This window comes from Bacteroides cutis (genome assembly GCF_900241005.1).
Taxonomy (GTDB): Bacteria; Bacteroidota; Bacteroidia; order Bacteroidales; family Bacteroidaceae; genus Bacteroides; species Bacteroides cutis.
Genome location: NZ_OEST01000001.1, coordinates 346,030 through 1,015,251, shown reverse-complemented (window position 1 = coordinate 1,015,251; position 669,222 = coordinate 346,030). Strand labels below are relative to the sequence as shown.

The 669,222-nt window shown below is 41.8% G+C and carries 502 protein-coding genes, 8 tRNA genes and 9 pseudogenes (1 of these 519 only partly in view); 266 read left to right on the top strand and 253 right to left on the bottom strand.

Annotation, left to right across the window (positions count from 1 at the left end; all coding sequences use genetic code 11):
- Window positions 1–252 precede the first annotated feature (252 nt).
- Together C1A09_RS03935 and C1A09_RS03930 are read right to left on the bottom strand one after the other, a co-directional pair.
- Window positions 253–591, bottom strand: coding sequence for a hypothetical protein (locus C1A09_RS03935; RefSeq protein ID WP_101542390.1), 339 nt, complete (start codon window positions 589–591; stop codon window positions 253–255).
- Window positions 588–896: an FtsB family cell division protein gene (locus C1A09_RS03930; protein ID WP_101542389.1), complete on the bottom strand. Its 309-nt coding sequence runs from the start codon at window positions 894–896 to the stop codon at window positions 588–590. Before C1A09_RS03930 ends, C1A09_RS03935 begins: the two co-directional genes overlap by 4 nt.
- A gap of 98 nt (window positions 897–994) precedes the next feature.
- Between C1A09_RS03930 and C1A09_RS03925 the strand changes: the two genes are divergently transcribed.
- On the top strand, window positions 995–2,833 hold the full coding sequence (locus C1A09_RS03925) for a DNA polymerase III subunit gamma/tau (protein ID WP_101542388.1): 1,839 nt from the start codon (window positions 995–997) through the stop codon (window positions 2,831–2,833).
- Between the two features lie 322 nt (window positions 2,834–3,155).
- Window positions 3,156–3,326, top strand: coding sequence for a 4Fe-4S ferredoxin (gene fdxA, locus C1A09_RS03920; protein WP_101542387.1), 171 nt, complete (start codon window positions 3,156–3,158; stop codon window positions 3,324–3,326).
- Between the two features lie 77 nt (window positions 3,327–3,403).
- On the opposite strand, the gene C1A09_RS03915 is transcribed toward fdxA, so the two are convergent.
- The 4 genes from C1A09_RS03915 to C1A09_RS03900 form a co-directional block, all read right to left on the bottom strand.
- Window positions 3,404–4,597 carry a pyridoxal phosphate-dependent aminotransferase gene (locus C1A09_RS03915; protein WP_101542386.1) on the bottom strand — a complete coding sequence of 398 codons (1,194 nt, stop codon included), beginning with the start codon at window positions 4,595–4,597 and terminating at the stop codon, window positions 3,404–3,406.
- A gap of 81 nt (window positions 4,598–4,678) precedes the next feature.
- Window positions 4,679–5,893, bottom strand: a complete 1,215-nt coding sequence (locus C1A09_RS03910) for a bifunctional 3,4-dihydroxy-2-butanone-4-phosphate synthase/GTP cyclohydrolase II (protein ID WP_101542385.1) — start codon at window positions 5,891–5,893, stop codon at window positions 4,679–4,681.
- A gap of 20 nt (window positions 5,894–5,913) precedes the next feature.
- Entirely contained in the window at window positions 5,914–7,812 is a 1,899-nt protein-coding gene (locus C1A09_RS03905; protein WP_101542384.1) for an LptF/LptG family permease, read from the bottom strand.
- A gap of 76 nt (window positions 7,813–7,888) precedes the next feature.
- Entirely contained in the window at window positions 7,889–8,275 is a 387-nt protein-coding gene (locus tag C1A09_RS03900) for an START-like domain-containing protein (RefSeq protein WP_101542383.1), read from the bottom strand.
- Between the two features lie 258 nt (window positions 8,276–8,533).
- Between C1A09_RS03900 and C1A09_RS03895 the strand changes: the two genes are divergently transcribed.
- Both C1A09_RS03895 and C1A09_RS03890 read left to right on the top strand, forming a co-directional pair.
- A tRNA-Met gene (locus C1A09_RS03895) sits at window positions 8,534–8,607 on the top strand.
- Between the two features lie 140 nt (window positions 8,608–8,747).
- Complete coding sequence (locus tag C1A09_RS03890) at window positions 8,748–9,923, top strand: DUF418 domain-containing protein (RefSeq protein WP_101542382.1); 1,176 nt, start codon at window positions 8,748–8,750, stop codon at window positions 9,921–9,923.
- Between the two features lie 154 nt (window positions 9,924–10,077).
- On the opposite strand, the gene C1A09_RS03885 is transcribed toward C1A09_RS03890, so the two are convergent.
- Window positions 10,078–12,633 (bottom strand): GH116 family glycosyl-hydrolase, encoded by a 2,556-nt coding sequence (locus C1A09_RS03885; RefSeq protein ID WP_101542381.1) that lies wholly within the window; start codon window positions 12,631–12,633, stop codon window positions 10,078–10,080.
- A 460-nt stretch (window positions 12,634–13,093) separates the two neighbouring features.
- Between C1A09_RS03885 and C1A09_RS03880 the strand changes: the two genes are divergently transcribed.
- From C1A09_RS03880 to C1A09_RS03865, 4 genes are read left to right on the top strand one after another with little or no spacing between them, the layout of a single operon-like run.
- Window positions 13,094–14,425 carry a TolC family protein gene (locus C1A09_RS03880; RefSeq protein WP_101542380.1) on the top strand — a complete coding sequence of 444 codons (1,332 nt, stop codon included), beginning with the start codon at window positions 13,094–13,096 and terminating at the stop codon, window positions 14,423–14,425.
- A 35-nt stretch (window positions 14,426–14,460) separates the two neighbouring features.
- Window positions 14,461–15,552, top strand: coding sequence for an HlyD family secretion protein (locus C1A09_RS03875; protein WP_101542379.1), 1,092 nt, complete (start codon window positions 14,461–14,463; stop codon window positions 15,550–15,552).
- Between the two features lie 14 nt (window positions 15,553–15,566).
- Window positions 15,567–17,207 carry an efflux MFS transporter permease gene (locus C1A09_RS03870; RefSeq protein ID WP_101542378.1) on the top strand — a complete coding sequence of 547 codons (1,641 nt, stop codon included), beginning with the start codon at window positions 15,567–15,569 and terminating at the stop codon, window positions 17,205–17,207.
- 36 nt (window positions 17,208–17,243) lie between these two features.
- Window positions 17,244–18,110: a helix-turn-helix domain-containing protein gene (locus tag C1A09_RS03865; RefSeq protein ID WP_101542377.1), complete on the top strand. Its 867-nt coding sequence runs from the start codon at window positions 17,244–17,246 to the stop codon at window positions 18,108–18,110.
- Window positions 18,111–18,133: 23 nt separating this feature from the next.
- Here C1A09_RS03865 and C1A09_RS03860 read toward each other — a convergent pair whose 3' ends face one another.
- From C1A09_RS03860 to C1A09_RS03820, 8 genes are all read right to left on the bottom strand, one after another.
- Window positions 18,134–19,573 (bottom strand): ATP-binding protein, encoded by a 1,440-nt coding sequence (locus tag C1A09_RS03860; RefSeq protein ID WP_101542376.1) that lies wholly within the window; start codon window positions 19,571–19,573, stop codon window positions 18,134–18,136.
- Window positions 19,574–19,593: 20 nt separating this feature from the next.
- Window positions 19,594–20,715, bottom strand: a complete 1,122-nt coding sequence (locus C1A09_RS03855; protein ID WP_101542375.1) for a sensor protein KdpD — start codon at window positions 20,713–20,715, stop codon at window positions 19,594–19,596.
- A complete protein-coding gene (locus C1A09_RS03850; protein WP_101542461.1) occupies window positions 20,712–21,467 on the bottom strand; it encodes a hypothetical protein in 756 nt (251 codons plus the stop codon). Before C1A09_RS03850 ends, C1A09_RS03855 begins: the two co-directional genes overlap by 4 nt.
- 4 nt (window positions 21,468–21,471) lie before the next feature.
- On the bottom strand, window positions 21,472–22,062 hold the full coding sequence (locus C1A09_RS03845; protein WP_101542374.1) for a K(+)-transporting ATPase subunit C: 591 nt from the start codon (window positions 22,060–22,062) through the stop codon (window positions 21,472–21,474).
- Between the two features lie 31 nt (window positions 22,063–22,093).
- The gene (kdpB, locus tag C1A09_RS03840; RefSeq protein WP_101542460.1) at window positions 22,094–24,142 is read right to left on the bottom strand and encodes a potassium-transporting ATPase subunit KdpB; all 2,049 of its coding nucleotides are present in this window, start codon (window positions 24,140–24,142) and stop codon (window positions 22,094–22,096) included.
- Between the two features lie 301 nt (window positions 24,143–24,443).
- Entirely contained in the window at window positions 24,444–26,150 is a 1,707-nt protein-coding gene (gene kdpA / locus C1A09_RS03830) for a potassium-transporting ATPase subunit KdpA (RefSeq protein ID WP_101542459.1), read from the bottom strand.
- 30 nt (window positions 26,151–26,180) lie between these two features.
- On the bottom strand, window positions 26,181–26,261 hold the full coding sequence (gene kdpF, locus C1A09_RS16700) for a K(+)-transporting ATPase subunit F (RefSeq protein WP_101542373.1): 81 nt from the start codon (window positions 26,259–26,261) through the stop codon (window positions 26,181–26,183).
- A gap of 341 nt (window positions 26,262–26,602) precedes the next feature.
- Window positions 26,603–27,946 carry a sigma-54-dependent transcriptional regulator gene (locus C1A09_RS03820; protein WP_101542372.1) on the bottom strand — a complete coding sequence of 448 codons (1,344 nt, stop codon included), beginning with the start codon at window positions 27,944–27,946 and terminating at the stop codon, window positions 26,603–26,605.
- Between the two features lie 289 nt (window positions 27,947–28,235).
- Here C1A09_RS03820 and C1A09_RS03815 point away from each other — a divergent pair, with 289 nt between their 5' ends.
- A complete protein-coding gene (locus tag C1A09_RS03815; RefSeq protein WP_101542371.1) occupies window positions 28,236–29,561 on the top strand; it encodes an aspartate kinase in 1,326 nt (441 codons plus the stop codon).
- Window positions 29,562–29,579: 18 nt separating this feature from the next.
- Here C1A09_RS03815 and C1A09_RS03810 read toward each other — a convergent pair whose 3' ends face one another.
- From C1A09_RS03810 to C1A09_RS03740, 15 genes are all read right to left on the bottom strand, one after another.
- The gene (locus C1A09_RS03810) at window positions 29,580–30,767 is read right to left on the bottom strand and encodes an AGE family epimerase/isomerase (RefSeq protein ID WP_101542370.1); all 1,188 of its coding nucleotides are present in this window, start codon (window positions 30,765–30,767) and stop codon (window positions 29,580–29,582) included.
- Window positions 30,768–30,792: 25 nt separating this feature from the next.
- Window positions 30,793–32,184: an MFS transporter gene (locus C1A09_RS03805; protein WP_101542369.1), complete on the bottom strand. Its 1,392-nt coding sequence runs from the start codon at window positions 32,182–32,184 to the stop codon at window positions 30,793–30,795.
- A complete protein-coding gene (locus C1A09_RS03800) occupies window positions 32,172–33,353 on the bottom strand; it encodes a glycoside hydrolase family 130 protein (RefSeq protein ID WP_101542368.1) in 1,182 nt (393 codons plus the stop codon). Before C1A09_RS03800 ends, C1A09_RS03805 begins: the two co-directional genes overlap by 13 nt.
- A 14-nt stretch (window positions 33,354–33,367) precedes the next feature.
- Window positions 33,368–34,495, bottom strand: coding sequence for a glycoside hydrolase family 26 protein (locus C1A09_RS03795; RefSeq protein WP_101542367.1), 1,128 nt, complete (start codon window positions 34,493–34,495; stop codon window positions 33,368–33,370).
- 231 nt (window positions 34,496–34,726) lie between these two features.
- Complete coding sequence (locus C1A09_RS03790; protein WP_101542366.1) at window positions 34,727–36,283, bottom strand: cellulase family glycosylhydrolase; 1,557 nt, start codon at window positions 36,281–36,283, stop codon at window positions 34,727–34,729.
- 21 nt (window positions 36,284–36,304) lie between these two features.
- Window positions 36,305–38,152, bottom strand: a complete 1,848-nt coding sequence (locus C1A09_RS03785) for an IPT/TIG domain-containing protein (protein ID WP_145998967.1) — start codon at window positions 38,150–38,152, stop codon at window positions 36,305–36,307.
- Between the two features lie 32 nt (window positions 38,153–38,184).
- Window positions 38,185–39,546, bottom strand: a complete 1,362-nt coding sequence (locus tag C1A09_RS03780; protein WP_101542364.1) for a glycan-binding surface protein — start codon at window positions 39,544–39,546, stop codon at window positions 38,185–38,187.
- An 18-nt stretch (window positions 39,547–39,564) separates the two neighbouring features.
- Window positions 39,565–41,322 carry a RagB/SusD family nutrient uptake outer membrane protein gene (locus C1A09_RS03775; RefSeq protein ID WP_101542363.1) on the bottom strand — a complete coding sequence of 586 codons (1,758 nt, stop codon included), beginning with the start codon at window positions 41,320–41,322 and terminating at the stop codon, window positions 39,565–39,567.
- A 19-nt stretch (window positions 41,323–41,341) separates the two neighbouring features.
- On the bottom strand, window positions 41,342–44,626 hold the full coding sequence (locus tag C1A09_RS03770; protein ID WP_101542362.1) for a SusC/RagA family TonB-linked outer membrane protein: 3,285 nt from the start codon (window positions 44,624–44,626) through the stop codon (window positions 41,342–41,344).
- A gap of 344 nt (window positions 44,627–44,970) precedes the next feature.
- On the bottom strand, window positions 44,971–45,957 hold the full coding sequence (locus tag C1A09_RS03765) for a glycoside hydrolase family 5 protein (RefSeq protein WP_101542361.1): 987 nt from the start codon (window positions 45,955–45,957) through the stop codon (window positions 44,971–44,973).
- 53 nt (window positions 45,958–46,010) lie between these two features.
- Window positions 46,011–47,300 carry a glycoside hydrolase 5 family protein gene (locus C1A09_RS03760; protein ID WP_101542360.1) on the bottom strand — a complete coding sequence of 430 codons (1,290 nt, stop codon included), beginning with the start codon at window positions 47,298–47,300 and terminating at the stop codon, window positions 46,011–46,013.
- Window positions 47,297–48,583 (bottom strand): acetylxylan esterase, encoded by a 1,287-nt coding sequence (locus tag C1A09_RS03755; protein WP_101542458.1) that lies wholly within the window; start codon window positions 48,581–48,583, stop codon window positions 47,297–47,299. The genes C1A09_RS03760 and C1A09_RS03755 overlap by 4 nt, the downstream gene beginning before the upstream one ends.
- 97 nt (window positions 48,584–48,680) lie before the next feature.
- A complete protein-coding gene (locus C1A09_RS03750; protein ID WP_101542359.1) occupies window positions 48,681–49,568 on the bottom strand; it encodes a helix-turn-helix domain-containing protein in 888 nt (295 codons plus the stop codon).
- Window positions 49,569–49,775: 207 nt separating this feature from the next.
- Window positions 49,776–52,250: a beta-galactosidase GalA gene (galA, locus tag C1A09_RS03745; RefSeq protein ID WP_101542358.1), complete on the bottom strand. Its 2,475-nt coding sequence runs from the start codon at window positions 52,248–52,250 to the stop codon at window positions 49,776–49,778.
- Between the two features lie 180 nt (window positions 52,251–52,430).
- Window positions 52,431–54,734 (bottom strand): glycoside hydrolase family 3 N-terminal domain-containing protein, encoded by a 2,304-nt coding sequence (locus C1A09_RS03740; protein ID WP_101542357.1) that lies wholly within the window; start codon window positions 54,732–54,734, stop codon window positions 52,431–52,433.
- A 227-nt stretch (window positions 54,735–54,961) separates the two neighbouring features.
- On the opposite strand from C1A09_RS03740, the gene C1A09_RS03735 reads away from it, so the two are divergent.
- The 4 genes from C1A09_RS03735 to C1A09_RS03720 all read left to right on the top strand — a co-directional run bounded on the left by C1A09_RS03735 (window position 54,962) and on the right by C1A09_RS03720 (window position 59,528).
- Window positions 54,962–55,963, top strand: coding sequence for an aldo/keto reductase (locus tag C1A09_RS03735; protein ID WP_101542356.1), 1,002 nt, complete (start codon window positions 54,962–54,964; stop codon window positions 55,961–55,963).
- Window positions 55,964–55,972: 9 nt separating this feature from the next.
- Entirely contained in the window at window positions 55,973–58,027 is a 2,055-nt protein-coding gene (locus C1A09_RS03730; protein WP_101542355.1) for a retaining alpha-galactosidase, read from the top strand.
- Window positions 58,028–58,181: 154 nt separating this feature from the next.
- Window positions 58,182–58,835, top strand: a complete 654-nt coding sequence (locus C1A09_RS03725; protein ID WP_101542354.1) for a DUF4136 domain-containing protein — start codon at window positions 58,182–58,184, stop codon at window positions 58,833–58,835.
- A 63-nt stretch (window positions 58,836–58,898) separates the two neighbouring features.
- A complete protein-coding gene (locus C1A09_RS03720; RefSeq protein WP_101542353.1) occupies window positions 58,899–59,528 on the top strand; it encodes an outer membrane beta-barrel protein in 630 nt (209 codons plus the stop codon).
- 124 nt (window positions 59,529–59,652) lie between these two features.
- Here the strand turns inward: C1A09_RS03720 and C1A09_RS03715 are convergent, their stop codons facing one another.
- The 3 genes from C1A09_RS03715 to C1A09_RS03705 are packed head-to-tail and all read right to left on the bottom strand — an operon-like array spanning window position 59,653 to window position 64,372.
- Complete coding sequence (locus C1A09_RS03715) at window positions 59,653–62,724, bottom strand: serine hydrolase domain-containing protein (protein WP_101542352.1); 3,072 nt, start codon at window positions 62,722–62,724, stop codon at window positions 59,653–59,655.
- Window positions 62,725–63,573 (bottom strand): bifunctional metallophosphatase/5'-nucleotidase, encoded by an 849-nt coding sequence (locus C1A09_RS03710; RefSeq protein ID WP_101542351.1) that lies wholly within the window; start codon window positions 63,571–63,573, stop codon window positions 62,725–62,727. It abuts the gene before it with no gap.
- A 28-nt stretch (window positions 63,574–63,601) separates the two neighbouring features.
- Window positions 63,602–64,372: a 5'-nucleotidase C-terminal domain-containing protein gene (locus tag C1A09_RS03705; protein ID WP_101542350.1), complete on the bottom strand. Its 771-nt coding sequence runs from the start codon at window positions 64,370–64,372 to the stop codon at window positions 63,602–63,604.
- 239 nt (window positions 64,373–64,611) lie between these two features.
- On the opposite strand from C1A09_RS03705, the gene rplS reads away from it, so the two are divergent.
- Both rplS and C1A09_RS03695 read left to right on the top strand, forming a co-directional pair.
- On the top strand, window positions 64,612–64,965 hold the full coding sequence (gene rplS / locus C1A09_RS03700; protein ID WP_022011470.1) for a 50S ribosomal protein L19: 354 nt from the start codon (window positions 64,612–64,614) through the stop codon (window positions 64,963–64,965).
- 122 nt (window positions 64,966–65,087) lie between these two features.
- On the top strand, window positions 65,088–69,131 hold the full coding sequence (locus tag C1A09_RS03695) for a glycoside hydrolase family 2 TIM barrel-domain containing protein (protein ID WP_101542349.1): 4,044 nt from the start codon (window positions 65,088–65,090) through the stop codon (window positions 69,129–69,131).
- Between the two features lie 241 nt (window positions 69,132–69,372).
- Here C1A09_RS03695 and C1A09_RS03690 read toward each other — a convergent pair whose 3' ends face one another.
- On the bottom strand, window positions 69,373–70,353 hold the full coding sequence (locus C1A09_RS03690) for an ROK family protein (RefSeq protein WP_101542457.1): 981 nt from the start codon (window positions 70,351–70,353) through the stop codon (window positions 69,373–69,375).
- A gap of 176 nt (window positions 70,354–70,529) precedes the next feature.
- On the opposite strand from C1A09_RS03690, the gene C1A09_RS03685 reads away from it, so the two are divergent.
- The 6 genes and pseudogenes from C1A09_RS03685 to C1A09_RS03660 all read left to right on the top strand — a co-directional run.
- Window positions 70,530–71,246 carry an ABC transporter ATP-binding protein gene (locus C1A09_RS03685; RefSeq protein ID WP_101542348.1) on the top strand — a complete coding sequence of 239 codons (717 nt, stop codon included), beginning with the start codon at window positions 70,530–70,532 and terminating at the stop codon, window positions 71,244–71,246.
- A gap of 23 nt (window positions 71,247–71,269) precedes the next feature.
- Window positions 71,270–72,529 (top strand): ABC transporter permease, encoded by a 1,260-nt coding sequence (locus C1A09_RS03680; RefSeq protein ID WP_101542347.1) that lies wholly within the window; start codon window positions 71,270–71,272, stop codon window positions 72,527–72,529.
- Between the two features lie 5 nt (window positions 72,530–72,534).
- A complete protein-coding gene (locus C1A09_RS03675; RefSeq protein WP_101542346.1) occupies window positions 72,535–73,776 on the top strand; it encodes an ABC transporter permease in 1,242 nt (413 codons plus the stop codon).
- Between the two features lie 69 nt (window positions 73,777–73,845).
- Window positions 73,846–74,952 (top strand): efflux RND transporter periplasmic adaptor subunit, encoded by a 1,107-nt coding sequence (locus C1A09_RS03670; protein ID WP_101542345.1) that lies wholly within the window; start codon window positions 73,846–73,848, stop codon window positions 74,950–74,952.
- 26 nt (window positions 74,953–74,978) lie between these two features.
- Window positions 74,979–76,307, top strand: coding sequence for a TolC family protein (locus tag C1A09_RS03665; protein ID WP_101542344.1), 1,329 nt, complete (start codon window positions 74,979–74,981; stop codon window positions 76,305–76,307).
- Between the two features lie 162 nt (window positions 76,308–76,469).
- Window positions 76,470–77,044: pseudogene (locus tag C1A09_RS03660) on the top strand (biosynthetic peptidoglycan transglycosylase); the annotation flags it as partial.
- Between the two features lie 35 nt (window positions 77,045–77,079).
- Here the strand turns inward: C1A09_RS03660 and C1A09_RS03655 are convergent.
- On the bottom strand, window positions 77,080–77,919 hold the full coding sequence (locus C1A09_RS03655; protein ID WP_101542456.1) for a hypothetical protein: 840 nt from the start codon (window positions 77,917–77,919) through the stop codon (window positions 77,080–77,082).
- A 106-nt stretch (window positions 77,920–78,025) separates the two neighbouring features.
- Window positions 78,026–78,862 (bottom strand): CvfB family protein, encoded by an 837-nt coding sequence (locus C1A09_RS03650; protein WP_101542343.1) that lies wholly within the window; start codon window positions 78,860–78,862, stop codon window positions 78,026–78,028.
- 153 nt (window positions 78,863–79,015) lie between these two features.
- Between C1A09_RS03650 and C1A09_RS03645 the strand changes: the two genes are divergently transcribed.
- The 14 genes from C1A09_RS03645 to C1A09_RS03580 all read left to right on the top strand — a co-directional run bounded on the left by C1A09_RS03645 (window position 79,016) and on the right by C1A09_RS03580 (window position 90,995).
- On the top strand, window positions 79,016–80,017 hold the full coding sequence (locus C1A09_RS03645) for a malate dehydrogenase (RefSeq protein ID WP_101542342.1): 1,002 nt from the start codon (window positions 79,016–79,018) through the stop codon (window positions 80,015–80,017).
- Window positions 80,018–80,160: 143 nt separating this feature from the next.
- Window positions 80,161–80,233 (top strand) — tRNA-Phe (locus C1A09_RS03640).
- Between the two features lie 15 nt (window positions 80,234–80,248).
- Window positions 80,249–80,321 (top strand) — tRNA-Pro (locus C1A09_RS03635).
- A gap of 198 nt (window positions 80,322–80,519) precedes the next feature.
- Complete coding sequence (locus C1A09_RS03630) at window positions 80,520–81,203, top strand: YMGG-like glycine zipper-containing protein (RefSeq protein WP_101542341.1); 684 nt, start codon at window positions 80,520–80,522, stop codon at window positions 81,201–81,203.
- A 327-nt stretch (window positions 81,204–81,530) separates the two neighbouring features.
- Window positions 81,531–82,004 (top strand): arginine repressor, encoded by a 474-nt coding sequence (locus C1A09_RS03625; protein ID WP_101542340.1) that lies wholly within the window; start codon window positions 81,531–81,533, stop codon window positions 82,002–82,004.
- A gap of 24 nt (window positions 82,005–82,028) precedes the next feature.
- On the top strand, window positions 82,029–82,586 hold the full coding sequence (locus tag C1A09_RS03620) for a GNAT family N-acetyltransferase (protein WP_101542339.1): 558 nt from the start codon (window positions 82,029–82,031) through the stop codon (window positions 82,584–82,586).
- Between the two features lie 12 nt (window positions 82,587–82,598).
- Window positions 82,599–83,804, top strand: coding sequence for an argininosuccinate synthase (locus C1A09_RS03615; protein ID WP_101542338.1), 1,206 nt, complete (start codon window positions 82,599–82,601; stop codon window positions 83,802–83,804).
- Window positions 83,801–84,769, top strand: coding sequence for an N-acetyl-gamma-glutamyl-phosphate reductase (argC, locus tag C1A09_RS03610; RefSeq protein ID WP_101542337.1), 969 nt, complete (start codon window positions 83,801–83,803; stop codon window positions 84,767–84,769). Before C1A09_RS03615 ends, argC begins: the two co-directional genes overlap by 4 nt.
- Window positions 84,770–84,876: 107 nt before the next feature.
- Window positions 84,877–85,998, top strand: coding sequence for an aspartate aminotransferase family protein (locus C1A09_RS03605; protein WP_101542336.1), 1,122 nt, complete (start codon window positions 84,877–84,879; stop codon window positions 85,996–85,998).
- Between the two features lie 123 nt (window positions 85,999–86,121).
- A complete protein-coding gene (gene proC, locus C1A09_RS03600) occupies window positions 86,122–86,895 on the top strand; it encodes a pyrroline-5-carboxylate reductase (RefSeq protein ID WP_101542335.1) in 774 nt (257 codons plus the stop codon).
- Between the two features lie 60 nt (window positions 86,896–86,955).
- Window positions 86,956–87,507 carry a helix-turn-helix domain-containing protein gene (locus C1A09_RS03595; RefSeq protein WP_101542334.1) on the top strand — a complete coding sequence of 184 codons (552 nt, stop codon included), beginning with the start codon at window positions 86,956–86,958 and terminating at the stop codon, window positions 87,505–87,507.
- 18 nt (window positions 87,508–87,525) lie between these two features.
- Entirely contained in the window at window positions 87,526–89,181 is a 1,656-nt protein-coding gene (locus C1A09_RS03590) for an AMP-binding protein (RefSeq protein WP_101542333.1), read from the top strand.
- 204 nt (window positions 89,182–89,385) lie between these two features.
- Entirely contained in the window at window positions 89,386–89,583 is a 198-nt protein-coding gene (locus tag C1A09_RS03585; protein WP_101542332.1) for a DUF2007-related protein, read from the top strand.
- 200 nt (window positions 89,584–89,783) lie between these two features.
- Window positions 89,784–90,995: an acyloxyacyl hydrolase gene (locus tag C1A09_RS03580; RefSeq protein WP_101542331.1), complete on the top strand. Its 1,212-nt coding sequence runs from the start codon at window positions 89,784–89,786 to the stop codon at window positions 90,993–90,995.
- Window positions 90,996–91,126: 131 nt separating this feature from the next.
- On the opposite strand, the pseudogene C1A09_RS03575 reads toward C1A09_RS03580, so the two are convergent.
- The 9 genes and pseudogenes from C1A09_RS03575 to prmC all read right to left on the bottom strand — a co-directional run.
- Window positions 91,127–91,312 (bottom strand): annotated as a pseudogene (locus C1A09_RS03575) (thioredoxin domain-containing protein); the annotation flags it as partial.
- A gap of 138 nt (window positions 91,313–91,450) precedes the next feature.
- The gene (locus C1A09_RS16625) at window positions 91,451–91,660 is read right to left on the bottom strand and encodes an Arm DNA-binding domain-containing protein (protein ID WP_255419771.1); all 210 of its coding nucleotides are present in this window, start codon (window positions 91,658–91,660) and stop codon (window positions 91,451–91,453) included.
- Between the two features lie 136 nt (window positions 91,661–91,796).
- A tRNA-Leu gene (locus C1A09_RS03565) sits at window positions 91,797–91,880 on the bottom strand.
- A 13-nt stretch (window positions 91,881–91,893) separates the two neighbouring features.
- A tRNA-Gly gene (locus tag C1A09_RS03560) sits at window positions 91,894–91,966 on the bottom strand.
- 70 nt (window positions 91,967–92,036) lie between these two features.
- A complete protein-coding gene (gene argH / locus C1A09_RS03555; RefSeq protein WP_101542329.1) occupies window positions 92,037–93,374 on the bottom strand; it encodes an argininosuccinate lyase in 1,338 nt (445 codons plus the stop codon).
- 52 nt (window positions 93,375–93,426) lie between these two features.
- Complete coding sequence (locus tag C1A09_RS03550) at window positions 93,427–93,837, bottom strand: SRPBCC family protein (protein ID WP_101542328.1); 411 nt, start codon at window positions 93,835–93,837, stop codon at window positions 93,427–93,429.
- Between the two features lie 93 nt (window positions 93,838–93,930).
- On the bottom strand, window positions 93,931–94,569 hold the full coding sequence (pyrE, locus tag C1A09_RS03545) for an orotate phosphoribosyltransferase (RefSeq protein ID WP_101542455.1): 639 nt from the start codon (window positions 94,567–94,569) through the stop codon (window positions 93,931–93,933).
- A 79-nt stretch (window positions 94,570–94,648) separates the two neighbouring features.
- Window positions 94,649–95,128 (bottom strand): regulatory protein RecX, encoded by a 480-nt coding sequence (locus C1A09_RS03540; protein ID WP_101542327.1) that lies wholly within the window; start codon window positions 95,126–95,128, stop codon window positions 94,649–94,651.
- On the bottom strand, window positions 95,125–95,961 hold the full coding sequence (prmC, locus tag C1A09_RS03535; RefSeq protein ID WP_101542454.1) for a peptide chain release factor N(5)-glutamine methyltransferase: 837 nt from the start codon (window positions 95,959–95,961) through the stop codon (window positions 95,125–95,127). The genes C1A09_RS03540 and prmC overlap by 4 nt, the downstream gene beginning before the upstream one ends.
- Before the next feature lie 115 nt (window positions 95,962–96,076).
- On the opposite strand from prmC, the gene ribD reads away from it, so the two are divergent.
- The 12 genes from ribD to C1A09_RS03475 all read left to right on the top strand — a co-directional run bounded on the left by ribD (window position 96,077) and on the right by C1A09_RS03475 (window position 109,006).
- Window positions 96,077–97,126 carry a bifunctional diaminohydroxyphosphoribosylaminopyrimidine deaminase/5-amino-6-(5-phosphoribosylamino)uracil reductase RibD gene (gene ribD, locus C1A09_RS03530; protein WP_101542326.1) on the top strand — a complete coding sequence of 350 codons (1,050 nt, stop codon included), beginning with the start codon at window positions 96,077–96,079 and terminating at the stop codon, window positions 97,124–97,126.
- Window positions 97,127–97,262: 136 nt separating this feature from the next.
- Window positions 97,263–98,618, top strand: a complete 1,356-nt coding sequence (locus C1A09_RS03525; RefSeq protein ID WP_101542325.1) for a DUF6242 domain-containing protein — start codon at window positions 97,263–97,265, stop codon at window positions 98,616–98,618.
- A gap of 76 nt (window positions 98,619–98,694) precedes the next feature.
- Entirely contained in the window at window positions 98,695–99,429 is a 735-nt protein-coding gene (locus C1A09_RS03520; RefSeq protein WP_101542324.1) for an isoprenyl transferase, read from the top strand.
- Window positions 99,430–99,457: 28 nt separating this feature from the next.
- A complete protein-coding gene (gene bamA / locus C1A09_RS03515; protein ID WP_101542323.1) occupies window positions 99,458–102,097 on the top strand; it encodes an outer membrane protein assembly factor BamA in 2,640 nt (879 codons plus the stop codon).
- Between the two features lie 24 nt (window positions 102,098–102,121).
- Window positions 102,122–102,637 carry an OmpH/Skp family outer membrane protein gene (locus C1A09_RS03510; protein ID WP_101542322.1) on the top strand — a complete coding sequence of 172 codons (516 nt, stop codon included), beginning with the start codon at window positions 102,122–102,124 and terminating at the stop codon, window positions 102,635–102,637.
- Window positions 102,638–102,690: 53 nt separating this feature from the next.
- Window positions 102,691–103,197, top strand: a complete 507-nt coding sequence (locus tag C1A09_RS03505; protein WP_101542321.1) for an OmpH/Skp family outer membrane protein — start codon at window positions 102,691–102,693, stop codon at window positions 103,195–103,197.
- A 114-nt stretch (window positions 103,198–103,311) separates the two neighbouring features.
- Window positions 103,312–104,157, top strand: coding sequence for a glutamate racemase (murI, locus tag C1A09_RS03500; RefSeq protein ID WP_101542320.1), 846 nt, complete (start codon window positions 103,312–103,314; stop codon window positions 104,155–104,157).
- A gap of 281 nt (window positions 104,158–104,438) precedes the next feature.
- Window positions 104,439–104,678, top strand: coding sequence for a DUF2007-related protein (locus C1A09_RS03495; RefSeq protein ID WP_101542319.1), 240 nt, complete (start codon window positions 104,439–104,441; stop codon window positions 104,676–104,678).
- A gap of 28 nt (window positions 104,679–104,706) precedes the next feature.
- On the top strand, window positions 104,707–105,807 hold the full coding sequence (proB, locus tag C1A09_RS03490; RefSeq protein WP_101542318.1) for a glutamate 5-kinase: 1,101 nt from the start codon (window positions 104,707–104,709) through the stop codon (window positions 105,805–105,807).
- Window positions 105,808–105,912: 105 nt separating this feature from the next.
- The gene (locus C1A09_RS03485) at window positions 105,913–107,166 is read left to right on the top strand and encodes a glutamate-5-semialdehyde dehydrogenase (protein WP_101542317.1); all 1,254 of its coding nucleotides are present in this window, start codon (window positions 105,913–105,915) and stop codon (window positions 107,164–107,166) included.
- Between the two features lie 84 nt (window positions 107,167–107,250).
- A complete protein-coding gene (locus C1A09_RS03480; protein ID WP_101542316.1) occupies window positions 107,251–108,204 on the top strand; it encodes a Rossmann-fold NAD(P)-binding domain-containing protein in 954 nt (317 codons plus the stop codon).
- A gap of 109 nt (window positions 108,205–108,313) precedes the next feature.
- Window positions 108,314–109,006, top strand: coding sequence for a DUF5041 domain-containing protein (locus C1A09_RS03475; protein ID WP_101542315.1), 693 nt, complete (start codon window positions 108,314–108,316; stop codon window positions 109,004–109,006).
- Window positions 109,007–109,147: 141 nt separating this feature from the next.
- Here the strand turns inward: C1A09_RS03475 and C1A09_RS03470 are convergent, their stop codons facing one another.
- Window positions 109,148–110,425, bottom strand: a complete 1,278-nt coding sequence (locus tag C1A09_RS03470; protein ID WP_101542453.1) for a glycoside hydrolase family 88 protein — start codon at window positions 110,423–110,425, stop codon at window positions 109,148–109,150.
- Between the two features lie 288 nt (window positions 110,426–110,713).
- On the opposite strand from C1A09_RS03470, the gene C1A09_RS03465 reads away from it, so the two are divergent.
- Window positions 110,714–114,793: a hybrid sensor histidine kinase/response regulator transcription factor gene (locus C1A09_RS03465; RefSeq protein WP_101542314.1), complete on the top strand. Its 4,080-nt coding sequence runs from the start codon at window positions 110,714–110,716 to the stop codon at window positions 114,791–114,793.
- Between the two features lies 1 nt (window position 114,794).
- Here C1A09_RS03465 and C1A09_RS03460 read toward each other — a convergent pair whose 3' ends face one another.
- The 7 genes from C1A09_RS03460 to rpmH form a co-directional block, all read right to left on the bottom strand.
- Complete coding sequence (locus C1A09_RS03460) at window positions 114,795–115,181, bottom strand: rhodanese-like domain-containing protein (protein ID WP_101542313.1); 387 nt, start codon at window positions 115,179–115,181, stop codon at window positions 114,795–114,797.
- A gap of 12 nt (window positions 115,182–115,193) precedes the next feature.
- Window positions 115,194–115,871 carry a NigD1/NigD2 family lipoprotein gene (locus tag C1A09_RS03455; protein ID WP_101542312.1) on the bottom strand — a complete coding sequence of 226 codons (678 nt, stop codon included), beginning with the start codon at window positions 115,869–115,871 and terminating at the stop codon, window positions 115,194–115,196.
- Window positions 115,872–115,898: 27 nt separating this feature from the next.
- Window positions 115,899–117,053 (bottom strand): 1-acyl-sn-glycerol-3-phosphate acyltransferase, encoded by a 1,155-nt coding sequence (locus tag C1A09_RS03450; protein WP_101542311.1) that lies wholly within the window; start codon window positions 117,051–117,053, stop codon window positions 115,899–115,901.
- A gap of 31 nt (window positions 117,054–117,084) precedes the next feature.
- Window positions 117,085–118,071 carry a D-alanine--D-alanine ligase gene (locus C1A09_RS03445; protein WP_101542310.1) on the bottom strand — a complete coding sequence of 329 codons (987 nt, stop codon included), beginning with the start codon at window positions 118,069–118,071 and terminating at the stop codon, window positions 117,085–117,087.
- Window positions 118,068–119,138, bottom strand: a complete 1,071-nt coding sequence (locus C1A09_RS03440; protein ID WP_101542309.1) for an RluA family pseudouridine synthase — start codon at window positions 119,136–119,138, stop codon at window positions 118,068–118,070. Before C1A09_RS03440 ends, C1A09_RS03445 begins: the two co-directional genes overlap by 4 nt.
- A 143-nt stretch (window positions 119,139–119,281) precedes the next feature.
- A complete protein-coding gene (locus C1A09_RS03435; protein WP_101542308.1) occupies window positions 119,282–119,935 on the bottom strand; it encodes a PASTA domain-containing protein in 654 nt (217 codons plus the stop codon).
- Between the two features lie 108 nt (window positions 119,936–120,043).
- The gene (gene rpmH, locus C1A09_RS03430; protein WP_004292199.1) at window positions 120,044–120,205 is read right to left on the bottom strand and encodes a 50S ribosomal protein L34; all 162 of its coding nucleotides are present in this window, start codon (window positions 120,203–120,205) and stop codon (window positions 120,044–120,046) included.
- Between the two features lie 192 nt (window positions 120,206–120,397).
- On the opposite strand from rpmH, the gene efp reads away from it, so the two are divergent.
- The 5 genes from efp (at window position 120,398) to C1A09_RS03405 (ending at window position 124,319) form a co-directional block, all read left to right on the top strand.
- Window positions 120,398–120,964, top strand: a complete 567-nt coding sequence (efp, locus tag C1A09_RS03425) for an elongation factor P (RefSeq protein ID WP_101542307.1) — start codon at window positions 120,398–120,400, stop codon at window positions 120,962–120,964.
- 478 nt (window positions 120,965–121,442) lie between these two features.
- Entirely contained in the window at window positions 121,443–122,432 is a 990-nt protein-coding gene (locus C1A09_RS03420) for a glycosyltransferase family 2 protein (protein WP_101542306.1), read from the top strand.
- Between the two features lie 30 nt (window positions 122,433–122,462).
- Window positions 122,463–123,155 carry a RadC family protein gene (gene radC / locus C1A09_RS03415; protein ID WP_101542305.1) on the top strand — a complete coding sequence of 231 codons (693 nt, stop codon included), beginning with the start codon at window positions 122,463–122,465 and terminating at the stop codon, window positions 123,153–123,155.
- 62 nt (window positions 123,156–123,217) lie between these two features.
- Window positions 123,218–123,529, top strand: coding sequence for a metal-sulfur cluster assembly factor (locus C1A09_RS03410; protein ID WP_101542304.1), 312 nt, complete (start codon window positions 123,218–123,220; stop codon window positions 123,527–123,529).
- Between the two features lie 25 nt (window positions 123,530–123,554).
- A complete protein-coding gene (locus tag C1A09_RS03405) occupies window positions 123,555–124,319 on the top strand; it encodes a UDP-2,3-diacylglucosamine diphosphatase (RefSeq protein ID WP_101542303.1) in 765 nt (254 codons plus the stop codon).
- Window positions 124,320–124,446: 127 nt separating this feature from the next.
- On the opposite strand, the gene C1A09_RS03400 is transcribed toward C1A09_RS03405, so the two are convergent.
- The 7 genes from C1A09_RS03400 to C1A09_RS03370 are packed head-to-tail and all read right to left on the bottom strand — an operon-like array spanning window position 124,447 to window position 140,278.
- A complete protein-coding gene (locus C1A09_RS03400; RefSeq protein ID WP_145998966.1) occupies window positions 124,447–126,186 on the bottom strand; it encodes a DUF6562 domain-containing protein in 1,740 nt (579 codons plus the stop codon).
- A 23-nt stretch (window positions 126,187–126,209) separates the two neighbouring features.
- Window positions 126,210–127,916, bottom strand: a complete 1,707-nt coding sequence (locus C1A09_RS03395) for a DUF6562 domain-containing protein (RefSeq protein ID WP_101542301.1) — start codon at window positions 127,914–127,916, stop codon at window positions 126,210–126,212.
- Between the two features lie 53 nt (window positions 127,917–127,969).
- On the bottom strand, window positions 127,970–130,522 hold the full coding sequence (locus C1A09_RS03390) for a DUF4962 domain-containing protein (RefSeq protein WP_101542452.1): 2,553 nt from the start codon (window positions 130,520–130,522) through the stop codon (window positions 127,970–127,972).
- Window positions 130,523–130,538: 16 nt separating this feature from the next.
- The gene (locus C1A09_RS03385; RefSeq protein WP_101542300.1) at window positions 130,539–132,221 is read right to left on the bottom strand and encodes a RagB/SusD family nutrient uptake outer membrane protein; all 1,683 of its coding nucleotides are present in this window, start codon (window positions 132,219–132,221) and stop codon (window positions 130,539–130,541) included.
- A 12-nt stretch (window positions 132,222–132,233) separates the two neighbouring features.
- Complete coding sequence (locus C1A09_RS03380) at window positions 132,234–135,212, bottom strand: SusC/RagA family TonB-linked outer membrane protein (RefSeq protein ID WP_101542299.1); 2,979 nt, start codon at window positions 135,210–135,212, stop codon at window positions 132,234–132,236.
- Window positions 135,213–135,236: 24 nt separating this feature from the next.
- Entirely contained in the window at window positions 135,237–137,003 is a 1,767-nt protein-coding gene (locus C1A09_RS03375; RefSeq protein WP_101542298.1) for a RagB/SusD family nutrient uptake outer membrane protein, read from the bottom strand.
- 17 nt (window positions 137,004–137,020) lie between these two features.
- On the bottom strand, window positions 137,021–140,278 hold the full coding sequence (locus C1A09_RS03370) for a SusC/RagA family TonB-linked outer membrane protein (protein WP_233519858.1): 3,258 nt from the start codon (window positions 140,276–140,278) through the stop codon (window positions 137,021–137,023).
- Between the two features lie 338 nt (window positions 140,279–140,616).
- Between C1A09_RS03370 and C1A09_RS03365 the strand changes: the two genes are divergently transcribed.
- Complete coding sequence (locus C1A09_RS03365; RefSeq protein WP_101542297.1) at window positions 140,617–140,826, top strand: hypothetical protein; 210 nt, start codon at window positions 140,617–140,619, stop codon at window positions 140,824–140,826.
- Window positions 140,827–140,897: 71 nt separating this feature from the next.
- Here C1A09_RS03365 and C1A09_RS03360 read toward each other — a convergent pair whose 3' ends face one another.
- The 3 genes from C1A09_RS03360 to pta all read right to left on the bottom strand — a co-directional run bounded on the left by C1A09_RS03360 (window position 140,898) and on the right by pta (window position 144,656).
- Window positions 140,898–142,298: an alkaline phosphatase gene (locus C1A09_RS03360; protein ID WP_101542296.1), complete on the bottom strand. Its 1,401-nt coding sequence runs from the start codon at window positions 142,296–142,298 to the stop codon at window positions 140,898–140,900.
- Window positions 142,299–142,425: 127 nt separating this feature from the next.
- The gene (locus C1A09_RS03355) at window positions 142,426–143,622 is read right to left on the bottom strand and encodes an acetate kinase (RefSeq protein WP_101542295.1); all 1,197 of its coding nucleotides are present in this window, start codon (window positions 143,620–143,622) and stop codon (window positions 142,426–142,428) included.
- A 17-nt stretch (window positions 143,623–143,639) separates the two neighbouring features.
- Window positions 143,640–144,656 (bottom strand): phosphate acetyltransferase, encoded by a 1,017-nt coding sequence (gene pta / locus C1A09_RS03350; protein ID WP_101542294.1) that lies wholly within the window; start codon window positions 144,654–144,656, stop codon window positions 143,640–143,642.
- 473 nt (window positions 144,657–145,129) lie between these two features.
- Between pta and C1A09_RS03345 the strand changes: the two genes are divergently transcribed.
- Genes C1A09_RS03345 through C1A09_RS03330 form a run of 4 tightly spaced genes read left to right on the top strand, consistent with a single transcriptional unit; the run spans window position 145,130 to window position 148,168 of the window.
- On the top strand, window positions 145,130–145,468 hold the full coding sequence (locus C1A09_RS03345) for a CidA/LrgA family protein (protein WP_101542293.1): 339 nt from the start codon (window positions 145,130–145,132) through the stop codon (window positions 145,466–145,468).
- On the top strand, window positions 145,465–146,160 hold the full coding sequence (locus C1A09_RS03340; RefSeq protein WP_101542292.1) for an LrgB family protein: 696 nt from the start codon (window positions 145,465–145,467) through the stop codon (window positions 146,158–146,160). Before C1A09_RS03345 ends, C1A09_RS03340 begins: the two co-directional genes overlap by 4 nt.
- 53 nt (window positions 146,161–146,213) lie before the next feature.
- A complete protein-coding gene (locus tag C1A09_RS03335) occupies window positions 146,214–147,128 on the top strand; it encodes a DUF2156 domain-containing protein (RefSeq protein WP_101542291.1) in 915 nt (304 codons plus the stop codon).
- Window positions 147,129–147,148: 20 nt separating this feature from the next.
- Window positions 147,149–148,168, top strand: coding sequence for a GNAT family N-acetyltransferase (locus C1A09_RS03330; protein ID WP_101542290.1), 1,020 nt, complete (start codon window positions 147,149–147,151; stop codon window positions 148,166–148,168).
- 5 nt (window positions 148,169–148,173) lie between these two features.
- Here the strand turns inward: C1A09_RS03330 and C1A09_RS03325 are convergent, their stop codons facing one another.
- The 4 genes from C1A09_RS03325 to folP form a co-directional block, all read right to left on the bottom strand.
- The gene (locus C1A09_RS03325) at window positions 148,174–149,493 is read right to left on the bottom strand and encodes a TldD/PmbA family protein (protein WP_101542289.1); all 1,320 of its coding nucleotides are present in this window, start codon (window positions 149,491–149,493) and stop codon (window positions 148,174–148,176) included.
- A gap of 75 nt (window positions 149,494–149,568) precedes the next feature.
- Window positions 149,569–151,107 (bottom strand): TldD/PmbA family protein, encoded by a 1,539-nt coding sequence (locus C1A09_RS03320; protein ID WP_101542288.1) that lies wholly within the window; start codon window positions 151,105–151,107, stop codon window positions 149,569–149,571.
- Between the two features lie 78 nt (window positions 151,108–151,185).
- The gene (gene cdaA, locus C1A09_RS03315; protein ID WP_101542287.1) at window positions 151,186–151,950 is read right to left on the bottom strand and encodes a diadenylate cyclase CdaA; all 765 of its coding nucleotides are present in this window, start codon (window positions 151,948–151,950) and stop codon (window positions 151,186–151,188) included.
- Between the two features lie 50 nt (window positions 151,951–152,000).
- Complete coding sequence (gene folP, locus C1A09_RS03310) at window positions 152,001–152,867, bottom strand: dihydropteroate synthase (RefSeq protein WP_101542286.1); 867 nt, start codon at window positions 152,865–152,867, stop codon at window positions 152,001–152,003.
- Between the two features lie 182 nt (window positions 152,868–153,049).
- On the opposite strand from folP, the gene C1A09_RS03305 reads away from it, so the two are divergent.
- Both C1A09_RS03305 and C1A09_RS03300 read left to right on the top strand, forming a co-directional pair.
- A complete protein-coding gene (locus tag C1A09_RS03305; RefSeq protein ID WP_233519857.1) occupies window positions 153,050–154,999 on the top strand; it encodes a tetratricopeptide repeat-containing sensor histidine kinase in 1,950 nt (649 codons plus the stop codon).
- Between the two features lie 117 nt (window positions 155,000–155,116).
- Window positions 155,117–156,415, top strand: a complete 1,299-nt coding sequence (locus C1A09_RS03300) for a UDP-N-acetylmuramoyl-tripeptide--D-alanyl-D-alanine ligase (protein WP_101542284.1) — start codon at window positions 155,117–155,119, stop codon at window positions 156,413–156,415.
- A gap of 20 nt (window positions 156,416–156,435) precedes the next feature.
- Here C1A09_RS03300 and C1A09_RS03295 read toward each other — a convergent pair whose 3' ends face one another.
- From C1A09_RS03295 to C1A09_RS03275, 4 genes are all read right to left on the bottom strand, one after another.
- A complete protein-coding gene (locus C1A09_RS03295; RefSeq protein ID WP_101542283.1) occupies window positions 156,436–156,885 on the bottom strand; it encodes a hypothetical protein in 450 nt (149 codons plus the stop codon).
- Between the two features lie 186 nt (window positions 156,886–157,071).
- Window positions 157,072–157,359: a hypothetical protein gene (locus tag C1A09_RS03285; protein ID WP_101542281.1), complete on the bottom strand. Its 288-nt coding sequence runs from the start codon at window positions 157,357–157,359 to the stop codon at window positions 157,072–157,074.
- Between the two features lie 143 nt (window positions 157,360–157,502).
- Entirely contained in the window at window positions 157,503–157,895 is a 393-nt protein-coding gene (locus C1A09_RS03280) for a winged helix-turn-helix domain-containing protein (RefSeq protein ID WP_101542280.1), read from the bottom strand.
- Window positions 157,896–158,010: 115 nt separating this feature from the next.
- Window positions 158,011–158,403 (bottom strand): VanZ family protein, encoded by a 393-nt coding sequence (locus C1A09_RS03275; RefSeq protein ID WP_101542279.1) that lies wholly within the window; start codon window positions 158,401–158,403, stop codon window positions 158,011–158,013.
- Window positions 158,404–158,506: 103 nt separating this feature from the next.
- Between C1A09_RS03275 and C1A09_RS03270 the strand changes: the two genes are divergently transcribed.
- Both C1A09_RS03270 and C1A09_RS03265 read left to right on the top strand, forming a co-directional pair.
- Window positions 158,507–159,874 (top strand): sodium-dependent transporter, encoded by a 1,368-nt coding sequence (locus C1A09_RS03270; protein WP_101542278.1) that lies wholly within the window; start codon window positions 158,507–158,509, stop codon window positions 159,872–159,874.
- A gap of 7 nt (window positions 159,875–159,881) precedes the next feature.
- Complete coding sequence (locus C1A09_RS03265) at window positions 159,882–160,832, top strand: ComEA family DNA-binding protein (RefSeq protein WP_101542277.1); 951 nt, start codon at window positions 159,882–159,884, stop codon at window positions 160,830–160,832.
- Here C1A09_RS03265 and C1A09_RS03260 read toward each other — a convergent pair.
- The 3 genes from C1A09_RS03260 to C1A09_RS03250 all read right to left on the bottom strand — a co-directional run bounded on the left by C1A09_RS03260 (window position 160,807) and on the right by C1A09_RS03250 (window position 164,396).
- On the bottom strand, window positions 160,807–161,493 hold the full coding sequence (locus C1A09_RS03260) for an ABC transporter ATP-binding protein (RefSeq protein ID WP_101542276.1): 687 nt from the start codon (window positions 161,491–161,493) through the stop codon (window positions 160,807–160,809). The two genes, C1A09_RS03265 and C1A09_RS03260, sit on opposite strands and share 26 nt — an antisense overlap.
- 63 nt (window positions 161,494–161,556) lie before the next feature.
- Window positions 161,557–162,267, bottom strand: coding sequence for a tRNA threonylcarbamoyladenosine dehydratase (locus tag C1A09_RS03255; RefSeq protein ID WP_101542275.1), 711 nt, complete (start codon window positions 162,265–162,267; stop codon window positions 161,557–161,559).
- Window positions 162,267–164,396 (bottom strand): cation:proton antiporter, encoded by a 2,130-nt coding sequence (locus C1A09_RS03250; RefSeq protein WP_101542274.1) that lies wholly within the window; start codon window positions 164,394–164,396, stop codon window positions 162,267–162,269. Before C1A09_RS03250 ends, C1A09_RS03255 begins: the two co-directional genes overlap by 1 nt.
- Window positions 164,397–164,544: 148 nt before the next feature.
- Between C1A09_RS03250 and C1A09_RS03245 the strand changes: the two genes are divergently transcribed.
- Window positions 164,545–165,555: an aspartate-semialdehyde dehydrogenase gene (locus C1A09_RS03245; protein WP_101542273.1), complete on the top strand. Its 1,011-nt coding sequence runs from the start codon at window positions 164,545–164,547 to the stop codon at window positions 165,553–165,555.
- 110 nt (window positions 165,556–165,665) lie between these two features.
- On the opposite strand, the pseudogene C1A09_RS03240 reads toward C1A09_RS03245, so the two are convergent.
- Window positions 165,666–166,530 (bottom strand): annotated as a pseudogene (locus tag C1A09_RS03240) (hypothetical protein).
- Between the two features lie 248 nt (window positions 166,531–166,778).
- Between C1A09_RS03240 and C1A09_RS03235 the strand changes: the two are divergent.
- From C1A09_RS03235 to murQ, 9 genes are read left to right on the top strand one after another with little or no spacing between them, the layout of a single operon-like run.
- Window positions 166,779–167,945: an exo-beta-N-acetylmuramidase NamZ family protein gene (locus C1A09_RS03235; protein WP_101542271.1), complete on the top strand. Its 1,167-nt coding sequence runs from the start codon at window positions 166,779–166,781 to the stop codon at window positions 167,943–167,945.
- A gap of 42 nt (window positions 167,946–167,987) precedes the next feature.
- Window positions 167,988–169,442, top strand: a complete 1,455-nt coding sequence (locus C1A09_RS03230) for a sodium:solute symporter (RefSeq protein WP_101542270.1) — start codon at window positions 167,988–167,990, stop codon at window positions 169,440–169,442.
- A 20-nt stretch (window positions 169,443–169,462) separates the two neighbouring features.
- Window positions 169,463–170,920 carry a glycosyltransferase family 2 protein gene (locus tag C1A09_RS03225; RefSeq protein ID WP_101542269.1) on the top strand — a complete coding sequence of 486 codons (1,458 nt, stop codon included), beginning with the start codon at window positions 169,463–169,465 and terminating at the stop codon, window positions 170,918–170,920.
- A gap of 45 nt (window positions 170,921–170,965) precedes the next feature.
- Entirely contained in the window at window positions 170,966–171,925 is a 960-nt protein-coding gene (locus C1A09_RS03220; protein WP_101542268.1) for a DUF4922 domain-containing protein, read from the top strand.
- 41 nt (window positions 171,926–171,966) lie between these two features.
- The gene (locus C1A09_RS03215; protein WP_101542267.1) at window positions 171,967–173,355 is read left to right on the top strand and encodes a SpoIID/LytB domain-containing protein; all 1,389 of its coding nucleotides are present in this window, start codon (window positions 171,967–171,969) and stop codon (window positions 173,353–173,355) included.
- Between the two features lie 24 nt (window positions 173,356–173,379).
- Window positions 173,380–174,765, top strand: a complete 1,386-nt coding sequence (locus tag C1A09_RS03210) for an MFS transporter (protein ID WP_101542266.1) — start codon at window positions 173,380–173,382, stop codon at window positions 174,763–174,765.
- Between the two features lie 12 nt (window positions 174,766–174,777).
- The gene (locus tag C1A09_RS03205) at window positions 174,778–175,965 is read left to right on the top strand and encodes an acyltransferase family protein (RefSeq protein WP_101542265.1); all 1,188 of its coding nucleotides are present in this window, start codon (window positions 174,778–174,780) and stop codon (window positions 175,963–175,965) included.
- An 18-nt stretch (window positions 175,966–175,983) separates the two neighbouring features.
- Window positions 175,984–176,853 carry a BadF/BadG/BcrA/BcrD ATPase family protein gene (locus C1A09_RS03200; protein ID WP_101542264.1) on the top strand — a complete coding sequence of 290 codons (870 nt, stop codon included), beginning with the start codon at window positions 175,984–175,986 and terminating at the stop codon, window positions 176,851–176,853.
- 14 nt (window positions 176,854–176,867) lie between these two features.
- Complete coding sequence (gene murQ, locus C1A09_RS03195) at window positions 176,868–177,683, top strand: N-acetylmuramic acid 6-phosphate etherase (protein ID WP_101542263.1); 816 nt, start codon at window positions 176,868–176,870, stop codon at window positions 177,681–177,683.
- Window positions 177,684–177,757: 74 nt separating this feature from the next.
- Here the strand turns inward: murQ and C1A09_RS03190 are convergent, their stop codons facing one another.
- From C1A09_RS03190 to C1A09_RS03180, 3 genes are all read right to left on the bottom strand, one after another.
- Window positions 177,758–179,716: a beta-N-acetylhexosaminidase gene (locus C1A09_RS03190; protein ID WP_101542262.1), complete on the bottom strand. Its 1,959-nt coding sequence runs from the start codon at window positions 179,714–179,716 to the stop codon at window positions 177,758–177,760.
- 116 nt (window positions 179,717–179,832) lie between these two features.
- Window positions 179,833–180,498, bottom strand: coding sequence for a BamJ family beta-barrel-assembly machinery protein (gene bamJ / locus C1A09_RS03185; protein WP_101542450.1), 666 nt, complete (start codon window positions 180,496–180,498; stop codon window positions 179,833–179,835).
- A gap of 115 nt (window positions 180,499–180,613) precedes the next feature.
- Window positions 180,614–182,155: a glycine--tRNA ligase gene (locus C1A09_RS03180; protein WP_101542261.1), complete on the bottom strand. Its 1,542-nt coding sequence runs from the start codon at window positions 182,153–182,155 to the stop codon at window positions 180,614–180,616.
- Between the two features lie 505 nt (window positions 182,156–182,660).
- Here C1A09_RS03180 and C1A09_RS03175 point away from each other — a divergent pair.
- The 8 genes from C1A09_RS03175 (at window position 182,661) to C1A09_RS03140 (ending at window position 196,117) form a co-directional block, all read left to right on the top strand.
- Window positions 182,661–185,369 carry a DNA gyrase/topoisomerase IV subunit A gene (locus C1A09_RS03175; RefSeq protein ID WP_101542260.1) on the top strand — a complete coding sequence of 903 codons (2,709 nt, stop codon included), beginning with the start codon at window positions 182,661–182,663 and terminating at the stop codon, window positions 185,367–185,369.
- Window positions 185,356–186,195, top strand: a complete 840-nt coding sequence (locus tag C1A09_RS03170) for a DUF3316 domain-containing protein (protein ID WP_101542259.1) — start codon at window positions 185,356–185,358, stop codon at window positions 186,193–186,195. The genes C1A09_RS03175 and C1A09_RS03170 overlap by 14 nt, the downstream gene beginning before the upstream one ends.
- An 11-nt stretch (window positions 186,196–186,206) precedes the next feature.
- Entirely contained in the window at window positions 186,207–187,262 is a 1,056-nt protein-coding gene (locus C1A09_RS03165) for a S41 family peptidase (protein ID WP_101542258.1), read from the top strand.
- Between the two features lie 72 nt (window positions 187,263–187,334).
- A tRNA-Leu gene (locus C1A09_RS03160) sits at window positions 187,335–187,416 on the top strand.
- A 181-nt stretch (window positions 187,417–187,597) separates the two neighbouring features.
- Window positions 187,598–190,636 (top strand): SusC/RagA family TonB-linked outer membrane protein, encoded by a 3,039-nt coding sequence (locus tag C1A09_RS03155; RefSeq protein WP_101542449.1) that lies wholly within the window; start codon window positions 187,598–187,600, stop codon window positions 190,634–190,636.
- A gap of 70 nt (window positions 190,637–190,706) precedes the next feature.
- Window positions 190,707–192,230 carry a RagB/SusD family nutrient uptake outer membrane protein gene (locus tag C1A09_RS03150; protein WP_101542257.1) on the top strand — a complete coding sequence of 508 codons (1,524 nt, stop codon included), beginning with the start codon at window positions 190,707–190,709 and terminating at the stop codon, window positions 192,228–192,230.
- A gap of 49 nt (window positions 192,231–192,279) precedes the next feature.
- Complete coding sequence (gene bglX, locus C1A09_RS03145) at window positions 192,280–194,613, top strand: beta-glucosidase BglX (protein ID WP_101542256.1); 2,334 nt, start codon at window positions 192,280–192,282, stop codon at window positions 194,611–194,613.
- 151 nt (window positions 194,614–194,764) lie between these two features.
- Window positions 194,765–196,117 carry a glucoamylase family protein gene (locus C1A09_RS03140; RefSeq protein ID WP_101542255.1) on the top strand — a complete coding sequence of 451 codons (1,353 nt, stop codon included), beginning with the start codon at window positions 194,765–194,767 and terminating at the stop codon, window positions 196,115–196,117.
- Window positions 196,118–196,195: 78 nt separating this feature from the next.
- Here the strand turns inward: C1A09_RS03140 and C1A09_RS03135 are convergent, their stop codons facing one another.
- On the bottom strand, window positions 196,196–198,724 hold the full coding sequence (locus C1A09_RS03135; RefSeq protein ID WP_101542254.1) for a TonB-dependent receptor: 2,529 nt from the start codon (window positions 198,722–198,724) through the stop codon (window positions 196,196–196,198).
- 149 nt (window positions 198,725–198,873) lie between these two features.
- Window positions 198,874–200,169: an MgtC/SapB family protein gene (locus tag C1A09_RS03130; RefSeq protein ID WP_101542253.1), complete on the bottom strand. Its 1,296-nt coding sequence runs from the start codon at window positions 200,167–200,169 to the stop codon at window positions 198,874–198,876.
- A 147-nt stretch (window positions 200,170–200,316) separates the two neighbouring features.
- On the opposite strand from C1A09_RS03130, the gene C1A09_RS03125 reads away from it, so the two are divergent.
- Entirely contained in the window at window positions 200,317–201,480 is a 1,164-nt protein-coding gene (locus C1A09_RS03125; RefSeq protein WP_101542252.1) for an OmpA family protein, read from the top strand.
- A gap of 75 nt (window positions 201,481–201,555) precedes the next feature.
- Here the strand turns inward: C1A09_RS03125 and C1A09_RS03120 are convergent, their stop codons facing one another.
- From C1A09_RS03120 to C1A09_RS03070, 13 genes and pseudogenes are all read right to left on the bottom strand, one after another.
- A complete protein-coding gene (locus C1A09_RS03120; protein ID WP_101542251.1) occupies window positions 201,556–202,026 on the bottom strand; it encodes a CYTH domain-containing protein in 471 nt (156 codons plus the stop codon).
- 9 nt (window positions 202,027–202,035) lie between these two features.
- A complete protein-coding gene (locus tag C1A09_RS16285) occupies window positions 202,036–202,173 on the bottom strand; it encodes a hypothetical protein (RefSeq protein WP_180949167.1) in 138 nt (45 codons plus the stop codon).
- A gap of 134 nt (window positions 202,174–202,307) precedes the next feature.
- Window positions 202,308–203,423: a peptide chain release factor 2 gene (prfB, locus tag C1A09_RS03115; RefSeq protein ID WP_101542250.1), complete on the bottom strand. Its 1,116-nt coding sequence runs from the start codon at window positions 203,421–203,423 to the stop codon at window positions 202,308–202,310.
- 108 nt (window positions 203,424–203,531) lie between these two features.
- On the bottom strand, window positions 203,532–204,128 hold the full coding sequence (locus C1A09_RS16280) for a carbohydrate-binding family 9-like protein (RefSeq protein WP_180949176.1): 597 nt from the start codon (window positions 204,126–204,128) through the stop codon (window positions 203,532–203,534).
- Window positions 204,129–204,191: 63 nt separating this feature from the next.
- A pseudogene (locus C1A09_RS03110) lies at window positions 204,192–205,568 on the bottom strand (family 10 glycosylhydrolase); the annotation flags it as partial.
- A gap of 264 nt (window positions 205,569–205,832) precedes the next feature.
- Window positions 205,833–207,974: a glycoside hydrolase family 97 protein gene (locus C1A09_RS03105; RefSeq protein WP_101542248.1), complete on the bottom strand. Its 2,142-nt coding sequence runs from the start codon at window positions 207,972–207,974 to the stop codon at window positions 205,833–205,835.
- A gap of 13 nt (window positions 207,975–207,987) precedes the next feature.
- Window positions 207,988–209,322, bottom strand: a complete 1,335-nt coding sequence (locus tag C1A09_RS03100) for an alpha-amylase family glycosyl hydrolase (RefSeq protein WP_233519856.1) — start codon at window positions 209,320–209,322, stop codon at window positions 207,988–207,990.
- Window positions 209,323–209,327: 5 nt separating this feature from the next.
- Window positions 209,328–210,683, bottom strand: coding sequence for an alpha-amylase family glycosyl hydrolase (locus C1A09_RS03095; RefSeq protein ID WP_233519855.1), 1,356 nt, complete (start codon window positions 210,681–210,683; stop codon window positions 209,328–209,330).
- Between the two features lie 4 nt (window positions 210,684–210,687).
- Window positions 210,688–212,124: a starch-binding protein gene (locus C1A09_RS03090; RefSeq protein ID WP_101542247.1), complete on the bottom strand. Its 1,437-nt coding sequence runs from the start codon at window positions 212,122–212,124 to the stop codon at window positions 210,688–210,690.
- An 18-nt stretch (window positions 212,125–212,142) separates the two neighbouring features.
- Complete coding sequence (locus tag C1A09_RS03085; protein ID WP_101542246.1) at window positions 212,143–213,936, bottom strand: RagB/SusD family nutrient uptake outer membrane protein; 1,794 nt, start codon at window positions 213,934–213,936, stop codon at window positions 212,143–212,145.
- A 29-nt stretch (window positions 213,937–213,965) separates the two neighbouring features.
- Window positions 213,966–216,920 carry a SusC/RagA family TonB-linked outer membrane protein gene (locus tag C1A09_RS03080; protein ID WP_101542245.1) on the bottom strand — a complete coding sequence of 985 codons (2,955 nt, stop codon included), beginning with the start codon at window positions 216,918–216,920 and terminating at the stop codon, window positions 213,966–213,968.
- A gap of 196 nt (window positions 216,921–217,116) precedes the next feature.
- The gene (susR, locus tag C1A09_RS03075) at window positions 217,117–218,895 is read right to left on the bottom strand and encodes a SusR family glycan utilization regulator (protein WP_503092581.1); all 1,779 of its coding nucleotides are present in this window, start codon (window positions 218,893–218,895) and stop codon (window positions 217,117–217,119) included.
- 35 nt (window positions 218,896–218,930) lie between these two features.
- Complete coding sequence (locus C1A09_RS03070; RefSeq protein ID WP_101542244.1) at window positions 218,931–220,736, bottom strand: AMP-dependent synthetase/ligase; 1,806 nt, start codon at window positions 220,734–220,736, stop codon at window positions 218,931–218,933.
- A 116-nt stretch (window positions 220,737–220,852) separates the two neighbouring features.
- Here C1A09_RS03070 and C1A09_RS03065 point away from each other — a divergent pair, with 116 nt between their 5' ends.
- Window positions 220,853–221,923, top strand: coding sequence for a M20 family metallo-hydrolase (locus C1A09_RS03065; protein ID WP_101542243.1), 1,071 nt, complete (start codon window positions 220,853–220,855; stop codon window positions 221,921–221,923).
- Window positions 221,924–222,381: 458 nt separating this feature from the next.
- Here C1A09_RS03065 and C1A09_RS03060 read toward each other — a convergent pair whose 3' ends face one another.
- From C1A09_RS03060 to dut, 10 genes are all read right to left on the bottom strand, one after another.
- Entirely contained in the window at window positions 222,382–222,594 is a 213-nt protein-coding gene (locus C1A09_RS03060; RefSeq protein WP_101542242.1) for a hypothetical protein, read from the bottom strand.
- Complete coding sequence (locus tag C1A09_RS03055) at window positions 222,591–222,842, bottom strand: hypothetical protein (RefSeq protein WP_101542241.1); 252 nt, start codon at window positions 222,840–222,842, stop codon at window positions 222,591–222,593. Before C1A09_RS03055 ends, C1A09_RS03060 begins: the two co-directional genes overlap by 4 nt.
- A 2-nt stretch (window positions 222,843–222,844) precedes the next feature.
- Window positions 222,845–224,014 (bottom strand): DUF4934 domain-containing protein, encoded by a 1,170-nt coding sequence (locus C1A09_RS03050; RefSeq protein ID WP_101542240.1) that lies wholly within the window; start codon window positions 224,012–224,014, stop codon window positions 222,845–222,847.
- A gap of 37 nt (window positions 224,015–224,051) precedes the next feature.
- Complete coding sequence (locus C1A09_RS03045; protein ID WP_145998965.1) at window positions 224,052–224,366, bottom strand: hypothetical protein; 315 nt, start codon at window positions 224,364–224,366, stop codon at window positions 224,052–224,054.
- Window positions 224,367–224,387: 21 nt separating this feature from the next.
- Window positions 224,388–225,527, bottom strand: coding sequence for a DUF4934 domain-containing protein (locus tag C1A09_RS03040; RefSeq protein ID WP_233519854.1), 1,140 nt, complete (start codon window positions 225,525–225,527; stop codon window positions 224,388–224,390).
- Between the two features lie 11 nt (window positions 225,528–225,538).
- Window positions 225,539–225,847, bottom strand: coding sequence for a hypothetical protein (locus C1A09_RS03035; RefSeq protein WP_101542238.1), 309 nt, complete (start codon window positions 225,845–225,847; stop codon window positions 225,539–225,541).
- Between the two features lie 184 nt (window positions 225,848–226,031).
- The gene (locus tag C1A09_RS03030) at window positions 226,032–227,333 is read right to left on the bottom strand and encodes a murein hydrolase activator EnvC family protein (protein WP_101542237.1); all 1,302 of its coding nucleotides are present in this window, start codon (window positions 227,331–227,333) and stop codon (window positions 226,032–226,034) included.
- Window positions 227,330–227,899 carry a DUF4292 domain-containing protein gene (locus C1A09_RS03025; RefSeq protein WP_101542444.1) on the bottom strand — a complete coding sequence of 190 codons (570 nt, stop codon included), beginning with the start codon at window positions 227,897–227,899 and terminating at the stop codon, window positions 227,330–227,332. The genes C1A09_RS03030 and C1A09_RS03025 overlap by 4 nt, the downstream gene beginning before the upstream one ends.
- A gap of 37 nt (window positions 227,900–227,936) precedes the next feature.
- Window positions 227,937–229,691 carry a tetratricopeptide repeat protein gene (locus tag C1A09_RS03020; protein WP_101542236.1) on the bottom strand — a complete coding sequence of 585 codons (1,755 nt, stop codon included), beginning with the start codon at window positions 229,689–229,691 and terminating at the stop codon, window positions 227,937–227,939.
- 11 nt (window positions 229,692–229,702) lie between these two features.
- Entirely contained in the window at window positions 229,703–230,134 is a 432-nt protein-coding gene (dut, locus tag C1A09_RS03015) for a dUTP diphosphatase (protein ID WP_101542235.1), read from the bottom strand.
- 196 nt (window positions 230,135–230,330) lie between these two features.
- Between dut and C1A09_RS03010 the strand changes: the two genes are divergently transcribed.
- On the top strand, window positions 230,331–231,656 hold the full coding sequence (locus C1A09_RS03010; protein ID WP_101542234.1) for a deoxyguanosinetriphosphate triphosphohydrolase: 1,326 nt from the start codon (window positions 230,331–230,333) through the stop codon (window positions 231,654–231,656).
- Window positions 231,657–231,673: 17 nt separating this feature from the next.
- Here the strand turns inward: C1A09_RS03010 and glsB are convergent, their stop codons facing one another.
- Together glsB and glsA are read right to left on the bottom strand one after the other, a co-directional pair.
- Window positions 231,674–232,660: a glycine N(alpha)-acyltransferase GlsB gene (gene glsB / locus C1A09_RS03005; protein WP_101542233.1), complete on the bottom strand. Its 987-nt coding sequence runs from the start codon at window positions 232,658–232,660 to the stop codon at window positions 231,674–231,676.
- A gap of 86 nt (window positions 232,661–232,746) precedes the next feature.
- A complete protein-coding gene (gene glsA, locus C1A09_RS03000; RefSeq protein ID WP_101542232.1) occupies window positions 232,747–233,565 on the bottom strand; it encodes a lyso-glycine lipid O-acyltransferase GlsA in 819 nt (272 codons plus the stop codon).
- A 228-nt stretch (window positions 233,566–233,793) separates the two neighbouring features.
- On the opposite strand from glsA, the gene C1A09_RS02995 reads away from it, so the two are divergent.
- Window positions 233,794–234,297 (top strand): RNA polymerase sigma factor, encoded by a 504-nt coding sequence (locus C1A09_RS02995; protein ID WP_101542231.1) that lies wholly within the window; start codon window positions 233,794–233,796, stop codon window positions 234,295–234,297.
- Between the two features lie 113 nt (window positions 234,298–234,410).
- Here C1A09_RS02995 and C1A09_RS02990 read toward each other — a convergent pair whose 3' ends face one another.
- From C1A09_RS02990 to C1A09_RS02980, 3 genes are read right to left on the bottom strand one after another with little or no spacing between them, the layout of a single operon-like run.
- Window positions 234,411–236,285 (bottom strand): alpha-L-fucosidase, encoded by a 1,875-nt coding sequence (locus C1A09_RS02990; protein WP_101542230.1) that lies wholly within the window; start codon window positions 236,283–236,285, stop codon window positions 234,411–234,413.
- A 14-nt stretch (window positions 236,286–236,299) separates the two neighbouring features.
- Complete coding sequence (locus C1A09_RS02985) at window positions 236,300–237,862, bottom strand: sulfatase family protein (RefSeq protein WP_180949175.1); 1,563 nt, start codon at window positions 237,860–237,862, stop codon at window positions 236,300–236,302.
- 17 nt (window positions 237,863–237,879) lie between these two features.
- Window positions 237,880–239,412, bottom strand: coding sequence for an arylsulfatase (locus C1A09_RS02980; protein ID WP_101542228.1), 1,533 nt, complete (start codon window positions 239,410–239,412; stop codon window positions 237,880–237,882).
- Between the two features lie 314 nt (window positions 239,413–239,726).
- On the opposite strand from C1A09_RS02980, the gene mraZ reads away from it, so the two are divergent.
- From mraZ to C1A09_RS02910, 14 genes are all read left to right on the top strand, one after another.
- A complete protein-coding gene (gene mraZ, locus C1A09_RS02975) occupies window positions 239,727–240,221 on the top strand; it encodes a division/cell wall cluster transcriptional repressor MraZ (RefSeq protein WP_101542227.1) in 495 nt (164 codons plus the stop codon).
- A gap of 24 nt (window positions 240,222–240,245) precedes the next feature.
- The gene (rsmH, locus tag C1A09_RS02970; protein ID WP_101542226.1) at window positions 240,246–241,163 is read left to right on the top strand and encodes a 16S rRNA (cytosine(1402)-N(4))-methyltransferase RsmH; all 918 of its coding nucleotides are present in this window, start codon (window positions 240,246–240,248) and stop codon (window positions 241,161–241,163) included.
- Window positions 241,164–241,200: 37 nt separating this feature from the next.
- Window positions 241,201–241,560, top strand: a complete 360-nt coding sequence (locus C1A09_RS02965; protein WP_101542225.1) for an FtsL-like putative cell division protein — start codon at window positions 241,201–241,203, stop codon at window positions 241,558–241,560.
- 96 nt (window positions 241,561–241,656) lie between these two features.
- The gene (locus tag C1A09_RS02960; protein ID WP_101542443.1) at window positions 241,657–243,759 is read left to right on the top strand and encodes a PASTA domain-containing penicillin-binding protein; all 2,103 of its coding nucleotides are present in this window, start codon (window positions 241,657–241,659) and stop codon (window positions 243,757–243,759) included.
- 97 nt (window positions 243,760–243,856) lie between these two features.
- Complete coding sequence (locus C1A09_RS02955) at window positions 243,857–245,305, top strand: UDP-N-acetylmuramoyl-L-alanyl-D-glutamate--2,6-diaminopimelate ligase (protein WP_101542224.1); 1,449 nt, start codon at window positions 243,857–243,859, stop codon at window positions 245,303–245,305.
- 52 nt (window positions 245,306–245,357) lie between these two features.
- Entirely contained in the window at window positions 245,358–246,626 is a 1,269-nt protein-coding gene (gene mraY / locus C1A09_RS02950) for a phospho-N-acetylmuramoyl-pentapeptide-transferase (RefSeq protein ID WP_101542223.1), read from the top strand.
- 86 nt (window positions 246,627–246,712) lie between these two features.
- Window positions 246,713–248,047 carry a UDP-N-acetylmuramoyl-L-alanine--D-glutamate ligase gene (murD, locus tag C1A09_RS02945; protein ID WP_101542222.1) on the top strand — a complete coding sequence of 445 codons (1,335 nt, stop codon included), beginning with the start codon at window positions 246,713–246,715 and terminating at the stop codon, window positions 248,045–248,047.
- A gap of 59 nt (window positions 248,048–248,106) precedes the next feature.
- On the top strand, window positions 248,107–249,390 hold the full coding sequence (locus C1A09_RS02940) for an FtsW/RodA/SpoVE family cell cycle protein (RefSeq protein ID WP_101542221.1): 1,284 nt from the start codon (window positions 248,107–248,109) through the stop codon (window positions 249,388–249,390).
- A gap of 99 nt (window positions 249,391–249,489) precedes the next feature.
- The gene (gene murG, locus C1A09_RS02935) at window positions 249,490–250,638 is read left to right on the top strand and encodes an undecaprenyldiphospho-muramoylpentapeptide beta-N-acetylglucosaminyltransferase (protein WP_101542220.1); all 1,149 of its coding nucleotides are present in this window, start codon (window positions 249,490–249,492) and stop codon (window positions 250,636–250,638) included.
- Between the two features lie 31 nt (window positions 250,639–250,669).
- Window positions 250,670–252,058 (top strand): UDP-N-acetylmuramate--L-alanine ligase, encoded by a 1,389-nt coding sequence (gene murC / locus C1A09_RS02930; protein ID WP_101542219.1) that lies wholly within the window; start codon window positions 250,670–250,672, stop codon window positions 252,056–252,058.
- Complete coding sequence (locus C1A09_RS02925) at window positions 252,055–252,792, top strand: cell division protein FtsQ/DivIB (protein ID WP_101542218.1); 738 nt, start codon at window positions 252,055–252,057, stop codon at window positions 252,790–252,792. The genes murC and C1A09_RS02925 overlap by 4 nt, the downstream gene beginning before the upstream one ends.
- 113 nt (window positions 252,793–252,905) lie before the next feature.
- On the top strand, window positions 252,906–254,318 hold the full coding sequence (ftsA, locus tag C1A09_RS02920; RefSeq protein ID WP_101542217.1) for a cell division protein FtsA: 1,413 nt from the start codon (window positions 252,906–252,908) through the stop codon (window positions 254,316–254,318).
- 27 nt (window positions 254,319–254,345) lie between these two features.
- A complete protein-coding gene (gene ftsZ / locus C1A09_RS02915; protein ID WP_101542216.1) occupies window positions 254,346–255,665 on the top strand; it encodes a cell division protein FtsZ in 1,320 nt (439 codons plus the stop codon).
- Between the two features lie 37 nt (window positions 255,666–255,702).
- Window positions 255,703–256,152 carry a GatB/YqeY domain-containing protein gene (locus C1A09_RS02910; RefSeq protein ID WP_101542215.1) on the top strand — a complete coding sequence of 150 codons (450 nt, stop codon included), beginning with the start codon at window positions 255,703–255,705 and terminating at the stop codon, window positions 256,150–256,152.
- 411 nt (window positions 256,153–256,563) lie between these two features.
- Here C1A09_RS02910 and recO read toward each other — a convergent pair whose 3' ends face one another.
- Entirely contained in the window at window positions 256,564–257,292 is a 729-nt protein-coding gene (gene recO, locus C1A09_RS02905; RefSeq protein ID WP_101542214.1) for a DNA repair protein RecO, read from the bottom strand.
- A 285-nt stretch (window positions 257,293–257,577) separates the two neighbouring features.
- Here recO and C1A09_RS02900 point away from each other — a divergent pair.
- The 3 genes from C1A09_RS02900 (at window position 257,578) to gyrB (ending at window position 260,123) form a co-directional block, all read left to right on the top strand.
- Window positions 257,578–257,649 (top strand) — tRNA-Glu (locus C1A09_RS02900).
- A gap of 39 nt (window positions 257,650–257,688) precedes the next feature.
- Window positions 257,689–257,943, top strand: coding sequence for a 30S ribosomal protein S20 (rpsT, locus tag C1A09_RS02895; protein WP_101542213.1), 255 nt, complete (start codon window positions 257,689–257,691; stop codon window positions 257,941–257,943).
- A 206-nt stretch (window positions 257,944–258,149) separates the two neighbouring features.
- Complete coding sequence (gyrB, locus tag C1A09_RS02890; RefSeq protein ID WP_101542212.1) at window positions 258,150–260,123, top strand: DNA topoisomerase (ATP-hydrolyzing) subunit B; 1,974 nt, start codon at window positions 258,150–258,152, stop codon at window positions 260,121–260,123.
- A gap of 165 nt (window positions 260,124–260,288) precedes the next feature.
- Here gyrB and C1A09_RS02885 read toward each other — a convergent pair whose 3' ends face one another.
- Window positions 260,289–260,870, bottom strand: coding sequence for a DUF3109 family protein (locus C1A09_RS02885; RefSeq protein WP_101542211.1), 582 nt, complete (start codon window positions 260,868–260,870; stop codon window positions 260,289–260,291).
- 193 nt (window positions 260,871–261,063) lie between these two features.
- Here C1A09_RS02885 and C1A09_RS02880 point away from each other — a divergent pair, with 193 nt between their 5' ends.
- On the top strand, window positions 261,064–261,735 hold the full coding sequence (locus C1A09_RS02880) for a hypothetical protein (protein WP_101542210.1): 672 nt from the start codon (window positions 261,064–261,066) through the stop codon (window positions 261,733–261,735).
- Window positions 261,620–262,294 (top strand): hypothetical protein, encoded by a 675-nt coding sequence (locus C1A09_RS16215; protein WP_158557809.1) that lies wholly within the window; start codon window positions 261,620–261,622, stop codon window positions 262,292–262,294. The genes C1A09_RS02880 and C1A09_RS16215 overlap by 116 nt, the downstream gene beginning before the upstream one ends.
- A gap of 65 nt (window positions 262,295–262,359) precedes the next feature.
- Here C1A09_RS16215 and gpmI read toward each other — a convergent pair whose 3' ends face one another.
- A complete protein-coding gene (gpmI, locus tag C1A09_RS02870; RefSeq protein WP_101542208.1) occupies window positions 262,360–263,874 on the bottom strand; it encodes a 2,3-bisphosphoglycerate-independent phosphoglycerate mutase in 1,515 nt (504 codons plus the stop codon).
- 201 nt (window positions 263,875–264,075) lie between these two features.
- Here gpmI and C1A09_RS02865 point away from each other — a divergent pair, with 201 nt between their 5' ends.
- The 3 genes from C1A09_RS02865 to C1A09_RS02855 all read left to right on the top strand — a co-directional run bounded on the left by C1A09_RS02865 (window position 264,076) and on the right by C1A09_RS02855 (window position 268,322).
- Entirely contained in the window at window positions 264,076–264,855 is a 780-nt protein-coding gene (locus C1A09_RS02865) for a glycoside hydrolase family 16 protein (protein WP_101542207.1), read from the top strand.
- Between the two features lie 81 nt (window positions 264,856–264,936).
- A complete protein-coding gene (locus tag C1A09_RS02860) occupies window positions 264,937–267,156 on the top strand; it encodes a thioredoxin-like domain-containing protein (protein ID WP_101542206.1) in 2,220 nt (739 codons plus the stop codon).
- Between the two features lie 239 nt (window positions 267,157–267,395).
- Complete coding sequence (locus C1A09_RS02855) at window positions 267,396–268,322, top strand: magnesium transporter CorA family protein (protein WP_101542205.1); 927 nt, start codon at window positions 267,396–267,398, stop codon at window positions 268,320–268,322.
- A gap of 55 nt (window positions 268,323–268,377) precedes the next feature.
- Here C1A09_RS02855 and C1A09_RS02850 read toward each other — a convergent pair whose 3' ends face one another.
- The 8 genes from C1A09_RS02850 to C1A09_RS02815 form a co-directional block, all read right to left on the bottom strand.
- Window positions 268,378–270,042, bottom strand: coding sequence for a hypothetical protein (locus tag C1A09_RS02850; protein ID WP_101542204.1), 1,665 nt, complete (start codon window positions 270,040–270,042; stop codon window positions 268,378–268,380).
- Between the two features lie 83 nt (window positions 270,043–270,125).
- Entirely contained in the window at window positions 270,126–270,758 is a 633-nt protein-coding gene (locus C1A09_RS02845) for a hypothetical protein (protein ID WP_101542442.1), read from the bottom strand.
- A gap of 36 nt (window positions 270,759–270,794) precedes the next feature.
- Window positions 270,795–272,108: a plethodontid receptivity factor PRF gene (locus tag C1A09_RS02840; protein WP_101542441.1), complete on the bottom strand. Its 1,314-nt coding sequence runs from the start codon at window positions 272,106–272,108 to the stop codon at window positions 270,795–270,797.
- 11 nt (window positions 272,109–272,119) lie between these two features.
- A complete protein-coding gene (locus C1A09_RS02835; RefSeq protein WP_101542203.1) occupies window positions 272,120–273,274 on the bottom strand; it encodes a hypothetical protein in 1,155 nt (384 codons plus the stop codon).
- Between the two features lie 77 nt (window positions 273,275–273,351).
- A complete protein-coding gene (locus tag C1A09_RS02830; protein WP_233519852.1) occupies window positions 273,352–274,269 on the bottom strand; it encodes a DUF6175 family protein in 918 nt (305 codons plus the stop codon).
- A 20-nt stretch (window positions 274,270–274,289) separates the two neighbouring features.
- Window positions 274,290–274,769 carry a hypothetical protein gene (locus C1A09_RS02825; RefSeq protein WP_101542202.1) on the bottom strand — a complete coding sequence of 160 codons (480 nt, stop codon included), beginning with the start codon at window positions 274,767–274,769 and terminating at the stop codon, window positions 274,290–274,292.
- A gap of 12 nt (window positions 274,770–274,781) precedes the next feature.
- Window positions 274,782–275,669 (bottom strand): hypothetical protein, encoded by an 888-nt coding sequence (locus C1A09_RS02820; protein WP_101542439.1) that lies wholly within the window; start codon window positions 275,667–275,669, stop codon window positions 274,782–274,784.
- A gap of 27 nt (window positions 275,670–275,696) precedes the next feature.
- Complete coding sequence (locus C1A09_RS02815) at window positions 275,697–276,395, bottom strand: hypothetical protein (protein WP_101542201.1); 699 nt, start codon at window positions 276,393–276,395, stop codon at window positions 275,697–275,699.
- 245 nt (window positions 276,396–276,640) lie between these two features.
- Here C1A09_RS02815 and C1A09_RS02810 point away from each other — a divergent pair, with 245 nt between their 5' ends.
- A complete protein-coding gene (locus tag C1A09_RS02810) occupies window positions 276,641–276,985 on the top strand; it encodes a helix-turn-helix domain-containing protein (protein ID WP_101542200.1) in 345 nt (114 codons plus the stop codon).
- 177 nt (window positions 276,986–277,162) lie between these two features.
- Here the strand turns inward: C1A09_RS02810 and rnhB are convergent, their stop codons facing one another.
- Window positions 277,163–277,765, bottom strand: coding sequence for a ribonuclease HII (gene rnhB / locus C1A09_RS02805; protein ID WP_101542199.1), 603 nt, complete (start codon window positions 277,763–277,765; stop codon window positions 277,163–277,165).
- A 72-nt stretch (window positions 277,766–277,837) separates the two neighbouring features.
- Between rnhB and C1A09_RS02800 the strand changes: the two genes are divergently transcribed.
- Window positions 277,838–278,119, top strand: a complete 282-nt coding sequence (locus tag C1A09_RS02800) for a LysO family transporter (protein WP_101542438.1) — start codon at window positions 277,838–277,840, stop codon at window positions 278,117–278,119.
- A complete protein-coding gene (locus tag C1A09_RS02795; protein WP_101542437.1) occupies window positions 278,116–278,718 on the top strand; it encodes a LysO family transporter in 603 nt (200 codons plus the stop codon). The genes C1A09_RS02800 and C1A09_RS02795 overlap by 4 nt, the downstream gene beginning before the upstream one ends.
- A gap of 95 nt (window positions 278,719–278,813) precedes the next feature.
- On the opposite strand, the gene C1A09_RS02790 is transcribed toward C1A09_RS02795, so the two are convergent.
- Window positions 278,814–281,015, bottom strand: a complete 2,202-nt coding sequence (locus C1A09_RS02790) for a sodium-translocating pyrophosphatase (protein ID WP_101542198.1) — start codon at window positions 281,013–281,015, stop codon at window positions 278,814–278,816.
- Between the two features lie 194 nt (window positions 281,016–281,209).
- Here C1A09_RS02790 and C1A09_RS02785 point away from each other — a divergent pair, with 194 nt between their 5' ends.
- Window positions 281,210–283,615, top strand: coding sequence for a TonB-dependent receptor plug domain-containing protein (locus C1A09_RS02785; RefSeq protein WP_101542197.1), 2,406 nt, complete (start codon window positions 281,210–281,212; stop codon window positions 283,613–283,615).
- A gap of 68 nt (window positions 283,616–283,683) precedes the next feature.
- Here C1A09_RS02785 and C1A09_RS02780 read toward each other — a convergent pair whose 3' ends face one another.
- The 9 genes from C1A09_RS02780 to rimP form a co-directional block, all read right to left on the bottom strand.
- Window positions 283,684–284,004 carry a heavy metal-binding domain-containing protein gene (locus tag C1A09_RS02780; protein WP_101542196.1) on the bottom strand — a complete coding sequence of 107 codons (321 nt, stop codon included), beginning with the start codon at window positions 284,002–284,004 and terminating at the stop codon, window positions 283,684–283,686.
- A 68-nt stretch (window positions 284,005–284,072) separates the two neighbouring features.
- Window positions 284,073–285,287 carry a cysteine desulfurase gene (locus C1A09_RS02775; protein ID WP_101542195.1) on the bottom strand — a complete coding sequence of 405 codons (1,215 nt, stop codon included), beginning with the start codon at window positions 285,285–285,287 and terminating at the stop codon, window positions 284,073–284,075.
- A 32-nt stretch (window positions 285,288–285,319) separates the two neighbouring features.
- Window positions 285,320–286,663, bottom strand: coding sequence for a Fe-S cluster assembly protein SufD (gene sufD, locus C1A09_RS02770; protein ID WP_101542194.1), 1,344 nt, complete (start codon window positions 286,661–286,663; stop codon window positions 285,320–285,322).
- A 74-nt stretch (window positions 286,664–286,737) separates the two neighbouring features.
- Entirely contained in the window at window positions 286,738–287,490 is a 753-nt protein-coding gene (gene sufC, locus C1A09_RS02765; RefSeq protein ID WP_101542193.1) for a Fe-S cluster assembly ATPase SufC, read from the bottom strand.
- 140 nt (window positions 287,491–287,630) lie between these two features.
- Window positions 287,631–289,085 carry a Fe-S cluster assembly protein SufB gene (sufB, locus tag C1A09_RS02760; RefSeq protein ID WP_101542192.1) on the bottom strand — a complete coding sequence of 485 codons (1,455 nt, stop codon included), beginning with the start codon at window positions 289,083–289,085 and terminating at the stop codon, window positions 287,631–287,633.
- Between the two features lie 35 nt (window positions 289,086–289,120).
- Window positions 289,121–289,633, bottom strand: coding sequence for a CvpA family protein (locus C1A09_RS02755; protein ID WP_101542191.1), 513 nt, complete (start codon window positions 289,631–289,633; stop codon window positions 289,121–289,123).
- Between the two features lie 106 nt (window positions 289,634–289,739).
- A complete protein-coding gene (gene infB, locus C1A09_RS02750; protein WP_101542190.1) occupies window positions 289,740–292,787 on the bottom strand; it encodes a translation initiation factor IF-2 in 3,048 nt (1,015 codons plus the stop codon).
- Between the two features lie 65 nt (window positions 292,788–292,852).
- The gene (gene nusA, locus C1A09_RS02745) at window positions 292,853–294,127 is read right to left on the bottom strand and encodes a transcription termination factor NusA (RefSeq protein ID WP_101542189.1); all 1,275 of its coding nucleotides are present in this window, start codon (window positions 294,125–294,127) and stop codon (window positions 292,853–292,855) included.
- 4 nt (window positions 294,128–294,131) lie between these two features.
- Complete coding sequence (rimP, locus tag C1A09_RS02740; RefSeq protein ID WP_101542436.1) at window positions 294,132–294,599, bottom strand: ribosome assembly cofactor RimP; 468 nt, start codon at window positions 294,597–294,599, stop codon at window positions 294,132–294,134.
- A gap of 795 nt (window positions 294,600–295,394) precedes the next feature.
- Between rimP and C1A09_RS02735 the strand changes: the two genes are divergently transcribed.
- Window positions 295,395–295,754 (top strand): hypothetical protein, encoded by a 360-nt coding sequence (locus tag C1A09_RS02735; protein WP_245874952.1) that lies wholly within the window; start codon window positions 295,395–295,397, stop codon window positions 295,752–295,754.
- 41 nt (window positions 295,755–295,795) lie between these two features.
- Here the strand turns inward: C1A09_RS02735 and C1A09_RS02730 are convergent, their stop codons facing one another.
- Both C1A09_RS02730 and C1A09_RS02725 read right to left on the bottom strand, forming a co-directional pair.
- Window positions 295,796–298,135, bottom strand: coding sequence for a glycoside hydrolase family 3 N-terminal domain-containing protein (locus C1A09_RS02730; protein WP_101542188.1), 2,340 nt, complete (start codon window positions 298,133–298,135; stop codon window positions 295,796–295,798).
- Between the two features lie 15 nt (window positions 298,136–298,150).
- Window positions 298,151–299,344, bottom strand: coding sequence for an esterase (locus C1A09_RS02725; RefSeq protein WP_101542187.1), 1,194 nt, complete (start codon window positions 299,342–299,344; stop codon window positions 298,151–298,153).
- Between the two features lie 146 nt (window positions 299,345–299,490).
- On the opposite strand from C1A09_RS02725, the gene C1A09_RS02720 reads away from it, so the two are divergent.
- On the top strand, window positions 299,491–299,886 hold the full coding sequence (locus tag C1A09_RS02720; protein WP_101542186.1) for a hypothetical protein: 396 nt from the start codon (window positions 299,491–299,493) through the stop codon (window positions 299,884–299,886).
- A 31-nt stretch (window positions 299,887–299,917) separates the two neighbouring features.
- Here the strand turns inward: C1A09_RS02720 and C1A09_RS02715 are convergent, their stop codons facing one another.
- Complete coding sequence (locus C1A09_RS02715) at window positions 299,918–300,622, bottom strand: YgjP family zinc-dependent metalloprotease (protein ID WP_101542185.1); 705 nt, start codon at window positions 300,620–300,622, stop codon at window positions 299,918–299,920.
- Between the two features lie 142 nt (window positions 300,623–300,764).
- Between C1A09_RS02715 and C1A09_RS02710 the strand changes: the two genes are divergently transcribed.
- Window positions 300,765–301,631, top strand: coding sequence for a head GIN domain-containing protein (locus C1A09_RS02710; RefSeq protein ID WP_101542435.1), 867 nt, complete (start codon window positions 300,765–300,767; stop codon window positions 301,629–301,631).
- A gap of 349 nt (window positions 301,632–301,980) precedes the next feature.
- Here C1A09_RS02710 and C1A09_RS02705 read toward each other — a convergent pair whose 3' ends face one another.
- From C1A09_RS02705 to C1A09_RS02680, 6 genes are all read right to left on the bottom strand, one after another.
- A complete protein-coding gene (locus C1A09_RS02705; RefSeq protein WP_101542184.1) occupies window positions 301,981–302,463 on the bottom strand; it encodes a PG0215 family putative anti-sigma factor in 483 nt (160 codons plus the stop codon).
- A complete protein-coding gene (locus C1A09_RS02700) occupies window positions 302,453–302,962 on the bottom strand; it encodes a GFO_1088 family ECF-type sigma factor (RefSeq protein WP_101542183.1) in 510 nt (169 codons plus the stop codon). The genes C1A09_RS02705 and C1A09_RS02700 overlap by 11 nt, the downstream gene beginning before the upstream one ends.
- A gap of 188 nt (window positions 302,963–303,150) precedes the next feature.
- Window positions 303,151–303,921, bottom strand: a complete 771-nt coding sequence (gene argB, locus C1A09_RS02695) for an acetylglutamate kinase (RefSeq protein WP_101542182.1) — start codon at window positions 303,919–303,921, stop codon at window positions 303,151–303,153.
- Window positions 303,922–303,943: 22 nt separating this feature from the next.
- Entirely contained in the window at window positions 303,944–305,836 is a 1,893-nt protein-coding gene (gene speA / locus C1A09_RS02690) for a biosynthetic arginine decarboxylase (RefSeq protein ID WP_101542181.1), read from the bottom strand.
- A 108-nt stretch (window positions 305,837–305,944) separates the two neighbouring features.
- Complete coding sequence (locus C1A09_RS02685) at window positions 305,945–306,472, bottom strand: shikimate kinase (RefSeq protein ID WP_101542180.1); 528 nt, start codon at window positions 306,470–306,472, stop codon at window positions 305,945–305,947.
- Between the two features lie 74 nt (window positions 306,473–306,546).
- A complete protein-coding gene (locus tag C1A09_RS02680) occupies window positions 306,547–307,149 on the bottom strand; it encodes a nitroreductase family protein (protein WP_101542179.1) in 603 nt (200 codons plus the stop codon).
- A gap of 919 nt (window positions 307,150–308,068) precedes the next feature.
- Here C1A09_RS02680 and C1A09_RS02670 point away from each other — a divergent pair.
- Window positions 308,069–308,707 carry a ribonuclease H1 domain-containing protein gene (locus tag C1A09_RS02670; protein WP_101542177.1) on the top strand — a complete coding sequence of 213 codons (639 nt, stop codon included), beginning with the start codon at window positions 308,069–308,071 and terminating at the stop codon, window positions 308,705–308,707.
- A gap of 38 nt (window positions 308,708–308,745) precedes the next feature.
- On the opposite strand, the gene C1A09_RS02665 is transcribed toward C1A09_RS02670, so the two are convergent.
- Complete coding sequence (locus C1A09_RS02665; protein ID WP_101542176.1) at window positions 308,746–310,581, bottom strand: ABC transporter ATP-binding protein; 1,836 nt, start codon at window positions 310,579–310,581, stop codon at window positions 308,746–308,748.
- 216 nt (window positions 310,582–310,797) lie between these two features.
- Complete coding sequence (locus C1A09_RS02660) at window positions 310,798–311,790, bottom strand: glycosyltransferase family 2 protein (protein ID WP_101542175.1); 993 nt, start codon at window positions 311,788–311,790, stop codon at window positions 310,798–310,800.
- Between the two features lie 148 nt (window positions 311,791–311,938).
- Between C1A09_RS02660 and C1A09_RS02655 the strand changes: the two genes are divergently transcribed.
- Window positions 311,939–312,709: a family 6 glucosyltransferase gene (locus C1A09_RS02655; RefSeq protein WP_101542174.1), complete on the top strand. Its 771-nt coding sequence runs from the start codon at window positions 311,939–311,941 to the stop codon at window positions 312,707–312,709.
- Here C1A09_RS02655 and C1A09_RS02650 read toward each other — a convergent pair.
- Genes C1A09_RS02650 through C1A09_RS02630 form a run of 5 tightly spaced genes read right to left on the bottom strand, consistent with a single transcriptional unit; the run spans window position 312,704 to window position 317,487 of the window.
- The gene (locus C1A09_RS02650; protein ID WP_101542173.1) at window positions 312,704–313,615 is read right to left on the bottom strand and encodes an alpha-1,2-fucosyltransferase; all 912 of its coding nucleotides are present in this window, start codon (window positions 313,613–313,615) and stop codon (window positions 312,704–312,706) included. The genes C1A09_RS02655 and C1A09_RS02650 overlap by 6 nt on opposite strands.
- A 3-nt stretch (window positions 313,616–313,618) precedes the next feature.
- A complete protein-coding gene (locus C1A09_RS02645; protein WP_101542172.1) occupies window positions 313,619–314,587 on the bottom strand; it encodes a glycosyltransferase family 2 protein in 969 nt (322 codons plus the stop codon).
- Between the two features lie 4 nt (window positions 314,588–314,591).
- Window positions 314,592–315,419, bottom strand: coding sequence for a glycosyltransferase family A protein (locus C1A09_RS02640; protein WP_101542171.1), 828 nt, complete (start codon window positions 315,417–315,419; stop codon window positions 314,592–314,594).
- Window positions 315,416–316,345 carry a glycosyltransferase family 8 protein gene (locus C1A09_RS02635; RefSeq protein WP_101542170.1) on the bottom strand — a complete coding sequence of 310 codons (930 nt, stop codon included), beginning with the start codon at window positions 316,343–316,345 and terminating at the stop codon, window positions 315,416–315,418. The genes C1A09_RS02640 and C1A09_RS02635 overlap by 4 nt, the downstream gene beginning before the upstream one ends.
- A gap of 26 nt (window positions 316,346–316,371) precedes the next feature.
- On the bottom strand, window positions 316,372–317,487 hold the full coding sequence (locus C1A09_RS02630) for a glycosyltransferase (protein ID WP_101542169.1): 1,116 nt from the start codon (window positions 317,485–317,487) through the stop codon (window positions 316,372–316,374).
- 145 nt (window positions 317,488–317,632) lie between these two features.
- On the opposite strand from C1A09_RS02630, the gene C1A09_RS02625 reads away from it, so the two are divergent.
- Complete coding sequence (locus tag C1A09_RS02625) at window positions 317,633–318,511, top strand: beta-1,6-N-acetylglucosaminyltransferase (RefSeq protein ID WP_101542434.1); 879 nt, start codon at window positions 317,633–317,635, stop codon at window positions 318,509–318,511.
- Between the two features lie 8 nt (window positions 318,512–318,519).
- The gene (glf, locus tag C1A09_RS02620) at window positions 318,520–319,632 is read left to right on the top strand and encodes a UDP-galactopyranose mutase (RefSeq protein WP_101542168.1); all 1,113 of its coding nucleotides are present in this window, start codon (window positions 318,520–318,522) and stop codon (window positions 319,630–319,632) included.
- A 22-nt stretch (window positions 319,633–319,654) separates the two neighbouring features.
- Here glf and C1A09_RS02615 read toward each other — a convergent pair whose 3' ends face one another.
- On the bottom strand, window positions 319,655–320,641 hold the full coding sequence (locus C1A09_RS02615; RefSeq protein ID WP_101542167.1) for a hypothetical protein: 987 nt from the start codon (window positions 320,639–320,641) through the stop codon (window positions 319,655–319,657).
- A gap of 232 nt (window positions 320,642–320,873) precedes the next feature.
- On the opposite strand from C1A09_RS02615, the gene C1A09_RS02610 reads away from it, so the two are divergent.
- The 3 genes from C1A09_RS02610 to C1A09_RS16690 are packed head-to-tail and all read left to right on the top strand — an operon-like array spanning window position 320,874 to window position 324,064.
- Complete coding sequence (locus C1A09_RS02610) at window positions 320,874–321,740, top strand: hypothetical protein (protein WP_145998963.1); 867 nt, start codon at window positions 320,874–320,876, stop codon at window positions 321,738–321,740.
- A 1-nt stretch (window position 321,741) separates the two neighbouring features.
- A complete protein-coding gene (locus C1A09_RS02605) occupies window positions 321,742–322,977 on the top strand; it encodes a protoporphyrinogen/coproporphyrinogen oxidase (protein ID WP_101542165.1) in 1,236 nt (411 codons plus the stop codon).
- Between the two features lie 28 nt (window positions 322,978–323,005).
- Window positions 323,006–324,064 carry an acyltransferase family protein gene (locus tag C1A09_RS16690; RefSeq protein ID WP_101542164.1) on the top strand — a complete coding sequence of 353 codons (1,059 nt, stop codon included), beginning with the start codon at window positions 323,006–323,008 and terminating at the stop codon, window positions 324,062–324,064.
- Here the strand turns inward: C1A09_RS16690 and C1A09_RS02595 are convergent.
- Genes C1A09_RS02595 through C1A09_RS02575 form a run of 5 tightly spaced genes read right to left on the bottom strand, consistent with a single transcriptional unit; the run spans window position 324,061 to window position 328,242 of the window.
- Window positions 324,061–324,963 carry a glycosyltransferase family 2 protein gene (locus C1A09_RS02595; RefSeq protein WP_370738711.1) on the bottom strand — a complete coding sequence of 301 codons (903 nt, stop codon included), beginning with the start codon at window positions 324,961–324,963 and terminating at the stop codon, window positions 324,061–324,063. The genes C1A09_RS16690 and C1A09_RS02595 overlap by 4 nt on opposite strands.
- A 13-nt stretch (window positions 324,964–324,976) precedes the next feature.
- The gene (locus tag C1A09_RS02590) at window positions 324,977–325,822 is read right to left on the bottom strand and encodes an alpha-1,2-fucosyltransferase (RefSeq protein ID WP_101542163.1); all 846 of its coding nucleotides are present in this window, start codon (window positions 325,820–325,822) and stop codon (window positions 324,977–324,979) included.
- 28 nt (window positions 325,823–325,850) lie between these two features.
- Entirely contained in the window at window positions 325,851–326,750 is a 900-nt protein-coding gene (locus C1A09_RS02585) for a glycosyltransferase family 2 protein (RefSeq protein WP_101542162.1), read from the bottom strand.
- Between the two features lie 7 nt (window positions 326,751–326,757).
- Window positions 326,758–327,519 carry a lipopolysaccharide kinase InaA family protein gene (locus C1A09_RS02580; protein ID WP_101542161.1) on the bottom strand — a complete coding sequence of 254 codons (762 nt, stop codon included), beginning with the start codon at window positions 327,517–327,519 and terminating at the stop codon, window positions 326,758–326,760.
- A 6-nt stretch (window positions 327,520–327,525) separates the two neighbouring features.
- Window positions 327,526–328,242, bottom strand: a complete 717-nt coding sequence (locus C1A09_RS02575; RefSeq protein WP_101542160.1) for a family 2 glycosyl transferase — start codon at window positions 328,240–328,242, stop codon at window positions 327,526–327,528.
- Between the two features lie 274 nt (window positions 328,243–328,516).
- Here C1A09_RS02575 and C1A09_RS02570 point away from each other — a divergent pair, with 274 nt between their 5' ends.
- Both C1A09_RS02570 and C1A09_RS02565 read left to right on the top strand, forming a co-directional pair.
- A complete protein-coding gene (locus tag C1A09_RS02570; RefSeq protein ID WP_101542159.1) occupies window positions 328,517–328,993 on the top strand; it encodes a hypothetical protein in 477 nt (158 codons plus the stop codon).
- Window positions 328,965–330,056: an MORN repeat-containing protein gene (locus C1A09_RS02565; RefSeq protein WP_101542158.1), complete on the top strand. Its 1,092-nt coding sequence runs from the start codon at window positions 328,965–328,967 to the stop codon at window positions 330,054–330,056. Before C1A09_RS02570 ends, C1A09_RS02565 begins: the two co-directional genes overlap by 29 nt.
- 69 nt (window positions 330,057–330,125) lie before the next feature.
- Here the strand turns inward: C1A09_RS02565 and C1A09_RS02560 are convergent.
- Window positions 330,126–330,676, bottom strand: a pseudogene (locus C1A09_RS02560) (ORF6N domain-containing protein).
- 110 nt (window positions 330,677–330,786) lie between these two features.
- Here C1A09_RS02560 and pdxB point away from each other — a divergent pair.
- A complete protein-coding gene (gene pdxB, locus C1A09_RS02555; RefSeq protein WP_101542157.1) occupies window positions 330,787–331,830 on the top strand; it encodes a 4-phosphoerythronate dehydrogenase PdxB in 1,044 nt (347 codons plus the stop codon).
- Between the two features lie 14 nt (window positions 331,831–331,844).
- On the opposite strand, the gene purN is transcribed toward pdxB, so the two are convergent.
- On the bottom strand, window positions 331,845–332,459 hold the full coding sequence (purN, locus tag C1A09_RS02550) for a phosphoribosylglycinamide formyltransferase (protein WP_101542156.1): 615 nt from the start codon (window positions 332,457–332,459) through the stop codon (window positions 331,845–331,847).
- 98 nt (window positions 332,460–332,557) lie between these two features.
- Here purN and C1A09_RS02545 point away from each other — a divergent pair, with 98 nt between their 5' ends.
- Genes C1A09_RS02545 through rnc form a run of 3 tightly spaced genes read left to right on the top strand, consistent with a single transcriptional unit; the run spans window position 332,558 to window position 334,990 of the window.
- The gene (locus C1A09_RS02545; protein ID WP_101542155.1) at window positions 332,558–332,794 is read left to right on the top strand and encodes an acyl carrier protein; all 237 of its coding nucleotides are present in this window, start codon (window positions 332,558–332,560) and stop codon (window positions 332,792–332,794) included.
- Window positions 332,795–332,817: 23 nt separating this feature from the next.
- Window positions 332,818–334,080, top strand: coding sequence for a beta-ketoacyl-ACP synthase II (fabF, locus tag C1A09_RS02540; protein ID WP_101542154.1), 1,263 nt, complete (start codon window positions 332,818–332,820; stop codon window positions 334,078–334,080).
- Between the two features lie 7 nt (window positions 334,081–334,087).
- Window positions 334,088–334,990 (top strand): ribonuclease III, encoded by a 903-nt coding sequence (gene rnc / locus C1A09_RS02535; RefSeq protein ID WP_101542432.1) that lies wholly within the window; start codon window positions 334,088–334,090, stop codon window positions 334,988–334,990.
- Here the strand turns inward: rnc and C1A09_RS02530 are convergent.
- Window positions 334,949–335,959 carry an ATP-dependent 6-phosphofructokinase gene (locus tag C1A09_RS02530; RefSeq protein WP_101542153.1) on the bottom strand — a complete coding sequence of 337 codons (1,011 nt, stop codon included), beginning with the start codon at window positions 335,957–335,959 and terminating at the stop codon, window positions 334,949–334,951. The genes rnc and C1A09_RS02530 overlap by 42 nt on opposite strands.
- A 199-nt stretch (window positions 335,960–336,158) precedes the next feature.
- Between C1A09_RS02530 and C1A09_RS02520 the strand changes: the two genes are divergently transcribed.
- Window positions 336,159–337,676, top strand: a complete 1,518-nt coding sequence (locus C1A09_RS02520) for a GH3 auxin-responsive promoter family protein (protein ID WP_101542152.1) — start codon at window positions 336,159–336,161, stop codon at window positions 337,674–337,676.
- A gap of 123 nt (window positions 337,677–337,799) precedes the next feature.
- Here the strand turns inward: C1A09_RS02520 and C1A09_RS02515 are convergent, their stop codons facing one another.
- Window positions 337,800–338,405 carry a DUF4840 domain-containing protein gene (locus tag C1A09_RS02515; RefSeq protein ID WP_101542151.1) on the bottom strand — a complete coding sequence of 202 codons (606 nt, stop codon included), beginning with the start codon at window positions 338,403–338,405 and terminating at the stop codon, window positions 337,800–337,802.
- A gap of 111 nt (window positions 338,406–338,516) precedes the next feature.
- Window positions 338,517–339,566, bottom strand: coding sequence for a tRNA 2-thiouridine(34) synthase MnmA (gene mnmA / locus C1A09_RS02510; protein WP_101542150.1), 1,050 nt, complete (start codon window positions 339,564–339,566; stop codon window positions 338,517–338,519).
- Between the two features lie 336 nt (window positions 339,567–339,902).
- Between mnmA and C1A09_RS02505 the strand changes: the two genes are divergently transcribed.
- The 5 genes from C1A09_RS02505 to C1A09_RS02485 all read left to right on the top strand — a co-directional run bounded on the left by C1A09_RS02505 (window position 339,903) and on the right by C1A09_RS02485 (window position 347,693).
- Entirely contained in the window at window positions 339,903–343,076 is a 3,174-nt protein-coding gene (locus C1A09_RS02505; RefSeq protein ID WP_101542149.1) for a SusC/RagA family TonB-linked outer membrane protein, read from the top strand.
- A gap of 16 nt (window positions 343,077–343,092) precedes the next feature.
- Window positions 343,093–345,036, top strand: coding sequence for a RagB/SusD family nutrient uptake outer membrane protein (locus C1A09_RS02500; RefSeq protein WP_101542148.1), 1,944 nt, complete (start codon window positions 343,093–343,095; stop codon window positions 345,034–345,036).
- A 35-nt stretch (window positions 345,037–345,071) separates the two neighbouring features.
- Window positions 345,072–346,313 (top strand): DUF5000 domain-containing lipoprotein, encoded by a 1,242-nt coding sequence (locus C1A09_RS02495; RefSeq protein WP_158557807.1) that lies wholly within the window; start codon window positions 345,072–345,074, stop codon window positions 346,311–346,313.
- Window positions 346,314–346,324: 11 nt separating this feature from the next.
- Window positions 346,325–347,023, top strand: coding sequence for a DUF4998 domain-containing protein (locus tag C1A09_RS02490; RefSeq protein WP_101542146.1), 699 nt, complete (start codon window positions 346,325–346,327; stop codon window positions 347,021–347,023).
- A 217-nt stretch (window positions 347,024–347,240) separates the two neighbouring features.
- Window positions 347,241–347,693, top strand: a complete 453-nt coding sequence (locus C1A09_RS02485; protein WP_101542145.1) for a DUF6078 family protein — start codon at window positions 347,241–347,243, stop codon at window positions 347,691–347,693.
- A gap of 235 nt (window positions 347,694–347,928) precedes the next feature.
- On the opposite strand, the gene C1A09_RS02480 is transcribed toward C1A09_RS02485, so the two are convergent.
- Window positions 347,929–349,056, bottom strand: a complete 1,128-nt coding sequence (locus tag C1A09_RS02480) for a DUF4934 domain-containing protein (protein WP_101542431.1) — start codon at window positions 349,054–349,056, stop codon at window positions 347,929–347,931.
- Between the two features lie 2 nt (window positions 349,057–349,058).
- Window positions 349,059–349,283, bottom strand: a complete 225-nt coding sequence (locus C1A09_RS02475) for a hypothetical protein (RefSeq protein WP_101542144.1) — start codon at window positions 349,281–349,283, stop codon at window positions 349,059–349,061.
- Window positions 349,284–349,530: 247 nt separating this feature from the next.
- On the opposite strand from C1A09_RS02475, the gene cysS reads away from it, so the two are divergent.
- Window positions 349,531–351,006, top strand: coding sequence for a cysteine--tRNA ligase (gene cysS / locus C1A09_RS02470; protein ID WP_101542143.1), 1,476 nt, complete (start codon window positions 349,531–349,533; stop codon window positions 351,004–351,006).
- Between the two features lie 192 nt (window positions 351,007–351,198).
- Here cysS and C1A09_RS02465 read toward each other — a convergent pair whose 3' ends face one another.
- The 3 genes from C1A09_RS02465 to C1A09_RS02455 form a co-directional block, all read right to left on the bottom strand.
- Window positions 351,199–353,229 carry a patatin-like phospholipase family protein gene (locus C1A09_RS02465; protein ID WP_101542142.1) on the bottom strand — a complete coding sequence of 677 codons (2,031 nt, stop codon included), beginning with the start codon at window positions 353,227–353,229 and terminating at the stop codon, window positions 351,199–351,201.
- Between the two features lie 176 nt (window positions 353,230–353,405).
- Window positions 353,406–354,956, bottom strand: a complete 1,551-nt coding sequence (locus tag C1A09_RS02460; protein WP_101542141.1) for a sulfatase family protein — start codon at window positions 354,954–354,956, stop codon at window positions 353,406–353,408.
- Entirely contained in the window at window positions 354,953–356,155 is a 1,203-nt protein-coding gene (locus tag C1A09_RS02455; RefSeq protein ID WP_101542140.1) for a glycoside hydrolase family 88 protein, read from the bottom strand. Before C1A09_RS02455 ends, C1A09_RS02460 begins: the two co-directional genes overlap by 4 nt.
- Window positions 356,156–356,330: 175 nt before the next feature.
- On the opposite strand from C1A09_RS02455, the gene C1A09_RS02450 reads away from it, so the two are divergent.
- Entirely contained in the window at window positions 356,331–356,735 is a 405-nt protein-coding gene (locus C1A09_RS02450; protein WP_101542139.1) for a hotdog fold thioesterase, read from the top strand.
- Here the strand turns inward: C1A09_RS02450 and C1A09_RS02445 are convergent.
- On the bottom strand, window positions 356,725–357,633 hold the full coding sequence (locus C1A09_RS02445; protein ID WP_101542138.1) for a DUF3108 domain-containing protein: 909 nt from the start codon (window positions 357,631–357,633) through the stop codon (window positions 356,725–356,727). The genes C1A09_RS02450 and C1A09_RS02445 overlap by 11 nt on opposite strands.
- Window positions 357,548–359,521 carry an Ig-like domain-containing domain gene (locus C1A09_RS02440; protein ID WP_101542137.1) on the bottom strand — a complete coding sequence of 658 codons (1,974 nt, stop codon included), beginning with the start codon at window positions 359,519–359,521 and terminating at the stop codon, window positions 357,548–357,550. The genes C1A09_RS02445 and C1A09_RS02440 overlap by 86 nt, the downstream gene beginning before the upstream one ends.
- A gap of 264 nt (window positions 359,522–359,785) precedes the next feature.
- Here C1A09_RS02440 and C1A09_RS02435 point away from each other — a divergent pair, with 264 nt between their 5' ends.
- The 4 genes from C1A09_RS02435 to lpxA all read left to right on the top strand — a co-directional run bounded on the left by C1A09_RS02435 (window position 359,786) and on the right by lpxA (window position 366,702).
- On the top strand, window positions 359,786–360,961 hold the full coding sequence (locus C1A09_RS02435) for an efflux RND transporter periplasmic adaptor subunit (protein ID WP_101542136.1): 1,176 nt from the start codon (window positions 359,786–359,788) through the stop codon (window positions 360,959–360,961).
- Between the two features lie 103 nt (window positions 360,962–361,064).
- Complete coding sequence (locus tag C1A09_RS02430) at window positions 361,065–364,484, top strand: efflux RND transporter permease subunit (protein ID WP_101542135.1); 3,420 nt, start codon at window positions 361,065–361,067, stop codon at window positions 364,482–364,484.
- A 42-nt stretch (window positions 364,485–364,526) separates the two neighbouring features.
- Complete coding sequence (locus tag C1A09_RS02425) at window positions 364,527–365,915, top strand: TolC family protein (protein WP_180949174.1); 1,389 nt, start codon at window positions 364,527–364,529, stop codon at window positions 365,913–365,915.
- 19 nt (window positions 365,916–365,934) lie between these two features.
- Window positions 365,935–366,702: an acyl-ACP--UDP-N-acetylglucosamine O-acyltransferase gene (gene lpxA, locus C1A09_RS02420; protein WP_101542133.1), complete on the top strand. Its 768-nt coding sequence runs from the start codon at window positions 365,935–365,937 to the stop codon at window positions 366,700–366,702.
- Between the two features lie 180 nt (window positions 366,703–366,882).
- Here the strand turns inward: lpxA and C1A09_RS02415 are convergent, their stop codons facing one another.
- From C1A09_RS02415 to C1A09_RS02405, 3 genes are read right to left on the bottom strand one after another with little or no spacing between them, the layout of a single operon-like run.
- Entirely contained in the window at window positions 366,883–368,385 is a 1,503-nt protein-coding gene (locus C1A09_RS02415) for a glutamine synthetase family protein (protein ID WP_101542132.1), read from the bottom strand.
- Window positions 368,386–368,445: 60 nt separating this feature from the next.
- Window positions 368,446–369,096 carry a carbohydrate-binding family 9-like protein gene (locus C1A09_RS02410; protein ID WP_101542131.1) on the bottom strand — a complete coding sequence of 217 codons (651 nt, stop codon included), beginning with the start codon at window positions 369,094–369,096 and terminating at the stop codon, window positions 368,446–368,448.
- A gap of 15 nt (window positions 369,097–369,111) precedes the next feature.
- The gene (locus C1A09_RS02405) at window positions 369,112–370,194 is read right to left on the bottom strand and encodes a phosphotransferase enzyme family protein (protein WP_101542130.1); all 1,083 of its coding nucleotides are present in this window, start codon (window positions 370,192–370,194) and stop codon (window positions 369,112–369,114) included.
- A gap of 103 nt (window positions 370,195–370,297) precedes the next feature.
- Between C1A09_RS02405 and C1A09_RS02400 the strand changes: the two genes are divergently transcribed.
- The 5 genes from C1A09_RS02400 (at window position 370,298) to C1A09_RS02380 (ending at window position 382,192) form a co-directional block, all read left to right on the top strand.
- Window positions 370,298–374,353, top strand: coding sequence for a hybrid sensor histidine kinase/response regulator transcription factor (locus C1A09_RS02400; RefSeq protein ID WP_101542430.1), 4,056 nt, complete (start codon window positions 370,298–370,300; stop codon window positions 374,351–374,353).
- Between the two features lie 113 nt (window positions 374,354–374,466).
- Window positions 374,467–376,014: a sulfatase family protein gene (locus tag C1A09_RS02395; protein ID WP_101542129.1), complete on the top strand. Its 1,548-nt coding sequence runs from the start codon at window positions 374,467–374,469 to the stop codon at window positions 376,012–376,014.
- Window positions 376,015–376,197: 183 nt separating this feature from the next.
- Entirely contained in the window at window positions 376,198–379,350 is a 3,153-nt protein-coding gene (locus C1A09_RS02390) for a SusC/RagA family TonB-linked outer membrane protein (RefSeq protein ID WP_370448198.1), read from the top strand.
- 21 nt (window positions 379,351–379,371) lie between these two features.
- Window positions 379,372–381,120: a RagB/SusD family nutrient uptake outer membrane protein gene (locus tag C1A09_RS02385; protein ID WP_101542127.1), complete on the top strand. Its 1,749-nt coding sequence runs from the start codon at window positions 379,372–379,374 to the stop codon at window positions 381,118–381,120.
- A gap of 31 nt (window positions 381,121–381,151) precedes the next feature.
- Complete coding sequence (locus C1A09_RS02380) at window positions 381,152–382,192, top strand: DUF5017 domain-containing protein (protein WP_101542126.1); 1,041 nt, start codon at window positions 381,152–381,154, stop codon at window positions 382,190–382,192.
- 105 nt (window positions 382,193–382,297) lie between these two features.
- Here the strand turns inward: C1A09_RS02380 and C1A09_RS02375 are convergent, their stop codons facing one another.
- Window positions 382,298–384,943: a glycoside hydrolase family 2 protein gene (locus tag C1A09_RS02375; RefSeq protein ID WP_101542429.1), complete on the bottom strand. Its 2,646-nt coding sequence runs from the start codon at window positions 384,941–384,943 to the stop codon at window positions 382,298–382,300.
- A 263-nt stretch (window positions 384,944–385,206) separates the two neighbouring features.
- Here C1A09_RS02375 and C1A09_RS02370 point away from each other — a divergent pair, with 263 nt between their 5' ends.
- The 4 genes from C1A09_RS02370 (at window position 385,207) to C1A09_RS02355 (ending at window position 394,214) form a co-directional block, all read left to right on the top strand.
- Window positions 385,207–388,092 carry a chondroitinase family polysaccharide lyase gene (locus tag C1A09_RS02370; RefSeq protein ID WP_101542428.1) on the top strand — a complete coding sequence of 962 codons (2,886 nt, stop codon included), beginning with the start codon at window positions 385,207–385,209 and terminating at the stop codon, window positions 388,090–388,092.
- A 115-nt stretch (window positions 388,093–388,207) separates the two neighbouring features.
- Window positions 388,208–390,685 (top strand): glycoside hydrolase family 95 protein, encoded by a 2,478-nt coding sequence (locus C1A09_RS02365; protein ID WP_101542125.1) that lies wholly within the window; start codon window positions 388,208–388,210, stop codon window positions 390,683–390,685.
- A gap of 29 nt (window positions 390,686–390,714) precedes the next feature.
- The gene (locus C1A09_RS02360) at window positions 390,715–392,961 is read left to right on the top strand and encodes a glycosyl hydrolase family 95 catalytic domain-containing protein (protein WP_101542124.1); all 2,247 of its coding nucleotides are present in this window, start codon (window positions 390,715–390,717) and stop codon (window positions 392,959–392,961) included.
- 302 nt (window positions 392,962–393,263) lie between these two features.
- A complete protein-coding gene (locus C1A09_RS02355) occupies window positions 393,264–394,214 on the top strand; it encodes a tRNA-dihydrouridine synthase family protein (protein WP_101542123.1) in 951 nt (316 codons plus the stop codon).
- A gap of 486 nt (window positions 394,215–394,700) precedes the next feature.
- Here the strand turns inward: C1A09_RS02355 and C1A09_RS02345 are convergent, their stop codons facing one another.
- From C1A09_RS02345 to C1A09_RS02330, 4 genes are all read right to left on the bottom strand, one after another.
- Window positions 394,701–397,172: a polysaccharide lyase family 8 super-sandwich domain-containing protein gene (locus tag C1A09_RS02345; RefSeq protein WP_245874951.1), complete on the bottom strand. Its 2,472-nt coding sequence runs from the start codon at window positions 397,170–397,172 to the stop codon at window positions 394,701–394,703.
- A gap of 197 nt (window positions 397,173–397,369) precedes the next feature.
- A complete protein-coding gene (locus tag C1A09_RS02340) occupies window positions 397,370–400,102 on the bottom strand; it encodes a glycoside hydrolase family 38 N-terminal domain-containing protein (RefSeq protein ID WP_180949165.1) in 2,733 nt (910 codons plus the stop codon).
- Between the two features lie 46 nt (window positions 400,103–400,148).
- Window positions 400,149–402,536 (bottom strand): polysaccharide lyase family 8 super-sandwich domain-containing protein, encoded by a 2,388-nt coding sequence (locus tag C1A09_RS02335; RefSeq protein ID WP_101542120.1) that lies wholly within the window; start codon window positions 402,534–402,536, stop codon window positions 400,149–400,151.
- Between the two features lie 29 nt (window positions 402,537–402,565).
- A complete protein-coding gene (locus tag C1A09_RS02330) occupies window positions 402,566–403,018 on the bottom strand; it encodes a glycoside hydrolase domain-containing protein (RefSeq protein ID WP_101542119.1) in 453 nt (150 codons plus the stop codon).
- Between the two features lie 143 nt (window positions 403,019–403,161).
- Between C1A09_RS02330 and C1A09_RS02325 the strand changes: the two genes are divergently transcribed.
- Complete coding sequence (locus C1A09_RS02325; RefSeq protein ID WP_101542118.1) at window positions 403,162–407,166, top strand: ATP-binding protein; 4,005 nt, start codon at window positions 403,162–403,164, stop codon at window positions 407,164–407,166.
- Window positions 407,167–407,286: 120 nt separating this feature from the next.
- Here C1A09_RS02325 and C1A09_RS02320 read toward each other — a convergent pair whose 3' ends face one another.
- From C1A09_RS02320 to C1A09_RS02280, 9 genes are all read right to left on the bottom strand, one after another.
- A complete protein-coding gene (locus tag C1A09_RS02320; protein WP_101542117.1) occupies window positions 407,287–409,692 on the bottom strand; it encodes a polysaccharide lyase family 8 super-sandwich domain-containing protein in 2,406 nt (801 codons plus the stop codon).
- A gap of 156 nt (window positions 409,693–409,848) precedes the next feature.
- Window positions 409,849–411,528: a RagB/SusD family nutrient uptake outer membrane protein gene (locus tag C1A09_RS02315; protein WP_101542116.1), complete on the bottom strand. Its 1,680-nt coding sequence runs from the start codon at window positions 411,526–411,528 to the stop codon at window positions 409,849–409,851.
- A 16-nt stretch (window positions 411,529–411,544) separates the two neighbouring features.
- Window positions 411,545–414,541: a SusC/RagA family TonB-linked outer membrane protein gene (locus C1A09_RS02310; RefSeq protein WP_180949164.1), complete on the bottom strand. Its 2,997-nt coding sequence runs from the start codon at window positions 414,539–414,541 to the stop codon at window positions 411,545–411,547.
- A 31-nt stretch (window positions 414,542–414,572) separates the two neighbouring features.
- Window positions 414,573–416,375, bottom strand: a complete 1,803-nt coding sequence (locus tag C1A09_RS02305) for a RagB/SusD family nutrient uptake outer membrane protein (protein WP_245874950.1) — start codon at window positions 416,373–416,375, stop codon at window positions 414,573–414,575.
- Between the two features lie 13 nt (window positions 416,376–416,388).
- Window positions 416,389–419,511 (bottom strand): SusC/RagA family TonB-linked outer membrane protein, encoded by a 3,123-nt coding sequence (locus C1A09_RS02300; protein WP_101542114.1) that lies wholly within the window; start codon window positions 419,509–419,511, stop codon window positions 416,389–416,391.
- A 471-nt stretch (window positions 419,512–419,982) separates the two neighbouring features.
- Window positions 419,983–423,033 carry a chondroitinase family polysaccharide lyase gene (locus tag C1A09_RS02295; RefSeq protein WP_370738715.1) on the bottom strand — a complete coding sequence of 1,017 codons (3,051 nt, stop codon included), beginning with the start codon at window positions 423,031–423,033 and terminating at the stop codon, window positions 419,983–419,985.
- A gap of 42 nt (window positions 423,034–423,075) precedes the next feature.
- The gene (locus C1A09_RS02290) at window positions 423,076–423,765 is read right to left on the bottom strand and encodes a DUF6250 domain-containing protein (RefSeq protein ID WP_101542112.1); all 690 of its coding nucleotides are present in this window, start codon (window positions 423,763–423,765) and stop codon (window positions 423,076–423,078) included.
- Between the two features lie 172 nt (window positions 423,766–423,937).
- The gene (locus tag C1A09_RS02285) at window positions 423,938–424,444 is read right to left on the bottom strand and encodes a DUF4348 domain-containing protein (RefSeq protein ID WP_101542111.1); all 507 of its coding nucleotides are present in this window, start codon (window positions 424,442–424,444) and stop codon (window positions 423,938–423,940) included.
- A 57-nt stretch (window positions 424,445–424,501) separates the two neighbouring features.
- Complete coding sequence (locus C1A09_RS02280; RefSeq protein WP_101542110.1) at window positions 424,502–425,779, bottom strand: DUF2851 family protein; 1,278 nt, start codon at window positions 425,777–425,779, stop codon at window positions 424,502–424,504.
- Between the two features lie 96 nt (window positions 425,780–425,875).
- On the opposite strand from C1A09_RS02280, the gene dapB reads away from it, so the two are divergent.
- The 4 genes from dapB (at window position 425,876) to C1A09_RS02260 (ending at window position 430,144) form a co-directional block, all read left to right on the top strand.
- Window positions 425,876–426,637: a 4-hydroxy-tetrahydrodipicolinate reductase gene (dapB, locus tag C1A09_RS02275; RefSeq protein WP_101542109.1), complete on the top strand. Its 762-nt coding sequence runs from the start codon at window positions 425,876–425,878 to the stop codon at window positions 426,635–426,637.
- A gap of 20 nt (window positions 426,638–426,657) precedes the next feature.
- Window positions 426,658–428,151 carry a signal peptidase I gene (gene lepB, locus C1A09_RS02270; protein WP_101542108.1) on the top strand — a complete coding sequence of 498 codons (1,494 nt, stop codon included), beginning with the start codon at window positions 426,658–426,660 and terminating at the stop codon, window positions 428,149–428,151.
- Between the two features lie 39 nt (window positions 428,152–428,190).
- The gene (lepB, locus tag C1A09_RS02265; RefSeq protein ID WP_101542107.1) at window positions 428,191–429,123 is read left to right on the top strand and encodes a signal peptidase I; all 933 of its coding nucleotides are present in this window, start codon (window positions 428,191–428,193) and stop codon (window positions 429,121–429,123) included.
- Window positions 429,124–429,517: 394 nt separating this feature from the next.
- Complete coding sequence (locus C1A09_RS02260) at window positions 429,518–430,144, top strand: WbqC family protein (protein WP_101542106.1); 627 nt, start codon at window positions 429,518–429,520, stop codon at window positions 430,142–430,144.
- A 60-nt stretch (window positions 430,145–430,204) separates the two neighbouring features.
- Here C1A09_RS02260 and C1A09_RS02255 read toward each other — a convergent pair whose 3' ends face one another.
- The gene (locus C1A09_RS02255) at window positions 430,205–433,063 is read right to left on the bottom strand and encodes a ligand-binding sensor domain-containing protein (RefSeq protein ID WP_101542105.1); all 2,859 of its coding nucleotides are present in this window, start codon (window positions 433,061–433,063) and stop codon (window positions 430,205–430,207) included.
- Window positions 433,064–433,393: 330 nt separating this feature from the next.
- Here C1A09_RS02255 and C1A09_RS02250 point away from each other — a divergent pair, with 330 nt between their 5' ends.
- The 9 genes and pseudogenes from C1A09_RS02250 to C1A09_RS02210 all read left to right on the top strand — a co-directional run.
- Window positions 433,394–436,531, top strand: a complete 3,138-nt coding sequence (locus C1A09_RS02250; protein WP_101542104.1) for a SusC/RagA family TonB-linked outer membrane protein — start codon at window positions 433,394–433,396, stop codon at window positions 436,529–436,531.
- A gap of 15 nt (window positions 436,532–436,546) precedes the next feature.
- On the top strand, window positions 436,547–438,253 hold the full coding sequence (locus tag C1A09_RS02245) for a RagB/SusD family nutrient uptake outer membrane protein (protein ID WP_101542103.1): 1,707 nt from the start codon (window positions 436,547–436,549) through the stop codon (window positions 438,251–438,253).
- 45 nt (window positions 438,254–438,298) lie between these two features.
- On the top strand, window positions 438,299–438,820 hold the full coding sequence (locus C1A09_RS02240; protein ID WP_233519847.1) for a hypothetical protein: 522 nt from the start codon (window positions 438,299–438,301) through the stop codon (window positions 438,818–438,820).
- A 201-nt stretch (window positions 438,821–439,021) separates the two neighbouring features.
- Window positions 439,022–441,619, top strand: coding sequence for a glycoside hydrolase family 2 TIM barrel-domain containing protein (locus tag C1A09_RS02235; RefSeq protein WP_233519864.1), 2,598 nt, complete (start codon window positions 439,022–439,024; stop codon window positions 441,617–441,619).
- Window positions 441,620–441,637: 18 nt separating this feature from the next.
- Window positions 441,638–444,004 carry an alginate lyase family protein gene (locus C1A09_RS02230; protein ID WP_101542100.1) on the top strand — a complete coding sequence of 789 codons (2,367 nt, stop codon included), beginning with the start codon at window positions 441,638–441,640 and terminating at the stop codon, window positions 444,002–444,004.
- Window positions 444,005–444,108: 104 nt separating this feature from the next.
- Window positions 444,109–444,918 (top strand): SDR family oxidoreductase, encoded by an 810-nt coding sequence (locus tag C1A09_RS02225; RefSeq protein ID WP_101542099.1) that lies wholly within the window; start codon window positions 444,109–444,111, stop codon window positions 444,916–444,918.
- 81 nt (window positions 444,919–444,999) lie between these two features.
- Window positions 445,000–446,172 carry a mannonate dehydratase gene (gene uxuA, locus C1A09_RS02220; protein WP_101542098.1) on the top strand — a complete coding sequence of 391 codons (1,173 nt, stop codon included), beginning with the start codon at window positions 445,000–445,002 and terminating at the stop codon, window positions 446,170–446,172.
- Between the two features lie 140 nt (window positions 446,173–446,312).
- A complete protein-coding gene (locus C1A09_RS16275) occupies window positions 446,313–446,465 on the top strand; it encodes a hypothetical protein (RefSeq protein ID WP_180949163.1) in 153 nt (50 codons plus the stop codon).
- Between the two features lie 254 nt (window positions 446,466–446,719).
- Window positions 446,720–446,929 (top strand): annotated as a pseudogene (locus C1A09_RS02210) (hypothetical protein); the annotation flags it as partial.
- Window positions 446,930–446,960: 31 nt separating this feature from the next.
- On the opposite strand, the gene C1A09_RS02205 reads toward C1A09_RS02210, so the two are convergent.
- From C1A09_RS02205 to susR (C1A09_RS02190), 4 genes are all read right to left on the bottom strand, one after another.
- Window positions 446,961–449,183, bottom strand: coding sequence for a glycoside hydrolase family 3 C-terminal domain-containing protein (locus tag C1A09_RS02205; RefSeq protein ID WP_101542096.1), 2,223 nt, complete (start codon window positions 449,181–449,183; stop codon window positions 446,961–446,963).
- Between the two features lie 21 nt (window positions 449,184–449,204).
- On the bottom strand, window positions 449,205–450,455 hold the full coding sequence (locus C1A09_RS02200; protein ID WP_101542095.1) for a glycoside hydrolase family 5 protein: 1,251 nt from the start codon (window positions 450,453–450,455) through the stop codon (window positions 449,205–449,207).
- A 31-nt stretch (window positions 450,456–450,486) separates the two neighbouring features.
- Window positions 450,487–451,971 carry an endo-1,6-beta-glucanase gene (locus C1A09_RS02195; RefSeq protein WP_101542094.1) on the bottom strand — a complete coding sequence of 495 codons (1,485 nt, stop codon included), beginning with the start codon at window positions 451,969–451,971 and terminating at the stop codon, window positions 450,487–450,489.
- A gap of 186 nt (window positions 451,972–452,157) precedes the next feature.
- The gene (susR, locus tag C1A09_RS02190) at window positions 452,158–453,750 is read right to left on the bottom strand and encodes a SusR family glycan utilization regulator (RefSeq protein ID WP_101542093.1); all 1,593 of its coding nucleotides are present in this window, start codon (window positions 453,748–453,750) and stop codon (window positions 452,158–452,160) included.
- 93 nt (window positions 453,751–453,843) lie between these two features.
- On the opposite strand from susR (C1A09_RS02190), the gene C1A09_RS02185 reads away from it, so the two are divergent.
- Together C1A09_RS02185 and C1A09_RS02180 are read left to right on the top strand one after the other, a co-directional pair.
- Complete coding sequence (locus C1A09_RS02185) at window positions 453,844–455,028, top strand: DUF5009 domain-containing protein (protein ID WP_101542092.1); 1,185 nt, start codon at window positions 453,844–453,846, stop codon at window positions 455,026–455,028.
- A gap of 36 nt (window positions 455,029–455,064) precedes the next feature.
- A complete protein-coding gene (locus C1A09_RS02180; RefSeq protein WP_101542091.1) occupies window positions 455,065–455,649 on the top strand; it encodes an epoxyqueuosine reductase QueH in 585 nt (194 codons plus the stop codon).
- Window position 455,650: 1 nt separating this feature from the next.
- On the opposite strand, the gene C1A09_RS02175 is transcribed toward C1A09_RS02180, so the two are convergent.
- Window positions 455,651–457,192 (bottom strand): arylsulfatase, encoded by a 1,542-nt coding sequence (locus C1A09_RS02175; RefSeq protein ID WP_101542090.1) that lies wholly within the window; start codon window positions 457,190–457,192, stop codon window positions 455,651–455,653.
- A 130-nt stretch (window positions 457,193–457,322) separates the two neighbouring features.
- On the opposite strand from C1A09_RS02175, the gene C1A09_RS02170 reads away from it, so the two are divergent.
- Entirely contained in the window at window positions 457,323–461,348 is a 4,026-nt protein-coding gene (locus tag C1A09_RS02170) for a hybrid sensor histidine kinase/response regulator transcription factor (RefSeq protein ID WP_101542089.1), read from the top strand.
- A gap of 337 nt (window positions 461,349–461,685) precedes the next feature.
- Here the strand turns inward: C1A09_RS02170 and C1A09_RS02165 are convergent, their stop codons facing one another.
- The 3 genes from C1A09_RS02165 to C1A09_RS02155 form a co-directional block, all read right to left on the bottom strand.
- Window positions 461,686–463,563: a RagB/SusD family nutrient uptake outer membrane protein gene (locus tag C1A09_RS02165; RefSeq protein WP_101542088.1), complete on the bottom strand. Its 1,878-nt coding sequence runs from the start codon at window positions 463,561–463,563 to the stop codon at window positions 461,686–461,688.
- 11 nt (window positions 463,564–463,574) lie between these two features.
- Complete coding sequence (locus tag C1A09_RS02160) at window positions 463,575–466,787, bottom strand: SusC/RagA family TonB-linked outer membrane protein (RefSeq protein ID WP_101542087.1); 3,213 nt, start codon at window positions 466,785–466,787, stop codon at window positions 463,575–463,577.
- Window positions 466,788–466,937: 150 nt separating this feature from the next.
- Window positions 466,938–469,889, bottom strand: a complete 2,952-nt coding sequence (locus tag C1A09_RS02155) for a glycoside hydrolase family 88/105 protein (protein WP_101542086.1) — start codon at window positions 469,887–469,889, stop codon at window positions 466,938–466,940.
- A 293-nt stretch (window positions 469,890–470,182) separates the two neighbouring features.
- Between C1A09_RS02155 and C1A09_RS02145 the strand changes: the two genes are divergently transcribed.
- Complete coding sequence (locus tag C1A09_RS02145) at window positions 470,183–470,722, top strand: NanQ anomerase/TabA/YiaL family protein (RefSeq protein ID WP_370738714.1); 540 nt, start codon at window positions 470,183–470,185, stop codon at window positions 470,720–470,722.
- 43 nt (window positions 470,723–470,765) lie between these two features.
- The gene (locus C1A09_RS02140) at window positions 470,766–471,671 is read left to right on the top strand and encodes an alkaline phosphatase family protein (RefSeq protein ID WP_101542083.1); all 906 of its coding nucleotides are present in this window, start codon (window positions 470,766–470,768) and stop codon (window positions 471,669–471,671) included.
- A gap of 5 nt (window positions 471,672–471,676) precedes the next feature.
- On the opposite strand, the gene C1A09_RS02135 is transcribed toward C1A09_RS02140, so the two are convergent.
- Entirely contained in the window at window positions 471,677–472,924 is a 1,248-nt protein-coding gene (locus C1A09_RS02135; protein WP_101542082.1) for a M16 family metallopeptidase, read from the bottom strand.
- Window positions 472,925–473,117: 193 nt separating this feature from the next.
- Here C1A09_RS02135 and C1A09_RS02130 point away from each other — a divergent pair, with 193 nt between their 5' ends.
- The 4 genes from C1A09_RS02130 to C1A09_RS02115 all read left to right on the top strand — a co-directional run bounded on the left by C1A09_RS02130 (window position 473,118) and on the right by C1A09_RS02115 (window position 477,940).
- Window positions 473,118–473,723: an SIS domain-containing protein gene (locus C1A09_RS02130; RefSeq protein ID WP_101542081.1), complete on the top strand. Its 606-nt coding sequence runs from the start codon at window positions 473,118–473,120 to the stop codon at window positions 473,721–473,723.
- Window positions 473,711–474,634, top strand: a complete 924-nt coding sequence (locus C1A09_RS02125) for a carbohydrate kinase family protein (protein WP_101542080.1) — start codon at window positions 473,711–473,713, stop codon at window positions 474,632–474,634. The genes C1A09_RS02130 and C1A09_RS02125 overlap by 13 nt, the downstream gene beginning before the upstream one ends.
- Window positions 474,635–474,829: 195 nt before the next feature.
- On the top strand, window positions 474,830–475,897 hold the full coding sequence (locus tag C1A09_RS02120; protein ID WP_101542079.1) for a tyrosine-protein phosphatase: 1,068 nt from the start codon (window positions 474,830–474,832) through the stop codon (window positions 475,895–475,897).
- 129 nt (window positions 475,898–476,026) lie between these two features.
- Complete coding sequence (locus tag C1A09_RS02115; RefSeq protein ID WP_101542078.1) at window positions 476,027–477,940, top strand: DEAD/DEAH box helicase; 1,914 nt, start codon at window positions 476,027–476,029, stop codon at window positions 477,938–477,940.
- A gap of 87 nt (window positions 477,941–478,027) precedes the next feature.
- On the opposite strand, the gene C1A09_RS02110 is transcribed toward C1A09_RS02115, so the two are convergent.
- Window positions 478,028–478,516, bottom strand: a complete 489-nt coding sequence (locus tag C1A09_RS02110; protein WP_101542077.1) for a Dps family protein — start codon at window positions 478,514–478,516, stop codon at window positions 478,028–478,030.
- A gap of 140 nt (window positions 478,517–478,656) precedes the next feature.
- On the opposite strand from C1A09_RS02110, the gene C1A09_RS02105 reads away from it, so the two are divergent.
- The 3 genes from C1A09_RS02105 (at window position 478,657) to ahpF (ending at window position 482,169) form a co-directional block, all read left to right on the top strand.
- Window positions 478,657–479,583, top strand: coding sequence for a hydrogen peroxide-inducible genes activator (locus C1A09_RS02105; protein ID WP_101542076.1), 927 nt, complete (start codon window positions 478,657–478,659; stop codon window positions 479,581–479,583).
- 114 nt (window positions 479,584–479,697) lie between these two features.
- Window positions 479,698–480,264, top strand: coding sequence for an alkyl hydroperoxide reductase subunit C (gene ahpC / locus C1A09_RS02100; protein WP_101542075.1), 567 nt, complete (start codon window positions 479,698–479,700; stop codon window positions 480,262–480,264).
- A gap of 303 nt (window positions 480,265–480,567) precedes the next feature.
- Window positions 480,568–482,169 carry an alkyl hydroperoxide reductase subunit F gene (gene ahpF, locus C1A09_RS02095; protein WP_101542074.1) on the top strand — a complete coding sequence of 534 codons (1,602 nt, stop codon included), beginning with the start codon at window positions 480,568–480,570 and terminating at the stop codon, window positions 482,167–482,169.
- On the opposite strand, the gene C1A09_RS02090 is transcribed toward ahpF, so the two are convergent.
- The 6 genes from C1A09_RS02090 to C1A09_RS02065 form a co-directional block, all read right to left on the bottom strand.
- Window positions 482,159–484,294, bottom strand: a complete 2,136-nt coding sequence (locus C1A09_RS02090) for a S46 family peptidase (protein ID WP_101542073.1) — start codon at window positions 484,292–484,294, stop codon at window positions 482,159–482,161. The two genes, ahpF and C1A09_RS02090, sit on opposite strands and share 11 nt — an antisense overlap.
- A gap of 65 nt (window positions 484,295–484,359) precedes the next feature.
- A complete protein-coding gene (locus C1A09_RS02085; RefSeq protein ID WP_101542072.1) occupies window positions 484,360–485,727 on the bottom strand; it encodes a TIGR00341 family protein in 1,368 nt (455 codons plus the stop codon).
- Between the two features lie 58 nt (window positions 485,728–485,785).
- Window positions 485,786–487,231: a lipopolysaccharide biosynthesis protein gene (locus C1A09_RS02080; RefSeq protein ID WP_101542071.1), complete on the bottom strand. Its 1,446-nt coding sequence runs from the start codon at window positions 487,229–487,231 to the stop codon at window positions 485,786–485,788.
- A 64-nt stretch (window positions 487,232–487,295) separates the two neighbouring features.
- A complete protein-coding gene (locus C1A09_RS02075) occupies window positions 487,296–488,486 on the bottom strand; it encodes a hypothetical protein (protein ID WP_101542070.1) in 1,191 nt (396 codons plus the stop codon).
- A gap of 60 nt (window positions 488,487–488,546) precedes the next feature.
- Window positions 488,547–489,581: a Holliday junction branch migration DNA helicase RuvB gene (gene ruvB / locus C1A09_RS02070; protein ID WP_101542069.1), complete on the bottom strand. Its 1,035-nt coding sequence runs from the start codon at window positions 489,579–489,581 to the stop codon at window positions 488,547–488,549.
- A 30-nt stretch (window positions 489,582–489,611) separates the two neighbouring features.
- Window positions 489,612–490,379, bottom strand: a complete 768-nt coding sequence (locus tag C1A09_RS02065) for a DNA alkylation repair protein (RefSeq protein WP_101542068.1) — start codon at window positions 490,377–490,379, stop codon at window positions 489,612–489,614.
- A gap of 129 nt (window positions 490,380–490,508) precedes the next feature.
- Between C1A09_RS02065 and C1A09_RS02060 the strand changes: the two genes are divergently transcribed.
- The 10 genes from C1A09_RS02060 (at window position 490,509) to C1A09_RS02015 (ending at window position 500,814) form a co-directional block, all read left to right on the top strand.
- The gene (locus C1A09_RS02060) at window positions 490,509–491,513 is read left to right on the top strand and encodes a M28 family metallopeptidase (protein WP_101542067.1); all 1,005 of its coding nucleotides are present in this window, start codon (window positions 490,509–490,511) and stop codon (window positions 491,511–491,513) included.
- A gap of 24 nt (window positions 491,514–491,537) precedes the next feature.
- Window positions 491,538–492,770 (top strand): spore maturation protein, encoded by a 1,233-nt coding sequence (locus C1A09_RS02055; RefSeq protein WP_101542066.1) that lies wholly within the window; start codon window positions 491,538–491,540, stop codon window positions 492,768–492,770.
- Between the two features lie 37 nt (window positions 492,771–492,807).
- Window positions 492,808–493,257 (top strand): rRNA maturation RNase YbeY, encoded by a 450-nt coding sequence (gene ybeY, locus C1A09_RS02050; RefSeq protein ID WP_101542065.1) that lies wholly within the window; start codon window positions 492,808–492,810, stop codon window positions 493,255–493,257.
- A 344-nt stretch (window positions 493,258–493,601) separates the two neighbouring features.
- Complete coding sequence (gene mnmG / locus C1A09_RS02045) at window positions 493,602–495,476, top strand: tRNA uridine-5-carboxymethylaminomethyl(34) synthesis enzyme MnmG (protein WP_101542064.1); 1,875 nt, start codon at window positions 493,602–493,604, stop codon at window positions 495,474–495,476.
- A gap of 55 nt (window positions 495,477–495,531) precedes the next feature.
- Window positions 495,532–496,056: an adenine phosphoribosyltransferase gene (locus C1A09_RS02040; protein WP_180949162.1), complete on the top strand. Its 525-nt coding sequence runs from the start codon at window positions 495,532–495,534 to the stop codon at window positions 496,054–496,056.
- Window positions 496,057–496,211: 155 nt separating this feature from the next.
- Window positions 496,212–498,032, top strand: a complete 1,821-nt coding sequence (gene uvrC / locus C1A09_RS02035) for an excinuclease ABC subunit UvrC (protein WP_101542063.1) — start codon at window positions 496,212–496,214, stop codon at window positions 498,030–498,032.
- A gap of 64 nt (window positions 498,033–498,096) precedes the next feature.
- Window positions 498,097–498,549: a D-aminoacyl-tRNA deacylase gene (gene dtd / locus C1A09_RS02030; protein WP_101542062.1), complete on the top strand. Its 453-nt coding sequence runs from the start codon at window positions 498,097–498,099 to the stop codon at window positions 498,547–498,549.
- Window positions 498,549–498,887, top strand: coding sequence for a nucleotide pyrophosphohydrolase (locus C1A09_RS02025; RefSeq protein WP_101542061.1), 339 nt, complete (start codon window positions 498,549–498,551; stop codon window positions 498,885–498,887). Before dtd ends, C1A09_RS02025 begins: the two co-directional genes overlap by 1 nt.
- A complete protein-coding gene (gene deoC / locus C1A09_RS02020; RefSeq protein WP_101542060.1) occupies window positions 498,874–499,776 on the top strand; it encodes a deoxyribose-phosphate aldolase in 903 nt (300 codons plus the stop codon). Before C1A09_RS02025 ends, deoC begins: the two co-directional genes overlap by 14 nt.
- A gap of 336 nt (window positions 499,777–500,112) precedes the next feature.
- Window positions 500,113–500,814 carry a DUF1266 domain-containing protein gene (locus C1A09_RS02015; RefSeq protein ID WP_245874949.1) on the top strand — a complete coding sequence of 234 codons (702 nt, stop codon included), beginning with the start codon at window positions 500,113–500,115 and terminating at the stop codon, window positions 500,812–500,814.
- 10 nt (window positions 500,815–500,824) lie between these two features.
- Here C1A09_RS02015 and C1A09_RS02010 read toward each other — a convergent pair whose 3' ends face one another.
- The gene (locus C1A09_RS02010; protein ID WP_101542059.1) at window positions 500,825–501,799 is read right to left on the bottom strand and encodes a polyprenyl synthetase family protein; all 975 of its coding nucleotides are present in this window, start codon (window positions 501,797–501,799) and stop codon (window positions 500,825–500,827) included.
- A gap of 88 nt (window positions 501,800–501,887) precedes the next feature.
- Between C1A09_RS02010 and polA the strand changes: the two genes are divergently transcribed.
- The 4 genes and pseudogenes from polA (at window position 501,888) to C1A09_RS01990 (ending at window position 507,362) form a co-directional block, all read left to right on the top strand.
- Window positions 501,888–504,740, top strand: coding sequence for a DNA polymerase I (gene polA, locus C1A09_RS02005; protein ID WP_101542058.1), 2,853 nt, complete (start codon window positions 501,888–501,890; stop codon window positions 504,738–504,740).
- Window positions 504,741–505,016: 276 nt separating this feature from the next.
- Window positions 505,017–505,400, top strand: coding sequence for a DUF3836 domain-containing protein (locus C1A09_RS02000; protein WP_101542057.1), 384 nt, complete (start codon window positions 505,017–505,019; stop codon window positions 505,398–505,400).
- 324 nt (window positions 505,401–505,724) lie between these two features.
- Window positions 505,725–506,957: a site-specific integrase gene (locus C1A09_RS01995; protein ID WP_101542056.1), complete on the top strand. Its 1,233-nt coding sequence runs from the start codon at window positions 505,725–505,727 to the stop codon at window positions 506,955–506,957.
- Between the two features lie 17 nt (window positions 506,958–506,974).
- Window positions 506,975–507,362 (top strand): annotated as a pseudogene (locus C1A09_RS01990) (hypothetical protein).
- 158 nt (window positions 507,363–507,520) lie between these two features.
- Here the strand turns inward: C1A09_RS01990 and C1A09_RS16270 are convergent.
- Window positions 507,521–507,913 carry a hypothetical protein gene (locus C1A09_RS16270; RefSeq protein WP_180949161.1) on the bottom strand — a complete coding sequence of 131 codons (393 nt, stop codon included), beginning with the start codon at window positions 507,911–507,913 and terminating at the stop codon, window positions 507,521–507,523.
- Window positions 507,914–507,946: 33 nt separating this feature from the next.
- On the opposite strand from C1A09_RS16270, the gene mobV reads away from it, so the two are divergent.
- From mobV to C1A09_RS01970, 3 genes are all read left to right on the top strand, one after another.
- A complete protein-coding gene (gene mobV / locus C1A09_RS01980) occupies window positions 507,947–509,314 on the top strand; it encodes a MobV family relaxase (protein WP_101542055.1) in 1,368 nt (455 codons plus the stop codon).
- 77 nt (window positions 509,315–509,391) lie between these two features.
- Window positions 509,392–509,925 (top strand): Crp/Fnr family transcriptional regulator, encoded by a 534-nt coding sequence (locus tag C1A09_RS01975; protein WP_101542054.1) that lies wholly within the window; start codon window positions 509,392–509,394, stop codon window positions 509,923–509,925.
- 80 nt (window positions 509,926–510,005) lie between these two features.
- Window positions 510,006–510,425: a DUF4405 domain-containing protein gene (locus tag C1A09_RS01970; RefSeq protein WP_101542053.1), complete on the top strand. Its 420-nt coding sequence runs from the start codon at window positions 510,006–510,008 to the stop codon at window positions 510,423–510,425.
- Between the two features lie 253 nt (window positions 510,426–510,678).
- On the opposite strand, the gene C1A09_RS01965 is transcribed toward C1A09_RS01970, so the two are convergent.
- Window positions 510,679–512,409, bottom strand: coding sequence for a hypothetical protein (locus tag C1A09_RS01965; RefSeq protein WP_101542052.1), 1,731 nt, complete (start codon window positions 512,407–512,409; stop codon window positions 510,679–510,681).
- A gap of 13 nt (window positions 512,410–512,422) precedes the next feature.
- Window positions 512,423–514,693: a GH92 family glycosyl hydrolase gene (locus tag C1A09_RS01960; RefSeq protein WP_101542051.1), complete on the bottom strand. Its 2,271-nt coding sequence runs from the start codon at window positions 514,691–514,693 to the stop codon at window positions 512,423–512,425.
- 161 nt (window positions 514,694–514,854) lie between these two features.
- On the opposite strand from C1A09_RS01960, the gene C1A09_RS01955 reads away from it, so the two are divergent.
- Window positions 514,855–515,481, top strand: coding sequence for an HD domain-containing protein (locus C1A09_RS01955; protein ID WP_101542050.1), 627 nt, complete (start codon window positions 514,855–514,857; stop codon window positions 515,479–515,481).
- Window positions 515,482–515,626: 145 nt separating this feature from the next.
- Here the strand turns inward: C1A09_RS01955 and C1A09_RS01950 are convergent, their stop codons facing one another.
- The gene (locus tag C1A09_RS01950) at window positions 515,627–516,070 is read right to left on the bottom strand and encodes a GNAT family N-acetyltransferase (RefSeq protein ID WP_101542425.1); all 444 of its coding nucleotides are present in this window, start codon (window positions 516,068–516,070) and stop codon (window positions 515,627–515,629) included.
- A gap of 183 nt (window positions 516,071–516,253) precedes the next feature.
- On the opposite strand from C1A09_RS01950, the gene ychF reads away from it, so the two are divergent.
- The 6 genes and pseudogenes from ychF (at window position 516,254) to C1A09_RS01925 (ending at window position 521,342) form a co-directional block, all read left to right on the top strand.
- Complete coding sequence (gene ychF, locus C1A09_RS01945; RefSeq protein WP_101542049.1) at window positions 516,254–517,357, top strand: redox-regulated ATPase YchF; 1,104 nt, start codon at window positions 516,254–516,256, stop codon at window positions 517,355–517,357.
- A gap of 34 nt (window positions 517,358–517,391) precedes the next feature.
- Window positions 517,392–517,490 (top strand): annotated as a pseudogene (locus tag C1A09_RS16210) (carboxypeptidase regulatory-like domain-containing protein); the annotation flags it as partial.
- A gap of 22 nt (window positions 517,491–517,512) precedes the next feature.
- Entirely contained in the window at window positions 517,513–518,457 is a 945-nt protein-coding gene (locus C1A09_RS01940; RefSeq protein WP_101542048.1) for a ketopantoate reductase family protein, read from the top strand.
- A gap of 95 nt (window positions 518,458–518,552) precedes the next feature.
- Window positions 518,553–519,395, top strand: a complete 843-nt coding sequence (gene lgt / locus C1A09_RS01935; protein WP_101542047.1) for a prolipoprotein diacylglyceryl transferase — start codon at window positions 518,553–518,555, stop codon at window positions 519,393–519,395.
- 385 nt (window positions 519,396–519,780) lie between these two features.
- A complete protein-coding gene (locus tag C1A09_RS01930) occupies window positions 519,781–520,602 on the top strand; it encodes a hypothetical protein (RefSeq protein ID WP_101542046.1) in 822 nt (273 codons plus the stop codon).
- Window positions 520,603–520,613: 11 nt separating this feature from the next.
- Window positions 520,614–521,342: a hypothetical protein gene (locus C1A09_RS01925; protein WP_145998962.1), complete on the top strand. Its 729-nt coding sequence runs from the start codon at window positions 520,614–520,616 to the stop codon at window positions 521,340–521,342.
- Here the strand turns inward: C1A09_RS01925 and mutS are convergent, their stop codons facing one another.
- On the bottom strand, window positions 521,343–523,961 hold the full coding sequence (gene mutS, locus C1A09_RS01920) for a DNA mismatch repair protein MutS (protein ID WP_101542044.1): 2,619 nt from the start codon (window positions 523,959–523,961) through the stop codon (window positions 521,343–521,345).
- 525 nt (window positions 523,962–524,486) lie between these two features.
- Here mutS and C1A09_RS01915 point away from each other — a divergent pair.
- Both C1A09_RS01915 and C1A09_RS01910 read left to right on the top strand, forming a co-directional pair.
- The gene (locus C1A09_RS01915; RefSeq protein ID WP_101542043.1) at window positions 524,487–525,350 is read left to right on the top strand and encodes a hypothetical protein; all 864 of its coding nucleotides are present in this window, start codon (window positions 524,487–524,489) and stop codon (window positions 525,348–525,350) included.
- Between the two features lie 99 nt (window positions 525,351–525,449).
- Window positions 525,450–526,835: a TlpA family protein disulfide reductase gene (locus tag C1A09_RS01910; protein ID WP_233519843.1), complete on the top strand. Its 1,386-nt coding sequence runs from the start codon at window positions 525,450–525,452 to the stop codon at window positions 526,833–526,835.
- Window positions 526,836–526,997: 162 nt separating this feature from the next.
- Here the strand turns inward: C1A09_RS01910 and C1A09_RS01905 are convergent, their stop codons facing one another.
- The 8 genes from C1A09_RS01905 to C1A09_RS01870 all read right to left on the bottom strand — a co-directional run bounded on the left by C1A09_RS01905 (window position 526,998) and on the right by C1A09_RS01870 (window position 545,067).
- Window positions 526,998–527,810, bottom strand: a complete 813-nt coding sequence (locus C1A09_RS01905) for an SPFH domain-containing protein (RefSeq protein WP_101542041.1) — start codon at window positions 527,808–527,810, stop codon at window positions 526,998–527,000.
- A 336-nt stretch (window positions 527,811–528,146) separates the two neighbouring features.
- A complete protein-coding gene (locus C1A09_RS01900) occupies window positions 528,147–529,823 on the bottom strand; it encodes a RagB/SusD family nutrient uptake outer membrane protein (protein ID WP_101542040.1) in 1,677 nt (558 codons plus the stop codon).
- A 15-nt stretch (window positions 529,824–529,838) separates the two neighbouring features.
- Complete coding sequence (locus tag C1A09_RS01895; RefSeq protein WP_101542039.1) at window positions 529,839–532,595, bottom strand: SusC/RagA family TonB-linked outer membrane protein; 2,757 nt, start codon at window positions 532,593–532,595, stop codon at window positions 529,839–529,841.
- Window positions 532,596–532,629: 34 nt separating this feature from the next.
- On the bottom strand, window positions 532,630–534,486 hold the full coding sequence (locus C1A09_RS01890; protein WP_180949160.1) for a RagB/SusD family nutrient uptake outer membrane protein: 1,857 nt from the start codon (window positions 534,484–534,486) through the stop codon (window positions 532,630–532,632).
- Window positions 534,487–534,506: 20 nt separating this feature from the next.
- Window positions 534,507–537,671, bottom strand: a complete 3,165-nt coding sequence (locus tag C1A09_RS01885; protein ID WP_233519842.1) for a SusC/RagA family TonB-linked outer membrane protein — start codon at window positions 537,669–537,671, stop codon at window positions 534,507–534,509.
- Window positions 537,672–537,687: 16 nt separating this feature from the next.
- Window positions 537,688–538,932 carry a glycoside hydrolase family 88 protein gene (locus tag C1A09_RS01880; protein WP_101542037.1) on the bottom strand — a complete coding sequence of 415 codons (1,245 nt, stop codon included), beginning with the start codon at window positions 538,930–538,932 and terminating at the stop codon, window positions 537,688–537,690.
- 264 nt (window positions 538,933–539,196) lie between these two features.
- Entirely contained in the window at window positions 539,197–540,963 is a 1,767-nt protein-coding gene (locus C1A09_RS01875) for a DUF4091 domain-containing protein (protein WP_101542423.1), read from the bottom strand.
- A gap of 45 nt (window positions 540,964–541,008) precedes the next feature.
- The gene (locus tag C1A09_RS01870; protein ID WP_101542036.1) at window positions 541,009–545,067 is read right to left on the bottom strand and encodes a hybrid sensor histidine kinase/response regulator transcription factor; all 4,059 of its coding nucleotides are present in this window, start codon (window positions 545,065–545,067) and stop codon (window positions 541,009–541,011) included.
- A 326-nt stretch (window positions 545,068–545,393) separates the two neighbouring features.
- Between C1A09_RS01870 and C1A09_RS01865 the strand changes: the two genes are divergently transcribed.
- A complete protein-coding gene (locus C1A09_RS01865) occupies window positions 545,394–545,819 on the top strand; it encodes a DUF3836 domain-containing protein (protein ID WP_101542035.1) in 426 nt (141 codons plus the stop codon).
- A 244-nt stretch (window positions 545,820–546,063) separates the two neighbouring features.
- Here C1A09_RS01865 and C1A09_RS01860 read toward each other — a convergent pair whose 3' ends face one another.
- Window positions 546,064–546,942: a DMT family transporter gene (locus C1A09_RS01860; RefSeq protein WP_101542034.1), complete on the bottom strand. Its 879-nt coding sequence runs from the start codon at window positions 546,940–546,942 to the stop codon at window positions 546,064–546,066.
- 616 nt (window positions 546,943–547,558) lie between these two features.
- On the opposite strand from C1A09_RS01860, the gene leuS reads away from it, so the two are divergent.
- Genes leuS through C1A09_RS01845 form a run of 3 tightly spaced genes read left to right on the top strand, consistent with a single transcriptional unit; the run spans window position 547,559 to window position 551,882 of the window.
- A complete protein-coding gene (leuS, locus tag C1A09_RS01855; protein WP_101542033.1) occupies window positions 547,559–550,396 on the top strand; it encodes a leucine--tRNA ligase in 2,838 nt (945 codons plus the stop codon).
- A 5-nt stretch (window positions 550,397–550,401) separates the two neighbouring features.
- Window positions 550,402–551,304 carry a YitT family protein gene (locus tag C1A09_RS01850; RefSeq protein ID WP_101542032.1) on the top strand — a complete coding sequence of 301 codons (903 nt, stop codon included), beginning with the start codon at window positions 550,402–550,404 and terminating at the stop codon, window positions 551,302–551,304.
- 2 nt (window positions 551,305–551,306) lie between these two features.
- Window positions 551,307–551,882 (top strand): non-canonical purine NTP diphosphatase, encoded by a 576-nt coding sequence (locus C1A09_RS01845; RefSeq protein WP_101542031.1) that lies wholly within the window; start codon window positions 551,307–551,309, stop codon window positions 551,880–551,882.
- Between the two features lie 100 nt (window positions 551,883–551,982).
- Here the strand turns inward: C1A09_RS01845 and nadA are convergent, their stop codons facing one another.
- Window positions 551,983–552,921, bottom strand: a complete 939-nt coding sequence (nadA, locus tag C1A09_RS01840; RefSeq protein WP_101542422.1) for a quinolinate synthase NadA — start codon at window positions 552,919–552,921, stop codon at window positions 551,983–551,985.
- Window positions 552,922–553,409: 488 nt separating this feature from the next.
- Between nadA and C1A09_RS01835 the strand changes: the two genes are divergently transcribed.
- Window positions 553,410–553,943, top strand: a complete 534-nt coding sequence (locus tag C1A09_RS01835) for an RNA methyltransferase (RefSeq protein ID WP_101542030.1) — start codon at window positions 553,410–553,412, stop codon at window positions 553,941–553,943.
- Window positions 553,944–554,038: 95 nt separating this feature from the next.
- Here the strand turns inward: C1A09_RS01835 and C1A09_RS01830 are convergent, their stop codons facing one another.
- On the bottom strand, window positions 554,039–554,674 hold the full coding sequence (locus tag C1A09_RS01830) for a DUF4294 domain-containing protein (RefSeq protein WP_101542029.1): 636 nt from the start codon (window positions 554,672–554,674) through the stop codon (window positions 554,039–554,041).
- A gap of 98 nt (window positions 554,675–554,772) precedes the next feature.
- Here C1A09_RS01830 and C1A09_RS01825 point away from each other — a divergent pair, with 98 nt between their 5' ends.
- Complete coding sequence (locus C1A09_RS01825; protein WP_101542028.1) at window positions 554,773–556,782, top strand: helix-hairpin-helix domain-containing protein; 2,010 nt, start codon at window positions 554,773–554,775, stop codon at window positions 556,780–556,782.
- 92 nt (window positions 556,783–556,874) lie between these two features.
- Window positions 556,875–557,648, top strand: a complete 774-nt coding sequence (locus tag C1A09_RS01820) for a radical SAM protein (RefSeq protein WP_101542027.1) — start codon at window positions 556,875–556,877, stop codon at window positions 557,646–557,648.
- Here the strand turns inward: C1A09_RS01820 and C1A09_RS01815 are convergent, their stop codons facing one another.
- A complete protein-coding gene (locus tag C1A09_RS01815) occupies window positions 557,649–558,560 on the bottom strand; it encodes a DNA/RNA non-specific endonuclease (RefSeq protein WP_101542026.1) in 912 nt (303 codons plus the stop codon).
- A gap of 39 nt (window positions 558,561–558,599) precedes the next feature.
- Window positions 558,600–560,276: a SulP family inorganic anion transporter gene (locus C1A09_RS01810; protein ID WP_101542025.1), complete on the bottom strand. Its 1,677-nt coding sequence runs from the start codon at window positions 560,274–560,276 to the stop codon at window positions 558,600–558,602.
- 276 nt (window positions 560,277–560,552) lie between these two features.
- Here C1A09_RS01810 and rbr point away from each other — a divergent pair, with 276 nt between their 5' ends.
- The 5 genes from rbr (at window position 560,553) to C1A09_RS01785 (ending at window position 563,483) form a co-directional block, all read left to right on the top strand.
- On the top strand, window positions 560,553–561,131 hold the full coding sequence (gene rbr, locus C1A09_RS01805) for a rubrerythrin (protein ID WP_101542024.1): 579 nt from the start codon (window positions 560,553–560,555) through the stop codon (window positions 561,129–561,131).
- Window positions 561,132–561,523: 392 nt separating this feature from the next.
- Complete coding sequence (locus C1A09_RS01800; protein WP_101542023.1) at window positions 561,524–561,859, top strand: TM2 domain-containing protein; 336 nt, start codon at window positions 561,524–561,526, stop codon at window positions 561,857–561,859.
- 18 nt (window positions 561,860–561,877) lie between these two features.
- On the top strand, window positions 561,878–562,282 hold the full coding sequence (locus C1A09_RS01795; protein ID WP_101542022.1) for a DUF2752 domain-containing protein: 405 nt from the start codon (window positions 561,878–561,880) through the stop codon (window positions 562,280–562,282).
- The gene (locus C1A09_RS01790; protein ID WP_101542021.1) at window positions 562,279–562,698 is read left to right on the top strand and encodes a hypothetical protein; all 420 of its coding nucleotides are present in this window, start codon (window positions 562,279–562,281) and stop codon (window positions 562,696–562,698) included. Before C1A09_RS01795 ends, C1A09_RS01790 begins: the two co-directional genes overlap by 4 nt.
- Window positions 562,695–563,483 carry a M48 family metallopeptidase gene (locus C1A09_RS01785; RefSeq protein WP_101542020.1) on the top strand — a complete coding sequence of 263 codons (789 nt, stop codon included), beginning with the start codon at window positions 562,695–562,697 and terminating at the stop codon, window positions 563,481–563,483. The genes C1A09_RS01790 and C1A09_RS01785 overlap by 4 nt, the downstream gene beginning before the upstream one ends.
- Window positions 563,484–563,567: 84 nt before the next feature.
- Here the strand turns inward: C1A09_RS01785 and nadB are convergent, their stop codons facing one another.
- Window positions 563,568–565,139 (bottom strand): L-aspartate oxidase, encoded by a 1,572-nt coding sequence (nadB, locus tag C1A09_RS01780; protein ID WP_101542019.1) that lies wholly within the window; start codon window positions 565,137–565,139, stop codon window positions 563,568–563,570.
- Window positions 565,140–565,247: 108 nt separating this feature from the next.
- Between nadB and C1A09_RS01775 the strand changes: the two genes are divergently transcribed.
- Entirely contained in the window at window positions 565,248–565,640 is a 393-nt protein-coding gene (locus C1A09_RS01775) for a PH domain-containing protein (protein ID WP_101542018.1), read from the top strand.
- Window positions 565,641–565,647: 7 nt separating this feature from the next.
- On the opposite strand, the gene C1A09_RS01770 is transcribed toward C1A09_RS01775, so the two are convergent.
- Both C1A09_RS01770 and C1A09_RS01765 read right to left on the bottom strand, forming a co-directional pair.
- On the bottom strand, window positions 565,648–566,250 hold the full coding sequence (locus C1A09_RS01770) for a hypothetical protein (protein ID WP_101542017.1): 603 nt from the start codon (window positions 566,248–566,250) through the stop codon (window positions 565,648–565,650).
- A gap of 103 nt (window positions 566,251–566,353) precedes the next feature.
- Window positions 566,354–567,292, bottom strand: coding sequence for a hypothetical protein (locus C1A09_RS01765; protein ID WP_101542016.1), 939 nt, complete (start codon window positions 567,290–567,292; stop codon window positions 566,354–566,356).
- Between the two features lie 156 nt (window positions 567,293–567,448).
- On the opposite strand from C1A09_RS01765, the gene lpdA reads away from it, so the two are divergent.
- Genes lpdA through dacB form a run of 3 tightly spaced genes read left to right on the top strand, consistent with a single transcriptional unit; the run spans window position 567,449 to window position 570,737 of the window.
- Window positions 567,449–568,816 (top strand): dihydrolipoyl dehydrogenase, encoded by a 1,368-nt coding sequence (gene lpdA / locus C1A09_RS01760; RefSeq protein WP_101542015.1) that lies wholly within the window; start codon window positions 567,449–567,451, stop codon window positions 568,814–568,816.
- Between the two features lie 42 nt (window positions 568,817–568,858).
- Window positions 568,859–569,278, top strand: a complete 420-nt coding sequence (locus C1A09_RS01755) for a putative signal transducing protein (RefSeq protein WP_101542014.1) — start codon at window positions 568,859–568,861, stop codon at window positions 569,276–569,278.
- A gap of 10 nt (window positions 569,279–569,288) precedes the next feature.
- Entirely contained in the window at window positions 569,289–570,737 is a 1,449-nt protein-coding gene (dacB, locus tag C1A09_RS01750; protein ID WP_101542013.1) for a D-alanyl-D-alanine carboxypeptidase/D-alanyl-D-alanine endopeptidase, read from the top strand.
- 65 nt (window positions 570,738–570,802) lie between these two features.
- Here the strand turns inward: dacB and C1A09_RS01745 are convergent, their stop codons facing one another.
- Window positions 570,803–572,299 (bottom strand): butyryl-CoA:acetate CoA transferase, encoded by a 1,497-nt coding sequence (locus C1A09_RS01745; RefSeq protein ID WP_101542012.1) that lies wholly within the window; start codon window positions 572,297–572,299, stop codon window positions 570,803–570,805.
- Between the two features lie 81 nt (window positions 572,300–572,380).
- Window positions 572,381–572,758, bottom strand: coding sequence for a hypothetical protein (locus C1A09_RS01740; protein ID WP_101542421.1), 378 nt, complete (start codon window positions 572,756–572,758; stop codon window positions 572,381–572,383).
- Between the two features lie 327 nt (window positions 572,759–573,085).
- Between C1A09_RS01740 and miaB the strand changes: the two genes are divergently transcribed.
- Entirely contained in the window at window positions 573,086–574,462 is a 1,377-nt protein-coding gene (miaB, locus tag C1A09_RS01735) for a tRNA (N6-isopentenyl adenosine(37)-C2)-methylthiotransferase MiaB (protein WP_101542011.1), read from the top strand.
- Between the two features lie 166 nt (window positions 574,463–574,628).
- On the opposite strand, the gene C1A09_RS01730 is transcribed toward miaB, so the two are convergent.
- Window positions 574,629–575,138, bottom strand: a complete 510-nt coding sequence (locus tag C1A09_RS01730) for a DUF3836 domain-containing protein (protein WP_101542010.1) — start codon at window positions 575,136–575,138, stop codon at window positions 574,629–574,631.
- 387 nt (window positions 575,139–575,525) lie between these two features.
- Here C1A09_RS01730 and C1A09_RS01725 point away from each other — a divergent pair, with 387 nt between their 5' ends.
- The 9 genes from C1A09_RS01725 to folK all read left to right on the top strand — a co-directional run bounded on the left by C1A09_RS01725 (window position 575,526) and on the right by folK (window position 583,931).
- The gene (locus C1A09_RS01725; RefSeq protein WP_180949172.1) at window positions 575,526–577,766 is read left to right on the top strand and encodes an alpha-N-acetylglucosaminidase; all 2,241 of its coding nucleotides are present in this window, start codon (window positions 575,526–575,528) and stop codon (window positions 577,764–577,766) included.
- A gap of 59 nt (window positions 577,767–577,825) precedes the next feature.
- Complete coding sequence (locus C1A09_RS01720; protein ID WP_101542008.1) at window positions 577,826–578,434, top strand: hypothetical protein; 609 nt, start codon at window positions 577,826–577,828, stop codon at window positions 578,432–578,434.
- 103 nt (window positions 578,435–578,537) lie between these two features.
- Window positions 578,538–579,443, top strand: a complete 906-nt coding sequence (locus C1A09_RS01715) for a class I SAM-dependent methyltransferase (protein ID WP_101542420.1) — start codon at window positions 578,538–578,540, stop codon at window positions 579,441–579,443.
- A gap of 75 nt (window positions 579,444–579,518) precedes the next feature.
- Complete coding sequence (locus C1A09_RS01710) at window positions 579,519–580,394, top strand: cell division protein FtsX (RefSeq protein ID WP_101542007.1); 876 nt, start codon at window positions 579,519–579,521, stop codon at window positions 580,392–580,394.
- 52 nt (window positions 580,395–580,446) lie between these two features.
- On the top strand, window positions 580,447–580,689 hold the full coding sequence (locus C1A09_RS01705) for a DUF3098 domain-containing protein (RefSeq protein ID WP_101542006.1): 243 nt from the start codon (window positions 580,447–580,449) through the stop codon (window positions 580,687–580,689).
- Window positions 580,690–580,733: 44 nt separating this feature from the next.
- Window positions 580,734–581,537 carry an undecaprenyl-diphosphate phosphatase gene (locus tag C1A09_RS01700; protein ID WP_101542005.1) on the top strand — a complete coding sequence of 268 codons (804 nt, stop codon included), beginning with the start codon at window positions 580,734–580,736 and terminating at the stop codon, window positions 581,535–581,537.
- 64 nt (window positions 581,538–581,601) lie between these two features.
- Window positions 581,602–582,312 carry a tRNA pseudouridine(55) synthase TruB gene (truB, locus tag C1A09_RS01695; protein ID WP_101542004.1) on the top strand — a complete coding sequence of 237 codons (711 nt, stop codon included), beginning with the start codon at window positions 581,602–581,604 and terminating at the stop codon, window positions 582,310–582,312.
- 74 nt (window positions 582,313–582,386) lie between these two features.
- On the top strand, window positions 582,387–583,445 hold the full coding sequence (queA, locus tag C1A09_RS01690; RefSeq protein WP_101542003.1) for a tRNA preQ1(34) S-adenosylmethionine ribosyltransferase-isomerase QueA: 1,059 nt from the start codon (window positions 582,387–582,389) through the stop codon (window positions 583,443–583,445).
- 12 nt (window positions 583,446–583,457) lie between these two features.
- Complete coding sequence (folK, locus tag C1A09_RS01685) at window positions 583,458–583,931, top strand: 2-amino-4-hydroxy-6-hydroxymethyldihydropteridine diphosphokinase (RefSeq protein ID WP_101542002.1); 474 nt, start codon at window positions 583,458–583,460, stop codon at window positions 583,929–583,931.
- Between the two features lie 43 nt (window positions 583,932–583,974).
- Here the strand turns inward: folK and C1A09_RS01680 are convergent, their stop codons facing one another.
- Window positions 583,975–585,012 (bottom strand): endonuclease/exonuclease/phosphatase family protein, encoded by a 1,038-nt coding sequence (locus C1A09_RS01680; protein ID WP_101542419.1) that lies wholly within the window; start codon window positions 585,010–585,012, stop codon window positions 583,975–583,977.
- A gap of 268 nt (window positions 585,013–585,280) precedes the next feature.
- Between C1A09_RS01680 and metK the strand changes: the two genes are divergently transcribed.
- From metK to C1A09_RS16260, 11 genes are all read left to right on the top strand, one after another.
- Window positions 585,281–586,573 (top strand): methionine adenosyltransferase, encoded by a 1,293-nt coding sequence (metK, locus tag C1A09_RS01675; protein WP_101542001.1) that lies wholly within the window; start codon window positions 585,281–585,283, stop codon window positions 586,571–586,573.
- 468 nt (window positions 586,574–587,041) lie between these two features.
- Complete coding sequence (locus tag C1A09_RS01670) at window positions 587,042–587,356, top strand: hypothetical protein (RefSeq protein WP_101542000.1); 315 nt, start codon at window positions 587,042–587,044, stop codon at window positions 587,354–587,356.
- 20 nt (window positions 587,357–587,376) lie between these two features.
- Window positions 587,377–588,354 (top strand): DUF4373 domain-containing protein, encoded by a 978-nt coding sequence (locus C1A09_RS01665; protein WP_101541999.1) that lies wholly within the window; start codon window positions 587,377–587,379, stop codon window positions 588,352–588,354.
- Window positions 588,355–588,503: 149 nt separating this feature from the next.
- Complete coding sequence (locus tag C1A09_RS01660; protein ID WP_101541998.1) at window positions 588,504–588,995, top strand: HU family DNA-binding protein; 492 nt, start codon at window positions 588,504–588,506, stop codon at window positions 588,993–588,995.
- 272 nt (window positions 588,996–589,267) lie between these two features.
- Window positions 589,268–589,366 (top strand): smalltalk protein, encoded by a 99-nt coding sequence (locus C1A09_RS16265; RefSeq protein ID WP_158557801.1) that lies wholly within the window; start codon window positions 589,268–589,270, stop codon window positions 589,364–589,366.
- A 116-nt stretch (window positions 589,367–589,482) separates the two neighbouring features.
- Complete coding sequence (locus C1A09_RS01655; protein WP_101541997.1) at window positions 589,483–592,332, top strand: RHS repeat protein; 2,850 nt, start codon at window positions 589,483–589,485, stop codon at window positions 592,330–592,332.
- A 14-nt stretch (window positions 592,333–592,346) separates the two neighbouring features.
- Entirely contained in the window at window positions 592,347–595,358 is a 3,012-nt protein-coding gene (locus C1A09_RS01650) for an RHS repeat domain-containing protein (protein ID WP_101541996.1), read from the top strand.
- Entirely contained in the window at window positions 595,337–595,873 is a 537-nt protein-coding gene (locus C1A09_RS01645; RefSeq protein ID WP_101541995.1) for a hypothetical protein, read from the top strand. Before C1A09_RS01650 ends, C1A09_RS01645 begins: the two co-directional genes overlap by 22 nt.
- A 195-nt stretch (window positions 595,874–596,068) precedes the next feature.
- Window positions 596,069–596,617, top strand: a complete 549-nt coding sequence (locus C1A09_RS01640; protein WP_101541994.1) for a hypothetical protein — start codon at window positions 596,069–596,071, stop codon at window positions 596,615–596,617.
- A gap of 104 nt (window positions 596,618–596,721) precedes the next feature.
- The gene (locus C1A09_RS01635; protein WP_101541993.1) at window positions 596,722–597,297 is read left to right on the top strand and encodes a hypothetical protein; all 576 of its coding nucleotides are present in this window, start codon (window positions 596,722–596,724) and stop codon (window positions 597,295–597,297) included.
- Between the two features lie 465 nt (window positions 597,298–597,762).
- Window positions 597,763–598,140, top strand: coding sequence for a hypothetical protein (locus C1A09_RS16260; RefSeq protein WP_101541992.1), 378 nt, complete (start codon window positions 597,763–597,765; stop codon window positions 598,138–598,140).
- An 85-nt stretch (window positions 598,141–598,225) separates the two neighbouring features.
- On the opposite strand, the gene C1A09_RS16205 is transcribed toward C1A09_RS16260, so the two are convergent.
- Together C1A09_RS16205 and C1A09_RS01620 are read right to left on the bottom strand one after the other, a co-directional pair.
- Window positions 598,226–598,639, bottom strand: a complete 414-nt coding sequence (locus C1A09_RS16205; protein ID WP_145998961.1) for a hypothetical protein — start codon at window positions 598,637–598,639, stop codon at window positions 598,226–598,228.
- A 113-nt stretch (window positions 598,640–598,752) separates the two neighbouring features.
- Window positions 598,753–599,160, bottom strand: a complete 408-nt coding sequence (locus C1A09_RS01620) for a ribosomal maturation YjgA family protein (protein ID WP_101541990.1) — start codon at window positions 599,158–599,160, stop codon at window positions 598,753–598,755.
- Between the two features lie 152 nt (window positions 599,161–599,312).
- On the opposite strand from C1A09_RS01620, the gene C1A09_RS01615 reads away from it, so the two are divergent.
- The 8 genes from C1A09_RS01615 to C1A09_RS01580 all read left to right on the top strand — a co-directional run bounded on the left by C1A09_RS01615 (window position 599,313) and on the right by C1A09_RS01580 (window position 604,449).
- Window positions 599,313–599,900 carry an LOG family protein gene (locus C1A09_RS01615; RefSeq protein WP_101541989.1) on the top strand — a complete coding sequence of 196 codons (588 nt, stop codon included), beginning with the start codon at window positions 599,313–599,315 and terminating at the stop codon, window positions 599,898–599,900.
- Window positions 599,897–600,628, top strand: coding sequence for a DUF4271 domain-containing protein (locus C1A09_RS01610; RefSeq protein WP_101541988.1), 732 nt, complete (start codon window positions 599,897–599,899; stop codon window positions 600,626–600,628). Before C1A09_RS01615 ends, C1A09_RS01610 begins: the two co-directional genes overlap by 4 nt.
- Window positions 600,629–600,632: 4 nt before the next feature.
- Window positions 600,633–601,385 carry a uroporphyrinogen-III synthase gene (locus tag C1A09_RS01605; protein WP_101541987.1) on the top strand — a complete coding sequence of 251 codons (753 nt, stop codon included), beginning with the start codon at window positions 600,633–600,635 and terminating at the stop codon, window positions 601,383–601,385.
- A gap of 116 nt (window positions 601,386–601,501) precedes the next feature.
- Window positions 601,502–601,972 carry a ribonuclease P protein component gene (gene rnpA / locus C1A09_RS01600; RefSeq protein ID WP_101541986.1) on the top strand — a complete coding sequence of 157 codons (471 nt, stop codon included), beginning with the start codon at window positions 601,502–601,504 and terminating at the stop codon, window positions 601,970–601,972.
- Window positions 601,969–602,190 carry a membrane protein insertion efficiency factor YidD gene (gene yidD, locus C1A09_RS01595; protein WP_101541985.1) on the top strand — a complete coding sequence of 74 codons (222 nt, stop codon included), beginning with the start codon at window positions 601,969–601,971 and terminating at the stop codon, window positions 602,188–602,190. The genes rnpA and yidD overlap by 4 nt, the downstream gene beginning before the upstream one ends.
- Before the next feature lie 48 nt (window positions 602,191–602,238).
- Complete coding sequence (locus C1A09_RS01590; protein WP_101541984.1) at window positions 602,239–602,916, top strand: TatD family hydrolase; 678 nt, start codon at window positions 602,239–602,241, stop codon at window positions 602,914–602,916.
- Window positions 602,917–602,993: 77 nt separating this feature from the next.
- Window positions 602,994–604,286 (top strand): tyrosine--tRNA ligase, encoded by a 1,293-nt coding sequence (gene tyrS, locus C1A09_RS01585; RefSeq protein WP_101541983.1) that lies wholly within the window; start codon window positions 602,994–602,996, stop codon window positions 604,284–604,286.
- Window positions 604,287–604,378: 92 nt separating this feature from the next.
- Window positions 604,379–604,449: transfer RNA gene (locus tag C1A09_RS01580), tRNA-Gln, on the top strand.
- Window positions 604,450–604,626: 177 nt separating this feature from the next.
- On the opposite strand, the gene C1A09_RS01575 is transcribed toward C1A09_RS01580, so the two are convergent.
- Window positions 604,627–606,135, bottom strand: a complete 1,509-nt coding sequence (locus tag C1A09_RS01575) for a MutS-related protein (RefSeq protein ID WP_101541982.1) — start codon at window positions 606,133–606,135, stop codon at window positions 604,627–604,629.
- Between the two features lie 177 nt (window positions 606,136–606,312).
- Between C1A09_RS01575 and kduI the strand changes: the two genes are divergently transcribed.
- From kduI to C1A09_RS01525, 10 genes are all read left to right on the top strand, one after another.
- Complete coding sequence (kduI, locus tag C1A09_RS01570) at window positions 606,313–607,155, top strand: 5-dehydro-4-deoxy-D-glucuronate isomerase (protein WP_101541981.1); 843 nt, start codon at window positions 606,313–606,315, stop codon at window positions 607,153–607,155.
- 84 nt (window positions 607,156–607,239) lie between these two features.
- A complete protein-coding gene (locus C1A09_RS01565) occupies window positions 607,240–608,043 on the top strand; it encodes a gluconate 5-dehydrogenase (protein WP_101541980.1) in 804 nt (267 codons plus the stop codon).
- Window positions 608,044–608,150: 107 nt separating this feature from the next.
- The gene (locus tag C1A09_RS01560) at window positions 608,151–609,386 is read left to right on the top strand and encodes a BT3233 family polysaccharide utilization protein (protein WP_101541979.1); all 1,236 of its coding nucleotides are present in this window, start codon (window positions 608,151–608,153) and stop codon (window positions 609,384–609,386) included.
- A gap of 39 nt (window positions 609,387–609,425) precedes the next feature.
- Window positions 609,426–610,298 carry a hypothetical protein gene (locus C1A09_RS01555; protein WP_233519840.1) on the top strand — a complete coding sequence of 291 codons (873 nt, stop codon included), beginning with the start codon at window positions 609,426–609,428 and terminating at the stop codon, window positions 610,296–610,298.
- 826 nt (window positions 610,299–611,124) lie between these two features.
- Window positions 611,125–611,709, top strand: a complete 585-nt coding sequence (locus C1A09_RS01550; protein ID WP_101541978.1) for an RNA polymerase sigma factor — start codon at window positions 611,125–611,127, stop codon at window positions 611,707–611,709.
- A gap of 156 nt (window positions 611,710–611,865) precedes the next feature.
- On the top strand, window positions 611,866–612,927 hold the full coding sequence (locus C1A09_RS01545; RefSeq protein WP_180949159.1) for a FecR family protein: 1,062 nt from the start codon (window positions 611,866–611,868) through the stop codon (window positions 612,925–612,927).
- 144 nt (window positions 612,928–613,071) lie between these two features.
- On the top strand, window positions 613,072–616,485 hold the full coding sequence (locus C1A09_RS01540) for a TonB-dependent receptor (RefSeq protein ID WP_101541976.1): 3,414 nt from the start codon (window positions 613,072–613,074) through the stop codon (window positions 616,483–616,485).
- A 12-nt stretch (window positions 616,486–616,497) separates the two neighbouring features.
- Complete coding sequence (locus C1A09_RS01535) at window positions 616,498–618,327, top strand: RagB/SusD family nutrient uptake outer membrane protein (protein ID WP_101541975.1); 1,830 nt, start codon at window positions 616,498–616,500, stop codon at window positions 618,325–618,327.
- Window positions 618,328–618,500: 173 nt separating this feature from the next.
- A complete protein-coding gene (locus C1A09_RS01530) occupies window positions 618,501–620,903 on the top strand; it encodes a glycoside hydrolase family 88 protein (protein ID WP_233519839.1) in 2,403 nt (800 codons plus the stop codon).
- Window positions 620,904–620,929: 26 nt separating this feature from the next.
- On the top strand, window positions 620,930–622,156 hold the full coding sequence (locus C1A09_RS01525) for a glycoside hydrolase family 88 protein (protein ID WP_101541974.1): 1,227 nt from the start codon (window positions 620,930–620,932) through the stop codon (window positions 622,154–622,156).
- Between the two features lie 84 nt (window positions 622,157–622,240).
- Here the strand turns inward: C1A09_RS01525 and C1A09_RS16685 are convergent.
- A pseudogene (locus C1A09_RS16685) lies at window positions 622,241–622,363 on the bottom strand (IS5-like element ISRso1 family transposase); the annotation flags it as partial.
- A gap of 189 nt (window positions 622,364–622,552) precedes the next feature.
- On the opposite strand from C1A09_RS16685, the gene C1A09_RS01515 reads away from it, so the two are divergent.
- Both C1A09_RS01515 and C1A09_RS01510 read left to right on the top strand, forming a co-directional pair.
- Window positions 622,553–624,037 (top strand): sulfatase family protein, encoded by a 1,485-nt coding sequence (locus tag C1A09_RS01515; protein ID WP_245874953.1) that lies wholly within the window; start codon window positions 622,553–622,555, stop codon window positions 624,035–624,037.
- A gap of 39 nt (window positions 624,038–624,076) precedes the next feature.
- On the top strand, window positions 624,077–626,716 hold the full coding sequence (locus tag C1A09_RS01510) for a glycoside hydrolase family 2 TIM barrel-domain containing protein (protein ID WP_101541972.1): 2,640 nt from the start codon (window positions 624,077–624,079) through the stop codon (window positions 626,714–626,716).
- A 232-nt stretch (window positions 626,717–626,948) separates the two neighbouring features.
- On the opposite strand, the gene C1A09_RS01505 is transcribed toward C1A09_RS01510, so the two are convergent.
- From C1A09_RS01505 to C1A09_RS01490, 4 genes are all read right to left on the bottom strand, one after another.
- A complete protein-coding gene (locus C1A09_RS01505) occupies window positions 626,949–627,605 on the bottom strand; it encodes a polysaccharide deacetylase family protein (RefSeq protein WP_101541971.1) in 657 nt (218 codons plus the stop codon).
- 105 nt (window positions 627,606–627,710) lie between these two features.
- The gene (locus C1A09_RS01500; RefSeq protein WP_101541970.1) at window positions 627,711–631,070 is read right to left on the bottom strand and encodes a glycosyltransferase family 117 protein; all 3,360 of its coding nucleotides are present in this window, start codon (window positions 631,068–631,070) and stop codon (window positions 627,711–627,713) included.
- A 287-nt stretch (window positions 631,071–631,357) separates the two neighbouring features.
- On the bottom strand, window positions 631,358–632,497 hold the full coding sequence (locus C1A09_RS01495; protein WP_101541969.1) for a DUF4934 domain-containing protein: 1,140 nt from the start codon (window positions 632,495–632,497) through the stop codon (window positions 631,358–631,360).
- Window positions 632,494–632,838, bottom strand: coding sequence for an NVEALA domain-containing protein (locus C1A09_RS01490; RefSeq protein ID WP_101541968.1), 345 nt, complete (start codon window positions 632,836–632,838; stop codon window positions 632,494–632,496). Before C1A09_RS01490 ends, C1A09_RS01495 begins: the two co-directional genes overlap by 4 nt.
- Window positions 632,839–633,230: 392 nt before the next feature.
- Between C1A09_RS01490 and C1A09_RS01485 the strand changes: the two genes are divergently transcribed.
- Window positions 633,231–634,763: a sialate O-acetylesterase gene (locus tag C1A09_RS01485; RefSeq protein WP_101541967.1), complete on the top strand. Its 1,533-nt coding sequence runs from the start codon at window positions 633,231–633,233 to the stop codon at window positions 634,761–634,763.
- A gap of 19 nt (window positions 634,764–634,782) precedes the next feature.
- Here the strand turns inward: C1A09_RS01485 and C1A09_RS01480 are convergent, their stop codons facing one another.
- The 9 genes from C1A09_RS01480 to C1A09_RS01440 all read right to left on the bottom strand — a co-directional run bounded on the left by C1A09_RS01480 (window position 634,783) and on the right by C1A09_RS01440 (window position 644,938).
- Window positions 634,783–635,556: a metal ABC transporter ATP-binding protein gene (locus C1A09_RS01480; protein ID WP_101541966.1), complete on the bottom strand. Its 774-nt coding sequence runs from the start codon at window positions 635,554–635,556 to the stop codon at window positions 634,783–634,785.
- An 11-nt stretch (window positions 635,557–635,567) separates the two neighbouring features.
- On the bottom strand, window positions 635,568–636,473 hold the full coding sequence (locus C1A09_RS01475) for a metal ABC transporter solute-binding protein, Zn/Mn family (RefSeq protein WP_101542416.1): 906 nt from the start codon (window positions 636,471–636,473) through the stop codon (window positions 635,568–635,570).
- 23 nt (window positions 636,474–636,496) lie between these two features.
- On the bottom strand, window positions 636,497–637,225 hold the full coding sequence (gene mnmC2, locus C1A09_RS01470; protein WP_101541965.1) for a tRNA (5-methylaminomethyl-2-thiouridine)(34)-methyltransferase MnmC2: 729 nt from the start codon (window positions 637,223–637,225) through the stop codon (window positions 636,497–636,499).
- 69 nt (window positions 637,226–637,294) lie between these two features.
- Window positions 637,295–637,771: a YqaA family protein gene (locus tag C1A09_RS01465; protein ID WP_101541964.1), complete on the bottom strand. Its 477-nt coding sequence runs from the start codon at window positions 637,769–637,771 to the stop codon at window positions 637,295–637,297.
- Window positions 637,756–638,754 (bottom strand): hypothetical protein, encoded by a 999-nt coding sequence (locus C1A09_RS01460; protein WP_101541963.1) that lies wholly within the window; start codon window positions 638,752–638,754, stop codon window positions 637,756–637,758. Before C1A09_RS01460 ends, C1A09_RS01465 begins: the two co-directional genes overlap by 16 nt.
- A gap of 26 nt (window positions 638,755–638,780) precedes the next feature.
- Entirely contained in the window at window positions 638,781–640,055 is a 1,275-nt protein-coding gene (gene purD, locus C1A09_RS01455) for a phosphoribosylamine--glycine ligase (protein ID WP_101541962.1), read from the bottom strand.
- A gap of 54 nt (window positions 640,056–640,109) precedes the next feature.
- Window positions 640,110–642,260: a S9 family peptidase gene (locus C1A09_RS01450; RefSeq protein WP_101541961.1), complete on the bottom strand. Its 2,151-nt coding sequence runs from the start codon at window positions 642,258–642,260 to the stop codon at window positions 640,110–640,112.
- A gap of 260 nt (window positions 642,261–642,520) precedes the next feature.
- A complete protein-coding gene (locus C1A09_RS01445) occupies window positions 642,521–644,011 on the bottom strand; it encodes a THUMP domain-containing class I SAM-dependent RNA methyltransferase (RefSeq protein ID WP_101541960.1) in 1,491 nt (496 codons plus the stop codon).
- 27 nt (window positions 644,012–644,038) lie between these two features.
- Window positions 644,039–644,938 carry a serine O-acetyltransferase gene (locus C1A09_RS01440; RefSeq protein ID WP_101541959.1) on the bottom strand — a complete coding sequence of 300 codons (900 nt, stop codon included), beginning with the start codon at window positions 644,936–644,938 and terminating at the stop codon, window positions 644,039–644,041.
- Between the two features lie 151 nt (window positions 644,939–645,089).
- On the opposite strand from C1A09_RS01440, the gene cysK reads away from it, so the two are divergent.
- Window positions 645,090–646,037, top strand: coding sequence for a cysteine synthase A (gene cysK, locus C1A09_RS01435; protein WP_101541958.1), 948 nt, complete (start codon window positions 645,090–645,092; stop codon window positions 646,035–646,037).
- An 82-nt stretch (window positions 646,038–646,119) separates the two neighbouring features.
- On the opposite strand, the gene C1A09_RS01430 is transcribed toward cysK, so the two are convergent.
- Both C1A09_RS01430 and rnr read right to left on the bottom strand, forming a co-directional pair.
- Window positions 646,120–646,596: a pyridoxamine 5'-phosphate oxidase family protein gene (locus tag C1A09_RS01430; RefSeq protein ID WP_101541957.1), complete on the bottom strand. Its 477-nt coding sequence runs from the start codon at window positions 646,594–646,596 to the stop codon at window positions 646,120–646,122.
- Window positions 646,597–646,606: 10 nt separating this feature from the next.
- Window positions 646,607–648,763 carry a ribonuclease R gene (gene rnr, locus C1A09_RS01425; RefSeq protein ID WP_101541956.1) on the bottom strand — a complete coding sequence of 719 codons (2,157 nt, stop codon included), beginning with the start codon at window positions 648,761–648,763 and terminating at the stop codon, window positions 646,607–646,609.
- Window positions 648,764–649,066: 303 nt separating this feature from the next.
- Here rnr and C1A09_RS01420 point away from each other — a divergent pair, with 303 nt between their 5' ends.
- The 3 genes from C1A09_RS01420 to C1A09_RS01410 all read left to right on the top strand — a co-directional run bounded on the left by C1A09_RS01420 (window position 649,067) and on the right by C1A09_RS01410 (window position 652,063).
- Window positions 649,067–650,017 (top strand): cation diffusion facilitator family transporter, encoded by a 951-nt coding sequence (locus C1A09_RS01420; RefSeq protein WP_101541955.1) that lies wholly within the window; start codon window positions 649,067–649,069, stop codon window positions 650,015–650,017.
- A gap of 82 nt (window positions 650,018–650,099) precedes the next feature.
- On the top strand, window positions 650,100–651,107 hold the full coding sequence (locus C1A09_RS01415) for an NAD-dependent epimerase/dehydratase family protein (RefSeq protein ID WP_101541954.1): 1,008 nt from the start codon (window positions 650,100–650,102) through the stop codon (window positions 651,105–651,107).
- A complete protein-coding gene (locus C1A09_RS01410; protein ID WP_101541953.1) occupies window positions 651,098–652,063 on the top strand; it encodes a phosphatase PAP2 family protein in 966 nt (321 codons plus the stop codon). Before C1A09_RS01415 ends, C1A09_RS01410 begins: the two co-directional genes overlap by 10 nt.
- A gap of 140 nt (window positions 652,064–652,203) precedes the next feature.
- Here the strand turns inward: C1A09_RS01410 and dusB are convergent, their stop codons facing one another.
- A complete protein-coding gene (gene dusB, locus C1A09_RS01405; protein ID WP_101541952.1) occupies window positions 652,204–653,181 on the bottom strand; it encodes a tRNA dihydrouridine synthase DusB in 978 nt (325 codons plus the stop codon).
- A 71-nt stretch (window positions 653,182–653,252) separates the two neighbouring features.
- Between dusB and C1A09_RS01400 the strand changes: the two genes are divergently transcribed.
- The 3 genes from C1A09_RS01400 to dprA are packed head-to-tail and all read left to right on the top strand — an operon-like array spanning window position 653,253 to window position 656,129.
- Window positions 653,253–654,542, top strand: coding sequence for a peptidase U32 family protein (locus C1A09_RS01400; RefSeq protein WP_180949170.1), 1,290 nt, complete (start codon window positions 653,253–653,255; stop codon window positions 654,540–654,542).
- Between the two features lie 48 nt (window positions 654,543–654,590).
- The gene (locus C1A09_RS01395) at window positions 654,591–654,998 is read left to right on the top strand and encodes an acyl-CoA thioesterase (protein ID WP_101541950.1); all 408 of its coding nucleotides are present in this window, start codon (window positions 654,591–654,593) and stop codon (window positions 654,996–654,998) included.
- 12 nt (window positions 654,999–655,010) lie between these two features.
- Window positions 655,011–656,129: a DNA-processing protein DprA gene (gene dprA, locus C1A09_RS01390; RefSeq protein ID WP_101541949.1), complete on the top strand. Its 1,119-nt coding sequence runs from the start codon at window positions 655,011–655,013 to the stop codon at window positions 656,127–656,129.
- 529 nt (window positions 656,130–656,658) lie between these two features.
- On the opposite strand, the gene C1A09_RS01385 is transcribed toward dprA, so the two are convergent.
- The 4 genes from C1A09_RS01385 to C1A09_RS01370 form a co-directional block, all read right to left on the bottom strand.
- On the bottom strand, window positions 656,659–657,414 hold the full coding sequence (locus C1A09_RS01385; RefSeq protein WP_101541948.1) for a succinate dehydrogenase/fumarate reductase iron-sulfur subunit: 756 nt from the start codon (window positions 657,412–657,414) through the stop codon (window positions 656,659–656,661).
- Between the two features lie 33 nt (window positions 657,415–657,447).
- Window positions 657,448–659,394: a fumarate reductase/succinate dehydrogenase flavoprotein subunit gene (locus tag C1A09_RS01380; RefSeq protein WP_101541947.1), complete on the bottom strand. Its 1,947-nt coding sequence runs from the start codon at window positions 659,392–659,394 to the stop codon at window positions 657,448–657,450.
- A 36-nt stretch (window positions 659,395–659,430) separates the two neighbouring features.
- Window positions 659,431–660,135: a succinate dehydrogenase/fumarate reductase cytochrome b subunit gene (locus C1A09_RS01375; RefSeq protein ID WP_101541946.1), complete on the bottom strand. Its 705-nt coding sequence runs from the start codon at window positions 660,133–660,135 to the stop codon at window positions 659,431–659,433.
- 302 nt (window positions 660,136–660,437) lie between these two features.
- Window positions 660,438–661,346 carry a helix-turn-helix domain-containing protein gene (locus C1A09_RS01370; RefSeq protein ID WP_101541945.1) on the bottom strand — a complete coding sequence of 303 codons (909 nt, stop codon included), beginning with the start codon at window positions 661,344–661,346 and terminating at the stop codon, window positions 660,438–660,440.
- Window positions 661,347–661,459: 113 nt separating this feature from the next.
- On the opposite strand from C1A09_RS01370, the gene C1A09_RS01365 reads away from it, so the two are divergent.
- Window positions 661,460–662,062, top strand: coding sequence for a phosphatase PAP2 family protein (locus tag C1A09_RS01365; RefSeq protein ID WP_101541944.1), 603 nt, complete (start codon window positions 661,460–661,462; stop codon window positions 662,060–662,062).
- 8 nt (window positions 662,063–662,070) lie between these two features.
- Here the strand turns inward: C1A09_RS01365 and C1A09_RS01360 are convergent, their stop codons facing one another.
- The 5 genes from C1A09_RS01360 to C1A09_RS01340 form a co-directional block, all read right to left on the bottom strand.
- Window positions 662,071–663,690, bottom strand: coding sequence for a S41 family peptidase (locus C1A09_RS01360; protein ID WP_101541943.1), 1,620 nt, complete (start codon window positions 663,688–663,690; stop codon window positions 662,071–662,073).
- Between the two features lie 16 nt (window positions 663,691–663,706).
- Window positions 663,707–664,159, bottom strand: coding sequence for a pantetheine-phosphate adenylyltransferase (gene coaD, locus C1A09_RS01355; RefSeq protein ID WP_101541942.1), 453 nt, complete (start codon window positions 664,157–664,159; stop codon window positions 663,707–663,709).
- The gene (locus C1A09_RS01350) at window positions 664,156–666,030 is read right to left on the bottom strand and encodes a DNA topoisomerase IV subunit B (RefSeq protein ID WP_101541941.1); all 1,875 of its coding nucleotides are present in this window, start codon (window positions 666,028–666,030) and stop codon (window positions 664,156–664,158) included. The genes coaD and C1A09_RS01350 overlap by 4 nt, the downstream gene beginning before the upstream one ends.
- A 145-nt stretch (window positions 666,031–666,175) precedes the next feature.
- Window positions 666,176–667,312, bottom strand: coding sequence for an N-acetyltransferase (locus tag C1A09_RS01345; protein WP_101541940.1), 1,137 nt, complete (start codon window positions 667,310–667,312; stop codon window positions 666,176–666,178).
- A gap of 137 nt (window positions 667,313–667,449) precedes the next feature.
- On the bottom strand, window positions 667,450–668,412 hold the full coding sequence (locus C1A09_RS01340; protein WP_101541939.1) for a calcium/sodium antiporter: 963 nt from the start codon (window positions 668,410–668,412) through the stop codon (window positions 667,450–667,452).
- A gap of 123 nt (window positions 668,413–668,535) precedes the next feature.
- Between C1A09_RS01340 and C1A09_RS01335 the strand changes: the two genes are divergently transcribed.
- A protein-coding gene (locus tag C1A09_RS01335) for a mechanosensitive ion channel family protein (protein ID WP_101541938.1) crosses the window boundary here: on the top strand, window positions 668,536–669,222 show its beginning. 1,119 nt of this gene lie beyond the right edge of the window; only the first 687 of its 1,806 coding nucleotides appear in the window; its start codon is at window positions 668,536–668,538; its stop codon lies beyond the right edge, outside the window.

Here is a 669,222-nt window from a genome sequence, read left to right as displayed (position 1 = left end):
TCTCGTTCCCGAAAGCGGATGCAAAAGTAGGGCATTTGATAATAACACGCAAATATATATGACTCTTTTTTTAAAAAAAAATGAAACTTTTTGCTAATACGCTGACTGATAAGGATGTTATAAAACATATTTCCAAAGGGAAGAGGAAAAAACACGGAAAGAAAACACATTATTATATATACGCACGAGCGGAGAAAGAGAAAAAGAAAAAACAGGAACGGAAAGAAAAAGAAAAAATATCCTCAAAGACTATTATTCTCCTTTTACTTCCTCCTGAGGAATACGTATCGAAGTATAAAGTTCAAGGATAGCAGCAATTGTAAGTGAGATAATCCACTCATTACCATGAGTAAAAAGCATAAACGCCCCCGTTAAGACCAACAACAAAGCACCGAATATTTGCTGACGACGGAGACGTTTCACATTCGTTTTTTTAGATTTCGAAGGGGAATTGATCTGTGCCAAAGCAACAAAGGTAGCACCAATAGTATATACATAAGGCGCGAGCATCCAACCAGTAATATAAACAGCGGCCCCTATGAGAACCATAACAGCACCTACAGTAAAAAGAGCGGGTATCAATTGTTTCATTTTTCTATATCTTCTTCAAATACGTAAATATCTTCATTGGGCTTTTTCATCAGATACTTTTCGCGCGCAATGCGTTCAATAGTACCGGAATCAACGGCAAGTTCATTGAGACGACGAGTATTCTCTTCATATTCCGTCCGGAACTTATCTATTTCTTCACGCAAGCGACTTTCCTCACGCGCATAACCCATACGGCGAACAATACTGTTCTCATCTAAAAATCCGATAAGCACCGCAAACAGTACAAGTGTAATCAAATACTTGTTCTTACAGACAAATAACCAAAAGGAAACAAGTTTATCCACGTTGATTCAATGATTAAATATTATGGTACAAAGATAAAAGGAATAACTGAAAAATTTCTTTTTTTTGCGTACATTTGCATAATAAGAAAACCCTAAATATGGAAAATTATATAGTATCGGCACGTAAATACCGTCCATCTACCTTTGAGTCGGTAGTAGGTCAATGCGCATTGACTACCACACTGAAAAATGCAATCGCTACAGGTAAACTGGCGCACGCCTATCTCTTTTGTGGACCACGGGGAGTAGGAAAGACAACTTGCGCCCGTATTTTTGCCAAAACCATCAATTGCATGAGCCCCACGACAGATGGAGAAGCATGTAACCAATGCGAATCATGTATAGCTTTCAACGAACAACGCTCTTATAATATTCACGAACTGGATGCCGCTTCCAATAACTCCGTAGACGATATCCGCCAACTGGTAGAACAGGTACGTATTCCGCCACAGATAGGTAAATACAAGGTTTATATCATTGATGAGGTACACATGTTGTCCGCTTCTGCCTTCAATGCTTTTCTGAAAACATTGGAAGAACCACCCAAACATGCCATTTTCATTCTTGCTACTACTGAAAAGCATAAGATATTACCGACTATCCTATCACGTTGCCAGATATATGACTTCAACCGCATCAGCGTAGAAGATACCGTAGCTCATCTTGCATATGTAGCTTCTAAAGAAGATATCATAGCAGAACCGGAAGCTCTGAATGTCATAGCCCTAAAAGCAGACGGTGGCATGCGTGATGCCTTATCTATTTTCGACCAAGTAGTGAGTTTTACAGGTGGACATATCACATATCAAAGTGTGATTGAAAACCTCAATGTATTGGATTATGAATATTACTTCCGATTGACGGATTTCTTTCTTGAAAATAAAATCAGCGATGCCCTGCTCTTGTTAAATGATGTATTGAACAAAGGATTTGATGGCAGCCATTTCATCACGGGACTTTCTTCACACTTGCGCGACCTTTTGGTAAGTAAGGATTCTGCTACCCTGCCATTGCTCGAGGTAGGTGCAAGTATCCGGAAACGATATCAAGCACAGGCACAAAAATGCCCATTGTCTTTTTTATACCGCGCCATGAAACTCTGCAACGACTGTGATCTAAGTTATCGTGCCAGCAAAAACAAAAGATTACTGGTAGAACTCACTTTGATACAAGTCACACAACTTATTGCCGAAGAGGATGATTCCGTCGGTGGGCGTAGCCCTAAACAAATTATCAAACCCATATTTACGCAATCTACGGTTATACAGCAGCCACAGGTTGCTCAAGCTACGACTCGGTCACAAGTAAATAATGTGACCCGTCCTCAAGTAGTTTCTGTAACTCCATCTACCACACCTACTACATCTATAACCGCCTCCAAACCGACAACCACTGCACCAACACATATCACGCCAACTTCAGTGTTGTTGTTACAAGGTAAAGAAGAGAAGAAAATACCCGTCATAAAAATGTCGGGACTTGGCGTCTCCATTAAACGCCCCAAAGCAGAAGATGATCCAAAACCTACCAATACAATTCATACAGTACAACAAAGCGTACCAATAGAAGAAGATTTTATCTTCAATGAAAGAGATGTCAATTATTATTGGCAAGAATATGCCGGACGAATGCCCAAAGAACAGGTTGCTATTGCTAAACGTATGCAGAATATGCACGTCAATCTTCTGAATGCCACAACATTTGAGGCCGTAGTGGACAATGAAATTATAGCTAAGGAATTTACCTCATTGATACCAGCTTTACAAGATTATTTACGTACTCGCCTAAAAAACCGTAAAGTCACTATGACTGTACGTATCAGTGCTCCTACCGAAAAAGTTCGGGTATATGGTCGTGTAGAAAAATTTCAGATGATGGCACAAAAGAACGATGCCCTCTTACAATTAAAAGATGAGTTTGGTTTGGAACTATACTAAGTATTCCAATAGAGGAACTTGTATACAGATATCCTATGAGCATAGATATCTTCAAACACAGTCATAACATGAAGTGAGTATGTAATAATAGCAATGAAAGTAACGAATACATAACTATCCCGGTACTGATTTCCATTACCACACCCACTTAAATAACTGAATATCAATCTATCAGTATAGATATTATTTGAGACTAGCTCGAGAATAGCTATTTAGACAGTATACAAATTAGTTCTTTTTAATCAAGATTGATAGTTAGTAATGAAGAAAACACTTATTTTTGTCGAACCAATTAATACTAATAATTAAAAAATTAAAGAAAATGGCTTACGTAATTAGTGAAGATTGTATTGCTTGCGGTACTTGTATCGACGAGTGTCCGGTAGGCGCTATCTCTGAAGGTGATATCTATCATATTGATCCAGAAGCTTGCACAGAGTGTGGTACGTGTGCAGATGTTTGTCCTTCTGAAGCAATTCATCCGGGAGAATAATACGATCCTTAGAAAACAAAGAAAGGCTCGGTTTCAATGAAACCGAGCCTTTCTGTTTGTTCAACGATATTACAAAGTTAAGCAAGTTTTGCCAACGCTTCCTTAATCCGGCGAATAGCTTCTACAATATTTTCATCGCTAGTAGCATAACTCATACGAATACATTCAGGAGCACCAAATGATGTACCACCTACACAAGCCACATGAGCAACTTCCAACAAATACATTGCCAAATCATCTGAATTATCAATTTTGCGCTCAGCTACAGACTTACCGAAAAATGAACTACATTTCGGAAACAAATAGAAAGCACCCTCCGGTACATTCACTTCAAATCCCGGAACTTCCTTGGCCAATTTTACAATGAGGTCACGACGACGTTCAAAAGCTTTACGCATTTCTTCAACCGGAGCCTGCGTACCCGTATAGGCAGCTTCAGCAGCCTTCTGAGATACAGAACAAGGGCCTGAGGTATATTGACCTTGCAGCTTGTTACATGCCTTTACAATATATTCTGGTCCAGCAATAAAACCAATACGCCAACCAGTCATGGCATACGCCTTGGAGACACCATTTACAATCACTGTACGTTCCTTCATTTCAGGAAACTGTGCAATGCTCTGATGTTTACCGATATAATTGATATGTTCATAAATTTCATCTGCAATCACAATTACTTGCGGATACTTAACCAATACAGCGACTAGCCCGGCAAGTTCCTCCTTACTGTATACAGAACCAGTAGGATTAGATGGAGAACAGAGAATTAAAGCCTTTGTCTTTGGAGTAATGGCAGCTTCCAATTGAGCAGGTGTAACTTTGAAATCCTGTTCGATACCTGCGGTTACAATCACCGGCTTACCTTCAGCAAGTTTCACCATTTCCGGATAACTCACCCAATAAGGCGCAGGAACGATAACCTCATCACCCGGATTTACCAACACCATTATAGTGTTGCAAACCGATTGTTTGGCACCATTGGCACAAGAGATTTGTGCCGCCGTATATTCCAGACCATTTTCTTTTTTCAGTTTCTCCACGATAGCATTGCGCAAAGCCGGATAACCCGGTACAGGGGAATAACGAGAAAAATTGTCGTCTATCGCCTTTTTCGCAGCTTCTTTTATGTGATCAGGGGTGTTAAAATCAGGTTCACCGACACTCAAATTAATCACGTCTACACCTTGAGTTTTCAGCTCTGCACTCTTTTGAGACATAGCCAGTGTCGCAGAAGGCGACAAGCTGTTCAAGCGGTCTGATAATTGGTTCATTTTGTTTCTTATTAATGGTTGTTATGCAAATTTGATTGCAAAATAAGCGATTTTATTTGAAATGCGAAAACAAAAAGACAGTTACTTATTAAAATGAAGCGTATGTCCCATACGTTCTTTCTTTGTGCGTAGGTAACGTTCATTATATGGATTGGGGGAAGTTTCAATTGGTACATTCTCCACAATCTCCAATCCATATGCTTCCAAGCCTACACGTTTTACAGGATTATTGGTTAGCAGGCGCATCTTGTGTACACCCAATTCGCGAAGGATCTGAGCTCCTACCCCATAATCACGCTCATCTACCAGATGCCCCAAGCAAATATTAGCATCTACTGTATCCAATCCATCCTCCTGGAGTTTATATGCTTTCATCTTTTCCATCAGACCAATACCACGACCTTCCTGATTTAAATAAACAATCACCCCCTTACCAGCTTTTTCAATCATCTCCATTGCTTTATGCAGCTGATCACCACAATCGCAACGCATAGATCCGAAGATATCTCCCGTTGCACAAGAAGAGTGTACACGTACCAACACTGGTTCATCCCCACTCCAAGCACCTTTAAACAAAGCTACATGTTCCAATCCATTGGATTTCTGACGGAAAGGTATCAGACGAAAATGTCCGTGTTCAGTAGGCATATCTACCTCCACACCTTTTTCAACAATAGATTCTTGCTTCAAGCGGTATGCAATCATGTCACGGATAGAAATCAGTTTCAGATTAAATTCATCAGCCATTCTACGCAACTCGGGCAAACGTGCCATCGTACCATCCTCGTTCATAATTTCCATCAATGCTCCAGCCGGATAAAATCCTGATAGACGACACATGTCGATGGTAGCTTCGGTATGCCCAGCACGACGTAATACACCTTTTTCCTGTGCGTACAACGGATTGATATGCCCGGGGCGCCCGAATGTAGCCGGAGTAGAAGCAGGATCTGCCAATGCCTGGATAGTTGCAGCACGATCGGCAGCCGATACACCGGTAGTACAACCTTCCAATTTATCAATAGTTACGGTAAAAGGAGTCCCCAGCACAGAAGTATTGTCCGTAACCTGATGTGGCAAATCCAACTCCTTACAACGAGATACAGTGACCGGAGCACACAATACTCCACGGGCATGTTTCAGCATAAAGTTCACCTTCTCCGGTGTAATTTTCTCAGCAGCAATAATCAAGTCTCCTTCATTTTCACGATCTTCGTCATCAACTACTATTACAAAGTTACCCGCCTTGAAATCCTCAATAGCTTCTTCTATTGTATTCAATTGTACTTTTTCCATCTTATTATTGTTTATTTATTCTATTTCGTTTCTATAATTCGCAATATTTCTTCATTGGTTTTAATGATACGTTCCATATCTTTACTCAAACGAATACGGAATGCCCAAATACGAAAATAAAAGAACAGCCCCAACGGCAATACTATACCACAAAGCATATTAAGCCAATAATTACGGAAAGGACGCACATGAGCATGAACCGGAATAACCGGATAATTATTCAATGCCGTTAACAAAGCAACAGATCTCGTATTTGACATCTCATCTATATAACTTTCCAGGCGGTCATTGATTTCTACCATTTCCTCATCACGTGGTGCATCATTCATCCACAATTTTACATAATTAGGCGCACGTTTCAATCTCTTTTTATCAGCATACACGCGGCAATCGACAGATAATTTCCGCAAATCATCCGGCAGGCGTACATAATCCGGATCATGGATAATCACTTCTTTCCGGAATAAATGACGTACACTACGGATACCTACAATTTTCTTAAACCAGTTAATATAAGCATCTGCATTCAACACTACAGAATCATTGTTCGACTTATAAGTAAGGAAAGCCCCCAATGGCGCCAATACCGCTGTACTGGTCCACATGCCCATCCACACAATCCATTTACCGTCACGAGCCATCTTAAAGCCCGTATTATTTATAATATAATAGATAATGAATATAAGTACGGACACAACCACTGGCATACCCAAACCACCCTTCCGGATAATACCTCCCAACGGTGCACCGATAAAGAAGAAAATAAGACACGCCAAAGAAAGCGTTAGTTTATCATGCCACGAAGTCATGTGTCGTCTCAGGCTCGATTCAGTTTGTAAAAGACTGAAACTCTTGAAACTCCAATCGCTGGCAGCGCTCTCCGCACGGCTAACGGCAGTAGAAAGTATTTTCTGCTTCTGCGCCAATGTTGCCACATTATACAAGCTGTCTACATTATAAAAACGCAGATTAGCTGTTTCAATCTTCACGGTATCCTGTTTACTCAACACAGTGGAAGTAGGTTTATAAGTTCCTCCCATGGCCTCCTGATAATAAACCCTTCCCACACTATCATTCAGTACTTTCATAGAATCAATACCTGCTTGTAGCATCTTCATATCCTTACTTCTGGACTGATTACTCATAAAGCCCGCATCTACCATGTTGAAGTCAGAATTAAATTCTATGATCGCATGTTTCTCCCGAAAAGTCTCCCTACGGTAAGGAACATTTTTCTGGCTCATATTCTGTGATTTCAGATTTTCAAACTGTTCGCCACTATACAGATGTAGATATAAATGTTGCTTATCAGCCGTCATTTCCAATCTTCCAGAATCCGCCTTGATAATCTGCGCATTTTCAAACCCCTTTTCGAAATTATAAATCAACACGTCGTAAAGCATACCCGTCTTACGATTTTTATGCTTTACATAAAGATTATAACCATCTATTTCATCATAAAAAACACCCTCAGGTATATCCACTTCAGGAGATTTCTGTTTCATCGAAAACAACAATGTCCATAACTTTGTCTCTGCTATCGGTCCGATAACATTCTGAAAATAAAAAGAAACACAACAGATAAAAGTAATAAAAATAATCAACGGGCGCATAATCTTCAACAAAGGAACACCCGCTGCTTTCATGGCAAGCAATTCAAACCGTTCTCCAAAATTTCCAAAAGTGATAAGAGCCGCCAACAAAATGGCTAATGGCAACGAAAGCGGTACTAATGTAAGCGCCGAATAGAAGAAAAATTGAGCCAATACACTCACTTCCAATCCTTTTCCCACCATCTCATCCACATATTTCCATAGGAACTGCATCATGAAGATGAAAAGACAGATGAAGAACGTACCAATAAAGAGCATGCAAAAACTCTTTAGTATAAATATATCTAACTTTTTTATGCGCAGCATTTTACTTGTTTCATGCAATGAAGACACAAAAATAGCACAAAAAAGGGAGTATGGGAAATTTTTAATTGAAAGTTAACTAAAAACCACACGTTCTACGCAAAGTGTCTACTTGTGAGTCCCATAATTCTCGTAAATCATCCACGTCATCCTCATCTGTAAAATCTGTAATTTCAAGGACGAAATCATTTGTCAACTCACTATTTGTCATTTTTAATTCAAAATACTCACGTACGTTCTCATCGTCCAACCAGCGAAAACGAATAAAGGAATATGCCCGCACGGCTATAATCTCAGCATCACGTTTTTCGTTTTTCCCCCAAAAGAAGGAAACGGTTTTATCATCCGACTGCACCCTGTCTGCAAACCAGCCCTCCAAACCGGTAGGTGTGCTTATCGCTGTCCAAAGGATACTTTTAGAAGTCGCATTTAAAAGATATTGCAAATGAACTTTCTTTCTTTCCATAGTTTATTCTGCTTTCTTATTTGCGTCAGCCAAGATAAATACTTTTTTCTAATTACAGAAAATAATTCATTAAATTTATTTAGACGTATCTGTCAACAAAGTTCTAAACATCTGATAATGTGGCACAAATCTGTTAACATAAAAGGATAAAAAGCCCAAATTTCTTTCCGACCATCAAAGAAATAACAGAAAATCCTCATAAAAGTTTTGGCATTTTAAATAAAAGCTATATCTTTGCACCCGCAATCAAGAAATGATGGCGGGATAGCTCAGCTGGTTAGAGCGCATGATTCATAATCATGAGGTCCCCGGTTCAATCCCGGGTCCCGCTACTAATGAAGATTTAGACTGTTGAGAGGCTTCCACTCTTGGCGGTCTTTTTTTATTTTAAATCCTTTTGTGCAACACGAAAACGTAACCGATCAATGAAGGATCAATGTAACCATTGAAATATCATAATACAAAATAATTCATGGAACAACACATCGATAAAAATCCTCGTATCGAGGTAGTAGATGCCTTGCGAGGCTTCGCCGTAATGGCTATCCTTTTAGTTCATAACTTGGAACATTTCATTTTCCCGATCTACCCCACCGACTCTCCAAGCTGGCTGGATATATTAGACCAAGGAGTCTTCAACAGTGTTTTCACCCTATTTGCCGGAAAAGCCTATGCTATCTTTGCACTCCTTTTCGGATTTACATTCTACATCCAGAGCAATAACCAGAAGAAACAGGGTAAAGATTTCGGCTATCGCTTTCTTTGGCGTCTAGCGCTATTGGCTGTATTTGCAACTTTAAATGCAGCCTTTTTTCCTGCCGGAGATGTATTGCTACTGTTTGTTGTTGTGGGAGTTGTTTTGTTCCTCACCCGGAATTGGAATAATAAAGCTATATTCATAACCGCTGTCATCTTCCTATTACAACCTGTTGAATGGTATCATTATATAGCCAATCTGATAAATCCCGCACACCAGTTGCCAGATTTGAAAGTTGGTGAAATGTATACAGAAGTGGCAGAATATACAAAATCAGGCAACTTTTGGAATTTCATCTGGGGTAATATTACCTTAGGTCAAAAAGCCAGTTTATTATGGGCAGTAAATGCCGGACGTTTCTTCCAGACAGCCGGATTATTCCTTTTAGGTTTCTATATCGGCAGAAAACAACTGTTTGTCGCAACAGAAAAAAATCTCCGCTTTTGGACAAAGACATTGATAATATCCGCTATTTCTTTCGCTCCTTTATATACTTTGAAAGAACTGATTATGACAAACGATACAATCGTACAGCAATCAGCCGGAACGGCATTTGACATGTGGCAAAAATTAGCTTTCACTTTAGTATTGATAGCTTCATTTATCCTGCTTTATCAAAGTAAGAAATTTAATAAATCGGTTATGGACTTAAGATTTTACGGAAAAATGAGTCTTACGAACTATATATCCCAGTCTATAATAGGAGCGATTATCTATTTTCCATTCGGCTTATACCTCGCCCCTTATTGCGGATATACACTAAGCCTATTAATCGGCTTTTGCGTATTTCTTTTACAAGTAAAATTCTGTAAATGGTGGTTGACAGGACACAAACAAGGGCCGTTAGAATACATTTGGCACAAATGGACATGGATAGGGACAAACAAATGATTCTCGTAAAGAGAATTTTTATCGGATAAATTCCTCTTTCAATAGTACCTATTCATATCATAAATAATCTTGGCTAGAGATCAACCGATTAATATAAAGCGATGTAAGCTATGATGTTGAACACATTGGCTTATCTGTAAAACAGATATAAGCATCACTCTTTTATTCGTCGTCTGATTACTCGTCCATCTCCTTCTTTCAAAACAAAATTATCCAATTCCATCGTCTCCTCATTCCCGACAGTAAGAGATTTTAAATTAAGAGAACCACTCATTACTTCAATTGTAACCCCTGTGACACTGACATCGACAGTCCCCCATGAATATCCGTTACTCCAAAAATAATTTCCAGGACAATCTGTCACAGTCATACTCTTGTCCACACCGGAATATTGAAAACCACTTAAAGCAACAATGATAGACCAACTTGCCATCGAACGGGCATAATGATGCCCACACTCTGGTTCACTGAACGGATTTCGTTTAGCTCCATCATGACGATCACGAATAGACTGTATACAGGTCAATGCTTCCTTTTTCATACCTTCATAAATCATACCTACGGCCGCACAATACTCAAATCCAGTCATTACCTCGGCAAAATACGGGAATGGTACCTCCAAACGCCCCTTAGGCCAGGATGCCATAACTAAACCAGCTTCAGTTCCCAACACATAAGAACGCATATTATTGAAATGACGGCTAAAATCGGAAACATAATTATACTTCATGATACTATTCATTGTTGCTTGAATATATTCTTTTTTTCCTAAATAGCCTAACCCACACAGATGTGCCATATATTGTCCCACCAACTGATCTACCAGACAACCAGATCCTAATTGGAATGGTGGTATCTGAGCATTTGGATCATTCATGTCAATATATTCAAATGTTTTCGGGTCGGTAATTTTATGTTCATAATATTCACCATTGAATAAGTTCTGATCCATCCATTTACTACCATTTTCAAACAAAACGTTACACTTTTTTGCAAAATCTTTGTCTTGCATGGCAAGTGCCATTTTTTCTGCCGCTTTCAGTGCTCCCATATACCAAAATCCCATTTGCGGATTAGGGCCGTAATAGTCCACATCCATTGTATTATGTTGAGAACCTTCCATAATCCCATCCTGATTACCATCCCATCCTTTTTCTATCCAAGCATAAGAGAGAACTTTTTTTACTTGCATCCAATTATTTCTCAAAAAATCATTATCTCCCGAAAGTTGCCATTCACGATATATTTTCATAATACACCCCATTTGCCCATCAGCAGCAGCCGATTTTGGAGGATTAGCTTTGGAAAGGGGAAGAGACGCACGAAAATTCATTAACCCATTTTCCTTAGTAGCATAATTAAACTCCACATCCCTCATTGTTTTTGCCAAGTCACCAAAAAGATAAGGAGTAGCTGTCTCATAATTCCAAACATGTGTACATGAACCCGCGCATGAGCCAAAACGATCCATAACCCCTTCCCATCCCATCATGTGCCCGCTAGGAAGACGAAACACGGTTTGTGACCGTAAAGTAGCAAGATTAAACAAAGCAGCCTCCTTTACGACATCCGGATAAGATGTATTAAGCAAGGTATTTACAAATAATAAAGTTTTCTTCTCCAATTCAGGTATTTGCGGAATAATAGTCTCTGCCGCTTTCCAAGCATCCTGATATTTTTGACTATAATAATTACCAACTACAGTAGAAGACCATGCTTGGCGGTTCGGAAAATTCCAAGTGATATAAAAAGTAAATGTTTCTGTGCTTTGTGGTTTTATTGTCTTCTTTACAGATAAAGAAGCCATTGGATCTTCATCTTTCGATACCCCCCTTTCTGTCAATACACCGTCAGCACTGAAATCGTCCCAAAAATTTAATATTCCATTATTCCAGTCATTCGCTTTTGAAGAAGTACGAAAAGTTACACCATCGGTTGCTTGAGTTGTGAGAGCAATAGTTCCCCATGCCGGATCTTTTTTATCCACGCCGTCAGAATATAGATAAATCCCTCTCATTATATCACTTTCAATATATTTATTTTTATTATTTTTTACACCGACAGGAATGTAGTCACCTTTCCAGTCGGTCTGAAATTTACTTCCATCTTTACCGATAAAGTTACGCATAGACCCACATATAGCCACTTCAATCTGCCGTGTAGTACTATTAGTCACTTCATAAGAAAGTACGGCAATCGGTAATCCGCTTGCTTCCGCATTTCCAGGTATGAAGGGATTGAAGCCTTTTATTCTTACTTTTACCGGCAATTCTTCATCGGACAAATATACTTGTCCAAAAGGATAAGCTGCGCCAAATGAAGCCTTCGCAAAGCGTGGCATTCCATGATGATTAACCGGACGACCTTCATAATGGAGATATTCCTGAGTATACAAAGGACCTGCCAACAAAGTAGTAGTTGCTTTCTGTTGCCATGGTTTGACATAAATGGCGAAAAACGGAGCATCATTTCCAGTTGTAACCGTACTATACTTTTTTGCCGGTATATTCATAATTTCCCAATCCCGAAGTTCTCCACGACCACCAAGCGCTACAGTTCCAGTTCCAATACCTCCTAATGGCAAGGCTATCTGATAAAGATGTTCTTGATCATACTGTTTCAAAACCGGCCATTCTTGCGGTTTCCATTCTTGAGCAGTCATAATACTGGAAAACAACACTCCAGCTACCACTAGTTTGAGTTTATTCATGTATATAATCATTAAGTTTGTAAATAGCAGAATAGGTCTACTTATAACAACATTACATCAAGATGAAGAGTAAAAACACAATTAACGAGATTTACCAGATATATTTTTTACTCATTATATTGTATTGGCAAATGTAATGATTTAGTTCAACAGCTATTGAGATATTCACTTGCTTTCAGTTCTTTTTTCTTGTTTTCACTAATCTCAGATATCGCCTATCTTGTTCATTTCAATTTATCCTTTTACCGATAGAATACTCCACAAATTATTTATATGACAGAAATACGGACAAAAAAACAAAAGTACAACAGCCTTTTAACAAATACTTGTTTGCTTTTGAGGGATAAACCAAGTTCAAAAAATGCAGAAAAAGGAAAATGTGAACACAAACAGTTGATATATGGATAGACTTGTTCAACGATAAGCCGCTAACTTTGTGGGAAATTATCAGTTGTATATCATGAAAAGACTACTATTCACTTTTACTTTTTTCTGTTTACTTGTCGTAGGAGGACACGCACAAAAGGTTCTAACCCTGAAAGAGTGCCTTGAGATAGGGATTAAGAACAATTTATCCTTAGAAAGTAAACGTAATGAAATACAGAAAGGTAAGTACGGCATTTCTGAAAATCGTGCAAGGTTATTACCGCAAATCAATGGCTTCGCTAATTATAATGATAACTTTGATCCACCGGTATCCGTTACCGATGGTTCAGCATATGGTAATCCTTACAACGTTACTTATACCTTGCAGCACAATGCCAACTTCGGGCTGCAACTACAAATGCCGCTTTACAACCAGACACTCTACACCACTATGTCCATTGCCAAAACAATGGACGAACTGAACCAACTTTCTTACGAGAAAGCACGGGAAGACCTCATTCTGGAAATTTGTAAATTGTATTATCTGGGACAAACCACAGTCGAACAAATCACTCTGACAAAAGCGAATATCATCCGGCTGGAAGAATTGAAAAATATCACCATGGCTTTTTTCGATAATGGAATGGCAATGGAGGTCGACGTAAAGAGGGTAAACATCAATTTGGAAAACCTGAAAGTACAATATGATAATGCAAAGGCAATGCTGGAACAACAGATAAACCTGCTCAAATATATCATTGATTACCCAACAAACGAACAGGTAACCCTGACCCCGGTAAATCCCGAAAATATTACCCCAGTCGCATTGACCGGCCTATCGGAAGGTTTGTATGAGTTACAACTCATACAATCACAAAGGATGATGGCTGAACAACAAAAAAAGATGATTGGACACGGTTATATTCCCTCTTTAAACTTGACAGGCAACTGGATGTTTTCCGCTTATACAGATAAGGGGTATCATTGGTTTCATAGTGGTCCTTCCAATCATTGGTTCCGTTCTTATGGGATAGGATTATCCTTGCGTGTACCGATATTCGACGGTCTGGATAAACGGTATAAAACCCGAAAAGCAACAATTGATATAGAAAACATAAAACTGGCACAGGAGAACACTCGCAAGAACTTGCAAACACAATATCTGAATGCCACTAACGACCTGATGAACAATCAACGTAATTTCAAAAAGCAGAAAGACAATTATCTGTTAGCGGAAGATGTGTATACAGTCACTATGGACCGCTATCGGGAAGGTATCACTTCGATGACCGAAGTCCTTCAGGATGAAATGCGGATGAGTGAGGCACAGAACAATTATATCAGTGCACATTACAATTACCGGGTAACCACTTTGTTGTTGCTGAAACTCACGGGACAAATAGAAACATTGATTAATCATCAGTAATTTTTCAAATAATCATATTAAATAGTATAACGGATATGGGAACAAAAGAAATTGACAGCGCAACAAATACACATCAGGAAAAAGCAAAAAAACTACGGAAGTTACGCCGTTGGCAAATCGTGGTCAGCCTGATAGGCATAGCAATTATCATTTGGGGAGTAATTCAGGTTGTCTGTCTCTTCCTAGACTATAAACAGACTGAAACGAGTAACGATGCCCAAATAGAACAATATATTTCGCCCGTCAATCTGCGTGCATCGGGTTATATCAAGAAGATATACTTCACCGAACATCAGGAGGTACGCAAGGGAGACACATTGCTTGTACTAGATGACCGTGAATACAAAATCCGCGTAATGGAAGCCGAAGCCGCCTTGAAAGACGCACAAGCAGGAGCTACCGTCATCGGAGCCACCTTACAGACCACACAAACCACGGCTTCAGTCTATGATGCTTCCATTTCAGAAATAGAAATTCGACTGGCAAAATTGGAGAAAGACCGCCAACGTTATCAAAATCTGGTAAAAAGGAATGCAGCCACTCCCATACAGTTAGAACAGATAGAAACAGAATACGAAGCTACCCGCAAAAGACTCGAGGCAACAAAGCGCCAGCAAAAGGCCGCTTTCTCCGGCGTAAATGAAGTATCTCACCGACGGGAAAATACCGAAGCTGCCATTCAGCGGGCAACAGCTGCTTTAGAGATGGCACGGCTGAATCTCTCTTATACGGTAGTGGTGGCTCCCTGCGATGGTAAACTGGGACGCCGTGCGCTGGAAGAAGGTCAGTTTATCACTGCCGGACAGACCATCACTTACATTCTGCCCGATACACAGAAATGGATTATTGCCAACTACAAAGAGACTCAGATAGAGAACCTGCATCCGGGACAGGAAGTCGTCATCACAGTGGATGCCATCAGCAACAAGAAATTCACGGGAAAGATAACGGCCATATCCGGCGCTACCGGCTCCAAATACTCTCTGGTTCCTACTGATAATTCCGCCGGAAACTTTGTAAAGATACAACAACGCATACCAGTACGCATTGATTTCACCAATTTGTCTAAAGAGGAGAATGAAAAACTGGCGGCAGGTATGATGGCGGTAGTGAAAGTAAAACTTTAATCATCAATTATCCTATGCCTTCATATCCAAGAAATTACCCATTCTACAACTGGGTACCAAAACCGGTTGGCATTATTATACTGGTATTATTCTTCCTACCGATACTCACGGTGGGAGGAACCTACTCGGTGAATAGTACTGAGATGATGAGCGGACTGGGTATTATTTCCGAGCACATCCAATTCACTAACTTTGCCACATCAATAGGTATGGCGGCTTTCTGCCCTTTTTTGTACCGGTTGGTACTCATCCGCAGGGAGAAAATGATGTGTATCGCCGGTTTCTCGCTAATGTATATATTCAGTTACATCTGCGCCAAGACCGACAGTATATTCCTGCTGGCGCTTTGCAGCCTACTCACAGGATTTCTCCGGATGGTACTGATGATGGTCAATCTGTTTACCCTCATCAAGTATGCCGGACATATAGAGGCCTATGAGAAAATAACGCCCGGCAACGAACCCGCAACCGGAGAAGGTTGGGACAAACTGGATATCGAGCGGAGTGCCGCCCAACCCGCCATTTATCTGTTTTTCATGATATTAGGACAGATAGGAACTTCACTCACTGCCTGGCTTGCCTTTGAATACGAATGGCAATATGTATACTATTTTATGATGGGTCTGCTGTTGCTCTGCATCCTCATCACATTCATTACGATGCCCTATCATAAATATACCACACGCCGTTTCCCCATCAATTTCAAACAATTTGGCAATGCCTCCATTTTCAGTATTACACTGGTTTGCATCACTTATGTATTGACTTACGGAAAAGTGCTCGACTGGTATGATGACCCCACCATACAATGGGCCACTATCTGCGCCATTATTGCGGGTGGACTGTTTATCTATATAGAAGCCACCCAACGTAATCCCTACTACCAATTGGATGTATTCAAGCTACGCACCATCCGTATGGGATTTCTGTTGTACTTCTTGTTGATGGTACTTAATTCCAGCGCCATGTTTGTCAATGTGTTTACAGGGATAGGGATGAAACTGGATAACTTTCAAAATGCCACACTGGGTAACTGGAGCATGCTGGGATATTTCATCGGCGGCATTGCCACTATCTGGCTGAGTGTGAAAGGGGTACATTTCAAATATCTTTTTTCCACCGGTTTCCTGCTGTTGGGACTGTCTGCTATGTTCATGTACTTTGAAGTGCAAGATGCCGGATTGTATGAACGCATGAAGTATCCGGTCATCATCCGTTCCACAGGCATGATGTTACTCTATTCACTGATACCCACATTCGCCACCCAGCGCATGCCCTACAAGTACCTGTCTTCCTGGATTTGCACCATGCTCACCGTACGCATGGTATTGGCTCCCGCTATCGGTACCGCCCTTTATACCAACGTACTGCAAGAAAGGCAACAATATTACGTCACCCGGTATGCACACGATGTAGACATGTTACACCCCGAAGCATCCGCATCATTTACCCAAACCGTACAAGGGATGCAATACCAGGGAAAAAGCAAGCAAGAAGCAGTCAATATGGCCGCCATGTCCACCAAAGGCCGCATACAAATACAAGCCACACTTTCTGCCGTGAAGGAAATGGCAGGATGGACATTATATGCCTGCTTCATTTGTATGATATTTGTAGTTGTAATACCCTATCCTAAACGAAAATTACTAACTTAGCACTGTTTTAAGTATAGAATAGTGATTTCCCGTAATATGAATCTTCAACAGGAACAGTTAAACCGCCTCGACCGTGCATTGGCGGACGGACAAGATATTTGCAGTTCAGAAGGTATACTCTATGCCTTTCCCGAATCTTTAATGAAGCCTTTTCCGGTAAACGGAGTGGGTATTATCATTTGTCAGCAAGGAAGTTTTACATTTTCACTTAACGACAAGGTTTTCTCCGCCCAAGCGGGTGAAACAGTTTTTATTCCTGAAGATTGTTTCTTTCAGGTACAACAAGCCTCACAGAACATCGAAGTCTTTATACTCGTCTATCAGATAGAACCGATACGGGACTTTATCGGTAATACGGTAGCTTCAATGTATCTGTACTCGCAACTCGCAACGGAGCCGTGTTATGTATGGAATACCGGCGAAGAGGAAGAAGTTATGAAATATATGTCTCTGCTGGACAACACGCTACAAATGGGCGAAAATACTTATAACCATTATGAACAGAAATTATTGTTGCTGGCATTGACATACAGGATATGTTCCATCTACAACCGCAAGCTTATTACCAACCGGGAAAACGTAGGGCACAAGCATGACGTTTTTATCCGGCTCATCCAGTTGATTGAGCAGAATTATACGAAAGAGCGCGGCGTGGAGTTTTATGCCGATAAACTTTGTTTGTCTCCCAAGTACCTGTCGGCCCTGTCCAAATCAATCTGCGGATATACTGTACAAGAGTTGATATTCAAATCCATTATCCGTAAAAGTATATCACTCCTTAAGAATACACAAAAGAATATTCAGGAGATTTCCGATTTCTTCAACTTCCCCAATGCTTCCTATTTCGGCACTTTTTTCAAGAAGCAGACAGGCATGTCACCCCAACTGTACCGTAGAAAGTAAAGCAAGGAGAACGCTGCAAAGTGTTATGCTTTTAGCCGCATAATGAAACGGCTGCCTTTTCCCAACTCGCTTTGAACGGTCAAAGTGCCACCATGAGCCTCTATAAAATCTTTCGAGATGGAAAGTCCCAACCCACTACCCTGTACTTTAGTTCCGGGTACGCGGAAATAGCGGTCAAAGATACTCTGGTGGTAACGCGGGTCGATACCTTTACCAAAATCCTGCACATACATTTCCACAAAGTCATTATCATGCCGGGCACCGATAATCACACGTCCGTTCTCTTTAGAGTAACGGATGGCATTGCTCAAAAGATTGGTCAGTACCCAAGCTATCTTCTCACTGTCAACAAACAATTTCGGCATCTTTTCTTCCGGATACTCCACTTCTATCTGAATACCGAACTTATCGGCCTGTACCCGATTGGCTTTGATGGCATATTCTATCAGTTCGATAGGTTTGGTTATCTTCGGCATCATTTGCAGTTTGCCAGCCTCCACTTGTGTCAGGTTCAGCAGCTCTCCGGTAATGTCCAGCAAACGGCCGGCATTGTCTTTAATACTTTTTGAAAGTTGTTCCTGTTCACCGTTCAAAGCCCCTATTCTCTTATCCTCGAGCAATTGCAGACTCATCAGGATAGCCGATATTGGCGTTTTCAGTTCGTGGGAAATGGTAGAGATAAACGTAGTTTTTGCTGTATCCAGTTCTTTGAATTCCGTGATATTCTTCAGTAGGATAACATCACCCAGATTACGGGGTTCGTCTTCGTCGGCTTCCGAATTAAGAATGGTGATATAAGAAGCTTTGAAATAACTCTCCTTATTATCCGCATAGATTTTCAACGGTTCTTTCTTTTCGCCGGGAGTTACCAACTCACGTACCAGTCGACGGAGTAAATCATTCTTCAACGACAGTTCTTCGGCAGAATGGCGAATTACCTCTTCCCGCTTAAGATTGAGAACGGTCAGCGCTTCGTGGTTGATAAAGAGAATTTCCCGTTCCCGGTTCAGGCCAATAATCGGTTCGTCAATACTATTGACGATCGCTTCCAGAAACTTCTTGGCAGCCAGGATATCATTCAGCGTACTGGCACGATATTCCGCCAAGCGTTCCGCCATACGGTTAAAACCATTGGCTACCGCACGAAACTCCTCATGACCACTCATATTAAGCCGTTTCTCATAATTGTGATTAGCTATCTCAAGAATACCTTGCGTCAGTTCCCGGATAGGTTTATTAATAGAACGGGGTAACCAAATCAGCAATACGATACTGGTAAGGATACAGATACCACCGACAATCGATATCCATAACAATGCACGTTGCAGACCGGGCATTGCCGCCGGACTGTCCGGTTCGGTTGCCGTCAGAATTTGCAGGTTCACAACAGACAAGGCAACTAATAGAATTATCATTCCCGCCAATATACCTACGCTTAGTATTAATTTTGTTCGAATATTCATAACTCTTCTCTAATTAAAATTTATGCAAGTATAATCAAATCTATATTCCCTTGTGCCAGTTTACTCACAAATTTTCTGTATTTCAATATCATAAACAATGATTGCGGCAGACGAAAGGAAGGACTTCCCATACATACGGTCGTTATCTGCTTCTCTTTACAAGTTTCCACAATACTTCCCAACACATCTTTGGACTGCACCTGTACTACCTCTCCACCCAACTCGGCAACCAATTTAAAATGGTTCAACAGGTATCGCTGGCTCGCCAATTCTATGCGATCGGTACTTTCACGGGGAGTCTGCACATAGAGAGCCACAAAAGAAGTATTGTAGCGGGTGGCCAAACGTGCTGCTTTGCGAATGATACGCCGTGGCGTCTTTTCGTGACTACTGATACAGGCAAGAAACTTCTCATGGCGAACCCCGACATTCGCCACCACTTCATTCTCTACCTGTTTTTCTACCCGGAGCGCTACTTCCTTCAATGCCAGTTCGCGCAACTGAAGGATATTCTCTATCCGGAAGAAATTAGTCAACGCTGTCTGTATTTTCTCCGGACGGTAAATCTTTCCGGCTTTCAGACGGGTAATCAGTTCATCGGCAGTCAGGTCAATATTTACCACCTCGTCGGCTTCCTCCAGCACACTGTCGGGAATACGTTCTTTCACTTCTATACCGGAAATACCCTGTACCTCCTCATTCAAGCTTTCTATATGCTGGATATTGACGGCAGAAATGACATTGATACCCTCACTCAGCAAATCCATTACATCCTGCCATCGCTTCTCATTCCTACTTCCCTCTACATTGGTATGCGCCAGTTCATCTACAATCACAATTTCAGGATGGCTTCGGACGATTGCCTCCAAATCCATCTCCTCCAGCTCCTTCCCTTTATAGAAAATCTTGCGGCGGGGAATGAGAGGAAGTCCTTCAAGCAACGCTTCCGTCCCGGTACGTCCATGAGTCTCGATATAGCCAATCTGTACATCTACCCCATTATCCAACAGTTCATGTGCTTCCTGGAGCATACGGTATGACTTGCCCACCCCGGCAATCATACCGATGTAAAGTTTGAACTTGCCATAGCGGGATTTCCTTATCAAGTCCAGGAAATGCTGTACGCTTTCTTCTCTGTTCATGGTTTCAAAGTGATGCCAAATACCAGATGTGCATCCTCCATACGTGGATTCCAGATGGCATGAGCAAACACCGGTATAGCAAACTTATCTGTTATCTTTATATCCGTCGTAGCCTTCAAAGCCAAATTGGTCACGGCAAAACCATTATTGGATATTCCATAAACGCCTATACCGGCTTCATAAGGCAAAAAGCCGCAAGTAGCGTTCAAGTCGACGGACTTGATACTGAACGGATAATTCAATTCGACATAAGAAGAATAATTCTGTTTTCCTTCTTCATTTTTGTCGGCACCGGCAAACATGGTATACCAGCTTATTGATAATGGGAATTTCTTCATAGGTAATGTATATGCCAGCCCCGCTTCAAAATGATGAGCTGTTTCATGGCTCTTAAAATTAAAATACTTACCGGCTCCCTGCCCTGCCCACCAGAGACTGGCCAAAGAAAGTATAAAACCTGATTGACCTAAAGTATAAGCGGCCGTCAAGTCTATCTCTTTCGCAGCCACACCTTCCGAAGCAACGGTTCCATCAAAATCGGTAGAGCCCCATGCCGTCAACGAAAAATTACCGATACCAAAACCCAATGTCGGCTGAAAGCTGGCACCGGTCTGATAAAAGCCACGCCACACGTATGAGCTTACCAAGTCACCTTGTATTTTAAACTCTTGAGCCTGCACTTGAGTGATCCCTGTAAAACATGCTGCAACGGCAACAACCATACTAATGAAAAGTATTTTTAAAGTATTCATATTCTTATTCGTTATTTCTTTTGTTAACTCCATTTTCCTCTAAAGCGATGTTCAGTTTCAGTACATTCACCTTTTCCGTACCGAACAAACCGAATAACGGTTTCTCCACAGTTTTGTCAACTATCGCCTTTACATCCGCCTCATTCATGCCACGTGCCTGTGCCACCCGCTTCACCTGTATATAGGCACAGGCAGGAGTGATATCGGGATCCAGCCCGGAACCACTGGCGGTAACCATTTCGGCAGGAACATCCTTGCGACTCAAATAAGGATGATGCAACAGGAAAGTATCTATACGGGCTGCCACTTCAGCAAGATATTCCTCATTGGTAGGCCCCTTGTTACTGCCGGCAGAACCGGAGGCATCGTAACCGGCACCGGCGCAGGAAGGACGTCCCCAAAAGTAGATATCTTCCGTAAACTGCTGTCCCACATTGGCAGCGCCTACTACTTTCCCATTCAGGGTGGCCACTTCCGCATTCCCCTTGTTGGGACCGGCAAATTGTGCAAATATCCACAAAACAAGAATATAAAAGACGGAGAAGAACACGCAGAATGCGAGTGTTATTTTAAGTGATTTCCAAAGAGTTTTCATTTTTCCTTTTTATTATTAGTTAATTGATAATTTAGAAGAATAAACCGACTAACATATCTATCAGTTTAATACCTATGAACGGTGCAATAACCCCGCCTACCCCATATATCAGCAGATTACGGCGAAGCAGCGCACTGGCACCTATCGGCTTATATTGTACTCCCTTCAAAGCCAACGGTATCAAAATCGGAATAATGACAGCGTTGAAGATGACAGCCGAAAGAATAGCCGTTTCAGGAGTATGCAATTCCATGACGTTCAGCGGTGCCAGTTGCGGTATGGCAACCATGAACAAGGCAGGAATAATGGCAAAATACTTGGCAACATCGTTTGCTATGGAGAAAGTGGTCAGCGTGCCGCGTGTCATCAACAACTGCTTGCCTATTTCCACGATTTCAATCAGTTTCGTCGGATCATTGTCAAGATCCACCATATTACCGGCTTCCTTGGCAGCCTGCGTACCACTGTTCATGGCAACACCTACATTGGCCTGTGCCAATGCGGGAGCATCATTCGTACCGTCACCCATCATAGCTACCAGCTTACCTGCCTGCTGTTCCTTCTTGATATATTCCATCTTATCCTCCGGCTTAGCCTCAGCAATGAAATCATCCACACCTGCCTTTTCCGCAATATATCTGGCAGTCAACGGGTTGTCACCGGTCACCATCACCGTTTTCACTCCCATCTTGCGAAGACGTTCAAAACGTTCCCGGATACCCGGTTTGATAATGTCCTGCAACTCGATGACACCTGTTACCTGCCGGTTGACACATACCACCAACGGAGTTCCACCATTACCGGAGATTGCCGAAATGACTTCTTCCACTTCTCCGGGAAACTTATTTCCGGCACTCTCCACAATCTTACGGATGGCATCAAAGGCGCCTTTTCGGATTTGGGTTCCGTCCGGCAAGTCCACGCCAGAACATTTGGTTTCGGCGGTAAACAAAATCATGCGGGCGCCGGTCGTGTTCAAATCGCGCATCCGATAGCCGTTTTCACGCCCCAAATCGATGATGGATTTTCCTTCCGGAGTTTCATCGGAAAGTGAAGAAAGCAGACAGGTTTCTATAAAAAGCTTCTCGTCAACGCCTGGAGCAGGATGAAACTTCGTAGCTTTACGGTTACCGATAGTGATGGTACCGGTCTTATCCAATAACAAAGTATCAATATCACCGGCAGTTTCTACTGCCTTGCCCGATTTGGTGATGACGTTGGCACGCAACGCACGATCCATGCCCGCAATACCGATGGCAGAGAGCAAACCGCCGATAGTAGTCGGTATCAGACAGACAAACAGGGAGAGAATGGCGGCAATAGAAATATATGTACCCGGATGGTCGATATTGGTATAGTCCGCCATCGGTATCAGAGTGACGCACACAATGACAAACACCAATGTAAAACCAGCCAAGAGGATAGTCAACGCTATTTCGTTCGGTGTTTTCTGCCGGGTGGCTCCTTCGACCAGCGCAATCATCTTGTCGAGGAAACTTTCACCCGGCTGCTGGGTTACCAATACTTTTATCTTGTCGGAAAGCACTTTTGTACCTCCTGTCACGGAACTCTTGTCACCACCCGCTTCACGAATAACCGGAGCAGACTCACCGGTAATGGCGCTCTCGTCAATAGATGCCAATCCTTCTACTATTTCACCATCGGCAGGGATTGTATCACCGGCTTCACAAATAAAATAATCCCCCTTCTTCAGACGTGAGCTACTGATACTGCGAATTTTACCATCGACCAGGATTTTGGCGGGAGTCTCTTCACGGGTTTTGCGTAAGCTGTCTGCCTGTGCCTTACCACGTGCTTCGGCGATGGCCTCGGCAAAATTGGCAAACAACAGGGTGGCAAACAGAACTATAAATACCAGGAAATTATATCCAAACGTCCCATATTCCGGAGTTGTCAACGAGAGCAAACAGACAACCAACATAATAGCTGTCACTACTTCTACCGTAAACATGATCGGGTTCTTTATCATCACCCGTGGATTTAGTTTCACAAATGACTGTCTCAAACTTTCCATGATTTGCTCCTTTTGAAATAAAGAAGCTGATTTTTTATCTTTCATATCTTTAGTTATATAAAATAATACTGTACGGACCAGAGTTCTATACCTGTTACCTTTCCTATAGGGACTTAATTCCTCTCATCCTTATATCGAAGGTCTGAATATCCGGAACTCTTCATTCAAAACATCCCCATGTTTTACCGTAAAACATCCGGGTCTTTTGGGCAAAAACATCCCCATGTTTTGGGGCAATACATCCGGATGTTTTGACCTCTCAGTCCCAATATCAAAGGAGATAAGTATACAAGTCTTTCCGGTTAAGTGCAGATGCCTTGTACGTTGCATATAGTTTCACCGTCGGTTACATTGAGAAATGTTCGGCAATCGTACTCAGGGCATGTGCCGGGAAGAAAGACAGGGCAGCCACAATGAAGATTACAACGAAAGTCATAATGCCGAACGTCAGCGTGTCTGTCTTCAGAGTACCGGCACTCTCCGGAATAAATTTCTTCTCTGCCAATAAACCTGCGATGGCTACCTGCCCCACAATCGGAATGAACCGGCTCAGAATAAGTACCCAACCGCATGCATAATTCCAGAACGGAGTATTATCACCCAGCCCCTCAAAGCCCGAACCATTGTTTGCGGCACAGGAAGTGAACTCGTACAACTGTTCGCTCAGGCCGTGAAAACCGGGATTGTTCAACCATCCGCCCTCGCCCGCAACGAAATCGGGATGGTAGGTATAGAGGTAACTGGACAATGCAGTACCGACCAAGATCACAAACGGATGGAGTAAAGCTACAATAGTGGCAATTTTCATTTCGCGTGCCTCTACCTTCTTGCCCAGAAATTCCGGTGTACGCCCCACCATCAGTCCGCTAATGAATACTGCGATAATAATGAACGTATAATAATTCATCCAACCCACTCCGACGCCACCGAACCAGGTATTAATCTGCATGTTCAGCATTTCCATCAATCCACTAAGAGGCATCGTCGAATCGTGCATGCCATTGACCGATCCGTTGGAAGTGACCGTTGTCGTGATACTCCACAAGGCAGTGGCTCCAGCCCCTAAACGAACTTCTTTGCCTTCCATTGCCCCACCGTCTTGCGCAATGCCCAGTTCATCAATACGCGGATTACCATTCATTTCCTGATAAACATTGATGCCGACACCTACCAGATAGGCAAAAAGCATCACTCCATAAATACTATACGCCAATTTCTTTCGTCTCGTATAGAAGCCCAGCGCAAAGACCATCGCCATCGGGATAATCAAGATAGCCCAACATTCCGCTATATCAGACAGATAAGTAGGGTTTTCCAAAGGATGCGAGGAGTTTACCCCGAAATATCCACCGCCGTTGGTACCCAACTGCTTGATGGGAACGATAGCTGCCGCAGGACCTTGTGACACAAGTTGTTCCTGACCTTCCAATGTGGTGACTTTCATCTTACCCTCAAATCCCATCGGTGTTCCTTGCGTGATAAGCAGAAAACCGACAACCAGTGAAAGTGGCAACAAGATACGTGTACAGCTCAGAACCAAGAAGTTCCAGAAGTTACCTATCGTTTTCGTGGTTTTGGAAGCGATGGATTTCATGATACCCGCCATAGCCGCCATGCCGGTAGCGGCAGTAATGAACTGGAAGAGCATGATGACAAACAATTGGGTGAAATAGGTCAGACCGCTTTCACCGGAATAGTGTTGTAAGTTGCAATTTACCATAAAGCTGATGCAGGTATTAAATGCCTGACTGGGAGTTTGCGGACCATTTCCATCCGGATTTAACGGTAACCAATGCTGTGTAACCAACAATATCATACCCCAGATAAACCAAAAGGCGTTCAATATCAAGAGAGCTTTCAGGAATTGTTTCCAGTTCATCTCTTCCCGAGGATTAATGCCTCCTACTTTAAAAATCAGTCTCTCAACCGGCTTCATGAAGTCCGATCCTGTTTTTTCTCCTTTATATACCTTTGCAATGTATTTCCCCAGCGGGTAGGATAATCCCACCATCAGAAAGATCTGCAAGGCTATACCTAAAATTTCCGTATTCATTTCATTCATTGATTATCATTTACAAACCTCTCAAAACTTCTCGGGCTTCAAAAGCACATACATCAAGTACCCGAACACCGCTATACCTAATACAAATAATATTGTGTACATAATCCCTCTCCTTTAAATCTTTTCAAACCAATCTACACACTTCCAGAAAAGCCAGAAAGCGAACAAGCCGCTCAACAGGCAGAGAATAAATGAAATAGTTGTTCCCATGTTTTTACCTTTTAAAATGTTACTATATGTTTTTACCGGGAAAGTAAGATGCCAAAGATGTGCCAAAGAATGAAGTTACACTATAAGTAACTAATAAACAGAGAGGTGTATATTATATAGAGAAAGAAATAAACAACAAGCACCCTTCCAAAATGGAAGGGTGCTTGTCAAAATAGAAGGAGTAATAGTAGTAAAATAAAAAATGCACTTTAACAAAAAGATTGAAAATCCAACTATATCTTATATTCCTCAATCTTACGGTACAAGGTGGTCAATCCAATCTTCAGGAGCCGTGCAGCTTCCGTCTTATTCCCTTTGGTGTATTCCAATACACGGGCTATGTGGCGGCGTTCCATAGCCGAAAGTTCAAAACTGCCGGAAGCATTATCGTCCGATTGTTCATAATGGACATTCTGAATTTCGAGTGGCAAGTCTTCCACTTCCAGCCGTTCGCCCTCACAGACAATCAGGCTACGTTCTATCACATTGCGCAATTCGCGGATATTCCCTTTCCAGGGCTGTTGTTCCAGGGCGGCAAGAAATTCGGGAGAAATCTCACCTATCGCACGCGACAGTTGTACGGAGAAGTTCTTCACAAAGGCCTTTGCCAGCAAGCGGATATCGCCCATACGTTCACGTAAAGGCGGCAGATGTACCTGGAAAACACTGAGACGATAGAATAAATCCTCACGAAAACGGTCTTTGGAGATCTCTTCCGGCAAATTACGGTTGGTTGCAGCGATAATGCGCACATTGACACGAGTGGGTTTCGTGTCCCCTATCTTGATATATTCTCCCGTTTCAAGGATACGCAACAGTTTGGCTTGGAGTTCGAAAGCCATCTCACCTATTTCATCCAAAAAGATAGTGCCGTTGTTGGCCTCTTCGAACAATCCTTTCTTATCTTTCAATGCCCCAGTAAACGAACCCGCCTTATGCCCGAACATTTCACTTTCCAATAGTTCCTTACTGAACGAAGAACAATTCACCGCTACAAAACTCTGCTTGGCACGTTTACTATTATAATGAATAGCTTGGGCAAAGACTTCCTTACCGGTTCCCGTCTCTCCGGTCAACAGCACGGGTACGTCTGTCCCTGCCACCTTGCGAGCTAATGAAACAGCATCCTTCAGGACTTTGGATTCTCCTAAGATAGAATCGAAAGAATAAGCCTGCCCCATTTTCTTCTCCAATTTCTCTAACCGCACGTTCATACGTGCCTTCTCGACGGCACGACTTATCAGAGGAATAATCTTATTATTGTCGTCTCCTTTGGTGATATAGTCGAAAGCACCGTTTTTAATAGCCTGCACTCCATCGGGGATATTGCCGTGCGCCGTCAAGAGAATAACCTCTACATTAGGAGCGGCTTTCTTGATGGCCAGCACTAAATCGACACCATTCCCATCAGGAAGAAAGACGTCGCACAACGCCACATCCGGACCTTGAAGTTCCAATTGTTTCAAAGCAGCCCTGCAATCACCGGCCTGACAGACTTCATAACCTTCCAGTTCCATCATGCGTGCCAATAAGGTACGAATTTGTACCTCATCATCAATGATCAATATCTTACTCATATCAAAAAATAGATTTTAAATGACAAATGGTAAAAACAGGGACGTGCAAATATAGAATTTTTCCATAAAAGCAACGGCACATCTTTTGAACTTTTATAGACGAGAGTCTGAATGCAAAAAGGTATGAAAAGTAGTAGATCCTCATCAGGACAACCGTAGAAAAGCATAAAGACAGATATCAGGTCTGCTATCACGCCTTTTCATTTTGATAAAAACATGCTAAAATGAAAAGGTAATAATGCCTTCTCTCAAATTAATAATAAATGAATAATCAAAAAAAGAACAAAAAATGAAAGTTTGCAAATTTGGCGGAACTTCCGTCGGTACAGTAGAAAGGATGAAACATGTAGCTGAACTTGTCGCAGATGCTACCCCCAAAATAGTAGTATTGTCTGCCACGGCAGGCACTACGAATTATTTGGAAGAGATTGCGGCAAGCCTTTTCAGCCGTGATATTGAATTGGCACATGATAAGATAACTCGTCTGGAATTTCAGTTCATAGACTTTGCCAACGAACTATTAACGGACAAACTCATCAAACAGGAAGCAATTGATTATATTCTCGAACGCTTTCAGCAAATATGGAAGTTTACTAAAGACTCTTTTACCGCCATCGAAGAAAAGGAGGTACTTGCACAAGGTGAATTGATCAGCACCGCTTTGATGAATTTCTATCTGCACGAACAGAAAGTCAACAGTACACTACTTTGCGCTTTCAACTTTATGCGTACCGGTCTGGATGGCGAACCTGATTTAGATTATATAGAAAAGCGGCTTCAGAACGAAATAAACCAATATCCGAATACGCAACTTTTCATCACACAAGGTTTTATTTGCAAAAATGCTTACGGTGAAACAGATAATCTGAAACGAGGAGGCAGTGACTATACAGCCTCTCTCATCGGGACGGCCATCCAAGCCGAGGAAATACAAATATGGACAGATATTGACGGCATACACAATAATGACCCGCGTGAAGTAAGCGGTACACATACCGTGAAACATCTCAGTTTTAATGAAGCCGAACAACTGGCATTCTATGGAGCTAAAATCTTACATCCATTTTGTATTGCACCGGCAAGGAAACGTAATATTCCGGTACGACTACTCAACTCTATGGAACCTACAGCAACAGGTACACTGATATCCGACCGGCAAGATGCCAATGTTATCAAAGCCATAGCAGCCAAAGATAACATCATTTATGTCAAATTCAGGTCTAATCATGCCCTGTGTCCCTATTTATTCATCAGCAAAATATTTGAAACATTCGCTAAATACCGTACCCCCCTCTGTCTGTTGGTATCTTCCAATCTGGATATATCTGTTGCCATAGACAATTGCGAGCGTTTATCCGGTATACTATCCGAACTAAATCGTTATGCAAAAATACTGGTAGAAAACCGCATGAGTATAGTTTCCGTGGTAGGGAATATGCAATGGCAACATACCGGATTTGAGGCAGAAATTATCGAAGTGTTGAATGACATCCCCTTACGAATGATTTCCTATGGGAGCAGTAATAACGATGTAGCGTTCGTCATCAAGACCAGTGACAAAAAAAAGGCTCTACAAGCCCTTAATGATAAACTCTTCCAACCGGAAGAAGTATAAAAACTATTATCCAAACACTTATGAAAAACGTTCTATTATTTCCATACACATGCGTCCGTTATGATACGGGCATTTCCAAAATCCGGCTTTATCATCGGAGGTATCCACCGTACCGTCAGCGCGTACACTCCAATGCCATTCACCGTATTTATAATCTATCAGATACTTCTTGATAAACTCCCAACAACGAAAAGCTTTCTGCAACGCTACTTCGTCATCGAAATGCTGATAGAGATTGACATGCCCCACCACGTTCTCCGCTTGTACCCACCAGTGGCGGTCGGTATCGGTTTTATTCTTATCAAGAAAAGTTTCATAAATCATTCCGCCCTCCGGGGTCAACCCTTCATCGGCAGCGGCTGCGATATACTCCACCAATGGCTCGACTTTTGCCAACACCGTCTTATCTCCTAAAACAAGGGCCGCTTCATGTATCAGCCACGAAGCTTCAATATCGTGCCCGTAGGAAACGATACGATATTTACTTACCCAATCGTCATTGAAGAACAACTCCAAATGCCCGGTGTGCTGGTTCAGGATTTTGTCTGTAAAGAGAGAAATCAGATTACGGAGTTGCCGTTCCAGACGTTCATCTTTCCATACCCGGTACAGATTGGTATAAGGTTCAAGAATGTGCAAGTGGGTATTCATCGTTTTACGTTCGTTCTCGTCCTTATCACTCAAACGCATATCGGCTATTTCACCCCATTCGCGAGTCAACGCTTCGCAATAACCATTCTTTATTGCATCGAAACTATGCTGCTCGATACTTTCAAAAAGGCGGATGGCATAGTCCAGAGCTTCCTCATCACCCGTAGCCCGATGATACTCGCTCAAACCGTAAATGGCAAAACCTAAAGCATAAATCTGTTTTTTAGTATCCAACGGCTGCCCCTTACAGTCGAGCGACCAATAAACTCCTCCAAAATCCTTGTCATAGAACTTGTCAATGATAGTTCGTTTTGCCCGTGTAGCAGTTTTCAGATAATCAGAATTCTTTAAAAGACGATAAGCGGCCGAGAAAGTCCACAAAATACGTGCATTCAAGATAGCTCCCTTCTCCGCTTCAGGCATCAATACCTCTGTTCCGGCAATACGGCCATAGAAACCGCCGTTTACCAGATCTGTCATTCTATTCATCCAGAAAGGGAGGATATTGGATACCAATTCTTCCTCCATTTCCTTCTTCATCTTATTTATATTCATAATTCCAACAATCCTCATCATATTATCATTCCATTAAACGATCACTTCCTCTTCGTTCTTTCAATTCCGCATTGATAGCCATCATCCGAGCTTTGTTCAATGGATAAATCAACAGAACCAGAATGGAGACTGCCGCAATCGCAGCGGGAATAAAGCTCATCAGATACCTAAGACCATTCAATGCTTCGGGTGTCTGTATGGCATTCTCGGCTGTATTGTAACCAAAGCATGCCAGCAATGCCATCACAGCCCAACCGGCAAAAGCACCGCCAAACTTTTGAGCCATAGAACCTGAAGAGAAAATCAATCCCGTCGATGATGTACCATCCTTTTGTTCGGCATAGTCTGCCACGTCGGCATACATACTCCAGATAAGCGGAGAAACAATCCCTGTACAAATAGAAATCAGTACTTGGAATATCATCATCAGCCACCAACCCAATCCGTTATTGGGCACAAAGAAAAAGAGTACGCTAAAAACAGCCAAGCAAACCAATGAAAGGACATAGGTGGACTTCTTACCGAATTTCAATGATAAAGGTACGGCCAACGCTACTCCCAACATATTGCAGACTTCACCTACCATAAGGAACAGCCCCGCATAGAGCACAATATTGAAGATGCCGAAATCAAGATAAGCATTCGCACTGATATAGTCTTTAAAGAAGTAAGCGGCAGTAGCCCCACGCACCGTATTAAAGAAATTGGAGAGCAAAGCCGCACCGTTCAATATCCACCAGGGAGAATTGCGGACGAGTGACTTCACATCTTTACCTATTGATTGGGCAGCAGCACTCTTGACGTGTTCTCTCGTCATACTGAAACAGAGCAAGAAACCGAGAAAACAAAAAGAGGCAATGACGATCATAGCGTATTGCCAGCTTCCGGCAGTGCTGCAATCCATCGACTTGAACCAATTGCACAACGGCTCCCACGCTCCCAAAGCAATGAAACTGCCACCGTATGCAAAGAACATACGGTAAGAAGAGAAAATCGTTTTCGTATTCGAGTCATCGGTCATCACGCCCAACATAGCCCCGTATGGAACATTGATGGCCGTATATACGGTCATCATCAGGATATAGGTAGCATATGCCCAGATGAGTTTACCCGTTGCCCCCATGTCGGGAGTAGTAAAAAGTAATATTCCCGCAATGGCAAAAGGCGCTGCCACCCATAACAGGTACGGACGATATTTGCCCCAACGGGTATGAGTGCGGTCGGCAATCACTCCCATCATGGGATCGGATAACGCGTCCCAAATACGGGTTACCAACATCAGCACGCCTGCATCGGCCAGACTCAGACCAAAGATATTCGAATAAAAGAACGGCAGGTAATAGGAGAATATCTTCCAAAACATAGAGGAAGACATATCTCCGAAACCATAACCTATTTTTTCTTTCAGTGTTGCCATGACAGTATTTCAAAGTTTTTATCTATCAACCTCTTCAAGGTTTCTACCGATGCGGAAGTACCCAAACCGTCGGCAGGTGTATTCATACAGTAATCTACCAGTTTGTCCACAGTGGAAGTCGCCACATGCATACGCGTATCCGAGGAAGCATAGTAGATGAAAACCGTTCCGTCTTCATCGGCAATCCATCCATTGGAGAAGAGCACATTGCTGACATCACCGATGCGTTCTTCACCTTCCGGAGCCATGAAATACCCCCCGGGAGCGGCAATCAGTTTCGTCGGATCATCAAGAGCCGTCATATACATATAAAGTACATAACGCAGTCCGGCCGCGCAAGCACGTACTCCATGAGCCAGATGCAACCAGCCTTTCGGGGTCTTGATAGGATGCGGTCCTTCACCGTTCTTCACCTCTTTAATCGTATGATAATAGCGGTGATCTATAATCTTCTCTTCTTTCACCTCCGCACATGTCATGTCATCTACCAATGCCCAGCCGATGCCACCGCCACTACCGGTGTCGATAAAGCCATCTTGCGGACGGGTATAGAGGGCGTATTTCCCATCTACAAACTCCGGATGAAGAACGACATTGCGCTGTTGGCTCTTCGTCTTCAAATCCGGCAGGCGTTCCCAATTTTTCAAATCTTTGGTACGCGCGATAGCTGCCGTCGCCGTAGCTGCCGACAAGTCTCCCGCCGGTGCATTGTCATCATGGCGCTCCGCACAAAAGATACCATAAATCCAACCGTCTTCATGAGCAGTAAGACGCATATCATAAATATTTGTTGCGGGAATCAAATCCTCCGGCATCGTAACGGGATAGTCCCAGAAACGGAAATTATCAATACCATTCGGACTCTCGGCTACAGCAAAGAACGATTTACGGTCTGCCCCTTCCACACGCACCACCATCAGGTACTTCCCATTCCATTTGATAGCACCTGAGTTCATCGCGGCATTCATGCCGATACGTTCCATCAAATAAGGATTCGACTTCTCATCTAAATCGTATCGCCAGAACACAGGCGTATGGGCCGCTGTCACCACCGGGTACTTATAACGGGTGAATATGCCATTTCCTCCTTCCAAAGGTAGGTTTTTTCTTGTAATTAACTCTTCATATTCCTGAAAGAGTTTTGAGACTTTGTCTTTAAAGGTTACCATATCTATTGTTTATCTTATTTATACAAAGAATTTACATCTGCCGCAAAGAGTGTTTTCGGATTTTTGTAGAACTCCACAAAATCTCCAGCAGAGGTTTGTCCGGGATAGGGAGCATAGAAATGAGTTATTCGTTCACGGGCATTACGCCATACCAATACGTAAGCTACCGGATATTTTTCCAGCGCAGGAAATAATGTCCCGGTCCACCATTTCGGATCAGGAATACCTTCATAACCGACTTCGGTAACGGCTATCACTTTGTCATGTGACTTGCCGATACTATCCACAATGGCAAGTGAGCGTTCGAGTCCGGCAAGAAATGCATCACGGTCAAACTGATAAGTATCAAAACCGATAACATCAATCAAATCATCACCCGGATAACGTTCCAAATACTGTGTTGTATCCTGCGGTTCTGTTCCGGGTGAATAGGCGTAAAGCGCATTATCCACTCCTTTGGACTGTAGACTGTCTACCGTCATACGCCACAAAGCCTTATAGTCTTCCGGTGTACAAAGTTTTTCTCCCCACCAGAACCAGCTACCTGAATTTTCATGCCACGGGCGAAACAACACCGGTACTTTCACCCCCTCTGCCGTTTGCAGGGAATTGATGAAGCCGGCTACTTTATCCAACCATCCGGCAAATTTCTCATGGTTAACTCCACCCGGTAAGATGGACTGAACGACGGTCGTATCTTTCACATCCCAAGCATCTCCTCCCGTCAGCGGATTACGTACGTGCCAACTTAGCGAAATCATTCCACCACGCCGGTATTGATTGATTATTTCCTTTCTGAGCTTATCGAAAGGTACTTTATCCAGATTGGCTTCGCCACCCAGTTCCAGTTCTCCCAAATCAAAACTGATAACTGCGGGATAATCGCCACAAACACTTTTTACATCGGAACGGCCTTCGTCGCCTTCCCAACCGATGCCATATACCGTATCGTCATGATGGCCGAACATAATACCACGGGATGATACTTTTTTAAGATTGGTAAGTAATGCCCCGGTCTCGGGAGTACGTACAAATTCCGAATTCTCATCCATTGTCGATTGTTTTTTAGCGGATGTGCTACAGGAAGTAATCAGTAAGCATCCCATAGCGAATGCCACTGTCACAAATACAAGTTTTTTCATTTTAGCAGTTTCTTATAGTACAAATTCGGGTTACTGTTCACAACGCAAAGATAGCCGATTGTGAAGTACAGTTATGATACTATTTTATCCTTTTACTATATGAAAGAGAATACCTATCAGAAAGAAAAAGTACATGTTATCAAACGAAAGTACAAAAGATAGTGCACTAGTCGCCGATAACATGCACAATACTATATTAACTTCTTCATTAACTGAAGATATTTAAAGTCATCAGAACGGATAAACGCCCGTCTGCACTCCCTTCATAATACCTTGTACCGCAACTTCTGAATAAGGTTCCATGTTATTGTCACGATCGAAAAGCCCGAAGTTTTCTCCTGTAGTATCAATACAGTTGTTATCCCAGAAGAATGCCGCGAAACCATGATTTTTGGCTTGTCTAACCACAAATTCCAAATAGTAAGCACGAGATTCCTCCGATTTGGTATAGTTAATACCCAGTGCCTGGTTGGCTGAAGTTTTCTGATGCTTGACTGCACCGTATTCTCCCATTATAACAGGCAAACCTTTATCAACAAAATTGTATTTCAAATTACCGAACAACTTGATTACATCATTTTCTGTATTGGTAGAGTAAGATAGGCTTTCGTAAGGAGTTCCCCAATAATATTTATTTTCACCCTTAGCGTCGTCCCCACTCTGCTGACAGAAGTTCCAGGGTTGATAATAGTGGAATTCAAGCATCAAACGGTTTTCAACCGCATCAGTAGGTCGTTTGAAATGTTTAAGCGCAAATTCAGGACTAGCAGCCCAAGGCTGTACAACAAGTGTACGCCAAGCGTTGTTTCCGCCAGTTGCACGAACGGCATCAATGAATGTTTGATTGAGATCGTTCATATAGACAAACAAGTCTTCGTTGGTAGGTTCCCCCCATTCTTCTTTACCCTGAGAGATGTAGATAACCTCGTTAGTACCGGCAAACAAAAGGTGTTCATCGTAGTCCTTGAAAGTTGTAGCTACCTGAGTCCATAAATGATTAAACCTATTCAGGATGTCAGTCTTGGTTTCACCAAGAGCTCCCGGAACGATACGGTCATACCAATTATCATGATGAGAATTGAGAATGACGTACATACCTTGATTGTATGCATAGTCCACCACTTCCTTCACACGAGCCATCCATGCGGCATTGATATCCATCTCCTCATTGGCACGCGCATACCAACGGACAGGGATACGGATAGCGTTGAAGCCTTGTGCTTTCAATCCGTCAATCATTGCTTTCGTCGTCATAGGATTTCCCCAGGCCGTTTCGTCAGCGCCATCACTCTCCATTGTATTACCTAAATTCCAACCGGCACTGATTTCCTTCATAAGCTTTATCGCATTACTCTGCATACCTGCAGGCGCCGCACTATTAGTATCAGTATACTGGAAAGGTTTATGCCCCGGTTGAACAACCTTGACAGTGATTACCTGCGACAAGTCTGCCAAGTTCGTAAAAGTAATGACCGCTGTACGCTCTTCCTCATTCGTATTTTCTTCGGCATAAAGGAATATATTGGTAGCATTGCCAGGCGTCCCGTAAGCTGTTTCACCGGAAGGAAGTTTCAACCACTCTGCTGATACTTCCACCTTCCAGTCGGAAGGAGAAGTAACGGCAACAATAGTAGTATCAGCCTCGTTGTTACTGAATGTGATTTCGGTTTGATCTACCGAAAATGCGCCGTAGGCCAGACCGTTGTCGTCATCGGAACATGAAGCCACAAAGCCAACGACTCCAAGCATTAGTATAGACAAGCACAAATTGAATATTATTTTTTTCATAATTTCGTCACTTTAAATACGTTACTTAATAGACACTTTCTTCAAAATAAACCCATCACCGGTAATAACAAGACCATCATCATTCTGAAGATGAGCGATATCATCCGCTGTAGGAATAAATTCTATAGATTGTTCTTCAGCACTTGGAGTAAAATTTATCTGAGAAACTGATAGATTTGCCCAACTATTACCACCCATACGAGGGCTGATACAACCCCAACCAGTGGTAGGATCTGCCGAATCAAACGTGAAGACAATTTTTTGTCCTTCTTGGAATGTTGACCAATCATAAGCTCCATAAGCAAGATCTTGGTTTCCAGCCCACGTTCCACCCGAACAATTCCAAGAACCTCTCCAAATTACCGTTTCAAGTAAGGAAAGCGTAACCGAAGTCACGGTAAAGTATGCTCCACACAGAACCAATCCACCGTTATTTACAAGTTCATTAATCATTGCTTCAGTAAGAGTAATGCGAATTACATTATCTCCCGGCACAAGGTCATTCAGATCACTTGTCCCCGGAAGTGCAACCCAGCTTCCATTACCTACACGAATTTTTGCGTCATTCACCCCCTCATTCACTGTAACATAAATCGACATAACCTGTCCCGGCTGTACAGTAGGCCAAAGTTCTGCGCCACCGCTCCAAGAAAGGGCATCCATAGTAACGTCCCAATTACCAATCACTTTCTTTCCACTCCATATCGTCAGTTCCGCACCCTCGTGATGCATTGCAATCTTCTCAGTGACGAGACTGTAATTCTCATGCTGTACAACTTTCACCTCACCATCGGCCATACCTTCGGGTACGGTAAATGTGATTTGCGTAGCAGAACCGCTAAATTCATCAGATGCCAATGCAAGATCACCGGGCAACAGAATATACTGAACCTTATCAAGACGGGTACCGGTAATTGTTACCCGGTCGCCTGCTTTAAGGTCTTCTTTCGGCGTCACTCCCGATACTTCTATCATAAGAGGAGTATAGGGCACGGAAATTTTCTTTCCTGAATACTGAGCCAGATTGATATCACCCGGGGTCGTCTTCGAAGGTACTATACACTTTAATTCCGTACCGGCTTCGTTCACTACCACTTTCACAGAATCCACAAAAGGGAAATTGGCGCATCCCACCAAGTCGAGGTCTTTACCAAAAATGGTAATTTCCTCACCCAACTCAGGACTTTCGTTGGAAAGCCGTTCTACTGTGGCCTGGCGAATTTGCAAATCTTCAATAAGAGGCTGTTGAATTTCATTGGCATTGCCATCATAGTAGGTAACTTCACCACTTACCGCAGCAGCAGGTACGGCAATCTGAATTTCATTACGCGTATTTTTCAGGAAGTCTTCGGCATATACCACTACATTATCGGCAAATGTGGCATAAATCATGTTCCAGACATATTCACCCTTAACAGTGATTATATCCCCTGCCCGCACATCAGTGGATGAAAGTTCCACATTTTTAATGACACCCTCTTCTTTAAAGCTGACAAAGCTGTTGGAAACGATAGTATCCGAACCCACCACAAGGCGAAGTTTACCGGGAACTACTTCATCGGGAACTGTGACCGATAGCTTCCCGTCCGTATTCAGCGAAAATTGCGCCTCCTCATAAGTTTTCGTGTCATAAAGTCGCTGATTACCTTTAGGGAACAGTACTTTACTCACTTTCCCAAGGTTTACGCCTATCACCTCCATACTCTCACCACGTGTAAGAGGACATGGACCAAACGATTTCAGAGTAACTCCATTAACGGAGGTCTGCATGTTGTCAAGGTCGTCGTCACCGCAAGCAGCCACAAACAGACCGCTTGCAAGCAAAAGAGACGACATCAGTATGGTAGAAAATCTGTATTTCAAATTCATTGTCATTCTTGTTTTTTAAATTAATGACTTAATTATTTATAAGGTACTACACGCATATTATCAATCTTGAGAATCGGTTTACACAGAGTACCGGAAACACCGCCGCTATAAAGCATCATGGTGAACCCTGTAAAATGTTTCTCATCAAGTAATGTCTTTGCAGAAGAACCGTCAAGATAATAAGTAAATGCCGTTTCGAGAGGAATTGCCACAGTCATCCATTCATCACCTGTATCAAATGTCTTACCCTCAGCAGTGGTCCACGGGCGATACAACGCACGGGCATAAGCCTCTGGATATCCCTTACCTGCGGCATCATCCGCCTGATCTCTCCACCAAAGGTTATTTTGCGTACCGACAGTTATCTGATCATCACCAGAGAATATCAACTGCAAAGCACCCGAACTCCAAGGATTGCTTGAAGGAACATATAACTCAAACTTAAGAGCCATGTTTTTCCAATCTTCAACATTGAAGAGAGTACTTAAACGTATAGATGCACCTTCACCTTCAAATTTCTCAGGAGTATCCCATGAACCGGGACAATAATCGAACTCAAAGAGATTCTGCGGCCACTGATTAGTAGCAGACTCATCAATTTCAGTAGTACCGTCACCCATCTGATAATAAGAACCTGCAATGGAGTACTCATCGTTCATCACATGGGGAGTGGCCCAACCATTGTTAGCCAACCCTGTACCGGGTTCATCAACAGCTCCCCAGTTATCGAACAACATATTACGGCTTTCCTTATAATGGAATTTGGAGATGGTTGTTCCATAACGGGTAGTTACCGTAATCTGTCCTTCTTCCAACCCTTCGGGCATCGTAAAGTTGATGTTATACTGGTCAAATCCTTCAATTTCGACAGGTTGCCCCGAAATTGAAAGTTGCAAAGGTACCTCATCATTATCAGCGAAATAGTCTCCTATAATCTTTCCAGGCTTGCCACCTTCCAGATACTCATTGTTCATCGTAACAATACTTGGAGCTGGAACAAGGGTCTTAAAAGGATATTTCACGGTATCGTTCCCGGCAGTTATAAGATACATTTTATCAGTCACTTCAACAGGGATTGTTCCTGGAACATCTACCAGCAAGGAGTTGCCGGTGATATAACTTGTATTCAGCACAGCCTTCTTGTCATTGAAGTAAATCTCCTTAATACTCGTAAGGTTTTCGCCCACAAGGCATACTGTCGAGGAGAGATAAGCTCCCGTAATGATAGAATCGGAGCTTGCGGCATCCGGTACACGTACAAATTCTATGGTAGGAACCCCACCGGTCAGTTCAAACTTATCGGGCTGATCTTCGCAAGATGCCATAAAGGAAGCCATCATTGTAACAGCCGGAAGTACTAACCATTTTGATATGTTATGATTTAATATTTTCATTTTTTCCAAATAGTAAGATTAATAACTGTATGTAGCACGAACATCCACATGAATAGCATCCTCGCTAAGATGAGAATTGAATACAAGGTCTTCCTGCGGGAATGGAATGGTGAAACTGGATGCGGTAACATTGGGTCTGGCAGTCTCGTTGTCGTAAATACATTCATCCTCATTTACCGACCAAGAACTATTTTTCGCATAAGTTTCATAAGTTTTATCAAGATTCCACCAAGCATTGCGTTTCTGCATCTTGATTTCATCGATAGCTGCTTTGGTATCATAGTACGACAAGCGGACAAAATCATACCAACGATCTCCTTCACAGGCCAATTCCAATCTGCGTTCTTTCCATACATCGGCAAATGTAACCGATGTATTCTCTTTTGCCCAATAAGAAGGAACAGAGCGTCCACGTACCTGACCATACACCTTGAGCGCTTTAGTATCAGTTGTAGTACCTCCGTCAAGCAACACTTTCGCTTCTACAAATACAAGATAAACATCTGCCAAACGAAGAATGGGAGTACAAAGCGAACTTGCCATATTCATGGCAGATACACCGGTAGCAGCCAAATGGTCAGCAGCATTACCATAAAGATGTTTCACTTCATTGGCTCCCGTAGGAGATTGCAACTTGCCCGGCCCCCCTTTCCCATAGGGATCTTTACCGGTATATCCATCCGGGTTTACGTTATATATAAATTTCAGATAGTCGAAACCACCTTTATCTTGCCAAAAATATTCATAAACATCACCTGCCATCATCATAGTAGCTTTACGACGGGCATCCCCATCGCTACGTGAAGCCGGATTTTCGGTAGGTTTCACTCCAAAAGCTTCCTGAAGATCTATAGAAGGACCTCCATATCCTCCCCAACAATCACCAAACTCATCAAATCCCACCATGGCAAGGTCGCTCTGCAAAGAATTCTGACGCGTCCAGTTTTCTCCATCGGCAGTCCAACGCCATGCAATCATATTCTCATCACATGTGTTATTCTTCAAACGAAAAATATCCGCATAGTTCTCCATCAACCCACGACCTGAGTTATCTATCACATCTTTTGCATAATCCGCAGCTTTCTGGAGGTCATCATTATTGAGCTTACCACTTACACCGGCTTTTGTGAGATATACTTTCGCAAGAAGTCCTTTAGCACAATACTTATCCAAACGTCCTTTTGAACATTGTTTGGGTAGTAGTTCAATGGCCTTCTCCAGTGTCATGATGATATATTCATAGACATCAGCTTTCTGAACTTTATACTGTTCGTTGTAAGAACCCTCTTCTATAACCGAATTTAGGTCATGAATAATAGGCACATCTCCGAAAGTACGGACAAGGTAGAAATAAGCCATAGCTTTCCAAAGGAGACATTCACCCATAGTCTGATTTTTGACACTCTCACTCGGACCGACAGAAGCTTGGATATTATTATAAACGGAAGAAGCATGTCCGTTTACCGCCCACAGCGAATAAGACATATTACGAAGGTCTTCATCGGTAGAGTTCACTGTAAATGTAAGATAAGGAGACGATCCCCAATAGTAGTTTCCCGATAATACCTCGCCAACTTTAAAAAAACCGCGCTGGAAATCATACCAAGGAGAGTTATAAAGATAGTTTACCCCCGATATACATTGGTCATCGGTTTCATAGTAGGTTTTCACAGTAGGGCTATCTTCTGTGGGACGATCCAGAAAATCTTCACACGATACAGTGCTTGCACCCACCAGGAGAGCAGCCATTAAATATTTTATATTTCTTAATTTCATGATAGTCTAATATTTGGCGTTAGAATGAAACATTTAATCCAAAAGAATAAGTCGTAGGGGAAGGGTAACGTCCGTTATCCATACCAAATACATATCCATTCATATCCGACGTACTTGCGCCGATTTCAGGATCATAGCCATCGTAACCTGTGATAGTAAGCAAATTCTGTATGTTGGCCGAAACACGAAGATTCGACAGTCCGATTTTGCTGATCCACTTCTTGGGGAATGTATAACCTAAAGAGATATTTTTCAAGCGGATATAAGATCCATCTTCAATGTACCGGCTACTGATACGGTCATTGTCATTAGGATCATTGATGGCAGCACGCGGAATGGATGTTCCGGCGTTGATAACCTTGATATTTGAGATATCATTATACCAATACGTTCCTGCCGCATAATTTTTCGAGCCATCTATCATGCTAAGTTGCGCACGACTGCCAATGGTATTGAGTTGGTTAGACCATGCGGTTTTCATAGCCGTCAAACTAATGGAGGTATAGTTCATAACCTTATTGCCATAGCTTCCGTTGATAAAGATGGATGCATCGAAATTCTTATAATGGAAAGTATTAGTCCATCCAAAAGTGAATTTAGGCAGAGGTGAACCGATATTCGTTTTATCAGCTTCTGTTATTTTACCGTCACCATTGACATCTTTAAATTTAAGGTCACCTACCCAAACAGTATTCTGTTTGTTGTATTTGGAAGGATCGGTACAAATGGTTCCATCTGCATTCAGCGGAGCCTTATCACTGATAGGTGAATTGATAATATCATTGAAATCTTTATAAACACCTTCTACCACATATCCGTAAAAGTTATAAAGGCTCTCGCCCACCGTTGACATTGAAACAACATCCGACCACTGTCCATAACCTACGATTGCAGCACTTGCCGTTCCCTGAAGCCCCACAAGTTTATTGCGGTTTACAGAGAATTGAATATCACTATCCCAATCAAAATTCTTGGTTACAACGGGGCGCACATTAAGAGTTATTTCGAAACCATAGTTACGCAGCTTACCATAATTTCCTTTAGGAGCAGTAAGGGCAGAAGAAGCATTTCCCTGAGTACCCATGTATGAAGGTAACTGCATAGTCATCAACATGTCTTTTGACTCTTTACGATACCAGTCTACCGTCAAGTTAATGCGGTCTTGCAGGAAACCGAGGTCAAGTCCGATATTCCATTGTTCTTGACTTTCCCATTTCACTGATTCGTTGGCTATATTGGCAGGACGATAACTCAAGCCAAGTCCGGTCGGCATACGACTCATAGTAGTAAGCCAGGTTGAGCCACCGATATTAGCATTACCGGTTTGTCCCCAACCGATACGGATCTTGCCATTGCTTATCCATGCCACGTTCTTCATGAACTTCTCATTGGTGAAACGCCAGCTACCCGCTAAAGAATGAAATCCCGCCCAACGGTTGTTAGGCCCAAAATTGGAACTACCATCATAACGGTAAGTATATGTAGCATAATAACGGTCATCATAGTTATAAGTTTCACGAGTGAAGAAAGAAGCCATCGCACTACTACCAAATCCAGCATTGATAGATGGCGTACCCTGTCCAAGCGCCGGGTTGTGAATGGTATTGGAAGGTAAATTCGTATTTGTCACACTATTGAAATCGTATGAAGATTCCCAGCATTCCTGACCTACCATGGCAGTGAAGTGATGCTTACCGACCTCTCCATTATAAGTTACATAGTTTTTTAATTGCCAGAATTTACTTGAGTTCTTTTGGATAGAACTCGTGTTACTGTCACGCGTCCAACCGCCAAGATCTACCGTAGGTAAGAAACGCGAACCTTTTGAAGCGGAAATATCATAACCCAGTTCGGCATGCCATGTCAAATTCTTTATAGGTGTGATGTCGGCAAAGACATTACCGGTCAATTTCTGACGCTTCAAGTTAATTTCATTAAGCATAGCCATCGCTACGGGATTTGGAGAAGTCCACCCCTCCCGTACTTCCGAAGCATAATTACCATAAACATCATAAATAGGTATATCAGGCAATGTTGTGAGTGAATAGTTTATGATACCTTCACTTGAATCAGCCAGTTTCAAATCTTCGTCCGTGCTGCTATATGTAGCAGAAAGACCGAGTTTCAACCATTTCTTTAACTGTGCATCAAGATTAGTACGTACACTGAAACGTTCAAACTGGGAACCGATGATAGTACCTTCCTGATTCATATAGCTACCGGATACATAATATTTCACTTTCTCCGTACCACCTTCTGCCGAGACTTGATGTTGATGCTGTAAAGCGGTCTGGAATACAGCGTCCTGCCAGTTGGTTCCCTTACCAAGAATACTGGGATCACTATAATGGACGTCCGCATTCTGAGAACTGATATGACCGTCTGTTACAAAGTCTTGATAATATCCCGCATATTCACGAAGGTTCATCAAGTCCAGACGTTTCTCCTGACGATTTACCGCAATCATTCCGTCGTACGTAAATTTGGCTTCACCCGCTTTACCCCGTTTGGTAGTAATGAGAACCACACCATTAGCACCTTGAGCACCATAAATAGCGGTAGCAGAAGCATCCTTAAGGATTTCCATACTTACAATATCCGAAGGATTTATGGTTGATAATGGAGAGATAGTAGATACGGAACCATTACCCAGTGCATCACCCAAACCAAAACTGGAACCGGATGTTCCTTGTCCTTGTACAATCACACCGTCAATCACATACAGTGGTTCGGCATTTGCATTGATAGTGGCTTGCCCGCGTACACGAATAGAGGAAGAAGAACCCGGAGCACCGGAAGTCTGTACTGCCGTCACACCAGCTGCACGACCTTGCAATGACTGGTCAAGATTGGTTATAATAGAACCTTTGATTTTATCTTCACCCATAGAAACCGACGCACCGGAAAGGTCACTCTTTTTCATCGTACCATATCCCACAACCACTACTTCATCCAACATTTCACTGTCTTCTTTCAATGTAACCTTCAAGTTGGTCTGATTAGTGATTTTAATTTCCTGAGTCACATAACCGATAAAAGAGACAACGAGTGTAGCACCCGGTTCCACATTCAAAGTAAAATTACCGTTTATATCAGTAATCATACCGTTTGTCGTACCTTTCTCCAACACATTGGCACCTATTATCGGTCCCATTGCATCGCTAACAGTACCTGTAATTTTCTTTGTTTGCTGTACTACCTCCATTGCATCGACTGATGCGGCAAAAGCATGAGGTGTATAGCCCAAACTACAAAACGAGCATACTCCCAAAAGCAATGCTGTTTTTCTGAAATTTAAATTCATACTTGTATTTTTCTTAGATTAATGATATGGCATTCAAGCATTTCCGGCAAGTAATGCCCTTTAAAAGTATAAGGCTAACTTTTTTAAAATAGAGTAGACCTTGAATAAAACGATAGATACATCATTGTTTCTTTTCCCATAGGCTGAATTCCTTCATTTTATTAGATGGTTAATATATAAATTTACTATTCTTCTATTTCCCGAATGCAAATTTAAACCTTACAAGAGAATAAAACAGACACCATTTTATCCGAAAATGATACTCATTTAACAAGCCACGTTTATTATTACAAAACTGTGACAATAAACATGGCTCATATAAACAACAACTATTATATAGAACTCTAACTTAACCTTTTCAACTCGTTACGAACAATACGTCCCCACTCTTTCAAATCTTCATCTTTCCAATTACCTCCTGAAGAAGCCGATGGAAGAAGCATGGAACAGGTTTCGTCTTTATCGGAAACAGACCATGCCGCCCAACTGATAGCATGTTTCTGCATCCAGTCGAGCCAATTTTGCCATTCCTCAGGATTGACGGATCCGTCACCGCTGGCTTCCATTCCGGCACATTCGGACACAAAAACAGGAAGCCCCTTACTTAAAGCATAGTTTGCACGGTCGCGTAACCATTGTCCATGAGTATTGGCATAAAAATGAAGGGTATACATTATATTATCATATCCGCTAATAGGATTGTCTGCTGCCAGATGGATGTCCTGATCCCAATGCGGACAACCCACAAGAATAACGGCATCCGGTTCTATGGCACGTATCGCTTTGATTACTTCAGTAGAATAACTCTTTAATTGTTCCCAACTATCTTCTACCGGTTCGTTGTAGATTTCGTAAATCACATTGGGAACGCCCTTATACCGAGTAGCCATCTGAGTAAAAAACTCAATCGCTTCTTTTTGGCGAAGATTGTGACTATGCCAGTCAATAATGGCATAAACATCATTCTTTATGGCCGCATCCACCACTTTGGTGACACACTCAATACCGAATTCAGGCTGATACACATAGCAGGCACTATCCAAATCTACTCCCATAGAAGCCCGGAGAACTTGCGCTCCCCAATCTTTGGCAAAATAAGCCACTGTAGAATCATTATAAAAACGAGGCCAGAATTGATGCCAGCCATAACTGACACCGCGCAACACAACCGTATCACCATTCTCATTCATCAGTTGCGTACCGACAACGGACAGGCGGGGTAATTGTTTCACTGTCTCTTCCGAAGCGGTCTTCTTAGAAGAGTTTGCACCACATCCAAACATTGCAGCCAAAAGGCAGACTGCCCCAAAAATGTTGATAATGCTTCTCATTTTATTTCTGTTTTTTATTTTCCGTTCAAGTTTCCCATTAAATCTTTTATTCTTTATTTCAGTTTTTCGTTTTCGCTTTTGATAATTCCAACGGTACTATCCGTAGCAAAAACAGAATTCAAACCTTGTTCCTCCTGTGCAGGGTCACCTGTATAATCATCTCCCTTTTCCCAATAGATATGTCCAGGAGCCTGCTCCGCAAAACCTCCCCATGCCCAGAAATTACATCCGGCAAACAGTCCGCCGTTTTCACATTCCTGACGAATAAGGTCGAATACATAACTATAATATTCATCACGAGCCGTTGTCGATGTTTCTTTTGAGAACAGGAAACCGTCACGCGGAAAGCCGAATTCTTCCAGAACCAACGGTTTTTTATACTTGCCGGCAATAGCCAGATGCTCGTCAATATATTCTTTGGTATTTATCTTTGCCTGTGGCAAAAGTTCCTGCAAGCTGTCGGCTTTCACCCAACTCCAGTTATAGGGCCAGATGTGAATATTCAGATAATCGATATTCGGGTCTGAATGAATTTTCTCATAAAGAGTGATATCCCCCTCACATCCCCACGCTCCCTCACTCCCCGATGAAACCAGATGATTTGGATCGAGTGACTTGATTTGTGCCGCTACATCGGTCATCCAGCGTGCAAAAGCCTCTTTGTTCTCATCAGAAAAAGCGCGAGGTTCGTTACCAATCTGCCAAGACATGAGAGTGGGATCGTCTACATACTTTATCTTGTTATACCTATTAGTTCTTGTTACGATATCCTTGACATAATTGGCAAACAATACCTTCGCGCTATCCGATTGATGAAACTGCTTCACATAATTATTATAGGCAGGCCAACCATCTACAGCGGGTATCACCGCTTTACCATGTCCCGACCATTGCAAATACATAGAATATCCGCCACTCCACTCCCATGAATTATTCAAGTAAAGGACGGCAGTCATATCACGTCTACGCAGTTCATTCATAAAATAATCCAATCCGTCTAAGATGGTATCATTATAAACGCCGGGAGCCGTCTGCAAAGAGGGTTCCACGCGGGTTTTCACCCCATTTTCACCATCTGCTCCCACCAACACACGCAGATTGTCCACTCCAATGCTTTTTAAGAAATCCAATTCCTTGTGCAGGCGTTTACGATTACCGCCTTCACCTTCTGATCCGAGGATGGCACCGTACCAAAAGTTAGCGCCCACATAATAATATGGTTTTCCGTAACGCATGAATTGGCCGTCGGGACTGACCGTTATAAATGATGTCCCGACAGGTTCGGGTGTACAGGCCCCCAAAAGAAGGGACACAAAAGCTACTAAAAAGAAATATATCTTCATCGTTCTACTCCCAATTGCTTACGTAACCATTCCAACCACTCGTCCCATTGTTCCTGATACCAATAATGACCGGTTTCCAGATACGGATGCAGTTCCTTGGGAGCTGTAATCGCATTATAGGCCGCATACATGGAAGTAGGAGGGCAAACCTCGTCATTATATCCCCAACTGAACCAACCAGGAACTTTCAGTTGACGGGCAAAATTTGCCGTATCATAGTAACGTATTGTCTTGAGCTCATTTTCACCGGGAGTACCATAATAATAAAAATAATGAGGCCAACCGCAGGCACGCTTCTTGAAATATGCTTCGTGGTCGCACAAAGCAGGATGAACGGCAGCCAAGAAAGTGACACGCGCGTCAAAGGCAGCGGTTATCACGGAAAGGGCTCCTCCCTGACTGGAACCTGTTACACCTAATGCCTTACCGTTATATTGCGGTAACGAGCAAATAAAATCCACAGCACGCAACACACCTACTACCACCCGGTTGTAATAACTTCTATCCCGATTATCACGCCCGAATGTCCAATAATTGGCCAAAGCTCCGTTCGCCAGATTATCATAAACGCCCTGTTCCATCGTTACGGGAATGCCATGAATACCGACTTCCAATGTGATAATCTTTCCCGGAGCAGTATAGGTATCGCCTGTATAGGGGCGTACACCCGCACCCGGCACGCGCAATAGAGCCGGATATTTTCCTTCTTTTTTAGGAATACTGAGAATACCATAAAAACGGCCGCCCCACGGTTTAGTCTGGAAACTGACTTGATAAACATTGTCTGTCTCCGTACAACGTTCGGGTAATAAAGTCATCAACGGATTTAAAGGAGTTTCTCGTGCAGACTTCAACGTGTTTGCCCAATAATCGCTGAAATCGGCAGGCAATTCTGTTATCGGTTGTAATTGTTCCGGAGCGTATGCGGCTGTTGCCAGCCCTTCGTATGTCCGGTCTCCTACATGTGCCGTGACTTTACAGCGGAAAAAACCGGGAATTTTCATTGTACCCCGCAACTTCAGCTCTCCGTTTTTGAGCCATACAGACTTCTTGGTTTCCACAGGATACATTTCCGGACCGAGCTCATAATCAATCTTCACATCCGACAACAAATTCTGCGCTTTCAACACTCGTACGGTAAACGTACATTTTTCATTCAGGCGATACATCCAATCCGTATGATCGGGCGAAACCAATACACGGATTTCGTTACCGCGCACTTGTGCTATTGAGGTCCATGCACACAACAGACAGAAAAAGGAAAAAAAGAAAACTCTTTTCATCATATTAGATTTAATTTTAATCAGACAAATGAGAACTTATCATTTCCCAACTCTGCAAAGATAGCCACTCATTCTAAAAGCAAATGATACTATCTTATCATATCACAATCTTCTTCTTTCTATAATTCTCTCTGAACTCTTTCGGCGAGCATCCTTTTTTCCTCTTGAACATCCTGTTGAAGTTGGAAAGGTTATTAAAACCGCAATCATAACAAATTTCCGCAATGGTACGCGTAGAGTCTACCAACAACCGGGTAGCAAATCCCAAACGGATATCAATGATATAATCCGAGAGCGTTTTTCCGGTTCGCAGACGGAAGAAGCGGCTGAAAGAAACCGGAGTCATCCCGACCATATCGGCTAAAACGCTCAGGCGGATATCCTCCTGATAATGATCAGCTATATATTTCTGTACTTTCTGTACACGCCGGCTGTCGGAGAAAGTCTCTATTTTCGCAAATGAAGAGCTTGACAGCACGCGGGCATCGTCATAAAGAGACAATTCATAAAGTATCCGCAGAAAGTTCATCACAGCATAAAAGCCTTGTTCTTCAGAAGCAAGATGATCCAGCCAGTTATAAACCTTCATAATGGCCTGCATCGGAAAACACAGTCCACACTGTGCTCGCTCCAACATCCGGCGAATGCTATCGAATTGATTTTTATTAATAAAATCCTTAAAAAAAAGATCGGGAGAAAACTGAATTGTTATTTCTCGGATTTCCCTGGCTTTACATTCATGTTGTTCCCAAACATGTTCCAGTTCTTTACCGGTAATCAATACCAGATCATAGTCTCCTATCACTTCGGCGGAATCACCTACCACGCGCCGTACCCCGGCAGCATGCTCCGTAAAATTCAACTCATACTCCGCATGGCAATGAATGGGATAAGTGAACTCGTTTTTACGTCTGTCGGCTATATAAAAACAGTCCCGATCTGACAAAGGGGTTATTTCCCTCATAATGTAGTTTTGGTTTTCCATGGCGATTGGTTAAAAAAGTATCATGCAACAAAGATACTCATTCTTTTTCTTCCGGATATGGTACTATTTGTTTCTTTTAAGGGGATAAATTGTTCAATCACCCTACTTTTCTTCTCCAAAAAGGTAGTATCCCCTTACCATAAAATGCTAAGAAAAAAATTACGAGTTGTACTACCAATAAAAAAGAAAGGTTACATTGTTTTCTTTTCAATGTTTCAACACTAAAAAAGTATCATTGATATTTTCCGAACTTACAGTCATCGTAACTTCTCCCTCTTCACCGGTACTTTGCAACAGTATTTGGGCCAGTCCATTGAAAGTTTTCACCTGATAAGTCCGTGCATTTACATCCGACGGCCGCTCGGTAGACTGATAAGCAGGACTTCCGTTGCCAACTCCTAAAATACGAACCGGACCGGTAACAGTGAACTCCAACTCGTTACAAGCTGTCGGTACAAAACGCCCTTTCTTATCCTGAAGCTCTACACAAACCACAACTACATCTTTCTTTATATCACTCCGAAAGACAGAATGATCAGGAGTCAGAACAATACGGGCAGGTTCACCTGTAGTTTCTATTTCTTGAGTCATCACCTTTTTACCATTTTTATAGCCTATAGCTTTTACCATACCCGGCTCATAAACAGCAGTCCAAAATAAATGTCCGTTTTTAGGCATTGACTTACGGCCTATTTTTTTACCGTTTACAATCAGCTCCACTTCATCACAGTTACTATATGCCCAGATATCAACCTTTTCCCCTTCATGACCTTGGAGATTCCAATGAGGAAATATATGCAAAACCGGTTCTTCCCTCCACCAGGATTTCAAGTAAAAAGCCTCATCCTTTGGGAAACCGCAGTAGTCTAAAATACCGAACTGGGAACCCGTGGCGGGAAATTTCATCGGATTGGGTTCACCCCGATAATCAAATCCTGTCCAATAGAAAAGCCCATCTAACCAAGGGCGTTCATCGTAGAACTTCCAACCTCGCTCTATACAATTCAGAAGACTGTCACGACCATTCGGTTTACGGTTATGGGCAACCATAAGTCCTTTATCCGTCTCATCGAAGTAAATGCCGCGTGTACCGCAACCGGAAGTTTCCTCCGAGCCAATGGCGCAACGTTCGGGATATTCACTACGATATTTATCTACGGGATTTTGAAGAATATAGTTGTAACCTGCCACATCGGCCGGAGCCAAAACGGTGGGACCACCACTGGAAGCCACAGTCATCAGTCGCGTGGGATCGATACGATGGCAATACTCACGCATGGTAGCCACAATACGGTTACCCGTTTCCTCCCATTCGATGCCCCATTCTTCATTACCCACACTCCAAAGAATGACGCATGGATGATTACGGTCGCGAACTATCATACGTTCCAACAGATCGATGTGTTCCTTATTTACTCCGGTCAGACGGTTTTCCTCAATCACTAAAATGCCCAGACTGTCACAAGCATCCAACATTTCAGGAGTCATCGGGTTATGAGAGGAACGATAGGCATTACAACCAATAGCTTTCAACTGTTTCAACCGATAGATTTGCAGGGCATCGGGGATACCGGTACCTACACCGGGATGATCCTGATGCATATTTACTCCTTTCAGTTTCAGAGGCCGGCCATTCAATAAAAAGCCACGATTTGCATCAAAACCGATTTGACGGATGCCAAACGGAGTGTGATAGCAATCCACAAGGTTGTCACCTGAATAGACTTCGGTTTTCATGGTATATAAATAAGGTGTATTGGGAGTCCATAAGTGATAGTCTTCATTAATGTCTCCGCTCTCCACATTCGAAGCCGCAAGGTATAAGGAAACAGTTGTCCGATGTCTTTCTTTAGCAAGAAGTTCTTTCCCTTTCACTTCCTTCTGTCCGAGTTCCTTTCCTTCGGCAGTGAGTAAAGTGTGGCGCAAAGAATAAGTAGCGGACTGCAAACCGGAGTTGACCACTGTCGTTTCCACGTTGATGAAAGCTTCTTCAGGGATATAAGTAGAATTAGTATACACAAAAGTACCGAAAGGCGCCACATGTAGCGAAGCCGTTTTATTCAGCCAAACATGACGATAGATACCGGCACCTTCATAGAACCACCCTTCTTCAAGGGTAGCATCTGTACGGACGGTTATTAAATTCTCACTGCCATAGTTCAGATATTCGGTAATATCGTATGTTTGAACTACATAACCGCTCGGTTCATGTCCCAGATAAAAGCCATTTACCCAAATGCGGGCATCACGAAAAATACCGTCGAACTGGAGATAAAGATGTTTGCCTTTGTCTTCCTGCGGGACAATGAAGGTTTTCCGGTACCAACCGACACTGGTTTCCGGATATTTGTAACCGACAGTCTTATAACCGTGGCTATGACTTGCCAATGAATCGTATGGTAAATCGACTACCCAATCATGGGGAAGATCCACATTCTTCCATTCCACATTCCACTTGGCGGCATCGAATTTCGGAGAATAAGGACCTTCATTATGAATGGAAGCTGCTTTTGTCAGATAATTAAAATATTCTGTTCCACAACCAAAATCCTTTGCCGGATCGGAAGCATTACCGAAGGCGAATTGCCAATTCTCATCCAGAAGTATCCGTTCGCGGACAGATTGAGCGGAAAGAGAAAGGGTAAGAAGCAAAAGGGTAATAATAGAATAAATTGTTTTCATTGACATTAAACTTACAAATGGGAATTTAGCGGTGTAGCGTTGTGATATTATTTTAGGCGCGGATTTCGCGGATTACACGATTTTTTTCTCTTATGTAATCATTGCCTATTAATCCGCGAAATCCGCGCCTAAAATGTTATCATCCGAACGGAAACCTTGCCGGGGCGCTACGCCCCTAAATTAGTATTTAACCACAAACGTCTCTTTCAGCAAATCCTTGTCATCCGAAGAAGCACCAACCATAACAATGAACTCACCCGGCTCTACAATCTTATTCATCTTGATATCATAAAATGCGAGTTTATCGGGAGTTATCTTAAAGTTTACCGTTTTACTTTCACCGGCTTTCAAAGCCACACGAGCAAAGTCTTTCAGCTCTTTTACAGGACGGGTGACGCAACTGAACTTATCACGAATATACAGTTGTACAATCTCCACGCCATCACGATCGCCTGTATTCGTAACCTTTACGCTGACATCCACACTGCCGTCCTTACTGATTTCTTGCTGCGACAACTTCAAATCTTCATATTTATAGGTGGTATAGGACAGTCCATGACCAAACGGATAAAGCGGCGTACTCGGTTTACCGGCAACATATGGATGGAAATACTGGGAAGGTTTATGATTATAAATCATCTGAAGCTGTCCGACACTATGTGGTATTGTTATAGCCAGCTTGGCAGAAGGATTTACTTTACCATATAGGATTTCTGCCACAGCCTGCCCTCCTTGCATACCCGGAGCCCACGCTTCCACAATGGCGGGCAAGTGCTCGGCTGCCCACTGTACTCCCAGCGGACGCCCATTTACCAATACGAGGATAGTCGGCTTACCGGAAGCGGCAACCTTTTCTATCAATTCGTTCTGCAAACCAACAAGGTCGATATCAGAACGATCCGTATCCTCACCGTCCGTACGGTCGTTCCAGCGGAAACGCATCATATATTCACCGGCAACAACAATATTCAGATCCGCATTCCTGGCATGAGCAGCAGCTTCGGCTACCTTTTCGGGGTTCATATTGCGCGGGTCCCACCCTTGGTCTACAAAATCAAATTGCGTATCGGGAGCTATCATCTTCAAGCCTTCAAGGATAGTCGTTACATTCTCCGGTTTCTCCGGTGCACTCCAGTCACCAAGAATATTCTGGTCATCGGCATTGATACCGGTCACCATCACCTTTTTATATTTAGAAGCATCCAGCGGCAGTACACCGTCATTTTTCAAAAGGACAATTCCATTACGGGCCGCTTCGAGAGCCGTTTGGCGATGTTCATCGCAAAGGCGGATTTTTAGGCTCTCAGTTTCATCGGCGTATGGTTTCTCAAACAGTCCCAAACGAAACTTGATATCAAGAATACGGCGTACGGATTCATCAATCCGAGCTTCCGGAATACGGCCTTCTTTCACCAGTTCTACCACCATCTCATTCCAGTGGATACCATGCATGTGCATATCCATGCCCGACATGATAGATTGATAGAAAGCCTCCTTGATATTCTCGGCTGTGGCATGCAGGTCGTGAATATGCTCGATATCCATCCAGTCGCTTACTACAAAACCGGGAAATTTCCATTCACCGCGAAGCACATCGGTCATCAGCCATTCGTTACTATGGCAAGGTACACCGTTTAATTCATTATGAGCCGTCATCAAAGATAAAGCACCTGCCTTCACTCCCGCTTCAAAAGGCGGAAAGAAGACTTCACGTAAGGTTCGCTCGGACAAATCTGCCGGAGAACCGTTTGTGCCATTAATAGGCTCGCTGCCGCCGACAAAGTGCTTGATACATGCCAATACGTCCTCGTCGCTATCTAAGTTTCCCTGATATCCCCTGACAGACTGTACACCCATTAATGTTACCAGATAAGGATCTTCACCATACGTTTCACCCACGCGTCCCCAACGGGTATCGCGTGCTACTTCCACATTAGGATTGAACGTCCAATGCATATTCATGGCACGCATTTCCTTGGCGGTCTGGCGGGCTATCTTGTAAGCCATCAGCGTATCGAAAGAACAAGCAAGGTTTATATTCGTGGGATATACTGTGTTATCCGGCGCATTGGCATTACCATGAATGGCATCGATACCGAAAATGATGGGAATTTGTAAACGGCTCTTCATGGCAAGAGATTGCAGATAGTTGGCTTCTTCGATAGTAAGCACATGTAAGAAAGAACCTATCAGCCCCTGTTCTGTCCACGCTGCCACGTCTTCTTCCGTAATACCGGGATAAAAAGCATTTGCCGTGTTATTTTTCAGTTCTTCCTCAGTCATCACGGCACTGTTTGCCTTAATATGTTCCAAACCGACAAACTGGTTCATCTGACCGACTTTCTCTTCCAGCGTCATTCTTCCGAGGAGGTCTTCTATTCTATCTTTCACAGGAGCTGCGGAATTTTTGTATACTTCTGTCTTGTTACCGCCGCAAGATGCCAAGCAAGTTACCATCGCTATAATGATTAATTTGTTTTTCATTGATATTAAACTTTTGTTTTGCAAAGATAACCGCTTTGAAAGATATCGGATAGCATTATTTTATCCAATTTTAGTATCATTTGTTTCAATCCACCGTATTAGTTGTTATCTATCACATTTGGATAAATAAAAAGAAGTGGATTTCGAGGAAATTCCCTATTTTTGTCACATCGTCATTCTTTACGGATGACTGAGTATTCAAATTGTTCAATTTAAAAAATATCAATATGATAAATCCTATTTATTCTCCTGCTCCCCAGAGATATGATTGCGGAATGAAGTATCGCCGTTGCGGGAAAAGTGGTATCCTCTTACCTGAAATTTCATTAGGCCTATGGCACAATTTCGGCGATGTGAATACATTTGCCAATTCACAAGCTATGGCCCACTATGCATTCGACCGTGGTATCACGCATTTCGACCTCGCCAATAATTACGGCCCTTCCTTCGGTTCGGCTGAGGAGACATTCGGAATGATTATGAAAAAATCATTTATGCCTTATCGGGACGAACTGTTTATCTCCTCCAAAGCAGGACATGAAATGTGGCCCGGCCCTTACGGTGACTGGGGATCACGTAAATCGCTGATGAGTAGCCTCAACCAAAGTTTGAAACGCATGAACCTGGAATATGTGGATATTTTCTATACTCACCGCTATGACCCGAATACACCGCTTGAAGAAACCCTCCAGACTTTGGTAGACATTGTGCGGCAAGGGAAAGCACTATACATAGGCATTTCCAAATATCCCAAAGATAAAGCCGAATTTGCCTATCGCTATCTGAAGAAGCGGGATGTACACTGCCTGCTCTATCAAGGTAAATACAATATGTTTAACCGTGAACCGGAGACAGAAGGTATCTTGCAACAAGCCAAAGGAAACGGTACAGGCTTCATCGCTTTTTCACCACTGGCACAAGGACTGCTGACAAACCGTTATCTGAATGGCATTCCTGAAGACTCCCGTATGGCAAAGGGTGCTTTTCTGAAAAAAGAAGCATTGACCGATGAGGTCCTGAAAAAGATAAAAGCCCTGAATGAAGTAGCGTACCAACGCGGGCAAACACTCGCGGAAATGGCGCTTGCATGGATTTTGAAAGACGAAATGGTGACATCTGTCATTATCGGAGCAAGTTCGGTAGGGCAATTGGCAGATAATTTGAAAGCCATTGAAAATACAACGTTCTCAACAGAAGAACTGGAAACGATTAATCGAATTCTAAAATAAGAAAGCAACATGAGAAATACCGGCATTACAGTTCTTTATTTACTTTTCGCCTGTTTAAGTATAGTCGGAGCCCAAGAATATAATGTAAAATCTCCCAACGGCAAGTTGGTTGTCACCGTGAATGTAGGCGAGACACTGAATTGGAAGATAGACCATGACGGTACCGGCGTCTTGCAACCATCGGTAATTGCCATGCAAGGTCAGGAGATGAGAGCTACGGGAAAAGAAATGACTTTTGGCAAAAGCATGAAAGTGTCACGGGCAGAGCGCAAATCCATCAAGAGTACTTTCACCACTCCTTTCTATAAAAAGGCAAGTGTGGAAGATATATATAATGAGCTGACCCTTAAATGCAAAGGAGGATATAGCGTTCAGTTCCGGGTTTATGACGATGGTGCTGCCTACCGGTTTATCTCTAACCGTGCGGAACCGTTCCTCGTGAAAAGTGAAACGGCTGAGTTCAACTTCAATAAAGATTACAAAGCATTTATCCCTTACATTAATGATAACCGAAACGGAGAGCGCTATTGCTATTCTTTCGAGTCTTACTACGATGAAAGCAAGTTGTCAGAAATGGTTGCCGATTCGCTTGCCACTACTCCGCTAATGGTCGATTTGGGAAAAGGGAAGAAAGCCATTATTATGGAAGCCGGAGTAGAAGTTTATCCGGGTATGTTTCTTATCCGGAACAACCGAACACCAACCGGATTACAGGCAACCTTCGCCCCCTACCCGCTACAGGAAACCATCGGCGGGCATAACCGATTAAACCGTATACCGACCAAACGCGCAGATTATATAGCGCGCATCCCCGGTACGGCACGGGAAGCATCTTCTTCCAACAATGCACGCCGTACTTTCCCCTGGCGGGTTGTACTCGTCACCGAAAAGGACACACAACTAGCTGATAATGACATGGCACAACGACTTGCTCCCACCTGCCGCTTAGCCGATACCTCGTGGATAAAACCCGGGAAAGTAGCTTGGGACTGGTGGAATACCTGCAACCTGACCGGAGTAGATTTCAAAGCAGGCATGAATACTCCAACCTATAAGGCTTTCATTGACTTTGCCGCTGCCAATAAGTTGGAATATATCATCATCGATGAAGGTTGGAGTGGAAAAGAATCACTTCTGGAGGATTTAAATCCGGATATCAATTTGGAAGAGCTCGTTAACTATGGAAAACAGAAAGGAATCGGTATTATTCTCTGGTCAAGCTGGCGAAATGCCATTACCAATATGGAACAATCATTTGCTTACTACGCCAATATGGGTATCAAAGGTTTCAAAATCGACTTCTTCGACCGTGATGACCAACCTGTCATAGAATCCGTAGAGCAAATAGCCGTTTGTGCAGCCAACAATAAACTACTTCTAGACCTGCATGGGCTAAAACCTTACGGTATCCAACGTGCTTATCCCAATATACTTAATTTTGAAGGTGTGAAAGGATTGGAAAACGCCAAATGGGAACCCATCGTAAACAATGTTCCTCTCCATGATTTTCCCCGTTATGACGTTACCGCCCCTTATTTGCGGCAACTTGCAGGACCGATGGATTACACTCCGGGAGCTATGACAAACGCTACCCGCAGTACTTTCCGCGCCATCAACGACCATCCTATGAGCCAAGGTACACGGGTGCATCAAATGGCTATGTACACTGTGTTTGAGGCACCGTTACAAATGCTGGCAGACAGTCCCAGTAAATATATGAAAGAGCAGGAATGTACCGATTTTATAGCTAAAGTACCGACTGTTTTTGACGAGACAATAGCGTTAGCCGGAGAGGTTGGTGAACATATTGCTCTGGCACGAAGAAGCGGAGATACATGGTATATAGGCGCAATGACTAACTGGACACCCCGCAAATATACCATCGACCTTTCTTTCCTTAGAGAAGGTAACTATGAAGCAGAAATTTTTTCCGATGGAATAAATGCCGACCGTGAAGCTACCGATTACCGTAAAGAAAAACGTACGGTGAAAGCAAGTGATAAATTAAGTATATATATGGCTCCAGGTGGCGGATGGACAGCAATCATACAAAAAAGACAATAAAGTGGCAAAGTGGTAAGATGACAAAGGTGATCTTGCCACTTTTTACTTTTAACATATCCTCTCGTGAACTTTTCACATTCTATCTTGTTTTTTCTCAAAAGCCTAAGGTACCATAGGGCAGGAATTAATATTTAACCTAAACAATTATAGAAGTATGAAGAAATTTATTCCCTTATTATTAGCGGTCTTCGCAGTCGCATTCGTATCTTGCGAGAAAGACCCTGACATGGATAAGCTAGACAATAAGTATCTGGTTTATACCAATTATGACAAGAAGGCAGATTTCAAAACCTTTGAAACTTACTACTTGCCGGACAGTATTCTCGTGATCGGCAGCAGAAAAGAAGCCGAATATTGGAAAGACGAAAGTGCACAAGAAATTCTCAGCGCCTACGTTACAAATATGAATAACCGCGGCTATATTCGTGTAGAAGACCGTGAGGAAGCCGACCTCGGATTACAAGTTAGCTATGTGAAGAGCACTTACTACTTCACTGACTACGGACGTCCTGAATGGTGGTGGAATTATCCGGGTTACTGGGATACTCCTTATTGGGGCAACTGGGGTGGCTGGTATTATCCGTATGCCGTTAACTATTCTTATAGCACCGGTTCCTTCATCACCGAATTGTTAAACCTTAACGCTCCTCAAGGTCAAAGCGAGAAACTTCCTGTTCTGTGGACCAGTTACATGAGCGGACTATTGAGTGGTTCTACCTCTGTAAATACAAAGATGGCTGTAGAAGGTGTAAACCAAGCTTTCACCCAGTCTACCTATCTCAACAATATGAATGCACAACCCAGATAAGATTGTTGACATTTTCTGTCATATAAGAATAGCTGTCGTTGAATTTTTTAAATAAGAACAAGTATGAAAACATTAAAATATATATCTTTGAGGGTAATGGCGGTTGCCGCCCTCGTGTTAGTCTTCACCATGCCGGTAAAGGCACAGATGACCGATAACGGTTATGCCAACATCGATTGGCAATTCAACTTTCCCTTAAACAACAACTTTGCAGATAAAGGCAGTGGATGGGGAATGAGCTTTGAAGGTGGTTACTTTCTGACTCCCAATATAGCGTTAGGAGGTTTCCTCGCTTATCATAGTAATCACGAATATGTAGGTCGTCAGACTCTTCCCATAGGTGAAGGAGGTAGTTTGAATACCGACCAACAACATACTGTATTCCAATTACCCTTCGGTCTTGCTTCCCGTTATCAATGGAATCGCGGTGGTGCTTTCCAACCATATCTAGGTGTAAAACTGGGCGCACAATATGCACAGTTGAAGTCAGCTTTCAACGTATTTGAAGCCCATACCAATACATGGGGTTTCTATGTATCTCCAGAAATCGGCTTTAACGTTTATCCATGGGCTTACGGACCGGGGTTACACTTCGCTGCCTACTATAGCTACGCAACAAACAAAGGTGACCTCTTCACTTACAGTGTAGACGGTATGAACAACTTAGGCTTACGTATCGGTATTGCATTCTAACAGAAATACACCTAAAGTTTAACCGAGAATAAATTAATTGTTTCAAAGTATGAAAAGAGGGAGTTAATTCCGTGTGGACGGGATTGACTCCCTTTGATTGTATCAATAGGATTTATTTCACAAATTATTCTGTTCCTTTAGGGGAACGAGAAGTCAACAGAGCCTGATACATTGCCTCCTGTATTCTCTCACGTATTTCCAATTCCTGCAACTTCGTATTCCACGTATTCGGATAGACACGATTACTGAGAAAAACGTAAATCAAACCATTATCAGGATCAACCCATGCACAGGTTCCCGTAAAACCGGTATGACCGTAAACAGATATAGGGGCGGAAGGAGCACAAGGGCTACTTTTAGGGTTCTGCATATCCGGTTTATCGAAACCTAAGCCACGACGACTTGTTTTTGAAACTGTTGTAGTAAAAAGACGACAAGTTTCTTTACTTAAATAGCGCTTACCGTCCAACTCGCCATCATTTAAAAGCATCTGATAAATCTTTGCTACTTCTTCCGCAGTAGAGAACAGACCTGCATTGCCGGAAATTCCTCCTTGAAAAGCAGCCGATTCATCATGTACAAATCCCTGTAAAGTTGTTTTCCGTAAGAACGGGTCTACAGAAGAAGGTACTATTTCATCTTTCTGTAAAAATTTTAAAGGCAAATAGCCTGTTCGTTTCAGTCCCATCGGCATATAGAATTCTTTGGCAAGAAACTCATCCAGTGGCATTCCCGAACGCACTTCCACCAATTGTTGCAGCAAAATAAAGCCTACGCAACTATAGCGATAACGTTTATCTCTCAAGGGAACATCGGCAATTTTTTGAAGATATTCTTTCTTGAAAGCACGGTTCAACCATAAGCTATCACAAATTTGTAAGGCACAATCGGTTGTGGGTACTTTTGAAGTCAACCCTTCACGGAACCGGAATTTCGGATTAGCCCAAGTCTGACGCCCGATACGGGTAGGATGCAGTTTATCCGGTTTCACTTTAAACAACGTACCATTATAACTATCTTCATCAATAGCATCCTGATAGAACAACAACGTAGAAGGTAAGCCGGACTGATGGAACAACAGTTCCCTTACCGTAATATCCCGTTTATCAGTATCTTTCAGAAATGGTAGGTAGTCAGACACACGGTCAGTCAAGTTAAGACGCCCTTTATCATAGAGTTTCATCACGGCAAGCAAAGTAGCAGTTGTTTTAGTCAACGAAGCAAGATCATAAACATCCGTGGTCTGTACAGGACGTGAAACACCTACCTGATTATCTACCAGCGTATTCCATGTATGAGTACCGAAAGTTTTACTGTACATCTCTTTACCGTCTTTTAAAATTACCACCTGACATCCCGGATAAGCCCCTTCTCGAATACCTTGTTCGGCAATGGTATCAATCCGAGCCAACATGCGGGAATTCAGCCCATATTCTTCGGGTACAAAACGAGGTTCTTCTCCAGTTCCGAGTACTACTCCTTCACCGGCAGCAAACAAGTTACCGATACTTGCCGAAAGTTTTCCATCCGCAGCAGCATCTGCATACAATATCTTGGCAACCTGGGTTTGTACTTCGTCATCAGAAGAATGGGCAAGTATCATCGTTCCAGCCGCCGAAACACCCCGATGTATCTGTAACACTTGTTTTCCGGGAATAAAGAATAAATATACCGCTGGAACATCAGGAGCAAATTCCGCAAAGAAAGATTGATAAGGTGTCAGTCTGTGTTCGGTTACACATACCAAAATACGTTTGAACTGCGACAGTTTATTTTTCAGATTGGTACGTGCAGAATCGGAAAGTTCTTTTCCTAATTGGAATTCCACCGGATGAGTATATTCTGATATCTGCCTGATGAACGGCTGTATTTCTTTCGTATCACCTACATTGAGCACTGCAACCTCTTTTATAACAGGATCCAGTGGCAATATTCCTGTTTTATTTCCCAGAACAGTAATGGCAGCCAACTTTAAACGCCGTATCAAGTCACGGGTATACGCAGTATTAATACGGGCTCCCAAACCGGAAAGACGGACGAAAGGTTTCTTCGATAGTCCAAACGCATATTTATAGGTCAGTACCTTACGACATTTTTCTTCTATATCTCCTTCACTCAGTTCGCCACGTTTTACAGCAGCAAGTACAGTTTCAACCTCTTCCTTTATACGCCGGGGAACAAGCAGCAAATCATTTCCTGCTTTCAAAGCTTGCAAACAAAGCGTCGCATTATTCGATACCCCTTTCATAGCAAGGGCATCTGTAAAAATAAGACCTTGGAATTTCAATTCACGAGTCAACAAGTCATAAACTATATTACGCGAAAGGGAAGAAGGTACGCCATTGTTCGTTTCAAAAACCGGAACAGCCAAATGCCCTACCATAATACCACTTAAGCCGGAATGAATCGCTTTTTTAAAAGGATAAAGTTCTACACTATCCAAACGTTCACGCGTAAACGGCAAAGTAGGTAAGGCATAATGCGAGTCTACATCCGTATCACCATGTCCAGGAAAATGTTTAGAAACAGAAAGCACTCCTCCATCTTCCAATCCTGTGGCATATGCAATCACTTTATTGGCAACATTTACCGGGCTCTCACCAAAAGAACGGGTATTAATAACCGGATTTTGAGGATTGATGTTTACGTCCGCTACCGGAGCAAAATTAACCTGTACCCCCATTTCACGACATTGCCGTGCCATTTCACACCCATATTCATAAAGAAGAGAATCATTCCTTACACAACCCAACACCATATTCTTCGGGAATACGGGTGTACCTCGCAAACGCATAGATAGTCCCCATTCACCATCAAAAGTTATCATTAAAGGAACATCTGCCATACGTTGTGCCTCATTGGTAAGCGCTACCTGATTTTGCATCAATCCACCAGAAAAAAGCAAACCACCCACTTTATAATCCTCCACCACCTTACGTAGCAATTCTTTATTACGTTTATCTTGTTGCGGAGCGATGGTATAAATAAACAGCTGTCCTATTCGTTCTTTCAAACTCAACCTGTTTAAAACAGAGTCTACCCATTGCTGGCATCGCACTCCATCTTGTATGGAACGGAGTAGTAACGGTTCCACGGAAGTTACGGGAACAGACGGAACAGGCCGGTATTTAGCTTCGGAAGCAAAGCGTCCATAACATCCTAAAATCAACAGCACAAATAGTAACAGCTTCTTCATTTATTTCTTCTCAGTCAATATCAACTTCATTTCTCCGACGTATATACCACTCTTACCGGTATGCAATACCGGTATACTCTTACCATCAGCATTCATATAGAAAGCAGGTTTTTGCATAAAGGTATGAGAATGCCCTCCCAGAATAGCATCAATACCATAGGTTTCCGTAACCAGTTTCTCATCAGAATCTCCATTGTTACTACGTATACCCAAATGGGACAGACAGATAACAACATCGCATTGTTCCTTATTCCGCAGAACATCTACTACCTCTTGAGCCACCGCAACGGGTTCTTTATAAACGACTCCTTCACATTTATCAGCCTGTACCAATCCTTCCATTTTGGGAGCAAGGCCAAAAACACCGATTTTAAGTCCGTTACGTTTTAATATAGTGTATGGTTTCACTAAACCTTCAAGTACCGTTCCACTTACATCATAGTTGGCGCACACCACCGGGAAATCAGCCATACGAAACAAACGCGCCATATTCTCCAAACCGAAATCAAACTCATGGTTACCTATAGTCATAGCATCATATCCCATCAAGTTCATCATCTTTACCTCTACTTCACCCCGGAAAAGATTATAATATGGAGTACCCTGCGAAATATCACCACAATCAAAAAGCAAGACATCAGGATGTTCGGCACGATATTCTTTCAAAAAAGTAGCGCGGCGTACTGTTCCTCCCATACCTGCATACCTATCGGCGGCATGTGGATTAATAGGTTCGATACGGCTGTGCGTATCGCTCGTCTGTAAAATAAACAACTCTTTGGTCTGTTGTGCCGATGCCGTAAATATCAGGCAAACGACCAGTAAACAATATATGGATATACGTTTCATCTAACCTATAGTTTTTAATTAGTATTCTTTAATTTTCAACCGTAATACGCCCTTCCATGCGTGAAGCGATTTTCTTACCTTCAGCAGTCTGTTTCTCTACATATTGCATAAATAAGCCACGCAATGTAGCATTAGCCGGGCACTCCCTCTTTTCAGCCTGAGGCAAAGCGGCCATACCATCATTGCCATCAGCCAGATAGTCGATAGTAGCAACCGTATATAGTTTATCATCTTCCACTGGCTTACCCGCTACTGCAGCCTTCACCAACTTACCATCTTTAGAGATTGTCAGCTTCACGCCACTGACGCCTTCGCCATAACGCGCAGCGATATTCTCAAAAAGTTTTTTTAAATAGACACCTTTCAAAGTCAGTACACAAAGAGAATTCTCAAAAGGTAATATCTCATAGACATTCTCACAAGTAATAGGACCTTCGGTTAATATATTGCGTAAACCACCCATATTGACAAGTCCCATATCCGCAGGTTTACCTAGTACTCGTACAGCAGCTTCACGTAGCACATCTGCCACCAGATTAGAAAGCAGGCTCTCAGGCGCACCCTTGTCCATAGACATTTCTGCCGTGCCTACCACACGATACATCATACTGTCTATCTTTACCTTATAAGGCGCAAGCAATGCCACTGCTTCCGCATCGGGTTCAGCATCCAACGTGGAATCTATAGATTGCATACTTCCTTCCGCTTTCGTCACTTCATAAGTAGAATGACAAGATGTCAACAAAAGGAATACACCTAATGCCACTCCAGATACGAACTTTAATATTTTCTTTTTCATATTCGTTTGTTTTAAACTGCTACAAATATACTTTTTCTTTACCTTGAAGCAAAGAAAGGAGGAATTCTTTTTCGTAACTTTCCCTTTCAGCCCAAGTCCAAATAAAATACATAAAACATTTGTGTATCTGCCAAATAATTCGTTCCTTTGCACCGCTTTCGCGCAATCGCTGTCAGGACACCAAGAGAGAAGCCTGGTATGTTGCGTTGTAACGATCAAACAATTTAATAATAACAACAATGGATTTAATTAAAATTGCAGAAGAAGCATTTGCTACCGGAAAACAGCACCCGAGCTTCAAAGCTGGTGACACAGTAACAGTAGCATATCGTATTATCGAAGGTAACAAGGAACGTGTACAGTTGTACCGTGGTGTTGTTATCAAGATTGCCGGACATGGAGACAAAAAACGTTTTACTGTACGTAAAATGTCAGGAACTGTAGGCGTAGAACGTATTTTCCCGATCGAATCACCGGCTATTGACAGCATCGAAGTGAACAAAGTGGGTAAAGTTCGTCGCGCTAAATTGTACTACTTGCGCGCTCTTACCGGTAAGAAAGCAAGAATTAAAGAAAAAAGAGTTAACGGATAATTTCTTTATCTCTTATTTCAAAATAAAAAGAGACTGGGTTCTTTGGAATTCAGTCTCTTTTTATTTTTCCATTAACCAAAAAATCACTATCATTGTATTTCTTTTAACACATTTAAAAATCTATGAAATTCAAAAAGAAATTGATTTGTTGCCTGGCATATACCTGCTTCGCAAGTAATCTCCTTGCCGATGGGCTGAAAGGATTTGATTACGCCAATGTCTCTGCTCCTTCAGGAAAAGAATGGGAATCTCCCGAGTTATTGGCCCTGAACAAAGAACAACCACACACCTGGTTCTTCACCTTTAACGATACAGAGAGTGCCCGGAAAGTATTGCCAGAACACAGCAGTTACTACTATTCACTCAACGGAACATGGAAATTTCACTGGGTGGGAAATCCCGATGAACGCCCTAGCGACTTTTATCAGCCGGGATACGACGTTTCCGCATGGGATGACGTCAGCGTACCGATGCAATGGAACGTAGCAGGTATCCAGAAAGACGGCAGCCTGAAATATGGGACACCCGTCTATGCCAACCAACCGGTCATTTTTCAGCACAAAGTTGCTGTGGACGACTGGAAAGGCGGAGTAATGCGTACTCCTCCGCACGACTGGACAACTTACAAAAACCGTAATGAGGTAGGTTCCTACCGTCGTACTTTCTCCGTTCCTGCCGACTGGACAGAACGCGAAGTATATATCAACTTCGATGGGGTATCCTCTTTCTTCTACCTCTGGATAAACGGGAAATACATTGGTTTCTCCAAAAATTCACGAAACACCGCTTCCTTTAATATTACCCCTTATCTGAATAAGGAAGGCGAGAATATAGTGGCAGTCGAGGTCTATCGCAATTCAGACGGTTCGTTTCTCGAAGCACAGGATATGTTCCGCTTACCAGGCATTTTCCGTTCGGTATCACTGACTTCCACCGCCAAGGTACAAGTACGTGATTTACGTGTATTCCCCACACTGGATGCCAACTACAAGGACGGTATCATCCGTGTGGAAGCTGACGTACGTAATCTTAGCGATAAGAAAGTGAAAGATTACACCCTTGCCTATTCGGTTTACGCCAATAAACTGTATTCCGATAAAAACACTCTGGTGAATGATGTAAGTGCAACCGGTAACCTTACCGAATTGGATAAAGCCGGAAAGACTTCTATCGTCACGACTCTAAATATTGCCGTTCCCAAGCAATGGTCGGCAGAAACACCTTACCGTTATGTACTGGTGGGTCAGCTAAAAGACAAGAAGGGCAGAGTGATAGAAACTTTCTCCACCGCATTCGGTTTCTGCAAGGTAGAAATCAAAGATACTTCGGCAAGTAACGACGAATTCAATTTGGCAGGACGCTATTATTATATCAACGGAAAAACCGTGAAATTAAAAGGAGTTAACCGTCAAGAAATAAACCCAGCTGTAGGTAATGCCATCAGCCATGAACAGATGAAAGAAGAAATCATGCTGATGAAACGGGGAAATATCAACCATGTGCGCAACTCACATTATTCCTGTGAACCTTACTGGTACTACCTGTGTGACAAATACGGAATCTACCTGGAAGATGAAGCGAACATTGAAAGTCATGAATACTATTATGGCAATGCGTCCCTGTCCCATGTACCAGAGTTTGAGGCGGCACACGTGGCACGCGTCATGGAGTTGGCCCACTCCCACGTAAACCATCCTTCTATAGTGATATGGTCACTGGGTAATGAAGCCGGCCCGGGAAAGAATTTCATCAGTGCCTATAATGCCTTGCATACCTTCGATTCCTCCCGCCCCGTCCAATATGAACGTAACAATAGTATTGTAGACATGGGATCCAACCAATATCCATCCATTGCATGGATGCGTGGTGCTGTCACGGGTAAGTACAACATCAAATATCCGTTCCATGTATCAGAATATGCCCATTCCATGGGAAATGCGGTAGGTAATCTGGTAGACTACTGGAACGCGATAGAGTCTACCAACTTCTTTTGTGGAGCTGCCATCTGGGACTGGGTAGATCAGGCGTTGTACAATTATGACCCTAAAACCGGAGACCGTTACTGGGCATATGGTGGTGATTTCAATGACAAGCCGAATAGCGGAATGTTCTGTATGAACGGTATCCTGTTGCCCGACCATTCTCCCAAACCGGCTTACTATGAAGTAAAGAAAGTGTATCAGAATGTAAGTGTAAAAGCTATCGACCTGCAAAATGGAAAAATTGAAATCTTCAACAAGAATTATTTTACCGCACTGGACAACTATAAATTAGTGTGGTCTTTGTATGAAGATGGAAAGAAGATAGACGAGAATGAAGCTTCCCTCGAAGTATGCAAGTCAATTGGTCCCCGTGCTAAAGCCATCTGCCATCTTCCCTACAACTACGGAAATCTGAAAACCGAAAGCGAATATTTCGTAAAGGTACAATTTGTATTGCTTCGCGATATGCCTTGGGCAAAAGCAGGTTTCGTACAGATGGAAGAACAATTGGCAGTGAAAACTGCCGGTGAAAAGCCGTCTATAAAAAAACTGACCGCCACTGCCGAGAAACCGGAAATAAACGAAACCGGAAACTTCACCACTATCACCGGAAAAGGTTTCTGTGTGAAGTTTGACAACAAAGAAGGAACCATCTACAGTCTGGAATACAATGGCAAGAAGATGATTTGCGACGGACAAGGTCCTAAGATAGATGCCCTTCGCGCTCCCACAGACAACGACAACTGGGCCTATCGCCAATGGTTTGAAAAAGGACTTCACAACCTGAGGCACCAAGCCATCAAACGTACTTTGGTACAGCCTTCCCCAAAAGATGGAAATATTCTGCAGCTCATCTATACGATAGTTTCACAAGCCCCCAATGCCGCAGTTATCGAAGGAGGTAACTCCGGCAGATACTCTATTAAAGAGCTCACTGACCACCCGTTCGGTCCCGATGATTTCAAATTCATTACCAGCCAAATATGGACTGTTTATCCCGATGGCTCTATCGAACTGCAATCCAGTATCACCTCTAACGATGCCTCCCTTGTACTCGCCCGCCTAGGATATTCCATGCAAGTTCCTTCCGCATTGCAACAATACACTTATTATGGCCGTGGCCCTTGGAACAACTACAACGACCGCCATACCGGTGCTTTCATCGAAATGTATCAAAGTAGCGTGAAGGAGCAATTTATCAACTTCCCGAAACCGCAAAGTATGGGCAATCGTGAAGAAGTACGCTGGTGTGCCCTGACCGACCAGACAGGCAATGGCGTAGAATTTCTTTCAGGCAACCGGATGTCTGTCTCGGCATTACCTTGGTCGGCTGTAGAAATGACTCTTGCCCCTCATCCCTATCAGTTACCTAAATCCACTGCCACCCATTTACATCTGGATTTGGCGGTGACAGGACTTGGCGGTAACAGTTGCGGACAAGGTGGGCCTTTAAATTTTGACCGTGTGAAAGCGGGTAATCATACCATGAGTTTCCTAATCCGTCCCGTACGGCAAGCCGCATTCACCCAGACCGCCAACGTCTCTTTAGCAGGTGAAGTTCCTTTGTCCATTTCACGCAGCCGCAGCGGAATGGTCAATATCCATTCTTCAAAATCTGACGCCCAAATAGTCTATACTCTGAACGGGAACAAGAAAAAACAACGTTATACCAAACCTTTCAATCTACGCGAAGGTGGCGTGGTGACGGCTGCCTACGAGGATAATACCAACATTGCTACTTCGATGATGTTCAGCAAGATAGAGAGCATTCCATTAGAAGTGATTTATGCATCAAGCCAAGAAACCGGTGAGGGGGATGCCACCCATTTGGTAGACGGCAATGCCAATACCAAATGGCACACCATGTATTCCGTCACTGTAGCCAAATATCCACATTGGGTAGACTTTGATGCCGGAGAAACCAAAGTGATGAAAGGTTTCATCTATCTTCCCCGTCAAGATGGTGGTACCAATGGAGACATTAAGGATTATAGTTTGCAAGTGAGTAATGATGGTAAAAATTGGAAAGAAGTCCTTAAAGGTACTTTCCCCTATAACAAGAAACAACAACGTGTCTTATTGGAAAAGCCGGTACAAGCCCGATATCTCCGTTTCACCGGACTTAGCTCGCAAAATGGAGCTGACTTTGCCGGTGGCGCCGAGTTCTCTGTGATCGCCGACTGATGTCATAAAGAACAGAAGTTGTGCCACTATATTGGCACAGCCGTGCCATCGAAGTGGCAAAGCTGTGCCATTAAAGAGGCAAGACAGTGCCAATTTGGTGGCACAATCTTATGATGCAAACAGAAGATATCGTTGTAAATAAGAATTTATACAAAAAATGCATCCAAACATCAACCGATTTGCCATATCACCGATCGATGTTTGGATGCACGCTTTTATATCCAGCCTAAATCTGCGGAACTTACTTGATATCTCTTAATTCCCAACCCAATGCACTGGCACCCAACACAGCAGCATCAGAATCTTTCAATTCGGACATCATCAATTTAGCTTTACCTTTATAAATAGTCAAAACATTCTCATCAATAGCCTTTTGGATAGGTTTGAAGATATAATCGCCTGATTTAGCCAATCCACCGAACAAGATTATCGCTTCCGGACTTGAGAAAGCGATAAAGTCAGCAATAGCCTCACCCAAAATGGTTCCTGTAAATTCAAAAATATCCTGAGCTAACTTGTCACCTTGAACAGCAGCATCATATACATCTTTTGAGGTAATGTTTTCTGCCGGAATAGAACGCAACAAACTGGGTTCTGTGCGAGCCGTCAGGAATTCACGCGCTGTACGCGCCACACCGGTAGCCGAACAATAAGTTTCCAGACAACCATGACGTCCGCAACCGCAAACACGACCATTTTCACGACGTATAATAGTATGTCCCAATTCACCGGCAAAACCATCGTGACCATACACCATCTGACCGTTAATAACAATACCACTACCCACACCGGTACCTAAAGTAATCATGATGAAATCTTTCATACCACGTGCGGCTCCGTATGTCATTTCACCGATTGCAGCGGCATTAGCGTCATTTGTCAGTGCAGTAGGAATGCCAAGACGTTCTTCAAACATGGCAGCCAAAGGGATGACTCCCTTCCAAGGAAGATTAGGAGCAAATTCGATGGTACCACTATAATAATTACCGTTAGGAGCACCAATACCGATACCTTTTATCTTGTCTACACCACCATTCGCAATAATCAACGGAAGAAGATTTTTACATACTGTATCGACGTAATCATCGGCCTGTACATAAGCCCCCGTCTTAATGGAACCATTAGCAATAATTGTTCCGCGTGCGTCCACAATACCAAAGACGGTATTCGTACCGCCTATGTCAATACCCACTACATAGGGCTTTTCCATGTTTGAATTCATGATATAACTTTTGTTTAAAGGGTTAGTTGATAACATTTATGGTTACAAATTACACAAAGAAAAACGACATTGCAAAATCTTTTTTTAAAAAACTTCGTCCTACTTGCAACTTTTTGTAACCTATGTGCGTCTAATTATGAAAAACAATAAGAGCTAAGTATAAAACAGGAAAAATCGTGATACAGCTAAAAGACATTAATAAAACCTACAATAACGGAGCACCTTTACACGTTCTCAAGGGTATTAACCTTGATATTCAAAAAGGAGAATTCGTATCTATCATGGGAGCATCCGGTTCCGGAAAATCCACCTTACTTAATATATTGGGTATTCTGGACAATTATGATACCGGAGAATATTATCTAAACGGCACCCTTATCAAGAACCTGAGTGAAACCAAAGCTGCCGAGTACCGCAACCGGATGATTGGTTTCATCTTCCAGTCCTTCAACCTGATAACTTTTAAGAACGCGGTAGAGAATGTAGCCCTTCCCCTCTTTTACCAGGGAGTGAGCCGCAAGAAACGGAATGCGATGGCGCTGGAATATCTGGATCGCTTGGGATTAAAAGAATGGGCAAACCACATGCCGAATGAAATGTCCGGCGGACAAAAACAGCGTGTTGCCATTGCCCGCGCCCTGATTACCAATCCTCAGATTATCCTTGCCGACGAGCCTACCGGCGCCCTTGACAGCAAGACATCCGTGGAGGTGATGCAGATCCTGAAAGACCTGCACCAAACGGGTATGACCATCGTAGTAGTAACCCACGAAAGTGGAGTCGCCAACCAGACGGACAAGATTATCCACATCAAGGATGGAATTATCGGCAGTATAGAGGAAAATCTGAACCATGACGCGTCGCCATTCGGAAAAGACGGATATATGAAGTAAAGAAACATCATCACATTATATATATGATAGACCTTTGGATAGAAATATACGCCACCATCAAACGCAACAAACTACGCACATTCCTTACCGGTTTTGCGGTAGCATGGGGTATCTTTATGCTCATCGTACTGTTGGGAGCCGGAAACGGCATTATACATGCCTTTGAGCAGAACTCCTCTGAACGAGCGTTGAACTCCATCCGCATTTATCCGGGTTGGACAACCAAGTCCTATGACGGATTAAAAGAAGGGCGACGTGTCCGCTTGGACAATAAGGACCTTAGCTCAACCGAGAGAAGTTTCCCCGAAAATGTTATCAGTGCCGGAGCCACCTTGCGGCAGAGCAATATAAACATCAGTTTCGGGCAAGAATATATCAACGTTTCACTAATGGGCGTATATCCTAATTACACCGAAGTGGAAACCGTAAAAACGGCTGATGGACGGTTCATTAACCATAATGACCTGAAAGAACGGCGGAAAGTGATTATCCTTCATAAAAAATCCGCAGAAATTCTTTTTAATAAAACGCATACCAATCCGCTCGGTCAGTTTGTCAACGCCAACGGGGTAGCCTATCAGGTAGTCGGAATCTACAACGACCAAGGCGACCAAGGTTCCAGCGATGCTTATATACCTTTCTCAACCCTGCAAACCATCTACAATAAAGGAGATAAACTGAATAATATTATTTTTACTACCAAAAACCTGAACAGCATAGAAGGTAACGACGCTTTTGAAGCCGAATATCGCAAAGTTCTCGCCGCCAACCACCGGTTTGACCCCACCGACAACAGCGCCATCTGGATATGGAACCGTATGACAAGTTTTATGAAGACGCAAAATGCCATGGGGATTCTGCGCACGGCTATCTGGGTAATCGGTATCTTCACCTTGCTAAGCGGTATTGTAGGCGTATCGAACATCATGTTGATTACCGTCAAGGAACGTACCCGCGAATTTGGTATCCGCAAAGCGTTGGGCGCCAAGCCCATCTCTATCCTTTGGCTGATTATTGTAGAAAGTGTAGCTATCACCACCTTCTTCGGCTATATAGGTATGGTGGCAGGCATTGGGGTAACGGAATGGATGAACAGTGCCTTCGGTAGCCAGACGGTAGACGCCGGTATGTTTCAGGCACGGATGTTCTCCGACCCTACAGTCGACCTACAAATAGCCATTCAAGCTACGCTTACCCTGATTATCGCAGGTACATTGGCAGGGTTCTTCCCCGCCAAAAAGGCAGTGAGCATTCGTCCTATTGAAGCACTTAGAGCAGATTAAAGATTATGAGAATAGATTTGGATACATGCGAGGAAATCCTCCTCACCATCACAAGAAACAAGACCAGAAGTCTGCTGACGGCATTTGGCGTATTCTGGGGTATCTTTATGCTGGTGGCACTCATTGGTGGCGGACAGGGCATGCAGGAGCAGATGAAGCAACAGTTTGAGGGATTTGCCACTAACTCCGGTTTCGTTGCGGCGCAAAAGACAAGCGAAGCCTACAAAGGATTTCGCAAAGGGCGTTGGTGGGACGTAGAAACAGATGACGTAGACAGAGTGCGCAGTGTAGAAGGAATAGAATTGGCAACTCCTTCGTTTGCCATGTGGGGACAAACAGCCGTTTACGGTGAAAACAAATATGAATGTAGCGTAAAAGGATTATATCCTGAATATGAATATATAGAACATCAGGAAATGACCTACGGGCGCTTCATCAACGATGTAGACATACGAGAATCGCGAAAGGTATGCGTCTTAGGTAAACGTGTATACGAGAGCCTTTTTAAATCGGGAGAAGATCCGACCGGAAAGTTCATACGGGTTAATGGCATTTACTATCGGGTTATCGGCATGTGTTCGTCCGAAGGGAATATCAACATACAAGGTCAAGCATCAGAGGCTATTACCCTACCTTTCACTACCATGCAGCAAACCTATAATCTGGGGAAAAGGATAGATGTGGTTTGCTTCACCATGAAGCCGGGAGTTAAGGTGACAGATGTTCAACCCAAAATAGAAGCGCTTATCAAGGAAGCTCATTATATCTCCCCGAATGACAAGCAAGCTGTGATGTTCTTGAACGCCGAAGCGATGTTCTCCATGATGGACAACTTGATGATGGGGACGCGTATATTGATATGGATGGTAGGTCTGGGAACTCTGTTTGCCGGTGCTATCGGTGTATCGAATATTATGATGGTGACCGTCAAGGAACGCACTACGGAAATTGGTATCCGCCGTGCCATCGGTGCACGCCCCAAGGATATTCTGCAACAAATTCTCTCGGAAAGTATGGTACTGACTACTATTGCCGGAATGGCAGGAATATCTTTCGCAGTTCTCATATTGCAAATATTGGAAAGCGCTACCAACGAAACGGGTGTTATCAAAACCCACTATCAGGTATCTTTCGGATTGGCCATCGGGACATGTATTCTTCTGATTGCCCTTGGAGTACTTGCCGGACTGGCTCCTGCTTATCGTGCCATGGCCATCAAGCCGATTGAGGCGATAAGGGATGAGTGATAACGAGTGGTAAAGCCATGAAGTGCCAGGGTGATAAGTAAAGGAATAAAATAATAATACAATAATAAGATGAAAACAAAGAAGTATCTGAAAATCGCATTACTGGTGGTAGTAGCCGCCTTGTTTATCTGGACATTCGTGTTCTTGTATCAAAAGTCGCAACCGGAAGTGACTGTCTATGAAACGATAGTGCCGGAAATTACCGATTTGGAGAAAACTACTGTCGCTACCGGTAAAGTGGAACCTAGAGACGAGGTACTCATCAAGCCGCAGATTTCGGGTATCATTTCCGAAGTATACAAGGAAGCGGGACAAACCATCAAACAAGGTGAGGTCATAGCCAAGGTGAAAGTCATTCCAGAGTTGGGACAATTGAATTCCGCCGAGAGCCGGGTACGCCTGGCAGAAATCAGCGCTTCACAAGCTGAAACTGACTTTGCCCGCATTGAGAAACTGTTCAAGGACAAACTCATCAGTAGCGAAGAATACGAGAAAGGCGAAGTAACCGTAAAACAGGCGCGCGAAGAGCTGCAAACGGCAAAAGATGCTTTAGAGATTGTAAAAGAAGGCATCACTAAAAGCAGCGCATCATTCAGTAGTACATTAATCCGGTCTACCATTACCGGACTGATTTTGGATGTACCGATCAAGGTGGGTAACTCGGTAATCATGAGCAACACGTTCAACGACGGAACCACGATTGCCACCGTAGCCAATATGAATGACCTTATTTTCAAGGGAAACATCGACGAAACCGAGGTAGGACGCATCCACGAAGGAATGCCCGTGAAGCTAACTATCGGGGCGTTGCAAAACTTCTCGTTCAATGCTGTGCTAGAGTATATTTCCCCGAAAGGCGTAGAGGAAAACGGTGCGAACCAATTTGAAATTAAAGCCGCTATCCAAGTACCGGATACGGTAGCGATACGCTCGGGATACTCGGCCACTGCTGAAATCGTCCTGGAACGGGCGCAACAGACGCTCGCCGTACCGGAAGGAAGCGTTGAGTTCAACGGTGACAGTACTTTCGTATACATATTGACAGATAGTGTACCTATACAAAAATTTAAGCGCCAACAGATAGAAGTGGGCATGAGCGACGGTATCAAGATTGCAGTCAAAAGCGGACTGAACGCCAAAGACAAGGTGCGGGGAGCAGAAAAGAAAGGAAATTAATCAATATTGGACAAAAGAGAATCATCATGAAGAAAAGTATACTTATCTGCTTGTCTGTCCTGGGCTGTACTCAATTACTGGCACAAGAATACTGGTCATTGCGCCAATGCATCGATTATGCCATAGAACACAATATCAACATACGCCAAACGGCGAATGCAGCTGAGCAAAGTGCAATAGAAGTGAATACCGCCAAATGGGCAAGACTGCCGAACCTGAACGCAAGCGCCGGGCAGAGTTGGAATTGGGGGCGCACGCAAACCGCCATCAAAGATGAAAATACTGGAGATTATTCTACCGTATATGTGAACACCGCCAGCAATGGAACTAATATGTCCGTATCGACCAATATCCCCTTATTCACGGGTTTGGAACTACCTCATCAGTATGCCCTGGCAAAGCTGAACTTAAAAGCAGCCATCGCCGATTTGGAGAAAGCCAAAGAAGATATTTCCATCAATATCGCTTCGGCCTACTTGCAGGTATTGTTTAATGAGGAACTGCATCGGGTGGCTTTGGGGCAAGTAGATTTGAGCAAAGAGCAGTATAACCGTATCGTCAAACTGGCAGAAACAGGTAAGGCTTCTCCGGCAGAAGTGGCGGAAGCCAAAGCGCGCCTGGCACAGGACGAGATGAACGCCGTGCAAGCCAACAACAACTATCGACTGGCTTTGCTCGACCTCAGCCAACTCATCGAACTGGAAACCCCGGAAGGTTTTGTTTTAGAAAGCCCTGCCGTGCAACTGGAGCTTATTCCACTCACTCCTCCCGATGAGATTTTTCAGATTGCTTTAGTCAACAAAGCTTCCATCCAAGCCGCCCAATATCGGCTGGAAGCGAGCAAACACAATATCCGTATCGCCCAAAGTAGCTATTATCCGCAATTAAGCTTAAACGGTAGTCTCGGAACGAATTATTATTCAACAATCAACCGTACTTTCGGCCAACAAATGAATGATAACTTCAGCAAATATGTCGGCTTCAATCTCAGTGTACCCATTTTCAACCGGCTGTCTACCCGTAACAGAGTGCGTACAGCACGTCTGCAACGCGAAAACTATTCCTTGCAGCTGGACAATACCAAGAAAGAATTGTATAAGGAAATTCAGCAGGCATGGTACAACGCAGTAGCATCCGAAAGCAAATACACCAGTAGCAGCATTGCCTCACAGGCAAGTCAGGCATCTTTCGAACTGATGAGCGAAAAGTATGTAAATGGGAGAGCAAATGCCGTGGAGTACAATGAAGCAAAGCAAAATCTGATGAAAGCACAAAGCGACGAATTACAAGCCAAATATGAATATTTATTCAGAACCAAGATACTGGATTTCTATAAGGGAGAACCTATTGAATAACAGATATCCACCCAAATGAGCCATAAAAATAAGAACACGGATAGGACGATTTAAAAAATATACACAGCACCATCCGTGTTCTTTATCTTTTATGCTTCGATCCAACACTTTATCCGTTGCCATTACCTTTCCGATCCCTCCGTTTTCGGGGAGCAAACCAAAATGCAAATGTCGGTGATGCAAAGTGAAGACGACGCATTTTTCTATCACCACGGTTTCCTGCTTGATGCCATGCGTGAGGCACTTATCCATGACCTGAAAGTCCATCGTTTTGCCCGTGGAGGAAGTACTATTTCCATGCAAATAGTCAAGAACATATTCCTGAATCGTAAAAAGAATATAGCCCATAAGTTGGAAGAAGCTCTTATCGTATGGTTGATAGAGACCGAACATTTGACCTCAAAATCCCGTATGTACGAAGTTTATTTAAACATCGCAGAATGAGGACCTATGGTTTATGGCATTCAGGAAACCGCCGAATTCTATTTCGACAAACGCCCCTCACAATTAACCATTGAGGAATGTATTTTCCTAGCTTCTATATCATCCCTAAACTGAAATATTTCCGCAGTTCTTTCAACGATGATGGCAAGCTGAAAGAAAACCAGAAAGAATATTTCAAACTAATCACTGAACGACTCGTAAAGAAAGGGATCATCAGTGAAAAACAAGCAATACAGGTAAGGATAGAGAATGTAATATTGAAAGTTGAAAGGGGCAGCAAAAGAGTATTTTAACAATAATGTAGTTTCCTCCCAATAGACAAGCTTCATCATTTCCTTCTACTGCTTTCTGAAGAGCGAGAAGAAGAGCGGGTTGTTGTAGAAGAGCTGTTACTTCTACGTGTACTACCGTTATTTATCTGTCCGTTTCTTGTACCGCCCTGTCTCACATTCTCTCTTTGACTCCGGTTTTCACGCCTGGGAACAGTCACCTCATTTTTTTTATCAGAACGATGAGCCGGTTGATTCGTATTAGAACGATGGTTGGAGCGATTGGTTTCCGGACGTCTGCCAGAATCTGGACGAATATTCACTGATCCGAAATCCGAACGACGGCTGGTATGATAGGATTTATCATTCCGTATCCGAAATGTACCATTATAGGTAGGGTGGTTATGACGCCCACGATAGTAACTTGTATTACGGAAGTCAGTACGATAATGTCCCCCACAATACGTACGATAGTGATAGGGACGTGGAAAGTAGAAATAATTCGGATTTGTGTAATTGATATAAATCCGGAAAGACCAACGGCCACCACTTACATAGATAGGACGAAAGAAATAAGTTGCCCGCATGAAACGAGTATACTGTTTGTTGCTCAAGACCCACCGGAGATCGTCATTACGGATATCCAGATAATCATAATAACGATTCAGCGCCCATTCTTCACCCCGTAGCACATCATCCATCAAATAACGAATACCGACAATGAAATCATAATTAATTTCGTACACATCATTATATTGCTCGGTATTCAGACCTAACTCATAGGCCATTTTATCCGTAAGAAAACGGGTATCTTTACGTACTCTACTGTTACTCATTGCTGCACTGCAAACAGCTGTACTCATCATAGCGGCAAGAAATATAAATAATATTCGTTTCATGATAACATTTTTTATGTTCAACTCTGTTTATCTTCTGTGAATACAAAAATAGGGGAATGATTTCCCCCATTTATCTGTTTCTCTCTATTCTTGGATAGGGATTTCCCTATTCTGCCAGAATAATACCATCTTCCGGCAGAAGTATCAAATGTTTTTTATACAAATCCCCAATAGCTTTTTTAAAAGTCTTTTTACTGACTCCAAACGTTGTATATATCGTCTCAGCAGGACTCTTATCGTTGAGTGATATCTTTCCACCACTCTTACGAATATATGTCAGTAGAGTATCCGAAAAATCTTTTACCTTATCCTGTCCCAGCTTCTGAAGCACCAGATCTATTTTCCCATCATCACGTACCTGTTTGATATATGCTTTCATCGTCATACCCGCATGTAATGGCTGAAAAATTTCACTTTCGTATAGCAAACCGCTATATTGATTTTCTATAATAGCTTTAAAGCCCAAATCGGTCTTCTGCCAAATCAGAATATCGACTTCACATCCCGGTTCATAGGAAGCTTTCTCTTTCGACAGATAACGGTCTACTTTTGCAGAAGCAACAATCCGATAACTTTCGTTATCTAAATGGACATGAACAACATATTTTTTACCAACCTGCATCTTCATCTTCTGTTCGTTGAAAGGAACAAAAAGATCCTTCATCAATCCCCAATTAAGGAAAGCACCATACTGATTTACCCAGGCAACTTCTAAACAAGCGAATTCCCCCACTTGTGCCAAAGGAGTCAAAGTAGTGGCAACCAGACGTTCCTCATTATCCAGATAGATAAACACGTTCAGTTTATCGCCCGGATTGCAGTCTTCGGGTACATAACGTTGAGGAAGTAATATTTCCCCTTCCTCTCCTCCATCCAAATACATACCAAAATCAACTTCCTTTACGACCTCCAGGGTATTGAATTTTCCTAATTCGATGCTCATATATTTTAGTTTTGGAGCAAAGATAAAGATAAGGAATAACTTTTCAATCTAAAAGATAACTTTTTTCTATGAACAACTCCTCCCAAAAATGGTTATCTTTGTAGCGTAGTAATCAATAAAAGTATTTGATATTCACCTCTAAATATTATAATTATGGAATTTTTGACAAATGAAAAATTAACTATCGTAGGCGCAGCCGGTATGATTGGTTCCAATATGGCACAGACTGCAATCATGATGCATCTGACTCCTAACATCTGCTTGTACGATCCTTATGCTCCCGGATTAGAAGGTGTGGCGGAAGAAATGTTCCATTGCGGTTTCGAAGGTTTGAACCTTACTTTTACTTCTGACATCAAAGAAGCGCTGATCGGTGCCAAATATGTAGTATCTTCCGGTGGCGCTGCCCGCAAAGCCGGCATGACTCGCGAAGACTTGTTAAAAGGCAATGCTGCCATCGCCGAAGAATTCGGTAAAAATGTAAAAGCCTATTGTCCGGACGTAAAACACATAGTTGTCATTTTCAACCCCGCTGACATCACCGGTTTAATTACCTTACTCTATTCAGGTCTAAAACCTTCTCAGGTCACTACACTGGCCGCTCTCGACAGTACGCGTCTACGTAGTGAATTGGCAAAGCATTTCCATATTTCTCCTGACAAAATAGAGAACTGCCGTACGTATGGCGGACATGGAGAACAAATGGCTGTATATGCTTCTACCGCAAAGGTAGATGGCAAACCATTGCTTGACATCATCGGTACCCCTGCTCTTACCAAAGAACAATGGACTGAGATCCAAACAAAAGTAACTAAAGGTGGTGCCAATATCATTACCCTCAGAGGTCGTTCTTCATTCCAAAGCCCTGCATACGTTTCCATCGAAATGATTGCTGCCGCCATGGGTGGAAAGCCATTCCGTTGGCCTGCCGGTACGTATGTACATAGCCATAGCTTCGATCACATTATGATGGCAATGGAAACAGAAATCACTAAAGACGGTGTACATTATAAAGAATTGAAAGGTACTCCTGAAGAGGAAGCCAAACTGAAAGAAAGCTATGCTCATCTCTGTAAGCTGCGTGACGAGGTTATTGGAATGGGGATATTACCTGCAATCAAAGATTGGCACAGTATCAATCCTAATATTGACTAATTATAATTTAACAAACTATATCTATCAATAATATCCCCTTTGTCTTTGTTACAAAAGCCACTAAGGGGATTTTATTTTATTTTTCCACAAAAAGCCTTGTGGTATAAAAAAAACTCTTTATCTTTGCACCCGCAAACGAAAAAGGTGTCATAGCTCAGTTGGTAGAGCAAAGGACTGAAAATCCTTGTGTCCCCGGTTCGATTCCTGGTGACACCACTTGTTAAGAGGTATCGGAATGTAGCGCAGTTGGTAGCGCACTACGTTCGGGACGTAGGGGTCGGGCGTTCGAGTCGCCTCATTCCGACGATGCCAATAAAAAAGAAACTATCTAACAATAAGAGTTAGTTAGTTTCTTTTTTTATATCGTTAACCGTTCTCTGCTCCCCTTCAAAGATCAATATAAAATTCATATAATTTCTTCATTCTCATTAATTTTCGCAACAAGGATTATACTTTTCCAATAGTTTCTCTACCTTTGCAACAATCATATCACACAGAGATTATGAAAATATATTTCATTGCAATACTATCAATAACCTTTCTATTCAGTAGTTGTGGTACAAGTCGCATGACATCGGGTGACCCTGGAGCAGTATTTGCTGGAGCCGCTATAGGTAGTAATGCAGGAGGTGCAATCGGAGGACTCATAGGAGAAGGTAATAGTGGGTGGAGAGGTGGTTATCGCGGTTCTGCTATCGGAACAATTGTTGGAGCCATCGCAGGGGCAGCTATTGGAAATGCGGTCACTACTCCTAAACAACAAGAGGAACATGGTTACCGGATAGAAAGAAGCCAATCTTATCCTCCGCAGGGAAATACGCAACCACTTCGTTCGGCCATAGATCACTTGAAGATACGTAACATCCGATTTATAGATGATAATCGCGACCATATAATCAATTCTGGAGAGAACAGTAAAGTAATTTTCGAAATCATAAATGAGGGGGATCGGACAGCATACAATGTAGTACCAGTAGTAACTGAAACTACAAAAATGAAACGTATCTACATTTCTCCATCCGTTATGATAGAGCAGATTACTCCACAGGATGGCATGAAATATACCGCAAGCATCAATGCCGGAGAACGAATAAAAACAGGAAAAGTTACCATACGTATAGCCATAGCTGACGAATACGGACAAGAGTATGACTGGCAGGAATTTTCACTACATACACAACGGTAAATACTTATATAATTTACCTATAACCACAAATAGAGTCTAAACAACTAATAACCATATCCCCCACTAATCTGTTCAAAAAACGTTACCGTATCACTTATTGGAAATCCCGATGAAACAGATTTCCGGCGTCCAACTTAAATTAGATTTTGAGATTGGGGGTTAGACAATGGAAGAAATTCTCCTATAAATTAGAAGAAGGGGTATAGCAAAAGTTCCTTTTGTCACAACCTTATTCTTTTAAAAAGAATAAAAATTCTACATTTTATGCATATTCTTTCAAAAATAATCGATATTTTTGCACCGTCATAAGAATAATTATACAGAAACATGAAAAAGAAAGCCAATCGATTAGATGCTATCAAAATGATTATTTCGAGCAAAGATGTTAGCTCACAGGAAGAATTGCTACAGGCTTTGGGAAATGAAGGCTTTAATTTGACGCAAGCCACTTTGTCACGTGACCTGAAACAACTAAAAGTTGCCAAAGCCGCCAATATGAACGGAAAATATGTGTATGTATTGCCAAATAACATTATGTACAAGCGTTCTAACGACCAAAGTGCAAGCGAAATGTTGATGACTAGCGGATTTGTTTCGCTTCAGTTTTCCAAAAATATCGCACTCATCCGTACCAGGCCAGGTTACGCCAGCAGTATGGCTTATGACATCGACAATCGCGAGTGTCCCGCTGTATTGGGAACTATTGCTGGAGACGATACCATTATGATGGTATTACACGAAGCAGCTTCACATGAAGAAGTTAAGGATTTTTTAGCACAAATTATCCCGAATATTAAATAAATATATTCTAATTAAAATAAAGAAATGGATTCGAAGCAAATTGATGTGATGGTAGCCGACGCCTCACATGAAGTTTATGTAGATAAAATTTTGGATACCATCCGAGAAGCTGCAAAAGTACGCGGAACGGGCATTGCGGAACGTACACACGAATATGTGGCAACAAAGATGAAAGAAGGAAAGGCTATCATAGCCTTGTGTGGAGATGAGTTTGCTGGTTTCAGCTATATTGAAAGCTGGGGAAACAAACAATATGTAGCTACCTCAGGGCTGATTGTACACCCCGATTTCCGTGGTCTGGGACTGGCGAAACGTATCAAGCAGGCATCCTTCCGTCTGGCACGCCTACGATGGCCCAAAGCTAAAATATTCAGTCTGACTAGTGGTGCAGCAGTAATGAAAATGAATACCGAACTGGGGTATGTTCCGGTAACTTTCAACGAACTGACCGACGATGATTCTTTCTGGAAAGGGTGCGAAGGTTGCATCAATCACGATATACTGGTAGCCAAAAACCGAAAGTTCTGCATCTGCACGGCAATGCTCTACGACCCTAAATTACATGAAGAAGATAAAATTTAAAAACATAAGGATATGGAAAAGAAGAAAAAAGTTGTAGTCGCTTTCAGCGGTGGTCTGGATACTTCATTTACAGTAATGTATCTGGCAAAAGAAAAGGGATATGAGGTTTATGCTGCTTGTGCCAATACAGGTGGTTTCAGTCCCGAACAACTAAGAACAAACGAAGAAAACGCCTATAAGTTAGGGGCGACCCAATACATTACCATCGACGTGACACAGGAATATTACGAAAAAAGCTTGAAATATATGGTATTCGGTAACGTACTGCGTAATGGTACATATCCTATTTCTGTAAGTTCCGAACGAATTTTTCAGGCACTCGCCATCGCCCGCTATGCCAACGAAATTGGTGCGGATGCCATTGCGCATGGTTCAACAGGTGCTGGTAACGATCAAATTCGTTTCGACATGACCTTTCTTGTGATGGCTCCGGGAGTAGAAATCATCACGCTGACACGTGACATGGCATTGAGTCGCCAGGAAGAAATCGACTATCTGAACAAACACGGCTTTGCAGCCGACTTCACCAAACTGAAATATTCTTATAATGTAGGTCTTTGGGGCACTTCCATCTGTGGAGGTGAAATTCTGGACTCTGCACAGGGATTGCCGGAAAGTGCTTATCTGAAACACTGTACCAAAGAAGGTAGCGAACAGTTGCGCCTAACTTTTGAGAGAGGTGAGCTGAAAGCTGTGAATGACGAGAAATTTGAAGATCCTATCAAAGCTATTCAGAAGGTAGAGGAAATTGGTGCCGCATATGGTATCGGCCGCGATATGCATGTAGGTGATACGATTATCGGAATCAAAGGTCGTGTAGGTTTTGAGGCTGCTGCCCCAATGTTGATTATAGGTGCACACAAATTCCTGGAAAAATACACACTAAGTAAGTGGCAGCAATATTGGAAGGATCAAGTAGCCAATTGGTACGGCATGTTCTTGCACGAAAGTCAATATCTGGAACCGGTGATGCGCGACATCGAGGCTATGTTGGAATCTTCTCAACGTAACGTAAACGGTACGGCTATCCTTGAACTCCATCCGCTTTGTTTTTCTACCGTAGGTGTAGAAAGTGCAGATGATCTTGTGAAAAACAAGTTCGGCGAATATGGTGAAATGCAGAAAGGATGGACGGCAGAAGATGCCAAAGGATTTATTAAAGTAACTTCTACAGCACTGCGTGCTTATTACTCAAATCATAAGGACGAGAAAATATGATTAAAGTAGGAATCATCGGTGGAGCTGGATACACGGCAGGCGAATTGATACGCTTACTGATCAACCACCCGGAAGCAGAAATTGCTTTCATCAACAGCTCAAGTAATGCCGGTAATAAAGTCACTGACGTACACGAAGGATTGTACGGCGAAACAGATTTAGTATTCACCAACCAGCTCCCGCTGGATGAAGTCGACGTGCTTTTCTTCTGTACAGCTCATGGTGACACCAAGAAATTCATGGAAAGTCACAATATACCGGAAGAACTGAAAATTATCGACCTTTCTATGGACTATCGCATAGCTTCTCCAGAACATGATTTTATTTACGGTTTACCGGAATTGAACCGTCGGGCTACCTGTAAAGCAAATCATGTTGCCAATCCGGGCTGTTTTGCCACTTGTATCCAGTTGGGGTTATTACCGCTTGCCAAACATCTGATGTTAAATGATGATATCATGGTAAATGCCATCACCGGCAGTACCGGAGCAGGTGTAAAACCGGGATCCACGAGTCATTTCAGTTGGCGTAATAATAATATAAGTGTCTACAAGGCTTTTGAACATCAACATGTACCCGAAATCAAGCAGTCACTCAAACAACTTCAAAACAGCTTCGACTCCGAAATTGATTTTATTCCCTATCGCGGTGACTTCCCCCGCGGCATTTTTGCAACTATTGTAGTAAGAACAAAGGTGGCTCTAGAGGAAATCGTCCGCATGTATGAAGAGTATTACGCAAAAGATTCCTTTACGTTTATTGTAGACAAGAATATCGACTTGAAGCAAGTGGTAAATACCAATAAATGTCTCATCCATTTGGAAAAACACGGTGACAAGTTGCTGATTATTTCTTGTATCGACAATTTGCTGAAAGGAGCCAGCGGACAGGCTGTTCATAACATGAATTTGATGTTTAATTTGGAGGAAACGGTAGGATTACGATTGAAACCATCGGCTTTCTAAAAAACAGACAAATACGAATAAGTTTAACAAAAACATTTTTGTTAAAGCAACATTGACAGGTGCTTTTATCGGAGCAACTGTTTATATAATATGTAAATTCTTTTAGTATGAAATTATTCGACGTATATCCCCTCTTCGACATAAACATTGTCAAAGGAAAGGGTTGCCATGTATGGGACGAAAAGGGTACAGAGTACCTCGACCTTTATGGCGGACATGCGGTTATCTCTATCGGACATGCACATCCGCATTACATAGAGATGATAAGCAAACAAGTAGCAACGTTAGGGTTTTATTCCAACTCTGTCATCAACAAATTGCAACAACAAGTGGCAGAGCGATTGGGAAAAGTCTGCGGTTACGATGACCATTCTTTATTCCTTATTAATAGCGGTGCCGAAGCTAACGAAAACGCTTTGAAACTTTCATCTTTCTATAATGGACGCACACGGGTAGTTTCTTTCTCGAAAGCTTTCCACGGACGTACCTCACTAGCAGTGGAGGTTACCAACAATCCTAAAATCATCGCTCCCATCAACGACTGCGGTCACGTAACGTATCTTCCGTTGAACGATATCGACACCATGAAGGCGGAATTGGCTAAGGGCGATGTGTGTGCAGTGATTATCGAAGGTATTCAGGGTGTAGGCGGTATCCAGCTACCAACAGATGAGTTTATGCAGGCACTGCGTCAGGCTTGTACGGATAACAACACCGTACTGATACTTGACGAAATACAAAGTGGATACGGACGTAGCGGTAAATTCTTCGCTCACCAATACAACGGTATCAAAGCAGATATTATAACTGTTGCCAAAGGTATCGGTAATGGTTTTCCGATGGCAGGGGTACTTATCAGTCCGATGTTCACTCCGGTTTACGGACAGTTGGGAACTACTTTCGGTGGTAATCATCTTGCATGTAGTGCAGCGCTTGCCGTATTGGATGTTATTGAGCAGGAAAATCTTATCGCTAATGCGGCCAAAGTAGGTGAACATCTGATGACAGAGTTGAAAAGGTTCCCGCAAATAAAAGAAGTCCGGGGACGCGGATTGATGATTGGCTTGGAATTTGAAGAGCCCATTAAAGAACTGCGTCTGAGATTATTGAAGGAACAACATGTGTTTACCGGTGTCAGCGGTACAAATGTGCTTCGTTTATTACCGCCGCTCTGTCTCAGTGTGGAAGAAGCAGATACATTCCTTGAACGTTTTCAAAAAGCACTTTAATATTTGACATGTAATCAGCCAGCAAAAGGAACGACCGAAAAAAGAATAATTTTCCATTTCGGTCGTTTTTTATAGAAAATATCTACCTTTGTCTGAAGACAACTTTTTAAATAACAAGATGATATGAAAACAGCAATTATCGGAGCAGGAAATATGGGTGGCTCTATAGCTCGCGGTCTGGCAAAAGGAACAATTATCCCCGCCGGGGATATCATTATCTCTAACCCTTCGCAAGGTAAATTGGATGCACTGAAAGTCGAGTTCCCAGCCATGCAAACCACCAATGACAACCAGGAAGCCGTAACCGGTGCTGAACTTATTATATTGGCAGTCAAACCGTGGCTCATCAAAAATACTCTGCGTGAGTTGAAACTCAAAAGTAAGCAAATTATTATATCTGTGGCTGCAGGTATCAATTTTGAAGAATTGGCACATTATGTAGCCGAACCAGAAATGACGATGTTCCGTATCATTCCCAATACTGCCATCAGCGAAATGGAAAGTATGACTCTCATTGCCAGTCGAAATGCGACTAAAGAGCAAGAACAACTACTGCTTGACATCTTCAACCAGATGGGGTTAGCCATGCTCATCCCCGAAGAAAAGTTTGCAGCTTGTACTTCCATGACTTCCTGTGGTATTGCATATGTACTGAAATACATTCAGGCAGCCATGCAAGCGGGTATTGAACTGGGAATTTATCCCAAAGACGGTATGCGCATGGTGGCACAATCAGTAAAGGGTGCAGCTGAATTGATTCTGAATAATGATACTCATCCCAGCATTGAAATCGATAAGGTATGTACTCCCGGCGGTATCACTATCAAAGGTATTAATGAACTGGAGCATGAAGGATTTGATTCAGCAATTATCAAGGCGATTAAGAAAAGTGTCTGATAATAAAACTCATAAAACATGACATTAAAAATTAAACATTAATCATTAAAAATTATCTTCATGGACGAACAAATCAAACAAATAGCAGAACGTCTGCGTGGATTGCGTGACGTTTTGGAACTGACTGCCGAAGATATCGCCCGCGATTGCGATATTTCCGCTGAAGAGTACCGCCTTGCAGAGACAGGAGATTACGATATCTCCGTCAGCATGTTGCAAAAGATAGCACGTCACTATGGCATTGCTCTTGACGCGCTGATGTTCGGCGAAGAACCGAAAATGAGCTCCTACTTCCTGACACGTGCCGGAAAGGGGACGAGCATTGAACGTACCAAAGCGTACAAGTATCAGTCTCTTGCCGCCGGTTTCATGAACCGTACCGCCGATCCGTTCATTGTTACCGTAGAACCGAAACCGGACGTGCCTATACATTACAATAGCCACAACGGACAGGAATTCAATCTTGTCTTGGAAGGACGAATGTTAATCAGCATCGATGGTAAAGACTTGATTTTAAACGAGGGAGATAGTTTGTACTTCAACTCTAAACTGCCGCATGGCATGAAAGCGCTCGATGGAAAAACAGTTCGTTTCCTTGCCATCATAATGTAAATATAACCTAACAAAGTTATGGTAGAAAGATTTTTATCACAAACGTCCTTCACTTCTCAGAAGGACTTCATCAAGAACTTAAAGATCAACGTACCGGACAATTTCAACTTCGGTTACGATGTAGTAGATGCCTGGGCTGCCGAACAACCCAACAAACCAGCTCTACTCTGGACAAATGATAAAGGTGAACATAAGCAATTTACCTTTGGTGATATGAAACGCTATACGGATATGACGGCTTCGTATTTCCAAAGTCTCGGTATCGGACATGGCGATATGGTGATGCTTATTTTGAAACGCCGTTTCGAGTTCTGGTTCAGCATTATTGCACTGCACAAACTTGGCGCAGTAGTAATTCCTGCAACGCACTTACTGACAAAAAAAGATATTGTGTATCGTTGTAACGCCGCAGACATCAAAATGATTGTCTGTGCCGGTGAGAATGTCATCACTGACCATATCATTGCTGCAATGCCCAATTCTCCTTCTGTGAAAAAACTTATTAGTGTAGGTCCTGAAGTCCCCGAAGGATTTGATGATTTCCATAAAGGTATAGAAGATGCCGCACCTTTCTTAAAACCGGAACATGTCAACAATAACGATGATATTTCTCTGATGTACTTCACCAGTGGAACTACAGGAGAACCGAAAATGGTTGCTCATGATTTTACTTATCCGCTGGGACATATCGTAACCGGAAGTTTCTGGCATAATCTGCACGAAAACAGCCTCCACCTCACTATCGCCGATACTGGTTGGGGAAAAGCCGTATGGGGAAAACTATACGGACAGTGGATTGCCGGTGCCAATGTTTTTGTATATGACCATGAGAAGTTTACTCCAGGTGATATCCTGGAAAAGATACAAAACTATCATGTCACTTCCTTATGTGCCCCCCCTACCATTTTCCGTTTCCTCATCCATGAAGACTTGACAAAGTACGATCTCTCGTCTTTACAGTATTGTACCATCGCAGGAGAAGCTCTGAATCCCGCCGTATTCGAAACATTCAAGAAATTAACAGGTATTAAACTGATGGAAGGTTTCGGGCAGACGGAAACGACTCTTACTGTAGCCACTATGCCATGGATGGAACCCAAACCGGGTAGTATGGGATTACCGAATCCCCAATATGAAGTAGACCTGATAGATCATGATGGTCGATCGGTAGAAGCCGGCGAACAGGGACAGATTGTAATCCGTACAGATAAAGGTAAGCCTCTTGGTCTGTTCAAAGAATATTATCGGGATGCCAACCGTACGCAAGAGGCTTGGCATGATGGTGTTTACTATACCGGTGACGTAGCTTGGAAAGATGAAGACGGTTATCTCTGGTTTGTAGGACGCGCCGACGATGTAATTAAAAGTAGTGGCTACCGTATCGGTCCGTTTGAAGTAGAAAGTGCGCTGATGACACATCCCGCCGTTGTGGAGTGTGCCATTACTGGTGTTCCCGATGAAATTCGTGGTCAAGTAGTAAAAGCAACTATCGTACTTGCCAAAGGCTACAAAACCCACACCGGAGAAGAGTTAATTAAGGAACTTCAAAATCATGTTAAGAAAGTTACCGCACCATATAAATATCCACGTGTCATTGAGTTCGTAGACGAACTTCCCAAAACAATCAGTGGAAAAATCCGTCGTGTGGAAATTCGTAAAAACGATGAGAAATAAATTCCTTTTTCCTTATTTGCAATATTGTTTCATCTCTTTACACAGATGGAACAATATTGTTATCCTTTGAGATTTTTCTATAACGTTTGCACAAAACACATACTTTTTTGAATAATTAGTATACCTCATATAGAGAGCAAGTCCCTATATTTGCGAATGAAATAAAACAGCAAAATAAACGTATACAATTAAAATTCAAAGCAAATGATTACAAGTAGAAAAATTTCTCAGATTAACGTCTTTGCCGGTAGCCCATGGGAGGCAGAAAGCGTAAAACAATTACTTAAATCTGCATATATCACCGTCTCAGCAGTGGATAAGGGGAGTGACATTCAGCTCTCTGTACCTTGTGAATACTACACCGTTGCCATGCGGATTATCAGTAGCAGAAGAACTCTCTAACAACACCAATACTCCCTGTCATTTTTCATTCTTGAATGGTGGGGAGTATCGGTTTACAACTATAAAGTTCTTTTATAGTATGAGCGATGATTTATTAACATAGCAAATCTATACTTTTTATGTGGATGAAAAGATAAAAAGATTATATTTGTAACATCATTTAAGCTATGTATTAATTCAATGAAGAACAGTACAGCATCATGAGTATTAAAACACGGACATGTAAAGTTACATATCTCTTACTAATTATACTTCTCTTGTCCGACACCATATCTGCACAAAACAAATATATCCACAGAATCGGTATAGAAGGCCGCCCGGGTTATATTTTCCCAACCAGTTCTTTTCTGCGAGGCGATAATAACTTGTGCAAATACTTGCAATCCACTTACTCGGCACACCTGAAGTACTCTTTCCAATTAAAACCGGGTACTGCCGCTGATAAAACTTATGGTGGCGCTTATCAAGGAATAGGTTTAGGTTATTTCGATTTCGGTAATCGTACGGAAATAGGAAACCCTATAGCCCTTTACTTATTTCAGGGAGCACGTATCGCAAAAATCACATCTCACCTTTCACTAAATTACGAATGGGGATTCGGTATGGCTTTCGGTTGGAAATCGTACAATTACTACGAAAATCCCAACAATACCGTTATTGGTTCAAAAATCAATGCTTATCTGAATGCAGGTCTTTATCTAAACTGGATACTTTCTCCACAATTTGATTTAAATGTAGGAGGATCAATGATTCATTTTTCAAATGGTAACACAAAATATCCCAATACCGGTCTGAATACAATAGACTTCAAGATTGGAGTAGTATATAACTTCAACCGTAAGATGGACGAACTGAAGTATCCATCACAACCAATATTAATTCCCGTCTTTCCGCGTCACGTCAGTTATGACCTAACCCTTTTCGGTTCCTGGCGGCGAAAAGCAGTCAATGTTGCAGGAGGACAAATTCCCGCCCCAAGTAAATATACAGTGGCTGGATTCAATTTTGCACCGATGTATAACTTTGGATATAAATTCCGAGCAGGAGTCTCATTAGATGGAGTTTATGATTCTAGTGCTAATCTATACGTAAAAGACTATATCAGTAGTGGAGGTGACAACGAGCAAGAAAAATTCGGCACACCATCTCTCGGCAAACAACTTTCTTTAGGTCTCTCCGCACGTGGAGAGTTTGTCATGCCCTACTTCAGTGTCGGTATCGGTTTCGGCGCTAATATACTCCATGGTGGTGGTGATCTCAAATCGTTCTACCAGATACTGATGCTTAAAATAGACATGAGTCGCAATACCTATCTACATATCGGATATAATCTGAAAGATTTTCATGAACCGAATTACCTGATGTTGGGTATCGGATATCGTTTTAATAATAACCGACCACGACTATTCTGATCATTATTTAAAGGTACTATAAGCAAATAACATAGTATTTGTTCTTAAAGTCTGATAAGTATAGGAATTCCTTAAAGGGATATAAACTCTTTAACAGCTCTTTCCAATCTTTCTAATGTCAATTTTCCTGACTACCTCCAAAGTTGTTCAGCTTTTCTAAAAAGAATAAAAGTAGGAGTACCATCAATCTTATAGAACTCAGCAAGTATACTTTCCTGATCTACATCTACTTGTAAAGCATCAAGCACCCCTTCCATCTCTTTCTTAAACTTCCCTTCCACAGATCGCATACGTTGTCAATGAGGATACCAAATTGCTATATCTCATAAGCTTCTCCTTCATATTATATCTGTACTAGTGCTGTAAAGATAAATAGTAGCCTCAATTAGTGTAGCAAGCAAATACTCTCTCTGCTCTGTAGTAAATTCAAGTATCTGTTCTGAATACTTCTGTTCCTACTCATTAATAACCTTTGATATCCGCTCACAATTAGGACTATTACGCTTAGATTTGTTCTTCTCAAAGTCCCAATACTGAGATTTTACAGAGATACCAAGACTTACATACTTCTTCTTACCACTCATACAAACACGAATCATGAGAGGATACTCACCATTACTAAGACCTTTAATTCTGTAAAACAACACATTAGCTGTAACTTTCATTACAATTTCGGTTTAACCCTTGGTTCAACTCAATAGTATAATTCCTGTTTAAATCCGTACTAATGCAAACATAAATCAGAATAATTCCTATAAAGAAAAAGCTCTGTAAATCAATGATTTACAGAGCTTAACCGAGTACTCGAAGCGGGACTTGAACCCGCACAGCCGCAATGGCCAAAGGATTTTAAGTCCTTCGTGTCTACCATTCCACCATTCGAGCATCCATAAAAGAGAGCGGAAAACGAGACTCGAACTCGCGACCCTAACCTTGGCAAGGTTATGCTCTACCAACTGAGCTATTTCCGCAGGTTTTTGGATAACGGGTGCAAAGATAAATAGTTTCCCTGTTACAGCCAAACTTTTTATCAGAAAAAAGTTAACCAAGCAGCGTCTTTTCCGCTACCTCCATTGTTTCAAAGTTAAATCCGTCTACTACTTTCTGCATCAATGCGGATATTTCGTCGTTACAGAGATTACCGATACTACCCTCATGTGTATGATGCACTTCTTTGCTATGGGAGAAATTTCCTGCCTCAATATCCAATCCGACTTTTTTGTAAGCATCTCGGAAAGGCATTCCCTCACGCGCCAAGCGATTGACTTCTTCCACACTGAAAATAAGCAGATATTTATCGTCATCAAGAATATGCTCATTCACCTTAATTTCATTCATTATATAAGTAGTCATTTGCAAGCAATCCTTCAATTCCTGAAAAGCTGGTAAAAAAACTTCTTTAATAATCTGCAAATCACGAAAATAACCAGAAGGCAAATTATTCGCAATCATCATAATCTGTTGCGGCAAAGATTGAAGTTTGTTACATTTAGCACGGGTCAGTTCAAAAACATCCGGATTTTTCTTGTGCGGCATAATACTGGAACCTGTAGTACAATCATCAGGCAGTTTCACAAAACCAAAATTTTGGCTATTGAACATACAAGCATCAAAAGCTAATTTAGAAATAGTACCGGCAATCGTTGCCAATGCAAAAGCTACATTACGTTCCATCTTACCACGCCCCATCTGAGCATATACAACATTGTAGTTCATAGAATCGAAACCTAACAGCTTAGTGGTCATTGTACGATTCAACGGGAAAGAAGAACCATATCCAGCAGCAGAACCCAACGGATTACGATTACACATCTTAAAAGCAGCTTGCAAAAAAAGCATATCGTCTACCAGACTCTCAGCATATGCACCAAACCAAAGACCGAAAGAAGACGGCATAGCTATCTGCAAATGAGTATATCCCGGCATCAATACATTCTTATAGCGTTCACTCTGTATCACCAGTACATGAAAAAGGTGTTCCACAGCTTCAGCTATTTCTTTTATCTGCGTACGGGTAAAAAGCTTCAAATCCAATAGAACCTGATCATTACGCGAACGCCCACTATGAATTTTCTTACCTACATTACCTAACTTACGTGTCAACATCAGCTCCACTTGCGAATGGACATCTTCTATTCCATCCTCTATAACAAACTCGCCCTTTTCAGCAGTAACATATATATTTTTAAGTTCGGCAAGCAACAGAGCCAATTCCTCACTTGTCAACAGACCGATACTTTCCAGCATCGTGATATGTGCCATGGAACCCAACACATCATGTTTTGCCAAATAAAGATCCATTTCACGGTCACGTCCTACCGTAAAGCGATCTATATCTTCATTTACCTGAACGGATTTTTCCCAAAGTTTCATAATCAATGTTTAATGATGAATGTTTTTACGATGAATGACAATGATAAACGACTCTATATTAATAATTAATCATCGACAACGTTTCCGCCATCTTCTCAAGCCCCTCTTGCAAAGGCTTTTGTACCATTGTCTTCATAAACGGATTTAGTTCCATACCAATAGTGAGCTTCATTTTACATTCACTCTCTGTAACCGGCACTATCTGTATCCACAGATTGAAGGGCAACGGTGAAGTAGTAGTTGCAAACTTGATACATTTACAGGGTTCTTTCTCTATAATCTGTAATACAATCTTTCCCACCGGAGGTACTTCTATCGACAGACTTTCTGCATCGAAACTTAAATTCTTCACCTTATCTTGCGGTAAATGATCTTTCACCTTCTCCAGATTATTTAGGTCAGAAAGTTTCCCATAAACAGCTGTTTGAGAAGCAGGTATCATCTTCACAGCACTTTCAAATTTCGTCATAATTCAATGGTCTTTAAAAGACAAAAAGAACTATCCGGACAGTAACTATCCGAATGGCTCTTTTGTCATATTATATCATTTATAAAGTAAATCTTATTTTCCGGCATCCCAATGTGCAGGGTCTTTACGCCATTCGTTCAGCGTCGCCACATCTTCCTCTTCTATATACCCTGTACGAAGTGCAACTTCCATCACAGCCTCATAATTAGTCAGAGTTACCAAAGGAACTTTTGCATCCTTAAACGCTTTTTCCGCAACAGGAAATCCGTATGTGTAAGCAGCAACCATACCAATAACCTCACAACCATCCCGCCGAATAGCTTCAACAGCTTTCAAACTACTTCCACCCGTAGAAATCAAATCTTCCACCACGACCACCTTCATACCTGGACGAAGCTCACCTTCAATCAGATTTTCTAATCCATGATCCTTTGGAGTAGAACGAACGTATACAAAAGGCAAATTCAACGCATCAGCGACCAACGCCCCCTGAGGAATAGCTCCCGTAGCCACACCAGCAATAGCATCCACCTGCCCAAAACGTTCCAAAACCAAACGCGTAATTTCAAGTTTCACAAAATTACGAAGGGAAGGATATGAAAGGGTTTTACGGTTATCACAATAAAACGGAGATTTCCATCCGGAAGCCCAAGTAAAAGGATTAGCCGGCTGTAGTTTAATCGCTTTTATCTTCAACAACTTTTCTGCAAACAATCTTTCTAAAGTTTTCATAGCAAAACTAACTATTATGATAAATATGGCACAAAAATACAGAAACGGAATGAGAATAAAAAAAGAAAGCGAATAATTTTTATTCAGGGTAATCATTTTCGTCAGAAAGCTCAAGACAATGACGAATATCTTTCATTTCAAATCCTCTGCTGAGCGCAAAGCGTATTAATTTTCCATTCAATTCATATTCATTTTCCGCATGGACACTTTTCCGTTTGGTCATCAACAAACCACGCAAAATAGAAAGGTATTCCTCACCTTCTATCTCATTAAGAAACTGCATATAAGTGCTCTGGGGTATTTTTTTCAATTGAAGAGCCTGACCAATTTTCACCTTCCCCCACTTGGCAAAACGGTATTTATCACTGATAAAAGCACGGCAAAAACGTTCTTCATCAATATATTTTTCTTGTTCCAAATGATTAAGGATACGATTGATAGCATCATATGGAATTCCCCAACGCTGTAATTTCTCTGTCACTTCCGCCCGGCAATGTTCCGCAGTGGAACAATATGCCGCCACACGACTTAAAGCATCTGATTCGGTAATTTCTGTCATCGTTCTGCAATTACAATCCGGTCGTTCCCGGAAATATCTTTTAATATCCGGAGATTACTGTATCCCTGCTCACGCAACATCGAGGCGGTTTCTTCTCCGAAAGCACGGTTAATTTCAAAATAAAGTTTACCACCGGGAACAAGCAACGTCCTACCCAATTCCGCAATACGGCGATAAAAAAGAAGAGGGTCATTATCAGGAACAAATAATGCCAAAGAAGGTTCCCAATCTAACACATTTCGTTCCATTTCACATTTCTCCCGCTCCAACACATAAGGAGGGTTACTGACTATCACATCATAACATTCCTCCGGCAAAGGCTGACAACCAAGTACATCATGCAAAACAAACCGTACATTACTCTTTAAAGCGACATTATTTTCACGCGCCACATCGAGCGCCTTTTCCGATATGTCCCAGGCTGTGACTTTAGCCTTGGGCAATTCCTTCGACAAAGAAACCGCGATACAGCCGCTTCCTGTCCCGATATCCAAGATACGAACATCCGCTTGAATTTCTTTCAGCATTAATTCCACCAACTCTTCCGTTTCCGGACGAGGTATCAACACTCCAGGAGCCACCTTGAACTCACGTCCCAAAAAATGTGCAATGCCTTGTACATATTGTATCGGCTCAAAATTACGCAATCTTTGCATAATGCCCTCTAGTTCATCAGCTTGTTTTGAAGATAAAATAATATCTTTGCCCAGATAATAATCCACCGTGCTCTGCCCCAGCAACTCACAACAGACAATGCGTGCAAGACAAGCAGCCTCTGTTGTAGAGTAGTACTGCTCCAAGTCATAGCGGATATCACAGATAGCTGTATTCATCGGAATATTTTTTTCGAACTGCAAAATTAACAAAAAGTATCGGAATACGCTACAAGTCAAATAAGGATATAAACGAACCTTATTAAAAAAGAAACAACTAAAAGAACAAAATATTATGAAGAGTGAAGAAGAAAAATACATGCAACGCTGCATCCAATTAGCACAAAACGGACTATGTAACGCGGCTCCTAACCCTATGGTAGGTGCAGTTATTGTATGTGACGGAAAAATTATCGGCGAGGGATATCACATACGTTGCGGTGAAGCACATGCAGAAGTAAATGCCATCCGTTCCGTAAAAGATGCGTCTTTATTAAAACGTTCTACAATTTATGTCAGTCTGGAACCTTGTTCCCATCATGGCAAAACACCCCCCTGCGCCGATCTTATCATAGCAAAGCAGATACCACGTATCGTCATCGGTTGCCAGGATCCTTTTTCCAAAGTTGCAGGACGAGGTATTCAAAAATTAAGAAATGCAGGCCGCGAGGTTATAATTGGTGTACTGGAACCAGAATGCCAGAACCTCATCCGCCGGTTCATTACCTTTCATACCCTACACCGCCCCTATATCACTTTAAAATGGGCTGAATCGGTAGATGGATATATAGATATTTACAGAAAAGACGGCAATCCTGTCGTACTGTCCAGCCCTCTGACATCCATGCTGGTACACAAAAGAAGGGCAGAACACAGTGCCATCATGATAGGTACAAATACCGCACAGCTGGATAATCCCACCCTGACTGTACGCCAATGGTACGGACACAATCCAGTACGTATTGTTTTAGACAGGAACCAATCGCTATCTCCTGAACTTCATTTATTCGATGGTAACGTACCTACGCTTGTATTCACAGAAAAAGCACATGCATCGTACCCCAATCTGGATTTTATCCCGATAAACTACCGGCAAGACATACTGCCCCAAATTATGGTAGTCCTTTATGAACGTGGTCTGCAATCCCTTCTCGTGGAAGGTGGCAGCACATTGTTACAATCATTTATCGATGCCGACTTATGGGATGAGATTTTCATTGAGAAATGTCCTCAAACATTACATTCCGGTGTTAAATCACCTGAAATGAACAATAAAATACCTTATGACACCGAGTTATCTTTCGACCGGGCTTTTCGACATTACACAACTGCAAAATTAGGCTAACAGCCTAATTTCACAGCCTTTTAATCGAGAAAAACGGGCATATTATCTATAATTTTATATAAAACTTCCTCTTAAAGCTGTTTATAGAAAAAAATGTTCCTATTTTTGCAACTTGTAAATAAACACTAACTTTCAAATGAGAATAAAGTTTTTATCTGTAATCGTAAGTTTCCTGTTTGTATCGCTTGCAATAAGCTCATGCCTTGACTCTGACGATTCTTCATACGAATTAAGCTCTGATGCAACCGTACATGCTTTTGGTCTTGACACCATATATGGCAAACATTACACATTCACGATAGATCAGCTTAGAAGAGTGATTTATAACCGCGATTCTTTACCCATAGGAGCTGACACTATCATCAATCACATACTGATTGATACGTTTACCGTCAGCGGATGGGTCACAGCCGGTATCAACGATACTATCTTTGATTATACAAAAGACTCTGTAGACTTCGCTCCTATCGTAAACAAACAAGAAGGAATGAAGTTCAAGGTACATGCACCGGACGGTACATACCGTGAATATACAGTTCAAATCAACCGACATAATCAAGACCCTGATTCATTGGTATGGAAAGAAATGGAGGTATATTCTGAAAACAAGATTACGGGTAAACAAAGAGCCGTTATCCTGAATAATGACTTATGGGTATATACTAACACTAACCAAGCATATAAAACCTCCACCGAAGCAGGCAGATACGGATGGCAACCCGTAAACCTTATCGATTATCCATCGGATGCCGATCCGGAGTCTGTGGTTAATTTCAAGAAAAAGGTAAACAGCCTGACAAATGAGGTCAGTCAAATTCTTTATATAGTTACTGAAGGCAAGAAAGTATATCAGTCTATCGACGGAGAAACATGGGCAGAAGTAACAGCTTTAGGAAATAATATCGAAGCATTAATCGCCAGTCTTACGGGCACACTCACCGGTATAACGTCGGAGGGATATTTCTGTACCAGCAACGACGGTGAGACCTGGAACAGAAATGATAAAGACGAGATTATATTGACTGAGGTACCTCAAGATTTCCCAAGAAAGAATATATACGCCGCACAATTTAGTACATCCAATAGCATGCCGCAAGTCATGGTAGTAGGAACCCCAAGCGCAAGTGCCAAGTTAACGATTCCATGGTTCCATATGGAAGGGGATGGTTGGGCAGACATGTCATCAACATCTTACGATGCCTATTGTCCGGTAATGCCTAATCCTGCAGGTATGTATTATGGCGGTAAGTTCTATATTTTTGGTAGTAAAGAAGTTAATAAGCTTGATGCTATTTATTCTTCTATTACCGGTATCGCCTGGTATAAGACAGAAAAGAAATTTTTATTACCGGAAGATTTCGAAAAGATAACGTCCCCCTATTCTATAACTATAGACAACCAAAATTATATTTGGGTAATATTTGGCGGTGATTTAAAGGCGAATGCTGTTTGGCGTGGCCGTCTCAATAGATTAGGCTTCGATATACAATAAATTATTTTATTACTTCATATATATAATAATGTGGAAGTAACAAATAACACTCATACAGAAGTGTAAGTATAAAAAGATGTTAGATACAGAACAAATCGATTTAAGCCGGATTCCCCAACATGTGGCGATTATCATGGATGGCAACGGACGATGGGCAAAGCAACGTGGACACGAACGCAGCTATGGACATCAAGCCGGTGCTGAAACTGTGCATATCATTGCTGAAGAAGCAGCCAAATTGGGAATTAAATATCTGACTTTATATACGTTCTCTACCGAGAATTGGAATCGCCCATCCGAAGAAGTAGCAGCATTGATGGCGCTTCTTTTCGATTCCATTGAAGAAGAAACGTTTATGAAGAACAATATCAGTTTCCGGATAATCGGCGACATAGACAAATTGCCGGCCAATGTACAAAAAAGGTTACAAACTTGCATAGAGCATACATCCGTAAACACGGGGATGTGTCTGATACTGGCACTTAGTTACTCCTCTCGTTGGGAAATAACAGAAGCAGTACGGCAAATTGCAACATTGGTGCAGAAAGGAGAGCTGAAACCGGAACAGATTGACAGCAAACTGGTTTCACAACATCTTACTACAAATTTCATGCCCGACCCGGACTTATTGATCCGTACCGGCGGGGAAATTCGCCTAAGTAATTATCTGCTTTGGCAATGTGCCTATTCAGAGCTATATTTCTGCGACACCTATTGGCCGGACTTCCACGAAGAAGAACTCCGGAAAGCCATTTGTGATTATCAGAAACGTGAGCGTAGATTCGGCAAAACCAGTGAACAAATCAGTTAAATTCTAAACATATTAATCATAAACATAAATGCATTATCGTATTTTCTCCATACTCGTAACATTTATCTGCCTCTTCTGCTGTGCACTGCCCAGCATGGCACAAAACACAAGCAATACTGATGAATCCGAAAAACCGGTTATTCTCTATTCAGGAACGCCTAAGAAGTATGAAATCGCAGATATAAAGGTCGACGGAGCCAAGAACTATGAAGATTATGTGATTATCGGACTATCCGGACTGTCCAAAGGACAGACTATCACAGTACCGGGTGATGAAATTACTCAGGCTTGTAAACGTTATTGGCGTCATGGTTTGTTCTCTGACGTTCAAATCACGGCTGACAAGATTGAAGGAGATAAAATCTGGTTGACTATTCATCTGACTATGCGTCCTCGCGTTTCCGACATCCGTTATCACGGTGTGAAAAAGTCCGAACGTGAAGATTTGGAAGCCAGAGTAGGTTTGATAAAAGGTAACCAAATCACCCCTAACTTGATTGACCGTGCCAAAACCTTAATCAAACGTTATTTCGACGATAAAGGTTTCAAGAACGCAGACATTATCATTACCCAGAAAGATGATCCCAACAACGATAATCAGGTTCTTGTAGACATTGATATCGACAAAAAGGAGAAAGTAAAAGTACATAAAATTACGATTGAAGGTAACGAAGCCATCACTACCAAGAAGCTGAAACGTGTAATGAAGAAGACGAACGAAAAGGGTAAGTTACTCAATTTATTCCGTACCAAGAAATTCGTAGAGGAAAACTATGATGCCGACAAGCAACTGATTATTGACAAATATAACGAATTGGGTTATCGTGATGCTTTGATTGTGGAAGACAGTATCAAGTCTTACGATGACCGCACGATAGATATCTACATGAAAATTGATGAAGGACAGAAATATTACCTCCGTAACGTAACGTGGGTAGGTAACACTCTCTATCCTTCCGAACAGTTGAACTTCCTGCTACGCATGAAGAAAGGGGACGTTTACAACCAGAAATTATTGGAAGAACGTACTTCTACAGATGAAGATGCTATCGGTAACCTTTATTACAACAACGGTTATCTGTTCTACTCACTCGAACCGGTAGAAGTAAATATCGTGGGTGACTCCATCGACTTGGAAATGCGTATCTACGAAGGTCGCCAGGCCACCATCAACAAAATCAGCATCAATGGTAACGACCGTTTATATGAAAATGTGGTTCGTCGTGAACTCCGTACTCGTCCTGGACAGCTGTTCAGCCGTGAAGACTTGATGCGTTCTATGCGTGAAATACAGCAAATGGGACACTTCGACCCTGAACAAATCAAACCGGACATCCAGCCGAAACCGGAAGATGGTACAGTTGATATAGGCTACGATCTTGTATCCAAGGCCAATGACCAGGTGGAATTCTCTGCCGGTTGGGGACAGACAGGTATTATTGGTAAATTGAGTTTGAAGTTTACCAACTTCTCTGTAGCCAACCTATTGCACCCCGGTGAGAACTACCGTGGTATCCTACCGCAAGGCGATGGTCAGACATTGACTATTAGCGGGCAGACCAACGCCAAATACTATCAGTCGTACAGCGTTTCATTCTATGATCCGTGGTTTGGCGGCAAGCGTCCGAATGCCTTCTCCGTATCGGCGTTCTATTCACGCCAGACAGATATCAGTAGTCGTTATTACAATTCCGCCTATATGAACAACTACTATAATAGTTATTATAGCGGCATGTATGGTTACGGAATGTACAATTATGGCAACTACAACAGCTATGAAAACTATTACGACCCCGATAAGTCTATCCAGATGTGGGGATTGGCTGTAATGTTCGGTAAGCGTTTGAAGTGGCCGGATGATTACTTCCAATTCACTGCCGAATTGTCTTATCAACGTTACATCCTAAGCGATTGGCAATACTTCCCTGTAACCAACGGTAAATGCAATAACCTGAGTCTGAATTTAACCTTATCCCGTAGCTCTATCGGTAACCCGATCTACCCGACTTCCGGTTCCGAATTCTCACTTTCTGTACAGTTGACACCTCCTTACTCATTGTTTGACGGTACAGACTACAGCAAGTACAGTACCAGTAACCAGGACGATATGAACAAGATGCACAAATGGATTGAATATCACAAGTGGAAATTCAAATCCAAAGTATATATCCCGTTGATGGATCCGGTGTCTACCAAACGTACTCCAGTAATAATGGGACGTGTAGAATTCGGTTTGCTGGGACACTACAACAAATATAAGAAGTCTCCGTTCGAGACCTTCGACGTAGGTGGTGACGGTATGACCGGTTATTCCAGCTACGCAACAGAAAGTGTTGCTCTTCGTGGTTATGAAAACAGCTCTTTGACCCCGTACGGATATGAAGGCTATGCTTATACCCGTCTCGGATTAGAATTAAGATATCCGCTTATGCTGGAAACAAGTACCAGTATTTATGCGTTAGGTTTTGTTGAAGCCGGTAACGCTTGGCAAGATGTAAACAAGTTCAACCCATTCGACTTGAAACGTTCTGCCGGTGTCGGTGTCCGTATCTTCCTCCCTATGATCGGTATGATGGGTATTGACTGGGCTTACGGTTTCGACAAAGTATTTGGTTCTAAGCAATATGGTGGAAGCCAGTTCCACTTCATCTTAGGACAAGAATTCTAATTTGTTTAACTAAAACCAGACGTTATGAGAAAGAGTATTTTATTTATGTTTCTGTTGTTTGCCGTAGGTATGACAGCTAATGCGCAGAAGTTTGCCCTGATTGACATGGAATATATCTTGAAAAACATTCCTGCCTACCAAACTGCCAACAACCAATTGAGCCAAGCTACCAAACAATGGCAAGCTGAAGTAGAAAAGTCTGTGCAAGAAGCAAAGACAATGTATGAAAATTATCAGTCGACTGCCAAAACTCTTTCCGAAGCACAAAAGTCAAAGAAAGAGGAAGAAATCATTGCCAAAGAGAAATCTACCGCCGAATTGAAGCGTAAATACTTCGGCCCGGAAGGTGAATTATACAAGAAACGTGAAGCTTTGATGCAACCCATTCAAGATGACATATACGAAACAGTAAAAGAAATTGCCACCCAAAAAGGATATGCTGCGGTCATAGATCGTGCATCTGCCACAAGCATTATTTTTGCTTCTCCAAGTATCGACATCAGCAATGAAGTGCTTTCTAAATTAGGATATTCAAATTAATTTCATACATTTGCCACGTAACTAATAACTCATTCAAATAAATAATAAACATTATGCTAAAAAAAATCGCACTATTCGTAGTTTTGTTCGTACTCCCGTTGGGAGTAATGGCGCAAAATAAATTTGGCCACATGAATTCTCAGGAAGTTATCGTTACTATGCCTGAATATACCAAAGCTCAAGCTGACTTGGAAGCTATGTCTCAAAAGTATCAGCAGGAGATGCAACGCACTCAAGAAGAATTCAATAAGAAGTACCAGGAATTTCTGGCAGAAGCAGACTCTCTGCCCAAAAACATAGCAGAAAGACGCCAGAAAGAATTGCAAGATATGGCACAACGCCAGGAACAATTCCAGCAAGAAGCTTACCAAAGCATGCAAAAAGCGCAGCAAGATGCAATGGCTCCTATTTATAAGAAATTAGATGAAGCCATTCAAGCTGTAGGTAAGGCTGAAGGTGTTATTTATATTTTCGATCTGGCACGTACTCCGATACCTTTCGTAGGTACACAAAGTGTAGACGTGACAGCTAAAGTAAAGACACAGTTGGGTATCAAGTAATCAGTCCCCGATAGATAAAAAAATAGAAAGGCGCAGGCAGATTTGCCTGCGCCTTTCTATTTTTATTATTCCAAATTACACTATCTTTGCAAGGATACTTAATGGTTGAAAAGTATGAAACAAGAATTACCCTCTATCCCCGGCCCCATCGGCGTATTCGACTCCGGATACGGCGGGCTTACCATCCTGAGTAAGATACGGGAGGCATTGCCCGAATATGACTATATGTATTTGGGAGACAACGCCCGTACCCCTTACGGAACACGTTCGTTCGAGATTGTCTACGAGTTTACGTTGGAAGCGGTCACCAAACTGTTTGAGATGGGTTGCCATCTCGTCATTCTTGCCTGCAACACGGCATCCGCCAAAGCCCTGCGTAGTATACAAATAAACGACCTGCCGCATCTGGATCCTGCTCGTCGTGTACTGGGTGTTATACGCCCCACGGTAGAGAGTATTGACGGCATCACCCGCAGCCGCCACGTAGGTGTGCTTGCCACGGCAGGTACCATCAAATCAGAGTCCTATCCTTTGGAAGTACACAAACTCTTTCCCGATATCCGTGTAACCGGGGAAGCCTGTCCGCTATGGGTACCACTCGTAGAGAACAACGAAGCGCAAGGAGACGGAACGGACTACTTTATCCGTAAATACATCGATGAGCTTCTCGCCAAAGATAAAGAGATAGACACCGTCATCCTCGGTTGTACACACTACCCCCTTCTATTGCCCAAAATAAAGAAGTATATGCCAGTTCACATCACTACCGTAACTCAGGGTGAATTAGTAGCAGAAAGTCTGAAAGACTATTTCCACCGTCATCCCGAAATAGACACCCAATGTACTAAAGGTGGGACTTGCATCTACTATACCACAGAAGCAGAAGAAAAATTCATAGAATCTGCCTCTACATTCCTCAACGAAGAAGTGACGGTACAACGGATTTCATTGGAAGCGTAATTCTTGCGTTCCATAATCAATAAATAGTACAAGTCCGATAAAGAAATTGTATTTAATACTCTTTTGAGACTATGTCCGTTCCCGCCAAGAGAAACGCGCGTTCCCAGTAAGTGGAAACAATTCTCTTCCAACATCCATCATGTGAACATATAGGAGATATGGACGTTTACTATAAGGATAAGGGCCAGTCATCAAACTATCCAAATTCTGTAAGAATAAAATAGCGAATTCAAAACAAAGTGTTATATTTGTGATACAAAAACCTCTAAATTCATACTATCATGAAAGAAGAAGATAAAAGCAGGCTCGTTGAAGTATTCAAAGGTTCACCGTGGAAAGCCGAACTCGTAAAGACAATGCTCGGAAGTAACAACATTGATGCCATGATGAAAGATAGCATGGTAGTAAATGTTGTATTGCCAGAAACTGCCATAGACATAGCTGTCCTTGTCAGGGAAGAAGATTACGAAGCTGCCATGGAGGTGGTTCGTGAATACGAAAAGAACGAAAACGGAGATTAAAACCGCCCGATAAGGGCATTACACAAATATGGAACAACAACTGACGAGAATTGCTGTCAAGGTAGGCAGCAATGTATTGACACGCCGTGATGGTACATTGGACGTTACACGCATGTCCGCACTTGTAGACCAAATAGCCGAACTACACAAAACAGGCGTGGAAATTATACTCGTTTCCTCCGGAGCTGTCGCCTCGGGACGCAGTGAAGTGCATCCCGCCAAAAAGCTGGACAGTGTGGACCAACGACAGCTTTTTTCTGCCGTGGGACAAGCCAAACTTATCAACCGCTATTACGAACTATTCCGTGAACATGGCATAGCCGTGGGGCAAGTACTCACCATGAAAGAGAGCTTCGGTACCCGCAGGCACTATCTCAACCAAAAGAATTGCATGACCGTGATGCTGGAAAACGGCGTCATCCCCATCGTGAATGAAAACGACACTATTTCAGTCAGCGAACTGATGTTTACCGACAATGATGAGCTTTCCGGTTTGATAGCTTCCATGATGGATGCCCAGATATTGATTATTCTTAGCAACATCGACGGTATATACAATGGCTCGCCTGCCGACCCGTCTTCAGAGGTGATCCGGGAGATAGGACAAGGTAAAGACCTTTCCTCGTATATCCAGACCAGCAAATCCAGTTTCGGTCGCGGTGGCATGTTGACAAAAACGAATATCGCCCGCAAAGTGGCTGATGAGGGTATCACTGTCATCATTGCTAACGGAAAGCGTGATAATATCCTTATAGATGTCCTCGAGAACGAGAAATTAAAAATAAAGAATGAAGCATTGAATTACACACGTTTCATCCCCTCACCCGAACCTGTATCCAGCGTGAAAAAGTGGATTGCACACAGCAGCGGATTTGCCAAGGGGGAGCTACACATCAACGAGTGCGCTTCACAAGTTCTCGCATCCGACAAAGCGGTCAGTATTCTTCCTATAGGCATTGTTGAAGTGAAAGGGGAATTTGAGAAAGACGATATCGTACGTATCATCGACTTTAAAGGTAACCCGATAGGTGTGGGAAAAGCCAACTGTGACTCTTTCCAAGCACGCGAAGCAATGGGTAAGCATGGCAAGAAACCGGTAGTGCACTACGATTATCTTTATATAGAATAAGTTCAATACCCTCATTTCAGTATCAGACATTTCAAAGAAATGAAGTGATTATTATCGATTTAATCATTACATTTGCGAAATAATCTATTTATAAACCACAAAGAGATGGACTTAAACAGTACATTTGTCGCCGCACAAGAAGCAAGCCGTAAACTACTGGCACTGAGCGACAAAGAAATAAACCGGATATTATTGGCTGTTGCAGATGCCGCCGAGAAAAAGGTGGACTTTATCCTTGCCGAAAACCGGAAAGATCTGGAACGAATGGATCCGGCCAATCCGAAATATGACCGTCTGAAGTTGACCGGAGCACGCTTACAAGGTATTGCAGCAGATACACGCAATGTAGCCACTCTACCCTCGCCGCTGGGACGTATCCTGAAAGAGAACCGACTTCCCAACGGACTAAAGATAAAAAGGATAAGCGTACCTTTCGGTGTTATCGGTATCATTTATGAGGCACGTCCCAACGTCAGTTTCGATGTATTCTCCCTCTGTTTGAAAAGCGGCAATGCCTGCATCTTGAAAGGTGGAAGTGATGCCGACTGTTCTAATCGCGCCATCGTCAGCGTGATACACGAAGTACTCGAAAGTTTCGATATAGACCCACACATCGTCGAGCTGCTTCCAACCGACCGTGAAGCGACTGCGGAACTGCTACATGCCAATGGATATGTAGACCTGATCATTCCGCGTGGCAGCAGTAACCTTATTAATTTTGTACGTCAGAATGCCACCATTCCCGTTATAGAAACCGGAGCAGGCGTTTGCCATACTTATTTCGACCGTTATGGAGATGCCGCAAAAGGGGCAGCTATCATTAACAACGCAAAGACACGCCGTGTCAGTGTATGCAATGCGCTGGACTGCCTGCTGGTTGATGCAGAACGGATTGAAGAACTTCCGGAACTTTGCAAATTGCTGATCGGCCACAACGTTATACTGTATGCCGATGCTTCTGCATATAAAACATTAAAGGAGGGGAAATATCCTGAACATTTACTGAGACCGGCTGATGGAGAAGACTTCGGCCGTGAATTTCTGGACTATAAGATGGCTATAAAAGTAGTAAACGACATTCAAGAAGCCATAATACATATACAGAAATACGGTTCCAAACACAGCGAATGTATTGTGACCGAGAATAAAGAACATTCTACCCTATTCTGCCGGGAAGTGGATGCGGCATGTGTATATGTCAATGCCCCAACTTCCTTTACGGACGGCGCTCAATTTGGATTGGGCGCTGAGATTGGCATCAGCACACAAAAGCTGCATGCGCGCGGCCCGATGGCGCTGGAAGAAATTACGACGTATAAGTGGATTATTGAAGGCGAAGGACAGATAAGAGAAAATTAAAATAAGAAAGAATTGAGAATGGATTATTGATAATTTAATGAAGTAATCCCAATCGTAAATCGTTAAATCGTAAATATAAAAGGTATGAAGAAATTTACATGTGTGCAGGATATAGGTAACCTGAAAGCTGCACTGGATGAAGCATTCGAAATAAAGAAAAACCGTTTCAAATATGTGGAACTGGGACGTAACAAAACGTTGATGATGATATTCTTTAACTCCAGTCTGCGTACCCGCCTCAGCACACAGAAAGCCGCCCTCAATTTGGGCATGAATGTAATAGTACTCGACATCAACCAGGGTGCCTGGAAACTGGAAACAGAACGTGGTGTCATCATGGACGGTGACAAACCGGAACATTTGCTGGAAGCTATTCCGGTGATGGGGTGCTATTGCGACGTAATAGGTGTCCGTTCATTTGCACGCTTCGAAAATAAAGAATATGATTATAATGAAGTAATTCTAAATCAGTTCATCCAATATTCCGGCCGTCCGGTATTCTCTATGGAGGCTGCTACACGCCATCCGTTGCAAAGTTTTGCAGACCTCATTACCATTGAGGAATACAAGAAGACTGCCCGCCCGAAAGTCGTTATGAGTTGGGCCCCGCATCCGCGTCCATTGCCACAGGCTGTTCCGAATTCGTTTGCCGAGTGGATGAATGCTGCAGATTATGATTTCGTGATTACACATCCTGAGGGTTATGAACTCGATCCGAAGTTCGTAGGGAATGCCCGTGTAGAATACAACCAGATGAAGGCATTTGAGGGTGCCGACTTTATTTACGCCAAGAACTGGGCGGCTTATACGGGAGACAACTATGGTCAGATTTTGAGCAAAGACCGTGAGTGGACAGTAGGCGAACGCCAGATGGCCGTGACCAACAATGCCTACTTTATGCATTGCCTGCCGGTACGCCGCAATATGATTGTGACGGACGATGTGATAGAAAGTCCTCAATCAATCGTCATACCGGAAGCAGCGAATAGGGAGATCTCGGCAACGGTGGTACTGAAACGTCTGATTGAAGGAATATAGAAAACCAATTCAAAAAACATTCTCAAATTAAGATAGATTTATTTATCATATCTCAGAAATCAAAACGAAACGGTAGATCTATCTTAATTTGAGTATCCTACTTATATATATGAAAAACATTCTACTAACAGCAGCAATCTGTCTGCTATCCATTTACAGAGTACAAGCACAACCCAATCCCCAAGTAATACGTACAGAGCCTCAGACTTCGGACTTATTTAATGTATTGGAGGCAATGGATGTCTATATATATCACTTTGACCTGAAAGAATTCTTAAATGAAAAATATAAATTTACCGCCTATATCGATGAATACAGTCCAAACAAAGAACCCAAACGTATTTACAACAACAATCTAGGAAACAATATAAAATCGCTTTCTGAAATTCCTGAAGAACATCAAAAAGAATTCAGAAAAATCAAACAAATCCCTGAAGGAAAAAACGAATGGGAAAATATAAAAGAAATATCCATCTATCTTAGAAAACAGAACGATTCGGTAGCAGCTTTCACAATAAATATTCCGGAAGTACTGATTGCCAATAAAAGAGTTCCACTCCAACAGCTTAAGACAGAAAATTTCAGCACTTACTTTTATCGTCCTCGCCCCTTCAAATTCAATGCGACAGAAATAAAAGAAAGCTTAGAAATACCCCTTGTACTATATGCCTCGGCTTGGGTAGATGAAAAATACAAAATCATCCGTTTCTGCGGAGAGAAAGAAATTGATCCGGAAATGAATGCAAAAATTCTGAAACATGTTCCGCATTACTATATAATAGGGATAAAAGCAGAGAAATAAGGACGTAAACAATTTCTCGCTTTCTTTACCGACTTCTCCGTAACCCGATACAGGTCCGGGCACTGTATGCCCCGGACACTGCGAATAGGGAAATCTCGGCAACGATAGTACTGAAACAATTTATAAAACAAGTGAGTGCCGCTATAAAAGCCGACCCACTTGTTTTTTTATATCCAGATACCTTTTCATTGCTTCCAGATAATAATAATCGGCATAGTTAATAGGGGTGTCAACTTCCGAATTGTGGGGTAAGGAACCTGTAGAATGCATCAGAATAAATCCCCAGTTCTCCCCCTTCTTCGCCAGATAACCGGGAGCGGACAAGTTTCTCAGAAGGGTTTCGGCATAGTTGAAGTATTTCTGTCCGTCAGGAACGAATGTGCTGAGTTCCATAAAGGCAGAAGCCGTAATACAAGCCGCAGAGGCATCACGGGGTGTATCAACTTTTGCGGGCGCATCATAGTCCCAGTAAGGAATGCTGTCATTGGTTTGTACACGCGCCATTATCATGTCCGCCACACGGATAGCTTGGTTCAAAAATACAGTATCTTTTGTTTCACGATAACAAGAAGCATAACCATAAACAGCCCATCCCTGTCCACGTGACCAGGCCGAGTTATCATTCTTTCCCTGATGGGTTTCCCGTTTTTCTACTGTTCCGTCATCATTATAGCTAACCACATGATAACAAGTATAATCAGGACGGAAATGGTGCTGCATGGTAGTCTTGGCATGTGCCACCGCAACATCATAATATTTGTTATTACCTGTCATCTTACTGGCATTGAACAGTATCTCCAGGTTCATCATATTATCAATAATAACAGGATAGTTCCAAGTTCCAAAATCCCAAGAGCGAATACAACCGATATTCGGATCAAAACGTTTGCATAAAGCATCGGCAGTTTCAACAATAACAGAAGAAATCGTATCATTATGAGCCAGCCGCAAAGCATTGCCATAACTGCAATTAATCATAAATCCCAAATCGTGCGTACCTTCCAGCACACGAATAGGATAGAGCATATTGGTGTATCGGACAGCCTGTTTTTTTAATTCTTCGTTACCGGTCAATTCATACGCATACCAAAGGCTACCGGGGAAAAAGCCCGAAGTCCAATCGCTTATCGGACATTCACGTCTCTGTCCCTGCAAATCTCTTACAGAATAAACTTCCAAAGGATCATCCGACTTCACCACCATATGGCCTAACTGTTCAACCAGAAACCCGTCATCATGGTATGTCCATGAAGAACGCGGCAGCAGATTTGTGTCTGTCAATTCCTGAGCAACACTCTCCAACTGGTATGCCGAAACATCCAGTGCATGAGTAATCCAATCTGTTTTCTTTGCTTCCTGACAAGCCGCCAAGCTTAACACAGCCGTAGTTGCCAGCAATACTCTTTTAATCTTTTTCATTATCACTTCACATTAAATTAATACCTTTTTCGGATAGAACAAAAATAGTGAAATAGAGAAAATAAGGGTTTCAGAAGCTCTTACCAAAGCGTCATGTTCATTTATTGCAATGTTACTTTTATACAATTTTATTGTGAATTCGTTCATATACCTTTCTCACATTGTCATAGAGGGCATTACAAAGTATTCATTCATTATTTTCCATTAAACAACTTTAGTTATTACAGAATAAGTTATTAATTTTGTTTCCTATTATTGAGTATTCCTCACAACAAACCTTTATACTATATGCGACACGAAAAGCACATTTTATGTTCCCCGATCATCTGGTTTCTCATAACTATATTTATATATAGTTTAAAACTGTCTGCGGACAACAAACCAACTCTTTTTAAAACTTTATCTGTAGATGAAGGGTTATCACAAAATACGATTTGGTGTATCATGCAAGATAAAAGCGGTAAAATGTGGATAGGTACCGGAGACGGATTAAACCGATATGATGGTTACTCATTCACAACCTACTATCATACCCCGGATGATAGTTTATCCATCGCAAACAATCATATCCGCTCTTTATGCACAGACGCCGAGGGAAACATATGGATAGGAACTTTGGTAGGTCTGTCGCGTTATAATGTCAGAACCAACAATTTCACCAACTATTCACTACGCGACACTCCCATACAGGTATTTGCTATTATAGACATGCCTCAAAAAGATATCTTGTTTTTAGCAACCGATAACGGGCTCATCACTTTTGATAAAAGCAATAAAAAGATAGTCATAAATCCTTCGCTTGGTCATTTAGCAATCAGCTCCATGTGCAAAGTGGACAATGAATTATATTTAGGAACTTCACAAGGAGTATTTGTCTATTCCATAGATAATCAAAACGTACGGCAAATACTCCCCGAATTAAAAGATATAGCAATAGCCAGTATTATCTATGACAGCCAGTCACGGCATCTCTGGATCGGTTCTCTTAAGAAAGGAATTTATCATGTTGACAACCAGTTACAGATTATCAGGAATTACCGGTTGGATGAACAATTTTTATGCACCCCCGCAAATACGATACGAGTACTCAAACAGTATACAGATGGAAAGATATGGATTGGCAGTACGGAAGCTCTATTTATTTTTGACCCTACCTTAGAAACGTTCGAAAGATATCAGGCCGTTTATGGCAAAAAATATTCTCTCAGCAATAACTCTGTGCGTTCTCTTTTCATAGATAATCAAAAAGGAGTATGGGTAGGTACATTCTATGGTGGACTCAACTATTATCATCCCCTTGCTCCGGCATTTAATACCCTCAAGCGTTCCACGGTATCAAAGTCTTTGAATGACCACATTATCAGTTGTATCGTAGAGGAGCCCAGCACAGGAAATTTATGGATCGGCACCAACGATGGCGGAATTAATTATTATAATCGTAAAGACAAGACATTTAAATCTTATCAATCCTCAGAAAAAGGATTAAGATCAAACAATATCAAAGCCATACTTCCCGAAGAAACAGGGAATATATATGTAGGAACACATTCCGGGGGACTAAGCTACATCCATGTAAAGACCGGACAAGTAGAAAACTTTAAAATTCCACACATGGAAGCGGAGGATAACAGTTGCTACGTCTTATTGGACAATCAGGATCATATCTGGGTAGGTGCAATGACCGGATTAATACTTTTTGACAAAAGTACCAAACAGTTCCGGCAGCACCCTTTGACCAAGGAAAACCCGGGACTATCCGGTGTATTGATAAACAACCTGTTCCGCGATTCGCGTAACAGAGTATGGATAGCTACAGAAAAAGGGCTATTCCTCTACAGCGACAAACAAAAAGTAACACCGATAACCGACCAATTATCCAATGACCTTTCATCTTATATCATCGCCTATTGTGTAGAGGAAGACATCCATAAAAATATATGGGTAGCTTCTACCAACGGGTTATACCAGTATTCCTCCGAAGGTATATTCCAACGGCGATACACCATTGAAGACGGACTTCCTAACAATTGTATATACGGGCTTCTGGAAGATAACATGAATCGCTTGTGGCTCAGTACCAATAAAGGGCTCTCTTGCTTTGACATACAAACCGGCAAATTTCATAACTATAAACAGGAAGATGGTTTGAGCCATAACGAATTTAATCAATACGGTTATTGCAAAGGGAGTAATAACATTCTCTACTTCGGTGGTTTAGATGGTATTACCTATTTCGAACCTTTCCGTTTTACAGAAAATCCTTTTGCTCCCCAACCTGAGATTACAGGTATTTCTATTCTCAACCAACCGGTCACCTATACATCGGATAAGACTTCCCAAGTAAGCAGAGATGCGAAAGGTAATCTCAAAAGCATCAGTTTTCCATTTAGCCTGCGCCAATTCAATATTCAATATACGGTTTCAAACTACCTCAGTGGTAAACGGAATGAATTTGCTTACCAGTTGGAAGGTTTCGACAAGGGATGGAATTATACCTCCGATCGAAACGTGAGTTATTCTAATCTTTCCCCCGGAAAATACATCTTTAAGGTAAAGGCTTGTAATAATAACGGGAAATGGTGTGATACCCCAACAGAATTCTTGGTACACATCACACCCATGTGGTATCAAACCTGGATAGCCAAGACTGTTTTCACATTATGTTTCTTAGGGTTAGCAGCCTTTATTGTTTACTTTTTCATAGCTCGTGCCAAGATGAGGATGAGAATGCAGATGGAACATTACGAATACTGCAAGAATGAAGAAATAAACCAAGAGAAAGTGAAATTCTATATGAATATGTCTCATGAGCTACGTACCCCATTAAGCCTGATTATCACTCCACTGGAAGAGCTGATTGAACAGGATTGTTTTTTAAGTTCAAAGACACAATCGAAATTAAAATTCATTTATCAGAACAGCCACCGGTTACTCCATATTATCAATCAGTTATTAGACTTCCGTAAAGCGGAAGCCGGCGCATTGCCTCTTCAAGTGGAACTTTGTGACATAGAAGATTGGTGTATGAAGATATTCTCCATGTTTAAAGGTAAAGCACTGAAAAGAAAAATAGATTACCAATTCAGTTCGACTCTTAATCATAAGCTTCTGCCCGCCGATAAAGGTTATATTGAAACCATTCTGATCAATCTGTTGTCCAATGCTTTTAAATTCACTCCCGATAATGGGCAAATAACAGTTGCCCTCCGTGAAGAAAAAAATAATTATGTAATAAGTGTCAGAGATAACGGTAAAGGAATATCTCAAGAGAAACTTGGAAAAATCTTTGAGCGCTTCTATCAGACAGATGAGCACCATCAAGGAACAGGTATCGGATTATCTCTTGTGAAATGCCTTGTAGACAAACATCGCGGTAAAATTGAAGTAGAAAGCAAAGTAAACCAGTTCACTGAATTCAACCTCTCTCTACCTAATGATATCCATTCGTTCTCTAAACCCGAATTGATAAGCCAAACGACATACGATGAGAACAGGTTACTGCAACAGATGAAAGAACTTGAACCGGAATTTGATGCGGAGACACCGGAAGAAGAAAAGAATGAGAATAGTAAAGCAGAAACGGATATAAATGATAAAGAAGAGAAACCGGTTATCCTATTGGTAGACGATAATCAAGAAATGCTGAAATATCTCAAGAATGCCCTTATCAACCAGTATCAAGTAATCATTGCCAATAACGGTAAGATAGCAATAGAGATTATGAAAAACCAAGAAGTCGATATTGTGCTTTCCGATGTAATGATGCCGGAAATTAATGGTTTGAAATTATGCGAAATGATTAAGCGTAACTTGCAGACCTGCCATATCCCGGTCATTCTCTTATCTGCCAAGAGCAGCCTCGACGATCAGACATCCGGTATCGAACTTGGTGCAGACGACTATATAGGAAAGCCTTTCTCAATGACATTGCTGAAAGGGAAAATCAACAATATCCTAAAATCAAAAGAACGGATTATCCACTTCTATCAAAACAATGTCAATGTAGATACAGCCGAAGTCACTTCCAATTCCGCCGACAATGAGTTCGTCAGGAGAACTATACAAATCATCGAAGAGAATATCAGCAACGACAACTTCTCTACCGATGATTTAGCTAATCAGCTATGCATGAGCCGCTCTAATCTTTATATCAAGATGAACTCCATTGCAGGAGAGCCACCGGCAAACTTTATCCGCCGTATCCGCTTCAACAAGGTATGCAAACTGCTTCTTGAGGAGAAATATTCTATTGCTGAGATTAGTTACATGACTGGCTTTAGTTCGCCCTCCTATCTCAGCAATAGCTTTAAAAAGTTCATGGGGATGCTACCCTCAGAGTACATAAAAGAGCATCGGAATAATGGATAGATCATTTCTCGGTTTCTTTTTCAGCCGCTTTCCATCCATTAAATCCGGAACCAAGGTCATAGACTGTATAACCTCTCTTGCTCAGGATATCAGCCGCCTTCTTGCTACGCTTACCACTCCGGCAGTAAAGAGCGACAGGCTTATCCTTCTGAAGCGTTGAGTCGGCTACGGCTGCAAACTGCTCATCCAGCACATTAATGTTGATGCTGCCGGGAATGTGCTCTTCAGAATATTCGGCAACGGTACGCACATCCAGACGCTGCACTTCAGGATTGGCTATCAATCCTGCAAACTCATCAACCGTAACAGTCTTGAAGTCGCCTCCTCTTTGCTGACAAGAGAAAAAGGTTGAGAAGAAAAGGCAAATGCCTGCAAGAATTATTTTCATCAGATTACACTTTTAGTTTTTAGGTATATAATCGAATTGATACGTTTTTGTTTCACCCGAATAGATCTTTATATCCATAGTAACCGTTACCTTCCTTACCCACTCTTCGGCATATTGCCACAATGGGACGGAAACATAAGCACGTTTGGTATAGGCAAGAACATCATCTGTGGCATCATGATAAAGTGTCAGATGTACGGTAACCAGACCGGTCGACTCCTCTTTTACCACTTCATCTTCTACAAAATGAAGCAGATGCTTACCATCTTGCGCCTTGATACCCAATAAAAGATTCAGATAATCAATCCCCATCCAAATACTCTGTAACTCTACCGGGTCGGTCTTTATGCCATTCTCAAACTTCTCAGCAGGAAGCGGAAAAGGAGAAATCGTTCCCAGAACAGCATATAGCTTTACTCCGGCAACTCCCTCTACAGTTTTTACCGGTTCATAGTTACTAACTATGCGCACAAAAGAGTTGGGATCGATAGTTAACTTCGACGCATTCTCCAACACCGGATATTGTTCTCCTTCATCAGTCAGGACAGATTTCAAACTACCATCTTCACCGGAGAAGGCAGTCATGAACTCCAATTTCACAGAAGGATAGTGGTAATCGTCATCTCCACAAGACGTCAGCAAGGAAACCAGCAAAGTAAAAAGTAACCAATAATACTTACCTCTTATCATATTCTCTTTTTAAATTGTCATTCAATTTTATTCCATCACAGATTTGTTCGTTACCATCAGATAGTTCTTCAGAGGATTGGCATACATCGACAGTAACTTTTCGCGCAAGAAAGGGACATCCTTACCGGGGATATCAATACGCTCCAGCTGTTGGTTGAGATAAGCGATAAACCGTTGCTTGTCTTCTTCCGTGTAGTGTCCCGAGCAAGCATTGTCTTCCGAAAGAAGATCATAAGCCACATAGTTATTAGGATACATACGATAATTGGCATGGATACGCTTGTCTATCAAGGCAGACAGGCTGGCAAACAGTTCTTGTTTCGGAAGAGAACGATCTGTCTGTAACAGTTCATCGTTGATACAGGGCGCGGTCTGAAAATGGACGCGCCCCTTGTAACCGAACAATCCGATCTGCATATTTCTCAAATCATCAGCAGTAGTCTTCTTATATGCGGGATTATCTCTCTTCAACTGAAATTCCTGAGCCTTCAGGAAGTCGCAAGGATCATATTCATAAGAAATGGCAAGCGGGGCGATATTAAGCTCCATCAGGCGGTCCACGACATCTCCTTCTCCACCCATAGCCAACATTTTGAGTACGCTGTCCTGCGTACGGTCATTGGAGTCCTTGGCACGCCCTTCGCGTTGCGCGATCCAGATAGATTGTTTTTTCTCACCGATGGTGTAGTGCATATAACGAGACATGCGAGCCGAAGACTCAAGCATCTGTCTCATAGTCAGTGCACGCTGAACGATGAAAGACTTGTTGACACGCACGAATTTCTTAATCCACGGATAGACAAGCAGATTATCTCCGATAGCTATCTCCACCGTATCCATTCCCTGATCTACCAGCAAAATAGACAGAAAACCGGAGTCAAGAATAATATCGCGATGATTGGAAATATAAGTATAAGCCGCTTTCTTATCCGGCAAGGCCGAATGATCTAATGTCAATCCATCCGTAGCCTCCTTTGCCAGTTTCCACAGAAGATCGTAACAGAAAGCTTTTTGAAACTCCAACTTCGTTTTACAAGTACGCATTTTCTGCGCCAACATCTCGAAGGGCACACCGGGAACGACGGTAGCAACTACTTGCCGGAATGCCGGGTCAGCAATCAGTTCCTCAAAGATTTGAGGAAGCTCCTCATCATGATAAGGACGGATTTCATCAAATTCCATGTTACTTTAAATATTAAGTATGAGGTATAACCTATACCTTATCTCTCATTTTGTTTTCTATAATATCTGTCATTACATCTTTAATGTCCATTCCTGCAGCACGCACCTGCTGAGGAATGAAGCTGGTAGCAGTCATGCCGGGAGTAGTATTCACTTCGAGCAGATTGATTTTCTCGCCTTCGGTGACAATATAATCTACGCGGATGATACCGGAAGCTCCAAGAATATCATAAATGGCGGAAGTCAGTTTCTGAACACGGTCGGTCAACGCATCAGAAATACGTGCCGGAGTGATTTCATCCGATTCACCATTGTACTTTGCCTTATAATCAAAATATTCGTTGTGCGTCACCACTTCCGTTATAGGAAACACGACAGACTTTTCTTTTGTTTTATAACAACCGCAAGTAATCTCGGTTCCATCCATAAAAGCCTCAACAAGTACCTCTTGGGCTTCTTTGAAAGCTTTGTCAATGGCAGGTTGTATCTGTTCTTTAGTCTTCACCTTTGTCACCCCGAAACTGGAACCACCCAGACTGGGCTTGATGAAACAAGGTAAACCTATTTTCTCGATTACATCTTCGTCGGAGACATTCTGCCCGGCGCGAAGCAGCAAAGAGTCGGCAATACGTACACCAAACGTTTTGAGATACTGGTTGCAGGCAAACTTATCATAAGTAAGCGCAGCAGCAAGCACACCGCAACAGGAATACGGAATATGGAGCATATCGAAATACCCTTGCAAACGTCCGTCCTCACCCGGAGTACCGTGAATGGTGATATAGGCAAAATCGAAAGTCACCTTCTTTCCATCCTGGCAGAAGCTGAAATCGTTACGGTCAACGATGGCCTTTGTTCCGTCAGGAAGTTGGATATGCCAGTCAAGTCCGTGCATCTCGACAATATACAATGTGTATTTCTCCTTGTCGATGAAGGAGTAGATGCCCTGTGCACTGCGCAGGGAAACTTCAAATTCGGAGGTATCCCCTCCACATACAATAGCGATTGTGCGTTTCATTCTAATTCTCTGTTACTGATATAACTTCTCCACTTATCGATCAGCCGGGTCATATCATCAGGCAATTCCGAGGTGAAGTACATCTCTTCGCCGGTAACGGGATGCACAAACCCCAGCGTCATGGCATGCAACGCCTGCCGTGGACAAGTGTCAAAGCAATTATTTACAAATTGTTTGTATTTAGCAAAGTGGGTTCCCTTCAGGATTTCATGTCCACCGTAGCGTTCATCATTGAAAAGGATATGACCGATGTGCTTCATATGCACACGGATTTGGTGGGTACGTCCCGTTTCAAGAATACATTCCACAAGAGTAACATATCCCAAACGCTCCAGCACCCGATAGTGTGTCACGGCATGCTTGCCCTGATCGTCAGGCAGGACGGTCATCTGCATACGGTCTTTAGGATTGCGGCCGATGTTGCCCACAACAGTTCCCTCGTCTTGCTCCACATTACCCCAGACAAGGGCATTATATCTGCGCTTCGTTGTCTTATTGAAGAATTGAAGGCCGAGATGTGTCTTGGCATCAGGTGTTTTGGCAACCACCAACAAGCCGGATGTATCTTTATCGATACGATGTACCAGTCCGACATGCGGATCATTCGCATCGTAATCAGGATTGTCTTTCAGGTGCCAGGCAATGGCATTGACAAGCGTACCGTGATAATTGCCGTGTCCCGGATGCACTACCAGCCCGGCAGGTTTGTTGACAACCATCAGATACTTGTCTTCATAGACAATGTCAAGGGGAATATCTTCGGGAATTACTTCGTTTTCATAACGCGGACGATCCATCATCACCGTAATGACATCCAGCGGCTTCACCTTATAACTACTCTTCACCGGCTTGCCATTTGCCATCACAAAACCTGCATCGGCAGCCTTTTGTATACGGTTACGCGAAGCATTCGTCAGGCGGTCGAACAGATATTTGTCCACACGCATCATCTCCTGCCCTTTGTCTACCACTACACGAAAATGCTCGTAGAGCTGCGCCTCATCACCAATGGGTTCTATATCATCCAATTCATCATTCGCTATATCATCGGGCAATTCCTCTATCATCTGGTTATCTACGATTTATTCCCTATGGTCATGACACATTCTTTATCTTTAACACATAGGTACGTTAACAATTTACGATCGAAATTACTTCAATTCTCAATTATCCACTATCAACTATCGGTCCTCAACTAACTATCCACTGATCAAAACCAGGATTCGTCAGCGGCAGAGCCTTCAGATGAAGTTACAGTTTCGGCACTTCCAGACCCCTCCACACCCAAAGAGTCGGCCTCCTGCGGAAGTTCACCACCATCGCCTACCATCAACGTCAAAGTAGCGCCCATAGGAACTTTATCACCGATAACAAGCTGCCTGCCATTGTACTTCACTCCATATACCCAGTCCTTCTCTCCTGCCACATACTGAATTTCATCCAGTTTGAAACCCGATGCAAGGATGCGGGCTTCCGCCTGACGCAACGAACTGTTGTCCGCCACATCGGGAACCACCTGCAAAGGGATGTCAAGCGTATTTATAGTTAGATAGATAGTGCGCCCTTCTTTCACTTTCTGTCCGGCACCCGGATTGTATTCCAGAATACAACCGGCAGGTTGATTTTTGACATAAGACGAATCGGAAACCACACAACTCAATCCCCGGTTACGGAATATTTTCTCAGCTTCACCTATCCCCATGCCTTTTACATCAGGTACCACTACCGCCTCACCATGACGGGTATATATGTCTATTCCCTTCAGCGCACCCCACAATAATGCACCGATAACAATGACCATCGCTATGATGTTTACCCAGAAGAATTTGTTCTGTCGAAAAGAAAAAAACTCTTTTATAGTCATATCTACATGTATTTGGGAGCAAAGATACAATTTTCAGCTATAAGAAAAGCCGTAAAAGACAAATTTTGTCTTTTACGGCTCTCTTATTCTGTATTACACGAAAGAGGCTTATGCCTTCACTCCGTTGTATTCATCAGAAACAGTCAGTTTCTTTCTGCCTTTAGCACGACGCGCTGCTAATACTCTGCGACCATTAGCTGTTGCCATTCTCTCACGGAATCCGTGTTTGTTTTTTCTCTTTCTGTTAGAGGGTTGAAATGTTCTTTTCATTACTGTATCTTGTTTTATGTTATTATTCCACGTAATCGGGCTGCAAAAATAGATACTTTTTCTAAAATAACCAAGAGATAACTCATTTTATCTCAAAAGTTTTTGTGTTTTTTACCGATTTCCATTACTTTTGCACTCGCTAAGAAGTGACAGGAAACTAATAAATTACAATAATATAAAGACTATAAAGTTATGATTAATGCCCAAGACATTAAAATCGGAACTTGCATCCGCATGGATGGCAAGCTGTATTTCTGCATTGACTTCCTGCATGTAAAACCGGGAAAAGGTAATACTTTCATGCGTACCAAACTGAAAGATGTTGTAAACGGTTACGTACTCGAGCGTCGTTTCAACATCGGTGAAAAGCTGGAAGATGTACGCGTGGAACGCCGTCCTCATCAATACCTCTACCATGACGGTGACTACTACCAATTCATGAACCAAGAAACTTTCGATCAAATTCCTATCGCTCACGATCTGATCAACGGTGTTGATTTCCTGCTCGAAGGTATGGTCGTAGATGTGGTTTCTGACGCCACTACCGAAACTGTACTTTACGCTGACGTACCTGTAAAGGTGGTACAGAAGATTACTTATACCGAGCCCGGCTTGAAGGGTGATACCGCAACCAACACATTGAAACCCGCCACTGTAGAATCCGGTGCAACCGTACGTGTTCCATTGTTCATCAGCGAAGGCGAATCTATCGAAATCGATACTCGTGACGGATCTTATGTTGGCCGCGTAAAGGCATAAGAAGTTTATTCCTTCATTTTACATACACAGACAGCCTGTTCATACTTTGGACAGGCTGTCTTTTTGTATTCCCTCCCCCTTATGTAGCGGAAAGATATCTGTTCACTTCCACTCTGCTCTAAGCTTTCTTTTGTTCAGCCTTGAGCTTTCTTTGGCTTAACCCTATAATTTATTGTCGGCTCACAGCAGTGAATAGATCAATTCACGGTAATGAACAGATCTGTTCACTATAGTGAGTCGATCTATTCACTGCTGTGAACCGACAACGAGCTACAAGATTGAATAGAAAAAAACATAGGATTGAACAGAAAAGAACAAAGGGCCGGACAGGAACAATAAACGTTACCACTCTAAACAACAGGTTTGTTTAAGCAAAGCAAATGTATGCAGTTGAAAAGAATAACTCACCCGAATTAAAGACGGATTGCATAAATAGATGTATCTTTGTCATTGAAAAAGAATAATTGAGACAGACGTTATGAGATATTCCGTCATTATCCCCGTATATAACCGTCCTGATGAAGTGAACGAACTGCTGGAAAGCTTGACAGTACAACGCTTCAAGGACTTTGAGGTAGTTGTTGTAGAAGACGGTTCTTCCATTCCCTGCAAGGAAGTCGTAGCACAATATCAGCGAGAGCTGGATATACATTATTATAACAAGTCTAATTCCGGTCCCGGACAGACACGGAACTATGGGGCGGAACGGAGTAAAGGGGATTATCTGATTATATTGGACTCCGACTGCATCTTGCCCGAAGGATATTTTGCGGCGGTAGAAGAGGAACTGCAAAGAGAGCCCGCCGACGCTTTTGGCGGACCGGACCGTGCGCATTCTTCCTTTACGGATATACAGAAAGCCATCAACTACTCCATGACTTCTTTCTTTACAACGGGAGGTATTCGCGGAGGGAAAAAGAAAATGGACAAGTTCTATCCGCGAAGTTTCAATATGGGAGTACGCCGCCAAGTGTATGACGTACTGGGTGGTTTCTCCAAAATGCGTTTCGGAGAAGATATCGACTTCAGCATCCGCATCTTCCAAGGAGGATATAAATGCCGGTTGTTTCCCGGCGCATGGGTATACCATAAGCGCCGGACGGATTTGAAAAAGTTTTTCAAACAGGTGCATAACTCGGGAATAGCCCGTATCAACCTGTACAAGAAATATCCCGAATCACTGAAAATCGTTCATCTGCTGCCTGCCGTATTTACACTGGGAGTAGTGTTGTTATTGCTGGGAACACCCCTCTGCCTGTATAGCCTGACACCAATCGTCTTATACGCTCTGCTGGTTTGCCTGGACTCCACCCTGCAAAACCATAGTTTTCGTATCGGAGTTTATTCGATTGCAGCTTCCTTCATACAGCTTATCGGATACGGGACAGGGTTCTGGAGAGCTTGGTGGAAGCGCTGTGTGCTTGGGAAAGACGAATTTGAAGCATTTAAGAAGAACTTTTATAAGTAAGGGGAACGAGGGGAGAAGAAATACGAACCAATGAACAAATTGAATATCAACCAGTGGGCAGCAGAAGACCGTCCCCGGGAAAAGATGATGCAAAAAGGTGCCGAGGCACTTAGTGATGCGGAGCTGCTCGCCATACTTATCGGTTCAGGTAATACGGAGGAAAGCGCAGTAAGCCTGATGCAACGGACTTTGGCCAGTTGCAACAACGATTTAAACCGACTGGGAAAGTGGGAAGTACGAGATTTCTCGCGTTTCAAGGGACTGGGACCGGCAAAAAGCGTCACTATCATGGCAGCCCTGGAACTGGGTAAACGAAGAAAGTTGCAGGAACATTCCGAACGGCCAGTTATCCGTTCGTCACAAGACATCTACGAACTCTTTCATCCGCTGATGTGTGATCTCGCACAGGAAGAATTCTGGATATTACTGCTGAACCAAGCAGCACGGGTGATTGATAAAATCCGTATCAGCCGGGGTGGTATAGACCAGACCACAGCCGATGTGCGAAGCATACTGCGTGAAGCTTTGCTGCAACGTGCCACACAGCTGTCGCTTATACACAATCATCCCTCGGGTAATCCGCAACCCAGCCAAGAGGATAAGCGGTTGACACAACTCGTACAAAAAGGGGCTCAAACCATGAACATACGGCTCATTGACCATGTTATCATTACAGACGGCAGATATTACAGTTTCAACGATGAAGGGATATTATCACTTTAAGTTATTGCCGTTTCAATTAAAATCTTTAGATTTGCTACGCTAAACCAAGAAACCGTACGAATATGACCAAATTTGAAATAGAAGAAAAAATCGTATCCATGCTCAAGACCGTATACGATCCTGAAATACCGGTAAACGTCTACGACTTGGGACTCATCTATAAAATTGATGTTTCCGACAACGGAGACGCTAATATAGATATGACGCTGACCGCCCCCAATTGTCCGGCAGCAGATTTTATCATGGAGGATGTCCGCCAAAAAGTCGAATCGATTGATGGAGTAACCTCAGCTACCATCAATCTGGTATTCGAGCCCGAATGGGACAAAGATATGATGAGCGAGGAAGCTAAATTGGAGCTCGGGTTTCTTTAAATAATTGATAACGGATAGTTGATAAATGAAGAACGTATATTTCCTTTCAGACGCCCATCTGGGCTCACGTGCCATTGAACACGGACGGACACAAGAACGCCGGTTAGTCAACTTTCTGGATAGTATCAAGCACAAGGCTTCTGCCGTATATCTGTTGGGAGATATGTTTGATTTCTGGTATGAATTCCGCACAGTAGTGCCCAAAGGGTATACCCGGTTCCTCGGAAAGCTGTCCGAACTGACGGATATGGGGGTGGAAGTACACTTTTTCACAGGCAATCACGACATCTGGTGCGGCGATTACTTGACTAAAGAGTGTGGTGTCATCATCCATCGGGAAGCACTTACCACAGAGATATACGGAAAGGAGTTCTATCTGGCGCACGGAGACGGTTTGGGCGACCCGGACAAAAAATTCAAGCTTTTGCGTGCCATGTTCCACAGCCATTCGCTTCAAACCTTGTTTTCAGCCCTACACCCCCGCTGGAGTGTGGAATTGGGATTGACATGGGCAAAGCACAGCCGCCTGAAACGCGTGAATGGCAAAGAACCGGAGTACATGGGCGAGAATAATGAACATCTGGTACTCTACACAAAGGAATATCTGAAAAGCCACCCGAATATCAATTTCTTCATTTATGGGCACCGACATATAGAACTGGACTTGATGCTGAGTGCTACAGCCCGTGTCATTATTTTAGGCGATTGGATTAATTATTTCTCATATGCCGTGTTTGATGGCGAGAACCTTTTCCTGGAAGAATTCATTGAAGGAGAGACGAAGTTGTAAAACGGCTTCATGATATGGGTACACACAGTTTTAATCAAAATCATAAAGAGCCCCGGAAGAACTTTAACATTCTCCGGGGCTCTCTCTTAAACCTAAATTATCCTAAAAACAGCCTTTTATCTTAGTCTCACTTAATGATTGTCAAGACAGGACGGACGTAACCGGCAACATTCTCTCTATTGTACTTAACCGTATTCAATCCACCTTTCGTCGCCTTATCTGCTTCTTTGTTCACTTGTATAGTCACAGGTTCGGGCAAACTATTCTGGTTGAGGGAGGAGTTGAACATATTGTATCCATTACCACCGATAGAACTTCCTATCCCGAGTTCAATGGCTTTAGCCAATGAAGCGGCCAACTCTGTCTTCTCCATCGCTTCCAGTTTAACATCACTTCTTGCAGCAAATCCATAACTACCACCTATAATGTCCAATATCTGACGTGCAGAAGGAATATACCACTCACTGGCATTACTTGTCGGTTTAACAACCTCATTCCCGTTCAACCAAGCATAGAAGCACTGCAATGCCGGATAAGTCTCGTCATCGAGGTGGGCCTTGAACAAATCAAACGACAAAAGTTTTTGAGTCATAGCATAACCATTGTGGTTTACAATGTCATTTTTCGTTTCAGGCGCAGGCAAGGCTATCTTGTTCTTCAAATCATATAAGTACAGACGACCGGAAAGTTTATGTTCACTCTGTATAAATTCCTCAGTGGGCTCCAACGGTTTCAATGATACCACATATCCCTCAATGTTCTTCCCTTCGCTATTCGGATAATTTGTAATATCATCTCCTGGTTGCGGGCCAACGGCATAGACAATTCCAACACAGTCTCCCTTGTTTTCATCCGTCAATTTATTTCCATACGTACCATCTTTAAAGAAGAAATCTCCTACTTTTACCTGTATAGGTTTCAATTCCACATCTACTGTCGCCGAAGACCACTCTTCTACATCAATATCGAAAGTAATATCGAAATCTGTATTATCGGGTGGAGTCTCCGCCATCATGTTACCGCTAACCTTGACATGCTGTCCACGCAACAACGGTACCAGTCCTGCCGGAACAGCCACGTCTTTCGTACCTTCTTTGGTAGTAAAGGTCAATTGAATAGCATCCATATTGCGGCTCTCTGTATTGGAAAAGATATAGGCGGAGAATAAAGTACCGTCAGGGGTATCAGCCGGATTGAAAGTCGGCATACCGATACTCAGCACGGTTTCTTCAGTGGCAGCTATACCTGTTGCGGCATTAAATGCCAACGGAGCTTTGAAAGAAGCCTCTAGACCCAGCAATTTTTTGAACTCGCGCAAATTCTTTTCCAATACACTCACCTTTGTAAAAGGGCGAACTAAATTCAACTCCAGTACAAGGTTCTCATCACCTTTGCTGAGCTCACCACTATAATAAAAAGCATCCGATGCATCATTGTTGATCAGACTGTTCGCATCTTTCACCCGAACATTTTCCAAATTGGAAGTATCATAATACTTATCGGTAAAAAGTTTGTCATCGCCTGCGACAGTGGCAGCGTCAACGTAATCAGCCCAGATTACACAATCGTATGTACCTGCATCCAACGTAATGTCAAACAAACCATTCTTAACCTCGGCAGTAGGTTCTACTGCCAATTCTTTACGGAGGACTTTAGAAGCTCCTCCCCGGGTACGTATTTCCAGAATGTAACGTAACTTATGTCCGTCGATATTTCCAGGCTGTTCCGTGGAAATACCTTCCGGCAGTAAAGCGGAAATACGCACCTGATTACCTTTGACACCGGATGAATCCTCGTCATCGCTGCAGGCTACCGACAAGAGTCCCATGCAGCAGAAAAGTATCATATATAGAATATTCTTTTTCATATTATTCTTTCTTTTAGTCAGTGTTATTTAATGATTGTCAAGACAGGACGGACATAACCGGCAACATTCTCTCTACCGTACTTAACCGTATTCAGCCCACCTTTCGTTGCCTTGTCTGCTTCTTTGTTCACTTGTATAGTCACAGGTTCAGGTATATCATTCTGATTCAGAGAAGAGTTGAACATATTGTATCCATTACCACCGATAGAACTTCCTATCCCTAAATCAATGGTCCTAGTCAATGAAGTTGCCAATGCATTCTTTTCCATTGCTTCCAGTTTAACATCACTTCTTGCAGCAAATCCATAACTGCCGCCTATAATGTCCAATATCTGACGTGCAGAAGGAATATACCACTCACTGGCATAGCGTGCCGGTTTAACGACTTCACTCCCGTTCAGCCAAGTATAAAAGCACTGCAATGCCGGATAAGTCTCGTCATCGAGGTGTGCCTTGAACAAATCAAACGACAAAAGCTTTTGAGTCATTGCATAACCATTGTGGTTCACAATGTCATTTTTCTTTTCAGGAGTAGGTAGAGCTATCTTATTGTCTTTATTATACAAATATAAACGGCTGGAAAGTTTATGTATGTTTTGTATAAATTCTTCAGTGGGTTCCAACGGTTTCAATGCTACCACATATCCCTTGATACTCTTGCCATCGCTATCCGGATAATTGGAAATATCATCACCGGTCTGCGGACCAACGGCATAAACAAGCCCGATGCAATCATCCTTATTTTCATCCGTCAGTTCGTCACCCCATGTACCATTCTTAAAGAAATAATCTCCTACTAACGGATCACGAGAAGGCTCAGGTTCAGGATCAGGATCCACCCCCTCACCGGAAATCAGATTACCACTCGCCGTCATACGCTGGTTTCTTACTAAATTAATACTTCCCGACGGAATTTCATTGGTAGTCTTACTTGTCGTAGTCAATGAAAGTGTAGTTGCCCCCAATGCCAATCCGGTAGAAGGAGTGAATAGATAACTTGTGAAAAGGACACGTGAGTCATCTCCGGTTTGGAAACTTTTGGCATATACAGCCGTCATCATGCCGGCAACAGGTTCTCCAGTCGCTACATTAAAGCCTTTGGACATTTCATAGTTCACTTGCATGCTTTTTAAAGCGGCAAACTTACCGGCATTCTTTTCCTTCACAATCAACTGAGCAAAGGGACGAACCAGTTTCACTACCCGAGAAATGGGATTCATACTCTTTTCCAGTTCAAGATTGGCAAAAAAACCATCGCAAAGGTCAGTATCAAACAACGTAGTTCCCTTTTCGTCTTTAATGAAAACATTATGTAAATCGGACGTGTCGTAACAGAAATCCTCAAAATGCTTATAAGTAATATCATTATCTGTAGTGACATCTGCAACAACAGCATCTTTCTTTATGAAATCAGTCCAAACCAAACAAGTGTAATCTCCCGGTGACAAAGCAAAGTCAAAATTAGGAGTCGTTCCGCCATCTACCACTACTTCATTACGATATTTCAGTTCAGGACGATCTTCCTTGCTCCAGACTTCAATAATACTACGTAATTGATGAGTAGAAGGTACTGTAATTTGTGCACGGGTATCCGCTACACCACCCGGTATCTCGGCAGAGATACTGACACGATCATCCTTTTCATTCCCGGTGTTCGCCAATTCGTTGTTGGCACACGAAACCAACAGTACGGCAAACATCAAGGTAATTATATAATATACTTTTTTCATATCTTCTTTTTTTATATCCTACACTGAGAACAGAGTTGTTCTCCTGACTATATTTATCTAACACTTCTTGTAGTCTGTACAGGTTTAGTGATGCACTCTTGTACTTGCAGCATTCCAAATACATCATCATACAATACAGATGAGTTTTCTTGCTGACGCTGATAAGGAACCCCATCTAATTGTAACTCTACAGAACCATAATCGAAGACAGTACCGGTGGTCTTATTGGATATCTTAATAGTTGCCGGTTTATCCGCTGCCATTTCGGCCTCCACAATCCAATCACCCAATGTGAAACGATTATTTACCTGCCACACATCCTCTACCTGACCATTATCACTCAATTGTATGATCGTGAGAATTTTATTGTTCATGCTTGCTTCAAAGTCAGCAGTCAGATGCCACTGTTTCGCAACATCGGCTGGAGAGGTAGGTTCTCCACCCGGGAACCAATCTTTCGTGGTAGTAATAGTAGGTATCTGTTCGCAATAAATTTGTGCCACAGCTGTAAAATTACCTTTATCCGTGGTTGTATAGTTCGTTGTTACCTTATTGCCAGCTACATGAAATTCCACCGGGCTATGTAGTAACCATTGCCAGGTAGCCGGTTCGTCAGCTCCCAAATCATCGTAAATCACGACTTTATTGGGACGAAGCATGAAAATGTGCCGTTTGTAATTATTCAATGGGGTTTCTCTAAATCCATATTCCGGCGTTTGCGAGATACCTGCTTTGCTAAAAGCATCCTGCCACATCGAATATTCCGATACACCACAATAAGCTTGAGAAGCATCACCCAAGAAGTATGCCAGATTAGTTCCATTCAGACCACGTTCCAGATTACCGTATGCTCTAGTAGTAAAAGGCTGACCGATATTATTAATCATAATGGTATTATGTCCGCGAGTATTACGATATTGCAACAGACTGTGCGCATCATTGAAGCTTTGATAATAACCGGCATTTACATATACAGGACGCCCTTTATAAAAAAGCTTGAAGCTATTCTGGTCGGCCAGCGTATGACTGCCCGAGCCGAACGGACTGGAACGGAAAGCCAACGACAGATTGCTACTCCTTTCAACCATATCAGAGAAAGCAACTCCTTCTCCGGTATCCTTATTCCACAAATAATTCTCAAAATCATTTGCCGTAAGTTCCTTTCCACCATAAGAGATATGCTCACGCGCAATACGATAAAGACGCATGGAATAGTCGTCATGGACGGTATTTCCGCATTCCTTTACATACCAAGCGGCATAAGAATCTCCGGTTTCACGGGCAATAAAGTCTGCGAAAGCCAATCTACCCCTGTCAGGCGCTCCTCTCTTTTCTACCCCATCACCGAAGCTGGTCATTTCCGTTCCTGGGAGGTTACTATATATCATTGCCTTTCCGGCAGCCTTATACCACGGATGCTCCAGAAAATTAGTCCCTGTAAGATGGGTAAACAGCATAGGCATATAGTAAAGTGTATATTGATTGGTTTTGAAATAACTTGCACCGTTGTGCCATGTTCCATCACGGTTGAAACCGGATGCCGGGGCACGAGCCGTCCATAATTCATAACTATACTCCAGGAACTTCATGGCTTCGGGATATTCATTGCAAATGGTCAATGCACCTTGTACCATAGCACGCAACACAATCTGCCAGGTATGATTTTCGAATATATGATTTTCAATTCTACCCAAGAAACTTTCATAATAATGTTCCAGAATACGTATCATCAGTTCTTCTGTTTTCGTCTTCTCATCTTCCGTCAGCACATCTTGCCCTAACTCATAGAAAACGCTCAAAGCACTGATTACACCTGCTGAAAAGAAATTCTCGGAGAACAAGACATTATCCTTCACATCGTAATTAATCATCTGTTTTCCAAGTTGAATAATCTTATCGAAGTATTTCTGTTCCTTGGTTAACTGATATGCCGTATTCAATATATAATTCACATCATTACCCAGATCTTCCATATTATAGTTATACGGGTTATCGGCCGGAAGAACAATATCTTTCAATTTTCCGTTAGCCCTGCTAATCATACTACGATATTCAATGTGTGAAGCATCAATCGGACTCACCTTATCAATATCAGCCTGGATAAAGCAGTTGATAAACGGAAAGGTTGTCGGAATGTTCTGTTTACACACAGCCCATTCCGGTGTTACGAAGACAGGTTCTTCACCTGTCACCGTAAACTTATTCACTACACTCCAAGGACCGGTTTTATCGTTAGCGTCCACTATGCGGAAACGCCAATACCAGACACCAGTTTCCATCTGCTTATGAATATTATACATATACCAGGATACTTTGCCCGAACGATAGGTTCCTTCTTCGGGGAAATTCTCATTCCGGGAAAGCTCGAATTCCATAAACTCGGTTTCTTTCTTCGCATTCGCAGGTACAATAAGCGGTGTAGGATTCAGGTAAAGAGTATGTTCCTCTCTCGGATAAGGTTTATCACGATCGTTAGGATGTACCCTATCCACGGTTTCTTCACCAATTACATCATTAAAGAATATCTCTTTGTCATCACTACAGGCTGCCAAGATTGACAATCCGAATAAAGTGATGATTAGATTATATAGTAATTTTGTATTCATAATCATTCAATTATTATTATTCATTCCAACCGGGGTTTTGTTTCAAATTCGGATTCATATACACTTCATTCTGCGGGAAGGGGAACAAATACATCTTATCATTCCAATATGCTTTTTGTATCAGTACCTTCTTGTAGTTAAAAGTATCTCCGGCTTTAGTGATTTCCACTCCATATATATTTCTTACATCATCCTGACCGGCAATCTTCCAACGACGGATATCATAGAAACGATGTCCTTCAAAAGCCAGCTCAACACGACGTTCGTTACGAACTTTGGCAGTAAAGGCTTCTCCTGTTTCATCCACCGCTTTCATTCCGGCAGATTCGCGTACCATATTCAAAGCCTGACGTGCTGTCAACGTACACTTTTCGGTAGTGGCATCCGGCCCTTTACATGCATTCAACGCTTCAGCATAATTCAACAGGATTTCCGCATAGCGGAACAAGATATAATGATGTTCCAGTTTGTTGGGTTTATCCGGATCAAGCGATACAGACGGATTCATATATTTACGAAGATAATAACCGGTTTTAGTAGAGCCATCCAAAATATTATGTTTACCTCCCTTAAAAGTTTCTACCTTTTCTTTCAGCCAGGTAGTACCGTTAGTCAATACATTCAAGTACAGACGCGGGTCACGTGTCTGTTTTCCAGCGGCATCATAATACATATTAGCTACGTGCACAGGATTATTCCAGTCAAAAGTAGTACCATCTTTCATTTCGTAGGTATCCACCAGGTTCTGTGTCGGAGTATTTCCACCTTTCGCACCTTCATATCCCATTGGTTCATTACGGGCTTCAAAGGAGTTCTCTTTAGCAGCGTTGCGACGTTCAAGAATCAGCTGTTTTGACTTCAGTACACCATTACCTCCCGTATTCGAGTATAATGGATCGTTTCCTATTTTGGGCAGCGAATATGCATTCAGACCTATCACTTCAGCGGCAGCCTCAGCAGCTTTTTCCCATTTGGTTAAATCATTATTCGAATTATGTAACGGACTGGCAGCATAAAGTAGTGCCCTTGACTTTAATGCCAATGCAGCTCCACGAGTAGCACGTCCGGTGTCACCCCAGAAATCAGCCTGGTTTATCGGAAGCTCCGGAGCTATTTCCGAACACTCTTGTGCTATGAAATCAATGACCTCGGAAAAAGGAGTCTTTTCTACGGAATTTATTTCATCTTCATTGTAAGTGCGGGTTATCAACGGAATATCCCCATAACGCTTAGCTAATTCAAATAAATAAAAAGCTCTCAAGAAACGTATCTCATAGGGAAACTTTTCAGCCTTTCCAATAATTTCATCATAATTGTCATTATACTCGAAACGCTTCAACGCTTCAATATCAAAATTCTCAAGGAAAGAGTTGGCACTACGGATAGCAGTCCAGAAATTCCATCCGTCATCCACTCTTTTCAAGGGACTCCAAACGCCATTAGTAAAATAATAGATATCATTATTCTCCCAGGTATATACTGAATTATCCGTACCCGACTCTATCATGGCATCATCAATCTGTCCCAAGTCCATCGGTAAAAAAGTATATACGTAAGAAACCATCTGGTTCATATTATCATAATAGCTATAAGCTTCTTCTTTTGTCTTACCTGTGGTTTCATCAAATCCCAGGTAATCACACCCGCTGACAGAAAGCAAGGTACAAGCCACTATCATATATTTCTTTATATTCCACATAATTTTTCCTTTTTAGAAATTAATATTCAAACCGACATATACCGTAAACAGATCGGGATATCCCAAAGCGATATCCTCACAATTGAAATAGTCAATCTTGTCAATAGAGAATACATTTTCGGCTCTTGCATAAACTTGGAATTTATCCATCTTCATCTTTTGCGACCACTTCTGAGGCAATGTGTAGTGTACATTCAGCGTACGGAGCTTAAAGAACGAACCGTCGGCTATCCATTGAGTACTTGCCTGATAGTTGTTTTCATTGGATAATGTGGAGAGGCGTGGAAGATTGGCAATATCCTTAGTCTGTTCTGTCCAGCGTACTTTATCCTTCAGATACCAGGTAGCAATGTTCGTATTACCATTACGAAGCGGCCGGTGTACATTGGCAACATTCAACTGTTTGGTAAGTCCACTGATACCATTGAATACCATATCAATTCCGATACCTCTGTACTCGAAACCCAAGTTCAAACCGTAAACCATTTCGGGAACAGCTGTTGATTTACCAATGGCTACCCGGTCTTCACTATCGATTCTATTGTCACCGTTTTGATCTTTATATTTGATATCACCCGGACGTACTGTAGAGAAAGTCTGCTCCGGACTATCGGTAATATCTTTCTCATCACGGAAATACCCGATAGCTTCCAAACCGAACAATTGTCCTACTTTATGTCCTTTGGTATACAAATAATCGTATGGTTGGTAAGCTTGTCCATTTTCAATGACTTCACTACCATTCCAAGCCCAATTGGCATTTGCGTAATATTTAAAGTCTTTAATCTGATCGTTCCACCCCAGACTCAATTCAATACCCTGACTCTTTACCTCACCTATATTCTGTTGAGGAGCCGTGATACCCAGTATGGAAGAAACCTTATTATTAGAACATAAGATATCCGTACGATGGTCGTAATAATATTCTGCGGTGGCAGTCAAATTGTTCCAGAGACGTACATCTACACCTATATTGTATTTGGTAGCTGTTTCCAGATTTAATTGGCGTATCGGTAACTTCTGTTCTCTTAAACCATTAACATCAGTCATACCATCCCCAAAAGGATACTTTCCACTTCCGGTCCAGAAATGATTACCAAGTCCGTAACTTAAATTATCAATAGCCGATTTACCCCACGAAGCACGCAACTTCAACAAATCTAAATAAGATACATCCTGTAAGAATGCTTCATTAGCCAGGTTCCATCCCGCAGACACAGCCGGATAAAAACGGAACTTATCGCCTTTCAACAGAATACTCGTCCCATAATAATTACCTACAAAATCCACCATGTAACGATTGTTATAATTATAACCTAAAACACCCATTACATTCTGGCGATAATAAGAAGCGTTCCTTTCCAGGCCATCTTCTCCATCCTGACGATATACGACAGCCGCAGCTACCTGATGACTACCAAATGCACGATCATAGTTCAATTTAGCCTCCACGCTATGACGAAGTATCTGGCTACTCAGTTTGGAAGAAGATATTTGCATGGTAGTATTCGTTCCATACGTTTGACTCACCGGTAACCCGTTGTCTGCTAAGTAACTTACCTCATACATATAACTCTTACTACCTATCTCCTCAAATACAGCCGAATTATCATAACCCACAGCCAGTTCTGCACTCAAGCCTTTAAGGAACATGGAAAAATCCTGTGTCAACCGCATATCACCATACAGCAAACGACGGTTTTGTTGAACGTAGCCAACATCGGCAATAGCTGCAATCGGATTCATCTTAAAGATGGTATTACTTCCCCAATTATTATTGATGGTCTTTATTGGGAAAGCAGTGGCCGGGACCTTATATAGATTTTGGAAAATAGCATCTATTCCCGTATTGGGGCGCTTATCTTCAGTAATCACACCGAATAAATCGAACTTTACTTTTGTACTTTCTGTAATGTCCACATCTAAATTCATACGTAAAGACAAATCATATTCACGGATCTGTGAGTTATAACGTTCAGAATAATGCGTATAATTTTCATTCAGCAATCCGAACTCGTTTTTGTAATCAAGCATAGCCAGATAACGCGCACGTTTTCCTCCACCACGTACCACCAGATTAAACTGATTATTTTCGCTCATGTCACGCATACCTTCTTTCACCCAATCCACATTGGGATAGTAAAGAGGATTAGACCCATTTTTGAACATCTCCAGTTGTGTAGATGTGTATTGTAAAGGAAGTCCGTCATAATATAACGCTTCATTCTGCGCCATAGCATACGTATAGGCATCTGCCATCTCCGGTTGATTAATCGGTAAGTTGAAACCGTGACGATAATTCACATCTATATCGAATGAATTATAGGCACCTCGTTTCGTGTTTACCAAAATCACACCATTGGCAGCCCTAGCTCCGTAAAGTGCAGTAGCTGCACCATCTTTCAAAACCTGTACCGATTCTATTTCTTCAAGAATAGAATGATCGAGTGCACGGCGGAAACCATCCACTAAAATAAGTGGAGCAGCACCGTTCAGTCCTCCTTGTCCACGAACACGCATATCAGCATTGGCATGCCATCCTACATTCTGTGACAAATGCAATCCGGAAAGCAAACCGAACAATGAGTTATTCACTTTATACATGGAAGTTGAAGACTTTTCCAGCTGATCAGCATAAATGGTAGATACCGATTGGGTTTGTGTCTCTTCAGTACGTCTCACAAATCCTAAATCTACTACAGCATCTTTCTTTGAGTCCAGAACTATGGTGAGTGACTCTCCGTCTACCCTTACCCGTTTCATTACTACATCGGCATAGTTCAGTTCTATATAGTCTCCCTTTTCCAGATCCAGTGCAAACACACCGTTATTATCAGTCACGCTATTGTTCCTCATTTCACCTACCCGAGATACTTTTACTCCGGGAAGCGGTTTCCCATGGATATCTTTCACTACTCCATTCACCGTTTGTGCCATCATACCCAATGAACAAGTAAGTGCTAATCCTATTGTATATAGAAATTTCTTCATAATCTTTCGTTTATTCATTAATTTTTATTCCCAACCGGGATTCTGAATTAGACCATATTTCTTATTGATTTCTGTTACTGGAAATGGTAACAAATACCAATGATCATACCAGAGATATTTGATATCATTACGGATGCTGATGGCATATTCAAAATTATTTCCAACCTTTCTCGTTTCCAGTATCTCCAAAGGACGTGTTGCCCACTCGGCTCCTTTCCGATAACGTCTCATATCATGATGACGTATATCCTCCTGACCAAATTCACGGGCACGTTCATCCAACAAATAGTTTAACAAAGGCTCTCCCATCGGAACCTCACTCGCCAAGACCTCAGGCAATCCGGCACGTGTATGTACCAAATTCAGATAATCATACGCATCCATACCGAATTCATCATCTGTAGAAGCTTGTCCTAACTGATTCATAACTTCGGCCATACTTAAATAAATTTCAGGCATGCGTACAAGAGGACAAGAATAGGGTTTCTTATCCATTTCATTTTTTTTATCACGAATGAATTTTCGAAATCCATAACCAAACTGGGTCTTACTTCCCACATTGGATCCGGTTCCATATCCTTCACGCCCTCCGATATAGACCTCCGCTTTTCTTCCCTGCCATTTATCTTCATTTACAATCAGGGTCTCATACAAACGAATATCACGAGTCGGTTTACCCGCTTCATCAAAAAATGGATGTGCTCGATGTTCCGGATTATTCCAGTCAAATTTAGAACCATCTTTCCATAAAAACATATCGGCATGACTACTGCGAGGCATCCCATATCCTTGATCATACATACGATAAGCCTTATTACTGGCAGTATAAAATCCCCAACGGAAAGAAGCCATCACTACTTCCCGGTTTCCTTTTGTGAAATAACCGTTCACATAATCTTCGCGCGGATCACCGGTATTCTCTATCCGATAATAATCTCCATTTTGTTTATTCAGCCGTAAAAATTCCCTACCGGCTTCCAATGCAGCCATCCAGCGACTCTCCTGGTAATCTCCATACCAAGCCAAATGATCTGTAGAAGCCTGTCCTTCATAATAAGCTTCTGTATTATTAAACAACGGACTGGCAACAAAAGTCAGTAAACGGAACTTCAACGCTTTAGCAACAGCAGCTGTCATGTGTCCATACTCCGCATCCGTTGTATACCACGGCAAGTCTTTAGCCGCTTCGTCTAACAGTTCCACTGTTCTTGAGACCGTTTCTTCCAGTGTCAAACGAGGGAATAAAAATGTTTCATCAGCTTTATAGGCATGATCAATCCACGGCATACCTCCATAATAACGAATCATATCTGTATAATGATAGGCTATTACTACTTTAGCCTCTGCTTTACGTACCCTCTTTTCTTCATCAGACATATCCGGAACTTTATCTACATTCTCAAGATAGATATAAGCCTTTCTTATTCCAAATGTCGGATCACCTGTCACATTACCGTTAGACAATTGATAGGGGAATTTACTTCCTTTATCCGCAGCTGTAATAGAACCATGATTCCAAGACAAACGTGATGTATATCCTATATCAGAAAAGACATCCAGTATAAGAGCCTCGTAATGATAACCTTGTGAAGCAGGCAGATAATCGGGCAAAGTCTTATAGAATTGGTTCAAAGCCTGATCTGCATATTTTTTAGACGAAAAAACGGTGTCAAGTGATACCTCGTCACTTACTGGTTTCTCCAGAAAATTATTTCCGAATTTCAGGTCCTCACAGCCGACGATCATAGCGGCCAATACTCCCAAAGAGATTATTTTACCTATAGTTTTCATATCTTCAATTTAAATGGTTAAAAGGTTGCATTCACGCCCAAACTGAAAATCTTCATAACGGGATAAGTATTGTTATCACGCGTCAGTTCACCTTCCGGATCGAACACCTTCAGTTTGTCAAAAGTCAAAAGATTATATCCTGTAAACTGTACGGTAAGTTTGGAAGCACCGATAGCTTTCAGAACCTTTTTATTGGCAATATTATACCCAACTGTCAAGTTCTTCAATTTAACATAAGAGGCGTCTTTGATCCATACACGCGATGTGGCTTGGTTATGAGAATTCGTATTATATGTAAAACGTGGATATTCAGCCGTTGCAGCAGTTTCCTCCGTCCAACGTCCATCCACCAGATATTGATAGAACACACCACCTAATGTCTTATTAAACATTGGGTTTCTATAGGTATTAGCCATCATAATGTCACATTCTGCCACTCCCGTCCAGTTCATAGAAAAGAAAACACCTTTATATTCAGCACCAAAATTCAAACCAAATGTATAAGCCGGACGCTTGGGATTTCCGATCTTCTTTTGATCATCATTATCTATCACGTTATCATTGTTCAAATCGGCATATTTCACATCACCGGGATAGACTGTAGCCAACGGTCGTGGCAACCCCTCCTTCAAAGAACCATCTTCATTGAAATCATCTTTATTATAAAAGCCTAATGCTACATATCCGTAACGAGCTCCCACTTCATTTCCCGTACGCCATTGATAAGGTTCATTCGGTTCTACCTCGTCTTGATATACAATCTTATTTTTAGAATAAGAAAGATTAGCATTTATGTAATAAGAGAAATCACGGATCTTATCATTCCATTTCAAATCGATCTCATATCCTTTATTATCCACCTTACCCATATTGACTACCGGCAACAAGCCGCCTCCCATTGCAATCAGGTAAGGAACTGTTTGGCGTTGTATAAGAATATCCTTACGTTTTTCCATGAAATAATCGACAGATAAACGTAAACGGTCTTTGAAGAAGTAAGCATCTATACCATAATTATGTTTTAACGCCGTCTCCCAAGTAACATTTGAATTTCCCAAGCGAATTTCTCTAGCAGCGAGTTCATAGGCTGTATTAGTCAAACCGAATACATAGCCATTTCTATCATAATAATTTGTTTGGCTTTCTACATAAGCGTTATCATTAATAGAATACGCATCCGGTAGATACAAAAAACGGTTACTGGACATATTATCATTTCCAACCAATCCGATAGAAGCACGAATCTTAAGATAAGTCAGATAATCATTTTTAGGGAAGAACTTCTCTTCCGTCAAAATATAACCGATAGAACCTGCCGGAAAAGTTCCGAAACGTTTATCCGGCGCAAAATTCTCGGAACCATTGTGCCCGATATTGAACTCGGCCATATACTTTGACTTATAATCATACGTCAAACGACCAACAAAACCTACATAAGCAGTCGGAACGTCCGAATAGTTCTTCGGATAATATTTCTTACTCTGGTTATACAGGAACAAAGCACCTATACTATGATTGCCAAACTTACGGTTATAGCGGATACTTCCTTCCAGATACCAATCACGCCCACGACTACGGCTACCATCACCGTATGTTTTCATCGAATTCTGCCCGCTTACACGATAAACTACCGTCTTGTCAAAAGCAGGATCATCTTTACTAAGTCCAGAACCGTCAATTTCCGATTTATAGAAAGGAGTATAGGTTTCTACATGGCCATTCACTTGCCTTATATAGGAATAATCAGTATTATAAGATCCCTTGATATCCACAGATAAACCTTTGGTTATAAAATCAAGCTTTTGTACCAAATTCAAGTCAAATGTCATGTTATTGGACAAACGGCGTTGATAACCAGAACCATAATATTTATCAAACACTTGATTAGACATAGCTAAATTAGGATAGCGGGTATCCTGATGTACCACTTTCTTTCCATCTACCAATCCCGGAGAAGAAAAAGGCCATGTAGAAGCAAAATTCTGCCATATATCAGCAACAGGCTGACGGCGGTTCCCCAAAATACCACCCATATTGAATTTCAATGTAGTAGTAGGGGTTAAATTGACATCCAGATTGGCACGATAATTATAACGCGAATAATTATAGTTATTATTATAGTCCAAACCTTTTAGCTGTTTGAACAAACCATTCTGATATAGAAATCCTAAGGATATGAAATAACGGATATCCTTCGTACCTCCCGAAATATTCAAATTATGTTGCGTCTGAACCGCAACTTTGTTAGTCAGCTCCTTATACCAATTAATATTAGGATACATAATCGGATCATCCCCTAAACGAAATCTTTCCAAATCGTATGTATTAAATGCCATTTGGTCTTCCGGCATTCCATCATTACGTTGCCCCTCATTATAACATAAAGCGGTCGTATAGCTGTCTGCAATATCCAGTACACGAGTAGGCACCTGTAAACCTACGGTTGAGTTTATAGATACCTTAGCTTTTCCTTCTTGTCCGCGACGTGTTGTCACCAATACAACACCATTAGCTCCACGCACACCGAATACAGCTGTAGCAGAGGCATCTTTCAGAACATTGATAGACTCTATCTCATTGGGATCCATCTGTGAAAAGCTACGTTCCACCCCATCCACCAAGATAAGTGGAGCTGCGCCTCCTTCTGTCAAAGAGCCCACACCACGCACGAATATCTTCGCATCATCAGCACCCGGTTGTCCACTGACTTGCATGGAAGATACACCCGGTAACTGACCTGCCAATGAGTTGGCAACACTGGCACTCGGTGATTTCAACAAAGCATCCGTACCTACACTTGAAATAGCTCCGGTAAGAGTAGCTTTCTTCTGTACGCCATACGCTACCACCGTCACTTCTTCTAAAGCTTGTACATTTTCCTGCAAACTGACATTAATACTCTTTCGTCCATTGACTTTTATTTCCTGGGTCTGATATCCGATAAATGAAAACTCAAGAACGACGTTTCCATCCGGAATCGCTATCTGATAATGTCCATCTATATCCGTGATGACACCTGTAGTAGTACCTTTTACACGTACCGTAGCTCCAATGACCGATTCTCCATTGGCATCGGTAACCGTTCCTACAACCTGAATACCCTTATTCTGCTGATATTCATAATTGACTAACTCTTTTTCCGACCCGATTCTTGAATTTCCCGGTCGGGCATCTGCATCCAAAGCATAACACATTCCTCCACTCCACAAGAAAGGCTGAATGCACATAGCTGTCAATGCGGCTCTCTGCATGTTCCAATTAAAAAGTTTCTTCATACTAAATCGATTTTGATTAACATCATTTCGTTTCTGAGATCAGCTTCAAGTCTTCATCTTGAAGTTCAACAAAGGTCAGATATTTAAGGCATTTATACATTCTATAACGTCCAGAAATATTTTATTTATATCCAAAAACCCTTGTAATTATGTAGAAAAGGATATCAAATTTGTATTTAGAGGAGTTTTTACCTACTGATTATCAATGAAAAACAAAAAGTATAACATAACGAAAAAACTGAGCGAAGGAATATGAATGATTGTAAAAAAGAACAAATACCCGGAACCTTTTTGACAGAAATTTGTAGTATTATCATAACCACTTAAACGACATTGTTATGGATGATATGATTTATAGACATGATTCTATTGCCGAAGAAAATATAGACCCCAACGGACGTCCGGCAAAGAATGAATTTGAGGAATGGAGTGAAGATGTTTCCGAACGTACTGACCTTGGGTATAAAGAGAAAAAAGTGAAATCCGTTAAAGAACGGAAGAAACTTATCAAGGAAATGGATGAGATAATCAAGAAAGATTTGGAATAACAAAAATGGAGCGTATCGGAAAATAATCCGGTACGCTCCGTTCTTTTATAGAAAAATATCCTTGGAAAATTTTATTTGTAACCAGCCGCTTTCGCAATACGTTTAGGTATTTCCGTATTATCCATCTTACCGACAAATAAGTCAGAACCAGCTCCTACTGCAAATACAGGGACATACCCTGCTGTATGGTTCGGGCTCGTCCAACCCACCATAGCAATCTGGCTCATCACTTTCCTTGCAACGGCAGCCAATGGCTCGGTTTTGGCATAAAGGCTCTCCTCAAATACAACCTTATTCTTTACAAATGAACTTTCGTATTCATCACGAAGCATTTTTTCCTGTTCCCAAGACAATGGCAGAGTTCTCCAGAAACCCATCTTGTCGCCAAGCAATTCTTTCACTTCCTCCCAAGACACTTTATTACCTTTTGCCTTGCGCAAATCTGAAATAGCTTTGGACAACATATCCTGAGACTGTTTCTGATTAGACAAAGCTTTCAAGAACAATTCATATTTGGTAGTACCCAACCCCAAACCACCTGTTTCGTGGTCGGCTGTTACAACAATCAAAGTTTCCTTTGGATGTTTCTTATAGAATTCATAGGCTACCTTCACAGCATTATCCAGATCAATCACTTCTTCAAAAGTCGTGGCAGGATCATTTCCATGACAAGCCCAGTCAATCTTTCCACCTTCTACCATCAAGAAGAAACCTTTCTTGTTTTCTTTCGTCAAGAAAGAAATAGCACTTTCCGTAATCTGAGCCAATGTCAGGTCACCTTCCTTACGGTCGATAGCATATGGCAAACAAGATGGATTGGCACCTTTCTTCTGAATAAGAACCATCTTTTTTGCATCTGCCGCTTTGGCATTGTACTCATCCAGTCCTCTGGCAATAGTATAACCGGCTTCTTCAATAATAGGGAAAATACTCGGAGCCTTCTTTTTATCAGCAGTTGTGGTCGGTTTCAGAAAACCACCGCCTGCATAGAAGTCTAGATTAGCCTTCGGCAAGTCAAGAGCAATCTCATAATACATATTACGACTAGGCTGATGAGCATAGAATGCGGCAGGAGTAGCATGATCTATACTAACACTAGTAGTTACACCTACTTTTTTCCCTGCTTTCTTTGCTTTTTCGGCAACCGTCTGCAAAACATTCTTGTTATCGTCCATACCAATAGCACCATTATACGTCTTCTCACCGGTAGCAAGAGCAGTACCTGCTGCAGAAGAGTCCGTCACTGAATTAGTAGCAGAAAAAGTGGTAGCCATGGTACCTACCGGAAATGCAGTAAACAAGAGTGATTTCACTCCGATACGTCCCTCCTGTTCCGCCAGATACATTTCCGTACCGTTTACCTGATTTACTCCCATTCCATCACCGATGAAATAAAACACGTACTTTGCCTGTTGGGCATAACCCATACCTACAAATAGTACAAAAAACAATGCATAGATTAATCGTCTCATAAGTCTTCTCATTTATTTTAAGTGTAGCAAAGATACATATTTTAGATTACAGAAGTATGAAGATGAACATAAAAAAGGGAATCGCATCACTGCAATTCCCTCTCCTTTCACTAAAATCATTTAAAGATTATTTGTTCAATATAGCCATTGTATCCGATGCAATCATTAACTCTTCATCCGTCGGAATAACGACCACTTTCACTTTAGACTCATCTGCTGAGATAACTGCTTCCTCACCACGAACTTCATTTTTCTTGGCATCAACTTTGACACCCATAAATTCCAACCCTCCACATACTTCAGTACGGCAATTACATTGGTTCTCACCGACACCACCTGTAAATACTATGATATCTACACCACCTAAAGCAGCGGCGTAAGCACCTACATATTTCTTAATACGATAGAAATACATCTTTTCTGCCAAGATAGCCTTTGGATTACCGGCAGCTACAGCTGCCTCCAGTTCGCGCATATCGCTAGATACTCCCGAAACACCGAGTACACCACTCTTCTTGTTCAGAAGATTAGATACACCATTTGCATCCAGGTTTTCCTTTTCCATAATGAACGTCACGGCTCCTGCATCAATATCACCGCTACGAGTACCCATCATCAATCCTTCGAGCGGGGTCAAACCCATACTGGTATCCATACATTTGCCATCCTTGATAGCAGAAACGGAACCACCGTTACCGATGTGGCAAGTAATGATTTTCTTTCCTTCGGGCTGAACACCCAAAAATTCGCATACGCGCTTGGATACATAACGGTGAGAGGTTCCGTGGAAACCGTAACGACGCACTCCATATTTCTCATACAGTTCGTAAGGAACAGCGTACATATATGCATAATCGGGCATAGTCTGATGGAAAGCTGTATCAAAGACACCCACCTGCGGAACATTTGGCAAAATAGCCGCAACAGCATTTACACCCTTTAAATTAGCAGGGTTATGAAGCGGAGCCAAGTCGTTGCAAGCAGTAAATGCATCCAATACTTCTTGAGTCAGTAATACGGATTCGCTGAACTTCTCCCCTCCGTGCACCATACGGTGACCGACGGCGTTGATCTCATCCAAAGACTTGATAGCACCATATTCAGGACTAATCAATGTATTCAGGATAAACTCTACACCTACAGTATGTTCAGGTATATCTTTTTCCAGAATTTTCTTCTCACCGTTAGGTAAAGTCAATTTCAGAAAAGAGCCTTTCAAACCAATTTTTTCAATACCACCCTGAGCGATAACCTCCTTGTGATCCATATCAAACAATTTATACTTGATGGATGAGCTACCGCAGTTCAATACTAAAACTTTCATATTATTCGGATTTAAAGTTATTTGGAGTTTTTAGCTGCAATAGCCTGATTGGCAGTAATTGCAATCATGCGATATACATCTTCGATGGAACAACCGCGAGACAGGTCGTTTACCGGACGGGCAATACCCTGCAAAATCGGACCTACCGCATCTGCATGTCCCAAACGTTGTACCAACTTATAAGAAATATTTCCTACTTCAAGGCTCGGAACAATCAGCACATTGGCATTACCTGCAATGGAGGAACCCGGAGCTTTACTGGCACCTACCTCAGGAACCAAAGCGGCATCAGCCTGCAATTCGCCGTCAATAGCGATATCAGGAGCCATTTCTTTAGCAATCTTCAAAGCTTCTACCACTTTATCAACCACTTCGTGTTTTGCCGAACCTTTGGTAGAGAAGCTGAGCATTGCAACCTTAGGATCCATACCTACAACCGCTTTGGCTGTACGTGCCGTACAAATGGCAATCTGTGCCAACTGACCCGCATCAGGTACCGGAGTTACAGCAACGTCACCCATCACAAGGATACCATTTTTACCATATTCAGGAGCATGAGTCAGCAACAGCATCGCACCCGAAACGCAAGTAATGCCCGGAGCAGTCTTGATAATCTGCAAAGCCGGACGAAGCACGTCACCGGTAGTATTACGTGCGCCTGCCAACTGACCGTCAGCATCACCATTCTTGATAATCAAACAACCCAAATAAAGCGGATTAGTCGTTAATTTACGAGCCTCCTCAATAGTCATACCTTTTTTCTTACGCAGTTCGAACAGTAACTGTGCATATTCTTCCTGTTTCGGGTTGTTTTCCGGATCGATAATGGTTGCCTTGGAGATATTACCAAGCCCCCATTCCGTTGCACAAGCGTTGATTTCAGCAGGATTACCTATAAGAATAAGGTCTGCAATACCGTCAGTCAAAATTTGATTGGCTGCTTTCAAAGTACGTTCTTCCGTACCTTCGGGAAGAACAATGCGTTGGCGATTCGCTTTCGCACGCTCAAGAATTTCATTAATTAATCTTTGCATGATATTTTAATTGTGTATAAAAATCGGTAGATCGTGTTATTCACGCGACAAAAGTACACAATTTTGCAATATGTACATTGCAAATTCGATGATATTTATTGGCAAGAACATAGATTATTATAATATTTAACACTGCCGGATAGGGTCAACCAGGATATCCATGAAAGACAAGTATCCTACCCGTAAAGGGCATCTCAATTGCCCCTATTACCGAAATAGCATTAAAAGCCTTCTAATACATCATTAAAAGCCTTTTAATACACCATTGAAAGCCTTTTAATCACATCCCACCATACAGAAGCGCCAACCAGACATTACCCATGAAAGTATCCGGCCATAGTACAGAGTACGTCTGAATATCAGCCTCCGTTACAAAAAGCTATAAGAAATATCCCCATCAACGTAACAAGCAATCTTGAGAATGCCTACCTTTGCGGCGTTTTCAATACATAACATAATTAGGTATTAGTAATATGATTCGCCAATGTGCCATCCTCTTCGGCTGTTTAGCCTTGGGGGAACTGATTGTTTTTCTTACGGGTATCAAGTTCCCTTCGAGTATCATCGGGATGCTGTTACTCACACTTTTTTTGAAATTAGGTTGGATAAAACTGCACTGGGTACAAGGAATGTCCGACTTTCTGGTTGCCAATCTGGGTTTCTTCTTTATCCCACCCGGAGTAGCACTGATGCTTTATTTTGACATTATCGCCGCAGAATTCTGGCCGATCGTCATCGCATCATTAGTCAGTACTGTATTAGTCCTTGTCGTCACCGGCTGGGTTCACCAATTAACACGTAAAATCAAATGAACTTCTTAGAAAACGAATTTTTCCTGCTGGCCATTACATTCGGGATATTCTTTCTGGCAAAGTTATTGCAGAAGAAGACAGGAATTATGTTACTTAATCCCATACTACTCACCATTGCCATACTTATCATTTTCCTGAAAATGGCAAATATCAGTTATGATACTTACAATAAAGGAGGATATCTGATAGAATTTTGGCTGAGACCTGCCGTAGTGGCTCTAGGTGTTCCTCTGTACCTACAATTGGAAACCATCAAAAAACAATTGTTACCCATCTTGTTATCACAATTGGCAGGTTGTATTGTGGGGGTGGTTTCTGTGGTTTTGATAGCCAAGCTGATGGGAGCTTCCGATGAAATTATATATTCACTGGCACCTAAATCCGTAACTACCCCGATAGCCATGGAGGTTACTAAATCTCTGGGAGGTATCCCCTCGTTGACGGCAGCAGTAGTAGTATGTGTCGGACTGCTGGGCGCCATACTCGGAGTAAAAACCTTGAAAATGACCCATATCGGCAGTCCGATGGCACAAGGTCTCTCACTGGGAGCGGCAGCCCATGCGGTAGGTACTTCAACAGCAATGGACATCAGCCGCAAATACGGGGCATTCGCCAGTCTCGGATTGACTCTGAACGGAATTCTTACAGCATTATTAACTCCAACCATTTTAAGATTGTTGGGATTACTCTAACAAAATCGCTCTATTTTTGTTATTTATAAATGTAACAACATAAAAAAGAACCTATGATTCAATTTAAAGATATCGAACTACAAGACAAGGAACTTATTACATCCTATACTTTAAACAGCCCTCGACAAAATTGTGACCTGTCATTCTCCAACTTATGTAGCTGGCGTTTTCTATACAACACGAAGTTTGCCATTCTTGACGGATTTCTGTTACTGAAGTTCTGGGCAAACGAAGAACCGGTGTACATGATGCCTATCGGCAACGGTAATTTAAATAAAGTACTGGAGACATTAATAGAAGATGCACACCGAGAAGAAGAACCTTTCTGCCTGCTTGGAATTTGTGCAGGAATGTGTTCTGAACTGGAGGCCTTCATGCCGGGAAGATTTCAGTTTACAGAAGATCGTGATTATGCGGATTACCTTTATCTGCGCACCGATCTTGCCACGTTGGCCGGCAAGAAGTTTCAGGCTAAACGAAACCACGTCAACAAGTTCAAACGGACTTATAATTATGAGTATACTCCCATTACTCCCGACCGTATTCAGGAGTGTCTGGACCTGGAAGCTGAATGGTGCAAGGCGAATAACTGCGACCAGCACGAGGGTACAGGCAATGAACGTCGTGCACTGATTTATGCCCTCCATCATTTCAATGAACTGGGTCTGACGGGTGGCATTCTCCACGTAGATGGTAAGATTGCAGCATTCACTTTCGGCATGCCTATCAACCAAGACACTTTCGGAGTACATGTGGAAAAAGCGGATACCAATATTGAAGGCGCATATGCAATGATTAACTATGAGTTTGCCAACCATATTCCCGAACAATACGTTTACATTAACCGGGAAGAAGATTTGGGTATCGAGGGATTGCGCAAGGCCAAATTGTCTTACCAGCCTACTATTATTCTTCAAAAATACATGGCCTGTCTGAAAGATGAACCGGTGGAGGCTATTAAATGGTAAAAAAGTCATAGAATAACAAAATGATACGGGAAAAAGTAAAAAATTTGTGGAAGCTATGCTTTAACGATAGTGAGGAATTCATTGACATGTATTTCCGCCTACGTTACAACAATAATGTTAACATCACTATTGAAAGTGGTGATAATGTAATTGCCGCCCTACAAATGTTACCTTATCCCATGACTTTTGGCGGAACGGAAATCCATACGGCTTATGTTTCCGGAGCATGTACACATCCCGATTACCGCAACCGGGGAGTAATGCAGGAATTATTGTCGCAAGCTTTTATCAGAATGTTGCATAATAATGTAGCTATCTCTACATTAATTCCGGCTGAGTCTTGGTTATTCGATTATTATGCCCATAATGGTTATGCAACGGTATTCAATTATAATAAATTCCTTTTCAAAGTACCCCAAATCACTTCTCCTCAAAATACTCCGGTGCTAAAAATAACCGACAAATATAAAAATGAAGTATATGACTATTTTAACCGGAAATTGAGAGAACGTGATTATTGCATCCAGCACACTGAAACAGATTTTCGGGTTATCCTTTCGGATTTACAATTAAGCGGTGGACATGTTTTTACGTTAAACCATGAAGGTTCTATCGTTGCTTTAGCAATCGCCTATCCGGACAATCAAGGAAGGTGGCATATTGGAGAATTACTTTCGGATACTCCTGAAATAAGTTCATGGCTACTACAACGTATCTGTAAGGAAATAAAAATTTCAACACTTGAAGTGCTGACTCCTCCTGTTGCAGAAAAGGAAAATCACCCTTTGGGAATGGCACGTATCATTAATGCCAAAGCTATATTACAACTGTATGCCAGTATACATCCTGAATTAGAGCTCAACATTTTGTTAACAGATGAACAGATAAGCGCCAACAACGGGCATTATTATCTGAGCAATGGCAAATGTATGAATAGTACCAAGCGTCTGCACAGCAGCCACCTGGCACTCACTATCGGTGAACTCACCGAAAAAATATTCATAGCATCACGCCCATATATGAGCCTGATGCTTAACTAATTCTGTTAAAGTCCACTGAAATCGACTCCCTCGAATACCAAAGAAGGTATACGCCATGATGAAGACATACGCGGATCATTACCTACCGCCACTAAAGAAGCCCAAAGGGTAAGCATATTACCGGTAACATTCATTTCATTAACCGGCTGAGTCAATTTTCCGTTTTCAATCAGGAAGCCTTCGATACCGTATGAAAAATCACCGGAGCTACTGTTACAGTTGCCTCCATTGAAACCGGTAACCAAAATACCTTTTTGAACATCCGCCACCAAAGCTTCCAAAGTTTTGCTACCCGGTTTCAATACCAGCAAAGAAGGTGAATTGACAGTAGGTGCTACCCCCATCTTCCTGGAATTATAGGTATCAATGAAATAGGTCTTCAACACACCACTCTCAAATATAGAACGGCGTTCGGTTGCCACACCTTCACTATCAAAATAGCGTGCTCCATTGGCACCAATGGTATGCGGTTCATCCATCAAATTCAAAATATCGGCACCAACTTTTGTGTTCAGTTTATCAAGCAAAAAAGAATTTTTCTGCTGAAGGCTACTCCCATAAAGAGCACTCAACAACGGGCTAAGCATATTTCCCGAATTCATAGGATCAACAACCATGGTATATTTACCGGAAGCAACCTTCTTTTGTCCCAGTTTCTTCAATACACGCTCCAATGCTTTTGTTCCGACACCGGACTTTATCAGTTTATCATAGAACAAAGCCGAATCATACCAATAAGAAGAAGGGCGGGCTTCACCTTCACCTTTCACCGCAATGTCGGCAGAAACCGAAAACCAAGTCGATTTGGACTCACCTTCAAAACCATTACTTGTCAAACGGTAAGCGGCATTCTCACCATCGCTATATGAACTAGCTACCGATATGATACGTTCATCCTTTCCCAAGACTTCCTCGGCAGCCGCACGTGCAATAGCTACTTTATCATCAGGATTTACGGTATAGAATTTATTATCAAACAATTGCAAATCGGGTTTACCTCCTTTATAATATCGGGAGGGATCGGGTAATACTCTGGCATTATCTTCTGCCAGATAACGTGTAGACTCGATACCATTCGCAATGAAAACTTCAAGCTCCTTCTTATCCAGACGATTGGTAGAGTAAGAGCCAAATCTGCCATCTACAAACAGACTTATACTCAATCCGCTTTCGGAGGCTTGCTGTAATTTATCCATCTTAGCGTCGCGCAATTCAAACGAAGCATTTGAATTGGAATACAACACCAACTTTGCAGCCTGGCAACCGTTCTTCAAGGCATAATCCATTGCCCATTGTGCCAGTTTTTTATTATTATCTGTAATCATGTCTTTAATTGAAAATTGATAATTGATAATAAAAAAAGTATTCTCAAGTGTTCATTACCAATTATTCATTAATATTTAACTTTCTCCTCCTACAGTCAACTTGCTGACTAATGCCGACGGCATACCGCAAGTTACCGGACAAGCCTGCCCGTCTTTACCGCAAGTCCATGTACCATTATCAATCTTATCATTGTTCGCCACCATAGTAATATCTGCCAAAGCCTTCGGACCGTTACCAATGATATTGATATCTTTAATAGGCTGTGTCAACTTACCATTTTCAATCAAGTAACCGGATTTTACAAAGAATGTAAAGTCACCGGCTCCAATCTGAACCTGCCCATTGGTGAACTGGTCCACATAAATACCATTCTTCACAGTAGAAATAATATCTTCTTCCTTCATATTTCCAGCTTCCATATAGGTTGCACGCATACGCGGAATAGGCATGTTACGGAATGTATCGCGGCGCCCGTTCCCGGTAGGAGCTACTCCATAGTGTTTTGCACTGATACGATCGTGCAAGTAACTAGTGAGAATACCTTCTTTCACAATATACGTTTTTTGTCCTTCTATCCCTTCATCGTCGAAATTCACTGAACCACGATTGAAAGGAATAGTACCGTCATCCACTACATTGATATGTTCGTTACAGACTTTCTTACCAAGGAGATTACAGAAAATAGAGGTCTTTTTACGGTTGAAGTCAGCCTCAAAAGCGTGACCGATAGCTTCATGCAACAAGATACCCGAACCACCTGCCCCCATTACAACCGGCATTTCACCACCTTTGGGTTTCACGGCCTTAAAAAGGATAGCAGTGTTGTCTACTGCTTCACGGGCTATTACTTCTATAATATCATCCGTCAGGAACTCAAATCCTTTACGATAAGAACGGGAAGCCATACTATTCTCCATCTTGCCATCTTCTTCCATGATACATACCGCTATCAAAGACACCATTGGACGATAGTCATAATAAGTGACACCCTCTGAATTACAAAAAAGAACATGTGAAGTGCTATCCATCAGATAGGCCTGCACTTTTCTTACCCGCTTATCCAAAGCGAATATCTTTTCGTTCATTTTCTCCAGATAAGGGATTTTAGCTTTCACGTTTACGTCCTCCCAAGGTTCAGCAATGGCATAGCGATTTTTCGTGATTTTTTTCTCAGTCAACCCGACAGGTTTGCCTGCCTTGCCGGAGGAAGCGATACGGGCAGCAGTACGCGCCGCGCGCAACATCTCATCCAAGGTAACCCCTTCTACATAAGCATAGCCGCTCTGGTCTCCCGCCAGCACACGTACCCCCATACCAAAATCAATGTTGGCACCGCAATTATTCACTTTGCCATCCATCAGGCTCACATCATTGTTAAAGGTATGTTCAAAATAAAGATCTACATAATCACCCCCTTTTTCCAAAGCAGTAGTCATGACTTTCTTTAAATCAGCTTCCGTAACACCAAAATGATGCATAGCTGCAATGGAAGCAGACTTATTGTCGCTCCCTCCCAAAGTTCCCCGAACTGACGCAGGCATAGCAAACGATGGCATGGCAAGCGTTCCCAATACTGCCAGACCTCCTGCCCGCAAAAAATTCCGTCTATCCATTTTCCTCAAGTATTATAATTTAAATATTCTCAGTTTATACACAGGATAACCTTCGTTTCATCCCCAAAAACAAAGTGTTTAAACTTCTTTCGTTAACAAACTTTCCAGTTCCTCCGCATTCAGCCTCAGATAGAATTGTCCTTTATATGCCACGGAAATAGAGCCTGTTTCTTCAGACACAATAATAGCGTGCGCATCCGACACTTGTGATATCCCCATAGCAGCCCGGTGGCGTAATCCCAGTTCTTTCGGGATATCGAGATTATGAGATACCGGCAAAATACATCCGGCTGCTTTAATCCGTTTCTTGCTGATGACCATTGCTCCATCGTGCAACGGGCTGTTCTTAAAGAAGATATTCTCTATCAACCGTTGGTTTATATCCGCATTAATAACCTCACCCGTACGTACTACATCATCCAAAGGCATATTATGCTCGATAACAATCAATGCGCCTACCTTCTGTTTCCCCATACTGATACATGCCATCACCACTGGCATTATCTCTTCGTGCTCCATTTTCTCTTTCTTGTTTCCCGTAAAGAAACGTACCAAGGCGCTAGCGTGCTGGTGTGAACCCAACGTAAGCAGAAAACGTCGTATCTCGTCCTGAAACAAAATAATCAACGCCAATACTCCCACACTGACTAATTTGTCGAAAATAGATCCCAACAGTTTCATTTCCAAAACCTGGGAAACGACCAGCCAAATCAAAATAAACACAAGGATACCCGTAAATACATTGATGGAACCGGATGCTTTCATCAGCTTATATGTATAATAAAGCAGAAAAGCTACCAACAGAATATCTATAAAGTCTTTTATTCCAAATTCAAAAAACATATATATTAATTTACGATTTGACGATCTATAATTGAGTTCACCTCAGTTTATCACTCTATCACCTTTTCTCTTTCTTTCCTCATCGCCTCTACTATTTTCACTGTTTCCACGGCCTCCTTTACATCATGCACACGGAGAATATCGGCACCTTTCATCAGACAGATAGTATCCAGTACGGTAGTACCGTTCAATGCTTCTTGAGGAGTGGTACCCAACAAACGATAAATCATGGATTTACGGGAGACGCCAACTAATAAAGGCAATTCAAACACACGAAATTCTTCAAGATGGGACAACAATTCATAATTATGCTCTACTGTCTTACCAAAGCCAAAACCGGGATCCAATATGATATCTTTCACTCCTAAATCACGTAATTGCTGCACCTTACGGGCAAAATAAAGAAATACTTCTTTCAACAGATTACCATAATGTGGGTTCTTCTGCATATTTTGTGGCGTACCTTGCATGTGCATCATTATATAAGGCACATGTAACTCTGCAACCGTCCGGAACATGTCTGTATCCATTTCTCCGGCAGCAATATCATTGATGATTGCCACCCCAAACTCTTCGACACACATTCTGGCGACATCAGCTCTGAAAGTATCTACCGAAACAACTGCATCGGGACAAACTCTACGAAGCACAGACAGCCCCATACGTAGCCGCTCCATCTCTTCTTGAGGAGACACATTTTCAGCATTGGGGCGCGAAGAATAAGCACCAACGTCAATAATACCGGCACCTTCTGCAAGTATCTGTTCCGTCCGTCGGGATATTTCGACTTCTGTCTGCATACGACTACTGGCATAAAAAGAATCAGGAGTTATATTAAGAATGCCCATTACACAGGGAACAGACAAGTCCAGTAACAAGCCATTGACATTTATATATTTGGGGTTTAATGTTTCCATGAATAATTCTGGTTTTTCTCATTTGCAAATGTAAACAAAAAAGCTGTCACAGAGATATAAAGTTCCAAAATTAAACTATCTTTGCACGGAATGTACAAAGATAGTTTATGAAAATAAGCAAAAAACATACTCCTACTATTATCCTATATTATATTTTGTGCATTTTATTCACATTATGTAGTATGCAGATCAAAGGACAACAAAAAGATGCAAGTCTAGTCTATAATGTTGACAGTGTACTATATACCTATTATCTTAGCTGTAAAGCTGAAACGACCTCTCCCATTGTACTACAAATGACCGATACCTTGTTTCATATGTCCGGCGAGAAGAAAGACTTACGAATGCAAGCGGTAGCTTTATGTACCAAGTTGGATTACTACTATTTTCAAGGAACTAATAAAGATTCTATATTCCATTACGTAAATATTGTAAAAAAGTTTGCCAGAAAAACAAATCAGCCCAAATATTATTACTTTGCCTGGAGTAAGAGACTTATCAATTATTATATCAAAAACCAACAATATAACATAGCCCTCTATGAAGCCGACCGAATGATGAAAGAGGCAGAACAGGAAAAGTATCCTGCAGGAATAGCTAATGGTTATAACATATTAAGCTCTATCTATCAAGCCAAAGGGTTGTCCAGACTTGCTGCTGAAAATAGAGAAAAAGAAATAGAAATTATCCTGAAATATAATATTGACACCTATAATCTGGGAAACATTTATACAATCTTAGCTTCATATTATTGTGACTTGAGACAATTGGATAAAGCAGAAAACATCTTAAAAAAGGCAGAGAACCATTTATTCAGTAACACACAAGAATTCTCTTTTTATCTGAGATATTTCGATTATTACTTGACGACCCATAATATACCCCAGGCCAAAGAATATCTACAAAAAGCCAAACAGTTAATGAATACTCAAAAAGAAATCTCTAAAATCGGGTATACCTACTATCAAAAAGAGCGGGATTTCTATTTGGAGACACAACAATATACCAAAGCATTGGTTACTCAGGAATATATCATGAAGAAATATCCCACATTAGCAACCAACCCGAAAGAAATTCAAACAATGGCATTCATTCATAACAAAACAGGTAATCTATCACAAGCCATACAATACTATCAAAGGTATATTCAATATATCGATTCACTGAATATAGTCAATGCTGATATCGCAACAGGCGAATTTGCAGCCATGCTAGGAGTAGAGCGCTTGAACGTAGAGAAGAGTGAACTACAACAAGAAATTCAACGACGCGATTTACAGAACAAACAACGTATCATCATTTTCCTGATTATCCTACTTATTCTCAGTAGCATCATTTTCTATCGTGAGCATCTGCTTAATAGTAAATTACGACTCTCGCAAAAGCAACTATCTGCTAAAAACAAAGAATTGCTTGATTCCGAACTTGAATTAATTCATGCTAAAGAACAGGCTGAAAAGGCCAGTATGATGAAAACCGAGTTTATCCAAAATATGAGCCACGAAATACGTACTCCTCTGAATTCTATCGTAGGATTTTCACAAGTACTTAGTGCTATACATAAAACAGATGAAGAAACCCAAGAATATGCCAGTATCATCGAACAGGGAAGTAATAATCTGCTTCAACTGATAGACGATGTACTAGATATCTCAAGCCTTGACAGTGGTACAGAGATTTCCACCACTGAAGTGGTAAACATAGCGGCATTATGCAGGGAATGTATCACTAAAACAACCTCACATATTATTCCGGAAGTCAGTCTATGTTTACAGAATAAACAGGAGGAATTTTATATGCACACCAACACCAAACGCCTGTCTCAAATTCTACTCCACCTGCTGAAAAATGCTGCCAAATTTACTCACAAAGGTAGTATTACTCTTGCTTGGCACACGGATAGTGAACACAAATACATTACTTTTAGTGTTACTGATACAGGCATCGGTATACCTGCTGACAAACAACAGTTTGTGTTTGAGCGTTTCAGTAAAATAGATACCTTTGTACAAGGTACCGGTTTAGGGCTTCCCATCGGTCGAATCTGCGCCGAGAAAATGGGTGGAAGTCTGGTTCTTGATCCGGACTACACCGAAGGTTGCCGTTTCTTGCTTCGTCTACCATTGAAATAATCAATCTTTTTAATTGGAATTAAAAAGATAAATTATCACCGAGAGATACTACCTTATTAATGAATTAAAAACTATATCTTTGTCAAACTTTAAACGAATTGAAAACAATAAAAGATCATGGATATAGCATCTATTTATCAGATATTCCTGAAATGTACCTGTGTCACAACCGATAGCCGTAATTGTCCCGAAGGCTCACTATTTATCGCCCTGAAGGGTGAAACATTCAATGGAAATGTTTTTGCCGCGAAAGCGCTGGAGGCAGGAAGTGTTTATGTTATTGTGGACGAAGCTGAATATGTGCCGACAGGACATACACATTATATATTAGTGGACAATTGCCTACACACCTTGCAACAACTGGCCAATTATCATCGTCGGCAACTTGGGACCCGTATTATAGGTATCACCGGCACCAACGGAAAAACGACTACTAAAGAGTTGATATCCACCGTTCTTTCGCAGACCTACAACGTGCTGTTCACACAAGGGAACCTGAACAATCCAATCGGTGTACCTCTTACTTTACTTCGCCTGAAAGCTGAACATGACCTTGGTGTAGTAGAAATGGGTGCAAGCCATCCCGGAGACATCAAAGAGTTGGTAGAAATAGCCGAACCCGATTATGGTATCATCACCAATGTAGGAAAAGCCCACTTGGAAGGTTTCGGCTCATTCGAAGGTGTCATCAAGACCAAAGGGGAGCTATACGACTTCCTGCGTCAACGGAAGAACTCGATTATATTCATCCACCACGACAATCACTATCTGAGGGAAATGGCACGGGGATTAGACCAGTTACCCTATGGAAACGAAGACGGGCTATACATCAATGGGCACGTCACAGGAAATTCTCCTTATCTGACTTTTGAATGGAAAGCCGGAAAAGAAGGTGAACTTCACGAAATACAGACGCAACTTATCGGTGAATATAACTTTCCCAATGCGCTTGCCGCAGTTACCATCGGACATTTCTTTGAGGTGGAATCTACTAAGATTGATAAGGCGCTACGTGAATACACACCGCAAAACAATCGCTCACAATTGAAAAAGACAGCAGACAATACTTTGATCATCGATGCCTACAACGCCAATCCAACCAGCATGATGGCATCCATCATCAACTTCCACAATATGCAGGCCGAACACAAGATGCTGATCTTGGGAGATATGCGCGAACTGGGGAAAGACAGCGCAGAAGAACATCAGAAAATAGTAGATTTCTTGACTGAATGTAACTTTGAAGAAGTTATTCTGGTTGGTGAGTTATTTGGAGCTACTCATCATGCTTTTAAAACATACCCCGATGCCCCCGCATTGATAGCAAAGATACAAAGGGAAAAGCCCAACGGGAAGACTATTCTTATCAAAGGATCGAACGGAATAAAGCTCAGTACCGTAGTAGAATATCTATAAGATATCCCGACATATAACTTTTAAGGAAATATCTGTTTGCCATGTTCATAATAAAAAGCTCTTTCTTCCTTGCCCCGGGTATGATTTCTCAACCATAACAAAGCATTATCCGGTACGTTCTCATACATCAGCGAGGAAGAGACAGCTTTTTGTCCGCCAAGTGTCCTCCATCCCCTTTGCCCATCATGATAAAGTAATTCATAAGTATCACCCATACGTACGTAATTATCATCATTTCTCGGAATATATACCAAGCTTGAAATGGTTACCGACTTTCCATAATCAAGTACTACCTCACTACCTTTCCTTATATTCTTATAGAAACTGACCCAATCATCATCATTCACCGCCTTTAGTTTTTCTAACTCTTCACGTAATAATATCGTATCCGTCTCAATCTTTACAGGTTGCCATTTATTTTGTACCAAGGTATCTTTATAGGTTCTATTTTTTACCTCCATTATCTTCATACAATCCAAACTTACTTAGATTTGCCTCTTATTCTTATCATAATAGGAGATAGTACTGTATTACAATACACTGTTATTGTTTTTTCAAAATATCCACTTCTTTCCGATTGGTATGAAATGTTTAAAACCAATACTATGAAAACAACAAATTTTATATAAATATTTTTTTGCATTTTATGACATTTTTCAACCTACTTCATCTCCACCTGCAGTACGAACACATTCTAAACATTTTTCTCCTGAAAAAGGATATTTGGGTTTACGTCCTATTACTGCGCCACACTCTAACATACCACCTACGACTGTTGGAGAACCCGAACAAGTTGCATAATAGACATTTGGATCATTTTCATTACTAAACTCTTTATAACATGTTTTAGTAGCCCACTCGACGCAGAGATCCTCATATTCAAGACCAGCCAATGCATCTAAATTCATCAATGACAACTCTGGTAATCTACTAGTTTCACTCATCTTACTATAAGTACTGAACACGATAACTATTACAAAAAACATAATAGTTTTCTCATTTGTAGTATAATTTAATGTTTATATATTTTACAAATATAAAAAATACAATGAAAAATATTTGTATATAAAACGTGAGAAAATCATGATTATCTTTTTTCATCTTCTATAATAACCAATTGATATCCACCTCTGTTCCTTACAGATATTATTTCCACCGAACAATCCACAAATAATTTCCTCAACTGCGATATGGCTGTCCTGCGACGTTCATTAAGCCCACAAGCCTCCAAAGGCCATGAACAAACCTCCGCTATATCTTTATGGGAAAGAAATCTATCCACAGATTTCATAAAAGCAATTAATAATAAACCATCTTGATGAGTACAGTGTATCTCTTTTCCTTTTAATCCTTCTAATGTTAAGACATGTTTTCGTACTGAGAAATAATAACTTCCGATAGAAAAGCCCTCATCAGGCACACCTGCCAACGATGAGAAAATCTTTAAATATACATTTGATAAATTTTCCAATACACCCATAATACAGATTCTTAGGTTTTCAATATCCCAAAGGTAGCTGTATTGTTCCCGACAAGGTTGTATTTATATCTCAAGATCTATTGGTTTTATATCAAAGCAGATCCTATGTTTTATTTTATGCGTTTTTCAGCATCCTTGGCCGCAGGATGCAATAGCCAATCAATGATGCCAGTATAGCCCCCGTACTATTGGCTGCAAAGTCCAGCCAATCACCGCCACGATAGGTGGTACAATATTCTTGCAAAAGTTCAACGATTCCACTGAATATCACCGGACAAAAAAACGCACCGATCCATGCATGCCACAGAGGTACATGATCCCTTTTATGTGCCCGCAAGAATTCCAGCCAAAGCATACCGGAAAGCCCGAAGTACATGCAGATATGCGCCACTTTGTCAAGATTGGGGATCGTATTCAAATCTGTTGTAGGAGGTTTGAAAAATGACAAATAGATCACGGTTAGGATGATGACAAGCGATATAGGATATTTCTTAATATAATATAGCATAACTCAAATTATAAACAAATCGTATACAAATATATAGAGTATTTTCTATATTTGCACGTTTAAGTAAGTATTAATAACGAATTGAAAGAAAAAGCTACGTTTTATGACAAAAAATGACAGAGCCAACTTTGGAAGCAAACTAGGAGTAATTCTTGCATCAGCAGGTTCCGCGGTTGGTTTGGGTAACATCTGGAGATTTCCATTTGAAACAGGTAACCACGGTGGCGCTGCTTTTATCCTGATATACCTTCTCTGCGTACTTATTCTCGGCACTCCCATTATGATAGCCGAGTTTCTCATCGGACGCCGTTCTCGTGCGAACACAGCCGGTGCTTATCAGAAACTTGCCCCCGGTACCCATTGGAAATGGATAGGACGCATGGGTGTACTGGCAGGATTTCTCATATTAGGTTATTACTCCGTAGTGGCAGGTTGGACGCTTGAATTCATAGGAGAAGCTGCCACCAACAGCTTTGCCGGAAAATCGGCAACGGAATTTATCAGTTCCTTCGACAGTTTCGTCAGTAATCCTTGGCGTCCGGTAATCTGGTTGGTTTTATTCTTGCTGGCCACTCATTTTATTATTGTGAAAGGAGTGGAAAAAGGTATTGAGAAATCAGCAAAGATCATGATGCCGGTATTGTTTATCTTGTTGATTGTTCTTGCTATCTGTTCTGTTTCCCTACCAGGGGCAAGTGCAGGTATCGAATTTCTTTTGAAACCGGATTTCAGTAAGGTAGACGGTAATGTATTGTTGGGAGCTATGGGGCAGGCTTTTTTCTCTCTTAGCCTGGGGATGGGGTGTCTTTGCACATACGCGTCTTATTTCAGGACCGATACCAATTTATCCAGAACGGCATTCAATGTAGCCGGTATTGACACAATGGTAGCTATTTTGGCAGGATTTATCATTTTCCCCGCCGCATTCTCCGTAGGTATCAAGCCCGATGCAGGTCCCAGCCTACTGTTTATTACCTTGCCCAATGTATTTCAACAAGCCTTCGGTGGTTTGCCTTGGCTCGCAATCACTCTTTCACTGATGTTCTATATTCTATTAGCACTGGCAGCGCTTACCTCAACCATTTCATTACACGAGGTAGTAACAGCTTATCTGCATGAAGAATTCAACTTTACACGAGGAAAGGCAGCTAAATTAGTTACTGCCGGTTGCATATTTTTAGGAGTCTTCTGTTCACTGTCGCTAGGAATAGGAAAAGATTATACGGTTCTCGGAATGAATCTATTCGACCTGTTCGACTTTGTCACGGCCAAAATAATGTTACCGATGGGAGGTTTCTTTATCTGCATTTTCACAGGATGGTATGTGGATAAAAAAATTATCTGGGAAGAGGTGAGCAATAACGGAACACTGAGGGTACCCTTCTATAAACTCCTGATTGTTATATTGAAGTTTGTAGCACCTGTATGTATCGCAATCATCTTTATTAATGAGCTAGGCTTGCTGAAATAAAAAGATAATGAAAAACCCTCTAAAAGATTTCTCATACTTCTCCCGAAGAGAAAAACAAGGTATTTTAGTACTTATAACAGGTATCATCCTAGTCTTTCTCACCGGATATATTTATACTTTCTTGCGGGAACATACGGCACTTTCCGATGAAGAAACACAGTTACAACTCTCTGCGGTAGAAGAATATGAAAGCTTTATTGCCTCTGTAAAAGAAAAAGATAATAAGCGGGAATATCATCCGTCCCGATATCCTATCAATCCATCCTCAGAAATTGTTTTGAAACCCTTCAACCCCAATACGGCAGACTCTGCCACTTTCCGGAAACTGGGTTTACCCGGATGGATGGTCAGGAACATTTTACGATACCGGAGCAAAGGAGGTAAATTCCGTAAAGCGGAAGATTTCAAAAAGATATATGGTTTAACCAAAGAACAATATGGATATCTCCTACCCTATCTCTATATAGCACCGGAAGATACAACGAGAAAGACGGTACAGTTATATAATGTTTCAATAACAAAAGACAGTACCAAAGTTTTACGCGAAACACCCTACAAATATCCTGCCGGTACTGTTATCAACCTAAATCTCGCTGACACTACCGAGCTGAAAAAGATACCGGGAATAGGTAGTGGTATCGCCCGGTTAATTACTGGTTATCGCCGAAGTTTAGGTGGTTTCTACTGCATTGAACAATTACAAGATATAAATCTAAACTACCATCAATTGGAGAATTGGTTCTATATCCAAGATAAAGACATTCGTCTGATAAATATAAACCATAGTGGGGTGGAACGCTTACGTAATCATCCTTATATCAACTTTTATCAGGCAAAAGCTTTTGTAGAATATCGTAAGAAAAAAGGCACACTCCACAATCTGAAACCGTTTACACTTTACGAGGAGTTTACAAAGGACGATTTAGAAAAAATCAGCCATTACGTCTGCTTTGAGTAGTAGATGACTCATCACACACTGCACCATCCTTCAGATGTATCGTACGATCTGTAATTTGGGCCAAACCTTCATCGTGGGTTACAATAACGAATGTCTGTCCGAAACGGCTGCGTAAATCAAAAAAAAGTTGATGAAGTTCTTCTTTATTATGCGAATCCAAACTACCTGAAGGTTCATCAGCCAACACTACCGCAGGATGATTGATAAGTGCACGAGCAACAGCCACACGTTGTTTCTCTCCCCCCGAAAGTTCATTCGGCTTATGTGATGCACGCTCGGCAAGTCCCATAAATTCAAGAATTTCCGTAGCGGCATTTTTTGCCTCTTGTTGACCTTTCCCGGCAATGAAAGCAGGTATCATGATATTCTCCAAAGCTGTAAATTCTGGCAGTAACTGATGGAACTGAAAAACAAAACCGATATGCTGATTACGAAATGCGGAGAGCTCTCTTTCCTTCATCTGGTTAACTGGAGTGCCGTCAATCGTAACCAAACCACTATCCGGCATATCCAAAGTACCCATTATCTGTAATAAAGTAGTCTTACCCGCCCCACTAGGGCCTACAATACTGACAATCTCTCCTTTTTTTACTTCCATATCGATACCTCGCAGTACTTGCAAATTACCGAAACTCTTGGTTATATTCTCTAAGTGTATCACTGGATTATTTACTATTTGATGATTTACAATCTACTATTTAACAGTTTTCCCGAGGTACTATTACTACAATCTTTTAATCACATATTCAGCTAAATAACAACCAAAAACAGCCGGCATATAGCTTACTGTTCCACAAGTGGACTTCTTGTTCAACTCGTCTTCCGTCAGCAAAACTGCATTCGGATCAGCCTGTTCGGTACTGAAAACGACTGGAAGTTTCCGCTTCATCCCCATCTTCTGCAAACGCTTACGGACGGCTTTACTTAGTCCACAATGATAAGTATCCCATATATCAGCAAAACGTACCTGAGTAATATCACTTTTAGCTCCTGCACCCATGCTCGATACTATTTTTAGATGTCGCTTCATAGCTTCAGTTATCAGATAACATTTCGGAGAAAGCGTATCAATCGCATCTACAATAAAATCATACTTCTCGGCATCAAGTAGTTCAGGTATATTTTCATCTTTTAAAAAGATAGATAATACAGTCAGTTCCAATTCCGGATTAATGTCCTTGAAACGCGCTTCCAATATTTCTACTTTCTTCTTACCCACTGTAGAGTGTAGAGCCGGTAACTGACGATTTATATTGGTAGGTTGCACTGTATCGACGTCTACAATAGTCATTCTTCCGACACCTGCACGGCATATCATTTCGGCAGCATAAGCTCCTACTCCTCCCAAACCTACGACCAATACGTGTGCCCGACACAGACGTTCCATCTTTTCACGTCCTAATAGGATCTGTGTCCTTTGTTTCCAATCATCCATTAATTTTTCTTAAACCATTTATAAAACCAATTCCCTACTTTCTCGTAGTGCTGCGATTCGTTACTTCCTCGGGGATTAGAGAAAGAAAGAGTCTCCTGAGGCTCTCCCAATTGGTCGGGATAAAGTACAATCAGACTATTGTTAGAAAAATACTTACTTAACTGAGCCGGCAGTTTTTCAAAAGAACTATCATAAGAAATTGCCCCTCTACGTGCACTGATTACCACTAGCAAATGATCGTAGTTTACCTGACCGGTCAGAATCAGTAAATCACCCCAATCGTCCAGACGAGAAAAGTCAGTCAGAGTCTGTCCATATTTCTTCTTTACTAACGCTTGCAGATAAAAAGTAGTCTCCTCATTCGCAAAGAAATGTACCCGGCAACCCAATATTCCTCCCATCCGGCAGAAATGTTCCACCCATTTCTGGAAACCGGCTTCGTATTCAGCTTTAGGGGGCACAGCAATAATAATACGCCTTAAAGTATTAATTGGGATAAGGAACTTGGCAATCATCACTTCACGGTGTAACCCCTTCAACAGATTTTCGGCGAGCATACCAAAGAATGAATCCACAATATTCACCTTGCGGTGCAAACCGATAATGACATCTGTCACTTCATTTTCTTTTGCGGTATGGATAATACCTGATGCAATATTCAAATCATATCGCGTAATCTGCCGTAAAGAAACATCTGCCGAAGCCGTAATCATGGCAGCTTTTTCCAAATATCTCTTTCCACGTAACTCGGATCCTTCAGAGGTGTTATTATCATTGATTACATTCAGAGCGAGTAAGTTATCTTTCTGTTTAGGATCACGTATCAACAGAGACAAGTTTACCAAATATTCAATAGTCTCCGGATTGGCTACAGGAATTAATATTCTTTCCGCTTCTACCGTACGTTCTTCTTCCAGATGTGCCTCACACATGGCAATTTTACGAGCAGCACGTTCTGTTGTGAACGAACTCACAATACAAGTTACGAGAATAAGTAAGACTGTCCCATTCAATACATCTTCATTCAGCAAGCGTTCTCCATCCGGTAGAATAATATTATAACCCACCAACACAGCCGCCAATGTAGCGGCTGCCTGCGCATTACTCAGACCAAACATCAACTCCCGTTCAATAGCCGCCATCTTATAAATTTTCTGTGTCAACCAAGATGCAATCCATTTTCCAATCAATGCTACCGTTATCATGACAGCCGCCACTTTCAACGCATCACCATGCCCGAATATAACATGAACATCAATCAACATCCCTACGCCAATCAGAAAATAAGGGATAAAAAGCGCATTACCCACAAACTCCAGATGGTTCATCAACGGAGAAACATGAGGAATAAGGCGATTCAATACCAGTCCGGCAAGGAAAGCCCCCAGAATACCTTCCATTCCCACAAACTCCATCAATCCTGCTCCGAGAAAAACCATGGCAAGTACAAAAATGAACTGCATCACATTGTCGTCATATCTTCTGAAAAACCATCGTCCAATACGTGGAAAAGAGTACATGATAAGTGTTCCTAGAAATACCACCTTGATTACCAGCCAAAGCCAGAACAAGCCACCGGATTCGCCCTTGAACAAACCACCAACCACTGCCAATACCAACAAAGTAAGAGTATCAGTAACAGCCGTACCACCCACCGCAATACTTACACTACGATGACGGGACACACCGTAACGGATAACGATTGGATAGGCCACCAATGTATGAGATGCATACATACTTGCTAACAAGATCGACGTAACCAGACTATATTTCAAAATCATCATGTTGGTGACCATCCCTATACCTATCGGAATTATAAAAGCCAGTAAACCTAACATAACAGCTTTTCCCCGATTTTTCTTAAAGTCTCCCATATTCATTTCCAATCCAGCCAGAAACATGATATAATAGAGTCCTACTTTGCCAAACAACTGGAAACTACTATCCCGCACCAATATATTGAAACCATGTTCGCCAATAACTAAACCGGCTAAAATCATTCCGATAATATGCGGAATACGAAGTTTATTCAACAATATGGGAGCAAATAATATGATGAGGAGTACAAGGAGAAATATCCATGTAGGGTCGGTAATAGGAAGTTTTAAACTAAGGTCGAACCAATCCATAATACTGCAAGTTTTAGGTTTTAACTGCAAAATAACGAAAAAGTTTTCACTTTATGCGGTGTCATACAGCTATTTGTTATAAATTTGCAACCAAATCTATCTTTTTAGAGATTAATCTTTTTATAAACTTATTAAAAGCAAAAGAAAAATGAAAGTAGCTATTGTTGGAGCAAGCGGAGCCGTGGGGCAAGAATTCCTGCGAGTGCTCGATGAAAGGAATTTCCCGTTGGATGAATTAGTATTGTTTGGTTCTAAACGCAGTGCCGGAACTAAATATACTTTCCGCGGTAAACAGATCGAGGTAAAACTCTTGCAACACAACGATGACTTTAAAGGGGTTGATATCGCTTTCACTTCCGCAGGCGCAGGTACCTCTAAAGAGTTTGCCGAAACCATTACCAAATACGGAGCTGTAATGATTGACAATTCCAGCGCTTTCCGTATGGATACCGATGTGCCTTTGGTTGTCCCCGAAATGAATGCCGCTGACGCCAAAGATCGTCCGCGTGGCATCGTTGCCAATCCTAACTGTACTACCATCCAAATGGTGGTAGCGCTGAAAGCCATCGAACAGCTTTCGCATATAAAGACTGTACATGTCTCCACCTATCAGGCTGCCAGTGGTGCTGGTGCAGCTGCAATGGACGAATTATACGAACAATATCGTCAAGTATTGGCAGGAGAATCGGTCAAAGTTGAAAAATTTGCTTATCAATTAGCATTCAATCTAATTCCTCAGATTGACGTTTTCACAGAGAATGGATATACCAAAGAAGAAATGAAGATGTTTAACGAAACACGTAAAATTATGCACTCCGACATCAAAGTCAGCGCTACTTGTGTCCGTGTTCCTGCTCTCCGTTCTCACTCCGAAAGTATCTGGGTAGAGACCGAACGTCCTATTTCTTTGGAGGAAGCTCGTGAAGCTTTTGCAAATGGTGAAGGGCTGGTATTAATGGACAATCCTGCTGAAAAAGAATATCCGATGCCTCTATTCCTTGCTGGAAAAGATCCTGTTTATGTAGGCCGTATCCGTAAAGATCTTACCAATGAAAACGGATTGACCTTCTGGATTGTGGGTGACCAAATCAAAAAGGGGGCCGCACTGAACGCCGTACAGATTGCAGAATACCTGATTAAGGAAAATGCACTTGGATAAGTTATGTTAACTAAATAAAAATATGTCCAGACAGAGAATGATAACAAAAATCTGTTTGGACACTTTTTTATTATTTTTTGATCTTCCAACCGCCCAACCCTAATTCCACATTAATTATAAAACATTTGAGGTTCCTCAATATTTCAAAGAGTGAAATTCAATAAGTCCAGGCATCGGAGTTTCTTCTATAATAGTCAATTCTATCCCAAACTCACCGGCAACCTGCCGGAGAATGTTGGCATAACCATATGCCAGCGACCCTACAAACCGGATAGGGTAATTTTTGTAATCATACTGGCAAACATTTCTCGTAAAGAAACTGCGTAAATTACTTGTTATCAAACCATAGACATAATCGTCATCCATATAATCAGCTAAAAAATAGGAGATAGTAGAAAGGAAACGATTAGGGAAGGGTCTATTATAAACAGATTCCATCACTTCACTAGGGCTGATACGGAATTTCTCAAAGAAATCTGTCATCACATTTTTAGGAGCAAGACCTTTTAAAACATCAGACAAAAATATTTTTCCTAAAACAGAACCACTTCCTTCGTCACCCAAAATATAACCACCGGCTTCAATATTCTTAACAATAAATTCACCATCATAAAAACATGAGCTAGAGCCAGTACCTAAAATACAGGCAATACCAGCCTCGCATTTAAATAAACTACGAGCAGCAGCAAGGAGATCGCTTTCCACCTGGATAGGTGTTTTGAATTGTGCTACTAATGATGCTTCCAATACATTCTTTTTTTCATCAGATGTGCATCCGGTACCATAATAGTAAACTTGTTCTATTTTTTTTCGAAAAAAAATCTCCGGTAAACCTAAACGTACATTTCGACTAATCTCCCTTCGTGTTTGATAAAAAGGATTTATACCTTCAGTGAAAGCGCGCTGAATTAAATGATTGTCTTCAACCAAAGCCCATTCAGTTCTTGTAGAACCACTCTCCGCAATCAATTTCATAGGTGTAGCTAGTTTTAGAATTAGATACAAATATATTGTTTTTTTTTTTCCAATCGATCATTCTTTCGAAAGTTTCTCCATTAATAAATATACTTCACCATAATCTCAATATTTTTAAGAATAGGATGAATTTTCAGTTTGCCGTAAATTAAAATTGATAATCTCCAAAATGCCTCAATAAGTGTTTCTCTGATATTAAAATAAAATCTATCTTTGTTGCATAGAAATTTCCCTTACATAATACTATCATGAAAAAACTGCTACTATTAATCATCCTGCTATATAGTTCATTACTGTGTCAAGCACAAAAATACCGGGTGATTTTAGGTAATGAACAGACATCTGACTACTTTCCTATCTTGAGAAATAAGAGAATTGCAATCTTCTCCAACCACACAGGAATGATTGGCAATAAGCATCTATTGGACATTCTACTGGAAAATAAATTCAATGTAGTAGCTATTTTTTCACCGGAACACGGATTTCGAGGAAGTGCCGACGCTGGTGAACATGTTTCCAGCTCGGTAGATAAAAGAACTGGAGTACCCATCCTGTCACTCTATGATGGAAAGTTAGGAAAACCAAGTAAAGTCTCTATGCACAAATTTGATATTCTGGTTGTGGATATTCAAGATGTCGGTTTGAGGTTTTATACCTACTATGCATCTATGTGTCGACTGATGGACGCTTGTGCAGAGTACAATCGTAAAATGTTGATACTGGATCGCCCTAACCCAAACGGACATTATGTGGATGGTCCCATATTGGATATGAAGTACAAATCAGGTGTAGGTTGGTTACCTATTCCCATTGTACACGGCATGACATTGGGAGAATTAGCATTGATGGTAAACGGGGAACACTGGTTACCGGGATCACGCGTATGTGACGTAACTGTTATTCCATGTAAAAACTATACGCACCAGACCATGTATAAATTACCCGTCCCACCGTCCCCAAACCTGCCAAACATGAAATCAATCTATTTATATCCGTCAACTTGCTATTTTGAAGCGACTCCAGTAAGTCTGGGTAGAGGTACCCCGCTTCCTTTCCAAATTTACGGACATCCTAATATGACAGGATATAGTTACAGTTTTATCCCTAAAAGTATGCCCGGAGCAAAAAATCCGCCTCTACTCAATAAACTCTGCCACGGTGTAAATCTTAGTAATATGAGTGATGAAGAAATATGGAAACGCGGTGTAGACTTAAGTTACATAATTGATGCTTACCATAATTTGAATATGGGTAACCATTTCTTTAGTTCATTCTTTGAACGACTGATAGGGACTGATTATGTACGTAAGATGATAGAAAATGGGAAAAGCGCCGACGAAATAAAAGCGATGTGGAAAAATGATGTTGAAAAGTTCAAGGTACAACGTAAGCCCTATCTGCTTTACGAAGAATAACCGGAGATACGATTTGAGTATTTACGACTAAAAGATGAATATATGAACCCGTTATCCGTTATCATTACCCTTGTCGCCTACTTCGCAATACTTTTCACTGTATCTTATATTACAGGTCGAAAAGCAGATAATGCAGGTTTCTTTGTTGGTAATCGTAAGTCCTCCTGGTATGTAGTGGCCTTTGCCATGATTGGAGCCAGTATTTCCGGAGTAACCTACGTTTCCGTACCGGGTATGGTGGCGGCAAGTAGTTTCGGTTACCTCCAAATGGTACTTGGATTTGTTGCCGGACAATTGATTATCGCATTTATACTGACACCTTTATTCTACCGGATGAAACTGATATCCATCTACGAATTTCTGGAAAACCGTTTTGGAATGTCTTCATATCGTACGGGAGCTTGGTTCTTTTTTATCTCTAAAATGCTGGGAGCTGCCGTACGCCTGTTTCTTGTCTGCCTGACTTTACAACTATTGGTGTTCCAACCCTTCGGGCTTCCATTCATATTAAACGTAGCTATCACCGTAGTATTGGTATGGCTCTACACTTTCCGTGGTGGAGTTAAATCGCTGATTTGGACAGATTCTTTGAAAACCCTCTGTCTAATAGTGTCCGTAGTACTTTGTATTTATTATATCGCTTCCGGTTTAAATCTTACATTCACTGGCATGGTCAATATAGTTACCGACAGTAAACTATCACGTATCTTTTTCTTCGACGACATCAACAGTAAACAATACTTCTTCAAACAATTCCTGGCAGGTACATTTACCATGATTGCCATGACCGGGCTGGATCAGGATATGATGCAACGTAACTTGAGCTGCAAGAACTTCAGAGATTCACAAAAGAATATGATTACCAGTATCATTTCACAGTTCTTCATAATTCTGTTGTTCTTGATCCTGGGGGCATTACTTTATACATTTGCCAATAGTGAAGGTATTCAGATAGAGAAGAGTGATGAACTTTTTCCCAAAATAGCAACAGGTAACTATTTCCCCACCATCGTAGGAATTCTATTTATCATAGGATTTATATCTTCCGCTTATTCGGCTGCCGGTTCCGCACTGACAGCACTCACTACTTCATTCACAGTAGATATTCTCGGTACAAAAGGAAAAACAGAAGAAATAATCGTAAAGATACGTAAACGGGTACATATAGGTATGGCGATAATAATGGGGATCACTATTTTCATATTCAACTTGTTGAATAATACCAGCGTAATCGATGCCGTATATATTTTGGCAAGTTACACTTATGGCCCTATTCTCGGTTTGTTTGCTTTCGGTATCTTTATGAAGCAACAAGTACGGGATAAGTACATACCATTAGTAGCCATTATCTCCCCCATTCTCTGTTTCATTTTACAAATGAATTCGGAAGTATGGTTCAACGGCTATCAATTTAGTTACGAACTGTTAATATTCAATGCATCGTTTACTTTTATCGGGCTTTGCATATTGATTAAGAAAAATAAAACGAACAATTAGCTTAAAGATATTAATTAGATATGAAAAAAATCAGTTGCTTCATTCCTTATTCAGGAAAAGAACAAGTAGAAAAAACAATAGAAAACTTACAAGTTACGGGACTTGTAAAGGAGATTTATTTAGTAACCACCAACGATAAGCTGGAAACATTACCCGGCTGCCAACGTATCTGGATAGAATATCCTTTTAGCAGTCTTGCAATGGAAGTGATGGCACATGAAACAGAAAGTGAATATACGTTGCTCTATACCAAAGAGACAACACTTGAGATGGGCATGTTTTCCCTAGAACGGATGTTGCATATTGCAGAAGATACAGGCGCAGGAATGATTTATGCTGATCATTACCAAATAACAAACGGTAAACAGGTTCATGCTCCAGTCATTGATTATCAGTTCGGTTCATTGAGAGACGATTTCGACTTTGGCTCCGTACTATTGTTCAACACCGCAAAGCTGAAAGAAGCTGCTGGTCGCATGAAATCAGAGTATGACTTCGCCGGACTCTATGATTTACGGTTAAAACTAAGCCAAAAAGCAGATTTAGTACACATCAACGAATTTCTGTACAGCGAAGTGGAAAACGATACCCGCAAAAGTGGTGAGAAGATATTCGATTACGTCGATCCTAAAAACCGGGATCGTCAAATTGAAATGGAACAGGCCTGCACCGAACACTTAAAAGAGATTAACGGTTACCTGAAACCGGAATTCAAGAAGATAGAGTTCTCTGCTTGTAACTTTGAATACGAGGCATCAGTCATCATCCCTGTCCGTAACCGTATCCGTACTATTCGCGATGCCATCAAATCCGTATTGAGACAAAAAACAGATTTCAAGTTCAATCTGATTATCATAGACAATCACTCAACAGACGGTACCACCGAAGCTATTGACGAATTCGGACATGATGAAAGAGTGATACATATTATTCCCAACCGTAATGATCTCGGTATCGGTGGTTGTTGGAATATGGGAATTACTCATCCCAAATGCGGGAAATTTGCTATTCAACTGGATAGTGATGATGTTTATGCCAACGAAAATACTTTGTCTATAATGATACGTGCTTTCTATGAACAGAATTGTGCTATGGTGATAGGTAGCTATATGATGACCAACTTCCAAATGCAGGAAATTGCTCCAGGTATCATCGATCACAAAGAATGGACTCCTGATAATGGACGCAATAATGCCCTACGTATCAACGGACTGGGTGCACCGCGTGCTTTCTATACCCCAATTCTACGCGAATTGAAAGTACCCAATACCAGTTATGGTGAAGATTATGCCTTGGGACTAAACTTCTCCCGTCAATATCAAATAGGCCGGGTATATGATGTAGTTTATCTTTGCCGCCGTTGGGATGACAATTCGGATGCTTCATTGGATATCACGAAAATGAACGAACACAACTTATACAAAGACCGTATCCGTACCTGGGAACTACAAGCCCGTATTACATTGAACAGGAAGTAGTGACCTCAATTTTATATCGTAAACCGTCAAATTCCAGATAAACACATGAATCAAACGATAGATACTCTCCTGACCAATCAACTCACCGCTTGGGAACTGGCACGTAACAACTACGCTGCCCTTTCGGATATACGGGTGAAAGAATTGAATGTGCACGGTATCCTTTATAAAGTACAGTTCAACCCTGCTCGCATCGTATCTTCAGGAGCTAAAGTAGATACAAAGTCCATCCAAGAACGTAAATGTTTCCTCTGTCCTGCCAACTTGCCACCGATGCAGAAAGGTATTCCGTTCGAGGGACATTATAATATATTGGTAAATCCCTTCCCTATATTCCCCCGTCACCTGACGATACCGGAAATAACACATTTAGATCAGCGCATTGCACCTCGCTTTAGTGATATGCTAGAACTGGCAAAGCAATTGACAGATTATACCATCTTCTACAATGGTCCCCGATGTGGTGCCTCCGCTCCCGACCACGCCCATTTCCAGGCAGGCAATAAAGGATTTATGCCTATTGAACAGGATTGGCGGAAGCAAGTGGCAAGGAAAGTCGTAGATTATGGCAAAGCAACACTTTGGTATTTGAACGATTTCCCCCGCACAACGCTTGTCATTGAATCTCTTGATAAAGAAGACACAATGAAATTATTCAACCTCATCTACCGTTCATTAGATTTAAAAGCCGAAGAAGAACCCATGATGAACATACTTGCCATGTATGAAGTTTTCCGGCAGTCTACGATTCCCGGACAGGAAGGGAAATGGATTGTATTCGTCTTTCCACGTGCTAAACATCGTCCTTCCTGCTATACAGCCAAAGGAGAAGCAAATTTGTTGAGTAGTCCCGCATCTGTAGATCTGGGGGGGGTATTCATCACCCCTATAGAGAAAGATTTTCTAAAAATAACAGCAGAAGATATAGCACAGATATTAAGTGAAGTATGTCTTTCGGCAACAGATTTTCAAAAGGTGAGACAATACATTAAAGAACAAATATAAGTATCTGGCAGCAGATTAGCAACAAACATATATAAAAGATTATGGAAGAGCCTAAAGTACAGGTTGGAATATTATTCGCCTCCCAGATAGAATTCGTTCTACTATCTACATATCACATCAACGGTATAGAAGTCAGTGGCAAACATGTTGTAAAATATGATAAAGGAAGAATTCTTTGGAACGGACACCGATATGATGAACTGTTGTTCGAACCGCAGCACGAATTTACCGATGCTTTCGAATTATGGAATGTCACCATCGGTATCAACTTCCACTGGGAACGTAAAGAGAACCAACGTTTCCAAGGGGCTTTAAAAATTATTGTTGACGATGGCAAACTGACGGGTATCAACATAATTAACATAGAAGACTACTTGATCAGTGTCATTTCCAGTGAAATGAGTGCAACGGCATCATTGGAGTTACTGAAGGCTCATGCCGTGATTTCCCGTAGTTGGTTATTGGCCAATCTGAAGGAACTCACAATGCGTTATCCGCAATTAGCGCCTCACTTCAAAGCCTTCCCACACCATACAATGAAACACAGTGCGACCAACCATCAACTATTAACCGCCAATTGTCAATTAAAATGGTACGACCGTGAGGAGCATACCCGATTTGATGTTTGTGCAGACGACCATTGCCAACGTTATCAAGGTATAACCCGCGCTTCCACCGGAATTGTGAAACAAGCTATTGCCGCCACTCGCGGACAGGTACTGACTTACGAAGGTAAGATTTGTGATGCCCGTTTCTCCAAATGTTGTGGTGGTATTTTTGAGGAATTCCAGTATTGCTGGGAAGACCTGAAATATCCCTATCTTGTGAAGCAAAGAGATTACAGAGTGAAAAATGAAGAATGGAGAATAGGAAATGAAGATTTGAGGATTGACCTGACTCAAGAAACTGAAGCCGAACACTGGATACGTACCTCACCGGAAGCTTTCTGTAACACAACAGACAAAAAAATCTTATCCCAAGTCCTCAATAACTACGACCAAGAAACTACAGATTTCTACCGTTGGAAGGTAGAATATACACAAGATGAACTTTCAACTCTTATTCTGAAACGTTCCGGCATCGATTATGGGCAAATCATTGATCTTATTCCCATAGCTCGTGGTACCTCGGGACGTCTCTGGAAATTGAAGATAGTAGGTACCAAGAAAATTCTTACCATTGGAAAAGAATTGGAAATCCGGCGGACACTCTCCTCATCGCATCTATATAGCTCTGCCTTCGTGATAGACAAAGAAGAAATATCTTCCGAAGGTATCCCCGGACGATTTATCCTTACCGGAGCGGGATGGGGACATGGTGTCGGACTTTGCCAGATAGGTGCAGCAGTAATGGGAGAAAAAGGATTTAAGTACGATACTATTCTTCTACATTATTATACTGGAGCAAGTATTGACAAACTATATGAATAACATAATAGATAGACAACTAATATCATGAACAGTATAAAAGGAAAAAATTACGATATCAAAGGAAAAAGCCCTTGGTGGTGGGTACCTACACTGTACTTTGCAGAAGGAATTCCGTACTTTGTGGTTAACACTATTTCAGTGATGATGTTCACCAGGATGGGAGTAGCCAATGGTGATATGTCATTTTTTACTACATTACTTTACTTTCCATGGTTCTTGAAAGGAATATGGAGTCCCATTGTAGATATAATAAAGACCAAACGTTGGTGGATTCTCACTATGCAAGCTGTAATGACACTCCTCATGATACTACTGACCATCAGCCTGCCCCATCCCACACAAGAGACGATAACCTCAGGTCACACGCCGATAAGTATGTTCACCTTTACACTGATATTATTTATTATCACAGCATTCGCTTCTGCCACACACGACATAGCAGCCGACGGTTTTTACATGTTGGTTCACAGTCCCAGTAGTCAAGCTGCTTTCATAGGCATACGAAGTACATTCTATCGAGTAGCCTCCGTATTCGGGCAAGGTATACTGGTATTCATTGCAGGCATATTGGAAAAAAGTACCGGTGACATTCCTTTCTCCTGGCAAGTGACGTTAGGTTGTGCAGCTGTTGTATTCTGTCTTGTAACCCTCTACCATACTTTTGCCCTGCCACGTTCAAAGGAAGACAAAACACGTACAGCCGATAATGTGCCGGTTGATAATGCCCGTCCAACTCAAGAGTCAAAGATAACAGAACTAGCCAATTCGTTCATTACTTTCGTCAAAAAGCCTGATGTATTGCTTGCCATAACTTTCATGTTGCTATATCGCCTACCCGAAGGTTTCCTTATCAAAATGTGTCAGCCTTTTCTGGTACATTCCATTGAAAGTGGTGGTTTGGGACTGGACACAGATGTAGTTGGTATCGTATATGGTACCATTGGTACCATCGCCTTACTTGCCGGAGGTATTGCAGGAGGAGTTTATGCTTCACGCCGAGGGTTAAAACACTCATTATGGCTCATGGCTACCTGTATGACATTACCCTGTCTCACATTCGTTTATTTAGCCATCGTTCAACCTGAAAATATCACGTTGATAAGTATTGCTGTTTCTATCGAGCAGTTTGGTTATGGTTTCGGGTTTACAGCCTATATGCTTTATATGATGTACTTCTCAGAAGGAGAATTCAAGACCTCGCACTATGCTATCTGTACCGCTTTCATGGCACTGAGCATGATGTTGCCCGGATTTATAGCCGGATATATAGAGGAGGCCATCGGCTATGTCAACTTCTTCTGGATGGTGATGGCTTGCTGCCTGGCAACATTGGCAGTCACTTATCTTATTGATAAAAAGATTGATCCGGAATACGGAAAAGCAACATCTTCACTATCAAAAAACTCATAACCTATAACTCCAATGAATAATTCCAAGATAAACAAACGTATTCTTGCCCTCGACATCCTTCGTGGTATCACCATTGCTGGTATGATCCTGGTGAATAATCCGGGAACATGGTCACACATCTACGCTCCCTTACGCCATGCCGAATGGAACGGTCTGACTCCCACCGACCTGGTTTTTCCTTTTTTTATGTTTATCATGGGAATTTCGACCTATATATCTTTAAAGAAGTATAACTTTGAAATCAGCTACTCCACTATATGGAAAATTCTGAAACGGACTATCCTCATCTTTCTTATAGGTATGGCTATAGGTTGGTTTTCGCAGTTCTGTTATTATTGGGGTTCTGCCCCCGATAATCTCGGTTCCAGTGAAAAACTTTGGAATGCAATCTGGACATTCGACCACATTCGTATTCTTGGTGTCATGCAACGTCTTGGTATCTGCTACGGTGTTACTGCCATCATTGTACTTATCATAAACCATCGATATATCCCTTACCTCATCGCAATCCTGTTGGCAGGTTATTTTATCCTGTTGTTTTGTGGCAACGGCTTCGCCTATAATGAGACTAACATTCTTTTCATAGCGGACCGCGCCATCCTTACTCCCGCACACATGTATAACCCCAATGTTCTTGATCCGGAAGGTGTACTAAGTACAATACCCGCCATTGCCCATGTTCTTTTAGGTTTCTGTATAGGACGTTTGATGTTGGAAAGCAAGAAAATCAACAAAGATCGTACCGATATGCTCAATTCACATCTGATTAAATTATTCCTGATTGGTACTACCCTTACATTCGCAGGTCTCCTGCTGAGCTATGGTTGCCCAATCAACAAAAAGATATGGTCTCCCACATTTGTACTTACTACTTATGGACTGGCTTCGAGTTTCCTTGTACTACTTATCTGGATTATCGATGTGAAAGGTTATAAGAAATGGAGTATATTCTTTGAAGCATTCGGCATAAATCCGTTGTTTATGTACGTTTTAGGAAGTATACTCGCCATACTCTTCGGTAGTATCAGTTTCCCGTGGGAAGGTGGTAATATCAGTATACACGGATTTCTATATAAACTAATCCTGATGCCTATATTCGGTGGAACTAGTGGTTCACTGGTATACGCATTACTATTTGTCGGAATTAATTGGTGTATCGGTTACCAACTTTACAAACGGAAGATATATATCAAGTTATAATCATTAAACATTAAATATATGATACTCATAGCAGACAGTGGCTCTACAAAAACCGACTGGTGTGTTGTGGAAGATGGACAGCTCCTCCAGCAAATTTTCACGAAAGGTACAAATCCCTTTTTCCAGTCAGAAGAAGAAATCAGCAATGAAATTACAACGGCACTGTTGCCACAGTTACAAAACAATGAACTAGATGCTGTATACTTTTATGGCGCGGGATGCGGTTTCCCAGATAAAATAGACATGATGTACCGCGCCATTACCCGCCACCTCAATGTAAAAGAGGAAGTAGAAGTCAGTACCGACATGTTGGCAGCCGCACGAGGACTCTGCGGACATTCGGCAGGTATTGCCTGCATCATGGGTACAGGATCCAATTCTTGTTACTATAACGGAAAAGAGATTGTAGCCAATGTATCTCCATTAGGATTTATTCTTGGTGACGAAGGTAGTGGTGCCGTATTGGGTAAACTACTGGTAGGCGATATTCTAAAAAACCAGACAAGCCCTGAGATTAAAGAGAAGTTCCTTCAACAGTTCAACTTGACTCCCGCTGATATCATTGATCGCGTGTATCGCAAACCATTTCCTAATCGTTTTCTTGCCAGTCTCTCCCCATTTCTGGCACAAAATCTGCATGAACCATGTATTCACTCATTGGTGCTGAACAGTTTTAAAGCATTTCTTCAACGTAACGTCATGCAATATGAGAATTACCGGGAATATAAAATACACTTCATCGGTTCCATAGCTTTCTATTATCAAGAGATTTTGGTAGAAGCTACACAGGAAATGAGCATTCGGGTGGGCACTATCCTCAAGAGTCCAATGGAAGGGTTAATTCAGTACCACAGTCATATTTCGCCAGCCATAAACTATTCATCATAAATCTCATCATATCCATGACATTCCTAAAAATCTCAGAGCAACCTTCACTTTACAATGACCTGGAGAAGAAATCAGTCCGTGAAATTCTGGAAGATATCAATACGGAAGATCAGAAAGTAGCACTTGCTGTACAGAAAGCAATTCCTCAAATAGAGAAATTAGTACTTCAAATCATCCCACGCATGAAGCAGGGCGGACGTATCTTCTATATGGGTGCAGGTACCAGTGGACGCCTCGGTGTACTTGACGCTTCTGAAATACCTCCCACGTTCGGAATGCCTTCCACATTAGTTATCGGTCTGATTGCCGGTGGAGACACAGCCCTACGCAACCCGGTAGAAAACGCAGAAGATGACATTCATCGTGGTTGGGAAGAATTAGTGGAACGAAATATCACCAACAAAGATATAGTCATCGGTATTGCTGCTTCCGGTACTACTCCGTATGTTATCGGTGCCATGCGTGAGGCACGTGCACATGGCATCTTGACGGGGTGTATCACCAGTAATCCCGGCTCACCGATGGCTGCAGCGGCTGATATACCTATCGAAATGATTGTAGGTCCGGAATACGTGACTGGAAGCTCCCGCATGAAATCCGGAACTGGTCAGAAGATGATTTTGAATATGATTACAACCTCTGTAATGATACAGCTGGGACGTGTAAAAGGCAACAAAATGGTAAACATGCAACTCAGCAACAAAAAACTGATAGACCGTGGTACCCGTATACTTGTAGAAGAATTAGGTCTTGATTATGAAAAGGCCAAAACGCTACTGACGATGCATGGCTCCGTCAAAAAAGCGGTGGATGCCTACCGGACAAAATAAGGGAAGAAATGCGATTACATTTCTTCCCACAAATTATTTATAACATCAAATATGCAATTATATACCAGCATTCCTTATTGTGCAGGTATTGGAATAACTTTTAAATTCGTTATCCTACTTTTAAATTTCCCGGTCTTCTCCAATGGAAACACCAAAGTGCGGACATACCTCATCGAATCCTTTCCTCCATTAAAAAAAAGTTTCTGAACATTGAGTTCTTCTACTACCTTTCCATTTACCAACAACCGTGTCACACGATTATCTCCACTGATACCAATATTCACCTTCTCGCCCGGTAAGACACGGTAATTAAACGTATTCAGATAACCATCCCTGACAAATCCCAATAATCCTTTCACCGGATCCGAAAGATAAAATACGGCATCAGGCGAACGAAACAATTCAGTTCCTTTAGCTTCATCCGCTCCTTCCACATCAAAAGATACCAGATAATTATAACCAACTTCACGCAAAGGTAATTTGCTATCCGGCAATACAATGCCTTGTTCATAAGTTTGTTTTATACGGCCAGACAGATTGATGCCCGGTGCTTCGCTCAACACATTCCTTTCCTGATTAAATACAGTAAAAGGCAATGTGGTTTTCTTTCCGTCCCACATTTTTACAGCCAATGTCTGTATAGCCGGAAATGCACGATGATGAATATCCTTAACTGATATCCCGTTACCCACATGATCGTTCCATAAAGCAAACATTCCACCAAGGATAGACGGATGGTTCTCCTCAAAAACGACCTTTCCTATATGTGCAGGAGTCCACTCATTATAAAGTTTCTCTATATTCAAATAATCATAATAATAACCTGCTGCAGGTACAATATAAAGCATGCCATCAGGAATACTGATAAGTCTATATCCTTGCTTAATCATTTCTTCCGGATCGGCATAACCGTTATACCATGCATTCATTATCACATTTTCCGACTTTACGGGAGTATCGCCTTTAGCATGTGTCAAAGCTCCCCATACACAAACTTGCTTGCCAAAACTCTCTACATAACGTATATAACGGTCGGTAAAAGCACGAAATTTCTCTACCACATCCTTCTTTGCATTAGAGTACTCATCTGTACCAATGTGTACACGTTTTCCACGGAATACGGGAGAATTACCTTCCAGATATTCACGAAACAGCCCATCCATAAAGGTATAAGTCTCAGGATTCGATAGGTCCAGATGATCCATACCATACTCTTTGCTACCTATCTCCGGACGATAATGGGTAAATGCCAAAGTATGCGCGGGAGCATCTATTTCCGGAATAATCTCCACGAAATTATCTTCGGCCAATATTTGAAGATTGATAAATTCCTTTTTGGTATAATATCCGTCACGAGCAACCAATCCGGGATAAGTATCCGATTCCAATCGAAAAGCGGCATAAGTTTTTGACCAGTCATGTTCAAAGAACTGCTTGAAACCGTTATCATTAAGATGAATTTGGAAAGTATTCATTTTGTAATAAGCCATAATCTTTACATAATCCCGCAAGAAAGCCATAGGGATAAATTTACGCCCGCAATCGAGCATAAAACCACGGACTGCATATTCCGGAAAATCACGGACAGTCCCTTTTGGCAAACAATGTTGGACAGACTGCTCACTTATTTGCAACAAAGTACGGGTAGCCCAGTATACCCCAACGGTTTCGGGAGCAGAGACAGATACACGGTCGGTAACTTTCACCATATAGCCTTCTTTACCTAACTTTTTATCCGCACGAAGGGTAAGTATGAAATCACCGGTTTTTCCTTTTCCGGCAACCACTTCCGGTTTTACTCCAAACATTTCATTATAATCTTCGGCAAAGGCATCAGCTATCCGCTTTAAATCGGGATTTTTAGGTGAATATACAATACGGCTATGAGACGAAGGAGTAAATACCCCCTCCTCTCCTTTCCATTCTTGAAGTTCAGGGATCACAAAAGGTTTCGGATTTACCGCAGCATATGCCTTGGAAATGATACCCAAGAATAGGCATACAATTAATAACAGTCGGTTAATAGATTTCATTGTTAAAAAGGTTTTTTATTTATCAAACGAAGATAATCTTTTTCTAAATATAAAAAGGGCAGCAAATTAAAGAATATTTTCTTTGCCACCCTTTTCTATAAGTACTAAATGACTATTTATTCAACAATACTGTTCAATATAATATCAAATGTCAACGTTGAGTAACCGGGAATTGTTCCGGATGAATTTCCACTGGAGCCATAAGCACTTTGCCATGGAATGTATAACATCCAACGTTCTCCTGTACGCATATACTGCAAAGCCCATGTCCAACCTATAATAACACCGGTTACTGTAAAAGTAGAAGGAGAGTCAAAAACTGTCGGCCATTTCCCCTCTTTCGGCCATTCACCATTTTCCGGCAATGAAAGCACAGGGATATTTCGATCAAAGGAACCATAACCATCAAAATTACCATCAAATTCATCACCCGTTATCAATGTTCCGTAATAATAAGCACTCACAGTAGAGTGATATCCTGAAAAATTAGGACGTTCCCCGTCTTTGTTCTCAACAAGTTTTTTACAATATATGTATTGGGAAGGATAACTACTGCTACTAACCGGAATAGCATACAGCTTACCAATCTTCATGTCATTAGCCGCATCTACCGTAGGCGCTAAAATATTATCACCCGTTTCTGCTTTTATAGAGTCTATAAAAGCCTCGTTACGTGGTTGCCAGTTATCATACTTTCCTGTTTCTTCCACTTCTTCACAGGCAACAAATGCACCTGCAACAAACAGCAGGAACGGCAAAAATAAAAGGAATGGTCTCTTCATCTTCATTAATTACAAATTACAAATTATGAATTACGGAACTACAATTTACGAATTACAAACACTAAGCGGCATTCTTTACACAGCCCCGTAATTTGTAATTCGCAATTCATAATTCTTATTGCAGCGTTTTCAACAAGGAGGTAATGTTGACACGATCTGCAATGATATTATTCAATTCGGAGATAGCCACACGTTCTTGCTTCATGGTATCACGATTGCGCAACGTCACGCAGTTATCTTCCAAAGTTTGATGATCCACAGTCACGCAGTACGGAGTACCGATAGCATCCTGACGACGATAGCGTTTACCAATACTATCTTTCTCATCATACTGACAGTGAAAATGGAATTTCAGATCATCAATGATTTCACGTGCCTTTTCAGGCAGACCGTCTTTCTTTACCAATGGCATAACAGCCAGTTTCACTGGAGCCAAGGCTGCAGGTAATCTCAAGACAACACGCGTTTCACCATTTTCCAGCTGTTCTTCGCAATAAGAAGCAGACATGATACTAAGGAACATACGGTCTACACCGATAGAAGTCTCGATGACATACGGAGTATAACTTTCGTTAGTTTCCGGATCAAAGTACTTAATGTTCTTACCGGAGAACTTCTCATGTTGAGACAAGTCGAAATTCGTACGACTATGGATACCTTCCACTTCCTTAAATCCGAAAGGCATCAGAAACTCAATATCAGTAGCGGCATTTGCATAATGAGCCAACTTGTCATGATCGTGATAACGATAATGATCATCACCGAATCCCAAAGCTTTATGCCACTTCAAGCGGATTTCTTTCCACTTCTTGAACCAATCAAGTTCTGTTCCCGGTTTTACGAAAAACTGCATTTCCATCTGTTCAAACTCACGCATACGGAAAATGAACTGACGAGCCACAATTTCATTACGGAAAGCCTTACCAATTTGCGCAATACCGAAAGGGATTTTCATACGCCCTGTCTTCTGCACATTCAGATAATTCACAAATATGCCCTGGGCTGTCTCCGGACGAAGATAAACCTTCATAGAGCCATCTGATGTAGAACCCATTTCAGTAGAAAACATCAGGTTGAACTGACGAACTTCCGTCCAGTTCTTTGTACCACTGATAGGACAAACAATCTCTTCATCCAGAATAATCTGGCGAAGTTCGTCAAGATCATTATCATTCAACGCTTTTGCAAAACGTTCGTGCAGTGCATCACGCTTGGCCTGATGTTCTAATACACGACCATTCGTGCTACGGAACTGCGCTTCATCGAAAGCATCTCCAAAACGCTTGGCAGCTTTAGCAACTTCCTTGTTTATTTTATCATCATACTTAGCGAGCTGGTCTTCAATCAACACATCGGCACGATAACGTTTTTTGGAATCACGATTATCAATCAATGGATCATTGAACGCATCCACGTGTCCGCTTGCTTTCCATATTGTGGGATGCATAAAGATAGCTGAATCAATGCCTACTATATTTTCGTGTAGCAGCACCATACTTTGCCACCAGTATTGTTTGATATTGTTTTTCAGTTCCACACCCATCTGGCCGTAATCATATACGGCTCCCAAACCATCATAGATATCGCTGGAAGGGAACACAAATCCATATTCCTTACAGTGTGAAACGAGTTTCTTAAAAACGTCTTCTTGTGCCATTTCTTGTTATATCTAAATTAATTTTATTTCAATTCGCATGTAAAAAGCGCCACAAAGATAGGGATTTATCTTATATATAAGGCAATGGGGGTATTAATTTATCTTATTTGCATAATTAACATGCAATGGCCGGCAATTGTACCCAACGTATTAAACAAGTGGTTATTAACAATGCAAATCAACAGCCAACCTGTTAATCCGCATGATTATAAAGAACAGTTTTGTTGCCACTCCATTGGCACGATCTTGCCACTCAATTGGCAAAGCCGTGCCAATGAAATGGCAAAGTTGTGCCAATTAAGTGGCACTAATGTAAAAGTTATAACGGGGTACTTATCTCATTCAATATTTTGCCAATCATCACATCTTTTGAGAAGAAAACAGCTTAACTCGCTATATACCTTGTTTTTTAAAGCGATTTGCTGATTTTCCCGATAAATTTTGTATTTTTGCCTGCAACTGTAAAACCAACAGTTATCATTGAATAGACAATTCCCAAAGAAATATGAGCGAAGATTTTGAAGCACCGAAAGAAGACTTGGACAAAGAACTCCCGGAAGGGAATGAAGGACATTCGGATTATAAACCTGCGGATACGAACGACGTGAGTATAAAGCATCAATTGAGCGGAATGTACCAGAATTGGTTTCTGGATTACGCTTCTTACGTTATTCTGGAACGTGCTGTACCTCACATCATGGATGGGCTGAAGCCTGTGCAAAGGCGTATTTTACACTCCATGAGGCGTTTGGAAGACGGGCGTTACAACAAGGTGGCCAACATCGTAGGACATACGATGCAGTTTCACCCGCACGGAGACGCTTCTATCGGTGATGCTTTGGTTCAGCTCGGTCAAAAAGATTTGCTCATCGACTGTCAGGGAAACTGGGGAAATATCCTGACAGGAGACAGCGCAGCCGCCCCCCGTTACATAGAAGCACGGCTTTCCAAGTTTGCACTCGATGTGGTGTTCAATCCAAAGACCACAGAATGGAAACTCTCATACGACGGACGAAATAAAGAACCGGTGACACTCCCCGTAAAGTTTCCGCTATTGCTGGTACAAGGAGTAGAAGGTATCGCCGTAGGTCTTTCATCCAAGATATTGCCACATAATTTCAATGAACTTTGTGATGCCTCCATCAAATATCTACACAAAGAAGGGTTCACGCTTTATCCCGACTTTCAGACAGGAGGCAACATCGACGTTTCGAAATACAATGATGGTGAACGTGGTGGTGCCGTACGCGTGCGTGCCAAGATAGAGAAGGTAGACAATAAGACCATCGCCATCAAGGAAATTCCCTACGGCAAAACGGTGGCCAATGTCTGCGACTCTATTGTAAAGGCAAGCGAAAAAGGGAAAATCAAAATTAAAAAGGTAGAAGACCTGACATCAGGCAACGTAGAGATCCTGGTACACCTTGCCCCAGGCGTTTCTTCGGATAAAACGATTGATGCCCTATATGCTTTTACCGATTGCGAAGTGAGTATCTCACCCAACTGTTGTGTTATTGATGACCAGAAGCCTCACTTCCTCACCATCAGTGACGTATTGAAGAAATCAGTAGATAATACGTTGGTATTGTTGCGACAGGAACTGGAAATCCATAAGAATGAAATTCTGGAGAACCTGCACTTCGCTTCATTGGAAAAAATATTCATCGAAGAGCGTATCTACAAAGATAAGGAATTTGAACAAGCTAAAAACATGGATGCTGCTTGTGAACATATTGATGAACGCCTGACCCCTTATTATCCGACATTGATCCGCGAAGTAACCAAGGAAGATATCCTTAAACTGATGGAAATCAAGATGGCCCGTATCCTCCGGTTCAACTCCGACAAAGCGGAAGAACTGATAGCCCGCATGAAAGCAGACATTGAGGAGATAGACCGTCATCTGGCAAACATCGTGGAATATACCGTAGACTGGTTCAGGATGCTGAAAGACAAATATGGCAAAAATTTCCCGCGCCGCACGGAATTGCGTAACTTCGATACCATTGACACCGCAAAGGTGGTGGAAGCCAACGAAAAACTATACATCAACCGTGAAGAAGGCTTCATCGGAACAGGTTTAAAGAAAGACGAGTTTTTGGCAAACTGCTCCGACCTGGATGATATCATCATTTTCTTCCGTGACGGACGATACATCATTACTCCGGTGGCAGATAAAAAGTTTGTCGGTAAGAATATACTGTATGCCGCCGTATTCAAGAAAAATGACAAGCGTACTATCTATAATGTGGTTTATCGCGACGGTAAAGAAGGTACGCACTATATCAAGCGTTTTGCCGTGACTTCCGTGGTACGTGACCGTGAATACGACGTGACTCAAGGTACACCCGATTCACGTATCATGTATTTCACAGCCAATCCGAATGGAGAAGCGGAAATCATTAAAGTCACTCTAAAACCGAACCCACGTGTACGCCGCATTATCTTTGAAGAAGACTTCAGCAATATCGGTATCAAGGGTCGCCAAGCTATGGGTAACATCCTGACCAAATTACCGGTACACAAAATAGCATTGAAACAACGCGGCGGCTCAACCCTGGGTGGACGTAAGGTTTGGTTCGACCGCGATGTCCTGCGGCTCAATTATGATGGACGCGGTGAATACCTTGGTGAATTCCAGAGTGAAGACAGTATCCTCGTAGTGCTGAACAGTGGTGAATTCTACACAACGAATTTCGATCTCAACAATCACTACGAAGACAGTATCCGTGTTTTGGAAAAGTATGATGTCAACAAGATATGGACAGCCGTACTTTATGATGCCGACCAACAAAATTACCCGTACATCAAGCGTTTCTGCTTTGAAGCAAGCAATCGTAAACAAAATTACTTGGGCGAAAATAAAGACAACCGGCTTATTTTACTGACGGACGAATACTATCCACGTTTGGAAGTTATTTTTGGCGGTCATGATAATTTCCGTGAACCGATGGTGATAGAAGCCGATGAATTTATCGCCGTGAAAGGGTTCAAAGCAAAAGGGAAACGACTGACTACCTTTACCATTGAAACCATCAATGAACTGGAACCTTTACGTCAACCCGAAACCTTACAAAATGAAGAGCAAGAAGAGGAAGATGAACCAGAAATACTCGACCCCGACCACGGAAAAAGTGAAGGTGACATTCTGGATGAATTGACAGGACAAATGAAGTTGTTCTCAAATGATGACAGCAAGCATGAAACTACTTAAATCAGTAATACTAACAAGTTGCCTGTTCCTATGTTTCGGGAGAGTGCAGGCACAACTCCCGGTAGAAACGGAAGGTTTGGAACAAAGCCGTCTCGTAACTCGTGCCACCATGTACGGTGTAGGTTTTACGAATGTATTCGACACCTATCTGTCTCCACAGGAGTACAAGGGTATCGACTTCCGTTTCTCTCGCGAGAGCATGCGGATGACAAAATGGGCAAACGGCAAATTATCTTTGCAAAGTTTTTTCCAGGCTGATTTAGGTTATACGCATAATAAAGTGGACAATAACAATACTTTCTCCGCATTGGCAAACTGGAATTATGGCTTACACTACAATTTTCCCATAACAAGTAATTTCAAGTTGCTCGCCGGAGGGCTGGCTGACTTGAACGGAGGCTTCGTGTACAATCTACGTAACACCAATAATCCTGCATCGGCAAGGGCATATATCAATCTCGATGCATCGGGTATGGCTATTTGGGAGTTAAAGATAAAGAATTATCCGCTGACACTCCGTTATCAGATAAACCTGCCTTTGATGGGCGTAATGTTCTCACCTCACTACGGACAGTCTTACTATGAAATATTCTCATTGGGTAACAGCAGTGGTGTGGTAAAGTTTACTTCACTGCACAACCAGCCTTCACTGCGACAGATGCTGACAGCGGACTTTCCCGTGGGACGTGCCAAGATACGACTGGGTTATATCTGGGATACACAACAATCTAAGGTAAATGATATAAAGACGCATACATATTCACATGTATTTATGGTGGGATTTGTGAAGGATTTGTATTTGCTGCGAAATAAGAGAAAGAAATGATAAGGTGATAAATGCAGAATGATAAGGTGATGGGATCTTTAAAAAAAATAATATTTCTAATTGTCGCACTTCCTCTATGGAGCGGCTGTATCCGCGAGGATGATGTCATTAATACGCCGCAAGGAAATTTTGAAGCCTTGTGGAAAATTATCGATGAGCAGTATTGCTTTCTGGAATACAAACAGATTGACTGGAATGCCATACACACTAAATACAATAAACTCATCACTAACAATATGACGAGTGAAGGGTTATTTGAAGTCTTGGGACAAATGCTGAACGAACTACAAGACGGGCATGTAAACCTCGCCTCATCACACAACGTTTCCTATTATGACGCATGGTATCAAGATTATCCCCGTAATTTTCGAGAAGACATCGTAGAAGATTATTATCTGGGAAAAGCCAGCACTGATTATCGTACTGCCGCCGGTATTAAGTACAAGATATTCGAAGATAATATCGGTTATATGCGTTATGAAAGTTTCTCATCACCTATCGGCAATGGAAATCTGGACGAGATACTTTCTTATCTTGCCGTATGCAACGGACTTATCATTGACGTGCGCAGTAATGGAGGTGGAAACGTCACTAACTCTACCCGCATCGCCGCCCGTTTCACCAACGAAAAAGTGTTGACCGGATACATTAGTCATAAGACAGGAAAAGGGCACAATGACTTCTCCGAACCTTATCCTATCTATTTAGAGCCTAATGACGGAGTACGCTGGCAAAAGAAAGTTGTAGTATTGACAAACCGCCGTTCTTACAGCGCAACGAATGATTTTGTAAACCAAATGCGTTATCTACCCAACGTCACTATTATGGGAGATAAAACAGGCGGTGGTTCCGGCATGCCTTTCACATCGGAGCTGCCCAACGGATGGACCGTTCGTTTTTCTGCCAGTCCGCACTTCAGTGTAGACATGGAACAGATAGAATGGGGAATAGAACCGGATATCAAAGTCGATATGCTGGAAACAGATGAAGCTAACAATATAGATACTATTTTGGAAAAAGCCCGTGCTTTTCTTAGCGGAAAATGGACACCTAAAGGGAATAAATAACTTTCTTCCCTCTTTTGCTTGTTAAATCGGGAAAACTTCTTATCTTTGCATCGCTTAATGAGAATTACTTCTGCGGATGTGGCGTAATTGGCAGCCGCGCCAGACTTAGGATCTGGTGCCGTGAGGCGTGTAGGTTCGAGTCCTATCATCCGCACAGATTTTATAGAACAATTATTTAGACAAACAACTGAAAAGGCCTCGGGAATGTGATATTTCCGAGGCTTTTATTTTGTATGTGTTAAAAACGGAAGATATGGAAACGAATGAAATCTTTTTTGCATTTAAATTGTTTCAGTGAAAATAATAAAGTTAGTTATCCACTAAAAATTTATGCAATGAAGAAAAAACCTAGACTTCCTATGAAGAGAGCCTCATGGCTGAAAAATCTATTTCTGATAGCATGTATGCTCCTCGTCACAATGCCTGCATTTTCACAGAACAAAACGGTAACCGGTACGGTGACCGACGCAACAGGCGAACCACTAATCGGTGCATCTGTTCTACAGCAGGGAACTAATAACGGTGTGATCACCGATATTGATGGTAAATACTCCATCCAAGTACCACCGGAAACTACGTTGGAATTCTCATACGTGGGTATGGTGAAGCAGACCATCAAAGTAGGCAACCAAAACATCATCAATGTAAAAATGCAAGATGATTCACAAATGCTTGCCGAAACGGTAGTCATCGGTTATGGTAGCGCCAAAAAGCGTGACCTTACCGGTTCTATCACGAATATAAAAGGGGATGAAATTGCCAATAAACCGGTAGTCAATCCCGTATCAGCGCTACAAGGGAAAATTGCCGGTGTACAAGTAATTAATTCCGGTAAGGCAGGTGCCGATCCGGAAATACGTGTACGTGGTACCAACTCCATCAACGGATATAAACCGCTGTATGTGGTAGATGGACTGTTCAATGACAACATCAATTTCCTAAATCCACAGGATATAGAGTCCATGGAAATCCTGAAAGATCCTTCATCTCTCGCTATCTTCGGTGTGCGCGGCGCCAACGGGGTCATCATCATTACCACTAAAAAAGCGAAGGAAGGACAGACACGTGTCAACATCAACGGTTCGTTCGGTTTTAAAGCCGTGACAAACAAAATTGCATTAACAGATGCTACCGGTTTCAAGGAACTATATAACGAACAGTTGAGAAATGAAGGTAGTCCAGAGTTCGATTTTACAGACTGGACGGGCAACACCAACTGGCAAGACGAAATCTTTCAAACGGGATTTATCACCAATAACAATATCAGCGTCACAGGGGCCTCTGCCAAGCACAGTTTCTATCTTGGTGCCGGATATGCCTACGAACAAGGGAATATCAAACACGAGAAATACAGTAAAGTTACGTTAAACGTCAGTAATGATTATAAGTTGACAGATAACTTCAAGGTAGGTTTTCAGTTCAACGGTGCACGCATGTTGCCCGCCGACACCAAAAGTGTGGCAACAGCTTTGCGCGCCGCTCCTGTAGCTCCTGTTTTCAACCAAGAATATGGTCTATATACTACACTGCCTAATTTCCAGAAGGCACAAATGAACAATCCGATGGTGGATGTTGATAAGAAAGCCAACACTACCCGTGCGGAAAACTACCGGGCATCCGGAAATGTATATGCCCAATGGGACTTTCTAAAGCACTTTCAAGCTAAAGTGATGTATTCCATGGACTATGCTTCCAACAGTAAACGTACTTACACTCCTATTATCCAGGTATTCGATAGTAGTGTAGAAGGCAATATCGTGACTTTGGGTGACGGAAAGACCGGAGTAACTCAAGCTAAAGAGACAGAGACAAAAGTGCAAAGTGACTACCTGCTGACCTACCAGAATACATGGGGCGACCATAGCCTGACCGCTACGGCAGGTTTCACTACCTATTATAATAAACTTGAAAATCTGAACGCTGCCCGTACACAAGGAGTCGGACTGGTTATTCCCAATAATCCCGACAAATGGTATGTAAGTATCGGTGATGCAGCAACATCCACTAACGGGAGTACCCAATGGGAACGCAGTACTGTATCTATCTTAGGACGTGTACTCTATAATTATAAAGGTAGATACCTATTGAATGCATCGTATCGTCGTGACGGTTCTTCGGCTTTCTCTTATACCGGAAATCAATGGCAGAATTTCTATTCCGTCGGTGCCGGTTGGCTGATGACAGAAGAAGAATTTATGAAGGATATTACCTGGCTGGATATGTTGAAGCTGAAAGGTTCCTGGGGTACACTCGGTAACCAGAACCTGGACAAAGCTTACCCTGCCGAACCCTTGTTGACTAATGCTTACTCTGCCGTATTTGGCAAACCTTCGGCTATTTATCCGGGTTATCAACTTTCTTATCTACCCAACCCACATCTGAGATGGGAAAAAGTGGAAGCATGGGAAGTAGGAGCAGAAGCAAACTTTCTGCGTAACCGCTTACACTTTGAAGGAGTTTACTACAAGAAAACCACCAAAGACCTATTGGCTGAAGTACCAGGTATCTCAGGTACAGTACCAGGTATCGGTAATCTTGGTTCTATTGAAAACAAGGGCGTGGAACTCGCTGTAAGTTGGCGTGACCAAATAGGTGATTGGGGATACAATGTAGGAGCCAACCTTACCACCATCAAAAATAAGGTCTTGAGCCTTGTTCAGGAAGGTTATTCCATCATTGCCGGAGACAAGAGTCAAAGTTATACGATGGCGGGATATCCTATCGGCTATTTCTATGGTTACAAAGTAGAGGGTGTCTATCAGACACAGGAAGAAATCAACAATTCTCCCAAGAATACATTGGCCACCGTTACACCAGGCGACTTGAAGTTCAAGGATGTAGATGGAAACGGCGAGATTACTCCTGCTGACCGTACCCTGATTGGTGACCCGACACCGGACGTGACATACGGTATCACTCTGGGAGTCACATACAAAAACTGGGAACTGGGTCTCGACATGATGGGACAAGCCGGCAACCAGATATTCCGTACTTGGGACAACTATAACTGGAGCCAGTTCAATTTTATGAAACAACGTCTGGAGCGTTGGCACGGACCGGGTACAAGCAATACCCAACCGTTGCTGAATACCAAACATACCATCAATAATTTGAACTCCGAATATTACATCGAAGATGGCAGTTTCTTCCGGATCCGTAATGTACAGTTGGCCTATAATTTCGATAAAACTTTGATTTCCAAAATCGGTATGCAGGCACTGAAACTCTACGTGAACATCCAGAACTTAAAAACCTGGAAACATAATACCGGATATACTCCTGAATTGGGGGGTACGGCTATTGCATTCGGCGTAGATGACGGTAGCTATCCGATGCCGGCAATTTATACATTCGGTTTCAATCTGACATTCTAACCGATGTAATACCGGAACAAGACTTCCTTATGGAATAATAGCACTTTATTGAACTTATAACAAGAAGATTATGAAATTAAGAAATAAAATTTTAACTCTGACAGCAGGTATACTGACAACCTTTGCCATGACATCCTGTAATGACTTCCTGGACCGTGACCCATTGGGACAGTTCACCGAAGATGATGCTCCCAACGCTCTTGTAGGCGGAAAGATGTACAATGTGTACTACTTGATGCGCAGTTACAACATTACCGCCGGCATTCCCGCATTTATGATACACATGGTACGTAGTGAAGATTCCGAAAAAGGAAGTGACGCCGGTGACGGTGCCGACCAGGCAGCAATGTGGGATGACTTTGAATACACCGCATCCAATGGCACACTGACCGCCTACTGGGGACAGAATTATAAGATCATTTACCAATGTAATGACATATTAAACGATCTGGAGAATAGCGCCAACAAAGATGACCTAGAAAATATACGTACTAAAGGAGAAGCTCTGTTCTTCCGCGCATATTGCTATTTCAATCTCGTACGTGCATGGGGTGAAGTACCCTTAGTGACTTTTAAGATAAACGAGGCCTCCGAAGCCAACATTGCCAAAACAACGGCAGATAAAATTTACAAACAGATCGACAAAGACTTGACAGAAGCGGAAAAATGCTTACCACTGGAATGGTCTACAGAGTATACAGGACGCATCACATACGGAGCAGCACGTGCTTTGCATGCCCGCACTTACATGATGCGGAATGATTGGGATAATATGTACAATGCCTCTACCGATGTCATAAAAACGGGTAAATACAACCTGAATACACCAATAGATAAGGTATTTACCGTTGAAGGGGAAAATTGCGGAGAAAGTATTTTTGAACTACAATGCGAGTCGACCGAAGCACTCAAGAACAGTGATGTTATCGGTAGCCAGTTCTGCCAGGTACAAGGAGTACGTGGTGCCGGAGAATGGAACTTAGGTTGGGGTTGGCACATGGGTACAGCACTTTTAGGAAAAGCCTTTGAACCGGGTGATCCCCGTAAAGATGCCACTTTACTCTATTTTCGTAAGAATATCAGTGACCCCATCACACCGGAGAACACGAACAAGCCTTACGGCGAATCTCCTGTTTCCACTGCTATGGGTGCTTACTTCAATAAAAAAGCATATACAGAACCCGAACTACGCCAGAAGTACACCAAAGAAGGTTTCTGGGTAAATATCCGTATCATCCGCTATCCCGATGTATTACTGATGGCCGCTGAAGCCGCCAATGAAAAGGGTATCTCCGGTGAAGCTATCGACTATCTGGAACAAGTACGTGCACATGCCCGCGGATCAAATAATGACATATTACCGAAGGTTACTTCTACCGATCAGAATGTATTACGCGAAGCCATCCGTCATGAACGCCGGGTAGAGCTTGCTCTGGAACCTGACCGTTTCTATGATCTGGTGCGCTGGGGTATTGCTAAAGAAGTACTCCAGGCGGCCGGAAAGAACTATCAGGATAAGAATGCATTGTTACCGTTACCTCAGGAAGAAATCGATAAGTCCAATGGAGTATTGGTACAAAACCCGAATTACTAAATGGGAACTATATTAAAACGTAAATTATTATTTGATAAAAATACATAATATGAAGAAGATTTTCAAAAGGACAAGCCTTCTCATGGCAGCAACCTTTATGGGTATCGCCACCATGCAAGCACAGAAATCTCCGCAAGACATGGATCGTTTCATCGATGCACTGATGAAGAAGATGACTGTAGAGGAAAAAATAGGTCAGCTAAATCTACCCGTAACAGGAGAAATCACCACCGGACAAGCTAAAAGCAGTGATGTTGCCAAGAAGATTGAGCAGGGACTTGTCGGAGGACTTTTCAACTTGAAAGGAGTATCAAAGATACGTGACGTACAGAAACTGGCAGTAGAAAATTCCCGCCTGGGCATTCCACTACTCTTTGGTATGGACGTGATACATGGTTACGAGACCATTTTCCCCATTCCTCTCGGCCTGTCTTGTACATGGGATATGGCCGCCATCGAAAAATCGGCACGTATCGCTGCCATTGAAGCAAGCGCCGACGGCATTTCATGGACATTCAGTCCGATGGTAGACATCAGCCGCGATCCTCGTTGGGGACGTGTCAGTGAAGGTAGTGGTGAGGATCCATTCCTTGGAGGAGCCATAGCCAAAGCAATGGTATACGGATATCAGGGCACCAACCTGTCCGATCAGATGAAGCGCAACGATGAAATCATGGCATGTGTAAAACATTTTGCACTCTATGGAGCCGGTGAAGCAGGTCGCGATTATAACACTGTGGACATGAGCCGTAACCGTATGTTCAATGAATATATGTATCCCTACGAAGCTGCTATTGAAGCAGGTGTGGGCAGTGTGATGGCTTCTTTCAATGAGATAGACGGCGTACCTGCTACCGCCAACAAATGGTTGATGACAGATGTATTGCGCAAGCAATGGGGATTTAAAGGCTTTGTCGTAACAGATTTTACCGGTATTTCCGAAATGATTGAACATGGTATCGGAGACCTCCAAACCGTTTCCGCCCGTGCCCTCAACGCCGGGATCGATATGGATATGGTAAGCGAAGGTTTCGCCGGTACCCTGAAAAAATCCATCACTCAAGGTAAAGTCAGCATGAAGACATTAGATGCCGCTTGCCGCCGTATTCTGGAAGCAAAATACAAATTGGGGCTGTTCGACAATCCATATAAATATTGTGACCAGAACCGTCCGGCACGCGATATCTTCACAAAAGAACATCGCGATGCAGCGCGTAAAATTGCCTCGGAAAGTTTCGTTTTATTGAAGAACAGCAGCCTACCGAAACAGCCGGGTTCTCCTGCCACTCCAGTACTTCCTTTGGAAAAGAAAGGAACAGTCGCCGTTATCGGCCCGCTCGGTAATACCCGCAGCAATATGCCGGGCACATGGAGTGTGGCTGCACGTCTCAATGATTATCCTTCCCTATACGAGGGGTTAAAAGAGATGATGGCAGGTAAAGTGAACATTACATACGCCAAAGGCAGTAATCTGATTAGTGATGCTGCCTATGAGGAACGCGCCACCCTATTCGGCCGTTCGCTAAATCGTGACAACCGTACAGATAAGGAAATGCTGGAGGAAGCGTTGAAAGTAGCAGCCGGAGCGGACGTCATTATAGCCGCATTGGGAGAGTCTTCCGAAATGAGCGGTGAAAGTTCCAGCCGTACCGAACTGGCTATTCCCGATGTACAGCGTACTCTGTTGGAAACGTTACTGAAGACCGGCAAACCGGTAGTGTTGACACTCTTCACAGGTCGCCCACTGACTCTGACTTGGGAGCAGAAGAATGTACCTGCCATTCTGAATGTGTGGTTCGGAGGAAGCGAAGCTGCTTACGCAATCGGCGATGTACTGTTCGGTGACGTAAATCCGAGCGGTAAGTTGACGATGACCTTTCCGAAAAATGTAGGGCAGATACCTTTGTTTTATAATCACAAAAATACAGGACGCCCGTTGAAAGAAGGGAAGTGGTTTGAGAAATTCCGCAGTAATTATCTGGATGTGGACAACGCCCCATTGTATCCTTTCGGATATGGTTTGTCGTATACAACTTTCCAATACAGTGACATCGCACTAAGTACCCCGACAATGGATCAGAACGGTTCCATCACTGCCGTAGTCACTGTTACCAACACAGGGAAACGTGACGGAGCGGAAGTAGTACAGCTTTATATCCATGACCTTGTGGGAAGTATTACCCGCCCGGTACGCGAACTGAAAGGTTTCGAAAAAATATTTCTCCGTGCCGGTGAAAGCAAGACAGTTTCCTTCAAAATTACTCCAGAGCTGTTACGTTTCTATGACTACGATTTAAATCATGTAGCCGAATCGGGAGAATTTGACATTTTTATCGGTGGCAGTAGTCAGGCCAAGAAGACAGCGCGGTTGACACTGAAGTAAATACTCTGTGTTGTATACCCTATGAGAATGATTTGTAAGGCAAATCATACTCATGGTATAAGTAAGCCAATCTTCTTGAGCAACATCCATCTCTACGGTACGTAGCCATTCAACGTATCGTGATGTTTCATTTAACTTATACCCACATTATATGAAAGAATTAAAATTATATATTCCGTTCCTCTTTTTGCTACTCCTTGCCGGGGCTTGCAAGCAAAAGAAAACCGGTATAGAGAGCTCAAAGTATACACTAGACGATGATGCCTTGATGGACACCGTTCAACGCCGTACCTTCAATTACTTTTGGGAAGGCGCCGAGCCTAATAGTGGATTGGCACGGGAACGTATCCATATGGATGGCGATTATCCTGAGAACGATCAAAATGTTATAACCTCCGGCGGTAGCGGTTTCGGCATTATGGCAATACTTGCCGGTATAGACCGCGGTTATGTAACTCGTGAAGAAGGGTTGGAACGTATGGAACGTATTATCTCCTTCCTTGAAACAGCCGACCGTTTTCATGGAGCTTATCCCCATTGGTGGTATGGTGATACCGGCAAAGTGAAACCTTTCGGAAAGATGGATAATGGTGGCGACCTGGTAGAAACAGCTTTCATTATGCAGGCGTTACTTGCCGTCCATCAATATTACGCCAACGGCAGTGAACGAGAGAAGGCTCTTAGCACACGTATTGACAAGTTGTGGCGTGAAGTAGTTTGGAACTTCTATCGTCAAGGAAACCAGAATGTACTCTATTGGCATTGGAGTCCTGAGTATGGATGGGAAATGAATTTCCCCGTACATGGTTACAACGAATGTCTCATTATGTACATACTTGCTGCCGCATCACCTACTCATAGCGTTCCTGCCTCCGTCTATCATGACGGATGGGCTCAAAATGGTGCCATCGTAGATCCTCATAAGGTGGAAGACATTGAATTACATCTGCGCTATCAAGGCACAAAGGCAGGTCCGCTGTTTTGGGCACAGTATTCTTTTCTCGGTCTTAACCCCACCGGATTGAAGGATGAGTACTGCCCCAGTTACTTCGAAGAGATGCGTAACTTGACACTTGTAAACCGTGCATACTGCATACGAAATCCCAAACACTACAAAGGTTTCGGTGCTGACTGTTGGGGGCTAACCGCCAGCTATTCAGTAAACGGATATGCCGCGCATGCTCCCAACGAGCGTGACGATCAAGGTGTCATTTCACCTACCGCCGCTTTATCATCCATTGTCTACACACCGGAATATTCACTACAAGTGATGCGCCATCTCTATGAAATGGGAGATAAAGTGTTCGGTCCATACGGTTTTTACGATGCTTTCAGTGAAACGGATAATTGGTATCCACAACGTTACCTCGCCATTGATCAGGGACCGATTGCTGTAATGATTGAAAATTATCGTACCGGACTTCTCTGGAATCTTTTTATGAGCCATCCGGATGTACAAAAAGGACTGGAAAAGCTGGGATTTACAAAAAAGGATAAAACTTAAGGTTTTATTTAGAACTAAAGGTTCTATGCACCATGGAGGGCATAGAACCTTTAGTTCTAAATAAAGTATTAACCGGAGTTATTGCGGGGTACTTCCGCCTCCTTCTCCACTGCCGCCTTTTACATCATCATTATTGATGGAACGCGCCGCTTTTTTCACACTTGCTTTCAACTCACCAATGCGATAACTGATACTCATTCCGAAAGAACGGTTAGGATAACGGCTCTTACTGGTAGAATAAAAGTTCTGACCGAAAGTCGTATTATCGAAGTTGATATACTTAGAGAACAGGTTCGAAGCATAAGCACTCACTGTTAAACGGTCTTTGAGGAAAGAACGATTTACACTCAGGCTATAATAATAGTAACCACTACCCTTTCCTTGCAGAGAAATATAAGGTGTACTTCCACCGGCATTCAAGCTAGCCCGCAGTTTCCACGGGAAAGTATGCTGAACACCGCCATACATAGAGCCCTGCCAGCCATAGTTGTGCAAATTCTGTGATGGACTTTTAATATCCGAATAACTACCACGGCCATTAACATAAATACGTGTCTTGGGTGATGCATTCCAGTTGAGATATAAGCTCAAGTTAGTATTACGGCTCTTACCTATATTTTCATATGTACTGTAAAGAGCGCCTTCGGGAGCAAAATGCATATTGTCGGCACCGAAATACTCACCATTTTCACCTATCAGGTGGCTCACACGCTCTATTCCATTATTATTGAAGGAATGACGCAATGCTACATTAACGTTAAACTTAGCTGTAAAACTACTATAACTCAAATTGAATGCATGACTCTTCTCACTCTCCAGTTCCGAGTTACCTTGAGTGATGAACATCGGATTTCTGTCATCAAAATAAGGATTCAGATACCAGATACCCGGCCGATAAATACGCATATCGTATCCTCCACGTAATGTTTGCGTTTTGCCCAATTTAATCCCCATGGATACGGAAGGTACCACATCGTTATAATCTACTTTGAAGTCTTCTCCCGCACCAACGATATAACGTACATCTTGTGCCGTGTGTTCAAAACGTACTCCTGGCTTGAAAGTGAAATCCTTGTAGCGTAACGTATAGCCCAGATAAGCAGCCAGAATATCATTCAGATGCTTGTAATTACTACTACGGTCTTTATTGTATTCATAATTACCATTTCCATCACTACTCTTGTCTTCCTCAAAATTATTCTCACTAATATTATTACGAATAATATACTTCATACCAGTCTCTATAGTATGCAATTTGCCTATAGGCGTCGTGTAATCAACCTGGAAAGTATGCTCCGTAGTATTGGTCTTACCGAAAGTATGCGAGTTATAGAGTAAGAAAGCTTCAGGTACCTGATAGCGGTCTAAATACCGATTGAAGTTATCGCTCTCCTGAGGTTGAGTATTGATCTTGTAGGACAAGGTAAGCATACGATCCTTATTTTTCTTTGATACACGCTGGTAATCAATATTTCCACGGATAGAATACCACGAACCATCGCCCGTAGTCGAGGTACGATAGCTATATGCCTTTTTATCTCGTGCCTCATTCCACATTTCAGTGTTTCCTTCCGAATCATTGTCGTTTCCACCACCATACATACCTATGGACATGGTGATAAGTCGCAGGGTGTCTATCTCGTAACTGGCTTCCACATTACCGTGCTGAAATTGTCCGCTATAATCCGATGAACTAGTAGATTCCAGATATTTTTGGTCGGTAGAGGTATAATCCTCACGATAACTGTCCGAATAACTGGTAGGTTGATTATTGTAACTATAATTGTAGTTTCCCGTCAACGTAAGTTTACCTTGTTTGATGGTAGCATAGGCACCGCCTCCCAATCCCATATTACTGGCACGGGCACTGAATGTAGCGGTATATCCTTCAAATCCGCTACCAACAGTCACAATATTAAGAATACCTCCCACACCCTCGGCATCATACTTCGCTCCCGGTGAAGTGATAACCTCTATATATTTAATGGTATTAGCAGGCATACTCTTAAGTACTTCCTTCGGATTGTTACTCATCATATTGTTAGGTTTCCCATTGACATGTATCTTAAAACTACTACTACCGTTCACCTGAATATTGTCTTCACCATCCACCGTTACCAACGGAACTTTACGAAGCATCTCTATGACGGTGTTTGTTTTGGAGTCGGGATCATCTTCTATATTATATTCAATCTTATCCACATCTACTTTTACCAAGGGTTTTTGGGCTACTACTTCAACTTGTCCCAGTTCGTTGGATGCATCCGTAATATACAAAGTACCGAAATCCACCAACTGACCTCCTGTTTTTACAGAAAAATTCTTCACGATATTATTCCGCCCTACAGAAGATATTGTCATCACAAAATCACCAGTTCCCGGTACCTTTTCCTGAAATTTACCTTTCATATCCGTTACCAACATCTTGACAGCCCGCGCCGGAGCATGTTTTTTAGCAATCTTGATAGTGGCGTAAGGCTCGCTTTCCTGAGTGAGCGAATCAAGCAAAACACCTTTCACTTGAAAGGTGGAGTTTGCCGTGTTTTGTGCTACTGCCAGGCCAGATAAAATTAACATGCCCAGCAACAAAATCCATTTAATTCTCATTGTGTTTTCTCATTTTAATGACTATTCCTGTTTATTGTTCTTGTATTAGACGATTGATATGTCTATTTTGTTACAATAATTCGACAAAAGTATCGTATTTTATAAGGATTACGAGAATTTCGGAGTTAAAAAAGCAAAAGAGTACCTTTTTATAAGAAATAAAAGAAAAGTAACAGAAAAATATTCATCGCTATCACACAACCAAATCCACGTAATATCCATCTACGCAAAGGACTCTGGCTACCTGAAAAAAAGAATGCATAGCACATGTTTACAACAATATTACTAACGATTGCCTGCATGCTGCAAGCGGTTATTACGGAAACAGCCACATTATTTGTACCTTGCAGTAAGTTCAAAATAAAGGGCGTGATATCACTGATACCGGAAACGAAAGACAACAACGTCAATCCTCCCCTACCGGCATATATTAATGTATAATGTGTGGCAATCGTAAATACAACAAATAAAACGGCAAAAATCAGGGCTACTTTAAATTCCAACGGATTACTACCGTCTTCATCCTCTTCCGCTGCTCCTGCCGTAGTAGGTCGTCTCCACTTAGAATGCAGAAACCAAGCTATTCCGGCAGTTACCGCAGACATAATAAGTAAATAGGGATAAATAGAAAGCAAAGTATCTACACTAAAAATACCTATCAAAATCAAAAAGCGAAGAAACATCATACTGACTGCCATCAACATGGCAGCAACATATTCAGGAGCCTCCTGAGCAGATACTTTTCGACTTTTGCGTGCCAACACGGATATAGTAGCTGTACTACTATATAGACCACCAACAATGCCCGAAACCAAAATACCGGATTCACGAAACACATATCTTTTTAATAAATAAGACAAATAAGAAATGCCTGAAACAACAACAGTCGCCAACCAAATACTATAAGGAGTTAAGTGAATACCCGGTATCAAATCCTTATTGGGCAACATCGGAAGTATGATACCACTAATAGCAAGAAACTTGGCAAGCGTAATCATTTCATCATTCTTCATTCGCTGCGCCAACTCGGTAAACGTATGTTTCAGTTCTGTAAAAAGCAAAACAGTGACAATTACCATAACATAAAACCAAGATGGCTGTGTTGCCACGATGGGAGCAATACAATATGTAATGAGAGCGATAACGATTGTTGTAACCCCGAATACATGAAATTGAGACTGCTTGACATAATAATTCAGTGCCAACAATAAACCTAGAATGGCTCCTCCTCCCATAAAAAGACGATAGTCCACGGGATCAAGAATATAGAGAAGATATCCTAAAATACCAATAAAAGTAAATGTACGATCCGTTCCGAAAAGAGTGGTTTCCCCTTCACGTTTCAGACTGATTCGCCGCAATGAGAGGCCAATCAGTAAAGAAAATATAGTCACCAAAATAAATGTGACGAGTTCTTCCGGTAAGTATTCGTATATCTTTTCCATATCTTCTGATTCATGAAGACAAATATAACAAATATTGTTCATTATGTAGGAATATTTAATCTTTTTATCAGATTTTATCGATACAAGTGACCATTATACGATTATTTATATATTTTTGCACCCCAAATTTTTAAAACAAACAAAAAAATGAAAAAGATTATTGTAAGTTTATTAATGTGCATGGTTGTTGTAGCCGCTAATGCACAAAATGCCGTAGAAGGAAACAAATTTACAGACAACTGGTCTATAGGATTTAATGTTGGTGGAACTACTCCACTCGCTCACAGAACATTCTTTAAAAACATGTGTGCAGGTATGGGTATCGGCCTGAACAAACAACTTACTCCGATAGTAGGTTTAGGTTTGGAAATGACAGGGTATATCAATACGAACGATGTTATAGGTACTAATAAAAGCGCCTACTCTAAAACTGCATTCGATGCTTTGAATTTTAGTTTGTTAAACACATTGAATATCAGCAATATGTTCTGTGGTTATAACGGTGAGCCGAGACTATTTGAAGTTGAAACGGTAGCAGGTATCGGCTGGATGCACTACTGTGCAGGTTATGGTAATTCAATGTCCAGTAAATTCGGTCTTAACTTCAATTTCAATTTGGGTGAATCAAAGGCATGGACTATTGCGTTCAAACCGGCTTTGGTTTACGACATGAATGAAAAAGGTACCAAGAACGTTATGTTCAATGCCAACAATGGCGCATGGGAATTTATGGCAGGTTTGAAATACCACTTCAAGAGCAGTAATGGTAAACATTATTTCACAACTGTAAAACCATATAATCAGTCTGAAATCGACGCTCTGAACAATCAAATCAATAACTTGCGTCAAGAAGCTGATAAGAATGAAGCAGCATTGAAGAATGCATTGAATGATGTCAATCAAAAAGCTGCCAGCTTGGAACAAGCTTTAAATGACTGTAAAAACCAAGCTCCGAAAGTAATTACTGAAACAAATACCATCAACAAGAAAACATTGGAATCAGTAGTTACTTTCCGTCAAGGTGGTACTGCAGTAGAATCTTCTCAGACTCCTAACGTTGAACGTATCGCTACTTACCTGAAGCACCATAACAAAGCTACCGTATCTATCAAGGGTTATGCTTCTCCAGAAGGTAACGCTGATGTAAATGCTCGTATTGCAAAACAACGTGCAGAATCTGTCAAAAACATGCTTATCAACAGATATAAAATCGCTGCCAACCGTATCACTGCAGAAGGTCAAGGTGTAGGTAACATGTTTGAAGAACCAGATTGGAACCGCGTCAGCATCTGTACAATCAACGAAGATTAATAACTAAAATAGAAATATTCACAATTAACAAAAAGGCCGGAACATATTTTATGTTCCGGCCTTTTTGTTAACCTCTTACAGCCAACTTTTATAAGGGTGTAACATTAGTTGCGAATTGTAGTAACGAATATCCCCCGTTACTTCCTGCCCTATGAAACCGGGCTTTTCAAAAGCCTCATCTTCTGAAGCGAGCTCTACCTCAGCGACAACAAGTCCCTCGTTCTCTCCATAGAACTCATCTATCTCAAAAACATGTTTACCACTACGCACCAGATAACGTGTTTTATCAATCACTCCCGGCTCACATATCTTCATCAATTCTTCCGCCTCATTGAGAGGAATTTCCCTTTCCCATTCATAGCGGCTGGTACCCGAAGCATTGGATGCTCCCTTAATAGTCAGATATCCCTTTCCGTCACGGATACGTATCCGTACAGTCCTCCCCCGTGCACTACAGATATAACCCTGCACAATACGACTTTGGGAATAAACTTGTGATTTATATTCTCCTTTTATTAGAAACTTCCTCTCTATTTCCTGAGACATAAAATGTTTTTATTTGCCTAAGAAGGAATATCCTATTAACATAGCAAATACTAATATCAAAGCAGCAATTCCAATAATCAATAAAACTTTCTTTGCTTGTTGCTCCTCTTTACGGCTGTGCATTACTTTCTTTTTACTCTTTCCCATGGTATTTTTATAGTTTAAAGTTCAACGACAAACAAAGTAAAAGGAAATTCAGGAAGTTTCCAAGTATTTCGAAAAGAAAAAATCCCCGGAAGAAAAACAGGTATCTCCCGAGGATATATTTATAAGATGATTATTTATTCGCCATTTCCGGCAAACTCCATCAGATAAGCTTTGACAAAGCCATCAATCTTCCCGTCCATTACTCCATTCACATCCGAAGTCTGGAAATTGGTACGATGATCTTTCACACGACGGTCATCAAATACGTAGCTACGTATCTGTGAACCCCATTCGATTTTCTTTTTACCAGCTTCTATCTTCGCCTGCTCTGCCATACGGTGCTGGAGTTCTTTATCATATAAGATAGAACGCAACTGGCGCATTGCATTTTCTCGATTTTTAGGCTGGTCACGCGTCTCGGTATTTTCAATCAGAATTTCCTCCTCTTCACCGGTATAAGGGTCTTTGAACTGATAGCGCAAACGAACACCGGACTCAACCTTATTAACGTTCTGTCCACCGGCTCCACTGGAACGAAAAGTATCCCATGAGATATTGGCTACGTTGATGTTTACTTCAATCGTATCATCCACCAGCGGAGTCACGAAAACAGAAGCAAAAGAAGTCATGCGTTTACCCTGTGCATTATAAGGAGACACACGTACCAAACGATGCACACCGTTTTCACCTTTCAAATAACCATAAGCATAATCTCCGGCAATCTCAATGGTACAAGTCTTTATACCGGCTTCATCACCTTCTTGCAAGTTGGAAATGGTTGCTTTGTATCCGTGAGTTTCGGCATAGCGCACATACATCCGCATCAACATGCTTGCCCAGTCCTGGCTTTCTGTACCACCGGCACCGGAATTGATCTTCAACACACAATCCATCTGATCAGCTTCTTCACGAAGCATATTCTTAAGTTCTAGAGCCTCTACAGCAGTAGATGCTTTTGCATAAGCCTCGTCCACCTCTTCTTCCGTCACCAATTCATCCTTATAGAAATCAAACGCAAGTTGCAGTTCATCCGCCATGGTCTTGACTTCATTGTAACCGGAAATCCATTGCTGCAAACCTTTCACCTTCTTCATTTGGGCTTCAGCACTCTTCTGGTCATCCCAAAAGCCGGGTGCCTGAGTACGCAACTGCTCTTCTTCGACTTGAATTTTCTTTCCTTCGATGTCCAGATAGCGATTCAACGCTTCGGTACGCTCCTTGATATCTTTCAGTTGTTCAATGGTAATCATATACTTTCTTCAAATTCTATCTTTTGGAGCGCAAAGGTATGAAAAAAACACATAATTCCGCTGCAATCAGCTGAATAAGTCATACCACGAAAAACTATTCTCTCTGAATTATTCAAAAAAAAGCGTCCCAAAATAATCCGGACAATGAAACATGGGACGTTCCAAACCAATGGAACTCCACGAAAGATAATGAGGGGTTTGCAATTTATCGCCACACTTATAAAAGTTTCCTCTCATCGTTTTTCCATCCAGTGTATCCAATGAATGCAAAAAGAAAGTCGAAATAGGTATTACCAGCGCCAGTTCCCAATCACATTCCCCGGCGCGTTCTTCAAAAGATCTATTCCCCAACGAACTCCAGCGTTTCACCGCATTCAATATCTGCTTACTTGCCAACGGACGGTTATTTAAAGGACCACCCTGAATTAACAACTTGCCGATACAGTTACATTCTAAATTATAATAACAACTATCCGACATTGGCGATACAAAGAATTCCACGCAAGCATCTTCCCATACCTGACCGTTATCTCCGGTAGCCATAGCCCGTACACTCTCTTCTTTCACTTTATAATGAAGTAATATACATTTACCGGTATGGGCAATACGGAAACTGACTTCCGGTTTATATGGAAAATCTTTCCAATTGACCACATCAATAGGATGAAATTCTATATTGTTTTTATCCAGTAAGGAAGGAACCATATCGGCTTCGGGAGTAGCGGAACACCTTATCTTTTTTATACATAATTGCTTTGACTCCTGCCTTGCCTTCGTAACATCCCATCCAGACAATACGTCCCCATAGAAATAGAAAGTAACATCAAAGGCAGTTCCACTATTATTATCCACTACCTGATAATGCCTGGTCGCATCGTAATAATCATTCAATCTATATTCACCCAACGCCAACGGGACAAGCCCTTCTTCTCCTGCCGTCCCAGCTATAATCTGCTGCATACGTCGTTCCACCCGTTTCATGACACCCTCATGTTTAAAAGGATCAGCATCGGCTACAGCCGGATGAGAGACCTTTATCAATCTGCCATTGGTAGTACGTACAGCTTTCACACTATCCGTATAAGTCTTGAACTGTTTCCTTATTTCAGGGGAACGTAAACCGTTTATTGTAAAAACGGAAATACCCTGCGCTCCATTGTCCAAAGCAGCATCCATACACTCAAACATTTCCGGTCCATCGGTTGCCATCATCCCGCAGTACAAGATCGTACGTTTATTCTTATCTCGTACATTCTCAACCGTACAGTCTGAAATGAAACTGACATCTTCGGTATAGAATGTATGATAAACCATCGGGAATACAATATCCAGATCCCATTTACCCCAATCCTGGCGTACCATACGCGAAGCCATTTTCGGAGTCGGAAACGGCGAGGCAGCCATCATTTTTCCATAAGAATGTACTACTCCAGCAATCATATTGGCAACTTCAGTAATCTGATCACAACGGAACTGACGCCAATTCATATCGAGTGAAGGATCTTTTTGTTCGCGAGGGTCATAGCCATATTGCTCCTTGAATTTTTCAAGCATGGCAGGATGATAACCATAGTCCCATGCTGCATATTCACGATTCTGAACAATATCATAATGAGGCCACAAAGTAGTAGGAAGTACCACATCGACAAAGCGATGATAGTCTATAGCAATCCCATTCAATCCTTCCACCTCACAATAGGATTTTATTTTATCTTTGATAAACTCCCGTACTTCAGGCAATGCAGGGCAAAGAAATTTATAATAATCTACGTAAGCTGTAGTGTCGGCCAAACTTTTTCCATTCCGGTTCACACTAAACCATTCAGGATGTTCTTTCAATATCCGGTCACGGTCGTGTTCCAAATTCATAGTCCACAACCATGCATACACTTCAATGTCATGTTTATGAGCAATAGGTATCGCTACTCGGTAATCATCGGGCGTAGGTGCATTCAGCAAAACACCTTCCATGCCCAGTTCATTCATCACTCCGCAAATAGAATCGAAATTCATGCCGGGACGATAGTCCAGCCATGTCCAGAACATTGGATATACCTTTATAGTTTCATTCGCTTGCTGCCGGCACGAACATACACCTACTGATAAAAACAACAGTAAAAACAGTGGTAAAAGAAATTTCTTCATCGCATTTATATTTTAAGTTTGAAGTGTCAGGTTAAATAACAGTGTTTCCTTTATATAAAACAGGTTATAAGTCTCAATCCCTAAAGAAGAAGATAATTTTTTTTGTTAATAAATTCAAATTCCACTTGACAGATTCTTTCATTCTTTCTATTCCTCAATAGCTGAAAAAAAGAAAAGACAATAATCGGGTATAAAAAAGCACGAACCTCCCGGCCCGTGCTTCCCCTATTGTTAACTTTAATATTAAATGCAGGAAAATTTCCTTCACTTAATTTCTTTCAAACCCTTGAGTTCCTCTTTCGTGGTTTCTTTCAGGCTAATAGCTACCCCGCCACTACGGGCCAGCTTTTGTTTCAAAATACTCTTATTGGTTACTATCACCTTACGGATACGATAACTTTGTGGGTTAGTATCCCAGTCGGCATCTTTACCATCCTCATAGATAGTGGCGATGTATCTCTTTCCAGCAGGGAGATAATCGAAAGGAATAACCGCTGTACGGGCATTTTCATCGGTGATTGCTCCTATAAACCATTCATCACGGTCTTTGGCCTTGCGGGCAACTGTAATATAGTCTCCCGGTTCAGCTTCAAGATAACGGCTATCCGCCCAATCTACCGGAACTTCTTTGATAAATTGGAAAGCGTCCATAAAACGACGATAGTTGGAAGGTAGGTCTGCAGCCATTTGCAACGGGCTTGGCATGGTCAGATACAAAGCCAGCTGTTTTGCCAATGTAGTATGCACGCGTTCATTTTTCTTTCCGTCACCATAATAGCTTAAACGAGTTTCAAAGATACCCGGCGTATAATCCATCGGTCCACCTTTCAAGCGGGTAAAGGGAAGAATGGTAGTATGGTCGGGATCATTCCCTCCCATTGATTCAAACTCCCCGCCACGGGCAGACTCTTGAGCAAGCCAATTGGGATAAGTGCGGCACAAACCGGTAGGACGTACCGCTTCATGGCTATCTATCATAATCTTATATTCCGCCGCACGCTTTGCCACATGGATATAATGATTATTCATCCATTGTGAAGAATGATATTCACTTCGTGGAATGATATAGCCCACATACCCGGTCTTCACCGAATTATAGCCGTTGTCCACCATGTATTGGAAGGCACCTTCCAACTGCCGTTCATAGTCGGCCGCATTGGCAGAAGTTTCATGGTGCATCATGATACGTACACCTTTAGCAGAAGCATAACGCTGTAATTCTTTAATGTCAAAATCGGGATAAGGTTTAGTAAACAAGAACTGGCGATCTTTACGATACGAAGCCCAGTCTTCCCAACCCTCATTCCAGCCTTCCACAAGAACGGCATCAATGTCATTTTCCGCAGCAAAATCGATATATTCCTTTACATGGGCGGTATTGGCTGCATGGCGGCCGTTGGGAGTCAACGCAGTATAATCTGTAACACCGGGTTTGGCTTTATAATAATCACTATATGCCCATGTTCTGCCCTGACCGGTAAACATTTCCCACCACACACCGACAAATTTCTGGGGTTTGATCCAGGAAGTATCTTCAAACCGGCACGGCTCGTTCAGGTTCAAAATCAATTGGGAAGCGAGAATATCCCTGGCATCATCGCTGACAATAACCGTTCTCCAAGGAGTGTGACACGGTAATTGCAGATATCCCTTCCGACCCAATTTATCGGGAGTAAGATGGGCGCTGAGACGGAAAGCCTTATCATCTACGTTCAGCAACATACCAGAATAATCCACCAAAGCAGCCTCATGTATATTGATATAAAGTCCGTCAACCGTTTTCATCATAAGTGGAGTCTGCACCGTAAACGAAGTTGCCCGTGACTCATATCCTTTTTTCCGAAGATTTTTTTCCATTCCTTCCCTTATCTCCGACAATGGAGCTGTGGTATAGGCAAACTCATTCGTATCATAATCTCCCGGAATACAGAAAGTTTTATGGTTACCCGTCAGGTTAAACTCTGTACATTCTTCCTTCACCGTCAGATAGTTCATACTTTCCTGTTCGGGAAGTTCATAACGAAAACCCAATCCGTCGTTGAACAAGCGGAATCGAAGCAGTACGGTGTGATTTTTATTTTCTCTCTGTACCAGAGTAACAGCCATCTCGTTGTACTGATTGCGTATACGGCTGTATTCTCCCCAAACCGGTACCCAGGTTTCGTCAAAAGAAATATTCTTTGTATCCACTTGTGAAAAACCATCCGCCAAGGAAGCTTCCTCCATTTCCAGTCCCAAACGGCTTGAAGCAATGACTTTCTTACCTTTATACTCAAGCTGATAGACAGGTACACCTTTATCCAGCTGGAAGTGTAACTGCAAATTTCCATCCGGTGAAGTCAATGGTTGGGCAAACATTTGCGGTACGAGCCATAGCAACAGGCCTAAAATCGTTATTCTTATCATGGTTTGTTCAATTTTAATGATTTATTTCGAGAATCTTATATTCATAAGGCACCAAAGTCAGTGTATCTGTCAGTTCTACCGATTCATTCGTATATATATTTCTGGCAGAACTTCCCTTGTATGCTTCCGGCAATGAAACAGTCTGATTACTATTCCGTACATTTACCAATACGAGAAAACACTCTTCATCCAATTCTTTCTCAAATACCAATACGTTACAATCCGGATAAGTCTTCAGGTTACCTTTACGAATAGCAGGATATTCATTATAAAGCCGAACCAATGTTTTGAACTCTTCCCTCAAAGCAGGTTCCGCTTTCCAGTCTACTGGACAATAATGAAAAAAATCTATCCGTTCAGGATAACCCACTTCCTGTGAACCATAAATCAAAGCACCGCCATGCAAATACGTAGACAGAACAAATGCAGCCATCGCACCACGTTCATTGCCAAACTCTTTTATGGGAGACCTCTTAGCCATCTCATCATGATTGGTAGTAAAACGGAGCTTTATCTTTCCGGCAGAAAGCGAGTCGTATTCCGCACGGTCTATATCAAACAATGTAGAAGCACAAGTATCTTTTCGGAATACATCACGAGTTCCTTCTAAAAAATCCCACGCGTAGTTCATATCAAAACCGGCAGTAAAATGGTCTTTCCTCTTTCCTTCGGCCAACATCAGTAAAGAATGCCCCGGAATGGCACGAAGCGAGTCTAGGGCCTGTTTCCAGAAATCATACGGAACAAAATCGGCCGCATCGCAACGAAAGCCATCTATTCCTACACTATCTACCCAAAACTTCATGGCATCAATCATGGCAAGACGCATCTCTTGATTGTCGAAATTCAGATCGGCAACATCTTTCCAACCCGTATTGGCAGGAGAAACCACTTTTCCTTCATCATCCTGTGTATACCAGTCTTTATGTTCCATCCAGGCGTTATCCCAAGAAGTATGGTTAGCTACCCAGTCAATGATAACGCTCATCCCCTTATCATGACATTGACCGATCAGATGCCTGAAATCCTCCATTGTGCCAAATTCCGGATTTACAGATTTGTAATCCTTCACGCAATAAGGTGAATTGACAGATTTTTCTTTTCCTACTTCATTAATAGGCATAAACCATACCACATTCACTCCCAACCTACGAATGGAATCTAAATACTCCCCTATTACCTTGAAAGATGCGGCGGGTGCAAAGACGCGAGGATTCACCTGATACATCACTACATCTTCAGGAGCAGGTACTCCATCTACTATATTCCTGAATGGTTGTTTAGTACCACCACATGCATAGAACAATAGTAACAACCCTATTGAAAACAGTATATCCTTTATTCTCATAGCGTTTATTCTTTTTCCCAAATATAATATTGATAAGCTTCCAAAGTCAAAGTTGCGGGAAGCGTTATTTCTTCATTATTCAGCAAATTCTTCATACGTTCACCTGCGCGCTCTATCGGCGTCTTTATTGTCAAAAGCTCATCAGCGGTATTTACGACCACAAACAATCCCTTTTCTCCATTCGCCCGGTAAAAAGAAGCTACCTTCCCTGTTCCGTACGTTTTCAAATTTCCTTCCCGCAAAGAAGCGGAAGATTGATAGATTTTCATCAGTTGCTTATATTCACTCAGATAAGCGGGATTGGAGTCCCAATCCATCAGCCTGTAGTCGAAAAAGGAAAGCGATTGAGGATAGGCTATTTCTTGTGAACTATAGATAAGCGGTGTTCCTCCCATCATGCTCGCAATGACAAAAGCAGCCATTGCACCGCGTTCACTTTTATACACCTGTAACGGTGACTTCTCGGACGCCAAATCGTGATTAGTAGAATAACGTAGCCGTTGTTTTCCTTCGGGTACTCCCTGATATTCCTGCTCATGCACTTCATACAATGTTGTCAGGGTGGCTTTTCCGGCAAATACATCCTGTAATTTCGAAATGAAGTTCCATCCGTAAACCAAGTCAAATCCATCAGTAAACAACGTTGCCGTACCTCCTTCTGCAAGCATCAGCAAGTCATCGCCTTTTATCACCTTCAATTCATCAATAGCCTGTTTCCAAAAATCATCAGGCACTCCCTCGGCATAGTCACAACGATACCCATCGGCATCTACAGTTTCTATCCAATACTTCATGGCTTCCAGCATAGCTTCACGCATCTCCTGATTATTATAATTCAAATCAGCCACATCTGCCCAACCCATACCTTCAGGGGAGATTATGTTGCCTCCTGCATCTTGTGTGTACCATGATTTATTCTGTATCCAGGCATTATCCCAGGAGGTGTGATTGGCTACCCAGTCCAGAATGACACGCATACCTTTTTCATGCGCTTGCGTAACCAAAGATTTCAAATCGTCTACCGTTCCATAGTCGGCATTCAGCTTTTTATAATCTTTCACGCAGTAGGGTGAACCGACGGCATCTTTTACTCCTTGTTCATAGACAGGCATCAGCCATAACACATTTACTCCCAACGACTTAATTTCATCCAATCGCGCAGAAATGGCATTCAAAGCATTAGTCCGTGCAAAAATTTTCGGATTGGCCTCATAAACCACCACCTCATTACCGATTTTGCCGGGCGACGGCACCGGCTCTCCATTTCCTCCCCCTGAGTCATCGCTGCACCCCGCAAAGAGGTGCAGTAACAACATCGGAAGTATCAATAATAAATAATACCTAAATTTCATTTTCTTCATTCTTTTAATTGCCAGAAGGAGTTTCTACCTCAGTACATGCATCAGCAGTAATTTCCAAGTAATAATCACGATCCAGTGTAACCGGAAAATCCGGAAGTTGCCTTCCTCCTCCATTATTATTGAAAATCAGAGTGAGAGAGGTATTTGTAAGTTCAGCAGCCATCTCAAAACAGGTATATATAACACCTCCTATTTCTTTAGTACCCGTCACCTGCATACCCGGCCAGGCTGAAGTTACAGGAGTGTCATTAGCGTATCCGTAAAGAGATAATGCATCCCAGCCGGTATTATTTATTACATAAAGAGTATGCGTTTCCTTTAATTCCGGTTCTTCACCTCCGGGATTTTCCGGATCAATCTCCGTCCCTTTACTGTCTGTTATACTGAAATAGTAGTGACGGTCTAAAGTTACTGCTGCCAAATCAAACTGCTTACCACCATTATTATTGTTACAAATCAGATTATAAGTTAATCCTTCATTAGCTTTTCCGGTATCGAAATACTGATAAGTAATTCCTTTGATAGTAACCGTTCCTGTTGCGACAATTCCCGGCCAAGCGCCAAACAGTTCGGGTAAATCATTTCCCCAGGCATAAAGCGTAAGTGCATCCCAACCGGAGTTATCTTCAATGAAGATGGCGTATCCGTCATGAGTGATGGTCTGACTCGGATCTATCTCCTCATAACCAGTATTTGTAATTCTCAGATAATAATCACGATCTAACGTTACAACTGCTGCATCAAACTGTTCACCACCATTGTTATTATTGAAAATAAGATTATAGGTCAGTCCTTTATTGGCATCTCCCGTATCGAAATATTTATAAGTAACACCATCCTTTACTTCTGTTCCGGTAGGTTGTATTCCCGGCCAAGCGCCAAACAGTTCGGGCAGGTCATTTCCCCAGGCATAAAGTGCCACAGCATCCCAACCTGAGTTATCTTCAACATAAATGACATAACCATCATGTGTCACTTCATCCGGTTCTTCTTCAAAATAAGCCGCCCAGCGTGAAACCGTTACATTGGTACGCGTCCCCACACCTACATTCAAGGTATGAGATACATCCTCATTCTTCACTGTACGTTCCATCCCTTGCTTTTCGGAGACAAAATAAAATCCGTCAGCCAATGTCTTGCCATTCTTAAATGTAGAAGGTGCCAGATAAATTCCCCACTTCACATCACTATTTGCAGCTTTTTCCAGACACCATTCCAATTGACCAATGGCCTCTTCTCCTCCATTGAAGTCACCCACAATATAAATTTTATCATCTGTAGCCGTTCCTTGCGGCATAATCACCTCCAGCAAGATAGCGTTATCCTTCAACTCAAATTGGGGTAATTCATGATCAAACACAATCTCGTCTTTATCATCGCAACTGCCCAAGAACGCCAGTAACGGCATTAACAGCAGTAAGTAGAATATATTCTTCTTCATGGATATTCTGATTTAATGTTATTGATAATTAGGATTTTGTATCAGTCCCGGATTCACCAACAAGGCTGATGACGGAAGCGGATACCATTCATATTTACGGTCACGTTGGGCAGGAAGTACCTTGCCGTCTTCTGTAGCTCTGCCAAAGAACCACCATTGACCTTGAGTGAATTTATCGAAACGACGTAAATCCGTACGACGGCGACGTCCTTCAGACAGGAATTCCAGCCCCCACTGATTCAGCATCCAGTCCATGTCGAAAGCTGTAAAACCACGTCCCGGTTCATCCTTTACTTTAGCCCAATCCGACGCAGAAAAATAACGTTGACGTACACTGTTCACCAGTTCCTTAGCTGCATTGGCATCACCAGCACGCATCTTACACTCAGCCAACATGTATACCACCTCGGACAAACGGAACTCAACTTCGTCTATATCCTGAAAATCAATACCTACCGACTCGGGATAAACCGGATATTTCATCAATCGTACACCCGAAGTCGTTTCGCCCCACCGTGGTGACATTACAGTTTCCAAATTACGTCCTTTATTCATAAATGTACCTACCTGGTCTACATAGACTATAGGCTGCCCGTCACGGTCGGCATCCGCTTTGATAGACTCTCCCTTGCCAAAATTAGCCTTAAGAGCTCCTTTCAAGAACATACCTCTATAATTACCGGCAGCCTCATCATATACGTAGTTCTGCTTACGGATATCTCTATCATCATAGCGCTCATAAACAGCACCCAACTTATCATTATAAGGGGCATCCAGGAAACATACCGGATTATCTGTCCCACCGTATGAATTGACATTTCCGGAGTTATCAAACGAAGGAGTCAAGCAAACACAGTTCCATGGACTCTGTGTATAGGTACCATTAAAGTATTCCCATATATTGTAAGGCAAGAAAGGCATATCACGCATCCAACCTCCATTCAACTGTCCCACCTCAAACGCAAAAGCCATTACAACCTCCGGACAGTTGATATTATTGATGGAATAGATATCACGATAATCTTTCGCTACAGAGTAAGTACCGTACTTATTGTCCAAAATATCCTGGCAAAGCGTTGCACATTCGCTGTAATGGTCTTCCTTGATAAATACTTCGGCATTCAGCAATAAACGTGCTTTAATCATACGGTTCACCGCCTGATTCATACGGTTCACATTATTCGTAGTAAGGTCGTTGACACACTCATCCAACTCCGTTACAATAAAGTTATAGATTTTCTTACAGCTCGTATCAAAATCCGCATCTGCCGTAGGAGGTATATCCGTACCTACCGAAATATTCAGCGGAAGTGCACCTCCCCAGATTTCGAAAATATTATAATAAGCCCATGCGCGAAGGGTACGTACCTCACCGATATAAGTTTTCATCTTCTCCGGGGTCATCTTCAATGAAGCAGGTTCCAATGATTCCAAATCGGCAAGTAACGTATTACAAAGACCGATAGTGGTCCATGCCGTCTCCCAGGTGGAACGGATAATTTTTGAATCAGGAGTCCATGTATGAGTAGAGAGTACAAATTTCTCCGCTTCATCATATCCCCACAAGCCACCGTTCCATGAACGCCAGGCAACCTGGTCGGCTGAAAATTCCTGGAGATACCAGAAATATTCAATGTAGCTCATCGCTCCGGTCTGATAAATAGAGGCAACAGCACCTTTCACACTTTTCTCATCTTGATAATAAATCTTAGAATCCACTCTGTCAAACACTTCTTCATCAAGGTCGAAGCAGGACGACAAAGAAAAACTCAGGATGGCCAGCAACAGCCAATTATATTTTATGTATTTCATATTTTCGTTCTATTGAATGATTCAACTAATTATTTAAACCGCAAGGTCAGTCCCAAACTCAACTGAGTAGCTGTAGGATAGGCGCTATTTGTATCTACACCCGGCGTCAGTCCGTTGACAGATACAATAGAAGGATCATTACCGGAATATCCGGTGAGTGTAAAGAGGTTCTTGGCAGAAACAAATACACGCATACTTTCCAGTATCTTATTGGGTTTCGGAGTAAAGTTATAACCCAATGTCACATTTTCCAGTTTAAAGTAATCACCTTTTTCAAGGAAGAAAGAAGATATGACACCACCACCGGTAACAATATCCTTATCTTTGAGATAAGCGTCACGAAGTACATTATCCGTACCGCAGCCTTGTAATCCCATACCATACTTACGCATATTGAATATTTCAAATCCGAAAGCTCCACGGAAGAATATGTTCAAGTCGAAATTCTTGTAACGCAATGTATTACTCCAGGAAAGGTAAGAGGTCGGAGTTCCGTTACCGATATAACGTTTATATTTGGCATCGGCTTCCGAAACCGGCACTTTCTCTCCTTCATCGGTATAAATCAGCATTTTGCCATCTTCTACACCTGCATACTCGTAACCATAGAACTGACCGACTTTGCCACCTTCCTGAATGCGGAAGAAATACTCACTGGTACCTACCCCCGGTTTTTGATACAGTTCTACGTATGATGCTTGGTACATGGTGTTGGAAAGTACTTTCAACTTGGTTGTCCCGTATGAGTAGTTGATGCCGGAAGTCCATTCCACTTTTGTTCCCTTAAAAATATCACCGTCCACAGAAAGTTCGATACCCCGGTTCTGTGTAGTACCTACATTCACAAGAATGTTAGAATATACAAACGGTGGTTGAGGAGCCGTGTAATTATAGAGAAGGTCTTTAGACTGACGGTCGAACCAGTCAATAGAACCTCTCAAGCGGTTCCAGAATACGAAGTCGATACCGACATTGGTACTGATACTCTTTTCCCAACCCAGTTCAGGGTTGGCATTTACAGAAGGGGCATAACCTTTTACCCATTCACCGTCCATGAAATAACTGCCTTTAGTACTATACGTAGCCAATGACAAATAAGAGTCGAAATCTGAACGTCCGGTCACACCGTATGAGATACGGGGTTTCAAACTCTTCACAACATCCGATGCACCTTTCATGAAGCCCATGTTCGCCATTTCCCAGGCAAGGGACACCGAGGGAAAAGCACCCCACTTATGATCCTTTCCGAACTTGGTGGAACCTTCATAACGGATAGATGCCGATGCCATCAACAAGTTCTTCCAGTTATAGTTGATACGTCCAAAAGTACCTATCAGCTTGGCAACGGACTGTCCTGTAGCCATACCGGCTTTTCCGGCATTGAGGTAGCTACCGCTACCGATGTCATGCCACTTAATGTTATCGTAAGCAAAATCACTATTGGAAGCCTGTAAGCGTTCCCAACGGGAATTTTCATAGGTATAACCCGCCACTGCTTTGATACTATGATCGTCCAATGTTAGCGCATAGTTTGCCAACCATTCCAAACGTTGCGTGTACCATTTCTGATACGTCACTTCCGCACGGCCTTTATACCCATTCCAATAAGACTCTCCCGAGGTGGAAGGTGTGAAGTATTGTTGCTTCAAATCATTGTAGTGCAAAGAATAACTGATAGAAGTATTCAGCATATGTTTCTCCGAGCGGAGAATATTCAGTTTAGCTTCTGCCGTTCCCAGTACATACATGCGCTGGCCGTTATTATCGATGTCTTTCAACTCAGCCACCGGATTACGGGTTCCTGTGGGAGAAGAGGGCTGGTAGTAATTGCCATTATCATCATACAGCGGCATCGTGGGGTTCATGGAGAGTGCGGTATCAAACATACCATCATTCCCCCAGGTTTCATTTACCCGGCGTGCATTCAAAGAGCCGTTCAGTTGCAGGCGGTTGTCTATCACACGCTGTTCAATCACGAAACGGCCTCCATATTCCTCACGGTCGCTCTTCAGGTCGATACCGGTCGCTTTTTTATAATTGAAAGAAGCACCGTAATAACCATTTTTCGTACTGCCGTCTATGGATACGTACTGGTTGTTGTCGTAAGAAAAGTCTCTCAACAACAAATCATACCAATCGGTAGACGCACCGTAATCGGTACCACGACGTGAACGGCGGAACTCATCCGGTGAAAGGATATCCGGTCCGGACTTGGCGATATTCACTCCGAACCAACTATCGTATGTGACCTTTGCCGTACCCGGCTCACCCGCACCTTTCTTGGTAGTAATCAAAATCACACCGTTGGCGCCACGTGTACCATAAATCGCAGCAGAACCGGCATCTTTCAACACAGTCATCGATTCGATGTCTTGTGAAGAAAGGTTACGGATATCTCCTCCTGCTACCCCATCAATCACAATCAGCGGATCATTGGAAGCCGTGATAGACGTTGCACCACGAATTTGGAGAGAAGAACCAGAGTTAGGATTCGCCGAGGCCGTATTGACCACATTCAAACCGGCTACCTTACCGGTCAACATTTCCATAGGATTATTCATGGCTCCCTGCTGGAATTTACTTTTATCTACCTGAACGATAGAACTGGAGAGCTCTTTCTTACTCAACGAACCATAACCCACTACTACAACTTCATCCAAAGTCTGGAGGTCTTCTGCCAATACGACATTGATTTCACGCTGCCCTTTACAGGCTATCTCCTGATTTTTATACCCTATAAAAGAGAAGACAAGTACAGACGACGAACTGACGTCTGAAACCGAATAGTTTCCGTCAACATCAGTAATAGATCCGTTAGAAGTTCCCTTTACCATTACATTGGCACCGATAATTGGTTCACCGGACATGTCTCTTACAGTGCCTTTCACCGTAAACTGCTGTGCCGAAGCTGCCATTGTAACAAGTAATCCGGCGAGGATGAGAAAATGCCGGAAAAGACATTGCTTTGTTCTTTTTACATTCATAATACTTCGATTTTACATTAACAATAAGTTCCGCTTCCGTTCTATCCGGAAGGTGGTGATGCAAATATCAACAGTTATGAATATATTTTAAACGCAGACTAAAAGAAATCTAAAAATAGCATAAAAGATACCCCTTGAATATCAATAAGATAAACTATAGTAAAGGGGATAAAAAACTAAATCGGGAATAAGAAAATCAAGCCTTGAAAGAACCTATTTTCATCACTCTTTCTTCAAAATCATCCCGATAAAGAGATTTATTTTTAAGTTTGGAACGATAGGTATAAATAGTAGTAATGGAATAACGCAGGAAACTGGCTATTTTTGCACTATCCGTAATACCCAGGCGAATTAAAGCGAAAATACGCAGTTCCGTAGTCAGCCGCTCACCCTGTTTGGGTACAATGGACTCCCCTTCCGGTAACAAACGATTGAAACATTCCACAAAATCCGGAAAGATATTCAAGAAAGAGTTATCAAAATTACGATAGAACTCAGCAAGCTCTTCGTCGATGAATTGGGACGATTTCAACGTTTTATACAATTCTTCCACTTTACCGGAAGCGGCTTTTTTGTTCAACATCCGCCTGTAAGTTTCCAATTTATCAATGTAAGCGGAACAAAGCCCAAGAAACCGGCCGATATATTCTTCCTTGATACAATTTGTTTCCCGTAACGCATCATTCATCAGTCTCTGCCGATGGTTGGCATCCAGCAAATCAGCATTCAGCTTTTGCAACTCATTATTTGCGCAAACCAGTTCGGAACGGGCTTTAGCCAATTTCTTCATCTGACGGATAATATAACCAATGGTCAGGATAAGAAACAGAGACAATATACTGATTACCCATAAGAACACCTGTAGTTTTTTACGCTGCATCTCTTTCTCCAACTGATAGGAATGATCTATCACCGGCAACATTTTAGAAGCCTGCACATTACGCAAACGAGCATTATACAAGCTGGCATCCGCCATGCTTTTCTTCATATAATTATTAGCCCGTTCTATATCGCCCACACCATAAAGCAGTTCAGCCAATGCCCGAAGGGAGTTATTTTCTTTTACTACCCCTTTTATATCGGCAATGGCACTCTTGGCCAAATACAGTTTCTGCATGTCCGCCCGGTCGTCGTATTGATAAACAAAAGCCAGAATAGAAGTAATGATAGCGTATTCCCTGGTATCGGGAGCCACTTTGGAGAGAAAGTTCTCTAATAATTCTTCCGCCTCTTTCTGCCGGTTCTGATCGACCAAAGAAGGACCTTTCGTTATCACATACGGGTAAGTGTCTTGAGGAACCAAACGGAGAACAGAGTCACGATAAGCATTCATCTTTTTGAGATATTCAGGCCTGTATTCATCATCTTCAGCATACTCCGCATGATAAAGATAAATATTCTCAAAAGACATGTAATAGTCAATCAGCAACTTATCCGAAAGTTCCCTTTTATCGATACTTTCCAATAGCCTGACGCCCTCAGCATACAATCCGGAAGTGGCTAGAATATGCGCCTTGTTCAACTTCGACTCATTCAGCCAGTCCTGACGTCCCAGACGGGTAGCTATCTCTATGTTCCGGTTGATATAATGACGTGCGGAATCACAAATATAAACTTCATATTCATTATAAAGGCGGAGATTGGCATGATACAACTCTTCAAGAGAAAGTCTCTGATTTAAGACATCTTCTCTCAACAGAGCAATACGCTGCCGCTTTATTTCTTCATACTGGTTACCCCGCTCAACCAATCCATCAAGTACTTTCAGTAGCGAATCGAGAGAGGTTTGCGCATGAAGTGAAATACCCAAAATCAGACAGAGGAAAAACGCAATTATTTTCTTTAGGGCAAAACTTTTAAAACACATCCTGAACTTATCGAAAAATCTACTCTCTTTTGTATATACACAGAGAAAAAATTCTTCGACAAGCTCAGGATGCCAGATAATAGCATTAATATGTATTTCCTTTGTCATAATCTTCCGACATGTAGTCAGAGTACAAAGTTAAATTATTCTTCGTACATTGTATCAATCAGCTCCTTATAATTTTTGGATACAACAGTTCTTTTCAGTTTCAGTGTATTCGTCAACTCGCCACGTTCCATACTGAAAGGTTCGGGCAACAAAGTAAAACGCTTGATCTGCTCATAGTGTGCAAACTGCTGCTGCAAGGTATCGATGCGTGCACGGAACAAAGACTGAATTTTAGGATGTTGCAACAATTCAGCCATATCCTTATATTCAATACCCTTTTCCTTGGCATAATCTTTCACAAAACCATAAACAGGAACTATCAGAGCCGAAACGAACTTACGCTGGTCTGCAATAACAGCGATCTGGTCAATGTAACGGTCAATCGCCAATTTGGTTTCCAATGCTTGCGGACAAATATACTTACCATTAGATGTCTTGAACAAATCTTTAATACGCTCTGTCAGATACAAATTATCACCTTTCATATAACCCGCATCTCCCGTATGGAACCAGCCCTCTTTATCAATGGCAGCAGCAGTCGCTTCCGCTTTTTTGTAATATCCGGTGGTTATTGTCTTACCGCGAAGCAGGATCTCATTATCCTCACCGATTTTCACTTCAATATCCGGCATAACCTTGCCTACCGAACCAATCTCATAACCTTCGTTAGGGAAACAGGAAACAGTTGCAGTGGATTCGGTCAAACCATAACCCACCACCATATTGATACCTACGGAATGTACAAATTCACAGATTTCATCGGATACTGCAGCACCGGCAGTGGGAAAAAAGTTCCCGTTTTCAATACCAATGGTCTTCTTCAACAAGGCATAAATGGTCTTCTCATAAAACTTATATTTCAGATGCAATAACATCGGCGGAGTCTTCCCCTGACGCAAATAGTCAATGTTATGAGCTTTACCCACCTTGATAGCATCCAGCATCAAAGCCTTTTTCATACCGGTTTCCTGAGAAATCTTCTCCTGAACACCCGCATACACTTTTTCCCAGAAACGGGGTACGCTACACATCAATGTCGGACGAATTTCCTTGATAGTAGTCTGGATATCCGCAGGACGGAGATTGATACAAATTTGCGTTCCACGATGGATACACAGATAGCACCATGCCTTCTCAAAGACATGTGTCAACGGAAGGAAGTTCATGGACACGTCCTTATCTGTCATGAATGGCAGACGGATATCATGGATACGAATGGCTTCTCTATAATTGAAGTGATGCAGCATCACTCCCTTCGGTTCTCCGGTAGTGCCGGAGGTATAAAGTATATTGGCAAGGTCATCGTCCGAAGCACGTGCCATACGTTCTTCCACGACATCGTTATACGGCAAATCCTTACCCATTGCCAGAAATTCATCAAAATAAATGGAAGTCTTGTCACGAGGGTCACGAACCACCGAACGATCAAAGATGATAAGCTTCTGCAAAGATTGGCAGAAACCGAACACACTGAAAGCAGCATCGTACTGAAATTGTTCGCCTACAAAAAGGAAACGTATCTGGGCATCATTAATGATATATTGTGCCTGCGCCGGTGAACTGGTGGCATACAGCGGTATAGTCACCAGACGGTTGGCAAATGCTCCGAAATCAGTAAACAAACATTCAGGTTTATTCTGTGAGAAAATACCGATATTTCTTTGTTCTTCAACACCCAACGCTACTAACGCATTGGCCACTTGCCGCACTGTCCGCGAAAATTCATTCCAAGTGATGGGTATCCATTGTGAAATTTCATAGTCCCGGTATTTTAGGGCTATTTTGTCTCCATACTTCTCTGCCTGGCGATGCACCAGAACAGACAAATGATGATAAGTCATATTTTTAATGAGTTGGTAAATACGGTACAAAGGTATTAGTTTTATTTGAAACTATCTGTCTTTTTCAGGATTTATCCGTAAGTTTGCACACTATTAATCAAATATACAACCTGAAGATGACAACCGAACTATCTACTTTAGTTTCTGAGGCGACGGGAGTGCTCCAATCTCTGATTGCCACCCCTTCCCTAAGCCGTGATGAAGAAAAAGCGGCGGACTTTCTACAAAATTATATTGAAATGCAAGGTATGGTTACGGGAAGAAAAGGCAATAACGTATGGTGTCTTAGTCCAATGTTTGATTTAGATAAACCGACTTTGTTACTAAACTCCCACATCGACACCGTGAAACCCGTAAACGGTTGGCGGAAAGACCCGTTTACCCCGACTTTGGAGAGCAACGGGAAACTGTATGGGCTGGGAAGCAACGATGCCGGAGCAAGTGTTGTCAGCTTGTTGCAGGTTTTTCTGCAACTATGCCGTACAACGCAGGCTTATAACCTGATATACCTTGCCTCTTGCGAAGAAGAGGTTTCAGGCAAAGACGGTATAGAGTCAGTCCTGCCGGAATTGCCTCCTATCCGGTTTGCCATTGTAGGCGAACCCACGGAAATGCAACCGGCCATTGCCGAAAAAGGTCTGATGGTACTGGATGTCACTGCCATCGGACGTTCGGGACACGCTGCGCGAAACGAAGGAGACAATGCTATATACAAGGTTTTAAACGACATCGCTTGGTTCCGGGACTACCGTTTTTCCAAAGAATCGTCCTTACTGGGGCCGGTCAAGATGAGTGTGACGATGGTAAATGCCGGTACACAACACAACGTGATACCCGACCGCTGCACTTTTGTAGTAGATATCCGCAGTAATGAGTATTACAGTAACCGGGAACTTTTCGATGAAATACAACGGAACATCTGTTGTGAAGCCAAAGCCCGCTCTTTCCGTCTCAGTTCTTCGCACGTATCCCCCGAGCATCCATTGGTCAAGAAGGCCATCGCCTTGGGACGCGTCCCCTTCGGTTCGCCAACCCTGTCCGACCAAGCATTAATGTCTTTCCCATCTATGAAGATGGGTCCCGGAAAGAGCAGCCGTTCCCATACAGCAGATGAATTTATCTTCATAAAGGAGATTGAAGAAGCCATCGGGCTTTATCTGGAATTGTTGGACGGAGCTGAAATATAAAAGTAATTATCAGGTTATTATATAAATAATGTAATATCGGCGGTTTATTGTCATAAGCCGCCTTTGCTTTTTGGAAAGTAACGATCTCCTCTAATGGGAACGACGGTTTCCTCCTAATGGGAACGGCAGTTTCCTCCTAATGGGAACGACAGTTTCCCCTAATAGGAACGACGGTTTCCCCTAATAGGAACGACAGTTTCCCCTAATGGGAACGACGGTTTCCCCTAATAGGAACGACAGTTTCCCCTAATGGGAACGACGGTTTCCTCTAATGGGAACGACAGTTTCCTCTTAACGGGAATAGCAGTTTCATACCGGCCCCTTAGTTTCAATATAGCGAACAAATAGCTTCGCACAGTTGAAACTGACAAGTACAATAACACAAATAATAATCAAAGTTATGCATTGTATTAATCAGTCAATGTGTCTATCCACATCAGCATAAGGCAATATTAGAACTAATCTACAAAATAATATTTTTTGATCCGATGAATATATGATTCCGTCACTTTTTTCTCATCAATTTGAGGAACATACATGTTGTTTATTCTCATGTTTGTTTCTATAATAAAAAAATAGGGACGTTCTATATCCGGTATTAACTCATTCAATTCTGTACCAACATTAAATATGGAAAATTTTATTCCTGCCACTTTCTTAAACTGTTTCATGTATATATATTTCCGTCTGTATCAAAGACTTCCAACAGAGGAGACAACCGCTTACCATTATTTTCCAGCTCATAAGACCTTATTTTTCTTTCTATTTTATAGCCACTTGTTTTCACAGAATCCCTTTCATACAACTGTAAAATGCGATTACGTATAATATGACCGGTTTCACTTTGCCTATAAATGTAGACATTAAAACCAACAAGAAGTACAACAATAATCAGAGCCAACAAATAATTAACTTTCATTTCTACTTTATTTTACATCTTATAATAACCGGATTGTCATCTTCTTTCATTGCGTCAATTAATTTTATCCAGTTTTTTCTCTTGTTTTCATCGCTAAACGTGGCATTATCCAATGTTTTTCTCCACACCTTCAGAAAGTCAGCAGACAACCAAGATATAAAATAATTATCTTCCATCAAATAAACATGCGGGATGGTCAATCCACCTTCTTTTCTAAATCCCAGATATTTACCTACTTTGTACTCTCTCGTATTCTTATCAATCAACATATATCTGAATTCCTTACCGTCAACATAAGTACCCAACATCCACTTATCTGAATGTTGAAGATGGATAGGACCTCTCACACATCCATTTGAAAAGGCATAATCCATCAGCTGACTTCCACCATTTTTTTCGATAATATCCTGAGGAATATTTCTTTTTGAAAAAGTCAATGTGTAAGCCGGTTGTATAATATCCTTGTTTATCTCATAGATCGTATCATTTAGTGGGAAAAAAGCAAAAGAATGTTGACCTACCCTGCAACTTTGTTGCTCCACACCCCATGTTCTCTGCGATATGGCCATTTCTTCAGGAAAAGGTAAGGCGAACTCTATTCGGGACTTTTTCATATCCAGCCGATAAATATTGTAACAACCATATTTAGAAGAAAAATAATTAGATATCAAATAAAGAACATTCTGATACGCCACAACAAAATGGTGATTAGGAACATAATGTATATCATCAGCAAAACACTTATCTTTTATCCGATATACCAAATATTTGTCTTTATAATAATCTTGAATAAGAACCGTATCTCCGGCAACAATAAAATTGCGAAACACAGCATACTCTCCGGGACCATTTCCATTTCGTCCTATGCATTTAATAAAATTACCAGATTTATCAAACATGTACAATTTACGAGCCACATCAGGGTCAGAAACAAAAATGAACTGATCTGCAAACGAAATTTTTCCGATTTTTCCTATCAAGCAATTATCATTGGTCTCCAATTTAATAATTTCAATAGAATCGACTAGAATATCTGATATGTCTAAATCAAAACCTACTTGGTCGGGATCGATAATAATATCAGACACTTCATTCTGAACCAGATTTATTTTAGAATCAGCACATCCAACACACGTAATAAACGCAAGTAATAGTAATAATCCATTCACCATATCTAAAAATACTTAAAAAGGCATATATACTCTTTTGCTAATTCAATATTTCTGTACAGCTCCAACTATTACATGGTCCGTAGGCCCCATCACAAATTCCTTCTTTTCCAGGAACTGTTATAGTTACAACTTGATTCAACCCATCAATATAAACTTTTTTGGTATAACTGCAATCATGCGGCATTGCAACTTTCCAATCATCCTCATCTGTATTTTCATCATTAGCCAGACACTCGGTAGTAGATAAAACTAAATTCTTTAACTCACTTTGAGCCTCAACATTCAATGATACACCGATTGCCGTTGATACAACGATCATTGACATAAACCCAGCAAATAACAGTTTTCTCATAATATTAAAATTAGGCAACATTTATTCTTTCAACTTATATCTGAATATAATTGGATTATCTTCCTCCTTTGAGGAGTCAATGACATCCTGAATCTTTTGCTTATCGGACAAATTGAGGAATTTGGACTTATAAAAGTATGTCCTCCACAGTTTAAGAGACGAAATAGTTTCCTTAAAAATAAAATAACCATCCTGTACAAAAAATTCACCAAGCATTATTTTATTATCCAGTTTCTTAATACGGAGAAGCTCACCTGACATGCTATTCAACGCATCTTTATCCATTAAGAAATATCTAAATCCATTACCCAATGTGTAAATTCCCAACATATACTTTTCCGATTGCTGAAGATGAACAAGCCCGACTATTTTCCCTTCTTTCTTTATGGAATGATAGTCGTTCCCTCCGGTATTTCTCAAAAAAGAAATGACACATTGGGGTCTGATTCCAGATTGGTCAATTTCATAGATCGTATCGTTAAAAAAATAATGGGCAAAGGCTTTTGATTCATTGATATAGTCACATGGATGATTTAGCGCCACGCTTGATTGTTCTACCGTTTTCGACCTCACAAATGGTAAATAAGCACTTGTTTTTCCTGTTTCCAGATTAAACTCAAAACAATTATAATCTCCCAATGGAGATTTAAAATAACTTGAAACAAAATAAAGGTTATCATTTAATGTTACAGCTCCACTATGATGGGTTTTATAGTGTATATCATTCATAAACCGCCTTTTCACTATATCATAAACAAGATACTTATTCTGATAATAGTCTTGTATAAGCAAAGAGTCACCTTTCACAAGAAATTCTCCGATTACGCTATATTCACCGGGACCTGCCCCTCTGTTGCCAATGGTACAAATGAACTTTCCATACCTGTCGAACATGTATAGCCGTTGGGCTGTATACAAATCTGACACAAATATATACTTATCAGTAAATCGGATGTTATCTATCTGCCCTATCAAACAATCGTCTGTTGTCTCCAACTTAATTACCTCCACTGTATCTCCAAGTATTCCGGAAATATCCAGTTCGTTCATGCAACTGTCAGGATCTAAATTAAAAACGGGCACAGCAGATTGCTGTTTACCCTGTTGGCAACCAACGCTACAAAATATGATGCATAAAATAATATACCATTTTTTCATCATAACCATTTTAATTACAACTTTTCTATGCATGACCAAGAATTACACGGACCGGCATCACCATCACAAATACCGACTCTACCCTCAACAGATTTTTCTATTATGGAATTAGTATTCTCATCATAATATCTTTTAGTGAAATAACAAACATAAGCAGTTGCCTTTTTCATTTCATCTCCTTCAATCTCTTCATTAGCCAAACCTTCTAAGTGATTCAAAGTTAAATTTAAGACATCTTTATTTTCTTGATTGTTTTTCACTATATTTACGACTGTAAACAAACACAATATCACAATTCCACTAAACACATACTTGATTTTCATAACATTATTTTTTTAATTAATTTTAAAATTAAAAAAAACACACATATATACATAAAAACAAGCACAACTATTAACAATTTATCACATATAAGATGCGCGTTTTACATTTAAAAACAAATATTATTATGATATTTCACATATCTCTCGCTACAAACAAATTAAAATCTTAATATGACAGTTTTGATTATTTATTCAACCAAGGTTCCGGATTTAGTTTTTCTTTTTCCTTGCGCAATTGGAAGTGAAGCACAGTGCGCCCGGCATCGGCTCCGTCAGAAAATACCTGACCGATATTCTGCTTGGTAGTCACCACATCTCCTTGTTTCACAGAAGCAGAAGCCAGATTGCAATATACGGAAATATAGGCACCGTGGCGGATGAGGATATTAAACAGACCGTTCAGTTTAAAGACAGCGGCCACTTTTCCATCAAAGATGGCACGAGCCTGCGCTCCGGGCTTACCCTGGATATCAATCCCTTTATTATCTAACTTGACGTTGCGAAGCCCCTCTACCGAATACTGTCCGTAGTGACTGGTAATAATATAAGGGCCACTGATAGGCATGGGAAGTTTACCACGGTTATTAACAAAGTTACCCGACAATTCGCGATCGGCCTTACTCATAGTATAAACATCCAAAGGAGTAGCTTTAGTCTTTGAAGTAGTTTCAGGGGCTGATTGTCTGTTTTTCGCTCCTTCCTTTTTACGTGCCGCCGCTTCACGACGTGCTTCTTCTTGGGCACGTTTACGGGCTTTTTCTATTTCTTCGGCTATCAGGCGGTCAATACGATTATTAAGTTGGGTAGCCTCACGGCGTTTCTTCGCCAGTTCGTTTTGTATGCCGCGCTGTTTTTTCTGAAGGTCGGCAAGCAAGGCACGCTTTTCTTTTTCCTGAGCTTCAAGCTTCGCCTTTTCAGCTTCACGCTCTTTCAATAAACCTTCTTTAGCGGCTTTAACTTGACGCAACTCGGTCTTTTTACGGTTTACCTGCTCTTGTTTTTTCAGCACTTCTTCACCTTGCAAACGCTGATAAGTGGCATATTCACGTACATAACGCAACCGACGATAGGTTTGCGTCAAGCTCTCTGCCGAGAAAATAAACATCAGTTTTTCTTCGATGGAACGGTTCTTATAAAGATACTGAACGGAGGATTCATATTTTTTCTTCTTATCCTTCAATTCACGTTGCAAACGTCCCAACTGACGTTCCAAAGAACCCAACTCACGATCAATAGACTCCATATCACTATTAATGGTAAGGATGTAACGTTTACGTTCCTCGATTTGACCGGTCAACGCAGCAAGTCCGTTCAACTGGCTGCCTACTGTTTTCTTTGTAGTTTTCAGAAGTGTTTCCGACTCGGCAATCTGCTTTTGCAGGACACCACGTTTGTTTTCCAGTTCCTTTATCAGTTTATTGGACTGTGCCAGGAGTGAAAAGACAAGACAGAAACAACAAATTAAAACACAAAGCAAACGTCTCATAAGCTCATCAGCATTTCCAAGATTTCACCTAGCTCTACCCGGGTGTATTTAGAAGCCACTTGTGTAGGAGCCAGGGAGAATTTATTTTCAGAGAAATCAGATAATTCTATTTTACCTTTTTCAAGAGAAGGAATACCCAGTTCCTTACCGCTCAAAGTTTTCTTTCCATTAGGCTTGGCTGCATCGAAAAGCATCTTCTCCAAATGGGCAAAGTCCGCTTTCTTGGGCAAGACATCTTTCAGTTCTTTCCGGGCGGCTTGCACATAACGTTTACCCATACGGTCTATCAGTAATATTGTTTCTGGCGTTACCTCCAGACGGGCAACTTCCGTACGGATAATCGGCAGCTGGAAAGAGAGTTGCATAAGTTCACCGCTTATCAGTTTCATTGTCCCATTCACGGTAAAGACAGCATCTTTCGTGGGAACGGTCAGCTTCACTTTGGAAGAAAGATAACGGGTTCCCGGCAACACAGAAGTCTCCGCTTTACGGGTAGTCTTACAACCAGCGAAACACACCGCCAACAACAGGAAAAGAACCGCTGCATAAATATTATTTTGTCTCATTATCTTAATCATTAAAACATGAATAGATTAACCGTGATTAATCACCCATTATAAATTTCTTTTTCTGTATTTTCTGTCTAATTGTTTTGGATTTGCTGCCCATTTCAAGAGCTTGTTTCCAATATTTCAAGGCGCCGTCTACATCGCCTGTCATATAATAGATATCACCGCAATGTTCCACTATGACATCACTTTTTGCTCCGTCATTCTTCATTGCATCATCTATATAAAGGCGGGCCTCGGCATAATTACCTTTTTCAAAGAGTATCCAGGCGTATGTGTCCAGATAAGTAGAGTTATTGGGTTCGGCCTTTACCGTTCTATAACTCATTTCCTCGGCTTTATCCAAGTCACGGCGTTCTACCGAAAGATAATAGGCATAATTATTCAGCGCTCCGATATTCGACGAATTATAAACCAATGCGGAGTCGTAGGCTGCGTATGCTTCCTTGTTTAAGTTTCTGGTATGATAGGCATCACCCAGAATAGAGTAAAAATCCGATACTACCTCTTTCTTACTATTATCTGTTACGTGCGTCAATGCCTTTTGACAAACAGTAATGACATCATCCGTCCGTTCCGCTTGATTATAAGCGATAGCCAGATAAAAATAGAATTCCAGCATATCAGGATTAGCTTCAATTCCTGACTCACACAAACTGGTCACATCGGCATAATCTTCCTTACGTATCGCTTCACCAAGTAGCATCATCCGAGCGGCAGTATTGGTTGGTTCAATCTCCAACACTTGGCGTAAAACGGGTAATGATTCTTTATTCATCCCTTTGGAAAGGAGATATTGGGCATACAACATCGGCAGTTGCGCATCGTCAGGTTCTTGCTCCAGAATACGATTGAAAAGATTAATCACCAAAGTACTGTCTTTACTTTCCTGTTCATTCTGAACGATGAATTGGCGCATTACATTCAATTTAGTATCCGAAGCTACTTTTTTGTTTAGCAATAAGGTATCCAACTGTTGCTGATAGAGTTCCTTTTGACCGGTAGCATCATAATAAGAAGCTAGTGAGTACATAGCCATAGCATTATCAGGTTCTGCATCCAGCACCTTCCGATAGAGATTATAAGCTTCCTCTTTCTTTCCATTTTGCAGATAAACATCACCCAAAACAACCTGATAACGGGTATCCATGGGGTACTCGGCAACCAGACTTTCAATCTCATTGAAAGCGTTCTTGTTATCTTTCATCTGCAAATAGATACGGAATTTCTCCATACTGATCTGCTCGTTCTTACCCATCTTCTCTTCCAAACGGTTCAGAGTACCAATCACTTTATCATATTCCTCTTCCTGATTATAGATTTCCAGCAAGGCATATAGCGGGTCTAACTTACCAGAAAAGCGTGTAGTCATACCCTCCAATAGTCTTTTAGCCTTTTCCGTCTCATTCTGTTGCTGATAAAGATTGGCTAATCCCTGACTGTACCAATAGTTATCGGGATCGTTCTCCACCGCTTTTTCAAGAGCAGCTTGTCCCTGCGGTACCTGTTTCAGGTATATGTAATACTGCGCCAACTCATATAAAGCCGACGAAGCGTTCGGATTGATGGCTAAACAATGCTGAAGTAAATCAAAAGCAGCGGCATAATCTTTCTGAATTTTTAACCGGGCGGCTTCCAAAAAGAAATAATCATATTTGCGTTGCTGCTCAGGAGTAAGCTCCACAGTCATACCTGCCGATTGTACCTTTACTCCCCGACGGGAAGTTCCGCAAGAAGCCAACAAGGCACAAGCCAGTAAGCATACGATAGTTAAAATTCTATTTCTCATTTAAAACTTTATTATACACCAGTGTGTCCGAACCCACCGGTACCGCGTTCTGTTTCATCCAATACTTCAACTTCCAGCAAAGTAGGCTGTTCATGGCGAGCTATTACCATCTGTGCAATACGTTCTCCATCTTCAATCACAAAGGTTTCTGAAGAAAGATTTATCAGAATGATACAGATCTCACCCCGGTAATCTGCATCAATTGTTCCCGGCGAGTTAAGAACGGTAATTCCTTTCTTAATAGCTAATCCGCTACGTGGACGGACTTGCGCTTCATAGCCTGCAGGTAACGCAATGTATAACCCCGTAGGAACCAGACAACGCTGCATCGGTTGCAGGGAAATGGGTTCGGAAAGATTAGCACGGAGATCCATACCTGCGGACAACTCGGTGGCATACGCAGGTAACGGGTGTTTTGACTTATTGATAATCTGAATATTCATGATGATAATTATAAGTTACAAAAAACTGCCAAGTCAGTGTTTCCAACAAGAGTTCTTCTATTTAAAGGGCGAAAATACTGAATTTGAAGCAAAATAATGATACATTTGCAGTTAAATAATAAGAAACGATAAGTATCAATGCCAAAGCTGTAATTTTCAGCCTGTAACTTGTAATCAATAATTTGTAATTAACGCAATGGATTGGACCACCCTAATTTCCGCCAAACGGTTCGGCTTGGAAGAGTTTCATGAAGAACGTCGCGAGAACCGTTCTGAGTTTCAGCGCGATTATGATCGTCTTGTTTTTTCTGCTCCTTTCAGAAGGTTACAGAATAAGACACAGGTATTTCCTTTGCCCGGTAGTATTTTCGTACATAATCGATTGACACATAGCCTGGAAGTGTCGTGTGTAGGTCGTTCGTTAGGTAATGACGTAGCCAAAGCTATTCTTGCTCGGAAACCGGAACTTCAAAATTCTTACCTGCCTGAAATAGGGTCTATCGTATCTGCCGCCTGCCTGGCTCACGATTTGGGAAATCCACCTTTTGGACACTCAGGCGAACGTGCCATCTCAACTTTCTTCTCTGAAGGGAGAGGCATGGCATTGAAAAAAGATCTGACTATGGAGCAATGGGAGGATCTGACACACTTTGAAGGAAACGCCAATGCTTTCCGTCTACTTACCCATCAGTTTGAAGGACGGAGAAAAGGAGGTTTCGTTTTAACCTATTCTACCTTGGCAAGTATCGTAAAATACCCCTTTTCATCGAGCCTTGCGGGTAAAAAGTCCAAGTTCGGCTTCTTTACGACAGAAGAAGATAGTTTCCGACGCATAGCCGAAGAGTTGGGTATGAAGAAATTGAATGATTTTCCTTTGGAATATGCCCGACACCCATTAGTTTATCTGGTAGAAGCAGCGGATGACATCTGTTACCAGATGATGGATATTGAGGACGCACATAAGCTGAAGATATTAACCACGCGTGAAACGCAAGATTTACTTCTTTCCTATTTCCCCGAAGAACGGAAGTTACATATGCTGAAGACGTTGGAGATAGTCAGTGATGTTAACGAACAAATCGGATATCTGCGTTCTTGTGTCATCGGATTACTAATCCGGGAGTGTACTCAAGCCTTCTTGAACAATGAAATAGAAATATTAGAAGGAAAATTCAAAGGAAGCCTTATTAAACACATTTCCAGTTTACCCGCTTCTGCTTACAATCACTGCGCAGATATTTCTTTGGAGAAAATTTACCGCTCACGTGACGTATTGGACATTGAGTTAGCAGGTTTCCGCATCATCAGTACATTACTCGATCTGATGATTGAAGCTGTGCGTTCTCCGGAAAGAGCTTATTCGCAACTGCTCATCAACCGTGTGTCGGGACAGTATAATATAAAAGCGCCTGTACTCTACGAAAGAATACAAGCTGTATTGGATTATATTTCCGGTATGACGGATGTCTTTGCGCTCGACCTCTACAGGAAAATCAACGGAAACAGCCTTCCGGCTGTTTAACTTATCTGCCCGTTTAATTATCTACTGGGATAGAAAATTTTATTTGCACCGGAGGTAAGTTTACAAGCTTCCGGTTCACTTTCTATAAAGGATTGGATATGACGGACACGTTTATCTGCCAGTATCTCGTCCACCGCAATCAGTATACCTGTTTCTTCTACATCACCAAAACCATAGTTAATGGCAGTTCCAAACATACGCATAGTGGGACTAAGACTCATATAAGCATTCACCAAAGGAGGAATATTATAACCCAACTTACGTATCTCGCAATTCAATATCTTATAGTCTTCCTTGAAGGTATCTTTACAGAACAAAGCTGCTAAATCAGACTCTTTCGCTTCCATTTTCAACGGTTTCATCGGAACAATCAGATTATCCTTATCTCCAAAATGTTTCTTCAAGAAATAAAGAATCATGTCACGTCCCTGACGATGATAACTCGGATACATAGTTACTTTACCAAAGAAGTATTTCACGTTGGGCATAACCACAGTCAACGCCCCTAAACCATCCCATAAATTATCCAACGCAAATAACCCTTTACTACCGGCACGGGTAGATTGGTATTCCAAAGTAACGAATGAACGACCTAACTCAATTGTAGTGGGAAGATACTCTTTCAAGAACCTCTCCGAGAAATTGAACATGTGAGCCGTAGCCAGGATAGGTGCACCATGCTCATCAAAACGAACGTCCGTACCCAAAATATAGCGATACCCACCTAAAATTTCTTCCGCCTCCGGGTTCCATACAATCAACTGCTTGTAAGGATTATCCATGATATCATATTCATCAATATCCATCGACATTCCCGTTCCACCACCTGCAGCACGAAATGCGATTTCACGCAGACGTCCAATCTCTTTCATAATGTTCGGAGAGTCCTGAGCCGTAATAATGTATATCTGATTATTACTTTTATTCGTCATACGCAAGCGTTTGTCTTCAGTCAACTCGGCTTTCAACAGTTCTTTGCTAATCGGTGCAATTATATCTTCCATATTACTTAAATTGAGAATCAAGAAATGAAAATGGAGAGATATTCCCCTTTTTCAGTTCTCCAGTCCTTTAATTTCTAATTTTCAACCTATAATTTATATACAATGTCTTTTACATATTGCGCCCATTGCGCAGGTGTTTTCGACTTATCGAAAGTTTGCCACGGAATAGGTTTACCAATAGTAATGGTAAATGTTTTATGACGGTTTTTCAACATTTCATCTGCCAAATACAGCATGGCAATATTAAATTTTATACCTAATACCTTGCAGAGATTTGCCAGATTATAAAAAAAGTTGGAATTACGACCTTCAAAATGAATGGGCACTACATCACGATGTACTTCAACACTCTTTACAATGAACGCTTTCTTCCAATCCAGATCACGGATCACCCCGTTTTGGCGGCGGGAACACAATCCGGCGGGAAACATTATCAATTGATCATCGGATGCAAACCCCGCCTCAACCATCTTCGGAAAATCTTTTGCTTGTTTACCTGTTTTATTTATAGGGATGCAAAGCGGCGCTAATCCGTGCAGGTTCATCAACAGGTCGTTTACCATATATTTCACCTTCCCATTATAAAAGGACCCCAACACATAACCTAAAGCCACCCCATCTTGTCCTCCCAACGGGTGATTGGATACAAATGTGTAAAGCCCCCCTTTAGGCAAATTTTCTTCACCTTTCACTATCAATTTGGCATCTAGAAACTCCAAACAAGCTTTTAGGAAATCTACCCCTACCTTATCTTTCGACTCCATTAAAAAAACGTTCAACTCATCCTGATGGACAATACGTTTCAAATAGGATACGACAAATTTAGGGATATACTTTACATGCTTCGGAGCTTTTTCCCGAAGTACTTTATCAATGTCAATCAAAAATAAAGAGTCGTCAGCCATTCTTCTTACGATGAAATGATTGCGCAAAATTAACGCATCTTTTTAATTAAATGCAAATAATTGATAGAAAACTACACCCAATTTCTACCAAAAAGCACCTAAAATCTGTCAATTGATAGTTTTCCCCCCAAAGATTGGTTAAAATCCGTCTACCATAGAGAAAGAAGTTTCGTAAACTTGCAATGCCGAAAGGTTAAACGAACAAGTAACCAAAAAACAAAGCACATTATGAATAGTATTACATTTAAAAAAGATTTGCTCGGAGTACAAGACGATTTATTACGTTTTGCATATAAACTGACTTCCGATCGTGAAGAAGCAAATGACCTGTTACAGGAAACCTCCCTAAAAGCTTTGGATAATGAAGATAAATATATGCCAGACACCAATTTCAAAGGTTGGATCTATACAATTATGCGTAACATCTTTATAAATAATTACCGTAAAGTAGTACGGGACCAAACATTTGTAGACCAAACTGACAATTTATATCACTTGAATTCTCCACGGGAAACCGCATATGATAACACAGAAAGTGCATACGACCTAAAAGAGATGCACCGCATCGTCAATGCATTGCCACGCGAATATAAGGTACCGTTCTCCATGCATGTTTCCGGTTTCAAATATCGCGAAATAGCAGAAAGATTGGGACTTCCATTGGGAACCGTAAAGAGTCGCATATTCTTTACTCGTCAAAAGCTACAACAGGATTTGAAGGATTTTGTTTAATCAAAGAAATATTCAGCTATTTCCAAAAATATAGTGCAGATTTTAGTTGTATCAAAAAGAGAAAGAGGTTGTTTCGTGATGAAACAACCTCTTTTATTCTATCCTCAAAGAAATCATTTCTCCACAAGAATACCTACTTCACCAATAGAAGTACAAGGCTGCCCGGTAATTTCAGCAAGCGGTTCAAGTTTGAAATAACGCGCACGATAACTCTTACCAAAACGTACAAAATAAGGAAATGGATTGTGCATAATATTACTGAACTCTCCGGCAACATTACATTGGCTCCACGATTTCCCGTCTATACTTACATAAAACGCATATTTATAGATAGTACCCGACAGATCGTCACCCGTAACAGGCGAATAACTGAACCCTGCAATTTCTATCACCTGTCCCATATCAACCGTCAACGGTTGTAGCGAGGAGGTACGCCAAGCCGTACTTCTATCACCATCAATGGCCAAACGAGCGTTTACATCCCCTTCTACGATATGCCAGTCTTTAGTAGATATATCACTCAACCGCACTGATGTACTCCCATCAACCAGAGGTTCGGCATAAAACAAACCCACCTTCATGATATTTGCTTTTCCACGGGCAGAACGAATGGTGATACGTATCTTATCGACCTTCGTATCAGAAAAACGAATAAGTCGTTTATATCCCACAGTAGTTCCTTCGGCCATGTAACGCCATGAGCCATTGGAATAAGCCTCCACAAGGAAATTTTCTACACGTTGCCCCTTAGCAATATCTTCCTGAATGAGAAGGGTATTTACCAAAGCCCCCCTCTGAACCTCATACGTATGAATATCACCGGAGTACGCTTGCCAATAAAAATTACCTTTCCAAAGGAAATTTGTACCAAAAGTCTTTTTTAAATAAATCGAGAACTCTTTGAGACGTTTTACGTCATGTTCATTTATGAGTCCTCGTCTATCCGGTGGAATGTTAAGCAACAATACTGAATTGTAACCCACGGACTTGAAATAAATATCAGCCAGATGCGCCAAAGACTTCACCTGTTTATCCTGTTCGGCATGATAAAACCACCCCGGACGAATGGAAACATCTACTTCGGAAGGATACCAAAACAATTCCCGAGCACGTGCCACCACATCTCGTCCACCCAAATCTTTGGTTGTTCCAAGGACGCCTAGTTCTTGCCTCAACTGCGCACTACGGGGGTAAGAGCCCGGTGCCAGTACCGTAGCACTCCATTCCGTTTCACGTCCGATACCTTTCTCGTTACCTACCCAGCGTACATCATCTCCCATAATGGCGGTAACAGCTTTCGGTTGTAGACGGCGAATGGTTTTCAAAATAGTATCCCAGTCATAGACTTGCTTTTTACCATTAGGGCCTTCACCATTAGCACCGTCAAACCAAACCTCGTGTACTTCGCCATAGTTGGTCAACAATTCCGTAAGTTGTTCTACAAAGAACCTGTTATAGGCAGGAATATCCCCATAACAAGTAGCATTACGATCCCATGGGGAGAGATAAACACCAAATTTAAGGCCGTATTTATCACAAGCATTACGAAGTTCACGCACAACGTCACCTTTTCCGTCACGCCAAGAACTGGATGCTACCGAATGACGGGTGGTCTTCGTGGGCCACAAACAGAAGCCATCGTGATGTTTCGCCGTAATGATAGCCATCTTGAAACCTCCCTCTTTGAGGGAACGCACCCATTGGTCACAATCCAATTCTACAGGATTAAAAATATCAGGATTCTCCGTACCATCTCCCCACTCCCGTCCTGTGAAAGTATTGATACCAAAGTGTAGAAAAGCGGTCAACTCCATCTGTTGCCACTCTAACTGTTGCGGAGTAGGTACCAAACGGGAAGCCATATCTAATTTTTGTTCTATCGTAGCTCCGGCGGGAAAAACGATATTCTTCTCATAAAAAGTTTCCTGTGCTTGTAAGGCTACAGAGATTATAAAGGCACAATATGCCACTAACAACATTCGTTTCATACGCAAATTCAGATTTAATATCTAATAGAATCATTATACTGTTCTTGCAATACCGCAAGATTAACTTTCAAATCCTCCACCACTTTAGCCATATCGGGACACCCATAGATATTGCGCATCTCAGAAGAATCACTCTTCAAGTCGTAAAGTTCCCATTCATCGATATCATCATAAAAATGAATCAATTTATAGCGCTCAGTACGTATCCCGTAGTGTCTCTTCACCATGTGCTCGGCAGGATATTCATAATAATGATAATACAATGCCTTACGCCAGTCGGCCGGTTTCTCCCCCCTCAATAAAGGAACGAGAGAAACGCCATGAATATCTTTGGGAACTTGCACACCTGCAAGTTCCAGGAAAGTCGGTGCATAATCTATATTTTGAACCATTTCATCAATATCCCCTTTATAGTTAAAATCCTTTGGCAAATGCATAATCAAAGGGGTACGCATGGATTCTTCATACATAAAACGTTTGTCAAACCAACCATGCTCGCCCATATAAAACCCCTGATCAGATGTATACACCACCAGCGTATTGTCCAGTAAATCCTCTTTTTTCAGATAATCGAGTACCCGACCTACATTGTCATCCAAAGATTTCACGGTTTTCATGTAATCTCTCATGTAGCGCTGATACTTCCAATTAGCAAGTTCTTTACCTTTAAGATTTTGTTTATAGAAGTCTTCTATTATAGGACCGTAAAATTTATCCCAGGCAGCCCGCTGACCTTCATCCATACGCCCAAGATAGTGTTCATAAAGAGCCTTTAACCGGGTTTGTTTATCAGGACGCAACATCTTCAAATCGTAAATCATATCCATATCTTTCACGATACTCATCTCTTGGGAAGCTGCAGCAGGACGTCCTGCATAATCATCAAAGAAATTATTAGGAAGCGGAAAGGTCTTATCTTCGTAGAGTGCCAGGTTACAGGTATCCGCCAACCAATTGCGATGGATAGCTTTATGATGGATCAAAAGACAAAATGGTTTATTCTTATCCCGCTTATTCTTCATCCAATCTATGGCATCATCCGTTATGATATTCGTCACATAGCCATGTTTCCGTATTTTACCATTGTTCTGAGTAATGAAGTCGGGATTGTAATAATCTCCCTGACCGGGTAGGATTTGCCAATAATCAAAACCGGAAGGCATACTTTCTAAATGCCATTTACCTACAAGCGCAGTTTCATAACCTGCCCGTTGTAAGAGTTTCGGGAAAGTCTGCTGAGAAGAATCGAACACACAAGTCGAGTTATCATAGAACTTATTAGCACAACTGTGTTTACCCGTAATCATACAAGCACGACTCGGCCCGCTCAAGGAATTGGCAACAAAACTATTGGTAAAGCGTACACCATCAGCTGCTATCCTATCTAAATTAGGAGTTTCCATATAGCGATGGTCATAGCAACTCATCATTTGCGCCGTATGATCGTCCGTCATTATATACACAATGTTATACTGTTTCTGTTCTCCACTTTTTTTCTGGGAAACACAAGAATTCATTGAAGCAACGAAAGTGGCACCGGTCAAAGAGTAAAAGATTTTAGATTGTAATGGGTTCATCATAATAGATGTATTAGTTAGAAGAAAAATGAGGCAGGTAGTGTTACCTGAAAGTCATTACTATTTTTATATTCTTGTTTGATAATTACTACCATTTGTTTTACGATATCCGGATGTAAAGCTGCGACATCATGGTCTTCATGAATATCGGTTATAAGATTGTACAAATGAGGAGTACCTTTTTTGACCACCATTTTCCAGTCACCCATACGCACACCTATCTGATCAGTCTCATGGAACTCCCAGTAAAGAAATTCGTGCATCTGTTGCCCATCCTTGCCCAATAATGTAGGAGCAAAGGAGATACCGTCAAAACAATCATCCGCAAGTTTCGTATTGATATACTTTTGGGGAAATGCCTTGTCTCCCACCAGTTCACAGAAAGTCGGCATGATATCATAGAAAGCAAGTTGATGCTGATTTACCGAACCGGCAGGAACATGACCCGGCCAACGTACAATAAAAGGAACTCGGATTCCTCCTTCATAACATTGCCGTTTCAAACCGCGTAACTTACCATCTCTTCCGAAGAAAGCAGGATCGGCTCCTCCCTCTTCATGAGGGCCATTATCACTACTGAATATGACAATCGTATTTTCATCGAGCCCCTTCTCTTTCAGCTTCTCCAAAACCTCACCCACATAGTAATCCAAACGGGTAATCATACCAGCAAACTCGGCATGCGTATGATCTACTGCATTATAACGGGAACCCTCCTGACCTCCCCAAGTTTTATCCACAAAGAATTTCTTTTTATAACCTTTCAAAATGGAATCATTGGGTTGCACCAATTCAGCATGAGGCAATGTATATGTGAAGAGACCATAGAAAGGTTGACCTCCGTCCTGTTTATCAAGCCACTCAAGTGCTTTCCGGTGTATAAGATCGGCTGAATACTGTGAACGCTTCTTGTAATCGTCTCCAAACATCGGATAGTTGATATTATCCTCCATCACAATACGAACAACTCCCGTGTCGCCCTCCAGTTTACTGTACTTATTCAAGAAGTTAGGATAATATAAATGCGCCTGAAACTGGCATATAAAACCATAATATTCATCTATTCCTCTTTTATCGGGCGTAGAACAGGAGCCCTCATAACCACCTGCCCACTTTCCAAACATACCAGTCGTATAACCATTCTTTTTCATTACTTCAGGAATAATTATATGACCTGCATCATAGGGTTCCTGTCCTACCACAGAGAAATCCTTATTGACACCATACTGCATCATTGGAACTCCTCGCCAGTATTCTTTATTTCCTCTTACATGTGTATGTCCTGTATGCTGCCCGGTCATCAATGAAGCTCTTGACGGCGCACTCACCGGACTGCCTGCGTATGCCTGCGTAAATCTCATGCCCTCTTGTGCCATACGATCTATATTCGGGGTATGAATATACTTCTGCCCGTAACAACCTAGATCTCCATATCCCATGTCGTCACACAGAATAAAAATAATATTAGGCTTAAGAGGTTTATTTATTGCGTTACCATATAAAGAAACAGCTAGTAGCCCTGTTCCTAAAGCAAATGTTATGTTTTTCATACGATTAAAAGGCTAGCAAGATTATTAGTGTTATTATCTGCCGCTAAATTACAAATTTATACGGTTTCTCTTATAAACAAGAGCAATATATATTAATTATCAAAAGAGAAAATATAGCTTAAATACGAGTTAAATGAAAAAATAAACCTATAGCAATTCCCCACCAACAAAGCATTTCAGCACATTGTTCATTTTCAACGGAATAAGTAATTAACAAGATGTTGAAAACTTCTACATAAAGTTTTAACTAAAAGATGTGGGGAATTGTGGGGAAATATGTATTTTTACCGTCGCTTATTATAATAAGGTGATAAATGATACGTTTTTTAGGCAATATTGAAGCTAAGACAGATACAAAGGGACGCGTATTTATCCCTGCCGGCTTCCGGAAGCAACTACAAGCTGTTTCCGAAGAAAGACTTGTATTGCGCAAAGACGTATTTCAGAACTGTCTAGTTCTCTATCCGGAAAGTGTCTGGTTCGCAACACAAAACCAACTTCGGCAGCGGCTAAATAAGTGGAATGCCAAACACCAACAAATCTTCCGACAATTTGTAAGTGACGCGGAAATCATGGTTCCCGACGGGAACGGACGCATCCTCTTACCCAAACGTTATTTACAAATGGCAGGTATACAGAACGATGTACGCTTTATCGGTATGGACAACACTATTGAAATTTGGGCAAAAGAGTATACAGAGCGCCCTTTCATGGCATCGGAAGAATTCAGTGAAGCTTTACAGGATATATTGGGAGATTTAGATTACGAAAATAGTAAAGAGGAGGAAAAAAGTGATAAACTAAAATGATAAAGTGATTTTAGAAAAATAAAGATGAAGGAAGAACTGACATACCATATTCCGGTACTACTATTACCAAGTGTGAACGGAATGAATATTCGTCCCGACGGAACGTACGTAGACGTCACGTTCGGAGGGGCAGGCCATTCCCGCGAAATTTTGTCGAGACTGGGTAATGGAGGTAGATTACTGGGATTTGACCAAGATGAAGATGCGGAACGAAATATTGTAAACGATCCACACTTTACCTTTGTACGCAGTAATTTTCGTTATCTGCACAACTTCCTACGTTATCACAATATTAGTAAAGTGGATGCTATACTTGCCGATCTAGGGGTGTCTTCCCATCACTTTGACGACAGCGAACGGGGATTTTCTTTCCGTTTTGATGGCGCATTGGATATGCGTATGAATAAACGTGCTGGTATCACCGCCGCCGATGTGGTAAACACATACGATGAAGAACGGTTGGCAAATCTGTTTTACTTGTACGGAGAATTGAAAAATAGCCGAAAATTGGCTACAGTCATCGCAAAAGCCCGTTCTATACAGAAGATAACCACTATCGGTGAATTTCTGGAAATTATCAAACCCCTATTCGGCCGTGAACGGGAAAAGAAGGAGTTTGCCAAGGTATTCCAAGCACTCCGTATAGAAGTCAACCAGGAAATGGAAGCATTGAAAGAGATGCTTTATGCAGCAACTGAAACGTTGAAGCCAGGTGGACGATTGGTAGTTATTACCTATCATTCACTGGAAGACCGGATGGTGAAGAATATCATGAAAACGGGTAACGTAGAAGGTAAAACTGAAAAGGACTTTTTCGGAAATATACAAACACCTTTTCGGTTGATAAACAACAAGGTGATTGTGCCGGATGAAGCAGAGATAGAACGCAATCCTCGTTCTAGGAGTGCTAAACTGAGAATTGCGGAAAAAATAGAAGAATAAGAAACGACAGAGTGGTAATGCTATAAAGTAATAAGTGATGGGTGAAACAAACAATAAACAGGAAGAAAAGAAAACCGAAAAGGTGAAAAAGCATGCTTCGCTGAAAAACATCATTGGAGGTGACATTCTGGCTACGGACTTTTTCCGTCGTCAGACCAAACTGCTTGTACTCATTATGGTACTTATCCTTTTCTACATTCATAACCGTTACGCTGCTCAGCAACAGATGATAGAGATAGACAAACTCAAGAAAGAACTTATTGATATCAAATATGATGCACTGACACGTAGCTCGGAACTAATGGAACGAAGCCGGCAATCGCGTATTGAAGAGTATATCGCAACTAAAGAGAGCGACTTACAAACCTCAACCAATCCACCATACTTACTGAAATAATAGAGAGTTAAAAAAGTGGATAATTGAGAATTAAAACAATTTAAATTGTAAATCTTTAAACCGCAAATAGAATTGGCTGTAAATAAGAAAAATATAATGACCCGTTATTTCTTTGTCGTCCTTATCATGGGACTGGCGGGAATAGCTATTATCGTAAAAGGTACCGTTATCATGTTTGCCGAGCGACAATACTGGCAAGACGTGGCCGATCGTTTTGTGAAAGAGAATGTTACCGTTAAGCCCAATCGTGGAAATATTCTTTCAGCCGATGGCAAGCTGATGGCAAGTTCATTGCCTGAATATCGCATATATATGGACTTCAAAGCCGGTGGCGAGCAAAAAGACACCATGCTCATAAACCATCTTGGAGAGATATGCGAAGGCCTCCACAAAATATTTCCAGATAAAAGTGCTGCCGAATTTAAAAGCCATCTGTTGAAGGGACGTAAGAAAGGAAGCCGCAACTACCTGATTTATCCCAAGCGTATCTCTTATATTCAATATAAAGAGGCTAAACGGTTACCGGTATTCAACTTAAACAAATACAAGGGCGGATTTCACGAACAAGCATACAACCAACGTAAGAAGCCCTTTGGCTCATTAGCAGCCCGTACTTTAGGCGACCTCTATGCCGACACTGCACAAGGTGCAAAAAATGGTATTGAATTAGCATTTGATACCCTATTGAAAGGTCGTGACGGTATTACTCACCGCCAAAAAGTGATGAACAAATACCTGAATATTGTCGATATCCCCCCTGTAGACGGTTGCGATATTATTTCCACAATTGATGTAGACATGCAAGACATTTGTGAAAAAGCCCTTGTCGACAAATTAAAAGAAATCAATGCTAATGTAGGGGTAGCCGTACTTATGGAGGTACAGACCGGAGAGGTAAAAGCTATTGTCAATATGATGAAAGCCGGAGACGGTAATTATTACGAGATGCGTAACAATGCCATCAGTGACATGTTGGAACCGGGTTCTACATTCAAAACCGCTTCTATCATGGTAGCGTTGGAGGACGGTAAAATCACTCCCGATACGGAAGTAGATACCGGCAACGGTATTATGAACATGTATGGCAGTAAAATGAAAGATCATAACTGGTATAGAGGTGGATACGGAAAAATCAATGTGACACGCATTTTGGAGGTATCTTCCAATATCGGCGTTTCCTACCTCATTGATAAATATTATAAGGATAATCCGCAAAAATATGTAGATGGATTGAAACGTATGAGTATCGACCAACCTCTCCACTTGCAAATCGCCGGTGAGGGTAAGCCTAATATTCGTGGTCCCAAAGAACGTTATTTTGCCAAAACTACTTTACCGTGGATGAGTATCGGTTACGAAACACAAGTTCCACCACTGAACATTCTTACTTTTTACAATGCCATTGCCAATAACGGTACCATGATACGCCCAAAATTTGTAAAAGCTGCCGTAAAAGATGGCGAGATAATAAAAGAGTTTCCTACGGAAATTATCAATACAAAGATATGTTCTGACCGTACTTTGACACAAATCCGTGAGATACTGCACAAAGTGGTTTCCGAAGGACTTGCAAAACCGGCCGGAAGCAAGCAGTTTGCAGTGGCAGGCAAGACAGGAACGGCACAAATTTCGCAAGGGGTCTCCGGTTACAAATCCGGACGGGTGAATTATCTTGTTAGTTTCTGCGGATATTTCCCGGCAGAAGCACCCAAATATAGTTGTATAGTTTCCATACAGAAGCCAGGACTTCCCGCATCCGGTGGTCTGATGGCAGGTAGTGTATTTGGGAAAATAGCCGAAAGAGTTTATGCTAAAAACTTGCGGTTTGACATCCGTAGTGCTATAGATAGTACTACCAATGTGATACCTACTGTAAAATCAGGAAACCTTAACGAAGCATTGTATGCGCTGAACTCGTTGAACATTCCCACTCAACACCAACTCAACAAAGAAAAAGGAAAAGAGTTATGGGGACATGTGCAAGCTACCCCATCAGTGATAATATTACAAAACCAAGGAAAAGACTCGAGTACGGTACCCAGTGTGATAGGTATGGGCGCAAAGGATGCCGTCTATTTACTGGAAAGTAAAGGATTGAAAGTAAGACTGAATGGGGTAGGACGAGTCAAGAGCCAGTCGATAGCAGGCGGAAGCCGGATTATAAAAGGCCAAACCATACTATTGACAATGCACAATTAAGAATGAATAATTATCATGTAATATTATATATAATAAATAAGGTATAAAGAAATTAAGTAATTAACGGATAATTGTCAATTATCAATTAATAAAAGGTATGAAATTAAGCGAATTACTAAAGACGATACAACCGGTACAAATCATCGGAAGTACGGATATAGAGATAACTAGAGTGAACATCGACTCTCGTCTGATAGAAGCCGGACACCTGTTTATGGCTATGCGCGGCACTCAAACCGATGGACACGCCTATATCCCCGCAGCCATAGAGAAAGGCGCTGTTGCCGTACTTTGTGAAGATGTACCGGAAAAGCCTAAAGACAGTATCACCTATATCCAAGTAAAAGACAGCGAAGATTCGGTAGGCAAAATAGCAACTCTCTTCTATGGCGACCCTACTTCTAAAATGGAATTGGTAGGTGTAACCGGAACAAACGGTAAAACTACCATCGCTACCTTATTATATAATACGTTCCGTTACTTTGGATATAAAGTAGGACTGATTTCTACCGTATGTAATTACATCGACGACCAGCCTATACCTACGGAACATACCACTCCCGATCCTGTCACACTGAACCGCCTATTAGGAGAGATGGCCGATTCCGGCTGCAAATATGCATTTATGGAAGTAAGTTCCCACTCCATCGCTCAGAAACGTATCAGCGGATTGAAATTTACCGGGGGGATCTTTACCAATCTGACACGTGACCATTTAGATTATCATAAAACTGTTGAGAATTATCTCAAAGCTAAAAAGAAGTTCTTCGACGATATGCCTAAGAACGCATTCAGCCTGACAAATTTGGATGATAAAAACGGATTGGTAATGACGCAGAACACACGCTCCAAAGTCTATACCTATTCGTTGAGAAGTCTCAGCGACTTCAAAGGAAAGGTATTAGAATCTCATTTTGAAGGTATGTTGCTCGACTTCAATAACCACGAGCTGGCTGTAAACTTCATCGGCAAGTTCAATGCCAGTAACCTGCTGGCAGTATTCGGAGCTGCCGTATTGCTGGGTAAGAAAGAGGAAGACGTGCTTATCGCCCTCAGCACCTTGCACCCCGTAACCGGAAGATTTGATGCCGTACGTTCTCCCAAAGGTTTCACCGCCATTGTAGATTACGCCCATACCCCGGATGCACTTGTCAATGTATTGAATGCCATCCATGGAGTATTGGAAGGCAAAGGAAAAGTAATCACTGTAGTCGGTGCCGGGGGTAACCGTGATAAAGGCAAGCGCCCCATTATGGCCAAAGAAGCTGCCAAAGCCAGTGACCGCGTCATTATTACTTCCGATAATCCGCGCTTTGAAGAACCTCAAGATATCATCAACGATATGCTTACCGGACTGGATAAAGACGATATGCAAAAGACACTCAGTATTGTCGACCGGAGGGAAGCCATCAAAACAGCCTGTATGCTGGCACAGCCAGGTGATGTTATTCTCGTTGCCGGAAAGGGACACGAGAACTATCAGGAGATTAAAGGGGTGAAACATCACTTCGATGATAAAGAGGAATTAAAAGCGATAATGTTTTAAAGTGATAAGGCGACATAAAACTACCATCACTCTAAAAGTAAATTGAAAAATTATGTTATATTATTTATTTCAATGGTTAGATAAATACGATTTCCCCGGAGCTGGTATGTTCGGTTATACATCCTTCCGGGCATTGATGGCAATCATTCTGGCATTACTCATATCGAGTATCTGGGGTGATAAGTTCATTAACCTGTTGAAACGGAAACAAATCACTGAAACGCAGCGTGATGCCAGTATCGATCCGTTCGGAGTAAATAAAGTAGGCGTCCCGAGTATGGGTGGGGTTATCATCATCTTCGCCATCCTCATCCCATGCTTGTTACTGGGTAAGTTGAGCAATATCTACATGATACTGATGTTAATTACCACCGTTTGGTTAGGTTCTTTGGGTTTTGCCGATGATTATATCAAGATATTCAAGAAAGATAAGGAAGGTCTGCACGGTAAGTTCAAGATTATCGGCCAGGTAGGTTTGGGACTGATTGTAGGTTTAACACTCTATCTGAGCCCGCAGGTTGTTATCCGCGAAAACATAGAGATACAGCAACCTAACGGACAAATAGAAGTGGTACATGCCGCCAAAGAAATCAAAGCTACACAAACCACCATCCCGTTCTTCAAAAGCAATAACTTCGATTATTCCGACCTCGTAGGTTTTATGGGCGAACATGCCCAAACCGCAGGATGGGTACTGTTCGTCATCATCACCATCTTCGTGGTCACTGCCGTATCCAATGGTGCCAACCTGAACGACGGCATGGATGGCATGGCGGCAGGAAACTCTGCCATCATCGGATTAACTTTGGGAATATTGGCATACGTATCCAGTCATATTGAATACGCAGGTTATCTGAATATCATGTATATTCCCGGCTCTGAAGAACTGGTAATCTTTATCTGTGCCTTCATCGGTGCCCTTATCGGTTTTTTGTGGTACAACGCCTATCCGGCGCAGGTATTCATGGGTGATACAGGTAGCCTGACCATCGGCGGCATCATTGCCGTATACGCCATCATTATTCACAAAGAACTGTTGATACCTATTCTTTGTGGAATATTCCTGGTAGAAAACCTATCAGTTATTCTGCAACGGGTCTACTACAAAGCAGGCAAACGAAAAGGAGTAAAACAACGTCTTTTCAAGCGAACACCGATACACGATCATTTCCGTACCAGTATGAACCTGATCGAGCCAGGATGCAAAGTTGTATTTACCAAACCTACACAGTTGTTCCATGAATCGAAAATTACCGTCCGCTTCTGGATTGTAACGATTGTACTGGCAGCAATAACGATTATAACATTGAAAATCAGATAAGGTGATAGAGTGATAGAATTATAGGGGCGATAGTGCAATGTCATTTTAGAACATTATCACACTATCGCATTAACACAATTATTAATATGAGTAGAATTGTAGTATTAGGAGCAGGTGAAAGCGGCGCAGGTGCTGCTGTACTCGCCAAAGTGAAAGGTTTCGACACGTTCGTCTCCGACATGTCTGCCATTAAAGACAAATACAAGGAACTGCTGAACAAGTATGACATTACTTGGGAAGAAGGGAAACACACCGAAGAGATGATACTCAATGCCGATGAAGTGGTGAAAAGTCCCGGTATCCCCAACGATGCTCCACTTATTCTTAAACTGAAAGAAAAAGGTACACCTATTATCTCCGAAATAGAGTTTGCCGGACGCTATACAGATGCCAAGATGATTTGTATAACGGGATCGAACGGTAAGACCACTACTACCTCGCTCATTTACCACATCTTTAAGAGTGCGGGACTGAACGTAGGCTTGGCAGGAAATATCGGGAACAGTCTTGCCCTGCAAGTGGCAATAGAGAAACACGATTACTATGTCATCGAGCTGAGTTCCTTCCAACTCGACAATATGTATAATTTCCGTGCCAATATCGCCGTATTGATGAACATCACTCCCGACCATCTGGACCGTTACGACCACTGCATGCAAAAATATGTGGATGCCAAGTTCCGTATCACACAAAATCAGACGTCTGAAGATGCCTTCATCTATTGGAACGACGACCCCATCATCCGCCGGGAGCTTGCCAAACATGGCTTGAAAGCGCACCCCTATCCTTTCTCTGCCGTAAAAGAAGATGGTGTTATAGCCTACGTGGAAGACGGAGAAGTGGAAATCAACGAACCGATTGCTTTTAACATGGAACAAGAGGAGTTGGCGTTGCATGGCACACACAACTTATATAACTCTCTGGCCGCTGGAATATCCGCCAACCTTGCCGGTATCCGTAAAGAAGATATCCGCAAGGCCTTGTCAGATTTCAAAGGCGTGGAGCATCGTCTTGAAAAGGTTGCTACCGTACGTGGCATTCACTTCATCAACGACTCTAAAGCAACAAATGTAAACTCTTGCTGGTATGCCTTACAAAGCATGACTACCCGAACAGTGCTTATCCTCGGCGGTAAAGACAAAGGTAACGATTATACCGAAATAGAAGATCTTGTACGCGAAAAGTGTTCTGCTTTGGTGTACTTGGGATTACACAATGAAAAGCTGCACGAGTTCTTCGACCGCATGGATCTGCCCGTAGCAGATGTGCGGACAGGAATGAAAGATGCAGTAGACGCAGCCTATAAGTTGGCAAAAAAAGGAGAGACAGTATTACTCAGCCCTTGTTGCGCCAGTTTCGACCTTTTCAAAAGCTATGAAGACAGAGGTGACCAGTTCAAGAAATATGTAAGAGAGTTATAAAAGTGATAAAGTGATAAAATAATAAAATGATAGAGTAATATCACATCACCACATTATTTATGGATTTATTAAAGAGCATATTCAAAGGGGACAAAGTAATCTGGATTATCTTTCTTGTCCTTTGTCTCATCTCCATAACGGAGGTGTTCAGTGCTGCCAGTACGCTTACTTATAAGAGTGGTGACCACTGGGGACCGATTACACAACACAGCATCATCCTAATGGTGGGTGCCGTAGTTGTAGTCCTAATGCACAACATACCTTACAAATGGTTCCAGGTATTTCCCGTTTTCTTGCTACCGGCATCAGTAATACTGTTGGCACTTGTTATGATGATGGAGCGCATAAACGGTGCTGCCCGTTGGATGACGTTCATGGGCATACAGTTTCAACCGTCGGAGGTGGCAAAAATGGCGGTCATCATCGTCACGGCATTTATTCTCTCCAAAGGACAGGACGAAAACGGCGCCAGTCCCAAAGCTTTCAAACGTATCATGATAATCACCGGTATCATATGTCTACTCATTGCGCCCGAAAACTTATCTACTGCCGCTCTACTGTTCGGAGTCGTCTTTCTGATGATGTTCATCGGTCGTGTGGCTATAAAAAAACTCCTGATACTGGCAGGCAGTCTGGCGGGAGTAGCCATTATTGCCGTAGCCTTTCTGGTGGTAACCAAGAACAGCGATCTGCCTTTCCTACACCGTTTTGATACCTGGCGTGCCCGTATTGAGAAATTTACCAGCAATGAAGAAGTGCCTGCCGCCAAATTCGATATAGATAAAGATGCACAAATAGCTCATGCCCGTATTGCCGTTGCTACCAGCAATGTAGTAGGCAAAGGTCCCGGGAACTCCGTTCAACGTGACTTCCTGAGCCAGGCTTTCTCCGATTTCATCTTTGCCATTATCGTCGAGGAACTCGGATTGGTTGGCGGAATTGTCGTGGTTTTCCTCTATATCTGCCTGTTGATACGTGTAGGGCGTATTGCCAAAAAGTGCGACCGCACCTTTCCCGCTTTCCTCATCATAGGTATCGCCTTGTTGTTGGTGTCACAGGCCATTTTCAACATGATGGTAGCCGTAGGCCTTGCCCCCGTAACGGGACAACCACTTCCGCTCATCAGCAAGGGAGGTACATCTACGTTAATAAACTGTGCCTATATTGGTATGATACTAAGCGTGAGCCGATATACAGCCAAACTGGAAGAGCAAAGAGCACATGACGCCCAAATCACCATGCAGATAGAAACCGGCAATACAGATGAAACCGCCAACAGTGATGCGCAAACTGCCGCCGAACCTACTGCCAAAGTGCTGAACAGTGATGCCGAGTTCGAATAAGCGGAGTTTGGAATAACAGATAGACGAATATATGGATATAATGTATTGAATATTGATAGAGTATGCCAAGTATTCATACGAATTCTAATAAAACAAGATATGGAAACAATTAATAATAAGCCACGCATCATCGTCAGTGGAGGAGGTACGGGAGGACATATCTTCCCTGCTGTATCCATTGCCAACGCCATAAAAGAGTTGTGCCCCGACGCGGAAATTCTTTTCGTAGGAGCAGAAGGGCGTATGGAAATGCAGCGTGTCCCCGATGCCGGATATAAAATTATCGGATTGCCTGTAGCCGGTTTCGACCGTAAACGACTGTGGAAGAACTTCGCCGTATTGATAAAGTTGGTACGTAGTCAATGGAAAGCCCGCAAAATAATCAAGGAATTCCGCCCACAGGTAGCCGTAGGTGTAGGTGGTTATGCCAGCGGTCCCACCTTGAAAACAGCAGGCATGATGGGCGTTCCTACCCTGATACAAGAGCAAAACTCCTACGCAGGCGTCACCAATAAGTTACTTGCTAAGAAAGCCTGTAAGATATGTGTAGCTTACGAGGGCATGGAAAAGTTCTTCCCTGTGGAGAAAATCATCATGACCGGTAACCCGGTGCGCCAAAACCTGTTGGAACATTCCATTTCTCATAAAAAAGCTGCAGACTATTTCGGTTTAAATCCCGCTAAGAAAACCATTCTCATACTGGGTGGCAGTCTTGGTGCACGTACCATCAATCAAACATTGACGGAAGGATTGGAAATCATCCGTAACAATCCTGACATACAATTCATCTGGCAAACCGGAAAGATATACATCGAACAGGTGAGAGACGCTATCACCACAGTAACGGGAGAAACCGTACATCATCCTCATATCAACGCCATTCCCAACCTATACGTGACAGATTTCATCAAAGACATGGCAAGTGCATACTCCGTAGCCGACCTTGTCATTTCACGTGCCGGTGCAGGTTCCATCTCGGAATTCTGCCTGTTACGCAAACCGGTCATTTTGGTACCCTCGCCCAATGTGGCAGAAGACCATCAGACCAAGAATGCCCTGGCGCTCGTCAATAAGGATGCAGCCATCTACGTGAAAGATTCCGAAGCCAAAAACAGATTGCTACCCGTAGCGCTGGAAACCATAGCCAATGCTGAGAAGCTGGAAAGCCTGAGCGATCATATCGCCAAATTGGCATTGCCCGACTCAGCGATTATTATAGCGAAAGAGGTACTGAAACTCATAAAATAAACAATAGCATTGAAAGCAACTTAATAAAACAATGAAAGATATAGATATAATCAAATCCGTTTATTTCGTCGGTGCCGGTGGCATTGGCATGAGTGCCCTGATACGCTACTTCCTCTCCAAAGGTAAGTTTGTTGCAGGTTACGACCGTACTCCGAGCGAGCTGACCGGACACCTGATAGCCGAAGGCGCCCAGATACATTATAAAGAAGACGCCAGCCTCATCCCCGAAAGCTGCAAAGATCCGGTAACGACTTTAGTAGTCTATACCCCCGCCGTACCGCAAGAGCATGCCGAACTGGCCTATTTCCGCGAGAACGGTTTCGAGATACTGAAACGCTCTCAAGTATTGGGTATCATTACCCGCAGTAGCAAAGGACTTTGTGTAGCCGGTACGCATGGAAAGACCACTACCAGTACAATGGCCGCCCATCTGTTACATCAGTCCCACGTAGGCTGTACCGCCTTCCTTGGTGGTATCTCCAAGAATTACGGTACTAATCTTCTGCTGTCACAAACCAGTCCCTATACTGTCATCGAAGCTGATGAGTTCGACCGTTCTTTCCATTGGCTTTCCCCCTATATGAGTGTTATCACCGCTACCGATCCCGATCATCTGGATATCTATGGAACAGCAGAAGCCTATCTCGAAAGCTTCCGCCACTACACTACCCTTATCCAACCGGGAGGTGCCCTGATTCTTCACAAAGGCCTGACCGTTAAACCAGAGGTACAACCGAGTGTCAAGACCTATACCTATTCCCGTAACGAAGGCGATTTTCATGCCGAGAACATCCGTATCGGAAATGGTGAAATATTCATTGATTTTGTTGCCCCGGACACCCGTATCAATGATATCCAATTAGGTGTACCCGTCAGTATCAACATCGAAAATGGTGTAGCCGCCATGGCACTTGCTCACCTGAATGGAGTTACCGACGAAGAAATAAAACAAGGTATGGCCAACTTCCATGGTGTAGATCGCCGTTTCGACTTCAAATTGAAGAACAATCAAATCGTATTCCTCAGTGACTATGCCCACCACCCTGCCGAAATAGCTCAAAGCGTGAAGTCCATCCGTGAGTTGTATCAAGACAAGAAGATAACCGCCATCTTCCAACCCCATCTCTATACCCGCACCCGCGATTTCTACAAAGACTTTGCCGACAGCTTGTCTTTGTTGGATGAGGTAATCCTGACGGAAATTTATCCGGCACGCGAACAACCCATCCCCGGTGTCACCAGCCGTCTGATATACGACAATCTGCGCCCGGGCATCGAGAAATGTATTTGCAAGAAAGAAGAAGTACTGAACCTGCTATCTCAGAAACCTATCGAGGTATTGATAGTACTGGGAGCAGGTGATCTTGATAATTATGTACCCGAAATAGCCGAACTGCTCAAGCAGAGAATGAAGATATGATAAAACGGATTTTACTTTCTATCGTCCTGTTGCTTGTCATTGCCTATCTGGTAGTGGCTATCACCGCTTTCAACCGAAAACCTGCCGGTCTGGTGTGCCGTGATGTAGAGCTGGTTGTCAAAGACTCGGTGTATGCCGGCTTCATCACGAAAAAGGAAGTAGCCGCCATACTGGAAAAGAAAGGTATCAGCCCCATCGGTAAAGACCTGGACCGCATCCGCACCAAGACTTTGGAACAGATATTATCCAAACATCCGCTTATCGACCGCGTGGAATGTTACAAGACTCCCAGTGGCAAGCTCTGTATCGAAGTAACCCAGCGTATTCCCATTTTGAGGATCATGAGTTCCAACGGCGAAAATTACTATCTGGACAACAAAGGTACCGTGATGCCACCCGATGCAAAGTGTGTGGCGCACCTCGCAGTTGTAACCGGAAATGTAGAAAAGTCGTTTGCCATGAGGGATTTATATAAGTTTGGTGTATTTTTGCAAAGGAATTTGTTTTGGGATGCACAGATTGAACAAATTCACGTACTGCCGGGTAGAAATATCGAATTGGTGCCGCGTGTCGGTGATCACATCATCTACCTCGGTAAGCTGGACGGCTTTGAACAGAAATTGAAGCGGGTCAAGGCTTTTTACGAAAAAGGATTAAACCAGGTGGGCTGGAACAAATACTCCCGTATCAGCGTTGAGTTTGGTAACCAGATTATCTGCACAAAAAGAAAATAAGAGGATTGGCTATTTACGATTTAATAGTCTAAATTTTTGATAGTTGAATAACTCCTTCTTGAGTAATGCAGTAAATAGTAAATAGTAAATCGTTAAACAGTAAATAAATAGATATGGCAACAACAGATTTTATCGCCGCTATTGAGTTGAGTTCTTCCAAGATTTCCGGCATCGCCGGAAAGAAGAACAGTGACGGAAGTATCCAGGTGTTGGCTTATGCTCGTGAAGATGCCTCTTCGTTTATACGCAAAGGTATCATCTACAACATCGATAAAACCGCACAAGCCCTGACTTCCATCATCAACAAACTGGAAAGCCAGTTAAACAACTCTATCGCTAAAGTATATGTAGGCATCGGCGGGCAGTCACTGCGCACAATCAAAAATGCGGTAAGCCGTACACTGGAAGAAGAAGGCATCATCTCGCAGGAACTGGTGGACTCCATCTGTGATGAAAATCTTGAAGTTCCTCTGGCAGACATGAGTGTACTGGATGTAGCCCCTCAGGAATATAAGATAGACAACAACCTGCAAGTAGATCCGGTAGGGGTAGCAGGTCAACATATCACCGGTCAGTTCCTCAATATTGTTGCCCGTGCTTCGCTCAGAAAAAACCTGGAATACAGCTTTGAGTCGGCCAAAGTGGAGATTGCGGATTTACTCATTGCCCCCACCGCCTTAGCTAATGCCGTATTGACGGAAAATGAAATGCGGTCGGGTTGTGCTTTGGTAGATTTCGGTGCCGATACCACTACCATCTCCGTATATAAAAATAACATCCTCCGCTACCTGAGTGTATTGCCGCTGGGTGGAAACAATATCACCCGTGACATCACCTCCCTTCAAATGGAAGAAGAAGATGCCGAAAAGCTGAAACTGCAGTACGGCAACGCTCTTTACGAAGAAGAGGAAGAAACGGAAACACCCGTTGTATGCACGCTGGAAGACGGACGTACCATCGAACTGGCTATTCTGAATAGTATCGTAGAAGCCCGCACGGAAGAAATCCTCGCCAATGTGTGGAACCAGTTACAGTTGTCCGGTTACGAAGACAAGCTGTTTTCCGGCGTAATCTTTACCGGTGGCAGCGCCAACCTTAAAAACACCGAAGAAGCGTTCCGCAAACTGAGCAAGATAGACAAGGTCAAAACCGTGAAGTTTGTGCATAACACCATCCACGGTTATAGCGACGTGCTTCGCAAAGACGGTATGCAGAATACGCTGCTGGGACTCCTTGCCGCCGGTAACGAAAACTGCTGCATGCAAGAGACCAAGTCCGCACAATCGAGCAGCAACGTACCCCCCAAACCTGTTGACATGTTTGGTGATGATGAAACCCTGAAAGAACAGGAAGCCGCTGCCCGCGCAGCCAAAGCACAACGTGAGAAGGAAGAGAAAGAACGCAGAGAGAAAGAACGTAAAGAGCGCGAGAAAAAGGAGAAAGAGAAGAAGAAAGGTCCAAGCTGGTTTGAAAAGACTTTCAACAAACTCTCCAACGAGATTTTCTCAGACGAGGACATGAAGTAATAAAGTGGATTAGAAAATTAAATTATTATGGACGATATAGTACAATTCGATTTCCCGACTGACTCACCGAAAATCATCAAAGTCATTGGTGTGGGTGGAGGTGGCGGCAATGCCGTAAACCACATGTACCGGGAAGGTATACATGATGTGACGTTCGTGCTGTGTAACACAGATAACCAGGCATTGAAGGACTCCCCTGTACCGGTCAAGTTACAACTGGGTAAGGAAGGACTGGGTGCCGGCAATCGTCCCGCACGTGCCCGCAAGGCTGCGGAAGAAAGTATCGAAGACATTAAAAACATGCTGAACGACGGTACTAAAATGGTATTCATCACTGCCGGTATGGGCGGTGGTACGGGTACAGGTGCCGCCCCCATCATCGCGCAGACTGCCAAGGAAATGGATATACTGACCATCGGTATCGTCACCATCCCGTTCCGTTGGGAAGGCGACAAGAAGATAGACCAGGCACTGGACGGTGTAGAGGAAATCAGTAAGCACGTAGATGCATTGCTGGTTATCAACAACGAAAAGCTGAGCGAAATATACAGTGAACTCTCCGTAGACGATGCCTTCGACAAGGCAGACGATACGCTCTCGGTAGCCGCCAAAAGCATTGCTGAGATCATCACCCTGCACGGAAAGGTCAATCTCGACTTCAACGACGTCAAGACCGTACTGAAAGACGGCGGTGTAGCCATCATGAGTACCGGATATGGTGAAGGAGACAACCGTGTAAGCATGGCTATCCAGAACGCCCAACATTCTCCATTGCTGAACAACAATGATATTTTCAACTCCAAGAAGGTATTGCTCAATATCTCCTACAGTTCACAACATAAACTGATGATGAGTGAAATGGACGAGGTTAAAGAATTCATGAACCGATTCAGCCGCGACTTCGAGACCAAATTCGGTATGGCTATCGATGACAAACTGGAACAAAAAGTGAAGATTACCTTGCTTGCCACCGGTTTCGGTATCCAGGATATCCACATGAAGGAAATGGACGACCGCATCACACAGCGTACCGCCGAAGAACAAAAGCGCCTTGCCGAACTGGAGGAGGAAGAAGAACAGAAACGTAGCCGCCGCGAAGTGTATTACGGCAAGGATGCCAACATCAAATACCAACGTACCCGACGTCGCCACATCTATCTCTTCAATCCCGAAGACTTGGATAATGCCGACATCATCAGCATGGTAGAAAATTCCCCCACTTATACACGCGACAAGAGTACACTCGCCGCCATCAAGACCAAAGCCGAAGAAGAGGGGCAACTTGCTACTAAAGAGGCACAAGAGACGGAAGCAGGAACCGGTGAAGGGGGAATTATCACTTTCTAAATGATAACTATAAAACAACTTTAAAACAATATATCTTATGGACTTATTTGAGAAAGTCAGCGAAGACATTAAAACCGCAATGAAAGCCAAAGACAAAGTAGCTCTCGACGCCTTGAGAAATGTAAAGAAAGTGTTCCTTGAAGCTAAAACCGCTCCGGGAGCAAACGATACTCTTAGCGATGCAGATGCTTTGAAGATTATCCAAAAACTAGTAAAGCAAGGTAAAGACTCCGCCGGAATGTATATAGAACAAGGCCGTACGGATTTGGCAGATGCCGAGATGGCGCAAGTAAAAGTGATGGAAGCCTATCTGCCCAAGCAAATGACCCCTGAAGAACTGGAAATTGCCTTGAAAGAAATCATTGCCGAAACAGGTGCCACAAGTGGCAAAGACATGGGTAAAGTAATGGGCGTAGCCAGCAAAAAGCTCGCCGGACTTGCCGAAGGTCGTGCCATCTCAGCCAAAGTAAAGGAACTGCTGGGATAAAAAAAACGCTGAAACAAAAGTCGTTTATACCATAACTTGCCGCCATCCTTTTGCGATAAATTCCTAAAAATTATCGTTAAGGATGGCGGCAAGTTTTTTCTGCCTCCTCTTCCCCAAAACTTATCCTTATCCTGCGTGAGGGCTGCCATTACTCTATATTAAGCTCATTTATCCACTAAATCCTCTCGCTTTTCTCACTCCAAACACTACACCTATTGCACTGGTAAAGAATGCCATGAAGTTTCCTGCCCATAGGGAACGAGCGTTTCCTTTCATGGGAACAAGAATTTCCGTTAATGGAAACGACAGTTTCCTACAATGGGAACCGCAGTTTCCTACAATGGGAACGGGCGTTTCTCTTTATAGAAACGGAAGTAACCCTTCATGGGAACGGGAATAGATGAACACAGACTAATCGAATAACTCTTTCAGTACTTCCAAAGACTTCAATATGGGGAAATCCGGCAGATGCAAACGGTAATACTCATTCATTATCATCAGACAACGCGCACGCTCTGTACGGTTCATCGTGAAAAGATGCATGGTTTCATAATTCATGCGCATCAGCATCGTCAGGCGGGAAGATTCTTCGGGACCGATATAGTGAGAATGAAGTTGCGGACGCAATGAAGTGAAGCACGCATTCTGCAAATCAAAATAATCGCCGTTGGAATAATTTTCCAGATTGGGGTACAAACCGAGAAACCGGGACAAACGCATCAGAAAGACCAAATGAAAATTGGTAAATCCCGCACGGCATTCGTCCAACCAGATGATGGAATGTTGCAGATAAGCAAAGAGGGGACGGTTCTCCGTCTCCTCACGAACAACCCGGTACAGAAATTCCGAGAGAAAAAGGGCAATGGCAGATTTATAAGGATCGTAAGGGAGCGTGGAAAACGGATAAAAAGACTTTGCCTCCTTTATCTTATATATAGAGGTATTGGAACGGAAATCGGCTTCCAACTCCACTAAAGCCAATGGCTGGAAAAGTACCGGCCTCACTGCCGCCTTGCGCGAACGGGGTACAGACACCATAAAAGACGCCCTTCCGACTACCTCCGTATATATATCTACAATCATAGAGGTATCTTTGTATTTAAGGGTATGCAACACAATACCCAGCGTTTTCTGTAACATTTCCGGTTTCTTATCTGATTTCAATCCGATAACAAAGCTATAAAAAAAGAACGAAACAATGCAGAAGAAACAGGAAGAAATAAAAAAACGATAGGAAAAGGATAAAAAAATGAAAGCACATATCGCACTGATAATCAAATAATAAAACGAAGAAAACACAAAAATAGAGAAGAATAGTATTATTTTTTCTTAGGAATGTTTTGGTAATTCAAAAATAGTTTCTACCTTTGCAACCGCAAACGAAAGAAATGCCGGATGCAAGAGCGGAAACGCTCACTACAGGATGGCCCGTTCGTCTATCGGTTAGGACGCAAGATTTTCATTCTTGAAAGGGGGGTTCGATTCCCCCACGGGCTACAATTAAAAAAATAAACGAATTAAAAAAGATTAGTCGAGATGGCAAATCACAAATCATCACTGAAGAGAATCAGACAAGAAGAAACCAGAAGACTTCACAACAGATATTATGGCAAAACCATGAGAAATGCTGTTCGTAAGCTTCGTGCGACTACAGATAAAGCTGAAGCTACAGCTATGTTTCCCGCACTTACAAAAATGTTGGATAAATTGGCAAAGACTAATGTTATTCACAAAAACAAAGCAAACAACTTAAAATCTAAGTTGGCGCTTTACATCAATAAGTTGGGTTAAGCAAACCGATTACACAAAAGATATAAGAAGCTGGACTTTTCAGTCCGGCTTTCTTTGCGTTCTAACCATCCATCCGGCATATCCCCCTACCATTTTCCACGGTGCAAAAAAGCCGTAAACGACCCAAATTTCTCTATTCGTTTAGCATCCTATCTCAAGAAATTTCACTATATTTGCTCTGTTATTACATTAAGTAAAATTAGATTATGACTGAAGAAGAAAAGATAAACGGCGAAAACAATTATTCGGCCAGCAACATCCAAGTATTGGAAGGTTTAGAGGCTGTACGTAAACGTCCCGCCATGTATATCGGCGACATCAGCGAAAACGGCTTGCACCATCTGGTGTATGAAGTAGTAGATAACTCCATTGACGAAGCAATGGCTGGTTACTGCGACCACATTGAGGTCACCATCAACGAAGACAACTCCATCACCGTACAAGACAACGGGCGCGGTATTCCCGTAGACTTCCACGAAAAAGAACAAAAATCCGCATTAGAAGTTGTAATGACCGTACTACATGCCGGTGGTAAATTCGACAAAGGTTCCTATAAGGTTTCCGGCGGTCTTCACGGTGTGGGTGTATCGTGCGTAAACGCGCTTTCCAAACACATGACTACCCAGGTGTTCCGTAACGGCAAGATTTACCAGCAAGAATACGAATTCGGCAAGCCGTTGTATTCCGTTAAGGAAGTAGGGACTTGCGATCTATCTCTCACAGGTACCAAGCAGGTCTTTTGGCCGGATGATAGTATCTTCACTGTTACCGAATACAAATACAGCACTCTTCAGTCACGCCTACGCGAACTTGCTTATCTGAACAAGGGTATCAGCATTACGCTGACCGACCTCCGTACAAAAGATGAAGAAGGCAATCCGCAAACCGAACTATTCCATTCCGAAGAAGGTGTGAAAGAATTTGTGCGTTACCTGAACAGTAATAACACACCACTCTTTGATGATGTAATTTATCTGAATACAGAAAAAGCAGGTGTACCCATCGAGTGTGCCATCATGTACAATACTGGTTACCGCGAAAATCTGCACTCTTACGTTAACAACATCAATACCAAAGAAGGCGGTACGCACGAAGGCGGTTTCCGTGCCGCACTGACACGTGTATTGAAGAAATATGGCGAAGACACCTGCGCTAAACAATTGGAGAAAGCCAAAGTGGAAATATCAGGTGAAGACTTCCGTGAAGGTCTGATAGCCGTTATCTCCGTAAAAGTAGCTGAACCCCAATTTGAAGGGCAGACCAAAACGAAGCTGGGTAACAGCGAAGTAAGTGGTGCTGTCAATCAAGCAGTGGGTGAGGCCTTGAATTATTATCTGGAGGAACATCCTAAAGAAGCCAAACTGATTGTAGAAAAAGTAATTCTTGCCGCCACCGCCCGTGTTGCTGCCCGTAAAGCCCGCGAATCGGTACAACGCAAGTCACCGATGTCAGGCGGTGGTATGCCGGGTAAGTTGGCCGACTGTTCCAGCAAGGATCCGGATGAATGTGAATTGTTCTTGGTCGAGGGTGACTCGGCAGGCGGTTCTGCCAAGCAAGGACGTAACCGCACGTTCCAAGCCATTCTGCCGCTTCGCGGTAAAATCCTGAATGTAGAGAAAGCCATGTGGCATAAAGCATTCGAAAGCGACGAAGTAAATAACATCATCCAAGCATTGGGTATACGTTTCGGTGTAGACAGCGAAGACAGCAAAGAGGCGAATATAGATAAGTTGCGCTACAAAAAAGTGATTATTATGACCGATGCCGATGTCGATGGTTCTCACATCGACACGTTGATTATGACGCTTTTCTTCCGTTACTTCCCACAAGTTATCCAACAAGGGTATCTGTATATTGCTACTCCTCCGCTCTATCTTTGCACAAAGGGCAAGGTAAAAGAATATTGTTGGACAGACCAACAGCGTCAGAAGTTTATCGACACTTACGGTGGCGGTTCGGAAAATGCAATTCATACCCAACGTTACAAAGGTTTGGGTGAGATGAATCCGGAACAGTTATGGGAAACAACCATGAATCCGGAAAACCGTATGCTGAAGCAGGTACATCTTGAAAGTGCCGCCGAAGCAGATTATGTCTTCTCCATGCTGATGGGTGAAGATGTTAGCCCGCGCCGCGATTTCATTGAAGCTAATGCAACCTATGCAAATATAGACGCTTAACAAGGGGAAATGCCGGAAGGCAAATTCCTAAATACGTTTTTATTAACTAACCTCACATCTTACAACGAAGAAGCTCCGGACGGACAGGAAATCCCTGTTGACCGGAGCTTTTCTTTATTGTGATAAAAGGGAATCCAAAAAGATACCGCGGGAAATCATCATTTATCACAATATATTCTGTTTCTTCATTTCTTCTGCTACCAACTCCAGTTCCGCATACCAATCTTCACCGAACTTACGTATCAACGGTTCTTTCAAAAACTTAAAAACGGGCAGGTCTTCTTTTTTACCCAACAATACAGCCGCTTTGCAAACATCCCACCGATTGTAGTTCACAGCCTTATAAGAACCATAATCTCCTACCCTGATAGGATATAAATGACAGGAAACGGGTTTATAGAAATCCGTCTTTCCCGCTCTATACGCCTTTTCTATGGCACAATAACAACAACCTTTATCATCATAGCAAGTAAACACACAGTCTTTACCATTTACAATGGAGGTAACCAGGTCTCCTTCCTGATCAGTATAAACTACCCCTTGCTTCTCTATTATAGCACGTGCTTCGGGAGCAAGTTCTTCCCAAATCACCGGTAATATCTCTTCCAACTTTTCTACTTCTTCCAACTCAACGGGCGCTCCGGCATCACCTTCTATGCAACAGGCACCTTTACATGCATCTAAATTGCAAAGAAACTTTTCACGCAGCACATCGAAAGAGACTACAACATCGCCTATTTGTATCATAAGTCCAGATATTTCCAAAATTGACTGCAAAAGTACAATAACCTATCATTACCCACAAACAAAACAGATATAACCTTCTTTCTTTTCTCGAATTTTTACTTATCTCCGGCAAAAAACAAACTACTAATATCATGAAAGCAATCCATCCATCACTATCAACATCTCTTTTTGCAATTATGCTGTATGTATCCTCATGCCCCATGAAACTTCCTTGCCTGACACTCTGTCCCAAAAGAACAAGAAGGAACGCAAAAGAACAATCCCCACAGGAACAAAAGTAAAAGTACTGGCTATAAGCTTTGATCGTAAATTCGACTTGTCTCACGAAGAATGGTTCACAGCCAGTGTGCCGTGCGTCATCGAATTAGCAGACAGTACCCGCCTTTTGTGCCCTCTCCCGGAAATTATCATCAGTAGACGTTTAGCATTGAAGGACAACAAAAAGGACAGTGTAACGATTGAGAAAATAGGGGTTAAAGGAAAAGAAAAAAAGTTAGTACTATATGGCAGGACTTCACAAAACGAACTTAAGGAATATTCCTACAAAGAACTGGATATGAAAATCTTACCTAAGTTGCCAATGACCGAAACCTTCGCAGGAAGATATCTTTCGTTGAACTATCTTAAGAAAGAACTTACAGGAAAGAGTTTTCAGGAAGTAGAACAAATTTTGAAGCCAGCACAGAGCGTAATCAAAACAGGCAATGACCGGATTGCCTGCTATCAGCATATAGGTACGACCAGCTCTCATGAGAGTTCATTTTATCGCCATATCCAAATGGAAGCCATTCATGATTACTGCCGGGAACGACTATTACATCTTCCCACGCTTCAGCTTCTTCAATCTATATCAATTGGGGGGTAGGCAGGTAAGAGAAATCGTAAGCGGCATTCTTCTCATACTATTCTTCGGCTTCCTCGCATTCCTGCCGTCATGGATCAATCGGTGGGTATTCTTCTACATAAAGCCGTTACCTAACTTTATTGTCAGCTGGATCGGCAAACTCATGGTTATATTTACATTTTACGTCATGACCATCGGGCTCTGTTACGATGAAGACTGGATTATCGTTATCCTCCAAACAGCCTTTTTCGCCGGATTCATGATAGGAGGTTTCATTTTTGTAACCAGCGGGGTGGAAAGTAGCCGTTGCCCTCGATGTCATAGTGTCCGTTCATTAATAGACCGCGGCAATAGCCACCAAAACAGTACCATCTTTCAGTCGGACACTCAGACACGCGATAAGTATAGCCATTCCGAACAATCGGGAAACACAAGAACCGACTATTATAATCGTGAAAAATACAAAACACGTAGCCACGTTACCAACTGGAAAGAGAACTACACCTGTAAGAAGTGTGGCTATGAATTTTATTATAAAAAATCAAGAAGGAATACTTACGAAGTAGATGCATCCAGATAGCCGGGATACAAAAAGAGGGTGCACTTCAACGAGATACACCCTCCTATTTCATAACTCTGATAATATTATTTTATCAAGTCTTTTCCTGTCATCTCCGTCGGTTGCTTCATTCCCAAAATATGAAGAATAGATGGAGCAACATCAGCCAATACACCGTTTTCTACTTTAGCATCCTTATTGGCTGTTACGTAAACAAACGGTACGGGATTCAAGGAGTGAGCGGTGTTCGGAGTACCGTCTTCGTTCAACGCATGGTCGGCGTTACCGTGGTCGGCAATGATGATAACTTCGTAATCATTAGCTTTAGCAGCTTCTACGGTATCTTTCACACATTCGTCGATAGCCTTTACAGCTTTCTCGATAGCTTCGTAAATACCGGTATGACCTACCATATCACCGTTCGCATAGTTTACAACGATGAAATCGAATTTCTTGGTATTGATAGCCTCAACCAGTTTGTCTTTCACTTCGTAAGCGCTCATTTCCGGTTTCAAGTCATAAGTAGCAACTTTCGGGGAAGGAACGAGGATACGTTCTTCGGCTTCATACGGAGTTTCACGACCACCATTGAAGAAGAATGTCACGTGAGCGTATTTCTCTGTTTCGGCAATGTGAAGCTGAGTCTTACCATTGGCCGCCAAATACTCACCAAGTGTATTCTGAACATTTTCCTTATCGAAAAGGATGTGAACACCCTTGAACGATGCATCATAGGGAGTCATACAGTAGTACTGTAATCCCGGAATGGTATGCATACCCTGTTCCGGCATATCTTGTTGAGTCAAGACAATGGTCAGCTCCTTAGCGCGGTCGTTACGGTAGTTGAAGAAGATCACAACATCGCCTTCCTTGATTGTTCCGTCCACATTGGCATTGACAATCGGTTTGATGAATTCATCAGTCACACCTTCATCATACGATTCCTGCATGGCTTGAACCATATCGGAAGCGACCTTTCCTTCACCGTTTACCAGCAAGTCGTATGCTACTTTTACACGTTCCCAACGTTTATCACGATCCATTGCATAGAAACGGCCTACGATAGAAGCAATCTTACCGGCTGACTTTTCGCAATGCGCAGTAAGTTGCTCAATGAAACCTTTACCACTCTTCGGGTCAGTATCACGGCCATCCATAAAGCAATGGATGAAAGTATTTTCGATGCCATATTCTTTCGATATATCACAGAGTTTGAACAGATGGTCAAAAGAGCTGTGTACACCACCATTGGAAGTCAATCCCATGAAGTGGATATTTTTACCATTTTCTTTGGCATAAGAGAAAGCAGAAACGATTTCCGAATTCTTCATAATGCTGTTGTCGGTACAAGCTCGGTTGATTTTCACCAAATCCTGATAAACAATACGTCCGGCACCGATATTGAGATGACCTACTTCCGAGTTGCCCATCTGTCCGTCGGGCAAACCTACATTCTCACCACTAGCCTGCAACTGTGAGTGCGGATAAGTAGCTAAAAGAGAATCCCAATAGGGAGTAGGTGTGTTGAAAATCACATCATCTTTACCTTGATCGCCTACACCCCAGCCATCAAGAATCATTAAAAGGGCTTTCTTACTCATACTATTTTTGTTTAAATTATCATTCTGTTTTCCGGTTGCAAAGGTACAAAAAAAGATGATTACTTAAACGTTTATAGAGCCTGTTAAAAAAATGGTTGGAACAAAAAATAAGGAATCATAAAAAGAACATTCGCATGAATAGAGCAAATTTCAATACTTATTCATAAATTTACTCAAAATTCAAAAATACCATTTTGCTTTATGAAACATCTGAAAAACATCATTTTGGTTTGTGCCCTTTTTGTGGCAGGCAGCCTATCCGCCCAGCAACCGGAATATAAACTGGTATGGCAAGAGAACTTTCGAGGGAAACAGATCAACGAGGACTATTGGAGCAAAATTCCCCGGGGTAACTCCGATTGGAACAGGAAAATGTCTTCTCACCCCAGTTTGTATAAGGTTAAAAAAGGGAAAATGATTCTTTACGGAAGGGAAAACAAAGGTATTATTCCCGAAGATCCTTCCTCATATATCACAGGTGGTATATATACCAAAGACAAAAAAACAATCACATACGGGAAAGTAGCAGTCAAAGCACGCCTCCAAGGAGCCAAAGGCGCATGGCCGGCTATCTGGATGTTACCCAACCAAGGCAAATGGCCCGATGGAGGGGAAATAGATATCATGGAACGATTGAATCACGATTCCATTGCCTATCAAACGGTGCACTCTTACTATACCTATGTACTGAAGGAAATAACGAATCCCAAACAAGGGGCGACAGGACCGATCGATCCGGATAAATTCAATGTATATGCCGTAGAAATACTCCCCGACAGCCTGATATTCTCCATCAATGACCGGCAAACATTCACATACCCACGCATAGAAACCAACAAAAAAGGACAGTATCCGTTCGGAACCCCCTTCTACCTTTTGATAGATATGCAAATCGAAGGGACATGGGTCGGGAAAGCCGATCCCAAAGAATATCCGGTAAAAATGGAAATAGATTGGGTCAAAATGTATGAATTAAACTGATATCTAATCTATGTAAAGATATAAGAGACATTGTTCTCTCCTTGTAGAAACACAATAAAAACATATAAAACCTATAATATTATGAGAATCATAACACTGTGCATCTTGTTTATGCTATCCGGCATGCTTGCCGCACAAACCATCGACAATCCAACATTCAAAGCCCGCTCTGGCAGTATCCGTAACATCAGCCGCATTGAACGTACCCCCGAAAGCACACGCGTATATATACATGTCATCTTTCGCCCCCACTGGTGGATTATGGTGCAAGAGAGCTCTTACCTGGAAGATGCCGATACCGGGGAAAAGTATAAATTCAAAGGTACGGAAGGCATTGAAACTAATAAAAAAGTTTATATGCCCGAATCGGGGGAAATGGATTATGTTATCCTATACGAACCATTACCCAAAGAAACCCGGACAATCCATCTTCTGGATCCGGACGGAATAGAAAGCAATACGTATGACATTTCACTCGTACCACAAAAAGTAGGAAAAGTAAATCCCCTGGAAAGCATCAAAGGCAATTGGTTCAGTACAGAACAACCCAATAAATGGGAATTTGGCATTTACGACTCCATATCCATCATGCAGAACCGGATATATAGAAACGAAAACATCCGTAAAAAGGGGAAACGTATTGAACTGACCATGAAAGATAAACAGGACGGAACTATAGTCTCTCTCCTGTTTACTCCCCAGAAAAACGGAGACTGTAAAATATCAGTCAATCATGCTGCCAAAGCTGTATATACACAAAAAAGGAGTTTAACCTCTCTCGTTACGGCAGATAAGGGTTATCAAGACTTTTTCCATACAGACAGTGCACTTCTGCAAGGTTATATCAACAACTACGACCCCCGTTTGGGATTTGAGACAGGCATGATTTATCTATCCGATGAAATGACACGCAATGACTACCCTACCGTTATACAAATTAACCCTGACGGTAGTTTCCATTGTAAATTCTTCATAAAACACCCTGTCTGCCAATTCGCAACAATCGGTAACAGTTGGATTCCATTCTACATTGAACCGGGAGAAACTCTCACCATGTGCATTCACTGGGAAGACATACTTGCACAAAGACGTGCACGTGACTCTAATTTCCCCCTTAAAAACACAGCTTACATGGGAAAATGCGCTTCATTATCCTATTTGGCCAATAATCTCAAAAAGCTGATTACATACAACTATAATGATTTATCAAAGTCTCAAAAGACATTGACCCCTAACCAGTTTAAAGAACATTTCCGGCCTTTTACTATTCAATGGAAACAAATCGGTGATTCATTGGAGCATATCTATGGAGTTTCAGAAAAAGCCACAAGTCTTATCCGAAATACCATATCACAAGAAATTGGAGAAACAATGCTCAATTTCCTTATGAGCAGACCTTATTACGCCCGACAAGACTCTACAAACAAAGTTTTGAAAGTACAGGAAGATAATTCCTACTATGACTTCTTAAAAGAAATACCGGCCAATGACAAAACAATGCTCGTCGGTCCCAATGTGAATATATTCATTAACAGATTTGAATATATGAACCCGTTAACAAAAGCCTACCAGCTGATAAGAATGCAGAATATAAACAACATTAGTACACAAACTGAAATTGACAAGTACACGGCAGACCTGAATAAAAGCATGAGACTTTGTAAAGACTCTATTATTAATGTGTTGTGCGATAAAGCCAATCCCTTGCTCTGGCAGATATCCAAAGTGCGCAAACTTAAATACGAACTGCAGAGTATAAAGACAGACAAAGTGGCCCGCGAGTACGTTGAAGGTCTTAAGAAAGAAATGACTGAACCGGTTTTAATAACAGCAGCCGAAGAATTACTAAGGGAGTCACATCCCGAAGAAGGGAAAATGTCCTATCAGTTACCAGAGGGCAAAGCTACCGATATTTTCCGTAATATCATCCGGAATCATCCGGGTAAAGTGTTGTTTGTGGACTTCTGGGCTACCACCTGTGCACCATGTCGTGGAGGCATAGAAGCAACGGCAGAGTTACGAAAAAAATACAAAAATCACCCGGAATTTCAATTTATCTATATCAGTGGAGAAAAAGAGTCTCCTAAAACTGCTTACGATCAGTATGTAGAAAAGCATTTAAAGGGAGAGGCTTGCTACTATGTCACGGGAACTGAATTTAATTACTTACGGCAATTGTTCCAATTCAATGGTATCCCTCATTATGAATTAGTGGAAAAAGACGGAAGTATTTCCAAAGAGAATTTAGATTCTTATAATATAAAACAATATCTAGAGAAACGATTCAATAACACGAAATAAAAAAAGTGAAACTCTGTTTATATACAATTTAGCGGCATCATTCAAAGAAATCCTAAAAAAAGCGCCGTAAAAGCACGTATACTAATCTGATTTGCGTACTTTTACGGCGCTTTTAATAAAATTATAGAAAAACATGGACGATTCAAACCCACGAACGTACAATAGTGTTACTAATTAAAGCGGACGGAGACGTTGATCGCAATGCCTCTGTTCGGATCTAAAGAAAGGAGGCAATAACGATGAGAAAGTATCTCTATAGTGAAAACGGCTTTGTAGAAAAAGCCGAATGGAAACCAAACTGCTGGGTAAATGTAGAATGCCCGGATGACAATGATTTCCAATTTCTTACCCAAGAACTGAAAGTTCCCGAATCATTTCTGGAAGACATAGCCGATACGGATGAGCGCCCGCGTACGGAGAAAGAAGGTAACTGGCTGTTGACTATCTTACGTATACCGATGCAAAGTAATCAACATGGTATCCCGTTTATTACCGTGCCTATCGGCATTATTACAAATGAAGGAACGATTGTTTCCGTTTGCTATCATCACACCGAACTGATACCGGATTTTATCCAACATACCCAACGAAAAGCGATTATTGTAAGGAATAAACTGGATTTAATCTTGCGGTTAATCTACTCTTCCGCCGTCTGGTATCTGAAATATCTGAAACAAATAAACAACGATGTAGCTACCGCAGAAAAAGAACTGGAAAAAAGTATCCGTAACGAAGACCTCCTGCAACTGATGAAGTTACAAAAGACGCTGGTCTACTTCAATACTTCTATCCGTGGTAATGAAGTAATGATAGGCCGACTGAAGAATATATTCCAAGATACGAATTTTCTGGATCTGGAATTACTGGAGGATGTAGTTATTGAACTGAAACAGGCCTATAATACAGTGAATATTTATAGTGATATCCTTACAGGTACAATGGATGCTTTTGCCTCCATTATCTCCAACAATGTAAATGCCATCATGAAACGTATGACCAGCCTTTCCATCACACTGATGATTCCCACGTTGATAGCCAGTTTCTATGGGATGAACGTCAATATCCATCTGGAAAACTTTCCACATGCCTTCATGCTTATCATCCTACTGTCGGCGGTACTGTCAGCCCTGACATTTATATGGTTCAGAAAAATAAAATGGTTTTGATTGAATGAATTTATTATTAGATATCAGGTGTAAGTTCCTGATATCTAATAATCACTTAATATTTCAGCACTTTAGCCGCCACTGTTTTAAACTGAGGCATCGTCATTCCGATGGAAGCTCCTATATACGTAGGATCGCAAACAATGTATTTCTGTCCTCCTACCATGACATAATCGCCACCTACATTCCCTTTGAAACGAACTGCAGTGGCTATGTGGTCAGGATAGTCTAAAAGTACAACATCAAGCCCCAACAGTTTTCTTACCAAGTAAGAGTATAGCATGGCACGATCTTCACAATCAGAATACGGATAATAGAAAAGTTCCTCTACAAAAAAAGGCTTCTCATAGCCAAATTGCTGTTCATCTCTCTGATACTGAAAGGCAGTCTGGACAAAGTTTATCAAAATATTGGCGGCATCAGCTTCATTCTTCCCTTGTACCAAAGGAGCCAAAGAGGAGAGGATTGTCTTTTCCATGCCTTTATTGACGGCCGCATTGAAGTAAACTTTATAATCACATTGAGGATAATTCTTGTAAAAATCCATCAAAGGTTTGGGTACATCCACCGTCACTTTTGCAACACTTCCTTTCGCTTGATGAGTAGAGGTTGAAACAGCACCCGGAAAGTTGGGAGCAGATTGCAGAAGCATACCGACCCTATTCTTCGCTTTGGGAGAGTCTTTCTGACACATATAGAATTGACATTGTTCATTAACCCCATTCAGATTATAATAGTTTTGTCCGTTCAACGTGATATAAGGACGTGCATAAATCATACAATCCGTAGCAACAAACAACATCATTTTATTACCGGTTGCTTTTCTTGCCATACGAGCTTTGTAACCCATCTCGTTCAGCATGAACTGCTGCATCACAATACTTTCGTTCTCCGTACTACAATAAGTATCGGATATTTGTTTGATAAGGGTAAAGACTCCCCAATCATTCAATTGCAGATCTTTCTTTATCTGCGCACAATCTTCTAATAAAGATTTATAATCGGCACTGCATAAAGCCTCATAAGCATCTGCTATCGCATTTTCGTTTAATGTACCCAATTTACATTTACCTGCTAAAGCATTACTTAAATAAAAAGATTGTCCGGCATAGATTATCTTGTTACGATTACTTCCACCTTCATACAACGGTGTAGTCTTGACAGGAGTAGCCACCGGTTTCTCAGGTTTTACCACCGGTACTACAACCGGTACAACCTCAACGGCAGGTTTTTCTTCAACTACTTCTATAACAGGTTTCTTTTTGGGTTTAACAACCGGCTTGTCCACTACCTTTTCTTCGACCACAATTACCGTCGGTTCCTTTTTCTTCTTAACAATTACTTCAGGTTTATCAAAGGTGATCTTATCAACCTCCTCAACCTGTATCACAGGTTTCTGCTTACCGGCTTCAGTCGTCATATCAAGTATTTCTTCTATACTCAAGCAAACCGGCTTATCATGTTTAGGCGCAGTCTTCTTATCATAAATCACGGGTTTCTCGGGTTCTGGTTTTACCCTTTTTATCACAGGCTTTTCCGACTCAAACTCTTTCCAAGGTTCGCGCATGAAGTTGATGAAGTCTTTATTGGCATCATCTATAAATTTGTCGAAGTCTTTCATCTCTTCCTTCATAAAGTTGGAAAAGTCATCTTTATTTTCCTGAGCCATCCCCATAAAAGAGAAAAAAAGCCCTACAACAAAACATACTGTCTTCTTCATGATCGCATATATTTTAATAATAAAAAAGAGGTTGATACCTGTAACCTTAGCCACAAGACACAACCTCTATCCATATATTCAGATTACTCCATAAGTTCTACCGGTTCGCCTATAAATTCTTCTACCTGCTGAGACAACTCGCCCAATGCGGCCTTCTTTCTGGCTTCACGGGCAGCATCTTCACGAGCTTTCTTGGCTTTAGCCTCATCAATAGACATGTAAACATTGAATTCTTTGTTTCCGTCTCCAGTTTCTTTCACCAAAACGAGATGTTGTTTGACAAGACCGGCAATTTTCGTATTTACACCTGATTCATAAGCAGCACCAAACTTATCGATTTCTTCTTCCGAAGTATCAGATGCAGAAGATGACATCAACGATTTCATTTTGCCAATAACTTGTGCCTTCGCTCTGGAAGCATAGCTGGTGATACCGTTCATTATAGCATTTTCCCTACCAATCTTCACATTCTTTCCGATAGCGATACCTACCAGTTCAATACGGTTCTCAGGATCTTCTTCCAAATAAGTACGATACTTTGTGAAAGCATATTCCAAAGTAGAAGAACTAGCCAAAGGCTTCCAACCTTCCTTATTCAGTTCTTTCACTCTTTTTTTGACATCTTTTTTTAATGCCTTAGACTGTGCACCGGCAGTTGCCACTCCACCGAACAAAACGGCAAAGATAAGCATGAAATACATAAAACTCTTTTTCATAATCATTTCAATTTAACAATTAATATTATACCTTTTTTATTCCCAGTTAGTTACATAAGGTAAAGAAAGCCTTGCGCGTTCTACTGCTCCCGTCACCGGATTGACAAAAGTAATAGAACCCTGCACAAACGAGAATGCGGAAGCTTTCTTTTCCTTAGCAGTGAACTCTCCTTCGGCTAACGCCTTAATCTGTACAATTCCTTTTGTCTTGTATACACCGTCTATATCGTCAAAGATGATAGGAGTGGAAATCTCCGGCACATGAAGTTCCAATGCTTTCAGTCCGAAGGGTGTACCTCCACGATTATTTAGCGTCAAACGGATATTGATATTAAACAATTTTCTATTTACAGCAACTACAGAATCAGCCATCAATATAATCTTTCCTTCGGGAACCACGGAAAAAGAACCACTACCTACCCCACCACCCGCTTCACTCAAGAAAGCTTGATGTTGGTAACGTTTTCCGTTGATGATAAAGGTAATATCCAATAAATTCTCTTCTTCGGGCAGGCAGTCTTGGGCATTATAAGAAATAATGAACATACCGTCTTGAGGACGGGTACTGATTTGACTCGCACAGTTGGATTTCACTTTCGGGGTAGAAGATACCTTTACCGGATTACCTTCCAGCAATACCTGGCATTGGTACTTACCGCCTTCAATGAAAGTACCCGTCACTGAAATAGACTTATATAAATCATTGTACTGTCCTATCAATCCTTTCACCTGACTCAAACGTACTTCATCAAAGAAATACTCAGAGAGTGTGTTCAGTTCGGCAATGGCCTGCTTAATCTCATCCACCGATTCTATCTCGTGCAACTTTTGCTCTAAAGTTTCGTATTTCGCGACTTTCTCCGCATCCAACGTTTCAAACTCAGCAATCAACTTCCGCTGTTCAGCACTTGAAAACGGATATTTCACATTATAATTATAATGTTCCTTCTTGGTAGCCTTGTCCTGTACCTTTTCCCAATAAATTTCTTCCACATTAGAAAGGGAAATGCCTTTCAGAAAAGGCAGATTAGCAGATTTCATTTTAGAAACCTGTATAAAGGCATCCGATGACTCAATATTCCCGTTCGTGTTCACTTCGGACATCACATTCTTTTTAGAGACAGACACATTGTTTGCCACTGCCTGGATAATCCGTTCCGTTATTTCATTCAGCGCTTTTGATTGTCCGTCTGCCAGCGAATTGGCAGTAACAGAAACTATCAGATAATCGTCCACAGCCGTGTTCAACCATCCCGGAACTTTTTTGGCACTCTTTTCTATGACTTTAGTCTGAGCGTTTGCACCTACTGTCAGCAATAAAGCGCAAACTATCCACATCAATCGTTTCATACTCATACTTTCTATTGCCATTGAATAGGCAAGTTACGGATATATACGTTTGTATCTGCAATTCTCAACTCCATATAAGAGAAACTGGAGAATTTGTCGAACACTTTAGTTACATAAAACTCACGGCGAAGCGCTATACGTGGTGGCATCTTCATCCATTGACCATTCTGTATCTCGAAGTTTTTACACTCTAATCCACCATCGGTCACAGCTGAGATCATCTTCAAAAACTCTTCTCCATTACGATTGGTGTCCAAATTGGTGATTTCCGCCAAAACAGTGACACGTTGCTGTGAAGGGTTTCCTATGCACTTCAATATCTTAAATTGCAAACGAGTTGTGGAATACGTAATCTCACAGTTTATTTCCGGGGTTTCTTGAACTACCGGTTTCTCTATGACCTTTTCTACAATCACCGGCTTCTCAACCACTTTTTCCACAACGACCGGCTTTTCCACGATCTTTTCCACTTCTACGATTTTCTCTACTTCAACCGGTTTTTCCACTACTTTCTCCACCACTTTCTGTATAATCACCGTATCGGGACCGGCGGGCATGTAGTCCGAAAGTTCTTTGAGTAATACAGAAGCCTGTTCATAACAAGGAATAGCATCAGACACGGCAGAAAGGTAACTTGCCGCTTCCTGATATTTCTTTTGGTCATACAAGCTCTGTGCACGTTGAAGGATAGTAGCGCAATTGGCAGCATAATAGTCCTCTATCTTTTGACGGGCAATGCGGATGAAACGGGTAAACACTGGATCGGTGGTACGGATATTGGTAATCATCGCCTTGTAAGGGTCCGCTTTCTCAGTGACCTGGCCAGATATATTTAGCACCATACTATGATACAAACTACCGTCCACTTTATTCTTGGCAACCAGTGTCAATTCACCTTTCACAAGAGTCACATTGTTCATCAGTCCCGATGTGGCCTGCTTATCTACCACCACGATTTCCGGTTCAATGATAAAAACATTATATTCATTGGATGCACCCGCACTATTACGAGTGATAATCTGTTTCAGTTTATTCTGAAGCATGTCTCTAGACGCTTCCGTCAATTCGCCCCCGTCCGGCAAAGGCAAGACAGAGAAATTAATGGTCTGTGCCCAAAGCTGAACCGTACAAAAGCCGGCAATCAATAAAAACAGAAATTTCTTCATATATCTCGTTATTAAAAATCAAATGTCCGGTTATGCGCTGTTACTTCAACACATATACCGGACATCAAACTCTTGTATTATTCTTCCTTCGCGTTTTGAATTAAAAGCTGTATATATTGTCCTGAAGCAGCCTTCTCACTGGCCGTATAACCTTTGCCTTTCAATAAACCGGAGATGAACCGTCTCAACTTACCGGTTTCAGATTTGATGGATCGTGGTCTGCCTGTATCAGGATCATATACAGGGACACGCATATAGACATTCAAGCCATTACCCCCCCCACGTACTTCACCATTACCTTTGAAAGCGTTGGCCAATACCCATTCGTCCAGTTCTTCACTCAACATCATGTCATTGGTACCTACTACATCATTTTCCATATCGAAATCGCAATTGCTGTCTACATTGACCGTGATGTTCACCTCACGTCCATTGTTCACCATATCGCGGAATGCCTGTTTCAACTGATTAAAGAAATTCTCTGAAATTCCTTCCAAAGCATATTCAGTCAATTCTTTCTTGGATGCACGAAAACGATCGCTCACAATACTCGCATTCGCCAAAGAAAATCCGGTCTCCCTCTCCTTAGCTTCTAATAACAGCGTAACACTGGACGCTCCTGATGAAAAATCCTCTTTCGAGATTTTCACCGTCACATAAATATCAGCTCTCGCTCCATCTACATAAGATTGCAGTCCGGTATTCTTCGCGTTCAGAGTCGATGCCGCATAAGCACGGTTCTGAACCCGTTGAAACTCCGTCATGAAATCAATGGTTTTGAAGTTACGCAAGTTAAACTGCTCTTTAATCTTGGACAGAGCCAACGGCACAGCCTCATCGTTAAGCACCGCATCTTTGATTTTGTCGTTCTCATCAGGACCCGGATCTACAAACGGAACCACTATCACGTTGGGTTGCCTTGCCTGCCCGGCACCTTGTGCCCAAACATAAACAGGCAATAATATACCTAACAAAAGAAATAGCTTCTTCATCATATTCAATCTATATTAGTGCATTAAAATCCAAAAGAGTCAAAGTTCATATTCCCTATTTTATTCTTCAGGACATAATAGTTCACTGTGATGTCAAAAGGTTTTTTCTTCACCTTTTCACCTTTCACTTTGTCTAATTTGCCCATTGGTTTCACAGAACTGATACAGTCCTTATATTCCTTATTTTCAAAGAAAGCAAGTAACTTACCTTCACTCTTCGCCTCCGCTTCTGTTTCACTCATGGAAATTACAGCGGGGAAATCCTTAGAAAAACCAGAATACAACAAAGCTCTTATCACGCGTATCTCAGCGTCTTCTTGAGCCAAAGCATCGTTTTTGCCATATCCTAGTGTACGAAGTACTACTACAGCATCACTACCACGCCCTTTCACTTCCATCAGGTTCACCGAACCTCCATAATTCACCGGTTTCACTTTCTGAGCGTAAGATACCGTCGTAAAAAATAAAGAACAAAATAAAGAGAATACTAATACTTTTTTCATATCACATATACATTAATAAGATTTCAAGAGTAACAACCTACACTGCAGGAAACTGTTGGCATCCAATGTCGGTATCAGTTCAATAATACGGTCTTTACCTTCGGAATAAGATACGGCAGAAGTTGAAGCACGCAAATCCTGCACTTTAACAATACCCACTACTTCACTATGGCGTTCACTACCATTATATTTCACCAATGAAACCTGGAACTGATCTCCCTTTCTGATACGAAGATTAGCACCGCAAGTAACGATATATTCATCATTCTCATATCCCAGAAGACCATATACAGGAATATTATTCAAAAAGAAATCAGTCAGAGGTTCCGTCAAGGTAGCCAATGCTTCCTGACAAGCAGCGTCACGACTGGGACGAATAGCGGTCTTCTTGATATCACTCATAAACTCACGTGAGATAAGCGCTACGCCTTGAGGATCGCGCGCATCATTAATACTCACCTTTAAGCGTAATACACAGGAATAACCTGCTCCCCCAGCCTTACGAGTGAATTGACAACTGTTGATGTCACAAGACAACGCATAGTCGTTTTGTTTGGCGGATACATATTCTATCTTCTCTGCTTTAGACATCTTCATGAACAACTGTGCTTCCGCATCGCGTGAAAGGGCATCCAGCGTTGTAGCGTCCGATATCTCAAAACGTCCACTCGCTTTCGCCACTTCGTCCAGTTTCGCACGGACATTATTCTCATAGATTTCTATCATCTGGGCAGGCTTATCATTTCCTTTGGCCGACTGCTCCTTAGCAATATTTACCAAAGTACCGTCTGTCACTTTTATGTCTACCAGACGCAAAGTCATAGCATTTTTACCTTTACTTTGAGCAACAACATCCAGCGCCAGAACAACAAGTGCGAGTAATATAAATATCTTCTTCATGATAATCTTCATATCTATTCCGATTAATTATTCCTTGGTTTCCTGACCCTCGTTGGCTTTTTTATACTTCAACTTCTCAGTATTCTCCTTGATGTTACGTTGGATAAGAGGAATTACGCTGACAGACATTTTGATGGCTTTTGTAGCCTGCTTCACCTTCTTGCCGATAGAAAGCGCTTTCAGTGGGTCGGAAGTCAGAGACAATAAAGCAGAAGCACTCTCAGCTGTAAGTGAAACGCCACGGGCGGCGGCTTCTGTCAGGTTCAATCCGGCAATAGTATAAACTTTCAAAGCATCATTCTTGGCAATAGGTTCACCTGTTTTGGCATTCTTGGCATTCCAAATGGTATCAGTAACTCCCATTTCCTCATCCAAATAAGGTTCGGGTACCATTTCAATGAAACCCGTATTTTCTTCGACCGTAGCCAACAAAGCAAACAATTCATTGGTATGTACAAAAAAAGTATCTACTTCAGCGATACCTACATTGGCTTCAATAGGTTCCCATTCTTTCAGAAACTCAGTATACTCCACGCGCAAATCGGCTATTTTAGCATCTTTTTTGGCAGCTTTTTTCAGTTTAGCTTCTTTTTTGGCGTTTTCCTTGGCTTGTTTGGCAGCTTCTTTTTCTTGTTTAGCTTTTTCTTTCGCAGTCAGTTCTTGTGCACAAACCGTAGTAGTACTTAAAAGAAATGCACCCAACATCATAAATAATAACTTTTTCATAATAGTGTAAATTGTTAATGTGAAGCAGGATTTTTATCCCATTCCGCTTGTTTGTAATTATTAAAAATAAATTCTCGTTCTATTTTCTATTAACTTCTTTTCGTATGATATCGCATCACATTAACTGGTCTGATATGAGTGTTTTTCTTTGTTGACAAAGATAAGTGTGTTTTAACATTGATTATATACACCTTTTTTGTTATATTTGTCCAATAAACAGATAGTACTACCCAAAAACATACGACATGGGAAGCAATTTAAAGAAAGTTGTAGGCCAACAGCTTCAACTGTTACGTTTAGAAAAGAATTTAACTCAAGAACAGATGGGTGAAAAACTAAATCTATCCACCAGCGCTTATTGTAAAATAGAATATGGGGAAACAGATTTAACATTGACTCGTCTGAGCAAAATAGCGGAAATATTGGGTATTCCGGAAGTGGAACTATTCCATAAAATAAAAGGAAAGAAAAACATCGACAAAACAACACAATTATCAAATGATGATAACCTCCGTGAACTTGTCAAAGCCAACAGCCGCTTGATAGATATATTATACAAGAAAGTTGAAGAGCTGGAAAACAAACTCTAAATGGATCAACCCGAAAATCCGGTTGATATTTCAATTCATTTTGATGTGAGAACGGGCACAGTGATATTCCGACAATTTATCGTCATTTATCAACAATATATCAATAATGTATAACTTGCTGGACATCAGCTTTGACGTAACTCATCCTTTGTTTTACAAATAACAAATCAATGCAGATTAAAAATCCAATGAAAGTTGCCTGTGGCTTAGTAAGTTGAATGTCATACGGTGATAAGGAGTAGTGCCCCGTTCAGCAATAGCCATACGATGTTTCTTGGTAGGATAACCTTTATTCTTATTCCAATCATAATAAGGAAATTCCTCGTGTAAGCGGTTCATATAATCGTCACGATAGGTTTTGGCAAGAATGGAAGCGGCAGCAATAGAAAGATATTTGCCATCTCCTTTTATAATGGTGGTATGTGGCAAATCTTGATATTTCTTGAAGCGATTACCGTCGATCAACAAATGTTGCGGACGGAATTGAAGGCTGTCCACGGCACGGTGCATAGCTAGAAAAGAGGCATTCAAGATATTTATCTTATCTATTTCTTCCGGAGAAACAATACCTACAGCCCATGCAAGAGCTTCCTTCTCAACAATTTCACGCAAGGCATAACGTTGCTTTTCGGTCAATTGTTTGGAGTCGTTCAGCAGTTCGTTCTTGAAATCTTTGGGCAAAATAACAGCAGCAGCATAAACAGCACCTGCTAAACAACCACGTCCCGCTTCATCACATCCGGCTTCAATCAGATTTTCATTTAAGTAAGGCAGCAACATACAGTTCACTCATTTGTTGTGTACAAAGATAAGCTTTTTATTCGTATCTTTGCACTCAAAAACAAGATAGAAATGTTCATTGTTATCGGACTCATGTTCACTGGTGGACTGTTGGGCTATGCTTTACGGCAAAGGGCTCGTTTCAAAAAGATGCATCAAACCATTACAATACTCATTTGGTTGTTACTCTTCATCCTCGGAGTAGAGGTGGGAGGTAACAAGGAAATCATCAACGGACTCCATACTATCGGTTTGGAAGCAATCGTACTCACATTGGGCGGAACTTTGGGAAGTGTCATTGCCGCCTGGGCTTTATGGAAAGTATTGTATAAAAAGAAAGGGGAATGTGTATGAAGGGGAGTCTCATCATAGTTACATTCTTCATATTAGGAACAATTTTTGGCATTTACGATCTGGTACCTTTCGACATCGTAAACTCTAAAATCGGGTTCTACGCACTTTGCGCATTGATGTTCTGTGTAGGAATAAGTGTGGGTAACAACCCACAAACTTTAAAGAATTTCCGTATGCTCAATCCACGGTTGATCTTTCTGCCCGTCATGACTATATTAGGCACATTGGCGGGTTCAGCAGTCATCAGCCTGTTATTACCTCATCGTTCTGTGACAGATTGCCTGGCAATCGGTTCCGGTTTCGGATATTATTCACTGTCCAGTATTTTCATTACTGAATATAAAGGTGCCGAACTGGGAACAATCGCCCTACTGGCAAACATCAGTCGTGAAATCCTGACTTTATTGGCTGCCCCCCTACTGGTACGCTGGTTTGGTAATCTCGCTCCCATCTCGGCAGGCGGTGCTACCACAATGGACACCACTTTACCTATTATTACGCAAACTGCCGGACAACAATTTGTCGTAGTATCCATTTTTCATGGTTTCGTAATAGATTTCAGCGTGCCTTTTTTAGTCACATTGTTTTGTTCGTTGTAACTGTGTATAGTAAAAAACACAGATTGGCGCTAATTAGCGCAAAGATTAATCTACATAAAAATCTGCGCTAATTTGCGTCAATCCACATTTCCTTTTTAGAATAAGCTCCAGGCAACAGTCAATCCCGCCATTACAATGGCAACCATACTCATCAGCTTAATGAGAATATTCAAACTCGGACCAGAAGTGTCTTTAAACGGATCGCCTACCGTATCGCCTACTACCGTTGCCTTATGAACTTCGCTACCCTTTCCACCGAAATTACCTTCTTCTACATACTTCTTCGCATTATCCCATGCACCGCCAGCATTTGCCATAAAGATGGCAAGTACAAAACCGCTACTTAAACCGCCAATCAACAATCCCAATACGCCGGGAACGCCAAAAACCAGACCTGTAATGATCGGAGCTACAATTGCAATTAGGGACGGAAGTACCATTTCTCGTTGCGCTCCTTTCGTGGAAATGGCGACGCAACGCTCATAATCGGGTTCCGCCTGTCCGGTAAGGATACCTTTGATTTCACGGAACTGGCGACGTACTTCATCTACCATATGGGCAGCAGCACGACCTACTGCATTCATTGTCAATCCACAGAACAAGAAAGCCATCATACTGCCAAGAAACATTCCGGAAAGAACTTTAGGGTTCATTAAAGTTACATCATAGTGGTGCATGAAGTCAAAGAAAGTGGCATCCTGCACAGAAATAGTTTCACCGCCTACAAAGAGGTCAGTAGTGCCCAAACGGGTAAGCCCGATACGGATTTCTTCAATATAGGAAGCAAGTAAAGCAAGACCAGTCAGTGCAGCCGAGCCGATGGCAAACCCCTTACCGGTAGCAGCTGTAGTATTTCCCAAAGAATCGAGGGCATCGGTACGTTTGCGTACTTCCTCACCCAAAGCAGACATTTCGGCGTTGCCACCGGCATTGTCGGCAATAGGCCCATAAGCATCCGTAGCAAGCGTAATACCCAAAGTAGAAAGCATACCCACAGCGGCAATACCAATACCGTAAAGCCCCAGACCTACATTAGAGAAATCGAAACCGGAAGCAAAAAGATAGGAAGCTATGATACCCACTACTACGGCAATCACCGGAATTGCAGTAGAAAGCATACCCAGGCCAATACCGGAAATAATAACGGTAGCCGGTCCGGTCTTTCCGCTTTCACTCAGTTTCCGCGTAGGACGATAGGACTGAGAAGTATAGTATTCGGTAGAACGACCTATAATGATACCCACGATCAATCCTACTACTACGGAACAGGATATCCACATCCAATTATCCAGTCTCAACAGCCAAAGAATAAAGAAAGTAGCGGCAACAATCAAAACCGAACTCAGATTGGTTCCGAATGCAAGTGAACCTAGTAAGTCTTTCATTGTCGCATTTTCCTTGGTACGAACAGAAAATATACCGATGATAGAAAGAATAATTCCAACTGCCGCAATCAGCATCGGCGCAATAACAGCCTTGAATTGCATCATGGTATCTCCCGAATGAATAAAAGCGGCAGCCCCCAAAGCAGCCGTAGCCAGAATAGAGCCGCAATAGCTTTCGTACAAGTCAGCTCCCATACCGGCAACATCACCTACATTATCTCCTACATTATCAGCAATAGTTGCAGGATTTCGCGGATCATCTTCGGGAATACCTGCTTCTACCTTACCTACAAGATCAGCGCCGACATCTGCAGCTTTGGTATAGATACCTCCACCCACACGGGCAAACAGTGCTTGTGTACTGGCTCCCATTCCAAAAGTCAGCATGGTAGTAGTTATGATACAGAGTTTATGAGTAGGTGTCATCACGTCTACGGGAATTACCGCATTCAGTAACAGATACCAAAAAGAAATATCAAGTAATCCCAAACCTACAACTACCAATCCCATCACTGCACCACTACGGAAAGCGATACGCAAACCGGCATTCAGTGAGTTACGTGCAGCATTCGCCGTACGCGCCGATGCGTATGTTGCCGTCTTCATACCCAAAAAACCGGCAAGTCCGGAAAAGAAGCCACCCGTCAAGAAAGCGATAGGTACCCAGGAGTTCTGAACTCCAAAACCATAGGCCATGACAGAGAAAAGAATTACCAATCCCAGAAATACCCAGCCCACAATCTTATATTGTTGCTTGAGGTAAGACATAGCACCCTTGCGCACCGCAGCAGCAATTTTAATCATTTGAGGAGTCCCCTCACTCTCTTTCATCATTTGACGGTGGAAATACCAGGCAAAACAGAGTGCCAAAACAGAAGCGGCTGGAACCAGCCAGAAAAGCATTTGGTCCATAGCATTTTCTTATTAAAGGTTGAATGAAAGTTTAAAAATATTGATTTGAAATGAAATAAGCAAATGATTGGCAGATTTTTATATCGAAAGAAATGAAGATGTATCTTTCTTAAATAAAATGGGGGGTACTGATTAAACTATTCCGGCTATCAATCATCATATATAGAACACTTAATGATAAAACACACAAACTTATGAAAAGATATGCCTGGTTTCTTCTCATTTTCTTCATTTACTCCGGTACAGTATTTGCCCAGAATAATGAAGAGGTCGACTCCGTCTCCTTACGTTTTTTGGAACAATTAAGCCTCTTCCCGCAAGAAAAAATTTATGTACATACCGACAAACCGAACTATATGGTAGGAGATACTATCTGGCTTCGTGCACATCTTGTAGATGCAGCGACACATATTCCTTCTCCCGTCAGCCGTTATGTATACGTGGAACTGGCAAACAGTTCGGACTCGGTTTTCAGTCGGATCAAAATAAGAGTGAATGACTCCATTTATCGGGGATATATACCACTGGACTATCTGATACCCCAAGGTTACTATACCCTGAGAGCTTATACCGGATTTATGAAAAACTTACCTGAAGACTACCTGTTCAAGAGTACACTTTCCATCATAAACCCGGTATCAGGATCTCGGGAAAGCGAAGAACCAGAAAAGGGAAAGAAGAAAGGAAAAGAGAAAGAAAAAGAGGAAAAGTTGCCACAGGAAGCAGAGCCATTTGATGTCAAGTTCTTCCCTGAGGGAGGATACCTACCAGCAGGCATTCCATGGCGCGTAGCGTTCAAGGCCATCGGAAAGGATGGATGGCATGAAGAGATACATGGTGCGATTAAAGACAAAGATAATGGAGAAGTGGTAGCTACTTTACCTGCTACTTATTTGGGGATGGGGTTTGTTACTTTCGTACCGGAAGCAGGAAGACAATATGTGGCGGAGTGTACTAATTCACAAAACCGTTTTCTAGAATTTGAGTTACCGCAGGTAACGCCGCAAGCACAGGTTATTACTACTACTTGGCGTAAAAACATGTTGATGATAGCCTTGTCACAGCCTGTCACCACTCCGCTCCGTTTAGTAGCGCAAAGCAGAGGAATTGTTTTTTATTCCGAGTTGTGGCAACCGAAACAGAAGATATTGACATTCAACGCCCGAGAACTACCCGCAGGAGTAATCCAGATATTGCTGCTCGATGAAAAAGGCCATCCCCTCAGCGAAAGATTAGTATTCAACAAATATTTTGAGGAGATATCAATGAACTTCACTACAGACAAGCCATCTTACGGAATTCGGGAAGCGGTAAAAGCAGAAGTCACTTTGACAGACAGTGAAGGAAAACCATTGGAAGGAGACTTTTCTGTATCGGTCACGGACGATACATCCGTCAATACCCATAATTGTTCTTCCATTCTCTCCTACCTGTTACTGGCTTCAGAGTTAAAAGGGACCATTGAGTTTCCTGAAGCCTATTTCGACGTTTCCCGCAAAGAAGCCGACCGGGAATTGGATGTATTGATGATGACACAAGGATGGAGAAGATACAATATCCCCAATCTCCTCAAAGGACAGTACGAGCGCCCGTCCATATTCTTGGAAAGATGCCAGGAGATTTCGGGCAAAGTACTCAATGAATTCAATTCAAAGCCACGAGCCAACGCTCCAATATCAATATTAGCCTTAGAACATCTTTTTTCTGACGAAACGATATCGGACTCTACCGGAGTTTTCCGGTTTACCCACTTTGAATTTCCAGATAGTACCAATTTCATCGTCAAAGGAGTGAATAAAAGAGGAGGTGCCTACAATGTAATGTTGGAACTGGACCAGGAAAAGTTCTACCCTTTCGGCAAACAATTGTCCATAGAGGATTTATACAATAAAAGATCTGTCATTGAAGAATATGATATAGACACACTGGACAATAGTGGCATTCAAACAATCCGCCTGGACGAAGTAGTCATTAAAGCCAAGCCGAAAGAAAAGCAAGGTAAATCTATGTATCATTCCATCAACGGTTCGGTCTATGACACGGAAAAATTGATGTACCCTCGTCCCAATACGATGGCAGATATGTTGTCGCGCCTGCCGGGTATCTTGGCAAGGGGTAATTCAATCACCTTACGAGGTAACACACCATTGATATTGGTGGACGATGTAGAAATGGAATATGAACTAGTCATGGATATGCAACCCGACGATATAGCTGAAATAGAACTGATGAAAGATGCATCTGCTGCCATATTCGGTTCAAGGGGAGCAGGTGGAGCAATTCTGATCACCACCAAAACGGGAGATGGGAACTTTAAAATACCCAGAAAGCTCAACGTCACTTCTATCCGGCCGTTGGGATATCAGATCCCTGTAGAGTTTTATTCTCCTAAATATTCCCCTACACAAGGTTCTTTGCCCACCAACCAGGATAACCGGAAAACACTCTACTGGAGTCCGTGTATCAAGCTTTCGGATACGGGAAAAGGGCAATTTGAATTCTGCACAGCCGATAAACGTACAAGTTACACGGTCATCATGCAGGGAGTCACTCATGATGGGAAAATCATATTCAAGAAAGAACAGATTAATAAAAATTGAGGATGTGTCAAAACAGTAAACGAATTTTTGTTTTGACACACCCTCAGAAGAGTTCAAAAAACTTGTTCTTATTCTATCGTCACTGCCGTACCACAGGCAGTAACCATCAGCATACTACCGCTACTGCCCACAGTCTCGTAATCAAGGTCGACACCAATCACGGCATTGGCACCCAGAAGACGGGCCTGTTCTTGCATTTCACGCAATGCCGTATCTTTAGCTTCACGCAACACTTCCTCGTATGAGCCACTACGTCCACCCACCACATCGCGGATACTGGCAAAGAAATCACGGAATACATTGGCACCGATAATTGTTTCACCGGATACGATACCATAATAACGGGTGATACGGCCACCCTCAATCACAGAAGTTGTTGTTACTAACATAATTCTATTTCTTTAAGTTATTACCAACTATTGGACGCATCTATACATCACAAAGTCACATCAGGAAGTTAAAACATTTTGCTGACCCGTTCAATACCTGCCACCAAAACGTCTATTTCTTCCTTGGTATTATACAAACCGAATGAGGCACGTACCGTCCCTTCTATGCCGAGACGTTGCATCAACGGTTGCGCACAATGATGTCCTGTGCGGACGGCGATACCGAGGCGGTCGAGCAAAGTTCCCATATCAAAATGATGGATGTCACCCACCAAAAAAGAAATAACGCTTCCTTTCTCTTTTGCTTCGCCAAAGATACGCATACCGGGAATTTCACCCAAACGGGCCATACCGTACTTAGTAAGCTCGTGCTCATGGGCGGCAATATTCTCCATACCGATGGCTGAAACATAGTCCAAAGCTTTGGCAAGCCCTGTGGTACCGATATAATCGGGCGTTCCCGCTTCAAACTTAAATGGCAGTTCGTTGAAAGTAGTACGCTCAAAAGAGACATGTTGTATCATTTCGCCGCCACCTTGATAAGGGGGGATTTTGTCAAGCCATTCTTCTTTACCATAGAGCACACCTATACCGGTAGGACCGTATACCTTATGTCCGGAAAAAACATAAAAATCCGCATCCAAATCCTGTACGTCTACCGGCATGTGAGGAATGGACTGGGCACCGTCTACAAGTACTGGTACTCCCTGTTCGTGGGCAAACTGAATCATCTCCTTTACAGGATTTACTGTACCCAACACATTGGAGACATGGGCTACGCTGATAATCTTCGTACGTTCCGAAAACAATCGCTTATATTCGTCTATCAGAAGTTCGCCCCTGTCGTTCATCGGAATAACCTTAATGGCAATACCTCTTTTGGCAGCCAACAATTGCCAGGGAACGATATTACTGTGATGTTCCATAACGGAGAGGATCACTTCGTCACCTTCCTGCATAAACTCTTCACCAAAACAGGATACAAGCAGATTGATACTCTCCGTCGTTCCACGGGTGAAGATAATTTCGTTCGTACTGGCGGCATTGATAAACTTCCGCACTGTTTCACGGGAAGCTTCATGCAATTCCGTAGCCTGCTGCGAAAGAAAATGTACACCACGATGCACGTTGGCGTTGACCGAATAATATTCATCTGTAATGGAATCTACTACACAACGGGGTTTCTGGGTAGTGGCCCCATTATCCAGATAAACCAAAGGCTTGCCATATACCTCACGGGAAAGTATCGGGAAATCAGCTCTTATCTTTTGAAGATTATACATATACTATATATTTTATTCAATGCCTCAACTTCTTATTTACAGATCGTACATCCCTGGCACTTATTAAGCTCACCACGAAAACGCTTTTCAACCAACAGATGCAAACGATCTTTCAAAGCATCCAAACGAATAGTATCGATTACTTCGTTGACAAAGGCAAACATCAATAGCAAACGGGCTTCACGTGCGGAAATACCACGCTGCTGCATATAGAACAGAGCATTTTCATTGAGTTGTCCCACTGTAGCACCATGGCTACATTTCACATCATCGGCATAAATCTCTAGTTGTGGCTGTGTATACATATGCGCCTCACGTGTGGCGCAGAGGTTACGATTAGTTTGTTGAGAATTGGTATGTTGCGCATCGGGACGTACCAATACTAATCCTGCGAAAGCACCGACCGACTGATCATCCAGAACATATTTAAAAAGTTCATTACTGGTACAGTTGGGGACAGCATGGTCGATCGTCGTATTATTATCGACATGTTGATTTTTATCTTCAACAGCCATACCACAAAGGTTTAGTTCGGCACCTTCACCGGCAAGCAGGACTTCTGTTGTATTACGGGTAGTACCGTTATACAACGTCATTCCGTTCAACAAAACATTACTGTTGGCTTCTTGCTTGACGTACAAATTACTGATACGCACCGTACTGGTGTGTGTTTCCTCGAGCTCATAGAAGTCAAAGGTAGCATTCTCGCCTACAAACACCTCTATCACCTGTGTAGCCAGAAAGTTTACCGCATCCATAGCATGGTCACATGCCAGAAAACGGGCTTGCGCTCCCTCTTCCAACACAATCAGTACCCGCCGGTTTACCATAAAATTAACGTCACCACGCAGGATATTCACCAACTGGATTGTCTTCTCTACTACTACATTTTTAGGTACATACAGCAACACACCATCCTGTACAAAAGCAGTATTGAATGCCGTTATCCCATCCTTGGAAGTGTCTGCCAACTTACCATAATATTTCTTCACCAACTCCGGATATTGTTCCGCTATCTCTTTCAGACTGCCGAAGATAACACCTTCCGGCAGATGCGATTTCGGCAGTGCTTTGCCATAGAAAGCATCGTTCACCACGAAATAAAGAGCGGTACTCATATTAGGCACATCGCACTTAAAGACTTCGTAAGGATTTACAGGAATTTCCAACCGGTTCAAGTTCAACCCATAATCCGGTTCAAAGAACTTGCCGACATCAGTATATTTGTATTTCTCCTGCTTACGTGTAGGGAAACCAAGCCGCTCAAAATCGGCAAATGCAGCTACACGGGGAGCATTCAGTGCCTCGGCGCTATGGCGGCATATCATTGCTTCCGTCTGGGAGAAAAGGTCTATGTATTGTTGTTCTGGTTTCATAATATTTTTCTTTTTTAGGCACGGATTATGCTCTCACAAATAAATCCGCGCCTAACTTTAATATCTCACAAATATCATTCTCCCGTTTCTTTCTTTATCCAATCAAAGCCACGAGCTTCAATCTCCTTCGCCAGTTCAGGACCACCCGTCTTTACGATACGACCGCCAAGTAATACATGAACAGTATCGGGTTTCAGATAATCCAACAGACGTTGATAGTGGGTGATGACCATTGCACTGGTTTGAAGGGTCTTTAGTTTATTGAAGCCATCAGCTACAATACGCAAAGCATCTACGTCAAGACCAGAGTCTGTTTCATCCAGAATGGCAAAACTGGGTTCGAGCATAGCCATCTGGAAGATTTCATTACGTTTTTTCTCACCACCGCTAAAACCTTCGTTCACACTACGGTTGGCAAGTTTATTATCCAATTCCACGATGGCACGTTTTTCACGCATCAGCTTCAGGAACTCGCTGGCAGACAAAGCGGGAAGATGGCGATACTTACGTTGCTCATTCACTGCAGCACGCATAAAATTCACCATTGAAACACCCGGAATTTCCACCGGTGCCTGGAATGAAAGGAAAATTCCCTCGTGGGCACGGTCCTCGGGACTCATGGCGAGCAAATCCTTGCCATTAAAAGTAACCGTACCACGCGTCACTTCGTATGCAGGATGTCCCACCAAGACATTACTTAATGTACTCTTTCCGGCACCATTCTGTCCCATCAATGCATGTACCTCGCCATCGCGAATAGTCAGATCGATACCTTTTAATATTTCTTTACCATTGATACTGGCATGCAAGTCTTTTATCTCTAACATCTTTCTATTTACTATTTGACTATTAACAATTCACTATTTAATACTACTTCTCATATTACTATCCGCCGACCTTTTACCTATCTACTATTTATCTGTGACTGCGCTACTAAATAGTAGATAGCAAATTGTCAAATAGTAAATCACCCCACGCTTCCTTCCAGCGAAATAGCCAGCAGTTTCTGCGCCTCAACGGCAAACTCCATCGGAAGTTTGTTCAACACTTCCTTTGCATAACCATTGACAATCAAACCTACAGCATCTTCCGTAGAAATGCCACGCTGATTACAATAGAATATCTGGTCTTCACTAATCTTACTGGTAGTAGCTTCATGTTCCACAATAGCTGTTTCGTTACGAATATCCATATAGGGGAAAGTATGTGCACCACACTTATCACCCAACAACAAGGAGTCACACTGGCTATAATTACGGGCATTATCCGCTTTCTGGGCTACACGTACCAAACCGCGATATGAGTTTTCACTTCTTCCTGCCGAAATACCTTTACTTACAATGGTACTACGGGTATTCTTACCAAGATGTATCATCTTCGTACCAGTATCAGCCTGCTGATAATTGTTGGTTACCGCTACACTATAGAACTCTGCCGTCGAATTGTCACCGGTAAGGATACAAGACGGATATTTCCAAGTGATAGCAGAACCGGTTTCCACCTGTGTCCAAGAGAGTTTACTGTCCACACCTTTGCAATGACCGCGTTTCGTCACAAAGTTATAAACGCCTCCCTTCCCCTCGGCATCACCCGGATACCAATTCTGAACGGTACTGTACTTCACTTCGGCACGATCATGTACCACAATCTCTACAATAGCGGCATGCAACTGGTTTTCATCACGCATCGGAGCCGTACATCCCTCCAGATAAGAAACGTACGAATCATCATCCGCTACAATCAACGTTCTTTCAAACTGTCCCGTATTACGGGCATTGATACGGAAATAAGTGGACAACTCCATCGGACAACGTACCCCCTTCGGGATATAAACAAAAGAGCCATCAGAGAATACGGCCGAGTTCAGTGCAGCAAAGAAATTATCACGATAACCTACCACCGAACCGAGATATTTCTGTATCAGATCAGGATGTTCACGTACAGCTTCGCTGAATGAACAGAAAATAATTCCCTTCTCCATCAATGTCTCCTTGAAAGTTGTCTTCACCGACACAGAGTCCATAACCGCATCCACAGCCATACCGCTCAACGCCATCTGTTCTTCCAAAGGAATACCCAGCTTATTGAAAGTTTTCACCAACTCCGGATCCACCTCATCCATACTCTTCGGTCCGTCTTTCTTCTTCGTTGGGTCAGCATAATAGGATATCGCCTGATAATCAATCTCAGGAATACGAAGATGTGCCCATGTAGGCATTTCCAGCGTCAGCCAATGACGATACGCTTTCAGGCGGAACTCCAGCAACCATTCCGGTTCATTCTTCTTCTCAGAAATAAGCCGTATCACATCTTCATTCAGCCCACGCTCAATGATATCAGTGTGTACATCGGTGGTAAAGCCGTACTTGTACTTCTCCTGAGTAAGTTCCTTTACATATTTATTGGGTTCTTCTTGTTGCATTATTTTTATAATTACAAATTATACGAGTTACGAATTCAATCCACATTTCCATTTACAATCTGTTCCGTAACAGCCTTCGCCGCAGGAAAGAATATCCCGGCAAATGATTTCATAGGATAATATAACACTGACTCCTTCTTTTTTGTTTCACTAATCATCTTGTTGTCGGAGTCAACAAACTCAATGACACCTATCAGCAGACTTACTAACAAAAGGTATTTCAACGTTCCGAGTCCTGCCCCCAACATACGGTTCAACCAACCCAGAGAGATTGCCTCCATTGCTTTCGTCAACAGTGCAGCTACTAACGCAAACGTAAGCGGCACAGCTATCCAAATAGCGATAAATGCCAGTATCTGTGCCAGTGTCATAGAATCCGTGATCTTAGAAAACACCTTCTCAGCAACAGATGCATACAATGCCTTTGCTGCCAACAAGCCGACAATCAGCCCCAACAAGGAAGCCAACTGCTTAACAAAGCCTTTCATAAAGCCAAACACTGCCCCTACACCGATTGCAACAAATATGATGAGATCTATGATTGCCATAATGATTAATGCGCTAATGTACAAATATGCCAATGTGCCAATTGCCCTGCGGCATCTTTTGTATGCGCAGCCAATTGGCACATTGGCACATTGACACATTAATTAATTATAATGTTTGTTTCACTTCCACTTCTTCGTAAGACTCGATGATATCGCCTACCTTGATGTCGTTGCAGTTTGTCAAGCTGATACCACACTCAAAATTGGTACCCACTTCCTTGACGTCATCTTTGAAACGTTTCAAAGCATTGATATTACCGGTAAAGATTACAATACCGTCGCGAATCAAACGGGCCTTGTCGCTGCGTTTTACCTTTCCAGTCTTCACCATGGCACCCGCCACAAGACCAACTTTAGTAATATTGAATACCTCACGCACTTCGATAGTAGCTGTTACCTGTTCCTTCAAAGTCGGTGCCAACATACCTTCCATAGCAGCCTTCACCTCTTCTATAGCATCATAGATAACAGAGTACTTGCGAATATCCACACCTTCCTGTTCCGCCAACTTGGCAGCAGCACCCGAAGGACGAACCTGGAAACCTACGATAATCGCATCCGAAGCGGCAGCCAAAGATACATCCGATTCAGAAATAGCTCCCACACCCTTGTGAATAACATTCACCTGTACCTGCTCGGTGGACAACTTAATCAACGAGTCGCTCAACGCTTCCACAGAACCGTCTACGTCACCCTTCACGATGATGTTCAGTTCATGGAAATCACCCAATGCCAGGCGGCGGCCTACTTCGTCAAGCGTCAACATCTTCTGCGTACGCAAACCTTGTTCACGTTGCAACTGCTCGCGCTTATTGGCAATTTCACGAGCTTCCTGTTCGGTCTCGATAACGTGGAACGTATCACCGGCAGCCGGAGCACCGTTCAAGCCCAAGATCAAAGCCGGTTCTGAAGGACCCGCCTCTTTCATGCGCTGATTACGTTCGTTGAACATGGCCTTTACCTTACCGTAACTGGTACCTGCCAGTACAATATCACCCATCTTCAATGTACCGTTGGACACCAATACCGTAGCTACATAACCACGACCCTTGTCCAAAGAAGACTCGATGACGGAACCGGTTGCACGACGATTAGGATTTGCCTTCAAATCCAACATTTCAGCTTCCAGCAATACTTTCTCCATCAAGTCGCCTACGCCAATACCTTTCTTGGCAGAAATATCCTGAGACTGGTACTTGCCACCCCATTCCTCAACGAGGAAATTCATGGCAGCCAATTCTTCTTTAATCTTATCCGGATTAGCAGTCGGTTTATCAATCTTATTGATGGCAAACACAATAGGAACACCGGCAGCCATAGCATGGTTGATAGCTTCCTTGGTTTGCGGCATCACATTGTCATCAGCAGCTACAATGATGATAGCAATATCCGTTGCTTTCGCGCCACGGGCACGCATAGCAGTAAACGCCTCATGCCCCGGAGTATCGAGGAACGTAATCTTACGTCCGTCTTCCAAAGTCACGTGATAAGCACCGATGTGCTGCGTGATACCACCGGCCTCACCGGCAATCACATTCGCCTTACGGATATAATCAAGCAAAGAAGTCTTACCGTGGTCTACGTGACCCATCACCGTTACAATCGGAGCACGATGTTGCAAATCTTCTTCAGCATCCTCTTCTTCAACGATAGCCTGGGCAACTTCCGCACTCACATATTCCGTCTTGAAACCGAACTCTTCAGCTACCAGATTGATAGTTTCAGCATCCAGACGCTGATTGATAGAGACCATCATACCGATGCTCATACAAGTCGCGATTACCTGCGTAACGGAGATATCCATCATACTTGCCAATTCGTTGGCAGTCACAAATTCCGTAAGTTTCAATACCTTACTTTCTGCCATCTCCTGGTCTTCCAACTCCTGCATGCGGCTTGAAGCCAGATCACGCTTGTCCTTACGATACTTGGCACCTTTGTTCTTACCCTTGGAAGTGAGACGTGCAAGGGTTTCTTTTACCTGCTTTGCTACATCTTCCTCACTTACCTCCTGCTTGATGACGGGTTTCTTAAAGCGATCTTTATTTCTGTTATTGTTCTTACCGCCACCTTGCTGGCTATTATTACCACCACCTTGTTGGTTACCGCCATTGCTATTTTTCGGACGGTCGTTACCACCACGCTGGAAGTTTGAAACATTGTTGATATCCACCTTCTCTTTATTGATACGTACACGTTTCTTCTTGGCGTTAGGGTCATTGCCTTCCTTGGTGTCTTTCGACTTACTGTCATCGCGACGAATTTCTTTAATAATAGCTTCCTTCATCAGTTTCTTCTGATCCTGACGCTGTTTTTCCTTCTCTTCGCGTTCTTTCCGTTTCTCTTCTTTCGATTTTTTCTTGGGACGTGTAGACTGGTTCAGTGCAGCGAGATCTATTTGTCCGATGACATTGATCTTCGAAACAAACTCAGGCTGATGTATCTTGAATATTTCATCACCTTCTTTCACTTCTTTTTCTGTTTCTACCTGGGCTTTTACGGTTTCTGCCGGAGCAGACCCTTTCTCTTCCGCCTCTTCCTCTTTCTCAGCAAATACAGGAACGACCGGTTCTTCCTTAATAACCGGTTCTGCCGATACAGGCACGGGAGTCGGTTCCGGCTGAGGTTCAGATACAGGTGCAGACATTGCTTCAGCCTGCAAAACAGGCTCAGGTTGTTGAACAGGTTCCGGTTTCAGAGCCTCAACAACTACCGGTGCAGGTTCTTCCACCTTCTTTTCTTCTACCACCACTTTTTCCGGTTCAGTATCTTTCTCCTTCTCTACAGAAGGCTTGCGATTTAGCTTATCCAAATCAATCTTGCCGACAGGCTTAAACTTCGGACGTACATCCTCGGGAATAACCACCTTCACAACCTCCTCGGTTTTCGGTTTCTCCTGTGTTTCCTTATAACCGTCAATAGACACGGACGCTTTATTACGATCCTTACTCTGACGTTCTTGAATAAAGCGCTCTGTCTTCAACTTCAAGTCTTTATCCGTACTGAACTCCTTCACAAGTAGTTCATACTGTTCATCGGTAATTTTCGTATTGGGGTTTGCCTCTACAACAAAGCCCTTCTTCTGCAAGAACTCGACTACCGTCGTGATTCCCACATTCAAATCTCTCGTAATTTTATTTAACCTTATCGACATACTTTAATTTTAATGAATAATAGAGAAAGAAGCGGAAAAGAATGTTTAATGATTAATGTTGGCCATTAATCATTAGCTTCGTTCTCTTCTTCAAACTCCGATTTCAAAATGCGTAATACTTCGTCCACCGTCTCTTCTTCCAGGTCCGTTTTCTCAATCAACATCTCACGGGGAGCATTTAACACAGCCTTAGCAGTATCGATACCGATAGCTTTGATCGCGTCGATTACCCAACCGTCTATTTCATCACGGAATTCATCGAGGTAGATATCTTCGTCTTCTACCGCTTGATCCAATTCACGGAACACATCAATGGTGTACTCAGTCAACATACTGGCAAGTTTGATATTCAAACCTCCTTTACCGATAGCCAACGATACCTCTTCCGGTTTCAGGAAAACTTCAGCCTTGTGTTCTTCTTCGTTGAGACGAATAGAAGATATCTTGGCCGGACTGAGGGCGCGCTGTATAAACAACTGGATATTCGACGTGTAATTGATAACGTCTATATTCTCGTTGCGAAGCTCGCGGACAATACCATGAATACGGCTACCCTTTACACCGACACAGGCGCCTACCGGATCGATACGGTCATCGTAAGACTCTACGGCAATCTTGGCACGTTCACCGGGGATACGGGCAATTTTCTTGATGGTAATCAATCCGTCATTGATTTCGGGTACTTCCATTTCGAACAGCCGCTGCAAGAACACGGGTGACGTACGGCTCAGAATAATCTTCGGATTATTGTTCTTGTTATCCACGCGAGCCACTACGGCACGGGCAGTCTCCCCTTTACGGTAGAAATCACTCGGAATCTGTTCGGTCTTGGGCAACAATAGTTCATTACCTTCGTCATCAAGCAGCAGCATTTCCTTTTTCCAAATCTGGTAAACTTCCGCATTGATGATAGTACCCACCTTATCAATATACTTATTATAAATACTATCTTTCTCCAGTTCCAAAATCTTAGAAGCCAACGTCTGGCGCAAGTTTAAAATGGCGCGACGACCAAAGTTTGCGAAGATTACCTCATCCGTCACTTCTTCACCAACTTCATACGAAGCGTCAATCTTCTGTGCTTCAGACAATGCAATCTGCAAATTCGGGTTTTCCAAATCCGCATCCTCTACTACTTCACGGTTACGCCATATCTCGAAATCACCCTTGTCCGGGTTCACGATGACGTCGTAATTCTCATCGGTGCCAAACATCTTCGCAATCACACTACGGAATGACTCTTCGAGCACACTCACCATAGTGGTTCTATCGATATTCTTCAGTTCTTTAAATTCCGAAAAGGTATCTATCAGGCTGATAGTTTCTTCTTTCTTGGCCATAGTCTTATTTAAAACTGATTAAGTATTTAGTATATTTTATATTTTCATAAGTAAATTCCAGATCCTCGTCCACCAATTTAGGACGCTTGGCACCTTCTTCTTTCACTTTTTTCTGAATAGTAACCACAAAGCGTCGCTCATCGGCTTCTTTCAGCACTCCTGCAAGTTTACGTCCGTCTTTCGTCAGCACTTCCACTTCCTTACCCACATGATTAATGTATTGTTGCAAGACCTTGAACGGCTGTCCAATACCGGCAGACCCCACTTCCAGTTCATAATCTTCATCCTCACGACTCAACTTGGACTCGACGAAGCGGCTCAGTTCCACGCAATCCTCAATCCAAACGCCGTCTTTGTGATCTATTTCAACCACGATTTTGTCATCCGGGCTGATTGCCACCTCCACCAGGAAGTAGTCTTTACCTTCCAGCCACTCGTCTACAATTTGACAAACTGTTTTCTTTTCTATCATAGAATAACTATTAAGAACAAAAAAGAGGAGCTTAATCGCCCCTCCTCCTTCATCCGTTTCCGTTTGCAAAGATATAAATAATCTGTTCGACTACAAAATATTAGAAGAAAAACTTACTGAAAAAGGGTATTCCCTACAAGTTTCAAAGCTTTTTGTTCTTTCTGAGATGATCTTCAGGGACTTTAATAAAGAGTTTCATTTTAAGTATCCCCAATTTCGGTCTCTACGATACTAAGGCTTATTTCTCCATATCTTAAGACTCAACAGAATATTCCCTAAGACTTAGCGCCTATTACACCCGGATGTTTTACCCTATTACATCCGGATGTTTTAAGGTATAACATCCGGGTGTTTTCCCCTAAAAGATGGGGATGTTTTGACCCTTCAACAAATAACTCAAAGCAGATAGATATAAGCTCCAAATACGACAAGTATTCTACTTAAACATTTGGGGAATATAGTTCCCATATTACAAAAAATCTTGTTTAAACAAAAGAGCCATTATCTGAAAGCTTTTTCAACCTTTACTATCTTTCATCCTAAAGTTTTTCATACATTTGCAAGCATCACCTATCCCAATATAATGAAAAACCTCCTATATACCTATATAATATGTATTACAACTGTACTATACACCAGCTGTAACGGTAACAACAATAACAGTGAAACTTTAAAACAAGCCGTTTCAATCTTGCAAAGCCATCCCGACAGCGCCTTGAAGGTGGATTTATACGCTACTGGTCCAACGGAAAGAATTACACCCATACATATAACAGCTTCTTTTATAACCTGCAAATGATGCTTAATTATAAAAAGTTTGCCCTGTTGGGACAGTTCACCAAGAACAAGCATACGTTATTTGGCGAAACGATTACCAAGGGCGAAAACATAACGGCTATCCTCGTGAATTATACCCACAAACGTTTTCAGTTGGACGCCGGTATGATGTTCCCGTTTACCAACAATTACAAAACCGGCAAAGAACGGGTGAACAAGGTTGCTCCCTACTCTTCCTGGACATATAGCAAGGAGACAGGGCAGATGGCAATCATCAAATTAAGCTATGACTTCGAGTTCGGCAAAAAGTATAATGCAGCCAAGAGACGCACAAACAATAGCGACCGAGAGTCGGGTATATTGAATGTGGACAAATAGATTATTTGATGAATGATTAAAAAAAGAGGTTCGGAAAACTTTTATTTATTCGGAGTCGCCCACTTCTTGGTATCAATACAAACCACATTCAAGGTCTGGTCGCCCGTCTGGATACGGAAATCACCTTGCTCCAATATCCATTTGCCGTCATAACCCACGAAGGCAAGGTCGGAACCTTTCACTTTCAGGGTAACAGTCTTCGTTTCGCCGGGCTTTAGTTCCACCTTCTCGAAAGCACGCAAGCGGCGGGTATCGGGAGTGAGGGAAGCCACAAGGTCACTACTGAACAACAGAACGCTCTCTTTGCCTACACGGTTACCGATGTTCTTCACATCGACGGTGAAGGTCAGCACATCATCGGCAGTAAAGTCCGGTTTATCAACTTTGAAGTTGCTGTATGCAAAAGTGGTATAGCTCAAGCCATAGCCGAAAGCCCATTGTACGGAAACCTGCGCGTCGTAGTTGTAAGCGCCTTCCATCTGCTTGCCGATATGTTCGCAAGGTTTGTAGTCATAGGTAATCAAAGAGTTAATTTCTTTGGGATAGGTGTAAGGCATCTTACCACTGAAATTAGTATCGCCTGCCATGAGGTTTGCCAAAGCGTCGCCACCATAGTTACCGGGGAGCATAATATTGACAACGGCTTTTGCCAGCGGCTCGATATCGGCTATCAGGCGGGGACGGCCTTCATTCAAAATCAAAATGACGGGCTTGCCGGTTTTGGCAAGGGCTTTCACTAAATCGAGTTGGTTTTGAGAAAGAAAGAGGTTTGTCAGATTACCCGGAGTTTCACAGTAGGAGTTCTCACCAATGCAAGCTACAATATAATCGGCATGGGCTGCGGCAGCTACTGCTTTCTCTATTTGAGGAACATTTTCTTCCTGCCAATTGCCTTTATCATTGTAAGTGACACCGGGTTCATAAATGATAGCACCAGTACCGAATTTGTTGGTAAAGGCTTCAAGAATGGTGTTGTAAGCCTCAGCGCATGCTTCCGCTTTACTGCCTTGCCAGGTATAAGACCAACCGCCGTTCAAGCAGCGCATGGAGTTAGCGTTCGGCCCTGTCAACAAGATTTTCTTGCCTTTTGCCAAGGGCAAGATACCATCTGTGTTTTTCAGCAACACCAAAGACTCTTCGGCAGCACGAAGGGCGGCAGCGGCATGTTCCTTACCTCCGAACAAAGGATAGTCTTTCCAATCATAATAGGGTTTATCAAACAAGTTCAGTCGATACTTCAGGCGCAATACACGACGAACGGCATCGTCAATGCGGCTCATAGGCACTTCACCCTCCTGTACCAGTTCCTTCAACAGTGTACAGAACTTCCAGTCATACGGGTCCATAGACATATCTATACCCGCATTGATGGCGAGTTTGATGGCTTCTTTCTTATCTTTGGCAATATGGTCGCGTTTCCAAAGATTATCTATATCTGCCCAGTCCGTCACAATCATACCATCCCAGTTGAGGTCTTCCTTCAACCATTGAGTCAATAGCTCATAATTGGCATGGAAAGGCAGTCCGTTGTTCATCGCGGAGTTTACCATGACAGAGAGCGCACCGTTTCTCACCATTTCAAGATAGGGAGCAAAATGCTTCTCGCGCATATCCTGCTCGGTGATGGAAGAAGGGGTACGGTCTTTACCGGAAACGGGAACACCATAACCCATATAGTGCTTCATGCAAGCGGCTACATTATTCACTCCGATGTGATTGGGATCATCACCCTGAAAACCGAGAACGGCCTCGCGTCCCATTTCGGCATTGACATAGCAATCTTCACCATAATTTTCCCACATGCGGGGCCAGCGGGGATCACGTCCAAGGTCGGTTACCGGAGCATACGTCCAAGGGATGCTTCCCGCTTTGGTTTCATATGCGGAGATTTCAGCACCACGACGGGTCAGTTCACGATTGAACGTAGCTCCCATGTTGATACCTTGCGGAAAGAACGTACCGTCCAACGTATAGGTAGTACCGTGAATTTGGTCTACACCGTAAACACATGGAATACCGATTTCTTTCATGGATTTTTCTTGAATACGTTTGATGATTTCCTGCCATTTTTCAATACTTTGAGCTATCCCATTAGGAACATTAAGAATGGAACCGACTTTATATTTTCCGATTACACTGTCGAGCATTGCCTCACTCAACTGAAAACCTTTGGCAGGATCGGCTTTCCGGTCTTGCAGCAAGTCAATGGTGAGTTCACACATCTGACCGACTTTCTCGTCAAGCGTCATCTTCTTCAGTAAGGTTTCAATCTTTCTTTCTATTTTCTCGTCTCTTGGAATAGCAGGGGTAATTGCAGTCTGTGCCGTAACAACCGATACCAACCCAAACAGGGTTAATGATAGGATAATTTTTTTATTCATGATTTTATTTTGGGGTTATTTAAATAATAAAGGTACAAATTCTGTCAGGTATATACGCCAGTTCTTCCAGATATGGCCATCATCTGTTTCATAATAAGTATATTTATATCCCTTCTCATCCAGCAGTTTACGATAATCTTCATTCGCTTTATATAGAAAATCCTTGTTCCCGATTCCTATCCAATAAAGTGCCGGTTTCTTGGAAAACTGGACTTTCAATTTTCCTTCAAGGTCATCATAAATAGGGGATTTGACCTCTTTATCCGGCAGAATGGCAGCTGAAAAGAGACCTATATAATTGAACATATCAGGGAACTGTTTGGAAATATGCAAAGAATGAAAACCACCCATTGATAATCCTGCAATGGCTCGACCAGGTTTACTTTTTATAGTACGATAGTTCTTATCGACAAACTTCACAACATCTGGAAATGCCATTTCAAAAGAACCTTCCATTGTTTTAGGTAGCTGCATGGTAGGAGAAACCCATCCTAAAGAAGATTCACCGGGAGCCGCCTCTTGAGATGCATTTCCATTAGTCATCACTACAATCATCGGCTTTGCTTTACCTTGGGCAATAAGATTATCCAGTATTTGCGCCGTACGTCCAAGAGCTATCCACGCTTCCTCGTCACCACCCATACCATGGAGTAAATAAAATACGGGGTAAGACTTATTACTGGTTTCATAACCCGCTGGAGTATAAACGGTAAGCCGACGATTCATCCCCAAAGTAGGACTATCATACCATACACGGGAAACGGTTCCGTGAGGTACTTTATTTACTTTGTATAAATCAGCACGCCCGCCATCAATCATAAACACATTGGTTACGGTAGCTACATCGCGTATCATATAAACATTACCCGGATCCATCATCTTTAAATCGTCTACAATGAACGAGTAACTATAAAGTTCGGGTTTCAGGGGTTCGGAAGTAGTATATTCCCATATACCGTCTTTCCCTTCTTTCAATTCGACTACACCCGATCTGTCAAATTCTCCGTATGGCGTCTTGATTTTCTGTGTTGGCAGGAAGTCTCCTGTTACTTGCACTTTCACTGCTTTTGGAGCTTTCAGACGGAAAGTAACGGTGTTGTTGTCATGAATTTCCGGTGAAACGACCGGAGTACCTCCCCAAAGCGCCTGTTGTGCAAAAGTAAAAATACACATCAATAAAGCTACAGCAAAACTTGATATTCTTTTCATAATACGATGTTTTAAGGCAAAAATATCTATATCTATTTTAAATACAAAGAAAACAAGATTTTAAATACAAGTATTTGTTGAAAAGTTTGTCAGCCAGTTCAAATATAATTGTTAAATTTGCAGGGTTCTTTAAATTTTTAACCATCATGACACACCGTCTAAATACCAACAAACAGTTTATGATAGGTAATGGTATTCTTGCCTTTGCCATTATCTTTGTAGTCGTAATCTTTGTATACATGAGTATGAGACTACAGCAGAAAAAGGACGGAGAGCGTTATTTTACCGAAACCTACACCATCATGCTAAACAAGGGATTTGCGGGAGATTCAGTGTCTATACTGATTAATGATAGCCTACTGATAAACAAAAAGATTACAGAGGAGCCTTTTTCTTTTGAGGTGAAGCGTTTTGCAGAACAAAGTGCCCTGATGATAGTAAACAATGACACCGAGAAACTCTCACTATTTGAACTGAGCGAAAGAGGAGGTGACTATCGGTTTGAAAAAGAAGGCGAAGAAGTGAAATTGTTGGCACAATAATACCTGCGTTTTATTTAATTACCGGATCGTTTTAAAATTCCGTACGATATTGCTTCAATTCATTGCGCAACGCCAACGCTTTACCATCTGTAAACCGGTCTAATAAAACCCAGAAACGTTCACCATGATTCATTTCACGGGTATGCGCCAATTCGTGAAGTAACACATAATCTATCAGATGCTGAGGTAACAATACCAAATAATAGGAAAGATTGATGTTTCCCCGTGCAGAGCAACTCCCCCATCGTCCACTGCTGGAATTTATTTTTACACTTTTATAAGTAAGTCCATGCTGAAGTGAAAGAGCATAAAGTCGAGGAGGAAGAAGTATTTTAGCATTACGCCGCAAAGCCTCTTCTATCACTTTACGTAACCATTCTTGTAATTTATGATCGGAAAAATCGGCATCAGGTGGACAGATGATCTGCATTTCTCCCAATTCCGAACGAGACAGAAACCTTTCCCGCCGTCCACTGACAAGACTCAGTTTAAAGAATTCCGTATCGATACGATAATTCAAATCAATCAAAGGACGGATATATTTTTGACGTGCCGACCTTAAACGAGGTCGTAATTGTTCTATTGCATTCTTAATTTCAGACAAAACAGTACCTGGAGGGACAGTTACATGGATGGCATCTTCACGGGTACGAAAAGTCAGACGCCGTGCACGCATGTTAACCCTAACAAGTAGCTTTCCCAATTCGTCATCATCTAAAATATGCTCTGTCATCATCTGCTTATCCTTATTAAACAGACAAAAGAACAAAGAATTACCCTAAAAAACGAAAGTTTTCAAAAAAAAGGCACTATACCATGCAACTTTTTAGGAGCATGTTACGTCTAATGATTAAACGATTAACTCAAATAAGATGAATATGAGAACACTAACAGTAATTATTGCACTAACAGTTTTGGCATTCAGCACCATAGCTTGTTCACAAAAATCTAATTACAATACTTCCGGTTTTTTCAATGGGAAAACCGTTAAAGCCAGTAAGAATTATGTTACTAAAGACATTAGAGTAGATAATTTCACTAAAATAAATCTTGCCGGAAGTCCCGATGTCATATACACTCAAAAAAACGGTAAACCTCAGGTAAAGATCTATACCTCGGATAATATCATAAATCTACTGGATGTGAATGTAAAAAACGGTGTACTCAATATCGGTTTTAAGAAAGGAACGAGTGTCTCCTATAATAAACTTGAAATACGTATTTCTTCAGAAACACTAAATGGAGTTTCTATTGCAGGCTCAGGAGATATCGCCCTGACAAATGGTTTAAAAACTGATTTTTTTAAAATGGCCATTGCAGGTTCGGGAGATATAAAAGCAAATAACATTTCCTGTACAAATAATCTTGAAATTTCTGTAGCAGGGTCAGGAGACATTCTTTGTAGTGATATCGCTTGTACTAATCTTAAAGCGTCTGTGGCAGGTTCGGGAGATATAAAATTGAAAAATATTGTTGCAATTAATACTCAGGCATCTGTGGCAGGTTCGGGTACAGCCGAATTAACCGGTACCACTCAAGAAGCGACCTACAGTGTAGCAGGTTCAGGTGACTTGTATGCATCCGATTTTCAAGCAAAACGTGCTTCTGCCAACGTGACGGGATCAGGTGATATCAAATGTCATGTAACCGATTTCCTGAAAGTACGTACTAGTGGTAGTGGAAGTGTAGGCTATAAAGGTAATCCTGAGCTAGATTATCCAAAGAAAGGACTGTATAAACTCTAATGTAAGTTGCATAATCTATAAGATTGATGGCAAACCGAAACAAAATTCTCTCTTTAAAAGCAAATCTATAAATTTTCTAACGTAATTATGAAAGGCTTCCGCGAGGAAGCCTTTTGTTTTCTATACCGATTTAAACAAGAATAACACCCTATGATCAAACGACACTATCACAATTGGAAAAATAAAAGGGACACTGCATCACGCGGCGTCCCATCTATCTTAGTTAGTTTTTTATAAGATTTTGAGAGAATTGAAACTTCACAGCCTCAGTTTGTTTTAATAAAGCACACTAACTATATTTATGTTTAAAGCAAATGAAAATGTTATTTTAAAAAGTAAATGAAAACATCTATTTTTTGATTCCTTTCTCCTTTTCTACACGTTTTAGACTATCCATTATCTGCTTTTCGTGCGTCACGTTGATATCTCCCGAAAGGGCAACCGACGGAGCAGAAATCTGTTTACCGATAGTATCAACTGCAGCGACCTCTTTCACATCCGAAAAAAATGAATGTTGCATCACATTTCCCAATGAAAGTACTACTGCCACTACTGCAGCAGCTTTGAACAATGGCATGAAACGTGCAATCAATGTCATACGTCTTGCCTTGACTACCGGTACCTCAATCTCAGCAAGTACCCGTGCATCAAAATCTTCACTCAATTGTTCTTCTTGCTGAAGTTGTTGATATACAAACAAATCTTTGTAACGAAGCAAATGCTCAGGCACATCGTTTTCCTTAAAAAAAGCACGCAACTGCGCTTCCTCCTCCAAAGAGGTTTCACACTGCCAATAGCGCTCCAAAAGTTGTTCTATATATTTAAAGTCCATAACTTTCTATATTAATAAACTGTTGCTTTACTTTTTGCCGTGCCCTAAAAAGATTCACCTTTACTTGTTCCTCTGTCAAATTCAGGACTACTGCAATCTCTTTATAACTCTTACCTTCAATATCCCGGAGATGAATTACCAACCTTTGTTTCTCAGGAAGTCCATTTATCAACCGATGTATCAATGTCATCCGTTCTTTAGTTACCAACCGTTCGTAAGGGCTCGATGCATCAGCAGCTTGTTCCATATCAGGTGTCAACTCTACGTTCTGGGCATCTTTCTTTTCGCTACGGTCTATCGCCAAATTTCTTGTCACTGTCAAGCAATAGGCTTCTACAGAACCGAACTGCGACCACTCATCACGCTTATTCCACACCCTGACCAACGTTTCTTGTACAACGTCTTCCGCTTCTGCCCTATCAAATGTAATTCTTAGGGCTAACCGAAAGAGTTTATCCTTCAGTGGGAGAATGTCATTACGAAAGCTGATTTCTTGCATCTCTAATTAGTTGACGGTTATGTATACAGAAAGTTACAGGCAAATGCCATTTTTTTAAATTATTTTTAGGAAAGAAATAAAGGGGAAATGATAAAAAAGAGAAATGATGAACGAAGAATTTAGTTACGTTATGCAAACATACCGCAAGGTAATTCTTCATTCTTAGTCCTTCATTAAATTGTCATTTATCACACTATATGCGTTCCTCCTTCTTGTCCGATGGCTGAAGCTAAAGTTATTACGACCTCAGACACTCCGGCATTTATTGCTTCAAATGAGTTTTCCAATTTTGGGATCATCCCGCCTTGGATTACTCCCTCCGCCACATATCGTTTGAACTCCTCGGATGTAATGTGAGGAATAACACTATCATCATCATTTTCATCACGCAGCACACCCTTCTTTTCAAAGCAAAACACCAACGTAACGTCAAATAGTCCGGCCAACGCTTTAGCGGTTTCTCCTGCAATAGTGTCAGCATTCGTATTCAGCATATTTCCATGACCGTCATGTGTCAATGGAGCCATCACAGGCACAATTCCTTTATGTATAAGATCGCCCAGAAAAGCACCATTCACTTCTTTGACGTCTCCGACAAAACCATAATCTACTTCTTTGACAGGACGCTTCATCGAACGAATGACATTCATATCGGCACCAGTCAGTCCAAGGGCATTGACCCCCCGTGCCTGTAAACCTGCCACAATATTTTTATTTACTAACCCGCCATATACCATCGTCACCACTTTCAATGTTTCGGCATCGGTGATACGACGGCCATTTACCATTTTACTTTCAATACCCAACTGAGTAGCCAACTTTGTTGCTGAACGTCCCCCACCGTGTACCAAGACTTTATAACCGTCAATAGTGGCAAAATCATCCAGTAACTTAAGCAGGGTTACTTCTTCTTCTACAATTTTACCCCCTACTTTTATTACAGTAAGTTTCTCTCTCATTATCAATTGCCTATTAAATAAATTATTCCAAATAAGTGTATCCGTACAACCCAGAGCGGTAATTAGATAAAAATTCCTTTCCTTCTTCCAATGAAATACGTCCTTCTTTTACAGACTGTGTCACCCAAGTTTCCAATGTCCGCACAAGTTTTTTAGGACTATATTGTACATAATCAAGTACCTCAGCTACCGTTTCGCCATCAATCACCTGCTCAATGGCATATCCTTTTTCACTCACTGACACGTGTACGGCATTCGTATCACCAAACAGATTATGCATATCGCCCAAGATTTCCTGATATGCACCGACTAAAAATACACCTACATAGTAAGGCTCTTTACTCTTCAAGGAATGCACCGGCAAATAATGCGATACATTCTTAGTTGATATGAAATTAGCAATCTTACCATCCGAATCGCAAGTAATATCCTGCAAAGTAGCTGTCCTTTCAGGTTTCTCATCCAGACGTTGAATAGGCAGAATTGGGAATATTTGGTCTATCGCCCAAGAATCAGGCAAAGACTGAAAAAGTGAAAAGTTACAAAAGTATTTATCTGCCAACAGTTTTGGAAGACCACGAAACTCATCCGGCGCATGTTTCAATCCACCGGCTATCTGGTTCACTTCACGCATAATGGACCAATACAGCCGTTCAATCTTTGCCCGCGTCTGTAAATCCACAATACCATGACTGAAAAGATCAAGTGCCTCTTCACGGATTTGCTGTGCATCATGCCAAGCTTCTAACATTCTATTCTGATTCAACGTATCCCAAATGCCATACAACTCTTGCAAAAGTTCATGGTCGTTTTTCGTCACTTCTTCATCATCGTCCCATTCGGGCAAAGTCGCCGTTTCCAGTACCTCAAAAATTAATACAGAGTGATGTGCCGTCAACGCACGTCCACTTTCCGTAATGATATTTGGATGAGGAATACCGTTTTTATCACTAGCATCGACTAAAGTAGAAATGGAATCATTGACATATTCCTGAATAGAGTAATTCACACTGCCTTCGCTATTGGAAGAACGAGTTCCATCATAATCTACACCTAGACCACCCCCGATATCTACAAATTCCACTTTAAATCCCATGGCATGCAACTGCACATAGAATTGTGAAGCTTCACGCAACGCCGTCTTGATACGACGTATCTTCGTCACCTGACTTCCGATATGGAAATGTATCAATTTCAGACAATCTTGCATACCTTTATCTGCCAGAAAATCGAGTGCTTCGAGTAACTCACTGGAAGACAAGCCAAATTTACTTGCATCACCTCCAGAGTCCTCCCATTTACCACTTCCTGATGAGGCCAACTTAATGCGAATGCCAATATTAGGTTTTACATTTAATTGCTTCGCCATTTTGGCTATCAACTTCAACTCGTTCAATTTTTCTACTACGAGAAAAATACGTTTACCCATTTTCTGGGCAAGCAAAGCAAGTTCTATATAACTTTCATCCTTATATCCATTACAGATAATCAATGAATCAGAATCCATGTTGATGGCAATCACTGCATGTAACTCAGGTTTAGAACCAGCCTCCAATCCGAGATTAAATTTCTTTCCGTGGCTGATAATTTCTTCGACCACAGGACGCATCTGGTTTACTTTAATAGGATAGATTATAAAATTCTCCGCTTTATAACCATACTCTTCGGCAGCCTGCTTGAAACAACAGGAAATTTTCTCAATCCGGTTATCGAGGATATCAGGAAAACGTATCAACATGGGAGCAGTTACATCACGCAATTGTAACTCGTCTACCAATTCTTTTAAATCGACGGCAACTCCATCCTTACGAGGTGTCACCACTACATGACCTTTGTCATTGATACCAAAGTACGAAGTGCCCCAACCTGTTATGTTGTACAGCTCTTCTGAATCTTCAATACGCCATTTTCTCATTTTTCGTTACTCTGCTATTTAGTAGTTTCTATTATAAAAGGGGATAAAAATACATATAAATCTAATATATCATGCTTTTTTTATTGAAAAACGCACATCTACAATGGATTAAAGGCATAATAATGTACGCAACCGTTGTACGGATTCTTCTATCTGCCGATGACTTTCCAGACGTCCGGCATCAAAACGATAATGGGCTTGCGAATAAAAAGGAGAGCGCTTCTCCAAAGCCTCTACAATGAATATACGTAATTCTTCATCTGTCTTTCCTCGCAGGATAGGACGTTGTTGAGTCCCCACTCGCAAACGGTTGAACAACACATCGGGATGTACATCCAGAAAAACCGTATATCCATGCTTATTCATGAATTCCATATTATCAAAGAAACAGGGAGTCCCCCCCCCTGTAGAAATAATAACATCTTCAAATTCTGCCACCTCATGCAGCATATTTCGCTCCAATTCACGGAAAGAGGCCTCTCCCCGCTCAATGAACAATTCACGAATAGATTTGTGAAAACGTTCCTCGATGTACCAGTCCAGATCAATGAATGACACATTCAGTTCGCGGGCAAAAGCCTTTCCTAAAGTTGTTTTACCGGCACCCATATAACCGGTCAAAAAAATACGTATCATAATTGCTTACCGTTTGCAGCCAATTTCATTTTGAGGGCAAAGATAGGCAATTCTATGCTGAGAACACTATCCGATCAGAGGAAAATTTTTATACGTTTACTCAAGTCCTGAAATTCTTTTTCATCTGGTTCGGCCGTTGGTGTACCAAATGGCATTTCAGCAATCAACATCCAACTGTTCGGTAAATTCCACGTACGACGTACCTCCTCGTCAATCAGAGGATTATAATGCTGCAAAGAAGCACCTAAACCGGCATCTTCGAGCATAGTCCAAATGGCAAACTGGTGCATGGCAGAAGTGTGTTGTGACCATGTGGGGAAATTAGTGCTATATGTAGGAAATACATCCTGCAATTTCTTAACTACATCTGTATCCTCAAAATACAGAATAGTACCGTGCCCACAAGCAAAGCAACCATTAATTTTCTCTTCCGTCTTTACAAATGCCTCAGGAGAAATACGTTTCTTCAGAGTCTCTTTCACAATATCCCACATTTTTTTGTGTTCATCTCCCAATAATAATACTATTCGCGTGGATTGTGAATTGAAAGCAGACGGTACAAATTTGACAGCCGTACGAATAATATGTACTACTTCTTCATCCAATACTGGAGAATCACTGCCAATAGAATAATAACTGCGCCGATGTTGCAACGCTTCTGCAAATGTTCTTCTCATATATTCTTCTTTCTATTTCATTATCATAAACTTATCTTTATATAGGAACAAACATACCGGCAGAATTGTTCTTCTCCTCCCAATGTTTAGATAAAAGGACAAAATTCAACGTTCTTATTCCTGAAGTTCTTATAAACAATTAAACTATCTAATAACCCTATAAAATGCTATAACAGGATTGTCAGTAGCAGTATTATATTTACGGAATAATTCAGGATAATCTTTAGGTTCTTTACATAAGGCGTAGTCAATCGTTTCCGGAGTTATAATTCCCCAAAATTTCCCTTTATAAACTCCGTCAATTAATCGGAAAAGCGGGACTGATTTACCTGCTTTATCCGTCAATCTTTTACCACAATATATTTGTTTCTTCTGAACCAAATCATACAATATAGATTGTAGAAAACCACTTTTAGAAAATTGGAAATAAAGAAGACTATCACACTGATATATACATCCCAACCCTATAGAATAATTAGACTTTACCAATTCCCACTAAATTAGAATTCTGTCTCAGTAGCAAGTGTACAAACACAGCCATAAAACAAACTGTAACTCCAATAATAATTTTCTTTTTCACGACACAATTTTTAAATAAAATATTTAGATTGTAGAATCTGATAATATTCAATAGTAAATTGGGAAATTTCTTGTTAGTAATAACATTGGTTCATCATATATAAAAAAGATTCCAATTCATACCGCTAACCAATTAAACTCAATGATACAAAATAAACGAATAATCAATCTTTAACCAAAACTTAAGGCTGACAAAGTCTGACAATGGATATTTTCCAACCTTCAACAAATCTTTTTATTACAGTAAATTCATACCTTTTTCCGATGAAATGGGGTAAAATCAAACAAGACGAAAAGTTGTTCTGTTTTGCAAAATTTATTTGTAACTTTGAGGCTAATTATGAAGAAAGAGAAATATTACGTCGTTTGGGCAGGCTTTTCACCCGGTATTTATGATACTTGGACCGCATGCCAACTGCAAACCAAAGGGTACAATGGTGCGAAATACAAATCATTTGACACTCTTGAGGAAGCACAAAACGCATTTGTCTGTTCTCCTTATGCATATTTAGGGAAAAACACCACCTCAAGCACCAAAGCATCCAGTTCCAATGGAACAAGAATTTCTTCCGTCAATGTCGTAGAAAATAGCTTGGCGGTAGACGCCGCTTGTAGCGGAAATCCGGGAGCGATGGAATATCAGGGCGTACACGTAGCAAGTCGTCAACAGATTTTCCATTTCGGTCCTATGTATGGCACCAATAATATCGGTGAATTCTTAGCCATCGTACACGGTCTTGCTTTGTTAAAGCAGAAAGGATTTGATATGCCCATATACAGTGACAGCGTGAACGCCATCAATTGGGTTAAACAGAAAAAGTGCAAAACCAAACTGCCACGTGATGCCAAAACCGAAGCACTTTTTCAGTTGATAGAACGTGCTGAAAAGTGGTTACGAGAAAACTCCTACAGCACACCTGTCTTAAAATGGGAAACCAAACAATGGGGTGAAATTCCAGCTGACTTCGGACGAAAATAAATCCGATGAGGACATCCTTTTCTCCCGACTTACCTTCATCAACCCAACGATTGCATATCATTCAATCTTTTGTAATAGCCATTCTTCTCCAAGAGTTCTTCATGTTTGCCACGCTCCACAATTTTACCCTCATACAACACACATATTTCATCAGCATTCTTGATCGTAGAAAGACGATGGGCAATAGCAATCGTGGTACGCGTTCTCATCAAACGTTCCAAAGCCTCCTGTACCAAGCGTTCCGATTCCGTATCGAGTGCCGATGTAGCCTCATCCAGAATTAATATCGGCGGATTTTTCAAGATGGCCCGTGCAATACTGACCCGTTGACGCTGACCTCCGGACAACTTACCACCACGGTCACCGATTGTCGTGTCATAACCTTGTTCCGTCTCCATAATAAAATCATGCGCATTAGCAATCTTAGCCGCTTCAATCACCTGTTCCATGGTAGCATTCTCCACACCGAAAGCTATGTTATTGAAGAATGAATCGTTAAACAGGATAGCCTCCTGATTGACATTACCAATCAAGCCACGCAAATCGGATACCTTCACATCCTTAATGTTGATGCCGTCAATCGTAATAGCACCCTGTTGTACATCGTGATAGCGCGGCAACAAATCTACCAACGTCGATTTTCCCGACCCAGACTGTCCCACCAATGCTATAGTTTTTCCTTTCGGCACCGTCAGATTTACATGGTGAAGTACCTCACGTGTACCGTAACTGAAAGAAATATCCTTGAATTCGATCTTATCTTTCATTATCTTTAAAGGTACAGGATTGGTAGACTCTTTAATCGGATTTTCAGCCTTCAAGATCTTATCCACACGCTCCATGGAAGCCAAACCTTTCGGAATATTATATCCAGCCTTTGCAAAATCTTTCAGAGGATTGATGATACTATACAAGATAACCATATAAAATATAAATGTCGGCGCTTCAATCGAAGAATTCTCTCCCAAAATCAGCATACCTCCAAACCATAGCACCAATACGATCAGTAATGTCCCCAGGAACTCACTCATCGGATGTGCCAACGCCTGACGCATAGCCACCCTATTATTAGCATCCCGCACTTCATTACTACACTTCACAAAACGGTTAATCATTTTATCTTCTGCAATGAATGCCTTGATGATACGCAATCCACCTAAAGTCTCTTCCAGCTGAGACATGGTATCACTCCACTTGCTCTGAGCATCCAACGATTGGCGTTTCAGTTTCTTTCCAACCTTTCCCATCAACCATCCCATGCCCGGAAGTACTAAAAGAGTAAACAATGTCAATTGCCAACTCGTAATAAGCAATGTCGCAAAATAAAGGATAATCAAAATCGGATTCTTCATCAACATATCCAGCGAACTTGTGATAGAATTCTCAATCTCACCCACATCACCACTCATACGGGCTATAATATCACCTTTTCTCTCTTCCGAGAAGAAGCCTAGCGGTAAGCGCAGCACCTTGGAATACACCATGATACGAATATCACGCACAACTCCTGTACGCAAAGGAATCATCACCGCCGAAGAAGCAAAGTAACAACCGGTCTTCAGCATAGTCATAAAAGCCAAGAATAATCCCATAAACAACAAGGTCGTAGCCGGACCATAAATCTCAATCAACTGAGTGACATAATAGTAGAAATTATTCACAGCTACATCTTTCAAACTGGCACTTCCCCACTCCATATAATGATATACCGCATCATTTGCTCCCGTTTTAAAAAGGATATTCAAAATAGGAATTAATAAAGTAAACGAGAAGACATTGAATACAGCGGATAAAATATTAAGCAAAACAGCCCAACCTATGTATTTTTTATAGGGCGACACAAAACGCCGCATCAATTGTATGAATTCCTTCATTGCTCGTGATTAAGTGAATTAAGAGTTTGCAAAGATAAAGGAAAACTATTGAATAAGAAAGAGTTCACTACCTAAAAGAAGTTATTATTGATTTTATAAAACATACAGATATACAGTAATACTCAGGAGTGATACATATACACTTCAATCGATAACTATCCATGTTATATTGACACAAGATTATTTCGTTTGGAAAAGTACTTGGTTTAAAACCCATCAAATAAGCAGTAACATTCCTTTTATCACATAATATTTTAATTTAAGAAAACTCAACACAGGAGATTTCTTGTACAGCCGGACAAGTTTAAAGAGCCTTCCGTATAGTTTTTCCGACAATTGCGGATATTTATCTATCGCACAAACAACTCGCCTTACATCTGAAAAAGTCCTCTCAAACCTTTTTCGCCGAATACTAACTTGAGCTGTTTCTATATGCAAAATAGCAAACTTCTCTTCAAATCGGTTCCAATATCCATATTTCTGTACATAATCTTCAATCCAGAGTTGATAAGCTCTATAATCATTATGTCGTTTACAGGCAATTTCCTGACGATAGGATATTGAATAAGGATTAATATTATAATTAACTGTCGTTTTATTTAATGCCACGATCTTAGGATCATGAAATAAAAGTTGTGTCATCCAAATGGCATCTTCACCAAAATTAATACCGGATACAATTTCTACTCCGTAATCATAGAATAATGTCCGCTTTTGAAAATGAGACCACAGGCACCAATATCCTCTACCATCCAATATCTCCCCAAAATAAGATATGCCATTCATCTCATCGAAAGCCAAATAGACAGATCTTTCTTTCTCAGCCTGTGGACGACAAAAATAAAAAGAGGCAACCACGATGTCAGCCTGTGATTTTTCCGCACATTCCACCAAATCAGCCAATGCATCGGGCAATAATGTATCATCTCCATCCAGATACTGCACATATTTACCTTTTGCAATATCCAATCCATTTTTACGTGCCCATGCAGCTCCTTGATTTTCTTGTTCAATAATAGTAATATGCGGATAATCATGAAAACATCTGCGTACCACCTCTATAGTTCCATCTGTACTTCCATCATTCACAAGTATAATTTCTTTATTATCATACTCCTGCTCTATCACACTACGCACACATTGTTCTATATAATGTTCAACGTTATAGACAGGAATTATAACTGATACCAGAGGTTTAGAAAAAGCCATAAACTTTATATTATTAATCAGACAAAATTGAAATACAAAATTATATGATTAATTTCATTAAAGACAGTCAAAACAATAAATAATAGTAAAAGTTATCCAATCTCATAAGTTCTTTCTAATTTTGCTCAATCAATAAAATATAATATGTATGAAAATTGGTATACTCTATATCTGTACCGGCAAATATGACATCTTTTGGAAGGATTTTTATTTAAGTTCAGAAAGTCACTTTTTCTCAGACGATCCTAATTGTATACGCGAGTATTATGTATTTACAGATAGCAAACTTTTATTTGGAGAAAAAGAGAACCAACATATACATCGGATTTATCAAAAAAACTTAGGATGGCCCAACAATACGCTGAAAAGATTTCATATTTTCTTGGAAATCAAAGAGCGATTACTCAAAGAGACAGATTATTTGTTTTTTTGCAATGCAAATCTCCTTTTCAAACAAACTGTAGGTCTTGAAATATTACCACCTGCTATCGGCAATGGTTTGGTAGGTACCCTACATCCCGGTTTTTTCAACAAAAATAATAATGAATTTACATACGAACGTTCCCCGCATTCTACCGCCTATATAGCCGAAGGAGAGGGAATATATTACTATGCAGGAGGATTTTCGGGAGGCAAGACAAAAGAATATATCAAACTATGTGAAACCATTAAAAGAAGAATAGACCAGGATCTTCAACAAAGGTTCATCGCCGTATGGCACGACGAGTCACATATAAACCGTTATTTTCTGGAAAATCCTCCTACTACATTGTCACCGTCTTACCTTTATCCAGAAGGTAGCATACTACCATTTGAGGAGAAAATCATGATACGAGATAAAAGTAAGAAAGAATATGGTGGCCATAAGTTTCTCAGAAAAAAAGATTCATGGCTACACCGTTTAATCAAGAAACTATAGGAAAACAGTATTTTGTAACAACTCTTTGTAACGATATTCCAGTTTATCATCACAAAGTATCACTACTTTTTCCGGACTATCCTGCAATAACGCACCATATTTACCTAATGTACCTTTACTAGTTATCTGATGCTTACAATGAGCTATCAGAAATAAATCCATATAACCCCTATCGGAACCATTTATGTCCACTACCTTACATTCATCAGTAGAAAGCTTCAAATAGGGTATAAGTTCATCAGCCACCCATTCCGGTTCATCCGAGAAGAAGAAAAAAAATGAATTCTCAAACTTTCTTATAAAATAATCAACCGCTCTTTTATAATATTCTAAAGTAGGAGGCATACCATAATCATATTGTTCCACTTTCAAGTCCCCCCTACGAACATGTACCCCTACAGAGTAAGGTTGGGAATCTATTTCATTACACATCCGCATATTATCTGCATCAAGTACCCCCGAAGTCATTCTGAAAAGAAAATGAAAAGCCGGTAACCACACATCAGCAGGAAGAAGATAATATCCTCCTAAATAAACGGGCGGCACTTTCTCCAAAAACGAAAAATCATCAATTCTTGCCGTCGTATTGTTTCCTATATAATGATATTTCCGTCTATACACCCCTATTTCTGTTGGAGATGCCACATTAAACTCCAAGTAAGGGAAAGCTTTCAACAAATCAAAATTACGTACAAACTTACGGTCTTTGTCTAGTCCTAATTCATCATAAAATGATAAATCATAGACTACTTTGTATCCACATCCCGCATATAATTGCCCTAATAAATACTGGTGCATCTGCGAGCAAACTCCACCATCTATCAGAACCACAATCTTAGGAGCTATCAACCCGCCCTCCAACAATCTTCTATAAATACTTTCTTTCCATTTCCTAAATATCTTCATAACCTACTTTTTTCTTCGATAACTTTTCAGTTTTTGATACCCTAACCAATGTGAAAACCTATATAAAGCTACAAGTCTACGTTCTCTTCTTGTCAACGCCTTAGAGAATTCAGGATAAAGCTTGATATTGGCAATAAGGTTTCTCATCTCCTTATCAACATCTTCTATCTTTCTCCAACCAAATTGTGTTTGAACAGCTTTCAGATGAAAAAAGGCAATTTCTTTCTTTAAGACATCTACCAATCCTTTCGTCCGCATAAAATCGTTAAACCATTTCACGTACCCTTTAAAGTCTTCATATTTAACATCATCAAAATTATCAGAATGAGACATCGATGATGAAGTAAAATTATAATCAACTACCTCTTGATAAATCGGTACTACTTTTCTTGCATAAAAAAGTAATTGAGTGGAAAGAATGACATCTTCACCCAACGAAATATCAGGACGTTCTATAGGGTTTTGATATAGAGAACGTAAATGAAATTTGGACCATACACACCAATGTGCTTTCCACATCATCACGTTTCTTAGATAATCTATACCAGACAATTCATCAAAAATAAAAAACAAGGATTTCTGTAAAGTTCCATCCCCACAATAAAAGAAAGGAGCCACCACTATATCTGCATTTGTCTCTTCCGCTTTTTTCACCAAATGCTCTATTGCCCCTTCACGTAAGATATCATCACTATCCAAATATTGAATGTATTTTCCACTGGCAACTTCCACACCGGCGTACCGTGCCTGTACTAAACCTTCATTAGCCGATTTATCAATCAAAACGATACGAGGATCCCGAATAACATAACCTTCTATAATACTTTTGCTGTCATCACTACTACCATCATTTACAACAATAATCTCTAGATTAGAATAACTCTGGGTGGTGACACTTTTGATACAAGTATCCAGTGTTTTCTCACTATTATAGGCTGGTATCACAACAGATACCAAAGGTGTAACTTCCATTTTGCTATTTCTTTATATATCTATGATAAAGTCTTTTATACCATTTATTTTTACTTCGTTCCCGACGTTCTTTGAACCAACTCAAGTCATGCAAAGCCGTTAAAATTCCTCCATAATAAGAAATATACAGTTCTTGGTGTTTAGAGTACATATAAGCTTCTATCTGAGTTGCCGTCTCTTTTTGTGAAGCCAAAATAGTCATAGAACATTCCTTAGTACGATAATAAAATAGAGGCTGAGGTATTTGATACACTAGACTATGTTCATCTAGGAGACGGATAAAAAACTCCCAATCTTCATATCCCTTTCGCATGTTTTCATCATAACCACCAATTCTCAACCAATCGTTTTTTCTAAAAATTGATGAGCAAAAGAAAGCATTCCTTACAAGAAGGTTTCGGTATCCCCTATACCTTAAATCCCACGGTTCATTTATTTTTCCAAACATAACCCCAAGACAATAAACCACTTTCAACCGTGGATTTTTCTCGAAAGCTTTCATCGCTTCTTCAAGATATTCAGGTTTTATGATATCATCAGAATCCAAAGGCAAGATAAATTCTCCCTGAGCTTGTTCAATTCCCCTATTTCTAGCTGCCGGTAAACCTGCATTTTCCTGATACACATAATGAATTCGAGAATCCATTAACATATATTCCCGGGCAACAACTTCCGTATCATCCAGAGAACCATCATTCACTATTATAATCTCCCAATGTTTGTACGTTTGTGACAGTACAGAGTCCAATGTATCAGGTAAAAATACTGCCTGATTATAACATGGAACTACAATGGAAACAAGTGTATATCCCTTATCCCTCATTTTACTCATGCTAATTTATAAAATCTGTGTCCCTTAACTCCCAATCTAAGTAACAACTTAAAATAGAACTCATCATAATGAGCCAGCATCCTTTCAGGAAAAGAAGGTTTATAAGTCGAAAAAAGAGTAATTTTATTTAAATAGAAAAAGTACTTTAACCGCAAAGGATGTCTGCATGATTTCTCCCAAGGCTTCGGCTTCCATGAATAATGTATAATTACCGGATTGAAAAGAACTTTTTTCATTTCTTTTGAATTCATTTTTCGCCACTTTTTAATGACATAATAATGATAAAAAGCCTCTTCTGTATTCCACTTCCGAGAAACATGTTTACACTTATCATGTAACAACGCATTCAACACATCTTGGTCATGTGTCTTCAGTTTGTCAGAATGTGAAGACATATACTCCAAGAAAGCATTAGTCAGATTATTATCCCGCCAATACTTCAAGTTTACCAATAAGACCCCGGCATTAAAATAGCCATATTTCGCATCATACCCCAATCTCTCAAAAACATCCGGAGCACAACTATTCAGTTCATCTACAGCCGCTAAAGCATAATTGTCTAACAGCATCCCCCAAAATTCCTCCAAAGAACCGTCTACAACCAAATCACAATCCAAATATAAAACTCTATCTAAATTATCAGGCAACAATCTAGCCATAAGCAATCTGTGATAAATTGCCATTGTATAATATCCCATATTTTTCATGGAACAAGAGCCAAACTCAGAAGAATCTACTTGATAATAATAGAATATGCCTTGATAAGATTCAACCAAATTCCTTATGATATTCTGATTTTCAGGAGCCATCTTTTCTGAAAATAAATGGACTGAATGCTTACCTCTCCTGTTATTATCAAAAAAAGATACCAGCATGCAACAACATTGCTGAACATAATTATTATCTATGGTACATAAAATATCCATAATGTAAGAATTAAAACTTTTAATTATCAATCAAACAACTCATAGACTTTCCGCATCACCTCATCCGCTTTAAAAATTTCAGAATGCAAAATAGCTTTCTTTGCATACTGCTGTCTCAATTGCTTGTCATTTATCAGCTTTTTTAACCCTTGATATATAGAATCATCGTCATACCCAACCAATACACCATATTCACCCCCATCCAATAACTCAACAGCACCAGCCGTAGGAGTGGCTACTACAGGAATACCTAAACACATCGCTTCGCAAATAACCAATGAAAAGCCCTCAGACCGAGAAGTGCTGACATATATATCCGATTCTTTCAAATAAGGATATGGATTACTCATAAAACCTAAAAAAGAAACGATATCTTGTACACCCAACTCACAACACTGCTTTTTCAACTGTTTTTCTTCCCCTCCTTCTCCTATTATCTGAAAATGAATGTGATAACCTTCTTCCTGAAAGCGTTTTGCAATACGAATTATACGATCAAAAGCCTTCACCGAATTTAATGTACCTATAGAAGTCACTGTAAAACAAGGATGTTTTATATTTTCCTCTGCCGCTAAACTTTGAATACGAACCGCATCCACAATATTATAAATGCAAGCTGAAAAAACAGATATTTGAAACTTTTCGAAGAAGTTTTTCATTGCCCGTTGAGACACGAACACCACTTTATCCATGTGGGCATAACAATCCTTTTCCGATCGGAAATTCGGAAAGGCAGATGTAGTCCAATGATAATTCAACAAATCACAGTGAACCCATGTTACATTAGTCTTCCCTTGTCGCCTTATCAAGTTATGCAAAAGCAATGAACGCCCCTCCAGAAAAGAAATTATAACATCATAATACTCTGTGACTTTTCTTTTCAACTGATACTTTAGCATATATGAAAAATGAAACCTTTTATAATATCTAAACGCTTTACGGCAAAGTGAATGATTCTCTTTGTATAGAGCAATCAAAGTTACTTTTTCTGGGATATTATTTAGGTAAATTCCTTCCAGATAGCCCACACAGAGAGAAACATCATAGCGGGTATAATCAAAACGCTCCAGTAGATCTATCAAAGCCTTTTCCGCTCCTCCCCCTCTTAGGTTCTCAATTATAAACAGAATTTTCTTTCTCACAACAATAATATATACGAATTTTGCAAATATAGACTAAAAAAATGAATAGATTGAGTATTGTTTTAAAAATATAGAGTACCTTTGTAATTATCAACCTAAACTGAGCTTTTTGAATGTACTAATGTGTCTTAAAAAACAGAGTATGATAAAGCATGCTTATTTAATCATTGCCCATAATGACTATCCTGTATTGGAAGCTCTTCTATCAATGCTTGATGACGAGCGGAATGACATTTATCTATATATAGATAAGCGTTCCTACTCGTTGCGGAAACAAGCGGAAGCTTTTCAAACAAAAAAAGCCGGCTTTTATATTATTAAAGATCCCATCAAACTGTATTGGGGTGACGTTAGTTTGGTAAAAGCGGAATTTACCCTTATGGAAACAGCGGTAGATAATGGAGATTATGCATATTTTCATCTTTTGTCTGGAGCTGATCTAGCTATCAAAAGTCAAGACTATATCCATTCTTTCTTTCAAAAAAACGCAGGAAAAGAATTCGTCAATTTCTGGCAAGGGCCAGAACAACAAAGAGATTTGGAGCGTAAAATTTTCCGGTATTATATTTTTACTAAAAGTATGAAACGCAGTAACAACAAGTGGCATACCATTACAGCCCCATGTCATAACTTGCTGTTAATTACTCAGAAGCTTATCCATTTCCGCAGAAAATGTGAAGTGGACTTTAAAAAAGGCTCTCAATGGTTCAGTATTACCAAAGATTTCTGCCAATACCTCATTAAACAAAAAGAATTTGTACTCAAACGGTTTAAGTACACTTTATGCCCTGATGAGATATTTGTACAAACCATTTTATGGAATTCTCCCTTCAAAGCCAATATTTACAGCCTCGACGAAGACCATGGAAATATGCGCTTAATAGACTGGAAGAGAGGAGCCCCCTATAATTGGCAGAAAGGAGACTTTGAAGAAATATCCCACTCAGACGAATTGTTTGCCCGTAAGTTCAGTTCCGACCAACAGGAACTGATTAATCGGATAGTAGCAATATATTCAAAGTAAAAAGAAGTATGAAACAATACGATTATCTAATTGTCGGCAGTGGCTTATTTGGAGCTGTATTTGCACACGAAGCGCATAAAACCGGAAAGCGGTGTCTTGTTGTAGAAAAGCGTTTGCACACAGGTGGAAATATTTACTGTGAAGAAATAGATGATATACATGTCCACAAATATGGCGCCCACATATTCCATACTGATAATAAGGAAGTATGGCAGTATGTAAACCATTTTGTCGAGTTTAATCGTTACATTAATTCACCGATAGCTAATTATGAAGGAAAGTTATATAACCTTCCTTTTAATATGAATACCTTTTATCAGCTTTGGGGAGTACGTACTCCTGATGAAGCCAGAGCCAAGATAAAAGAGCAGTGCAAAGAATACGAATACATCACCAATCCCCGGAATCTGGAAGAACAAGCCCTTAAACTTTGTGGAAAAGATATCTATCAACGCTTGATAAAGGGATATACAGAAAAACAATGGGGACGTGCGGCAACAGAACTTCCGGCTTTTATTATTAAACGTATTCCTTTCCGTTTCGTTTTCGACAACAATTATTTCAACGACCCATATCAGGGTATTCCTATCGGAGGGTATAATCGCCTTATTAACGCTTTATTAGAGGGCATTGAAATCCGTATAGGGGTAGATTATATAAAACACCGTCAAGAATTGGATGCTTTAGCCGAAAAGGTTCTTTACACAGGTTGTATAGATGAGTACTTTAGTTACGTTTGTGGATCTTTGGAATATCGCAGCCTGCGCTTTGAGCATAAGCGCTTAAAAGATACCGATGATTTCCAAGGAAATGCAGTTGTAAATTATACAGCACGCGAAATTCCTTATACCCGTATCATTGAGCACAAGCATTTTGAATTTGGCAAGCAACCCTCAACAGTCATCACCTATGAATATCCTGATGACTTTGAAAAGGGGAAAGAGCCCTATTATCCTGTAAATGACGAAACCAATACTAAAATATTCAAAAAGTATCAAGAACTTGCACAAAAAGAGAAAAACGTATTATTCGGAGGGAGATTGGCCCAATATACATACGCCGATATGGATGATACGATAACGGAGGCATTGAAATTATGGACAACTGAACTATATCAGTAAAATCATTCTCGCACGAAAGAATTTAGAAAACAATTTCTTCATAAGGAGCATTATTAATTTTTGCTGCTCTTTTAGCAAAACCACTACGATACATGTCCCCTGTCTGAAGAAGGTATATTTTCTCTGCTTTCGACAACATAAGTAAATCTATAAAAGACTTCATATAGACTTCATATTCGGCTTCTGAAGTATAATCCATGTGAACTACTTTTCCCGGGATGATTGAGACATAATTTTTCTGTTTCTTTATAGTCTCCAAGAAAGTAATACTATCAGAAGTAACTAATATCTTTTGTCCAGAATGATATAAGACATAAAGTTCTTCCACTTTATTTATACATTTCTCAATTAATTCTTTTTGTTTTCGTACAGATAAAATTTGATAACCATCTTCTTTAAAATCTCCTAACAGTTGTTGAAACCTAAAAACCATCGCGATATATGGTTCACTAATATGAGTGACTTGAACAGAAAGAGCCTCTTGTAATCGGAATGTAGGTCTAAACAAATCTGAGAAGTTTTGCGAAAACCGACTATCTGCAAAAAGAGCATTTGAGTAAATATGCAGTTGTCGTTCAGGATACTTAGAAATCAAATGGTTCAAATACAAACGATGTAATTTGTTCGGTAAGAGTTTCACCTGAAGTAATACCGGTAATGCCTCTTCAGGATGGTATGAAATTTGTTTGTCCGTAATTCGCCAATCATATCGGTTAGGTTCAAAATAGTCTTCCAATTTAAACGGATAAACATAATGCAGATAAAAAGGTATACCCTTTTCCTTACAATAATCATAAACCGTTACAATTCCCCTGATGCGATCTGCGAGCCCCCCATGCACGCATCTCCCATCTACCATCATCACAATCTGCAATGCCTCAATACCTATTTTTTTTATACTCGTATAATGCAAGTCCAACATTTTTCTTTCTTCTTCATGAAAACCTCCGGACAATCTGTAGACTCTAATCACTCCCTCTACAAACTTTATAATTTTACGAATATTCATTACTTAATTAACCTTTAAGTGTTTTTTAAACGTTCGTTTAAAAAACATACTTTTCCTTTACCTCCCGAGATGTATAATCGTCTATATTTATAACCATCAGAGATTAGTCTACAATAAGAATAAATACCGTTTTACCATAAATACCGAAAAAAGGCTGTAAGTTTTTTTTGGATATAAAAATAACTTATATCTTTGCGTCTATTAAACGAACGTTTAAAAAACGCCATAACACATGTGTAAAACAGCCCTTTTAATCATATACAACCACCGATACGACCAGAATATAGGTCGTCTTGAAAACATATACAGAAACCGCTTTTCACACATATTCCATATTGTCCCGTTTTATGACGGCAATCTGCCGAATGTAATTCCTGTTTACGAGTCCTCCTATTACTTTTCGGGATACCTGAGCCAAGCATATACGCATCTCAAGCCAATGGGATTTACACATTTCTTTGTAGTTGCCGACGATATGATTATCAATCCCATTCTAAATGAAAGAAATCTATTGAGTGAAATGGGACTGGCAGAAGACGAATGTTACATAGATTATATCATAAAAATGCAGGAACTGGACCATCCATGGCGGCAAACCGAAGCGATGAAATACGTTGTGAAACAACGTGGCGTAGAAGTCTGCAACATCCTGCCTGCCATAGATGAAGCCAAAGCACAATTTGATAAATACAATATACCTTATTCTCCCATCCCGCTAAGGCCTTTGATAGAAAGGCACTTTAAATATATCTTCAAGTACATGCGACACTTCCACAGAAGATGTTTGGATTACCCCCTTGTAGGTGGATATGCGGATATATTGGTACTCACGAGTGATATGATGGACAAATTTACGCTTTATTGCGGTGCCTTTGCCGCTACAAGCTTATTCGTAGAATTTGCAATCCCTACAGCTCTGGTACTCTCCACAGACAAGCTAAAATTTACAACAGACCTGAAAATGAAATCAGGAGTCATGTGGCCTCCCCAGGATAAAATCTTTGCAGAAAAGTATAATTATAGCTTGTCCAAACTGGTAGAGAATTACCCCCAAGACACCTTATACTTCCATCCTGTAAAACTTTCAAAATGGAAATAATATGAAAATAGCTGTCATAGGTGCCGGTGTATCCGGTCTGTCCATCGCCCAAATGCTCAAAGACAATCATGATATCGTTATTTTTGAAGCCGATTCACGGGCGGGAGGAATAATAAAATGCGACTCCATCAATGGGAACCTTTTTCATCGTACCGGCGGGCACGTGTTCAACACCAAACGCCAAGATGTATCAGACTGGTTTTGGAAACACTTTGATAAAGAAAAGGAATTTACAAAAGCACAACGCAACTCCGCCGTCAGCATGGATGACGAAACTATCATTCCATACCCAATCGAAAACCATGCCTATAAGTTGGGGGAGAACAAGCTAAAAGCAATCATAAACGATTGGCTTACAATCGCCAAACGCCAAGATAAAGAACCTGCCAATTTCGAGGAGTTCCTCCGTTACCGCTTTGGAGAAACCTTATATGAACTATATTTCAAGCCTTATAACTATAAAGTCTGGCGAAGAAGCCTGACACAAGTACCTCTTTCATGGTTAGAAGGTAAACTGCCCATGCCTACTGTGCAAGAAATGATATACAACAACATCAACCACATCAAAGAACAGTCTTTCGTACACAGTTCCTTTTATTATCCGTTAAAAGGAGGTTCACAATTTCTTGCCGATCGACTGGCCGAAGGGCTATCAATCCGATACAACACTCCGGCAAGCCACATAGAACGCACCGGCAAACAATGGAGAATTGATGAAGAAGCTTTTGATAAAGTTATATTCTGCGGAAACATCAAGAAATTACCTTCAATACTCAAAGGACAAGTCAATATCCACACATACGAGAAATTCATTGACGGATTAGAGTCTCACGGCACCACCAGTGTTTTCTGTGAAATATCTCCCAATAACTATAGTTGGATTTATCTGCCAAGTAATAAACACGAATCTCACCGTATCATTTGTAGCGGTAATTTCTCTCCCAACAATAACGTTCAGGGAGTAGTTACCGCCAGCATTGAATTTACCGATTTTATATCTAAGGAAGACATATTGGATAACCTTCGCCGTATTCCATATCACCCGAAATACCTGACTCACCATTATGAAAAATACACCTATCCTATCCAAAGCAATACTACCCGTGAAATGATAAACACATTGAAAAAAAATCTTCAAAAAGAGAATTTCTATCTATTAGGACGTTTTGCCGAATGGGAATATTATAATATGGATGTTGCCATAGGCGCTGCTCTGGACTTAAAAAAAATACTATAAAGAGGATTAATACTTATATAAAATCATCATGACAAAAGAAGAAACATTGCAGCTAAAAGGAATTGCCATTCTGATGATGTTATTTCTTCATCTTTTCAACACAACTGCAAATGTAGAACAATGCCATACTTTCATAAACTTCTGGAATGGGAAACCACTCGTATTAGCATTAAGCCGGGTGGCAGCGTTTTGTGTTCCGATATACATATTTCTCAGCGGATACGGACTTGCCATAACTTATAAAAAGAACCGAGGAATAATGCACTCATGGAATAGGATATTCAATCTCTACGTGAATTACTGGATTGTTTTTTTACTGTTCATTCCATTGGCATGCCTCATAAAACCTAAAAGTTATCCCGGAAGTTTAATGGAATTTATCGGTAATTTCGTTGCATTGGATTGCAGCTACAATAGAGAATGGTGGTTTTTCCTCCCTTATGTCCTACTTGTCATTAGCTCAAAATACATTTTCAGATTTCTGCATAAACTAGATATCAAAGCTACTATTATAACTATTACGATAGTATGTATTTTATATTTCACAGCCAATACTGCCGGAAAACAGTTCCGTCCCTATATTCTACAATATCAGCCATTGCAAATTATATTATGGTACATCACTCTTTCATTCACGTTTATCTGCGGAGCCTTATTTGCCCGTTACAATATATTTGAATATTACCGCTCTTATTTTTCCCGATATTACCCTTTAAAAAGAAATCTTTTATTGACCGGCAGCTTATTAACCCTTTGCATACTCAGGATGATGTTAGGACCCAGTATTCTGAATCCACTTTTTGTGATACCTTTTTTAATATGTTATATCTGCATGAAACGAAGCAGGCGCATATGCGGTATATTAGAATTTTGGGGAAGCCACTCTACCAACCTATGGTTAATTCACACCTTCTTTGCTTACTATTTATTTCACGATTTCATCTATGGATTTCGTTATCCCATATTAATATATCCGGTACTGCTTATCGTCTCATTAGGAAGTTCATATATTGTCCGGTTTATACACAATCCTATAAAATCCATAATAAAAAGCAAGCAACCAGAATTAACAAGAACAAGAAACTAACAGAGCTTTTTGAAGAACTCCGGTATCGTAGTATCCGTATAGATAAATCCGTCCGATACAAGACGGTCGAAAACCGGTGTTCCGATGACACGACCGTATTCTTCCTCCAGTTTTCCTTCCTTGTACAACTCGTAGAAGTAGCGCCAATGCCGTCCGCCGTGTTTGCTGCTGTGTTGCTCCAGTTGCTTGCCGCCATTAATCATTTTCTCCATGAAATGCCGTTTGCCACGTATGTTATAGTGATAAACACGCACATTGCCAAACTCCGAGCGCTTGGGAAACATCGTGACCTTATGATTACCCATAGAAATCTGGAGGTAACAGGTGGTGCGGTGAATTACTTTCTTATTCTGGCGTTCAAACAAAGAATAAAGCGACAGGTCATAAAGTTCCTGGTTATAAACAGGCTTTACCATCTTGTCCCACTGCCAGAAAGGTTTTCCTTCTTCCGGATATACACTTCTCACTTCACAATTCAGCACATTGGCATGCGTGGCAGATAATTCTGTTTTAAGATTACCCGAAGGGGAATACCACAGTTCGTCGGCATCGGCATTAATGACCCAATCCGCCTTATACACAGTTTTAGCTTTCCAAACCATGCGGTCCACCCACTGCTTCTGCTCATAATTGGTGGCCGTCTCTTCAATCAGTTCTTTCACCCACCCCTTCTCTTGATATTTACGGATAATCTCCAAAGTACGGTCTGTGGAATTATTGTCGGTTATAATGAAGCCATCCACTCCCATAGCTTTATGAAAGAGCAGATTTTCCTCCAAAACATCCTCTTCATTCTTCACCAGCAAGGTCATTATCAACCGCGGAGAAGGCGTCAACCGGAAAGCTTTGAAACTTTCGATAAGGGCGAAGCCTGCTTTTTTCAGGAAACATGTACTCATGATGTTCTATGTATTAGTCTATTGCTACTTTTACCCATCCCGCAGGATAGATATTCGGAGTCTCGGAATGTTGGAACCAACGGCAAGGTACAATCACCGTTTTGTCTTCACGGGGATTTAACCAGGCTCCCCACCAACTGAATGTACTGTTACAGATGATGTGATGCTTGCAATGGCTCATCAGCATCATGTCTTGCCAACTATCTTCACCTTTATTCCAGTCAATATACACCGCATTCGGCAACGATAGATTTTCCTTTACCCAGGCAATATCATCCGAAAAGACATAATAAGACGGGGCGGAAACCCTCTTGTTCATTTCCGCTATGGCGTTCCGGTAATAAGGCAATTGGCATACACTTCCGGTAGTAGCCCAGTGTTGCGGTTGCAGATAGTCTCCACGACGAATATGCAGAGATACCGCATTTTCATCTTTGTCCAACCTATCCAGCATATCAAGGCTTTGCTTGTTGGCATTACTTTTGTCAAAGGTAAAAGCCTCCCGTACCTCGTCCCTAATATCCGCAAAAAATCGTTCTGACTGATAAAACCCTTTAAAGTAAAGCAAAGGCCAACAATACTTCTTCTCAAAAGCCTGCAAACTATTAGGGTCTTGCTTCCGTTCATATATTTTTTTGAAGAAAAGAAACTCGATAACTTTCTTCAGAGGCTGGTTAATGCAAAACTCCGTGCGGGGCAGGTTAAATACACGATGCATTTCATATCCGTAATGCACTTTATAATGCATCATATCCGAAAGGTCTATGCGCACCTTGGGATAGCGCTTCTTCATCCGCAGATAAAAAGCGTAAATAAACATCTGATTTCCTAAACCGCCTGTTACTTTTATAAGCCTCATAATAAGACCGTTTATATTTAAAATAGTTTTATTTCATAATTCCCAGCCGCTCGTTCACCCCGTCACGATAGGCTTTCCAGAGTTTGGAGATATCGCTCCACCGGTAAGCATCCGTAAAGGGGCAGGTAACCAGAGCCGTCAGGATATATCCCGACACCCCGATAAAACCTCTGAGATATTTCACCGCCCAGTTTCGCCCGTAATGATGGCTGAGGTACGTGGAGTTCCTCACTTGGTAGAAACGCTTCCACTTTTTCTTTTTGTTCCGTTCGCTCCAACTGTCATCCGAGAAGAATTTCTCCTTATCCATCAAGGCCGAAGGCACATATATTATCTTGTAGCCTGCCTGCACAGTACGAAGGCAATAATCGGTATCATCACAGAAGATAAACAAGTCTTTATTGGGATAACCTATTTTCTCAACCACTTCACGGCGAATAAACGGTCCCTCAAAGGCAGCACCCTGAATTTCCGTAGGAGCAGTCACATGCTGTTTCGACAGTTTACCAGTATACATGGAAGCAAACGGATTTGTCAAGTTATACCCCTGAAATTCATGAGTGAAAAGCTTGCCTTCCTGCAAGCGGCGTGGAGCCAGTATGCCCACATCCTCCCCGCCAGCACACATCAACAACTGTTCCAGACAATCGGCACGCGGAAACACATCGTCGTCCATGCACCATATCCAGTCCGCCCCTGCCTGATAGGCATGTTGCATACCGGTAAAAAAGCCACCCGAACCACCGACGTTAGTCTGGCTGATAACCACCAAATCCGGCTGAGTCTTCAGCCAATCGGCAGTGCCATCCGTACTTCCATTATTAACCACCACGATAGAAGACACCGGTTTGTTTTGTTGCAGGCACCGGACGGTTCTCTTCAAAAGCTCCAGCCGGTTATAAGTTACAACTACTGCTATAATCTTCATAGTATCCTCAATATATATCTCCCTCGCTCGTCTGGGTACTTCTATAAGCTACCATCAGGTCAAAACACTCCTCAACATCGAAACCCCGAACCTTGGCATATTCCTCTGCTATCCAACGGTGCATCTGCGGAGTTGCCGGCAAGCGCATAAAGTTCTTACATCCCGCTTTGATGCCGATAGAACCGATATACATCCGGTTCAGGTCTACTATTTCGAGCTTAACGCCTTCGGGTGTCTTACAGAACAGAATATTTTCGCGTCCATAATCCTTATGCGCATATCCATGTTCATGAAGAATGCCGGTAGTTCGTCCCACTGCCCGCGACACCTCTTCCTCACAATCAAACTTCTCATAAAATAAATCAGCGTAAACATGCGTACACTCCGATTGACAGCTCACATAGTAGCTTTCATCGAACAAGCCCCCCCTACGAATATTCAAATACCCCACCGGCTGGGGAGTCCCCACACCCATCGCCAAAAATCTTTCGGCATACTCATAGGAGCGTTGAGCCTTTGATGCGCGAAAAATGCCATACACCAATCGGTTAAGAAAGTTAGGACGCTGAAAAGACTTGACTACAAATTGCCTGCCTTTATACTCCATCCTCCGCAGTTCATTACGTTTTTTATGGATGACGACCCCTTCTTCTCTCTGGAAACGTTCGGGAAGTGAAACTACAAACTCCCTCATGTCTTCAAAGTCAGGATGAAGCATCAAAGCATGGGGATGGGAGATAATATTCTTTCTTTTCTTTACACTACTCATAACCGGTCAGATTTTATCTAATCCCTTCGTATATTTCAACCAATAGTATTTCAACGGATTTTTATACTTCAACTGTTTCCAGGGACGGCTGCCATGCGGGCGATGCCACACCGGCAAGGTAGTAAACAGATAATTCTTGAAACCCTCTTTCAATGATTGATGGGAGATAGTAACATCATGCCAGTTCTTTTCCGGGTCCAGTTGGTGAAAGTCAAACGTTTTCAGGAAGTTCAAAGCTAGCAGAGAACAGCAAAAGCTACAATGCTTCTTCTCCGGGAATACCTGGTTTTCGCGACCTTTGGCAAACAGATAGGGATAATTGATATCTCCCTTCTCGTCCACAGTGACGGCAGCGGCAATACCGCAATCTTCTCTTTGGAGTGCTCCGTCGAACAAAGACTGCAAGGTGTTTTTCTTCACTATCACATCCGATTCAACGATAATCAGTCCTGCCTCTTCCCGGATGGCACGTTGCTGGGCCATCTGCAACACAAGCAGATAATTAGGGGAAGGATGGTCGGTGATATCCGAAAGATTTACCAGTTCAAATCCCAATTTCGCAGAAGCCTCCTGCAACCGGGCAGTACTTTCTTCCGTACTGAAATCATTATAAATAGTATATACAAAAGGAACGTTTAGGTCAGATGCCATAATGGCTTCCGCAGCCTGCAATGTCAACTCTATAGAGTCCTTCACGGGGGTGATGATATGAACACACTTCATACTGTTTGGGGCGTTTTATCCTCGTTTAATAAACTGTATCATTACTATAAGTTGACAAAACTATGCAATATTTCGCACACAACCAAACAGTTCGCTATTTTATTCCTTTTCAGCTTTCCGTTTCACGGTATATTTTTATTTAGAATAGTTATCTACCGTCTCAAATAAACAACTATATTTGTAATGAATATCAGAATTAATCAACATTGATTTTATGTCATAGATAAATCATTCTAATTATCACTATATGTTAAACTTTAAATGACAAGACAAGATGAAATCCATTTTTAAAAAATTAATTTTAGCAACTTTTTTGCTAGCCGCTATTTGCATTCAGAATGCGAAAGCACAAAGTACCGTCTATTTCTTTATAGACTTTCGTTTTTGGCATTCCGAATACGTGTTCAATGTAAACGGAGAGAAAGGTTTTACCCTTAATCCGGAAGGCAAACCAACCTATAAGGGGGCAGAAACGAAGCTGTATAACATGTGCGCCCGTAAGATAACCTTCGAGCATCCTGACAGCTATGTCATATCTGTAGATTGTCCCAGCAAAGGCGGTGTGTACCACGCAGAACTGAACCTTAACTTGGAAGACGGCGAAACCTATTATGTATTGTGCAACGCCAACCTCAAGAAGCCGTTCTTCATGGAGAATATCGCAGAAAAGGAAGGGCTAAAATTACTTAAGAAGGCACAAAAAAGTGACAAATACACTATCAATGAAGACTTTGTTTATAAAGGAAAGTAGAGCCGTACTTCTGGCACTCTTCCTATCCGTCGTCTGTATTCCGGTCAGTGCCCAAGACATTGCAACCATACTTTTCGGCGAGGGCAACAAGACCGACTACATCGGGCAATATAACTATAACGGCAAACGTAAAAATGGATTTGGCATAGAACGCCAAAAAAGCGGAGCCGTATATGTAGGCGATTTCTCAGAAGACAAGATAAGTGGCCGGGGCATGCTCATCGCTAATGTAAAAGGTATCCCTAATGTATCCGGTGCAGTTGTGTATGTTGGCAATTGGCGCGACGGGAAAAAAAGCGGCAAAGGCTCTTGTTACAGTTCTGACGGAAGTTTGGTTTATGAAGGGCGTTTTGAGAACGATAAGCCTGCCAGTGAAACTATTTCATCATCAGCATCATCCTCGCAACGCTTTTGCATGACAGAATTCGATAACAATCTCTATTTAGGAGAGACCACCGGAGGTACTCCTGATGGTTTCGGTCTGACCGTGGAAGACGATGGCGACATTATCTATGGTATCATGCGAAACGGTATCCGCCAAGGTATTGGCATGATATTCCATGCGCTTGATGTGTGGGAAGTAGGTAAATGGACTGATGGACAGTTTCGCTCTTTCAACAGCTCACAAGTCGCCAGTTCCAACCTTGAAGCATTCAGGGCTGACAACAAGGCATGGAAAAAGGAAGTACGCGGCATGTTGACTGAAGCCGCATTCAACTTTGCACAAGCCGGGGTAACAGCAGCGACGATAGCACACGATGCAAGCCAAAAAGATGCCCCGGAAAACATTGGAGGTAAAGTTGATGAAGACAACATCGCCTCCGGCAAGAGTTTGAGCTATTATCAGACATTGTATAACAAATGGGAATTGAAAGCCAAAAATACTTTTGAAGATCGTGTTCGTCACAAAGTCACCGCAAATACCGCAGGTGATGGACGTGTAGCTAATTCTGATGCCAAATTGCTTCGTCAATACCAGAAAAGCATGAGAAGCGTTCGCCTCGCCGCACAAAAAGAAGGATTTAGCATACCGCAATCAAAATATGAAATAGCTTCATTTTGATAATAAAGAAGTTATAGGCCGATAGTCTTGCAAAAACAACATTCAAAACTATCGGCTTAACTCCATAACTTATTCCTTTTCAGCTTTCCGTTTCACGGTATGTTTTACCTTCAGCAGGGCAAGATTTAACTCTATAGTAGTTTCCGAATCTGTTGCCTGAAGATTGTTATCTAATAAATCAGAAAACAATTCACCACTCTTTTGCAATAAAGATTTCTGCTGCTCTTCAGAAGCATCCGGCAAGCTATTCATAACGCGAGACAACTCTCGCAATTTAGCAAAAGTCTCAATAATGGCAAATGTAGCTTCCGTGGCACAAGGGCTCTTTAAGATAGTGGCAATCATGTAAAGTCCCTTTTCGGTAAACGCTTTCGGCAATACTCTTGACTTAGAGAGATTAGTGGTGGAATTTTTCCACCGCAAACCTTTTAACTCGCTATCGTTCAGCGCCATAATATACCCTTAGGAAATTTATTCGGGTTATTTTTAACTGACTTATTAATATCACGTGTTTCTACCCCATACAAAGTAGCCACATCCCTACCCAAAAGAACTTTTTGCCCACGAAGCACAATTATTTTATCTTCCACTTCTTCAATGCCCATAAGTACATTTTTCATAATATCTTAATTTATGTAACGAACCATATACAAAGATATACATTATCATACCGGCATCTCCTATTCTCATAATTTATTTTTAACTTTGCCTACAATTAACGGTAAATGAAATGAAAGTCATTGTCGACAACAAAATACCTTTTATAAAGGAAGCTATCGAGCAGATAGCAAATGAAGTGGTTTATCTACCCGGAAGTGATTTCACTCCCGCTATGGTGCAAGATGCGGATGCACTCATCATACGCACCCGCACACACTGCAACCGCGAACTGCTGGAAGGCAGCAAAGTAAAGTTCATCGCTACCGCCACCATCGGCTTCGACCATATCGATACGGAATATTGCCGGAAAGCCGGAATTACCTGGAAGAATGCACCCGGATGTAACTCCGCATCGGTAGCCCAATATCTGCAATCTTCCCTGATACTGTTGCAGCAACTGAAAGGAGTAAAACTTTCCGAAGCCACCATCGGAATTATCGGAGTAGGAAATGTAGGCAGTAAAATTGCTAAAGTCGCCCAAGAATTCGGCATGCGCGTATTGCTGAATGACCTCCCCCGCGAAGATAAAGAAGGGGAAAAAGACTTCTGCGCCCTCCAAACGCTTGCCGAAGAATGTGATATACTGACTTTCCACGTACCTTTATATAAGGAAGGAAAATACAAAACGTTCCATTTGGCAGATAATGCCTTCTTCCAATCATTGAGACGAAAGCCAGTCATTATTAATACCTCCCGTGGAGAAGTCATAGAAACAAATGCACTATTGGAAGCTTTGGCTACAGGAATTATCTCGGATGCCATCATTGACGTCTGGGAAAACGAGCCAAACATCAACCTCACCTTATTAAATAAGGTATTCCTCGGCACTCCGCATATTGCCGGATACTCAGCAGACGGCAAGGCAAATGCTACACGAATGTCTCTCGACGCACTTTGCCGGCATTTCAACCTGCAAGCCGATTACCGCATCATACCACCAGAACCCGAACAAGCACAGCTCACAACATCCTCTATGGAGGAAGCCTATTTAAAAATGTACGACCCTCGCCGGGACAGTGAAGCCCTGAAGGCCCATCCTGAATTATTTGAAAAGTTACGGGGAGATTATCCCCTGAGAAGGGAGAAAAACGCTTACACTATTTTGTGCCCCTAAACTTTGTTTTCTCACTATATCAGTTCTGCAATGACTTGCGGATAATATTCATACTCCAGCGCATGTACTTTTTCCGCTACCTGTTCTGCTGTTTCACCCGGCCAAATAGGACATTTATACTGCCTGATAATCTTTCCTTCATCAAAATGTTCATTTATATAATGTATAGTAATACCACTTTCTTTCTCACCGGCAGCTACCACCGCCTCGTGTACACGATTACCATACATTCCCTTTCCGCCAAACTTAGGCAGTAAAGAAGGATGAATATTTATAATTTTATTGGGATAAGCATGCAAGATACAATCCGGTACACGTGCCAGAAAACCTGCCAACACTATAAAATCAATCTTTCTATCTCTTAGAAGAGCCAACACAGACATACCTTCTTTCCACTCCTCTTTAGGTATATAAACCGACGGAACATTCAGACAACGTGCACGTTCCATCACAAAAGCGGTTTCCCGGTTAGTTAAAACCAGTCCTATATGAACCGATTCGCTATCTTGAAAGTAGCGAATGATATTTTCGGCATTCGTGCCATTACCGGAAGCTAAAACAGCAATGTTCTTACTCATAAACCCTCCAATCTCTGCACAAAACCGTGAAAAATGTGCAAAAAGGTACATTTAATTCATCAAATATTTGCGAGGAACGATAAATATTTATTCCTTTGCACCGCAAATTTAAAGAAATAAAACTAATTATTAATTAAAAACTTAAAGTTATGTCTGAAATTGCATCAAGAGTGAAAGCGATTATTGTCGACAAATTAGGCGTTGAAGAATCAGAAGTTACTGAAACAGCTAGCTTCACTAACGATTTAGGAGCTGATTCTCTTGACACTGTAGAACTTATCATGGAATTCGAAAAAGAATTCGGCATTTCTATTCCTGATGATCAAGCTGAAAAGATTGGTACTGTACAGGATGCTGTATCTTACATCGAAGAACACGCTAAGTAATCTTAATCCATTCATTTCTTAGTATGGAATTAAAAAGAGTTGTAGTAACAGGTCTTGGCGCTATTACTCCCATTGGCAACACAGTACCCGAATTTTGGGAAAATCTCGTGAATGGGGTTAGTGGAGCAGGGCCTATTACTCATTTCGACGCATCACTTTTCAAGACCCAGTTTGCATGCGAAGTGAAAGGCTTCGATGCTAATCAATATATAGACCGTAAAGAGGCTCGTAAGATGGATTTATACACTCAGTATGCCATCGGTGTAGCCAAGCAAGCGGTAGAAGATTCTGGTCTTGATGTCGAAAATGAGGATTTGAACAAGATTGGTGTCATTTTTGGCGCCGGTATTGGTGGAATTCGTACATTTGAAGAAGAAGCAGGTAACTATGCCCTCAATAAAGAAAATGGTCCTAAGTTCAATCCGTTCTTCATCCCCAAAATGATTTCGGATATTGCAGCCGGACAAATTTCAATCTTGTACGGTTTTCATGGTCCTAACTATGCGACTTGTTCTGCATGTGCCACATCTACAAATGCTATTGCCGATGCATTTAACCTCATCCGTCTGGGTAAGGCCAATGCCATTGTAAGCGGTGGTTCAGAAGCAGCTATTGCTGCCTGTGGTGTAGGTGGTTTCAATGCTATGCATGCTTTATCTACTCGTAATGAATCTCCAGAAACTGCATCCCGTCCGTTCAGCGCAAGCCGTGATGGATTTATCATGGGTGAGGGTGGTGGTTGTTTAGTTCTCGAAGAATTGGAGCATGCCAAAGCTCGCGGTGCAAAGATTTATGCAGAACTTGCTGGCGTAGGTATGTCTGCTGATGCTTATCATCTGACAGCTTCTCATCCTGAAGGTTTGGGAGCTAAGTTAGTAATGGAAAATGCATTGGAAGATGCAGAAATGAAACCCGAAGAAATTGATTATATCAATGTCCACGGTACATCTACTCCGGTTGGTGATATTTCTGAAGCAAAAGCGATCAAGGAAGTATTTGGAGAGCATGCATATAAATTGAATATCAGTTCAACGAAATCGATGACAGGCCATTTGCTGGGCGCTGCCGGTGCAGTAGAAGCCATTGCAAGTATACTTGCCATCAAGAACGGTATTGTTCCTCCAACCATCAATCACGCAGAAGGAGATAATGACGAAAACATCGACTATGACCTGAACTTTACGTTCAACAAAGCGCAAAAACGTGAAGTAAACGCAGCCCTTTCCAACACTTTTGGATTCGGTGGTCATAATGCATGTGTTATTTTCAAGAAATACGAAGAATAATACGGTCGTGTTACGTAACCAAATAGACAAGATAAGACTCTTATTCCGTAAGGATAGAGAGTCTTATCTTTGTTTTTATAAGATACTTGGTTTTTTCCCTCGCAATATTCGTTTTTACCATCAGGCTTTATTACACAAATCAACTTCTCTCCGCTCCGACCAAGGACGTCCGATAAACAATGAACGCTTAGAGTTTTTAGGTGATGCCATTCTCGACGCTATCGTGGGAGATATTGTCTACCGTCATTTTGAGGGCCGTCGTGAAGGTTTTCTTACCAACACCCGTTCCAAAATTGTACAACGGGAAACATTGAACAAGCTGGCGGTAGAAATTGGATTGGACAAACTGGTGAAATACTCCAGTCGCTCCTCCTCGCACAACAGCTATATGTATGGCAACGCTTTCGAGGCATTCATCGGCGCTATCTATCTGGACCAAGGTTACGACCGTTGTAAGCAGTTCATGGAGGAAAAGATTTTCAAGCATTACATCGACCTCGACAAGATGTCGCGCAAAGAGGTCAACTTCAAGTCCAAGCTCATCGAATGGAGCCAGAAGAACAAGATGGAGGTATCCTTTGAATTGATTGAGCAATTTCTTGACGAAGATTACAATCCGATGTTCCACACCGAAATCCGTATAGAAGGCATCTCCGCCGGTACAGGAAGAGGATACTCCAAGAAAGAGTCACAACAAAACGCCGCCCAAATGGCATTGAAGAAGATTAAAAGTGATGCTACTTTCAAAGAAAATATTGAAGCGGCTAAAATACAAAATCATACAGAAATTACAGAAAAAGAGACTCCTACTACAGAAGACATGATCATCATAGAAGAAACTTCTTGCGGCTCAGGACAAGGTATAACTTTATCCGAAACAAATTCCCATCCTGCGCCCCTGAACGACTAAATCGTGTTCTTCGGTCACTAATTTCAGCTTTCCGGCAATTTCCTCCAGAGGAGCAGAAGATATATCATCCCCCTTCAGCGTCACCATACGTCCGAATTGTCCGGTTGCTATCAGTTCCGTAGCATGACCGCCCATACGGGTAGAAAGATTTCTATCAAAAGGTGTAGGCGAACCACCACGCTGAATATACCCAAGTACAGTTTCACGGGTTTCAATGCCCGTTTCATACTCTATCTCCTGTGCAATATATTCGGCGGCACGTTTCCGGCCATCTGTCAGAATACCTTCGGCAACTACCACAATAGAGTATGGTTTACCCTTCTTCAAGCGGTTCAGAATAGTATCACCAATATTATGAACATTATAAGGAAGTTCAGGGATTAAAATCACATCACCACCGCCTGCCATACCTGAATAAAGAGCAATCCATCCCGCTTTATGTCCCATCACCTCAATCACCATCACACGCTTGTGCGAACTGGCAGTAGAATGCAGACGGTCAATAGCATCTGTGGCAATACTGACAGCCGAATCAAAGCCGAAAGAAAAATCCGTACCCCAAATATCATTATCTATCGTCTTGGGTACAGATACAATGTTCAACCCCATAGCGGCCAACTTAGCAGCAGTCTTCTGCGTACCATTGCCACCGATACAGACAACACAATCCAAACCCAACTCTTTTACATTCTGCTCTATCAAAGCCGGTTTGTTGACATCCGACATCACACCGTTCTTTTTAAACGGTTTCTCACGCGAAGTCCCTAGCATAGTTCCACCCAAATTCAACAATCCTGATAAAGATTTATCGGTAAACGACTCTACATCTTTTGTCAATAGCCCTTGAAAACCACTATGGATGCCGATTACCTCCATTCCATAATGATTAATAGCAGTCTTGCATACCCCACGAATAGTAGCATTGATACCGGGACAATCTCCCCCTGAAGTCAAAATACCGATTCTCATAAATTTAATGTGCTAATGTGATTAATATGTTAATGTGCTAATAGGCTGCGCAATGAATCCGTTTCGTCATTGGCACATTGGCATATCGCTACATTAGCACACTATCTCCCCGTAAAGATAGAAAAAAAAGAGAAAAAAGATAGAGAAGCCGATAAATAAGATTAATTTTGCGATTTAAAATAAGATTTCAATAAGAACGATGAATATAACAAAGTTTCTGAATAAAGTATACTTCGCTCCTCGCCTGAAAGAAATCGAACAGTATACCGACCATGCAGGAGAATTACAAGAAGGTGTATTGCGACGTCTAATCCGTATGGCTAGCAACACTGAATGGGGAAAGAAATACGACTATGCTTCTATCCGCACTTATGAAGATTTTAAAAATCGTCTCCCTATACAAACTTACGAGGAAATAAAGCCATATGTAACCCGTCTGCGTGCAGGCGAGCAAAATTTACTTTGGCCCTCAACTATACGCTGGTTTGCAAAATCTTCGGGAACCACCAATGATAAAAGTAAATTCCTGCCCGTAAGCAAAGAGTCATTGCAAGACACGCACTATCAGGGTGGAAAAGATGCTGTCGCCATCTATCTGGGGCAAAACCCTGAAAGCCGTTTTTTCTCAGGGAAAGGTCTCATTTTGGGAGGTAGCCACAGCCCTAATCTTAACTCCAACCATAGTCTCGTAGGAGACCTGTCCGCAATTCTGATAGAGAACATCAACCCGCTGGTAAATTTCATACGGGTACCGAGTAAACAGATTGCCCTCATGGATAAATTTGAACCCAAGATAGAGGCTATTGCCAATAATACCTTGCATGCCAATGTCACCAACCTCTCCGGTGTACCGTCATGGATGTTGGTACTCATCAAGCATATACTCAAGAAGAACGGGAAACAGACATTGGAAGAAATATGGCCTAATCTTGAAGTATTTTTCCACGGTGGTGTAGCTTTCACTCCCTATCGTGAGCAATACAAGCAAATCATCAAAAGCTCCAAGATGCATTATGTAGAAACATACAACGCATCCGAAGGTTATTTCGGTACCCAAAGCGACCCAAACGACCTCTCCATGCTGTTAATGATTGATTATGGTATCTTCTATGAATTTATCCCATTGGAAGATGTAGGTAAAGAAAATCCCCGTATCTGCTGTCTCGAAGAGGTTGAGTTGAATAAAAATTATGCGATGGTTATATCCACCTCTGCCGGCCTATGGAGATACATGATTGGAGATACCGTAAAATTCACAAATAATCATCCTTACAAATTCGTCATTACAGGACGTACCAAACATTTCATTAATGCCTTCGGTGAAGAATTGATCGTAGATAATGCAGAGAAAGGTTTGGCTAAGGCATGTACCGCCACCGGAGCACAGATTGTAGACTACTCCGCCGCTCCTGTCTTTATGGACGAACATGCCAAGTGTCGCCACCAATGGTTAATAGAGTTCGCACAGATGCCGGACAACCTGGATAAATTTGCCGAGATATTAGACGATACTCTAAAAGAAGTCAATTCTGACTACGAAGCCAAACGCCAGAATAATCTTGCTCTGCAACCACTGGAAATAGTTGTGGCACGCAAAAACTTATTCCATGATTGGTTGAATAATAAAGGAAAGCTCGGTGGGCAACACAAAATTCCACGTCTTAGCAATACCCGTGAATATATCGAGGAAATGTTGAAGCTGAATAAAGTAAATTAGTCATTCTGATATAATAACGGAAAAAGGTGTATCTCGTAATAAGACACACCTTTTTCATTGATCAGACTAACTTGTTAGGTTTATACTTAATTGAGTTAGAGTCTAGAAACACACATGAATGAGTTATTTATCTTTCTTCATTTCAAATTTAACGAGAGACACCGGAAATTTATCAAAAGGTTCATCATCCACCGTTACCTCATCGGCCTTTATTTCAAACTTATAGTTCTTTGACGACAGTTCATAACTTCCCTTTTGCGTTGCAGATACTTTAACCTTCACTGCAATAGCAGCATCTTCACTGAGCGGCACTGTAAGTTCCATTGGTTTAGGATCGTATGTCATATAAATACTATCTTTCGCTTCACTCAGCATAGCTTCGTAACCTATTTTATATTTTACTTCACCAATAGCTTCTACAATATCATCAACCTGATCTTCAGGCACCAATGTGGCAACCAAATCCCTGATGGGAAAGTTATTAAAGTATACCGTATCATTTTTTACAGTAGCAGCAACACTGGTAGCTTCAGGTATTTCATCTGCCAAAACCTGTTCAGGTTCAAGAGAAAAAATTTGCATTGTACCCGTAAATTCTCCCCAAGCATTTTTAGTATTAGGCTCAATAGGAATGTTGTTGTCATCATCGTCACAAGAAACAAAGCCGAAGGAACATCCAAGTACCATTAGTGATACAAATAGTTGGTTTAGTTTAAAATTCTTTTCCATTTTAGTTTTTTCGTTTAGTTAAGTTAGTCTTCTTTTAAGAAATAGTCATTAAAGAGATATACTGCTTCAACAACTGTTAATAAGCATAAATCGAAAAGAATATACCCTACATCAAATTATGATGCCACCCCCCAATAACAAACCATTTTCATCGTAAAAAGCAGCTGCCTGTCCGGGAGCTATTGCTTCTAAAGCTTCTAATAATGTGACCAATAAATATCCATCAGAAGTCAATGTAACCCTACAATGATTGGCCTGCTTGCGATAACGTATCTTCACTATGATTTTTTCTGAGTTGAAAACTTTTTCCTCATCCACCAAATTCCAATCTTTTAACCACATCTCATTTCTATACAAAGAAGCGAGTGGGGCAAGTACTACCTCATTTTCCTTCCTCCTGATTTCTTTTACAAATACGGCACTGTTCAGTTGAAGCCCCAAGCCACGCCGTTGCCCTACTGTATAGAAAGGATACCCTTCGTGCCAACCTAAAAAATTACCCTTCTCATCTACAAATCTCCCTCGTCCCCTCAATTGGAGAGCAGGCACTTCGCGCCTCAGAAAAGAACGATAATCGAGCGGACAGAAGCACACACCTATACTGTCTTTCTTTGTTGCCACCCGTTCAAAGCCCCGTACAGCAGCATAAGTACGCGCATCACCCTTAGTAAGTTCTCCCATGGGCAAAAGCATACGTTGCAGAATATCCTGTTTCAGCCCCCACAGAAAAAAACTCTGATCTTTATCCTTATCTATCGCCGGAGCAATATAATACTTGCCTTCCAACAAAACCTTACGTACATAGTGTCCCGTAGAAATCCAAAAAATTCCCTTTTCATCGGCAAGTTTCATCAAAAGCGGCCATTTCAACTCATTATTACAAAGAGTACAGGGAACAGGAGTATGCCCCATCATATACTCATCCACAAAATAACGGATGACACATGAACGAAAAACATCCCGGGCATCGTATATAATGTGTTCTATCCCCAACTTTACAGCCAAAGTACGTGCATCCTCCAAATACTCCGTGCCACCAGTTTCATAAAAACGGAAAGTTACACCAGTCACTTCATAACCTGCCTCCTGCAACTTCATAGCAGCCACAGAACTATCTGTACCACCACTCATACCTAATAATACACGATTGTTAGAGTTCATGGGTACAAAAATAACAAAGGAAGAAGCAATCCACAAGCTTTAAAGCATATAACCTTTTTTATCAGAATAAATAAGCACATATAATGAATATTTTAAACGGTTTATCTTTTTTTTACAAGGATTTGATATAAAAGTTAAAGTCATTATAATATTATTTAAAGGATTTGATATGGAAGTTAAAGTTCTCATCCATATTATCCATTAGCTTTACCTCCGGATTATTTTTCGAAAAATATCATAATTTAAATGTTTAACTATTTATCTTAAAAGAGTATGAAAAACGACACATCATTTTCGTTACGTCACCAAGTGAATCGACAATTATGTCGAGGGGTGATGGTAACGATTTTGTCCATTGCATCATCTCCGCTGTTAGCTAATAGCTTCCCGAGTACAGGTATACAGGAAGTTGCAGTTAACCATGCGGTAACACAACAAAAAGTTAAAATAACGGGGAAAGTCATTGATACCGTAGGAGAACCGTTGCCAGGTGCAGCCGTTGTCATTCAAGGTACTCCACAGGGGGTTACTACTGATATCGACGGAAATTTCTCTATAGAAGTAAATCCCAATGCCATTTTAGAGATTTCTTATTTAGGAATGGAAACAAAAGCCGTTTCCGCAAGTGTAATACGTCGTGATAAGGTCATACAGCTCAAAGAACAAGCAGATGAACTGGAAGAAGTAACTGTCGTTGCATTTGCCAAACAAAAGAAAGAGAGTGTTCTTGCTTCCGTATCAGCAGTAAAACCCGCAGAATTAAAGGCTCCTACATCCAATCTCACCACAGCTTTAGCCGGACGCGTAGCAGGCTTAATTTCTTATCAACGTAGTGGTGAACCCGGTATGGATAATGCTGATTTCTTCATCCGTGGCGTTACAACTTTCGGCTATGCAAAAGGTCCGCTTATATTAATGGATGGTCTGGAAATTACTTCCTCCGATTTATCTCGCTTACAACCGGATGATATTGCAAGCTTTTCTATCATGAAAGATGCTACAGCTACGGCTTTATATGGTGCCCGCGGAGCAAACGGGGTCATTTTAGTTACTACCAAAGAAGGTAAGGAAGGTAGGGCCAAAATAGAATTTCGCATTGAAAACTCTATCTCATCTCCAACAAGTAAAGTAGATTTAGCCGATCCTATTACCTATATGGAACTCCGTAACGAAGCTTTCCGTACACGTAATCCATTGGGAGGTGTTCCTTATTCTCAAGAAAAAATAGCCAATACCATTGCCGGAACCAATCCTTATATGTATCCGGCAACAGATTGGTATAGCATGATGATGAAAGACGTTGTAGCCAATCAACGCTATAATCTGAACCTAAGTGGTGGTGGATCGGTAGCACGTTATTATGTGGCTGCTACTTTTAATCAAGATCATGGTTTGATGAAAGTAGATAAAAGAAATAATTTCAATAACAATATTAACGTAAAACGCTATTCCATTCGTTCGAATGTAAATATCAACGTAACTAAAACTACTAAAATGGTAGTACGTCTCTACACAACCATTGAGGATCAAACTGGTCCCATTGATGGTGGTACAACTTTATACAATAAAATCATGCAAACTTCCCCGGTAGAATTCCCGGCCTACTATCCGCAGACCCAATCTACGGCGCATGTTCAACATATAATGTTCGGTAATACCTATGCAGAAGGTACTTCGCTTTATATTAATCCTTATGCCGATATGGTAAAAGGATATAAAGATAAAAGTGCTTCAAAAATCCTGGCACAATTCGAACTAAGCCAAGACTTAAAATTCATCACCAAAGGACTGAAAGCCAGAGCATTGTTTAGTACTACCCGTGATGCTTCTTTCGATGTATCACGTTATTACGAACCTTTCTACTATATGGCAGGAAACTATAATCCGGTAGATGACTCATATGTCTTATCCGAGCTGAATCCTGATAAAGGAACCGAGTACCTGGGATATAATGAAGGCGGGAAAAATATTACGACTAATACATATATGGAAGCCGCCGTAAACTACGATCGTACTTTCAATGAGAAACATGCAGTAAGTGGAATGTTAATCTTCACCCTGCAAAACAGATTGAATGCAAATGCCTCTTCTCTGCAATTATCACTGCCCTACCGCAATATGGGACTTTCCGGACGTTTCACCTATGCCTACGACAGCCGCTATTTCCTGGAAGCCAACTTCGGTTATAACGGTTCCGAACGCTTTGCTGATAACGAACGTTTTGGTTTCTTCCCGTCTGTCGGTCTAGGTTACGTCATGTCCAATGAGAAATTCTATAATGGATGGATTAAGAAATTGCTCCCCAACCTGAAGTGGAAAGCTACCTATGGTCTGGTCGGAAATGATGCTATCGGTAGCAATGATGACCGCTTCTTCTATTTGTCTGAAGTAGGAATGAACGAAAGTGGTTACGGATATACTTTCGGTACGGAGTTCAATACTTCCAAAAACGGTATTGCCATTAAACGTTATGCCAATCCCTACATCACATGGGAAATTGCCAAGAAACTGAATGTAGGAGCCGAATTCAACCTTTTGAATGCAGTAGACATACAAATGGATTATTTCCATGAGAAACGTACCAACATCCTGCAAACCCGTTCCGGTGTTCCTTCAACCATGGGACTTCAAGCCGATGTACGTGCCAATGTTGGTGAGGCCGAAAGTTCCGGTTTCGATATGTCGGCCGACTACAATTACTCTTTCAACAAGGATTTCTGGATGCAAGGACGCTTCAATTTCACCTATGCCACCAGCAAAGTAATCAAATATGAAGAGAATGATTATTCCAAAACCCCGTGGCGTTCAAGAGTAGGACATTCTATCAGCCAGAGATGGGGATATGTAGCAGAACGTTTGTTTGTTGACGAGCAAGACATCGCTAACTCACCTGCTCAGTTCGGTGATTATATGGCTGGTGATATCAAATATAAGGATATCAACAACGACGGCATCATCTCAGACGCTGACCAAGTACCAATAGGCTTCCCTACCGATCCGGAAATAGTATATGGTTTCGGACTCTCGGCTGGATACAAAGGACTGGATGTCTCTTGTTTCTTCCAAGGTCTGGCCCGTGAATCCTTTTGGCTGAATGTAGGTAACAAGAAAGGAACAACCCATCCATTTATCGACGACACCGACTTAAGCGGTCTGGGACAAAATCAATTGTTACAAGCATACGCTGACAACCACTGGAGTGAGAATAACCGGAACCTGTATGCGCTGTGGCCACGTTTAAGCAACACTGTCATTTCAAACAACAACCGTACCAGCACCTGGTTCATGCAAGACGGTTCATTCCTACGCCTGAAGTCCGTAGAAGTAGGATACTCATTTCCACAAAAGTTAATAAAGAAAATGTTCATGTCCAAGCTGAGAATTTATTATAGTGGAAGTAACCTTTTATCCTTCAGCAAATTTGACTTATGGGATCCGGAAATGGCAGGTAACGGTTTAGGATATCCTATACAAAGAGTTCATAATATCGGTATCCAAGTAGGATTTTAAAAACAATTAGATTATCATGAAAAAAAGAAACTATATCATTGCCTTGATGTTGGCTGCAACCTCACTCAATTCATGTGATTATCTGGACGTAGTACCTGATAACGTAGCAACCATCGAATATGCTTTCCGTAACAGAATAGAAGCGGAGAAATATCTGTATACATGCTATTCTTTCTTACCCAACTGGGTAAATGTCGACAACAATCCGGGATTAAATCTTGGTGAGGAGGTCTGGAATGCATATGAGATATTACGGGAAAGCAGATATTATGCCACGAATGTGGGAAACAATATTTCCTCACCTAATTATAATTATTGGGATGGAGCCAATGGAGGAAAGAAACTGTTCGATGCCCTTCGTTGTTGTAACATATTCCTCGAAAACCTGGATTTGGTGAAAGACATCGATACCGGTCTGCGGTCACAATGGGCTGCTGAGGTAAAGTTCCTGAAAGCCTATTATCATTGGTATCTGGCCGAGTTATACGGTCCCATTCCTCTGATAAAGGAAAACTTGCCTATCGATGCTTCGGAAAAAGAAATGCAGATATATCGCGAACCTTTTGAAGATGTAGTGGATTACATCGTCCAGTTAATCGATGAAGCCAAAGATGAACTACCTCCGAGAACTGAAAATCCCATTTCCGATGCCGGACGCATCAATGGTGCGATAGCTTATGCCATGAAAGCCAAGATTTTGGTAACCGCTGCCAGTCCGTTGTTCAACGGTAATGCCGACTATACCAACTTTAAAGACAACAGGGGCGTACAACTGATTAATCCTGAATACGACCCACAAAAATGGGAAAGAGCACGCCAAGCTTGTAAAGAAGCTGTGGAATTCTGTGACATCACATTGAATGGTCCCGGTGAAAGATCACTTTATACCATCAATGACTATGCAGCTCCATCCGCCATGTCTTTCGAAACCCGCCAGATGAATGCTTTGAACAAAGTAATGACCGCCAAATGGAACAATGAGTTGATCTGGGGTGACAGCCGCAATGACAATAATAGTCTTGTACGTAATATTTTGATAACCATCAATCAAGGTTACTTCCGTACAGCCGGGGCCAATTCACAACACGGACCGACACTTCGTACGGTAGAAAACTATTATACTAAAAACGGTTTGCCTATTGATGAGGATGAAACTTGGGACTATAACAACCGTTATGATATCACCACCATTCCCCAAAGCCACTACCGCTATGCCGTAGTCGGTGAACGTACCGCCAAGTTACACCTAGATCGTGAACCGCGTTTTTATGCCAATGTAGGTTTCAACCGGGGCTTGTTCTATCTGTCCGGTATAGACGGACTGACTTCTGACGAAATGAAACAGCACAAGATATTCAGTTATGCAGGCGAAGATGCCGGTAAAAACGGTATCATCAACTATTCGGGAACAGGATATTTCGACAAGAAATTCATTTCCATCGATTGTAGCGTTACTACCTCCGGTTCTTGGAAGAACGACCGTTTCCCCTTCCCTATCATACGTCTGGGCGACCTTTATCTGCTCTATGCCGAAGCCATCAACGAATGCCTGCCTAATGATAACGCGACTTCTGATGACCTTTCTATCGAGTATGTAGATAAAATTCGTAAACGTGCCGGTCTCAAAGGAATCAAAGAAACCTGGGATACTTATGCCCGTCCTCAATACAAAAGCAAATACAAAACCAAAGGAGGCATGCGTGAAATTATTCGCAGGGAACGTCTGATAGAATTAGCGTTTGAAGGAAAATCATATTATGACAAACGCCGTTGGAAGCTATTGACGACTTTCATGAACGAACCTGTCAAAGGTTGGAACACAGAAGGCGTGACAGCCGAAGAATACTACATCGTAACAACCATGTTCAAACCGAAATTCGGTTCTAAGGATTATCTGTTCCCCATTCAGGAATCGACACTCTTGGCCAACCCGAACCTGGTACAAAATCCGGGATGGTAATAAATGTTATACGTAAACAAAAACATATATATATCATGAAACATATATTGAAACTAGGAAGCCTGTTACCCATTTTTCTGATGATAGTTGCTTGTACTGAGGTTGAAAAAGGGCAATATGCAATAGATACCGTAGCACCGGGAACAATCAGTAATTACAGCGTAACCAATAAAGAGGGAAAATCCGTAATTACCTATGACTTGCCGGACGACGAGGACTTACTTTATGTAAAAGCATCCTATAAATTGAATAATGGCAAGGATATGGAGGTAAAGGCATCAGCCTATGTAAACGAATTGGAAGTGCTTGGATTTGGCAAGGCAGCCGAACATGACATCAAAGTGACCACTGTAGACAGAAGCGGCAATGAATCCGAACCGGTGATTGTGAAAGTCACCCCATTGGACAACCCCATATACAAGATCTTTGATGAAATGCAAGTAGCCAGTGACTTTGGTGGTTTAAGTCTGAAATGGGAAAATGAGACGGAAGAAGAAATCATCATTTCCGTAACCACCCCCAACGAATATGGAGAGATGGTAAGCGCACAGAATTTCTATACCAAAGCAGCACAAGGTGCCGGTTTCGTACGCGGCTACTCCACGGAAACTTCAGAGACGGAAGGAAGACGTTTTGCCATCACCATTACCGACCACTGGGGAAACCAGACCGATGTGAAAGACGAGATATTCTATCCCATCTATGAAATCCAAATTCCTTCGGACAGATTTGCTAAATATGTGGTACCGGGATATGGCGACCCGGGAGTATACAACAGTTCCAAGACTCCGTATACAAAATTATGGAATAACAGTTGGGGAACCAATGATGACCATTATCACTCAAAAGTAGGTCAGAAATGGCCTTTCAACTTCGGTATGAATTTAGGACGTTTGGTGAAACTGAGCCGTTTCAAATATTACCAACGTACCGGTGGAAGCAAATGGAAATATCTTTTTGCACATGGTAATCCTAAACGTTTCAAGGTATATGGAGTGCCAGCCACGAGCGGTGGTGTGATACTGGATGTCACCGAACCTAATAACGACTGGATTTTATTGACCGAATTCACCTCCACGAAACCTTCCGGACTTCCTCTCGAGCAAACCAACTCCGATGACCAGGCAGTAGGTAACAACGGAGAAGACGTACTGATCCCCATTGAGGCACCTGCCGTACAGTGGATCCGTATTGAAGTGGAAGAGACATGGGGAGGCGTAAAAGACTTCATCCACATGGCAGAGTTAACTTTTTATGGCAGTTTAGTAGAAAACTAAAAATATAGATTATGAAAAACAAATTGTATATATCACTAATAGGATTGGCAGGATTGACTACATTTTTCTCATGTACGGACATCAATCATCTGCACGAACCTTATTTGGACCGGGGAGAACAAATCTATTTGGGTAAACCGGATTCCATACACATGTTTTCCGGCAAGAACCGTGTCTTGGCAGATGTCTGGTTTTCGGATGTCAAAGCTAAGAATTTGGTTGTGAAATACAACGGAGATATAGACTCCATCTGTATTCCCTTAGTACGCGATCCGGAACATCCACTACGTTCTGATCCGGTTTCCATAGAGATACCCGATGTAAACGAGGGTATAGCCACCACTTTCAAGTTCATCATCTATGATGCAAATATGAAATACAAGTCTCTTACCGTGGAAGCTTTAGGAAGTGCATATGGTAACGATTATCAGGAGTCCATCCAAAATCGTATTCTTACAAATACGACCTATAAAAACGGACAACTGAAAATTGTTTGGCTGAGTACAGGATCCACGCAGATACAATATACCGAAATCAAGTATATTTCGGAGAATGGTGAGGAAATGACCCATAAGTTGATGCCTACCGAAACTGAATGCAGTTTTGGCGTACAAGCCGGCAGCAAGGTACGTTATCGCAGTGTTTTCCTTCCGGAAGAGACTACGGTCGACCTCTTCTATACAGATTATAAAGAGTTTGTTGTAGAATAATAAATTCACATAAAAACAAATATTCAATTCATGAGGGTTTGTCAAAACTCCGATACAGCTGTCATATAGTCTGTCATTCAGTTTTGGCACACCTCTCATGTTTTGTTTTATAACAATCCTTATCTCCTGTCCGGCATTTTACATCCATGAAGCGTAACGAAGGATGAATTAATTCACTACATTTGCTTTCTAAAAACAAAACGAAAACAAAATCACCATGAAAGACGATTTCGACTATCGGTTAGTTCCTTCCAATTACATCCATTGCTTCAACCAAGCCTGCCCCTTCAGTGGCAACTGCCTGCGCCATCTGGCTGCGCTTCAGGCCCCGAAGACAAATCCTTACGTCGTTACGGTAAATCCGGCTGCCTATCCCGAAGATGCCGCGCGTTGCCCCCACTTCAAAAGCTCTGCAAAAATCCGCTTTGCCTGGGGACTGACTACTACTTTTGACAATATCCCCTATAAGACGGCTTTACTGCTGAAAAGAAAAATCCGCAATCTCTATTCCAAAACGACTTACTACCGCATTCTGAACCAGGAACGTTCCCTTTCACCGGCAGAACAATCCGAGATTACCCACATTTTCGAGCAACATGGCATCACCTCAGCTCCCGTATACGATAGCTATACCGAAGAATACGACTGGGGAAACCGTGAAAACAGATAGACAGGGCTTCTTTATTACTCACTTATTAGCAACGAAGTACATGTCCCACCAAGTTTCAATAAAGTGGGACTTTATTCTCATTTTATTGAGAACGTATTCCCTATCAATAGAGAACGCGTTCTCACTTTATTGGGAACAGGTTCCCTCTTTAGTGGGAACGCAAGACTTTCACTAAAGCCGAAGACTCCTAATACCCAAAGCATATCCTTTCGTACAGGTATTGCCAAGAGGAAGCCTATTTCACAAAATAACTAAAGAAAACCGGATTGCTTTCTTCTGATATTTGTTCTAACAAACAAGACAGATTATCATTAGGATGTTTCCCATCTGCCTGCACTGACATTTTAAGTACGTCTGAAGGGTAAACAAAAAAGATACGCCCGCCGCCACCTTCAACCGGAATAAAATTAGGCATGACGAGTTGGTAATCCGTATTCATGACAAGATGATAATTCTTTACTTCTTTCTTTTCTTTAGACAAGATACAAAGCCCGGGTTGGTTGGTTCGGAAGAGCAGATATCCCGGCATATCACACAAATCGGTCATTGTATAAACGTATTTGTTCTCCCGACATATCTCGTTCAACTCTTCACACGTATAGGTTCGTTTTCCGGAAGTATCAGGAAACGCCTTATCACCCCATCCTATAATATAACCTTCTTCTATCAGACCGTCTTTTGTTGCATATATTGTATTATCAAACTTGCGGGTAAGATACACCGGGTCATTTCCAGTCATTGACATAGTACCAAACGTACAGAAAGGTGCAATTTCAGGCAATGGTTTCCACAAAGAATGGCGGTGCCCGATTTCTTTTTCTATAGCCAATAGAGAGTAATCGGACAAATGATTGTTTGCATAAGTTTCCTTCCGCAAATAAATATACTGATCCGTAACAGCCAAAGACTTATAAACAGCCTCTAAACGTTCGGTACGTTCATAAACCCCGTCGAAGGTATAATACTGGATAGCCGGAGGATAAGTAAGCAACAACAACCTCTTGGCTTGCCTATCTATCGCCATATCAAAAAGATTTACATATTCACCGGGACCACCACCGACTGCATGTATCGTAAACAAATGTTTACCTGATTTAGCATAGCCAAGCACTTGTTTCATTTCCATATCCAGAATCAGAAAGCGGTCTTCATTCTCTATAATCCTATCTACTCCATGAATCAAGGCATTCTGCTTTGTCTCGGGTATAAAAAGAGACGCACTATCTAAAAAGCTGGTGTCATTCACCAATCCATCAATCTCCACAACGGGAATCACCTCAGCGAAACCATCCACATTTTTCTTCGTACAACCAGAAATAAGTAATAGAAAAATGCCGGTTATAAACAATATTTTTAATTCCATAATCATTTAACCGGTACCCATTCACTTTCTGTACCCGGTTCACAGTCAACCACTCCTATTCCAAAACAGTCAGTTACTGTTGTTACTAAATATGCATATTGTTCTTCCCCTCTTATAGTGACTAAATATGGGCCTGCCTGTTTAGTCTTCGACTCCTTACTTTCGCTTTTCCCTCCTCCTTCATCAGAAGCTAAAGCCTCAATATCAGCCAACAGTATTTTACTCATTTTCCCTTTTTTAGTCTCACTTTCTAATAAAAATACTACAGATAAAAAACCAACGAAACAAAAGACAATAAATAAGTTCTTTTTAATAATTGTTTGTTTTTAAAGTTATTATTTATCAAAGAAAGTAATAATAACCCCAATAGACAACTTTTAAGCAAGAATTTTCGTATAAGATATGCTATCCACCAATCATTTTTCACAGATTTATTATACCTTTGTGTTCCAAAAGAAACAGAGTCACAACATTATGGAACAACAACTGACCATTTACAACACCTTAGATAGAAAAAAGGAGTTATTCGTGCCTTTGCATGCCCCACATGTAGGCATGTATGTTTGCGGACCGACCGTTTACGGTGACCCGCACTTGGGACACGCACGTCCTGCCATTACTTTCGACTTGCTCTTCCGCTACCTTACACATATCGGTTACAAGGTGCGTTATGTCCGCAACATCACCGACGTGGGACACCTGGAACACGATGCGGACGAAGGTGAAGACAAGATTGCCAAGAAAGCGCGTCTGGAGCAGTTGGAGCCGATGGAAGTGGCGCAATACTACATCAATCGCTATCATCAGGCGATGGATGCGCTGAATGTGCTTTCTCCAAGTATCGAACCTCATGCCAGTGGACATATCATCGAACAGATAGAACTGGTCAAGGAGATATTGAAGAACGGATATGCTTACGAAAGCGAAGGTTCCGTTTACTTCGACGTGGCCAAATATAATAAAGACCACCATTATGGCAAACTCTCTGGACGTAACCTGGACGATGTGTTGAACACGACCCGCGAACTGGACGGCCAGAGCGAGAAGCATAACCCTGCCGACTTTGCCTTGTGGAAGTGTGCGCAGCCGGAACACATCATGCGCTGGCCCAGCCCGTGGAGCAACGGTTTCCCCGGATGGCATGCCGAATGTACCGCTATGGGAAAGAAATATCTCGGAGAAAACTTCGATATCCACGGGGGCGGAATGGATCTTATCTTCCCGCACCATGAATGCGAGATTGCACAATCGGTAGCTTCGCAAGGACATGACATGGTACGTTACTGGATGCATAATAACATGCTGACTGTAAACGGGCAGAAGATGGGAAAATCATATGGTAATTTCATCACACTGGAAGAGTTGTTCAAGGGTACGCATCCCATGCTGGAACAGGCTTATACACCGATGACCATCCGTTTCTTCACTCTGCAAGCACACTACCGCAGCACGGTGGACTTCAGCAACGAAGCGCTGCAAGCTGCCGAAAAAGGATTGGCACGATTAATGGACGCCGTCCATGCGCTGGACAAAATTACTCCCGCAGCCACCTCTACCGTAGACGTGAAGGCTTTAAGAACTAAATGCTACGAGGCAATGAATGATGACTTGAACTCGCCGATTGTCATTGCACACCTTTTTGACGGTGCCCGGACGGTGAACAATATCCTTGCAGGAAATGATACCATCACAGCGGAAGATCTGAAAGATTTGAAAGATACTTTCCACCTCTTCTGTTTTGATATTTTGGGGCTGAAAGAGGATAATGCTTCCAATGAGGAACGTGAAGCGGCTTTCGGCAAGGTAGTGGACATGTTGCTGGAAGAACGCATGAAGGCAAAAGCCAATAAGGACTGGGCTACTTCTGATAAAATTCGTAACGAACTGACCGCACTTGGGTTTGAGATTAAAGACGGTAAGGACGGATGCGAATGGAAACTGAATAAGTAGTTTTATATTCAAACAATACAAAATCAAGAAGCTGCCCCAACAAATGGGCGGCTTTTTGTATAGATAAACAATAAAAATCAGATCTTATCTCTTGCTTATCAAACATATAGGGAGATATCACACGTAACATTCTGAAGAGTATATCTGCCCAAAAACATTGACTTCGGGAGATTGATTTCATAAGCATCGACTTCAGAACACAAAGCCGAATCCGGCATACCACCCTACTTTCTTAGTCTGGTTAGACCAATTGAGCTGTACCTCCACGGGACCCAAAAAACTATTATACATATAGCCAATGCCTGTACCTATCAAGTCGTATGAATGTTGCGACTCAAAAAGTTCATGCAGTTTATCAGAAGTACGTCCGTAGTTGCCCGTTACCAATACATATTGATTTTTAAATAAACGTTGGCGAAATTTCAAACCGGCCACTATCAGTGTACCCGAAGCCAGTTCAGCACGATTGATACCGACAAAGGGTATCTGTTGGGGCATGTATCTACCGGCAATGCTACCACCGAGAAGATTAGTGACGGCAAAGGCATTGTCACTGTCACCCGCCAATAATCGTCCGTTGACGGAGGGAATGACGGTGAAGTTCCTTGATGGTGTAAAACAACCCATCCAATGAGCCGATAAGGCGGAAATGGGATTGTTATCTTTATACTGGAACAAGTTGTCAGTATATAAATTATAATTCACCGACCAAGACATACCTTTGGTGGGAATACTTCTTCCATTCAGGCTGTTATACAACAATCCGACAAAATAACTGAACAGAGATTCATTTCTAAACATCACGGCATCAACCGGCTCAAGCGATAATAAGTCGTGATAATTATAGTGTTGGAAAGAGATACCCGCACCCACTTGTACCTTATTCCAGTCTTTTGCCGCACCTGCTTGGAATTGTTGATGGGTAAACGTGAGGTCAAGGGTACGCTTTCCTTCATTATAAATATTGATGTCTTTATAGTTGAACTGGTAATTCAGTCCCGCCTGCCAACCTGTACCCCATTGATAGTTATATCCGACACGTGCCATAGTACGCTTCCCTAAACGTGCCGTAAGGTCAATCTGTGATTTTTTCTGTTTACCCAGATAAAAATCTGTATTTACCTGCAATGCCGCCAATTCTTCGGTATCAAAACGGAAACCGATATTCAATTTATTCTCTCTTGAAGCGGAAACGGCTATCTGCGGGTCGACAGGAATGTTTTTCTGTTCAGTAATATCAGAAACAGGTAAAGGTCCCGGACGATGAGGCCGATAATCTGTAGAAAGCCCCATCTGCTTTTTCAGAGCAATCAGTTTATCCCAATCGGACTGGGCGGCACGTTCTCCACGCACTATCAGGGTATCAATAGCTTCCTTAGTAAAACTTGCCGCAGAATAACCGGAAACATCTACCTTTATATGTACATTAGTCTTACGTAAATTCTCCTGATATTTCTTTTCTCCTTGCAGGTTGATGATCTGTCCGAAGATGTCTTTCACAGATTTCAACTCCACGGCATCCAGCAACGGACTTTGTACATCGACACCGATAATGAAATCGGCACCCATACCGAGAGCTACATCTACCGGATAATTATTGACCATACCACCATCTACCAGTACCATACCATCAAGATAAACGGGAGCAAAAACTCCGGGTATCGACATACTGGAACGCATGGCAGTAGCCAATATACCTTGATGAAAGATAACTTCGGTACCATTCACCAAATTCTCGGAAACACAAGCAAAAGGAATAGGCAAACGACTGAAATCGGTGAAATCCTGATAACCCTCCGTCAATGTGGAAAACAGTTTTGCCAGGTTCTTACCTTTGATAATTCCGGCATCCGTAACATCGGTAGATTTAAAAGAAAAAGGGATAGAAAGTACGTAGCGTTCGGAACGTAAACGGTCGTCCAATAAGACCTCTTTCGGATTGGGTGCATCCGACAGCAGGAATTTCCAATTTTGGGCATTTACCATGCTATCCAGTTGCCCGGGTGTGTAACCGATGGCATAGAGTCCGCCTACAATGGCTCCCATACTGGTACCCACCACATAATCGATAGGGATACCCGCTTTCTCTATCACTTTTAATGCACCGATATGTGCGGTTCCTTTGGCACCGCCACCACTCAATACAACGGCCACCTTCGGGCGGTCTTGTGCCCAAAGTATCAGTGGAAAGAATAATAGCCAAAACAATAATTTACGTTTCATCTTTCTCGTTTGGATTTTAATAGGGATGTGAGAAAGATAGAACAATTAACTTTATCTGTTAGTTCACTGTTAATTAGGAACTGAGGTTAGAGAAACAAAAAGGACACTTCTTTACAAAAGTGTCCTTTCCAATTTATTAATCCAGTATGAGAACTGAGTATACCGCAATTACCCGTTTATTTTTCATAAGGTATCATATCAGCCAGAATACCTTCTTTATACCAAGGATCATCAATCTCCTTGAGAACTTTTCCCATCTCAGTACACAGTTCCTGCACTACCTCCCTGTTTTGCTCCAAAGGAAGATTATTCATCTGATACGGGTCTTTTTCGTCATCAAACAACAGGCTTCTTACAAGCTTATGGTCTTTACGATCAATGTAGAGTGCCAATGTATAGCGAGCCGACTTGAAACCACGAGATGACGGGAAATAAGAATGAATTTTGCCATCAGCTTCTCTTTCTCCATCCAAGTTTTGAATATAAAGGGCACCGGTCGGGCGCACAATTTCTGCCTTTTCATCGAAGAAAAGTGGTGCATAGTTACGTCCTTGTACTTCCGAAGGAATAGAATCGGATAAGCCTGCCAAACCTAACAAAGTAGGCATAATGTCCGGTGAAGACATCATAAGATTATCTACACGAGGTTTCAGCTTATCAGGATAACGTACCAGGAAAGGAGTATTCATGGACTCGGAGTACGGTGAATTCTTCGGATCATTCGTACGCTGGCTACACATGGTTTCTCCATGGTCGGATGCAAAGACTACAATTGTATTCTTATCCAGCCCAAGTTCTTTCAAAGCATCAAGTATTTTACCGAAAGCACGATCGACTCCCGTAACAGAAGCGAAATAGTAGCGTACACTTTCTGCTTTCTCCATTTTGGGATCGGCATTCGGACGAACGAGCAAACTATCCAAAGGCTGGTCTTTGTACAAATTAAAATCTTCCTCCATACAGTCATCCAAAGAACGATAAGGACTATGAGGAGGATTCATTCCTACCATAATAAAAAATGGTTTCTTCGGATCACGCACATTATCTTCGTTCTTTAAATAAGAAACCACCTTACCGGCTTCCCACAACGGAGACCATTCATGCGGATCATGTCGATTACCATCCGTATCCCAATAATGGGGATTTTTATGTTCATCGAACGTCCCGTAAGAATACCAGTAATTAAATCCATGACGGCGTTCCTTCGGTGTATAGGCATCCCATGCAGGAATACGGTCTTCTACGTATTGTCCCGGACGTTGAGGGTCGTTGGGAGTCGGAAAGTCAGCATGTAGTTTACCAAAGTAGGCACAATCATATCCGGCTTTACTGAAAACGTCACCCACACACTCAACATCTTCACGTAAAGAACTGATAGGACGGTCTGAATTACAGTTCAATGGAACACCACTCTTGTTAGGATACATTCCGGTGAGCAAAGAACCACGGTGAGGGCTACTCAATGGACAGTTGCTCATCACAGAGGTCAAGACAACAGATTCTCTGGCAAAATCGTTCAGACGGGGAGTGTGTACCGGATCGTTGCGAAAGTTCACCTTATCCCTAAATCCTTCCTGTCCCCAAAACTCCATAGCCTGGTTACGGAACTGATCCGGAAAGACATATATCACATTCGGTTGTTGCGCCTGTTCTGCCTGAGGGGCTTTACACCCCTGCAAGGCGAACAAACCTAAACCACTTAACAAAAGATTAAACTGATTTCTCATTTTTTCTCCAAGTCTCTTTTACGCTTCAAACCTTCCAGGAAGTAATAATCCGCATAATTCAAAGGAACATCAATTTCGGCATTGTGGGGAATGCTACCTACGGAATGCATCAGGATAAAGTTGCCATTAGTACCCACTTCAGCACGGTATGCAGGCGTTGCAAGACTTTCCATGATTTTATCGGCAGTCTCCTTATAACCTTTACCCGGAATATAAGTACTCAACTCATAAAGAGCAGATGCGGTACATGCTGCCGAAGACGCATCACGAGGTTCATTCGGAATGTTGGGAGCATCATAATCCCAATATGGAACGAGATCTTCAGGAAGATTTTTATTGTTGAAGATAAAATTGTATACTTTTTCTGCCTGATCCAAATATTTTTGATCATGAGTATAGCGATAACACATAGTATAACCATATAAAGCCCATGCTTGCCCACGAGCCCATGCAGATTCGTCAGCATACCCTTGCGCTGTTTGTTTTTTACGAACCTCACCGGTTTCGGGATCATAGTCCACTACATGATAACAACTGTTGTCAGCACGGAAGTGGTTTGCCATAGTAGTATCAGCATGTTTCGTTGCTATATTATAAAAGGTGGAGTCACCGGAAAGTCTGGTTGCTTCGAACAACAACTCAAGATTCATCATATTATCAATGATAACGGGACACTTCCAACCACGTGTACCTTGCCAACCTTTATCAGCGTCCCAAGATTGAATGACACCTGCTCCGGGACGGAAACGAGTAGACAGTGATTTAGCTGTCTGTATGATAACCGGTTTGTATACTTCTTTATTAGCAAAACGATATCCATTCAAATAACTACAACCAATCATGAAACCTACATCGTGATGCCAAGTTAAATACTGCACAGAATCCAAAGCTTCTGTATACTTTTCAGCCAATGGCAACCATTTCTTGTCACCTGTCAGTTCGTACATGTACCACATGCTTCCAGGGTAGAAACCAGAGCACCAGTCTTCGATAGATATATAATGAATACTACCATCCGCATTGATTGTTCGCGGATTAAGAACTTTGCCGGATTTTTCAATAATGTCTGTCTGAATTGTGTTCTGAGCCACTGCATTATCAATGTTTTCCTGGATAAAATTATTTTCGGTTTGCTTTTGTCCTGCGCAACCCGCAAAAATAAGAAGGGAGACTCCCAACGTAGTGAGAACTGTTTTCATAATAAAGGATTTATTTATTAAATATTTTATGATTTTTCACGGGCAAATGTAACGCTCTTAAACTAAAAAGACCCTCATAAATCATCCAATTAAAAGCTAAAATATTACATTTGCGTTCAAAAACAGCTATTTTAGTCTTCTATCACCGATCATTAAACATTAATTATCAAATATCATGACCCCACAAGAGTTTTTCAAAAAAGATCTTTTTGCCGATAAAGTCGGTGTAGAATTACTGGAAATAAAAGAAGGATATAGCAAAGCATCCCTTCTTATTAAAGAAGAACATCTCAATGCAGGACACCGTACTCAAGGAGGAGCACTCTTCACTCTAGCAGATCTTGCACTGGCAGCAGCCGCTAATTCACATGGAGCACTGGCCTTCTCACTTTCCTCCAATATCACTTTTCTACGTAGTAGTGGACCAGGTGACATACTGTATGCCGAAGCACGCGAGCGTTACGCTGGGCGCAGTACCGGATATTATCAGATAGACATCACCAATCAAAAAGGAGAGCTAATCGCTACATTCGAGTCCAGCGTATTTAGAAAAGGAGACACTCTTCCATTTACTTTGTAACAATAGAGGCCATCGGATAGCGATTACCTCTTACACTTTTCAAGAAAGCTTTCGCCGAACCGAAATTTAGATACATATCCAATCGTATGGGAAGGTGGTTTTTGTCATCGGATATATAGAATGTGATGACTTCTTTCTCCTTCCCCTTTTTGTATTCCACAAAAGAGAATACCAAACAACGATAAATCGTATCATTATTAGCTTTTATCTCTTCCTTCCCACGATAAATAAGAGTCTGTTCTTCTACTCTACGACCTGTTGCCATCGGAAAAAGAATACGATCGCCCACTTTATAATCATTGGGGTTGTAAGAACGCGCCTGGGCAAGGATACTCAACATATCAAAAATACAACGGGTGTCGCTATATTCCATTTCCTGAATAGTTCCATCACGCCAAGTTCGTTTCTGTTTCACAATCGATTTACCATCGTTATAGGAAAACCAAGCCTCATCCACCGTATAGCGTTTACCTTCTTCAGCAGCTTTCCTGAAATAAAGAGGTTCGAGTTTATCACTGACATAGCATGTCAAAGTATCCCTCATTCTAAAAAAGAAATCAGTCTTCTTACTACCCACGGAAAGGAGATTAAAGCGATAGGCAGGTTTGGAATGGTAGGTAGTGGCATTTGTTGTCAAACTGGCAAGTCCCACCTTCTTCCAAATAAACTTCCAGTTGAAATATAAGTCATACATGACATGTTCACCCGACTTAAAGGCTGTATTCTCTGCCGTACACTGTGCTTGGGCAGAAGAAGGACTAGCCAGAGTAATAAACCCCACCAGTAAACATAGAGCGAATATTCTTTTTTGTTTAATAGCTATAACCTCTGCCACTATTGCGACTACTGCTGTTATTATTCCTATTGTTGCTATTCTTGTTCTTTTTCTTGTCTTCATCTGGTTTTTGTTTTTTTAGTTCATCCGGTTTTTGTTTATCAAGCGGCTTGGCTTTCACATCCCAATCTTGCACTAAATCAAAATTAGCCTTAAACTCCAACACCTGCGGATAATAATAAACCATTTCCGGCTGGCGTTTGTTGACGTAATCACCAGTATCCCATACACCATTCCCATTTGTGTCATTAACCAAGCGAGCTCCGTACTTACCCGGATTTAAAAAGTAGAAATCCGCTTTCCCATCGACAACAGGAACCGTCCGTACCACTTTGTCCTGAGGATCCAACAAATCGACGAAAGCCACAGAGTCCGCTCCCGTTATATTAAAGAAGATCTGTCCGTATTCTTCCAAGTTCTTCACCTTAAACTCTTTCTTTACCTTATCGGTAAACATACCATATAACCCATGAAAAGCCATAGAGTCTACCTCAAAAGCATAACTTTCACCGGGTTTCCAGTCGGCATATAGATTATAGCGTTTCAAATCCAGCGAATCCCGTACAAAATCAAACGGTATATCTTGCCATAAAGAATCCACTTTATGCCGCACATGTAAAGCCGTATCGTTATAATGAGCAATAGGCTCAGTAAAAGTCAATGTTATATAATCATATACATCCATAGCAGAAGGTGCATACACATCCATGGCAAGGAAAGGAGGTTGCTCCGGTTCCTCGGCATCTCTCTTCTTTTTCTTCTTTTTCTGCTCCTTCAACTTCTTCTCCAATTCTTCTTGTTCCTTTTCCTTCAGTTTCTTATAACTTACTTTTGAAACGAACTTCAGAGTATCGGTACGCGGAGATAATTGCTTCAAACTATCTGTATATAAATAAGTAAGGTTTACTTTCAATGTATCCTGTTGATAAAGCAAAGAATCTTTTATCCAATAGTGTATAGTGTCATTCCGTCCTGTGGTTTGTTCCACAACAAAGGCATCCTTTTCATCAAAATTCAACCCTTTTAATAAAGGCAGACTATCTGCCGGAGCCGAAAAATAGATAGAAAACTTTTGAGGGGTAAGACGCTCGGTTTTCAACAAACGCTGAGAGAATATCTGTTCCTTGAAACAACGCAACATCACATTATCGGGAAGGAAGTACGTGTACTTACGTTCCATGATAGTATCTATAGTTAAAGAATCTTTCCAGAGCGTGTCTTGCCTTACGCGTTCTTCCATAGAAGGAATGATAAGAGAATCATTGAAAGCGATAACTTCAGTCGGTTGTGAAAAATAAAAATTCTGATCCGCATCCTTCAATGCATAAATACGATATTTACCGGGAGCCACACCACGTATAGAGAACTGACCACGGCTATCCGTCCGTCCTACACGATCAAAAGGCAGTGTGGTAAATGCAGAATCTGCTAGATTGGCATGTAATCCTACCAACATTCCTTTTACCGGTTCCAAATTAGACGCTTCGAGTAATGTACCGGCTATAGCCATCGAATCAAGTTCCGCACCGGTAGAAAAGGTATATGTAAAAGCTTCCAACGGATTTCCCTCGTTATTATCCTGAATAGCATCCGCGAAATCTACAGTATAAGTAGTATTCGTCTTCAGAGTATCCTGTAAAGTGATAACCACTTTCTTACCATTAGACTTTATCTCAGGCTGCTGCACCTGAGGAGGGGAAATAACCACCTTTTCATTAGCTTTATCCAACTTGATAAACTCATCAAACTCGATTACTATTTTCTTCTTTTTATTATGAAGTGCGCCGGGCAACGGGGAACCCGCAACAAAACGGGGAGGTGTCTCGTCAATAGGTCCTCCTTCCAAACGACCTATACTGGCACAGGAATACAAAACAGCTACTATGGCAACTGCTCCCAATAACCGGTGAAAAAGCGGTTTCATCTTATTATGATGTTTACAATGTAACATGTTGCAAAAATAAAGGTTATCCGACAATTAGCGGTATGCTTTACAGTATTTTTGGAAAAAAACAACAATTTAGTCCGAAGTATATATAAAACATAGTTAAAAAACAGGTATGTTCATACCTTATATACCGAGAAAAGAATAATTTTGCGGTCGAAAACTAAAAGTTCCTATTTAGTTTTCGACCGCTATCCTTTTTTCTACTATGTTTGACATATAAGCCCTCAAATCAACAAGAATAAAATATACAGAGAATAAAAAAAGAGTATGAAGAGTAGATTAGTATTATTGGCATGTTGCCTGGCACTGCTCAGCAGTTGTGGACAAGGTGACAAAAGCATGGGTAAAGCACCCGAATTTGCAGTGATTGCAGTAGAGACTACCACTGCTAACTTGACAAACAGTTATCCGGCTACTATTAAGGGTAAACAAGACGTAGAAATCCGCCCGATGGTAAGTGGTTTTATCACTAAATTACATGTAGACGAAGGATCTGTAGTACGTAAAGGACAAATTTTGTTCAGTATTGATCCTGTACAGTATCAAGCTGCCGTAAATTCAGCTAAAGCTGCTGTGGAAACAGCCAAAGCTGCTGTAAATACACAGGAACTCACCGTGAATAACAAACGTACACTGAACCAAAAAAACATTATCAGTGACTATGATTTGCAGATGGCGGAAAACCAACTGGCACAGACAAAAGCGCAACTGGCTCAAGCAGAAGCCCAATTGGTAAATGCTAAAAATAATTTATCATATACAAGTGTCACCAGTCCCAGCGATGGTGTAGTAGGTACTATCCCCTACCGCGTAGGTAGCTTGGTTAGCCCGTCTACAGCAACTCCGTTGACTACGGTTGCCGATATTTCTGAAATGTTCGCTTATTTCTCCATGACTGAAAGACAACTGTTGGCACAAATTCGTGAAGGAGGCAGCATCAAGCAAATTCTGGAAAAGATGCCGGATGTACAGTTACAACTCATCGACGGAACCATGTATGCCGATAGTGGTCGCGTGGAAACCATTAGCGGAGTTATCGACCAGGCTACCGGTTCGGTAACCATGCGTGCCCTCTTCCCCAACAAGCATAATGTGCTGCGTAGCGGAAGCACAGGTAATGTGGTATTCCCTAACCCGCTACATGATATAATCATGATCCCTCAATCAGCCACTACGGAAATCCAGGACAAGAAGTTCGTATTTGTTCTGCAACCCGACAATACACTGAAAAATACAGAAATCAAGGTATTCAGTCTGAACGACGGTAAATATTACTATGTAACAGATGGTCTGAAAGCAGGTGAAAAGATCGTTATCGAAGGTGTACAAAACCTAAAAGACGGACAGAGTATTACGCCCATTACTCCTGCAGAAAAAGAGGCAGAGTACCAAAAAGCTCTGAAAGACCAGAAAGAAGGTAATATTCAAACGGCGTTCCAATAAAAGAATGAAAAATGAAAGAATGAAAAGCTGTCTAAAACAGACACAGTATTGATTCTTGATCCATTTTAATTCTTTAATTTTTAATTCTTTAATCTTTCATGAAATGAAATTAGATAGATTTATTAACCGTCCGGTACTATCAACGGTAATCTCCATCCTGATAGTAATCTTAGGAGTTATTGGTCTGGCTACATTGCCTATCACCCAATATCCGGACATTGCACCTCCCACCGTATCGGTAAGTGCCACCTACCAAGGTGCCAACGCCCAAACGGTACTTAACTCCGTTATCGCCCCACTGGAGGATCAGATCAACGGTGTAGAAAACATGATGTATATGAGCTCAAGTGCCACTAACAGCGGCGCAGGTGACATCTCCATCTACTTCAAGCAAGGTACCGACCCCGATATGGCAGCGGTAAACGTGCAGAACCGTGTCTCCATGGCACAAGGTTTGTTGCCTGCCGAAGTTACCAAAGTCGGTGTAACCACCCGTAAGCGCCAGACCTCCATGTTGATGGTATTCTCCATCTATGACGAAAAAGACCAGTATAATATTGAGTTCCTGGAAAACTACGCCAACATCAACCTTATCCCTGAAGTAAAACGTGTCAACGGTGTAGGTGACGCCATGGTGCTGGGACAAGACTATTCCATGCGCATCTGGCTGAAGCCTGATGTAATGGCTCAATACAAACTGATCCCCAACGATGTGGTTGCCGCCTTGAATGAACAGAACATTGAAGCGGCTCCCGGCCAGTTGGGTGAGCGCGGTAACCAAACCTACCAATATACCCTTCGTTACAAGGGGCGTTTGCAACAGACTACGGAATTCGAGAACATTGTCATCAAAGCTTTGGAAAACGGTGAAATACTCCGCCTGAAGGATGTAGCGAGTGTGGAGCTGGGTCGTCTGTCATACGGTTTCAACAATATGGTAAACGGACATAAGGCCGTGAGTTGCATCATTTTCCAGATGGCAGGTAGTAATGCCACGCAGACCATCTCGGATATCGAGGCTCTACTGGACGACTATTCCAGTAAACTGCCGGCCGGCCTGAAAATCAACATTGCCCAAAGTGCCAATGACTTCTTGTTCGCCTCCATACACGAGGTTGTCAAGACACTGATTGAGGCGTTTATTCTGGTGTTCATCGTGGTATATATCTTCTTGCAAGACATGCGCTCCACGTTGATTCCCGCCATTGCCATTCCTGTGGCATTGATTGCCACCTTCTTCGTATTGAAACTGATTGGCTTCAGTATCAACTTGCTGACACTTTCGGCGATGGTGCTTGCCATTGCGATTGTGGTCGATGATGCCATCGTCGTCGTCGAGGGCGTCCATGCCAAGCTGGACCAGGGCTACAAGTCTGCCCGTACAGCTTCCATCGATGCCATGAGTGAGCTGGGTGGTGCCATCATCTCCATTACGCTGGTCATGATGTCCGTATTCATCCCCGTGAGTTTCATGGGCGGTACGGCAGGTACTTTCTACCGCCAGTTCGGTTTAACCATGGCGATTGCCATTGGTTTCTCGGCTTTGAACGCCTTGACCTTAAGTCCTGCACTGTGTGCTATCTTCTTGAAACCCCATAATGGCGAACACGAAAACTTGAAAGAACGCGTAGGCGTTGCCACCAAGGAGGCACGCAAGATTATGTTTGCCCGATATGCCAATTCTTTAGGCAGGCTAATGCGCCCCGGCATCACATTACTCTTTGTGACAGTAGCAATTCTGGGTATGATTTTCGGTCTATTCAGCTTCAGTGAACATCCTATCTTGTGCTGCGTAATGATTGTCATCAGTGTGTTGGCATTGACGGGTATGACTACCGACAAGTTCAAACAGTCCTTTAACGACTCCTATAACGGTATCCTGGGTAAATATAAAAAACAAGTACTGTTCTTTATTCAAAAACGCTGGATATCGGCAGGATTGGTCATCGGCTCCATCGTGTTACTGGGTGTATTCATGCAAATCACCCCGACCGGTATGGTGCCCAACGAAGATACCGGTACCATCATGGGTGCCGTGACACTACCTCCCGGTACTTCACAAGAACGTGCACAAGAAATTCTGAACCGTGTGGACAGCCTTGTCGCCGCCGACCCCGCTGTGGAATCACGTACAGTCATCTCAGGCTATAGTTTCCTTGGTGGACAGGGACCTTCATATGGTTCACTCATCATCAAACTGAAAAACTGGGAAGAACGTTCTACCATGCAAAACTCCACGATTGTGTATGCCACTTTATATATGCGTGCACAAAAGGTCATCAAAGAAGCGCAGGTATTGTTCTTTGCTCCGCCTATGATTCCGGGTTACTCGGCTTCAAGCGACATTGAGTTGAACATGCAGGACAAGACAGGTGGTGATTTGGATCACTTCTTCAACGTAGTGAACAATTATAGCGCTGCTTTGGAAGCACGTCCGGAAATCAATTCTGCCAAGACCTCTTTCAACCCCCACTTCCCGCAGTACCAGCTAGACATCGATGCCGCTGCTTGTAAAAAGGCGGGTATCAGCCCCAACGACATCCTGACTACCTTGCAGGGATACTATGGTGGTTTGTATGCTTCCAACTTCAACAGCTTCGGTAAGATGTACCGCGTAATGGTACAAGCCGAGCCCGATGCCACCAAAAACATGGAAACCCTGCAAAGTATCAAAGTGCGTAACGGCAACGAAATGGCACCTATCACGCAGTTCATCTCCATCAAGAAAGTATATGGTCCTGATGTCATCAGTCGTTTCAACCTCTACACTTCCATGAAAGTGATGGTAGCTCCCGCATCGGGTTACACTTCCGGCCAGGCCCTGCAAGCTATTGCCGAAGTAGCACAGGAAAACTTGCCTGCCGGTTTCGGTTACGAGTTGGGAGGTATGGCGCGTGAGGAAGCTGAAACAAGCGGTAGCACTACGGGACTTATCTTCATTTTGTGTTTCGTATTTGTTTTCTTGCTCCTGAGTGCCCAATACGAAAGTTATATCCTGCCACTCTCCGTATTACTGTCGGTACCGTTCGGGTTGCTGGGCAGCTTCCTCTTTGTGGGCGGTATAGGAGCATTGGGTAGCATTCCGGCATTGAAGATGGTTCTGGGTACAATGTCCAATGACATCTATATGCAGATTGCCCTCATCATGCTAATGGGATTGTTGGCAAAAAATGCCATTTTGATTGTAGAGTTTGCCCTTGAACGCCGTAGAATGGGCATGAGCATCACCTGGGCAGCCGTATTGGGTGCTGCAGCTCGTCTGCGCCCTATCTTGATGACGTCATTAGCCATGATTGTCGGCCTGCTTCCGCTGATGTTTGCTTCTGGTGCAGGTGCCAACGGTAACCGTACGCTGGGTACTTCTGCTATTGGTGGTATGTTAATCGGTATGATTCTGCAAATTTTCATCGTACCTGCCCTGTTCGTGGCATTCCAGTACTTACAAGAGAAATTTAAGCCGATGGAATGGGAAGATGTCGATAATTCAGATGCTGAACCTGAGATTGAGCAATATACTAAATAAGAAGAAATTTCAATCGTAAATCGATAAATCGTAAAGAAAATGATGAAGAAATTAATGATCCTGATGTGTGCAACCGCTCTATTGAGCAGTTGCCACATCTACAAATCATACGACAGACCCGATGACATCACTGCTGAAGGCTTGTATCGTGATACCACTTTGACAAACGATACACTCGCTTCAGATACTGCCAACTTCGGAAATCTGCCTTGGCGGGAAGTATTTACAGACCCGCAGTTACAGACGCTCATCGAACAAGCGCTGACTAATAATGCTGACCTTCGTAGTGCGGCCCTGAACGTGAAGCAAGCACAAGCAGCACTGATGTCTGCACGTCTGGCATATGCTCCTATGTTGGGACTTTCTCCACAGGGAACTGTCAGTAGTTGGGATAAAGGTAAAGCTACACAAACTTATTCATTGCCCGTGACAGCAAGTTGGCAAATTGATCTCTTCGGTCAGTTGCTAAACCCCAAACGTAACGCACAGGTTTCTCTGAAACAAACCCAATTCTATGAACAAGCTGTGCAGACCCAAGTCATCGCCAATGTAGCTAATATGTATTACACACTGTTGATGCTCGACCGTCAACTACAAATAACAGAGGGTACTGTGGACATTCTGAAGAGAAATATGGAAACAGTAGAAGCGATGAAAGATGCAGGTATCTATGGTACCACCTCGGCTGCCGTAGAACAAAGCCGTACTGCATACGCACAAGTCAAGGCATCTCTACCCGACATACACCAAAGTATTCGTGAAACGGAGAATGCATTGTGCTTGATGCTGAATCAGCCGGCACAAAGTATCTCACGCAGTACGCTGGAAGCACAGCAACTTCCATCAGAGTTCTCCGTCGGTATCCCCTTACAGTTGTTATCCAATCGTCCGGATGTAAAAGCCGCTGAAATGTCATTAGCATCGAAATACTACAACACCAACAGTGCACGCGCCGCCTTCTACCCACAAATCACTCTGAGTGGTTCTGCCGGTTGGACTAACAGTGCCGGTTCTGCAATCGTAAATCCGGGTAAGTTATTGGCTTCCGCTATCGGTTCTCTAACACAGCCCTTGTTTTATCGCGGTACTAATATTGCTCGCTTAAAACAAGCAAAAGCACAGGAAGAACAAGCCAAAATTCAGTTCCAGACTTCCCTACTGAATGCAGGAAATGAAGTAAGTAATGCTTTGTACCAATATCAGATGACATCGGAAAAAGCTATTTCTCGCGATATTCAAGTAAATTCTGCTCGTAAAGCAGCCGAAGATACAAAAGAATTGTTTAAATTAGGCACGTCAACCTATCTGGAAGTATTGTCTGCCGAGCAATCCTATCTCAGCGCACAACTTTCGGAGATATCTGACACCTTTGCTAGCATGCAGGCTGTAGTCAGTTTGTATCAAGCACTTGGAGGAGGAAGAGAAAATTAATCATTAAACATTGAAAAACATGATTAGTCCATTAGCTTTTGTAGATTCTGCCGCAAAAATCGGTCAGAATGTAACCATCCAGCCCTTTGCATATATAGAAGGCGATGTGGAAATTGGTGACAACAGTGTCATTATGTCCGGTGCAAAAATCTTAAATGGGACTTGTCTGGGAAAAGGGAACAAAATACACCACAATGCCATTTTGGGAACTACTCCACAAGATTTCCATTATACAGGAGAAGACAGCCGGTTAATTATTGGTGATAATAACGACATCCGTGAAAACGTAGTCATCAGCCGTGCCACTCATGCAGACGGTGCTAGTCGTATTGGTAATGAAAATTATCTAATGGATGGTGTACACCTTTGTCATGACGTACATATTGGCAATCACTGTGTATTAGGTATTAAGACTACCGTAGCCGGAGAATGCCAGATAGACGATTATACTATTTTAAGTAGTAACGTCATTCTGCACCAGTACTGTCATATTGGAAGTTGGGTATTGATCCAGGCAGGTTGTCGTATTTCAAAAGATGTTCCGCCATACGTGATTATGAATGGTAACCCGGCAGAATACCACGGTATCAATGCTGCCGTGTTACAACATAAACATCAAGTCACTGAACGCATATTGAGACATATTGTAAATGCCTATCGTTTGGTTTATCAAGGGAACTTCAGTATACAAGATGCTCTGCAGAAGATTGAAGACCAGGTGCCCATGAGTGATGAGATACATAATATAATCAACTTTATCAAGGGATCCAAAGAGATTGTAAAGTAAACTCACAAACTTCATGTACCTGTATATTCAGGATTAAGAAGTTTATCTTTTTTAGGCACGGATTATACGAATTTTGCGGATTGATTTCTTTTCCGCTCAATTCGTGTAATCCGTGTCTACTTATTTTATATAAGTAGACACCAACTTTTTACATTCATATAGAAGGAGAATATTCCACTACTATCCGCAGTGAAAGTACTCATGTACCAATTTTAGCATAGCTTCCGGTTTTCCTTCTAGATCGGCACGCAAAGTACGGTCATTGTAACTACGAAGTTTACGGAGAATTCCGTCGATCATTGCCGGGCTGAATACATTGTATTGTTCAAAGACAGTGCGTTGTCTCTGTAAACAATCGGCAGAAGCTCCACAACTATCCGGCAATTGTGCCAACAACTTCAACTTATCTTCATTTTCTTTCTGATGGATATTCACATTGACATAAGTCTTCTCCGCAATTTCCAACGCATTTTCCAGCTCAAAGCCATAACGACAAGCCACAGTGAGCCCTGCAAGCAATTGATATAAATCGGCCGATCCATCCGGAGAGCGCATTTCTACAGTCTGCTTTATGCTGGTATCAAAATGACTTTCGGCTTCCAATGGATTTGCAAGTACGCACATATCTGTTTTAGCAGACCAGCCGAGAGGCACACGTACCAATACAGAACGATTACGGTCACCCCAACAAACGTTGGTAGGTGCCTCTTGATGAGGGACAAGACGGAAGTAAGAAGTAGGATTTGTATTACCGAAAGCGGTGATAGAAGGAGCCAGCTCCATCATCCCTGCAATAGCCTTACGAGCAGTCTCGGACAAGATACCGTCTTCCAACATCAGGTTCTTTCCATCTTTCATGATACGCATGTGAATGTGAAGCCCAGATCCAGCTTTTCCGGCTGTGATTTTAGGAGCGAACGTCACATTATATCCATGCTTATACCCCAGATTACGGATCACCCATTTAGCAAGCATCAACTGGTCGGCAGCCTGCTCTACAGGAACGGGTAGAAACTCAATCTCGTTCTGTTCATAAATGTATCCGTCCAAAGTAAAATTACCCACTTCGGAATGCCCATACTTAATTTGTCCGCCTGCTTGTGCAATGTAAGACATACACTGTGTACGGAATTCGTTGAACTTGGCATAAGGGCCAGATTCATGATAACCACGCTGATCGGTTGCTTCAAACATACCTGCATCGGGAGCTATTACATAATATTCCAGTTCGCCCATAGCCTGAAACTCCATTCCAGTGACTTCAGTAAAAGCTCTGCTTGCCTTGTGAAGTGTATGCTCGGGAGCACTCTCCAACGGTTCTCCGTCTTTATTAAAAAAAGAGCAAAGCATGGATAAAGTGGGAATTTCAGCAAATGGATCCACAAAAGCGGTACGAAAACGCGGTATCACATAAAGATCACTGCTGCCTGCTTCAATGAAAGAGAAGAGACTGGAGCCGTCTACTCGTTCGCCACATGTGAGGATAGCATTCAGGTAAGCCTCATCGGTAATAACAAAATTCAGAGTTTTCAAACGTCCATCGCCCGCAGGATACATAAAATTAATCATACGGATACCATTCTGTCGGATAAAAGAGATAATATCCGCTTTTGTAAACTCGGAAGCCGGTTTCTGGAGAAATGCCACTAATTGGTTGGCATTCATTGACAATTCTTGATTCATAATTGGTTGTTTTTCATTTTAGTAAGGTCGAAGTTCAATATAGTAAAATACTACTCTATCTTATTCCATATTCAGCATACCGAAGAACTCCGGGCAATGGAAGTTCGGAGCAGGCAATTCAATGGGATTCCATGAAAGGAAGTGAGGTGTCTGCAACTTATCACCGCATTTATAGAAATTGGCACGGATGGACTTACCATCCAACGATGTAATATTATGCAAGAAGAAGACGGAGAAAGGAATGATCAGAGCTACTTCCCAACCACACTCTCCTATTCTTTCAGGGAAAGCTTCACGACCTAGAGAAGACCAGCGTTGCACTTTATCGAGTACTTCCTGCGAAGCATGTTGGCGATTGTTACGTTCTGTACCCGCACCGATGAGTAACGTACCAGAACAATTACATTCCACATTATAATATATACCGTCTCCGGCTGGGATAGAAAAGAATTCTACACAAGCATCTTCCCATACCGAACCGTTATCCCGTCCCGCTACAGCACGCACACTCGCTTCTTTCACTTTATAATGAAGCAGAATGGCATCTTCCGTATGAGCAATACGAAACTCCACAACCGGATTATAAGGGAAATCTTCCCAATTTACGGTATTAATCGGCTGAAAAGCCACTTTTTCTTCATCTAGAAGAGCAGGCACCGATTCCACCGGTACACTCGCCATGCTCACCTTCTTGACATTCAATTCTTTCATTATATATCTATAGTTTTAAATACACGAAGCTATGAATTTCTGCATTTCAGGCGTATGTTCTTCTACACTTTGCAGCAACTTGAATTGTGCCTTCGTACGCACCAGGTTATGTTCCGGGTACTGAATTTTGTAATACGTATCACCGTTGATGTAATCAGCAAGAAAACGTACACATTGCATATAGGGGAACAAAGCGGCAGCATATGGCAAGTTTTCAATCTCTATCGGCAAAAGGAAAGACTTGGCAGACTCAAGATAACCTTTTGCAAAGGCCTTGAATATCTCCATATTGAAATTCACATTATTCAGGTCTTTGTCGTCTTCGAGACCAGTATTGGCACCTGAACGCAAGAAGTCACCGAAATCAGAAAAAATATAACTGGGCATCACTGTATCGAGGTCGATTACACAAAGTACATTTCCTTTTTCATCGAACATCATATTATTTACTTTTGTATCACAGTGGCAAACACGCTTAGGAAGTTTACCTTCACGGTGTAAACGTTCCGCCTTACACATTTCATCGGCACGGCGTTCTATCTCGTCGAGGAAATATTGCACTTCCTTTACACGCCCAACAGCATCGGCAGCTACCGCATCGCGAAGTTGTTTTAAACGGAACTCCATATTATGGAAATCCGGAATAGTTTCACCTAACGCATCGGGAATATCGGCAAGCATAGCCTGAAATTTGCCGAAAGCTACACCGGCATAATAAGAATACTCGGGATTAACCGTTTCGTAAGTCTTCGCATTAGGGATGAATACCATAACACGCCAGTAGTTTTCACCATCGTACCAGAAGGTTCTCCCATTGTCGGCAGTCAGGAAATGGAGCACTTTACGATCTATATCCTGTTCACCTCCCTGTTCCAATTTTTTACGTATATGCCGTGTTACAGCATCAATATTAGACTGTAACATCTCCACATTCTGGAAAATGGCATGGTTGATACGTTGTAACACATAGTCGGGGACATCCGCTTCAATAGTAGTTACTTTATACGTATCGTTAATTAGTCCCGCGCCTAAAGGCTTAATTTCCTGAACTGTACCCTCCAGTTGAAAATGAGATACAATAGATAAAAGGTCTTTCATGATAACTAATAGATTAAATTATTGTACAAATATACACTCTTTATCCTACTTTGCACAAAATATTTCTATATTTGTGTTTGGAACCTTAAAAAACGATGTAACAGTGCAAAAGCTTATTATTTACCTATTCCTTATCTTAATAAATGTAGTTGCCGCTACAGTACAAGGTCAGAACATAACTTTCAATCATTTGACCACTGATGACGGTTTATCCCAATTTTCGGTGAATAGCCTCTATATCGATGAAAACGGCATCCTGTGGATTGGTACACGCGAAGGATTAAATCGCTACAACGGAGAAAGCATAAAGACATATAAACTAAGAAAGAATGACCCGAACAGTCTATTCTGTAATACTGTGTTACGTATTGTAGGTAACCACAACGGGAAAATCTACCTACTTTGTACCGAAGGAGTTGCCGAATTTGATCTTACCACTCAAAAATTCAGGACTTTGATACAGGGACAAATCAATAGCATTTATTATAATAATGACCTTTTCATCGGACAAAAGAATGAAATATACCGTTATAACGAGAAGACGGGTAATTTTGACTTATACTACCAATTAGCAGCAGGAAACTTAGACATATTCTGTATGCATATCGACAAAGGAACCTTCTGGATGGGAACTACCGCAAAAGGAGTTTATTGCCTGAACATTGCCAGCAGAGAATTAACACACCCTATTCGAGAAGGAAACATCACCAGCATCTATCAGGACAGTGAAAGCGAATTGTGGATTGGAAGTTGGGAAGAGGGTTTGTATCACGTGAAAAAAGACGGGCAAATAGAAAATTTCAGATATGATATAAAAAATCCCCACAGTCTCTCTTCCAACTTTGTGAGAGCCTGTTGCGAAGATAATCTTGGAAATATATGGATAGGTACTTTCAATGGTCTGAACCGCTTCAACAAGAGTACAAAATTATTTCAAAACCATACAACAAATGATGTAAATAGTGATGGTTTGACACACTCTTCCATCTGGTGTATTGTAAAGGATAATCAGGGTACGTTGTGGCTGGGTACCTACTTTGGTGGCGTTAACTATTTTAATCCGGAATATGAGATATACACCCGTTATACTTACTCCACGGTCGAAAAGAATGGTCTGAGTTATCCGGTGGTGGGACGCACCGTCGAGGACAAAGACGGTAATTTATGGATAGGTACCGAAGGAGGTGGATTAAACTACTACAACCGGCGTACACATGAATTCAAATGGTATCGTCCGCAAGAAGGACGCAACAGTATTTCGCACAATAACGTGAAAGCACTCTATTATGATACAACTAAAGAAATTATATGGATTGGTACCCATTTGGGCGGATTAAACAAACTGGACATACGCTCCGGACAGTTTACCCATTACCGCATGGAAACGGATAACCCAGAAACACTCCCCTCGGATATCATCAGGGATATTGTTCCCTATCAAGACCTGTTAATCATAGCGACACAGAATGGAGTATGTCTTTTCAATCCTGCTAACGGAAAATGCCAACAGTTATTCAAGGACAGTAAAGAGGGCAGATCCATCAAAATGGTAGCAGATGTTGAATTTGACAAAGATGGGACTTTATGGATTGCGGCTACTGGAGAAGGTGTATTCAGTTATCGCTTTGACACACATAAGCTGAATAATTATCATTACGACCCTACATTTCCGAATAGTCTCAGCAACAACAATATAAATAATATCATGCAGGATAGTAAAGGAAATCTGTGGTTTTCTACTTCGGGCAGTGGACTCGATCTCTATCGTCCAGCAAGCAATGATTTCGAGAACTTCGACAAAACGAAAAATGGTCTCATCAGCGATTGTATTTACGAAATACAGGAGTCTCCCACCACAGGCAAGATGTTACTCATCACTAATGAAGGTTTCTCTATCTTTGACTATCAGACTAAAAAATTCCGAAATTACAGTGCAGAAAACGGTTTTCCTTTTACGGCAGTCAATGAAAATGCCCTTTGCGTGACCCGTGATGGCGAAATATTCCTGGGAGGAATTCAAGGAATGATTTCTTTTCATGAAATGGAACTGAATTTTACCCCGAAACCTTACAAAATCATTCTTTCACGTCTTATCGTAAACGGTGAAGAAATCCTGGTGGGAGACGAATCGGGTATCCTCAAACAATCCTTATGCCACACAAATGAAATTACTCTGAACGCCAATCAAACCATGTTCAGTGTAGAATTTGCCACATCAAATTATGTAGCAGCCAATAAGGATGATATTGTCTATAAATTACAAGGTTTCTCCGATGACTGGACAAATACCCGTGGTCTACACAACATTACATATACAAACCTCAATGCAGGTACTTATAACCTCATCATCAAACCGGAAGGGAAAGACGAAAATCTGTGTCCGCAAGTACACCTTACTATCCATGTATTGCCACCTTACTATAAAACGCCACTTGCCTACTTCATTTATCTGGTAATAACTACAGCTTTACTGTGGTACTTGATACGTACCTACAAATCAAGAATAAAATTGCGCGAATCTCTAAAATATGAACAGAAACATATACAAGATGTAGAAGCGCTGAACCAATCCAAACTACACTTCTTCACTAATATATCACATGAATTCCGTACTCCACTGACTTTGATCGTGGCACAAGTGGAAACGTTGTTACAATTGCAGAACTTCACACCTGCCATCTATAACAAAATATTGAGCATTTACAAAAATAGTATACAATTACGCGAATTGATAACCGAGCTACTAGACTTTCGTAAACAAGAGCAAGGACACATGAAGATTAAAGTAAGTCCACATAATATTGTGAATTTCCTATATGAAAACTATCTGTTATTTCTGGAATATGCCAGTACCAAACAAATCAACTTCAAATTTGAGAAAAAAACTGATAATCTTGAAGTATGGTACGACCAGAAGCAGATGCAGAAAGTAATTAACAATCTCTTGTCCAATGCTATCAAGCACACGAAAGCAGAAGATACCATTACGCTTAGTATCACGACGGAAGACAACAAGGCCGTTATCCTGATTACGGATACAGGTAGCGGCATTGATGTCAAAGAGATAGACAAAATTTTCGACCGTTTTTACCAAATAGAACCGATGGGTACCGTCAGTGCAGACAAGACCGGTACAGGTATCGGATTAGCTTTAACCAAAGGTATTGTCGAGTTACATCACGGTAGTATTCGAGTGGAAAGCGAACTCGGTAAAGGAACGAGTTTCATCGTTACCTTAAAGTTGGGTAATGCACAGTTCTCGGAAGAACAAATCAACAAAAACGCCGATTTCATCGAACAAGTCGATATTTCTAAGCTGGAAACTGATACACTACTGATCGCAGAAGCGGAAGATAATATCCCCATCAAACGCATACCCAATGCTAAAATGCTGATTGTGGAAGATAATGCTCCTATTCGCGAAATGTTAGCAAATATCTTCAAACCATTCTATCAGGTAATTACAGCAGCCAATGGAGAAGAAGGACTTAATCTGGTACATAGTGAGATGCCTACCATTGTAGTGAGCGATGTGGTGATGCCTAAAATATCAGGTACCGAATTATGTAAACAAATAAAAACAGATTTCAATACGTGTCACATCCCCGTAGTGTTGTTGACAGCACGTACCGCCATTGAGCAGAACATAGAAGGTTTCCGTATTGGTGCAGACGATTATATCACCAAACCTTTTAATACTAATTTATTGATATCCCGCTGTAACAATCTGGTAAACTCCCGTATTCTATTGCAAGAAAAGTTCAGCAAACAGCCACAAACTGCCGCACAGATGCTCGCAACCAATCCTATTGACAAGGATATTCTGGATCGTGCTATGGCCATCATTGAAGAACATATAGACGATACGGAATTCAATGTCAATGTCTTTGCCAGGGAAATGGCAATGGCACGTACAAATTTATTCGCTAAATTGAAAGCAATCACCGGACAGACCCCTAACGACTTTATCTTGACAATACGATTGAAAAAAGGAGCGCTAATGTTACGTAACAATCCTGAACTGAACATTACAGAGATATCGGACAAGATAGGATTTAGTTCTTCACGATATTTCAGTAAATGTTTCAAAGACATTTATCATGTAAGCCCGTTAGCCTATAGGAAGGGAAAAGATTCGGATAGTGAGGAAGAAGTATAAGAAAAATGTATTATTGTACATTTTTACCCATCCTTCGGACTCTCCGACACATCACTTTAAGGAAAATCTATTACTTTTGGCATTACAAATTAAACTTTAAAATCCAAAAGTCTATGAAAGATTTCTCCTCATTCTTACCGCTTCTGCCAAGTATAGCTCTCCTGACCGGATGTAGTAATGCCTCCAAACAAGAAGCTAAACATAATCAGGTACAAAAGCCAAATGTGATTTACTTGATTGCAGATGATTTAGGTATCGGAGACCTAAGTTGTTACGGTGCCACAAAAGTTAGCACTCCGAATATTGACCGCCTTGCCGGCCAAGGTATACAGTTCACCAACGCATACGCCACTTCTTCTACGAGCACTCCTTCCCGTTTCGGTATACTCACGGGTATGTATCCATGGAGACAAAAAAATACAGGTATTGCTCCGGGAAATTCAGAACTTATTATCGACACAGCCTGCGTGACTATGGCAGACATGTTCAGAGAAGAAGGTTATACCACGGCAGCTATCGGTAAGTGGCATCTAGGACTGGGTCCCAAAGGTGGAACGGATTTCAACCATGAAATTAGACCGAATACCCAAGATATCGGTTTCGATTATGAATTCATCATTCCTGCCACTGTAGATCGCGTACCTTGTGTATTCGTGGAAAACGCACATGTGGTAGGACTTGATCCGGACGATCCGATTACCGTAAACTATAACCACAAAGTAGGCAACTGGCCTACAGGGCTTGAAAATCCTGAATTGGTAAAACTAAAACCTAGCCAGGGACACAACAATACTATTATCAATGGCATTCCGCGCATTGGCTGGATGACCGGTGGTAAATCCGCCTTATGGGTGGACGAAGATATTGCCGACGTTATCACCGATAAAGCAAAAAGCTTTATCACCTCACATAAAGATGAATCTTTCTTCTTATATATGGGTACACAGGACGTTCACGTCCCTCGTGTTCCCCATCCCCGTTTTGCCGGAAAGAGTGGTTTAGGCACACGCGGTGACGTCATTCTGCAACTGGATTGGACTGTTGGTGAAATTATGCGTACACTAGATAGCTTAAACATAGCCAACAATACCATCTTCGTATTCTGTAGTGATAATGGCCCTGTCATCGACGATGGTTATCAAGACCAAGCTCGTGAACTATTGAATGGTCATACTCCAATGAAACATTATCGTGGAGGCAAATATAGTGCATTCGAAGCCGGTACACGTATTCCGTTCATTGTACGTTGGCCCAATGGTATCAAACCGGGTAAACAACAAGCATTATTCTCCATGATTGACATATATGCTTCTTTGGCAACTTTGTTAAATCATCCTATCCAACCGGGGGTTGCTCCCGATAGTCGTGACCAGTTAGGTAACTTTTTAGGTACAGATACTTCCGGATGCAACTACGTTATACAGCAAAACCTGAACAATACCTTGTCTATCATTCAAGGTGAATGGAAATATATCGAACCGAGTGATAAACCGGCGCTGGAATATTGGACGAAAATAGAAATGGGTAACAACCCCCAACCACAACTTTACCACCTCTCTACGGATCCTTCCGAAGAAAAAAATGTAGCTGAAACTCATCCCGATAAGGTAAAATTCCTCTCTGACTTATTGAAAAATGTAAAAACAGCTGGAAATCAATAAAATATAGATTTTATAAAAGTTAGATTGTTCGCAAATAATGTACGAATTCGTACCATTTGCGAACAATTAATCTATATTTGTGCTACACCAAACCTATATATTTGCGGCGTTATTTAATTGTTTTGGGTATGAAACAACCTTTATTAATAACCCGTTAAATTAATATTTATGAAACAAAAAACAATCCTAATGTTTCTGGCAATATTCCTGAGTTGTACACTTAACGTACAGGCACAAACAGGCGGTCAGATTACAGGTAAAGTTATCGACGCCATGGGAGAAATCCCCGGAGTAAGCGTTGTAGTAAAAGGAACCACCAATGGAACTACCACTGATTTGGATGGTAAGTTTACGTTGGGCAATGTAAAGCCAACTGACATACTTCAGTTTTCTTTCATTGGATACAAAACGCAAGAGATTAAAGTAGGTAACCAAAAAACGTTCAACATTACCTTAGTAGAAGACGCACAAGCCTTGGAGGAAGTCGTAGTAGTAGGTTACCAAGAAGTTCGTAAGAAAGACCTGACCGGTTCTGTATCAAAGGTTAATATGAGTGACCTGTTAAAAACGCCTGCATCTTCTTTCGATCAAACTCTGGGAGGACGTATCGCCGGTGTAAACGTAAGTTCCGGTGAAGGTGCGCCGGGTAGCACCATGAACATCGTAATTCGTGGTAACAACTCTTTGACACAAGACAACTCTCCACTGTACATCATCGATGGTTTCCCTGTGGAAGATCCTGCCGTAGCAAGTTCCATAAATCCTAACGACATTGAGTCTACCGACATCTTGAAAGATGCTTCGGCAACTGCAATCTACGGTGCCCGTGGTGCAAACGGGGTTGTCATCATCACTACCAAACAAGGTAAGGTAGGTAAACCTCAAATCAGTTATGACGGTAGTTTCGGCGTGTCGACCGTAAGCAAGAAACTCGACATGATGAATGCTTACGAATTTGTAAAATTACAAAACGAAATCGACCCGACTAAAACTGCCGAAAACTACTTCAAGCTTTACAATGGACATCAATGGACATTGGATGACTATCGTAACATCGCGCAAAACAACTATCAGGACGAGATCTTCCGTGCTGCATGGCAGCAAAGCCATAACGTACGTTTGGCAGGTGGCTCGGAAGGGGTACGCTACAATGCTTCTCTTTCCTACTACGATCAGGATGGTATTTTATTAGAATCCAACTACAAACGTATGCAGGCACGTATGAACACAATGGTTAAACGCGGTAAACTGACTATGAACCTGAATACCAACTATTCCCGTTCCATCAAGACCGGTAGCTCTCCCTCTGAAAGTTCATATTCCGGCATGAACAATCTTTTCTATAGTGTATGGGGTTACCGTCCGGTCAATTATCCCGACCGTTCGTTAGATGATCTTCTCAACAACGTGATGGATGATGATTTGGATGCAACGAACGACTATCGTTTCAATCCTATTCTGGACCTAAAAAATGCTTATCGTAAGTACTACACCAATAATCTGCAAATCAACGGATATGTGGAATACGAATTTATCAAAGGGTTGAAACTGAAAGTATCCGGCGGCTATACATACGACAACCGTCAGAGCGATACCTTCAATGGTTCCAAAACACGATACGGTGGTCCTACATCAACCGACAAGGTAAATGCCGAAATCATGCGCCAGCAACGTCTGACTTGGTTAAATGAAAACATCCTGACTTATCAGACCAATTTTAACAACAAGCACTTCCTCAATACCATGTTGGGTGTGACTCTACAAAATTCTGATTATGAATACTATTCATTCCGTACGAAACAAATACCAAACGAATCATTGGGAATGGCAGGCATGAGCCAGGGCACTTTCGACAAGAGTACTTCTTTAAAATCATCTTGGTCCATGCTCTCTTATCTAGCACGTATCAACTATAATTATAAATCCAAATATTATGCCACTGCATCGTTCCGCGCCGATGGTTCTTCCAAGTTCAGCAAACAGAATCGTTATGGCTACTTCCCTTCAGGTTCACTGGCATGGAGTTTTTCAGAAGAAGAATTCATGGAACAATATAAGAAATGGTTCTCAAGCGGTAAGTTGCGTCTAAGTTGGGGATTGACCGGTAACAACCGTATCGGTGAATATGACCGTTATGCATTATTGGATATGTTGAAATCTCATGTCACTACTTCCAGTATCCCTAATACAGTATATCCGTTCGACAATAATAACGGTAATGTCGGTGTAGCTCCCATCTCACTGCCTAACGAAGACTTGAAATGGGAAACCACCGAGCAATGGAACTTAGGTCTTGACTTAGGTTTCTTTGACGAACGTATCGGTTTCACAGTAGACCTCTACCGTAAAACGACCCGCGATCTCTTACTGGATGCCCAGCTTCCATATTCATCCGGATACGCCAGTGCAATGAAGAATGTCGGTAAAGTACGTAATGACGGTATCGAATTAACTTTGAATACGGTCAATATCCAAAACAAAAACTTTAAGTGGACTACTAACTTCAACATCTCCTTCAATAAGAACAAGGTTTTGGAGCTTGCCGAAAACCAAATTCGTATTTTAAGTACAGCCAAGTTTGACCAGAATTTCAATAGCCAACCAAATTATATTGCTAAAATAGGTTATCCTATGGGTATGATTTATGGTTATGTATACGAAGGAACATATAAATATGAGGATTTTGACAAATCAGGAAGCACCTACACATTAAAAGGGAATATACCTCACTATACAAGTGAGTCAAATACCCAGCCAGGTATGCCCAAATACGCCGACCTGAACGGTGACGGCATCATCGATACGAAAGACCGTACCATGATCGGCCGTGGACTTCCTATTCACACAGGTGGTTTCACCAACAATTTCGAATACAAAGGATTTGATCTGAGTGTTTTCTTCCAATGGTCGTATGGTAACGATATTTTAAATGCCAACCGTCTGTTCTTCGACAGCGGCTTTCAAAAAAAGAAAGATTTGAACCAGTATGCCAGCTATGCCAACCGTTGGACAGCGGAAAATCCGACCAGCGACATTCCGGCAGCAACCAACTCCAGCTCCAATCTCGTGATTTCTTCACGTGTGGTAGAAGACGGGTCGTTCCTGCGTTTAAAAACAGTAACACTGGGATATACCATTCCGAAGAATTTCCTGAACAAATATAAGATAGACAATGCACGTGTCTACCTGGCTGCACAAAACCTGTGGACTCTCACAAACTACTCCGGTTATGACCCCGAAGTATCTATTCGTGAGGGAGCTTTGACTCCGGGTCTTGATTTCTCAGCTTACCCGAGAGCATTCTCTATCAGTTTCGGTATCAATTTAGGTTTCTAATCTCATAAAAACACTGAATATATGAAAACTTTAAAAACAATAATATTATTCTTCTGTGTCGGGCTGACAGTGGTATCCTGCGACTTTCTGGATAAGGAGCCTACCAAACTGACCCCCGAAGTTTACTTCAATAACGCATCGGAAGCAGCCTCTTTCCTTACTTCCGTATATGCACCTCTGGCTGCACAAAGCTTCTATGGAAACGATTACATGAAATTGGTAGCCGGTGACGACCTGTCTCACTATGGTGGCGGTCGTAATCCCGACACATCCGGTGCAATAGCATGTAATAATGCCAACTCCAGTTCTCCTTATTTCAGTAATCTTTGGATCAATCTTTATTCAGGTATCGACCGCGCCAACACATTTCTGGAAAACATAGACAAGACTCCGGAAATAAGCGATAAAATACGTGAACAATACAAATCGGAAGCACGCTTCCTGCGCGCATTCTATTACTTCACACTGGTACAAGGTTGGGGAGATGTTCCATTCAAGACCACTTCCACCAACAGTGTAACCGGCCTGGATATTCCCCGTACCGACAAGCAGGTAATCTATGATTTCATCGTCAAAGAAATGGATGAATGTTCAGATAATCTGGCATCAGCAGCAGATCTGGGCTACAAACCCGGACGCATTTCCAAATCTGCCGCATGGGGTATCCTTGCTCGTGTTTACTTGTTCAGAGCAGGCGAACACTTCCGTGACAAAACAAACGGTGACGCCACTGCTATCAAAGAATACTTCAGCCGAGCCAGTACCTTTGCACAAAAAGTCATGACTCAAGGACACGACCTGACAGACAATTATTGGGACTTCTTTATCGACATTTGTTCCGACCAATACAACTCTACCGGTAAGAACGAAAGTATCTGGGAAATTGAATTTGCCGGAACATATACCGATGAAGTAAGAGCAGAAGGACGTATAGGAAATATTATCGGCATTAAATGTCCGGATTTCTCTAACGACGCATCATTAATCGGTGCGCAAGACCCGGGATATGGATATGCCTACTACTGGTCTACTCCGAAACTTTTTGAACTGTACGAAAAGAACCATGATATAGACCGTATGAACTGGAGTATCGCGCCATTCACTTATATTGCCGCCGGAAAAACAGGAGTAACTGCACGTGAATTTGAAATCGGCAAGTTGGAAGAAGTAAAGAAACAATACTGGAATAAGTCATATAGCTACGGTAAAGGTGATCCTAAGGCCAAGACCGGAGACTATGAGAAGACAAATGCTGACTCCAAGAATAACTACTCACGTGCTTGTGGTAAGTATCGTAGAGAGTATGAATCCCAGGATAAGAAGAAAAATAAAAACTATACTTCCTTGAATTTCCCTGTATTACGTTATGCTGATGTATTACTGATGATTGCCGAAGCTGAAAACGAAGTGAACAACGGACCTACACCACTGGCTTACAAGTGTATCCAAGCTGTACGTAACCGTGCACACATTGACCCGTTGCCGGAAACACTGGACGTAGACGAGTTCCGCCAAGCTGTCAAAGACGAGCGTGCTATGGAACTTTGCTTTGAATATACCCGCCGTTTCGATTTAATTCGTTGGGGAGAATATGTAAAGAACATGAACGAACTGGCTCCACGCGCTCAACGGGCAGAAAACTGGACAGGAGGGGATAAATATAGCGTTTATACTTACTTCCAGATAACCGATGCATATAATTATTTCCCGATACCTGATAGTGAAATGGCTGTAAACAAAGCTATCACTAAGAACAATCCGGGTTGGTAAACCTATGTCTAAATTATAAAAAACAGAAAATATGAAACTAAATAAATTATTAATAGCAGTTGGCGTTGTAAGTCTTGCTTTAGCTTCTTGTGAGAACGAACTCACTAAAGATGCCAAACTCAACGTAAACGTTGCGACTAATGAAGGTGTCAGTTTTGACGGCCAGACCATTACTGTAAAGAAAGGAACCCCTGTAGAGTTCCATTTCAACGGTGATCCCGATTATCTTACTTTTTTCAGTGGCGAAGCCGGAAAGAAATACCAATACAGAGATCGTACCACTGTAGATGAGAACGACATAGAAAGTTCTACGCTAAAGCTTGATTTACAAGCTCAGTACGGAAGTCTGGCTGCGGTAAATTTCCATCTGTATATTTCCGATAATGATTTTCCCGGATTATATAAAAACAAATTTGAGGAAGACTCTGTATTGGTAGAGAAACACGAAGGTTGGACGGATCTTATACCGGCCGATAAACTTCCTGTTCCGACTTCTACCAAGAGTTTTGAAATCGACATGAAACCTTACCTGGGCAGAAGAATTGTCATTGCCGCCATGTATAAGGGAGTAGACAACTCACTTACACAACCTAAATTCTATTTCAAGAATATGCAGATCGTCAATAAGATGACAGATGGTTCAGAAACCTCCTTGAGTGCAGGTTCATTTGGTTTCACAGCCTTGAATATGCTGTACAAACATAATCTAAGTGACCAGAAAGCCCTGTCCACCACAGCGAAAGTTACAAATCTAGCTTACGGAACGACAAACAAATCAGCCCCCAACATCTCCGGTATATGGAACTTAGAGGATATGACCAATTTCTGGATTCACAGTTCAAATGCAAAAACAGCCTTGAAATACAGCTGGTTGGTATCCAATCTGCTCATTGTCAATGCTTGTACCCCCGATTCCGGAACAGGTCTGAAAGATATCACTGAGAACCTCGAGAGTTATAGCTATACTTACGATGAACCAGGCACATATACTGCCACTTTCATAGCTACTAATGGTAACTACAAGCAGCAGAAGACGATAGTACACGAGTATAAAGTAGTTGTAACGGAATGATAATAACACAAGACTTCTAACCTTGATAACTTATATATCAGATAATTGAATAGACCTTAATTAATTTGAATTGTGTAGAGGAGAGTAATCGTGAGATTCCTCTCCTCATTTTTTCTCCGTACTCTCAAAATGGCGTTGCTGCTGTTCCACTTGCTTCATTTCATTGATACGTTTCTGTTCCTCTTCAGCAAACCGCTTCATCTCATTAAGATCAATCTCTCCTATCTTCGAATTTCCCGAATATTCAGTTCTTTTAAGAGGCGAGATATCTTTATAGAGAGACATGCGTTCGGAGGGTTGAGTCTTAATTTCAATCATTGCTTCCGGATGGATTTGAATACCCGGATGTAAGAGCCGAGCCTTCACCTTGATAGTCCCTGCTTTCATACTGGTACGAACCAGCGCCGGCGCAGTTCCCCAACGACTCACACGAGGATTGGCCTCTATATCTCTACCACCGACAAGTTCTCCTTCTCCTTCCACCTCAAAAACTATAGTTTCTTGCGAAAGACGTTTCACATAACCATCTTTATCGGCAATGGAAGCAATCACCGTAATTATATCTGAACCATTAGCCTGTGGAGGAAGTCCGGAGTCAACAGTCAAAATGATCTGTTCATTACGCTTGGAGGGCATATTCTTAGTACGGACAACTATCTTACCATCCAAAAAGCCTTCAGCTACGATGCTGCATTGTTCCGGTTTACCCGCCCGGTGAAGTGCCCGAACATCCACAAAACTATAAGCATTTTTAAATATCACCGGAGGATGGCGAATACCCTTTTCTTCCAGTACCGGTGCCTGTACAAGAGTTTTATTTTCATTGATAATAATACGTACACTGTCACAATTAGTATAAATCACAATATCTTCCGACGAGAAGGGAGTCATCGCATTTGCAATGTACACCATAGGACCGCTATCGGCCTGTTTCAAATCCAGATGCGGATCACGTTGGCTCATCATCATATAATAAGAATACTTCGGTTGGCGGAACATATCCATCAATCCGCCCCAAAAAGGATCGGGATGATAACCACGCTGATGATCGAACGAATGCCACAAAGCGCCACCGATATGTCCCTTGGGAGATTTATAGAACTGATCCACAGTGAGTGAACCGCCATACTCTTTACGGGCATAGTGCTGGGCTTGACGTATCTGCGGTTCTTCTCCCCACTCACGTGCCACCCGACTGTAAGAGTTATGAGAATTCCAGTCATCCACACAGTCACCATATTCACGGGTAAAGCAAGACTTCCCTAATTCCTGATAATAGGTCTCATTCTTGGGAGCCGTATAAAGGACATCGTATCCCAATGCTCCTTTACTCAGATCATCAATAGCAGCATAACAGCCGGGAGCCGGGTATTCCTCGTGAGTAGCCCGGTATGCATTTTGCGCGAATGATTCCGGAAAAGCAGTTTCGTTGAGTATCGGTTCCCACAGAAGTACGGAAGGATGATTACGGTCACGGCGAACCATATTACGAATATCCGAAAGAATTCGTTTCTCAAACATCGGATCCGAATTCCAATATTGCCAGCCGGGAGTAGCCACAATGATAAACATACCCAGTTCATCGCATGCATCCATAAAAGCGGGATCCTGCGGATAGTGCGCCGAACGGATAATACGGAAACCGGCATCGCGCATCTTCTTTACGTCCAGCCAATGCAAATTATTTGGTACGGCATTGCCAATATAAGCATAGTCCTGATGACGGTTCACCCCCATCAGTTTGTCTTCAAACGACTTTCCATTAATATAAAGCCCTTCCGAACCACGAAACTCAATACTACGGATACCAATACGTGAAATAACCGCATCACACAATTCACCATTCCGGTAAACCGATGTCTTAAGTTTATACAAATTGGGAGTATCGGGATGCCATAATAACGGATTCTTGACGGAAATTTGCTGTGTAACGTGTCCGGCACTTCCGGCAGACAGTTGCAGATTTTTACGTGTACTCCCCACAGGCTTACCACTATTATCAAGAAGAGTCGACTCCACCAGTACCTTACAACTTGTTTTTCCATCATTGGCAATATGGGTCTTGACATTTACCTGCGCTTTCTGTTCCGACACATCTTCATAACTGACAAATACGCCACCACCGGCAATCTGGGACGCTTCGTTGGCATCACTCACATGTACATCATTTGTACTGACAAAATAACAATCACGATAGATTCCCCCGAATACGCAAAAATCCATTGTATATTGTGTCCGTCCCGGCGGATAAGAACTGTCATCACTGTTATCAGCACATACGGCAACAGTTACATCATCACCCGGATATACTCCGGCAGCTGTCAAATCTATACTTATCGGAAGAAAACCTCCAAAATGTTCTTTCACTTTGTTTCCATTTACATAAAAAGAGCTCTTGCCCATGACAGCTTCAAAATAGAGTGACAGGCGTTTTCCCTGATATTTAGGATCAACAGTGAAATGCTTGGAATACCAAGCAGGTCCCTGATAATTTCGCGAACCACTCGCCTCAGAAGGAACTAACTCTACAGTATGCGGTAAATTCACCACTTCCCACTTACTGTCATCCAATTGTAAAGGAGAACTTTTAGAGGAAATATTTCCCCGATGGAAACGCCACCCCGGATTGAAATCCAACACTTCGCGCCCGGAGTTGGCTACCGAATAAAACCCGGTTGCAGAAAAATGTTCTTGTGCTTGTAGCAGTCCGATACAAACCCATGAAAAGACTAACAAAATAATGTTTTTCATATTATATGAAGTTTCAAGACTATTCTTTATACTTATCAACTCATAAATTATCGGTTTAAGAATTGTTTCTACAAAAATAAGTAAATAATTAAAAAGGGAACCCGATATTCATACAAGAGAAGTATACTTTTATTCAAAAACACGCATTACTGTCATAGATGAATAATTTAACCACTTGTTTTGTACAATCCACATACATATTCATCGTAATATCCCGTAATTTTGTGACACACTAATTAATCACCTCAATTACCCCGATGGCTATGACACAAAAGAATTATCTGTTATTATTCATCTTTTTTTATCTGAACTTACCTGTTTTTGCGCAATTTACGGACTTTGAAGAAGAAGTTCCCCTAAACTTCAAGAGCTCCAGTAAACAAGAATTGTCCTTATCGTCATTATATTATAAAGAAGGTAACAAGAGCCTGGAGTGGAAGTTCTCTCCAAACAGTGTTTTGGATATCCCATCCGAATCGGCTTTCATCCTGAATGATGACAATGGAATTACCCTGTGGATTTACAATGAACAACCTCGGCAAGATTCCCTGCGTTTTGAGTTCTATTCTCCCAACGGACATGTTTCCCATCACTTCGGCTTCCGCCTGTATGCCGCCGGATGGCGTGCTTGCTGGATTAGCTTCAAGCACATGCAGGGAGATAAGCAGGAAAAAGAAATCGCCGGTTATCGCATCGTCGCTCCTAACCGTACAGGGCGTGTCTTCATAGACCGCCTGACCTTCCCCGTAAAGAAAATCAATGACCGTACCACTCCCGACCTGCAGATGCCGACCAACAACTCACTCACTTATCGCGACCTGTGGCATTGGTGTCGTGTCTGGCAATGGGAACAATATCAATACGACCTGCCCCTCAGCCAATCATTGACCGTGACCGAGAAGCAAGAACTGGCTACCGTAGAAGCACGGCTGACAACAGCACTCAACATCCGGAAAGCCCCGAAAAACAGTATATCAAAAGCCTACAGTACCTTCAAAGCAGCCAATATCCGTCCTTCCGGCAACGGTTTTACGGGTGCTCCCATTGTAGCTCCCGATGAACTGGATCGTCAAAAAGGCGAACTGTCCTGGAATGATTTGGAAGATATGCTCTCGGGCTTTGCCTACGATGCCTACTGCAACCATTCCGCCCAATCGGAAAAGAATTATTTTCTCGTCTGGGATTACGCCATCAATCAAGGTTTCGCTTTTGGTAGCGGCATGGGTACTAACCATCATTATGGTTATCAGGTACGAAAAATATATACCACGGCATGGTTGATGCGCGATGCGATCTGGAGAGCTCCCAACAGAAACAATATTCTTTCAACACTCATCTTCTGGTCGGCATTGCAAGAAACAAGGATACCTTTCCAATATGGACGAGATGAATTACTGGACAGTTGGCATACCCTGCTGATGGCGAAAACCGTATCTGCACTTTTATTTGTAGACGAAAGAGAAAGGGCACGTGCCCTGACCGGACTGTCCAGATGGCTGAGTGGTTCTTTACAATACAGTCCGGGTACTATTGGCGGAATCAAAGTAGACGGAACTACCTTCCACCACGGAGGATTTTATCCAGCTTATACCACGGGGGTACTCGCCATGGCAGGACAATTTACCGCACTCACTGCTCACACTCGATACGTCCCTACCATAGAAGCACGCCAAATACTGAAGTCCGCATTCATCTCCATGCGTAATTATTGTAATCGCTACGAATGGGGCATCGGAATTAGTGGAAGGCATCCTTTCGGCTTCTCCATGAAAGAGGATGATGTAGCGGCCTTCGCCCATCTTGCCCTTGCCGGAGATTTGTCAGGAGAAGGTAATCCCTTCGACCACCACTTAGCAGCAGATTATCTACGGCTTTGTGATGAGAACACCCCGGAAGCAACCTATTTCAAGAAAGAAGGCATTACTCCTGCAAAAGCGCCACAAGGTTTCTTTGTATACAACTATGGTTCAGCCGGTATCTTCCGCCGCAACAACTGGATGGTGACTTTGAAAGGTTATACTACCGATGTATGGGGAGCTGAGATTTATAAGAAAGATAACCGTTACGGGCGTTATCAAAGTTACGGTTCCGTCCAAATCATGGGTTATCCATCGCGTAAAGCCAGTGGTTTCGACGAAAACGGATGGGACTGGAACCGCCTACCGGGAACTACCACGATACATTTGCCTTTTGATTTGCTGGACAGCCCCCTACCAGGAACCACCATGGCTCATTCCAAAGAGAACTTCTCCGGCAGCAGTTCATTGGAAGGAAAGAACGGTATGTTTGCCATGAAGTTGATGGAACGTAACCTGAAAAACTTCACTCCCGATTTCGTAGCCCGTAAGTCGGTATTCTGTTTCGATAACCGTATGATATGCCTGGGTACAGGCATCAGTAACAGCAACGCTTCTTACCCTACCGAGACAACCCTTTTTCAGAGTACTTTCCAACAAGGAAAGAGTGATATCTATATAGATGGCAAACTGAGAAACAAACCTTTCCATCAGGAATTGAACGATGGAAAACGCCATTGTGTTCAAGATGGATATCACAATTACTATCTGTTGGATGGCAACAACGTGCAGATACAAATTGCCCGGCAAGACTCTCGTCATGAAAAGACCCGTGCCGAAACGCAAGGAACTTTCGCGTCTGCCTACATCAATCATGGGGCATCACCGCAAAATGCCCAGTACGAATACATGGTACTGATACAGCCCACCCCGGAAGAAGTGAATGCCGCCTGCCGGGAAATCCCTTACCGGATACTCCACAAAGACAGTATCGCCCATGTAGTTGCCGACAGACAGACGGGTATCACTGCATACGCAGCTTTTGAGACTTACCTCCCCTCAAAAGATAAAATATTCCTCTCCATCCCTGCCGAAACAATGGTAATGCAGAAACAATCCGGTCATAATCTCTTGCTCAGTGTATGCGATCCCAACCTGAACATCTCCGAGAAGGCTTATACCACCAAAGAGCCAAGCCGTCCCATTGAAAAGAGACTGATCCTAAAAGGAAAGTGGAAAAGCGCAATGCCCCATAAGAAAGTAACCGTACATTCCAATCAGGCAGAAACGACTATCATTGTAATTTGCCAACACGGGCAACCGGTGGAATTTACGTTATCACAGGAACAATAACCCTTAAACGAGAAATCAAAGGTTAAAGTGAATAAAATTTCATCTTTTGTGTATAAATTTATTATGCTAGTCTGCCTCAACAACACTAACTTTGCTGCATCTTAATTTTATGTACATGAAGACAAAAATTATACTATTCATTTCCCTCTATCTTTTTCCGGCCATTATTACAGCAAGTAATGATTTAGCCAATACTCAACAAAAAGTATACAAACTATGGTATGATATGCCCGCCCCGAACAATGGGGCGGTTTTTCGTCCTAATGAAAGCGACCGGCCTATCGACTTGGATTGGGAAAACAGTTCCCTGCCGATAGGGAATGGATACATGGGAGCCTCTATATTCGGACGTACCGATACGGAGAGGATACAGATAACCGACAAGACACTTCACATCAAAGGTTTGTGGGGAGTAGAGACACAAACAGCTTTTGCAGATTTGTACCTTGACTTCCATCATACCACCCGTGGTCATTATGAACGTAGCCTGACACTTAACGATGGCATTTGCAGAGTAAGTTACGAGCACAACGGTGTAAACTACAACCGTGAATATTTTACCAGCTATCCGGACAATGTAATGGTTATCAAACTGACAGCCGACAAGCCCGGGCAACTAACCTTTACCACTCGTGCTCAAATACCCTATTTAGTTCCTTTCGGGCCGCTACAACGTCCCGATTCTATCACTACAGGATACTTAAGCGGCCAAACACAGACACGTTACAGTTACAACGGACGTACCGGACACGTTTCTGCGGACAAAGATATATTGACTTTGCGAGGTACCACGGAGTATCTGCACATGATTTACGAAGGCCAACTGAAAGTAATACCCTATGGCGGCCGGCTAACCTCACATAATGACAGTAACAATGATAACGGAACAATTCAGGTGGAACAAGCAGATTCCGCTCTGATACTATTCTCTTTAGGAACCAACTATCAGCTAAGCAGCGAACTCTTTCTCCGTTCTACTGCGGAAAAACTGAAAGACTGCCCCGACCCCCATCGGCAGATTACCGGGACAATCAAAGAAGCTGCCGATAAAGGATACAAAAAGCTGCTTGCCACTCATCAGGCAGACTACAAAAATTTATTCGACCGTGTACAGATTGATTTGGGAGAGGTGCTCCCCCGTATACCCACCGACCGTCTTCTGGCAGAGTACAAAAAAGGAAAACAAAGCAATTATCTCGAAGAACTACTGTTCCAATACGGACGATATCTGCTTATCAGCACTTCCCGTAAAGGAACACTCCCCCCCACACTGCAAGGAGTATGGAACCAGTACGAACTGGCTCCCTGGAACGGTAACTACACACACAATATCAACATACAAATGAACTACTGGCCGGCATTCAGCACCAATCTCGCCGAACTGTTTGAAAGTTATGTCGATTATTACAAAGCCTATCGCAAAGCGGCAGAGGAGATAGCGTCCGGTTATATCAAGAAATACCATCCCTCCATGTATTCTCCGCAAGCCGGAGAAAACGGATGGATTATAGGTGCGGCCGGAGGAGCGTTCCGTATAGGAGCCCCGGGAGGCCACTCCGGCCCCGGTACCGGCGGACTTACTTCCAAACTTTTCTGGGACTATTACGAGTTTACTTCGGATACGGATATACTCAAAGAAGTAACCTATCCCGCCCTGTCCGGATTGGCACGGTTCTTCAGCAAGACAGTGCGCGATACATTGGGCTATGTACTGGCCTACCCCTCCTCTTCTCCCGAACAGTTCAGTAAAATCACAGGTAAGCCCTATCCTACATTAGGCTGCGCTTTCGACCAGCAAATGATTTATGAAACCTATCGGGATGCTTTGGCATCCTCCCGGTTATCAGGAAAGAAAGAACCGTTCCTCAAACTGCTGAGAAAACAAATCAACTTACTGGATCCTGTACAAGTCGGAAACTCCGGCCAAATAAAAGAGTACAGAGAAGAAGTCAATTATGATGATATTGTATTGGAGAAAAACCACCGCCACATATCCAACTTGGTCGGACTCTATCCGGGTACCCTCATCAACAGCAATACCCCCCAATGGCTCGAGGCAGCTAAAGTAACGCTAAACTTGCGTGGCGACAAATCGACCGGTTGGTCTATGGCCCATAAAATAAATTTATGGGCACGTACCAAAGACGGAAACCGGGCACATCAAGTATTACAGACATTAATGAAGACCGCCGTTCTGGACAATCTATGGACAAACTGCATTGCGGTTCTACGCTCACCTTACCAGATAGAGGCCAACTTCGGTACTACTGCCGGCATCGCCGAAATGTTGTTGCAAAGCCATGAAGGGTACATAGCCCCTCTTCCTGCTCTGCCCCAAACATGGCGCAACGGCCGTTACAACGGTCTGGTGGCACGAGGAAACTTTGAGTTATCCGTATCCTGGCAAGCCGGTCACTTGATATTGCTGAATGTTCTCTCCAGAAAAGGAAACACTTGCACTCTGTATTATCCGGGAATTGATAAAGCGACAATCACCGACTCAAAAGGGAAGAATATAAAATATCAGGTAGAGGCAACTTCCAAAATCCGTTTTAAGACTAAGGAAGGCGAGTCATACACCATTCAATTATAATCAGGAATTACTTACTTAATTTTATACGTATGAAAATAAAAAGTCTCTTCATCTTTCTTATCGGGACATGTTTCCTCAACTTATTCTCCATTCATGCAACCAACCATCTATTCCATGGTTTACGTTTCGAGAAACTTCCTACCGTATGGGACGAAGGCATCCCTTTGGGAAACGGTATCATGGGCAGTCTTATCTGGGAAAAAGACGGCAAACTGAGACTGGCACTGGACCGTGCCGATCTTTGGGATTTACGCCCCGTCAAAGAGTTTGAATCTCCTTCATATTCCTACCGGTTCATTTGTGACGAGGTACGACGGGGAGATCTTTCCAATGTATATGCACTCATCGATGACCGTACCCGCAAAGACTGTGCCCCAACTAAAATACCGGTCGGTGCCATCGAAATTCCGGTCTCACAACTTGGAGAGGTAGAAAGTGTGGAACTGGATGTACACACCGCCGTTTGTACCATTATATGGAAATGCGGGGCAGTCGGCAAATTCTTCACAAGTGCAACAGACAAGGTCGGTCATTTCCGCTTGGAGAACCTACCGAAAATTCCTTCCGTCAAGTTACAGGCACCCCGATTTGAAGAAGATGGAACAGATACGGAGAATACGGCCGCACCCGGAACAAATTCCCTTACCCGGCTGGGATACAAAAACGGAAAAATTACCTGCCGCGACAATCGTATTGTCTACCGGCAAAAGGCACACGGAAAGGTAGCTTATGAAGTATCGGTACAATGGGACACTCCCGCCTCAGGTACTCTGGAAGGTTGTTATTACATTACCACACAAGGCACTTGGTACAGCGATCCCGTACAAGCTTCCGATTTCATGAAAAGCTATACCAAAGACTTCAACACTTCATTGGCCGAACATACGGAATGGTGGAAAATGTATTGGGAAAAGAGCAAACTCCACCTCCCCGACTATACCTTGGAAAACCAATGGTATCTGGAAATGTACAAATTCGGAGCCGCTTCACGCAAAGACGCCCCTCCCATCTGCCTGCAAGCCGTATGGACCGCCGATAATGGACAGACACCACCTTGGCGGGGAGATTTTCACAACGACCTGAATACACAGCTCAGTTATTGGCCGGGCTACAGTTCCAACCATCTGGAAGAATCAAGCGTATTTACCGACTGGCTATGGAAAATAAAGGATAACGGAGAGAAGTTTACCCGACAATTCTTCGGAGTAGAAGGTCTCAACATCCCCTGTATAGCCACCTTGGAAGGTAAGGCCATCGGTGGATGGAACCAATATTCGCATCAACCCACTACTAACGGATGGCTTGTACACCACTTCTACCTGCAATGGAAATACAGTGCGGACAAACACTTCCTCAAAGAGCAGGCATATCCCTGGGTGAAAGAAGCAGCACGATATATGGACAACATATCGGTAAAAGACGCCAAAGGCGTACGTAATCTCCCCCTTTCCAGTTCACCGGAAATAAACGACAACAGACTGAATGCCTGGTTCGAACGGACCACCAACTACGACCTCGCCAACATACGGCTTACGTATATGGCAGCCACAGAAATGGCAGATTCTTTAGGACTGAAAGAGGATGCCGCCCATTGGCGCCGGCAACTTGAAGAATGGCCCGACTTTGCCAAAGACAGTACCGGATTGACCATTGCCCCCGATTACCCGTTGACCGTTTCGCACCGCCACCTCTCGCACATGTTGGCTTTTCATCCTTTCGGCCTGTTGGATGTATCACAAGGAAAAGAAACCGAACGCCTCATCAAACGTTCCATTCATCACATGGAAGAACTTGGAAGCGCGCATTGGTGCGGATACACCTACTCCTGGCTCGCCAATATGCAAGCGCGCGTCTTCGACGGTGATGCCGCCGCACGCAGTCTCCATATCTTCATCAAAGCTTTCTGTTCTCCCAACAGTTTTCACCTTAACGGCGACCAGTTGAAGAAAGAATACTCCTCCCTCACCTATCGCCCCTTTACTTTGGAAGGAAACTTCGCTTGCGCTTCTGCCATACAAGAAATGCTATTGCAAAGCCATACCGGCACCATACGTGTTTTCCCGGCAATTCCCGAAAGCTGGAACGAAGCTTCATTCCAAGACCTGCGGGCCATGGGGGCTTTCCTTGTCAGTGCAGATTATAAAAACGGGAAAATCCACAAGGTGACCGTCCGTTCCGAACGAGGCGGTAAACTGAAAATACAGAACCCGTTCACCAACAAGATAGAAGAAAGAAATACCATGGCCGGAGAAATCATTGAATGGGATAGCAAATAACCACCCCGTAGTTTTATCTGTTCAAACCTTGAGGTTTATTATGTTAAAGCCCTATGTTTATTACCGGTTCACAGTAGTGGACAGATCAATTCACTACTGTGAAGAGATATGTCCACTGCAGTGAACACATCTATCCACTACTGTGAACCGACAATGAATATAGAAGCTGAGCAGAAGAAAGATGAGGGTTGAACAAAAGCAACATAAAGAACAAACAGGAATAACCAGAGGGACATACAGAAGCAACATAAAAGGGATGAAGTAAATACTGTTTTACTCTAAAAACTCGTATCTTTGTCCGCATGAACAAAAATCTATTACCCATCCACTTCGCCCCGCTCCAAGGCTACACAGATGCAGTCTACCGCCAGGCACATGCCCGTATTTTCGGGGGTATCGAAACTTATTACTCTCCGTTCGCACGTGTGGAGCATGGAGAAATCCGTCGCAAGGACACACGCGATATCCATCCGGACAACAACCGGGGATTGCATCTGATTCCTCAACTGATAGCTCCACAACCGGAAAAGCTTGAACAGGTAATGAGCCTTTTCATCGGAAACGGCTATCGGGAAGTGGATATAAACCTGGGATGCCCATTCCCAATGTTGGCCAAACGGCACAATGGTTCTGGCATGTTGCCCTACCCCGAAGAAGTAGCGACATTACTGAACACGGCTATAGAGGGACATCCGGACATTCGTTTCTCCGTCAAACTGCGGTTGGGCTGGGATAATGCACAGGAGTGTGTCGCCCTCCTTCCGCTTCTGAACGGATTACCGCTTTCACATATTATTCTACATCCACGTTTAGGCAAGCAACAATACAAGGGAGAAGTCGACCTTGATGGGTTTGAAGCCTTCTACAACAGTTGCAACAAGCCTTTGTTCTATAACGGAGATATACATACGGTAGAAGATATAGAAACCGTCACTGCCCGTTTTCCCAAGCTGGCAGGTATCGTGATTGGTCGCGGTTTACTCGCCAACCCCGCTTTGGCAGAGGAATATCGGCAGGGGTATTCCCTCTCTGCCGATGAAAGGGCAAAAAAGATAAAGCAACTGCATGCAGAAGTGTTCGGCACCTATCAAGAACAGTTGCAAGGCGGAGACCTGCAACTGTTGATGAAAATGAAAAGCTTTTGGGAATATCTGCTGCCGGAAGGAGACCGGAAAGCGAAAAAAGCCATTCATAAAGCGACAAAATTGAGTAACTACGAGGTTGCGGTAAATAGCTTGTTCGGTAACTTATAATGCGTGACAGATGAATTTCACCGGAAATAATCTGAAAAGTTCTGCTTTTATCTTCTTAAGTTATTTGCAGATTACATTAAACTTATAAATAGAGGGTGGAGCAGTTGTTGTCAGTACACCAGTAAAAAAGTTCTTCCAGCTCATCTAAGTCGCGGACCGGTGTCATAGGATCTTTTTGAAACCAGTTCCATGCTTTGCTCAGGCAGAGCGTATGTTCAAAAGGCATATAATAAGACTTGCCTTGATGCAAATACTGCTTCTTGTCAGCTTTATGGGCTATTTTAGAAATGTATAAACATTCCGTATCCACGTTTCAGCATGGCCTTTTGGGTCTCGTTCGGAGTATCCAAAGGAGTGATTTCCTGAGCAAACATATATACTGTCATAAGCAACAGTACAAAAAACAAGATTAATTTATATATGTATTCCCACATAAATATTACTACTTTACTTTATTATACATCTTTCAATCAAACATCAGGAGTATCACTTACCGCAAACCACCACAGAGGGCTTCCCCCCTAATTCGCCCTGTGGCATGGGCACATTGATTACCCGTCCATTAAACCGTACTGTCACAGCTTTCAATGATGTGTCCATACAAGCATCAGTCACAGTAACAAGGTAACTGTCCTCTTCTTCTTTTATCAGTACGGCACAAGGGGCGGAAACCTCCAAGGAAACATCCCCTTCCTTCAACCCTTTACTGCCAGGATAGAAGACACCTTCCAGAATTCTGCCGTCTGCAGAACGCACGGCTTGCACCAGCGTATCGTTGCGTAATACTTGAAATGGCAGGCTATCTGCCGGTTGCCCTTTGCCGCTGTATACCACGTAACCGTACGTGTCGTTTACCGGTGCACGACCATGATCGGCCCATATACGCAGAATATCTATCTGCTTAGGAAGTTTCTTGTTTTTCTCATTGTTATTATTCATCTTAGCCCATACGGCTTGTTTGCTTTCGCACACGGCAAAAGCATTCTGTGTGAATTCCGGTAGTATACGATAGGCAAACTGTCCTTCCTGTACCACCCAGGTATCGCCGTTCAGAGTCACCAACTCTTTTTCCAACTTTTTCTTTACGCCTTTTTCCAACGTATAAACTTCCGCAAGGTGATTTGTCTGGTCGATGGTGGTACGTATATTCCCTTCCAATTCCGTTTTTTTGTTCGTCACACCCGCTCCCAACGCTATGAAATAGTCACCCAACATGAAATATCCCTTATAAGCTTTGAAGTCATACAATATGTCATTCTTCGCATTTCTGTTTCCACGGTCATTCACATTACCTTTGTCCGATGCATTCATTTTTTCAAAAATATATCCACCCACTGCCGACTCCCCTCCGTCAGTAGCACCGACAGCATAGTTGTGTTTACTGCAATAACCGACCCAGTTTTCAGCAGGAGTCAGTTTCTCCATTCCTTCGCGCGCTGTCACTCCGGGGTAAGCCGTAACATCCCAACCACCCATGATACTGAAATATTCATTACCCGAACGTTGGAACAACGTCAAACCGTCCGTCGTATAGAAGTTATAACCATCGGCAAAGGCCGGAGCGCTCTCCAATCCGTCGCAACGAACGGAAGCCATGTTTACCGTGATATGATAATCGGACGTTTTCTTAATCAGGTCATCATTGTTGAAAAACCATCTTGTACCTTGATACATGCCGGAACAATAATTATCCATCCGTATATCATTCTTTGCCACTTCCTGCTGCAACTGTAACAGTTCCTTTTGTTCCTCCGGAGTAAATGAATCCTTCCAGTTAGCAATGACATTGTTCAGCAAACCAGAATAAGGAATGTTCACCTTGTCCGGATTATAGACGGCTGAATAGCGGTCCAGGCAAGGTAAACGATACCCTTTATAATAATACCAATTTCCTCCTCGGAAGAAATTCATAAGTGCAGCAACATTTCCTGATCCCAGTTTTTTCTCCCATGGAGTACCTTTCAATGTATTCAGGATACCCAATGCGCTAGATGTTCCGTGGATAGGATATCCCCAGATGAGACATTGCAGTCCATGCCCCCATCCGGCTCCATCGGCAGTAAATCCTTCTCTCCAAAAAGCGGTGTGATACGTGTTTTGCGAAGTGTAGCTGATACAGCGCAAACAGATTTCAGACAGGACATCAAGCATCGGGATAGAACGATACATGGCTGCTACCGGTAGTAGGGCACGATAACCCAGCCCGTTACCACCTACCCACCAAACATGGTTCTGGAAACGTTCCACCGAAACAACATTCTTGTCCGTATCATCGTTTCTATAAGGTTGCGTCCAGGCTTGTAGGCCTACAACTTTCAGCATTGTGCAAGCTTCAGTCAGTAATTGGCCGGCTTCGCCCCTCTCAGCCTTTTCCATTTCTTCAAGATAGCTGAAATAAATATTAACTGCATTGGTAGGTGCACCGAAGCAAGAATCCAGAAAACGTGTCACCTCATTGGGACGCCCCGCTTCCAAACTTGTATAATGGATGATCGACTTCCATACTTTGTCCGCAGTTGCTTTTTCTGCAGGTAGTTTTCCTGTGCGATAAGCGTCACCTATAATCCAAAGGCGCGACAAGGCCGTACCTACTATACCTGCTGCAATATCCTGAGTTTTCCTCAAGTATCTTTGTGTCTTGCTTTTATTCCAATATTCTTGTTCCTTTTTTTTCAGATCTGCAAACATTCCCTCAACATCAATCATATCCAAGCATTGTTCCGCCGTAATAAGCTTCCCTATCTGATAATAACGATAAGGATGAGTAGCAAAATCTGTACGTAGTTTCTTTATAGCTTCTCGTTTGGAGTTGTCTTTCACCGCCAATCCTTCATTGTAATAACGGTGATAACTGTCAATGGCAATTTGTTTCTCAACGGTTTGTTTTCCGTTAGTTTGTCCATAAGTCATGGTACAAAACACTAAAAACAGTGCAATCAGTACATCTTTCTTTCTCATGATATTAGTTTCTATCTATTTGTTCTTCTACCATTTCAGATAGAGTAGTACTTTCTCTTTCAATCCTGCAACACCCTTAGTACATATATCCCTTTACATGAATAAGACAAGGTTAACCTCGGATATAGAGCTTGTTACATGTGACAAGTTCTGATATACTCTCTCTGAAAGATTTCTTTTCTTTATTCTCTATCTGATTAATAGATCAAATAACTGGCTGGAGCAAATCCTGTCAATTGTACTTTAAACTTTCCATTTTGAATCTTAATCGGTTGCCCGCAAGGAATACCTCTTAAATTTACAGGTTGTGCTATTCCATCCTTTTTGACCGGCAAAGAAACTTCACAAGATGAACTTTCTCCCGTTTCTTCCCAAAGACGCAGTAATTTACCTTCACCATCCAGATTATGCCCATAAGCAGTGACAAGTACACCTTTCCGTGAAACTTTTACCCCTTCATTCTCGACAGGTAATTTTCCCCCCGAACATGTGGCAATACCAACTTGTAGAGGTAAACGAGTTTCCCATGCAGGAACAACCAAACCTAAAGCGTCATCGGCACTCGGTTGGTTGACCCATAAACGGACTTCGGTTGTAAGGTTTCCATTCCAAAATGAAGTAAAGTTGGTATTCCAACGATTGTTAAACAGATTGAAATATAGATGTGACTGAGGATTCTCATATTTATCAGCAAAATGCATAAAATTTAAATCTCCAAGTTGAACGGCTGGAGCATCTAATGCGCAAATACCTATGGAATAATCCTTATCTTTTATCATCAATCCTGAATTAGACCAAATATAATTGAATTGACTACCTTCTATCAAATCTTTGGCTGGATCTATTACTGAGCCTAAACGGCCAATACGATATACCGGTTCTTTGGTTTGGAAAGGCAATGCTATCCATCCCGCTTCCGGTTCTTCGGTAGCAGGTTTATTTACTACCGATAACTTAATGTCTATATAAGGCATATTCTCATAAAGTATCACTTTCATGCCAGATGTATGCTTTTCCTCGCCTATCGATATAGATGGAACAAGTATTGCCTGAATGGATGATTTATGATCCTCGACATATAACTCCATTCTGCGTGCCGCCTCATGTACCCCTTTTGTATGATCATCTAAATAAGTACTTTTACCTGTAATACAGTAATGTGATTTCTTATAGTCATCATAAATATACTCTTTCAGATATTGCAACGATTGTTTTTTATCATAACGTTCATACACATACGAACCAAAACCATCTTTAGCATTCGGATCAACCAATTCACGCTTATTCATCTTGTCCCATATACTCTTTATGCAACCGCGAGACTTATCAAACGTAATCTTATACCATTGATTTTCAATAAATCCGGCACGTTCGTCACCCACCAATGTTGTTTTCATGTTAACCGGTACTTCATCGGTCAACACAAATGTTTTATATCCGTTAGCCGGAATATCTTCTACAAAAAAAGATCCCAATCGCTTAGAATCGGCACCATACAACATCAGTTTATGAATACAATTTTTTCCAACCTCTTTTACATATGCTTGCCTAATAGAACCTTGTGTCGGTAATGCAAAATTTACCATTCCGCTACGCTTCCAAGGAAGAGGATTATAAACTACAAAACGAAATCCATCCTGTGCCACATTCTCTGCTAAAGTATACAGTTCGTTTTCAAATTCAGGACGCAACCGTTTTTCCGCATCCTCAATATAACCGGCATGTTCTTCCCATGACTCTACCATGCGAGCGTAATTGGGTGTCAAACCTGAAACATAATTTTTATGCCATTCTTTACCAACTAATCCCGGAATAAAATGCTGATCAGCCAATCCCCAAGTATGCTCACCATACATTAAACTTTTATCGTAAATATAAGCCAGATCCTCGTTTATCTCATACGAAAGAATCCCCCATTCCTTGTTTTGTGTATGTAAAGTTTCCAAAGCCGGTATCAACGGACGAATTCGACGAGCCTTCTGTGTAGCCTGTGGACTTGACATCACACCATGTACCCAACTGTCAGACATATCTCCTCGAACTACAGGTAATTCAGGATTTTCAGCTAAAATAGCATCAGCAAAATCAGACATTTTACCAATATGTATTTTCGCATTCGGATACCTCTCCTTAATACGAGAAACCATCTTTTTAACCTCTTCCGCTGCTGGAGGTCCTGCATTATCACCGGCATGTACAAATGTTAACCATGCATTATGTTCCCATCCTTCGGGCGGAAATATCCCTCCGCCATAACCTTTAGAAAACATCGTCAATACTCTTGACCCATCCGGACCTTCCCACCAAAATAAAGTCGGAACTTTTACTACTTGATTAGTAGGGTTTAAACCAAAATGAAAAAAATTAATTCCGGCATGGTGCAAAATGGTAGGTAATACCCAAGTATGACCAGGCACATCAGTCATCTTTCCATCAGTAGGAAGTGGTAAGTTATATTGTCTTGCCAAAGAAGACGAATACTCCAGACCACGAATCAATTCTTCGATCTCAAGTGTCTCTGTATGGGTCGTGAATGGAAGTGCATGCGTCACTAAACTTGAATTTTTCAAAGCGCGTTCAATACGCAGTTTTCGTTCGGAAGATTGTTTATCCCATAACATTTGCTTCAAAGGCCATCCCGGAACAGTCCAAGTAAATTGTACATCCTTCATTTGGTCTGCGTTCTTATCCATTACATCCATCGCCTTGTCAATCATAGATGTACGATACTCATGAACGACATCACGAGCCAATGCGGAATAACCAATATCAAAATGACTTTTAAATACTAAATAAAAAGCCATCTCCTTATTGGATATTTGAGTATCATCATTTTGGTGCCTTTTATAATTATCAGCTTGTGCCAATAAATCTCCGGTTGACATCCAAAGTATACTCCCTAACACAAATAATAATTTAAAGATTTTCATAGTAGATAATTTTGATATGTTATAGTTACGTAAACTCCCCCTCATCCTATCGTGTTCTTTGGAATTCCAGATAGAGCGGCAATCCCTCTTTCAATTCTAAAACAACCTTAGTACATGTACCTTCATATGAGCAAGACAAAACACCTTTTGTTCCACTATCAGCCAACTGCCAGTTTCCGTCAAGTATCAAGGTAGATATAGTAGGAGTGGAAATCCACTCTTTCTTATCCCCGGACAATACCGGACGCAGATCGGGACTGCAAACAGCAAGTTTCAATATACCATCTTTCCCGTAAAAACGTTCCATCAACAACAATGGCGTATCAGAAGACTGCAAAATACCTTCCTGAAGGAAGGTTGCCGGTGCAAACAAGGCATAAGCTAAAGTTTCCGAAGGCAAATGTTTCAGCACATGCAACGAATCCTGATGCTGCTTTATTTCAAAAAGCCCACTTTTATGGAAAAGACGCCCAGCTAAAACCGGCATCGCTTTGGGAGTAGTATTTGGAACTACCGCAAAACAATATTTCTTTTTCGCAGGCTTTATACCATGATTGATATAAGCTTTCGACGCACAACGTGTTCCAAATGATTCTGGAGTAGCACCTTCCGGTCCCGGAGTAGTCTGATTGCCATAAGAGACAATAAGAGGATCGTTTCCGGCAGGAAGCAAATAACCTGTAGCACAAGGGGTGACCAGCCAATTGTCTTTGTCTTGCTCTGGCAACAACACATCTCCCTTCTTCAATTTCTTCCCATTAAACACAGGAGCTTCCTTGCCCTTATACTCCAGTGCCTGAAACAGATTGGTAGCTGTAATGCGGTCGTCGGCATAGTCACCTCGTGACCCGATGCCACTTCCCAGGCTAACCAATATACCGTCAAAGGCAAAAACAGACTTACAGAAAGTGAGATTAGTCGGTACAAAACGTCGGCTTCCCCAATGGTCTCCCTGATCAAAAGCACAGGCAAACATGCCACAATTTCCCCAAGAAAGAGCACCTGAAAAATTTGTAGTGGCAGACCATTGGTCAAAACGATCCGCATCATTCCCGTTGGGCATCATTTCTTTCCAATCGGTATAATGTACGGTTGTGGAACCCGGTACTACATTCCAGTCCCATCCCCCACGTTTCCCGCTAAAACGTTCCCACGCAGAAGGATATCCCGATTGCTCCAAAGAGCCATTGTAAAGTATTTCCAATGTTCCATGACTCTGATACCGACCGAAACGGTTTGTCTTATTATAAATCTCTCCTCCCCAGAAACGAGTAGTAGGGCAACGCATGGTTGCTACCCAATTTCCTTGACGATAGACTCCGGCAGGACTGTAGTTAAACTGATAAAAGCCATCCAATTCTTTAGGTTTGATTTGTTTATAATAATCAGTTTGAAAGAAAGCATTATAATAACCAGCCAACTCTTCGTCTATCTCTTTTCCTTCTATATCTCCCCCTACTTCTACTAGTTCTCTAAACAATTCCCGTGAAAAATCTATTATCAATCCCGCAAAAGGATGACGCCCTGCCAGACTGTTCGCAAAAAAATGCTCTTCTCCCGAAACAGGAAGTGTAGCCATTAAATATTCGCTGACTATTGCTTTCTTCATTCTCTGATATGCATCCATATCTACACGGAACACGGTTCCTTTCAAGTATGCCATATATTGCACCCATGTTTTGTAGGCATACATATAGCCATTATAATGTGTCCAATGGTGGAAACCTGTCCCATCCACCTTCAGCCCGTCTTTAGAGCCGGGCGAATACTGTGTACAGGCCGATAGATAATGCGAAAAAGCGAACATATCCTTCACTGCTTGTTTCTCATCGGGCTGATATAGGGCACAAATAAACAGATGGGGCAATACATTATACATATAATCAGTATTCACATTTACTTTTACTGTAGCAGCATCCTGATATAGTTTATCAAACTCCACAAGATGCTTCACTGCTGCGATAAGTTTTCCCTGCTGTTTCGTATTACATGCAGGCAAAGCAGATAAAAAATTAGCAGGGATTTTCCGTACATCATCATAACGGCTATAAATAAGACCTGGTATCTGTTCTATCACTCTATCCGTCAAAAGAGTTTCCATAAAACCATTGAAGTTTTTCCCCTCCGGTAGTCCTTCAGAAGTAGCATAAGCCAGACTGCGTACTGTCTCGGAAAGCCGATGGATATATTCCCAACTTTCATTTCCAATTTCCAACGATTTATAGTTTTCGGCAAAATCCACCGCATCACTTATTTCCTTGTCATTCGCTTTCATACATTGCCAAGGATAGACTTTACGAAGTTTATGCAGATCTTCGTAATAAGTTTTGTCTTCATTTTTTAATAAAAACTCATCAACAGATGTTTCATCTGCCAAAGCCAACATAAAAGTTTGCATCCAACAGATACAAAGTAAACAAATACAATTCTTCATGATATATAAAATAAGTTATTCATAACAGATTATCTACCGAGCTTCAAATCAAGAACTCCCCCTTTAGCAAAATCGGCATGTCGTAAGATACACTTATCTAAAGGTTTCCCATTTAATAAACAATCTTGTATCTTGTAATTTCTGGCGGAATTATTTTCTGTACGGATAATGAACTCCTTTCCTTCATGTATCACTTTATTTACCAAATGAGGCATATCCCACTTCAATTCTACTGAAGGATAATCTATTTGCCCCCAAAATGTCTGGGTGGAAACAGATCTCCACTCTTTTGTATCAACAATACGAGAGAAACCATCTACTATCCCTGTAACAGGAAATCCATCCAATGAGGAAGAAGCACTCAAATATGCTTTTGGAGCTATATTATAGGTTGTTGCTCCTGACCTATAAAACGAAAAAATAAATAAGATAAAGAATATTATTCTACCCATAATTCTTCCATTAAATCCTATCCGTTCCATACCATAGAATTTTTTAATAAATTATATTATGCAAAAAACGACAAATCTCCTTTTACAAACATGTCTCAAAATACGATTTATATGAATATTCGTTCAAAAGACAAGATATTTAGTATCTTTGCACTAACAAAACCTTCAACCTGATGAAAACAAAAAACATTATTCTCTTTTTCTGTCTATTGCTTTCAATACAAATACAAGCTGCACATTTCAGGAAATTAGGTTCCAAAGACGGTTTAGCACATCCGGCCGTATTCGCTATTTCACAAGATTCTATCGGCAGAATTTGGTTCGGTACAGCAGAGGGTATCAGTATATATGACGGTAAAAGGGTCATATCCCATAGACCCAATCCAAATGTATCTACTTCATTCAAAGGGAATTCAGTTTCAAAAATCGTCAGCAACTCCAAAGGAGATATATTCCTCAAGATAGATGATACTTTTGTGAAATATGATATCCGTAAAGAAACATTTCAAACAATCCTGGATAAAGGTGTCCTTGTTGTTTACAGCCACCAAGATACTATTTGGGTTATCACTGCCTATACATTGAATCGCTGGGATGAGAAAGAAGGGAAATTGATAAAATCCTGTAAGCTTTCCGCCGGAACCATTTACGATTTCCTTATTGACGACAAAGGACATAAATGGTTTACATATTCTAACGGACTTGTTTACAGCGATGACGACATACATTTTAAGAGTATTATTAAATGTAAAGATATGCGAACTATCTTCCAAGCTAATTCAGGAGACATCTGGATAGGTAGCGTAAATGACGGATTATTCCGCATACATCCTGACGGAACTCTATCGACCTATAATACGAGTAATGCTTTCTCCAAAGGATTTTACAATAATTTTATCCGTAGCATAACAGAAGATAAAGAAGGAAACATATGGTTTGGAACTTTCAACGGACTTTATAAATACGATCTACAAAAGGATCTATTTATTTCTCATAAACGGGATGGCAAAGCGGGAAGCCTCTCCCATTCGTCAGTCCATTCGGTTTTTATTGACAAAAAAGGAATTTTATGGGCAGGTACTTATTTCGGTGGAGTCAATTATGTTCCTGTCCATGAAGACACGTTTACTTATTATGATGCTTCTGCTTGTACCAACAGCCTTTCAAATCCGGTTGTGGGTGATATGACAGAAGATACCCATGGTAATATATGGATATGTACGGAAGGTGGAGGACTCAATATGCTTAATCCGCAACGGGAAGAAATAAAACACTTTGAAACCACTATTCCTCCTACTTATTTACCACATATCAATTTAAAATCTATATTGTATGATTCTGAAACAGAGAAATTATTTATAGGTACCAATGGTAAAGGGTTATATACCTATAATATCAAACAAAATATATTCCAACAGGAGATTAATCAGAAAGATGCTCCTCATTTACGAAGCATTAATGCCATGGAACGGGATGGAGAACGACTCTTTTTATCCACCAATAAAAACATTTATATCTATTCTTTAAAAAGCCGAAAGGATACATTAATTTACCGAACTAACATGTATGCTCATATCAGCCTGGATACAAATAAAAATCTTTGGATTGTTGAAGGTAAACAGGTTCATAAATTCGATACTCAAACCCTAAAAGAATTACATACGTATGATTTAGAGAAACAAGGAATATATGGTTCGGTAGTACGTTCTTTTCACTCCTCCGAAAAAGATATCTATATCACGACATTGGGAAATGGAGTTTTGAAACTAAATCAACAAAATAATCAATTTGAACCGTTTCCGGTAGCCAGTTCTCCCTTACTGAGCCAGTATTGTTATCAAATCAAGGAAACAAATGCTCACAACTTAGTTATTACCGGAGATAAAGGAATTATCTTTCTCAATAAAAAAGGAGATATTCTACAATCTTTCTCTGTTGGAAAATATCTCCCTTTGGATGCTTTTGCCAAAGATTGTGGTCTATTGATTAGTAAAAATGGTACAATTTACGTTGGAGGTACCAATGGACTGATTGCCGCAACGGAAAAGAATGAAAATGTTCATCCTACTAATAACCGAATATACTTTACTGAACTATACGTTCATAACAATCTTATCCACCCCAACGACCAGTCAGGCATCTTATCGGTCGGTTTGCCATTTACCAAAGAAATCAGATTACCTCATAATCAGAATAGGATTGAGATACTGTTTTCCTCACAAATTCCACTCGAAAACAACCAACGTATCTATGAATACAGATTAAAAGGTATTGATAAGATATGGTATCAAACGGCTCTTAAATCAGTTTCGTACACTAATCTGCCTACCGGCAATTATATTCTTGAAATACGTGAAAAAAATAATTCAACACAATCGGCAAAAGAAACGACACAGTTGAAAATAACTATACTTCCCCCTTGGTATGCAACGTGGTGGGCATGGTTGATATGGATTACCTTGTTTCTACTGATCACAGGATTTATCATCAACATTTTATATGCACGTAAAAAAATGAGAGATGCCATCCGGAAAGAACAGATGGAAAAACAGCAGATGAAAGAAATCAATGAAGCTAAATTCAAATTCTTTACAAGCGTCAGTCATGAGTTCAGAACTCCATTGGCACTGATTATCGGACAATTGGAAGTACTGTTGCTAGGTAACAATCTTGCCCCGTTCATTTATGGAAAGCTTCTGAAAGTGATACACCAATGCCAACAACTAAATAATCTGGTGACGGAACTGATAGAATTCAGGAAATACGAACAAGGCAGGAACATTCTGTACGTATCGGCATATCCTATCAACCAATATATTGGTGACATTTGTGACGGATTTAGAGAACTGGCATTGCAACAGAATATAGACTTTAAGCTGGAACCTTGTGAAACAGAAACAGAAGTGTGGTTTGACGGGAAACAGATGATAAAGGTAATTTATAATTTATTGTCGAATGCCTTTAAATATACTCCTAAGGGTGGGACAATCAAAATCGGACTATCTGTCAATGAACCGGAAAATAGATTGTATATCCGTATTACGGACAGTGGTGTGGGAATAGATGCCAAAGATATCCCATACATCTTTGAACGTTTCTATCAGGCAAACAACAAAATGCCGGAACAAAAACAGCTGTTTAGGGCAGGTATAGGACTGGCCCTGGTAAAAAGTATTGTAGAGGAGCATTTAGGAACTATCAATGTACAGAGCCGTATCGGAGAAGGTTCCATATTCACCATCAGCCTGCAATTGGGGAAAGAGCATCTGCTCAATAACCAGCATATTATCTTCAAAAATGAAGAAAAAGATATCAATACCCCGCTTCCAATATTGACTGACAATATCCTGGCTCCTGAAAAAACAGAGGTAGAAGAAAGCAGCAACCCAATCGATGGGGAGAAACCTACTATTGTATTAATAGAGGACAACAAGGAACTGCTGGATATATTAGTAACCATATTCTCTCCTCTCTACATCACCAAAACTGCCACAAACGGACAAGAAGGATTAGAAATTATCCGGAAAATAAATCCAGATTTGATAGTGAGTGATGTAATGATGCCCATCATGAGCGGTACGGAATTATGTATCAAAATCAAAAATAATATCGAACTTTGTCATATTCCTATCATTTTGTTAACAGCATTGAATATGCCCGAGCAACATCTTGAAGGATTAGTACGCGGAGCAGATGACTATATTTATAAACCTTTCAGCCCACAAATATTATTAGCCAGATGTAACAACATCATACGCTCACGGAGAATGTTGTATAAACAATTCTCCCAAAAAGCGGAAGCTGATATTTCTCTATTAGCAACAAACAATCTAGATAAAGAGTTTTTGGACAAAATAACGTTTCTTATTGATGAAAATATATCGGACCAGGAATTCAGTATCGATAAATTAGCCAGTGAAATGTATATGGGACGTACTACATTCTATAATAAATTTAAATCATTGACGGGTATGTCACCTAACGATTTCATCAATTCTCATAAATTGAAACGAGCTGCGGTACTACTTCGTCAAGACAACTCAATGTCTATATCAGAGATTGCAGATAACCTAGGATTTAATTCTCCTAATTATTTTTGCCGTAAGTTCAAAGAACAGTTCAATGTAGCTCCCAGCCAGTACAAGCAAAAATATCAAGAGGAAAGAAAGGAAAAGTAAAAGAAAGAATTATTTCTCTATAAATATAATTCAGACACGAATTACACGGATGTCACAGATCAATTCTGTCTTTCCGTGTTCTTCCGTGTAATTTATGTCTTTTAATAGAAATTCTTGGAATTATTTATTGATATGTTTGATTGTCGGTTTACCACAAAACATATCCTGTGACATTGGTACTTGAATTGTTTTTCCGTTGAATACTAGTTCTATTTCTTTTAAAGAAGAATTCATACAGGCATCTGTTACAGAGAACACGTATGAATTTGTTTCTTCTTTTACCAAAACTGTACAGGGAGAAGAAACTGATAAAGATAATCCATTGGCTTTCAACTCTTCGCCCTCTGTATAAAACACGGCTTCCAGCACCTTCTTATCAGAAGAACGTACGGCCTGAACCAAAGTATCATTCCTCAACACCTCAAATGGATATTTCCGGGCAGGTAAACCCTCGCCCGCATATACCACATATCCATAAGTATCATTTACCGGTGCCTTCCCATGATCTATCCACATACAGAAAATATCTACTTCAACAGGTAGATTTCTCTTGTTTTTGTTATCCAAGTTCATCTTCAACCAATCTGTTTTCTTCTTTTCACACACCGAATGTACCCTTTCTCTATATTCAGGGAAAGCAGAATAAGCGAACTTACCCTGTTGTACTGTCCACTCAATACCGTCACCTTCATAAATATACACTTTCCCAAATCTCTCCGTTTGGTCAATAGTGGTACGAATATTTCCCTCTTGATTTGGCTGTTTGTTAGTTATTCCTGCACCTAATGCTACCATGTAGTCTCCCAACATAAAATAGGACTTATAAGCTTTTACACCATAAAGTATAGGATTTTTCATAGCGTTATCACCACGGTCGTTTACTCCATCTTTATCTGAACCATTCATTTTTTCAAAGATAAATCCGGCAACGGCATTTTCATCTCCTAAAGTAGCGGCTGCAGCAAAGTTATGTTTACTACAATACCCCCGCCAGTTTGTTACGGGAGTCAGTTTGTCCATACCTTCGCGTGCTGTTACACCGGGAAAGGCCGTCACATCATAAGCGCCAAAAGCTTTACGGTATTCGTTTCCGCTTTTCTGAAAGAAAGTAGCTCCGTCAGCCGTATAAAAATTATAGTTATCGGCAAATCCCGTTGCGCTTTCAAGACCATCGCATCGTACTGAAGCCATATTAACCATAATATGGTAACGGTCGTTCTTCTTAATCAAATCATCATTATTAAAAAACCAACGAGTTCCGTTATAACTGCTTTCATACTTCTTCATACGAATAGATTTTTCCCGGCTTTCTGCATACAATTGTTTAATTTCCTGCAGTTCTTCCGCTGTAAAATACTCTTTCCAATCATTTTGTAATTGATTCAGCATTCCGGTATAACGAATATCAGAAGCCTCTGGTTTATAACTCATGGAATAACGATCCAAGCAAGGCAGATTGTAACCCTTGTAATAGTAGTAATTCCCCCCACGAAAATAATTCATCAATGCATTTATATTCTCTCGCGTCAGTTTCTGCTCCCATGGAGAGCCCTTAAGCATACTCATCATATTCAAGGCATTCAATGTCCCATCAATCGGATATCCCCAAATAAGACACTGTTTTCCATGTCCCCAACCAGCACCGTCAGCTGTGAAACCTTCGTTCCAGAACGACTCGCTATAAGTATTTTGTGAAGTTGCACTAATGGCTCTTTGGCAAACTTCCGCCAATAAATCTACCATGGGAACAGAACGAAACATGAAAGCTACCGGAAGTAATGATCGATATCCCAACGCATTTCCACCGACCCACCATACATGGTTTCGAAAACGTTCTATCTGAACCACATTCTTATCTGTTTCGTCATTACGATAAGGTTGAGTCCACGCCTGTAGACCAAGCATTTTCAACATATCACACACCGCAGACAATTGTTTATCTTTATTCCTTCCCTGTTCAATATCATCCATCAGTTGCAAATGACAGAAGTAAATATTTACCGCTGCTGTGGGAACAGCAAAACAGGAGGAATGAAAACGTCTTGAATTGTTGGGGCGACCTATCTCAATATTACCATAGTGCAAAATAGATTTCTGCCATTTATCCCAAAGTATCGCATCACGTTTTATGTCTAGAAGTCCACTCTTAAAAGCTTCCGAAATAGTCCACAAACGGTTCAATGCTTCTACGATCACCGCACCGGAATTTGCCTCATTACCATCAATAGTCTTTCCTACACTGTTATCATCCAAATCAGAAAAGGTACCATCAGCTTTCAAAAGGGCTACATTCTTTTCCCATTCCTTGGAACCTGTTTTAAATTTTCTATAACCATTTTTCGAGAAGTAATCCCGATAAGAAAGAATAGCCTGTTCTTTAGCCTTGTCTGTTGGTTTCGAGGCTTCCAATGCATATTGGCAATAATTATCGAAAGCTGCCTTTCGCTCGGCTTCCTGTGCCATAGCTGTCTGAAAAACGACAGTGATACCCATGCACAACCCCCATCTGATTAAATTCTGTTTCATCTTAGTTCTGTTTAAATTTCATTTTTTATCACAATCAAATAGCTATTTGATACCTATTAAAAGAAGCTACAAATTTACAAAAAGGGAAGAATCTCCCGACTCCTCCCTTTGCATTTCATCACCAATTCTTTAAGATTAGAAGTCTTGTAGATGAATTTACCATCCCGGATTTTGTGTTAAGTTATCATTCACATAAACCTCATTTTGGGGGATAGGATAAAGATACATTTTGTCATCCCAAACACGATCTTGTACCTTTTCTTTCTTATATGAGAGAGTGCCATTATTATTCTGTATCTTCACACCATAGATTTCCTTTACGAGTTTACCCTCTTTCCAACGACGGATATCCCAAAAACGATGGTCTTCAAACGCCAATTCTATGCGACGTTCCTTATGTACTTTTTCACGGAACTCTGTTTGATTGGTAGCAACCACCCCTTTCATATTCGCAGCAGCACGAACTTGATTTAAAGCATCACGGGCAGAAAGTGGATGTGTAGCATCCGTATAATCCGGTCCTTGCCACTCATTCATAGCCTCAGCATAATTCAACAAAACTTCAGCATAACGATAACCAGGGAAATGGTGAGGTTTAGAAACCGGTTTTATCGGATCCAAAGATACTGTTTCATCCACCAGTTTCTTTAAATAATAGCCTGTAGTAGTAGCACCTTCCAATGGAGCACCATTCTTACCACCTTCGTAGGTTTCCAATTTAATTTTCATAAATGTCCGACCATTACAAAGTACATTCTGATAAAGACGGGGGTCACGGGTCGGTTTTCCTTTTGCGTCATAATACATATTAGCAACATGATCCGGATTGTTCCAATCGAACGGAGTACCATCCGCCATCTCATATTCATCTACCAGATTTTGTGTCGGCACATTTCTGCCAAGTGACACTTCTCCAAAACCACCAACAGGTAAATTTCCCTGTTCAAAAGAATTACTTGAACCGCCGCGAACCTCAAAAATCAATTGTTTGGATGGTAACACATCATTACCACTCTTATTCCACAATGGATCCTTGTCTATCTTTTCCAGTTGGTAAGCATTCAATTTAATTACCTCATATGCAGCATCAGCAGCTTTTTTCCAAAGAGTCACATCATTATTCTTATTAAACAACGGACTGGCTGCATAGAGCAATGCACGAGCACGAATAGCATAAGCAGCACCACGATTTACTCGACCGGTTTCTTGACCAATAAAATCATTGAAAGATACCGGAAGTTCGGGAGCCAGCGTAGCACACTCCTTATCAATATAGTCGATTATCTCTTGAAAAGATGATTTCTCCACATGATTGATTTCATCCATTGTATAAGTCTTCAATATCAAAGGGATATCTCCATAACGCTTGGCTAGTTCAAAATGATAAAGTGCACGCAGTACTTTTATCTCTCTCATCGACATATGCACCTTGTCCATATTATCTTTAAAATTCTTATCCCACTTATAAATCTCGAGCGCTTCCTCTGAATAATTTTCAAAGAAAATATTCACATCATGAATTAAATCATAATATTCTCCCCACTGAGCATCAATCGTATTAATCGGACTCCATTTGTTCGTATACATATCATAGATGGCATTACTATTCTGTGTATACATAGAATTGTCTGTAGCCGACTCGCGTAATGCTCCACCAATGGCACCGTAATCAGAAGGTAATTTACGATAAATAGCTGTAGTCTGCATCAGAATATTTTCAAAAGTCTCATAAGCCTGGTATTGTTCACGTCCTTGTGACTCGTCAAACTCCAGAAAATCACAACCACCCAATACAGTTGCAGCAGCCAAAAAGACTATGTATTTCTTTAGTTTCATATTGTTCTGTTATTTTTTAGAAGTTAATGTTTAAGCCTACATATACGGACATCAAATCCGGATAGTTGACAGAAAGATCTTCACAATTAGAATAATCTATATGATCCAGTGAGAACAGGTTGTTACCTCTTACATACACTTGACACTTTTCCATTCTCATGGATTTCACCCATTTCTGAGGCAGGTTATAATAAATATTCAGATTACGTAACTTGAAATAAGAACCGTTTGCTAACCACTGGGTACTACTACGGAAATTATTTGCATTATTAAGCGTAGTCAAACGAGGTAACGTAGCTGTATTTTTGGTTTCTTCCGTCCAACGTACATTATCTTCAATATACCACTTGGACAAATTGCTCTTACCGTCGCGCAATGGCCAATACACACTTGCCGTATTCAACATGCGGCTTACCTGTCCTGCACCTTGGAACAACATATCCACACCAAAACCTTTATACTCGAAACCAACATTAATGCCATAGAATAATCCTGGAGTAGTAGAATGACCGATAGCTACTACATCATGTTCGTCAATCTGCTTATCACCATTCTGATCTTTATACTTGATATCACCCGGACGTACCTCAGAGAACATCTGTTTAGGACTGTTTTCAATATCATCCCAGTCATTGAAATAACCGATAGCTTCCAAACCATAATTCTGTCCTAACCGATCACCTTTCTTATATAGATAACTATAAGGTTGGTATCCTTCACCATTTTCTATAATTTCAGTTTTCATGGACGAGAAATTTCCACCTACATAATAGTTAAAAGCCTCACCTACTTTATCTCGCCAAGTCAATGACACTTCAAGACCTTTTGTGTCGACTGCACCGATACACTGTTTAGGAACACCTGTACCTATTACTTCGGAGAATAAAGAACCGGCACTTACCAACATATTTCTTCGTTGATCCATATAGAAATCGGCACCCATAGACAAACGTTTATCCAACATCTGCAAATCCAAGCCGATATCATATTTGTCTGCCCTCTCAATATCTACATGATCCATAGCCAGTGGACCGGCAATTATACCACTACTACCTTGAGGCGTGTCACCAAACTGATATCCACCGGAATTGTTCCAGTAACGTCTATCCAATTCATAATCAATATTATCATTACCCGATCTTCCCCAAGAAGCGCGGAATTTCAAGTAATCTATAATATTCTGATTTTTCATAAATGCTTCGTTCGACAATATCCAAGCTGCCGATATAGCCGGATAAGTACGATATTTATCATTTTTGCTCAGTACGCTTGTACCCATATGATTCACCACCATGTTCACTGCATACCGGTTATCATAGTTATAACCTCCGGCAAACATATACGATTGACGATACATAGATTTATTCCTTCCCTTCGGAACGTATGACTGTTGCCAATATTGCAACAGTCCATTCACTGCATGACGACCAAAAGCACGGTCATAACCAATCTTACCTTCAAATACCGTACGCATATATTGGGCATAAACACCGCTATTGTCAATAGACAAAGCCTTGTCTTCACCCTTTATTTCGGTAACTACTTCATATTCTCCGTTATCAGGATTAAGTATCAGATCATTTTGCTCATAAGCATATTCTTGCGTACCGGTCTCTTTAAATACGGCATCATTATCATAAGCAACGGACAATTCTGCACTTAAACCTTGCGTTATCATAGACAAATCCTGATGAATTCGTAAATTAGACTGCAGTAAACGACGATCCGTCCTGAAGTATCCTATATCAGCAATTTCTGCAATCGGGTTGTGTGGGAAAAGTAAACTCCCCCCCCATTGTCCGGAAGAAGTACGTACCGGAAACACTGCCGAAGGAGTGTTATACAAATAAGAGAAAATATTACCTTCACTTGTTCTAGGACGATTCTCTTCACGTAACATACCAAACATAGACAACGTAGCTGTAGTAGTACTGGTAAGGTCTATATCCAGATTAATGCGAGCATTCAAGTCGTACTTCTTCATCTGCGCGTCATAACGATCGGAAAGTTGAGTAAGATTCTCGTTCAATATACCTTGATCATTTTTGTAATTAATCAACGCATAGTATCGTAACGACTTACCCCCTCCACGGAAAGAAAGATTCAGCTGATGATTTGTTGTATGATTACGTAACGCCTCGCCCATCCAGTCTGTATTAGCATACAAATCCGGGCGTGAACCGTCACGAAAAGCATCTAAAGCCTCTTGGTTGTATTGTGGTTCCAAACCATCATAACGTAACGCTTCATTCTTCATTTGGGCATACGTATATCCGTCTACAAATTCCGGTTGGTTGACTGGTATTCCTACTCCAAAGGTATAATTCACGTTCATTTTCTTTGTGTTATACTGACCGCGTTTAGTCTTCACTACAATTACACCATTAGAGCCACGCAATCCCCATAAAGCAGTTGCAGCACCATCTTTAAGTACAGAGACACTTTCCACTTCGTCCATATTGACATATTCCAAAGGACGAGGTATTCCATCTACAATCACTAGTGGTTCGGAACCATTTAAAGAACCTCCTCCGCGAACTGTGAGACCGGCATTATCCGTCCAACCGGTATTCTGTTTTACCATCAATCCCGGGAATAGACCATTCAATGCATTAGTAAAGTTAGGAGAAGAATTTTTTCTCAGTATTTCACCTGAAATAGTCGTAACAGCTTGAGTCTGTTCACGCTCAGTAGACTCTGTCCCCTTGTTTTCTACCAAGAAATCCATATCGGTTAAACGGATTTCCACCGAATTACCAGATACCCATACACGTCTTGCCTTACCATCTGCATATCTCACTTCGATATAGTCACCTTCATCCGCTTTAATAGCAAATGTTCCGTTTTCATCGGTAATCACCTTGTTTCCTGGTGTACCTACAGTGGATACCGACACTCCCTTCATGGGAATACCATAACGGTCTTGCACTATACCTGTAACTGTCTGTTGGGCCATAGTTGAGAGCGAAAACAACCCGGCAAGCCCAAGCATCAATATATTTCTTTTTTTCATATCGCTTTTGTGCTAATAATTAGAATTTAGATTATTCCCAACCGGGATTTTGAACTAGACCATACTTTTTATTGATTTCTGCCAACGGCAACGGGGTCAAATAGTAACGATCATCCCAAAGTTCCACCCATTGACGTTTGTTGGGGAAGAATTGTGTCAGTTCATGACGATAAGAACCATCCGATTCTTTCCATGTATCCAGCGTATAGCGAGTGATGTCCAAATAATCTTTATGTTTCCAACGGTTGATATCAAAATAGCGTACTTCTTCAAAACCGAATTCCAATGCTCTCTCGCGTAAGATAGTTTCACGTAAATCCTTACCCGGAACAACCATTTCCTTGGTATAGCCCCACATATCTACACGACTACGAACCAAGTTAATATAATCGTAAGCATCACGGCCAAATTCATCTTTTTCCGTAGCCTTACCCAATTCGTTCATTGCTTCAGCAATGCTCAAATAAATTTCGGGTAAGCGTAACAGGGGGCATTCATAGAATTTATTCTGTACATCTTTTCTCAAATCCTGTGTATGTTTACGGACAGCTATTCCACAAATGGCATAATTATTCCAAATCCAGTCACCATTACCTTTACCTCCCATACGGTTAGGCGCATCACGCCCTCCCCAATAGATTTCTGCCTTACGACCCAGTATTTTATCCTGATTTACAATAACCGTCTCGTACAAACGAGGATCACGAACCATATTACCATCTGCATCGAAGAAAGGATATTTTGCATGTACCGGATTATTCCAGTCAAACTCAGAACCATCTTTCATTTGGAACATATTCACATAGTTCATCGTTGGTTGTCCTGCCCCATATCTAATCTGCGAAACAGACTTACTATTTACATTCCATTTGGTATAACGGTGGCTACATATCAAAATTTCCTGATTGTAACGGGTAAAATATCCATCCCAGAAATCCTTACGAGGATTTCCTGTATCCACTAATTTATAGAAATTACCATTCTTCTGATTCTCGCGTAAGAATGCCAAACCTGCATCCAAAGCCTTTTGCCAACGGCTCTTGTCATAATTTCCCCACCAGGTATAATGAAGATTCGAAGCCTCACCATCTTTAAAAGGTTGGTCACTGTTGAATAAAGGACTAGCGGCAAACAACAAGAAGCGTACCTTCAATGCCATCATTCCGGCTTTTGTCATTCGTCCATCATCAATAGCTTCTACCTTCCAAGGTAACATCTCAGCAGCCTCGTCTATCAGTCCACAAACTTTATCCACCATCTCTTCTACTGTCATGCGGGTAAACTTCATTTCATCTTCAGGGCTATAGGCACGATCAATCCATGGCATTCCTCCCAAATAACGGAACATTTGTACATAATGGAAAGCCATAATAGCCTTAGCCTCTCCTTTGCGGATATATTTTTCTTCGGGTGTCATATCAGGCACACGATCCACATTATCTAAAAAGAGATGAGCCTTACGGATACCCCAGGTAGCAGAAAAAGCTCCATCGTCTTCATCATAAAGTATCTGATAAGGGCCACCACCCGGATCGGCTGCAGATATGGTTCCTTTGTGATAACCATTACCACCACCTTTAGTCATATCGGCCAAATCGGTCAAGGATTCCAATATACCCCATGATAATCGATTTTGATGTGGCATAAAATCAGGAAGCGTATGATAAACCTGCGCCAATGCCTGTTCGGCATATATCTTATGCGCATACACACTGTCTATATTCATCTCGTCACTCAACGGCTTCTCAAGAAAGGCATTGCCAAACTTGAAATCGTCGCATCCTACAAACAGCAACGAAGAAGCCACCAACAAACTACTGATATATTTATTCATAGTCATATCTTTTTTAGAAAGTAATATTCACACCCAAATTATAAATCTTTACTACAGGATAACTGGCATTGTACCAATCCGTAATGGATTCCGGATCCATAATATCAAGTTTATCGAAAGTCAACAAATTATAACCTGTCAATTTAATACCTAACTGACTAATGCCAAGCTTCTTCAAAGTAGAATTGTTTGTGAAGTTATATCCCAGAGTCAAGTTCTTCAGTCTCAAATATGAACCGTCTCTGACCCAAAGGTCTGATTGTCTATGATTATAATCAGAATGATCCTTAGACAGACGAGGAGCAGTAGCAGTTCCAGCTGTTTCGGGACGCCAGATACCTTCTGTCTGATAATCCAGCAAGCCACTGTTCAATGGAGTACTAAAGTAACTACTTAATACTTGTGAACGCTCGGCTGCTCCAGTCCAGTTCATGGAAAAGAAGAAACCCTTGTAATCGAAACCATAATTCAAGCCGAATGTATAATTAGGACGTTGAGTAAAACCAATCTGGCATTGGTCGTCCTCATCGATAAATTTATCTCCATTCAGATCCTTATACTTCACATCACCCGGCAACACGGCAACCTGTGTACCCGGAACGCCTTCTTTCAATGTATATTTTTTATTACCTTTATCATCGGTAGTGATATCGAAATCACTATCATTATAAAAACCTTCAGTTACATAGCCAAACACAGCACCTACCTGTTTACCTGTACGCCACAAATAAGGTTCATTAGGTTCTACCTCATCTTGGAAAATAATCTTATTCTTGGCATATGACATATTAGCATTAATGTAATAACCGAAATTATCACCGATACGGTCATTCCAGCTCAATTCAATTTCATATCCTTTATTCTCCACTTTACCCATATTCACCACCGGAAGCAAGGCCTTAGTAAAAGCCGTGATACCCGGAAGGGTTCCGCGCGCAATCAAGATATCTTCACGTTTTTCTTTAAAGAAATCAAATTTAGCTTTCAAACGATTCTTCAAGAAATTCATATCAATACCATAATTCTGCTTTAAGGAAGTTTCCCAAGTCACATTACGATTACCTAAACGATTCTCTAACGTACCTTTCATGACAGTTGTATTGTCATAACCAAAGTTATATCCCCACTGATTATTTCCCCAATCTTTATCAGTACCGCTTTTATCCACATTATAACTGTCCGGCAAATAAAGGAAACGATTATTACTCATATTATCATTACCTACCAAACCGACAGTAGCTCTGAATTTCAAGAAATCAAGGAACTTGATGTTCTTCATAAATTTCTCTTCAGAAAGGATATATCCCAAAGAAAAAGCGGGAAAAGTTCCGAAACGTTTGTCCGGAGCAAAATTTTCGGAACCATTATAACCAATGTTGAACTCAGCCAAATAACGAGACTTGTAATCATAAGTAGCTCTACCTACCAAACCTACATAAGCTGTAGGAATAAAGCCGAATTGCTTGGGATAATATTTTTTATTTTGATTGTATAATAACAAACCGCTTACATTATGATCTCCAAATTTACGGTTATATCGGATACTAGCCTCAAAATACCAATCGCGCCCACGTCCATCTTTTTCTTCATAAACCGGCTTTTCATCATTTCCTTCAACCAAATAAACAATCTCTTTGTTGAAATTTGGGTCTGTAAAATCCATTTCCGGATTTTCCAGTTCTGATCGATAATAAGCTGTATATGATCTGTATCTGGCAGCCCGCTTTATCATACGTTTCTCAAAACTATAGGTGGTATTATAAGCCCCTTTCACTTCAACAGAAAGCCCCTTAGTCAAGAAATCTAACTTTTGCGTCAAAAGCAAATCCATATTTAACGTATTGGACATGTGTTTAACCGAGCCACGATTATAGACAGCTGCGACAGGATTACCATTTATTATATCACCGAATTTATTAGGAATAGTAATCGGTTTTCCATCAACAATACCCGGGCTTCCAAAAGGTAAACCACCATTGATAGTTCTCCATAAATCTCCTTCAGCCACAGCTCCTGACTTTCTATTACCAACTATACCACCTATACCCAACTTCAAGGTAGTAGATTTACTAATATCCATATCTAAGTTGGTACGATAATTATAACGATTATAGCTATATCCTTCCGATGAATTACCAAAATCTTTGAAAAGTCCATCTTGGAAGAGATAACCAACAGAAATAAAATAACGTACCTGATCAGTACCACCTGATATATTAAGATTGTGTTGTGTTTGTACGGCTCCCTTCTTCATCATATAATCACGCCAATCTACATTGGGATACATTATAGGTTCATCACCTAAGCGGAAACGTTCCAAATCATAGTCCGTAAAATATCTGTCCGGATCACGACCATCATTTATTTCACGTTCTCTAAACAGTGTAGCATACGTATAGCTATCCGCATTATGTAATATATAGGTCGGCGTTTGTACCCCCACTGATGAACTAAGTGCTATCTTTGCTTTACCTTTTTCACCACGACGAGTAGTTACAAGTATCACACCATTAGCACCACGTACACCGAATACAGCTGTGGCAGAAGCATCCTTCAACACAGTAACATCTTCTATTTCATTGGGATCCATCTGAAAGAAACTACGTTCTACACCATCTACCAAAATTAATGGAGCAGAAAGATCTTCAGTCAACGCACCGGCACCACGAATAAAAATCTTAGGATCTTCAGCACCGGGTTGTCCACTTGTTTGAACCGATGAAAGTCCCGGTATCTTACCTGCCAAAGAGTTAGCTACACTGGCATTAGGTGATGCCAATAAAGCCTCTGTTTTTACAGAAGAAATAGCACCCGTCAACGTCTCTTTCTTTTGTACACCGTATGCCACTACTGTAACTTCTTCCAGCATTTCAGAGTCCTCTTTCAAAACTACCTTAACGTGGTTTTTGCCATTTAGAGGTATTTCTACCTCTTGATAACCGATAAAACTCACTTTCAGAATAGTATTTTTTAAACTTGGTACCTGTATTTTAAAATTACCGTCTACGTCGCTGATTACACCGGTAGTACCACCTTTAACAATAATATTGGCACCAATAATAGGTCCCATATCATCAGAGACATTACCTGTAACCGTGACTTGTGCTAAAGCCATAGTAGGCACAAAAAACATCATAAGTGATAGCCAAAGAGCTATCTTAAATCTGATTTTTCTTTTCATAAATACTAAATTTAAATTATTACATTTCACACACTTTTTTATTAGAAATCCATAGAAGAGAGGTAGAAGAAAGAAAAGTCAACATCTGATACTGTTGTACAATACAAATTTTCGTGCCATAATTATTAGATTTAAAAAGATTAATTAAACAGGTTTAATTAGTTATTATTAAAATACTCATAGTTTACGGCAACAAAAGTAGAAGTATGGACATTGGAAACCCTTATATATAGTTCACAAAAGCTGTAATTTTATTCAAAAGAGAATGTATAAGCCTCTCCCTACGTATACAGAGTCTGGAATAAGAAGGAAAACAGAAAAGTTACAAATATAAAAAAGAAGCTCCCGATGAAACTTTTTATTTCTCATCAGGAGCCAAATATATTATAATAAATTAAGGATGTAACCTATAATAAAGGTAAAAGATTACATTTTACGCAGTTCCACATCGAAACTGGCTGCATCCCTGCACGTAAATCGCAGTACTGTCTGTTTCTTATCGGTAAAAACGAGTTTACAATAAGAAGTTTCAGCTACTTGCCACTGCCCTTTCAAAGTAACGGTTACGGGTATCTCACCACTGTCATTACTTATCCACGGGCGAGAATAGATACTACGTTCAATACGTTTACCATCTTTATCAAACGCCTCATCGCTTAAACCACGATATAGTGCAAGATCCGGTTGCGAAACGGTCAGTAAAAGTTTGTCTTTGTTCTCACGTATCATCACAAGGCAGGAGGTATCAACTTTCTGTAACAATCCTTCCGCAGGTAGTTCCTGGGGAGTTTCAAACAATACGTATGAAGTCAAATTATCTGCTAAGGAACGAACGATATGTGCGTTACGGTCTTTTTGGAGAACCTTATAAGTAGGTTTCTCGGCGAAAACTTTCAAAGAAATAGCATCAGTATGGGGCAACACAGCATATTCATAAGAAGCAGCTTTGGGTGCTATACCATGTTCCAAGACAAGTGACACCCAATTGCCAGAAGTAGATTTGGTACTACGCTCACCTACAGTTACTTGCGGAAAATTCTTTTCATAACGTGCGTTTGCCATAGAAGTCTTAGACAAATAATATCCTACCCCATTCGGATCTATATAAGTGCATCCGTCACTCCGGTAATTATCCCAATAACGATGAGTTTCAGGAGTAGTGGCAGCTAGCTGGAATACAGTGGTTTCTGTAGGATATTCAGTATTTGTATTCTCAATATCGGTACCGAGACATACAATAGTACCATCAAAGAAGTGGAAAGATTTACGCGCACGATGTGAACCGTTATACTTATCATGTTCGTGCAACTTCATGCCGAAATTGCCATTGAGACGCGCTTGTGACAATCCTCCAGCAAATGCTTCATCGGAATAGAGCATCTCCTCCATACCTGAAAAAGTATCTACATTCAACACCTTAGCACGTAACTGGTCGAAAGGCAAATGAATACTGGTTACCCCCGGAATACGATTCCAATCAAAGCCGTTTTCTTGCCAACCACTAGTAGCAAAAGTAACCATTTCATCGGGCTTTCCAGTCAAGATCTGCATGCTACCGTGTGCCAAATAACGCCCGTAGAAGTTGGCTGGCAAATAATGTTCGGCAGCCCATAGATAGCGAGAATGCCCGCGTACCACCGCCGCCCAATTATCACGACGCTGCACAGATACACACCCGTAACCCAACGCAAGATTACCCTGTGGGTCAGGTTCAGGACGGAAACCTTGTGTTTCGAGTAACTTTTTCATTTTCAGTTCTTGCTTAGTAGAAGCTTTCGGCAAGTAATCGGGAACATCCTTATCCGGTGTTTCCGTATAAGCAACCAAACGCAGATAAGCGGTAGCCATTTCAGAGTCATATTTTTGTTTACCATCCGGTGTACCAGCCATTGCCATAGTGGCGTAGTGAATGGGGATCAGTTCTCCCTTCCCATTAGGATGACGACCAGACATAGAAAGTGGCCATTGTTTCAGGTTACAATAGAAACGCATTGTAAGGAGTACATTTTTCACCGTTTCGTGTGCTAACTCGGAAAGTTTGAATTCCGTACCACTCAACAGGTAAATCATACTTGTAGCGCCATCCAACCCACCTACTGCATATGCAGGATAATTATTACAATGGTGGAAACATGCTCCGTCTTTCTTAAAAGAACCTCCCAAGCCTATTGCCGGACGGCATCCATAGTCTAACCAACGGGAAAAAGAGCGTAGATATTGCAATTTCTCAGGAGTATCTTCCATAATCAAGATACTGGCAACACGACCTTGTAGCTTCGTATTAAAAGTATCTATATCAATACCATTGACAGTCGGTTTAGGATATACTTCATTCGTAATGGCATACCAATTCAACGTACGTTCCGCTTCATCCAGCTTACCGGCATCACGCAATACATCTTTCATCAGGAAATAAGAGACAAAGAGTCCGCGCATACTGTATCCATAATGATGTATATTCCCCCAACAACTACCATATGCAACTCCTTGATCAGTAATATTGTCATACATAGCCAGAAATTTCTGTTTCAACTCACTTTTCACAGCTATGTCATGCGCATCCAGATAAGCTATAGAAATACGTTTCATCAGATTAAAGTAGTCACTCATCTCCACTCCCAGTTCAGTAAACATACCTTGGTTCCAGTCAGGCAACATTCGTTCATACGCCTCTGAATGGCGCACAAAGTACACGGGAATTCCCGATACCTTTCCATTCTTGTAAGTTATCTTGTAAAAATCGTATTTCTTACGAATTGTCTCCATTTCTTTTTCCGAAAGCTTGGAAGGGGTATAAAGCATATCTCGAAAACGATTTTCCATGATTTGTATATCCCGCTTTTGTTTCCCGGTGATAGGCGTAAGAGGAATTTCCGGTTTCCAAAGAGAATGTTCATAGATTACTAACCAGTGATTGGTAGTTCCCTTGTTGACAAACGGAACCTGCACATCGGCCGTTTGCTGGCGGGCATCCACCTTACTGGCAGTAACGACATGATCCAGAAAAAGTTTTCCTTTTATATCCGGAGCAATAATACGTATCTCATTCATCCCTTCTTCAGGTATGCCCTCCATATCCCGTTCATAGCACACCCATGCGGCACGCCATCCGGTGAAATTAATTCCAAAAGGGAAAGAGGTACATTTCTTACCGTCTTTCAGGAATTCAAACTCTATCTTCTTGTCTTGTGCCTGTTCGTTGTATACCCACACAATAAAAGCGGAAAGATAAGTATCTTTTCCTGTCGGATCTTTCTTCTCAAATCTCAAATCTTTCTCAATGGTAAGGACTGCTCCCGGTCGAAATGTCCAACTCAAGCTTTGCCGTCCATCTCTATAATGTTCATCACTAATACCCAGTTGGGAGTTTGTTCCTGTAATGAAAGCCGGTACCTGTGTATCTTCAAAAGAAAGTAAACGTTCATTTTTCACTATCTGAGCTTCACCTTTCACAGGCATCCACATCGTAAGAAGCATACCTGCTCCTATTGTCCACTTACTGAATTGCATCATGTTTGTTTATTTAAGGTTTTCTATTTTATTCACTTTAAAATCTGTAAAAAGTACATGGTTCTGCCACAAGCGTAGAGCAAAATACCCCTCTCCTTTACCTTTTGTCACAGGTAGACTGAAAAGTTCTTCCCCATTCACCCGGAAAGTCGTTACTCCGTTCACCACACGGATACGTATTTCGTACCACTGCCCAGCCTTGAGCAGATAAGCGGCATCTGTATACTCTTTCAATACAGGTTTGATTTTGGCATCATCTACTCCGTAGTATTCTGCATGATACTCGCGGAAACGTGTTGTCTTGTTTTCATTACCACCATAACCTACATAATATAAATTCAGAGTATTATAATTTTTAAATTCCCCGTTACGCCATCGGCTACGAGTAAAGAAGTCATTAGGATAAGTGGGGTCATTAGCACCCCAAAAGCAGTTCATATCACTAAGACGATCGTACTTACCGTTCTCCAAAATAAACTTAACACGATAGCTGATTTCATAATTACCCGTCAGACGGTGTTTATACCAGAGGGAAAGTCCATCAGGAGAAACAATATCCATAGTATCTCCCATGCATGTGATACACACTTCACCAGAAGAGTCTTCAGGTATCCAATCCGAAAGTTTATTGGTAGCTTCCACTGCTACACCAGAGAAAAAACAGAATATGAGTCCTATCAATAAAGGTTGTAATCGCATATTTAGTTAATCCAATAATTTTACATTATACAAAGAAACCTCTCTTTTTTGGAAAAGAGAGGTATAAATCGTTCAAAAGAAGTATAAAAATGTAGTTATCTACCCAAATCGAAGAGTACTAAATAGGAATTTATATTTTTTCCCCTTTAGTTTTAGTGGAACGAGGAGTACCTTACGGATGCAGTTCCTCAAAAGCTCTGTTTTCTTCTTGAATAGTACGAACCGTTTCTTCCAGCTCTCCAATAGGCAAATCGAAATTGTACCAATCATTATAACAATCTGTAACGTACCATTTATCTCCTATCAATTCAAAAACGATACGAAGAGAAGGTTCAGACTCATCATAACCTGCTTCAAACTCTTTGAGAGTGGCTTTATTCACGGTAAAACGGGAAATGTATACTCCTCCTTCTTCCTCCGTGATACGTCCTTCTTTCAAAGTTTCCTCATCGAGCAAAGGCCATTTGTCCCGTGTGAAAGGGAATTTCTGTTCTGTCTCACCATCATCTTTCAATAAGATAATAGGAGACTTTAAAGGAAACTTGATACGGGAATACTGAAATGAAGCACTGGATGTAAACTTCTGAAGGAATGTTTTAAAATCTTCCTCGGCTACCAGACTATTAGTTGATAGCATAAGTGCTGTACACAGACAAAAGACAAAGTGAATTACCTTCATATAAATACATTGTTATTCAAGGCGCAAAGATAATATAAAAGTGATAAGATGATAGATTTACCATCTTTTTTTCAAATACTCATATCCAAAGCGGCACCGTAAGCAGTCTTTTTTGTCGCAATATTCCTTTTGCAATTGAAGTAAAGCTTGCGAATCGGCAGCCGTATAAACAGGTAATCCGGCACCACTCCATAGGCGGGTGACATAGTTGTTTTCAGCTTTCAACGTTTCAAGAAAATGGGTAGCCCGGTTACAAAGGGATTCATCTGCTTTGTGTAGCCCGTAAGCATAAAGGAAAGGAATGATCGTATTGATGAGGATCAGGTTCAAAGCATTCTCTCCTACCCGTTTTTCCTGTTTCGAAGATATTTTCTTAAAAGTAAAGTGTTCTTCCCAATAAGAGGAAGTTTTTATAGTAAGCATCTTTTTTACCTTTTCCAGTGTACTAGCTTCCATGACGCGAGAAAAAAGAGATTGCTCTTTATGATATAAATAAGCTAGTTGTGCCAGACGGACATGAGGGAAGTTACCAGGGCGTAAACGGAGGAAACGCCATTGTTCGACAGCCATCGGAACAGATAATTCAAATTTATGTTGCAGATAATGAAACTCTTTCCGGAGTTTTTGATAATATTCATCGTTTTCCGGAAACTCATCTTCTAACAATCCGGCCTGTCCCAGGAAAAAAGCTTCTATCTGAAACAGATTATCCCGATGCTTGTCCATCGCACGGAAAGGTAAATGATTAGCCCATGCTTCAAAAGCATCTCCATTCAACCCGAAGCCAAAATTACGGGCAAGGGTAATAAAAAAAACATCCTCCCAATGATTATTACACTTTTCTAAACGTCTTGTAATGGCATAGGATTTCTGCTCGAAACGTTCTACCTGTAAAACTGACAACCAAGAATGAATGGTAAATTTAGGAAGTGAACCGAGAATGGAGTAACAAGGTGGATAAATCTCTGCCTGACGCAGTTCTCCGTATCGACGGCTGACGCTTTCGGGACATTGAAGTAGCAGTTGGGGAACAGTCTCTCCGTTAGTACGGGTGACTTCACAGTCAGCTTCACCCACTACATGAAGGATAACACTGTTATATGCATTATCTAATTGATGCCCATGACGATACCAATCGGAAGAGCGGGTATGTATCTCTACATTTCCTACCCAAATCGTACCGTCGATTTTCAGCTTGGCGTTAAAGAAATCGGGGCCTGCATTCATGTTTGGCAATCCGGTATCTATTACTTCGACCGGCTGTCCGGAGGTCGTTTGGAGTGCAGTCAGGGGAAAAATCTTATGCCTCCAAACGTAATGCAGTAATTGTTCCATTGTTAACAAGACGTTAATGTTGTGTGCAAATGTAAGAAAAAGATTACCTTTGCGTCCTATAGTTTGTTGATAAACTGAATAAAATACAAAAAAACAATGAAAATAGCATTAATCGGTTACGGGAAAATGGGTAAGGAAATCGAAAAGATTGCCCTCAATCGCGGACATGAAATCGTCAGCATCATCGACATCAATAATCAGAAGGACTTCGAATCGACAGCTTTTAAGGATGCCGATGTAGCCATAGAATTTACTAATCCGATGGTGGCTTACAATAATTATATAAAAACTTTCAAAGCAGGCGTAAAGTTGGTTTCGGGTAGTACCGGCTGGTTGGAAGAGCATGGTGAAGAAGTAAAGAAACTTTGTACAGAAGGTGGTAAGACATTGTTCTGGTCTTCTAACTTCAGTTTAGGAGTAACTATATTCTCTGCCGTCAACAAATATCTGGCAAAGATAATGAACCAATTTCCCGCTTACGACGTCACCATGAGCGAGACACATCATATACATAAATTGGATGCTCCAAGTGGAACGGCAATCACTCTCGCCGAAGGTATTCTGGAAAATCTTGACCGCAAAGACCATTGGGTAAAAGGGAGATTACAGGCTGCCGACGGAACAATTTCTGGTTCTATGGAGTGTGCTGCAAACGAATTATCAGTAAGCTCTATCCGCGAAGGAGAAGTTCCAGGTATACACAGCATCCGTTATGATTCCGAAGCAGACAGTATTACAATCACCCACGATGCAAAGAACCGTAAAGGTTTCGCACTGGGTGCCGTATTGGCTGCCGAATATACCGCAAAACATGAAGGTTTCTTAGGAATGGACGACTTATTCCCTTTCTTGAAATAAACAAAATTAAATGATACATTATGAGAAAAGCAACACGTACCCAATGGATTAAATTCGGTATTGTTACCTTATTATATTTTGCATTTCTTATCTGGGTGAAAAGCTGGTTGGGACTGATTGTCGTTCCTTTTATATTCGACATTTACATCAGCAAAAAGATACCCTGGGGTTTCTGGAAGAAGTCCAAGAACCCGGCAGTGCGTAGCGTAATGAGTTGGATAGATGCTATAGTCTTCGCTTTGGTAGCTGTCTATTTCGTTAACATCTACATATTCCAAAATTACCAGATACCATCTTCTTCTCTGGAGAAATCATTACTGGTAGGCGATTTTCTATACGTCAGTAAGGTCAGCTATGGTCCGCGTGTACCGAATACTCCGCTCTCCATGCCGTTGGCGCAGCATACACTGCCTGTCTTCAACACAAAATCGTACTTTGATTGGCCACAATGGAAATATAAGCGTGTACCGGGTTTCGGAAAAGTCAAGCTAAATGATATTGTGGTATTCAACTTTCCTGCCGGAGATACGGTTGCTACTAACTACCAACAAACCACCGACTTCTATACCCTTGCCTACAATGAAGGACAACGTATGTATCCGAATAAAATAAACATGGATAGCTTGACGCGCGATCAACAGCGTACTGTCTATGACTTATATTATAATGCCGGACGAAATCTTATTCTTTCCAATCCCAAAATGTATGGCGAGGTTTTAGAACGCCCTGTAGATCGCCGCGAGAATTATGTGAAACGTTGTGTCGGCCTGCCAGGAGATACTTTACAGATTAAAGGTGGACAAGTTTACATTGATGGTAAAGCTATTAAAAATCCGGAAGATCTACAGTTCAACTATTTTGTGCAGACTACCGGCCCGTATATTCCCGAAGAAATGTTTCACGAACTGGGTATCAGTAAAGACGATCAATCGCTAATGACGAATGACCTGAATTGGGAGGAAGGGCTTATGGAAATGGGACTAGACCGCCGCGATACTCAGGGGCGTTTAACTCCGGTCTATCATTTACCGCTTACCCGGAAAATGTACGACACGCTTGCCGGAAACAAGAAACTTATCAGCCGTATCGTTATGGAACCGGAAACCTTCTCGGGACAGATGTACCCCTTGAACCTATATACCCAATGGACACGGGATAACTATGGTCCTATCTGGATACCTTCCAAAGGATCTACCATCACTCTGACAGCGGATAACTTACCTATCTACGAACGCTGTATCGTGGCATACGAAGGTAATAAATTGGAACAAAGACCGGATGGCATCTATATCAATGGTGAAAAAACCGATACTTATACTTTCAAAATGGACTACTATTGGATGATGGGCGATAACCGTCATAACTCCGCCGACTCCCGTTATTGGGGATTTGTTCCGGAAGACCATGTAGTGGGTAAACCTATTGTGGTTTGGCTTTCTTTGGATAAAGACCGGGGGTGGTTCGACGGAAAAATCCGATGGAACAGAATATTTAAGTGGGTAGATAATATTTAGGGATTAAACTAATTAAAAATGATAAGATAAAATCGGAAAATGAAAGTACGGAAGATAACAGGAACAGTAATCGGAGTAATATTCGTAGTAGTATTACTCCGTAGCTGTGTAGCAACTTCCTATCTTATTCCTTCTTCAGGCATGGAAAATTCTCTTTATTGCGGAGAACGTATTCTCGTAAACAAATGGAGCTATGGCCTGCGGCTTCCATTTATAAATATTTGTGGATATCATCGCTGGATGGAAAAGCCGGTACAGAAAGAAGATATTATCGTATTCAACAACCCGGCAAGCCTCTCGGAACATACCATCGACCAAAAGGAAGTATTTATCAGTCGCTGCCTGGGAGTACCTGGAGACACATTGTTAATAGACTCTCTTTTTTCCGTAATTCCATCGGAAAAGAATGCACCAGACCAAAAGTTTCTCTATACTTATCCACGACAAAAAGAATGTCAGCTGGATTCACTGCTCATCATCCTGTCTATCTTCCCCAACAAGTTGTTGGGACAAGATAGTGTCAGAAGTGTACGAAGTTTCAGCCGATATGAGTATTACTTACTGGAACAGGCACTGGGAAACAATAACTGGATAGAACCTATAAGCAAAGAAGACTCTACCGAAGTGTTGAAACCACTCATCATTCCAGGTAAAGGAAAACCTGTACGAGTATATCCATGGAATATAACTTTACTGCGGAATACCCTTGTATTGCATGAGAAAAAGCATGCCGAGATAAAAAATGATACACTGTACGTAGAAAGTAAACCAGTACAGCATTGCTACTTCACTAAAGACTATTACTGGGTAGGTGCCAACAATTCTATCAACCTCTCCGATTCACGTTTATTCGGTTTTGTACCTAAAGACCATATCATCGGAAGAGCTTCCCTCATCTGGTTCTCCAAAGAAAAAAAATCAGGACTGTTTAAGGGTTATCGTTGGAACAGGATGTGGAGGGAAGTAAAATAAATAGAAAAAAGTTGCCTTCATCTCTTATAACATCCTCAACATCTCACACTCAAATGTATTTTCTTTCTAGTCATCAGCACGGTAAGAATTACCTTATAGAACAGGGAAAATTAACTGTAAATCTACCAATGAGTATTCTTACTACGGCAATGATTAAGATTAGTAATCAGAAAAAGAGAATAATTTTTAGAAAATAGACTACTAATATCCAGGAGACATATTAAAAAAATTGCAGAAATTATCTACCTAAAAAAATATTTCAATAACTTTGTTTTCGGTAAACATAACGATAAAGAATTCGTAAATCTTATAATTGAGTATTATAAACTTATTACTTTATCGCTATTCAACAAACAATTAACTACAATTTATCAAATCGGCGTTAAATACATTAATGAAAACTGTATATCTTTCTTCTGCCTATTTGGCACCCATAGAATATTATACCAAACTTCTGGTATACGATGAAGTGTTTATCGAACAATATGACCATTATGTGAAACAGACATATCGTAATCGTTGCACCATTGCTGCACCAGACGGTGAATTAATTCTTTCTATTCCTACGGTAAAGCCCGATACACAGAAATGCCTGATGCGTGATATACGTATTTCTGATCATGGAAACTGGCGACATCTTCATTGGAATGCCATTGAATCTGCTTACAACCATACACCTTTCTTTGAATATTACAAAGACGATTTCCGACCTTTCTACGAAAAGAAATATGAATTTCTAGTCGATTTCAATGAGGAACTTTGCCACCTTATCTGTTCATTGATTGATATACAACCAAACATAAATCGTACGACTGAGTATCGTATGGAATTTACACCAGATGAAGCAGACTTCCGAGAACGCATTCACCCTAAAAAAGATTTCAAGAAAGAAGACCTTGACTTCTTACCCAAACCTTATTATCAGGTATTTCAGGAAAAACTTGGTTTCTTACCCAATCTCAGTATTATCGACTTATTATTTAATATGGGACCAGAAAGCCTATTAATACTCCAACAATGATCTTTTGACTTTTCAACTATATATCCTGATGACAGGAATTAAAGTAATACCTGGAAATTCTCACTCCTCACGAGAGAATTTCTGTAGGAACTCTACCAAGTTCTCCCCTTCCGACAGATTTAGCTTCTTACGTAAACGATAACGGCTAATTTCCACCCCTCGTAAAGATATGTTCATCAACGGAGCTATTTCCTTAGAAAGTAGGTTCATCTTGATATAAGCACAAAGTAATTTATCCTTATTATTCAAGTCCGGATAGGCTTCTTCCAACCTTTTGAAAAAATCATGATGCACAGAATCAAATGTACTCTGAAATGCCTGGAGATCATTATCATGCTCAATATTCGTCTCAATTTGTCCCAATAAACGTAATGTTTTCCGACGGAGCATAACCAGATTTTCCTCACTGATGGAATGTGATATTCCAAGTACTTCTTTCTTGATGTCCAACAGAATTTCGTTTTTTCGTACTATATTCAAAGTACTTCGAATAAGTTCTTCCGATTTATGTCTTAACTCCGATTGCAGATTTTCTTCCTTTAGAGAATCAATCTTCTGGTCTTTCAAATCACTCTCTTTCTTGAATTGCTGTTTTTGACGATAAAGTTCAAGCTCTTTCTGTACAACCAAACGTTTTCGCCCGATAGAAATTCGATAATATACATAGCCTATCAACAACACAATCAATACAGAATATAGCATATAGCTCCACCAGGATCGATACCAAGGTGGTAATACCTCAAAAGAGAAAGATGCTGTTATCGGGTCTTCCTGATTGACCCGTGTACGAACATAGAATGTATATTTACCTTCGGGCAGAGCTGTATATTCCTTGATTGTGTTTTCGGTAGACTGGCTCCAAGGTTCTGATACCGGCCCCTCCAACTTACAAGAATAAAATAAAGCGAGCGACTTATCATAATTATTAGCACTATATTCTATACGAATAGAATTATGTTTATAAGGAACTTTTATTTTACGTTCGTTGGGTATATAACTGCGACCATATATAAGAGAATCTTTCACACCTCTCAGGTACACATATCTAACTTGCAAATTCAATGGATATTTCTTCACTCGTTTCTGCATAAAATGCAGTATAGAGAAACCTTCCTCCATACCTATAATAGCTTCATTACTCGTAAGTAAATTAACATGTTCAAAGTCTTCTATCAGATAATCCTTCAAATAAACTTCATTTTCACTACGATAATATTTTTTTTGAGCTGGGTTATAATGCAATAGTTTTAAAGCTCCATCCGTAGCATACCAGATATTTTTCAACGAATCCTGCATTATATAGGTATAAGCAGTTCTGCCACTCAATTCTTTTTCAAGTACATCGCACCTTTCCAAACAGTCTTTCAAACGATTATAACGAAATAGTCCTTCTCGTGAAGCAATCACCATTTCACCATTAATCGCTGCAATACATACATTGTTTCCGAAAGGTAATTCTTTGGAATTATAACACTTCTCCCGAACAATAGAGTCACATTCTTCTGAAAGAACCAGGCGATACACACCTCCTTCTTTGTTTGCAGTCCATAAAGCATTAGTTATCGGTTCTATATACAAACTCTTGGAAGAATATGCTTTCCCCTTGATTTTTTGATCCAGTTTCCAACGACCAGCCACTTTCTTCAATAGATATAGCCCATTATAAGTGGCAATCAATAATCGGTCTTTACGTTGTAAGGGTTTCACCCACCATACTCCGCGAATATTAATGTAATATAACTCGTCTCTGTCCAAAACTCCAAGAGAAGTAGTTCCTGCACAAAACAGTTTATCATCATACACGGCCAAAGAATAGATTTGCCCTACTATCCCTTCAACAGGATTTAGTTCCTGATCTTTGTTTAACATCACCGGATAATCAGACATAAACACACCTTGGTTAGTACCCAGATACAATTTATCATGATATAGACATGAAGCATATCCACTCCCTATGGGTACACTATTCTGAAAAGCCGGTGAGTGTAAATGGACACAATCAATACCATTGTCCAATCCCAACCAGAGATTATCCTCTCTATCGAAAAACAAAGATAGTATCGTTTTATTCTGTAAACCGTTATGAGTCGAAATATGCTCTACTTCTCCCGTATCTAAATTTAATAACATTAAGCCATCTTGTACCGTCCCTAATGCCAATATTGAATCCTTGATATCTGCGCAAAAAAGACGACTCCTCTTCAGAAAATCATCTGCAGATGTTTGAAAAGGTACTAATACTCCATTTTCATAAGAAAGTAAACCACCTTCATTTCTTACTACAAGTAGTTTATCTTGATAAGAAAATATACCTACAATTCTTTTAGTTACATTATCTATTTCAGAAACTGTATTAGGAAGTAATGTAAATTCATCCCCATTTAAAAGGAATAAGCCAGTTCCTGCCACATAAAGTTGATCGCCCACCAAGGCCGAATGAACGATATTATTACAAGTTATCCGATGGATACGTTCTTTTTCAAAACAAAAGACAGCATTATCCGATTGAAAAAATACCCTATCTTTAGCCACATGAATATTCCAGATATTTCCAACGATCTTTTTATCTATAGTATCTGAAAGACAAACATAATCTAAACGTCCTAATGAATCAGGAACAAAATAACCAAACTGTTGAAGTCCACCTACATAAATACGTCCGTCATTACCCGCCTTCACAGCCCGCATCTTTGCATTGTGAATAGGATAAACAGACCAATTGGTTCCATCAAACTCTAAAAGGCCATTATTATTAGCAAAATACATCCAACCATTATCACACTGCATTATCATCCAATTCTGAGAAGCGGCTTTATATGAGTGGCGGGCATAATTCGTAATGGAACGTTGCCAACTACCCCACGAAGGAGTACATGTTAACAACATTAAAAAAAAGAACATATAAGACTCTCGTTTCATAGTAGTTAAGTTATTGAATTACGAAAAACAAAGGTATGTTTTTTTCTCTAAATCTCATACATCCCATATACTTTTTTCAAATTTGTTCATTCATGAACTTCAAAAAGTTCTTTTAAAAAAGAAATATTTACAGTATACAGATGTACCAATATAAATATACTAATTCATTATTTATCAATAAATTAATTTTTTTTAGGAGAAAGTTTTGACGTAGTTAAAAATAAAGATTGAGAAAGTTATGATGTAGTTCTTAATAAAGTATTATAATGCAATATGACTATTTTTGTTTCGTTCAAACGAAAAAATTAATATTAATTAAATCTATGTATTATGAGAAGAAAGATTTTTTCTTGGAAACTAATACAGCTATTATCCCTCTGCTGTATGTTTTTTCTCTCTAATTTAGGGACATTTGCCCAAAGCAGCATTACCATTAAAGGACAAGTGGTAGACGCTGCGACTAATGAAAGCCTTATTGGTGTATCCATTCAAGAGAAAGGTACGACAAATGGAGCTATTACGGATATGGATGGTCATTATAGCCTGAAAGTAGCCGATAACTCAACGATCGTCTTTTCTTATATTGGATATCAAACTGTAGAGTTAAAAGCTTCTGCTGCCAATGGAGTTATTAAACTGAAAGAAGACAGCGAAACTCTGCAAGAAGTCGTAGTAGTAGGTTACGGTGTACAGAAGAAAGTAAATCTTTCAGGATCGGTATCAGCAATTGAAGGTGAGAAAATCGCAGAAAAGCCGTCAGCCAATGCCCTTGCAGCTTTACAGGGTGAACTTCCCGGTGTAGCAGTATTGCGTAGTAGCGGTCAGCCCGGTAGTGAGACATCAGGTATGCGTATCCGCGGTTTCTCATCTGTTAACTCTACCTCTACCCTGGTATTGATTGATGGTATTGAAGGGGATATGACCTTATTGAATCCTAACGACATTGAGTCTATTTCTGTACTAAAAGATGCTGCTTCAGCAGCCATCTATGGTGCACGCGCAGCTGCAGGTGTTGTACTGATCACTACAAAAAGCGGTGTAGAAGGTAAGCCCAGGATCAATTATAACGGTTCTTTTTCATTCAACACGCCGGGTAATATGCCTGAACGTTTAACAGCTTGGGAAGAACAAGCGTTCATTGACCAAAGCCGTCTTGCCGCTACAGGTAAAACTGAATGGACTGCAGAAAAAGCATCTTGGGTAGGTAACCCGAATTTCAACTATCGTCCGCTATCCAATGGACGCTGGGATTATTTTGGTGCAACCAACTGGGTTGCGGAAGGTACTAAAGACTTCACTACTCAACAAAATCATTCTCTTTCTGTCAGTGGTGGAAGCAAAGCCATCAACTATATGTTGTCAGCTAACTTTTTCACAAAGAACGGTTTATTGAAATATGGTCCAGACAGTAATGACCGTTATAATCTACATGCCAAAATCAATACCTCTATTAATAAGTATATAGATTTAGGTGTAAACGTTCAATATCAATCCAAAGAAGTTGAATCATCTTCTTACGGAGCAGGTGCATTATTCGGCGCACTCTATTCCGGCCGTGGTCGCCAAGCTATTTATGTCCCGGAACCAGATGATAGTGGTAGTATCTACAATGGTGACCTTCAAGTAAACCCCATTGACATTATGAAAAACGGTGGGGCAAAGAAAACAAAATATGAAGCATTCATCGGAAAAGCAAACCTGACAATCAAGGACTTGGTTGAAGGTTTACGTATCAACTTAAGTGCATCACGTAAAGCAGGATACTATTCTGAAGTAAATGAAAAGCATGCTTTGCTTTGGTATGATAGAGTTGGAAATACCGTCAGAAGTAGAGCTAATGACCCCAACTCTCTTTATAAGAAAAAGAACTCGGATTTTCACGATTTGTTAGAAGCTACCGTTAACTACTCATTTGATTTAGATGACAAAAATCACAATTTCAGTATTTTGGCAGGTTCTTCTTACGAAAATTATCGGAAAGACGAGATTGATGTAACTGCCAAAAATCTCATTTCTGATGATTTCTTCTCTTTCAATGGTGGTTTCGATACTTCTGTAGCAACCAATACAGTAATAGGTGATAATATAGAGCCATGGTCTATGATGTCTTATTTCGGCCGTCTTAACTATAACTATAAAGAACGCTATCTGTTAGAAGCCAATGTACGTTATGACGGAAGTTCTCGTCTAGCCCCAGACAAACGTTGGAGAGCATTCCCTTCAGTTTCCGGTGCATGGCGTGTCAATATGGAAGATTGGTTCAACGTAGACTTTGTAAGTAATCTGAAACTTCGTGCTTCTTGGGGACAATTGGGTAATGGTGCCGTGTTAGGCCTTTATGACTATATATCATTACTCAGTGACACACAAGATAACACTCCTGCCACTTATAACGGTGAAAAATGGTACTATCAAGCCAATCTGCCTTCTACAGAGAAAACATGGGAGGTTATCGAAACAACCAACATCGGTGTAGACTTCGGTTTTTTGAATAATCGTTTAACCGGTAGTTTTGAATATTACTGGAAATACAACAATGATATGCTTTCATCTCCCCAGTTGCCTCATCAAATCGGTATCGGTGTACCCAAGCTCAACATCGGTAAATTGAAGACATGGGGTTGGGATTTCAATATCAGTTGGAAAGACAAAATCAAAGATGTAAGTTATCAAGTAAGTTTCAATCTTTCAGACAGCGATAATAAATTGGTAGAATACAATGGAGCCAGCGTAATCAAAGCAGGTGCTGTAGAATTATTGGAAGGTTATTCAATCAATACGATCTGGGGATACGAAACAGATGGTTTCTGGAAAAGCCGTGAAGAATACGAACAATATAAGAAAGATCATCCGGGCTATAAATCCTTCAACGATGGTAAAATAAGTGGTGGTGATGTAAAATACGTAGCACAAGGTAAAGCAGACCATGAAATTGGTGTAGGTGGTGCCACTCCTGAAGACCCGGGAGATTTGGTTTGTTTAGGTAATTCCAACGGTCGTTATCTTTACGGTATCAATTTGGCTGCACAATGGAAAGGTTTCGACATTTCTGTCATGTTCCAAGGTGTCGGCAAACGTAAAGTTATGATCAACCCGGAAGCATTTGCTCCATTGTGGCAAGATTATCAGATGCCGTGGACTATCCACAAAGACCACTGGACTGAAGACAACCAAGATGCTTATTTCCCGCGTATCTACCAATACAAAGGAAATGATTTCAACTTTAAAACGTCAGATAGATGGGTACAGAATGGTGCATATTTCCGTCTCAAGAATTTGACATTAGGCTATACAGTTCCGGTATCCAAGAAATACATTGACCGTCTGAGAGTATATGTAGCAGGTGAAGACATCTGGGAACACAGTAATATGCTTTCCGTTTTTGACCCGGAAATTGGTAATGATGCCAAAAGAAGTATCTATCCGTTCTTCCGTACTTGGACAGTCGGATTAAATGTTTCATTCTAAACCATTAGACACATTATGAAAAAAATATATTCACTTTTAATATCCGCTCTACTGGTTACCGGTTGCACACTGGACAGAGAACCGGAAACATCTTTAGCAGATAATAACTTCTGGACATCAGAAACTTTCCTGAGAGGTGCTTGTAACAGACTATATATTGACCTTCCGGGTTTTTCTCATGACAAACGTTCAGACGAACTTGTTGGTCCTAACCAAGATTTAACTTCCAGTGGTAACCGTAGCGTTCCCGGCACTTCCGGTGATTGGACTGATCCTTACAATAAGATAGGAAGATGTAACAATATTATTATTAAAACAGAAGCAAGTACTTCTTTTTCACAAGCTGTAAAAGACCGTTGGACCGCTGAAGCCCGTTTCTTCCGTGCCTATCACTATTTTGATTTGGTAAAGAAATACGGTGATGTTCCTTTGATCTTAAAAGCATTTGAGAATACCACAGACCCGGATATTGTCAAAGGACGTGATCCGCGTGAAACAGTCATTCAACAATGCTATACAGATCTCGAGTTTGCAGTAAAACACTTGCCAACCATTGAAGAAACAACAAAAGAGACCGATGGTATGCAAAAAGACTGGGGGCGTGTTTCCCAATCCGCTGCATTGGGTATGATTGTTCGTATCGGACTGTATGAAGGTACCCACAAAAAATATCATCAAACACCTGGTGGCGACTATAGAGCTCACCTGAAAAAAGCCATTGACGCAGCAGAAACTATGATCTATACGGAAAAGAAGCATGATCTCTATCCGGATTTTGAAAAACTGTTTGGTTTTGATGGTGAAGGCTCATCCAATAAAGAAAATGTATTCGTAAAGATTTATGGGCCGAATGGAAGTTCCGGTATTGTTACCCATAACAATGTACGTGGTCTGGAAAATAGTGTTGCCTTGACTCGAAGCATGTTGGACAACTTCCTTTACAGCGATGGTTTGCCACGTGAAAAATCACCTTTAAGGGTCGTTCCTGAAACAAAATTCAGCGATATCACAGCCAATCGTGATCCGCGTCTTAAGATGACTCTGTTCTCTCCGGGTGAAGAAGCTTTCAAAGGTCCTTATAAACCATTTAAGACTGATGATCAGACACATGGTTACGGATATGCCATTAAGAAAGGATGGGTTGCAAGTGAATGGTCTCTGAACAGTAAAGGAACTATCGATAAAATGATTATCCGATATGCCGAAATATTACTCTCTTATGCAGAAGCATTATATGAATATAACGGAAATATTAGCGACCAAAAACTGGAAGAGACAGTTAACTATGTACGTCATCGTGTAGGTTTCGACGTAAAACTGACCAACGCTTTCGTTCAGGCAAACGGTTTGGATATGCTTCAGGAAATCCGTCGTGAACGTATGGTCGAATTTATCGATGAAAGTTTGCACTATGATGACATTATTCGCTGGAAAACAGCCGAAGAAGTGTTACCCAAAGCTGTTCTCGGTCTTCTTTACAATTACGATGACACAGAAGGTACTGTAAAAGAAGAGGTAGTAAAAGATCGTTTAACCGATGCCAACGGTTATTATAAGGGAGAAAAAGTATATGACGAAGGTAATATATATGTCATTGAAGAAGCCAACTCGCGCAGTTTTGATCCCAAACGTGATTATCTCTATCCGATACCTTCTTATGAAATCGGTACTTCCGGAGGAAACATCAAACAGAATCCATATTGGGGAAATGCAGCAGAATAATAACAAACAACAAATGTAATTATGAAAAAGTTAATGATATTTTTAATGATAGTTGCTACATGTGGTTTATTCACCAGCTGTGGTGACGATGATTGGGGTAATAACAATCCGGAAATGGAACATATCTATTACTATGGATTGGGTAACGTAAAATTCCCCGGTGGAAATGAACTTAAATATAACGTGAATCAGGGAGAAACAATCGCCATTCCTACTTATTTTTGGAGTGCATATACACGATCTTACAGTCCTGTAGTAGCCTATTACACCAGCTCTGACAAGTTAGTGCTCGGTACCGATTATCAAGTAGTTGACAAAGATGGTAAAGTATTGTCTCCGGATAACAATGGCGGTTATAGTATGACTTGGCCAAATGCCAAACAAGGTAGCCAAGACGTCTATATAAAAGCTTTAAACGGTGCTACAGGTTCACTAAAGGTCTTAACTTTCGACCCTACAAAAAAAATGGATCAAACCGATGTCAGCAGTACTATTATCGTCAAGACCAACGAATACGAAGTACGTGCCTTCACCGAGAATTACTACGTTACAGTAAACATAAAGTAATTTCATAGGTATTTGTATTAAATAGGTTAATTGAATTTTAGGATTAGAGGGACGGAAATTAAAGTATATTCTTTTCCGTCCCTTTTTTTCTCACTAATTTTACCTCCATAAACTAAAACAATTAAAAGCCGCCTCAGAATTATGAAACAAACAAGTATCCGAAAAAAGATTACTACAATATGGATTGCGGCCACCGGTTTCATGCTACTCAGTACATCTACAGCCTTGGCACAACGTGAAAGCAAAACGATTAATGACAGCTGGAAGTTCTTGCAGGGAGAATGTACAACTGCTGCAGACAGTACTTTCAACGATGATACCTGGACATCCATACATCTGCCTCACACATGGAATACAGATGCTTATACAAAGAAAAATTACTACCAAGGCACAGGTTGGTATCGCCGCCGGATATCTTTACCACAGGCATGGAAAGGAAAGCAGATTTATCTGAAACTGGACGCAGCAAGCAAAGCGGCTACCATTTATATCAATGGGAAAAACATAGGTGAACATGCCGGAGGATACACTGCCTGTACATTTGATCTTACCCCTCATCTATCTTTCACTTCTTCCAATGTACTTGCCATACGTGTAGACAATGCGAGACAAGACATTGCTCCTATTTCTGCCGATTTCACTTTCTTCGGAGGTATTTATCGGGATGTATGGCTCACTGCTGTCCCGAAGCAACACTTTAATCTGACCAATCATGGTTCAGACGGTATTTTTATCAATACCCCACAGGTATCAGAAGAGAAAGCAACCATACAGATACGTGGAGAAATAATGAACGACTCCAAAGAAAAAGCAACACTCGAATTGATTAATACCGTCTATCATCCGGATGGAAGCCTTGCACAGACACAAAAGCAATTGATAAAATTAAAAGGTGGAGAAGTTTTCACTTTCAGAAATGAAACCTCTCCCATTCTTCAGCCCCAACTATGGACTCCGGAAACTCCCAATCTCTATCGTATAGAGACCGTATTACGAGACCGGAAAACTCAGGCTATCCTGGACCATAGTGATCATTATACCGGTTTTCGTTGGTTCCATTTCGATGGAGATGAAGGTTTCTTCCTGAATGGAAAACCCTACAAATTACGTGGAATATGCCGCCACCAGGATCAAAAGCCCATCGGTGTAGCCTTGACTGATGAAATGCATCGTCGTGACTTCCAATTGATGAAAGAAATGGGTGCCAATTTCATCCGTATCTCTCATTATCCACAAGACGATGCATTATTAGAGATGTGTGACAAATTCGGTATGCTTGCCTGGGAAGAAATTCCTGTGATAGATATTGTACCCGACACACCGGGCTATGCCGAAAACTGCGAACGTAACCTGCGGGAAATGATCCGTCAACACTACAATCATCCTTCCATTATTACATGGGGATACATGAATGAAATATTATTGGTTACCCAACGGAAATATAAAACCCAAGAAGCGCTAAAACCTGTACTGGAACGCACGTTAGCGCTGGCAAACCGTCTGGAGAAAGCTTTGAAAGAAGAAGATACTACCCGCGTCAGTACCATGGCATTTCACGGAAGTAATGTGTACAATACGACAGGAATAAGCAAAATTACCGACATAGTCGGTTGGAATTTATATCAGGGATGGTATGGGGGTAATTTCAATGGTTTTGACAAATTTTTGGCAGAACAACATCATAACTACCCCACACATCCGATGATTATCAGTGAATATGGTGCCGGTTCCGACCAACGCCTCCATTCATTACTTCCTCGTGCATTTGATTTCAGCATCGAATACCAGCAAATGTATCTGGAACATTATCTTCCTGTACTGGAAAATACGCCTTATATCTGCGGTGGTACCCATTGGAATTTCATTAATTTTGCATCAGCTCTACGGGACGAATCCATGCCGCGCATCAATAACAAAGGATTGGTTTACGCAGACCGTACCCCCAAAGATGTATACTATTATTATCAGGCAACTTGGCGTAAAGACATTCCTGTACTGCACATCGCCAGCCGGGATTGGATTTACCGTACAGGGATACAACGAGGAGATACTCCTGTAATACTGCCCGTGAAAGTATACACCAATTTACCGGAAGTAGAACTTTTTATTGACGGTAAATCTATAGGAAAACAAAGAACTCAAAATCATACTGCTACATTCGGAGTTCCATTCAGTAGTAAACGACCATTCCTACTTGCACAAGGCAACTACAAAGGAAACAGGATACAAGATGGTTTGAATGTACACTTTACCCCCATTCCCGCCAATCTAAATACGGCCAATCTGCACAACCTGGAATTGGCCGTCAACGTGGGAAGCAATTGTTTCTTCACCTCCGACGACAGCCAATTGACTTGGATACCCGATCAACCTTATACAGAAGGAAGTTGGGGGTATATCGGCGGTAAAGAGCAAGGTACTCAGACAGAAATAATAAACACTACCGACGATCCTTTGTTCCAGACTCTCAGGAATGATATCAAAGGTTATCGTTTTGATGTGCCCAAAGGTATTTACGAAATTGAATTTCTTTTTACAGATATATTCCGTGAGAATGCCGGAATAGCTTACCAACTCGACCGGGATGGACAGCAAGAAAACCGTGAAAACTCATTCAGCATTTATGCCAATGGAAAATTATTGGAAGAAAACCTTTCTCCATGTCACGAAAGCGGATATTTCCATGCATTACGCAAAAGATACAATATTACAAACGATAGAGATAATATTGATATACGCTTCTATTCAACAAGTGGAAAAAGCTTTTTGAATGGTATTAAACTACGAAAAATTTACTAACTTTAAAATAAAAACACCATGAGACTGAAAGTAATACAATGGATGGCCGTTTTATTGCTGTTAGCAACCAATCTTCAGGCACAATCCATTTGGGATGCAACACACCTCGCAAATGTAAAACAATCATTACAAACTCCGTTCTATGCAACGGCTTATCAAGAGCTAAAATCAGAAGCAGACAAACTGCTGGATGTACAGCCACTTTCCGTTATGATGAAAGAGAAAACACCCGGAAGTGGAAACAAACACGATTACATGAGTCTGGCACGCTACTATTGGCCCGACCCGACTAAACCGGACGGACTTCCCTACATCAGCCGTGACGGTGAATCAAATCCGGAGTTGGACAAATTCGACCGTAACCGTTTGGGAGATACTGCCGGACGTGTCACTACTCTTGCTTTGGCATGGTATTTCAGTAATGACGAAAAATATGCCCAAAAAGCAACCGAACTTCTTCGGGTGTGGTTCTTCAATAAAGATACACGTATGAACCCAAACTTGGAATATGCCCAGGTAATTATGGGACGTAACAATAACAAAGGCCGGAGTTTCGGGGTTATCGACACTTATTCTTTTATAGAAATGTTGGATGCCGTACAGTTGTTGGAACAATCCGAGTCGTTCACCAAGAAGGATTCCAAGCAACTGAAAGCTTGGTTCAGCAAACTGCTCGACTGGATTCTTACCAGCCAGCAAGGAAAGGATGAAGCCTCAGCCGCCAACAATCACAGTATTGCTTTCGATGCGCAAGCCATCGCATTCGCCCTTTATGTAGGAAACTTGAATGTAGCTCGTGACATCATCAACGCATTGCCCGAACAACGTATGTTCAAACAGATAGAACCTGACGGCAGAATGCCGCAAGAGTTACGCCGTACTCGTGCCTTCCACTATTCCCAATATAACCTGACCCATATCATAGACATCATGACAATGGCTCAAAAGTTGGGTATCTATTTGGATAACTCAACTTCGGCAGACGGACGTAATTTCTATAAAGCCATGGACTATATGGCCGGATATACCGGAAAATCTCTGGCAGAATGGCCCTATAAAGAAATCGGTAACTGGACAGAAACACAACAGAATTTCTGCAAAGACTTATACCGTACGGCTATCTATATAGGAAATCAACAAGCTACTCCCGAAAAGCTTGCCCGTAACAAGCATTATCTCCGCCTGTATAATGATAACCGTATCCTCAATCCGAATGACCGTTTCAACCTGTTATACATGCAACCGACTGCAATCGACAATGCATTCGCCTTTGCCTGCAATCAGATGAAGTTGGCCATTCAATGTGCCAACAAAGCCAGAAAAGAACAAGATAATCTTTGTAAAAGACGTGTGGTACCACGTACTATCAGTAAAAGTGGTTCTTTGACTATGATAAATCCCAATGACTGGTGTTCCGGCTTCTTCCCCGGTTCATTGTGGCAAATATATAACTATACCAACGATAGTTATTGGCGCCAGCAAGCCATCAGTTTCACCTGGCTCATAGAAGATGCCAAATGGAATACCGGTACTCACGATCTCGGTTTCATGATGAACAATAGTTTTGGTAAGGCTTGGGAACTCACTGGAGAACGTTCTTACAAAGATGTAGTGTTGCAAAGTGCCAAAAGCCTCATTACCCGTTACAATCCCAAAGTTGGATGTATCCGTTCCTGGGGCAGAAACAGTGACACCAAAAAGTTCACCGTCATCATCGACAACATGATGAACCTGGAGATGCTTTTCCGTGCTACCCAGGAAACAGGTGACTCCATTTACTATAAAATTGCAGTGAAACACGCAGATACCACAATCAAAAACCATTTCCGCCCCGATTACTCGTCCTATCACGTGGTAGAATACGATCCTGCCACAGGAAACGTACAAAGCCGGCACACTGCCCAGGGATTTTCCGATGACTCTTTCTGGAGCCGTGGACAAGCATGGGGATTGTATGGTTATACATTGTGCTATCGTTTCACCAAAAATCCGGCTTATCTGGCACAAGCCCGGCACATTGCCGATTTCTTCTTCGGTTTGCCTAATTTACCGGAAGACCTCATTCCTTACTGGGACATGAAAGCCCCGAATATCCCTAATACTCCAAGAGACGCTTCGGCGGCCGCCATCATGGCATCGGCCCTTTATGAGCTTTCTGCCTATGTTTCACCGGCAGACAGTAAACGTTATAAAGACATCGCCGATAAAATGGTAGATAGCCTTAACAAGCATTATCAGGCAGAACCCGGTACTTCTTATGGTTTCTTATTGCTCCATTCCACCGGTCATCACCCCGGAAACAGTGAAATAGATGTACCGCTGAATTATGCAGACTATTATTATTTGGAAGCATTGGGCAGAAAAAAAGCACTTGAGACAAATTAAATATTTTCTGATAATATACAGATAGTAAAGAAACGATTAAATCCCTATCTTTGCGATTATAAACAGAAGAATATAATCCATGTTATTAACTAAATAAAAAAATCATGAAGAACTTATTTGACATTAAAGGCAAAGTAATCGTAATTACCGGCGGTTGTGGTATTTTAGGAAAAAACATCGCTAATTATCTTGCAGAGCAAGGTGCGAAGATCGTTGTTCTGGACCGTGTAGAAGAAATAGGTAAACAACTCGAAGCAGAGTTGAACGAAAAAACAGAAGCATTGTTCCTGATGACCGATGTACTGAATAAAGAAGTATTGGAAGATAACAAAAAAGCAATCATCGAACGTTTCGGTACTATCGACGTATTGCTGAATGCGGCAGGCGGTAACATGCCGGGGGCAACCATCGCTCCGGACAAAACCGTACTTGATCTGGATGTAGATGCTTTCCGCAAGGTAGTAGATCTGAATCTTTTCGGTACCGTACTTCCTACAATGGTATTTGTAGACGTCATGGCAAAGAACAAGAAAGGCGCTATCGTCAATTTCTGTTCCGAATCAGCTCTCCGCCCGTTGACCCGTGTAGTAGGTTATGGCTCAGCTAAAGCCGCTATCGGTAACTATACCCGTTATATGGCAACCGAACTTGCCACCAAATTCAGCCCCGAACTCCGTGTGAACGCCATTGTCCCAGGCTTCCTGTTGACAAACCAAAACCGTGCCCTGTTGACGAACCCCGACGGTTCTTATACAGATCGTGCGAAGACTATCATCGCCCATACTCCTTGCGGTCGTTTCGCAGAACCGGAAGAACTGTTCGGAACGATCCATTATCTCATCAGTGATGCATCCAGTTTCGTAACCGGTGCGCTTTCTGTAGTAGATGGTGGTTTCGATGCATTCTCTATCTAACCGGCGTAATGCCGGAGCAAGGTTTCCTTGCGGTATATTAATAACAATATAAGTCAAACAAAATCACTAAACATTATATATATGATATTATGTGAACAAACCTGGCGCTGGTACGGTCCTAATGATCCGGTCAGCCTTTGGGACATCAAGCAAGCCGGAGCTACCGGCATTGTAAACGCTCTGCACCACATCCCCAACGGTGAAGTATGGACAGTGGAAGAAATCATGAAACGTAAAGAAATGATTGAAGCTGTCGGCCTGCGTTGGTCTGTGGTAGAAAGTGTACCCGTACATGAACATATCAAAACCCAGACCGGAGATTTCCAGAAATATATCGATAATTACAAAGAAAGTCTCCGTAATCTCGGTAAATGTGGCGTAAACATCGTTACATACAACTTTATGCCCGTATTGGACTGGACCCGTACCGACCTTGCGTACGAACTTCCCGACGGCAGCCGTGCCCTCCGTTTTGAACGTGCAGCTTTCATAGCTTTCGACCTCTTTTTGTTGAAGCGTCCGGGTGCCGAAGCCGAATATTCCGATGAAGAGAAGGCAAAAGCAAAAGTCCGGTTCGAGCAAATGACGGAAGCAGACAAGCAACTGCTCGTTCGCAATATGATTGCCGGTCTGCCCGGTTCGGAAGAAAGTTTCACACTGGAACAATTCCAGAAAGAGCTGGATCGTTATAAAGACATCACTCCCGAAAAGCTACGTGCCAACCTGATTTATTTCCTCAGCGAAATTTGTCCCGTTGCCGATGAAGCCGGAGTAGAATTGGTTATCCATCCAGACGATCCTCCTTGCTCTATCCTGGGCTTGCCGCGTATCATGAGTTGTGGCGCCGACTTCCAAGCGCTTATTGATGCCGTACCTAATAAGAGTAACGGCCTTTGCCTCTGTACCGGTTCATTGGGTGTAAGTAGCGCTAATGACTGTGCCGCCCTGATGGAGCAATTCAGTGACCGCATCAACTTCGTACACTTGCGTAGTACTCAACGTGATGCCGAGGGTAATTTCTACGAAGCCAACCACCTGGAAGGTAACGTAGACATGTACCACGTTATGAAAGCTTTCCTCGAACTCCAGCAACGCCGCGGTGTTTCCATCCCGATGCGTCCTGACCACGGCCACCAAATGGTAGACGATTTGAAGAAGAAAACCAATCCGGGATACTCTTGTATCGGACGTCTGCGCGGACTGGCAGAGTTAAGAGGACTTGAAATGGGAATTGCCAAATCTCTATTTAAATAAGATTTTCTGAGATTTACATTTAGAAAGCCATCCAATTGTGAAATATTACAATTGGATGGCTTTTTTATAAATTTATCTTAAATTCACTCTCTAACAAACTCCAAATACAAATGTATATAAAAAGAATAATTAAGAGTGACATGGATACCATTAACCTGCAACCTTCTATGGAAGATGTAGTGCCAATAAGTTGGCACAGTTTTGCCAATATAGTGGCACGACAGTGCCAATATTGTGGCAAGAGCGTGCCACTATATTGGCAACAACATGTCAATGGATGGTGGATTGAATAGAGCCGTTGTAGGACGACAAATGGATATCGATTATATGTCATATTTCTTGAAAGGTTATCCATAATCCTATTTTTTTCATTAACCTTTGTTCTATATCCTAATACAAAAGCGACATTATGATTACCGTTACGGATGTGAAGAGTGATGAACCTATGTTTGCTTTTTATGAACCTGCATTTTGAAATTGGTTGTCTGACCTTTGATACGGCAGTAGAAAGATATTTTTTCACTAGTGGGCACTTTAAATTAAACCACGTGCCATCTATCGCCTGCCGGGAAGGACATATCCGTATTATCTGTTGGCAAAATTGTACGCAGAACCGGACTTCTGCCAATCGGATAAATTTGAAGAGATGAAATGGATAGTGCGGACAAAGAAACCGAAGGTTGATTCTACAGCCATACGGAAAATGGGAAAAGAACTTGAAAATATAGACCCGTTGGCAGAGTTAAACATGTACTAATTTAATTCCACCAACGGATCCAGATCTCTTGTTATTGCAATTCAAAAGGAACCACTCCCTTGATGTCCGTTGCCGAAGCAGCGATAATCGCTTCAAATTTACCCGGTTCGGCCACCCAGGTATGGCGGGCATCATCAAAGAAACTTAAAGCCTCCTTATTGACAGTAAACGACACTTCCTTCGATTCGCCCGGAGCAAGTTTAATCTTTTGGAAACCTTTCAACTCCTTGACAGGACGTGGAAGAGAAGATTTCTTGTCGCTGATGTAGAACTGCACGACCTCTTGCCCTTCACGAGCTCCCGTATTCTTCACAGTAACTTTCACAGTCAGCTTACCATCGGCAGACATCGTCTTGCTGTCGGCTGTGGGCTTACCATATTCAAAAGTAGTATAACTCAGACCATGACCGAAAGGAAACAAAGGTTTCACCTTCTTCTGTTTGTCTGCCCAGCGATAACCCACAAAAATACTTTCGTTATACTTTATATCCATCACCTTCTTGCTTTTTTCACCACTATATTCGCCCAAGGCATGAGCAGAATTATCTTCCAGTTTCGCAGGGAAGGTAAACGGCAATTTACCACTGGGATTTACATCCCCCATCAGTACGGCCGCCAAAGCACTACCCGCTTCAGAACCCAAATACCAATCTTGCACAATGGCAGGAACCTCATTTACCCACGGCATGGCAATAGCATTACCGGAAATATTCACAACTACCAGATTTTTATTAGCCTTTGCCAAAGCGGAAATCACGGCATCCTGCCCATAGGACAAACCCAGTTCTTTGCGGTCGGAATCCTCACAATCCTGTCCGGCGCTCTTGTTCAATCCACCAATAAAAATTACATAATCGGCATCCTGAGCCACTTTTACCGCCTCAGCTATCAGTTCTTCAGGAGAACGGTCGTCTTTCAGGTTCTGACCGGTCACCACTCCATTATATTCACCGGTAGCATCCCCCACATATCCACGTGCATACACTACTTCAGCCTGATTACCTACACGTTGGCGGATACCATCCAACGGAGAAAGTTCACGCTGTACTTTCAAAGATGAACTACCGCCGCCTACTGTCATCATCTTAACAGCATTCTCACCCACCACAGCAATCTTCTTCGCCTTGTTCAAATCTATCGGAAGCACGGCATTTTTATTCTGCAACAATACGATACCTTCTTCACCAATGCGACGGGCCGCCTCGTAATGTTCAGGAGAAAGTAATGTACCAAAAGGACGGTTCACATCCATTGTGGTGCGAAATGCCAGACGGAGGATACGGCGTACTTTATCGTCCAATTCTTTGGTACCCGCTTTACCTTCCTGAATACGTTGCAAATAAGGCATAGCCAGATAATAATTATCATATGCATTGCTGGCACCATTAGAAAGACCGTTGGTCCAACTTCCAAACTCCATATCAAGGCCATTGGTAATAGCCTGATCCGTATCGTGTGTCCCCCCCCAATCGGAAACAACTACACCGTCAAAGCCCCACTCTCCTTTCAGGATATCATTCAAGAGATACTGGTTGTGACAGGCATGTTGCCCTTTGTACAAATTATAAGCACCCATAATAGCCCATGCCTTTCCTTCCTGGACAGCAGCTTTGAAGGCAGGTAAATAGATCTCATACAACGCACGGTCGTCTACAATTACGTTAAGGGTATGGCGATTGATTTCCTGATTGTTCAGCGCAAAATGTTTCACACAAGCAGCTACTCCGTTTTGCTGTACGCCCTGTATGTATGGTACTACCATACGGGATGCCAAATACGGATCTTCGCCCATATACTCAAAGTTACGGCCGTTCAATGGAGTACGGTAAATGTTTACTCCGGGACCAAGCAGAACAGTCTTGTTACGATAACGCGCCTCTTCACCGATACTCTTTCCATAGAGCAGCGACATTTCCGGGTTCCAGGTTGCGGCAAGACAAGTCAGCGCCGGATAGGCTACGCAAGAGTCGTTCGTCCAACCTGCCTGATTCCACTCATCCCACAACACTTCGGGACGGATACCGTGGGGGCCATCTGTCATCCAAAACTCAGGAATACCCAGGCGAGGTACGCCCGGACTGCTAAACTTGGACTGCGCATGTGTCATCGCAACTTTTTCTTTCAATGTAAGGCGTCCTAACGCATCTTCTACTCTCTCTTCAATGGGTTTGGTGGCATCCAGATAAACAGGTTTCTGTTGTGCCGAGAGAGGAAGCACAATTGCCAGAGCCAAACCTAATAGAACTTTCTTCATACTTATTTATTTTATCATTTATTATTTCATTCCCAACGACTGTATATAGCCTTCCTGTACTACGCAATTCTCCAATTTACAAGCTTCGATAAAATCCATCATCGCCTTACGTGCCATTGCCTGATCGGGACGTGCCTCACGTATTTCACGGTAAGTGGTACGTGGAGCTTCGGAGAAATTCACAATATTCGTCCAATTCTCCGGAGGAGTGATACCGACGAAAGACGAACCATCCATCTTTTTATAAGGCCAGAAGGTATAACCGATATTATTTTCACGCATCGTCCGGCAGAAAGCAGCCTGCCACTCATCTGTGTTATGCCCTATTTCGCCCATATACATCGGCAGATTGACACTATCACGGAAATTGATGAAACCCTGAATAGCTTCTTTGGTGGGCTCACCCCCGTAACGGTGACAAGTATACATGATTTTATCATCGAACTTAGAATCTTTGAATGATTTAAAGTTACCGTTCCATTGTGAACCACCCAATAGAATAATATGATTTTTATCTACTTCACGAATAGCTGCAACACCCATCTTATATATATCTTCCAATTTCCCATTCAGCTCGTTCATATTTTCAAAATATGGAGCGATAGGTTCATTGAAAAGCTCATAACCCAGGATTACCGGCTCATTTTTATAATAAGTCGCTATTTTACGCCAGATATCGCAATACAACTGTTGACTGGCTTTACTCTCGAACAACCACGGATATCCATAACTGTCGTCAATGTTATCACCTGTCTGTCCACCCGGAGCATCGTGCATATCAAGAATAAGGTAAAGATCGGCTTCACGACACCATTTCACTACGCTGTCCATACGGGCAAACCCATCTTGGTTGGCTGTCAACCCCATATAATCTTCATCGGTGAAAAGTTTGTAGTGAAAAGGCAGACGGATGGTATTGGCACCTGTATTCTTGATAAATTGAATATCCTCACGCGTTACATAGTTATCTTTAAACGCTTTCCAGAACTCAGCTGTAAAGTCGGGTCCTACCAGCTGACAGAACATTTCATTGATGAAACGACCGGAATTGGTCTTGCTGAAACGAAACATATAACCTTCGGGATTTAGCCAGTTTCCAAGGTTTGTTCCTTGAATAAAAAGTTTAGAGCCATCAGGCTTTATCAGATCCTGTCCTTGAATGGTTACGAATGCATCGGCAGAAACCTCCCGAGAAACTTGTTTATCACTACAGCCTGTCAGACCTAATGACAACAGGGCAATAGAAATGCCCGTTACTAATAGATTTTTCATGGTAAATAATTTTATATAGTTAGTGTTCGTGTCACTTTTTCCAAAGATAAGAACCGACGGACTTAGCAGGCAACTCACCATTCAGATAGTTCTTGCCATCTATAGTCACACTGAAACCGGAAGTATCTTCACTGGCGTTCAATACGACAAAAGCAACCGTTCCATCGGGGTTTTCAAAGGCTGAATATATCAATCCGCCGTCTCTGTCTGACTTACTTTCTATACGGAATGCACCAGGTTTTACTACAGATGACAAATGTCCTATGATGTAGTAATGCGAATTATAAGTCATCGTTTTATAGTCGGATTTGTCAATATCCACCGCACCATAACAAGTCCGGCAACCTCCTTCACGATTAGGACCACGCTCAGTATCCAGCATCAGGTTCCATACAATGACACCTTTACACCAATTGTTGACAGTACCCAAAGCAACTTCACGCATATCTTCTATCAATCGACGCTGTAGGTTGCGTCCATCATTCCACATCCCGATCGAAGTTTCCGTAAAAATAAGCTCTTTATCGGGACGCTGGCGTTGAATATCATTTAACTCTTCACGATTTCCACCATAATTATGATATGCCGCACCGGTCAAGAAGGCGGCAGCTACTTCGTCATCGTACATCCTGACAGGATAATCATTTTGTTCTGCCATATTATCATAATTATAATTATGGTCGAAAGCATAAATCCTTGTATCCAGTCCGGCAGACTTGAATGCAGGACCAAGCGCCTCTCTCACAAAAGCAAGTTCTTCTTTCCAACCCATGAACAGGGAAGCTGAATTTCCCCTATTCAACGGTTCATTTTGGGGTGTTACCGAATAAATCCGGATACCTTCTTTTCCAAATGCCTGTATCCATTTCACAAAATAAGCGGCATAGTCTTTATAATATAGGGGATTCAATTGGCCACTCGTCCAAGAATCGAAAGGCTTTTTTTCTTCCAGATTGTTTACCTTCATCCATTTGGGACATGTCCACGGGGAACCTAAAATTTTAATTGTAGGATTAATCGCCAGAATTTCCTTCAATATAGGTATCACATAGTCTTTCTCCTCACTCTGCAAAGCAAAGTTTTCGATACCGGGAGTATCACAACAAGTATATTCACTCAACGAGAAATCCGAACATCCAATTGAAATACGTATATAGCTAAACCCAAGCCCTTCCTTTTCCGAGAAAGTACGGACAAGGAACCTAGTACGCTCAGACGGAGCCATTTTCATCAGATTATAGCAAGTAGAACCTGTCACAGCAGCACCGAAACCATCCATTGATTGATATCGTACGGTAGGATTTAATGTAATGATAGAAGACGAACAAGCTTTGCCGGAGAAATTTAAAACTGTTCGGTCGAAACTTTGTGTACGGTCGGCAGTCGTGATGTATGCCTTTACCTTGACCTTCTCTATACCGGAAGGTGTATTTACTGACGACATCCGTGTGTTGGCGCATGCAATAACAGCAGTAGACATGTAACACGCTAAAATCAAAGGTAATTTAAATTTCATGGTATTATAAATATTGGTTACTTAAACTTTTTCAAAGTTAGGAAAGATAAGAACAAGTAGTATCCACCCATCGGTAATAGGTGGATAAGATGAAGTAGAAAATTTACCTAAATTATTATAATACAATATATTGTATATAAAAAATGAAAGTCAAAAAGTGGATAAGAAAGGTTGTTTGACGTATTATCAACGTATCATCATCAAGCGGCTTTCAAAGTCCTCACGAGAAATCCGCGCCTTATTCTTGACTTTTGCGCGATAATTATAAATTGTATTGACGGAATAACGAAGGAACTCTGCAATCTTTGAACTGTCATCAATACCCAGACGTATCAATGCAAAAATACGAAGTTCTGTATTCAGCAATTCGCCCTTACGAAGTATTATCCGCTCTTCGGGTTGCAACAAATCGTTGAACTTCTCCACAAAATCGGGGAAAAGATGAAGGAAAGCCGTATCAAAGTTCTCATACAACTCTTTTAGGCCGGTATCCAACACGTCACGTGAACGTACCATTTTCAATAATTCTTCAGTTTGCCCCGATGAAATCTTCTTATTCACCATACGCCGGTATGTATCCAGACGATCAATATAGATGGAACATAAGTTCAAGAAACGTCCGATATATTCTTCCTTGATATGATTGGAAATCTCCAGTTGCTCATTACTCTGTTGCAAATGGTTACGCGCCACAGAAAGACGTTTCATTTGGCTGTAAATATAGAATACAGCCACTATCAGCAAAAGGGTCAACGCACTAATCAAAATGAGGTACATGCGTAACCTTTCGCTCTGCTTCTCTTGCATTGCCTGATAGGTGAGATCTATCAACGACAGAATACCTGCCGTCTGAAGGCTGCGGCTACGGGCGTTATAGCGATTAGTCTCACTCCAAGAAAAACGGATGTACTGGTAGGCACGCTCAATGTCACCCTCCTCATAGAGTAATTCTGCCAAATTCCAAAGAGAGGCATGGTCTGTAATCGCCAGCCGGACATCGGTCAAGGCAGACAACATGAGATATCGTTTTTCTTCCTCCCTATTCCCCATCTGCCGGTAAAGACGGGAACGATGGTAAGTAACCAAAGCATACTCCGGAGTATCGGGCGGAGTACTTGCCAGGCGAACGTCATTAATTTGCAAAGCTTCTTCCACACGTCCGGCCGTAGCCGCCCGCATTTCTTTACGCTCCAGATAAAGAGAAGAGGTGGGTGGAAGCACCTGCATCAGGGAGTCATCATAGCATGCGGCTAACTGCTGATATTGTCTGCGGAAAGAAATATCCTGTGCATAAGCTCCCGACTCACTGTAGAGACGGCGATAGCATCTATAATATTCGGGTAATAAACGAGCAGACAACGTGGCGCGTTTCACTTGCCCCAACAATTCAAACGCTTCCTGATACATACCCGTAGAAGCCATCAGGTAGGTAGACTCCAGACGGGTTTCATCGACAAATTCCTGTAATCCGCGATACTCGGCCCAACGTAAGTTACAATTCAGATAATGAATGGCAGAATCGCAAAGATAGGCTTGGTATTCCTTATAAATTTCCCCATTCCATCGAAAAAAGTCAATACTTGAGGTATCTGTCTCCAACAGTTGTTGTTTCAATCCTGCTATGCGGCTTTCACGTATACCGACAGATTGTTCATGCTCACAGATAGCCTCATCCAATGAAGCTGTCAGCGCAGCAATCGACGTATCATCAACAGAGGCGTCTGCATATTCTACCGTCACCGCCAAAGAAAAACAAAACAACAGCGTTTTCCACTTCATGGCAACAAATATAGCAAGAAATCACACAAAGCTGTATCAACATGAAAAAATCTTTCCTATATTTGCCACTTCAACCCCCAAAACTATTATGCAATGAAAAACTTAACACTTCAACGGGTTGCCGCGGTAGATGTATTCCGCGCACTCACCATGTTCCTCATGCTCTTTGTCAATGACATTCCGGGATTGAAAAATGTTCCCCACTGGCTGATGCACGCCAAAATGGATGAGGACATGCTTGGATTTTCGGATACAATCTTCCCTGCCTTTTTATTCTGTATGGGTATGTCGGTATCATTTGCCATCCAAAACCGATATAAAAAAGGAGATACGACATTACAAGTCATCGCGCACATCTTCTGGCGTACAGTAGCATTACTTACCATGGGAGTATTTTCACTCAACAACGGTGGTATAGAAGGCGGACTTTCGTATCCGTGGTTCACTATACTTATGGTTATCGGATTTTTCCTGATATGGGGAGTTTATCCAAAGTCGGAAGATATTAAAAAATCCCTTTTCACCGGAATGAAAGTAATGGGGGTACTATTATTGGCTTTCCTCATAATATATAAAGACATTAATGGGAAACCGTTCCAAACAGGTTGGTGGGGTATCCTCGGATTAATCGGTTGGACGTATGCCGTATGTGCGGGAATTTATCTGTTTACACGAGAAAGCCTGCGAAATAACGCCATTGTCTGGTTTGTGGTGATGGTACTTGCTGTTGTCAGCCATTCTGATTTGATCCCGTGGGAATATGGCAGCCGTATTGTTCTGTTGCCATTCATCCCCAGCGACTGGACATTACATGCTTTTGGCATGTCAGGATTACTGACTTCCCTTCTGATGCAACGTTATGCTAATCGTGAACACCCGGGCAAATTCATCAGTACGCTTTGTGTCCTTGGCACGGGAATGTTTATCCTTGCGCTAGTTTCACATCCTTATTGGATTATTTCAAAAATACAGGCTACCCCCTCCTGGCTATTCTATTGCCTTGCCATGTTCTTTCCACTTTTCGGTTTCTTCTATTGGCTGACGGACGTTAAAAACAAAACAAATTGGTTCAATGTGATTAAACCTGCCGGTACAGCAACGTTGACATGCTATACTCTGCCATATGCATGGTATTCCGCTCAACAGATACTAGACTGGTGGTATCCTGAAGTTTTGGAAAGTGGCATACCGGGATTACTTAAATCGCTTGTCTTTTCACTCATTATCGTCCAACTAACAGGATTATTGGTGAAAGTCAAAATTAAATTGAAGGTATAACCGGAATAATAAAATGATCAGTAAAACATCAGGTATATGTTACAAATACAAGCTCCTAACAACGAAACGCGGGTATTGCTGCATAGCTGTTGCGCTCCGTGTTCGTCGGCCATCATTGAATGTATGTTGGAAAACGGTATCCGCCCAACTGTATTTTATTGCAATCCCAACATTTATCCGCAGGAAGAATATGAGATACGGAAAAATGAGGCTATCCGCTTTGTAACTTCCAAAAACCTCGATTTCATCGATGTAGATTATGATTATGCGTACTGGCTACATACTATGAAAGGATTGGAAAATGAACCGGAACGCGGTGGACGATGTCTGAAATGTTTTACCTTGCGCTTGACAGAAACTGCCCGTTATGCTGCCGAACATGGATTTTCAGTTTTTACCACAACCCTCGCCTCTTCCCGCTGGAAAAGCCTGGAGCAAATAAACGATGCAGGACGGCATGCCTCCGCCCTGTATCCGGGTACTATCTTTTGGGAACAGAACTGGCGGAAAGGCGGACTACAAGACCGCCGTAACCAGCTCCTCAAAGAATATGACTTTTATAACCAGCAATATTGCGGATGCGAATTCAGCATGCGACGGCTGGAACAAGAGAAAAAATAAACTAAATACCCGTATCCACCGGGTTTTCATCCGGGAACAAAGGACTGTAAAGAATGGTACGTTTCAAAACCTGAAGCTTGCCGTCCTTTACATATTCTTCACCTCTTTCGGACAAATGCTTCACCATCGCTTCACGCATAAGTAACAATTGGGACTTATACTTCTTGTCTTTGGCCACATCTTTCAATTCATGCGGATCTTTAGACAGATCGAATAATTCTTCTTCACCCGTATGGAAACGCCAGATATATTTTAGTTTTCCGTCTGTCAGTGCGCACCAGTAATTGTCATCACTATAACAAGTGGAGTGTTCCAAATCCAAATATTTACGCCATTTTCCCGTATTACCATTCATCAAGTTGAGCAATGACTGTCCGTCCATATCAGCAGGTACTGTTCCTCCTGCCATTTCAAGGAAAGTGGGTAACAAATCACGTAGTTCTACCGGTGTTTCAATCTTGGTTCCCTTGTCAAAATTATATGTAGAGGGCCACTTCACAATATAAGGAACATGAGATGAACCTTCGTATGGATAGGTCTTGCGCCAATGATGGTGGTCACCCAACATATCACCATGGTCGGATATATAGCAAATTAAAGAATTATCGTACATCCCCTGCTCTTTCAGAGTTTGAATTACCTTACCAATTTCTTCATCGATAAAAGTCACGTTGGCATAATAATAGCGACGGGAGTTCTTGGCATATTCCTCACCGAAATTCCCGAACGGAGCATCTTTTTTGGCAGTAGCTGCATCTTGAGGTACGGCATAGTCTTTATCCTTACACCATTCCCCTATAAACGGCGCAGGTACATCCTTGTCTTTATATAAATCGACCAAACGCTGTGGCGGGTCGTAAGGGCTATGCGGACGGGCAAAAGAGACTTTCAGGAAAAGTGGCTGTCCGGTACCTTTCTTGTAATTACGGATTATTTCACAAGCTGTCTTTCCGGTCCAAGCAGTAGGATGTAACTCTTCCGGTAACTTATACGTCCCTGCACCATGAGCATTCCAACCAATACCGGTTGAGTCAGGGTTTAATCCCGGAGCCTGCATCTGGAACCACAAACGGTAGTCGCTGATAAAATCTTCTGACTCCACTCTGCCGCTTTCATCTACCAACGTACCGTGGAAACCATGCAATGCTTTTTGCGGAAACCAATGCATTTTACCTATACCGAAAGTATAGTAATCAAGGTCGCGTAACATCCGCGGCATTTCATAACGATAATGACTTCCTACTCTTCCATAACCCAACATACCATGATGCCACGGAGACAACCCCGTAAGTAATCCCGAACGTGCAGGCGTACTACTCGGTGTAGAAGAATAACCATTCATAAACAATGTACCATCTGCAGCCAAAGCATCCATATTAGGGGTTATCACAGAAGGATTTCCCATGCAGTTCACGGCATCACCGCGATGCTGATCCGAAATGATGAGAATAATGTTGGGCTGCTGTGCAAGTGCCTGTTGATGTGCAGCAAATGTTCCGGCAAACGTAATTAACGAGGTACTCCAAAGAGGATGTGTTTTCATTATAATATCTATTAAATTATCATACTCAATTAAGTACGCAAATATACATTTTTACAGTCAATTATTAAGCTGATATTTATTTAATTTGTTACATTTGCTAAGTCAAAATCACATAAATCACTCCGTAGATATGAAAAATGCGCTGATATTTCTACTTTCTATTTCGATAAGTATCACAATACAGTCCAGAGACTTTCATTTTAAGCATTTAGGGATACCTGACGGACTTTCTCAAACTTGTATATATTCCATTTACCAGGATGAAATCGGCGCCATGTGGTTCGGTTCGTCCGAAGGCTTAAACCGTTATAACGGTAAAGAAATAAAAATATACCAACCCTCACAGGACAAACAAGGTTTGACGAATAATGAAATCAATGAATTATGCGGTGACAAAAAGGGACATATCTATATCCGTTCCGGTAATGACCTTGTCATATTCAATATTTACAAAGAACAATTTACTTGTCTGCGAAAGGATGATGTAAAAGGTTTGTTCTGCAAAAACGATACATTGTGGGTAATTTGTAATAATGACATCTATACTTATCTTCCAGAGAAACCATCTTTACAGTTATTTGCATCTTTGCCAGATAGTTTAGGCGAAGGAAGAGCCGTCCATGTAGATGGAAAACATGCATGGGCCGTCACTCACAACCATCTGATACGTATAGACCTGGAAAAAAAATCATCGATGAAAGTAATAATCCATTTCGAAAAGGGTGGAAGATGTATCACCAAAGATCGTTCGGGAAATATATGGGTAGGTACCTGGAACGGTTTGTATCGAAGGGATACGAAGGGAAATATCCATTATTATACCGATAAATCCAAAGATAGAGGATTGTCGGATAATCAGGTTCGATGTGTTACAGAAGATATCAACGGTAATATATGGATAGGGACTTTCAGAGGGCTTGACTGCTATAATCTCGCCAAAAACGAATGGAGCCACTATGTACATCAGGACTATTCTCCCAATAGTCTCAGCCATAATTCGGTATATGCTCTTCACAAAGATAATCATAATAATATCTGGGTAGGCACTTATTATGGCGGCGTTAATGTTTTTACCCCGTACCACTTCAATAAACAATTTTATACAGCCTCTTTGGAACATAAAGATTGTCTGAGTTTCCCATTCGTAGGTAAAATGACAGAAGATGACTCCGGAAACTTATGGATATGTACCGAAGGAGGGGGATTGAATAAACTGGACATTTCTACCGGCAGTTTTTCACGCTATACTCATCAGGAGGATAATCCGCAAAGCGTGGGAAACAATAATCTGAAAACAATCTATTATCATCAGCCTAATCAACGTTTATATATCGGTACACATACAGGAGGCTTATCCATTTTCGACATCAACCGCAATACATTTAAGCTTCTGAACAAAGATATGCCCAGTACCATGAAGATTGCAGGTAATATCGTCAATGAAATACGGAAATATAAGGATGGACTTGCTATACTGACACAAGGCGGTTTGTTTTTTATGGATCTACAAACCGAAAGTTTCTCTCCTCTTTCAGACCAACCTGAGATAAAACAATTATTGGAAAAACAGTATTCTTACGAAACATTCTTTATCGATAGTCAGGAACGGCTTTGGCTGGCTCTTTCTATGGGCGGATTGACATGTATAGATTTACCTACCGGCAAAATAGAACATTATCAAACCAATGCAGACAATCCTTCTTCCATAGGAAAGTTCAGAGTAGTGCACATCTTTGAAGACAGTCGTGGAGAAATTTATTTCGGTACTATCGGATCGGGGCTGTTCAAGTATCAGCCTCAAAGTCATTCGTTCAAGGTATATAACACACAGAACAATTCTCTTCCGAATAATTATTGTTATTATATTCAGGAATCGCCCATTAGCCACAAGTTACTATTGCTTTTGAATAGAGGACTGTCGATATTCAACCCGGAGACAGAAACAGTAGAGCAAACCTATCGCCTGTTTCAGCAGAGTTATAGTCAGGGTTCCACATTATATATAGCCAAAGATGGTACCATATACATAGGTGGTACTAACGGATTAGCTTCCTTACCGGAACAATATCTGTACACTACCCCTGACGAAGGGAAACTATGTTTTGAAAAACTATTGATATTTAATCAAGAGGTCTTGCCTGACGATGCTACCGGTATCTTGAAGCAGACTCTTGCCAGAACCTCAGACATCAGGTTAAAACATAACCAAAATAATATCACTGTCACATTCAGTACTTTCAGTTATCTTCTGGAACGTGATCATATATTTGAATATTATTTTGAAAATCTGGATAACCACTGGACTCAGACAACAGGTAATTCTATCACTTATACCAATATTCCACCCGGAAATTATACATTGCGTGTTCGTTCTGCAGATACTGTTTCTGCATCTGATCAGGGAATAGCCCTAAACATTCATGTAGCCGCACCTTTTTATGCCAACCCATACGCTTATACCTTGTATGCCTTATTATTCATGGGAGTATTGTATATTTTCTTCCTTTTCAAATTACGGCAGACCCGCCTACAGTCTTCTCTGGAAAGTGAGAAAAAAGAAAAAGAACGTATTGAAGAGCTGAACCAAAGTAAACTACGTTTCTTTACGAATATTTCGCATGAATTCCGTACTCCGCTTACACTTATCATAGGCCAACTGGAAGCAATCATGCAAATTAATAAATTAGAACCATCTATTTACAAGCGTATTTTGCGTGTATATAAAAATGCTTGGCACATGCGTAGCCTTATCACAGAGTTGCTTGACTTCCGTAAGCAAGAACAAGGATATCTTAAACTCAAAGTCGAAAAACATGATTTGGTTTCCTTTACTCACGAAATCTACAGCAGCTTTTATGAATACTCGCAAATAAAAAATATCAATTACAGTTTTAAACATGCAGAGGAAACTCTCGACGTTTGGTTCGATCCGGTACAATTGCAAAAAGTTATATTCAATCTGTTATCTAATGCATTCAAATATACTCCGAAGGATGGTAACATCACAGTTAGCCTGCACCATACATCCACTCAAGCCATCATCACAGTCAGCGACGACGGTCCGGGTATCCCCGAAGAAGCTATCAACAAAATATTCGACAGATTTTATCAAGCAGATTCTACTTCCTCGGCATTTAGTCTTGGTACAGGAATAGGCTTAGCGTTAGCTAAAGGTATTATGGAAGCGCATCATGGAAAAATTGAAATAAAGAGTGTGGTTAATGAGGGAAGTAATTTTATACTGTCATTACTTTTAGGAAACCAGCATTTCAATAAAGAAGATTTCGCAATCAATAAGCAACAACCTGATGTGATAAGCATGGAAAATATTACCCCGGATTTTCCTGTGGAAACATTCACTCCGGAAACAGCTCCCGAAATTAATAGAAGTACCTCAAAACCTATTCTTCTTTTAGTAGAAGACAATGAGGAATTACTTGAAATGCTCAATGATATGTTCAGTGCATTCTATGAAGTACATACAGCCCGAAATGGCCATGAAGGACTGGCAGCTGTAGAACAAGTACAACCGGATATTATTGTAAGCGATGTGATGATGCCTGAAATGTCTGGTAAAGAGATGTGTTACAAATTGAAGAATAATGTCGAGTTCTCTCATATCCCCATTGTGTTACTCACCGCACAGAATTCAGTGGAATATATCGTAGAAGGATACATGTTTGGTGCTGACGATTATGTAACGAAACCCTTCAACGTGAAAATTTTACTGGCACGTTGTAGTAATCTGATCCGTAATAAACAGCAAATCATAGCCCACTATTCTAATCTGCCCGCTACAAAAATTACTGAATCAATACCTGCTGTAAGTGCAACAGATAAAGAGTTATTAGATAAAAGTATCGCTATCGTCAAGAAAAATTTCGATAGTCCCGACTTTGATGTCACCTCGCTGGCATCCGAACTCTGCATGGGGCGCAGTAAGCTTTATACACAGTTCAAACAGATGATAGGGTTGACTCCCAATGAATTTATCCTAAAAGTGAAACTGGATGAAGCAATGTCCATGCTCAAGAGTCAACCGGAATTGAATATCTCGGAGATATCCACTACTCTAGGTTTTTCATCTCCACGATATTTCAGTAAGTGTTTCAAGGCATTTTTTGGAGTATCACCACAAAGAGTAAGAAAAAAATAACAATCAATCTTCTCTATTCTACAATAATTCAGTAACAGAAAAAGAATAATTAGAGAAATACTGCATAAAAAAATACTTTATCTTTATTTTATATAAATGTAGAAGCGATATCAACTTTATATTTGATATCGCTTCTATTTAAGAGAATTTAGACTAAGTCAGAAATCGTGGATGTTTATCAGAAAGGAAATATATATCTGATAGATTATCTATAGTCATTAGTTTCATAATGATGAAACCTGAAAGCTTAATTTTGTTTTCGTACGACTAATTATTTAAAAACCACTAAAAAAGAGAGGGTAAAAATACCCTCTCCCAACAATAAATTTATTTCATCTTACCATTCCGGGTTCTGGCCTAACTCTGGATTTTTAGAACGAACAGCCGTTGGTATAGGACGTAAATAATCTTTTTTAGGATTAAATACACGCTTTTCTGCTGCATAATTAGTTCCCGCATATACATCTACATAATGTTTTCCATCAACTTCATAAGTATATACAGGAGCAGCTGCTGCAGGATCACCCGGTTTATAAACACGTCCAGTTATTTTACCCTCTGTATCACGTTGGATATAACGTTCATTGTCATAATCAGAATCCTCAAAACGGATACCTAATACACGTTCTTTTAGCTTATCACCTTGTGCCCAACGCATTAGATCTTGGTAACGTAAATTTTCAAATGATAATTCAACGCGACGTTCACGGCGAATTTCAACAAGATCAGAAGATATACCTAAATCTGCATATTTAGGATCCATCGGTGGATTTAAGGTCATATGGGGCATATCAACACGATCACGTAATACGTTAATAGTCTTATCTAGATCCGTTTGCTCCAATGTTCCCAACTCAGCCTTAGCCTCAGCTAAACTTAATAGGACTTCAGCATAACGGATAATCGGGGCATCATGAGTCTCGTTTCCATAACCTTTTTTATCTTGCTCAAGAATGTAATACTTAATCAAATGATAACCTGTAGCACTTGGCCAACTACCCATATCACCTAAACGCGGAAAACTTTTACTTCCCATATTTGTATTAAGAATACTTGCTTGATCACCCGGTTTAAGGAAAGTCTGAGCCATACGGGGGTCACGGTTAGCAAATGTCTTTTCCGGCGTGCTATCATCAAATGTAAGACTTAAACCTGTTGGCAAAGCTGTTCCATCCGGTTCCTTACACAGAAAATCATCTGCAAAATCTTTTGTTCCACCTGCTCTAATGTTAATAATATATCCACATTGGCGATGCATTAACAGACCTTTCGCATATTTTCTGTACATAATCATTTCCGGATTACCCTCTAAATCATCTGAAGTGAAAAGAGTAGCATAATCTTTATCAGGATTACCCGTATCATATATCTTGTATCCTAAAGTCATACATTCCTCAGCTGCAGACACAGCTTCTTCCAACCAACTCTCATAGTCGGCTTTATCACTCAGGTTATGATACTTCCGATATGTTCCTTCATATAAGCAAATACGTGCCTTCAAAGCCAAGGCTGTTCCCCTCGTAACACGATTAGGAAGATTTCCCGGCCATGCATCAGGCAAATTCTTACATGCGTTATCAATATCTATCAATACTTGAGCCATAACATCTTTTCTTGGAGTACGGCCTACATACAATTCTGGAGAATCTGTAGTTAAAGCATGAGTAATCAAAGGTACATCACCATATTTTTGTACTTTATCAAGATAAAACCAAGCACGGAATAGAGATGCTTCACCAAAAAAACCTTTTTTAAGCGTAACTTCAGTAGTACTGGCAACTTTTACCTTATCATAATTATCCATGAAAGTATTGATACGATGAAGCGCAGTCCATACCCAACCACCATATAAAGGGCTATTATAATTGGAAGGAATTGTTTCCAATCCTGCAGCAATAGCAGAGGCCCAAGTTTGTGATCCATCCACCGTAGCATAATTATCAGACATTGCCTCAATAGGAATTACGCTATTTGTTTTTCCATTATAAGCATTATTGGTAAAGCCCAAAATAAAGTTATAATTGTCAGTACCAGCATTATCAGAAACTGCATTGTAAATACCATTACAAAAACTCTGAAGGTCTGCTGTAGTATTCCAAAAAGTCTGGGAGTTCAAATCATTAGTAGGAGTACGTTCCAAAAATGAATCATTACAGGAAGTACTTACTAAAGCAACGACACCCAATAAAACTGATTTACTAAATATATTTTTCATTGTTTTCAATTTTAGAAAGTTAGATTAACACCGAATGAATATGTTCTCATGAAAGGATACAGCATTGTACCATTTCCACGGGCAGCCTCGGGGTCGTATGGGCCCTTAATTTTAGAGAACTCAAACAAATTTTCAGCACTAATATAAACAGTTGCCTGAGATAAAAATACCTTCTGAATCCATTCTTTTGGCAAATTCCATCCCAAAGAAATATTCTTCATACGCAAATATGAAGCATCTTGTAAATAACGAGTTTGTTTTTGGCGGTTACGTTCATCTTTGGCTATTGGACGTGCAAAATAAGCATTCGGATTACTTTCACTCCAAGAATTCTCCAAGAACCATTTTTGAGTATTATAGTATTCTGTAGCAGCCGGCCAGAACGGTTGACCAGATGGCCAAAAATCACGTTTACCCACTCCCTGCATGAATATATTCAAATAATAGTTCTTATAGGTCAGATTAGCAGTAATACCATATTGATAACGTGGAGTAGTATTACCGATAATCGTCAAGTCTCCATGATCTTCTAAAGTATTCTTACCATTACTGATTTCTTTATCACCATTAAGATTCTTATATTTAATATCTCCAACTTTCCAAGTTGTATTCTTAATCTTACTCTGTGTAGGATGATTAGCTATTTCCTCCTCCGTTTGGAAAATACCTTCAGTCTCATAACCCCAAATTTCTCCAATCTTTTCACCTACATAATGAGTAGTCAAAGAATTAGTCGGATTATTATATTTAGTAATTTCTGCTTGAGAGTCAGATAATATAAAACCAAGTGAATAGCCAAAATCCTTTCCTATTTTATCTTTCCAACTCAAAGAAAGTTCCCATCCATTCGTACGCAATTCAGCTAAATTGGAAGGAGGAGCAGTAGTACCCAATACTTCAGGATATGACACTTTAATCAACATATCCGAGGTAGTACGCTGATAATAGTCAAAACTAAAATCTAAACGTTGATTAAAGAATGTCGCATCCAAACCAACATTGACAGTCTTTGCTTTTTCCCAAGTAAGATCTGGAGTCACTAATGCACCAGGATTTAAATATAATGCCTTTTCATCTCCAAATATCCAGTTTCCAGATGTTCCTGAACTGATAAATGGAATATATGGATAATATTTAGTATTTCCCGACCAATCACTCGCTGTCAGCATCTGATTGCCCAATTCACCATAAGAAGCACGAATCTTCAAATTATCCAACCAAGAACGAGTAGACTGCATAAATGGTTCCTCACTGATACGCCATGCAGCAGAAAAAGAAGGAAGGAATACAAAACGATTATCAGATGGGAAACGTGAAGTACCATCATAACGTCCATTTACCTCAAACAAATAACGGTCATTATAAATATAATTCAAACGGAAAAATGCACCACGCAACGCCCATTCATAACCATCATCGCTAACAGTTTGCTGACCTGTTCCCAAACCTAATGCAGGTTGGTTTTCGTTCAACAATCCTTTACGTTGAGCAGAGAATGTGGAATATTTCGTCAACTCTTGATTATATCCTAACATACCCTTCAAATAATGTTTTTCTTTGAATGTACGTTCATATTCTGTATAAGCATTAAATGAATAATAGTTCTTATCAACATTAGTCCACTTGAAGAAATTATCACCTGTGTCACCATTTGTAGCCTGAAAATCTTTTGTCCAGAATGTTAATGTCTTCTTATGATCTGAATTACGCTTATAATTTAAATTATAAGAGAAATCCACGCGGGCTTTCCAGCCTTTCATAAACTCAAAATCGGCACTTGCAGTAGCCCAAATATCATGGGTCTTGTTATTGGTACGACCACCATCTTTCAGCATGGCATAAGCATTATTTTGGGCATACATTCCATCCCATTCATCCAATTCAGGATAACGGCTATCTTTGTGCCATGGCTCAACCACATCTGTCGGTGAAGAAAATACAACGGACTGCCACACATCATCTTTATATTTATAAGGCTTATCATGAGTAGCATAGTTATACATTACTTTTGCTCCCAATTTCATCCAAGAAGTAGTTTGATTCTCAACAGTTAAACGAGTGTTCAGTTGTTGATACTGATCTTCGCCGACCTTATATAAACCTCTTTGGTCTAAATAACCAACTGAAGAATAAAACTTAGTCTTTTCATTTCCACCGGAAATAGTAACATTATGACGATGAGTAGGACTAACCTTTCTCAACATCTTTTCTCTCAAATTACTAAATCCATAAAAACGAAGAGAACCATTCACCATTTCATATTCAGGATTGTTCTCAGGATCAGCATCCCATGCTTTCATCTTTTCAATATAAGCAGCATCCCACAAACGGTTTACACTACCATTATCACAGGCCTGATTAATAAATTCAGCGTGCTGCCAACTGTGTTCCACCATATCAGGCATAACCGTTGCTTTTGAAATAGACACATTACCAGAATAAGATATGGAAGTTTTCATGTCCTTACCAGCACTCTTAGTCGTAACCAATACAACACCATAAGCTGCACGTACACCATAAATAGCAGATGCTGCCGCATCCTTTAACACAGTTACACTTGCAATATCATTAGGATTAACTAAATCCAAGCTCATTTCCACACCATCTACCAATACCAGCGGACTACCACCATTAATAGAAGTGGTACCACGAACATTCAAAGATGCACTCTGTCCAGGTTCACCACTTGTGTTTGTAATTTGTAAGTTAGGAATGGTACCTTGCAGTGCACTCGCAGAAGAAGTAATAGGACGGGATTCCAATACTTTTGAATCTACCTGTCCGATAGACCCTGTCAAGTTTACCTTCTTTTGAGAGCCATAACCTACTACTACAACTTCTTCCAAAGCTTTGGCGTCCTCACTTAATGTAATTTCAAACGTATTCTTACCGGCTACTTTTATTTCTTGAGTAACATAACCGATAAAAGAGACCTGCAATACTGCATTTTCAGGAACATTAGATAGAGTAAAATTACCGTCCATATCGGTAATTACACCATTGGTTGTTCCTTTTACAAGAACATTAGCACCCGGAACAGGACCGAAATTGTCCATTACAACACCTTTTACTGTTTTACTACTTTGTTCAATAGTTTGAACAGCGTCGACTCCGGAAGAATTTCCATTACTCATAGGATTTGCTGCTACACCAGCACTTGCCAATGCCCAAACAGCACAGAATAAAATCCTTTTTGAGAAATCAAGAGAGACTCTTTTTTTCATAAGTACAATAGATTAATTATTAATTAGATTAAGATAACGTTTATTTTTAGCTTTTAATCTTTCGCTGCAAATATATGTAATTTAATAAAACAGGAAATTAATTCCCTGTTTAAATGTTATGGTTTTATAATATTATGGAAAATTAGACACCTATCGCGGACGTTTTGGGCACATTATAAGACGAATTTGACCATCTTTTACCGTTTTTTTTAAGATTATTCCAATTCGTGTATAAGCCGGACCATTCACTTGGATAGTATCTGATGTTAATTCTACCTCCCCAGACGCATCTATTGTAACAAGCATCTGTTCATTACCTACCGCCAGCAGAAGATGATTGGCATCTATCTGCTTCCAGTCGGCGGATGTGGTTAATGCTGTTTCGAATCGGATAGGTGCATTAGCAAAAAACTTATCTTCAACTGTAAAACTACCGACATCAGTACGGTCGTAGGTAAATGTACGGAGTAATTTCTCTAATTTGGGGGTATTGTAAGCTGAAGTTAAATCTATGGAAAATAGATCTTTAGTCCTTGTCAGTTCTCTATTTAGTACTATCGCTTGTGCTCTAGCACCAGTTACTTGCTGCAAACCATCTACTAAAGGTACCGGATGGCCGAAAGAACCTTTAATAGGATATTTATCAGGAGCATCTGCCGAAAAGTAATCACCGGGATAAGAAAAAGGACCGCCCTGATCACCGGCAACTGTTTCTCTTCCTAAAGAAACAGCATAAGAACCAATGTCATTATGGTTATGATTTTCTGCATTATTACCACCCTTTGCCGAAATGGCAAGATCACAATTACTTTTTTCAGACGGACGAGCTACCAAGATACCCGCCTTTTCGTAAAAGGTATGAAGAGGATCATATTCTTCTTGTATAGCTTGTTTTATTTCATCACTTTGTTCTAACTTCCATGCTTGATTAGGGAAAAATTCAATACTATAAAGAGAAAGGTTTCTGCCATTGAAAGGAAATACACACTTCTCAAAATAAGGAGCAGTACCCAATACATTGTCACAGTAATTATTTATAAACCAATCGACAGTCAGACCAATCCTACAATCGGAATAGGCAGGACAAATACCGTTCAACATTTGTATTTTTTTTCCATATTGTGCAATACGCACAAATTTCGGCGTACGAAAGAAATCCACTTTACCTTGCGTAGCACGGCAAACCTCTTCTCGAAGCAATATATAAGCACGAAAACCATAATTATAATACCCTACTCCTTCACTACAATAACCATCATCCGCATAACCTTTCATCCCATAAACATGATATTTCTCGGCTGCCGCAACAAAATAAGCACGTTCTTCTCGATCGGGTAATAAAGCAAGAGCAGCTCCCGTAACACCTGCCAAGCAGACCGAATTCCAATTATTGGTCACTGTAAACCACCAGAAAGGCTTATTGGTTTCCAGGCATCGATGAATAGGACGGAAAACTTTCTCCCGGAAAGCACATTGAACGCGAGCTCTCACCTCGGGTGATAGACGGTCGCCCAGCAGCGATACACACTGAGCAATTCCATTTCCTGCCGTGGCTACAACAAGATCCACATAGTAATCGGTTCCATTATAATTTTGCAAACTGCGGTCATGAGCCGGAATAGACCACGGTTTCTGTTCACACAAAGCAATCAAAGCTTTTTCTATTGCCGGGATATAACGGCGACGATTTTCCAGACATTCTGCCAGTGTCAATTTATAAAGATACTGAAAACGTGCATTCATCATATTTTCACCCGGCAAACGGACATTGGTTTTATTGAGGTGTAAATAAAGTGAATCGACAAATGGCGGTATTCCTTGCTTCAACAATCCGGGAACTTCCTTCAATAATTCCTGTGCGTCGGCATCTTGCTTCATTTGTTCCCAGAAACTGCGGTCTTTATAAGATACACCTATACCTTGAGGAGTTTCCGGTAGAAGGGTAGCGATTTCGCGTACCCTTACTGATGATATATTGACATTCTGTGTTTTTGTATCTTGTACCAAACGATACATTTCAGTACCGGCCAATAAAAATGCTCCGGGGCCATATACTTCCGTCATTTCCCGGGTTACTTTCTTCGGATCAGCACCAATGGGTTGCACATATCCTAATTTTCCGTCTTCTTCTACAGCAGAAAGTAAAGCGCTCCAACCTTTTTCCACAATCGGCAGAAAACGTTCACGTGGCAATAGTCCTTCATTAACACCATAAGCCAAGGCATACACAAAAAAACCGGTAGCACTGGTTTCAGGAGAAGGATAAGCATCCAGATCGAGCATACTTGCATGCCAAAAGCCGTCTTTACCCTGGCAACGCACTACACGTTCTGCCATGCGGACAAACAAATCCTGATAAAACGGACGATATTTACTCCCCTCCGGCAATCCGCGAAGTAATTCCACCAGTCCGCCAAGAACCCAACCATTACCACGCCCCCAGAAAACCTTGGCTCCATTCGCCTCTTTCCGGCTGATATAGCGGTGATCGCGATAGAAAAGACTGTCAGCTTTATCGAACAGATTATTATAAGTAGCCTTATACTCTTTATCCATAAACCGGATAAATTTCTTGTCACCCGTTATATTATACAGATGTAAATATACCGGTGGAGCCATAAACAAAGCATCGCACCAAGTCCAATGTTCCAACGTCGACACATCCGAATAATTCAAGACAAAAGAACCTTGTGGCGGATTGGCTATCACCCACTCGGTACGCGCACGTGTTGGAATCAGCATTTCCGGCCGCTTATATTTATCATACATCAAAAGATAGGTTTGCGCCACACAGATATCATCGGCATGATACATCCGCTTATCTACCTGCCAATAATTACGGCGTCCAAGACGCATTAGCCAATCAAAATAAAAAGAATCCCGGTTATCACGCTCCGCTATTCCAGCCCAGCGACATAAACCCAAATAGAAAGTAGCATTTACCCAGTTCAAATCACCATAGGGAACTTCTTTGATATGAGCAATCTGCCAATCGGCCACCCGTCGCATAGCCTGTCTCACCTCTTGCCGTGTCTGAGACTGTACCTGAAACAGGTATGCCCCCAATAAAACAAATAATAAGGATAATAGTGACTTTCTCATAATAAAAGATTGTTTTTCGGATGCAAAAATACGTAACTTCCCATTTGAGACATACACTTATTTTCCATACATATGCCCTTATTATCCATTAAGGCATTTGATGCATGTTTTTTATACGATATAAATAACCATTTTTTATTATTCCCAGTAATTTTGTCATTAACAGATAAAAACAGTAAGGCTTCTTTTTTTATTAAAGAAGTACTACCTTTAGCCCAACTAAAATATAAAAACAAATGAAAACACTCAAACGAATTGCACTCATTGTCTTTCTGGCAATTGCACCGTCCTCAATGATTCAAGCACAATGCAGCATTCAACAATGGTTATTATCACGCAGTTGGAGTAACGGCTTCAATGCCTTGCCCGATGTCTGTACCAACTTAAAAGAATTTCACGATCAATACCAAAAGAACCAACCACAATGGGACGCCATGTTCAAGTGGCTGGCTACACACGACCTTCAAAGTATCCCTGCCGGTAAACACCCGATAGAAGGTACCTCATTGGTTGTCTCAGTAGAAGATAGTGAAAACCAACCTTTGGAAAAACGCGCGTCCGAGTCACATTATCATCACATCGACTTTCAATATGTAGTGAAAGGCAGCGAACGTTTCGGGCTTTTAGACCATGACAGTTCCTATCCCAACTGTGCTTATAAGCCGGACGCGATCCACTATAGCTATGACATAAATAAAACCATGTTCATAGACTCTACTCCCGAACGTTTCTTCCTGTTTTTCCCCAGTGACTGGCACATAGCCAAAGTCCGTACGGACAAAGAGTCGCAATCCATACGCGTAATCGTTGTAAAACTGGACTACATAAAATAATTTTTATTCAATAAATATCTTAATACTTAAAAACAATCAAAACATGAGAAAATTTACCTTTTCACTGCTTTTATCATTTATTGCAGTGTGTTTCATCTCCACTCCCTGCCAAGCAAAGGGAAAAGCAAAGCATGTCATTTTAATAGGTCTCGATGGTTGGGGTGCATACAGTGTCCCCAAAGCGGAAATCCCCACTATCAAACAGTTGATGGCAGAAGGTTCCTATACATTAGAGAAACGTTCTGCCCTGCCTTCTTCCAGCGCTATCAACTGGGCATCCATGTTCATGGGAGCCGGCCCGGAGTTGCATGGATACACAGAATGGGGTTCCAAGACTCCGGAATTGCCTTCACGAGTACTGAATGAACACGGCATCTTCCCCACAGTCTTCCAATTACTACGCGATGCACAACCGGAAGCGGAAATTGGTTGTCTGTACGAATGGAATGGAATTAAATATCTCGTTGACACGCTAGCTCTGAGTCATCATGCCAAAGCTCCCGATTATAATCAACATCCGGAAGCATTGTGCGGTATGGCCGAAAAATACATCAAAGAAAAAAAACCGACATTACTCGCCGTTTGTTTTGACAACCCCGACCACGTAGGACATAAGGCAGGGCACGACACTCCTGAATACTACGCTAAATTGAAAGAACTCGATACATACGTCACCCGTATCGTACAAGCTGTAAAAGACGCAGGAATGTTGAAAGAAACTATCTTTATCGTTACTTCAGACCACGGAGGTATCAAAAAAGGCCATGGAGGAAAAACGATGCAAGAAATGCAGACTCCTTTCATCATTTCCGGAAAGAACGTGAAGAAAGGACTGGAATTCCACGAAAGCATGATGCAGTATGACGTAGCATCTACAATCGCCTATATCTTCGGATTGAAGCAACCGCAAGTGTGGATAGGCCGCCCGATGAAACAGGTCTTCAAATAAGACACTTATTGATAAATAAGTGTCGAGAGATAATCTTCTGCAAACATTTCGTTTGCCACTTCCAATAAAATCTCCGGAGTGAGTTGTTCGATACGTCGAAACACCGCTTCGGAGGTTTCGTATTTATTATAGTGCAAGAAAGTCTTACCCATACCCAAGGCATTATTCTCGTTATTATCCGAAGCCACACCTATTTGTCCGATAAGTTGCTTTTTAGCAGCCGTAAGCTGGGAAGAGGTCATCTTGACATCGCGCATCAATTTCAGCTCCTTATAGACTAGGTGTTTACAAAGATCGGAATCTTCGGGATCACAACCGAAATAGATACAGAAAGTACCCGTATCCGTATAGGAGGTAAGGTTGGATTCTACATTATAGACCAGCCCACGACGCTCGCGGAGCGACACATTCAGGCGACTATTCATACCGGGACCTCCCAGAATATTATTCAACAGATAAAGCGCTGTCCTCTTATCATCGTATGCATTATAGCCACGACTACCAATCATGACATGTGCCTGATGGGTATCCTTATGCAACACAAGATGTTGCGGAACATAAAAGGGCGGCGGAGTACGGCGGTTATCCACCGTAACAGCAGGAATATCGGTCAACAGCTTTTCCGCCCAACGCACCACTTGTTTAAAATCCATATTACCCAGAACGAAAAAGACCATATTGCCCGGATGATAATAACGGGAAGTGAACGAAGCAGCATCTTCACTGCGGAATGTTTTCAATAGTTCGGGATTACCCAGAATGTTGTGTCCCAACGGGTGTTCGCAAAATATCAGGTCCTCAAAATCATCGAATATCAGTTCGGAAGGATTGTCTTCGTATGATTGTATTTCATCGATAATAACTTCCGTTTCCTTTTCTATCTCACGCTGCGGAAAGGTAGAATGAAATACAATATCCGTCAGCAACTCAAAGGCACGTCCAAAGTGCTCGGTAAGGAAAGCCGAATAAATCATGGTCTCCTCCTTATTAGTATAAGCATTCAGGTCGCCACCCACATTTTCCATACGGTTCAGGATATGCCATGCCTTGCGTTTCTTTGTTCCTTTGAAGATAAGATGTTCCACAAAGTGCGCCATTCCATGTTCATTTTCAAACTCATCGCGTGTTCCGGCATCTACGGCAAATCCACAATATGCCACTTTAGAGAGTGACGGCTCATGAATGATACGCAAACCATTCGGCAAAGTATATTGATTGGTTCCCGGCGTTATTTTTTCTATTAACTTCTTCATTCTGATATCTCAAACAATTAGTGGGCACAAAGATAACGCAAACCGAAATCAGTACAAAGCAAGCATGCTTGTTTTTAGTGATGAGGTGCTGCCTATCTTCATATCAATAAAAATACAATAAAACTTATTGCCATTTATGGAAAATTACAGATATTTGTAGGCTATAACCTAACTACTAACAAAATTCAAAATAATGATAGAATCCATTCAGGAGCTTTTGCAGAAAGAAGCACAAGCCGTATTGAACATCCCTGTGACGAATGCATACGAGAAGGCAGTAGAGCTTATCGTTGAGCAGATACACCGTAAAAAAGGCAAGCTGGTTACTTCCGGCATGGGAAAAGCAGGACAGATAGCTATGAATATAGCCACGACTTTCTGTTCCACAGGTATACCTTCTGTTTTTCTACATCCCAGCGAAGCACAGCATGGAGATCTCGGCATCTTACAGGAAAACGATTTGTTGTTGCTTATCTCCAATTCCGGCAAAACCCGTGAAATCGTGGAATTGACGCAGTTGGCCCACAACTTGAACCCGGATTTGAAATTTATTGTAATTACCGGAAACCCGGACAGCCCGCTGGCACATGAGTCCAACGTATGTCTCAGTACCGGAAAACCTAAAGAAGTCTGTGCCTTGGGCATGACTCCCACTACATCCACTACCGCAATGACAGTGATTGGCGATATTTTGGTAGTACAGACAATGAAAGAGACCGGATTTACAATCGAAGACTACTCCAAACGCCATCATGGCGGTTACCTTGGAGAAAAATCAAGGTCATTATGCGTAAAGTAATCGGTATTGGCGAAACTATATTAGACATTATCTTTCAGAATGAACAGCCTACGGCAGCAGTGCCGGGCGGTTCGGTATTCAACGGTATTGTCTCACTGGGACGGACAGGAGTCCCCATCAGTTTCATCAGCGAAACGGGTAATGACCATGTGGGAAATATTATCTTGCGGTTTATGCGTGACAATAATATTCCAACCGATTATGTCAATGTATTTCCCGACGGTAAATCACCTGTATCGCTCGCTTTCCTGAACGACCGGAGCGATGCGGAATATATTTTTTATAAAGATTACCCCAAACAACGGTTAGATGTCATATTTCCACGTCTTGCAGAAGACGATATCGTGGTTATCGGTTCTTATTATGCTCTAAATCCTGTGTTGCGCGACAAAGTATTGGAGTTGCTCGATCAGGCACGGGAGAAAAAAGCAATTGTCTATTATGACCCGAACTTCCGTTCTTCGCATAAAGAAGAAGCTCTCAAACTGGCACCTACCATTATAGAAAACCTGGAATATGCGGATATTGTACGTGGTTCACAGGAAGACTTTTTCTACATGTACAACCAGTGTGATGCGGATAAGATTTATAAAGACAAAATAAAGTTTTACTGTCCCAACTTCCTATGTACGGCAGGAGCGGAACAGATTTCACTCCGTACAAAAAACATTTCCAAAGAATATGCCATTCCGCCACTGGAGGCGATAAGTACTATCGGTGCAGGCGACAATTTCAACGCAGGTATCATCTATGGTTTGTTGAAATATGATGTACGCTACGAAAACCTGAATAACATAGATGAAGCCACTTGGGATAAAATCATCCGTTGCGGTATGGAGTTTGCAGCAGAAGTTTGCATGAGCCTCAACAATTCCATATCAAAAGAATTTGCGGAAAAGTATAAATACTGATCCTGCCGCAGATTTACCTTCGTTCAACACCGCTTTTGCTTATCATAATAAGGTATAACCACGGATTTATATGGATTTGAATTCTTAACGCAGTGAAAGAACTAATAAAAAATCTGTGTAAACCCGTGTAATCTGTGATAAAAGTTCTCAAAATAATTATATTTGCCATAAGACGACTTTAGAGAGTTACGAATTATGTACAAAAATCTGTTGAACTGCCTTGCTCTGGTATTGCTGCTGTCATCGTGCAGTGGTATCGCTCCCCACATCTCCGTTGTATGCGAAGAGAATAATGTAGGAAATTGTATTGTAAAATGGGAAACGGCTCCTGTCATCAAAGGAAACGTAAAAGTATATGCTTCGACCGACCCGGACTTGATCCCTGAAGATATTCCTGTTGCCATAGCAAGCATTTCCGATCAACGGATGACGATTATTACCACCGATCCTACCCAACGTTATTATTATACATTGGTGTTTGCAGACAAATACCGCGTGAAGATTGCCACCCGAAACATCAATATTCCCGGTATACAGAATTTCCGTGACCTGGGTGGCTATGCCTCCCATACCACCCAGAAAAAAGTCCGTTGGGGCATGTTATACCGTTCCGCCGAGATCGACAGTCTGGAGTGCTGTTCGCGTAAAGAGTTAAAAAATATCGGCATCAAGACCATCATTGATTTACGCACTTCTGCCGAATATGGCAAAACCACCCCTCTCCAAAAAAAGTTTAAAGTCGTACATATCCCTATCGCCATCGGAGACATGCAAAACATCCTGAAAGGTATTCAACAGGAAAAGATAAAAAGTGATACCGTTTACCGGATGGTAGAACAGATGAATCGGGAAATAGTAGACCAATATACCAAGGAGTTTCATCAGATTTTCGAGATACTGCTGGACAAGAACAACTATCCGGTGGTTGTTCACTGCTCTTCGGGTAAAGGACGTACCGGCATCGTCTCTGCCTTGATACTCGCCGCACTCGGCGTAAACGAAGATATCATCATGGAAGACTATCGTCTCAGCAATGACTACTTTAACATTCCAAGCGCTTCCAAGTACGCTTATCAATTACCGGTACGCTCACAGGAAGCTATCACAACCTTGTTTTCCGCCCGCGAAGATTTCCTGAATGCGGCGAAAGACGAGATCGAAAAGAAATATGGCGATATAGACACCTATCTACAGAAAGGCATAGGGTTAAGCAAAAATGAGATAAAAAGACTACAAAGCATTCTGTTAACTGATAATGAATAATTGATAGCGGATAATGAACTGTAAATAGTAAACTTTGAAGGTAATCACATAATTATCAGTTATTCATTATCGATTATCCATTGGAAAACACTATCTTTGCACCCGAAAATAAAGATATACAAAGATTTAATGAAGACATTTGAAGAGCTCGGTGTGTCGGCGGAGATACGCCGTGCCATTGAAGAAATGGGTTACGAGCAACCCATGCCGGTACAGGAAGAAGTAATTCCCTACCTTTTAGGAGAAAATAATGATGTAGTAGCACTGGCGCAAACAGGAACAGGAAAGACCGCAGCGTTCGGTCTGCCGCTTATACAGAAGATTAACGTCAACAACAGAATTCCCCAATCTCTTATTCTTTGCCCCACACGCGAACTTTGTTTGCAGATAGCGGGCGACTTAAACGATTACTCCAAATATATTGATGGTTTGCGGGTATTGCCCGTTTATGGCGGTTCGTCTATCGAAAGCCAGATACGTGCCCTGAAGCGTGGCGTACATATTATCGTTGCTACTCCGGGCCGACTGCTCGACCTGATGGAACGCAAGACGGTTTCCCTGTCCACCATTCAGAACGTAGTGATGGACGAAGCTGACGAAATGCTCAATATGGGCTTTACGGACAGTATCAACGCCATTCTGGCGGATGTACCGCAAGAACGTAACACATTGTTGTTCTCCGCTACCATGAGTCCGGAAATTTCACGTATTTCCAAAAAATACCTGCGCAATGCCAAAGAAATCACGATCGGACGTAAGAACGAAGGAACCAGCAATGTGAAGCATGTGGTTTTCACCGTTCATGCCAAAGACAAATATGCAGCCTTGAAACGTATTGTGGATTATTATCCGCAAGTATACGGCATTATCTTCTGCCGTACCCGCAAAGAGACGCAGGAAATAGCCGACAAGCTGATGCAGGAAGGTTACAATGCCGACTCCCTGCACGGTGAGCTGAGCCAGGCACAGCGCGATGCCGTAATGCAGAAATTCCGTATCCGCAATTTACAATTGTTGGTAGCAACGGACGTTGCCGCACGTGGTTTGGACGTAGACGACCTGACACATGTCATCAACTATGGATTGCCGGACGATACGGAAAGTTATACACATCGTAGCGGACGTACGGGACGTGCCGGGAAAACAGGCACCTCGATCGCTATCATCAATCTGCGCGAAAAGGGCAAACTCCGCGAAATAGAACGCATCATCGGTAAGAAATTCGAAACAGGTGCCATGCCCACCGGCAAGCAGATTTGCGAGAAGCAGCTGATTAAAGTAATTGATGATCTTGAAAAAGTGAAAGTCAATGAAGAAGAAATAGCCGACTTCATGCCAGGTATTTATCGTAAGCTGGACTGGTTGAGCAAAGAAGACCTGATAAAGCGTATGGTTTCCCATGAGTTCAATCGTTTCCTGGAATACTACCGTGACCGCGAGGAAATAGAAACAGCCACCGGCAGCGAACGTGGCAGAGACGGAGAACGTAGCGGCAGAAACGGGGAACGTAGAGAGCGGAAGGATGGAAACCGCCAGGCACAACCGGGCTTTAAACGATTGTTCATCAACCTGGGTAAGATGGATAACTTCTTCCCCAGCGAACTCATCGGCCTGTTAAACAAAAACACCCGTGGACGTGTAGAGCTGGGTCGTATCGACCTGATGCAAAAGTTCTCTTTCTTCGAGGTAGAAGAAAAAGAAGCCAATAACGTCGTGAAATCTTTGAACCGTGCCAACTGGAACGGCCGTAAAGTATCTGTCGAGGTTGCCGGAGAAGAAGGTAAGGAAACCACCCCGAAAGGCAGACGTAGAGACAACAAAGACGACAACAACAATTACGGCAAACGTAACAAGAAGTCCGAACCGGCACCTGCCGTTAATAAGAAAAAAAGTAAACCCAGCCGCGAAGAACGTGGTTATACCAAAGCACGTGGTAAAAAGGACGATTGGAAACAATTCTTCCAGGGTGAGAACAACTTCCATGACGCCGAACCTGATTTCAGTGAAGAAGGTTGGGCGAAACGGAGCCCCAAAAAGAAGTGATAGAGCGATAAAGCAATAGGGTGATAAAGTGAAGTAGCATTCCGCTACCACCTTATCACCCTATTTTACTTTACCACTTTTTATCTTCTATTTCGTGCAGCTTTTTGTGCTGAAAGCAACGAGCATCCAAACCATCTTTTCCTGTTCTTTCAAATAGCCGGTCAATAAATCGGCCGTCACAACATCATTGGCAGCCTCAGCCAGTTCTATCACCTTCCTTTCCTCACTGATAAGGTGCTTGTAGGTATCCAGAATGTGGTCAACAGCATCACTACCGCAAGAAATACCGGAAACTTCCTTTACTTTCGCAACCTTCAGATATTCGCTGAACTTATTTTCAGGCGTACTGCCCAACATCAGAAGGCGTTCTGCAATTTCATCCACTTTTTCGGCAGTATCGTCATACATGCTTTCGAACTTCTCGTGCAGCACAAAGAAACCATGTCCTTTGATATCCCAATGCATACCGCGCAAATTGGTGTAATGTACTTGGAAGTCAGCCAATAATTGATTTAATGCTGATACCACGTTGGCAACTTTTGCCTCATTCAAATTCAAATAATCTAAAGTCTTCATAATTCTACTATTTTAAATGTTTATACTATTTTTCTTTTTCTGTAGACAAAGATAAGGGCTAAACCAATGCCCGTCAAACAGATAATTTCTATCTTTGCATAGACGGATTCTATTTATAACCCTCAAAAGCCCTGTTTACTATGACTTTACAACAATTGGAGTACATTCTCGCAGTCAATCAATTCCGCCATTTCGCCAAAGCGGCAGAATATTGCCGGGTAACACAACCTACCTTAAGTGCCATGATACAGAAATTGGAAGAAGAACTGGACACAAAGATTTTCGACCGTAGCCAGCAACCTGTATGCCCTACTCCTATTGGTATACACATCATAGAACAAGCCCAAAATATATTAGTTCAGACCAATCGTATAAAAAACATTATAGAAGAAGAGAAACATTCGCTCACCGGAGCATTCAAACTGGGCATACTCCCTACGGTTGCCCCCTACTTATTGCCACGTTTCTTCCCGCAACTGATGAAGAAATATCCCGGACTGGACATAAGAGTCGTTGAAATGAAGACCAACGACATAAAAAAGGCGTTGCAGACCGGCGACATAGATGCAGGTATCGTAGCAAGCCTGGCAGGTATGGAGGAGTTTCAAGAAACATCATTATTTTACGAACAATTCTTTGCCTATGTTGCCCAGGAGTCTCCTCTTTTCAATAATGAAGTTATCCGTACCTCCGACCTTACCGGCGAACAGCTTTGGATGTTGGATGAGGGACACTGCTTCCGTGACCAGCTGATACGTTTCTGCCAACTCAAAGCAGCCCGTGCCAGTCAGCTTGCCTACCACCTGGGCAGTATGGAAACCTTCATGCGCATGGTAGAAAGCGGCAAAGGAGTTACTTTTATCCCCGAACTGGCAGTATTGCAGCTCAACGAAATACAACAGAAATTAGTACGTCCCTTTGCCATCCCCAGCCCCACCCGGCAAATTGTATTGTTGACGAATAAGAATTTTATCCGCTATACATTATTGGAGGCGGTGACGAAAGAGATACGAAATTCAGTACCCAAAGAGATGTTATCTTTAAAGCCAGGCCAAATACCTGTATAGATTTTATCTATCAGTCCATAAAACCTTTCAATCGGATTTTTTGTTCTACCGGAGAAAAACACTATATTTTTGTAACCGGAAAACAAAAAACCAAACCTTTTAAAAAGTATAATTATGGAACCGATTATCAATTCCCAACTTCCTGAATTTAAAGTTCAGGCATTCCAAAACGGAAGTTTCAAAACCGTAACCAACGAAGATGTAAAAGGCAAATGGGCCATTTTCTTCTTCTATCCGGCAGACTTTACCTTTGTATGTCCTACCGAGTTGGTAGACATCGCCGAGAAATATGACCAATTCCAAGCTATGGGTGTAGAAATTTACTCTGTAAGTACCGACTCACACTTTGTGCACAAGGCATGGCACGATGCTTCCGAAAGTATCCGCAAAATCAAATACCCGATGTTGGCAGACCCGACAGGTTTGTTGAGCCGTGCATTCGGCGTGATGATTGAAGATGAAGGCATGGCATACCGTGGCACATTCCTCGTAAATCCCGAAGGTAAAATCAAGATTGCCGAAATCCAGGACAACAACATCGGACGTAATGTAGACGAATTATTGCGTAAGGTAGAAGCTGCACAGTTCGTTGCCACTCATGACGGTGAAGTTTGTCCCGCCAAATGGAAAAAAGGGGAAGCTACCTTGAAACCAAGTATCGACCTTGTAGGTAAGATCTAACCGTACAAGTACGGTAAACATCTGAAAAGACTATCCCAATTCATCTTCTCCATTAAGGATGAAAACCGAACTGAGATAGTCTTTTTTTTATAACCCATAAAAGCCGTCTCCGTTTCCATTAAGGGGAACGCCCGTTCCCATAGTAAGAAACTGCCGTTCCCATTAAAGGAAACCGGCGTTTCTATTAAAGGAAACGAACGTTTCTATGAGAAGAAACGGGCGTTCCCTCCCATAGGAAACTACAACCAGCTTATAGACAAGTTGATATAACAACCTATTTTCACAATAAAAAGACTTATTATCATGTTAGAAACAAGTATTTTAGACCAAGTGCGGAGCATATTCCAGCAATTGGAAGCCCGCTATACCTTTCACATCACTTACCATCCCAAACACGAACAGGCTGGGGAACTCATTGAATTTTTAAATGACGTGGCAAGTTGTTCCGATAAATTATCCTGCCGGCTGACCATAGCCGATGAACCGAAACTGGAGTTCACACTACTGAAAGAAGGACAGGAAACCGGTATAAAATTCCGGGCAATCCCCAATGGACATGAATTCACATCCCTGCTCCTTGCCATACTAAATGCCGATGGAAAGGGCAAAAATCTACCGGATGCCACCATCAGCCGCCGCATAAAAGCATTGCAAGGTCCCATTCGTTTACAGACATACGTATCGTTGACCTGTACCAACTGTCCGGACATTGTGCAAGCGCTTAACATCATGGCCTTGCTTAATCCGCAACTCACCCATGAAATGATAGACGGAGCCATCTTCCAAGAAGAGGTCAATACACTGAAAATACAAGCCGTACCGACCGTCTATGCCAATGGAAAGCAATTTCATGTGGGACGCGGCTCATTGGGAGAATTGCTCCGGAAGCTGGAGGAAATTTTTGGTAACGCTCCTCAAAGAGATACAACTCCTATCCGGAGAGAATTTGATACGCTTATCCTCGGAGGCGGACCGGCAGGTACTTCAGCAGCCATTTATTCAGCCCGCAAAGGACTGCGCGTCGCGATCATAGCCGAACATATCGGCGGACAAGTAAAAGAGACTGTAGGTATTGAAAATCTCATTTCTATCCCTCAAACTACAGGCACAGAACTCGCCAATGCACTCAAAAGCCACATCGGGCATTACCCGATAGAGGTTTTCGAAAACCGGAGAATAGAGAAAGCCGAACTTCACGGAAAAGAAAAGTCAGTGTTCGCCACCGGTGGAGAAGTGTTTGCAGCCCCCGCGGTAATCATCGCTACAGGTGCAAGCTGGCGTAAACTGAATGTAGAAGGAGAAGCGGAATACATCGGACGCGGCGTGGCCTTCTGCCCCCATTGCGACGGTCCGTTCTACCAAGACAAGAATGTAGCCGTCATCGGTGGAGGTAACTCCGGTATCGAAGCAGCCATCGACCTGGCAGGTATCTGCAAGAAAGTCACTGTCTTCGAGTTCGCCGATTCGCTGAAAGCCGACCGAGTGTTGCAGGAGAAAGTGCAGAGCCTGCCGAATGTAGAAATCTTCACTTCCTCGCAAACCACACAAGTGGTGGGTAATGGGGACAAGATGACAGCCATCCGTGTCAAAGACCGTCTCACAAGTGAGGAACGGGAATATTCTCTGGATGGCATTTTTGTACAAATCGGTTTAGCCGCCAACAGTGCTCCTTTCAAAGGCATGCTGGATATGACACCGATAGGTGAAATCAAGATAGATGCTTTCTGCCGTACCACACTTCCGGGGGTATATGCCGCCGGAGACGTATCAAACGTCCCCTACAAACAAATTGTCATCGCGATGGGTGAAGGGGCGAAAGCGGCACTTTCGGCATTCGACGACCACATCCGGGGAATAAATAACAACTACTTCAGGAAAGTACAGGAAACATCAACTAATCATTGAGTCCCAGTTCCTTGATCAGGTTTCCCGCTTTGCCATATTTCTCCATGATAAACAGCATGTAGCGCACATCCACCCCGATGGTGCGCTGCATTTTCGGTTCATAAAGGATATCACTGCTCATGGCTTCCCAATTGCCATCGAAAGCCAATCCCAGAAGTTCGCCTTTGGCATTGAACATGGCACTGCCGGAATTACCGCCGGTAATATCGTTGTTTGAAATGAAGCAAACGTTCATTTCTCCCTTTTCATCGGCATATCTGCCAAAATCACGGGAGGAGAAAAGAGAAAGAAGTTCCGGTTGTACCTCAAAATCCACATCATCGACATGGGCTCTAACCTTTTCTAAAATACCTTTTGTCGTTGTGTAATAATCATATTCCGCTCCGTCAAACGGGGTATAACCGCATATCGTACCAAAGCTCACACGCATTGTGGAATTGGCATCAGGATAAAAGTTACGGGAAGCATACATCCGCCGGACGGCTGAGTTCAGCAACCGTTCGCAACGGAGAATTTCGACAGAATTTTGTTGCATCTGTACATTTATATCGAAAAATTTCGTGAGCAAATCGATACTTAATGTAATGGCGGGGTCATCATAAATCTGATAGGTACTGTCTTGCTCAAGAAAACGTTTCAAACCACGCGGAGTGGCCAGTTCCGTCTTGGCATAAAGGCTGTCGACGTATGTTTGTTCATTACCGCCGTATTCGGCGGCAATCGTACGGTAAAGATCGGGCAGATAGGTAGTGTCGACTTTGGAACGGTATTCTTTCAACAGAGCTGTGAATACTTCCTTATCGATATCCAGATCCAGATTGGCATACTTCTCTACGATAGCTTTCAGATTGGCTATGACCGTTTTCTGTTCCCCTTCAAAGTCAAAGTTCAGGATAGACAAGGCCAGTTGTATCAATTCGGGGCCATTCAGGAAAGACTCTACGAAATAGGCCTGCGCATGATTTGCTTCACGACGGTTCTTATAGTTCAGTTCCAAGTCCGAGAATAGATGTAACAGTTTCCCACGTTCTTCAGGAGTTTGCTGTATCCAGCGGCGGATTTCCTGCTCCATAGAGCGCTTTTTATCGAGCACATGGAGCTTACGGATAGCCCGGTTCACACCGATGCTGTTTTTCCAGTAGTTGGAACTTTCATCATATTTGGAAGCGTATTTGATGCGGATGCTGTCCCGCTTGTCCATTTCACGTTTCCAGATAGCTTGCTTTACTCCCCGCACATCTATCTGTGCCTGGTTATTGTTATTCATCATCTCTTCAATACCAAAGGAGGAAAGGTAGCGTTCCGTACTGCCCGGATAACCCAGAGTCATGCAGAAAGTACCCTCCCGGTAACCGTCGAGCGAGATTGGCGCTACATATTCAGGATGATAAGGTACATTCGAGGGCGAATAGTCTGCCGGACGGTTATTCTTGTCCGCATAGATACGGAACACACTGAAATCTCCGGTATGGCGGGGCCATTCCCAATTATCCGTATCCCAACCGAACTTACCCACTGACGAAGGAGGGGCAAATACCAACCGGATATCATTGAAATCACGATAAGTAGAAAGCCAGAACTCATTACCACCATAATAGGCATCCACAATACCTATCAGAGTAGAATCTTTGTGTGAAACTTCTTCACCAATAACCAACATCATAGAATCTACCGCTGCGGTACGTTCGGCTTCAGTCATACCGGGCTGCACCACACCGAGTACCCGCTTGGTCACATCATCCGTATGCAACAAAAAACGAACATATAGTTCCGGATTGGGCAGTTCTTCACTGCGTTTATGAGCCACAAAGCCATCTTTCAGATAATCGTGTCCTACGGTGGAATGCTGCTGTATGCTGCTGAAACCACAATGATGGTTCGTAAATACCAATCCGTCATCAGATACCACCACACCCGAACAGAAACCGCCAAAGCTGACTACGGCATCTTTTAGTGAAGGACGTTTCGGATTGTATAATTTATCAGCAGGCATCTGCAAGCCGAGCTCTTTCATCGCCCGGCGTGTCTGTTTATTCAGATTTCCCAACATCCACATACCTTCATCGGCGTGTAGTACCGATACGAGAAAACACAAACCCAATAATGACAATAATCTTTTTTTCATATTAATTCTGATTCAATAATCCACCTATTCACCGCAGAGTATACACATTTTTCTGTGGAGAAACATCACTCGGCAATCAGTCTCAATTGTTTGGCTCCCGTACGTGCCTTAAGCCATTCGGTAATCTTGTCTCTCTCATGGGCATCGGGATGCTTACCGAACTTCAATACGGCAAGCGTAATGGTATCTACCTTTACGGAATCGACCGTCAGTTCAAGAGCATGGGAAAGAGAAACGGACTTCACTGACGGATAGAGCACTTTTAACTCGGGAATAATCTTTTTACCCAATTCATCGTATGATTTATACTTTTTCAGGTTATTCTCAAGGTCGGCTATCTTCTGTTTCTGCTCTACCAAGCGCTGTTCGCTATTCTTATAAAAATCTTCCATCACCATGGCACGTATAGAAGAAATATCGACTGCTTCATTATTCATTCCCTGAAGTACAATCAGCTTGGTATTGTCGAGTTTATAGTCTTTCATCTTACTGCGGGCAATGGCGATGGAAGCTTCGGGTACCTCCTGCCCTATCAATACCACACGTATTTCATGCTGACTGCCTTCATGGTTAATCTTTTTATCCAGCACTTGTGTATTCTCAAAAGAAAGCTGCTCATTGACAAAACGGTTGGCGGCACTTTCAAAGAACGTATCCTGGATGATGCCGACCGTGAGGTACACGGCAGGGCACATTGTCAGCACAGCTATCAATACAATATATTTGCGTACCGTCTTTTCCCGTTTCTTGTCTACAAACTCCTTGCGCTGGAAATGCATCACCCGTACACCAAGGAAAGTAGCCAGACTGATAAATACCGAATTGATGAAATAAAGATAGAACGCTCCCAGGAAGTATATCAGATTGCCCGTCGCCAGTCCATATCCAGCCGTACAAAGTGGCGGCATCAAAGCGGTGGCAATGGCAACACCGGGAATTACGTTTCCTTTCTCTTTTGTAGAGAGTGCCACCACACCGGCCAAACCACCCATCAATGCGATGAATACGTCGTAAATCGTAGGTGAGGTACGTGCGAGTAACTCAGATTGCCCCTCGGCAACCGGACTGACCAGAAAGAAAATGGTGGCTGTCGTCACGCTGAACAGGGTCGTTATCAAGAAACTCTTCAATGAACGCTTCATCAGTTCAAAGTCATTCAACCCGACAGAGAGTCCGACCCCCATGATAGGTCCCATCAGAGGAGAAATAAGCATGGCACCGATAATCACCGCTGTTGAATTGACATTCAGTCCCAACGACGCCATAAAAATAGCGAATATCAAAATCCAAAGGTTGGCTCCTTTAAACTCTACCCCTTTCTTAATGGAGTCCACTGTCTCAAGTTCGTTATCTTTATCTTTACGTAAATCAAGATATTCCCGCAGGAAATTCTTGATAGCAAATGTGTTCCTATTCGTATGGCTTGGTTCCATGATGTTATTTACTATTTAATGATTTACAATTAAAGTTACTTTTTGATTTAAATTGGAGTTATCTTTTTACTAATCTGTTTAAGAAGGGGATTTGTCTAAGCGGCAAATCCTTCTTTACAGTATAAGCTATAAACAGAAACAGCAATAACGTACGATAGGCCATACGAAAATAGATATTGTCTATAGATACGTATTCTGCCGCTACATAGAGTACTGCCGCCAACAGTATGTATGCACCGATTGCTTTCAAATCATATTGGATGGGATATTTCTTCTGTCCTACAAAATAAGACAACAGCATTGCCACGCCATAGCCACAGAAACCTGCCCAAGCACATGCCATATAGCTGTACTTAGGAATGAGCAGCAAATTCATCGTCACTAATATTACACAACCAATCAAAGAAAAATAAGCTCCCCAACGGGTTTCATCTATCAATTTATACCAGAAAGAAAGATTAAAATAAATTCCCATAAAAATTTCAGCAGCCATTACAATGGGAACCACGCGCAAACCCGGCCAATAATCACGTCCGATGATATGACGCAGAATATCCAGATAAAACATGACTGCAAGAAATGCCAACAGTGTAAAGATAATAAAGAATTTCATGGCTTGCGCATACACTTGCTTGTTGTCTTTATCGCGACTTTTTCCAAAAACAAAAGGCTCGTAAGCATAACGGAAAGCTTGTGTAAGCATCGCCATTACCATTGCTATTTTACTGGCTGCTCCATATATACCGAGTTGCACGGTAGCTCCGGCTTCATCAGGATAGACAAAGGGAAAAATAATCTTGTCTGCCACTTGGTTCAGGATGCCGGCAATACCGAGTATCAGTAATGGTAAACTATAAGCGAGCATACGCTTCAACAGTTTCTTGTCGAGTACATAGGTAAAGCCACGTAACTCAGGTATCATACAAACCATTACTACCGAAGTACATACGAGATTGAACAAGAATGCGTATGCCACGTCATCGCCTTTCATCCAAACATAATAAACCAAATTCAGCGTGATGTTCAAGAAGATAAACAACAGCTTCAACGCGGCAAACTTGATCGGACGTTTCTTATAACGCAAATAAGCGAAAGGAATACTTTGAATGGCATCCATAGCCACGACTATCATCATCATTCCCACGTACCAGGGGTGATCTCCATATTCCAGCCATATGGCAACCGGCTCCAGAAACAGCAATCCCAACATGAGGAATGTAAATGCACCGATACCTACACTGAGCAAGGTTGTGGAATATACCCTCATCGGATCATCCTCGCCCTTGTTGGCAAATCTGAAGAAACCGGTCTCCATACCACACGTCAACAACACCAGCAGCAATGCCACCCATGCATAAATATTTGTCACAATACCGTATCCTCCCGACTGGGCAGACAAGGCAATAGTATACACAGGTACCAATAGATAGTTGAGAAATCGCCCTACAATACTACTCAACCCGTAAATGGCAGTTTCTTTTGCCAATGATTTTAATCCAGCCACGTTATTCGCTTTTTATACCAGACAACAAACCACAAAACTATCCCGAAGGATCATCCATGGTACATCATCCTTCTTTATAAACAATTTTAAACGGAAGTACCTGAAATACGACTCCGGCAGCATTCACCAATTCCAACTTATATTCCATTGAATACCCCTCACCTGCTTCTACCAGCCCATCAAGTATCGTCATCGGAAGTAATTCCTTCAAATAAATCTCACCACGATTTAAATTCAGAAAACGTGCTTGCTTAGCCGCATCCACCACCAACAACCCAGAAGGATTGTATTGGGTCAATATGTGACCATAATATTCCTTGCGGGCTTTTGTCCCCATAAATGTATGCTCGTATTTCCTTATATATCCATCCGGCGTCACAAACTCCCTGTTCTTGTTGAACGCCAACTCGGTATAAGTGAAATCATAGATATCCGTTCCTTTCGGTTCCAGTTCTTCGTCGGTGGAATAAAGTCTAAACCATTTGTGTTTAAAACCATCGGTAACTGTTATAACAGCACCATTTTTCAGTAGCCTCACTTTTACATGGTTTCCCTCACACGTAATGTTACATACCTCTTCATCTCGTACCATAACGTCATATGGCTTATTACTATCCAATACATCAAACTCAAACTCCTTGCCATCGATAAACACAATTTCTTCTGTCACCGAAATAATCAGGTCACGCAAATTCGACAAATCTACCGGATAAGCTTTTTGGCACTCCTTCAGCTCCTGTTCCGTCATTCTTTTGTAAGTGACATATCCATAAACTTTTTTCCCATCTGCACGTACTGCGAGATATTCCACTGCTTTCAACACGTCTTTATCGACAGACAGGATTTGAAGTATGGCATGCTGATTGTTGACAACCACACGATTTGCATCCATATACTCGTATGCAGAAGTTCTGAAACCATTGGCAGGATAGGCATCCACGTACATATAAGTTTTAAGAGAAGCGGCCGTTTCAAAATAATAAGAAGAAGGAGCTGCGCCATCCAAATCAGCATAGTATTCTTTTTTCAGGCATTCGCCATTCTCCCCTATTTCATGAGTACTTACATGTTTCCAACCGTAACCTACGACAGTTTCCTCAAAACTTGCTTTGGAAATAATACTTACGGATGGAAAATAACAAATTCCGTCTTCATTGAACTTGAATGTGGGAAATTCATCATCATCCCCGCAGGATGAACAAACAAGCAACACAAGAAGCAAGCCCAATATTCTCCAAAACCTAAAGTTCTTCATAATATAATAGTGTAATATCAATCACTTAACGAGTCATAAACTTCTCCGTCACTACTTTTCTTACTCATTGTCAAACAACGTCTTCTGACTACTATAAAGACTCCGTCCCAAATGTTTATAGGCAAGTTCTGTCACTTCACGGCCACGTGGGGTACGTTTCAAGAAACCTTCTTTTATCAGGAACGGTTCATAGACTTCTTCAATGGTACCGGCATCTTCACCCAAAGCGGTAGCAATGGTGGTTAATCCTACAGGACCACCTTTGAATTTATCAATGATGGTACAAAGTATCTTATTATCTATTTCATCAAGACCGTATTTATCGATGTTCAAAGCTTCGAGGGCGAAATTGGCAATTTCGGTATCAATACTTCCCGATCCTTTGACCTGCGCAAAATCGCGCACACGACGCAATAAAGCATTTGCAATACGCGGCGTGCCACGGCTACGGGAGGCAATCTCCGATGCAGCCCTGGTGGAACAAGGAACATCAAGAATATTCGCCGAACGACGGATAATGCCACTCAACACATCATCGTCATAGTATTCCAAATGCAGGTTAATGCCGAAACGTGCACGAAGTGGTGCGGTCAGCAAGCCGCTACGGGTAGTGGCACCTACCAACGTAAAAGGGTTCAAATCAATCTGTATACTACGTGCCGAGGGTCCCTTATCTATCATGATATCAATACGGTAATCTTCCATAGCAGAATACAGATATTCTTCTACCACAGGACTTAACCGATGAATTTCATCAATGAAAAGTACGTCATTCGGTTCCAAGCTGGTAAGTACTCCCGCCAAATCGCCCGGCTTATCAAGCACCGGACCGGAGGTTATCTTAAACCCGACTCCCAGTTCGTTGGCAATGATATTGGAAAGTGTTGTTTTACCCAATCCGGGAGGGCCGTGAAGCAGTACATGATCCAACGCCTCACCACGAAGACGAGCCGCTTTCACGAAAATGCGCAAGTTATCAACCACCTTATCTTGTCCGCTGAAATCCTCAAAATTCAACGGGCGGAGTGCATTTTCAAAATCACGCTCCTTACTGGTTAGTTGATGTTCGCGTATATTAAAATCTTCCTGTTCCATTTTATATTGGTTATACAGCTACAAAGATAATCACTTCTTCATAAACTCTCTCCGTTCTTCTTCAGTAAATTTCTCAATAGAATATCGAAGCATTGTCCTGGGCATCACTTTACTGAATTTTTCAAGAAACTGTACCAATAGATCCTTATCTCGCTTACCCATTTCGCGTAACATCCACCCTACGGCTTTTTGCATCAAATCATGGCGAGTATTCAGAAAACGCTCGGAAAGTGTAAGAATTTCGATGAAATCATCGTTTTTAATAAGTGTATAAGTAGAAACGATTGCAATGCGCTGATCCCAAAGAAGCTCACTAGCTGCCAAGCGGTATAGATCTTCCCGGGATTTATCTTTCAGATATTCACCTACAACACCCGGAGCCGATAAATCCACTAAGTCCCAATTATTAATACGGGCAGTCTGCGAAAGATAGAAATCATAAATCATCTTCCTGTTCTTCTCATCGCTCTTCTTAAAACGTTCCACCAGCATCAACAGGGCACAGAGCCTACACTCGTGCCACTCACTTTGCAGCAATTGTGCCATCACCCCAAAAGGTTCATCCTTATGTCGCTTTGCCACCAAACGGGTATTTGGTACAACCACCCCTAGAAATTTATCTCCTTCGCCATATTGCCCTTTTCCGGTCTTAAAGAACTTTGGAAGATATTCCCGTTTCACCGGGTCGATATAGTACTCCAGTTCCTTTTGTATACCGGCTGCGATAACAATGATTTCTTCCGTTGAAATCGTACATTTTTGTATCTTTCTGGCTAATTGTCCTACTTCCTTTTTCATTATTCTATATTGATTTACACGTATTTAAAATCGTTCGTCGGCAGACAAAAATACGATAAATCTATAGAAACTATGGAAAGTTATCTTTAATTTTGCAATCAATATGTCTAATCTACAAAACCCTGCGGCATGTATAAAGTTATTGTAGGAACAATCTGCCTCATTTTCTCCGTACAATCCACCCTTGGGCAATCAGCTCGTGAAAAAGGTCTGGAAAGTATCAACCGTACTTCTGCAGAAGCCATTGTCGGCTTTCTCGCCAGTGATGAACTGCAAGGACGTGAAGCTGGTAAAAACGGTTCAAAAATTGCAGCTTGTTATCTGATGTCTTGTCTGAAAGAGACAGGCATCGCTCCTTTGGAGAAAGATAATTACTACCAACCTTTCGAAGCATACAACAAGGAACGGCAACTACGGGGAAAATGGCAGGTACACCCCGACTCCATCACCATCCTTAAACAAGGGACACACCGAGTGTTGCAGATGAGCAATGTATTAGGTTTTATTCCAGGGGAACGTACTGACGAATATGTAATCGTGGGTGCGCATTTCGATCATTTGGGTATAGACGAGACTCTGGCAAACGACCGGATTTATAATGGTGCCGACGACAACGCTTCCGGCGTATCCGCTGTTTTGCAGATAGCCCGGGCATTTGCTGCCAGTGGACAAAAACCGTTACGTAATGTAATTTTTGCTTTTTGGGATGGCGAAGAGATCGGCTTGCTTGGTTCAAAATATTTCGTGCAAACTTTTCCTGCCATCAATCAGATAAAAGGTTATCTTAATTTCGACATGATAGGTCGTAACCATAAACCTGGACAACCACAACATGTAGTCTATTTTTATACAGCCTCTCATCCGGTTTTCGGTGACTGGCTGAAACAGGATATTGCCCGTTACGACCTTCGGTTACAACCCGACTATCGTGCTTGGGATCGGCCTGTGGGTGGAAGCGATAATGCATCTTTTGCCTTACGTGATATTCCTGTAATCTGGTATCATACCGATGGGCATCCCGACTATCACCAACCTTCAGACCACTCGGACCGATTGAATTGGGACAAAGTGACAGAAATAACCAAGGCTGCTTTCCTGAATGTTTGGAATCTTGCTAACGAAAAAAAATATTAATTCACACCGACAATACAGTTATACATGGTCTTAAATTACATTTGGGTAACATTTTTTGTAATAGCTTTCATCGTGGCACTCGTCAGACTCATTTTTATGGGAGACACGGAGATTTTCACAGAGCTCGTCAATTCCACTTTCGATTCTTCAAAGAATGCGTTCCAAATATCCCTTGGCCTGACCGGCATCCTTGCCCTTTGGTTAGGACTAATGAAAATAGGTGAGAATAGCGGCATGATTAATGCACTCTCCCGTTGGTTAAGTCCGGTATTCTGCCGTCTTTTCCCCGAGATACCTAAGGGACACCCTGCCATGGGGTCAATCTTTATGAACCTGTCAGCCAACATGTTAGGATTGGACAATGCTGCTACCCCATTAGGACTGAAAGCCATGAAAGAACTGCAAGAACTGAACCCGAAGAAGGATACCGCCACTAACCCAATGATTATGTTCCTGGTAATCAATACTTCAGGATTGATATTGATACCTGTCAGCATTATGATGTATCGTGCCCAGCTGGGAGCCACGCAACCCACGGATATCTTCATTCCTACACTGCTCACTACTTCCATATCCACGCTCGTGGGAATTACCGCTGTCAGTATTTCGCAACATATCAATCTGATATGTAAACCGATACTGATACTTATAAGCTGCATCAGTTTATTTTTTGCAGGTCTCATCTGGGTATTTACACAAGTTAGCCGTGAAGAAATGGGAGTTTACTCTACACTGACAGCCAACATACTGCTGTTCAGTATTATACTCTTGTTTATCGTATGGGGACTTTGGAAAAAAATTAATGTTTACAACGCTTTTATTGAAGGAGCAAAAGAAGGATTCTATACTGCTGTACGTATCATTCCTTATTTAGTGGCATTTCTCGTTGGAATAGCTGTTTTCCGTACTTCAGGAGCTATGGATATGCTGGTGAACGGCATTGCAGCAACAGCAGATTTCTGCGGACTGGATACCAGTTTTGCCGGTGCACTACCTACTGCATTAATGAAAACTTTGAGTGGTAGTGCCGCCAATGGACTGATGATTGATACAATGACGCAGTATGGCGCTGATTCTTTCATAGGGCGCATGAGCTGTGTAGCACGAGGAGCCTCGGATACTACTTTTTATATTCTTGCCGTCTACTTCGGAAGTGTGGGTATCACCAAAACTCGTAACGCCGTAACATGTGGACTGATAGCCGATGCTTCAGGTATCATCGCCGCCATCATCATCAGTTATCTGTTTTTCTTCTAAATAAATAAAATAATCGTATTGCAAAACCTCAAATAACATGATTAGCTATCAAACAGACGGCATTTCAATGCCGGATATTAAAAAACGGGAAACAACGGAATGGATTAAATCTGTTGCTGCTACTTACGGAAAAAGAATCGGTGAAATCGCTTATATTTTCTGTTCAGACGAAAAAATTCTGGAAGTGAATAGACAGTATCTACAGCATGATTACTATACTGATATTATCACTTTTGACTATTGTGAAGGTAACCGTCTTAACGGTGATTTGTTTATCAGTCTCGATACCGTACGCACCAATGCCGAGCTATTTGCCGCTAACGACTATGAACGAGAGTTATATCGCGTCATTATCCATGGAATCTTACACTTATGTGGCATCAATGACAAAGGGCCGGGTGAACGGGAAATCATGGAAACTGCGGAAAACAAAGCACTAGCTATGTTACAAAAAAAGAAAAATAATATTTACCTACAAACTGAATAGTTCGCAAGAGCTAAACGAAAGAACGCTATAATTTAGTATCTTTATCAGGGGGGGGCTTCCCTATCATTGCCGACTTTGTGCCAATAAAGTGGCAAAACCTTGCCAATAAGGTGGCACAAGCGTGCCAATGAAGTGGCAAAGTTGTGCCACCCTATTGGCACAACTTCGGTATTAGTATGAGTAGAAAAGGACAGAACAGAACATATCAGACAGATAAAATCACCCTGACTTTTACTAGTAATTTTCCCCGTTCTTTTACACAAACAACTAAGGTAAATAGATAAAACACTACAATATGAAATGAAAATTAGTACCTTTGCATGGTTTAAAAAGAGATTGAACGAATGGAGTTTAAGTATGACGTTATTGTAATTGGAGCTGGACATGCCGGATGCGAAGCCGCTGCCGCAGCCGCTAATCTTGGTTCTAAAACCTGTCTTATCACAATGGATATGAACAAGATAGGACAAATGAGCTGTAACCCTGCCGTAGGAGGTATTGCCAAAGGGCAGATCGTACGGGAAATTGATGCTTTAGGTGGATATATGGGGTTGGTAACAGACAGAACAGCCATCCAATTCCGTATATTAAATCGTTCTAAAGGCCCTGCCATGTGGAGCCCGCGTGCACAATGTGACCGTAATAAATTTATTTGGGCTTGGAGGGAAATCTTGGAAAACACTCCCAATCTACATATCTGGCAAGATACAGTAAAGGAGATTCTTGTTGAAAACGGAGAAATAGTGGGATTAGTTACTCTTTGGGGTGTTACTTTCCGTGCGAAATGTATTGTTTTAACAGCAGGTACTTTCCTCAATGGTTTGATGCATGTGGGACACACCATGCTTCCTGGCGGACGTATGGCAGAACCGGCATCTTACGAATTAACCGAATCCATCGCACGGCATGGCATCACTTATGGACGCATGAAAACGGGAACTCCCGTTCGCATTGATGGAAGAAGCGTCCATTATGAAGATATGGATATTCAGGAGGGCGAAGCAGACTTTCATAAGTTCTCATTTATGAATACCGGAGCCCGTCATCTGAAACAGTTGCCTTGCTGGACTTGTTTTACGAATGAAGAGGCACACCGTATACTCCGTGAAGGTTTACCGGATTCTCCCCTTTTCAACGGACAAATTCAAAGTATCGGTCCCAGATACTGTCCCAGCATCGAAACCAAGATTGTTACTTTCCCAGACAAAGAGCAACATCAACTTTTCTTGGAACCGGAGGGTGAAACGACTCAAGAGCTGTATTTGAATGGTTTCTCTTCCTCACTGCCTATGGATATCCAAATCGAAGCTTTGAAAAAAATTCCGGCTTTCCGTGATCTTGTTATTTACCGGCCAGGATATGCCATTGAATATGACTTCTTCGACCCCACCCAACTGAAACATACGTTGGAAACAAAAAAAATCAAGAACCTGTTCTTTGCCGGACAAGTCAACGGAACTACTGGATATGAAGAAGCAGCCGGACAAGGACTCATCGCAGGTATCAATGCCCACATCAATTGCCATGGCGGAGAGCCTTTTACTCTTGCTCGTGATGAAGCATATATCGGCGTATTAATCGACGATTTAGTAACTAAAGGCGTGGATGAACCTTATCGGATGTTTACGTCACGCGCCGAATATCGTATCCTACTACGTATGGATGACGCAGACATGCGACTCACAGAAAAGTCATGGAAGTTAGGACTTGCCAAAGAAGACCGTTATCAATTGCTAAAAGAAAAGCGAGAAGCTGTAAATAATATTATAGAGTTTACCCGAAATTATTCGATGAAACCTATACTAATCAATCCTGCATTAGAGCAACTCGGCACTACTCCACTCCGCCAGGGATGTAAACTTGTAGATTTAATAAATCGCCCGCAAGTAACCATCAAGAACATGGCTGAACATGTGGGTGCTTTCCAACATGAATTAAATAAAATCAGCGATAGAAAGGAAGAAATTATTGAAGCTGCAGAGATACTCATCAAATACGAGGGTTATATTGGGCGTGAAAGGATTATAGCTGACAAACTAGCAAGGTTGGAAAGTATAAAGATCAAAGGAAAATTTGATTATAATTCCATTCAGTCCCTTTCTACCGAAGCCCGACAGAAATTGATAAAAATAGATCCGGAAACAATAGCTCAAGCAAGCCGTATTCCGGGTGTATCTCCAAGCGATATCAACGTATTGCTCGTGCTTTGCGGTAGATAATTTTCGTGTTCCACGTGAAACAAAGAGTTCAATAAATACATTAAATAAACTGATTATGAGTAAAGAAATGCTTGCTAAAAGTATCCGGGAAATTCCCGATTTTCCTATTCCGGGAATTCTATTTTACGACGTGACTACCCTATTTAAAAATCCGGCAGCCTTACAAGAGCTATCTGATACTTTGTATGAAATGTATAAAAACAAAGGTATCACCAAAGTGGTGGGCATAGAATCAAGAGGGTTTATTATGGGGCCAATTTTAGCTACCCGTCTTGGTGCAGGTTTTGTTCCTATCCGTAAGCCGGGGAAGTTACCCGCAGAAACAATTGAAGAAAGTTATGATAAAGAGTATGGCAAAGACACTGTACAAATCCACAAAGATGCCATCAGCGAAGATGATATTGTTTTATTACACGATGATTTATTAGCTACGGGCGGAACGATGGAAGCTGCTTGCAAATTAGTAAAGAAGATGAAACCTAAAAAAATTTATGTGAACTTTATCATTGAATTAAAAGAATTACATGGAAAAGAAGTCTTTGGGGATGAAGTGAATGTAGAGTCAGTACTTTCTTTATAAATTTAGAAGGTCGGAAAATAAATGGTATAAGGAATTTGCAAGCCCTTCTATTCTACCATAAATATTCTGCCGGTCTCATTTTATTAAGCATACATAACTAAATTATCAACCTATCTCTTGTCTTTACATATACTTAATATTGTATAACTTAACTAATGGAAGAACTCAAAACAAACGATTATCTGAAGGGTATCGTATTAAACCTTCCCGAGAGTCCCGGAATTTACCAATATCTAAATGCCGAAGGGACGATTATATATGTAGGAAAAGCGAAGAATTTGAAGAGACGGGTATCCTCCTACTTCAACAGGGAACACGAACCGGGAAAGACACGGGTGTTAGTGAGTAAGATTGCAGATATTCGATATATCGTAGTCAACACTGAAGAAGACGCTTTGTTACTCGAAAACAACCTCATCAAAAAATATAAGCCTCGATACAATGTCTTGCTGAAAGATGATAAGACTTACCCGTCCATTTGTGTACAAAATGAATATTTCCCTCGAGTATTCAAAACCAGGAGAATTATCAGGAATGGATCTTCTTATTATGGTCCCTACAGTCATATTCCTTCCATGAATGCTTTACTAGACCTTATCAAACATTTATATCCATTACGTACTTGTAATTTAAATCTCTCTCCTGAAAACATACGAGCAGGGAAATTCAATGTTTGTCTAGAATATCACATCAAGAACTGCGCTGGCCCCTGTGTAGGCAAGCAAAGCCTGGAAAATTATCTGAAAAATATAGCCGAAGTCAAGGAGATCCTCAAAGGGAACACCCAGGAGGTAGAACGGATGCTTTTCCAACAGATGCAGGAATTAGCCGCGGAAATGAAGTTTGAGGAGGCACAGAAAATCAAAGAGAAATACCTACTTATAGAAAGCTATCGGGCTAAATCAGAAGTTGTCAGCAATATATTGCACAATATCGATGTATTCGCTATTGAGGAAGACAGTGACGGCAAATCAGCTTTCATCAATTATCTACACATCACCAATGGTGCCATTAACCAGGCTTTTACTTTCGAATACAAGAAACGACTGAACGAAACAAAAGAGGAGTTACTCTCATTAGGGATTATCGAAATGCGGGAACGTTACAAAAGCCTTTCTCGTGAAATAATCGTACCTTTCGAAATGGATATAGAGTTGAAAGATGTTGTTTTTACTATTCCGCAAAGAGGAGATAAAAAGAAACTATTAGAACTATCCATTCTTAACGTAAAACAATATAAAGCAGACCGTCTGAAACAATCGGAAAAATTAAACCCCGAACAACGAATAGTACGCTTACTGAAAGAAATCCAACAGGAACTTCACTTAGACCGGTTACCAATGCAAATAGAATGCTTTGATAATTCCAATATACAAGGCTCAGACCCTGTTGCCGCATGCGTAGTATTCATCAAAGGGAAACCCTCCAAAAAAGATTACCGAAAATATAATATAAAAACCGTAATAGGACCCGACGACTATGCTTCCATGAAAGAAGTCGTAAAAAGGCGCTATCAGCGCGCTCTTGAGGAGAACCTACCCCTACCCGACCTCCTTATTACCGATGGTGGAAAAGGTCAAATGAGTGCCGTAAAAGAGGTGATAAACGAACTCGGTCTTAATATTCCCATTGCCGGACTCGCCAAAGACGATAAACATCGTACTTCGGAATTATTATACGGAGTTCCACCACAAACTATCGGACTTAAACAAAATTCTCCACTTTTCCGCCTTTTGACACAAATCCAAGACGAAGTACACCGTTTTGCCATCACTTTTCACCGTGACAAGCGTAGCAAACGACAGGTAGCCTCTGCTTTAGACGAAATAAAAGGTATCGGAGAAAAGACAAAGAATGCTCTACTCAAAGAGTTCAAGAGTATAAAACGAATCAAAGAAGCACCACAAGAAAACATTATCAGGATTATTGGTGAAGCTAAAGCAAAAATTATCGCGGAATACTTTGCAAGCAAATAGAAAAACAATTACGAATTTATTCGTAACTTTGTAACCCTAAAAATTTATTAGAACAATAAAAGATATGAGAGTAGTCATACAACGTGCCGGACATGCATCAGTCACCATCAATGGAACCTGCAAGTCTGCTATTAACAAAGGTTTCGTGATATTGATAGGCATCGAAGAAACCGATGGGCAAGAGGATATCGACTGGCTATGCAAAAAGATTGTCAACTTGCGTGTTTTTGATGACGAGAATGGCGTGATGAACAAATCTATACTTGATATTAGTGGTGAAATACTGGTAATCAGCCAATTCACTCTCCATGCATCTACCAAGAAAGGTAATCGTCCCTCCTATATCCGGGCTGCAAAACCGGAAATATCCGTACCATTGTATGAACAATTCTGTAAAGAACTAAGTTTTGCATTAGGAAAAGAAGTCGGTACTGGTATATTTGGTGCCGATATGAAAGTAGAACTATTGAACGATGGCCCTGTAACCATTTGTATCGATACCAAAAACAAGGAATAATGACGTTAGAAGAAGCACAAAAAGAGGTAGACCTTTGGATTAAAAAATATGGAGTACGCTACTTCAGCGAACTCACCAATATGGCTGTATTAACCGAAGAAGTTGGTGAATTGGCACGCATAATGTCTCGCAAATATGGTGACCAATCCTTCAAAGAAGGAGAAAAAGACAATATAGAAGAAGAGATTGCAGATGTCCTTTGGGTACTTCTCTGCATTGCAAACCAAACGGGTGTAAATCTTACCGAAGCTTTTACACGCACCATGGAGAAGAAAACCAAACGTGACCAGACAAGACATATCAACAACCCTAAATTATCAAACCATGGAGAAAAATGAAGCTACTCAGAACAAGTATGATGCCGCTTTGGCAAAGTATAACACTCAGCTGGATGATGCAGAAGTAGCTGCACAAGTTGCCAAGATTATTGCAGAGAAAGTACCAGCAAATAACACTCTGGAAGTAAAGAAATTCTTGTTTCACTGCATTGACCTCACCACATTGAACAGTTCGGACAACGATGAAAGCGTAATGAAGTTCACACAAAAAGTGAACCAATTCGACGAGGAATTTCCTGATTTGAAAAATGTAGCCGCCATTTGTGTTTACCCCAATTTTGCAGAAATCGTAAAGGACACATTGGAGGTAGAAAATGTAAATATAGCCTGTGTATCAGCTGGATTTCCCTCCTCACAGACCTTTATTGAAGTGAAGGTAGCCGAAACTGCCATGGCAATTATGGAAGGTGCCGACGAAATAGATATCGTGATTTCCATTGGTAAATTCCTGAGCGAAGACTACGAAACCATGTGCGATGAAATACAAGAACTGAAAGATGTATGCAAGGAGCACCACCTAAAAGTTATTCTTGAAACCGGTGCACTGAAGACAGCTTCAAATATCAAAAAAGCCTCCATCCTATCCATGTATGCAGGAGCCGATTTCATTAAGACCTCTACGGGCAAGCAGCAACCAGCCGCCACTCCCGAAGCTGCTTACGTGATGTGTCAGGCCATAAAAGAGTATTATGCACTGACAGGTAATAAGATTGGTTTCAAACCGGCAGGAGGCATTAATTGCGTGAATGATGCATTGATATATTATACAATTGTCAAAGAAGTTCTGGGCGAAGAATGGTTGGATAACAAGCTGTTCCGCTTAGGGACCAGTCGTCTTGCCAATCTACTGCTCTCGGAAATAAAAGGCAAAGAAATGAAGTTCTTTTAAGAACCCACATTTACTTAATAAAAACTAAAGAATATTGATAGGAAAAGCCAAAACTTTTCCTATCTTTGTGATATAGAACGCCGATAGAGTTTTGGCTAAAGTATTGTATTAGAGAACGTTTCATTTATTATCTTTTTCTCGAAATTCGGCAAAATTTCATATTACGAAAGGTAATAAGCAAACGGGTCTCACGCACTTTCACGTATATACTCTTGTTATATATCGAATGGCGCGTGAGACTGTTGCTTGTATCTCGTAAAAGGTTTGCCGAAACCTCGGGAAAGATATAGGGCAACAGTTCTCACGCCTTTTGGTAACAAACATTAAGACAAGAGTATGGAAACAAAAAAGACATTACTTTTCAACACTAATCCCCAGCCTGGAGTTGCGGATTTAAATCATCAGCACGCACTGTTCATCGGACTAATAGCAGGAGAGCAAAAACAGTTTTATACTAACAGTCTGACTACCGGTGCCAATCAAAAACTATTAGACTCTCTCCTATCCGATAAAGCCAAAATAAAAGAACCCCTTCAAATTCAATCAATATTCAACTTTCTAAAAGAAGAAGGTGAACGAAGTGCATATAATATCATGATCCCTCTTTTCTTGTCCATCAAAGGAAAAGAAAAACGTGAAGCCGCCATTCAAGAACGATTTATAGGTATCGAACGTCTCGTTCAGTATTGCAGAAACCTAAATAATTTTCTCCAATATATTCAATTCCACAGTACCCTCCGCATCACAAACGAGGATCTACAGCGAGGTATATTGGCATGGGACTTAAGTAAGATGATAATCCTTGCCCGTATCGCCTACGACTACCAACTTATCAATGAAAAAGAAGCATGGGAATATATTGAATTTGCAGACAAGAAATGCCGTGAATGTTTTACATCCTGGGAAGAAGTAGGTAAAAGCTACTTATTAGGACAGGTGATAAATTATCCCGGTGAAGATGAGTTTAAAAAAGTTATCGGATATTATTGTTCTGCCATGAAAGATGTAAAAAGTCCATGGATAAATACACCGTTTTAATTCAAACGGTTTATTTATCCCGCTCAATCACATAATCAAGATAAGAAATAAGAGCTTTTTTTACATCTGTATCAGGAACAACAGACAACAACTGAAGTGCTTTTTCTTTATAAGTATACATCGTTTGAATAGCGTATTCAATACCACCATTCTGCTTGGCAAAGTCGATTAAATGGGCTATTTCTTCATCAGACGCCGTTCCACTCTTTACTTTGACGGCAATGGCTTGTGCTGTACTATTCTCAGTAGAATTCAATGCATAGAGAACAGGCAAAGTCAGCTTTCCTTCTAACATATCATTACCGGTCGGTTTACCGATCTCCTTACTCTCATAATAATCGAATATATCATCTTTTATCTGAAAACAAAGACCGATATACTCACCAAGCAACCGTGCATATTCAGCCTTTTCACCATCTACCCCCACCGACAGGGCACCAGCTTTTGTACAAGCAGCAAATAAAACTGCTGTCTTCTTACGAATAACATCGAAGTAAATATCTTCTGAAAAATGAGGATTACTTACATTGGAAAGTTGCAAAAGTTCCCCCTCCGCCAAATCTTGTCCCAGATTGGAAACGACATCGATAATATCATAATTACGAGTCATACCAACTTCCACCAAAGCCGTAGCCAGCAAATAATCTCCCGACAGCACCGCTACCTTATTATTAAAGATAGCATTTACAGAAAGCTGTCCCCGGCGTTCGGTACTCTCATCCACCACATCATCATGTACCAAACTGGCATTATGCAGAAGTTCTAAAGCAACTGCCGCATGCAATGTAGCGGGACAAACCTCACCATAAAGCTTTGCAGCCAACAGCACCAATATCGGACGCATCATCTTCCCGTTCTTTTGCCGGATATGTGCAATTACACTATTCAACAAAAGATTAGAACTGGAGAGAGAAGTATCAAAATGCTTCTTAAACTCTTCCAATTCTACAGAAATCGGGGATTTAATGAGGGATATACTTTCCATAGACCGTGCTATTTGAGCACAAAAATAGTAATAAAACGGTTAATACGGTATTTTTTTGTACTTTTACCATGAAAAAAAGGATAAATCTATGAATTCTACCGATAAACTTTTCCTACTCGATGCATATGCACTGATATATCGTGCCTATTATGCATTCATCAAAAATCCGCGAATTAATTCAAAAGGCTTCAATACCTCTGCCATCCTAGGTTTTGTAAATACTCTGGAAGAAGTGCTTAAAAAAGAAAATCCCAGTCACATAGGAGTAGCGTTCGACCCTGCCGGACCTACATTCCGTCATGAAGCCTACGAACAGTATAAAGCGCAGCGGGAAGAAACTCCCGAAGCTATCCGTCTCTCTGTACCCATTATAAAGGATATCATTCGTGCCTATCGCATCCCCATCCTGGAAGTTTCCGGCTACGAAGCCGACGACGTAATAGGTACTCTTGCCACTGAAGCCGGTAAACAAGGGATTATCACTTATATGATGACCCCCGACAAGGACTATGGACAGTTGGTATCGGATAAAACATTCATGTATCGTCCCAAACATAGTGGTGGTTTCGAAGTAATGGGAGTGGAAGAGGTAAAAGCCAAATTTGATATCCAATCAACTTCGCAGGTTATCGATATGCTGGGACTGATGGGCGACTCTTCCGATAATATTCCCGGTTGTCCGGGCGTGGGAGAGAAAACCGCACAAAAACTGATTGCCGAGTTCGGAAGTATTGAAAATCTCCTTGAACATACCGACCAACTAAAAGGTGCGCTCAAAACCAAAGTAGAGAATAACCGGGAAATGATTATATTCTCCAAATTTCTCGCCACTATCAAAACCGATGTTCCCATTAAGCTCGACATGAATACACTTGTCCGTGAAGAACCGAACGAAGAAGAACTTCGCAAGATTTTTGAGGAGTTGGAATTTCGTACGCTCATCGATCGCGTTCTTAAAAAAACAAGTACCCCCTCCTCCCCTTCTCCAGCTTCGGTCTCACCTGACCTATTTGCCGGAACCCTATTTGCTCAAGAACCGACCGCCACTCCTGAAAAAAATGATCCGGTTCAAGGCGATTTGTTTGCAAATTTTGCGGGCAATGGGACAGACGGCTCGAAAAATTCAAATCTAACGCGGTTAGAAATGCTCAATGTAGACTACCAACTTATTGATACAGAAGAAAAAAGGGGAAAAATTATTCAAAAGTTACTTACATCTGAAATTCTCTCAATAGATACGGAAACTACAGGAACCGAACCGATGGAAGCAGAATTAGTCGGAATGAGTTTCAGTGACGCTGAAAACAGGGCCTATTACGTACCTGTTCCGGCAAATCGGGAAGAAGCGTTAAAAATAGTAAATGAGTTACGTCCCCTCTATGAAAATGAGAAATCTTTGAAAGTAGGACAAAATATCAAGTATGATATGATAGTCCTCAAAAATTACGGCATTCAAGTAAAGGGAAAACTTTTTGATACAATGCTCGCACATTATGTCCTGCAACCGGAACTTCGTCACAATATGGACTATCTGGCGGAAATCTACCTGCACTATCAAACCATCCACATTGACGAACTCATCGGAGCCAAAGGAAAAAATCAGAAAAACATGCGCGACCTTCCTCCGGAAGATGTTTACCGTTATGCCTGCGAAGATGCGGACGTCACTCTGAAATTGAAGAATATATTGGAGAAGGAATTAAAGAAACAAGATGTAGAACATTTATTCCATGAAATTGAAATGCCCCTTGTCCCCGTACTTGTCAATATAGAGAGTAACGGAGTACGTATCAGCACAGAAGCCTTGAAACAATCATCGGAGCACTTCACTATCCGTTTACAGGAAATAGAAAAGAACATCTACGAAATGGCAGGCGAAACATTCAACATCAGTTCCGCCAAACAGGTAGGCGAGATACTCTTCGACAAACTGAAAATCGTGGATAAAGCCAAAAAAACCAAGACCGGACAGTATGTCACCTCAGAAGAAGTGTTACAGACCTACCGCAACAAACACGAGATTATCGGTAAGATATTGGAATACCGTGGTCTGAAAAAATTGCTCAGCACCTATATCGACGCCCTACCCCAACTGATAAACTCTCGTACCGGACGAATACATACCTCTTTCAACCAAGCAGTAACCGCCACAGGGAGACTCAGCTCCAGTAACCCGAACCTGCAAAACATCCCTATCCGCGATGAAGACGGTAAGGAAATCCGTAAAGCTTTTATCCCGGACGATGGTTGTAAGTTTTTCTCTGCCGACTACTCACAGATTGAACTACGTATCATGGCTCATCTGAGTGGAGACAAAAATATGATAGACGCCTTCCTCAGCGGTTACGACATCCACGCCGCCACCGCCGCAAAGATATACAAGGTAAATATCAATGAAGTAACCGCCGACATGCGCCGCAAAGCCAAGACTGCCAACTTCGGTATCATCTATGGCATTTCTGTCTTCGGACTGGCAGAACGCATGAACGTCTCCCGTCAGGAAGCCAAGGAATTGATTGACGGATACTTTGAGACTTACCCCCAAGTCAAGGAATACATGGATAAAAGCATCCAAGTGGCACGCGAAAACGGCTATGTTGAAACTATCTTCCACCGCAAGCGCTTCCTGCCGGACATCAACTCCCGGAATGCCGTTGTCCGCGGTTACGCCGAGCGGAATGCCATCAACGCCCCCATTCAGGGAAGCGCCGCCGATATCATCAAAGTAGCCATGGCACACATCAATCAACGCTTTCAAAGTAACAATCTGAAAGCAAAAATGATTTTACAGGTCCATGACGAACTAAATTTCAGCGTTCCAGAGGCAGAAAAAGAGATTGTGCAACAAATTGTAATCGAAGAGATGGAGCATGCTTATCGCATGCTCGTACCCCTGAAAGCCGATTGCGGATGGGGGAAAAACTGGTTGGAAGCCCATTAATCGGTTCGATAACTTTATTTAACTTACAATCAGAAAGCAACAGAAGCAATCAGTTTAAAATACAGTTTGTTCACAAGAATATCCGGCAAGCGTTCTGCCGGATATTTTTTGTTCATCTATCTTAGCAAAAAGGAAGCATATTCTTCTTCATCAAATTGACATTTTGATAATATTTAAACCAAAAATTAAGATTATGTCAATATAATACGTACCTTTGCAGCGAAATCAATGACACATTGATAGAATATAGTAAGTTAAACTCTAAAACATAAATCCATGAAGACTTTAAAAAATTTGATTTTATTTGCTTGTCTTTTCGCTTGTGGCATGAATGCGTCAGCTGACAATAAAAGTAACCTCATTTACAATTCGGAAGAGGTAAATGGCGTAATGGTTGGCCAAACCGTATACAAGATGGATGGTGGTACATTATCAAATTACATGAAGTACAACTATAAGTACGACGACCAAAACCGCATGACAGAAAATGAAACTATGAAATGGAACAGTACAGAGAATACATGGAACAAAGATTTGTGTATCCGTTATGCCTATCAAGGTAAGACACTTACCACTACTTACTATAAATGGAACAAAAAGAAAGGTGAATACATCCTGGTTCCCGAAATGACGGTAACAATGGACAACCCGAACATGTAATTCATTCTTTCTCTCTTAAAAAACTTTACTACTAACACTAACCAAAACCTTTATAAAATAAACACATAGCGAAAAAGTAAATTTGGGCAAAGCGTAGCGAATTAGCTGATAGAGCGTTCGTTACGCTTTGTTTTTCTATGGGGCAGAGCCAACGAAATACCACCTCGAAGCCAAACGGTGCAGAAGTTCAGTTACCACCTCGTTACTCCCGTAATGGGTGCAGATTTCTTGCTAAAAGGTTCTGTTTCTGCGTTTTGCGTAGATTTACATAGCTGTCGGTAACTCACTAATAACTAATTTTGTAACCAAAAAAAGGAGTGAGTTATGCGTAGTACATTCAAGGTATTATTTTACGTGAAGAAAGGCAGCGAGAAGCCGAACGGTAACCTGCCTCTGATGTGCCGTATCACGGTGGACGGCGAGATTAAACAGTTCAGTTGCAAGATGGACGTTCCCCCACGCTTGTGGGACGTGAAGAACAGCCGTGCTTCGGGCAAGAGCGTCGAAGCACAGAGAATCAACCTTGCGGTAGATAAAATCCGTGTGGAGGTAAACCGCCGCTACCAAGAACTGATGCAGACGGATGGTTATGTTACCGCCGCCAAGCTCAAAGACGCCTATCTCGGTATCGGCGTCAAGCAGGAAACATTGCTGAAGCTGTTCGAGCAGCACAACGCCGAGTTTGAGAAGAAAGTCGGGCACAGCAGGGCGCAGGGTACATTTACCCGTTATCGGACGGTCTGCAACCATATTCGGGAGTTTTTGCCCCATACCTACAAGCGTGAGGATATTCCGTTAAAGGAACTCAACCTCACGTTCATCAACGACTTCGAGTATTTTTTGCGCACGGAGAAGAAATGCCGCACCAATACCGTGTGGGGCTACATGATTGTGTTGAAACACATCGTTTCGATAGCGAGAAACGACGGGCGTTTGCCGTTCAACCCCTTTGCCGGATATATCAACTCTCCCGAAAGCGTGGACAGGGGCTACCTCACCCAAACGGAGATACAGACGCTCATGGACGCACCCATGAAGAACGCCACCCACGAGCTTGTACGGGACTTGTTCGTCTTTTCGGTGTTCACGGGTTTGGCGTATTCGGACGTGAAGGACCTCACCGCCGACCACCTGCAAACATTCTTCGACGGCAACCTGTGGATAATCACCCGAAGAAAGAAAACCAACACCGAATCGAACATCCGCCTTTTGGACGTTCCCAAGCGTATCATCGAGAAGTACAAGGGACTGGCTCGGGACGGTCATGTTTTCCCCGTTCCGAGCAACGGAAGCTGCAACAAGATACTCAAAGAGATAGGCAGACAATGCGGTTTCAAGGTGCGTTTGACCTACCATGTCGCAAGACACACGAACGCCACGACCGTGCTTCTGTCGCACGGTGTACCCATCGAAACGGTAAGCCGCCTTTTGGGACACACGAACATAAAGACCACCCAAATTTACGCCAAAATCACCGCCCAGAAGATAAGCCAAGACATGGAAACCTTGTCGCACAAGTTGGAGGATATGGAGAAGAATATCTGCCGAGTCATTTAATTAAGAACAGAATACCGATGAAAGAAGAAAGGTACATTATCACGATGGACGGGCAGGGCAATATCTCCCTGCCGAGCGATATAGGCGCAACCGCCATGACCGAGTGGGAAATCTGCGAACTGTTCGGGGTTATCGCCCCGACGGTTCGGGCAGGGATAAAGGCTCTCTGCAAAAGCGGAGTTTTGAGCGTATATGACATAAAGCGCATTATCCGCATATCGGACAGATACAGCGCGGAGGTTTACAACCTCGAAACGATAGCCGCCCTCGCTTTCCGTATCGAGTCCGTTCGGGGCGGCGAAAGTCCGCAAAGTGTTGTTGGAAAGGATTATGCACGGGCGAAAAGAGAACAGCTTGATTTTTCTTTCGCTGAATGTCGGCAGTCAAGCAGTCATATCGTCATGAAGCCGTGTCGCACTGTCGTATTGGAATCATTGAATCTGTAAGTCAGTCCATTAATAACCGACTATATGTAGATACGCAGATTCGATTTTTCGAGCACAGCAAAGCGGAGCAATCATTTCCGTTTACAAAGGCAAAGCAAGCACGGGGCTTTATGTCGGCTAAAAGGTCAGGCGGCTGCGCCGTTTCCCGATAAATCTTCCTCTCGCTTCGCTGCGAGCGTATTTATCGGGAAAACCTTGTATCCGACCGCCCCGTGCAAAAGAGCCTTTGAAAACGGAAACGACCGCCCCGCCACCCACCGACCGAAAGGGAAAAAATAAGGTGGAGTTACGGGCAAGCAGGCGGCAGGGATAGCCATAGCCGAAAGGCAGACGGACAGACGGACGGCACGCCGCAGGGTATTTACGGAGAAAATACCGTAGCTTATTAGGGAATTTTCCGAGCCGCAATACTACGTATCGCTGAAAATTCCCCAATAAGGCAAGGGGCAAGCCCCTCTGCACACCCCATCGGGGACGGCATTTGCCGCCCCCGAAGATACAAAAAATCATTGTTTCACAAGCCAAAAAAGAAAGGAAGAATATATGGGTTTCGTAGTTTTACACATGGAAAAGGCGCACGGCAGCGACAGCGGAACGACCGCACATATCGAGCGGTTCATCATACCGAAGAACGCCGACCCCACACGCACGCACCTGAACCGCAGGCTCATCGGCTACCCCGACGGAGTGAAAGACCGTTCGACGGCTGTTCAGAGAAGACTGGAAGAAGCGGGGCTGACACGCAAAATCGGAAGCAACCAAGTACGGGCTATCCGCATCAACGTGTCGGGAACGCACGAGGACATGAAGCGGATAGAGGAAGAGGGGCGTTTGGACGAGTGGTGCGCCGACAATCTGAAATACTTCGCCGACACGTTCGGAAAGGAGAACATCGTGGCGGCTCACCTGCACAGGGACGAGGAAACGCCGCACATACACGTCACGCTCGTCCCCATCGTCAAGGGAGAGCGAAAGCGCAGGAAAAGGGAGGAGCAGACGAAGAAGCGATACCGCAAGAAGCCGACCGACACCGTGAGGCTGTGCGCAGACGATATTATGACACGGCTGAAATTGAAGTCCTACCAAGATACCTATGCCGAAGCGATGGCGAAATACGGGCTGCGAAGGGGCATAGACGGCTCGAAGGCTCGCCACAAGTCCACGCAGCAGTATTATCGGGATATACAGAAACTCGCCGACAATCTCAAAGCGGAAGTGGTGGACTTGCAACAGCAGAAAGAAACGGCACGGGAGGAACTAAGACGGGCGAAAAAAGAGATACAGACCGAGAAGCTGAAAGGGGCGGCAACCACCGCAGCCGCCAACATCGCCGAGAGCGTCGGTTCTCTTTTCGGCAGTAACAAGGTCAAGACGCTGGAAAGGGAGAACACCGCCCTGCATAGGGAGGTAGCCGACCACGAGGAAACCATCGAAGCCCTGCAAGATAGGATACAGACCATGCAGGCAGACCACAGCCGGGAGATACGGGAAATGCAGCAAAAGCACGGCAGGGAGATAGCAGACAAGGACACAAGGCACAAGCAGGAAATATCGTTTCTGAAAACGGTAATCGCAAGGGCGGCGGCATGGTTTCCCTATTTCCGTGAAATGCTCCGTATCGAAAACCTCTGCCGCCTTGTGGGGTTCGATGAAAGGCAGACCGCAACGCTCGTCAGCGGCAAGCCGTTGGAGTATGCAGGGGAACTCTACTCGGAGGAACACGGACGGAAATTCACGACCGAAAGGGCAGGTTTCCAAGTGCTGAAAGACCCCACGGACGGGACAAGACTGGTTCTTGCCATCGACCGAAAACCCATTGCCGAATGGTTCAAGGAACAGTTCGAGAAGTTAAGGCAGAACATACGCCAACCTATACAACCGCAAAGGAAAAGCAGAGGAATGAAACTGTAATCGACTTATTGTACTGAAAAACATAAAGTACCGTTCATAAATGACTGATGAACGGTACTTTTTTGTAATTTTGCACTATGACAGAAAATAGTTACTTAAACCATATTGAATCGCAGATAAAATCTGAATATTTGTCCGTTCCTTCCAAATCAATTCTTTTGGAGGAAGGAAAAATTGCAGAAAAACTCTATCTAATCCGTAAAGGCTGTCTGCGGCTGTTTTTCTATAATGAAGGGAAAGATATTACTTTTCAATTCTTTTTTGAAGGGGATTTTGTCGCCTCATTCGATAGCCTATATAAACGCACGCCGAGTCTTTTCTATTTGGAGAGTATCGAACCAACGGAACTCACGGCTATAAGAAGAGAGGACTTTTACAATCAAATCAACAATAATTTGTCGTTTAGGCAGTTGTATGAAAAAAAACTCATAGACCGTTTTCATGCTTACCAACAATTGTTCTTGTCAAGAATAAAAAACACACCGCAACAGCGATATGAAGAATTGCTGAAAGAGTATCCCAATATAATACAGCGTGTTCCACAACATTATATAGCGTCTTATCTTGGCATCACTCCTGTTTCTTTATCACGCATCAGAAATCGTCGTTAACTTCATTTCTTTACAATTGTTATCGTTCAGATTCCACTTGAATACCGAATTTTGCACCGTAAATATGAAAACGGTAAGCAATGAAAAAGATTTTTGTAATAGACTGGAGTCTGGTTTTTGTGTTCGTGTTATCAGCATTTTCCGGGATAGGATTGCATATTGCTGGACATGGCATTAATCACGAACTATGGCATAATTGGGCAGTATTTCATGTTTTGACCAGTTTTTTATTTTTTGTAATATCAATATTCCATATAACAACACATTGGGGATGGTATAAAGGAATAATAAAAAATGGGCTTGGTAAAAAAAGTAAAATTACAGTAGTACTGTCAGTTGTATTCTTTCTTGTATCGGTTACGGGAATTATCCTATTAGGAGTAGACGGGGCTAACTCCTACATAGGGCTATTGCACTATAAAATAGGGATTGTTACAATAGTGCTATGTATTGGGCATTTACTAAAACGAATTTCTTTATTACGTAAATCTCTGAAATAATCCACAAGACATAGGGCTAAATAAATAGTCCTTTGCTTTGTGGATTATTAAAAATGTTATATCTTTGTCGGTGAAAGAGTTATTTGGCAGCATAACACCGCAAATCGCTAAAAATCGTACGGTTGCTAACTCGTTACCGCCACTTCTCAAATAATTCGCTAAAAATTTATTTCTCAATCGGTTAAGTCAAACCGATAAAAATCTAAAATAAAAAGCGGCGGAGCACATTGTGTATTCCGCCGCTTTTTATTCATTATTCAAGAGTACGGTATTTGTTCACAGCCGCCCCCATACCGTCAATGAAGCCTATCTTGTTCCTCACACCGTCTATATTGAACTTTACATATTGATCATAATAAAGCGTAGCGCAATCAGAGTTTTCTTCTTTCAGTTTACGATACTCCTTCCAACACTTGTCATATTCTTCAATAGCCAGTTTTATGGCTGTCCGGTCATATTCTCCTGTCCGGTCTCCCTGATACCCCTTCAGCATCACAATCCAGCCTTGTTCCATAATTCTATAAAGCCAATAACCATACAAAGAAGAAGTCCTGATATAATGCTCCACTACTTCATCGCTACATTCCACCCTCCGGGAAAGCTTTACTATTTCTTCCCAAAGAGCAACGGAAAGCTTCATCTCGTACAAAGCTTCGTCAACGTTACCTTTTTTCAAAATCGCGTCGAACACTTTCTTCAATTGGTTCGTACCCCCCAAATAATGATCGCGCGTCCACGTAACACTGACAGGGTGTATCAACGAACCTCTTCCCCGGATAATAGCATCGGGAGTCAGAAGGCACAATCTGCGGAAATAAGGTAATGACTCATCGGAAATCCCTATTTTTAATGCATACTCATTGAAGATCTCTTTTTCTGCCCGGTCGGGATTTTTCGCCCACTGGCTCATTACATACGTATTCAAGTCGCACCAGAGTTCATTAGAAATATAAGGGCCAAACCAACCGCCCCCTCTCGACCATGTCCACACACCGGAGAAGAGAGGATTGTCTTTTATATCGTTCAGACAACGTGGCGCAGCATCATTCTTAGTCTCCTCGAACCCGTTAATCACAGCATCGGCCATGTAGTTCGGATAGGCTCCTTTTCCTTCGTATTCTCGCTGGCATTGTACCTCTATCACCTGCTTATGCTTTCCCAAAGTAATCGTTCTATTGAAAGGGAAAGTCCTGAAATAATCACCATTCGTATGCTTGATGGCAAGATAGAGATTGGAATGCGGTTCCACCTGTTCCGTCACGGCCAGATAATAGTCCGGACGGACATGGAAGAAACCAAAATCCCATGTCCGGTATACAATCTTCTTATTCCGCTTCACACATACCTCTTCCCTCAGCAAATTCATCAGCTTGGCATGTATCTCGATGCTCTTGTCATACTTCTTTTTATAATCTACCGGTCCGTTTCCCGTATGATACGGGATGTTGTGCGTATAAGTCTCACCCGTACGAATGACCAATCCATCCATTTCCGGAAAACGCTCGAACAACTCCTTCAGCATCGCCCGGTGTATCTCCCATGTCTTGGGCTTCTCGAACGAAATCTTTCCTTCTTCGTCGCATATCTCGTCTTTATAAAGATCTACCAGTTTCTTAGGCAGCACAATGATATCCGTAAAGTAGAAAGCTTGCAAACCATTCCGGTGACATTCATCAATCTGAGTCCTGATTTCCTTCGTCAGCATTTCTACCCAAGCCCTCTCTTCCGAACCTTTCGGAAAGATACGCTTGTCGAACTTAGAAAAACTGACGGCACACTGCGGAAACTTAAACTCATTGATAACCATGCCATTCATCCCGAAAGAAGCCAACTTCTCCGGATTGCGAAAAGCGGTTTGCGTCATGGCATCTCCCGGATTATGATGTACCATATCCATTACCAGATAATCTTTTTTCTCTGACTGCTGCGCAATAATAGGTAAAGACAAGCAAATACCCATACTCAATAATATCCACTTTTTCATTCTCTTCTATCTGTTAATTAATATTCTTGTTAATTCCCCACTGCTTATTGGGCTCACTTCCCATTACAAACGACAGAATACCCCCTTTCATAATATCCTCATGCGACAAGATAGACCGGCTATAAGGTTTCCCATTCAATGTAGCTGACTGGATATAGATATTCTTCTCCGAATATCCTTTCGCCTCAACCCTGAATTCTCTGCCGCTCTCAAGAGTGATGACCACTTCCTCAAAACCGGGACTTCCAATTACATAATACGGTGAACCGGGACATACCGGATAAAAGCCCATCATACCGAACACCAGCCATGCCGACATTTGTCCGGCATCATCATTCCCACTCAGTCCGTCCGGTGCAGGATAATATTCCCTTTCCAGTATTCTATGAACCCACTTCTGGGTCTTCCATGGCTCACCGGACAATGCAAAAAGATAAGGGATATGATGCCCCGGCTCATTACCGTGCCAGTAATAATCTTTCTCAAAGAAAGTATCAAGCCGGTTTATAAAGCGTTCCTTACCAATATGTTTCATCAGCCCTTCCACATCGTGGGGCACGTACCAGGTATAGTGAAAAGGCGTACCCTCACAGATATAATCTGCGGACTTATCAAATTCAAAAGGTTCCACCCACTTACCGTCTGCATGCCGTCCGCGGGCATATCCCGTTTCAGGATCAATCACGTTCTTATAGTTCATCGCCCTATGGGACAATACTTCATAATCAACCTTCTTCCCAAGCTTGCAGGCAACCTGCGACAAGACAAAATCATCATAAGCATACTCCAACGTGCGCGACACCTGTTCCCGTTTATGAAATGCATCCCACACATTGTCTTCCAATGGTATATAATCATATTGCAGATAAGAGTCCAGTGCTCTGCGCCCTTTACCTTCCACATAACTTTTTTTATCCGTATTTACCTGGAACGCATTCTTACGCATCAATCGGTAAGCCTCCTCATAGTCAAAACCCGGAATGTCTTTTACAATAGCGTCACCCAGCATCGCGATACCATGGTCGCCAATCATCGCCGCGGTATAATTGTTCCACAACGGGAAAATAGGTAACCATCCGCCTTGCTGCCCTTTTAGAATAAATGATTTTGAGAAATCCCCCACTATAGAAGGACTTAGAATGGTATAAAGCGGTAATACAGCCCTATAAATATCCCACATAGAAAAGTCACAGTAATAGGAAAACCCTTTTGCCTGATGCACAGTATGCTTTTCCGCAAAACCGGGATAGTATCCTTTGACATCACTGAACGTACGCGGAAGCATACGGGCATTATAAAGAGCCGTATAGAATTGCGTTTTCTTTTTTTCATCATTACCCTTTACGGCTATCTGTCCCAAAGCCTTTTCCCAGTCGGCAGCCGAACGGGATTTCACTGTCTCAAAATCCCAATCCGGTATCTCCGTCTCCAGGTTCTCGCGGGCATTATCAACACTTGTAAAGGAAGTCCCTATCTTCACCTTCATGCAATTGTTCTTCAAGGCCGACAGCTTTATCCAAGCGCCTACTTCACATCCTTTACCCTCAATTTCCGTTTGTCCCACTACAACCATACTGTCTTTCCACACGCCGAAGGTATCGAAATCGGTTTCAAACTTGACTACAAAATATCCACTGAAACCGGCACTCTTACCACCTCCCTGATAAATACGATAGGCGGGATTATAACCGGTCACTTCCCTGTTTTTCGTATCAATTCTGATATATCCCTGTTTTTTATCACTGTTCGGCTCAATAACGATATACCGTTCTCCTTCATCCGGGGGAAAATTAAACCGCATCATTCCCGCATGAGAAAGACCGGTCATCTCCGCACGAATTCGGTAGTCCTCCAAAGTTACCTCATAACAAGAGGGCTTTGCCATTTCTTTATCATGGCCGAAGTGTGAAGCACGTTCCCGGGCATCCGTCTTCAACTCTCCCACCATCGGCATTAGGGTGACACTTCCATAATCTTGCGTACACGAACCGCTTATCCAGTGACTTGCCCTGAAACCCTGAATTTCGTTGTGATAATAATAATACGGAGGATTACATTTACGTTCACCTTCCAGCGTCTGCGCCACCCAATTCGTCATTCCATTGGGTACTCCCACAGCGGGCATAGTCTGGCCTTTTTCTTCCGACGGAGCTTTATCTCCCCGGGCATGCCGCTGTACATCTGTACCGATAAGCGGATTTACATAGTCCCCAAATTTCCCTGTTTGTGCCATCAGGTTACCCGACAGCAACAATGCGCACAATACGCCTGCATACAATTTCATAAATACCGTGTCGTGTTTGATTGTTGATACACCAGCATTTTACATCCCATACTGATATATAAGCAAAAATAAAGCAAATATCCGAAACAGCCAAAAACTATATTATAAAGAAACACACAGATAAATAAAGCCCTACCTTTGTGCCAATAAAAAAAATAAATATGATACCTCAAGAACTTATTCGTTACATAGAAACAGAAATCATCCCCCGATACAAAGATTTTGATAAAGCACACAATTTGTCGCATGTGGAAACCGTTATTGACGAAAGTCTGGCACTTGCCCGCCAACATCCCGAAACCGACGAGCGCATGGTCTATACTATCGCGGCTTATCATGACACAGGGCTCTGCCGCGACCGGGCCACACATCATCTTTTGTCCGGAGAGATACTGGCGGCAGATGATACCCTGCATCAATGGTTCTCAGAGGAAGAAATACAAACGATGAAAGAAGCCGTAGAAGACCACCGGGCATCTACCGACCATGAGCCCCGCAGTATCTATGGCAAAATCGTTGCCGAAGCCGACCGTATTATTGACCCGGACATCACCCTGCGCCGCACCGTGCAATATGGTCTGAAGCAAAACCCTACGACAGATGAGGAATGGCACTACCTACGGTTCCACAAACATCTGATGGAAAAGTATGCACCGGGCGGCTATCTGAAACTTTGGTTCCCTAATTCCAAAAATGCAGAACGGCTGAAAGAACTGCAAACCATCATTGCTGATGAAACGTTGCTGAAGTCTGTCTTCCACCGGCTATATGCCGAGGAAAGACGATAGAGAAAAGGGATTTTCCTTCCCTACCATTGCCGACTTTGTGCCAATAAAGTGGCAAAGCCTTGCCAATAGGGTGGCACAAGCATGCCAATATGATGGCAAAGTTGTGCCACTCTATTGGCACAATACTGGCATTAAAGGGATGAATTTAAAGGCTTTGCTTCAGGTATATCATATCTTTTAATAATATGCCCTCTTCCACTATAGGATGGTCGTAATTATCGGTAAAAAAGTTCTCGATACGGTGGGAATATTCAAAACCGCAACTTTTATAAAATCCGGTTGTCCCCGGAACATCTCCGGTCCCGACTATCATTTGAGTATATCTTCCCGAATAGTGATTTATCAGATAGTTTATCATTGTCCTTCCATATCCCTGCCGTTGGAAATCAGGAGTAACAGCCAAGTTTTTCAGTTCACAAACACCGCTTCCTTCGTCGGTAACCACACAAACGGCTTTAACGCCCCGATCTTCGAGCACAAACATTTCGCCCCGTTCCAAGTAACGGTCGATCATGGACTCTTGCTCATCGGCAAGCAACAGTAAATCCAAATACTGCTTTTTATTGGCAATAACCAAAGACAGGTTCATAATCTTTTCCATTTTATCCATGTGAACAAAGATAAGTATTCCCTCCTTAAAAACTGATATTCCACAAAAGAGAAAGTATAAGAAGATTACCGCATTAGCCTAAAATTGATTATCTTTGCACCCCAAAATGAGACAAAAAAGAATGATATAATCAATTGATAATAACAAAAATACTATAACACTATGGCATTAAAAGCTGGTATCGTAGGACTTCCCAACGTAGGAAAATCTACTCTTTTCAACTGCTTGAGCAGTGCAAAAGCGCAAGCGGCAAATTTCCCGTTTTGTACAATCGACGCCCAAATGGGGCAAGTATCCGTACCCGATGAGCGGTTGACCCGTCTTGCCGAACTGGTTCATCCGGGACGTATCGTACCCGCCGTATGCGATATTGTCGACATTGCCGGTTTGGTGAAAGGTGCCAGCAAAGGCGAAGGCCTCGGTAACCAATTCTTGGGCAATATTCGCGAGTGTGACGCCATCATCCATGTGTTGCGTTGCTTCGACAACGGAAACATCGTGCATGTGGACGGTTCGGTAAACCCCGTGCGCGACAAGGAAATCATCGACACCGAACTGCAACTGAAAGACCTCGACACGGTAGAAAACCGCATCAAGCGCGTGGAAAAAGTAGCTAAAGTAGGTGGCGACAAGATGGCAAAGATAGAATACGATCTCCTGCTCCGTTACAAAGATGCATTGGAACAAGGACAGAGTGCCCGTACTGTAATACCTCAAAACGATGATGAAGAGCAGTGCGCCAAACAGATGTTCCTGCTCACCACCAAACCCGTGCTCTACGTCTGCAATGTAGACGATACCAGTGCCGCCACCGGCAACCAATACGTGGAGCAAGTACGCGAAGCCATCAAGGGAGAGGATGCCGAACTCATCATCATCTCCGCACAGACCGAGGCCGACATCGCCGAATTGGAAACGTACGAAGAAAAGCAGATGTTCCTCGAAGACCTCGGATTGAAGGAAAGCGGCTGTAACCGCCTGATTAAGGCCATCTACAGCCTCCTGAACCTGGAGACCTTTATCACCGCCGGAGAAATGGAAGTAAAGGCGTGGACTTATCACAAAGGCTGGAAAGCCCCGCAATGCGCCGGAGTTATCCATACGGACTTTGAAAAGGGATTTATCCGTGCAGAGGTCATCAAATACGAAGACTACATCAAATATGGCAGTGAGGTCGCGGTACGCGAAGCCGGTAAGCTGGGTGTTGAAGGCAAGGAATACGTGGTGCAGGATGGGGACATCATGCATTTCCGGTTCAATGTATAAGAAGAACGGGGCGGCCAAAAGTCCTGAAAAAGACCTTCCTTATCGTATCTTTCAAGTCGAGCTGACCGATCTGGAAAATGGAGACCGGGGCGAAGAGTTTTACTATATGGAGAAAGAAAACTACGTTAAGTAACAATCCTAATAAGAAACCTCAAATGGCAAATAATAGATTAAAGTATCTCATTGCAGGTACCGGCGGCGTAGGTGGCAGTATTGCCGGTTTCCTTGCATTGGCCGGAAAAGACGTTACTTGCATTGCACGCGGCGAACATCTTGCCGCCATACGTGAGCATGGTTTGCGGCTACATTCCGACCTGAAGGGCGAACATACGCTGAAGACGCCCGCTTATACGGCGGAAGAATATGCCGCTCTCGCTTCTTCATCGGCCGGCTACAAGGCAGATGTCATCTTCGTATGCGTCAAAGGGTATTCGGTAGACTCCATTACGGAACTTATCAAACGCGCTTCTCACGAAAATACGGTAGTTATTCCTATCTTGAACGTTTACGGTACGGGCCCCCGCATCCAGCGTCTGGTTCCGGACGTAACGGTACTGGACGGTTGCATCTACATCGTAGGTTTCGTTTCGGGAAAAGGGGAAATTACGCAAATGGGCAAGATATTCCGTCTGGTCTACGGGGCACACCGGGGCACTGATGTTTCCCGTGAAACATTGGAAGCCGTGCAACGTGATTTACAGGAAAGTGGCATCAAAGCCGAAATATCCCCCGATATCAACCGGGATACGTTCGTAAAATGGTCTTTCATCTCTGCCATGGCTGTGACAGGAGCTTACTACGACGTGCCTATGGGGGAAGTCCAGAAGCCGGGTAAAGTACGCGATACTTTTATCGGCCTTTCTCAAGAAAGCGCTGCATTGGGACGGAAATCAGGCATTGAATTTAAGGAGGATATTGTAGAATATAATCTTAAAGTTATCGACAAACTCGCGCCCGAAAGTACCGCTTCCATGCAGAAAGATATGGCGAGAGGACACGAGAGTGAAGTGCAGGGGTTACTTTTCGACATGATTGCGGCAGCGGAGGAACAAGGAATTGAAGTTCCGACGTACAGGATGGTGGCGGAGAAGTTTAAATAAAAATCACATACATATTAACCTAAATTGGCAAGTAAACAAGATTATTTTCTAACTTTGCTGCATAATCAAGTTAATAACTCTATTCCTTCAACAATATGCTAGCATTATTCTCCATCAACTGGAACCCTAATCCCGAACTGTTTAATCTCTTCGGAAGTATCCCAATCCGTTATTACGGTCTACTATGGGTTATAGGTATCGCACTCGCTTACGTAATAGTCCACCGTCAATACCGTGACAGAAAGATTGATGAAAAGAAGTTTGAACCGTTGTTCTTTTATTGTTTTTTCGGCATACTGATTGGAGCACGGTTGGGACATTGCCTGTTCTATCAGCCCGACTACTATCTGAACCACTTTTGGGAAATGATACTTCCGGTAAAGTTCCTGCCCGACGGCGGTTGGAAATGGACCGGATATGAAGGGCTTGCCAGTCATGGCGGTACATTAGGCTTGATTATCTCCCTATGGCTCTATTGCCGCAAGACCAAGATGCATTACATGGATGTGCTCGATATGATCGCTGTGGCTACACCTATCACAGCGTGCTGCATCCGTCTGGCCAACCTGATGAATTCTGAAATCATCGGCCAGCCCACCGATGTGCCTTGGGCTTTCGTCTTTGAACGGGTAGATATGCTTCCCCGCCATCCGGCGCAGCTTTACGAAGCAATCGCTTATTTTATCTTCTTCCTGGGAATGGTTTACCTGTATAAACGGGGACTGAAAAAACAGGTCTCCCTCCCCTATCATCGTGGTTTCTACTTCGGCCTTTGCTTGACGGAAATATTCGTATTCCGCTTCTTCATCGAGTTCTTGAAAGAGAACCAAGTAAACTTTGAAGACAGTATGAGACTGAATATGGGACAATGGCTGAGCATTCCTTTCATTATTATCGGTATCTATTTCATGTGTTTCTACGGGAAAAGAAAGAAATAAAACTACGCTCATAACGAAAGTATAAATTAGAATAAAGCATAGCGAATTAAATAATATAGAATTCGTTATGCTTTGTTTTTTCTTTATGTATAGAGCTGTAGAAAACATATTATGATCAAATTGTTGCTAATTCATAGCTTTTAAAACAAACAAATGTTTTTCAGAACGCATAAAAGAATTCCGTACCCAAAGATACCGCAGAGACAACCGATTACTCTAAATATTGATATTGCTACATATTATGAAATAAATTCAACTACCACTTAAATATAAATTTAATTCTACATACCACCACGAAACATTTATAGCCTATTTAGTTAATTAATAACAAAAGAATACTTACTTGTTATATTTTTTGTATATTCAGACTTTAATCTTACATGCTATGAAACAGATTTATTACTTAATTACGATTATTACAATAATCACAATAGCTAGTTGTGATAGTAGTAGTGAAGTAGAAAATGTTTCAAAAGTAGCTAATCTGCGAAGCATGAATTCCAATTGTAATGGTTTCGGTGGCGGTTGTTTACCCAATTGTCATATAGAAACAAACGATGATACCGGAGAAATAACTCTGACTTTTACACCCAACGAAACATATAGTTGTACTAATTTCCATGTCAGTTATACAGGAACTTCTATAGGCAATGCCTGGCTATCACTCTCAAACAATTCAAGCCAAGATGTTAAAATCAATGATAACGGATATACATATGTCCAAATAGAAGTATCATGTACTGATTATAATTGTACTTGCAGTAGATATTATATGGTAGAAGCAGGGGAAAAACCCGAAGATATCGGCCCCATAGAAATAGGGACTAATTGTGGAAGAGAATACTATTCACACTCATTTGAATGTATAAATGGAAAATTATATATATTCTGTAACGATAGTGAATACGATGAATACGATCCTGAAAAAAATCCTTTTAAAATGGTTATCGACAGTTATACCACGAGGATACATATTCCCGGAGACGAAGATGACAATAGTAACTTCCCTGATGGTGGCGGATATATTTTGGGAGATCCTATCGAGCTGAATAATATATATGAAGGGTATGCCACCGTTTATTTTTATAGTTCACAATGTAAATATCCTGAGCAACATTGTTATTATATTACTTACAACTGGATGGATGATGTAGAATATATAAATAATGTACATGTAAACGAGACAAATTCGCATCCCACTTATTAATTTTAATTGCCATGAAAAAATCACTCCCTACCATGATAGCAATACTATTGCTACAATTTTCCAGTATGATGTTTGGACAAGAAGAAGTAAAACTGTTCAATAATACAGGAAACAAAGAAATATTTTCAGAGACTTATTATTATGATGTCGCTACAAACTATACCTCTAACAATTTTCATAGTAGTGACGGCAGTCTATATCGGGATTTCCGAAAGGACGTCGATCCTTTTTGGAAAGATAGTAATACCACTACTAAACAGGAAGGTCAAATTACCCATAATTTGAGTGAATTTCTTATTCATAGGGACAGTGTACAGATGCAGGTAACGTTAGCAGACAGTCTCAGTCCTATATTGATACTTCAATTTTTGAAGGACGAACTGGAAGTACAAGGTATTAAGGCTTATTATCCCTCAAAGGGGAAACAACCTGCCGATTACCTTGCTGAAATCAGTTCCTGCAAATGCTATTATCAACTCAATTCACTCCAAGTGAATAAGAAAAGATATACCGGAAACTATCGCGTGGAATATATAGTGAAATGGAAAGAAAAAGATGCACAAAAAACGTTTCCTGCCGAAAGCGAAACCAAAGAACATATTATCTATGAATGGGAACGTAAACATAAAGCAGAAATGGATGAGATACCCAATTTATCTACTTCAATGACAATGCTTTGTCATAAGATAGCCAAAGCTAAGGCCAAACAAATAATATCCGCCTTGAAAAAGGGAAGTTAATCACTTCCCTTTCACTATTCTCTTAATATCATTCAACTTATTCAGCGCTTCCAGCGGAGTCAGGTTATTCACGTCAAGATTGAGTATCTCATCGCGTATCTGACACAGTACAGGATCATCAAGCTGGAAGAAACTCAGTTGCATACCACCGGCAGAAGAAGCACCTTCGGTAATGGTTTTACCGCTGACCATCCCGGTCTGACGGTTCTCTACCTCCAACTGATGTAATATTTCATCGGCACGCTTCACAATACTTTTCGGCATACCCGCCAACTTTGCTACGTGAATACCAAAAGAGTGTTCACTACCTCCACGTTCCAATTTACGCAAGAAAATAACTTTATTGTCGACCTCTCTCACCGATACATTGTAATTCTTGATGCGTTTGAAACTCTTCTCCATTTCATTCAGCTCATGGTAGTGCGTGGCAAACAATGTACGAGCTTTGGCACGAGGATGTTCATGGATATATTCTACGATAGCCCAGGCGATGGAGATACCATCGTAAGTGGAGGTTCCACGACCCAACTCGTCAAAAAGTACCAGACTACGCGAAGAAAGGTTGTTCAGAATATCCGCCGCTTCATTCATCTCCACCATGAAAGTAGACTCACCGACGGAAATATTATCACTGGCACCCACACGGGTAAATATCTTGTCCACCAATCCGATATGCGCACTTTCCGCCGGTACAAAGCTACCTATCTGAGCCAGCAAAGTAATCAATGCGGTCTGTCTCAACAAAGCGGACTTACCCGCCATATTGGGACCGGTAATGATAATAATCTGCTGTGTATTATTGTCCAACATCACATCATTGGCGATATACCTCTCGCCAATCGGCAACTGCTTTTCGATGACCGGATGACGTCCCTGATGAATTTCCAACACATCATCATCGGCAATGACGGGACGGATATAATTGTTCTCCCTGGCAGAAGTGGCAAAAGACAACAAACAGTCCAGACGGGCTATCTGGTTCGCATTTATCTGAATGGCGGGTATGAATTCGCTTAATGCCTGCACCAGTTCCGTATAAAGCTGCGTTTCAAGCACCAATATCTTGTCTTCCGCACCGAGTATCTTGTCTTCATATTCTTTCAACTCTTGCGTAATGTAACGTTCCGCATTGACCAACGTCTGCTTACGTATCCACTCCTGTGGCACTTTATCCTTATGCACATTACGCACTTCGATATAGTAGCCGAACACATTGTTATAGGCTATCTTCAAACTGGGAATACCCGTCAACTCGCTTTCACGTTGCTGTATCTGCAAAAGATAATCTTTACCGGAATAGGCTATCTGGCGCAACTCATCGAGTTCGGCGTTAACACCGGACTTAATAACACCGCCTTTATTGATAAGCAACGGCGGATCATTGTTTATTTCCTTTTCAATACGATCCCGGATAGAGCGGCAAATATTCAGTTGTTCGCCAATACGATTTAAACTGGCGTTATCAGCTTGCATACAAGCTTCCTTGATAGGTTCGATGGCCTGTAAAGCAACTTTCAACGCAACGACCTCACGGGGAGATACACGTCCTACCGCCACTTTAGAGATAATACGCTCCAAATCACCTATCAGATGCAGCTGTTCTTCAATCAACTCCTTGAAATCCGGCTGACGAAAGAAATATTCCACCACATTCAGCCGATCGTTTATGGGCTGAACATCTTTCAACGGGAATACCAACCAGCGCTTCAACAAACGGGCACCCATCGGACTGATCGTTTTATCTATCACATTCAGCAAACTGCTGCCGCCATCATTCATGCTGCCCATCAACTCCAGACTACGTACCGTAAACTTGTCCAGACGAACGTATTTATCTTCTTCGATACGTGCCAACGAGGTGATATGACCGATCTGCGTATGCTGCGTCATAATGAGATATTGCAAAATAGCACCCGAAGCTATAATACCGTTCTTGAGGTGTTCTACACCGAAACCTTTCAAGTTCTTCACTTCAAAGTGCTTCAGCAATTTTTCTCGGGCAGTTGTCTCTGTAAACACCCAGTCTTCCAGCTCAAATGTGAAGAACTTACTTCCGAAATTCCCCTCGAACATGCCACGTTTACCACGCTCGAAAAGTACTTCTTTCGGAGAAAAGTTATTCAACAGCTTATCTACATAGTCAAAAGGACCTTCCGCCGTAAGAAATTCACCTGTAGATATATCCAGAAAAGCGACACCACATGCACCTTTACCAAAATGGACGGCTGCCAGGAAATTGTTTTCACGGTAATTCAGTACATTGTCATTGATAGATACCCCCGGAGTCACCAGTTCCGTAATACCTCGTTTCACCAACTTCTTCGTCAATTTAGGATCTTCCAGCTGGTCACATATAGCCACACGCTTTCCTGCACGTATCAATTTGGGTAAATACGTATCGAGTGCATGATGAGGAAAGCCCGCCATTTCGATAGTCTTTCCCTTACCATTGGCACGCTTTGTAAGGGTTATACCCAAGATTTCGGCAGCAACAATAGCATCGGTTGAATAAGTTTCATAGAAGTCGCCACAACGAAACAACATGACAGCATCAGGATGTTTTGCCTTCAAATCAAGAAACTGTTTCATCATTGGGGTAAGAACAATATCTTCGTTCACGGTGGTATGTCTTTTACGGTTAGTAAGCTAAATTTATTGATGATACAAAGATAAGTCTTTTTTAGAAAATAAACGTGGAGAGCCTTCAAATCCTTAGTAAGCCTTAACAAAAGGCATTATTTTACTAAAACATGTTATAAAACACGCTTTTTTATTTGCTTTATTTGGATATTAGCCAAAAGTCCGTACCTTTGCAATGTGTTTTTCATAGTATTAGATTTAAGGTTAACAAAGGTTGGAGTACAGCGGTACTCCTTTTTTTATACCCATACGTTTCGTGGCAATCACGGATCAACATAAAATCACCGATTTAAGGTTGCAGATCAATCATCCTTATCCTGATGTTTCACAGTCTAAAAATTAATAGCTCTATTAAATATTCTTTATCTTATAATATACCATTACATTCCATTCTTTTTCTTACTTTTGTAATAAACAGCAAGATACGATAATCACAATAAAATTATTGCCGGTGGTAAAAGACGTATAGAAAACAAGTAAAATGTAAATATAAAGAAGGAGGATATACGTATGAAACGAAAAGTAGATATCTTTTATCTCATAATCCGTTTAGGGTTATGTTTTCTGTTGGTTTTTACTCCGCGGTTACTTTCCGCACAAGAAGACAACACGCGTTTTATTCCCGACAGTATACGTATAAGACCGGAATTGAAAGAACTCCTTTCTTCCCCTTTAAAGTTATCTCCCGGAAGAGGTCTTTCCTCTTCTGTACTTCAACCGACTTTTTTCGATTCCCTACCTCATTTTTCTTTAAAGAAAAACATCCACTTACCTTATCACACAAACCCTTCTCCACTTTTTCAGGGTGATTATCGTACTACCGGTATATTAAAATCTTTTCCCCACGGCGCATTATATGGTAGTGGAGGACAGACAAGCCTTCCGGGTATTGGACGAATCAATGATGCTTCGTTAGGATATCAGCATACATTCAATCAGAAACTGGAACTCCAAAGCAGTATAAATGCCATGAAGATAAATATGATTCATTCTACCGGACAAACATTCAATGCCTCGGGCGCTTTATTATATCATCCTTCTGACCGTGTTACCTTCAAAGTTTTCGGTTTATATGCCTTTGGAAATAATTATGGAATGGATGCTTCCAGTTACGGTGCTACCATGTCATTGGATATGTCCGAACGTTTTGGCATGGAAGTAGGCGTTCAACGTTACTACGACTCCATGCGCGGACATTGGGAAACCGTTCCCGTAGTCATCCCTTATTTCAATATCAACAAGCTCAAGCTGGGTTTGGATGTTGGCGGAATATTATATGAAATACTTCGTAATACTGTTTTTGACAAAAGTGATAAAGGTGGGGCAACGTTGGCGCCACCCCGTTTTCAGATGCCACCATTACGATAAGATAATTCTAATAATAAAACACGCATGAAATACTTATGGATATTATCAATTTTCTTGTGTTGTATCAGCTGCAAACAACAAAAACCGACAGAAGAGATAATGAAAGAGATAGTAATCTCAGGACAGATACTGAATAAAGAAGTATATCCCAACGAAAAGAAATTAAAACTCGTCATACCCTTCTTCCCACAACAAGAAACTTTTTATATATCTGCAATTGCAGATGACGGTACTTTTTCTTTCCGTTTCCCTTCTTATACTTCCTTGTGTGAAGTGTCTTTGTGCAATTATGCAGAACATCTTTATGTCCGTCCGGGTGACAGCCTGCATGTAGAGATTGATTTTCAAGATTTATTACATCCCCGTATAACGGGAACTTCCGGAAATCTGAACAAGTACATGAGTCTTTTTACTGATGGAGGATACTACCGGATGTCTTATCCTTATGATAAAAACGCAAGTCCGGAAATTTTTGAGGAGACTTTAAAAACAGAATACAATAGCCGTTTGGAACGTCGCAATGATTTTTTAAAGAAATATTCTCCCGGTAAAGAGATAGAGAAATATACGGCAGATTTATTGTTGATAGATTATTATTCAACTTTGTTTGGATATACTTTCCAGCAAATTCTCAAAGGAAACGATATTGATGCCGACAAATACAAGAAACTTTTGTCTGAAGCAAATTCCCTATTCGTATCGGATGATATAGTCTTTGCCAATCAATTTTCATTAGTAAAAAACATTTGTAATTCTTTCCATGCTTTTCAATATCGTATATCGGAAAATACGAATTCTGAATTGGATGAACTATTAAAACCTTTAGAAGAAAATGCCATCAAGGAATATCTTTATGCTTATCTTATAGGAAGTTCTCTGCTTATCAACGATACTACATGTTTCACTACTCATCGACAAGCATTTGACTCTATCGTACAAAATTCCTACCTTAAACAGAATATTTTATGCCTTTATAAAAAGAAAGTAGATTATCTGAATAATCCTCAAAGCATATCAGATTATATGCTCTATGGGTATTATCCGGATAATACCATGACGAAGAATATGTCTTTTATGACTTCTGTCCACCACCTTTTGGAAAAGCATAAAGGAAAAGTGGTTTATATAAATTTCTGGACGACAACTTGTCCACCATGTTTGGCGGAAATGGAACCTTTGAAAAAATTACGGGAACAATATTCTCCCCGGGAAGTAGCAATGGTTAGTATTTGCGACGGCAGAAACCGGACAGCTTATGAGCAAATCTTAGAACGTTTCTCATTAAATAATAGAGATATTGACTGTATCTTCTGGGAAGATTGGATTGACGCTGAAGATTACAGGCGTGTCATGCAGCATTGGAACATGCATAGCCATCCCCAATATCTCCTGATTAACCAGGCAGGTGTAATTGTAAATTATGGTACAATTTTACGTCCCAGTTATCCAGGTACCACCCAAAAGATAAATGAACTTTTAAATTAAATGATAAAGAGATTACCAAGAATCACATAACAAAATTCCAAATTCCTCAATAACAGCGAGGAAACATTTAGTGTTATTTATATTCTTCTTGATTTTATCATGCCCTCTGTCTGCAATATTCGTTCTATTCCGGTTTCGTTCATGCCTCAGAAAAAACTTTCCTTATTGCAGTTTCAAGAACGGCAATGTATTGCCACTTGTCGACAACGGCAATTTACCGTCCCATTTCTCCACTGCCTTGAGCTGAATTAGCTCAGGTGTAATACTCTGTTGAAGAATACGATTGGCATCCGCCTTTCCTTTGGCGGCAGCCACTACCTTTTCGGCTTCCGCAATGGCGGCTTTCTTCTCATTCTCCACCTTCAAGGCATTCTGCACAGCGGTATTCTTCTCGTCGATGGCGGCTTGCAGCAAATCATTCGGTTTTACGGAAGACTGTATGTTGGTAAACGTAAATCCACGACTACTCAAACGCTCTTTCAACAGTCCCTCCACCTCTTTCTCGAAAGCAGGGCGATTATTGATGAGCGAGTCGGTTTCATACAATCCGGCAACATCCTTGTAGGCGTTCTTGACTTCCGTCAGGATGACGCTTTGCTCCAACTCCTCGGTAGTCTTGCGATAACGCAGGAACACAACTTTCGCATTCTCGCGTTCAATATAATATTCAATGGTAGGATCCGTCTTAAAGATGGTACCCTTCTTATCCTGTATGTCGAAAGGCTCGTAATCCACAATCTGCGCAAAAGCAGGATATTCGAATAACTGTTTTACAAAACGATTATAAACTACCCATCCGGTCTCTACTTTAGCATCGTCCACACCACGTTCGCTGCCTGCCAAATTAACAATGATACCCGTCTGTCCCGAATCGATACGCTCCACGGCAAACATGACCATAAACAACATTACCACTGCAATGCCTACGATACCTGCTACTCCCAATTTCACGGTTGATTTCTTTGTAACTCCCATAACTGATATTTTTTTGTTTAAATGATAAATGTAATTCTCTGTTTACTTATTTTTCCACATCCGGCAAAGATGTCGGTTACTTTCTGGCAAATGCGTCGTTCTCTTACATCTGCTATCCACTACAAAGTAACAAAAAATTCTCCGTTCATCTGCTATTAATGTAACACGAATAATGTAACACGAACCCGAAAGATTTTTACTCCGCCACTTCTTCCCGTCAGATACCCCTTCCTAAGATACACAAGAAATGGTTACACGGACATCACATCCATGTAACCATTTACACGTTCTTTTCATAAGAATGGCCTACCTGCCATTTTTCCCTATTTTACCAGTTTACCAACCCGGATTTTGCCCCAAATTCAGGTTCTTATATCTTTCAAGATTGGAAATAGGGTAGAAATATAGATTATCGGTTATAGTACGGTTTGCAAACAAGAATTTGGTATACTTGAACCCTTCTCCTGATTTTTCTACTTTTACGCCATAGATGTTGGTTGTCTCATCCAATGCTTTCCAACGGCGTAAATCCCAGAAACGATGTCCTTCAAAAGCCAATTCCACACGACGTTCGTTCTTGACACGCTTCAAGAAATCATCTGCATTCAGATTATCCGGCAACAAAGGCATTTTCACGTCACTACGGTCACGGACAAGATTTACGGCTTCCAAAGCACTCATCTTGAGTTCGGCATTTTTATAATTAGGATCATTGAAAGCATTGACCATGGCTTCGGCATAGTTCAGAAGAATTTCACCATAACGGAACAAAATCCAGTTATGATATTTTTTCGTCACCTTACTGTCCGACTCGAAACTGATGGAGTTGTTCAGATACTTTTTCAGATAATAGCCCGTAGTCGTGGCATACTGTATAGGAAGCCCATTGGCACCACCTTCCCATATTTCCAATGGTTTCACAGGCCAAACCATACCATTATAGGCAATAGTCATACCCAAACGCTTATCGCGGTTAGCATACGGATTTTTTGCCATATCGGGATTATTCCAGTCAAACGGTTTTCCGTCAGCTGTTTCATAGGCGTCCACCAGATTTTGTGTGGGACAAGTAGATGTGGGTGCAGTACCTCTGTTTCCACCTATACCTACAGGAAAATTCAGTTTTTCAAAGTCACCTGTCTCACCTACCGAACGAGCCAAAATCACTTCCGAAGCCATATTATTAGTTTCGCCGAATAAATCGGCATATTTACCCAAGCTACATCCCAATTCAGACGCCGAACCGATAATTTCATAAGCCGCCTTTGCGGCAGTCTTCCATTTTTCGTCACTATCTTCCGAAAAGAGCGGACTTGCCATATAGAGTGTAACACGCGATTTCAATGCCAAGGCAGCTGCCTTGGTGATACGTCCGTATTCCTTACTTTGGAAACTACTATAGCTCACGGGCAGATATTTCGCTACATCTGTACATTCATCAACGATGAACTTGACGATTTCTTCATAAGATGTAGACGGCATTTCATTCGCCTCTTCCTGCGACAATACTCCCAACACCAAAGGTACATTACGATAGCGTTTAACAAGTTCAAAGTAGAAATAAGCTCTCAAGAAACGTACTTCATATTTATAATTATTGAACTCTTTCATGATGTTCTCATAATTATCGCCATACTCATATTCACTGAAAGTCAGCCCTTCCGTTTCTTTCAGATAAAGGTTGGCAGCACGTATACCACTATAATATTTGGCCCAAAGGTCATCTACCAACAAATCGGGCGACCACATTCCATTCACGAAATACTGGATGGAAGAAGATTCATAGATATGAACGGCATCATCCGTAGCTGCATCCTGCATGGCTCCGTCTATGTTACAAAATCCATGTTGCAAATGGCCATATACATTGGTAACCAATTGCTCCACACGTGTATAACTGGCAAGCACGTCTTCCTTACTATAGTTATCCGCTTCATCGCAATCCATGAAGTTGCAACCTGTCATTAGGAACGTGGACAGAAAATATCCGATTATAATCTTTATTTTTTTCATTGTAGTCACTTTACTTTAGAATTGCAAGTTAAAACCAAAAGTGTATTGTCTCATTGTAGGGTGCGTCGTGCCCAATGCTTCAGGATCAGCAATGTCGATACCGTCCAAGCTGAACAAATCGTGTCCGCGGGCATATAGTTTCACACCTTTGACGAAACCCGCTTTCTTCATCCATCTTTCAGGCATCTGGTAATAAAGTTCCAATGTACGTAATTTCAAGAACGAAGCATCGGTCACCCACAAGGAGTTTACATTGTAGTTATTGTCCGAACCCTGTGTGGTCAGTCTCGGTAACGTACCGTTCGGCGTGTCCTGACTCCAACGGTTGTCCCAGTAGTATTGTGAGATAGTACTGTTGCCCGTCAACGGACGATATACGCTATTCGTGTTCAGATATTTGCTATAATGAGAAACACCCTGGAACTGTGCCATAAAACCAAGTCCCTTGTATTCCGCTCCCAAGTTGAAACCGAAATAAAGTTCCGGACAAGTCTCGTTGTAACCCATGGGCACCGCGTCATACTTGTCTATCTTCTTGTCTCCGTTTTGATCTTTGAATTTCAAGTCGCCGGGACGTACGACACCCAGATATTGCTTCACTTCACGTTGGTCAATCTCTTCCTGGCTTTGATAGATACCTTCCACTTCATAACCGAATATCTGTCCCAGACTTTGTCCCGTACGCTTTTGATAATCATACAGACGATATTCCTCATTCATTTCAATAATCTTGTTACGGTTGAAAGAGAGTTGTCCACCTATCTGGTAACTAAAGTCAGCGATACGGTCGTTCCAAGCAGCCGCCACTTCCACACCATAACTATTCACGATACCGTCGTTACGTTTTGGAACCGACATACCAAATATGGAAGAGATAGCAGTGGAACCGTCTACCAGAATATCCGTACGATGGTCATAATAACCATCGATAGTAAGCGAAAGATTCTTCCAGACAACCAGATCGATACCTACGTTCAGCTTGTGTGATTTCTCATAGGTCAATCCTTCCACGGCAATCTGATTTTCAGCATAACCACTCGCTCCGGCCGGAGTCTGTCCGAAGTAATATCCGTTGCCACCTCCAAAATAAAGTTTCCATAACCCCATCTCATAATCGGCTCTACCCGTAATACCATAAGATGCTCTCAACTTCAACAAATCAATACCATTGTCTTTCAACCAATCTTCCTCAGACAATATCCAACCCGCACCTATTGATGGGAATATCCCCCATCGGTCGTCCGGATCAAGAACACTTGCAGCAGAACCCGACAATGTAAAGTCCAACAAATACCGGTTCTTGTAGGTATAATGTGCCTGTGCCGCTACGTCCATATAGGCACGCGACTTGTTCTGTCTTTGACTGCTGGTCTTGTCCATCGAGTAGAACAAGGTGGCATTCAACTTATGATCATTCCACATTTTATCATAGTTAGCCTGTGCACCAAACGTAAAACGACGTACAATCGAGCCTACACTGCTGCTAAAACTCAAAGCCGTTTCTTCTCTCAACTTTTCGTATTTGTCTTCTTCTCCGTCCCAACCTTTCACAGCCGATTCATAAGCAAACGTACGTGTGTTATTGTCCCAATAGCTACCGTTACTGTCAAAGCCAATCTGCATGGAAGCCGACAAACCGGGAGTGATAGCACTTAAATCCTGCATAATATTCATGTCAGCATAAAGAGCCCGGCTCTGCGAACGGGCATACCCCATTCCTGAAATATAAGCTACCGGATTATTGGAATAGATGTCGTTGCCTCCCCACAAACCATTGGCAGTCTTCACAGGGAAAGCCCCCGAAGGTACTTGGTACAACGCTCCAAAAAGATTACCCACCGTTGCTCCCGGACGGTTATGTTCGGCAAAGTTACCCAACATACCAATCTGTACTTGAGTGGTTTTGGTAGCCTGGATATCCAGGTTGGTACGAATATTCACTTTGGAATATTTAAGTTGTCCTGAATAACCTTCATTATCAGAAACAGGTTTCAGAATACCACGATCGTCCAACCAGTTCAACTGGGCAAAGTAACGTACTTTTTCGCTACCACCCTGAATGTTGAAATTCACATTGTCACCATAACTATGATCGCGTAAAGCTTCGTCCCACCAGTCTACATTAGGATAAAAATCCGGATAAGTCTGGTCTCTGAAAGCATCCAGTTCACGTTGGCTGTAACGTGGCGACAAACCATCATTTCTCAAACCTTCATTTAACGCTTGTGCGTATGTATAACCGTCTACAAATTTAGGCAAGCGGTTAGGAGTACCGAAATTGAACTCATAGTTGAAATTGATTACCGGCTTTCCTACCACTCCACGTTTTGTTTTGATGTAAACCACACCATTGGCACCACGCACACCATACAACGCCAGTGCCGCCGCATCTTTCAATACGGTAACCGACTCTATCTCCTGTACGGTGATATCTTCAATTCCACGTTCAAAACCGTCTATCATTATCAGAGGAGTCCTACTATTCGTAGTACCCAGTCCGCGTATATACATTGTAGCAGCATCACCCCATGCCGTATTGGCATTCTGCATAGTATACAAGCCCGGTATCAGTCCGTACAGCGAGTTTGACGCATTAATACTGGTCTTATGGGAAAGTCTTTCAGACGTTACCGTACCACCGGCAGTAGTCGCTTCTTTCCGGTCGAACACCATTCCTCGTCTGTATTGCTGTATGCTGTCTGCTACTTGTGCAGTCGCAACGGATGACGACAACAACAAAACAGCTGTGATTAGTTTTATACTTTTATTCATAAATAATCAATATATAGATATTTACAATGTCGATTTATTCCCAACCCGGATTTTGTACCAGGCCATAGTTTATGTTTACCTCAGTAGCAGAGAATGCACTCAAATACCATTTCGGAGAGAAACCGCCGGGCTTCTGCCAGGCTCTCTGCAACAATTCGGGGAATTCAAACTTATATTCCTTCGTATCCTTGTGACGATAGAAATTCAACTTGTGCAAGGATTTCGTAAAGATATCTTCACGTTTCCAACGTATCAGGTCAAAGAAACGTACATTCTCATAACCAAATTCACAGGCACGTTCACGTAAAATGGCTTCGCGGAACTCGGTTTTTTCATCTTGTTCACCTTTCAACTTCAAAGGAGGCAAACCTACGCGGGCTCTCACTTCGTTGACATATTGATAAGCTTCACCTGTACGGTTACATTCGTTCAATGCCTCTGCATACGACAGATAGAGTTCTGCCAAACGAAGATGTGGCCAATGGAAACTACGGTTTTTGTATTCACCCGCACGGTCGAGAGCAAACTTACGTGCTGCAATGCCACTACCCATGATACTGTTACTATCCGTATACCCACTTACTTTTACATGCTTTCCTTGCGGATAGTTAGCCTCGTCACCGGGATAGGCAATGAAAACTTCCGCCTTAGTACCTTGATAGTCGTCTCCGTCTAACAAGATACTTTCGCACAAACGGGGATCACGATTAATGAACGGGTTTTGGCGATGCTCCGGATTGTTCCAGTCAAAATCGGTACCATCGGTCATTTGGAACATATCAAAGAATTCCTTGGTAGGACACCATCCACCCCAACGCATACTCTGCATCAAACAAGGAGTATTGTTCGTCATGTTATATCTACGTACGGAAATCAACGATTCCGTGGTTCCTCTGGTATAATAAGCGTCTTGAAAAGCCTTGCGATATCCTTTCAAATCGGCAGAAGCAGGTTGTACAAGTTTATAATAGCCACCTTCCTTTTGGTTTTCCGTAAAGAAGTCCTCACATGCCTGACGGGCATCCTCCCAACGCTGGGCATCGTATCCACCAAACCAAGTCATGTGCTTGTCTGCAGCTTCACCCGGATAATAAGGTTCGGCATCGTTAAACAACGGACTTGCTACAAAAAGCAATAATCTGGCTTTCAATCCCAAAGCAGCCCCACGTGTCAGACGTCCACTCCAGTTACTCAAGTCATCACTAGGCAGTGCCCAAGGTAACTGTTCACAACTTCCGGCTTCATCCAGCAGTTTCACGGTAAAATTTACCGTCTCCTGCAAAGTGGCACGTGGCGGCATATTCACTTCTTCGGGCGCATAAGCACGGTCAACGATAGGCATTGCTCCCAAATGACGTATCATGTCCACATAGTGGATGGCAATAATAAGTTTAGCCTCCGCCTTCAAACGTTCTTTTTCATCTCCATCCATATCGGACACACGATCCACATTGTTGATGAATGTCCATGCATGACGGATACCCTTCCATACCTGGCGGGCTTTCCACCAACTACCTATACGATACTTTGTACAGCCGTATTCACTTTCGAGATCCTCATAACCTGCATTATAGGTTCCCGAATAATAAATTCTTTCCGCACCGCTCCATCCTAAAGTAGCCTGGTTCAAGTCGGTCAACGATTCAAGAACGGTAAACCGCAACGCACCGTCCCCATCATATTCCTTGGGAAGTTCCCAAGGTAAAGTACCATAAGCATGCCACAATACCCTACGGGCATAGTCAGCGGTAGAAAAAATGGTATCAATCGTCACATCTCCGCTGGGTGGTTTCTGAAGAAACTTATCGCCGAAAGCCAAGTCTTCGCAGGAGGCCAATGATATTATCAGAGACAATATCAACAGATGAATATGTTTTGTTATCTTTTTCATTACTGTCATTGTTTAAAATATTAGAAACCTACTTTCAGACCCAAATTTATCACCATCACGTTAGGATACATGGAAGTATCGGTAGGAGAAGCCTCGGGGTCGATAATACCCAGTTTGTCAAACGTCAGTAAGTTATAGCCGCTGGCATATACCCTCAGATTGCCTACACCGATTTTTTTCGTGATATATTGAGGGAAATTATAACCTAATTCCACATTCTTTAAACGCAAGTAGGAAGCATCTCGAAGCCAGAGATCGGAATTCAGGTAGTTATTGGATTTGCTTGTAAAAGAAATGGCAGGAGCCTTTGCCGAATTACCCTTTTCGGGAGTCCATGCATCAGTCACCATATATTTCATCAATGCACGTGAATCAGTTTCACCGAAGGGGAGACGGAAAACGTCGTCCAACATACGCGAAACTTTAGTTGCTCCTGCCCAAGTCATGCTGAAGTCGAAGCCCTTGTAGGAAAACCCCAAATTGAAACCACCTGTAAGTTGTGGATAAGTGGGATAACCAATGGCAGTCTCGTCGTTCTGGTCAATCACGTGGTCACCGTTCATATCCTTATATTTCACATCACCGGGTTTAGGTACAAACCCCGAACCATGATCAGGAATACCACCTTCTTGTCCTTTTACCTCTGCATAGCGTTCGGCATCTTCTTCAGAAAAAAATCCGTCATATTTATAACCGAAGTTCTGCGAAACCGGTTTACCTGTGCGTCGCATATAGTCGTACGGTTTATTGACTTCATCATTAAAGACAATCTCATTTTTGGCATAAGCCACGTTAAAGCCGATATTATAACCGAAATCTCTTATCTGGTCACGCCAATTTAAGGCAAGTTCAAAACCCTTGTTGTCCACCTTACCGATGTTAGCAATAGGCAAATTGGCAGCTAGATAATAAGGAAGTACCTGACGGCTGGTAAGAATATCCTTACGATGCTCTATGAAATAATCAAAGTTAGCTTTCAACTTACTGTCGAAGAAATAAGCGTCGATACCGTAGTTTTGCTTGGCAGCTGTTTCCCAAGTCACATTCGGATTACCTATTTTAGCTTCCGCCGCTCCCGGGAAAGAGACTGAAGTCTGGTTTCCGAAGAAATAACCTCCGGTCTTCGCTGTATAAGAGTCGGGCAAATAAAGAAAACGTGAGTCATCTCTTACACGGTCGTTACCTACCACACCATAGGAAACACGGAACTTCAGGTAACTGAGCCAAGGTTTCAACGGTTGCATGAACTTCTCTTCGGTCAAAATCCAACCGACGGAGAAAGCTGGAAACAAACCGAATCGTTTACCCGGAGCAAAGTTCTCAGAACCGTTATAACCCATGTTTACCTCTGCCAGATAACGTGTATTCCAGTCATAGGTTATACGTCCTACCAAACCTACATAGCTTCGGGGAATTCCTGTGAAAGCAGATGGGCCTTTGGGATAGTATTGCATACGTTGGTTGTACATGGCAAGTGCCGATACATGATGGGCACCAAAATCACGTTTATAATTCAGGGCAAACTCCATATACCAGTCTCTCGCTTTCGAAGTACTTTCACTGTAACCTAAATTTTGTTTTTCCCCTACCTTAGTAATATTTACCGTACCATCGGGATTTACAATAGGTTCATAGTGCGGATAACTCCCAGTACGCAATTTGTACAGTGTGATACTACTGTTATAAGATGCTTTGGCATGAACTTTCAAACCTTTAGTAATGAAATCCAACTTCTGTTCCAGTGTGAAGTCAAAATTCAATACATTACCTGCTGCTGTATTATAACCACGTCCATACACCGGATAAAGGCCATCTCTAATATTTCCCATACCTACTTGGTCGGGATCTGTCCATATCCATTTACCATCCACGATACCTGCTCCGGTAAAAGGAGCAGTACGATAAATGTCACGGAACAAGTAACCTATATTACTGCCTCCTTCATAGTTGGGTGCACGACGGTCGTTGACACGTCCACCCAAATTGATACTCATCAATGTAGAATTAGTCAAGTCCAAATCCAGGTTGACACGATAGTTGTAACGATTGTAACGGAAATTACTGTCATATTCGTCTTCGAACGACTCAAACAGACCATCTTGTGTAAATGCACCTAATGAAACAAAGTAACGGGCTCTTTCCGTACCACCGGATATAGAAAAATTATGCTGTGTCTGTAAGGCCGAATTCTTAATCATCAAGTCTACCCAGTCAGTATCGGTATAAATCAACGGATTACTGTGTGTACGATAGGCCTCGATGGCTTCGGGGGTAAAAGCCAATTCATCCTGGGTCTTTCCATCACGAAGCTGTGCATTGTTATAAGCAGTGGCATATTCATAACTATTGGCAAACTCAGGCAGACCAGTAGGCATCTGTAAAGCAAAAGAAGTAGAGAAATTAATCTTCGGCTTTCCTGCCTTACCACGTTTGGTGGTTACGATAATTACACCATTTGCACCACGTACACCGAATACAGCTGTCGAAGAAGCATCCTTCAAAATAGATATATCCTCGATTTCATTAGGGTCGAGCTGGCTGAATGAACGTTCTACACCATCTACCAGGATCAAGGGTTCCGACAAACCTTCAGTCAATGATCCCACACCACGCACAAATATCCTGGGATCGTCCACGCCCGGTTGTCCGGTACCTTGCACCGTACTCAAACCAGGCATCTTACCGGTCAATGCATTGGAAATACTTCCGGCAGGTGTCTTCAGTAATTCTTCTGTTCCCAAAGAGGAGATGGCACCCGTCACAGATACCTTCTTGGTGACACCATAGGCCACCACCTGCACCTCCTGTAACTCTTGTACATTCTCGTCAAGTTCTATCTTCAGAGTACTCTCTCCTTTGTATTTTATTTCTTTATCCACATATCCTACATAAGATATCACAATCGTAGCTCCCACAGGGACTTGTAGTTTGAATTTACCATTCAAATCGGTAATTACGCCTTGAGCAGTTCCTTTTACAATGACACTGGCACCGATCACCGGTCCATAAGCATCAGTCACCGTTCCTGAAACTGTCTTGTTACTTTGTTGCACGATTGCATTTGCAACAGTAACTTCTGATGCATAATTTCCGGAAGAAAACGCCATTTGTCCGAATGATAAAGATGCCGCCAACAACCATATCTGTTTTTGAGGTATCTTCATCGGAAGAAGTAAGTTTCTCATTAATTTTAAATTTAAGTTAGTTATACAAATTATCATATCTCATTAAAGCTTCTAAATAATAATAGTCGGCATATATCAAAGGCACATCTATCTCCGAACCGTGAGGAATACTTCCTACACAATGCATCAAGATAAAATTGCAGTTAGTGCCCGGAGTAGCCAGATAAGCGGGTGAAGAAAGCGATTGTAAGATATGCTCCGCTGCCTGCAGATACTTGTCACTTTCAGATACGTAACCACTCAGTTCCAAAAATGCCGAAGCGGCAATGGCAGCTGCCGAAGCGTCTCTTGGCATTACTTTAAATTGCTTCGGATCATAATTCCAATCAGCTACATAACCTTTCTGTCCGGCATTGAAATCCCAATAAGGAATACCGTCCTCAGGCATATCGGAATGGTTCAGCCAAAAATCTGCTGTGCGTATAGCCATGTCGAGGAAATCCTTACGTTTCGTTTCACGATAAGCCATAGTGTAACCATAAATGGCCCAAGCTTGCCCACGTGCCCATGTGGAATTGTCAGAAAATCCCTGACAAGTGGCACGGTGTAATACAGCTCCTGTATTTTCATCATAATTTACCACATGATAGCTGCCATAATCCTTCCGGAAATGATTCTTAGCTGTAGTTTCGGCATGTTTATTAGCTATATTGTAAAAAGTAGAATCACCTGTCACCTTAGTTGCGAAATAAAGCAATTCAAGATTCATCATATTGTCTATGATAACTGGAAAATACCATTCATCTTTACCGTTCCAGGATTTTCTGTAGTTCCAAGATTCTATACAACCCGTCTTTTCGTTAAAACGAGTACACAGTGAACGGGCAGATTCCACTAGAATATCTTTATACCTTTCGTCGCCTGTCAATCGATAGGCATTTCCAAAGCTACAATACATCAGAAAACCTATGTCATGATGAGTAGTCAATTTCTTCAATGGTTCAAGTGTTTCTGTCCATTTGACAGCTGCTTTTTTCCAGTTTTCTTTTCCGGTATACTCATAAATATACCACAAGCATCCAGGATAAAATCCCTCCGTCCAGTCATTGCGATGTGTCACAACACGTTTTCCATCTTTACTGATAGTACGCGGAAAACGCGTTGAATCCGGAACGGCTTTAATCTGGGCTGCCAGTTGTTGCTCCGCTCTCCCGAATCCTTGTGCCACAAAACCTTTATTACTTTTCTTTCCACTGTCGATACAACCGGAGAGGAGAAAAGTACATAAGATTAAAAATACAAAGCATTTTGTTGTTTTCATTTCCTTTTCATCTTAAAAGGTTTAACATTTCTAATTTAAGTACCTTATTACTAATTCGTTCTCGGCACGAATTAAGATACTTTCGTATAATAAAACTTCTATTACACAACAATGAAATATATAATTATCATCCATTTGGACAATAATTACGCCCGTTTGGACAATAGTTACATATCATACTTGCCTATGTTTTCTATCGCAGAACAAAAAAAGCCCGGACTTTCGTAAGTCCGGGCTTTTACACAACCTGTTATCTTTTCACTCTTATCGATTCAGAGTCTTTTTCATTTTCTCTATCATTTCTTCAGGACTGGCACCTTGTTTCAATTGTTCAATATCAAACATTTCCAATTGCTTGTCCAATTTCCGAATAGCTTGTACCTTACCTGCCTTCTTATACTCTTCTTTCAGTATAAAAATCTTTTCGCATTGCTGTATACCTTCAATCAATCTTTCAAAACGTATGGAAGAACGGCAACCCGGATATACCAGATAAGTGTCTCCGGCAGCCCAAGTTCTGAAACGGGAATCTTGTAACGGTTGCTCTACCCAGCTGTTATAGGCCCAACGCAGATAACCGTCCATATGCAGACGTGCCGCATAGAAACCTATCCAGGTAGCTTCCGCAGGAGCCGAAAAAGTAAAAGTATTGGGTTTGGGTTCCGTACAACAAGTATAATAGGTAGTCACTTTACCTTCGGCATTACGTTTCTCAATTCTTTCCCATGGGAAAAGTTGGTCGGGAGCAATGCAATAGTTGAAAATCTCAGGTTCTATCTCAGCATGGTAAACACCGGCAAACGAAATCTTAAAATCCTTGTCGGCCTTACGTATCAGCGCCATCACTTTTTTCATAGTATCAAGCGGGCGTTCGTCCATGGCAATACAAGTCTTCTCAAACCATCCTTTTTCCCTTAGATGTTTAGAGAAACTTGTCAACATGGCCATCCATACTTCATCATACTCTTTTTCACCCGGTTTTGTCTTAAGTACTTGCATTTTGTCAGTTTTCTGATCAAAATATCGGAATTCCATACTCCAAGGAATCATCGAATAACAATTAATATGTTTGTCAATGCCCAACGACATCATGAATTCCACCCAAGCATCAAATACATCGTACTTGAACTCCCATGTTCCATCATACCTCTTGATCCAAGTCACCATTGATCTGAATTCATCATAAGTTTGTCCACCCCATGCCCGATGCATGATAGTAGCGGTAATCACCTTTTGTCCCGCATCCGCCAACGTCTGCATAAAAGGACGCATCGCGTCAAAATGCTCCTTCGTCCATTCACCTGTCCGATAATATCGGGATACCGCATAAGGATTCTGCCATAAATCCAAGTAAAACTTCCAGTCTGAAGGTTTAGGTAGTGTACGGTCCACAACGTTTACTTGAAGCGACAGCATACCCGCTTTCTTTCCGTTGCGTAAAATTTCTATCGCACCTTTATAAAGTCCGGCAATTACCTCTTGGGGAACCTTTACGGTAACCCATACCGGACAGGTATTTTGTTCTTTCAAATCAAAACGGGTAGCCACATCTATCGCGTCCGCTACCAATAAAGAATCGAACAGGGTTCTATCCGGACGATGCCCACATCCTCCTTTTCCATCCTTATTCAGTTCATCGGTCATGACATACCTCACGAAACCGGCAGAGATACACCGTGCCGGAATAACAGTTCCCTTCTTTCCTTCCAAATCAGACATTACAAAGGTAATATTATCCTGTTTCTCTTTACTCCACATTACAAATTGTGCATTCAGTTTTTCTCCTTTCCAGCCTGAAAGTTTCATTGTACCGGATTTTTCTATACGAACCGGCACATCTTTCTTGGCATACCTCATGTCAGTAGTCCCCCAAGCAAAATGAAGACCATCCGTCTGCTTGTTCCAAACTGCCTGATCGGTCAGTGCAGGGTCATCCAATTCTTCATACTCTTCTGAAAACATTTTTTGTGTTTGTGCATTTATCACTAACAATGGTATATACAAAAAATAAATGAATAAAATTTTTCTCATAATCATGATACTTTACGTTATTAAATATGATTTAGTAATAAGGGTTCATTTGTTTTGTAATTCTTTCCGATATCCCTGTGGAGTAATCCCGTAGAAATCTTTAAAACATTTGCTGAAATATCGTGGATTGGAAAATCCCAATTGATAGGATATTTCGGATATATTGAATTCCGAATGTTTTTTAAGCCGACGCAAAGCTTCTTCCATCTTCAATTTCAAAGTAAGCTCATTGGGAGTAAGTCCTGTAATCCCTTTGAGAACAACAAACATTTTACTACGGCTCATATTCAATCCATCGGCCAACATATTCATATCAAAGTCCGGATTGTCCAGATTTTCTTTTATTATTCCGATAGCTTTATCCAATAGATTCTTGTTATCTTCAGTCAAACCTTCGTTTCCGGCAATAGTTACAAAAGAAACATCAGTCGTAGAAGCGGATACCTGCGAAACAGGCACAGAAGAATTTATACTATTCAACAATAACCGTTTGTTCTTCAAAAGATTGTTGCAGCGTGCCAACAACAACTTCACATTGAACGGTTTCGTGATATAATCGTCTGCACCGAACATATATCCCTCTATCGTATAATCTACCGAAGCTTGTGCAGTCAACAATATTACGGGTGTATAAGCAAGTTCCAAACAATTTTTTATTTTATAGCAAAGTTCCTTACCCGACATCACAGGCATCATTACATCGCTCACCACCAAGTCGGGATGCAGTTGTTGTGCCATTTCAAAACCCTTTTGACCATCGTTTGCCTTATATACCGTATAAGCGGAAGAAAACAAAGAGTTCAACATTTCAAGCACATCTTCATCATCCTCGACAAGTAAGATACTCGGCTTTTCATCCCCCTCCATAGGATTGTCTACAGTTAAAATATCCTCCTTGTCAAACAAAGTAGGATCAATGAACGAGCCGTTCCATTCACTCCGGGACATCACAATCTTTTCATGTTCAAGTTCTTCATGTGTAAAGTGATTATTACCCAATTTCAAACGTACCTTGAATATACTTCCCTCATTTTCCTTACTATCCACACTGACAGTACCTTTATGTGAATCTACGATACTCTTTGCCAAAGCAAGTCCGATACCACTTCCCTGCATTCCTTCCTTGGAAGTTTCATTAATCTGGAAAAATCTGTCAAATATCTTGTCCAATACCTTTTCGGGCATGCCACAACCGGTATCGGCAACAGAAAGTTCCACTTCTTCCGACAGTCGTTTAATGGTTACTTTGATCTGCTTCCCTTCGGGCGTATATTTAAAAGCATTGGAAAGCAAGTTAAAAACAACTTTCTGCATTTGTATAGGATCGAACCATACTTCTACTTCAGTTTCAATATGCTCAAAAGTATAGGTTATATTCTTCTTCCGGGCAATCTCTATAAATTGTGAATAAATATCTTTCACAAAATAAATAAAGTCCATGCATCCCACTTTCAGTTTCACAAATCCTTGTTCCTGTTTTCTGAAATCAAGTAACTCACCTACCAAAAAACGCAGATTGACAGCATTTCTGTATACACGCCGTAATTGTCTTTGTATGGAAGGTGATATTTTTTCCATATACAGCATGATCTCAATCTGTCCGATGATGAGTGTCAACGGAGTACGGAATTCATGAGATATATTGGTAAAGAAACGAAGTTTAGTACGATTAATCTCGCCCATCCGCTCTTTTTCGTCTTTCTCTTTTTTAAGGGATAAAGCAAGCTGCTGTCTTGTCCGATGTGTACGCCATCCTACAACCGACAAACTGCCAAGAAACAGTATATACCCTCCAAAAGCCCATCCCGTAAAATACCAGGGCTGATGTATCTTGATGCTGAGAGAAATTTCTTTGGGGACAAAATCTTCGTATTGATTACTACTACCCACTTCACGTACTTTCAATATGTAACTACCCGGAGCAAGATTCGTATAGGCAACACGGGCTTGCTTGGTAACAAGCCATCGCTTGTCGAAATTTTCCAACTTATATTCATAACCGGTATTTGCATCTGTCTCTACATAATTGGAATTGGAAAAATCTACAACCAAATTATTCTGTTCGGACTCCAAATCAATATGATTGACAAAAGGAAGTGATTTTTCCAATACACAATGCTCGTCACCTGGATAAACTTTGACATTGTTAATGATAAGATTGGAGAAATAAAATTCCCAGTTTCTATTACCCGGCTTATATAAATCACTTTCTTTGAAAGACATCAATCCGTTTACACCTCCTATATAAATCAAATTGTCTTCGCTTACATAAAGACCACAATTATTAGCCACACCTGAAACCAAACCTTTATGACCGAATTCTACCGAATAGACAAAACGATTGAAAGGCGAATAAATGGAGAAACCTTCGTCATTTGTTATCAGGACATGATTCATAGAGGTTTCTACTATATTGTAACAAAAATCACTCAGTAATTTACTGTTTTCGCTGTTATAGTGCTTCCATTCATTGTTGGCATAATTATATGAATATACACCGTCACCCAAGGTTGATACGTAAATAGTTCCATCTGTAACTTCCAGTATTCTCGTTATCTTTGCCCGGGGACTTCCCGACTTTTTCATCTGCATCGGTTCTATTTCCTTGGATTTATCCAATGCAAGTCTAAATACTCCCCAGTCATCACCAAACCATACATAACCATGTGAGTCCACCTCAAACAAATGAAAAAAACGTTCGTCGGTTATCAATTCAAATTGATCCGTAACAAGATTTAGACGCCAGAACCCGTTATGTGCCATTACATACAGATAATCCCCCTGACATTTGAGACTTAATATAATATGATTAGGACCTATATCGGTACGTTTATAAGCATCAAGATAATTATGAAATGTATGAGTGGATATATCATAAGAACTCAAACCTCCCGTATAAGTTCCTACATAAATACGATTTCTCAGTTTATCATAAGCAATGGCTTTTACATTGTTATGCAAGATCGAACGTCCGTCTTCTCTGGCAGTATAATAAGTAAATGTACCTTGTTTCCGATCCAAACAGTTAATTCCTCCACCATCCGTAGCAATCCACAGATTATGATTTTTATCTTCTACCATCTGTCCTACCAAAGGAAAATTCAGACAATAATCATTGCTTTTATCGTAAGAATAATATTTAAAGATATCTTCTTCTTGATTGAAATAGTTCACTCCACCATAATAGGTTCCTATCCAGAGCGTTCCTTGCCTGTCTTTATAAAGTGAAAATACAGATTTATGCCTCAAACTTCCGGGACGATAATCAGGAAAATAAGCAGAATAGGTATCAGTATAAGGATTATACACCTGAAGTCCATCGAAAGTACCAAACCAAATATTCTGCCTATTATCCTCTATAAACTCCCGTATTTGATTACTTATCACACGAGTAGGCGAATTTATTTCCTTCTTGATGATTTCGTCTCTACCCCTCTTGTATAAACCGTTAGTTCGGGAAGCAATCCATAACTCACCTCGACTACTCAAAAACACATCGGATATTTCTATTTCAGGAATCACACACCGTACATTTTCTTTTTCCGCTATATAAAGTCCTTTCGTCGTTCCCAGCCAAAGTTTCTCTTCTTCACGTTCCATACATACAATGACCGGTACATCAAATTTTTTATGAAAGTAAGAGAAATCTTTCTTATTGTCATATCTGAAAAGACTGTCTGCAACAGTAAACCATAAATCTCCATTCCACACCTTCATTGTCCCCGACCCTACATGATACAGTTCTTTGAAGAAATCTTGTTCCATGTCATATTTCATCAGAATGCCGTCATTTTTAATGAACACATCTCCTGATGCATCACATACCATGGAACCAATGGTACCATTAATGAATTTTTTGTTCTTTTGCCGATTACTATCTACTACATCATAATATTTATATTTCAATATCTGGTTACCGTCATATACATTCACTCCCTCATTAGTACCAAACCACATACGCCCTAACGTATCCTGACAAATGGACAATACTGAAAGATTGGATAGTCCGTCATTTATATCCAATGTCTTAAAATACTGCCCATATGAATGAATACTCAAAAATACGGATAAAAAAAATAGCAAATAGCATTTGGTTTTAGCCATAAATATAATTTTAGAGTGTGCACAAAGATAATACTTTCCTCTTTCTATACAATAGGACACTCCTTTTATAATATTAGGAAAAAATTTCCTAATACTCCCGGAAAAGATTTAGTAGGGCATTGCTTTCATTTAAACAATTTTTTCCAATCATGTCCGCTTCCATACGGACAATTGTCCGAAAACGAACACAGCACAATCTTAAACAATCACTGATAATCAACACATTATCACTTTGGCACAACAATTGACTCTATATAGGCGAAGGCGGTTACAAGAAAACAATCTCCTTAAAAACAAAAAGTAATAACAATAAAAAAATAACGATTATGAAAACAAATGTAATTCTTAAGGCAGTGGTAATAGTAGCAGTGGTAATGGCTAGTGTAATGAACTTCTCAGCAAGTGCAAGTAATCCTACCAACTATGTAAAAAACGAAGAAGTAACAAACGGTCTGATAACCGCTAAGACAATTTTTCGCAATGAAGATGGTTATCTGTTCCGCCACTTGCGCTACACATATACCTACGACAATGAAAACCGCATAATAAGTAAGGAAGCATCCAAGTGGGACAATTCAAAAGAAGCCTGGACTCCTTATTTCAAACTGAATGTAATATACAGTGATAATGAAGTTGAACTGAATTATGCCTCTTGGAACTCTAAAAGCAGTACCTACGATGATAACAAACAGAAAACAGTTTATGAACTGAATGATACGAATGCCGTTCTGATGCTGGCAAGCACAAAATAAAGATAATCAATAATTCTATCGCAATGTCATCACTTATCAGGACAACATCCTATCGACAAACAGATAGAACCGTAATACTCTAACAATTAATTTTCTTTTAAGTTTACACAAAATACGGTTATCAGTAGATCATTCTACCCGATAACCGTATTTTCTTTTCATCATCTGCAATCATTACTACTCCTCCTGCTTGGAGTATTCAGGATAGTCATTCATAAAATACAAAGGATACATAAGGAGATATCTATCTCTTTCCTGCCCAATATACCCCCCCTAAAATAAATACAACTCCGATAAGTGCTACTATCGTTAACTGTTCACCTAAAAACACAGCAGAACCTACCAAAGTAAAAAGAGGATTCAGATAGATATAATTGGAAGCCCTCACAGTACCCAATTGCTTTAAAACGATATTCCATACAACAAAACAGATCAAAGAAGCCAGAACGCTTAAGAAAAGAAGGTTGAACAACACAGCCGGTTGCCACAATCCGGAAAGAGGAAACTGCCAGGGATGAACCAAAAATGCGGGAAGAATAGTTAATACACCATAGAAAAAGATCTTACGAGTAATGAAAGTAGTGCGATAACGCCCACACATCTTTTTCATTATCAAACTATAAAAAGCCCATGAGAGGGCGGCAAGTAGTGTCAGGAAATCACCCAACGGAGAAATCTTCAATACAAAATGGCCGTTATAAACTACCAGTGCCACTCCGACCAATGCCAATATCGAACCACCTATCAGTCCGCGAGTTGCCTTTTCTTTTTTATAAATAACCAAAGAAAGAATAGTAGTGAGCAAAGGAGCCGTACAGACAATGAATGCCACATTGGTAGCCAATGTGATTTCCAGCGCTGTATTTTCTGTAAAAAAATAGAGTGAACCACCTGTTATACCTCCTAAAAGTAACCAAAACTCATCTTTCCAATTATTGGCAAACAACTTGCGGGGAGAAATAAACCAGATACCCAGATAAGCAATGAGAAAACGAAGCAGAAATATTTCTTGCGGAGAAAGGCCGAATTCTATCAATACTTTCGTTGAAATAAATGTCAATCCCCAGACAGCTATTACAAGAATGGCTATAAGATGATAAGTATAGTTTTTCGTTACGCTCATTACACTACTGATAAGTTGCGTGCAAAGATAACACTTTCCCTTTTTCCACCTCCTATGTTTCTTCCGTTTATCCCTTATATTTCTTTTATTCATCTTTCATATTGGTTACCGAACAACAATAGTGAACATATCTGTTCATTACAGTGAATAGACATGTTCATATTAGTGACTCGATCTGTTCACTGCAGTGAACAGGTAACAAATATAAGGTTTCAGCAGGACAAACCCTAAAGTATAAACAGACAAAGATACTGGATTGATGTGTGGGATATATGGCATATCCAGATTCCAAAGCCCTCTTGAATATCAACGGGAATAAGTGCAAAAACATAAGGGATAAAATCTTCACAGACTTTATCCCTTACTATATCCTAAAAATCTTTTTTATAAATCCTATTGAATTAATTCAGCTATTATTTGTATTACAAACAAAAAATTAGTTTTAAAAGCACATCACAAATATAAGTAACATAAAGCGAATTATCAAGCATTTGCCATTGTTTTTTAAGTTACTTAGCTACAAATCTGAAAATAAACAGTTAACTTTGCACCGTTATTAACCGGTTTTAACCATATAACCAACAAAGTTTTCAACAATATACTAATAAATACCATTATGGAATACAATTTCAGGGAGATTGAAAAGAAATGGCAGAAACAATGGGTAGAAAATAAAACCTACCAAGTAACGGAAGATGAAACAAAACAGAAATATTATGTATTGAACATGTTTCCTTACCCCAGTGGTGCAGGTTTGCATGTAGGTCATCCATTAGGATATATCGCTTCGGACATTTATGCACGCTACAAACGCCTGCAAGGTTTCAATGTATTAAATCCTATGGGATATGATGCATACGGACTACCGGCAGAACAATACGCCATACAAACCGGACAACACCCTGCAATTACTACCGTCAACAATATCAACCGCTATCGCGAACAATTGGACAAAATAGGCTTCTCTTTCGATTGGAGCCGTGAAATCCGTACTTGTGACCCGGAATATTATCATTGGACACAATGGGCTTTCCAAAAAATGTTCAACAGCTATTACTGTAATGACAAAAAACAGGCACGTCCCATTGAAGAATTAATAGAGGCATTTCCAAAATATGGCAACGAAGGATTGAATGCTGCATGTAGCGAGGAACTGCACTTCACTGCCGAAGAATGGAATGCAATGAGCGAAAAAGAACAGCAAGAAGTATTGATGAATTACCGCATCGCTTATCTGGGCGAAACAATGGTTAACTGGTGCCCGCAATTAGGAACCGTACTTGCCAATGATGAGGTAGTAGACGGTGTATCAGAGCGTGGCGGCTTTCCGGTAGTTCAAAAAAAGATGCGTCAATGGTGCCTTCGTGTATCTGCATACGCCCAACGCTTGCTGGACGGATTGGAAACCATCGACTGGACCGAGTCGCTGAAGGAAACCCAAAAGAACTGGATAGGTCGCAGCGAAGGTGCCGAAGTACAATTCAAAGTAAAGGACAGCGAACTGGAATTTACCATTTTCACCACGCGTGCAGATACCATGTTCGGTGTAACTTTCATGGTATTGGCTCCCGAAAGCGAATTGGTGGCACAACTGACTACCGAAACACAAAAAGCTGAAGTAGACGCTTATCTGGAACGTACCAAGAAGCGTACGGAACGCGAACGTATTGCCGACCGCAGCGTGACGGGTGTATTCTCGGGAAGTTATGCCATCAATCCTTTTACGGGTGAAGCGGTACCCATCTGGATCAGTGACTATGTACTTGCCGGATATGGAACAGGTGCCATCATGGCTGTACCTGCACACGATAGCCGTGACTATGCTTTCGCCAAACATTTCGGTTTACCTATTGTACCGTTGGTAGAGGGCTGTGATGTAAGTGAAGAAAGTTTCGACGCTAAAGAAGGTATCGTTTGCAATTCTCCGAAAGCAGGTGTGGAACCATATTGTGATTTAAACCTGAACGGACTTACTATCAAAGAAGCCATTGCCGCTACCAAGAAATATGTGAAAGAACATAACCTGGGACGTGTAAAAGTAAATTTCCGCCTGCGCGACGCTATCTTCTCACGTCAACGCTATTGGGGTGAACCTTTCCCGGTTTACTACAAGGAAGGTATGCCTTATATGATTGATGAAAGCTGTCTTCCATTGGAACTTCCCGAAGTCGCTAAATTCTTGCCTACCGAAACGGGCGAACCTCCATTGGGACATGCCACTAAATGGGCTTGGGATACTGCAAACAAATGTGTGGCCGGCAACGAGAAAATTGATAATATCACCGTATTTCCATTAGAATTGAATACAATGCCCGGATTTGCAGGTTCAAGCGCTTACTACCTGCGATATATGGATCCACGCAATCATTCTGCACTGGTAAGTAAAAAAGCAGATGAATACTGGCGTAATGTAGATCTCTATGTAGGTGGTACGGAACATGCCACAGGGCACTTGATTTATTCCCGTTTCTGGAATAAATTCCTGCATGATCTCGGTATTTCTGCGGTTGAAGAACCATTCCAGAAATTAGTAAATCAAGGTATGATTCAGGGACGAAGTAATTTTGTATACCGCATCAAAGATACCAATACGTTTGTTTCTCTGAACCTGAAAGACAATTATGACACTACCCCACTCCATGTGGATGTAAATATCGTATCCAATGATATTCTGGATGTCGAAGCATTCAAAGCATGGAGACCAGAATACGCCACGGCTGAGTTTATCTTGGAAGATGGCAAATATATCTGTGGTTGGGCAGTCGAAAAGATGAGTAAATCTATGTTCAATGTGGTCAATCCCGATATGATCGTAGAAAAATATGGTGCCGACACACTTCGTATGTACGAAATGTTCCTGGGTCCGGTAGAACAATCAAAACCCTGGGATACGAACGGTATCGACGGTGTACACCGTTTCATCAAGAAGTTCTGGTCACTGTTCTACGACCGTAACGACAACTATCTGGTAACGGATGAACCGGCCACTAAAGAAGAACTGAAAACCCTGCATAAACTCATTAAGAAAGTTACAGGAGATATTGAACAATTCTCTTATAACACAAGTATCAGTGCTTTCATGATTTGTGTCAATGAATTGTTCTCATTGAAATGCAGTAAGAAAGAAATCTTGAACCAACTTATTATTACCCTCGCTCCCTTTGCTCCACATGTATGCGAAGAATTATGGGAAACATTGGGTAATGAAGGCTCGGTGTGCGACGCCAAGTGGCCTGTATACAACGAAGAGTATCTGCTGGAAAATACAGTGAATTATACTGTTTCCTTCAATGGAAAAGCGCGTTTCAATATGGAATTCCCTGCAGATGCCGCATCAGACGTCATTCAAACTGCCGTATTAGCTGATGAACGTTCTGCCAAGTGGATGGAAGGTAAAACCATTGTCAAAATAATCGTCGTACCGAAAAAGATTGTAAACATCGTTATCAAATAACAGATATGCCAATTACAAAACCAACCAAAGCGGAAATAAGAAGAGAGTTAAAAGACTATCTTTTAATTACTTTCGGACTCATTAGCTATGCATTAGGATGGGCTGCATTCCTTATCCCCTATCAAATTACTACTGGAGGTACTACCGGTATCGGCGCCATCATCTACTATGCTACAGGATTTCCCATTCAATGGTCGTATTTCATCATCAACGCAGTTTTGATGACATTTGCCATTAAAATCCTGGGTCCTAAGTTCAGTATAAAGACTACTTTTGCCATCTTCGGACTGACCTTTTTTCTTTGGTTCTTTCAGGTTCTGGTCAACGGAGCAGACGGAATACCTCCACAAATACTGGGACCGGGACAAGATTTCATGGCATGTCTGATAGGTGCCGTGATGTGTGGTATAGGTTTAGGAATTGTATTCAATTGCAACGGAAGTACAGGAGGTACCGATATCATCGCCGCTATTATCCACAAATATCGTGACGTTACTTTGGGACGTATGATTATGGCTTGCGACTTTATCATCATCAGTTCTTGTTACTTCATTTTCAACGATTGGAGACGAGTTATATTTGGTTTTGTAACCTTGTTTGTTATTGGATTTGTATTGGATTATGTTGTCAATGGTGCCCGCCAATCCGTACAATTCTTCATATTTTCTAAAGAATATGAAAAGATTGCCGACCGTATCACTAAAGAGACACATCGTGGTGTAACTGTGCTCGACGGTATCGGCTGGTATAGTAAACACAATGTAAAAGTATTGGTCGTACTGGCCTACAAACGTCAGTCTGTTGAAATATTCCGATTGGTGAAGGATATAGACCCCAATGCATTTATTTCACAAAGCTCAGTCATCGGTGTCTATGGAGAAGGATTTGATAAATTGAAAGGAAAATAAAAATGAAGAAATTTGTATTTGCCACCAACAATGCCCACAAGCTGGAAGAAGTCAGTACTATCTTAGGTAGTAAAATTGAACTTCTTAGCATGAAAGATATCAATTGTAATGTTGATATCCCCGAAACAGCAGATACATTGGAAGGAAACGCTTTGATAAAAGCCAAGTATATTTTTAACAACTATCATTTGGATTGCTTTGCCGATGATACTGGTTTGGAAGTAGAGGCATTGAATGGAGCTCCGGGAGTTTACTCGGCACGTTATGCAGGAGACGCACACAATTCAGAGGCTAATATGCAAAAACTGTTGTCCGACTTGGAAGGGATAGAAAACCGCAAAGCGCAATTCCGTACCGTCTTTGCCCTTATCATTGACGGGAAAGATCATTTATTCGAAGGTATCGTAAAAGGTGTAATAACGAAAAACAGACGTGGTACCTCAGGGTTCGGATATGACCCTATATTTATTCCCGAAGGATACACACAGACTTATGCTGAGATGGGAAATGAATTGAAGAATAAAATCAGTCACCGGGCATTGGCAACAAACAAACTCTGTAATTTCCTATCAAAATGAATATAATGTGAGAATGTGCCAATTGGCTACACTGTAATCGTGAAATACTATTGTTTCGCAAGATAATTGGTACATTCTCACATTAGCATATTAGCACACATTACAACCCCAGTTTTGCCGATATCTCCAGCATCCTTTTAATAGGTTTTACAGCCTTTTCTGCTATTTCAGCATCTACCTTTATCTCAGGAGTTTCATCCTTGAGGCAATTATAAAGCTTTTCCAACGTATTTAAACGCATAAAGTTACATTCATTGCAAGCGCAAGTACTATCGTTAGGAGGAGCAGGAACAAAGGTTGTGTGAGGACATTTCTTCTGCATTTCATGCAAGATACCCGACTCTGTAGCTACAATATAACTCTTTTCAGGATGGTTTATGGCATATTTCAATAGAGCGGCAGTAGAACCTACTACATCAGCCAATTTCAAAATTGTACTCTTACATTCAGGATGCGCCAATACAACTGCATCGGGATACTGCCGTTTTAATTCAACAATCTTTTCAACCGAGAATTGTTCGTGTACATGGCAGGCACCATCCCATAATAACATGCTCCGTCCGGTAACAGAGTTAATATAATTACCCAGATTTCTATCCGGACCGAAGATTATTTTCTCATCTTTGGGAAAACTTTCTACTATCTGCTTGGCATTGGTAGAAGTTACTACCACATCGGTCACTGCTTTTACTGCAGCTGTTGTGTTCACGTATGATATCACCGTATATCCGGGATGCTCTTTGACAAACTGACTAAACTTATCGGCCGGACAACTGTCTGCCAGCGAACAGCCTGCTGCCATATCGGGTACCAATACTTTCTTTTCCGGACAAAGTACTTTGGCTGTCTCACCCATGAAATGTACACCACACATCACTATGATATCGGCTTCGGTCTTGGCCGCCCATTGCGCTAATGCCAAACTGTCGCCCACATAGTCGGCTATATCTTGTATTTCACCTTTCTGGTAGTAATGTCCAAGAATGATTGCATTCTTCTCTTTCTTCAGCTGTTTGATAGCTTCTATAAGATTATCCATAATTATATTTTTTATTTCTCTTTTTTCTTTAAAAATCTTTTGATAGTGATGATAGGCTGTTAATAGTGTGTACAAGTAAATACGATTTTTCTTGCCTGTGAAGTTATTAGTATAAGACAAAACTTTACTCATTGATTATGAACAAAAGATTTTTAAATCATATCAATTGATAATAAGCATTATACTGTTCTATAACTTCACTTCATTAACAGCTTGTTGATAAACTGCAAAGTTAATAACTTTAGAAGTATTTATTAGTGAAATGAGACTGAAAAATGTGTTTAAACAACTATTGAAAGTTTCTCTTAACTTTTTTGGTTTGTTCGTTTATGGTATCTATTATGTGAACCTTTGAATAATGCAAGTATTATTTCTAAAAATCTTTCCCTTGGGTATTGACACGTTTTCAACGGTTATTAACCGGGATATAAACGGAAAGAAGTATCTTTGCCGGAGAAATAATAACTTGTGATAAATCAACAATAGATATGAATCGCAAACTGAAAATAACAGAACTGAATCGTATTAGTATAGAGGAGTTTAAGGAAGCTGATAAATTACCTTTGGTAGTGGTGTTGGATAATATCCGTAGTTTACACAATATAGGTTCCGTATTTCGTACTTCCGATGCTTTTCGCATTGAATGTATCTATCTCTGTGGCATTACAGCTACTCCTCCTCATCCTGAAATGCATAAAACAGCTTTAGGAGCTGAATTCACTGTCGATTGGAAGTATGTTAATAACTCTGTGGAAGCGGTTGATAACCTTAAAAAAAATGGGTACACAGTGTATTCTGTGGAACAGGCAGAAGGCAGTATCATGCTGAATGAACTGGTTTTGGACAAAGATAAGAAGTATGCCATAGTGATGGGAAACGAGGTGAAAGGAGTTCAACAGGAAGTTATTGACCATTCTCATGGTTGTATTGAAATACCTCAATATGGCACAAAACACTCATTGAATGTATCCGTCACGGCCGGTATTGTTATTTGGGATTTATTTAATAAACTAAGATCGTAACAAAGCAGTTCATAACTTTTGTTGATAGAATTATAGGTTAAACGCGGAATGTAGATATTACGGGCATGCGAGACGGGGATAAATTTATAAGATTGTCAAAGTTGTCCGTTCTCTACCATTAAAATCACCCGTTCGGTCAGTGCATCGTCTCCTTGGGCGTCATATTGCTTTTTCAGGCTGGCACCGAACAATGCGGCGAATGTTTGATAGAAACCTGCTTTGAAAGGTCCCATGAAAGCCTTTACCAATTCGTAGGACGTTGAATGAGTTTGCCGGTCAACCAATTTAATTAACAGTTTGCCTTGCGCAAACGATAGTTTTTTCATACGAGGTGTATATTGTTCTTTCAGTCCTTTTTCCACTTCTTTCAAGTGTTTTTGCCGTGCTTTTTCAGTAGGAATGGTTTGCAGATACTCATATGTTTCGATGATGGCACGGTTGATTTCCTTAGAGATAGGGAGTACTCTCTTTACATCCCGGATGAGTTTATAGTATTTTGCCATATCCCGCCTGTTTTTGAACTTAAGCGGCTTGAATATATAGACAGTGGGAAGTTTGACGTAAGGAATAGTATCGCCTTCATATATGCACATAGGAGTCAATAAAATACTTTTTTGCACATCAGCTTTTGGTAATTGTTGCTGAGCGAGGCATATCCGGTTTCCAAAAAGTAGGAATAAGATGAGTATTACTATGTTAGGCCGTATGTTCATGACACAAAAGTACACCATTCTGTGAAATGTTGTTGCGATGCTTTCGTTTTTCCTTGTTCAATTAACTTATTTAAGGTAACTTCGCTTTCCAAAAAATTAAAAGTAGCCTGTTACGAATGAAGTTTTTCAAGATGGGAGTCTTTGTAAGTATGCTGTTGATGACTCCTGTACTTGAAGCTCAAAATACAACCGTGTCTCTTTGGGAAGAGAACCTCGAACAACTCTCCATGGATGGAGAAGAAAGGAATTGGGAAAATGAATTGGAAGAACTTTCCCGTCATTTACAAGAACCCATCAATATCAATAGTGCCACCAAGCAGCAATTAGAACAGTTTCCTTTTCTCACTGATATCCAAATTGAAAATATATTGGCTTATATCTATATACACGGACAGATGCAGACTGTTTATGAGTTACAACTGGTGGAGGAGATGGATAAGTACACCATCGAACTACTCTTACCTTTTGTCTGCGTACAACCGGTTAAGATGTCTTTTAATTATCCTTCTCTTAAAACTCTTCTGAAATATGGCAAACAAGAAGTATTGACACGGTTGGATATTCCTTTATATACTCGTAAAGGATACAAAAATAATTACTTGGGACCGTCCATGTATCATTCTTTTCGTTATAATTTTCACTATGGAGAATATCTTCAAACAGGAGTTGTTAGTGAAAAAGATGCAGGTGAACCTCTCTTTGCTTTGCATAACCGGAAGGGCTATGATTATTGTTCCTTTTATTTTTTACTTAAGAATTTAAGACGACTGAAGTCTTTGGCATTAGGTAATTATCGGTTGAGTTTCGGTCAAGGATTGGTACTTAGTACTGATTTTCGTTTAGGTAAAACTTTCTCTTTGTCTACATCTGAATACCGCACCGGAGGTATTCGGAAACATAGTTCTACAGATGAATACAATTACTTTCGCGGAGCAGCCGCAACGATAGGAATACTTTCTTTTTTGGAAATGTCTGTCTTTTATTCTCATCGTTCCATGGATGGAGTACTGAAAGATGGAGAAATCACTTCCATTTATAAAACGGGACTCCATCGTACACAGAAAGAAGCCGATAAAAAGAATATATTTTCTTTGCAATTGATGGGTGGAAACTTGACGTATGAAAAGAATAAGTTGAAATTGGGCTTTACAGGTATCTATTATTTCTTTAATCATCCATACGAACCCAAATTGAATAAATATGCCAGATATAATCTGCATGGAAACTACTTTTATAATCTGGGAGTCGATTATAAGTACCGATTGGGACGATTGGCATGGGTAGGGGAGGCTGCGATGGGAAAAAGTGGTTATGCCCTGTTAAATCAATTGAAGTACAAACTATTAACAGGTTATCAACTGTTGTTGATTCATCGTTATTATTCATATAATTACTGGTCTTTCTTTGCCCGTTCTTTCGGAGAAAGCAGTACACCTCAAAATGAAAACGGTTGGTATCTGGCTACAGAAGCAAATCCTTTTCCTCATTGGAAGTTCTTTGTTTCTTTCGATTTATTCTCTTTTCCCTGGTGGAAATACCGTATCAGTAAACCATCGCAAGGAGTAGACGTCTTGTTTCAGGTTTCCTATTCTCTCAAACGGAATTTGTCTATGTACTTTAATTATAGATATAAGCAAAAGGAGAGGGACGTATCCGGAACAGATGGAAAAACAATTTTACCCATCTATCAACATCGGTTTCGTTACCGGCTTACATATACACCACATATCTGGAAATTACAAACTACGTTAGATTACAACCACTTTCATTCTCAAGGAAAAGAACGAAGCCGGGGATATCAGTGCACACAGTCCTGTGGATATGCTTTTCCCGGTTTCTCTTTATCTGTTTCTGTTCAAGGAACCTATTTCCATACAGATGATTACGATTCGCGTATTTACACCTACGAAAAAGGATTATTGAATACCTTTTATGTACCTTCATTTTATGGTACGGGTTTCCGTTATTCTGCCCATCTACGCTACGATTTGAACAAAACTTTCATGTTTCTCGTTAAGTTCGGACAAACCATTTACCAAGACCGTGAAACTATCGGTTCCGGTAACGACTTGATACAAGGAGACAAAAAAGCAGACTTGCAAATGCAACTTCGTATTAAGTTTTAACTAACTTTGCCGCTAAATTAGTAGGATAAGTAGATATATTTGTAATAAATATCTATTTAGTTAAATGAGATCAATCGTAAATTGTAAATAAAATGACTGTTATTTATCCGTCTCCCATATTCGGTCCTGTCCATTCCCGCCGGTTGGGAGTATCTTTAGGAATTAATCTGTTGCCGGCAGACGGTAAAGTATGTACTTTCGATTGCATTTATTGCGAGTGTGGTTTCAATAAAGACCATCGTCCCTCCAAGGCGTTGCCCACCCGTGAGGAAGTTCGTGAAGCACTCGAAACTCGTCTGTTGGATATGCGGCAGAACGGTCCTACCCCCGATGTATTGACCTTTGCCGGAAACGGTGAGCCTACTTCCCATCCTCATTTTCCGGAGATTATAGAAGATACGCTGGCATTGCGCGATAAGTATTTTCCAAATGCCAAGGTCAGTGTGCTTACTAATTCCACTTTCATTCATCGTCCTGCGGTATTCAACGCATTGAACAAGATAGATAATAATATCCTAAAATTGGATACGGTAGATGAAGGGTATATCCATGAGGTGGATCGTCCTGCAGGACATTACTCTGTTCGTGAAATCATTGGGAACATGAAGTCTTTCAAAGGTAACTGCATCATTCAAACCATGTTCCTCAAGGGAGGTCATCAAGGTAAAGATGTAGATAATACCTCCGATAAATATGTTCTTCCCTGGTTGGAAGCAGTCAAAGAGATTGCACCTCGTCAAGTAATGATTTATACCATCGACCGCGAGACACCCGACCATGATTTGCAGAAAGCTACTCATGAAGAACTGGACCGTATAGCAGCTTTGGTCAGAGAAGCGGGAATAGCAGTAAGCGTTTCCTATTAGCTATTTCCACTGTTTTAAGTCATATTCAGCCTCCACTTTCTTTTCGATATCATCCGGCAGGGCAGGGAAGAAGTCAATTCCCGTAATACGTTCCACTTCATCCACAGAATTGACGTAAGCATCCAGAGGATGATTTCCCGAAGTATTCTTGTAGATAAAACCGATGGCTTTGGGAGTACCCTTCATGCTGAGTATCACCTTGAAGAAAGCTTCGGGAACAGTTATGCGGTGTTCTTTACCGATAGTGCGGTGCTTTTGTTTATAAAACACAGGACCGCAAACGATATAGATTTTGCCTTCTTTTTGGGCCCATTTACGACAATCTTCTTCCAGCTCTTTCCAGTCGCCACGGTTCAGATTATGATTTTGCGGACAGATATTCGTCATATAAAAACTTTCCTGCATTGCTTTCCAATGCCAGCGGTTATCTCCCGCCGGACACATGTGGCCACGATCCATATCGGCACCTTTGTAATCATGTGTAGTTACCGCTTCATTTTCGGGCAGGTCAGGATCTGGCAGAAATTTGTCCGTACGGCTTTCGCGTTCTATTAATTTCTTAGGAGTCAGTTCCCATGCTACCCAATTCGGTACTTTCCGTTCTTTATTGTAAGATACGGTATATCCCTTCCGGTGGAGAATTTGTTCGGAAGTATTTTTCAAAGGAGCAGGATGCAGGATATCTTTTCCGGCAGGTACCTTGGTGACAGGTTTTAGTTTAGAAGATGTGTTCCCCGCAGATTGGTGCTTTCCGGGTACCTTTTCCGTAACGGCTTCGGTTACGGTACCGGGCAGGTTGATGTGCAATGCCTTCGTTATTGGTTCAAACGTAAGACAGATAATGCACAACAACGCTATGAAATAGATAATACCTCTACCTTTGGGCTGTTTCTTTTTTCTCTTCCGTACCATAATATTTTCTTATGTTCTGTCCGGATGGACTTACGAAACTCACAACAGTCCTTTCGCCCTATCCAACGCCACATTAATGTTGGGACAGATGTTTTCTTTTCCCAATAATTCATTGAAACCTGATTTTTCCAAAACCTTGTACACTTTCTCGTTGACACCGGAGAGTACAATGGTTATCTTTTCCTTTTGTGACATCTGGCAAAGATTGGTCAGGTTATGGATACCGGTAGAATCGATGAAAGGCACTTTACGCATACGGATGATACGCACTTTGGGACGGTCGCCCAGCTGTGCCATGGTTTCTTCGAATTTGGTAGCGATACCGAAGAAATACGGGCCATTGATTTCGTATACTTCCACCCCCTGCGGGATAATCAGATGTTCTTCGTTGGTTGCGATATCCAACTCCGCATTCGGGTCTATTTCATCTTTGATTACAGATATTTCGGTCGTTTCCATCACACGGCGCATAAACAGCACGCAAGCAATGACCAAGCCTACTTCAATGGCGATAGTCAAGTCGAAAATAACAGTCAGGAAGAAGGTTATCAACAATACCGTAACGTCCGATTTCGGGTTCTTTAACAGCGCTTTGAAGACACGCCATCCGCTCATGTTATAGGATACGATAACCAGTACCCCTGCAAGGCAGGCCATTGGAATATATTGCGCCAACGGCATCAGGAATAGCAAAATCAACAACAATACCACTGCATGTACTATGCCGGCAACGGGCGACTTACCTCCATTGTTGATATTCGTCATGGTACGGGCAATGGCACCGGTTGCAGGAATACCGCCAAACAGGGGAGCCACCAGGTTGGCTGCGCCTTGGGCTATCAGTTCCACGTTAGAGTCATGTTTGTCGCCTATCACACCGTCTGCCACGGTAGCCGAAAGCAATGATTCGATAGCGCCCAGTACCGCGATTGTAATGGCCACAGGAAATAAGTTTTTAACCGCCTCCCAATCCAAAGCAGGCATCACGGCATCCGGAAGTTCGGCTTTGATGCTGAAGCGGTCACCGATTGTATCGATACAATCGATACCTCCGTATGTTTTCATCAGATAAACAGCTCCGGTCACTACGACAATCGCGATGAGCGAACCCGGTATTTTCTTTGAAAACTTGGGAGTGATGGCGATAATAATGATACTGGCAATACTTACAATCGTGTTCCACCAGTTCACCGTGTCGAAATGCCGGAAGTAAACCATCCATTTTCCTATGAAGTCTCCCGGAACTTTCTCATCCCCGAAATTCAGTCCGAAGACATCGGCAATCTGTGTAGTAAAGATAGTGACGGCAATACCGCTGGTGAAGCCCACAATGATGGGATAAGGAATAAACTTGATAACTGCTCCCAGTTTGAACACTCCCAGCAGAACGAGGATGATACCTGCCATCAACGTTGCTACGATCAGTCCCGCTTCTCCATATTGCTGGATGATACCATAAATAATAACGATGAAGGCACCGGTAGGTCCGCCGATCTGTACTTTGCTTCCTCCAAAAAGGGAAATGATGAAACCGGCAATGATAGCCGTGATAATACCTTTTTCAGGTGATACACCTGAGGCGATACCAAACGCAATGGCAAGAGGAAGAGCAACGATACCCACAATGATACCTGCCATCAAGTCTGCCATGAATAATTCTTTCGAGTAATTTTTTAAAGCCGTGTATAGCTTTGGTTTGAATTCGAACGCTTTCATTTTTTAATCTACTTTTACCACTCTGCATGATGCAGAGATTTATAAACGGACTGCAAAAGTAAATAAAAAAGTGTAGATTTATATATACTATTGAACATAAACATCTTGATTTTTGTTTTTATTATCCGGTGTGATAGATATTTTCTATCTTATGATAGATAAATCTGATAGAGTAAACTGTGGTTATTCCGAAGTAAATGCATAATTTTGTATTAACGAAAAGAACAATACGAACGATATTTATACGTAATTACATTAACTAATAAAAAAGAGACTATGAGTAAAAGTGTTAAAGGAACTCAGACAGAAAAAAATCTGTTGACTTCATTCGCCGGTGAATCACAAGCAAGAATGCGTTATACTTATTTTGCAAGTGTGGCTAAGAAAGAAGGTTACGAACAGATTGCTGCCATTTTCACGGAAACAGCCGATCAGGAAAAGGAACACGCAAAGCGTATGTTCAAGTTCTTGGAAGGCGGTATGGTAGAAATCACCGCTTCTTATCCGGCAGGTGTTATCGGCACTACATTGGAAAATCTGCAGGCTGCCGCTGCAGGCGAACATGAAGAATGGTCATTGGATTATCCTCACTTTGCCGATGTAGCAGAGCAGGAAGGTTTCCCTGCAATTGCTGCCATGTACCGCAATATCTCTATTGCAGAGAAAGGCCACGAAGAACGTTATCGCGCATTCATCCAGAATATCGAAACGGCTTCTGTATTTGCAAAAGAAGGTGAAGTAGTATGGCAATGCCGTAACTGCGGTTTCATCTATACCGGCAAAGAAGCTCCTCAGGTATGTCCGGCTTGTTTGCATCCGCAGGCTTACTTCGAGATCAAGAAGGAAAACTATTAAGATGTTTGGCCGTATTAAGGCATAGTTCTTTCCTTATTAAGACTGGACATCCATAACATCCCCATGTTTTACCCCATAACATCCGGGTGTTTTCATACACAACATCCCCATGTTTTATAGTAAAACATGGGGATGTTGTGTATGTGTAGGTACAATTTTCCCGACTATATATCTTATGTTTTCTCTTCTTGACTTCTGATGATTTACAAATGAGATATTAAGCCATTCGCTAAAAGTTGATAATTATGGAGTTCTACCTTCCAAATCGTTATTTTTGCCTTATAGAAAGAAAGTTTTTTTCTTGATAGACCAAAAAAACGAGAAAAAAGAAAGTTTGTATTTTAAACAATATTATCTTTGCGATTATTATTTAATACTAAAGAAACAAAAATATGGATGCACAGAAAGTAGATGCCTTTATGATGGCAAACAACAAATTCTTTAATGATTATCAGATGATGACTATCCGCGAACTTTTGCTTAGAATGGACGATTCCAAATGGCCGATGATACAAATGTTGCAGTTCAAGGATCCTACTATTTCCCTGATTATATCCTTGATCGGAGGTTCGCTGGGGATTGACCGTTTCTTTATCGGTGATACAGGACTCGGTGTGGGCAAGCTGCTTACTTGCGGTGGTTTGGGTATCTGGTCTATTGTAGACTGGTTCTTGATTATGGGTGCTACACGTGATAAGAATTTTCAGAAGCTGCAATCTCTGATTTAATGACGTCCGGCTTCGAACATGAGTAAAAGGAAGCTGTATATATTCTTGGCATTTGCGTGCCTTGCCGGATATATATGGATTGCCATATCACTCCTGTTTCCCGAAAATCAGATATGGAGTGGTTGTCTGTTCAGGCAATTGCTTCATATTCCGTGTCCTGCCTGTGGTTCTACAAGGTCTGTCATGGCCTTGTTGAACGGAGACTGGCAGGCGGCTCTTTATCTTAATCCTAACGGAATCTTATTGGCTTTATTACTGGTGGTGATTCCTCTGTGGCTTGCATTGGATTTGCTACGCCGCAAATCTTCATTGTATCACTTCTATAACCGGATGGAGAAGACACTGAAACAAAAAAGTATATTTTTTATCTTTCTTGGCTTGGTACTGATAAACTGGTTTTGGAATATCTTGAAAGAACTATGATTACTTATACTCCTCAAGAACATGAGCTGGAAACTGCATCAAACGGTTATTTGATGTCTTTACTGGTCATTATGGTGGGACTTCCTTTTCCTATTGTCAACTTGATTGCTACAGTGGTATTCTATTTCGGCAATCGCAGGAGTACATATTTTGTGCGTTGGCATTGTACACAGGCTCTTGTTTCGCAGTTTCCGTTGTTTCTCACCAATAGTTGCCTTTTCTGGTGGACAGTGAGGATCCTGATCGGTAACATGGATTTGTCTTCCTTTTACTTTGCTTATCTGTTTACGGTAGTACTGTTCAATGCAATAGATTTCATAGCTACTCTCCATACATTGATTGCCATTCGTAAGGGCAAACAGGTGGAGTGGTATGTCTTTGCTGCCTTAACCGACTTAATATGTAAGCCCCGATGAAGAAGTTTTTATATCAATCGCTTGTTTCAATACTGCTTTTCATGACTGTATTGTTTGCCTTTTCACGGGTGGACTGGTTGTCCGTGTTCCACTTGCGTGAAACGGTTATTGAAGAGAAGATAGGAGAGCTCTATTGGGATTTGTTTTCCAAGACCCAGACTTTTGTGGAGAAGAAATCCGTTATGGCTCCGTTGGATACTTTGTTGTCTACATTGTGCCGTGCCAATGATATTTCTCGCGACAAGATAGAAATTCATGTAATAGAGAGCGAAGAGGTGAATGCTTTCGCGTTTCCAGGCAATCATCTGGTGATATACACTTCACTGCTGTCGCAATGCAACGATGAGGGTGAGTTGTGTGGGGTAATGGCACATGAGGTGGCTCATATCGAGAAAGGGCATGTCATGGATAAGCTGATGAAAGAAATAGGGTTTTCTACGTTGGTTGCCATGATTGGGGGCAGCCAAGGGGCTGAGGCTTTGGGGCAATTGGTACAGGTACTTTCTTCTACAGCCTACAGCCGTACTTTGGAACGTGAAGCCGACGAGACTGCCGTCCATTATCTGATGAAGGCGGGAATGAATCCGCGCGGGCTTGCGGAATTTCTTCATAATCTTCCTCAAGAGACAAATTTACCGGGTTTCACCGAATGGATCAGTACTCATCCCGATTCGGAAGAGCGTTATAAGGTTATCAATGAGATAGTCGATAAAAGCGGATATCACAAAGATTACCACAATATTCTCACAAAGGAGGAGTGGGAAGGACTGAAGAAGAAAAAGTGAGTAGTGCCGGAATGAAAAAAGCGGCATTTGTTTTGAACACCAATACAAATGCCGCTTTACTGTATTCTCTCTAAAAGTGGAAAACTATTTTTTTGCGTGTGGATAGTCTATTGTATAGTGCAGTCCGCGGCTTTCCTTACGTTCCATAGCCTGGCGGGTAATCAAATATCCCACATTGATCATATTGCGCAGTTCACAAAGTTCCCGTGTAGCTTTACTGCTCTTGAAGAGTTTTTCCGTTTCCTCATATAAGATGTCCAGACGGTTCCATGCACGTGTCAACCGGGTATTGCTACGGACAATGCCTACGTAAGCCTCCATAATCTGGTTTACTTCCTTCATGCTCTGCGTAATGAGTACACGTTCTTCATTGCTGATGGTACCTTCGTCGTTCCATTCGGGAATGTCTTCGTTGAAGTCATAACGTTCTAATACGCTCAGTGCATGTTTGGCGGCAGCATCGGCATAGACCACTGCTTCAATCAGGGAGTTGCTGGCAAGGCGGTTACCTCCATGTAAACCTGTACACGAACATTCGCCGATGGCATACAGGCGACGGATACTCGATTGTCCGTCCAGATCTACCGTGATGCCGCCACAAAGGTAGTGTGCAGCAGGGGCTACGGGGATATAGTCTTTGGTTATGTCAATACCGATACTGAGACATTTTTTATAGATATTAGGAAAATGTTTCTTGGTTTCTTCGGGATTTTTGTGAGTGACGTCCAGATAAACATGCTCGTCGCCACGTTGTTTCATTTCATTGTCGATGGCGCGGGCCACTATATCGCGTGGAGCCAGCGAAAGCCGCTCGTCGTATTTCTGCATGAATTCTTTGCCATCCATCGTGCGGAGTACGCCGCCATATCCGCGCATGGCTTCTGTAATCAAGAAAGCAGGGCGGTCGCCCGGATGATAGAGAGCGGTAGGGTGAAACTGGATGAACTCCATATCTTTTACCGCACCTTTGGCACGATAGACCATAGCGATGCCGTCTCCGGTTGCTACCAGCGGATTGGTAGTGTTGCGATAAACAGCTTCACAACCACCGGTTGCCATGATGGTCATTTTAGAGAGGAAAGTATCTACTTCACCGGTCTTCTCATTGAGCACGTATGCGCCATAGCATTTGATACCGGGCGTATAGCGGGTTACGATAATCCCCAAATGGTGCTGTGTGATGATTTCCACTGCGAAGAAATTGGTGAATACGGTAATATTGGGATGTTGCTTTACGGCTTCAATCAGGCTGGTTTGTATCTCGGCACCGGTATTGTCTTTATGATGCAGGATACGGAATTCAGAGTGTCCTCCCTCTTTATGGAGGTCAAACTCTCCTCCTTCTTTTTTGTCGAAGTTCACTCCCCACTTAATGAGTTCATTGATTTGTTCGGGAGCATTGCGCACCACTTTTTCTACGGCTGTACGGTCGCTTATCCAGTCGCCGGCAATCATGGTGTCTTCGATATGTTTCTCGAAATTATCTACCGCCAGATTAGTGACGGAAGCAATGCCGCCTTGTGCAAAATAAGTGTTTGCCTCTTCCAGACCGGCTTTGCAGATGAGGGCTACCGTTCCTTTATGCGCTACTTTCAACGCGAAACTCATACCGGCAATTCCGGAGCCGATAACGAGGAAATCGAACTTTCTTATCATACTTTTGTGTATTTAACGTTGCAAAACTACAAAATAAGTACGTTCCTTGTGCTTTCTGTGGGTATTAATTCGCAAAAAGACTTATCTTAGCGGCAAAAATCAGACAAGATGGACCGGATATTTCACGCACGCATTGCCGCCGGGCAATATGTATTTCTTTTTTTAGCGGCAGGACTTGCTGCCTATGGTTTATGGGAGAAACATATTCTTGTGGCTATCCTGTTCATGTTGTTGCTGATAGTTTGTATCGAAAAATTAATTCATACGACTTATACCATAACTACCGATGGGAAGTTGATAATATTCTTCGGGCGTTTTATCCGCAGCAAAGAAATTTTGTTGAACGATATTATATCTGTAGAGCGTTCTTCCTCCATGCAAATAGGCAAATTTGCGGTGATGCGTTACGTACTGATAAAATATGGAGGAGGCAAGTGTATGGCGCTACTTCCGGTGAAAGAGGAGGAGTTTGTCCGGTTGCTAAAAGAAAGGATGCCATGATCAACGATTATTCCGGCAGCTTTTCCAGCTTGATTGTTGCTTTATGATAAGCAGGGACGGTCTTTATGTATTTTCCTTTTATTTGTTTTTCTGTTTTTGTGTATTCGCCTGTCAACGTTATTGTATAGGTGACCGTAAGTCTTTTATAAGTAAGTATGCTTCCGATCGTGAGTTTTGAATGAGGAGGTATAGTGGTTGAAGAATCGGATTTATTTGGACTCTTGATTTGAATGGTTTCCGCGCCATATTTCACTTTCATATTATTATTGGCATATACTTTATCTAAGATAGTGAAAGGGGCTTGTACGTATATTTCTTCTTTTCCCATCCAGGTGAATGCTTCAGGGTCATCACTCAGAAAAGTAGTTTCTTCCCATTCGTTTTCATAAGGTTTATGTATCACCGATTTGGATTGAGAAGATTTGTTTACCGTAACTTCAAGGGGAAGTTCCGTTTCAAAACAGCTTTCGCCATCTCCTTCTTCCAAGGAGTATCGAATATCTTTGAATGAGTATTTCTCGTTTATTTCTTCATCATTGCTACATGCAACCAGGGTACAGAGTAGAAAGATGCCACATAATGACTGACGGAGTAAATTGATTTGTTTCATGGTTCTCTTTTTTAAGCGGTTAAAATGGCTCTGTTTTTATAAGAGAGAAGCGATATTCTACAAAGATAAAATTTTTTCTCTGAAAACCCATTAGATTTTAGTTCTAATTTTCAAGATCTTCTATCTTATGTTGTATCGGCGAACAGTCGTAGGGATATTTTTTCACCAATTTTCCTTTGAAGACTTTCTTTATGTCATTGTTTGGCCGGGATAGGGTCAAGATATAGCTCAGTTGCAACTGTTTGTAGTAAATGTCGGCAGAATAGGTGTTCTTTTTTTGGTTTACTTGATCCACTTCAAATGTTTTCTCTTTCAGATCGCTGTCATACGTTAACCAACTGCCATATTTCCGTTTGTCTGTTTCGTAAATGATTTCTCCGTTTGATATGTGCTTTGGCATATCTACGTAAATGCCTTCTTCGGGGTCTATCCATTTAAAAGGAGATTCTTTTTCAGTATGGAAACTGTAGAGGATATATGCATTGTAGAATGGCCAAAAAGTAGTTTTTACAGTTTCTCCGTTATTATTGGTATGGTCGTGTACAATCATTCCCCAAGGTTGGGATTCAGCTTCTTCCACTCCGTCGCCTTCTTCCATGCTGTAGGTTATGGATTCCAACTTGTAGAAACTGGTACATTGTTTTTGGCGTATGATGATTTGTTCTTTGTAAAATCCTGTGTTTATTTCAAGATTGATGATGAAACCGCGTTCTTCCTTGTCGAAGTTTTCTTGCAGTTCGATGGTAAGCGTGTTTTCTTTATCACGTTTGATGGCGAAATAACTGTGCTGTAAACTTCCCAGTCCTTCCAGCCGCAAAGGCTTGTTATGCTTATCTGCTATGATGAAACCGTCAAGACTGGCTACGGAAGCAATCCGCCAGTTACTGCGTGTCATGTCTATCTGTAAAGAGGAAGCATCACCTTCCATAATAGCTTCTTGAATGGAGGAAATTCGTTCGTCTTCATCATCGTTGCATGCTGTCGGTAGGCAGAAGAGAAGTACGAATAAAAAGAAAAATGAAAATGATTTAGTTATTTTCATGTCAATTGTCGTTTAGTTAATGGCTGTTTAGTGTAGTTATTATGAATAGTACTATGTGGCAAAGATAACTCTTTCTAAAGAAAGAACTATTTTTTATTCGGGAATAAGATGGTTTTTTACTAACTTGCACAAAAATTAATAATTAACTAAGAAGTTATGAAATATCAAGTTGCCATTATCGGTGGAGGCCCTGCGGGATATACGGCTGCTGAGACTGCCGGAAAGGCAGGAATGAGTGTCGTGTTGTTTGAAAAACAAAGTCTTGGCGGAGTGTGCCTGAATGAGGGTTGCATTCCTACGAAGACTTTATTATATTCGGCCAAAACGTATGACGGTGCATGTCATGCTGCAAAGTATGCGGTCAATGTACCGGAAGTATCATTTGATTTGTCCAAGATCATTGTCCGCAAACAGAAAGTGGTACGGAAACTCGTTTTAGGTGTCAAGGGTAAACTGTCTGCTCACAATGTGTCCGTCGTGACCGGTGAAGCTACTGTAATAGATAAGAACCATATCCGTTGTGGTGAAGAGACATACGAATGTGAGAACTTGTTACTCTGTACCGGTTCGGAAACATTCATTCCGCCCATTCCGGGGATGGATTCGGTACCCTACTGGACACATCGTGATGCGTTGGATAATAAAGAACTTCCTGTTTCGCTCGTTATTATCGGAGGTGGGGTTATCGGTATGGAATTTGCTTCTTTCTTTAATAGCTTGGGCGTACAAGTAACGGTTATTGAGATGCTTGATGAAATCCTCGGTGGCATGGATAAGGAGCTTTCCGCTATGCTTCGTGCCGAATATACAAAACGGGGAATCAAATTCATGCTGAATACTAAAGTAGTATCTGTCATGCAACAAGTTCAGGATGACGATGAAAACAAGCAATCGCTGATACAAGTGAATTATGAAACCGCTGATGGTCCCGGTTCCGTTATTGCTGTGAAACTGTTGATGAGTGTGGGTCGTCGTCCTGTAACAAAAGGTTTCGGATTGGAAAACCTGAATTTGGAAAAAACAGAACGGGGCAGTATCCGTGTCAACGAACAGATGCAAACCTCTGTGCCGGGTGTATATGTCTGTGGTGACCTGACCGGCTTCTCGCTTCTAGCACATACTGCTGTGCGCGAAGCCGAAGTAGCTATACATACTATAATGGAGAAAAAGGATGTGATGAGTTACCGTGCCATTCCCGGTGTGGTATATACCAATCCCGAAATAGCAGGAGTGGGAGAGACGGAAGAGTCTTTACAGAAAAAAGGTATTGCTTACCGTGCCGTTAAATTGCCGATGGCTTACTCCGGCCGTTTCGTCGCAGAGAATGAAGGAGTCAATGGTGTTTGCAAACTTTTGCTGGCGGAAGATGATACTCTGCTCGGTGCACATGTACTGGGCAATCCCGCTTCAGAGATTATTACGCTGGCTGGTATGGCTATTGAACTGAAACTGACTGCTACTGAATGGAAAAGAATTGTTTTTCCGCATCCTACAGTGAGTGAAATTTTTAAGGAAGCGCTCTGAATTTCCGGAAATTTATAACTTCTGATATAAATATTACAGAAGATGAAGACTGTAAAACTGATTACGTGTGATGAGGCTTTTCAAGCCCACATCATTCAAGGTGCTTTGGAAAATGAGGGTATTGCTTCTGTTTTGCATAATGAAAATACATCTACCGTGTTGCGTGGATATACCCGTGAAATAGCCGGTGTGGATGTATTGGTCTATGAAGACGATTACGATAGGGCGGTATCCCTGCTCGAGCAAAATCAGATGATCCCCGAGCAATTGAAGTATTGTCCTCATTGCGGTTCGTCCAAGATTGATTTTGTGCTGAAAAAAGGGCATAGAATGCGTGCCATTATGGCGGGAATTATTTCTGCATTGTCGGTAGCTCCTCCGGGTACTGATCATTGGGAATATGTTTGTAGCGAGTGTGGCGCCCGTTTCAATCAGCCGGTGGCGAAAAGAAATGGTTTGTAAATAGGTGTGTATGAAAAGATTATTGTCATATTGGCTTTTATCATGCTTTTTGTTATCTGTGTCTGCCCAGAAAATGGACAACTGGGTAAATGCACTTTCTTCTCGTTTAGATACATTGATCAAATACAAACTTCCCATCGGTTCCAATGTCGCTATTTCAGTTTATGACTTGACGAGTAACCGTCCGCTGTATGGTTATCAGGCAGATAAATTGTCCCGTCCGGCTTCTACTATGAAGTTGTTGACAACGATTACGGCGCTTTCATGTCCTGAAGCCGACGATCCATTCCGTACAGAAGTATGGTATAAGGGAGTAATTGAGCAAGATACTTTACGGGGCGATATTTATGTTATCGGAGGTTTCGACCCTGAATTTGATGATAATGCATTAGACTCTCTAGTAAATGCCGTTCTGCGTTTCCCTTTCTCTGTAATTCAGGGAAATATTTATGGAGATGTATCTATGAAAGATTCTCTGTATTGGGGAAGCGGGTGGCTGTGGGATGATACGCCGGCTTCTTTCCAACCTTATCTATCGCCGTTGATGTTGAATAAAGGAGTGGTTACCGTGGCTGCTTTTCCCACTGAATGGGGAGATACTGCCCGCTTGGAATGTACTCCTGTGTCTTCCTACTATTCACTGGCTAATAAAACACAATCGCGTACTCCTTCTGCCGGACGTTTTCGCGTATCCCGTAACTGGCTGGAAAATGGAAATGATATTCTCGTTACCGGGAATGTAGATACCAAACGGGTAGGTACGGTCAATATCTTTTCATCACAGGACTTCTTTATGCGTACGTTTATAGACCGTCTGCAAGCACACGGCATTCAACACGTTCCGGGAGAAAGAGATACTTTATTTTCCGATTATACTTTCGCGGAATTTCAAAAAGACAGTGTTTCCATGCGAATGGCCGTATATGATACTCCGATGCAAGTAGTAGTCAGTCAGATAATGAAAGAAAGCGATAATCTGGATGCAGAAGCCATGCTTTACCGTCTGGGAATGCAAAGTACCGGGAAGAAACATGTCTCTGCGGACGACGGTCTTACTGTTGTGCGTACATTAATAAAGAAATTGGGATATAAGCCCGATCATTATAATTTAGCTGATGGTTGTGGACTCTCCAATTACAATTATATCTCTCCTGAACTGTTGGTTGCTTTCTTGAAATACGCTTATTCGAGTACTACGGTTTTTCAGAAGTTATATAAAGCATTACCCATTGGTGGGGTAGATGGAACCCTGAAATACCGGATGCAGAAAGGGACAGCCTCATATAAGAATGTGCATGCCAAGACAGGATCTTTTACAGCTGTCAATTGTCTTGCCGGTTATTTGAAGGCAAGTAATGGGCATCAGATAGCTTTTGCTATTATGAATCAGAATGTCCTTTCCGGTAAGGAAGCACGTGCTTTTCAGGATAAGGTGTGTGAGGAAATTATAAAAAGGTGATAAAATGATAGAGTGGTAAAGTAATAATGAGAAAATACATTTTACTTTACCACTCTATCATTTTATCACTTATATTCTGCCCAGTCTATATTCTTCATATCTCCACTCTTTGCCAATTCGGCATGCATAGCCAAAGCAGCACGCAACGCATGGGGAGTTTGAGATTTACCGTCAGTCAGTTTAAGGTAATCCCAAAGAATATTCTTATAGTCGGGATGTACACAGTTTTCAATGATGGCCTGTGCGCGTTCTTTCGGACTTTTGCCACGCAGATCGGCAACTCCTTGTTCGGTAATGATGATATTAACATCGTGTTCACTATGGTCAACATGGGAAACCATCGGTACGATTGCACTGATTTTGCCTTCTTTGGCGACAGAAGGACAAGTGAAGATGGAAATATAAGCGTTACGTGTAAAGTCTCCCGAACCGCCTATGCCATTCATCATCTTCGTACCACCAATATGTGTAGAGTTGACATTTCCGTAGAGGTCAGCCTCGATGGCTGTATTGATTGAAATAACACCCAGTCGGCGTACAACTTCCGGACTGTTTGAAATTTCCGATGGGCGAAGTACCAATTTGTCGCGGAAGAAGTCCATATCTTCATAAATACCGTTTAGGCAGTCGTTGGTAACGGTTAGTGAACAAGCGCTACCGAACTTCACACGACCTTCACGAATTAGTCCGATTACAGAATTTTGAATCACTTCGGTATACATTTCAAACGGAGGAATAGTCTTGTCGCGTCCCAATGCACCCAGTACGGCATTGGCGATGTTGCCTACGCCCGATTGCAATGGCAAGAAAGTAGAAGGAATAATACCACGTTTCATGTCGGCGGCAAGGAAATCGGCTACATTCTGTCCGATTTTGTCTGTCAACAGATCAGCAGCGGCAAAAGAACGCGCTTCATCTGGCCAGTTGGTTTCTACAACGCCTGCAATCTTTTTCGGGTCAACTTGAATATACGGCTTTCCGATACGATCACTCGGCTTGAAAATAGGAATTTCACGGCGATAAGGAGGGTCAAGCGGTTCGTAGACATCATGTAGACCCATGGCGCTTTTGCTGTGGGCAGCATTCAGTTCTATAATGATTTGATCTGCCAGACGGCAAACGGTCGGGGCAATGCCACCGGCAGCTGTCAGGTATATTTTACCATCGGGGGTTACTTCGCAAGCTTCGATAATGGCAACATTTACTTTACCCATGAATCCATAGCGTACTTCCTGAGCCATCTGAGACAAATGGATATCGTTGTAAGCAATCTCACCATTGTTTACAGCTTTGCGGAAATCGGGGTTGGTAGTGTAGGGAGCACGATAGCGGATAGCTTTGACGCGTGAAAGAATACCGTCGCAAGAGTCACCTGTTGAAGCACCGGTAAAGATGCCTACCTGAAAAGGGTTGCCTTTTGCATGTTCTGCTTCCGCAATTTTTGCTAATTCAGCCGTAACGGCTTTTGCCGTTCCTGCGGGAGTAAATCCACTTAAGCCGATGTTGTAGCCATGTTTAATCAGGCTCGCAGCTTCTGCTGCCGAAATGTAATTCAATGCCATAATATATAGTTATTTTTTGCATATAAAGATTTACAAAGTAGTCTTCAGCTATTATTTGACAGTTGTTGTTTATTCATTGCTTTAATATTTTCTCTGTAGTATTTCCGACCAGATAATTGCCCGTCGGGCTTCTTCCGTAGAACGAATATTAAATTCTGAAACTTCATCCGTTTCCTGTACTTCTTCTGGTACCGGAGAGGAAAACTTTTTTTTGAGGGGAGTATTGGTACGGTGTGAAGATTTTTTTTCTGTAATAGTAATGTTTTCCAATTCAGGACCTTTGGGAATAAATCCACCATAAGTTTCATCATCCCGGTTCTCTGGTAGTTTATTCTTTGTATCGGGTATAGGCACGGCAGATCTTTGGCCAGCATTTTTCTTCGCTTCTTTTTTTACTTGTCTGACAATACCGAAAACGATGGTGCCAATAACCAATAGAAATTTAAAAATATCTTCCATATTCTTACTATTTTTCACCGCCAAAGGTAATTATTTAATCTGATTGTAACCAACAAATTGACATTAAAAAAGGGCAGCTTCACAGCTCCCCTTATTTTTTTTAACCTAAACCTTAACTATGAAAAAATCTAATGTTTCTTTCATTCCACAAAATTGTGAATTTCTTTTAATAGCACCAAATTAACACTCAGGAAATGTTTAGCTGGTTAACATTAATTAGTATAAAGTAGCCAATTTGAAGCATTTATGTGTTATTTTTCTATCAATTCGTAAGTTTTTTGGGGGTGAAAAAGTATCTTTGCAGACGAATTAAAAAATAGTAAAACAATGGAAAAAGTAACGGGAGCAGACTTTAAATCTGCAACTGCTGATGACAACAAAAAGTTGTTTATCGAAACCTATGGCTGCCAGATGAATGTGGCGGACAGTGAAGTGATTGCTTCTGTGATGCAGATGGCGGGATATTCTGTGGCCGAAACGCTGGAAGAGGCGGATGCGGTGTTTATGAATACCTGTTCTATTCGGGATAATGCCGAACAAAAAATTCTGAATCGTTTGGAATTTTTTCATTCGCTTAAGAAGAAGAAACGAAATTTGATTGTGGGTGTACTGGGTTGTATGGCAGAGCGTGTCAAGGATGATTTAATTACCAATCATCATGTCGACCTGGTAGTGGGACCGGATGCTTATCTCACTCTACCTGATTTGATTGCGGCTGTAGAAGCGGGTGAAAAAGCCATCAATGTGGAACTTTCCACTACAGAAACCTATCGTGATGTTATTCCTTCACGTATTTGCGGAAACCACATTTCCGGATTTGTGTCCATTATGCGTGGATGTAATAATTTCTGTACCTACTGTATTGTTCCTTATACTCGTGGGCGCGAGCGTAGTCGTGATGTGGAAAGTATTTTGAACGAAGTATCCGATTTGGTAGCTAAAGGATATAAAGAAGTTACCCTTTTGGGTCAGAATGTCAATTCTTACCGTTTTGAGAAAGTGGATGGCGAAGTGATCAACTTTCCTATGTTACTGCGTACCGTAGCTTTGTCTGCTCCAGGGGTTCGTATTCGTTTCACTACTTCACATCCCAAAGATATGAGTGATGAAACCTTACAGGTTATTGCCGAAGTTCCCAATGTATGCCGGCATATTCATCTGCCCGTACAGAGTGGAAGTAGTCGTATTCTAAAATTGATGAATCGTAAATACACTCGTGAATGGTATCTGGAGCGTGTTGCCGCCATTCGTCGTATCATCCCCGATTGCGGTCTTTCTACAGATATTTTTTCAGGCTTTCATTCCGAAACAGAAGAAGATCATCAACTTTCTCTTTCCTTGATGGAAGAATGTGGTTACGATTCCGCTTTTATGTTCAAATATTCAGAGCGTCCGGGTACGTATGCTTCCAAACATCTGCCTGATGATGTCCCCGAAGAAGTGAAAATACGTCGTCTGAATGAAATCATTGCTTTACAGAACCGTCTTTCTGCCAAAGCAAATGCTCATTGTGTAGGCAAGACATACGAAGTGCTGGTAGAGGGTGTTTCTAAACGCAGTCGAAACCAACTTTTCGGACGCACTGAACAAAATCGTGTGGTGGTCTTCGATAGAGGTACACATCGTGTGGGTGATTTCGTTATGGTAAAGATTACCGGATCCAGTTCGGCTACATTGAAAGGGGAAGAAGTTTCTGGAAAATAATAAATTTTATCGTTATTATTATCAAACGATACTCTACAGATTGTATCAGGTAATTGTTGCTATCATATATGTAGTGCCAAGACAGTTTAAGAAAGTATAGAAATATAAAATGCAGAGGGTACGGGCTTCACAGTCCATACCCTCATAATATATTGTAAACTTTAATTTAGATATTACTTTCTGTCATGGCCAGTAAATTTGCTGTATGGTCGATCTGATTGTAATTTACTAAAGTCCAATCAGATTTTTCTGAGGATTTTTCGTAATTTTTATAAGCTACAGGCATATTGTCGTCGTTCATCTCATATACGCTCTTTTTTACATCCTTATCGTAGTTTTTGTGAGATTCGTTCCAACGGGCATAAGACATAGTGATTTCGTTGTCGGCATATTGGTAGGACATTTTGAAATAAGGTATCCATTTTTCTCTAGCACCGTCCCATTTGGATGCGATTTTGGCAGTCAGGCGGTTTTCGTTGTCATACGTAAATTCATAACGCATGTGATTGTAGAGGTAGGCACCATCTTGTTTAAAAATGGTCTTAGCCACTACTAAATCATTTTTTACTTCTTCATTGGTAATGAAATTCTCCTGAGCTTTTACTTCTGAGTTCATAACACTTACGATAACCATTGCTACGAATGCCACTGCTTTGAATAAATTTGTAGTTTTCATAATCTTATTTTTTAATTGTTACTATTTTCATTTTATCTTTAGACGTAAGTACCGAGGTAAAAAGTTGCTTCTTAATTTATCCTTATTTTCTCGAACGTCTTCGCTTAATGATAGTCAATTAGTATGCCAAAAGGTCAAGTTGTTGATTATCAGTTGTTTTTAGGTTTATGAACATGTTCATTATCGAACACTTGTCCGTTTAAAAGTGAACAGAATTATAGATAATTGAAAAATCTTGAATATAAATAGTTCATATAGGTTTTTATTTTGAGATAATTCCAACATGATTTGAGACAGTTTCAAAGACTATTCTAAGAATATATTTTCTATCTTTGTGACAAACATAAAAATAATACCATGATAAGATTTTGTTTGTTTGCTGTGGCGATGTGTTGTTATTGTCTGTCAGCATGGAGTATTGGAACAGCAGAAAAAGCTGTCTATGATTTGATAGAACGGGTAACTCCCGGATATTCTTCTCAGTACCGATTGGAATTGATACCGGATGATGCCGGAAATGATGTTTATGAGATTGAAGGTAATGGAAAGAAAATTATCTTGCGCGGCAATAATTCCATTTCTTTGGCGAGTGCCTTCAATTGGTATCTGAAGTATACTTGTAAAGCGCATGTATCTTGGTTTGGTAATCAGTTGAATTTGCCGAAGCGCCTTCCTCAACCTGCCCGGAAGGAGCGAAAAATCATCAATGGGAAATATCGTGTTTATATGAACTACTGTACAGTGAGTTATACGGCTGCTTGGTGGAACTGGGAACGTTGGCAGAAAGAACTGGACTTTATGGCAATGAACAGTATCAATATGCCGTTGTTCAGTATGGGACTGGATGGAGTGTGGTATAATACATTGTTGCGTTTAGGTTTCAGTGATGAGGAAGCCCGTGCTTTCCTGACAGGTCCCGGACATGCGGCATGGCAGTGGATGCAGAACATACAGAGTTATGGCGGTCCGTTACCCAAATCAGTTATAGACAAACATGTGGCTTTGGGTAAAAAAATATTAGCACGTCAGTTGGAATTGGGTATGCAACCCATCCAGCAAGGCTTTTCAGGATATGTTCCCCGTGAACTGCAAGACAAGTATCCACAAGCAAAAATCAGTATGAAACGGGGTTGGTGTGGTTTTAAGGCAACTGCACAGTTGGATCCTTCTGACCCTTTGTTCCATGAAATCGGACTTGTCTTCTTGCAAGAGCAAGATAAGATTTTCGGCAGTTATGGGGCGTATGCGGCCGACCCATTCCATGAGAGCGCGCCACCGGTTGATACTCCTGAATATCTGCATGGCGTGGGACAGACCATCCATAAACTATTCCAGGAGTTTGATAAAGGTTCTTTGTGGGTGATGCAAGCCTGGAGCCTGCGTGAGGATATAGTGAAGGCTGTGCCTCGTGAAAGTTTGTTGATTTTAGACCTGAACGGTGGGAGGACGGAAAAGTTCAAAGGTATGTGGGGATATCCGGTAGTGATGGGTAATCTTCATAACTTCGGCGGGCGTATCAATATGCACGGTGATATGGCTCTGCTGGCGTCCAATCAGTATAAAAAGGCGAAAGAACGTTACCCAAATGTATGTGGTTCGGGACTATTTATGGAGGCCATCGAGCAGAATCCCGTTTATTATGACCTGGCTTTTGAAATACCCAATCATGCGGATACGGTAGCGTTGAAACCTTGGTTGGCTGCATACGCCGAGCGTCGTTACGGGGCAAAGTCGGATGCCGCAGCCCAAGCCATGTATTATTTATTGGAAGGTCCTTACTGCCGGGGCACGAACGGTACGGAACGCAGTTCTATAGTGGCCGCCCGTCCGGCTTTGGATGTAAAGAAGTCGGGTCCCAATGCCGGATTGGGGATACCATACGATCCGTTGTTGGTAATCCGTGCGCAACGGGAACTGTTGAAAGATGCCGATAAATTGTCTGCATCCAAGCCCTATCGTTTTGACATCGTGGATGTACAGCGCCAATTGATGACCAATCTCGGTCAGTTGATACATAAGCAGGCTGCCGCAGCTTTCCGTGCTAAGGACAAAGCTGCTTTTGCCCTTCATTCCGGTCGTTTCCTCGAGTTGCTGGAAGATATGGATGAGCTGCTTCGTACCCGTTCCGAATATAGTTTCGACCGTTGGCTGACAGAAGCCCGTAGCTGGGGAGATACGCCTGTCGAGAAAGATTTGATGGAAAAAGATGCCACCTCTTTGGTAACGATTTGGGGAGCTGATGGCGATCCGAGTATTTTTGATTATTCCTGGCGTGAATGGGCGGGATTGGTGAAAGGTTATTACCTGCCCCGTTGGCAAAAATTCTATTCTATGCTGCAAGAACATCTGGATGCCGGTACTGAATATAAGGAAGAAGGCTTGAAACTTACGCATGGGCGTGAAGCATTTCGTGCCAATGATTTCTACAGTAAACTGGGCGACTGGGAGCTGGCCTTTGCCGCAAAAACCGGAAAGGCACGTGTGCCTGCCACGCAAGGCGATGAATTGCAAATCACCCGCCGTCTGTTCAATAAATACTTGAAGCTTTCCCAAGAGTATTATGCTGATTTCTCCGGTGCGGATACTTTGAAGGAGGAGCGGACTTACGAAAATTTGGGGGAAGATTGATTTTTATTCTATGGATTTTTTACTGTTTTTGTAATAAATCTTAAAAAATAGATGAATTTATGAAAATGAAGAACACATTATTAACCTTGATGGCATTGATGATAATATCTTGCCGGACATCAGAGGTTGACAAAGCCTTGGAAGTAGCAAAACCAAAAATAGAGGATGAAATTAAATATCAGGTTGCTAAATGGAAAACATATAAGTCGGATGTCAGTGAGATAAAGGGTATCAATTACAATGAAAATCCTGATGCGCTTACATTCAAAGAATACGAGGCATATTTTACTTCAGTTACCCGGCAGATAAATGATTGGTACAAGAACTCTAAGGAGATTGAAAAAGATTTTACTCAATCGGGACATTTTTATAAATATTCGGATGTGTTCCCGTTTATTACCAATTGGGCTAAAAGTATAAAAGAGTCCGAGTACAGATGGATAGAAGCGGAAATTGTGGAAAAGATTATTAGTGAGTATTCCACTTCTCTGAAATTAAGTAATTACGAGTTCTTAGAAGATTTGGGGGGGGATGTTGTCAGGTATAAAGTTAGCGAACCGGTTACTGAGCTTGAGTTTATTGTCCAACTCAATAAAACGAGAGATGGTTATCGCGAGTCAATTCGTTTAGTGGAAGAAAGTCTCGATAACTTTATTAAATCTCCTTAATGAAAACCTTGTAAATCACTTTTTATTTGTTATTTTGCACCAAATTTAGGCTTAGTGCAGTCTGTCCGGTTCAGGCTGCACTTCCTTATTGGTAGAACGTTCGATGAATAAACTCACTATAAAAGCTTGTCCGTTATGTGGCGGTACGCATTTGGAGCGTGCCTTGACCTGCATAGACCATTATGCTTCGGGCGAAGTGTTCCACTTATGCCGTTGTCAGGACTGTGGCTTTATTTTTACGCAAGATTTTCCTGTAGAAGCAGAGATAGGGCGTTACTACGAAACTCCCGATTATATTTCCCATTCAGATACTAAAAAAGGAGCGATGAACTCCGTATACCATTGGGTGCGCAGCTATATGTTGAAGCACAAGGCTCGTTTGGTGGTTCACGAAGCGCATCGTAAAAGCGGTCGTTTACTCGATATCGGTACGGGTACCGGTTATTTTGCCGATACCATGCAGCGCCGGGGTTGGCAGGTGGAAGCGATAGAAAAGAATGCGCAGGCACGTGATTTCGCCAAGGAGCATTTCGGACTGGATGTGAAGCCTGATACCGCATTGAAAGAGTATGCTCCCGGTAGTTTCGACGTCATTACCCTGTGGCATGTCATGGAACATCTGGAGACACTTAATGAAACTTGGGAAACACTGCATTCGTTACTCACGGAGAAAGGTGTACTGATTATTGCCGTACCCAACTGTTCCTCTTACGATGCAAAGAAGTATGGAGCTTATTGGGCAGCATACGATGTGCCCCGCCATCTTTGGCATTTTACTCCCGGCACTATCCAGCAATTCGGTTCCAAGCACGGCTTTATTATGGCGGAACGCCATCCGATGCCGTTTGATGCTTTTTACGTGTCTATGTTGACAGAGAAGCACATGCGTCATTCATGTACTTTCTTGAGGGGAATGATTACCGGAACGTTGGCATGGTTCAATGCTTTGGTTAAGAAAGAACGTAGCAGTTCCATGATTTATGTTTTCCGGAAGAAACAACAGATATAAGAATGTGATAATAGTGTGTGGTGAAGAGATATTGTGAGCGTTGTAGTTTATAATTAGTAATTTGTAGTTAACATCATGAAGTCTAAACATAATTCAGTATCCTACTTTGATATGCAGTTCATAACGTCCAGCATCAGTACGACGTTGGTGTTACTGTTGTTGGGGTTAGTTGTATTCTTCGTGTTGGGCGCTCATAATCTTTCCGTTTACGTGAAAGAGAATATCAGTTTCTCCGTTCTCATCAGCGATGACATGAAGGAGAGCGATATCCTGAAATTGCAGAAGAAACTGAATAAGGAAGCTTTTGTAAAAGAGACGGAATATATTTCAAAGAAACAGGCGCTTCGTGAACAGACTGAAGCAATGGGGACAGACCCGCAAGAGTTCCTTGGTTATAATCCCTTCACGGCGTCCATAGAGATAAAACTGCATTCCGACTACGCCAATTCGGACAGTATCGCCAAGATAGAAAAGTTGATAAAGAGGAATACCAATATCCAGGAGATACTTTACCAGAAAGACCTGATAGATGCGGTAAATGACAATATCCGTAACATCAGCCTGATGTTGCTGGGATTGGCAGTGATACTGACGCTGATTTCTTTTGCGCTGATAAACAATACCATACGATTGACTATTTATTCCAAGCGCTTCCTCATTCATACAATGAAGCTGGTAGGTGCGAGTTGGAGTTTTATCCGCCGTCCATTCCTGCGTCGTAATTTTTGGATTGGTGTTTTGGCGGCTGTCATTGCAGATGCCATATTATGGGGAACTGCTTATTGGCTGGTTTCCTACGAGCCTGAGCTGATAAGGGTGATTACTCCTGATGTGATGGTAATGGTGTCTGTTTCCGTATTGGTGTTCGGTGTAATTATCACGTGGTTGTGTGCGCTACTTTCCATCAACAAATATTTGAAGATGAAAGCAAGTTCACTTTACTATATTTAAGTTGAAGTAATCTGAATCGTAAATAGTAAATCGTTAAATCGTAAATAAACAGATGGATAAAAAGAAATTCGCTTTTGATAAGACCAACTTTATCCTCCTTGCCATCGGCATGGCAGTGGTAATCATCGGTTTTATTCTGATGACCGGGCCTTCGTCTACCCCGACGACCTTTGAGCCGGATATTTTCAGTGTGAGACGTATTAAAGTAGCTCCGGTGGTTTGTCTGCTGGGTTTCGTGTTTATGATATATGCTGTGCTTCGCAAACCGCGTGAAAAGGAAGACAAGGTAAAGTAACTTTAATCATAAATTGTACATAATCAAATCGTAAATAATTATAAATGGATTGGTTTGAAGCGCTTATCCTTGGGCTTATTCAGGGATTGACAGAATACCTGCCGGTCAGCAGTAGCGGGCATCTTGCCATTGGTTCTGCTTTGTTCGGTATAGAGGGAGAGGAAAATCTGGCTTTTACAGTGGTGGTACATGTAGCTACGGTATTCAGTACGTTGGTGGTGCTCTGGAAAGAAATCGAATGGATTTTCCGTGGATTGTTCAAGTGGCAGATGAATGACGGGACCCGTTATGTCATAAATATCCTGATATCTATGATCCCTATCGGTATTGTAGGTGTGTTTTTTAAAGACCAGGTGGAAGCTGTTTTCGGTTCGGGATTGCTTATTGTAGGATGCTGTTTATTGTTGACAGCTCTTTTGTTGACTTTCTCTTATTATTATAAACCGAAACAAAAAGAAAATATATCTATGAAAGATGCCTTCATTATTGGTTTGGCGCAAGCTTGTGCAGTGCTTCCGGGACTTTCCCGTTCGGGTAGTACCATTGCTACAGGTTTATTGTTGGGCGATAATAAGGCAAAGTTGGCGCAATTTTCTTTCTTGATGGTGATGCCTCCCATTTTGGGTGAAGCACTGCTTGATGGAATGAAACTGATGAAAGGTGAGGCTATTGCAGGGGATATTCCGGCGTTATCGCTGTTGATAGGTTTCCTGGCCGCTTTCGTTTCGGGTTGTCTGGCTTGTAAGTGGATGATTAATATTGTGAAGAAAGGAAAACTGATATACTTTGCCATTTATTGTGCGATAGCCGGTGTGCTGACGCTGATAGTGTCTTTAGGGGGAAACTGAAGTTGTTGAAGCATATCGGGAATAATATTAATCGTAAATTGTAAATCGTTAAATCGTACATACATTGAATTTTAAAGAAGGCGAAGTAATCTATTTCAATAAACCGCTGGGGTGGACCTCGTTCAAGGTGGTAGGGCATGCCCGCTATCACATTTGCCGGCGAATGGGAGTGAAGAAGTTGAAAGTTGGCCATGCCGGCACGCTCGACCCGCTTGCCACGGGAGTGATGATTGTCTGCACAGGCAAGGCGACGAAGAGGATAGAAGAGTTTCAGTATCATACAAAGGAGTATGTCGCTACTATCCGGTTGGGTGCAACGACCCCTTCCTACGACCTGGAACATGCGGTAGATGCTACCTATCCTACGGAGCACATTACCCGGGAGTTGGTAGAAGAAACCTTGAAAAAGTTTGTGGGTGAGATACAACAGGTACCTCCTGCTTTTTCAGCTTGTATGGTGAATGGCAAACGTGCTTACGACCTTGCCCGTAAAGGGGAGGAAGTGGAGCTGAAACCCAAATTATTGGTGATAGACGAGATAGAATTATTGGAATGTAATCTGCCGGAAATCAAAGTGAGGGTTGTTTGCAGCAAAGGTACTTATATCCGTGCTTTGGCGCGGGATATCGGTGAGGCGTTGCAAAGCGGCGCCCATCTCACGGCGTTGGAGCGTACCCGTGTAGGTGATATCCGCATAGAAGATTGTCTCAATCCGCTTGATTTCAAAGAGTGGATAGATGCCCAGGAAGTGGAAACAGAAGGAATAGAAAATTAAATTATTAACACGTGCTGTTGCTTTATGTATCATTGGCACATTGGCATATCAGCACATTAGCACATTAAATAGATATGAAACTGTCGCAATTTAAATTTAAGCTTCCCGAAGAGAAGATAGCTTTGCACCCAACGAAGTACAGAGACGAGTCGCGCCTGATGGTGCTTCACAGAAAGACAGGTGAGATTGAACACCGGATGTTCAAGGACATCCTGGAGTATTTCGATGACAAGGATGTGTTTATCTTCAATGACACGAAGGTGTTTCCCGCGCGCCTTTATGGTAACAAGGAAAAAACCGGTGCCCGTATTGAAGTATTCTTGTTGCGTGAGTTGAATGAAGAGTTGCGTTTGTGGGACGTACTGGTAGACCCTGCCCGTAAAATCCGTATCGGTAACAAACTCTATTTTGGTGACGATGACTCCATGGTGGCCGAAGTAATCGACAACACTACTTCCCGTGGCCGTACGCTCCGTTTCCTTTATGACGGGCCGCACGATGAGTTCAAGAAGGCACTGTATGCTTTGGGTGAAACTCCGCTACCCCACAGTATCATCAACCGCCCTGTAGAGCCTGAAGACTCCGACCGTTTTCAATCTATATTTGCACGTAATGAAGGTGCGGTTACTGCTCCTACTGCCAGCCTGCACTTTAGCCGTGAATTGATGAAGCGTATGGAAATCAAAGGAATTGATTTTGCATATATCACCCTGCATGCCGGTTTGGGTAACTTCCGTGATATCGATGTGGAAGACCTTACCAAGCATAAGACCGACTCCGAACAGATGTTGGTGACCGGAGAAGCCGTAAAGATTGTGAACCGTGCAAAGGATATGAACAGGCAGGTTTGTGCCGTAGGTACTACCGTGATGCGTGCCATTGAGAGTACTGTCAGCACAGACGGTCATCTGAAAGAATATGAAGGTTGGACCAATAAGTTCATCTTCCCGCCGTATGACTTTACTGTTGCCAACGCCATGGTATCCAACTTCCACATGCCACTCAGCACGCTTCTGATGATTGTAGCAGCTTTTGGCGGTTACGACCAGGTGATGGAGGCCTATAATGTAGCCTTGAAAGAAAACTACCGTTTCGGCACGTATGGTGACGCCATGTTGATTACGGATAGATAAATTTTCATTTTAATGAAAGTTTATTTCAGTTTAGGAACCAATCTCGGCGATAAGGAGCGAAACCTCCGTCTTGCCGTGCAGAAAATAGAAGAGCGGATAGGGAAAGTGGTTTCCCTGTCCGCTTTTTATGCTACTGCCCCTTGGGGATTTTCCTCAGAGAATATGTTCTTGAATGCGGCAGTATGTGTAGAGACCTCTCTTTCACCATTATCCGTGCTTCATCTTACACAAGAAATAGAGCGGGAGATAGGCCGCGCCCATAAATCAGTCAACGGCATATACAATGACCGGCTGATAGATATAGATTTGCTTCTCTATGAAGACCGGGTACTCGATACGCCCGAATTGAAACTTCCCCATCCATTGATGCAGGAACGCCGTTTCGTGATGGAACCTTTGGCAGAGATTGCCCCCGAATTGGTACACCCGATGTTGAAAAAGAAGATGAGGGAGTTATTTCAGACGTTGATCAAAGACAAAGCGTAGCTTTAAGATTTATGCGTTCCCCATAATTCGTGTAAAATTCCCTTTATTTCTTTTCTTTTATCCCGAAAGTCACAAGCAGCCCTTTGTGGTCGGTAGGCCAGACTCCTTTGGGCAATAAGAACTTGTCTTTGGAGGTTTCCTCCACCCGTCGGTTGCGGACGATACTTCCCTGTGGACCGAAAATCACGGCTTTCTTCAGCCGGATGGCGGGATGGGGATAGTAGAACACGTAGTCTATCCGGTCACGTTCGTCCGACTTAGGTGCCCAGGTCAGCTTCTTGACCGGAATGAGCGGGTTGTCTGCGGGAAAAGTAAATCCGGGATAATTCAATACGTCAGGATACAGTGTGCGGTATGTATCGATAAACCCGCTGTTATCCAGCATCAAGGGAACGGTCCACGGGATAATCAGTCCGTTGTGGTCGTACAAATCTTTTGTCTCACGTATCCAGTCCAGGTGGGAAGGTTCATTGAAATCACCGCCCAGGATGACGATAGCGCCTTCTTCAATATCTTTACGGGCGGCTGCAATGAAATCTTTGATGGCATCATCGCGCAGTGAAGCGTCATTCACTTCCAGAACCTCACGGACGGTTTGCGGGATGGGAATTTCTTTCCAGGTGGAACCGTCGTAACCCCTTACATTATAATATGCGTCGTTCAGATAGTCCAGATGGGCCGTGTAGACAGCTATCTTATGTCCGTTTATGGTACTTGTCATTTTGTAAATGCTTCCGTGGTCGTCCTTTTCGGGATACACGGTCAGAGAATCGGTGATGGGGTGGCGGCTCAGCAGGCCACTGTCGTAACTATAAAAAGAGTAATAAGTTTCCCCTTTGGATTTCAACGATTGTACAATGCGGTCGCAAAAGCGGGTATTGCGGTAATTTCTCACTTCACTGAAAGTTACAAAATCCGGTTTCAGGCGGACAATTTCCTCCACAATGGCATCGTATCCTCCGGGCACTTGCGTCCCTTCTTGCCAGATGTTCCATTGCAAAACGGTAAATTCCTTCTTTTCCTGGCTTCTTCCGAGGGTGGATGCCAACAAAAGCAGGCATACAATAAATAATTTTCTTATCATGATATTTAGAATTAGGTTCGTACAAAGATAATAAATCTGTGTTAATCTCTCTCGTTGGTGATACATATAAAGAAAAAACTCTCTATCTTTGTATCCGAAAACGAAAATGTGGAAAGATTTGAGTAGCTTGCAACCACAGAAAAAAATGCTAAAACACATCCTTTTCTGACGGTGCCCCGTTGTATCGCGACTTGCATGCCTACTCATTGATAAATCTTCGCCCCATCTTCCGTTTTTGATTATTCATTTTAAATTTTTAAATGAAATGGGATACTTATTCACATCCGAATCGGTGTCAGAAGGACACCCCGACAAAGTGGCCGATCAAATATCGGACGCTGTGCTTGACAAACTGTTGGCTTACGACCCCAGTTCGAAAGTAGCTTGCGAAACTCTGGTTACTACCGGACAGGTGGTGCTGGCTGGAGAAGTGAAAACCAAAGCGTACGTAGACCTCCAACTTATCGCACGCGAAGTAATTCAGAAAATCGGCTATACCAAAGGCGAGTATATGTTCGAGAGTAATTCGTGCGGCGTACTTTCTGCCATTCACGAACAGAGTCCGGACATCAACCGGGGTGTAGAGCGCCAAGACCCCATGGAACAGGGTGCCGGAGACCAAGGCATGATGTTTGGTTACGCCACGAATGAAACGGAAAATTATATGCCGCTTTCGCTCGACCTTGCCCACCGCATCTTGCAGGTGCTGGCCGATATCCGTCGCGAAGGCAAACAGATGACTTATCTTCGTCCTGATGCAAAGAGCCAGGTAACCATCGAATATGATGACAACGGCATGCCTGTCCGTATCGATACCATCGTGGTTTCTACCCAGCACGATGATTTCGTTCAGCCTGCCGATGACAGTGAAGCCGCGCAGCTGAAGGCTGACGAGGAAATGCTTGCCGTTATCCGCAAGGATGTGATCGGGATTTTAATGCCTCGCGTCATTGCTTCCATCCATGCCGAAAAGGTATTGGCTTTGTTCAACGACCACATCAAATATCATGTAAACCCTACCGGTAAGTTTGTAATCGGTGGCCCTCACGGAGATACCGGACTGACCGGACGCAAGATTATCGTAGATACTTATGGTGGCAAGGGTGCCCATGGCGGTGGCGCTTTCTCGGGGAAAGATCCTTCGAAAGTGGACCGCTCGGCCGCATACGCTGCCCGCCACATAGCCAAGAACCTGGTGGCTGCCGGTGTGGCAGACGAAATGTTGGTACAGGTGTCATACGCCATCGGTGTGGCGCGTCCCATCAATATTTTCGTAGACACTTACGGCCGTAGCCATGTAAACATGAGCGACGGTGAAATCGCCAAGAAGATTGATGAACTGTTCGACCTGCGTCCGAAGGCCATTGAGGATCGTCTGAAACTCCGTAACCCGATTTATCAGGAAACTGCCGCTTACGGACATATGGGACGTGAACCGCAGACCATCGTCAAGCATTTTAAATCACGCTATGAGGGCGACAAGGCGATAGAGGTTGAACTCTTTACCTGGGAGAAACTGGATTACGTTGATAAAGTGAAAGCCGCATTTGGTCTTTGATAATTTCCATTATCGACAATTTATTTTCATTCTCCGTTAAAATAGTAATCAGCATAGCTTTACAAGCTATTTATATAGAAAGCTGCCTTTCTGTCTACCGTATTCAGGTATGAAGGAGGCAGCTTCTTTTTTTTCTTCTCTACATCATCGTGTCTTCTTTACTCTTAGTCTGTGCTTGAAATACTTACCACCTTGGATGAAACTTTTTTTAAAAATATCGGCAATACAATTTGTTTTATATTTGTAAATCAAATTATCTTTGCCGTGATAGAAATATACAGTTGGTTTCTATAATGAAAATTATCGAAACCGAGAATTATAAAATGAGGAAACTATAGATGTATCGTGATGGAACTATAGACCTGTCATGAGGGATATATAGATGCCACACGTAGGATCTATAGTTCCTGCGGAAGGGAACTATAGACACCTCACTTCATCCAAACGAACTTGAAAAACATACATATCATGGAACAGAATATTACCAAAACAACCTGCTACTGTGGACGTTGCCATCGGGAACTGCCTGTAGAAGCCTTTTACATGAGACGGGATACGGGACGCCCCGACTGTTATTGCATCGCGTGCCGCAAGGAAATGAACCGTACCCGCTACCGGAAGTCACACATTGAAAACGGTAAACGCGATTATCCCGTGATAACGGATATCACGGACGGCGCACAACGCCTGTCACTCATCAGGCATGCTCTCCGGGTGATAAGGGAAAACACCGCACGCAAAGGCAGGAAACTGCGTGAAGCCGATTATCTGCACGAATATTAAATCTGACCACATACAAGCACATGGCACGAATCAAAAAACGGGGACTGGACTACTTCCCCATGAGTACAGACTTCATACACGACCGCGTTGTGCGCCGTATCATGAAGCGCGAAGGAGACGGTGCTCTCTCCATCCTGATAGGCACACTGTCGTATATCTATGCCGGTGAGGGTTACTACGTCCACGCCGACAACCTTTTCTACGAAGACCTCTCCGCCTGTCTCTACCAGCAGAGTGCCCAGGACGTTCACCGCATCCTGGCCCTTGCGGTGGAGTACGGCATTTTCGATACGGAACTTTTCAAAAAATACGGCATACTGACTTCCGCTGAAATACAGAACCAGTATCTTTTCAGTACGAAACGCCGAAAGAGTTCTGCCATAGAGGCGGACTACCGGTTGACGGAAGCGGAGGGAGAGACAGAGGAAGAAGACGGCAAGACAGCGGGACAAACGGAAAACCGTTCTGCACAAAAAGAGAATTCCGTGGCGCAGGAAGAGAATTTGTCCGCACAGGAAGACATCCCGTCCATGCAAGGTGAAAACCTTTTATTAACACCTCAAAATGTAACATTAACGTCCCGAAATGTTACATCCGGTACACATAGCATAGCACAGCATAGCATAGCACAGGATAGCAAAGAATACCCCCTCCTCAATAGTTCCCCCGAAACCGGAGGAACTCAAGACGCAGGCTGCGGACAGCCTGCGGAGGCAAAGGAGGAAAAGGGAAATTTTTCGATGCACAAAGAGTGGACAACCGGCGACATAGACCGTCTGCAACCTCCTCGGGATGGCGTGAAGCGTAATTTCGACGGATTGAAGTATAATCTGCGCCAGTTTGAAATTCCCATCCGTGAACAGTACGCCATCATCCTGAAAAGTAACTTCGGAGCCATCGGACATCCCATGTGGCGAGGATTTGAAGCATTACGTACCAGCCACGGGAAGATATGCCAACCGGGGAAGTATCTGTTGAGTCTGTGCAGGAGCCGGTAAATGATCAGTTATTATGGTAAACACATTTCGTGAACAAAAACGGTACTTTTAATTTTATCATGTACTATGCAAGTCTTATATTTGCATTGTGATTAAGCTTAAGACACAAAAACAAAACTATTTTATTAACAAGTTAAAAACTTACTATTATGCCAGTAATTTACAAAGGATTTCAATCCGTATTAGAAAACAAAGAAGGAAAAAAATTATTCTATCCTCGTGTGGTATTGACAGGCAACGTCAGCACCGCGCAGATTGCGAAGGAAATATCAGAATATTGTTCGCTCACCCCCGGTGACACGAAGAACACCATCGACAACTTGATAAAGGTACTCACCACCCACCTGCAAGCCTCGGAAAGCGTCACCCTGGACGGTTTTGGCACTTTCCGCATGGCGATGAAGTCCACGGGGAAAGGTGTGCCTACGGACGGAGAAGTTTCTGCCACGCAAGCCACCATTACTGTACGCTTCCAGCCTGCAGTCACCCGTAACCTGAACCGTACGGTTGCCACCCGTTCTATGGTGACGGGTGTGAAGTGTGTCCGTCTGGATGCCGTTCCGGGTTCAGGAAACGGTGGCGAAGGTGGAAACACCCCGGGAGGAAACGGTGAAGACCAGAACGAAAACCCGTTGGGCTGATTGTAGCGGGATGGCCGGACAAGCGATAAAACACAAAAAGGCGCGACGAAGTACGACAAAACGTAAAAGAGTGGAATAAAGCGCAACGCAACACGACAAAAGTTTCTGCAGAAACTCTATTCTCAATTCACAAAAACATTCATCACAAGCATCGCAAAGGAGGGGTTATCTCTTCTTTAGCCCCTCCTTTGCCTTGAAAATGAACGGGAGCTTTACTCAAAACAAACTAAGACTGAACTAAACTATTCGAAAGGAGGTGTAAAACTATGGCAATGAAAAAATCCGTTTGGGATGTTATCCTGAAAGTGGTTATAGCAGCTGTGTCGGCTTTGGCCGGGGCGCTGGGAGTGCACGCTACAAATGTATTGTAATACAATGTAGGACATAAAAGACGAATGTCGGGGGCAGTATGCAAAAGGAGCTCCGTACTGCTCTCCCGATTACTGAGATAACAAACAGTTTCACTAATTATCAACACGGTTAAAACATGAAGACTATACAAACTTTAAAAACTATTTTGCTAATGATGGTGACCTTATACAGCATTCAAGGTCACGCACAGGAAGACGTGATATACTACCCGCGTTTGAGGGAACAGATACAACCTTCCCCTATTTCACGGATTTATCCGCAATATTTGATGCATAAGCCTGATTTATCGACGGGAGCTATGGACATTTCCATCCTTCTGTATACGGCGGAAACTCCGGGTTTCAGCATACCTTTCGAACTGAAGTATCATGGTAACGGTATAAAGGTAACTGACCCGCATTTCCCGTTAGGGTATGGGTGGATGTTGAGTCCGGGTTTACGTATTACTCGTAATATCATTGGAAAAGCCGATGAACAAAGTACATGGGAGGTACGTACCAATAACTTCACTTACGAATATTTATGGAAACTGGATTCCCGGGACTATGATAAGGATGCTAGTCATGATGTTTTTTCAATACATCTTCCCGACCGGAACAATACGTTTCTATTGGAAAAGGATGGAACATCCTGGAAGGTACTGGCAGCTAATTCACCGTTAAAAATTACACCGGTATTTGATCAATATAAAAATTTGACGGAATTTTCCGTTACCGATGACCGGGGAATCATCTATAAGTTTGGCGGACAGTATATAGAGAAAGATACCCAGGTAGGATATCCTACGGCGTGGATGTTGTATGAGGTCATATTGCCGGGGGATACTTCCAATAAGATTACCATCAGTTGGGAGAAAGTCTTTGGAACGTTTGAGTCGGAAGAAATTTTGGGAGATTGCTTTGTTATACAGGACTATTTTTTTGAATCTACAGAAGAACCGGGTATGCCGGGACCCGGATACCGGACTTTTTGGCAGGAAGCTTATAATAACTCTACAAGTCAGGGACTTTATTTGTTGAAAGAAGTGAGAATGCCTAATCAGACAATCAGTTTTATCAATTACAAATACCCTTCGTGTACTCTGCTCACCGGGTTGAAGGTGAAAGATCCCGATGGGGTGATCAGGAAAGAATGTCGTCTGGAATATGAGGATTACAGAACTCTGAATACATTGTATGTCAGTGGTGAAGGTATCTATAATTTTGAATATTACGGAGGCGAATATATGGATACCCGTTCGCAAGATTACTGGGGATATTATAATGGTAAGCTCAATAGTACTCTTGTACCGAATTTTAAGATAAGAGTGTATGATACACATAACAGCTTGATGTATCCTATTGATGGTGCCGACCGCCGGATTGATTCATTGGCCATGCAGAACTTCATGCTGAAAAAGATAACCTATCCGACAAGGGGATATATGGAGATAGAGTACGAACCTCACCGGTTTGCTACTATAAAGTCATATAATACATTTGCCATTATGAATCCTCATGGCGATGAACTCTCTGAAGGTGGTGGGTTGAGAGTGAAGAGGACCGTCAGCTGTGCGGAAAACGGGGCACCTCAAGTGGTACGTACCTATAAATATGGGGTCAATGAAGACGGGAAGGGTATTGCTCCTCAGGTTCCCTTACCGGACATGTTTGTAAACGAACAGTCTTGTTTTGACAGCGCGCTGGGTACCACCACTGAAACTCCTGCATACCGTCAGCTGATTGTTTGTGGAACAGCCCGTTGCCTGGCCTGCCCTACCTATAATCCAAATGTCTGGTACAAGGAGGTAACCGAATATGAAGGAGAGTTGAAGACAACCTACAATTTTGATTACACAACCAATAATTCCAGTACAATGAGTGTCTATGATGGGTCTGGCAGAGATTTTTCACCTTTCTATATGCAGTCTTATAATAATTTGGCTCAGAAAGGCGCACGGCTCACCCGGAGGATTTCTTACCGGAAAGAGGGTTCTATTTACATTCCGGTTGAAAAAGAAGAATACAGTCATACTCTGATAGGAATAATAAACGGGGGAGAACCCATAAAGAATGTGACTACTGCCCGGCATTATACGGATTGTTCAGGTAACGGTGACTTGATGCCGTCGCATCCTATGGCCCGGACTGCTGCATATTATGTAGGAATTTATTATATCAACCTCCGTGATTGTGTAATGCGCAACAAAAAAACGACTCGCTACGAAGAAAATGATTCGATAGTAACTGTCCAATCGTTCGATTATGAATATCAGGACAATAGATATGCTCCTTTACGGTACAGTTCGCGGACCGACAGCAGAGGAGAAACTTATACGGATTATTTTTACTATCCATGGGATACGGAGATAAGTACCTTGATGACTTCCGGACAACGGGTGACGGTTGACCTGCTGCGAAGTACGAACCACATCAGCCAACCATTGGTTTACTTACGTAAAAAAGGAGATACGGAACTTTACAGGAAAATAGTTCAGTTCAGGAATTATGGAAATAATTTGCTGTTGCCCGAAAAGGAGTTCTATAAGAAAGGGAGTGGAACAGAAGAAGAACGTATTACTTATCAAGACTATGATAGTAGAGGTAATTTACTGGGAGCGACTCAAAGCCGGCTCAAAACAGTCTGGTTATGGGGATACAACAAAACGTATCCCGTAGCGAAAATAGAAGGAGCCACTTACGGTGAAGTGAAAAACTGGCTGGGAGAAAGTTTCATCAATGCATTGGCTGGTAACAAGAATGAAACATCCATCAAATCCTCGCTAAAGTCTCTGCGCAGCACACTTTCCAACAAGAATGTACTGGTTACCACTTACACTTACGTTCCCTTGACAGGCATTGATAGTATTACCGCTCCTAACGGGACAATAACATTCTATGTCTATGATGCGCAAGGCCGACTTATAGAGGTGAAAGACAATGACAATAAAATCATGGAACAATATGAATATCATTACAAACCCTAAAAATAGAAAAAACGATGAAACGATTTAAATTACTGATTCCATTATTATGTCTTTCCTGTACAACTTTGGCACAGGTCAGTACAGAGAATTATATCCGCACACGTACAATGCTGAAAGATGACGGAAGCAGTCATGTGGATAACATTGCTTATTTTGACGGTCTGGGACGCCCGTTTCAGACTGTGGAAAAAGTAGTGAAGGACAACATACAGACAGGTAACATACTTGTTACTTTGAAAGAGTATGATGCTGTAAGCAGGAACACGTACACATGGATACCAATTAAAACGGCTTCGGATTATATATCACCGGATAACTTTAAAAGTATGGCTCTAAGTAGCTATGATGGCGATGCGCGACCGTACAATCATTTTATTTATGATGCATCACCTTTAAATCGCATAACTGGTCAATATGGTCCCGGAGCGTCATGGGAAGGGCATCCTGTCTTGACGGGATATTCCGTGAACAGTGTCACAGCTCCCTTAAGTTGTATTAATTATACAGTAGCTGCTGGAAATACTTTGTATGCCAACGGGAATTATACGGCCGGCCAGCTTTCTGTTGTCAGAACCACTGATGAAGATGGGAATACGAGTTATACTTTCACAGACAAACAGGGGCATACAGTGCTTATACGCCAGATGAATGGTGATGATCCGTGTGATACCTATTATGTATATGATGATTTTGGAAATCTTTGTTTTGTACTGCAACCGATGTATCAGATGAATGCCGATCTTGATTTGTATGCTTTCCAGTACAGATACGATCAACGTAACCGTTGTATCTGGAAAAAACTGCCGGGAACCGCACCGACGGAATATATCTATGGAGATCTCGACTCGCCGACTTTTTCGCAGGATGGAAACCAACGTACCAATGGAAAATGGACATATTATCTGTATGACAATCTCGGCAGGCTGACTGAGCAAGGAGAATGTACCAATCAATCTGTAACCTCTAATGCAGTTGTGCAGATACAGAACTATTACGACGACTACAGTTTTGTAGGGAGCACCGGTTTCCCGGTGAGCCAGTTCACGAACGATATTTCCGGTTACGGTAAAGGCGCATTGACAGGACAAAAAGTAATCGGTTTCAATGTTTGCAGCCCTGTATGGAAAGCCTTCTACTATGATATTCGCGGGCGTGAAGTGAAACGTGTGGAAAGCAACGCCATGGGCGGTTACGATGTGACAGCGACCGTCTACAGTTTCACCGACAAGCCGTTGATTTTGACTCATACGCACACATCAAGCAAAAAGAACCTGGTGGAAGTTTATACCTATAGCTACGACTATGCGGATCGTTTGTTGAAGGTGCAACATAAATTGGATGACTTGGGCACTGTGACGCTTGCCGAATACGGTTATGATAACCTCGGACGCTTAAATAGCAAGAAGCTGGGTGGAACGGCGCATTCCTCCGCCTATTCCTACAACATCCGCAGCTGGCTGACGGGAATTACAGGTGGCAAGTTCACTCAGACACTGACCTACAACAATGGTAGCACAGGCTACAACGGAAACATCACTACTATGAACTGGACGGCAAACGGTAGCAGCCACAGCTATAGTTTCTCTTACGACGGTTTAAACCGACTGCTAAATGCCACTCACGGCGCAGGTCGCTTCACCGAGAAAGTGACCTCGTATGACAAGAACGGAAACATCAAAAGTTTGCAACGTTATGGACAGATTTCTGTTTCTGCTTATGGCTTGATTGATAATCTGACTTATACCCTGGACGGCAACCGGTTGAACCGTGTGGACGATGCGGCGACCGCTTCTGCCCACAACGGTGGCTTCGAGTTCAAGGACGGTGTGAAACAGGCAGATGAGTATGCTTACGACGCAAACGGCAATTTAACAAAAGATTTGAATAAGGGAATTAGCAATATTCAATATAATTGTTTAAATTTGCCTACAAGTGTCGGTTATTCTTCGGGCGGTTTTTCGCAGTTCGGCTATACGGCCGACGGGGTGAAACGGAGGGAGATTCTCCACACTGTAAGCGGAGCTGGAGATATTCCGTCTTATATTGTATATTGCGGGAATGTGATTTATGAAGACAATGTGGCCAAGTTTCTCCTGACAGAAGAAGGATATGTTACTCTTGCGGACAACACCTACCACTATTATGTGAAAGACCATCAGGGCAACAACCGGCTGGTTGTCAACAGTAGCGGCACAGTGGAAGAAGTGAACCATTACTATCCTTTCGGAGGATTGTTTGCAAGTTCTTCCCCAAGTGTCCAACCTTACAAGTACAACGGGAAGGAACTGAATACCAAGAAAGGGGTAAATTGGTATGATTACGGGGCAAGACAGTATGATGCGGCGTTAGGGCAGTTTACAACGGTGGATCCATTGGCGGAGAAGTATTCCTCAACCAATCCTTTTGCCTATTGTTTGAATAATCCTATAAAATATATTGACCCGACAGGATGTGATACAGTACCAGCAAATGAAGTTTGGGATTATAATTTGGTTAATTATAGAAGTAATGGCATAGGACTTTTAGACGAAAAATTTATTCCTGTAACAGTAAATGGAAAAGACAAATATCATTTACATAAGATAACAACAGGTGAAAATGAGGGGAATTATATGGCCATTGAGCAATTAGGTGTTGATGAGGAAAGTGGAACAAGAATGTATGAATATAAATATGTTGTAGGACGAGATAAATTTAATGATTTTAAAAGCGGAAATACCCAAGCACATGGGATGCAATATAATTGGGTAAAATATGCCAATGATAATGGTGTAGATGGAACAAAGGGAATATGGGAAAATATGAGTAAGGGGTATTGGAATATTATGACAGACCCACTGACATGGTTACCTAACCCTTTGGATGCAACAAATCTTATTCCTAAGTCATATTATCAAATAAAACCTTGGAATCGTTTTCTGATGCAAACAAGAGGACAATATACAATAAAGAAATATGGAACATATCAAAATGCTTTAAAAAGCAGAAGTATAGATTATCAAAAATGGAAACAGAATCATTATTAAATTTTAGCTTGGAATTTTCGGATAATATCTCATTGACAATTAATGAAAGAAAAGCAAACAAGATTATTTTGGGTGTTATCATTTCATTGGCATCGATAATATTCTTAAGTCCTATCATTTCTTTACTTGTTCTATTAACGTTAGGAAATGGTATATCTTTTGGACTAATTGCGACATGCATAGTATCTTGGATCATTTCTGGCTATTTATTAAAACTGTATTTATGGAATAAATATGGTAAGGAAGTTTTTATTATAACCAATGATAGTTTGTCCTTGTATTACGATTATCATTTTTTTAAAGACAAGCATCAAAAAATCTATTTCAAGTCTATTAGTGTATATATTGAATATAACGATAAATTAAAGAAGCTTACAAAGAAAGTCCTTGACGTTATTGGCGAACAGAAGAGTATAATGACTTTTCGTGTAGGAGATAAATTTGTCAGTACTAAAAATGAGCTTCCAATTGAGGTTATTGCAAATATTGCTAAACATCTGAAATGCTTGCAGTAATATTTCAGTCGCAGCGGATGAAGAACATCCGCTGCTTCCAATTATAAGAATCTTCAGATTCGGAAACAACATGTAGGGTGCTGGGGATATACAAGAGGTCGGAAGTCTAAAATGGCACTTCTTCATAACCCAAATTGAAAGTTGAAGCCTAAGTCTTTTGGTTTTATAGGAAATACTATTTAAATATATATACTGATGAATAAAATTATAATACTTATTTTAATATTACAAGCGGGCAGTTTGAAGACGTTCTCACAAAACTGGGACAAGATATCAAACAAGATTGCGTCTTGTCAGAAACAAGCATTGCTAAAACAAAATGATGAATCGAACAAGATTTTTAAATATTTTATAAAAGAATACGATGAGGTAAGAAGAGAAAGTCGTGTATTCGAACGGCTAAATATACAAAAGTGTGATACTATTTATGTTTTGGAGGAAACGGATCAGGTCAGTCTCTCGCTCTTATCAACAATCTGGACTCGTTCAAGTATGCTTTCGTATTCGTCTTCATATGCTGGCTGTAATAAATATAAAGTAGAATTAGTGAAAGAAAGATATTTTTCCAAAAGAATGATGGACTTGGCTTTTCAGTGGAATATACAAGAAATAAGAAAAGAAGAAAAGGCAAATCAAACATTACCAGTGGAAATAATCTTTTTGACCAGGATCATCATAAGCGGAAAGAAGCCTCAAATTGACTGCATGATTTTTTGTGATTTTTGGAATTTAAATCATGATTGAGTCTCTCATATCACTACGGATATTCTTCTTCCGCTAGTTCCGATTATAAGAATTTCCCGATTCAAAGACCGAGAATAAAATAAGAAAAGCAATAGGTGAAATATATGGAACGAGAAAAGTACCGGAAGAACCATTGGAATAAGTTATTTATTTCAATAATAACGATCATAGGGGTAGTAGTTTTATGCCTATATCTGAAGTACTGTCATTCTGAAAAAGAAATGATAAATTCTAATGTCACAATTAGTACTGCTCCCCTTGTAATCTCAACCAATATAAAATGGTGTGATTCTATTTGTAAGGTAGTATTAGATGAGATTGAACTGAGGTCAGTTGTAAAGGAAGATAACTATAAAACGAAAATCTCTCCTGAAGGTTTGATTATGTTATCGGAGAAAGATACACTAATAGTAGACAGTCTTTCATATATGAAATTAAGAGAAAATATCGTTGTTCCACAAAATCGTATAGACTCTATTTATCAAAGTGAAGGAATACAGGGTTTATTATCAGCTTATTTTGATGAGATGTGGTTTACTCCATACTGTAACGATGATAATATATTAAGTTTGTCAGAACAAAGGTATGTTATTTATATCTTATTGCAACATGACTTTTCTGCGATAATAGATTGTGAATCTGGTTGTTTATATATAACAAAAAATACTAGTTTACGATAGATATCTGTTGCAGCGGATGTTCTTCATCCGACGTGACGAGTGTTGAAAACCAATTAAGATCAGAACATGGTCTTCCATTGAGAACTCATTACGGAATATCAAATGGGAAAGGAGATCCGCAGACTCCTTTATTAAAGAAAGGAACCGGAGTAAGTTTGTATTATAGAAAGATTGTAGGCATAGGCGGAGTAACAGTACCAACTACTCCTTATATTTATTAATTATTAAGGATGTGTCAAAAGTGAAATGGTAGAATATAATAACTAAACCAGGCATTTGGCACATTCTTGTTACTTTAAAATTATGAAAAGAATTATTATCCTCATTCTCTTGTTACAAATAGGGGTTACAAAGATGGTAGCGTAAAATTGGAATAAAATATCCAATAAGATTGAGTCTTGCCAAAGACGTTTAACAGATTCTTCTGAAAAGGAATATATTTCTTATACCAAGAAATATAATAAAGTGAGAAAGAAGTATCATGTTTTTCAAGATTTAGATGTGAACACTCTAAATGATACCATTTTTATATTAGAAATACATGGAGAGTCTTTCGAATCATTGATGTCAACACTTTGGACACGAAAGGATTTGCTTTCTTACGAATGCGATCAATGGGATATTCATGATTTTGAGAAGAGTAAAAAGCCTTTCTTTATAAAACAAATGATGGAATTATCTTCTCAATGGAATATTGAGGAGATAAGAAAAGAAGAAAAGCTTCATTCGAATTTGATACCTCGTAGAATGGTCTATTTAACAAGGGTAATCTTTAGTAAAAAGAAAAGTAAAATAGAATGTATTTGTTTCTTCGATTTCGATGATGTAATGTACTCATTATAACTTGAATCATCTGTCGTAGCGGATGAAAAACATCCGCTGCTTCTGTATATAAGAAACCCTTTTTCTCGGGATGAGCGGCATGCCTTCAGGGCTTGCCTACGAAGCGGATAGCGGATATGACGCTCGTTTTGACGGAACTGCCTCGGGAAAAGGATACCTGACAGGCACACGAAGTTTCTGCTTGGGAGGGTCTGCTGGGGCGGTCGTCTCCGCCTTTTACTATGATGCGGATGGCAGGATGGTACAACAGCGTTCCACCAATCTGATGGGCGGTTCCGACACGGACTTCCTTTCCTATTCCTTCAGCGGGAAACCGCTCAAGCACAAGCATGTGCACACCGCTACAGGGAAACCGGCGCATACTGAAGTGTACACCTATACCTACGATTCTGCGGAAAGGCTGAAAGAGGCCTGTCACAAGCTGAACAACCAGGCGGAGGTGTTGCTGGCAAACAACACTTACGATGAATTGGGCAGGTTGAGCGGGAAGCAGTTGCATGGGGGTGGTTCCAATGCCGGTCAGTTTACAGAGAAGGTGCCGGTTATTCTTCGGGCGGTTTTTCGCAGTTTAATTGCAAGGCAATAACCGGTCGGGATTGAAAATCCTTGCATTCATAACTTACCGGATGGAAGTTTCCGGCGAGAAGAAGAAAAGTAAGAGTCTATAGTGGCAGAGAACACTATTCCAACGGTATAGCATATCATATCCGACCATAGGAAACCGTGTCCGAAAATCAATGAGCCAAGCGGAGTGTTTCGCACGGCATTTGCCCAATCAGCTTGATATAGTTGACTGATTTCAATTCCATAAGCAAAGAGTAAGGAACTCATAGCAGCTGTAAATACAGATACGGAAGGAAAAAGAAAACGTAATCCTCCATAAACCATAACGGCCCAAAGCGTGTCACCGGCATATTTTGCAATGAATGCGGGTAACAGTTCACCGTATCTCCGGGAAGCAAGGCCAGTCAATATGACAAGGAAAGTAATAACTAGATATGCCCAACGTCGGTATTTCATAGGGTGGGATTTTAAATTAGGGCAAATTTAGGAAAAATCAGTAGAATGGGATAACTTCCATTGTTTAAGTTTGAATTTTGTATCTCTTATTTCAAATCTCCTTGAAATCATGTACCTTTGTCCCCATATAATATAAGGTATAGAGTAAGACGATGAATAAGATAACTTCCGTATGTGTATACAGTGCCTCAAGCACAAAGATTGACCCGGTTTATTTTGATGTGGCGCGTGAATTGGGGAGGCTGTTGGGAGAAAAGCATATCCGCCTGGTTAACGGTGCGGGGAATATGGGACTCATGTCTGCTGTAGCCGATGCCGTGATTGCTGCCGGGGGAGAAGTGACCGGTGTGATTCCCCGTTTCATGGTGGAACAAGGTTGGCATCATACGGGACTTACCGAACTTGTTGAAGTGGAAAGCATGCATGAACGTAAAAAGATGATGGCTGATCTAAGTGACGCTGTTATTGCTTTGCCCGGTGGATGCGGCACACTGGAGGAACTGCTTGAAGTCATCACCTGGAAGCAGCTGGGGCTCTATCTGAATCCGATTATCATACTGAATGTGAAAGGTTATTTTAACCCTCTGCTTGATATGCTCCGGAAAGCGGTGGATGAAAACTTTATGCGCGAGCAGCATGGCGCTATCTGGCATGTGGCACAGACACCGCAGGAAGCTGTGGAGTTGATGTATGGCACTCCTCTTTGGGATGTCTCTATCCGTAAGTTTGCAGCGATATGATAAACCTGTTGATAGCTTGGATGGTGTCGGGGACGGAAGGAATTCCTATTCCTTATTCTCCAAGAATGGACGATGGCATTACTGTGATTCTGCTATGTTGTTTCTTCCTGTCAGCTTATGTCTTGTCCCGTAGCCGTAAATTTTTGCTTCAGTTGGTAAAAGATTTTCTGCTTCATCGCGAACGTACCAGCATATTTGCTACTTCTACGGCTGCTGATATGCGATATTTACTTTTGCTTATTTTACAAACCTGTATACTTGCGGGGGTTTGTTTGTTCAATTACTTTAATGATACAATTCCCGATTTGGTACAGAGGGTACCGCCCTTCATTTTATTGGGAATTTATGTCGGAACCTGTCTTGTATATCTGTTTCTGAAATGGGCGATATATTCTTTTTTAGGTTGGATTTTTTTTGACGAAGGTACAACAACTCTTTGGCTAGAGTCTTATTCTACACTACTTTATTATTTGGGGTTTGCCCTTTTCCCCTTTGCTCTGTTCGTTGTCTATTTTGATTTGAATTTGCAGTCTACAATGATAATCGGATTGCTTTTAGCCTTTTTTACTAAAATATTGATGTTATACAAGTGGTTAAAGCTTTTTTGTAACAATTTATGTGGCGGTTTGCTTTTAATTTTGTACTTTTGTGCCCTTGAAATCATTCCTTGTTTCATGTTGTATCGGGGTATGATTCAACTAAATGATTATTTGATAATAAATTTTTAGGACATTGAAAATTAAGAAAGTACTTGTGTCGCAGCCGAAACCGGCATCAGAGAAATCTCCTTACTACGACATTGCCGAAAAGTATGGTGTGAAAATAGATTTTCGCCCGTTCATCAAAGTGGAGAGCCTTTCCGCGAAAGAGTTCAGACAGCAAAAAGTTTCTGTATTGGACCATACTGCCGTTATTTTCACGTCACGTCATGCCATTGACCACTTTTTCCATCTTTGCACGGAATTGAGAGTGACTATACCGGAAACCATGAAATACTTTTGTGTGACCGAAACGATTGCTTTGTATATTCAAAAATATGTGCAATATCGCAAACGCAAGATTTTTTTCGGAAATACCGGAAAGTTCGATGATCTTTTACCCTCCATCGTAAAGCATAAGACTGAAAAATATCTCGTGCCGATGTCGGATGTACATTCAGATGAAATCAAAAATCTATTGGATAAGAATAAGATTCAGCATACGGAAGTTGTGATGTACCGTACAGTGAGCAATGATTTTACTCCTGATGAAGCGTTTGATTACGACATGCTTGTGTTCTTCAGTCCGGCAGGTGTAACTTCCTTGAAGAAAAATTTCCCGAACTTTGAGCAGAAAGAAATTAAAATCGGAACATTTGGCTCAACAACTGCGCAAGCCGTTCGTGATGCCGGACTTCGTTTGGACTTGGAAGCTCCCAGCGTGCAGGCTCCTTCTATGACGGCTGCACTTGATATGTTTATCAAGGAGAATAATAAAGGAAAATAAACCTTATACAGTTACAAATTACGAATTACAAGTTACGGCTGGAAATATGTGGCGAGAGTCATGTTCCTGTAATCTTGTAATTCGTAATTTGTAATATGTAACTCATAATTATATAAGTGGCAAATACCCTGCGTAAGCCCGAAAGGCTCAATAGAAAAAAAGTAATAGAAAAGATGTTTGCGGGCGGATCACGTTCGTTTTCTGTCTTTCCTTTGCGTGTGGTATATCTGCCGGTCGGGGAGTTGGATGCACCTGTTTCCATCCTTGTCAGTGTCTCAAAACGCCATTTCAAGCGGGCGGTGAAACGCAACCGTATGAAGCGTCGGATACGTGAGGCGTACCGTGTGAATAAGCAGGAACTATTGAATGTATTGGCTCAAAAGCAAATTCGGTTGGCGGTCGCTTTTATTTATTTGTCGGATGACTTGGTGGCTTTCTCGGTGATAGAAGAAAGAATGAAAACCGCTTTGGCTCGCATTGCCGAGAAAATCTTAACTATCGAAAAGGAGGAAGTTGTTGAAACAGTTGCAACTGCTGAAGCGATTGCTATGGGAGCTGAGGAAACTCAATCGGTGCAAGAACCATGAAACGTTTGCTTTCATATCTGTTGTTGCTTCCCATTTATTTTTATCAGAGGTGTATTTCTCCCATGATTTCTCCTTCGTGCCGTTTTACTCCTACCTGTTCTCAATATGCTGTTGAAGCGATCAAAAAACATGGCCCTTTAAAAGGGCTTTACCTGGCAATCAGGCGAATTTTGCGTTGCCATCCTTGGGGAGGTTCAGGATACGATCCTGTGCCTTGATAAATTTCTTTATTATTCATTCTCCCACTAAATGCAACCTCTCTTTTGATGACAATAGTTCCCGTCGATATACATACTCATAATTTACTGCAAATACCCGGTACGGCCATCGTAAATTATTATCCTGAGGAATTTACTCCTCAAGAAGGAGGCTGGTATTCTGTGGGCATACATCCCTGGAGAGTTCATTCATCTTTTGAGGATAGTATGCAAGCCGGACGGTTGGCTATTCAGAATGAAGCCGAACGAATGTTTTCCCGCGAGTTGGTTGCTCATCCACAGGTGCTGGCAATAGGAGAGGCAGGGTTGGATAAGCTTATCGATACTCCCGTCCACGTACAAATAAAAGTTTTTGAATACCAGGCACGTCTTGCCGATGAGATAGGCAAGCCGTTAATCATTCATTTAGTGAGAGCCGTAGACGAATTGTTGAAACTAAAACAAACTTTACGCCCTTCTGTTCCCTGGATTATTCATGGTTTCCGTGGGAAGCCTGCTTTAGCGCAGGAATTTCTCCGTCATGGTTTCTATCTCTCTTTTGGCGAAAAGTATCAGGCGGACGCGCTCCGCACAATTCCTTCCGGTCGCCTTTTCTTAGAGACGGATGAAAGCAGGATACCTATAACCGAACTTTATCAGTGCGCTGCCAAAGTACGTGGAATATCCTTGGAACAACTTGAAGAAACGATTCGGGAGAATATCGGTAAAGTCTTTTTTAAGCGATAAGAGTTGTTTGTTCAGATAAAGTGTCGTACTTTTGCACTTACAAAGTATAAATCAAATAATTAATCAGTAATCATTCGATGAATTTTGTAGAAGAATTAAAATGGCGTGGCATGCTCCACGATATGATGCCGGGTACAGAAGAACTTCTGGCTAAGGAACAAGTTACCGCTTATATCGGTTTCGACCCTACTGCGGACTCTTTGCACATCGGACATCTTTGCAGTGTGATGATATTGCGTCATTTCCAACGCTGCGGACATAAACCGTTGGCATTGATTGGAGGAGCTACGGGTATGATTGGTGATCCTTCAGGGAAATCGGCAGAGCGTAATCTGCTTACTGAAGAAACGCTGCAACGCAATATGGCAGGCATGAAGAAACAGTTGAGCAAATTCCTGGACTTTGAATCGGATGCTCCTAACCGTGCTGAGTTGGTAAACAACTATGATTGGATGAAAAACTTCTCTTTCCTTGATTTTGCACGGGAAGTGGGCAAGCATATCACCGTAAACTATATGATGGCTAAAGATTCTGTAAAGAAACGTTTGAACGGTGAGGCTCGTGACGGTCTTTCTTTTACGGAATTTACTTATCAGCTGTTGCAGGGCTACGACTTCTTGCATCTGTACGAAACCAAAGGTTGTAAGTTGCAGATGGGTGGTTCAGACCAGTGGGGCAACATCACTACGGGAGCAGAGCTGATCCGTCGTACTAATGGCGGTGAGGTATTTGCCTTGACAAGCCCGCTGATTACGAAAGCTGACGGCGGTAAGTTCGGCAAGACCGAATCCGGAAACATCTGGTTGGATCCTCGTTATACTTCTCCATACAAATTCTATCAATTCTGGCTGAACGTGAGCGATGCCGATGCGGCCCGCTACATCAAGATATTCACGGCGTTGTCCAAAGAAGAAATTGACGCGCTGATTGCCGAACATGAAGCGGCTCCGCATCTGCGTGTCCTTCAAAAGCGTCTGGCCAAGGAAGTGACCATTATGGTTCATTCCGAAGAAGATTTCAACGCGGCCGTTGATGCTTCCAACATACTTTTCGGTAACGCTACTTCCGATGCCTTGAAGAAATTGGATGAAGACACATTGCTTGCCGTATTCGAAGGAGTACCTCAGTTTGAGGTATCCAAAGATGCATTGTCGGCCGGGGTGAAAGCAGTTGATTTATTTGTAGACAATGCCCCTGTATTCGCTTCTAAAGGCGAAATGCGTAAGCTTGTGCAAGGTGGTGGCATTTCTTTGAACAAAGAGAAACTGACAGCTTTCGATCAGGTAGTTACCACTGCCGATTTGTTGGATGAAAAATACCTGCTGGTGCAGCGTGGCAAGAAGAATTATTACTTGATTATTGCTAAATAACAAGGGATACAAAAAAATAGTCCCGAAATATTTGCATATTTCGGGATATAATTCTATCTTTGCACCGCTTTTTAACAGAAAGCACATAAGTTTGGACTATGGTGTAATGGTAGCACAACAGGTTTTGGTTCTGTTTGTCCAAGTTCGAATCTTGGTAGTCCAACAAGAAAGGCTCTGATAATCGATGATTGTCGGAGCTTTTTGTTTTCTAACCCATGGGTATTGCCACCATATTGGCACAGCATTGCCATTAAATTGGCACGGTCGTGCCACCGAATAGGCAAAGTTGTGCCAATATGGTGGCACAAGCGTTAAAACAAAGGTTGGAATGTAGGCCGATTTAATCGGAAAGATATAAGTGTGCGCTTCGAGTCAGTTCGGGAGGATATCCGCAACTTTCCAATAACTTGATGGCGTTTCGTTCTGTTGTAATTCCTGTCTTTAGCTTGTAGTCAAAGTATAAAACATCTTCTTTTACAGCCTCGCAGAAATGATATGACTTGTAATTGTTACTTAAAAGGTTGGAAAGTTTTATATCGTGTGAAGAGGTGAGGACTAAATTCCCTTTTTCTGCCAGCCAGGAAAGAACGGCTTGCGTGATGGCAATTCTTTCTTGGGTATTGGTGCCTTTGAATAACTCATCCAAAAGGAACATGCAATTACCATTGCTTTGGTTGACAAAATCTTTGATGGTCAGAACTTCTTGCATGAAGTAACTTTTGCCTTCTGCAAGGTTGTCGTTCTGGCGGATGGACGAGAGTAAAATCAAGTCGGTATCTATTTCAAAACATCGGGCGAAACAAGTATCCAGAACTTTGGCTGCCAATAGATTAATGCCGATGGTACGGATGAAACTTGTTTTACCGGACATGTTCGAACCGGTTATCAGTGCGGATTTGTCATGCAAAACAAGGTCGTTTGCTATGCAATCTTTTATTAAAGGATGATATACCGCTTGTGCACGTAACCGTTCTCCTTCACTGTTCTTTCCGGGTAGACAGTAGTAAGGTAATGTTTCCCTAAGTTCTGTTACAGAAACAATCATATCAAGGAAACCTACGAAACGGTAAATGTTGTGGATGGCATAAATCTTGTCTTTCAATAAGTCGGAAGTCCTAAACACTGCGTAAGCTTCGTACAGAAAGAATATCCGTACTTGTTCGGCGATGAGATAGGCTATAATAGCCATATCGCTCTCCAGGCGAAGGTTGAAACGGAAATAAGAGATATATCGTTTCAGTCCTTTCACGACTTTGAGGTCGTTTGCGATTTCAGGACTGGTGGCGGATAATTCCTGTCTTTGTGCCAATTGCTCCGCCTTTTTAATCAGTTGAAGAAGCTGCGGAATGGAGAAGTAGTATTCTTGTATTTTAGCTTTGTTGTGATAGTGCAGGAAAATATTTGCAAGGAATGAGCAGATAAGCGGAATAAGAATTATCAGCGAATGGTTAATGAGCAGCAAGGCAAGAAACAGTAAAGGGAGAAAACGGCAAATCTGAATACAACGTTTCTCCCATTGGGACATGTTGATAACCGGGTTTTCCAGAATGGATGCTATGGAATAAGCATCCGGATGTTTTAGCTTATCCAGTGTCTTTGTCAGGAAGTTACGTAGTTCACTATCGGTAGATAAAGTTGCGATGAGTTTTTCCTGTTTGCCCATGCCCGAATCTTTCCCGGATAATAGAAAATAATATAAATATTGCTGGCCTATGCACGAGTGGCAGTTGTCCAGCCTTCCAAATAACTCATTCAGATTTAAATCTTCCGCACAATTTGCCGGTAAGATCAACTTGTCGTGTTTTTCCTTAAAATGGAGATATCCGGATATTTCAGATAGATTATTCATTTTCTTTATGTAGGTTGATTGCAAAACTAATGGATTTTTTCTTTCTTTGTACAATATTGACAGATAATTGGAACAAAAAAGCAATGCATTGCCGTTTTCTTTTGCTACATTTGCATCGTGTACGTAAACGACGTGCAATCAGGTAACTGACTTTATAACTTAAAACGTAATAAAATCATGAAAACGAACTATGAAATTCGCTATGCCGCGCATCCCGAAGATGCGAAGAGTTATGATACAAAAAGAATACGTCGCGATTTCCTCATAGAGAAGGTATTCTCCCCGAACGAAGTTAATATGGTATATTCCATGTACGACCGTATGGTGGTAGGTGGTGCCATGCCGGCAGGCGAGGTACTGAGCCTTGAGGCTATCGATCCTCTGAAAGCTCCTTATTTTCTGACCCGTCGCGAAATGGGTATATTCAATGTAGGTGGTCCCGGCATTGTGAAAGCCGGAAACGCTGTGTTCGAACTTGATTATAAAGAGGCGCTTTACTTGGGCTCGGGCGATCGTGAAGTCACTTTCGAGAGCCTGGATGCTGCCAAACCCGCTAAGTTCTATTTTAATTCCGTGACTGCTCATCGCAACTATCCTGATAAGAGAGTGACGAAAAAAGAAGCTGTAGTTGCCGAAATGGGTAGCTTGGAAGGTTCTAATCACCGTAACATCAACAAGATGTTAGTGAACCAGGTGTTGCCTACCTGCCAGTTGCAGATGGGTATGACGGAATTGGCTCCGGGCAGTGTATGGAATACGATGCCTGCGCATGTACATAGCCGCCGTATGGAAGCTTACTTCTATTTTGAAATTCCCGAAGAACATGCCATTTGCCACTTTATGGGTGAAGTAGACGAGACACGCCATGTGTGGATGAAGGGCGATCAGGCTGTCTTGTCTCCCGAATGGTCTATCCATTCTGCCGCTGCGACTCATAATTATACTTTTATATGGGGTATGGGTGGCGAGAACCTGGATTATGGCGATCAGGACTTCTCTTTGATTACCGATTTAAAGTAAGAATAACAAGTGAGGCGGCTGTGCCGTTTGTGTTTTAGATAATAATTTGTAATAACATTTTTCAACCTAAAATAAATAAACATCATGAATCAGTATTTGAATTTTTCTTTGGAAGGTAAAGTAGCCCTCGTTACAGGTGCTTCTTATGGTATCGGTTTTGCTATCGCTTCAGCTTTTGCAGAACAAGGTGCAAAAATCTGTTTCAACGACATCAACCAGGAATTAGTAGACAAAGGTTTAGCTTCATACGCTGCTAAAGGCATCAAAGCTCACGGTTATGTATGTGACGTAACTGACGAACCTGCCGTACAGGCTATGGTAGCTACTATTGAGAAAGAAGTAGGCACTATCGATATCCTTGTAAACAATGCCGGTATCATTCGTCGTGTACCTATGCACGAAATGGAAGCTGCCGACTTCCGTAGAGTTATTGATATTGACTTGAATGCTCCGTTCATCGTTTCTAAGGCTGTGTTGCCTGCTATGATGAAGAAAGGTCACGGTAAGATTATCAACATCTGCTCTATGATGTCCGAACTTGGCCGTGAGACTGTATCTGCATACGCTGCCGCTAAGGGTGGCTTGAAGATGTTGACCCGTAATATTTGCTCTGAATATGGCGAATACAACATCCAATGTAATGGTATCGGTCCGGGTTATATCGCTACTCCTCAAACTGCTCCTCTGCGTGAAAAGCAAGCCGACGGTAGCCGTCATCCGTTCGATACATTCATTTGTGCCAAGACTCCGGCCGGCCGTTGGTTGGATCCCGAAGAACTGACTGGTCCTGCTGTGTTCCTTGCTTCTGAAGCTTCTAACGCTGTTAACGGACATATCCTTTATGTAGACGGCGGTATCCTGGCTTATATCGGAAAACAACCTAAATAAGTAATTGATAATTGAAAATGGATAATTGATAATGGGGCTCCCCGTTTTTCAATTATCCATTTTCATTATTATTCATTTCTGATTATTTATTCTCCATTCTCAATTCAATGAAAAAACTCCTTTTATTATGTATGACGGCTATGTTTTGCTTCGCTTGCAGTGAAAGCAAGACAGTAACTGTAACAGTTACCAATCCGTTGGCTATGGAGCGCTCTAACGAAATAGTAGAGGTGTCTATGGCCGAAATCTCCAATCAACTGAACCTGGCAGACACGGCGCAGATCGTAGTCTTGAATGCTGATGGCAGACAAGTGCCCTATCAGATTACATACGATGAGAAAGTTATCTTTCCGGTTACGGTAGCTGCCAATGGCAATGTCGTTTATACTATCAAAGCAGGTATTCCCGAGACTTTCGACGTAAAGGCTTGTGGTAAATATTATCCTAATCGTCTCGATGACGTTGCTTGGGAAAATGATCTTGTAGCTTTCCGTGCTTACGGTCCGGCCTTGCAGGCAAAAGGTGAGCGTGGCTATGGCTACGACCTGTTTACCAAAAGAGATACGACCGAGCCCATGTTGGAAGCCATGTATGCTAAAGAAACAGACAAAGCAAGACGTGCCGAACTGAATGAACTGAAAAAGACCGACCCGAAGACTGCCGGTAAGCTTCTGCGTGAAATGTCTTATCATATCGATCATGGACATGGTATGGACTGCTATGCGGTAGGTCCTACGCTCGGAGCCGGGGTAGCTGCATTGATGGTGAACGACACCATCGTTTATCCGTGGTGTTATAAAGACCAGGAAATCTTGGATAACGGTCCGTTGCGTTTCACTGCAAAGCTGGTGTTCAATCCCCTGAATGTAAAAGGTGACACAACAGTTGTAGAGACTCGTTTGATTACGTTGGATGCAGGTTCTCATCTGAACAAGACTGCAGTGTCTTATAGTAACTTGAAAGAAGCTCTTCCGATTGCTGCAGGTATCGTGTTGCACGAACCGGACGGGGCTGTGGTTACAAATGCTGCCGATGGATACATCACATACGTAGATCCGACTAATGGTCCTAATAACGGTAAGATCTTTATGGGGGCTGCTGTACCTACGGTTGTAAAAGAAGCTAAAGCTGTTCTTTTCTCAGAACAGGAGAAGAAACAACGTAATAATGCCGACGGACATGTACTCGCTATCAGTGATTACGAGCCGGGTTCCGATTATGTATACTACTGGGGATTTGCCTGGAATAAGGCAGATATCAAGACTCCCGAGGCTTGGAACCAATATATGGCGGACTTTGCGCAGAAGGTACGCAATCCGTTGACAGTATCTATAAGTAAGTAAATCAACCAATTTATTTATAATTTTAAACTATCTAATATTATGGAAGAAAAAGTAAAGAAGCAGAAATTCTTGCAATTGCAATTCTGCATGTTATTATTGTTGTGTACTTTGTTGCCGGATTTAGGATCGATTATCGGTATACCCGATTTTGACATTCCGGTGTTCTGCTGTAAGCTTGTAGGTATCATCGGTGGTGCGATGGCGTTGTATAGTTTCCATAAGGAAGCAGGTCCGGTTCCGACGCCATTTCTGGCAATTGCCGGAGGAGGTATGCTTATTGCTTTGTTAACATTGATTCCTGATATGCCGGGATGGTTGGATTATATTGCTCTGGTAGCTTTGTTGGTTGCTTTGTTTATGAGTAAGGGTAACTTGGGCATACAATGGAAGAGTTGGGGCAGCCAGGGAGCTTATCTTATTCTGATAGCCATATTACTGCATGTTTATGATGGTATAGGCGATACAACCATGACCGGTATTGCTGCATTGGTAGGCTTGGTACTCTACTTCATCGGGCTGGGTAAACTGAAAGACTCTTTGGATGCTGATGGTGTTAAAGGTGTTTCACGTTTGAAGATAGCTGTGATACTGGGCATTGTAGCTGTGATATTCGGCTGGATCCCTTTGTTGGGAGGTATCATTGCAGGTATTCTGTTGATTATCGGGTTTATCTTTGAGTTTCTGGGATATGGCAATATGAAGCAGTCTGTCTCGCTTGGCACAGAGGGACAGGAAGGTGCAGGTAAGTTGCGTATCAGTATGATCGTTTTGCTGGTAGCTGCGGTTATCGACCTCTTCCCGTTGACGGGTATGATTGTCGGACTGATCTCTTTGGTAGCGCTTTATCTGGTGTTCAAGGGATGGACTATGGTGCTTCTGGGACTGGAGAACGAAGTTGAGAAAACAGCATAAGCTTCTTTCTTTTATAATAAAACGAAGGCTTGCATCTGAGACTAACAGATGCAAGCCTTCGGTCTATACGTATCTGTTTAAATTATCTTCGATAATAATCTTAAAACTGATATTTTGACCATTTCTTTTACGAATCGAATGTTGGTTCATAGTTTCGGTAGTATCTCCTGTCCTTACCCATTTGTCTGCCGGTATACCTTTTATTCCCGGACAAAATTCTTTTAATGCTCTCATTAGCAGATAAACATTTCTACTATCTATTTCTCTACTTAACACTTTGACTATCTATTATATTAACTCTGTACCCCATGTCTTGATTCTGTACCGTCCATACATGACTATGTTACTTTTCATGACGTGAATCAAAAATTTCAAGACACTCCGTTTTCACTAAATGAAATATAGTATTCCATATTATGCATAAATTACATTTTCGCTTTCTTACTTGCAGGTTCAACACTTTTGTTATATATTGCCAGTCGATTTCCGTTAAAATCCGGAAGATACATCTTTATTATAATCAAATAAAGTAGTTATTGAGCAGATATGGAAGCTTTTTTGTTTTTTATTGCAATCATTTTTTAATAGGAGTTTAACTTTTTATTTTATCCTTGTATCAGAATGTTAAAAGGAAGTAGATTTCGCTGAGGAAATACTTACCAACAATAAATATCATGACGTTACACAGTAATGTTAATTGAGAAAAAAGGTATTGCTTATTAATATTATAATTTGAAAGAATAAATTTAAATTGTCTCATTTTTTCAAAAAAACTCTATTTTTAAAATGTAAGTGATAAGAAACAAGTTAAAGACTATTTTTTACTATGAAAACATTTAAGGAAAACAATAAGGAACAAGATGAAGAGACTTTGAGTGACGAAGTTCTTTGGAAGATGATGTTGCACAAAGATGAATCTGCATTGTCCCTTTTATATAGCAGACATTTTGACTCCCTTTATAATTATGGTATGCACTTGTGTTCGGATGAAGAGTTGGTAAAAGATTGTATCCAAAATTTGTTTTTAGCCCTCTACAATTTGCGTAAGTCCTCCCCCATTCGTAATGTCACGTCTTATTTACTGATGTCTATCCGGAACAATATCATAGCAGTTTTGCAGGATAAGGAGCGGAATATAGGGGTAGAAGAGTTGAATTTTGAATTATCGATTTCGGAAGAAGAATTATTCCGTCTTTTCGGTCATGATGACTGGGAAATGGATAGAATACATAAGTTGCGTCAAAGTTACGATAAATTAAATGCCAACCAACGTCATGCCATCTACCTGCGGTTCATCAAAGAAATGAATTGGGAAGAGATGGAAGAGATTATGGGAATTTCTACGCACTCTTGCATGAACTTGGTGGGACGTGCTATCGTGAAATTACGCCATTTGATGAAAGATGTATAAGAGCCTGTTTCCACATTATTTAAGTAGACTCTAAAGATGAAATCCTATGGATTGATAAAATATTAAAAAAAAGTGAGGAGTAAAACAGAACTTTTCACTCTTATATATATAACTCCAAAAAAGAATATGAAGCAGACCGATAAACAAAATGATTTTATGTCAGAACAATTATTCGTTTTTCTCCAAAATAAGGAGAAAGAGCAACATATCTTTCAGAAAGAAGAGGTATGGCAGCGTATTATTCGCAGTCGTAGGCAGGCAAAGATACGCCGAATAAGTATTTGGAGTACAATTGCAGCTATGTTATCAGGAGTATTATTTTTGCTTCCCATTTTAAAGGAATCTGAGACTGGAATAATGGACTATGTGGTCAACCTGCAGCAGGAAGAAGTAAATGTGTCAGATCGTGTACAGCTGATCACTGCATCAGGAACTAGCATTTCATTGAAAAAAGAGTCAAAAAATTTGGCTTACGACCATCAGGGATTGGTATATATAGACTCCGAGCGATTAAATGCGGAAGAAATCACAAATACCACCATCAAGGAAAAGAATGAGGATACGGAAGCAATAAAATATAACCGTTTGTTAGTTCCTTTGGGTAAACATATACGTTTGACTCTTTCGGACGGATCTGTATTGGATGTAAACTCAGGTAGTGAAGTAATATATCCGATTACCTTTTCTAAAGAGAAACGGGAGATATTTGTGAATGGAGAAATTTTCATTGATGTGAAAAGTATAGAAAAGACAGTACCTTTCATTGTACATACTTCCCGTTGCGATGTCCGCGTACTTGGTACAGCCTTTAATGTCCGCAATTATGATTCGGATTTACAGACAGAGGTGGTATTGCAGCGGGGGCTGGTAGAAGTAGCTGATAAAGCCAAACACATAGTTCGTATGATACCCAATGAACGGACAGTGCTGGTCTCCGGACATTATAAAGATAAAAGTACAGTAGATGTAGATAAATACATCATTTGGCGTGAAGGCATACTTTTGTTTGAAGGAGAGACGGTAGGTATGGCTACCCAAAGATTACATCGGTTTTATGGTAGACCTTTCTATTGTTCTCCCGAAGTCCAAGGTATCCGATTATTCGGGAAATTAGATATCAATGAACCGTTGGAAGATGTACTGGCTGTAATCAGTAGTGCGGCGGGGTTACGTTGTGAGAAGAAAGGTGATGGATACAATTTCGTGAGAAACCCTTGAGATATTTTATTAACCCTTAATTCTTAAATTATGAAAACATAGTACATCTAGAAAAAAGCATCCGAACCATAGTGCTAGTATGATTCGGATGAGAACTTACAAAACCAATCTATTTACAAGTAGTTTTATAAATCATACAAATTTATGAAAAACAAAAGAAAAACATTTAGCAGGAATGTTAAAAAGACAAGATTTCTGCTTTTTTTAAGTTTTGCGTGTATATCATCGATTTTATTTGCCAATGAAAAAGACTATGCACAACAAATCCATTTTACGTTTTCACTGAACAATGTCCGTATCCAATCTGTATTCGACCGTATTGAGAATGAAAGCGAATTCGTTTTTTTCTATTCTGACAAAGTGATAAATCCTAAAGAAAAGGTATCTGTCAAGGCTGAGAATGAGACTGTCAATGAAATTTTAGATAAAATATTACCGAAATATGGTGTGGGTTATACTGTCAACAATAGACAAATAATCTTAACTAAGACGTCTTCGGTAGAAACTGCTCAACAATCCAACAAAAGAAAAGAGGTAAGAGGCATTGTCAAAGATGAAGTAGGTGTTCCGATTATTGGTGCCACAGTCATGATTAAAGGTTCTACAACTGGAGTGGTGACTGACGTAGATGGTTTATATAGTATCATGGTTCCTTCTGATGAAACGATATTGCGTGTGTCTTATGTTGGGTATGTGACCCAGGAGATAAAAGTAAATGGACGTTCTACTGTAACCGTCACCTTGAAAGAAGATAGTAAGATGCTGGAGGATGTGGTAATTATAGGTTATGGTCAACAGAAAAAGAGTGGAGTGGTCAGTTCCGTAAATACTGTTTCAGCCAGTGAAATTAAGGCTCCGACTCGAAATCTAACTAATAATCTTGCTGGGCAGATTGCCGGTCTGATTGCCATTCAGCGTAATGGTGAACCCGGCAATGATAATGCGGAGTTTTGGATTCGTGGTACCAGTTCGTTTGCCGGAGGTACTAATCCGTTGGTATTAGTGGATGGTGCTCCCCGTAATATGCAGGACATTGAACCGGACGAAATCGAAACCTTCACTGTACTGAAAGATGCTGCTGCTACAGCAGTCTATGGTGCTGAAGGTGCCAACGGTGTTATCTTGATTACATCTAAACGTGGTAAAGCTGAAAAGCCCAGAATATCTTTCCGTGGTGAGTTTGGTATGGCTACCCCGACACGTCTACCGGAAATGTTGGGAGCGGTAGACCATATGACGTTGTTTAACGAAGCACGTCGCAATGATGGTTTGCCCGAAATGTATAAAAGTGACCTTATAGCTAAATATGCTTCAGGAGAAGATCCGGAACTATATCCGGATACAGACTGGTTTGATATGTTAAAAAATCATACATTTAATCAGCGCATTACTTTAAATGTGCGGGGTGGTTCCGGGAAAGCCCGCTACTTTGTATCTGGTGCTTATTTCCATGAAAGTGGTATTTTCAAGGACAACAGTATGGAGGAGTATGACTCCAATATAGGATTGACCCGTTATAACCTGCGCAGCAATATTGATATTGATGTTAGTAAAACCACTTTGCTTAGTATTGACTTAAGTGGGCAATATTCTCAACTCAACCAACCTGGTACAAGTACTAATGATATTTTTACCAAATTATCCTATTCAGCTCCCCATTTAACACCAATGTATTATTTGGATGGTACGGTTGCTGCTCCCGATGGAGCAAACTCTAACATAACTAATCCGTATAATCTATTAACTCATACCGGTTATCAGAAAAAATGGACAACCAGTATACAATCTACGGTAAAGCTGGAACAAAAACTAGATTTTATTACCAAAGGTCTGAAATGGATGGGGCGTATGAGCTTTGACTCTTATTCGCAATATTCTATGAAACGCAGTAAGGCTACTTCAGCCTATCATGCTACGGGACGTGATGAAGACGGGAATCTGCTTTACAAACAAGTAGTAAAAGGAGATAACTCTTTGAAAGATCCGGCAGAGAGCAATAGCGGTGACAAGAAGATATACATAGAGACTCAATTGAGCTACAACCGTCTGTTTGCAGGTAAGCATCAGGTGAATGCTATGCTACTCTATATGCAGAAAGAACAACAATACCATAATGAAGCTTTGGCTAACCGTAAGCAGAGTTTTGTGGGACGCGCATCTTATTCTTTCGATGAACGCTACTTCATAGAGGGAAGTTTTGGTTATACAGGTAGTGAGACTTTCGCTTCTGGTAATCGTTTTGGTTTTTTCCCTGCAGTAGGTGTGGCCTATCTGTTGAGTAATGAACCGTTCATGCCCGCAAGTTTTACTAATGTGGTAAATAAATTGAAGTTGAGAGTTTCTATCGGACGGACTGGTAATGATAATACTGGAGGCGCTCGTTTTCTTTATCGTGAGACACTAAAAACCGATGCGGGAGGATATAATATCGGTATCGGAGCGAATGGAGGGCTGAATGGAGTTGGGAATGGTATTGTGGAAGCACGTTTTGCTGCTCCTCTCTTGGGATGGGAAATAGAGAACAAACGGAATGTAGGTATTGACATCGGCTTGTTTGGCAATAAGATCGATTTGACATTGGATTATTTTAATAATCTTAGGACAGACATCTTATTGCAAAGAAAAACCTTGCCTTCATTAACTGGTTTCAGAGAAAGTCCGTGGGAAAATTATGGTAAGGTACGTAATCAGGGTATGGATGCCAGTTTGATAATGACAGAAAAGTTCGGGGATGTTCGATTGACATTTCGAGGTAATCTGACTTTTGCTCGGAATAAGATTTTAGAATATGATGAAGTGCCGCAAAACCATCCTTGGATGAATATGACAGGAAGCCGCTTGGGGTCTTGGAATTTGTACATAGCAGAAGGTCTTTATACTTTTGATGATTTCGATATCACGACTGATGCGGACGGGAAAAAGATTTATAAATTAAAACCTGGTCTGCCGGTATCCTCCTTGGGATCTACTGAGCCCGGAGATATTAAGTTGAAAGACTTAAACGGTGACGGAGTTATTAATCCCAATGACCAGACTCGTTATGCCGCCGATCCAAAGAACCCGGAATTAGTATATGGTTTCGGATTGAACGCAGACTACAAAGGTTTTTATGCCAGTGTTTTTTTTCAAGGTACAGGCAAAACTTCTACTGTTTTAGGACAAGCCAATGGACCGGGCTTCCATCCGTTTGCATGGGGAGACCGTACTTCGGGAACACGTATACAATCATTGAACCGTTGGTCTGAAGAAAACCCTAGCCAAAATGTACTTTTTCCACGTTTACATTCTTCATCCAATTTCAACAATCGTTCTGCCAATACCTGGTGGTTGCGTAACGCTAGCTTCCTGCGTTTGAAGAACATTGAAGTAGGTTATAATGTACCGGCCAAAACAGCAATGAAAATAGGCATGCAGGCTGCTCGAATTTATCTAATGGGATACAACATCGCTGTATGGGACCACATCGGTCTGTGGGATCCGGAAATGGGGAACAAGAATGACGGTATGGCATATCCGCTACCGCGTACATTTACTTTAGGAGTAGAATTCACCTTTTAAACTATAACAAAAATGAAAGCATTGAGTTTAATAAAAAATATCTATATCATCAGCATACTCTTTTTATTCACAGGATGTAGTTTTCTTGATGTGTCTGATGAGTTGGCAGGTAATTTAAATAAAGAAGAGGTTTTCAATGATCCGGTATATACCCGTCGTTGGCACCGCAATATTTTTACAGGTATACCGGACTATTCAAATATTCGGGTAAAAGATGTCAGTGGAGAATTAGGTTTGGGCAATCCTTGGGCTTCCTTGTCCGATGAATTGAATTTCGGTGATATGACAGAAGCCGGTTATGAGGTTCAAGGAGGATTTCACTCTGGTAACGGAAGATTTCATCGTTGGGTTACTTTATATAGACTGATTAGACAAGCTAATATTTTTTTAGCATGTAGCCATACTATTCCACAGGCTGGTGATCAGCTTGACTTTTTAGGTGATGAAGAATTGCAGGAGTTAAGGGCACAAGCACGTTTCCTCCGGGCATACTATTATTACCTGCTTTTTGAATTATATGGCCCCGTACCTTTATTGTATGACAATGTATTAGATCCATATAAGGATGAATTGGATCTTCCTCGAAATAGTGTAGACGAAGTAGTGAACTATGTGTGCGACGAAATGCAGAAACTGATAAATGAAGAAGGTGGGCTCAAGGAAATAGAGACAGATGAAAACCGTCTTGCTTTACCTACCAAGGGAGTAGCTTTAGCTATCATTGCCAAAATCCGTATTTTAGCTGCCAGTCCATTGTTCAATGGTGAGTATGCGGAAGCATTGTTGATAACCAACCACGATGGAAAAAGATTGTTTCCTGACAAAGACCCCAAGAAATGGGATTTAGCTCAAACTGCCATAGAGAATTTTCTGAATTTTGCCAATGGTAAATATGAGCTTTATCAAGAACAAGATCCGAATCAATCACTTTACAATCTATTTATGAAATATAATAAAGAGATTGTTTGGGCTTCATCCAAGACATTTTTCAACAAATTACCTGATTGGGGATATGATTGGGTATGTACTCCATTCTCCGAGCAAAAAGGACATCAAACTGCTGCTGTGATGCAGGAATTAGTGGATGATTTCTTTATGAAAGACGGACTTAGCATTGAAGAATCTCCTTTATATCCGGAGGAACCTGGATTTACCAAAGTTGGTGGACAAGACATTTATAATGAATGGATAAATAGGGAACCACGTTTTTACCAAAGTGTATTCTATCAAGGCAAAAAGTGGCAGGTGAAAAACAATGTCATCGAATTCTACTACGGTTCTAAAAACGGTGCGGATAAAACGTCGAATTTTCCTGCGACCGGATATTTACTATTCAAACGTACTTGTCGTAAATTGTACAATCAAGGTTCTAGTCCTAAAGTACAATATCGTCCATCAATCATCTTCCGCTTAGCCGATTTTTATTTGCTTTATGCAGAGGTATTGACAGAAACCGACCCCGCTAATCCTAAGATTCTAGAATACATTGATAAAGTACGTAAACGTGCCGGTATACCTCTACTACAAGACATTCGTCCTGAAATTTTAGGTAATCAGGAAGCATTACGCGAAGCGGTTCGTCGTGAGCGACGGGTAGAACTGTGTACGGAAGGACAACGTTTTTTCGATGTACGTCGTTGGATGGTTGCTGAAAAAGATGGTTATAAGCAAGGTGGCGATTTTTACGGTATGAATATGTTTGGTCCCAATGGTGACCGAAATGCTTTTTATAAGAAAGTATTGATTGAGAATCGCATATTTGAGAAGAAGAACTATTTGTATCCCATACCTTTAAGCCAAGTGCAAATTAGTAATCAAATGGTACAAAACCCATTGTGGTAATTGTTTTCAGGAAAAATGGCATGTGGTGGCTATTATGCAAAGTTATGTGTAAGAATAGCGATTACATGCCATTTTAAAATAGAAAAACACTTTAGACATTGTCCGCTTTTGAACGAATATTTTCAGGCATTCGTAATCACAAATTAGAATTATATTAATTACGTAATAAATTCATGGTACAATATTTTCTTTACAAGAAACAATATCAAATAGCTTTGGCAGTATTGTTCTATTTGACAATACTCGGATTATCCCAATCGATGGCGGCCCAAGAAACGATAGTTCCTCCCTATTCGGAAGATTACCAAATAGTAACCAACGACGGTGCTTGGTGCTGGTTTTCCGATCCCCGTGCCATTTATGTAGGCGACAATATATTCGGAGGTTTTGTGGACAAACAGGGGAGTATTTGGGCTTTCAGTTATGCCCCATCCACACAAGAGAGACAGCAGTATAAACTGTATGAGAGATTAGATTATGATGACCATGCCAACCCTTCCATCATGGTTCTTTCTGACAATCGTTTGGTACTTTTTTTCTCGGCACATGGTGGAACAAAGAACTCACCGATGTACTATCGAGTGAGTAAACGGCCGGCTGATATATCGGCTTGGGAGGAAGTGCAATCTATAAATCTGAAAATGAAAGGAAACTTGGGTATCTGTTACAGCAATCCGGTTCAGCTGTCGAGCGAAAACAACCGGGTCTATCTGTTCTTTAGAGGTCGTGATTTCAAACCGACCTGTGTCTATACGGATGATTTGAAGGCATGGAGTGATCCCATTAATATTGTATGCAATGACTCGGGATTCGGAAATGCGGGACGTCCCTATACTAAAATCACAACAAATCATAGGAATAAAATATTTTTTGCGTTTACCGATGCCCATCCCCGTGACCGTGCTACCAACTCCATTTATTTTATGATGTACAAAGACGGCAAATTATGTAAGGCAGACGGAACGGTGGTGTCTGATACATTGGGTAGTATTATGCCTTCCCTGGCCGATAAAGTGTATGATGCGACCAAGACATTTGATAAGGCTTGGATTTGGGATATTGCTTTTGATCGGGAGGAAAATCCTGTACTGGTTTATGCTCGTTTTTCACATGGTAATAGTATTCATTCCTATTGGTATGCCCGATGGAATGGGAAGATGTGGGAAAATCACAAGATAACGGATGCTGCCCAGTGCTTTATGCGTAATGATTATAATAATAAGAATTATCTTGAAACAGAAGAAAATTATTCGGGTGGCGTTTATTTGGATCATGAAAATCCGTCTGTTGTTTATACTTCCCGTCCTATCAATAATGTATTCGAGATAGAGAAATGGACATTTGTTGGTGGTGATAAAAAATGGCGTACTGAAGCTGTTACGGCACAATCCGAACTTGATAATGTACGTCCTTATGTAGTACGGAATTATAAGGTCGGGCAACCTTCCGTTCTGTGGATGTATAACTATAACTATCCACATTTTAAAAGATATAACTGTGCTATCCGTATAAATCAGAAAGCTAAAGGGTTCAGTGCAGAATGGAATAAGAAAGATGTCTCTGTGGTGGCCGATACTGTTTATCGTTGGGTGATGAAGGCTTCCCAACATGGTCGGGAAAACTTTAACCAAGGATGGAGATGTGGAGTCCTTTATAGCGGATTATACGATTGGGCAGATACGAGTGGTTCTAATGTTTATATGGATTTTCTTCATAAAATATGTTCCAGGTTTTCTTGGCAATTAGGTAATAGAATGTATAATGCGGATGACTATTGTGTAGGACAGGTTTATTTAGATATGTATACGAAATACAAAAAGAAAGAAATGCTGATACCTACCAAGGCTCGTATCGACTGGATTATAACCAATCCACCGTTGGAGAATATTGACATAACTAAGGGACCGAGTGATCGCTGGTGGTGGTGCGATGCCTTGTACATGGCTCCTTCTGTATATACTCGTTTGTATACTTTAACTGGTGAGAAAAAATACCTGAAATTTGTCCATAAGGAGTTTTTGGCTTGTTATGAACATTTGTATGATAAGGATGAACGTCTATTTTTCCGTGATGCTGGTTATTTTGACAAAAGAAATGCAGAAGGAAAGAAGATGTTCTGGAGCCGAGGTAATGGATGGGTATTAGGCGGATTGGTGGAAATCTTAAAAACATTACCTTTGAATGATAACAAGTTCCGTCCGTTTTATGAGCAGTTATTCCGTGAAATGAGTGAAAGAGTCGCCTCTTTACAAGGTGATGACGGCTATTGGCGTAGTGATTTATTAAGTCCATCTATTTATCCGATGCCGGAGACAAGTGGTACAGGGCTATTTACATACGCTATGTTGTATGGTATCAATGCAGGTATTTTAAATGTTGATGTGTATCTTCCTATTGTGAAGAAAGGTTGGGAAGCTATGGTAAAAGCAATAGATACAGGAGGTAAAGTGGGGTGGACACAATTGGTTGCTTCTAAACCGGGATCTGTAGAAAAAAAAGATAATCGTGAATATTCTGTAGGGGAGATTTTAATGATTGCTTCGGAAATAGATCGATATTTAGAGAAAAATAAATAGAAAGAAAAGGTTAAAAAGAGAAGAAAATGAAATTGGGTTTAATTGTTTTAACATGTTTGGCTTGTACACTTTTTTCATGTAGCGATAAAAACGAAAGTCAACAATGGGTTAGTAGTGGATTTGATCGTGCCGAACAACAACTTTCCGCTCAACTGAAAGCTGTATCAGAACCAATCGTATATCCCCGAACAATACGGAAAGATGGAAAACTGAGGGCGACTCCTATAAATGATTGGACTGAAGGATTCTATCCCGGATGTCTTTGGTATATGTATGAATATACACAGAAGCAGGAATGGAAGGATGTTGCTGTCAAATGGACCGAACCTTTGGAACCGTTAAAGAAGCTGACTAATCATCATGATATCGGTTTCTTGATGTATTGTAGTTTCGGCAATGCTTATCGGTTAACGGGTAATGAGATCTACAAGGATATTTTGGTGGAGTCAGCTCGTTCATTGTGTACACGTTTCAATGAAAAGATCGGATGTATTGAGTCCTGGAACTACAGAAAAGCCTGGAATGGTAAGGATGAGTGGTTTTATCCTGTGATTATTGATAATATGATGAACTTAGAACTTTTGTATTTCGCTTCTAAAGTGACTGGTGATACCATTTTTGCACACGTGGCCAACACGCATGCAGAGACGACAGCCCGTAATCAGTTCAGGGAAGATTACAGTAATTATCATGTGGTGAATTATGACGAAGAAACAGGGCGGGTACTTCATCGGGCTACTTGCCAAGGGTTCTCTGACAATTCAACTTGGGCACGCGGCCAGGCATGGGCTATTTATGGATATACGATGGCATACCGTGAAACAAAGCGAAAGGATTTTTTGGATATGGCAGTTCGCACGGCTGACTTCTGGTTGAACCATCCCAATTTGCCGGAAGACGGTGTACCTTATTGGGATTTTAATGCCGGGCAGGAAGGGTATGTACCAGACTGGGATTATTGTCCCGAACAATTCAAGGTGGTTCCCCGTGACGCTTCGGCTGGGGCGATTGCAGCCTCGGCTTTTTTGGAATTGGCAGATTATATCCCCGATGGAGAAAAATATGCCAAGGCGGCAGAACATATCTTGAAATCGTTGTCTTCTCCAGAATATCTGGCAGAAACGGGGACAAACTGTAATTTCATCTTGAAGCATTGTGTGGGAAGCATACCTCATGGAAATGAAATAGATGTACCGTTGGTATATGCCGATTATTATTATCTGGAGGCTTTGTTGCGGTATATGAATAAATAGGATTCCTTTGGTTTCATGTTTTTCATGCACTTCCTCTATGGAATCATTATTTTTCCATTTACGATAATAATAGTAGACTGTATTCCAAGGAACGAAGTCACAAGAAAGCATGTACCATTGACAGCCGGTTTTTACCAAATAGAAAATACCATTAAAAAGAGAATGTTTTCGTTTACGGTCTCTAAATGATTTTCTATAACTTGCCACTGTTTATCAGTTAGGTCAGTACGATATCCCATTTTATTACTTTTTAAATATGATTTGGTCGTTATATTTGAAGATAAGAAATTGATAGGAGACTGCCAACTGATAGACTTTTAAATTAAATCAAAACAGTATCTAACCTTTTTAATATTATTTGATATCATGAACTATAGGAATATTTCATTATCCGGAATGGCTTGTATGTTTGGACCATTCCTTGCTTCTGCTCAACAGGCAGAGAAACCGAATGTAGTGGTAATCATGGCCGATGATATCGGTTATGGTGACTTGAGTTGTTATGGTGAGAAGACCATCCACACACCTAATGTGGAAAAGTTGGCTGATGAAGGTGTAATGTTTACAGATGCACATTCTGTGGCTGCTACCAGTACGCCTTCACGTTATTCTTTTCTGACCGGGCACTATGCTTGGAGACGTTCGGATACCGGTGTAGCTCCCGGTGATGCAGGTATGATTATCCGTCCGGAGCAGTATACAGTGGCCGATTTGTTTAAAGAGGCGGGGTATGCGACGGCGGCAGTAGGCAAATGGCATTTGGGAATAGGAGACAAGATTGGCGAACAGAATTGGAACAAGTTGATTGAACCGGGTCTGAAAGATATTGGTTTTGATTATTCGTACATTATGGCCGCAACAGGAGATCGTGTCCCCTGTGTGTGGTTGGAGAATGGCAATGTCGTTGGTCTGGATCCCAATGACCCTATTTATGTGAGCTATAAGAAACCTTTCCCCGGTGAACCTTTGGGGAAAGACCATCCGGAACTATTGACGGTGATGAAGCCCAGCCTTAATCATGGGCACAACCAAGCCATTGTCAATGGCATTTCCCGCATCGGATACATGAAAGGAGGTAAGAAAGCTTTGTGGAAGGATCAGGACATTAATGACAGTATTGTAGCACATGGGATCACTTTTATGGAACAGCATAAGGATAAACCTTTTTTCCTGTATCTGGCCACCAATGACGTTCACGTGCCTCGTGTTCCACATCCCCGGTTTGCGGATAAAAGTGGTATGGGACCTCGCGGGGATGCACTGGTAGAGTTTGACTGGACTGTGGGCCAAGTGATAGAAACCTTGGAGCGGTTAGGGATACGTGAGAATACTCTGATTATTCTAACAAGTGACAATGGACCTGTGGTGGATGATGGTTATCAAGATCAAGCGGTTGAGTTGTTGGGTGATCATCGTCCTTGGGGACCCTTCAGAGGTGGGAAATACAGTAACTTTGAGGCTGGTACCCGCGTACCTTTCATTGTCAATTGTCCGAGTCGGATAAAGAAGGGGACTTCTAAAGCGTTGGTTTCGCAGATTGATTTTCTGGGAACCATGGCAGAATTCCTGGGTATGGACCTGACGAAGGAACAGATGAAAGACAGTAAGGGAGAGTTGGATGCCTGGTGTGGGAAAGACCGGAAAGGCCGTAATTATGTGGTAGAATATGCAGGGGCATTGTCCGTATCCAACGGGAAATGGAAATACATCTATTCCAATAACAAGAGTACCTATAATAAACTGACAAATACAGAGTTGGGAAATGCTCCTGTAGAACAACTGTATAACCTGAAAAAAGATAAAGGGGAGAAAAACAATGTAGCAGGGAAATATCCGGATAAGATTGCTGAGTTGAAAGCCTGTTTGGACGCTATCCGTTAAGTTGGTAGTAAATTGTTTAATTTTTGCAAGGAGTTTGTCATGAAGAAAATAGGTTTATTAATTATCTGTGTGCTGATCGTTTTATGCGGATATGCTGATGATTTTCGTTTTTCGACAGCTGGTTTTTATGAATTGCCGAATATGGGGCGTGAAGTATATTCCTTGAATCAGGCGTGGAGGTTTTGGAAGGGGGATGTAGATGGGGCGCCTTATGTGTTGGATTATGATGACACAGATTGGGAAGTAGTTTCGATTCCCCATGGTTTGGAATATTTGCCTGTTGAAGCCAGTGGTGGTGCCAATTATCAGGGAGTGGCATGGTACAGAAAGCATTTTACTCCGGCCGACAGTCTGAAAGGTAAGAAAATGTTTGTCCATTTTGAAGGTATCATGGGCAAGAGTGAAGTATATGTGAATGGTAATCTCGTGAAAAAACATTATGGAGGTTATCTGCCCGTCATATTGGAGGTAAGTGACTTGTTGAAATTCGGTGTTGACAATGTGATAGCCGTTAAGGCTGACAACAGCGATGATCCGACTTATCCGGTAGGAAAAGAGCAGAGCTTGCTGGATTTTACTTATTTTGGAGGTATTTACAGGGATTGTTGGCTGGTGGCTCATAACAATATTTTCATAACGAATGCCAATTATGAAAAAGAAGAGGCGGGAGGATTGTTTGTCTCATATGATAAGGTATCTGATGTGCGGGCAACGGTAAACTTGAAAGCCCATATCCGTAATGTTTCGGGAAACAACAGCCGTATGGCCGTCTGTTTTTCTTTGAAGACTCCTCAGGGAGAGGTTGTGAAAGAGGTTGAAAAGAATTTGACGGTTATGAACGGTAAGGCCAGGTATGTAACGGCTGCTATGACAGTGGATTCGCCTTTTTTATGGTCTCCGGAATCTCCTTATCTATATCATTTGGATATTTGTATCAAGAACGCTTCGGGACGTATTTTGGACGGGTATAGGCAGCGTATCGGCATACGGAGCATTGAATTTAAGAAAACGGAAGGATTGTGGTTGAACGGAAAACCTTATAAAGGAAAGATTATGGGAACCAACCGGCATCAGGACTTTGCTGTATTGGGTAATGCAGTCCCTAACTCGTTACAATGGAGGGATGCCAAAAAACTGCGCGATGCAGGTATGAAGGTTATCCGTACCCACTATGTGATAGACCCTGCCTTCATGGATGCCTGCGACGAATTGGGGTTGTTTGCCTTGGTCGAAACACCGGGATGGCAATTTTGGAGTGATGAGCCGGTCTTTGGTGAGCGTGTCTATTCGGACATACGCAATATGATACGTATCCACCGTAACCATGCTTCATTGTTCTTTTGGGAACCGATTCTAAATGAAACGCACTATCCGGAAACGTTTGCCAAACGTGCGTTGGAGATTTGCGAAGAAGAGTATCCGTATCCTTACAGCATAGCTGCTTGCGATCATGGAGCTGCCGGTGATCATTATTATGATTTGCTGTTGCGTCCGATAGAGTCCGAACTTCGTAGTGACAAGACCTACTTCATACGCGAATGGGGAGACAATGTTGACGACTGGAATGCCCAGAATTCCGATAGCCGTGTGGCACGTGGATGGGGAGAAGTGCCGATGCTGATGCAAGCGGAACATTATGCTAATCCTGATTATCCTTGCTTGTGTTATGAAACCATTTGTCAGAAGCCATCCCAGATAGTGGGTGCCTGTTTCTGGCACTCGTTCGACCATCAGCGAGGCTACCATGCCGATCCGTTCTATGGTGGTATTATGGATGCTTTCCGCCAACCCAAAACTTCTTATTACATGTTTATGTCACAGCGTGAAGCAGAAAGAAGTGATTTGTTGGCTGATAACGGACCGATGGTCTATATCGCTCATGAGCTGACACCTTTTTCACCAAAGGACATCACGGTTTATTCCAATTGTGAAGAAGTACGTTTGACGGTTTTTAAGGATGGTCAGCGTTACACTTACAAGAAAGATTTGAAGCATGAAGGAATGCCTTCACCGATCATTCGGTTTACTGATGTTTTCCGTTTTATGGAATGGAAAGCTAAAGCACGTGCAGGAAAACAAAATGAAGCTTATCTGTTGGCTGAAGGATTGATGAACGGTAAGGTTGTGACGACTCACAAGCGGTATCCTTCGGGACAAGCCGATCATATTAGACTACGCATTGATGATGAAGGAATGGGGTTGAAAGCCGATGGTTCGGATGTGGTAACTATAATAGCTGAGGTAGTGGATAAACGTGGTACCGTGAAACGTCTGAACAATTCCATTATCCGTTTTACAGTGGAAGGTGAAGGTCGTTTGGTGGGCGATGCGGTAGTTGGTGTGAATCCAATGCCGGTGGTATGGGGGTCTGCTCCGGTTTTGATACAATCAACCGGCTGTGCAGGAAAGATTAGGGTTACAGCAGCATTGGAGGTACCCGGACAAGTACGTCCGCTGGAGGGAGTACTGAAATTTGAAAGTGTACCGACTGGTTTGCGCCAGATTTATGATATGGATGAAATGGATGATACAGGTGAGCGGAAACAGTCAATAATACAGAATATATCCCTCAATGAATTGGAAAAGGAAAATGCACGTTTGCGGAAAGAACTAAACCGACTGAAAGTAAAAGAGGTGGAAAAACAGCAAACGCAATTTGGAATGGGAATCAATGATTGACAATATTGGGAATAAAAATAGTATGAAAAATAAAAAGGAAAAAACTGAAAGATTGTAGTTGAATTGGTTTGATTAGTATAGTTGGAGCAACCTCAATAAGTGAGGCTGCTCTAACTAAAAATGATAATAAGGGATTACAAGTCTCCTAAAACTGTTGGATGATCAAAATGCCAGCTATAAATTATTGTTGAAGAAAATTCAAGCAGGTTTCATATATAAAGCATTTTTCTGTTTACAGTAATTTAAATTCATATCCTTCCTCTTTCAAAAACTCTATCGCGCGGGGTAGTGCGTATTGCAGGTTTCCGTTGCACCAAGACTTCAGCGAGTCATGAAAGGTAATGATAGATCCATTACGTGCATACCTCATCACATTTGCAAGCACTTGTGGCCCCCGGAGCTTCTTACTGTAATCACGGGTCACCAAATCCCACATCACTATTTTAAAATGGCGTTTCAGTTTCATGTATTGTCCTGCAAACATGTGTCCGTGAGGAGGACGGAACAATAACGGATAAAGAACCTTTTCCACATTACAGTTGATATCTCCACCCATTTCCATAAAGATTTTCGCTTGCTCTGTGTTTCCTAAATAATTTTTGGCGGTATATTCAAATCCCCGGATATGATTGAATGTGTGGTTGCCGATACGATGTCCTCGCTCCACAACCATCCGAAATTCATCGGGATGCTTACGTATATTGTCGCCTACCATGAAGAAGGTGGCTTTTATGCCATGTTTATCAAGTAAATCGAGTACCCAGGGCGTTACTTCAGGAATAGGTCCATCGTCGAAAGTCAGATAAACGGCTTTCTCGTTCGGATCCATTCTCCAGAGGGCGCTGGGATATAGCTTGCGAAAAAACTCCGGCGGTTGTTCTATAAACACGTGGTTAACAATTTTGATCCCCCTTTCCCTTTAGGGGAAGGGGGATGGTTTTACTTTATATATCAGGAGCATATTTCTCTCTTTCTCATTGGAGGCGGGAAATATCTACTGTTTTATCCGATCTACGTATAAGTTATATAATTCTTCCACTTTAGGCTCATAGATCTCCGCAAGTTTGGAATTATATTTCTTCATCATCTTCACTTCTGCATCAAGTACAGCCCAATGATATTCAAATTCGCGCGTAGAGATGGCAAAACGCTTGTCGTCCAGGCTCAGATACCAAGTGAGGTATTCCACAGCCTTATTGGCGAGAGCTTTCATCATTTCGTCGGCTTTTGCCGTATCGCCCAACTGGTAGTAGGCTTCCGCCATCTGTACGGCGCCATTCTGCCAGTCATACGCTACATTATAGGCCGGAATCATTTTCTCGGCATAGTCCAACGCGGCTTTGGCTTTTTCTTTTTTACCTTCACGCATCAATTGCTGTATAAGCTGTGAGAAGATACGGCGATGTGAGTGGCACATACGCATTGTATTTTCATCAATATAGATGCCCGGTTTATCGATACCGCCGAACTTGAACTTGTTCATCAGGTTGTCGTACATCTTTTCGCTGTCTATCTTCACTCCCGTCTTGTCCGTGTCGAACGGAGTGAAACGATAAGCCAGACCTTCCTGGATAAAGTGGTTGGCCATACCCAACTGGTTCTCGGCACCTACGGTGACCGCAATGTAGATAGGGCGTTCCCAGTTGGCTTCTGCCAGCATTTCCAGCATCATCAGTTCGCTCTTGTAGAGGGCACGTTTGGTGTTGCCATTAGGATCGGCCAGTTTGATGTGCATATAGTCGGGGATAGAATCTCCCGGTATCAACATTCCACTACGGCGTACGGCTTCTTTATCCACCTTTATCACGATACTGTCGGTGGGTATCACCTTTAAGTCCGCGTTCTTGCCGCGTACCCAGTATTTCAGGATATTCTTCAACTCGTATGGATTGTCACCGAACTCTTTCTTTACGTTTATCAAGGATTCGGGATTACCGTTCAGCGCCTGTTTTTCCGCTTCTGCATAGAGGGCATCGATACTCTTCTTGTATTCGGGACGTACAGGAACATATTCATTGGTTCCTTCCACATATTCCATACGGTCCCAGGTGATGGGCAATGAAGGAGAATGGTAAGCAGGACGTTTCATCTGGTCGATGTACCAGTCAGTCTGTAAATAGCTGAGATTGCAGGTACGTGCATCGGTACGGAAGCCTTCTGTCTCCTGATTATACCACAAGGGGAATGTATCGTTATCACCGTTGGTATAGATAATCGGGTTTCCGCTTTCCTGCAATGTTGCCAGATAGTTCTGGCCGAAATCGCGTGCCACATAGCGGTCGCTGCGGTCATGGTCGTCCCAAGTCTGGCTTGCCATCTGGATAGGTACGAAGAGACAGACTACAGATACGATGGTAGCCGCAGGCAATTCTTTCATCTTTGCGTAGTTCTGTAAAAGGCGGATGATGCCTGCCACACCCATACCGATCCAAATGGCAAAGGCATAGAACGAACCCGCATACGCATAGTCGCGTTCGCGCGGTTGGCTTGGAGTTTGGTTCAGGTAGAGCACGATGGCGATACCCGTCATGAAGAACAGGAAGAATACGACCCAGAATTGCTGGATGCCCTTAGGACCACGATAAGCCTGCCACAACAAGCCGATGATACCGAGCAGCAAAGGCAGGCAATAGAATACATTGTGACCCTTGTTGTCCTTCAGCTCCTGCGGTAATAATTCCTGGTCGCCAACCAGCCAGTTGTCAATGAATTTGATACCCGTTATCCAGTTGCCATGCTCAATTTCACCGCTTCCCTGCAAGTCATTCTGACGTCCGGCAAAGTTCCACATAAAGTAACGCCAGTACATCCAGTTGAGCTGGTAAGAGAAGAAGAATTTGATATTTTCCCACTGTGTAGGCATGTTTACCATGATCATCTGCCCGCATTTATCGTAGGGGATATCCGTTCCTTTGATGTCTTGCCAGGCATGATACTGGTTGGCGTGCGCACTGCTGTACATACGTGGGAAAAGCATGTTTTGCGCGTATTCATACTCAATGCGTCCGGGTATCTCAATATAGCTGTCCTTTTCGTCGGGAGTTGCCTTTTCCTTACGGATGAACTTCGTGCCGTTATAAGATATGCGGGGTTCGCAATAACCGTCTTTCACATCCAAAGCCACCTGTGAGGTAAATGCGGGGCCGTAGAATAACGGGCGTGTACCATATTGCTCACGACCCAAATATTCGCCCAGTGTGAAGATATCTTCGGGAGAGTTCTGGTCCATCGGCGTATTCGCGGTAGAACGGATAACGATCAGTGCGTAGGATGAATATCCGATGACAATCAGCATGGTACAGAGCAACGAAGTGTTCAGCGTGCGTGCCGACACGCGGAATTTCTCCTTGATTTTGGCCTGCGTACCCGGTCTGAGATATCCCCACAACGCGAGGATAACGATAATGCCGATTACTACGGAACTTGTTCCGTGACCGTAGAAAGGAATACCCAGCATGGCTATGGTAAGTATGAACGAAAGTGCCATGCGTGCCTTGCTCTTCTCGGTGTAACTTTCGTATACACCCCAGATGAGAGAAATGGCCAACAGAATGATGTAAACCATTACACCGCTGTTGAAGGACATTCCCAACGTGTTGACAAATAACAGTTCGAACCAACCTCCCACTTTTACAATTCCGGGAACGATACCATAGAGCACGGCGGCAACCAGTACCATAGATGCTACCAGTGCCAGCAGAGAGCCTTTGGCGTTGGCATTAGGCACTTTTTTATAATAATATACCAGCACGATGGCGGGCAAGCAGAGCAAGTTCAGCAAATGTACACCGATACTCAGTCCGGTGAGGTAGGCAATCAGGATGAGCCAGCGGTCGCTATGGGGTTCGTCGGCCACGTCTTCCCACTTCAAGATCAACCAGAATACGACGGCTGTGAACAGTGAGGAGAAAGCGTAAACTTCACCTTCTACCGCGCTGAACCAGAATGTGTCGCTGAAAGTATAAGCCAGCGCGCCGACCAGACCACTACCCATGATCGTGATAAGTTGGCCTTTGCTGATGTTGTTTTCGTCCGTAACAACCAGTTTACGCACCAGGTGCGTAATACTCCAGAACAGGAACAAGATACAAGCGCCACTCATCAATGCGCTCATATAGTTCACCATCTTGGCAACGGTGGTTGCATCGGATGCAAACTGTGAAAAGAGATTTGCTACGAGCATGAAGAACGGTGCGCCGGGCGGGTGGCCTACTTCCAGCTTATAGCCGGTGGTGATAAACTCCGGGCAGTCCCAAAAACTTGCAGTCGGTTCGATAGTAAGGCAATAAACCGTTGCCGCAATCAAAAATGTAATCCAACCCATCAGGTTGTTTACGGTTTTGTACTGTTTCATTCGGATGAAATACGTTATAATTTCAGTTATTCAAATTCACTTCGAGGGAGCTATAGTTCCCTCGTGACAGGTCTTTATATCCCTCACGACAGATCTATAGTTCCCTCAGGAGGCATCTATAGTTTCCTCGCACGGTTGCAAAGATAATGAATAATGTACTAAATAAATGGTAATAAGGCAGATTATTAGGATAGGTTAAGGGAATTTCTCAGGTGCGGGAATATCTGCTTTTTGTTTTTATTCGCGTTTTCCGCTTTTTAGAAACCAATATTCAGAGTGTTTATCTTTTACTTGAGTTTATAACGGAAGATGATAGGATTGCCCTCTTCTTTCATATTGTCAAGGAGTTGGGCAAGCTCTGGAGATATGACTTTTGCATGAGGATTTTTACCCGCAAGAGTTCTTAGGTTTATTAAGGAAGAAGCGGGTACAATAAAGCATATAGCCTCTTCTTCTCCCGTTATCGGTGTATATTTGGGCAGAGGAAGTTTGTATTCAGAATTATATACGACATTGTATTCTGACAGTATGCTGTCTGTTTTGGACAATATGTATATATTGCCGGGTAAATTAGTCTTGAATACCAGGTTTTTTCGTGCATTGATGACATCCGTCATCAAATATACCAATCTGTTCTTGATGGCGTAATTATTCAGCTCCCTGCAATCATACACTTTATCCTTGGCCTCTTCGGGAAATGTTTCTTTTGCAAAATCAATATGATAGAGAGGATTAATCTCTTCCTGTGTTATTTTATAGATTGTCCGGTCGAACTTTCTTGTAAACATAGTCGGGGATGAACCGCTCAATTGGTGTCCTCCGATGAAACAATATGGGGCCAATTCTTTCAATGGCTCCAATATTTCAGTTCTATGGCCGTCGTGCAGAATGGTTATTGAATATTCTGCCGGATGATTATTGGCATAAGTGTCATTCTCCAAGTAAGTATAATTGTTGTCAATCACAATGGAATTGTAATAGGCGGGTAACTTTTGGCTATTGATGAAATTGCCCTGACTGTCAAATCGGAGCAGAGCCGATGGGTCTGTCAGCAGTACCAGTTCATTCTTCTTTTTATCGATGGATGCATCAATAATGGAACCATATTCCCCTTGGCCACCTCCAACTCGACGAAGCGTATATTTATGCTTGCCGTCTGTATCAAAAACAACTACTTGTTTTCTTCTTTTATCAAGAATGTATAGTGTCTGGTTCCACTCAATCACTTTGTCAACCCGGGCAATTAATGCTTCATCGCAGGTTTCTAAACAGATGGTACGCGGTGCATATAAGAAGGTGGTATCTTCTATTGATTTCCCGTTTACTTGCAAAGCTATTGTTGGCTCATTTCCGTATTGGGATGTGGTACATCCGGCTCCAAGGACTAACAGACCAGTTAATATTAAAGTCTCGATTGCGTTTTTCATTGTGGGTCTAATATCCTTGTTGCAAGATCCATGTTGAAATCATATTCACATTCTATAATGCCTGAACCATGACAAGTTGTTTCTGTACATACAATTATATTTTCTATAATTTTTTCTCCATCAGGACTTATTGTATAAGATGGGTCTGAATCGTATGTGTTAATAACCTTTTGGGCAGAACCATTTTCATAGTCGTATTCTTTTTCACCTAGCGCTTCAATATTGGCTAACATGATATTACTTAACTCTTGCTTTTTCATTCCTATGGAAAAGTATACACTACAGAAAACTACACCTACAAATAGTAAGGTAAAAAAGCTAATAATTTTTTTGTTTTTCATTGTTACTATATATTTAAGATTATATAGTATCTGCAAAGATATGGAAAAAGTCTGTGTTTTGAAATATTATCCAGTCAATTATGATATTTGGCAACTTGCTTTCATAGAATATAAGCAAAAAAGTCTTGTTTTTGCTCACGTTTTTTGGCTTTAAAAGCTATTCTGTCCTTTTGTTGAATAGATTCTTTATATCCAGTAAAATAAATATCCCAGTGAAAGATAATATGATAGAAACAGAGCCAATCTGTGGATGCGATAGAACAAGGCAGATTATATATCTATGTATAATTTCATAGGAGATTTGATATAAAAGCATCAGTTTTTGCATATAAAGAGGAAGTGTATGAATAAAAAAAGCCCTACTTTTGCTTCTGTGAATAGATGAATATACAATGAAAAGCAAAGTATTGACCTTAATTCTTTTGGTTTGTGCCGCATCTTTGTCGGCGAAGGTAAAGTTGCCGGCACTGATTGGTGACAATATGATGTTGCAACAGCAGACGGAGGTGAGACTCTGGGGAGAAGCTACTCCCGGGGCAGAAGTAAAAGTCACGCCGTCATGGGACGGAAAGGCCGCCACCTGCCGTGTGGACGGAAGCGGGAAGTGGATGCTGAAACTGAAGACACCTGCCGGGGGATATACTCCCTATGAAATTACATTTGAAGAAGGACGGACGGAAGAGCCTTCCGCAAAACAAGACAATTCTTTTTCGAAAAATAAAAAGCTTTCGGTGAAGAAGAAGCAGTTTTCCGCAAAGCGGGAACAGCCCGAAAGTGAAACGGTCGTTCTGAAGAATATCCTGATCGGTGAGGTGTGGCTGGCGAGCGGACAGAGCAACATGCAGATGCCGTTGAAAGGTTTTGCGGGGTGTTGTGTGAAAAACGGGTTGGATGATGCCATTGCTGCCGCAGACATGAAAGGTGTGCGTATGTTTAATGTGCCTATGCGCCAAAGTTATACCGTTCAGGAGACTTGTGGAGGTAGCTGGATGACGACGCAGAACTTTACGGACGTGATGGAGTTCAGTGCCACCGCTTTTTACTTTGCCGCTAATCTGAGCCGGGCGATGCATCTGCCGGTGGGTATCGTCAATTGTTCGTATGGGGGTACCCGGGTAGAGAGTTGGTTGCCGCGCGATATCCTTCGCAATTATTCCGATATAGATATCGACAGTGCGGCAATCAGCCGTATCCAACCTGATTATGAACGCCCTATGTTGACTTATAATGCCATGTTCAATCCTGTCAAAAACTATACGGTGAAGGGAATTATCTGGTATCAAGGGTGCTCTAACGTGGGACGGCACAGGACATACGCACAGCGGCTTTCTGAAATGGTGGCGCACTGGCGGGAGGAGATGCAACTGGGCGAGATACCTTTTTACTTCGTTGAAATTGCTCCATACGATTACGATAGCGGTGATGCGGCGAACGGTGCCCGCTTGCGTGAAGCGCAGTTCCGTGCCCAAAGGCTAATTCCGAACAGTGCCATGATTTCTACCAATAACTTGGTGGAGCCTTACGAACGGTATAATATCCATCCGGGCAACAAGAAAGGGGTGGGGCATCGCCTCAGCTATCTGGCGTTGAACCAGACGTATGGCATGAAGCAGGTATGTTGCTTCGGCCCGCAATATAAATCGTGGACGGTAAAGAAGAACGAGGCCTGGATAGTTCTTGACCATTTGGATATGGGCATTTGCCGTAACTATGATATCCGTGGTTTCGAGGTGGCGGGCGAAGACCGGGTATTTTATCCTGCCGACAAGGTGTGGTTACATTGGCAGACCAACGAAGTGGTGGTCTCTTCGGAGAAAGTAACTGTTCCGGTAGCCGTACGCTATTGTTTCCGCGATTTCCAGCCGGGTACACTGATTGGGGGAAACGAGTTGCCGTTGGTTCCTTTCCGTACAGACAACTGGTAATGGGGCGGGAATTCGAGATTTAGTGATGATGATGCTCTCCTAATATCCTATGTGGCAATGTGCCGTGTCCCAGCAGTTCGATGGGGCAGTTGAAGTTACGTTCCAGCCATTCTCCGGAGATACCGGTGTCGGGATGATAATCCAGCGTCTCGTTGACACAGGCAATGGATTTTACTTGTTGTAGCACTGTACCGATGTCATGGCTGACGAGGATAATGGCGCAATCTTTGTTGATTTCTGCCAGTAGTTGGTACAGGCGGGCTTCAAAACGTTTGTCTATATATGTGCTCGGTTCATCGAGGATGACAACTTGCGGGTCGGAGATAATGGCACGGCCCAAAAGAGCACGTTGCAATTGCCCTCCACTCAGGGCACCGATGGCGCGTTCTTCGAAACCTTCCAATCCCATGCGGGCGATTACTTGACGGGCTTTCTCCCTATGCTCGGTAGTGAAACGGGATATGAGGGACTTTTTGCTGCTTAGCCCGGATAATATAACTTCCTCGACAGTGATGGGAAATTTACGGTCAATACTATTATATTGAGGAAGATAACCCATGGTGGTTTGAGAACTGGAATTTGAAGACCGAGAGCTTGCGGCATGATAGATAATCTCGCCTGTAATGGGTCTCAGTAATCCGAGGATACATTTGATGAGAGTGGTTTTGCCGCCACCGTTAGGACCGATAATGCCCAGAAAATCACGGTCATAAACAGTCAGGTTTACATTGCGGAGCACGGTGCGTCCGTCATAGCCGGCACTGAGGTCTTTTATTTCAATGATAGGAGTCATATAGGAGGAGATTATTCAACGTTTGTCAAAGCTCGGGCTGTATTCAGCATTTCCGTTTCCCAATCGTATGCAAGGGGATTGATATCAACCACTTTAGTTCCGGTTTGTTTGGCGATGATTTCCGCATTACGGCGGTCAAACTCCGGTTGTACGAAGATAACGCGCACCTTTTCGTTCTTGCAAGTATTCATTAATGTTTTCAGATGGGCGGGCGACGGTTCTTTACCTCCTGCTTCGATGGGAATTTGGTGCAAGCCGTAGTCACGGGCGAAGTACGAAAGTGCGGGATGATAAATCATGAAAGCGTGGTCTGAACCGGGTGTTGCCAGTGTCTGTCTGATGAGACTGTCTGTCTGCTCTATTTGTTGGCAGAGTGCTTTATAGCGTCCCACATAAATACTATCGTTCGTCTTGTCCAAAGAACACAATGCCTTTAATATGTTCCCGGCAATAATCTGGGCATTTACAGTAGAGTTCCAGATATGAGGTTCTACTCCACCGGCGTGGTGATGGCCTTCATCCGCTCCGTTTTCCTGATGATGAGAATGGGCGTCGTCGTAAATGAGGCCTATGCCTTCGGACATATCGAAGAATTGCAGATGAGGCGCATTATCGGTCAGTTTGTCTGTCCAGGTCTGTTCAAAACCGATATAACCGATACGGAAATAGGCCTTACTTTGGGCAAGGTCGATGAGTTGCTGGGGAGTAGGGTCGTATGTTTCGGGACTCATGCCTTTGGGTACCATGCTGACAACCGAGAATTGGTTGCCGGCTATTGCTTCGGTGAGATAACGCAGTGGTTCGATGGTGACGGTAATAATCGGTTTCCCGTTTTTACTGTCGTTATTCTTGTTGTTTCCCGTTTTGCAGGAAACTGCCAGTAAACCTATCAGGAGTAGAAAGTATAATTTCTTCATTATATTTGTATTTTGTATATTCTTCATTTTTCATTCTTTTCTATATCTGTCGTTTTGGTGGCACGCAGTATTTCCCGTTTACCACCCGGAGGGCCTGGGAGTCGTTCCACCTTAAAACCGATACTTTGTAATAAGCGCCGGATGACACCTTTGGCGCAATAGGTGGTAAGAATTCCATTCTGGTTCATGCAGGCGTATATTTTCCGGAAAAGTTCTTCGCTCCACATTTCCGGTTGTTTTTCGGGGGCGAAAGCATCGAAGTAAACAACGTCGAAAAAACGATTAGTGATGAATGATGAATGATAAGCCGCCGGTGATACGTTATTTGTAACCGATGACTTATCGCTGATCACTGTATTCGCGTCTTCTTGTACTTTCCGTAACGTGAAGTAAGGAGTAATGTTCACATCTTCTTCCCATGGTGCGGTATGCAATGTCTTGAACAAGGGGTTTTCACTGTATTTCAGGATCTCTACTTCTTCCCAGGAAAGCGGGTATAGCTCGATGCCGGTATAGTGGATGTGTCGTTTTTCCTTTTCGGCTGTTTCCAGTGTGAGCAGGGCGTTCAGTCCCGTTCCGAAGCCGATTTCGAGGATATGCGGTCGAAGGACAGAAGAGGCTTCCAACCCCATATCGATAAAGATATGTTGTGATTCGGTATGTGCTCCCTTTACCGAATGGTAATGTTCATTCAGTTCCGGCACAAACAGGGTTGCACTCCCGTCTTCGGTCTGTTCAATGATTCGTTGCATCAGATAATTCCTTAACTTCTTTTTTTGCCCTTAACCTTTTTTGTCCACCTTTTTTTATCCACCTTTTTTTCATATCACTACTGATATTATCCCTTGTAACACCAGTAACATCAGGACATATCGTATTAGTTTTCCTGTAAACATTGAGGTGGTGGTCAGCCAGATATTACTACGCATAAATCCTAATGCAATGGCAATAACTTCTCCCACAAAAGGCAGGAAAGCGAAGAAGGCCATCAACGCTCCTTTTCCTTGTAGGAACTGCTGCATCTTTTCCACTTTTTCTTTTTTGACTTTGAAATATTTCTCTATCCAATCTACTTTGCCTAAACGTCCCATATAATAGCAGGTCATGCCGCCTACCGTATTACCCAGAGTGGCGGCAATTACGCAAAGAACCGGACTCAATCCTACCTTGACCAACGCAATCATCACCAATTCCGAGCTGAATGGAATAATACTGCCTGCCAACAAGGCAGAGATGAATAGTCCGATGTATCCCCAGTCAATCAATAATTGTATCAAAGTGTCTACAAAAGTGTCCATACATTAAATCCAAATAAAATGAATAATCCTGTAAACATTAAAATAAAAAAGAGATTGGAACTCCGGCTATTCGTTAATACAAATAAATGCCCTGTCAGGATACTGATACCGATTAAGAGTAGGGGCAACAGGCTGGTACTTAATGCCGGTTGCAGACCGATGTAAACAAAGGTGCAGAAGCTCAGGAATATCAGGAAGTGCAGGTAGCTGCGTGTACGTATTTTATCCTCATATCCGGCTGCCAGACAATGTCCCGAACTGACTATAAACAGCAGTAGCAGGTAGCCGATAGTTACCGCTTCCCAAGGCTGGAAAACGAAACGGATAGGTTGGAAGGTAACCAGTTCCCGGAAAGGTTGGCAGAACAACTCCATCTGTCCATAGAAATAGGCATACCCCAGCAGAAACCAGTAAGGCACACTCCAACCAATCAGTGAAGCAAAAAAACTTTTGGGGTGAAGTGACTGAAAACTATATGAACCTAACCAGAAAACAGGAATGAAGAACATCAGTTGGGGAAATATCAGGCTTCCTATCCCGATGAACAAAGATGAATTGAACAGAGTACCGGTAGGTTTCGTTTGTTGATAGCTCTTGAACAGAAAATAGATAGCAACCAGAAAAGCAACGGTAGCTATATCACCCGGATGTAGTATATGTAAATTAGGACAAACAGCTATCAATAGGAAATATATGCCGGTTTGTACTGATGCCCGCATACGTATGATGGCATATGCATTATTCAGTCCAATCAGAAAATATCCGATGATACAGTATAGGATGAAACATAAGATGCGGCTGGCCCATACCGGGATACAGAAGTCACAGAGCATGTTCCATAATGGATAGTTGTTTGGACGAACTTCCATATCAGGCAATAAGATAGCGCTCAGTATCCAGCAGGTCACTGATATCAGGATAGCGGCAGGAAGTGTGAAACGTCCTGCCGTCACCCGGTTCTGAAATCTTCTGCTTCTTAACATTTATGATTTAATGATGTACATTTGTTCTATAGGTCGAACCCGATATCCCGACGGAAGTATTTCTTTTCGAAATCGAGCATGTCGGCTACCTTATAGCTTTTCTTCAATGCCTCTTCTTTGGTGTCTCCATAGGAACACACTGCAATGACGCGTCCACCGTTGGTTACTATTTGCCCGTCTTTCAGAGCTGTTCCGGCATGGAAAAGGATGCTGTCTGTATCTTGTGCCTGTTCAAAGCCGGTGATGACTTTACCTTTTTCGTAGGCTTCGGGATATCCGCCGCTTACCAACATGACACAAGCTGCCGTGCGTGTGTCGAGTACCAATTCTTTGGTATTGAGATTTACCTTATGGACACCTTCAAAAAGATCCATGATGTCGCTTTGAATTCGCAGCATGACGCTTTCTGTCTCTGGATCACCCATGCGTACGTTATATTCGATGACCATCGGTTCGCCTTGTACATTAATCAGACCGAGGAAGATGAAACCTTTATAAAGGATATTCTCTTCACGCAATCCGTTGATAGTCGGCTCAATGATGCGGACACGTACTTTCTCCATGAATTCATCATTGGCAAAAGGTACGGGTGTAACACTGCCCATACCACCTGTGTTGAGGCCTTTGTCGCCTTCACCGATACGTTTATAGTCTTTGGCAACCGGAAGAACCTTGTAGTGTTGGCTGTCTGTCAGTACGAATACGGAGCATTCGATACCGCTAAGGAATTCTTCAATGACAACTGTGGCGCTGGCATCGCCGAACATACCACCCAACATTTCTTTCAGTTCCTTTTTGGCTTCTTCCAGAGAAGGCAAAATCAGTACTCCCTTGCCGGCACATAAGCCATCTGCTTTCAGTACGTATGGGGCGGAAAGGCTTTCGAGGAAAGCGAGTCCTTCATCCAGGTTTTCTGAGGTAACACTTTTATAGCGGGCGGTAGGTATCTGGTGGCGTTCCATAAATCCTTTGGCAAATTCCTTGCTGCCTTCCAGTTGGGCTCCTTTTGCCGAAGGGCCTATAACGGCAATATGGCGGGTGGCATCATCTTCCTTGAAACTATCGAAGATGCCTTGCACCAACGGATCTTCCGGACCTACGACAATCATGCCGATATTCTGTTCAAGAGCGAAAGTCTTGAGTGCGGGAAAGTCTGTCGCTTTGATATTCACATTTTCGCCTACAGTGTCCGTACCGGCATTGCCGGGAGCGATGTACAGCTTTTCAACTTTCGGGCTTTGAGCAATTTTCCATGCCAAAGCGTGTTCGCGGCCGCCTGAGCCTAATAATAATACTTTCATATCTTCTTTTTTTAATTTATTATTCCTGTATGATTAGATAACTTATTGTTTGTTTTACAGATAGTCTTCAAAATATCTTGTTATCTTTTCGTGGAGATGCACACGGTCACGTCCCTTCACATTATGTTTGTGCGTAGGGTAAATGAACAAGTCAGGGTAGGTACGTGCATCTACGCAAGCTTTCATGAATGAAAGGGTATGTTGCGGTACGCAAGTATCGTCATGGTCGTCATGGATGATGAGCAGATGGCCTTTCAGATTACCGGCAAGATTATTTAAATTGCATTGTTTGTAGCCCTTCGGGTTGGATTGCGGAGTATCCATATAACGCTCGCCATACATTACCTCGTAGTATCCCCAGTCAATAACCGGCCCTCCGGCAACACCTACCTTAAAAATTTCGGGATAACGCAGTATCAGTGCCGTTGTCATGTGTCCACCGAAACTCCAGCCATGTACACCGATACGGTTTCCGTCTATGTAAGGCTGGCTTTTCAGGAATTCTACTCCCTTCACCTGGTCTTTACCTTCTTCGATGCCGAGTTGGCGGAAAGTGGCGTTCTCAAATTCCAGTCCGCGGTTGCTGCTTCCACGATTGTCGAGAGTGAACATGATATAACCTTTATTGGCCATATAGATATCCCAACCACGCGCGGCGTTCATCCAGCCACTGTTTATCATTTGGGCATGCGGACCGCCGTACACGTAGATAATGGCAGGGTATTTCTTGCTCGGGTCAAAGTCGGCAGGCTTGATAAGGCGATAATAGAGGTTGGTTACACCATCGGCAGCTTTGATGGTACCTGTTTCGATACTTGGCATAGTGAAACCTTCGAAGGGGTTTTTGGCTCTTAACAGGTTGATACTTTTAAAGGTCTTGGTATCGATGATATCGATATTGCGAGGTACGGTGGGTGAAGAATAACGGTCGATGATATAAGCACCGGATGCGCTAAGCAGTCCGGTGTGCATGCCTTCGGTGGTAGTGTTGATACTGAAAGGTAGACTGCGTTTTCCACTGTTTACGTTTACGGCGAAATTAGCGCTCCCCAAAGCGTCGATGGCATTGAAGACGACTTCTTTCCGTTGAGTGTTGAATCCTAAGAGGTCATTTACTAACCATTTACCTTCGGTCAGTTGCTTGATAAGCTTGCCGTTGGTGTCGTAGAGGTAGAGATGGTTGAAACCGTCGCGTTGGCTTTGGTAGATGAACTTGTTGCTGTCCCACGGTAAAAATACAATGGGATGTTGGGGCTCAACGTACTTAGGGTGCGTTTCTTCGAAAAGGGTGGCCATTAATTCGCCTGTTTCTGCACTGTATTGGCAAAGACGGGCATGGTTCTGGTCGCGGTTCAGTTCGATGAGATAAAGACTACGTGCATCCGGAGCCCAACTGAGATTGGTGAAATAACGGTCGGTAGGATCGCCTGCATTCAGGTAGATGGTTTTCTGCGTTTCGGGGTTGTAGATACCTACGGTCACCTTGTGGCTCGTCATGCCCGCCATGGGATAGCGGACGTTGTTCAGTTTGCCCACCCGCGTGGTGATGTCTACCAGTGGATATCGGGTCACAGAGCTTTCGTCCATGCGGTAGAAAGCGAGCAAGTTACCTGCCGGACTCCAGTAAGTACCCTTGCTGATACCAAATTCGTTGCGGTGTACGCTTTGACCGCATACGATGCCGTCGGGTTCGTTGGTGACGGCTATACCGTTTACGAAAAGATTGTTCTGGATGGTATAAGCCACGTTACCGCTTGTGGTGTGATAATCTCTGTTGATACCTTTTTTAGGGACTTCCCGTTTACTGGTGATTTTATCGGCTTTCCAGTCGTAGACGACATAACTTCCGGGCAGGTTAATGAGTACTTGGGAAGTATTGGCCCAAGGGAGGCTTACTTGGCGCAGGTGGCTCAGTTTACCGAGTTTTTCTCGTTCCAGTATCCGGTTGATTTTCTCGCGTGTTACAAGCAGAGTCTCTTTTCCGTTTCTGGGGTTCACTGCCAGTAGAGAGTCGATACCGGGCTTGATACATGTGTCTCCCCACCATTGCAGACCGTACAGGTCTTCTATAATGCGATAGGTTTCTCCACCAGGAATAAGATCTTCCAGCGTTGGTTTATTCGGTTCTTGTGCCATAGCGTTTGTTATAAGGAGGGTAGGTAATGCTAATAGTACTGTTCCCATCCATTTACTGATTACCTTCATATCTATAATCTTTTATAATTCGTTCTCTTTCGACACGTATTTTTCAAGATGTTCAATTCTTTTCTTCAACTCTTTCGGTTCTTCTCTCGGAATATAGGCAAGGGGCATTAACGTATGTGGACAACGACGTGTATGATGTTGATATTGGTTTCAATGGCTCGTGGATTGCGCAAGATATTAGATTGTTTGCCAACCATTTAACCTCAAAGAAACTTTATTCAAATCTTCCTTCAATGAACTGGCCGCAACTTATGACCGGTTTATTCTTCTTTCTTCTTAAATTCCCTTCTTTTTCTTTCCGGATAAGACTCTCCTGACCTCGGTTCTCTTTCTTTACTGAATTCACGTCTTTCTCTGGACTTGAATTCTTTTCTATCCCCCTCTTTGAATTCCCTTCGTTCACGCGGACGGAATTCCCGCTTTTCGCTATCTCTGAATTCTCTAGGTTTACGGTCACCATTGAATTCTTTACGTTCTCCGCTAAATCTTTCTCTGGGTCTGAATTCCCTTCGTTCTCCCGGAGCAGGTCTGAAGTCTCTTTGTTCCCCTGAAGCCGAAGTTCTGTATTCTTTACGTTCTCTGCTTAGTTCGTCACCTCCTTCACGAAATTCTTTGTATTTACCGTCAAAGATTTCATATTGGCGGAATTCACACTCCAAGGCACCGTTGAACAAAGGAACTTTATTGGTCGCTTTTAAACCGATTTGGTCGAAACATTCTTCACGATACGAGAGTATCCATGCAGTGTTACCGGTGAAAGCATGTTTCAACCGTTCACCAATCATGGAGTACAACCCCAGTAAATCGTTTGTCGAAATTCGTTCTCCATATGGGGGATTGGTGATGATGATAGACTTTTCTTTAGGTTGTTCAAACTGTTGGAAAGGTTGTAACTTTAAAATTACATCCTTTGAAACGCCTGCAGCTTTGATATTGCGGGTTGCAATCTCATTGGCCTGCGGATTATTGTCATAACCATATATCTTATGCTTGAACTCACGTTCCTGACTGTCGTCGTTGTAGATATTATCGAACAACTCTTGGTCAAAATCCACCCATTTTTCAAAAGCGAACTCTTTGCGGAATACTCCCGGTGCAATGTTACGGGCAATTAAAGCCGCTTCGATGGGGATGGTTCCCGAACCGCACATCGGATCTATCAAGTCGCATTCACCGTTCCAGCCACTCATCAAAATCATTCCGGCAGCCAATACTTCGTTCAGAGGAGCTTCCACTGCTTCTTGACGATAACCGCGTCGATGTAGCGACTCACCCGATGAATCAAGAGAAAGCGTACATTTGGTTTCTGCGATATGGATATTCAATAACACGTCCGGCTTGTTGATACGTACATTGGGGCGGTCACCTGACTTTTCGCGGAAATAGTCGACAATCGCATCTTTCACTTTATAAGAAACGAATTTGGAATGGCGGAACTCTTCGCTGAACACTACGGCATCTACAGCAAAAGTTTTATCGGTATCCAGATAATCTTCCCAGTGGATAGCTTTTATTTGTTCATAAACCTCATCGGCATTTTTGGCTGTGAAGTGTTTTATCGGTTTCAGGATACGAATAGCAGTGCGGAGACAGAAATTCGCCTTGTACATCATTTCCTTATCACCGCTGAAAGACACCATGCGGCGTCCTATTTCAATGTCATTAGCTCCCAGTGAGGTAAGTTCTTTAGCCAGTACTTCTTCCAGTCCCTGAAAGGTTTTGGCAATCATTTCAAATGGTTGTTCGCTCATCTAAATTGTTTATGATTTATGTTTTTATTATTTTTTTGCCTTCGTTTGTACAATTCTCGCTCCGGCAGGTACATCTTCTGTGACCCAGATGTTACCACCTACGGTAGCGTCACGTCCGATAATGATACGTCCCAATATGGTAGCGTTGGAATAAACAATGACATTGTCTTCCAGTATCGGATGGCGGGGAATACCTTTGATAGGTTTACCGTCCTCGTCCAGGGGAAAACTTTTGGCACCGAGGGTTACTCCTTGGTACAGCTTGACATGATTTCCGATGACACAAGTCTCACCGATTACTACACCCGTACCGTGGTCTATTGTAAAATGACTGCCAATTTCAGCTCCCGGATGAATGTCGATTCCCGTTTCGCTATGTGCCATTTCGGTAATGATGCGAGGAATAAGAGGTACGCCCAGCATCAGCAGTTCATGTGCGATACGGTAATTGCTGATGGCACGGATGGCGGGATAGCAACTGATGACTTCGCCGAATGAGTGTGCGGCGGGGTCGCCGTTGTAGGCAGCTTCCACATCAGTGGCGAGTATGCGGCGCATCGCAGGGAGGTGGCTGATAAACTTGGCGGATAGTGAAGCAGCGTCTTCACGTTGTTTTTCGGTACAGCAGCTACATTCATCATCGCTACCAAAACAGAGTCCGGCAAGGATTTGCTCGGTCAGCAAGTCGAACAAACGTTCTACATTGACACCGATGTGATAAGTGACTGTACGGCTGTTGACCGTTGAGTTTCCGAAGTAACCGGGAAAGATGATGGCACGTGCCAATTCGATGATGTCATACAAAGCTTTAGCCGAAGGCAATGGATTGCCGTCCGTATGCTGGTGAAACAGTCCTTTGTAAGATTCGCTTTCCGATAGCTCATCGACTGCCTGTGTCAAAATGTGGGTAAAGTTGAGTGGACTCATTATGATATCCTTTATAATAAAGTGGCAACAAAGGTACAAAGTATTCGCCAAATTTCCTACACATCCCCTATTTATAGTAAGCAATTACCATATTTATGGTATTTGGAATGAACTAATTCTGTACTACTTTTGTATCATAAAATAAAAAGGTATGAAAAGAATTGCACAACGTCTTACCGATCTGGTAGGTAATACTCCTTTATTGGAGCTGAATAATTACAGTAAACAACAAGGGCTGAAGGCCAGAGTGATAGCTAAATTGGAATCTTTTAATCCCGCAAGCAGTGTGAAAGACCGTGTAGCTCTTGCCATGGTAGAGGATGCTGAAAAAAGCGGATTGTTGCAACCCGGTGCCACTCTCATCGAACCTACGAGTGGCAATACCGGAGTGGGACTTGCTTTTGTGGCAGCCGCCAAAGGATATAAATTAATATTGACCATGCCCGATACCATGAGCGTAGAGCGTCGCAACCTGCTGAAAGCTCTTGGTGCCCAACTGGTTCTGACTCCGGGTGCGGATGGCATGAAAGGTGCGATAGCACGTGCCGAGGAACTGAAAGCCGTTACTCCCGGCTCTTTGATACTGCAACAATTTGACAATCCGGCTAATCCAGCCGTCCATGAGCGCACTACCGGACAGGAAATATGGCGTGATACCGATGGAGAAGTTGATATCTTTGTTGCCGGTGTAGGTACGGGTGGTACGGTGAGTGGAGTAGGTACCGCCTTGAAAAAACACAATCCGGCAATAAAAGTGGTAGCTGTAGAACCGGAAGATTCTCCCGTTCTATCCGGTGGGAAGCCCGGTCCTCATAAAATACAAGGCATTGGTGCCGGATTTATTCCGAGAAACTATAACAGCGCAGTGGTAGATGAGGTTTTGCAGGTATCAAATGATGATGCTATTCGTATGGGGCGGGAGTTGGCGAAATTTGAAGGCCTGCTTGTCGGTATTTCTTCAGGTGCGGCTGTTGCCGCTGCTTCCCGATTGGCAAAACAGCCAGAGAATGAAGGGAAAACTATTGTTGTTCTGCTTCCCGATACGGGTGAACGATATCTTTCCACTTTGCTGTATGCTTTTGAGGAATATCCGTTGTAATCATCCCGATGGAACGAGCTAATACGAAAACAGCACCTTGCAAATTAGTATATGCAAGGTGCTGTTAAGATATAAATAGTGGCTAGATTTCACTAGGACGCAGCCCGAACGATCTGCATGTCATATTGTCGATTTTCACCTCCCATAGTTTCACATTTCGTATGGCAGGTTCGGCATAGTTACATTCATTTTCAGTATATTGTTTCATCAGCAAATCCAATATACGGCGTTTTTCTTCTCTGTCTTCTATGAAACGTACTTTGCCGCGACAGATGACACTACGTGATTTCATACTGTAACTGCACGCCACCTGTTTGTGCATATACACCAACTCATGTCCTTCACAGAAGGTGATGCAAACCTGTGGATGGCGTGTCACCATTTTCACTTTACTGCCTTCCGGTCCGGAATGTAGGTATATCACTCCGTTGTCATAGGCAAAGTTCATGGGAACTACGTATGGATTGCCCTCGCAGTCGGTGAGTCCGACCATGCAATATGGACATTTGTCAATAATCTTTTTTATTTGTGCAGGGTCTGTGATACTGATTGTCTTCATCGGTGTAATTCTATTCTATTAATGCAAAATCCAGTTGTTTCTTCTCCAAATTGGCACGGGCCACTTTGATGGTGATAGTGTCTCCCAAACTGTATGCGCGTTTTTTACGACGTCCACGCAGGCAGTAATTCTTCTCGTCGAATTCGTAGTAATCATCGTCGAGGTCCCGGATGGGAATCATGCCTTCGCACTTGTTCTCATTCAACTCTACATAAAGTCCCCATTCCGTAACCCCTGAAATTACTCCATCGTAGGTTTGTCCCAGACGTTCCGTCATGTATTCCACCTGTTTGTACTTGATGGAAGCACGTTCCGCATTGGCAGCAACCTGTTCCATACTGCTGGAATGTTCACAAAGGGCCTCATATTTCTGTTCTGAAACGCTTCGTCCACCCTGGTCGATATATTTTGTCAGCAGACGATGTACCATCATATCCGGAAAACGGCGGATGGGTGAAGTGAAATGTGTGTAATAATCGAATGCCAATCCATAGTGACCGATGTTGTGCACCGAATAACGGGCTTTCTGCATGGCACGTATGGACACGGTTTCAATGAGATTTTCTTCTTTTTTGCCTTGAATATCATCCAATAGATGGTTGATGGACTTGGAAACATCCGTCTTGGTTCCACTGGTGCGCAGTTTATAACCAAAGCGGGCGATGAACTGTGCCAAGTTATCCAGTTTTTCCGGATCCGGAAGGTCGTGGATGCGGTAAGGAAATACTTTCGGTTTCTTGTTCTTCGGCACACGTCCTATTTTCTCGGCTACGGTGCGGTTGGCAAGCAACATGAATTCCTCCACTAGCTTATTGGCATCCTTTGACATCTTGAAATAGACGTTGATGGGTTTGCCCTTTTCATCAATTTCGAACTTCACTTCATAGCGGTCGAAGTTGATGGCACCGGCTTTGAAACGATTTTCACGTAGCAATTTGGCAAGTTTGTCCAGCTCGAGGATTTCTTCCTTGAAATCACCTTTTCCGGTTTCTATTATCTCTTGCGCTTCTTCATACGTGAAGCGGCGATCAGACTTAATGACTGTATGAACGATACGTGAATTTTTCACCTCTCCCTTTTCCGTCATGTTAAAGATGACAGAATAAGCCAGTTTCTCTTCATCAGGACGTAGCGAACAGATAAAGTTACACAGTCGTTCGGGCAACATCGGAATAGTCCGGTCTACCAGGTAAACAGATGTGGCACGCTTTTCGGCTTCTTTATCGATGATGCCACCTTCCTTTACATAATGGGTTACGTCGGCAATGTGCACACCTACTTCCCACAAACCTTCTTTCAGCTTACGGATGGACAATGCGTCATCAAAGTCTTTGGCATCTTTAGGGTCTATGGTGAAAGTCGTTACATTGCGGAAGTCCTCGCGTTTGGCATATTCTTCAGCGGGAATTTCATCAGATATCTTGTCCGCTGCCTTTTCTACCGCAGACGGATATACATACGGCAGACCATATTCAGCCAGGATAGCATGCATTTCAGTAGTGTTCTCACCCGCCTTGCCCAAGATGTCCACTACTTGCCCGATGGGATTTTTCGCTTTGTCAGGCCATTCTATTATCTTTACGATGGCTTTGTCACCAGTCTTTCCACCTTTCAGTTTTTCTTTGGGGATAAAGATGTCATTGGCGAGCGTACGATTTTCTGTGACAAGGAAAGCGTATGAACTGGCAACTTCCAGCGTACCTACAAAGGTATCATTGGCACGTTCCAGTATCTCGATTACTTCACCTTCGGCTTCGCGTCCCCGACGTTTCGCATAGAAAGCAATGCGTACTTTGTCGTTGTTCATGGCATGTGCCGAGTTGCGTTCTGCGACAAAAATTGGATCTCCGCCGCCTTCGGGGATAAAAGAATTCTTTCCGTTACTCTTGCGCTGAAAAATTCCGGTCATCTCCACTCCGTGGTTGTTCAGCTTATATTTATGTTTATCCACCTCGGTGATATAATCATCTTCCGATAGCTCGGAAAGGATATCCATACACAACATTTTCAGAGGATGTGTAGTGAGGCGCAACTGCTCAAAAATATATTTCAGGGATAGTACTTCGTCTTGTTTCGCGTGGAAAAACTCCAGTATAATCTTGACAAGCTCTTTTTTCTTCATTCGCTTGCCGGCCTTTTTTTCTTTCTTTTCTTTGTTCTTAGCCATATATATGTCGATTGGTTTTAGTTGGGAAATATTATGGGGTGATAAAGTGATAGTGGGATATTACTTTGACAGCATATTACTACTAGTTACTACTTAGAAAGACGGTTACGCAACTGCGTTATCATACTATCACATTATCATCTTACCACTTTTAACTGATCTTTCTTTGCAAAGTAAACAAAATATTGTTTTCGGTAGTTCAATCTGCCCTTAAAATCTTGCCGGTCAAATGAAAATAATTAAAGAACGGCGGTACGTAATAGATTTATGTACTATATTTGCAACGACTTAGCAAAAAATAACATGAAAAAACAAGCTTTTGACAAAGAAAACAGCACCCGGGAAAAGAGTATTTACCGAGTGACGATTGTAGGAAGCGTGGTGAATTTCTTGTTGCTTATTTTTAAGTTTTTTGCGGGTATTATGGGGCATAGTGCCGCTATGCTGGCAGATGCGGTTCACTCGTTATCTGATTTTGTTACGGATATCATCGTCATTGTTTTTGTGCGTATCTCTTCGAAACCCGAAGATGAGGGGCACGATTACGGTCATGGAAAATACGAAACGTTGGCTACTGCCATTATTGGCATTTTCCTCTTGTTTGTGGGTTTCGGGATTTTATGGAACGGAGCTTCCTCCATTTATTGTTTTCTGCGGGGAGGTTCGTTGCAAGAGCCCGGTATGTTGGCGTTGATAGCGGCGGTGGTATCCATTATCTTCAAGGAGGTACTTTACCAATATACCATATTCCAGGGGAAAAAACTGAATTCACAAGCGGTAGTTGCCAACGCTTGGCATCATCGGAGCGATGCGTTGTCGTCCATAGGTACAGCCATTGGTATCGGTGGAGCCATCCTCTTGGGCAATCGGTGGAGGGTGCTGGATCCTCTTGCGGCAGTTATCGTCAGCCTTTTCATTATGAAAGTGGCTATTCAGTTATTGGTTCCCTGTGTAGATGAATTATTGGAAAAGTCTTTGCCTGCCGATGTGGAAGACAAGATACAGGAAACGATACTTTCATTTCCCGGGGTGAGCTCTCCACATCATCTTCGTACGCGTCGCATTGGTAATTATTACGCCATTGAGGTGCATGTACGTATGGATGGGAAGATATCATTGGAAGAAGCTCACTATACGGCGACCGCCATTGAGGACAAGTTGAAAGAGCTGTTTGGTAAAAATACCCATGTCGGCATCCACTTGGAGCCTATAAAAAAGGATGATGAAAGAAATGACAATAGGATAGCGAGGTGATAAAGTATAGGGTGATAAGGAGAATGACATACCAGGTAATTTCAATTGTCGGTCGTCAAACCATAAATATGTAAACGTGTAAATGGAAACGATTTTAATCACAGGAGCCAGTGGATTTATAGGGAGTTTCATCGTCGAAGAAGCATTAAAGCGTAAATTTGGCGTATGGGCGGGTATCCGTTCGTCCAGTAGCCGGGAATATTTGAAAAATCGTAAGATACATATTCTCGAGCTCGATTTTGCACATCCCAACGAATTGCGGGCGCAACTTTCCGGCCATAAAGGAACCTATAACAAGTTCGATTATATCGTTCATTGTGCCGGAGCCACCAAATGTGTGGATAAGAGTGACTTTGACCGTGTGAACTATCTCCAGACCAAATATTTTGTGGATACACTGAGAGAGCTGAACATGATTCCCAAACAATTCATTTTCATCAGTACGTTGAGCGTTTTCGGTCCCGTGCGCGAGAAGACTTACCGTCCCATCGTGGAGTCGGATACACCTGTGCCCAATACCGCATATGGGCTAAGCAAACTGAAAGCGGAGTTTTATTTGCAAAGTATCCCGGGTTTCCCGTATGTCATCTACCGCCCTACGGGAGTTTATGGACCGCGCGAGAAAGATTATTTCCTGGTGGCGAAGTCCATCCGGCAACATACCGATTTTTCGGTTGGTTTTCGCCGGCAGGACCTGACGTTTATTTATGTCAAAGACATCGTGCAAGCGGTGTTTTTGGGAATTGACAAGAAAGTGTGCCGTCGCGCCTATTTTCTGGCGGATGGCCAAGTATATCAGAGCCGTACATTTTCGGACTTGATACGGAAAGAATTGGGCAATCCGTTTGTTATTCGCCTAAGATGCCCGTTAATTGTGCTGAAAGTAGTATCTTTGCTCGCTGAATTTTGGGCAAAGCAACGGAAGACCACCAGTACGCTCAATTCGGACAAATATAGAATAATGAAACAACGTAACTGGCAGTGTGACATTGCTCCGGCTATTGAGGAACTGGGTTTCAGTCCTGAATACGATTTGGAACGGGGAGTGAAGGAAACGATTGCATGGTATAAAGACAAAGGATGGCTTTAGATTTATTTAAAAGGGTAGAAACCCGTAAAGGGCTCTTTGCTGTTGAGAAGATTACGCTGATATATAATCTGCTGACTTCCATTTTAATTCTGTTTCTTTTTCAGGAAATGGACCATCCGGAGCAGATGCTGGCAGACCGGGTTATAATTGCCGGCATGACGTTTCTGTTGATGTATCTCTACCGGCTTGCTCCTTGCAAGTTCTCCGCTTTCGTCCGCATTGCCATCCAGATGTCGCTGCTTTCTTACTGGTATCCCGATACATTTGAGTTCAACCGTGTTTTCCCTAACCTCGACCACGTCTTTGCATCGGCAGAGCAGTGGATATTCGGCGGACAACCTGCCGTATGGTTCTGTTTGCGTTTTCCACAAATGTGGGTGAGCGAACCTTTCAACATGGGGTATTTCTCCTATTATCCGATGATTCTCCTCGTAGTAGTGTGGTATTTTCTTTATCGTTTCGAGCTTTTTGAGAAAGTGTCATTTGTCATCGTCACTGCTTTCTTCATCTATTATCTGATTTACATCTTTGTTCCGGTTGCCGGTCCGCAATTCTATTTCCCTGCCATCGGTGAAGATAAAGTGGCGCAAGGCATATTCCCAGCCATCGGCGATTATTTCCATCACCATCAGGAACTTCTTCCCGGTCCCGGATACGAGCATGGTTTTTTTTATAATCTGGTGGAAGGTTCACAACAAGTGGGTGAACGCCCCACGGCGGCCTTTCCAAGTTCGCATGTGGGCATGTCTACCATTCTGATGATTATGGCATGGCGTGGAAATAAATGGTTGTTTGCCTGTCTGTTGCCTTTCTATTTGTTGCTTTGTGGAGCCACGGTATACATCCAGGCGCATTATCTTATTGATGCTATTGTAGGCTTCTTCTCTGCTTTTGTACTCTATATCGTGGTGACGTGGATGTTCAAGCGGTGGTTTGCACAGCCGATGTTCAAGTGACCCTATCCTCTTTTCCGGCATCTATAGATGCCTCGCGACAGATCTTAATATCCCTCGCGATAGTTCTTTATGCCTGTCGCGATAGATCTATAGGTCTGTCGCAATGGAACTATAGATCCATCAGACTGCTGATTTGCAGTTTATAACATTGGCTCTATCTTGTCGAAGATACGATACAAGTCTTCTTTCGTTTCTGCCCGCAACATCGCTATCCTTGTATCCCGGAAATTAGGAATACCTTTGAAAAGCGGACTGGCAGCCAGGTGGCGGCGTACATGCAAGATACCCCTACGCTCATCCAGTAGGCTGACACTGTCTTCCACTTCTTGCCGAAGCACGTTCAACCGCCATTCCGAACTCAGCGGCGGCAGTTCCTCTCCGGTTTCCAGATAATGCTTTACTTCCTTGAAGAACCACGGGCGACCGAAACTGGCGCGTCCTATCATGATGGCATCTACCCCATAAAGGTCGAAACACTCTTTGGCTCTTTGGGGTGTGGTGATATCACCATTACCGATGATGGGAATGTGCATGCGAGGATTTTTCTTCACTTCTCCGATGAGTGTCCAGTCCGCTTCACCGGTGTACATCTGGGCACGGGTACGGCCGTGGATGGTAAGTGCGGCAATTCCACAATCTTGTAGCTGTTCGGCAAGGTCTACGATGATTTTGTTGTTCGTATCCCAGCCCAGGCGCGTTTTCACGGTCACGGGTATCTTCACTGTATCTACCACTGCACGGGTAATCTCCAGCATTTTGGGTACGTTTTGCAGCATGCCCGCTCCGGCGCCTTTGCCTGCCACCCGCTTTACGGGACAACCGAAGTTAATATCCAATACATCAGGACGAGCCTGCTCTACGATGCGTGCGGCTTCTACCATCGTATCCGTGTCCTTTCCGTAAATCTGTATAGCTACGGGACGTTCCTTATCACTGATGTTCAGTTTTTGCTCCGTCTTACTTACGGAACGTATCAAGGCGTCGGCCGATACGAATTCGGTATATACCATATCCGCTCCGAACTGCTTGCACATCAGCCGGAAAGCCGGGTCGGTAACGTCCTCCATCGGGGCGAGGAGAATGGGATGCTCGCCCAGGTCTATATCTTTAATCTTCATATTCTAAATGATTTCCCTGCAAAAATACGGAAAAAAGCCTACCTTTGCATACTCTAATTCAAAAAGATATGATGAAACCCTCTATTGATGATTTTGAAATCATGGCGCCCGTAGGCTCGCGCGAGTCTCTTGCCGCCGCTATTCAGGCAGGTGCGGATTCCATTTATTTCGGTATTGAGAACCTGAATATGCGTGCCCGTTCTGCCAATACCTTCACGATTGATGATTTGCGGGAGATAGCCCGGACGTGCGACGAACATGGTATGAAAAGTTATCTCACGGTGAATACAATAATCTACGACAATGATATTCCTTTGATGCGTACCATCGTGGATGCAGCTCATGAGGCAGGTATATCGGCTGTGATTGCAGCGGATGTGGCGGTGATGAGCTATGCGCGGCAGATAGGACAGGAAGTACATCTTTCCACACAGTTGAATATATCCAATGTGGAAGCATTACGGTTCTATGCCCGGTTTGCCGATGTGGTGGTGCTGGCACGTGAACTAAATCTGGAACAGGTCGCTGAGATCTATCGCCATATCCGGGAAGAGAATATCTGTGGTCCTGGCGGGCGGCAGATACGCATTGAAATGTTCTGTCACGGAGCTCTTTGCATGGCTGTTTCAGGCAAATGTTACCTTTCGTTGCACGAAATGAATCACTCTGCCAATAGGGGGGCCTGCATGCAGGTGTGTCGTCGTTCTTATACCGTGCGTGATAAAGAGACAGATGTGGAACTGGATATCGATAACCAGTATATCATGTCTCCGAAAGATTTGAAAACCATTCATTTTATGAACAAGATGATGGATGCCGGTGTACGTGTTTTCAAGATTGAAGGACGTGCCCGCGGCCCCGAGTATGTACGTACGGTGGTGGAATGTTATAAAGAAGCAATCCGTTCTTATCTGGAAGATACCTTTACCGATGAGAAGATTGCCGTTTGGGATGAACGGTTGAAGACTGTTTTCAACCGTGGTTTTTGGAATGGATACTATCTGGGACAACGCTTGGGCGAATGGACGAAGAACTATGGTTCTGCCGCTACGGAACGTAAGATTTATGTTGGCAAAGGTATCCGTTATTTCTCCAATATCGGAGTAGCCGAGTTTCTGGTGGAGGCGGCCGAAGTCAGCGTAGGTGATAAACTGCTGATAACAGGTCCCACGACCGGTGCGGAATTTCTTACTCTAGACGAAGCACGTGTTGACTTGAAATCTGTGCAAACGGTGAAGAAGGGGCAACATTTCTCGATGAAGTCGGTTAAGATACGCCCTAGCGATAAGTTGTATAAGCTGGTTTCCGTAGAAGAACTGAAGAAGTTCAAGGGGTTGGATGTGGAACAGCAGCGAGGATAAAAAGGGGAGATAAGGTAGTGGAGTGATAAGGGGATAATATTATAGAGTATGGACTATATTTATGAACTGGCAATGAAGGTACGTGACTATGAGTGCGACCTGCAAGGTATTGTTAACAATGCGAACTATCAGCACTATCTGGAGCACACGCGGCACGAGTTTTTGCTGAGTACGGGAGTCAGCTTTGCCGCATTGCACGAGCAAGGGGTAGATCCGGTAGTGGCGCGTATCAGCATGGCTTTCAAGACCCCATTGAAAAGTGGTGATGAGTTTGTGTCCAAGTTGTATATGAAGAAAGAAGGTATCAAATATGTCTTCTATCAAGATATTTTTCGCGCTTCCGACGGTAAAGTCTGTCTGAAAGGCATAGTCGAAACGGTATGTGTGGTAAACGGGCGTTTAAGTGACAGTGAGCTCTTCGACAGTATCTTTGCTTCTTATCTTAAGCCGGTGTAAATCTGTGATGAAATGAATAACGACGAACATATTTGCTGTATAGCTCTTACGCTTTGCCCCGGTATAGGACATATCGGGGCAAAGCGTTTAATAGACGGTATGGGTAGTGCCACCGAAGTTTTTCACCAGCGACGGATATTGCCAGAACTCCTTCCTGGAGTAAATCCTGCGGTAGTCGCTGCCCTTGATTGTCCTGCCGCCTTCCTGCGGGCGGAGCGTGAAATGGAATTTGTAGAAAAGAATGGCTTATCTTGCCTGTCCTTTCATGATGAGGCTTATCCTTCCCGTCTGCGCGAATGTGAAGACGCGCCGCTTGTACTTTTCTTCAAAGGGAATACGGATCTCAATCGCTTGCGTGTCATCAATATGGTAGGTACACGTCGTGCCACCGACTATGGAAAGCAATTCTGTACCGATTTTCTTCACGATTTGGCTGCTTTTTGTCCCGATGTTCTTGTCGTTAGCGGACTGGCTTACGGCATTGATATCCATGCCCATCGTGCAGCTTTGGCGAATAACCTTTCTACCGTTGCCGTTCTGGCGCATGGTTTGGATCGTATCTATCCTTTTGTTCATCGCAAAACTGCCATTGATATGCTGTCCAATGGCGGATTACTTACGGAGTTCCTTACTGAAACCAATCCCGACAAACATAACTTTGTCAGCCGTAATCGTATTGTAGCCGGTATGAGCGATGCAACTGTCGTTGTAGAATCTGCTGTAAAAGGTGGTTCATTGATTACCGCCGAACTGGCGGAAAGTTATCATAGAGATTGTTTTGCCGTCCCTGGTCGTGTCACCGATGCCGCTTCGATGGGTTGTAATCGTCTGATACGCGATAATAAAGCGGTTCTTATTCAGAATGTGGAAGATTTTTTGCAAACGATGGGGTGGATGAAACCGGAACAGGCTTTCAAGTCGGAAAGTATCCAGCGTAATCTTTTTCCGGAGCTGACGGGCGAAGAAGAAAATATCGTCCGTATTCTTTCCTGTCGGGGAGACTTACATATCAACACGTTGGTGGTAGAAACAAATATTCCCGTAAACCGCATGAGCACTTTACTGTTTGAGTTGGAAATGAAGGGAGTAGTGAAAGCATTGGTTGGTGGGGTATATCGCTTGTTGGTGTAAGGTAGAGATAGCGCAATAAACGAATGCCATATAGCAAATATATACTATAAACATTTTGCTGCTAACAAGATGGTAGTGAATATAACGAAGTTCCCGGACATGACCGGAAGGGGGCGGACATAAAAAAAGGAGTACCGCTGTACTCCAACCTTTGTTAACCTTAAATCTAATACTATGAAAAAAATCACATGACAAATGTATGCGTTTCGGATATATCCTGCAAACTTTTATTCTTCCTTTGCCTATCTTTTAAATTTCTTTCACGGATATTTACTGTTCTCGCACACGGAATGACGATATGAACAACATTAATGATGTATGGCTAACGAAATGTCAACTTTTAGTGGAGTTTGTCTGTTTCGTTATTGCTTCTTGTTGTTAATTCGGGAATGTATTCCTAAAATAAGAAAAGACTTCAGAGCTTCATCGTGTAACTTGCGCTTCAAATAAAAAACTCCTCTACCAATTTCCCGGCAGAGGAGTCTCTTTTGTGATATTAATCAAATGATATTTGAAATGAAAGTACCTGTCAGTCTTTCAATTTTGCAATAATAAAGTCACGGTTCAAGCGTGCGATATTACTGATGGAAACGTTCTTCGGGCATTCAGCTTCGCAAGCACGAGTATTTGTACAGTTACCGAAACCAAGTTCGTCCATTTTGCTCAACATCGCTTTAGCACGGCGCAATGCTTCCGGCTTACCTTGAGGCAACAGATTTAACTGACTTACCTTGGCAGAAACAAACAACATGGCAGAACCATTTTTACAAGCAGCTACACAAGCGCCACAACCGATACAAGAAGCAGCGTCCATAGCTTCGTCGGCGATAGGTTTCGGAATTAGGATAGCATTAGCATCTTGTGGGGCACCTGTACGTACACTGACGTAACCGCCAGCCTGCATAATCTTGTCGAAAGCCGTACGGTCGACCATCAAATCCTTGATAACCGGGAAACCGGCAGAACGCCAAGGCTCTACAGTGATAGTATCGCCATCATTGAAACGGCGCATATACATTTGGCAGGTAGTGGCACCTGTAGCAGGACCATGGGGATGTCCGTTGATGTAAAGGGAACACATGCCGCAAATACCTTCGCGGCAGTCATGATCGAATACAACCGGTTCTTTACCTTCACTAATGAGCTGTTCGTTCAGAATATCCAGCATTTCAAGGAATGAAGTATCGCCCGGAATATCTTTCATTTGGTATGTTTCAAAAGCGCCTTTTGCTTTCGGACCCTTTTGGCGCCATACCTTGAGCGTAAATGATATATTTTTATCCATTTTCTTTAGTTCTTTAAATGTTCAACTTCCCAATTAGCTCTTGTAATTACGAGTCTGTACTTTGATGGCTTCGTAAACCAACGGTTCTTTCAACAGCAACGGAGCTTTTTCGTCGGAACCTTGGTATTCCCAGCAAGCAACATAGAAGAAATTCTCGTCATCACGCTTAGCTTCACCTTCTTCAGTCTGATATTCTTCACGGAAGTGTCCGCCGCAGCTCTCATCGCGGTTCAAAGCATCATATGCTACCAATTCTCCCATAGTGATGAAGTCGTACAGACGGATAGCTTTGTCGAGTTCAACGTTCATGCCTTCTTTGTCGCCGGGGATGAAGAGGTTGGTCTCGAATTCCTTGCGGATTTCTTTCATCTTGGCAAGTCCTTCTTTCAGACCTTCGGCAGTACGTCCCATACCTACATATTCCCACATGATGTGACCGAGTTTCTTGTGGATGGAGTCAACAGATTCTTTGCCCTTGATATTCATCATCCAATTGATCTTGTCCTGAACCGCTTTTTCTGCTTCTACAAACTCAGGCAAGTCGGTAGAGAAACGGGGAACGGTAATCTGGTCGGACAGATAGTTCTGGATAGTGTAAGGCAATACAAAGTAACCATCAGCCAAACCTTGCATCAATGCAGAAGCACCAAGACGGTTTGCGCCGTGGTCGGAGAAGTTGCATTCACCGATGGCAAACAGACCCTTGATAGAAGTTTGCAGTTCATAGTCTACCCAGATACCACCCATTGTGTAGTGGATAGCCGGATAAATCATCATCGGATTTTCATAGGGACTGACGTCAGTGATTTCTTCGTACATGTCGAAGAGGTTACCGTAGCGTTGAGCTACCACGTCTTTGCCCAGACGGTTGATTGCATCGCTGAAGTCGAGGAATACGGCAAGGCCGGTGTTGTTTACGCCATAACCTTTATCGCAACGCTCTTTAGCTGCACGGCTGGCAACGTCGCGCGGAACGAGGTTACCGAATGCCGGATAGCGGCGTTCCAGATAATAGTCGCGGTCTTCTTCAGGAATATCTTTTCCTTGCAGAGTGCCTTCCTGTAATTTCTTGGCATCTTCCAGTTTCTTGGGAACCCAGATACGACCGTCGTTACGGAGGGACTCAGACATCAAAGTCAGTTTAGATTGTTTGTCACCGTGTACCGGAATACAAGTCGGGTGGATTTGTACGTATGCCGGATTGGCCATCCATGCACCTTTGCGGTAGCAGGCAATAGCGGCCGTACAATTACAAGTCATGGCGTTGGTAGACAGGAAGTATGCATTTCCGTAACCGCCTGTAGCGATTACCACCGCATGAGCGGCAAAACGTTCCAGTTTACCTGTTACGAGATTTTTTGCAATGATACCGCGGGCACGTCCGTCAATGAGGACAACGTCCTGCATTTCATAACGAGTGAACAGTTTTACCGTACCTGCATTTACCTGACGGCTCAGTGCAGAATAAGCACCCAACAACAACTGCTGGCCTGTCTGGCCTTTGGCATAGAATGTACGGGATACCTGAGCGCCGCCAAAGGAACGGTTGTCAAGCAAACCGCCATATTCACGGGCGAAAGGAACCCCCTGTGCTACGCATTGGTCGATAATACTGTTTGAAACTTCAGCTAAACGGTAAACGTTAGCTTCGCGGGCACGGTAGTCGCCACCCTTCACTGTATCGTAGAACAACCGGTAAACAGAGTCACCGTCGTTTTGATAATTCTTGGCAGCATTGATACCACCCTGTGCAGCGATGGAGTGTGCACGGCGCGGAGAATCTTGAATGCAGAAGTTGAACACTCTGAAACCCATTTCACCGAGGGAAGCGGCAGCAGAAGCACCGGCCAATCCGGTTCCTACTACGATGATATCCAAGCGGCGTTTGTTGGCGGGATTTACTAATTTTTGGTGAGCTTTATAATTGGTCCATTTCTCAGCTACCGGTCCTTCCGGTATTTTAGAATCTATCTTAGTCATAATGCTATTACAATTTAATCATTTACAATTTACAAATTAGCAAGCGCCGCTGCACATCAAAGATTTGATGAAGAACACGACAACTACCAGAGCGAAGCATACAACAACGATAGTGGAGTAGATGTTGGATACACATTTCCAACGGTTGATCCATACTTTGTTGTTCCAGCCCAGAGACTGCATAGAGCTCCAGAAACCGTGAGTCAGGTGGAACCACAGTGCGCCCAGCCAAATGAGGTAAAGCACTACGAATACCGGATTAGCAAAGGTGTTCTGAATGTGGTAAACACCGTTGGCGGCATACGCTAAAGTCAGCATGTCGGCATGCATCCCCATGTTGTGCATCAGTTCGGGAAGTTGCATTTTAGCCCAGAAGTTTACCAGGTGCAAACCGATGCCGACGATTACGATAATGCCCAGCACAAGCATGTTTTGAGAAGCCCATTCTACGGTCTTCGGCTTTTCTACTACGGCATAGCGTTCGCTACCGCGTGCTTTGCGGTTTTGCATAGTCAACCAGAAAGCATAAATAATGTGGATGATGAACAAAGCAGCCAAACCTACTGTAGCTACCAATGCATACCAGTTTGCTCCCAGGAACTCACAAACCATGTTGTATCCCTTTACAGAGAATAGTGCAACAAGGTTCATCGCCATGTGAAACGTCAGAAACAGGACAAGGGCGATACCGGTAACGCTCATCACCACTTTCCTTCCTACAGATGAATTACTTAACCACATAAATGATTGAATTTAAATTATTTAATAGTTAGAAAATATATTCATTAAAGACAATTCCGCTAATTTCTCGCAAAAATAGATGAAATACCTTGATTAAGCAAGGAATTAAGGAAATAATTCCGTAATTAGGAATGTCTTGAGACGTCTGTATTTCGCTTCCGACAGATCTTAATATCCCTCGCGATAGTTCTTAATACTCCTTGTGATAGATCTTAATATCCCTCGCGAGGGATATATAGTTCCCTCACAAGCCATCTATATGGTTGTCAATGTGTTGGTAATCAGTGTTTTTTGAGGGGTGGCTATTCTTCGCCTTCTTCTTGCTCTTCGTCTTGTCCTTTACAGATAATCGAGATTTTCTCACCGTTAGCGGCACGTTTGCGCAAGGAGCGGGGAGTGTCTCCAAAAGAGTCTTTGCAGAAATGTGCGAAGTGGGACAACGAATCGAAGCCATACCGGGTGCTGATGACGGAAATACGTTGTTTGGTAGTTTGCAGGTCGTTCAGGATACCCTCACGTTTCTTGTCCAAAATCCATTCGTATACCGGTACTCCATACATGTTTTTAAACAATCGGCGGAAAGTGGTGGTAGTATATCCGCCAAGGTGTGCAAATTCTTCTACATTCTTCACTTTGTCATAATTCTGCATCACGAAATAGTGGAAACTTTCCGTATATGTACTGATCGGGTAGAAGAATATACTGATTTGGTGGATGGGGTAATAACAGGTCAGAATATAGACCAGTTCCTGACATTTCAGTTCAATATACTTGCCACAACAATTTGACTGTTCGTTGAGTGATTCGGTTAAATCCTTCAATAAATTGGTAAGCTTGGGGATGGCAATTAAAGGAGTATAGGTCAATGGGGCTTGTGAGTGTTCCAATATTTCCTTATAGCGTTCTTCGCAGATGAGAGGAAGTTCGGTAAACCAATAAACAATATATTCTACATCGGTCAACGCCAATAATTCTACTTTGGAACCGATAGCTTGAAGGATGAATTGTTGAGCTTGCAGGGTGGTACCGGGATACTCGTCACTGTTTACCAACAACTCTCCTTTCAGCATGAAAATTATGCAATTCTGTGTATACTTTTCAGCAGGGAAATGTTGCCCTTTGGAATATCGGCGATAGACCAATACTTCATTAGATACTTGAGGACATAGCCTACAGTCGATTTGTCGAATGCAGCAATTATCTGATGTCATGAATGAGCTACTGAATTGTATTAATATGTAAAATGTGGCAACAAAGATAGAATAATTTTGTGAAAACTCTAACTATTTGGGCTATCTTTGCAGCAAACTAATAGGCTCACTTCATGAAACAATCTGTTTTTTTTGTATTTTTTGCTTTTGTTGTTGTATCAAATCTCTTTTCGCAAAATTGGGATATTAATACGTTGCATAAAGTCAATAGTTGGGACAATAAGTTTGTCCGTAATTATAATAAATTTATTTCACGTTCCGAACCATACGTCGTAATAGGGGTTCCAGTCGCCATGGCTCTGACTGCTTGGGCAAAGAAAGATAAGGAGTTGTTGAAAGATGCTGTTTATGTTGGAACGAGTGTTGCCGGTGCATTTGTTGTGACCTACGGTATGAAATATCTGATTGACCGCGAACGTCCATATGACGCTTTCCCTGACAGGGTGCACCCCTATAGTTATGAAAGTAGCCCTTCGTTTCCGTCAAGTCATACGGCAACGGCTTTTGCCTTTGCTACTTCTTTATGCATAAAGTATCCGAAATGGTATGTCATAGCACCCTCCGCTTTGTGGGCTTGTTCGGTTGGAGTATCACGAATGAACGAAGGGGTTCATTACCCTTCGGATGTATTGGCAGGTGCGGCTATAGGTGCCGGTTGCGCCATAGTAAATGTTTTTGTTAATAAATATCTGAATAGGTGGCTGTTCGGAAAGTGAGAAAAAGCTTATCTTTTTACCATCTTCTCATAGGTTCCCTCGTTCAATACCTTTAAGGCCTGTTTTACACTGTTATTCGTAGTATTCATAACTTGAAAATATTCGTTCATATCCCATAAATCACGGGCTATCAAGGCTTTCAGCTGAGTCTTTATCAGTGGCAGGGATTTTTTATATTGTTCTTCATTGAACTCTATTTTCTCTTTCTCGGCTGTGGCAAGCATGTCATTCAGAATTTCATCACCAATTTCAAACTTCTCATTGAAGGTATCGAACTTCTTGTATTTGTTCTTCAATTCTTTCCGGTGGTTCTCTATGAATTTCATGGTAGTTTTGATAACTACACCTTTAGCTACCAGATTACGGTGGTAATCGGTATATTGAGTCGTATCAATCGGGACAAAGAAGTCTGGCATGATACCTCCTCCGCCATATACAGTACGGGCAAGTTTCTTAGTTTGATATTTTAGTGAGTCCGGGAAGTGGATACTGTCGGCATGCATCAGTTCGCCGTGATTAAAACGATCTATCAACTCCTGATTATATTTCTCCAGATTTTCTTCTCCTCCCGATCTGCCGCCATCCAATTTGGCAGTCTTGTCGTATGGTTTCTGTATACAACGTCCGGAAGGAGTATAATAACGGGCAATGGTGAGACGTATCATCGAGCCGTCCGGCAAATCAATAGGACGTTGTACCAATCCTTTACCAAATGTACGGCGGCCTACCACCACTCCTCTGTCCCAGTCTTGAATAGCACCGGTCACAATCTCGCTGGCTGATGCAGAATATTCATCTACCAGCACAATGAGACGTCCGTTTTTAAAGTTACCGTTACCTTTGGAATAAAAGTTGCTCCGGCGGGAAGTTCTCCCTTCAGTATATACAATAAGGTCTTTTTGTTGCAAGAACTCATTGGCAAGATCGATGGCGGCATTCAAATAACCTCCACCGTTACCTTGTAGGTCGAGTATCAAGTCCTTCATCCCTTTTTTCTGCAACTCTTTAAGAGCCTGGGTAAATTCTTCGGCAGTTGTCGCTGCAAAACGGTTGATGCGGATATATCCTGTTTTAGGTTGTATCATATAGGCCGCATCCAAACTCAAGATAGGAATTTTATCCCGTTTCACGGTGAAATAGAGCGTTTCGTTTACACCACGGCGCACAACAGTCAGTTTAACTTCCGAATTTTTTGGCCCGCGCAGGCGGCTCATAATATCTTCAGTACTCATCTTTACCCCGGCAATGGCAGAGTCGTTGACTGCTACAATACGGTCGCCGGCAAGGATACCTACTTTTTCAGAAGGTCCGTTGCTGACGGGTTGCACTACGAGCAGAGTATCTTCTATCATTTGGAACTGTATGCCGATACCTTCAAAATTGCCTTGCAACGGTTCGTTCATCTTTTTCACTTCTTCAGCATCGTTGTAGGTGGAATGCGGGTCGAGTTGTGCCAGCATTTTGATGATGGCTTCTTCTACCAGCTTGTTTTCATCTACGGAATCTACATAAAGATTAGCGATAGCAAATTCTGCCATTTGTAGTTTACGAATAGCTTCGTTATTTAGTTTTTGTGCCTGCGCTGTCACAGCGCACATACATATAATAATGAATAAAATTTTTCTCATATCTTGTTTCTTTATATTATATTTCCATTCCTTTTGGAATGAACATACTTATATCTTTTCCATATTGTAACAATTCACGTACGGTGGTCGAGCTGATACAAGTCAATTCAGGTTCCGTAAAGAGCAGAATAGTTTCAATGCCTGTCAATTTGCGGTTGATATCTGCAATAGTTTCTTCGTACTCAAAATCTTTTACGGTACGGATACCTCGCACAATCAGATTGGCATCTACCTGTTTGGCAAAGTCGATAGTCAGGCAATTGTATGATTGTACTTTGATACGTGGTTCATTCCGGTAATAGTTCCGTATCATTTCTTCGCGCTTCTCGATAGGGAAGTAGGTGTTTTTATTTTCGTTGATACCGATTCCTATGACTATTTCGTCTATAAAAGTCAGCGCACGGCTTACTACCGAAGAATGTCCGATAGTAAACGGGTCGAATGTTCCCGGAAAGATTGCTCTTCTCATGATGCTAAATCTTCTTCTATAACCAAGTTGTTGATAATAAAGTTTTGTCGTTCCATTGTGTTTTTACCCATATAGAATTCCAATAACTCTTTTACTAAGTCTGTTTTGCGCAGAGATACTTGTTCCAAACGCATATCTTTACCGATAAAATGTTTGAATTCATCCGGTGATATCTCTCCCAAACCCTTAAACCGGGTAATTTCCGGATTGGGACCCAGTTCCTCGATGGATTTCAGACGCTCGTCTTCCGTATAGCAATAATTGGTCTTTTTCTTATTGCGTACACGGAATAACGGAGTTTGAAGAATGTAAACATGCCCTTTCTTGATCAAATCGGGGAAGAATTGCAAGAAGAACGTAATAATCAGCAGGCGGATATGCATACCATCCACATCGGCATCGGTAGCCACTATCACTTTGTTGTAGCGTAATCCTTCGATACCGTCTTCAATATTCAGGGCAGCTTGCAAGAGGTTGAATTCCTCGTTCTCGTAAACCACCTTTTTAGTCAGTCCGTAAGAATTGAGCGGTTTACCGCGCAAACTGAATACGGCTTGTGTGTTTACGTCCCGGCTTTTGGTGATAGAACCGCTGGCAGAGTCGCCCTCGGTGATGAAGATACACGATTCTGTTTCCTGGTCTTTACCTTTTCCGTCACTCAGGTGGAAACGGCAGTCACGCAACTTGCGGTTATGCAGATTGGCCTTCTTGGCACGTTCACGAGCCAATTTGGTTACACCGGCTATTGCTTTACGCTCTTTCTCGGAATCTTGTATCTTTTGTAGCATGACTTCTGCCACCAACGGGTTTTTGTGGAGATAATTATCCACTTCCGTTTTAATGAAGTCACCTACATATTTATTGATACTTACGCCACCCGGTTCCATTGAAGGAGAACCTAGTTTGGTCTTGGTTTGTCCTTCAAATTGGGGCTCTTCTACATTGATGGCGATGGCGGCAACAATACCGTTACGAATATCGGCATAATCCTGGTTCTTGTTATAAAACTCTTTGATTGTCCGGGCGATATGTTCCTTCAATGCACTTTGGTGAGTACCTCCTTGAGTGGTATGCTGGCCGTTTACGAAAGAATAATATTCTTCACCGTATTGATTGGTATGTGTAAATGCTATTTCGATATCCTCGCCTTTCAAGTGAATGATATCGTATAAGCCTTCGGCTGTCATATTGTCTTTCAACAAATCTTCCAATCCGTGGCGTGACAAAATCCGCTGGCCGTTGTAGATGATGGCAAGTCCTGTATTCAGGTAGGTATAATTACGTAGTAGGGTTTCTACAAATGTATTCTGATAAGAATAATTCAGGAAAAGTGTATTGTCTGCTTCAAAGAAGATATAAGTTCCATTTTCTTCCAGGGTATTTTCTGTTACGTCATTTATCAGTACGCCTTTTTCGAAAATAGCCGTACGCACTTTACCGTCGCGGTAGCTACGTACTTCAAAACGGCTGCTAAGGGCATTTACAGCTTTGATACCTACACCATTCAGTCCGACACTTTTCTTGAAGGCCTTGCTGTCGTATTTACCACCGGTATTCAACTTACTGACTGCCTCAACTAACTTTCCTTGCGGAATACCTCGTCCGTAGTCGCGTACGCTCACGCGAAGGTTATCTTCTATGTTGACTTCGATACGTTTACCGGCACCCATTTTGAATTCATCGATGCTGTTGTCCATAACTTCTTTCAACAATACATAGATACCGTCATCGTTTTGTGAGCCGTCACCCAGACGACCGATGTACATACCCGAGCGTACACGGATATGTTCCATATCGTCCAAGTGACGAATGTTATCTTCCGTATATTCTACATTGTTTCCGGGTATCAGTCCGTTGATTTCTTCTTCCATACTTTACACTTAATTATTGTGATATCTTTTCTTTAAATGCAAGGATACGTAATTACTTGTTTGTCAATATTGTTTTCGGATACATTTGAATGTTGCCTACTATTGATATGAAATTAGGCTATTATCAGCCGGATATAAAAAGAGATTATCTTATTTCTCTAATGAATGCCCTTCTCCGTTTATGCTGTTCGGTCTTGAAGTATTCCCATTGGGCTTGTACTTTGCCGTTCAGTTCCAATTCGGGATTGCTTTCTGCAAATATAAAACCTAATTTCTGATAAACCGGAATTAGATCGGAAAACAACAAAGCGTTAACACCTTTGTTCTGGTATTCCGGTTTCACGGCAACCAACAATAAATCCAGCATCTTGGCACGCCGTTTCATGAACAGGGCCTTTAATAAATAGTACCATCCGAAAGGTAGCAAACGGCCATGCGATTTCTGTAAAGCTTCCGACAGGGAAGGCATGGAGATACCTACAGCGACAAGTTTGTCTTCGGAATCCGTCACAAGTGTCACCATGCGTAGATCCAAGATAGGCAAATACATCTTTACGTATTGGTTGATCTGGCGTTGAGTTAGGGCAGAGTAACCATAGAGTGGGCTATATGCTTCGTTCATCAGTTCGAAAATAGCCTGTCCATAGTCATGGGCAATCTTTTTGGAGGAAGTATACTTCTTGATTTTAAGATTATATTTGCGTTGGATGAGATCTGAAATCCGTTTATGTTTGTCGGGAATAGCCTCGGGGATATATATTTTATATTCCACCCAGTCGGCATCCTTCTCAAATCCCATACGTTCCATGTGTTCGGGATAATAGGGATGATTGTAAATGGTCGCCATTGTACTGAGCTGGTCGTAGCCTTCTATAAGCATGCCCTCGGCGTCAAAGTCGGTAAAACCGAGCGGACCTTGTATATGCGTCATGCCACGCTCTTTACCCCACTCTTCTACGCTGCGTATCAGAGCTTCCGACACTTCCGGATCGTCAATGAAATCAATCCATCCGAAGCGTACCTCTTTCTTGTTCCAGGTTTCATTGGCTTTACGGTTGATGATGGCAGCTACACGTCCTACGATTTCACCATCTCTATAGGCAAGGAAGTAATCCGCTTCGCAGAACTCAAAGGCGGCATTCTTCTTCTTGTTAAAGGTATTGAGCATGTCGTCGTAGAGGTCGGGTACTGAGTATGGATTGTTTTTGTATAATTTATAGTTAAAACGGATAAACCGTTTCAACTCTTTTTTTGTAGAAACCTTTTTAATTGTAATTGCCATAGTCATTTTATATTGAGTAGGCAAAGATACGTGATAATCTTCAAAATACCGCGTTGAGGTTTCAAAAACTATCTTACTGATGTCTATTTTTCCGATATTGTAAAGACGTCATACCTGTATTCTTCAAGAGTATCTTTCTAAGATTGATAAATCAATACGGCTGTATAAATGATATAGCATAGTACCATGATACTACCTTCAATACGCGTGATTGTCCGTTTGGCAAAGAATAATCCGAACAGCCAAAGCAGGATGCCGGAACCTGCCAATACCCACAAGTCCATATTTGAAATACCTGCCAATCGTAATGGCGTGATAGACGCGCTACAACCCAACACGAAAAATATATTGAAAAGATTACTGCCGATAACGTTTCCGATAGCAATTTCCGGGTTCTTCTTCAAAGCGGCTACGATGGAAGTGGCGAGTTCGGGCAGTGAAGTTCCTCCGGCTACGAGTGTAAGCCCGATAACCGATTCGCTGATCCCCAGACTGCGGGCGATACCCGTTGCACCGTCTACAAAGAAATTACCTCCGGTAATTAAGGCTCCGAGTCCACCTATGATGTATAAAGCGGATTTCCACATCGGAAATTGTTTGATTTCCTCCACATTACCATCGGCATTTTCCGAACCACGTGAAGCGATGGCAAAAGTGTAGCTCATAAAGATAGCAAAGAAACAAAGCAATAGCAAGCCATCGGTAGTACTAAGTATATTTTCTTTACTGCCATCTAAAAATATATCGTTGGCGCAGATCAACAAAACGATGGATGAGAGAATACAGAGTGGAATTTCCTTTTGCAATGTATCCTTGGTAATGACAATCGGTGCAAAAAGCGCCGTGCAACCTACAATCATTAGTGTATTGAAAATATTGCTTCCCACCACATTACCGATGGAGATATCTGCACTTCCCTTCAACGCAGACGATACACTGACCGTCAACTCCGGTGCTGAAGTTCCAAAAGCGACAATTGTCAAACCGATAACGATACCGGGAATACGAAAACGTTTGGCAACGGATGCAGCTCCATCTGTCAGCCCGTTGGCGCCTAATAGTATGAGGAGGAGTCCTCCGATAAGTAGTATTATATTCATGGATTTTTTGTTTGGGGACAAAGATAATGAAACCTTTTATGAAATATCGAAAACATTCAGTATGTTTGAACGCTTATTAAGAAAAAGCTTTCTCAAATAAACAATTAATGAAGAAATAAAGATATGAGAGGATTTCGTTTTTTATGTCTGCTGTTGCTATTATTTACAACAAATGGAGTTTCCGCCCAACTGGTAGAAAAGGTGCTTCATGCTTTAGAAAGCGATAGTTTGCAGGCTCTTCGGCCAGTGAAGGCCGATTCCGATTCGGTACGGCAATTGGCCATAATGAAACAGGAATTGGAAATGGCACGGTTGAATGAAGCAAACCTTCGAATGGAAATGGAACAGTTGAAGTTGGCGAGTTTTGCTGCTGATTCGGCGAGACAGGTACAACAGCGAAAACGTATTGATTCGTTACGGGCAGTTACTTCCGGTGTACCTGTGGTCGTAGAAGGCGATACCTTGTTCTATCTTTATGCCAAGCGCGGTGGACATACTCCCCGGCAACGTGCTGAGATGGATTCTATTGCTATAACGGAGTTGGGGAGACGTTTCGGCTTACGTCCGGATTCATTACATATCGAAAGCACTGATATCGTTACAGATTTGATGTATGGTGATAAAGTTATCGTGTCTTTCATTGATCAGGATGCATTGTGGGAGAATTGTACTCGTGAACAGTTGGCGGCGAATAACCGGAAAGTCATTGTACATAAGCTCAAGGCGATGAAAGAAGAACATAGTTTCTGGCAACTGGGAAAACGTATCCTCTACTTTATTCTTGTACTTGTGGGACAATATCTTTTGTTC

Bases quoted from the DNA above. Each gene is read 5' to 3' on its own strand.
- C1A09_RS03935 (WP_101542390.1), bottom strand. From the start codon at position 591: ATGAAACAATTGATACCCGCTCTTTTTACTGTAGGTGCTGTTATGGTT.
- C1A09_RS03925 (WP_101542388.1), top strand. From the start codon at position 995: ATGGAAAATTATATAGTATCGGCACGTAAATACCGTCCATCTACCTTT.
- fdxA (WP_101542387.1), top strand. From the start codon at position 3,156: ATGGCTTACGTAATTAGTGAAGATTGTATTGCTTGCGGTACTTGTATC.
- C1A09_RS03915 (WP_101542386.1), bottom strand. From the start codon at position 4,597: ATGAACCAATTATCAGACCGCTTGAACAGCTTGTCGCCTTCTGCGACA.
- C1A09_RS03910 (WP_101542385.1), bottom strand. From the start codon at position 5,893: ATGGAAAAAGTACAATTGAATACAATAGAAGAAGCTATTGAGGATTTC.
- C1A09_RS03905 (WP_101542384.1), bottom strand. From the start codon at position 7,812: ATGCTGCGCATAAAAAAGTTAGATATATTTATACTAAAGAGTTTTTGC.
- C1A09_RS03900 (WP_101542383.1), bottom strand. From the start codon at position 8,275: ATGGAAAGAAAGAAAGTTCATTTGCAATATCTTTTAAATGCGACTTCT.
- C1A09_RS03890 (WP_101542382.1), top strand. From the start codon at position 8,748: ATGGAACAACACATCGATAAAAATCCTCGTATCGAGGTAGTAGATGCC.
- C1A09_RS03885 (WP_101542381.1), bottom strand. From the start codon at position 12,633: ATGAATAAACTCAAACTAGTGGTAGCTGGAGTGTTGTTTTCCAGTATT.
- C1A09_RS03880 (WP_101542380.1), top strand. From the start codon at position 13,094: ATGAAAAGACTACTATTCACTTTTACTTTTTTCTGTTTACTTGTCGTA.
- C1A09_RS03875 (WP_101542379.1), top strand. From the start codon at position 14,461: ATGGGAACAAAAGAAATTGACAGCGCAACAAATACACATCAGGAAAAA.
- C1A09_RS03870 (WP_101542378.1), top strand. From the start codon at position 15,567: ATGCCTTCATATCCAAGAAATTACCCATTCTACAACTGGGTACCAAAA.
- C1A09_RS03865 (WP_101542377.1), top strand. From the start codon at position 17,244: ATGAATCTTCAACAGGAACAGTTAAACCGCCTCGACCGTGCATTGGCG.
- C1A09_RS03860 (WP_101542376.1), bottom strand. From the start codon at position 19,573: ATGAATATTCGAACAAAATTAATACTAAGCGTAGGTATATTGGCGGGA.
- C1A09_RS03855 (WP_101542375.1), bottom strand. From the start codon at position 20,715: ATGAACAGAGAAGAAAGCGTACAGCATTTCCTGGACTTGATAAGGAAA.
- C1A09_RS03850 (WP_101542461.1), bottom strand. From the start codon at position 21,467: ATGAATACTTTAAAAATACTTTTCATTAGTATGGTTGTTGCCGTTGCA.
- C1A09_RS03845 (WP_101542374.1), bottom strand. From the start codon at position 22,062: ATGAAAACTCTTTGGAAATCACTTAAAATAACACTCGCATTCTGCGTG.
- kdpB (WP_101542460.1), bottom strand. From the start codon at position 24,142: ATGAAAGATAAAAAATCAGCTTCTTTATTTCAAAAGGAGCAAATCATG.
- kdpA (WP_101542459.1), bottom strand. From the start codon at position 26,150: ATGAATACGGAAATTTTAGGTATAGCCTTGCAGATCTTTCTGATGGTG.
- kdpF (WP_101542373.1), bottom strand. From the start codon at position 26,261: ATGTACACAATATTATTTGTATTAGGTATAGCGGTGTTCGGGTACTTG.
- C1A09_RS03820 (WP_101542372.1), bottom strand. From the start codon at position 27,946: ATGAGTAAGATATTGATCATTGATGATGAGGTACAAATTCGTACCTTA.
- C1A09_RS03815 (WP_101542371.1), top strand. From the start codon at position 28,236: ATGAAAGTTTGCAAATTTGGCGGAACTTCCGTCGGTACAGTAGAAAGG.
- C1A09_RS03810 (WP_101542370.1), bottom strand. From the start codon at position 30,767: ATGAATATAAATAAGATGAAGAAGGAAATGGAGGAAGAATTGGTATCC.
- C1A09_RS03805 (WP_101542369.1), bottom strand. From the start codon at position 32,184: ATGGCAACACTGAAAGAAAAAATAGGTTATGGTTTCGGAGATATGTCT.
- C1A09_RS03800 (WP_101542368.1), bottom strand. From the start codon at position 33,353: ATGGTAACCTTTAAAGACAAAGTCTCAAAACTCTTTCAGGAATATGAA.
- C1A09_RS03795 (WP_101542367.1), bottom strand. From the start codon at position 34,495: ATGAAAAAACTTGTATTTGTGACAGTGGCATTCGCTATGGGATGCTTA.
- C1A09_RS03790 (WP_101542366.1), bottom strand. From the start codon at position 36,283: ATGAAAAAAATAATATTCAATTTGTGCTTGTCTATACTAATGCTTGGA.
- C1A09_RS03785 (WP_145998967.1), bottom strand. From the start codon at position 38,152: ATGAATTTGAAATACAGATTTTCTACCATACTGATGTCGTCTCTTTTG.
- C1A09_RS03780 (WP_101542364.1), bottom strand. From the start codon at position 39,546: ATGAAAATATTAAATCATAACATATCAAAATGGTTAGTACTTCCGGCT.
- C1A09_RS03775 (WP_101542363.1), bottom strand. From the start codon at position 41,322: ATGAAATTAAGAAATATAAAATATTTAATGGCTGCTCTCCTGGTGGGT.
- C1A09_RS03770 (WP_101542362.1), bottom strand. From the start codon at position 44,626: ATGAATTTAAATTTCAGAAAAACAGCATTGCTTTTGGGAGTATGCTCG.
- C1A09_RS03765 (WP_101542361.1), bottom strand. From the start codon at position 45,957: ATGAGAAGCATTATCAACATTTTTGGGGCAGTCTGCCTTTTGGCTGCA.
- C1A09_RS03760 (WP_101542360.1), bottom strand. From the start codon at position 47,300: ATGAAGATATATTTCTTTTTAGTAGCTTTTGTGTCCCTTCTTTTGGGG.
- C1A09_RS03755 (WP_101542458.1), bottom strand. From the start codon at position 48,583: ATGAAAAGAGTTTTCTTTTTTTCCTTTTTCTGTCTGTTGTGTGCATGG.
- C1A09_RS03750 (WP_101542359.1), bottom strand. From the start codon at position 49,568: ATGGAAAACCAAAACTACATTATGAGGGAAATAACCCCTTTGTCAGAT.
- galA (WP_101542358.1), bottom strand. From the start codon at position 52,250: ATGAAAACAATTTATTCTATTATTACCCTTTTGCTTCTTACCCTTTCT.
- C1A09_RS03740 (WP_101542357.1), bottom strand. From the start codon at position 54,734: ATGAAAAACAAATTAATCATTATAGCGATGGTAACTTGCTTGGCATCT.
- C1A09_RS03735 (WP_101542356.1), top strand. From the start codon at position 54,962: ATGATAAATCCTATTTATTCTCCTGCTCCCCAGAGATATGATTGCGGA.
- C1A09_RS03730 (WP_101542355.1), top strand. From the start codon at position 55,973: ATGAGAAATACCGGCATTACAGTTCTTTATTTACTTTTCGCCTGTTTA.
- C1A09_RS03725 (WP_101542354.1), top strand. From the start codon at position 58,182: ATGAAGAAATTTATTCCCTTATTATTAGCGGTCTTCGCAGTCGCATTC.
- C1A09_RS03720 (WP_101542353.1), top strand. From the start codon at position 58,899: ATGAAAACATTAAAATATATATCTTTGAGGGTAATGGCGGTTGCCGCC.
- C1A09_RS03715 (WP_101542352.1), bottom strand. From the start codon at position 62,724: ATGAAGAAGCTGTTACTATTTGTGCTGTTGATTTTAGGATGTTATGGA.
- C1A09_RS03710 (WP_101542351.1), bottom strand. From the start codon at position 63,573: ATGAAACGTATATCCATATATTGTTTACTGGTCGTTTGCCTGATATTT.
- C1A09_RS03705 (WP_101542350.1), bottom strand. From the start codon at position 64,372: ATGAAAAAGAAAATATTAAAGTTCGTATCTGGAGTGGCATTAGGTGTA.
- rplS (WP_022011470.1), top strand. From the start codon at position 64,612: ATGGATTTAATTAAAATTGCAGAAGAAGCATTTGCTACCGGAAAACAG.
- C1A09_RS03695 (WP_101542349.1), top strand. From the start codon at position 65,088: ATGAAATTCAAAAAGAAATTGATTTGTTGCCTGGCATATACCTGCTTC.
- C1A09_RS03690 (WP_101542457.1), bottom strand. From the start codon at position 70,353: ATGAATTCAAACATGGAAAAGCCCTATGTAGTGGGTATTGACATAGGC.
- C1A09_RS03680 (WP_101542347.1), top strand. From the start codon at position 71,270: ATGATAGACCTTTGGATAGAAATATACGCCACCATCAAACGCAACAAA.
- C1A09_RS03675 (WP_101542346.1), top strand. From the start codon at position 72,535: ATGAGAATAGATTTGGATACATGCGAGGAAATCCTCCTCACCATCACA.
- C1A09_RS03670 (WP_101542345.1), top strand. From the start codon at position 73,846: ATGAAAACAAAGAAGTATCTGAAAATCGCATTACTGGTGGTAGTAGCC.
- C1A09_RS03665 (WP_101542344.1), top strand. From the start codon at position 74,979: ATGAAGAAAAGTATACTTATCTGCTTGTCTGTCCTGGGCTGTACTCAA.
- C1A09_RS03655 (WP_101542456.1), bottom strand. From the start codon at position 77,919: ATGAAACGAATATTATTTATATTTCTTGCCGCTATGATGAGTACAGCT.
- C1A09_RS03650 (WP_101542343.1), bottom strand. From the start codon at position 78,862: ATGAGCATCGAATTAGGAAAATTCAATACCCTGGAGGTCGTAAAGGAA.
- C1A09_RS03645 (WP_101542342.1), top strand. From the start codon at position 79,016: ATGGAATTTTTGACAAATGAAAAATTAACTATCGTAGGCGCAGCCGGT.
- C1A09_RS03630 (WP_101542341.1), top strand. From the start codon at position 80,520: ATGAAAATATATTTCATTGCAATACTATCAATAACCTTTCTATTCAGT.
- C1A09_RS03625 (WP_101542340.1), top strand. From the start codon at position 81,531: ATGAAAAAGAAAGCCAATCGATTAGATGCTATCAAAATGATTATTTCG.
- C1A09_RS03620 (WP_101542339.1), top strand. From the start codon at position 82,029: ATGGATTCGAAGCAAATTGATGTGATGGTAGCCGACGCCTCACATGAA.
- C1A09_RS03615 (WP_101542338.1), top strand. From the start codon at position 82,599: ATGGAAAAGAAGAAAAAAGTTGTAGTCGCTTTCAGCGGTGGTCTGGAT.
- argC (WP_101542337.1), top strand. From the start codon at position 83,801: ATGATTAAAGTAGGAATCATCGGTGGAGCTGGATACACGGCAGGCGAA.
- C1A09_RS03605 (WP_101542336.1), top strand. From the start codon at position 84,877: ATGAAATTATTCGACGTATATCCCCTCTTCGACATAAACATTGTCAAA.
- proC (WP_101542335.1), top strand. From the start codon at position 86,122: ATGAAAACAGCAATTATCGGAGCAGGAAATATGGGTGGCTCTATAGCT.
- C1A09_RS03595 (WP_101542334.1), top strand. From the start codon at position 86,956: ATGGACGAACAAATCAAACAAATAGCAGAACGTCTGCGTGGATTGCGT.
- C1A09_RS03590 (WP_101542333.1), top strand. From the start codon at position 87,526: ATGGTAGAAAGATTTTTATCACAAACGTCCTTCACTTCTCAGAAGGAC.
- C1A09_RS03585 (WP_101542332.1), top strand. From the start codon at position 89,386: ATGATTACAAGTAGAAAAATTTCTCAGATTAACGTCTTTGCCGGTAGC.
- C1A09_RS03580 (WP_101542331.1), top strand. From the start codon at position 89,784: ATGAGTATTAAAACACGGACATGTAAAGTTACATATCTCTTACTAATT.
- C1A09_RS16625 (WP_255419771.1), bottom strand. From the start codon at position 91,660: ATGAAAGTTACAGCTAATGTGTTGTTTTACAGAATTAAAGGTCTTAGT.
- C1A09_RS03550 (WP_101542328.1), bottom strand. From the start codon at position 93,837: ATGACGAAATTTGAAAGTGCTGTGAAGATGATACCTGCTTCTCAAACA.
- pyrE (WP_101542455.1), bottom strand. From the start codon at position 94,569: ATGAAAACTTTAGAAAGATTGTTTGCAGAAAAGTTGTTGAAGATAAAA.
- C1A09_RS03540 (WP_101542327.1), bottom strand. From the start codon at position 95,128: ATGACAGAAATTACCGAATCAGATGCTTTAAGTCGTGTGGCGGCATAT.
- prmC (WP_101542454.1), bottom strand. From the start codon at position 95,961: ATGAATACAGCTATCTGTGATATCCGCTATGACTTGGAGCAGTACTAC.
- ribD (WP_101542326.1), top strand. From the start codon at position 96,077: ATGAAGAGTGAAGAAGAAAAATACATGCAACGCTGCATCCAATTAGCA.
- C1A09_RS03525 (WP_101542325.1), top strand. From the start codon at position 97,263: ATGAGAATAAAGTTTTTATCTGTAATCGTAAGTTTCCTGTTTGTATCG.
- C1A09_RS03520 (WP_101542324.1), top strand. From the start codon at position 98,695: ATGTTAGATACAGAACAAATCGATTTAAGCCGGATTCCCCAACATGTG.
- bamA (WP_101542323.1), top strand. From the start codon at position 99,458: ATGCATTATCGTATTTTCTCCATACTCGTAACATTTATCTGCCTCTTC.
- C1A09_RS03510 (WP_101542322.1), top strand. From the start codon at position 102,122: ATGAGAAAGAGTATTTTATTTATGTTTCTGTTGTTTGCCGTAGGTATG.
- C1A09_RS03505 (WP_101542321.1), top strand. From the start codon at position 102,691: ATGCTAAAAAAAATCGCACTATTCGTAGTTTTGTTCGTACTCCCGTTG.
- murI (WP_101542320.1), top strand. From the start codon at position 103,312: ATGAAACAAGAATTACCCTCTATCCCCGGCCCCATCGGCGTATTCGAC.
- C1A09_RS03495 (WP_101542319.1), top strand. From the start codon at position 104,439: ATGAAAGAAGAAGATAAAAGCAGGCTCGTTGAAGTATTCAAAGGTTCA.
- proB (WP_101542318.1), top strand. From the start codon at position 104,707: ATGGAACAACAACTGACGAGAATTGCTGTCAAGGTAGGCAGCAATGTA.
- C1A09_RS03485 (WP_101542317.1), top strand. From the start codon at position 105,913: ATGGACTTAAACAGTACATTTGTCGCCGCACAAGAAGCAAGCCGTAAA.
- C1A09_RS03480 (WP_101542316.1), top strand. From the start codon at position 107,251: ATGAAGAAATTTACATGTGTGCAGGATATAGGTAACCTGAAAGCTGCA.
- C1A09_RS03475 (WP_101542315.1), top strand. From the start codon at position 108,314: ATGAAAAACATTCTACTAACAGCAGCAATCTGTCTGCTATCCATTTAC.
- C1A09_RS03470 (WP_101542453.1), bottom strand. From the start codon at position 110,425: ATGAAAAAGATTAAAAGAGTATTGCTGGCAACTACGGCTGTGTTAAGC.
- C1A09_RS03465 (WP_101542314.1), top strand. From the start codon at position 110,714: ATGCGACACGAAAAGCACATTTTATGTTCCCCGATCATCTGGTTTCTC.
- C1A09_RS03460 (WP_101542313.1), bottom strand. From the start codon at position 115,181: ATGAAAATAATTCTTGCAGGCATTTGCCTTTTCTTCTCAACCTTTTTC.
- C1A09_RS03455 (WP_101542312.1), bottom strand. From the start codon at position 115,871: ATGATAAGAGGTAAGTATTATTGGTTACTTTTTACTTTGCTGGTTTCC.
- C1A09_RS03450 (WP_101542311.1), bottom strand. From the start codon at position 117,053: ATGGAATTTGATGAAATCCGTCCTTATCATGATGAGGAGCTTCCTCAA.
- C1A09_RS03445 (WP_101542310.1), bottom strand. From the start codon at position 118,071: ATGAAACGCACAATCGCTATTGTATGTGGAGGGGATACCTCCGAATTT.
- C1A09_RS03440 (WP_101542309.1), bottom strand. From the start codon at position 119,138: ATGATAGAGGAATTGCCCGATGATATAGCGAATGATGAATTGGATGAT.
- C1A09_RS03435 (WP_101542308.1), bottom strand. From the start codon at position 119,935: ATGACTATAAAAGAGTTTTTTTCTTTTCGACAGAACAAATTCTTCTGG.
- rpmH (WP_004292199.1), bottom strand. From the start codon at position 120,205: ATGAAAAGAACATTTCAACCCTCTAACAGAAAGAGAAAAAACAAACAC.
- efp (WP_101542307.1), top strand. From the start codon at position 120,398: ATGATTAATGCCCAAGACATTAAAATCGGAACTTGCATCCGCATGGAT.
- C1A09_RS03420 (WP_101542306.1), top strand. From the start codon at position 121,443: ATGAGATATTCCGTCATTATCCCCGTATATAACCGTCCTGATGAAGTG.
- radC (WP_101542305.1), top strand. From the start codon at position 122,463: ATGAACAAATTGAATATCAACCAGTGGGCAGCAGAAGACCGTCCCCGG.
- C1A09_RS03410 (WP_101542304.1), top strand. From the start codon at position 123,218: ATGACCAAATTTGAAATAGAAGAAAAAATCGTATCCATGCTCAAGACC.
- C1A09_RS03405 (WP_101542303.1), top strand. From the start codon at position 123,555: ATGAAGAACGTATATTTCCTTTCAGACGCCCATCTGGGCTCACGTGCC.
- C1A09_RS03400 (WP_145998966.1), bottom strand. From the start codon at position 126,186: ATGAAAAAGAATATTCTATATATGATACTTTTCTGCTGCATGGGACTC.
- C1A09_RS03395 (WP_101542301.1), bottom strand. From the start codon at position 127,916: ATGAAAAAAGTATATTATATAATTACCTTGATGTTTGCCGTACTGTTG.
- C1A09_RS03390 (WP_101542452.1), bottom strand. From the start codon at position 130,522: ATGAATACAAAATTACTATATAATCTAATCATCACTTTATTCGGATTG.
- C1A09_RS03385 (WP_101542300.1), bottom strand. From the start codon at position 132,221: ATGTGGAATATAAAGAAATATATGATAGTGGCTTGTACCTTGCTTTCT.
- C1A09_RS03380 (WP_101542299.1), bottom strand. From the start codon at position 135,212: ATGAAGAAATTTCTATATACAATAGGATTAGCACTTACTTGTTCATTG.
- C1A09_RS03375 (WP_101542298.1), bottom strand. From the start codon at position 137,003: ATGAAAACTATAGGTAAAATAATCTCTTTGGGAGTATTGGCCGCTATG.
- C1A09_RS03370 (WP_233519858.1), bottom strand. From the start codon at position 140,278: ATGAAGAAACTTTTTAATTGGAACATGCAGAGAGCCGCATTGACAGCT.
- C1A09_RS03365 (WP_101542297.1), top strand. From the start codon at position 140,617: ATGGATGATATGATTTATAGACATGATTCTATTGCCGAAGAAAATATA.
- C1A09_RS03360 (WP_101542296.1), bottom strand. From the start codon at position 142,298: ATGAGACGATTAATCTATGCATTGTTTTTTGTACTATTTGTAGGTATG.
- C1A09_RS03355 (WP_101542295.1), bottom strand. From the start codon at position 143,622: ATGAAAGTTTTAGTATTGAACTGCGGTAGCTCATCCATCAAGTATAAA.
- pta (WP_101542294.1), bottom strand. From the start codon at position 144,656: ATGCAAAGATTAATTAATGAAATTCTTGAGCGTGCGAAAGCGAATCGC.
- C1A09_RS03345 (WP_101542293.1), top strand. From the start codon at position 145,130: ATGATTCGCCAATGTGCCATCCTCTTCGGCTGTTTAGCCTTGGGGGAA.
- C1A09_RS03340 (WP_101542292.1), top strand. From the start codon at position 145,465: ATGAACTTCTTAGAAAACGAATTTTTCCTGCTGGCCATTACATTCGGG.
- C1A09_RS03335 (WP_101542291.1), top strand. From the start codon at position 146,214: ATGATTCAATTTAAAGATATCGAACTACAAGACAAGGAACTTATTACA.
- C1A09_RS03330 (WP_101542290.1), top strand. From the start codon at position 147,149: ATGATACGGGAAAAAGTAAAAAATTTGTGGAAGCTATGCTTTAACGAT.
- C1A09_RS03325 (WP_101542289.1), bottom strand. From the start codon at position 149,493: ATGATTACAGATAATAATAAAAAACTGGCACAATGGGCAATGGATTAT.
- C1A09_RS03320 (WP_101542288.1), bottom strand. From the start codon at position 151,107: ATGGATAGACGGAATTTTTTGCGGGCAGGAGGTCTGGCAGTATTGGGA.
- cdaA (WP_101542287.1), bottom strand. From the start codon at position 151,950: ATGTTTTTTGAATTTGGAATAAAAGACTTTATAGATATTCTGTTGGTA.
- folP (WP_101542286.1), bottom strand. From the start codon at position 152,867: ATGGAAACATTAAACCCCAAATATATAAATGTCAATGGCTTGTTACTG.
- C1A09_RS03305 (WP_233519857.1), top strand. From the start codon at position 153,050: ATGCAGATCAAAGGACAACAAAAAGATGCAAGTCTAGTCTATAATGTT.
- C1A09_RS03300 (WP_101542284.1), top strand. From the start codon at position 155,117: ATGGATATAGCATCTATTTATCAGATATTCCTGAAATGTACCTGTGTC.
- C1A09_RS03295 (WP_101542283.1), bottom strand. From the start codon at position 156,885: ATGAAGATAATGGAGGTAAAAAATAGAACCTATAAAGATACCTTGGTA.
- C1A09_RS03285 (WP_101542281.1), bottom strand. From the start codon at position 157,359: ATGAGTGAAACTAGTAGATTACCAGAGTTGTCATTGATGAATTTAGAT.
- C1A09_RS03280 (WP_101542280.1), bottom strand. From the start codon at position 157,895: ATGGGTGTATTGGAAAATTTATCAAATGTATATTTAAAGATTTTCTCA.
- C1A09_RS03275 (WP_101542279.1), bottom strand. From the start codon at position 158,403: ATGCTATATTATATTAAGAAATATCCTATATCGCTTGTCATCATCCTA.
- C1A09_RS03270 (WP_101542278.1), top strand. From the start codon at position 158,507: ATGACAAAAAATGACAGAGCCAACTTTGGAAGCAAACTAGGAGTAATT.
- C1A09_RS03265 (WP_101542277.1), top strand. From the start codon at position 159,882: ATGAAAAACCCTCTAAAAGATTTCTCATACTTCTCCCGAAGAGAAAAA.
- C1A09_RS03255 (WP_101542275.1), bottom strand. From the start codon at position 162,267: ATGGATGATTGGAAACAAAGGACACAGATCCTATTAGGACGTGAAAAG.
- C1A09_RS03250 (WP_101542274.1), bottom strand. From the start codon at position 164,396: ATGGATTGGTTCGACCTTAGTTTAAAACTTCCTATTACCGACCCTACA.
- C1A09_RS03245 (WP_101542273.1), top strand. From the start codon at position 164,545: ATGAAAGTAGCTATTGTTGGAGCAAGCGGAGCCGTGGGGCAAGAATTC.
- C1A09_RS03235 (WP_101542271.1), top strand. From the start codon at position 166,779: ATGAAAAAACTGCTACTATTAATCATCCTGCTATATAGTTCATTACTG.
- C1A09_RS03230 (WP_101542270.1), top strand. From the start codon at position 167,988: ATGAACCCGTTATCCGTTATCATTACCCTTGTCGCCTACTTCGCAATA.
- C1A09_RS03225 (WP_101542269.1), top strand. From the start codon at position 169,463: ATGAAAAAAATCAGTTGCTTCATTCCTTATTCAGGAAAAGAACAAGTA.
- C1A09_RS03220 (WP_101542268.1), top strand. From the start codon at position 170,966: ATGAATCAAACGATAGATACTCTCCTGACCAATCAACTCACCGCTTGG.
- C1A09_RS03215 (WP_101542267.1), top strand. From the start codon at position 171,967: ATGGAAGAGCCTAAAGTACAGGTTGGAATATTATTCGCCTCCCAGATA.
- C1A09_RS03210 (WP_101542266.1), top strand. From the start codon at position 173,380: ATGAACAGTATAAAAGGAAAAAATTACGATATCAAAGGAAAAAGCCCT.
- C1A09_RS03205 (WP_101542265.1), top strand. From the start codon at position 174,778: ATGAATAATTCCAAGATAAACAAACGTATTCTTGCCCTCGACATCCTT.
- C1A09_RS03200 (WP_101542264.1), top strand. From the start codon at position 175,984: ATGATACTCATAGCAGACAGTGGCTCTACAAAAACCGACTGGTGTGTT.
- murQ (WP_101542263.1), top strand. From the start codon at position 176,868: ATGACATTCCTAAAAATCTCAGAGCAACCTTCACTTTACAATGACCTG.
- C1A09_RS03190 (WP_101542262.1), bottom strand. From the start codon at position 179,716: ATGAAATCTATTAACCGACTGTTATTAATTGTATGCCTATTCTTGGGT.
- bamJ (WP_101542450.1), bottom strand. From the start codon at position 180,498: ATGAAGAGACCATTCCTTTTATTTTTGCCGTTCCTGCTGTTTGTTGCA.
- C1A09_RS03180 (WP_101542261.1), bottom strand. From the start codon at position 182,155: ATGGCACAAGAAGACGTTTTTAAGAAACTCGTTTCACACTGTAAGGAA.
- C1A09_RS03175 (WP_101542260.1), top strand. From the start codon at position 182,661: ATGAGCGAAGATTTTGAAGCACCGAAAGAAGACTTGGACAAAGAACTC.
- C1A09_RS03170 (WP_101542259.1), top strand. From the start codon at position 185,356: ATGAAACTACTTAAATCAGTAATACTAACAAGTTGCCTGTTCCTATGT.
- C1A09_RS03165 (WP_101542258.1), top strand. From the start codon at position 186,207: ATGCAGAATGATAAGGTGATGGGATCTTTAAAAAAAATAATATTTCTA.
- C1A09_RS03155 (WP_101542449.1), top strand. From the start codon at position 187,598: ATGAAGAAAAAACCTAGACTTCCTATGAAGAGAGCCTCATGGCTGAAA.
- C1A09_RS03150 (WP_101542257.1), top strand. From the start codon at position 190,707: ATGAAATTAAGAAATAAAATTTTAACTCTGACAGCAGGTATACTGACA.
- bglX (WP_101542256.1), top strand. From the start codon at position 192,280: ATGAAGAAGATTTTCAAAAGGACAAGCCTTCTCATGGCAGCAACCTTT.
- C1A09_RS03140 (WP_101542255.1), top strand. From the start codon at position 194,765: ATGAAAGAATTAAAATTATATATTCCGTTCCTCTTTTTGCTACTCCTT.
- C1A09_RS03135 (WP_101542254.1), bottom strand. From the start codon at position 198,724: ATGAGAATTAAATGGATTTTGTTGCTGGGCATGTTAATTTTATCTGGC.
- C1A09_RS03130 (WP_101542253.1), bottom strand. From the start codon at position 200,169: ATGGAAAAGATATACGAATACTTACCGGAAGAACTCGTCACATTTATT.
- C1A09_RS03125 (WP_101542252.1), top strand. From the start codon at position 200,317: ATGAAAAAGATTATTGTAAGTTTATTAATGTGCATGGTTGTTGTAGCC.
- C1A09_RS03120 (WP_101542251.1), bottom strand. From the start codon at position 202,026: ATGTCTCAGGAAATAGAGAGGAAGTTTCTAATAAAAGGAGAATATAAA.
- C1A09_RS16285 (WP_180949167.1), bottom strand. From the start codon at position 202,173: ATGGGAAAGAGTAAAAAGAAAGTAATGCACAGCCGTAAAGAGGAGCAA.
- prfB (WP_101542250.1), bottom strand. From the start codon at position 203,423: ATGATTACCATTGAACAACTGAAAGATATCAAGGAGCGTACCGAAGCG.
- C1A09_RS16280 (WP_180949176.1), bottom strand. From the start codon at position 204,128: ATGGTTCCTTCCTTACTGGATAAAAACAATATAGAATTTCATCCTATT.
- C1A09_RS03105 (WP_101542248.1), bottom strand. From the start codon at position 207,974: ATGATAAGAATAACGATTTTAGGCCTGTTGCTATGGCTCGTACCGCAA.
- C1A09_RS03100 (WP_233519856.1), bottom strand. From the start codon at position 209,322: ATGAGAATAAAGGATATACTGTTTTCAATAGGGTTGTTACTATTGTTC.
- C1A09_RS03095 (WP_233519855.1), bottom strand. From the start codon at position 210,683: ATGAAGAAAATGAAATTTAGGTATTATTTATTATTGATACTTCCGATG.
- C1A09_RS03090 (WP_101542247.1), bottom strand. From the start codon at position 212,124: ATGAAGAAGAATATATTCTACTTACTGCTGTTAATGCCGTTACTGGCG.
- C1A09_RS03085 (WP_101542246.1), bottom strand. From the start codon at position 213,936: ATGAAATACATAAAATATAATTGGCTGTTGCTGGCCATCCTGAGTTTT.
- C1A09_RS03080 (WP_101542245.1), bottom strand. From the start codon at position 216,920: ATGAATGTAAAAAGAACAAAGCAATGTCTTTTCCGGCATTTTCTCATC.
- susR (WP_503092581.1), bottom strand. From the start codon at position 218,895: ATGACAAAGGAAATACATATTAATGCTATTATCTGGCATCCTGAGCTT.
- C1A09_RS03070 (WP_101542244.1), bottom strand. From the start codon at position 220,736: ATGACTTATCATCATTTGTCTGTTCTGGTGCATCGCCAGGCAGAGAAG.
- C1A09_RS03065 (WP_101542243.1), top strand. From the start codon at position 220,853: ATGACAACCGAACTATCTACTTTAGTTTCTGAGGCGACGGGAGTGCTC.
- C1A09_RS03060 (WP_101542242.1), bottom strand. From the start codon at position 222,594: ATGAAACAGTTTAAGAAAGTGGCAGGAATAAAATTTTCCATATTTAAT.
- C1A09_RS03055 (WP_101542241.1), bottom strand. From the start codon at position 222,842: ATGAAAGTTAATTATTTGTTGGCTCTGATTATTGTTGTACTTCTTGTT.
- C1A09_RS03050 (WP_101542240.1), bottom strand. From the start codon at position 224,014: ATGGTGAATGGATTATTACTATTACTTGCGTTTATTACGTGTGTTGGA.
- C1A09_RS03045 (WP_145998965.1), bottom strand. From the start codon at position 224,366: ATGAGAAAACTGTTATTTGCTGGGTTTATGTCAATGATCGTTGTATCA.
- C1A09_RS03040 (WP_233519854.1), bottom strand. From the start codon at position 225,527: ATGATGAAAAAATGGTATATTATTTTATGCATCATATTTTGTAGCGTT.
- C1A09_RS03035 (WP_101542238.1), bottom strand. From the start codon at position 225,847: ATGAAAATCAAGTATGTGTTTAGTGGAATTGTGATATTGTGTTTGTTT.
- C1A09_RS03030 (WP_101542237.1), bottom strand. From the start codon at position 227,333: ATGAGACGTTTGCTTTGTGTTTTAATTTGTTGTTTCTGTCTTGTCTTT.
- C1A09_RS03025 (WP_101542444.1), bottom strand. From the start codon at position 227,899: ATGAGACAAAATAATATTTATGCAGCGGTTCTTTTCCTGTTGTTGGCG.
- C1A09_RS03020 (WP_101542236.1), bottom strand. From the start codon at position 229,691: ATGAGAAATAGAATTTTAACTATCGTATGCTTACTGGCTTGTGCCTTG.
- dut (WP_101542235.1), bottom strand. From the start codon at position 230,134: ATGAATATTCAGATTATCAATAAGTCAAAACACCCGTTACCTGCGTAT.
- C1A09_RS03010 (WP_101542234.1), top strand. From the start codon at position 230,331: ATGGATTGGACCACCCTAATTTCCGCCAAACGGTTCGGCTTGGAAGAG.
- glsB (WP_101542233.1), bottom strand. From the start codon at position 232,660: ATGGAAGATATAATTGCACCGATTAGCAAAGAACTGTTGAAAGCCGAG.
- glsA (WP_101542232.1), bottom strand. From the start codon at position 233,565: ATGGCTGACGACTCTTTATTTTTGATTGACATTGATAAAGTACTTCGG.
- C1A09_RS02995 (WP_101542231.1), top strand. From the start codon at position 233,794: ATGAATAGTATTACATTTAAAAAAGATTTGCTCGGAGTACAAGACGAT.
- C1A09_RS02990 (WP_101542230.1), bottom strand. From the start codon at position 236,285: ATGAAACGAATGTTGTTAGTGGCATATTGTGCCTTTATAATCTCTGTA.
- C1A09_RS02985 (WP_180949175.1), bottom strand. From the start codon at position 237,862: ATGAACCCATTACAATCTAAAATCTTTTACTCTTTGACCGGTGCCACT.
- C1A09_RS02980 (WP_101542228.1), bottom strand. From the start codon at position 239,412: ATGAAAAACATAACATTTGCTTTAGGAACAGGGCTACTAGCTGTTTCT.
- mraZ (WP_101542227.1), top strand. From the start codon at position 239,727: ATGATACGTTTTTTAGGCAATATTGAAGCTAAGACAGATACAAAGGGA.
- rsmH (WP_101542226.1), top strand. From the start codon at position 240,246: ATGAAGGAAGAACTGACATACCATATTCCGGTACTACTATTACCAAGT.
- C1A09_RS02965 (WP_101542225.1), top strand. From the start codon at position 241,201: ATGGGTGAAACAAACAATAAACAGGAAGAAAAGAAAACCGAAAAGGTG.
- C1A09_RS02960 (WP_101542443.1), top strand. From the start codon at position 241,657: ATGACCCGTTATTTCTTTGTCGTCCTTATCATGGGACTGGCGGGAATA.
- C1A09_RS02955 (WP_101542224.1), top strand. From the start codon at position 243,857: ATGAAATTAAGCGAATTACTAAAGACGATACAACCGGTACAAATCATC.
- mraY (WP_101542223.1), top strand. From the start codon at position 245,358: ATGTTATATTATTTATTTCAATGGTTAGATAAATACGATTTCCCCGGA.
- murD (WP_101542222.1), top strand. From the start codon at position 246,713: ATGAGTAGAATTGTAGTATTAGGAGCAGGTGAAAGCGGCGCAGGTGCT.
- C1A09_RS02940 (WP_101542221.1), top strand. From the start codon at position 248,107: ATGGATTTATTAAAGAGCATATTCAAAGGGGACAAAGTAATCTGGATT.
- murG (WP_101542220.1), top strand. From the start codon at position 249,490: ATGGAAACAATTAATAATAAGCCACGCATCATCGTCAGTGGAGGAGGT.
- murC (WP_101542219.1), top strand. From the start codon at position 250,670: ATGAAAGATATAGATATAATCAAATCCGTTTATTTCGTCGGTGCCGGT.
- C1A09_RS02925 (WP_101542218.1), top strand. From the start codon at position 252,055: ATGATAAAACGGATTTTACTTTCTATCGTCCTGTTGCTTGTCATTGCC.
- ftsA (WP_101542217.1), top strand. From the start codon at position 252,906: ATGGCAACAACAGATTTTATCGCCGCTATTGAGTTGAGTTCTTCCAAG.
- ftsZ (WP_101542216.1), top strand. From the start codon at position 254,346: ATGGACGATATAGTACAATTCGATTTCCCGACTGACTCACCGAAAATC.
- C1A09_RS02910 (WP_101542215.1), top strand. From the start codon at position 255,703: ATGGACTTATTTGAGAAAGTCAGCGAAGACATTAAAACCGCAATGAAA.
- recO (WP_101542214.1), bottom strand. From the start codon at position 257,292: ATGTTACAGAAAACGCTGGGTATTGTGTTGCATACCCTTAAATACAAA.
- rpsT (WP_101542213.1), top strand. From the start codon at position 257,689: ATGGCAAATCACAAATCATCACTGAAGAGAATCAGACAAGAAGAAACC.
- gyrB (WP_101542212.1), top strand. From the start codon at position 258,150: ATGACTGAAGAAGAAAAGATAAACGGCGAAAACAATTATTCGGCCAGC.
- C1A09_RS02885 (WP_101542211.1), bottom strand. From the start codon at position 260,870: ATGATACAAATAGGCGATGTTGTAGTCTCTTTCGATGTGCTGCGTGAA.
- C1A09_RS02880 (WP_101542210.1), top strand. From the start codon at position 261,064: ATGCCCCATGAAACTTCCTTGCCTGACACTCTGTCCCAAAAGAACAAG.
- C1A09_RS16215 (WP_158557809.1), top strand. From the start codon at position 261,620: ATGAGAGTTCATTTTATCGCCATATCCAAATGGAAGCCATTCATGATT.
- gpmI (WP_101542208.1), bottom strand. From the start codon at position 263,874: ATGAGTAAGAAAGCCCTTTTAATGATTCTTGATGGCTGGGGTGTAGGC.
- C1A09_RS02865 (WP_101542207.1), top strand. From the start codon at position 264,076: ATGAAACATCTGAAAAACATCATTTTGGTTTGTGCCCTTTTTGTGGCA.
- C1A09_RS02860 (WP_101542206.1), top strand. From the start codon at position 264,937: ATGAGAATCATAACACTGTGCATCTTGTTTATGCTATCCGGCATGCTT.
- C1A09_RS02855 (WP_101542205.1), top strand. From the start codon at position 267,396: ATGAGAAAGTATCTCTATAGTGAAAACGGCTTTGTAGAAAAAGCCGAA.
- C1A09_RS02850 (WP_101542204.1), bottom strand. From the start codon at position 270,042: ATGAAGAAGACAGTATGTTTTGTTGTAGGGCTTTTTTTCTCTTTTATG.
- C1A09_RS02845 (WP_101542442.1), bottom strand. From the start codon at position 270,758: ATGAAAAAGAGTTTTATGTATTTCATGCTTATCTTTGCCGTTTTGTTC.
- C1A09_RS02840 (WP_101542441.1), bottom strand. From the start codon at position 272,108: ATGAAACGATTGATGTGGATAGTTTGCGCTTTATTGCTGACAGTAGGT.
- C1A09_RS02835 (WP_101542203.1), bottom strand. From the start codon at position 273,274: ATGAAGAAATTTCTGTTTTTATTGATTGCCGGCTTTTGTACGGTTCAG.
- C1A09_RS02830 (WP_233519852.1), bottom strand. From the start codon at position 274,269: ATGATGAAGAAGCTATTTCTTTTGTTAGGTATATTATTGCCTGTTTAT.
- C1A09_RS02825 (WP_101542202.1), bottom strand. From the start codon at position 274,769: ATGAAAAAAGTATTAGTATTCTCTTTATTTTGTTCTTTATTTTTTACG.
- C1A09_RS02820 (WP_101542439.1), bottom strand. From the start codon at position 275,669: ATGAAGAAGATATTTATATTACTCGCACTTGTTGTTCTGGCGCTGGAT.
- C1A09_RS02815 (WP_101542201.1), bottom strand. From the start codon at position 276,395: ATGAAAAAGTTATTATTTATGATGTTGGGTGCATTTCTTTTAAGTACT.
- C1A09_RS02810 (WP_101542200.1), top strand. From the start codon at position 276,641: ATGGGAAGCAATTTAAAGAAAGTTGTAGGCCAACAGCTTCAACTGTTA.
- rnhB (WP_101542199.1), bottom strand. From the start codon at position 277,765: ATGTTGCTGCCTTACTTAAATGAAAATCTGATTGAAGCCGGATGTGAT.
- C1A09_RS02800 (WP_101542438.1), top strand. From the start codon at position 277,838: ATGTTCATTGTTATCGGACTCATGTTCACTGGTGGACTGTTGGGCTAT.
- C1A09_RS02795 (WP_101542437.1), top strand. From the start codon at position 278,116: ATGAAGGGGAGTCTCATCATAGTTACATTCTTCATATTAGGAACAATT.
- C1A09_RS02790 (WP_101542198.1), bottom strand. From the start codon at position 281,015: ATGGACCAAATGCTTTTCTGGCTGGTTCCAGCCGCTTCTGTTTTGGCA.
- C1A09_RS02785 (WP_101542197.1), top strand. From the start codon at position 281,210: ATGAAAAGATATGCCTGGTTTCTTCTCATTTTCTTCATTTACTCCGGT.
- C1A09_RS02780 (WP_101542196.1), bottom strand. From the start codon at position 284,004: ATGTTAGTAACAACAACTTCTGTGATTGAGGGTGGCCGTATCACCCGT.
- C1A09_RS02775 (WP_101542195.1), bottom strand. From the start codon at position 285,287: ATGTATAATCTTCAAAAGATAAGAGCTGATTTCCCGATACTTTCCCGT.
- sufD (WP_101542194.1), bottom strand. From the start codon at position 286,663: ATGAAACCAGAACAACAATACATAGACCTTTTCTCCCAGACGGAAGCA.
- sufC (WP_101542193.1), bottom strand. From the start codon at position 287,490: ATGTTAGAGATAAAAGACTTGCATGCCAGTATCAATGGTAAAGAAATA.
- sufB (WP_101542192.1), bottom strand. From the start codon at position 289,085: ATGCAACAAGAAGAACCCAATAAATATGTAAAGGAACTTACTCAGGAG.
- C1A09_RS02755 (WP_101542191.1), bottom strand. From the start codon at position 289,633: ATGGCAATCATAGATCTCATCATATTTGTTGCAATCGGTGTAGGGGCA.
- infB (WP_101542190.1), bottom strand. From the start codon at position 292,787: ATGTCGATAAGGTTAAATAAAATTACGAGAGATTTGAATGTGGGAATC.
- nusA (WP_101542189.1), bottom strand. From the start codon at position 294,127: ATGGCCAAGAAAGAAGAAACTATCAGCCTGATAGATACCTTTTCGGAA.
- rimP (WP_101542436.1), bottom strand. From the start codon at position 294,599: ATGATAGAAAAGAAAACAGTTTGTCAAATTGTAGACGAGTGGCTGGAA.
- C1A09_RS02735 (WP_245874952.1), top strand. From the start codon at position 295,395: ATGATGCTTAATTATAAAAAGTTTGCCCTGTTGGGACAGTTCACCAAG.
- C1A09_RS02730 (WP_101542188.1), bottom strand. From the start codon at position 298,135: ATGAATAAAAAAATTATCCTATCATTAACCCTGTTTGGGTTGGTATCG.
- C1A09_RS02725 (WP_101542187.1), bottom strand. From the start codon at position 299,344: ATGAAAAGAATATCAAGTTTTGCTGTAGCTTTATTGATGTGTATTTTT.
- C1A09_RS02720 (WP_101542186.1), top strand. From the start codon at position 299,491: ATGACACACCGTCTAAATACCAACAAACAGTTTATGATAGGTAATGGT.
- C1A09_RS02715 (WP_101542185.1), bottom strand. From the start codon at position 300,622: ATGATGACAGAGCATATTTTAGATGATGACGAATTGGGAAAGCTACTT.
- C1A09_RS02710 (WP_101542435.1), top strand. From the start codon at position 300,765: ATGAGAACACTAACAGTAATTATTGCACTAACAGTTTTGGCATTCAGC.
- C1A09_RS02705 (WP_101542184.1), bottom strand. From the start codon at position 302,463: ATGGACTTTAAATATATAGAACAACTTTTGGAGCGCTATTGGCAGTGT.
- C1A09_RS02700 (WP_101542183.1), bottom strand. From the start codon at position 302,962: ATGCAAGAAATCAGCTTTCGTAATGACATTCTCCCACTGAAGGATAAA.
- argB (WP_101542182.1), bottom strand. From the start codon at position 303,921: ATGAGAGAGAAACTTACTGTAATAAAAGTAGGGGGTAAAATTGTAGAA.
- speA (WP_101542181.1), bottom strand. From the start codon at position 305,836: ATGAGAAAATGGCGTATTGAAGATTCAGAAGAGCTGTACAACATAACA.
- C1A09_RS02685 (WP_101542180.1), bottom strand. From the start codon at position 306,472: ATGATACGTATTTTTTTGACCGGTTATATGGGTGCCGGTAAAACAACT.
- C1A09_RS02680 (WP_101542179.1), bottom strand. From the start codon at position 307,149: ATGAGAAGAACATTTGCAGAAGCGTTGCAACATCGGCGCAGTTATTAT.
- C1A09_RS02670 (WP_101542177.1), top strand. From the start codon at position 308,069: ATGAAGAAAGAGAAATATTACGTCGTTTGGGCAGGCTTTTCACCCGGT.
- C1A09_RS02665 (WP_101542176.1), bottom strand. From the start codon at position 310,581: ATGAAGGAATTCATACAATTGATGCGGCGTTTTGTGTCGCCCTATAAA.
- C1A09_RS02660 (WP_101542175.1), bottom strand. From the start codon at position 311,790: ATGGCTTTTTCTAAACCTCTGGTATCAGTTATAATTCCTGTCTATAAC.
- C1A09_RS02655 (WP_101542174.1), top strand. From the start codon at position 311,939: ATGAAAATTGGTATACTCTATATCTGTACCGGCAAATATGACATCTTT.
- C1A09_RS02650 (WP_101542173.1), bottom strand. From the start codon at position 313,615: ATGAAGATATTTAGGAAATGGAAAGAAAGTATTTATAGAAGATTGTTG.
- C1A09_RS02645 (WP_101542172.1), bottom strand. From the start codon at position 314,587: ATGGAAGTTACACCTTTGGTATCTGTTGTGATACCAGCCTATAATAGT.
- C1A09_RS02640 (WP_101542171.1), bottom strand. From the start codon at position 315,419: ATGAGTAAAATGAGGGATAAGGGATATACACTTGTTTCCATTGTAGTT.
- C1A09_RS02635 (WP_101542170.1), bottom strand. From the start codon at position 316,345: ATGGATATTTTATGTACCATAGATAATAATTATGTTCAGCAATGTTGT.
- glf (WP_101542168.1), top strand. From the start codon at position 318,520: ATGAAACAATACGATTATCTAATTGTCGGCAGTGGCTTATTTGGAGCT.
- C1A09_RS02615 (WP_101542167.1), bottom strand. From the start codon at position 320,641: ATGAATATTCGTAAAATTATAAAGTTTGTAGAGGGAGTGATTAGAGTC.
- C1A09_RS02610 (WP_145998963.1), top strand. From the start codon at position 320,874: ATGTGTAAAACAGCCCTTTTAATCATATACAACCACCGATACGACCAG.
- C1A09_RS02605 (WP_101542165.1), top strand. From the start codon at position 321,742: ATGAAAATAGCTGTCATAGGTGCCGGTGTATCCGGTCTGTCCATCGCC.
- C1A09_RS16690 (WP_101542164.1), top strand. From the start codon at position 323,006: ATGACAAAAGAAGAAACATTGCAGCTAAAAGGAATTGCCATTCTGATG.
- C1A09_RS02595 (WP_370738711.1), bottom strand. From the start codon at position 324,963: ATGAGTACATGTTTCCTGAAAAAAGCAGGCTTCGCCCTTATCGAAAGT.
- C1A09_RS02590 (WP_101542163.1), bottom strand. From the start codon at position 325,822: ATGAGGCTTATAAAAGTAACAGGCGGTTTAGGAAATCAGATGTTTATT.
- C1A09_RS02585 (WP_101542162.1), bottom strand. From the start codon at position 326,750: ATGAAGATTATAGCAGTAGTTGTAACTTATAACCGGCTGGAGCTTTTG.
- C1A09_RS02580 (WP_101542161.1), bottom strand. From the start codon at position 327,519: ATGAGTAGTGTAAAGAAAAGAAAGAATATTATCTCCCATCCCCATGCT.
- C1A09_RS02575 (WP_101542160.1), bottom strand. From the start codon at position 328,242: ATGAAGTGTGTTCATATCATCACCCCCGTGAAGGACTCTATAGAGTTG.
- C1A09_RS02570 (WP_101542159.1), top strand. From the start codon at position 328,517: ATGAAATCCATTTTTAAAAAATTAATTTTAGCAACTTTTTTGCTAGCC.
- C1A09_RS02565 (WP_101542158.1), top strand. From the start codon at position 328,965: ATGAAGACTTTGTTTATAAAGGAAAGTAGAGCCGTACTTCTGGCACTC.
- pdxB (WP_101542157.1), top strand. From the start codon at position 330,787: ATGAAAGTCATTGTCGACAACAAAATACCTTTTATAAAGGAAGCTATC.
- purN (WP_101542156.1), bottom strand. From the start codon at position 332,459: ATGTACCTTTTTGCACATTTTTCACGGTTTTGTGCAGAGATTGGAGGG.
- C1A09_RS02545 (WP_101542155.1), top strand. From the start codon at position 332,558: ATGTCTGAAATTGCATCAAGAGTGAAAGCGATTATTGTCGACAAATTA.
- fabF (WP_101542154.1), top strand. From the start codon at position 332,818: ATGGAATTAAAAAGAGTTGTAGTAACAGGTCTTGGCGCTATTACTCCC.
- C1A09_RS02530 (WP_101542153.1), bottom strand. From the start codon at position 335,959: ATGAGAATCGGTATTTTGACTTCAGGGGGAGATTGTCCCGGTATCAAT.
- C1A09_RS02520 (WP_101542152.1), top strand. From the start codon at position 336,159: ATGAATATAACAAAGTTTCTGAATAAAGTATACTTCGCTCCTCGCCTG.
- C1A09_RS02515 (WP_101542151.1), bottom strand. From the start codon at position 338,405: ATGGAAAAGAATTTTAAACTAAACCAACTATTTGTATCACTAATGGTA.
- mnmA (WP_101542150.1), bottom strand. From the start codon at position 339,566: ATGAACTCTAACAATCGTGTATTATTAGGTATGAGTGGTGGTACAGAT.
- C1A09_RS02505 (WP_101542149.1), top strand. From the start codon at position 339,903: ATGGTAACGATTTTGTCCATTGCATCATCTCCGCTGTTAGCTAATAGC.
- C1A09_RS02500 (WP_101542148.1), top strand. From the start codon at position 343,093: ATGAAAAAAAGAAACTATATCATTGCCTTGATGTTGGCTGCAACCTCA.
- C1A09_RS02495 (WP_158557807.1), top strand. From the start codon at position 345,072: ATGAAACATATATTGAAACTAGGAAGCCTGTTACCCATTTTTCTGATG.
- C1A09_RS02490 (WP_101542146.1), top strand. From the start codon at position 346,325: ATGAAAAACAAATTGTATATATCACTAATAGGATTGGCAGGATTGACT.
- C1A09_RS02485 (WP_101542145.1), top strand. From the start codon at position 347,241: ATGAAAGACGATTTCGACTATCGGTTAGTTCCTTCCAATTACATCCAT.
- C1A09_RS02480 (WP_101542431.1), bottom strand. From the start codon at position 349,056: ATGGAATTAAAAATATTGTTTATAACCGGCATTTTTCTATTACTTATT.
- C1A09_RS02475 (WP_101542144.1), bottom strand. From the start codon at position 349,283: ATGAGTAAAATACTGTTGGCTGATATTGAGGCTTTAGCTTCTGATGAA.
- cysS (WP_101542143.1), top strand. From the start codon at position 349,531: ATGGAACAACAACTGACCATTTACAACACCTTAGATAGAAAAAAGGAG.
- C1A09_RS02465 (WP_101542142.1), bottom strand. From the start codon at position 353,229: ATGAAACGTAAATTATTGTTTTGGCTATTATTCTTTCCACTGATACTT.
- C1A09_RS02460 (WP_101542141.1), bottom strand. From the start codon at position 354,956: ATGAGAAATCAGTTTAATCTTTTGTTAAGTGGTTTAGGTTTGTTCGCC.
- C1A09_RS02455 (WP_101542140.1), bottom strand. From the start codon at position 356,155: ATGAAAACAGTTCTCACTACGTTGGGAGTCTCCCTTCTTATTTTTGCG.
- C1A09_RS02450 (WP_101542139.1), top strand. From the start codon at position 356,331: ATGACCCCACAAGAGTTTTTCAAAAAAGATCTTTTTGCCGATAAAGTC.
- C1A09_RS02445 (WP_101542138.1), bottom strand. From the start codon at position 357,633: ATGAAGACAAGAAAAAGAACAAGAATAGCAACAATAGGAATAATAACA.
- C1A09_RS02440 (WP_101542137.1), bottom strand. From the start codon at position 359,521: ATGTTACATTGTAAACATCATAATAAGATGAAACCGCTTTTTCACCGG.
- C1A09_RS02435 (WP_101542136.1), top strand. From the start codon at position 359,786: ATGAAGAGTAGATTAGTATTATTGGCATGTTGCCTGGCACTGCTCAGC.
- C1A09_RS02430 (WP_101542135.1), top strand. From the start codon at position 361,065: ATGAAATTAGATAGATTTATTAACCGTCCGGTACTATCAACGGTAATC.
- C1A09_RS02425 (WP_180949174.1), top strand. From the start codon at position 364,527: ATGAAGAAATTAATGATCCTGATGTGTGCAACCGCTCTATTGAGCAGT.
- lpxA (WP_101542133.1), top strand. From the start codon at position 365,935: ATGATTAGTCCATTAGCTTTTGTAGATTCTGCCGCAAAAATCGGTCAG.
- C1A09_RS02415 (WP_101542132.1), bottom strand. From the start codon at position 368,385: ATGAATCAAGAATTGTCAATGAATGCCAACCAATTAGTGGCATTTCTC.
- C1A09_RS02410 (WP_101542131.1), bottom strand. From the start codon at position 369,096: ATGAAAGAATTGAATGTCAAGAAGGTGAGCATGGCGAGTGTACCGGTG.
- C1A09_RS02405 (WP_101542130.1), bottom strand. From the start codon at position 370,194: ATGAAAGACCTTTTATCTATTGTATCTCATTTTCAACTGGAGGGTACA.
- C1A09_RS02395 (WP_101542129.1), top strand. From the start codon at position 374,467: ATGAAAGATTTCTCCTCATTCTTACCGCTTCTGCCAAGTATAGCTCTC.
- C1A09_RS02385 (WP_101542127.1), top strand. From the start codon at position 379,372: ATGAAAACTTTAAAAACAATAATATTATTCTTCTGTGTCGGGCTGACA.
- C1A09_RS02380 (WP_101542126.1), top strand. From the start codon at position 381,152: ATGAAACTAAATAAATTATTAATAGCAGTTGGCGTTGTAAGTCTTGCT.
- C1A09_RS02375 (WP_101542429.1), bottom strand. From the start codon at position 384,943: ATGAAAAACATTATTTTGTTAGTCTTTTCATGGGTTTGTATCGGACTG.
- C1A09_RS02370 (WP_101542428.1), top strand. From the start codon at position 385,207: ATGACACAAAAGAATTATCTGTTATTATTCATCTTTTTTTATCTGAAC.
- C1A09_RS02365 (WP_101542125.1), top strand. From the start codon at position 388,208: ATGAAGACAAAAATTATACTATTCATTTCCCTCTATCTTTTTCCGGCC.
- C1A09_RS02360 (WP_101542124.1), top strand. From the start codon at position 390,715: ATGAAAATAAAAAGTCTCTTCATCTTTCTTATCGGGACATGTTTCCTC.
- C1A09_RS02355 (WP_101542123.1), top strand. From the start codon at position 393,264: ATGAACAAAAATCTATTACCCATCCACTTCGCCCCGCTCCAAGGCTAC.
- C1A09_RS02345 (WP_245874951.1), bottom strand. From the start codon at position 397,172: ATGAGAAAGAAAGATGTACTGATTGCACTGTTTTTAGTGTTTTGTACC.
- C1A09_RS02340 (WP_180949165.1), bottom strand. From the start codon at position 400,102: ATGAAAATCTTTAAATTATTATTTGTGTTAGGGAGTATACTTTGGATG.
- C1A09_RS02335 (WP_101542120.1), bottom strand. From the start codon at position 402,536: ATGAAGAATTGTATTTGTTTACTTTGTATCTGTTGGATGCAAACTTTT.
- C1A09_RS02330 (WP_101542119.1), bottom strand. From the start codon at position 403,018: ATGGAACGGATAGGATTTAATGGAAGAATTATGGGTAGAATAATATTC.
- C1A09_RS02325 (WP_101542118.1), top strand. From the start codon at position 403,162: ATGAAAACAAAAAACATTATTCTCTTTTTCTGTCTATTGCTTTCAATA.
- C1A09_RS02320 (WP_101542117.1), bottom strand. From the start codon at position 409,692: ATGAAACAGAATTTAATCAGATGGGGGTTGTGCATGGGTATCACTGTC.
- C1A09_RS02315 (WP_101542116.1), bottom strand. From the start codon at position 411,528: ATGAAACTAAAGAAATACATAGTCTTTTTGGCTGCTGCAACTGTATTG.
- C1A09_RS02310 (WP_180949164.1), bottom strand. From the start codon at position 414,541: ATGAAAAAAAGAAATATATTGATGCTTGGGCTTGCCGGGTTGTTTTCG.
- C1A09_RS02305 (WP_245874950.1), bottom strand. From the start codon at position 416,375: ATGAATAAATATATCAGTAGTTTGTTGGTGGCTTCTTCGTTGCTGTTT.
- C1A09_RS02300 (WP_101542114.1), bottom strand. From the start codon at position 419,511: ATGATGTTTTTTGTGCCTACTATGGCTTTAGCACAAGTCACGGTTACA.
- C1A09_RS02295 (WP_370738715.1), bottom strand. From the start codon at position 423,033: ATGCTTCTTACGATGTGGATGCCTGTGAAAGGTGAAGCTCAGATAGTG.
- C1A09_RS02290 (WP_101542112.1), bottom strand. From the start codon at position 423,765: ATGCGATTACAACCTTTATTGATAGGACTCATATTCTGTTTTTTCTCT.
- C1A09_RS02285 (WP_101542111.1), bottom strand. From the start codon at position 424,444: ATGAAGGTAATTCACTTTGTCTTTTGTCTGTGTACAGCACTTATGCTA.
- C1A09_RS02280 (WP_101542110.1), bottom strand. From the start codon at position 425,779: ATGGAACAATTACTGCATTACGTTTGGAGGCATAAGATTTTTCCCCTG.
- dapB (WP_101542109.1), top strand. From the start codon at position 425,876: ATGAAAATAGCATTAATCGGTTACGGGAAAATGGGTAAGGAAATCGAA.
- lepB (WP_101542108.1), top strand. From the start codon at position 426,658: ATGAGAAAAGCAACACGTACCCAATGGATTAAATTCGGTATTGTTACC.
- lepB (WP_101542107.1), top strand. From the start codon at position 428,191: ATGAAAGTACGGAAGATAACAGGAACAGTAATCGGAGTAATATTCGTA.
- C1A09_RS02260 (WP_101542106.1), top strand. From the start codon at position 429,518: ATGAAAACTGTATATCTTTCTTCTGCCTATTTGGCACCCATAGAATAT.
- C1A09_RS02255 (WP_101542105.1), bottom strand. From the start codon at position 433,063: ATGAAACGAGAGTCTTATATGTTCTTTTTTTTAATGTTGTTAACATGT.
- C1A09_RS02250 (WP_101542104.1), top strand. From the start codon at position 433,394: ATGAGAAGAAAGATTTTTTCTTGGAAACTAATACAGCTATTATCCCTC.
- C1A09_RS02245 (WP_101542103.1), top strand. From the start codon at position 436,547: ATGAAAAAAATATATTCACTTTTAATATCCGCTCTACTGGTTACCGGT.
- C1A09_RS02240 (WP_233519847.1), top strand. From the start codon at position 438,299: ATGATAGTTGCTACATGTGGTTTATTCACCAGCTGTGGTGACGATGAT.
- C1A09_RS02235 (WP_233519864.1), top strand. From the start codon at position 439,022: ATGCTACTCAGTACATCTACAGCCTTGGCACAACGTGAAAGCAAAACG.
- C1A09_RS02230 (WP_101542100.1), top strand. From the start codon at position 441,638: ATGAGACTGAAAGTAATACAATGGATGGCCGTTTTATTGCTGTTAGCA.
- C1A09_RS02225 (WP_101542099.1), top strand. From the start codon at position 444,109: ATGAAGAACTTATTTGACATTAAAGGCAAAGTAATCGTAATTACCGGC.
- uxuA (WP_101542098.1), top strand. From the start codon at position 445,000: ATGATATTATGTGAACAAACCTGGCGCTGGTACGGTCCTAATGATCCG.
- C1A09_RS16275 (WP_180949163.1), top strand. From the start codon at position 446,313: ATGGATACCATTAACCTGCAACCTTCTATGGAAGATGTAGTGCCAATA.
- C1A09_RS02205 (WP_101542096.1), bottom strand. From the start codon at position 449,183: ATGAAGAAAGTTCTATTAGGTTTGGCTCTGGCAATTGTGCTTCCTCTC.
- C1A09_RS02200 (WP_101542095.1), bottom strand. From the start codon at position 450,455: ATGAAAAATCTATTAGTAACGGGCATTTCTATTGCCCTGTTGTCATTA.
- C1A09_RS02195 (WP_101542094.1), bottom strand. From the start codon at position 451,971: ATGAAATTTAAATTACCTTTGATTTTAGCGTGTTACATGTCTACTGCT.
- susR (WP_101542093.1), bottom strand. From the start codon at position 453,750: ATGAAGTGGAAAACGCTGTTGTTTTGTTTTTCTTTGGCGGTGACGGTA.
- C1A09_RS02185 (WP_101542092.1), top strand. From the start codon at position 453,844: ATGAAAAACTTAACACTTCAACGGGTTGCCGCGGTAGATGTATTCCGC.
- C1A09_RS02180 (WP_101542091.1), top strand. From the start codon at position 455,065: ATGTTACAAATACAAGCTCCTAACAACGAAACGCGGGTATTGCTGCAT.
- C1A09_RS02175 (WP_101542090.1), bottom strand. From the start codon at position 457,192: ATGAAAACACATCCTCTTTGGAGTACCTCGTTAATTACGTTTGCCGGA.
- C1A09_RS02170 (WP_101542089.1), top strand. From the start codon at position 457,323: ATGAAAAATGCGCTGATATTTCTACTTTCTATTTCGATAAGTATCACA.
- C1A09_RS02165 (WP_101542088.1), bottom strand. From the start codon at position 463,563: ATGAAAAATATATTTAGTAAATCAGTTTTATTGGGTGTCGTTGCTTTA.
- C1A09_RS02160 (WP_101542087.1), bottom strand. From the start codon at position 466,787: ATGAAAAAAAGAGTCTCTCTTGATTTCTCAAAAAGGATTTTATTCTGT.
- C1A09_RS02155 (WP_101542086.1), bottom strand. From the start codon at position 469,889: ATGAGAAAGTCACTATTATCCTTATTATTTGTTTTATTGGGGGCATAC.
- C1A09_RS02145 (WP_370738714.1), top strand. From the start codon at position 470,183: ATGATTCAAGCACAATGCAGCATTCAACAATGGTTATTATCACGCAGT.
- C1A09_RS02140 (WP_101542083.1), top strand. From the start codon at position 470,766: ATGAGAAAATTTACCTTTTCACTGCTTTTATCATTTATTGCAGTGTGT.
- C1A09_RS02135 (WP_101542082.1), bottom strand. From the start codon at position 472,924: ATGAAGAAGTTAATAGAAAAAATAACGCCGGGAACCAATCAATATACT.
- C1A09_RS02130 (WP_101542081.1), top strand. From the start codon at position 473,118: ATGATAGAATCCATTCAGGAGCTTTTGCAGAAAGAAGCACAAGCCGTA.
- C1A09_RS02125 (WP_101542080.1), top strand. From the start codon at position 473,711: ATGCGTAAAGTAATCGGTATTGGCGAAACTATATTAGACATTATCTTT.
- C1A09_RS02120 (WP_101542079.1), top strand. From the start codon at position 474,830: ATGTACAAAAATCTGTTGAACTGCCTTGCTCTGGTATTGCTGCTGTCA.
- C1A09_RS02115 (WP_101542078.1), top strand. From the start codon at position 476,027: ATGAAGACATTTGAAGAGCTCGGTGTGTCGGCGGAGATACGCCGTGCC.
- C1A09_RS02110 (WP_101542077.1), bottom strand. From the start codon at position 478,516: ATGAAGACTTTAGATTATTTGAATTTGAATGAGGCAAAAGTTGCCAAC.
- C1A09_RS02105 (WP_101542076.1), top strand. From the start codon at position 478,657: ATGACTTTACAACAATTGGAGTACATTCTCGCAGTCAATCAATTCCGC.
- ahpC (WP_101542075.1), top strand. From the start codon at position 479,698: ATGGAACCGATTATCAATTCCCAACTTCCTGAATTTAAAGTTCAGGCA.
- ahpF (WP_101542074.1), top strand. From the start codon at position 480,568: ATGTTAGAAACAAGTATTTTAGACCAAGTGCGGAGCATATTCCAGCAA.
- C1A09_RS02090 (WP_101542073.1), bottom strand. From the start codon at position 484,294: ATGAAAAAAAGATTATTGTCATTATTGGGTTTGTGTTTTCTCGTATCG.
- C1A09_RS02085 (WP_101542072.1), bottom strand. From the start codon at position 485,727: ATGGAACCAAGCCATACGAATAGGAACACATTTGCTATCAAGAATTTC.
- C1A09_RS02075 (WP_101542070.1), bottom strand. From the start codon at position 488,486: ATGAAGAACTTTAGGTTTTGGAGAATATTGGGCTTGCTTCTTGTGTTG.
- ruvB (WP_101542069.1), bottom strand. From the start codon at position 489,581: ATGGAACAGGAAGATTTTAATATACGCGAACATCAACTAACCAGTAAG.
- C1A09_RS02065 (WP_101542068.1), bottom strand. From the start codon at position 490,379: ATGAAAAAGGAAGTAGGACAATTAGCCAGAAAGATACAAAAATGTACG.
- C1A09_RS02060 (WP_101542067.1), top strand. From the start codon at position 490,509: ATGTATAAAGTTATTGTAGGAACAATCTGCCTCATTTTCTCCGTACAA.
- C1A09_RS02055 (WP_101542066.1), top strand. From the start codon at position 491,538: ATGGTCTTAAATTACATTTGGGTAACATTTTTTGTAATAGCTTTCATC.
- ybeY (WP_101542065.1), top strand. From the start codon at position 492,808: ATGATTAGCTATCAAACAGACGGCATTTCAATGCCGGATATTAAAAAA.
- mnmG (WP_101542064.1), top strand. From the start codon at position 493,602: ATGGAGTTTAAGTATGACGTTATTGTAATTGGAGCTGGACATGCCGGA.
- C1A09_RS02040 (WP_180949162.1), top strand. From the start codon at position 495,532: ATGAGTAAAGAAATGCTTGCTAAAAGTATCCGGGAAATTCCCGATTTT.
- uvrC (WP_101542063.1), top strand. From the start codon at position 496,212: ATGGAAGAACTCAAAACAAACGATTATCTGAAGGGTATCGTATTAAAC.
- dtd (WP_101542062.1), top strand. From the start codon at position 498,097: ATGAGAGTAGTCATACAACGTGCCGGACATGCATCAGTCACCATCAAT.
- C1A09_RS02025 (WP_101542061.1), top strand. From the start codon at position 498,549: ATGACGTTAGAAGAAGCACAAAAAGAGGTAGACCTTTGGATTAAAAAA.
- deoC (WP_101542060.1), top strand. From the start codon at position 498,874: ATGGAGAAAAATGAAGCTACTCAGAACAAGTATGATGCCGCTTTGGCA.
- C1A09_RS02015 (WP_245874949.1), top strand. From the start codon at position 500,113: ATGGAAACAAAAAAGACATTACTTTTCAACACTAATCCCCAGCCTGGA.
- C1A09_RS02010 (WP_101542059.1), bottom strand. From the start codon at position 501,799: ATGGAAAGTATATCCCTCATTAAATCCCCGATTTCTGTAGAATTGGAA.
- polA (WP_101542058.1), top strand. From the start codon at position 501,888: ATGAATTCTACCGATAAACTTTTCCTACTCGATGCATATGCACTGATA.
- C1A09_RS02000 (WP_101542057.1), top strand. From the start codon at position 505,017: ATGAAGACTTTAAAAAATTTGATTTTATTTGCTTGTCTTTTCGCTTGT.
- C1A09_RS01995 (WP_101542056.1), top strand. From the start codon at position 505,725: ATGCGTAGTACATTCAAGGTATTATTTTACGTGAAGAAAGGCAGCGAG.
- C1A09_RS16270 (WP_180949161.1), bottom strand. From the start codon at position 507,913: ATGATTTTTTGTATCTTCGGGGGCGGCAAATGCCGTCCCCGATGGGGT.
- mobV (WP_101542055.1), top strand. From the start codon at position 507,947: ATGGGTTTCGTAGTTTTACACATGGAAAAGGCGCACGGCAGCGACAGC.
- C1A09_RS01975 (WP_101542054.1), top strand. From the start codon at position 509,392: ATGACAGAAAATAGTTACTTAAACCATATTGAATCGCAGATAAAATCT.
- C1A09_RS01970 (WP_101542053.1), top strand. From the start codon at position 510,006: ATGAAAAAGATTTTTGTAATAGACTGGAGTCTGGTTTTTGTGTTCGTG.
- C1A09_RS01965 (WP_101542052.1), bottom strand. From the start codon at position 512,409: ATGAAAAAGTGGATATTATTGAGTATGGGTATTTGCTTGTCTTTACCT.
- C1A09_RS01960 (WP_101542051.1), bottom strand. From the start codon at position 514,693: ATGAAATTGTATGCAGGCGTATTGTGCGCATTGTTGCTGTCGGGTAAC.
- C1A09_RS01955 (WP_101542050.1), top strand. From the start codon at position 514,855: ATGATACCTCAAGAACTTATTCGTTACATAGAAACAGAAATCATCCCC.
- C1A09_RS01950 (WP_101542425.1), bottom strand. From the start codon at position 516,070: ATGAACCTGTCTTTGGTTATTGCCAATAAAAAGCAGTATTTGGATTTA.
- ychF (WP_101542049.1), top strand. From the start codon at position 516,254: ATGGCATTAAAAGCTGGTATCGTAGGACTTCCCAACGTAGGAAAATCT.
- C1A09_RS01940 (WP_101542048.1), top strand. From the start codon at position 517,513: ATGGCAAATAATAGATTAAAGTATCTCATTGCAGGTACCGGCGGCGTA.
- lgt (WP_101542047.1), top strand. From the start codon at position 518,553: ATGCTAGCATTATTCTCCATCAACTGGAACCCTAATCCCGAACTGTTT.
- C1A09_RS01930 (WP_101542046.1), top strand. From the start codon at position 519,781: ATGAAACAGATTTATTACTTAATTACGATTATTACAATAATCACAATA.
- C1A09_RS01925 (WP_145998962.1), top strand. From the start codon at position 520,614: ATGAAAAAATCACTCCCTACCATGATAGCAATACTATTGCTACAATTT.
- C1A09_RS01910 (WP_233519843.1), top strand. From the start codon at position 525,450: ATGAAAGAGATAGTAATCTCAGGACAGATACTGAATAAAGAAGTATAT.
- C1A09_RS01905 (WP_101542041.1), bottom strand. From the start codon at position 527,810: ATGGGAGTTACAAAGAAATCAACCGTGAAATTGGGAGTAGCAGGTATC.
- C1A09_RS01900 (WP_101542040.1), bottom strand. From the start codon at position 529,823: ATGAAAAAAATAAAGATTATAATCGGATATTTTCTGTCCACGTTCCTA.
- C1A09_RS01895 (WP_101542039.1), bottom strand. From the start codon at position 532,595: ATGAATAAAAGTATAAAACTAATCACAGCTGTTTTGTTGTTGTCGTCA.
- C1A09_RS01890 (WP_180949160.1), bottom strand. From the start codon at position 534,486: ATGAAAAAGATAACAAAACATATTCATCTGTTGATATTGTCTCTGATA.
- C1A09_RS01885 (WP_233519842.1), bottom strand. From the start codon at position 537,671: ATGAGAAACTTACTTCTTCCGATGAAGATACCTCAAAAACAGATATGG.
- C1A09_RS01880 (WP_101542037.1), bottom strand. From the start codon at position 538,932: ATGAAAACAACAAAATGCTTTGTATTTTTAATCTTATGTACTTTTCTC.
- C1A09_RS01875 (WP_101542423.1), bottom strand. From the start codon at position 540,963: ATGAGAAAAATTTTATTCATTTATTTTTTGTATATACCATTGTTAGTG.
- C1A09_RS01870 (WP_101542036.1), bottom strand. From the start codon at position 545,067: ATGGCTAAAACCAAATGCTATTTGCTATTTTTTTTATCCGTATTTTTG.
- C1A09_RS01865 (WP_101542035.1), top strand. From the start codon at position 545,394: ATGAAAACAAATGTAATTCTTAAGGCAGTGGTAATAGTAGCAGTGGTA.
- C1A09_RS01860 (WP_101542034.1), bottom strand. From the start codon at position 546,942: ATGAGCGTAACGAAAAACTATACTTATCATCTTATAGCCATTCTTGTA.
- leuS (WP_101542033.1), top strand. From the start codon at position 547,559: ATGGAATACAATTTCAGGGAGATTGAAAAGAAATGGCAGAAACAATGG.
- C1A09_RS01850 (WP_101542032.1), top strand. From the start codon at position 550,402: ATGCCAATTACAAAACCAACCAAAGCGGAAATAAGAAGAGAGTTAAAA.
- C1A09_RS01845 (WP_101542031.1), top strand. From the start codon at position 551,307: ATGAAGAAATTTGTATTTGCCACCAACAATGCCCACAAGCTGGAAGAA.
- nadA (WP_101542422.1), bottom strand. From the start codon at position 552,921: ATGGATAATCTTATAGAAGCTATCAAACAGCTGAAGAAAGAGAAGAAT.
- C1A09_RS01835 (WP_101542030.1), top strand. From the start codon at position 553,410: ATGAATCGCAAACTGAAAATAACAGAACTGAATCGTATTAGTATAGAG.
- C1A09_RS01830 (WP_101542029.1), bottom strand. From the start codon at position 554,674: ATGGTGTACTTTTGTGTCATGAACATACGGCCTAACATAGTAATACTC.
- C1A09_RS01825 (WP_101542028.1), top strand. From the start codon at position 554,773: ATGAAGTTTTTCAAGATGGGAGTCTTTGTAAGTATGCTGTTGATGACT.
- C1A09_RS01820 (WP_101542027.1), top strand. From the start codon at position 556,875: ATGACTGTTATTTATCCGTCTCCCATATTCGGTCCTGTCCATTCCCGC.
- C1A09_RS01815 (WP_101542026.1), bottom strand. From the start codon at position 558,560: ATGGTACGGAAGAGAAAAAAGAAACAGCCCAAAGGTAGAGGTATTATC.
- C1A09_RS01810 (WP_101542025.1), bottom strand. From the start codon at position 560,276: ATGAAAGCGTTCGAATTCAAACCAAAGCTATACACGGCTTTAAAAAAT.
- rbr (WP_101542024.1), top strand. From the start codon at position 560,553: ATGAGTAAAAGTGTTAAAGGAACTCAGACAGAAAAAAATCTGTTGACT.
- C1A09_RS01800 (WP_101542023.1), top strand. From the start codon at position 561,524: ATGGATGCACAGAAAGTAGATGCCTTTATGATGGCAAACAACAAATTC.
- C1A09_RS01795 (WP_101542022.1), top strand. From the start codon at position 561,878: ATGAGTAAAAGGAAGCTGTATATATTCTTGGCATTTGCGTGCCTTGCC.
- C1A09_RS01790 (WP_101542021.1), top strand. From the start codon at position 562,279: ATGATTACTTATACTCCTCAAGAACATGAGCTGGAAACTGCATCAAAC.
- C1A09_RS01785 (WP_101542020.1), top strand. From the start codon at position 562,695: ATGAAGAAGTTTTTATATCAATCGCTTGTTTCAATACTGCTTTTCATG.
- nadB (WP_101542019.1), bottom strand. From the start codon at position 565,139: ATGATAAGAAAGTTCGATTTCCTCGTTATCGGCTCCGGAATTGCCGGT.
- C1A09_RS01775 (WP_101542018.1), top strand. From the start codon at position 565,248: ATGGACCGGATATTTCACGCACGCATTGCCGCCGGGCAATATGTATTT.
- C1A09_RS01770 (WP_101542017.1), bottom strand. From the start codon at position 566,250: ATGAAACAAATCAATTTACTCCGTCAGTCATTATGTGGCATCTTTCTA.
- C1A09_RS01765 (WP_101542016.1), bottom strand. From the start codon at position 567,292: ATGAAAATAACTAAATCATTTTCATTTTTCTTTTTATTCGTACTTCTC.
- lpdA (WP_101542015.1), top strand. From the start codon at position 567,449: ATGAAATATCAAGTTGCCATTATCGGTGGAGGCCCTGCGGGATATACG.
- C1A09_RS01755 (WP_101542014.1), top strand. From the start codon at position 568,859: ATGAAGACTGTAAAACTGATTACGTGTGATGAGGCTTTTCAAGCCCAC.
- dacB (WP_101542013.1), top strand. From the start codon at position 569,289: ATGAAAAGATTATTGTCATATTGGCTTTTATCATGCTTTTTGTTATCT.
- C1A09_RS01745 (WP_101542012.1), bottom strand. From the start codon at position 572,299: ATGGCATTGAATTACATTTCGGCAGCAGAAGCTGCGAGCCTGATTAAA.
- C1A09_RS01740 (WP_101542421.1), bottom strand. From the start codon at position 572,758: ATGGAAGATATTTTTAAATTTCTATTGGTTATTGGCACCATCGTTTTC.
- miaB (WP_101542011.1), top strand. From the start codon at position 573,086: ATGGAAAAAGTAACGGGAGCAGACTTTAAATCTGCAACTGCTGATGAC.
- C1A09_RS01730 (WP_101542010.1), bottom strand. From the start codon at position 575,138: ATGAAAACTACAAATTTATTCAAAGCAGTGGCATTCGTAGCAATGGTT.
- C1A09_RS01725 (WP_180949172.1), top strand. From the start codon at position 575,526: ATGTGTTGTTATTGTCTGTCAGCATGGAGTATTGGAACAGCAGAAAAA.
- C1A09_RS01720 (WP_101542008.1), top strand. From the start codon at position 577,826: ATGAAAATGAAGAACACATTATTAACCTTGATGGCATTGATGATAATA.
- C1A09_RS01715 (WP_101542420.1), top strand. From the start codon at position 578,538: ATGAATAAACTCACTATAAAAGCTTGTCCGTTATGTGGCGGTACGCAT.
- C1A09_RS01710 (WP_101542007.1), top strand. From the start codon at position 579,519: ATGAAGTCTAAACATAATTCAGTATCCTACTTTGATATGCAGTTCATA.
- C1A09_RS01705 (WP_101542006.1), top strand. From the start codon at position 580,447: ATGGATAAAAAGAAATTCGCTTTTGATAAGACCAACTTTATCCTCCTT.
- C1A09_RS01700 (WP_101542005.1), top strand. From the start codon at position 580,734: ATGGATTGGTTTGAAGCGCTTATCCTTGGGCTTATTCAGGGATTGACA.
- queA (WP_101542003.1), top strand. From the start codon at position 582,387: ATGAAACTGTCGCAATTTAAATTTAAGCTTCCCGAAGAGAAGATAGCT.
- folK (WP_101542002.1), top strand. From the start codon at position 583,458: ATGAAAGTTTATTTCAGTTTAGGAACCAATCTCGGCGATAAGGAGCGA.
- metK (WP_101542001.1), top strand. From the start codon at position 585,281: ATGGGATACTTATTCACATCCGAATCGGTGTCAGAAGGACACCCCGAC.
- C1A09_RS01670 (WP_101542000.1), top strand. From the start codon at position 587,042: ATGGAACAGAATATTACCAAAACAACCTGCTACTGTGGACGTTGCCAT.
- C1A09_RS01665 (WP_101541999.1), top strand. From the start codon at position 587,377: ATGGCACGAATCAAAAAACGGGGACTGGACTACTTCCCCATGAGTACA.
- C1A09_RS01660 (WP_101541998.1), top strand. From the start codon at position 588,504: ATGCCAGTAATTTACAAAGGATTTCAATCCGTATTAGAAAACAAAGAA.
- C1A09_RS16265 (WP_158557801.1), top strand. From the start codon at position 589,268: ATGAAAAAATCCGTTTGGGATGTTATCCTGAAAGTGGTTATAGCAGCT.
- C1A09_RS01655 (WP_101541997.1), top strand. From the start codon at position 589,483: ATGAAGACTATACAAACTTTAAAAACTATTTTGCTAATGATGGTGACC.
- C1A09_RS01650 (WP_101541996.1), top strand. From the start codon at position 592,347: ATGAAACGATTTAAATTACTGATTCCATTATTATGTCTTTCCTGTACA.
- C1A09_RS01645 (WP_101541995.1), top strand. From the start codon at position 595,337: ATGGAAACAGAATCATTATTAAATTTTAGCTTGGAATTTTCGGATAAT.
- C1A09_RS01640 (WP_101541994.1), top strand. From the start codon at position 596,069: ATGAATAAAATTATAATACTTATTTTAATATTACAAGCGGGCAGTTTG.
- C1A09_RS01635 (WP_101541993.1), top strand. From the start codon at position 596,722: ATGGAACGAGAAAAGTACCGGAAGAACCATTGGAATAAGTTATTTATT.
- C1A09_RS16205 (WP_145998961.1), bottom strand. From the start codon at position 598,639: ATGCAACTGCTTCCCGCTCAACCTGCCCAATTCATCGTAAGTGTTGTT.
- C1A09_RS01620 (WP_101541990.1), bottom strand. From the start codon at position 599,160: ATGAAATACCGACGTTGGGCATATCTAGTTATTACTTTCCTTGTCATA.
- C1A09_RS01615 (WP_101541989.1), top strand. From the start codon at position 599,313: ATGAATAAGATAACTTCCGTATGTGTATACAGTGCCTCAAGCACAAAG.
- C1A09_RS01610 (WP_101541988.1), top strand. From the start codon at position 599,897: ATGATAAACCTGTTGATAGCTTGGATGGTGTCGGGGACGGAAGGAATT.
- yidD (WP_101541985.1), top strand. From the start codon at position 601,969: ATGAAACGTTTGCTTTCATATCTGTTGTTGCTTCCCATTTATTTTTAT.
- C1A09_RS01590 (WP_101541984.1), top strand. From the start codon at position 602,239: ATGACAATAGTTCCCGTCGATATACATACTCATAATTTACTGCAAATA.
- tyrS (WP_101541983.1), top strand. From the start codon at position 602,994: ATGAATTTTGTAGAAGAATTAAAATGGCGTGGCATGCTCCACGATATG.
- C1A09_RS01575 (WP_101541982.1), bottom strand. From the start codon at position 606,135: ATGAATAATCTATCTGAAATATCCGGATATCTCCATTTTAAGGAAAAA.
- kduI (WP_101541981.1), top strand. From the start codon at position 606,313: ATGAAAACGAACTATGAAATTCGCTATGCCGCGCATCCCGAAGATGCG.
- C1A09_RS01565 (WP_101541980.1), top strand. From the start codon at position 607,240: ATGAATCAGTATTTGAATTTTTCTTTGGAAGGTAAAGTAGCCCTCGTT.
- C1A09_RS01560 (WP_101541979.1), top strand. From the start codon at position 608,151: ATGAAAAAACTCCTTTTATTATGTATGACGGCTATGTTTTGCTTCGCT.
- C1A09_RS01555 (WP_233519840.1), top strand. From the start codon at position 609,426: ATGGAAGAAAAAGTAAAGAAGCAGAAATTCTTGCAATTGCAATTCTGC.
- C1A09_RS01550 (WP_101541978.1), top strand. From the start codon at position 611,125: ATGAAAACATTTAAGGAAAACAATAAGGAACAAGATGAAGAGACTTTG.
- C1A09_RS01545 (WP_180949159.1), top strand. From the start codon at position 611,866: ATGTCAGAACAATTATTCGTTTTTCTCCAAAATAAGGAGAAAGAGCAA.
- C1A09_RS01540 (WP_101541976.1), top strand. From the start codon at position 613,072: ATGAAAAACAAAAGAAAAACATTTAGCAGGAATGTTAAAAAGACAAGA.
- C1A09_RS01535 (WP_101541975.1), top strand. From the start codon at position 616,498: ATGAAAGCATTGAGTTTAATAAAAAATATCTATATCATCAGCATACTC.
- C1A09_RS01530 (WP_233519839.1), top strand. From the start codon at position 618,501: ATGGTACAATATTTTCTTTACAAGAAACAATATCAAATAGCTTTGGCA.
- C1A09_RS01525 (WP_101541974.1), top strand. From the start codon at position 620,930: ATGAAATTGGGTTTAATTGTTTTAACATGTTTGGCTTGTACACTTTTT.
- C1A09_RS01515 (WP_245874953.1), top strand. From the start codon at position 622,553: ATGGCTTGTATGTTTGGACCATTCCTTGCTTCTGCTCAACAGGCAGAG.
- C1A09_RS01510 (WP_101541972.1), top strand. From the start codon at position 624,077: ATGAAGAAAATAGGTTTATTAATTATCTGTGTGCTGATCGTTTTATGC.
- C1A09_RS01500 (WP_101541970.1), bottom strand. From the start codon at position 631,070: ATGAAACAGTACAAAACCGTAAACAACCTGATGGGTTGGATTACATTT.
- C1A09_RS01495 (WP_101541969.1), bottom strand. From the start codon at position 632,497: ATGAAAAACGCAATCGAGACTTTAATATTAACTGGTCTGTTAGTCCTT.
- C1A09_RS01490 (WP_101541968.1), bottom strand. From the start codon at position 632,838: ATGAAAAACAAAAAAATTATTAGCTTTTTTACCTTACTATTTGTAGGT.
- C1A09_RS01485 (WP_101541967.1), top strand. From the start codon at position 633,231: ATGAAAAGCAAAGTATTGACCTTAATTCTTTTGGTTTGTGCCGCATCT.
- C1A09_RS01480 (WP_101541966.1), bottom strand. From the start codon at position 635,556: ATGACTCCTATCATTGAAATAAAAGACCTCAGTGCCGGCTATGACGGA.
- C1A09_RS01475 (WP_101542416.1), bottom strand. From the start codon at position 636,473: ATGAAGAAATTATACTTTCTACTCCTGATAGGTTTACTGGCAGTTTCC.
- mnmC2 (WP_101541965.1), bottom strand. From the start codon at position 637,225: ATGCAACGAATCATTGAACAGACCGAAGACGGGAGTGCAACCCTGTTT.
- C1A09_RS01465 (WP_101541964.1), bottom strand. From the start codon at position 637,771: ATGGACACTTTTGTAGACACTTTGATACAATTATTGATTGACTGGGGA.
- C1A09_RS01460 (WP_101541963.1), bottom strand. From the start codon at position 638,754: ATGTTAAGAAGCAGAAGATTTCAGAACCGGGTGACGGCAGGACGTTTC.
- purD (WP_101541962.1), bottom strand. From the start codon at position 640,055: ATGAAAGTATTATTATTAGGCTCAGGCGGCCGCGAACACGCTTTGGCA.
- C1A09_RS01450 (WP_101541961.1), bottom strand. From the start codon at position 642,260: ATGAAGGTAATCAGTAAATGGATGGGAACAGTACTATTAGCATTACCT.
- C1A09_RS01445 (WP_101541960.1), bottom strand. From the start codon at position 644,011: ATGAGCGAACAACCATTTGAAATGATTGCCAAAACCTTTCAGGGACTG.
- C1A09_RS01440 (WP_101541959.1), bottom strand. From the start codon at position 644,938: ATGAGTCCACTCAACTTTACCCACATTTTGACACAGGCAGTCGATGAG.
- cysK (WP_101541958.1), top strand. From the start codon at position 645,090: ATGAAAAGAATTGCACAACGTCTTACCGATCTGGTAGGTAATACTCCT.
- C1A09_RS01430 (WP_101541957.1), bottom strand. From the start codon at position 646,596: ATGAAGACAATCAGTATCACAGACCCTGCACAAATAAAAAAGATTATT.
- rnr (WP_101541956.1), bottom strand. From the start codon at position 648,763: ATGGCTAAGAACAAAGAAAAGAAAGAAAAAAAGGCCGGCAAGCGAATG.
- C1A09_RS01420 (WP_101541955.1), top strand. From the start codon at position 649,067: ATGAAAAAACAAGCTTTTGACAAAGAAAACAGCACCCGGGAAAAGAGT.
- C1A09_RS01415 (WP_101541954.1), top strand. From the start codon at position 650,100: ATGGAAACGATTTTAATCACAGGAGCCAGTGGATTTATAGGGAGTTTC.
- C1A09_RS01410 (WP_101541953.1), top strand. From the start codon at position 651,098: ATGGCTTTAGATTTATTTAAAAGGGTAGAAACCCGTAAAGGGCTCTTT.
- dusB (WP_101541952.1), bottom strand. From the start codon at position 653,181: ATGAAGATTAAAGATATAGACCTGGGCGAGCATCCCATTCTCCTCGCC.
- C1A09_RS01400 (WP_180949170.1), top strand. From the start codon at position 653,253: ATGAAACCCTCTATTGATGATTTTGAAATCATGGCGCCCGTAGGCTCG.
- C1A09_RS01395 (WP_101541950.1), top strand. From the start codon at position 654,591: ATGGACTATATTTATGAACTGGCAATGAAGGTACGTGACTATGAGTGC.
- dprA (WP_101541949.1), top strand. From the start codon at position 655,011: ATGAATAACGACGAACATATTTGCTGTATAGCTCTTACGCTTTGCCCC.
- C1A09_RS01385 (WP_101541948.1), bottom strand. From the start codon at position 657,414: ATGGATAAAAATATATCATTTACGCTCAAGGTATGGCGCCAAAAGGGT.
- C1A09_RS01380 (WP_101541947.1), bottom strand. From the start codon at position 659,394: ATGACTAAGATAGATTCTAAAATACCGGAAGGACCGGTAGCTGAGAAA.
- C1A09_RS01375 (WP_101541946.1), bottom strand. From the start codon at position 660,135: ATGTGGTTAAGTAATTCATCTGTAGGAAGGAAAGTGGTGATGAGCGTT.
- C1A09_RS01370 (WP_101541945.1), bottom strand. From the start codon at position 661,346: ATGACATCAGATAATTGCTGCATTCGACAAATCGACTGTAGGCTATGT.
- C1A09_RS01365 (WP_101541944.1), top strand. From the start codon at position 661,460: ATGAAACAATCTGTTTTTTTTGTATTTTTTGCTTTTGTTGTTGTATCA.
- C1A09_RS01360 (WP_101541943.1), bottom strand. From the start codon at position 663,690: ATGAGAAAAATTTTATTCATTATTATATGTATGTGCGCTGTGACAGCG.
- coaD (WP_101541942.1), bottom strand. From the start codon at position 664,159: ATGAGAAGAGCAATCTTTCCGGGAACATTCGACCCGTTTACTATCGGA.
- C1A09_RS01350 (WP_101541941.1), bottom strand. From the start codon at position 666,030: ATGGAAGAAGAAATCAACGGACTGATACCCGGAAACAATGTAGAATAT.
- C1A09_RS01345 (WP_101541940.1), bottom strand. From the start codon at position 667,312: ATGGCAATTACAATTAAAAAGGTTTCTACAAAAAAAGAGTTGAAACGG.
- C1A09_RS01340 (WP_101541939.1), bottom strand. From the start codon at position 668,412: ATGAATATAATACTACTTATCGGAGGACTCCTCCTCATACTATTAGGC.